General features: G+C 34.3%; 1027 protein-coding genes, 4 tRNA genes, 31 pseudogenes and 1 CRISPR repeat array (2 of these 1063 only partly in view). Of the genes and pseudogenes, 557 read left to right on the top strand and 505 right to left on the bottom strand.

Annotated features, from left to right (window positions below):
• Positions 1–538 carry the 3' portion of a HoxN/HupN/NixA family nickel/cobalt transporter gene (locus tag D1866_RS08075; protein ID WP_152943397.1) on the top strand. Its footprint begins 554 nt before the window's first position, so only the last 538 of its 1092 coding nucleotides appear in the window; the start codon falls outside the window, past its left edge; the stop codon is at positions 536–538.
• Positions 539–552: 14 nt separating this feature from the next.
• Here D1866_RS08075 and D1866_RS08070 read toward each other — a convergent pair whose 3' ends face one another.
• The 5 genes from D1866_RS08070 to D1866_RS08050 all read right to left on the bottom strand — a co-directional run bounded on the left by D1866_RS08070 (position 553) and on the right by D1866_RS08050 (position 3206).
• Positions 553–792 (bottom strand): hypothetical protein, encoded by a 240-nt coding sequence (locus D1866_RS08070; protein ID WP_152943399.1) that lies wholly within the window; start codon positions 790–792, stop codon positions 553–555.
• 159 nt (positions 793–951) lie between these two features.
• Positions 952–2190: a UDP-sulfoquinovose synthase gene (gene agl3, locus D1866_RS08065; RefSeq protein WP_152943401.1), complete on the bottom strand. Its 1239-nt coding sequence runs from the start codon at positions 2188–2190 to the stop codon at positions 952–954.
• A 99-nt stretch (positions 2191–2289) separates the two neighbouring features.
• Positions 2290–2829, bottom strand: a complete 540-nt coding sequence (locus tag D1866_RS08060; RefSeq protein WP_152943403.1) for a TetR/AcrR family transcriptional regulator — start codon at positions 2827–2829, stop codon at positions 2290–2292.
• Between the two features lie 31 nt (positions 2830–2860).
• Positions 2861–2998, bottom strand: coding sequence for a hypothetical protein (locus D1866_RS08055; RefSeq protein WP_196773419.1), 138 nt, complete (start codon positions 2996–2998; stop codon positions 2861–2863).
• Position 2999: 1 nt separating this feature from the next.
• A complete protein-coding gene (locus D1866_RS08050; protein WP_152943405.1) occupies positions 3000–3206 on the bottom strand; it encodes an FmdE family protein in 207 nt (68 codons plus the stop codon).
• Positions 3207–3296: 90 nt separating this feature from the next.
• Here D1866_RS08050 and D1866_RS08045 point away from each other — a divergent pair, with 90 nt between their 5' ends.
• The gene (locus D1866_RS08045; protein ID WP_152943407.1) at positions 3297–4247 is read left to right on the top strand and encodes a glycosyltransferase family A protein; all 951 of its coding nucleotides are present in this window, start codon (positions 3297–3299) and stop codon (positions 4245–4247) included.
• Here D1866_RS08045 and D1866_RS08040 read toward each other — a convergent pair.
• Both D1866_RS08040 and sufB read right to left on the bottom strand, forming a co-directional pair.
• Positions 4248–4321: transfer RNA gene (locus D1866_RS08040), tRNA-Cys, on the bottom strand.
• Positions 4322–4452: 131 nt separating this feature from the next.
• Positions 4453–5832, bottom strand: a complete 1380-nt coding sequence (gene sufB, locus D1866_RS08035) for a Fe-S cluster assembly protein SufB (protein WP_231136276.1) — start codon at positions 5830–5832, stop codon at positions 4453–4455.
• A gap of 232 nt (positions 5833–6064) precedes the next feature.
• On the opposite strand from sufB, the gene D1866_RS08030 reads away from it, so the two are divergent.
• Together D1866_RS08030 and D1866_RS08025 are read left to right on the top strand one after the other, a co-directional pair.
• The gene (locus D1866_RS08030; protein ID WP_152943411.1) at positions 6065–6346 is read left to right on the top strand and encodes a hypothetical protein; all 282 of its coding nucleotides are present in this window, start codon (positions 6065–6067) and stop codon (positions 6344–6346) included.
• A 46-nt stretch (positions 6347–6392) separates the two neighbouring features.
• Positions 6393–7550 carry an MFS transporter gene (locus tag D1866_RS08025; RefSeq protein WP_152943413.1) on the top strand — a complete coding sequence of 386 codons (1158 nt, stop codon included), beginning with the start codon at positions 6393–6395 and terminating at the stop codon, positions 7548–7550.
• Between the two features lie 92 nt (positions 7551–7642).
• On the opposite strand, the gene tsaA (D1866_RS08020) is transcribed toward D1866_RS08025, so the two are convergent.
• Positions 7643–8110, bottom strand: coding sequence for a tRNA (N6-threonylcarbamoyladenosine(37)-N6)-methyltransferase TrmO (gene tsaA, locus D1866_RS08020; RefSeq protein ID WP_152943415.1), 468 nt, complete (start codon positions 8108–8110; stop codon positions 7643–7645).
• A 73-nt stretch (positions 8111–8183) separates the two neighbouring features.
• Between tsaA (D1866_RS08020) and D1866_RS08015 the strand changes: the two genes are divergently transcribed.
• The 4 genes from D1866_RS08015 to D1866_RS08000 all read left to right on the top strand — a co-directional run bounded on the left by D1866_RS08015 (position 8184) and on the right by D1866_RS08000 (position 11571).
• Positions 8184–8960: an alpha/beta fold hydrolase gene (locus D1866_RS08015; protein WP_152943417.1), complete on the top strand. Its 777-nt coding sequence runs from the start codon at positions 8184–8186 to the stop codon at positions 8958–8960.
• Positions 8961–9030: 70 nt separating this feature from the next.
• Positions 9031–9651, top strand: a complete 621-nt coding sequence (locus tag D1866_RS08010; RefSeq protein ID WP_152943419.1) for a hypothetical protein — start codon at positions 9031–9033, stop codon at positions 9649–9651.
• On the top strand, positions 9648–10451 hold the full coding sequence (locus D1866_RS08005; RefSeq protein ID WP_152943421.1) for a Rossmann-like domain-containing protein: 804 nt from the start codon (positions 9648–9650) through the stop codon (positions 10449–10451). Before D1866_RS08010 ends, D1866_RS08005 begins: the two co-directional genes overlap by 4 nt.
• A 415-nt stretch (positions 10452–10866) precedes the next feature.
• Positions 10867–11571, top strand: coding sequence for an SRPBCC family protein (locus D1866_RS08000; RefSeq protein WP_152943423.1), 705 nt, complete (start codon positions 10867–10869; stop codon positions 11569–11571).
• Here D1866_RS08000 and D1866_RS07995 read toward each other — a convergent pair.
• On the bottom strand, positions 11564–12235 hold the full coding sequence (locus D1866_RS07995; protein WP_152943425.1) for a class I SAM-dependent methyltransferase: 672 nt from the start codon (positions 12233–12235) through the stop codon (positions 11564–11566). The genes D1866_RS08000 and D1866_RS07995 overlap by 8 nt on opposite strands.
• 166 nt (positions 12236–12401) lie before the next feature.
• Here D1866_RS07995 and D1866_RS07990 point away from each other — a divergent pair, with 166 nt between their 5' ends.
• On the top strand, positions 12402–13487 hold the full coding sequence (locus D1866_RS07990; RefSeq protein ID WP_152943427.1) for a HoxN/HupN/NixA family nickel/cobalt transporter: 1086 nt from the start codon (positions 12402–12404) through the stop codon (positions 13485–13487).
• Between the two features lie 4 nt (positions 13488–13491).
• Here the strand turns inward: D1866_RS07990 and D1866_RS07985 are convergent, their stop codons facing one another.
• The 7 genes from D1866_RS07985 to pqqD all read right to left on the bottom strand — a co-directional run bounded on the left by D1866_RS07985 (position 13492) and on the right by pqqD (position 19556).
• A complete protein-coding gene (locus D1866_RS07985; RefSeq protein ID WP_152943429.1) occupies positions 13492–14247 on the bottom strand; it encodes an ABC transporter ATP-binding protein in 756 nt (251 codons plus the stop codon).
• Positions 14219–15268: a FecCD family ABC transporter permease gene (locus tag D1866_RS07980; protein ID WP_152943431.1), complete on the bottom strand. Its 1050-nt coding sequence runs from the start codon at positions 15266–15268 to the stop codon at positions 14219–14221. The genes D1866_RS07985 and D1866_RS07980 overlap by 29 nt, the downstream gene beginning before the upstream one ends.
• Positions 15262–16392, bottom strand: a complete 1131-nt coding sequence (locus D1866_RS07975) for an ABC transporter substrate-binding protein (RefSeq protein ID WP_170254155.1) — start codon at positions 16390–16392, stop codon at positions 15262–15264. The genes D1866_RS07980 and D1866_RS07975 overlap by 7 nt, the downstream gene beginning before the upstream one ends.
• 75 nt (positions 16393–16467) lie before the next feature.
• On the bottom strand, positions 16468–17379 hold the full coding sequence (locus D1866_RS07970) for a radical SAM protein (protein ID WP_269199654.1): 912 nt from the start codon (positions 17377–17379) through the stop codon (positions 16468–16470).
• 89 nt (positions 17380–17468) lie between these two features.
• Positions 17469–18320, bottom strand: coding sequence for a prenyltransferase (locus tag D1866_RS07965; RefSeq protein WP_152943437.1), 852 nt, complete (start codon positions 18318–18320; stop codon positions 17469–17471).
• Between the two features lies 1 nt (position 18321).
• On the bottom strand, positions 18322–19293 hold the full coding sequence (locus D1866_RS07960; protein WP_152943440.1) for a radical SAM protein: 972 nt from the start codon (positions 19291–19293) through the stop codon (positions 18322–18324).
• A complete protein-coding gene (pqqD, locus tag D1866_RS07955; RefSeq protein ID WP_152943441.1) occupies positions 19290–19556 on the bottom strand; it encodes a pyrroloquinoline quinone biosynthesis peptide chaperone PqqD in 267 nt (88 codons plus the stop codon). Before pqqD ends, D1866_RS07960 begins: the two co-directional genes overlap by 4 nt.
• 231 nt (positions 19557–19787) lie before the next feature.
• Here pqqD and D1866_RS07950 point away from each other — a divergent pair, with 231 nt between their 5' ends.
• The 3 genes from D1866_RS07950 (at position 19788) to D1866_RS07940 (ending at position 21978) form a co-directional block, all read left to right on the top strand.
• Positions 19788–20513: a hypothetical protein gene (locus D1866_RS07950; protein ID WP_152943443.1), complete on the top strand. Its 726-nt coding sequence runs from the start codon at positions 19788–19790 to the stop codon at positions 20511–20513.
• A 195-nt stretch (positions 20514–20708) separates the two neighbouring features.
• A complete protein-coding gene (locus D1866_RS07945; RefSeq protein WP_152943445.1) occupies positions 20709–20948 on the top strand; it encodes a hypothetical protein in 240 nt (79 codons plus the stop codon).
• 85 nt (positions 20949–21033) lie between these two features.
• A complete protein-coding gene (locus tag D1866_RS07940; protein ID WP_152943448.1) occupies positions 21034–21978 on the top strand; it encodes a radical SAM protein in 945 nt (314 codons plus the stop codon).
• Here the strand turns inward: D1866_RS07940 and D1866_RS07935 are convergent.
• On the bottom strand, positions 21947–22576 hold the full coding sequence (locus D1866_RS07935) for an SAM-dependent methyltransferase (RefSeq protein WP_170254156.1): 630 nt from the start codon (positions 22574–22576) through the stop codon (positions 21947–21949). The genes D1866_RS07940 and D1866_RS07935 overlap by 32 nt on opposite strands.
• A gap of 45 nt (positions 22577–22621) precedes the next feature.
• Positions 22622–22945, bottom strand: a complete 324-nt coding sequence (locus D1866_RS07930) for a DsrE family protein (RefSeq protein WP_152943452.1) — start codon at positions 22943–22945, stop codon at positions 22622–22624.
• Positions 22946–23130: 185 nt separating this feature from the next.
• On the opposite strand from D1866_RS07930, the gene D1866_RS07925 reads away from it, so the two are divergent.
• Together D1866_RS07925 and D1866_RS07920 are read left to right on the top strand one after the other, a co-directional pair.
• Positions 23131–24057: an NAD-dependent epimerase/dehydratase family protein gene (locus D1866_RS07925; RefSeq protein WP_152943454.1), complete on the top strand. Its 927-nt coding sequence runs from the start codon at positions 23131–23133 to the stop codon at positions 24055–24057.
• Positions 24058–24111: 54 nt separating this feature from the next.
• On the top strand, positions 24112–25074 hold the full coding sequence (locus D1866_RS07920; protein ID WP_152943456.1) for a hypothetical protein: 963 nt from the start codon (positions 24112–24114) through the stop codon (positions 25072–25074).
• Here D1866_RS07920 and D1866_RS07915 read toward each other — a convergent pair.
• Positions 25071–25445 carry a CBS domain-containing protein gene (locus D1866_RS07915; RefSeq protein ID WP_152943458.1) on the bottom strand — a complete coding sequence of 125 codons (375 nt, stop codon included), beginning with the start codon at positions 25443–25445 and terminating at the stop codon, positions 25071–25073. The genes D1866_RS07920 and D1866_RS07915 overlap by 4 nt on opposite strands.
• Before the next feature lie 225 nt (positions 25446–25670).
• Here D1866_RS07915 and D1866_RS07910 point away from each other — a divergent pair, with 225 nt between their 5' ends.
• Entirely contained in the window at positions 25671–26189 is a 519-nt protein-coding gene (locus D1866_RS07910; RefSeq protein WP_152943459.1) for a hypothetical protein, read from the top strand.
• Here the strand turns inward: D1866_RS07910 and D1866_RS07905 are convergent.
• Positions 26177–26887: a Rossmann-like domain-containing protein gene (locus D1866_RS07905; RefSeq protein WP_152943461.1), complete on the bottom strand. Its 711-nt coding sequence runs from the start codon at positions 26885–26887 to the stop codon at positions 26177–26179. The two genes, D1866_RS07910 and D1866_RS07905, sit on opposite strands and share 13 nt — an antisense overlap.
• 182 nt (positions 26888–27069) lie before the next feature.
• On the opposite strand from D1866_RS07905, the gene D1866_RS07900 reads away from it, so the two are divergent.
• Positions 27070–28068, top strand: coding sequence for a molybdopterin-binding protein (locus D1866_RS07900; RefSeq protein WP_152943463.1), 999 nt, complete (start codon positions 27070–27072; stop codon positions 28066–28068).
• Between the two features lie 59 nt (positions 28069–28127).
• Here D1866_RS07900 and D1866_RS07895 read toward each other — a convergent pair whose 3' ends face one another.
• The 5 genes from D1866_RS07895 to D1866_RS07875 are packed head-to-tail and all read right to left on the bottom strand — an operon-like array spanning position 28128 to position 35217.
• On the bottom strand, positions 28128–28664 hold the full coding sequence (locus tag D1866_RS07895; protein WP_152943465.1) for a TorD/DmsD family molecular chaperone: 537 nt from the start codon (positions 28662–28664) through the stop codon (positions 28128–28130).
• Entirely contained in the window at positions 28645–30066 is a 1422-nt protein-coding gene (locus D1866_RS07890; RefSeq protein WP_152943467.1) for a 4Fe-4S binding protein, read from the bottom strand. The genes D1866_RS07895 and D1866_RS07890 overlap by 20 nt, the downstream gene beginning before the upstream one ends.
• Before the next feature lie 5 nt (positions 30067–30071).
• Positions 30072–31466 (bottom strand): NrfD/PsrC family molybdoenzyme membrane anchor subunit, encoded by a 1395-nt coding sequence (gene nrfD, locus D1866_RS07885; protein ID WP_152943470.1) that lies wholly within the window; start codon positions 31464–31466, stop codon positions 30072–30074.
• Positions 31463–32146 (bottom strand): 4Fe-4S dicluster domain-containing protein, encoded by a 684-nt coding sequence (locus D1866_RS07880; protein WP_152943472.1) that lies wholly within the window; start codon positions 32144–32146, stop codon positions 31463–31465. The genes nrfD and D1866_RS07880 overlap by 4 nt, the downstream gene beginning before the upstream one ends.
• 14 nt (positions 32147–32160) lie before the next feature.
• Positions 32161–35217 (bottom strand): molybdopterin-dependent oxidoreductase, encoded by a 3057-nt coding sequence (locus D1866_RS07875; protein WP_152943474.1) that lies wholly within the window; start codon positions 35215–35217, stop codon positions 32161–32163.
• Between the two features lie 329 nt (positions 35218–35546).
• On the opposite strand from D1866_RS07875, the gene D1866_RS07870 reads away from it, so the two are divergent.
• Both D1866_RS07870 and D1866_RS07865 read left to right on the top strand, forming a co-directional pair.
• The gene (locus D1866_RS07870; protein ID WP_152943546.1) at positions 35547–36071 is read left to right on the top strand and encodes a TQO small subunit DoxD; all 525 of its coding nucleotides are present in this window, start codon (positions 35547–35549) and stop codon (positions 36069–36071) included.
• A 5-nt stretch (positions 36072–36076) separates the two neighbouring features.
• Positions 36077–36586 carry a TQO small subunit DoxA domain-containing protein gene (locus tag D1866_RS07865; RefSeq protein WP_231136274.1) on the top strand — a complete coding sequence of 170 codons (510 nt, stop codon included), beginning with the start codon at positions 36077–36079 and terminating at the stop codon, positions 36584–36586.
• On the opposite strand, the gene D1866_RS07860 is transcribed toward D1866_RS07865, so the two are convergent.
• Entirely contained in the window at positions 36583–37314 is a 732-nt protein-coding gene (locus D1866_RS07860; RefSeq protein ID WP_152943478.1) for a class I SAM-dependent methyltransferase, read from the bottom strand. The two genes, D1866_RS07865 and D1866_RS07860, sit on opposite strands and share 4 nt — an antisense overlap.
• A 207-nt stretch (positions 37315–37521) precedes the next feature.
• On the opposite strand from D1866_RS07860, the gene D1866_RS07855 reads away from it, so the two are divergent.
• Positions 37522–39366 carry a V-type ATPase 116kDa subunit family protein gene (locus D1866_RS07855; protein WP_152943480.1) on the top strand — a complete coding sequence of 615 codons (1845 nt, stop codon included), beginning with the start codon at positions 37522–37524 and terminating at the stop codon, positions 39364–39366.
• Between the two features lie 2 nt (positions 39367–39368).
• Here the strand turns inward: D1866_RS07855 and D1866_RS07850 are convergent, their stop codons facing one another.
• Complete coding sequence (locus D1866_RS07850) at positions 39369–39647, bottom strand: hypothetical protein (RefSeq protein ID WP_152943482.1); 279 nt, start codon at positions 39645–39647, stop codon at positions 39369–39371.
• 122 nt (positions 39648–39769) lie between these two features.
• Positions 39770–40276: a hypothetical protein gene (locus D1866_RS07845; protein WP_152943484.1), complete on the bottom strand. Its 507-nt coding sequence runs from the start codon at positions 40274–40276 to the stop codon at positions 39770–39772.
• Positions 40277–40360: 84 nt separating this feature from the next.
• Here D1866_RS07845 and D1866_RS07840 point away from each other — a divergent pair, with 84 nt between their 5' ends.
• Positions 40361–40864, top strand: a complete 504-nt coding sequence (locus tag D1866_RS07840) for a hypothetical protein (RefSeq protein ID WP_152943486.1) — start codon at positions 40361–40363, stop codon at positions 40862–40864.
• On the opposite strand, the gene D1866_RS07835 is transcribed toward D1866_RS07840, so the two are convergent.
• From D1866_RS07835 to D1866_RS07805, 7 genes are all read right to left on the bottom strand, one after another.
• Positions 40841–41164 carry a succinate dehydrogenase/fumarate reductase transmembrane subunit gene (locus D1866_RS07835; RefSeq protein ID WP_170254157.1) on the bottom strand — a complete coding sequence of 108 codons (324 nt, stop codon included), beginning with the start codon at positions 41162–41164 and terminating at the stop codon, positions 40841–40843. The two genes, D1866_RS07840 and D1866_RS07835, sit on opposite strands and share 24 nt — an antisense overlap.
• Positions 41161–41517, bottom strand: coding sequence for a succinate dehydrogenase/fumarate reductase transmembrane subunit (locus tag D1866_RS07830; RefSeq protein WP_152943490.1), 357 nt, complete (start codon positions 41515–41517; stop codon positions 41161–41163). Before D1866_RS07830 ends, D1866_RS07835 begins: the two co-directional genes overlap by 4 nt.
• Entirely contained in the window at positions 41514–42215 is a 702-nt protein-coding gene (locus D1866_RS07825; RefSeq protein WP_152943492.1) for a succinate dehydrogenase/fumarate reductase iron-sulfur subunit, read from the bottom strand. The genes D1866_RS07830 and D1866_RS07825 overlap by 4 nt, the downstream gene beginning before the upstream one ends.
• Positions 42216–42276: 61 nt before the next feature.
• Entirely contained in the window at positions 42277–42816 is a 540-nt protein-coding gene (locus D1866_RS07820; protein ID WP_152943494.1) for a tetratricopeptide repeat protein, read from the bottom strand.
• 68 nt (positions 42817–42884) lie between these two features.
• Positions 42885–43724, bottom strand: coding sequence for a twin-arginine translocase subunit TatC (gene tatC / locus D1866_RS07815; RefSeq protein WP_155861125.1), 840 nt, complete (start codon positions 43722–43724; stop codon positions 42885–42887).
• Positions 43708–44046, bottom strand: coding sequence for a twin-arginine translocase TatA/TatE family subunit (locus tag D1866_RS07810; RefSeq protein ID WP_152943496.1), 339 nt, complete (start codon positions 44044–44046; stop codon positions 43708–43710). Before D1866_RS07810 ends, tatC (D1866_RS07815) begins: the two co-directional genes overlap by 17 nt.
• 77 nt (positions 44047–44123) lie before the next feature.
• Positions 44124–44414, bottom strand: a complete 291-nt coding sequence (locus D1866_RS07805) for a twin-arginine translocase TatA/TatE family subunit (RefSeq protein ID WP_152943498.1) — start codon at positions 44412–44414, stop codon at positions 44124–44126.
• Between the two features lie 305 nt (positions 44415–44719).
• Between D1866_RS07805 and D1866_RS07800 the strand changes: the two genes are divergently transcribed.
• From D1866_RS07800 to D1866_RS07735, 14 genes are all read left to right on the top strand, one after another.
• Entirely contained in the window at positions 44720–45982 is a 1263-nt protein-coding gene (locus tag D1866_RS07800; RefSeq protein ID WP_152943500.1) for an NADH-quinone oxidoreductase subunit B family protein, read from the top strand.
• Positions 45982–46791 carry a hypothetical protein gene (locus D1866_RS07795; protein WP_152943502.1) on the top strand — a complete coding sequence of 270 codons (810 nt, stop codon included), beginning with the start codon at positions 45982–45984 and terminating at the stop codon, positions 46789–46791. The genes D1866_RS07800 and D1866_RS07795 overlap by 1 nt, the downstream gene beginning before the upstream one ends.
• Complete coding sequence (locus D1866_RS07790) at positions 46792–48156, top strand: (Fe-S)-binding protein (RefSeq protein WP_152943504.1); 1365 nt, start codon at positions 46792–46794, stop codon at positions 48154–48156.
• A 53-nt stretch (positions 48157–48209) separates the two neighbouring features.
• Entirely contained in the window at positions 48210–50099 is a 1890-nt protein-coding gene (locus D1866_RS07785; RefSeq protein WP_152943506.1) for a nickel-dependent hydrogenase large subunit, read from the top strand.
• A complete protein-coding gene (locus D1866_RS07780; RefSeq protein WP_152943508.1) occupies positions 50099–50440 on the top strand; it encodes a Rieske (2Fe-2S) protein in 342 nt (113 codons plus the stop codon). Before D1866_RS07785 ends, D1866_RS07780 begins: the two co-directional genes overlap by 1 nt.
• Entirely contained in the window at positions 50433–51038 is a 606-nt protein-coding gene (locus tag D1866_RS07775; protein ID WP_152943510.1) for a hypothetical protein, read from the top strand. Before D1866_RS07780 ends, D1866_RS07775 begins: the two co-directional genes overlap by 8 nt.
• 2 nt (positions 51039–51040) lie before the next feature.
• A complete protein-coding gene (gene hypD, locus D1866_RS07770; protein ID WP_152943550.1) occupies positions 51041–52228 on the top strand; it encodes a hydrogenase formation protein HypD in 1188 nt (395 codons plus the stop codon).
• 1 nt (position 52229) lies between these two features.
• Complete coding sequence (locus D1866_RS07765) at positions 52230–52535, top strand: HypC/HybG/HupF family hydrogenase formation chaperone (RefSeq protein ID WP_152943512.1); 306 nt, start codon at positions 52230–52232, stop codon at positions 52533–52535.
• 6 nt (positions 52536–52541) lie between these two features.
• A complete protein-coding gene (gene hypE / locus D1866_RS07760; RefSeq protein ID WP_152943514.1) occupies positions 52542–53561 on the top strand; it encodes a hydrogenase expression/formation protein HypE in 1020 nt (339 codons plus the stop codon).
• Between the two features lie 9 nt (positions 53562–53570).
• Entirely contained in the window at positions 53571–53783 is a 213-nt protein-coding gene (locus D1866_RS07755) for a hypothetical protein (protein ID WP_110269884.1), read from the top strand.
• Complete coding sequence (locus D1866_RS07750; protein WP_152943516.1) at positions 53780–54211, top strand: hypothetical protein; 432 nt, start codon at positions 53780–53782, stop codon at positions 54209–54211. The genes D1866_RS07755 and D1866_RS07750 overlap by 4 nt, the downstream gene beginning before the upstream one ends.
• Complete coding sequence (locus D1866_RS07745; RefSeq protein WP_152943518.1) at positions 54193–54684, top strand: hydrogenase maturation protease; 492 nt, start codon at positions 54193–54195, stop codon at positions 54682–54684. Before D1866_RS07750 ends, D1866_RS07745 begins: the two co-directional genes overlap by 19 nt.
• A 320-nt stretch (positions 54685–55004) precedes the next feature.
• Positions 55005–56189, top strand: a complete 1185-nt coding sequence (locus tag D1866_RS07740; RefSeq protein WP_152943520.1) for an MFS transporter — start codon at positions 55005–55007, stop codon at positions 56187–56189.
• A 578-nt stretch (positions 56190–56767) separates the two neighbouring features.
• Complete coding sequence (locus D1866_RS07735) at positions 56768–57172, top strand: PaREP1 family protein (protein WP_152943522.1); 405 nt, start codon at positions 56768–56770, stop codon at positions 57170–57172.
• Here D1866_RS07735 and D1866_RS13455 read toward each other — a convergent pair.
• The 3 genes and pseudogenes from D1866_RS13455 to D1866_RS07725 all read right to left on the bottom strand — a co-directional run.
• Positions 57135–57257, bottom strand: a pseudogene (locus tag D1866_RS13455) (RNA-guided endonuclease TnpB family protein); the annotation flags it as partial. The gene D1866_RS07735 and the pseudogene D1866_RS13455 overlap by 38 nt on opposite strands.
• A 337-nt stretch (positions 57258–57594) precedes the next feature.
• A complete protein-coding gene (locus D1866_RS07730; RefSeq protein WP_152943524.1) occupies positions 57595–59850 on the bottom strand; it encodes a heavy metal translocating P-type ATPase in 2256 nt (751 codons plus the stop codon).
• On the bottom strand, positions 59843–60010 hold the full coding sequence (locus D1866_RS07725) for a YHS domain-containing protein (RefSeq protein WP_187287296.1): 168 nt from the start codon (positions 60008–60010) through the stop codon (positions 59843–59845). Before D1866_RS07725 ends, D1866_RS07730 begins: the two co-directional genes overlap by 8 nt.
• A gap of 90 nt (positions 60011–60100) precedes the next feature.
• Between D1866_RS07725 and D1866_RS07720 the strand changes: the two genes are divergently transcribed.
• Complete coding sequence (locus D1866_RS07720) at positions 60101–60610, top strand: TRASH domain-containing protein (RefSeq protein ID WP_152943526.1); 510 nt, start codon at positions 60101–60103, stop codon at positions 60608–60610.
• 229 nt (positions 60611–60839) lie between these two features.
• Here the strand turns inward: D1866_RS07720 and D1866_RS07715 are convergent, their stop codons facing one another.
• The 4 genes and pseudogenes from D1866_RS07715 to D1866_RS07700 form a co-directional block, all read right to left on the bottom strand.
• On the bottom strand, positions 60840–61283 hold the full coding sequence (locus D1866_RS07715) for a nucleotidyltransferase domain-containing protein (RefSeq protein ID WP_152943528.1): 444 nt from the start codon (positions 61281–61283) through the stop codon (positions 60840–60842).
• 4 nt (positions 61284–61287) lie between these two features.
• Positions 61288–61605, bottom strand: a pseudogene (locus tag D1866_RS13770) (HEPN domain-containing protein).
• A gap of 189 nt (positions 61606–61794) precedes the next feature.
• Positions 61795–62640, bottom strand: coding sequence for a bifunctional 2-dehydro-3-deoxy-phosphogluconate/2-dehydro-3-deoxy-6-phosphogalactonate aldolase (locus D1866_RS07705; RefSeq protein ID WP_152943530.1), 846 nt, complete (start codon positions 62638–62640; stop codon positions 61795–61797).
• On the bottom strand, positions 62640–63821 hold the full coding sequence (locus D1866_RS07700; RefSeq protein WP_152943532.1) for a mandelate racemase/muconate lactonizing enzyme family protein: 1182 nt from the start codon (positions 63819–63821) through the stop codon (positions 62640–62642). Before D1866_RS07700 ends, D1866_RS07705 begins: the two co-directional genes overlap by 1 nt.
• A 53-nt stretch (positions 63822–63874) precedes the next feature.
• Between D1866_RS07700 and D1866_RS07695 the strand changes: the two genes are divergently transcribed.
• Positions 63875–64366 (top strand): NTPase, encoded by a 492-nt coding sequence (locus D1866_RS07695; protein WP_152943534.1) that lies wholly within the window; start codon positions 63875–63877, stop codon positions 64364–64366.
• Here the strand turns inward: D1866_RS07695 and treH1 (D1866_RS07690) are convergent.
• Entirely contained in the window at positions 64332–66050 is a 1719-nt protein-coding gene (treH1, locus tag D1866_RS07690) for an alpha,alpha-trehalase TreH1 (RefSeq protein WP_152943536.1), read from the bottom strand. The two genes, D1866_RS07695 and treH1 (D1866_RS07690), sit on opposite strands and share 35 nt — an antisense overlap.
• A 77-nt stretch (positions 66051–66127) precedes the next feature.
• Between treH1 (D1866_RS07690) and D1866_RS07685 the strand changes: the two genes are divergently transcribed.
• Complete coding sequence (locus D1866_RS07685; RefSeq protein ID WP_152943538.1) at positions 66128–66826, top strand: protein-L-isoaspartate O-methyltransferase family protein; 699 nt, start codon at positions 66128–66130, stop codon at positions 66824–66826.
• 57 nt (positions 66827–66883) lie between these two features.
• On the opposite strand, the gene D1866_RS07680 is transcribed toward D1866_RS07685, so the two are convergent.
• Positions 66884–67231, bottom strand: a complete 348-nt coding sequence (locus tag D1866_RS07680) for a DUF86 domain-containing protein (RefSeq protein WP_170254159.1) — start codon at positions 67229–67231, stop codon at positions 66884–66886.
• A gap of 53 nt (positions 67232–67284) precedes the next feature.
• Between D1866_RS07680 and D1866_RS07675 the strand changes: the two genes are divergently transcribed.
• Positions 67285–67869, top strand: coding sequence for an IS607 family transposase (locus D1866_RS07675; RefSeq protein WP_155861123.1), 585 nt, complete (start codon positions 67285–67287; stop codon positions 67867–67869).
• Positions 67847–69136: pseudogene (locus tag D1866_RS07670) on the top strand (RNA-guided endonuclease InsQ/TnpB family protein). Before D1866_RS07675 ends, D1866_RS07670 begins: the two are co-directional and overlap by 23 nt.
• A 14-nt stretch (positions 69137–69150) precedes the next feature.
• On the opposite strand, the gene D1866_RS07665 reads toward D1866_RS07670, so the two are convergent.
• A complete protein-coding gene (locus tag D1866_RS07665) occupies positions 69151–69528 on the bottom strand; it encodes a hypothetical protein (protein WP_152941464.1) in 378 nt (125 codons plus the stop codon).
• A 197-nt stretch (positions 69529–69725) separates the two neighbouring features.
• Here D1866_RS07665 and D1866_RS07660 point away from each other — a divergent pair, with 197 nt between their 5' ends.
• The 5 genes from D1866_RS07660 (at position 69726) to D1866_RS07640 (ending at position 75006) form a co-directional block, all read left to right on the top strand.
• On the top strand, positions 69726–70130 hold the full coding sequence (locus D1866_RS07660) for a hypothetical protein (protein WP_152941465.1): 405 nt from the start codon (positions 69726–69728) through the stop codon (positions 70128–70130).
• 37 nt (positions 70131–70167) lie between these two features.
• On the top strand, positions 70168–70878 hold the full coding sequence (locus tag D1866_RS07655) for a hypothetical protein (RefSeq protein WP_152941467.1): 711 nt from the start codon (positions 70168–70170) through the stop codon (positions 70876–70878).
• 94 nt (positions 70879–70972) lie between these two features.
• The gene (locus tag D1866_RS07650; RefSeq protein ID WP_152941469.1) at positions 70973–71899 is read left to right on the top strand and encodes a hypothetical protein; all 927 of its coding nucleotides are present in this window, start codon (positions 70973–70975) and stop codon (positions 71897–71899) included.
• A 31-nt stretch (positions 71900–71930) separates the two neighbouring features.
• Complete coding sequence (locus D1866_RS07645) at positions 71931–73619, top strand: hypothetical protein (protein WP_152941471.1); 1689 nt, start codon at positions 71931–71933, stop codon at positions 73617–73619.
• Between the two features lie 58 nt (positions 73620–73677).
• A complete protein-coding gene (locus D1866_RS07640; protein WP_152941473.1) occupies positions 73678–75006 on the top strand; it encodes an MFS transporter in 1329 nt (442 codons plus the stop codon).
• Positions 75007–75076: 70 nt separating this feature from the next.
• Here the strand turns inward: D1866_RS07640 and D1866_RS07635 are convergent, their stop codons facing one another.
• Positions 75077–78430, bottom strand: a complete 3354-nt coding sequence (locus tag D1866_RS07635) for a thermopsin (protein WP_152941475.1) — start codon at positions 78428–78430, stop codon at positions 75077–75079.
• Positions 78431–78496: 66 nt separating this feature from the next.
• Between D1866_RS07635 and D1866_RS07630 the strand changes: the two genes are divergently transcribed.
• From D1866_RS07630 to D1866_RS07605, 6 genes are all read left to right on the top strand, one after another.
• Entirely contained in the window at positions 78497–79015 is a 519-nt protein-coding gene (locus D1866_RS07630; protein ID WP_155861122.1) for an ADP-ribose-binding protein, read from the top strand.
• A 98-nt stretch (positions 79016–79113) separates the two neighbouring features.
• Positions 79114–79545, top strand: a complete 432-nt coding sequence (locus tag D1866_RS07625; RefSeq protein WP_231136273.1) for a PaREP1 family protein — start codon at positions 79114–79116, stop codon at positions 79543–79545.
• A gap of 76 nt (positions 79546–79621) precedes the next feature.
• Positions 79622–80758, top strand: coding sequence for an NAD(P)/FAD-dependent oxidoreductase (locus tag D1866_RS07620; RefSeq protein WP_152941477.1), 1137 nt, complete (start codon positions 79622–79624; stop codon positions 80756–80758).
• Positions 80759–81321: 563 nt separating this feature from the next.
• Positions 81322–82341 (top strand): hypothetical protein, encoded by a 1020-nt coding sequence (locus D1866_RS07615; protein WP_152941479.1) that lies wholly within the window; start codon positions 81322–81324, stop codon positions 82339–82341.
• Positions 82342–82375: 34 nt separating this feature from the next.
• Entirely contained in the window at positions 82376–82771 is a 396-nt protein-coding gene (locus tag D1866_RS07610) for a hypothetical protein (protein WP_152941481.1), read from the top strand.
• 30 nt (positions 82772–82801) lie between these two features.
• Positions 82802–83557, top strand: coding sequence for an SDR family oxidoreductase (locus D1866_RS07605; RefSeq protein WP_152941484.1), 756 nt, complete (start codon positions 82802–82804; stop codon positions 83555–83557).
• Here the strand turns inward: D1866_RS07605 and D1866_RS07600 are convergent.
• From D1866_RS07600 to D1866_RS07585, 4 genes are all read right to left on the bottom strand, one after another.
• On the bottom strand, positions 83554–83919 hold the full coding sequence (locus D1866_RS07600; RefSeq protein ID WP_152941486.1) for a hypothetical protein: 366 nt from the start codon (positions 83917–83919) through the stop codon (positions 83554–83556). The two genes, D1866_RS07605 and D1866_RS07600, sit on opposite strands and share 4 nt — an antisense overlap.
• 88 nt (positions 83920–84007) lie before the next feature.
• On the bottom strand, positions 84008–84235 hold the full coding sequence (locus tag D1866_RS07595; RefSeq protein WP_152941488.1) for a hypothetical protein: 228 nt from the start codon (positions 84233–84235) through the stop codon (positions 84008–84010).
• Positions 84236–84349: 114 nt separating this feature from the next.
• Positions 84350–85501, bottom strand: a complete 1152-nt coding sequence (locus tag D1866_RS07590) for an RNA-guided endonuclease TnpB family protein (RefSeq protein ID WP_152941490.1) — start codon at positions 85499–85501, stop codon at positions 84350–84352.
• A 52-nt stretch (positions 85502–85553) separates the two neighbouring features.
• Positions 85554–86576 carry an MFS transporter gene (locus D1866_RS07585; RefSeq protein WP_152941492.1) on the bottom strand — a complete coding sequence of 341 codons (1023 nt, stop codon included), beginning with the start codon at positions 86574–86576 and terminating at the stop codon, positions 85554–85556.
• Positions 86577–86629: 53 nt separating this feature from the next.
• On the opposite strand from D1866_RS07585, the gene D1866_RS07580 reads away from it, so the two are divergent.
• Complete coding sequence (locus D1866_RS07580) at positions 86630–87220, top strand: DedA family protein (RefSeq protein WP_152941494.1); 591 nt, start codon at positions 86630–86632, stop codon at positions 87218–87220.
• On the opposite strand, the gene D1866_RS07575 is transcribed toward D1866_RS07580, so the two are convergent.
• The 3 genes from D1866_RS07575 to sor form a co-directional block, all read right to left on the bottom strand.
• Positions 87212–88150: a zinc ribbon domain-containing protein gene (locus D1866_RS07575; protein WP_152941496.1), complete on the bottom strand. Its 939-nt coding sequence runs from the start codon at positions 88148–88150 to the stop codon at positions 87212–87214. The genes D1866_RS07580 and D1866_RS07575 overlap by 9 nt on opposite strands.
• A gap of 50 nt (positions 88151–88200) precedes the next feature.
• Entirely contained in the window at positions 88201–89052 is an 852-nt protein-coding gene (locus D1866_RS07570) for a DMT family transporter (RefSeq protein ID WP_155861121.1), read from the bottom strand.
• Between the two features lie 109 nt (positions 89053–89161).
• Entirely contained in the window at positions 89162–90091 is a 930-nt protein-coding gene (gene sor, locus D1866_RS07565) for a sulfur oxygenase/reductase (protein ID WP_152941501.1), read from the bottom strand.
• A gap of 182 nt (positions 90092–90273) precedes the next feature.
• Between sor and D1866_RS07560 the strand changes: the two genes are divergently transcribed.
• From D1866_RS07560 to D1866_RS07545, 4 genes are all read left to right on the top strand, one after another.
• Positions 90274–90960 carry a hypothetical protein gene (locus D1866_RS07560; protein ID WP_152941503.1) on the top strand — a complete coding sequence of 229 codons (687 nt, stop codon included), beginning with the start codon at positions 90274–90276 and terminating at the stop codon, positions 90958–90960.
• 17 nt (positions 90961–90977) lie between these two features.
• Positions 90978–91676, top strand: a complete 699-nt coding sequence (locus tag D1866_RS07555) for a sugar nucleotide-binding protein (RefSeq protein WP_152941506.1) — start codon at positions 90978–90980, stop codon at positions 91674–91676.
• Positions 91677–91745: 69 nt separating this feature from the next.
• The gene (locus D1866_RS07550; RefSeq protein ID WP_152941508.1) at positions 91746–92330 is read left to right on the top strand and encodes an IS607-like element IS1921 family transposase; all 585 of its coding nucleotides are present in this window, start codon (positions 91746–91748) and stop codon (positions 92328–92330) included.
• The gene (locus tag D1866_RS07545; protein ID WP_155861120.1) at positions 92308–93591 is read left to right on the top strand and encodes an RNA-guided endonuclease InsQ/TnpB family protein; all 1284 of its coding nucleotides are present in this window, start codon (positions 92308–92310) and stop codon (positions 93589–93591) included. The genes D1866_RS07550 and D1866_RS07545 overlap by 23 nt, the downstream gene beginning before the upstream one ends.
• A gap of 21 nt (positions 93592–93612) precedes the next feature.
• Here the strand turns inward: D1866_RS07545 and D1866_RS07540 are convergent, their stop codons facing one another.
• Positions 93613–94257 carry a uracil-DNA glycosylase gene (locus tag D1866_RS07540; RefSeq protein ID WP_231136272.1) on the bottom strand — a complete coding sequence of 215 codons (645 nt, stop codon included), beginning with the start codon at positions 94255–94257 and terminating at the stop codon, positions 93613–93615.
• Between the two features lie 42 nt (positions 94258–94299).
• On the opposite strand from D1866_RS07540, the gene D1866_RS07535 reads away from it, so the two are divergent.
• Positions 94300–94797, top strand: a complete 498-nt coding sequence (locus tag D1866_RS07535; RefSeq protein WP_152941512.1) for a hypothetical protein — start codon at positions 94300–94302, stop codon at positions 94795–94797.
• A gap of 4 nt (positions 94798–94801) precedes the next feature.
• Here D1866_RS07535 and D1866_RS07530 read toward each other — a convergent pair whose 3' ends face one another.
• The 3 genes from D1866_RS07530 to D1866_RS07520 form a co-directional block, all read right to left on the bottom strand.
• Positions 94802–96565 carry an alpha/beta hydrolase family protein gene (locus tag D1866_RS07530; RefSeq protein ID WP_152941514.1) on the bottom strand — a complete coding sequence of 588 codons (1764 nt, stop codon included), beginning with the start codon at positions 96563–96565 and terminating at the stop codon, positions 94802–94804.
• 25 nt (positions 96566–96590) lie between these two features.
• Positions 96591–98399, bottom strand: a complete 1809-nt coding sequence (locus D1866_RS07525; protein WP_152941516.1) for a DEAD/DEAH box helicase — start codon at positions 98397–98399, stop codon at positions 96591–96593.
• Between the two features lie 249 nt (positions 98400–98648).
• Positions 98649–99353: a 5-formyltetrahydrofolate cyclo-ligase gene (locus tag D1866_RS07520; protein ID WP_152941518.1), complete on the bottom strand. Its 705-nt coding sequence runs from the start codon at positions 99351–99353 to the stop codon at positions 98649–98651.
• Positions 99354–99411: 58 nt separating this feature from the next.
• On the opposite strand from D1866_RS07520, the gene D1866_RS07515 reads away from it, so the two are divergent.
• Genes D1866_RS07515 through D1866_RS07495 form a run of 5 tightly spaced genes read left to right on the top strand, consistent with a single transcriptional unit; the run spans position 99412 to position 105521 of the window.
• On the top strand, positions 99412–101340 hold the full coding sequence (locus tag D1866_RS07515; protein ID WP_152941520.1) for a hydantoinase/oxoprolinase family protein: 1929 nt from the start codon (positions 99412–99414) through the stop codon (positions 101338–101340).
• 3 nt (positions 101341–101343) lie between these two features.
• The gene (locus D1866_RS07510) at positions 101344–102867 is read left to right on the top strand and encodes a hydantoinase B/oxoprolinase family protein (RefSeq protein ID WP_152941522.1); all 1524 of its coding nucleotides are present in this window, start codon (positions 101344–101346) and stop codon (positions 102865–102867) included.
• 25 nt (positions 102868–102892) lie between these two features.
• A complete protein-coding gene (locus tag D1866_RS07505) occupies positions 102893–103909 on the top strand; it encodes a potassium channel family protein (protein ID WP_155861119.1) in 1017 nt (338 codons plus the stop codon).
• A 5-nt stretch (positions 103910–103914) separates the two neighbouring features.
• Positions 103915–104874, top strand: a complete 960-nt coding sequence (locus tag D1866_RS07500; protein WP_152941524.1) for an NAD-dependent epimerase/dehydratase family protein — start codon at positions 103915–103917, stop codon at positions 104872–104874.
• A gap of 41 nt (positions 104875–104915) precedes the next feature.
• On the top strand, positions 104916–105521 hold the full coding sequence (locus D1866_RS07495) for a stage II sporulation protein M (protein ID WP_152941526.1): 606 nt from the start codon (positions 104916–104918) through the stop codon (positions 105519–105521).
• On the opposite strand, the gene D1866_RS07490 is transcribed toward D1866_RS07495, so the two are convergent.
• On the bottom strand, positions 105518–106993 hold the full coding sequence (locus D1866_RS07490; protein WP_152941528.1) for a M61 family metallopeptidase: 1476 nt from the start codon (positions 106991–106993) through the stop codon (positions 105518–105520). The two genes, D1866_RS07495 and D1866_RS07490, sit on opposite strands and share 4 nt — an antisense overlap.
• A gap of 30 nt (positions 106994–107023) precedes the next feature.
• Entirely contained in the window at positions 107024–108064 is a 1041-nt protein-coding gene (locus D1866_RS07485; protein WP_152941530.1) for an MFS transporter, read from the bottom strand.
• Positions 108065–108281: 217 nt separating this feature from the next.
• Between D1866_RS07485 and D1866_RS07480 the strand changes: the two genes are divergently transcribed.
• The 4 genes from D1866_RS07480 (at position 108282) to D1866_RS07465 (ending at position 111114) form a co-directional block, all read left to right on the top strand.
• Positions 108282–109487, top strand: coding sequence for an MFS transporter (locus tag D1866_RS07480; RefSeq protein ID WP_152941532.1), 1206 nt, complete (start codon positions 108282–108284; stop codon positions 109485–109487).
• A gap of 143 nt (positions 109488–109630) precedes the next feature.
• Complete coding sequence (gene doxD / locus D1866_RS07475; protein WP_013774923.1) at positions 109631–110185, top strand: thiosulfate:quinone oxidoreductase large subunit; 555 nt, start codon at positions 109631–109633, stop codon at positions 110183–110185.
• A gap of 5 nt (positions 110186–110190) precedes the next feature.
• Entirely contained in the window at positions 110191–110697 is a 507-nt protein-coding gene (doxA, locus tag D1866_RS07470) for a thiosulfate:quinone oxidoreductase small subunit (protein WP_152941534.1), read from the top strand.
• 93 nt (positions 110698–110790) lie between these two features.
• Positions 110791–111114 carry a hypothetical protein gene (locus D1866_RS07465; RefSeq protein WP_152941537.1) on the top strand — a complete coding sequence of 108 codons (324 nt, stop codon included), beginning with the start codon at positions 110791–110793 and terminating at the stop codon, positions 111112–111114.
• Here the strand turns inward: D1866_RS07465 and D1866_RS07460 are convergent.
• A complete protein-coding gene (locus D1866_RS07460) occupies positions 111109–111738 on the bottom strand; it encodes a hypothetical protein (RefSeq protein WP_152941539.1) in 630 nt (209 codons plus the stop codon). The genes D1866_RS07465 and D1866_RS07460 overlap by 6 nt on opposite strands.
• Before the next feature lie 78 nt (positions 111739–111816).
• On the opposite strand from D1866_RS07460, the gene D1866_RS07455 reads away from it, so the two are divergent.
• Positions 111817–112068, top strand: coding sequence for a hypothetical protein (locus D1866_RS07455; RefSeq protein ID WP_152941541.1), 252 nt, complete (start codon positions 111817–111819; stop codon positions 112066–112068).
• Here the strand turns inward: D1866_RS07455 and D1866_RS07450 are convergent.
• Positions 112060–112662, bottom strand: a complete 603-nt coding sequence (locus tag D1866_RS07450; RefSeq protein WP_152941542.1) for a sulfite oxidase-like oxidoreductase — start codon at positions 112660–112662, stop codon at positions 112060–112062. The genes D1866_RS07455 and D1866_RS07450 overlap by 9 nt on opposite strands.
• Positions 112663–112776: 114 nt before the next feature.
• Between D1866_RS07450 and D1866_RS07445 the strand changes: the two genes are divergently transcribed.
• The 8 genes from D1866_RS07445 (at position 112777) to D1866_RS07415 (ending at position 121767) form a co-directional block, all read left to right on the top strand.
• The gene (locus tag D1866_RS07445) at positions 112777–113607 is read left to right on the top strand and encodes an ABC transporter ATP-binding protein (protein ID WP_152941544.1); all 831 of its coding nucleotides are present in this window, start codon (positions 112777–112779) and stop codon (positions 113605–113607) included.
• Positions 113594–114316 carry an ABC transporter permease gene (locus D1866_RS07440; RefSeq protein WP_152941546.1) on the top strand — a complete coding sequence of 241 codons (723 nt, stop codon included), beginning with the start codon at positions 113594–113596 and terminating at the stop codon, positions 114314–114316. Before D1866_RS07445 ends, D1866_RS07440 begins: the two co-directional genes overlap by 14 nt.
• Before the next feature lie 38 nt (positions 114317–114354).
• Positions 114355–115260, top strand: coding sequence for an ABC transporter ATP-binding protein (locus D1866_RS07435; protein WP_152941549.1), 906 nt, complete (start codon positions 114355–114357; stop codon positions 115258–115260).
• On the top strand, positions 115253–115666 hold the full coding sequence (locus D1866_RS13445; protein WP_231136271.1) for an ABC transporter permease: 414 nt from the start codon (positions 115253–115255) through the stop codon (positions 115664–115666). Before D1866_RS07435 ends, D1866_RS13445 begins: the two co-directional genes overlap by 8 nt.
• A gap of 11 nt (positions 115667–115677) precedes the next feature.
• Positions 115678–116091, top strand: coding sequence for a hypothetical protein (locus tag D1866_RS13440; RefSeq protein WP_231136270.1), 414 nt, complete (start codon positions 115678–115680; stop codon positions 116089–116091).
• Between the two features lie 43 nt (positions 116092–116134).
• Positions 116135–119545 (top strand): MMPL family transporter, encoded by a 3411-nt coding sequence (locus D1866_RS07425; protein ID WP_152941551.1) that lies wholly within the window; start codon positions 116135–116137, stop codon positions 119543–119545.
• A gap of 66 nt (positions 119546–119611) precedes the next feature.
• Positions 119612–120376 carry a nucleotide-binding protein gene (locus D1866_RS07420; protein ID WP_152941553.1) on the top strand — a complete coding sequence of 255 codons (765 nt, stop codon included), beginning with the start codon at positions 119612–119614 and terminating at the stop codon, positions 120374–120376.
• Positions 120377–120600: 224 nt separating this feature from the next.
• Complete coding sequence (locus D1866_RS07415) at positions 120601–121767, top strand: glycosyltransferase family 39 protein (RefSeq protein WP_152941555.1); 1167 nt, start codon at positions 120601–120603, stop codon at positions 121765–121767.
• Here D1866_RS07415 and D1866_RS07410 read toward each other — a convergent pair.
• Both D1866_RS07410 and D1866_RS07405 read right to left on the bottom strand, forming a co-directional pair.
• Complete coding sequence (locus D1866_RS07410; protein ID WP_152941557.1) at positions 121746–123335, bottom strand: APC family permease; 1590 nt, start codon at positions 123333–123335, stop codon at positions 121746–121748. The genes D1866_RS07415 and D1866_RS07410 overlap by 22 nt on opposite strands.
• 197 nt (positions 123336–123532) lie before the next feature.
• Complete coding sequence (locus D1866_RS07405) at positions 123533–123922, bottom strand: transferase (RefSeq protein ID WP_152941559.1); 390 nt, start codon at positions 123920–123922, stop codon at positions 123533–123535.
• A gap of 55 nt (positions 123923–123977) precedes the next feature.
• Between D1866_RS07405 and D1866_RS07400 the strand changes: the two genes are divergently transcribed.
• Complete coding sequence (locus D1866_RS07400) at positions 123978–124904, top strand: ABC transporter ATP-binding protein (RefSeq protein WP_152941561.1); 927 nt, start codon at positions 123978–123980, stop codon at positions 124902–124904.
• Positions 124886–125698, top strand: a complete 813-nt coding sequence (locus D1866_RS07395; RefSeq protein ID WP_152941563.1) for an ABC transporter permease — start codon at positions 124886–124888, stop codon at positions 125696–125698. Before D1866_RS07400 ends, D1866_RS07395 begins: the two co-directional genes overlap by 19 nt.
• 63 nt (positions 125699–125761) lie before the next feature.
• Here D1866_RS07395 and D1866_RS07390 read toward each other — a convergent pair whose 3' ends face one another.
• The 4 genes from D1866_RS07390 to D1866_RS07375 all read right to left on the bottom strand — a co-directional run bounded on the left by D1866_RS07390 (position 125762) and on the right by D1866_RS07375 (position 129737).
• A complete protein-coding gene (locus D1866_RS07390; RefSeq protein WP_152941565.1) occupies positions 125762–126535 on the bottom strand; it encodes a ParA family protein in 774 nt (257 codons plus the stop codon).
• A 79-nt stretch (positions 126536–126614) separates the two neighbouring features.
• Positions 126615–126857, bottom strand: a complete 243-nt coding sequence (locus D1866_RS07385) for a hypothetical protein (protein ID WP_152941567.1) — start codon at positions 126855–126857, stop codon at positions 126615–126617.
• Positions 126858–127136: 279 nt separating this feature from the next.
• Positions 127137–128801 (bottom strand): hypothetical protein, encoded by a 1665-nt coding sequence (locus tag D1866_RS07380; RefSeq protein WP_152941569.1) that lies wholly within the window; start codon positions 128799–128801, stop codon positions 127137–127139.
• A gap of 60 nt (positions 128802–128861) precedes the next feature.
• Positions 128862–129737: a transcription initiation factor IIB gene (locus D1866_RS07375; protein WP_013774903.1), complete on the bottom strand. Its 876-nt coding sequence runs from the start codon at positions 129735–129737 to the stop codon at positions 128862–128864.
• 166 nt (positions 129738–129903) lie between these two features.
• Between D1866_RS07375 and D1866_RS07370 the strand changes: the two genes are divergently transcribed.
• A complete protein-coding gene (locus D1866_RS07370; RefSeq protein WP_152941571.1) occupies positions 129904–130308 on the top strand; it encodes a DUF3211 domain-containing protein in 405 nt (134 codons plus the stop codon).
• On the opposite strand, the gene D1866_RS07365 is transcribed toward D1866_RS07370, so the two are convergent.
• The gene (locus D1866_RS07365; protein ID WP_152941574.1) at positions 130309–130587 is read right to left on the bottom strand and encodes a hypothetical protein; all 279 of its coding nucleotides are present in this window, start codon (positions 130585–130587) and stop codon (positions 130309–130311) included. It lies immediately after the preceding gene.
• A 267-nt stretch (positions 130588–130854) separates the two neighbouring features.
• Between D1866_RS07365 and D1866_RS07360 the strand changes: the two genes are divergently transcribed.
• From D1866_RS07360 to D1866_RS13680, 3 genes are all read left to right on the top strand, one after another.
• Entirely contained in the window at positions 130855–132729 is a 1875-nt protein-coding gene (locus D1866_RS07360) for a 2-oxoacid:ferredoxin oxidoreductase subunit alpha (RefSeq protein WP_231136269.1), read from the top strand.
• On the top strand, positions 132716–133630 hold the full coding sequence (locus tag D1866_RS07355) for a 2-oxoacid:ferredoxin oxidoreductase subunit beta (RefSeq protein ID WP_155861117.1): 915 nt from the start codon (positions 132716–132718) through the stop codon (positions 133628–133630). Before D1866_RS07360 ends, D1866_RS07355 begins: the two co-directional genes overlap by 14 nt.
• Positions 133631–133945: 315 nt before the next feature.
• A complete protein-coding gene (locus D1866_RS13680; RefSeq protein ID WP_269199627.1) occupies positions 133946–134068 on the top strand; it encodes a hypothetical protein in 123 nt (40 codons plus the stop codon).
• A gap of 24 nt (positions 134069–134092) precedes the next feature.
• Here D1866_RS13680 and D1866_RS07345 read toward each other — a convergent pair whose 3' ends face one another.
• Complete coding sequence (locus tag D1866_RS07345; protein WP_152941576.1) at positions 134093–135457, bottom strand: dihydrolipoyl dehydrogenase; 1365 nt, start codon at positions 135455–135457, stop codon at positions 134093–134095.
• A 195-nt stretch (positions 135458–135652) separates the two neighbouring features.
• Here D1866_RS07345 and D1866_RS07340 point away from each other — a divergent pair, with 195 nt between their 5' ends.
• On the top strand, positions 135653–137275 hold the full coding sequence (locus D1866_RS07340) for an AAA family ATPase (RefSeq protein WP_231136450.1): 1623 nt from the start codon (positions 135653–135655) through the stop codon (positions 137273–137275).
• Here the strand turns inward: D1866_RS07340 and D1866_RS07335 are convergent.
• Complete coding sequence (locus tag D1866_RS07335; protein ID WP_152941580.1) at positions 137272–138141, bottom strand: hypothetical protein; 870 nt, start codon at positions 138139–138141, stop codon at positions 137272–137274. The two genes, D1866_RS07340 and D1866_RS07335, sit on opposite strands and share 4 nt — an antisense overlap.
• Before the next feature lie 126 nt (positions 138142–138267).
• Entirely contained in the window at positions 138268–138558 is a 291-nt protein-coding gene (locus D1866_RS07330) for a hypothetical protein (protein WP_152941581.1), read from the bottom strand.
• Between the two features lie 145 nt (positions 138559–138703).
• Here D1866_RS07330 and D1866_RS07325 point away from each other — a divergent pair, with 145 nt between their 5' ends.
• From D1866_RS07325 to thiI, 4 genes are read left to right on the top strand one after another with little or no spacing between them, the layout of a single operon-like run.
• On the top strand, positions 138704–139045 hold the full coding sequence (locus tag D1866_RS07325) for a ferritin family protein (RefSeq protein WP_152941583.1): 342 nt from the start codon (positions 138704–138706) through the stop codon (positions 139043–139045).
• A gap of 19 nt (positions 139046–139064) precedes the next feature.
• A complete protein-coding gene (locus tag D1866_RS07320; protein WP_152941585.1) occupies positions 139065–139292 on the top strand; it encodes a hypothetical protein in 228 nt (75 codons plus the stop codon).
• Positions 139293–139338: 46 nt separating this feature from the next.
• On the top strand, positions 139339–139701 hold the full coding sequence (locus D1866_RS07315; protein WP_152941587.1) for a hypothetical protein: 363 nt from the start codon (positions 139339–139341) through the stop codon (positions 139699–139701).
• Between the two features lie 45 nt (positions 139702–139746).
• Positions 139747–141150, top strand: a complete 1404-nt coding sequence (thiI, locus tag D1866_RS07310; RefSeq protein ID WP_155861116.1) for a tRNA uracil 4-sulfurtransferase ThiI — start codon at positions 139747–139749, stop codon at positions 141148–141150.
• Here thiI and D1866_RS07305 read toward each other — a convergent pair.
• From D1866_RS07305 to D1866_RS07295, 3 genes are all read right to left on the bottom strand, one after another.
• Entirely contained in the window at positions 141134–142492 is a 1359-nt protein-coding gene (locus tag D1866_RS07305; RefSeq protein WP_152942926.1) for a tRNA uridine(34) 5-carboxymethylaminomethyl modification radical SAM/GNAT enzyme Elp3, read from the bottom strand. The two genes, thiI and D1866_RS07305, sit on opposite strands and share 17 nt — an antisense overlap.
• Positions 142493–142576: 84 nt before the next feature.
• Positions 142577–142891 (bottom strand): hypothetical protein, encoded by a 315-nt coding sequence (locus D1866_RS07300; protein WP_152941589.1) that lies wholly within the window; start codon positions 142889–142891, stop codon positions 142577–142579.
• A gap of 92 nt (positions 142892–142983) precedes the next feature.
• The gene (locus tag D1866_RS07295) at positions 142984–144342 is read right to left on the bottom strand and encodes an MFS transporter (protein WP_152941591.1); all 1359 of its coding nucleotides are present in this window, start codon (positions 144340–144342) and stop codon (positions 142984–142986) included.
• A 90-nt stretch (positions 144343–144432) separates the two neighbouring features.
• Here D1866_RS07295 and D1866_RS07290 point away from each other — a divergent pair, with 90 nt between their 5' ends.
• Entirely contained in the window at positions 144433–145023 is a 591-nt protein-coding gene (locus D1866_RS07290) for a class I SAM-dependent methyltransferase (RefSeq protein ID WP_420809222.1), read from the top strand.
• Between the two features lie 91 nt (positions 145024–145114).
• Positions 145115–145588: a DUF2299 domain-containing protein gene (locus tag D1866_RS07285; protein WP_013774886.1), complete on the top strand. Its 474-nt coding sequence runs from the start codon at positions 145115–145117 to the stop codon at positions 145586–145588.
• On the opposite strand, the gene D1866_RS07280 is transcribed toward D1866_RS07285, so the two are convergent.
• Positions 145585–146181 carry a hypothetical protein gene (locus tag D1866_RS07280; protein ID WP_048054827.1) on the bottom strand — a complete coding sequence of 199 codons (597 nt, stop codon included), beginning with the start codon at positions 146179–146181 and terminating at the stop codon, positions 145585–145587. The two genes, D1866_RS07285 and D1866_RS07280, sit on opposite strands and share 4 nt — an antisense overlap.
• Before the next feature lie 40 nt (positions 146182–146221).
• Here D1866_RS07280 and D1866_RS07275 point away from each other — a divergent pair, with 40 nt between their 5' ends.
• The 3 genes from D1866_RS07275 (at position 146222) to D1866_RS07265 (ending at position 150263) form a co-directional block, all read left to right on the top strand.
• Positions 146222–147970 carry a molybdopterin-dependent oxidoreductase gene (locus D1866_RS07275; protein WP_152941593.1) on the top strand — a complete coding sequence of 583 codons (1749 nt, stop codon included), beginning with the start codon at positions 146222–146224 and terminating at the stop codon, positions 147968–147970.
• 27 nt (positions 147971–147997) lie between these two features.
• Positions 147998–149248 (top strand): MFS transporter, encoded by a 1251-nt coding sequence (locus D1866_RS07270; protein WP_231136268.1) that lies wholly within the window; start codon positions 147998–148000, stop codon positions 149246–149248.
• Between the two features lie 91 nt (positions 149249–149339).
• A complete protein-coding gene (locus D1866_RS07265; protein ID WP_152941595.1) occupies positions 149340–150263 on the top strand; it encodes a metallophosphoesterase family protein in 924 nt (307 codons plus the stop codon).
• Here the strand turns inward: D1866_RS07265 and D1866_RS07260 are convergent, their stop codons facing one another.
• From D1866_RS07260 to D1866_RS07250, 3 genes are all read right to left on the bottom strand, one after another.
• On the bottom strand, positions 150264–150644 hold the full coding sequence (locus D1866_RS07260) for a DUF1634 domain-containing protein (RefSeq protein ID WP_152941597.1): 381 nt from the start codon (positions 150642–150644) through the stop codon (positions 150264–150266).
• A complete protein-coding gene (locus tag D1866_RS07255; RefSeq protein ID WP_152941599.1) occupies positions 150644–151501 on the bottom strand; it encodes a sulfite exporter TauE/SafE family protein in 858 nt (285 codons plus the stop codon). The genes D1866_RS07260 and D1866_RS07255 overlap by 1 nt, the downstream gene beginning before the upstream one ends.
• 85 nt (positions 151502–151586) lie before the next feature.
• Positions 151587–152576 carry an NAD(P)/FAD-dependent oxidoreductase gene (locus tag D1866_RS07250; protein ID WP_048054826.1) on the bottom strand — a complete coding sequence of 330 codons (990 nt, stop codon included), beginning with the start codon at positions 152574–152576 and terminating at the stop codon, positions 151587–151589.
• Positions 152577–152754: 178 nt separating this feature from the next.
• Here D1866_RS07250 and D1866_RS07245 point away from each other — a divergent pair, with 178 nt between their 5' ends.
• On the top strand, positions 152755–153780 hold the full coding sequence (locus D1866_RS07245) for a glycosyltransferase family 2 protein (RefSeq protein ID WP_231136266.1): 1026 nt from the start codon (positions 152755–152757) through the stop codon (positions 153778–153780).
• A 508-nt stretch (positions 153781–154288) separates the two neighbouring features.
• Here D1866_RS07245 and D1866_RS07240 read toward each other — a convergent pair.
• Positions 154289–155440 (bottom strand): RNA-guided endonuclease TnpB family protein, encoded by a 1152-nt coding sequence (locus D1866_RS07240; RefSeq protein WP_152941601.1) that lies wholly within the window; start codon positions 155438–155440, stop codon positions 154289–154291.
• A 779-nt stretch (positions 155441–156219) separates the two neighbouring features.
• On the opposite strand from D1866_RS07240, the gene D1866_RS07235 reads away from it, so the two are divergent.
• A complete protein-coding gene (locus tag D1866_RS07235) occupies positions 156220–157452 on the top strand; it encodes a glycosyltransferase family 4 protein (protein ID WP_152941603.1) in 1233 nt (410 codons plus the stop codon).
• 90 nt (positions 157453–157542) lie between these two features.
• Here D1866_RS07235 and D1866_RS07230 read toward each other — a convergent pair whose 3' ends face one another.
• Positions 157543–157695 (bottom strand): hypothetical protein, encoded by a 153-nt coding sequence (locus D1866_RS07230; RefSeq protein ID WP_152941605.1) that lies wholly within the window; start codon positions 157693–157695, stop codon positions 157543–157545.
• 556 nt (positions 157696–158251) lie between these two features.
• On the opposite strand from D1866_RS07230, the pseudogene D1866_RS13825 reads away from it, so the two are divergent.
• Positions 158252–158760, top strand: a pseudogene (locus tag D1866_RS13825) (amidohydrolase family protein); the annotation flags it as partial.
• Here D1866_RS13825 and D1866_RS07220 read toward each other — a convergent pair.
• Positions 158728–159612, bottom strand: a complete 885-nt coding sequence (locus D1866_RS07220) for a glycosyltransferase family 2 protein (RefSeq protein ID WP_152941607.1) — start codon at positions 159610–159612, stop codon at positions 158728–158730. The pseudogene D1866_RS13825 and the gene D1866_RS07220 sit on opposite strands and share 33 nt — an antisense overlap.
• 19 nt (positions 159613–159631) lie before the next feature.
• On the opposite strand from D1866_RS07220, the gene D1866_RS07215 reads away from it, so the two are divergent.
• Positions 159632–160699 (top strand): glycosyltransferase family 4 protein, encoded by a 1068-nt coding sequence (locus D1866_RS07215; RefSeq protein ID WP_152941610.1) that lies wholly within the window; start codon positions 159632–159634, stop codon positions 160697–160699.
• On the opposite strand, the pseudogene D1866_RS07210 reads toward D1866_RS07215, so the two are convergent.
• A pseudogene (locus tag D1866_RS07210) lies at positions 160683–161217 on the bottom strand (GltB/FmdC/FwdC-like GXGXG domain-containing protein); the annotation flags it as partial. The gene D1866_RS07215 and the pseudogene D1866_RS07210 overlap by 17 nt on opposite strands.
• On the opposite strand from D1866_RS07210, the pseudogene D1866_RS13435 reads away from it, so the two are divergent.
• Both D1866_RS13435 and D1866_RS07200 read left to right on the top strand, forming a co-directional pair.
• Positions 161209–161488: pseudogene (locus D1866_RS13435) on the top strand (hypothetical protein); the annotation flags it as partial. The pseudogenes D1866_RS07210 and D1866_RS13435 overlap by 9 nt on opposite strands.
• A gap of 342 nt (positions 161489–161830) precedes the next feature.
• A complete protein-coding gene (locus tag D1866_RS07200) occupies positions 161831–162067 on the top strand; it encodes a hypothetical protein (RefSeq protein ID WP_152941612.1) in 237 nt (78 codons plus the stop codon).
• Here the strand turns inward: D1866_RS07200 and D1866_RS07195 are convergent.
• Entirely contained in the window at positions 162060–162302 is a 243-nt protein-coding gene (locus D1866_RS07195) for a hypothetical protein (protein ID WP_152941614.1), read from the bottom strand. The two genes, D1866_RS07200 and D1866_RS07195, sit on opposite strands and share 8 nt — an antisense overlap.
• A 33-nt stretch (positions 162303–162335) precedes the next feature.
• Between D1866_RS07195 and D1866_RS07190 the strand changes: the two genes are divergently transcribed.
• A complete protein-coding gene (locus D1866_RS07190; RefSeq protein WP_152941616.1) occupies positions 162336–164561 on the top strand; it encodes a DEAD/DEAH box helicase in 2226 nt (741 codons plus the stop codon).
• On the opposite strand, the gene D1866_RS07185 is transcribed toward D1866_RS07190, so the two are convergent.
• On the bottom strand, positions 164554–165819 hold the full coding sequence (locus D1866_RS07185) for a glycosyltransferase (RefSeq protein ID WP_152941618.1): 1266 nt from the start codon (positions 165817–165819) through the stop codon (positions 164554–164556). The two genes, D1866_RS07190 and D1866_RS07185, sit on opposite strands and share 8 nt — an antisense overlap.
• 129 nt (positions 165820–165948) lie before the next feature.
• Between D1866_RS07185 and D1866_RS07180 the strand changes: the two genes are divergently transcribed.
• A complete protein-coding gene (locus D1866_RS07180) occupies positions 165949–167808 on the top strand; it encodes a 4Fe-4S dicluster domain-containing protein (protein WP_152941620.1) in 1860 nt (619 codons plus the stop codon).
• Here D1866_RS07180 and D1866_RS07175 read toward each other — a convergent pair.
• Positions 167782–168318: a MogA/MoaB family molybdenum cofactor biosynthesis protein gene (locus D1866_RS07175; RefSeq protein ID WP_152941622.1), complete on the bottom strand. Its 537-nt coding sequence runs from the start codon at positions 168316–168318 to the stop codon at positions 167782–167784. The genes D1866_RS07180 and D1866_RS07175 overlap by 27 nt on opposite strands.
• Before the next feature lie 20 nt (positions 168319–168338).
• Positions 168339–169121 carry a hypothetical protein gene (locus D1866_RS07170; protein ID WP_152941624.1) on the bottom strand — a complete coding sequence of 261 codons (783 nt, stop codon included), beginning with the start codon at positions 169119–169121 and terminating at the stop codon, positions 168339–168341.
• A 40-nt stretch (positions 169122–169161) separates the two neighbouring features.
• On the opposite strand from D1866_RS07170, the gene D1866_RS07165 reads away from it, so the two are divergent.
• The gene (locus D1866_RS07165; RefSeq protein ID WP_231136265.1) at positions 169162–170142 is read left to right on the top strand and encodes an FAD-dependent oxidoreductase; all 981 of its coding nucleotides are present in this window, start codon (positions 169162–169164) and stop codon (positions 170140–170142) included.
• Here the strand turns inward: D1866_RS07165 and D1866_RS07160 are convergent.
• On the bottom strand, positions 170130–170564 hold the full coding sequence (locus D1866_RS07160) for a hypothetical protein (protein ID WP_152941628.1): 435 nt from the start codon (positions 170562–170564) through the stop codon (positions 170130–170132). The two genes, D1866_RS07165 and D1866_RS07160, sit on opposite strands and share 13 nt — an antisense overlap.
• Positions 170565–170668: 104 nt before the next feature.
• Here D1866_RS07160 and D1866_RS07155 point away from each other — a divergent pair, with 104 nt between their 5' ends.
• Positions 170669–171301 (top strand): hypothetical protein, encoded by a 633-nt coding sequence (locus tag D1866_RS07155; RefSeq protein WP_152941630.1) that lies wholly within the window; start codon positions 170669–170671, stop codon positions 171299–171301.
• Here the strand turns inward: D1866_RS07155 and D1866_RS07150 are convergent.
• The gene (locus D1866_RS07150) at positions 171269–171922 is read right to left on the bottom strand and encodes a diacylglycerol/polyprenol kinase family protein (RefSeq protein ID WP_155861114.1); all 654 of its coding nucleotides are present in this window, start codon (positions 171920–171922) and stop codon (positions 171269–171271) included. The genes D1866_RS07155 and D1866_RS07150 overlap by 33 nt on opposite strands.
• Before the next feature lie 38 nt (positions 171923–171960).
• Between D1866_RS07150 and D1866_RS07145 the strand changes: the two genes are divergently transcribed.
• The gene (locus D1866_RS07145) at positions 171961–172548 is read left to right on the top strand and encodes a tudor domain-containing protein (RefSeq protein WP_155861113.1); all 588 of its coding nucleotides are present in this window, start codon (positions 171961–171963) and stop codon (positions 172546–172548) included.
• A gap of 56 nt (positions 172549–172604) precedes the next feature.
• A complete protein-coding gene (purT, locus tag D1866_RS07140; protein WP_152941634.1) occupies positions 172605–173792 on the top strand; it encodes a formate-dependent phosphoribosylglycinamide formyltransferase in 1188 nt (395 codons plus the stop codon).
• On the opposite strand, the gene D1866_RS07135 is transcribed toward purT, so the two are convergent.
• A complete protein-coding gene (locus tag D1866_RS07135) occupies positions 173781–174830 on the bottom strand; it encodes an acetoin utilization protein AcuC (protein WP_152942936.1) in 1050 nt (349 codons plus the stop codon). The genes purT and D1866_RS07135 overlap by 12 nt on opposite strands.
• Before the next feature lie 44 nt (positions 174831–174874).
• On the opposite strand from D1866_RS07135, the gene D1866_RS07130 reads away from it, so the two are divergent.
• From D1866_RS07130 to D1866_RS07120, 3 genes are read left to right on the top strand one after another with little or no spacing between them, the layout of a single operon-like run.
• Complete coding sequence (locus tag D1866_RS07130) at positions 174875–176005, top strand: CBS domain-containing protein (protein ID WP_155861112.1); 1131 nt, start codon at positions 174875–174877, stop codon at positions 176003–176005.
• Positions 176002–176721, top strand: coding sequence for a carbon-nitrogen hydrolase family protein (locus D1866_RS07125; protein ID WP_152941636.1), 720 nt, complete (start codon positions 176002–176004; stop codon positions 176719–176721). The genes D1866_RS07130 and D1866_RS07125 overlap by 4 nt, the downstream gene beginning before the upstream one ends.
• A gap of 31 nt (positions 176722–176752) precedes the next feature.
• On the top strand, positions 176753–177550 hold the full coding sequence (locus D1866_RS07120; protein ID WP_152941638.1) for a hypothetical protein: 798 nt from the start codon (positions 176753–176755) through the stop codon (positions 177548–177550).
• Here the strand turns inward: D1866_RS07120 and D1866_RS07115 are convergent.
• Positions 177544–178509, bottom strand: coding sequence for a VIT1/CCC1 transporter family protein (locus D1866_RS07115; RefSeq protein WP_152941640.1), 966 nt, complete (start codon positions 178507–178509; stop codon positions 177544–177546). The two genes, D1866_RS07120 and D1866_RS07115, sit on opposite strands and share 7 nt — an antisense overlap.
• A gap of 104 nt (positions 178510–178613) precedes the next feature.
• On the opposite strand from D1866_RS07115, the gene D1866_RS07110 reads away from it, so the two are divergent.
• Together D1866_RS07110 and D1866_RS07105 are read left to right on the top strand one after the other, a co-directional pair.
• Positions 178614–179273, top strand: a complete 660-nt coding sequence (locus D1866_RS07110) for a ParA family protein (RefSeq protein ID WP_152941642.1) — start codon at positions 178614–178616, stop codon at positions 179271–179273.
• Positions 179270–179761 carry a hypothetical protein gene (locus D1866_RS07105; protein ID WP_155861111.1) on the top strand — a complete coding sequence of 164 codons (492 nt, stop codon included), beginning with the start codon at positions 179270–179272 and terminating at the stop codon, positions 179759–179761. The genes D1866_RS07110 and D1866_RS07105 overlap by 4 nt, the downstream gene beginning before the upstream one ends.
• A 41-nt stretch (positions 179762–179802) precedes the next feature.
• Here the strand turns inward: D1866_RS07105 and D1866_RS07100 are convergent, their stop codons facing one another.
• Complete coding sequence (locus tag D1866_RS07100; RefSeq protein ID WP_152941644.1) at positions 179803–180879, bottom strand: NAD(P)/FAD-dependent oxidoreductase; 1077 nt, start codon at positions 180877–180879, stop codon at positions 179803–179805.
• Between the two features lie 136 nt (positions 180880–181015).
• On the opposite strand from D1866_RS07100, the gene D1866_RS07095 reads away from it, so the two are divergent.
• Complete coding sequence (locus D1866_RS07095; protein WP_152941646.1) at positions 181016–181465, top strand: PadR family transcriptional regulator; 450 nt, start codon at positions 181016–181018, stop codon at positions 181463–181465.
• Here the strand turns inward: D1866_RS07095 and D1866_RS07090 are convergent.
• Positions 181445–181990, bottom strand: coding sequence for a thiamine-phosphate synthase family protein (locus D1866_RS07090; RefSeq protein WP_152941648.1), 546 nt, complete (start codon positions 181988–181990; stop codon positions 181445–181447). The two genes, D1866_RS07095 and D1866_RS07090, sit on opposite strands and share 21 nt — an antisense overlap.
• 44 nt (positions 181991–182034) lie before the next feature.
• Here D1866_RS07090 and D1866_RS07085 point away from each other — a divergent pair, with 44 nt between their 5' ends.
• Positions 182035–182295 carry a hypothetical protein gene (locus D1866_RS07085; RefSeq protein WP_152941650.1) on the top strand — a complete coding sequence of 87 codons (261 nt, stop codon included), beginning with the start codon at positions 182035–182037 and terminating at the stop codon, positions 182293–182295.
• Here D1866_RS07085 and D1866_RS07080 read toward each other — a convergent pair.
• The 3 genes from D1866_RS07080 to D1866_RS07070 are packed head-to-tail and all read right to left on the bottom strand — an operon-like array spanning position 182279 to position 184435.
• Positions 182279–183010 (bottom strand): DUF1614 domain-containing protein, encoded by a 732-nt coding sequence (locus D1866_RS07080; protein ID WP_152941652.1) that lies wholly within the window; start codon positions 183008–183010, stop codon positions 182279–182281. The genes D1866_RS07085 and D1866_RS07080 overlap by 17 nt on opposite strands.
• Complete coding sequence (locus tag D1866_RS07075) at positions 182995–183543, bottom strand: NTP transferase domain-containing protein (protein WP_152941655.1); 549 nt, start codon at positions 183541–183543, stop codon at positions 182995–182997. The genes D1866_RS07080 and D1866_RS07075 overlap by 16 nt, the downstream gene beginning before the upstream one ends.
• A complete protein-coding gene (locus D1866_RS07070; protein ID WP_155861110.1) occupies positions 183485–184435 on the bottom strand; it encodes an AIR synthase family protein in 951 nt (316 codons plus the stop codon). The genes D1866_RS07075 and D1866_RS07070 overlap by 59 nt, the downstream gene beginning before the upstream one ends.
• A 31-nt stretch (positions 184436–184466) precedes the next feature.
• On the opposite strand from D1866_RS07070, the gene D1866_RS07065 reads away from it, so the two are divergent.
• Positions 184467–185189 carry an ABC transporter ATP-binding protein gene (locus tag D1866_RS07065; protein ID WP_152941657.1) on the top strand — a complete coding sequence of 241 codons (723 nt, stop codon included), beginning with the start codon at positions 184467–184469 and terminating at the stop codon, positions 185187–185189.
• Positions 185189–186181, top strand: coding sequence for an ABC transporter permease (locus D1866_RS07060; protein ID WP_152941659.1), 993 nt, complete (start codon positions 185189–185191; stop codon positions 186179–186181). Before D1866_RS07065 ends, D1866_RS07060 begins: the two co-directional genes overlap by 1 nt.
• Here D1866_RS07060 and D1866_RS07055 read toward each other — a convergent pair.
• Positions 186155–186925 (bottom strand): enoyl-CoA hydratase/isomerase family protein, encoded by a 771-nt coding sequence (locus D1866_RS07055; RefSeq protein ID WP_152941661.1) that lies wholly within the window; start codon positions 186923–186925, stop codon positions 186155–186157. The two genes, D1866_RS07060 and D1866_RS07055, sit on opposite strands and share 27 nt — an antisense overlap.
• Positions 186926–187153: 228 nt before the next feature.
• Here D1866_RS07055 and D1866_RS07050 point away from each other — a divergent pair, with 228 nt between their 5' ends.
• The gene (locus D1866_RS07050) at positions 187154–188767 is read left to right on the top strand and encodes a cbb3-type cytochrome c oxidase subunit I (protein WP_152942944.1); all 1614 of its coding nucleotides are present in this window, start codon (positions 187154–187156) and stop codon (positions 188765–188767) included.
• Between the two features lie 15 nt (positions 188768–188782).
• On the opposite strand, the gene D1866_RS07045 is transcribed toward D1866_RS07050, so the two are convergent.
• Complete coding sequence (locus tag D1866_RS07045) at positions 188783–189028, bottom strand: Rdx family protein (RefSeq protein ID WP_152941663.1); 246 nt, start codon at positions 189026–189028, stop codon at positions 188783–188785.
• An 88-nt stretch (positions 189029–189116) separates the two neighbouring features.
• On the opposite strand from D1866_RS07045, the gene D1866_RS07040 reads away from it, so the two are divergent.
• Genes D1866_RS07040 through D1866_RS07030 form a run of 3 tightly spaced genes read left to right on the top strand, consistent with a single transcriptional unit; the run spans position 189117 to position 191411 of the window.
• Positions 189117–189470 carry a NifB/NifX family molybdenum-iron cluster-binding protein gene (locus D1866_RS07040; protein ID WP_048054821.1) on the top strand — a complete coding sequence of 118 codons (354 nt, stop codon included), beginning with the start codon at positions 189117–189119 and terminating at the stop codon, positions 189468–189470.
• Between the two features lie 58 nt (positions 189471–189528).
• On the top strand, positions 189529–190188 hold the full coding sequence (locus tag D1866_RS07035) for a DUF5752 family protein (protein ID WP_155861109.1): 660 nt from the start codon (positions 189529–189531) through the stop codon (positions 190186–190188).
• Entirely contained in the window at positions 190185–191411 is a 1227-nt protein-coding gene (locus tag D1866_RS07030; RefSeq protein WP_152941667.1) for a glycosyltransferase, read from the top strand. The genes D1866_RS07035 and D1866_RS07030 overlap by 4 nt, the downstream gene beginning before the upstream one ends.
• Here D1866_RS07030 and D1866_RS07025 read toward each other — a convergent pair.
• The 7 genes from D1866_RS07025 to D1866_RS06995 all read right to left on the bottom strand — a co-directional run bounded on the left by D1866_RS07025 (position 191368) and on the right by D1866_RS06995 (position 200272).
• Entirely contained in the window at positions 191368–192462 is a 1095-nt protein-coding gene (locus D1866_RS07025) for an RsmB/NOP family class I SAM-dependent RNA methyltransferase (RefSeq protein ID WP_231136264.1), read from the bottom strand. The two genes, D1866_RS07030 and D1866_RS07025, sit on opposite strands and share 44 nt — an antisense overlap.
• A gap of 68 nt (positions 192463–192530) precedes the next feature.
• Positions 192531–193538, bottom strand: a complete 1008-nt coding sequence (locus D1866_RS07020) for a DNA double-strand break repair nuclease NurA (RefSeq protein WP_152941669.1) — start codon at positions 193536–193538, stop codon at positions 192531–192533.
• Positions 193535–194203, bottom strand: coding sequence for a hypothetical protein (locus tag D1866_RS07015; protein WP_152941671.1), 669 nt, complete (start codon positions 194201–194203; stop codon positions 193535–193537). The genes D1866_RS07020 and D1866_RS07015 overlap by 4 nt, the downstream gene beginning before the upstream one ends.
• Positions 194190–197225 (bottom strand): hypothetical protein, encoded by a 3036-nt coding sequence (locus D1866_RS07010; protein ID WP_152941674.1) that lies wholly within the window; start codon positions 197223–197225, stop codon positions 194190–194192. Before D1866_RS07010 ends, D1866_RS07015 begins: the two co-directional genes overlap by 14 nt.
• A complete protein-coding gene (locus tag D1866_RS07005) occupies positions 197222–198841 on the bottom strand; it encodes an ATP-binding protein (RefSeq protein WP_152941676.1) in 1620 nt (539 codons plus the stop codon). Before D1866_RS07005 ends, D1866_RS07010 begins: the two co-directional genes overlap by 4 nt.
• A 47-nt stretch (positions 198842–198888) precedes the next feature.
• Positions 198889–199413, bottom strand: coding sequence for a DUF5591 domain-containing protein (locus tag D1866_RS07000; RefSeq protein WP_152941678.1), 525 nt, complete (start codon positions 199411–199413; stop codon positions 198889–198891).
• A complete protein-coding gene (locus D1866_RS06995; RefSeq protein WP_152941680.1) occupies positions 199376–200272 on the bottom strand; it encodes a tRNA guanosine transglycosylase family protein in 897 nt (298 codons plus the stop codon). Before D1866_RS06995 ends, D1866_RS07000 begins: the two co-directional genes overlap by 38 nt.
• Positions 200273–200444: 172 nt before the next feature.
• Here D1866_RS06995 and D1866_RS06990 point away from each other — a divergent pair, with 172 nt between their 5' ends.
• From D1866_RS06990 to D1866_RS06960, 7 genes are all read left to right on the top strand, one after another.
• Positions 200445–201098: a hypothetical protein gene (locus D1866_RS06990; protein WP_152941682.1), complete on the top strand. Its 654-nt coding sequence runs from the start codon at positions 200445–200447 to the stop codon at positions 201096–201098.
• A 30-nt stretch (positions 201099–201128) separates the two neighbouring features.
• Entirely contained in the window at positions 201129–203057 is a 1929-nt protein-coding gene (locus D1866_RS06985; RefSeq protein WP_155861106.1) for a thioredoxin domain-containing protein, read from the top strand.
• A 10-nt stretch (positions 203058–203067) separates the two neighbouring features.
• Positions 203068–203787 carry an SDR family NAD(P)-dependent oxidoreductase gene (locus D1866_RS06980; RefSeq protein ID WP_152941684.1) on the top strand — a complete coding sequence of 240 codons (720 nt, stop codon included), beginning with the start codon at positions 203068–203070 and terminating at the stop codon, positions 203785–203787.
• Positions 203784–204422, top strand: coding sequence for a TenA family protein (locus D1866_RS06975; RefSeq protein WP_152941686.1), 639 nt, complete (start codon positions 203784–203786; stop codon positions 204420–204422). The genes D1866_RS06980 and D1866_RS06975 overlap by 4 nt, the downstream gene beginning before the upstream one ends.
• Before the next feature lie 2 nt (positions 204423–204424).
• Positions 204425–205084: a hypothetical protein gene (locus D1866_RS06970; protein WP_152941688.1), complete on the top strand. Its 660-nt coding sequence runs from the start codon at positions 204425–204427 to the stop codon at positions 205082–205084.
• Positions 205085–205104: 20 nt separating this feature from the next.
• Positions 205105–206166, top strand: coding sequence for a glycosyltransferase family 2 protein (locus tag D1866_RS06965; RefSeq protein WP_152941690.1), 1062 nt, complete (start codon positions 205105–205107; stop codon positions 206164–206166).
• 84 nt (positions 206167–206250) lie between these two features.
• On the top strand, positions 206251–206820 hold the full coding sequence (locus tag D1866_RS06960) for a hypothetical protein (RefSeq protein WP_152941692.1): 570 nt from the start codon (positions 206251–206253) through the stop codon (positions 206818–206820).
• Here the strand turns inward: D1866_RS06960 and D1866_RS06955 are convergent.
• Complete coding sequence (locus D1866_RS06955) at positions 206812–207222, bottom strand: hypothetical protein (RefSeq protein ID WP_152941694.1); 411 nt, start codon at positions 207220–207222, stop codon at positions 206812–206814. The genes D1866_RS06960 and D1866_RS06955 overlap by 9 nt on opposite strands.
• Before the next feature lie 110 nt (positions 207223–207332).
• On the opposite strand from D1866_RS06955, the gene D1866_RS06950 reads away from it, so the two are divergent.
• Together D1866_RS06950 and D1866_RS06945 are read left to right on the top strand one after the other, a co-directional pair.
• Positions 207333–208388 carry a radical SAM/SPASM domain-containing protein gene (locus D1866_RS06950; protein ID WP_155861105.1) on the top strand — a complete coding sequence of 352 codons (1056 nt, stop codon included), beginning with the start codon at positions 207333–207335 and terminating at the stop codon, positions 208386–208388.
• Positions 208389–208393: 5 nt separating this feature from the next.
• Entirely contained in the window at positions 208394–209092 is a 699-nt protein-coding gene (locus D1866_RS06945; protein ID WP_152941695.1) for a hypothetical protein, read from the top strand.
• On the opposite strand, the gene D1866_RS06940 is transcribed toward D1866_RS06945, so the two are convergent.
• Together D1866_RS06940 and D1866_RS06935 are read right to left on the bottom strand one after the other, a co-directional pair.
• On the bottom strand, positions 209078–211423 hold the full coding sequence (locus D1866_RS06940; RefSeq protein WP_196773530.1) for a M1 family metallopeptidase: 2346 nt from the start codon (positions 211421–211423) through the stop codon (positions 209078–209080). The genes D1866_RS06945 and D1866_RS06940 overlap by 15 nt on opposite strands.
• 54 nt (positions 211424–211477) lie before the next feature.
• Positions 211478–212311, bottom strand: a complete 834-nt coding sequence (locus tag D1866_RS06935; RefSeq protein WP_152941699.1) for a hypothetical protein — start codon at positions 212309–212311, stop codon at positions 211478–211480.
• A gap of 207 nt (positions 212312–212518) precedes the next feature.
• Here D1866_RS06935 and D1866_RS06930 point away from each other — a divergent pair, with 207 nt between their 5' ends.
• The 3 genes from D1866_RS06930 (at position 212519) to D1866_RS06920 (ending at position 215408) form a co-directional block, all read left to right on the top strand.
• Positions 212519–214492: a 4Fe-4S binding protein gene (locus tag D1866_RS06930; protein ID WP_152941701.1), complete on the top strand. Its 1974-nt coding sequence runs from the start codon at positions 212519–212521 to the stop codon at positions 214490–214492.
• Positions 214493–214547: 55 nt separating this feature from the next.
• Entirely contained in the window at positions 214548–214907 is a 360-nt protein-coding gene (locus tag D1866_RS06925; RefSeq protein WP_152941704.1) for a DUF2203 domain-containing protein, read from the top strand.
• A 99-nt stretch (positions 214908–215006) separates the two neighbouring features.
• Positions 215007–215408, top strand: coding sequence for a rhodanese-like domain-containing protein (locus D1866_RS06920; RefSeq protein WP_152941706.1), 402 nt, complete (start codon positions 215007–215009; stop codon positions 215406–215408).
• Positions 215409–215534: 126 nt separating this feature from the next.
• Here the strand turns inward: D1866_RS06920 and D1866_RS06915 are convergent, their stop codons facing one another.
• Both D1866_RS06915 and D1866_RS06910 read right to left on the bottom strand, forming a co-directional pair.
• Positions 215535–216332: a slipin family protein gene (locus D1866_RS06915; protein ID WP_013774820.1), complete on the bottom strand. Its 798-nt coding sequence runs from the start codon at positions 216330–216332 to the stop codon at positions 215535–215537.
• A 23-nt stretch (positions 216333–216355) separates the two neighbouring features.
• The gene (locus D1866_RS06910) at positions 216356–217675 is read right to left on the bottom strand and encodes a thermopsin family protease (RefSeq protein WP_152941708.1); all 1320 of its coding nucleotides are present in this window, start codon (positions 217673–217675) and stop codon (positions 216356–216358) included.
• A gap of 34 nt (positions 217676–217709) precedes the next feature.
• Here D1866_RS06910 and D1866_RS06905 point away from each other — a divergent pair, with 34 nt between their 5' ends.
• The 4 genes from D1866_RS06905 to D1866_RS06890 all read left to right on the top strand — a co-directional run bounded on the left by D1866_RS06905 (position 217710) and on the right by D1866_RS06890 (position 219524).
• Complete coding sequence (locus tag D1866_RS06905) at positions 217710–218078, top strand: NfeD family protein (protein WP_013774818.1); 369 nt, start codon at positions 217710–217712, stop codon at positions 218076–218078.
• A complete protein-coding gene (locus D1866_RS06900; protein ID WP_152941710.1) occupies positions 218062–218352 on the top strand; it encodes a hypothetical protein in 291 nt (96 codons plus the stop codon). Before D1866_RS06905 ends, D1866_RS06900 begins: the two co-directional genes overlap by 17 nt.
• Positions 218352–219152, top strand: a complete 801-nt coding sequence (locus tag D1866_RS06895) for a gamma-glutamylcyclotransferase family protein (RefSeq protein WP_152941712.1) — start codon at positions 218352–218354, stop codon at positions 219150–219152. The genes D1866_RS06900 and D1866_RS06895 overlap by 1 nt, the downstream gene beginning before the upstream one ends.
• Before the next feature lie 81 nt (positions 219153–219233).
• Positions 219234–219524: a 4a-hydroxytetrahydrobiopterin dehydratase gene (locus tag D1866_RS06890; RefSeq protein WP_152941714.1), complete on the top strand. Its 291-nt coding sequence runs from the start codon at positions 219234–219236 to the stop codon at positions 219522–219524.
• Here the strand turns inward: D1866_RS06890 and D1866_RS06885 are convergent.
• The 4 genes from D1866_RS06885 to D1866_RS06870 all read right to left on the bottom strand — a co-directional run bounded on the left by D1866_RS06885 (position 219517) and on the right by D1866_RS06870 (position 223377).
• Complete coding sequence (locus D1866_RS06885; RefSeq protein ID WP_013774814.1) at positions 219517–219837, bottom strand: DUF6788 family protein; 321 nt, start codon at positions 219835–219837, stop codon at positions 219517–219519. The genes D1866_RS06890 and D1866_RS06885 overlap by 8 nt on opposite strands.
• A 31-nt stretch (positions 219838–219868) precedes the next feature.
• Positions 219869–221026, bottom strand: a complete 1158-nt coding sequence (locus D1866_RS06880; RefSeq protein WP_013774813.1) for a Cdc6/Cdc18 family protein — start codon at positions 221024–221026, stop codon at positions 219869–219871.
• A gap of 430 nt (positions 221027–221456) precedes the next feature.
• Positions 221457–222695, bottom strand: coding sequence for an NADP-dependent isocitrate dehydrogenase (locus tag D1866_RS06875; protein ID WP_152941716.1), 1239 nt, complete (start codon positions 222693–222695; stop codon positions 221457–221459).
• Between the two features lie 25 nt (positions 222696–222720).
• On the bottom strand, positions 222721–223377 hold the full coding sequence (locus D1866_RS06870; protein WP_152941718.1) for a hypothetical protein: 657 nt from the start codon (positions 223375–223377) through the stop codon (positions 222721–222723).
• A gap of 80 nt (positions 223378–223457) precedes the next feature.
• Here D1866_RS06870 and D1866_RS06865 point away from each other — a divergent pair, with 80 nt between their 5' ends.
• The gene (locus D1866_RS06865; protein WP_231136263.1) at positions 223458–226637 is read left to right on the top strand and encodes a S53 family peptidase; all 3180 of its coding nucleotides are present in this window, start codon (positions 223458–223460) and stop codon (positions 226635–226637) included.
• An 8-nt stretch (positions 226638–226645) separates the two neighbouring features.
• On the opposite strand, the gene D1866_RS06860 is transcribed toward D1866_RS06865, so the two are convergent.
• From D1866_RS06860 to D1866_RS06835, 6 genes are all read right to left on the bottom strand, one after another.
• The gene (locus D1866_RS06860) at positions 226646–226990 is read right to left on the bottom strand and encodes a hypothetical protein (RefSeq protein ID WP_196773418.1); all 345 of its coding nucleotides are present in this window, start codon (positions 226988–226990) and stop codon (positions 226646–226648) included.
• A 50-nt stretch (positions 226991–227040) separates the two neighbouring features.
• Positions 227041–227841 carry a hypothetical protein gene (locus tag D1866_RS06855; RefSeq protein WP_152941720.1) on the bottom strand — a complete coding sequence of 267 codons (801 nt, stop codon included), beginning with the start codon at positions 227839–227841 and terminating at the stop codon, positions 227041–227043.
• A 94-nt stretch (positions 227842–227935) separates the two neighbouring features.
• A complete protein-coding gene (gene asd, locus D1866_RS06850; protein WP_152942952.1) occupies positions 227936–229003 on the bottom strand; it encodes an aspartate-semialdehyde dehydrogenase in 1068 nt (355 codons plus the stop codon).
• 95 nt (positions 229004–229098) lie between these two features.
• A complete protein-coding gene (gene ilvD / locus D1866_RS06845; RefSeq protein ID WP_152941722.1) occupies positions 229099–230775 on the bottom strand; it encodes a dihydroxy-acid dehydratase in 1677 nt (558 codons plus the stop codon).
• Between the two features lie 56 nt (positions 230776–230831).
• Entirely contained in the window at positions 230832–231167 is a 336-nt protein-coding gene (locus tag D1866_RS06840; protein ID WP_231136262.1) for a PadR family transcriptional regulator, read from the bottom strand.
• A gap of 112 nt (positions 231168–231279) precedes the next feature.
• Positions 231280–232011, bottom strand: a complete 732-nt coding sequence (locus tag D1866_RS06835) for a class I SAM-dependent methyltransferase (RefSeq protein WP_152941724.1) — start codon at positions 232009–232011, stop codon at positions 231280–231282.
• A gap of 31 nt (positions 232012–232042) precedes the next feature.
• Here D1866_RS06835 and D1866_RS06830 point away from each other — a divergent pair, with 31 nt between their 5' ends.
• A complete protein-coding gene (locus D1866_RS06830) occupies positions 232043–232594 on the top strand; it encodes a hypothetical protein (RefSeq protein WP_152941726.1) in 552 nt (183 codons plus the stop codon).
• A 7-nt stretch (positions 232595–232601) separates the two neighbouring features.
• Here the strand turns inward: D1866_RS06830 and D1866_RS06825 are convergent, their stop codons facing one another.
• The 5 genes from D1866_RS06825 to D1866_RS06805 all read right to left on the bottom strand — a co-directional run bounded on the left by D1866_RS06825 (position 232602) and on the right by D1866_RS06805 (position 236515).
• Positions 232602–232856, bottom strand: a complete 255-nt coding sequence (locus D1866_RS06825) for an ArsR/SmtB family transcription factor (protein WP_152941728.1) — start codon at positions 232854–232856, stop codon at positions 232602–232604.
• A gap of 128 nt (positions 232857–232984) precedes the next feature.
• Entirely contained in the window at positions 232985–233254 is a 270-nt protein-coding gene (locus D1866_RS06820) for a hypothetical protein (protein WP_152941730.1), read from the bottom strand.
• A gap of 24 nt (positions 233255–233278) precedes the next feature.
• Positions 233279–234082 (bottom strand): nitrilase-related carbon-nitrogen hydrolase, encoded by an 804-nt coding sequence (locus D1866_RS06815; protein ID WP_152941732.1) that lies wholly within the window; start codon positions 234080–234082, stop codon positions 233279–233281.
• Positions 234073–234915 (bottom strand): NAD+ synthase, encoded by an 843-nt coding sequence (locus tag D1866_RS06810; protein WP_152941734.1) that lies wholly within the window; start codon positions 234913–234915, stop codon positions 234073–234075. The genes D1866_RS06815 and D1866_RS06810 overlap by 10 nt, the downstream gene beginning before the upstream one ends.
• Positions 234884–236515: a hypothetical protein gene (locus tag D1866_RS06805; RefSeq protein WP_152941736.1), complete on the bottom strand. Its 1632-nt coding sequence runs from the start codon at positions 236513–236515 to the stop codon at positions 234884–234886. Before D1866_RS06805 ends, D1866_RS06810 begins: the two co-directional genes overlap by 32 nt.
• A gap of 145 nt (positions 236516–236660) precedes the next feature.
• Between D1866_RS06805 and D1866_RS06800 the strand changes: the two genes are divergently transcribed.
• Together D1866_RS06800 and D1866_RS06795 are read left to right on the top strand one after the other, a co-directional pair.
• A complete protein-coding gene (locus tag D1866_RS06800) occupies positions 236661–237905 on the top strand; it encodes a hypothetical protein (protein WP_152941738.1) in 1245 nt (414 codons plus the stop codon).
• On the top strand, positions 237898–238560 hold the full coding sequence (locus D1866_RS06795; protein ID WP_152941740.1) for a chlorite dismutase family protein: 663 nt from the start codon (positions 237898–237900) through the stop codon (positions 238558–238560). The genes D1866_RS06800 and D1866_RS06795 overlap by 8 nt, the downstream gene beginning before the upstream one ends.
• Here D1866_RS06795 and D1866_RS06790 read toward each other — a convergent pair.
• Together D1866_RS06790 and D1866_RS06785 are read right to left on the bottom strand one after the other, a co-directional pair.
• Positions 238535–239050, bottom strand: coding sequence for an NUDIX hydrolase (locus D1866_RS06790; RefSeq protein ID WP_152941742.1), 516 nt, complete (start codon positions 239048–239050; stop codon positions 238535–238537). The genes D1866_RS06795 and D1866_RS06790 overlap by 26 nt on opposite strands.
• Positions 239047–239652, bottom strand: a complete 606-nt coding sequence (locus D1866_RS06785; RefSeq protein WP_152941744.1) for a hypothetical protein — start codon at positions 239650–239652, stop codon at positions 239047–239049. The genes D1866_RS06790 and D1866_RS06785 overlap by 4 nt, the downstream gene beginning before the upstream one ends.
• A gap of 44 nt (positions 239653–239696) precedes the next feature.
• Here D1866_RS06785 and D1866_RS06780 point away from each other — a divergent pair, with 44 nt between their 5' ends.
• The 4 genes from D1866_RS06780 to D1866_RS06765 are packed head-to-tail and all read left to right on the top strand — an operon-like array spanning position 239697 to position 244712.
• Complete coding sequence (locus D1866_RS06780; protein ID WP_152941746.1) at positions 239697–240170, top strand: HIT family protein; 474 nt, start codon at positions 239697–239699, stop codon at positions 240168–240170.
• A gap of 11 nt (positions 240171–240181) precedes the next feature.
• The gene (locus tag D1866_RS06775; RefSeq protein WP_152941748.1) at positions 240182–243157 is read left to right on the top strand and encodes an FAD-binding and (Fe-S)-binding domain-containing protein; all 2976 of its coding nucleotides are present in this window, start codon (positions 240182–240184) and stop codon (positions 243155–243157) included.
• A 37-nt stretch (positions 243158–243194) separates the two neighbouring features.
• A complete protein-coding gene (locus D1866_RS06770) occupies positions 243195–244034 on the top strand; it encodes a TIM barrel protein (protein WP_152941750.1) in 840 nt (279 codons plus the stop codon).
• Between the two features lie 3 nt (positions 244035–244037).
• Positions 244038–244712, top strand: a complete 675-nt coding sequence (locus D1866_RS06765; RefSeq protein ID WP_152941752.1) for a phosphoglycolate phosphatase — start codon at positions 244038–244040, stop codon at positions 244710–244712.
• On the opposite strand, the gene D1866_RS06760 is transcribed toward D1866_RS06765, so the two are convergent.
• From D1866_RS06760 to cobT, 4 genes are all read right to left on the bottom strand, one after another.
• A complete protein-coding gene (locus D1866_RS06760) occupies positions 244677–245138 on the bottom strand; it encodes an METTL5 family protein (protein WP_338025378.1) in 462 nt (153 codons plus the stop codon). The genes D1866_RS06765 and D1866_RS06760 overlap by 36 nt on opposite strands.
• Positions 245139–245260: 122 nt before the next feature.
• Positions 245261–245926 carry an HAD family hydrolase gene (locus tag D1866_RS06755; RefSeq protein ID WP_152941754.1) on the bottom strand — a complete coding sequence of 222 codons (666 nt, stop codon included), beginning with the start codon at positions 245924–245926 and terminating at the stop codon, positions 245261–245263.
• Positions 245923–246243: a transcriptional regulator gene (locus D1866_RS06750; RefSeq protein WP_152941757.1), complete on the bottom strand. Its 321-nt coding sequence runs from the start codon at positions 246241–246243 to the stop codon at positions 245923–245925. The genes D1866_RS06755 and D1866_RS06750 overlap by 4 nt, the downstream gene beginning before the upstream one ends.
• Before the next feature lie 12 nt (positions 246244–246255).
• Positions 246256–247296 (bottom strand): nicotinate mononucleotide-dependent phosphoribosyltransferase CobT, encoded by a 1041-nt coding sequence (gene cobT, locus D1866_RS06745; protein ID WP_152941759.1) that lies wholly within the window; start codon positions 247294–247296, stop codon positions 246256–246258.
• A gap of 35 nt (positions 247297–247331) precedes the next feature.
• On the opposite strand from cobT, the gene D1866_RS06740 reads away from it, so the two are divergent.
• Together D1866_RS06740 and nadA are read left to right on the top strand one after the other, a co-directional pair.
• Complete coding sequence (locus D1866_RS06740) at positions 247332–247682, top strand: hypothetical protein (RefSeq protein WP_152941761.1); 351 nt, start codon at positions 247332–247334, stop codon at positions 247680–247682.
• 28 nt (positions 247683–247710) lie between these two features.
• Complete coding sequence (gene nadA, locus D1866_RS06735) at positions 247711–248655, top strand: quinolinate synthase NadA (protein ID WP_152941763.1); 945 nt, start codon at positions 247711–247713, stop codon at positions 248653–248655.
• On the opposite strand, the gene D1866_RS06730 is transcribed toward nadA, so the two are convergent.
• From D1866_RS06730 to D1866_RS06715, 4 genes are all read right to left on the bottom strand, one after another.
• Positions 248627–249733 (bottom strand): aminotransferase class V-fold PLP-dependent enzyme, encoded by a 1107-nt coding sequence (locus tag D1866_RS06730; protein WP_152941765.1) that lies wholly within the window; start codon positions 249731–249733, stop codon positions 248627–248629. The two genes, nadA and D1866_RS06730, sit on opposite strands and share 29 nt — an antisense overlap.
• 46 nt (positions 249734–249779) lie before the next feature.
• Complete coding sequence (locus D1866_RS06725; protein WP_152941767.1) at positions 249780–250661, bottom strand: HD domain-containing protein; 882 nt, start codon at positions 250659–250661, stop codon at positions 249780–249782.
• 74 nt (positions 250662–250735) lie between these two features.
• Positions 250736–251218 carry an NOB1 family endonuclease gene (locus D1866_RS06720; RefSeq protein ID WP_152941769.1) on the bottom strand — a complete coding sequence of 161 codons (483 nt, stop codon included), beginning with the start codon at positions 251216–251218 and terminating at the stop codon, positions 250736–250738.
• Positions 251205–251948, bottom strand: a complete 744-nt coding sequence (locus D1866_RS06715; RefSeq protein WP_152941771.1) for an NAD(+)/NADH kinase — start codon at positions 251946–251948, stop codon at positions 251205–251207. Before D1866_RS06715 ends, D1866_RS06720 begins: the two co-directional genes overlap by 14 nt.
• A 51-nt stretch (positions 251949–251999) precedes the next feature.
• Here D1866_RS06715 and D1866_RS06710 point away from each other — a divergent pair, with 51 nt between their 5' ends.
• Entirely contained in the window at positions 252000–253070 is a 1071-nt protein-coding gene (locus tag D1866_RS06710) for an MFS transporter (RefSeq protein WP_231136261.1), read from the top strand.
• Here D1866_RS06710 and D1866_RS06705 read toward each other — a convergent pair.
• Positions 253054–253398 (bottom strand): hypothetical protein, encoded by a 345-nt coding sequence (locus tag D1866_RS06705; RefSeq protein ID WP_231136260.1) that lies wholly within the window; start codon positions 253396–253398, stop codon positions 253054–253056. The two genes, D1866_RS06710 and D1866_RS06705, sit on opposite strands and share 17 nt — an antisense overlap.
• 120 nt (positions 253399–253518) lie before the next feature.
• Between D1866_RS06705 and D1866_RS06700 the strand changes: the two genes are divergently transcribed.
• Positions 253519–254520: an NAD(P)/FAD-dependent oxidoreductase gene (locus D1866_RS06700; protein WP_152941775.1), complete on the top strand. Its 1002-nt coding sequence runs from the start codon at positions 253519–253521 to the stop codon at positions 254518–254520.
• A 23-nt stretch (positions 254521–254543) separates the two neighbouring features.
• Complete coding sequence (locus D1866_RS06695; RefSeq protein WP_152941777.1) at positions 254544–255320, top strand: class I SAM-dependent methyltransferase; 777 nt, start codon at positions 254544–254546, stop codon at positions 255318–255320.
• Here D1866_RS06695 and D1866_RS06690 read toward each other — a convergent pair.
• The 3 genes from D1866_RS06690 to D1866_RS06680 are packed head-to-tail and all read right to left on the bottom strand — an operon-like array spanning position 255228 to position 256207.
• Positions 255228–255698 carry a DUF371 domain-containing protein gene (locus D1866_RS06690; RefSeq protein WP_152941780.1) on the bottom strand — a complete coding sequence of 157 codons (471 nt, stop codon included), beginning with the start codon at positions 255696–255698 and terminating at the stop codon, positions 255228–255230. The genes D1866_RS06695 and D1866_RS06690 overlap by 93 nt on opposite strands.
• Positions 255691–255936 (bottom strand): YhbY family RNA-binding protein, encoded by a 246-nt coding sequence (locus D1866_RS06685; protein WP_152941782.1) that lies wholly within the window; start codon positions 255934–255936, stop codon positions 255691–255693. The genes D1866_RS06690 and D1866_RS06685 overlap by 8 nt, the downstream gene beginning before the upstream one ends.
• Positions 255887–256207, bottom strand: a complete 321-nt coding sequence (locus D1866_RS06680; RefSeq protein WP_155861102.1) for a ribonuclease P protein component 4 — start codon at positions 256205–256207, stop codon at positions 255887–255889. The genes D1866_RS06685 and D1866_RS06680 overlap by 50 nt, the downstream gene beginning before the upstream one ends.
• 18 nt (positions 256208–256225) lie before the next feature.
• On the opposite strand from D1866_RS06680, the gene D1866_RS06675 reads away from it, so the two are divergent.
• Entirely contained in the window at positions 256226–256876 is a 651-nt protein-coding gene (locus D1866_RS06675; RefSeq protein ID WP_155861101.1) for a 16S rRNA methyltransferase, read from the top strand.
• Here D1866_RS06675 and D1866_RS06670 read toward each other — a convergent pair.
• A complete protein-coding gene (locus tag D1866_RS06670) occupies positions 256855–257442 on the bottom strand; it encodes a hypothetical protein (RefSeq protein WP_155861225.1) in 588 nt (195 codons plus the stop codon). The two genes, D1866_RS06675 and D1866_RS06670, sit on opposite strands and share 22 nt — an antisense overlap.
• Positions 257443–257519: 77 nt before the next feature.
• Complete coding sequence (locus D1866_RS13120; RefSeq protein WP_170254132.1) at positions 257520–257657, bottom strand: hypothetical protein; 138 nt, start codon at positions 257655–257657, stop codon at positions 257520–257522.
• A gap of 271 nt (positions 257658–257928) precedes the next feature.
• Here D1866_RS13120 and D1866_RS06665 point away from each other — a divergent pair, with 271 nt between their 5' ends.
• Both D1866_RS06665 and D1866_RS13115 read left to right on the top strand, forming a co-directional pair.
• On the top strand, positions 257929–258909 hold the full coding sequence (locus D1866_RS06665; protein ID WP_152941784.1) for a cation efflux transmembrane domain-containing protein: 981 nt from the start codon (positions 257929–257931) through the stop codon (positions 258907–258909).
• A 58-nt stretch (positions 258910–258967) separates the two neighbouring features.
• Positions 258968–259510: a hypothetical protein gene (locus tag D1866_RS13115; protein ID WP_152941798.1), complete on the top strand. Its 543-nt coding sequence runs from the start codon at positions 258968–258970 to the stop codon at positions 259508–259510.
• Here D1866_RS13115 and D1866_RS06660 read toward each other — a convergent pair.
• Positions 259507–260373, bottom strand: a complete 867-nt coding sequence (locus D1866_RS06660; RefSeq protein WP_152941801.1) for a menaquinone biosynthesis family protein — start codon at positions 260371–260373, stop codon at positions 259507–259509. The genes D1866_RS13115 and D1866_RS06660 overlap by 4 nt on opposite strands.
• Positions 260374–260401: 28 nt before the next feature.
• Here D1866_RS06660 and D1866_RS06655 point away from each other — a divergent pair, with 28 nt between their 5' ends.
• Complete coding sequence (locus D1866_RS06655) at positions 260402–260911, top strand: DUF84 family protein (RefSeq protein WP_152942959.1); 510 nt, start codon at positions 260402–260404, stop codon at positions 260909–260911.
• Here the strand turns inward: D1866_RS06655 and D1866_RS06650 are convergent.
• Complete coding sequence (locus D1866_RS06650; protein ID WP_152941803.1) at positions 260908–261552, bottom strand: hypothetical protein; 645 nt, start codon at positions 261550–261552, stop codon at positions 260908–260910. The two genes, D1866_RS06655 and D1866_RS06650, sit on opposite strands and share 4 nt — an antisense overlap.
• Positions 261553–261558: 6 nt before the next feature.
• On the bottom strand, positions 261559–261981 hold the full coding sequence (gene trxA, locus D1866_RS06645; protein WP_013777094.1) for a thioredoxin: 423 nt from the start codon (positions 261979–261981) through the stop codon (positions 261559–261561).
• Positions 261982–262041: 60 nt separating this feature from the next.
• On the opposite strand from trxA, the gene D1866_RS06640 reads away from it, so the two are divergent.
• Positions 262042–262935, top strand: coding sequence for an FAD-dependent oxidoreductase (locus D1866_RS06640; protein WP_152941805.1), 894 nt, complete (start codon positions 262042–262044; stop codon positions 262933–262935).
• On the top strand, positions 262932–263645 hold the full coding sequence (locus tag D1866_RS06635) for a D-aminoacyl-tRNA deacylase (RefSeq protein WP_152941807.1): 714 nt from the start codon (positions 262932–262934) through the stop codon (positions 263643–263645). The genes D1866_RS06640 and D1866_RS06635 overlap by 4 nt, the downstream gene beginning before the upstream one ends.
• Here the strand turns inward: D1866_RS06635 and D1866_RS06630 are convergent.
• Positions 263601–264233, bottom strand: coding sequence for a 2,3-diphosphoglycerate-dependent phosphoglycerate mutase (locus D1866_RS06630; RefSeq protein WP_152941809.1), 633 nt, complete (start codon positions 264231–264233; stop codon positions 263601–263603). The two genes, D1866_RS06635 and D1866_RS06630, sit on opposite strands and share 45 nt — an antisense overlap.
• 80 nt (positions 264234–264313) lie before the next feature.
• On the opposite strand from D1866_RS06630, the gene D1866_RS06625 reads away from it, so the two are divergent.
• The 3 genes from D1866_RS06625 to D1866_RS06615 are packed head-to-tail and all read left to right on the top strand — an operon-like array spanning position 264314 to position 266177.
• Positions 264314–265285: a metallophosphoesterase family protein gene (locus D1866_RS06625; RefSeq protein ID WP_155861100.1), complete on the top strand. Its 972-nt coding sequence runs from the start codon at positions 264314–264316 to the stop codon at positions 265283–265285.
• Between the two features lie 36 nt (positions 265286–265321).
• The gene (locus D1866_RS06620) at positions 265322–265816 is read left to right on the top strand and encodes a CBS domain-containing protein (RefSeq protein WP_152941811.1); all 495 of its coding nucleotides are present in this window, start codon (positions 265322–265324) and stop codon (positions 265814–265816) included.
• Positions 265817–265850: 34 nt separating this feature from the next.
• Positions 265851–266177, top strand: a complete 327-nt coding sequence (locus tag D1866_RS06615; protein ID WP_013777088.1) for a hypothetical protein — start codon at positions 265851–265853, stop codon at positions 266175–266177.
• Here the strand turns inward: D1866_RS06615 and D1866_RS06610 are convergent.
• A complete protein-coding gene (locus D1866_RS06610; protein WP_152941813.1) occupies positions 266143–267891 on the bottom strand; it encodes an archaea-specific SMC-related protein in 1749 nt (582 codons plus the stop codon). The two genes, D1866_RS06615 and D1866_RS06610, sit on opposite strands and share 35 nt — an antisense overlap.
• A gap of 126 nt (positions 267892–268017) precedes the next feature.
• Here D1866_RS06610 and D1866_RS06605 point away from each other — a divergent pair, with 126 nt between their 5' ends.
• On the top strand, positions 268018–268938 hold the full coding sequence (locus D1866_RS06605; protein ID WP_152941815.1) for a nucleoside hydrolase: 921 nt from the start codon (positions 268018–268020) through the stop codon (positions 268936–268938).
• On the opposite strand, the gene D1866_RS06600 is transcribed toward D1866_RS06605, so the two are convergent.
• Positions 268905–269309 (bottom strand): Fur family transcriptional regulator, encoded by a 405-nt coding sequence (locus tag D1866_RS06600; protein WP_152941817.1) that lies wholly within the window; start codon positions 269307–269309, stop codon positions 268905–268907. The two genes, D1866_RS06605 and D1866_RS06600, sit on opposite strands and share 34 nt — an antisense overlap.
• An 80-nt stretch (positions 269310–269389) precedes the next feature.
• Here D1866_RS06600 and D1866_RS06595 point away from each other — a divergent pair, with 80 nt between their 5' ends.
• A complete protein-coding gene (locus D1866_RS06595) occupies positions 269390–269686 on the top strand; it encodes an MTH1187 family thiamine-binding protein (RefSeq protein WP_231136434.1) in 297 nt (98 codons plus the stop codon).
• On the opposite strand, the gene D1866_RS06590 is transcribed toward D1866_RS06595, so the two are convergent.
• Entirely contained in the window at positions 269676–270482 is an 807-nt protein-coding gene (locus tag D1866_RS06590; protein ID WP_152941821.1) for a CBS domain-containing protein, read from the bottom strand. The genes D1866_RS06595 and D1866_RS06590 overlap by 11 nt on opposite strands.
• Before the next feature lie 68 nt (positions 270483–270550).
• On the opposite strand from D1866_RS06590, the gene D1866_RS06585 reads away from it, so the two are divergent.
• From D1866_RS06585 to D1866_RS06575, 3 genes are read left to right on the top strand one after another with little or no spacing between them, the layout of a single operon-like run.
• Positions 270551–271009 carry a hypothetical protein gene (locus tag D1866_RS06585; protein WP_152941823.1) on the top strand — a complete coding sequence of 153 codons (459 nt, stop codon included), beginning with the start codon at positions 270551–270553 and terminating at the stop codon, positions 271007–271009.
• Between the two features lie 2 nt (positions 271010–271011).
• Positions 271012–271620, top strand: coding sequence for a class I SAM-dependent methyltransferase (locus D1866_RS06580; RefSeq protein ID WP_152941825.1), 609 nt, complete (start codon positions 271012–271014; stop codon positions 271618–271620).
• A 48-nt stretch (positions 271621–271668) separates the two neighbouring features.
• The gene (locus D1866_RS06575) at positions 271669–272475 is read left to right on the top strand and encodes a cation diffusion facilitator family transporter (RefSeq protein WP_152941827.1); all 807 of its coding nucleotides are present in this window, start codon (positions 271669–271671) and stop codon (positions 272473–272475) included.
• On the opposite strand, the gene nurA is transcribed toward D1866_RS06575, so the two are convergent.
• From nurA to D1866_RS06550, 5 genes are all read right to left on the bottom strand, one after another.
• Positions 272459–273442, bottom strand: coding sequence for a DNA double-strand break repair nuclease NurA (gene nurA / locus D1866_RS06570; RefSeq protein WP_152941829.1), 984 nt, complete (start codon positions 273440–273442; stop codon positions 272459–272461). The two genes, D1866_RS06575 and nurA, sit on opposite strands and share 17 nt — an antisense overlap.
• Positions 273435–276026, bottom strand: coding sequence for a DNA double-strand break repair ATPase Rad50 (gene rad50, locus D1866_RS06565; RefSeq protein WP_152941831.1), 2592 nt, complete (start codon positions 276024–276026; stop codon positions 273435–273437). Before rad50 ends, nurA begins: the two co-directional genes overlap by 8 nt.
• Entirely contained in the window at positions 276026–277156 is a 1131-nt protein-coding gene (mre11, locus tag D1866_RS06560; RefSeq protein ID WP_152941833.1) for a DNA double-strand break repair protein Mre11, read from the bottom strand. Before mre11 ends, rad50 begins: the two co-directional genes overlap by 1 nt.
• 7 nt (positions 277157–277163) lie before the next feature.
• Positions 277164–278642: a DNA double-strand break repair helicase HerA gene (herA, locus tag D1866_RS06555; protein WP_152941835.1), complete on the bottom strand. Its 1479-nt coding sequence runs from the start codon at positions 278640–278642 to the stop codon at positions 277164–277166.
• Positions 278643–278713: 71 nt separating this feature from the next.
• A complete protein-coding gene (locus D1866_RS06550) occupies positions 278714–279262 on the bottom strand; it encodes a rubrerythrin (RefSeq protein WP_152941837.1) in 549 nt (182 codons plus the stop codon).
• 232 nt (positions 279263–279494) lie between these two features.
• On the opposite strand from D1866_RS06550, the gene D1866_RS06545 reads away from it, so the two are divergent.
• Complete coding sequence (locus D1866_RS06545) at positions 279495–280997, top strand: NAD(P)H-hydrate dehydratase (protein ID WP_152941839.1); 1503 nt, start codon at positions 279495–279497, stop codon at positions 280995–280997.
• Here the strand turns inward: D1866_RS06545 and D1866_RS06540 are convergent.
• The gene (locus D1866_RS06540; RefSeq protein WP_152941841.1) at positions 280994–281437 is read right to left on the bottom strand and encodes a peroxiredoxin; all 444 of its coding nucleotides are present in this window, start codon (positions 281435–281437) and stop codon (positions 280994–280996) included. The two genes, D1866_RS06545 and D1866_RS06540, sit on opposite strands and share 4 nt — an antisense overlap.
• A gap of 56 nt (positions 281438–281493) precedes the next feature.
• Here D1866_RS06540 and ppcA point away from each other — a divergent pair, with 56 nt between their 5' ends.
• The gene (gene ppcA / locus D1866_RS06535; RefSeq protein WP_152941843.1) at positions 281494–283023 is read left to right on the top strand and encodes a phosphoenolpyruvate carboxylase; all 1530 of its coding nucleotides are present in this window, start codon (positions 281494–281496) and stop codon (positions 283021–283023) included.
• Here the strand turns inward: ppcA and D1866_RS06530 are convergent.
• Positions 283012–284193 carry an amidase gene (locus D1866_RS06530; RefSeq protein ID WP_152941845.1) on the bottom strand — a complete coding sequence of 394 codons (1182 nt, stop codon included), beginning with the start codon at positions 284191–284193 and terminating at the stop codon, positions 283012–283014. The two genes, ppcA and D1866_RS06530, sit on opposite strands and share 12 nt — an antisense overlap.
• A gap of 23 nt (positions 284194–284216) precedes the next feature.
• Positions 284217–284651, bottom strand: a complete 435-nt coding sequence (locus tag D1866_RS06525) for a hypothetical protein (protein ID WP_231136433.1) — start codon at positions 284649–284651, stop codon at positions 284217–284219.
• Positions 284652–284728: 77 nt separating this feature from the next.
• Here D1866_RS06525 and D1866_RS06520 point away from each other — a divergent pair, with 77 nt between their 5' ends.
• Genes D1866_RS06520 through D1866_RS06510 form a run of 3 tightly spaced genes read left to right on the top strand, consistent with a single transcriptional unit; the run spans position 284729 to position 286852 of the window.
• The gene (locus D1866_RS06520) at positions 284729–285730 is read left to right on the top strand and encodes an acryloyl-coenzyme A reductase (RefSeq protein ID WP_152941847.1); all 1002 of its coding nucleotides are present in this window, start codon (positions 284729–284731) and stop codon (positions 285728–285730) included.
• Positions 285731–285761: 31 nt separating this feature from the next.
• On the top strand, positions 285762–286370 hold the full coding sequence (locus D1866_RS06515; protein WP_152941849.1) for a hypothetical protein: 609 nt from the start codon (positions 285762–285764) through the stop codon (positions 286368–286370).
• On the top strand, positions 286367–286852 hold the full coding sequence (locus D1866_RS06510; protein ID WP_152941852.1) for a hypothetical protein: 486 nt from the start codon (positions 286367–286369) through the stop codon (positions 286850–286852). The genes D1866_RS06515 and D1866_RS06510 overlap by 4 nt, the downstream gene beginning before the upstream one ends.
• 31 nt (positions 286853–286883) lie before the next feature.
• On the opposite strand, the gene D1866_RS06505 is transcribed toward D1866_RS06510, so the two are convergent.
• On the bottom strand, positions 286884–287417 hold the full coding sequence (locus D1866_RS06505) for a PaREP1 family protein (protein WP_152941854.1): 534 nt from the start codon (positions 287415–287417) through the stop codon (positions 286884–286886).
• 133 nt (positions 287418–287550) lie between these two features.
• On the opposite strand from D1866_RS06505, the gene D1866_RS06500 reads away from it, so the two are divergent.
• The 4 genes from D1866_RS06500 to D1866_RS06485 all read left to right on the top strand — a co-directional run bounded on the left by D1866_RS06500 (position 287551) and on the right by D1866_RS06485 (position 290633).
• Positions 287551–288066: an ArsR/SmtB family transcription factor gene (locus tag D1866_RS06500; protein ID WP_152941856.1), complete on the top strand. Its 516-nt coding sequence runs from the start codon at positions 287551–287553 to the stop codon at positions 288064–288066.
• 24 nt (positions 288067–288090) lie between these two features.
• Complete coding sequence (locus D1866_RS06495; RefSeq protein WP_152941858.1) at positions 288091–288723, top strand: hypothetical protein; 633 nt, start codon at positions 288091–288093, stop codon at positions 288721–288723.
• A gap of 391 nt (positions 288724–289114) precedes the next feature.
• Positions 289115–289738 carry a hypothetical protein gene (locus D1866_RS06490; RefSeq protein WP_152941860.1) on the top strand — a complete coding sequence of 208 codons (624 nt, stop codon included), beginning with the start codon at positions 289115–289117 and terminating at the stop codon, positions 289736–289738.
• Positions 289739–290285: 547 nt separating this feature from the next.
• Positions 290286–290633 (top strand): hypothetical protein, encoded by a 348-nt coding sequence (locus tag D1866_RS06485; protein WP_152941862.1) that lies wholly within the window; start codon positions 290286–290288, stop codon positions 290631–290633.
• Here the strand turns inward: D1866_RS06485 and D1866_RS06480 are convergent.
• Entirely contained in the window at positions 290617–290940 is a 324-nt protein-coding gene (locus D1866_RS06480; protein ID WP_152941864.1) for a hypothetical protein, read from the bottom strand. The genes D1866_RS06485 and D1866_RS06480 overlap by 17 nt on opposite strands.
• Positions 290941–291042: 102 nt before the next feature.
• On the opposite strand from D1866_RS06480, the pseudogene D1866_RS06475 reads away from it, so the two are divergent.
• Together D1866_RS06475 and D1866_RS13430 are read left to right on the top strand one after the other, a co-directional pair.
• Positions 291043–291234 (top strand): annotated as a pseudogene (locus D1866_RS06475) (zinc ribbon domain-containing protein); the annotation flags it as partial.
• 22 nt (positions 291235–291256) lie between these two features.
• A pseudogene (locus D1866_RS13430) lies at positions 291257–291364 on the top strand (type II toxin-antitoxin system RelE family toxin); the annotation flags it as partial.
• Here D1866_RS13430 and D1866_RS13110 read toward each other — a convergent pair.
• Positions 291315–291470 carry a hypothetical protein gene (locus tag D1866_RS13110; RefSeq protein ID WP_170254133.1) on the bottom strand — a complete coding sequence of 52 codons (156 nt, stop codon included), beginning with the start codon at positions 291468–291470 and terminating at the stop codon, positions 291315–291317. The pseudogene D1866_RS13430 and the gene D1866_RS13110 sit on opposite strands and share 50 nt — an antisense overlap.
• A 468-nt stretch (positions 291471–291938) precedes the next feature.
• Positions 291939–292229, bottom strand: coding sequence for a hypothetical protein (locus D1866_RS06465; protein ID WP_231136432.1), 291 nt, complete (start codon positions 292227–292229; stop codon positions 291939–291941).
• A 617-nt stretch (positions 292230–292846) separates the two neighbouring features.
• On the opposite strand from D1866_RS06465, the gene D1866_RS13105 reads away from it, so the two are divergent.
• Complete coding sequence (locus D1866_RS13105) at positions 292847–293017, top strand: hypothetical protein (RefSeq protein ID WP_196773500.1); 171 nt, start codon at positions 292847–292849, stop codon at positions 293015–293017.
• A 321-nt stretch (positions 293018–293338) separates the two neighbouring features.
• On the opposite strand, the pseudogene D1866_RS06450 reads toward D1866_RS13105, so the two are convergent.
• Positions 293339–294142 (bottom strand): annotated as a pseudogene (locus tag D1866_RS06450) (RNA-guided endonuclease TnpB family protein); the annotation flags it as partial.
• A 104-nt stretch (positions 294143–294246) separates the two neighbouring features.
• Between D1866_RS06450 and D1866_RS06445 the strand changes: the two are divergent.
• The 5 genes and pseudogenes from D1866_RS06445 to D1866_RS06425 form a co-directional block, all read left to right on the top strand.
• Entirely contained in the window at positions 294247–294579 is a 333-nt protein-coding gene (locus D1866_RS06445) for a hypothetical protein (protein WP_152941868.1), read from the top strand.
• A gap of 5 nt (positions 294580–294584) precedes the next feature.
• Positions 294585–295256: a hypothetical protein gene (locus D1866_RS06440; protein ID WP_152941870.1), complete on the top strand. Its 672-nt coding sequence runs from the start codon at positions 294585–294587 to the stop codon at positions 295254–295256.
• A gap of 15 nt (positions 295257–295271) precedes the next feature.
• Complete coding sequence (locus D1866_RS06435) at positions 295272–296684, top strand: ABC transporter ATP-binding protein (RefSeq protein WP_152941872.1); 1413 nt, start codon at positions 295272–295274, stop codon at positions 296682–296684.
• Positions 296681–297616, top strand: coding sequence for an energy-coupling factor transporter transmembrane component T family protein (locus D1866_RS06430; RefSeq protein WP_152941874.1), 936 nt, complete (start codon positions 296681–296683; stop codon positions 297614–297616). The genes D1866_RS06435 and D1866_RS06430 overlap by 4 nt, the downstream gene beginning before the upstream one ends.
• Before the next feature lie 335 nt (positions 297617–297951).
• A pseudogene (locus D1866_RS06425) lies at positions 297952–298080 on the top strand (S-methyl-5-thioribose-1-phosphate isomerase); the annotation flags it as partial.
• A 196-nt stretch (positions 298081–298276) separates the two neighbouring features.
• Here the strand turns inward: D1866_RS06425 and D1866_RS06420 are convergent.
• Positions 298277–298368 (bottom strand) — tRNA-Glu (locus D1866_RS06420).
• Positions 298369–299247: 879 nt separating this feature from the next.
• Between D1866_RS06420 and D1866_RS06415 the strand changes: the two genes are divergently transcribed.
• Genes D1866_RS06415 through D1866_RS06400 form a run of 4 tightly spaced genes read left to right on the top strand, consistent with a single transcriptional unit; the run spans position 299248 to position 301524 of the window.
• Positions 299248–300225 (top strand): hypothetical protein, encoded by a 978-nt coding sequence (locus D1866_RS06415; RefSeq protein WP_152941876.1) that lies wholly within the window; start codon positions 299248–299250, stop codon positions 300223–300225.
• Positions 300218–300832: an ABC transporter ATP-binding protein gene (locus D1866_RS06410; RefSeq protein WP_152941878.1), complete on the top strand. Its 615-nt coding sequence runs from the start codon at positions 300218–300220 to the stop codon at positions 300830–300832. Before D1866_RS06415 ends, D1866_RS06410 begins: the two co-directional genes overlap by 8 nt.
• A 42-nt stretch (positions 300833–300874) precedes the next feature.
• The gene (locus tag D1866_RS06405; protein ID WP_152941880.1) at positions 300875–301102 is read left to right on the top strand and encodes a hypothetical protein; all 228 of its coding nucleotides are present in this window, start codon (positions 300875–300877) and stop codon (positions 301100–301102) included.
• 32 nt (positions 301103–301134) lie between these two features.
• Entirely contained in the window at positions 301135–301524 is a 390-nt protein-coding gene (locus tag D1866_RS06400; RefSeq protein WP_152941882.1) for a CBS domain-containing protein, read from the top strand.
• On the opposite strand, the gene D1866_RS06395 is transcribed toward D1866_RS06400, so the two are convergent.
• Positions 301525–302613 (bottom strand): zinc-binding dehydrogenase, encoded by a 1089-nt coding sequence (locus D1866_RS06395; RefSeq protein WP_013777063.1) that lies wholly within the window; start codon positions 302611–302613, stop codon positions 301525–301527.
• A gap of 58 nt (positions 302614–302671) precedes the next feature.
• Between D1866_RS06395 and D1866_RS06390 the strand changes: the two genes are divergently transcribed.
• Both D1866_RS06390 and D1866_RS06385 read left to right on the top strand, forming a co-directional pair.
• Complete coding sequence (locus D1866_RS06390; RefSeq protein ID WP_152941884.1) at positions 302672–303838, top strand: 3-hydroxyacyl-CoA dehydrogenase; 1167 nt, start codon at positions 302672–302674, stop codon at positions 303836–303838.
• A gap of 31 nt (positions 303839–303869) precedes the next feature.
• Positions 303870–305285, top strand: coding sequence for an acyl-CoA synthetase family protein (locus D1866_RS06385; RefSeq protein WP_152941886.1), 1416 nt, complete (start codon positions 303870–303872; stop codon positions 305283–305285).
• Between the two features lie 52 nt (positions 305286–305337).
• Here D1866_RS06385 and D1866_RS06380 read toward each other — a convergent pair whose 3' ends face one another.
• The 3 genes from D1866_RS06380 to D1866_RS06370 are packed head-to-tail and all read right to left on the bottom strand — an operon-like array spanning position 305338 to position 310275.
• A complete protein-coding gene (locus D1866_RS06380) occupies positions 305338–307173 on the bottom strand; it encodes an amylo-alpha-1,6-glucosidase (protein ID WP_152941888.1) in 1836 nt (611 codons plus the stop codon).
• The gene (locus D1866_RS06375) at positions 307160–309025 is read right to left on the bottom strand and encodes a glycoside hydrolase family 15 protein (RefSeq protein WP_152941890.1); all 1866 of its coding nucleotides are present in this window, start codon (positions 309023–309025) and stop codon (positions 307160–307162) included. The genes D1866_RS06380 and D1866_RS06375 overlap by 14 nt, the downstream gene beginning before the upstream one ends.
• A 5-nt stretch (positions 309026–309030) precedes the next feature.
• Entirely contained in the window at positions 309031–310275 is a 1245-nt protein-coding gene (locus tag D1866_RS06370) for a nucleotidyltransferase family protein (protein WP_152941892.1), read from the bottom strand.
• Positions 310276–310308: 33 nt separating this feature from the next.
• Here D1866_RS06370 and D1866_RS06365 point away from each other — a divergent pair, with 33 nt between their 5' ends.
• The 10 genes from D1866_RS06365 (at position 310309) to D1866_RS06320 (ending at position 318870) form a co-directional block, all read left to right on the top strand.
• The gene (locus D1866_RS06365; RefSeq protein WP_152941894.1) at positions 310309–311649 is read left to right on the top strand and encodes a glycoside hydrolase family 57 protein; all 1341 of its coding nucleotides are present in this window, start codon (positions 310309–310311) and stop codon (positions 311647–311649) included.
• On the top strand, positions 311636–313336 hold the full coding sequence (locus tag D1866_RS06360) for a glycosyltransferase (RefSeq protein ID WP_152941896.1): 1701 nt from the start codon (positions 311636–311638) through the stop codon (positions 313334–313336). Before D1866_RS06365 ends, D1866_RS06360 begins: the two co-directional genes overlap by 14 nt.
• Positions 313336–314154 (top strand): hypothetical protein, encoded by an 819-nt coding sequence (locus tag D1866_RS06355; RefSeq protein ID WP_152941898.1) that lies wholly within the window; start codon positions 313336–313338, stop codon positions 314152–314154. Before D1866_RS06360 ends, D1866_RS06355 begins: the two co-directional genes overlap by 1 nt.
• On the top strand, positions 314151–314357 hold the full coding sequence (locus tag D1866_RS06350) for a MoaD/ThiS family protein (protein WP_152941900.1): 207 nt from the start codon (positions 314151–314153) through the stop codon (positions 314355–314357). Before D1866_RS06355 ends, D1866_RS06350 begins: the two co-directional genes overlap by 4 nt.
• Positions 314350–314985 carry a hypothetical protein gene (locus D1866_RS06345; protein WP_155861097.1) on the top strand — a complete coding sequence of 212 codons (636 nt, stop codon included), beginning with the start codon at positions 314350–314352 and terminating at the stop codon, positions 314983–314985. The genes D1866_RS06350 and D1866_RS06345 overlap by 8 nt, the downstream gene beginning before the upstream one ends.
• Entirely contained in the window at positions 314982–316064 is a 1083-nt protein-coding gene (locus D1866_RS06340) for an FAD-dependent oxidoreductase (RefSeq protein ID WP_152941904.1), read from the top strand. The genes D1866_RS06345 and D1866_RS06340 overlap by 4 nt, the downstream gene beginning before the upstream one ends.
• A 60-nt stretch (positions 316065–316124) precedes the next feature.
• The gene (locus D1866_RS06335; protein WP_152941906.1) at positions 316125–316631 is read left to right on the top strand and encodes a DUF1955 domain-containing protein; all 507 of its coding nucleotides are present in this window, start codon (positions 316125–316127) and stop codon (positions 316629–316631) included.
• The gene (pyk, locus tag D1866_RS06330) at positions 316632–317969 is read left to right on the top strand and encodes a pyruvate kinase (RefSeq protein ID WP_152941908.1); all 1338 of its coding nucleotides are present in this window, start codon (positions 316632–316634) and stop codon (positions 317967–317969) included.
• A gap of 30 nt (positions 317970–317999) precedes the next feature.
• Positions 318000–318437 carry a GNAT family N-acetyltransferase gene (locus tag D1866_RS06325; protein WP_152941911.1) on the top strand — a complete coding sequence of 146 codons (438 nt, stop codon included), beginning with the start codon at positions 318000–318002 and terminating at the stop codon, positions 318435–318437.
• Between the two features lie 82 nt (positions 318438–318519).
• Complete coding sequence (locus D1866_RS06320; RefSeq protein WP_152941913.1) at positions 318520–318870, top strand: transcriptional regulator; 351 nt, start codon at positions 318520–318522, stop codon at positions 318868–318870.
• Between the two features lie 48 nt (positions 318871–318918).
• Here D1866_RS06320 and D1866_RS06315 read toward each other — a convergent pair whose 3' ends face one another.
• A complete protein-coding gene (locus D1866_RS06315) occupies positions 318919–319200 on the bottom strand; it encodes an ATP cone domain-containing protein (protein ID WP_152941916.1) in 282 nt (93 codons plus the stop codon).
• Positions 319201–319282: 82 nt separating this feature from the next.
• Positions 319283–319471: a Sul7d family chromatin protein gene (sul7d, locus tag D1866_RS06310; protein WP_152941918.1), complete on the bottom strand. Its 189-nt coding sequence runs from the start codon at positions 319469–319471 to the stop codon at positions 319283–319285.
• 229 nt (positions 319472–319700) lie between these two features.
• On the opposite strand from sul7d, the gene D1866_RS06305 reads away from it, so the two are divergent.
• Entirely contained in the window at positions 319701–321278 is a 1578-nt protein-coding gene (locus D1866_RS06305) for a B12-binding domain-containing radical SAM protein (RefSeq protein ID WP_152941920.1), read from the top strand.
• On the opposite strand, the gene D1866_RS06300 is transcribed toward D1866_RS06305, so the two are convergent.
• Genes D1866_RS06300 through D1866_RS06290 form a run of 3 tightly spaced genes read right to left on the bottom strand, consistent with a single transcriptional unit; the run spans position 321272 to position 324667 of the window.
• Positions 321272–321889, bottom strand: a complete 618-nt coding sequence (locus tag D1866_RS06300; RefSeq protein WP_152941922.1) for an HAD family hydrolase — start codon at positions 321887–321889, stop codon at positions 321272–321274. The genes D1866_RS06305 and D1866_RS06300 overlap by 7 nt on opposite strands.
• A complete protein-coding gene (gene bax1 / locus D1866_RS06295) occupies positions 321886–323334 on the bottom strand; it encodes an endonuclease Bax1 (RefSeq protein ID WP_155861096.1) in 1449 nt (482 codons plus the stop codon). The genes D1866_RS06300 and bax1 overlap by 4 nt, the downstream gene beginning before the upstream one ends.
• Entirely contained in the window at positions 323321–324667 is a 1347-nt protein-coding gene (locus D1866_RS06290) for a DEAD/DEAH box helicase (RefSeq protein WP_155861095.1), read from the bottom strand. Before D1866_RS06290 ends, bax1 begins: the two co-directional genes overlap by 14 nt.
• A gap of 76 nt (positions 324668–324743) precedes the next feature.
• On the opposite strand from D1866_RS06290, the gene D1866_RS06285 reads away from it, so the two are divergent.
• Complete coding sequence (locus D1866_RS06285) at positions 324744–325670, top strand: MBL fold metallo-hydrolase (protein ID WP_152941924.1); 927 nt, start codon at positions 324744–324746, stop codon at positions 325668–325670.
• Here D1866_RS06285 and D1866_RS06280 read toward each other — a convergent pair.
• The 3 genes from D1866_RS06280 to D1866_RS06270 form a co-directional block, all read right to left on the bottom strand.
• Positions 325664–326410, bottom strand: coding sequence for a VIT1/CCC1 transporter family protein (locus D1866_RS06280; RefSeq protein ID WP_152941927.1), 747 nt, complete (start codon positions 326408–326410; stop codon positions 325664–325666). The genes D1866_RS06285 and D1866_RS06280 overlap by 7 nt on opposite strands.
• 70 nt (positions 326411–326480) lie before the next feature.
• A complete protein-coding gene (locus D1866_RS06275; RefSeq protein WP_013777039.1) occupies positions 326481–326960 on the bottom strand; it encodes an AAA-associated domain-containing protein in 480 nt (159 codons plus the stop codon).
• Between the two features lie 25 nt (positions 326961–326985).
• Complete coding sequence (locus tag D1866_RS06270; RefSeq protein ID WP_231136431.1) at positions 326986–327357, bottom strand: hypothetical protein; 372 nt, start codon at positions 327355–327357, stop codon at positions 326986–326988.
• Between the two features lie 86 nt (positions 327358–327443).
• Here D1866_RS06270 and D1866_RS06265 point away from each other — a divergent pair, with 86 nt between their 5' ends.
• Genes D1866_RS06265 through D1866_RS06255 form a run of 3 tightly spaced genes read left to right on the top strand, consistent with a single transcriptional unit; the run spans position 327444 to position 329464 of the window.
• The gene (locus D1866_RS06265) at positions 327444–327686 is read left to right on the top strand and encodes a hypothetical protein (RefSeq protein WP_048054807.1); all 243 of its coding nucleotides are present in this window, start codon (positions 327444–327446) and stop codon (positions 327684–327686) included.
• Between the two features lie 37 nt (positions 327687–327723).
• Complete coding sequence (locus D1866_RS06260; RefSeq protein ID WP_155861094.1) at positions 327724–329025, top strand: APC family permease; 1302 nt, start codon at positions 327724–327726, stop codon at positions 329023–329025.
• 13 nt (positions 329026–329038) lie between these two features.
• Entirely contained in the window at positions 329039–329464 is a 426-nt protein-coding gene (locus D1866_RS06255) for a hypothetical protein (RefSeq protein ID WP_211359315.1), read from the top strand.
• On the opposite strand, the gene D1866_RS06250 is transcribed toward D1866_RS06255, so the two are convergent.
• From D1866_RS06250 to D1866_RS06240, 3 genes are all read right to left on the bottom strand, one after another.
• Positions 329461–329883, bottom strand: coding sequence for a hypothetical protein (locus D1866_RS06250; RefSeq protein ID WP_152941931.1), 423 nt, complete (start codon positions 329881–329883; stop codon positions 329461–329463). The genes D1866_RS06255 and D1866_RS06250 overlap by 4 nt on opposite strands.
• On the bottom strand, positions 329867–330622 hold the full coding sequence (locus D1866_RS06245) for a helix-turn-helix transcriptional regulator (RefSeq protein WP_152941933.1): 756 nt from the start codon (positions 330620–330622) through the stop codon (positions 329867–329869). Before D1866_RS06245 ends, D1866_RS06250 begins: the two co-directional genes overlap by 17 nt.
• A 173-nt stretch (positions 330623–330795) precedes the next feature.
• Positions 330796–332682 (bottom strand): COG1361 S-layer family protein, encoded by a 1887-nt coding sequence (locus tag D1866_RS06240; protein WP_152941935.1) that lies wholly within the window; start codon positions 332680–332682, stop codon positions 330796–330798.
• Between the two features lie 167 nt (positions 332683–332849).
• On the opposite strand from D1866_RS06240, the gene D1866_RS06235 reads away from it, so the two are divergent.
• Entirely contained in the window at positions 332850–333233 is a 384-nt protein-coding gene (locus tag D1866_RS06235) for an OsmC family protein (RefSeq protein WP_152941937.1), read from the top strand.
• Here the strand turns inward: D1866_RS06235 and D1866_RS06230 are convergent.
• Positions 333230–334132, bottom strand: a complete 903-nt coding sequence (locus tag D1866_RS06230) for a mechanosensitive ion channel domain-containing protein (protein WP_152941940.1) — start codon at positions 334130–334132, stop codon at positions 333230–333232. The genes D1866_RS06235 and D1866_RS06230 overlap by 4 nt on opposite strands.
• 112 nt (positions 334133–334244) lie before the next feature.
• On the opposite strand from D1866_RS06230, the gene D1866_RS06225 reads away from it, so the two are divergent.
• The gene (locus tag D1866_RS06225) at positions 334245–334835 is read left to right on the top strand and encodes a hypothetical protein (protein WP_152941942.1); all 591 of its coding nucleotides are present in this window, start codon (positions 334245–334247) and stop codon (positions 334833–334835) included.
• On the opposite strand, the gene D1866_RS06220 is transcribed toward D1866_RS06225, so the two are convergent.
• Positions 334782–335987, bottom strand: a complete 1206-nt coding sequence (locus tag D1866_RS06220; RefSeq protein WP_231136430.1) for an MFS transporter — start codon at positions 335985–335987, stop codon at positions 334782–334784. The genes D1866_RS06225 and D1866_RS06220 overlap by 54 nt on opposite strands.
• A 90-nt stretch (positions 335988–336077) precedes the next feature.
• Here D1866_RS06220 and D1866_RS06215 point away from each other — a divergent pair, with 90 nt between their 5' ends.
• On the top strand, positions 336078–336716 hold the full coding sequence (locus D1866_RS06215; protein ID WP_152941944.1) for a DUF3834 domain-containing protein: 639 nt from the start codon (positions 336078–336080) through the stop codon (positions 336714–336716).
• Here the strand turns inward: D1866_RS06215 and D1866_RS06210 are convergent.
• Positions 336713–337447, bottom strand: coding sequence for a molybdate ABC transporter substrate-binding protein (locus tag D1866_RS06210; protein WP_152941946.1), 735 nt, complete (start codon positions 337445–337447; stop codon positions 336713–336715). The genes D1866_RS06215 and D1866_RS06210 overlap by 4 nt on opposite strands.
• An 86-nt stretch (positions 337448–337533) precedes the next feature.
• On the opposite strand from D1866_RS06210, the gene nadB reads away from it, so the two are divergent.
• Together nadB and D1866_RS06200 are read left to right on the top strand one after the other, a co-directional pair.
• Positions 337534–338967, top strand: coding sequence for an L-aspartate oxidase (gene nadB / locus D1866_RS06205; protein WP_152941948.1), 1434 nt, complete (start codon positions 337534–337536; stop codon positions 338965–338967).
• On the top strand, positions 338924–339448 hold the full coding sequence (locus tag D1866_RS06200; RefSeq protein WP_152941950.1) for an NUDIX hydrolase: 525 nt from the start codon (positions 338924–338926) through the stop codon (positions 339446–339448). The genes nadB and D1866_RS06200 overlap by 44 nt, the downstream gene beginning before the upstream one ends.
• Here the strand turns inward: D1866_RS06200 and D1866_RS06195 are convergent.
• Positions 339440–340789 (bottom strand): RuvB-like helicase, encoded by a 1350-nt coding sequence (locus tag D1866_RS06195; RefSeq protein WP_152941952.1) that lies wholly within the window; start codon positions 340787–340789, stop codon positions 339440–339442. The genes D1866_RS06200 and D1866_RS06195 overlap by 9 nt on opposite strands.
• 169 nt (positions 340790–340958) lie before the next feature.
• Here D1866_RS06195 and D1866_RS06190 point away from each other — a divergent pair, with 169 nt between their 5' ends.
• Both D1866_RS06190 and D1866_RS06185 read left to right on the top strand, forming a co-directional pair.
• Positions 340959–341807 (top strand): carbohydrate kinase family protein, encoded by an 849-nt coding sequence (locus tag D1866_RS06190; RefSeq protein WP_152941954.1) that lies wholly within the window; start codon positions 340959–340961, stop codon positions 341805–341807.
• The gene (locus D1866_RS06185) at positions 341804–342868 is read left to right on the top strand and encodes a Y-family DNA polymerase (protein ID WP_152941964.1); all 1065 of its coding nucleotides are present in this window, start codon (positions 341804–341806) and stop codon (positions 342866–342868) included. Before D1866_RS06190 ends, D1866_RS06185 begins: the two co-directional genes overlap by 4 nt.
• On the opposite strand, the gene D1866_RS06180 is transcribed toward D1866_RS06185, so the two are convergent.
• Positions 342842–343282, bottom strand: coding sequence for a hypothetical protein (locus D1866_RS06180; protein ID WP_152941966.1), 441 nt, complete (start codon positions 343280–343282; stop codon positions 342842–342844). The genes D1866_RS06185 and D1866_RS06180 overlap by 27 nt on opposite strands.
• A gap of 13 nt (positions 343283–343295) precedes the next feature.
• Here D1866_RS06180 and rtcA point away from each other — a divergent pair, with 13 nt between their 5' ends.
• Complete coding sequence (gene rtcA, locus D1866_RS06175) at positions 343296–344303, top strand: RNA 3'-terminal phosphate cyclase (protein ID WP_152941968.1); 1008 nt, start codon at positions 343296–343298, stop codon at positions 344301–344303.
• Here rtcA and D1866_RS06170 read toward each other — a convergent pair.
• Genes D1866_RS06170 through D1866_RS06150 form a run of 5 tightly spaced genes read right to left on the bottom strand, consistent with a single transcriptional unit; the run spans position 344290 to position 348720 of the window.
• Positions 344290–345294 carry an alcohol dehydrogenase catalytic domain-containing protein gene (locus D1866_RS06170; protein ID WP_152941970.1) on the bottom strand — a complete coding sequence of 335 codons (1005 nt, stop codon included), beginning with the start codon at positions 345292–345294 and terminating at the stop codon, positions 344290–344292. The two genes, rtcA and D1866_RS06170, sit on opposite strands and share 14 nt — an antisense overlap.
• Entirely contained in the window at positions 345294–346580 is a 1287-nt protein-coding gene (locus D1866_RS06165) for a glutamine synthetase family protein (RefSeq protein ID WP_152941972.1), read from the bottom strand. The genes D1866_RS06170 and D1866_RS06165 overlap by 1 nt, the downstream gene beginning before the upstream one ends.
• 39 nt (positions 346581–346619) lie before the next feature.
• Positions 346620–346844, bottom strand: a complete 225-nt coding sequence (locus tag D1866_RS06160) for a hypothetical protein (RefSeq protein WP_152941974.1) — start codon at positions 346842–346844, stop codon at positions 346620–346622.
• A 27-nt stretch (positions 346845–346871) separates the two neighbouring features.
• Complete coding sequence (gene taw21 / locus D1866_RS06155) at positions 346872–347618, bottom strand: tRNA 4-demethylwyosine(37)-methyltransferase Taw21 (protein WP_152941977.1); 747 nt, start codon at positions 347616–347618, stop codon at positions 346872–346874.
• Positions 347596–348720: an amidohydrolase family protein gene (locus D1866_RS06150; RefSeq protein WP_013777017.1), complete on the bottom strand. Its 1125-nt coding sequence runs from the start codon at positions 348718–348720 to the stop codon at positions 347596–347598. The genes taw21 and D1866_RS06150 overlap by 23 nt, the downstream gene beginning before the upstream one ends.
• Positions 348721–348776: 56 nt before the next feature.
• Between D1866_RS06150 and D1866_RS06145 the strand changes: the two genes are divergently transcribed.
• Genes D1866_RS06145 through cutC form a run of 7 tightly spaced genes read left to right on the top strand, consistent with a single transcriptional unit; the run spans position 348777 to position 352682 of the window.
• Entirely contained in the window at positions 348777–349589 is an 813-nt protein-coding gene (locus tag D1866_RS06145) for an SIS domain-containing protein (RefSeq protein ID WP_152941979.1), read from the top strand.
• Position 349590: 1 nt separating this feature from the next.
• Entirely contained in the window at positions 349591–349830 is a 240-nt protein-coding gene (locus D1866_RS06140; protein WP_013777015.1) for a hypothetical protein, read from the top strand.
• 3 nt (positions 349831–349833) lie between these two features.
• On the top strand, positions 349834–350421 hold the full coding sequence (locus D1866_RS06135) for a DUF1404 family protein (RefSeq protein WP_152941981.1): 588 nt from the start codon (positions 349834–349836) through the stop codon (positions 350419–350421).
• Between the two features lie 22 nt (positions 350422–350443).
• Positions 350444–351169, top strand: coding sequence for a uroporphyrinogen-III C-methyltransferase (cobA, locus tag D1866_RS06130; protein WP_152941983.1), 726 nt, complete (start codon positions 350444–350446; stop codon positions 351167–351169).
• A 7-nt stretch (positions 351170–351176) separates the two neighbouring features.
• Positions 351177–351317, top strand: coding sequence for a YHS domain-containing protein (locus D1866_RS06125; protein ID WP_152941985.1), 141 nt, complete (start codon positions 351177–351179; stop codon positions 351315–351317).
• A 31-nt stretch (positions 351318–351348) separates the two neighbouring features.
• A complete protein-coding gene (gene cutB / locus D1866_RS06120) occupies positions 351349–352185 on the top strand; it encodes a glyceraldehyde dehydrogenase subunit beta (protein WP_152941987.1) in 837 nt (278 codons plus the stop codon).
• 5 nt (positions 352186–352190) lie between these two features.
• A complete protein-coding gene (gene cutC, locus D1866_RS06115) occupies positions 352191–352682 on the top strand; it encodes a glyceraldehyde dehydrogenase subunit gamma (protein WP_152941989.1) in 492 nt (163 codons plus the stop codon).
• Here cutC and D1866_RS06110 read toward each other — a convergent pair.
• A complete protein-coding gene (locus tag D1866_RS06110; RefSeq protein WP_152941991.1) occupies positions 352648–353205 on the bottom strand; it encodes a nucleotidyltransferase family protein in 558 nt (185 codons plus the stop codon). The genes cutC and D1866_RS06110 overlap by 35 nt on opposite strands.
• A 34-nt stretch (positions 353206–353239) precedes the next feature.
• On the opposite strand from D1866_RS06110, the gene D1866_RS06105 reads away from it, so the two are divergent.
• Together D1866_RS06105 and D1866_RS06100 are read left to right on the top strand one after the other, a co-directional pair.
• Positions 353240–353659: an SRPBCC domain-containing protein gene (locus tag D1866_RS06105; RefSeq protein ID WP_013777008.1), complete on the top strand. Its 420-nt coding sequence runs from the start codon at positions 353240–353242 to the stop codon at positions 353657–353659.
• Positions 353656–354075, top strand: coding sequence for an SRPBCC domain-containing protein (locus tag D1866_RS06100; RefSeq protein ID WP_152941993.1), 420 nt, complete (start codon positions 353656–353658; stop codon positions 354073–354075). The genes D1866_RS06105 and D1866_RS06100 overlap by 4 nt, the downstream gene beginning before the upstream one ends.
• On the opposite strand, the gene D1866_RS06095 is transcribed toward D1866_RS06100, so the two are convergent.
• Entirely contained in the window at positions 354046–355617 is a 1572-nt protein-coding gene (locus D1866_RS06095; protein WP_152941994.1) for a GTPBP1 family GTP-binding protein, read from the bottom strand. The genes D1866_RS06100 and D1866_RS06095 overlap by 30 nt on opposite strands.
• 59 nt (positions 355618–355676) lie before the next feature.
• Between D1866_RS06095 and D1866_RS06090 the strand changes: the two genes are divergently transcribed.
• On the top strand, positions 355677–356195 hold the full coding sequence (locus tag D1866_RS06090; protein ID WP_152941996.1) for a ZPR1 zinc finger domain-containing protein: 519 nt from the start codon (positions 355677–355679) through the stop codon (positions 356193–356195).
• Here the strand turns inward: D1866_RS06090 and hsp20 are convergent.
• Both hsp20 and mce read right to left on the bottom strand, forming a co-directional pair.
• Positions 356158–356670 (bottom strand): archaeal heat shock protein Hsp20, encoded by a 513-nt coding sequence (gene hsp20 / locus D1866_RS06085; RefSeq protein WP_152941998.1) that lies wholly within the window; start codon positions 356668–356670, stop codon positions 356158–356160. The genes D1866_RS06090 and hsp20 overlap by 38 nt on opposite strands.
• 118 nt (positions 356671–356788) lie before the next feature.
• The gene (gene mce / locus D1866_RS06080) at positions 356789–357211 is read right to left on the bottom strand and encodes a methylmalonyl-CoA epimerase (protein ID WP_152942000.1); all 423 of its coding nucleotides are present in this window, start codon (positions 357209–357211) and stop codon (positions 356789–356791) included.
• Positions 357212–357297: 86 nt separating this feature from the next.
• Between mce and D1866_RS06075 the strand changes: the two genes are divergently transcribed.
• Positions 357298–358953 (top strand): acyl-CoA mutase large subunit family protein, encoded by a 1656-nt coding sequence (locus D1866_RS06075; RefSeq protein WP_152942002.1) that lies wholly within the window; start codon positions 357298–357300, stop codon positions 358951–358953.
• On the opposite strand, the gene D1866_RS06070 is transcribed toward D1866_RS06075, so the two are convergent.
• Together D1866_RS06070 and D1866_RS06065 are read right to left on the bottom strand one after the other, a co-directional pair.
• Positions 358943–359464 carry a phosphoribosyltransferase gene (locus D1866_RS06070; protein ID WP_013777001.1) on the bottom strand — a complete coding sequence of 174 codons (522 nt, stop codon included), beginning with the start codon at positions 359462–359464 and terminating at the stop codon, positions 358943–358945. The genes D1866_RS06075 and D1866_RS06070 overlap by 11 nt on opposite strands.
• Positions 359457–360557: an alkaline phosphatase family protein gene (locus D1866_RS06065; protein ID WP_152942004.1), complete on the bottom strand. Its 1101-nt coding sequence runs from the start codon at positions 360555–360557 to the stop codon at positions 359457–359459. Before D1866_RS06065 ends, D1866_RS06070 begins: the two co-directional genes overlap by 8 nt.
• Positions 360558–360697: 140 nt before the next feature.
• Between D1866_RS06065 and D1866_RS06060 the strand changes: the two genes are divergently transcribed.
• Together D1866_RS06060 and D1866_RS06055 are read left to right on the top strand one after the other, a co-directional pair.
• Positions 360698–362248 carry a phytoene desaturase family protein gene (locus D1866_RS06060; RefSeq protein WP_152942006.1) on the top strand — a complete coding sequence of 517 codons (1551 nt, stop codon included), beginning with the start codon at positions 360698–360700 and terminating at the stop codon, positions 362246–362248.
• Between the two features lie 56 nt (positions 362249–362304).
• A complete protein-coding gene (locus D1866_RS06055) occupies positions 362305–364122 on the top strand; it encodes an AAA family ATPase (protein WP_152942008.1) in 1818 nt (605 codons plus the stop codon).
• Here D1866_RS06055 and D1866_RS06050 read toward each other — a convergent pair.
• On the bottom strand, positions 364076–364858 hold the full coding sequence (locus D1866_RS06050) for an inositol monophosphatase family protein (protein ID WP_152942010.1): 783 nt from the start codon (positions 364856–364858) through the stop codon (positions 364076–364078). The genes D1866_RS06055 and D1866_RS06050 overlap by 47 nt on opposite strands.
• A 1-nt stretch (position 364859) precedes the next feature.
• On the bottom strand, positions 364860–365831 hold the full coding sequence (gene trxB, locus D1866_RS06045; protein WP_152942012.1) for a thioredoxin-disulfide reductase: 972 nt from the start codon (positions 365829–365831) through the stop codon (positions 364860–364862).
• 51 nt (positions 365832–365882) lie between these two features.
• On the opposite strand from trxB, the gene D1866_RS06040 reads away from it, so the two are divergent.
• A complete protein-coding gene (locus D1866_RS06040; RefSeq protein ID WP_155861223.1) occupies positions 365883–367355 on the top strand; it encodes a dihydropteroate synthase-like protein in 1473 nt (490 codons plus the stop codon).
• Complete coding sequence (locus tag D1866_RS06035) at positions 367355–367756, top strand: hypothetical protein (RefSeq protein WP_152942017.1); 402 nt, start codon at positions 367355–367357, stop codon at positions 367754–367756. The genes D1866_RS06040 and D1866_RS06035 overlap by 1 nt, the downstream gene beginning before the upstream one ends.
• On the opposite strand, the gene D1866_RS06030 is transcribed toward D1866_RS06035, so the two are convergent.
• Both D1866_RS06030 and D1866_RS06025 read right to left on the bottom strand, forming a co-directional pair.
• Positions 367753–368163 (bottom strand): 6-pyruvoyl trahydropterin synthase family protein, encoded by a 411-nt coding sequence (locus D1866_RS06030; RefSeq protein WP_013776993.1) that lies wholly within the window; start codon positions 368161–368163, stop codon positions 367753–367755. The genes D1866_RS06035 and D1866_RS06030 overlap by 4 nt on opposite strands.
• Complete coding sequence (locus D1866_RS06025) at positions 368153–368650, bottom strand: hypothetical protein (RefSeq protein WP_155861092.1); 498 nt, start codon at positions 368648–368650, stop codon at positions 368153–368155. Before D1866_RS06025 ends, D1866_RS06030 begins: the two co-directional genes overlap by 11 nt.
• Before the next feature lie 34 nt (positions 368651–368684).
• Here D1866_RS06025 and D1866_RS06020 point away from each other — a divergent pair, with 34 nt between their 5' ends.
• Genes D1866_RS06020 through D1866_RS05995 form a run of 6 tightly spaced genes read left to right on the top strand, consistent with a single transcriptional unit; the run spans position 368685 to position 372141 of the window.
• Complete coding sequence (locus D1866_RS06020) at positions 368685–369116, top strand: hypothetical protein (protein ID WP_152942019.1); 432 nt, start codon at positions 368685–368687, stop codon at positions 369114–369116.
• Entirely contained in the window at positions 369113–369529 is a 417-nt protein-coding gene (locus D1866_RS06015; RefSeq protein WP_013776990.1) for a hypothetical protein, read from the top strand. The genes D1866_RS06020 and D1866_RS06015 overlap by 4 nt, the downstream gene beginning before the upstream one ends.
• Positions 369513–369710: a hypothetical protein gene (locus tag D1866_RS06010; RefSeq protein WP_152942021.1), complete on the top strand. Its 198-nt coding sequence runs from the start codon at positions 369513–369515 to the stop codon at positions 369708–369710. Before D1866_RS06015 ends, D1866_RS06010 begins: the two co-directional genes overlap by 17 nt.
• A 5-nt stretch (positions 369711–369715) precedes the next feature.
• A complete protein-coding gene (locus D1866_RS06005; protein ID WP_420809236.1) occupies positions 369716–370339 on the top strand; it encodes a 6-hydroxymethylpterin diphosphokinase MptE-like protein in 624 nt (207 codons plus the stop codon).
• A gap of 15 nt (positions 370340–370354) precedes the next feature.
• Positions 370355–371506: an isopropylmalate synthase gene (locus tag D1866_RS06000; protein WP_048054798.1), complete on the top strand. Its 1152-nt coding sequence runs from the start codon at positions 370355–370357 to the stop codon at positions 371504–371506.
• Between the two features lie 14 nt (positions 371507–371520).
• A complete protein-coding gene (locus D1866_RS05995) occupies positions 371521–372141 on the top strand; it encodes an MBL fold metallo-hydrolase (protein WP_152942028.1) in 621 nt (206 codons plus the stop codon).
• Here the strand turns inward: D1866_RS05995 and D1866_RS05990 are convergent.
• Entirely contained in the window at positions 372131–372307 is a 177-nt protein-coding gene (locus tag D1866_RS05990; RefSeq protein ID WP_013776985.1) for an aCcr1 family cell cycle regulator, read from the bottom strand. The genes D1866_RS05995 and D1866_RS05990 overlap by 11 nt on opposite strands.
• A 144-nt stretch (positions 372308–372451) precedes the next feature.
• Between D1866_RS05990 and D1866_RS05985 the strand changes: the two genes are divergently transcribed.
• Positions 372452–372757 carry a hypothetical protein gene (locus D1866_RS05985; protein ID WP_155861221.1) on the top strand — a complete coding sequence of 102 codons (306 nt, stop codon included), beginning with the start codon at positions 372452–372454 and terminating at the stop codon, positions 372755–372757.
• Between the two features lie 151 nt (positions 372758–372908).
• Here the strand turns inward: D1866_RS05985 and D1866_RS05980 are convergent, their stop codons facing one another.
• The 3 genes from D1866_RS05980 to D1866_RS05970 are packed head-to-tail and all read right to left on the bottom strand — an operon-like array spanning position 372909 to position 375075.
• Positions 372909–373139 (bottom strand): Lrp/AsnC ligand binding domain-containing protein, encoded by a 231-nt coding sequence (locus tag D1866_RS05980; RefSeq protein ID WP_013776983.1) that lies wholly within the window; start codon positions 373137–373139, stop codon positions 372909–372911.
• A gap of 32 nt (positions 373140–373171) precedes the next feature.
• Complete coding sequence (locus tag D1866_RS05975; RefSeq protein WP_152942030.1) at positions 373172–374344, bottom strand: ABC transporter permease; 1173 nt, start codon at positions 374342–374344, stop codon at positions 373172–373174.
• Positions 374344–375075, bottom strand: a complete 732-nt coding sequence (locus tag D1866_RS05970) for an ABC transporter ATP-binding protein (RefSeq protein ID WP_152942032.1) — start codon at positions 375073–375075, stop codon at positions 374344–374346. Before D1866_RS05970 ends, D1866_RS05975 begins: the two co-directional genes overlap by 1 nt.
• A gap of 53 nt (positions 375076–375128) precedes the next feature.
• Between D1866_RS05970 and D1866_RS05965 the strand changes: the two genes are divergently transcribed.
• Positions 375129–375767 (top strand): hypothetical protein, encoded by a 639-nt coding sequence (locus D1866_RS05965; RefSeq protein WP_152942034.1) that lies wholly within the window; start codon positions 375129–375131, stop codon positions 375765–375767.
• Here D1866_RS05965 and D1866_RS05960 read toward each other — a convergent pair.
• Both D1866_RS05960 and D1866_RS05955 read right to left on the bottom strand, forming a co-directional pair.
• Positions 375718–376521: a 4-phosphopantoate--beta-alanine ligase gene (locus D1866_RS05960; RefSeq protein WP_152942036.1), complete on the bottom strand. Its 804-nt coding sequence runs from the start codon at positions 376519–376521 to the stop codon at positions 375718–375720. The two genes, D1866_RS05965 and D1866_RS05960, sit on opposite strands and share 50 nt — an antisense overlap.
• Entirely contained in the window at positions 376476–377213 is a 738-nt protein-coding gene (locus tag D1866_RS05955; protein ID WP_152942970.1) for a GHMP family kinase ATP-binding protein, read from the bottom strand. Before D1866_RS05955 ends, D1866_RS05960 begins: the two co-directional genes overlap by 46 nt.
• Before the next feature lie 50 nt (positions 377214–377263).
• On the opposite strand from D1866_RS05955, the gene D1866_RS05950 reads away from it, so the two are divergent.
• A complete protein-coding gene (locus tag D1866_RS05950; protein ID WP_155861091.1) occupies positions 377264–379534 on the top strand; it encodes an FAD-binding protein in 2271 nt (756 codons plus the stop codon).
• On the opposite strand, the gene D1866_RS05945 is transcribed toward D1866_RS05950, so the two are convergent.
• Complete coding sequence (locus D1866_RS05945; RefSeq protein WP_152942040.1) at positions 379521–380000, bottom strand: hypothetical protein; 480 nt, start codon at positions 379998–380000, stop codon at positions 379521–379523. The genes D1866_RS05950 and D1866_RS05945 overlap by 14 nt on opposite strands.
• A 39-nt stretch (positions 380001–380039) precedes the next feature.
• Between D1866_RS05945 and D1866_RS05940 the strand changes: the two genes are divergently transcribed.
• The 5 genes from D1866_RS05940 to D1866_RS05920 are packed head-to-tail and all read left to right on the top strand — an operon-like array spanning position 380040 to position 384444.
• Positions 380040–380735 (top strand): MoaD family protein, encoded by a 696-nt coding sequence (locus tag D1866_RS05940; RefSeq protein WP_155861090.1) that lies wholly within the window; start codon positions 380040–380042, stop codon positions 380733–380735.
• Positions 380728–382071, top strand: a complete 1344-nt coding sequence (gene thiD / locus D1866_RS05935; RefSeq protein ID WP_152942044.1) for a bifunctional hydroxymethylpyrimidine kinase/phosphomethylpyrimidine kinase — start codon at positions 380728–380730, stop codon at positions 382069–382071. Before D1866_RS05940 ends, thiD begins: the two co-directional genes overlap by 8 nt.
• 1 nt (position 382072) lies before the next feature.
• Positions 382073–382615, top strand: a complete 543-nt coding sequence (locus D1866_RS05930; RefSeq protein ID WP_152942046.1) for an HD domain-containing protein — start codon at positions 382073–382075, stop codon at positions 382613–382615.
• 15 nt (positions 382616–382630) lie between these two features.
• Positions 382631–383146 (top strand): inorganic diphosphatase, encoded by a 516-nt coding sequence (ppa, locus tag D1866_RS05925; protein WP_152942048.1) that lies wholly within the window; start codon positions 382631–382633, stop codon positions 383144–383146.
• Positions 383146–384444: a glycosyltransferase family 2 protein gene (locus D1866_RS05920; RefSeq protein WP_152942050.1), complete on the top strand. Its 1299-nt coding sequence runs from the start codon at positions 383146–383148 to the stop codon at positions 384442–384444. Before ppa ends, D1866_RS05920 begins: the two co-directional genes overlap by 1 nt.
• Here D1866_RS05920 and D1866_RS05915 read toward each other — a convergent pair.
• Genes D1866_RS05915 through D1866_RS05885 form a run of 7 tightly spaced genes read right to left on the bottom strand, consistent with a single transcriptional unit; the run spans position 384431 to position 391182 of the window.
• A complete protein-coding gene (locus tag D1866_RS05915; protein ID WP_152942052.1) occupies positions 384431–386152 on the bottom strand; it encodes a type II/IV secretion system ATPase subunit in 1722 nt (573 codons plus the stop codon). The two genes, D1866_RS05920 and D1866_RS05915, sit on opposite strands and share 14 nt — an antisense overlap.
• Before the next feature lie 35 nt (positions 386153–386187).
• Complete coding sequence (locus D1866_RS05910; RefSeq protein WP_152942054.1) at positions 386188–388026, bottom strand: type II secretion system F family protein; 1839 nt, start codon at positions 388024–388026, stop codon at positions 386188–386190.
• A gap of 41 nt (positions 388027–388067) precedes the next feature.
• Complete coding sequence (locus D1866_RS05905; RefSeq protein ID WP_152942056.1) at positions 388068–389132, bottom strand: TGS domain-containing protein; 1065 nt, start codon at positions 389130–389132, stop codon at positions 388068–388070.
• 4 nt (positions 389133–389136) lie between these two features.
• Positions 389137–389751, bottom strand: coding sequence for a ribonuclease HII (rnhB, locus tag D1866_RS05900; protein WP_269199653.1), 615 nt, complete (start codon positions 389749–389751; stop codon positions 389137–389139).
• Positions 389752–389759: 8 nt separating this feature from the next.
• Positions 389760–390464 carry a 60S ribosomal export protein NMD3 gene (locus tag D1866_RS05895; RefSeq protein WP_152942060.1) on the bottom strand — a complete coding sequence of 235 codons (705 nt, stop codon included), beginning with the start codon at positions 390462–390464 and terminating at the stop codon, positions 389760–389762.
• A 6-nt stretch (positions 390465–390470) separates the two neighbouring features.
• Positions 390471–390767: a DUF424 domain-containing protein gene (locus D1866_RS05890; RefSeq protein WP_152942062.1), complete on the bottom strand. Its 297-nt coding sequence runs from the start codon at positions 390765–390767 to the stop codon at positions 390471–390473.
• 4 nt (positions 390768–390771) lie between these two features.
• Positions 390772–391182, bottom strand: a complete 411-nt coding sequence (locus tag D1866_RS05885; protein ID WP_013776964.1) for a translation initiation factor IF-2 subunit beta — start codon at positions 391180–391182, stop codon at positions 390772–390774.
• A 48-nt stretch (positions 391183–391230) separates the two neighbouring features.
• On the opposite strand from D1866_RS05885, the gene D1866_RS05880 reads away from it, so the two are divergent.
• From D1866_RS05880 to D1866_RS05860, 5 genes are read left to right on the top strand one after another with little or no spacing between them, the layout of a single operon-like run.
• Positions 391231–392484 (top strand): tRNA (N(6)-L-threonylcarbamoyladenosine(37)-C(2))-methylthiotransferase, encoded by a 1254-nt coding sequence (locus D1866_RS05880; protein ID WP_152942064.1) that lies wholly within the window; start codon positions 391231–391233, stop codon positions 392482–392484.
• Positions 392485–392518: 34 nt separating this feature from the next.
• Entirely contained in the window at positions 392519–393706 is a 1188-nt protein-coding gene (locus D1866_RS05875; RefSeq protein WP_152942066.1) for a thiolase family protein, read from the top strand.
• Between the two features lie 43 nt (positions 393707–393749).
• Positions 393750–394070 (top strand): translation initiation factor aIF-1A, encoded by a 321-nt coding sequence (locus D1866_RS05870; protein ID WP_152942068.1) that lies wholly within the window; start codon positions 393750–393752, stop codon positions 394068–394070.
• Between the two features lie 2 nt (positions 394071–394072).
• Positions 394073–394822 (top strand): serine protein kinase RIO, encoded by a 750-nt coding sequence (locus tag D1866_RS05865; RefSeq protein WP_152942070.1) that lies wholly within the window; start codon positions 394073–394075, stop codon positions 394820–394822.
• 6 nt (positions 394823–394828) lie between these two features.
• Positions 394829–395362, top strand: coding sequence for a KH domain-containing protein (locus tag D1866_RS05860; protein ID WP_152942072.1), 534 nt, complete (start codon positions 394829–394831; stop codon positions 395360–395362).
• Here D1866_RS05860 and D1866_RS05855 read toward each other — a convergent pair.
• On the bottom strand, positions 395333–395872 hold the full coding sequence (locus tag D1866_RS05855; protein WP_231136428.1) for a hypothetical protein: 540 nt from the start codon (positions 395870–395872) through the stop codon (positions 395333–395335). The two genes, D1866_RS05860 and D1866_RS05855, sit on opposite strands and share 30 nt — an antisense overlap.
• 15 nt (positions 395873–395887) lie before the next feature.
• Positions 395888–396886 carry a DUF1152 domain-containing protein gene (locus tag D1866_RS05850; protein ID WP_152942076.1) on the bottom strand — a complete coding sequence of 333 codons (999 nt, stop codon included), beginning with the start codon at positions 396884–396886 and terminating at the stop codon, positions 395888–395890.
• Positions 396887–397017: 131 nt separating this feature from the next.
• On the opposite strand from D1866_RS05850, the gene D1866_RS05845 reads away from it, so the two are divergent.
• Entirely contained in the window at positions 397018–397548 is a 531-nt protein-coding gene (locus D1866_RS05845; RefSeq protein WP_155861088.1) for a hypothetical protein, read from the top strand.
• Positions 397527–397841, top strand: coding sequence for a hypothetical protein (locus D1866_RS05840; protein ID WP_013776955.1), 315 nt, complete (start codon positions 397527–397529; stop codon positions 397839–397841). The genes D1866_RS05845 and D1866_RS05840 overlap by 22 nt, the downstream gene beginning before the upstream one ends.
• On the opposite strand, the gene D1866_RS05835 is transcribed toward D1866_RS05840, so the two are convergent.
• The 5 genes from D1866_RS05835 to D1866_RS05815 are packed head-to-tail and all read right to left on the bottom strand — an operon-like array spanning position 397838 to position 402277.
• Entirely contained in the window at positions 397838–398965 is a 1128-nt protein-coding gene (locus D1866_RS05835; RefSeq protein ID WP_155861087.1) for an aminotransferase class I/II-fold pyridoxal phosphate-dependent enzyme, read from the bottom strand. The two genes, D1866_RS05840 and D1866_RS05835, sit on opposite strands and share 4 nt — an antisense overlap.
• Entirely contained in the window at positions 398949–399878 is a 930-nt protein-coding gene (locus D1866_RS05830) for a homoserine kinase (protein ID WP_152942080.1), read from the bottom strand. Before D1866_RS05830 ends, D1866_RS05835 begins: the two co-directional genes overlap by 17 nt.
• A 49-nt stretch (positions 399879–399927) precedes the next feature.
• Positions 399928–401544 carry a molybdopterin-binding protein gene (locus D1866_RS05825; RefSeq protein WP_152942083.1) on the bottom strand — a complete coding sequence of 539 codons (1617 nt, stop codon included), beginning with the start codon at positions 401542–401544 and terminating at the stop codon, positions 399928–399930.
• Positions 401545–401567: 23 nt separating this feature from the next.
• Complete coding sequence (locus tag D1866_RS05820; RefSeq protein ID WP_152942085.1) at positions 401568–401849, bottom strand: PqqD family protein; 282 nt, start codon at positions 401847–401849, stop codon at positions 401568–401570.
• On the bottom strand, positions 401846–402277 hold the full coding sequence (locus D1866_RS05815) for an OB-fold nucleic acid binding domain-containing protein (protein WP_152942087.1): 432 nt from the start codon (positions 402275–402277) through the stop codon (positions 401846–401848). Before D1866_RS05815 ends, D1866_RS05820 begins: the two co-directional genes overlap by 4 nt.
• Positions 402278–402539: 262 nt before the next feature.
• Here D1866_RS05815 and D1866_RS05810 point away from each other — a divergent pair, with 262 nt between their 5' ends.
• Both D1866_RS05810 and D1866_RS05805 read left to right on the top strand, forming a co-directional pair.
• Positions 402540–403691: an AAA family ATPase gene (locus D1866_RS05810; RefSeq protein ID WP_373468415.1), complete on the top strand. Its 1152-nt coding sequence runs from the start codon at positions 402540–402542 to the stop codon at positions 403689–403691.
• Positions 403688–405046 (top strand): vWA domain-containing protein, encoded by a 1359-nt coding sequence (locus D1866_RS05805; protein WP_152942090.1) that lies wholly within the window; start codon positions 403688–403690, stop codon positions 405044–405046. Before D1866_RS05810 ends, D1866_RS05805 begins: the two co-directional genes overlap by 4 nt.
• A 1-nt stretch (position 405047) precedes the next feature.
• On the opposite strand, the gene D1866_RS05800 is transcribed toward D1866_RS05805, so the two are convergent.
• The 6 genes from D1866_RS05800 to D1866_RS05775 are packed head-to-tail and all read right to left on the bottom strand — an operon-like array spanning position 405048 to position 410018.
• The gene (locus tag D1866_RS05800; protein ID WP_152942092.1) at positions 405048–405410 is read right to left on the bottom strand and encodes a succinate dehydrogenase; all 363 of its coding nucleotides are present in this window, start codon (positions 405408–405410) and stop codon (positions 405048–405050) included.
• Positions 405407–406282 carry a CoB--CoM heterodisulfide reductase iron-sulfur subunit B family protein gene (locus D1866_RS05795; RefSeq protein WP_152942095.1) on the bottom strand — a complete coding sequence of 292 codons (876 nt, stop codon included), beginning with the start codon at positions 406280–406282 and terminating at the stop codon, positions 405407–405409. The genes D1866_RS05800 and D1866_RS05795 overlap by 4 nt, the downstream gene beginning before the upstream one ends.
• 5 nt (positions 406283–406287) lie before the next feature.
• Positions 406288–407232, bottom strand: a complete 945-nt coding sequence (locus tag D1866_RS05790; RefSeq protein WP_152942102.1) for a succinate dehydrogenase/fumarate reductase iron-sulfur subunit — start codon at positions 407230–407232, stop codon at positions 406288–406290.
• Between the two features lies 1 nt (position 407233).
• On the bottom strand, positions 407234–408934 hold the full coding sequence (locus D1866_RS05785) for a succinate dehydrogenase flavoprotein subunit (protein ID WP_152942104.1): 1701 nt from the start codon (positions 408932–408934) through the stop codon (positions 407234–407236).
• Positions 408935–408973: 39 nt separating this feature from the next.
• Positions 408974–409759, bottom strand: a complete 786-nt coding sequence (locus D1866_RS05780) for an HAD-IIA family hydrolase (RefSeq protein WP_155861086.1) — start codon at positions 409757–409759, stop codon at positions 408974–408976.
• Complete coding sequence (locus D1866_RS05775) at positions 409746–410018, bottom strand: hypothetical protein (protein ID WP_152942106.1); 273 nt, start codon at positions 410016–410018, stop codon at positions 409746–409748. The genes D1866_RS05780 and D1866_RS05775 overlap by 14 nt, the downstream gene beginning before the upstream one ends.
• Positions 410019–410047: 29 nt before the next feature.
• On the opposite strand from D1866_RS05775, the gene D1866_RS05770 reads away from it, so the two are divergent.
• A complete protein-coding gene (locus tag D1866_RS05770; protein WP_152942108.1) occupies positions 410048–411631 on the top strand; it encodes a DUF2070 family protein in 1584 nt (527 codons plus the stop codon).
• Here the strand turns inward: D1866_RS05770 and D1866_RS05765 are convergent.
• Both D1866_RS05765 and D1866_RS05760 read right to left on the bottom strand, forming a co-directional pair.
• Positions 411602–412960 (bottom strand): digeranylgeranylglycerophospholipid reductase, encoded by a 1359-nt coding sequence (locus tag D1866_RS05765; RefSeq protein WP_152942110.1) that lies wholly within the window; start codon positions 412958–412960, stop codon positions 411602–411604. The two genes, D1866_RS05770 and D1866_RS05765, sit on opposite strands and share 30 nt — an antisense overlap.
• Positions 412961–412999: 39 nt before the next feature.
• Entirely contained in the window at positions 413000–413377 is a 378-nt protein-coding gene (locus tag D1866_RS05760; RefSeq protein WP_152942112.1) for a DUF5751 family protein, read from the bottom strand.
• 104 nt (positions 413378–413481) lie between these two features.
• Between D1866_RS05760 and D1866_RS05755 the strand changes: the two genes are divergently transcribed.
• Positions 413482–413724 (top strand): hypothetical protein, encoded by a 243-nt coding sequence (locus tag D1866_RS05755; RefSeq protein ID WP_152942114.1) that lies wholly within the window; start codon positions 413482–413484, stop codon positions 413722–413724.
• Here D1866_RS05755 and D1866_RS05750 read toward each other — a convergent pair.
• Together D1866_RS05750 and D1866_RS05745 are read right to left on the bottom strand one after the other, a co-directional pair.
• Complete coding sequence (locus D1866_RS05750; RefSeq protein WP_048054789.1) at positions 413718–414257, bottom strand: metallophosphoesterase family protein; 540 nt, start codon at positions 414255–414257, stop codon at positions 413718–413720. The genes D1866_RS05755 and D1866_RS05750 overlap by 7 nt on opposite strands.
• A complete protein-coding gene (locus tag D1866_RS05745) occupies positions 414257–415072 on the bottom strand; it encodes an isoaspartyl peptidase/L-asparaginase (protein WP_155861084.1) in 816 nt (271 codons plus the stop codon). The genes D1866_RS05750 and D1866_RS05745 overlap by 1 nt, the downstream gene beginning before the upstream one ends.
• On the opposite strand from D1866_RS05745, the gene D1866_RS05740 reads away from it, so the two are divergent.
• From D1866_RS05740 to D1866_RS05730, 3 genes are read left to right on the top strand one after another with little or no spacing between them, the layout of a single operon-like run.
• Complete coding sequence (locus D1866_RS05740) at positions 415061–415630, top strand: hypothetical protein (protein ID WP_231136427.1); 570 nt, start codon at positions 415061–415063, stop codon at positions 415628–415630. The genes D1866_RS05745 and D1866_RS05740 overlap by 12 nt on opposite strands.
• A gap of 5 nt (positions 415631–415635) precedes the next feature.
• Complete coding sequence (locus D1866_RS05735; RefSeq protein ID WP_152942116.1) at positions 415636–416637, top strand: NAD(P)/FAD-dependent oxidoreductase; 1002 nt, start codon at positions 415636–415638, stop codon at positions 416635–416637.
• Entirely contained in the window at positions 416634–417092 is a 459-nt protein-coding gene (locus D1866_RS05730; protein WP_013776933.1) for an Lrp/AsnC family transcriptional regulator, read from the top strand. Before D1866_RS05735 ends, D1866_RS05730 begins: the two co-directional genes overlap by 4 nt.
• Positions 417093–417139: 47 nt before the next feature.
• Here the strand turns inward: D1866_RS05730 and D1866_RS05725 are convergent, their stop codons facing one another.
• The 4 genes from D1866_RS05725 to D1866_RS05710 are packed head-to-tail and all read right to left on the bottom strand — an operon-like array spanning position 417140 to position 420439.
• Positions 417140–418006: an ATP-grasp domain-containing protein gene (locus tag D1866_RS05725; RefSeq protein WP_155861083.1), complete on the bottom strand. Its 867-nt coding sequence runs from the start codon at positions 418004–418006 to the stop codon at positions 417140–417142.
• Positions 418007–418047: 41 nt separating this feature from the next.
• A complete protein-coding gene (gdS-2, locus tag D1866_RS05720; protein WP_155861082.1) occupies positions 418048–418896 on the bottom strand; it encodes a hexaprenyl pyrophosphate synthase in 849 nt (282 codons plus the stop codon).
• Positions 418897–418901: 5 nt separating this feature from the next.
• Positions 418902–419660 (bottom strand): hypothetical protein, encoded by a 759-nt coding sequence (locus tag D1866_RS05715; protein ID WP_152942120.1) that lies wholly within the window; start codon positions 419658–419660, stop codon positions 418902–418904.
• Positions 419630–420439: an S-methyl-5'-thioadenosine phosphorylase gene (locus D1866_RS05710; protein WP_152942122.1), complete on the bottom strand. Its 810-nt coding sequence runs from the start codon at positions 420437–420439 to the stop codon at positions 419630–419632. Before D1866_RS05710 ends, D1866_RS05715 begins: the two co-directional genes overlap by 31 nt.
• A gap of 82 nt (positions 420440–420521) precedes the next feature.
• Here D1866_RS05710 and D1866_RS05705 point away from each other — a divergent pair, with 82 nt between their 5' ends.
• Positions 420522–421142: a phosphoribosyltransferase gene (locus D1866_RS05705; protein WP_152942125.1), complete on the top strand. Its 621-nt coding sequence runs from the start codon at positions 420522–420524 to the stop codon at positions 421140–421142.
• Positions 421143–421189: 47 nt separating this feature from the next.
• On the opposite strand, the gene prf1 is transcribed toward D1866_RS05705, so the two are convergent.
• Positions 421190–422254: a peptide chain release factor aRF-1 gene (gene prf1 / locus D1866_RS05700; RefSeq protein ID WP_152942128.1), complete on the bottom strand. Its 1065-nt coding sequence runs from the start codon at positions 422252–422254 to the stop codon at positions 421190–421192.
• A 132-nt stretch (positions 422255–422386) separates the two neighbouring features.
• Between prf1 and D1866_RS05695 the strand changes: the two genes are divergently transcribed.
• Positions 422387–422471: transfer RNA gene (locus D1866_RS05695), tRNA-Leu, on the top strand.
• A gap of 7 nt (positions 422472–422478) precedes the next feature.
• Here D1866_RS05695 and D1866_RS05690 read toward each other — a convergent pair.
• On the bottom strand, positions 422479–422649 hold the full coding sequence (locus D1866_RS05690) for a putative integrase (RefSeq protein WP_152942130.1): 171 nt from the start codon (positions 422647–422649) through the stop codon (positions 422479–422481).
• A 183-nt stretch (positions 422650–422832) separates the two neighbouring features.
• On the opposite strand from D1866_RS05690, the gene D1866_RS05685 reads away from it, so the two are divergent.
• A complete protein-coding gene (locus D1866_RS05685) occupies positions 422833–422991 on the top strand; it encodes a hypothetical protein (RefSeq protein ID WP_152942132.1) in 159 nt (52 codons plus the stop codon).
• Between the two features lie 45 nt (positions 422992–423036).
• Positions 423037–423435: a hypothetical protein gene (locus D1866_RS05680; RefSeq protein WP_152942134.1), complete on the top strand. Its 399-nt coding sequence runs from the start codon at positions 423037–423039 to the stop codon at positions 423433–423435.
• Here D1866_RS05680 and D1866_RS05675 read toward each other — a convergent pair.
• The 3 genes from D1866_RS05675 to dcd are packed head-to-tail and all read right to left on the bottom strand — an operon-like array spanning position 423422 to position 425433.
• Positions 423422–424354: an alpha/beta hydrolase-fold protein gene (locus D1866_RS05675; protein ID WP_152942137.1), complete on the bottom strand. Its 933-nt coding sequence runs from the start codon at positions 424352–424354 to the stop codon at positions 423422–423424. The two genes, D1866_RS05680 and D1866_RS05675, sit on opposite strands and share 14 nt — an antisense overlap.
• 36 nt (positions 424355–424390) lie before the next feature.
• Positions 424391–424954 carry a hypothetical protein gene (locus D1866_RS05670; protein WP_152942140.1) on the bottom strand — a complete coding sequence of 188 codons (564 nt, stop codon included), beginning with the start codon at positions 424952–424954 and terminating at the stop codon, positions 424391–424393.
• On the bottom strand, positions 424951–425433 hold the full coding sequence (gene dcd, locus D1866_RS05665) for a dCTP deaminase (RefSeq protein WP_155861081.1): 483 nt from the start codon (positions 425431–425433) through the stop codon (positions 424951–424953). Before dcd ends, D1866_RS05670 begins: the two co-directional genes overlap by 4 nt.
• Positions 425434–425464: 31 nt before the next feature.
• Between dcd and D1866_RS05660 the strand changes: the two genes are divergently transcribed.
• From D1866_RS05660 to D1866_RS05625, 8 genes are all read left to right on the top strand, one after another.
• Complete coding sequence (locus D1866_RS05660; RefSeq protein ID WP_155861080.1) at positions 425465–426364, top strand: tetratricopeptide repeat protein; 900 nt, start codon at positions 425465–425467, stop codon at positions 426362–426364.
• Between the two features lie 61 nt (positions 426365–426425).
• Complete coding sequence (locus D1866_RS05655) at positions 426426–428810, top strand: plasma-membrane proton-efflux P-type ATPase (protein WP_152942144.1); 2385 nt, start codon at positions 426426–426428, stop codon at positions 428808–428810.
• Between the two features lie 63 nt (positions 428811–428873).
• Positions 428874–430109, top strand: a complete 1236-nt coding sequence (locus D1866_RS05650) for an ABC transporter permease subunit (protein WP_152942147.1) — start codon at positions 428874–428876, stop codon at positions 430107–430109.
• Positions 430106–430867: an ABC transporter permease family protein gene (locus D1866_RS05645; protein WP_152942149.1), complete on the top strand. Its 762-nt coding sequence runs from the start codon at positions 430106–430108 to the stop codon at positions 430865–430867. The genes D1866_RS05650 and D1866_RS05645 overlap by 4 nt, the downstream gene beginning before the upstream one ends.
• A 5-nt stretch (positions 430868–430872) precedes the next feature.
• Positions 430873–431712, top strand: coding sequence for an ATP-binding cassette domain-containing protein (locus D1866_RS05640; RefSeq protein WP_152942151.1), 840 nt, complete (start codon positions 430873–430875; stop codon positions 431710–431712).
• Positions 431709–432548: an ABC transporter ATP-binding protein gene (locus D1866_RS05635; RefSeq protein ID WP_152942153.1), complete on the top strand. Its 840-nt coding sequence runs from the start codon at positions 431709–431711 to the stop codon at positions 432546–432548. The genes D1866_RS05640 and D1866_RS05635 overlap by 4 nt, the downstream gene beginning before the upstream one ends.
• Before the next feature lie 23 nt (positions 432549–432571).
• Positions 432572–432904 (top strand): DsrE family protein, encoded by a 333-nt coding sequence (locus D1866_RS05630; RefSeq protein WP_152942155.1) that lies wholly within the window; start codon positions 432572–432574, stop codon positions 432902–432904.
• A gap of 28 nt (positions 432905–432932) precedes the next feature.
• Positions 432933–434909 (top strand): DEAD/DEAH box helicase, encoded by a 1977-nt coding sequence (locus D1866_RS05625; RefSeq protein ID WP_231136426.1) that lies wholly within the window; start codon positions 432933–432935, stop codon positions 434907–434909.
• Here D1866_RS05625 and D1866_RS05620 read toward each other — a convergent pair.
• Entirely contained in the window at positions 434890–435252 is a 363-nt protein-coding gene (locus tag D1866_RS05620) for a thioesterase family protein (RefSeq protein ID WP_152942157.1), read from the bottom strand. The two genes, D1866_RS05625 and D1866_RS05620, sit on opposite strands and share 20 nt — an antisense overlap.
• A 137-nt stretch (positions 435253–435389) precedes the next feature.
• Here D1866_RS05620 and D1866_RS05615 point away from each other — a divergent pair, with 137 nt between their 5' ends.
• The 5 genes from D1866_RS05615 to D1866_RS05595 all read left to right on the top strand — a co-directional run bounded on the left by D1866_RS05615 (position 435390) and on the right by D1866_RS05595 (position 441574).
• Complete coding sequence (locus D1866_RS05615; RefSeq protein WP_155861219.1) at positions 435390–436106, top strand: ABC transporter ATP-binding protein; 717 nt, start codon at positions 435390–435392, stop codon at positions 436104–436106.
• Positions 436099–437733: an ABC transporter permease subunit gene (locus tag D1866_RS05610; protein ID WP_152942162.1), complete on the top strand. Its 1635-nt coding sequence runs from the start codon at positions 436099–436101 to the stop codon at positions 437731–437733. The genes D1866_RS05615 and D1866_RS05610 overlap by 8 nt, the downstream gene beginning before the upstream one ends.
• Positions 437734–437929: 196 nt before the next feature.
• Positions 437930–439462 carry an acetyl-CoA carboxylase biotin carboxylase subunit gene (locus D1866_RS05605; protein WP_152942978.1) on the top strand — a complete coding sequence of 511 codons (1533 nt, stop codon included), beginning with the start codon at positions 437930–437932 and terminating at the stop codon, positions 439460–439462.
• Positions 439462–439965, top strand: coding sequence for a biotin/lipoyl-containing protein (locus tag D1866_RS05600; RefSeq protein ID WP_152942163.1), 504 nt, complete (start codon positions 439462–439464; stop codon positions 439963–439965). The genes D1866_RS05605 and D1866_RS05600 overlap by 1 nt, the downstream gene beginning before the upstream one ends.
• 40 nt (positions 439966–440005) lie before the next feature.
• Entirely contained in the window at positions 440006–441574 is a 1569-nt protein-coding gene (locus tag D1866_RS05595; protein WP_152942164.1) for an acyl-CoA carboxylase subunit beta, read from the top strand.
• On the opposite strand, the gene D1866_RS05590 is transcribed toward D1866_RS05595, so the two are convergent.
• Both D1866_RS05590 and hel308 read right to left on the bottom strand, forming a co-directional pair.
• Positions 441571–441747 (bottom strand): hypothetical protein, encoded by a 177-nt coding sequence (locus D1866_RS05590; protein ID WP_152942165.1) that lies wholly within the window; start codon positions 441745–441747, stop codon positions 441571–441573. The two genes, D1866_RS05595 and D1866_RS05590, sit on opposite strands and share 4 nt — an antisense overlap.
• Entirely contained in the window at positions 441707–443821 is a 2115-nt protein-coding gene (hel308, locus tag D1866_RS05585; RefSeq protein ID WP_152942166.1) for an ATP-dependent DNA helicase Hel308, read from the bottom strand. Before hel308 ends, D1866_RS05590 begins: the two co-directional genes overlap by 41 nt.
• Before the next feature lie 104 nt (positions 443822–443925).
• Between hel308 and D1866_RS05580 the strand changes: the two genes are divergently transcribed.
• Both D1866_RS05580 and D1866_RS05575 read left to right on the top strand, forming a co-directional pair.
• Positions 443926–444135, top strand: coding sequence for a ribbon-helix-helix domain-containing protein (locus tag D1866_RS05580; RefSeq protein WP_013776900.1), 210 nt, complete (start codon positions 443926–443928; stop codon positions 444133–444135).
• Positions 444122–445087 carry an inorganic phosphate transporter gene (locus D1866_RS05575; protein ID WP_152942167.1) on the top strand — a complete coding sequence of 322 codons (966 nt, stop codon included), beginning with the start codon at positions 444122–444124 and terminating at the stop codon, positions 445085–445087. The genes D1866_RS05580 and D1866_RS05575 overlap by 14 nt, the downstream gene beginning before the upstream one ends.
• Here D1866_RS05575 and D1866_RS05570 read toward each other — a convergent pair.
• The 3 genes from D1866_RS05570 to D1866_RS05560 are packed head-to-tail and all read right to left on the bottom strand — an operon-like array spanning position 445076 to position 448003.
• Positions 445076–445735, bottom strand: a complete 660-nt coding sequence (locus D1866_RS05570; RefSeq protein ID WP_152942168.1) for a DUF47 domain-containing protein — start codon at positions 445733–445735, stop codon at positions 445076–445078. The genes D1866_RS05575 and D1866_RS05570 overlap by 12 nt on opposite strands.
• A 32-nt stretch (positions 445736–445767) precedes the next feature.
• Positions 445768–446883 (bottom strand): citrate synthase/methylcitrate synthase, encoded by a 1116-nt coding sequence (locus tag D1866_RS05565; protein ID WP_013776897.1) that lies wholly within the window; start codon positions 446881–446883, stop codon positions 445768–445770.
• On the bottom strand, positions 446861–448003 hold the full coding sequence (locus D1866_RS05560) for a DUF763 domain-containing protein (RefSeq protein ID WP_152942170.1): 1143 nt from the start codon (positions 448001–448003) through the stop codon (positions 446861–446863). The genes D1866_RS05565 and D1866_RS05560 overlap by 23 nt, the downstream gene beginning before the upstream one ends.
• Positions 448004–448038: 35 nt before the next feature.
• Here D1866_RS05560 and D1866_RS05555 point away from each other — a divergent pair, with 35 nt between their 5' ends.
• Positions 448039–448683, top strand: coding sequence for a metallophosphoesterase family protein (locus D1866_RS05555; protein ID WP_152942171.1), 645 nt, complete (start codon positions 448039–448041; stop codon positions 448681–448683).
• Between the two features lie 30 nt (positions 448684–448713).
• Here the strand turns inward: D1866_RS05555 and D1866_RS05550 are convergent, their stop codons facing one another.
• From D1866_RS05550 to D1866_RS05530, 5 genes are all read right to left on the bottom strand, one after another.
• Positions 448714–449361: a peroxiredoxin gene (locus tag D1866_RS05550; RefSeq protein WP_152942173.1), complete on the bottom strand. Its 648-nt coding sequence runs from the start codon at positions 449359–449361 to the stop codon at positions 448714–448716.
• Positions 449362–449441: 80 nt separating this feature from the next.
• On the bottom strand, positions 449442–450419 hold the full coding sequence (locus tag D1866_RS05545; RefSeq protein WP_013776893.1) for a DHH family phosphoesterase: 978 nt from the start codon (positions 450417–450419) through the stop codon (positions 449442–449444).
• Positions 450420–450435: 16 nt separating this feature from the next.
• On the bottom strand, positions 450436–451032 hold the full coding sequence (locus tag D1866_RS05540; RefSeq protein ID WP_152942175.1) for a cysteine hydrolase family protein: 597 nt from the start codon (positions 451030–451032) through the stop codon (positions 450436–450438).
• On the bottom strand, positions 451026–451652 hold the full coding sequence (locus D1866_RS05535) for an endonuclease V (protein WP_152942178.1): 627 nt from the start codon (positions 451650–451652) through the stop codon (positions 451026–451028). Before D1866_RS05535 ends, D1866_RS05540 begins: the two co-directional genes overlap by 7 nt.
• Positions 451624–452097, bottom strand: coding sequence for a protein-tyrosine phosphatase family protein (locus tag D1866_RS05530; RefSeq protein WP_152942180.1), 474 nt, complete (start codon positions 452095–452097; stop codon positions 451624–451626). Before D1866_RS05530 ends, D1866_RS05535 begins: the two co-directional genes overlap by 29 nt.
• Positions 452098–452207: 110 nt before the next feature.
• Here D1866_RS05530 and D1866_RS05525 point away from each other — a divergent pair, with 110 nt between their 5' ends.
• Positions 452208–452987, top strand: a complete 780-nt coding sequence (locus D1866_RS05525) for a KaiC domain-containing protein (protein WP_013776889.1) — start codon at positions 452208–452210, stop codon at positions 452985–452987.
• On the opposite strand, the gene D1866_RS05520 is transcribed toward D1866_RS05525, so the two are convergent.
• The gene (locus tag D1866_RS05520) at positions 452984–453271 is read right to left on the bottom strand and encodes a type II toxin-antitoxin system VapC family toxin (RefSeq protein WP_269199652.1); all 288 of its coding nucleotides are present in this window, start codon (positions 453269–453271) and stop codon (positions 452984–452986) included. The genes D1866_RS05525 and D1866_RS05520 overlap by 4 nt on opposite strands.
• A 70-nt stretch (positions 453272–453341) precedes the next feature.
• The gene (locus tag D1866_RS05515; RefSeq protein ID WP_152942184.1) at positions 453342–453599 is read right to left on the bottom strand and encodes a VapB-type antitoxin; all 258 of its coding nucleotides are present in this window, start codon (positions 453597–453599) and stop codon (positions 453342–453344) included.
• 88 nt (positions 453600–453687) lie between these two features.
• Here D1866_RS05515 and crn1 point away from each other — a divergent pair, with 88 nt between their 5' ends.
• The 5 genes from crn1 to nadC are packed head-to-tail and all read left to right on the top strand — an operon-like array spanning position 453688 to position 456983.
• On the top strand, positions 453688–454224 hold the full coding sequence (gene crn1, locus D1866_RS05510; protein WP_152942186.1) for a CRISPR-associated ring nuclease Crn1: 537 nt from the start codon (positions 453688–453690) through the stop codon (positions 454222–454224).
• A 22-nt stretch (positions 454225–454246) separates the two neighbouring features.
• Entirely contained in the window at positions 454247–454906 is a 660-nt protein-coding gene (tenA, locus tag D1866_RS05505; RefSeq protein ID WP_152942188.1) for a thiaminase II, read from the top strand.
• Between the two features lie 22 nt (positions 454907–454928).
• Positions 454929–455552 (top strand): DUF3834 domain-containing protein, encoded by a 624-nt coding sequence (locus D1866_RS05500; RefSeq protein ID WP_152942190.1) that lies wholly within the window; start codon positions 454929–454931, stop codon positions 455550–455552.
• Between the two features lie 24 nt (positions 455553–455576).
• Positions 455577–456143 (top strand): GMP synthase subunit A, encoded by a 567-nt coding sequence (locus tag D1866_RS05495; RefSeq protein ID WP_155861079.1) that lies wholly within the window; start codon positions 455577–455579, stop codon positions 456141–456143.
• Positions 456144–456983 carry a carboxylating nicotinate-nucleotide diphosphorylase gene (nadC, locus tag D1866_RS05490; protein ID WP_152942192.1) on the top strand — a complete coding sequence of 280 codons (840 nt, stop codon included), beginning with the start codon at positions 456144–456146 and terminating at the stop codon, positions 456981–456983. It abuts the gene before it with no gap.
• 186 nt (positions 456984–457169) lie between these two features.
• Here the strand turns inward: nadC and D1866_RS05485 are convergent, their stop codons facing one another.
• Genes D1866_RS05485 through D1866_RS05475 form a run of 4 tightly spaced genes read right to left on the bottom strand, consistent with a single transcriptional unit; the run spans position 457170 to position 458638 of the window.
• Entirely contained in the window at positions 457170–457484 is a 315-nt protein-coding gene (locus D1866_RS05485; protein ID WP_152942195.1) for a nucleotidyltransferase domain-containing protein, read from the bottom strand.
• Positions 457469–457633, bottom strand: a complete 165-nt coding sequence (locus D1866_RS13675; RefSeq protein ID WP_196773498.1) for a HEPN domain-containing protein — start codon at positions 457631–457633, stop codon at positions 457469–457471. The genes D1866_RS05485 and D1866_RS13675 overlap by 16 nt, the downstream gene beginning before the upstream one ends.
• A complete protein-coding gene (locus tag D1866_RS13670) occupies positions 457630–457863 on the bottom strand; it encodes a HEPN domain-containing protein (protein WP_196773496.1) in 234 nt (77 codons plus the stop codon). The genes D1866_RS13675 and D1866_RS13670 overlap by 4 nt, the downstream gene beginning before the upstream one ends.
• 10 nt (positions 457864–457873) lie before the next feature.
• The gene (locus D1866_RS05475; protein ID WP_152942197.1) at positions 457874–458638 is read right to left on the bottom strand and encodes a DUF973 family protein; all 765 of its coding nucleotides are present in this window, start codon (positions 458636–458638) and stop codon (positions 457874–457876) included.
• A gap of 75 nt (positions 458639–458713) precedes the next feature.
• On the opposite strand from D1866_RS05475, the gene D1866_RS05470 reads away from it, so the two are divergent.
• Complete coding sequence (locus D1866_RS05470; protein WP_152942199.1) at positions 458714–459787, top strand: alkaline phosphatase family protein; 1074 nt, start codon at positions 458714–458716, stop codon at positions 459785–459787.
• Here the strand turns inward: D1866_RS05470 and D1866_RS05465 are convergent.
• The 4 genes from D1866_RS05465 to D1866_RS05450 all read right to left on the bottom strand — a co-directional run bounded on the left by D1866_RS05465 (position 459733) and on the right by D1866_RS05450 (position 462556).
• Positions 459733–460920 (bottom strand): pyridoxal-phosphate-dependent aminotransferase family protein, encoded by a 1188-nt coding sequence (locus tag D1866_RS05465; protein ID WP_152942201.1) that lies wholly within the window; start codon positions 460918–460920, stop codon positions 459733–459735. The two genes, D1866_RS05470 and D1866_RS05465, sit on opposite strands and share 55 nt — an antisense overlap.
• Positions 460921–461028: 108 nt before the next feature.
• Positions 461029–461376 carry a DsrE family protein gene (locus D1866_RS05460; protein ID WP_231136425.1) on the bottom strand — a complete coding sequence of 116 codons (348 nt, stop codon included), beginning with the start codon at positions 461374–461376 and terminating at the stop codon, positions 461029–461031.
• Between the two features lie 47 nt (positions 461377–461423).
• Positions 461424–461780: a NifB/NifX family molybdenum-iron cluster-binding protein gene (locus tag D1866_RS05455; protein ID WP_152942205.1), complete on the bottom strand. Its 357-nt coding sequence runs from the start codon at positions 461778–461780 to the stop codon at positions 461424–461426.
• Between the two features lie 32 nt (positions 461781–461812).
• On the bottom strand, positions 461813–462556 hold the full coding sequence (locus tag D1866_RS05450; protein ID WP_152942207.1) for an exodeoxyribonuclease III: 744 nt from the start codon (positions 462554–462556) through the stop codon (positions 461813–461815).
• 115 nt (positions 462557–462671) lie between these two features.
• Between D1866_RS05450 and D1866_RS05445 the strand changes: the two genes are divergently transcribed.
• Positions 462672–466637, top strand: a complete 3966-nt coding sequence (locus tag D1866_RS05445) for a S53 family peptidase (protein WP_152942208.1) — start codon at positions 462672–462674, stop codon at positions 466635–466637.
• Positions 466634–468508, top strand: coding sequence for a peptide-N4-asparagine amidase (locus D1866_RS05440; protein ID WP_152942210.1), 1875 nt, complete (start codon positions 466634–466636; stop codon positions 468506–468508). Before D1866_RS05445 ends, D1866_RS05440 begins: the two co-directional genes overlap by 4 nt.
• 34 nt (positions 468509–468542) lie before the next feature.
• Here the strand turns inward: D1866_RS05440 and D1866_RS05435 are convergent, their stop codons facing one another.
• On the bottom strand, positions 468543–468878 hold the full coding sequence (locus D1866_RS05435; RefSeq protein WP_152942212.1) for a hypothetical protein: 336 nt from the start codon (positions 468876–468878) through the stop codon (positions 468543–468545).
• Positions 468879–468891: 13 nt separating this feature from the next.
• On the opposite strand from D1866_RS05435, the gene D1866_RS05430 reads away from it, so the two are divergent.
• The 5 genes from D1866_RS05430 (at position 468892) to bluB (ending at position 473256) form a co-directional block, all read left to right on the top strand.
• Complete coding sequence (locus tag D1866_RS05430) at positions 468892–469272, top strand: GIY-YIG nuclease family protein (RefSeq protein ID WP_196773494.1); 381 nt, start codon at positions 468892–468894, stop codon at positions 469270–469272.
• A gap of 18 nt (positions 469273–469290) precedes the next feature.
• On the top strand, positions 469291–470298 hold the full coding sequence (locus D1866_RS05425) for an AIR synthase family protein (protein ID WP_152942214.1): 1008 nt from the start codon (positions 469291–469293) through the stop codon (positions 470296–470298).
• 186 nt (positions 470299–470484) lie between these two features.
• Positions 470485–471984, top strand: coding sequence for a hypothetical protein (locus D1866_RS05420; RefSeq protein ID WP_152942216.1), 1500 nt, complete (start codon positions 470485–470487; stop codon positions 471982–471984).
• 318 nt (positions 471985–472302) lie between these two features.
• Positions 472303–472374, top strand: coding sequence for a hypothetical protein (locus D1866_RS05415; protein ID WP_152942982.1), 72 nt, complete (start codon positions 472303–472305; stop codon positions 472372–472374).
• Positions 472375–472590: 216 nt separating this feature from the next.
• Positions 472591–473256 (top strand): 5,6-dimethylbenzimidazole synthase, encoded by a 666-nt coding sequence (bluB, locus tag D1866_RS05410; RefSeq protein ID WP_152942218.1) that lies wholly within the window; start codon positions 472591–472593, stop codon positions 473254–473256.
• On the opposite strand, the gene D1866_RS05405 is transcribed toward bluB, so the two are convergent.
• From D1866_RS05405 to D1866_RS13090, 3 genes are read right to left on the bottom strand one after another with little or no spacing between them, the layout of a single operon-like run.
• Complete coding sequence (locus tag D1866_RS05405; protein WP_152942220.1) at positions 473253–473738, bottom strand: 3-isopropylmalate dehydratase small subunit; 486 nt, start codon at positions 473736–473738, stop codon at positions 473253–473255. The genes bluB and D1866_RS05405 overlap by 4 nt on opposite strands.
• Positions 473735–474982, bottom strand: a complete 1248-nt coding sequence (locus D1866_RS05400) for a 3-isopropylmalate dehydratase large subunit (protein WP_152942222.1) — start codon at positions 474980–474982, stop codon at positions 473735–473737. The genes D1866_RS05405 and D1866_RS05400 overlap by 4 nt, the downstream gene beginning before the upstream one ends.
• A 39-nt stretch (positions 474983–475021) precedes the next feature.
• Positions 475022–475198 (bottom strand): hypothetical protein, encoded by a 177-nt coding sequence (locus D1866_RS13090; protein WP_170254134.1) that lies wholly within the window; start codon positions 475196–475198, stop codon positions 475022–475024.
• Between the two features lie 122 nt (positions 475199–475320).
• Between D1866_RS13090 and D1866_RS05395 the strand changes: the two genes are divergently transcribed.
• Entirely contained in the window at positions 475321–476088 is a 768-nt protein-coding gene (locus D1866_RS05395; RefSeq protein ID WP_152942224.1) for an Lrp/AsnC family transcriptional regulator, read from the top strand.
• Here the strand turns inward: D1866_RS05395 and hjc are convergent.
• From hjc to D1866_RS05365, 6 genes are read right to left on the bottom strand one after another with little or no spacing between them, the layout of a single operon-like run.
• Positions 476030–476452, bottom strand: coding sequence for a Holliday junction resolvase Hjc (gene hjc, locus D1866_RS05390; RefSeq protein WP_155861078.1), 423 nt, complete (start codon positions 476450–476452; stop codon positions 476030–476032). The genes D1866_RS05395 and hjc overlap by 59 nt on opposite strands.
• A gap of 24 nt (positions 476453–476476) precedes the next feature.
• The gene (locus D1866_RS05385) at positions 476477–477598 is read right to left on the bottom strand and encodes an ATP-binding cassette domain-containing protein (protein ID WP_196773522.1); all 1122 of its coding nucleotides are present in this window, start codon (positions 477596–477598) and stop codon (positions 476477–476479) included.
• A gap of 49 nt (positions 477599–477647) precedes the next feature.
• Positions 477648–478226, bottom strand: coding sequence for a hypothetical protein (locus tag D1866_RS05380; protein ID WP_231136424.1), 579 nt, complete (start codon positions 478224–478226; stop codon positions 477648–477650).
• Positions 478223–478762, bottom strand: coding sequence for a hypothetical protein (locus tag D1866_RS05375; protein WP_152942226.1), 540 nt, complete (start codon positions 478760–478762; stop codon positions 478223–478225). The genes D1866_RS05380 and D1866_RS05375 overlap by 4 nt, the downstream gene beginning before the upstream one ends.
• Before the next feature lie 36 nt (positions 478763–478798).
• Positions 478799–479020: a hypothetical protein gene (locus D1866_RS05370; RefSeq protein WP_231136423.1), complete on the bottom strand. Its 222-nt coding sequence runs from the start codon at positions 479018–479020 to the stop codon at positions 478799–478801.
• Positions 479007–479912, bottom strand: a complete 906-nt coding sequence (locus tag D1866_RS05365) for an NAD-dependent epimerase/dehydratase family protein (RefSeq protein WP_152942228.1) — start codon at positions 479910–479912, stop codon at positions 479007–479009. The genes D1866_RS05370 and D1866_RS05365 overlap by 14 nt, the downstream gene beginning before the upstream one ends.
• A gap of 173 nt (positions 479913–480085) precedes the next feature.
• Between D1866_RS05365 and D1866_RS05360 the strand changes: the two genes are divergently transcribed.
• The 4 genes from D1866_RS05360 to D1866_RS05345 all read left to right on the top strand — a co-directional run bounded on the left by D1866_RS05360 (position 480086) and on the right by D1866_RS05345 (position 486957).
• Positions 480086–481657, top strand: a complete 1572-nt coding sequence (locus D1866_RS05360; protein ID WP_152942230.1) for a hypothetical protein — start codon at positions 480086–480088, stop codon at positions 481655–481657.
• 97 nt (positions 481658–481754) lie between these two features.
• Positions 481755–482834, top strand: coding sequence for a glucose 1-dehydrogenase (locus D1866_RS05355; protein ID WP_152942232.1), 1080 nt, complete (start codon positions 481755–481757; stop codon positions 482832–482834).
• A 40-nt stretch (positions 482835–482874) separates the two neighbouring features.
• Positions 482875–484839 carry an acetate--CoA ligase gene (gene acs / locus D1866_RS05350; RefSeq protein WP_152942234.1) on the top strand — a complete coding sequence of 655 codons (1965 nt, stop codon included), beginning with the start codon at positions 482875–482877 and terminating at the stop codon, positions 484837–484839.
• 222 nt (positions 484840–485061) lie between these two features.
• Positions 485062–486957, top strand: coding sequence for an APC family permease (locus D1866_RS05345; protein WP_152942236.1), 1896 nt, complete (start codon positions 485062–485064; stop codon positions 486955–486957).
• A gap of 52 nt (positions 486958–487009) precedes the next feature.
• On the opposite strand, the gene D1866_RS05340 is transcribed toward D1866_RS05345, so the two are convergent.
• Positions 487010–487801, bottom strand: coding sequence for an MBL fold metallo-hydrolase (locus D1866_RS05340; RefSeq protein WP_152942238.1), 792 nt, complete (start codon positions 487799–487801; stop codon positions 487010–487012).
• A 449-nt stretch (positions 487802–488250) separates the two neighbouring features.
• Here D1866_RS05340 and D1866_RS05335 point away from each other — a divergent pair, with 449 nt between their 5' ends.
• Genes D1866_RS05335 through D1866_RS05325 form a run of 3 tightly spaced genes read left to right on the top strand, consistent with a single transcriptional unit; the run spans position 488251 to position 490837 of the window.
• Positions 488251–490233 (top strand): acetate--CoA ligase family protein, encoded by a 1983-nt coding sequence (locus D1866_RS05335; protein WP_152942240.1) that lies wholly within the window; start codon positions 488251–488253, stop codon positions 490231–490233.
• Positions 490234–490251: 18 nt separating this feature from the next.
• Positions 490252–490506 (top strand): hypothetical protein, encoded by a 255-nt coding sequence (locus D1866_RS05330; protein ID WP_196773492.1) that lies wholly within the window; start codon positions 490252–490254, stop codon positions 490504–490506.
• Complete coding sequence (locus tag D1866_RS05325) at positions 490499–490837, top strand: hypothetical protein (protein ID WP_152942242.1); 339 nt, start codon at positions 490499–490501, stop codon at positions 490835–490837. The genes D1866_RS05330 and D1866_RS05325 overlap by 8 nt, the downstream gene beginning before the upstream one ends.
• On the opposite strand, the gene D1866_RS05320 is transcribed toward D1866_RS05325, so the two are convergent.
• Positions 490825–492561 carry a chloride channel protein gene (locus D1866_RS05320; protein WP_152942244.1) on the bottom strand — a complete coding sequence of 579 codons (1737 nt, stop codon included), beginning with the start codon at positions 492559–492561 and terminating at the stop codon, positions 490825–490827. The two genes, D1866_RS05325 and D1866_RS05320, sit on opposite strands and share 13 nt — an antisense overlap.
• 199 nt (positions 492562–492760) lie before the next feature.
• On the opposite strand from D1866_RS05320, the gene D1866_RS05315 reads away from it, so the two are divergent.
• Complete coding sequence (locus D1866_RS05315; RefSeq protein WP_152942247.1) at positions 492761–493009, top strand: VapB-type antitoxin; 249 nt, start codon at positions 492761–492763, stop codon at positions 493007–493009.
• Positions 493010–493080: 71 nt separating this feature from the next.
• On the opposite strand, the gene D1866_RS05310 is transcribed toward D1866_RS05315, so the two are convergent.
• Together D1866_RS05310 and D1866_RS05305 are read right to left on the bottom strand one after the other, a co-directional pair.
• Entirely contained in the window at positions 493081–494226 is a 1146-nt protein-coding gene (locus tag D1866_RS05310; protein WP_155861077.1) for an LUD domain-containing protein, read from the bottom strand.
• Positions 494220–495104 carry a heterodisulfide reductase-related iron-sulfur binding cluster gene (locus D1866_RS05305; protein WP_420809235.1) on the bottom strand — a complete coding sequence of 295 codons (885 nt, stop codon included), beginning with the start codon at positions 495102–495104 and terminating at the stop codon, positions 494220–494222. Before D1866_RS05305 ends, D1866_RS05310 begins: the two co-directional genes overlap by 7 nt.
• 40 nt (positions 495105–495144) lie before the next feature.
• Here D1866_RS05305 and D1866_RS05300 point away from each other — a divergent pair, with 40 nt between their 5' ends.
• Entirely contained in the window at positions 495145–496104 is a 960-nt protein-coding gene (locus tag D1866_RS05300; protein ID WP_152942251.1) for a BadF/BadG/BcrA/BcrD ATPase family protein, read from the top strand.
• 26 nt (positions 496105–496130) lie between these two features.
• A complete protein-coding gene (locus D1866_RS05295; RefSeq protein WP_152942253.1) occupies positions 496131–498446 on the top strand; it encodes a protein kinase domain-containing protein in 2316 nt (771 codons plus the stop codon).
• Between the two features lie 22 nt (positions 498447–498468).
• Here D1866_RS05295 and D1866_RS05290 read toward each other — a convergent pair whose 3' ends face one another.
• The gene (locus D1866_RS05290; protein ID WP_152942255.1) at positions 498469–499263 is read right to left on the bottom strand and encodes a tetratricopeptide repeat protein; all 795 of its coding nucleotides are present in this window, start codon (positions 499261–499263) and stop codon (positions 498469–498471) included.
• 38 nt (positions 499264–499301) lie between these two features.
• On the bottom strand, positions 499302–499889 hold the full coding sequence (locus D1866_RS05285) for a hypothetical protein (protein WP_152942257.1): 588 nt from the start codon (positions 499887–499889) through the stop codon (positions 499302–499304).
• A gap of 36 nt (positions 499890–499925) precedes the next feature.
• Between D1866_RS05285 and D1866_RS05280 the strand changes: the two genes are divergently transcribed.
• Positions 499926–500729, top strand: coding sequence for a DMT family transporter (locus D1866_RS05280; protein WP_152942259.1), 804 nt, complete (start codon positions 499926–499928; stop codon positions 500727–500729).
• Here the strand turns inward: D1866_RS05280 and D1866_RS05275 are convergent.
• Together D1866_RS05275 and D1866_RS05270 are read right to left on the bottom strand one after the other, a co-directional pair.
• Positions 500716–501321: a trimeric intracellular cation channel family protein gene (locus D1866_RS05275; RefSeq protein ID WP_013776836.1), complete on the bottom strand. Its 606-nt coding sequence runs from the start codon at positions 501319–501321 to the stop codon at positions 500716–500718. The genes D1866_RS05280 and D1866_RS05275 overlap by 14 nt on opposite strands.
• 41 nt (positions 501322–501362) lie before the next feature.
• On the bottom strand, positions 501363–501905 hold the full coding sequence (locus tag D1866_RS05270; protein ID WP_152942261.1) for a PaREP1 family protein: 543 nt from the start codon (positions 501903–501905) through the stop codon (positions 501363–501365).
• A gap of 267 nt (positions 501906–502172) precedes the next feature.
• Between D1866_RS05270 and D1866_RS05265 the strand changes: the two genes are divergently transcribed.
• The 3 genes from D1866_RS05265 (at position 502173) to D1866_RS05255 (ending at position 504330) form a co-directional block, all read left to right on the top strand.
• The gene (locus tag D1866_RS05265; RefSeq protein WP_152942263.1) at positions 502173–503234 is read left to right on the top strand and encodes a hypothetical protein; all 1062 of its coding nucleotides are present in this window, start codon (positions 502173–502175) and stop codon (positions 503232–503234) included.
• Between the two features lie 191 nt (positions 503235–503425).
• A complete protein-coding gene (locus D1866_RS05260) occupies positions 503426–503815 on the top strand; it encodes a cupin domain-containing protein (RefSeq protein WP_152942265.1) in 390 nt (129 codons plus the stop codon).
• Positions 503812–504330, top strand: coding sequence for a hypothetical protein (locus D1866_RS05255; RefSeq protein WP_152942267.1), 519 nt, complete (start codon positions 503812–503814; stop codon positions 504328–504330). Before D1866_RS05260 ends, D1866_RS05255 begins: the two co-directional genes overlap by 4 nt.
• A gap of 13 nt (positions 504331–504343) precedes the next feature.
• On the opposite strand, the gene D1866_RS05250 is transcribed toward D1866_RS05255, so the two are convergent.
• The 7 genes from D1866_RS05250 to D1866_RS05220 all read right to left on the bottom strand — a co-directional run bounded on the left by D1866_RS05250 (position 504344) and on the right by D1866_RS05220 (position 510328).
• Positions 504344–505435: a hypothetical protein gene (locus tag D1866_RS05250; protein WP_152942269.1), complete on the bottom strand. Its 1092-nt coding sequence runs from the start codon at positions 505433–505435 to the stop codon at positions 504344–504346.
• A gap of 26 nt (positions 505436–505461) precedes the next feature.
• A complete protein-coding gene (locus D1866_RS05245; protein WP_152942271.1) occupies positions 505462–505614 on the bottom strand; it encodes an inosine/xanthosine triphosphatase in 153 nt (50 codons plus the stop codon).
• Between the two features lie 33 nt (positions 505615–505647).
• On the bottom strand, positions 505648–505986 hold the full coding sequence (locus tag D1866_RS05240; protein ID WP_152942273.1) for an inosine/xanthosine triphosphatase: 339 nt from the start codon (positions 505984–505986) through the stop codon (positions 505648–505650).
• 36 nt (positions 505987–506022) lie between these two features.
• Positions 506023–507276: a phytoene desaturase family protein gene (locus tag D1866_RS05235; protein WP_152942275.1), complete on the bottom strand. Its 1254-nt coding sequence runs from the start codon at positions 507274–507276 to the stop codon at positions 506023–506025.
• A 93-nt stretch (positions 507277–507369) separates the two neighbouring features.
• Positions 507370–508983 (bottom strand): cbb3-type cytochrome c oxidase subunit I, encoded by a 1614-nt coding sequence (locus D1866_RS05230; protein WP_152942277.1) that lies wholly within the window; start codon positions 508981–508983, stop codon positions 507370–507372.
• A 210-nt stretch (positions 508984–509193) separates the two neighbouring features.
• The gene (locus D1866_RS05225; protein ID WP_152942279.1) at positions 509194–509613 is read right to left on the bottom strand and encodes a hypothetical protein; all 420 of its coding nucleotides are present in this window, start codon (positions 509611–509613) and stop codon (positions 509194–509196) included.
• A 34-nt stretch (positions 509614–509647) separates the two neighbouring features.
• Positions 509648–510328, bottom strand: coding sequence for a maleate cis-trans isomerase family protein (locus D1866_RS05220; protein ID WP_152942281.1), 681 nt, complete (start codon positions 510326–510328; stop codon positions 509648–509650).
• A 37-nt stretch (positions 510329–510365) separates the two neighbouring features.
• Here D1866_RS05220 and D1866_RS05215 point away from each other — a divergent pair, with 37 nt between their 5' ends.
• A complete protein-coding gene (locus D1866_RS05215; protein WP_155861074.1) occupies positions 510366–511064 on the top strand; it encodes a hypothetical protein in 699 nt (232 codons plus the stop codon).
• 38 nt (positions 511065–511102) lie between these two features.
• Positions 511103–511357, top strand: coding sequence for a hypothetical protein (locus D1866_RS05210; RefSeq protein WP_152942283.1), 255 nt, complete (start codon positions 511103–511105; stop codon positions 511355–511357).
• A 132-nt stretch (positions 511358–511489) separates the two neighbouring features.
• On the opposite strand, the gene D1866_RS05205 is transcribed toward D1866_RS05210, so the two are convergent.
• Positions 511490–513007 (bottom strand): 4-hydroxyphenylacetate 3-hydroxylase family protein, encoded by a 1518-nt coding sequence (locus D1866_RS05205; protein ID WP_152942285.1) that lies wholly within the window; start codon positions 513005–513007, stop codon positions 511490–511492.
• Positions 513008–513125: 118 nt separating this feature from the next.
• Between D1866_RS05205 and D1866_RS13665 the strand changes: the two genes are divergently transcribed.
• The gene (locus D1866_RS13665) at positions 513126–513260 is read left to right on the top strand and encodes a hypothetical protein (RefSeq protein ID WP_269199650.1); all 135 of its coding nucleotides are present in this window, start codon (positions 513126–513128) and stop codon (positions 513258–513260) included.
• Between the two features lie 272 nt (positions 513261–513532).
• Here the strand turns inward: D1866_RS13665 and D1866_RS05200 are convergent.
• The 6 genes and pseudogenes from D1866_RS05200 to D1866_RS05175 form a co-directional block, all read right to left on the bottom strand.
• Positions 513533–514057, bottom strand: a pseudogene (locus D1866_RS05200) (PaREP1 family protein).
• Positions 514058–514673: 616 nt separating this feature from the next.
• Positions 514674–514750, bottom strand: a tRNA-Lys gene (locus D1866_RS05195).
• Positions 514751–514805: 55 nt separating this feature from the next.
• On the bottom strand, positions 514806–515705 hold the full coding sequence (locus D1866_RS05190) for an ABC transporter substrate-binding protein (protein ID WP_170254135.1): 900 nt from the start codon (positions 515703–515705) through the stop codon (positions 514806–514808).
• Between the two features lie 30 nt (positions 515706–515735).
• Positions 515736–515972 carry a hypothetical protein gene (locus D1866_RS05185; RefSeq protein ID WP_152942289.1) on the bottom strand — a complete coding sequence of 79 codons (237 nt, stop codon included), beginning with the start codon at positions 515970–515972 and terminating at the stop codon, positions 515736–515738.
• Positions 515973–516053: 81 nt separating this feature from the next.
• Positions 516054–516683: a zinc ribbon domain-containing protein gene (locus D1866_RS05180; protein ID WP_152942291.1), complete on the bottom strand. Its 630-nt coding sequence runs from the start codon at positions 516681–516683 to the stop codon at positions 516054–516056.
• Between the two features lie 82 nt (positions 516684–516765).
• The gene (locus D1866_RS05175) at positions 516766–519402 is read right to left on the bottom strand and encodes a thermopsin family protease (RefSeq protein WP_152942293.1); all 2637 of its coding nucleotides are present in this window, start codon (positions 519400–519402) and stop codon (positions 516766–516768) included.
• Positions 519403–519556: 154 nt separating this feature from the next.
• Between D1866_RS05175 and D1866_RS05170 the strand changes: the two genes are divergently transcribed.
• A complete protein-coding gene (locus tag D1866_RS05170; protein ID WP_155861073.1) occupies positions 519557–520693 on the top strand; it encodes an MFS transporter in 1137 nt (378 codons plus the stop codon).
• Positions 520694–520725: 32 nt separating this feature from the next.
• Here D1866_RS05170 and D1866_RS05165 read toward each other — a convergent pair whose 3' ends face one another.
• Entirely contained in the window at positions 520726–521004 is a 279-nt protein-coding gene (locus D1866_RS05165) for a hypothetical protein (protein WP_152942295.1), read from the bottom strand.
• A gap of 72 nt (positions 521005–521076) precedes the next feature.
• Between D1866_RS05165 and D1866_RS05160 the strand changes: the two genes are divergently transcribed.
• Positions 521077–522537, top strand: coding sequence for an ABC1 kinase family protein (locus D1866_RS05160; RefSeq protein WP_152942297.1), 1461 nt, complete (start codon positions 521077–521079; stop codon positions 522535–522537).
• A 25-nt stretch (positions 522538–522562) separates the two neighbouring features.
• Here D1866_RS05160 and hsp14 read toward each other — a convergent pair whose 3' ends face one another.
• The 4 genes from hsp14 to D1866_RS05140 form a co-directional block, all read right to left on the bottom strand.
• Positions 522563–522943: an archaeal heat shock protein Hsp14 gene (hsp14, locus tag D1866_RS05155; protein ID WP_155861072.1), complete on the bottom strand. Its 381-nt coding sequence runs from the start codon at positions 522941–522943 to the stop codon at positions 522563–522565.
• A 91-nt stretch (positions 522944–523034) separates the two neighbouring features.
• On the bottom strand, positions 523035–523550 hold the full coding sequence (locus tag D1866_RS05150) for a hypothetical protein (RefSeq protein ID WP_152942299.1): 516 nt from the start codon (positions 523548–523550) through the stop codon (positions 523035–523037).
• Positions 523547–524284: a hypothetical protein gene (locus D1866_RS05145; protein WP_152942301.1), complete on the bottom strand. Its 738-nt coding sequence runs from the start codon at positions 524282–524284 to the stop codon at positions 523547–523549. Before D1866_RS05145 ends, D1866_RS05150 begins: the two co-directional genes overlap by 4 nt.
• Complete coding sequence (locus D1866_RS05140; RefSeq protein ID WP_152942997.1) at positions 524253–525077, bottom strand: ABC transporter ATP-binding protein; 825 nt, start codon at positions 525075–525077, stop codon at positions 524253–524255. Before D1866_RS05140 ends, D1866_RS05145 begins: the two co-directional genes overlap by 32 nt.
• 113 nt (positions 525078–525190) lie before the next feature.
• Here D1866_RS05140 and D1866_RS05135 point away from each other — a divergent pair, with 113 nt between their 5' ends.
• Genes D1866_RS05135 through D1866_RS13410 form a run of 3 tightly spaced genes read left to right on the top strand, consistent with a single transcriptional unit; the run spans position 525191 to position 526108 of the window.
• On the top strand, positions 525191–525607 hold the full coding sequence (locus D1866_RS05135) for a hypothetical protein (protein ID WP_152942304.1): 417 nt from the start codon (positions 525191–525193) through the stop codon (positions 525605–525607).
• Between the two features lie 41 nt (positions 525608–525648).
• Positions 525649–525945, top strand: coding sequence for a PaREP1 family protein (locus tag D1866_RS13415; protein WP_231136422.1), 297 nt, complete (start codon positions 525649–525651; stop codon positions 525943–525945).
• Positions 525902–526108 (top strand): hypothetical protein, encoded by a 207-nt coding sequence (locus D1866_RS13410; protein WP_231136421.1) that lies wholly within the window; start codon positions 525902–525904, stop codon positions 526106–526108. The genes D1866_RS13415 and D1866_RS13410 overlap by 44 nt, the downstream gene beginning before the upstream one ends.
• Positions 526109–526111: 3 nt before the next feature.
• On the opposite strand, the gene D1866_RS05125 is transcribed toward D1866_RS13410, so the two are convergent.
• Entirely contained in the window at positions 526112–527323 is a 1212-nt protein-coding gene (locus D1866_RS05125) for an MFS transporter (RefSeq protein WP_152942306.1), read from the bottom strand.
• 92 nt (positions 527324–527415) lie between these two features.
• Between D1866_RS05125 and D1866_RS05120 the strand changes: the two genes are divergently transcribed.
• Positions 527416–527946 carry a zinc ribbon domain-containing protein gene (locus D1866_RS05120; protein WP_152942308.1) on the top strand — a complete coding sequence of 177 codons (531 nt, stop codon included), beginning with the start codon at positions 527416–527418 and terminating at the stop codon, positions 527944–527946.
• Here the strand turns inward: D1866_RS05120 and D1866_RS05115 are convergent.
• Positions 527943–529097, bottom strand: coding sequence for a hypothetical protein (locus tag D1866_RS05115; RefSeq protein ID WP_152942310.1), 1155 nt, complete (start codon positions 529095–529097; stop codon positions 527943–527945). The genes D1866_RS05120 and D1866_RS05115 overlap by 4 nt on opposite strands.
• A 75-nt stretch (positions 529098–529172) precedes the next feature.
• Here D1866_RS05115 and D1866_RS05110 point away from each other — a divergent pair, with 75 nt between their 5' ends.
• The 16 genes and pseudogenes from D1866_RS05110 to cobM form a co-directional block, all read left to right on the top strand.
• On the top strand, positions 529173–531281 hold the full coding sequence (locus D1866_RS05110; RefSeq protein WP_152942312.1) for a hypothetical protein: 2109 nt from the start codon (positions 529173–529175) through the stop codon (positions 531279–531281).
• Positions 531282–531480: 199 nt separating this feature from the next.
• The gene (locus D1866_RS05105; RefSeq protein WP_152942314.1) at positions 531481–532026 is read left to right on the top strand and encodes a hypothetical protein; all 546 of its coding nucleotides are present in this window, start codon (positions 531481–531483) and stop codon (positions 532024–532026) included.
• Between the two features lie 17 nt (positions 532027–532043).
• Entirely contained in the window at positions 532044–532637 is a 594-nt protein-coding gene (locus tag D1866_RS05100; RefSeq protein WP_152942316.1) for a YkgJ family cysteine cluster protein, read from the top strand.
• Positions 532637–533029, top strand: a complete 393-nt coding sequence (locus tag D1866_RS05095; RefSeq protein WP_013776801.1) for a HEPN domain-containing protein — start codon at positions 532637–532639, stop codon at positions 533027–533029. Before D1866_RS05100 ends, D1866_RS05095 begins: the two co-directional genes overlap by 1 nt.
• Positions 533002–533355: a nucleotidyltransferase domain-containing protein gene (locus tag D1866_RS05090; protein ID WP_013776800.1), complete on the top strand. Its 354-nt coding sequence runs from the start codon at positions 533002–533004 to the stop codon at positions 533353–533355. The genes D1866_RS05095 and D1866_RS05090 overlap by 28 nt, the downstream gene beginning before the upstream one ends.
• 90 nt (positions 533356–533445) lie before the next feature.
• Positions 533446–535398, top strand: coding sequence for a formate dehydrogenase subunit alpha (fdhF, locus tag D1866_RS05085; RefSeq protein ID WP_155861071.1), 1953 nt, complete (start codon positions 533446–533448; stop codon positions 535396–535398).
• A 130-nt stretch (positions 535399–535528) separates the two neighbouring features.
• Positions 535529–536458 carry a zinc ribbon domain-containing protein gene (locus D1866_RS05080; protein WP_152942320.1) on the top strand — a complete coding sequence of 310 codons (930 nt, stop codon included), beginning with the start codon at positions 535529–535531 and terminating at the stop codon, positions 536456–536458.
• A gap of 139 nt (positions 536459–536597) precedes the next feature.
• On the top strand, positions 536598–537569 hold the full coding sequence (gene cbiG / locus D1866_RS05075; RefSeq protein WP_152942323.1) for a cobalt-precorrin 5A hydrolase: 972 nt from the start codon (positions 536598–536600) through the stop codon (positions 537567–537569).
• Positions 537570–538223: a cobalt-precorrin-7 (C(5))-methyltransferase gene (locus D1866_RS05070; RefSeq protein WP_152942325.1), complete on the top strand. Its 654-nt coding sequence runs from the start codon at positions 537570–537572 to the stop codon at positions 538221–538223.
• Positions 538224–538555: 332 nt separating this feature from the next.
• Positions 538556–539311, top strand: a complete 756-nt coding sequence (locus D1866_RS05065; RefSeq protein WP_152942999.1) for an AAA family ATPase — start codon at positions 538556–538558, stop codon at positions 539309–539311.
• Positions 539312–539357: 46 nt separating this feature from the next.
• Positions 539358–540359, top strand: a complete 1002-nt coding sequence (locus D1866_RS05060; RefSeq protein WP_152942327.1) for a precorrin-8X methylmutase — start codon at positions 539358–539360, stop codon at positions 540357–540359.
• Positions 540352–541113, top strand: coding sequence for a precorrin-3B C(17)-methyltransferase (locus D1866_RS05055; RefSeq protein WP_152942329.1), 762 nt, complete (start codon positions 540352–540354; stop codon positions 541111–541113). Before D1866_RS05060 ends, D1866_RS05055 begins: the two co-directional genes overlap by 8 nt.
• Positions 541097–542140 (top strand): cobalt-precorrin-5B (C(1))-methyltransferase CbiD, encoded by a 1044-nt coding sequence (gene cbiD, locus D1866_RS05050; RefSeq protein ID WP_152942331.1) that lies wholly within the window; start codon positions 541097–541099, stop codon positions 542138–542140. Before D1866_RS05055 ends, cbiD begins: the two co-directional genes overlap by 17 nt.
• Positions 542140–542712: a precorrin-6Y C5,15-methyltransferase (decarboxylating) subunit CbiT gene (gene cbiT, locus D1866_RS05045; protein WP_152942333.1), complete on the top strand. Its 573-nt coding sequence runs from the start codon at positions 542140–542142 to the stop codon at positions 542710–542712. Before cbiD ends, cbiT begins: the two co-directional genes overlap by 1 nt.
• On the top strand, positions 542709–543371 hold the full coding sequence (locus D1866_RS05040) for a cobalt-factor II C(20)-methyltransferase (RefSeq protein WP_152942335.1): 663 nt from the start codon (positions 542709–542711) through the stop codon (positions 543369–543371). The genes cbiT and D1866_RS05040 overlap by 4 nt, the downstream gene beginning before the upstream one ends.
• A pseudogene (gene cobM, locus D1866_RS05035) lies at positions 543361–544122 on the top strand (precorrin-4 C(11)-methyltransferase); the annotation flags it as partial. The gene D1866_RS05040 and the pseudogene cobM, both read left to right, overlap by 11 nt.
• 589 nt (positions 544123–544711) lie before the next feature.
• On the opposite strand, the gene D1866_RS05030 reads toward cobM, so the two are convergent.
• From D1866_RS05030 to D1866_RS05020, 3 genes are read right to left on the bottom strand one after another with little or no spacing between them, the layout of a single operon-like run.
• The gene (locus D1866_RS05030) at positions 544712–545380 is read right to left on the bottom strand and encodes an ABC transporter ATP-binding protein (protein WP_155861069.1); all 669 of its coding nucleotides are present in this window, start codon (positions 545378–545380) and stop codon (positions 544712–544714) included.
• A complete protein-coding gene (locus D1866_RS05025) occupies positions 545361–546359 on the bottom strand; it encodes a FecCD family ABC transporter permease (protein WP_152942339.1) in 999 nt (332 codons plus the stop codon). Before D1866_RS05025 ends, D1866_RS05030 begins: the two co-directional genes overlap by 20 nt.
• Complete coding sequence (locus tag D1866_RS05020) at positions 546360–547334, bottom strand: ABC transporter substrate-binding protein (RefSeq protein WP_152942341.1); 975 nt, start codon at positions 547332–547334, stop codon at positions 546360–546362.
• Between the two features lie 228 nt (positions 547335–547562).
• On the opposite strand from D1866_RS05020, the gene D1866_RS05015 reads away from it, so the two are divergent.
• From D1866_RS05015 to D1866_RS05000, 4 genes are all read left to right on the top strand, one after another.
• The gene (locus D1866_RS05015; RefSeq protein WP_152942343.1) at positions 547563–547982 is read left to right on the top strand and encodes a HEPN domain-containing protein; all 420 of its coding nucleotides are present in this window, start codon (positions 547563–547565) and stop codon (positions 547980–547982) included.
• Positions 547967–548293, top strand: coding sequence for a nucleotidyltransferase domain-containing protein (locus D1866_RS05010; protein WP_155861068.1), 327 nt, complete (start codon positions 547967–547969; stop codon positions 548291–548293). The genes D1866_RS05015 and D1866_RS05010 overlap by 16 nt, the downstream gene beginning before the upstream one ends.
• Before the next feature lie 88 nt (positions 548294–548381).
• Positions 548382–548594, top strand: coding sequence for a type II toxin-antitoxin system VapB family antitoxin (gene vapB / locus D1866_RS05005; RefSeq protein WP_152942344.1), 213 nt, complete (start codon positions 548382–548384; stop codon positions 548592–548594).
• Positions 548578–548979, top strand: a complete 402-nt coding sequence (locus D1866_RS05000; protein ID WP_155861067.1) for a type II toxin-antitoxin system VapC family toxin — start codon at positions 548578–548580, stop codon at positions 548977–548979. The genes vapB (D1866_RS05005) and D1866_RS05000 overlap by 17 nt, the downstream gene beginning before the upstream one ends.
• On the opposite strand, the gene D1866_RS04995 is transcribed toward D1866_RS05000, so the two are convergent.
• On the bottom strand, positions 548972–549439 hold the full coding sequence (locus D1866_RS04995; protein ID WP_155861066.1) for a PaREP1 family protein: 468 nt from the start codon (positions 549437–549439) through the stop codon (positions 548972–548974). The two genes, D1866_RS05000 and D1866_RS04995, sit on opposite strands and share 8 nt — an antisense overlap.
• Before the next feature lie 87 nt (positions 549440–549526).
• Between D1866_RS04995 and D1866_RS04990 the strand changes: the two genes are divergently transcribed.
• Genes D1866_RS04990 through D1866_RS04980 form a run of 3 tightly spaced genes read left to right on the top strand, consistent with a single transcriptional unit; the run spans position 549527 to position 550679 of the window.
• Positions 549527–550177 (top strand): hypothetical protein, encoded by a 651-nt coding sequence (locus tag D1866_RS04990; protein ID WP_196773490.1) that lies wholly within the window; start codon positions 549527–549529, stop codon positions 550175–550177.
• On the top strand, positions 550174–550350 hold the full coding sequence (locus D1866_RS04985) for a HEPN domain-containing protein (RefSeq protein ID WP_152942348.1): 177 nt from the start codon (positions 550174–550176) through the stop codon (positions 550348–550350). The genes D1866_RS04990 and D1866_RS04985 overlap by 4 nt, the downstream gene beginning before the upstream one ends.
• Positions 550338–550679: a nucleotidyltransferase domain-containing protein gene (locus D1866_RS04980; RefSeq protein WP_152942350.1), complete on the top strand. Its 342-nt coding sequence runs from the start codon at positions 550338–550340 to the stop codon at positions 550677–550679. Before D1866_RS04985 ends, D1866_RS04980 begins: the two co-directional genes overlap by 13 nt.
• A 162-nt stretch (positions 550680–550841) precedes the next feature.
• Here D1866_RS04980 and D1866_RS04975 read toward each other — a convergent pair whose 3' ends face one another.
• Positions 550842–551393: a hypothetical protein gene (locus D1866_RS04975; protein ID WP_152942353.1), complete on the bottom strand. Its 552-nt coding sequence runs from the start codon at positions 551391–551393 to the stop codon at positions 550842–550844.
• A 630-nt stretch (positions 551394–552023) separates the two neighbouring features.
• Here D1866_RS04975 and D1866_RS13085 point away from each other — a divergent pair.
• The gene (locus tag D1866_RS13085) at positions 552024–553223 is read left to right on the top strand and encodes a hypothetical protein (protein ID WP_196773488.1); all 1200 of its coding nucleotides are present in this window, start codon (positions 552024–552026) and stop codon (positions 553221–553223) included.
• 1 nt (position 553224) lies between these two features.
• Positions 553225–554307: a hypothetical protein gene (locus tag D1866_RS04965; RefSeq protein ID WP_152942355.1), complete on the top strand. Its 1083-nt coding sequence runs from the start codon at positions 553225–553227 to the stop codon at positions 554305–554307.
• A gap of 136 nt (positions 554308–554443) precedes the next feature.
• On the opposite strand, the gene D1866_RS04960 is transcribed toward D1866_RS04965, so the two are convergent.
• Positions 554444–555541, bottom strand: coding sequence for an S-methyl-5-thioribose-1-phosphate isomerase (locus D1866_RS04960; protein ID WP_152942357.1), 1098 nt, complete (start codon positions 555539–555541; stop codon positions 554444–554446).
• Positions 555542–555622: 81 nt separating this feature from the next.
• On the opposite strand from D1866_RS04960, the gene D1866_RS04955 reads away from it, so the two are divergent.
• The 6 genes from D1866_RS04955 to D1866_RS04935 all read left to right on the top strand — a co-directional run bounded on the left by D1866_RS04955 (position 555623) and on the right by D1866_RS04935 (position 560170).
• Positions 555623–555841, top strand: a complete 219-nt coding sequence (locus D1866_RS04955) for a YbjQ family protein (protein ID WP_231136420.1) — start codon at positions 555623–555625, stop codon at positions 555839–555841.
• Entirely contained in the window at positions 555823–555936 is a 114-nt protein-coding gene (locus D1866_RS13820) for a heavy metal-binding domain-containing protein (protein WP_420809234.1), read from the top strand. Before D1866_RS04955 ends, D1866_RS13820 begins: the two co-directional genes overlap by 19 nt.
• Before the next feature lie 43 nt (positions 555937–555979).
• Positions 555980–556681 carry a hypothetical protein gene (locus D1866_RS04950; protein WP_152942359.1) on the top strand — a complete coding sequence of 234 codons (702 nt, stop codon included), beginning with the start codon at positions 555980–555982 and terminating at the stop codon, positions 556679–556681.
• Complete coding sequence (locus D1866_RS04945; RefSeq protein WP_152942361.1) at positions 556617–557825, top strand: radical SAM protein; 1209 nt, start codon at positions 556617–556619, stop codon at positions 557823–557825. The genes D1866_RS04950 and D1866_RS04945 overlap by 65 nt, the downstream gene beginning before the upstream one ends.
• A gap of 75 nt (positions 557826–557900) precedes the next feature.
• Positions 557901–558803, top strand: coding sequence for an ABC transporter ATP-binding protein (locus tag D1866_RS04940; RefSeq protein ID WP_152942363.1), 903 nt, complete (start codon positions 557901–557903; stop codon positions 558801–558803).
• On the top strand, positions 558800–560170 hold the full coding sequence (locus D1866_RS04935; RefSeq protein ID WP_152942365.1) for an ABC transporter permease subunit: 1371 nt from the start codon (positions 558800–558802) through the stop codon (positions 560168–560170). The genes D1866_RS04940 and D1866_RS04935 overlap by 4 nt, the downstream gene beginning before the upstream one ends.
• A gap of 34 nt (positions 560171–560204) precedes the next feature.
• Here D1866_RS04935 and D1866_RS04930 read toward each other — a convergent pair whose 3' ends face one another.
• Complete coding sequence (locus D1866_RS04930) at positions 560205–561329, bottom strand: MFS transporter (RefSeq protein WP_152942367.1); 1125 nt, start codon at positions 561327–561329, stop codon at positions 560205–560207.
• 228 nt (positions 561330–561557) lie between these two features.
• On the opposite strand from D1866_RS04930, the gene D1866_RS04925 reads away from it, so the two are divergent.
• Positions 561558–562142, top strand: coding sequence for an IS607 family transposase (locus D1866_RS04925; RefSeq protein WP_152942370.1), 585 nt, complete (start codon positions 561558–561560; stop codon positions 562140–562142).
• The gene (locus tag D1866_RS04920) at positions 562120–563409 is read left to right on the top strand and encodes an RNA-guided endonuclease InsQ/TnpB family protein (RefSeq protein WP_155861064.1); all 1290 of its coding nucleotides are present in this window, start codon (positions 562120–562122) and stop codon (positions 563407–563409) included. Before D1866_RS04925 ends, D1866_RS04920 begins: the two co-directional genes overlap by 23 nt.
• Here the strand turns inward: D1866_RS04920 and D1866_RS04915 are convergent.
• Positions 563404–564510 (bottom strand): MFS transporter, encoded by a 1107-nt coding sequence (locus D1866_RS04915; RefSeq protein WP_152942372.1) that lies wholly within the window; start codon positions 564508–564510, stop codon positions 563404–563406. The two genes, D1866_RS04920 and D1866_RS04915, sit on opposite strands and share 6 nt — an antisense overlap.
• Positions 564511–564803: 293 nt before the next feature.
• On the opposite strand from D1866_RS04915, the gene D1866_RS04910 reads away from it, so the two are divergent.
• Together D1866_RS04910 and D1866_RS04905 are read left to right on the top strand one after the other, a co-directional pair.
• Positions 564804–566705, top strand: a complete 1902-nt coding sequence (locus D1866_RS04910) for a 4Fe-4S binding protein (protein ID WP_152942374.1) — start codon at positions 564804–564806, stop codon at positions 566703–566705.
• A gap of 2 nt (positions 566706–566707) precedes the next feature.
• Complete coding sequence (locus D1866_RS04905; protein WP_152942376.1) at positions 566708–567436, top strand: hypothetical protein; 729 nt, start codon at positions 566708–566710, stop codon at positions 567434–567436.
• Here the strand turns inward: D1866_RS04905 and D1866_RS04900 are convergent.
• A complete protein-coding gene (locus tag D1866_RS04900) occupies positions 567426–567827 on the bottom strand; it encodes a type II toxin-antitoxin system VapC family toxin (protein ID WP_152942378.1) in 402 nt (133 codons plus the stop codon). The genes D1866_RS04905 and D1866_RS04900 overlap by 11 nt on opposite strands.
• The gene (locus D1866_RS04895) at positions 567796–568026 is read right to left on the bottom strand and encodes a hypothetical protein (protein ID WP_152942380.1); all 231 of its coding nucleotides are present in this window, start codon (positions 568024–568026) and stop codon (positions 567796–567798) included. Before D1866_RS04895 ends, D1866_RS04900 begins: the two co-directional genes overlap by 32 nt.
• A 105-nt stretch (positions 568027–568131) precedes the next feature.
• Between D1866_RS04895 and D1866_RS04890 the strand changes: the two genes are divergently transcribed.
• Positions 568132–569217 carry an MFS transporter gene (locus tag D1866_RS04890; RefSeq protein WP_231136419.1) on the top strand — a complete coding sequence of 362 codons (1086 nt, stop codon included), beginning with the start codon at positions 568132–568134 and terminating at the stop codon, positions 569215–569217.
• A gap of 23 nt (positions 569218–569240) precedes the next feature.
• Positions 569241–570392, top strand: coding sequence for a hypothetical protein (locus D1866_RS04885; RefSeq protein ID WP_152942382.1), 1152 nt, complete (start codon positions 569241–569243; stop codon positions 570390–570392).
• Between the two features lie 17 nt (positions 570393–570409).
• Here the strand turns inward: D1866_RS04885 and D1866_RS04880 are convergent, their stop codons facing one another.
• Complete coding sequence (locus D1866_RS04880) at positions 570410–571711, bottom strand: hypothetical protein (RefSeq protein ID WP_152942384.1); 1302 nt, start codon at positions 571709–571711, stop codon at positions 570410–570412.
• 215 nt (positions 571712–571926) lie between these two features.
• Here D1866_RS04880 and D1866_RS04875 point away from each other — a divergent pair, with 215 nt between their 5' ends.
• On the top strand, positions 571927–573153 hold the full coding sequence (locus D1866_RS04875; RefSeq protein ID WP_155861063.1) for an ATP-binding protein: 1227 nt from the start codon (positions 571927–571929) through the stop codon (positions 573151–573153).
• 329 nt (positions 573154–573482) lie between these two features.
• Here the strand turns inward: D1866_RS04875 and D1866_RS13400 are convergent, their stop codons facing one another.
• Positions 573483–573770 carry a PaREP1 family protein gene (locus tag D1866_RS13400; RefSeq protein ID WP_231136418.1) on the bottom strand — a complete coding sequence of 96 codons (288 nt, stop codon included), beginning with the start codon at positions 573768–573770 and terminating at the stop codon, positions 573483–573485.
• 141 nt (positions 573771–573911) lie between these two features.
• On the opposite strand from D1866_RS13400, the gene D1866_RS04865 reads away from it, so the two are divergent.
• The 5 genes and pseudogenes from D1866_RS04865 to D1866_RS04845 form a co-directional block, all read left to right on the top strand.
• Entirely contained in the window at positions 573912–574325 is a 414-nt protein-coding gene (locus D1866_RS04865) for a hypothetical protein (protein ID WP_152942386.1), read from the top strand.
• The gene (locus tag D1866_RS04860; RefSeq protein ID WP_196773486.1) at positions 574322–574510 is read left to right on the top strand and encodes a hypothetical protein; all 189 of its coding nucleotides are present in this window, start codon (positions 574322–574324) and stop codon (positions 574508–574510) included. The genes D1866_RS04865 and D1866_RS04860 overlap by 4 nt, the downstream gene beginning before the upstream one ends.
• A gap of 40 nt (positions 574511–574550) precedes the next feature.
• Positions 574551–575189 carry an IS607 family transposase gene (locus tag D1866_RS04855; RefSeq protein WP_155861062.1) on the top strand — a complete coding sequence of 213 codons (639 nt, stop codon included), beginning with the start codon at positions 574551–574553 and terminating at the stop codon, positions 575187–575189.
• Positions 575161–576399 (top strand): RNA-guided endonuclease InsQ/TnpB family protein, encoded by a 1239-nt coding sequence (locus D1866_RS04850; protein ID WP_152942388.1) that lies wholly within the window; start codon positions 575161–575163, stop codon positions 576397–576399. Before D1866_RS04855 ends, D1866_RS04850 begins: the two co-directional genes overlap by 29 nt.
• A gap of 21 nt (positions 576400–576420) precedes the next feature.
• Positions 576421–576684, top strand: a pseudogene (locus tag D1866_RS04845) (GNAT family N-acetyltransferase); the annotation flags it as partial.
• On the opposite strand, the gene D1866_RS04840 reads toward D1866_RS04845, so the two are convergent.
• Positions 576679–577413: an AIM24 family protein gene (locus tag D1866_RS04840; protein WP_152942391.1), complete on the bottom strand. Its 735-nt coding sequence runs from the start codon at positions 577411–577413 to the stop codon at positions 576679–576681. The pseudogene D1866_RS04845 and the gene D1866_RS04840 overlap by 6 nt on opposite strands.
• A 5-nt stretch (positions 577414–577418) precedes the next feature.
• Positions 577419–577721, bottom strand: a complete 303-nt coding sequence (locus D1866_RS04835; protein WP_152942393.1) for a zinc-ribbon domain-containing protein — start codon at positions 577719–577721, stop codon at positions 577419–577421.
• Positions 577722–578000: 279 nt separating this feature from the next.
• On the opposite strand from D1866_RS04835, the gene lrs14 (D1866_RS04830) reads away from it, so the two are divergent.
• Positions 578001–578372, top strand: a complete 372-nt coding sequence (lrs14, locus tag D1866_RS04830) for an Lrs14 family HTH-type transcriptional regulator (RefSeq protein WP_152942395.1) — start codon at positions 578001–578003, stop codon at positions 578370–578372.
• Positions 578373–578663: 291 nt separating this feature from the next.
• Here the strand turns inward: lrs14 (D1866_RS04830) and D1866_RS04825 are convergent, their stop codons facing one another.
• The 3 genes from D1866_RS04825 to D1866_RS04815 all read right to left on the bottom strand — a co-directional run bounded on the left by D1866_RS04825 (position 578664) and on the right by D1866_RS04815 (position 580337).
• Entirely contained in the window at positions 578664–579197 is a 534-nt protein-coding gene (locus D1866_RS04825) for an adenosylcobinamide amidohydrolase (protein ID WP_152942397.1), read from the bottom strand.
• A 25-nt stretch (positions 579198–579222) separates the two neighbouring features.
• Positions 579223–579537: a 4Fe-4S dicluster domain-containing protein gene (locus D1866_RS04820; protein WP_152942399.1), complete on the bottom strand. Its 315-nt coding sequence runs from the start codon at positions 579535–579537 to the stop codon at positions 579223–579225.
• A 62-nt stretch (positions 579538–579599) separates the two neighbouring features.
• Positions 579600–580337, bottom strand: a complete 738-nt coding sequence (locus D1866_RS04815; RefSeq protein WP_231136417.1) for a GH12 family glycosyl hydrolase domain-containing protein — start codon at positions 580335–580337, stop codon at positions 579600–579602.
• A 713-nt stretch (positions 580338–581050) separates the two neighbouring features.
• On the opposite strand from D1866_RS04815, the gene D1866_RS04810 reads away from it, so the two are divergent.
• From D1866_RS04810 to D1866_RS04800, 3 genes are read left to right on the top strand one after another with little or no spacing between them, the layout of a single operon-like run.
• On the top strand, positions 581051–581359 hold the full coding sequence (locus D1866_RS04810) for a hypothetical protein (protein ID WP_152942404.1): 309 nt from the start codon (positions 581051–581053) through the stop codon (positions 581357–581359).
• A 50-nt stretch (positions 581360–581409) separates the two neighbouring features.
• Complete coding sequence (locus D1866_RS04805; protein WP_152942406.1) at positions 581410–582111, top strand: ABC transporter ATP-binding protein; 702 nt, start codon at positions 581410–581412, stop codon at positions 582109–582111.
• Positions 582104–583468, top strand: coding sequence for a hypothetical protein (locus tag D1866_RS04800; protein WP_231136416.1), 1365 nt, complete (start codon positions 582104–582106; stop codon positions 583466–583468). The genes D1866_RS04805 and D1866_RS04800 overlap by 8 nt, the downstream gene beginning before the upstream one ends.
• On the opposite strand, the gene D1866_RS04795 is transcribed toward D1866_RS04800, so the two are convergent.
• Positions 583461–584426 carry a hypothetical protein gene (locus tag D1866_RS04795; protein ID WP_152942408.1) on the bottom strand — a complete coding sequence of 322 codons (966 nt, stop codon included), beginning with the start codon at positions 584424–584426 and terminating at the stop codon, positions 583461–583463. The genes D1866_RS04800 and D1866_RS04795 overlap by 8 nt on opposite strands.
• A gap of 53 nt (positions 584427–584479) precedes the next feature.
• On the opposite strand from D1866_RS04795, the gene nucS reads away from it, so the two are divergent.
• Together nucS and D1866_RS04785 are read left to right on the top strand one after the other, a co-directional pair.
• Positions 584480–585205, top strand: coding sequence for an endonuclease NucS (nucS, locus tag D1866_RS04790; RefSeq protein WP_231136415.1), 726 nt, complete (start codon positions 584480–584482; stop codon positions 585203–585205).
• A 221-nt stretch (positions 585206–585426) separates the two neighbouring features.
• Complete coding sequence (locus D1866_RS04785) at positions 585427–586899, top strand: thermopsin (protein ID WP_170254137.1); 1473 nt, start codon at positions 585427–585429, stop codon at positions 586897–586899.
• Positions 586900–586904: 5 nt separating this feature from the next.
• On the opposite strand, the gene D1866_RS04780 is transcribed toward D1866_RS04785, so the two are convergent.
• Complete coding sequence (locus tag D1866_RS04780; protein WP_152942413.1) at positions 586905–587642, bottom strand: hypothetical protein; 738 nt, start codon at positions 587640–587642, stop codon at positions 586905–586907.
• A gap of 64 nt (positions 587643–587706) precedes the next feature.
• Here D1866_RS04780 and D1866_RS04775 point away from each other — a divergent pair, with 64 nt between their 5' ends.
• From D1866_RS04775 to D1866_RS04745, 7 genes are all read left to right on the top strand, one after another.
• Positions 587707–589017: an FAD-binding oxidoreductase gene (locus D1866_RS04775; protein ID WP_152942415.1), complete on the top strand. Its 1311-nt coding sequence runs from the start codon at positions 587707–587709 to the stop codon at positions 589015–589017.
• Positions 589018–589060: 43 nt separating this feature from the next.
• Positions 589061–590467 (top strand): MFS transporter, encoded by a 1407-nt coding sequence (locus tag D1866_RS04770; RefSeq protein WP_152942418.1) that lies wholly within the window; start codon positions 589061–589063, stop codon positions 590465–590467.
• A gap of 72 nt (positions 590468–590539) precedes the next feature.
• Positions 590540–591877 (top strand): APC family permease, encoded by a 1338-nt coding sequence (locus tag D1866_RS04765; protein WP_152942420.1) that lies wholly within the window; start codon positions 590540–590542, stop codon positions 591875–591877.
• A 93-nt stretch (positions 591878–591970) separates the two neighbouring features.
• Positions 591971–592519, top strand: coding sequence for a 2-oxoacid:acceptor oxidoreductase family protein (locus D1866_RS04760; protein ID WP_152942421.1), 549 nt, complete (start codon positions 591971–591973; stop codon positions 592517–592519).
• Positions 592512–592772 (top strand): 4Fe-4S binding protein, encoded by a 261-nt coding sequence (locus D1866_RS04755; RefSeq protein WP_152942422.1) that lies wholly within the window; start codon positions 592512–592514, stop codon positions 592770–592772. Before D1866_RS04760 ends, D1866_RS04755 begins: the two co-directional genes overlap by 8 nt.
• A 1-nt stretch (position 592773) precedes the next feature.
• The gene (locus D1866_RS04750; RefSeq protein WP_152942424.1) at positions 592774–593934 is read left to right on the top strand and encodes a transketolase C-terminal domain-containing protein; all 1161 of its coding nucleotides are present in this window, start codon (positions 592774–592776) and stop codon (positions 593932–593934) included.
• On the top strand, positions 593927–594835 hold the full coding sequence (locus D1866_RS04745; protein ID WP_152942426.1) for a 3-methyl-2-oxobutanoate dehydrogenase subunit beta: 909 nt from the start codon (positions 593927–593929) through the stop codon (positions 594833–594835). Before D1866_RS04750 ends, D1866_RS04745 begins: the two co-directional genes overlap by 8 nt.
• 111 nt (positions 594836–594946) lie before the next feature.
• On the opposite strand, the gene D1866_RS04740 is transcribed toward D1866_RS04745, so the two are convergent.
• Positions 594947–596236 carry an RNA-guided endonuclease InsQ/TnpB family protein gene (locus tag D1866_RS04740; RefSeq protein WP_155861060.1) on the bottom strand — a complete coding sequence of 430 codons (1290 nt, stop codon included), beginning with the start codon at positions 596234–596236 and terminating at the stop codon, positions 594947–594949.
• A complete protein-coding gene (locus D1866_RS04735; protein ID WP_152942428.1) occupies positions 596214–596792 on the bottom strand; it encodes an IS607 family transposase in 579 nt (192 codons plus the stop codon). Before D1866_RS04735 ends, D1866_RS04740 begins: the two co-directional genes overlap by 23 nt.
• Positions 596793–596845: 53 nt before the next feature.
• Between D1866_RS04735 and D1866_RS04730 the strand changes: the two genes are divergently transcribed.
• The 4 genes from D1866_RS04730 (at position 596846) to D1866_RS04715 (ending at position 599658) form a co-directional block, all read left to right on the top strand.
• Complete coding sequence (locus D1866_RS04730) at positions 596846–597160, top strand: hypothetical protein (protein WP_155861059.1); 315 nt, start codon at positions 596846–596848, stop codon at positions 597158–597160.
• On the top strand, positions 597135–597542 hold the full coding sequence (locus D1866_RS04725; protein WP_152942445.1) for a hypothetical protein: 408 nt from the start codon (positions 597135–597137) through the stop codon (positions 597540–597542). The genes D1866_RS04730 and D1866_RS04725 overlap by 26 nt, the downstream gene beginning before the upstream one ends.
• Positions 597543–597673: 131 nt before the next feature.
• Positions 597674–598963, top strand: a complete 1290-nt coding sequence (locus tag D1866_RS04720; protein ID WP_152942447.1) for an ATP-binding protein — start codon at positions 597674–597676, stop codon at positions 598961–598963.
• 218 nt (positions 598964–599181) lie between these two features.
• A complete protein-coding gene (locus D1866_RS04715; RefSeq protein ID WP_152942450.1) occupies positions 599182–599658 on the top strand; it encodes a PaREP1 family protein in 477 nt (158 codons plus the stop codon).
• Here D1866_RS04715 and D1866_RS04710 read toward each other — a convergent pair.
• The 3 genes from D1866_RS04710 to D1866_RS04700 are packed head-to-tail and all read right to left on the bottom strand — an operon-like array spanning position 599632 to position 602889.
• Entirely contained in the window at positions 599632–600975 is a 1344-nt protein-coding gene (locus tag D1866_RS04710; protein ID WP_152942452.1) for an ATP-binding protein, read from the bottom strand. The two genes, D1866_RS04715 and D1866_RS04710, sit on opposite strands and share 27 nt — an antisense overlap.
• A gap of 6 nt (positions 600976–600981) precedes the next feature.
• Positions 600982–601497 carry a hypothetical protein gene (locus tag D1866_RS04705; RefSeq protein WP_152942454.1) on the bottom strand — a complete coding sequence of 172 codons (516 nt, stop codon included), beginning with the start codon at positions 601495–601497 and terminating at the stop codon, positions 600982–600984.
• Between the two features lie 45 nt (positions 601498–601542).
• Positions 601543–602889: a coiled-coil domain-containing protein gene (locus D1866_RS04700; RefSeq protein WP_152942457.1), complete on the bottom strand. Its 1347-nt coding sequence runs from the start codon at positions 602887–602889 to the stop codon at positions 601543–601545.
• 317 nt (positions 602890–603206) lie between these two features.
• Between D1866_RS04700 and D1866_RS04695 the strand changes: the two genes are divergently transcribed.
• Positions 603207–605414 (top strand): M1 family metallopeptidase, encoded by a 2208-nt coding sequence (locus tag D1866_RS04695; protein WP_152942459.1) that lies wholly within the window; start codon positions 603207–603209, stop codon positions 605412–605414.
• Between the two features lie 2 nt (positions 605415–605416).
• Here D1866_RS04695 and D1866_RS04690 read toward each other — a convergent pair whose 3' ends face one another.
• The 13 genes from D1866_RS04690 to D1866_RS04635 form a co-directional block, all read right to left on the bottom strand.
• Positions 605417–605848, bottom strand: a complete 432-nt coding sequence (locus D1866_RS04690; RefSeq protein WP_152942461.1) for a HEPN domain-containing protein — start codon at positions 605846–605848, stop codon at positions 605417–605419.
• The gene (locus D1866_RS04685) at positions 605838–606329 is read right to left on the bottom strand and encodes a nucleotidyltransferase domain-containing protein (RefSeq protein WP_155861058.1); all 492 of its coding nucleotides are present in this window, start codon (positions 606327–606329) and stop codon (positions 605838–605840) included. The genes D1866_RS04690 and D1866_RS04685 overlap by 11 nt, the downstream gene beginning before the upstream one ends.
• Before the next feature lie 64 nt (positions 606330–606393).
• Positions 606394–606756, bottom strand: a complete 363-nt coding sequence (locus tag D1866_RS04680) for a hypothetical protein (RefSeq protein ID WP_152942463.1) — start codon at positions 606754–606756, stop codon at positions 606394–606396.
• Positions 606750–607028: a hypothetical protein gene (locus tag D1866_RS13395; protein WP_152942465.1), complete on the bottom strand. Its 279-nt coding sequence runs from the start codon at positions 607026–607028 to the stop codon at positions 606750–606752. Before D1866_RS13395 ends, D1866_RS04680 begins: the two co-directional genes overlap by 7 nt.
• Entirely contained in the window at positions 607013–607150 is a 138-nt protein-coding gene (locus tag D1866_RS13660) for a HEPN domain-containing protein (protein ID WP_249041767.1), read from the bottom strand. Before D1866_RS13660 ends, D1866_RS13395 begins: the two co-directional genes overlap by 16 nt.
• A 5-nt stretch (positions 607151–607155) precedes the next feature.
• Positions 607156–607392: a HEPN domain-containing protein gene (locus tag D1866_RS13655; protein ID WP_249041768.1), complete on the bottom strand. Its 237-nt coding sequence runs from the start codon at positions 607390–607392 to the stop codon at positions 607156–607158.
• A 2-nt stretch (positions 607393–607394) separates the two neighbouring features.
• On the bottom strand, positions 607395–608696 hold the full coding sequence (locus tag D1866_RS04665) for a glycosyltransferase (protein ID WP_152942467.1): 1302 nt from the start codon (positions 608694–608696) through the stop codon (positions 607395–607397).
• An 80-nt stretch (positions 608697–608776) separates the two neighbouring features.
• On the bottom strand, positions 608777–609082 hold the full coding sequence (locus D1866_RS04660; RefSeq protein ID WP_152942469.1) for a hypothetical protein: 306 nt from the start codon (positions 609080–609082) through the stop codon (positions 608777–608779).
• 66 nt (positions 609083–609148) lie between these two features.
• Positions 609149–609763: a hypothetical protein gene (locus D1866_RS04655; RefSeq protein WP_152942471.1), complete on the bottom strand. Its 615-nt coding sequence runs from the start codon at positions 609761–609763 to the stop codon at positions 609149–609151.
• 125 nt (positions 609764–609888) lie between these two features.
• A complete protein-coding gene (locus tag D1866_RS04650; RefSeq protein WP_231136414.1) occupies positions 609889–610269 on the bottom strand; it encodes an antibiotic biosynthesis monooxygenase family protein in 381 nt (126 codons plus the stop codon).
• A complete protein-coding gene (locus tag D1866_RS13390) occupies positions 610263–610526 on the bottom strand; it encodes an antibiotic biosynthesis monooxygenase family protein (protein WP_231136413.1) in 264 nt (87 codons plus the stop codon). Before D1866_RS13390 ends, D1866_RS04650 begins: the two co-directional genes overlap by 7 nt.
• Positions 610523–611545 (bottom strand): hypothetical protein, encoded by a 1023-nt coding sequence (locus tag D1866_RS04640; RefSeq protein WP_152942474.1) that lies wholly within the window; start codon positions 611543–611545, stop codon positions 610523–610525. The genes D1866_RS13390 and D1866_RS04640 overlap by 4 nt, the downstream gene beginning before the upstream one ends.
• 23 nt (positions 611546–611568) lie before the next feature.
• Positions 611569–613017, bottom strand: coding sequence for a cytochrome ubiquinol oxidase subunit I (locus D1866_RS04635; protein ID WP_231136412.1), 1449 nt, complete (start codon positions 613015–613017; stop codon positions 611569–611571).
• Positions 613018–613291: 274 nt separating this feature from the next.
• On the opposite strand from D1866_RS04635, the gene sta1 reads away from it, so the two are divergent.
• The 3 genes from sta1 (at position 613292) to D1866_RS04620 (ending at position 615435) form a co-directional block, all read left to right on the top strand.
• Positions 613292–613657: a Sta1 family transcriptional regulator gene (sta1, locus tag D1866_RS04630; protein WP_170254138.1), complete on the top strand. Its 366-nt coding sequence runs from the start codon at positions 613292–613294 to the stop codon at positions 613655–613657.
• A 103-nt stretch (positions 613658–613760) separates the two neighbouring features.
• A complete protein-coding gene (gene lrs14 / locus D1866_RS04625; RefSeq protein ID WP_152942478.1) occupies positions 613761–614138 on the top strand; it encodes an Lrs14 family HTH-type transcriptional regulator in 378 nt (125 codons plus the stop codon).
• Between the two features lie 31 nt (positions 614139–614169).
• On the top strand, positions 614170–615435 hold the full coding sequence (locus D1866_RS04620; RefSeq protein ID WP_152942481.1) for an MFS transporter: 1266 nt from the start codon (positions 614170–614172) through the stop codon (positions 615433–615435).
• 50 nt (positions 615436–615485) lie between these two features.
• Here the strand turns inward: D1866_RS04620 and D1866_RS04615 are convergent, their stop codons facing one another.
• The 4 genes from D1866_RS04615 to D1866_RS13080 all read right to left on the bottom strand — a co-directional run bounded on the left by D1866_RS04615 (position 615486) and on the right by D1866_RS13080 (position 620783).
• Positions 615486–615776 carry a hypothetical protein gene (locus D1866_RS04615; protein WP_152942483.1) on the bottom strand — a complete coding sequence of 97 codons (291 nt, stop codon included), beginning with the start codon at positions 615774–615776 and terminating at the stop codon, positions 615486–615488.
• 259 nt (positions 615777–616035) lie between these two features.
• Entirely contained in the window at positions 616036–619905 is a 3870-nt protein-coding gene (locus D1866_RS04610; RefSeq protein ID WP_152942485.1) for a protease pro-enzyme activation domain-containing protein, read from the bottom strand.
• A gap of 96 nt (positions 619906–620001) precedes the next feature.
• Complete coding sequence (locus D1866_RS04605) at positions 620002–620283, bottom strand: Rieske (2Fe-2S) protein (protein ID WP_152943018.1); 282 nt, start codon at positions 620281–620283, stop codon at positions 620002–620004.
• Positions 620284–620366: 83 nt separating this feature from the next.
• Complete coding sequence (locus D1866_RS13080; protein ID WP_152942487.1) at positions 620367–620783, bottom strand: double zinc ribbon domain-containing protein; 417 nt, start codon at positions 620781–620783, stop codon at positions 620367–620369.
• Between the two features lie 78 nt (positions 620784–620861).
• Between D1866_RS13080 and D1866_RS04595 the strand changes: the two genes are divergently transcribed.
• Genes D1866_RS04595 through D1866_RS04585 form a run of 3 tightly spaced genes read left to right on the top strand, consistent with a single transcriptional unit; the run spans position 620862 to position 622127 of the window.
• Complete coding sequence (locus D1866_RS04595) at positions 620862–621407, top strand: hypothetical protein (RefSeq protein WP_152942489.1); 546 nt, start codon at positions 620862–620864, stop codon at positions 621405–621407.
• Positions 621370–621711 carry a HEPN domain-containing protein gene (locus D1866_RS04590; RefSeq protein WP_152942492.1) on the top strand — a complete coding sequence of 114 codons (342 nt, stop codon included), beginning with the start codon at positions 621370–621372 and terminating at the stop codon, positions 621709–621711. The genes D1866_RS04595 and D1866_RS04590 overlap by 38 nt, the downstream gene beginning before the upstream one ends.
• Positions 621708–622127 (top strand): hypothetical protein, encoded by a 420-nt coding sequence (locus D1866_RS04585; RefSeq protein ID WP_152942494.1) that lies wholly within the window; start codon positions 621708–621710, stop codon positions 622125–622127. The genes D1866_RS04590 and D1866_RS04585 overlap by 4 nt, the downstream gene beginning before the upstream one ends.
• 38 nt (positions 622128–622165) lie before the next feature.
• On the opposite strand, the gene D1866_RS04580 is transcribed toward D1866_RS04585, so the two are convergent.
• A complete protein-coding gene (locus D1866_RS04580) occupies positions 622166–622522 on the bottom strand; it encodes a PaREP1 family protein (RefSeq protein WP_420809233.1) in 357 nt (118 codons plus the stop codon).
• A complete protein-coding gene (locus D1866_RS04575; RefSeq protein WP_152942498.1) occupies positions 622488–622847 on the bottom strand; it encodes a PaREP1 family protein in 360 nt (119 codons plus the stop codon). The genes D1866_RS04580 and D1866_RS04575 overlap by 35 nt, the downstream gene beginning before the upstream one ends.
• Positions 622848–622891: 44 nt before the next feature.
• On the opposite strand from D1866_RS04575, the gene D1866_RS04570 reads away from it, so the two are divergent.
• A complete protein-coding gene (locus tag D1866_RS04570) occupies positions 622892–623245 on the top strand; it encodes a hypothetical protein (RefSeq protein ID WP_152942500.1) in 354 nt (117 codons plus the stop codon).
• A 35-nt stretch (positions 623246–623280) separates the two neighbouring features.
• On the opposite strand, the gene D1866_RS04565 is transcribed toward D1866_RS04570, so the two are convergent.
• Positions 623281–624153: a hypothetical protein gene (locus tag D1866_RS04565; protein ID WP_152942502.1), complete on the bottom strand. Its 873-nt coding sequence runs from the start codon at positions 624151–624153 to the stop codon at positions 623281–623283.
• A gap of 17 nt (positions 624154–624170) precedes the next feature.
• Positions 624171–624350 (bottom strand): hypothetical protein, encoded by a 180-nt coding sequence (locus D1866_RS04560; RefSeq protein WP_152942504.1) that lies wholly within the window; start codon positions 624348–624350, stop codon positions 624171–624173.
• A gap of 972 nt (positions 624351–625322) precedes the next feature.
• Between D1866_RS04560 and D1866_RS04555 the strand changes: the two genes are divergently transcribed.
• From D1866_RS04555 to D1866_RS04540, 4 genes are all read left to right on the top strand, one after another.
• A complete protein-coding gene (locus D1866_RS04555) occupies positions 625323–625757 on the top strand; it encodes a hypothetical protein (protein ID WP_231136411.1) in 435 nt (144 codons plus the stop codon).
• A gap of 370 nt (positions 625758–626127) precedes the next feature.
• A complete protein-coding gene (locus D1866_RS04550) occupies positions 626128–626403 on the top strand; it encodes a hypothetical protein (protein ID WP_152942506.1) in 276 nt (91 codons plus the stop codon).
• Between the two features lie 938 nt (positions 626404–627341).
• Positions 627342–628151 carry a mechanosensitive ion channel family protein gene (locus D1866_RS04545; protein WP_152942508.1) on the top strand — a complete coding sequence of 270 codons (810 nt, stop codon included), beginning with the start codon at positions 627342–627344 and terminating at the stop codon, positions 628149–628151.
• Positions 628152–630097: 1946 nt separating this feature from the next.
• Positions 630098–630973, top strand: coding sequence for a DUF973 family protein (locus D1866_RS04540; RefSeq protein WP_152942510.1), 876 nt, complete (start codon positions 630098–630100; stop codon positions 630971–630973).
• Positions 630974–631448: 475 nt separating this feature from the next.
• Here the strand turns inward: D1866_RS04540 and D1866_RS13650 are convergent, their stop codons facing one another.
• The 5 genes from D1866_RS13650 to D1866_RS04520 all read right to left on the bottom strand — a co-directional run bounded on the left by D1866_RS13650 (position 631449) and on the right by D1866_RS04520 (position 634305).
• Complete coding sequence (locus D1866_RS13650; RefSeq protein WP_269199648.1) at positions 631449–631574, bottom strand: hypothetical protein; 126 nt, start codon at positions 631572–631574, stop codon at positions 631449–631451.
• Positions 631575–632008: 434 nt separating this feature from the next.
• Positions 632009–632689: a hypothetical protein gene (locus D1866_RS04535; RefSeq protein WP_152942512.1), complete on the bottom strand. Its 681-nt coding sequence runs from the start codon at positions 632687–632689 to the stop codon at positions 632009–632011.
• Positions 632682–632864, bottom strand: a complete 183-nt coding sequence (locus D1866_RS04530) for a hypothetical protein (RefSeq protein WP_152942514.1) — start codon at positions 632862–632864, stop codon at positions 632682–632684. The genes D1866_RS04535 and D1866_RS04530 overlap by 8 nt, the downstream gene beginning before the upstream one ends.
• 40 nt (positions 632865–632904) lie before the next feature.
• Positions 632905–633171, bottom strand: coding sequence for a hypothetical protein (locus D1866_RS04525; RefSeq protein WP_152942516.1), 267 nt, complete (start codon positions 633169–633171; stop codon positions 632905–632907).
• A gap of 876 nt (positions 633172–634047) precedes the next feature.
• Complete coding sequence (locus D1866_RS04520) at positions 634048–634305, bottom strand: DUF4898 domain-containing protein (protein WP_152942518.1); 258 nt, start codon at positions 634303–634305, stop codon at positions 634048–634050.
• A 135-nt stretch (positions 634306–634440) separates the two neighbouring features.
• Between D1866_RS04520 and D1866_RS04515 the strand changes: the two genes are divergently transcribed.
• Positions 634441–634767: a hypothetical protein gene (locus D1866_RS04515; RefSeq protein ID WP_152942520.1), complete on the top strand. Its 327-nt coding sequence runs from the start codon at positions 634441–634443 to the stop codon at positions 634765–634767.
• 54 nt (positions 634768–634821) lie between these two features.
• On the opposite strand, the gene D1866_RS04510 is transcribed toward D1866_RS04515, so the two are convergent.
• Both D1866_RS04510 and D1866_RS04505 read right to left on the bottom strand, forming a co-directional pair.
• Complete coding sequence (locus tag D1866_RS04510; protein ID WP_152942522.1) at positions 634822–635238, bottom strand: hypothetical protein; 417 nt, start codon at positions 635236–635238, stop codon at positions 634822–634824.
• Between the two features lie 719 nt (positions 635239–635957).
• Positions 635958–637283 carry an APC family permease gene (locus tag D1866_RS04505; protein WP_152942524.1) on the bottom strand — a complete coding sequence of 442 codons (1326 nt, stop codon included), beginning with the start codon at positions 637281–637283 and terminating at the stop codon, positions 635958–635960.
• A gap of 164 nt (positions 637284–637447) precedes the next feature.
• Here D1866_RS04505 and D1866_RS04500 point away from each other — a divergent pair, with 164 nt between their 5' ends.
• The 4 genes from D1866_RS04500 to D1866_RS04485 all read left to right on the top strand — a co-directional run bounded on the left by D1866_RS04500 (position 637448) and on the right by D1866_RS04485 (position 639034).
• Positions 637448–637831, top strand: a complete 384-nt coding sequence (locus tag D1866_RS04500; RefSeq protein WP_152942526.1) for a PaREP1 family protein — start codon at positions 637448–637450, stop codon at positions 637829–637831.
• A complete protein-coding gene (locus D1866_RS04495; protein ID WP_152942528.1) occupies positions 637800–638132 on the top strand; it encodes a PaREP1 family protein in 333 nt (110 codons plus the stop codon). The genes D1866_RS04500 and D1866_RS04495 overlap by 32 nt, the downstream gene beginning before the upstream one ends.
• A gap of 156 nt (positions 638133–638288) precedes the next feature.
• On the top strand, positions 638289–638630 hold the full coding sequence (locus D1866_RS04490) for a HEPN domain-containing protein (RefSeq protein ID WP_152942530.1): 342 nt from the start codon (positions 638289–638291) through the stop codon (positions 638628–638630).
• Positions 638612–639034: a nucleotidyltransferase domain-containing protein gene (locus D1866_RS04485; protein ID WP_152942532.1), complete on the top strand. Its 423-nt coding sequence runs from the start codon at positions 638612–638614 to the stop codon at positions 639032–639034. The genes D1866_RS04490 and D1866_RS04485 overlap by 19 nt, the downstream gene beginning before the upstream one ends.
• Positions 639035–639371: 337 nt before the next feature.
• Here the strand turns inward: D1866_RS04485 and D1866_RS04480 are convergent, their stop codons facing one another.
• Both D1866_RS04480 and D1866_RS04475 read right to left on the bottom strand, forming a co-directional pair.
• The gene (locus D1866_RS04480; RefSeq protein WP_152942534.1) at positions 639372–639737 is read right to left on the bottom strand and encodes a PIN domain-containing protein; all 366 of its coding nucleotides are present in this window, start codon (positions 639735–639737) and stop codon (positions 639372–639374) included.
• Between the two features lie 12 nt (positions 639738–639749).
• Positions 639750–640001: an antitoxin VapB family protein gene (locus tag D1866_RS04475; RefSeq protein WP_152942537.1), complete on the bottom strand. Its 252-nt coding sequence runs from the start codon at positions 639999–640001 to the stop codon at positions 639750–639752.
• A gap of 297 nt (positions 640002–640298) precedes the next feature.
• Between D1866_RS04475 and D1866_RS04470 the strand changes: the two genes are divergently transcribed.
• The 4 genes from D1866_RS04470 to D1866_RS13645 all read left to right on the top strand — a co-directional run bounded on the left by D1866_RS04470 (position 640299) and on the right by D1866_RS13645 (position 642379).
• The gene (locus tag D1866_RS04470) at positions 640299–640862 is read left to right on the top strand and encodes a hypothetical protein (RefSeq protein ID WP_152942539.1); all 564 of its coding nucleotides are present in this window, start codon (positions 640299–640301) and stop codon (positions 640860–640862) included.
• 32 nt (positions 640863–640894) lie between these two features.
• Positions 640895–641473: a hypothetical protein gene (locus D1866_RS04465; RefSeq protein ID WP_152942541.1), complete on the top strand. Its 579-nt coding sequence runs from the start codon at positions 640895–640897 to the stop codon at positions 641471–641473.
• Between the two features lie 206 nt (positions 641474–641679).
• Positions 641680–642270, top strand: coding sequence for a hypothetical protein (locus D1866_RS04460; protein WP_152942543.1), 591 nt, complete (start codon positions 641680–641682; stop codon positions 642268–642270).
• Entirely contained in the window at positions 642257–642379 is a 123-nt protein-coding gene (locus D1866_RS13645) for a hypothetical protein (protein WP_269199647.1), read from the top strand. Before D1866_RS04460 ends, D1866_RS13645 begins: the two co-directional genes overlap by 14 nt.
• Here the strand turns inward: D1866_RS13645 and D1866_RS04455 are convergent.
• The 3 genes and pseudogenes from D1866_RS04455 to treH1 (D1866_RS04445) all read right to left on the bottom strand — a co-directional run bounded on the left by D1866_RS04455 (position 642374) and on the right by treH1 (D1866_RS04445) (position 646116).
• A pseudogene (locus D1866_RS04455) lies at positions 642374–643664 on the bottom strand (RNA-guided endonuclease InsQ/TnpB family protein). The gene D1866_RS13645 and the pseudogene D1866_RS04455 sit on opposite strands and share 6 nt — an antisense overlap.
• On the bottom strand, positions 643642–644226 hold the full coding sequence (locus D1866_RS04450) for an IS607 family transposase (protein ID WP_152942545.1): 585 nt from the start codon (positions 644224–644226) through the stop codon (positions 643642–643644). Before D1866_RS04450 ends, D1866_RS04455 begins: the two are co-directional and overlap by 23 nt.
• A gap of 129 nt (positions 644227–644355) precedes the next feature.
• Positions 644356–646116 (bottom strand): alpha,alpha-trehalase TreH1, encoded by a 1761-nt coding sequence (gene treH1, locus D1866_RS04445; protein ID WP_338025403.1) that lies wholly within the window; start codon positions 646114–646116, stop codon positions 644356–644358.
• A gap of 702 nt (positions 646117–646818) precedes the next feature.
• Between treH1 (D1866_RS04445) and D1866_RS04440 the strand changes: the two genes are divergently transcribed.
• A complete protein-coding gene (locus D1866_RS04440) occupies positions 646819–647673 on the top strand; it encodes a DUF973 family protein (RefSeq protein WP_152942549.1) in 855 nt (284 codons plus the stop codon).
• Between the two features lie 32 nt (positions 647674–647705).
• On the opposite strand, the gene D1866_RS04435 is transcribed toward D1866_RS04440, so the two are convergent.
• Together D1866_RS04435 and D1866_RS04430 are read right to left on the bottom strand one after the other, a co-directional pair.
• Positions 647706–648569: a KaiC domain-containing protein gene (locus tag D1866_RS04435; RefSeq protein ID WP_152942551.1), complete on the bottom strand. Its 864-nt coding sequence runs from the start codon at positions 648567–648569 to the stop codon at positions 647706–647708.
• A gap of 30 nt (positions 648570–648599) precedes the next feature.
• The gene (locus D1866_RS04430; RefSeq protein WP_152942553.1) at positions 648600–650150 is read right to left on the bottom strand and encodes an APC family permease; all 1551 of its coding nucleotides are present in this window, start codon (positions 650148–650150) and stop codon (positions 648600–648602) included.
• A gap of 795 nt (positions 650151–650945) precedes the next feature.
• Between D1866_RS04430 and D1866_RS04425 the strand changes: the two genes are divergently transcribed.
• From D1866_RS04425 to D1866_RS04415, 3 genes are all read left to right on the top strand, one after another.
• Positions 650946–652031: an MFS transporter gene (locus tag D1866_RS04425; RefSeq protein ID WP_152942555.1), complete on the top strand. Its 1086-nt coding sequence runs from the start codon at positions 650946–650948 to the stop codon at positions 652029–652031.
• Positions 652032–652329: 298 nt separating this feature from the next.
• Positions 652330–652650, top strand: coding sequence for a hypothetical protein (locus tag D1866_RS04420; protein WP_152942557.1), 321 nt, complete (start codon positions 652330–652332; stop codon positions 652648–652650).
• A 75-nt stretch (positions 652651–652725) separates the two neighbouring features.
• Entirely contained in the window at positions 652726–653724 is a 999-nt protein-coding gene (locus D1866_RS04415) for an SLAC1 family transporter (RefSeq protein ID WP_152942559.1), read from the top strand.
• Here the strand turns inward: D1866_RS04415 and D1866_RS04410 are convergent.
• Positions 653721–654497: an aldose 1-epimerase gene (locus D1866_RS04410; RefSeq protein ID WP_152942561.1), complete on the bottom strand. Its 777-nt coding sequence runs from the start codon at positions 654495–654497 to the stop codon at positions 653721–653723. The two genes, D1866_RS04415 and D1866_RS04410, sit on opposite strands and share 4 nt — an antisense overlap.
• A gap of 309 nt (positions 654498–654806) precedes the next feature.
• Between D1866_RS04410 and D1866_RS04405 the strand changes: the two are divergent.
• A pseudogene (locus D1866_RS04405) lies at positions 654807–655165 on the top strand (DUF2173 family protein).
• Between the two features lie 163 nt (positions 655166–655328).
• Here D1866_RS04405 and D1866_RS13385 read toward each other — a convergent pair.
• Positions 655329–655607 (bottom strand): hypothetical protein, encoded by a 279-nt coding sequence (locus D1866_RS13385; RefSeq protein ID WP_231136410.1) that lies wholly within the window; start codon positions 655605–655607, stop codon positions 655329–655331.
• A 517-nt stretch (positions 655608–656124) separates the two neighbouring features.
• On the opposite strand from D1866_RS13385, the gene D1866_RS04395 reads away from it, so the two are divergent.
• From D1866_RS04395 to cutA, 4 genes are all read left to right on the top strand, one after another.
• Positions 656125–656280 carry a hypothetical protein gene (locus D1866_RS04395; RefSeq protein ID WP_196773482.1) on the top strand — a complete coding sequence of 52 codons (156 nt, stop codon included), beginning with the start codon at positions 656125–656127 and terminating at the stop codon, positions 656278–656280.
• A gap of 175 nt (positions 656281–656455) precedes the next feature.
• Entirely contained in the window at positions 656456–656758 is a 303-nt protein-coding gene (locus tag D1866_RS13380) for a DUF1404 family protein (protein WP_231136409.1), read from the top strand.
• The gene (locus tag D1866_RS13760) at positions 656727–656795 is read left to right on the top strand and encodes a hypothetical protein (protein ID WP_338025416.1); all 69 of its coding nucleotides are present in this window, start codon (positions 656727–656729) and stop codon (positions 656793–656795) included. The genes D1866_RS13380 and D1866_RS13760 overlap by 32 nt, the downstream gene beginning before the upstream one ends.
• A gap of 274 nt (positions 656796–657069) precedes the next feature.
• Positions 657070–659253 carry a glyceraldehyde dehydrogenase subunit alpha gene (gene cutA, locus D1866_RS04385; protein WP_152942563.1) on the top strand — a complete coding sequence of 728 codons (2184 nt, stop codon included), beginning with the start codon at positions 657070–657072 and terminating at the stop codon, positions 659251–659253.
• Between the two features lie 113 nt (positions 659254–659366).
• Here the strand turns inward: cutA and D1866_RS04380 are convergent, their stop codons facing one another.
• Positions 659367–660689 carry an AAA family ATPase gene (locus D1866_RS04380; RefSeq protein WP_152942565.1) on the bottom strand — a complete coding sequence of 441 codons (1323 nt, stop codon included), beginning with the start codon at positions 660687–660689 and terminating at the stop codon, positions 659367–659369.
• A gap of 394 nt (positions 660690–661083) precedes the next feature.
• On the opposite strand from D1866_RS04380, the gene D1866_RS04375 reads away from it, so the two are divergent.
• The gene (locus D1866_RS04375) at positions 661084–662793 is read left to right on the top strand and encodes an APC family permease (RefSeq protein WP_152942567.1); all 1710 of its coding nucleotides are present in this window, start codon (positions 661084–661086) and stop codon (positions 662791–662793) included.
• A gap of 751 nt (positions 662794–663544) precedes the next feature.
• Here the strand turns inward: D1866_RS04375 and D1866_RS04370 are convergent.
• From D1866_RS04370 to D1866_RS04335, 8 genes are all read right to left on the bottom strand, one after another.
• On the bottom strand, positions 663545–664672 hold the full coding sequence (locus D1866_RS04370) for an MFS transporter (protein ID WP_170254140.1): 1128 nt from the start codon (positions 664670–664672) through the stop codon (positions 663545–663547).
• Positions 664673–665266: 594 nt separating this feature from the next.
• A complete protein-coding gene (locus D1866_RS04365) occupies positions 665267–665821 on the bottom strand; it encodes a hypothetical protein (protein ID WP_152942570.1) in 555 nt (184 codons plus the stop codon).
• A gap of 168 nt (positions 665822–665989) precedes the next feature.
• Complete coding sequence (locus tag D1866_RS04360; protein ID WP_152942573.1) at positions 665990–666475, bottom strand: ribbon-helix-helix domain-containing protein; 486 nt, start codon at positions 666473–666475, stop codon at positions 665990–665992.
• A gap of 178 nt (positions 666476–666653) precedes the next feature.
• Entirely contained in the window at positions 666654–666842 is a 189-nt protein-coding gene (locus D1866_RS04355) for a hypothetical protein (protein ID WP_152942575.1), read from the bottom strand.
• Positions 666843–667047: 205 nt separating this feature from the next.
• Positions 667048–667488: a hypothetical protein gene (locus D1866_RS04350; protein WP_152942577.1), complete on the bottom strand. Its 441-nt coding sequence runs from the start codon at positions 667486–667488 to the stop codon at positions 667048–667050.
• Entirely contained in the window at positions 667485–668894 is a 1410-nt protein-coding gene (locus D1866_RS04345; protein WP_152943022.1) for a hypothetical protein, read from the bottom strand. The genes D1866_RS04350 and D1866_RS04345 overlap by 4 nt, the downstream gene beginning before the upstream one ends.
• Positions 668895–668908: 14 nt before the next feature.
• Positions 668909–669889 carry a hypothetical protein gene (locus tag D1866_RS04340; protein ID WP_152942579.1) on the bottom strand — a complete coding sequence of 327 codons (981 nt, stop codon included), beginning with the start codon at positions 669887–669889 and terminating at the stop codon, positions 668909–668911.
• Entirely contained in the window at positions 669861–670136 is a 276-nt protein-coding gene (locus D1866_RS04335; protein WP_152942582.1) for a hypothetical protein, read from the bottom strand. Before D1866_RS04335 ends, D1866_RS04340 begins: the two co-directional genes overlap by 29 nt.
• 53 nt (positions 670137–670189) lie before the next feature.
• Here D1866_RS04335 and D1866_RS04330 point away from each other — a divergent pair, with 53 nt between their 5' ends.
• The 3 genes from D1866_RS04330 (at position 670190) to D1866_RS04320 (ending at position 672419) form a co-directional block, all read left to right on the top strand.
• Complete coding sequence (locus tag D1866_RS04330) at positions 670190–670753, top strand: hypothetical protein (protein WP_152942584.1); 564 nt, start codon at positions 670190–670192, stop codon at positions 670751–670753.
• The gene (locus D1866_RS04325) at positions 670750–671292 is read left to right on the top strand and encodes a hypothetical protein (RefSeq protein ID WP_152942586.1); all 543 of its coding nucleotides are present in this window, start codon (positions 670750–670752) and stop codon (positions 671290–671292) included. The genes D1866_RS04330 and D1866_RS04325 overlap by 4 nt, the downstream gene beginning before the upstream one ends.
• A 467-nt stretch (positions 671293–671759) precedes the next feature.
• The gene (locus D1866_RS04320) at positions 671760–672419 is read left to right on the top strand and encodes a hypothetical protein (RefSeq protein ID WP_152942588.1); all 660 of its coding nucleotides are present in this window, start codon (positions 671760–671762) and stop codon (positions 672417–672419) included.
• Positions 672420–672789: 370 nt separating this feature from the next.
• On the opposite strand, the gene D1866_RS04315 is transcribed toward D1866_RS04320, so the two are convergent.
• Entirely contained in the window at positions 672790–673572 is a 783-nt protein-coding gene (locus D1866_RS04315) for a hypothetical protein (RefSeq protein ID WP_152942590.1), read from the bottom strand.
• 344 nt (positions 673573–673916) lie between these two features.
• Here D1866_RS04315 and D1866_RS04310 point away from each other — a divergent pair, with 344 nt between their 5' ends.
• Positions 673917–676019: a xanthine dehydrogenase family protein molybdopterin-binding subunit gene (locus D1866_RS04310; RefSeq protein WP_152942592.1), complete on the top strand. Its 2103-nt coding sequence runs from the start codon at positions 673917–673919 to the stop codon at positions 676017–676019.
• On the opposite strand, the gene D1866_RS13375 is transcribed toward D1866_RS04310, so the two are convergent.
• The 14 genes and pseudogenes from D1866_RS13375 to D1866_RS04245 form a co-directional block, all read right to left on the bottom strand.
• Positions 676016–676225: a PIN domain-containing protein gene (locus D1866_RS13375; RefSeq protein ID WP_231136407.1), complete on the bottom strand. Its 210-nt coding sequence runs from the start codon at positions 676223–676225 to the stop codon at positions 676016–676018. The genes D1866_RS04310 and D1866_RS13375 overlap by 4 nt on opposite strands.
• Before the next feature lie 146 nt (positions 676226–676371).
• Entirely contained in the window at positions 676372–676614 is a 243-nt protein-coding gene (locus D1866_RS04300; protein ID WP_152942594.1) for an antitoxin VapB family protein, read from the bottom strand.
• 105 nt (positions 676615–676719) lie between these two features.
• Positions 676720–677031 carry a transcriptional regulator gene (locus tag D1866_RS04295; protein ID WP_155861055.1) on the bottom strand — a complete coding sequence of 104 codons (312 nt, stop codon included), beginning with the start codon at positions 677029–677031 and terminating at the stop codon, positions 676720–676722.
• Positions 677024–677623 carry a hypothetical protein gene (locus D1866_RS04290; RefSeq protein ID WP_152942596.1) on the bottom strand — a complete coding sequence of 200 codons (600 nt, stop codon included), beginning with the start codon at positions 677621–677623 and terminating at the stop codon, positions 677024–677026. The genes D1866_RS04295 and D1866_RS04290 overlap by 8 nt, the downstream gene beginning before the upstream one ends.
• Before the next feature lie 2 nt (positions 677624–677625).
• Positions 677626–678390 carry an ATP-binding cassette domain-containing protein gene (locus D1866_RS04285; RefSeq protein WP_152942598.1) on the bottom strand — a complete coding sequence of 255 codons (765 nt, stop codon included), beginning with the start codon at positions 678388–678390 and terminating at the stop codon, positions 677626–677628.
• A complete protein-coding gene (locus D1866_RS04280) occupies positions 678387–679091 on the bottom strand; it encodes a hypothetical protein (RefSeq protein WP_152942601.1) in 705 nt (234 codons plus the stop codon). Before D1866_RS04280 ends, D1866_RS04285 begins: the two co-directional genes overlap by 4 nt.
• A 2-nt stretch (positions 679092–679093) precedes the next feature.
• On the bottom strand, positions 679094–679381 hold the full coding sequence (locus D1866_RS04275) for a hypothetical protein (protein ID WP_152942603.1): 288 nt from the start codon (positions 679379–679381) through the stop codon (positions 679094–679096).
• A 37-nt stretch (positions 679382–679418) separates the two neighbouring features.
• The gene (locus D1866_RS04270; RefSeq protein WP_152942605.1) at positions 679419–680369 is read right to left on the bottom strand and encodes an acyltransferase family protein; all 951 of its coding nucleotides are present in this window, start codon (positions 680367–680369) and stop codon (positions 679419–679421) included.
• A pseudogene (locus D1866_RS04265) lies at positions 680366–680799 on the bottom strand (transposase); the annotation flags it as partial. The gene D1866_RS04270 and the pseudogene D1866_RS04265, both read right to left, overlap by 4 nt.
• A 134-nt stretch (positions 680800–680933) precedes the next feature.
• The gene (locus D1866_RS04260; RefSeq protein ID WP_152942607.1) at positions 680934–681260 is read right to left on the bottom strand and encodes a hypothetical protein; all 327 of its coding nucleotides are present in this window, start codon (positions 681258–681260) and stop codon (positions 680934–680936) included.
• Positions 681261–681297: 37 nt separating this feature from the next.
• Positions 681298–682446 (bottom strand): RNA-guided endonuclease TnpB family protein, encoded by a 1149-nt coding sequence (locus D1866_RS04255; RefSeq protein ID WP_152943027.1) that lies wholly within the window; start codon positions 682444–682446, stop codon positions 681298–681300.
• A gap of 144 nt (positions 682447–682590) precedes the next feature.
• Positions 682591–682803 carry a hypothetical protein gene (locus D1866_RS13075; RefSeq protein WP_152942609.1) on the bottom strand — a complete coding sequence of 71 codons (213 nt, stop codon included), beginning with the start codon at positions 682801–682803 and terminating at the stop codon, positions 682591–682593.
• 116 nt (positions 682804–682919) lie between these two features.
• On the bottom strand, positions 682920–683720 hold the full coding sequence (locus D1866_RS04250) for an aldo/keto reductase (RefSeq protein ID WP_152942611.1): 801 nt from the start codon (positions 683718–683720) through the stop codon (positions 682920–682922).
• A 4-nt stretch (positions 683721–683724) separates the two neighbouring features.
• The gene (locus tag D1866_RS04245; protein ID WP_152942613.1) at positions 683725–684180 is read right to left on the bottom strand and encodes a pyrimidine dimer DNA glycosylase/endonuclease V; all 456 of its coding nucleotides are present in this window, start codon (positions 684178–684180) and stop codon (positions 683725–683727) included.
• 214 nt (positions 684181–684394) lie between these two features.
• On the opposite strand from D1866_RS04245, the gene sfsA reads away from it, so the two are divergent.
• The 4 genes from sfsA to D1866_RS04225 all read left to right on the top strand — a co-directional run bounded on the left by sfsA (position 684395) and on the right by D1866_RS04225 (position 686991).
• On the top strand, positions 684395–685060 hold the full coding sequence (gene sfsA, locus D1866_RS04240; RefSeq protein WP_152942615.1) for a DNA/RNA nuclease SfsA: 666 nt from the start codon (positions 684395–684397) through the stop codon (positions 685058–685060).
• Between the two features lie 25 nt (positions 685061–685085).
• Positions 685086–685799 carry a DUF72 domain-containing protein gene (locus tag D1866_RS04235; RefSeq protein ID WP_152942617.1) on the top strand — a complete coding sequence of 238 codons (714 nt, stop codon included), beginning with the start codon at positions 685086–685088 and terminating at the stop codon, positions 685797–685799.
• A gap of 284 nt (positions 685800–686083) precedes the next feature.
• A complete protein-coding gene (locus tag D1866_RS04230; RefSeq protein WP_152942619.1) occupies positions 686084–686539 on the top strand; it encodes an ATP-binding protein in 456 nt (151 codons plus the stop codon).
• A gap of 29 nt (positions 686540–686568) precedes the next feature.
• On the top strand, positions 686569–686991 hold the full coding sequence (locus D1866_RS04225; RefSeq protein WP_152942621.1) for an ATP-binding protein: 423 nt from the start codon (positions 686569–686571) through the stop codon (positions 686989–686991).
• Here the strand turns inward: D1866_RS04225 and D1866_RS04220 are convergent.
• The 5 genes from D1866_RS04220 to D1866_RS04200 form a co-directional block, all read right to left on the bottom strand.
• A complete protein-coding gene (locus tag D1866_RS04220) occupies positions 686975–688264 on the bottom strand; it encodes an RNA-guided endonuclease InsQ/TnpB family protein (protein WP_155861054.1) in 1290 nt (429 codons plus the stop codon). The two genes, D1866_RS04225 and D1866_RS04220, sit on opposite strands and share 17 nt — an antisense overlap.
• Positions 688242–688826: an IS607 family transposase gene (locus tag D1866_RS04215; protein WP_152942623.1), complete on the bottom strand. Its 585-nt coding sequence runs from the start codon at positions 688824–688826 to the stop codon at positions 688242–688244. The genes D1866_RS04220 and D1866_RS04215 overlap by 23 nt, the downstream gene beginning before the upstream one ends.
• A 119-nt stretch (positions 688827–688945) precedes the next feature.
• Complete coding sequence (locus tag D1866_RS04210) at positions 688946–689479, bottom strand: PaREP1 family protein (protein ID WP_152942625.1); 534 nt, start codon at positions 689477–689479, stop codon at positions 688946–688948.
• A 313-nt stretch (positions 689480–689792) separates the two neighbouring features.
• Positions 689793–690170, bottom strand: a complete 378-nt coding sequence (locus tag D1866_RS04205) for a hypothetical protein (RefSeq protein ID WP_152942627.1) — start codon at positions 690168–690170, stop codon at positions 689793–689795.
• 120 nt (positions 690171–690290) lie between these two features.
• Positions 690291–690512, bottom strand: a complete 222-nt coding sequence (locus tag D1866_RS04200; RefSeq protein WP_152942630.1) for a hypothetical protein — start codon at positions 690510–690512, stop codon at positions 690291–690293.
• 19 nt (positions 690513–690531) lie between these two features.
• Between D1866_RS04200 and D1866_RS04195 the strand changes: the two genes are divergently transcribed.
• A complete protein-coding gene (locus D1866_RS04195) occupies positions 690532–691329 on the top strand; it encodes an undecaprenyl-diphosphate phosphatase (RefSeq protein ID WP_152942632.1) in 798 nt (265 codons plus the stop codon).
• Between the two features lie 45 nt (positions 691330–691374).
• Here D1866_RS04195 and D1866_RS04190 read toward each other — a convergent pair whose 3' ends face one another.
• Positions 691375–692457 carry a thermopsin gene (locus D1866_RS04190; RefSeq protein ID WP_152942634.1) on the bottom strand — a complete coding sequence of 361 codons (1083 nt, stop codon included), beginning with the start codon at positions 692455–692457 and terminating at the stop codon, positions 691375–691377.
• Positions 692458–692717: 260 nt separating this feature from the next.
• Complete coding sequence (locus D1866_RS13370) at positions 692718–693659, bottom strand: hypothetical protein (protein ID WP_231136406.1); 942 nt, start codon at positions 693657–693659, stop codon at positions 692718–692720.
• Positions 693660–693736: 77 nt separating this feature from the next.
• Here D1866_RS13370 and D1866_RS04180 point away from each other — a divergent pair, with 77 nt between their 5' ends.
• From D1866_RS04180 to D1866_RS04155, 6 genes are all read left to right on the top strand, one after another.
• Positions 693737–695107 (top strand): AAA family ATPase, encoded by a 1371-nt coding sequence (locus D1866_RS04180; RefSeq protein WP_170254141.1) that lies wholly within the window; start codon positions 693737–693739, stop codon positions 695105–695107.
• On the top strand, positions 695094–695312 hold the full coding sequence (locus D1866_RS04175) for a hypothetical protein (RefSeq protein ID WP_152942638.1): 219 nt from the start codon (positions 695094–695096) through the stop codon (positions 695310–695312). Before D1866_RS04180 ends, D1866_RS04175 begins: the two co-directional genes overlap by 14 nt.
• 332 nt (positions 695313–695644) lie before the next feature.
• Entirely contained in the window at positions 695645–695812 is a 168-nt protein-coding gene (locus D1866_RS04170; protein ID WP_152942640.1) for a hypothetical protein, read from the top strand.
• Positions 695813–695822: 10 nt separating this feature from the next.
• Positions 695823–696767 (top strand): SDH family Clp fold serine proteinase, encoded by a 945-nt coding sequence (locus tag D1866_RS04165; protein WP_170254142.1) that lies wholly within the window; start codon positions 695823–695825, stop codon positions 696765–696767.
• 190 nt (positions 696768–696957) lie between these two features.
• The gene (locus tag D1866_RS04160; protein WP_152942644.1) at positions 696958–697101 is read left to right on the top strand and encodes a hypothetical protein; all 144 of its coding nucleotides are present in this window, start codon (positions 696958–696960) and stop codon (positions 697099–697101) included.
• A gap of 24 nt (positions 697102–697125) precedes the next feature.
• On the top strand, positions 697126–697461 hold the full coding sequence (locus D1866_RS04155) for a hypothetical protein (RefSeq protein ID WP_231136405.1): 336 nt from the start codon (positions 697126–697128) through the stop codon (positions 697459–697461).
• Positions 697462–697585: 124 nt separating this feature from the next.
• Here the strand turns inward: D1866_RS04155 and D1866_RS04150 are convergent, their stop codons facing one another.
• The 3 genes from D1866_RS04150 to D1866_RS04145 all read right to left on the bottom strand — a co-directional run bounded on the left by D1866_RS04150 (position 697586) and on the right by D1866_RS04145 (position 699657).
• The gene (locus D1866_RS04150) at positions 697586–698641 is read right to left on the bottom strand and encodes an AsnC family protein (protein ID WP_155861053.1); all 1056 of its coding nucleotides are present in this window, start codon (positions 698639–698641) and stop codon (positions 697586–697588) included.
• A gap of 54 nt (positions 698642–698695) precedes the next feature.
• Positions 698696–698821 (bottom strand): hypothetical protein, encoded by a 126-nt coding sequence (locus tag D1866_RS13640; RefSeq protein ID WP_269199646.1) that lies wholly within the window; start codon positions 698819–698821, stop codon positions 698696–698698.
• A 368-nt stretch (positions 698822–699189) separates the two neighbouring features.
• Complete coding sequence (locus tag D1866_RS04145; protein ID WP_152942646.1) at positions 699190–699657, bottom strand: PaREP1 family protein; 468 nt, start codon at positions 699655–699657, stop codon at positions 699190–699192.
• 80 nt (positions 699658–699737) lie between these two features.
• Here D1866_RS04145 and D1866_RS04140 point away from each other — a divergent pair, with 80 nt between their 5' ends.
• Positions 699738–700364, top strand: a complete 627-nt coding sequence (locus tag D1866_RS04140; RefSeq protein ID WP_152942648.1) for an MBL fold metallo-hydrolase — start codon at positions 699738–699740, stop codon at positions 700362–700364.
• A 133-nt stretch (positions 700365–700497) separates the two neighbouring features.
• Here D1866_RS04140 and D1866_RS13755 read toward each other — a convergent pair whose 3' ends face one another.
• The 3 genes and pseudogenes from D1866_RS13755 to D1866_RS04130 form a co-directional block, all read right to left on the bottom strand.
• Entirely contained in the window at positions 700498–700689 is a 192-nt protein-coding gene (locus D1866_RS13755) for a hypothetical protein (RefSeq protein WP_338025401.1), read from the bottom strand.
• Between the two features lie 15 nt (positions 700690–700704).
• A complete protein-coding gene (locus D1866_RS13750; protein ID WP_338025400.1) occupies positions 700705–700848 on the bottom strand; it encodes a nucleotidyltransferase domain-containing protein in 144 nt (47 codons plus the stop codon).
• Positions 700808–701215, bottom strand: a pseudogene (locus tag D1866_RS04130) (HEPN domain-containing protein). Before D1866_RS04130 ends, D1866_RS13750 begins: the two are co-directional and overlap by 41 nt.
• 306 nt (positions 701216–701521) lie before the next feature.
• On the opposite strand from D1866_RS04130, the gene D1866_RS04125 reads away from it, so the two are divergent.
• The 5 genes from D1866_RS04125 to D1866_RS13630 all read left to right on the top strand — a co-directional run bounded on the left by D1866_RS04125 (position 701522) and on the right by D1866_RS13630 (position 705274).
• Positions 701522–703093: a thiamine pyrophosphate-requiring protein gene (locus D1866_RS04125; protein ID WP_152942650.1), complete on the top strand. Its 1572-nt coding sequence runs from the start codon at positions 701522–701524 to the stop codon at positions 703091–703093.
• Positions 703094–703330: 237 nt separating this feature from the next.
• Positions 703331–704530, top strand: coding sequence for an AAA family ATPase (locus D1866_RS04120; protein WP_152942652.1), 1200 nt, complete (start codon positions 703331–703333; stop codon positions 704528–704530).
• A 41-nt stretch (positions 704531–704571) separates the two neighbouring features.
• The gene (locus D1866_RS04115; RefSeq protein ID WP_152942654.1) at positions 704572–704757 is read left to right on the top strand and encodes a PmbA/TldA family metallopeptidase; all 186 of its coding nucleotides are present in this window, start codon (positions 704572–704574) and stop codon (positions 704755–704757) included.
• Between the two features lie 39 nt (positions 704758–704796).
• The gene (locus tag D1866_RS13635) at positions 704797–705033 is read left to right on the top strand and encodes a metallopeptidase TldD-related protein (protein WP_152942656.1); all 237 of its coding nucleotides are present in this window, start codon (positions 704797–704799) and stop codon (positions 705031–705033) included.
• On the top strand, positions 705014–705274 hold the full coding sequence (locus tag D1866_RS13630) for a metallopeptidase TldD-related protein (RefSeq protein ID WP_338025415.1): 261 nt from the start codon (positions 705014–705016) through the stop codon (positions 705272–705274). The genes D1866_RS13635 and D1866_RS13630 overlap by 20 nt, the downstream gene beginning before the upstream one ends.
• Before the next feature lie 49 nt (positions 705275–705323).
• On the opposite strand, the gene D1866_RS13360 is transcribed toward D1866_RS13630, so the two are convergent.
• Both D1866_RS13360 and D1866_RS13355 read right to left on the bottom strand, forming a co-directional pair.
• Positions 705324–706268: a hypothetical protein gene (locus D1866_RS13360; protein ID WP_231136404.1), complete on the bottom strand. Its 945-nt coding sequence runs from the start codon at positions 706266–706268 to the stop codon at positions 705324–705326.
• Positions 706163–706891 carry a hypothetical protein gene (locus tag D1866_RS13355; RefSeq protein ID WP_231136403.1) on the bottom strand — a complete coding sequence of 243 codons (729 nt, stop codon included), beginning with the start codon at positions 706889–706891 and terminating at the stop codon, positions 706163–706165. Before D1866_RS13355 ends, D1866_RS13360 begins: the two co-directional genes overlap by 106 nt.
• 158 nt (positions 706892–707049) lie before the next feature.
• Here D1866_RS13355 and D1866_RS04095 point away from each other — a divergent pair, with 158 nt between their 5' ends.
• From D1866_RS04095 to D1866_RS04085, 3 genes are all read left to right on the top strand, one after another.
• Positions 707050–707667, top strand: coding sequence for a 7-carboxy-7-deazaguanine synthase QueE (locus tag D1866_RS04095; RefSeq protein WP_152942661.1), 618 nt, complete (start codon positions 707050–707052; stop codon positions 707665–707667).
• A 24-nt stretch (positions 707668–707691) separates the two neighbouring features.
• A complete protein-coding gene (locus D1866_RS04090; RefSeq protein WP_152942663.1) occupies positions 707692–708138 on the top strand; it encodes an HPP family protein in 447 nt (148 codons plus the stop codon).
• A 638-nt stretch (positions 708139–708776) separates the two neighbouring features.
• The gene (locus tag D1866_RS04085; protein WP_152942666.1) at positions 708777–709826 is read left to right on the top strand and encodes an AAA family ATPase; all 1050 of its coding nucleotides are present in this window, start codon (positions 708777–708779) and stop codon (positions 709824–709826) included.
• Positions 709827–709868: 42 nt separating this feature from the next.
• Here the strand turns inward: D1866_RS04085 and D1866_RS04080 are convergent, their stop codons facing one another.
• Positions 709869–710606, bottom strand: coding sequence for an exodeoxyribonuclease III (locus D1866_RS04080; RefSeq protein WP_155861052.1), 738 nt, complete (start codon positions 710604–710606; stop codon positions 709869–709871).
• 318 nt (positions 710607–710924) lie between these two features.
• On the opposite strand from D1866_RS04080, the gene D1866_RS04075 reads away from it, so the two are divergent.
• The gene (locus D1866_RS04075; protein ID WP_152942668.1) at positions 710925–711368 is read left to right on the top strand and encodes a PaREP1 family protein; all 444 of its coding nucleotides are present in this window, start codon (positions 710925–710927) and stop codon (positions 711366–711368) included.
• Between the two features lie 198 nt (positions 711369–711566).
• Here D1866_RS04075 and D1866_RS04070 read toward each other — a convergent pair whose 3' ends face one another.
• Positions 711567–712715, bottom strand: a complete 1149-nt coding sequence (locus D1866_RS04070; RefSeq protein ID WP_152942670.1) for an RNA-guided endonuclease TnpB family protein — start codon at positions 712713–712715, stop codon at positions 711567–711569.
• 96 nt (positions 712716–712811) lie between these two features.
• Here D1866_RS04070 and D1866_RS04065 point away from each other — a divergent pair.
• A pseudogene (locus tag D1866_RS04065) lies at positions 712812–713132 on the top strand (type II toxin-antitoxin system death-on-curing family toxin); the annotation flags it as partial.
• On the opposite strand, the gene D1866_RS13070 reads toward D1866_RS04065, so the two are convergent.
• On the bottom strand, positions 713110–713286 hold the full coding sequence (locus D1866_RS13070) for a hypothetical protein (protein ID WP_170254143.1): 177 nt from the start codon (positions 713284–713286) through the stop codon (positions 713110–713112). The pseudogene D1866_RS04065 and the gene D1866_RS13070 overlap by 23 nt on opposite strands.
• A 189-nt stretch (positions 713287–713475) precedes the next feature.
• Positions 713476–713574 (bottom strand): hypothetical protein, encoded by a 99-nt coding sequence (locus D1866_RS13350; protein ID WP_231136443.1) that lies wholly within the window; start codon positions 713572–713574, stop codon positions 713476–713478.
• Between the two features lie 273 nt (positions 713575–713847).
• Between D1866_RS13350 and D1866_RS04055 the strand changes: the two genes are divergently transcribed.
• Both D1866_RS04055 and tsaA (D1866_RS04050) read left to right on the top strand, forming a co-directional pair.
• The gene (locus tag D1866_RS04055; RefSeq protein WP_152942672.1) at positions 713848–714528 is read left to right on the top strand and encodes a hypothetical protein; all 681 of its coding nucleotides are present in this window, start codon (positions 713848–713850) and stop codon (positions 714526–714528) included.
• Between the two features lie 36 nt (positions 714529–714564).
• Positions 714565–714993 (top strand): tRNA (N6-threonylcarbamoyladenosine(37)-N6)-methyltransferase TrmO, encoded by a 429-nt coding sequence (gene tsaA, locus D1866_RS04050; RefSeq protein ID WP_152942674.1) that lies wholly within the window; start codon positions 714565–714567, stop codon positions 714991–714993.
• Here the strand turns inward: tsaA (D1866_RS04050) and D1866_RS13625 are convergent.
• The 8 genes and pseudogenes from D1866_RS13625 to D1866_RS04015 form a co-directional block, all read right to left on the bottom strand.
• On the bottom strand, positions 714976–715245 hold the full coding sequence (locus D1866_RS13625) for a PaREP1 family protein (RefSeq protein ID WP_269199645.1): 270 nt from the start codon (positions 715243–715245) through the stop codon (positions 714976–714978). The genes tsaA (D1866_RS04050) and D1866_RS13625 overlap by 18 nt on opposite strands.
• Complete coding sequence (locus tag D1866_RS13620; protein ID WP_269199644.1) at positions 715242–715454, bottom strand: PaREP1 family protein; 213 nt, start codon at positions 715452–715454, stop codon at positions 715242–715244. Before D1866_RS13620 ends, D1866_RS13625 begins: the two co-directional genes overlap by 4 nt.
• 59 nt (positions 715455–715513) lie before the next feature.
• On the bottom strand, positions 715514–715924 hold the full coding sequence (locus tag D1866_RS04040) for a nucleotidyltransferase domain-containing protein (RefSeq protein ID WP_048054735.1): 411 nt from the start codon (positions 715922–715924) through the stop codon (positions 715514–715516).
• Entirely contained in the window at positions 715887–716237 is a 351-nt protein-coding gene (locus tag D1866_RS04035) for a HEPN domain-containing protein (protein WP_152942676.1), read from the bottom strand. The genes D1866_RS04040 and D1866_RS04035 overlap by 38 nt, the downstream gene beginning before the upstream one ends.
• A gap of 105 nt (positions 716238–716342) precedes the next feature.
• Positions 716343–716879 (bottom strand): PaREP1 family protein, encoded by a 537-nt coding sequence (locus D1866_RS04030; RefSeq protein ID WP_152942678.1) that lies wholly within the window; start codon positions 716877–716879, stop codon positions 716343–716345.
• Between the two features lie 81 nt (positions 716880–716960).
• A complete protein-coding gene (locus D1866_RS04025; RefSeq protein ID WP_152942680.1) occupies positions 716961–717563 on the bottom strand; it encodes a hypothetical protein in 603 nt (200 codons plus the stop codon).
• The gene (locus D1866_RS04020; protein ID WP_152942682.1) at positions 717564–718466 is read right to left on the bottom strand and encodes an AAA family ATPase; all 903 of its coding nucleotides are present in this window, start codon (positions 718464–718466) and stop codon (positions 717564–717566) included.
• A 48-nt stretch (positions 718467–718514) separates the two neighbouring features.
• A pseudogene (locus D1866_RS04015) lies at positions 718515–718673 on the bottom strand (mercury(II) reductase); the annotation flags it as partial.
• A 500-nt stretch (positions 718674–719173) separates the two neighbouring features.
• On the opposite strand from D1866_RS04015, the gene D1866_RS04010 reads away from it, so the two are divergent.
• Positions 719174–719506: a hypothetical protein gene (locus D1866_RS04010; RefSeq protein WP_152942684.1), complete on the top strand. Its 333-nt coding sequence runs from the start codon at positions 719174–719176 to the stop codon at positions 719504–719506.
• Complete coding sequence (locus D1866_RS04005) at positions 719484–719846, top strand: clan AA aspartic protease (protein WP_155861051.1); 363 nt, start codon at positions 719484–719486, stop codon at positions 719844–719846. Before D1866_RS04010 ends, D1866_RS04005 begins: the two co-directional genes overlap by 23 nt.
• A 274-nt stretch (positions 719847–720120) precedes the next feature.
• On the opposite strand, the gene D1866_RS04000 is transcribed toward D1866_RS04005, so the two are convergent.
• The 8 genes from D1866_RS04000 to D1866_RS03965 all read right to left on the bottom strand — a co-directional run bounded on the left by D1866_RS04000 (position 720121) and on the right by D1866_RS03965 (position 727836).
• Positions 720121–721386: a hypothetical protein gene (locus D1866_RS04000; RefSeq protein WP_152942688.1), complete on the bottom strand. Its 1266-nt coding sequence runs from the start codon at positions 721384–721386 to the stop codon at positions 720121–720123.
• 316 nt (positions 721387–721702) lie between these two features.
• Positions 721703–721897, bottom strand: coding sequence for a hypothetical protein (locus D1866_RS03995; RefSeq protein WP_152942690.1), 195 nt, complete (start codon positions 721895–721897; stop codon positions 721703–721705).
• Positions 721897–722181 carry a hypothetical protein gene (locus D1866_RS03990; RefSeq protein WP_152942692.1) on the bottom strand — a complete coding sequence of 95 codons (285 nt, stop codon included), beginning with the start codon at positions 722179–722181 and terminating at the stop codon, positions 721897–721899. Before D1866_RS03990 ends, D1866_RS03995 begins: the two co-directional genes overlap by 1 nt.
• A complete protein-coding gene (locus tag D1866_RS03985; RefSeq protein ID WP_152942694.1) occupies positions 722174–724264 on the bottom strand; it encodes an AAA family ATPase in 2091 nt (696 codons plus the stop codon). Before D1866_RS03985 ends, D1866_RS03990 begins: the two co-directional genes overlap by 8 nt.
• Positions 724265–724423: 159 nt before the next feature.
• Positions 724424–725383: a hypothetical protein gene (locus D1866_RS03980; RefSeq protein WP_152942698.1), complete on the bottom strand. Its 960-nt coding sequence runs from the start codon at positions 725381–725383 to the stop codon at positions 724424–724426.
• A complete protein-coding gene (locus D1866_RS03975) occupies positions 725370–727004 on the bottom strand; it encodes a DOMON domain-containing protein (protein WP_196773480.1) in 1635 nt (544 codons plus the stop codon). Before D1866_RS03975 ends, D1866_RS03980 begins: the two co-directional genes overlap by 14 nt.
• Positions 726997–727242, bottom strand: coding sequence for a hypothetical protein (locus D1866_RS03970; RefSeq protein ID WP_152942700.1), 246 nt, complete (start codon positions 727240–727242; stop codon positions 726997–726999). Before D1866_RS03970 ends, D1866_RS03975 begins: the two co-directional genes overlap by 8 nt.
• A complete protein-coding gene (locus D1866_RS03965) occupies positions 727243–727836 on the bottom strand; it encodes a cupredoxin domain-containing protein (protein ID WP_152942702.1) in 594 nt (197 codons plus the stop codon).
• Between the two features lie 402 nt (positions 727837–728238).
• Here D1866_RS03965 and D1866_RS03960 point away from each other — a divergent pair, with 402 nt between their 5' ends.
• The 16 genes from D1866_RS03960 (at position 728239) to D1866_RS03885 (ending at position 742814) form a co-directional block, all read left to right on the top strand.
• On the top strand, positions 728239–728442 hold the full coding sequence (locus D1866_RS03960; RefSeq protein ID WP_152942704.1) for a hypothetical protein: 204 nt from the start codon (positions 728239–728241) through the stop codon (positions 728440–728442).
• On the top strand, positions 728439–728891 hold the full coding sequence (locus D1866_RS03955) for a hypothetical protein (protein WP_152942706.1): 453 nt from the start codon (positions 728439–728441) through the stop codon (positions 728889–728891). Before D1866_RS03960 ends, D1866_RS03955 begins: the two co-directional genes overlap by 4 nt.
• 30 nt (positions 728892–728921) lie before the next feature.
• Positions 728922–729710, top strand: coding sequence for a hypothetical protein (locus D1866_RS03950; protein WP_152942708.1), 789 nt, complete (start codon positions 728922–728924; stop codon positions 729708–729710).
• Between the two features lie 136 nt (positions 729711–729846).
• Positions 729847–730044 (top strand): SepZ protein, encoded by a 198-nt coding sequence (locus D1866_RS03945; RefSeq protein ID WP_152942710.1) that lies wholly within the window; start codon positions 729847–729849, stop codon positions 730042–730044.
• Positions 730041–730637: a DUF1404 family protein gene (locus tag D1866_RS03940; RefSeq protein ID WP_420809231.1), complete on the top strand. Its 597-nt coding sequence runs from the start codon at positions 730041–730043 to the stop codon at positions 730635–730637. Before D1866_RS03945 ends, D1866_RS03940 begins: the two co-directional genes overlap by 4 nt.
• Positions 730638–730702: 65 nt before the next feature.
• On the top strand, positions 730703–730858 hold the full coding sequence (locus D1866_RS03935; protein WP_152942714.1) for a hypothetical protein: 156 nt from the start codon (positions 730703–730705) through the stop codon (positions 730856–730858).
• A gap of 140 nt (positions 730859–730998) precedes the next feature.
• Positions 730999–732702, top strand: a complete 1704-nt coding sequence (locus tag D1866_RS03930) for a hypothetical protein (protein ID WP_152942716.1) — start codon at positions 730999–731001, stop codon at positions 732700–732702.
• Positions 732703–732771: 69 nt separating this feature from the next.
• On the top strand, positions 732772–734529 hold the full coding sequence (locus D1866_RS03925; protein ID WP_152942718.1) for a cbb3-type cytochrome c oxidase subunit I: 1758 nt from the start codon (positions 732772–732774) through the stop codon (positions 734527–734529).
• A gap of 600 nt (positions 734530–735129) precedes the next feature.
• A complete protein-coding gene (locus D1866_RS03920; RefSeq protein ID WP_231136402.1) occupies positions 735130–736581 on the top strand; it encodes a 4Fe-4S binding protein in 1452 nt (483 codons plus the stop codon).
• A gap of 9 nt (positions 736582–736590) precedes the next feature.
• Positions 736591–737571: a CBS domain-containing protein gene (locus tag D1866_RS03915; protein WP_152942720.1), complete on the top strand. Its 981-nt coding sequence runs from the start codon at positions 736591–736593 to the stop codon at positions 737569–737571.
• A 37-nt stretch (positions 737572–737608) separates the two neighbouring features.
• Positions 737609–737908 carry an antibiotic biosynthesis monooxygenase family protein gene (locus D1866_RS03910; RefSeq protein ID WP_152942722.1) on the top strand — a complete coding sequence of 100 codons (300 nt, stop codon included), beginning with the start codon at positions 737609–737611 and terminating at the stop codon, positions 737906–737908.
• Between the two features lie 327 nt (positions 737909–738235).
• Positions 738236–739588 carry an ABC transporter substrate-binding protein gene (locus D1866_RS03905; protein WP_152942724.1) on the top strand — a complete coding sequence of 451 codons (1353 nt, stop codon included), beginning with the start codon at positions 738236–738238 and terminating at the stop codon, positions 739586–739588.
• A gap of 7 nt (positions 739589–739595) precedes the next feature.
• Complete coding sequence (locus D1866_RS03900) at positions 739596–740417, top strand: carbohydrate ABC transporter permease (RefSeq protein ID WP_152942726.1); 822 nt, start codon at positions 739596–739598, stop codon at positions 740415–740417.
• The gene (locus D1866_RS03895) at positions 740414–741220 is read left to right on the top strand and encodes a carbohydrate ABC transporter permease (RefSeq protein ID WP_152942728.1); all 807 of its coding nucleotides are present in this window, start codon (positions 740414–740416) and stop codon (positions 741218–741220) included. The genes D1866_RS03900 and D1866_RS03895 overlap by 4 nt, the downstream gene beginning before the upstream one ends.
• Positions 741217–742188, top strand: coding sequence for an ABC transporter ATP-binding protein (locus D1866_RS03890; protein ID WP_152942730.1), 972 nt, complete (start codon positions 741217–741219; stop codon positions 742186–742188). The genes D1866_RS03895 and D1866_RS03890 overlap by 4 nt, the downstream gene beginning before the upstream one ends.
• A 35-nt stretch (positions 742189–742223) precedes the next feature.
• A complete protein-coding gene (locus tag D1866_RS03885; RefSeq protein WP_152942732.1) occupies positions 742224–742814 on the top strand; it encodes a 7-cyano-7-deazaguanine synthase in 591 nt (196 codons plus the stop codon).
• Positions 742815–743665: 851 nt separating this feature from the next.
• Here D1866_RS03885 and D1866_RS03880 read toward each other — a convergent pair.
• Together D1866_RS03880 and D1866_RS03875 are read right to left on the bottom strand one after the other, a co-directional pair.
• Positions 743666–744040: a type II toxin-antitoxin system VapC family toxin gene (locus tag D1866_RS03880; protein ID WP_014511999.1), complete on the bottom strand. Its 375-nt coding sequence runs from the start codon at positions 744038–744040 to the stop codon at positions 743666–743668.
• On the bottom strand, positions 744006–744260 hold the full coding sequence (locus D1866_RS03875; RefSeq protein ID WP_015580760.1) for an antitoxin VapB family protein: 255 nt from the start codon (positions 744258–744260) through the stop codon (positions 744006–744008). Before D1866_RS03875 ends, D1866_RS03880 begins: the two co-directional genes overlap by 35 nt.
• Positions 744261–744849: 589 nt before the next feature.
• On the opposite strand from D1866_RS03875, the gene D1866_RS03870 reads away from it, so the two are divergent.
• Positions 744850–746676, top strand: coding sequence for a thermopsin (locus D1866_RS03870; protein ID WP_152942734.1), 1827 nt, complete (start codon positions 744850–744852; stop codon positions 746674–746676).
• Between the two features lie 421 nt (positions 746677–747097).
• Positions 747098–747361: pseudogene (locus D1866_RS13345) on the top strand (NAD(P)-dependent oxidoreductase); the annotation flags it as partial.
• A 16-nt stretch (positions 747362–747377) separates the two neighbouring features.
• On the opposite strand, the pseudogene D1866_RS03860 reads toward D1866_RS13345, so the two are convergent.
• Positions 747378–747632, bottom strand: a pseudogene (locus D1866_RS03860) (helix-turn-helix domain-containing protein); the annotation flags it as partial.
• A gap of 267 nt (positions 747633–747899) precedes the next feature.
• Here D1866_RS03860 and D1866_RS03855 point away from each other — a divergent pair.
• On the top strand, positions 747900–748484 hold the full coding sequence (locus D1866_RS03855; protein ID WP_152942736.1) for a hypothetical protein: 585 nt from the start codon (positions 747900–747902) through the stop codon (positions 748482–748484).
• An 86-nt stretch (positions 748485–748570) separates the two neighbouring features.
• A complete protein-coding gene (locus D1866_RS03850) occupies positions 748571–748936 on the top strand; it encodes a hypothetical protein (protein WP_152942738.1) in 366 nt (121 codons plus the stop codon).
• A gap of 609 nt (positions 748937–749545) precedes the next feature.
• Here the strand turns inward: D1866_RS03850 and D1866_RS03845 are convergent.
• Together D1866_RS03845 and D1866_RS03840 are read right to left on the bottom strand one after the other, a co-directional pair.
• Positions 749546–750019, bottom strand: a complete 474-nt coding sequence (locus D1866_RS03845; protein WP_152942740.1) for a hypothetical protein — start codon at positions 750017–750019, stop codon at positions 749546–749548.
• Between the two features lie 54 nt (positions 750020–750073).
• Positions 750074–750379, bottom strand: a complete 306-nt coding sequence (locus D1866_RS03840) for a hypothetical protein (protein ID WP_152942742.1) — start codon at positions 750377–750379, stop codon at positions 750074–750076.
• A gap of 201 nt (positions 750380–750580) precedes the next feature.
• Here D1866_RS03840 and D1866_RS03835 point away from each other — a divergent pair, with 201 nt between their 5' ends.
• On the top strand, positions 750581–751372 hold the full coding sequence (locus D1866_RS03835; protein ID WP_152942744.1) for a helix-turn-helix transcriptional regulator: 792 nt from the start codon (positions 750581–750583) through the stop codon (positions 751370–751372).
• Positions 751373–751401: 29 nt separating this feature from the next.
• On the opposite strand, the gene D1866_RS03830 is transcribed toward D1866_RS03835, so the two are convergent.
• The 7 genes from D1866_RS03830 to D1866_RS03795 all read right to left on the bottom strand — a co-directional run bounded on the left by D1866_RS03830 (position 751402) and on the right by D1866_RS03795 (position 758875).
• On the bottom strand, positions 751402–753729 hold the full coding sequence (locus D1866_RS03830) for a M1 family metallopeptidase (RefSeq protein ID WP_152942746.1): 2328 nt from the start codon (positions 753727–753729) through the stop codon (positions 751402–751404).
• A gap of 626 nt (positions 753730–754355) precedes the next feature.
• Positions 754356–754823 carry a hypothetical protein gene (locus tag D1866_RS03820; protein ID WP_152942748.1) on the bottom strand — a complete coding sequence of 156 codons (468 nt, stop codon included), beginning with the start codon at positions 754821–754823 and terminating at the stop codon, positions 754356–754358.
• A 397-nt stretch (positions 754824–755220) separates the two neighbouring features.
• Positions 755221–755565 (bottom strand): hypothetical protein, encoded by a 345-nt coding sequence (locus tag D1866_RS03815; protein ID WP_231136401.1) that lies wholly within the window; start codon positions 755563–755565, stop codon positions 755221–755223.
• 34 nt (positions 755566–755599) lie between these two features.
• Positions 755600–756139, bottom strand: coding sequence for a hypothetical protein (locus D1866_RS13335; RefSeq protein ID WP_231136400.1), 540 nt, complete (start codon positions 756137–756139; stop codon positions 755600–755602).
• A 462-nt stretch (positions 756140–756601) separates the two neighbouring features.
• Positions 756602–756922, bottom strand: a complete 321-nt coding sequence (locus tag D1866_RS03805) for a hypothetical protein (RefSeq protein ID WP_155861049.1) — start codon at positions 756920–756922, stop codon at positions 756602–756604.
• Between the two features lie 250 nt (positions 756923–757172).
• Positions 757173–757505 (bottom strand): hypothetical protein, encoded by a 333-nt coding sequence (locus D1866_RS03800; RefSeq protein ID WP_152942752.1) that lies wholly within the window; start codon positions 757503–757505, stop codon positions 757173–757175.
• A gap of 494 nt (positions 757506–757999) precedes the next feature.
• The gene (locus D1866_RS03795; RefSeq protein WP_152942754.1) at positions 758000–758875 is read right to left on the bottom strand and encodes a hypothetical protein; all 876 of its coding nucleotides are present in this window, start codon (positions 758873–758875) and stop codon (positions 758000–758002) included.
• Between the two features lie 385 nt (positions 758876–759260).
• Here D1866_RS03795 and D1866_RS03790 point away from each other — a divergent pair, with 385 nt between their 5' ends.
• Positions 759261–759722 carry a PaREP1 family protein gene (locus tag D1866_RS03790; protein WP_152942756.1) on the top strand — a complete coding sequence of 154 codons (462 nt, stop codon included), beginning with the start codon at positions 759261–759263 and terminating at the stop codon, positions 759720–759722.
• 339 nt (positions 759723–760061) lie between these two features.
• Here the strand turns inward: D1866_RS03790 and D1866_RS03785 are convergent, their stop codons facing one another.
• Positions 760062–760484, bottom strand: coding sequence for an NERD domain-containing protein (locus D1866_RS03785; RefSeq protein ID WP_231136398.1), 423 nt, complete (start codon positions 760482–760484; stop codon positions 760062–760064).
• A 70-nt stretch (positions 760485–760554) separates the two neighbouring features.
• Between D1866_RS03785 and D1866_RS03780 the strand changes: the two genes are divergently transcribed.
• Entirely contained in the window at positions 760555–760797 is a 243-nt protein-coding gene (locus D1866_RS03780; protein ID WP_152942758.1) for a hypothetical protein, read from the top strand.
• Between the two features lie 217 nt (positions 760798–761014).
• Here the strand turns inward: D1866_RS03780 and D1866_RS03775 are convergent, their stop codons facing one another.
• The 4 genes and pseudogenes from D1866_RS03775 to D1866_RS13815 form a co-directional block, all read right to left on the bottom strand.
• Positions 761015–762664 carry an McrB family protein gene (locus D1866_RS03775; RefSeq protein ID WP_152942761.1) on the bottom strand — a complete coding sequence of 550 codons (1650 nt, stop codon included), beginning with the start codon at positions 762662–762664 and terminating at the stop codon, positions 761015–761017.
• 22 nt (positions 762665–762686) lie between these two features.
• Positions 762687–763907 carry a hypothetical protein gene (locus D1866_RS03770; RefSeq protein WP_155861048.1) on the bottom strand — a complete coding sequence of 407 codons (1221 nt, stop codon included), beginning with the start codon at positions 763905–763907 and terminating at the stop codon, positions 762687–762689.
• Between the two features lie 192 nt (positions 763908–764099).
• The gene (locus D1866_RS03765) at positions 764100–764570 is read right to left on the bottom strand and encodes a hypothetical protein (protein WP_152942765.1); all 471 of its coding nucleotides are present in this window, start codon (positions 764568–764570) and stop codon (positions 764100–764102) included.
• Positions 764571–764627: 57 nt separating this feature from the next.
• Positions 764628–765190: pseudogene (locus tag D1866_RS13815) on the bottom strand (conjugative plasmid protein (pARN3)).
• Positions 765191–765823: 633 nt separating this feature from the next.
• Here D1866_RS13815 and D1866_RS03755 point away from each other — a divergent pair.
• Positions 765824–766720, top strand: coding sequence for a hypothetical protein (locus D1866_RS03755; RefSeq protein WP_152942767.1), 897 nt, complete (start codon positions 765824–765826; stop codon positions 766718–766720).
• A gap of 17 nt (positions 766721–766737) precedes the next feature.
• On the opposite strand, the gene D1866_RS03750 is transcribed toward D1866_RS03755, so the two are convergent.
• Entirely contained in the window at positions 766738–767346 is a 609-nt protein-coding gene (locus D1866_RS03750) for a hypothetical protein (RefSeq protein WP_152942769.1), read from the bottom strand.
• A gap of 214 nt (positions 767347–767560) precedes the next feature.
• Positions 767561–767716 carry a hypothetical protein gene (locus D1866_RS03745; RefSeq protein ID WP_152942771.1) on the bottom strand — a complete coding sequence of 52 codons (156 nt, stop codon included), beginning with the start codon at positions 767714–767716 and terminating at the stop codon, positions 767561–767563.
• A 325-nt stretch (positions 767717–768041) separates the two neighbouring features.
• Between D1866_RS03745 and D1866_RS03740 the strand changes: the two are divergent.
• Positions 768042–768539: pseudogene (locus D1866_RS03740) on the top strand (PaREP1 family protein).
• 216 nt (positions 768540–768755) lie between these two features.
• A complete protein-coding gene (locus D1866_RS03735; protein ID WP_152942774.1) occupies positions 768756–768905 on the top strand; it encodes a hypothetical protein in 150 nt (49 codons plus the stop codon).
• A gap of 124 nt (positions 768906–769029) precedes the next feature.
• Here the strand turns inward: D1866_RS03735 and D1866_RS03730 are convergent, their stop codons facing one another.
• Together D1866_RS03730 and D1866_RS13330 are read right to left on the bottom strand one after the other, a co-directional pair.
• Positions 769030–770331: a ligand-binding sensor domain-containing protein gene (locus tag D1866_RS03730; protein WP_152942776.1), complete on the bottom strand. Its 1302-nt coding sequence runs from the start codon at positions 770329–770331 to the stop codon at positions 769030–769032.
• Positions 770332–770853: a helix-turn-helix domain-containing protein gene (locus tag D1866_RS13330; protein WP_231136397.1), complete on the bottom strand. Its 522-nt coding sequence runs from the start codon at positions 770851–770853 to the stop codon at positions 770332–770334.
• A 316-nt stretch (positions 770854–771169) separates the two neighbouring features.
• On the opposite strand from D1866_RS13330, the gene D1866_RS03720 reads away from it, so the two are divergent.
• The 4 genes from D1866_RS03720 to D1866_RS03705 all read left to right on the top strand — a co-directional run bounded on the left by D1866_RS03720 (position 771170) and on the right by D1866_RS03705 (position 774177).
• Positions 771170–772069 (top strand): ABC transporter ATP-binding protein, encoded by a 900-nt coding sequence (locus D1866_RS03720; protein ID WP_152942778.1) that lies wholly within the window; start codon positions 771170–771172, stop codon positions 772067–772069.
• Complete coding sequence (locus D1866_RS03715) at positions 772070–773488, top strand: ABC transporter permease subunit (RefSeq protein WP_152942781.1); 1419 nt, start codon at positions 772070–772072, stop codon at positions 773486–773488.
• 252 nt (positions 773489–773740) lie between these two features.
• Complete coding sequence (locus tag D1866_RS03710) at positions 773741–773914, top strand: hypothetical protein (RefSeq protein ID WP_152942784.1); 174 nt, start codon at positions 773741–773743, stop codon at positions 773912–773914.
• Positions 773915–773955: 41 nt separating this feature from the next.
• Entirely contained in the window at positions 773956–774177 is a 222-nt protein-coding gene (locus tag D1866_RS03705) for a hypothetical protein (protein WP_152942786.1), read from the top strand.
• A 317-nt stretch (positions 774178–774494) separates the two neighbouring features.
• On the opposite strand, the gene D1866_RS13325 is transcribed toward D1866_RS03705, so the two are convergent.
• Entirely contained in the window at positions 774495–774698 is a 204-nt protein-coding gene (locus D1866_RS13325) for a hypothetical protein (RefSeq protein ID WP_231136396.1), read from the bottom strand.
• Between the two features lie 79 nt (positions 774699–774777).
• Positions 774778–778247: a CRISPR direct-repeat array (repeat unit 24 nt; unit sequence CTTTCAGTTCTTCCTTATTTCAAC).
• Positions 778248–779069: 822 nt separating this feature from the next.
• Here D1866_RS13325 and cas6 point away from each other — a divergent pair.
• From cas6 to D1866_RS13315, 5 genes are all read left to right on the top strand, one after another.
• The gene (gene cas6 / locus D1866_RS03695) at positions 779070–779828 is read left to right on the top strand and encodes a CRISPR system precrRNA processing endoribonuclease RAMP protein Cas6 (RefSeq protein WP_152942788.1); all 759 of its coding nucleotides are present in this window, start codon (positions 779070–779072) and stop codon (positions 779826–779828) included.
• A 636-nt stretch (positions 779829–780464) separates the two neighbouring features.
• Positions 780465–781757, top strand: a complete 1293-nt coding sequence (locus D1866_RS03690; RefSeq protein ID WP_152942790.1) for an APC family permease — start codon at positions 780465–780467, stop codon at positions 781755–781757.
• A 399-nt stretch (positions 781758–782156) separates the two neighbouring features.
• Positions 782157–782486 (top strand): aquaporin, encoded by a 330-nt coding sequence (locus tag D1866_RS13320; protein WP_231136395.1) that lies wholly within the window; start codon positions 782157–782159, stop codon positions 782484–782486.
• A gap of 187 nt (positions 782487–782673) precedes the next feature.
• Positions 782674–782808 carry a hypothetical protein gene (locus tag D1866_RS13615; protein ID WP_269199643.1) on the top strand — a complete coding sequence of 45 codons (135 nt, stop codon included), beginning with the start codon at positions 782674–782676 and terminating at the stop codon, positions 782806–782808.
• Between the two features lie 23 nt (positions 782809–782831).
• Complete coding sequence (locus D1866_RS13315; RefSeq protein WP_231136394.1) at positions 782832–782990, top strand: hypothetical protein; 159 nt, start codon at positions 782832–782834, stop codon at positions 782988–782990.
• A gap of 139 nt (positions 782991–783129) precedes the next feature.
• Here the strand turns inward: D1866_RS13315 and D1866_RS03680 are convergent, their stop codons facing one another.
• The 3 genes from D1866_RS03680 to D1866_RS03675 all read right to left on the bottom strand — a co-directional run bounded on the left by D1866_RS03680 (position 783130) and on the right by D1866_RS03675 (position 785143).
• Entirely contained in the window at positions 783130–784167 is a 1038-nt protein-coding gene (locus D1866_RS03680) for an AsnC family protein (protein WP_155861047.1), read from the bottom strand.
• A gap of 67 nt (positions 784168–784234) precedes the next feature.
• A complete protein-coding gene (locus D1866_RS13610; protein ID WP_269199642.1) occupies positions 784235–784366 on the bottom strand; it encodes a hypothetical protein in 132 nt (43 codons plus the stop codon).
• A 396-nt stretch (positions 784367–784762) separates the two neighbouring features.
• Positions 784763–785143 carry a hypothetical protein gene (locus D1866_RS03675; RefSeq protein WP_152942792.1) on the bottom strand — a complete coding sequence of 127 codons (381 nt, stop codon included), beginning with the start codon at positions 785141–785143 and terminating at the stop codon, positions 784763–784765.
• Positions 785144–785257: 114 nt separating this feature from the next.
• Here D1866_RS03675 and D1866_RS03670 point away from each other — a divergent pair, with 114 nt between their 5' ends.
• The 5 genes from D1866_RS03670 to D1866_RS03650 all read left to right on the top strand — a co-directional run bounded on the left by D1866_RS03670 (position 785258) and on the right by D1866_RS03650 (position 788460).
• Complete coding sequence (locus D1866_RS03670) at positions 785258–785473, top strand: sulfocyanin (RefSeq protein WP_152942794.1); 216 nt, start codon at positions 785258–785260, stop codon at positions 785471–785473.
• A complete protein-coding gene (locus D1866_RS03665) occupies positions 785474–786502 on the top strand; it encodes a hypothetical protein (protein ID WP_152942797.1) in 1029 nt (342 codons plus the stop codon).
• Between the two features lie 274 nt (positions 786503–786776).
• A complete protein-coding gene (locus tag D1866_RS03660; protein WP_155861046.1) occupies positions 786777–787142 on the top strand; it encodes a PaREP1 family protein in 366 nt (121 codons plus the stop codon).
• A 26-nt stretch (positions 787143–787168) separates the two neighbouring features.
• On the top strand, positions 787169–787435 hold the full coding sequence (locus D1866_RS03655; protein WP_231136393.1) for a PaREP1 family protein: 267 nt from the start codon (positions 787169–787171) through the stop codon (positions 787433–787435).
• 722 nt (positions 787436–788157) lie between these two features.
• On the top strand, positions 788158–788460 hold the full coding sequence (locus D1866_RS03650) for a hypothetical protein (protein WP_152942799.1): 303 nt from the start codon (positions 788158–788160) through the stop codon (positions 788458–788460).
• On the opposite strand, the gene D1866_RS03645 is transcribed toward D1866_RS03650, so the two are convergent.
• Complete coding sequence (locus tag D1866_RS03645) at positions 788452–789798, bottom strand: MFS transporter (RefSeq protein WP_152942801.1); 1347 nt, start codon at positions 789796–789798, stop codon at positions 788452–788454. The two genes, D1866_RS03650 and D1866_RS03645, sit on opposite strands and share 9 nt — an antisense overlap.
• Before the next feature lie 432 nt (positions 789799–790230).
• On the opposite strand from D1866_RS03645, the pseudogene D1866_RS03640 reads away from it, so the two are divergent.
• The 4 genes and pseudogenes from D1866_RS03640 to D1866_RS03625 form a co-directional block, all read left to right on the top strand.
• Positions 790231–790377: pseudogene (locus D1866_RS03640) on the top strand (transposase); the annotation flags it as partial.
• 80 nt (positions 790378–790457) lie between these two features.
• Positions 790458–791534 carry a coiled-coil domain-containing protein gene (locus D1866_RS03635; protein ID WP_155861045.1) on the top strand — a complete coding sequence of 359 codons (1077 nt, stop codon included), beginning with the start codon at positions 790458–790460 and terminating at the stop codon, positions 791532–791534.
• 573 nt (positions 791535–792107) lie between these two features.
• Positions 792108–792611: an Hsp20/alpha crystallin family protein gene (locus D1866_RS03630; RefSeq protein ID WP_152942805.1), complete on the top strand. Its 504-nt coding sequence runs from the start codon at positions 792108–792110 to the stop codon at positions 792609–792611.
• A gap of 220 nt (positions 792612–792831) precedes the next feature.
• Positions 792832–793980, top strand: coding sequence for an RNA-guided endonuclease TnpB family protein (locus D1866_RS03625; protein WP_152943038.1), 1149 nt, complete (start codon positions 792832–792834; stop codon positions 793978–793980).
• An 86-nt stretch (positions 793981–794066) separates the two neighbouring features.
• On the opposite strand, the gene D1866_RS03620 is transcribed toward D1866_RS03625, so the two are convergent.
• The 6 genes from D1866_RS03620 to D1866_RS03605 form a co-directional block, all read right to left on the bottom strand.
• On the bottom strand, positions 794067–794366 hold the full coding sequence (locus tag D1866_RS03620) for a DUF5658 family protein (RefSeq protein ID WP_196773478.1): 300 nt from the start codon (positions 794364–794366) through the stop codon (positions 794067–794069).
• Between the two features lie 10 nt (positions 794367–794376).
• Positions 794377–794607, bottom strand: coding sequence for a hypothetical protein (locus D1866_RS03615; protein ID WP_152942807.1), 231 nt, complete (start codon positions 794605–794607; stop codon positions 794377–794379).
• A 137-nt stretch (positions 794608–794744) separates the two neighbouring features.
• Complete coding sequence (locus D1866_RS13310; protein WP_231136391.1) at positions 794745–794927, bottom strand: magnesium transporter CorA family protein; 183 nt, start codon at positions 794925–794927, stop codon at positions 794745–794747.
• 90 nt (positions 794928–795017) lie between these two features.
• Entirely contained in the window at positions 795018–795233 is a 216-nt protein-coding gene (locus D1866_RS13305) for a hypothetical protein (protein ID WP_231136390.1), read from the bottom strand.
• Between the two features lie 83 nt (positions 795234–795316).
• Entirely contained in the window at positions 795317–795445 is a 129-nt protein-coding gene (locus D1866_RS13605; protein ID WP_269199641.1) for a hypothetical protein, read from the bottom strand.
• 111 nt (positions 795446–795556) lie between these two features.
• Entirely contained in the window at positions 795557–796708 is a 1152-nt protein-coding gene (locus D1866_RS03605; protein WP_152942809.1) for an RNA-guided endonuclease TnpB family protein, read from the bottom strand.
• A gap of 121 nt (positions 796709–796829) precedes the next feature.
• Between D1866_RS03605 and D1866_RS03600 the strand changes: the two genes are divergently transcribed.
• The 3 genes from D1866_RS03600 to D1866_RS03590 all read left to right on the top strand — a co-directional run bounded on the left by D1866_RS03600 (position 796830) and on the right by D1866_RS03590 (position 798515).
• Positions 796830–797090, top strand: a complete 261-nt coding sequence (locus D1866_RS03600) for a sulfurtransferase TusA family protein (protein WP_152942811.1) — start codon at positions 796830–796832, stop codon at positions 797088–797090.
• Between the two features lies 1 nt (position 797091).
• Positions 797092–798111, top strand: a complete 1020-nt coding sequence (locus D1866_RS03595) for a histone deacetylase family protein (protein ID WP_152942813.1) — start codon at positions 797092–797094, stop codon at positions 798109–798111.
• Between the two features lie 83 nt (positions 798112–798194).
• On the top strand, positions 798195–798515 hold the full coding sequence (locus tag D1866_RS03590; protein ID WP_152942815.1) for a PIN domain-containing protein: 321 nt from the start codon (positions 798195–798197) through the stop codon (positions 798513–798515).
• A 279-nt stretch (positions 798516–798794) separates the two neighbouring features.
• Here the strand turns inward: D1866_RS03590 and D1866_RS03585 are convergent, their stop codons facing one another.
• The 4 genes from D1866_RS03585 to D1866_RS03570 are packed head-to-tail and all read right to left on the bottom strand — an operon-like array spanning position 798795 to position 801376.
• Positions 798795–799331: a thioredoxin family protein gene (locus D1866_RS03585; protein ID WP_152942817.1), complete on the bottom strand. Its 537-nt coding sequence runs from the start codon at positions 799329–799331 to the stop codon at positions 798795–798797.
• Positions 799328–799669: a hypothetical protein gene (locus tag D1866_RS03580; protein WP_152942819.1), complete on the bottom strand. Its 342-nt coding sequence runs from the start codon at positions 799667–799669 to the stop codon at positions 799328–799330. Before D1866_RS03580 ends, D1866_RS03585 begins: the two co-directional genes overlap by 4 nt.
• A complete protein-coding gene (locus tag D1866_RS03575; RefSeq protein WP_152942821.1) occupies positions 799662–800993 on the bottom strand; it encodes a dihydrolipoyl dehydrogenase family protein in 1332 nt (443 codons plus the stop codon). The genes D1866_RS03580 and D1866_RS03575 overlap by 8 nt, the downstream gene beginning before the upstream one ends.
• Positions 800993–801376, bottom strand: a complete 384-nt coding sequence (locus D1866_RS03570; RefSeq protein ID WP_013776491.1) for a DsrE family protein — start codon at positions 801374–801376, stop codon at positions 800993–800995. Before D1866_RS03570 ends, D1866_RS03575 begins: the two co-directional genes overlap by 1 nt.
• A gap of 155 nt (positions 801377–801531) precedes the next feature.
• On the opposite strand from D1866_RS03570, the gene D1866_RS03565 reads away from it, so the two are divergent.
• The 9 genes from D1866_RS03565 to D1866_RS03525 all read left to right on the top strand — a co-directional run bounded on the left by D1866_RS03565 (position 801532) and on the right by D1866_RS03525 (position 808517).
• Entirely contained in the window at positions 801532–801948 is a 417-nt protein-coding gene (locus D1866_RS03565; protein ID WP_152942823.1) for a DsrE/DsrF/DrsH-like family protein, read from the top strand.
• Between the two features lie 10 nt (positions 801949–801958).
• Positions 801959–802201 carry a sulfurtransferase TusA family protein gene (locus D1866_RS03560; RefSeq protein WP_152942825.1) on the top strand — a complete coding sequence of 81 codons (243 nt, stop codon included), beginning with the start codon at positions 801959–801961 and terminating at the stop codon, positions 802199–802201.
• Between the two features lie 71 nt (positions 802202–802272).
• On the top strand, positions 802273–803106 hold the full coding sequence (locus tag D1866_RS03555; RefSeq protein WP_152942827.1) for a 4Fe-4S dicluster domain-containing protein: 834 nt from the start codon (positions 802273–802275) through the stop codon (positions 803104–803106).
• A gap of 122 nt (positions 803107–803228) precedes the next feature.
• Positions 803229–804563 carry a CoB--CoM heterodisulfide reductase iron-sulfur subunit B family protein gene (locus tag D1866_RS03550; RefSeq protein WP_152942828.1) on the top strand — a complete coding sequence of 445 codons (1335 nt, stop codon included), beginning with the start codon at positions 803229–803231 and terminating at the stop codon, positions 804561–804563.
• Between the two features lie 48 nt (positions 804564–804611).
• Positions 804612–805691 (top strand): CoB--CoM heterodisulfide reductase iron-sulfur subunit A family protein, encoded by a 1080-nt coding sequence (locus D1866_RS03545; protein WP_155861044.1) that lies wholly within the window; start codon positions 804612–804614, stop codon positions 805689–805691.
• A gap of 46 nt (positions 805692–805737) precedes the next feature.
• The gene (locus D1866_RS03540) at positions 805738–806427 is read left to right on the top strand and encodes a hypothetical protein (RefSeq protein ID WP_152942830.1); all 690 of its coding nucleotides are present in this window, start codon (positions 805738–805740) and stop codon (positions 806425–806427) included.
• Positions 806414–807106: a 4Fe-4S dicluster domain-containing protein gene (locus tag D1866_RS03535; protein WP_152942832.1), complete on the top strand. Its 693-nt coding sequence runs from the start codon at positions 806414–806416 to the stop codon at positions 807104–807106. The genes D1866_RS03540 and D1866_RS03535 overlap by 14 nt, the downstream gene beginning before the upstream one ends.
• On the top strand, positions 807103–808020 hold the full coding sequence (locus D1866_RS03530; protein WP_152942834.1) for a CoB--CoM heterodisulfide reductase iron-sulfur subunit B family protein: 918 nt from the start codon (positions 807103–807105) through the stop codon (positions 808018–808020). The genes D1866_RS03535 and D1866_RS03530 overlap by 4 nt, the downstream gene beginning before the upstream one ends.
• A gap of 167 nt (positions 808021–808187) precedes the next feature.
• Positions 808188–808517: a hypothetical protein gene (locus D1866_RS03525; protein WP_152942836.1), complete on the top strand. Its 330-nt coding sequence runs from the start codon at positions 808188–808190 to the stop codon at positions 808515–808517.
• Between the two features lie 70 nt (positions 808518–808587).
• Here D1866_RS03525 and D1866_RS03520 read toward each other — a convergent pair whose 3' ends face one another.
• Together D1866_RS03520 and D1866_RS03515 are read right to left on the bottom strand one after the other, a co-directional pair.
• Positions 808588–809007 carry an OsmC family protein gene (locus tag D1866_RS03520; protein WP_155861043.1) on the bottom strand — a complete coding sequence of 140 codons (420 nt, stop codon included), beginning with the start codon at positions 809005–809007 and terminating at the stop codon, positions 808588–808590.
• Positions 809003–809449, bottom strand: a complete 447-nt coding sequence (locus D1866_RS03515; RefSeq protein ID WP_152942840.1) for a hypothetical protein — start codon at positions 809447–809449, stop codon at positions 809003–809005. The genes D1866_RS03520 and D1866_RS03515 overlap by 5 nt, the downstream gene beginning before the upstream one ends.
• A 195-nt stretch (positions 809450–809644) precedes the next feature.
• On the opposite strand from D1866_RS03515, the gene D1866_RS03510 reads away from it, so the two are divergent.
• Genes D1866_RS03510 through D1866_RS03500 form a run of 3 tightly spaced genes read left to right on the top strand, consistent with a single transcriptional unit; the run spans position 809645 to position 811875 of the window.
• Positions 809645–810274: a CBS domain-containing protein gene (locus D1866_RS03510; protein ID WP_152942842.1), complete on the top strand. Its 630-nt coding sequence runs from the start codon at positions 809645–809647 to the stop codon at positions 810272–810274.
• Positions 810275–810332: 58 nt separating this feature from the next.
• Entirely contained in the window at positions 810333–810779 is a 447-nt protein-coding gene (gcvH, locus tag D1866_RS03505) for a glycine cleavage system protein H (protein ID WP_152942844.1), read from the top strand.
• 1 nt (position 810780) lies between these two features.
• Positions 810781–811875 carry a lipoate--protein ligase family protein gene (locus D1866_RS03500; RefSeq protein ID WP_152942846.1) on the top strand — a complete coding sequence of 365 codons (1095 nt, stop codon included), beginning with the start codon at positions 810781–810783 and terminating at the stop codon, positions 811873–811875.
• On the opposite strand, the gene D1866_RS03495 is transcribed toward D1866_RS03500, so the two are convergent.
• Complete coding sequence (locus tag D1866_RS03495; protein WP_152942848.1) at positions 811868–812284, bottom strand: glycine cleavage system protein H; 417 nt, start codon at positions 812282–812284, stop codon at positions 811868–811870. The genes D1866_RS03500 and D1866_RS03495 overlap by 8 nt on opposite strands.
• A gap of 52 nt (positions 812285–812336) precedes the next feature.
• Here D1866_RS03495 and D1866_RS03490 point away from each other — a divergent pair, with 52 nt between their 5' ends.
• The 5 genes from D1866_RS03490 (at position 812337) to D1866_RS03470 (ending at position 816668) form a co-directional block, all read left to right on the top strand.
• Positions 812337–812825 carry an HAD family hydrolase gene (locus D1866_RS03490; RefSeq protein ID WP_152942850.1) on the top strand — a complete coding sequence of 163 codons (489 nt, stop codon included), beginning with the start codon at positions 812337–812339 and terminating at the stop codon, positions 812823–812825.
• A gap of 68 nt (positions 812826–812893) precedes the next feature.
• Entirely contained in the window at positions 812894–813919 is a 1026-nt protein-coding gene (locus D1866_RS03485) for a lipoyl protein ligase domain-containing protein (protein WP_152942852.1), read from the top strand.
• A complete protein-coding gene (locus D1866_RS03480) occupies positions 813916–814806 on the top strand; it encodes a radical SAM protein (RefSeq protein ID WP_155861042.1) in 891 nt (296 codons plus the stop codon). Before D1866_RS03485 ends, D1866_RS03480 begins: the two co-directional genes overlap by 4 nt.
• Positions 814803–815846, top strand: a complete 1044-nt coding sequence (locus tag D1866_RS03475; RefSeq protein WP_152942854.1) for a radical SAM protein — start codon at positions 814803–814805, stop codon at positions 815844–815846. The genes D1866_RS03480 and D1866_RS03475 overlap by 4 nt, the downstream gene beginning before the upstream one ends.
• Positions 815847–816668, top strand: a complete 822-nt coding sequence (locus D1866_RS03470; RefSeq protein WP_152942856.1) for a DUF8155 domain-containing protein — start codon at positions 815847–815849, stop codon at positions 816666–816668.
• Here D1866_RS03470 and D1866_RS03465 read toward each other — a convergent pair.
• Positions 816665–817174 (bottom strand): nitroreductase family protein, encoded by a 510-nt coding sequence (locus D1866_RS03465; RefSeq protein ID WP_152942858.1) that lies wholly within the window; start codon positions 817172–817174, stop codon positions 816665–816667. The two genes, D1866_RS03470 and D1866_RS03465, sit on opposite strands and share 4 nt — an antisense overlap.
• 153 nt (positions 817175–817327) lie before the next feature.
• Entirely contained in the window at positions 817328–817627 is a 300-nt protein-coding gene (locus tag D1866_RS03460) for a hypothetical protein (RefSeq protein WP_152942860.1), read from the bottom strand.
• A 222-nt stretch (positions 817628–817849) separates the two neighbouring features.
• Between D1866_RS03460 and D1866_RS03455 the strand changes: the two genes are divergently transcribed.
• The gene (locus tag D1866_RS03455; RefSeq protein ID WP_152942862.1) at positions 817850–818158 is read left to right on the top strand and encodes a hypothetical protein; all 309 of its coding nucleotides are present in this window, start codon (positions 817850–817852) and stop codon (positions 818156–818158) included.
• Positions 818159–818582: 424 nt separating this feature from the next.
• On the opposite strand, the gene vapB (D1866_RS03450) is transcribed toward D1866_RS03455, so the two are convergent.
• The 3 genes from vapB (D1866_RS03450) to D1866_RS03440 all read right to left on the bottom strand — a co-directional run bounded on the left by vapB (D1866_RS03450) (position 818583) and on the right by D1866_RS03440 (position 820704).
• The gene (gene vapB, locus D1866_RS03450) at positions 818583–818795 is read right to left on the bottom strand and encodes a type II toxin-antitoxin system VapB family antitoxin (protein ID WP_155861041.1); all 213 of its coding nucleotides are present in this window, start codon (positions 818793–818795) and stop codon (positions 818583–818585) included.
• Between the two features lie 135 nt (positions 818796–818930).
• Positions 818931–819824: an aminotransferase-like domain-containing protein gene (locus tag D1866_RS03445; protein WP_152942864.1), complete on the bottom strand. Its 894-nt coding sequence runs from the start codon at positions 819822–819824 to the stop codon at positions 818931–818933.
• Positions 819799–820704 (bottom strand): radical SAM protein, encoded by a 906-nt coding sequence (locus D1866_RS03440; RefSeq protein ID WP_152942866.1) that lies wholly within the window; start codon positions 820702–820704, stop codon positions 819799–819801. The genes D1866_RS03445 and D1866_RS03440 overlap by 26 nt, the downstream gene beginning before the upstream one ends.
• A 150-nt stretch (positions 820705–820854) precedes the next feature.
• On the opposite strand from D1866_RS03440, the gene D1866_RS03435 reads away from it, so the two are divergent.
• The 10 genes from D1866_RS03435 to D1866_RS13295 all read left to right on the top strand — a co-directional run bounded on the left by D1866_RS03435 (position 820855) and on the right by D1866_RS13295 (position 828316).
• Complete coding sequence (locus D1866_RS03435) at positions 820855–821334, top strand: PaREP1 family protein (protein ID WP_152942868.1); 480 nt, start codon at positions 820855–820857, stop codon at positions 821332–821334.
• Positions 821335–821412: 78 nt separating this feature from the next.
• Positions 821413–821796, top strand: a complete 384-nt coding sequence (locus D1866_RS03430; protein ID WP_152942870.1) for a PaREP1 family protein — start codon at positions 821413–821415, stop codon at positions 821794–821796.
• Entirely contained in the window at positions 821768–822124 is a 357-nt protein-coding gene (locus D1866_RS03425) for a PaREP1 family protein (protein ID WP_152942872.1), read from the top strand. The genes D1866_RS03430 and D1866_RS03425 overlap by 29 nt, the downstream gene beginning before the upstream one ends.
• 191 nt (positions 822125–822315) lie before the next feature.
• Entirely contained in the window at positions 822316–823923 is a 1608-nt protein-coding gene (locus D1866_RS03420; protein WP_231136389.1) for a PQQ-like beta-propeller repeat protein, read from the top strand.
• 644 nt (positions 823924–824567) lie between these two features.
• On the top strand, positions 824568–825530 hold the full coding sequence (locus tag D1866_RS03415; protein ID WP_152942874.1) for a CBS domain-containing protein: 963 nt from the start codon (positions 824568–824570) through the stop codon (positions 825528–825530).
• Positions 825531–826393: 863 nt separating this feature from the next.
• A complete protein-coding gene (locus D1866_RS03410) occupies positions 826394–826786 on the top strand; it encodes a HEPN domain-containing protein (protein WP_155861040.1) in 393 nt (130 codons plus the stop codon).
• Positions 826767–827138, top strand: coding sequence for a nucleotidyltransferase domain-containing protein (locus tag D1866_RS03405; RefSeq protein ID WP_152942877.1), 372 nt, complete (start codon positions 826767–826769; stop codon positions 827136–827138). The genes D1866_RS03410 and D1866_RS03405 overlap by 20 nt, the downstream gene beginning before the upstream one ends.
• A 290-nt stretch (positions 827139–827428) precedes the next feature.
• Entirely contained in the window at positions 827429–827845 is a 417-nt protein-coding gene (locus D1866_RS03400) for a VapB-like antitoxin (RefSeq protein WP_152942879.1), read from the top strand.
• A complete protein-coding gene (locus D1866_RS13300) occupies positions 827830–828027 on the top strand; it encodes a hypothetical protein (protein WP_231136388.1) in 198 nt (65 codons plus the stop codon). The genes D1866_RS03400 and D1866_RS13300 overlap by 16 nt, the downstream gene beginning before the upstream one ends.
• Positions 828028–828154: 127 nt before the next feature.
• Positions 828155–828316 carry a hypothetical protein gene (locus D1866_RS13295; protein ID WP_231136387.1) on the top strand — a complete coding sequence of 54 codons (162 nt, stop codon included), beginning with the start codon at positions 828155–828157 and terminating at the stop codon, positions 828314–828316.
• Positions 828317–828517: 201 nt separating this feature from the next.
• Here the strand turns inward: D1866_RS13295 and D1866_RS03390 are convergent, their stop codons facing one another.
• Together D1866_RS03390 and D1866_RS03385 are read right to left on the bottom strand one after the other, a co-directional pair.
• Positions 828518–829807 carry an RNA-guided endonuclease InsQ/TnpB family protein gene (locus tag D1866_RS03390; protein ID WP_155861039.1) on the bottom strand — a complete coding sequence of 430 codons (1290 nt, stop codon included), beginning with the start codon at positions 829805–829807 and terminating at the stop codon, positions 828518–828520.
• Positions 829785–830369 (bottom strand): IS607 family transposase, encoded by a 585-nt coding sequence (locus tag D1866_RS03385; RefSeq protein WP_155861038.1) that lies wholly within the window; start codon positions 830367–830369, stop codon positions 829785–829787. Before D1866_RS03385 ends, D1866_RS03390 begins: the two co-directional genes overlap by 23 nt.
• A 397-nt stretch (positions 830370–830766) precedes the next feature.
• Here D1866_RS03385 and D1866_RS03380 point away from each other — a divergent pair, with 397 nt between their 5' ends.
• Complete coding sequence (locus D1866_RS03380; protein ID WP_338025414.1) at positions 830767–831777, top strand: AAA family ATPase; 1011 nt, start codon at positions 830767–830769, stop codon at positions 831775–831777.
• Here the strand turns inward: D1866_RS03380 and D1866_RS03375 are convergent, their stop codons facing one another.
• The 6 genes and pseudogenes from D1866_RS03375 to D1866_RS03350 all read right to left on the bottom strand — a co-directional run bounded on the left by D1866_RS03375 (position 831778) and on the right by D1866_RS03350 (position 835439).
• Positions 831778–832335, bottom strand: a complete 558-nt coding sequence (locus tag D1866_RS03375; RefSeq protein WP_152942883.1) for a carbonic anhydrase — start codon at positions 832333–832335, stop codon at positions 831778–831780. It lies immediately after the preceding gene.
• 277 nt (positions 832336–832612) lie between these two features.
• Positions 832613–832975 (bottom strand): DUF1634 domain-containing protein, encoded by a 363-nt coding sequence (locus D1866_RS03370; protein WP_152942885.1) that lies wholly within the window; start codon positions 832973–832975, stop codon positions 832613–832615.
• Positions 832966–833823 carry a sulfite exporter TauE/SafE family protein gene (locus D1866_RS03365; protein WP_152942887.1) on the bottom strand — a complete coding sequence of 286 codons (858 nt, stop codon included), beginning with the start codon at positions 833821–833823 and terminating at the stop codon, positions 832966–832968. Before D1866_RS03365 ends, D1866_RS03370 begins: the two co-directional genes overlap by 10 nt.
• A gap of 125 nt (positions 833824–833948) precedes the next feature.
• Positions 833949–834777 (bottom strand): annotated as a pseudogene (tatC, locus tag D1866_RS03360) (twin-arginine translocase subunit TatC).
• Entirely contained in the window at positions 834761–835093 is a 333-nt protein-coding gene (locus tag D1866_RS03355) for a twin-arginine translocase TatA/TatE family subunit (protein WP_152942889.1), read from the bottom strand. The pseudogene tatC (D1866_RS03360) and the gene D1866_RS03355 overlap by 17 nt, the downstream one beginning before the upstream one ends.
• Positions 835094–835154: 61 nt before the next feature.
• Positions 835155–835439, bottom strand: coding sequence for a twin-arginine translocase TatA/TatE family subunit (locus tag D1866_RS03350; RefSeq protein ID WP_152942891.1), 285 nt, complete (start codon positions 835437–835439; stop codon positions 835155–835157).
• Positions 835440–835670: 231 nt separating this feature from the next.
• On the opposite strand from D1866_RS03350, the gene D1866_RS03345 reads away from it, so the two are divergent.
• The 8 genes from D1866_RS03345 (at position 835671) to D1866_RS03310 (ending at position 843769) form a co-directional block, all read left to right on the top strand.
• Entirely contained in the window at positions 835671–836174 is a 504-nt protein-coding gene (locus tag D1866_RS03345; RefSeq protein WP_152942893.1) for a hypothetical protein, read from the top strand.
• A 139-nt stretch (positions 836175–836313) separates the two neighbouring features.
• A complete protein-coding gene (cbsA, locus tag D1866_RS03340) occupies positions 836314–837666 on the top strand; it encodes a cytochrome b558/566 subunit A (protein ID WP_152942897.1) in 1353 nt (450 codons plus the stop codon).
• Positions 837667–837672: 6 nt separating this feature from the next.
• Positions 837673–838608: a cytochrome b558/566 subunit B gene (cbsB, locus tag D1866_RS03335; protein ID WP_152942900.1), complete on the top strand. Its 936-nt coding sequence runs from the start codon at positions 837673–837675 to the stop codon at positions 838606–838608.
• Between the two features lie 24 nt (positions 838609–838632).
• Positions 838633–839610 (top strand): Rieske iron-sulfur protein SoxL2, encoded by a 978-nt coding sequence (gene soxL2, locus D1866_RS03330; RefSeq protein ID WP_152942902.1) that lies wholly within the window; start codon positions 838633–838635, stop codon positions 839608–839610.
• 10 nt (positions 839611–839620) lie between these two features.
• A complete protein-coding gene (soxC, locus tag D1866_RS03325) occupies positions 839621–841282 on the top strand; it encodes a proton pump complex cytochrome B SoxC (protein ID WP_152942905.1) in 1662 nt (553 codons plus the stop codon).
• 32 nt (positions 841283–841314) lie between these two features.
• The gene (locus D1866_RS03320) at positions 841315–841608 is read left to right on the top strand and encodes an antibiotic biosynthesis monooxygenase family protein (protein WP_152942907.1); all 294 of its coding nucleotides are present in this window, start codon (positions 841315–841317) and stop codon (positions 841606–841608) included.
• A gap of 303 nt (positions 841609–841911) precedes the next feature.
• Positions 841912–843102, top strand: coding sequence for a radical SAM/SPASM domain-containing protein (locus D1866_RS03315; protein ID WP_152942909.1), 1191 nt, complete (start codon positions 841912–841914; stop codon positions 843100–843102).
• A 130-nt stretch (positions 843103–843232) separates the two neighbouring features.
• Positions 843233–843769 (top strand): hypothetical protein, encoded by a 537-nt coding sequence (locus D1866_RS03310; RefSeq protein WP_152942911.1) that lies wholly within the window; start codon positions 843233–843235, stop codon positions 843767–843769.
• Here the strand turns inward: D1866_RS03310 and D1866_RS13290 are convergent.
• Both D1866_RS13290 and D1866_RS13285 read right to left on the bottom strand, forming a co-directional pair.
• Positions 843766–843918 carry an SH3 domain-containing protein gene (locus D1866_RS13290; protein ID WP_231136386.1) on the bottom strand — a complete coding sequence of 51 codons (153 nt, stop codon included), beginning with the start codon at positions 843916–843918 and terminating at the stop codon, positions 843766–843768. The genes D1866_RS03310 and D1866_RS13290 overlap by 4 nt on opposite strands.
• Before the next feature lie 24 nt (positions 843919–843942).
• Positions 843943–844317 carry a DUF3211 domain-containing protein gene (locus D1866_RS13285; RefSeq protein ID WP_231136385.1) on the bottom strand — a complete coding sequence of 125 codons (375 nt, stop codon included), beginning with the start codon at positions 844315–844317 and terminating at the stop codon, positions 843943–843945.
• 442 nt (positions 844318–844759) lie between these two features.
• Here D1866_RS13285 and D1866_RS13280 point away from each other — a divergent pair, with 442 nt between their 5' ends.
• The gene (locus tag D1866_RS13280) at positions 844760–844900 is read left to right on the top strand and encodes a hypothetical protein (protein ID WP_231136384.1); all 141 of its coding nucleotides are present in this window, start codon (positions 844760–844762) and stop codon (positions 844898–844900) included.
• A gap of 255 nt (positions 844901–845155) precedes the next feature.
• Entirely contained in the window at positions 845156–846478 is a 1323-nt protein-coding gene (locus D1866_RS03295) for an MFS transporter (RefSeq protein WP_231136383.1), read from the top strand.
• Between the two features lie 43 nt (positions 846479–846521).
• On the opposite strand, the gene D1866_RS13275 is transcribed toward D1866_RS03295, so the two are convergent.
• Both D1866_RS13275 and D1866_RS03285 read right to left on the bottom strand, forming a co-directional pair.
• Positions 846522–846767, bottom strand: coding sequence for a type II toxin-antitoxin system VapC family toxin (locus D1866_RS13275; RefSeq protein ID WP_231136382.1), 246 nt, complete (start codon positions 846765–846767; stop codon positions 846522–846524).
• A 65-nt stretch (positions 846768–846832) separates the two neighbouring features.
• Positions 846833–847093 (bottom strand): hypothetical protein, encoded by a 261-nt coding sequence (locus D1866_RS03285; protein ID WP_152942915.1) that lies wholly within the window; start codon positions 847091–847093, stop codon positions 846833–846835.
• Between the two features lie 349 nt (positions 847094–847442).
• On the opposite strand from D1866_RS03285, the gene D1866_RS03280 reads away from it, so the two are divergent.
• The 3 genes from D1866_RS03280 to D1866_RS03270 are packed head-to-tail and all read left to right on the top strand — an operon-like array spanning position 847443 to position 849606.
• Positions 847443–848594 carry a peptidase U32 family protein gene (locus D1866_RS03280; protein WP_152942917.1) on the top strand — a complete coding sequence of 384 codons (1152 nt, stop codon included), beginning with the start codon at positions 847443–847445 and terminating at the stop codon, positions 848592–848594.
• A complete protein-coding gene (locus tag D1866_RS03275; RefSeq protein ID WP_152942919.1) occupies positions 848563–849258 on the top strand; it encodes an MBL fold metallo-hydrolase in 696 nt (231 codons plus the stop codon). Before D1866_RS03280 ends, D1866_RS03275 begins: the two co-directional genes overlap by 32 nt.
• 18 nt (positions 849259–849276) lie before the next feature.
• Entirely contained in the window at positions 849277–849606 is a 330-nt protein-coding gene (locus tag D1866_RS03270; protein WP_231136381.1) for an ATP-binding protein, read from the top strand.
• On the opposite strand, the pseudogene D1866_RS03265 reads toward D1866_RS03270, so the two are convergent.
• Both D1866_RS03265 and D1866_RS03260 read right to left on the bottom strand, forming a co-directional pair.
• Positions 849517–850806, bottom strand: a pseudogene (locus tag D1866_RS03265) (RNA-guided endonuclease InsQ/TnpB family protein). The gene D1866_RS03270 and the pseudogene D1866_RS03265 overlap by 90 nt on opposite strands.
• Complete coding sequence (locus D1866_RS03260) at positions 850784–851368, bottom strand: IS607 family transposase (protein ID WP_155861036.1); 585 nt, start codon at positions 851366–851368, stop codon at positions 850784–850786. The pseudogene D1866_RS03265 and the gene D1866_RS03260 overlap by 23 nt, the downstream one beginning before the upstream one ends.
• Before the next feature lie 43 nt (positions 851369–851411).
• On the opposite strand from D1866_RS03260, the gene D1866_RS13600 reads away from it, so the two are divergent.
• Entirely contained in the window at positions 851412–851540 is a 129-nt protein-coding gene (locus tag D1866_RS13600; RefSeq protein ID WP_269199640.1) for a hypothetical protein, read from the top strand.
• A gap of 8 nt (positions 851541–851548) precedes the next feature.
• Complete coding sequence (locus D1866_RS13270; protein WP_152943374.1) at positions 851549–852361, top strand: ATP-binding protein; 813 nt, start codon at positions 851549–851551, stop codon at positions 852359–852361.
• On the opposite strand, the gene D1866_RS03250 is transcribed toward D1866_RS13270, so the two are convergent.
• Together D1866_RS03250 and D1866_RS03245 are read right to left on the bottom strand one after the other, a co-directional pair.
• Positions 852292–853365 (bottom strand): Zn-dependent exopeptidase M28, encoded by a 1074-nt coding sequence (locus tag D1866_RS03250; RefSeq protein WP_231136380.1) that lies wholly within the window; start codon positions 853363–853365, stop codon positions 852292–852294. The two genes, D1866_RS13270 and D1866_RS03250, sit on opposite strands and share 70 nt — an antisense overlap.
• A gap of 20 nt (positions 853366–853385) precedes the next feature.
• Positions 853386–854327 carry a hypothetical protein gene (locus D1866_RS03245; protein WP_155861035.1) on the bottom strand — a complete coding sequence of 314 codons (942 nt, stop codon included), beginning with the start codon at positions 854325–854327 and terminating at the stop codon, positions 853386–853388.
• Between the two features lie 75 nt (positions 854328–854402).
• Here D1866_RS03245 and D1866_RS03240 point away from each other — a divergent pair, with 75 nt between their 5' ends.
• Together D1866_RS03240 and D1866_RS03235 are read left to right on the top strand one after the other, a co-directional pair.
• Positions 854403–854591, top strand: a complete 189-nt coding sequence (locus tag D1866_RS03240) for a hypothetical protein (RefSeq protein ID WP_013776424.1) — start codon at positions 854403–854405, stop codon at positions 854589–854591.
• Between the two features lie 48 nt (positions 854592–854639).
• The gene (locus D1866_RS03235; RefSeq protein WP_152943370.1) at positions 854640–856487 is read left to right on the top strand and encodes a hypothetical protein; all 1848 of its coding nucleotides are present in this window, start codon (positions 854640–854642) and stop codon (positions 856485–856487) included.
• 80 nt (positions 856488–856567) lie between these two features.
• Here D1866_RS03235 and D1866_RS03230 read toward each other — a convergent pair whose 3' ends face one another.
• The 11 genes from D1866_RS03230 to D1866_RS03180 form a co-directional block, all read right to left on the bottom strand.
• The gene (locus D1866_RS03230) at positions 856568–856987 is read right to left on the bottom strand and encodes a universal stress protein (protein ID WP_152943368.1); all 420 of its coding nucleotides are present in this window, start codon (positions 856985–856987) and stop codon (positions 856568–856570) included.
• Between the two features lie 88 nt (positions 856988–857075).
• Entirely contained in the window at positions 857076–858497 is a 1422-nt protein-coding gene (locus D1866_RS03225; protein ID WP_152943366.1) for an MFS transporter, read from the bottom strand.
• 87 nt (positions 858498–858584) lie between these two features.
• Complete coding sequence (locus D1866_RS03220) at positions 858585–859718, bottom strand: NRAMP family divalent metal transporter (protein ID WP_231136379.1); 1134 nt, start codon at positions 859716–859718, stop codon at positions 858585–858587.
• Between the two features lie 242 nt (positions 859719–859960).
• Positions 859961–860260: a hypothetical protein gene (locus D1866_RS03215; protein WP_152943362.1), complete on the bottom strand. Its 300-nt coding sequence runs from the start codon at positions 860258–860260 to the stop codon at positions 859961–859963.
• Between the two features lie 71 nt (positions 860261–860331).
• Positions 860332–860739, bottom strand: coding sequence for a hypothetical protein (locus D1866_RS03210; RefSeq protein WP_152943360.1), 408 nt, complete (start codon positions 860737–860739; stop codon positions 860332–860334).
• Positions 860740–860741: 2 nt separating this feature from the next.
• Complete coding sequence (locus D1866_RS03205; RefSeq protein ID WP_152943357.1) at positions 860742–860954, bottom strand: hypothetical protein; 213 nt, start codon at positions 860952–860954, stop codon at positions 860742–860744.
• 35 nt (positions 860955–860989) lie between these two features.
• Positions 860990–861379 carry a hypothetical protein gene (locus D1866_RS03200; RefSeq protein WP_231136378.1) on the bottom strand — a complete coding sequence of 130 codons (390 nt, stop codon included), beginning with the start codon at positions 861377–861379 and terminating at the stop codon, positions 860990–860992.
• Positions 861376–862521, bottom strand: a complete 1146-nt coding sequence (locus tag D1866_RS03195) for an RNA-guided endonuclease TnpB family protein (RefSeq protein WP_152943392.1) — start codon at positions 862519–862521, stop codon at positions 861376–861378. The genes D1866_RS03200 and D1866_RS03195 overlap by 4 nt, the downstream gene beginning before the upstream one ends.
• Before the next feature lie 311 nt (positions 862522–862832).
• A complete protein-coding gene (malA, locus tag D1866_RS03190) occupies positions 862833–864872 on the bottom strand; it encodes an alpha-glucosidase MalA (RefSeq protein WP_152943355.1) in 2040 nt (679 codons plus the stop codon).
• A 93-nt stretch (positions 864873–864965) separates the two neighbouring features.
• Positions 864966–865316, bottom strand: a complete 351-nt coding sequence (locus D1866_RS03185; protein WP_152943353.1) for a hypothetical protein — start codon at positions 865314–865316, stop codon at positions 864966–864968.
• Between the two features lies 1 nt (position 865317).
• Positions 865318–865980, bottom strand: coding sequence for a plastocyanin/azurin family copper-binding protein (locus tag D1866_RS03180; RefSeq protein ID WP_152943351.1), 663 nt, complete (start codon positions 865978–865980; stop codon positions 865318–865320).
• A gap of 422 nt (positions 865981–866402) precedes the next feature.
• Here D1866_RS03180 and D1866_RS13050 point away from each other — a divergent pair, with 422 nt between their 5' ends.
• The 3 genes from D1866_RS13050 to D1866_RS03165 all read left to right on the top strand — a co-directional run bounded on the left by D1866_RS13050 (position 866403) and on the right by D1866_RS03165 (position 867541).
• Positions 866403–866690, top strand: a complete 288-nt coding sequence (locus tag D1866_RS13050; protein WP_425428215.1) for a hypothetical protein — start codon at positions 866403–866405, stop codon at positions 866688–866690.
• Positions 866680–866913, top strand: coding sequence for a clan AA aspartic protease (locus D1866_RS03170; protein WP_231136376.1), 234 nt, complete (start codon positions 866680–866682; stop codon positions 866911–866913). The genes D1866_RS13050 and D1866_RS03170 overlap by 11 nt, the downstream gene beginning before the upstream one ends.
• A gap of 304 nt (positions 866914–867217) precedes the next feature.
• Positions 867218–867541, top strand: a complete 324-nt coding sequence (locus D1866_RS03165) for a hypothetical protein (RefSeq protein ID WP_231136375.1) — start codon at positions 867218–867220, stop codon at positions 867539–867541.
• Here D1866_RS03165 and D1866_RS03160 read toward each other — a convergent pair.
• A complete protein-coding gene (locus D1866_RS03160) occupies positions 867513–867860 on the bottom strand; it encodes a hypothetical protein (protein WP_152943349.1) in 348 nt (115 codons plus the stop codon). The two genes, D1866_RS03165 and D1866_RS03160, sit on opposite strands and share 29 nt — an antisense overlap.
• A gap of 161 nt (positions 867861–868021) precedes the next feature.
• Here D1866_RS03160 and msrA point away from each other — a divergent pair, with 161 nt between their 5' ends.
• Both msrA and D1866_RS03150 read left to right on the top strand, forming a co-directional pair.
• On the top strand, positions 868022–868558 hold the full coding sequence (gene msrA / locus D1866_RS03155) for a peptide-methionine (S)-S-oxide reductase MsrA (RefSeq protein ID WP_152943347.1): 537 nt from the start codon (positions 868022–868024) through the stop codon (positions 868556–868558).
• A 395-nt stretch (positions 868559–868953) separates the two neighbouring features.
• A complete protein-coding gene (locus D1866_RS03150) occupies positions 868954–869739 on the top strand; it encodes a DUF3800 domain-containing protein (RefSeq protein WP_170254153.1) in 786 nt (261 codons plus the stop codon).
• An 802-nt stretch (positions 869740–870541) separates the two neighbouring features.
• On the opposite strand, the gene D1866_RS03145 is transcribed toward D1866_RS03150, so the two are convergent.
• Both D1866_RS03145 and D1866_RS03140 read right to left on the bottom strand, forming a co-directional pair.
• Entirely contained in the window at positions 870542–870931 is a 390-nt protein-coding gene (locus D1866_RS03145; RefSeq protein ID WP_155861033.1) for a hypothetical protein, read from the bottom strand.
• Complete coding sequence (locus D1866_RS03140; protein WP_152943343.1) at positions 870924–871190, bottom strand: hypothetical protein; 267 nt, start codon at positions 871188–871190, stop codon at positions 870924–870926. Before D1866_RS03140 ends, D1866_RS03145 begins: the two co-directional genes overlap by 8 nt.
• Before the next feature lie 226 nt (positions 871191–871416).
• On the opposite strand from D1866_RS03140, the gene D1866_RS03135 reads away from it, so the two are divergent.
• Positions 871417–871878: a PaREP1 family protein gene (locus D1866_RS03135; RefSeq protein ID WP_152943340.1), complete on the top strand. Its 462-nt coding sequence runs from the start codon at positions 871417–871419 to the stop codon at positions 871876–871878.
• 274 nt (positions 871879–872152) lie between these two features.
• Here the strand turns inward: D1866_RS03135 and D1866_RS13265 are convergent, their stop codons facing one another.
• A complete protein-coding gene (locus tag D1866_RS13265) occupies positions 872153–872284 on the bottom strand; it encodes a hypothetical protein (protein ID WP_231136374.1) in 132 nt (43 codons plus the stop codon).
• Positions 872285–873503: 1219 nt separating this feature from the next.
• Between D1866_RS13265 and D1866_RS03120 the strand changes: the two genes are divergently transcribed.
• Positions 873504–874328, top strand: a complete 825-nt coding sequence (locus tag D1866_RS03120) for a DUF2642 domain-containing protein (RefSeq protein WP_196773476.1) — start codon at positions 873504–873506, stop codon at positions 874326–874328.
• A gap of 424 nt (positions 874329–874752) precedes the next feature.
• Positions 874753–874962, top strand: a complete 210-nt coding sequence (locus tag D1866_RS03110) for a hypothetical protein (protein WP_152943338.1) — start codon at positions 874753–874755, stop codon at positions 874960–874962.
• A 305-nt stretch (positions 874963–875267) separates the two neighbouring features.
• On the opposite strand, the gene D1866_RS03105 is transcribed toward D1866_RS03110, so the two are convergent.
• Complete coding sequence (locus tag D1866_RS03105; protein WP_152943336.1) at positions 875268–875657, bottom strand: PIN domain-containing protein; 390 nt, start codon at positions 875655–875657, stop codon at positions 875268–875270.
• On the bottom strand, positions 875644–875871 hold the full coding sequence (locus tag D1866_RS03100; protein ID WP_152943333.1) for an AbrB/MazE/SpoVT family DNA-binding domain-containing protein: 228 nt from the start codon (positions 875869–875871) through the stop codon (positions 875644–875646). The genes D1866_RS03105 and D1866_RS03100 overlap by 14 nt, the downstream gene beginning before the upstream one ends.
• A gap of 1008 nt (positions 875872–876879) precedes the next feature.
• Here D1866_RS03100 and D1866_RS03095 point away from each other — a divergent pair.
• Complete coding sequence (locus tag D1866_RS03095) at positions 876880–877257, top strand: hypothetical protein (protein WP_152943331.1); 378 nt, start codon at positions 876880–876882, stop codon at positions 877255–877257.
• Between the two features lie 89 nt (positions 877258–877346).
• Here the strand turns inward: D1866_RS03095 and D1866_RS03090 are convergent, their stop codons facing one another.
• Positions 877347–878114, bottom strand: coding sequence for a glycosyltransferase family 2 protein (locus tag D1866_RS03090; protein WP_152943329.1), 768 nt, complete (start codon positions 878112–878114; stop codon positions 877347–877349).
• A gap of 84 nt (positions 878115–878198) precedes the next feature.
• Between D1866_RS03090 and D1866_RS13260 the strand changes: the two genes are divergently transcribed.
• The 5 genes from D1866_RS13260 to D1866_RS13245 all read left to right on the top strand — a co-directional run bounded on the left by D1866_RS13260 (position 878199) and on the right by D1866_RS13245 (position 880667).
• The gene (locus tag D1866_RS13260) at positions 878199–878408 is read left to right on the top strand and encodes a class I SAM-dependent methyltransferase (RefSeq protein ID WP_231136373.1); all 210 of its coding nucleotides are present in this window, start codon (positions 878199–878201) and stop codon (positions 878406–878408) included.
• 20 nt (positions 878409–878428) lie between these two features.
• On the top strand, positions 878429–878626 hold the full coding sequence (locus tag D1866_RS13255; RefSeq protein WP_231136372.1) for a class I SAM-dependent methyltransferase: 198 nt from the start codon (positions 878429–878431) through the stop codon (positions 878624–878626).
• A 209-nt stretch (positions 878627–878835) separates the two neighbouring features.
• Complete coding sequence (locus D1866_RS03080) at positions 878836–879495, top strand: hypothetical protein (RefSeq protein ID WP_152943327.1); 660 nt, start codon at positions 878836–878838, stop codon at positions 879493–879495.
• 379 nt (positions 879496–879874) lie between these two features.
• Positions 879875–880348 (top strand): FkbM family methyltransferase, encoded by a 474-nt coding sequence (locus D1866_RS13250; protein WP_231136371.1) that lies wholly within the window; start codon positions 879875–879877, stop codon positions 880346–880348.
• A complete protein-coding gene (locus D1866_RS13245) occupies positions 880329–880667 on the top strand; it encodes a class I SAM-dependent methyltransferase (protein WP_231136370.1) in 339 nt (112 codons plus the stop codon). The genes D1866_RS13250 and D1866_RS13245 overlap by 20 nt, the downstream gene beginning before the upstream one ends.
• Before the next feature lie 106 nt (positions 880668–880773).
• Here the strand turns inward: D1866_RS13245 and D1866_RS03070 are convergent, their stop codons facing one another.
• Positions 880774–883251, bottom strand: a complete 2478-nt coding sequence (locus D1866_RS03070; protein WP_152943325.1) for a hypothetical protein — start codon at positions 883249–883251, stop codon at positions 880774–880776.
• A gap of 96 nt (positions 883252–883347) precedes the next feature.
• Here D1866_RS03070 and D1866_RS03065 point away from each other — a divergent pair, with 96 nt between their 5' ends.
• Entirely contained in the window at positions 883348–884409 is a 1062-nt protein-coding gene (locus D1866_RS03065; protein WP_152943323.1) for a glycosyltransferase family 4 protein, read from the top strand.
• A 37-nt stretch (positions 884410–884446) separates the two neighbouring features.
• Here the strand turns inward: D1866_RS03065 and D1866_RS13045 are convergent, their stop codons facing one another.
• Positions 884447–885085 (bottom strand): glycosyltransferase, encoded by a 639-nt coding sequence (locus D1866_RS13045; RefSeq protein ID WP_196773474.1) that lies wholly within the window; start codon positions 885083–885085, stop codon positions 884447–884449.
• Positions 885086–885601: 516 nt separating this feature from the next.
• Here D1866_RS13045 and D1866_RS13240 point away from each other — a divergent pair.
• From D1866_RS13240 to D1866_RS03035, 6 genes and pseudogenes are all read left to right on the top strand, one after another.
• Complete coding sequence (locus D1866_RS13240) at positions 885602–885934, top strand: hypothetical protein (RefSeq protein ID WP_231136369.1); 333 nt, start codon at positions 885602–885604, stop codon at positions 885932–885934.
• A complete protein-coding gene (locus tag D1866_RS13235) occupies positions 885909–886538 on the top strand; it encodes an FkbM family methyltransferase (RefSeq protein ID WP_338025413.1) in 630 nt (209 codons plus the stop codon). The genes D1866_RS13240 and D1866_RS13235 overlap by 26 nt, the downstream gene beginning before the upstream one ends.
• A gap of 484 nt (positions 886539–887022) precedes the next feature.
• A complete protein-coding gene (locus tag D1866_RS03050) occupies positions 887023–887742 on the top strand; it encodes an FkbM family methyltransferase (RefSeq protein ID WP_231136368.1) in 720 nt (239 codons plus the stop codon).
• 95 nt (positions 887743–887837) lie between these two features.
• Positions 887838–889217 carry an MATE family efflux transporter gene (locus D1866_RS03045; protein ID WP_155861032.1) on the top strand — a complete coding sequence of 460 codons (1380 nt, stop codon included), beginning with the start codon at positions 887838–887840 and terminating at the stop codon, positions 889215–889217.
• 153 nt (positions 889218–889370) lie between these two features.
• Positions 889371–890563, top strand: a pseudogene (locus D1866_RS03040) (MATE family efflux transporter); the annotation flags it as partial.
• A gap of 115 nt (positions 890564–890678) precedes the next feature.
• Entirely contained in the window at positions 890679–891398 is a 720-nt protein-coding gene (locus D1866_RS03035) for an FkbM family methyltransferase (protein ID WP_152943315.1), read from the top strand.
• A 434-nt stretch (positions 891399–891832) separates the two neighbouring features.
• Here the strand turns inward: D1866_RS03035 and D1866_RS03030 are convergent.
• Together D1866_RS03030 and D1866_RS03025 are read right to left on the bottom strand one after the other, a co-directional pair.
• Positions 891833–892085: pseudogene (locus D1866_RS03030) on the bottom strand (IS607 family transposase); the annotation flags it as partial.
• Positions 892086–892130: 45 nt separating this feature from the next.
• Positions 892131–893360, bottom strand: a complete 1230-nt coding sequence (locus D1866_RS03025) for an ATP-binding protein (RefSeq protein WP_155861031.1) — start codon at positions 893358–893360, stop codon at positions 892131–892133.
• Between the two features lie 674 nt (positions 893361–894034).
• Here D1866_RS03025 and D1866_RS03020 point away from each other — a divergent pair.
• The 6 genes from D1866_RS03020 to D1866_RS13040 all read left to right on the top strand — a co-directional run bounded on the left by D1866_RS03020 (position 894035) and on the right by D1866_RS13040 (position 897419).
• Positions 894035–894235, top strand: a complete 201-nt coding sequence (locus tag D1866_RS03020; protein ID WP_231136367.1) for a hypothetical protein — start codon at positions 894035–894037, stop codon at positions 894233–894235.
• The gene (locus tag D1866_RS03015; protein WP_152943313.1) at positions 894228–894581 is read left to right on the top strand and encodes a type II toxin-antitoxin system VapC family toxin; all 354 of its coding nucleotides are present in this window, start codon (positions 894228–894230) and stop codon (positions 894579–894581) included. The genes D1866_RS03020 and D1866_RS03015 overlap by 8 nt, the downstream gene beginning before the upstream one ends.
• Before the next feature lie 72 nt (positions 894582–894653).
• A complete protein-coding gene (locus D1866_RS03010; RefSeq protein WP_152943311.1) occupies positions 894654–894956 on the top strand; it encodes a hypothetical protein in 303 nt (100 codons plus the stop codon).
• Positions 894957–895033: 77 nt separating this feature from the next.
• The gene (locus D1866_RS03005; RefSeq protein WP_170254152.1) at positions 895034–895930 is read left to right on the top strand and encodes a mechanosensitive ion channel family protein; all 897 of its coding nucleotides are present in this window, start codon (positions 895034–895036) and stop codon (positions 895928–895930) included.
• 283 nt (positions 895931–896213) lie between these two features.
• Positions 896214–896735 (top strand): PaREP1 family protein, encoded by a 522-nt coding sequence (locus D1866_RS03000; protein ID WP_155861029.1) that lies wholly within the window; start codon positions 896214–896216, stop codon positions 896733–896735.
• A gap of 543 nt (positions 896736–897278) precedes the next feature.
• Positions 897279–897419: a hypothetical protein gene (locus tag D1866_RS13040; protein ID WP_170254151.1), complete on the top strand. Its 141-nt coding sequence runs from the start codon at positions 897279–897281 to the stop codon at positions 897417–897419.
• Here the strand turns inward: D1866_RS13040 and D1866_RS02995 are convergent.
• Positions 897388–897652 (bottom strand): annotated as a pseudogene (locus D1866_RS02995) (type II toxin-antitoxin system RelE family toxin). The gene D1866_RS13040 and the pseudogene D1866_RS02995 sit on opposite strands and share 32 nt — an antisense overlap.
• A 279-nt stretch (positions 897653–897931) precedes the next feature.
• Between D1866_RS02995 and D1866_RS13230 the strand changes: the two are divergent.
• Positions 897932–898143 (top strand): annotated as a pseudogene (locus D1866_RS13230) (hypothetical protein).
• A 33-nt stretch (positions 898144–898176) separates the two neighbouring features.
• On the opposite strand, the pseudogene D1866_RS02990 reads toward D1866_RS13230, so the two are convergent.
• Positions 898177–898753, bottom strand: a pseudogene (locus tag D1866_RS02990) (transposase); the annotation flags it as partial.
• Between the two features lie 60 nt (positions 898754–898813).
• Here D1866_RS02990 and D1866_RS02985 point away from each other — a divergent pair.
• Together D1866_RS02985 and D1866_RS02980 are read left to right on the top strand one after the other, a co-directional pair.
• Positions 898814–899284, top strand: a complete 471-nt coding sequence (locus D1866_RS02985) for a PaREP1 family protein (RefSeq protein ID WP_152943307.1) — start codon at positions 898814–898816, stop codon at positions 899282–899284.
• Between the two features lie 465 nt (positions 899285–899749).
• Positions 899750–900478, top strand: a complete 729-nt coding sequence (locus D1866_RS02980) for a glycosyltransferase (protein ID WP_152943305.1) — start codon at positions 899750–899752, stop codon at positions 900476–900478.
• A 43-nt stretch (positions 900479–900521) separates the two neighbouring features.
• On the opposite strand, the gene D1866_RS02975 is transcribed toward D1866_RS02980, so the two are convergent.
• Complete coding sequence (locus D1866_RS02975) at positions 900522–902636, bottom strand: molybdopterin-containing oxidoreductase family protein (protein ID WP_152943303.1); 2115 nt, start codon at positions 902634–902636, stop codon at positions 900522–900524.
• A 280-nt stretch (positions 902637–902916) separates the two neighbouring features.
• Here D1866_RS02975 and D1866_RS02970 point away from each other — a divergent pair, with 280 nt between their 5' ends.
• Both D1866_RS02970 and D1866_RS02965 read left to right on the top strand, forming a co-directional pair.
• Complete coding sequence (locus D1866_RS02970) at positions 902917–903606, top strand: hypothetical protein (RefSeq protein ID WP_231136366.1); 690 nt, start codon at positions 902917–902919, stop codon at positions 903604–903606.
• Entirely contained in the window at positions 903603–903872 is a 270-nt protein-coding gene (locus D1866_RS02965) for a ferredoxin family protein (protein ID WP_155861210.1), read from the top strand. Before D1866_RS02970 ends, D1866_RS02965 begins: the two co-directional genes overlap by 4 nt.
• A gap of 259 nt (positions 903873–904131) precedes the next feature.
• On the opposite strand, the gene D1866_RS02960 is transcribed toward D1866_RS02965, so the two are convergent.
• Positions 904132–904914: a BtpA family protein gene (locus D1866_RS02960; protein WP_152943299.1), complete on the bottom strand. Its 783-nt coding sequence runs from the start codon at positions 904912–904914 to the stop codon at positions 904132–904134.
• A 135-nt stretch (positions 904915–905049) separates the two neighbouring features.
• On the opposite strand from D1866_RS02960, the gene D1866_RS02955 reads away from it, so the two are divergent.
• The 6 genes from D1866_RS02955 (at position 905050) to D1866_RS02930 (ending at position 909623) form a co-directional block, all read left to right on the top strand.
• Positions 905050–906171 (top strand): radical SAM/SPASM domain-containing protein, encoded by a 1122-nt coding sequence (locus tag D1866_RS02955; RefSeq protein WP_152943382.1) that lies wholly within the window; start codon positions 905050–905052, stop codon positions 906169–906171.
• The gene (locus D1866_RS02950) at positions 906144–907199 is read left to right on the top strand and encodes a TIGR04053 family radical SAM/SPASM domain-containing protein (RefSeq protein ID WP_152943297.1); all 1056 of its coding nucleotides are present in this window, start codon (positions 906144–906146) and stop codon (positions 907197–907199) included. Before D1866_RS02955 ends, D1866_RS02950 begins: the two co-directional genes overlap by 28 nt.
• Before the next feature lie 65 nt (positions 907200–907264).
• A complete protein-coding gene (locus D1866_RS02945) occupies positions 907265–907516 on the top strand; it encodes a hypothetical protein (protein ID WP_152943295.1) in 252 nt (83 codons plus the stop codon).
• Positions 907517–907638: 122 nt separating this feature from the next.
• The gene (locus D1866_RS02940) at positions 907639–908403 is read left to right on the top strand and encodes a 2OG-Fe(II) oxygenase family protein (RefSeq protein WP_152943293.1); all 765 of its coding nucleotides are present in this window, start codon (positions 907639–907641) and stop codon (positions 908401–908403) included.
• A 310-nt stretch (positions 908404–908713) separates the two neighbouring features.
• On the top strand, positions 908714–909001 hold the full coding sequence (locus tag D1866_RS02935; RefSeq protein ID WP_152943291.1) for a hypothetical protein: 288 nt from the start codon (positions 908714–908716) through the stop codon (positions 908999–909001).
• 412 nt (positions 909002–909413) lie between these two features.
• The gene (locus D1866_RS02930; RefSeq protein WP_152943289.1) at positions 909414–909623 is read left to right on the top strand and encodes a hypothetical protein; all 210 of its coding nucleotides are present in this window, start codon (positions 909414–909416) and stop codon (positions 909621–909623) included.
• Between the two features lie 404 nt (positions 909624–910027).
• Here D1866_RS02930 and D1866_RS02925 read toward each other — a convergent pair whose 3' ends face one another.
• From D1866_RS02925 to D1866_RS02915, 3 genes are all read right to left on the bottom strand, one after another.
• The gene (locus D1866_RS02925; protein WP_152943287.1) at positions 910028–911869 is read right to left on the bottom strand and encodes an APC family permease; all 1842 of its coding nucleotides are present in this window, start codon (positions 911867–911869) and stop codon (positions 910028–910030) included.
• 133 nt (positions 911870–912002) lie between these two features.
• Positions 912003–912758: a sulfite exporter TauE/SafE family protein gene (locus D1866_RS02920; RefSeq protein ID WP_152943285.1), complete on the bottom strand. Its 756-nt coding sequence runs from the start codon at positions 912756–912758 to the stop codon at positions 912003–912005.
• A gap of 10 nt (positions 912759–912768) precedes the next feature.
• Positions 912769–912816 carry the 3' end of a phosphorylase family protein gene (locus D1866_RS02915; RefSeq protein WP_152943283.1) on the bottom strand. Its footprint extends 645 nt past the window's final position, so 48 of the gene's 693 nt are visible here — the last part of the coding sequence; its start codon lies off the right edge, out of view — the gene reads right to left on this strand; the stop codon is at positions 912769–912771.

Below are 912816 nucleotides of genomic sequence, written 5' to 3'. Positions count from 1 at the left end.
ATTATTTAAGATAGTTAATAATCAATACTACTTATATCCCATAGGTTTCCTTTTCGGACTAGGATTTGACACAGCTTCTGAAACAGCCCTTTTGGCAATAAGTGCCGGAACTGCTGGAGTGTTTACTAAGATACCTTTGTGGACTCTACTAGTGTTTCCTTTCCTCTTTACTGCGGGAATGACTCTTGTAGATACAACTGACGGATTTTTCATGAACGGCGCATATAGGTGGGCGTTTATGGGTAATCCTATAAGAAAGGTTTGGTATAACTTGACAATGACTAGCATTTCAATTATTGTGGCTTTCCTTGTAGGTTCCTTAGAGCTCTTGGGCTTAATTCAATCTGAGTTCTGTCTAAGTGGATGGTTCTGGAATATTATAGCACTAATAAACGGTGATGTATGGTGGGGCAACGTTGGTATAATTATTATATCAACTTTTGCCGTAACGTGGATAATATCAATCATTATATATAAGTCTAGAATTAGTAAATACGAGAAGCAGTTTAATGATGAAAAGAAATTTAATAATTTATGAAAAATTCCCAATTTTTAAATTATTCCTCTTGTGGATTCCTCTCCTTTTTGTTTCCCTGGCGCGGTTTCAATAACAAAGCATGGATCTTCTCCTTTCTTTATATGCATTTGTTGATGCTCTAAAGCCATAGATGCAGGCATTACTTGATTATCTAATTTACATCTAAGCATTACATCGACAACCATTACTACTGGCTGTTCTGATGTGGGGAATTGAGACGCGGGCATTATTGTAGGAGGATTTTTGTGCTCCATTAGCTAATTATCAATAATCTCGACTATAAAGATTTCGGTATTAGGCATTCAAATCCTTTATTATAAACTATAAATATGATTTTAAATAAACAATTTGATAAGATAAAAATATTAATTCGTAATTAAAATTCTCGAAAAACAAAGCACTTAGATGATAATTCATAATTCCTTTATTAAATCGAATCTATTTTTATCATTTCTTCCGTTTCTCCAGTCAGTCTTTACGTTAGTCCATTCGCTAAAGTTCTTTAGTCTATCTCTATATTGGTAAAGATCTGTAAGTATCGAATATATCTCATCTTTTAGAAACCTCTTTTGTTCATAGCCAAGGCTTGGAAGAATTTTCCTTTCTGGATTATAATAATGCTCCTCCATTTCTACCCTTGGATTTCTAACGTAATGAATCTTTGGTCTGTAGCCGAATAATTCTTCTGTAGCATTAGCTATTAACATTGCTATTTTCTCTACACTGTATAATTCCATAAATTGGTTAACAACTCTGAACTCTCCTTCTTTAGGTGGGTTATTAATTAAAATTTCTAAGGCATTTACGCTATCTTCAAGAGAAATAAAACCTCTGGTTTGACCTCCTTTTCCATATACTAATAACGGCAATCCTAAAATTGCTCTAACGGCGTTTCTATTTACTACAGTCCCCCAGGCTTCGTCAATGTCTATTCTCGTTCTTAGGCCTTCTATCACGTTTTCACCGTCCATCATATCTGTGGTTCTAGTACCGTACACAGGACCTTGATTTATATCTGTAACAGTTATTCCCCATACTTTATTTGCAAATAACAAGTTGTGTGAATCGTGGACTTTACTCCAGTGATACCATGACCCTGCGAATTTTGGGACTGGAATCATGTCACTTTTACCTTTATATTCAAATTTTACGTAAGGAGACTCCGGTATGTCGTAGTTAGGTGTTCCATATTCTCCCATTGTTCCCATTTTTAATATGTGGATTTCTGGGTGATCTTTAACAGCATAAATTAGCCTCATTGTCCCTTCTATATTATTGTGCATTGTGTATATAGCATGATCCTCGTCTATCATGGAATAGGGCGCTGATCTTTGCTCTGCAAAGTGCACTATTGCGTCGGGTTTTACTTTATTAATGTAATCTCTTAAAACATTAGGTTTAGTGATATCATTAATTACGAAATCTATTGGCCCAATATATCTCTTAAATATATTTCTTCTTTCCTCGACTGACGGCAGTGGAAATGCTGAATCCCCACCTACTTCCATAGCCTGTGTTCGGGTTATTAGATTATCCATACCATATACTTCATGTCCTTTCTTTCCTAGTCTTAACGCTAGGGCCCAACCTAGATAGCCGTCTATTCCTAAAATTAACACTTTCTTAGTTTCCACAAATATAATGAAAATCATCTGTATTTAAAGATATTGGTAATTTTATTTAGATAAAAATTACATATTGATGAAAAATTTTATGTTTATAAAGTAGGAGAATATAATTTAATATACTTACTAAGATTCTTTTACTTTGATTGTCCTAAGAAGTGTGTTAATATAAATTTCCTTTTCTATATTATGCGGATTTATTACGTAACAAAGAAGACCACCCAAGAAAGACCTTATTTTAACTAGATCTTCGCTGTTCTCAGAATTGAAGACTTTTAAGCTTATTTTTCTTACTAGTGAATCACATAATTCTCTGATACAATCTCCTAATTCTTTATAAATATTCATCGCAGATAAAGTATGCAAGAAAAGCTTCCTCATAGTAGGATTCTCATATTTCTCTAGATACTTATTTCCTATGCATTCTAAGATTTTTTCTTCATTTTTGATGCAACCTTCAACAATATCTAACGGAATACTTTTCTTTGCCACTTCTAGAATTAATTGATCTTTAGTTTTGAAATGCCAGAAGATTATACCCTTAGATACTCCAGCTTTTTTGCTTATCTCCTCTACAGAAGCTTTAAAGAAGTCCTCTTCTGCAAAGACCTCAGCTGCTGCTTGTAATATTTTTTCTCTCGTAACTTCTTCGTTTCTTTGTCTCATAATTCATTATGGTACATTAAAGTTTAAATGCTTAAACTAACCCCACTAATATTTTTATTAGCACAAACGTTATTATTGTATATTTTACTAATACAGTTCTCATTTTATTCATTAAGTATGACCCTGTAAACCCTCCTAGGATTCCGCCAAATAGTATTACTATCCACAAATCATAACTTATTCTCCTTAAAAGGAAGAGGTTGATGATGCTCGTCACCAGTCTCTGAAAAAATGTAAGTATTCGTGTCTTTTTCCTTTTCTATTCCTAGTAGTTTCAAAGCATATTCTCCCGCTAAATAACCTAATGGCATCGCAGGACATCTATGCCCATGAAACTCGAATGTCCAATCTGGAATTTCATGTTTTGTGCCTTGCATTCTGTTTCACGTATTAATTGACTAGTCAGTCAATTATATAAGACTATCTATTTATAGGTTTAAATATATTAAACGCAAGAATTATTGGACATGACAAAATTATTCTCGATTATTATAACGGCTCATAATAGAGATAGATATGTAAAATATGCTATAAATTCAGTACTAAGTCAAACTCTTAAGGACTATGAGATAATTTTAGTAACTAATCTAAATATACCTGGATTAAGTAATATAATTAAAATTATTTACGATAATAACGAATATCTAGGTGAAAAGGTATATAAGGGATTTTCCGAGAGTGAAGGGAATATAATCTGCTTCTTGGACGATGATGATATGTTTAGAGTAGATAAGTTAGAAAGAGTTAATTCATTATTTAGATTTTTTAAGGGAACAATATATTATCATAATAATTTTGCTACGATAGATGATAAGGGTCATGAAATAAGAGTAAAAGAAGATTACTTAAAAGTTCCTCCATACGCTAGTTTATATACGCTGAACTACCCTATTATCTTGGAACATACCCATACTACAAACATTAAATATCTAAAGAGGCTTAATGCAAACTTTAACTCAAGTTCAATATGCGTAAGTAAAGAAGTCATAAATGAGAATGTTAAATACCTTAGAAGGATTAAAGCGATTATAGATTCTTTCCTCTTTTATTCTTCATTGAAGATGGAAGGGAAAATACTTCTTGATCCAGAGCGATTAACTTATTATAGGATACACGATTTCCAAACGAGCTCTGGAAGTACTCAAGGAGTTAATGAATATAAAAAGTCACTTTCTAACCTTTTTAGCAAGGCTCTTGAAGACTCTTACGTTATTAAGGAAATGCTTGGGAACAATGATATTGTAGACGAGGATATAACCACGTACTTCTTACTTTATAACATATTCTCTGGAAGGAAAATTAATGGTAACTTGAAGCTTAGTAAGTCGACATTGAAGTATTTTATTCTCTCAATAATGCCTTATTTCATACGAGAGATTTATATAAAGGGACAATTTAATAGGAGATTAAGGTATTAAAGCCCCCGGCAGGACTCGAACCTGCGACTTCCGGCTTTGCGGGCCGGTGGTCTACCGTGCTGACCTACGGGGGCATAATAAAATATAAAGATTATCGAATAAAAAGTTTTCTCGCCTTAACAACGAAGTTTTCTTTTTAAACCATCTACATATATTAATACTGTTTATTAAGTAAAAAATCATTTGTTTCCATTTAACACTTACTTCACGCTAATGCTCCGATCTTATCTAATTCAAGTCTCATTAAATTATTAAGCATTGTAGCGTATTGGAATGGAAATTCCCTTATTATATCATCCATGAAGCCTGTCACCAACATTGATAACGCTTCCTTTTCCTCAAATCCTCTATTCTCTAAATAGAATAACTGATCTATACTCATCTTTGCCGTATATGCCTCATGAGCTACCTCGGCAGTATCCTCGAAGACTTGATTATGGGGGAACGTATAAGCCCTGCTTTTCTCATCTAACACTAGAGAATCACATTTAACATATGCCTTTGAATTTTTAGCTCCTTTCTCAATTTTAACCAGTCCCCTATAGCTAGCGTTTCCACCATTAAAGCTTACGCTTTTGCTGATAATTTTACTCTTGGTATTGGGTGCTCTATGAATCATTTTAGAACCGCCTTCCTTCCATTCTCCTTCCTCTCCGGCTAAAGTGAGTAACATGCTTGTTGATGATGAATTTTCTCCTTCTAATATTGTTGAAGGATAGCTAAAACTATGATACCCGCCTAATGATCCTTCTATCCAATGAAGATTTGCATTTCTATATGTTATTCCTCTTTTATTACTAATATTAATTATATTACTGCTCCAATTTTGAATTGTGATATACTTTACTCTCGCGTTATCCTTAACGTAGACTTCAACTCCACCGTTATGAATTGAAGACGTAGATAACCTAGGTGCAAAACACCCTTCCACATATGTTACAGAAGATCCTTCATCAGCTATTATAATAGTATGCTCAGCCTGAATAGTGTTTTCGCTACCAATTATGAATATTCCCTCTATTGGTATTTCCAAGTGGACCCCCTTGGGAACGTAAACAAATACTCCGCCGCTCCATGTAGCAGCGTGTAGAGCCGCAATTTGATATTGCGAGTCCAAGGCATTCATAAAGTAGTCCTTTAATATATCATATTTCTTAACTGCTTCCTCCATCGGCATCATTATTATTCCTTTTTTCTCCAGAATTTCCTGTGATTTGGAATATATGGCCTCAGAGTCTAAGATAGATACTGCTCCAGCAAGGAACTTCCTTTCGGATTCTGGAATTCCAAGTTTATCGTAGTACTCTTTGAGAGATTGAGGTAATTCCTCGTAACTACTAGCCTTAATTTTAGGCTTAGTATAGATATTATAATTTGACAAGTCAAGATCCACGGGGAGCCAGTTTGACTTAGGAAGCGATAAAGCTTTTTCAAAATATTTTAACCTAAGCTTTAGCATCCATTCTGGTTCCTTTTTTAGTTTAGAAAGTTCAATAATAGAATCCTTTGATAATCCGTAGAGCCTATCTCTCTCGTAGTCTAGCTTTATGTCGTATTCATCTATCACGAAATTTTTACTTTCCATATCTTTAACACTGTTAAAGATATATATAAACATAAGCCTAAACAAACTGTTAATATAACATTTTATTTTTAGAAACGTTTATATTGAAAATTAGATTAAAGATAGGAATAATACATTAGAAATGCGTATAAAGCCCTCCCTAACCGAATAGCGAAAAGACTATTGTGCATAGAAAGATTTATTAATTTCGATATCGAATTAGATATCGGTGAAAAAAATGTTTGGTGGATTAATGAGATTCGGCGGATACCAAGTGCTTGAAGCTCTAAAAAGCGGTCCAGTAAAGATATCTCAGCTAAGGAGCTCAGTTCCGCTATACGGCAGTGCTTTCGACTTCGTATTAAGCCAATTAGTGTTGGCAGGATTGGTCAGAAAGTTCGAAAAAGATGGAGAAGAGTATGTGGAGCTTACCGATCTCGGTAAAAGCTTTCCATATTACTGGGGCTACGGACCGTATCCTGGATATGGGCCATTTTATGGGCCTCACCACCATCACGGACACCATGGTTGGTGATAAAAGGTAATTTCTCTTTTTTAATTTTTAATATATGTGACCAATTATGAAAAATGACATGGGTTTTAAATATTTAGTTTTTTCAAGAATTTTTAGAAGTATAGGAATAATTTATATTACATTAGTATCACCCTTATATCTTAAATTCATAGGCTTTTCCTTAGTGTCAATTGGTATTATATTTCTATTTATAATTCTCTTTAATACAGTCTTAGTCTTCGCACTAGGTCTTTTGGGGGATAGAATAGGCTACAAGAGAACTCTCATAATAGGGGATTTGTTTCCTTTCTTATCAGCAATTTTACTTTTTTCTAGTTCCTCAAAAGCTATTATCATTAGTTCTCTGCTTATGGGAGGCTTAGGTGGAACTGCAGGAGGAATGAGGGGAGTCTTTTCTCCGGGCTTAACTGCGTTAGTAGCAAGTAATTGGAAGAATGATTTTGAAAGGGTAAAAAGGCTTGGAATTCTAACTTCTGCTGCGGCATTTTCTAGCATAGGTGGAAGTTTACTATTATCAATAAAGGCATTTCTGCCTTTCTCTCTAGAGTTAAAATTTAGATTTCTTTTCTTAATATCTGCAATGCTTTTGGGATTATCTATACTAAGCTTGTTTAGAGTATATGAAGTAACCAGACCTAAAAAGAACTCAAAGATAATGCGATTATCTAGCTTAAAATACAGCGGAAAAGTTATGCTATCTAATTCTCTATCTGGAGCAGGAGTAGGGTTGGCGTTACCATTGTTGCCATTGTGGTTTGAATTAATGTATAGAATGTCTTCTTATTATATAGGGATAATTTATAGTATATCATATTTAGCCACAGCTTTAGGCTCGTTCTTTGCATCTAATTTATCTAAATGGATAAACATTTTGGACATAGCCTCTTGGACTAGAATATTAAGTGGCATTTTACTAGTCTTTATCCCGTTTTCTTCACCACTTATAGGTAGTTTTATCTATATACTCAGGAGCCTTATAGCCGGTTTTGGTTCACCGAGTAGATCTACAGTAAACATGAAAGGTGTATCTACAGAAGATTTCGGTGCAGCATCAAGTATTCAAGGTATCGCATCTAGAACTTCTCAAGCTACCGCTGGTGCCAGCGGATATTTAATGGAAATATACCCGCCTATGCCACTCATCGTTGGAGGAATATTACAAGCGATAAGTGGATGGATATATCTGAAAATGTTAAAACAATAAATTGGACTATATAAAATACAATTCAATTAAACATATCTCTAATAGCCTAATCTAGTTATGAATAATAAGTGCAAGCGCGCATTTATAAAGGTTTAAACTTCACTGTGTAATTTCTTGCTCCATTCTGGAACTCTTACGTCCTTAGGCAGATATGGATAGTAACCTTTAAGATCTAGTATCGGTGTGCCGTCGTATAAATCTAGGCCGTCAACGAAGAGCAGATTGTCTTGTCTCTTTATTAATTTAACAATTGTAATTCCTATGGGGTTTGGCCTTACTGGAGAATGCAAAGCAAACACTCCTAAAGTAGGTAGCTCGCTTAACTTAAAACCCAGATCCGCCATTCTTAGAGGTTTTACAACAAGGATTTTCCTTTGATCTTCGGTGATTTTATGAAGCCAAGATACTACTATTATATGAGAGAAATTTTCTATACCTATTAGACCTTCTTTAAATTCTTTATAAACTTTTATTATTCCTTTTACTCCACCTTTCCACATGTTCTTATTGACTTCATCTTCTGACGGACCTATAACTACTCCTATTGGTCTAAGTTCCATATATAAAAATATGCATGGAAATATATAATTCTAGTGGTGTAAAGCATAAAATCATGTTCTTATCATTAATTCTATGCTAGAAGAATTAATAGGCAAATACGCGGAAGTGAAAGGCATAAAAATATATTATGAAAAGATTGGTAATGGAAAGCCGTTAGTTATGATTCATCCTTCTGGTTTTGATGGCAGATTTTACCATAAATTATTGAATTTTATAACAAGAGATATAACTACTATAATAGTCGATTTACCTGGTCACGGGAAATCGGATGTAGACCCGATTCAATTAAGTGGAAAAGAGAATGCAAAAGTGGAATTTTATGGAGACTATGTAATTCAATTTATAAAAAATCTCGGGCTAACTAAATTTTCTGTGCTAGGTACGTCGTTAGGAGGAGATATAGCATTAGATGTTGGAATGAGAGGAAATGCTGAAAACATAATAATGATCAGTAGCTCTATTAATACTCGTAGTACTTTTACAGAAAAAGATATAGAAAATTCAAGTAATTCCGATCCTCAAAGGATAATGCGTTTTGCAGGACCTAATGTTGATAGAAAGCTTGTTGAAGAACTAACATGGATTAGGAGTACAAATAGCCTTGAGATGCTGAGATGGGATCTTTATGCTTGGAATAATTTTGATTATACTAAAAAATTGGAAAAAGAAATAAATACATTAATTATAAGAGGTGAGTACGATCCTTTGGTTTCAAAAAAGATGATTGAAGATACTTGCAAATATATAAATTTGTGCAAAAGCCTTGAATTTAAGGGAGTCGGGCATTACGTTCCGGCAGAAGATCCTAAGAATACTGCGAAGGAAGTAGAAAAATTTGTATTGAGTTGAAATTTAATCTAAGACGCTAGATACTGCTAAGACAGTGCTTTTAAATTATATATAATTAGAAATATTTCTTATGAACTATAAATACTTGTTTAGGGCATTTAATGGGGCAATAGGTTTAATAACAATATATAGTTTTGTTCACACTTTTTTAGTCCCCTTTCCCGCTCCATTGTTCGTTAGAATTGCAGGTCCAGGAGGTTTATTTTTAGGTGGTACAATTGCATTAACAAGCGCTATAGCACCAGATAAATTATATGCCTTATTTACAAAAGAGAAATACGGTAAGATAATTAGAGGGACCATAATCCTTTTTGTCATATATATGATCGGAACAGTGGAAATATTCTTTGCTCCAAAAAATTATGTTGGTGAGTTAAGCGGGGTCGTCTCTTCCGTTTCGTTTACGATTTTACTTCCATTAATTGTTTTTTACTATAATAAGATAAACAAAAATATAGTTTATATAATGATATTTTTGTTAATACTAATGTTAGCTTTTTCACTTCCTAAGCTAAATTCGTTGGCACAATTACTGGGTCCTGCAGGGCCTCCAGGATTATATTTTACTGGAGCGTTACTATTTCACATTTATTTTGAGCACACATATACGTTGGTTTTTGCTAACGTTATTGCGCTCAAACCTAAAGTGTTACAATCCTTATCAAGACTTAAGGAGAGGTTATTAAAGTGATACTCGACTTAATAAAAAGGAATGTAGCTGATTATTTACAAGAACATGAGTTATCATTAAAAATAGTAGATGCGGTAGTGGGATATTTTTATACTATAGTAGTTACAGAAGATGAGGACGGAGAGAAATATATAGGACTCAATATAACGCCTTCTTTCGAAATCTCGGATATTCTTGAAAGAAGGAATAATCCAAAGTTCTATCCTTCTATCCAAGAAGAAATCGAACTGTTGACCTCCGAAAGCTGGATAGAGAGATCACTTGCTTTGGCAACTATAAATTCTTTAAGCCAAAAGCTTTTGCGTTTTCAACGAGTAAATAATACTAACGAGTGGATTATAAGGAAATTATACGATGTTCGTTCAAGTAAAGTTGCAATTATAGGTAATATGCCTCCAGTAATAAGAGAGTTGAAGAAATACTTTGTAGTTTATACGTTTGATAAGAAACTATGCGGGAATGTAATGTCTGAGTCCCTAGAAAAAAGAGTTCTTCCTCAAGTTGATGCAGTAGTAATGAGCGGAGCAGTAATTATAAATGAGAGTATAGACGAAATTCTTGAATATGCAAGGAATTCTAAATTGAACATAATAATAGGTCCTTCAGCTCAAATTCATCCGATGTTTATAAAGGGCGTAAAAATACATTATTTAGGCAGTACAGCAATAATTAATAATAAGGAGGAAGCAGTGCAATTATTAAAATTAGGCTATACCAGAGGAGTGTTTTATGACTCCAAGTACTCAGTGCAATATTTTGTATCTAATGAGGATTCCTTCACTACCAGTACTGAGCAGTAATCTTTGCATAATCTTACGGATAACGGCTTTAAGCACATAGCTTCACAGACATTTATGACAATATCTAGGTATTCTTTAGGGATATCTATAATCAATTTCTCTCCTAAATTTAGTTCCTTAGCGTAAGTGAAGATTAAATTTGATATATTTCTACAATCATCTACCTTACAATCTATCTTCTTCATACAATATTAAATTGTATCTAAGATTATATATTCCTTGCGATAAGATTACTTAATTAATTAAACCTTATTTTATATTTACTCTAAAAATGAAAATCTCATTACATCAACATTGAACTAATGAGATTAGAATTCGTAAAAACAATAATATTGTCCAATATTAAATTAAGGATTATAGATATAAAAATAAGTTTAAATAGAAAAGATAGATATTTATTATATAGTGCACTGTAATGATAGATGTGAGCTATGAATTTGAATATAATGAGAGTCCAGGTGTACTAATGGAATATTTAAGCAATCCTGAAAATTGGGTGAAGTATTTTAGACCTGCAAAAAAGATGGAAAAAATAGGACCAGACGAGTGGATACTTTACCTTCATTGGTTTAAAACTGTAAAATCTAAGCTAACTAGAGTGATAAGTAATAATGAGAGCGAGTTCATAGTAACCTCATTAGGTTGGCCGAAATTTAAAATGGCTTTAAAAACGTATATTTTACCGTCTGGAAACATGACTAAGGTTAAGATTGAATTCATTTATGACGGCCCATTAGAAGGCACATCTAAAAAGGAAATGGAGGAGGCGTATAAAACTATAACTATTAATTTAGATGCGGATTTAAAAAAGTACTGTGAAGAAAATAAGTGTTACACTAAAGAGAAGGATCATAATGAGAAAGTATTTGATAGTGTATCTATTAAAGGGTTAAAAATTTATGAAATGAAAACTGTATTAAAGAAGGAAATCCAAAAATCTGAATTGGATAAAATTTTAGATCAAGCTCTTATGGATAGCATAGATAAGGACGTTGTGGTGATAATAGAGAACGGTAATGAGATTGTAAGGTTTCATTTTTCAAATGGCGATCTAGTTGAAAAAGAAGGTAACTTAGATGCTCTGGGAAATACCTTAAAAGTTCTAGTTAAATCTACTTAGTACCAATGATGATGTATACTGAGCCCAGTCCTACTTCCTTAAATCTCGTTACTTTAAATTCACTTGATATAATTTTTTCTACATCATTATTATACGGTACACTCGTATATATATCAAATATTCTAGAATATCCTTTATAATATTTAGCTCCTGTAGATAAGAATGATAAAAATGGAACAAAATACTTCATATAAATATATAATAAACTTCTTTTAATAATATTCTTAGGTTTACCTATACTTACTATCCCGATGCACCTTGAAATTCTTTTCAATTCCTCTACGGTCGTTCTCATATTTGTAGACGCATGAAAGGAAAAACCCATTATTACTGCATCAAAAGAGTTATCCCTAAAAGGCATATATTCAAATGTTCCTATTACTTTATCTACTGACAATTTAGCCTCTTTTATCATAGTTTCTGATTGATCTAGAAGCACTACTTTTGCATTCTTATATTTTAATAACGTCTTAGTCATGTTACCTGGTCCAGATCCTGCATCTAGAACCTTATGTATATTCTTACAATCTTGCAGTAGCATTTTTATCGTGACTTTTCTCCATTTTTCTATGTTGCCCAATGTAACGAATTTATTTCCTCTCTCATATACCGGGGCTATTATGTCGTAAGCCTCAATTATCTTCTTCCATTTATTTTCTTTCATTCGAAATCTTAGCGTTAATTTCTATCTAAATTATTTTCTTTTCTCTCAGCTCTAATATCTATGTAAAATTACGTTAAATTTAACAATGTTTAACGTATTGGCATTGCGTTTCCTTATCAGAAATGCTTAAAAATTTACACTGGTATGAATTAGTAAGGTAAAAGGTATGAAAAGCAATAATAATCCTTTAAAATCTATAGGTAATAAAAATCTGTTCTTCATAGCTTTATTCTATATAATAAATATAGCTCTTTCAGTTTATTTATTTTATTTTCTATTTAACTTACCTAAGACGAGCATAAAAGTACAAACGGATAACGGAGAAATTGTAGGTACGTTCATAACGTTAGGAGTTTTGGCCTACACATTTGGGCTAAGACATGCAGTAGATGCAGACCATCTTGCGGCAATAGATAATACTACTAGAAAGCTACTGCAAGAAGGCAAAAATCCATTTTTCATAGGCACTTTCTTCTCTCTTGGACACTCGACAGTCGTAATCCTTTTAAGTGTTATGCTAATGGTTGCTACAAGATATGTGGTAAGCAATTTGAGTAATATAGAAAATATAGGCAGCATAATCGGTACGTTGATAAGTGGAGGTTTTCTCTATATAATAGGATTCTTGAATTTATTAGTTGTATTAGAACTTTATAATATATATAAGACTGTAAAAAAGGAAAGAATAATTGACGATCAGAAGCTTAATGAGATATTATTAAAGAGAGGCTTTATGAACAGATTTTTTGGCAAACTTTTTAAAATAGTCACTAAACAGTGGCAAATGTACATAATAGGGTTTCTATTTGGCTTGGGTTTCGATACTGCTACCGAGGTCGCTATCTTGGCGATTTCCGCTACCTTGGCAGGAGCTTTTGCCAGCATACCGCTTACTACTATTTTAGTTTTGCCAATATTGTTCACGCTTGGTATGACGTTAGTAGATACGGCGGATGGGATATTTATGAGGATGGCCTACGGTTGGGCATTTAGGAACACGTTAGGAAAGATATGGTATAACTTAACCATGACCTTAATTTCTATAATCATAGCTTACGGCATAGGCACTATAGAACTGCTGGGTTTAATAGCTTGTGAATTTGGCTTCAGTGGATTCTTCTGGGATCAAATTATTGCTTTAAATAACGTATATTGGGAAACCATAGGATATTATATAATAGGAACTTTCGCCATTACTTGGATTATATCCGGGATTTTATATAAATATAAAATTAAAAGGCAACAGTTCTAGAAAACTAATAGTAGAAGATAACTATTTTCTTATTTTTATCTACTTCTGCATCAATTTCATATACAAGTTTTATTATATCCGTATTGAACACTTCGTCCGTCTTGCCTATTGCTACAATTTTTCCATCCTTAAGAAAAATTGAAATATCAGAGTATCTGTAAGCCAAGGTTAGATCATGTATAGAAATAATAATTATTTTATTTGAGAGTAGACTTATTCTCTTTAGTAGTCTCATCACTTCCGATGAAGCCTTTGGATCTAAGTTTGAGGTAGGTTCGTCAAAAAGCAGAACATTTGCCCCAGAAGCTAAAGCTCTCGCAATGTATATTTTTTGCAACTGTCCCCCGCTAAGCTCGGTCAACAATCTGTCCTTAAATTGCAACATCCCAACCTCTTTTAATGCATCGAGAGCAATTCTCTTATCCTCTTTAGAATAGTCAAAATCCACATAAGGCCTTCTAGCAGTAAGCACAAACTCAAACGCTGTAAGTTCTGAAACTTCTAACTTTTGTGGCACATAACCCAAGAGCTTTGCAACGTCTTTTCTACTAAGCTGATGTACTAACTTACAATTGACATATACGGAGCCGTTATTAGGTCTTAAGAGTCCATCAATAGTCTTTAGCAATGTAGTTTTCCCAGACCCGTTAGGTCCTAATAAAGATATTACAGAGTTCTCTTCAAGAGAAAAAGTTACATTATTGAGAACTTTTACGCTCGAGTAACTTAAGCTAACGTTGGAGACTTTTAGCGTTACCACCCATCCTCACCACTGCTAAGATTATAAGAATAGGTGTTCCAATGAATGATAAAATTATACCTACAGGTATGGTAATTGGCATTATTATGATTCTTCCTAGTAAATCTGCTACGAGAAGTAATTCTGAACCAACTAAAGCGGATGTAGGTATTAAATATTTATGACTTCCACCTACTATTAATCTTCCTAAATGCGGAGCTACTAATCCTAGAAATGGTATTACGCCTATGAAAGACGTTGGCACTGCCTCTGCTAAGGCAACCAGCAAAGTACTAATTAGCCTGAATTTCTTGGCGTCCAATCCAGAGGATTCAGCTATCTCGTCACCTAAAACGATAAGATCTAGATCTATTGAAAAGTAATAGAACAAAGGTAATAGGATTAGTGCGGAGATACCTATTATATAAACTTGTTGCCATCCTGCCCTACTAAGATCCCCGAAAGTCCAGAAAACAATTATATCTACTTGTAGGTCGTTCAAGAATAAATACTCACTCAGAGATAGGATAGCTTGATAAACAAAGCTCAAAGCTATGGCAGATAATATTAATGCTCCAGAAGACATTCCAAGAGCTCTAGATAGTAATATTATTAAGAAAACTTGAAGCAATGCCATTAAAAACGCAAATAAAGGCAAGATAAATGGGGATTGCAATAGGAAGAAAGACATATTTGATGAAATTATAAGTACTAACGCAACACCCAACGCAGAAGCTTGCGGTATGCCTAAAGTAAACGGTGATGCTAAAGGATTTCTCATTGTCCCTTGTAATACCGCTCCACTTACTCCCATGAGTGCACCAGCAAATATTGCTACAAGTGCTCTTCTGAGCCTTAAACTCAGTACGGCAGATAACGGGCTATCATATGGTATCTTGTTAGTTAAGAAATCAAACACTTGAGAAAATCTCGTAGGATAATAACCTAAATTAAGGTAAATAAAAAATGTAATAATAAGCAAGAAAACTAGAACAAAAATTAATTTCTTTCTATGTTTTAATATAATTTCAGTTTTTAACATTGGAAATAACCTGAAATATTAACATAGCCAGGAGCATATTTTAAATAATCAGAGTAAATATTAATTCCTAGGAACTTTGTATAAATTTCATTAGCTAATGAAACAATATCTACATCGCTGAAATTATCTGGGTACAGAATTTTGCCAATGTAATATGCGGATAGAAATTCGTTAGTTACATTAACTTGGTACCATCTATACGGTAAAAGCCCATATACGTTCCCGTTTTTAAAAGCATTTAACGAGCAAAACTGTTGTTTATTTTGAGAAAATTCTGAAATGACTGTCTCAAGATTTCCTTCGTCTATAAATACAAATTCAGGCTGTGTTTCTAATAAGTAACTAAAATCTATATTATAAAAGCCTGGAGGCCATCCTAAGTTATCGACTACGCTCTTCGTATTAATTAAGTTTAGTACTTCAAAATCAACGTCAGTGCCTAGGAATCCTTCGGATCCAGTTTTATAAGGCAACCCCCCTACATAGACCGAAGGCCTATAGGAAATATCACTCGTTCTGCTGTTAAGGTCACTCACTAAGCTATTAACGTATTCATTCAATTCGTTCGTCCTATCTGTTGTTCCTAGTATTTCTCCGAGCAATGACATGGAAGATTTAAACGTGTTAGGGCCCAGTTCTCCAATCCGTTTAGGAGAAAAAGTGTATACGACTATAACTGGAATTTTTGTTTCTTCTTGTAGTTGGTTAGGATCCATAACTTGGGCATAAAGTTGATCTTCTATTATCACCTGTGGTTTAGCTGTCAGTATTGCAGAAGGATCAGGAGTTGCGTTTGGTCCTCCTTGTCCTATTATAGGTAGTCCTTTAAATTTATCATGATATGCTAACCAGCAGTCTTGTCCCCACATGTTCCTAAGCTCTATTTGTTCTATTCCAGAAATTTTATCTAATCCTCCTGCATAAATTACCATCCCTAACGTACCTGGTCCTAATGCTACTACTTTGTTGATTTCTTTAGGAATGTATACAGTCCTTCCCTTAGAGTCAATTATTTTAACCTCTCCACTGTAATTGTTTCCTTCGTTATCAAAATATACAACCCCGCCTACAATAGATGCTAAGGCTAACGCAGTTATAGCTATAATAAAATCTCGTCTTTTCATATGAAATATGAACAGATGGATATATTTAAAAATGTTCATAATAATATCGGCTTATCTAATGTTAAATATTGTTAATTAGACAGACAAGTCTACGAAATTATGTGCTAAGGATAGTTTTTCTGGGTTTTTTGTTACTTCTTCTACCCATTCTTTTACCTTTGGGTGTCTCCATCCTTTCTTGTACCTCTCCCATATTTCCTCCATTGAATGCTTCCTAACGTCAGCAACAACATAAGGAATTGACGTTGTTAGAATTACTTTACCATTAGATATCATAAGAGGGCTTGCTGGAGGATATTGAATATAGTGCTGTAATTCCTCAATTGAATCATATGGATAAAATAGGATCTTCATGTTTTTATATTCCTTTGATTTTTTATTAATGACAGTGGAAATATATGCATAGTCTTCATTATTTAATCCTATGTTTTTCCAATTACTAATTGCTCTGCCTAAGTACATAGTTTTTTGTGTCAAAAACGCTTTAGCTCCTAAAGAGTAGGCTAAATCTATAGTTTTTTCAATTTCGTTTATATTTAATTTTGTTGGAACAAACACTATTTCAACATCAACTCCTTCTTCTACCAGATATTTTACAGCACTAACTGCCTTTTCAAAACTGCCACCTTGCCTAACTAATGAAAACGTTTTTGGGGAAGCACCATCTATGCTTATTTGTACAGATTTAAGATTTAATTTAGATAATCTGACCGCAGTTTCTTTATCTATGAATTGTCCATTGCTTTCTATTTTTAGTTGCATAGCATTATCTGAAATACACCTGCTTACCTCCCAAAAACCAGGATAAAGAAGAGGTTCTCCACCAGATAGCGCTACGTAAGGTATTCCGAAATCAGCTATCTTTTTGCATAAATCTAGGGACTCTGCAGTTGATAGTTCGTTTTGGAACTTCATCCTTGGCCCTGATGGCCAGAGACAGTGTATACATAGCATATTACACTCATTTGTTAGATGCCATGCCCACATTAGCGGAGAATCTAATTCGAATATATTCATGAATATAAGTTATCTTAGGTGTAAAATAAATATGCTTTGTTATATCAATATGAGCATAGCTATAAGACATATGATACAATGAATATTACGTTGACAAGGATGTACGTTACGGCTAACGTTTTTATTAGCGGAATGTATTGCATTGTTTCTTCATAATTTCTCTTCGGGACTGATTTAATAATAATGGGGAGTAATGCTAAGTATAGCAAACTGAATTCCGGCATAGAGAATAATATTACTCCCAGAACTAAAAATATGAAGGAAAGCAAAACAAGATATAAAATGAGTTTTCTGCTATTATTTACTCCTATTCTTACAGTAATTGTATTTTTACCCGATAGTTTATCCTGATAATAGTCCGGAATTTCATTGGCTAGATCTAGAGAAACTATAACAATACCAGTTATAATTGAAGGAATTATTGGAGTGAAGCTTATTGAGTACGTTTGTAATACAAAAGCGCCAAGAGTCATAAAAGGTCCGTAAGCTAAAAATATAGCTAATTCACCTAGTCCTCTAAATGCTAACCTTAAAGGTGGTCCTACATAGAACACGGCTAATACGACACCCAGAAGTGAGATCAAAAGTACAATATAACCTATTATTAATGTAAAGTAAAGAGCAATTGAACTTGCAATAACTAGACTGACTATACCAAAGAGTAGCCATTTTAAAGATGGTTTATTTTTTTCATTATCAAGCATGAAGACTCTATCTGCAGGATCAAAATATTCATTGAATGATTCTACGGTACCCAGTAACATGAAAATACCTAGAATGCCTAGTATAAAATTACTTAAATTAAAACTGCGCATTACATGATATCCTATTGCAGAGCCTAGCAAATACGGAAGAAGTCCAGAAGTGAGAAAAAATCTATATCTTAGTAATTGTAAGACTTTCCTAAACATTTTATTCACTCCACAAATCTATGAATTTACTGTGCTGAGTAGTTATTTTCACTTTTTCTGGGTTTTTTGTTACTTCTTCTACCCATTCTTTTACCTTTGGGTGTCTCCATCCTTTCTTGTACCTCTCCCATATTTCCTCCATTGAATGCTTCCTAACGTCAGCAACAACATAAGGAATTGGTCCAAGTAGTTTCACTTTACCGTTGGATAGAAGCAATGGGCTGGCTGGAGGATTTTCAAGCCTGAATTTTAACTCTTCTATAAGTCCAAAAGGATAAAATATGATATTCATGTCCTTATATTCTCTTGCCTTACTTCTTGCAACGTCTATTACATACTTGTATTCTTCTCTAGTGGGATTTACGATATTCCAGTTCTTAACAGCTCTACCTAAATACATTGTAATTCCGGTATAGAGAGTCTTAACGCCTAATGAGTGCAAAATATCTACAACGTCACCAAATTCTTTGTAATTAAACCTCGTTGGTACAAAAACTGCCTCCATGTATATTCCTCTTTCGCTTAGGTATCTTATTGCGTTTAGTGCTTTTTCTAGTACTCCTCTTGGTCTCATCGTTGAGTAAGTTTTTTGCGTTGCACCGTCAATGCTTATTTGTACAGATCTCGGTTCTAATTTAGCTATCCTATCTGCTACACTCTCAGAAATTAAATTACCATTACTCTCAATCTTAACCTCAACACCGTTATTCCTAAAACAAGAAAAAAGATCCCAAAAACCAGGATAAAGAAGAGGTTCTCCACCAGAAAGCGTAGTATAAGGTATCTGCATCTTAACGATTTTGTTACATACTTCTAAAGATTCCTTAGGAGATAACTCATCTGGATAGGCAGCATTAGGACCGGATTCCCATAAACAGTGTATGCACTCTAAATTACACCTATTAGTCAATTGCCAAATCCAATACGTTGGAGCGTTTAAGTCGTCTATAGAAAAATTGGAAATTGGCTTCATTTTGAATCAACTAATATACCTGCTTCCCTTAGGTTATCTATAAATTTCCTTACATCATCCTCGATTTTATTTTCCGGATCTTGATATTCTTCTTTTAATTCCTTTATTATTTCTTCTAGCGATTTCCCTTCTTTTATCTTATTTATTATCTCTTCTGCTGTGGAATTTAGAACGTAAACCTTCTCATTTTCTATGTCGAACAGCACAGTCCCGTTCTTTTCTTTTCTTAACTTAACTTTATTTTTAATATTAAAAAACGACATATCTTTATCCCTTTACGTGAATCTGATAAAGGGTTGTGCCATGACTTTTTGTGACACATCTACAATTTCTGGTTTTTCCCATATTTTCTTAGATTTATACATCTCTTGCATACAGATTCCCTTACTTTATTTTTCTTTATCCATATAATATAAAGATTTCTGAACTCGTATAGCGCTATTCAAGTTAAACTCCGATAAAGTTAAATATTAGGGTAACCCTAAATATAATATATGAGAAAAGACATACTAATTGCAGTAATAATCTCACTTGCATTAGCTATAGCCATATTATCTTTACCAGATATTTTAGAGCCCGTAGTAAGGAGCGTTCTAACATATCTAGGAGAATATTGGGCGCTTGCAGTGTTTATAATAGGAGTTATTCACGGTCTAAAACCGGACGAACACACTTGGCCCATAACAGTGTCTTATGGACTTATGCAGAGTAGTATAAGGAGAGCATTACTATCAACAGCAGTATTTGCAGGAGCGTTGACTATAGTTTGGGCCTCACTCAGTGCTCTTACATCAGAGGTCTTGCCTTTCTTTTCATCACACGACTTCGATCCATATGTCGATATGGTAGTAGGAGTTACAATGATATCTGTGGCATTATTTATACTCAGCGTTAGCAAAAAGGGCAAGGTAGAATCTGCCGACTATAGAGTAATCTGGGTTCACGGATTAGCAGCAGCGTTTGGCGGCGATTTCATAATTGTTTTAATACTAACAACTCTATTAATTCCAGTAATACCAAGTAATTTGGGATTTATGATAGGATTATTATTCGGTATAGGCTCATTTATTTCGCAATCTGTGGTTGTATTACTTGTGTATAAGGGAGTGTTAAAAGTTTCCAAGGATTTTACAATAATGGAGAAAGCAGGAAAATTGGCGCTTCTTATGCTAGGAGTGTTTATGATATTCTTAGGAGTGTATTGTTTATTAAGTTTATAATTATAAGAACTAAATCTATAAAAAATCTGAATAAGAAATTTAATCTAAGATTTTTAATAATTAGCTATTATAACTTCCTTTAAATAAGGAACAAGAATTTAATCTAAGTTTATATAGAAGCTTTAACACTGTTAATAAATTATATTTAAATTCGTATATATTATTCCTTTTTAATCAGTTCTATCCATTTCATTTATGAGTGTTGATTTTAGAATTTTAAATGTTGTGCTCTCTAAATCTAAGTTTGATGTGACACTTTACGGTATTGAGACCAACGTTACTTTGAGGTCAATAGATTTACCCGCTTTAAGTAAGATACTTTCCAAATTACTAAAGAAATATGATATAATAAATGTTCAGCTCGACTTACAGCACATTAACCTGGCGTTAGCCAGAGGGAATAAGAGAGTATATATTTCAATTAAGTTGTATTAGTTACAAGATGCGTTTAACGAGCTTTGAAACATGTTCTTAAAAAGGAAGAATATACTTTTAATCGTTTAAGAGAATATAGTATAGCATGAGTTTCACTTTAGACTTTTTAACGGCTCCTACGTATTGGTCTTGGCAGTTAACAAATAGATGTAACCTTGAGTGCATACATTGTCTAGAGATGTCAGGCCCTAATGCTGCTTATCCTGATGAATTGTCTCCTAAGGAGTCAATGAATTTATGCAAAAAGATAGCTGATTTCGGAATACCTTATGCAGCATTATCTGGTGGAGAACCTCTTCTTTATCCTGGTTTTTGGGATCTTTTTTCTTGTTTTAGGAATAACGGTGTTGAGGTTAAGATTGAGAGTAATGGTAATTTAATTTCTGAGAGTGTAGCAGATAGGATAGCTAAATTAGAACCGAGATCTGTACAAATAAGCATTGACGGTGCAACGCAAAAAACTTACTCAACGATGAGACCAAGAGGAGTACTAGAAAAAGCACTAAACGCAATAAGATACCTAAGCGAAAGAGGAATATACGTTGAAGTTGAATTCGTACCTACAAAAATTAATTTCAAGGAATTAGGCGACGTTATAGATAAGGTAGTTGAATTAGGCGCGAAGGCAGTATACACTGGAAAAATCATGTACTTGGGAAACGCTGTAAACCATTGGAGTATCTTATCTCTTAATGATGAAGATTATAAATATATTGAAGGAATTGTAAAAAATAAAAGTACAGAATATAAGGACGTTAAAATAGTATTTTATCCAGTAGATTTGGTAGAAGAATTGAGAATAAGATTGGAGGATCCACCTTCGTCAATACTTATGATGGCTAACGGAAAAGTGAGATTATTAAACTCAATTCCTTATGTTGTTGCTGACGTTAGGAAGCATTCAATGGAGGAAATATGGGAGAGGTACAAGAAAGGATGGAGACACCCAAAGGTAAAAGAATGGGTAGAAGAAGTAACAAAAAATCCTAAGATGGTAGCTAAAGCGTTCTTTCTGGAAGATCTTTTTTAGCGATAGCAATTATCCAGTAAGTACTCCCGGTATATTCGTGAGTAATTTTCTCTTTTTCATTGCAACAGTTTTCAATGAAGGTTACATCGTATCCATGCTCCTTTAATCTTTTAAAAATCCCAGCGTGTTCCTTATGTATATTAACTATAACAAATAGATCACATTTATCTATTAAATTATTAAGTAAATCTTCCTCTTCACTTCCTAGCATGCAAAAGTGCCTTACGTGAATACCTAGCCTACTGAATACAGCTGTTACTGAGCTTATGCTCGGAATTACCTCTATTTCGAAATCTTCACTCCCTCCTAAAATATGATAAAATAAAGGATTCCTAATACTCGGATCTCCTATTTCTAGGAAAACTCCCCAATCCGCGTCAATGGATTTTAACGTTCTAATATTCTCTTCTATAACATTAGGATCTTTAAAACCAGGTTTTAGTTTGATAACTCTCTTATTTTTAATGATCTCCTCCAGTTCGAATGGGAAATCTGTATCGTAGATTAGAACTACTGGAGCTTTTTCAATTAACTCTACTGCCTTACAACTTATTAAATCTGGAGAAGGGGATATACCAACAGCATAAATTTTTCTCATGCACAACATGATATGAGAAGAAAGAAATATTTTTTTCTTCTCATATTATAGCCTTAAGTATATATAGCCTTCTTTTTGCCATTTTGCTATCTCGTGAAAGCTTATTGGGGCGACTTTTACTCCTTTGGCTAAATCTTTTTCCGTGAAATTATTCATTTTCATTGCAACGCCGCAAGCATAGACTTGAATCTTAGGATTTGATAGTAAATCCTCTATTTCCTTCTCGTGGTTATTTGTAACTCCGAAAATTCCAGTCTCTGAATACACTGCAATAACGTTCTCTACATCGCTTTGTGATGCCATGTTCTTTATTGCAATGTACGAGAGAGGTATTTTTTCTGCCTCTGAAACTTGGAATAGTACTTTCATAATCACCTTCTAGAAATAAGAAAATAAAAACTTTTCTAAGTTAAAATGATGGTAATCAAAAAATTTGTATTACAAAAAATAATTAATTTATGAATTTATTAACATTTTCCCCTTATTATCTCTTGTTAACATTTTTTATCATAAAATTAATTAATATTTAAATGTATGTCTGAGTATAAAGAACTATGAGATACTTAATTTTAGGCTTAGGATTTCTTTCCACTCATGTTGCAGAGTACTTATCAAAGTACGGAGAAGTCACTGTAACCTATAGGTCGTTGGAAAGAGTAAAAGAAGTATATTACAAGTTATTGAAAGAGAAGGGAGTTAATTTTGTTAAACTAGATCCTTTAAGCGACGTTGATTTATTAAAGAGAATTATAGAGTCAAACGATGTGGTAATAAATACTATAGGTAAATTCGGTAACGTAGACGTAGAAACTGCACACGTAGAAATACCAAAGAAAATAGCAGAGAATCTTCAAAATCAAGTCCTTATTCACGTAAGTTCTGCAGCGGCAACTGGGTTAACTGGTGAAGTTAAAGAAGAGGAAGAGCACTGCAAAAACGTTTCTCCACTAACTCCATATGAAATAAGTAAATGCGAAGGAGAGAAAGCTGTAATGAAAATAGCCAAGGAAAAAGGCTTCCCTTTAGCTATAATTAGACCTACATTTATTTACGGTAAGTACGGCGTACATGTTCATTTCGTGTTAATGTATTGGTTATCTAAATTTGGAATTGTTCCGTCCATGGGAATTTCCGTATCGACAATCAGTGCTAATCGTATTGCAGAATTAATGAGAGTATTAGCTGAAGCTAAACCTAGAGGGGTTTATATGTACGCTAACGAGTGCGAATTAGTAAATTTAGATAGATTTTTTGAAATAATGGCAGAGACCCTGGGTAGGAAAAAAGTTGTAAAACTACCTATAAATAAAAATATTCTTCCCTCAGATTTTAAGTGTACTCTAAAGTATTCAGGAACTAGGTATGACTGCTCAAGGATAACTGAATACATTGGCAAAGTAAGTTTCGACGAAAAAGAAGTCTCGCAGAATGCCCTATTTATGGACGAATTGAGAAAGAATGGTTTATTACTGGCAACTTAGTTATGTTAGAAAAATTTATAAACTTTAGGGTATACCTAATATTTTGTGACTCATATGATTGACTGGTTGGTAATAAATCTTTGGAATCCGCAGAACGTTGACGTAGTCAGTGCTTTAGTTATAGCTTATTTGCTAGGTATACTTCATGGAGTAACGCCAGATGAACATACTTGGCCAATAACTTTCTCCTACTCTGTCGGAACTTTTAGCACTAAAGGAGGAGCTAAGACAGGATTAATATTCTCCTCAGGATTCACTTTACAAAGGTCTATATTGTCAGAATTAGCCTATTTAGCGTTGGCAGGAATATTTATAACTACTACAGCATTCGGCGTAACTTACATCGTTGTAGGAATAGCCATGGCGGCTGCAGGAGTTTATATAGCAAAGAAAGGAGGATATCCTCACTGGCATTATCTCGAGAAAAGACTGGGAGAAATTTCGGGAATACACAAGAAAGGAAGTGAATTACAAGAGCAAGAGTTGCAGCATAAAATTAATCCTGCATACGTTAACGAGAAGGATTTAACAAAGCCTGTTCCAGTTAAGTTGGCTTTTATTCATGGTTTCATTGCAGGCTTTGGATTCGGAGCCTATGCTTTAATAGTTTACACTGTATTAGCTCCAACAATGCCTAACGCTTACTTAGGATGGGTTCCAGGAATGTTATTTGGTCTAGGAACAATGACTGCTCAAGTGCTCTTCGGAACCGCCTTTGCTGCCTGGTTAACTAGAATGAAGAACTTAACTTTCCAAGGTATTGCAGTTGTAGGAAAGACTATAACTAAGACAGTGCTAGAATACGGTGGAATAGCGTTTATAGTTGGCGGAATTGCAATATTACTTTATCCTCCGCTTTTAACTTACAATATAGTAACTCCAATAAAAGTTCATAACTTACATAGCCTGGGCATAGGATTTTTCCTAGTTATACTCAGCGTTGTAATCTTCGGAATTTATGGATATAAACAAGGAGTTAAAACCGCGATAAAGCTTGGATATACTAACAAGACTTAATCTTGGTTTTTTATCATTCTTTTTACGTTTTCTAAAGCGTCATCTATACTTAAAGCTCCTTTAACTCTTCCTTTTTCATCTACAATTATTAAATAATCTATATGACTTCTTACCATTAGATTCAAGATTTCCAAAGGATCTTCCTTTCCGGTTATTGTTAGGACGCTTCTTCCCTTTTTAATTATGTCTTTTAACCTTTCCTCATCATTAGCTTTCCCTATCTCATCACTGGTCAAATATCCTATAATTTTATTTCCCTCCGTCACGACAATCACTTGGTACTTCGAGATAAGGGGTTTAACGTTTTTAACTACTTCTTCACCGTCCAATGTTAAAACATTTTTATGTTTTAATTTTACTTTTAATGCCATAATACCAATAACGTATCTTATATATAAAATTCTTTTGGCTCAATCAATTGTTTGGAAACAATCTATTTCTTTTTAATTGTCTTTTTAAAGAATATAAAAAGAGCCATAAGTGTCTAATTATAGAAACATTTTTATTGAGTTAAAAAGCTTATTAACATTGTTAATAAAGATTTAGAATAAATAGTTCATGAAACATTTAAACGAAAGAGTGAGAATATATTAACTATGGAAAAAGTTTACTCGGTTATAGGCGCAGTTCTAATTTCAATATCGTTCTTTTTAAATATCTTCGGGATTATAACTTCTGCTATAGGAATCTATCTTGTAACGTCGTATATAAGATCGCTTTACAAGGAGTACGGGAGGGAAAAAGAATTGGGAAAATTCCTTTATTTAGCAATGTCAATGCTTTTTCTATCATTCGTAAGCTTTTCCGTGGGAATGTATACTGCTTTTGGATTGAAAGAATTCTTTGTAATTTTGCCTCCGTCATCAGTATTTAGCCTTGCAATAATAGTTTATACTTATGTTCTTTCTGGAATTTTTTACATAGTTAGTGCAGTATATTTAATAAGGAGTGTTACTCCTTTAACAGTTTTCACTAGAATTAAGGGAGTTTCTTATTCTATTTATTTGATGGGAATATCTGCTATACTCTTGTTTTCCATAGTTGCGGCTCCAGGCGGAGTAGTTTTATCGTTTGTAGCGTGGATATGGTTTGCGATAAATCTTTATTTAACTTGAATAGAATAATTTATTCCTAAATCCTCATTTATTTTTAGAGAAATAAAGTTACCTAATCTAAGAAATTCCCTTATTTTTTCAATATCATAAAATTTCATAGACTGTACATAATTTATTCCTAAATCCTTTGCTAACTCTGGAATAAAACCTGCTGAAGGCCCTATAAGTATATTCGTTCCATTTGAAATTTCGAGTATCCTCTCAAGTGTGAAATTTAACAGAGTAACACCAGTAATAAATAACGTTTTGCATTCAGGAACTAGAAGCTCTTCCTCAGAGTCTGACATCGCATTTCCTCTTAATTCCGTGGATTTCTCAAATACGTAAAATTTCCTCCCATAAAATTCCTTGACTAACGGTTGCATATTTCCTATTATACAAATAGGTTCCTTAATTTCCGGATATTCCTTTTTAGGCTCAATATATTTCTGCGAAATAGCATTAATTAGCGCTAGTCCGAAACTCCTATTTATTACGTTAATATCGTTGACTAATTTCTGTAATTTATTAATTTCCGGTTTTATAATAGCTCCTTGATTGTGGAGATTTTCATAAGATATGTGAGAAACGCCGATGAATTTGTTTCCTCTCTTATCTTTTACAACAACATAAGTGGCTCTTAAACAAGAACAGTAATCTATAATTTCAAATCCGTCTGCGTATTGAATAATCCTTTCCGCTAATTTTTGCAAAATCATATAGTAATGTAGTTTGATAATCATTAAAAACTAGCGTAATATGTATGATTCCTCAATTTCCTCTAGTATGACTTAAAATTCTAAATTGACTTTTTATTATATATTACTTAAGCTTTAGAATACTTTGCAAATGACTTTGGAATAGATAAAACGCTTAAATATGTGTAATCATAAATAATTCTATGAGACAAGTCAAAACTGAAGAAGCAGTCGGAAAGGTTTTAGGTTACGATACAACGTACGTAGGAAAAGAAGGTGCGACTACGTTATTGCCTAGAGGTCATGTAATAACCAAAGAGGATGTAGAATTATTAAAAAATTCTGGAGTGTATTACGTATGGATTGATGAGGGAAATGACAACTTCATATATGAATGGGAAATAACACCTCAGATAGCTGAAAGCGTATGCGGAGAAAACGTCAATATAGTGCCCGGAAAGCAAGGCTCAACAATGCTTTTCTCAAAGGTTAAAGGAGTAATAACTATAGATGTAGATAAGCTAGTATCTTTTAACCTTAACCAAAACGTACTTCTTATTACTAAGTATAACTATACTCCAGTAATAGAAGGAGATTTAATTGGCGTAGTTGAGGTAATTCCTTTCAAAATGAAGAGGGAAGAAGTAGATAAGCTAAAAGTAGGAAAAATAATAGACGTAACGCCGTTTAAGAAGAATAAGATAGGACTAGTCATAACTGGAACGGAAATTTATGAAGGTAGAAAGGAAGATCAATATTATCCCGTAATTAAAGCAAAGGCAGATAAGTACGGATGGAGTATAGTGTATAAAGAAATAGTTCCAGACGATGAAAACAAGATAGTGGAGGCAATAAAAAGTGCAGTAAATAATGGTGCAGAGGCTGTAATAGTAACTGGAGGTACTTCAGTCGATGCTACCGACAAGACTCCAATTGCTATAAGTAAGCTAGGAAAAATTATATCATACGGTTTACCAATTAAACCGACAACAATGTCCATAGTTGCAATGTGGGACTCGATACCTATTTTCGGCATTTCTGCAGGAGGGATATACTATAGGGATTACAACGCTATAGACGTTATGTTTACAAGACTTATGGCAGGGATAATACCTAGAAAAGAGGACATTGCAATGATGGGACACGGTGGCCTATTGCCTAACTTCCAGCCGAAAATGAAGTTACAGAGTATTAATTCTTAATATATGGGAAAAATTATTAGGGTATTTCTTGGTCATCAACACAAATATTATCCTAAAAATTATTTACTTTCCTTTAAATCGTTTGAGAGTTCTTCAAGAAACAATTTTAATGAATTTCCTAAAAGCTTCGTATACTCGCCGTAATGATATTTTTCTATATCATTAATAAAGAGTGGAACCCACTTAAATATATGCTCTACTAGGAATTTTTTACCGTCGTCTTCCTTACCTAGATAGAATATGTAAGCTAGGAATTCCATTTCAGTGGATATGTGATCAGGTAATTCTTTCATAGGCTGAATACCGTATTTTGCATAAATATCGTACAGTTCGGCTACGACTTTACCGTATATTGTTCTTTCTCTATACCAAGATTCATATGGAGGGCATTTTAAGTGTTTATAATCGTTGATAAAACATCTAGTGAATTCTGTAGCAAGCTGGTCCTTATTTCCAGAGTCTATCATTTCTATTATTCTCTTTACCACTTCATAATACTTTCTATCCTTTACATTATCAAGTAAATCCTTAGCTTTATTGTTATATCTTACTCCCATAAATAGGTAGGAAAATAGTTTAAACTCCTCCCACTTCATTTGGACCCCTCCTAGGTCTAAATTTAGCTTTCATACCGAAGAACTTTTGAAATGAATACTCTGCCCTATGAGTTGGACATCTCTCAAGCCATTCATCATCGCACTCCAACCCTCTCTCTTTCATGATCTTCTTAACTAAATTAAGGCTTTTTCTAGACCCGACAATTGCACCACACACCTTACATCTCACTATCTCATCTTTCATTAAATCCTTTTTCTCGTGAGACACTTTCTTGGCTGGCACTAACTTTATTGCTTTATTTCCTGAAGAACAACCATTATCTCCTTCTGGACAAACGTTTATGCATATTTTACAGCCTATACATTTATCTGGGTTAAAAGACAGCTTTTCACCAGAGTCCGTGTATTCTATAGTTAATGCACTAGTCGGACACCATTTAGCACAGCTTTCGCACATAGTGCATGAATTTTCATTAACGAACGCATCGTAAGTTATGTCCGGCAAATTATTCTGCTTTATAATTTCTTGCATAGCCTCTGCCTTATTGGCCAAATACGAGAATGAGCTTATAGTCACTACCTTTGCTTCCTTCTTTTCTATTTTATCTTCTGGAGTAATAAGCGAAATTCCTCCCACAGCCTCGTTCAGATCTGTAACAATTCTCTTTAAACTCTCAAGATTTTTGGATAATTCACAACCTGGACAGCGTAACTCTACTTCTCCAGATGATCTCAATAATGCTAAATCTACCGCAGATAGCATTGCTATACAAGGTAATTTTATAGAGTTACCCTTATCTTTATAACAAGAAATTATTTTATTTCCCTTAATTTTACTAAGCTCGAATATTGCCTGTTGGGAAACTGAAGGAAATTGTATTGCACTCATTGGACATGAGCTAACACACAACCCACAAGCAGTGCACTTAGTATAATCAATTGAAACTCCGCTCTTTTTATCAACTTTTATTGCATTATAAGGACAAGAATCCTGGCATAGCGTACATGCCCTATAAAGTTTACACATATCGGAAATCCATACTGGTTTATCTATCCTATCTTTTACTGTCTTTATTTCTCCTCTTATTAGCTCTCTCCTACTTAATGGTAGGCCTTTCTCTTCAACTAAAGCTAGATCAGCTACCCATCCGTTTTCTAAGATCTTCTTATTCTCTTCAAGAGCTTTTTCTCCCCAACTTGAATCTACTACTCTTACCAAGAGCGGATTTATACCGGCTCTTAATGCAGCCTCTTTATAAAGTTTTAAGTGCTCTTCATCGTATTTGCCTACAATAACTACTGCCTTCATTCCTTTCAATTTTGAGGCTATTTCCTCTGGGTCACAAGAGTAAAAGCCCGAGGAAACGTTATGAGGGCAAGAATGATAAAAAACTTCTACCTTTACCTTAATTAAAGGTGTAGATAAAAAATTGGTTGACATTTTTATCACTTAAATATCCAAACGTGCTTGGGTTTTTCTTCCTCTTCCAGCGGTAGTAATAATACCCCTAATGTGTAGACTCCAAGCAAGAATAGTGCAGAGCCTGCAAACCATACTAGATCGTATTGGCTTATTGCGAAAGGTAGCTGTGTAAATTGTGAGACTCCATTAAAGTTACTTCTTAGTTCGTAAGCCCAAGTAGATCCTGGAGGGGTTATAGGAGACACTGAATAATACCAACTTATTGCTTGAGGAATTACGTCAGCAATAGTTATTAACATAAACCAGCCAAGTAAAGCGAATATTGAGGAAGCGAATAACCATCCCTTGCTTTCTTTCTTATACGCTACTGAGTATAGTGCAATAGGTATTATTATTCCTATCAATACTAATCCTATCCAGAAGTATAGGCTCCAGCTTCCGGTTAATAATAATTGAGCCCACGGGAACGTCTCTTGATTTGTTGCAGTTAGCCAAACCCACCATAGGACTAGAAAGCCTATGCTTATTGTGGCTAATAATCCGTCTCTGGCTAGTATTTTAAACATTATATTATCTTCTTGAGGCTCGACATTACCACTTCCTAAGGAATGCGTAGCTATTGGTTGTGCTGAAGGCGGAGAGACTACAGAAGGTTTTCTTAACCATGAATATAGTGGTGTAATGAATGAAATCATGGCAATGCCGGCATAGAATGACGCTACGACAAGTAGTATTGACATGAATGGTCCGAACTCATATACCCAAGTTGATAAGTAGCCAAATACTGAGCCTAGGTTAGCGTCAAGTATTAATTCAGCTAATATTGCGTAACCTACAATCAAGGCGTCAATATCTACAACTATTTTTAGCAATCCCGGAATTTCGAAGGAAGTTTTGCTAGACAACCATGCTAAGAACCTATCTAAATATCCTCTTTTCCCTTCTTCTTTTATTTTCTCTCCTATTAATGCTAATATTTCAGCTATTATGCCTATTCCAACTAACGCGTATAGGACTCCGTTCCAGGCTATTCTCGAAGTATCTCTGAAGCTTAAGTAAATGTAAAGTGCTTCAGCTGGTTTATATGTAGACGCAAATACCATTATCCAGCCTGGTATTAGTACTGCAAAAGCTAGCCATTCGTTCCTAAGCTTTATTTTATCGAACGGATTTTTCTCCTTGTGATTTTTATTAAATAACTCATAAAGGGAATTATATGTGCTGACGCCAGTTCCTATAACTCCGAAGAAGATATAACCTATTACCAGAAGTCCCCAAGGTATAGGCTCATCGTTAGGCTCAGTAAAGCTGACAAAGCCCTGGAACCATCCTAAGGGATTGTAGCTCATTCCATAAAACATTATACCCCCGCCTATTAGGATAAAGACTATTGTCCAAGCCCATAATTTAATATTCAAGAGTTGTCACCTCCTTGAGCATATCTTCCAGATTGCTTATTAAAAACATAAAATACCTTAGGTTGTACATTAAGTTGAGGATTAAGGACTACAGCTTGTCCAGTATTCACTAGTACTGAAACTTCACTGTTAGGATCATCTAAGCAACCGAAAACTCTTGCCCCACCTACACACGTCCTTACACATGCTGGTGTATAAGTGCCATCAGGAGCAGTGCCATAACAGAACGTACACTTATCTACGTGTGGAACTACGTGAATTAAGTTATCTCCGTAGTATTCCTTGGCCTTTTGAATGTCGTCATAAGTGTAGAAATACCTAGCCCCATATGGGCATGCTTCAACGCAGTATAGGCAACCCATGCATTTGTATTCATCAACAACGACTATGCCTCCATCAACAATTTGAGTAGCACCGGTTGGACAGACGTAATAGCACGGTGGGTTTTCGCATTGCATACATAGTCTAGGTATGAACATCCTTTGAGAGTTAGGGAATTCTCCTACTTCTAGGTCTTCGACATGAGTTCTCCATAATTCTTCCCAGAACGGTGTTTGATTTTCTACAGCACATGCAGCCATGCATGCCATACAACCTAAGCACTGGTCTACTCTTACTACGAATCCCCAGTTTTTGCATGACCTATTATTTCCAAAAGCCAAATAAGGATTTTCAGTCATTTTTTCTCACCACCTTAAGTTGAATAATTCCCAGGAATGTTTTCCTGGGAAGGAATGGTATCTTGAGTTTGAACTTGTGCTAATTGAGTATACTCACTTATCTCGTCTGGAGTAGCTTTCCTCACAAGTACAGTGAATTGCTGAGCCATCCTATGACCCGTAAGAGGATCATAACTTTGTGGCCATATATAAGTTACTCCTTTGTTTCCAAAGTTCTTTAAAGATCTGGTAGAATAAGTTAGTGCAGGGTTATTCTGTCCCCAAGGTTCTGGAACACCTATTGTATCCGGTCTTATCCATTCAGTTAAGTGCGCTCTCATTATTAGCTTTGCTCCGTTTAATTTGCTTATTATTGCTATCCAATCTCCTTCATTTATTCCCAGCATTTGAGCGGTCTCTTTGTTAATCCAAGCAAATTGGTAAATATTAGTATGATAACTGTTTGAAGTTATTGCCTCTAAGATGGGCACATTAGTGGTGAAAATATAGGCTATTGGAGGTATCTTAAACTCTATATAGAACATTTCAGGAGGAGTCGGCTTAAATGTTGGATCATTATATGGGGGCTGAGGTTGGACGAATTGACCGGGAGTTACGGCATATCCTGCGTTCCAGTTGGGCGGGATATATGCAAGAATTGGATCCCAGGTCGGATCATAGCCAAAGTTCTGGATGACGTAATAGTATAGTATTGTTGAGTATATTTCTATTCTGCCAGTTGGTAAGCCAGCAGGTATATTCCATGGTATCCTTTCGTTATTTTGAACATAATCTTCAAAGGTCTTTACAGTTATTACTCCTTCTGTTTTTAGTCTATTAAGTACGTCTTCTGGAGTAGTGTTAAGCTTTTGTGCAATAATTTGAGATTGGACGTCAGTAAAAGCTTTTCCTACAAATTCCCCCCATCTAGGATATGTGCCATATTTCTCCAGATATTGAATGAACGGCATCATTTCATTTTGCATTGCCTGTATTAATTGATCTGCCGGTAGTCCAATAGAGTTTGCCATCCAAGTGACGTACTGCTCGAAGAATCCTAGTTTATATGATAGAAGGACGAATAGATCCAATTCTGGAATAGTGTAAGGATAGACTCTTGGAATGGCCTGCCATCTCCTCCTATATCCAGAGTCCGTAGTAGCACCTCTAGCAGTTATAGGTTCTTCTCTTTCAATATACGTTGCATCTGGTAAAATTACATCAGCATATAATGCAGTATCCATTGGGAATATATCAATCATAACTACGAAGGCATTCTGTAATATTTGTTTCCAATTGGATTCTTGCATATTTTTAGCAGGATTTACGCAGCAAGTCATTATAACCTTAATATTATAAGGCTGTCCATTCCACTGAACTTGACCCTGCATTGCTTCATATATTCCAGCATCTGGGAAGAGTGCAAACGCTGCTGCTGGTTTTAAACCTTGAGATGTTAATGTACTATTATAAGCGCACCATACTCCAGGATGACCGTGCTGCCAGAACGATGGATTACAAAAAGCTAGTGCAGTAGCAACGTATTGCATCATTTGCCCAGGTAAATTAAGCACTGGGACAGACATCAGCACTTGAGGTCTCTGTATTAAAATTCCAGGCTTTACTTGGCCTGAATTTACCATGGATGTGTAAGTTTGGAATAATTGAATTGCGTTTTCCCTATGATCACCGCTATATACCCAACCTCCTCTGACGTCAATATTCCCTGTTAAGGCCATAATTATACCTATAGCCTTTCTCCACATAGTTGTATAAGATCCTTCTTGTCCTTTTTGACCAGTAGCGAAATCTATTGGCCTCATCGTGCCGACTCTGAAGTAGAACTCTTCAATTAATGACTTATCAACGTCAGCTATTTGTGCTACATAATCTATTGTAAATTGAGAGACTGCTTGTTCCAAAGCTTGAAATACTGTAATCAATTGCTTACCATCAGGAGTAGTTAAGTTCTGAACTCTGAGTGCAGGTCTTATTGTCTGTCCATTGACTGAATACATGTTAGTATTAGTGTAAGGTGGAACTTGGACAATACTTTGAGATATCTCGTCATACACATAAAAAGCTTGAACTGTTCCGTCCTCATAGTTTGCAGTATATGGAACATACACGCCATTTTCTTGGTATACTAAGAACGGCGCATTTGTATGATATCTTGTGAAATAGTCGTCGTAATAATTATTATCTATTAAATACTTTATTAATCCCATAGCAATTGCAAGGTCACTTCCAGGCTTCACTGGTATCCATAAATCAGCTTTCGAAGCTGCCTCGCTTTGTCTAGGATCTAGGACTATCACAAAAGCTCCATTAGCCAAGCCTTTACCTAATCTTGATCCTTTATTAACAAAAATTCCTGCAGGATTACCGTTATTTCCCCATATTACAATAAGTGACGAGTGATGAAAGTCATCAGCTAATTCGTCACCGTGAATATCAAAAGTACCAATAGTCAAATTCATTCCTAAATGTTCGCCAAATAAACAAGGTTGCATAGGGCTTCCAGCTATTGTTGGAATTTGTGATGCAAATGTAAAAGGTATGAATTCTGGTCTATAGTTAGCACATGGTATTGCACCGCCACTTAATACAATTTCCCAAGGTTGCACGTTTAATTCTTTAAATTTTTGTAATATATACTGGATTGCCTCATCCCATTCGGCCTCTTTAAAAGCCCATGTTCCCTTAGGTCCTGTCCTTATTAATGGCTTCTTCAATCTATCCTTGTTATATGTAATTAGTGTACCACTCCTACCTCTGGCACACAGTTTTCCGTAATTAAGCGTTGATAATGGATTTCCATCTATTTCTATAGCTCTTATATAATTACCTTTCTGTTCTACATTTACAAGTATATCGCAAACTGATGAACAAATTCCGCACATGTTGGGTACATAAGAATATGTGCATCCTGGCTGTAGTTGTTCATCATTAACAGGAGGCGAGAAAATATCGAATACGAAGTTCTTTGAAGCGGCATATCCTGCGGCAGCCGCAGCAGCTGTTATAGCAGAAACTTTAAGAAAATCCCTCCTAGATATTCTTAGCTCATGTTTTGTCTTTTCGCTTTCCATGTGGGATACTCTTTACTTTATTGATAAATCTTTTTATTCATAAAATGTTAGGTCTCCATTTTTAACAGAGTTAATTTCAATATAATTTTGGTAAAACATTTAATACTTAAATTAAGAACTCTAAGTGAACATAGTAAGAAGCTTATGTTAAGAAAAAATCTTAAGTAAAGTATAAGCCATCAGTATAGCAAAAAATGTTATATAACTTAAAAATTGTTTTTTAGTTATTATCCGTGAATTTGCGTTAACATGGATTAACATGATTTTTAAAATTATGCATAATAAAAAGTTAAAACTTGAAATTTCTATATTAAAAACTTGTGGGAGAAATGGCCCAAACTACAGTAGATACTACGCAAAAATTCCTACCAATAATGAGAGTAACACTAGGTTGGATGTTCTTTTCAGCGTTTGTAAGACGAACAATTAATGTTCCCGCAAAACTTAATCCGTCATCCTCAGCCTATGTAGGAGGTAAGCTAATAACTTTTTTACCTCACGCTTGGGGACCAGTAAAAGGAGTACTAATAAGTGTTTTAGAAAATCCGCCTTTACTATACGATTTTCTAATAATGTTCACAGTACTTGAGGCGATATTCGGTCTATTAATGATGTTAGGATTATTAACTAGACTTTCTGGTCTAGTCTTAGCGGGTTTAGCATGGGGTATAGGCTTAGGAGGAGGATGGTTAGGAACTACTTGCGTTGATGAATGGCAGATTGCTGCAGTAGAAGGCGCCGGAGCTTTTATGTTTGTGTTTACGGGCAGTAGATGGCTATCTGTAGATCAGCTCTTATATAATAAGTACAAGAAAGGCATCAAAATCTGGAAATATTATATACCTTTATGGTGATGCAAATGGATACAGAAAAGCTAATTTCTACAATAGCAATTCTGGCATTTATTTTCGCTACAGGAGTGACATTGGGTTTGTATCAAATAGACTTTCAAGGTTTAACGCACTTAACTAACTGGTCTAAGACTGTAGGATATTGCTTAGCTGGAACTAGGTTGTACACAAACGGTACATTATTCCTACAAATATCTAGAGTTGACGGACCAGACACGTATGGAGGGTTTATCGTTTTAGTTCAAGTACTTTATCCTAACGGTACTGTAGTCTATCAATGGAACGCAAACCAACTTGGGCATATTCCAAAGAGCGATATTCATAACGAGTTTTCCTTACATCCCGCCCATAGTACTGGATTTGCATTACTCGTTCCGCTGGGTCAAAACGCTACTGTTATACTTAATATGCCGTTCCATATACCTCCTGGAACTTACATAGTAAAAGTCTACGATGCAAACGGAGCTAGTGCTGCATATGGACAAAAATGGGAAATAGAAGTTCAAGCTGAAAGCTAAGCAATTTTTTCTTCATTTTCTATACTTTTTTCGCCTTCCTTTTCCTCAGTTCTTTTCTTTAAGCCTACAAAAATGTAAACAGAACCCAAAGCTTTAACTTTAAAGACCTTTAGATCGAATATCTTGCTTATAATACTCTTTAATTGTGAATTAGTAGGGATCTTTCTATAAATATAATAAATATATTTGTAATCCAAAGGTTTAGCTCCCACAAGTGCGGCTAAATAAGGTTGGATAAACCTAAGATAGAACGCAACGTAATTTCTGAGCAACCAATTATCAGATTTACCCATGGCAATTACTCCAACTACTTTTCTTGATACTCTGGTCATCTCTTTTACTACTGCTCCTATATCGTCGGCTGCATGAAGAGCGAAACTGCTTACTACTGCGTCAAATACGTTGTCTCTAAAAGGTAAATTATAGAAAGATGCGAGGACTTTATCTCCTTCAATTAAACTTGATTTTAACATGTTTTCGGCATAGTCTACCATTACTATTTCTGTCTTCATTAACTTGGAAATTACATACGATAATTCTCCTTTTCCGCTTGCAACGTCAAGTATTCTTTTAGGATTATTGCAATAACTTTTTACAGTCTTTATTAGTTCAGCCCTCCACTTCACATCTTGAAAGAATGAGATCATTGCGTTTGCCCTATCGTAAAACTCTGGAAGGTCGTTATATATTCTCTGTAGTTCCTCGTTAGATACCTTTATTTCATTCATAACGATTTTCTAGGAAAACAGTTTAAAAAGCTTCACTTATATGGTCTTATATAAAACATCATTAACTTTGTTAATTTGCATATTTAAATACATATTTAAGGTAGGTTTAGGGTATAACTAGTGTTTTATAATTATAATAATTAATTTTTGTGATATAAATCAACGCCAATATGTTCGTTTTTATTCTTTAAAGCTGAATAATAACATGTGATAATTCCTGAACCAATGCTAAAGGTCTACATGCTTTTTCCTAGCGATCTTACAGAGCAAATTTCAGCTTGTATTGTAAAGTTTGGGGATTTCCAACCGGAAGAAGGAAAATATTTTGAAAGGGCATCATACATGGAGCAAGTTTCCTTTGTAAACACTATGCTCGACGAAGTATCTAAGATTATAGATTTCTTTAATATAGGTTATAAAAAAGAGGGAATAGTAGAATTTAATGGAATAGAGAAAAATCTTGAGGAATTTAGAATTGAAAGTAAATTTATAGATTCAATTTATCAGAAAATTTTCTCCTATAACAAATACCTAGATGAGAGGGCAAGACTTTACGACGAGATTGAGGAAACTAGATCCGAAGAGAAATTGATAGAACTCGATAAAGTAATTCACGAAATTACTGAACTGCATAAAGAGCTTAACACCGAAAGAAAGGCTATAGAAAAGAGGATAATGGAAGATTATAATAAGTTACTCACATTAAAAGAAATTCTTAAAATACTTACTTCGGTAAGATTTAGTAAATATTACGCTTATCTTGAAGGTTATATAAGGGAAAAGAGAAAGGACGAATTCCTGAGAGTTATGTCTAAATACGCTTTGATAATTTTTGAGAGACCAAAGAGGTTCGGAAGTAAGGAAATTCCCCCTACATATTCTTCTGTTCCTCACTTTATGAGACCATTTGAGAGCATAGTAGGCATTTACGGCACACCATCTTATTGGGAGGTAGATCCTACATTCCTTTTCGCAATAACCTTCCCTTTGTTCTTTGCTCTCATGTTTCCTGACGCTGGAGACGGTCTAATATTATTACTTTTTTCCATTTTATTCTATAAATACGCTAAAAATAAGAATAATCAACAACTTAAGGACATATCAATTGTTTTAGCCTATTCAAGTGCATTGTCAATGATAATAGGTATGTTATTGAGAGAATTCTTCGGACCGTTATTCGTTGAAGGTACAAAAGAATTAGTTCCTCAATCCAATGAATCAACAATAGGTCCGCTTTACTATTACTGGCCAGTTCCTCCAGACGTTTCTAAGATATTTTCTTCTATAATACCCTTCGGTCAATATTCTCAGCCCTTATACGGTATTCAGAACGCAATAATTATAGCTATACTTATCGGTATAATTTTAACATTGATAGCTAATAGCCTCGGAATTTATAATTCACACCTTAAAAGCGCTAAGGAAGATATCTTGTATAATAAGATACCTAACTTTATAGTTTACTTATCTCCTACGATCATTTTCATTTACGGATTTTATAACCCTTATAAGTATTTTATTAACACATATAACTTGCTAGGAGCATTGCTTTATACAGTAATGCATTTGTATAGTCCAATATTTTATGGCTCTTATTTAGTTTCCTTTATATCTATAATAATATTCTTTATAGGTGAAATATACGGATGGATCTCGCACATTTATATTAACATTAGAGAAGGCTTAAAAAATGCATTACTTAAAGGCTTTATAGAAGGGTTCTTTTCTCCTCTTCTACTTGTCATATCTAACGTTATATCCTTCATAAGACTCCTAGTTTTAGGTTTATCCCATTATTACATCCTTTACGCATTCTCCTTTATTGCTGTTATGCTGGCGGGAACTTTAGATACTTGGAGAATCTTAAGTAATCCCGTATCTATAATTATCTTAATCTTAGGAAATATACTAGTAATAGGTTTAGAAGGTTTCGTCGCAGTAATACAAGCTATTAGGCTTAATTTATACGAACTGGGCGGGAAATTCTGCGAATGCGAAGGAAGACCTTTCGAGAACGTAAAAGAATATGCGATTATAAAAAATATGTGTTAAACTCAGGGGTGATGAATTTCTTCAGCTTTTTCGTTACCTGCAATATAGATTACTTTAACTTCTGAAATTTCTCTAGAGACAATGGGTACGTCAAGGAATTTAACTACCTTCTTTTCTATGGGTATCGTTTGTTTAACCTTCTTTATTCCTTTTTCTCCGGTAGGAGTAATGACCTCAACCTCGTAAGATATGGTAATCTCCTTAATGTATAGAGGCTCTGTATATAAGTTATATACGATAAGCCTATCATCTTCAATTTTAACATCAAATCTTTTTGCCATAATCTAATCTTTACTCCTATAAATAAAGTTCTTTATATCTAGAATATTCTTCTATGCTTATATGAGACACTTTTTATTTAAACTTTTCATAAATAGTATAGCATAAATATTTAAAAATAAATTTATTTAAATTTATATATAAAGTATGCCAAGCCAAACATCTTTATTATATCTCCTATAATAGATATTATCCCTAGATTAATTAAAAATAAAGGCAACCCTGCTGTAAAGACTATTGCACCGTAAAAGAATAGCGAGGAGAAGAGCACGCTTACCTTCTTCAGTGTAAGAAAAATCGAGACTCCAGCTATTGGCTCGAATATATATCCAAAAACTATAAGCTCTATACCTAGGAATTTTCCTACAGATAAGAAAATTAGCCCAACAAAAGTGATAACAATAGCTATAGGAGCTAAATATTCAAGAATTTCTCCCCTTTCTAATAAAGAAGAGCGATAAGAAAGATAAGAAGGAATTGAAAGAAACCATATTATCCACATTATTACTTGAGAAACTTTAGAAAAAGCGTAATTTATACCATTAATATCTAAGAGAACAAGAAGAGTTAGAATAAATACAGACGCTGTCATGCTCACTAAATTTCCCTTAAATAGATTCCTAGATATCATTAATTCATCTTTATCGCCATGGTTAATAATTCTTGTCTATGAAAAAAGAAAAGGTATATATTTTACTATATAATATAAGGAATTATGTATAACAAGAAATATATCCTAAAAGCAATTTTAGGAGTAGAAGGAATTCTTCTTTTTTATTCGGGTATAATGCTCGCTTTGGCAAGTAATAATGAAATAAAGGAAATGATGTTCCTGGCGAAAGTGAAACCTTTAATACCAATACCGTTCGTTTTCATGATAATTGCCTTCATATTTAATGGAACGATGTTCTTACTTTCAATTTCTGATAGATTTATGTTGTTCTTGATAAGGAATACTTTCCAGTCCATTATAATAAGGGCTCTAATGGTCTTTCTTAGTTTTGTAATGATAAATCCTATGTTTGCGGAGCTAACTAAGTTGAGTTCGGTGAATTTTATGTCACCAGCTACTGCTCCTGGCTTGCTTTTCCCGGGAGGACTTTTAGTACATGTACTCTTAGAACATTGGTTAGGAGGAATCATGGGATTCGGAATGGGAATTTACCCTAAGCTATTCACTAGGATAAAAATAGCATTAGGTAGTAAAATAAAAAAATAGCAATATCAGTAGTATTATTATTCCGCCAATTATGACGTCTTTAACTCCTTTTTTAAGCCCGAAGTCATATAAACTTCTCCTAACTCCTAACAAGCCGTGAATGAAAGCCACGACTAAGAGTAAGCCTAGTAAAGAGTAATATGCACTATTACTTAAATATTCGTCAACAACTGGTGTTGAGATTCTATTATCGAAATTAAGATTATTTGCAAATAACATGAAGAAATGGACCGAGAGTAGTATAAGCGTCACTATCCCAGTAATATATACTCCCCAGAACCTTAATTTTGATTCCCTCATCTTATCACCAAGTAAAGTCCTATGAAGAACGATAATATTGTAACTATTACCATAATCCATATATAAATTCTGTGAGGCTTATAATAAATCCAAGGTTCTTCCATATGGTGCTTGGGAATTAAATGCCCGGTTTCTATTAATATTATACGTATACCGTTCATTGCATGAAATACTACTGCACTGCCTATTAACACTAGAAAATATTTGAAGATCTCTGGTTCCGTTAATTCTCCATGGGCCAATCTATTTACGAAAATTACGTGGACTATTAAGTAACCTAGAATAGTCCATCCTGTTATCTTGTGAAGCAATGCCAAAAGTCTTTCGATATTTAACTTTGAAAACCAGATCATTTCATACTCATCTCCTTTAATCTTTGTATTGCTAAAGAAGGATCAACATTTCTAGGGCATACAACTGAGCAAGAGCCTGCAACTCTACAATTCCATATGCCTATTATAGGATCGTCTACTATTTCCAGTCTTTTCTTTCCTAGGGTGTCCCTAGGATCAGCTGAAAACCTATATGCCATAGCAAGTACTGCAGGGCCCAGAAAGTCTTTATTTGTTTCAACTACCGGACAAGCAGAATAACAGAGGCCGCAAATTATGCATTGCGCGAAACTCCAGAGTTCTTTTTGGTCTTCAGGTTTTAGTCTAGTTTCAGCCTTACCTTGAATTACTTCCTCTGGGGGTGTAACTCTTGGTATTATTTTATTCATTTTTCTGTAAACAGAGTCTAGGTCGACTATCAGATCTTTAATTACAGGAAAGTTATCCATGGGTTCTATAGTAATTTCCTTTTTCCCCTCATTCACTATGAGCGTTTTGCAAGCTAACTTAGGTTTTCCGTTTATTTTCATACCGCAACTACCGCAAACTCCCATATGGCATGAAGCTCTAAAGGATAATGTAGGATCTTGTTCGGTTTTTATTCTCCTTAATGCCTCTATAACGGTAGTGAATCTATCAACATTTAGTTTATATTCTTGCCACCAACTTCCCTTTTCTTTGGAATACCTCCTGACCTTCAGCGTTACTTCAAAAGACATGAAGATAGATAATAAAGAGAAATATAAAAAATTTAACAGAAAAATGTGGAAAATTAATAAATTAAACTTTAATGTTATTGTTATTCTTTAGCTTAGCCAAGATCTCTTTTCTCAATTCAAGATTAACGGCTGAACTGTCTATCTTAATCAACTCGTCTACTTCTTTAAGTGCATCTTCAAGTCTATTCATTTTTTCTAAAAGGTATATCTTCGCTTGCCTATACCAAGAGTTATTTGGGGACCATTCTATTGCCCTATTATATTCTTTTAATGCCTCTTCATATTTACCTAATTTTTCGTAGATCTCTCCTTTAAAGTAATGGTAGAGGTGCGCATCCTTAGGATCTTTTCTTATAGCGTTATCGTATACTTGGACTGCCTCCTGGAACTTAGATAATTTTAGTAGAGCTTCTGCCTTCTTAAAATGAAAATCTGGAAAAGTCGGATCTAGTTCTACGGCTCTTGAGTATTCCTCTATTGCATCATTTAGTTCTCCCTTCTCTTCTAATGCCTCTCCTAAATGAAAGTGATGCCATGCATTATTCGGTTCTATTTTAATTAGCCTTTTGTACTCATTAATCTTAATATCTATGTCGCTCATATGACTAAGTATGAGATAAAAATTAAAAAATGTTATTAAAGAAAACCGAAAGAGAGATTTAAAAATATTTACCTTTGTATTGTTTCTTCATTCCTTTTGATCTTCCTTTTTTCTATTATTTTTGCTGAGGCTACTCCTACGAAATATAATACTGAGAGTATAACTCCTATTGTAGTCTCAATTACTCCTCCTGTTGTTCCGGGAGAAATAATCCAGGCTATGATAAAAGCTCCCATCACTCCCCATCTCCAATTCTTCTTCCAGCTATCAGCCTTAACCATTCCGACGTAAGTTAGTATCGACATCGCTAGTGGGTACTCGAAGGCTATTCCGGTAACCATCATAAGGGAAACTACAGTTGAGACGAAGGCTCTTAAACTAAGCGTCGGCTCAACGCCCAAGGCTGTGGTATATAAAACTACGAACTTCATCATCAAAGGAACTATTATAAAATAAGCAAAAAGAGAACCAGCAGCAAAAAGTAACGCGGCAGGGAATATTATATATTTAACCAACTTTTTCTCATGCTCATATAACCCTGGAGAAACGAAACCCCATAACTCTCTAAAAATTATTGGAAGGGAAATAAATAATGCTAAATAGAAAGAAGTATATGCAGAGGCATATAGAGGATCGAATGGATTTAAGTTAAGTAATTCCATCCCTTTTGGTAGCTCATGGTGAATAAAAAATAACATTAGACTGTCGGCTAAACTGTGAAATAAACTAGGATATAAGATGGGAACAGTATATCCGCCAATATTTATAGTAGTATATCCAAAGGCAAAAAATATTACGAATGCCAAAAAAAGACTGATAAGTCCTCTCCTTAGTCTCATCGCTAATTCTGCAATATGCGACAAAAGAGGCTTCTCTTCGTCTCTTTTAAGTTCAGTTCTTTCCGTCACCTTTCTTCATCCTCTCTAATTCTAACCTTAATTTGGCTATTTGTTCTTCTAATTCCCTTATTTTTTCGTTAGAAGCTTGTGTAGGTTTTAAGTATCTATTATAGTAGTCCTCTGACGAAATTTCCCTTGCTATGCTTTTAGGTATTTCGTTAGTTTCGTTTAATTCTCTCAATAACTCAGTCTTAAATTCGTTTTGCCTCTTCTTAAACTCCTCAATGGTTTTTCCGAGATTTCTTACAGTACCAGCTACGTCCTTTTGACCCGACAGGAGCAGTATGGCTATTAATACTAATACTAGTGTATCAGATATATTCCCTATCATAATTAATCACCTAAACAAAAATTATAACAATAATAAAATCAGTATCTTTTTATTTCTAGTCTTTAACTTATGATTTATTATTGTTGCTTTTGGGTTTGGGCTTCTTGCTTTTTTAGTTGCTCCAATTGCTTCTGCAATTCTTCAATTTGTTTCTGAAGCTCTGCAACTTTATCTCCTTGTTGTGCTACTACTGCAGTGCCTGGTTGTTGCATTTGTTGCATCTCCATTTCAGCTTCTAGTCTACCTTTTTTAAACTCCCCTAGTGCTCTACCCATTGATCTAAATAATTCTGGGATTTTATTTGTGCCAAAGAACAATATAAGAGCTACTATTATTATTACAGCCCAATCTGATGGACTACCCCACATATTCTACGCCTTTAAATCTAACATCTCTTGAGTAGTTTATAAACTTTGTTTAGGAAAGATGGAGGTAAGGTCTATTAACTCATTTAATTACTATAATGATAATTCTATTCTTTACTTTTAGTTGTAATGTATTATACATCAATGAAATATTTAGCAAAATATAGGTAAACCCCGTTAACTAGAAAAGTTTAATTAGTATAATGTAATACCCCGTTAATTTAGAATCAAATTAACAAAGTTAATTTTGTGTAATGAAGACTTTCGTGCAAAAAGCATTTAAGTAGAGTCAGTAAATCAAACATAACATGTCATTCAAAATATCCAGAAGGGATTTTCTCAAGCTAGCACTAACTGCAACAATGCTTACTGCTCCGGAATGGGATAAGGCTGTTACTAAAGCAGTCGATATGATAAAAAATGGCGATGTGAACATAGTATGGTTCGAAGCTCAAGCTTGTGAAGGAAATACAACTGCAATCATACAAGCTACTGATCCTTCAGTGGCGGAAGTATTATTTGGAGCGAGTCCGTTAGTAGGTCCTGGTAGCGTTAAAATATCCTTCTGGCCATCTATTATGCCACAACAAGGTGAGCAAGCAGTACAAATTTTAGAAGACGTAATAGCAGGGAAGTACAATCCATACGTTCTTGTAATAGAAGGTAGTTTTCCAGACGAAAATACTGCACAACAATACAACCCCAATAACCCTGGATTTTTCGGAATGCTGGGACCAAAGACGTTAAATCAATGGGTAGCAGAATTATTACCTAACGCTGTTGCAGTATTAACAGTAGGTAATTGTGCATCTTATGGGGGACTAATAGCCGATAAGGTTTACCAACCTCCGCCAAAGTTTATAACTCCTTCTTGGTCTCCGTCTCCCACTGGAGCTATTGGCTTTTTCGACGATCCTTTAAGAGGATATAAAGGATTATTAAGCAGATTCTATGAAGATAACTACTTAAACGCACAAGCCGGAGCTGCACCATTCTATACATTTGTAAAGAATCCTAATGCTTATTTGGACATAACTCCTTCACCCTCAGCTTCGGTTAAGCCAGCAATAGCTGTTCCAGGTTGTCCTGCAAACGGTAACGGAATAATGAGGACTTTAGCAAATCTAGTACTATGGGCTGGCGGATTAGCTCCTCTTCCTGAATTAGACCAGTATTGGAGGCCGCTATACTTCTTTAAATATACTGTACATGAGCAGTGTCCTAGAGCTGCCTGGTATGCTGCAGGAGAATTTAGAACACAGCCAGGCCAACCTACTGCAGCCTGTCTATTTGAAGTAGGATGTAAAGGGCCAGTATCGAATTGCCCATGGAATAAATACGGTTGGGTAGGAGGAATAGGAGGGCCTACAAGGACTGGTGCAGTCTGTATAGGCTGTACAATGCCAGGATTCACTGATTTATATGAACCTTTCTATAAGCCGTTACAAGTCCCAGTACCATCGTCAACGCTTACGACTGCAGGATTAATAGCGGGAGGTATTGCAATAGGAGCAGCTGCAGGCATAGCAGAGAAAAAGATGGTTCAAAAAGGAAAATTAAGGGGATCATAATGCAGATCCCTTACGCTACATATCCGGTAGGTAATTCGTTATATCCATTAGCTTTAGATCTCTTCGTTCCAACAGTGTTCTTTTTCTTCTTAGGGGCTTCATATAGGATATTCAGATATTTAGTGACTTATCAAAAACCTTTCATTCCTTATCCAAGTTCTGAACTGAGGCAAGTGAGTAGCGGGCATAAAATAGTAGCTTTAGTAAATACTTTCGCAAATTCCAGCAGGGTTGGGATAAAGAGAAAGCCTATAACTACTGGTGCAGGTTTATTGTTCCACGTTGCCTTAGTTCTAATAATATTCTTGCTAGCTCAGCACATGATATTTTGGGCTTATTACATTCCTCCATATAGTGCATTATTCCCATTGGCAATTCCAGAAAGCTCTGAGGACGGACTATTAGCATTGACCACTCCTAACCACGCCTCAACTACACTGTTCGTTAATGATATATGGGGTCCATTAACGGTTATACTTAATGGACAATTCTTAACATTCTTCCTTATAATCTTCTTAGGAGTTTATTTAGGTCATAAGCTACTGTTGGCAATAGAAGGATTATCTCTGAGGGCGGGCGACTGGTGGTTCTTCGTTTTATTGTATATTGACATATTGCTAGGATTTTTCGCTACTGCACATATACCAGACAACGTCTATTGGTACGATAACTTACTTGGGGCACATATATTAGTTGCTGAAATAATAATAGCAACATTACCTTTCACAAGAGGGTTCCATATGTTCGAATTTTACCTAGGCAAAGTTAGGGAGTGGTACTTCATGGTATATAGGAGGGGTGAGAAATAAATGTCAGTAACTGAGCAGGAAACAATAAACTTAGAGGCATTAAAGAGAGCTATAGATGACGTATTCTATTCTCAGATAGATTCTACAATATTATATTATTTACAATCATGCGTGAACTGTAAAGCATGTGAAGCAGCATGTCCATTCACGCCAACCTCCCTAGAATACTCTCCAGTAAACAAGGCAGAAATAGCAAGGCAGTTATATAGGCCTAGGTTTACAATCTGGGGTAAAACTATTGGAAGGGTAATTGGAGGAAGTAAGAAGTACCTTAGCTTGGAAGAAGCTGAAACTATGGCAGATTATGCATGGCACTGCACTAATTGCGGAGCTTGTATGTTCGTATGTCCTATGGCTATTGATAGCGGTGCATTAATAGATCTACTAAGGCAAGTTACGTTTAAGGCAGGAATGACTCCAAAGATATATACTGATATAGAACAGCTTGAGGTTTCAGGCAAATATTGGGACATTCAAGTGTTTAGGGACGCGTGGAACAATTTAATATCGAAAATGAAGGAAGCAGTAGGGAAAGATATTCCGCTAGACAAAAAGAATTCAGAGGTATTGTTTTACGCAAGCATTTACGAAGCTATGGTATATCCAGACGTATTAATTAAGGTTGCAAAGATCTTGGATATGTTAGGTAAGGATTGGACTTTCATGTCTAAACCTTTAGGCATAAGACCTCCGGTAGGGTTAGTAATAGGAGATAAGGAAGGAGCATTAGACGTAATGAAGAGGGTTTATGCTTATTTCACTGAGATGTCTCCAAAGTATGTTCTATTGACTGCAGGAGGATTTGAGTATCCAGCACTAAGGTATACGATGCATGAAGTTCTTAAAGTGCAACCAAAGTATGAAGTAGTTCACGTTACGGAACTTCTTGCAAAGTGGTATGAAGAGAAAGAATTCGAGATAGAACCAGTAGATGAAGTAATAACTTGGCATGACCCATGTCAATTGGGAAGAAGAGGAGGTGTATTTGAAGCTCCCAGAGTTCTAATGAAAGCTTTATCTAAGAATTTTAAGGAGTTACCAAGCCATGGTGTTAATAGCTTCTGCTGTAGCAGAGGCGGAGGAGGTTGCGGATTAGCTAGTATGGTTGAGAATATGGCTAAAGCTATAGGTATACCTATTAGCGAGAAGGATAAAAAGTTCTTGGACTCGACTCTAGAGCCGTTAATAAAGGCAGGTAAAATTAAGGTTAATGAAATAAATAAAGTGAAAGCTTCAGAGGTTCTAACCGGTTGTCCCGTTTGCATAGAGAGTATAGGATTTTCCATAGACTATTACCACGCTAACGCCAAAGTTAATCATATTATAGAGCTATTAGCAGATAGAATAAAGGTGACTAAAAAGTGATTTTACGTTTTTTCTTTCTTATTCCCCGTATCCTGTAAATAAGGTGAATATACATGTCTAATCCCTTAACTATGAAAATAGATCCAATTACAAGGGTTGCAGGTCATTTAGGTTTGACTGCAACTGTAGATCCAAATACAGGTCAAGTCATAAATAATCAAGCATACACATACGTAACAATGTTCAGAGGATTCGAGGTATTCCTAAGAGGAAGACAACCGCCAGATGCCGTTCATATAGTTTCGAGATCATGCGGAGTCTGCGGTGCAGCACACGCTAATGCATCAGTTAGAGCAAACGATATGGCCTTAGGTGCAGTACCGTATCCACTAGGTCAAGCTCTAAGGAACTTAGCTTATGCGATGACAGACATGATATACGACCATTCCATTATCTTGAACGTGCTAGAAGGACCAGACTTTTCTGCTGAGGTAATGCAACAATACTATCCATCTTGCTGGCAGGCGGCGCAACAGACACAAGCAGAATACTCAGATATTCACGGATTTTCTACAATAGCAGATATAATGACTGCACTAAATCCATTCACTGGTTGGTTATGGCAAAAGTCTGTAAAATACCAGATAATAGCTAGAGAGGCGGGAGTACTAATATACGGAAGGCATTCCCATCCACCAATGCTAATTCCGGGAGGAATAGGTACAGATTTATCAGTAGGAGAATCGTTATTCACACAGTACATGTATAGGCTAACCAAATTAACAGCGTGGACTAAAGTAGTTATAGCAGCGTGGATGGATCTGGCAAACTTCTTAATAAATAATTGTGACTACGAGACGCAAGGATTAACTTATGCAAAGCCCACATATATAAGCAGTTACGGTTACGAAAGTCCAGTACTCTACAGTAATCTAGGAGATAATTACCAAGACATATACAAGAATTATGATAGTTTAGCGAATACCGCTGATGAAGGACCTCAAACTGTATTCAGAGCTACAATAGTTAGGAATGGAGAATTACTGAGCAAGAGCTTTATAGATCTTAATGTAGCCCAGTTGGAGTTCGTTAACTCTTCATTCTATCACGATTGGGCTAAGATAACTTCGCCGTTCACAGAAACAGACCCTATAGGAAATACGTTAGCTTGGGGGCTTCAAGACTCTGATGGAGTTAATTTATATATGTATCATCCATGGAATAAGACTACAATACCTAACCCCATGGCTCCGAACTTTATGGATAAGTACAGCTGGGACGCAGAACCAAGACTTGTGTGGAAAGATGGCACTATGTGGGCTTACGAAACAGGGCCCTGGGCAAGATTACACGCTGTAGCACATTACCATCCAAATAGTCCGATTGTAAAGAACGGTCAAATAACCATAGAGTTACCTACAATATCTGAATTACCTTCAGATTTACCAAGTGGTGCAGGACCAGCCTGGACTGTAGAATGGCTTCCGCCAGACGAGTCCACTACTTTGTCCAGGATTCTTGGTAGAGCTGTCGATATGGCCGCTGCAATATTTACTGCATGGGACAATCTAGAGTATGCTCTAGAAGTTTATATGAAGAATCAATCCAGCCCTCAAACTTCTAGGCCGTGGAAGCAACCGTCATTCTCTTTAGGCGTTGGGCAATACGAAGTGCCTAGAGGTACCTCAAGACATTGGATGGTAGTTAAAGATTATACTATAGCCAATTATCAGTATCAAGCTCCAACTACGCCTAACGTCAGCCCAAGAGATAATAATTGCAATGGTCCATGGTGCATTAACGGGCAAGCAATAGGAGCTTTCGAAATGTCAGTGATAAACACGAAAATAATGGAAGAAGTTCCGCCAGATCAGTGGGTAGGATATGATTTCCTTAGAGCAATAAGAAGTTTCGACCCATGTCTAGTATGTGCAGCTCACTTCGAGATTAAAGGTAAGAACAAGAAGCTAGAACATATAATAACTCCAGTGTGTAATAGTTGATGACTAAAATGCTTACACAACAAAAAATAGTTATAAAAAAAGACGAAATTCCGCCAATGTCCATGGTAGAATACTACTTTCCCGCTCAAAAACCTTGGGAGAGAAAACCCGTACTAGTCATAAATTATAAGGGATCTTTTTTTGCAATTGAAGCATTTTGTTCTCATGCAGGCTTGTCCTTAGAAGATGGATTCCTTACCGATGACGGTAAGGTAGTGTGTCCGTGGCATGGTAGTGTTTTCGATATAAAAACTGGGAAAGTAGTGGACGGGCCTGCAAAGAGAGATTTGAAAACTTATCATGTAGAAGTAAAAGGGGATGAGGTAATAATATATGAGTGAAATAAGCGCTTCAGGATTTACAGGATATTTTACAGTTAGGCTGAATAATGAACCGGATTTATACGCTATGGCAGGAAGGTTAGCCGGACTGGGATATTCAGTCTGCCAGATAAGATTAAGCGGTGCTACTGGATATGTTATAATACCGCTGGAAGACGGCAGTTTCGCTAAGAAGAACTTTGCTGACATATATTACCAACCAAGGACTTTTACCGTTGTATCCCACGAGTTCGGAAACTTTCAGTTGTCTGCGGGAGAATTAGTGAGAGCTTTAAGAGAGAGCGGAAATATTGGAGTCGATTATGCAGAATTAAACGTAAATTATGAAAAGAATTTAGACTTGAAGTTGCCAAAGATCGAAGATTGGGACGTTAGAGGTTTCAATATATCTAAAGGTAGGGTCGAAGATAGGAACTATACTCTAGTCAGCTTCACAAGAATTAATGACGCAAATCCGAGATTTCTAATATCTATTTACTATAGGGGCAGTTATGAGGAGATCTCAAAAACAGTACAGTCATTAAGGGCTGAAATGGAGAGTATAAATGCATTTATAATAAAGATTTTTAAAGATGGAAAATCATTAATTCAGTGGTAAAAATGGATTTACCTAAACAGATTGATGCATTATTTAGAGAGAATAGCGAACTTGCAAAATCTATTACAGAACAAATTCATAAATTAGCTCCGATAGTATCCAAAGAAATTGGCAGAGAAAAAATTAAGATAATGAATTTTTGTGGGTCACATGAATGGGTGACGACTCATTATGGGTTAAGAGCTCTCATGCCGGAAACAGTAGAGTTAATACCGGGACCTGGGTGCCCAGTTTGTGTTACTCCGTCCAGTGACATTGAGAACGTAATAAAATTGGCCATGGAGGGTTACACAGTTTATACTTTTGGGGATGTTTTCAAGTTACCTACGGTGAAACATTATAAGAAAGATGAGGTAGGGAGTTTAGCGGCTGCCAGAGCTTTAGGGGCTGATGTAAGAATAGTTTACAGTTTTGTTGACGCAATAGAAGACGCTAAAAAGTCTGGAAAACCATCAGTATTTTTTGGTATAGGATTCGAAACTACTACTCCTAGCTATGCAGTATTGTTTGAGAAAGAAAAGGTTCCTAAAAACTTACTCTTTTATTCTTCGTTAAAACTTACAGCACCAGCGGCTGAATTCGCTGTTAGGTTACACAAGAGCAAAGGTCTAGTACCTGTTTCTGGAGTTATTGGTCCCGGTCACGTTTCTAGCATAATTGGGGCTATTAGCTGGGACTTTTTCCCTAGGGAATATAAAATACCAGCAGTAGTTACTGGCTTCGAACCGATAGATGTCTTAGCCGGAGTTCTAAAAATACTCCAAGACTTGCATTCGGGAGATATAACCTACACGAACTTGGAATACAAAAGAGTAGTAAAGTACCAAGGAAACGTGTATGCACAAGTTGAAATAAATAAGGTCTTCAAGCTGGTTGATGCAATATGGAGGGGTATAGGTTCCATACCGAAGAGCGGTTTGGATTTAAGAGAGGAGTATTCCATGTATAATGCAAGGGAACAATTAGGAATAAAAGAAAAGCCTTGGGATTACGATTTGCCTCCTGGATGCAGATGTAATGAGGTAACCTTAGGTATTGCCTACCCTACAGACTGTCCTATGTTTATGAAAGCTTGTACTCCTGCAAGGCCCTGGGGACCGTGCATGGTGTCCATGGAAGGAGCATGTGCCGTTTGGGCCAGATTCGGCTCTACGGAAAGGATTACTAAAATTGTTTCGGAGGTGAAATAAGATGTGTTGGGCAGTTCCCGCAAAGGTAGTAGCTATTGATACAGATGTGATAGCCGAAGTAGATTTAGGCGGAGGAACTATAAAGAGGGTTGCAATAGGTGTGGATAACGTTAAACCCGGAGATTACGTAATGGTGCATGCTGGAGTTATAATAGAAAAATTATCTAAGGAAGGAGTTATAGAGAATTTAAAATTCATAGCGGAAGAAATTCAGAGAACTGAGGAAATCATGGGCAAATCTGAAGAGGAAGCGAAAAAGGCCGCTGATGAGTTCTTCAAAGAAGCTATGAAAATTTTAGAGAGTTGATGAATTATGTCATATAATAAGATACAGATTTCTCATGGTAATGGAGGTAAAGAAACGCAGCAACTATTGCAGAGGCTCTTCTTTTCTAGGCTTCCACTAGAGCTAAAGAGGGTAAAAGGAGGAGTTGGAATAGATTATCCAGACGATGGAGCAGTTCTCCAAAATAACCTAGTAGTTGCCACAGATTCCCATACTGTAAATCCCTATTTCTTTCCAGGTGGAGATATAGGATACCTTGCAGTCTCTGGTACCTTAAATGACGTAATAATGATGGGAGCCAAACCAATAGCCATGTTGGACTCAATTGTAGTTTCTGAAGGATTTCCGATTGATGACCTTGAAAAGATTACTGGATCTATGATAGAATTATTAAAAAAATATAATATTCCTCTGGTGGGTGGAGACTTTAAGGTAATTGAAGAAACGGCTATGAAGAATTCTATCATAATAAATACAGTCGGCTTAGGAGTGGTCGAAACTGGAAGTCCTATAGTAGATGCTATAAAACCTGGGGATAAAATAATCGTTACCGGGCCTGTAGGAGTTCACGGTGCAGTAATTGCCGCAATGCAATACAATATATCTACAAACCTTAAAAGCGACGTAAGACCATTGTTCGAATTACTTGAAGTATTCAGTAAGTTTAAAGGCTATGTTCACGCTGCAAGAGACCCTACAAGAGGTGGATTAGCTGCTACATTAAACGAGTGGGCACAGTTAACAGGTAATGTAATAGTAATTGAAGAAGCAAAAGTCCCAGTATTAGAGGACGTTAAAGCTATAACTGAAGTTACAGGACTGGACCCGTTGAATCTAGCCAGTGAAGGCGTTGGTGTACTGGCAGTAGATAGTAACGTTGAGGACGACGTTCTGGAAACTCTAAAAAGCTTAGGATTTGAGCCTGCAAGTATTGGATATGTAGTTGAACCTAAAAGCGAGAAAGGAATAGTTGTTGCAAAGACTGCAGTAGGGGGAGCAAAAATATTAGAAATGCCCACAGGAGATATCGTTCCTAGAATATGCTAGTGATGTAAAATGAGCGAAATAATAAAACTTGTCCAGGAATTGTTAGCATTTAAGGACGCAATTAAAGAAGAAATAACAAGGCCCATAAAACAAGAATTACTCTCAACAATTTACGACATAAAGACAACTCCTGAGGAGGTTAATTTAGATAAAATGCTTAAGGAATATGAGGCAAAAGACCTCTTAGATTTGATAAGAAAAATACGGGCTGGTAATAAATGAAGTTAGTTGTAGGTTTTATTCCCTTTTCTGCTACACCAGATGGATTAGTTGTAGAGAAAGTTTACGAGATGTGGAAAGACAAGGATTTCGTTCTAGACCTCGGTACGGATCCTATAGCCGCAGCAGAGGAGGTAAGAAAGTTATCTCCAGAAAAAGTATTATTAGTAGGAAGTAGTAGATATGCCCCAGAAGGTATAAGTGAGAAGGAAATAATTCTTGAGACTACAGATAGGTGGGAAATGCTAGAATTATTAAGACCTGGATTAGATGGCAGGTATTATTTAGAAGACGTAGCTTACGGCCTTCTAATCTTCTCAGTAGTGAACAAAGTATACGCCTTATATTTTAGGGGGGATTATAACGACGAAAATATTGCAAAGCTTAATGCTAAGGTGGAGGAGAAGGTAAATTGGCTGTTAAAATCATAGGTCTAGGAAATAGACTTTACGGAGACGATGCGGTTGGTTCATTAACTGCGGCTTGTATGGAAGAACTTGGCTTGCCTGCATTTGATGCTGGTGCTAACGGGTTTCAAGCTCTTTCGGCAATAGAAAACGGAGACATAGTATTTTTTATAGACATTGTGCAAATGGATGAGGAGGAAGGAATATTTAAAGTCGATTTAGACAAAGCTGATTTCGTAGAGATAACAGATCCGCATAGATTAACTCCGTTGCAAGTATTATCTTTATCTGCAAGATCTAATAACAGACCTAAAGAGGCGTATATTGTGGGAATAAAACCGGAATACATAGACTGGCCTGGAATAAGCGATGCCGCTATAAAAAGACTAGAAAAAGTGCTACAGAAGTTTAAGAAATTCATTTCTACTTACGGAATTGATATAGATATAGATAAAGTTATACAATGCGTAAAAAGCAAAAGCAAAGAACCTTGGTGATAAATAAAAACTTCTCATTGCGTGTTGAAAACAATTAGCAAACCTAAGGCTTGGAAAATATTAAGATAATTTCCTTTTAGTAGGGTCTATAGATCCTAATAAAGCTTCATCCTTTGACTATACAAGTTCACGATGATAATCCTTATGTTATTTAGCTATAATTTCTGCACTTTATCAATTTCCCATAGTCACAACTAATGTATATTGAAAATAACTACATTTTATTTAAAATTTATCTAAAACTACTAGCTTTAGCATAACTTTATGACTAACGCATTATTCATAGGAAATTTTATTCCCTACAACCTTTATTTTAGCATATGAAGTCTTACGTTCACGCAGTTATTTCATCAACCTTAGCCTGGACCGGTAACGTGTATGACCTAGTTTTATTAACATTCGCATATCCATTTATGGAAAAACTCTTTGGACTAAATTTCTTTCAATTAACTATATTATTTTCTCTAGGATTAGTAGGAAGAGTAATAGGAGCGATGATATTCGGAAGAATAGCAGACATTAAAGGAAGGAAAATAGTCAACATTATAGCTACTACAGGATACTCAGTTTTTCAGATCATCTTCGCATTTTCGTCAGTATATGCACTTCTCTTGCTAATTAGGAGTGTTCAAGGAATTTTCATGGGAGCTCAGTGGACTTCCGGGACAGTGCTAGCAATAGAGCAGGCACCAAAGCAAAAGGTTCAGCTCGTTAACAGCATAGTGCAAGCAGGCTACGCTTTAGGTTACGCACTTACTGGAGTTACTTTCACGGTGATGAGTAATTACATGGACTCTATTGAAGGCTATAGGATTTTTATGCTAACCGGTTCCTTACCCCTAGTGCTTGTTCCTTACATTTACTTTAAGGTTAACGAAAACTTTACTCCAAAAATAGAGAGTAGAAAAGTTAGCATAAAGGAATACTTCCCATTTTTCATAAGGGCAGTAATCTCAATGTCGGGAATGTTTATTGCTTACTTATCAATTTTTAGCATCTACCCTGATTTTGCAGAGTGTTTTGCTCGTTTTCCGGCTTATTACGTCGGGCTACTAATGGCAGTAGCAAATGGAATACAAGGAACTTCATACATTATTTTCGGCAAATTATCCTACCGCTTGAGTGTTTTTAGATTAATATATGTAGGTATTGCTTTCATGATATTTTCGGCCTTTTTAGCAATGCCGTTAGTATCTGCTATGGTCTCTTTGCCTATAATGAGTGCGGGAGTCTTCATTTATGCATTTGCTAACGGTTTTTGGCCTTTGATTTCCGGCATTGCTGCCAGTAGTGTTCCTCCTGAGGTTAGGGCATTTTTGACTGGTACTGCTTATAATATTGGTGCTGTTGCGGGAGGAATTGTTTCTGCATTAATTGGTGGTATTATTGAAGCCTTCGGTATGGCTTCATTGCCTTACTTTGTGGACGGAATAGAGTTCATGTCAATGCTAGCAGTATTTTACTCAATGTTTACTTGGCCTAGAAAGGTTGCTGTGGAAGCTTAAAGTCATACATAGGAAAAGGAGCTATGAATATATAGAGATATTAATAGAGGGTAAAAATTATTAATATCTATTATATCTGATATCATTTTTAATTTAATAGTTAAAAATTAGATTTTCTTTAATCCGTGCATTAATCCTAGACCTATGATTATAAGGACTATAAGAATGAGGAAAGACGAGATCGATGAAATTATCACTAGCCCTAAGAAGCCTAAGATTAGAGATGTTTCAATTTTTTGTCCTTCTAGGAGCTCTTGGATAGATAATATTCAACAGCGTGTAAACTGCTAACGATATTACTCCAAGGATTCCGAAAATAATTAAGATTGGCATTAGATAATTAATTTCTCGTTTATTGTATATAAGTGTCGAGTTTAAAAGATAGGGAACGGCAAGAAATAAGTCAAATCATAAACGTCTATGAACCTCTTATACCATTCTTCGTAAATTTTAGGCGTAACTATGTGGAGTTCTAAAGGGTCGCTAAACCCTAGCCTTTCGTGTATTTTGTTTATTTTTAAGGCTTCACTTTTCTTTTGGTGAAAGATTAAATACTAATCTTTCTTAACTGAGATAGGATGAGCATAACTATAAGTGCTGAAGTATACTACGAGGAAGCAGAAGAATTACTTTCAAAGGGTGACCTTGTTCAAGCTTGTGAGAAGTATTATAAGGCTGCCGAGGAAGCAATAAAGCTTCTGGTTATAGAAAATAACCTAAAAGAAATAATTAAAGAGACTAAGGAAAACGGATGGGATTCTAAAACATTAAATGACGCTGTTACTGAATTATCCTATAAGATAGGTGATGATATAATTTATATGTGGGTATCTGCAGTAACTCTTTTCACTGCAAGGAAATATCTTGATAAAGATTTAATAGAAGAATATAAGAAAGATGTTAAGACGTTAATTGAGAAAGCCAAGCAAAGATTTAATATTAAAACGGGTTTTTCACGTTCTCCTTTAACCAAAATAGGGTGAAACGCAGGGCTTTAACTAGGAGGGAGTCTGATACGGCGATCTTCATAGAAACAGTAGCTCTGATCGCTTTAGCCCTCCTAGCCATTGACAGAAAATCGGCAAAGAAGTGTTTAAACACGGGGCTATCCATCTGGCGAGGCTTTCCGCCCCCATTTTGTAATTCATGTTTAGGGTTGACAGTACTAAACTGGATTTTCTAGTCCTCTTTAAGCCGAGAACTACTATCATTCTCTCGTTTAAACTCCTTTTAACTTATCTATTTCAGTTTAGCGATCGAATAAGTCTTTAATGGAATCTTTAGGTTCTGTCGAAAATAGCAAGTATCGCCCCCGCTAATAAAAACGTTCATGATTGGACTACCTAACGTGAAATTAGCGTAGTGAAGAAGGAGAGAAAATAAAAACTCTTAGTTTGAGTAGCTTTCAAATCTTAACTAGAGACCATAATGATACTGCGACGCTATCCATGGACATTGCCAATGCTGCATATTCTGGAGGTAGATATAAAGTAGGATAAAGTATGCCTGCAGCTATCGGTACTAGCACTGAGTTATAACCGAATGCCCAGGCTAAGTTTTCCTTTATTTTCCTCACAGTTAAATTGGAGTACTCTAATAAAGTGAGTAAATCTCCTACCTTAGGAATAATAATATCTCCAGCATATTTTGCAATGTCAGTTCCTGAGGAAATAGCGATTCCAACGTTAGCTTCCTTAAGAGCGATTGCGTCGTTCACTCCATCTCCTATGAAGGCAACTATCCTCCCTTTATTAACTTCACCTCTAATAAGTTCGGCCTTTTCGTCTGCAGATAATCCCTTTATAACCTCAACTCCAAGTTCTTTACCAACTTTTTCAGCGTTGTCGCTTGTATCCCCTGTGGCAATAATTATTCTCTTTCCCATTCTCTTCAAGTAATCTATAACTTTTACTGCATCTTCCCTTATTTTATCTTCCAAGTAAAAAGACGCTGAAACTTTACCGTCAACGCAAACTAATACGTCTCCCTTGCCTTCTCCTTCACAGTTCTGTAATACGAATTCCCTTTTACCTACAATCACGTCATGGCCGTTAACTTTGCCATAAACTCCAGAGCCAGGGAATTCTGTAAAATCCTTAACCTCAAATGTTACGTTAGAAATCGAAGATATTGCCTTAGCTACGGGGTGGTTGCTCATTTTTTCTAAAGCAGAGGCGTAAGATATTGCGTCTTTATCTCCTTCAGCTCTTACACTTATCTTACCTTCAGTAATAGTCCCAGTCTTATCGAAAACGAAAGTATCGACTTTTTTCAGCGTCTCTAAGCTTTCGCCGTTCCTTACTATTATCCCTTTTTTGGCTAACCTATTTACGGAAGTTAGTACAGCAAGTGGCGTAGCTAAACCAAATGGGCAAGGACAAGCTGAGGCCAAAGTTGCTACAGAGAATAACAGGGATTCCTCTGTGCTAAATCCTAGTATAAATTTCCAAACTGCAAACACCATTGCCGATATTCCTATTATTAAGGGAGTAAATATTGACGCAACCTTATCTACCAAGTTCTGTATAGGTAATCTAGCTGTCTGTGCTTGGTTTACTGCCTCAACAACTTGCGAAATGTAAGTCCTCTCTCCTGCCCTAGTAACGTAAACCTTTAGGTAACCGGAAATTAAAGTTGAACCTCCTATTACTGCATCTCCTTTCTTTTTCTTTACCGGTAGACTTTCGCCATTTACTATGGACTCATTAACTTCTCCACTACCTTCATCAACTATTCCATCTGCGGGTATTACTTCTCCCGACTTAACTATAATCTCGTCGCCCACTTTTAGCTCGCTTGCCTTAACTACTCTTCCGTCAGCCAACGTTGCTTTCACTTCCTTTAATGAAGTTATTTGTACTGATATCCTCTCCTTCAGGTAGGCCTCCAGAGTTTTTCCTATTAATATGAAAGAGATTAAGAGAGTGGCAACGTCAAAGAACACTTGTTGATGAACTATGAGGGCGTAAACGCTGTAAAACCATGCTATGTTAGTTGAGAGGGAAACTAAAGTATCCATGTTTGCGGTTTTATTCTTTAATGCCATATACGCTCCTAAATGATATCTTAATCCTGCGTAGAATTGAACGGGAATTGAGGAAAGGAATGCTATGAAAAGTAAGCCTGAATACTGAAAATATAGCGTAGGAATTGTGAAAATCCACGCTATAATGAGTCTCTCAAGCATTTCTTTAACTTCGCTTTTGTTAGTTACCTCGCTCTTAACCTTGGTTACCTTGTGTCCGGTCTTTTTGTAAATTTCTTCAGCCAACTCGTCTGAGGTTATGGAATAAGGATTAAACTCCACTATTACGTTACCGTTAGTTGGGTTAACGCTGGCTTTTATTACTCCTTTTATCTCCTCAATTTTTTCCTCAATCTTCCTTGCGTCCTCGGGGTTAATATTCACCTTAAAGCTTATTTTCTGAGTAACTACGTCATAGCCCGCCTTCTTTATTGCCTCAACTATGTCCTTAAGCCTTGCATTCTCAATTTCTACTCTAGCAATTCCTGAAGCTAGATTTACGTTTGCGTCTTTTACTCCTTTTACGCTCTTAATTGATTTAGATACAGTACTTACACAAGTAGCACAATGCATTCCTACTACTTTCAATTCCTCCTCTTTCTTTATCCTTAATTTTTCACCCTCCTTTTTACTCATTAGGCATTCCCTTAGGCCCTTCCTTTAAATACTTCTCAGGATCCTTCTGAAAGGCTTTCATGCAATGGGGTGAACAAAAGTAATACACCTTACCTTTATACATTGTCTTATACTGAGAGTTTTCATCTACTTCCATTCCGCAAACCGGGTCTATCATAATTTTATATACTTTTCTCTCTTTTAATATTTTATTTTTAACAAATGGTAAAAAGAGAAAGAAATATTAGGTTCAAAGTGTAAAATAACTTACATGGATAATGAAATAAATGAAGTAAAACTTGGAGATCTTGAATACAGAGTGTTACAGCTATTAAAGGAGAACTCGAGAATGCCAGTAAGTGAAATTGCAAAGGAGCTCAAAGTAAGTAGGCCTACAGTATCTAGGATTATTACTTCTCTCCAAGAAAAGGGGATAAAATTTACTATAGAATATAACGAAGGAGTAACAGCCTTTGTAGTAACGAGTAAATGCCCTCAAGATGCTGAATGCTTTGAACTAATAGACGGAAATATAATGGCAGTTATTCATGCAAGGGATTTAAACGAGCTCGAGGAGGAGCTCAAAAAGATAAAGGATGAGAAGAAGTACTTATTCCTCTCACATAAAAAGGTCGGTAAAGTCAGCGTTAGCGTTGAGTTGAGGTGTGACTATTGTGGTGGAGCAATTAAGGGGTCTCCTTTAATTCTTAAGAAAGGTAGGAAAACTTATTATGCTTGTTGTAAAGTCTGCCTTGATGGACTGAAAAACAAGCTAAAGTAATTGGTGTTTTTCCAAATACGTCTCAGTATCTAGCAAAAGTTTCCCAGAATTTTATTTCTCTTATCCTCGTAATCTCAGGCATTGAGTTAAGATAAATACCTTTTTAAAATTGAAATATATCTCCAATAATTCTTTCTTTTTCAAATTTTCTTTCCAGTCTAGTTTTCTGGTCTATTAGCAGTTATTTTATTTCACTCACAGTATATAATTTCCCTTGGTATTTATAAACTTATGCAGTATAGTGAGTAAGTTTTATGTTAATCTTCTTCAGTATAGTGAAGAAGATAAATTGAATAAAAAATTGTATGTATAAAATTATACTTTTAACTATAAAAATTCCTTTATTATCCACGAAACCTTTATCCCTACTCCAAAGTAATTTCTTCTCCCTTATTCTATCCTTTTCTTCCTCATCTAAAACAATGTAATCCACGTTCCCTTTAACATATTTGCTTATCGTATACATCCTATCAAATACATTCATTCCTTTTATTCCTTTAAAAACGAAGATAAAGTCTATGTCGCCTGTATCTAAATAATTCCCTCTAGCTCTAGAGCCAAAGATATAAACCTCTTCCAGATTAGTGAAGTCTCTTGTAATCTCCTCAATTATTTCCTTTACAAGGTTTATCATTCTAATTTGACTTTCTATTGCAGATTTTCCTTTATCCATTCTACTACATCCTTTGCCCTATTATATAGATCCTCAGATATTGATTTGCTATACTGCTTAAACTGGACACCGTTTGCTGCGTCTGGATACCTAGGAAATTATAAAATAAGGAGATAAAAACCATGAGGCCTTCTCTAATATTTGTAGGTACTATAAATCCTTCTTTTTCTATCATTTCAATGAGTTCCATGAGGGAATAAGTTTTGCCTGGATCTTTTCCGAGGCAAATAGTGAGGGATTTTAAAGATTTCTCCACGGCCTGCTAATAGAATGCTGAAGCGTAATATTTTCCATTTTCTAGAAGTACTTTAGCAGTATCCAGGTCTTCTAAAGCTTGCTTACTTCATTCCTTTATATGAGTATGAATTAAATATCTTTGAAATTAACATCTTTTTAACTAAAAATTATTAAACTAGATTACGACTAAATAGGAGTAGAATTACGAATAATCCTTTTTAAAATGGAAAGCGAAAAGATAATTAAAATTATATTATATAAGATAGAAAATATTTTATTTATTCCATATTTTTCTAACTTTTTCTACCAATTCTTTTACTTTATTTTCCTCTAATGGATACATTGGAGGTCTAGGTACTCCAACGTCATAGCCCTGAAGTTCTTTTACCAAGTAGTACATTGACGAGATCTTACCGTAGGGAATCGTAGTTCCATCAATTTCGTCTATCTTTAATTGCAAATCCAGTGCTTTTCTCATGTCTCCAGCCTTTATGTATTCTCTCAGCTGAGAGAATAATTCCGGCATGTAATTCCCTGCACCTACTACTGTACCGTCTAGAATGCTAAGTGAAGCAATTGCGAGATTTTCTAAACCGTTATACGTCTTTATTCCTAATTCCTTGTATCTTATTGTATGAGCAAAATCCGGATTTGTATCTTTAACGCCTTTTATACAGCCAATTTCCTTAGCAAGGTTTACATCAATGTCTTTCCCCGTCGCTCCAGGATAGTTGTAAAGGTAAACTGGATGCTTACTTACAGAGCATATTTCCTTGAAGTACTTCACTATGAAATCCTTTGGAATAGAGAAATAGTAAGGAGGATAAGAGGCAACTGCAATTATGTCCCTATCATTAGCATAATTTACTAACTCCAAAACTTCCTTCATGTTAAGGGAACCTACTTGGAATATTACCTTATTAGTTACATCGAGAACGTAGTCCAACATTTTCCTCTTCTCATCTTTAGATAATGCAGGACCTACACCAGTTGTGCCGTTAACGAAGATTATGTCAACTCCTTTCTTTAACAAGTTCTCCACGTGAGTCTTAACTTTCTCTCCGTCAATTTCTCCTTTTTCATTAAAAGGAGTCAGAATAGGAACTATAATCTCCACCATTAGTATCCCCTCCAAGTGTTTTTAACTACCCAAACCGGTTCTTCTCCAACTTCTAAAGGAATTGGTTCTGCCTTAAGCTCTTCCAAGAGCTTCTCGTTAACGTCAACTCCTATACCGGGCTTTTCAGGAACTTTCACGTAACCGTCTTCCACCGGTGTTTGATTATAAACTAAGTCCCTCTTCCATTGAGGGAACCAGTCGTAAAAGTTCTCCAAGATTAACAAGTTGGGGATTACGGCACTTAGCTGAATAGAAACAGCGTTCTGTATAGAACCAAAAGCGTTGTGGAAGGCAATTTCTACGTCGTTTGCCTCAGCTAAAGTAACCACTTTTCTCGCAATTGTAACTCCACCAATGTTTGTAATGTCTGGCTGAAGGACGTCGGCTAACCTATTATCTATGTAAAACATTGCCTCCTTTAGGCTTATTAACCTCTCTCCTAGGGCTACTGTAACCTTAGTTGATGAACGATACTTTTTATAACCTTCAATGTCCTCGTGATGGACCGGCTCTTCCATGAAGAGAGGATTGTATTTTTCCAGAACATGTGCAATTTTTATTGCAGAATTAGCGTTAAACCTACCGTGGTGTTCGATCATAATGTAAACTTCGTCTCCTACGGCTTCCCTTACAGCCTTAACTCTTTCCTCTGCTTCCCTTAGTCCTTTCTCGTCTATCCAATCGTAATATTGGCCAAAGGGATCAAACTTCAGTCCTTTGTAACCTCTTTTTACAACCTCCTTTGCTTTGTTTGCGAAGTCCTCTGGGGTAACGCAATCTGAATACCAGCCATTAGCGTAAACTAAAACTTTGTCTCTAAATTTTCCTCCTAGAAACTTGTAAATAGGAGACCCCAACTCTTTACCTAAAATGTCCCAGGAGGCTATGTCAATTGCGGAAACTGCTGTTGCGGATTCAAAAGACCTAGCCAAGTAAAAATCTTGTTTATACCATTCGTGGTAATTCTTCTCAACTTCCTCGACTTCTTTTCCTATGAAAGACTTCGCCACTTGTTTTATTGCATTATATACTGAAATTACCCTAAGCGTAGGAACAGCTTCCCCGTAGCCTACTGCACCGTTAGAAGTAGTCACTTTAACTATAATCATTGTTGAAGCCCAAGTAGCTCCTCCTTTCTCTTTAGAAGTCAAAACTATCGGTTCTATTTCTTGAATCTTCATATAAAATACTCGAAGGAAATAATCTTAAACTTTATTCCTTTAATTTAAAGGACATGAGAATTTTCATAACCGGAAGACCTGGAGTTGGAAAGACTACACTTTTAATGTACGTTGTGGAAGAGGTGAAGAAGAGAGGTTATAAAGTAGTCGGTTTTTATTGTCCGGAAGTGAGGGAAGGAGGAAAAAGGATCGGATTTAAGATAGTAAGCATATCCTCTGGAAAAGAGAAATGGCTAGCTAAGGTTGGAGAAGGTAAAATAAAAGTTGGGAAATATGCTGTTCAAAGCGAAGCAGGAGAAATAATTGATGAAGTTAAGAGTGCTTTACCTTCAGCTAACTTAATAGCTATTGATGAAATAGGGCCAATGGAAATGTCAATCCCATCTCTTAAAGATTTTATAAACTACGCTTTTAGTTTGAATAAACCGCTCATTGCAGTAGTACATAGAAGTATGAAAATTAACGGTAAAATTTACGTTTTGACTGAAGAAAATAGGGAAGGATTAAGGTCTAAGATTTTGAATGAAGTCCTTCAATCTCTTTAACTAAGTTTACTATTTCTGCGTGTACAAATACTTGCGGGAAATTGCCTGTGAATTCCTTCTTTTCCACGTCTAAGTGTTCTCCTACTAAATGAAGACTTCCAGCAATTTTATCTAGCTCTTTAGTTAAGTCCTCAGCCTCATTTTCTCTTCCTAACCTTACGTAAACTCTAGCTAGCCAAATGCTGGTTAGCAAGAAGGGATGCTTAGCTTCTCCCATAAAGTCAGTCTTGTACCTTTTTACGAAATTACCGACCTTGAGTTCCTTCTCAATGACCTTTAGAGTGTTAAGGAATAGTTCGTCTTTTACATCTATAAATCCGTAGAGAGGTGCTGAGAGTAAAGCTGAGTCCACATCCTCACTGCCGGCAAGCCTTGTAAGGTAACCGTTGGAAACGCAATTTTCTAAAACCCATTTTCTGATTTTCTCTTTACTTTCCTTCCACCTATCTTCTTTGCCTATATACTCTGCGAGCTTTCCAGCCCTATCTAGAGCAACCCACATCATTATCTTTGAGTGAGTGTAATGCTTGGGCTCTCCTCTATCTTCCCAAATCCCTGAGTCCTTCATTAGCCAATTTTCTGAAATCCAATCCGCAATGTGCTCAACTTTATCAAAAACATCTTTAATGAGGACAGTGTCGCCGGTCTTTTCAAAGTACTTGTAAAGTGCATTCATGAAGAAGCCTTCAACGTCAAGCTGTATTTGTTTTGATGCCGCATTGCCTATTCTTACGGGCTTGGAATTCTTATATCCTGAAAGCCACCTTAGCTTAACTTCTGGAGGGGGAATTGTGCCTTCAACGGTGTATAGGGGATAATAGAATGGCTTAGAAGTAAAATTAACTAACGAGAGTAGAAAGTTAAGTATCCTCCTAGCCTCTATTATAAATCCAGCGTTTATTAACGCTTCTGCCGTGATTGAAGAATCTCTGACCCAAGCAAATCTGTAATCCCAGTTCCTTGAACCTCCTACGACTTCCGGCAAAGATGTTGTTGGTGCAGCGATTGATGCCCCAGATGGAGAATAAATGGATCCAAGAAGAACGTAGACTGAAGATCTATAGAGGTCTTCGTATACCTTAGACTTTACGTCAAAGCTTTCCCAATATTTTATAGTTTTTTCAAAAGGTTTCTCAAAGTCCATTTGTAAAGCTTTCCCTCTTTCGCTGAATACGCCGTGCTCTTTGTCAGTTGCGTAATTAGCTACTAAGAATCCTTTTCCTTCAGAAAACCTCCAGGTAAAAGAACCTTCTCTCCTAACTTTTCCGTCCCATTTATACAAGAAACCTACGCAATCTCTTCCCTTAGAGTTCACGAACCTATCCCTTAATATTATTGGTCTATAAAGTGCGTACTTAAAAGCCGGCTTGAAAACTACTGTAAATGGCACATCACTTTCCACTTTCCTTATTATTACTGTCTCGCCGAGAGGTAGTAAATCGGTGACCTTTAGTGAACCTCCTCTTTCTGTTTTTACTCCAGTAGTCAAAACTAGTGGGTGTTCATAATATTGTTTAATGCTCTCGATTTTCTCGGGAAGGAGTATTGAGAATTCTCCTCCATCTTCATCTAGTAATTTAGTAAAGATAGATGGAGAATCAAATTTTGGTACTGGAAACCATACTATTGAAGTACCTTGTATAATAGCTGAAGTTCTTTGGTTCGAAATAAAACCTAATTGCATGTTTAAAAGTAATGCCAAATTTATTTAATACCTTCATGAAAGGCTAACCTTTATTTTCATTAAATCTTATTATACTTATGACCGAAAAGGAGGAAATTCTTAGGAAGATCAAGAACCCAGAGTTAGCCGAAGCGTTCAAGAGAATTGATAGAGCAAAGTTTCTCCCAGAGAACCTGAGGAATTATGCCTATACTCATGTCGACGAAGCTTTACCTATTCTGCCCGGAATAAACACTACTGCGTTAAGTTTAGGAATTTATATGCTTGACGAATTGGACTTGCACAAAGGCCAAAAGGTTCTAGAAATAGGAACAGGAATAGGTTATTATACTGCATTAATTGCGGAAATTGTTGATAAGGTTGTTAGTATAGAAATTAACGAGGAAATGTATAAATACTCTTCTAGATTACTTTCCGAGTACCAAAACGTGAAGCTAGTGCTAGGAGACGGAACATTAGGATATGAAGAAGAGAAGCCCTTTGATAGAGTGATAGCCTGGGCCTCTGCACCTACTCTCTTGTGCAAACCTTACGAACAGCTTAGAGAAGGGGGAATAATGATTTTGCCTATAGGTGTAGGGAAGGTACAAAAACTTTACAAGGTAGTTAAGAAAGGTTACACTCCTGCACTCGAAAATCTTGGAGAAGTTCTATTTTCAAGAATTAGAGGGCTTTTTGGCTTTTATGACGATTACGAGGACGACGTTGAGAGCAGGCTCAGTAGGTTAGAAAGGCAAGTGAAGTCGATACTAAGTAGGTTGGAAAAGAAAGTTTAACAATCCCAGAAATTTTTGGCTCTTTCTCTTAAATTGTAAGCAATCTCGAGTATTCTCCTAGTTTTCCATGATCTTCTTTACGAAAATAGGATTAACAGTAGCGTATTCGTGAACAATAATAATCCTAAATCCAACAACGGAAATTAGAAAATCCCTTTCCTCAACAGTTATCAAGTTTTTCTCAAAGAGCTTTCTTATAGAATCTCTATATCCTTGGCTCGATATTCCCATGTTAGACAAGAGAGTTTGAACTAAGTTAATAAACGACTGAGCTTGGACTTGAAGTAGATGAAGCACTGCATATAAGTAAAACCAGTTATCTAAATCTACGTTGTTAGCCTCATCCAATTTGCTAGTATAATCCTTAAGATTCTCAAGAAGTTTATCTAAGACTGCCGTTGCCAACAGTTTCCAATAAACCGTGAAGTTTATATACTTTGTATGTAAAACTAATTACAATGCTAAAACCTAAAGAAGTCTGCCAACGCTTAGGAATATCATACCGCACTTTACAGAGCTACGTAAAGAAAGGATACATCAAACCAGTAATACTACAGAGTGGAAAGTGGAGGTTTAGGGAAGAGGATGTAGAAAAACTGATGGGTATTGTTAGAAAGAGGAAAGTGATACTTTACGCGAGAGTGTCATCAAACGCACAAAAAGACGACTTAATAAACCAAGTAAAATACCTAGAGGAGAACGTCAAAGATTACGACCAAGTAATAACTGACGTAGGTTCTGGGTTAAACATGAAGAGAAAAGGATTCCTCAAGTTGTTAAGAATGATACTAAACAACGAGGTGTCGAAAGTAGTCATAGCTTACCCAGACAGACTAGTTAGGTTTGGTTTTGAAATCCTTGAAGAGGTCTGTAAAGCACATAATTGTGAACTCGTGGTATTAAACAATGAGGACAAAACACCAGAACAAGAGTTGATAGAGGATTTGGTCTCCATACTTGTATCATTTAGCGGAAAACTCTACGGAATGAGGAGTCAAAAATACGAAAAGGTGGAAAAGTGTGTCGAAGAACTTAAGAATTAAATCACTCCAACCAGAGGAGGAGTACATTTACCTAACTTACTCCTTGGAGAATGATAAGAAGGAGGAGACGAAAATATTATTAGAGAACTACAAGACACTACTGCAAAAAGCTTTAGACTGGTTATGGGAGAAGGTGAAGGTAGAGAGAAAAGAAGCGAAGAAAGGTAAGAAAGTATTTACGAAGGTTAAAATAACCTTGCCTAAGAAAAAGCAAGTATACAATACGCTAAGGGATGAGTTAGAGAATATCAACAACTTAGCTTCACACTATGTTGATAAGGCAATTAATGACGCTTACTCAATACTGGAAAGTTGGAGGAGGAGAGTCGAGAAGGGACAAGCGTCATTGAGTAAACCTAGATTGAAGAAGGTTTACGTTAGGATTAAGTCAACTCTTAGGAAGGTTGATGGCGAGAGAGTAAGGATTACAGTAAGACCTTACGAGTATATTACCTTCTCTTGGTCTCACACTTGGTTCTCTAAACGGGTTAAGGGGCTAGAACTAGGTGAGCCCGTGATAAAGGAGGATAAAGTGTACCTGCCATTTCGTTACAAGTTACCTTGGTTTACTCCCCTTGACTTTCTCTCTATTGATAGTAACCTCTATACTCTAGACGCATACGATGGAGAGAAGTTCGTCACGTTTTCCATCAAGGAGCTTTACAGTCTAAAATAGGGTATGAAATTAAAGAGGAGTAAAATACAGTCTTTTGCTTCAAAGCACGGTAGGAAGGGGAAGGAATTGATGAGAAAATATTCCCACCGTGAGAGGAACCGTGTGCTGGATTATGTTCACAAGTTCGTTAACAGTTTGCTGGAGATGTATCCTCTCACGTTGTTTGTTGTTGAAAAACTGAATAAGCAAGAGATGTTTAGGGATGCTAACGACTCCCTTTCTAAAAAGATTTCACGGACTGTGTGGAGGTCGATTCACCGTGTGCTAAAGTATAAGGCTCCTCTTTACGGTTCCTTCTTGAAGGAGGTTAACCCACACCTCACTTCCAAGTCCTGCCCCAGATGTGGATGGGTTTCCCGAAAGGTTGGCAGGACTTTTCATTGCGAGAGGTGTGGGTTCACTCTAGATAGACAATTAAACGCGTCATTAAATATTTACCTCAAGATGTGCGGGTTTCCCCACATCCGTGAAATACCGCGGGTGTGGGTTGGGGTTATCCCGCTAAAGGGGCGGAGGGGTAACGGGTTTCCCCGTGACTCTGATGAAGCCCAAGGGCTGAGAATTAGATACAATTTCATGAAAATTCGATGAAGCCCAAACCCCTATTAGCAATAATATTTAGCATTAACAATAACGGACTTCCCGTTGCATAAAACCAAAGTAAAGGAATATACTTCGCACTTTAAGGGAGAAAATCCTGAAGGAAGATTTAAAGAAACGTTATTTAATCCAGGCTTTAAGCAAACATTTTCAGCTTCACAGTAACCTTCTACTTGATGTTTAACTATTTTTATTTGCGAATTAGTTTGGAGGGAAACGTAAAGTTGACCGTCTTTGATTATTCCCGGAGAAGCTTGAGTAACTATTATGCTCTGATTCTGTGCTCCTAACATTGAATAAGCATAAAATACTACAACTAGTGAAGCAAATACAGTTGCGACCAAGATAATAAGTGTTGTAAAAGAACTCCACATTCCTTTCATTAAAATGAAGTAGGTAAATTTTCTATATAAGTCTTTCTATAAAGTCTGAGAATAGAACTAAATTTACATTAGTAGCTAACATAATATTTCTTTAATAAAAAAGAAAGAACAAGGATAAAATAGTGTACTACGCCAGGGTTAAATAGTTTCAGTATAGTCTCTCTATTATTCAATAACCAAAGTTTCTTTAGATAATCATGATAGTTCAAAAGACAAAGAAAAGCAAAAAAGGATTATCAGGAGCAATAACAGCTCTAATTCTAGTAATTGCTTCAGTAATAATAGCTCTCGTTGTAGTATTCTTCGCCTTTGGATATCTAGGAGCCTTCACTTCTACACCAACAGTATCAGAAGCTGGATACGGTACAATTAGTGGTAGTACTCTTAAGGTTACGCTTGTTTCATCCGGTAATGTTAATATAATAGGAATTGAATACGGAGCAAATAGCGTGTCTGCATCTAAGACATTAACTGCTGGTACAAATGTTGTCTGTTTAAGTATAAGCGGCTTAGGAATAACTCCAGTACCTGGACAGGAATATTCCTTCACTTTAGTACTAAGTGATGGAGGAACCGTAACAGTAACAGCTACGGCGTCATAACCACCATGACATTAAAAGTATACATATTTTTTTAATATTGTTTTTATTTTCTCTATTTTCTTTATATTCTACTATCTCTCACCAACAGTTTGATTCTAGCATTTCTCTAGAAGCAGGAAAATTTGAAGTATTCAATATCACCGTAATATATTATTCGGCTCATTATTGTATTCAAAAAATTATAGAAATTGAAGAGGTAGAAAAAGTATTCTGTAACGATACCATGATTATTAATCAGACTGAGGTATTACCCAATATAACTGCGTATTTACCGGCAGGAACTTTTCTTCAAAAGATTACTTGTTCTGAAGGTTTTTTCTATATTGCGCCATGTAAATTAGGTCATAATACCTCTTCGTTCATATATAATGGCACAAAAGACGGACTTTATGTATATTATAATATTTCATATGCTCTAGGCTCAAAATACATTTTTATCTTATATTATAACGCTTCTGGAATTCCTATAAAGGGATGTGATATAAAATGTTGCTGCGGAAAAATAGAAATGAAAGCAACATATGTATTATGGAAGACAAATTTGATTAATAACGAGAGCTTACCTAATTTTCCAGGTTATACTCTAGCTACTATACTTACTTACAACTTTTCTAAAGCTGCCCAAGGAGAACAAAGGTTTCATGATATTCTTCTTGGAATAACATCTTTAGGACTTTCCATTATTATACTAATATTGCTTCTTAGGCCTAAAATGAGGATGAATGATAATGAGAAGAAAACATTATAATACTACTTTATTTCCTCTTTTATTGTATACTTTAGCAAAAATTATAGTTTTTATAACATTCTATATTTTTTCAGGGAAACTCTTCTTTTTTAAAATGGCTACTAATTGGGACGCTATAGATTATTTATGGATTGCTCAATATGGATATATTAACAAGTTCCTTTACGCCTTTTCTCCCCTTTTTCCGTTCCTTATAAGAGGATTAACATACTTGACAAGGTCATATCTTCTTTCCAGTTTTATAATCACAAATATTTTTGGTTACATTTTTGTGTTACTAGTATACAAGTACTACGGGTTTAAAGGTTCATTAGTACTATCAACCTTCCCTGTATTCGTTCTGTATTCAACAATTCCTTACTCAGACGATGTTGCATTAACTTTTCTCGTACTTTCACTTAATCTAGAAGGTTGGCTTTCTGCCCTTTCTTTAGGAGGTGCAATAGCTACTTTCTATAATTTGGCTTATACACTACCTTCGTTTCTTTTAAAGTATAGGAGGAAAATTTGGTACTTTATCCCTCCACTAGTTATAGGAGGGATAATTCTTATTGCATTCTGGATCTTTACTGGTAGTCCTTTCACGTTCTTTTCAGTCGAAAATAAGTATTGGCACGCTTACTTTACTACACCGTGGTGCCAAGCAGAATGGATATTAAATTGTTATGATTATTTTATTAATACCTTCTTTGCTCCATGTTTTCATTTATCTCCCTTAATTTATCTACTGAGGAATTACGCATTTCTAGCCTTCTATATTATAGGAACTATACTCTTTTACAAGAAATCTAAGAACATGTTTCTAACTCTCTATTCATTAAGTATAATATTACCTCTCTTTTTTATTCACGGCTGGCCTTCAATATCCTTACCACGTTTATTACTGCCCGCATTTCCTTCCTTGCTTGGATATGCCGACATAATATTTAAGAGAAAAGCATTTACGGTCATTTATATAGCTATTTCCTTCTTTCTTACTTTCTTCTTTACAGAATGGCAAGTCTTGGCATTTTTCGCATAACTTTTTATTTGCTAGACTTATCACACCTTTAATGGATAGGAATAAAGCATTAACGGTGAATTTTTCTCAGTTTTTATTTGCCATTTCCATGTTTCTACTAATAGCTCCTAATTACGATAATTTGTTATTCATTACTCTTGACGTGTTATCAATATTTTTCTCAGGTCTCATGCTATTTACTAGTATGCACATTCAAGATAAATACTTCATTGCTATTATTTATGCAGAGGCCATTGTTGTAGGATTGTTATATTATTTCACACAAGGAGTTAGTATTTACGTTTTCATCATTTACTTGTTACTAGTAGCCGTAGGTATTAAATACAATTTTCTAGCTGAGGCAATGCTTGTAAATTTTCTAATCTTAACTTTCTCTACCCTTGTTGTCTCTCCTAATTTTGGAACCGACGAAATGATGCTTAGTTACTATGCTGCTTACCTATTTTTACACGGAGAAAATCCTTATAACCCTGCACTTACTGCCAATATTTACAGCGTTTTCCATTTGTGCAAATTTATACCAATTTTGGGAACTCCTCTTTCCACTGGAGGAGTAGTTACCAGGTACGATTACCCTGCATTGCAAATGCTTATACTTATTCCATCAGTAATCTTCAACATAAACCCCAATTTCATTACTGTGACTTTCTACTTTTTAGTAGCCTTTCTCCTATATGCAAAGTTAAGGAAAGTTGACAAATTCCTATTTTTATCTTTCTTACTCCCCTACTTATTTAACATCAATTATCGTGACTTCTCTGCAGGTGGAGTTACTACTCTCGATTGGGTTTTCTTTGTTTTACTTTCACTATTTTCCAAAGACGTGAAAGCCAAAGGTATATTTTACGGCTTGGCTTTATCACTGAAGCAGACTCCTTTTGCCCTTCTTCCGTTTTATTTAATTTCAATATACAAGGAAGAGGGAAGGAGTTCATTACTGAAGTTTATAATTTACACTGCTATCTCTTTCCTGGCGATTAACGGGTATTTTATTTTACTTTCTCCAGAATACTATTTTCAAGGGGTTCTTTATCCAATAGTAGCTCCGCTAATAGGTATAAGTATGAGCTTGTCGATGATAGCGATTTCTGGATTCTTTTACATTTATCCTCTATTTTTTACTTTGGCAATAGTAATCGTTACGCTTACTGAGGTTTACTTTTTCTGGAAATATTACGACAATTTTAAGGATTCTTGGGTTTTCTTTCCGTATTTTATCTTCTTCGTTAACTATAGGGGTTTATGGAATTATTTTATGTCCTGGCCTATACTAGGATACGCATTGCCAAATGGAGAGAGAGAAAGAATAAATGCAATCAGCTTTAAACCTCTAGCTATACCAGTACTTTTATTGATTAGTCTAGGAATTTTCTTTCATTTTGCATACACTCCCTACTATACATCAATTAACGTGAAAGTGCTTCACATTTGTGAAAAAGACGGAGAAATTTACGGATTTTTACTCAACGTAAGTTACTACCCTAAATCACCTTCTTTGCCTAATTGCATAAAACCTTATTTTAGGATATTTCCTGATACCCCATCTATTTCGGCAAATGGTTATATTTTCTGCTCTAATGCAACTGCTCTGAAGAAGGATTCTTGGGAAATCGTTAAGTTATATCCTTCTTACGAGGGCTATTATGTACCGGCAGTCCCGCTAGAGGTGGAGGCGTATTACTGGAATTTAATAGGAATAACTTCAGTTGAGAAAGCTTGACAGCTCTTTATTTAATCATTATAACTAAATTTATAAGCTACTTTAATGAAATGATCTTATGGACTTTTCAGAAATTGATTTTTCTAAGTGGACGAAAGCTCACTGGTCCTTATTCTCATCACTAGCTGTAGGATTTTTTATGTGGGGGATTATAGCGTCAATCGCTCCAATCTTTTACCCGCAAGTTAATCAAGTTTGGTTTTTGGTAGTCCCAATAATTGCTCAGCTAGTTGGCGACTTAGCGATTTCTCGCCTTTCCGACATAAGGTTGGGAAGAAAAGGGACCTTTTTCCTTACTATGGGGCTTTACGGTACTGGGGCTTTAATTATATTTGGAGTATCTCAAGCAGTAGTCTCTGGAGTAATCTCTACTTCCTCTCCAGTCTTTTTGCCTTTAGTAGTCCTAGGTATAATCCTCGGTTATCTAGGGATAGAGGGAGAAGTTCCAACTGCTTTATCTTACGCTGGTGAAACTATGCCACTTTCATTAAGGGAGACGATGCTAGTATTCTTACCTAATTTTGACAACATGGGTGCAATGGTTGCTGCAGCAATATCTTACTTGACATACTATCTTTCTTCATCTTACCTTTTAGAGTTGAGAACTTTGGGAATTCTCGCAATTGTAATGGTGGGCTTTGCAATAGTCATGAGATATTTAACGCCTGAAAGCGTTAGATGGTTGGTTAAGGCTGGAAAGAGGGAAGAAGCTGAAAAAGAAATAGAGAAATATTTTTCTGGTGCAGAGGTAAGGCATGTAACACCCAGAGGGGTTAATGAGGTTTCTTTAGGTTTTAGATATGCATTTCTTTCTATTATAGGAGTTTCGCAATACTTAACTTATGGTTTAATGGCTTATACTATTGCTGACTATTATTTTAAAGGAATTGTTGTAGATGAGATAGTCTTCATTGCAAATTTAGGAGCCTCAATTGCAGGAATAATAGCTTCTTTCCTAGTTAAATACATACCCACAAGGAAATTTGCTGTATTCTCCTTTCTAGGAGGTACTTTAACAATGATACCAATACTATTATTAATCAGCGGATTAGTTCCATTCTCTCTAGGCGTGTTTTACGTGCTCTTACTCTTTAACATGGCTTTTAGTGAATTCGGCTGGGCAACTAGGACAGTTCTAGAACCGTTATTAATGCCAATAAAATCTAGAGCGTTCTATATCGGATTAATTAGAGTAGCACCCATGCTAGCTTATGCCGGGTCACTTTACTTAACTTCTGGTTTTTCATCTACTCAATTCGTAATATATAATCTTGGCCTTTGGGCTTTAGGACTTGGTGGGAGCTTAGCCTGGTATTATAAAGGTTACGATACTAATATGATACCTATAGAAGAGACAGCTGGAGATACGACGTATAGAGTAAAATAAGGAGAAAAGAAAGAAAAGTAATAATAATATATTTTCTAATTCTTTTTTTAAAAAAAGAAAGTTCTCTTTCTTATTTCCTAATTTTTATGAATATAATAATACTTATAGCCAACACGGCTACGGTAATGAGAATAATGAAGACGTAATTAAGGTTCTCAACTAATCTTTCCACCACTGGTGAATTGACTACTATCACGCTTCCTGGAGAAACATTATAAGTGCCTATGAATTCTCCTACTTCATAAATTGGTATAGTGGCATTGAGTATTATCTTGCTTCCCGCATTGTACCAGGACTTTATTCCGTTTATGCATACTAAAAACTGCTTAATAGAATATATTGCTAACTTTACTGAAGAATTTACAAAGATTGTTGAGGAAGGATTTATTGAAGTTATTACATACCTTTCGTCTTTACAAGGATAGTAAGTGTAATTGATTACCTCTATTTTAGTTCCTTCATTTATCCACGATGTGCCAATAATCGTTTCTTCGCCGTTTACGTAAGCTTTAATAGGAATTACTGAAATGACGCAAACTAGGAACTGAATAATAGTTTTCAGAGTAACCACGGTATGATTTTCTACCGTGAAACTAGGCAGTGGCGAGGAAATTATACACCTTTCTTTAGGGGAAATGTAAAATGGCACGTTCTCAACTTCGATATGATCACCCTTATTATACCAACCAGAAGAGAAGGAAACATTACTACCGTTTACAAAAGCATAAACAGGAATCTTACTTTTTACACAAATGAAGAATTGAATAAAACATGAGATAGTGACGTTTAGCGGTTTGCATAGTCTTATTGATGAAGGCTTGATTGAGGAAATAATGTACCTCTCATAAGCACAAGGGTAGAAAGTAACGTTCTCTACATGAATGCAAATGCCGTCGTTATACCAACCGGAGGTAAAACTTTCGTTAATTCCGTTAACTTCTGCATATAGAGGTATTTTAGCGTTAACGTGAACGTAAAACTGCTCTAAACAGCTAACATTTACAATAATGTGGCTTCCGACAGTAAAGTTTGACGGACTTACGCTTGTAATTATAAACCTAGTGAATGGACATTTATACCATGTAACGTTCTCAACTTCGATATGATCATCCTTATTATACCAACCAGAAGAGAAGGAAACATTACTACCGTTTACAAAAGCATAAACAGGAATCTTTGCATTAACTTCTAAATAATATTGAATTATATAGCTTACCTTAACGTTAATTGGAGAATTTACAGTAAATGCTATTGAAGGTGTTACTGAGGAAATAATGTACCTCTCATAAGCACAAGGGTAGAAAGTAACGTTCTCAATAATTATCTTAGTAGAATAATTAAACCACCCTGAAGAGAAACTTTGGTTAACGCCGTTAATTTCAGCATATAATGGGGCCATAGAGTTTACATTAACATAGTACTGTTGGTAATAGGTTGTCATTGCTTTAAAACTCGATATTTCACCCGTATAGTTGAAAGATATATATCTTACTTTACCGTAATTTATGCATTGTTGATAATAATATGTTGAATTATAATCTGCCCATATTAAGCCTGCTAGACTTTCATTTAATTTTCCTGCAGAATAGTAATAGACTTCTGGAGTAAAGTTATAGGAAGAACCAATAACCTTGAATGAAAAGTTTACAAGGTATTCTTCATAGTAATAGAATGTGTACTCTCCTTGTAGAGTAAATTTTCCCTCATTTGAAGAGTTTAATATCCACCTAATCTGGTTATTTTCATAGATACATTTAGGCAAGCAGTATGTACTACCTGCAGGCAATAAGTACTTTCCTTGAGTTATTTCCTCTATAGACCCATTAGGAAATTGAACCTTTATTTTAGGCTCTTCAGGTAAGGTATTTCCTATAGACTCTACCTTAATACAGACCTCTATAGCTTTAGTCGTAGATACAATTTTAAAACTTGAGGTACAACTTAGCCCACTACTTAATGTAACCGTTAGTATACCTTCTGCGGAACAATAAAGAACGTGAGGAATTAAAATAAGCTCTACAACTTCCTTTCCGTTTATAAATGGCGTAAAGTTATCTACGTATGAAATACTGTTAGGCAATTTTAAACTTAGATTAGCATACCCCATTCCGTATATTTCTATATATTCAACGTTATTCTCTCCATAGAATATACAAATCGACTGGGGAGAAATTAGCTTAAAATGGTAACAATATGTTTGAATTTCTCTACCTCCTAATAATTTTACGTACGACTCTCCAGAAATTTTTCCTTGATTATTTAAAATAATTACGTTATAGTTTCCAGGATATAGGGTAATTATTGCACAATATCCGCAAAATTTATACATAGGAAGTGTAGAATTCCATTCAGATTTGGAAAAGCTAACGTATCCGTTCTTAATATTAGTATGAACTTTGACTATGGAGACTTGATTGGAAGACCATATCTGTGCCAGAGATCCTTGGCCAGCTTTCAATCCCGACGTTAGCTCACCGCTACTTTGAATATAATAACCGCTTGCAATAACGTTATTGGAAGTTTCACCAGTATCTGAGCCGAAGTTATATGCATTTTTTATTTCTTGAAAATTATGCCCGTTCCAGTAATACAAATAGAGATAAACGCATGCGTTATTAAAATAAGCGCAAGTGCCTCCTCCTGGACCTACTATATCGAATTCTATATCGTAAAAGTCTCCAGAGCCTGTATATTGATATCCGTTAATTGTAATATTTACATTTCTAGAATGAGGAAATAGGAAGGTTACAGAATCATAATTAACCCAACCGTGACCGTCGTTGTACCAAAAATAAGCGACAGGCTCTCCTAGGGAGTTCTCGCTAACGTTTATTAACATACAGAAATTTAGAGGATAAGAGAAAACGCAAGGACTTCCAGGATAGCCATTAGCACAATAATAGTAAAAAGTAACACCATGATAAGTGCATAGTGTACCTTTACCTTTTACCTCAGTAACGTTAGCATTTACTGAGGATAGATTCCAAATATTATCTATAAATTTTATTGTATTATTAAACAGCATTATTAGAGCGACGTCTTGTAGCCAGATAGAATACTGATTACCGTTATAACAATACGAAAGCACTACGTTAAGCTGAGCTGAAACGCAATCAGTATTAATACTGCTATCAACGCTCAGACTACATATATGAGCCTTTGCTAATACTTGGCTAGTATTCCTTATATAAGGGCCGTTAGGACCTATGCCATAATCTGCTATTCCCATTGGAGCGGGTTCACTATTGTAAAGTGAGTAAACATTTACGCCTCCCTGCACATGCGAAAGCTTAGGGTCTATTCTTGGAGGATATACGTGAGTAAAACGATTTGTAGCCAAAAAGTGACCGAAATCGCTAAAATAATTAAAAGGAGATAAAAGTAGTAGAATGGTAAGGAAAGCTTTTACTAATTTTACTTCCATAAATGTAATTATAGAAAGGAACTAAAAGTTTTATATCTTAATTCTTCATGCCAAGGGGAGCAAGAAGTGATCGTTTACCTTACTAAGGGAGATATAACAGAAATTGAGGCAGATGCAATAGTTAATGCTGCAAATTCCTTCCTAGAGCATGGAGGAGGAGTAGCTTATGCAATAGTAAGAAAAGGAGGAAAAGAAATACAAGAGGAAAGCAGGGAATATGTAAGAAAGCATGGCCCATTAAAAACGGGGGAAGTCGCAGTGACTTCTGCAGGAAAGCTGAAGGCTAAATACATAATTCATGCAGTTGGTCCTAGGTACGGAATTGAAGGAGAAGAAAAGCTTGAGGAGGCAATAAGGAATTCCTTAAGGAAAGCTGAAGAGCTTAAAGTTAAGAGCATAGCTTTACCTGCAATTTCAACAGGAATTTACGGTTATCCCTACGAGGTCTGTGCAAGGAAAATGGCTAAAGTTTTGAAGGAAAATTGGAATTTGGATAAGATTATAGTTTGCCTCTATACTAACGACGCATACGAGGTCTTTAAGAGAATATTCAAAGAAGAAGGTGTTAATTTCATTGAAGGTTAATCAAAAACGAAGTAACATTTTAGGTAATAAAACGCTTAAAGCTTTTCGTTAAAAATAGAATTCTATGGTTCAGGAATTACCTAAACCTTGGTTTAATCTTGAAGAAGACTAGACTTGAGGAAGCTAAATATGAGGCTGAAATTGCAAGAAAGTTCTTGGAACAAAACCTCATAAGATACGCTGCAGGCAAAGCATTTCAAGCTTGGAAGGCTTTAGTCGCAGCCTTAGCCGTAGATAAGAGGAACGAACTCGAAAAACTTTATCCAGGTTACGTTAAAATAAGAGGAAATAAGAGAGTTAAGAGAGTTGATTGGGTCATACTTATCATGCCTACTACTCTCTTGAAGGAAGTCGCAATGATAATAAGCGATGAAGTTAATAATTTCACTAACATGGCACTTTTGCTTCACCAATACCAATATAATGGGCCGGATAAGGAGGGAGTTGTAAGCTTTTATAGAAGTGACGAAATGGCAAAACAAGATATATTACGGCTTTTGAGCGAAATAGATAAGCTTACAGCAAGTTAATTTTATCATCAATTTTGATCTATTACTCGAATTTTAAACAAGATTAACTTTTATGCCCATAAAATCATTAACACCCATGAACGTACTTATTCTAGGTTCTGGTTATGCAGGTTTAACTGTTGCACATAGGATAAGGGATTACTCAAAGACAATAGATGTAACAATAATTTCTAGGTCAGCTATAGTAAGGGAGAACACTATCTTTCCGCTACTTTTAACTGATGAAATTAAAGTTGAAGATACAGAATTTAATGCTAAGGAAGTGATGGAAAGAAAAGGAGTAAACTTCGTTGAGGCCGAGGTAGAGGCAGTTGAAGATGGGGAAGTAAAAACTTCAAAGGGGACATTTGATTATGATTATCTATTTATTGCATTAGGAGGAGCTTACGAAGAGAACTTTGAAAAAATAAAAGGTCATGAACACGCCTATATGCATCATACTCTTGAAGGCTTCTTAGGGCTTAAGAAAGAACTAAACGAAGCAGAGGACGGAGTAAAAATCTTCGTTGGAAACGCTAAAAATAGCCCTATTGAAGGACCTTCTTATCAAGTAGCGTTAATCTCTGAATTCTTGTTAAGAAAGAAAGGAATCAAGGGTGAAGTTTACTTAGCTACTCAGAGTCCTAGAGGAGTCTTCGGCCCTATTCCTGATCCTAAAATTTCTGAAATAGCAAATAAATACTTTGAGAAGAGGGGAATTCATTTATTAAAAGGTAAATATGTTACTGAAATAAGGAAAGATAAGGTAGTACTTAACGATGGGGAGGAAATAGAAGCAGATATTAAATCAGTATTACCTACGCTTTCTGCGCCTAAAGCAGTCAAGGAGTTTACAGACGACTCGGGATTTATTCCGGTTTCTTTCCCATCATTCTCATATAATGAAAGAATATTTGCACTAGGAGATTCAGCTAAAGGAATGGTGGGACCAAAGACTGCTAGGTCTGCTATGGTTTCTGCAGAGAATGCAACTTATGCTTTTCTTAAGAAAATAGGAATAGATGTTGATAAGCCTTACTATTCGCAAGGAGTACTTTGCATCATGGAAGGAGGCGATGACGGAGGAATTGTTAGGTTCGATAAGAACTCGAAGGAGAGCGTTTCTTTCATACTCTTTGGTAAACATTACGTTACTATAAAGAAAATTTACAGTAGGCTTTTAGTTAATAACGCATTTAACGTACCTTACCACGCCTCATTGCCATTTATTTAAATGGATAGAAAAGTCTCTGCACAAAGATTAAATAGATGAAAATTGAGACTGGAATTTTTGCTTACACTATCCAAAAGTTGTCTAAAGTTAAAATATAGATTTTTTAGGTTCCAAAATCTCTAAAGTTGACTCTTTTCTTGCGTTACTCAACATTATAATAATTTTTATTATTATTATTAATCCACTAAGGACTCTGAAAACTCATTTGAGAAATTAGGTATATCTTGTCAACAATATGCCAGAAATTTAAATAAAACTTGTCATCTAGTTGACCAATTTTATGTAAAACTTGTCATTAAAGTGACAAGTTTACGTAAGTGCAAGAACAAAGGTATTACGTTATCCTTTTTATTTTTAATCTTTCATAACTACGTCCATTAATTTTAAATTTAAAGTAACACGGGCCGTTAATCTAAACAATATTTAAAGTTATCTTTAAATAAGATTGTTGAGGAAATATTAGTATGCAAGAGGCAGTTGTTGAAAAGAAAATAGAAAAGAAGGAAGAAGAGATAAAAACAATAGATATTACGACAGTGAACAGGGTGAGAGGTTTAGATTAAATGCAGTGCAGTGACCTACTGAAGTTAGTAGTAGAAGGAAAAATAGATAAAGAAATTGGAGCATACTATGATTGTTTTTTAAGTTTACAACATTTTTTAAGATTTAATGTTGCTATAAAACTAAAGAGAAAAGTAATAAAAATAGGGAATTATGTTTATTTTGATTTAGATTACGATAGACCTTCAAGCTTCATATCAGGAATTGACGATACTACAGGAAAAATATTTACTATGCCAGTGAGAATGTGCGGTATATATTACGAAACAGAAGAGGAAATAAGAAAATGCATGGGCTTTGATTATCACTACTACGAGAAGTTTGAGTATGCTACCAATGTTAAAATAAGGATTCAAGGAGATCTAGTTATGGATGTAATAAGAGCTTACGATAAAAAAGAGGAATTACTGAAATACATAAATGAAAATAAGGAAAACTTTAGGCAACTTTGGGAAAGTTTCGTAAGGGCTGAACTTGGTAAAAATAAGGAAATGCAGAACGCTGAAGTTTTGATAGGGACTTATCAAGAGTTAATGGATTTTGCACTTAATACTAGAGTTTACAAAGAAGAAGATAGAAAAGATGTAATCAAAGTAGTAAAATTATTAAGAATTATTGAAAATAATGTTTTGACTCTTGCTAAAAAATACGGCATAGAAGTTCATAACTTATATGAAAAACCTAGATCTTCAGAACCTGAACGATATAAATGCATTAGATTCTTGGATATTCAAGAATTTGCTAGAAAATTAAGGGAAAAGAAGGCTGAAGAGTTAAGTGAAAATTTTAACAACTTCGTTTTAAGTCAAGAAAATACAGTAAAAATCAGAATAGGACATTATACAACTCCTCATGAAATCTCATTAACCGGAGTAATAACCGATGTTGTAGAAGGTAGAAGAGTAAATGCGCTAATTCTTAGTCCTCAAAAGATTACTGTAAAACATCCAGAGCACGGCGTTAACGAATTTTATGTGCCAAAGCCGTCATATGTGCAGTTCAGACTTATGGAACCTTTTTAAGCATAAATTCATAGTTTAAGAGAGATGAAAGATTATGAACTTATTTAGGTTTTTGATTTACATTTCATTATTTTTGCTATCAATACAATTTATAGACGGTATGTGGCTTAACTTATTTGTACAATTTTCACCGTTTACTGGAATGATGAATTTCATGTTTAATTACGGCCCTATTTTTATGTTTCATGTATTTATTGGGTTTATTTTATTTATATTGTCACTGATAGAATTTGTGGTATTTACTAGAAACCAGCCAATTGGTGTGTTTTTACCTTTATTAAATCTTTTATCTATAATAATGGCGGGAATTTCTGGAATGTTATTTATGATGACTGGATTTGGCAATAATTATTACTCATTTATAATGGCAATAGGATTTATTATATCTATTATGTCTAATTCGTTAATGCTAGTAAAAGTTCGGTTTTAAATTTTTTAGCTATCAAACATATCCCCCTTTATGGTCTCCGGAAAAACAGTTGTAATAACTGGAGGAACTAGAGGAATAGGAAGGGCAATAGCCGAGAAGTTCTTTTCAACAGGAAATAAGGTAATTGTTCTCTATAATTCGTCAGACCAAGAAGCCGAAAAAATGAAAGAAAGAGGATTTTACGTTCTTAAATGCGATGTTTCAAAAAGGGATCAAGTAATAGCTACAGCAAAGAAAGTATCAGAAATAACTAAGACCGTTGATATTCTAGTAAATAATGCTGGAATTTGGTATTTAATGCCATTTGAGGAGTTTGATGATGAGAAATATAGGAGGATGCTGGAAATAAACTTAAATGGAGCAATTTACGTTACGCACGCGTTCTTACCTTTAATGAAAGAGAAAGGTGGAGCAATAATAAATATCGCTTCAAATGCAGGCATAGGAACTTCTGCTTTGGGCACCACATTTTATTCAATTACTAAGGCGGGAATAATTATCTTGACTAGAAGGTTAGCATACGAGCTGGGTAAGTATAATATAAGAGTTAACGCAGTTGCTCCAGGCTGGGTAGAAACGGACATGACAATAGGTGGGAAGAGCGAAGAAGAGATAGAAAGACTTAGGCAATGGTTTAGAGAAAGAACAATGTTGCACACTACAGGAAAGCCAGAAGATATTGCAAATATAGTTTACTTCCTAGCTGGCGATGAGGCTAGATACATCACTGGACAAGTTATTGTGGCTGATGGAGGAAGAATCGATTACTTAACTCATGGAATTTAAGACTTTGGCATGTTTTTCATTAATTTTTCTTTTACTGACTCATCTAGGGAATTTAAGACTTCCATTACTATCTTGGAATCTCTATCTTGAACTTCTTTTGGCATCTCTGAAACTACCTTCATTCTTAAAGAGAGAATTGATTTTATTACACTATCATCAAACATTGAAATGACTCTCATTGTACCTTCACACCAATTCTTATAATCTTCGTCGCTTGCTTTGGATAAGGCAGTTAATAAGTCCTTTACAGCACTTTCGGCAGTTTTAGGATCCATTGAAAGTAATGTCTGAATTATCTTTTGTATATTATCTATCCTATTTGTATAAGGAAGTTGAGCTATTTGAACTGGATTTATACTCATGTGATATCTTTTTCACAAAACTTTTTATTCTTATCCATTTCTTTTTAACTTCAAAAAATATAAATGGATAAGGTAGTAGATTTTATTCTTATTCACGCTTTTCATAATTCCTAAAGAATATATAATAAAGCAAAGGGTCAAATAGAGAAATCACACCTCCAAGAAAAATTGATAATGCAAAAAGCCCTGCAGAAAATAATGCCCCGGAAATTAAACTACCTAAGCCATAAGGTATTCTTCTGGCTAAACCGGTTATTGAAGTGCCGCTAGCTCTCTCTTTATCGGAGAAAACGTCCATAGCTAATGATTGCCTCATAGGTATCGTTACAGTATAAGTTACTCCCCTAGCTAGGAATAAGATCGATGCTATAAGAAATGTTGGAGAGAAAGGTATTAAAACTGGCTTCCTCCCCGCCAGCGGGGGTTCCCCTCATCGATTCGCTCTTACATCCCTCATTTGAGGGGCAGTCGAGAGGCTCAGAGAACCCCTCCCATTAAGATTAACTACAGCAATAACGTCACGATCATTCTCATAACCGCACTTTAAACAACGGAAATACCTATAACCCACCTCAACCATCCTTTGACCGCATTTTGGGCATGAGATTGAAGAATAACTGGGATTAACAAACTCGACTACCATTCCACGCTTCCTAGCCTGCCAAACAATCCAATACTGAATACGACGATACTGCATCAAGTAGAGTTTATCCCTAAACTCACCTGGCAGTCTATCTACGTTTTTGATGAGGTTCTTAAGACTCTCCAACTTAACAACATTAGCACCCATCATTCTCGCTACTTCAACAACCCACTTCCCAACTTTCCTAGCAAAATCCTCCATAACCCTCTTAGCCTTTATGTGGAAAGAACGGACTCTATACAAGATCCTCTTATTCTCCCTCCACCTTCTAGGGTATTTTCTTTGTAGGTTTTCAGCTAAAGACTTCCAGTGATGAACCTCTTCGAGACGAGTTGGGATCCTAACGTAGTTTCTGTCGTCCTTGCCAACTACTATCTCAGCCATGTTAATATCAACGGCAATACTTTCCTTTGACTCAACTTTCCCTTCTTCCTCTTCCTCAAAAACGACCTTTAGAAAAGCCTTACCGTCTCTGACTACCAACCTAGACTCCTTCATTTTCCAACTCATGTGGCCCTTGAGGTTTCTAGGATAACCTAGAATTTGAAGTTCTCCAACACCAGCAATTCTAACAGTCATTGTTTCAAAGTCCACGCTATAACTTGCCTTTGGTGTTAGCCATACAGTGGGTTTGTACACTCTAGGAAAACGCCCTCTTCTCGGATTATTATACCAAGCCTTGTATATTGAAAGGGCATCCCTATAACAGTCCTCAGCAACCTTTGAAGGTAGATTATACTCCTCCTTTAACTTCTCATACAACTCCTCGTGGACTTTCGAAAGCACCCCTTTCTCATTCGGGTCTGGAACATTTTCCTTCAGCCAGAATAGGGTGAAACGGAGTGCTTTAACGTAGTTGATCATAAGGGCTAGGAGGGGTTCTGATAGAGCGATCTTCATAGAAACAGTTGCTCTGATCGCTTTAACCCTCCTAGCCATTAATGAAGTTTAAGAAAAAGAAATATTTAAACACGGGCTATCCATCCCCGCCTCAGAGAGGCGAGGCTTTCCGCCCCCTTAACCCCCTTCTCTGTAAGAAAAGTGAAGATAGACCTCTAAGTGTTGAGATACTTTTAACTCTTCCTATTATCTTTTCTATCCTATCTGCAAATAAGAAAGAAATTCCTACTAAGCCATAGGAAATTGAATACAAGTAGCTTATTTCACTTTCCGTAGCATTAAAGTTAAGTTTAAACCAAAGAGGTATTAAAGGCATAACCATTCCTAAGCCTATACTACCTAAGCCACCGGCTATAGAAATTTTAGAAATTGAGGAGAAAGAAGCTTTTGGTATGCTTATTTTTCCTGTTCCGCTATCCTTATCTATTAGGTAAACAAAGAAGATAGAAAATAATGAAATTATAAAACCTAGCGTAAAAAGTAATGAGTAAGAAATTGAAGGAGGATACACAGTGGTTATTAAATCTGATATTAACCCGCCTGCAAAAGCAGAAATTGTCGCTGCTGCGAAATTTATGGAATATAATTTAGTCCTTTCTTCTGGCCTCGAATAATCAGCAATTAAAGCAGTTTGCAGTGGGTTAAAAGGGCCTCCTCCTGCTCCTCCTCCAATACCGCCTCCTGAAGCAGTACCTACTCCTAAAACTGAAGTTAGAAATACTATTAATGGAATTTTTATGAAGGCAAAAATGAATAAATTTAAGGAAAAGAGAATGCTCAAAAGTAGTAAAATATTCCTCTTGCCATAGGCATCTTCAAGGAAGCCAGAAAGGACCAAGAGAAAAGACATTGAGATTGTAGCTATAAGAAAATAAATTCCTATGAGAAAAGTGGGAATACCTATTTTATGCAAATATAAAGGGACAAGAAAGGACATATAACCTAAGGGAAGACTTCTGAATATCCTTGATAAAACGATATATCTTATGTTTGCTTCCATAGTTAACTTATTTACCCTATCTTTTCTTTTATATTTTACGTAAGCTATATAGTTTATATAGTATCTATCTATATCTTCTATCCATTGGAAATAGTAAGGTTCTTTAAACTTCATTAGACCCGATACCTCTGAAAAAATTTTAAAATACGCATAATTAACAATCCTTAATGTACGAATTTATCTCACAACTGAGTTACATCGTAATTTTTATATTAATGGTATTAGAAGGAATGAGTTTACCTATTCCGAGCGAGATTATTATGCCTTTAGTCGGTTATTATTCTTTTAAAGGATATATAAATATCGAGATTGGAATAATTTCTGGTACAATAGGCAGTTTGGTAGGTTCTTTAATTGATTATTTTATTGCAGAGAAGCTTGGAATTCCATTCTTATCTAAATATGGAAAAGTCTTTGGAATAGACGATAAAAAACTTAACATGCTCGGCACGTGGTTCGATAAATATGGAATTTTTGCAGTATTTGGCTTTAGATTTATTCCTTTATTTAGAGCGTTAATTTCCTTCCCTGCAGGTCTAGCAAGAATGAAAATAGTGAAATTCATCTTAGCAACTTTTTCTGGACATATAATATGGAATACAGCTCTAGCACTCATTGGATACGAATTTGCTACACAATGGGAAATGATCATTAATCAGATAGAAAAACTAGGTTATATAATTGCTGGCATAATAATCCTAGTAATAGTAGCATATATAATAGCTATACTTATAAAAAGGAGAAGAAACTTAAGATGATTGTTTTTCAACTTGTAAGGGAGCACCGCAGTTAGAACAGAATTTAGCACCAGGAGAATTTATTGTACCGCATTTAGGACATTTTAGAGGAGTCTGCGGAGCGCCACAGAACGGACAGAATTTTGAACCTTCAGGAATTTCTTCCCCACACTTCCAGCATTTGACCATTTTTGTTGACTGTTGCACTGTACGCTGAGGAGTAGGTTGCACAGCGGTCTGAGGAGCTGCTTGCTGAGGAGGATAATATTGCTGGCCATACTGTTGTGGAGGATATTGTTGTGGATAGCCTTGTTGACCATACGGTGGCTGACCGTAAGGCTGTGGATAGCCAGGCTGACCTACTGGGTATCCAGGGGGTGGAGGTGCGGTAGTTATTAACATCATTATAGTATTCATTAATTGTTCTTCATTAGCATAGTCTTGGTATAAATGATATAAATCGAGAGCAGTTGCTCCTCCTCCTGCTAGTTCTACCAGCTTACTATGAAGTACATCATCTCCTAACAAGTAAGTTCCGCCTGCAGTAGCTGCTACTGTTAATAAATCTTGCATTAGGTTAGTTATCCCTGTCTCTACCATTACGAAACCTTGACCTTCACATATTCTTATAGTATAAGCCTTATTACCTGCAGTTAAATCTCCCAGCAAGCTCGTATGCTGAGCTTGTATTACGGCCATGTTTTGTCCAACCATCGGATAAGCTTGAAATCCTTGACCCATTAAGTACATTACTGCTTGTTGTGCAACATATTGTAGGTCTATCGGATGATTTATTGGTATCATCATCTGTTTTCCTCCTAAGCCTATAGGCTGGGCGCACATAATGAAAGAAAAATTAGAATTCTGTTGATAGTACGGATTTCCTTGCGGATAACCTTGAGTGGGATACCCTCCTTGAGGATAGTATGGATTTCCGTAAGGATAACTCATATGCTATTCTTTCTTGCACTAGTATTTAAAAATAGTTGAGATAAAATTCGCTATACATGAAATCTTCCATTTATTATATTAGATTTGTTAATCTTCTTCTCTAACCTAGATATTAAAATTCCAAGAAACATAACACCTATCCCTTCAATCATACCAATGTTTACATTAACTCCTCTAAGCTCATCAACTGCAGTACTTACCGCAGGGACCGAAAAACTAAGGACAGTAACCTTTGATACTCTCTCAGTTTTTAGCATTGAATTCCATAAGTAAAAAGAAATCCCTCCTCCAAGTACTGAAACGTATAATAGATCTACTAGGAAATTTATCGAATATTTAAAGTAAAATTGAATAGGAGATAGCGTAAAAAAGATTAAAGAACCCAATAGTAATTGTACAGCATTAACTGAAGTAGCATCAAAACCCCTTAGTTTTCTAAAATAGACTGTAAATAATGCCCAAAAGAAAGCATTTATTAGCGTTAATACTATACCTATTAATGAGAAGTAAATACCTAGATTTAGAGAATAAATTACAACACCGCTGAAGCCTATCAAAATACCTATAACTTCAGTCTTAGTAGTCTTTTCTCTAAGTATTAATGTCGATAAAGGAATGGCAATTAATGGCATTGTATAACTTAATACTGCTGATTCAGACGGTTCAACGTAAAGTAATCCGTAAGCCCAAAAAGATGTACTTAAAGTAGTAAAAATTGAGAGAAGAAAAATATCCCTATTCAATGTTAGCTGTTTAGCAAATGGTAATAATATTATTCCACCTATTAGGAACCTTAAAGCCATAAAGAACATGGGAGATGCATAATATAACCCATCCTTAACAAATGTATAAATAAGTGAATTAATTAACACATAAGGTACAATATAATATAACTTTACCACAACCTAAAGCGATACTGTTCAATTATATAATTATCTCATAATGAGCACTCTTCCAAATTCATTTACATAATAGATGAGAAAGAAGTACAAAAGGAGAAAAAATAAAAAATTATTGTTCGTTTAAATATTCTCTCCAGAATGTGCCTTCCATCATTGGATTTAATATTCTAATGTAAGGTCCGTATACTAATGTGTCTAAAACTTCGTCGTGTACTTGTCTTAGCTCAGGATATAATAGTACTCTACCCATTCCAAACATTAAAGCATCAGTATTTGCCCATTCTACATGAACTATGTATTGTTGTGGAGTATTCTTTGCTTCTGGGACTGAATACATTACATTATTTGGATCTGGCTCAAGTGATCCAGGGTTCTCTAAGACTTGATGGAATCCCTTGGCACCGAATTGCATGCTTCCAATTCCGGAAACTCCTATTTCCTTTAATACCATTGCACCTAAGAAGCCAGGAGCTTTCTTTAACATTTCTAAAGTCCTAACTATTGCGTCCTCAAATTGCTTCTCTTTGCCTGGAATTACTGAGTGCTCTGCAAAGGCAACAACTCTCTTTCCATATGGTTGTGAAATAACTGGAATATCTAAAGGCTTTCCTTCTGCGAACTTCTTTCCTACAACTGCAGTGAAGTCGGTCATTTCAGTGTTTATAGGCATGTTTGCGTAGATTATTTCATAAATTGGCTCCCAGGGTCCCCATATCATTTGTGAAGCGCATGAATAGCATAGCCTGAATAAGTAACTCCAGTTTTGCCTGTGCATTTCTTCATGGTCTTTCCAATCTTTCCAGAAGGTGTACTGTAAAACTCTGACAGTACTACTTTCCTTAGTCATGTCCATTTTAGCTCCGCCGTATCTGTTTCCGAATGGCAAAATTCCTATTTGTATATGGTTTTGAAAACCAACAAAGCCCGGATGCCTTGCTGTTACCATGCAGACCTTCGGTCCTACTGAGGCAAACATTTCAAAAGTTTTAGGTTCATTCTTTAATTCTGCCATGTTTATAGCAACGTATGGTTTCGGCATTTTTGGTCAAATATACATTTCTGTCTACTTTTATATTCTTTCTTTCATAAAAACTAGATAAAGTATAACTTAGCTTTAACATTACATTAACCTATATGTAAAATAGAATATAAATATTTTTGGTATTTTTTCTCTACAAAAAAGAAGAATAGATTTATTTCCTGAATAAAGTAGATTAGATTATGGTCGATTATTTAGCACTATTATCTTCCCAAAACCCTTACGATAGATTAGATGGTTGGTTCAAAATAGATTGGCTAATTCAGAACAATATTGTAACTAAAGAAAAACTAATTGAAATGAAGGATAAATTCCTCGATTTACTCAGTTACAATGACGATACAGTAAAGCTACATGCTTGGAGAATGGTACCGCAATTGATTAATAAAGGAATCATAACTGTTAAAGACGTTAAAAAATACGATTTCTTATCTCTCCTTTACGATTCTGAGGCTTGGCTACTTGTAAAAGACCTAGTAAATTCCGGTGTAATAGATATAGAAAGCGTAAAAAAAGAAAAGGAGAAATATATAGCTTTACTTAAAGGTAATGAACTAGATAGAATAGCTAGCTGGTCCCTAATTCTAGACATAGTTAACCTAGGAATAATTGATAAGAATGACGTCGAAAATAATAAGAAATATTTATTAGAACTTTTTAATTTTCCAGCTTACGATATAAGGTTTAATTTACTATTCTTGGTCGCTGAATTAATAAGTAAAGGAGTTCTCTCACCTAAAGAACTTGAACCTTATGAGAAAAAGATCGAAGAAATAGTAAAGGATAAAGATTTTAATCAATTCGTGAAAATTTACGAGAAAGATCCAAGAGAACTAGAAAGTATAGGAATTCATGTTTTTAATTCCTAATCACTTTCATTTATTTTATGATTGGAATAACAGATGAAGGAGAATTAGCCAGAGCGTTAACTAATGCAATTGACGATGAATTCATATTTATAGACTCTCCAAAGAAAGTTTATGAAACTAAGCCTGAAATAGTTATACATACATTGGAGGATAATTCAAATAATCCTTCAATGTGGAATCTGAATACATGGTTTGCAATAAATATAGCCAAAGCCGCGAATAAAATAGGCTCTTTAAACGTTTACTTCTCAACGTTCATGATATATGATGGGAAAAGGGGATATTATTCAGAAACTTCAACGCCAAGTCCTTTAAATTATTATGGAATGACTAAGTTAGTAGGAGAAACGGCCATAGCTTCACTTGGCAACTATCTCATTTTAAGGCTTGGCGCGGTTTACTCTCCATCTTATAGGGGCATTTTATTTCATATAATTAAAGCATTAATAAAGAAAGGAATAGCTAAATGTAATACTAACCTCTATTTGTCACCAATTTCAGTAAAGGACGTAGCTTACGCTGTAAAATATCTTTTAAAGAAGGATGCAAGGGGAGTAATAAACTTAGCGGGGAAAAGGTTTTCTGAATACGATATTTGCAAAAAGTTTTCAGACGATTACGGTGGGCTAATTATACCAGTAGAAGGAAAATATTTCGATTTTTCCCTAGATAATTGGTTATTGAGAAGTTTCGGTTTAAAAATAGATGGAATTTAATTATGGCCGTTGACAATAGTTTCCGATAAACCGTGAAGTTTATATACTTTGTATGTAAAACTAATTACAATGCTAAAACCTAAAGAAGTCTGCCAACGCTTAGGAATATCATACCGCACTTTACAGAGCTACGTAAAGAAAGGATACATCAAACCAGTAATACTACAGAGTGGAAAGTGGAGGTTTAGGGAAGAGGACGTAGAAAAACTGATGGGTATTGTTAGAAAGAGGAAAGTGATACTTTACGCGAGAGTGTCATCAAACGCACAAAAAGACGACTTGGTAAACCAATTAAAATACCTGCAAGAACAAGTAAAGGACTACGACCAAGTAATAACTGACGTAGGTTCTGGGTTAAACATGAAGAGAAAAGGATTCCTCAAGTTGTTAAGAATGATACTAAACAACGAGGTGTCAAAAGTAGTCATAGCTTACCCAGACAGACTAGTTAGGTTCGGCTTCGAAATCCTTGAAGAGGTATGCAAAGCACATAATTGTGAACTCGTGGTATTAAACAATGAGGACAAAACACCAGAACAAGAGCTAGTAGAAGACCTAATCTCAATCCTAGTCTCCTTTAGTGGAAAATTGCAAGGAATGAGGAGTCAAAAATACGAAAAGGTGAAGAAGTGTGTCGAGGAAATTAAGAATTAAATCACTCCAACCAGAAGAGGAGTACATTTACCTAACGTACTCCTTGGAGAATGATAAGAAGGAGGAGAGCAGAGTATTATTAGAGAACTACAAGACGCTACTACAGAAAGCATTGGACTGGTTATGGGAGAAGGTGAAGGTTGAGAGAAAAGAAGTGAAGAAGGGTAAGAAAGTATTTACGAAGGTCAAAGTTAAGTTACCTAAGAAAAAGAAAGTGTACAAAATTTTGAGGGATGAGCTAGAGAAGATCAACAAGTTGGCTTCACACTACGTGGATAAGGCAATTAATGACACTTACTCCATTTTAAGGAGTTGGAGGAGGAGGGCTGAAAAGGGACAAGCGTCATTGAGTAAACCAACACTGAGGAAGGTTTACGTTAGGATTAAGTCAACTCTTAGGAAGGTTGATGGCGAGAGCGTAAGGATTACTGTAAGACCTTACGAGTATATTACCTTCTCTTGGTCTCACACTTGGTTTTCACGAAGGGTTAAAGGGCTTGAACTAGGTGAGCCCATAATTAAGGAGGATAAAGTGTACTTACCGTTCCGCTACAAGTTACCTTGGTTTACTCCCTTAGATTTCCTAGCAATTGATAGTAACCTCTATACTCTAGATGCTTATGATGGAGAGAAGTTCGTCACGTTTTCCTTGAAGGGGCTTTACAGTATGAAGTACGGTATGGAGTTGAAAAGGAGTAAAATACAGTCTTTTGCTTCAAAGCACGGTAGGAAGGGGAAGGAGTTGATGAGAAAATATTCTCATAGAGAGAGGAACCGTGTACTGGATTATGTTCACAAGTTTGTGAATAAGTTGCTGGAGATGTACCCTATGACGACATTTGTTGTTGAAAAACTGAATAAGCAAGAGATGTTTGAAGATGCTAACGACTCCCTTTCTAAAAAGATTTCTAAGACTGTGTGGAGGTCAATTCACCGCATCTTAAAGTATAAGGCTCCTCTTTACGGTTCCTTTGTTAAGGAGGTGAATCCACGCCTCACTTCAAGGTCCTGCCCCAGATGTGGATGGGTTTCCCGAAAGGTTGGCAGGACTTTTCATTGCGAGAGGTGTGGGTTCACCATGGATAGGCAATTGAACGCATCTCTCAACATCTACCTCAAGATGTGCGGGTTTCCTCACATCCGTGATATTCCGCGGGTGTGGGTTGGGGTTATCCCGCTAAAGGGGCGGAGGGGTAACGGAAGTTACTCTGGTGAAGCCCAAGGGCTGAGAATTAGATACAATTTCATGAAAATTCAATGAAGCCCAAACCCCATCAGATCACTAGGATTCCTTAGTTAATTCATAAGCTTTCCTTACAACTTGCATGAAAGACTCCCAGGTAAGTCTTCCGGTCTTGGTATTCTGGGCACTAGGATGATAGCTTCCAACTATTTTCTTTCCCTTAACGTCATAAACTACGCCGTGAGAAAATTTGCATTTCTCATTAAAAGCCATGCAAACTGAATCAAATGCCATTTTACCTAGAGCTAATATTACTTTGAGATTTCTTAAGGACATTATCTCCTTTCTTAGGAAATAATTACAGTTTAGGATCTCTTCCCTTAAAGGCTTATTCTCAGGGGGAGCGCATTTTACAGCGTTAGTTAAATAAACTCCTCTAAGGATCAAGTTTTCTTCTCTACTTAAGGAGAACTCTAGATTTGACAATCCCAATTCGTAGAGGGCTTTAGTTACCCATTTACCGGATTCGTCACCAGTAAATACTCTGCCAGTTCTATTTCCGCCATGTGCTGCAGGGGCTAATCCGACAATAAGTAAGCTTGCATTTTCGTCACCGTATCCTGGTAAAGGCTTTCCCCAATATTCCCAGTTTCTAAATCTTTTCACCTTTATTTTAGCTATCATTTCAGAATATTGCCTAAGTCTAGGACATCTATAGCACGATATAATCTCATCATCGAACATATTCTGAACATATTTATTAGCCATTAATAAGAATATTTTGCCATGCACATTTTAACTAAGATAGGACTGATAGTACTCGTAATAGGGATAATACTAGCTGGTATAGGCTTTTACGAGTTTTCTTCACTGGTTAATGAGATGGAACCAGTGATAGAACTTCACGGGGCACAAAGAATTACTCTTGGGCCATTCCAAAACTATACAATTCCTGTTTCACCTTCTCCAGGGAAAATTATTGCTTTTGCTTATAATTCTACCTCACCTATAGATGTAACTTTACCTTCCAGCTTTACTAATTCATCCTCACTTTCTACAACAGAGCGAGTATATTTATCTCCTACTGGCGATATATCTGGAAATATTGAATTTCATAATCCTTCAAATTCCTCAATAGTAGTATATTACATTCTAAAGTATATAGAAGTCTCTACTATAGACGTCTATTCTTTAGCATTTGTATTAATAGGCGCATTATTATTCATTGTAGGGCTCACTATTGCTATAATAGGGTTAGTAATAGGAAGGAAAAAGAGAACCTAAATAGTTATTTTAAATACTTAGTAAACCACCATATTTTCTTATAAAGCCTATCAATCATATTTTTAGGTTTTCCTCTCCTAGCGTGCTCATGAGAATCACCAGGATACCTCTCTAACACTGTAGGTACTCCGTTCATTTTCAATGCCATAAAGAACTGTTCTGCTTGTTCTATTGGACATCTATAGTCTTCTTCGCCGTGGATTAACATGGTTGGCGTCTTTACGTTCTTAACATAATAAATTGGAGACATTCTCATTAATTTTTCAATATTTTCCTGCTTCCAAGGATCATCAATTCCTGCCTCCATTGCATTAAACCAAAAGCCTATATCACTAGTCCCGCACATGCTAACCAAGTTGGATATACTCCTTTCAGCAATTGCTGCAGAAAACATATCTGTCCGAGTAACTATCCAGTTTGTCATATATCCGCCATAAGAACCTCCAGTAACGCCCAATTTCCCTTTAAGATTGTATTTTTCAATTACTTTTTTAGTAAAATTTATTATATCCTGCATGTCTTTCCCACCCCAGTCTCCTACACATGCCTTCGCAAAATCTTCTCCATAGCCTTGACTTCCCCTAGGATTGCAATATATTATGTTAAATCCATTGGATGCAAAGAATTGAAACTCTATAAAATATCCATAGCCGTATGCAGCGTGAGGTCCACCATGAATAAACAGTATTGTTGGATTATCTGGATTAGTAATTATAGCCCAACCCTGAATTTCGTCGTTAATCTCCTGTGGTTCTATTCCTTCTACTCCAGGATTAGGGTCATAATCCTCCTTATAATGAAGAATCGAAGGTTTAGTGGGAGTTGTATAGAAATACGCTATATCTTCCTTGGTATTAACGTCAAAACCTCTAACTACTATTTTGCCTTCAGTTATTTGCTCTGCCTTATCACTTATTTTATAAATTTGGACTTCTCCTTTAACTTGACCAAGAGAATAAATAACGTCGTTTACAAAATAAATTCTAGTTTTTGCTCCGTCAAATAGGTCTGTTAATACGTCACCTCCGCATGTATTACCGCAGAGAAAACTTTTGTCCTCCTCTGGAAGTATTATTTCATCTACTGCCCAAGGTGCCCTGCCTTTTCTATGGCCTAAGTAGGCTATTTGACCTTTTTCGTTCATAGCCACAGCGTTTACTATTCCTTCTCCTTGAGTTATTCTCCTCATTTCCCCATTAGATAAATCGACTTCGTAAACGTCTGAAAGACCTATATCATCGTTCTCCTTTGTTGCAGAAATTACAACTCTTTTACCGTTAGTAGCGACTCCAGTGACGTCAAAGTCTCCACTAATTATTTTCTCTAACTTTGTCGAAAATAAGTAAAGAGATTGCCTAGTCCTTAAAAGTCCTCTACTGTCAAATCTGTACTTAAGTTTAGTTGCCTCAAATGGTTTGTTCTTATTTACTTTATCTTCACCTAAGATAAGAATCCCCTTGTTGTGAAATGCGTAATCTGAGATTTTACCTAAGCAGAGTAGTTTCTCTTCTTCTCCATAAGGAGATTTCCTGAATAAACAAGCTTCTTTCTTGTTCTTTTGCCCTTTAATTTCTTTAACATAATATAGATATTCACCATTAAACCTAGGTAAGCTTACTTTTCCTTCAATTATTTTTCTCTTATCTAGAAAAATTGCTGATTTATACTCCTTGTTTTCTATCCAAGTTTCTACATGAAGTAAATCTCCTCCATTATTTAATTTTACATCAGATATGAGTTTTATTGAATAGGCTTCCTCTGGTGTCATTATAAAAATAGATAAAAGGAAAGCATTAAGCATTTCTAATCCATTGGGTATCAAAGAATTCATCTTTAGATTTGGAAAGCTCTTGGTAATTTGAAAAACAGAATCTTATAAAATCGATAATTTCTTCTACCTTTTTTCCTTCTCTTAAAATCCTCCTATATGACCTCATAAGTCTCATAATAAAATATGAAGGTTTATTCAAATCTTCGCTGATTAGAGAATAAGTAGAAAGATTATAAATTATTTCAGAAGATTTCCTAATGCTTTCCGCGATATCATCAGTTGAAATAACTTGTGGTACAGTTAAAGAATAATAAAACCAAGTTGAAGGCTCTAAACTTTCTCCAACAGTAAAATATGTATATCTACCGAAACTTCCCCTCAAGGATTTTACTGAATCTAGGAAAATGGAATTACCTTTTCTTAATATTTCTCCTTCATTTACTTTTCTGCTAAAGTATTCGTCTACGAAGAAGGAATATATAAAAGAGTAGTATAATGCTCTTGCTAGAGGATTTCCTTTTTTATCAAATTTTATTATTAGCTTAAGCAAATTCATACCTTTCTTTGGAACCATTTCATAAGCAAATACTTTACCTAGGGGAGTTACTTTACCTTTCTGGATAGCACCTATATTTTCAAGGAATGATAAGGAATCTTTTATCTTTGAAGGAGAATACCTATATCCATATCTTGCCAAGAGTAAAGGATCTAAACCGCTGTAAATCCACCTTAATACTGTTTGTGGATAATCTAAAGGCTCTGGAACCTTTCCAAAGTCCTTTTTTAACGCTTTATTAACTATTTTTACTTCGTCAGATTCTGCAAAGATTAAAGCCAAACCTTTTTCTGAATAACCTGGCCTTCCTGCTCTTCCAATAACTTGGGCAACTGTTGAAGGCTCTACATAAGTTCTTAAGCCTGCGAACCTCTTTAATGCTAAAACTACTACTACATCTACGTTAGTATTTATACTAAGAGCTAAAGTGTCAGTTGAAACTATTACCTTATACTGGTTATTTTCACTCCTCATGTCGTCCTCTATCTTTTTTCTAACTTCTATCGGCAAACCTGCATGATGAAAAGCTGTAGGTACATGAAGTTCCTTCTCTATTAATTTAGATATTTCCTCTGCGGATCTCCTAGTATTAGTGTAAACTAGTATTTGCTTATAATTTTCTAATTTAAGTTCCCCTTTCTTAACGTAATTTATGAACTCTATTGCCTTATTTAAATAGTAGTTTTCACCCCTCTTCTGAGAAACCTTTACTATTTTTACGTCTATGTTTACTGGCCTTTTATCGTTACAAATAACCTTTGCCTCTAGATATTCGGAAAGCGAATCTACATCTGGCATTGTTGCGCTAAGTAATATAACATTAATTTTACCGCTAAATTTATCCCTAAAGAACTTGTAATATGCTAAAAGCTCTTGAAGAGTGCAATTTCTTCCTTCTGAGAGGAGCAAATGTGCCTCATCAATAACTAAAAGCGAATTAGAAAAGAGAGAAGGAGAAGAGATCATTTGTTGCAAAAGCCTTTCATAACTAGTTATAATAATTTTCTTTCTCCAGACTTCTTCCGCATTAAAATTATCTTCGAGTCTGACATCACTATCGTCTCTCCCCACGTCATTAGTAAAAAGTGAAAGTTTAGTGTAAACTTCTCTAATAGCCGCTTTTGTAGGCATCGCAAATACTACCTTATTGTAAGTATCTTGTTTTAATGCATACTTTATTACAGAGAAAGTTTTACCTGAACCAGTAGGGGATATAAGCATTAGTGGCTGGTAAGAGTCTAAAGCCTTAATATCAAGCTTAACAAAGTTACTCATTACCTTTATTACTAGATATTCAACCTTTAATTACTATTTCCTCATTTGGCTGTACAGTCTAAGTAATTTTAGTTATTGAAAGCTTATAAACTTTTATAAAAATATAATCTAAAAAATTTATAAAGAGATTTTATTATTTAGTTACTATCATTTGATGGAAAGAAAATTTATACATGAATAGAATTATATTGGCTAAAATAATGTCAAGGAGAGAAAATTATGTAGAAGTAGCTCTTAACAGGAATTGAATCATTTTAATCTACCTGTCTCCATTAAATAATATTTTAAGTATGGAGTTTCTTCTATTTTCTCCTTGGTTAAATACTCCATGTAAATTCCCTTTGGTTTCTCTCTATTAGGCTTAGTCCTTATAATTTCCTTTTCAGTTACAATTATATCAACTGGCACATCAAACGGCTGTGAAGGTATTTCATCGACTATTTGTATAGAGTGGACTGTTGTAGCTACTGGTGTTTTCTCATTAACCTTACCTAGTTCCCTTAATATTGCGTATTCCAATTCACTATAACCTTCTCCTTTTCCTACCCTATCTCCTGATCTGGTTACAGCAACAGAACCCACTACTATAAAATCTACTGGAGGAATTTCCTTATAACTAATTCTTTTGCCCAATTTAGTAAATCCTGAAATTGTAGATGCAAGCTTAGGATTAACATTATAAATTAAGAAAAATTCTCCTTTAAGCCTAGGCGTCGGAACTAATAACTTTTTACCGGCTGATAGAACTAACTCTCTCACTTTTCTTTGCGGAGAGTCTGGATTCACTTTAACTACTTCAGCTTTTTTAAATTCAGGAAGCGTAGAAAGAATCTCAGCCGCTTTTTCTGAACCTTTAAAGTTAGGAATCCTACCAAAAACTGGTCTAGGAAAAGATGCTATGTTAGTTTCTTCCATTAATTTCCATATCTTTTGTCTAATTTCTTCCTTATCCATAAAAACTGATTAACTGTCGGAATAAAATCCTTTTATTCTTGCAAGTTTTTTCCCTCTTATGATAGTAGCTGTAGATGTAGGAGGTACATTTACTGATATAGTTGGAATAGATGAAAATGGTAAAATTACTATTTATAAAGGATTAACTACTCCTAAATCTCCAGAGATAGGCGTATACGAAGGATTAAAAAAGGGAAATTTTCACGACGTGAAAGAGATAATACATGCTACAACTATAGCAACAAATGCAATTTTAGGACAAGTTAACTTGGAGCTTCCAGAAGTTGCTTTACTTACGACTAAGGGATTTAAGGACGTTATAGAGATTGGGAGGCAAAATAGACCAGAGCTCTATAATCCGTTTTTTGATAAACCTGCTCCCTTAGTACCAAGGGATAAAAGATATGAAATAAATGAGAGAGTCAATGCTGAAGGAAAAATAATTCAAAAAGTTAATGAAGAAGAAGTAGAGAACCTAATAAAATCTATCAAGGCAGACGCAATAGCGATCTCTTTTTTGCATTCTTATATAAATCCGGATAACGAAAAGATAGTTGCACAGATAGTTAGGAAATACTTCAAATACGTTTCAGTATCTCATGAGATAGCTCCTGAACCTAGGGAATACGAAAGAGCGTCAACAACTGTACTGAACGCAAAATTAATGCCAATAGTAAGCAGATACTTGGAGGCTTTAGAATCTTTACTTAGGGATTTTAGTTCGCCGCCTATTTTTATTATGGCTAGTTCTGGAGGCTTAATAGATAAGGAAGAGGCATCAAGAAGACCAGTCCAAATAATAGAATCTGGGCCTGCCGCAGGAGTAGTAGGTGTTGCTTACTTTTCTGAATTACTTAACATTAAAAATGCAATAAGCTTTGACATGGGCGGAACTACTGCAAAAGCAGGAACAGTAGTCGACCATAAAATAGAGATAACTACAGAATACGAGGTAGGAGGAAAAGCCCATCATGGTAGAGTGATTAAAGGTTCTGGATATCCTGTCAGATTTCCATTTGTAGACTTAAGTGAAGTTTCCGCAGGTGGAGGAACTATAATCTGGAAAGATAGTGCAGGTGGGTTAAGAGTAGGGCCTTTAAGTGCTGGTGCAGATCCTGGACCAATAAGTTATGCAAGAGGTGGAAAAGATCCTACATTAACTGACGCTAATGTAGCCCTAGGAAGAGTAGAATCTTTACTCTCAGGCGAAATGAAACTAGATAAAGAGGGAGCGATAAAGGGATTAAATAAATTAGGAGATTATGTTGAAATAGCTAACGAGGCAATAAAGCTAGCAAATATGGAAATGGGAAGGGCTATAAGACTTGTCACAGTAGAGAGAGGTCTTGATCCCGAAGATTTTACTCTATTTGCATATGGAGGAGCAGGACCTCAATATGCCATTGATCTCGCAGAAGAGATGGGAATTTCTACAGTAGTAATTCCCCCATACCCTGGACTTTTTTCTGCTTTAGGAATGTTATTTGCTGATAAAAAATATGAAGCGAGAAAGTCGTATCCTAAGGATCTTGAGAAAGATTTCGAAGAGTTGGAATCTAAGGTAAAGGGGAAATATTACTTAAGATATGCTGATGTGAGGTATGAAGGACAAGGATGGGAAATTACAATCCCAGTAAGTAACGTAAAAAAGATTAAGGAAGATTTTGAAACTATACACAGAAAAATTTATGGCTTCACTTTAGATAGAGATATAGAAATTACGACTATTAGAGTATTTGGAATAGTTCCATCTTATAAAGTAACGTTGCCTAAACCTAAAACAGACGGTAAACCTAACGTAAAATTTAGGAAGGTCTACTTTGATGAATGGATTGAAACTCCTATATATAAGAGAGAAGAGCTTCCTAGCAATTACGAAATAGAAGGTCCAGCAATTCTTGAAGAATATAGTTCAACAATCGTAATAAAACCTAATTGGAAAGGGATAGTAGATGAGAACGGATTTATAAAGATTTCAAAGGTGTAAGCTATGAAGTGGGAGATCGTTCATAAGGCTACGTCCTTCATAGCTGAAGAAATGGGAGTTTCATTAAAGAAATCTGCGCTTTCGCCAAACATTAGGGAGAGAATGGATCACAGCTGTGCCATAGTTAACGAAGAAGGAAAAATAGTTGCACAAGCTGAACATATACCAGTACACCTAGGGTCGTTTAAAATAGGCGTTCTTAATGTATTAAATTACTTGGAAAAAGAAGGGATAGAGCTTGGGGAAGGAGATTCCATTATATTTAATGACCCATATATTTCTGGAACGCACTTAAACGACATTGGAGTATTATCTCCTATATTTTATAATGGAAAGTTAGTAGGTTATGCAGTAAATAAAGCCCATCACGTAGACGTTGGAGGCCCATTACAAGGCTCAATAAATCCTACCGCCAAAACAATTTATGAAGAAGGCGTAGTAATTCCACCAGTAAAGTTAACTAAAAAAGGTAGCTTAAATGACGAAATAATTAAGATAATAAAGGAAAATTTCAAAGTTCCAGATTTCTCACTAGGAGATATAAAGGCTCAGATATCTGCAAATAAGCTAGGAGAAGAAAGAGTAAGACAGTTATTCGAAAAATATGGAGATATAAGACAATCATGGGAGGAATCTATTGATTACTCTAGAAGACTTGCACTAAATGTAATAAATACATGGAAAAAAGGAGAATATGAAGCAGAAGACTATTTAGAATGGGGATCTTCACTACTACCTATAAAAATTAAACTTAGGGTAGAAGAAAAAGGAATAATTGCAGACTTTGAAGGAACTCACAAGCAAATTGAAGGACCACTTAACGCTGTCCTAGGAGTAACTTATTCTGCGGTCTCTTTTGCAGTTAGGTCTATGGTAGGAGAAGTTCCTACAAATGATGGATTCTATTCTTTAATAACCGTCAAAGCTGAGGAAGGAAGCCTAGTTAATCCTTTAAAACCTGCTGCAGTTGGCGGGGGTAACGTAGAGACTTCGCAAAGAATAGCAGACGTAACTTTCCTGGCTATGAGTAAGTTCCTTAAAGTTCCTGCAGCGGCCTCAGGAACTATGATGAATATAATGATGGGTGGTATCTACAAAGGAAAATATTGGTCTTATTATGAAACTGTAGGTGGAGGTAGCGGTGGGAGACCGTGTAAGGACGGTGTATCTGCAGTGCAAAATAATATGACCAACACTTTAAATACGCCAATAGAAATAGCCGAAAGACAATATCCTATTCTCTTTATAGAATATAGAATAAGGGAAGGTAGTGGGGGTAATGGGCTTCACAAAGGAGGAGATGGAATAATTAGGGGATTTAAACTGCTGTCTAAAGCCAAGATATCTATACTGGCTGATAGGTTTAAGATAGGACCTTGGGGATTAGAAGGAGGAGAAAGAGGAAAACCTGGGAGAGTTACAATAAACGGTAAGGAGTATCCTAGCAAATTCACTGAAGAGGTTAATGAAGGAGACGTAATACTAGTGGAAACTCCAGGTGGTGGAGGATATGGTAAAGCTTATTAATCCTTAGTGAGATTAAGGGCTTAACGTGGATAGGACAAGGATTTGGAATAGATATTTAATACCTTTAATTGAGAACTTCGTTGCTCCATACTCCGTCTTAAGGAAAATTCTTCCTCAAATACTATTGTTAGGTTTAGCAGTTTATATAAATGCTTGGGTTTTTATGGTTTACCAGCACTTAGATTTTATATCCGCAATTTATGCTGGTGTTAATGTAGTTACTACTGTAGGTTTATACGCCCCAAACATTTCGCAAATGACGGACACTGAAAAAATAGTTCTTATAATTACAATAATTTTTGCAGTAGGACTTTATACTAGCATAATTCAATCAATAGTTAGTACTGTAATAAATAGGAGTACATGGCAGGACGCTAAAGCTAGATGGAGGGGAAGTCATATGAAAGGACATACTGTAATAGTAGGAGAAGGCGAAATAATAGCGAGTGCTGTTAGAAGACTTGAAAGGCTTGGCGTCGATTACATAGTTTTAACTCCTTCTAAGGATATAGCGAATAAAATAAGAAACGATAGAGTAATAATAGGAGATCCAAAGGATGATAAGAACTTATTATCTGCAGGAATTTTAGAAGCAAAAAATGCAATAGTCTCAATGCAAAATGACATGGATACTTTGCTTATAACATTAAAGATACAGAAGATAAATCCTCCGTTACAAGTTATTAGTGTAGTAAAAGACTCTAATATGGTCGACGTTTTTAAAACTGCAGGTGCAGATTTAGTAATTCCTAATGATGATATAGTAGGTAGAATAACAGCTGCGGCAGCAATATCTAACAATGTTGCCGGGGTTATATTTCACGATAGAAGCGAAAATTTAATAATAGGATTATTTGAAATTAAAAAAGAGATTAAAATAAGAGACCTACCTTCTGGTATTCTTCCTTTGGCAATAATAGAAGAAGATGGAAAGCTTAACCCTTACTTTGAAAAGGATACATTGCTAAAGAAAGGAGAAAAATTAGTTGTCCTTGGTGATCCAAACTTATTTAAGAAAGTTAAAGAAGTCTTAGGAGAGTAACATTTATGAAATATTTACTTTTAGGCTTAGGATTTGTTTCTACACATGTTGCCGAATATTTATCGAAATTTGGAGAAGTTAAGGTAACTTATAAGAGCTTAAATCCGGTAAAGAGAATATACGCCGAGGATATACTAAAAGGTAAAGCAGACGTAGTAAAGTTAGATCCTTTACAAGATAAGGAAAAATTAAAGGAAGAAATCTCATCCTCTGACGTTATAGTAAATTTTATTGGAGAAATTCAAGGTAGTGAAGAAAGCCTAAGAGTAGCCAACGTGGAGATACCAAAGTTAATAGCGCAGACAGTAGGTGAAACATACAATGAAGGGAAAAAGAAAATTCTAATTCACTTTAGCGGACTTCTAGGTAAAACTGGAAACAACGTAAAACCTGAGGAGCCTCATTTACAAGGAATAAATCCCTCAACTCCTTTCGAAAAAACTAAATATGAGGGAGAAAAGGAGGTTTACCAAATTTCTCAAAAGTACGATTTTCCTCTAGTAATTCTTAGGCCTACACTAGTTTATGGTAGATATTCCGCTCACATTCAATTTATAACAATGTATAATTTTGCAAAAAAAGGAATAATACCTAGATTAAGTTTCCAATTTAACACTATAAGCGCATATTACATAGCAGAAATGATAAAGAATTTATCTGATTTTAAAGGAAGAAAATATTTTTACGCTACTGAGTGTAGTCCAGTAAACGTAACTAGATTTTTTGAATTAATGGCAAAAGGACTAGGAATAAATAAGCAAATTCACCTTTATGTTCCAGAATTCCTTGCTAAACTCGTGTTGCCAAGTTACATTAAAAGTTTGCTAAAGTACACTAAATCAACGTATGATTGTACAGAGTCTAAAAATCTTGTTAATAACTTAACTTTTGACGAAAATGAAGTTATAAATAATGCAATATTCTTAAGAAGATTAGAAAAGGAAAAATCACTTATTCCGACATAATTGGAGAAGATTTTTAACTCATAAAACCAAGGTTTTTATTAATGAGAAGACAGACCCTAGTATTCTTTATACTTTTTATAATAGAACTACTAATATTTATAGGAGCATCCGCACTGCCAGTTAATCAACCAGAACTAGCTAGTAAATTCCAGTCTGAGAGGTCATCTATTGTATCTTTGCCTTATCCATTAGAGGCCTTATCAATATTTACTCATAATTATGAGGTGGCATTAGCAGAATTTATTCCAGCTTTAGGAGTAGGAATTATGGGATTTTCGATAGGCTCTACAGGTTACGTTTTATCTGCAGTTTCAAATGCACAAGGAATACCAGGCTGGATTCCAGCGATTTTCCTACTTACTTTACCTCACTCTTGGTTAGAGTTACCTTCATACGCCTTTGCGGCTTCAGCTGGATTATTCCTTTTAATTGATAGAAATTGGAAGAGGTTCTTATACATGATAGGTTTTGTTGGACTAGAATTATTCTTTGCAGCATCAGTAGAGGCTGGAGAAATAGTATTGGAGAACGTAAATGCTATATACTCTTATCTATTTTGGATTCCTGCAGCCTTATTATTCTATGTACTTTACGAGGTCTATGAATATATAATGGACGTAACTGAAAAACCTAAGGTTCAATATTAAATTATCTCTATATCAGAAATTCCTTCTTCTTTTTCGAATTCTAGTTTTCCTATTTTTACCTTTATTTTATGTCCAGGATTTGGAGAAGTATTTACTACAACCTCTTTTATTCTACCCTCTCTTACTATTGTAAGCTTAGTAGAATCTTTAACTTCCAATTTAGATTTGCCGTTAAATCCTATTATCTGATCTCCAGGAATCAATCCAGCTAAATCTGCAGGAGAATTGTCCTCCACATATGTTATAGTCTTGTCCTTTAGCATTATGCCATAATAAGGCTTCCCTCTATCTGTAAACTCTATGTTCACATCGTCTTTTAATTGCTCAAGAATTTTCGCTGCAGGGCCGTATACAAGGTCTTCTATATCGATCTCATATTTTCCCCTTAAAATTCTGTTTAAATCGTCGAAGGAATAAATTCTTTTTTCATAAATTTCCTTAAACAAGTCATCTATCCTTTTCCCTTTTTTTGACATTTCTAAATCAACGTATAAGGCTAAGGCCAAACCTCCATCATAATATGAAATTGAGGAGTTTAAGAAATTCTCATCTTGCCTATAATATTTTATCCATGTAGTAAATGAAGATTCTGCTAAGCTTGTCCTTTTAGCTCCAGGAAAAGTTAACTTAGATAACGAGTTTGCCACATACTTTACTGCATCTTTCTTATCGAGAACTCCTGCCCTCAACGAAATTATTACTGCCATGTAATCAGTGAAACCTTCAGCAAACCACAAAAGCGATGTATAGACCTCTTTCTCATAATTGTGCTTAAGATCTGCCGGAATGAGTCTCTTAACGTTCCAGCGATGAAAATACTCGTGAGCAAATAAAGTTGCTAGCTTCTCCCTATCCCAGCTAACTACTATTGCTGAGGAATTTGAGTGCTCTATCCCTCCTAACTCCTTGTCAGATCTCCTAAAGTGAAAAACATAATTATCTTCGTCTCCTAGAATTTTATCTGCCTCACTAACGATCCTCTTTAACATTTCAACATCCAGGTCGTCTATTGTAGAAACAACGTGCTTATCGTCGATTTTTAGTACCTTTAAATATGGGGAAGCCTCTATTGGAGAATCAGCAAACTCATCATAATTATTAGCACAGTACATTCCATCTTTCTTCTTGAGAGAAGTTGATATTTTCCAGTTAGGAGGCAAATCTAGCTTTACGCAATATTCTTCATTAATTTCCTGAAAAGGGAAAACTGCTGGCGGATTAATAAAAATATAGTCGAGTGTAGAAATAGCTTCTCTTTGATCTTTGCTTAATGCATAAATTAAATACCTAAAATTGCCCTTTACATAAAATCTATTCTTTGATATTCTAATTCCTTCAATTTCTACAATATTTCTTTCTAGCTCTCTTATTACATAAGACCCAGGAACATAAGTAGGAAAAATTACTACTCCTTCTCTTCCCTTAGCTAAAATTTCAAAATAACGATTTCTAGGTTTTACTTCAAATATCATAGAAATGAAGAAGAAGAGAAGAAAATAACTTTATGCAGAGCTAACTAGTAGAGCATTTGGTTTCTTAACGCTCATTACTAGAAGGATAACCATTGATAAGGCAGTAAATAACGAAGCTAAGAACTTAATATCGAAGGAACTTATTACTGGAACTGCAACTCCTCCTAGCGCTGCAGTATTCAAAGCTATTCCCATATTTCTTGCAGATGCTCCATAAGAGGCTGCTAATCTAGGCGCTATTGAATTAATTCCTAAACCAAAGGCAGTGAAAACTACTAGAACGTAAGGGGAACCGGTGAGGAAAAATGTAACTCCGCTTATTGCTGAAGTCATTGTGTAAAGTAATGCTGTTCTAGTTTCACCTAATAGTGAGGATATTACTGGAACGAAAATGTACATTGGTATTGCTGCTATATAACCTATTATTAGCCAAATTATTCCTCCTTGAGTTTCAACAATTGCAGGGGCTAACTGTAATGCGAATGCTGGCTCAAAGGAGAAGAAAAATATCAAAATTGAAGATATTGAAGGTATTCCGAGCTTTCCTACTTCAACTGAAAATATACTTACCCTCTTGTATAACATTGAGAAAGGCAAAGTTATTGCTCCACTTAATGCAATCAATTGCCATTCTCCTAAAGCTAAGTAAGATAATGCACCACCTATCCATCCGAAAGCCCAACCACTCATTGTTAAAGCAATTATTAACCTATTTCCAGATCTTACTGCCTGTTCAACTGCTAAAGAAGTAGCTATACCGAATGCAACGCCAACTAATAACCTTAAAGGTATTAATATAGGAACATTTAAAGTACTACTTCCTATTGATAATATTCCTAAAGCTACCATTGAAGATAAGAAAGTTAACCTAGATCCTAGGATTGCAACAATTCTTTGGTAAAGCAAAGATCCAATAACTCTTCCTCCAAAAGGTATAGACACTATTAAAAATGCTAACCATGCTGGTAATTCAAATTGTTTCACAGTAAATGCTGGTGCTACCATTACGTAAGTGGCTAAAGTATAAGCTATAAATGAAGTAACACCGCTAAACGTCTTGCTTATACTCATACGGATCGATATATAGTATTCTAGGAATTAAATATAAGCATTATCTACGTAATGTATAAACAAAACGATATAACTTTAATTAATAATTATCATTATTATCATCTTATCTCACTATGTCGTATTTTAAGTTATTTTTCTACAATTAGATTAAAATCTGATAATCTATTTTCAATAGATTGAAAGATAATTTTTTAAATAAACGCCAAAGCCTTTTAATATGAGTGAAAGACCAGTCTCCAACTATATTGGTTCCTATATATCGTGGATCATGGATTCTTATGACCTAGGGGCAGTAGTCATAACTTCAACTCTACTAGAAAAGTTATTCTACCCAACTTTAGGAACATTAGGTGCAGTATTACCAATAATTTTCACAGTGTTATTTAGACCTTTAGGCGGTTTTATTTTTGGCTATATAGCTGATAAATATGGAAGGAAAAGAACATTAATATTTACTGTTTTAGGATATTCATTGTCTATAGGAATAACTTCAATTTTACCTACTTATTGTCAAATAGGAATTTTAGCTCCAATTCTTCTATCATTACTTAGAATCTTACAAGGAATATTTATAGGCGGAGACGTATCCTCAAGCTTCACTACTGCAATGGAAAGCGTTAGAAAGATGAGGGGACTATTTGGTGGGATAATGCAGTCTGGAACTTTAATTGGATTTGTTATAGTAGACCTCCTTTTCGCTTATTTTGCTAGTATACCTAGCCTTGTACTTAATAGCTGGAGATATATTTTCGCTATCGGTGTTCTACCTGCAGGGCTTGCAGTATTCATAAGATCAAGAATGACAGAACCTAAAATATACGTAGAGAGTAAGAAAGATAATCCAATTAAAGGTTTGAAACCAATATGGCAGACCATATTAGTAATGATAGGATTCTGGATGATGATTTATGCAGGACCGCAATTCGCTCCAGTATTCTTTGGAGAATACCTTCACTTAAGTCAAGCAGAAATTGGCAAGTATGCATTTTACATGAATTTAGCAGGAATACCCGCAATGATAATAGCAGGAGGAATTTCTGACTTTTTAGGAAGGAAATTTACAGGAATCGGATATGTCATATTAGCAACAATAGGTGCAGGAATTTTCTATTTTAGTGGTTTCTCACTATTTACAGTTATGCTTTTCGGATTCTTAATAAATTTCCCTTCAGCATTAACTCCAGCGTATTTGGCAGAAAGGTTTAAGACTTTTAGTAGAGCTACTGGAGTAGGATTCTCCTATAATGGAGCTTTCATAGCTGCAGGTTTTAGTCCATTACTTATATCTCTAGTTTCTACTAAACTTCCATTAAATACATCGGCTTTCAGTATTTTAACTCTTGGTTCAATTATTGCAATTTTGGGATTAGCCTTAGGGCCAGAAACGTTAAAGAACAACGAATTAACAATGTATCAACATTAATGTATAAATGTATACATTTTTACACAGGATTTTCTTGCTTTTTTTAAATTATGTAAACAAAGTTCCATAGCTTTAAACGTTTTAAAGTTATAAAAAGATAACCTTTTTAATATTAGTAAACAAATATACACTTTGGTGGTAAGATGTCTGGAAAACAATCAGAGGAGTTCAAAAGAACTGAGAAAATGACAAGGATGGAGTACTTATTCCCAGTAAGATTTGCAGTAGGCTGGATGTTCTTAGATGGAGGATTAAGAAAGGCCGTATTAAAGCCTGCAAAGTTGGATCCAAATTCTGCATCTTTTGTAGGAGGGAAATTAGTAAACTTCTTACCACATGCAGGACCTTTTAAAGGACTCTTATTAATGACCTTAGAAAACAGATCGCTTGACGTAACTTTCTTAACGGTCTTTAGTTATATCGAAATAATAGCCGGATTATTTATTATCATAGGTCTTTTAACTAGGCTAGCAGCACTAGGAGCACTAGCAATGTCTGTAGGTTTTGCACCAGCTTACTGGTTAGGTTCAACCTGCGAAGACGAATGGCAGATAGGAGCACTATTAACTGCAGGTTCAGTAACGCTAATGTTAACTGCTGCGGGAAGAGTTTGGGGATTGGATTACTTCCTATATAAGAAACTAGGAGATAGGCCTATTGCTAACGTGCCTATACTCAAGTGGATTAAATTGTGGTGATGGAAATGGAGAGAGTAACAATAATTGGTATAATATTCGCTATACTGGTAGTTGGTTGGATATTAGCTACGGGTCAGTGGGCTTACGGTAATGTTGTAGGACCTTTAGTTAACCACTCAAAGATACCTCTACTGAAAATTACTTATGTTTCGGCTTATGAGAATGCAAAAGGAACATATTTGATATTGAATATCACTGATTGCTGCGGACCAGATGCATATCCTGCATCAGCACCAATAATGGAAATTTACAACTCAACGTGGCACGTATTCTTATACTCATACAACATATCTAACGATACAGTCAAGGTAATACAAGCACCTTGGAATGAGAATAAGAAAGATTACACAAATTGGTACAGTGGCTTCGTAGTAATATTAGGTAGCGAAGCACAGTTCCAGTTACAATTGCCATTCCATTTGTCTCCTGGAACATACCACATAAAGCTATATACTCCTGCAGTTTCATCAAAAGTTTTAGCAAAACAGACTGCTACATTCACAATAAGTTAAGCTATTTTTCTTCTTTTCTTTTTATTCGTTTTTCTATAGATTAGAGTTTTAAATTGTAGAAAATGTTAAATTATTCACGGCAAATTTCTTTCTATGAAAGTTTCAATTTATCCAGAAAAGGACTCATTAGAGATGTGTTTTGAAGGATCTACAATAAAAATATTCCTTGTAGGAAATGAAGTTCACATCGCTGAGGAAGTAACTTACGAAGTTACTACTGGAGAAGTTTTATCTAAAGTCCAAATTGTAATTAAAGACGGAAAAGCGTACTTACAATCACCCTTTGGATTAAACGAGATTTCTGCCCCAGAAAATATTTTTAAGGGAATAAGAGCAGTACTGGAAGAGATAAAGGAGAAACATAAAGCTCTTTATGACAAATTTAATAGTGTAATTCCTACTTCAACAACATCATAGCATATAATTAGTTAGATCTGTTATTGCTAATGACTCGTCTTCGTATCCCTTATAGAATACTATAACGATCTCGTTACCAGAATATCCTATAGAAAATTGATAACAGTTTATAGAAGCTATAAACGCATTGCTGCTTATATTATGAAAGCTTAGCGCTATTACCTTACTATTGTCCTTAAATGTGGTATATATTGTATTATAAATATTTTTAGGTTCCATAGTCGACGTGTAATTTAATATGATAATTGAGAGTGTCTGATTCTCGTTATAAAATGTTGTAAAATTAATATTTCTAAGCTCAACCTCTATTATTCCAAGGTATTTACTTATTGTAGGATTAATGAGCGTGAAGTTTCCAGAACTAACATTATCCGTAGTGCCGTTATAGAAATGAACTATGTAATATGACTTTTCTGGTTCTACATAACCTGAAAGACTATTATTCTCATTCCACTTTCCTCCAAAATATTTATCTACTATTTGAGAATTAACTACTATAGCACTAGTTATAGAGGTGTTATTTGTCATATTGAGGTAAGGTAATAACATGAAAGCTAAAGTAAATGCTATAACAACTAGTATAAGGCTTATTATCATCCTAAGCTTAACAGTTCTATATTTCATAATACTGATCTAGAATCATAAATTATAAAACTCATCAAAACATGAACGAATATTTACTCTCTTTTAATATCATATGTTATGGATGAAGCAATAAGCCTTGCAAAAATGGGCAAACCTTTAACTGCAATGCTTTTAATAAAATCTTACGTTCAGGAAAAAATCGAGGAAGGAAAAGATGTTAATAAAATGGATAAAATTTGCAGAGATCTGATATCAGCAATTTTAGCTACTCCATCAATAAATGACGAAAGCTGGAGAGTTTTTGTGCCTTCTCCTTCGGTGGAAGAAATTGAGGCAGTAGTTCAAAAAGTAAAGGAATGCTTAGGTTAAAATTGGTCTCCTAGGTAAATGATGCCTACCTCCTTGTCCTTTAAACCTCTCTTCTTCCCATACGTTACCTCTCTCATTATAGCCCCTTTCTTCCCAATAACCGTCTACATATTTAGAAGTAAACTCTATTTCAGTTAACCACTTTGCGCTCTTCCAACCGTAAAGGTGAGGCATAAAGGGCCTTGCAGGAAATCCTTGCTCTATACTTAAGGGTTTGCCATTAATTTTCAAAGCTATTATTGAATCCTCGGTTAACACATCTTCCTTTGGAACTACTGAAGTATATCCATCTAGAGAGTAAAATATTACCCATTTTGCTTCCTCTTTAACTTTTGCCTTCTCGACTAAAGTTTTTATTTTAACTCCTTCCCAATAAACGTCCTTTACGCTCCATCCAGTTACGCAATGGAAATCTCTTGTATATCTAGTATCTATCATTGTCAAGAGTTGATCGTAAGTATATTCTATAGGGTTTTCAACTAGACCAGAAATTTTTAGTCTATATTGCTGGATGTTAACTTCTGGAACTCCTAATGCCGCATAATATATAAACTTCTTGATGTATTTTTGTCCAGGCGGTGTTTGAGTTTGCATAAATACTATATCCTTTAACGGCATTTAAGAATATGTTAGAATAATTATTATACATTGCCGTTTGTTTTAGCATAGTCATGTCAATCTTTTTACCTCAAATGGAATTATTTCCTTATGATTTTTACTGACAGACTAACCAAGGTTTATAAGGATGGGACAAGAGCTTTAGACGAGCTTACTGTTACTCTAGATGGGAAAATTTCATGCATACTAGGTAGAAATGGAGCCGGGAAAACTACTTTGATTAGAATTCTTTCTACTCAGCTTTTACCCACTTCTGGCAAGGCATTAATAGAAGGGTTTGACGTGATTAAAGACGTAAAGAGAGTAAGGAAAATAATAGCAAGCATTCCGCAAGAAGCTTCACCCATGGGAATAGCTTCGCCTTTAGAGCATGTAACGATGTATTTGACAGCGAGAGGATTTTCAATTTCCGAAGCATTAAGGACCGCTAAATATGTACTTAAAGAAGTTGGATTAGGAGATGTAATGGATAAACCTACAGACGAATTATCAGGAGGAATGAAAAGAAAAGTTTTCGTGGCTATGGCAATAGCTTCAAATGCAGATGTAGTATTTTTAGATGAGCCTACTACGGGCTTAGATCCTATTTCGCGATTGGAAGTATGGTCTGCAATTAAGCAAATGAAGTCAAAGATAATTTTAACAACCCACTATATGGAAGAAGCGGAAGAGCTTTGCGACAAAATAGCAATAATAAACAAAGGAAAGTTAGTAGAATATGGAACAGTTGAGGACTTATTATCTCCATTAAGGGGTAAGGTAAGGGTAGAAGGAAAAGGAGACATAAGAGTTGGCAATTTAAGTCTTTCCTATGTTGATGAAGAAGAAGCGAAGAAACTTGTAGGAAAAGGGGTAGTAATAAAACCAATAAGCCTAGAAGATGTAATGATAATGAAGGGGTTATATTATGACGAGGAGTAACTTTATTTTAGCATTTGCCTGGTTTTACGGATACTCTAACATAAGAAGGGCACCAATTTACATTTTGGCGTATCTATCTTTACCTTTATCTTTACTTTTCTTCATTTATATAATATCCAAAGGTGAACTCCTTGCTTACGGAATAGTGGGTGGATTAATTTCTGTAATAGTATCTAATTCTATATCATTAATAGGAGATTTTGCTTTCCTAAGATTACAGTTAAGGTTACAAGATCTATTGGTAGCAACTGAAATAGGCCCAATGGATTATATCCTAGGACTGACTTTGGGAAATTTCATCTACACTTTGCCCGGAGTACTAGTTTACATTATTCTAGGCTTAATCTTTCACGTTTTCTCTGCTTTTCAATTACTTGCTATTTTAGGAATATCAGCAATATTGCTCATATCGACAACATCTCTTTCAATAACTCTGGCCAGCTTAATAAAGCATACTAGGCATTCTTGGGGGTTATCGACTTTCCTCTCGTTAATCTTTACAATACTTCCTCCTCTTTATTATCCGTATTCAATACTTCCAAAAGATGTACTATACGCCCTATTGCTATCTCCTTCAACATCAGCATCCATGATAGTTCAAGGGTTACTAAATTTACAAAAAATGAGTTTGCTAGCGATCGTAGTATTTATCTTAGAGAGCGTGGTCTTTATATCATTACCTAGATATGCTATGAAATGGAGGGAATAACACAAGAATAAAAATTCCTAAATGCAATGTTATTTTACATGATAATTGCGAAAGGAATAAGAAAGAAATATGGAAATAAATCGGCATTAAACGGAGTTAGTTTAAAGGCAGAAAAAGGTAAAATAACTGCTATATTGGGCCCTAACGGAGCTGGAAAGACTACTTTAATCAGAATCATTTTGGGCTTGATTTTTCCAGACGATGGTGAAGTTAGAATTTTAGATAAAGATCCATTTAAGGATAAATCAATATTCAAAAAGATAGGTTATATTCAAGAATTACCTAATCTCCCCCCTTTCCTTACTGGGAGGGAAGTACTTGAATTCTCTGCAAAGATAAAGGGTGTTGATAAATCCGAAATTCCTAAACTTCTTGAAATGGTAGGAATGACAGAAAATGCTGATAAGAAAATTGCAAAATATAGTAAAGGAATGATACAAAGAATAGCTATAGCCGAAGCAATGCTTGGTAATCCTGAAGTTCTAATAATGGATGAACCTAATATGGGTACTGACCCAGTATTAATAACAAACTTTAGAAGTATGGTAAAAAATATTGCAAAAGACGGTAGGAAAGTTCTAATGACTTCGCATGAAATGGAAGACGTAAAGAAAATTGCAGACAAAGTTTATTTCATCTTTAAAGGTTCTGTGTATTTTGAAGGAACTGTAGAGGATTTAATAAAGAGATTTTTAGGGATAAGGGTAATAGTAGAAACTGAAGATATTGAAAACCTAAAGGCTGAAGCAAACAAAATAAACTTTATCAAGGGAGTGGAAGAGGAAGGTAAAAATAAGGTTATCTTAACTCTTACTGAGGATAAGAGGGAAGAACTTATTAAAAGGTTGGTTTTGGCTGGAGTAAGAATTAGGTCTTTTTACTTAGATAACGAACTAGAGGAGGCATACTTAAACATAGTTAAAGAGGCAATGTCTAATGATTGAGAAGATTATGATTTATGAAATTAAGAGAGCAATTGCAAGAAAGAAGGTAATAACTTTAATTGCAATCACTTTCCTATTCGAAATAGGAGTATATCTTTCCCTAGCTGAGTTTAGAACGCCCAGAATAGAAAAATTATTATCTCCTATAGAAGATTTGTTATGGTTAGCAGGAGTACTTTTACCGCAAAGCTTGCTAATTCACTTTATTTCCATTTCTATTTCATCTGGGGCAATGTCTGAGGAATACGAACAAGGCACAGTAGATTTCTTCATGACTAAACCTATTACAAGATTATCATTTTTAATAGGTAAATTCTTGGGAGGCTATTTGTTAGTAATGTTAATCTATCTACTTATGGTAGCATTAGCGTTAATTTTTCATTCTCTTTCTTTGGAAATCAAGTAGAACTCCAATACTTGCCAGTAGTAGTGTTATCAATTTTATTTTCAACTCTAACTTTCTTCTCAATAGGCTTTATGTTTGGTGAAATTTTTAGGAGAAGCAGTTTAGCATTTCTAGTCTCTAGTACTATTCTAATAGGCTCAATAATAATTGGTGCAGTATTGCTTTTTGTAGCTAAGTTAACCAGCTTGTATTTCTTAATAAGTATAGCTATTTCCTTACCTGCGTGGGGGTCTACGGAGTTACCTTACATAATAGCTCAGGGAATCCCTCATGCTACAATAATAGTTGAGGCATTGGAAATCTTTCCTGTAGTTCCGGGAACTACTATTGCGGCTATTGCATACATATTGGGTTATTCGAGTTTCGCAATAATTATAGCATTCATTAGCTTTTTACATAGAGATATTCCAAAGAAGGTTAGTTAAACTCCCTAGAAAAGCTTATATTTTAGATATATCTATTTCACGTATGAATTCAAGGTTTTCAGAGTTTATTTCAAAAAAATGGTACGTTGTGCTCATTATATGGATTATTGTGCTCGCAATATCTGCACCTTTTTCAACCCTTTTCTTCAAGAGCGTTAGTTATCAAATAAACATATCGACACCAGGTAGTACTTCTGCCCAAGCTGAGAACATAGTTTCAAAATATTTTCACTTGCAAGGAGCTTCTGGGGCTAACGCGATTCTAATAATAGAAGGAAACGTTACTCCATATTCATTATTTTTGGCAAATTTAACTTCATACGAAAATATAACAGTTATAAGTTATTACTCTCTAGAAAGGAATTTACTAAATACTACATTATCAAAATTACAGAATTCAACAAACTCTCTTTACCTAAAAATCCTGGAGATAAAGAGTGGAGAAATTAAAGCTGAAAATAATCTTAGTTGTAAATACATAGAGTTAAATAATACTATCGTAAAATTAGAGGAACTAAATTATGGAACAAAAAAAGTCGAAGTTGCATTTATTAACGTTAGTAACGAAATTAATGAAACTACAATTAGGCTTTATCAGCTTCACCAAGGAATGCTGAATAATTTATCAACATTCTGTAAAATAAAGGAAGGAGAAATAGAAATAAACTCTACAGCACATAATGTATCACTTTTCCTTTATGGCTACACTTCCTTATTTTTAAAGAATTTCCTGGAAATATACAATGAAACGCATAACTTCACATACTCTAGCGAAAAAGCTTTCGAAGAAGTAAGCAAACTAATAAATAACGTGAACGAGAGTAAATTCTTCTATGCGTTCTATAAATTCTGGCTAGAGAGTGACTGCACAAACTTCGTACAAAGAGCACAGATAAGCATAGAAAACGCATCGTTGCTTATTCCCAATAATTCATTCATTTTATATTTAGAAAACTATATAAATATAAGCAATTTTGAAGAAAATCTTCCTTACTATGAGTTTACAGTAAATTATATTAATGAGACAAAACACGTACCTCTCGAACTTGCTGAGGAGTTGTACTATAATCAACCTAAAGATGTACTATTAAACATCTATTCAGAAAAGACCGGACTTAACGAAACATTTCTCCAGGAGGTTTTAAACCAAACAAACTTCAAGGAACTTGCTTATGATCTTATACTTTCTAAGGCTAATGTAACTGAGAGACCATTCATTTCTGCAGTTTATTATAATTTAAGTAAATCCCCTTATGAATTTGCAGTAGATTACGTAAGTTCTCAGTATAACGTTTCCCCGACTTTAGTTAGCGAAATAAGTAATTTTACTGAATATTCGCAATATGTTAACTTCGTTTCCCTCCAGGCTTCTAACGAAAGTAAATTGCCGCAATGGTTCTTCCAACAGTTACTCTATTATCATAATATAAGTAACTTAACCGCATATCTTATCTCACCTAAGTTAAGCAAACTTCAACCAATACTTAACGCTTCAAACATAACTCCTAAAGAATTCTTAATTTATTTGCAAACTGCCACTAACGACAGCGTGTATAATTTAACTGCAAAATTAATAAGCAATTATGTCAATTTTACTCCAATAATATGTGTAAATAGAAGTCTATTACAAGAAGTTCTTTCTAGGAACGAAAGTGTATCTTCATTAGTTTCAGAACTGATTAGAGACAACGAATTCCCAGTGACGCCAATTCCAAATATTACGGATGCATTGTACTATAAGAATTACTATTTGATTATAATGAAAGGAAATTTCACAATAAATGAGGCAAAGGATTTTCAAAATTGTGTTAAAAATATAATTCCTTTAACCTCTTACTTAACCGGACCTAAACCTATAGATCAACAACTTAGAGGATTAGCTAATAGCGCTTTTGCAATAGCAATCCCGGTTGGAATAGCTCTAGCTATAATAATTACTGGAATATATTTCAGATCATTTGTAGCGGCTTTCGTTCCTTTAGGAATATACTTATCAGCATTCTTAGTATCTTCTGTATTAATATGGCTTATAGTAATAAAACTCCTAGGCATAACTGTTGACTTCCTAACTCCTAGCCAAGTGTTATTATTAGCTTTAGGACTTGGCACAGATTACGTAGTTTTCATCTCAAGTAGATACATAGAAGAAAGGAGAAACGGCTTATCAAAAGATGAGGCAGCAAAAGAAGCAGTAAGATGGGGAGGAAGGGCAGTAACTTTAACTGCACTTGTAGTAATGCTATCTTTCTTGTTCCTTTACATTTACAATGTACCGCTGGTTTCTGATACTTCAATTTCTGAAATGCTAGCAGTATTTGTAGTATGGCTTTCTGCAACTACTCTTTTCACGTCAATATTAAAGGCAGCAGGAGATAAGTTATTCTTCCCAGCAAAGTTTAATAGAAATAATAATAACAAAAGTTATTCAGTCTCCAGACCAGCTACTAAGGTAGGAATATTTGTTACTTTGGTAGTAATTTTCTCGATGATAGCATTATCTATGCCATTAAGTACCAATATACTAGGTCTAATGCCACCTTCTCAAGCAAGTGAAGGAGTTAACCTATTAAGTCAAGAATTTACTACGTCAAACGTATTTCCAATATATGTAGTAGTACCTATTTCAACCTTCAATCAAACTACCTACAACTATGCGGTTCACATATACAAAGAACTTTCATCTATACCTGGGGTTACTGCTGTTGAGTCTCCAGTATCGCCTTACGGTGGACTAATTCCATACTGCAAACTATCAGAATATAATTATACTGAGTACATATCGCATGGATATATGTTATTTGTAGTAAATCAAAAATACCCACCCTTCTCAACTCAAGCTTTCGGAGTTGTAGAAAATATAGAGAGCTTGCATATAGGTTATGTAGGAGGAGGACCAGTAGACCTTTATAATATATTACACTTTATAGAGACAGACTTTCTGGAAATATTCTTGTTAATTACTGTTACTATGTACGTGTTGTTAGTAATTATGACTAGATCATTCTCAGTTTCAGGAGTTGTAATATTTACTATAATGTCTGCAGTAGGAATAACACTGGGCTTAGAGAGGTTAATATTTGTAAATATCTTAGGCTATGGAATTTTTGCAGTTGTACCGCTATTTTTAGTTGCGATAATAATTGGAATTGGGATGGATTATAACATATTCCTAATAGCAAGAATTCATGAAGAAATAGAGAAAGGAGAGAACATGGAAACAGCAGTAGGGAAGAGCGTTAAAGCTATTGGAAAGACTATCATATTCTTAGGCTTAATATTTGCTGGAACCATGGGATCTTTAATGTTAGTAAAAGCAGCAATACTACAGGAAATTGGATTTGCTTTATCAGTTGCAGCAATCCTGGAGACCTCGCTTTTATGGTATTATCTAGCACCGTCATTACTCGTATTACTATATAGAAAGTTCAAAATAAGACCTAAAATGTTAATCTAATTTTTCTTAAAAATGTTAGAGCGAAGTGTACAAAACTTTAAATCTTTTAAATAATTTGATTAGACAATGAGACTTTCAGTACTAAGTACTAAAGGCGGAGTCGGTAAATCGACTATAGCACTACTTTTATCAAAATATTTTTCACAGAATGGAGTAAAGACTTTACTAATTGATAGAGATCCATTAGGTTGGGTATCTAATTTAGCTAAAATAAAAGGAAAAGGATTATTAGCTTCAATAGTGGACAAAGAAGAAGATAAGCAAACCTATTTTAAAGAAGTTAAAACAAAAGATGGAGGAGATTTTTACATTCTTAAGCTATATGGAGATGGGGCTAGGTTCTACGTAGATTTAGATATTATTAGAAGAGACGAAAAATTGTACAAAAAAATTAAGGAAAAATATCAAGAAATAGTTAGAAACGGATTTCAAGCGTTTATAGTAGATAATCCTTCAATGGTACAATGGAATGACGATGAAGTACAATGCGAATTAAGAATATTTAGGGAAACTTTTCCAGATGAAAAAATATTCAGGCTATATATATCAGATTCGAGCGAAATTTCTATAGAGTCGACCCTTAAATACATAAAAGAAATAGAGCAAACCCCTCATAAAATTGGCCAATATTTAGGAATTGTAATAAATCTTGTTCCTCCTTTTCCAGAGGATTTAGATAAGGCAATGAGATTAGCCAATAAGTTTGAAGGAATAAAAGTAGTTATTCCGTTTATTGAAAGTCTTTTCATGCTTAATGACATTAATGTAGAAATCCCTGAACAAGTAAAATATCTTGGAAAGGAAATTTTAAAGTTAAATAATAAAGTTTAATCGAACCATGAAAAGTATTATTGTGTTTAACAACTTTATATGCAATAAAGATTATAAAGCTAATATATAACCTATATATCATGCTTAGTATCATAGAGAATAAAAACGAGGTTACATGCAAGAAAATAGGATATAATTTTGAGATTTGTTACAGTTATTCTTCATTAAAATCATCTAATAGCAGTTTTGAATAGACTTAATTATAACTAAATAAAAATCATTTTATGAGCAGAAAATATGTAGACATTCTCTTCTACTCATTACTTGCCGTAATAGTTGCTACATACACATATTTTACGATAAAAACATTTCTTCCTATTAACGCTTATATAGGTGACGAAGTTTGGTATCCTACTGCAGCATATAATATGCTTAAACTTATTTTTCACATAAGTCCACCAATGTATTTTCCTTATCCGGATAAACCTGGCATTGAGACTTTTATCAATATTTGCCATCCTCCTTTAGCGAAATATATTATGGATATATTTATCATAGTCATGGGCTATTATCCACTATCTTGGAGACTACCCAGCTGGATAATAGGCGATCTTATTTTAATAACTGGATTCTTCTTTACTAGGGATATATTAGGTAAGGATCTAATAGGAAATCTGGGAGGAATTTTTACTTCAATAATATTAGCTTCCTGCCCTAATTTATGGGTACTTCACGGAATAGCAATGCTTGATATATATGTAGCATTCTTCAGTTTTCTTAGTCTTTATTTTCTGTTAAAGAACAAGTTGTTATTGTCAGCTATATTTTTAGGCTTAGCTATAGCTTCAAAAGAACCAGCAGTAATGTTAATTTTCCCTGCGTTATATTACATTGGCGAAATAGAGAGAAAACCGATTAAGAGAGCTTACCTAGGTCTAGGAATTCCAGCATTTGTTTATCTCATTATTTCCTTGCCAATCATAATCTATGAAGGTGGACCTTTAGCTTGGCTTCACGCAAAGATTGCAAATACGGTAGTCTGGGATATAAGCAATGGGCACATATCTTTAGATGCAGTTACTCAAATCTCAGAGCCATGGGATTGGTTTTTAAACATACATCCTTTCAACATGGGCCATGGACTTTATGCTAACGTGAATCCAATTATAATGATTCTATGGGCTGTAACAACTCCTTTGGCTTTTGTAATGAAGAACCTAAAGATGATAATGACTACAATGTTCGCATGGTCAGAATGGCTTGGTTTTGTCTTAGTTTACGTGTTAGGTAATCACACACAATTTAGTTTTTATGTTACAGACTTTGCTCCATTTGTAGACTCGTATATTGTAATAGTGTTATTTATGATAGCAAGAAAGTTTTACATTAAAAAAGGAGAAGAGAAAAATATTGAGGAAAATAAACAAAACTATTCTGGGGGTATTTCCTGAAATAGTAAAGACACTTCTATTCCCTTCCTTTTATTTAACTGTGTCGCTATTATGTATATTATGCTACCAGTAACATATATTATTCCTAAGCTAGCTAAAGTTTCAATATTAATTGGCAAAAGAATCGGATTTCCCCGAGTTATAGCTAAGATAAACATTAAGAAAGCGAATACTGGAAAGCCAATTAAACTAACTAAAGGAATTCCCAAGATTTTTCTCTTTATTGGAACTGATCTTTCATAAACTTGTTTCCTTACATAAGGCATTAATGCTACTGATAAAGCGAATATTGCGTAACCTATTTCAAAAATTACAGTAACGTCTACTAATGCAACAACTGTATTAAATGCATAAAGTAGAACTCCAATTATTCCCATAGCGCCTACAAGTAATGTAGCTTTAACTGGAGCCTTTAGATTTTCATTAACGTCAGCTAACCAAGATGGCATTAATCTATCAAATGACCATGAGAATAAGTATCTTACTAAGGAAGTTACTAAAGGGGGATTACTATAGAAGTTAGGAAGCCATAAAGCTATGAACATTATCATGAAGATGAGTAAATTGTGATCAACTATTAATGCAAAATATGGAGTGAAGTCTCCTATGGATGACAGTGATTTATAAACAGGATCGTTGATCCCACAATTACTAATGTAACTCCAGGAGGTTAAGAATCTACAGCCAAATGCTCTTAAATTTATGTAAGTAAATAGTATATAGTAAGCAGATATTATTAAAATGGCAACTATAATTGAGTATAAAACGTTTTTCCTCACTTGTTTCATTTCTCCAGACCAAGATGCAGGTAAATTATACCAGGTATAGTAGTACCATATTACTGGACCAGCAAGAAAGGTAGCATATAATGAGGGATAGAATTTTAGTCCATTAGACATTGCGTCATTTATTACTTCATTATATGCGTTAGGAATGCCAGTTGAAGAAGATAATGCTGTAGAGAAGGATGTAGGTGTTATTTGAAGGAGGAATACAAACATTATTATTGATGAGATAAGGGTTATTATTCCTCCCCAAAATACGAAACGCCATTGAACTCTAGGAATTATAGATAATATAATTGAAAGGAAAACTACTAATATTCCAATAACTACACTTCCAGTAGTGCTAGAAAACCAACAACCTAAGCTAAGGAAAAATTGATTAGAGTAAGCTAAACCTATAGAGGAAAATAAATAACCAAACCACTGTGCCGCCAAGTAGCTATAGTATCCTAAGGACAGTGCAAAAGCCACAAAAAGTCCAAAATAATTGATAAAACCAATAGCAGGATGAACAGCTCTACTATTAAATACATAATCTCCTCCGGCTCTAGGCATTGATATACCAGCAATATAAAATAAGAAAGCCATTCCTAGTGTTGGCGGTAGCATTAAGAGGAATGATAAAACCCAATTTGCTCCAGGAGCTGTAAAAAGCCAACTTAATATTAAAATAGGAACTCCTCCGGTAACTAATCCAAAGGTTGCCGATAATGAAGCCCAAGGACTTATTTCTCTTACTAACCCGGAGGATTCCCTAATGAATAAATCTTTTCTTTGGGCCATTTCGGGTAAAACTTAGCCCCTGCAATTTAAATTTAACCTACTCAAATGGGTAATAAACAAGGCTAATTCAAGAAAATGAATAAATACTTACCTTCAAAAATATTCGAATTGTAGAAGGTTGGTAATATAAGCTTGAAAACTAATAAGGATTAGACTTTAAACTATGAGAATTTTAAGTGCATAATACTAAAATGTTTTTAAGCTTTAGACTCTCTGCCAATTGGTTCTACACCTTTCTGTTTAGCTATTTCTTCTAGCTGTCTAATTTCATTTCTATGAAAGCCGAGAAAAATTCCCTTACCCTTTCCACCGACGTAAAGATTCCCATTAAAATTTAATGTAATCTCTGGTATTATTATCCTTATTTTGTGTTCATTTATCGGAAATATCGCTTCATTTCCTTTCCATTCAACAAGAGGATACACTGAATGCCTAGGTCTTAATAAACCTTTGATTCTGTCTCCTTCAACGTCTATATGAGTAACTCTAGCTCTCTTATATCCTTTAACGTGGAGGAAAACCTTAGCTTCAACTTTCTCACCATCTAGATAAACTTCGGCTTGTAAAGGTATCTTGCCGTCTGGCATAATCTAATTAAAGCTTAAAAAGTAAAAAACTAAATCGATATCGGTAGATTTTTTTTTGATTGAGACTGTAGACTTAACAAAGATTTTTAAAATAAAGAGAAAAGAAATAAAAGCCCTTGATTCTGTTAGTATAAATGTTGAAAAAGGCAAAATTGGAGCACTTGTAGGTCATAATGGCGCAGGAAAAACTACTTTACTTAAGATTTTATCAACATTAGTATTACCAACTTCTGGAGATGCGTTTATCAATGGTTATAGTGTAACCAGAGAGGAAAAGAAAGTTAGAGAAAACATAGGGTTAGTAACAGTAAGCGAGAGAGCTTTCTATTACAGACTAACGGCATTAGATAATTTAATTTTCTTTTCAAGTTTACAAGGACTATCTTTAGGTGATGCTAGAAAGAGAGCAAACCAATTACTAGATTTTGTAGGCTTATCTGAATGGAAAAATGTACCTTACATGAAATTTAGTACGGGAATGCAGAAAAAATTAGCTTTAGCTAGAGCATTAATAACTGACCCTCCAGTACTTTTAATGGATGAGCCTACGTTAGGGTTAGATCTAGTTTCAGCAAGGGAATTTAGAGCTACTATAAGGAAATTAAAGGAAAAGAACAAGACAATTCTATTATCTTCCCATTATTTAAGAGAGATAGAAGAGTTAGCTGATATCATATTCCTAATAAAAAGAGGTAAAATAGTTGCTAGTGGCACTTTAGACGAGTTAAAAAGAATGACTGGAAAAGTCTTGGAAGTTATAACCCATGAAATAAATAACGAGATTAGGAAATTTGTTATTTATTCCACTGATAAGGAGTACATTTTACGAATACCAGAGACAGAAATTGATAAAGTTACAGTACATTATAAAGAAGTGGAAGAAAAAGATCCAACATTAGATGATATTTATATTCATTTCGTAGGAGAAGTAGAAGAGGATATAGGCAGGGGGAGAAGCGGACCATGGAGATTAAGAGAATAATAAGTAAACTTTACGCCTTCCTCTATATTAGAGGATTTAAAGTATGGTCTTCATATAGAACTCAAGTTATACTTACTGTTCTTTCATGGACTTTACCAGTATTTACTTACTATTTCATTGGGACCTCACTTGGGAATAAGGTAGTACAAGATATTCACGTAACAAATTATACGAGATTCTTTGTAATAGGCTTAGCGTTTCAAGGATACGTATCTTCTGTCATAACTACAATAAGCCAAAGAATAAGGAATGAGCAGCTTTATGGCACAATAGAATATTATGTTCTTTCAAAATCTGGGGTCCTATCATTTTTAATTTATTCCGCAATATGGGGATTTACGATAAATACTATCAATGCGGTAATTATTCTAACAATAGGCGATCTGCTAGGAGTAAGATACGAAATTAATATATTAAGCACATTAGTGTTAACTTTACTTTTAATCTCGTCTACGTTAGGTATAGCTTTTATGTCTGCAGCATTTACAATGATAATAAAGCAAGGAAATCCCATCTCTTTCTTCTTCTCCACTTTTACAACTCTTTTAGGTGGAGTAGTGTTTCCAGTAACAATAATGCCGCCAGAAGTAACATATATAAGCTACGCACTACCACTAACGTGGGCTTTAAACGGATTAAGAAATGCTATGCTTTATGGATATGGTATATTTCAAGTTTTAAAGTGTATAGAGATTCTTTTACTGTTTAACATTATTCTAATTCCCTTAGGACTATTGATGTATTCTTTTTCATTCAAAAAGGCGAGAGAAAAAGGAACTCTAGGTGAGTACTAATAGCCTAATCATAATTTTGTTTTTGTAGAAATAATGGCGAATCTGTAAATTAAAATGAAGAGATTAGGCCATATTAATTCTATTTAGAAACTCGTCAACAAGATTATTGATTATGCTTCTAGTTCTTTCATAGTTAAGTAATCTATATACTGGAGGATATTTCCTTTTATCAGTAAATTTTAGATCATTTAGATCTCTTCTAACTGGAATTATTGTATTAAAATTAACTAAATCTAACGTTCCGTTAAATGGATATATCCTCTTTTTAACTTCATTAATCTTTTCGTCGGGTAAGGGCTTTAAAGCATCAATTATACCCAGATATGCTTGTTGGGCAAGCTCTTCTGGTTTAGTTTCAGCTATTATGATATTTCCTAAGTATTTTAAGTCCAAGTTAAAATATGACATCCATTGGAATATAGACTGAACTCCTTCTCTAAATTCCTTTATTTTAGCAGTGGATATTGTTGAGAGAATAAAATTGGAAAAACTAGCGGCATTCATAGAGACTATTGAAACACCAGGCTTAAAATCAATAAATACAAAGTCATAATTGGAAGTATTTATTTTAGTATCCTGCATCATCTTACTTAGAATGTTATAATTTAATGTAGAGAACGAGTATTCAAAGAATGGCAAAGATACTATATCTATATCTTGAAAAGAATTAATACCAGGATAAATATTTCTTTGCCTGACGAAGAAGCTAGTTATAAAAAGTTTAGGATCAAGGTCTATTATTAATACTTTCTTTCCTCTTTTAGACAGACCCATGGCTAGGAATGAGATAACATGCGACTTACCGTAACTGGGTAATGGTGCAAAAGTTATTATCACAGATTAGCATACTTCAAGAAGGAATTTAAATCTTCATCATAAAAATTTATCTAAATAGTTGTTTTTAATTACAATATTTCTAACTTCTCATAGTTATTGTTCTCAAAATGAATGATAAAGTGAATAAACCTAATGCAATAGCTACATAATTTACAGAATAAGCACCCTTAATAAATGCGGAGGCCCATATATCCAATAAAAATGGGAAAGATATTATCATAAGTACTATTGATATTTTATTAATTATTGATTTAATACTTTTATCTCTTTTTGTTGCTTTTTTATTTCCTCTTGTTTGTCTTCTTTTTTCTTGCTTTTTCATTCGCTTTATTAGATAACTTACTACCTAAAAAATCTTGTATTATTATGCCAATGATTCCAAAAAGAAGATAAAAATATGCAACATTACCTAAAGGTATAAAGAAAAATAAGGCTGAAAATATTAAATTTATTATGCCTAATATTATAAGAAATCTAAAATCAAATCTTAAAATTATAAATAAAATTAGAGTGATTAAAAAGAACATTAGTTGATCATAAGAACTAAGATAAACTGAAAAAGATGGAAATATTGACAAAAGAAATGAATATATATAATTTTTTACATCCTTTTTAGCCATATTACTGACCTCAATTTACTCCAACACAGTTTGGCTAATAGCCCAGATATTATTATTAATACTATGAAATCTACTATAATTAAATATTGGTTGATATAATAAGCTTCATTTATAGCCTCTCCATATCCGTTATTCATAGGTATTCCTAGATATCCGTTACAATCTCTAGCACCTTTCCATAAACCATAATAAGGTACTAATACTTTAGCAAACGTGGAGTTACCTATAACTATCACCTTACAAGGAGTAACTGTAACATTAAGTGGCTCTCCATTGGCTGAAAAAGCTATAGATTTAAAACATTCATTTTCGTACAAGTGAAACTTACCGCATGAGAATACTAGCTTAAAATTAGAGTAATTTGGAGTTTCATTACTAACTACTAGATAATATTTTATACCTTCATAAGCTAATTGCTTTGCATTAACACCAAATATTGAAAAAGATACTGGCAGTAAATTTGGAATAAGATTCTCATATTTATAAATAGAGTATAAATTGCATTCTAATAAAAACGTTTTATTTATTCCTATATAATAAAATCCTGGATGTTCATAAATAAATTTTTGCAATTTAAAAAACTCCTCGCATACAGCATAATTATTAGCATTAAATGTTAGTATAGCATAAGCAGTTACATGCTCTTGCGTATACAAGTTAATGCAAGGCATATTTGCCAAGCTCATTAAAAATAGAATAAAGAAAATATATTTCCATGATTTTAAAAACGCAAAGGAGATCACAACTAATCCTGAAATAAAAAGAATAAACTTCTGTTGAAATGATTGAAATATTAAAAATATTGCATTTATAAGAGGTATGTTAGGAATTTTTACAAAGACTACAAGCCAGGACAACAAAAGTATTAGAGATACTGAAACTATAGCTGAAGGTATCTTATACTTTTTAATGAAAAGATAGATTGAAAATATTCCTAAATAAAAAGAAATATAATACATTTCTTTAACATATAATGGTATATAATGAGCGCTCGTTATATTTAACGAAGGGACAACTATCTCGTAAACTAAAACTTCGTAATTTACCAGAGATAAAAAGGATAACGCCGAAGATGCCAGGGAGGCTAAAAGAAATTTTATCTTATTACTAGCAAAAAATAATATGGGCAATAGAAATATAAAATCTAGAATAAAAGACTCAAAATATATCCAATTTGCAACTATTAATACTAAAGATAAAATCAGAAAATTTTTTAAATTAATATTTTTTGCTAGTCGATAACCCAATAGAAATACTAAAGGACCAAAGGCATAAGACATTAATATACTCGGTGCATCTCCTACATAAAGAATAAGTGCCGTGCCTGGGTTAAGCATAAAAAGAAATGATAAAATCCACTTTTTCCATTCTATCAAATTAAAATATGATGACATTACATAAAATAAAGTAGTGCCTAAAATAAAAGGCAATACTGTAAATATTTTCTCTGGCGAATTCCACCAAATTGAATTAAGAAAATTGTAAAAATATGAGAAAGGTGTAGGAATAGAAAACAAATATTGCCTATAGTATAGGTAACTTGGCTCAGTATCTAGCAAGGAAAAAGCATTAACCTCAAATAAAGTCCTAAACACTATCAAATAGAAAGCTAACGTAACTACGAAGAATAAATAAAACCTTCGCATATGAGAAATTAGATGTTCTCGTTATAAATCTTAAGCAAATACTTGATTACATAAAAATATTCAATTTATACCTTCTATATCTATTCCTAACTCCCTAGCAATTTCCCTATACCTATTCCTTATAGTTACTTGCGTTACTCCAGACACTTCTGAGATCTCTCTTTGAGATCTCCTTTCTCCGTTAATGTTTGCAGCTATATATACTGCCGCCGCTGCAATACTTGCAGGATCTTTACCAGAAGTTATTCCAGCTTTCTTAGCTCTCTCCACAATCTCCGTAGCCGCAGTCATTACTTTACCACTAAGTCCTAATAATGAAGCTATCTTCATTACATAGTACTTAGGATCGCTTGCAGGAACTTCTGTAACGTCTTCCCTTAATAATAATCTATAAGCCTTTCCTATCTCTTTCTTATTAGCAGAAGTAGCTTTGCTTATTTCGTCTAAAGTTGTCGGAATATTCATCTTTCTACAAGCTGCGTAAACTGATGCTGCAACTACTTCTTCTATGCTTCTACCTTTTATTAGCTTTTTCTCTAGTGCTTTTCTATAAATTATTGCAGCTTCTTCTTTCACTGCCTTTGGTAATCCTAAATTGTCTATTATTCTCTCTAGTATTGTCATAGCCTTAACTAAGTTCCTCTGTTCTGAAGTACCTACCCTAGATCTTATCTGTAATTTCCTCAATCTCATGGCTTTTATTCTATCCTTTGCCCTTGTATCCATATAGGTTGAAAGACCCATATCATGAACTGCTAAGTTAATTGTACCAGCTCTGCTTCTTTCTCTGTTCTCTTCTTCTGTATAAGCTCTCCACTCTGGTCCTTGGTCTACAACTTTATCCTCTAGCACTTCTCCCGTCTCTGTACAGATGTACTCTCCCCTGTTAGCATCAAAGACTATTTTGTCCTTTGGACATATTACTTCACTACTCATACTGGTCACGAATTTACATATATTGTCTTTCTAGTTAATAAAGTTTTCTTTATAAAATGTAATCATGAATTTAATGTTGAAAGAAGATAATATTCGATATATTTTATTTAATGATAAAATAGCACACATTTATAACCTTTAGGCTTAAATTTTATAATGATGAAGCATGAGAATTGTTGCTGAAATACAAACTAAGCATGAAAGTAATGCGTTGTTAGTAGTTCTTTCTGATCCTTCATTCGTATTACCTAATTTATTCCCTCCAATTAAGGAAGTTAAAACAAGTGAAGGAAAATACACTTGTAAAGGAAAATTCCTAGGAACTCCTTTTGAGATAGTTGGCAATTATTATTCCTCAACTGAGGGAAGAATAAAATATGTCTTTACAATAAATAAAGGCGGAACTGGAAATTTGGAGTTTTTGATTGAGCAAGGAAAGGTTACATTGATATTCGACTATGATGGATGGTTTGAAAAAATCTCTAGATTATTTATATCTAGGTGGATCAATGACTTTAAGAAAAATTTTGAGGAAAAAGTTAGGTTAAAAAGAATTGAAAGTAAAATTTAATCAAGCAATAGCCTCTATATGAATAAATAGCAACATAGACGTTAAGGCCACTATAATTTTCTCTGTGGATTCTTTACTAATTATAGTGCTTTTCTCCTTCAGTTTTACACGCCTCTTCCCTATACTTAGTTCTCCTTCACCCTTGTGTACTATTAAAGATAACTCCTGGTTTTTCTTAAAGACCATTTTCTCTCCTGGTTTCATATACATTATCATATCTGCTGCATTTTTTGAAATAAACATATCATTTTTTATTGAAATTAATTCTTGGTACTTCATAGGTGCTAACTACTTTCACGGGTATATTTATTTTTCCCAGAGTGAGGCTTGAAAGTGATAAAGTCTCCTAAGATCTATGATAGAAATTTTTCAGAAATTTCCAGATAATACCATCTTAAGTTTTTACAATGTTTATGATACGAATTAAATATTACGCATTCAATATTATTTTAACTTTCTATTAAAGGCACCAATTAACTTTGTTAAAATACTCATTTATAAAATTACGTGAGAGCATTTTATATTCTACCTTCGAGAATTTATAATATGTCACGATATTCTTGGATGATAGGAGGAGCACAAGGTTTAGGAGTAGATACTTCGGCAACCATTTTTGGAAATGCGGTAGCAAGAGCTGGTTACTATCTTTATGGTAATAGAGAGTACTATTCCAATATTAAAGGTAGACATTCGTATTTTCAAGTAGTATTTAGTGAAAAGCCTCTGCATAGCATTTCCTCGACTGTAAACGTGTTAGCAACATTTGACGCAGAAACAATCTTCCAACATTTCACGGAAGTTACTGATTTTATTATTTATGACAAAGGAGTGGAAGGAACAAATTTAGACATGGTCAGATCTATGGAACCAGAAATAGCTGAACATGTAAGGGAATTATTATCTAAAAACGGATTAGGAGATACAGTAAAAGACGTCATATCTTACCTTGAAAAAAAGGGAGTAAAAGCCATACCGATCAATTATCTAGAGTTATTAAAGAGAGTAGCCGACGCATATAAATTACCTTTGTCGGTAGTTGAAAGAGCAAAGAATATCATAGCTGTAGCTGCTTCTATATCTCTCTTTGGTTTTAAATTAGATTACTTAAAACAAGCAATATCTTCTCTATTTAAGAACGATCTTTTTATTAAATTCAATACAATGGCAGCTGAATTGGGATATAGCTTAACGGAGAACCATTATAAATTGCCAGAAATTCCTGTTTCAAAACCCAGAATACAGGTTGATGGAAATACAATATCTGCAATAGGAAAACTAGCTGCGGGTCTTAGATTCCAATCTTATTATCCTATTACTCCAGCAAGCGACGAAAGTACATATATCGAGGCTAATCAAAATCTAGATATGATAGTCGAGGCAGGCGAATTAAGAAAAGGAGGTGCAGTTGTTGTTCAAGCAGAAGATGAATTAGCAGCAATAAATATGGCTGTAGGTGCAACATTAACTGGAGCTAGAGCAGCTACTGCAACTTCTGGTCCCGGCTTTGCTTTAATGGCTGAAGGAATAAGCTGGGCTGGAATGAACGAGGCACCAGTAGTTATAACATATTATATGAGAGGTGCGCCATCAACAGGTTTACCAACAAGATCTGGCCAAGGAGATTTAAAATTTGCACTTAACGTTGGCCATGGAGAATTTCCTAGGATAGTCATAGCTTCAGGCGATCATGAGGAAATTTTCTGGGATGCCGTTTGGGCTTTCAATTTAGCTGAAAAGTATCAAACGCCGGTAATTCATATTATTGAGAAAACATTAGCTAATGCATATTCGGTATTTGATGAAGATCATATATTAGGTAAGAAAATTCCTATAGAAAGAGGAAAAATAGTAAAACCTAGCGGAGACTTTTTCAGAAGGTTTGAAATAACAGAAGATGGAATTTCTCCTAGAGCTTTCTTAGGAGAGGCAAGCATGTTTTATGCAGGAGACGAACATAATGAGGAAGGACATATAACTGAAGGAACAGAAAATAGGATAAAAATGTATGAAAAGAGAATGAAGAAATTAGAAACTGCGGATAAAGAAATACCAGAGGAGCAAAGAGTCAACGTTGTAGGAGATGGAAATATAGTGCTATTAACTTGGGGCTCTCCTAAGGGAGCAATAATAGATGCTATGGACGAATTAAAAGATGTAATGATGATTCAAGTGAAAATGTTTAATCCCTATCCAAAGAACTTGATGAGAAAGTTGCTTCAAGGAAAGAGTAAGATAATAGCTGTTGAGAATAATTATGAGGCACAAGGTGCTCAAATACTTACAGAAAATACTGGCATATTTCCAACTAATTACATATTAAAATGGACGGGAAGAGCTATAACTAGGGAAGAAATAATTGAAGGTGTAAAACAAATTGTTGAAAAAGGAGAAAAGAGGGTGGTGTTAAGTGCAGGAGCATAAACCTGTATTCGTAGATTGGTGCCCAGGTTGTGGAAACTTTGGAATATTAAGAGCAGAAGAAATGGCAATAAAGGAACTAGGGATAGATCCTAAAAAAGTTATAGTAGTATCTGGAATAGGTTGCTCGGGTAAGATACCTCACTTTATACAGTTACCTATAGGAGGAGTACACACATTACACGGAAGGTCTATAGCTTATGCCACCGGAATAAAATTATCTAATCCATCATTGGAAGTAATTGTAAACATAGGAGACGGTGATGGACTAGGTATAGGAATGGGGCATTTTGTTCATGCTGGCAGAAGAAATATTGATATGACAGTAATAGTTCACGACAATGGAGTTTACGGATTAACAAAAGGTCAAGCGTCACCCACTCTTCATAGAGGTTTAAAAACTAAGTCGTTACCTAGACCAAATATAAACGACGCTGTAAATCCAATTTCAGTAGCATTATCTGCGGGATACACTTTTGTTGCAAGAGGATATGCCTACGATGTAATGCACCTTAAAGATCTAATAGTTAAAGCAATTAAGCATAAAGGGTTAGCATTTATAGATGTTTTACAACCTTGTCCGACATATAATGATATAAATACTAAGGAATGGTACGATAAAAGAATTTACAAATTAGATAACGATCCTACTTGGGATCCTAAAGTAAAGAGCGAGGCAGATCAACAAACAAAGTTTGAGAGAGCTATGTTAAAAGCACTCGAATGGGGAGACAAAATACCTATTGGAGTATTTTATGAGAACGAGCTAGTTCCAACATTTGAAGAAAGAATAATGCAAAATATACCTAACTACTTAGATTATTATCCTGCAAAACAAGAAATAGAGAAAAATGGAGAATCTACCACTAAAATCGATGAGCTGATAAAAGCAAAAAGAGTTTAACGGAGTTTTTCGAGTTTAGCGTATTTTTTCCGTTTAAACTTTTATAACTTTTTAAATCAATGTAATATCATGTCTCAACTTTCTATTCTCCAAATAGCTAAAATGCAAGAAAAATAAAGAGAAGAAACAATGGGTAAATTGTTCCAACAATTACTTCAGATGAAAGATGAGGATAAGATAAACGCTCTAAAAGATCTAATACGAGAAATGGCAGAAAAGGCTACCGATTAAGAATATCTAAATTTATGCAAAACTAACCTTAAGTTAGCTTCAACATTACCTGATGACGTCCTAAAAGCTTTTATACAGTTAAGAATGCAAGCCTCTTCTCAATTACCTAAAGACTTGCACGATAGAGACATGAAATTATTAACTAAGGCCTTAGGAGAAGTGGATACGCAAATAAGAGAAAAAATAACCAGAAACATGCCAAAATAAATGAAAAATTTTCTTCTTTTCGTATCAAAATATGCTCCTTGCTGCATAACTTATGCTTTCATTTGACATTGGATGCTGATCTGCATAATTAGCCATTTGCCTAGCTGTTAGTCCATTAGCTACTGCAGTGCCTATTTCGTTTATCATAGTTGGCGCATCTATTCCTATTATCCAACCTCCAATTATTCTTAAAGATCCTCTTTCAAAGAACAGTCTAACTTCTCCTTCGGCTTCATCATACATTTGCGCTCTTGAATCTTTACTCAAGGGATATGATGCTTCTATTATGTCTATTCCTCTCCTTTTTGCCTCCTCTGGTAATATTCCTACATAAGCAATAGAAGGAATTGTAAAAACGGAAATTGGCACGCTTTGGAAATCCATATAATCTATTGGCGTACCCGCAAGTATATTATGAGCAGAGACTAAAGATTGCCTAACTGCTGAATGGAAGAACATTGATCTACCATTCACGTCGCCCGGTGCATAAATGTTTTTAACACTAGTTACTATTGTTTCATCAACCATTATCCCTGTTTTACCTATTGCCAAACCCAATTTTTCAGTCCCTTTAGGATATACTGGTCTTCTACCAGTAGCTAACATAACTAAATCTGCGGAAATTTCCTTTTTCTCTGATTTCTCGGAATATATTACTTTATATTCATCTTTATCTCCAATCTTCTGAACTTCTATAACTGGGGAGTTAAACCTTATATCAATGTTCTTATCCAACATTGAAAGTAATGAGGACACGAGTCTACTATCCAATCCTCTAAGTACTCTATCTGACCTAACTAATACATGAACCTTAGTACCTAAGGCATTCATAATAGAGGCGGTTTCTAAAGCAATATAACCTCCTCCAATTATTACCATTTCTTTAGGTAATTTTCTTATCGAAGTCTTATATTTATAAAGATCGTCACTAGTTATACAATATTCTGAACCTGGAAATTTTGGTTTAAAAGGCTCACTTCCAGTAGCTAAAATTAGGTATTTATACTCTACCTGCACATCTCCTTTCTCATCTTTGATTACTGCATGATGATTATCTATAATCTCTACTTCTCCTTTATAAAATTCTACAGAAGATTCTGCCAATTCTTGTTTATGTTGCTTAAACCTAGTTTCTTGAACAAAGTCTTTGTGATCTTGGGCTTTCTCAAAGGATATTGTCTCATTAAATCCTAGTAATTTCTTAGCTCTTACGTACAGATGGGCTAATTCTCTCAGTGTCTTAGAAGGCACACAACCCTGATATAAGCAATTACCTCCTAGTTCTCCTTTGGGATCAGCCATTACTACCTTTAATCCGGCTTTATCTAATCTAAATGCTGCTGGATAGCCTGCACCACCTGCTCCCGCTATCAAAACATCTACTATCATATGTCAATTACAAAGTTAAGATTAAAAAGAATTTTTATGCATTAAGAATTTAGATGACTCTATATTTAAAAATAATACGCAAGGTTTATCGCCTTTGAAAAGTATATGGAATTTGTGAGTGTCTCTGAAGCCCTTCAATTAGCAATAGAAATCCTTCAGATATTATTCTTCATAGTGCCTTTTCTATTCTTCCTAATGATGATGAGAGCTAATAGAATAGCTAATAGGCATAAGAAAGTTGTTAGCTACATACCAAGTACAAGGTTAGAAGATCTATACGATTTAAAAGACGTAAAGAAGAGGCTTGAAGAAATTGCCGAAGAGGTCAAAAAAGGTAAAACCTACGGTGTAATACTTTTTGGGCCTCCAGGAACGGGTAAAACAAGCCTATCGAAAGCCATCGCAAATAAATTAGGCTGGAATTTCTTTCAGTTAAATGCATCAGATATATTGAGTAAATGGTACGGAGAAAGTGAAATTTTACTAACTTCCTTCCTTGATAAAGTTGAATCAAATCAGCCTGCAGTACTTTTCATCGACGAAATAGATAGTTTTACAATGAGCAGAGAGGACGATGTACATGAGGTAACTCATAGGCTGATAAATATTCTATTAAATAGAATCCAAGAATTCCATGATAAAGGAGATAAAATACTCATAATAGGTACTACTAACTTGCCTCAAGAAATCGACGAGGCCTTCCTTAGGCCGGGAAGATTTGATGAGATAATTTATGTTCCTTTACCCGATGAAGAAGGAAGAGAAGAAATATGGAAAGGATATATCAAAGATCCTAATATAGATTACAAACTCTTAGCTAAGAGATCGGAAAGATTTTCTCCAGCAGATATTAAATTAATAGTAGATGAAGTTAAATCAAAAATTCAAAGTCCTACAACTGAAGATTACCTAAAATTCATTGAGAACTTTAAACCATCGGTAAAAATTTCTACATTAATAAAATTCGAGAATTTAGCCAAGAAATACTCTAGGGAGAAAATGATAGATAAACCATTTGGAGTACCAGATATTACTTGGGACGATTTAGGAGACTTAGAAAAAGTTAAGGAAATAATAAGAGAATCTGTTGAGTTACCAATAAAAAATAGAGAATTTGCTGAAAAATTGGGAATAAAACCAGTAAAAGGAATCTTACTTTATGGACCTCCAGGGACGGGAAAAACAAGCATTGCAAAAGCTATGGCAAATGAATTAAAAGCGTCTTTCATAATTTTATCTGGAGAAGAATTCGCCTCAGCGCAGATAAGAGCACCAGAAGTAATAGCGGAAAAGTTTAACATTGCTAGAGACAATTCTCCTGCAGTGATATTCATTGATGAAATAGATATGATAGCAAAGAATAGAATGTTTAATGAATGGAGAAATGCATTAACTGAGCTTTTAACTCAAATAGATGGAATAAGGGAAACTGACGACATTATACTAGTTGGGGCAACTAATAGACCGTGGGATTTAGACCCAGCAATTTTAAGGCCAGGAAGAATTGATAAATTAATTTACGTACCGCCTCCAGATTACGAAGGAAGAATTAAAGTTCTTAAAGTATTAACTAAAGGCTTAGAAGTTGATGAAAAAACAATAGAGGAAGTTGCTAGAATTACAGAAAACTATACACCAGCAGACTTGAAACTGGTTGTAGATGAGATAAGAAGAAATCTACTTAAGGAAGCTTCAATTACGAATGTGCTTAGAATTAAAGTTAATATTGATGATTTTAAAAAGGTTCTAGACAAGGTTAAACCTAGTGTAACAAAAGAAGAACTAAAAATGTATGAAAGTTTTAAAGCTAGATTTTAAGCGTGTAATAAAATAGATATTGGCACTAAGGAATACATAGATAGTAACACTATACTTTCCTTTATAGATAGATTATTATTATTAAATAATATGAACATCGTCACACTAACTAGTATTAAAGCTAGAAGAGAGTAATTAATACCTATAAATACTCCTTCAAATCCTCCTAGAAGTCCAGCTAAACTTAACGTGAATGCGCTCAGAATTATGGTCTCAACTATAAAACTCAAAGTCATTTGAGGCCCTAATTCTGGACTTGATAAGCTTCCCTTTATTGCCACTATTATATCTTGTATATTAAGTACAATAGGGAATAAGAAGATCGTGAATGTCCACGAAGGCAAGAATTTTGAGGACATGAAAACTAAATTATTTGAAGCGATCCAAAGAATCATAATTCCAGAAAGCATGAAAAGCAAAGATCTTACTGAGAACTTGACCTCATGAAGTCTAAGTATTAAATAATAACTCAGTATAAAAAGTGATATAATACCTATTTCTAGGTTTATTTTTTGTAGAATAAAAATTGATAATAAAATACCCATTATTACTAGAATAATTCTTCTTTCTTCGAAATTAACTATACTAATTCTTCTCTTTCTCCATTTTAGAAAAACTGAGACATTTACTATTGCAACACCTAGAGTATAAATTGTGAGAGCGGTTATAAAAAATGAGGATAAGGCCAAATAAAAATTCTTATGAAATAGTAAATTACTTAAAACTATCAATTCTGGTAGCACTGAAAGAGCACCAAGCATGAAACCTTGGTGTATTATTTCTTTACCTCCTTTTACAATTAGCTCGCTCCCTATGTAAAAGCCTAGAATAGATAATATCGCTTCTATAAGGTAATACACAAACACAATAATATATTTATAAACATTATCCTATAAGCTTTTCATAAATCATGGGCTAAAAATATAAAAATATGAGGTTATACGTTTTTAAATATTTAATAATTTAACTAAAACAAAATTAAAAATGTAAAGCTAAGTTAGGAGTAAATCTTGAATGTGTTCAAGTTGATTTTTAATTCTCTTGTATTTTTGAGAAAGGATCGAGAGAGAAATTAATACTACTCCAAATTCACCCTTTATAGTGATAGTATCATCATAAGAAATATAATCTTTTTGAATCACTTTCTTAAGAATTTTAAGTTCTTTTCTCAATCTTAATAAGTCCTTTCTAGCACTTCTATTTGAAACTGCTAAAGCACTAATATAATAAATAGCGTCATTAATCCTCTTTTGCAAGTCTTTATCAAAAACTGTAATCTCCATTTATATCGTATATATTTTTGCATCGTACATTATAACTCTTTTCCAAATATATTTTAACAAAAGTACATCCCAAGCATCTTAGATATTTACGAGTGAAAAATGATATTTAATAAAAGTATTTTTTATCTAGAAAAAAGATCTACCTATGGATAAGTATCTATTAGCATTACTTGGCGAAGCAGGAGCTTCTGGATTAGCTAGAGCGTATTATGTCAGATATAAGACAACGCATTTTAAAGAAGCGTTTGAGGACGAGCAATCTCATTGGAATTATTTTAGAAAATATAGAAGATCTATCCTAGAAAAGCCAACTTATTATACACTTTTCATATTTGGGATTTTAACTTCATTACTTGGATATAATGCCGTTAAAAAGGTAATACGATTCGTGGAAACTAATGCAATTAGATTTTATGAGAAAAATTTTGTAATTGAAGGAGAGCTAAAGAAAATATTAGAGGAAGAGAAAAAGCATATGAATGTATAGCATTATAACATATAGTGTTATGACTAGAATACTCAGCATAAAAGATACACCAGGGGGTAGGATAATAGAGGGCCTAGTACCGGCTAAGTGTATTGTAGGATTCCATAAAGTGAGGATAAAAGTCGTAAATAGCAAAATGGTTGAGAGCGAATGTAGTTGTGGAAGTACTCTTTGTCCTCATGCAGTAAAGTTATATTTATTTTATATGACTCATGTAAAAAGAAACGAGAATTCTGTAAAAAGATGATTTTAGACAATAATACTTAAATTTCTCTATCCATAAATCGTATCAGATGAAAATTAATGATTTAACTAGAATTATCGAGGACTTAGGCTTTCATATAGAGAGAATAGAAAATATAGAGAGAGGGATAAGAATTTTTATAAAAGAGAATTTTTATATTGATATAATAGAAGAAAATAATGAGTGGATTTTATATTATGTAAGGAAAGTAGATTGTAAAAATCTCCATCTAATAAGAGAAAAAATAAAGAAAAGAAACCAAGAAATATTAAACAGAGGTTATATTACTGGTATATGCTTTTTGTCCAATTCATGTAATGTAGTAGTAGTTAAGAAATTAAAGAACGGAAAAGACGAAAAATTATGGGACGAATACTTTAATATGATTAAGGTAGCGGACTTAGTAACATGAAAATATTTGAGAAAATCGTTTTAAGTTCAACACGAAGTTTAACAAGTGAAACTTCTAATAGTAAGATATGATGAAATAGGGGTAAAGAGCGATATAGTAAGGAAAAAATTAGAGAAGTTACTAATTGATAATTTAAAAGCTTCTGCAAGTTATTTCAATTGTGGCGAGGTAAAAGCTGAAAAAGGACAAGGTAGAATTTACCTTTATGGCAATATAGATTGCCTAAAAATTTCGTCATCTAAAGTATTTGGGGTAAAATCTGTAAGTCCTGCCGAGAAAATAACTTTCCAAAATTTAAATGAGATTATAGATTTTGCTGAAAAATTATGGAAGAATAAAATTGAAGGAAAAAGATTTGCAATAAGGGTTAGAAGAGTAGGAAAACACGATTTTACTTCAATAGAAGCTGCAGCAAGAATTGCCGATAGATTTAACGGCAAAGTAGACTTAGAAAATCCAGAAGTAGAGGTATTCGTAGAGATAAGACAAAATGAGGCTTATTTTTACGACGAGATTATTAAAGGACCAGGAGGATTACCCCTAGGATCTGAAGGAAAAGCCTTAGCTTTAGTGTCCGGAGGAATAGATTCTCCTGTAGCTTCATGGATGATAATGAAAAGAGGTGTAGCGTTAGATATTCTGCATTGTAATATCTCAGGACCTAATAATCTATCCTCGATCATGAAAGTAATAGATAAGATAAAAGAATGGTCACAAGGTTACACTCCTAGAGTTTTCATAGTAGATTGTGGAAAAATAATGGAAGCTATAATGAAGAAAGTGGACATTAGACTCTGGTCAGTGGCATTTAAAAGAGCACTCTACTTGATAGCAATCAATTACGCAGATAAGATAGGAGCTAAAGCAATAGTTACAGGAGAATCTTTAGGTCAAGTTTCTTCTCAAACACTTTCTGTTCTCAGTGGGCTTCAGCACAAAATAGACCTACTCTTTCTTAGACCTCTAATAGGCTTTGATAAGGACGAGATAGTAAAATTAGCTAGAGAAATAGGGACATTCGAGCTTTCAACAAAGGTTCCAGAATATTGTGCTTTATTCTCTCATAAGCCTAGAACTAAAGTAACAATTGAAGAAATAGAAAAAATAGATGAAGCACTAAAAGAAGCTGTTGAGGAGACTCTTAAAGAAAGCGAACAAATGCAGACTGAGAATTATAACGTTCAGATATATCTCGACAAATTACCTACATCATTACAAAATACAGTTATCATTGACCTTAGAAAAGAAGAGGAATACGAGAAAATTCATCTACCCAATGCCATAAGACTTGATCCTTGGGAAGTTATGGATTTTGTTCTAAAAACGGGTAAAGATAAGACATATATCTTATATTGCGAGAAAGGAGTAGTTAGCGGAGACCTTGCATATAGACTCAAAAAGATGGGATATAATGCATTCGCATTAAAGAATCCTACGCTAACTGCTTAGCCATATATGGCCCATACCTTATGTACCCTTTTTGTCTATAATACTCCCTTACTCCAATGCCAGAAAGAACGAGAATCTTTTTAGCGTCAAATTCCTCTAATGAAATTCTTTCAGCTTCTTTGAGTAAAGCAGAACCGTAACCCTTATGTTGATAAGCTTCATCTTTCTTTTCACCTATAGGTACTTCTTCTCCATATACGTGCAATTCTCTAACAATTGTTGTCTTCTCATCAATTTCTTTCCTATGCGAATTCCCTGGTTTCCTTAACCTCAGATAGCCTATTATAAGTCCATTATCGCTCTCGAATGATAAGAAAACTTCTGTACCTCCACTTGCCTCGTAAATTTCTTTATGTAGGGATATTCTATCGGGTTTTATCTTCCTATGTAGCCAGGCAACTCCAACTTCCCTATACCTTATTTCTTTAATTTCTATTCCCTTTTCTTCAGCTCTTTTCTCAACTAGTTCTCTTAAATTTCCCTTCTTATTTCCTGCCAATATAATGTTTGCTGGGATATCTCTCTGTATTCTCATAATCCTTACCCACTTTGGTATGTAACGGTACGCCTCAGAAATTATTTCAACTAAAGTATCAGTATCATAAGGAGTATACAATCCTCTTTTCCATAACTCTGCTAAGGGAGCAGTTTCAACTACGAGAGTAGGGTAAATTTTTAACATATCAGGCATAAAATCTGGATTAGTAAAAATTTCTTTTATCGTCTCTAAATCCTTATCTGGATCAGCTCCAGGTAAGCCTAACATTATATGATACACTATCTTAAATCCTGAGTCTTTTAATATTCTAGTAGATTCGATACTATCCTTAACTGTATGTCCTCTATTGACCTTCTTAAGTATATCGTCATAAATTGTTTGAACTCCCAACTCAACTTTAGTTGCACCGAGCCTAAGCATTTGGTTAGCATGCCATTCCTTGCTCCAATCAGGTTTAGTTTCTATAGTCATTCCAACGCATCTAATTTGAGCAGTCTCATTTCTTAGTTGCGCTTCCTCTAGATACACAAATTTGCCTCTCTCTTTCTTTTTAGGGAAATTATTCATTGCCTCTAATGCGTTAGTAACAAACCAATCTTGGTAATCTAAAGGCAAAGAAAGAAACGTCCCACCCATTATAATTAATTCTACCTTATTAGGAAAGTGGCCATTCTCAAAGTATTGCTCTAGTCTAGATCTGACCTGGCAATAGGGATCAAAATTATTCTCTATAGCTCTCATCAATGTAGGTTCTCTACCATAATAACTTTGAGGAGTATTGTACTCAACTCCTCCAGGGCAAAAAATACACTTACCATGAGGGCACCTATGTGGATGAGTCATTATAGAAACTGGAGCTACGCCAGAAATCGTCCTAACTGGTTTTTTAAGCACAAAGAAAAATGTTTATATTCAAAATAAAATATCTTATTCTCTCTCATACCATTTCTTTCTCTTCTCTTTCTTACTTGTTTTGGGAAGTATTTGCGTTGAATCCTTTAGTAATTCATATTCCTTTATCCTAGCCAAAGCCTCCTTAGGCGCGGTAACTCCTTTCAACATCTCAGCTAATCCTTTCTCACCAATGTAGTTCAGCCAAGAAACTATGTGGCCCTCCCTTAGATGGTATTCTAATGCAGCAGGATCTTCTTTAGATAGCCTTTCCATCTCTTTCTCTAATTCCTTAACGTCGTGTGCAATGCCTATTACTCTATCATACGATTTAAAATAGAATGGTTCCATATGCATTCGCTTATAGACTTAAAATATATAAGCATTGGTAGAATATAATACTTGAATATATCAACTTTTTCCTTAAAAAATTTTTAAATTTCTTAGCTACTAGTTACTTTTTCAATCATTTCTAATTCTTTCCTCTTTGTTTCAGGAATGAAAATCAAAGTAATTATACTTGAAATTAAAGCTATTAAGGAATATATTCCTATCATAGTAGCTAATCCATATTTAGCTAATAATAAAGGAAATGCTGTAGAAACTAATGCTGCTGATAATCTATCTGCACTAACGCTAATAGCTTGGCCGGTACCTCTAATTTTCGTAGGAACTATCTCTGGGGTTACCATAGCAGAGCCTATTATTGAGGCTGGACCTATGGCCGAGAATAAATAGTTTAAAAGATAGAAAGTAAAACCTAGTAAGGCTGCTTCTCCTACTAACGACTTCGCCGCATATAAGGGATTAGGCGGAATTGCTATATGTAAACCAAAAAGAGAAGGATCGTAAAGTAAGAGAAAATACATCATTAACCAGAAAGATACTCCAGCATATCCGATTACTATTAAAGGTTTCCTTCCTACCTTGTCTATAGTGCTCATACATATTAATTGACCAGGAATTCCAGCTGCAAATTGTGCAATGTAAGTAAATTCTATAGCAGAAATACCTAGATTACCTGCGATAACTATAGGTCCATAAACCGAAAAAGTTGAGGAATACATGTCATAGAGCATCCACAAAATGGAAGAAGCGATTATAAGCAAAGTAGAAGATTTTAGCCTTTTTATGAAAGGAGTCGTATCTTTGACTATTGTAAGTTTCTTACCAAGCTCTTTTTCTATTCCTTTAATATCTTTTTCCAACGGCTTTACTCTACTTACGAATAATATAGTCTCGTATATTCTTCTCCTTAGGAAAATTACGGAAAAAGCAGGAACAGCACCGAATCCTAGTACAATTCTCCAAATTATGTAAGAGGGCAAATGTAAAAGAATTAACATTTGTTCTACAAATGCTGCAGCTACTGCGCCTAATCCCCACATGAAAGCAAACGTTATAACCATAAGTTTGCCTCTATTTTCTGCTCTAGCATTTTCTGCAACTATTATCGGTGAAAGAACGTAATCTGCGCCTATTCCCATTCCAAGTATTAATCTTGATACGAATAATTCTGGAATATTTTCTGAGAATGCTTGTAATAAAGCACCTATGGTCATTAACGCTGTATCTATGCCATACATTATTTTCCTGCCTTGTTTATCTGCTATTATTCCAAAGAGCAATGCTGATAATGCTGCACCGTAATACGACGAAGCAATTATGAGACCTAAAGTAAGATTAACAAAATGAAAAGAAGAGGAAATAAAATAGTATGCAAGAGAGATTGAATAAAGATTATAACCATCAGTAAAAACTCCCATCCCTGAGACTAGAACATTCCTCCATTCAAGTCTCATAAAATAAGTATATACTCAATATTTATAAATCTGAGTGTTTAACAATTCATGACATAAATCAAAATATATTTTAATTGCAAAGAAATTCAGATGGAAATGAAAGAGGATGAAATAAAGCTCATGAATATGAATGCTTACGAGTACATAGTACATAGGAGAAAACCATTAGAGATTAAAATGAATGAAAGTCCAGCAGGAGATATTGGTTGTGGATCTGGGCAAAATTGTAAACTATTAAAAGGATTTGTAATATGCCTTGACATAGCAGAGAAACAGCTTAAGGAAGCTAAGAAAAGGGGGTGTGAAAATTTAATTCAAGCTGATATGGAATTCCTTCCTTTTAGAGATTCTTCATTTAAGCTTTTGATGTATATCGCTTCGATACATCAATTGCCATCTCCAAATAACGCACTATCTGAAGCAACGAGAGTGCTTAAAAAAGGTGGAAAGATAATTATTACAGTTTGGCTGAGACAAATTAGATTTTTATTCAGAAAGGAAGTAATTGTAAAATCTAATATAAACGGTGTAGTCGTAATGAGGTACTATAGACTATACTGGCCTTGGGAGCTAAAAAAGATATGCGAGAAAAAGGGGTTCGTAACTTTAGATTATAAAGTTTATAGAGTAAGATCTATATTACCTAATAATGCGATTTATATAGGATATAAAAATACTTGACTCCTAAGGTTAAGGCTTTCAATCTTTTGTACATTTATGAAGTTCTATCCCTTTTCATTAAAAATAATAGACTGATATCCTTTATTCACCTATGGATAATGAAATAAAAAAATGGATCCAAGAGTTAGGCTTAATGATAAATGTCCCACCACAAGCAAAGGAACCATTCCACGTTGTAATGTATCCTCCTCAAGGTGGAGGACCTACATTAGAAGTAGTAAGACCTCCTAATCAAAACCTATACATAGTGATTATGGGAGTAGGAATACATGAAATACATCAGAACGCACTAAAGGAGATGAAAGAGGATGAAAGAAGAAAGTTCCTCAACGAACTAAAATACGATTTACTAAAAATGGGCGTAGATATAATTTTCATGCCAGTTGGACAAGAAATACCAAGTGCAATTCAAGTATCGAGAGTTCTATTGCCAGATAACCTTACTGCAAATGAGTTCGTAAATGCTGTATACATAGTAAGGAATGCGGGCCTCTATATTATATTCAAATTCTCTGATACTTTCGGCACACCTCAGGGTAAAGGAGGAAATATTAGATATATCTAAACCATTTTTACACTTATAGTTTTCTTTCCTTCTACTCTTATTTTGTCTCCTTTAGATATTTTATAAGGACCGAGAAAAGCCCCTAACGCTACGTATCCTTCCATAAAATCCTTAATTAGACTTTGCGGAGAATAGGTAGGAGATCCAGTAGCTATATATTTATCATTTATGAATAACTTGAAAGAACCATAAGGAGGCTCGATTTCTTTACCAACAAAGAGCCTTCCGGCAAAAGCATCATCTGCTATAATATATTGTGTAGGCAAATCCCATGTTTTGAATCTTGTGGCAGGAATTTCTAAACCTAAATAAATCTTTGAAATTTTTCCACTTTTAACTAGTGCTATTAACTCAACCTCCACTTTATGAGTTTTAAACCATAATTCTACATCCTCACTAGATGTAATCATGGCCTTAGTTAAAACTCCTATAATACCACCTTTCGCAATTTTATACCCTCCTAAACCTTCATAATCTATAAGCATCTTAGAGAATTCTTCACCAACTTTTTTGCCTTCTTCTTCCGTAAGTGGAAATGGATCTATTTCTTTCCTTTCCTTATATGCTTGGAAGAGTTGTTCTGCCTTTTCCATAATAAGGAAAAAATTAAAAGCCATTTATAATATTATCTTCATGATTGCTTGTACAAGAGATTGTTACGATACTTGTATATTTGACTCTAAATATAAGCCTTTGAATATCTTCCCAGTTAATGGTTTTACTTGCTCCAGAGGCATTGCAGACGTAAAAAGAAATTCAATTAATAGAATAAAATCTGCTTATTATGAAGGAAAGGAAATTACAGTAGAAGAAGGAATAAGAATTTTAGCTAAAAGAATAAGGGAAATAAAACCTGAAGAAATACTTCATATAGATTACGATGGGAACCAAGGGTTATTAACGTGGTATTATCCAGCAAGGCTTTGGAATTATCTAGGCAGTTCCTCAACAGATTACTCAATATGTAGCGCAGAAGGACATGAAACAATTAAAGCTCATTATGGAAGTAGTTTTGGTGCATTGCCAGAAGATTTTGCTAAATTTTCCTCAGTAGTTTTCTGGGGTAGTGAGGCCTCTATTAGCTTTATTCATGGATGGAAAATTCTTAAAGACAAATATAAAGTAACTATAGACGTAAGAAAAAGCGAAACAGCAAAAAGGAGTGACAAATATTATATTATAAAACCCGGTTCTGACGTTTACCTTGCTATAGGAATATTGAAAAAACTTGTAGAAAAGGGAAAAATACGTGATGCTGAATTGCAAGATAAAGTTGCTCCTTTCAATTACTCGCTGATAGAAGAAGCCACTTCTTTAAAAGAGAAGGACATAGAAGACCTAGCGGATTTTTACTTTAATGAAAAACCTTTAACGATAATTGGGTTTGCCATAGGAAGAAGTTTAAACGGAGGTTATGCTATAGGCGTAATTTCTCTTATACCTGGATTACTAGGTATAGAAAATGGATTTTTCTATTCTAATAGCCAAGGATGGGGAATAGATTTTGATTACCTTAGAGGAACTCACTTGTATAAACCTAGAAAGATTATCAACATGGGCGATGTAGGAGATAGAATAAACGAGTTTAAAATAATCTTTGTTTGGAATTCTAATCCATTGCATTCTCTGCCAGGAGGAGATAAAATTATGGAGGCAGTTAATGATGGAAGAGTTTTTCTAGTAGTACATGATCCTTTCTGGTCCGAGACTGCCAAGCTAGCCAACTTAGTTTTCCCAGGGTTGACTTTCCTAGAAAAAGAAGATGTGGTATATAGTTATTGGCATAATTATCTTGTTTATAATGAGCCCATAATTAACAATTCCTTAGGAATCACTGAAGTTAATTTAATGCATAAAATTGCCAGAGAATTGGAAATTTCGGAGGATTTTATATTTGAAGATCTGTGGAAGGCAGTAGAAGTATCCTTAAGAAACACTGGAATCTCTGTAGAAGAATTAAAAAGGAGAAAAGTAGTTAAAGTATCGCCTAAGGTCACAAGAAAGTTTTCTATAGAACCTTTTCCAAAGCCAGATGACCTAGAATTTCCTCAAGGAGAATTTCTTGTTTATTCCTCTCATCCTAATTATACTAATAGTCAATTTAAAGAGATATACGGCGAGAGAAAGCCTATAGTCTTTAATTCAAAATTTGAAGGAGAAGGAATTTTATACACGGAAAAAGGACAAGTAAGAGTAATCTTTAAAAAAGCTGAGGATCTACCAACTGGTGTCTATTTCTTATTTAAATCATCACTCTTTGACCTAGACGGAAAGCCTATAAATTCTATAATAGATGGGAAGAAGGGCAAATTCGGAGGCACTCCACTACTTAATATTAAAGTTCAAGCCAAGCGTGTTAAGCTGTTTACTTTAAATTTCTAACTAAAGGAGCCCTTTTATTGATCCTAAGTGATAAGGACAGACTCTAGGTGGATGATCTCAGCCTTATTATTTGGAGTTGTTTCGTTACCTATTTCTACTTTATTAAGCCTAGAAATCTTAAACTTAGGAGGAAATACCATAGATGTTGATTATGCTATATCACTTTCCAATGCAGTCCTAATACCGGCATCTTTATTTTGGGGGTACGCATCTGACAGATTTGATATAAGAAGTATAATACTAATAGGCTTTGGAGTTTCAAGTGTTTCATTATATCTAATGGCGTTAGCGTGTTCTATTATTTTATTAATAATTTTATATGCGCTATTCACTTTCTTCTCTGTATCTTACTCTACTCCAATGAATTTACTGGTAATGGAAACTACAGAAAAAAGTAGATGGGCAGAAAGCTTTTCTAAACTTTCAATGCTAACTTCAATAGGAAATCTAGTAGGATTGATATTATCTACAATACTCGTAATTTTCATACATATATATGAGATTTACATTGTGCTTTCAATATTCTCAATAGCGGCTTTCATTTCAGCTTATCTTTTTACACCAAGAGTTTTCATGGGAATAGAAAGAGTTTCAATAGTTCATCATAAGGAATCTTTCTTTACTAGACTAAAAATGCATCCGTTATTTTTCGTCCACATACCTCCAAACTTACATAATTTCAAAATGTTTAGAGTATCTAGGCTTCTAAAGAAGCCAATTAATTATTTACCGCTTCTTTACTTAGCAATATTTATATTTTACATCTCTAGTGGATTATTCAATACATTATATCCTGTTAGTCTTTATACTAAAGGTCTAGATAAGTCTATAGTACTAGGTATAATAACAGAGGGAATGATTGCTGAAATACTCACATTTCATTTAATTGGAAAATATTTAGAAAAGAAGGATGAAAGAGAAACCAGCTTTAGAGCTTTATTATTAAGAGGAAGTAGTTACATAGCTATGGGAATTTCCACAATTTTGTCTGCATCGTTTACAGAAATACTTGGAATGATATTTTATCCTTTAGCAGCAGGAGTAGCTTTTTCTGCTTATTATTCGGCATCAAATACACTAATTTTTAAGGCAATAGGTGGTAGAAACCAAGGTAGGAGCCTTGGAGTATATAGTACTTTAGTGGGAGTAGCACTATTTCTAGGCTCTTTTGCATCAGGTTTTATTTCTACAAGATTTGGATTTATTACTAACTTCGCAATAGCAGGTATATTACTATTTATATCAGCATTTATCTTCAAAATACTAGAAGAAGGATAATTTAAATTGTTTTATCTTATTCCCTATAATGTAACTATTTTTTAATTGTAATGACAAAATTCTTAAATAGTAAATTTACGACCGACCTTCAATGTCCGGAGAAATTAAACTAATGTCTGTCACAGACTTACACGGATCAGAAATAGCCTATAGAAAAGCACTAAATGCTGCAAAGATGCATAACGTTGATTACCTAATTATAGGTGGAGATATAACCTCTAAAAATATAGTATTTATAGAAAGAAGTGGAGATAAATATTATTTTAATGGTAATGAAGTAGATATAAAAACTGTTTATGAGGATGCAAGAAAATATGGGTACTATATCCACGTGGCTAGCAAAGATGAAATACAGAAAATTCTAGAGAATAAAGAATTCTTTGAATCTGTAAAGAGAACTTTAATAGAGAAACAAATAGACAACTGGATTAAGATAGCTGAAGAAAAATTAACTGGAACTAATATAAAGGTATTCTGGAGTTACGGTAACGATGATCCGTTATATCTGGATGAGGTATTTTCTAAATATAACATAAGAGATGAGGGGATATTTGAACTTGAAGAAGGAAAGACAAATACTCTGTATTTAATTTCTTATGGATACGTTAATCCCACGCCTTTTAAAAGTTATAGGGAAGAGCAAGATTCTACAATTTATATAAAAGGAGAAGATTATTTAAGGAAAATAGACGAACCAGAAAGAGCTATATTAAACTTTCATGCCCCACCATATAATACTAAATTAGATATTGCTATAATTGATGGTAAGAAAAGAGAACATGTAGGATCTAGAGGAGTTAGAGATTTAATCGAAAAATATAGACCTTTACTTGGCTTGCATGGTCATATAATAGAGTCTCCTGCAACTGATAAGATTAAAAATACGATAGTTGTCAATCCTGGAAGTTTAGCCTATGAGGGATTGTTAAAGTATTCAATAATAGTAATAGAAAGAAAACTTGAAGGTTTACTTGTTAAATATAAAATAAAAGGAGCTGCTATCTTGTCTGGATGATTATTTTATAATAGAAGGTAAGAATAGTATTGCAAATACCAGGTTGAATAGAACTATTATCGTTAGAATAATATAGAGCTTATTTTTTTCGTAAGCAAAATATACTAAGGCTAACGCAGTTCTTAGTATTGGAACGGAAACAAGTATAATTAAACCTAGGTATATAAACGAAAGACCGCTTATATTTGTAAATCCTTTTATTATATAACTAAGATTAGCTATTGACGAGTTAACATACGAAGTTCTAGAGAAAAGTACAGACTCTGAATAACTGCATGCATGACCTTCTACTAATATTAGAATTACTCCTAGTGCAACTAGAGAAATGCTTAGTATTACTCCTATTCTCATTATCATTCCAGTTACGTAATCTAGATCCATTAATAGATCCCCAATCCCCTTAATATCATTTGTATACCAAGGAAAGCTAATAAGATCGTAAATATTGTTCTTATCCTTTTATTCTTTAATTTAACTAGAGTCTTTGTACCTATAAATGCACCTATTAGCACTCCTATGCTAGTGGCGGCGGCTATTAATGGCTGTATATACCCAAAAACCCAATATATACCGCTACTTGTGGCCGCAGTGACTCCTATCATGAAGTTACTAGTAGTTGTAGTAACTTTTATTGGTAGATTCATAACCCAATCCATTCCTATAACCTTTAAAGCCCCACTACCTATTCCAAGCAATCCTGAAACATAACCAGCAACAAACATTACTAAAGCACCTTGAACCCATCTAACGCCCCAATATTCAACTTTCTTTTGTAATGCCATATCGTAGTATTCTCCATGCATTTGGAAGAATTTAGTTGACCAATCTGGGTCTGAATTCTTAGGTATTTCAAATTTGCCCCTTTTAATCGTAGGATATACAGAACCTAAGAGAACTATTCCAAATACTACATATATTATTGGCTCCAAGTGGTGAGAATAAATATAAGTTACGGTTAATGATCCCGCTATTGCACCAGAAGTTGTTGCTACTTGTAAAGATGTGCCTATTTTTAAATTAATTATCTTATCCTTTAAATAGGCGCTTGCTGCACCGCTAGATGTTGCAATAGTAGAAATTAAACTAGCACCAGTGGCGTATTCTATTGGTATTCCATCATATAAAGTTAGTATAGGTACTAAAATCGTTCCTCCTCCGAGTCCAGTTAAGGATCCTAAATAGCCCGCTAAAAGTGAGGAAAAAAGTACTGATAAAAAAAGTGGTATACCCGTTAACATTATATCACTACGGGAATATTTGCTATATTTTTTATAAAGTCACCTCTATCTTAGTTAAGAAAATTGACTTATTTTTATTTAAAATTCATAATCTAAATGACACAACAGTCTTCTTCTTCTCAGCTTTCCAATCTACATTTACAGGGGGTAAACCTTGCTTACTCCTTAAATAGTTATAAGCAGATAAGGCAGCTTTAACTCCATCGGCTGCTGCTATTACTGCTTGTTTATAAGGCACTTGAGTTATATCACCTGCAGCAAAGACTCCTTCCATTGATGTTCTAGCTAGATCATCAACTATAATTTCTCCTTTATCATTTAATTTAATTAAACCTTTCAGAAAATCGGTATTTAACACATATCCCATTTCAATTATTACTCCTTCTACTTGTAACTCTTTAACTTCCTTAGTTTTTAAATTCTCAATAACTATTCCTTGAACTTTAGAATTACCTTTAATTTCTAAGACTCTATATCCTAAGAAAAGTTGAATGTTCTTGTTAGATAAAACAGAATTTACAAGATCTGGTTCTCCTGCCAATTGAAAACTCCTAGAGATATAGTAAGTGGGTTTAGCGTATTTACCAAGTAGCTCTACAGCATCTAGCCCTGGATCTCCTTCACCCACAACAGCTGCAGGTACGTCTTTAAAAAATGCCGCATCACATATAGCACAATAAGAAACTCCTTTACCTTTTAATTCGTTTTCTCCAGGAACTTTTAATTCTCTTGGAGACTTACCAAATGCTAAAATTACTGTCCTTGCTTTGTATTCTCCTTTTAGTCCTTTTAGTATGAAAATGTCACCTTCTTTCCTTAATCCGTTTATTTCTTCTCCATAGATAAACTTAGCACCAAACTTCTTAGCTTGTGCTTCTACTTTTGATGCTAAGCCTAAACCGGTATCTGCACTTATAGCAGGATAATTTTCTATTAATTGTGTTAAATTTAACTGACCACCAAGATCTTTTGAAACTACTAAAGTTGACATCCTTTGCCTTGAAGTATATAAGGCTGCGCTTAACCCTGCAATTCCTGCCCCTACAATTACTACATCATATATTTCTTCTTGCATAGCATATAATGTAGATCCAGTAGTAAAAAGATTAATGGAATTAAGCAATTTATTTAATAATCTATAGCTATCACTAAGTTTCATATATGAAGATATCAGAGTTTAATTAATAATAAGCCTAAGAGAAAAAGCGTATCTAATAAGATCTTAGTAAAGCGAATGTTTTTAAGATAAGCTCTTGCTAAGTGAGTTAAGGGTAATAATGGTAGAAATTTCTGTAATAATTACTGCCTATAATAGAAAAGATTTCTATATGGATGCGATAAAGAGCGTACTTAATCAAACGTTACCTAATGATAAATATGAAATAATTTTTGTTTCCAATTTTAGAGATGCGGAGGAATTTTGCAAAAAAGAGAGAATAAAATTTGTTTATAGTAACGAATTCTATTCTGGAAGACAAGTATTAGACGGAATTAAGATTGCAGAAGGCAAAATAATATCTTTTCTTGATGATGATGATATGTTTGAAAAAAATAAGTTAGAAGAGGTTTACGAGAACTTTAAGGATAAAAATCTCAGCGTATATAGAGATAGAATAAGATATTTCTTTAATGGAAAAATTATTTACAAAAAAGATTTTGAAGAAAAAATAGACCCTTTGCTTGTAACAAAAAAAGATGGAGAAAATTACGTGAGAATGTTTAAACGTAATAAATTTGGATATCATAGTAGCTCTACATTTTCAATACTGAAGGAATTATTGCTAAATAAGATAGAATATTTATACAAAATGACGAGAGCTGTTGATTTCCTTTACTCTACCATTGGATTTACGCACAAAAATCCAATATACTATGATAATAAGAATCTTACATTATATAGGTTATCTTACTCATCTTCTATGAGAACATTTGATTCACTAGAAAATTTCATAAAAAACTCGTTTTATAGGTCATATTACTATTGTTTAGACCATCTAACTGTATATTCGATGCTAGATGATGAAATAAAATCGGTTTATAAATATGAAGTATCTTTGTCTAAAGTTAGACATAAGTTTATTTCAAAGAAGCCAATGACCGAATGTAAAGCTACGATCTCTGATTATTTAAGAGTATTAAAGAATTCACATATAGGATCTCATAAGGGATTAGTTTTTGCATCTCTATTACCTTTTAACCTTAGACTTAGATTTATTAAAAAAACATATGAAAAACAAAGAAGAACATTGGAAGCATTATTACATAATTATTCAATTTGATCTTAATAATCTAAAACAATCCAATTATTTTTATAGTATATAATCTAAACAATTATAATAAAAGATTTATTTATAATTTTTAAAATATTTGGCCTAATTAATAATTTTTAGTAATAAACCTAGTTAATATTTAGAATTTAAAAATTATTGTATCGCGAGTACGCACAGCGTTATCATTTGCCTTATTGTAATAGGTTAAATAAGATGAAGAACGCTTTTATCTGCATCAGATATTGAAGCCTTATCAGCATTGTGTAAAGTGCTTATTAATATTACAAATCTCAACTTTAATCTGAAAATTTGTTCTACTGCGTTCCTCTTATCGATTCATTATTTACATCAAAGCTGTGAGTATATTATACCAAGGCCTTTGTAGTGAGCGCTTTAATCACTACCTCTAACCGCAACCCTTTAAGAATAAAATCTATACCTTCTAAAAGGCATAACAGATTTACCAAAATTTTACCACTCAACAGACTGACTTCCTCCCCGCCAGCGGGGGTTCCCCTCATCGGTTCGGGATTACATCCCTCATTTGAGGGGCAGTCGAGAGGCTCAGAGAACCCCTCCCATTAAGATTAACTACCGCAATAACGTCGCGATCATTCTCATAACCACAAGAACACTTAAACCAACGATGGGAAACTTCAACCATCTTTTGCCCACACTTAGGGCATGAGATTGAAGAATAACTAGGATTAACAAACTCAACAATCATTCCATGCTTCTTAGCCTGCCAAGAAATCCAATACTGCAAACGACGATACTGCATCAAATAGAGTTTATCGTGAAACTCTCTTGGCAGTCTATCTACGTTTTTGATGAGGTTCTTAAGGTTCTCTAGTTTGACGACGTTAGAACTCATCATTCTCGCTACTTCAACAACCCATTTCCCCACTTTTCTAGCAAAATCCTCCATAATCATCTTAGCCTTTATGTGGAAAGAACGAATCCTATACAAGATCTTCTTATTCTCCCTCCACCTCCTTGAGTACTTCCTTTGAAGGTTTTCGGCTAATGACTTCCAGTGATGAACCTCTTCGAGACGAGTTGGAATCCTAACGTAGTGTATATCATCCTTACCAACTACTATCTCACTCATGTTAATGTCTACGGCAATACTTTCCTTTGGCTCAACCTTCTCTCCTTCTTCCTCTTTCTCAAAAACTACCTTGAGGAAAGCCTTCCCGCCCTTGACCGCTAACCTGGCCTCCCTCATTTTCCAGCTTAAGTAGTCCTTCAAGTTCCTAGGATAACCTAGAATTTGAAGTTCTCCAACACTAGTTATCTTAACAGTCATCCTCTCGAAGTTCACACTATAACTTTTCTTTGGTGTTAGCCAAACTGTGGGTTTGTACACTCTTGGAAAACGTCCCCTCCTCGGGTTGTTGTACCATCCCTTGTATATCGAGAGGGCATCCCTATAGCAGTCCTCAGCAACCTTTGATGGCAGATTGTATTCCCCTCTTAACTTCTCGTATAACTTCTCGTGGACTTTCGAAAGCACTCCCTTCTCATTTGGGTTTTTCACGTTCTCCTTTAACCAAAATAGGGTGAAACGGAGTGCTTTAACGTAGTTATTCACGAGGGCTAGGAGAGGTTCAGAGACGGCGATCTTCATAGAAACACTAGCTCTGATCGCTTTAACCCTCCTAGCCATTAATGGAATTTAAGAAAAAGAATTATTTAAATATAAGGGGCTATCCATCCCCGCTGGTGAGGCTTTCTGCCCCCTTAACCCCCTTCTCTGTAAAGACTGAGAGATAAGGAAGAAGACTGTAACAGATACACGTAACTATTAACTATTTTTAATTCTAAACATCGATAGTATTACTTGAGTTTTTTATTAATGTTCTCCCTAACTGCTCACGAGTATAGTGGTGTTTCCATAGATCAGTCCCAAGAGTTCATGATTCCTTAAGAGAAGTGGCAGAATTGGAGAAGTTATGCCATGAGAAAATACCAACCATCCTTTTTTACCTAAACTTTCATTTCACTCATGATAGAACGTATGAACTAACTCTCAGCCAGTGGAACCTCAACGGTTCGGGGTTCATATCTCCACTATCTCTCCGTCCTTCTGCCTTCATTGACGTGTAGTCAATAATCAAGAAAAGTTGGTTATAAACTACGTAAAAAGATTTATGTGAAAAAGAATTCGGCCTCAATTGGACAAAAACTTTTAAACACATTAAATAATACCTCAACATTCCTCAGACCAAAGTAATAACCTATTAAGGCCCCGACAATTAATATAATAAAAGCTAGGAGAAATACTTAAAAAACGAAAGGATAATGAGCGTTATAACTTACTACTCATCTTAATCACCTAATATTATAACCTCATCATACAAAAATTTTTATATAAAAATACTTGAACACAGCCTATATTGCTATAGCAGAGAATTTTAATTTATTAAGAAATCATAACTCTCAAATATGAAGCTAGGAATAGTTTACAATAATTTCTTATCACCTAAATTTGCTGGTGGAGGGGCAGAACATGCATACGAAGTAGTTAAGAGATTAACTAAATACTTTAAAATAGTTTATTATCCTTCAAGTCCTGTATTTATTTGGGATAAAGAAGTTTTAATTGAGAAAGCTAAAGAAGTTGAAAGAGAAGGAATAAAAATTACACCAGAATTTTACTCAATTCTGGAGGAGCAAAATAAGTTTAGAATTAGAGGAATTAAAAGATTCTTACTTTCAGATAAAATTGCAAAGGAAGTATCTAAAAGATACTCAGTTGATGTAGATTTTCTATATGAGCCTGATCACACTTCATTCGATATATTTTATTTAGGCAAGTCAACTAAATTTGGATTAACTCTACATTTACCTTTATTTTATAATAATTCGATAAAATACCTAAGGAGGTTAGTAAAGTTTTATAAATTCAATCCATATACTGGAAAAGGATTTTATACTAGATTCCTATATAATGAATTATATTCTAAACCCAAATATAAGAGACTACTCAAGAAATATAAGCCAAGTTTTATAGCAGCAGTTAGCAAAGGGCCTTTAGAAGAAAGTGGAATTACAGGAGAAGTACTTTTCCCTGGTAATGCTTTTGATCCTGAGCTTCTTAAATATAGAAATAGAGGAAAGGAAGATTATGTAGTTTTTTGGAGCAGATTGAATCAAGATAAAGGAATTCACGAAATTCCAGACATATTAAAAAGAATTCAAGCAAAACTATCTAAAAGAGTTAAACTAGTTCTTATGGGAAGATTTTTTGATAAATATAATGAGAAACTATTTTGGAAAAAAGTCAAAAAATATGGATTAAATGTTGAATATCTAGGCTTTGTACCAAGGGAAAAGCTGTATGATGTAGTTTCTAGAGCTAAACTTTTTATTTATCCCACGCATATAGATGGATTTTCTTTAGTAGTATTAGAGGCTCTAGCGTTAGGTACCCCAGTAGTTGCGTATGGAATACCTGCAATAAGAAGTGTATACTATGGACTAAAGGCAGTTAAAATAGTTGAAGAGTTTGACCAGGAAGACATGAGTAGAAAAGCGTATGAAATTCTTTCTTTAAACGAAAAAGACATGGACGAAATAATTAACGAACCTAAACTTTTAGATTTTCTTAAATTACATTCTAGTTGGGATAATGTAGCAAATTCTGTTAGAGACGTTATTATGAAATATGCAAGCTAAGATTCTCGGATCATTTTTTGTTGTTATTATAGATATTTATAATATATTACCAAAATTCTTCCTTAAATCTAGCTTTAGAGAATTTAGAGGCTATTCTTTCATTTCATAACTCTTAGAGGAATGTTTTATATAGGCTTCTTTCACTTTACTTTCTGCCTCTCCTAGAGTAGAATAAGTAAACTCTGGTATTATTTCTGCTGCTCCACTTTCTTTAGGAACTACTAGAACTAATCCTGCTGCCATAGATTCTACTAAGGAATTCCGAACTGCTCACCTTGAGTAGTGTGAAAATAACAATATGCATCTTTCATAACTTGTATCAATTCTTCTTTACTAGCGTTTAGAACAAAACTAATATTAGCATTCAATTTAGATTTCAGTGAAATTAACTCTCTTTATAATATTTAGTATCACTTAAATATCCTACTATAACAGCAGATATGCCTACTTTATGAGATAATTGAATACTTCTTTCAAGAAACTTTCCACGCTCTATCCTTGCAAGTGTTAGAATATACTTGGTTATACATTTTTAGATAGTCTATTCGAGCCTTATGAGATAGATATGAGGCAAAGACGATTAAGGGTGGGAATTTTTTGTCAAGTTAAATTCGTGCAGTAACTCTACTAGGAATTTACCATATTTTCTCTTTATCTCTTAAATCTCCCTTCTGGTTTCAGATACATGAATGTGAACCCATGTATTTTGTTCCTCAGACAATTGTCTAGCCAACTTTAAAGTACTTATTGAAGTTGCGTAAATGTTATGAACATTTACTATAGGTTTAAATAGGTTATCCAACTAGTACATTTAGGCTGGATAGCCAGTTGGGAAATAAATTACGTAAATCATGCAACACACTGTCCAACTTCAAACATGAAATTGGCCACAGCTGGCTTCTTTCCCTTTAGAGAGATGTTAGAAAGAGACTAAACGTAACAATAGGTCCAGCTAGCAACAATTCCTTAGACATGTTTAGGAAAATGAAGAACGCGGTACTCCTACAGAGACACTCATATTGGGATACGAGCATTAAAGCTGCTACTGAGAGGGGTATAAGTTAATTGGAGTAAAAGGTAGAAGAGTAGAAAAGGTATACATTGCAGATTTAGTGTTGCTCAGAAAAGACCTTTTATATCCTTTAAGAAAGGACAGGATACTTTCAAACATAGTATATTAACGCAGTTGGAGAATACGTGGAAAAGGTTATAGTTAATGGTAAGATTGTTTATGATGAAGATAAGCTAATCACCTTTAATAAAAGGAGGGAAGAACTACTTAAACTTCTTAACAAGGTTATACCCTAAACCGTAGGGGAAGGATAAAGCCAAAGCCAGTCCCGGAATTAAATTGAAAACGTACTTCTTAATTCCCTTATAATAATATAAACCGTAACTTATAAGAGGTATGTAAACTAACGCTAACGGATGGAAAAACATTGAGAGTATTCCCAAAATATAATAACTACCATAATATGAATATCCGGTTAGAAATGTTAAATCTGTAAGACCGTCCATCATTAACATAATATCGTATTTACTTCTCCAAAGATTTCGCTTAGCCTCAATTAAGGAGGAAGAGAAGTTTAACCTAGCGTGAACCTTATTTAAGTGAAGACATCTACCCTCAGTGGGTTCAACTCTATATCCTAATTTCTTTAGCTTAGCGTAAAGCCAAACGTCCTCATCCCTTTCATATCTTTCATCAAAATTCCCAATACTCCTTATAACCTCAGTGTTTAATCCAGCACAACCCAAATTAGGATTATGCTCATTTAATGATAAAGGCTTATCTATCTCACTTTCAGAATAAGCGTAATGCATCCAAGTAAACGCTATACCACTCTCCAACCTTTCAATTAATCTCCTAGAATAGTCCTTAGGTATTACTACATCGCTATCTAACATTATAATATATTTTTCACTAGATAATGAAAGCAATTTATTCCTTAACCTAGCCATGTTCACTTTTCTCATTCTTTTATCCCTAATGTATTTCAAATTCCCCCTTAAACTGCTAAAGAAATCACTTATGTCAGCCCTTTCACTATTATCATAAATTACAACCCTATCTACGGGCTGAGATAAAGCTGACTCTACGCTCCTTTTAACCCATTCTAGATTGTCATTAGGACCCACTGGTATTATAATCTCTACCATACTAATTATAAACGGCATTATGAAGGAAATAAAGGTTGCAGTAATAGCCCATGGGTTGGGAATGAGTAGAGGATACAGCGGAGAGGGTTACGTTTATAGAACATTCTTTGAAATGTTAAACGAAAGAGGAATAAGTTATATTGCAGTAAGCTTTTCTAAACCGTATGATAAATCTATACCCTCAACGTATTGTCTGCCATTTCACATACCGAAATTCGATAAATATCAGAGAATTTTAACTTATTATCCAGCTAAAAAGGTAAAACCTAAGTTGTACTTAAACGCCTCGGGAGTACCTATACCCCTATCTAACTTAGCCCCTCACGTAATTTACGCCGGTGCTCCTGCAATCTCAACCCTACCGAGTAAATATACTAAATCAGTTTTCTGGAAAATTTACATAACTCCCTTTAAAATTATGATAAACAAAATTAAGGATGAGGCTAAGAGGGCTAAAATAATAGCAAACTCCCGCTATTCGGCAAAAGCCATAGCACAAGTATATAATATTAACGAACCAGAGGTAATATATCCTCCCGTTGATGTGGAGTTCTTCTCTAAAGCCTATAATGAGGACAATAGAGAGAACTTCTTCGTAACCGTGGGTAGAATAGAGAGAGGTAAAATGCTAGAAAACTCAATAATACTATCCGCAAAAAGCGGAATAAAAGGGGTAATAGTAGGGTCGTTAAATGAGGTAAGCTACCTCAAGAAATTGAACAAGTTAAAAAGAGAACTTAAGGCAAATGTGGAATTTTTAACAAACCTACCCAGAGAGGAACTACTAAAAATACTTTCTAAAGCTAAAGTTTACTTTCATCCAACTATCGGAGAACACTTCGGAATTCCGGTAGTTGAAGCAATGTCAGCTGGAGTAATTCCCATTGTACCTAAGGACAGTGGGGCATATGAAGTAGTACCAGAATTCTCGTACTCTAATATTGATGAAGCTGTAGGTATATTGCGCAATCTAATCGAAGAGAATAATTTGGAGTTAAGAAGAGAGATGAGGAGAAGATCTTTACAGTTTAGCAAAGATCGTTTTAAGGAAAAAATAATGTCTAAAATAATTACTTTACTCTCCTAGCAGTTATTACAGTAAATTTCTCCTTTAATAATTCTATAAAGCAATTCTCCTTCATTTCCTTAGCATAATCCTCAACCACCGGTAATAATTCCTTAAACTCCTCCTCATTTAACTCTATATATTCATATTGCAGTATTCCTATCTTTTCCTCAAATAGTCTTTTAGCGTATTCCTTAGCCTCTCCCTTTAACCTATCCATCAAGTCTATATATTCACGATCTTTCAATTCATTATACTCCTCTTTCGATATTAGACCATCAATTAATAGGGCTTTCAAAAATCTCGCTACCTCTAACTTAGGAGGCTATAAGCCTATTTTAGATGGGGAAACTTTACCCCTTATGTATATCCTACCGCCAACCATTCCAGAGCCTACAAAATTACTGACGGGGTTCCCCAAATCCCTTCCCAAATACTACTATAACTCCTCCCGCCATATACTCGCCTAAATAATCGTCAACTATACCGCCTATGATAAGATAAGGTCTCTTATCCTTATATTCCCTCATCTGAATACCAGGACTTGCGATGTTAGGAAGGAGTTGGTTCTCGTTCTTCTTTCTCTTGAATGTTTGGTTTCTGGTTCGTTCTTGGAGGAGGGTTAAGTTGTGGGAGTTTTGTGAATCTCTCTTGGAAGGGCTTAAGGCATCGCGTAGCTCAAGGGATAGGGCAAGGGTGTTATCACGGAAGTGTTTTCCCTTAAGTCCAGCCGATTCTATGCTTCCCTTATTATTCATGTTAAATAAATTGTATATCTCTAGTATATTCAAGAAAAATATTATTTATTAGATACAACGGTCCGAAATATATGATATTTTATTGTAAATTAATTGAGTTAAATTCAATTTATTCTAAATTTTAATTTATCTTGCAATAAACGAGATTCTCATACTGACGTAGGCGGGTTTTAGATAAAAATCTTGAGAGTCTCTATAAAATTAGAAGATTAGTTGATAATTTCTTTCTTTTATCTGCCATATCAGAAAAAGGCAAAATCCGTATAATTTCTGATAAACTAACATACTATAGACTTCATTCCAGTTCCTCAAGACATATAACAAGAAATTTTGAAGACTTCATTACATATAGAGCAAAATATTTTTTGATGATGCTATACATGATAATGCAATTATGATAGAAGCGTTCAAAGGAAAAGCTAAGTATGCAGCAAAACGCAGTAAAAAAATGGCTGAGATTCAAAAATGTCTACTAGAAGGTAAAAGATGCGGAAAACTTGTATTATGCGGCATTTATATACTGAAAACATTAGTTTACATTAATTTAGCTTCTTTTATATCATTATTTTTACCTAATTTACCAAGAAAAATGGAGTTTAACAAATATATAAATGAACTAAAATTTAATTGAAAAATTGTTTATGAGAATTACTCTTCCCTATACCTCTATACTCTAAAGTGAGCTTAAAATATCCGCTAGGTAAATCTTCACCATCAATTATTGAATATCCATATTTATTTGCTATTTCTGGAGATTTTTCCAAGACATCTGCTGAAATGATTATTTCGAGATTTTTAACGCCTAAGCTCTCTTGCTTTTCTAAAAACTCTCTGAGATCCCCTATATTAGTTATTATCTCTGTCATGCTTTTTACTTCAAAAGACAATTATTTAAAGGTATGGAAGTACTTGACAAGCTTACTGAAGGATTAAAGCTTTTCTCGGCCGACGTAGCTCACGTTCATACAGAGACGGCTCTAGAACCAGAACTGGGGAGCAAGGTCGATGATCTACAAATAGACGAGAGATTAAAAAACTCATTAAAAAATATCGGAATAACTAGACTTTATAAATTCCAAGAAAAAGCGTTAGAAGAGATTGAAAGTAGAAAGAACGTATTGATAATTTCCGGAACAGGAACTGGAAAGACTGAAGCGTTTCTTATTCCAATTTTAGACTTAGCACTAAAAGGAGAAAAAAGCGTTATAGTTTATCCAACTAAAGCCCTAGCTAGAGACCAATTAAGTAGAATTCTAAGATTAATAAAGAACCTACCAATAAGTGTTGGAATAATAGATGGAGATACACCTAAAATTGAAAGAGACCGACTTTACGCTAATCCACCAGATATATTAATAACCAATCCAGATATGATCCACGTAGGACTTCCTTTAAGCCCTAATTTTAGAAGAATAATTAGGTCTGCAGAACATTTCGTATTTGATGAAATTCACGTATATGAAGGAGTTCTAGGATCTCACTTAAGAATGATAATCGATAGATTAAAGGAATTTACTAACGATATTCACATCATTGCATCAAGTGCCACAATTGGTACTTCGCCATACATGTTCCAAGAACTCTTTGACGAGCCAGGAGAGATAATTGAAGGAACTAAAAGAAGAAGAGGCATGGCAATTCACATATTAGTTAATTCTAAAGGAATGAGTAGGTGGACTTTAGCAGCGTACTTAGCAGCTCTTCTAATAAAAAATGGCTTAAGAACGTTAGTATTCACAGATTCACAGCAAATGGCGGAAGTCACTGCAAAGATTGCCGATAGATTCGGAGTTAATATTCAAGTTCACAGAGCAGGAATATTACCTTCAGAAAGAATAAAAATAGAGGAAGATCTTAAAAACGGGAAAATAATGGGAGTTGTTGCTACTCCTACTTTAGAACTTGGAATAGATATAGGGGACTTAGACGTTGTTATTATGGCTGAAGATCCGCCAAGTTATTCAAAATACATTCAAAGAGCTGGTAGAGCAGGTAGGCGTAATAGGATAGGTTATATTATAACGATTTTAGGTGACGATCCAATAGATTCTTATTTTTTGAGAAAACCAGAGGAATTCTTCAATAGAAAGTTAACGCCATTACCATTTGACACGACAAACCTTGAAGTTATAAAAGTGCATGCCGCAGCATATCTCCTTGAAAAAGGAATGATAAAACTTGATAGTTTACCTCCTCTTTGGGTTAAAGCTTTGAAAGAATTGGATAAAGAAGGTAAGGTAAAAATAGTTAATGATGTTGCCTATGCTACAAAGCAAACTAAGATTTTCGTAATAAACTCTTCTTTGAGAAGCACTGGTCCTATAATAAAAATATATGATGGAGAAAAGAAAATCGGAGAAAGAGAACTTCCAGTAGCTCTATATGATATTTATCCTAACGCTGTATATTTAGTATCGAAGAAGAACTATATCGTTAAGGATGTGGATCTCAATACTCTAGTGGCTAGAGTCGAGAGAGTAGACAAAGATTTGCCTTACTATACAAAACCGTTATATGACGTAGATATGGTGAATTTTACAGAAATTGAAAGTAGGAAAGTCTATGGTTTACCAGTAAAATATGGGGAAATAGAAGTTAGAATCTCAGTTCATGGTTATATTATACACGATTTTTACTCTAAAAAGGAGGAGAATAGAGGAAAAGAAATAGAGTATGATGTGCCTCTTACGTATACTTATAAGACTAAAGGATTAATTATAAAACATCCTATACTAGATGACTTTTCGCTAATTGATGGCATGGAAGCTTATCATGCAACGGAACACGTACTAATTTCTGCAGGAAGAGTTGTCGCAGGTGCTTCGCTTACAGACCTTTCTGGAATAAGTTATCCTAGCGGCCATGTAATTATATATGACTCTGTAGTAGGAGGTAGTGGAGTTGCTAAGTTATTATATGATAGACTAGAAGACGCTTATGAGGTTGCGCTGGACATTGTAGGAAAATGCGATTGTGAAGACGGTTGTCCAAAATGTGTTTACAGCCCTTATTGTGGTAATAATAATAAAATGTTATCTAGAAAAAAATCTTTCAGATTAATTAGCGAAGTAATTAAAGGTAAAGCTGCATCTTGCGATAACATGTGGGGTGACAGTGTTAGTTAACCACTTTTTTCAGCTCCTCTAATTCATTTAGTGCAACTTTTTCCCAGCTTGAATGCTCATCTAAGAACTCCCATAATTTCTTATCATTTATTAAGTCTTCATATTCTTTGGTTGACATATCATAAATTTTTCTTATTTCTTGTCTAAATTGAGCTAAATCACCTTCTTTAACTAATTTTACGGCGCTAAGCCCTTCGTATACGCTTCTTATCCCTGGTATTTTATATGCTATGACTGGAGTACCTAAAGCTAATGACTCTAAAATTACTAAAGAAAAAGAGTCAGAATGAGAAGGATAAACTAAGACTTTTGCTTTACTTACGATGTCTATTAGCTTATCTTGAGGAACAAAACCTAAGTATTCCACATTTTTTGGTTTATTTTTCATAAAAAGTTTTTCTACTTTTTTATCAGAAAATTTTCCCATTACTATTAATTTTTTATTTTCATCAATTTTTCTCCATATTTTTAAAAGTTCTAACACACCTTTTGATGGACTTAACCTAGCATAAAACACCGAGTAATCTTCCTTTCCTTTGTCTCTAAAGTCTAAAAGTTTCTTGTCGAATGCATTGCCGGGCTTTAGCACCCTAGTGTAGATTTTTCTCATAAAGGGATATATTTCTACTAAAGGTTCTGAAACCGAAAAAGCAAACTTTACTTTTCCACTGTTTATTAACTCTACCCATTTTCTCCTCCTAGGATATGATCTTAAGAATGTTACATAAAATGCATACATAATCCCGCTTAATCCCATTGAGCTATATGCTCTGTAAAAATGAGAGAAATCTTCAGTTAATGATCCAAGGAAATTCTCAATATGAATCAACGCACCTATGTTCCTATTTTTTGCAATTTTTGTTAGAAAGTCTACCATTTGAGGAAATTCTTGTTGTGCATAATATATATCGGCATCAATTTTACCCATTATCTTAGAAATTTCAGAATTAATTTTATAATGAGTAGTATTACTATACAGATCAAATTTTAATTTAGACATATTTATAGGAACTCTTTTTATAACTTCACTATCTATGACTTCACTTACCTTCTCTGGAATTTCAAGACCTAATGATTTAATTTCATTGTACATTTTCTTCCTAAATTCATCGTCTTCAGACGCTCTTCTCATGTCTCCTAAAAGAGGAACATATATTATTTCATCAACATATTTTTTCCAGTATTTAATAACTTCTCTATTCCTTTTTACTCCACCGCTACCAGCTTCCAGTAAATATGAATGTAAAAGAATCCTCATTAAATAGGAGGCTTAAATCTAAAAATAAAAATTACCTTCTTCGCTTATTCATTACAAGTTTAAAACAGCTGTAGTATTACGTAGCACATGAAAGATAAATTATTAGCAGTGTTTTAGAATTACTTTTTTATGGAATCATTAGAAAGCTTATTTTACTCGTCAATTATATCAAAAAATATTGATAAATATATTAAAATTACTAAAGAAGAGGATATTAAAAATTTACCCAATAATGCTGAAGCTAAATATGAACTACTTCGAGGTAACGTTACATCAAATATTGTAGCAGATTTGTCAGAACTTAAGGGAGTAGAGGATCTAGGAGACTCAATTAAAGTTCTCGCAGGAACTAAATGGAAAGATGTAATCGGCTATTCTCCAGAGCTTTGGAGCATAATGGACTTCTCCGTAGGTGGAACAATTAGCCTTGGAGATGAAGGCTTTGGATATAACGAATTCGGCGAGTTAGCTAATAGAGTCACTGTTGAGGCATATTTAAATGGAGAAAAATATACGGGGAAATATAGAGGAGGAATCATTTATGCTGTATATATAAAAAAAGAAAATAAACCATTAATTTTCAAACAATATACTGGATCAGAAGATATAGTATTATCAAAAGCTAAATCTTTACTTTCAGAAAATATATTACCCTTCAGAGATATTTCACTAATTAAAGATAATGAAGGAACTAGACTAATAGTTTCATATACGCAAGTTAGAGAAATTTTAGTAAAGAGGTATATAGACAGCTTTTCAGCTACGTCACCATTTTACCCTGAACTATCTAGTATAGGCAAGTACATTTATATGGGCAAAACAAACTTACAAAATATTTCTTTTGATTTACTAAAAAATTCTAAATATGCATATTTTACTTTTAGAGGAAACTCAGTTTATTATGTCATCTCGTCAGATGTGAAATTAAATATTCCTTCAACAGGTCAGGAATATGCTTTTGATAAATTTAATGGTTGTATATTATGCGGTAAATGCGTGAACGTGTGCCCACATAGTTATCAGAGAGGTTCAATTGTTTTCTCACCTTTAGGTTTCTTCGTATTGTCGGCAATAGGAAAAGAAGCCCAGGTAAGTAATTGCCATTTATGCGGCATTTGTGAAGAAGTATGCCCAGTTGATTTAAATATTGTAGATTTACTAAAACAAAAATCTGCTTTAAACAGTAAAGTACCTAATGTCCAACTTACTTTTCCATCTAAAAAGAGTATAATCCTAACTGCGATTTCTGACAATTTGCTTGAAGATGCGTTAAAGCTAATAAAATACTTCTCACTAAGAGGAGTAAAGCTAGGCATAATAACACTTCCTGACCCCATAGATAAGATAGTTAAAGGCCAGATTAATCTTGAAAATGCTAGAAAACTTTTGGAAAACGTTGATGAAATTATCACATTAACTCCAGAAGAAACCAGTTATTTAATTGTATTAAAATCTGTAAAAATTCTAGACATAACTTTTGCATACTCTATGTTAGAAAATATTGTTAAACCATTAATGGAAGGTAAAAAAGTGCATTTTCCTTGTTTTTACTCGGAGAAGAAATTCTACGGTTGTTCGTATGAAATGTTGAATTTAGCTAATAATGAAGGTTATGGAGAAAATAAGGTTAATGCAGAAATTACATTATGTCCACTAGCTGCTAAAAAACTTGGAATTAAAAGTTATATTGACTTATTAAATATAAACTTGGATATGTCTGATGCTAATAAACTTCACTCGGAAATTTCTGAAACACTTTCAACTCTAGATAGAGTATTTGAAGATGCAGAATGGTACAAAGAAATAGAGCCAAAACTTTACGAAAAAATATTTTCTGAAGCTATAGATAAAGTATTACTGAGTAAAAATTATTTTGAAATATTTTACTATTATCTAAATATGGATAAGCTAGAGTTTAAAAATGAAAGCATAAAGAGCTTAGTTAAAAATGAAATAGAGAAACTACTTAGATCTAGCGATAAAGACTAAATGCGGGGCTTCTGGCAAGATTAATTTCTCCATAGCTAATTTTACAGCATCTGGGGAGCCAGGTAGTGCATAAATAACCTTATCTTTAATTATTCCTGCAGTGGCTTTACTTAGATAGGCTGCAGATCTAACTTGTGGGTCTTCATAACTTAAGAATCTAAACACTTCGCCAAAACCTTCAACTTCTCTATCAAATAGTCCTCTTAAAGTTTCTACAGTGACGTCAGTTTTGGAATAACCTGTACCACCAGTAGATACTATAACATCAACCTCAGGATTGTCTAATGCCTCTGCAAACGCCTTTAAAATTTTTACTTTATCGTCAGGTACTAATGAATATCCTACTAATCTGTGGCCGGAAGTTATTATTTCCTGTTTAATTATATCTCCAGATTCATCTACTATCGGCTCTTTTTTCTGCATTTTCTCATATCTTGAAGTACTTACGGTTATCACGAAAAAGTTTAGAACTTTTGGAGCCATTTCTCTATGTTGTTTGTGTGCAGACATACATAATTATATACCCACTCCTACATAATTTTTACTACTTGAGCAATGTCTAAATCTAAGTCTTCAAAATTCTCTCTAGAGAGTAGAGTTCCCTTAATATAAAGCCTTAGTCCTTCTTCCAATTCAGTATATCTAGTCCTAAAACTAGTGAGAATGTAGCCTTCTTCTGTGAGATATTCAACGGGCAAGGAAAATGGCTTTAATGCTTTATCAATTTTTACTATTCCCTCAAATTTACTTTTCCTAATTACTTTTCCAAAATCTTCACATTCAACTATTTTAAAAGTATAGGGAATTCCTTTATACTTTCCCTCTAGAACTCTCTTAACTTTCAAATGCAAAAAATCCTGTTTTGAAAGCCCTTCAATTTCATTATCTTTCACTTCTACTAAAGGTGACGTTATTCCCCTTTTTCTCATATCCATTAGTATATAGTAATTTTTACTATTAAAAGAAATTAAATCTAGATCATTTCCTTTTCCTTCATATAGATAACTTCCCGTTATTCCAACATCAAGGAAATTATTTATAAAATCACTAAATTGAGATATAGAAACTTTAAAAGGGTCTAATACTTCCACCTCAGATAAGGGCAATAACGGAACTTCAAAACCTATTTCGTCCACGTATTTTAACAATTGAGGAAACTTTTCCTTAACTAACTGAATTGATTCACTCATTTTCTTTATTTTTTTCTCACCTAATTTACGCGGTACTGCAACTACATAACCTTCTGGGTGGTAGCATCCTTTCACTGCCCATATTACGCCCTTGTATTTGACAAAATATCCTTCTGTTATCATTTAGATGATTTTAAATATTAATAACTTAGCGTTTTCTTTGTTGAAAGTAACAATAATAGGCTCTGGAATAGCAGGAAGTTCACTTTATTATATGTTCAAAAAGGCAGGCCATAACGTAAAGGTTATAGATCCAAGAATTAGAAGAATCTTTCCTAGTTTGATTCACTCTTTACTTTTAGTGGATAAAGACGTTTATCTATCAAAGTTAGCTTTAGACTTTTACAAGGAATTTAATATTGAGACTAAGGAATTTCCCTCTTTTACCATAGGAAAAATTGATGAGAAATTAATTAAGCTATGGGAAGAGTATGGAGTGAAGATTGAAGAGAAAATTATCTTTAACTCAAAAGGAATTTACGCTGTAGGAGGAGATAGACTAGTTTATATTAAGAGAATGATAGATGGGGTGCCAATAATTAAAGAGAAAGCATCAGTCATTAAAAAAGGAAATACTGCAATAGCGAAAATTAATGACAAATATATTGAATCGGATATTATAATCCTTGCAGCGGGCCCTTGGAATAGCCAAATTTTTAGTGTCCCTACGAAGAGTTATTATTGCTGGGCATCTCTCACTTTAACTCAAGATAGTAAATTAGATAGGATGTTTGTTTATGATTACGAATTAAATTTTTATTCAAGGCCATTTTTAGGCTTAGGAATTAGAACTGCAATCATAGGTGATGGAGAGACTATAGAGGCTAAGCCTTGCCAAAGGATAAAAGTTGACCCAGAAGAGGTTATGACTAGGGCTAGAAAAAGACTAGGAAAATTAAGGGTTATTTATACTTCTGGAGAGTTCTGCGAAGGAACTCCTGACATGAGACCTGCTTATGGAAGATTATTAGACAATTTATATTTCATAGGAGGATTTGACGGTTACGGTGCAGAAGTTGGACCAGGTGTCGCAAGATTACTTTTTAATTTTATAACTAAAGGAGAAGAAGATAAGGATTACATTGTAGATAGGTTCAATGGAGTAAAGGACTTTAAGATAGGAAAGGAACCTCATGAATTGTAAATTGATAAGTGCTTTAAGTAAAGTTCTTCATCGTTATTAGCAGTAACTTGCAAATGTAACATTTGTTTTTCTTCACAATTCTTACAATCGTATAACACCCAACCACCTATGAATTCATTCCCAGAATAATATTCTATAGCTCTCCAATATTTCATTTCTATCATTTTTCTTAATATTTTAAGGCTAAATATTGGAAATGCTACGAAATTAGGTAATTTTATATAGTAAGGCTTTAATTTTTTCAAATATGCCGGATTAACTAATACTGAAGTTGGTAAAAAACAGTCATCAAGGCTACTGACTTTTATCATTTCTATATTACCCTTATCATCGACGTAAACAGCTACGCTCCTATAGTCTTCAAATATATCTTTTAAATCATACCAAGATGGAGCAGGAGAACCAACTAAGAAACTTAACATGAAAATGATTTTATTTTCAGAGTTGTTAAAGTTAGTTGAATATGATGACGTGACGGTTTGCTGAATGAATGAAGAGCGTTTCCCCTGACTGAGAGGTAATTCGTATGAAACGCGATAATTATACTAAAGACTTACATAATATTAAATGCAGAATAATATCTAATTACGGAAATTTACCACAGATAGATGAAATATATAAAAGACTGATAGATTTTCATAAGTTAGGATTTGTTAATATCACTCACTCGGCATTAGAGCTTATAGTAGCAGCTTATTTAATCAAAGAAGGATTCAAAGTATCAGTAGAGCATGAAAGTAATGGCAAGATAATTGATGTTTATGCAATAAAGGGAATAGATGTGGGAATAGAGGTTGAAACGGGGTTCGTTCCTCCAAGTTTTGCTGGAAAGCAAGAGGACTTCCTAATGAGCAGAATGGCCTTAAAAATAGCTAGATATAGTAATCTAGCTTCACAATTTTACATTGCAGTACCTTCATACTATATTCCTCCAGTACCTGTAGAGCTATTAAAGGATAAAGAGAAAAGAAGCGAAGATGAAATAAGGAATCTCATGCGGTTAATTAGGAAATATCACAATAGCTTAGATGTTAATTTACTTTCATTAAAGTCAGCTAAAATTGATGGAATAATAATAATAAATACTACAGATCTTAAGTTAAAAATCTTTGATTATGAGGACTTCTTAAAGATTAAGAAGTACTACAGTGATATATAAGAAGATAAATGGGACAAAAGGAACTAAAATATTATCGTCAACCTTACCTATTCTTTCTACTATAGTAGCCAAGATTCCAGAAATTAAGCCTGGAATAGATAGAAAATAATATCCTAAAAGAGAAGAAACTATAAACATCCCTAAAGATCCCCACCAGCCTTTCACCCTCCTTTTATATACATAATTTCTTATTATGCCAGTAACTCCGTCGCCAAAAGACATGTAAAATAAGGGTAATAACGCTACGTAAATATCTCTTGATCCAAGATCCCAGAAATTTCTAATCAAGATCCAGCTTAATAACAAAATTGTCCCAAAAGAGAAAGTAAACCATACTTCTCCTCTATTTTCTTTATCTTGAAACCAATTAAGCGGTTGTCTTTCTCTATGGAAAATCAAATATGCAGTTAATAGATAAGACAGAATTATTGGAAGTAATGGTGATGAAAAAACAAAAGGAGAAACTACCGCGACCAAACCTCCACCTAGAATATGTATGGTTTTTCTAGCAACATAAATAGTAGTTTTTCTAGCAACATATTTTGAGATATACAATGTAACTATCATTACCCATATAGTAAGGACTACTGCCCACGCTATATCTGTTAAAGTAACAAACACAACATTTTAGAATTTCCAAGAACTATTAAGTTTGAGCCGTGAGAGCATTTAAATATAATAAGACAGAAGAAGGCTTGCTAATACCAGATGAAAATAACGGTAAAATTGTAGTATACGTTGATAATTGGCTTGTTAAAGCTTTTGAAGGAAATAAGGAAATAACGGATTTGCAGTTTTACGTAGATAATGAAGAAAGAATCTTGATAAATAGAATAAAGGAAATTAATCCTAACGTAGACCTTTTACCTGCTTTGGCATATCCTAATAAGGAGAGAAAAATAAGGCTTAACCAATTATTGGGAAAAGTATTTGAGGATTACGTATATTCTATTCTCTCTAGAAAGTATAGTGTAGAGAGAAATAAGGAAATATATTCTACAATAAAAGGAGTTTCTCTTCATAATAAGCCCGACTTTATAGTCGAAAACAAAATAGCCATAGAAGCTAAAGTTAGAGAAAGTAACTTAGAACAAGTAACACAATATGCTAAAAAATTCAAGTACGGTGCAATAGTCTTCCCTTATTCTGGAAAATGCAGAGTACCTAAAAATTGGATTTGCCTATTCTATCTGATGAAAGATTATAACAGACTTTACAAATGGATAGATTTGCATTTACTTGATTAAAGAAAAAATAGAAGATGTATAGGCAAATTTTTTATCTTATTTAAGTAATTTCATACATGGAGATCGGAACACCTCTTTTAGAAGGCTCAAAGAAACTAATGCTCTTAGGAAGCGGAGAGTTAGGTAAGGAAATAGCGATAGAAGCACAAAGGATGGGCATAGAAGTGGTTGCTGTTGATAGATACGATATGGCTCCTGCAATGCACGTAGCTCATAGAAAGTATGTAATAGATATGATGGATCCATCGGCTCTAAAGTCTATAGTCAAGAGAGAAAATCCCGACGGAATTATTACAGAGATAGAAGCAATTAATACTGATGCCCTAATTGACCTTGAAAATTCTGGGTATAAGATAATACCAAACGCGCAAGCAGTAAAAATTTGTATGAATAGAATAGAATTACGAAGGCTTGCTGCAGAGAAATTGAAAGTTCCAACGACGACCTATGCCTTTGCAGAAAGTGCAGAAGAAGTTAGAAAAGCTTGTAGAGACATAGGATTTCCTTGTCTTATAAAACCAGAAATGAGTTCCAGTGGCCATGGGCACGTTTTAATAAATAAGGAAGATGAAATAGAAGACGCGTATAAAGAATCAATATCCCACGCTAGAGGCAAGAGTAAAAGAGTTATAGTTGAGGAGTACGTGAAGATAGACACTGAGCTTACAATTTTAACTTATAGATATAATACTGGAAAAGGAATAGTTACTAAAACTTTTCCTCCAGTAGAGCATCAAAGACCTAGTTATTATTATGTCGAATCTTGGCAACCAGCTACAGTTCAAGATGAAGTTGTAGAAAAAGCTAAATCTTATGCAATAAAAGTCGTAGAAGAATTAGGTGGAGTAGGAATTTTTGGTGTAGAAATAATAAAATCAGGTAATAGAGTGCTCTTTAGTGAAGTTTCTCCTAGACCTCATGATACTGGAATGGTTACTATGGCTAGCCAAGATATAAGCGAATTTCAAGTTCATGTGAGAAGTGCATTAGGCTTACCAACTCCTGAAGTTAGGTTATTAACTCCTGCAGCGTCTCATGTAATTTTAGCTGAGAGAGAAGAGTGGAATCCCAAATATCTTAATTTAGAAAAAGCTTTAGAGATTCCGGGTGTTCAAGTTAGATTATTTGGCAAGCCTTACAGCTATGAAAAAAGAAGAATGGGAGTAGTGTTAGCTAACGGAAGCACTGTCGAAGAAGCCAAAGAAAAAGCAAGAAAGGCAGCGGCATTGATACTAGTCGAGTAAGCCATGAATTTCCTTAAGTTTTTTTATTACTTCATTAACCTTTTCTTTTACAAAATTAGTAGACGACGTAAAGCAACAATCGTGAAGTAAATCGACTTCGCTCATATCAAGTCCCGCAAGTTGAGCTGTAGTTATAGTCCATATTCTAGCTGTAGCTTCATAATTATATCCTCCACCGCCTAATAATATTATTTTAGATGAGAATCTCTTGGCTATGCTTAAGATTTCATTTATAACCTCAGAGTAGCCTTTAGTAGACAATTTTAATTCTACTAAAGGATCATCAAAATGAGAATCACCTCCTTCAACTATAATTATTAACTCTGGCTTAAACTTTTCCAATTTTCTAACTATAACTTCCTTAAAAGCTGAAATATACGCATCGTCTGCTGTGCCGGGCGGTAAGGGAACGTTGATAGTAAATCCTTTACCTTTACCTTCTCCTATTTCATCATAATTTCCAGTTCCGGGAAAGAAGTTTCTATGGAACATATGCAAAGAAGCTTTCAAAACTCTATTATCATCAAAAAGCAATTGTTGTGTTCCATCCCCATGATGACCGTCAATATCTACTATTGCTATTTTGTATTTCTTCTCAGCAAGCTTAGCTATTAGAGCTACATCGTTAAATACACAAAATCCTGAAGCAGAGGATTTCTTTGCATGATGAAATCCTCCACCCAAATTTATTGCTACGTCGTATCCTTTCTCTATCATTTCTAATGCTTTTACGCTACCTCCTACCCTTAGAATTGCTGCCTCATATATTCCTTTAAAGGCTGGCGTATCTCCGTCGTCTAAATATCCTTTTCCTTCTAGACTCTTCTTTTTTACAAATTCTATATATTCCTTATCATGAATCTTTTCTAGTAAGCTCTCTGTTACAGGCTCGGCATTTTCTAAATCTATTTCATGGAAAAATCCTCTTTCTTCCATTAGCTTCTTTGCCATAGACTCTCTAAGAGATTTAAATGGGTGATCTCCAGGAAACGAATAATCCAAATAATTTTCATTCCATATAAATACGGTCTTCCTCAAATTCTCCATAGAAGTTTTATTTTCTCATTATAAAAAGATTATACGTGGTAGATTTGGAAGAGTTATACGTCGAGCCTCAAGTGGTAGCAAATCCTAACGATAGGTTAAGAGATATTTTACCAAAGATGAAGGAGAAAAACCAATGGGTTGTTCCAGTAGTTTTGCATAAGAAAGTTATTGGATTACTTACATATAAAGATCTTTTAAAGAGAAGAGTAAGCTTAGATGCTAAGGTACTTACATTATCTTCACCGTCTATAACGATCGATGAGAAAGACGACTTTCCAAAAGTCATAGCAAAGTTTTATACCACAAAAGCCAGGGCGATACCAGTAGTTAATAAAAATAAGGAACTTATAGGTATGATTACTAGAGAATCTGTCATTAAATATCTCTTAGACACTAATCAAATTGAAAGTAATAAAAAAGCAAGAGAATATATGTCTTCTCCTGCATTAACAATAGAAGCAGAAGAATCTGTAGCGAGAGCAAGGTGGCTAATGATTAGAGATAATATAAGTAGATTACCAGTAACTAGAGAGAAGAAACTAGAGGGAATAGTAAGCTCTAGAGATATAGTTAATGCATTATATTCTATTAATGAAAAGAAAAGATCGTCAATATTAACAGAAGAAGAAAGGATAATGGCAATGCCGGTAAAAGAGATAATGACTTCGCCAGTAATTTCAGTTAAAGGCTCTGATTCGTTAAAATCCGTTGCAGAACTACTCTTAAAGAAGAACATATCTGGAGCACCGGTACTTGAGGGAGATTTCATTGAAGGAGTAATAAGTACAATAGATATAATAAAGTCATTAGAGTCAAAATACAATTTAACTATGCCAATTGAGGCAAAACTTACTTCAGGACTAAAGAAGGAAGAAATTAAGGCGGAAATTGACGGAGTTATTGAAAGATATTTAAGCAAACTAGAAAAAATGACTGATATTATAAACTTTAAGGTGTCATTTAAGGAGGCTGCAAAAAGTCAAGATAAGACTCTATATAAAACTACTGTAACAGTTAGTACTAAAGAAGGTAACTTCATAGCAAGTGAAACAGACTGGGATCCTATAGTAGCAGTAAAGAAAGCTGTAGAAAAGGTTGAAAATAACTTAATCAAAAAATTAAAAAAGATCGATAAAAGCAAAAAAGTAACTAAGGAAGAAGAATGAAAATTGCAGTAGTACAGCCTTCTAGCGTTGGTTCAGCCTTAGTACTTACAGAGAAGGCGTTACTATCTGGAGCGCAATTAGTACTTTTACCTGAAAAATGGGTTAGAACTGTCGAAGAATTACCTTTAAAGGAATTTCAGAGACTTGCGATAAAATACACTGCATATATCATACCAGGGGCTGTTGAAGATGGAGTATCAATTATAGCGCCAATTATAGATTCTAACGGCAATATTAAAGGATTGGCTAAAAAACTTCATCTTTTTAATAAAGAGAAAGAAAAATTAATGCCGGGAACTTATTCTACAATTTTTTCCATAAGCGGAATAAAGGTAGGCATAGCAATTTGTTATGACTTGGATTTTCCAGAAGTAATAAGAAAGATGGTACTAAAAGGTGCAGAGATTATTCTAGTGCCTTCTAAGATAAGTTACAATGGAATAGAAATTTGGAGAGAATACTTAAGAGTAAGAAGTCTAGAGAATAGAGTTGCGATAGTTAATGCGAATGTTTATAGCCCCCCAGATTATCCGGGCAAAAGTGTAATTTTTGTTCCATATAAGAGAAATGATAGCATAGTGGACTTACTTACATTGGCAGAGCTGGGGGAAGAAGAAAATTTTGCAATAGCAGACATTAATCCGTTATCGTATTTTCATATAAGGTTGGAAAGAATAAAGGAGATCAAAGACTTTGACGTAATGGAACTCCAGTAAGTTTATTAGCTAAGATTTTAGTAAAATTTGAATGAACCCCTCATCACTATATAAGTTGTTAGATTCTCCTATAAAAAAAGATGCAGAAGATGCGATTAATTATTGTAAGAATAATCAGCTTGTACCATTGCTTTCCTTTTACCTCGAGGACGAATTGCTAAATAATCTGGTCAAGAGTCTAGATAAAGATTTTTATAATTTATACATTGAATATAAATATAATAAAACTTTCTTCATAAAGAAGATAAAGGAAAAATTTAACGCGGAAAAGGACTATGAAGACTTTCCATACTATTTAGTACCAATAGGAGAAAATAATAAGGTGATGATAGTAAACAACGATAATGTCCCTCCTAAAGCAGTACCAATTGAAGGAAAGTTTAGATTAACTTTCTTAATTCATTCTTCTTTTGACGAACTAAATCACGATATATTATCTCAATCAGACGACGATATAGTTTTAGAATTTAAAAATGGCGAACTAGTGAACATTGAAAAGAAGAGGAACATATTCATGGATTCTAGATCTGTAGAGAAGATTGAAGAATCTAGAGTATTCAAGAGCAATTTAATAGTACCCGGGTATTTGCTACTTGTTTCAGTAGTTTCAAACAACCTCTTTCCCTATCATAATATACTTACAATAAATGTGGGTGAAAATGGAAAAGTAAGTATAAGTATAGATAGCGGAAAAGCAACCCAGGAAGATGTGATTAATGGAAAAACTCTCACTGCTGAAGAAAAAGCTAAAATATACTTTGAATATAAACAGAAACAGATAATAAAGGAAGAGATATTAAAAAGTATCATTTGGAAATTAAGTCAATAACCTATAAAATGAAAAGCTATACCTATAAGATGAGTAACAAGTGCCGCTACTATTGCAAGTCCAGCCATTACTGCACCTTTCTTAAATGGATTAACGTCACTTAATATCCCTATAATTCCGCCTACGATGAATGTGACGACGCCAGTAAATGCATAAGAAGTAATAAGGCCTAAAAGACCGCCTAAGCCTAAAAGGAAAGGAAGAATGGGGACTAAAGCTCCAAGGATATAAGAAATTGCAGTTATTTTAACGCTTTCTGAGTTTTTGTTAATCTCGTTATCACCTTCATTAGAAGAGTAAGCTTGACCTAATAATGCCCTTAGCTTTTCTTTCTTTAGCTTACTTTTTCTAATATCGTTCTCGGAACTTGAGGATAAATATGCTCCTATACTCATTGAAATTGTACCTGAAACTCCAATAATTATACCTCCTAACGCTACAAGGAATGGAGATGCTAGAATACTAGCAAGTCCAGAAACTCCTGCTAAGACTTCTATTAAGCCATCACTCACAGCATAAATAGCATCCCTTATCTTGTCAGCGTTAATTTGAGTTTGAACTAACAAATCCTCGTGTACAAGTTCCTGCATCATTATTGACGATAATTTCTGCCTTTCTGTATCGTTAAATTCTGCAGCTTTAGATAGTTGGTAATATTTTTCTGCATCGCTTATTTCCCCTCTTTCGACTAATTTTAATGTCAAAGGAAGACCGAAGACTCTTCTAAAAAGTTTAAGTATTTTTATCTTTAGTCTATCAAAGAATCCTAGTTCTTCTAATTCTACTCCTCTAGACTCTGCAACTTCCTTCCAAAATGACGCATGAGACTTCTCTCCATTAGCTAACTCCTCTAAAACTTCTTTAACCTTGACATTTTTCTCGATCTTGGCTAACTCCTCGTAAACAGTTGCACCAAAGATCTCTTCTTTATAGTTCTTTCTTACTATATCACTTATCATGATATTAGATTAGAACAACTACTATTTAAAAGTTATTCTACACTAGAGTCTGGAGAATACCGCCTAACAATGCTTATAAAAAATCTTCATTGAATACTCTAGACATGATAATAACAGTTATTAATCAGAAAGGTGGTGTCGGAAAAACTACTACTGCAGTTAATTTATCTTACGTCCTATCTAAATCAAAAAATGTAGCTTTACTAGATATGGATCCAGAAGGAGGAAGTACTACATCATTTGGAATGAAGAGAGAGAAAAAAGAACTTGAGATAGGTAGTAAGAGCGTTAATATATTTAATGTAGAAGTATTTCCTGCACATCTAGGTCTACTTAAAGCTGAGCTAAATGGAGATGTAGAGGATGTTGTAAATAAAATTAAGGAAACCGCAAAAAACTTTGATATCTTAGTTATAGATACTCCCCCTAATTTAGGCACATTAGCAGTAGCCTCAATGATAGCAGCTGATAAAATATTATCCCCAGTAACTCCTCAACCCTTAGCTTTAGAGGCTGCGAAAAATCTAGACGGAAGATTACAGAGCCTCAACAAGAAAGCTTTAGCTTTTACCAACTTGTCAAACAAAGCTATAAGTCTCGAATTACCTTCAGTACAGTTCTTAAATATACACATTCCACAGTCTAGATTATTTATTGAAGCGTCTAGATTAGGAGTTCCAGCGACTAGATACGAAGAGGTTAGATTGAAGAAACCAAAGTTATCACACTTCTTTGAAGAGTTAGCAAAGGTGACTCTAGAGTGAGCGAACTAGACTTCTTACTGAATAGGAAAAAGAGTATAGAAAAGAAAGAAGAGAAAAGTGCTGCAGAAAACGTAGAGAAGAGCGAAGAAAGAATAGAGAAGACTCAAGAAGAGAAGAAGGAAGAGAATTCTACTGTAGAGTCTAAGAAGGAAGAGAAGACTCTAAAAGACGAAGGGAAGAAAGACGAAAAGAGAGAGAAGACTATAGAGGATACTCTAGAATCTACTAAGAATAGCATAGAAGAAGAGAAGAAAGAAGATTCTGAAGAAGACAGTATAGAAAGTATAATGAAGAAATTTCTGGAAAAAGATCCAAAAATAGGTATATGGAGCTATCCCGCATACTTGGTTTTGCAATATCTCTATAATACCAAACCCGGATTTAAAATGAGTAGAGTAGCTAAGGAGGCTCTAGAGTATGGATTGAAGCATATGTATCCTGACCTTTTTAGCAAAGCTGAAAAAATTTCACAATTGAAACAAAGGTAATATCTTCCTAACATTTCCTAGGCAAGAATTTTTGAAAAAAGCTAGAGTAACTTACCTTCTACTGTGAGCCAATATATATGCGCAAATGTTTTCTTAGCTGTGAAAAATATTGATGAAGGACCTAGTGCATAACTCTTCTCATAATTCATATAAATAAATGCACCTTTTCCGTAACCGGCATAAACTGCACATGCAGCAGAGCCATCAAATTTTCCTTTCCCTTGCCCATATAAATCATTCTGAATTTCCTTAACTACATAATTTGCTTCAAAATGCGCTATTGCCCCAGTTTTTGGTGGCGTAGTTATATTAGTAATATCTCCTATAGCAAATACATTATCGTAGTCCTTAAATCTTAATGTTTCCTTATTCACTGGTATTAAGCCAGAATTATCTACAAGATTTGAGAACTCCTCACCAGCTCTAATAGGAGTATCTATAAATGCTAGATCGTAATTTATTTTCTCTCCATTTTCTGATTCTATAATTTTATTCTGTCTATCTATTTCCTTAATTTTAAAACCTCTTATGACCTGAACTCCTAATTCTTTAGCAATCTTGCCCAGTATCTCAGCCATTGGTTTTTGTATTTGAGGAGGTTGAGCTACTGGATTTACTAGCGTTATGTCTGCTTTAGGGAATCTCTGCTTTAAAATAAAGGACAATTCAAAAGGAGCTGCAGGGCATTTTATTAAACCGAAGTATCCTACGACAATCTTTTTGCCTTCAAAATTGTCTGCCATAGTTTTCATCAACTTAGCTCCTTCAATAGTATGCCAGTCTGGGAATCCTTCCAGTTTTTTATTTCTCGCTCCAGCAGCTATTACGACGTAGTCATAGTCAATCTTATCTCCATTTTTTAAGAATACAGTATGATTCTCAACATCTACTTTTGTTGCATAATCCTTTATCCATTTAGCGTGTAAAATATCTGAAGTGTTTTTTATCATTTCTTCTTCCTTACCTATTCCGCCTACTATATCTACAGTACCAGGTTGATAATAATGATATTCTGATGGTTCTATAACTGTTACTTCTAGATCAGCGTTTTTAGCTAATTTATTAGCTACAATAGATCCAGCGTTTCCGCCACCAACTATAACAACTTTCTTTTTCATAGTCTATGAATGTTAATTTGGATTATTTAAGGGTAACCCTAATTTATAAATAATGTTAATAAAGTTAATTATAAAAATACATGATTCTATGAAGTGAGAATTAAAATTATAAAATTGTGAGAAGACATTTTTACATATGAAAATGAACTTAGAAAGGCTAAGGAAAGGCACATTGAAGCTACTGATCCTAGAGGCACTTAACGATAAACCTATGCATGCATACGAGATAATTAAATCTATAGAGAAAAAATTTCATGGGATATATAAACCCAGCCCTGGTTCTCTTTATCCAGTTCTAAAGCAATTAATTGAGAGTGGAATGATAACTGTAGAGGAAAAAGATGATAAAAAAATTTACATTATAACTGACAAGGGTAAAGAAGCCTTCAACAAAATGAAAACGGAAATGAAGAATGTTTTTACTAAGAATAACCAGTATAGAAAGTTGGTAAATCAATTATTTGAGATAGGATTAATAATTTATAATTTCAGAGATAAATTAAGTGAAGAAGATTATGAGAAAATAAATAATATTATAAATGGATGTAAAAATGAGATAGAAGATTTATTGAATAAATTGAAGTAAATTTATCGCTTCTTTTACAACTTCTATTGGTTCCTTACCTAAAATGAAAATAGTGGGTTCTTTACCGTAATCACCTAGATCTACTATATATCTAGGTATTCTACCCAGTCTAGAGTATGCAAGGTCAACCATGAAATTCATAGTGTGTCTCTCTTTTTCTCTACTTTCTTCCGGTTCTTCCTTTCTATTAAATATAAACACGTCGCTCAGATTTTTCACGATTTCTTCATAGAATTTCAAATTTATTGCACTTCTCATGTTCTCATCATGTGACATTGCAGTTAATATTACTCTTGCTACATGATCTGAAGCACCAAAAGCTGGTGGCATACAATAGATTGCCCTATTAAATGCTACACTAATTCTCCCTGGAATAGCCGCTACGTCATTAACATTTTTTGCACCTTTAATTGCATAGCCTATGTTTGTTCTTATTTCTGGAATAAGCAAATGAGTACCAGGAGTGTTGACGAATAAATCTACGGCTTCTTTCAATTTTAATAACACTTCATCTCTTTCCTCCATAGTAGTGAGTTAACAATATATAATATTTAAGCGTATAGAATAATGTGAAAAAGATTTATGTTTTCTATACTCCAAAGAGAATAGTGAATTCTGAAGACTATGAAGTAGAGATTCTAGAGAAGGTTAGCAAAAAATTCAAACTAGGAAGATTATTAAGATATGATAGCGTAAGTTACGATGAAGGAGGCATTACTTATCTTAAGGGCATTTTTGAAAGGGGAAAAGCTATTGTAAAATTTAAGGAAGGCGGAGAAGCAATAGCTTTAGTTAAGAAATATAAAAGAACATTTAGAATATGGATATAACTAATTCACCTAAAAGTACTGAAAATAGTCCAGATAGAAATATCCCGTCAAAACTTCCCATTCCTCCTATGCTCACTATCTGTGGAGCCGCGTCAATTATTTTTCTTAGATTAAGTAAATCTGCTCCTATTAATGTACCCAAAACACTTGAGATGTAAGCTGAAACCGGTATAAGCTCTGGCATTTTAAAGAATAGTAAATAACTAAATAATACGGAGAATAGGGGGGGAATAAAAGGGTGCATCACTACTCCTACACCCTCAATCACTTTTGAGAAATATTTTGATATTATAATTAAAAGGATTATATTTATAAATATAGGAAGCAAATATTTATAAAGTAAAAAGAGTAACGATATAGATAATATTAATGGAATAAGTGCTCCTCCGAAATTTATAGCAACTTGCGTAGTGAAGTATTCTATATCGAGCCTGGGTACATAAAACGGTATTCCAAAAACATAAACTACATCATATCTAGGAGCAATTGCCCTCTTTTTTACTTCCTTTATCACAAAATTTACTGGACTTAAAAGAAGACTTAGAAAAGATATTTCAAAGGCAAAGAGATAACTCAGATTCCTACTAACACCAACAAACAAGAGTAGATCCTTGAAATAACCTATTGATACAAGCACTAAAATTAATCCCATGAAAAGATAAACGGGAAATAGAATTCCTCTAAAAGGATAAAATATTACTATTCTTTTCCCCAAATAAATCCCTCACTACATTTTTCATTTATTTTCAATAAATCTTTATTCGTATTAACGTTAACAATTTCATAATCCGTATTTACTGAAGAGAAAGAGGATGTGTCCAAAGAATTCCATAAGCTAATGCCAATAAAATCACCCTTAGAAAGTAAGGTGCAAATAGAAGTTTCACATTCGTTAATAAGTTTTTCAACAGCCCCTTTAGGAATAAAAGGAGTATCGGATGGAAATACTAGGCAAGGAAGTCCAACTTTTTTTACAGCTTCTATGACATCGAATTCGTACCCTTTACCTTCGGTAAAAATTATATTATTCGTCGAAATAATTTCCTTTAATTTAGGTAATGCAGGATGATCCTTTACTGTAGCTATAAAGATTCTATCAGAAAATTGCTTTGAAAATTCGTATACCCATAATATCATAGGTTTACCACATACTTCAATGACCGGCTTCATCGGAGATAATCTGCTTCCCTTACCTCCTGCCATTATAACTACTTTCAAATCTGACAAGCTCTTCTTCAAAGTCCTCATTAAAATCTCCAACTCCCTCTAAATGAAGACTTGGCTCGCCTTTTATTAGTCTTCCTATTACATTACTCTCTTCCGCTTTGTTTACTACTTCTTCTGGATTTCTAGTAATAACTAAAAACGCTCCAGAGGAAATTAACCTTAAATAATCTATCGACAATGCTTTAGTTATTTCTAATGTTTCTTTCCTTACAGGTATAAGGTTTGGGTTTATCACTGCCTTTAAGTTAGATAATTTTGCTATTTCTAATACTGCTTGTAATACTCCTCCTTCTGTTGCGTCATGCATTCCTATAGCATATTCTGCTATATTCAAAGCTTTTTCTTGAACTATTATATCGTACTTAAAGCGCTTTGCAGACTCTATAGTCTCCTTTTTAACCCCTAATTTTAGCAAATAGTCTTCAAATTGATTAGCTAAAATCCAAGTACCCTCAATCCCAGCACTACCTACCATTACAATATAATCGCCATCTTTAGCATTTCTAGCTGTTAAAATTTTGTCAGTAGTTGAAAAGGCTGTTGTAACTACTATATCTGAAGGTAAGTTCATTACGACCTCCGTATGCCCGCCTACTACGTTACATCCTAAAATCTTACACGCCTCGTTTATTCCAGAAAGTATTCTGTCTAGACTCTTTCTTGAAGAAAGTAAAAGTGTAGTTAAAGCCCACTTACAAGGTGCGCCTTTCATGTTAACATCGTTACATGCTACGGCTATTGAGAGAAATCCTGGGTCTACTGAGGACTCGGTTATAGGATCAGAGTGAATAACTATGTAAGGTTTATCAATTTTAAGTATCGCGTCATCTTCTCCAACGGAAGGACATATCTCGCAATTGCCGCTGGGTATCTTATGCAAAAATTCTTTTAAAGGTACTTTGCCGAAAGACACATTAACTACTTTTTACCAACATAAATAAATTATGATAACAATAAGCGTTGAAGACTTATGGAAAAGCTACAAAGACAAAGAAGTACTCAAAGGTATATCATTTACAGTTAATGACGGAGAGATATTTTCATTGTTGGGACCAAACGGTGCTGGGAAAACCACAACAATTAAGATTCTTTCATGTGTATCTAAGCCAGATAGAGGTAAAATAGAAATCTTAGGCATGAAAGTTCCCGAGGATTGCGAGAAAATACGCAGAATTATAGGTATAGTACCGCAGGATTTTCAAGGATTTTCTGATTTAACCGTAAAGGATAACATTGAATATTTTGCAAATATTTACGGAGGAGATAAATCACAAGTAAATGAAGTTATAGAAGAATTAGATCTTGAAGATTATAAAAATACAAGATTTAAGAAATTATCTGGTGGACTAAAAAGGAGAGTAGCTATAGCTTGTGCATTAGTAGGAAACCCAAGAATAATCTATCTAGACGAACCTACAGTAGGTTTAGATCCAAAGGCTAGAAGGAACGTTTGGGATATAATGAAGAAATTGAAAGATAAAAAATTAACAATTTTACTTACTACGCATTACTTAGATGAAGCACAAAAATTATCTGATAGAATAGCGATAATTTACTCCGGCAAAATACTTAGATTATCAACTCCAGATGACTTAATGAAAGAATTTGAAAAACCTACTCTTGAAGAAGCTTATTTGGCACTTCTAGAGAGTATTGGTGAGGAATAATGAGAAACGTAATTCCTACTGCTAAGGCAATAGTCAAGGACAACTTAAGCAATAAGGCTACTATATTCTTTATTCTTGTATTTCCATTATTTCTTACTTTAGTTTTTGCATTCGGTTTTGCAGGAATGAATCATGTAACACAGATCGTTGCAACAAATAATGAACAGCTAGCAAAATACCTAAATTCCACTCAGCTTTTTGTAAGTGTTATATGTAATAATGAGAGAGAAGCTATTCTTCACAATTATATCTACGTAAACGTTCAAAATAATTCGTTATTTAATGTAACTTATCCGAAAGATAGTAAATATTTAATACCTTCTTTAGAAGCAATACTAACGGAATATTCAACACACGATTCAGCTAAGGTCATTACTACACAACTTCCAGGATTTACTTATGTAGATTATATATTATCTGGAATGATAGGCGTTATTGCACTATCTAACGGTGTTTTTGGAGTTACGGGCGTAGGAGCAGGATATTATAGGGATAAATTGGTTGAAAGGCTAGCAGCTTCGCCTCTAAAAAGTTATGAATGGGTAATTTCACTAATGCTTTATGAAATAATAATTACTTTCATTTCTATAGTTCCAGTATTATTATTAGGAGTAGCACTAGGTTTTATACCGATTATAGGAATATTATTTGTAGTATTCTTAATATTAGGTACGTTAATGTTCTCTGGTTTAGGTGCAATAATATTTGGTTTAACGCCAAAGGATAAACTCTTCATAGCAAACATTGCTGCTAATGTAGTTGCTTTACCTTTAATCTTCTTAAGTAATGCCTTCTTTTACGTAAGCTCTTTCCCAAGTTTTATAGAGATTCTAATAAATTATCAACCGGTGTCTGTACTTAATGATATAATAAGGCAAGTTACTGTTTATCAACAATTACCCCAACCATGGGAAATAATTTACATAATAATCTTTATGGCCTTAAGCGTATTTCTAGGCGGCAAACTACTGAAGCTCAGGGAGGTTGACTAACCAGCTGGGCTTAGTTTTAGCTAAGAATGCATTAATGCCTTCTCTACTCTCGTCTCCTCCTACTTGAATTGTCAATGACTTAAATGCTTCAGATAAATCTCTATCCAAATATTTCATGATATGCCTTTTCATCAACATAAGCGAAGATGGTGCCATAAATGACATTTTGTATATTAAATTTGCAGTTTCTTTATCTATTTCATCCGTTGCCTTAGTTATAAGACCTATTTTTTCAGCTTCTTCTGCAGTTATTTCCTCTCCAAGCATGGCCAGTCTTCTAACATTATTTAAACCTATAATGTAAGGACCTAAGGTTAGTAAAACCGGAGGAAAAACTCCTATTTTTCCACCGGGAGCAGCAAATTTAGCAGATTTTGAAGCTATTACAAAATCCATAACTAATAATAACTCTAAGGAAGCTCCATAGGCAATACCTTCAACTTGTGCTATCGTAATTTTATCTATATTTATTAGCTTTAAATAAAGATCTTTCATGTAGTTGAAAAAGGATGAAGCAAATTCTCTATCTACTGAAGCTTGGTTTAATTCCCTTATATCTGCTCCTGAGCCAAAGTTCCCGTTCTCTCCTTTAAATACTACAAACCTATATTTCTTTTCCTTCTCTATTTCACTTAAAGTATCTAAAAGTTCTGTCATAAATTTTACATTAAAAACATTATATTTTGTTCCAGTATTAAATGTCAATAAAATGAAATTATCCTTATACTCTTTATTGACAAACATCAATCTTATTTCCCTTATCCCTTATTTATCTCTTTTCTTTACCATTTATTTAGAATTAAAATTAATTTATATTATAAAGTTAAATATGTTATAATTCATTAGTTATTAAATCTATATGACTTGTGCTAAGGTAAAATTTCTCTCAAATTATATAAAAATAAGTTTTTATAACTTTATCTAATCGTTATGAAGATAAAGTTAAATATGTTAATATTAGAGGCAATACCTATGAGTTCTAAGTCAAATCCCCTTGTAACACTAGTTAATGCTGTATTCCAATTGGATAAGGACTGGGTAAGCAGAGTGTCAATGGCTATGATTGTAATGAGCCTAGTCTGGGGAATTCTAGGTATTATTGATGCATTAATGGCAAGAATACAAGAAATGGTATGGGGATTATCGCAAACACTAGTTTTCACTTCTCAAGAATATTACGGAGGAATAACTCTACATGGAGTAAGAGATCTATTTGGATTTGCAGTACAGCTAGAAGTCGCAGTATTCATATTCTTATCTTACAAATTATTGAATTTCCAACCAAGAGCAAAGTGGTTCCTTAACATTGGATTCATACTATTCAACATAGCGTTCATGCTAATGGAAGGACCAATTGTAGCATTTCCAACATTTAATGATAATTACTTCGGAGCTACTGGATGGTACTACTTAAATCCTCTAGGGATACCTAATTATTCAGAATATGTAATATCACCTCTATGGTTCCTAGGATATGAGCTTATGGATATAGGAGTTTATATATACGTTATATGGCTAATTTACCATTACTACCTTGTAAGCAGGAATATGAAGGAAAAATTACCAATATTTGCAGTATTTGCCTTAATGACTTCACTAATGATAGCTATAGGTTGGAGTGGTGAAACTGCAGCAAATACTTGGGATATATTGGCATACTTCGGACTAGTGGGCTTAGATCCAATTGCAAATCAAATAGCGTTCTGGATATTAGGACACTCCATTGTATACATAGTTTGGATGCCGGCAGTAGCCTCAATGTATTACTTAATACCTCTCTTAGCAGGAAAGCCATTATATAGCGATAAAATGGGAAGAGTAGCAGCACTCCTTTACCTTATCTTCTCAAATAACGTGCCAATTCACCACTTGTACTTGGTAGACTTACCAGTTAGTGTAAAGATAATGCAGGAAGTATTAACATATGCAGTAGTTGTACCATCAATGATGACGTTCTTCAACTTATGGGCTACAGTCAAAGGAGCACAGTTTAAGCCCAACTTGATATCTGTCTGGATATCAATTAGCTTCGCAGGAGCAATTGCTGCAGGAGTAACTGGAATTGCTAACGCAAACATATCGTTCGATTCAATAATCCACAATAGTATGTGGGTGCCAGGACACTTCCATGCGATGATATTCTGGTCAATTGTTCCTGCAGGATTTGCAACACTATACTACATGATACCAATGCTAACTGGAAGAATGTGGTACTCAACAAAGCTAGGCTGGATCCATATGATAGGTTACATGATAGGAACAGCAATGGTAGTAGTAGGCTTTGATGCGTTAGGATTGGCTGGATTAATTAGGAGAGCTGAAATCTATCCAATAATTCCTGCTTATGTTACTCCAGAAGTTGTAGCTAGCATAGGAGCAATGATAGCAGACTTTGCAACATTAATATGGCTAGGAAATCTAGTAATTACATTATTAAAAGGAAGATCGGCAAACGTTGAAGGATTATCAGTAAGCGATACCGTAACAACTATAGCAATGCAATTAGGATATGAAGGACCTTCATTAAACGAAATATCAAACAAATTAACTACTGCGATAAGCAAAATAGTAAAAATAAAGGCTTAAATTATTTTTTATTTATTACTGATTACCATTATTTATTCTTTTTCCTACTTCCTTTAGGATTTCCATATTTTCTGGGAATCTTTTTTCTTTATATCTTGAAAAAATAAGTTCATCATTCAAATAAACGTCAAATATCCCATTTTTACCTTGTTCTATTTCCACTTTAATATTTTCAAAATATTGTAGTAAATCTCTAGCTAATTCTAATGCCCTATCTAAATATCCACAAGGCCTACAATAGACTATTTTTACTATTACCATAAACAGCATTTTGTTTGTAATTTTTAAAACACTCTTTATGAAAGTTAATTAGCAAATGTTATATAAGCTTTTGAAACAATAAATGTCTATGAAAATAGCCGTAACGTATGATAAGGAGCAAAATCTAAAGCCTTTAGATGAGGCCGAGATAATAGGAGTAATAGATGAAGAAAAGAAAGTAGTAGAACAATATGAGAATCCTGCATATAACGTAAGTAAAGAGGCAACTATGGGAATAATACTAGACCTTGGCGTTGATGCGATAATTGTAAAGAATAAATTCTTATGCCCTGGGTCATATATGATGTCTTACGGTAGATTAAAATACATTCCAACTGAATATAATACGTTACAAGAGGTTCTAAATAATTTAGAAGAAGTTAAAAAGAAAATAGCTGAGGAATTGCCAGAAGAAATGTATGCAGAAGCGTACGAACCATAATCTGTATTAAATTATAATACTTGAATAAAAGGTTTTAAACTTTTTAAACCACTCTTGTATTATGAACCTCGATTCTCAAGGAAAAAGTATTCCATTTAAATTCTATGCAGCCTATTATCCTCCATTGTATACAAAGGTTAAAGCAAATTCATTATCAGAGCTTATAAAAGGTATTTCAACTGTAGATAAAAATTCAATATTTTATCATGTATTCCACCCAATGCTGTCTTCTCATGTGGTGCCAGAAGATTTGCCCAATGACTTTGCTTTCTGGCTTAGAGAATCCCTTCATGACGAATACCTTGCTGAAGTAGTAGCTGATATAAAAGGTGGAGAGCCTTTGACTATAGAGGATATAAGGAAGGAACTTTTAGAATTGCTAAACACCTCCACTCATTTAGATAAAACTGCAGACTATCCCTTTGTATTTATTTCATTTATTCCTGTAGTTTATCCTTTAGATGTAGAAGTAAGGACGTTAGCAGAATTTATGGATGCTATAGCTAAAGTTCCCGTTAGGTCTTTATTTTATCACTTTGTGTACAAAAGAGTAATGGGCTTAAGTAAGAGAAATGATTTTACAACGTGGTTAGAGGAGAACTTTGGTTTAATAGACTTAGGAGAAAAATTAGCAAAAATAGACCCTCAAACTTATACAGAAGAAGAGGATTTCAGACAAGATTTGTTAAAAATTTTGGAAGGTGAGTTGTTAAAATGATAGAAAAATATGAAAAGATAATAGGAGAAGACGAGCTTTACGGTCTAGTAAAAATAGCAGAAAAACTTAAAGATTTTTCCATACTTCATGTAAATTCTACTAGGGCTGGAGGAGGAGTAGCGGAGATCTTGAATAGAATGGTACCTTTAATGAGGGACTTAGGACTTAATGTAGACTGGAAAGTAATAAGAGGAGATAATGAATTCTTTAGAGTTACAAAATCGTTCCACAACTCCTTACAAAACGGTTATGGAGAGTTGCCTCCTAACGCCTTTGAAACATATGAAAAGTGGCAAGAAATTAACGCAAGTGAAATACCTTTAGATTATGATATAATAATGATACATGATCCTCAGCCTTTAGGTTTAATTAAATTTAGAAAAAAAGGAAAATGGATATTTAGATGTCACATAGATATTTCTAACCCCTATGCTCCAGTATGGGAATTTTTAAAGAAAAAAATTGAAAATTACGATTCAATGATAATTTCTACTCCAGCCTTTGCTAGGGACGACGTTAACATTCCGCAATTCATAATTCCTCCATCAATTGACCCATTATCTATAAAGAATCAGCCAATTCCAGAAATAACTGTAAAGAGAATATTATATAAATATGGAATTGATACTGAAAGACCTTTAGTTGTTCAGATTTCAAGATTTGACTATGCTAAAGATCCTATAGGAGTAATTAAATCTTTCAAATTAGCTAAAGAGCATATAGATGGACTTCAGTTAGCTTACGTAGGTAGTCCGGCTACGGATGATCCAGAAGGAGAAGAGGTTTACGAAAAAACTGTCAAAGAAGCAGGAGACGACAAGGACATTCATCTATTAATGTTACCACCTTATAGTGATCTTGAAATAAACGCATTTCAAACTGGAGCCTCAGTTGTATTACAAAAATCGATTAAAGAAGGCTTTGGTTTAACTGTTAGCGAAGCAATGTGGAAAAAGAAAGTAGTGATAGGTGGAAGAACAGGAGGAATTCCTCTACAAATTATTCATGGAATTACAGGATATCTAGTTGATAATATAGAAGGCGCTGCGCATTACATTATACATACATTGAAGAATCCTGAAATATCGCAAAAAATTGGCGAAAATGCCCATGAGCACGTTAAAAATAATTTCCTAATAACTAGGCATATGAGAGAATATATGAGTGTAATGCTTTATGTTACTGGAAGAAATGAGGAGATGAAAAGTCCAACTTTGCAATAAAGAATCCTTCTGAAAAGTCCTTATGCGGATATGTCCTAAATACTCTTAACCAAACCCTACTTTTCTTATACCCTTCATGACCTTCATTAGGAATACGAACTAAGTTCCTTTCAAATTTTTCCACAACTTTTTCTCCCTCCTCAGGAAATAAAGAACAAGTTATGTAAACTACTTGAGTTTTCAACTTGCTAGCTTCTTTAAGTATTCCTATTTGTATTGATGAAAGCTCGTGCAATTTCCTCTTGTTTAAACGCAACACTACCGATGGATCTACATTTATTGTTCCACTATTGCTACAAGGAGCGTCAATAAATACTTTATCAGCTTTTCTTATTGGTAAATGTAATGCATCTGCAACAATTAGCTCTACGTTACTTACACCCCATTTTTCCATAAGTTTTTTCTGTTGCATAATTCTTTTTTCGGAAATATCTATTGAGATAAGGAAAGATTTGTTCCTAGTTAACTGTTGGATTAAAGAAGATTTGACTCCTGGTGCAGAGCCTATTTCTAAGATTTTCTCGTAAGGATTTGGATCTAAGGTCATTACTGCAAGAACACTTGACTTATCTTGAGGTATTAATAGTCCTTCTTTAAATGCAGTAGAATCTGAGATTCGTTTATCAGCACTTTCTATTTCTAAGAGAAATTCTATTTCAGTCCTCTTTACTTTATATCCTTCAGATTCCAATAATCTGATTACATCATTAACATTCGCTTTTAGCTCGTTAACTCTAGCCCAGGTTTTATGATTATATATTCCTTTAATTCCTTCTTCTCCTAAAAGAGCGTAAAGTCTTTCAAATATCCACTTAGGAAATGATAGCATAGGATCCGGGTTTATTGTCATATCTACTTCCCTAGGACTTATGCCAGGGTACAAATTTCTTTCATACAAATATTTTTTAATATATTCAATAAATTCTCTATAAAGTTCTTTTCTATCGCCTTGCATGTATTTTTTAAATGCTATATCAAATGCTCTTTCAGGAGAGAGGTTTTTCTTCATTATTAGAAATATAGCGTCTGCAAAGAGTTTCCTATTGTCCACGGAGAAAAATGTTTGCAATTATTTAAAAATGATTAACCTCAGCTGGACTAGGACATCTCATCAATTCATTAAGCCTTTCTCATCATTGGCAGAGTTTTCCTAGCTGAGATGAGCAAATTTAAATAAGCTTCTGCTTCTGCCTTACTTACGTTAGATATATCGTCAGCTAACTTATTTAAAATTGTGACTTCGGTTATCCCTGGGTAACTCCATGTTGCAATGTATGCCAGTTTATTATTGTCTGGACTTAGTACGTCAATTCTTGCCACTGGAGAAATGGCATTTTGCTGAAAATACCCCGAATATAATTTTATATTGTATTTCTTGTAAGCCTTTCCTAATCCGGCTAAATCTGTTGTATAATTTGATGAGAAAATAGAATCCCAAGAGATCCAGCCTAGAAATCTCGGATTTTTGTAATCCTCAAATTTTTGCCTGAGTTTAAAAAATAGATTTTGAACAATATAACTTTCCCTCGCCTCAATAAGTTGAGCATAACCATCATTAATTAGCTTATTTATAAGAAATCTTTGGGCAAATCTTTTTACAATACCTATAATCTTATCACTCGTGGAAATTGTAAGTTTTCTAATTTCGTGAAACTTTTTCAAATCTTCGTCATTATCATCGTAAGTAGGAGGATCTATAATAGGACCATCAATAAAAACTACATCACAGTCTGAACATGAACTCAGGATTTCAGTCTCTAACGTTAACATTAGAAGTATTGCATCTTTACCCACTTTATCTTCCCCATAATAATTGTCCTCGAGCTTTACATCCTCTTTAATATCTGGAGGAATTCTTTTGCCTTTCTCACCAGAAATTCCTTTAACTTTTACTGCCCTAGCAATAATTAGTGAAAAATCTCCCACATCTAGCTGATATTTACTACCATCTACTGCACAAGCTATGTGAGGATTTCTCGCATTATTTATTTCCAAAAATTCCAAATCCGAATTTCCGTAGTATATATCCTCAGCAACTAAGGAAAGTATTGCGTCTACCTTTCTAGCTTTTTCATCTTCTTCCTCTGCTAATTTTTTTATCTTATTTAATATATCAGTAGAATTCAAATTTTCACCGTAATTATTATCCCTTTTTCCGATAGAAAGCGCAATAATTCAATAACATCTTTACTATTGCGTTTTGTTATAGTTACTTGCCCTTGATCAAGTAGAGAGAGCAAAATCTCTAACCTTTTACCTTCTATATTTAACTTGGACAGTTTATCCTTAAGTTCCTCGTAAATTTTTCTAGCCTCTTCTTCAGATTCTTTAGCATTTCTTTCTAATTCCTCAAGGTTATCTGTAATTTCAAATAATCGTAAATCCTTGGACTCTCCTAATATGGTTAGGAATATTTTTAGATATGTTTTAAGCTTTCTATTGTTTTCGTCTATTATCTCCTTATACTTCTGAATCTTTTCCTTAATTATGTCCTCAGATAGTTTCAAGCAATGTTTAAGTTCTTCATACGCATTGTTAACATATGAAATAATTTCCCTAGGATTATCACTATTTTTAGCCTTGCTCAAATAATTCTTTATTGCTAAGTATTCTTCGCTAACCTCGTTTAATGAACATCTTCTTAATTCTTGCTTTATTGAATGAATTTTTGAAACTGTAACTTCAAGTGATTTTATTATTTCACCTTGTTCCATATATTCTTTTTTCAGCTTCTCCCAATCCAACGAATTCTTTTCATTTTGAATTTTAAGTAATATATCAACTAAATTCATTTAATTCACCTTTTATAGTTTTAATTAAGTCATAAATTTGTTTTTCTTGATTATTTATTTCTTGCCTCAGTTTATTTACCTCAGGATTTATTTTCTCTATAGACTCAATTTCTGCTTGAAGCCTCATAAGATTTGATCCTATTTCCCTAAGTCTCTCGCTATACCTATAGATCGTAGTGTTTTTTAGTTCATCAAAGAAAGGTAAAGGAGTTCCATCTATACTTGCCTTGTATATTTCCCAAATAATTAAGTGTAAGTTGTCATTGTCTTCATTATTAGATATTTTCTTTATAGTATCAATAAAATTCATTAACTCCTCGTTTCTCTTAGTCTTGGTAGTTCTTTCTATAAGCTCATAGAACTCATTTAATATCTTTCCAGATTCCAAATAATCCAGAATTTCATTAATCTCCTTTTCTTCTTCTAGCTCTTCATTAATTCCTAGCATTCTCTTAGCTTTGCTTATTACATCTAGCTTCGCTAGCATGTATGATTTTATTTTAGTAATTTCGTTTTGCGCATTTATTGTCTGATTTATAAATTCTTTAAATAGAGAATATAACGTTAATATCAAAAAAACAAGCCTTAGCTGATTCCTATAGTCGCCATTTTTAATTGCAAGCTTCAACTGATTATAATATTCCATAATAGAATCTTTCATATCCTTTAAGCTTCTTATTCCAGCATCTCTTTTCTTAACAGTTATAAAGTATCCCTCATTCAAATCCTCAGACTTAATTTCGTCGATGCGTCTATCTACCTGCTCTATAAGATCTTTAATTAGCTTATCTTTATCATCAACGTAATTTATTATCTCCCCAGTTGTAACTGACGAATATAATAAAAATTCCACTGTAGGAGACTTTCCGAATATCTTTCCAGTTATCTGAATTAATTTTGGTTTAACATTTTTTATTTCGCTTAAGTAATAAATATATTCTGCTATCAAATTTTCAATATTAAGCTCTTTCTGCCTTAAATAGCCTACCAGAGTTGAGGAGAAGTCCTTAATTTTTTGCCCTGCTAGATCGTCATAATATATGATTTCTCCTCCATCTTTAGAATTTATTATTCCGTTTTCTGAGAGATAAGTAATAATATCATCCTTTAGAGCAGCTGAAGTTTCTATATCTTCCAAATGGAACTGCTTGCTTCCGAAGATTCTAAATTTTTCGTTAACTATTTGATTTACTTTCACAAACACATTCTGATAATTATCTGGATAAATTGAAGGAGAGAATAATACCCAATTTAAAGATTGTATAGGCCTTTTATTTCCCTTTGTTAAAGGTAATTGTTGAATTGTAACCTTTTGTAAAATTTTACTCATTACGTCGTTTATTTCCCTCTTTAACTCGCCTAATTTTATGTCTAGAACATCTTTTCTTACTCTAGTAAGATCTGGGTTTAAACTTGAGAAGAGCAAGTAGAGTAATTGCCTTTTAATAGGAGTGAATAGCTCTATTTCAGCTCGAATTACTGAGTATTTACTTAAATCCTCATTACTTTTACCTAGAAATATTACTCCATGAATTATTCCATCATACTCATTTAAGATTTCTTTTATTATACTTTCTTCCCTCCCTGTAGGTTTATAAATAACTAGATTTACAGTCACAGAGTTTCCTATATCGCATTCTATTATTCTAATATTTTTAGCGATATATTTTTGATTAAACTTCAAGCCTATTTCATTTAGAAAAATAATAAAAGAATCTACTTCTTTTTCTATATCTAATAGGCTGTCATTAACAAATTTTAGAGCTTTCTCTTTTATTTCCCTACTTTTAAAATCTACTATTAATCCTCCAACGTTAGTGTTTACTAGGGACTCATAATATCCCCATTCTAAAGCGTAAGCTTCTCCTTTTGATTTAACCTTTAGCTTCTTATATACATCAGAAAGATCTACATTTATTCCCTCATAAATAACCTTATTTACGTCACTAGAGACAAAGACGTTTATACTCTTATCAAATTCGGATGAGCCAGAGTAAAATATTAAGAAATCCTCAATATCCTGAGGTATCTTATATTCCTTAGTTACTTCTACCCAACTAGGAAAGTCTACTAGAAAGCCTTTAACAATATGGCCTTCTAATTCTTTTATAATTAAATTTTTATCAGTGAAAATTCTACTCAGTAAAACCTTATGAAATTTCCTTATTTCATCTTTATCCATTTTATTCTCAAGCTCTATGACAAGATTCCTTAAAGTTTCACCTTCATCGTTTAAGTCGGTAGCTATAGAAATTTCTTTGAACAGTTGCTCTATTGGATCTTTAAATTCGAAAGACTTACAAAGTATATCATTAAAGAACCTTGCATATTTTCTCCTTTCTTGACTAATTACCCAATAGGGTAGATCTAAATACTGTAGAATCTCCTTATCTTTTTCATTATAGTCAAGAAGGCAATCAATCATTGCTAGAAATTCCAGCTTTGATGGTGGCATTATTTGAATTGTTTTTATCCTTTGTATAAATGAATAATAAGTTTCTGGAAATAATGAATTTATTTGACCACCTACTCCGAACACTTTTGAATAGGCGCTCGGAGTTGTAGACAAATATACTATATTATTGCCTTTAGAATTAGCCAGCTCCTTTAGTGATATCCAGAAATCCCTTATATAATCTTGGTATTGTCTGTATACAGCAAAGTCTACTCCAGATTCTATCTCGTCAATAAGAACTACCGGATAATCTTTTATAAAAGTTATATCTCCCTTTTCTTTTTTAAGTATATTTACAAAAGAATCTTTATATATATTTATTTTTCTAGATTTTAATGCTTCCTCTATAATGTTAAAGAAACTAGTTTTACCTTGACCCCAATCTGCTAATACTGCAATTATTTCTGGTGATTCTCTAGGGCTTTCAAGTCTCTTTATTTCCCAGCCTATTTGTCTAAAGAACTTTAACCTATCTATATACCTAGTCTTAGATGATATACATAAATATAGGTCATAAAGGGATTTAGAGTCTGCTGCAGTCTCACTTATTCGATAATTGCAAGTCATTTAGATGAATCTTCAATTAAAACCCTATCAATTCTTTCTACACTTCCTGCGTATGACCCTAACCTAGGATCCCAAGGTATTCTTACTAACGCCGGAACTTTAAGTGCTGACATCAAACCAGAAACTATAACATAACCCGTATCCAATGACGTTAATCCTTTAGCTAAAGATTCTGGAAGACCGCCAGATGCTGACATTACGTATTTTAAGTCTTCATGATATATTCTGTGAAAGAAGAAGGTATTTAGCATTGATAACACGTATTTATCAACAAATGCAGGCCTTTGACTTACTAGGAATAATGAGACACCAAACTTTCTGCCTTGTGTTGCAAGTGTAACTAATGCTTCCTTTGTTATATTTGCAGAAATAGGATAATCGTTTGAAGGAATATAATTTTGCGCTTCTTCTATTACGAAGGCAATTAGCCTTTGTGAGCCAGAGTACTTTGCTTTTGTTAAATAGTTTAATAAGAGCCTTGATATATAACTCACTATTAATTGCTTAGTAGGAATATCAACTCCAGGAGAACCATCTGCTGAAAAATCGATTATTGCTAAGCCTTTTTCTTTCCATATAACGTCTAAGATTTGTTCATTTATTGATGAGGAATTACTTACTAATTTATATCTTTTTATTATTCTATCTTTAAAAATTTCCAAAGCGCTTATTACAGCTCTTGCAGTACTACTGCTGAAGCCTAGTTCCTTAAGATTTTGATTTGAAGAAATTTCCTGTTGAATTAAGCTTATTCCTTCCTCCTTGCCTAATAGGTTATTATATTCCTTTTGATCATGTTGTGAAATAACATAATCTAACAGATTTGATTGCAGTGAATTTATTTCATTTCCTCCATACTTAAGGGAAATAATAAAATCTGCCAAATCTTTTGGAGTAAATAGACTTAAGTCAATAGTAAGCCTAGTCTCAGTATCGCTCTTAGGTTCTCTTATTACATATTTCTTGATCCATTTCCTACCCCCAGAAACTAAATCCATGTTTATTGTAGCAAAATCAGCATAATCTCCGTTAGCATCAATTATTATCATTGGCAAAGCAGTGCTCTTACCCATTATTTTCAGGTTAGAAAGTAGATAAATTAAATATCTCATATCATAACTTTTACCACTTCCAGTTTCTCCAAAGATGCCTACATGCATTGTAACTGCGTTAAGATCTAATAATAACGGTATATCTGAACCGGCTAATCTTCCATATTTCACATAATCTGTAGCGTTTTTTACACCATAAAATTCTGATAAAAAATTCTCGTCTTTTTCTTCTGGAAGAGCTTTTATTAAAGAACCAGGCATGGGAGAAGAATTATGCCCGTATCGTTTTATTATACTCATTTCAGTTTTAATTACTGTATTCATATTTAGTAAGTCAAAGGAGGTATTTTCAGAAAGAATATTCTTTACTATAGGAATTTTCTCATCATAAAATTCATTAATGTATTCATAATTCTCCAATCTGGCTAATGATAACTTATTATTATCCTTAATAAGGAATAATTGACCAGGACTGACCTCATATTCTGGAGATATCAATCCTTGAATGGAATTGGCCTCACTTTTCTGTAATACTATACCTATAGTCTTACCTTCTGCTAACATAGTTAATATGATTAATAAAGATCAATTAAAAGGTACTTGGCTTGAAATTATAATGATTTTAATACATCACTTATAGTTTTAAAGGCTAATCTACCATAAGGATGCATTTCTATTTTAATGCCTACTTTTTCTGACGCTCTGCTTACTATATTATAGTGATGCTTTGGTAATACTGCAACTATTCTTTTATGTTGAAAAGATATTTTTTTAAGCATAATGGAGAGAAGGTCAACAAACTCGTTCTTCTCTTCCTCTGTCATCATTGATGGAGGATAATCATAGGAATTAAATGGATAACACTCTTCATATTCCCTAGGAACAAGCAACATTGGTTCCGATACTGAATAAAATTGAATATAATCTTTATCCTTAGCTATAGAATAAGCTAACTTATGAGTAGGAGACCTATTATATGGTTTAACTGAAGTGCAAGGTAATAGGAAAGCTATCTCTTTTTTGGACTGCCAATTCTCTAGAAAGAAATCATACCATTTCCTAACTATGGGATTTTTAAATAGATCTACACCATCCTTTTTAATTATTGGCGGTCCTGAAAGAGGAGGACACTGCATTACACATTTCCTCAATTTCGCCTTTTAAATAGTCTGAACCCATTTTATCAACTTTCCTTGAAAAATCTATTAAATAGTTAGGCTCCTCATATTTGGAATTTAGTAATACCCAAGCGTTTATAAGGGCCCTACTTATCCAGTTTTTTAAATCAACTTTGTAAGGAAACCTAGTTTTCTCAAGAAAGTTTAATAGTAATTCTATATCCTCGTCGGTAGCCCTTTTGGCCTTCCATACGATTTTTCTATCTCCAACATATCTTTCACCTTTTCCTGGAATTATTACTAAACCACGACTGGCTTTTATCCTATAAGTCGCAGTATCTACACTATCCGCATTGAAGAATAATTCTCTCATATATGGCGAACCTGCACCAAGGACGTGAAGGTATTTCACTTTTCTTCTTAAGTAATGATAGATTATGATAACTATCTTTTTACTACCACTTAATGATGGCGGAACGATACCACCATAAGCTATCTTATCTGTATATTGAGAATAGAATTCTACCGCTTTCTCTATACCGTCTGGAGTATAGGCATGAATTATTGGCATTACATTTATTTTTCCATATAAATATTCAAAATTCTTAAAATTTATCTCATTTACGTCTGTACAAAATGACGGCACGTCCAAACTCATGAAATTATCAGCATGGAGAGAAAGATATTTCTTTAATACCGCATCAACTTGAAGAGAAAACCCTTTAACCATTATTTGATAACCACCACTATCTACCCAAGTTTCGTTATCCCAAGGAATACTATCCCAAACAAGTTGATTAATCATTAAAGGAGTACCTAATTCCCATATCGGGATTCTCTCATCTGGAATTCCAAGTAATACTTTCACAATAAACATGACGATTAATTGACATTTATCTATATACAAAAATAATACCAATCAATCAGGAGGAACAACCCGTCATCACTCTTCAGGTTAGGTTGAGGTCTTCATTTGATCTTATTATAAGCAGGAATGTTTAAAAGACTTTCACCTTTCTCTCCTTTTATTTTATTATAAATCAAAGGCTATGATTAGGAAAATAGCAACGTTAATGCTGATATTTTTAATAGGAACCAATACCGTGTTAGGAACAAGTTCTACTTACGTAGTAAATATTCTTTTACAAGGTAAAGGAATTTCCGTTGTTGTAGAATATTGTAATCATATAGAGTTAATAACTGGAAATAAAACCTTATATCTTCCTAATACTTCAGTTACTATAACTGCATATGAGTCTATAATAGGTTACAATATTTCGATAAATGGTAAGAACGTATCCTCAATAACATTTAACCCTGCTAATTTAAGTAAAATAATAATAAGGACATTTCCAATATATGTTTGGATAAACATAAAAATTAATGGAACTGGGAAAGTAATAATTAATTTCCAAAACGGTAGCAAGGAAATTATTAATCAATCTACTAAATTAAAAGTACTATATGGAAGCTTATTAACCTTAAACGCGAGGGGAACAAACGGTGAGTCTTTCATAAGTTGGAATAATAACTACACATACCCAACTATGTGGATAATCGCAAGTAATAACACATGTGTAATAGCTTATTTCGGAAAAGCTAAGTCTTCTACATTCTCTTCAGTAAATTTTCTAGGCATAGGGCTACTAGTAATTTTAGGTGGATTTTATATTTACATTAAAAGAAAACAGAGTCCAACTTAACTTTTAACTTTATTTTAACAACATTATACAGTGAATAGCCTAGCAAATTCTGAAAGTTTATATTTAAGAGAGGCTTCAAATCAGCCAGTAAATTGGTTACCTTGGTCAAAAGAGGCATTTGAAAAGGCTAAGAAGGAAAATAAGTTAATACTCGTAGATGTAGGAGCAGCGTGGTGTCATTGGTGCCATGTAATGGATGAGGAGACGTATTCTAACCAAGAAATTGCTAAGATTATCAATGAGAACTTTATTGCAATAAAGGTTGATAGGGATGAAATGCCAGAAGTTGATAGAAAATTACAATTAATAGTAAGTGAAATCTCTGGAGAATCTGGATGGCCTCTTACGGTATTTATGACTCCAGAAGGTAATGTTTTCTTTGGTGGTACTTTCTTTCCTCCGGAGGATTCTTACGGTAGGATTGGGTTTAAAAAACTATTAAATGAGATTCTTAGAATCTGGAACAACGAAAGAGATAAGATATTAAATTCGTCGATACCTCTATCAATAAAAGTAAAGACTGAAAACGAAGGACAGCTTAATAAGGATTTAATAGAATCTTCTTTCTCACTATTAACTTCTGCCTATGATCTCGAATATGGCGGACTAGGCAAAAGTATGAAATTCCCTCATCCTAAAGTTGATGAATTTATGCTTGCTTACTCAGCTTGGACCGGCGATGATTTAGGAAAGAAATTAAACAATTTCACGCTAATTAAAATGTTTGAAGGAGGAATCTTTGATCAAGTAGGTGGAGGATTTCATAGATACACTACAGATAGAGAATGGATAACCCCACATTTTGAAAAGTTGCTTATAGATAATGCAGAATTACTAGAAGATTATTATTTGAGTTACTTGGCAACCGGAAGAGCTGAATTTCTTGAAGCTTATAATTTAACTTATGAATTTATAAAAAGAGATTTAGAGAATTCCATAGCTTTTTCAAACAGTATAGATGCGGACAGCGATGGTATAGAAGGCGGTTATTACACTTGGACAGAAGAAGAAATAAAAGATGCCTTAGGTCAAGAAGCAGAATTAGCAATAAAGCTTTTTGGATTAAGGAAAGAAGGTGGAGTAATTGAGGGTAGAAAAGTTTTAAGAGTTGATTTAACTGAAGCAAAAAAGCTCATAAATGCCGATATTAATACTACTTTACAAAAACTTAGAGATTTAAGAAGAAGAATGCTTGAATATAGACAGAAAAATAGGAAAATGCCTAGAATAGATACAAACTCATATTCTTATCCCAATTATAGATTAGCTGAGGTTCTATTTCAATCATTAAAAATAGATGATGGTCTAAAAATTATTAAGAACTTAACACCTATAGTAAGTAGAAGACTTACTGGAGGAAAAGAAGGTCTATTAGAAGATTATGCGTCTGCATTATTGGCCTCAATCTCAGCATATGAGGTAACGGCTGAAGAAAGATACTATTTATTATCTCTAGAGCTATACAATAAACTGAAAGATTTCTTAAAGGTTGACGGATTTGAAGAGCCAAATGGAGAATTACCTTATGGAGACATGCCTAACGAGTCACCAAATTCCCTGGCAATAAGAGGAATACTTAAACTATCAATGCTATCTAAAATAGATATTGAAATTGAAAAAATTTTATCTAAGTTAGTAAATTCTGATCCTTCATTTGTCTCTGGATTATTACTTTCTGCAGGTAGTATAATAAATGGGATAGCTCATGTTGTTATAGTCGATGAAAAGGATGGCAAAGCTGGGCTCTTGCATAAGGAAGCAATAACTACATATTATCCTTTAAAAGTAGTTGAAAAAATATCTGATGATATTAAAGATAGGTTAGACTCAACGTTAAGAGCTATGCTTAATGACAATAAAGGAAAAAGTAGAGCTTACGTGTGTATAGGTAATACATGCAGTATGCCCGTTTTCGAGAAAGAGAAAATTAAACTTTTACTTAAAACTAAGTTGAGCTAAAAATACTTTTATGAGGTTAAAAGATAAGGCAATACTAATCGTTGGTGTAAGTAAAGGTTTAGGTTATGCTTTAGCATATTTTTTACTAAAGGAAGGAGCAAAAGTAATTATTAATTCTGGAAACAAAGAGAAGCTTCAAGAAATAGTTAACTCGTTAAAAAATCTAGGCGAAATTGATTACATAGTGGAGAGAGTAGTAGATCTTAGCTCTGCAAAAGACGTATTAAGTAAATCTTACGAATTAATTAAAAGAAAACTTGATGGAATAGTGATTTCCATAGGGGGTTATATAGAAGATAATGTGGAGAATCTTACTGGATTAGACGAAATGATAAATAATCATGTAAAATATCCACTTTATATTATTTCTGCAGCATTAAATTATCTTAATGAAGGTTCTACTATTGTGTTAATATCAGCCATGAGAGGAATAGATAAGGCACTTCCAAATCAGCTTTCCTACGCAATTTCAAAATCTGCTACTGCAAAAGCTGTAGAAGTTTTAGCTTCGGAATTATTAGATAAGCAAATAAGAGTAGTAGGAATTGCGCCTAGTTGGATTTACGGAGATTTTCAACCTAATAGAGACTGGAAAAAACTAAGAAAACTTGGAGATGTGAAAGCTCCGCCAGAAGATTTTGCAAGAGTTATAACATGGTTATTAACTGATGAAGCAGAATGGATTAATGGAGTTGTAATTCCAGTTGATGGAGGTGCAAGATTAAGATGAATAGCGATATTTTGAGAGAAAAAGCAGGAAAGCTATGGGAAAATTATGTTAAACACGAATTTGTAATTAAGATGAAAGAAGGGAGCCTAGATTTAGAATCTTTTAGATATTATTTAATTCAAGATTCTAAATATGTAGAAATGATGCTAAAAAGCTTGTTACGTGCCTCTTCTTTAGCTCCTTTAACTCATTCTACAAAGATTCTGAAATCAATTTTTGATACTAGAGATAAAGGGATGGAAGTTCATAGCTGGCTATTATCAAGACTTGGTATCTCTCATGAAGAGATCCAGAATACTGGATATTCTCTAGTTAATTACGCATATACACGCCACTTGTACTATTATTCTACCAAAAGCTGGGAAGAATTCCTTGCTGCATGGGCACCATGCATGTGGGGATATTATGAAGTAGGTAAATTCGTTAAAGATTCGCCTAATGAATTATATTCAAAATGGGCTGAATTTTATGCCTCTGATGAATATAAAAAAAGAGTAGATGCGATTCTTGAGGCATTAAACTCTATAAAATACTCAGAATCTCTTGTTATACCATTCGTGAATAGCGTAAGATTTGAAATAATGTTCTGGGAATCAGCATTAAAAAAGGAACCAACATTAATCATCGGCGATTAAACTTGTGGATTAAAGAAATAAGTGTAAAATTTACTTGCAAGCCTCAATCTCTAAATTTTTACTGTAATAATAGAGGAAGCGTCATAGAGCTTACTGCAAGTTCTTCATGCAGATACTTGAGATTATTTACAAAGGATTTTAGACTCACATTTTCTAATGGCAAACTATTTGACTTTAACAATTTATCTACTAAAAAAGGTAAAGATGCGATAACTGAAATAAATTCCATACTAAATTCTCTAAAGCCAGGAATAGTTGAAGATTTAAATGAGAACAGTCTAAGATATGAAATTCCAATTAGTTTACTTAAAAATTTTGTAGAGGACCTTAACGTAGAAAGCATATCTCCAGAAAGATATCTGGATTTTAACATTGACTACATAGATTACGATATAGGAAGAGATTTTCTAAAAAATAGTCCAAGATTTGAAAGTGAAAGAAGACTAAAAATGTCCTTGTCAGTTAATAATGAGTGCTTAAGAGTTATATATTGGCTTGATTCTAGTAACGTGGAAACATTTTCCTCTGAGGACTGTGTTAACTGGATACCCAATAATAAGGTATCTACAATCGTAAAAAATATTTCTACTTTTGACGAAAGATATCTAGAAATAAAAAGATTCTTAGAAAAATCACAGCCAATAGCGGTTAATATTTTTTAGTTCTGGTACTCTGACTAGTCATGAACCTTATCACATTGTTGATATTGATATCTAGTATTTTACTAGATCTAGGCATATTTATGCAGATTTATGCAGAGAATAAGAAATTTTTTAAAGAACCTAAAGGAGGTAATTATCGCGGAAATATTAGCGTAATAATACCAGTTAGAGGCATAGATGTAAATTTCGAGGAAAACGTAAAATCTTTACTTAACCAAGATATCAAGCCACTAGAAATAATTTACGTGGTAGATCCAGATGATCCTTATAGAGAAACTATTGAGAATATACTTAAGAAGTACAATGTAAAAATTGTCCACACATTTTATAATTGCAATATGTGTAGCGGGAAAATAAGGGCTCAAATCTCTGGTTTACTTCGAAGCAATGGAGATATAATAGTTTTTGGAGATTCTGATACATGGTATCCAAAATATTGGCTAAGAGAACTGACATTACCATTAAGTAAATATATGGCAACTACAACTTTTTCTTTTGCCAGTCCTGCTAGATTAACGTTAAAAAATCTGGTAAGAGCAGGATTTTGGACATTGGGCATAGAGTCTCAAGCTATAGGTGGGACTTTCTTATGGGGAGGTTCTATGGCGTTTAGAAGAAATTTCTTTAACGATCATGTGCTTAAATCCTTAAGTAAAGAGTGGTGTGATGACTGCACTCTTACTAGAATAGTAAAAGAAAGAAAAGGAAAAATAGGCTTTATAGGCAATGCCATACCACTTAATGTTTACGATGAACATAACTTATTTAAGTGGGCACAGAGACAAGTATTAACAGTAAAAATTTACTCTTATAGAGGAGCTAGAGCATTTATACCGTTTGGTTTGTATATGGTAATCCTATTAATTTCTCTTATTCTGATTAAAAATTTCCTCCTTTTATTACCTTTCTTGCTATGGATAATAAAGAACCTGCTTAGAGGCAGGAGACTAGGTAGGAAGGCCATTTTACCCTCGTTATTATCTATAATAGGCATTTATTTTGCATGGGTGGTACTAATATTAAGCTGGAGGAAAAAGGAAATAATATGGAGAGATAAGATTTACATAGTGGAAAATAAGTGATGACGTTCCACCCCTTTGATTGATGAAATAAGTTTTTAGAATCTGAATAATAATTTTATACAAAGTGATGAGGTCGAGCACTGCATGAGTTATGATGAAAGGACCACAGCTGAAGCAGTTATAGAAATACATTTTAATCTTTACGAGTTTAGGGATTCTATTTCAAAGTATACAATAGTTAGTGACGATGACTGGCAAATAATATCTGGAAAAGAAGGAAAATATATGACAAAAGAATTTGACACATACGGAATCTTAATATATCCAATAGAAACTTCAGAGGACATAAAGTATGCATTCTCAAATAAAATTGAGAAAATTGACAAATTTAGAGAAGCATTATATAAACCTAGATATTGGAGGGAATTTATTACAATTATGATAGAAGGTAACAAACTATATACGTCTCCAGATTTAGGTTTGCAAACATTTAATGGCGTAGATCTTGTAAATGATATTGCGAGAAGCAAAGGAATAGAGTATGAAGATATAGACGATTACTTAAGAATTTCAATAGACCTCTCTAGACCTTTGACTAAGGAATCATTAAATGATGCCATGGAAAGGCTATCTAAGGCATTACTTCTATACTATAAAATTAAAGAATATCAAGAGGATATAGCGTCAAAATTGGCCTCTCAATTGTTATCTTAATCTTAAATACATAGAGATTAAAATTCCTGAAATAAATATAATACCGCCTATTATAATTATAGGAAAAATAATGATATAGAGAACTCCTGGCAATAGTATTGTTTTTTCATTTAAATTGACAGAGTAAGACGAATTATTTATTATACTAACCTTACCTTGAAGATTAATTACCTTACAGTCTACTGTGTATACGTTATTTCCATGAATACTAACTCCGTTTCCTTGAAAAACTACTATACTATTTGGATTAAAGCTTGTTACTAAAGTGTAATGAGGAGGTATAATAAGCTCTTGAGATGAAGAATTTACTTGAAGTAGAATATCGCCCAAAATTATACTGGAAAGTAACATAATAATACCTGCTAAAATCATTAGTCTGCTCAATCTATCTAATCTTACCACATGTTAATTTCACACTTATAAATTATAAATGTTATGAATATTTCTCTTTTGTATCAATTAATATTTGACGCTAAGCGATTATTTTATAAAAGTTCCTACGTATTTTACTTGTGTTATGGCTAGTATTTACGTCTGGTAAATGCAATCTAAAGTGCGATTATTGCGGTGGATCTTTTCCTAAAGATGTAGTTCCTTGGAATGTTAAATACGACATTAACAAACTAAAGAGTTTAATTGAGAGAGATCCGGAAGCTACGGTTATATTCTATGGTGGTGAGCCTTTATCTAATCCCAAATTTATTATGAAATTCTTGGATTACATAAAAGCAAAAAGATATGGAATACAAACAAACGGTACGCTTATTAAGCTTCTTCCAGAAAATTACTGGAAGAAAATTAACGTTGCGCTACTATCGATAGATGGAAGAAAAGAGATAACTGAAAAGCATAGAGGCAAACATATTTACGATATCGTAGTTAAAAATGCCGGTTATCTCAAATCTCTAGGGATAGAAACCATTGCAAGAATGACAGTAACACAGGATTCTGACATATTTAAAGAAGTAACTCACTTATTAAGCTTGGGAATATTTGATAAAATACATTGGCAGCTGAATGTAATATGGAGTGATAAATGGAACGTTGAGAAATGGGCTAAAGAATCCTATTTACCTGGAATAAAAAAATTAGTAGATCTATTTTTAGAGGAGTTAAAAAAGGGAAAAGTGTTAAAAATTATTCCTATTCTTGGCGTATTAAGCGCTTATTTCTTTGGCGGATATAAAGGATCTCCTTGCGGAGCAGGATATAAATCTGTTGCTGTTACTACTGATGGAAGAATATTATCTTGTCCAATTGCTGTTTGGGAAAATTGGGCTGTTTTAGGAAATGTTAGCTCAGGATTTAAACTTCTTGAAGATCCTCTTCCAGAAGTATGCAAAAAATGCGAATTCAAGGAATACTGTGGCGGAAGATGCTTATATTCTATGAAGGAAAACTACTGGGGAGAAGAAGGATTTAAAGAAGTTGATGAAATAACTAAAGAATATTTAAAAACTGTATTATCAATAATTCCGACAATAAAGGAATTGATAGAACAAGGAATAATAAAGCTTAGTGACTTAAAATACGATCCTACACTAGATTCTACTGAAGTAATACCGTGACAAATATGAAAATCGAATATGCAAAAAATATATTTCCAAAGATTATGGAATTATTAAATAGAGCTACGGATGAAATAACTATAGCTACTGGCGGATTTTCTGAGGATTTTATAGAAGCAATAATAAATAGAGCTGCAAGCGGAGTACAAACTACAATAATTACATCTGATAAGAACTGGGCTAGATGGCTCGCAAATCAAAAAATTAGTTATAAGAAGGATGAAGAAAATAAGATAAGGAAGAGTTATTTAAGATTAAGGGATAAAATTATTATTTATTCGAGATTAAGATATATTATACTTATAATTTCAATATCTATTGTCATAGTTCTCCTTATTAGAAACACAATTCATTCGTTAGTTACTTTAATATCATTCATAATTATTATAATAATTAATATAATACAGTTCATATATATAAGAAATATGATAAAAGCTGAGGAAAGTAAACTTAATATGCTTAATATTGAGGTTCAAAAAACTCTAGATGAATTGACATCAACTAGAAATATTCTAGCAAAAAAACTTAATATTATAGAAAGTAATGCATTAAGTTTTAGTATAGTAATAATAGACAATAAATCGTTACTTTTATCATGCAATTTAAATTCAAGGAATTCATCTGATATCATTATATATGACGAAATTCAAAAAAACGATGCTACAAAACTCATATCGTATATAACAAATTTAGGCAAGCCTTGAGAAGATTTTTAATTTCTCTATTCCTTGCTTTATTCCTTTTTCTGCTTCTGGCATTGGATGCTTATTAAAGTACTCTTCTACTTCTTTCTCTCTTCCTATACCTAAGATTGGTAAGACATCAGATAGTACTCTTCCTAATATTCCTGTTCCTTGGTAATATTTTCTAATATTATCCATATATGTTTTTAACCAGCTCCATACAGCCTCCTTAGCTTCTACGTTATACGCTACTATAGGCAATATCCTAACAATGTCTTGTTTCTTTATTTCTCCTGTTAAACTTAAACTTAAGGTATTAGTTACAAGATAAGGTTTCTTGAATGATAAAATTGCCTTTAAATAAGTCATTTTTTCTTCATCAAATTTTTCCTTTCTATATTTATCTAGAATTTCGTCAAATACTGAGTCTTCATTAACTATTGCATAAGCCATTGCCACTGCATCTTTCTTATTAGGATCTATCGAAGAAAAGTTAGCCATTTCTTTAGATAACTCTAATGCAAAATTATAGTCCATTTGAACTAAGTTTTCGATAATGTTAGAGTAAGTAAGCTTACCTAATGCGTCAGTCTTTGTTCTCCATATTTTCTCTTGTGATTCATGAAATTGTAAAGCAAGACTACTATATTTCTTAGGATTTATGGCGTATAACTTAAAGAGCTGTGATGCCAGCTCTAGTACAGGCAAATAAGATTCCTCATTCATCATAGATTGAACTATTTTCTCGTACTCTTCAAATGGAATAATTCCTGCTAAAAGGAAATTAAAGTAATCATTAATCAATCCAAACTTCTCTAAATGATTCATACTCCCTAGAATCTTTAAGTCGTCATAGTAAACTCTATAAAATCCGGCCCTATTCAAGTTAACCTTTATTGAGTTTACCTTCTCACCAACATTATACTCCTTCTCTTTAGAATCAAGAAGAAGTGAAATTTTCTTATTTCCATTTACCTCTAAAGTTAACGGAACCATGTAAATTTTATCATCAGTACTACCATCTAGCATAAATCTTCTTTGCTCGAATTTAATTATATTGTCCTTAACTTTTACAGTTATCAAAGGATAACCTTCCTGCACTATCCACGAAGGCATAATCTTACTTATAGGCTTTCCAGAAGCTTCTTCTAGACTATTCCATAAATCTCTACCTTCTGCATTGGAGAAACTGAATTTATTTAGATAATTAGATATACCTTTCCTAAACTCTTCTTCTCCCATATAGGATTCTATCATTCTTAATATACTTGCGCCTTTGCCATAGCTTATATCATCAAATAACTGTTCAATTTCTTCTGGTTTTTTGACCTCAACTTCTATAGGATGTGTTATATGAAGAGAATCTTTTTCCATCGCTCCTGCAGTTTCGCTGTACAAAAATTCACCCCAATAGTCCCAATCTGGATGAAGCCAATTTACTGCCTTATAACTCATAAAAGTTGCAAAACTTTCGTTAAGCCATAAGTCGTTCCACCATTTCATAGTAACTAAATCTCCGAACCATTGATGAGCTAGTTCATGAGCTATTACTTCAGCTACTCTTCTTAATTGCCTTACACTAGAATTTTCGTCAGCTAGTAATGCAGTCTCTCTAAAAGTTATTGCACCCCAATTCTCCATAGCTCCGAATGCAAATTCTGGAATTGCTATAAAGTGCGCCTTAGGTAATTGATATTTTATTCCATAATAATCTTCGTAAAACTTGATAAACTTCCTCGCAAAATCAGCGGGAATTTTAGCTTTTGAAATCTTACCTGGTACAGTAGCCACTATAACTATAGGTTGGGAAGAATAATCATAATATTCTTCGAATTTTCCTACTCCCATGTAAATTAAATATGTAGACATTTTAGGAGTCTTTAAAAATTCTATTATTTTTTTATCTCCTTCATAATATATTTTTTGAGGTGGCATATTAGATATTACATCTAGATCCTTGTCGACCTTTACAGTAAACTTGAATTCTGCCTTATATGATGGGTTATCAACACACGGAATAAACTTTCTAGCATGAGAAGACTCAAACTGAGTAGTAAAGATATAGGAATTATCATAAGGCGCTATATACATTCCAACCAAATCGTCTCTTACTTTACCCTCAAATTCTACTTCAATAATTCCAGAAAAATTACCAGTAGATATTGTTACAGTCTTCTCATCTGATAGAAAGTCAACACTTTTACCACTAATGCTTACCCTTGTAACTTTAACGCCCTCAGCGTCTAATACAACCTTGTCTTCTGTGCTTAATTTTATCTTTTCTATTCCATGATACTGTAATCCTTTAAAATCAAATTCTATAAATACATCGTACGAATCTATCTGCATAATCTAAATCTTTTAGGGTATAATTAAAAACTTGCTTTAGGGTAATAGAGAGTGATATTACTCTGAAAACTTACTGTAATTACTTACAAAGATAATGTTACATTTAGCAGTCTTTAAATACTCGTTAAGAAGAGCTTTTCCTTCATTGCTTAGATGAGCTTCTACATCTTCAATAATAAGCACATCATTGCTTGTAGTATTTAATAAAAAATACTTTAGTGCAAATAAACTGAGTAATTCAGAGAAGGAATTATATGCTGGCTGATCATCAATAAAAAGACCTTCATCGTTTACAACAATCTGATGCCCTAAAATTTCATCCTTATATCCAGGATTTATAGAGATTGAATTAATGAACTCAGCAGCAATACCCATACTTTTAGGAATACTAGAAATTCCCTCAGATTGAAATACAACAAACTTATAAAATGATGCTAGAAAACCGTCTCTAGCAGAAGGTAAAATAAAAGGTCTTTTTCGTTCCATATGATTAAAATAAAATGAATCAAGTAAAATCACTCCCTTTAAATCGTTTGTTATTCCCTCTGGAATCTTAAGTAAACTAGAAGATAAACTTACTTTATTACCATCAATTTTACCTTTCATATTAAATATTTCGCTCTCAACCTCGAAATTGGCATAAAACTTTATTCTTCCTTCAGTAAGCATTAAAGAGATCATACTAGACAAAGTCTCATCAAATGCCTTTTTCCAAGAATTTAAAGAATCCTTAAAGTCATTCACTTTACCATAAAGTCTTGGCATAGAATATATGGCTTTTTGGATAAAATAAAATACCCTACCTGCCTCATATGCATTACTACCATAAATATTGCCATTAAAATTGTTTATAACATACGTCTCATCGTCCTTAAATATTCTTACGATCATAGTTTAAGGTTATTATTTAAGCTAATTAAAATAGATTGTAAGGAATTCTTACTTATTTATGACGCGCATTATATGTATAATCTTTAATAGTTGCTCAAGTAAGCTTTTTGTATACATATGGGTAAGAAAAGTTAAAAAGTTAAAATTTTATACGTTTTCTAATCATTAAAACTAAGGTTTATATACTATATGAATTGAAATTATCTTATGAATTATCTACAATTAGCAATCCTTGTGTATATAATTGGAATGATGGCTGCAGACTTTATAATTCTTTATTATTTGCTAAGAAGGCCAATAGTAAATAAGAAGGCTATATTCTTCGTAAGCTCAGTATTACTTTACATGTCAGTAGAGGCTGTAGATATTGGTTATATTTTGTTCTCACACGGGAGTATAATAATAGAACCCGCATCCTTAATTATTGCTTCAATACCCATAATACTCTCTACTATGATGAAGAATTCAGTAACCAGATGGAGAGAAGATAAGAGTTCTGCTTTAACTTTAGCTTTAACCATAGTTGCTGACGAAATTGCGATGGGCTATGCATATTCCGAAGCTTTTGGACCTCATATAAATCCTTTAATTGACTCAGTGAGTAACATAGCCTTCGGAGTTATGATGTTGGCAGATTCAATATTCTTCTTAGCTCTATCTCCAAGAAAAATCGAGGAATTGGCATTATTTACATTTGCAGCCTCGATGGCTTTCATGCCTAACATCTTCTTTACGTTATCTGCATACACAGAACTAGTAGGATCCTTAATTGCTTCGATAATTATGATAGTTAATATAATAACATTATATCTAATCGAATCAAGAAAATTAACATTCAACGCACAGTTACTATCAATATCGTTAGGATTTTTTGATTTTGTAATGATGCTTAGTTTATCAATATATGCAACATCTAAAGACCTTTATACAATTTCTTTAACAATGATTGCTTCCATGGTATGGTACTTTACTTTAGTACTTTATAGATTTAAAGATGTGAAAATAAAACTAAGTTTAAAATATACTCTAGTATTTGTAATATTTATTAATTTTGCCGAATTAACTATGGGATTTGGAGAAAGTGTACTAGGATTCAGAATAACCAACAACTTGTGGATGCCTAGTATGATGAGCATGCATGATAGTAAACCAATAGATCATATGCATATGTTAATGTGGAGTCCTACTTCCAATCCATGGTGGTGGATATTTCCTACAGATCCTTGGAGCATGACTTCCATGGCTTATAAGCAAGCAATGATGACCACTCATAATATTCTATTTGCAGGATTCTGGGCATCATATATGCTAATAATGATGACCACTATGATGCCATTCTATGTGGTTATGATGGGTGCAGAAATGAGCTATTTAGTATATGAGAGATTTAAAACAGCTAAGAATTCTAATGTTAAAAGTTGGGCAGTAGCCATACTCGTAGGAATCCCATTATTTGTATGGTTACTTCCTTATTACACTCCAACGTATATCTTTGGAATGAGTGGAATGCTTTCTCATATTAATCCAGAATTTGCTCCTACATTACTATCTTTAACATTATCTTTAGTAGCTATAGCCCTGGCATCAACGCTTTTTGGAAGGAGAGCTTACTGTAACCTAGTATGCATGTCAGCACATATGTGGACTAACATATATTATGATCAATTTAAACCAAAAAAATCTAGTAAAATTTGGGAATACATTAGATGGATAAGTTTGAGCATAATGGTAATAGTATTCACTTATGTTTTTCTAATATATCTAGGAATCGCAAAGAATCCTTCGATAGGAACTTTACAGATACCTTTACTGGACTTTTATGGAATGTTTACACTTAATTATATATGGTGGTTCTTCTTCTTTCTAACACCAGTATTCGGGACGTATGCATGTGCCAGACAGGGTTGGTGCGGATTCGGAAATTTTGCTGGTTTATTCAATAAAATTCTCTTTAAGATAAAGGCAGATTCGGTAGATACTTGCAAAAGTTGTAAAACTGTACAATGTGAAAGTGCTTGCCCGGTTAAAATACCTATAAGAACTGATGTACTATCTAAAGGATACACTAATAGGATTTCATGTGTAGGTTGCGGAGATTGTGTAGAAGCTTGCCCCTACAATAATCTGGAAATTATAGATATAAGGAACGCATTTAGATCAGCGAAAGCCAGGACATCATAAATCAGCCCTTGTAAGGTTCATCATTCTTAATATTCAAGTTTTACTATTTTTTCTTATGATCTACTTTGATTTAAACACTGCTAATTCTTTACTCCCCTGGATAAAGGAAAAGATAAAAGAACTTAGACAGACTAGATTGCAAATTGAAGAGGCATTAGTCAAAGGAGAGAAAGAGGCATTAAGCGAAGGTGCTAAAAAGATAGATAAGATAATTAAGGAAATAACGTCCCAGGGAATAATAATAAGAGATCCGGATTTAGGAATACTTGATTTTCCTGCAGTAATAAATGGAAGGCCTGCTTACCTATGTTGGAAAGATGGAGAAGAAAAGATAAGTTTTTGGCACTACGTAGAAGAGGGATTTGCTGGAAGGAAGAGAATAACTGGAAAAGAAGACATTTTAAGCTATACTTGATTAAAAATAAATAATTTTATAATTTCTTATTATTCTTGAAAAACTTATAACACTAGTATTAAAAGAAAGATATTTAAGTATAATAACCATTTTTACCCTATGCAAGTTGTAGAGCAATATACTACCCCTTATTACAAACATATTCTTAGCTTACCTCCTTCTTCCGTAAGGAAATTATGGAAGCAAAACAAGATAACTCTAATAGACGTAAGAACACCAGAGGAATATGAAGACCATCATATACCTGGCGCAATATTAATGCCCTTAGATTATCTTGAAGTTCTATCAAAATTCCTACCAGATAATGACGTTGCAGTAATATGTGAGCATGGAAATAGAGCATTATATGCTACTTACGGAATGCCTCACATATACAAAAAGAAAGCAATACATATGCAATATGGAGTGGCAGGATGGATGGCAATGGGCTATGAAGTTGAGAGCGGAATGGATGAAAACGGTAAAAAATGGATGAAATTACTAGATTCTATTGAAAGTTAGACTTCTGTCTATAGGTTCTAATGGCAAGTATTTTTAAAATTGCCGGCAGAGTTATACTTGATAATCATGGAATTAGAAGAATACTTAGTACTTGAAGCATTATCGATGTAAAGTTAAAATTTATTTTTATTTCTGTCCTATTTCTTGTTGTTTTACATAGCTTGCCGCAAATGATGCTAGTGAAATCGTTGGATATAATTCTTGACCTGCTGGGACCACTATTATTAATCCTCCTTTTTGTGAGATATCCGAAAGCGTCTCTAAGAATCTAAGTTGAAGAGCTGCTGGATTATTTTTATATGCTTGAGAAGCTTCAGCCAGTATCGTTGAAGCCTGCCTTTCCCCTTCACTTAAAATTACTCTAGCTCTCCTTTGTCTTTCAGCCTCAGCTTGTCTAGCCATCGCAGATAATAGATCAGGAGAAAGCTTTATGTCCCTCACTGTGACAGCGGTGACTTTTATTCCCCACGCTTCAGTATAATTATCTAATATCTCTTGCAATTTTTTGTTTATCTCTTCCCTCTTACTTAAGACCTCGTCTAGTTCCATTTGGCCTACAATGTCTCTTAAGGAAGTTTGAGAAATATTTAAAACTGCAGATCTATAATTGTAAACCATTGAGACTGCCTTGATGGGATCTAATACCTTATAATATACTACAGCATCTATAGATATAGTTACGTTATCTTTAGTTATAATTGTTTGAGGAGGAATATCTACAGTAACTATTCTTAAATCAACTATTACTGGTCTATCGACGAAGGGAATTAGAAAAATTATACCTGGACCCTTTACTCCCAAAATTCTACCTAACCTTAAAACTACAGCCCTTTCCCATTCTTTAACTTGTCTTAATGACATTCCTACAAATATTAAGATTATTATCAAAAGTAAAACTAAACCAATTATTAAACCTGTATCCATACCTTATATATTACTTTCAGAGTTTAAAACTTATATTTAGCTAAAATAGCAGAAACTAAGATTCCTACAGCAAAGGCTCCAATATATTCTAAAAGTAAATAGTCTATATTAATGCTTTGTGATTTATACTTTATTCTTGAGAAAGAGGATGATAAAGCATGTTTAAAGTTATAACTCTTTAGGAAGTTAACTAAAGAATCGTAAGCAGATTTTATTGAAGAAACTAAGTGAGATAATAATGGAGAGGAAATATCATATGCTGAGGACAGTGTATAATTTCCAGGGTAGTAAATTATATATAAGCTTTGATTAGAAACGTTAAATGTTATTTCTCCATCGTTATTTGTATACCCAATTTCTTTTACAGTTGTAAAAGGTATTGGAGAAGACAAATTAGCAGAAGGAAGTAATACCTCAATTTCTTGATTAGATAATGGAAATCCATTAATGCAAAGCTTGACATGTTTTATGCTACCATTAGATTGCACTATAATTGATGGAGGTACTGGCCAAAGAACTGATGGAGAATTAATTCCTTTAGTAACGCATGCAAAAGGACTTGTAATATTTCTAAAATTTGCAAATACTTTAATACCATACGCGCTTTCTGCCGTGTCTAATCCTACAGAAAACGCTGAGGAAGGTATAACTAGTTTTCCTTGTTGCAAATAGTATATTTCTTCGCTCATCTCACCAGACATACATACTTCGCTTCCACAACCCGGACCTCCCCAAACAAACTCTAAATCATTAGGTAGTCCTAATATAGATAACCCTCCTATCTGAAACTTTCCAAAATATGGTAGGATTTGATATACATATTTCTTACCATTAATACAATATCCAAATTCGAGACTATTTGTAGCATTCATGAAAAGTGAGAAATTAAGCGGTAAAGTAACATTAAATGTAGGACCTTGATACAGATAAACCCCTAGACCTTGATATGTAGTAACATTATTTTTCAAAATCTTAAATGGACCAGATAAATTCCATAGGTTTATTATCATTGTAATTTCAAATTCTTCTTTTTTATTATTTACTTCATGAAATAATGCAACGTCTTGTGCCCAATATTTTCCGTCTATCATAGCGTTTAATTGTAGAGACGCATTACCCTTTGTAAAAAGGGCGCCCGAAGACAGATAAGAGTTACCTATATTAAGACTTGTTATATTAACTGTACCCATAACATATGTCGTATAAATTACATTAGTAAGAGGGAAAAATGACATACCAGATGGATAAGCAGGATCTCCAATTGTAAATGAATGATCAAGAGATATTGAAGATAGTGGTAGCAAGAGTAGTAGTATTAAGCTTAATGCTAATAATGAGTTCATAAGATTATTTAATTACTTAAGCTATAATAAAATTGTGGCACACCACATAGTTATTCCAATTATAATCATATTAGTTCTGGTTATCGTCTTAATAGCTACTGGTTATATTTCTGATCCAATAATAGATATTCCGTCTTTTGCTATAGTGGGATTTCTTACGTATAGGATTTTTTACGTTATAATAAAAACTAGAAAGAGAAACTTATATTCATATACTGGCAAAATAGGGAAAGCTGTAGAGGATATTCCAAAAGGAAAAGAAGGCTATATATTAATAGAAGGTGAATATTGGAGAGCAATAGCCGAGGAGCCAATAACTTCTGGAGACGAAGTTATTGTGGTCGGGATGCAAGATTTAAAGCTTATAGTGAGAAAAAATAAAAATAATGAAGTTATCATCTAGAGCTTTGGAAAAATTAAAAAGTTATGGCAATTACAGTATATCAGAAAACGGTAACGATATTATTATAAGCTATGTTACTCCTTCCTTACTTGATGCGTCAAGTATAGAGGGAGAAGATTTTAGAATAGTAGAAATACACTGCAAAAAAGATAATGAAGGAAACTTACAGATTTTATATGCAGAAATTAAAGATGAGTCTAATGAGGTAATTAGGAAAATGAATTTAGACGAATTAGAACCGTGGATAGAATATTTGGAGAGTAGTGATGCATAATGTATCTATTTGCTTACGGAACTTTAAGATACGGTTTTGAGCTTCATCATTTACTTAAAGATAGCAGATTTGTAGGTTTAGGTTTTATAGAAGGTTACAAGATGTATGATATAGGAAATTATCCTGGCGTAGTTAGAGGAGATGGCATAGTATGGGGAGAAGTCTACGAAATAAAAGATGAATTAATAAGCCTTCTAGATGAAGTAGAAGATTATAAAGGCAGACCAGACGACTTATACATAAGAGAAAAAACTAGAGTCTATTTTGATCAGAAAAGAAGATATTATATAGATAATGTGAATTTTTACAGATACAATCATGGAATAGAATTTAGAGATGAAATTGAATCTGGAGATTATTCAAGATGGGTAGGAATGCCGGTGATTGTGAACTATTTTGCATATGCTGAAAACACAAATCCTGAGATTCTAAAGGAAAGAGGAGTTAAAGAAATATTAAAGGAGATTGAAGCATATTTGGAAGACTATAAAATTATCTTTAATATCAAATGCAAGTATGGACTTTGTGCAAATTTGAAAGAATTTAAAGGCGGCAAAGTTTACGGCTATATATATGTGATGCTAGAAAATGAATTGAATTCATTAGATAAAGCAGAAGAGCATTTGATCAAGTACGTTAGAGACGTTATAAAGGTAAAGGATAAAGAAGGGAAGGAATATTTCGCACAAGCTTATATCTCAGATTATAAAGAAGGGGAAGGAGAACCTACAGATTTTTATAAGAATTCAATAATTGAAGGTTTAAAGAGAAAATGGGATAAAATAAGTACAGGTTTATGATGAGTGAGCCCTGAAATGATCGATGAAATTAATGAACCAGGCTGAACGTATATTTTTAAATGATGTTAATGAACTCTTTTTATGAATAAGCTTTCTGAAGATGAAATAAGGAATAAGTTAAAAAACCTAAATAATTGGGAATATAAAGATAACAAGCTAGTTAAGGAATTTAAATTTAATACATTTGATGATTTAATAGATTTTCTTAAATTAATACAACCAGTAGCTGATAGTTTGGACCATCATCCAGACGTCCACATATATTACAATAGAGTTATCATTGAACTAACAACTCATGATGCTGGCGGTATAACTGATTTAGACTTTAAGCTAGCTGAAAAAATAGACGACCTAAGCACACATGTTAGGTAAATTCTAAGCTGTTCTTTATCCTATCTAAAATCTTCTGAAGTCTTTTCTCTTCCTCTCTTAATAGAGACACTTTCTTTCTAATATCCATGGAATACTCTATTTTCTGCTGTAGTTCTTCAGCATCTTTACCTAAATATTTGCTCTTTAGTTTTCCTTCCTCCCAATACCTTAAATAATAGTAAACGTGATTGCCAATTTTTTTCTTATCTATATGTCCAGTTGGAAGTCTCTTCAATTCTTCTTCTAATTTCTCTCTTTCTTTTTGTATCTGCAAAAATTTTTCTTCAAGTTCTTTAACCTTTTCCCATAGCATTTTCAATCACCGTATATCTGCAAAGTTTCCTTTAGTATTCATACCCTATTTCCTCAGCTAAATTTTCGTCTAACGCCTTCATAATCTTTTCCCTGTCTGGAACTTCTATATACTTTCTTATACCTCCTGCTCTTCCTTTATTTAGTATCTTTATCTTTATTATTCCAAACATATCAAGCTCAGATATTATGTCTGAGAAACGCCTATACGATAAAGGCCTTTGTTTCAATTTATTGCACAGATCCACATAAATTTTATGCGCAGTTACTACGTCTTCCGAATCTAATGAGGCTCTTAAGGCTAATTTATAATGAAATGGAAGAGATTTAATAGCTTCAACTAATCTCTCTTGCTCGTACTCAACAATTGCTCTATCTACGTGTTCTTTTCTTATTATACCTTCTCCAGAAGCTAATTGAGCTGCTCTAAATAATAGGTTAACGGCTTTTCTTGCATCTCCATGCTCTTTGGCCGAAATTGCTGCTATATATGCCAAAATTTCGTCATTATAAGTTCCTCTGAACAGACCGTACTCGGCGTACTTACTTAATATTTCTTTCAATTGTTCCGCATCATAAGGCTTAAAAATCACTGATGGTCCAAGGGACGATAATACACGAGGCTCCATATAATCCCTTACATTAATATCATTACTAATCATAATTACTGATATTTCGGCATCTGCCCTAAGGAGCTGATATAGAACTATATCTCCATCCCTTCTTTTAACTAAAGTATCTACTTCGTCCAAATATACTATAGCTTTCTTACCTTCTACTGCATTTTTTATTTTTTCTATATATTCTCCTAAATTTATTCCATGCTTCGGAACAATATCATTTGTTAATTTCTCGGCTAGTACAGACAATACTGCCTGAGGAGTACCTCCAACTTCCCTACAATTTACATACGCTTGTATTACGTTCTTGTAATCCTCATCCTCTTTTTTTACTTCTTCTATCTCGTTTAGTATGTATCTCACAACAAAAGTTTTACCTGTACCAGTAAGCCCCAAGAATAAATTGGAAAATCTTACGTCGTTTTTAACGAAATATCTAATAGATATTGCTGTCTCTTTTATTATATCTTCTCTATAAGGTATTTCGGTAAAGACCGAAATAGGGTCTATGAAAACCTTAGGATTTTTTATGACCTCGCCTTTTCCGCCCTTTAATGTCTCTCGAATCACACTGTTTCATTCGTTTCATTAGTTAAATGTTGTTTCAAATATTACTTATAGTAGTACCAGGTTTTGGCCTGGAATAGTATTACACGATAATTAACTCCCCGGTTTTACTGTATAAAAGAAGAGTTTCATCTATTCATTTCCCCTAAACTTTATTCAATCTATTATTTTCTCTGTTCAGCGTTAATAGTGATCACGTTAATAATACCTAAAGTCGTGTATTACGACTTAAAACATAGAGACAGAGTAAAAATGCAGAGTTTCAAAGAGAAGAAATAGAGCAAATAAAATCACGGTTTGTATAAATAAAAGGTTAACATTGACCTTACTATATGAACGTGAAAATAATTTCGTTGGAAATTTGGTCTCTGTATGGAAAGATTGGAGTAATGTGATACTTGAAACTCTTCTTTTATACAGTAAAACCGGGGAGTTAAACTAACGTTTCCATTATATTTAAGAGTTCTTGAGTATATTCTGTAGTAGACAACGGTTTTACATTCATATACCTTGCAAGATCTTGAGTAACTTTCTTCTGTTTTATTGCTTCTACAATCGCTTTATCTATGAGATCGGCCGCTTCTATCCACCCCATGAATCTTAACATTAGCTCTCCACCTCTTATCATTCCTGTAGGATTAGCAACATTTTTCCCAGCGTATTTAGGAGCTGTTCCATGTACTGCTTCAAACATACCTGCGTTGTCACCTACGTTAGCTCCACCAAGCATACCTATATTACCTATTAACGCACCCGCAGCGTCTGAAATATAGTCTCCATTCACATTAGGAGCAAGGATTATGTCATAATCTTCAGGCCTAGTAATAATTTGTTGGAACATATTATCCGCTATTCTATCGTTAATAAGTATTTTGCCGTCTGGAATTTTTCCTCCATATTTAGTTGTAACCTCCTCTTCTGTAACTATAAAATCTCTAAACTCGTTAATTGCTGTTTCATAAGCCCATTCTCTGAAAGCTCCTTCCGTATATTTCATTACATTGCCTTTGTGCATGATGGTTATTCTCTTTCTGGAATTTTGTAGTGCGTATTTTATTGCCATTCTAGTAATTCTTTGAGTTTTGAACTTACTAATTATTTTAAATCCTATACCAGTATCATCTTCTATATCAACTTTTAGTTCTTCTCTTATAAATTTTCTAATTTTTTCTGCTTCTGGAGAATTATACGGATATTCTATTCCCCTATATAAATCATCTGTATTTTCTCTAAATATTATCATATTCACTCTCTCAGGATTTTTTATAGGACTTTCTAGTCCTTCTATGTATTTTACTGGTCTTATATTGGCATAAAGGTCGAGCATTATCCTTATTGCAACATTAACAGATTTCCAACCTTTACCTATGGGAGTTTCCATAGGGCCTTTTAATACAACTCTGTATTCTTTTAACATGTCTTGTGTATCTTTTGGGAATCTATCTCCAACAAGTTGAGCAGCTTTGTTTCCAGCTAGAACTTCTACCCATTTAATTTCTCTATTATCTTTATATTTTAGTTCTACAGCCTTATTTATTACATCAATTGTTGATTTTACGATTTCTGGACCTATTCCATCACCCTCAATATACAAAATAATAGGCTTATTTGGGGTAATCCATTTGCCATCTTTAAATTGAATTTTCTCTCCATCTTCTGGTATTTTGTACATCTCTCTTAACATTAACTTAATGTTTTTATTCTTTTTTCTTCATTACAAACTTCATTCCAGACTTTATGTTTTCTACACTACCCTTTTCTTTTATAAGATTACCTTTATCAAAAAGGAACTTCATGCTATTTCTATCAGAGCCTATTATAAGCGCTATTTCTGAATTTATACTTTCCATAACAGCTTTATTAATTAGCATATCAAATTCATCATCAGTTTTTATAATACCAGATAATATTGTCTTCATTTGATTTAGTATATTATCAAATTCAATATCAGAAACTTCTTCTTTATTATGCTGGTCAATTTCGTCCTTAACTTTATTGTAGAACCTTCTTGATTCTATTTTGACCAATTTTTCTAAAGGTCCTTTATAGTAGAAAATTATCTTAACTTTGGTTAAGTTAGTATTTCCTTGTAAAGGCTCAAATATGTGGTCTAATTTGCCCGTTATTCTAGGTTGTTCACTCCTAGATATAATATAACTAATTCTGTTTTTTGCTAAAATTCTTTTTACGTTAATTTTTACATTTAAGATCCAACCAATGCTAACAATAAATTCATTATCAGATATTTGTGAAATACTCTTAAATAATGGTATAAATTTTATTATATTTGATGGATTACTGAAAAAGTCATAAGCATTAAAACTTGGTAATAATAATGTGAACTCCTCTTCCATAATTATAAAGTATTACTTAAAAATAAAAGACTTTTAGGTGTCATGAAAAAGTTTTTGAGTCCTAGCCAACAAGTATAATTATGTTAAAGATATTAGTAATAATGGCAATTTTAATAACACAGCTGATTCCATTCTATTCTCCTAGTAATGTAAGTAATTATCATAATTTACAAGAATTAAATCCCAACTGTATTGTTACAGTAGCTATAGTAGAGCAGCCTAAAAATTTAGCAAAATTGCAATTAGACATAGAAAATCATATTATTCTTAACAAGACTTGCATGTATAAACTTTTCATTCCTAATAATGAAATTATAAAAGCTGTAGCATACTTAACACGATTTGGAATACAAACTTCAGTATATATGAATGTAATACTAGCTACTGGCAAAGTATGTAGTTTTGAAAAAGCACTTAACGGTAAATTTTACGTAATTAACTTTCACGATATAAAGTTCTACGAATTCCTAGGAGATCCACCAGTAAGTATAGGTAATGCTTTAGTATTTTCAACTAATATTACTTCTCAGATTTTACAAAAGCCTAATACTTTATATAATTATTCTCAAGCAATAGCCTATAATGTGATTTATCCTTGTATATTAAGAGAAGCCTATAATGTAACTACCTTATATTCTCGAGGAATTATGGGTAATGGAACAAATATTGGAATAATAGACTTTTGTGGAGATCCATATATTTATCAACAATTAATATGTTTTGATAAGAAGTTCAATATACAAAATCCCCCTAGATTTATTTTATGTCCTATAGGACCATATAATCCCAATCAAGGTATTGAAAGCGGTTGGGCTTTGGAAATTTCCTTAGATGTAGAATATTCTCATTCTATAGCCCCAGCCGCAGGGATAATACTTTATGTGGCTAATCCAAACGTCCCATTACCTGCAATAATAGCTTTTGTTGATCAACAAGATAAAGTAAGCGTTGTATCACAAAGCTTTGGGATTCCAGAAATATATTTTGATTTAGGTTTAATACCATTATCTTACTTACAATCATTAACCTACGAATATTGGCTAGGCGAAGTTGAAGGAATAACTTTTGTTGCAGCAAGCGGAGATTATGGAGGAAATGGATATAACTTTTTCTTATCTCCACAAGGTGGATTATTGATTCCAGCGAGTGACCCATATGTTTTAGCAGTAGGTGGTTCTACCTTATATTATTCCTGTAACAAAACTATTCAAGAGGCATGGAGTGGAGAAAGCATATATGGCGCATCTACTGGTGGCTTTAGTAGTGTTTTTCCATCTCCTTGGTATCAAGGAGTTAAGGGATTTAGAGAAGTGCCAGATGTTATAGCTGATGCTAATCCATACACTGGAGTACCAGTAATATATTACTATGGAGAAGAGTATTTAATTGGTGGTACTTCAGTAGCTTCACCAATTGTTGCTGGAATAATAGATTTAGCAACTCAAGTTCATGGTAAATTTGGCTTTATAAATCCTTTAATTTATAGTCTAAAAGGAACTAAAGCACTTGAGCAAGTAACTTTTGGATATAATACGCCATATTATATTAAAAACAGTTCTTATAATCCGGTTTCTGGACTTGGATATATAAATGCTGGATATTTTATTTCATTAATAAGAAATGAGAGTACAATTAGTGTTGCAGTTTCTAATATTACGTATAATGATGGTCAACTAGTTAAGGTTATAGTAAAGGCCTCTCCTTTAGTTCCAGTTACAGGATATGTTTATAATGGAAGTAATATCCTAGAGAAATTCCCTCTAGTTTATAACGGTACTTATTGGATAGGTTACTTTACAGCTAAAGGTAGTGGAATTCAAGAAGTAGTAGTGACTCAAGGTAACGATAAAGCTGGAACTTATATACTTGTTGGATTGCAAGCTATGTTCTTATGCCCTCAAGTAGCACTTTATCCTAGTCCTATTGGAATAAAGGTAATAGCTGAACTATTATATGCTAATGGTTCAGCCGCTAAAGCTAATGGAGTTTTTACTGCGTTTTTATATCAGTATAATATAACTACGTGTACGTTTGAAATAATTAATAAAACTAATCTATCAGCCGAAAATCTTATACAAGGCTATTTATATATGATAGTTAATAACGGATCTTATATTTATGGATGCTTTGCTCCAACAACACCTTTTGGTGGTATTTACATTATAAGAATAAGTTGCGTATTTGGATTTTCTGAGTTTGTTGAAGGAATTTATTTAATTCCTTATATTATACCAGCTGCATTCACTGAGCCAGTTTCTATAGCAGATGGATGCAATTTTACCATAGGCATAGCACTGCTCTCTCTTGTAGCTCCAAACGTTACAGTAAAACTCTATAATGCAGATAATCAATTAGTTTATTCTTTTTCTATAAACGCGATAAGTTATGCAAATTCAATATTCTATGTGGGTGAAATTTCGCTTCCACATAATATATCTAGAGGTTATTATAAAATAGTTTCAGTAGCAAATTACAATTCTACTGATCATATGGTCTATGGTGAGGGATTTACACAAGTTTATATATCGTCCTGCACTTTAAGGGTAATAGTAACTACGGTACCTAATGGTAGTATATATGAGAATGAAACTCTAGGTATAATAGCTTCTATAACTTATGAAAATGGAACAAATGTAAACTTTGGAACATTTAATGCAGTAATTATTCCCTCTTATATGAAAGATAATTTCGATTCTTTAGATTTAGATTTTTCAGTGCCACTAAACTATTCTAAAGGAGAATGGTTTGGTAAAGTTACTACACCATGTGAAAAATCTAATCCTTTAGGCCTTTCTGCAGAAGGACTTAGCGGTGAATGGTGTATATATGTTTATGGTACTTCATATAATGGAATTCCAATATCTTTCCCAACAACTTTAAGTTATTCTACACTTAATATTATACCTAGTATACCAAATGATCAATTTATACTATTGCCGTACACATTTATTAAGGACTTTAATGGAACATTAATGAAAGACGCTTATATATGTAATGTTGTCATAATAAACCATAATGCTACTTTAGTTAATTCAATTATAAAGAATTTAACGATAATAAATGGTTCTGTGTATTTAATTAATAGTCATATATGCTCTTACAAAACAATTAATGGGAAAGTATTAAACGAAAATGCTACAACCAAAACTTGTAATAATGAAGTTAATAATTCTCTTAGTAATTTAAGTGAGTCATTAGCCCTATTAGCTGGACTATTAGCTATAGATATAGTTATAATAAAGAAATTTAGAAGAAAGTAAAACCTTTTTTATTTTATGCCAGTTATTAACCCTACCCACTGGTTATTATCGTACATAATATATTGTATGCTTATCTTAAGTTTTTTAACACTCATCTTAGTTTTTACTTTTATATTATATACAAAATAATAGATATTACCATCAGTCTCTACTCCTGCCTTCTTTGGAAATTCAATCTCATAACCATATTGCTCTGCAAGTTCCTGAATCTTAGTTGTGAATCTCATTATTATATCCTTAACAGATTCGCCGTAAATCGGTTCAAAGCTGAGTGCTCTAAGTTCTTCTTTGAACGCACTAATGCTCTCATTACTTCTTACTTTTCGTTGTTTTATAGTCTCTTTTGTTTTCACAAATATTTTTGAGGCAATAATAACTTAAAAATACTTCTATAATCATAAGATCATATATAACTTCCTTGTTGTCTGATAAGTGCGTATATATAATTAACGTCTTTTGAGAATTCATTATTTATTTCATTCTTAATTGCTTTTCTACCATCCTCTAAGATTTTTTTAATGCTATCCTCAATGCTATTTGAGAGTAATAGTGTATCAAAGTAAAGAGTTCTCTCAGATGATAACAAATATACTATATCTTGAATATTATCCAAGAACTCTTCAAGTTTACCTGCTAACGCTATTCCTCTTATTGTATTTTCTACTTTTATAGCCTTAAGCCAATTTACTTCCTTTTTTAATTCTTCAAAAAATTCACTATTATATGCTATTTCTTCAATAGTACTCATAATGTCTGCCTTTTGATCTCTAAGCCTTTTTTCAAAAAGATCTTGAATAAATGGTTCAAAATCCTGGTTTGTATTTACATCAAAGGTTCTCATAGGACACGGAAATATGTTTTCATTATTGCAGGTTTCTGATATTTTATCGTATACTTTTTTTAACTCATCCTCTAACCTTTTCTTCTCAAGAGTAGTTTTAAGTAATCTAAATGAAGTTCCTAAAATTGAATATATATCCAGAGTTATGAGAAGTTGCATTGCCTCGTTATATTCAGGAGACGCAATTTTTGGAAAATATTTTTTCTTTTTAAGATATAAGGTTGGCCAATTTTTTAATTCATAAATAATGGGAGTCTTTGCATAGTATAATTTCATGAAATATCCGCCATTCAAAATTTTATATACATAAATAGCTTTTTCTTTATCTAAGCCATTTTTTAATGCAAGGCCTATATAGTCCATTACTTAAAGCCTACGTAGTTTCATATAACCTTAAATTTAAAAAATTAATCCTAATAAAAGTGATAATATAAATAAAAATTATTCTGGGTTTTAATCATTCTATATATCCTTTGGCTATAAGTAATTCTGCAGTTAAAATTCCTCCTCCAGCTGCTCCTCTAATTGTGTTATGAATCAGCGATACCATCCTTATTGTTCTATTGCTTATTTGCTTTAATCTCCCAACAACTACGCTCATTCCTGGAGGATCTCCAGCCCATCTATCAAAATATACTTGCGGTCTAGTATCTTCATTTCTTACTATTATTGGTTTTTCTGGTGCTGTAGGTAACTTTAGATCCTGAGGTTCACCTCTAAAATTCTCTAAAGTTTCCCTTATTTTCTCTACGTTAACATCTTCTTTGAAAGTAACGTATGAGACTTCATAATGGCCATGGACTGTTGCTATTCTATGAGTAGTTGCATCTAGAGCAACTTCTTCTAAAGGTGGATCGTTTACATTTCTTTTTACTTCACTAAGTATCCTAGTAATTTCCTTTATCGTCTTTGCATCATATTTATCTCCTAAAGGCAATATATTATCTACTACATCAAGTGACGGAATTCCTGGATATCCAGCTCCCGATAATGACTGTATTGTGGTTATATATGCTCCTGTCATTTTAAAATTCATAAAAATTGGTGCTAAAGGTATTGCAGCGCCTTGAGCTGTGCATAATGGAGTAGTTACTATGAAACCTTTCCAATCTCTTTTCTTTCTCTGTTCATCTATCAAGGAAATAGTATGAGAATTTAACTCTGGAATTAACATTGGTACATCTGGATCAAATCTATGATCTGGGGAATTACTAATTACTGGAAAACCTTCCTTTGCAAATTGCTCTTCTATAGGGCCAGCTGCGCCTTGAGGTAATGGTGAGAAAACAATATCTACATCATCCATTAATTTGGGATCTGTAGGCTTTACTTCCATGTCTGCAACTTCTTTTGGAACCTGTCCTATTGTTTGCCACCTTACAACTTCTCCATAAGGTTTACCTACAGAACCTTTTCCTGCTAAATATGCAGGCTTTATATAAGGATGTTGTGATAGCATTCTTACGTATTCAATTCCTACTAAACCCGTGGACCCTAATATTGCAGCTTTTAGAATCCTTCTCATATTTATCATTAAAACATATGTATATACTGGAATATAAACTTACTTTAATAATATAAGCCTTTCAATTTAGCAAAATTAAATAAAAATAATTTTCCTTATCCTAAAAGAACGGCCCCTTTAGAAGAGGATGAAACTAATCTAGCATATTGTGCAAGTAATCCAGTTTTATATTTAGGTTCTGGTGGTTTCCAATTTTCTAATCTTTCCTTTATTTCCTTGTCGCTTAGCTCAACATTTAATTTTCCATTATCCACATCTATCGTTATAATATCTCCATCTTCTACTACAGCTATAGTACCTCCAACTGCCGCTTCTGGAGCTACATGACCTACCATTATACCTCTGGTAGCTCCGGAGAATCTTCCATCAGTAACTAAAGCTACGCTTTCTCCTAATCCTTGACCAACTATAGCGCTAGTAACAGCTAACATCTCTCTCATTCCTGGTCCTCCTTTAGGACCCTCATATCTTATTATTACAACTTCCTTCTCCTTGATTTGACCATTAAGTACTGCCCTAAATGCTTCCTCTTCGGAGTTAAATACCCTTGCAGGTCCTCTATGATATTTAACTTTACTTGCCGAAGCTTTAATTACTGCTCCTTCTGTAGCTAAATTACCTTTTAATATTCTTATCCCTCCGGTGGGGCTATAAGGATTTTTTACATCTCTTACAATATGAGAATGAGGTACGTCTGGTATTTTGTATTCTTTTAAATTCTGTTCCATTGTCTTTCCAGTTACAGTAATTACATCTCCATGAAGTAGACCTGCATCGAGTAGTTTCTTTAATATTAATGGTACTCCGCCAACTTTATGCAAATCTGCCATTACATACTCTCCTCCAGGCTTCATGTTTACTATTTCAGGCACTTTCTTACTTATCCTATCAAAATCGTCTAAAGTTAAATTAACATCGGCTTCATGCGCTATTGCTAGTAAATGTAATACTGCATTAGTAGAACCGCCTGAAGCCATGAGTACAGTTATTGCGTTTTCAAATGCCTCAAATGTCATTATATCTCTAGGTTTTAATCCTATTTCCATTAAATGAAGTAAAGCTTTACCAGTTTCTTTTGCAAATCTAACTCTCTCTGCATCCACTGCTGGTGGAGATGCACTACCTGGTAAAGCTACTCCTAAAGCTTCTGATATCATTCCCATAGTATTTGCGGTATATAATCCTCCGCAAGTTCCAGGCCCTGGTATGGCGTTTAATTCCATAATTCTCAAATCTTCTGCAGATAATTTTCCAGCAGAATAAGCGCCTACTGCCTCATATACATCTCCTATTGCAATTGGTTTTCCTTTATAATTGCCCGGCAAGGTTGTTCCGCCGTACATGTAGATTGATGGTATATTTAACCTAGCCATTGCCATCATTAGGCCTGGCCCAGTTTTATCGCATCCGCCTAATGCAACAAAGCCATCATATCCGTGAGCGTTTACTGTCAATTCCACAGTGTCTGCAATAACTTCTCTACTAACTAATGAGTATTTCATTCCTTCACTTCCCATCGCTATTCCATCTATTACAACTGGAGTAGTAAAAATTCTAGGAGTTCCACCTGCTTCTCTTACTCCTTCTTTCGCTACATTAGCTAAGGCCAATACGTGAATATTACAAGGACCTGCTTCATTCCATGCGGCAGCTATGCCTATTAGAGGTTTTGAGATATCATCGTCATTTAATCCCATTGCTCTTAGAAATGCTCTGTTCGGAGCTTTTTCATAACCACCATAAACCTTTTCTGATCGAATTTTTTGAATCATATATAGAGAATAAGCAATGATAATTTAAGCTTTGATTATACCATTTTAAAAAGACATTAATGAGTAGAATTCATAAAATTCACTATTTCATCTATTATACTCCTAACTTTTTGCAGTACTTTAACGTGATTATCTAAAAACTCTTTACCGCCCTCTGAGAGCTTATAATATTTTTTACCATCTTTTTCATATATTTCTAGGATATCCGAATTAACCATTCTTTTTAGAGTAATATAAACTAAACCATGAGGTAATTTTTTACCATGAATCTCCTCAAGTTTTCTTTTAATCTCGTAACCGTACATATCCCCATATCGGTAAATAAGATAAGCAATTATAACTTGTAGTAAACCCCTAAATACCATCATCTTCGGTTTTTCCTTATACTTCATTAAGTAGAAAGTATTATACTGTACTATAAAATTTTCATTAATTTAAAATCATCCTGACGTGCAATCATCATTATTCAGCAAAGGCCAATTTAATCATCTTTTTTATAACTCTTTATATTCCAGCTATTATTGTTATCTGAGGGTCAGTAACTTCGAACTTCTTCCATGAGTATGCAGTAACTACATCTAAGATTTTAAAACCGGCTTTCTTAACTAAATTAACTATTTCGTGTAAACTATAGAATCTTTGTGTATATTCTATTGAGCCTATTATTTCCCCTTTTTGGTTCATATAAGTTCTCCTTATTTTTAATCTAGAAGTGTATGGATCAAAATAATTGTGATCTTCTACTAAATAAGGATGAACATAAGTATAGTAAACTTCTGGTTTATTATAAATTATATAATCTCTATTATCTAGGTTTATTACTGCTATTTTATTTGTAGCTTCTTTTATGGATTTAAGTATCTCTAGATCATCTTCCTCTGAGTAATATCCTAGGCTATTAAATATATTTATTACTAAATCAAATTTTTCTCCATTAAGTACATCCTTCAAATATCTCATATCTGTTCTATAAAATCTACCATTGGGAACGTTACTCTTTGCCATTTTTATCATTTTTTCTGAAATATCTACTCCAACAATTTCATATCCTAATTTGTTAAGAAAATATGAAACTCGGCCTATTCCGCATGGAACGTCAAGTACTTTTCTTTCAAGATTGTATTTCTTAGCTAACTCATCAAGCCATTTAGCCCATTTCTCTCCTTCGTCCCATAATTTTATCATTTCATTTATATAAAAATCAGATTCGAATACACCTGGAAATATTTCGCTCATTCTTATAAACCTCAATGATAATTTAGTTGATATGATTCCTATATTATTACCGTTAATAATAGCTTCCTTAACTCCTCATTCTTCTTTAATATACGCAGTTCAAGTTGACGTTAATAATACTATATACTCGTTTACATATAATTTTACAGTTATATGCGTTAAAAACAATACTATAGAATTTAATTTAACAATTATTGGTAATAACTATTACAATGTAATGCAGTATAATGTTGATGAGGATGATCCTTATCCTTTGCCTATAAACTGTGTGGCATTTAACACTACTAACTTGGAATTTATAGGAAACACTACATTAAATGGAAATTTAACTAAGGAATTTTCGGGGATTTTTAACGCTTTAGGAAAATATAGAGTTCCAGTTACAGTATATTTCCATGATGGGATATTACAACAATTAAATGGAACATATAATGGTGTTTCTGTATACGTTAGTAGGGAATATCCAACTATAATTAGTACTACTCCTTCAAGTGAATCTTTATCAAATTATGTAACTTTAATAATATTTATAGTGGTATTAATTATAGCTATATTTGTATTAATTAAAATTGGTAAAATATAAAAATATATTATTTATTTATCAAATTTAGTATTTTTATATTATTATTTGCTTTATAAAGATATCTATTCCTTTTATCTTTTTTTACAGTTACTAGGCCTACTCTTTCTAATAATTCTAGGTGATATTTTACTGTAGAATAATTTAATTCTAATATTTTAGAAATTTCGTATGCAGTCATTTCTTTCGATTGTAAAAGCTCTAGTATTTTTTTCCTAGTATCCCAACCTTTGTTTTCTATTACCTCATCTAATTTGTATAACATGTGTTTACTCTAGTAATGTATTTCTATTAAGGCTAAGCGTTTGAAAACGCGTTAAGTTACATTTAAATGTATTTTAATGTGTATGAAATCCATTAATTTCCTATAAAATGATAAAAATATTCTATATTTTATACGTAATATCTGTATATATCTTTTATTATATTAAAAGCAATAAATGCTAATGCCAATATTATTCCTATCATATATAAATATCCATGTAAACCTATTAGTAATAAAAGTAAAATTGAAAAAGGTATAAATGCTCTGTTTCCAAATATTTTAAATATTCCTATTCCTATTGCTCCAAGTAAAAATATTGGGCTAATTATCGAAAGAATAAGAAATACTATTAGCAATATAAGTAGTATAATATTAAAGTTGAAAGTTTGCCTGAGCATAATATCTTTCTTGACTTAGAATATTTAAAGATTAGAGAGCAATCTATGAAAGTCTCTATTATGGTCTCTGAAACTGCTAAAGAATCTAGCCTTTCTAACTTCTTCTAAATCTATTTTTGTAAATATTCTATCTTCTTCAAATTTTTTGGCTTTTACTTTGATTGTACCTTGAGGAGAAGAAACCATTGAGCCTCCCCAAAAATATTCTTCCTCTTGACTTCCTACTGCGTTAACAAAAGCTGTCCATATTCCGTACATTAAAGAATGCGCTTTAATTAACGATTCCCAATTATTTTCTATTAATAAGTTCTCCTCTAATCTTCTCATAGGCGAGGAAGCAGGAATAAATACTGCATCTGCTCCTTTTAAGGCAAGTGCTTCTATAGGTTCTGGGTGCCAAGCATCTTCACAAATAACTACACCAATATTAATTCCTTTATATTTAAATATCTTAACGTCTGATAATGGATCTCCAGGCTGGAAATATCTTCTTTCTTCGAATAAGCCATATGTAGGGAGGTAAAACTTGTAAATATAATCATAACTGCCTTCAATTGATATAACCGCTGAATTTCTTAAAATACCTGGTCTAACTTCCTTTATTGTCCCAAAAATTGCGCATTTTGAATTATCAACTATCTTAGTAACAGCTTTTTCGGCCTCTTTAAATACTTCATAAACAAGGTCTCTAAGTACATAACCAGTTAGCGACAACTCAGGAAATATGATACAGTCAGCAGAGGATGTTTGTATAATTTCTAAGTGTTTTTCTAAATTATAGTCAACGTCTCCTAACTTAGGTCTTATTTGTGCAAGTTCTATATCCATTCTCTAGGATACCTCCAGTCTGAGTTAATAGCTCTCCCACTCAGTCTAAATATTTCTGGTGGCAATCTTTTATGTTGCGAGGTTTTTATCATTCTATCTATTTTATGTACGATTTCGGTATCAATCTGAAGTTCTTTAGCTATAGATTCTATATCCATCATTTTTTCTACTCTAAGGTATAGTACTGCATCTATTATATCATAAGAAACTCCAAGTTCCCCTTCAGCAGTTTGACCTTCCCAAAGTGCTGGAGAACTCGGTTTAGTCACTATATCTTCTGGTAAACCTAAATATCTACCAAGTTCTCTTACTTGAGTTTTATATAAATCGCCTATAGGTAAAATATCAACTCCGCCATCTCCATATTTAGTAAAATAACCCAATAGCAATTCGCTTTTATCTCCGGTGCCAATCACTAGGTAATTCATGATTTGTGCGTATGCATAAAGAAGTATCATTCTAATTCTAGCTTTAATGTTGCCCAAAACTAATTTATCATTTGTTTTTATTTCATTTTTAAAAGATTCTAATATTGGATCTATATTTATAATTTTATATTTATTATTTGCTCCTATCATATTTATTATTTTCTTTGCATCTTCCATATCCTTTTGAGGTGTAGAAGAGGATGGCATAAGTAAAATGAAGTAATTTTGAGTAGCCTTGCTTAAAAGTACAGTAGTTACAGAAGAATCTATTCCTCCACTTAAGCCTATAATTCCTCCATTTTTACCACTTTCAGTTATATATTCTGAAATTCTTCTAATTATATATTCTGAAATTACACTATAATTAACGTCCTTAAGTTCCTGAAGCACTGATTGAACTCTCATAAATTAATGTATTATTATACTCGGTAAAATTCCTTATAACCTTATAAGAACTTATGTAACAATTCGAATAAACCTGTACTGTAAAAGATGTAGAATTTATGTATAATGCAGGATTTTGAGTATATGCAAATATCACTCCAGTAGAATTTGGTGGTATTTCTACTTTAGTGAAATTCCAAACCATGTTCAAACAGTTTGGAATCGAAACTCTAACTAAGGTAATATTTACAGTTTCATTTTTAATATTCTTTACTACAATATAAAGTTGATTTATATAAGTAGAATTATGTTCACTTTCAGGAATTATAACATTAATTATCTGTATAGGATCTTGATCTACATACTGTATGTGAGAAAATTCTCCTGCAGAAACTAGTGAAATTAATAATACGAATAATACGGATAAAATCTCCTTTCTATTTATACTCAAGCTAATTTTTGGAATTTCCATATTATAAGAATTAATGTTAAAAATCGATAAAAACATTAATTGGGGCCACATTATAAAGTAACTAGTTAACGTTCTCCAACTAAACCACATTATTATTAATGGAAATATCCATAAAGACTCTTTTAATCTATCGAAAAATCGATAGTAAATATATGTTAAGAATGCTCCAGACAATGCCATAGCGTATGTAAAGAACCAAGGTTCTACACTAAATAACGTAGTAAAATTAAGTATTGTAAATCCAGTAAATGCTACTGGAATAGTTTTTTCGTCTAATGTAATAATATGTAAGAATGCGTATGGATTCCATATCATAAACGGTACATTTACAAGTAAAATAGATGTTAAAAATCCTTTAAGGACATTCAAAAGATCATTTTTCTTGTAAATTAGAAGAAAAGGCGTTATGAGCCAGGGTATTTGATTAAACGAGTCAGCTAAAGCTAAAAAAATTCCAGATTTTTTGCCATTATACACGTAACTTAAGGCAATGAACACTGCCCAAACTGAACTATTAACTCCTGCAAACGATGGTGCTAATAGGCCGGAAGTTATGAAAATGAATATAATTGGTAATGTGGCTATTGGATCTCTTTTCTTTCTTCCCTGTGAATATATAATTATAGCAAGAAGATCTTCAAAAATTATGTTTAAAATATTAATATAATATAATTTTATTTTAAACAAATCTAAAATCAAATATAATGGTGCATAAAGTAAGAATGACAAAGGTGGATAAATGTAATTACTAGCAATATTTCCATTAAGGAGATATGTAGGTTCTACATTATGAGGAAAATAAGACTGTAAATAAGGATTAATACCATGAATCAGATAATTTATTGCAGTAGCTATATATTCCATATCATCTGTTCCATAACCATTAATTAGAAATATTGAAATTAATGTATAGGTTAATATACTTATGGCTACTATAGTATCATCGATCATATTTATTTTTCTATTAGGATTTAAAATATAGGGATCTAAAGCTATTACAAAGATTGCTATTGCAGAAAAGAAACTTAAAGCTAGGACTGCAGCTACGACTGGATTATTCAGAATATTAATTCTAAACGATATTATAAAGATTACAGATAATATAGTAGAACCTATTATTATATAAGTCACAAGCCTCCTTGAATCCATAATCTAGTATTTATCATGTAGTTTTTTGATATAAGATTTTCCGTATTTTTCATAAAGCTTTCCATAGAATTGTCTAGTAGCTCTTTAATATAGTGATAAGGTTTTTGTATTATTCTAGTTAACTTACTATTCAAGGTAGAGCAAATTGAGTATATTAGAAGTATATTCATTGCAGAATAAGCCAATTATTTCATGCTCTCTTATAGACGATAACGGTAATGAAAAGGAAATCTTGATAATATCTTTAGAAGATAACGGAATTCATGTGTACAAAAATATAGAGGAGAAAGATAACCACTATATATTACCCCCTATACCTCAAATAGATTTACTTATAAAAGAGGTAATCGATGAAGTTGCAGAAGAATTAAATGTAAAATCTATAGTGTTTAAATTTGGAAATAACGAGGAAGATGAGGAACAGACAGATAAGCTTATTCTAAGTGAAGAATGGTATAATGCGGAAAAGCTAGCTTTAGCGGCATCCAAACATACGGCGCTTTTAAGTGACATAGATAGTAAAATTATTATAGGTATAGTTAAATTTTCAAGCTTTCTTTATGCAGCAACTATACTTAGAAAGGAAGACACTTTCCCCTTAATGCAAGTAGTTCTGAAAACGGATAGTGAAATTCCTTTACTGAAAATATACAACGAGATGGGCCAGCTTGTAGAGGAGAGAAGGGAAAAAATAGATAATTTTGAGAATTATGTAAGATCCTTAATAAATTCTGATGAAGTAGCTATAGTATATAAAGAGTCATTAGAAGAAATTCCTTCTCCTATAGAAGTAACTACTAATAAAGGCGACAAATTATATGTAGGTGTCATCTTTAAATATTTTATAGGATTTTTACCATCATCTACAATTAAAGATAGAGAAATTTCAATTCATAATAGGAAGAAATTGGCAAAGATGTTGAGAGCTTTGCTCTATCTGGATAAGATGAGCAAAAATAGTGGTACTGAAATAATAATTGGAAGAAAAGGTGTTCCTTTAACTAAATTGAAGGAGCAGATTAACTTAATTAAGAATAGAGTAGAAAATATATTGCATAAATTATATAATTTAAATGAAATAAACTATTATGGTATTAATGAAAGCGTTATAGATGAGCTCATAAAATATGATGAAGAGTTAAGTGATGGTGATCTCTCATTAGGAATTAGAGTTTTGCCAGTAGCTTTTATAGTTACAGCGTCAAATAAGCAGGAATTTGATAATCAAATGAATAGAATATTAAACGGCCCTACGTCTGACGGATATGACATTTTGGACGAGTATGTCAGAAGAAACGTTTCCTCTTATTTTATAGGTTATTTAATGAGTTTAGAAGAAGCATTAATAATCTACGGCGATATAATTAATGAGATGAATAACAATGGTTAATGAAGTTTATATGATGGTGTATTCAATTAAATTTGATAAAGACTGGTGGAGACTTAATCATGAAGCTAGAAAATCGATATTAAGTAAGTCAGAGGAAGTTGCTAATGAAATTAAGAGGGATGTAATATCTATTAAGAAATTCTCTTCTCTGTCTCAAGAGTCTAACATAATCTATTGGCTATCTTCTTTTAGTACTTCTCCATTTTTGGAGTTTAGATCGGCTATATTATCAGCATTTGAGGGATATGCTTTAGAGTCCAACTTATTTCTTTCAGTCTTTAAGCCTTCTCCTTATATGAAATCAAATTTCGATCCTAAAGTAGTTTTAGGAGGAGAGCAATTAAAGTATTTTGTTGCGTATCCTATGAAAAAATCTCCTGAATGGTATTTATTGCCTTTTGAAGAGAGAGAAAAAATAATGAAAGAGCACATAGATATGGCAATTAATAATCCAAAAAATAACGGTATTAAATCGTATACTACATACTCATTTGGAATAGGAGATTACGAATTTGTAGTAATTTACGAGATTCCAGACTTATTTAATTGGGTGGATGTTGTAGAAAAATTAAGAGAAGCTAAGGCTAGAAAATGGATCGTAAAAGAAGAACCATTAATTGTAGGAGAGACTAAGGCGTTTGATTTCTTAGCATAAATTGATAGTAAAATATTCCTATTATAGTTTTAGCGTCTTCAATCTCGTGATTTTTTATCATTTCTAGAATTTCGTAAATATTTTTCTTTTCTATTTCTATAACTTCATATTCCTCTGGTTTACTTCCTACAAATTTTAATCCTTTAGCTAAAAAGAGGTGCATTAATTCAGTACTTATCCCTGGTGAAGGATAAAAGTCTATAAGGTGAATTAGAGTCTCGGCCTCATATCCTGTTTCTTCAATCAATTCTCTCTTGGCAGTAGTTTCAGGTGCTTCGCCTTCTTCCATAGTACCAGCAGGCAATTCGTATATCCACTTACCTATAATTGGTCTGAATTGCTTTTCTAAAATTATTGTATTTTCATCAATAAGAGGTATTATTACTGCAGATCCTCTATGTTTTATATATTCAGTTTCTCTAATTTTACCATTAGGTAGATCAAATTTATCTAAGTAAACTTCGAATTTTTTGCCACTAAACAATTTCATGGTAATCTGAAGTACTTGTTATTTGTAAGATATTTTTCTATCTTTCTATAGATGCTCTCCCAATCTATTTTAAATAGTATTATTGCTAAAATAGTCATTATAACTGTAGATATTACTCCAGTTTCAAAAGGGCTTATCCCTATTGCCTCGCTTATTTGTAATATTCCAAAGGCCTCTATAGGTATTTCTATTGAGCTTTTGATAATTTTAGCTAATAATGAAATTTTTAGCATTGATAATAAGGAAGTTTTTGTAGTTCCTCCTATAAGGTAAACTAAATCATCAAGAGGCAAGAATGGAAATATAGAGGTAAGAAATAATATAATATAAAATGATTTTTTACCAGTAAATCTAGAAAAGAAAATTACATTTTTATTACGCTTTAAGCCTTTACGTGCTCCTAATCCTATAAAATACATGAAACTTTTTGCAACTGCAGCACCAACGCCAGTTAGTATGATAGCTTCTGCTAGATTAATTGGTGTTATTCCGCATTTTAAAAGTAAAGTTGTTGCAACTAAAGTATATGGCGTTCCAAAGAATGGGGTAGCATTTGTAACAATAGATATTGCAAGAATTATTATTAAGTAAAATATTCTCATTGATGTCACTCTTTCCTTTATTAAATTAATTTTTAATCCGCATAATGACCGATATAAACTTAAGTAAGAAAGTAGTTGTAAGTAATATGTGCTTATTCTGTAAAATTGCAAAAAAGGAAGAGTCTGCATATATTGTTTATGAGGACGAGTATACTATAGCTTTTTTAGATAAATTCCCATTAGCGCCTGGCCACACATTAGTAGTTACAAAAGAACACTTTGATGATTTTCTAAATACTAAAAAAGAGTATTTAGAAAAACTAGCATTTTCTTCAAATATAGTTAGCAGGGCAGTAAAAGAGTCAGTGAAATCTTCTGGAATAAGACTTCTAACTAATGTAGGAAAAAGTGCAGGTCAAGTTATATTTCATGTTCATATTCATATAATACCTACTTGGGACGGCTCTTATCCTGAGGAATTTTCTTATTTCGAGCCTAGGAAAGAGCAACGTAAAGAATATTATGAATTCTTACAAAGAGTTATTAGTCAGAATGTTAAAAATATTTTAAGTTTATAGGTGAGAAACCGTTGGGCATAAGGGAAGAGTTGGAATCTCGCTTTGGCGATAACTTTTCTGATAGTTTAGTTGAAAGGCTATCACATACAGTAGATATGGGATTTGTTCCTGAACTTGTATGGTCAGGAATTAAAATAAATATTATTCCAGACTATGTAGTTTATCCCAAATCTGCTGAAGATGTAATAGATTTAGTAAAAATAGCGTTAAAGTATGACGTGCCAATAACTCCTTATGGTAGAGGTACAAATAGGTATGGAAATGCAATTCCTGCAGATGGTGGTATCCTAGTAGATTTCTCTAAGATGGATAAAGTTGAAATAGATGAAGCAAATAAAATAGCTATAGTAGAGCCTGGGGCTACTTGGAAGCTTATAGATATAGCAGCGCAACAAAAAGGTCTTCAGTTAAGAACTTTTCCGTCGTCATACGATTCAACAGCTGGAGGAGGCATAGCCGGAGACGCTTTAGGAATAGGCTCTTATGAGTATGGATTCATTTGCGATAATATTAGCTTTATTGATATGGTAAATCCAAAGGGTGAATTAGTTCATTTAGAAGGAAAAGATCTTGCAATAGCTTGTGGAGCTGAAGGAACTACAGGAATAATTGTTAAAGCAGGAATTAAATTAAGGCAATTTAGTAATACTGAAGCAATGGTAATCTCTTTTGACGACTTTGATAAGACTTACAACGCAATAGGAGAATTTTATAGAGAAGTAATTCCAGCTTGGCATATACAAGTTAGAGGTCCTGCAATATCTAGTTATATTGCAGAGAAATTTAAAGCATCTTTAGATCCAGGAAAGTGGAACATGGTAAGATTATATCCTTCACCTAGGTCTTCGATTGTAGAACCTAAATTATATAGAATAGCACAGACATATGGAGGAAGGATCTTTGAAGGAGAATGGACAGGATGGTGGTCATTCAATCACGGTGTTAATGCAGCTCTAAGAACTAAGGGTTTATTAATTCATCAGCACGGTTTAATACATTATACTAAAATAAAGGAACTAATAGAAGGCCTTGAAAAGAATATAGGTAAGTTAGGTACTCTAAATGAAGATAATGGTTTTGATCTGGATATAGACTTAGAGAGAAGAGAAGTTCTTTTAGTAAATGCCTTTACTCAAGCATCATTATCTCCAGTTGATAAGAGAATTATCTATGAGTTGGCTAAAAATACTTTGATGATGGGCGAATACATAAAAGTAGGAGGATCTATGCTATCTATAGGAATATTTGTTCATAAGTACGCTAAGAATAGGCTAAGTACCATGGGAAGAACTTTTCAAGAACTAGGCGTTGATAGGTACGAGGAAATAAAGAAGTATAAAGAAGAAATGGATCCTAATGAAATATTTAATCCTGGAAAAGTATTTGATCCTAAGCGTAGGGCTAAAGCAGTTCTAGAGATAGTAGGAAAGCAGCAAGAAGCCTTAAGGTTTAGGTTTGGAATAGGCTTCGCTAAAGCGTTAATGCCAGGTGGCGAAATAGAAGGTTATAAGGTTGCTAAGCGTTACCTCGATATTTTCGTAGATTACGCATTAACTTGTATAGACTGTGCTATGTGCGTAACAGTATGCCCTCAGTTTAAACTAGTTCCTCAATGGCCTTATGCTCCTAAAGGAATGTTTGACTTTACTAGAGGAGTAATAAGCTATTATGAGTTACATAATTCAGTTGACATTCCGGATAGTGCAATAGCGGAAATATCTGGATGCCATAAGTGCGGATTATGTGATGGCGTTTGCCCTGCTAAAACACCAATCTCTACTCTTTTAATTAAGCTGAATAGTCTTGTTGCAAAGAAGATTCCAGAAGAAAAAGTTCCTGATACTCCTATTCCAGTTAAATATAATGATATTATTGATGAAAATAGTGAAATAGGATTATGGTTAGGTAAATATGTAATTGAAAATCCTACAGTACTATTCTCGTCTTTAGAATTACTCAAAAAGCTCGGAATAAGAATAAAGTTATTTAATACTTCTAATGATAGCGGATTTTTGCAATATATAAGCGGAAATGGAAAAGATCTTACAGAAATAATGAAAAATAATTTAGAGAAAATGAAGAATATATCTGAGCTAATTACTTTAACGCCGGAGGACTATAAAGCGTTCTCCGAGGCTTATAAAGAATATGCAAAATTTGCGGGAGTAAATATTGAAGCAGAGGCTACTCCTTTAGAACTAAGGCTATTAAAATCTATACAATTTGAGGGTAATGAAGAAATAACTCTTCACGTAGCATGTTTTTCATCAACTTACGCAGATGATATAATAAAAAGACTTAGAGATAAGGGATTTAAAGTAAGGAAAGTTGAAGGATGTTCTGGTGCTATATTAGAGAAAAATATAGGTAAAAGAGCAGATATGATGGCTAAAGCTTTAGGAGAGAAGTATCAAAATCTGATAACTTTATGTCCATTAGCTGCTGTGAAATTCAGAAGTGTTGGTATAAACGCAAAGACTTTAATAGAATTTATTGCTGAAAAAGTTGGTGTCAATATAGCAATAGAAGCTACAGAATATAAAATACCTCAATCTGTAAAAGATAAAATAAGTGAAATAATAAATAATGAAATTATTGCTTCTTTAAGTAAAAGAATTCAAATTCTTGTGGATACAGTATCTTTTGTATCTTCTGGAGAAGTCGAATATAAGAAAATAATAGAACCAGTAATTACAGAGGCTGTAGATGAAGCTGGCAATAATATTCTTAAAAAAATTAGAGAAATTATAGATAACGAAACTTCTGGCAAATCCGAAGCAGAGAAAATTGTTATAAAGTCTGCATTCATAAAAGAGCTGTCAGCAATTATAATGTCTCTTACGCTTCAGCCTATAATTGAGTTAATAATTAAGCAAGTAAAATCCAATACTTCAGAGGATTTCGATCAAAGAATTATGGCAAACGCTATTCTAGAATTATTAAGAGAGAAAGAGGACTCACTAAATAAGTCTATAGTAAACTTGTGAGACTTTAGCTTAAAATTTTTGTACGTAAGATTCTTTTATGCCAAAAATTTACTTGGGTACGGCAGGCATTCCTTTATCTGCCAAAGGTAAAAGCACTATTGAAGGCGTAAAGAAAGTAAAAGAGCTGGGTCTCAATGCTATGGAAGTAGAATTTGTACAAGGAGTAAAGATGAGTATTGAAAAGGCGAAAGAATTAGGTGAAGTTGCAAAAACTATAGGAGTAAGATTATCAGTACATGCTCCATATTATATAAATTTGTGCTCAGAGGAAAAAGAAAAAATAGAAGCATCTAAAAATAGAATATTGGAAACTGCAACTAGAGCTGAAGCTATGGGAGCAGACGCTATAGCAATACATATAGCATTTTATGGAAAAAAATCTAAGAGAGAAGAATGCTTAGATGAAGTTAAATCTGGTCTAGGAGAGATTTTAGATAAATCTAAGGAACTAGGTATAATGAATGTGAAGTTTGGAATAGAAACAATGGCTAAAGAAACTGCAATAGGAACTTTAGATGAAGTTATTTTGCTATCAAAGGAACTTGATAGACAGATAATTCCATATATAGATTGGGCTCATACTTTTGCCAGACAAGGAGGACAGATAGATTATGGAGAAATTTTAGATAGACTAACTAAGGAACTAGGTTTAACTCATATAAATTCTCATTTTGAAGGACTAGAAATAAGAAATGGCAAATATGTCGATATACACAGATCCATAGTCTATAATACTCCGCCTTTTGAGCCTTTAGCAAGGGAAATTCTGAAAAGAAATATTTCAATAACATTAATTTGCGAAAGTCCAGAGCTCGAAAACGATGCATTAAGAATGAAAAAGATATTAGAAGATCTTGGATATAAATTTGGTGAATAAAAATTGTTTTTAGTTGCTTCAGATTACGATAGAACGTTAGCTAGCGAGAAGAATGGTTTTGTAATTTCAGACGAAGTTAAAGAGAAAGTTAATGAATTTTCAAAGAAATATCCATTCGTAGTAGTAACTGGCAGAGAAAGAAAATTCATTAATGTTTTAGCAAAAGGATTAAATCCTACAGCATGGGTTTTAGAGAATGGTCCTCTTTTGCTTATAGGAGAAAAAGAGATACACTTAGTAAATAAGGAATGGTTTGAAATAAGACAAAGTATAGTTGAAAAATTGGAAAAATTAGGCTTAAGATATTCCGTCGGCAAGATAATTATTTATCTTGATAATGTAGGAAACTTTAGTAATAAATTAAGATTTGATTGTGCTAGAGTGGAGTGGAATAGAAACGATGCTATGATAATGCCTAAAAATATGGATAAAGGTAAAGGCCTACTAGAACTTGTAAAAATTCTAAATTTTAAAGGCAAAATTATAGCTATTGGAGACAGTCAGAACGATATTCCACTATTTAAAGTAGCAGATTATAAGGTAGCTGTAGCTAATGCTCTAGATGAAGTAAAAAAGATTGCTGATTTAGTTCTAAATGAGGAGAATGGTAAAGGAGTGATCTCATTACTTGAAATGATAGAATCAGGTAATCTTTTTAAAAAGATAGATATCAACTAAAAATTTATGAATATTGTTTCTATGCCATGGATAGTAATATCCTATTTCAAAATTAGTAGTTATTACTTCGCTTGAAAATCCTTTTTTTCTGGCAATATTTTTAATTATTTCCTCAGATTTCTCATTACTTTTATGAATGGAATATACAACGTCATTTGATAAATCTAACGCTGAGTTTAGGAAAATTAGATCATAACCTTTTCTCTTAACTCCAAAGGGTGGATTTTCAATTACAGTATCAAATTTTGACTGAGAGTAAAAATACTCAACGTCTGCGTTGATGAAGTCTGCGTCTATTCCTAGTTCTTTAAAGACTTTTTTAGCTAACGTAATGCTTTCATTATCGATCTCTATACAAGCACAATAAGCTCCTAGAAAACTCGCAGCTGCACAAAATCTTCCTGTGCCACAACCTAGATCTGCCACTCTTTTTCCTTTAATTTCTCCTCTGAGAAACGCTAACCATACGAGGTCAGCAACGACTTCTGGCGGAGTTAAATACTGCTCTAAGAAAATTTTGGGATTAGGATGTGGAGGAATTTTACTTACTAATAGTTCAACTTCTCTTTTATTAATTTTACTGCTTGTAATAGATTATTCACCTTATTTTCCTTAATTTCTGGATAATAATTAAATCTGTCTAATAGTATTGCATCTAGATAGGCTCTTCTAGCACCTACTACATCTATTTCATAAACGTCTCCTATATGAATTCCATCTCCTCCAGCCATTCTTTTTGCATAGTAGAAAATTTTTGGGTGAGGCTTCATTACTCCTAAATCGCAAGATGCTACTATTCCATCAAGGTATTTTATTAAATTGAGCTCTCTAATTATTTTATGTATGCTTGACGTGGCGTTACTTACTAATATCACTTTTAATCCCATTTTTTTAACTTCCTCCAAAAACGGTATTGCATCGTCGAATAATTCATATTTATTTGAAAGATAAGATCTACTTTCTAAATCTTTAATAACTTTATCGTTTGCTACTAATCCTAATCTATAGAATAAATCTCTAAAATCAATGTTTGATAGCCCTCCTACTTCGGGATGCGGAAAATGATGATTACCTAATTGTTGCATTAAGGCTCTAAACACTTCTCTCTCATCTACATCGAAACCTTTCTCTCTGATAGCGTTAGTTACAGCTTCATAATATCTGGGTGTGAATTTTACTAGCGTTTCGCCCATATCAACAAAAATAGCCTTCATTCATTATTTTTTCCTTTCTTTCTTATTAAAAAGCTTGGAGGCTTTATTCTCTCCGATTTACAAATTGGGCATTTACTAGGTTTTTTAGGAATTTCTAATTTAAATACATATCCACAGTCCTCACATTCAGGAGGAAACATAATTATAATGAAATCCTTTCTTTTAGATGATTTAGCTAAATGATATATATGAGAATAAACTTCTTTTTCCTTTTTTATCCCTAGAATCTTCATTATCTGCTTAGCAGTAAGAGGCTCGTCCGCGTACATTAAAAGGTAAAAAATCTTTTCTCTAGTAGTTAAAAAATCGTACTCCATTAAGTTATCTTCTTAATTCTTGCTTATAAGCAATTCTGAATACATATCATCCACTTTTCTAACGATGTCTTCATTTTTAGCTCCATTAACCATTGCAAGTATTGAAGCTCCTCCTGCTCCTACACCTTCTTTTACGTATCCTTCTTCATAGACTCTTATTCCTTTATGTTTAGATTTAGAGAAATCTAAATCTGCATAAATTAGACTTACGCCAACTTGCTTAGCTAGTGAAATTATATCTGAGCATCTATCCTTAACTATCCATTTAGTAGTTCCTATTGCAATGTCTTTTAATTTTTCTTTATTAAATTCCTTTATTATTGCAGCAGCTGCAGTCATCTGAGTACCTCCTGCTAATAAGATCTTTCCTTTGAATCCTAGTGAAATTCCTGCCACTGAAATCAGCATTGGATCTGCTAATTTCGCAATCTTCCCTAGCGTATTACTAGGGAGATTCTTAAGAGCATCTAAAACTACTTTCCTCTTTAATTCTTTAGGATTAGTAGGCGATGCAGAACTTACTTTATCTATTGCATTATATCCTAAACCTTGTAATACAGCCATGGCAGTAGTAGTTCCGGCAGGAATTGATTCACCTATGACTAAGAGATCATAAGTATTGGATAATTCCTCACCTAAAAGAGTAGAATTTTCAATTATTCTCTGTGTTGTTTCTAAATCTAGCGAATATTTTCTGATATCCCCTCCGGGTTTTCCTCCTACATCTATAAAAGGTATTTTTGGTAGAATTTTACTTCCTGCATTTACAACAAGTTTAGTCACTTTAGTGAAAGATAAGGAAGCCCTAGTTACTAAAGCTGGTGTTGGAATTCCATCAGGAGTGATGGGCACTGTATTTATTACCTTACATTTTCCAAGAACTAAAAATTCCGCATCTGCAGCGGGTGTAAAGTGAGTTAGCTCTGGAGAAGCACCTGCAACTGTAATGCCTGGTATTAAACTTACGTCTGTAGTTGCTATTACAAGAATAAATGGATAATTCTTTGCTGTTTTAAGATTCTCAATAAAACTTCCTAATACTTCCTTTATCATGTAACTCTATATATTCTGATGAATAAAATTTTTACGTGTTTTGGGAAGCTTATAGAAAGGTAGAGAAAGGTACAGAGGTATCTTTAGAAGAATTTAGATCTAATAACGAATTAAAATCTGATGTGAAAGAAGGTATTATAGAGTTATATAAAGAAGTATTAAACGAGGCAAGAAGACTTATTAATGAGCCAGATGATGAAAAATTGTTTTTAGAATTATTTAGAAGAAATGTTATAGATTCTTATCTCTTGCAAGAATTAATTGACATTATGAATATAATAAAGAATTTACATAAAACTGACGATGACGTAATATATGGTTTACTTGTGAGGATTATGGAGGACTTAGAAGAATTGTTTTATTCGGTAAAAAAGTTTTTAAATTAGTTTTCGCAATCGAACATGTGTTCGGAATATGACAGATTACGCCGAGTTAATAAAGAGAATTAAAGAACTAAAGAGAGAAAAGAACGCTATTATTTTAGGGCATAATTATATGGACTACGCAGTTCAGCTAGTTTCAGACTTTACTGGAGATTCTTACGATCTAGCAGTAAAGGTGATGAAAACTAATGCCGACATTATAGTGTTTGCTGGAGTATATTTCATGGCAGAACAAGCCGCAGCTTTAAATCAGGATAAGTTAGTATTATCTCCAGATCCTAAAGCCGGATGTACGTTATCTGACGCATTAGATGTTGATACATTAAAGAAATTTAAGGAAGAATACTCGCACGCTCCAGTAGTTTTATATATAAATACTAGTATTTATGCAAAAGCGTTAGCAGACTATATAGTTACTTCTTCTACTGCAGTAAAGATTGTTAAAGCTTTAGATTCCGATGTTGTATTATTTGGGCCAGATGCGAATTTAGCAAATTATGTTGAAAAGAAAACAGGAAAGAAGATAATCAAAGTACCACCAAATGGTAGATGTTTAGTTCATGCTTCATATGTTAAGCAGTTTGTAGAAATGGCAAGGAAGAAATATCCAAACGCAGTATTAATGGCTCATCCAGAATCTCCTTTAGAAATCTTGGAAGCTGCAGATTTTGTAGGATCAACTAATCAAATGATAAAATTCGCAAAGGAAAGTAAATACAAGGAATTTATAGTAGCCACCGAGATAGGTATGTTAAATGCACTAAAACTTCAAGTTCCAGATAAAGTATTTTATCCATTAATAAGTACGGAATCGTGTGCTTGTGCTAGATGCCCATACATGGCAATGATAACATTAGAGAAAATAGAGAACTCATTGGAGAATGAAGTTACAAAGGTAATAGTTCCAAAAGATGTTGCAGAAAAAGCAAAAGAAGCATTTGAAAGAACTATGAAACTTCTTGAGAAATTGAGTTAATAGTTTTTTCGATCTCCTCTTCTGTATTATAAAAATGAGTTGAAATTCTGATTCCTTCTCCTCTAGGCGAAACTATTATATTTCTTTGAGCAAGGCGGGAAGCTATTTCCTTAGGTTTCTTAACTTTTATTACTACTATTCCAGCCCTCTTCTCCTTTGGAGTTATTACCTCAAATTTTTTGTCCTCTGCAAGGTCTATAGCATATGCTGACAATTGTAAAACCCTCTTTTCAATTTCATCTTCATGAGAACTGATAATCTCTGCCGATTTAGATAGACCTAAATTAGCTGCAATATCTATTGTTCCTATCTCAATTCTTCTAGGTCCCTTCTCTAGTTCAAACTTAGTAGGATCGAAATCTAAGTAATTTTTTGCCGACTTCCATCCGTAAAATGGAGGATCTTCCAAAAGTCCTTTTCTTATATACATAAAACCAGATCCTTGAGGAGACATCAACCATTTATATCCTCCTGCTACTGCAAAGTCGATACCTAAATCTTTAACATTTATTTTAATCGCACCAGCACTCTGTATTATATCTAGTAAAACTAATGCACCAACTTTTTTCGCTTTTGTCACAATTTTTTGTACGTCTATTCTTACTCCAGAATTAAAACTCACGTGGCTTATTGACACAATTTTTGTATTTTCATCTATGTTTTCTATTATTTTATCTTCAATATCATAAGGAGAAGCATTTACTATTCTCTTTTCTAATTTTTTTATTTTAAGAAAAGGATAAACTGTAGCAGGAAACTCCAAGCTATCGGTTACTACATTAGATTTATCGTCGTATTCTAGTCCGTGTGCAACTTCATTGATTCCAAAACTAGTGTTAGGTATTAATGAAATCTCTAAAGGATCGGCTTTAATTAAATTTGATATATTTTTCCTTATATGGAATAATTCATCTTTTTGTTCCTCATTATCTGCAATCGTACCAGATTTACTTACTTCATATAGATACCTAAATGTTTCATAAAGTACTGGTAACGGTGTGGGAGAAAGGGCCGCATGGTTAAGGTAAATATAATTTTTAGTAGCTGGTACTAGCTCTCTAAAATCTTCCCAAAACATAACAACAATGTAAATTAACTTTATAAAAAATCTTTTATTGGTAAGTTCATTCTAGGACAATTTTTGGAAATTCCCACTTTTTCTCCTTAAAGATCTCATAAGGTATTGAATATCCTTCTGCATAAGAAGGCGTTTTGGGAACTATGAAAATCTCGTTAGAGTGAGCTTTTATTTTTTGTACTATTTTATCCAATTCCTTATAATTTATATGTATTTCCATTAAATATTTATTACCTATTTTCGCAGACCATAAGGTATTGGGATGAAATATTACCTCCTTATCGGCTATAATATCTAATATCGTATCATTGATACCTAGTGTATATAAAAATCCTTGTAGTACATGCTTAATATGGCTGTAATGTGGTGATAAATAATATGGAATATAAGGATTTGCTTGCAATTTAACTATAAGATTTATATCTTCTTCGTCTGGTTTCACTATTTTTCCGCGCTTATTAAATTGTAAGAGTCTATCACAAGTCCACATATTCTGATCAAAATTAAAGCAAGATATATCTCTGTAGTACCTTTTTGTCTCACTAATTTCAAATATTTCGCATTCTACTATATTTTCATCTCTTAACTTTTTTACTGCGGTCTGAATACTATTTAGTGCGTCTTTATTAGTATAAATTACTAACATGAATTTGTTTTCTTCTAAATCTGCTCTAAATAAATTTACTAAAGGAAAGAATAATTTTTTGGATGTAGATAGTTTTATTTTAGAATTTTTACATAGAAGTAATATTTTTTGTAATTGAAGATTTTCAGCTAATAATCCTGTGAATAATGCCAAGTGATATTTATATTTTAAAATGTTAATGGATTTTATTACATTAATAATAGATATACCCGTAATTTTAGCTATTGCGAGTGGATTTCCGCCAACCTTAGTAATAGCACTTATAATATCAGCAAGTTGCATAAACTTATTTAAAATATCTTAAATTAAACTTTTCTAGAATATGTAAAATGCCTTAAATTGAATTTACGCACAGATTATTTGTTAACTTTTACTATTTTTCCACCACAGTACGGACATTCCTTTAAATATAGGTTAAACTTCCTTTTGCACTCTTGACACATATATATAAATTTCTTTTCGTTAATAGCCATTTTATTTAATTTGACTGATTTAAACGGAATATTAAATCTTAGGAGAACATTCTGTAAGGATAAATCGTCGGTAAAAACCAATGAAGGCGAAAGATCTAAGGAAAGTGCGATTATTGAAATATCGGTTTTCGATAAAGTTTGTTCGTTTATTTCCTTAATTGCTTTTAGCACTTTATTAATGGAGTTTTTAGACGGCTCCATTACTATAACTTTTCCAGAACTAGTAGCTAGACTAAGTGAATTTCGTGAAGCAAGATCTTTTACTTCATTTATTACGTATGGCGTTGTATACACTTTATTAAGTAAATTTTCTAGGCCTGCTAGGAATCCAGCCGTATCAAGAATTATATTTCTATTTATCTCCATTCAGTATCCTCCTTAGTGGATCTATATCAAAAAATCTATATATTATAGCTTTTTTAGGACTTAGTTTAACCTTTATTTCACTTCCCTCATTTATAACTTTTAGTAAATCACCGTCACTAGTAACTCTTATTTTTTGCGGATATCCTTTACTCTCTACTTTCACTTTTATTTCAGTTGGTGGTAATACTATGGATCTTAAAGGAGAAAGAACTGGATTAATAAATGCTACCTCCATTGCGTTTATACCATATAATATGTTTCCAGTAGCAGAAAGGCTCCATCCAGTAGTTCCTTGAGGTGTTGAAATTAGAACTCCGTCTCCTTCAATTTGTATTTCTGAATTTAAAAATGATAACGTTAATAATATGGTTTCAGGCTGATCTGCTAAAATTCCTGTTTCGTTAAATGCTAATGAAGAAATTCCACATATATTTGTCTCTAAAAGTGGATACTCTTGTATTTTATAATCATTTTCCTTAAGTCTTTTAAATACTTCATCTATAGACTCAGGATTAACGTCCATTAAAAAACCTCTTCTTCCTGCCTTAATTGCTATAACCGGCTTATTTAGTTTGATGGCTTTTAAAAGGGTTCCATCCCCGCCTACAGCTATTATTATATCTGGATTTTGTTCGTCTATCTCAAATCCTTGAGACTTGGCAGTACTTATAATTTTTTGCACAATTTCTAGGATTTGACTCGAGGGCTTACTAACTATCTTAATTCTCATTCAATGATATTTCTAAGCATAGATTATAATAGTCTTCTTTTTGATGCTATTATGGCAATGAAAGGCTATTCAATCTTTTTTGCGAGAATAATATACGCAATAAGTTGGTTTTACTTAGCGCCTGCAATACCTTATATAATACTCACTTTTAAAGTTCCGTTAAATTTAGCTGGGTTAATTCCATTTTCTTTCTTTTTAGGTTCAGGTAGTATGCAAATACCTTCTGCATTTATTTCTTCTAAGCTAGGTTCTAGGAATACTTTGGTTTTAGGATTATTTATAATGTCTTTGTCTGCATTTCTTATTGGAGTTTCAAAAGTTTTTTATCAAATTTTAGTATTTTATTTTATGGCAGGTGTTGGGGCTTCTATGTTCTTTTCTACTGGTGCTGCAATTTTAGCGTACTTAAATGAGAAAAAAGTGAGTACTGCACTTGGAGTTTATAATTCTATGTTTGCATTAGGAGGAATAATAGGATTAAATTGGATTATTTTAGATGAAAAATTGGGCTTTTCAATTTCTTCAGCAATATTATCTATTCTTACAATATTAGCTGCTATTGTTAACATTAATAAGCCGAATTTAAAGATGAATTGGAAGATAATTAAAGATAAAAACTCCTTTATAATTGGTGTCGCATCTGCCGGAGTATGGGGAATATATTATGTTGTAGGAGAATTATTTCCATCTTTCGCAAAATTCTACTTAGGTATACAAATTCTGCAGAGTAGTGAATTTACTTCAATTCTTCTCCTTTCATCAATGTTCGGGGGCTTACTTGGTTTTTTAGGAGATAGAATGGATAAAATAAAATTACTAATTATATCATCATTATTAGGTAGCATTCCAGCTTTACTTCTCTATACTAAATATTATATTCTAGGAATAATAATAATGGGTCTCTTTAATGAGCTTTCTATATCAATAGTATATGCTATAGCTTCTATAGGTAAGGGAATTAATTCCGGAATTTCGTTAGCAGAAGTAAATTCACTAAATATATTAATTGGAAGCTTGTTTGAACCTATTGGAAGTTTAGCTGGAAATATGATATGGGTAGTTACGACAATACTGTCTCTTATTCCTTTAATTTTGCTAAAGAAGCTTAAGGTGAACGTCTAATTGAAACAATAATTGGGAAAAATCTGCTCTCATTTATTATTTCTAGCGTTCCTACCGCATTTAATAATCTAATTTTGAAAACTTTTTCTCTAGGTCCTCCATTTATCCTGATTGTTGCCCATCCTGTTCCTCCATTTATTATTATTGCGCATTTTCCGTTAATGTTAATCTTTACCGAAGAAAGAGGAGGAATTTTATAATTTTCATCAATATAATAGTCACCTACATATTTTAAGCCCTCAGTTACTATCTTTCTAAAATATTTACCCCACAATCCCCATAATATAAAATAAGGGATAACCAATAGCATGAATAAGCATAACTGCATTAAAACTTCAATTATTGTTCTTAATTTTATAATTATCTATCCTTCAAGGATATAGACTATTTTGAACGAATAATTAGTAAGGTTTAAATAGTATAAGTTTTCTAAATTCTATGACAACATATGTCAGAATATGATATGATAATAATAGGTGGCGGTCCAGTAGGCCTATTTGGTGCATTCTACGCTACTTTAAGAGATATGAAAACGATGATAATAGATTCTCAAGATGAGCTAGGAGGTCAATTAGTATCATTATATCCAGAAAAAATGGTTTACGATGTTGGAGGTTATCCTGGTATATTAGGTTATGAATTAGCACAAAAGTTAGTAGAACAAGCTAAAATGTTTTCACCAGACATTAGACTAAAAGAGTGGGTCGATTGGATACAGAAAACAGACGATAATATGTGGATAGTAAAAACTGATAAAGGTAATCAATTTAAAACAAAAACAGTATTAATAGCAATGGGTATAGGAAAAATAATGCCATCTAGACTCGGAGCTAAGGGAGAGTTAGAATATGAGAATAAAGGAGTATACTATACAGTTAGAAGGAAAAAAGATTTTGAAGGCAAGAGAGTTCTAATAGTTGGAGGAGGAGACGCAGCAGTAGATTGGGCTTTAACTTTAGCTCCAGTAGCAAAATCAGTTACATTAATTCATAGGAGAGATCAATTTAGAGCTCATGAAAGAAGTGTTAAGGAATTATTCCAAGTTGCTACAGTATATACATGGCATGAATTGAAAGAAGTTAAAGGAGATGGCAACAAAGTTACACAAGCTATAATATTTGATAACAGAACCAAAGAAGAAAAAACTCTTGACGTTGATGCAGTGATAATAAGTATAGGCTTTAAGGGTGATCTAGGTAATTTACCTAAATGGGGAGTAGCAATGAAAGGGAGAGATGTAATTGTTAACGCTAGAATGGAAACTAACTTACCTGGAGTTTACGCAGCTGGAGATATTGCTTTACAAGAAGGAGCTCCAAAATTAGCCCTAATTGCTGTTGGATTTGGACAAGTTGCAATAGCTACTAGCGTTGCTAAAAAGTACATTGACCCTAATGCATCATTATTTGCAGGTCATAGCTCAGAAATGGACAAATTTAAGAAGGTTTAAGGCATTTTTTAAATCAAATTTTTATGAAAAAGAGAACTCCCAAATTAAGGGAATTAGTGGAAGGCGTATCAAGCTATTATATAATTGGTAATATAGTTATTTTATCTCCTAAGAAAAAAGATATAGATAAGGAAAAATTAGCCAAAGCAATTATGCAAATTAATCCGAAAGTTAAAGCTGTTTATATTAAGAGAAAAGTAACTGGTGAGCTTAGAATTAGCGAATTAGAATTAATAGGTGGGGAAAATATATCGAGGACAATTTTTAAAGAGAACGGCTTATCGTTTGTTGTTGATGTTAAGAAAGTCTACGTTAATCCTTCACTAGGCGGAGAAAGGAATAAAATAAAAGAAGAAGTCAAAGAAAACGAGAAAATTCTGGACGCTTTTTGCGGATATGGAGGTATTGCAATTCATGCTAGTACAATTTCTAGATACGTGGTTGCGGGTGACCTTAATATAGAAGGATTAGAAATGCTCAGAGAAAGTTTATCTCTAAATAAGAAAAAAATTCACCTAATAGATATTGTTCAATACGATGCCCATAATTTGCCTTTTAGGAATAAAGCGTTCGATAAGGTTTATGCAGATAATCCCACGATGATTTTAGAATTCCTTAATGAGTTATGCAGAGTGACTAAAGGTGAATTAATCATTTATATATTAACTACAAAGGAGGGGATGTCAAGAATACCTGCGTATAAATGGCTAAGAGTGAACGATTACTCTAAGGATCTCTTCATTTTTAAGGGGTATATCAGATGCAATGATAAAAACTTTAGCCTTATCACCTTGTCTTAACCTATTAATAATATCTCTTTTAATGTCAGCCGCCGCTTTATCGGAATAAACTAGTAGAGTAGAGTCAGAAATAAAATTTGATTTTCTTATAATTATCTTCACTTTATTAGAAAATGTCATTCTTTTATCTCCTCTCCCTGATACTATGTCTATAAGGTTATCAATCTTAATTACCACATAGCCATACCCATTTTCTTTAAGTATTTCTTTTACTTCTTCTTTTAAATCTGCTATTGCTTTAGTGGAATTTATTCCTATTATGCAATCTCCTCTGGGAGTCAAGTAATTCTCTTTAGTAAATTCTAAAGTAGATTTATGTTTTCCTAAAACATTTGGATGGCCATATATTTCTAAGGTATCTACAGCAAGCTTACTCATTTTTCATCAAAATAAAAGTATATCCTCTAACTTCCACTAATTTCGCATTGGTCAACTCTGCAACTTTTTTAGCAATTTCTCTCCTATCTTGGTCTTTTATTCCAATTCTTATTTTCACTACTTCATTGTCTTTTAATTGCCTTTTTATTTCATTTATTAAACCTTCTGTTAATCCATTCTTACCTATTCTAATTGTCGGATGTTCCGCTTTTGCTTTCTTTATTTTTTCTGAGATCATATCTCCTTATCCACCCACAAATTAAACAACTTCTAACTAAAATCTTTGACTTTATTCTTATTCTTTCCGTTTTACCTGGTATTAAAGGGGTTAGGCATTTTCTACAAAATTTTCTTTTATATTCTAATGGTATTTTAAATCTGCCTTTATTTGAGTATTCTCTAGCTAACATTATATATTTCCTAGCTAATTCTAAGTTTCCTTCCTCTGCAAGCTTTATTGCATCATTAATTAGCTTTAAGGCTCTCTTCTTTAGAGTTTTTTTATTCACATATATTTCTTATAATCCGTGAAACTTAATTTCATTCTTTTAGATTCGGCCTTAGAGCTTGTACCTAAAGAAATCTTAAACGATCCTAGCGTTATTAAAAATGCAGAAAGAAGGGGAAAGAAACCCCAAGATACTATCCTTGACATATCTTTACATTATCATGCAATGAGAAAATTGAAAGATTGGCAAAAAAGAGGTAGACCGGATATAGTACATATGGCAATGATAATGATTTTATCTGAAAAAGAAATTTTAGGAGATTTCTATATACATACTTACGACTCTAGAATTATAAAAGTTGAGAAAGATTTGAATCCGCCCAAAAATTATAATAGATTTATAGGTCTAATGGAACAGTTACTGAAGTTTGGTCAAATACCTCCAAATTCTTCTAGGCCTTTAATGAAAATACTAAATGTAAAGCTATCAGACATTGCCAAAAAATATAAGCCAGTACTTCTTTCAGAGGATGGAAACAAGATTGATCCGACATATCTTTGCAACGAAAATTTTCTTTTAGGGATAGGAGCTTTTCAGCATGGCGATTTTTCTGAAGAGGTAAAAGGAATTTTCACTGAACGCTATTCAATAAGTAAAAGAGCGTTAGAAACTCAACAAGTAGTATGTAGAATAATATCTTCTTGTAATTACTTATTAGGCTGGCCTTGATATTTAACTCTAGTAAATATTATTCCTCCAGGCGAATATGTCATTTCTAAAATTTCAAAGTAATAAGCCTCTAGAATCTTCCTAAATACTTTAGAAGTGCATAATGTAGATTCACTACTGAATCCACTACCAGTAATCCTTATTTCAATAATTTCATCATTAACTCTTTTTATTCTTATGTCCTTTATGGGTAACACAGATTTTATTGTATCATAAATTTGAAGCAATTCTTCAAATGTAGAAGCTCTAGACCTTAAATAGGAGGATATTTGCTGTCCTGTTCCATCGCATATTTCTTCTAACGCTTTCTGATCTTTCTCATAGGCTAGTTTAACTAAGTTTTCTATATACCAAGATGTAACAGGGATAATGTCAAGATCCTTAGTTATTTTATAAAATTCTACTAAATGAGATAAAGTTGTAGAATCTTCTCCACTTCTTATTAATTCTAACATAGATTTGAGTGCTATGTTAGTAAGAGAAAATATAGTGTATCCTCTACTTTTAGCTTCCTTTTCTAATTCTTTAACTATTTCAGCATCAGCCGCAATATTTACTCTTGCCACTTTACTCACATAAATGTAAACATTTTACCACTTTATAAAACTTGTTCATATTGAGAAATCATTAAAAATTAAAAAAATTATTTATATACTATTAAATCGAATATAATGAATAATATTAACGCTACTATAAACCCACCTAGATACCAGTTATCGTCTTTGAACAATGCTTTTATTAAATCAGAAAAGCTATTTATTTCAGTCTTCTTCTCTGCCATACATAATTTAAGGTTATTTTACTTTAAAAAATTTATCTCAGGAAAAGTAACAAAGATTTATCTATATAATTTTTCATAAAATTTTGACGATCATAATCTTGAAGTAATTTTAGTAGATAACGTCATATATATTAAAAATAATCTTAAATTAAGGCTTGCAAGTGTAAGCTTTTAAGTTCAATAATATTTCTACGTTCTAAAATATCCTTCCAGTGCAAACTTTTTAACAATACGAGTAAATAATATATTGGGTATGAAAAGGTGATTATGCTTGATACCCTTAGAAAAATTAAGGGAAGTTTCAAGAATATTTTTATTTACTGGAGCATTACTCTTGCCAATTTCAATCATAGAAATATATTTTGGTGAAATTTATCACTCAGCTGTACTTATAGCAGATTCATTTCACGGTTTTATAGATGCAACTTCAGCAATATTATTCTCTCTATTACTTAATATAATATATCGAAGATCAAATAAATTTCCATGGGGATTATATAACCTTGAAAGTATAGCTGTATTATTTGTTACAATATTTATAGTAATTCTCTCAATTAATTATATTAATTTAATAATTAACGATGTTAACTACGAAGTTCCAGCATGGCTGTCGTTAATAATATACTCAAATAGCGTATTAACTTTAGTAGTATTTATACTCGAGAAACGATATTCTTGGATATCTCTAGTAAAAACTGATCTTACTCATAGCAAATTGGATTTACTCATGGAAATAGTAAGTGGATTTGCAATAATTATAAATGAATATTATCTCACTTTAACTGTAGTTTTTACTATAATAGGCTTTATTCTAGCTGACGCCATAAGGCAATTTAAAGAGGCAATTTATTCGTTAATAGGCATTAACTGTGATGCTCCATTTAAGGATAGGATAAAGATAATTTTAGAGAGTCTTGGTATTAATCTCAAAAACATATATGTAAGAAAGCTGGGTTCCTTTTATATGGTATACATTGTTATTTCATTACCACCCGATTGCAAACTTTCAAATGTATATAAGATAAGAAAAACTGTAAAGAGAATTGTAAATTCATTTGAAAATGTTGCCATTGTGGAAGTAAGAGTAGTTCCAGAGAAAATTAAAAAGCACAAATTACTAATTACTAATGATGCAACAAAAGTTAGTAACAGCAATAAAGTTAATGAGGCAAATTGGGCCAAATATTCCGCTAATTTCAAAGATATTGAAAACGGAAGAGAGCTCATTAAAAGAGCAGTTACTAAAGATTAGGAACTTAAGTTTTACACCTGTTTATAGTTCTTCAATTATAAAGATAAATTTTGACAGATTGCCTATAAGAAAAAGCATTAAGTCTAATTTATCTTTTTCATTATCTCTAAAGGATGGTTTAAGAATAAAGGAATTTATAAATTACTCTGGAATTCCAGAATATTATGATGAAAAGTATGATAAGTGGAAAATGAGTTTAGATAAAAGAGCTGACGGATTAAAGGTCGAAGTTAAATATTCTGGTTACGCGCAACCTTTGATTTTCTCTTCACTTAGGTCTTTTTCTTCATTTAATGAGATCTTAAAAGGCATGTATAATCATACGGTAATAGAGAGTTTTATAATAGATTACGGTAATAGAGATGCTATACTAGATATTTTTCATAATTCCAAAAAAGTGCTTGAATGCTTAGAGTTAATACCTTTCATTAGGTTCTCGATTTTAATCGAAATAGACAATAACGAAGAGTTGTATATAACAGAATTGAGTTTACCTTTTACTTATCTAAATTATGTTTCTGAGTTATTAAGCGAATTAAAGTCAGAAATAGATATAATTTTTACATTAAATAAATTTCCATATATATCAAAAATTCTTTAAATTAAGTCTAGCTTCTTAACTTTAGGTAAAATTCCCTTTTCTTCTGTAAGCCTATAGAATGTTTCTAAACCTTTAATAACTTCGTTTTCGGGGACGTTATATTCTTGAATGTCTGCCCATATGGTTTTTTCTACTATTTCCTTATCTAAATTAGCTCCTTGTGCTTCTCTCATTATCTCAACATCTTTAGGAATTATTTCCTGTAAATTCTTTTCTGCATATTTTTTGCTTTTCTCGTAAACTTCCTTGAATTTTAAAGCTAAATCTTTTCCTAATTCTTTAGACACTACAACCATGCCCATTGGCATTGGGGCATTATTTGAAACATTCTTCCACATATCCCACATACTACCTATTTTGTAATATTTAACACCTAATTTCTGCATTGCATACATCATTTTAATTTCATGAACAGCAACTAGCACGTCGCCTTCAGTACCTAAGCCCTTGATTTCGTCTAAAACTCTCTTAATTATTACCAATTTTCCATATTTTCCTATAAGTAACTTATAAAGAGTAAAGGCCGAAGTATTTGGGCCGTGAACTATTAATCTAGATTTCTTGACTTCATCTAAACTCATTTCTTTAGAAGCTAAAATTGGCATACCTGTTATTCCATCTACAGCAGAAGCTACTGCGTTACTCATAATATAATAATCGTCTTGAATGTAAGGATACATAGCAGCTGATGGCACCGATACATCAACTTCCTTCTTTAGTACTTTCTCGTTTACATCTTGAACAGTTGGTATAACCTCAATTTCTAAGTTAAAACCTTCTGGTTTTATTTTTCCTTCAATTAATGGTATAAAAGGATATAGATCACCCGAATCTGCTAGGGCGCCAACTTTTATTGTTACCATGAATCTTAGTATATCCTGCAAGTTAAAAATGTTAGTTTCAGTAGGTAGTAAAAATAGGACTAAAGTTGAGGCGGTAAAAGAAGCATTAAATATTATTGGGCTAAAGGCTGAAATAATTCCAGTGGAAGTAGATTCTGGAGTTTCTTCTCAACCTTACTGTAAAGAAACTCTATTTGGTGCAAGAAACAGGGCAATTAGAGCATTGAGAACTGCAAACGCTGATATAGGAATAGGAATAGAAGGCGGAATATGCTTTGAGTATAACAAAGTATTAGCGTTTGCCGTAGTATACGCAGTAGATAAGGAAGGTAATGAAAACTTTTCAAAGTCTGCATCTTTCACTTTACCTCCAAAAGTAGTGAAGTATATAAATCAAGGTATTGAACTAGGCTATGCTGTAGATAAGGTTTACTCTAGGTCTGGTACAAAATATTCTGAAGGCGCTGTTGGAATTCTTACTAAATATATTGATAGAACAAGGTTATATGTAGATCCAGTAATTCTAGCATTATATCCATTTTATAACAAAAATATTTAGCTTTGAGAGGCTAATCTCTTAAACAAAAGTCCAATCTCTGGTAATTTTACAGTATCGTGTTCATTAGGTCTTGGAACTGTTGATAAGTAAACTCCATAGTCTTCATGATCACACATTTTATCTGATTTTGGCTCTCCATAGGGTGAAAATAATATGAAATCATCAACCTTCCTTAAAAGCTTTCTTAACCCATCATCAACCTCTTTATATATTTCACATTTTGCTTGTGGATTTACTCTCACTAGCCTATCTATAGCAGTAATATCAGCAATTACTGGCTGCTCTTCTAGTGAATCAAGAATTGCCTCTATTACTTTGTCTATCTCATCCTTGGCTGTTAAATTAGAATCATAAGGAAAGCCTAATTCACCATAAGTTGGATTTGTTATAGGTAAATTTATTGCAACTGCATTAGTCTCTTTAATTAATGTTGGTTTTTCTTCAACTTTAATATAGAATGAATTGCCGCCTATATCTCTCATTTCAAGAACTGACATCCACGAAGACGCAGGATGCTGGGGTTTTCTATTTACAACAACTCCTCTAAATGCACTACTAAATAAAGTAAGTAAGAATCTAGGATTGCACTTCATGAAACTACTATAGCTTAAACCATCAACACCTATGAGCAAAGGTTTCATTAATTATCACTTTAATAATTCCTTAATTCTTATTTCAATTTCTTCCCTTGGAACAGCTCCTATGACTTCATCTACTGGCTCTCCATTCTTAAAGAATATAACAGTAGGTAGGCTCATAACTCCATATCTTGCTGCAATATCTTGATTTTCGTCAGAATTCACTTTTCCAAATCCTACTTGTGGATAATCTTTTGCTAATTCCTCAATAATTGGTGCTAACATTATGCAAGGAGCACACCATTCTGCCCAAAAGTCTATTACTGCTACCTTATGAGATTTTATAAAATTATCAAAAGTGTTGCTATCTAAATGCGCTACTAGTTCTTCTTGGGTTTTTTGATTTTCTTGCATACCTTTACTTGTGTTCATTATCTGTTTAATTTTTTTCTTTAATAACTCCTCTAGTTCTGGATCGTAATCGCTACTCATAAGTAAGTAGTCTATTTCATTATTTAAAAAGTTTATATTGGAAGAACTAAATCTAAAGTTATGGTCAATATCATTATTGGAGGAGGAATAACTGGACTATTTACTGCTGTCAAGATTTCAGATGCAATGATAATTGACGAAAAGGAAAACTTAAGAAATTCCAACGCTAGTTTATGGTCAGTAATTCCTCCATTATGCGGAAAATATTTCAACGAATGCCTAAAAGGAGAAGATGATTATGTGAAAATAGGTAACGAGTATGGAATATATTTCAGGAAAACATTTTTGCTAAGAAAATCCGAGAAGCCTTTAGGAGGAGGTAAAATGATTGATAAAAAGGAAATAAAAGAGATAGAACCTTCAATAGATTTAGAATACGCTGAATATTTTGATAATTCACTTTTTATAGACGGAGACGAATTATTACAGAAGGTTGGAATGGAGTTTCCTTTCCTTCATGCTAAAGTTACTAAAATTAATGCAAAAGATAATTATGTAGAAAGCATAGAAACTTCTGCGGGAGTATTAAAAGGAGAAAATTACATTATTACTGCAAGCTATCTTCTTTCAGATCTTATAGGTAATTATGTTAAACTAATTCCTTTTAAAGGGCATTTAATAATAGCCGAACCATATAAGAAGTTAAATGGAATAGTAGTTATAGGCGATAGAATAGCAGTCCAAGGTAAAAAGATGTATTTAAATGGAGATTCTAAGCAGGATAGCTCTATGGATATAGATTTTGAAGAAGTTAAGAAAACGATTTCAACTTTTAGTGAATTGATAAACAAAAATAACCTTGAAATTAGAGTAGGATTTAGAAGTGTAAGTGAAAATAGTGACCCAGTCGCAATTAAACCTTTTGAAAATCTTATAATTGTTGGAGGATATAGGTTTGGATACGCAATAGCTCCATACTTAGCAGAAAAAGTAAAGGAGATGTTAAAAGAATGAACATTAAAGTACTAATTTCTAACGTTGACGCAGTAGGAAAAACTGTTAAAAAATTAGGATATAAATTTGAGGAAATAAGCGAAGATGTAATAGATTTTAAATATAATTCTGGTGATGCAATAGTAGTAATATGCAGGCACGAGAGCTCCGCAAAAATTCCTTCATTGACTGTTCATCATCCAGGTAATATAGGTAATAAGACAATGGGTGGAGAAGCAAATAAATTAGGGATAGCATTTCCAAGACTTATAACTTCAATATATCGCGAAATATCAAAGATTGATATCAATATAGATAAAGTATTTGAAGCCACTCATCATGGCCCTACTTATCAAACTATTCCAGTGATTTTCGCTGAAGTGGGTAGCAGTGAGGAATATTGGAATAACGAAAAATTAGTCAAAAATTTAGTTGATGCGGTTTTAAGGGGGATTGAGAGACTAGAAGAAACTACTTGTGATAATGTTATTTTAGCTTTTGGTGGCCCTCATTATGCGCATAATGTTTCAAAGCTTGCAATGAAATCATGTATATCACATATTATATCTAAACATTATATATCAGAATTAAATTCGAACATTATTCAACAAGCATTAGAAAAAACAATTAACAAAATTGATACTATATTATTCGATAGCTTAAACCAGAAAACTAGAGAAAAAATACTATCTTTGATTAATAGTAATAATATATCTGTTAAGTCTCTTTAACAACTCCTGTGCAAGTATAGGAGATCCTATAGAATGTATTCTAAACTTTCCGTCAATTATTTCTATAGCAGTTATACTAGCGTTTGGTAAGGAAATTCCGAAGGCGGAAATATCATCTAAGCCTAAAATATGGCCTATAAGTGCTCTTATAGGGTCATAATGAGAAACAGCAACTATTGCACCTTCCTCATTCTTGATAGAATTAACAAATTCTATCATTCTCCTTTGCATTGATTCCCAAGGTTCTAGTCCTTTAACTTCTATTTGTCCTTTTATTAATTTTATTTTCCAATGATCAGAGGGATCAAATTTTTTATTATTTAGATCGCCGAGATATCTTTCTCGTAATCTATCGTCTATAATCGGTATCAGACCTAATTCATTTGCTATTATTGTAGCAGTTTGATATGCTCTAAGTATAGGACTAGTGAAAATCTTAGTTATTTTAAGTTTTGACAATTCTTTGGCAGTATTTTTAGCTTGAGTTTGCCCTTCTTCTGTCAAAGGATAATTGTTAATATCATGTGATAAAATTTTGTTCTGATTAGAGACACTGTGCCCATGTCTAACGAATAATACTAATACCATTTCTATGAACTATTTGCTGTCTGACTTTTTTGTTTATCGGTTTAACAACTTTTAAATATTATATTACTTTAAGTTAAAGCGTGGGGCTATTTAATAGGAAGAAAAATAACAACGATAGCAAGCAAGTGAGAATCTTATTTACTTCTGATCTTCATGGCTCTGACGTAGTTTTCAAGAAGTTTCTTAATGCAGGTAAAATGTATAAAGTTGACGCTTTAATAATAGGGGGAGATCTAGCCGGTAAAGCCTTAATACCTATAATTGAACTCAATGATGGAAATTATGAGATAGACGGAAATAAATTTTCAAAAGATATATTAGCCCAGAAAATATCAGAGATTAGAAATCAAGGAAATTATTATGTCATTGTCAGTAAAGAGGAATTCGAAGATATGAAACATGATAAAAGAAAGGTAGACGAGGCTTTTAAAAATGCTATGACTGAGGTTGTAAGAAATTGGATAAAAATTGCTGAAGAGAGATATAAAGGTCTTAATATTCCAATTTACGTTAATTTAGGTAATGATGATCCAGAATACTTGTTTAACGTGTTAGATGAAAGCGACATAATGATAAAAACTGAGGGGAAAGTAGTTAATATAGATAAATATGAAATGATTTCTTATGGTTATGTTAATCCTACTCCTTGGCATACGCCTAGGGAAATGCCAGAAGAGAAACTATACGAAGCTTTAAAACATGAGGTAGAAAAGCTATCTAACCCCTCTGAGGCTATATTTAATTTCCATGCCCCTCCATATGGTAGTAATTTAGATAACGCTCCATTACTTGATGAAAATCTTAAACCTGTAGTTAAGGGAGGAGAAATAGTATTTACTCATGTTGGGTCTCAAGCTGTAAGAAAAATAATTGAAGAAACTCAACCTTTATTAGGTCTTCATGGCCACATTCATGAGTCTAGAGGTTTTGATAAAATAGGTAGAACTATAGTTATAAATCCAGGAAGTGAATATGGTGAAGGTTTATTGCATGCAGCCTTAGTTGTTTTAGAAGGAGGAAAAGTAAAGGCTTACCAATTTATAATAGGATAAGAAAGTTTTTAGTCTTAAATCTTTTCTAATTTATTTATGGCAACAAAAGTTTCTCAAATAGCTACTACAAAAGTTTATGTAGTTAAGCCTAACGTCACAATAGCAGAAGCCGCAAAGGAAATGAAAGAGCATAATTTAGGTTCATTAGTAGTTATAGATTCTCAAAATAGAGTAGTTGGAATTATAACAGAGAGAGATATAGTTAAGGCAGCTTCTAATAGAGATATTGATAGTCCAGTAGAAAAGTACATGACTAAAGATGTAAAAGGGGTAACTGAAGATACCGAAGTTACTGATGCATTAGATATAATGCTGAATAACGGATTTAGGCATTTACCAATAATTAAAAGCAATGGAAAACTATATGGAATAGTTTCTATACGTGACTTAGCTAGAGCTTTATTAGACGTGCACACAATGCAGTTTGGTAAACCTGCTGAAGAAGTCAAAGGAACTGGAGTTATTTGTCCAGTATGTGGTATGGAAATTGATGAGTATGGATATTGTGGTTGTGGGACTGGATCCGGCTAAAAATTTTTAAGTAGGTTTTAGCTGTTTTCTATGTATGATAATATTTTATGCAGTAGGTGAAAAAGACAGGGCAAAAGAATTAGTAAGAATAATTACAAAAACTAGATGGAAAACAATTTCTAAGCATGCAATAAAAATTTCTAGTTCATCAATAGGACCTTCGATAGTAATATTTAAGCCAACATTAGCTGGCCTAGCAGTAGCCTTATGGTTAAAATCTAAGGCAGAAGAATTAGGCATGACAACTTCAGTAGGATGGTTTACACCAATTACTAATGTTCCACCTCAAGTAGAAGACGCAATAAAGACGGACTTAAATAAAATTCTTATGAAGAGGCTAGAGGTTCCATGGTCTCCTTAAGTAATTCTATATTTTCATCGCTCTTTGTTATTATTACGTAGTCTGTTATACTGTTAAGGTATTTTACTATTTTATCGAATCTTCTTTGATCGAACGTCATGAATGATTCGTCTACTATGAAGAATGGCGTCTTAAAGTAGGATTTCAGCGCAGTTAATACTAAAATTAAAGCTAATGTAGTCCTTTCTGAGGATGATAACTTTCTTAGCTCTAATGTAGCGTCATTTCTTTTAACTACTAGCCTATCATTCTCGTCAATCTCTGCTCTCAAGTCAAATTCTAACTCTTTAAGCAGGTAATTTGCTATTTTAACGAACTCTTCTCTTGCTATAGTCAATCTTCTCATATATTCTTTTTCTAGGTCATCTACCATTTTTTGTACTTCCTGCAATTCTTTCTGTTTCTCACTGATTTTATTTAGTATTGTTGACGGAATTCCATTTATTGCTAATTCGTATTCGTATTCGTCTTTCTTTTTCTTCAACTCCTCTATTCTCTTATTTATAGAATCATTAATGTCATAAACTCTATATATTTCTGCATTTCTGTTGAATCTTTCCTCCATTTCTCTTCTTTGTCTTTCTAAGTCATCTATAGTTGACTTTACGCTTTCTATTCTATTCTCAAGTTCTGATCTCGACATCTTTAGCTTTGAAATTTCTGAGCTTATTTGATCTAATTCTTTCAGTTTTTTCTCAATCTCAGATTTCTTACTTAATAGTTCATCAGCTTCCTTCTTTATTCCAGCGTATAGAGAATTCTTTTCTTGTAATTCTTTAGAAATCACATCAATTCTAACTTTCCATATTGAAGGATCTACATGACTTCCACATACATAACATGTAGTTAGATGCTGTTTTTCTGATTCTCTTATCTGATCTAAAACTTTTTCAAGTAATCTTATTTCTATTTCTGCCTCGTTTCTTTGGGCTGTAATTTTCTGTAACTGTGCATTTATTTCTTGAAGCTGTCTCTCATAAGATTGTCTGATTTCAGGAGATGCTAAGCTCTCTTTGTTCTTTATTTCTTGATCCAATCTTGCTATTCTGTTTTGTAAATCTTCGAGCTCTCTCTTTTTAACTTCGATCTTTTCCTTTATATCACGAAGTTTATTCTCATTAGTGATACTAATTGTCTGAGTAGTTTTGTTTAATACCTTATCACTTTCCTTCTCTTTTTCTAGTCTAGCTATTTCATCTTCAATTTGTTTTATCTTTGTTTGTAATTCTATTGCTTCCTTATGCTTTCTATTTAGATCGTCAATCTCAGCTTGTAAGTTATGTAATTTAGTTTCCATTTCTTCCTTTTTTGATTTTAGTTCATTAATTTTAGAAGTGGCAGAGATAAACCATTCTACGTTTTCCTCTCCGCTCATTATTTGATTTAATAGCTTATTCTCTGGAGAGAAGTACGATAGTAGAAGAGCTCTATCGTCGTCTAGTAATAATTTAGAACTCTCCATTATTTTATTCTTAACTCTTTTAATTCTTCTATAGTAAGTTCTTCCATCCAGATCGAGTTCTACATATCCAGAATTTGCAAATACATTAAGCAAATCGTCTGGTTTAATTGCTGAAGTTAATAGTGAAACTAAAGCTTTTGCTAGCGATGTCTTACCGTAGGCGTTTGGAGCTTTATATATATTAACTCCTTTTGTTAATTCTACTTCTAAAGGACTTACAATACCACCGATATTATATACTCTTACCTTCATCTAGGTATAATTTAATTTAGCATTAAAAAATCTTTTCACTAATATAGAAATGATTTTTTTCATGAAATTAATAAATATCATATTTAGCTTCCTAAGCTTTTTATATTATGCTTATACAATTCTATTATGCCTAGATATGCAATAATAGATTCAGATACAGCAAGCGATGATACAATAGCTATATTACTTGCCTCTAAATTTTTCAAATTACTTGGAATAACAATAGTCGCAGGTAATGTTAAATTTGAAAACGAGATTAAAAACGCGCTATTTACTGTGGAATATTTTAATTTAGATGTTCCAGTTTTTATCGGTTCGTCAAGGCCTATTATGGGAAAATGGAGAACAGTAGAGGAAGTTCATGGAAATAATGGTATAGGAGATTGGAAGATTGAAGAACCTAAAATATCTCCAGAGAAAGAACACGCAATAGATGCTATAATTAGATTGTCTAAAGAATATGAAGGTGAACTAGAAATACTTGCAGTATCACCCTTAACTAACTTAGCCTTAGCTTACTTAAAAGATCCAACCATTGTAAAAAGAATAAAAAAGGTTTGGATAATGGGTGGGGCATTTAGTCGTGGTAATACCACTCCAATAGCAGAGTTTAATTTTTGGGTAGATCCAGAGGCTGCAGAAATTGTACTTAATGCGGGATTTGATATAACTATAGTTCCTTGGGAAACCACAGAGGATGCTGCAGAAATTACTGACGATGAATGGAAGAAAATAGAATCAATTAACTCAAAAGCTTCTACATTTTTTATTAATGTTAATAGAACATTAAGAGAATATTCCAAAAAATACGAAGGTAGAGGGAGCATTCATACAGATTCCCTTACAGCAACTATAGCATATGATAATTCTTTAATATTACAACAAGGAGAATTTAAGGTAGACGTGGAAACGTGTTCTATTTCTAGAGGCGCAATGCTAGTGGATTGGTATAATTTCTCTAAAAGCAAAAATGCTAAAATAGTTTTGAAAGCAGATAAACAGAAGTTTATCAATTACTTATTTTCAATTTTAGAACAGTCAGCATAAGCTACTACACTTAAGTTAATTACATTAATGCCTTTATTTTTAAGCTGCTGAATTATATCGTCTATGTTTATATCAACGTCTATTATCTCATTTTTATCTTCGCATATTACATTTACATGAGGATTTCTTCTCATTTCGTACCAAGTTATTCCGTTTGCCTCAAAGGAATTTATAATTCCTGCACTTTCTAATGCCTCTAGAGCGTTATAGACTGTAGATAAGCTTATGCTTGGTTCGTTTTTCTTTAATTCTTCAAATATTTGTTCACCGCTATAATGACCACCTCTACTTAGTAATTTAAGTACTGCAAGTCTCTGGGGAGTTACTTTCAATCCCTTCTTTCTTAGTATCTCAACTGGATCTATTTCCATGATGAAACTACTATCATTTTGGAGTAATTAAAATTTATCCATCTTCAACATTTTTAAGATATAAAATCTAAATGAATAGTATGAAATATCTTGTAGATATAAGTGTAGAACCCATAGGTACAAATAGTACAAGTATATCAAGGTACGTAAAACTAGTTTATGAAGTACTTAAGGCTAAGGGAATAAAATTCTATCCAGCTCCTTCAATGACTACTTTGGAAATAGATGACATAACGCAATTAGGCTATATAATTAAGGATATTGATGATACTCTAGCTAAAGAAGGGGTAAAAAGAATCGTCACAATTATGAAAATAGATGATAGAAGAGATAAAGAAAACTCCATTGAACATAAGCTAGAAGCAATCAAAATGTAGAAGTATACATTTTTATTTCATATAAATATTTCCTAACTCTATCATCTAATAACGCCTTTGTAACGTCGGTTGTAGTTATTACTCCCGCTAATTTATCTCCTTTTACTACAGGTATTCCTTTAATTTTTCTAGAAGCCATTAATTTTGCGGCACTTGCTAAATCTTCTCCCGCATCAACGACAATGATGTTTGGGCTCATAACTTCACTAACGTTAATTTTGCATTCCTTGTATTTTATGGCAGGTGCCATGTAAAGTAGATCTGTAGTAGTTAATTGGCCTTCTATTTTGTCTTCATCTACTACAATTAATCTGCTAACGTCTTTTTCGACTAAAGTTTTAACGGCATTTATTAATGAATCTGATTTTGAAATAGTTATTGCAGGAGAAGTCATGTATTCTTCAGTTTTTTGCAATCCCCTTATCTGTGAAGCGTAGTATTGAGTAAGATCCGATTTAATTATCATACCTAAAGCTTTTCCGTCGTCGCTACATACTACCAAAAGCGGCTGTTTTTTATCTATCATTATTTCTGCAGCTTCAAGTGGGTCTATACTCTCATTAACACATACTATATCTTTTCTCATCACTTCCGAAACATAAACCTTATCAAAACTTATTTCTTCTCCTTTTTCGTACACAAATTTTATAATATCTTTCTGAGTTAATGCACCTAAGGGAAAACCTTTCTCGTCTGTAACTATTGCCTTGGGAACATATTCCATTATCATTATTTTAGTTGCGTAGAGTAATGTATCATAAGGCCTAAGAATTATTGAGGATCTAATAATTCCCATATACTAAGATTCTATTTTCGTCTTAAAAAATCATTGAGATTAATAAGTTTAGCATACTATATTAACTTATGGAAAATTTTAGAGAGCTAATTATTGATGCAGCCCTTTCAAAAAGAATTAAAAATTTTAAAGACATAGAAAGTGAAGGTATAAGAAAGAGGAATATATGCTCATATTTTAACGGGAAAATTTGCAGAATAAAATTTGAGGAAAGTGTTGTAAGTTCATGGCTATCTCAAGAGGGTATAACTCCTCATCCAGTTTTATGCTATATTTGTCCATATTTCTCTCTTAAGGAAGAAGAAGAAAGTATCAAGTCAAGTCTCTTTGATATCTATGCATATTACGCAAAGCTCAAAGAGAGCGTTGAAAAGGAATTACAGTTTATAGAGTCTAGAGTAAATAACTTTGTATATTCTTCCGTATCTCTTAAAAGAAGAAGAGAGGAGTTGATATATCTTTTGGACGATATAAATGAAAAAATAAAGATAACAACGGAACTTATTAAGCTTTCAGAGTATTCTTAATTATGGAAATCTTTAACGATCCACAAGGATATTTACAGTGGTATAAAAGAAACAAAATGATTTATGAAAGCGAATTAAGAGCTGTAAAGAGGCTTAATCTTTCAAATTGCTTAGATATTGGTGCAGGTCCTTCAGTGTTTCATGAAGCAATAAGTGGTAGAATAATCTCATTAGATATTTCCGATGCAATGCTAAGGTTAACAAATCCTACCGAAGATAAAATACAAGCTGACGCGCTATATTTACCTTTAAGAAATAAGTCGGTTGAATGCACTTTTATTTCAGTTACTATCTGTTTCATAAGCGATGTTGAGAAATTGTTACAGGAAGTACAAAGAGTTACCAAAAAAGAGTTCGCTGTATGCATTGTTCCTGAAGATTCTAGTTGGGGTCAATATTATACTGAATTAGGCAAGAAAGGTCACAAATATTACTCCAAAGCTCATTTTATTTCTAAAAAAGAGCTTATTTCCTTAATACAGCAGTATTTTGAAATAAAGGATACAATATCTACGTTAAGGTATTCTCCTTTTGATGAACCTAAAGTAGAGGATCCAGAAGAAGGCCTAGAAGGTTCTTATATATGCGTAAAAGCTAAACCAAAAAGTTAGGGAATCCCTTAGAAAGGTATAAATAAATGCAGAAATAGTTTTATCTTAATGAGATCGATAATAGGCTTCTGGGGAGTCTTCGTATTTCTGGTTATAACCTCGATATTAGCTAAAAGTGTGGTACTTATCTCAGAAGCAATTCACGTTTTCCTTGACGCTTTAATAGTTTCTCTTTCATTTTATTTCTTAAAATTGGTAAATAAGGTAAATTCTTATTATACTTATGGTTTACATAGACTAGAAGTTATTTCATCTTTACTTAATGTTAGTATAATAATTCTTGGTTCTATCATAGGTGTGATATTTTCAGTAATATATCTCATGATGGGGATTAAAGATAATCCATTTTACGTAATTTTTGCTTCATTAATTTCTGCTTTAATACTTTCCTTTTCTCATGAGCATGAAGAGAAAGAAAATAGGGTAAAAGAAAGTATTAATGTTCATATAATATCTGATGTTCTTTCTTATGTTTTAGGCGCATTAGCGGGATTTCTTATTATATTAACTGGATATTATGAGCTTGATCCAATATTCTCATTTATAATTTTAGGGACTATGGTTATTTACAACTTTAGGTATTTTAGTACGTATTTAGATATTATTATGGAAAAATCTCCAATTGATACAAAGCGTATTGAAGACGATTTAAAGCCTATATTTCCTAAAGTACATCATATTCATGTTTGGATAATTTGTGATCATTATAAAGTGGCAACTCTCCATATAGAAGAAGATCCTAATGTCACATTAAAAGAGCTTGATGATAAAAGGGAAGTAGCAGAAAAAATACTTTCAGAAAAATATGGAATTAATCACGTTACAGTTCAATTTGAGTCTAAAAGAACTGATTAGGCCACCAACTATTTCCTCTCATATGATTAAGCCCAAGAATACTAAGAATTCTCTGCCTATCTTCCTTGTTAACTTTAACATCGTAGTGAACTTTTAATAAAGGATACGGGTATCCCTTTATTGAAACAGAGTATAAACTATCCATTATCTTTTTAATTCCTTCATCGTCTATTCTTCCTGTCAAATCAACTTTAAGAACTCTCTGGCCTTTTTCTAACCTAATATAGAACGAACTAATTTCAACGCCTTCAAGATTTTTTACTTCCTTATTTTTAGCTAAAATTTTCTCATCGATTGTATGAACAAAGGGTAAAGTAAAGCCTGGGTTTTCAGTTAAACTTTCAATCACTGTTATATCTGATATATTTTCTCCAAATAATTCTCTCCCCTTACTATTTTTGGAAATCCACAGAATTTTGCCATCATAATTTTGTATCAATCTAGAAATAAGTATTTGAGATTTTAATATTAAATTCTTTAAAGACTCTTCCTCATTTTCGTCGTTTATTATTTCATCTAATTCCTTCTCTTCTCCTTCGACGTCTTTCCCATTATTAAGTTTTTTCTTTAAACTTCCGTCCATTAGTATGTATTCAGCTTTATTACCGTTCCTTAATGCTAAAGAAAGTTCTAAAATACTCATTATTTCAGAGATTCTTTCTTTAGCAAGGTTTCCAGGCCTAAAAACTCCCATCTTTATTTCATTATCTATTGCACTAACATTTACTCCTTCACCATATACCGCCTCAGCATTGGTAAGGAATACAGTGCCAACTCTTAATTCTTTTACAAATTCTCCACCATCTATAGCAATAAAACTCTTATTAACTGCAGTAGGCTCATAATCTATCCATATTTTCTTTAGTTTATCTTTAACAGAATCGTTTATCGAATTACTGTAAAACCTTATCTTTTCCAAGATTTTAGGATAATTGTTAGCAAACTCTTCATAAGCTCTCTCAATCAATATACTCACCTTGTTTTACTATACTTTTATCTCCTTTTTTAGTCACTGATATAATATAATCTGAGATCTCCTTAATTTCATCATCGTGAGTAACTATAATTATTTGAGGAATTATATTCATTGAGTACTTTATAACATTTAATAATTCCTTCTTCCTTTCCTCATCTAAGTGAATTGTAGGTTCATCCATTATCATGAAACCTATCTCATCCATTAAGGATTTAGCTATTGCTATCCTTAAAGCTAATGCAATAGAGATTCTCTCTCCTCCGCTTAAAGATTCTATATCCAAATCATTTCCAGCAGTGTTATACGCTTTAATTACAACTTTACCTTTCTGCGTTTTTCCTCCGATTTCAAAATTAATAGTAACTCTAGAGAATGATAAGTTGAACATACTTAATATATCATTAAGATTATTTTCTATCCTGGATTTGAATATTGAGATTATATAGTTTTGCAATCCACTACCGCTAAGTATCTTCCTTAGTTTTTCCACCCTATTTATTGCATTTTGTAATTTTGGAATTTTATTCAAGTCTTCCATAATCTTATCAAGCTCAGAATTTAGATTTATTAACAGATCGCTGCTTGCATTTATTTTGCCTTCGATAGTAGATATTTCCTTTTCTACTGCTATCCTCTCATTATTCAAGTCTTCCAATTTCTTATTTAGATTTTCGAATTCTTCTTCATTGAAGTTCAATTGGCGAATTTCTTCTTCAAGCTCAGTAATTTCCTTACTAATTTTTTCCAATTCATTCTTCTCGCTCTCAATTTTTATAAATTCTTCCTTTAGTTTCTCCAATTTATTTTTGTTTTCCTTATACAGCTTCAGTTTGCCTTCAAATTCTCTTTCATCTCCAATTTTTTCTAATAATCCTTTAATCCTTTTTTGTAAGTCATCAAGTTCGGCTTTTATTGAGCTTAGTCTATTCTTTTTCTCCTCTAGTGTTTTCTCATCATAATTACTTACCTTTAGGTACTCCTTATACTTAGGCTCTAGTAATGTTAGCTTTTCTCTAATTTCGCTATATTCTTTGTAAGATTTCTCTAGTTCTTTAAGTTTAGTTTGAATATCTTGTACTTCTTGTGAAATTCTAGTGAGGTCTTCGTTAAGTTTCCTTAATTTTGTAAGCTTAGATATTATCTCTAATCTTAAATTACTAAGTTCATCCTTTCTAGTTCTTAATTCTTCAACTTTTTTCTCTATATCTGAAAGTTTTTTCTCTATATCCTTTACTTCTGTCTCGGCTTCAATCTTAATTTTTTTCCTATGCTCTTCTGTAAGCTCTCTGCCACAAACCGGACATCTATTCTCTTTAATATTTTCCAAATTCTTTATAATTTGAATTAATTGTTCCTTCCTTCCTTTAATAGCACCTTTTGAGTTTTGCAGATTATCTATTTCTCTTTCAATGTTATCTATTTCTTTATTTACATTATCCAAAGAAGGAATACTTCCAAGCGACTTTATTTCGTTTTCTATTTTTTCATTTCTCTTTAATTTATCATTTAGTAGGGATTTCAAGGAATTATACTCGTTATAAGCCTCTTCTATTTTTTCCTTTCTCTCTTTTAATTCCTCATATCTTTTTGCGTCATCTTCTAAGCTATTCTTTTTAGCTAAGTTCTGCTCGTACTCTTCAATTTCTTTTTCCAAGGTATTTAATTGATCCTTTAAGCTCTTTTCAGATTTTCTTAACTCATGTAATTCGCTAAGTAAGCTTTCTCCTCCTTCAAGATAGCTATTTTCTTCAATTTCTTTTTCTAATTTTTCTTTTTCACTTTTTATTTTATCATAGTTATCAACATCTTTTTCTACAGATTTTTTTCTTTCAATTAAAGAATAAAGTCTACCAGTTAATTCCAAATATCTATCTCTTTTTCTTTTTAGTTCATCAAATTTTGCTGAATTATCTTTTATCTCTTTTTCTTTCTCAATTTTTTTGATCTTAAGGTCTTCTAATTTTTTCTTGCTCTCTTCAATTTCTTTTTCTAATTTTTCTTTTTCTAATTTCTTATTTTCGTATTCAATTTTTCTATTTTCTAAGTATTTTAGTTCGCTCTCAATTTCTTTCAGAACAGAGTATAGTGGTCCTGTGGAAGAAGTTAATTTCTCTAAGTTCTCTATTTTTAATATCTTTTTAAGAACATCAGGCAGTTCCTTAAATATATTTTCTATTTCTCCTTGCCTTATAATTACTGTAGAAAGTAAAATATCCTTATCTAATTTTAATATCTCTTGGATTTTTCTATCTACTTCCTTTCTACCTCTTGCAATGCCTATATTATTTTTTGCAATAAAATCGTTAGAACTATTTACTATATCTCTTTTTATTAAGTATAAATTATTACCGTCTCTAATTTCGGTTTGAACTATCCCTGTTGATTTACCTTTTTTAACTAAATTTTTTATATTTCCTCTAGAGCTTTCTGAAAACAATGAAAATACAATGCCATCTATTATTGATGTTTTGCCAGCTCCATTTTGCCCAACTATGGCATTTATACTTCCTTTAAAGTTAATTTCAGAACTTTCATGGCTTAAAAAATTTTGTAAAAATATTTTTTCAATTTTCATTATTCTACACCTGCAAATTTTTTAATGATAGTATAAATATCGTCTGAATCATAATTATTAATTATTTCTAAAATAAGTTTAGATTCTTCTTCAGTATAGCCAAAATTTTTAAGATAAGTCATTATAATTTGAGAAATGGTACTATCTTTGGGCAATTCTACATTTTTTTCTTCTCCGTAAGTTGTATTATCTTTAGCTATTCTATAAAATTCCGTTACATTTTCTAATATTGAAAGCTTTTTGAATAACAAGCTTTTACTCACGGCTTCTCCTTCTAGTATAATATGTAGTATAGGCTTCTTTTTACATTTTGAAAAAATCTTTATTAAATTGTTAATTTCATTATCCAAATTTTTTGTATTTATAGTAACAATTTTTTGCGGTCTAATATCAGTATTTATTTTCTGAATTTCAACCTCTTTCTTTGACAAATCTATCAAATAACCTCCTTTTCCATCTTTCTCCCATGCTTCTATTTCGTCATCTCTAATTATCTCTGGAGAACCTGCTATGCCTAACTTTCCATCTCCAAGATTTTCTATAAATCTAGAATGAAAGTGCCCAAACGCATAATAATTAAATCCTTTAGGTAATTCTCCTTCTTCTAATTGCCAAGCTCCTTCATAAGGCAATTTACTTCTTAGACCTTGATGGAGCATTAAGATATTTCTATCTCCTTCAGGTTTTATTGATGATAGCTTTTTAAGTAAAGTTTCTCTGGCTACTGTAGGTATGTGTTTTATCCCGTAAATTTTCAATCTTATATTATCTTTATTTATTTCATAGCCTTTCTCATCACCAGTTAGGAAAACTAGTAAGTTTAGTGATTCTGCTAAAATTCTTTGGGGATAAATTGCTCCTCTCCTCTTAGGAGTGTCATGATCGCCAGCAATGCTAATAAATGGTATTTTTCCTTGTATTCTCTTCAAATTATCTATTGCAACCTTCATAGCCGACATTGGGGGATGATAAGTATCAAAGAGATCTCCGGTGTGAATTATTGCATCTACATGCTCTTTAATTGCATAATCAATAAGTTGCGTAAATGTTTCATATATGTCCTCTTCTCTGGAGTCAAGATTATACTTTCTTGCACCTAGATGAGTATCAGAAATATGAAGAATTTGCATTATATATTCACCCGAAGTCTGCCAAACTTTCATGCAATTTATCTTCTTCCTCGGCTTTTTCCCATTCCCTCCTCATATCTGGATCTGTTCCGCCTAACGTTCCATTGAATAAATCAATTTTAACGAATGCTGGAATCTTGACAAGATTTCCTATTATCAATGCTTCTCCTACTCCTAATGAAGAAAGTTGCTCCACAAGATCTTCACTCAAGTTATCGCTAGCTTCTAGTACGTATTTCTTATCTGAAGGCTCTACTATTTTTAAAATAATCTTATTTGTCATTTGACTTAAGATATTCTCATCCAAACCTTTAGGTCTCTGGCTAACTATTATTAATCCAACGCCGAATTTCCTACCCTCTCTTGCAATTCTAGATGCCCAGAATTTAGTCAATGTATCATCATTTTTAGATAAAAATACGTGTGCTTCCTCTATTACTATAATTACTGGGAATCTTAAACCAGTTCCTTTTCTTCTATATTCTTTCCTTGCGTCGAGTATTCTTCTCAAATAATGAGATACTATTGCATCCATTGCATCTTCGTCCAAAGGACTTATATCAACAACGTTAACACTATGCGTTTTTAGATTGGAAATTATATCTTTAGAAGTTAGGTCAATAATTCCAGAATATTTATCAGCAAATTCTTCTAGCTTATTCTTAACTTCGTCTACTGAGTCCTTTTTTGCCCCTTTACCTTCTTGTGAATCTATCAAATCTTCCAAGTCTTTTATAAACGTTTGATTTAATTTCTCAAAGTCAATATCTCCAGATTTAATTTTCTCTTGGACAGATTTTTGGTATTCCGTGAACGCTCTCCTTATAATCCTATACTGTATAGGAGCATTGCCTCTAATTTCTAACAATGTTGCAAATTCTCTAGGATTTAAGTATAAAGGATTTAATTTTGGCTCTATATTATGTAAAGGATGTATATCGCTTCTGTAATACTCTCCGTGATAATCAAATATTAACACAGATCCTTTAATATCTGCTATTCTTTGAGAAAGAACGGCCACGGTGTTGGACTTACCACTCCCTGTAGCAGCAAGTATTGCTAGGTGTCTAGCTAACGCCCCGACCCTTATATTTACCGGAACATTTGTTCCAATTAATCTGCCTAAGGTAATATCTCCTTCTGAAAAGATCTTCCTTAAATCCTCTTCTTCTGCTAAACTTACCGGTGTACCTGCGATAGGAGGCAAATCTGGCTGAGAATTTGAATTCAAGTTGTAAAGGAGTTTAACAGTAGCTTTAATATAATGAGGGATCTTGCCATCAAATCTATTTAACCTCTCTACAATTCCTACATCTATGGTATTTCCATCTATCATTGGGCTTCCTCTTGTAACGTTTGTAATCAAACCCAGAACTTTTTCGTTATCATATTCCATTGTTACGTAAAGACCTAACCTAACGGGCTTAACTGCAAGAATAGTAGCTTGTTGAGGTGTCGCATCACCAATAACGTAACCTATAATCATTACATAAAAATACGATAGTTACATATATAAACTATACGAAGGAGAAAAAGGTAATACAAAAAATAAAAAGCTTATAAGGCTTTTGCAACTTTCTTAGCCGTTTCTGCTATTTGCTTCTCTTGTTCTGCATATGCGCAGAGCATTGCTTCTATGTCTGCATGTCCTTCTTCTTTTGCTTTCATTGCAACATCATTGTACTCTGAAACATGCTCCATATCTTCTTCTCTTGCGAAGTCGCTTAGCATTGCTAATACCTTTGCTGTACTCTCAGCTATATCTTTCTCTTGTTCAGCATACGAGCATAACATCTTTTCTACATCTAGATGTCCTTCTTCTTTTGCTTTCATTGCAACGTTATCGTATTCTGCTACATGTTCCTGATCTTCTTCCTTTACAAATTCTCCAAGAAGTTTTGTTACGTCTGCATTCTGTAATAGTTTTTCAAATATGCCCATAGCATGTCCATACTCCACTCTTGCTTTTTCTCTTAGTAATTTAGCTTCTTCTTTTCTTCCTAATGCCTCTAATTTATCTGCCAAGAATGTTAGAGTTAAGTAGTCTTCTGCGTTTGCCTTAAATAGTTCCTTTAATCCCATTTCGGTCTCCTTTCCAAGAGCCATTTAGGATCACTGAAATATTATAAAAGAAGAAGGTTATAAACTTTAATTAAAATGCCTAAATAATACAGCTAACATAATATTACATACTTGCAACTAGCTTGAAAGAAAGAGGTAATATTAATTAGTATGAAATAAAGTATTTAAATGATAATGATGATTGACTTCAATGCTGAGTAGTGAAGAAGTAACCCGAAACTGAAAGTTAATTTTCTCGGAAGTGAATTTTACATTCATGATAACAACTAAAAGGATGAGGGCATTAGAGATAAACTCAGAAGCATTAGGCGTTCCTACTTTATTATTAATGGAAAACGCTGGCAGAAGCGTAAAGGATGAAATTATAAGAAAACTAGGTAATGTTAAAGGCAAAACTGTTTACGTTTTTGTTGGTCATGGGGGTAAAGGCGGTGACGGTCTAGTTGCAGCAAGACATTTAGCTGCTGAAGGAGCTAAAGTAACTGTAATTCTACTGGGAGAAAATAAGCATAAAGATGCATTACTTAATTTAGCTGCAGTTCAAGAAATGGATTATTCAATTAATATAATTACAATAAAAGATCCAGAAGAACTTAAACCGGTAGAAGGAGATATCCTAATAGACGCGCTATTGGGTACCGGATTTTCAGGAAAGCCTAGAGAGCCGTTTAGAACTGCAATTAAAGTCTTTAACCAGAGTAAAGGCTTTAAGGTTTCGATAGATGTGCCTTCAGGAGTCGATAGCGATACCGGCGAAACGCCTGGTGATTACGTAGTTCCTGATTTAGTAGTTACATTTCACGATATGAAGACAGGCTTATCAAAGTTTAATTTTGAGACAAAAGTTGAAAATATAGGAATTCCTCCAGAGGCTGAAATATATGTAGGGCCTGGAGATCTTATGGTTAATATAAAGAAGAGAGAAATGAAAAGTAGGAAAGGTGCAGGTGGTAGGGTATTAATAATAGGTGGTAGCAAAACTTTTAGCGGTGCACCGGCCCTAGCAGGATTAGCAGCATTAAGGACAGGAGCTGACTTAGTTTACATAGCCTCTCCTGGGCAAACTGCATATACAATAGCCTCATATTCTCCAGATTTAATAGCGATAAAGTTGAATGGAGAAAATATTAACCCTGGTAATTTAGATGAGTTAAAACCATGGATAGAAAAGTCTAATGCTATAGTTATAGGCCCGGGGATGGGCTTAGCAGAGGAAACCATTGAAGCTTCAAAGGAAATCGTTACTTACTTAAAGGAAATAAATAAACCTGCAGTTATTGATGCTGACGCATTAAAATCCATAAAAGGGTTTACTCTTTATCCATTTGCAGTAATAACTCCTCATGCAGGAGAATTCAAAATATTCTTCGGTTACGACGTAAAGGATAATCCTAGAGAGAGAATTTCTCAAGTAATTGATAGTGCAAAGAGGGCTAATTGTGTAGTATTATTAAAAGGTTACTTTGATATAATCTCCGACGGCGAAAGATTTAGATTAAATAAGACCGGCAATCCAGGGATGACCGTAGGAGGTACTGGTGATACTCTTACTGGAATTGTTGCCACATTAATGGCTCAAGGCTTATCTCCCTTTGACGCCGCTTCCATAGGGGCATTTATAAATGGACTAGCAGGTTCATTAGCTTATGCTAAGTACGGAAATCACATAACTCCTAGTGATTTAGTAAATGAAATTCCTGAAGTAATAAATAATCCGTTAGAGGCTTTTAAGAAAAAACCATATATTAGAGTCCTTTAACTTTTTATTGCTTCTAAAGCTTTATCAGCGTGTTCTTCAGCTTTTTTAAGATTCTTAAAAACGTGAGTTATTTTACCATTCTCGTCAATAACAAAAGTAACTCTTTGAGCACTAGTTCCTTTTTCATTTAAGACTCCATAAGAATTTATGATTTTCTTTTCTTTATCTCCTATAAGAGGGAATTTTGCTCCATATTTTTCAGCAAATTTTTTAGCAGAAGAAAGACTATCAGCGCTAACTCCTATAACTTCCGCATTTAATTTTACTATTTCATCATAAAGCTGTACAAATCTTTGTAGCTCTCTTGTGCATCCTGCCGTGAAAGCTTTAGGATAGAAGTAAAGGATAACCTTCTTCTTTCCTTTATAATCAGACAATTTAATCTTACCTAAAGTAGACTCCGCTTCAAAATCTGGTGCCTCTTGGCCTACGTCTAGCATGGTATAGTAATTTCTAAGCAATATTTAAAAGCCTTAACTTAGATAATACCCTCCAAATGAGAAAGATTCCTAAAACTATGTCTACTCAACATCCAGATAATGCTAGAGTTCCAGAATGGGCAAAAAGTGAGGTCATAGAAGGAGACGATGAAGTGATAGAAGCTTATTATTCTTATATGAATTTGGGAATTCACGAAGTAATGTGGGACGCTGAAGGGAAGGACGTTGATACTCATGTTGTGAGAAAATTGCTTTCGTCGTACGCTGAATATTTTAAAGAGAATATAATAGGTCAAGACGTATTCTTAACTTATAGACTACCAAATCCAAGAATCGAAGGTGCAGAAAGAAAAGTTTTCGCTGAAACTATGGAAAGTATTCCAGTAGCTTACGATCTAGCTGAGAAATTTTATGGCAAAAAAGTAATTCCAGTATTTGAGGTAATTTTACCTTTTACTACCGATTATCAAGAGCTAGTTTCTGTTGCAAAATATTATGAAAAAGCCGTTGCTGGAGAAGAAGATATTGAATTATTTGAAGGAATTCACGTAAGGGATCTTGTAGGCGAAATATACCCAAAAAGAGTAGAAGTTATACCTTTAATTGAGGACAAGGACTCTTTATTAAGAATAAGGGAAATAGTAGGTGGATATTATAAAGTAATAAAGCCAAGTTACATGAGAGTTTTCATAGCCAGATCGGATCCAGCAATGAATTACGGGATGCTAACTGCTGTACTTTTGGCAAAATTTGCGCTAAGTACCCTATATAAAATGAAAAATGAGTTAGGAATAGAAATATTTCCGATAATAGGCGTAGGATCTCTACCTTTCAGAGGTCATCTTAATCCTAAAAATTATGAGAACGCATTAAAAGAATATAAAGGAGTTTATACTTTTACAATCCAGTCAGCTTTTAAATATGACTATGACGAGAAGGAAGTCAAAGAGGCCGTTCAGAAAATTAATGAGAACAAAGTAGAAGAGCCTAGAGTATTTGGCGAACACGAAGAGGGTTTATTGAAGAAAATTGTTGAGAATTACGTATCTTCTTATCAGCCTATAATAGAAGCTCTTGCACCAGCAATAAATTTCATCGCACTTAATTTGCCAAGGAGGAGAGCTAGAAAGTTGCACATAAGCTTATTCGGCTATGCCAGAAGTACTGGAAAAGTAACATTACCTAGAGCAATTAGCTTTGTTGGTGCAATGTACACTCTAGGTATTCCTCCAGAAATAATTGGATTATCATCGCTTTCAAATTTATCAGAGGAAGAATGGGATTTCTTAAAAGAGAATTATATAATGTTTAATCATGACCTTAATGAGAGTGGGAAGTACGTTAATCTTGACGCTCTAGAATATTTAAAGGAAATATGGAACATAGATGACGAAGTTATTAATAAAATAAAAGAGGACATAAAGTTTGCTGAGAGTATTGGAATAAAAATTGGAGGGAATGATTACGAGTCTAAAAAACACGTATTATTATCTTCTTTAGCCTTGCTTGCTTGTAAGGAAAAGAAGTACGATGAAATGAAGGAGTATATAAAAGAAATGGCATTAATAAGAAAGTCACTGGGTTAATTCAAGAATTTTTTCCGCAATATCTAATACTACCCCGTCTTCATAAGGTAAACCGCTTACCATTAATCCTATAGGCAAGTCGTTTACTTTACTGACTGGTAATGAAATAGAAGGTGCATTTACAAGATTGAATAGTTCTGTATTAGATACCAAAAGTTTTCTATATTCTTTTTCTCTTCCTACTACCTCTGAAATCTTTGGTGCGGGAATTTTTGTAGTAGGAGAAATTATCGCATCTACGCTGTCAAAAGCTCTAACATATTCCTCGAAAATTACTCTTCTTGCTCTTAATGCGTCAATATAGTCTATTGCTCTGATTTGCAAACCTTGCATTAGTAATTCCTTAACATCTGGGAAATACATCCCTGGAGTTGATTCTATCCAATCCCTATGATATGAGGAACCTTCTGCAAGGGCTATTGTTCCCCTTACATTGCTTCCGAATCCTTCCAGAAAATTTAACCTAATATCAATTAAATCGAAGTACGAAGAAAGCTTATTCAATATACTTTTTAGCGAATTTGAAGCAGGATCATCCTTAAATAAGAATACTCCTAACCTAGGTCTTGTTCTTACCTTGGATACCAATACATGTTTATTTACAGGAGGTATTACAGCATCTAAAACCCTTCTTAAAGTAGGAATATCTCTCGTTATAAATCCTATTGTATCTAAAGTCCAACTGAACGGAATAACTCCGTCTATAGGTATAATTCCAGTAGTTGGTTTAAATCCTATTACTCCGCAAAGTGAAGCAGGAATTCTTATAGATCCTCCAGTATCCGTACCCACTCCAACATCAACCATTTTTAATGCTACAGCAACTGCAGATCCTCCGCTAGATCCTCCGCTTATTCTTTCAGGATCATAGGGATTTCTAGCAGGTCCAGCAATCGATGAAGTATTTGTTGCACCTATCGCAAATTCGTGAGTATTTGTTTTACCTACTATTGTTCCTCCTTCTTCCAAGATTTTATCTACAATCCATGCGTTCCTATTAGGTATGTATTCTTTTAGGATTTTTGATCCTGCAGTAGTTTTAATTCCCTTAGTTAATATAATATCTTTTATTCCAAAAGTCAATCCTTTAAGCTTTCCCTTATCTCTTCCTTTTATTTCAGCTATTGTTATAAATGCGTTGTATTTTGAATTTAATTCTTCTAACTTCATCTTCACTCACGTAAATAAGTGGTTCAGGTAGCTTTGTAGAAAGAATGTCTTCTGAGCTCATTTAAAACACTCTCTATTATGCCATCAATTTCACTCTCATTTATACCTTTTTCTTTACTCACTTTTTCCTTTATTATACGCTCGACTATCGAATAATTCTTATAGGTCTCATTAAGCTTTTTCCAATCTATTCCTTTTAGTGCTTCAGAAATCCTTTTATCAAAAGGTAACTTACCTTCAAGCATCAAAACTGCAATGATAGGATAACCTATATAATTCCTAAACTTAGTTCCATTATCATCACTAAATACCTTCTCTCCTTCAACCTTTACGATATATTTTCTATCTCCCTCTGAGGAAGTAACAATGTAATGATCATCAACCTTAGCAATTCTTCCATCAGCTATTGCACCTAAAGCTTCCAAAACCTTTATCCTAGGAGGTAATTTTAGTTTCACGAATTAAATTACGTTACTAAGTATAAAAAATGCTTCTTTCATCATAATTTTTAAGCAATATAAACATGTTTAAACTAATGAAGGCAGTCGTTGTTATAGGTCACAAACAAGGATATAAGGTACAAGAGGTTCCGGATCCAAAACCTGCTGATGACGAGGTTATAATAAAAGTAGATAGAGCAGCGTTATGTTATAGAGATCTATTGCAACTCCAAGGATATTATCCAAGAATGAAATATCCAGTAATATTAGGTCATGAAGTCGTAGGCACAATAATACAAAAAGGTAAGAAAGTTGAAGGGTTTGAGGAAGGAGATAAGGTGGTCTCTTTACTTTACGCCCCTGACGGAACTTGCGAGTATTGTAGACAAGGAGAAGAAGCATATTGTCATTCTAGGTTAGGATACTCTGAAGAGTTGGACGGATTTTTTGCAGAATATGCAAAAATAAAAGTTACAAGCCTAGTAAAGGTTCCTAAAGGTACTCCAGACGAAGGAGCAGTTTTAGTCCCTTGCGTTACGGGAATGATTTATAGAGGTCTAATGAGGGCGCATTTAAAGCCTGGAGAAACTGTGCTAGTTACTGGAGCAAGCGGAGGAGTGGGAATTCACGCAGTACAAGTTGCAAAAGCTTTAGGAGCTAAAGTAATAGGCGTTACTACTTCAGAAGAAAAAGCACCTTTTATTAAAAAATTTGCAGATCACGTAATAGTAGGTAAAAAATTTGCTGAAGAGGCAAAGAAAATTTCAGATGTTCATGTTGTAATAGACACTGTGGGAACTCCAACCTTTGATGAAAGCTTAAAATCATTATGGATGGGTGGAAGAATCGTACAAATAGGCAATGTAGATCCTTCTCAAGCTTATCAGCTTAGATTAGGTTACGTAATACTTAAAGATATTCAAATAATAGGTCATGCTAGTGCAACTAAAAAAGATGTAGAAGGAGCGTTAAAACTTACTGCAGAAGGTAAAATTCAACCAATAATTGCTGGAACTGTAGGAATAGATGACATAGATAAAGGGTATGAACTATTGAAGGATAAGAATAAGATAGGTAAGGTGTTATTAAAACCCTAAATTTTTATTTTAATGAGTAAGAAATATCAATGTGAAAGTAAAACTTACTTGGATTTACGTACCTTCAGACTTACTTCCTCATGACGAAAAAGATGACGACAATGATATGGAAGTTATAGCTGATGGAATATTGGAAGAGTTTGAAAAAGGAGAAAAGGAAGATTTGGAAATTGATGAGAGGATCTTAATTCCTGCGTCTATTTTATCTTCAAGGATAATTGAAGATCTACCTTCCAATTTGTCATACTTTTTAGGCAGGTGGGGAGGTAAGTATTATTCTGGGGATATTTCTGGAGCGTTAGGAGAAATAATAGTTTACACAATCCTGGAAGAAAAGTTTGGGGTAAAATTACTTGATATTTTACCATTAAGAGAAGTAAAATTCATGGGGATGATAACTGACACTTTTATTCATGTAGGGAAGTATGAAAAATTAAAGGAGTTTTTAGGCGATAAGGATGGAAAATCGTTACTTTTTGTGAACGTTAGATCCTCAGTAAAGTTTGATAAAGCCATAGTGAGGAAAAATATTGCTAGAGATTTAATAACCTCAGAGAGTTTAAGATATCCAGATAACTACTCATTACTTTCTTACGTTTTTGGAGACGGAAATATAATGATGGTGGTGGTTAGGCCTTGAATTGCGAGGATGAATTAAAGGAAGCTATTATTTTAGCTTGGATAGGCGATAGGGAAGGAGTTAATGAAATTACGAAAGAATGCATAAAGGAATTATCGTCATATAGATCAGCAATAAAGGATATTACGAAGATAAAAGAGGAAGTTAACAGAGAATTTGAAATCCCCAAAAAATTGAGGGAAAAAGGAATTACTGACGAAGATCTCCTAGGATTAGCCTTACTCAGATTAGCAAGAAAGATTTCACTTACATCAGATTTGAATCCTAAAAATGATGGGAAACTAAAGTATATCATAATAGACCTAGGGAATAAAAAAATATTAAGAGGGTATTGTAAGGAATGCAAAGGATTCCATTATACCATACTAAAAGACAACATAGGGTTTGCAGTAGAATATGACCAAATTATTTATGCAGAATTTTTGCAAGGAGATGAAAAAAGCGTTATGGACGTAATAAAGAGGGAAATAATAAACAAATAACGACTCTCTGAATTTATTTTTCCCTTGAATATTAAAGTTTGTCAATTTCCTTCTTTATTTTCTCTAGTAATTCCTTCTCCTCCTCGTCTAAAGAATTAACATTAACTATATCTATTTCAGACTTTATCAATTCTTTTAACGCAATTATTGCATCTTTTCTACTATGAGAAAGACTTATATCTTCATCTAATCCAGTATAAGCATATTTATGAATTCCCAGCATAGCGGTAGTTAAATTAACTAGGCCTCTAAATCCTAGATCTTCTAAATCTCTAGCTATTCCCATTAACTCAGTAGTTGGAGCCGAATAACCTATTCTTAGGTACCATTTTATATCATCTTCCTTACCTTCCTTCTTTTTCTTTTCTATGATTTTATTAAAATTGGATACGACTAAAGAACTCATTAGAGCTTTCCATGAAAGGAAAAGCTTGCTTGCAGAATTTCTAGTATAACCTTCCTTAAGCATTTCAATACTTAAATAAAGTTCCTGCAGCGCCTCAAGTAATCTAAGCCTCGAGTACTTTTCCGGCTCTCTCGTAAACTTAGGTAACTGTGATTCCATGATTTATTTATCCATTATTGACTTAAAGAACTTAAATCTTAATTTTTTATCAATCATGAGCAGAACTTTAATAAGGTATTATTATAACTGAACCTTAGCTAAATAATTTTAGTCCATTAATTTCACTTTATTTATGCAAAGATTTCTAATCTTAAATGAAGATCAAGCAAAGCTAATCTTAGATAATATTAACTTTAAAATTCTAGAATTACTAGTTTCAGAAGAATTAAACGCAACTTCTCTATCGGAAAAATTAAAGGTTCCTTTGCCTACTTTATGGAGAAGGCTAAGTAAACTTGAAAAATACGGACTCATAGAAGTTACAAGAATAGAGCGTAAGAGAAACTTTAAGACTAAATATTACAGAGCAAAGGCAGTCTATTTCGTTTTACCTTTAAATATTCCCCTTCACCCAAAGGATCCTATAGCACGAAAGGCTTTAGAATTTCTTTCTGCATTAAAAAAGATAATGGACGATAAATATAAAAAATATAATGAGATTCCTAAAGGAATTGATCCTATAGACTATGCTGTAATTCTTGACGCTTTCGTAACTTTTTCAACATTTTTAGAAAAAGAAGAGGAGATGAGAAAAATCTTAGATGAAGTTGAACAACGACTGCTTTCATTAATGAAAGTGACTCATTAATATTCTTTCTCGTCACTAAAAAGTATGAACATATATATTTTAATAGGAGCGTTAATTTCGATTTTTATAGGTATTATTCCTCTTTTCCTAGTAAAGAGAGATTGGAAAGTAATACTAATAGCTGGAGGTGCTTACATATTAGCCATAGTAGGAAAGGCTATCATACAACTGGCGTTCTTATCCTTTTTCTTAACTCCTCAAATTCCTACTTATATTGCTTACGGAATATTAACTACTATCCTCGAACCAGGTTTTGCGTATCTGTTTTCACGTTTTATAAAAGAAAATCCCGAAACTTATGGAATAGGCTTAGCCTTCTGGGAGAATGCGATATTCTTAGGCTTACTGGAACTACCTAATGCTTTTATTGAAACTACTACAACTGTTTTACCATTACTTTATGTTCTCGTTATAAAGATAATGGATAGAACTTCTTCTCTTTTCATTCATTATAGTTGGGGAGTTTCAGCGTATTACAGTTTCTGGAGAAAAGAGTTGAAGTACATATTCGCTGTAGCACCTTTAGGCATGGTTGATAGCTTGGTAGCATATGTTGATTTAACTCATTCATCAAATTATTTTATTATAGCAATTCCTTCAATAATAGTGGGTATTGCAGGTTTTCTTTTAATAAAATACTATTTCAAACTATCATAGCTAAGTATTTTCGCATATAGAAATTTTGATTAGTAAGACTACATGCTTAAGTGTTAAAGAAGGGATCTTGATTCTCCTTTATATTTTTAAGGATTTTTATAAACCTTGAATATTCGTACTCAGCTATAGTGGGAGTATATGCTAATAGATAAATTAGTATTGAAATGCGGGTCTTATTCTTATCTTATTATTTACAAATAATTGGTATGCAATTAATACTCTATCCTTAAGTTTTAATGCAACATAAGTGTCTGCGTCAATTTCATATGCTAAGCCAGAAATTGTGTATCCAATATAAAATAATAATATAGTTTCTTATATTGCGTTCATTTCTGTCATTCAACTTAGAAAGTGAATATATTTTTCTGCTATAAACTATTATTTAGTATTCATGTTAAATCTTTCAGATTTTGTGAAAGAGATAAGTGGGCTTGAAATATATAATAAAACTTGTGTTTTCTGTGGAGATTCCTATGTTAGCTTATTACGAAAGCTCGAAAGTATTAAGGATATTATAGAAAAAGTAGAAATTTGTTCTTATGAAGATTACGTTTATCTAAAAAATAATATTAAAGTTAATATTACTAAAATTTCAGAATATTTTCAATCAATGAAGGATACGCTAAAATATCTCATAAAACTCTCAAAGATTGATGTAAGAGAAAGAATTACTATAGATAGTTATATTCCAATAAAAAGGCTGAAAAACTTGATATTTTATTTCGGGAATTATGAGCTCTATATGGGCGAAAACTCACTCATTATTAAAAGAGGAAAAATTATCGTGGAAGTCCCATATAAACTCAAAAAACTAGGGAAAATGCTACTTGAGGATAATAATATTCCTGGCGGATATTATATAGTTAAAACTGATAAATTTGATATAAACAAATTAAAAGAAATTAAATATGATTGTGCATATGTAAAGATTACAAGGAAGGTAATAAAAGTGGATTATTTTGTGGGTAAAGATTATCTGGAATTAAGAGAAATTGTTATACCTAATACGCAATAAAAGAGTGCAGTTTAATTAATTTCTTAAAATTTGTGCTCGTTAATTTCAACCAGTACAAGCTTTAAAAGCTGTCAGAAATCTTCTAACCTTAAGTAAAGGGGCCTTAATAATTTTTAGAATCTTTTAGGAATTTATGGCAGATAATTATATCGTAATCTACTATGATATAACCTTTTTAGTTAGTTCTTCCCCAACTCATTCTTTGAATCTGAATACCTAAGATATTGAACTCTCTATCAGCTGCAACTAATTTGCCTAAGTATTCTAGGATTCTTTGCTATCTAACTTTCGGGCATGTATTTGCTTATGACAATATCAACTTTATCTACATTTTAGGAATTATATCTATAATTTTATTTATATTTATTATCTTGATTGCAAATACGCTATGCCTTATACTTGAAGAAATTTATTCCTTAGGTTTTAGCGTTCCTAATTATATAGGAAAGAAGAATCAGCAAGGATTTCCACGTAGGAAGATAACGGATAAGAGTTGGGAAATCTCTGAATATTTTAAGAAAATCTCTGAAACTCTTAATAGATAAGAATGGTTAGAGTTACAGATATTGGCAAAGCTGTTAGTTACGTTATTGGAGGAGGCGTAGTTTCAGTAATAATTGAGGCTTTAACGCATCTTTCTCCTCTCTATATTTTCCTTACAGTTATCGCATATCTCCTTACTATTATTGTGGTCACTTACATGTTAATTCGATTTGTAAGAGAGACGGAGATTAATCAAATTGAAGCTAGTATACTAGCAGAAGAAGACACCAGAATACTTAAGATTTTAAATAAAAAATGCTCGAACGCCACAGGAGCACAAAAGGATCTCTGTGAAGAATTAAGGGGATATTTAGAGACAAGAAGAAATGCTTTTTCTAACTTAAAGAGGTAAAAGTTTCATAATACGTTTCTAACATATCTTTTAGTACTTTGCCAACTTTTTCTCCGAATTGAGTCAAAACTAATTTGCCCTCTTTCCTTTCAATTACACCTAGAGCTTCGAGCATCTTAACATTATCCTTAACAATTTCTGAGATATTATCTGCCTTAAGTTTCTCTCCAACTTTTCTCTCTAATTCCTCTTCAGATATATTGCTGTATGCCATAATTGTAGACATAACTAATGTCATAATTCCATCACTAAATATCTTTGAGGCAATTTTATTAGCGTCTCTACCTCTATTAAATATACTTAGCATTTTATAACACCTAAACTCCTTAAGTATATTATTATCAATTATCGAATATCAAATTAACTTATATAATCTTTATTACACGCTCTGCGTTTATCTTACGTTTTAAATCGTAGTTATTCATCAGTCTCATGCCCTAAGTGTGGGCAAAGGATGGTTGAGGTTTCCCATCGTTGGTTTAGGTGTTCATGTGGTTATGAGAATGATCGCGACGTTATTGCTGTAGTTAATCTTAATGGGAGGGGTTCTCTGAGCCTCTCGACTGCCCCTCAAATGAGAGATGTAAGAGCGAATCGATGAGGGAATCCCCGCTGGCGGGGAGGAAGTCAGAGGAAATATAAGGATACTTTATAGCGTTGATTCAAAAGATTGTATAGTTTTCATTTGGGAGGTTGGGTCTCATAAGAAGGTTTATGGACACGACCCTTAGCTTTTTCTCTAGCTATTTTTAACAAATCTTCTTTAAACTTCTCAAAGTCCTCATCAGTTTCGATGACTAGAAATCTTTCTCCGTCTTTATCTTCGACAATTCTCATATGTATAAACTTATCACAGATACTATTAAAATAATGTGCTAACCGAGTTTCTCTTATCGAATTTTGAAAAATTGTTAAGTAAACGGATAAGCGCATATGTAGAGATCCCAGCTTCCCAGTCCCGTTAGAAAAATTGTAAAAACTCTCAAGCCAACTGAGAAAAATTCAACCAATAATAATAACTACTACTGGAAATCTGTGAAGTAAAATAGTGAATAAAAGTTTAGCCCCAGCGTGCTAATGAAGTGTGTAAGGCGAATCATGGGGCAGGCGAAGCAATGAAGACGGAGCTCCCTAACTAGGACCATAATATTTTTCTTATATGAATACAAGAACTGAGACTTGAAAAGAGATGAGTAAAAGCATAGCTATCGTAACAAATAGCCCAAGATATTTTTCTACTTTTATCGTGTAAATTCCTCTATTTTCTACTCATAGTAGAGCAGTATAACTTATGCCAGAACGAAATTATCTAAGGAGCTTCTTACAGCTCTGATCACCTATGAGCCTATATTTATCATCAAACTGACAGAGGACGAATTTCGGTATTAACTCTAAGCCTTTATCACTAGTAATGTTAAATCCTACTTCTCTAGCTATTTCCACAGCCGATTTGAAACGACGTTGATAACTACTTAGTTTAGCTCCTGGGCCGCATTTAACCTCAATAAAATAGTAATACATTCCAGAAGGGTAATACGCTTCTATGTCGTAACCGTGTTGATCTCTAGCTATTATTTTAAAACCTTTGCTTCTCATAACGCACTCAACATAACTCTCACAGTCATGCATCTTCATCAAGTAACTCTCACATGGGTCATGCATCTTCAGAATTACCTCATGTTATTATACTTATTAGTTTTAAATTATTATGTTTATTACTCTTCTAATTATTTCACTTCTTAAACTCCCCGGTTTACTGCACAGAATTCAACTATTGATAATAACTACTACAAAAGCAGGAGTGAGAGTTTAGGCCCAAGGTGCTTTGCTGCTTTTATTGTTTAAAAGCCCTTCCTTTCTCTTCATAAAAAGTTATACATAGTCAAACATTTACCCGAGGTACTCTGGACTCTCGAAGCTAAATAATAAATTTTAGAGGATGACATATTTTTCTCTATGGTTAAAACTAATAAGAGTTATAGCAACCAGGTGATAGGTAATATAGCTCTTTATTATACGGCATACGTTCTTTCTCTTCGTGGATGGAATGTGTTGCCTACTTCTAGAAATACAAGAGGCGTTGATATTGTAATATATAGTCAAGATGGAACGAAAATGCATACTATTCAAGTTAAGGGACTATTTAAACGAAACCCTGTTCCCTTCGGTCAAATTTGAATAATCTGATTGCAGAATTTTATGTTATAGTTTTGTTGAATGAACTTAAGAGTGAACCGTGGGCTTTTGTACTTAAGAAAGAGAATATAATTGAGAAATTAGTAAAGAGGGATAATAAGAATGGGAAAGTAAGCTATTGGCTTAACGATAAAAAGTTTTTATCAGAATTTAAGGATAAATGGGATATTATAGGTTACGGAAATTAAATAAATTTTCATAGTAATCTTTATCATTTTAGAATATTTCTTGATCAGATTCGGCATTGTACTAGGGAAGAAAAGCCCTACTAAAGGAACTAGTCTGGGAGTGGGAGATAAATCCGAATCAGTTATACCCTGCGCTCTCGTTCAGTTAATTAGTAGAAATTTCCATAGTGGTATAAATTCTATTTCTTCTATTCTGTCCTCAAAATCCCAAGTTATCATGATCTTTTCCTTAGTTCTCACCTTATGTAGTCCCTCAATTTCTCTCCTAGGTCAACCAATCCGAACTTCTCTATCATCTCCCCAAGAGGTACATCTATATCATTATAGTTCACCTGACTTCCTCCCCACCAGCGGGGATTCCCCCCATCGATTCGCTCTTACATCTCTCATTTGAGGGGCAGTCGAGAGGGTCAGAGAACCCCTCCCATTAAGATTAACTACAGCAATAACGTCGCGATCATTCTCATAACCACATGAACACCTAAACCAACGATGGGAAACCTCAACCATCCTTTGCCCACACTTAGGGCATGAGACTGATGAATAACTAGGATTAACAAACTCAACAATCATTCCACGCTTCCTAGCTTGCCACTCAATCCAATACTGCAAACGACGATATTGCATCAAGTAGAGTTTATCACAAAACTCCTTAGGTAGTTTATCTACATTCTTGAGGAGGTTCTTAAGACTCTTCAACTTAATAACATTAGCACCAAAATCTCTAGCTACTTCAACAACCCACTTCCCCACTTTTCTAGCAAAATCCTCCATAATACGCTTAGCCTTTTGATGGAAGGAATGAATCCTGTTTAGGATCCTCTTATTCTCCCTCCACCTTCTTGGGTAATTCCTTTGTAGGCTTTCAGCTAATGATTTCCAGTGGTGAACCTCTTCGAGACGTGTTGGAATCCTAACGTAGTTTGCATTGTCTTTGCCAACTACTATGTAAGCCATGTTTATATCAACGGCAACACTTTCCTTTGGCTCAACCTTCTCTCCTTCTTTCTCAAAAACGACCTTGAGGAAAGCCTTTCCATCCTTAACCACTAACCTAGCCTCCTTCATCCTCCAACCCATGTACTCCTTCAAGTTCCTAGGTTTCATCCAAAAAAGAATTGAAAGATGCCTTTTAGTTCATCAACTGTCAGTGGCTTAGAGCAGTTGTCTCATCCAAAAAGGAATTGAAAGTTCGATAATTTTATATGTATAATCTTATATATTTCTTTATGTCTATATTTAAACTCTTACATATTTCAATTTTAGGTATAATATTGCTGAGTATACTTGGCATATCTTTTTCAGTTGGTTCAATATCTGTAGGGAATGGTCCCAGTTACGGAGTTTATTCTAATGGAAGGATTTTTATTATATCCCAACAAGCTAATGAGTTGCAAGAAATTAGCGATGCTTCATCTTCTGTAAGTTATTTTGCGTCCCCTATTCCTTCAATAGTATCCCATAAATATCATTCGAGTAACTTTTACAAGATTTATGAGATTCTTTCTTTAGCTGCAGTAATTGTAGTAGTTTTAGGAATTGTAATAATATATTTGAGGTGATAATAATGTTTTCTCTTCAACCAGGGATAACTCCTCTACCTTTAGTCTTGGGATACTTTGTTTTTGCTGCAATAGTAGCAGTTTTCATTTTGAGAAAGTCTAAATTTACTTCTACAGATTTTGCGTTGGCAGGAATTGGAGGAGCTTTAGTATCTGTAGCAGACCATATAATAGGAGACGCTATATTTTTGCCTTCTCCAATATATCCTATAATTAACCCTCCAGTATGGTTTAGGATTCTTGTATTCTTTATAGTAATTGGAGTAATAAGGAAAGTTGGAGCTGGAATGCTGTCTATGGCAGTTTTTGATATTGTAGGAGATTTAATAAAATTCGGTTTTACTGGAGAGCCTTTGTGGTTAATAGAAGACATACTTACTTATGGATTAATGGCAGATATCTTTATTTTCATAACTAAAGGGAGAATTTTCGGTATTGGGGATAAAAAGGATCAATTGCTGATAGCTGGTATTGAAGGTGGAGCCTTAGGTCTTTTGTTTTCCTTTGTTCATCCGTTCTTTACTTACGGGTTTATAGCTCCGATAGTCTTTGGTTTTGTACCAAATCAAGCTAGGGTTATGTTTCTCTTTATAAGTTCCATTCCTGGAGACGTGTTTATAGGAGCAATTTCTGCATTAATTGCAAACAGAGTTGGGAGGGTGGTAAGGTCTATGTAATGGAGTGATCTTGTAATGTTTGTTAAGATAGAAGGTTTAAAGGTTTTTTATCCGGGAATGGATTCTCCTTCTTTAACCATAGATAATCTTGAAATAAAGGAAGGCGAGTTTGTCTTAATAACAGGCAAATCTGGATCTGGTAAATCTACCCTTTTGAATTTACTTAACGGAGTTATTCCGCATTTTGTTGAAGCTACAGTAGAGGGGAAAGTATATGTTTTTGATAGGGAAGTCCAAAAATATTCTATTCCTGAAATATCTTCGTTAATAGGAACTCTTCTTCAGGATCCGGATAGTCAGATTTTAAACTATAAGGTAATTGATGAAATAGCCTTTGGTATAGAAAACCTTAAACTTGAGAGAGAAGAGATAAGGAAAAGGATATTTGAAGTTTGTAAAGAAGTGGATATTTGTAATCTCTTGGAGAGGGATACTTCTAAACTTTCTGGAGGTGAAAAGCAGAGAGTAGTTTTAGCTAGTATTTTGGCTATGAGACCTAAGGCTCTTATTTTGGACGAACCTACTTCAAGCATTGATATTAAGGGTACTAGGGAAATTTTGACGAAATTGAGAGAATTTAAGGGCAAACTTTCAATGATAATTGCTGAACATAAAATAAGCAAGGTAATAAATTTTGTAGATAGAATAATAATATTAGATAAGGGGCGTATTCTATATAACTTACAAAGAGATCAGGTAAATTCTATAATAGATAAATTTGACGATTTGGGATTGGAACCGTTAAGTATAAGGAAAACTGTGGTTAGGAGAAAGGGAGAAAGGACTTTAGAAGGAAAAATAATAGTTAGGGATGATAACAGGGAGATACTAAATACTGACATAGTAATATATAAAGGTATAACTGCACTAATGGGAGATAACGGTAGTGGTAAATCTACTCTTCTAAAAGCTATAGCTGGAATACTTCCTAGAGGTCTAAAATTTTCTGGTTATATTCGTGTTGAGGGGAAGGAAATAAGTAAATTACCTCCAGAAGATAGGGGAGAGTTTTTAGCTTATCTTCCTCAGGATATAGATTTGTTCTTTACTAAGAGAACAGTTAGGGAGGAAATTTCCTATATGATGAGGTTGAGAAGAAGGTATGACGATAAGTTAATAGATAAGTTATTGAGAGAGTTTGAATTACCTCCTGATAGTGATCCTTTTCTTCTATCGGTGGGACAAAAAAGGAGATTAGCTATTGCTTCTTTGCTTGCTTCTGGGGTGAAGATTTTTTTGCTAGATGAACCTACTACTGGTCAAGATTGGTATAATAGGAAAATGTTAGGAGAGGAATTAAGAAATCTTGATGGAAGTTTTGTTGTAGCTACACATGATCCTAAATTTGTATATCTTTACGCCGACAGAGTATTGGAAATTAGAGATGGAAGAATTAGGGAAGTTAATCCGGAGGCGCTGGAGTTATGATTGACGAAATAATTAGTTGGTTATTGGTAATTTTTGGAACGACCTTTCCTCTCTATTTAATTTTTAGAATATTGGGATTTAAGGGATTTGAAGAGTTAACTTCATATGTGGATTTATCAACTCCTTATCATAAAATAAATCCTGTAACTAAATTATTGATACTATTTTCGGTCACCCTTATAGCTGCTCAATCCATTTGGTGGGTAGGATTAATTTTGGGAATGATCGCTATTCCTTTCTATTATTTTTTGAGGAGGTTAAAAGTAATATTAATATTTAGTTTAACACAAATTATAGGCTTAAGTTGGGGATTCGCTACTTTTACGTCTCCTACTGTTCTGCGGGAAATTTTTGGAAATAATTTGACAGTAATATGGAAGTGGCCTTCATACTTCATATACATGGGTTACACTCCTGACTTGACTTTACAAGCTATTATTTATTCTATACAAGTTTCAATGAGAATTTGGCCTATGTTCCTCTTCTCTGGTTTAATATTTCTAACAGTAAACCCTTCTGATCTAATAAGGTCTATGCACAAGTTTAAAATTCCTTTACCTTTAATTTTTGCTGTAGCAGTAGGAGTAATTTCTGTCCCAAGAATATTTGAGGTAGCTGATACTGCGATTAAATTACAATTATTGAAAGGTGTAGGATATAAGAGAAATAGAATTTTAAAAATATTCTACAAACTTAAGGCAATGTTTGAAGCGATAATCCCTTTAACTATTTACGAATTTAAAAAGGCTAGGCTCATTAGTCTTTCTGCAGAAACTAGAGCCTTTATGGTGTACAAGGACAGAACATTTTTAAATGATATTAATTTTAGTAAAGTTGATAAAATAATATTAATTATTCTTATCATTGCAGTAATTGTAGATTCTTATCTAGTATATTCTGGATACATTCCAGCAATTCCAGTTCATGGATAAATTATCATTTGTCAAATTACACGAAAATATGTGGAAAATTCTTATATAAAATATTTATTAGAGATTATTTCATGTTTTATTAGAAAATTCCTATAATTCTAGGTCTTCTTGAAAACTTTAAAAATCTTAATAAAATTACGTATGAGCAAAAACTTAGGAAACGATAAATATTACAACGCTCTAAGTAACATTTACTAATACTTTCAGGAAGGTTAATAGCTTTTATCTAAGGATTTACCGTTAAATCCTACTCTAAGAACTTTTCGAAAATACTACGGTTATGGCGTAGTAGTTCACAGATAAAAGATTTATACTTATCATGAGTTACTACTTTGATGAAGGTCTCTGTAAAAGAATTAAAAGAGATTTTTAAACCTAAGGTTACTCCGATAATTTGGGACGATAAAAACAACGTTCTAACTCTCTTGGATCAGTCAGCCTTACCCTTTGAAACTACTTACGTATTCTGATTTTACCAGTATATTTTTAGCCAACATATCTATAAGGATGTATTCACCTTTATCTATTAGATCTACTATTCCAGCTATTTTGTTACCCTACTTATAAGAAAGTGATGCTGTTCCAAAAATAAGGATTACTGTTCCATTTACGCCTTTATTAAGAGAACGTAGTTATCTTTCAATTTTATGGAAAAATAAGTGCTCCGGCCGGGATTTGAACCCGGGTCACAGGCTCGAAAGGCCTGCATACTCTCGGCGCGCTTAGGCTTGACCGGGCTATACTACCGGAGCGAGATATAATTAGTAAGCTGAAATATTTAAAACTTTCTTACTTGTGTCTGGGTTAAATTTTTGGTTATAGGATATAAACTTTATGTCCACTCGAAGCTAATTATTAATCTAAGATTAGGATATTGCATTGATAGTAATGGATTTTAAACTATAAACTTTCTCTAAAATTCTTGCTTTGCTTTTTGATGGTTCTTAAAATTATTTAGCGATATTAGAAAACACGGAAAAGAATTGAGAAATTTTGTATCATCTTTGAAAAGAAAACTATTCATAAGATCTCGTAGTTAGATCAATAATTAAAACAGATTCTTTTTGGTGATTTTTTACAATTTATATATGTATACCTTTTTATTCTGATAATAGGATAGGAAATATTCTATATTATTCTTAATATTAAGAATAAATTTGGTATTCTATATTAATTTTAGATGATTAAGCATATTTTAAAAATAGAATTTTGGGACTATAGAGAACTAAGGAGTTATATTTATTAAATTTTTGAAATATCTTTGTCGTTAGTAATATTAAGCTTTAGTTAAACCATGCGAGTGTTTATTAACTAATTCTTTATTATCTTACATTGAAGTCTTTTTAATTATCCATGAAATTTAGTTTAAAAATGATAAGATGTTCATTTATGCGAGTTATATTTATGTAAATCTATATTAAGATGAGAATTATGCTAGAAATAAATTCATTTAAATACGGTACTCTATTACGATTCATTTATTATTTGCGGATAACTATAGTAATTCCAATAACTTCTTAAGGCGATAAGATGATAAAGGCGTATTTGAGCATTATTATATCTAGGTCTAATATAAGGAATTTTTTATATTTATTATAATACTTTTTCTTATATTAAATTTATTGCAGTCTATGTTTGTTTATACATATGCAATGGACGTAGAAAGTATGTTAAATGCTCATGATAAGAATATGTATTCGATTTATAGTAGCTCATATAATAACACTTTAAAGGTTATCTCATTGGTTAAGAAGTGTTTTGGCCAGTATGCATTAGCAGGCCAAGTTTCCATAACATCAGAAATAGGTATTTCATATATTGCTCTATGTAATCTATCATGTGCAAATAGATTAATCTACATAAAACCTATGATAGCGGAGGGAAAATTTCCTCAATACGGAATTTATTTAGTTTATCATGCATTAAAAATTCTTCACTTAAAATTGGGAAGTAATATTACAATATATTTTAAGAATTATACGATACCATTAAAGGTAGTTGGTGTTCTATATAATTCCTATTTTTCTGGTAGTGGAATTGCTATATTACCATTGAATAAGTCAGATTTTAATGACATATTATTATGCTCTAGTTGTATTATAATATTAAATTCCACCCCTATTATAGATAAGCTTTCAAGCTTTGAAAATAGCTTAAGGCTACTGTTTAATAACACTGCTATAAATTTCTATCCACATAAAGGATCTTTTATCTTTTCTGGTGCTATATCATTATCTAATTTTAATAAGGTTCTTGAGTTTACGGAATCGTTAGAAATTGTGTATTTGCTATTGTCAGTACTTATGGTTTTAAGTATAAGGAGTAAGCTTTCAAATATTATAGGCCTTTTTATTATAAATGGTTTATCTATATCTAGCTCATTTAAAAAATTATTGAGGATATTCACCATGGTCGGAATTATACCATTATTCCTATCAATATTGTATTATATTTTTGTAGGTAGATTCTGGTATCCTTTAACTCATATAATGCACTTTGAATTTGATCTCTTAGGAATTATATTATTTTCGATATTTTTAGATTATTATACTATTTACATTGCTTATTCTAATCAGCATAGATTTGTAAAGGTGAGAGAAATTGAATAAAGTAATAGAAATTAATGCAATAAAAACACTGGGTAATTTTCAGTTAAAAGTATCTTTAGATGTGAACGAAAATGAAAAAGTATTTATTAAAGGTCCTAATGGCTCTGGAAAGACTACTCTATTATATTTATTATATGGAATATTGAGACCAAATATGGGTTATATTAAAATTTTTGGAGAGGAGCCTTCAGTTAAGATGAGACAAGATATATTATACATGTCTGAAGAACATTTAATTTTCCTTGAAAACTTGTCATTAAACGATAACTTAAAGTTTATTTTTAGTCTAAGACGCTTCGATTATGATAACGTATATAAGCTCCTTAATTTATTTAATATTCCATTAGATAAAAAACCATATCAGTTAAGTTCTGGACAAAGGAAGTTAGCTAAATTATCTTTGGCTTTCTCGTCAATGGCCAAGATATTATTGCTAGACGAGCCTACTGCTAATCTTGATGTAGAGAATTCTAAGATAATATCAGAAATGATCAAGAAGTATAATGGAACGGTAGTTTTTGCCTCTCATGATGAGTTATTAAATTCCACTTGCAATAAGATGGTATACCTAAGAGTAGGCAATGTGGAGAGAGTGATTGAATGTTAATTTTCGCCTATGTCTCTTTTTTATTATTTTTGCATTTAATACATGCAGAAGTTAAACATTAGTTTGTTAGATGCAATAGAAAGGGTTAGGAAATTAAAAGAAAACCACGAAGTTTTTCCTTTTATTGCGGGCAAAGTTGTGTCTTTCATGATTAAGTCTCCCTCTGGCCTAGAGGAAATAACGTTTGTTGAAAGAGGTGAAGAAGGAGTTGACGTTTTTTATACATCAGAGAAAGTATTTAAGGAGGTTATTGGCGAAAACAACCAGTAACTCTTTTTTACTTCTGTTCGAGAATTTAATAGATGTCAATCAAAGAATTAATTACTAGACCTCCTGTTACTATTTCTTCTTCTGCTTCTCTTAAAGACTGTGCAAAGCTGATGAGGAAAGAAAACGTAGGTTCTTTACTAGTTGTTGATGGAGATACTCCTAAGGGAATAATAACAGAGAGGGATATAATACAAGCAATAGCTGACGATTACCCTTTAGAAACTCCAGCAAGTAAGGTTATGTCGACTAATCTAATTACTGCAGATGCAAGTACTGAAGTTGGGGATGCAGCTCTTTTAATGACTAATAATAAAATAAGGCATTTAGTAGTTACTGAAGGCGGAAAAATAATTGGCGTAATATCTTTAAGGGACGTTGCTCGTTCTCTAGGTTTAATAACCACTGACGCTAGCTTTTGGTGACTAATCTGGAATTATTAAACTTCTAATTGCCTCTCCTTGGTTAAGTAATTTTACCGCTTCATTTATTTCTTCTAATTTGAACCTTCCTGTTATTAGTTTAGATGGGTCATATTTACCAAGTCTCACTAGATCCAGAAGTCTGGGCATGTCTATTCTAGGTCTTCCTCCGTAGTTTCCTATTATTGTTATTCCGTTTCTAACAATTGACGCAACTCTGAAAGGTATCATTGCATTCACTGGAGGCAAACCAACTAATACTACTCTACCTCCTATTCTTACGGAATCCATTGCCATCTTTATGGTTTCTTCATTTCCGCCTGCCTCTATTACTACATCTGCTCCTCCGTTAGTTAATTCTTTTATTGCTTTTATTGGGTCAGTCTCCTTTGAGTTAACTACGTCTGTCGCTCCTAATTCTATTGCTCTATCTAATTTCCATTTTTTAGTACCTACTGCTATTATTCTTCCTGCTCCGCTTGCCTTAAGCAATTGAATTACTGATAATCCTACTCCTCCAACTCCTATTACTGCAACTGACTCTCCTGGCTCTATTTTTGCTGAGTTTACTGCTCCATAACCAGTAAGACCCGCACAACCTAGTACTGCAATTTTCTCTAAATCGACTTCTGGTGGAACTACAGTTAATGCGTTTTCTCCTACAACCGCATATTCGGCAAATCCTCCACCTAAGAAAGTCCTAACTTCCTTTCCGTCAAGCCTTACCCTAGTAGTGCCGTCCATCATTGTGCCCTTTAACCTTACTGCGGAGAACGTTTCGCATAAGTTTTCATGTCCAGAAATGCAATTTCTACATTTTCCGCATGGGTGTATAAATGCTGAGACTACTCTATCCCCGGGTTTAACCCTAGTAACACCTGGGCCTACTTCTTCAACTATTCCCGCAATCTCGTGGCCTGCAATTACCGGAGGAGGTACTGGAGTTTTTCCTTCAAATACGTTAATATCTGAATGGCACATTCCTGTAGCTACAATTTTGACTTTGACTTCTCCTTCTTTGGGAGATTGAATTTGTAGATTATCTTCAATTTTTAAAGGTTCATTATATTTATACAGAACAGCTCCTTTCATGGTATAAATTATTTAATGGAATTTAAACCTTATAAACTTCTCTGTTATTAGTAAAGTCATGAAATTTGCTGTAGTTGGATCTGGAACTATGGGTCATGGAATAGCTGAAGTTTTGGCAATATATGGGCACCAAGTTAAATTAATTGACATTTCTTGGGATATATTAAATAGAGCTAAGCAAAGAATGGAGGAGTCTTTAAGAAAATTTTATGAGAAAGGTACCGTTAAGGAGGATCCATCAGTAATCCTTTCCAGAATTGAAATGTCGACTTCTTATGACGTAGCAAAGGATATAGATTTTGCTATTGAAGCTGTTCCAGAAATCCTAGACTTAAAGAGGAAAGTTTTTCAAAGTTTGGACGAAATAGCTCCTAAGGAAGCAATACTTGCTACTAATACTAGCTCAATACCGATTTCTGAAATTGCAGAATTCACTTCAAGAAAAGATAAGGTTATAGGAATGCACTTTTTTAATCCTCCTCAAATAATGAAATTAGTTGAAGTAATTCCGTCTAAATATACTTCAGAGGATACGGCAAACAAAACTGTAGAGTTGGCAAGAAGCTTAGGAAAAGTTCCCGTAAAGCTTAGGATAGAAGTTCCTGGCTTTATAGGTAATAGAATATTCCTTAGACTTATGCAGGAAGCTTGTAGAGAAGTCGAAAGCGGAGAGGCTAGTATAGAAGAAGTAGATAGTTGTGCTAGGAATAAAATAGGCCTTCCCATGGGTATCTTTGAGCTTTCAGATTACGTTGGGTTGGATATAGATGTAGATCTTTGGGAAAACATAGTAAAAAGAGGTACTTCTGATGTGCCGTGTAAATTATTTAAGGAAAAAGTTGCGAGAAAAGAGCTAGGAGTCAAGTCTGGTAAGGGATTTTACGAGTATCCTGGTAATAAATATTCAAAGGTAAAGTTACCTGCTACGTCAAAAGTAGATCCTGCTAGATTACTCTCTCTAGCAGTTAATGAAGCGGCTTGGCTTGTTGAAAATAATATAGTTAAGCCTAGCGAAGTTGATGACGTAATGAAATATGGATATAATTTTCCTAAAGGTTTATTAGAAATTGCAGACGAATTAGGTATTGATAACGTCCTAAGAAATTTGGAGGATATATATAACAAGGGTTATTCTGCGTATAAACCTCAAGATTTGCTAGTTAAGATGGTTAAAGAAGGTAAGGTAGGTAAAAAATCTGGAGAAGGATTCTACAAATATGCTTAAATTTTTTAAATAGTATAAGTAGGTGAGAGAAATGAGTTCAGTTCTCCAGGAATATGAAGCTATACACAAGGAGTTAAGAGATGAGGGATTTATTAGAACTGACTATATCCATTCAGATAAGTTATGGAACCCGAAAATAATGACAATGAAAAGAGAAGATTTAGAGAAATTAAAAACTTTTAGATTAAAAAGGATAGTTAAATGGGCCTGGGATCATTCAGAATTTTATAGGAGATTCTGGAAGTCAAAGGGCTTTGAGCCGGACATGATAAAAGATTGGAGGGATGTGGTTAAAATTCCGATTCTGAGAAAAGACGAGTTAAGGAAGGATTTGCAGTCTAATCCTCCTTTCGGTACAATCATGGTTCCGGAACTTGCTAGAAGAATAAGGTTTGTAGGTGCAACATCTGGTTCAACTGGAATGCCTACTTTTCAAGGTTGGGGTGCATTAGAGTTAGATTATTTTGAAGAAGGCCAAGCAAGGTATTTATGGACCTTCGCAGATGTGAAACCTACAACTGTTTATGCTAATTATCTAAATATGAGCGGTTTCTATAGTTGGGGTCCTCCGTTAGTAGAAACGGCAATGTGGAGATGCGGTGCTACAGCCATTGCTGGAGGCGGTGAGACATATTTTAGCTGGAAGAATAGACATAATCTAATATTTAAATTATGGAAAGTTGACGTTTTAGCTACTACTCCGTGGCTTCATAGGTTAATAGGAGAAGAAGCCGTGAAAGAAGGTTGGGAAACACCTTTCAAGGTTTTATTGCTTCACGGCGGAGCTGCCGCAGAAAATACTAAGAAGAAACTTTTCGCCGTTCATCCTAACGCTAAACTTGCCATAAGCGTTTGGGGAACAACAGATGGCCATATGGCGATAGAAGTTCCTAATTTGCCAGGGCAGTTAGTAGTTTGGGAAGACATGGAAATATTTGATATAGTAGATCCTAAGACTGACGAACCTGCTGCAGAAGGAGAAAGGGGAGAATTAATAGCAACATTACTTAATCATTTCACAATGCCTTTAATAAGGTATAGCCTAGGAGATTACGTTAAGAACGAGTTCTTAACTGATCCTGATCCTACTTATGGTATAACTCACATGAGGTTTGTGGAGCCAATACCTGGCAGAGTAGAGTGGATGTTTAAGGTTAAGGGCAAGCTACTCTTGCCAATTTATGTTGAGGACGCGGTAAACGAAATTCCAGATACTACCGGTATGTTCAATATATTTGTTTATGATAATGAGATGGATAAGCTTAAGATAAGGATAGAGACTACTAGAAATCCTGATAGAAAATACGACGAAGAAGCTAGGCAAAAATTAGCTGAAAGAATTGGCTTAGATAAGGATGATGTAGAAATTGAATGGGTAAAGCCTGGAGAAACTATATGGACTGGTTACAAATTACAGGTATTCGTAGATCAACGTAAGAAAAAATAGATTTTTCTTGTAAATCTATTTATAAGGAGTATAAAGGATCTGCATTTTTCACTTAGGATGAGATTATATTATTTAATGACCTAAATACTTCTGCCACACTCCATGCCTGGGCTATGCATCCACCCCATTTATACGGCGGTATATCTTCAAAGAGTTCCGGAATATATCCATTATTTTCCATAGCAACGTTGATTAATGGCTGTAAATAATTTATCAACTTCTTGATTCCTATTATATTTCCTCTTTCTAATTTTATCTTTGCATCTATATATGAGCCTATTAGCCATGGCCATATTGGTCCATTATGATAAGCAAGATCTCTGCTTCTTCTATCTCCTCTATAGAATGGAATGTATTTTTTGTCACTCTTAGATAACGTACTTAAGCCGTAAGGCCTTAAGAGTTCTTTCTCTACTGTATTTACTATTCTTTTTCCTATGTTTTCATCTACTACATTAAATGGTAGTGAAAATGCGAATAACTGATTTGGTCTTATAGAGGTATCTGGAGTTAAATCTGGATTTAAATAATCATATAATCCCCAAGGAGATACAAATTTTTCTATAAATTGAGCCTTAACTTTTTCTGCTTTTATCTCAAATTCATCCGAATTTATTTTTAATTCTTTAGAAAGGAAATCCATAATTTTTAGTGCATTATACCATAAAGCGTTAATTTCTACAGCAGCGCCTTCTCTAGGCGTAACTACTGTTGTGTCGAATTCTGCATCCATCCAGGTTCTAGGCGAGCCCGTATGAAAGAGTAAGCCGTTAATTGTTTCCACTATTCCGTTACCTTTCCAGTACCAATCTATAATTTCTATTAGCTTTGGAAATATCTTTTTTATGAAATCTAAATCTCGAGAATATACATAGTATTTATAAATAGCATTTATTGCCCATAGTGAAACATCTACTCCTTTATAAATTGGCTCTCCATTATGCAGGAAACCGTTAGGTAAAAATCCTCTTTCTTCATATTCTAAATATCTAGATATTATATCCTTAGCTATGCTATATTCGCCGTTAAGTAAAACTAAGCCTTCCATTGAGATGAAGGAATCTCTTCCCCATTCGTCAAACCAATGGTAACCAGCTATAATTGCCCAGCCATCTTTTCCTTTAACTACAAAATCTCTTCCTGCTGAGGATAACATCTGAAGCACATCTTTTCTTAAATGAATTTTTGTGGATTTTACGAAGCTATCTACATAAGCCGTTATTGTGATTTCGTTATTTTTAGTGATTATACAGAATGGATTATACAGATCCTCAAGGTAATTGGATCCTCTTTCATAATCTAGTTTATAAAAGAAGTTATAATACCAGTAACCTGTATTTTCTATGTTAAATTCTCCCTCTATTTTAAAATTGAGAATTTTATTATCATTTAAAGTGACAACAATTGTGTCTCCTTTAGTTTGAAAGTCAAAGAAACCTGGCCTTTCCTTTAACGCTACGTGGTGGCTTCTGTACGTTATTAAAGGACAGATTTTAAATAATCCTTTATCGCTCTCATATGTTATTGTAACGGAATTAGTCCCTTTATTTACGACTAGAGTTTTCCTAACTAAAGAATTTTCAAAGTTATACTCCCAAACTACAAAGTTTGAGCCCAATATGAATCTATTAAGAAATTTATACCCTTCTGGATAGTATACTTGAAAATTGTATCTATTTGTGGAAATAGGGTACTCAATTCCGTTTTGAATAAAGAAATCCTCAAATTTTGAAAGAACTAAGTGTCTAAAGTGAGGAGGATTTTTAGGCACTATTAAATATCCGTGATAAGTTCTAGAGTTAATTCCGCAAATAGTTGATGAAGAATAACCTCCAGTACCAGTAGGTATTATCCATTCTCTATCTTCGCATTCCTCAGGGTTTATCATACTCTTTTTTCTTTATGCTTTCATATTTATTTAAAGCAATTATATACTCAGCATGAGACCATACTAGAGGAATTACTGATACTGATTCGAAAGTTTCTGGATCTACCTGCTCTGGTAAAAGCCCGGATTTTGTTGCTCTATTTATTACCCAGTTTATTAACTTTTCCGCTTCAGATATTTTACCAGTATCTATGTAATATTCTGCTAACCATAAAGTGGTTATTATCCAAGGATTTGGTAGTTGCTTTCTACGTTGATAATAATCGTTTTCATATCTTATTATTCCATTGCTTACATTTAATTTCTGAGCTATTAACTCCATGGTATTTTGCACAACTTCATCGGCCGGATCGAACATGCCGAAGAAGTATGGAGCATACATACTTGCGTCTATAGTTAGATCTTTATTCCCGTTCTCATCTATTCTTCTAACAAATCTGCCATTATAAACCATGCGTTTTTTAACTTCGTCCTTTAATGTTTTTGCCACTTCCATAGAGTCTTCTGCTAATGTCTCGTCGCCCATTCCTTCAGCTAATATAGATCCCTTAGTTAGTGCTCCATATACTGTAGCTACAGTATAGATGTGTATTCCGTACCTCTCTTCCCATAAGTCAAAGGAGTACTTAGGTAAACCGTCTTCCATGAAGTCCATAATAAAGTGAAGTCCAGGCTTTACAAATTTTTTATAAATTTCGCTTAATTCGTCTAAATCTTTATATCTTTCATAATGACTTCCTATTGCCCAAATTTCTAATGCAGTCTCATCTTCCTGAATTGGATAAATTCCTTTTCCTCTATATATCCAAGGATGCCAAGAACTGGCTAATGTTTTATTCGGATTGTATTTGTGGTAAAGAAAACCTTCTGGGCTAACTAAATCTTTTATGAAATTAAAATGCCTAACAGCTAATTCCCCATAGCCTGAGATATCTAAAGCGTAAGCAGCATATGCACAGTCTCTTGGCCAACAATATTGATAAGAATCTCCATAAAGATTTACGAACGAAAAATCTGAAGATGCAATGAAAGAACCATTAATATCCATGTGATTCTTAATTACAAAGAGGCTTACATTGTATAATTTATTCAAGGAATTTCTTTCTTTACTGCCTTTATTAACCCAGCTCTTCCAAAACATATAAGTTGAAACGAAATCGGATTCTATCTCTGCAGTGTTCAATTTTGTTAACTTTTTCCTTAAATCATCGAGGTTTCTCTCCGCAGTTATTACATAATATATTTTAGAAGAGGATGAAGAGTTAACTTTTATTTCCATGCCTATAGACGATTGTACATTTCCGTGGGCTATGGGATTTTGATCTAATTTTCCGTCATAAATGTCGTCCAAGGGATTTCCTTTTGTTGTATTATATTCAACGTCAAATGTTCCTGCAGAAAGTAATTTTATTCCAATATATCTCTTGGATTTGTAGTGTATTATTGAAGAAGTATATGGATCAAAGAATGCGGTATCTCCAAAAGGATTTGAATAGATATTAAAATCATGAGTGAAAAATATTTTTATCCTCTTATTTTCTCCGCTATTATTTAGGATTTTCATTATTAAATAATACGTTGGAGAATCTGGGTCAATAAATGCAAAGGACGAAATACTTAGCCAATCCTTTTTAGATTCAATTTGTATTATATTACTATCATCTAAATAACTTAACGACGTAATTAAGTCAGTATCAAGAATAGCTTTATTGTCAACCCAAAAGGAATACCTAATTGGGGTACCGGCGGTCTGATTTTCCATTCCAATATAGGGAAAATAGAAATCTACTATTCTACCAAACTCATCCAGATTCACTAATAACCTTCCATTGCCTATGCTTGCATATCTCATTTATCTCACGTTAGTATCGTATCATGAAGTTTGCTCCCAGAGTTTATAACTCTGTGGGGGTAAATTCTAGAGTTAACTATTTCAGAGTTTTCTCCTATAGTAACGTCATCAGCTATTACGCTATTTATTATTTTAACTCCGTCCTTAATTTCTACATGCCTACCTATTATTGAATTCTGTATCTCAACGTTGTCTCCTAAATAAACTCTATCCATTATTGAGCTTTTTACGATTTTTACATTATTCTTAACTATAGTAAAGTTATCTATTACTGAGTTCTCTATATAGATACCATTACCTATCTGGCAATGCCTACCTATTAAAGCATTACCCTCAACTTTTATTTTACCTTTCTTGTATTTTGAAATTATTATATTCCTTCTCCTTATTGAATCTGGAGAAGTCCCTTGGACAAAGATTCTTTTATCTTCATCTATTCTTTTACCTCCTATTTCATTTTCTGGTAATGTTGCCAACAAAGTTTGCATTGCATCTAAATATCTATCCGGAGTGCCAACGTCAAACCAGATGTCCTCTGTTATGTATCCGTAAACTGGATAATCGTGATTTATCAAGTAAGGTATAATATCTTTTCCGAAATCCATCTTACCCTCTTCTCTCATTTTTATTACGTCTTCGCTTTCAAAGACTTTTTTAATATCTGGAGAAAGTACATAAATTCCAGTGTTAATTAGATTTGACGGCGCTTCCTCTTTTTTAGGTTTCTCTACGAATCTTTTTATTCTAAGGTCATTATCAACATCTGCTACTCCAAATTCCTCTACATTATCCCATTTCTTTAATACAATCGTCATCATAGCTTTTTTCTCTAAATGATAATTAATTAATTTTTTAACATCTAATCTAAAAATATTGTCTCCCTGAATTATTAACGTAATATCATTTATCCTATAATACTCCATATTAATCCTTACACTGTCAGCGTTTCCTACGCTATCAACTCTTGGCTGATATTTGAAGTGTACTCTTGGCTTTATTTTATACCTAGCAGAAAAACCTATTCCCTCCTTAAATGTGTCAAATAAAGATCTATAATTTACGTAACCTCTAACTCCAAATATGAATTCTTTTATTCCTTGTTTTGCTAATTCGTAAATGGAAAATTCTATTAAAGGTCTGTTAAGTAATCTTACTGTAGCCTTTGATGTTTCTATGGTTAAAGGCCTTAATCTTGTTGCCTCTCCACCTATTGGAATAATGACTTTAACATCTTCAATCTTCCATTCCATATAATTTTTATTATGTACACCGTATAAGAATTTATGGTAGACAAAATAATACTTGGCTTTGAGGTTCACCAACCTTTTAGGATCAGAAAGGACGCGTTCTGGAATCCTAGGTTTAGAGGTAATGTACTAGAGCGATTCTTCGACATGGAATTAAACAAGGAAATCTTTGATCGAGTTAAGAGGAAGTGTTACATTCCTGCTACTAAAATAATCTTAGAAGAAATAGAGAATGCGGAAGACGAAGGTAGAGAAGTAAAGTTCTTCTTTTCACTTTCTGGTACATTTATAGAACAAGCTGAAAAATGGGGCAAAGACGTATTGGAACTTTTCCAAATTCTTTCATCTACAAAAAAGGTAGAATTTTTAGGACAAACTTATTATCACTCGGTTACTTCCTTATGGGAAGATAAGACTGAGTGGAAAGAGCAAGTTAGAGAGCAGAAAGAGATAATAAAGGAGTATTTTAAACAAGAGCCTCAAGTTTTCGAGAATACTGAACTCTTAACTAATCCTCAAATATTAGATATGGTACAAGAGATAGGATATAAAGGAATAATAATGGAAGGCAAGGAGAGTACATTAAATGGTAAAAGCACTAATTTTGTGTATAGAAGAAAAGGACTTACTATCCTTTTTAGAAATTATAGGCTAAGCGACGATGTAGCGTTTAGATTTTCCTCAAGGAATTGGGATCAATATCCTTTAACTGCAGATAAATTTGCAAATTGGGTTAAGGATTCTCCTGGTCAAGTTGTCACAATATTTGTTGACTATGAAACTTTTGGAGAACATCATTGGCCAGAATCAGGAATTTTAGATTTTCTCAGATGGTTGCCAAGAGAGCTCAATAAGAGGGGAGTAAAGTTTGCTTTGCCCAGAGAATTAATAAATGAATCCTATTATGATATAGACATACAAGGAACTTCCTCTTGGGCTGATATAAATAAGGATGAGAGTAGTTGGTTAGGTAATATAATGCAATGGGCTTATGACGAGGCAGTAAGGAGAGCTGAAATGCCATCAAAGGAACTAGGAGGAGATTATTTGAAAGCTTGGAAGTATTTTACTACTAGTGATAATTATTATTACTTATTTACAGGTGGAGGAGGCCCTGCAGAAGTTCATAATTACTTTAACGCTTATTCTACCCCTGTTGACGCATTTATAAATGAATTTTATGCAATAAACGCTTTTCTCAATGAAGAGCTTCATAAACTTGGCATAAATAATGAACCTTTCTTCTTTATTAAAAACGGTAAAAGAAGTTCTGTAGCATGGAATAAAAAGGAATTCGAGGAGATAATTAAAAGAGATGAGAGTTTGAAAGATCATTTGAAATATCTAAAGGAGTGGTTAGGAAATGAAAAGGATTGAGTCTTTATGGATTCCAGATAAAATTGAAAAGATATGGTTACTTACTTTTGAATTATCTAAAATAGCTAGCATGGGTGGTTTAGGCACTGCAGTATATAACTTAGGAAAGGAGCTCGCATCACTTGGTAAACAAGTTGCTGTCATAATGCCAAGCCATGGAAGGCATATGAATGACTACTATAGGAGCTTACTAAAACTTAGGGATTCCGGAATGACGATTTATGGCATTAGAAAAGGAATGAATGGTGCACATTATCCTTACAAGTTGGGATTTGAAATAGGTGAATTGGACGGAATGAAAATAATGCTGGCTAAAGGCCTTGATTATGATACTGGAAGAATAATGGATTCTTGGGGAATTTACGATTACGCGATGGAAAAATCTGCACTATTAGCTAGAGCTATAGAAGGTTTAATTCAGAACATGAGCTTAGAAGATGTTCCTTCAATAATACATGTTAATGATTGGCATTCAGTATTAGCTGGGGTAAAGGCAAAATTAATGTTTGAACAAAGGAGAGTTATCGTACCACTAATGTATACAATACACTTACTAAATAAAGTAGGTGCTCCTTGGCATTACGCATCCCCAGATTGGGGAGGTCTTGAAGATTATTATCATTATATTTGGATGGTAGCAAAGCATATAGCATACAAAACTAGCGTTTTATGGGATTATTGTGAAGGTAAGATAGAAAGGTTTGGCGCTTATGAGGCGGATATAATAGCTACAGTTAGTAAAAGTTACTTAAATTACGATGTTTTTCCTTATATAGGGAATTTTATGGAAAATAAGAGCTGTGTAACTTATAATGGAACCGATTGGAAGCTTGAGGAAGCTTCCGCACTCTCTATAAAGTACTTTGGTACTGCAGATAGGAAAGTTGCAAGGAAATCTGCATATAAATTAATTTCCTTGCAAAAGGCAATTCCAGAAGATTATACTACTGGTAACATGTTATGGAATAATAGACATAGGATAGGAATAAAAGATGACTGGACTACTGAAGAGCTTCAAGATGGTCCGTTAGTTCTCTTTACTGGTAGAATAATTTATCAAAAAGGAATAGACTTACTCCTTAGAGCGTTCAAAGATGTAGTCAATGAGATTTGGAACGCTAGATTAATAGTCTTTGGTGTTCCTACTGGAGATTACGGCTTATTACAAGATATAATAGATAGGTCTGCAGAAATTAGGGACAACGTTCGCTTATTAATTTCTCATGGAATTAATCCAGAAATTTATAAGGTAATGCATTACGTAGCATCAGTATTTGTAGTTCCTTCTAGATGGGAACCTTTTGGTATTAACGCTATTGAGGCAATGGCTGTAGGAACTCCAGTAATAGCTTATTCTGTGGGCGGTCTGACTGAATCGATCCTAGACTTAAGGTGGAATAAGGACGGAACAGGATTTTTAGTCGAACCAGAGAGTATATCATCCTTAGCTACGGCAATTAAAACTGCTATTTATTTATCCTTAGCAGATGAAAACGAGGATAGGAGTTATCTTAACAAGAGCTATATTTACAAGACCGATAATGTCCATCTTTGGTCTGTAGTCAGAGAAAATGCCGTAAAAAGAGTTGAGGAAAACTTTAGGTGGAATAAAGTAGCAAATTCCGTACTTAACTGCTATGAAAAGGGATTAATTATGGCAAAATATAGGGCTTTGGCGTATATGTAATGCTAGTCTGTAGACAAGGATTGAGAGATAATAACGTTACTCTTTATGATTATGGAAGTTATCAAGATATCGAGAATGGGAAAGAACGCTACTTTTACTCTGGGGAAATAATTTTAAAGATAAGCGATATCCCTTCTAATGTTTTAGATAAGCTAATTTATACAATTAATAGAGGAATAAGGTATTTCTTTCTTGAAGGATATTTATTACAATATATTCCTAGTTTTGGATATGGAAATTTTGCTGTATTTAAAACGGAAATTAAAGACGAAGAGCTAAATAATAAATCTTTACAACTTCTAGAAGGCAAAATAAGTGAAGACGAATATATTGGGTATTTAATGAAATACCAAGGGGTTAAAGGGGAAACTATTGGCGTTATAGATGAATTTTATACACTCATTAATGAGTTAAGATTACCTAAATACGAACCCATGGAATTGATTCAATGTAAAGAATTAGAAGTTAAATTTGAAGATAAATATGTAGAGATATTTAATGTTAGATTTAGAATTTTAGATATTCCATATTTTAATTTTTTATCTAAATATATTTCTGTTTTGCAAATTATTAAAGGAAGTTATAAAGGTGAAATAAAGACTAGCTCAGGAGAAGGAATAATTTATCATAAAATAAATAAAATTAAAAATCTTACTTTTTCTTTTACTAAAATTTGCGGTAAGTATAGGTTGGACATTCCAGAGAATTGTATAATAGGTGATGGAATATCTTTTCATACAAAAAATAAGGATGAAATAAGCCAATTAATGTATTGTTTGGAAAATTTAAAAACGCTAAAAGATAGCTTAAACTTATGAAAGTTGAGGTAAATTTGGCAAGAGAAAATGTTACTAAATCCCTCGAGGTTCCAGACTATTATAGAGTAAGAGATTTACTAAAACATTTAGGCTATACAATACAAGGTACAGTAGTTCTTAGAAACGGTGTACCTATTATAGAAGATGAGAAAATTAAAGATGGAGATAAATTAACTATAGTACTTACTGCATCTGGTGGATAAATTGAAACTTAAAGATCTTAAAAGCCCAAAGCAAGAAATTAGACAAAAGGCTTGGGAGGAAGTAATAAATATCATTAAATCTGGATATTATTCAAATTTGCTAGAAAATAGAGGATTTTTTAGATCTCTCTTATGGTTTCCTTTACAAGGAGTTAGAGACGATGCCTGGAATCACCTCGAGGTTTATAAAATGCTTACAATAGAAGGAATTGAAAGAACTTTGGTTGCGAACTCTGATAAAATAAAAATATCTGCATGGGAACACGTTGAAGAATTATTAAAATATGAGTTAGTGCCTAAGGATATAATAGTTTCTTCTAGGTACTCTTTTTGGAGACTATTAAGGAGTTACTACCCAACAATTAGGAAGAAAGCTTGGAAACTTTTTCCTAAATTGGTAGAACTAGGTATTATTCAACCTTCTGATAAAGAGAGATATTATGAGTTTTTAAGTCATAAGAAACCTTCAGTCAGGATTTATGCTTGGAAATATTCATTGGAGTTAGTAAAACAAGGTTTTATAACTAAAGAAAATATATTAAACCAAATAAAATATTTAGAGGAACTTTCAACTAAAGAAAGTAATATTAAGAAAATAGCAGTAAAAATATTGAGTGAATTGAAATGAAAGTTGCAATAGTTGGTGGTGGAATAGTTGGATTATTTACCGCATATTTTTTAAAGAAAGAAGATGTAGACGTTACAATTTTTGAAAAAGCTGACTTAGGTAGTTATTCTGTTCATGCTGCAGGATTAATAGAGCCTTATAGATTTGATAAAATAAATTCCACGCACATGATAATAAAAATGTTAAAATATAGTCTTAGGGGTACTACATATATAAGGAACGTTAATAAGTTCTGGTTGAAAGAGCTCCTTAAAAATCTAAATAAGAATCCTCCAGAGGATGCTTGGAAAACTATGAGGGAGATGGCAGAGTTTTCATTGAAGACTTACAAAGAAATGGCAGAAGAAAGTAACGATTTTGATTATAAGGATGATGGATTATACGAAGTTTATCTTAGGGAAGAAGATCTGGAAAAAGGATTAGAAGAAGAGAAAAAAAGCCCTTTTAATCCTAAGTTTGAAAAAGTTGACTTTGAAGGATTCGCAGGTGCAATATTTTTCCCAGAGCTATCAAGAATTTCTACTGAGAAATTTATAGATAGAATGAGAAATGAACTTAAAGGAGTAAAAATTGTAAATAAAGACGTTCGAAACTTAGAGGAGTTGAAAGATTTTGACGAAATAGTTCTAGCATCAGGTGTTTGGACTACTAAATTTATTAGTAATTTGCCAGTTACAGCGTTCAAAGGCTATGGTTATAGAGTTAAGGGAACACCTAAGTATAATAAGCCATTAGTTTTGGTAGACGATGGAATAGCTATCTCGCCTTTTGAGGATTTTATAAAAATAACCGGCGGATTTGACGCAGATAGTTCTTACGATTCCAGTAGGGCACAACTAGTTCTTGACAAGTCTTCTAAGATTGTCGATATTTCATATATTTATGAAATGAACATGGGATTCAGGCCATGCTCTCCTGACGGTTTTCCTATAATCGGGAAAAGAGATAACATTACAGTAGCCACTGGTGCTTGCAGACTAGGCTGGAGTTATGCTCCCGCAATGGGTAAATATACTACAGATTTAGTCCTAGGTAGATTGAAAGATTTAGGTTACATCTCACGCTATGTTAAATTTTAAATAGACTCACTGTAAATCGAAACTAAAACATATTTAAGCTTCGGTTACAATACATACTTAATGGTAACCGATACTCATGAACTAATAAAATCCTTGACTGAAGCCAAGGAACGAATAATAGATGGTTATGTAAAACAAGGGATAGAACTAATTGAGAAAACAGTCTCATCAAATAATATTTCCCAAGCTAATTGGGTTATTTGTAATATAATAGACGCTGCAAAATGCGAATACCTTGTTGAAGTACTTGATTCAATAGGTAAAATCTTTGATATTTCAGTTTGCGGTAACGTAAAAAGGGTTATTTCTTGTTATGCCAAGGTTGGGAAATATAGTGAATTCGTTGATATAGCAATTAATTCTATAGTGAACAGAGGTAAGAAAGATCAATTAGATAAAGTGCTAAATGATGTAGGAAATAATGGAGAATTCCTATACAAGTTATCTTTAGCTTATGAAAAACTTCATGACCTTAAGAAGGCTCAAGAATTAAGGAAGAAAGCTTGCGATAACGGCATTCCTGAAGCATGCGAAAATATTAACCAAGTATCAACAAGTTATTCATAAATGCGAAAAACAAAGATTATTGCCACATTAGGTCCTTCAAGTATAGATAAAGTAAAAGAACTTTCGCAATATGTTGATATTTTTAGGATAAACTTTGCACATGGGGCTACTGAAAGTCATAAAGAGTATTTTGAGAAAATAAAGGAATACTCTGATGCTTCAATTTTAGTAGATCTTCCTGGGCCTAAAATTAGGGTAGGAGATATAAAAGGGAAAATCGTTTTAAAACCTGGAGATAAAGTTGTTTTTTCTCCTTATGAAGGAATTCCAGTTGAAGACCCATTATTTTATTCTGGGGTTAAAGAAAATTCCTATGTATTAATTGCAGATGGTAGTATAAAAATTAACGTAACAAAAGTAGAAAAAGATAGAGTAGAAGGAGTAGTTATTGAAGGCGGAACTGTAACTTCTAGGAAGGGAATAAATATTCCAGATATCAAAATTCCGTCTGGAGTTACAGATAACGATTTGCAACTCCTTAAAGAAGCTTTAGATTTAGAAGCAGATTTCATAGGTTTATCATTCGTCCTTAGTAAAGACGATGTATTGAAAGTGAAGAGCATTTCAAAAGATAGAGCGTGGATAATCGCCAAAATTGAAAAGAAAAATGCTGTTGAAAACCTCAAGGATATTATTAAAGTAGCGGACGGTGTAATGGTGGCCAGAGGAGATTTAGGAGTAGAAATAGGTTTAGAAAATCTCCCTTTTACCCAGAAAAAGATAATAAGACTTTCGAAGCTTTACGGAAAACCAGTAATTCTTGCCACTCAGGTTTTGGAATCGATGGTAAATAATCCTATACCAACTAGAGCAGAAGTTATTGATATTTCTAATTCGGTATCGGAAGGAGTAGACGCCATAATGCTAAGTGATGAGACTGCTGCTGGTAATTACCCAGTAGAGGCCGTAAAGACTCTTCACGATATAATTTTAGCTGTAGAGAAAAGAGTGAAGACAGTAAGACCCCCTCCCCTTACTGGAGATGATGCAATAGCAGTAGCATCAGTAAATGTAGCTGAAATTTCTAAGGCAAGGCTTTTAGTAGTGCATAGTAGAAGTGGAACTTCTATTATAAGAATATCAAGGCTCAGACCAAAAGTGCCAATAATTGGACTATCTCCGAATAAAGAATTAATTAGAAAATTAAAGATATGTTGGGGCGTCTATCCTTTTCTTACTGAAAAATCGCTAATTACACTAAATGATATAATAGTATATGCTGAAGAAATTTCCAAAAAATTTGTTAAGTGCAACGATAACATAGTTATAACTGGTGGAGATCCTACATTAGAGGAAGGTAGAACGGATTTTATAAAGCTTCATCAAATAGTATGCTAGTTTTTTAAATATAAGTTGTAAAATATAAATATGATAAATGCTTTACAAATAAGGAAAGCTAACTTCTCCGACGTGGAGGGAATTTATAATCTCTACAATTCTCTGTCACCAGACGACCTTTATATGAGGTTCTTCTCTTTTACAAGACTCAGCGAGCAAGATGTAGTAAATTTGACAAAATCGTCAAAAGTTACTTTAATAGCAGTAATTGATAGCGAAATTGTTGGAGAAATTTCACTATATGAAGATGGCGAGTTTTCTTTAGTAGTAAAGCCTGAACACAGAAGAAAAGGTATTGGGACTATGCTTGTAAAGAGTATTATAGAAGAAGCTAAAAAACTAGGTATGACCAAAGTGAAATTTTACACATTACCCGATAACATCCCAATGATAAAAATTGGTAAGAAATTAGGTTTCACTTTAAGGTTTTCCTCTGACGAGGTATTTGGTATACTTAGTTTACAATAATTGTAAAGAGATACGAAATAATGTATGGCAAAAAATGTAGAAATCGTTAAATACTGTTAAAGATAAAATATAGCAGATTAACTTGAATAGAAAAGTAGTAGCACCATGCGAGGTTGCAGTAAGAGATATAATTCCAGTAATAAAAGCAATTTTAGTTGAGCGACTTTACGCTCAAGGATTATCTCAATTGCAAATATCTACATTAATGGGCATAAGTTCTGCAGAGGTAAACTATTATTTAAAAGGCAAAAGGGGTAATGAAGATGCTAAAAAGAAACTTGAAGCTGATGAAGAAATGATGGATCTAGTAAATTCTGTAGTTAGAAGACTAGTAAATTCTACAGACGGAGAAGTTATAAACATTTGTCCATTGTGTAGCTTGGCTAGAAAAAAATTGAATAAAAATGATTATTCTTGTCCATACGACATTTAATCAGCTCTTGCAACCATTTGCTCATTGTTCGCTAAGCCTGGAAGCTCATCATTTTAATTCCTTCTCTGTTTCCCTCTTTTTTGCTACTCTATCATATGCTATCCAGTTTCTATACCAAGTTTCATTTTCTGCCTTCAAGTAATTAAGTATTAATGATGTTAACTCCTTTGCAGTTACACTCTCTTTATTATCCATATATATCTTACCTATTGTCATGAAAGCTATTTTTCTTGCTATGTCAATAGGAGCTCCAGTTTTTAATACACTAACTACTATCTTCTCATAAATTAGTTCTTCTTCGCTTCCATCTCTTTTTATAACTTTTACCATGAGTATTTATTCTCTTTAAAGAATATAAATATTAACAATGAACCAAGAAAAAGAAATTAGATTAAAAGAGGAAAAGGACTTCTTATTTCTTCTCTAATTTCTCTAGTAGTTCTTTTGGTGCGTCTTTTTCGCTAACTGCTCCTCTGCCAGTTTTACCGTTGTCGTCGTAGGTGAATGATATCATTTTGCCAACTCTCCAAACCTTCTTTATCTTCGAAATATCTACTTCCTTCTCCTCTCCCTTATACTTGAACTTTACTTTAGTAGCCATCAAGATAAAGAGTGAATATAATATTTAAAAACGTTACGATACTATCATAAGTATGACTTACGTAGTTTTCGCAACGGTAATATCAAAAGCGAAAAATATTTTGGAACTCTTAGTCTTTAATCAATGATAAAATCGAGTATTACTCTCATTTTCAATTTAACTGTAGTATTTTTCCCAATTAGTAGTTTTTTGAAGAAATGCTTATTTTAGATAGCTCGAAATACACCTTATGCCCTATCAGATAATACTATCTTCTGATAGGGGATCCTTCACAGATTATGGTGGCTCAAGCGTTTTAGGATATGTTGCATGCATGCCTTCTAGATTAGTTCCAAGGCTCTTCATGGACAGATTCTTCACTCCTAAGGTACCGTTAAAAGGAGATAATGCGGCTTACGCCCCATATGCATTAAGAAAAGTAGAGGCTATCTTGTCTAATTCTGGTTTTGATGTGACAGTCGTTCCCCCAGAGAAAATTGAGAAGTATATTAAAGATGCTAAAATTCTTGGAATCACAGTTCATGATCCTTTTGGTTTGAATCCAGTTAGTGCAAAGCTCAGCTTTATCTTCGGCGGTGGACCAACTTGGACTGCTCAGTTCTTCTCTGAATTTGGTGAAAAGGTTTCAAAGCTCAAGAAAAAATACAATTTTAAAGTAATAGCTGGAGGTCCTGGGTCTTGGGAGTTGAGTTTAAGAAAACCAGACTGGGTTGATGTAGTATTTCTAGGTGAGGCAGAGGTTGATTTACCTATTATAGCTAAGAAAATTATTGACGGTGAAGATGTTCCGCCTATAGTTAAAGGTAGGAATGCAAAGATCGAGGAAATTCCTACTATAAAGAATCCTGCAAGGCTTGGAGAAGTTCAGATAACTAGGGGATGTCCTAGAGGATGTAAATTCTGCTCTGTGACGCCAGAAACTTTCCGTTCTATTCCTTTAGATCAGATTAAGAAAGAAGTAGAAGTTAATTTAAAAGGAGGTTGGAGGAGAGTAGAGTTTATAACAGACGACGTAATGCTTTATGGTTCCTCTAAATTAAGGACTAACCATGACGCAATAGTTAAGCTATTCACTGAGGTGATGAACATGGGCGTTGATGGAATATGGTTTCCACATATTTCTGCTCCTGCAGTTAGGGAAAGTCCTAAGACCGTGAAGGCAATAGCTGAGATTGCTAGATATGATGTAGATAGAGCTGCAGCTCCAGTAGTAGGACTTGAAACTGGAAGTTTAAAAATTCTTGAAAAGTATATGACTGCAAAGGCTTTTCCATGGACTCCTAGAGAGTGGAAGGATGTAATTTTGGATGCTACAGCCATAATGAATGATAATTATATTTACCCTTGCTATACCATGACAATAGGATATCCAGAGGAAGGCGAGAAGGACGTAGAAGAAAGCATAAACCCTGTCCAGAGTATTATAGATCATAAGTTCACTGCATGGATATTTCCATTGCCAGTAATACCAATATCAACAACGTATATAAGTAAAAATCCTTATCCAAAGCCAGAAACATTACCTCAAAATTATTGGGACTTACTTTATATTTCCTGGCATTATGATCTTAAAGTTACAAGGGACTTAATACCAATACTGACAGGCGGTATAAAGAACAAATTAGTAAGGAAGTTTGTGCAAATAATGATAGATAAGATATTCTCAAATATAGATTATATATTCCTTCAACTAAAGAACACTAAAGGAGAGTTCTCTAAGACTTTTTCTCAAATAAACCTTAATAATACGCTAGGCGTGATAAAATCAATATATTGGTTAATAAGAATTACAGCAAAGCCTCAATGATTTATTATGCAACATAAAGTTTCAATCACTTTTGCATTATATTTTCTCATTGCCTCATCGTAATCTATTTTTAAATCTCCTTTAACTAAGTAAATTTCTCTTATTCCAGAATTATAGTAAGCTATAACGTCTTGTAAAGTATCTCCTACACCAAATACGTTTCTAGGGTCTTCTCCTAGAAGTGATAGAGCCTTTAATACTGGTTCAGGGTCTGGCTTACCTTTTTTGACGTCGTCCCCTGCAACCAATATATCTGGTTCAAAATTTAATATTTTCAAAGACTCTATTGCAGATCTTCTTAAAGATGAAGTAACTACTGCTGTCTTAATTTTTTCTTTCTTCAGTTTATTAACAAGGTCTGTTGCACAAGGAGTTGGTTTTGCGTAAATTTTAACTAGATTATCAAAATATGCGTTCTTTCTCTCATATAATTCTTTCCATCTATCTTTAGCCAATAATTTAGCAATTTCCTCTGTTTTTCTTCCCATTAATTTGTCAAGGTCTACGGATATTTTTATTCCTAGATCTTTTAATGCCAATTCCCAAGCCATTCTATGAACTTTTACTGTAGTTACTAAAGTACCGTCAAGGTCAAGTATTACAGCATTCATTTTTTAACGACAGCATCAGTTATGCCTAGCCATTTAAATTTATATCCTAAATATTCTAAAACCTCTGTAATATAATCACCATATATCTTTATTAATTCGCTAAGCTTTTTGTTCTCAAAATTCTCTTCTTTAAGCTTTTCCAAAAAGTCTTTTCTAACAAAATAATTTCCAGTGAACACGTATTTGTCATCATGTATATTTTTCTTGATTATTTCCTCGCTCACGTTAAGTTTCCTTGATAAATCCTTTAAAGAGATCACGTCTCCTTCAAGGCTATAACTTATATTAACACTCTCAGCGTTCTTTCTCTCATAGTCCTTTAGCCATTTATAAACTAGGCCGATGTCTACTCTATTCTTATATTTTATGACGTTAAAATCTGAGAAGTCTTCTTTACTTAGCTCTTGATTTAAAAGAACTAAAATTTCTCCTCCTTTGAAATTTCTTAATTTTTCTAGTTTTTCTCTAATATATTCTTTTGTCCAGAAGCCTACTATTTCCACATAGATTTTAAATGGATTCTTTTCGACTAAGAAATCTGGAATGAACAATCTCCCATTAATTACCAAGGCTTCTGGCTCTCTGTAAATTTTCCAATCTTTTATAACTTTTTGGAAATCATTAAAAAACCTTTCTTCGACGCTACTATCAAACCTTTTCTCATCTTCTTCTCTTACTTTAGAATCAATTAAATCGAATTTTTCCACGGTTAAAAGAAAAGTTCTTTTTATTTTCTTACCAAGTACTAGTTCAGCGTTAATCTTCCAATACTTTGATGAAACAATGTAAGGTAAGATTACTGCCATATTCCTTCCGTATTTTTCAGTCATTTTGACTAACGTTGCAGGGCTTATGATATCTATTCTTATAGGATTAGGATAAGCATGATACATCAAACCTAGCCATTTTATCCTTTTGATAATTTCCTTCCAATTTCCTTCTATTTGTACAGTCATCTTATAACTCTTGAAAAGCAAAGTTTGAAGTAAAGATAAATTATACATTTTTATAAGGGAAATTGGAGAAACTCTGTTTACACTACTTATCGTCTTTTCTTCTTCCATATCAGAAAACATGTACTTTTCTACGTCTACCTTAAGTTTCTCTCCAACTTCCTTTAGTATTTTCTCCCTTTCCTCTCTAGATGTTATAGGTCCATATGAAAATACTTCTCTTCTAATAATTCTTGGATCTATAGGAGAATCTTCACTGAGAGTACATAGTCTTAACATTTCTTTATAAAAACCTCTAATTAACTTGACTTTACAAGGAGTATCGTAAGCTTTTTCCAAGATTTTTATTTCGTCCAGTATATCACCTAGTTTTTTACCTTCCTTGAACATCCCGATTATATTTCTAGCCAACGGTTCGTCTTCTTCAGTAGCAAATAAAGGTATGACCTTATTTCCTTGGATTTTATATCTAGCTAATTCAGACGGTAGCACGATGCCTCCTCTTGCTCAAGTTATAATCAGAAGTACCCTTAGTTATTATTTCAATAAGCAAAGCCTTATTCTTTTCTCCTTCTTTTTTCCTCAATATCCTACCTAACCTCTGTAGCATTTGTCTAGAAGTTCCGTAACCTCCTAAGACAATTCCAATGTTAGCGTCAGGTATGTCGACTCCTTCGTCAAATACGCTAGAAGCTACTATAACCTTATATTTGCCTTCTTTAAACTTCCTTAATATTTCACTTCTTTCATCTTTTGACGTCTTGTAAGTTACTACTGGTATTAGAAATTCTCTAGAAACGTTATAAGCCATTTCGACGTCTCTAGTGAAAATAATAATCTTATTTTCCTTATTGTTATATTCATTTAGGAGTTCCCTTAATTTCTCAATTTTAGCTTTAGAATTGACGGAAATCCTTAAAGCAGTATGCCACGCTAAAAGAGCTTCTCTAGCTTCCGGATCTCTTCCAGCTAATTTCACTAATTTATGAAAAGACTCTAAGCTATCTAATTTCATGTTTCTAGATGATAAGAATTGCTTTAATTTTTTCCTTAACTCTTCGTATTTCTTTTTCTCTTCATCAGTTAGTGAAACGTAAATTTTCTTTATCTCAAATTCTGCGAGATATTTTCCGGCAAGGTCTGAAGTTCTTAGTCTAAAAACCACTGGACCTACTAAGTCTGGTAATAATCTATGTCTACTGTCTTCTCTTTCTGGGGTTGCAGTCAATCCTAGCCTATAAGGTGAAGCGAGCATTTGGGCTACTTGTGAATACCCTTCTGAAGGTAAATGATGCACTTCATCAAATATTACGAAAGCAAATTTGTTTCCTATCTCTTCAACTCTTGTGTAGGCCGAATCGTATGTAATTACTGTTATAGCTTTTAATTCGTCATATCCTCCTCCTATTCTTCCAGGGGAGTAATTCAACGAATCTTTTATTTTTTCATACCATTGGTCTAGCAAATCAATAGTTGGAACTAGTATTAGTGTTGAAGCCTTTACTTTTGCTATTGCTTTTATTCCGACTGCAGTCTTTCCTGCTCCAGTAGGTAAGACAATTATCCCTCTTTTTCCTGCTCTATTCCAGAAAAATAATGCCTTAGCTTGGTAATCCCTAAGCGTTATTTTATCTTCTATCATAGGAAAAGGTAAAGTGTCCAGAACATTATCTTCAATTTCAATTTCTTCTCTTTTGAAATACTCTAGAATATCTCTATATTTATATGCAAATCCTATATATTTTTTGAATTCGTCACTCCACTTTAAACCTGGTGCGTAATAATCTGAAAGTAGTAATCCTTTATAGTACGATAATCTTACCACAATATTATGTTAAAAATTGAAATATTTAACTCTTATTAGGTTAAGTATATATTAGTTAGAAAAACAATATAAATTCATGGAAATCAAGCCTTTAGCATTTGAGAGCTTAGGAGTAAGGTCACAGGCTACTTTTATAGAAACTAAGGACGTTAGAATATTAGTAGACCCGGCAGTATCTTTAGCTCCAAGACGTTACGGCTTACCTCCACATCAAAGAGAAGTTGATAGACTTACAGAACTGGCTAAGGTAATAACTGAAAAAGCTAGAGAGGCAGATATAATTATAGTAACTCATTACCATTATGATCATCATGATCCCGGTTTCATAATTCCTAAGGATATTTATAAAAATAAGAAGGTCTTCATTAAAGATCCAAAAGAGAATATAAATATGAGTCAGAAAAGAGTTAGGGCTCCAAGGTTTCTTAATTCTATTCACGGTTTACCAGAGAGCATAGAGACTGCTGAAGGAAAGGAAATACAAATAGGTTCTACAAAGATAATATTTTCTCAAGCAGTTCCTCATGGTGCAGATGAAAGATTAGGTTACGTGGTTCAAGTTGCAATAAAAGACGGCGATCAGACCATATTAATAACCTCAGATATAGAAGGTGCACCTAAAGATCAGCACTTGGAGTTTACATTAAAAGTAAAGCCTAATGTCATAATAATAGATGGGCCTTTAAGCTATCTTTTAGGTTATGCGTTAAAGCAGGAGGATTTAGATAATTCAATAAAAAACCTTGAAAGAGTAGTAAAAGAAGGAGCTGAAACGATGATAGTTGACCATCATGTTTTAAGGGATTTAAATTATAAGACAGTATTATCAAATGTTTATGAAATAGCTAGGAGTGTAAATGCCAAAGTTATGACAGCAGCGGAGTTCTTAAATACTGAACCACTTATTTTAGAGGCTAGAAGAAGAGAATTATTTAAAGAAGAAAATAAACCTGCTAGAATTCCGAGAAATTTGGCTCAATTATTAACAGCTGGTGGTCAATAGCTTAATGCTGGAGGTATTGTAATAAAGTGAGCTAGTAATAATCCTGCAACGTAGCTTCCTATTAATGCTATTAATCCTGTTCCTATTTGTTCTAGTGCACCTCTAGGTTTGCTTAATCCGGTATATTTTGTCGCCATACTGCCGAAAATTCCTAAAGAAGCCAACATTATAGCCATTGATGACAAAAGTGATGTATAAAATGGAATTCTTACAAATAGTGAAATTATAAATGGTATCAATGGTAAAAGTCCTCCTATAATTAAGTAAAGGCTCATAAGGAATCCCAATTTCACTGGGTTCTCAAATTCTTCTGGTGTAATTTTTAGTTCATTAAGCATCATTTCTCTTAATACAGTTTCTTTATTCTTCATGAAAATGTCAGCTATTTTTTCTGATTCTTCTCTACTTAGGCCTTTTTTAATGTAGAAACCTATTAATTCGTCTCTTTCTTTCTCTGGAAAATTATCTATTTCGTATTTCTCTTTCTTTATCTCGTTCTGTATTACCTGCATCCTTACTCTAGTTGATATGTACTCTCCTATTCCCATGGAGAACGCTTGACCTATCGTAGCTATTAATCCTGTTATTACTACTAAGAGAGGCTCTTGCGAAAAGCCTGCGGCACCTATTGCAATGCTTCCTATTCCTATTAATCCGTCTTGTATTCCAAAGACTTTAGTTCTAAATGTGTCAGCCTCATTAGTGTAATGTTTGACTGGTTCCTTTATTTCCTTTTCCATAAATTCATATTTTATCTTTATCTTATAAACTTATGTTCTATTACGATTTATCGTAATAAGTATTCTACAATTACGCCTTTTCGTAATTTACCTTGTACATATTATCGTCGTATCTTGATATTAATCCAGAGTAAACTCCCCATTCTGTTAAAGTCATCTGAAGATCGTAATCCCCTTCTGGTGTATTGTAAACAAAAATTCCCTTTTTCTCTAAGGCTTCTTTCAATGACTCTAGGGAAAACGTTTTTAACTCGATTGCTGTAATAAAAGGCTCAACTTTAACTAGACTCTCTCTTAAAATTTCTTTACGTTTTCTAATATTAGCATTAAGGAATTCCATTCCTTTATCAGTTATTATTATATCTCCTTCTCCTACTGTTACAAAGCCTAAGTAACTTGCAGTGTAAACTATTGGCATTAAATCGTCTAGGTCAACTTCCATTTCCTTTTCTAACATATATAAGTCAGTTTTTCCACCGAAGGTTCCTTGTAATGTTGATAATAAACCTATTAAATCTGCTACTCTAGCCGCGGGATCTATGACATACATAAGCTAAAATATTATATTAGGTATATTAAGTTATTGTTTTTCTTCTTATAATGGTAAAAACCCAAAAATAAATATATATAATAGGAAAAACATAAAAACCTAGAATCATTAAAAGATCTAGTGTAGTAATGTAAAGTGATTTTCCAAAATTTAACAATGCCTCATTATGTGCTGGCGCAGTAGCAGAAGAAATTATTGCTAAGATTCCAAGTATCCCTCCGACATGTACTAGATTCTTATATCTAGTAATTAGGAACGCTAATGAGACTAAAATAACTACAACAATCATAGTACCTAAGGTTAAAATACTGGGAACTTTTCCTATAAGTAAAAGACCTCCTATAAATAACGAGATCGCAGAACCTATTAATGGAATTCTAAATTCTAAGTTTTTCATTATGATATCTTTATTCATTTCCTTTATTAAAACTTGTACTCTCAAAAAGTAAAAACTTTTTTAATTAAATTATCTAATCATAACTTATGGAAATTTTAATACCAGCCTTAATAGGAGGATTTATAATAACTACTGCATTCATAACATATTATTTATTAAGAAAGCCAAGCTTCGCTGATACATTAATATTTTATGCTATTTATGCAGCGTATTACATGGGTTTAATACTGATTTATTTTAACATGATACCATTGGCAATAGTTACAGCATCATTAATAATAATAGCAGTTTTAGCTTGGAAATTTCTGAAGAAGATAAACATATTTTGAAATTAAGTTTAAAATAACATGCTAGCTCTTAAGCATTGTGAACATAGATAAAAGACTTGAACCAAAAAAGGAATCAATACCTAAATATTTAGTAATTGCACAATCCTTAAGTTCTATAGCTCCGCTAGGTTCAGTTTCAGCTTATTTGACATTTGCATTTCAATCTTCCTTAGCATCAACATTTTATGCTGCAATTTTAGGAGCATTAATTTACTTACTCTGGGTAATGTTAGGATATAACTATTCAAAAATAGTAGCAACTACTGGAGGAATTTACGATTTTGCAAGAATAGCTTCTACTGAGACAGTAGGGAAAATAGCAGGATGGCTTTATTGGATAAGTTATGCAATTTACTTGCCTTCAGTAACTACATATTTGACAGGAATAGTTTTACCATCGGTATTTAATATTCCTCCTTCCTTACTAGCGATCATAGAGGTTATAATTCCTATAATTCTTACAATACTTTTAATTTCTGGAGTTAAGCCTCCATTATTTTATGCATTAATAACGTCTACTATAGAGATAATTTTGATAACTGTCTTAGGAATAAAAGTAATTTCTGTCACGGGAATTAAACTCCCTCAATATAATATCCCTCAATATAACTTTTGGTCAGGAGCGCTAGCAGTAGCCTTTACCTTGGCCGGCGGAGGAGCATCTTTCTTCTTAGGGTATGAAGCTAAAGGTAGAGGGAAAACTGTAGGTTCTTCCTATTTAACTGCCTTTTCTATAGCCTCAATTGTAGTAATATTTGCATCGTATTTCGAAACTGCCGCTGTAGGATTTAGTAATTCTGGGATATCTAATTTATTATCTGTAACACAATATCCAGGATTTTATATTTCTCAAGAGTTTCTTGGAAGTACATTTTCCATAATTTTCTTTGTATTTACTGTAAATAGCTTGCTAGGCTCAGCAATAGCCGCATATGTCGCATTATCTAGGTTAACATATTCGTTAACTTCAAGGAAAATGTTAACCTCAATTATCATTGTTGCTATATTCTTTATATCATTTAATTTGATAGCTTCAATTACTGGCCAATATTGCTTAGTTTATCAATACACAACAGAAGCTTCTCTAGTTACTTTGTTCTCTTCCCATGCCATAGTTTCAGCAGTTTATCCATTATTCGTGAAGAAGTTTTACAAGCTAAATTTACCTAGCATTTTATTAGCACTCTCGTCTACGATATTGATGGCTTATGGTCTCTACTCTAATTTAATTCCCTATGAATATCCTAATACTCTAATAGGAATAATTTCATTGATTTCCGGAGTAATTCTTGGAATACTTAGTAATATCCTAAAGCCCATCTTATATAGGAAAAACTAAGAATATTATAAACGTGAAAGTCGTAGAAGCAATTTCTGAAATAGGTAGAAATCTTTTTCCTAGTGAGACAGTAGATGCACTACAAGGAAAGGTTGATAAAAACGAACTAATAAAACTTAGGTTGGATAATGCAAAATTTTACTTGTTACAGGCTAAGGAAATTGACTCCCCAGTTATTGTTAGTGAGCTTTTACATAAGAGCTTAACAGAAGGATTTAAGGCTTTAAAGGACTATTTTGGCATTCAAAAAGAGCTTAAGGATTCGATTCCGATACTTTCTGATATTTTAGGAAATTGGATAGATGAATTTTGGGATTTGTCATTAAAATTACATTATGATGGGTATATAATGGAGGTAATTGATATTGAAGATTTAAAAGTATATGAAAATAAAGTTGTTGAATTCATACAGAACTGTGAAATAGTTGTCAGCTATTAGGAGATTTTTATACTTATATACTTAGAAATACAGTTTTGCTGAATAGGTTTTGATGAATAACCGCTTATGAAATATACTACCTTATACAACCCTGGATGAAGCCTTATATATGCGGTAGAATTTTGACTGGTTAAAGTTATAACGTTTTTACTTAATACTATATTTATACCAGATGGATAAAATATTACAATAGCATACGCATAACTAATAGTTGAATTATTGAACTCTAGTTTAACACAGTGCTCGCCAGGGAAGGCCACGTATACGTAATCTGTTCCATTAATTATGAACGAATAATATGTAGGCCTTTGACTATAATTCTGAATAGTTATTGAATTAATAACCTTATCTATTGAATATATCGATAGAGAAATAAATATAAGTAGAATAACCACAAGTAAGCTACTTACCTTTTTCATTTTTGTCACCTTTTATTTCATACCTAATTTTTCCATTTTCTCTTATTTCATTTACTATTCCAAGACTAACTAACTTTTTTACTCTTCTATATACTGTAGTCCTAGGCAAGGAACTTAATTCTGCTATTTTAGTTAAATTATCTGCTCCCGATTTAATCGCCTCAATTATTTTCTTATCTCTCTCATCAATTTCTTGAGTCTGCACTTCTATCTTACTTCTTCCTTTCATAATTTTATATATTATCATAATACTCCCAGTAATACTTATTACACCTAGATAAAGAAACGGATTATAAAGAATATTATTCCTATTCTGAACATTTATATAATACAAAATAGTAACATTATCGGAATAAAATGTTATAAAGATTTTTCCATTAGATATATTAAAGGAAATAGGAGGTGTATTAATGTATTCTATTCTAGTATAGCGTGGTAATTCTATTATTATCTTAGAATTAAAAGGCTCTGAAAATTCTATAACACCTTGAGAATGATAAATAAAGGATATATTTGCAGGTAATCTAGTTAAAATTATTCTACAACTTCCATTACTTATATAACTTACATTAACTATGATATGTGTAGCACATTTAGGTATAAAAACTACCTTTGAAGAACAGTCAAGAATTACAACGTTTCCAGGATATTTAAAGAATATAACGTTAGTTGACGCCGAAGACGTTGGAGATAGTATGAGTATAAATGCTAGCAGTGAAAATAGCAGTAAAGTCTTCATTCCTTTATCACTTTATTAGTGACAATAATATTAACAATAAAGATAGAAATATACTGAACATGATAAATAGAAATACTAATGAAATTGAAAGCTCTGAGTAAACCCCCCTAATGTAACCTAAAAAAGCTACAATTATATTTGGAATCATAACAAAAAAATGGGATAATGAATATTTATTTCTTACCTCTCCTTGCAACAGCTATAACTATGAGAATTATGATTATTACAACAATTATTACAATATATATTAGTGGAATTGATACTATATCATAACTGGTAATTTGGCTTAGTAATGAAGGAGAGATATAAATTGTAGATTCATCTGTTTGTGCTAGAGGATATATAGATCCAGTTTGATTCCATATTAAGATTATAGAAATTGGATAATAGCCTGGTGACGCACCGCTACTTATATCTACTATATAGGTAACATTTATCTCCTCTCCTGGTTTTAGATTTCCTATCTCTTGTTCAGATGCAGTTAATGCTTCAAGAGGATTTGAAGTACTTACGTGTGGAGTTATTACGTTTGATGAGCCTAGAATTACTTTAACATTACAAGCAGTAGCGTTACCAACGTTCTTTAAAACAATTGTTATTGGCACTGCTGAGCTTCCAGGATTTATAGTAGGATAAATTACCTTTTCTATTATGATGTTGGCTTTATTATATACTGTAATATTGAATGTCTTTTCTATCTCTCCTCCATCATATTTTATTATGAAGGTTAAATTATATTCTCCAGGTTTTGTAGAGTTTGGCACATTTATTAAAAAGGTAGCATTTATTGGAATTCCCAGAGGAATTGCTCCTAAGCTAATGTTATTTTGCGATATTACCTCAAATGGTGATTTTAAATATACATAAGCATTTTGTGCAATTCCGCTACCGTGGTTAAGTATTATTGCTTCCACTCTCACGTTGAAATATCCTGGAAATATTTGAGGTGGAATAGTAATTGCATTTAATGATATCTGAGGAGCAGATATTAAGACTGGAATATATTCAATACTCGAAGTCCCAAAATAGTGAATTATAGCCTTTATATAATAAATTCCTGGAGTAGCGTTAGGGTAAACGCTTGCCGTTATTGTGTTTAGGTTATATTCTCCAGCAGGGACTATTCCTATATAAATTGTATTTTGAGATAAAATTAATGGATATGATTTAACTATTTGTATGCTAACGTTAGTTGCAGTTATATCTCCAAGGTTTCTGACTATGAAAGTTAATGGTAATTGAACACTTCCAGGGGAGGCAGTTATTGGCGAAGATGTTGTACCCCAAATGGTTGATATAGAAAAGTTTTCATAGCCACTTATTATTACTGGTAAGTTGACTATGCAGTACGATGATATGAAATACTTAACCTTTATGGGGACATAAAAGACTCCAGTAGTAGCATTATTAAATATTGACGCATAAACTGTTATAGGAACCTCTTCTCCAACTGGTAAATAGCCTATTTTAATGTTCTTCTCTAAGAAATCTACAGGATATGTCGATGGAAGGCATAAGCTAACATTAGTTGCTATTACGTTTCCTTGGTTAATTAAAATAATTGTTAGTGGAACGTTGCTTTCTCCTGCAGTCACTATCATGGGAGATGAAGGAGTACCCCATGTACTCTGTGCAGAAATTTGAACGTATCCTAAAATTGGTACTGTGAAGCAAACAGTTTTATTCAATTCCGCAGAACTGATCTTTAACTGAATTTTATATATTCCGTCTCTAGCAGATTGTGCAATATTATAAAGAAATGTAACATTCATTTCTTGGTCTGTTTGTAATTCTGGAATATTAACTATGTTTGTAGAATTATAATATCCAGAATATACCTCAAATGGATATACTGAGACAGGAGTTATATTTACGTTATAGAGAGTTCCTCCAGTATTAACAAGCGTAAATGTGATAGGTACTTCGCTTTCTCCCGGGGCTATTAATCCTTCTACTTTGGCGTAGCCAGAGATATTGTAAAAAGCTTCTGAATGTCCCATTAACGGAATAAATGAGATTAGTAGTATCATTATAATCATTATAGTAGTGACGTACTTCATATGATAAAAAGATATATCTAAATATTTAAAATTAGCCGAAGTAACTAGTATTTATTAACCTTTTATCCATATAAATTGAATAAACATATTATTAGATGAATTTAAGTTCTAACTCTAGCAAGTTAACGCAAGATAAATTTTTATTTTTAGTTGAAACTTCTGATTATATGGAATTTATTATTAATTTATATGGTAACTCTGAAAATCCCGTTGTCGAAATTCATGGCAAAAAGTCCTCGATAAATGAATTATATAAAGAAGGTCCACTTTACGCATTTCTATTATCTATTCCTCATTGCATAATTACAATGTTTGAACACTTAGCCAAAAAGGAGGGTATACAAGTGAAAGTATGTAAAGTAAGGAGTACTTATTACTTAGATGACTCTCTGCTATTATTAGGAAAGTATGCAATAAAAAATATAAAAATAGAGATTTATGGCGATTGTGATAAAGAGGAACTTAAAGAGCTAGTAGAGAAATTTAAACAGAATTGCCCCATATATCTAAGCCTTAGCGATAAGATTCAACTTTTGCCATATGTAGATTAGGTTTTGCTTACTTCATTTTTAGTATCCCAATATGCTTTATCAAACGCATTATTAACTACACTTAGTAGGGAATTTAACATATTTAAATTATCAAAGTGTAATATTACAGTAAACACATTAGTTCCGCCAGTCTTGTTTGTAAAATAAATTTCCGGATAAGGAATTTTTTGTTTACTTAGTTCGTCTTTAATATAATTTTTAGCCTTCTCCATCACTTTATCTGCAGGTACGTCTGCATTAACTGTAATTTGTAAAGGATAAACGAGAGAATTTTCTCCTTCTAATTTTGTAAATACAGTATTACCTAGAAATGCTGAATTCGGGACTTTTACAATGTTTCCATTGATAGTTTTTACTTCAGTAAATACGACGCCAACCTTAGTTGTTTCTCCGATAATGGGAGAGCCCCAAATCCACGAAATTAGTAATACTGGATCGCCTGCCTTTAAAGTTTTACTGCCTGTCACCAATGCTCCAGATAAGACGTTAGAAAGCACAGTTTGAGCTGCTAAACCTATTGCTATACCTCCAATAGCACCGCCTATAGCGGCTCCAGTTAGGTTTATTCCTAATGCTGCTAATATTACTAAGATTAAAATTGAATAAAGCGCTATATCTATAAAAAATGAGAGCGTTCTAGCAGTACTAGCTTCCATTTTACCTAAGAAGTATACGTTAATAATTTTCTTTAATACATCTATTATAAAATATCCTCCTATACCTACTATTGCAGCATCTGTTGCTAAATATATATAATTCAAATAAGGTACTATTACAGGAAAATGTACTGACGCGAAATCTATTAAGAAATGAAGTAAAATTGCAATAATTGCTAAAACTACTATTATTGAAAGCAACTTCACTACTTGTCTTTTCCAGTTTATTTGTAAATTGACCATGTTAAACACTCATAAATAGGGAATTTAAAGTTCGCCTTTAATCATTGTATTAATAACTATCTATTAGATATGTATTAGCTTAATTTAAATATATTTACTGCTGCATAGCTTGATGAAGTTCTTTAAGCCGGTAAAGTCTTTCAAAGATGTTAACGTGGCTATAGAGGTTTTTGCTGAATTATCTGCATCAAGATTATCTAAAATTATGGGTTTTCCTCTCTTAGACTTAAAAATTACGGAAAAAGAAGGTAAAATTGGATTATTAATGGATCATTTACCAGAGAAAGCTGATGAAAATGTTACAAATATCGATAAAATTAGATCCGCTTTGGCCTTTGAGGAGGTTATATTAAATATAGACCTTAAGGAAGAGCACGTACTATCTAAAGAGAAGATTGCATATATAATTGATCATGGGCACTCATTTAATGCTTGGAAGCCATTGTATTATATCCAGGAAATTATAGATAAAAAAGTATCAAGATTTAACCTTTGGTCTAATAGAGAAAAATTCATGGAAGGTGTGGAGATAATAAACTCAGTAGATGATAAAAATATCCTTGAGATACTTAGGGATACCGCAGAGGAAGTTTATCAATATAATTTTTGTAAGTTATTTGACAGAAAGGCTATGGAAGAAACTATTGACTTAAGCTTTAGAATCTTTAGATATAGAAAGAGAATTCTTCCTAGTCTCTTCTAGAACCACTTTATCTACATATCCTACATATCTATTTAGTAAAATCAATAAAATTAATATAACTGGAATTAATGTTCCAAATAAATATTTTATCCCTATTAGTTCTGCTACAAATCCGGATATCGTAGGAGTTATAATCCCTATAATCATCATTATGGCAAAGAAAATACTATTGGCGGCATTTCTTTCATAAGGTTTAAATGTTCTACTTATAGAAATCACTGAAAGTGGGTAAGTTAATCCGTGAGGAAAACCTAAGATAAGTAAAGCTATGCTAAATATTATTAAATTATTTGAGAATAAAATAGCTAATAATCCTATTGTTGTCATTGAAATTGCTGCTATTGCATGGAGTCTTACACTTTGTGGAGGTCTTATGGATAAGTATATTCTAGCTAAGAATGACGTGGTAAAGAATAATGAGAATAAAGCAGTAACTTCTGCAAAACTTACATGTAAATAATCTACAGCATATATTCCTCCAAACGTCAAAATTACTGAGAATGGTATATTATAAGTTAAAATATTTATTACTGCAGTCTTGAACCCTGGGTTATTAAATACGCTAACTCTTGCCGATTTACCATTTTCTTCTGGGAACTTTATAAAGAAAGATAATATAGCCGAAAGTATTGCAAATGGCTCGAAAAATAGGAAAACATACGGTATTGTGAAATGAGTTAAAACTGCTGTCTCAATTGCAGGTCCAGCTACAAGACTTGCACTTAACGCTAGTGTATAAATTGATAATAATCTTTCTCTAGCTTTTCTATCATCTAGTAACCCTGCGTAAGTAATTATATTTGGCATAATTGATCCTAACGATAACCCTGCAAGCAGGGACACTATCCATATTGTTAAGGAATTTGTAAAATAAAATAGCGGTAGGATTATTGCATATGCAACAGAAGAGATTATAAAGAACCTTCTCCTAGTATTAGACTGCAGTCTGGAGTTTATTACACCACTAGTTATGAATGTACCAAGAGATAATAGTGCAGATAAAATTCCTACTTCACTCTGCGTAAAATGAAAATAGTATTTTGAAAATAAAGGTAAAGTCGTTGCTATCATGTTATTTGAAGCTCTTATTGCAAAAGTCATTGAAACTATAACTGTTAACATTTGGATGAACATTAGCTTGCTTCTATCCATGAGATATAGGTAACTTTGTTACCTATTTAAATGTTTCATTATAAAGTTTATCTAAGAAAGAAATAAATTTGTTGGGTATCAAATTAACCTATGCAAGTAATAGCTGCACCCGGACCCGTATCATATCCCATAATAGCAGCTTCTACCAAAAATAAAGATATAAAAATAGTTTTTTCGAAAGAAGGTAAAGCAGATGTAATACTGGATTCTACAGTATCATTAGTCAAGAGAGGCTTGAGAATAAATTATGTAACTATAAAAGAATTGCTAAGCGTGTATCCTAATGTAGGGAAAAAGATAGGAGTATGGAGAAAAGGTAGTGCTGCTGACGTTTTGATAAGAGCTTTACTAGCTACAAAAGGGATAAATGCAGAGCTAGTGTATGTAGATGATATGAGAAAAATTTTGGAGATGTTTAAAAATAAGGAAATAGATGGTGCAGTAGTAGCTTCGGCTTTTGGAAAAGGGATAACATTTGAGGAATCTTTAGGGATTCCAGGAAATTGCGGCGCACATGTAATTTCTAATGAAGATGAATTTGTATCTGCGTATAATGAGGGAATCGACATGTTTAAGAGCGATCCAGAGGGATTTGCTAATGCAGTATCTAGCACGTTAAAGGTTGATAAGGAATTTGTTATAAATACCATGAAAAACTCAGTATTAAAAGTAGAAAAATTAAATGATGATAAGGATTTTGCAGAGTTGGTAAAGAAATTTATTAATTAACTATTGTCGGCAATCCATTTAAATCCGTATTTTTCATAAATTTGTTTAACTTCTGTTGAGGTAAGTAAATTAAATACTTCTTCTGCTTTTTCTGAAGCATTATCTAATAATGCAAATGCTAATTTTCCCTTCTTATTATGCTGTGGCACAGTATATTTGAATGTCCAATATATTGCTTCCGTTCTCCACATTATTCCTGCATCTATGTCTCCTAGCTTTAACATATGCGGTATTTCTCTATGATGAACTTTAGTTATGTAAACTCCACCGTAATTGATTAAGTCTTCATAATCCCCGCACTCTTCCTCGTACAATTCCTTAAATAATTGGCCTATTCCCTCAATGCTCGGATTAGGTATTGCCACTCTTCTTCCTTTTAAGTCACACAAATTATTTATTTCAGCTCCTCTGAAAACTATTACAATATCGTTTTCTGCATATTCTACTTTTTTCTTAATTTTTAACCCTTCAAGTAGTGAAGGAGGCAATGAAACTATTTCTGGAGTGAACGATATATATAAGTTTCCAACTTTCAGAGATTCTCCTTCAGCTCTTTTTCTAACCATTCCTGGAGGAATAGTTTCTAAATAAACTTTGTACCCTTTACTTTTAAGGAAGTCGAGTACATCTTTTGCAGCAAACCATTGGTTTCCTGCAAATGACATCTTTATCCCTGAAGTATCTCCCCAAATATCTTCTAGAACGTCAAATAACTGGAGTGTAAGATCCATAAATCATCTTTACGTGTGGTTACTTTAAATTCTTTAGTGAAATTTTTAGCAATAAAGTTTTTTTATTTCTCCGAACATGTGTTCGTATGATATATATTTTTGGTAATGGAATAGCAGGACTTTCCGCCGCGGTTTCTTTAACTAAATCGGGATATAAAGTAACAGTAATAACTAAGAAAATAACTGGAGGATCAACATATATAGCTAAAGGAGGGATTGCCGCAGCAGTAGGTAGTGACGACTCTCCAGAAATCCATGCTAAGGACACTTTAAGAGTAGGAGACGGATTATCTGATGAAAGGGCGGTAAATTATGTCACTTCTGAGGCTCCAAAAGCCGTTAAAACGTTAGAAGAATGGGGCTTTGAATTTGCAACGGATTTAAGATTAGAAGGAGGTCACTCTAGAAGGAGAGTTTTACACAAAACAGACGAAACTGGAAGAGATATATACGACTTCTTAATGAGGAAAGCTCATGAGTTAAATATTCCGATTATAGAAGATGAGTTATTAGCAATAAAAACAGAAAATAATGAAGTTAAAGGGTTTATAACAAGGAATAGGGGTGAAATTGGGGCTGATAAAATAGTTTTAGCAACAGGAGGTTACGCTTACCTTTGGAAATACACCTCAAACCAATCTACAAATACTGGAGATGGAATTGCAATAGCTTTTAGGTCTGGCGCGTTGGTTGCTGATATGGAATTCGTTCAATTTCATCCTACTGTAACTAATTTAGATGGTGAAACATTTCTCTTAACTGAGACTTTAAGAGGAGAAGGAGCAATTTTACTAAATGATAAAGGAGAGAGATTTGCATTTAAATATCATGAAAAGGGAGAACTGGCACCTAGAGACGTGTTATCCAGAGCAATATATACTGAGTATTTACAAGGAAGGAAAGTATTCATGGATCTAACTAAGATAGAAGACTTTGAGAATAAATTCCCGGTATTAAACGCCTATCTAAAAAGGCACGGAAAAGATAAGAATTTTAAAATTCCAGTATTTCCAGGAGCACATTTTGTTGATGGAGGAATAAGGGTTAATATTAGAGGAGAGAGCAACATTAAAGGCTTATATGCTATAGGGGAAGTTAGTGATACAGGTCTTCATGGAGCTAATAGATTAGCAAGTAATTCGTTAGCTGAAGGTTTAGTTTATGGAGTTAACCTTCCACTCTATATAGATAAGTGGGAGGGATTATATGTGGATGATGGAGAAATAGAAAATGTAAAACTACATGTAGGAAGCAATTTATCTATAGATGAAATTAGGGAAATAAATTGGGAAGATGTAGGAATAATAAGAAATGCTGAAAAATTAAACAAGGCGATTTCAATATACTCCTCAATAGATATAGAAAGTGCAAATGAGAAATCAAATTCCGCTTTAGTGTCGTATTTAACTGCACTTGCAGCTTACAAGAGAACTGAGAGTAGAGGCAACCATTATAGGGAAGATTATCCTTATAAAGATGATAAATGGAAGAAGAGAATATATTTTCAGCTCTCAAAATAAAATAATATTGACATGTGATGCTGCTGTAGTTTTATTACTTAATTGCGAAAACAAATTTTTATTGATAAAAAGATCTACCAACCCTAATGATCCTTGGAGCGGTAATATGGCATTACCTGGTGGGCATAGAGAAGGAAATGAAGACTGTGAGACAACAGCAAAAAGAGAATGCAAAGAAGAAACTGGAATTGAGCCAGAAATAATAGCTTTTCTCGGTTATTATTCGCCTCATAATGCTAACATTACTGTTGCAGCCTTTTTAGGTAGAACATGTTTTTCAAAGATTAAGAGGGACAAAAAGGAAGTTGCAAAGTATTTTTGGGTAAGTTTCTCAGAGCTAAAGAAAGGCGAGGAATGTTTTTATTACAAAAAGTATAGAATATGGGGGATGACTTATAGGATTATTAGAGATTATATGGAAAAATTCAGTCCGGCAACTGATACTTCATCCTTCCGTTCCGTCGGCCATTCATCACTTTAATAATAAATTCTCGTACTCCTTTACATAATTTACGCTCCTCTTAACGTCAGCGAAATAGTTATAGACTTCCTTAATATCCTCTGGTTTTATCACGTTTCTTCCGTTTCTATTTGCTATTAAATTAGCTGGCTCAAGTAGCTGTACGGCATATCTTAAACTTTCTTGGCTTCCTATTTTAGCTAATTCGTCCAGCGCTTGTGGGTCTAGTTCTATATTCAGTTCTTCTGCTCTAATAGATATTATTTCTCTTATTTCTTTTTCATTATAAGGCTTAGTTGGTATAATTAAGAGCCTATCGAGCAAGTCTAATGGAATTCCGTGAGGAGATTCTATATCTGTCCCTCTTATTTTTGTCATTCCTCTATTAGTAGCAAGTATGAGTATGGGTGATAATTCTGATTCGAGCGCTTTTGTTAAGAAGGAGAAAGCTTCTATGTCCAACATATGTGCATCATCTATGAAAAGCACTCCAGGAATTAGCTCTGCGTTTCCCTTATTTATCATGTCTTTTACTAGTCTATCTACTTCTTTCCTTATATCATCGCTTATTTCTCTTTCTGAGAATAATGAAAATATTGCAGTAAACGAAATTTGACGTGCTGCTAAATTTAGATCTAAGTCATGAAGCGTGAAAGTGCTGGTTAGCTCTTTTTCTTTTTTAACTGGCCCTGATGGGACTTCAACTCCTCCGCCTCCTATGTCATATTTTGCAACTTCCTTAGATCTTCCAGTCTTTACTACCTGTCCAGTTTCCGCATCTATCCATATTACGTCACCTTTTCTAACTCCAAGTCTTACTAGCTGTTCAGCTATAGATTCGCCAGCAGTTAATTTCATTTCGTCGTCTTTGGTTTTTAAGGTAATTTCAGCTTCTCTTGGCACTTGAACGTATGGATTTAACCTACTTTTGGCTACTTTTATCCTAAGTTCTTTTACTTCCCCTTCATAGACAAGTCTCTTTTCTCTTACTCTTACACCTATGGATTTCCTTATAGCTTGCATTAGTACTTCAGTCTTTTTTAATTCTGTAGAATAAAGCTCTGAAGCATTTATTGCAGTAAAGGGAGTATCTTCTCCTAACTCTTTCGCTATTGCCACTGCTAGTGCGGTTTTTCCAGTTCCAGAAGGTCCTACTAAAAGAATTCCTTTTCCAGCCATCTTACCTTGTTTTACTAATTGCACAACTAAACCTGCGGCTTCTCTAGCTTCCTCTTGACCAACCATTCCATCAGCTTTAAATATGGCTTTTCCGTGTTCATCCAATCCTAAGCCGGTTATGTGACTATGAATGCTAGCTTTCTCTATTTCTGGAACCTTTTTAATCTCTTTAATCTCTACCATAAGTCAAAATTTATCTAATAACCTTTTGAAATTAACTAACATAGTACTAAGTAAAAATAATAGTTACTACGTGTTAGAAAAATGTATAGATGATGAAGACTTTTGGGTCGGATTTATGAAGACGTGGCGGCTAACTGATTTTAACTTGTGTAAAGTATTCTAATACACCATGAGACCAATTCACCTAGCAGTTGGCAAGTTTAACATTGATATTATAGTAAAGCTTAATGCTTTTCCACTAGTCGATAGTAAGGTAAATACTGACGTCATGGAAATCATGCCTGGCGGCTCGGCAACAAATTACTCAGTAGCAGTAAATAGATTAGGGCATAGCGCAAAATTATTAGCAAAAATAGGTAAAAGCCCTTTAGTTTCAGCTTTACTTACTCCTTTAGCCGAAGAAGGAGTAGGATTGGATTTTCTCATTGAATGCGAGAAGAAACCTAATATGGCGTTAATACTTTTAAGAGATGATGGATCCATCTCAATAGTAAGAAGAACTGACCCCTCACTATTACCTAGTTTAGATGACGTAAGAAAATATTCTGGAATGTTTGACGTAATACACTACGCCTCCATCTCTCATGATGTTATATATAAAGATCCGTCAGCTAAGATCGTAAGTTATGACCCGGGCCCTTATGCCTCGGAATACGAAGGCGAGGAAGTTGATATTCTCTATGTTAATGAAAAAGAATATGAAAGTTTAAGGACTAAAGCTAACGCAAAAATCGTTGTAATTAAGAAAGGCAAAGAAGGAGCAGAATTAATAGGTAGTGAAGAATGCAAAGTAGAGGCTTTGAAAGTAAATGTAGTCGACACTACTGGTGCCGGTGACGTGTTTGATGCCGCTTTTAATGTCTCTTATATTAATACTGGATCGATAGAAGATTCTTTACGATTTGCTTCTGTCGCGGCAGGGCTAAAAGTTACTAAGCTTGGAGGAGTAAGCTCTCCAAAGCTAGAGGAAGTGATAAAAATGTTAAAAGATGTTAATATTAATGTTAAGTGTAGATGATTGTACTTTTCGTTGATTTTGATTACTTCTTTGCTCAAGTTGAAGAAGTACTTAATCCAGAGCTTAAAGGTAAGCCGGTTGCTGTTTGTGTATTTTCTGGTAGGTTTAAAGATAGTGGTGCGATAGCTACATCTAATTATGAGGCAAGGAAACTGGGAATAAAATCTGGTATGCCAATTCCTAAGGCGAAAGAAATCGCTCCTAACGCAATATATTTACCTATCAGGAAGGATTTATATAAGCAAGTATCTGATAGAATAATGTACGGAATACTCTCTAAATATTCAAGTAAAATTGAAATTGCAAGCATAGATGAGGCTTACCTTGATATTACTGATAAAGTGAAAGATTATTATGAGGCTTACCAACTAGGTAAAAAAATAAAGGATGAAATTTATCAGAAAGAAAAAATTACAGTTACTATAGGAATTGCTCCAAATAAGGTTTTTGCCAAGATAATAGCTGAAATGAACAAGCCTAACGGTTTAGGAATTTTAAAACCAGAAGAAGTTGAAGGATTTATAAGATCATTACCTATAGATGAAGTGCCAGGAGTAGGGGATTCTATTTATTCTAAGCTAAGGGAAATGGGAATCAAATATTTATATGACGTTCTAAAAGTAGATTTTGAAAAATTAAAAAATGAAATAGGGAAATCTAAAGCAAGTTATCTATATTCTTTAGCAAATAATACCTATGCTGAGCCTGTAAAAGAAAAGGTAAGGAAACATATTGGGAGATATGTTACAATGAAAAAGAATTCTAGAGATATCAAAGAGATACTTCCCTACTTAAAGAAGGCAATAGATGAAGCCTATTCTAAGGCTAACGGAGGTATACCTAAGACCTTAGCAGTTGTTGCAATAATGGAAGACCTTGATATTGTAAGTAGGGAAAAGACTTTCAACTTTGGTATAAGTAAGGACAAGGCGTATTTAGAGGCAGAAAAACTCTTGGAAGAAATCATAAAATCTGATAAAAGAAGATTAAGAAGAGTGGGCGTAAGATTGGGTAAGATATACAAATCGACTACACTAGACAACTTCTTCAATAACGTCTAGCTTTATTACCCCTTTTAGCTTTGAAGGATCTATCTCACCGTACCTTTTAATATAATTTTCATATCCCCTTATTCCTCTATCTTGGGTTTCAGGGGAGCTCTTAACTTTAATATTTATAAAAAGCGGAATTCTATTCGTAACCATCTTTCTGTCAATCTTAATTACTTTAGATACTGCGTCCATGTCGTCTCTGACGCCTTCTGCAATCACTATTCCCTTATCTCCTTCGACGACTTTAATTGAATTAATTTCACCGTATTTATCCATTATTAACACAAACCTTGCAACTCTTCCACCTTCTATATCTTCAAAAAAATTTAGACCAAGGACGTATTTTCCATTGCATGCTATTGGTATGACGTAAAGTTCTTCGTGTCCTATAACGTTAAGTATCGATTTTATTTTAACCTTCATATAATTAGAAATTATGATTGAGATAGATGGGTCTTTCGGTGAAGGCGGAGGAGAAATATTGAGAACTTCACTAACGTTATCTGCACTTACTGGTAAACCTTTTAGAATATACAATATAAGAGCTAAGAGGAAAAATCCTGGCTTGCAAAGACAACATTTATCTGCAGTAAAACTTGTAAAAGAGCTATGTAACGCAGAAAGTAAAGGAGACTATTTAGGCTCTCAAGAACTAGTTTTTATTCCTCACGAGATAAAGAATGAAGGAGACTTTACATTAGATGTAACAACTGCTGGAAGTGTTACTCTAATAGCTGTGTCAGTAATTCCGCTTATTATTAATAGAAATATAAAAATACGTTTAATAGGAGGAACAGACGTTCCGAAAAGTCCTACAATAGATTATATGAGATTAGTTTACTTAGAAATTCTAAAGAAAATAGGCATACAAGGCGAGATTAAATTAATAAAAAGGGGTCATTATCCTAGAGGAGGAGGAATAATAGAGCTTAGTAATTTCAAGGGAAAAGGAGAAGAATTTGAAATAGTCGAAATGGGGAAAATTGAAGAAATTAAGGGTATATCTCACGTGTCATCTCTGCCTTCTCATATAGCCGAGAGGCAAGCAAAGTCAGCAGAAGAGTTTATAAAAAAGTTTCTTAGTGTAAACGTTAATATCTCTTTGGATATTAGACAAGGAGAAAGTGAAGGCACTGGAATTACTTTAGCAGCATACGGTAAAAGCGTGATGGGTTCCGATTCTTTAGGAGAGAAAGGAAAAAGAGCTGAAAAAGTAGGAGAAGAAGCTGCAAGTAAGTTAATAGAGGATTTAAAGACAAATGCCGGAGTTGATAGGCATATGTCAGATATGCTTATGCTTTATGCTTCGCTCTATAAAGGTAAATTCGCTGGAGCAATGCTAACTATGCATGCTAGAACTAATGCTGAAATTATAAGAAAGTTCATACAGGATAGGAAAATAGAGGTTATAGAGGGTAAGCCTTTCACTTTCAAGGTATTATGACTGCTCTTCCTATTATTCTTCCGCTCATTAAATCGTCTATTGCTTGATTTATTTCTTCTAATTTATAAGGGACAGCCAACGTTTTTATTTTTCCTTCATTATATAATTTTACTACATTTATCATGTCTTCCTTACTTCCATATAAAATTCCTCTTATTCTTAATCCCCTAAGAACAAGGAGTTGCTCCCATATTTCCATTCTTCCTCCAAATTCCCCTACTATTCTCAATTCCCCCATTCTATCTAGAGCCCAGACAATGTCCCTTAAAGTCTCATCACTTCCTATATAATCAATTATGTAATCAAATTTTTCTCTCCCTATTCTAGCTGAAAAATCTTCAGAATAAGATTGTTTTACTTGAATTATTCTATCTGCACCTAGTTCTAATGCCTTATTTAATTTTATTGGATTTCTTCCAACTATTGTTACTTTAATTCCTCTTGATTTCAAAATTTGTAGAGCTATTAAGCTTACTGCTCCAGTTCCTATTAATGCTACGTTGCTGTCTTCCTCAATTCCTTTTACAGAATTATATGCAGTAACTCCAGCATCCGCAAGAGGTGCAACTTTAATTGGATTTTCGTTATTATCGATTTTAATTAAATTATCTTCTGAAGGTACTTTGACATATTCTGCAAATCCTCCATCTTCCTGAACTCCTAAAATTTTCACTTTTTCACAAAATTGAGGGTATCCCCTTTTACAGTATTTGCAAGTACCACAACCAAATGCATTGTAGACAAGTACTTTATCACCTTTCTTAAAATGCTCAGTATCTTCAGTTATTTCGCCTACAATCTCATGACCTAAAATTCTGGGAGGATTAACCGGTATATCGTCTTTCCATTCGCCGAAAATTATGTGTAAATCTCCATGACATAAGCCTGTTGCTAATACTTTTAAAAGAACCTCTTTACCTTTAACTTCAGGTTTTTTGATCTCTTCTATACTTAAAGGTCTACCTATTTGTGTAAATATTGCTGCTCTCATTACCAACCTGCCTTTAGATATGCCTTAACTTCCCAATCTGTTATGTAATTATTATAACTCTCTATTTCCCTATTTTTAAGTTCGATATAGGATGAAATAAGCTCTGCTCCAATTGAATATTTAATATAATTATCATTGTTAAGCTTGCGTAATGCGTCTTCTAAATTACTAGGTAAAGATCCTAATTCTACGTTAGGTTCAACGTCTAATTTTCTTTCTATTCCATCTAATCCTGCATATATGATAGCAGATAATAAGAGGTAAGAGTTTGCTAGAGGATCTGCTAATCTAAATTCTACTGACTTTGAATCTCTAAAATTGCTTGGCATCCTAATTATGAAATGCCTTTCCGTTCCTAAGCCTAGTAAACTTGGGGTCACCGTTTCTCTAAATCTTTTATAAGAATTTATCGTTGGCGAAGCAAAGGCCATTATGCTTCCTATATGCTCTATTATTCCTGCTAAGAAATTATACGCTATTTCACTTAGCCCTAAACCCTTGGGGTCATTTATGTTACTCATTATATCTTTTCCATCGTTTGATGTAAGTTTAATATATACATCCATACTACTGCTTGGATAATTTGAGAAAGGCTTAGGCATAAATGTAGAGAACAATTTGTATATTCTCGCAGAATCTCTTATTACTTCTCTTGCAGTAACTAGTGAGTCTGCTGCAGATAAAGCGTCTTTTTCAGCAAATCTTATTTCATATTGTGCAGGACCATAGTGTTTATTTATTGTTTCAACTTGAACTCCTACACTTTCTAAGTATTTGATAACGTCTCTCAGAAAAGATTGTTCTTCCATTAATCCTTCTGGGGAAAAAGCTTTAGCTTCATCTGCAGGCGAAATACCGTTTCCATTTTCCTTTACTAAATAAAAAGTCGGTTCGAATGAAACTTGAATTGAAAGTCCTTTTTCTTCCAATTTATCTATTGCTCTCTTTAATAATCCTCTGCTGCAAAACGGTGAGGGAGTCAAATCTGGTAAAGTAATATATGAAAGAACTCTCGCTGTTCTCTCTAAATAAGGCAAAATAATAAAGGTTGACGGATCTGGTATTGCTAGAACGTCTCCGTAACGAGATTTTATCGGTGAATCTGCATAATCTAACATAAGTAAGCTTTCTGGATACGGTAAGCCGGAGTCTTTTAATATTAAATTTTCAAACTCAGCTCTTCTTAAAGATCTTCCTCTAACATTACCTAAAAGGTCAATGAATTCTACTCTTACATAATCAACTCTTCCCGATTTTAAAATTTCAAGCAGCTCGTCCTTAATCAAATCCTATCGACTGAAAAAAGGATTTGTAAAATATAAATATTAAAGTAAAGCGTACATTATTTTCCCTGCATACATTACGGCATTTTGATATTCTGTAAAAAAGCCTCTATGTTTTAATTCTCCTCTAAAATAAACTTCAATGGAATACATGTAATCCATTTCTTTAACTTTCCTTCTATGAAATTTTATTATATAATTTCCTATCTCTATTTTTTTCTTTTGAGATGCTATATAACCTAATCTCATTATTTCTAAATCAATCATTAAAAAATAAGTTATATTTAGACTATTTTAAGCTTTGATGTCCAATATAACGTGATATCTAAAAGGCTTTACACTTCTTACTATTCTACCGAAAAAGGCTTTAGGGTAAAGTTTCATGGCTTCTTTAACTGGATCTTCTTTAGATTCTATTTCTACAAATAGGTGAATTATTCCTCCAGGTTTAATTTTTTGTAATGCAATTTCGTAAGCTTCTTTTGCCTTCTCTGGTAATGGAGATATAATTCTATCGGCGTTCTCTAGGTAATATATTTTCTTAAAAGAATCGCCGTATATCGGTATTACATTATAAGTTTTGTTTAAATCAATATTTGCCATCATGTAATAATATGCATAAGGATTTATATCTATAGAATAAACTAATTTAGGCTTACCTAGTTTGGCAGATAGAATAGAAAAAGGTCCGTACCCTGCAAACATGTTTATTATTATTTCTCCCTTTTTTACTTCTTTCGCAATTCTTAGGTGCTCAAATGAGAGTTTAGAAGAGAAAAATACTTTAGTAAAATCTAGATAATACTTGCACCCATGTTCTTTATAAATAGTCTCGCTTCTCTTTTCTCCTAGTATGTGATAGTACGTAGGTAATCTAAAGTCTCCTTTAGTATCTCTATATCTTCCCCACACAGATTTTATGTACGGATGTTTGCTCATAATTTCCTTTGCATAATCCTTCAAGTCTTCAGGTTTTTTGCCAAATGGAATTCCGATTATTGCTATATCTCCTACAATCTCAATTCTTTTCCATTTTTCCAATTTCTTCTACCTTTCTATTTGCCTCCTCAATATCTTTAGTTCCAACGTTTAATGGAACTCCTCCATCTAATACTGCTTCTCCATTAATTATAACGGTCTCTAATGAGTATGAAGAATAAATCAAACTTTCATATGGTGCTTCTTTGTCTATAGGATATGAAGGAGGTTCATTAACTTCAAAGATAAGAATATCAGTAGTATTTCCTACTGATATTCCTCCGCCAATTTTTAATTGGGAATACCCCCAGTCTGTTACTGCTTTAAAAGCTTCTTCTGCTGTTAAGAGCAAGCGTGATGTAGCAATACCCATCTCATTCCTAATATCAAATTTAGGCGTTAAATCAATTGATATAGAAGGCTTATAAGCACCTAGAGTAAATTTGCAAACTTCTAAACTCGGAGTAAATGCCAAATTTAGATTATTCTTCCTTATTTTTTCTAGATCCTTTCTACTTCCGCCCCCTAGCGCTATTGTGTAAGGTGAGATGTTATTAATTCTTTCTAGATTAACATTTCTATCAACTAATATAGGTAATTTGTATTCATTGGAAATCGCCATTGCTTCTTCGGCCTCGTCTTCATCGCAGAGTTTCAATACTATTCCGCTCTCATCTTTAGATATCCATTTACTGTATAAGCTCTCAAAGTTCTTTTTCCAGTCCCCTTTTATCCAGTTGCAACCTATTTCTGCAGAAACTATTGGCCTTAATCCCACAGTCTTTACAGCTCTAGCTGCTTGTTCTACAAATGGCTCAGTTACTACAACTGTTGTTATTCCGGACCTTAGTAAGTGATATGCTCCTAAGAGTGAAAAATAGTAAGCGTCTTTGCTAGTCATCGTAGAGATTAAATCGTTTGGGTTAGTCTTTCCAGAGAATATTCTATATCTAAACGGGTATAGTTGTATAAAACTTTGTGTTGTCACAAACCCTGGAGAAACGAGTCTATCAAAGCCTCCTACTATCAGTTCTGCATCGTCATATTCCTCTAGTTCTCTCTTTGATATAGCCTCTATTTTACCGTCATTTACGCCTATGTATGCGTTAGGAACTGGTGAAGAATCTTTTAGAAAAGCTATTCCAGCTTTTATTAGGATCTTCAACTCATGTAAATTATCAGTTAAATATAATTTATAACTGTCTATTATTCGGAGATAAAATGGCGATCATAGAAGACATTGAGGAAGAGATAAGTCAAAATTACAAGATAAACTCTGGCGTGAAATTAGATGAGGCATATGTTACTGGAGCAGGAGACTCGTTTGCTGCTTCCTTAGTTGTAGAAGGTAAGACTAAAGGAAGATTTAGGGCCATCGATCCTTACGATGCTTTATCCATGAATATAGATAAACCATTGGTCATAGTTTCAATTTCTGGTAAACCTAAGTCTAATATAAATCTTGCAAGGAAATTTAAAGGTAAAACTAAAATTTATGCAATAACAGCAAATCCAGAATCGGAATTGGCCAAACTAGCTGATGAAGTAATTTACTTACCTTATAGGCCTAAACGTATTTTGCCTGGAACTCTTTCTTTTATGATGTCTTTAAGTGCATTATACGATATTGCTAACGTGGAAGAAGATAAAGGGTGTGGAAAAGAAATTACAATTGAAGATAGGGCATTCTTTGTCGGTAAAGGAGAGAATTATGGTATTGCGTATTTTGCATACTTAAAACTTGCCGAAATATTCGGTTGGAGTTCAAATTTTGAAAGATTAGAGCAATTCTTTCATTCCCCTATATTTTCGTCAAGGTCAAGGCAAGTAATTATCTTTTCTTCTGGCGATGAAAGAGAAAAGGAGGCTAGGAAGTTAATGAATGTTAATCTAACGGAATGCGGAGGTGCGTTTTGTAATTTACGAACATTCTTAAAGTCGTTAATATTTACAATGAGAATCAAAAATTGGAATAAAATATACTTCCTTGAAGACAAGGAAATATTAAATATCAGTTCTGCAATGATATATTAGAATGAAAGAGTTAGATTTAACTAAACAATCTGGGGGTTGCGGAGCAAATACTCCTTCTGTGTCATTAATGAAGTTTTGGCTAGAAACTGGAGGCAATCAAGAAGTCAAAATAATTGCACTGCAAGGAGTTCAAGCAGATCAAGTTGAAATGTGGGCTATGGCGATGCAAGAGAAAGGAGTTAAAATACTAAATAAAGAATTCAGTGAAGATAAGGTTATATATACTGTTTACTTACCATAACTTATGGATAAATTAGATTTAGCAAAATATCTTGCTATCATTTTTGCAGGCATCTCTGGAATTATTTATGTTATTGGAGATCCTTTAGATAAATTACTCTCGTATCAAGGTCCAGTATTTTCCGGTGCATTATTAGGATGGTACGTAATAAATAAATATACTCCTAAAGATAAATTTGTAGAATTTGAAGACTCTCTAGTTCCAGTAACTTCAATTTTAATAAGGAATAAATCATGGATAGGTTTCACAATATCTGCATTTTTAATAGCTTTTTGGCTAACTCCTTTTATATTCAAGATCGCACAAGAATTTCCAGAATTATATTTTGCTGCATTTATTTCAGATTTTGTTGGAGGTTTCATAGCAGGTTATCTAATTCCTTCGTTGAAATTTATGGAGAAAGTAATAATTTATAGTTTAGGTTTTGCAGCAGACATATTTTATGTGATGCTTCTATATATTTATTCAGTCATATATAATATCTCGCAGAATAATCTCTTAGATCATGTATTGGGTTTCGTTTATATTGTAAAATTTTCTGAAGGAATTTTATTCGCTGTATACATTATTAAAAAGGTAAACGCTATTTAGTTCCTTATCTCAATTTTTTAAAATGATAGGTAAAGTTTATTTAGTTGGTGCCGGTCCTGGAGATCCTGACTTAATAACTGTTAAAGGTTTGAAGATACTTAAACAAGCAGATGTTGTAATATATGATAGGCTAGTCTCTAAAGAGCTCTTAAAAGAATGTAAACCTAATTCAGAATTAATTTACCTAGGTAAAGGTTTAGGGGAGGCTGAACTACAAGATAAAATAAATTCTACCTTAGTTGAGAAGGCAAAAGAAGGTAAGATAGTAGTAAGGTTGAAAGGAGGAGATCCATATGTATTTGGTCGAGGAGAGGAGGAATGCATGTTTGTGATGGAGCAAGGTATTCCATGTGAGGTTATACCAGGGATTAGTAGTGCTATAGGCGTTCCTGCCTATGCTGGAATTCCAGTAACTAGCAGATGGTATTCTTCAGGATTTACAGTGATTACTGGGACTAGAGCGGGCGATAAAATTATTGACTTAGATTATATTCCAAAAAAAGGAACTATAGTAATATTAATGGGAATAAATAAAATCGACGAGTTACAAGAAAGCCTAGAAAAAGTGAGAAGTTTAGAGTGTCCAGTGGCTATAATACAAAATGGAACTCTTCCTTCACAGAGGGTAGTTATAACTTCCTTAAGTAAGTTGAAAGAAACAGTAAGGAAAGAGAATATTTCTTCCCCAGCAATCATAATAGTAGGAGAAGTGGTAAAATTAAGAAATAAATTGTGGAAGCTCTCATGATTTAATTATGAAAGACCCTGTATGCGGAGAGGAGGTTAAAAATACTAGTTATAAATATGTTTACAAAGGTATAACATATTACTTCTGTAGCCCAATGTGTATGGCAGAGTTTAAAAAGAATCCTGAAAAGTTCGTAAAGAATAAGTAAAAGATAAATAATAACTCGGAGAAAAAAAGATATGTATCCTCAAAAAATAGGCTACGTGATTCCTGATAATCTAAATGAGGCAATAGACTTTCTAAAGACTCATGACGATGCAAAAGTCCTTGCTGGCGGACATAGCCTAATTCCAATGTTAAAACTTAGGATAATTAGACCTTCCTATCTAGTTGATATAACTAAACTTAAAGAGCTTCATTATCTAAATAAAGAAGAAAAGGAATACAAATTAGGAGCAACAATTACCCATTATGAGATATCAAAGGCGCAAATTCCTTTGTTAAGCGAAGTAGCATCTAAAATTGGAGATCCTCAAGTTAGAAATATGGGAACAATTGGTGGCAGTATTTCCCATTTGGATCCATCAGCGGATTATCCAGCAGCTCTTTTAGTTTTAGATGCTAAAGTAAAGATAAAAGGACCTTCTGGAGAAAGATTAGATGAATTCTCTTCATTTGATAAAGACATGTTTACTCCAGATTTATCTCAAGGAGAAATAGTTACTGAAATATCCATCCCCGTCTTTCCAGGGTATAAATACTCTTATCAGAAATTAGAAAGAAAAGCTGGAGATTTTGCCATAGTAGGTGTTGCGGTTCTAATAAAGACAAATGGTGATGAAGTAGAAGATTTTAGGGTAGGTGTAACCGGAGTCAATAATAAAGCTTACAGATCCCAAATAGCTGAGGACATGATTAAGGGTAAGAAAATTAATGATGAAATAATTGATAAAGTTGCTCAAGAAGTAGCTAATGAGTCCAACCCTACATCAGATATTAGAGGAAGTGCAGAATATAAAAGGAAAGCCACCAAAGTTATGACAAAAAGGGCAATTTTAGATGCTTTAAAAAGGTGATTAGAATGAAAGTAATAGAAAAAGATGAGAAAGTAAAAATTCACCTTAAAATTAATGGAAAAGATTATGAGACTGAAGTCGAGCCAAGGAAATTGTTAGTTCATGTTCTCAGAGATTTAGGATTTACCAGCGTTCATGTTGGTTGTGATACAAGCAATTGCGGGGCGTGCACTGTTGTAATGAATGGAAAGTCAGTAAAATCGTGTACAGTTTTGGCTGTACAAGCTGATGGTAGTGAAATTCTTACTGTTGAAGGATTATCAAAAGACGGTAAATTGCATCCAATTCAAGAAGCCTTCTGGGATAAACATGCTCTTCAGTGCGGTTACTGTACTCCAGGAATGATAATGCAGAGTTACTGGCTACTTTCCGAGAATCCCTCTCCTTCGGAAGACGAAATTAGAGAGGGCTTGGCTGGGAATTTATGTAGATGTACTGGATATCAAAATATCATAGAGGCAGTTAAGGAGGCCTCTCAAAAGTTAAAAGGTCATTAACTGTATCTATATCTATAATAACCCCGTAGTCACATTCGACAAAGCATAAGTTTTCCGTACTTTTTAAGATTTTTTTAGCACCTTCATCTCCAGTTATTGTCATTACTTTATCGAAAATTTTTCTACTTAACAATACTGGATTTCCCCAATTTCCCTTGTAAGTAGGAATTACAGCGTTACAGTCTGGATTGAATGCGTTTATTATTTTATGTATATCTTCTCTCTTTACAAAAGGCATATCTCCTAAAACTATGAGCACTCCATCATAATTTTGAAAGAATCTGAGTCCTAGTTTTATACTGCTTGATATTCCTTCCTTCCATTTAGGATTATATATTACTATCTCATTTTTTAAATATGGGAGTAGCTCTTCTGCATATTTTCCTACAACAATAACTCTTTCTATGTCAACATTTTCCAAGACATTCTCTATGATACTTTTTCCGTTGATTTTCTCAAGTAATTTATTTTTACCGAATCTCTTGCTTTCTCCAGCAGCTAGAATCACTGCACCAATTTTCATTAAAGATATTAACTTATTAGCAGTAAAGTAGTTTATGCGTTATCAAGGAAGTATTGAAGTTAATGCTAAAAAGGAAGTTATTTTAAATTTTCTAGGAAATATAGAATTAGTGGCTTCTTGTTTCCCTGGAATTAAAGATATAAAGAAAGATGGAGACGTGTATATTGTAAAAGGTACTGCTGGAATAGGATTTATAAAAGGAGATTATACGGCAAAGGTAAAAATGCAGAGAACCAACGACGGATTTAAGCTGGAAGCTCAAGGGAATGGAATGAATAGCAATGTTAATATAAATGCCAATATCGTGGTTGAAGAAGGAAGAATTAATTATACAGCAGATGTGAACGTAAGCGGAATATTGGCTTCTGCAGGGGCTAGGCTAATGGAACCAGCATTAAATAAGATATTGAATCAACTTTTTGATTGCATAAGGAAAAAGGTAGAGGTATCATGAGTAACGTAGCTGGTGAAGAAAAAATAATTAACAAAGAGAGAGCTATACGATTTCTTAGTAATTACGAGAATCTTTTAAAGTGCACTCCTGGAATAAGTAAGATAAACAATAAAGAATTTTCTGCATCGGTGAAAGTAGGCCCACTTAATGTTGAAGTTCAAGGGACTATAGTTGAACATAAAGTTGAGAATAACAAGGTCTTTGATAAAATAGAAGTCAAAGGCCCTGGAATAATAGTCACTATAAGTACTGTGGTTACAATAGAAGATCATAAATTATCTTGGGAAGCCGAATATGAACTATCTGGAAGTCTTGCAAAAGCTTTAGAGAATACAATAACAAAACAAGCTAAAGAATTAACAAAGCAAATAATTTCTTGTTCAGTCTCAGCTATTAATTCCAGTAACAATTCCTAATCCTCTTGTTCTACCTTCTCTAAATATGAAAATTTGACCTTTTTCAATATATTCTGGTCTGTAAAGGAATTTCAGCTCAACTTCGGATGATTCGCCAGTTCTCAATAACCCTCTAGCTATTTTTTCGAATTTTACCGCTTGTCTTATTGTGTATAAGTGTAAAGTTGCTACATAACCTTCTTTTATTGTAGTAGGATGATGTAGCACTATGACTTTTGCTGTAAAACTTTGTGTAGCTTTTGGCTTATTATTTTCAGCTAATATCATACCCTTCCTTAAGACTTCCCTATTTACGCCTTGTATGGCAAAAGTTGCTATGCTACCTTGATTAGCTTCATCTACGAATACCCTATTGATTTGAATGCTCTTTACTTTAGCTTGTAAGAATTCTCCGCCGTCTACTGGTCCAATATATACTGTATCGTTGGGATGAACTTTTCCCCTTACTACTGAGCCTAGAACTACTGGTCCTACCCCAGATACGTTATATATCTCATCAATATAAACTAATGTATCGTTAGATTGTGTTATTATTTTTCTTGGCGGTAACAAGTAAAGGAACCTTGTGAGCAATCCTATTCCTTCTCCGCTTACATTTGAAACTTTAAATATAGGAACAACTCTTCCAGTTTTTACACCTATTATTGCATTTAGTAAGTCATCATCGTCATTAACTTCCATTACGAACCTATTTATACCCGGAATCCTAAGCACATTCCTTATATCGTTTATTATTTGGTTTACTCTCTCTTTAGGGAATTTATCTATTTTAGTTATTACAATAAATACAGGGTATTTAAGCACAGAAGCAACTGCTAGGTGTTCTTTGCCCATTATGCTTAATCCATCATCACTGCCAACAACCAGCATTACGTAATCTGTTTCGTAACCCATTAGTCCTTTTAATGTAGTTCTTAAGTACCTTTCGTGACCGCCAAGATCTATCAGTCTTACTATTTTAGAACTTTTAATAGTAACTTCTGCCTCATCTAAAGGATCTCTACAGCTGTGATTTATGATGTTTCCTTCATCATCAAAACCTAAGATCCTTAAAGTTATTGATGAAGTTCTTCCGCTTATAACTTCATGAAGGTATCTGGCTATCATTGCACGTAATGCTCCATTACCGTCATCAAGCTTCCCTAGAATTAGAGTTCCTGTTATAGTACTTTTTCCAGCATTTACGTGACCCATTACTGCAACATTAACTTGAATAGGCAAATCGCTTTTATGTAATCTTATTAGTAATTCTGCAACATATTTATCTTTTCTTATTTCTACAATTCTCTTATGTACTATCTTAGAGTTTATCATTTTAGCTATTTTTTCTAGCACATCTATTGTATGCTCTAAGTCTTCTTTATTTAATCCTATTACATCTCCATCATCACTTACTCCTATAACATAAATAGCTTCTCCGCCACCTTCTTCAATTCTATATTTCATTTGCGTGGCTAATTCTTGCAGTCGCTCTTCTGATACATCTGATAGAATAAGTTTATATTCTATTTTTCCTATATCATTTTCTCGTGGAAGCTTCATTTCGCACTTTACTCAGTATAATATATGTAAATACTACCAAATAAGCTTTGGTTGAGAATATGGAACCTAAGTTAATATTCGAAGCAAAACTTAAGTGTCCGGTTTGCGGGAACGAAACACTGATTGCTAGAGATTATCTTTATGACGCAGGAGAAGTTGGCAAGTTAGTTTTATCAAATTGGGAATGCACTAGTTGCAATTATAAATTTAGGGACGTTAAGCCTTATGAAACTAGGGAACCTAAGACTTTGGAATTTGTGGTAGAAAAAGAAGAAGATTTAAACGTAATGGTTTATAGATCGCCTTTTGCCATAGTTAAAATTCCAGAGTTAGGAATAGAAATTTATCCTTCAGATGCGTCACAAGGAATTTTATCTACTGTTGAGGGAATATTAGAAGACTTCTTAGAGAACCTAGGATCTTTATGCCAAGAAAACGACTGTCATGACGTCTATGAGGCAAAAGAAGGTAAAAGAAAGTTTACCTTAATTATAGAAGATTCTTCTGGACTAAGCTTTATAAAGAGTGAAAAAGTGAAAGTTACTCGATCTTTATCTCTTTCCCAGACTCAACCTTAGCTTTCTTAAATACGATTTCTAAGACTCCGTTCTTATAGGTGGCCTTTGCAGAATTTTCGTCTACCTCCGTGGGTAATTCTATTTCTTTATAGTACTTCTTATCTCCTTCTTGTGCTGACAATATCAAAGTTTTGCCATTAAGTCTTACCTTGATATTGTTCTTATCCACTCCTGGAACTTCTGCTACTACTCTAATTTCATCGCCTTTTTCTATAACATCAACTAAAGGTTCTCTTTCTTCACTTAATATTGGTTTAGTTCCTAGTCTCTTTACATTACCGAATTCTTCTATTATCGGCTTTCCATCTGGTCCTATTGTCATACTAAATCCATAAACGTAAGGACCGAAAGTCTTTACTTCTCCCTTACCAGCTGCTTTAAAGAACTCCTTCTCTAATTCTTCAAATTCCTCTTCCATCTGCCTTATCATTTCGTCAAAATAATCAAATATATCGCCTTTTTTCTTTGAGGGCATTTTTGATCCACATATATATTCTCCACATGAAGATTTAAAATTTACTAGGTAAATCTGAGATTTTAATTGAGTAAAAGATATTTGGAAATATTTATACTTAACAGATAAAGTCCTTAGCTTAGTGTTTCTCCTGGACTAGTTCAAGCAATACCCCCATTACACTTTTAGGGTGAATGAATGCAACTAAATGACCTCTTGCACCAGGTCTAGGTTGCTTATCTACTAGTTGTAAACCTTTTGCTGATAAATCTTCTAATGCTTTATTTATGTCTTCAACTCTTATCGCTAAATGATGTAATCCGGGGCCTTTTGTTTTTAGAAATTTTGCTACAGTATTATTCATATCGTCGTGGTTTATTGGTTCTAAAAGTTCTACTGCAGATTCTCCATTTTTACCAACCATAAAAGCTACCTTTATTCCTCTATCTTTCAATTCTTCCTTATCTATCAATTTCATTCCTAAGTTTTTCTCATAAAAATCTATTGCTTTATCTATGTTTTCAACCACTATGCCTATATGATCTATAGTTTGAGTTTCCATGGTCTATTATACTCATTTTAATTTATAAATTTGATTAAAAAGCAAAGGTTTTATAGTGTTTAAACAATTAGATATTGGGTATTATCATGGATATAGACGAGAAAATTAAGGAATGGAACAATCTTTATACCAGCTGGATAGCAAAAAGAAAGGAAAGAAAGCAAAAATTTGTAACACCTTCTGGAATAGAGGTGAAGCCTCTTTATACGCCCCTAGATTTAAAAGGTAATTACGTGGACAAGATAGGCTTCCCTGGAATGTATCCTTTCACTAGGGGAATTTATCCTAATATGTACAGAGGAAGAATATGGACGATAAGGCAATATGCTGGTTTTGGTTCTGCAGAAGACACTAATTTAAGGTTTAGGAAACTTTTGGAAGCTGGGCAAACAGGACTAAGCATGGCTTTTGACTTACCTACTCAATTGGGTTTAGATCCAGATCAAGAATTAGCCTTCACGGAAGTAGGTGTAGTCGGTGTTTCAATGTTTCATTGGAAGGAAATGGATTTAGTAATGAATCAAATTCCTATGGATAAAGTAACTACTTCAATGACAATAAACGCTACTGCAATGGAATTAATGTCCATGTATATAGCAACAGCAGAAAGTAGGGGAATCGATAAAAAAGTCCTAGATGGAACAGTACAGAATGATATACTAAAGGAGTATATAGCTAGGAAGAATTTCATTTATCCGCCAGAGCCTTCCTTAAGGTATGCTATAGACTTAATTGAATACTCTTATAAAAATATTCCAAAATGGCATCCAATTAGTATTAGCGGGTATCATATTAGAGAAGCTGGAGCGGACGCGATACTAGAAGTAGCATTTACTTTAGCTGACGGAATTGAGTATGTTAGAAAAACTTTAGAGAGAGGAATAAACGTAGATGACTTTGCTCCTACGTTGTCTTTCTTCTTTGCAGGTTATACTAATATTTTCGAAGAAGTTGCAAAATTTAGGGCCGCTAGAAGAATGTGGGCTAAAATTATGAAAGAATGGTTCAATGCTAAAAAACCAGATTCGATGACATTGAAGTTTCATACACAAACTGGCGGTGCAGAGCTAACAGCACAACAGCCAGAAATTAATATAATCAGAACTACTCTTCAGGCTTTAGCAGCAGTATTAGGTGGTACTCAAAGTCTACATGTAAATTCATACGATGAAGCTTTAGCTTTACCGAGTGAGAAGGCAGCGAAGATAGCAATTAGGGTTCAACAAATAATAGCTTACGAGAGTGGGGCTACCGAGACTGTGGATCCATTAGCTGGATCCTATTATATTGAATGGCTAACAGATGAGATAGAAGAAAGAGCTTGGAAAGTTATTGATAATATTGAAAAAATGGGCGGAATGCTTAAGGCTATTGAAAAAGGATATCCTCAAGCTGAAATAGCTGAAAGTTCTTACAGACTTCAGAAGATGATAGAAGAAGGAGATATAATAAAAGTTGGAGTTAACTTTGCCTATGAGCCCGATTGGATAGGAACTACCGAAATATTTAGAGTAAATCCTGCAGTAAGGGAGAGAGTAATTACTAGATTAAAGCAATACAGGGAAAATAGAGACAATATTAAATGGAAGGATAGCCTAGAGAAGCTAAGAAAAGCTGCTGAAGGAAATGATAACTTATTCCCATACGTTTTAGATGCTATAAAAGCTGGGGCAACTTTAGGTGAAATAAGTTCTGTGCTTAGAGAAGTATGGGGAGAGTATAAAGAGCCAATTATTTTCTAATAAAGCTCTTGAGGAATCTATCCTTATTTTTTACTGGAATTTCATTATGTTCTCTTACAGCTTCCCATTTATCCCAAGGAAATACGATCCATTTGTCTACTACCTTATCGTAATAATCTGGGTATTTTTTAGACCAAGGTTTAACGTAAATAGTTGCAGATCTTATATTTTGTGGGTTAAATAGCTCTATAACTCTAGATACAGCAGACAGAGTTTCTCCAGTATCCGAAACGTCGTCTACTATTAGGACATTTTTATTCTCTAGATCGTCAACGTAAATTGCTTTTAAAGTAGGTTTAGGTTGCGTTTTTCCTACTTCTTTGTAAAATTTTATTTCTATATATTTTATATTTTTTATTCCAATTATATCTGAAATTAGCTTTGCTGGAATTACTCCTCCAGTTAATATAGCTACAATAACATCAGGATTATAATCTTTGATAATTTTTTCGCTCACGTTAAATATGCTATCTTCTATATCATCCCACGATGGAATAAAATACTCAACCATTAATCATCACCAGAGGAATCTCAAATTCTTCTTGTAGAAGACCTCCATGATGTCCCTTTAATTTACCATATTCTCCGTTCTCCTTATAATCAAAAATATAAGCAGTATTATCAAGAGGAACTGCAATGTAATCTGGTAGCTCTACATTACCTATTCTTCCCAAGAGAGTTGGGAACTCATCTTTAGTAAATACTCTAAGATTAAACCTATGGTATAAGTATGTTTTCATATCGTATCTACTTTTTAAGAATAGTGCTCTAGAATCTCCATAAGGAGGAATTTCTAGCATACTAAGAAATTCTTTATCATCTTTCACATTAACGTTATTTGCAACTTCAACATGTCCATGATCTGCGGTTATTACTATAGTATAATTTCCTACGTTGGCTAATTTTGTTGAAACACTATAAACGCTCTCAAATATTTCTTTTGCGGCATTTAAGGTTGGTTCTGCATAAGGCCCATATTTATGCGCTAATGTATCTACGTCTGGAATATAAAGATAAATGAAATCATAAGAGTTCTGTTGTAGAACTTGAGAGAAAGTGTATATAGCATCCCATATGTCTGCATATTCCTTTGTTTCAGAAGTTTTGCCGTGAGTAGCATTACTAAATTGAGTATTACTTATTCCCTTGGGGACTATCTCTATGGTCTTCCTTTCTTTAACTTCAGCTAAATAGCTTTTTACTTCAGGAAAAGCTTTCTCAAAGGGCACAGCTTCTTGAATGGAATCTCTTTCGTCTATTGATGGATGCGTATATTTTAGCGTATTTATTATTCCTCCAAGCCTTTTAACAAAAGTATTATACCCTAAAATTCCGTGCTCTCCAGGAGTTAATGCAGTGAACAGTGTAGTTAAAACAGTTGAAGTTGTTGAAGGAAAAACTGTTTGGAATTTTTCGGCCTCTTTCTTTACAACTCCTGCTCTGTTCATTATATTCCATCCAAATCCATCAAGAAGAACTAAAGCCAACTTTTTTCCAGAGATATTAAGTTTGCTTAAGCAGTTCCTTTTTACTCCTAGAAAATCAGCTATTCCGCATGCTAATGAATAAATGTTCTTCTCGTAGTTTGGCAGTTCTAAACTCATATGCATAATCTTAATAATATCCTTATAAAATAACTGGTAAATGGAAGAGATTCTATTATATGGCGCTATAATTGCAATAATATTAGCAGGCATTGGAGCGGGATTATCAATATTAACTTGGTTTATAAGAAGAAAGTATCATGTATGATGCTATAATAGTTGGTGGGGGACATAACGGTTTAGTGACAGCGAATTATCTAGCTAGAGAAGGATTAAAAGTAGCCGTGTTTGAAAGAAGAGAAATAGTAGGCGGTGCATCGGTAACTGAAGAATTATGGCCAGGGATAAAGGTATCTACTGGAGCTTATGTTCTTAGTTTACTTAGGCCCAAAATTATTGAAGATTTACAATTAAAAAAGTTTGGACTAAAAGTTTATACTAAAGATCCGGGATTATTCGTGCCTTTTGAGAATGGTAAAAAACTGTATATATGGTCTGATATAAAAAAGACACAGAAGGAAATAGAAAAATTCTCTAAAAATGATGCAAAAAACTATGAAAAATGGGTAAAATTTTGGGACCCACTTTACGATTTAGCTGATTTACTTATGCTCTCTCCACCGGTGAATTTATCAAATATTGATGAGCTTTTAAGCCTTTTAAAGAGCGTTAAGATAGATGAAGATGCGGCATTATCTATTGCTAGAACATTTGTAACTGATGGCAAAAGCTTGCTTTCAGAATTTTTCGAGTCAGATGAAGTAATTTCTGCCTTAATAGAAGATGCGGTAGTTGGAACTTATGCGTCACCTTCTATGCCTGGAACTGCGTATGTACTAGCTCATCACGTTATAGGCGAAGTTAATGGAATAAAAGGTGCATGGGGATACGTTGAGGGAGGAATGGGCGGAGTTACTCAAGCTTTGAAAAAATCTGCAGAAAGTGTTGGAGTAGATATCTTTGAATCTTCTCCGGTGGATGAAATACTAGTCGAGAAGGGAGAAGTTAAAGGCGTAAAATTAAGCTCAGGAAAAGTAATTGAATCTAAAATTGTTGTTTCAAACGCGGATCCTAAGACTACGTTCCTTAAATTGCTTAAGAATGCTGAAGTTGACGATGAATTAATTAGAAGAATAAGGTCTTTGAAAACTACTGGTGTTTCTTTTAAAATAGTTGGTTATTCCGAGGAATTGCCTGACTTTGGAAATGGAAAATCCTTATCGCCAGAGCATATAGCCTCCGAGTTAATAATGCCCAGCACTGAATATATAGAGAAAGCTTACTTAGATGCTAAAGTATTAGGGTACTCCAGAGAACCATGGCTTTCAATAAATATACAATCTTCTGTAGATCCTACTGCCGCCCCTCCAGGAAAGTTTTCTATTTCAATTTTCGGTCAATATTTTCCATATAATGAAAAATTAGACGAGATTAAGGAGAAAATAGCTAAGATAACTTTTGATAAAATTAGGGAATTCGCTCCTAACTTTAAACTAGTCAAGTATGAGGTGTTAACTCCTTTAGATATAGAAAGGAGATTTGGAATATGGGGAGGTAATATATTCCATTTGGATATGACTCCAGACCAGCTTTATGTATTTAGACCAACAATAGGCTTAAGTAATTATTCTACTCCTATCAAGGGATTGTATTTGTGCGGTTCCGGAACCCATCCTGGTGGAGGTGTTACTGGTGCTCCAGGATATAATGCCGCCATGAAAATTTTGTCAGACCTAAAGAAAAGAAAGTAAAATTAATCTAATGTAGTCTTAAATAGATGCGAAGAGAAGTATTTTATTGATAACTCATGAACTTAAGCTACACTTATGAGATCATCATACTTTTTATATTACTTTCTATAATTGGTATCATACTTATGGGGATATTTAAAAGATTTACTACTAACTTCATGACAAGCGAGAAAGCCACGCAGTTACAACTTAAAGGCAAGAAGAAAGGAGAAGATGAAGAAAGGAAAATTAGTTGGGATGATATTGGAGGATATGAAGACGTTAAGAAAGAAATAATAGAATATGTAGAATTTCCATTGAAAAATAAGGAATTAGCTTTAAAATATGGATTAAGACCTCCAAAAGGTATATTATTATTTGGACCTCCAGGTTGCGGAAAAACTTTAATGATGAGAGCTTTGGCCAGTGATGCAAAGTTAAATTTCATATATGTTAACGTTAGCGATATAATGAGCAAGTGGTACGGCGAAAGCGAAGCTAGATTAAGGGAGTTGTTTGCAAACGCAAGAAAGAATGCCCCCTGTTTACTCTTCTTTGATGAGATAGATACAATAGGAACTAAAAGGGAAAGCCATACTGGAGATTCCGTTACGCCTAGATTACTTTCATTGATGCTCTCAGAAATTGATGGACTGAATAGCGAAGACGGAGTAATAATTGTTGGATCAACTAATGTTCCTCAACTTCTAGATAAGGCGTTATTAAGAGCTGGAAGATTTGACAAATTAATCTACGTAGGTCCTCCAAATAAAGAAGCTAGAAAAGAAATTTTGAAGATACATTGTAAGAATAAGCCGCTAGCAGAGGACGTGGATTTAGATAAGATAGCGGATATGACAGAAAGATACAGCGGTGCCGACTTAGCAAACATATGTCAAGAAGCAGCTAGGAAGGCAGCTATAGAGGCAATGCAAACTGGTAAAGATGTTAAAATAACCATGAAAGATTTCATGGAAATAATCCAGAGGTACAAGCCAAGTATAACATTACAAATGATTGAAGATTTTGAAAAGTTTAGATTAGATTTTGAAAGAAGATCTAGAAAAGGAGAAGATTTAGAGTCTGAAATAGAAGATAAGATAACCTTAGATGATATTGGAGGATATACAAAAGTTAAAACTGAGCTGAAGGAATTACTAGAATTACAATTAAAATATTCAAAATTAATGGAGCAAATGAAAGTACCTCCAATAAGAGGAATCTTACTTTACGGCCCACCGGGTGTAGGAAAAACAATGATGGCAAAGGCATTAGCAAAAACGCTAGACGTTAAATTAATTTCTGTTAGTGTTGCAGAAATCATGTATAAGGGATATGAAGGTGCTGTATCAATATTAAAGGAGGTATTTAATAGAGCTAGAGAAAACAAGCCTTCTATTATATTATTGGATGAATTGGACGCAATAGCTTCAAAAAGGTCTCAAAAAGACAGTACTGATTCCTCAAAGATCGTTAATCAATTGCTGACTGAAATGGACGGAATAAGGAATTTGAAAGAAGTAGTAGTTATAGGCACAACAAATAGAGTAAAAACTATAGATCCGGCTTTACTTAGGCCAGGAAGATTTGATATAATAGTTCACATGGATTTGCCAAATGAGGAAGAAAGGTTAGACATCTTACAAAAATATCTTGGAAAAGACGTTTGCGAGAGAGTCGATTGCAGAGAAATTGCAAAACGTACTGAGGGATATACTGGAGCAGATTTAGCAGCAGTAGCTAGGGAAGCCAAGATAAGAGTTTTGAAGGACATTATAAGAGGTAATAAAGATAGAGTAATAACTAAAGAGGATATAGAAATTGCATTAAATAAAATAAAGCCTTCAATTAAGAATAGGAAGAAAAAGAATTCTGGAGCTCAGAATCAGAAGTAACTATTATTTCTGGAATGACGTCAACGTATTTTAAGCTAAACGTCACTTCTCTTCCTTTTAAATCTAGAGATCTTATTCCAAGTTTTTCACAAAATCCTTTTGATGAAGCAATATCAACGTTTCTTAGTTTGCCCCTTATATCAAAATAGAGATACGCTCTTCCAGTACAGACGAGTATCATATCAAGTGAAGCAGAACCTAATGTTCTTATTTTTATTCCGTTACCTAGTTTTGAAATTATCGAATATGCCTCATTTATTTTGTCTTTATTATAATAGGGTAGTACTATCTTGTCAGTAGGTTTTCTCTTATCTACCTTTATATTGTTTATATATGCTCCGTTTTCATCATATGAGTAAATATTGTTACCAAAAACTTCAGCAACTATTCCAGCATAAGGTAAAAATTTTTCTTCTTCAATTTTTTTATATACGGCTATTGAAACTGACGACCAAGGTATTCCGGTTATGTAGTTAGTGCTTCCATCTAATGGGTCAATTACCGCTATATATTCATAGTTTTCCCTAAATATACTTCCAGACTCTTCAGAAACAAAGGAGAATTTATAGCCAGAATGATCTAGAAGATCAAAAATATATTGCTCTGAAAATTTATCAACTCTTCTAGTAGTATCTCCTTGATGATATCCTATTATTTCGTCAATGCCCTTCTTTTCGTGTAATTCTCTCAAGTATTTTGTAGCTTCTTCTCCAATTTTCCTTAATGTGTTAATCAACTCACTTTTTCCCCTTCTTCTCGTTTAGGTAAGTGAACACACTATGAGCAGCTACTGCTCCTTGTGCGGTAGCAGTAATTATTTGTCTAAAACCTAACCACATTCCAGTGCAGTCTCCTGCTGCAAATACTCCAGGCAAGTTGGTTCTCATCCATTCGTCAACCTTTATGTAACCATGACTGTCCACTTCTAGATTATTAGCTCTTGCAAAATCGGATGGAGGCTCAAACCCTATTTCAACGAAAACGCCATTAACTGGAATCTCTTTTACCTCCTTTGTGACAAGGTTTTCAACAACAATGCTCTTTACTATTTTTTCTCCCTTTATTTCTTTCACTACAGAGTTTAAGATAAATTCTACATTTTGCTTTTGCTTTACTAATTCTACATAGTATGGTTGAGCTCTGAATTGATCCCTCCTGTGTATTAAGTATACCTTAGTGGCATATCTTGATAATAATTCTGCTCCTTCTAAAGCAGAGTCTCCTCCACCTACTACTGCAACAACCTTTTTCCTAAATAATGGTGCGTCACAAATTGAACAATAAGATACTCCTCTACCAGTGAATTCTGCCTCTCCAGGGACATTTAATTTCCTTCTTTTTACTCCTACAGCGACAATTAATGTTGTTGCTCTAAATTCTCCTTTTCTTTTAGTTTTTACAACGTATTCATCCCCTTCTCTTCTAAAACTTTCTACAGTATCTAAAATTACTGGAATATTATATTTTTCGATATGTGCATTAAAAATTTTTATCATGTCCTGAGCTTGTATTCCTATTAACCCTAGATAATCATCAACTTCGCCTGCTTCAGTTAATTGACCTCCTGGAGTTTCTCCTATAACTAGAGTTTTTAACATGTACCTTCCTGCATATAAGGCTGCACCGTAAGCTGCTGGTCCTATTCCAATTATTATCACGTCAAATTTTTCGCCAGGTTTTATATCCGCAGTTTTGGGAAGTAGACTCATTAATTGTATTTAGAATATATAGATTTAAAGGTTAATTACTCTTGGAATAATGTGAAGGCATTACTTATTACTGGCAAGTTAGCTTATCCTATAGTAGAGGAAGTAGCAAAGAAGATTAAGAACGTTAAAGCTGAGGTTAAAGCTTTAAACTATCCAGTGGCATCTTTGATGAGCGTACAATATATTCTTGAAAATATAAAAAATGATAATCTAAAAGATTTTGATATAATTATCCTGCCAGGTCTAGTTTTCGGTGATGCGAAGATAATAGAAGAAGAAACTGGAATTAAAACGGTAAAAGGGACTGAAAATGCATGGGATCTTCCGCTAGTTTTTGAGGCATTAAATCAAGGAATTGAACTATCTACAGTTTATCCTGCAGACAAAATTTTAGGTAAAATAAGGACAGAAAAAGTATTGAAAACATTAGAAGAGATTGAAGAAAAACAAGAAGTAGCGTTTGAGCAAGGCATAAAAATTCCATTAAGACCACCCCCTTTTAGAGTATTTTTAGAACTAGACCCTACATGGTCTATTGAGAGAATTTTGGAAGAAATTGAGAGAACTAGGGAATTTGTTGATGTGTATGTTATAGGATTTCCGGTAGGTCACAATGACTTGAACGATGTAAGAAATAAGATTAGAAAAGCTAAGGATACGGGAGTTATAGTAGGAATAGACAGCGATTCACCAAGGGAAATGATAGAAGGAATAAAAGAAGGCGCAGATTTTGTTTTTAATATAAATGAAGTGAACTATGAGAAACTTGAGGAGGTTAAGAATAAGGCCGCTTTTGTTGTAGCTCCTTTTAATGTTGAGAATAAATCTGAGATAGTAATTAAACTTACTAAAATACTTTCAAGTAAAGGTTTTACTAAGCTAATTTTGGACGCAGTTTTATCGCCACCTCTTCAAGGTATGGTTGATAGCTTCATAGAATATAAAAGAATAAGGGAAGCTTTACCTCAATACCCAATATTAATGGGTACCCTAAATGTTACTGAGCTAGTTGACGCTGATAGCCATGGCATGAATGCGTTACTTACAGCTATTGCTGGAGAATTGGGTATTTCTTGTCTTTTAACTATGGAAAAAGGTAAAACTAGGTGGAGTTCTTGGGAAATAAAAGAGGCATCTAAGATGGTTAGTATTTCCCTTATTCAGAAAAGAGTGCCTAAGGATTTAGGGATAGATTTGCTTATTTTAAAGGATAAAGTTAGATATAAGGAAGAAGAACTAAAGGATTTTATTACTGTAGAGCATAACGAACCAGAAATGGATAGTGCGGGTTTTGCAAAAATTTCCTTAGTTAACGGTAAGATAGCTTTAACCTTTTATGGTAAGGACAAAATTACTCTAGTGGGAGACGAAGCCTTATCCATAGGGAGAGAATTAGTAAAGAGAGTAAATATAAGTAAACAGCACGCTGTTTATATAGGATATGAATTGGCTAAAGCTGAAATAGCTAGAAATCTAGATAAAAATTATATTCAAGATCTTCCCTTATTTAAGAAGATTCATTAATGATCATCTCGGTTCCAGACGTAATTTATTTGCATAGCGGTGAATATACTATCTCAATATCAGTTTTACCTACAAAGACTGAAGGAGAAGTTATAGAAATTTTAAAATCTACCATGAAAATTAGCGAGTGTAGAGATAAGCTTTTATGTTACCCACGTATTTTTGGCGGAATTTTCATATTCTTGAGAAAGTCAGTCTTATCTAGAATTGAATTTGACGGATACTTATGTCAAGGGAAAGAGGGAGAGTTATTCGATGTGAACAAATTTCATGAAAGTCTAAAAAATGACTTCTCTTGTTTTAAGTTTGACAATGGTAAGATTTACTGTTTTTCTAGAGTGAGAAAATATGGAGAATGTAAAGCAATAGATAATATAGGCTTAAGATTCATTGTGGACTAAGGATATTCTATTATTGCATAAGAATCTTTTCCTTCATATATTTTTATTTTTATTGGCATATTTATTCTATTATATATTTCTTTAGCTAATTCAAAGCCTATATATTCTGCTGTTGGATAGTCTTCTTCAATAATTTTGATCTCATTCCTGAAAGGACCAGAGATTGAGATTTTTTCCAAATCTTTCTTTGGTACTATCAATTTGTGATCCCATTCCTTAATGATTTTTCCTATTTCGTCTTTTAATTTATTAAAATCTATTACAAATCCATTAGCTGGATTTATGTTTCCTTCAACTTCGACGTTTATTATGTACGTATGTCCGTGTAATTGGGAATCCCCTGGAGAAGATAAAGTGTAATGAGCCGAATCTATTGTAAACCCTTCAATTCCGATCTTAACTTTCATTTAAGACCCTCCTGAGGTTTTTATTGAAATGCTCCCATAATGAATCTGCAAGATATTTAATTTCATCACACAGAGATCTTATATTCTCATCATTTTTAATCTCATCTATTAATTTAGCTACTTCATAAAATGAGTTGAATTCACCACCTTTAGCTATCACTTTATCTTCAAAGATTATACTATTATTGCCTACTATAACGTTACCTCCTTCTTCTACAATTTTATATATAGTATAGGCAAGATTTTCCAAATTAACATGATAGTTAGAGAACTTAAATTCTAGTTCTTGAAGTAATGTATTTATATTATCATCTATCAAATTTTCTAGGCTATCCAGAATTTCTAACTGTTCCTTGAAATTTTCATTATTTAATAGTTCCTTGAAATTTGAATTCCTTAAACACTCGGTATCGCATGGTATTTCAATATCTAAAATCTTGATCTTTTTACTAGGTTTAAGATTGAGGTATTCTTTTACAACATCCACAACTTTATTTATATTTGCTTAATATTAAACTGGTATGCTAAAGTTAGTTGAGAATATTTCCTTAGATATTCTTAGCTGGTATGGAGATAAGTTAAAGGGCATAATTTATGAACCTAATTATAACGTTATTCTAGTAGTATTGGAAGATGTGGATAAAATTTCTCTATTTGCTAGGGGAGAGATATATAATTTCTTTTATAATAGACTTAGAAAATTAGATGAATTCAAAAAATTTGTACTAGAAAATCATAAATCGCCTAGATTATATGGTATAATTCTTTCACCTAAGGAATTATCTTACAACATACCGAAGTTGATTTATATTATTCATAAAGGTTACATTCTTTATGATCCTAAGGGACTAATTTCCAATATTCGTAAAGCTAATGTAAAAATTGTAGAAGATTATGATAAGAAAATTTTAGATTTGGGTAAAGTAAAGAAAGGTGAAGTGATAGAAATATGAACTCTAGTGCGTTAGCTTCGGAGTTTTTATTACGCGGTACTAGGACGTTAAAAGAAGCTACTGAAGCTTATAATGAAGGTGATCTGTACTATACCTTAGTTAGATTAGATGAAACCCTTAATAATTTGGCCAGTGTGATTTTATCCTTATATGGAGTATATTCAGTAGATGGAGACTCCGTTAATGCTCTGTCATATTTAGAAGAGACTAGAGATTTAGACTCGTCATTAAAATCTTTAATTAAAGAGATTCAAGATTTAGATAGGCAACTTAGTATTACTAACTTTATTGATGAATCCTCGTTAAAATCTCCAAGTGTAGTAGTAAGAAATGCGGAAGTGAAGACAACTTTAGATAGGATAACTAAAATATTTGATAAAGTACAAGAAGTTTTTGATGAATTCCATAGTTGATTTAGACTCAGATCAATGTTCATACGATCCTTTAGAAGCGATAGAGTATCTTAAAGATAAGAAAGAATATGTTATTTTCAAGATTTCTATGAATAATCCTTTTCTACAAGATATAAAGAGAAAATATTTTCTACAAATAATAAAGGTTGATGGTGAGATAGTATACTTCAAGATTCAATGAAGTGGATATCCTTTTATTCTAAAATTAGGGAATGGTTAAGGTTTTCATATGCTAAGGATTATTATTCGGCCTCTTTACTTAATCAATTAATAGTAGAAGACTATACTTATTTACTAGAGGAAATAAAAGGTAAGAAAGTAGCAGTAGTAGGTGCAGGTCCTAGCTTAACTTCTATTAAGGAAATAGACGCAGATATAATAATCTCAGCCGATGGGGCAACGAACTATTTGGTTAAAAAGGGCATAATTCCAGATATTGTAGTTACAGACCTGGATGGAATTGAGATATTTCCTGAGAAAAGTGGTTATGTAGTTTTAGCGCATGGTGACAATATTGATAAAATACAAAAAGTTAAGAAAATGAAGTATATAATAGGTACATGTCAAGTTATGCCTTTTGGTAGGTTAAAAATGTTCGGTGGATTTACTGACGGAGATAGAGCTGTTATTTTGGCAAAAATATATGGTGCTGAAAAAATTTTACTTTATGCTATGGATTTTGACTCTAACTATATCGGAAAATTTTCTAAACCTTGGTACGATACAGATGTACCCATTTCATGGATAAAGAGAGAGAAATTAAAAATTGCAAAAAATATTGTAAAAGAGGCTTTACAGCAAAGTTTATAAAATTTAAGTAGATTTATAGAATGGTGCAAGGGATGCGTATTCTCGAATAAGGTAAGGATACTGGATACCACGTTAAGAGATGGTGAACAGGCTCCAGGAATAGATTTTACTGTTGAACAAAAGGTAAGAATAGCAAATCAATTAGTCAAACTGGGTGTAGATGTAATAGAAGCTGGATTTCCTGCTTCTTCTGAAGGAGATTTTATTGCAACTAAGAAAATCTTGGAAGAAGTAGGAGATAAAACTGAAGTTATTGGTCTAGCTAGAGCAAATAAAAATGATATAGATAAGGTAATAGAAGCAGGACTCTCTAGTATTCATGTATTCATAGCTACTTCAGAGATACATATGAAGTATAAATTAAAGATGACAAGAGAAGAAGTTTTAGATAGAATTTATGAAAGTGTAAGCTATGCAAAATCTCATGGCCTAATTGTAGAATTTAGTCCAGAAGACGCTACCAGGTCTGAAGAGGATTTCTTGCTAACTGCAATAAAAACTGCCATACAAGCAGGAGCCGACAGAATAAATATTCCAGACACAGTAGGCGTAATGACGCCTTTCACTTTCTATGATTTAATTAAAAAAGTTGTTAACGTAGCTGGAGATAAGATTGTTAGTGTTCATTGCCATAACGATTTTGGCCTTGCTACAGCAAACTCTATAGCCGGTGTGGCAGCCGGGGCAAGGCAAGTGCATGTTACTGTGAATGGTATAGGCGAAAGGGCAGGAAATGCGTCATTAGAAGAAGTAGTTATGGCATTAAAGAAGTTAATGCATTATGATTTGAATATAAAAACTTGGCTATTATACGAAACTAGCAAACTAGTCTCAGAATTAAGTGGAATTCCTATACCCTACTTTAAAGCTATAGTGGGTGAAAACGCATTTGGTCATGAAGCAGGAATTCATGTGCATGGAGTTATAGAAAATCCCGCAACTTATGAACCTATATCTCCAGAAGAAGTTGGTAATTTTAGAAGATTAGCATTAGGAAAACATAGCGGAATTCACGGATTAAAGAAAATATTAGAGGATCAAGGAATTCACCTAGATGATAATAAATTAAGAATAGTTTTGATGGAGATTAAAAAGAAGGCCGAATCTGGAGAGAAGATAAGTGCAGAAGATGCAAGGAATATAGCAATTAAGCTTTTGAACTCGTAAAATAATTTCTTTTTATGATTGAATATTTTGGTCATTCAATGTTTCTCATTGATAGAAAAATTGTCATAGATCCTCATGATGGAGGCAGTATAGGCTTACCTAAACCCAATATTGATAAAGTTGATCTAGTTTTAATTACACACGATCATTATGATCATAATGCTTACGAGATATTATCCTATAATGACATGAAAATGAAATATTATGGTTATATAAATTATCAGAATTATAAGATAACCGGGTATAAGGCTTATCATGATAAAGAAAAAGGAAGGAGAAGAGGAGAGACTGCAATTTATAGAATAGAAGATTCTGAGGGCAATGTAATTGTACACCTAGGTGATTTAGGTGAATATCCTCTTAAAGAAGATCTTATTAAGGAGATTTCATCTCCTACAGTTTTAATGATACCAGTAGGCGGTTTAATAACTATTGATTATAAAGAAGCAGTATCTTTAGTAAAGGATCTTAAGCCACAAGTAGTGATTCCAATGCATTATTGGGTTAGGGGTCATTTAATGCCCTTGGATCCTGTAGATAATTTCATAAAGGAATTAGGATGGAAAGTGATAGAAGGTAAAAAAGGTATTGAGAAAATAGAAGATAAAGAAGCAATTTATCTTCTTACAGCCTAATCTTCTCTACTCTGGCCACAGGAACTGTCTCTTTATTTACCTCGTCTTTAACTAGATTTTCTATTGCTTTTCTTATTGCTTCACTTCTATTTAACCCATATTTTATAGCATATCTGTCTAGTAGTTCTAACAAATCTTCTTCTGCCTTAAATGTTACAACTCTCATCGTATATCCAATATATATCTTCTTAGTACTATGGTTTAAGTATTTTCTGGAGCGATAAGACTCTCTTAATATTTCAAGAGGACTATTTCATGAGGAAGATTAATATATAAGTTTGCCATATATTTTTATTGAGTGAAAAGTACAGTGCCAACTATACACTTATCGATTCCGGAAGGAATGTACGAAGAGCTTAGAAAGAAAGCTGAAGATATGGGAATACAGATAACTGACTTAGTAAAGTTCTACATTAGACAGGGTATGGAAAAAGAGGAGGAAGGAGAAAATGTGGAGAAAAACACTGAGTGTGAGGAAAATATAGCATTTCTTGAGGCTAAAGTGGCTCAGCTTGATGCAATAGTTGGAGAACTTGTGAGAAAATTAAAGAACATAGAAGACGAAGATATTGGAGAAGAGGAAGTTGAACTTAAGGAGAGAGAGGAAAATAATTAAAGCTTATCTTACATTTAATATATTGAGAAGGGTCCATGGGATAATGTCCTCGTGTACCGGGGACTTATGAACATGGATGGGTCCCCTTATGCTTATTTTGTGATGTAGCAGGGACGAACTGAAGAATGAGGAAAAACTAAAAAACTGAAAATTACATTGAAATTAACGTTACTGTTCTAATTATGGAAGAATTTCTTCGTATTTGATTAATTGTCTTATTTAATTCATTCAAATCCGGTGCTTCTACTTCTACTACAACATCATATTCTCCATATACTGGCGTAGCATCTTTTACTCCATTTAATTTTTTAACGTCATTTACTACATCCAATTCTTTTCCTATACTTGTTATTAATAAAATATATGCTTTTACATTTCCCATAATATATATTTAGTAAGCGATAATAAAAAATCTTATTTTAATAATAGCCTTTCAGAGTCAAGAAATCTGGATGCTAGTAATAATAAGAATATTGAGGCTAGTAGTGTTATTGATATAGAGAATATGGATTCTTCTATCAAACCAAATACATAGAACATTATCGATGCAACTAATTGAACGTAAGGAATTCCAAGAATTAATGATAAAGGATAAGATAAGTCTCCAAAGTTTAAGAATAATGAAGAGAACGAAGCTATCATTCCAAAGCTAGTTATTATAAAGTTTACAATTTGGACGTTCCTACTCGACCCGCCTAGTAATAAAAGCACTATGATACTCATTGAGGCTGTAAGCAATATCATAGCAAGATAGACTATTATCACTAGGATAGCAAAAGTTGCACTAAAAGTTATACTTTCCTCTATTATATAGGGAGCAAACAGAGAGAATACAACTAAACCTATTAAATCTCCTATAGACGATATTAAGCCTAATATTATTGAGATTATTAGTTTTGAGAAAATAAAGGCTCTAGAAGAAATGGGTGCTGCAAGAAGAGACTCTAGAGTTTTTCTCTCTTTTTCACCCATAATACTATCGCTAACAAAGAATATTACCGGTGTAGCAGCAGGGAATAAAATAATTGCAACTATTCTTGCTAGTTGAGAGAATTGACTTTGTTGGTAAGATGCCTGCTCGCCAGTAGGTAATTTATAAAGTAGTGCAACTTCTAAAGGATCTCTAATTATTGAAGGAGATACTTCGATATGAGACATATTCTCTAGGTACTTTATTCTCTGAATTGAAGTATTATATAGAATATTATATAATCCATTCTCAACAAGTTGTAAGGCAGATGACCTCGAAGATATTACGTACGATATATAAACTATGGCTGTTCTATTTATGTCTGATATATTTTCATAAAAGCAGGATGGAAATATAACTTCGACATCTGCAGGTTGCGTAGAATTTATGTAGACTATTCCACCATTACCTTGGATATAACTACATAGTTCCTTTACATATTTTATATTATCGTAATTCTCGTTTATAATATCCACAATAGGCGGTTGAGAAACTATTGCTGCAAATAGGATTACTCCAATTAAGGGTAATAATATTAAGGGTAATAATATAGAGCCAAGTAGAAGTTTTCTATCTCTCTTTACATCAGTCCATTCCTTTTTTATTAAATCTTTCATCAAATTTTACCACCCGTTGCCACAAGGAAAGCTTCCTCTAGATTTTTTACTCCAAGTTTATTTACAATCTCCTTTGGAGTTCCACTGGCTATTATTTCTCCATGGTTAAGTAATACTATCTCGTCACAAAGGTATTCTACTTCTAGCATATTATGTGATGAAAGTATTATAGTTGTTTCCCCTTTCATTTCTCTTATTAATTTTCTAATCTTTACTGATGATTCTACGTCTAAGGCCGAAGTTGGTTCATCTAAAATAGCCACTTTTGGCATGACCATTAATGTTCTGGCAATCATTAATCTCCTTTTCATTCCTCGACTATACTCTTGAGTTTTATCGTAAATTCTATCTCCTAAATCAGCAATTTTTATTCCTTTTTCTAGAAATTCTTCAAATTCATCTTTATTTTTGGCATAAATCTTAGCATAAAATTCTAGATTCTCTAAGCCTGTTAATCTATCATAAGGAAATGCATCTTCTGGCATATATGAAATGTAACCTTTTTCTCTAGCTTTTGATGGAGGCAATCCTAGTATATTAACCTCTCCTTGGTAATGCCTTATTATACCTGCTAGTACTCTTAATGTTGTAGTTTTTCCCGCGCCGTTTGGTCCAATTATTCCAAATATAATATTTTTAGGCACTTTGAACGTTAATCCTTTAAGAATTTCTTTATTGCCAAAAGTCTTCCTAAGGTTAGTAACACTCACTGCTATTTCTTCCATTGTCATACTGTTTACATTCTTCTAAACTGATAATATATTTCTTTACCGAATATCAATGAATGATTGGAGGAGTAAGAGACAGAACTACTGAAGCTTTATTGAGGTTCGGAGATAGATGTAAGCTCATTCTTAAGGCTGCTATATCTATTGCTGAAAGTAATGATAAAAAAGAGCTTGGTGATTTTGATTATAAAACTCTTGTAGAGAAGTTGCAAGAGACAGGATTAGATAAAGATCCTAAAATGATATTACGAGCTTTAGAAAGAGATTATGGCATAATCGAAACAACCTATAAATCGGCAAACCAGCATTGGTGGAGGTTTATTAACATTGAGGAAGTGAAAGAAGCAATAGGTGACGAAATAGAAGACCCAGAGATTCAGTTAATTAAAATTCAAGCAAATAGCTTAAATTTGACGGAGTTAGAAAGAAAATTAAGATTTATGCTTAATAAACCAGTTTTATCTGAAGTTGATAGGGCATTATTTAAAAAAATTGCTTTTGAGGAACTAAATTATGTTATGGAGGTGTATAGGAAAGCTTCAATGTACGAGGAAACTTATGATATTGCAGAAAAGGTTAAGAGTATATTAACTTTAGCTACTAAAGTGTCAATGAAAATTGGTAAAAACTATGCACAAAATAAAGCTAATGACCTATTAGATCCTCAGAAAGAGCCTCAAGCCTTCTTGAAATGAATTTAATTGCTTCCGCTAAGTTCCTTTTATTATCGAAATTCTTAACAATCTCTTCTAATTCTATCCTATCTTTAGACCTAAGTTCCTTTACTTTCTTTACTAAGAGTGGAAGAGCTCTAGTAATATTATCAACAATAGTAATGGAAGCAGTCATTGAAGTTCTTGATAAAGGATTGAGATCTATTGCTATAACCTTCTTATTCAATCTTACTAGTGCTTCAGTTCTATCTCCATCTTCTAAACCCAAGAGGACTACGTCCGCTATATAAATCCCTTTCTTGCTTACTTTTCTTCTTTCACTAAAAAGCTCTGGAATGGTTGTTAAATCGTCATCGCCTAATACTTCTTTAGCCCCTGCATCCTCTAGAGCTTTCTTTATCGCCTTTACTCTTTTTTCATCTCTGTAAAACAAATTTATTTCAATTTTACAATTTACCTCATTTGACAGTTCTACAATATCCTTAGCTACAAGAGCCGCCATATTTCCATTAACTGAAATAACTGGATATTTAGCTAGTAAAAGAGTAGCAGCTGCAGCATTTATTGCGTTTTCAGCAAAATCCTGTGTTTTCTCTCCTATTAGGTAATCGAAGCATTCTCCTCTTCCATGAGCGATCAATCCTTGAGGTACAAGTATGTTATTTTCAAGTGCTTCTACCAACTTTTCTCTAATTAGAAGAGAGTCTCTTCTCGGATGATTAAGGGGTATTAAATTACGTATGCTCCTTTCATTGCCGGCTTGTGTATTGTCCATCCTTCTTCACATTCGTCAAGCCTAACTATTATACCTTTCTTTCTAAATGATTTTTTATATGGAGAGTAAAACCCTAATTCTTCAGTAAATTTCCTTGCTACTTCAAAGAACTTGTCTATTGTTCTCTCCTTAAGGAAATCTTGAATATAAAATAGTGCACTTTCTGAATTTTTAAGTAATGAGATAGTAGGTAATTTTTCTAGAGGTTTGCTACACACCGGTCTCCAATCTATTTTTATTGTTTCAACTTCACCATAAATACCAGGAGTTTTTCTGTAAACTAAACCTCCTCCAATATATTGTGAAATTACATCTCCTAGACCGTTTTTGCTTATTACTTCGCTTTCATGAGCTATTTTTATCGCTTCTCTTTCTATAATGCCAAAAATTTCTGAAGCTCCTAAAGCATAGGCTAGACTTATGCTTCCGCTTAATCCATATCCAAAGCCTAAAGGAACATCAGATTTGATTTCTAAATGTAAATTTCCTAGATTATTCTTAAGAAAATCTAAGTTTGGGAAGTCAATCTTTTTTCCATTAAGTATAATTTCTGCATCCCCTCTCTTTATTTCTACCCTGGAATATGGTTCGAGTACCATGGTTAAGCCTATAGATCCAGATTTCTCTAGGTTATTTGAAAAAACTGGATACCATACTCCAGAAATACTTAATGGAACCATAACTTCTAGCATGTTGAACTTTTTTGGAATAAGTAATATATATCTTTGATTATTAAGTATAGGTGGTAAAATTGCTATTAGATTCATCAATATTTAGCCGAGCAATTATTACATTTGATATCTCATCATTGAAAAAATTTATGACCGTGGATGAAAAGGAAGTTGTAGTTGGTAATTTGACTTCAATGTCTGGGGAGATTTTGAGCTACTTGAATCCCAAACCAATAAAGGCTGCAACTAAATTGCCCGACGGATCTTATTATAAAATAATAGGAAAAAAATATGGGATGACGTATGCAGAAGTTCCTGCTGGGCTCACCTTTGAAGAACTAATAGAAAAATTGAAGTCAGAAAATTTATTTCCAGCGATATTTCCCCTTTATTTGAAAGGGACTATTGGCGGATTTATATCTACTAATGGGTCTGGATTTGGAAGTTATAAATATGGTTTTGTAAAGTATAAAATTCCAGTTTATGAACTAAAAGATAAGGATACAGCAATAGTTGGGTTAGTTAATTATTCTGAGTTAATAGAATTAGATCAAGAAAGTCCTTTTGCCTGGTCAGCTGTAATTTTTCCCACAGAAAATATTGTTAAGTATTATGTTCCATCTTTTTATTCTTCTCTTGTGGGGAAAGGTAAAGTAGTATCTTTAGAAAAGCTAATTAACGATATATATAACAGTATTAGATCTATCTTAAAAAGAGACTATATTCCTGTCTGCTTAAGGGCCTCCGAATATTCTGTATTGATCCAATCTCCTATTGAAAGCAAGCTAGGGTATATAATTAATTATAATTCCCCTTCTAAATTTTATGTAATATGTGGCAATATAAAGAGAGATAATTTAGATAAATTATTTGATTTTTTGAAGAAGAACCCTTCTGTATATCCTTTTCCTTCATTACAAGAATATAAGGAGATTCATAAGTTTATCTTATCAAGATATAAAAAAGAGATAAAAGTTCCAAAAAACTTGGAAAAAATCAAGTCGCAATATTTGGATGCTGTACAATGCATTAATTGTGGGTTATGTCTTGATAAATGCCTAGCATACAATGTAACTAAAAATATTATTTACTCACCGGTAGGGAAAATAAATAGACTATTAACAGGAGTTATGAATTTTGAATATTGCTTTGGATGCAAAAATGACGATGATTATTGTCCTGTAGGAATTAAGATTTCCGAACTAACTGAGGTTTTACCTCAGTTAAACAAATATAAAGATAAGATTTCTATACCTATAGATACAGTACCGAGTAGATTAAAGGAGCTAGAAGCACTACTAGATTCTAAATATAAGAGTTATCCAGTATACTTATTGTTTGTAGGCTGTGCAGCAAAATACGATCCTTTAGGTGTAGAAGGCTTTATGAATTTTCTTTTAGAGAAAGGAGAGGAATTGAAAGGTTTCTCTCCTAGAGTAAAGCTTCTTGATAATGAATGCTGTGGTTTTGACAAATATATAATAGGTGATATAGATGGAGCTAAGAGTGACGTTTCTAAAATTGTTGACATAAAAAATAAGCTAGGTGCACAAAAGGTGTATTTTCTTTGTCCGGAAGGTTTGTATGTTTATAATTCTTTATCTGGTGACAAAGGAATTTTGGCATATGAGGTTATTAAGCCTTACGTTAAAGATAAGGTGTACTTAGGTTGTTGGGCAAAGAAACTAGGTTTTGAAGGTGAAGAACATGAATGTGCTGGCTTATTATTCACGTCATATAAGGGTGCTCAGCTACCTTTATTTAAAAAGAATATAATAACAATTTGTCCATTCTCAACTTGGAAATTTTCCACTCAGTCTGTATATTCTCTATTTAACAAAGGGAAGAATTTAAAGGCAGAGGATAAGGTTATCTTAGAATTTTCTGATAAATTATTTACTGATTATGTAATTTCGTCTTTGAAGAATAGTGTTTTAGCGTCAGTTGACGATATTGCTGATAAGACGATAAACTGGATTATGGGAGGTAAGAATTACTTTATACTTCTAATAATACCTATAATTAGAAAGAGGTTTTACTCTCTTTTAGCCTCATCACTGTCAGAAAATAAAGAACTTGTAAATTCTTTGAAAACTTTATCTGAAAATAAATTACTAGTGGAGGATAAAATAAGGAAAGTTGTAGATATAATTAATTCCCATAATTTTACTGAACTTGTTAATGATTTAGTAGTAAGGATTTCTAATTCTCCTAGACTGGAGTATGAAGCAAGAAAAATTATAGAATCAGACGACTACAAGAAGGCATTAGAAGAAGCAATAAAGAAAGTAATTATAGACAGAGTATTAGAAGATATCATACAAGAAGTCATCTATAGTTAGTAGTTAGCTTATATTTTTTGTCTTTCCAGTCAAAATATATTAACCCTGATCTTTTAAGAAGTATAAATAGAGGTAATAGTCTTTTTGGAATTTTATCTTCTATATTTTCTTCCTTATATATAGAAAATAATGATAATAGTAGCTCAATTGTATCCTTAAATGTTACTATAGACCTCTCGTCATCAAAAGGTATCTTTACTAAATTAGGGTGTGCATTGATTGAAATATTTTGATTATTCATTATTACGTATCCTTTATCTAGGATTTCATCAGTTAATGATTTCTTAAATTGCTCATTTACATTATAAGTTAACGTATGTAAGTTTTCATTATTGTTCTTATGATCCTCATAATACGAATCGCCATTTATTATTTTAAGCATAAAATCCTCAACTTCTTTAATATCGTCGTCTGTTATTTCGAACTTTCCTGGCCATTTATCCTCTTGAAGTTCTCTTAATGACATTTATAATTTTTAGGAGAAATATGAATGTTAGAGAGGTAAATAAAAATGATAAAAGTAAAGTACTTTGCGTTTATTAAAGATATAACAGGTAAAGATGAGGAAACTTTAGATCTTAATTGTAATACGGTAGATTGTATTATAAAATTTTTATCTGAGAAATATGGTAGAAAAATGGAAGAAATACTAAAGAATGGAATAAATGGTGTTAAAGTCACAATTTTAGTTAATGGAAAAATCTCACATACAGTTGCGGATGGAGACGAAGTAGCAATATTTCCCCCGCCTGCAGGCGGAGAGTTAGTTAAAAGCAAATTTGATCTATTAGAAGAAATTAGGAAGTTTAGGGAAAACGCTCCTCCTGAAGCAGGTTCGCTAGTAGTATATCTGGGTTTTGTTAAAGGTATAGTTGATGGTCATAGAGTTTATGAATTAAGATACGAAGCGTACGAAGATTACACAATTAGACGATTAAAGGAGATCGAAGATGAACTTATGAAAAAATATCATGACTTGGTAAAAATTAAGATTATTCATGTTATATCAAATATGAAGCCTGGAGACGATGTTCTATTAATTATGTGCATGGGACGTGGTAGAAAAGACTCCATAAAAGCGGTAGAAGAAGCAGTAGAACTCGTAAAAAATACTACTGGAATTTGGAAATTAGAGATAAGGGACGATGGAGAATTTTGGGTAGTTGCTGGAACTACTAGGGTGAAGAGAATAAATGATTAAAAATGTAGCATTAACGGTAGCAGGAATAGATACTGGAAACGGTGCTGGAGCAGAAACTGATATAAAAGTATTTGAAATGCTCGGAGTTCATGGAGTTATGGCAGTAACTGCGATCACTGCACAGAATACAAAAGGAATTTCGGACATAGAAGTTGTGAAACCTGATTTCTTAAGAAAGCAAATAAAAGTTGTTAAGAGCGATTTTGATATCAAGTCGGTAAAAATAGGAATGATTTATAATAAGGATCAATTTAAGGTGGTAAATGAAGAATTATCTGGGTATAAAATTATTACCGATCCAGTAATTTATGCAAAGGACGGAACTCAACTAATTAACGACGTTGATGAGTATAAGAAATTGATTTTGAAAATATCAACAATTATAACTCCTAATGCAGTAGAGGCATCTATACTTTCTGGAATTAAAATAGATACAATAAAGGACGCCGAAGAAGCTATAAAAAAACTTTACGAAGAATACGGAGTTCCTTTTGTAATAGTAAAAGGAGGTCATATGAGAGGCGAATATAGTTTTGATATATTATTTGATGGTAAAGAATTTTATGAGATAGGCTATCCTAGGTTAGATAAGAAGGACACTCATGGAACAGGGAGCGTTTTCGCATCTGTAATAGCTGGTAAAATTGCTAAAGGAGAAGAAGTAATTAATGCTTTTAGAGAAGCCAGAAAGATTTTGCAAAATGCAATTGATTATGGTCTAGAAATAGGACATGGTATAGGTCCTATTGATCCGCTAGTATATAACGAGAAAAAATCGCAGAAATATCAAGTTATTGAAGATATGACGAAAATTGGTGATTTTATAGAAAACGAAGAAAAATTCTGGAAACTAATACCAGAAGTTCAATCTAATGTTGCACATAGTATTTCTCCTCAATATGTAGAAGATTTAAACGATATAGCCACATTTAGAGGGAGAATAATTAGACGATGGGATAGAAAAGTCATAGTAGGATATCCTGCAGTTTTCGGTAATCCAACTCATACTGCAAGACTTTTATTAGCTATAATACTCAATTACAGAATTGGAAATACTTTGATAAATATTAGATATGATGAGAAAATTTTGTCTGCATTTAAATCCTTGGGGTACGAGATTATTGAGATAAACAGAGAATTAGAACCTCAGCATGGAGAAGGCAAAACCATGCAATGGATAATAGAATATATAAAAACGCAATACGGAATAAAGAATAATCTGCCTAATGTTATTTTCGATAAGGGTATGAAAGGAAAAGAGGCTATGATAAGATTTTGGACAAATAGCACTGACGAAATGATAGAATCTTTAAGGTTAGTATGCAAAAGTCTTTAGCATGGATTTAGAAAGAATGATTGTTGCATCGAAAAATCTTGTAAGAACGGGATGGATGCAAAAGGGAATTCCTCCAGCTATAGGTGAAACTGTTGCTGACCATAGTTTTGAGGCAGCAGTAATAGCATATTATTTAGCGAGAAAATTGGGTGAAAAAGGTATAAATGTAAATCCTGATCATGCAGCAGTATTGGCTTTATTTCATGACGCTGGAGAGAGTGTATTAGGAGATTTGCCTAAATGGACAACTGAAAGAATAAATAAGAAAGATGCAGAAAAGGAAGCTTTTGATGAATTTGGATTTGGTAAAGAACTATTTGTAGAATTTAAAGAGCAGAAAACCATAGAGTCAAAAATTGCCAAAATTTCCGATAGACTGTCAACTTACTTACAGAGCGAAAGATATATGAAGCAAGGCTATGAAGTTAAAGAAATAGCGGAAAGCTATCTACCAGAAATAGAGAAAATGATTTCTGACTATCCTATCTCGCTAATAAAGGATTTTATAGAGAATGTTATAAGAAGTAAAGCATTTAAAGAATGAGTATTTAACATACTTATGAAAGTAACTCCAGGTTCTAAAGCTCCAGAATTAGTGAATGCTTTTATAGAAATACCTATGGGTTCTAATATAAAATATGAATATGATGAGGAAGAGGAAGTATTAAAAGTTGATAGAATATTATACACTTCAATGTTCTATCCATTTAATTACGGATTTATACCTGGAACAATGAGTGAAGACGGAGATCCACTTGATATATTGGTTATAAGCAATTATCCATTCAACCCAGGAACAGTAGTGGAAGCTAGGCCAGTTGGTTTAATTTATATGACTGATGAAGAAGGTGTTGATAAAAAGATAATCGCTGTTCCGAAGGACAAAGTAGATCCCACTTTTTCTAACATAAAAGATGTTACTGATATTCCGGATGCAATAAAAAACAAACTAGTCCACTTCTTTGAGCATTATAAAGAGTTAGAACCAGGTAAATGGGTTAAGATTTCGGGTTGGGGTACTGCACAAGAAGCTAAGGAGGAAATTAAGAAGGCAATAGAGAGGAATCATAAATAATGCAAGTATCGATTTTTTTAGGATTTCTTCTTGTTTTTTCAAGTTTACTTTCGTCGTCGTGGTTAGTTCTACAAGTGTATTATATTAAATCCATTAAGGGAGAAGAAATTGAAAATAGGATTGATCTTCAATCTCAAAATAATCATAAAATCTCAATTATTATAGCAATAAGGAACGAAGATACTGGCACAATTAACGAATTAATACAAAATTTGCGAAATATAAATTATGATAACTATGAAGTTATAATAATATCAGATGATCCACCAGAGAAGTTTAGAGAAATATTATCTAATATAAGCAAAATACCGGAAAATGTAAAAATTGTTAGAAGAAGTGAGAATAAAGGAAGAAAAGCCGGTGCGTTGAATTATGGAGTGAAAATTAGTTCAGGTGAATATTTAGTATTTTTAGACGCTGAAGCGAGAGTCGAAAATGATTTTCTTATTAAGATTTCAAAATATTTAACTCAATTTGACGCAATAGCAATGAGATTAAGAGTAAGGAATAAGGAAAATTGCGTAGAAAATGTTTATTATCAAATGACAGAGCATTCCATGAATGCACTATTTCTTGCACGAGATAGAAAGAACTTTATAATATTTCCTAATGGTTCAGCCTTTGCTATAAAAAGACGAATATTTGAAAGAATAGGAGAGTGGAAAGAGGGAGCCATCACTGAAGACTTAGAAATGGGGATTAGACTTGCGCTATCTAATGTAAAAGTGAAATTTATAAACAACATAGTGATATATACACTTTCCCCATTTACTTTATCTGATCTTTATTTTCAAATAAAGAGGTGGGCCTATGGCTCTGGAGAATTATTTTTTGAAGGTTTATTACTATTGAGAAAAGGGTTAAGAGGATTAGAGGGATTTTTATATGTTATTCAGTGGGGTATTTATTCTGCCTTCATATTTTTCCTAGTATTGACCTCAGTCTTAGGATTTATAGTTAATATTTCACCTTACTTTTATATCATTTCTATATTAATTTATATCATTTCTATACTAGTTTATTCAATAAATTTTAAGGTAAATTCTTATAACCTGCATAAGATCTCGTCAGTAGTTCTATGGTCTTCACTAATCGGATTTATACAAGGTTTTTTGCATATAGGAACTAAATGGAGAGTGACCCCAAAAACAAATAAAAGCAAAGATGAATTACCTATATCTATTAAGATCTTTGGAATTTTACTATTTATAATATCATTCTTAGAGTTATTAAAAGGATTAATATTTGAGTCTCTGATTCTATTTTCTCTATTCTTAAGTATAGCTATTGTACAGTAGGCTTAACAGACGAAATTCTACTAACTTCTGCTAATGCCTCTTCTGGTCTTATGCTATATTTAATTATATATTTCTTTACTAATTTGTAGCTCTCTGGATCTTGAACTACGTCCCTAGCAGAAGCTAGCATTTTTAAGTAGAGAGCTCTTCTCTCTAGTTCTTCTTTTAATTCTTGTAGCGTTCTTCCGGACTCCTCTAATCTACTTCTCATAACCTTTGCATTTTCTATATCTAAAATATGAGTATCTGATTTAGCATCCCAATTTACTACTCTCCTAAAGTCATTCCAGCTTACTATTTCGTCAACTCCAACAACTCTTCTCTTAAGTATTATTTTATCTCCTACATAAACGGGTAACCTCCTAACGTTAATAACTATATTCATCATTGGTATCCATTCTTGCGGAATATTTAATGGAGCATTCATTAACCTCTTTATTGCTGAGTCTGTGTCGTATGCGTGAAATGTTGTTGCACCTCCGTGTCCAGTAGATAAAGCCTGAAATAACACGTAAGCTTCCGCGCCTCTAATTTCTCCTACAACAATAATATCCGGCCTATATCTTAAAGAGAGTTTTAACAAGTCCATTAACGAGATTTCTTTTCCGCTCTCTCCGTATGCGGCTCTTGCATATAATTGTACCCAGTTATCTTGAGCTAGTCTAATTTCTGGTATATCTTCTATAGATACAATTTTCATCGAGTCTTTAGCTAGATTTAATATAGATGACATTACTGTAGTTTTTCCTGCACCGGTAACCCCTATTACCATGAATGACATTCTCATGTCTATTGCATACCATAAATATGCTGCGACATCTGGAGAAATAACTCCAGAATTTATTAAATCAAGAATTGTAATAGGTCTCTCACTAAATCTTCTTATTACGAATGAGGAACCTCTAGCGCTAACTTCTGATCTAAAAGTTGCGGCAATTCTATCTCCTTTAGGTAAAATGCCGTCTGAAATAGGATCAGCAATCGAAATGGTTTTTCCCGATAGAGAAATGAGTCTTAATACCATTTCATCTAATAGTTCTTTTCCATCAACTTCCATATCCAGAACTTTCATTTTTTCCTGGAAAGTTATATTAGTTGGAATATATTCAAATTCTCTATGATAAACGAAAACAGGTAAATCTAATCCGCTACAAGATATGTCTTCTATTCTAAAATCTCCAAGGAGTGGAGTTAAAACATTATAACCGAACATATTTCTAAGCAAGTAATATAATGCAACCTTAGCTCTAGTACTAAGTAATTTTAAACCGGCTCTCTCACCTTGAATTATTTTTAGATCTGGTCTTTTTGCCGCAGAAGCTAATAATATTCCACCTAAATCGATAGTAGAAGATTCTTCTACTAGCCTTCTTTCTATTTCTGAAATTAAAAATGTATAAATATCAAATGCTGGGTAATCCATTGGAGGCTCTAAAAGCACATACTTATATATTCCTTTTTCTTGGTCATATGTTATAAAAACATGTGGATTAGCAATACTAAGTTCAATATTTGCATCATTTATTGTCTTTTTTATGTCATTAGGAATAATATTGAGTAGATTAATTTCATAATCTGATATAATTTCCGTTAACTCCTCTGGTTGAGCAGAAATAGGCATCAAAGGAGCAGGCAAGTCTATTTTCTTTGTAACCGTAATTTTATTCTGATTATTCTTAAAAACTAATTTGGGAAAACTAAACTTCATTAAAAAAACATATTGTATTTTCCATATTTAAATTTTTATATAGTGGGGGTTGAAGGTTTATAGAAAGCAAAGTGTACATGTAATAAAACTAATAGCATTACTGCAGTAATCATGACTAGTATTGCAGAATGAATTAGACCAGTGGCTATTTTTCCAGATCCAAGTTTTCCTACCAATAAGCCCGCCATAAAAGAATTAAATATGCTAGAAATTGCTGTTATGTATATTGCTCTTGGTAGTAAGACTGACGCTTCAATAAGAGGTCCTACTGCATAACTGATTTTTTGTCCTAATAAGAGACTAAGAATTGCTGATCCTAAAAGTACTGAAGCTATAAGAGAAAGTATGACTCCCATATATGGAGTTACTAGTAAAATTTTCACTTTACTTTCATAATCTCTTTTAATTTTTATTTGCGACTCTATTTGCCTTGCTATACTTTCTACAGTTTCTGGAGTCATGCTACCAATCTCCATCATATCTGCCAGTGAAACTAAAGATATCTTAGAAGTAAAATCCATTATTCTTTCTGCCCCTTTTCTAAATGCATCTTTTAATGGATAGCCTAAAGTAATATAAGCGTAAATTTCGTTTAAAATTTTTCCAAATTTTCCCATTTCTTTTGAATCTTTGATATTCTTAATAATAGTCTCTGGAGGTAAACCTGCTCTTAATCCTTCTGCTATGGCTCTCATGAAACCTACAACATAAGGATCATAGCCAGTACCTTCTTTTAGTTCCTTAGTTAGAATTATTGCAGGAGGAACGGAAGCTATTAATAAACCTATGGTCATTGCAATTACTGTTGGAGCAATATTATCTGTTCCGCCAGATAGTGTAAGGAAGTAAAATATTTGCTTTTCTAAAACTAACAATACAAACATTACTATCATTCCTATTGCTAGAAATATAAAGAATAGATTATAATTCAGCTTCTTTTCTGGAAATCTTAACTGAGTTTGTTCTACACCGTAGATAAATATAATATTAACTAAAGGTAGTACAGTAACTGCTAGTACACCTAGTATTGGTATCATCGAAGTTCCTCCTACTGGAAAAATAGCTTCTAGAACCATCATTAGGAAGAACATTATATATCCTGAAGATAACCAAATTACATATGATTCCGCAATACCGGATAATCTATCCGCTGCTAGCGAGGCTCTTAATTGTAGTTGATCTAAAATGTCTTTTGCTTTTGCCTCAATTGTATTGATAACTGGAGCTCCAGTTCTTACGGCAGTTACATATGCCAAGAAGAAATCCTTTAAAAGCTTAGAAGGAGAGATTTGTGATGCGTGCAACATTGCATCTTCTACGCTTTCTCCTAAATATCTAATTCTCTTGCTTACATATAGAGTTATACCATTTATATAATGAAACGCTGATGAAGAAGAAAGCCTATCGAACATTAGCCTAGGAGTTAAACCAGATCTTAAAAATATTGTGAAAACGGATGTAAAAGCAGAAAGCTCTGCATCAACTCCTATTCTTCTTGATTCTATCTTTTGAGATAATGTTGCTATATTAGCCAGATAAGTAACTGGAGGGATTATAAGACCAAAAATTATCATCATAAAAGATAATGCTAAGTATTTAGCTAATCTGAATACTAAATAAAATTTTATAATTACAAATAATCCAAATCCAATTAAAACTACAGAAAGCACTGAAGATAAAAGTAAATAAAAGAAAATTTTTGCTGCAAATAGTTGCGGATCTTCACTACTTCCAGCCATTAGTAATTTTTGTTCATAAGATTTTGCCATAGATTTTACTATCCCCAGTTTTACTAATGATGCATAAATAGGTAGTTGATATTGTTTAGGCAATGTAATTGCGTCCTTATTCTTCTTTTTAAGCTTAACTGCCATATTAATAAATTGAAATGTCAGAATTTAAATCTTTACATTTCCTATTTTGTGTGAATTTCTACTATATCTTTATCTTCTAAAACGTGATCTTCCCCTACCTTTTGTCCTGGAAACTTAGCAGATTTACCCCAAATTCTTGCGTACTTAAAATTCTCATATAGGGATGAGTGAAGCTTTTTAGCAACATCTAATACTGTTGAACCCCGCTTAAGAATAAGAGGATCTTTACTAGGTTCCTCCCCTGGTTCCTTAGTGTAAACTCTAATTATATCGAGACTATCAAATAAATACTTAGGAAGATTATCAATTTTAGTTATTACTGGTATTCCAGGATAATCGAATGGGTTTAACGAGACTACTACTGCAGGTTTATAGCTTACGGTCTCAAATATTGATTTTTCCACATCATCTAGACTAACCTCCCCTATTATTTTAACTATTGCGGACTTTAAACCAAAGTCTTGCAAATATTTCCTTATTTCGTTCTCATCGGTGTTTACAAGTTTTCCTAGAAGTATTATTCTTATTCCTTCTTTTCCGCTTCTTAATTTCTCAATTATTACTTTTCCTTTAGGTTTTCCTAGAAGTATATTATTACTTTCTAGGAATTCTTTAAATTTTAAGAATTCGTTTTTGTCTTCTACTACAAACAAGAGACCGTCAGTATTTCTTATTAATCCAATTATTTTACTCACAATAAGCTTTGAATCTAAGATTACGGGAGGGGGATTAACTAGCTGAATGCCTACATCCTCATAATACGTCATGGCTGGTATAGGAAAATCCTTTGGATCTTGTTTTACATTTGTTATTTTCCTAACTAATGGATTCTTTAATTCTTCTCTTCCTAGAACGATAATTTGTCCAGCTCCTTCTTTTTCTACAAAAAAGGAAAAACTACCAGACTTTTTCTTTCTCTGTCTTTCAGATTCTTCTCTAAGTTCCGCTAATCTTCTTCGAGCCCAATATACTAAGTTTTCTGTACCTTTGTGCTTAGGAACAGAGCTTAGAAAGTCTTGTATAGCCTTAATCTTCTCTTCTGGCGTCTTAGCATCCATAACTTTTAGCCATTTAGCCTTAGCTTCAGCAGGAAGATTAGTAACCATAAAGTCACCCCTTACTAATATAATAATTTGGAGCTATCTTAAGTAAAGTTTTCCACGTTCTTCTTATTATGGGAGGAGGATTATTTTTATCTTTTTCGTAAATCTCAATAATCCATTTCCTAGTTTTAGGATCAGAAGGATATCCACTACCGAAATCGCCATAAATCTTTTTTAATGAGTCTATTATCCTATCCCTAGTTACTTTAGCGATTATGCTTGCTGCGCTAGCTTCAATATATTTTACATCAGCATTGAATACTACGTTATCCTTTAGACCAAGTTCTCTAATCTTCATTATTACGATATCTTCATTACCTACTTTATCTATGGTTACTATTTTAGGATGTAATGGTAATGAAGCATAGATTATTTGAATTACTTTAGTGTAAGTAAGCTCATTAAGGTTACTAGAGTCTATTTCATTAGGGTACGCTTTATTTACGATGTAAGCTTCTGCAAACTCTGATATTATCTCAAATAGTTTCTCTCTCTTTTCCCTGCTTAACATTTTACTATCCTTAACTCCAACTTCTTTCAGCATTCCTTCAATTTTCTCGTCTATTATAACTCCTGCTATAACCATGGGACCTATTATGCAACCTCTTCCTGCTTCGTCTATACCTAGCTTTAAATTCTTACCGAAATGACAAGTTTTGCCTCCCTTTTACCATTTTTAATTGTTTCATTTTCATAGCTTTCTGTAATTTCTGCGTTAACTATGGATGTTATGGTAGAAATTAGTCTCTTTGCCGCAGTCTTATTTATGAAATAATAATCTATTCCATCCTTACTTATTTTAACGTCTGATATAGAATGCACAGTTTCGTTTGTAAAAAATGATTCAAATAACGCTCTTTTCTCCTCGGAGAATTCTTTTCTTCCTCTGAGCTGGATAATTGCTTCATAATATCCAGATTTTCTTTTTAAACAATCATTACAAATGGAATACGTTAACCTTAACTCTACTTTTTTCTTCAATCTAAATGCTTGATTGCCAACTTTTCCTTCAACTACAATCTCGGCAAAGCTCCTTCCACCTCTCTCTTTCCATTTTTTAATCATATCTATTCTATAATCTTTTACATTTCTATCGATTATCATTTCCTTAGCTAAGTATCTTAATACTACGTCTCTTACTGCGTCGTATTCAGTTTCTGCCAATCTTACCCATTTACCGTCTATCCATTCAGCATTACATATTTTACATATTTTACCTAAGATTACTGGTGGAAATTCTACTAATCTCTTAGTTTTAATATAACAGGAAGGGCACATTCTATCTATAAGCTCAACGTCTTCCCTACCGCAAACTATGCAGAATTTTTTAGGCATTTTGGGTCACAAATTATAAACTTGCGCGAACTTTACTCCTGCAACTTCAAGTATAGCATTCTTATGCACATATCCCCTTCTTATTGCCTCTTCCACTAAATAATTTCCTACTATGCTAACAACAGTTGCTTCATTAAATAATGAAAAAGCGTATTCCATATCTACTTCATCTCCTCCATAGAATTCCTTGTTTACATTAAGTATGACTTTATCATTCTTAAATTCTTTTCCAAGTAATTCTTTTTCGCATACATTAACAAATACATGCTCGTTTTGCCTAATTACGTTTAGGATTACTTTCATGGTCTCACAGCGGTTTCACTGGATTCTTTGCACCACAAGCTAAACATTGTATATACCATATTTTACCCTCTTTAACTAGAACAGTATCTAAGCTCTTACAAGTGCTACATTGAACATACGTCTTTAAGAACCTTTCCATTAACGTATTTATTACTGAGGAGGAGAATTTTCCTTGAATATACAATTGACCAGATTCGTTTATTGAACCTGCTGCGGCCAACTCTTTGAGTAAATACCTCATGCAAAGTTTATCTTCTCTACGTATTCTATCGCAATATTCGCTAAAATTCTTTATAATTGTAGCATTTCCAACGTTAAAAATTATAAGAGAAGGTAATGTCTGTGTTTCACTTACTTGAGATTTCTTAGGTAACTTAGAGTAAACTCTATCTAAGAGATATTCATAATCTTCCATTTTCCCACAAAGACTATAAAAGCAATAGAGGTTTATATATGTGTTGAGATGAAGGTATACTTCGAAACTTACGGTTGTGCGTTAAATAAAGGGGATACTTACATAATGATGACTTTGCTAAAACAGAGGAACCACGAAATAGTTAATAATCCTAACGAGGCCGACGTAATAGTTCTAAATACGTGTGACGTTAGGCTTGAAACAGGGGAAAGAATGAAATCTAGAATAAAAGAACTAAGGAAATTCGGTAAAAAACTCGTAGTAGCAGGTTGTTTTTCTGGCGCAGAGCCTGGAGTAGTAAAAACGTTAGCTCCAGAAGCTTCAATAATAGGTCCTCAAGCTCTCACAAAAATAATTGATGCGGTTGAAGGAGAGAAAGTATTTTCAATAAACGCCGAGAGAAGTGAGATAACTCCAAGAGTTTTTGAAGGTAAAATAGCAATAATACCAATAGCAGACGGTTGTGCAGGAGATTGTAGTTTTTGCATTACTAAACTAGCTAGGAGAACGTTAAGAAGTTATTCTATGAGAAGTATAGTTGAAGCAGTTAAAGAAGCTGTAAAAAATGGTGCAGTTGAAGTAGAATTGACTGGACAAGATGCTGCAGCCTACGGATTAGATTTTGGAGGCAAAATTAAGCTTTCAGACTTACTTAATGAGGTTCTGAGCATTGAAGGTGATTTCATGATAAGAATAGGCATGATGACTCCAGAGCAATTTGCAAGGGATATCGATGGAATTCTTGAAGCTATGAGAAATCCTAAGCTGTTTAAATTCTTACATTTACCAGTTCAAAGTGGAGATGATAATGTGCTTAAGTTAATGAATAGAAAATATACAGTGGATGAATATAAGGAACTTGTCAAGGAAGCTAGAAGTAAAATACCCAATATTAACATTACTACAGATATAATTATAGGCCATCCAGGAGAAGATGAGAATGCATTTGAGAACACTTTAGAACTTATGAAAGAAATAAAATTTGAAAGGGTTCATCTAGCAATGTATTCCATAAGGCCTAATACTAGAAGTGCATTAATGAAGCAAGTTCCAGACTCTATTAAGAAAGAGAGAATGAAAATTGCATACAAGTTATATGAGGATATCTCTCTCTCAATTCATAAAGAGTATTTAAATAAGAGAACAAAAGTAATTACTACTGAAGAAGGTAAGAAAGGGTCAATAATTGGCAGAACTCTCAATTATATACCAGTAATTTTAAATGGAGTAGAAGTAGGCAAATGGTATGATGTAGAGATAATTGATTACTCGTTCTTTGACCTAAGAGGTACCGTTGTTTAAAAAATTTAAATTGTTTTAATACTGATATAATGTTATGACAGAAGTTTATATTGCCTCAGCTGTTAGGACTCCAATAGGAAAATTTGGAGGAGTATTTAAGGATATTAGTCCAGTAGATTTAGGTGCTATAGCGATAAAAGAAGCATTAAAGAGGGCAAATGTTGATCCTAAAAGAGTTGATATAGTAATTATGGGTAATATATTAAGAGCTGCCTTTGGTCAAGACTTGGCAAGACAAGCTGCAGTTAAGGCTGGAATTCCATATGAGATTGACGGATATTCTGTTGATATGGTTTGTTCTTCTGGAATGATGAGCATAACTAATGCAGTCGAATTGATAAAGACTGGAGATGCTGATATTGTAGTAGCAGGAGGAATGGAAAGCATGAGCCAAGCCGCGTTAGCAGTAAGATCTCACGTTAGATGGGGTGTAAAAATGTTGATGGGCAAGCAGTTGGAATTCGTAGATACAATGTTAATGGATGGCTTAACTGATCCATTTAATATGAAGCTAATGGGAGAAGAAGCTGATATGGTAGCTAAAGCTCATAATTTTACTAGGCAAGAGTTAGATGAAGTAGCTTATCAAAGTCATAAGAGAGCAGCTGAAGCTACAGAGAAAGGCTTGTTTGCCAGTGAAATAGTCCCAGTAGAAGTTAATGGGACGTTGATAACAAAAGATGAAGGCATAAGAGCCGATACTTCAATAGAAAAATTGTCGAAACTAAAGCCAGCCTTTAGTAAAGACGGTTTTCATACAGCAGGCAACTCTTCTCAATTATCTGACGGCGCTTCTGCACTTGTTTTAATGAGCGAAAAGGCAGTAAAAGAATTAGGCGTCGATCCATTAGCAAGAGTTTTAGGCTTTTCTTGGGCTGGAATTGAGAGTTGGAGATTTACAGAGGCTCCTATATTTGCAGTTAAGAAGCTCTTGCAGAAATTAAACATGGATATATCTAAATTTGATTATTTTGAGAATAATGAAGCTTTTGCAGTTAACAGCGTTTTAGCAAATAGATATCTAGGAATTCCCTACGATAGACTTAATGTTTTTGGTGGAGCGATAGCTTTGGGTCATCCAATTGGCGCTAGCGGAGCGAGAATTGTAACTACTTTAATTAACGTTTTGTCTAAAATGAAAGGAGAAAGAGGAATTGCAAGTATTTGTCATGGTACTGGAGGTTCTACTGCAATGGCTATTGAACTTTTAAGACCTCTATAATTTTTTAAGATCAATAGAAAATAGTATAGAGGTGGTCAAATAGTTGCCAAAAAAAGATCCAGAAGCACCAGTTAGAGAAGTAATGAAACCGGCAGAAGGAGAAGTCATTTGTGTAGTTAAGAAAATGCTCGGAGCTGAACATATAGTTGTCCTTTGTGTAGATGGAAAGCAAAGAACTGCAAGAATACCGGGTAGAATGAGAAAGAAAACTTGGATAAAGGAAGGAGATGTTGTATTAGTTGCACCTTGGGATTTTCAACCGGATAAAGCAGATATTATTCACAAGTATATGCACGATGAGATAAAGAAGTTAATTGATGAAGGGGTAGTTGATAAAGAAGTACTAGATCAGCTAAGAGGATAAAATTGTTTGAAAAGAAAAAAGTTGAAAAAAGAAGAAAAGATGAGGATCTTTTTAAAGTAGTTGATTCTACTTTAAGTCCTAGAACTTACGTGCTATTAGAGGAAATAGCGAGTAAGTTAAATATTGATTATTATTTGGGAGCGATTTCCTCTGGAAAAGAGGCTAAAGTATACCCGGCAAAAACGTTCGATGGAAAATATTATGCAGTAAAGATTTATTATGTTTCTACTTCGGCTTCAAAAAGAGCAATTCAGAAATATACGTTTGGTGATAAAAGGTTCGAAGATATAAAAGCTACAAATACAAGAAAGCTTATAATTACTTGGGCTAGGAAGGAATTCAAGAATTTAAGTATAATGTACGAATCAGGAGTAAATGTACCTAAACCAATTCTAGTTAAAGAAAATATTCTAGTTATGGATTTTATTGGAGAGAACGGTAAGAGGGCTCCTCTTTTAAAAGAGCTTTCAGAAGACGAGATAACTAAAGACCTATATGATGAGGTAATTTCTCAGTTAGAAATCATGGTTAATAAAGCAAAGCTAGTGCACGGAGATTTAAGCGAATATAACATAATGGTATGGGACAAAGTTTACATAATTGATGTAAGCCAAGCAATTTTCATAGAGAGTGAAAACGCCATTGATCTGCTAATTAGGGATATTGAGAACGTGAACAAGTTTTTCTCCTCTAAGGGTATTGAAGTTTACTCAACTGAAGATATTTTAAAGAGATTAAATATAACTAAATGAATAGCAATGTTCATTAGCGTACCGGATGAGAAAATAAATATAGTAAAGTCTCTTATACCAAAATTGAAAGAGTTAAGTGGAGTAGAAATTACGTATGACGAGAATACTAAAACCTTTAACGTTGACTCCTCACAAAACCCTTATGAGGCAATGAAAGTAATATCTGTAATTAGGGCGATAGGCTTAGGATTTTCTGTAGATGAATCGTTAAAATTACTTTCTGACGATTACATGCTTGAAGTCATAGATTTAAAGCAATCCGTTGGAAGTAATCCAGAAACTTTGAGGAGAATAAAAGGGAGAATCATAGGTGAGAACGGTAAGGCAAAGAAAATAATCCAAGAGTATACTGGAGTTTCAATATCGATAACAGATCATTTTGTAGCTATCATTGGAATTTATGATCAAGTGCAAATCGCAAGAAAAGCTATAGAATTGCTAATTGAAGGTAAAGAACATTCTACAGTTTACAAATACTTAGATAAAGCTGAGGCTGAACTAGTTCACCTTTCAAAGAATAGGTCTTATAATCTCAAGTGATGTTAAATCTTTTATTTCAGGGAAGTAGTGAATTATCACTTTATTGTATGACTCTACAATTTTCCTATTCTTATCATTTGCTAAGAATTCCTTTAATTTATCATTTTCGTTATTAAATAACATTCTAAAGAATTCAAAGAGCACTCTCTTAGGCTCACTTAAAATTTCTTCTGTAAGGTAAAGTCTGGGAGAAGGTAACATGACTAAGGTTAAATGAATTCCATGTAATTGGGCAATCATTGCAATTTTATATGCGCTATATTCCTTAGTTGGAGACTTCTTGCTAGCTTTTACTTCAATATAATATTTTTCTCCATCTTTTTCTGCTTCAATATCATGTGTAGGAAGATTTACAGATTTAATATTTGTAAAATTATAATTTTCCAAAACTTTCCTTGCCCTATACTCCATTGCAAAACCAAATATTATGCCCTTAGCTCTTTCAAGGGCAAAATTGATTTCTTCATCCGTAAATCCGTACTCGTTTATTAACTCTTCTAAACTATTCACATGCATTTTATAACGTTAAGAATTAAAAACATTTCCAGATTTTACTCTTGAAATACCCTCTTCCCTTATTTTTTGCAATTCATCATACGTAGCGTTTCTAGAGTTGAATCCAAATTTCTCAAATAAATCTTTTTCAAAATCATACTCTGTATATATTCCATGCCTATGAAACTTTTCGTTAGCCTCATCTAAACTTCTTGATCCTGCAACAATTTTATAAATTCCAGATATTTGGGCTAATTTCTTAGGATCTAAGAAAAACATTACGGATGACACTGGAGTAACGTAAACTTTTCTAGTTCCATTCCTTATTTTAACTTCACCGTATAAGCCATGAAATGCTTCAAAAGGTATTCTAGAAGCTTCAGTGTTTACTATCTTTAACGCCTCGCCCATTAAATTTGCAACATCATTGTCTATTCCTTTAGAATCCAGTAATCCACCAATTTTTGCAACTTCAGAAATTCTTCTTAATACGTATTCGTAGTCAAGCTCGCCATCGCTCCCAGCGCCAATAATTCCCAGAATGGATTTTACTTTCAATGAAACTAATGATGCTAAAGAAATTGAGTCTATTAATGGGCTTCCCAATCCTTTTTCACCTCCATTAGCTAAAACGTCTCCTCCGGCATCGACTCCTATAACTAAGTCAAATTTCTCTTTATCTATAAGGTCGTTTAAGGCCTCTGACATTCCTATGTCTCCACCTTTATTACATATTGCAAAACCATAATCATTGACTACTTTTAAGACTCTCATCAATTGGGGTACTACCTTTAGACCTCCCCTTATTGCATAAGAGTTAGAGCATACTTTGTAAACATAATCATTTATTTCTTCAAAATTAACCAGATCTTCCTTACAGATTGGTCCAGGTAATGGATCTTCTACGTATCTCTCCCAAACTACTGCCCCTAATTTGACTTCATAACCTAACCTTTTGTAATACACGTAAGGCAAAAGAGCTGATAAAATATCTCCGCCACCGCCTATTCCAAAAACGAAAGCCTTCATATTACTTAAAATACTTTTTGGCACTTTATACTTTTTACAACTATATGCTAAGCTAAAATAATAAGCTCTAGACTTTGCATGTATTATTTGAGTCCTTACTTTAAACTTAAAGGTCATAATTTTACGATTGAGTGGTTGAATTGAGCATTGAATCGAATTATAGTAATAATGTTAGCCCAGCAGAGGAAATTAAAGTAGGTCACGCTTTGGCTCATATAGTTGCTGCTGCATCAATAGTTGAAGAAATAGAAGGAGAATTACCAGAAGTAAATGATACTGTAAGAAAATACGCAGATGCTTGGATAATGGAAATGGCACCCATAGATTATTATCCTGGCTTAGCTGAAATGTTAGGTTGTAGGATAAAAAAGAAACTAACGCAAATATTTGACGAAATAACAGAAGAAGAATTAGCCACAACTCTTGATGATGTGATAGAGTTAAAAAGAGCATTAGATAATGGAGAAATAGTTTATAATTATGCTGACATAGAGGTCAGAATAGAAAGGCTTTTGAGAGCACTTGGCGTAGAAATTAACGATTTTGCTTCAGTTTTAGATACGCCAGACTTTTATTTAAAGCTAAGAAGATTATTAGCAATACTCGTAGTTGCAATAGGAATATCCTCAGTGAGGACAAAATGGATAGCGGAATCTCAATAACTGCTGAAAAGCTAATAGAGTTAACAGTCAAAAAAGCATCTTTGATAAGTGTAAAAGAAGATGAAATTGTAAGAGCAGTAGGTTATTCTTCAAAAGACATGGCAGAGAGAGTAATTGATAAAGTATCATTTTGGCTATCCTATGAGCAAAATCATTTACTTTATTGTAAATTATGTAATAAAGGTCCTTTTACTAAAAGAGGTTTATTTCTTCATCTAACAAGAGTTCATAGAATGGAAATAAAGGCGATGCTAGAAGACGAATTAAAAAGAGAGATAAAAGCCCTCATTTAAATTTTACTTAAAGCTTGATCTAAATCTTCTATCAGATCTTCAACATCTTCTATTCCCACAGACAATCTTAGTAAAGAATCGTTAATTCCTATTATCTTCCTCTCCTCTAAAGTCAGGGTTCTATGACTCATTGTAGGTGGATGAGAAATTAAGGAGTTAACGCCACCTAAGCTCTGTGCAGGAATTATTACCTTAGTTGATCTCATTACCTTAAGAGCCTCATCCTTACCTCCTCTAACTTCAAAGCTTACTACTCCGCCAAAGCCTTTAAGAACTTTTCTAGCTATTTCGTAATCTGGATGAGACTTTAATCCTGGATAATATACCTTAGTAACTTTTGGATGATCTTCTAGAAATTCAGCTATCTGTTCAGCATTCCTATTTATAACGTCCATTCTAACCTTTAGAGTTTTCATTCCCCTTATTACTAGATAAGCAGGGAAAGGTTCTAAAGAAGTTCCCAGGGTTCTCCTCATTAAGTCGATGTTCTTCATGAGTTCTTCTTTACCTGCAGCAAGTCCTGCTATAACGTCATTATGCCCTGCAATAAATTTGGATGCACTATGTATAACTATATCTGCTCCAAGCTCTATTGGCTTTTGATTTATTGGAGTAGCAAAAGTCGAATCTACAACTAGAATACTATTATTTTCTTTAGCAATTTTTGACAATTCTGGTAAGTTGATAACTCGAAGTAAAGGATTAGTTATACTTTCTACAAATATCACGTCAAAATGAGATCTTTTTGCGGCCTCTAGTAAGTTTTCATTTCCAGGTTTACTAATAGTTACTTTAACTCCCCAGTTTGCCAAGAAATCTTTACAAAAACGTAAACTTCTACCAAACATGTCCATGGTTACTAATAACGACTTTCCTGGAGTAAGCAAAGTAAGAAGAGTTGTAGTAATAGCTCCCATTCCAGAAGAGAACGCAATACCCATTTCTGCTCCTTCAAGTTCAGCTATCTTCTTGCCTAGCTCTAGGGTTGTAGGATTTGCTTCTCTTGAATACCTAAATTTCTCTCCTTCTGGGAACATAAAAGCTACTGTTTGATAAATTGGTGTAGTAATTGCTTTAGTTGAATCTTCAATATCTTCTTTTACAGCCTTAGTTGAGTCTTTCACTTTTTACACCTCCAGCTATTTGAGCCGAAATGAAATTGCATGTAAGTCCAAATGCTTTGCAAACTTCAAGGCTCTCAACCTTTATTTTATCAAGGTTAGTGTTATCGTCATAGAGCACCAAGACTGTTGGTCCTGCACCGCTAACACAACTACCTATAGCGCCATTCTTCAATGCAATTTCTTTAATTTTCTTATAGTGAGGATAGAGAGGCTCCCTCGCAACTTCAACTATTTCATCGTTTAACCCTTGTTTTATCAATTCTTTATCTCCTTTAATAAAGCCTAAAATTAGCGACGATAGATATCTGGAATTTTTAACATAAAGTGAAAGGTCTATCTTACTAGGTAACATTTCTCTAGCTTTTTTTGTTTTGCCTTCCCTCTCACCTTGGGGGGAAATTAATAGGATCTTAAAATCTAGATTAACAGGGATTTTTTCTACTTTTACAGGAGAAACCGAGGTTACAGCAATTATTCCACCGTATACACTAGCTGCTACATTATCAGGGTGAGGAGAGCCAGAAGAAGCCTGCTCTCCGAACATCGAATATTTTACCATCTCTTCTTGGGTCAACTTAAGCTCAAAAAGCTCGTTAACTGCTGCTATTGCAGCAACAGAAGAGGCACCACTACTGCCTAAACCCAAGCCAAAAGGAATTCCCTTATTTATCTCGATTTCTACCCCTTCATCTATTCCCTTTTCTTGAAGAAGAATTTTTGTAGCCAATCCTGCAGAATTTTTTTCAGGATCTAAAGGAATCTTGGGATTATTACTCTTGATTATTATTTTTCCCTTCTCCTCAATAGTTCTCGCAATTACTATGTCCTTGAAAGCGTTATGAGCCATGGATAAAATATCAAATCCAGGGCCCAAATTAGCGGAACTTGAGTAAGCCTCTGCTTTTGCTGACATAGCTAAAAATATGTACATTACATTTAAGGTTTTTCAGATTTGTGTATTCTTAAAAAATTCCATTTAGGAATTTGAAAGCCTCCTTATTTCTTACGATTACGAATAACTTTTCCTTGCCTAATTCCTTTCCTTCTTTAAGATATCCTTCTGGTGCAAACACTTTTGCCTTACCTAGAAAGTTCAACACAGTCGAAGGAGACTTCAATTTTACTGATGGATTTCTATTAAATTTGCTTAATCCTAGCCAATCAAAATATCCAACTTCATCTCCCTCTCCTTGTTCTAGAATTCTTCTTTCTATTAAATAGTCATAATTATTCGGAGTACAGAATAATGAACTAATAACTACTATATCTCCTATGCCCTTCTCTAAAGCCTTGCAAGAAACTTGCGAGCCTAAATAAATTTTTCTTACGTTCAAGTTATCAAATCTTTTATCTTCTTCTCCTATTAATGTAATCCTCCTGTCCTTTCTCTTTATTATGACTTCAACTTTATCCCCTTCTTTTAACTCTGTGCCTGGATCAAGCCCAATAAAACCGTCGGCCAAAGAAAAGCTACCTACCATATAGCTATCAAAAGGAATAGGTATTGCAAATCCTTGTACTAAGTATACTGGAATATATGTGAATCTCTTTTTATCTGCCTTAACTGGAAGTAATAATTGCGCATATTCAGTTTCTTCAGTGTTATTTTCTTCTCCCTTCATTAGCGATAAGTAGTTTCTAATTACTCTATCGTAAATCATGATCGTAGATACAATATTACCAGGAAGTCCAAAGACCGGCTTTCCGTTAAATTTCCCTAATAATGTAGGTTTCCCTGGCTTAAACTTTAGTCCATGAACTATTATTTCTCCTTTCTCTCTAATTATTTGGTGAACAAGGTCTTTTTCTCCCGCGCTTGTACCACCAGTTATGATTATCACATCTGCAATCTCACTAGCCTCTTCAAGGGCTTCTTCAATTTTATCTTTATCATCTACTACGACTTTATGACCTACTACATTGTATCCATCATTTTTAAGTCTTGAAATAAGGAAATGAAGATTGCTTTCGTATATTTTTCCCGGCTGTAACTCTTTACCAGGCTCTATTAACTCATCACCAGTTGAGATTACGTAAATCGAAGGTGTCTCATAAACTTTTATCTTGTTTATTCCAGCAGAAGCTAGGAACGCAATTTTTTCAGGAGTAATTTTTTCTCCTTTATAAAGTATCTGCGTGCCTCTTGGCACATCGCTACCTATCCATGCTATATCTGTTCCAAAGTTTAGCTTTTTAGGGATCTCAACGTATTCTCCTTCAATTTTAGTTTCCTCAATTTTTATAACAGCGTCTGCACCTTTTGGGATCATAGCTCCAGTATCAACTTCAACTGCTTCATTATCGGAAATTTCAATTTCTTTATATTTTCCAATATTTATTTTCCCTATTATCTTGAATTTTCCTGGAGTGAAAGAAGATTTTACGGCGAACCCATCAACTGTTGATCTAGAAAACGGAGGTAAGTCTATAGGAGAATAAACGTCCTCAGCAGATATTTTATTAAGAGCATCTGTTATTTCAATCTCCTTTATCCTCCTTTCTGGAGGAACTTTAGATACAAATAAGGAAATTGCTTCTTGTGCTGATAAAAGAGAATCTTCAGGTAAAATAGCTCTCATAAAAAATATAATGCAAAAATAACTTATAACGTTATGAGAGAAGCTTGCTGTAACTGTTCTAATACGGCAGTTACGGGATCTTTTAATTGATCAAACTCTATGTTTGCTTCTTTACTAATCTCATCGACTATTTGAGTTACGGTCTTACTTCCGTCGCACATAGCCCATATATAGTAAGCTATTGGAGCCACTTCGAATATTTTGTCGTCAGAAACTTTTATTATGTAATTATCTCCGTCTTCTGCCTTATCTATAAATTCTCCTACTTTTTGAGGTTTTTTATCCTTAATTTCGTCGAAATTCATTCTTCTTCCTCTCCGCCTCTTTGTGGTGGTCTTCTTCCTCCTCTAAAATTCCTTCTTCCTCCTCTAAAGTTTCTCCTTGGTGGAGAATTATCAGTTGGCGTATTCTCTGGGATTTGATCTGCCTCCGGTACTTCTTCTTGACTCTCAGAAATCTTTGATCTACTTCCCGCATTTAACTGAACTTGACCTTTAAAAACAGTTGTCCAACCATTTTCGACTTTTATTACTTGTCCTTCTTTTATGTTATCTCCTTGATTTCCCCAAAGAGTTAGTTTTATTCTCCCTGTTTCGTCTCCAATCATTACTTCTCTAATTGTACGTTGACCATTTCTTGTTTGCACGACTTTTTGTTCTCCAACTTGGAGAACTCTTCCGGTTACGTTTACGTTTTCCATTCCACCTTTTAGATTACCTATTTTTTCTTCCATGTGTCCCGACTCACGAGATTTGTTAATATATCCTTATTATAGGAATATTTAAATCTTGTGTAGACCTTATTTTAGTTGAATACTAATGTTCTTTTCAAAAAATTTGATCTAAATGAGAAAATTTTACTTTTAAATTCTTTTGCCCCTTTATTGATAGTTTATTTTAAATATAACAGTTAAAGGAGTCTCTTAATGTAATAATTTGAGGGCATTTTCTTAACCTTTCTTTATAAGCTATGAAATACAATTCATGTATATGGGAATGCAAGTGGATAATAAAGTGCTTGAACTTCCCAAGAAATTTTTGGAAGCCTTATGGAGCCCTTTTGTGGGCAGAGAAGAGGAAGCTAAAGTTATCACCCTAGCGTTACTCTCCAAAGAACACGTCGTGTTAATTGGAGAACCTGGAACAGCAAAATCTGCATTAGCTAGAAGAGCTGCAGAATTATTAAATGCAAAGTTCTTCATGTATCTGCTAACAAAATATACAGAACCAGCAGAATTATTTGGAGCTTTAGATATAAATGCATTAAAACAAGGAGTGTACAAAAGAATAACTAAAGATAGATTACCAGAAAGCGAAATTGCTTTTCTAGATGAGATATTTAATGCAAATAGTGCAATACTAAACGCGTTATTATCGTTACTAAACGAAAGAGTAATTTATGACGGTTATAACGTAATTAAAGTTCCTTTAAGGACTTTAATAAGTGCAAGCAATAGAGTTCCCGATGAGCCAGAATTAGAGGCTCTTTATGATAGGTTGCTATTAAGGCATTACGCTAAACCAGTAGGAGAAGAAATGTGGAAAAATCTAATAGAGTCAGCTTGGGAATTGGAGTTTACAACAAAATGGAAGGTCGAATCACCATTAATGACCATAGAAGATCTTGATAAGATATATTCCTATCTAACAGAAGTCGACTTAAGTCCGGTAAAGAGTAAATTACTTAAACTTTACGCAATGCTGGAGGAAAAAGGAATTCATTTAAGCGACAGAAGAAAAGGAAAAGTCCTAAAAATTATTTCAGCTCATGCCTTGCTAAACGGTAGACTAAAAGCTACAGAAGAGGACTTAATAGTCTTAAAGTATATAGCACCAAAAGAAATAGATGACTTTGAGAAAGTCTCTGCTTTACTCTCTGAAGAACTAAAGACTCCAATAAAGTACATGAGGGAATTGAACGAAATTTACAATAATATAAAAGAAGCAGGAAAATATGTTGATGCTGCAAGCGAGTCTGATCCAAGATTAATAGACTTAATAAGGTCATTAAAGGCAACCAGAGATAGAGTAATAGCTCTAGGTAAAGAAAGCGGCGACGAGAAAGTAGAAGAGTTTTCTAAAGAAGTAAGTGCAGAAATTGATAAATTATTGGAAAAAGTTGGTAGAAAGTTGGGGATTTACACATGACTGGATTTCTAATAGGAATAGATTATGATGATCCCATAGTTAAATATAGGGGAGACAGAATTCTTTATACATTAAAGAAAATATCGGGAAAAGACTCTAATATAGATCCAGACTTTCTAGTCGATACGTATTACGTACATTATTTGCCTTTGCCAATTTTAAAGTCAAAATCAGAGATTTCTCAAGGAGACGCAATAAAATATGCCTTACTTGATATGACGTTATCTTCAGATCTTGTATTAAAGAACAGGAATTACTCTATAGCAAATTCAGCAGTAAGCATGGCATTGTCAGTAAGTTATATCCAGAATTTAATAGAGGAATTGGAAAGGATAAGAAGAACTTCTCAGTCAGCAGAAGAAAGAGAAGCAGCAGAACAAATACTTAACGGTTTAATGAAAGGCTCACAAGGAAAAGAAGGCGGAGAACAAAAAGAACAACAAGGTCAAACAACCGATGCTACTAAGAAGCTTTTAAAGCAAGTTCATGAGAAAGCTCTTTCTAAGGCAGCAGAGGATGCTAATGCAGTTAGGAGCATGCAAAGGATAGTAGGAGGTAACGGAGCAGGAACCGGAAGTGTGCTTAACTTTGAAGGTGATGTGCATGAAGTATTAAGATTAGCTAGGAACACCGAAATAAAGAAAATCCTTGAATTCTTAAGCGGAATACCCAAATTAGGAAGCTTGACTAAAAAGAGGACTACCAGATATTCAAAAGGAGAATTATATGGTTATGAGGAAGGTTCCGATTTAGAAAGAATAGTGCCGTCAGAGTTAGCCATGCCAGAAGACCTATTTTACGTTAGGCTAGCTGAAAGTCAATTATTGCTTTACCAAAAACAAATTAAGGAAAGCTTAGGTCCAATTTACTTATTGCTTGACAAATCGGGTAGCATGGATGGGGAAAAGATATTGTGGGCAAAGGCTGTAGCGTTAGCCTTGTATAGTAGGGCAAGGAGAGAAAATAGGGACTTCTATTTAAGATTCTTCGATAATATTCCTTATCCTCTAATAAAGGTTATAAAGAATGCTAAAAGTAAGGACGTAATAAAGATGATTGAATATATAGGAAAAATAAGGGGTGGAGGAGGTACTGATATAAGTAGATCAGTAATTTCTGCCTGTGAAGATATTAAGGAAGGTCATGTTAAAGGTGTCAGTGAAGTAATAATCTTAACTGATGGAGAAGATAAGATCGCCGAGACTACGGTAAGGAGATCTTTAAAGGATGCTAATGCTACATTAATAAGTGTGATGATTAGAGGAGACAATGCCGATTTAAGAAGAATATCTGACACTTACCTAGTAGTATACAAATTAGATCAAAATGATTTACTTAAAGTAGTTGAAGCCTAAATCACTTTTTGAGATTCTCGTTCTTAATTTTTTCCAGGTAGTTTCTTATATATTCTAAATCCGAGTACATATCTTCTGGAGTTGTCTTTATCCACATTAGGCCTCCAGCAGCGTCTTCAATGGATCCTTTTATTTTGAGATCTTTTACTCTATCCTTCCAGTTAAATGGAATCTTTGATATAATATGAACGTAAAGATCGCCATCCAACCTTAAGTGAACCTTTCCCCACATTATATCTCCGATCTTATACTCAACTTCTTTCCCGAATGGTGGTCTTCCGGGTCTCTCAGAAACGTCGTACCAATTACCTACTGTGGCTCCAAGTTTCTTTAGTGCTTCAACTATTTTATTCTCTTCACTCATTGTATTATCCCCTTCTTTCTTAATACTTCCTGTGCTAATTTGCTTATTCCTAATTCCTCAGCAGAAAATCCAAACGCAAGCCCTAATAGTTGTGTTATATAGATTGCCGGTAAAGTCCAAGATAAGTTGAATTCGTTTTTAACCTTTAGTTGTGTAACATCTAGTTGTAAGTGACATAAGCTACAAGGATGAACTAATATATCTGCATTCTGAGATTTTGCTGAGTTTAACACATTATATGCCAGCTTTAATCCAACTTTAGGATTACTGCCCATTAATGGGAATCCGCAACACGCCGTAGCCATTGGGAACTTTACCGGAGTAGCTCCAGTAGCTTCTATTAAATCTTCCATACTGTGAGGATTAAAAGATGGTTCGAAGCCCATTATTTGCTCTGGTCTTAGCATTTGACAGCCATAATACGCTCCAACTCTTAATCCAGTTAATGGTTTCTTTACTGCCTTCTTTATTTTTTCTAATCCTACGTCCCTTACTAAAACCCAAACTATATGCTCCGCAGTTGCTTTTCCTGAGTAATTTATATTTGCTTCCTTCAATTTTTTATCTACTTCTTTTCTTAAATCCTTATTTTCATTGTACTTATATGCAGCAAGTCTATGGCTTTGTAAGCAAACACTGCAAGGAGTAACCATTTTATCCATGCCCATTCTTTCTACAGTGGAAAGATTCCTTAAATTGAGTGCAACGTGAGCTTTTTCGTTATACTCGTCTAAGAATCCGCCACCGCAGCAGTTCCAATCCTCTACTTCTACAAGTTCTAGACCTAAAACATCGGCAACTTTTTTTGTTGCTATATCAACGTCTTTAGATAATCCGTGAGTTGCACATCCAGGGTAATATGCTACCTTCATCTTACTCACCCAATTATTTTCCTAATTTGTTCCATGTTTTTCACCTTCTTTTGCGTAACTAATGCGTATTTTAACTTCCCATTCTGCATCGCATAAATCATATCTGTTATCGCTGTTAATAATCCGTAAGTTGAAATATACACTTTTGCTTCTTCAATTTTTCCAGTTTCTTCTATACTTTTGGCTATCGAATCAGCGTGCTTTTCGCCAGTTAAAGCTACTGGCGTTTTTTCGCTTAAGAACTTAGTGTACGCTCTTGTTTTCTTTATAGTAGTAACAGGCTCGATATCTCTTGGACAAACGTTGAAACATTGATAACAATAAGTACATCTCCAAGCACTATCAATTAAGATCTTTAATCTCTCATCAAATATTGTATCTCTAGGATCTGCTAGGAATCTATAACCTTTGGCGTGAGCGGCTGGGCCTAAAAATTCTGGATCGTTCTTTACAGATGGACAGGCTGACACACATAATCCGCACCATATACATTGTTCAAATTTCCATAGTTCTCTCTGATCTTCTGGTTTTAATCTATGTTCGGCTTTGCCTTCTAATACTTCCTTTGAAGGATAGAGCCTTGGCTTAACTTTAAACATTCTATTGTAAAAGTCGGTCCAATCTACTATCAAGTCCTTTATTACTGGGAAGAAATCCATTGGTTCTATTGCAATCTCGTTTTTACCATATTTCTTTACCATATCTAAGGCTAAGGTTTTGCAAGCTAACCTAGGTTCGCCGTTGATTTTCATTCCACAACTTCCGCAAACAGCCATGTGGCATGATGCTCTATATGCTAAAGTAGGGTCTTGTTCCGTCTTTATTCTCCTTAATACTTCAGTCATTTGCGTAAATCTATCTACCTTTAGTTTGTATTCCTGCCACCAACTTCCCTTTTCCTTTGAAAATCTTTTTATTTTTACGACAATTTCCTTCTCTTCTTCGCTCATTTTAATACACCCTGGGCTCAGGTTTCCATCTAGTAATCCTAACGGGCTTGTAAGTAATTTCTACAGTTTCTCCTTTTAGATAAGCTATGGTGTGCTTTAACCAGTTTGTATCATCTCTTTCAGGATAGTCAGTCCTATAATGAGCACCTCTAGACTCTTTCCTCTCAAGTGCAGTTCTTGCTATTACTATTGCTAAATCTAGCATATTCCTAAGTTCTAAAGCATTGAAGAATTCAGTATTATAGGTGGTGCTTTTATCCAGAACATACATAGATGAAGTCATCTTCCTCAATTCAATAATTTGAGATAAAGCATCCTTCATTCCATCTTCGTCTCTAAATATACCTACCTTTTCCCACATAACGTTCCTGAGCTTATTGAGAATTTCACCAAAGTGAACCCCACTCTCGCTCTTTACAAATTTGTAAGCATCATCTACAACTTTCTCAGCTTCTTTATCTAGGCTGTTACTATCTTCCTCTTTATGTTCAGATAAGAATTTAGCTACTGCTCTGCCTGTTTCTCTCCCAAAAACTAGTGTTTCAAGTAAAGAGTTAGAACCTAATCTATTTGCACCGTGAACTGAAACGCAGGCAGCTTCGCCTGCAGCAAATAATCCTACTAAATCCGGATTTTGGCCGGTAATATCAACGTCTATTCCGCCCATATAATAGTGTTGTGCAGGCCTTACCGGAATAGGTTCTTGCGTTGCATCAACTCCTGCAAAGTTCTTTGCAGCCTCATAAGCTAAGGCTAATCTTTCTTTAATGTAATCTTCTCCTAAATGCCTTAAATCTAAGCCTACGTAACCGCCAGGAAAACCTCTACCTTCTCTGATCTCAGTTATTATTGCCCTAGAAGTTATATCTCTAGGGGCTAAGTCCAATTTTCTTGGTGCATATCTTGCCATGAACCTTTCTCCTTTGTTATTAATTAGTATTGCTCCTTCTCCTCTAGCCGCTTCGCTAATTAGTATATCCGATGGATAAAGAGCAGTGGGATGGAATTGAACGAATTCTGGATCTTTTAATGCCGCTCCTGCCCTTAAAGCCATTGCATATCCGTCGCCGGTGTTTATATATGCATTAGTAGAGTGAGCGTAAAGCATTCCCATACCTCCAGTGGCCATGACTATTGCTCTAGCTTTAAAGAATACTGGCGTCATAGATTTCATTTCCATTGCTACTACTCCTACAACTCTCTTGTCGTCTCTAATGAGGTCTAAAGCAAACCACTCGTTGTAAAAGTCTATATCTAAACCAGAAACCCTCTGGAATAAGGTATGAAGTAACGCCATTCCAGTTTTATCTCCTACGAATCTGGTCCTTGGATAAGTTTGACCTCCAAAATATCTTACGGCGACTCTGCCATCAGGTTGTCTATTAAATAAAGTGCCCCAGCTTTCCATTATTCTTACTATTTCTCCAGATTTTTGAGATAGTAATTCTGCTGCATCTTGGTCAACTAAAAAATCTCCTCCTTTTATAGTGTCATAAGTCATATAATCTGGATTATCGTTAGGGTCAGAATTTCCCTCAATATATGCAGCTATTCCTCCTTCTGCTGATGATGAGTGAGACCTTGTAGGAAAGACTTTCGATATTACTGCAACTTTATATCCAGAAACGGCAATCTCATGAGCGGCCATTAAACCAGCCAGTCCGCCGCCTATGACTATTGCGTCATAAGAAAGTTTTTCCATGTCTCTAAATTTTTTAAAAGGATTAAAAAGCGTTTAATCTTAAATTAACAATGACAGGTTTTCTACAACAATTTTTGGTTTTATATTACTTTTCTCTACGTCTTCCTTTCTTGATATTCCGGTTAAAACTAATACAGTATCTGCCCCTATATCGTTACCCATCTTTATGTCAGTCTCCAGCTGATCTCCAATAACTAAAACTTTTGACAGATCCTTTATTCCAGTTAATTCCATTGCAACTTGTATTATCCACTTATTTGGCTTTCCTGCGATAAAATCAGGTTCTCTTTTGAGGGCATAAATTATGGAAGAAGCAAGAGCTCCTGCTCCAAGTTTCAATCCGTCCTTTGAGGGCCATAATCTATCCATATTAGTTACTATGAACATTGATCCTCTAGCTACGCATCTCATTCCCGTTGATAACTTATCGTAAGTAGCTAGCCTATCTAAACCCAAAACCACTGCGTCAGGATTATTTTCCTCAACTTCTTCAGTCGATAGAACTCTAAAGTTAAAGTTCTTCATTTCTTCAACAAGGCCTTCTTCTCCTATTACGTAAACGCTTTTAACTTTTGTATTTCTCTTCATATAAATTGCAGCAGAAAGGCCACTAGTTATTATATCGTTAGGAGTTATCTCTAATCCTAAGTAGTTTAATTGCCTAGATAAAAGTACTCTGCTGAAGCCCGAATTGTTCGTAACAAGAATTATCTTTTTACCTTCTTCTTTTAATTTTCTAATAGCAAAAATATTTTCCCAAATTGGTTCTCCTTCTCTAACTATAACGCCATCAACGTCGGAGATTATTAAATCATAGTCCAGCACTTTTTAACTCCTCCAATTTTTTCTTTATTTTTTCATTAATATCTTCACCCTCGAATACAAAACCGAAAAGGCCGAAAGGTCTATAAAGAGATTCCTCGCAGTCCCATTTTCCCGGATAAGCGGGCATTATTTTAAAATAATTATTAAAAACGAATAATAAGTACGTTTTACCTTCTTTATCTTCAATTACATAAAGATCGCAATCAGACAACGTATTGTGCACTAGTTTATTTACTCCTAACTTTTCTTTGTCAATCAATTTATTATCCCCTCGCCAATCTATTAATCGTGGATTCTGAAAAACTTACTAGGAAATATTATTCTAAGCTAATATCTTTGCCTAGTGCCAGAATCCTATTATTTATAGATGTTATTGAAGGTGCAATAATAGCCTTTAGAGGTTTAGAAATAGGAATTTTATTCTTTTACTCTTTCCTAATATATTCGGTTTCTCTTTTAGCTATTCTAGGCAAAAGGATTAGGACAGCGCTTACGTTAATTTCAATATTTTCTGCAGCATATTTGATTTTATCACTATTTCCTATCCCTTATGTCTTCATTTTTGGTACTTTTATTCCTCTAGTAAATTATTCTCTTTTAGTTGATTATAATGAAAAAATCTCAGTTACGTTAGCTTCGATAGCCTCTTTAATACCATCAATAATATTGGCAGACCTGACCATACTTGGGATAGTTTACGTTATTGCAGTGGGAATTTCGTCCTATGTCTATGTTGCCTTGATAAATAGAAAAGGGAATAAAATAGTTGGTATATCTTCTCTAAAGATAGTTAGGCCTTTTTTAAGAGCATTAAACTATAATAAGAACGCTGAACTCGAAGAGTTTTTAGATAAAATATCTATACCAAGTGTGCTTAATATTCTTACTGTAAAAATAAATGAGACCTATTTAGTACTTCCTCAAATCCACTTTGGCATGTATGGAGAAATAGGTAGTTCAAAGTTTCCCTATCATGTTGAGGAAGTTATTCCTAATTCTTTTGTCTTCCATGGTCCAGGTAGTCACGAGATAGATCTTACTTCAAGTAAGGAATCAAAAAGAATAGCACAAGAGATACTTAATACCCGTTTTGAAAAGGCAAACTTTACCGGAATTACTCAGGAAATGCTAGGAGATTTCAAGATAACTACTTTGAATTTTGACAAATTCACGCTATCATTTGTTGAAAGGCCATTGAAAGGTATAGACGATTTGCCAGGAGCATTATGGAGGGATATGATTTCTACTAATAATTTTCTAGTCGATTGTCATAACGAAACCTTAATAGACGAAATAGGGAGGAAAGAATATGTTACCCTTAAGAATTTTATTTACAGTAAGGAAAGATATTTGGGTAATAGGAAACTTAAAATAGGTTATGCAGAAGGCGAAGTAAACTGCGAAGGTCTTTGCAAGAATAAGGTAAGAGTCTTATCTTTTTATTCTCCTGAGGAGGATAAGAAAGTCTCAATAATTTACTTATACGCAAATAACGCTTGCCATGGGCTAAGAGAAAAAATAGAGCAAAATTTATCTGATTTGACTAACGCAATCTTGGTTACTCCAGATGATCATTCTTGTACTGCGATGAGCTTTGGTAACCTTTATCAACCAGCTACATTATGTGAACAACTAATTATTAGATCCAGAGAGCTTGTGAAAGAAAGTTTAGAAAAAATGGAAGATGTAAATAACATAGAATATGGAATAATAAAAGTTAAGACAAGGGTAATAGGTAAAGTAGTTTCATCTATGGTAGATGGATTGGAAAAAGTCGGAGGCTTTGCAATGAAAACTTTCTGGATACCTATAATCATTCCTTATGTAATATTAGTTGTTTTCCTATTTATTCATGAGATTTTCAAAATCTAGTAACAGTTTATTAACTTCGCTCTTCCATTGTTCCAAATTATTAGGATCACTTGGGTATTCTCTATATAAATCTTTAGCTTTCTTCATGTATTCTGCTACAACCTTTAATTTCATTAAAAGTGATGGTCTACCTAGTCCAGCTATTATCCTCATTGCTTTTTCTGCCACTGATAATTGCAAATCTCCTTTTGCACTAGCTTCAAGCAAGTCCTCTTCCTTGATTACCTTTTTCCTCATACCGTAATTTATATCGTCATCTGAAAGCTTTTGCAGGAATCTTCTAAATAATTCCAAACTTGCTTGTTTTGCACCATATCTTTCAATATAGCATAAATTGGCAGACCATAATGTTTTTGCAGAGAAATCTCCTACTTCGAAGGCATTAAGTATAGCTTTTGCTGCACAGTATCCAGAAATCATTGCAGAACCTTTTCCTCCTCCGTGTACAGGATTTGCTGTAAATGCTGAATCTCCTACAACTAAAATTCCGTTCCAAGCTAAAGTACTTATAGGCCTCCTAGTAGGAACTAAAGCTCCACCTTTGACTATTAATCTATTTCTATCAACATCACTACCAAATTCGTTTAAGTATTTGTCATAAAATGTGTAAATACTGGGATAGCCCATTCCTCCTTGAATTCCTAGACCTATGTTAACTTTGTTCTTTCCTTTAGGGAAATACCACCAGTACCCTCCTGGAGAAGCTTTTTGATTAACGAAAATCTTGAGATATTGTGGCTCATCTATATCGTCCTTTGTGTAGGCTACTTCTCTATAAGCTATGTCTGCATCCTTATCGTCTAAATTTTCAGTAACCGGTAAACCTTGCGGTAGCTTGCTCCTAAAACTCATTGAATATCCAGTAGCTTCTACCACAACTTTAGCCTTAACCTCAATTTGCTGATTATGTCTCCTATCAAAAAGGATGGCTCCCTTTACGAATCCGTCTTCGAATATTGGCTTCATTGCTGTGGTCATGTCTAAAACTTCTACTCCTCTATTTGACGCCTCCTTTAATAGTCTCTGAGTATATGCTGGAGCATTTATTTCAAATCCTTCTCCTTTTACTGTCCATTCAGTTTTCATGTCTGGGCTGTAAAGTTTTATTCCCTCTATTTTTTGTTCTAATTGTTCTCCTTCTGGATATGGCATTCCTAGGTTATCAAAGTGCTCCTTACTTACTGCATCTCCGCAAGGTTTATCTCCAATTCTATTCCAAGGCTTGCTGTCTATTAAAAGAACTTTCAATCCATGATTTGCTAAGTGCCATGCGGTTGTAGCTCCTGCGAATCCACCGCCTATAATTAATACGTCATAATTATTTTTCAAAAAGATCCCAAGGTTTACTATCTTTAAAGGGATAAAAAATTACTTACAATAATCTCTTAGCATGTTAGCCTTCATTGACGTTGGGAGAATATCCAAAATTTTTCTCATATTATATTTATTTTCATCACTGCAGTAAGTTATGAACCCCTTATAATTATATTGTTGAATCTTCTTTATCATTTTATCGACCTCGTTAGGTTTCCAAGTAAAGATTTCTAAACCTAAGTCAAGGTTATCTAATATTGTCTCTCTAGCGTTAGCAAAAAAGTTCCAATACTCTGAATTAGAAATTACGTTAGCTACAATCTTTTTTCCACCAAGAAGTCTCACATCTTTAAACATTTTTCTAAAAGTTTCAGTTAATTCCTCATCTTTTACATAGATTAGGGCAATTATTGGTCTATAGTCTGGTTGCATGAAATTAAGCTCTCCTTGAAGTTAATATTAATGACTGAAAAGCAGGCAGTTATACTGAATATTATCTTATTTACCTTATATCTTCTCCTAGGAAGATATATAATATGATAGTAGAGGTTATTTACAATAATATTACCGCAGAAATGTTGGAAATAATAAGAAAGATAAGGAGAAAAGCTCTAGCCTCTGAAATAATATTTTATAAAGGAAAAAAGAACGTTATCATAGCTGACAATATGAAAATTTGGGAAGAGAGTGACAAAAGTAAAGATCCATTGGAAGAAATCTACGACGCAAAAATTATAGAACTTGTTAAACAAATGGGTAAGTTACCTTCAGTTTATTGAGATAATGATCTTAGGTAATGATTGGAATCAGTTATTACAAGGTATCCTCTAGCTTCAGGAGGGAATTCCCTAGTTATTCCACCAACGTAAATAACTCTAGCAAGCTTATCCATCTCTAACCTTTTATATTGTCCAACTATTATCCAATCCCAAGGTCCTGCCCCAACGCTTCTCCTAAGTTGGTCTATATCACCTTGATGTCCATGTAAAATGTAATATTTAACTGAAGAAACGTCTGCAATATACATAGTTGTTCCAATTATTTCTTCCCTATATCTAGGCTCTGCCATTATGCATTTAATTGCGTGAGGATCCATATCACCTTGAACATATATAATTTGAGCCCAAGGTGCAATACTTCTTATTACATAAAGTACATCTATAACTCTAGGGCATTCGTAATCCCAATAACATTGTGTGGTATCTCCATCTAAGACTATCGTTTCTGGCTCTTCTTTCTTTATGATAGAAGACAAAGTGCTCTCTATATGTGGTTCTGGGAACCTTATATTACTCATGACTAGGATTTTCATCATATTTCACCTTCGAATACGAATGATTTTCTTTCACCGTTACCGTATTTGATCCCCCTTGCCATACCAACTGTATTGTAGTAAGCTGTTGCATTTCCATTATTATCTATACCAATCATTCCTATATTACCCTTTCCAAAAATGTTAGTAACCTTATTTATCACGCTTCTTACGGCGTCACAAATTGATAATCCCATTGAAACTAGAATATCAACCTCTTTAGCAGGCAAGATCTTTAGGATTATTTCGCCTATTCCAGTTGATGAAACTGCCACTCTAGATGTAGCATAATATCCTGCTCCAGGTATAGGCGAATCTCCGACTCTTCCCGGTAATTTATTTGCGATGCCTCCAGTACTTGTACCAGCTACTAAGTTTCCATCAATATCTAGTGCAACAGCGCCTACGGTGTCTTCAACGCTTAAAGGAGTCGAAGGAAAGATTTCTTCAGCCTCTTTCCCTACTAGTAATACATGTCTTCCATCTTTCATTACTTGTAACGCAAGTCTTATCGGATTTTTAACTTTCACTGCAGCTACTGCGCCAACGCTCAATTTATTTCCATACATCAATCCAGCGTCCATTTCAATTTCTCCTTTAGAATTTTTTACGCTACCTCTCCCAGCATCAAAAACTCCTGAGTCTTCCATGTAGGAAATTGCCTCTACTACTGCCTCTAAGGAACTGCCTCTTTTAAATTCCTCAAATCCCCTGTCTAAGGCGTTATTAATCTCCTTTACTGCCTTTTCTGAGTCTCTTTCCTTCCAGTTTCCAGCACCACCATGGATTAGAAGTATGGGCTTTTGATATTTCACAAGGAAATATTGGCATTAGATATTTTTATCTTTACAACTCTATACTTCTGGAGTAAAATGAGAGAACCAAGTACGTTACTAGTTTCGATAATATTAATCCTATTGCCAGTAATACCCGGTTTCCTCTTTAATTTTTATGCTTTCGTTGGTGCATCTATTGTAGGTTTAGCAATTGTAATGTATTATTTTACATCTAACTTGCCCTGGAAGGGAGTAAAACAAGCAATAGTTGCAGTTTATTTCACTGGCGTATTTTCATTAGGTTTAGCATTAGGAGTATTTTTTGCCTTGCCTATAAAGCCTAGAGAATTTGCATTAGTAGCGTTAGTGGAGTCAATTCCATTCTTTATCAGCTTCGCATATTTATTGAAATTTATTCTAGCTAAGGCAATTAGTAAAGACTTATTAAAAGTAGGTAACGGCTACTTCGCTATGCTGTTAGTTATAATAATAGGTGGTCTTATAGGAAGATTTTTGCATAACTTTTACGAGCTTATAATACTTTATTCAGGTTTTATTGCATTAGGCATTATAGCTTACTTGTATTTTAAAGAATAGGTGATATGATGGAATTGGCAATAGTCGGAGGAGGGCCTGCAGGACTTTCGTTGGCTTACTTTCTAAGAGGAAGTAAGATAAATACCACAGTTTATGAAGGTCTTTCAGACGTTGGTCTAAAACCTTGTGCATGGGGGGTTATGAAGGGAATTGAGGATTATCTTCCGATTCCTAAAGAAGCTATTATAAATGAAATAAAAGGATTTAGAATTTACCTTGACGGTAAACTTTTGTATGATATAAAAGGTAGGGAAATTTTAGGTTATATTGTTAATAAACCCAAATTTTTGAGGATTCTTGGAGAAAAAGTGGATCTAAGATTAAATTCTAAAGTAGTCGAAAAGGATGGAAAAATCCTAGTAAATGATAAGGAAATTGAAGCTGATAAAGTAATTTACGCTAATGGTCATTACTCTTTTAAAGGAGATTATGCGATTCCTGCAATACAATATATTACGGATTATAAAATAGATCCAGAAATAGTAGAAATGTACTTCTTTTCAGACCTTTTAGGCTATGGCTGGGTTTTTCCTGAAGAAGATGGCTCAAAAATAGGCATTGGCGGTTACGCTGATGTAAATTTTCTTAAAGAAAGGTTAAAGAGTCTAGTTAAGGGCAAAATAAAAGCTTTCCAAGGGGCAAAGGTAGCAGATTATGGAGTAATAGAAGATAGGTTATCAAACGGTAATTATATAGGCGAAGCTCTAGGCACCGTCTATGCTGTAACCGGTGAAGGAATTAGGCCTTCAATAATATCAGCAAAGATAATGGCAGATTCTTTGCTAAATAATAAAGACTTTTCAAAGGAATTTAAGAAGAGCAAGCTTTATTGGAGTTTACAAATCCACGCTAAGGTTATAAGAGATTCTAAAAAGAAAGGAACTCAAAGTATTAAAGGATTAGAGAGAGTATTACTCAAGACTCCGCCAGAGCTTGTTCTTAAGTTTGCTTTAGGAGACTTTACAAAGATTGATTTATTAAAAATATTTGGAAGAATGATAATATGAGCGAACATTATTATTTAGACGACGTGGATAGGAAAATAATTTCAATACTTCAACAAGATTCTAGAATATCTTTCTCAAGATTAGCAAAAATGCTAAATCTAAGCGAGTCCACAATACATATGAGAATAAAAAGACTTAGAGAAGCTGGAGTAATAAGGGGATTTTGCGTAGACGTAGATTTAGATAAAGTAGGGATGAACGTACTTGCTTTTGTCTTACTAAAGGCTGATCCAAAAAAGTACGAAGATATTCTTAGAAAACTTGCAGAAATTAAGGAAGTCTTCGAGATATACGATGTGACTGGGGAATATTACGCTTTACTTAAGGTAAGAGTCTCAGACAAGGAGGAATTAGCAAAAGTTCTGGATAAGATAGGCAATATGGAAGGAGTTACTTCAACTTATACAATGTTTGTGCTCAGAGTAATAAAAGAGAAGAAAAATGCATTTGAATGATCAAGGCGAGAGCTCCTCCTCACTATTCAGCCGGTTTGCTTATTTCCTCATTTCTTAATTTTCTGTATTAAGTACTCAACAATATATTTTGCTGGATTTATGTGAGTTGCTGAACTAAATCCTTTCCACAACGGGGCAGCATTAACTTCGAGAATCTTTAATCCGCCTTCTAAATCTTCTACAATATCAATTCCGGCATAATCTAAACCGAGAACTTTTGTAGCCTTTAGGCTAAGTTCCTCTATTTCGCTGGAAGGTTTAAATACCTGAACTACAGCACCTTGTGCAACATTAGTTTTCCAACTACCTTGAGAAATCCTGTATATACTTCCTAGGAGTCTATCTCCAACTACAAAAGCTCTTATATCTCTATCAGGCTTTTTAACGTACTTTTGAACGTAAACTGGTTGATTAACTGAAAGTATGGCCTTAGCTATCCTAAAGGCTATATCTGGGTCACTGGCTCTAACAGAACCCAATCCAAGACTTCCTATTACTGGTTTAATAACAACTTCTCCCCATTTTTCTACTAACCTCATTACTTCAAAAGGATCTTCTACCATTGCAGTAGGCGGTACTGGAACTCCTGCCCTATTCAATTTCATTAAACTCTCGAACTTATCCCTAGCTAAAAGTACTGACTGAGGATTATTAATGAAAACTACTCCGCTCTTTTCCATCTCGATTAGAATATCTATCCTCTTTGCCAACTGTTCTGTAGTGAGCAGAAATCCTAAATTCCTTATTATTCCTCCATCAAGGGAAATCTTTTTTCCAGCATATGTGAATTCTATTTCCTCGTCTATTATTCCATTAAGTTTTGACGGTCTAATATAATAAGCAGTATGACCTCTATCTCTTATTTCTACTAAAAGCTCTTTAGAAGGCTCAGTTACCTTCTGTGATTCGTGAATTACACCGAACTTTATAAGCTTTCACCAAGTGAAAACCCAATTTAAAACAATTTATTTTTTATTCCTGATTCCGCCAATAAACCCATTGTTAGAAAATCTGGTAATGCTATTATTAACTCGTTATATTCATTAAAGAATGGTATTGAGGATATGATTCTTAAATACTCACTTTTTAATTCTGCATATTTATTTGAAACAAAAGGATCAACCTTACCGTTAGTTAATTCAAATAGTTGTTTAGCACTTCCAACGAGTTTTTCGGGTTCCAATTTTACACAGTCAACGTAATCATCTATAAGTTGATAAATAATACCCAGAACTCTTCCTGCCTCCAAAAGTTTATCCACTAATTCTTTTTTCCCAGAAGAGAAGGAAGCCAGCATAGCTGGAAGTTTAAATAGACTAGCAGTTTTTAATTCTATTGTCTTAAAATATTCTCTTTTATCTCCATACATGTCTTTCAATGCTCCTATTGCAGTATCCTTCCAAAGTTCTATGCTTATATTCAATGCTTCCTTTCCATATGAAGAAATAATTTTTAAAGCTGTAGGAATAAGAAAATTAGATACAAATATTACTCTCCTATTTGTATAAACTGCCCAAGCAGAGGCCATTCCTCGCCTAGTCAAGTCATAATCAACAATGTCGTCCAAAGCTAAAGACGCAGAATGAAGTATTTCTGTAGCCAAAGCTCCCTGGTATGCGTTTTTCTCCTCCCCACCTAAAGCGTCGTTAAAGAGGAACACAAGAGTTCCTCTAAACCTTTTTCCATCTTTCATGATGTATTTGCTCATTTCCATAATTTCCCAATCCTTAACGTCATCAACAAACTTTGTAACTAAGGAGTCAATGATAACTTTGCTCCTCTCCCAGAACTCTATTAAATCCACAGTTCTCAGCCTTCCATCATATAATATGTCATTAGACTTAAATAAATAGGTGCTAAGAGAGGTTCAACATCAAGCAATATTTCCTTAACTTTCTTTCCTTTTTTCCTTAACTCAAAGGAAATTCTTCTCATAGGAATAGAATCAACACCAGTATAAATAATATTAGCATCATTCGAGAAATTCATACTATAATAATCTTTAACATCTTTATTTAGATTTTTCTCTACAAAATATCGTGAAGGTAGAAGAATAGGAGACAGAACAATTTGAGGTAATGAAAGGTCAATCTCCTTACTTTTTTCAGCTAAAAAATCATCAATGTCAGAAAAGTCCAATTCCTTAAGAATCCTATTTGATCTTACTCCCTTAATCGAGGATACTTCACTATAAAGCATAGAAAGGGACAAATTAACCTCACACATTTCTCCTTTAAATCTTATTACCTCAATTTTCCCCTTAGGTTTAATCTCATTACATGAAAACAAATAACCTTCAAGGTTTAACGCCCACGCATTATCAAGAATTTCTCTACTCTCGTTCTGGTCATTAATAAAGAAAACCACTTTCCCAGGTTCCGCGTAAGCGTCTTCTACTAGTGCAAGTTCATGAATAGGTACAGTTTTTACTATTCTTCCTTCAAGATTTATTATACTCCTTTCTAACGTATATGCAGGAAGTTCCATTCCCTTACCGTAAGCTATTACTGAAAAATCCTTAGGAATATTTACACTATTTATACTAATGCGGTTTTTAACGAGTTGCAACAGGAACACTCTCTTTCATCTGGTTTATCTGGAATTCTCTTAATTACTTCGTATAAAAGCTTCCTAGATTTCTCAGTATTTTCATTCAATACTCTAGTTACTTCCTCGGCAGTCACAGGAACCTCAGCGAAAACGTCATAATCGGTTATTGTTGCGATAGTTGCATAGCACATTTGCATTTCACAAGCTAAGTTTACTTCAGGAACTAAAGTCATCCCTATTATATCGGCCTTAAACACTTCCTTCCATACCCTACTTTCTGCCCTTGTAGAAAACCTAGGTCCTTCAATGCATATGTAAGTCCCGCTCTCGTGTGTCGTAATTCCTAGGTCCTTAGCTGCTGAGATTATTATCCTCCTTAAATGATTACAGAACGGATCGGCCATTGATACGTGTGCAACTACTGGGCCGTCGAAGAAAGTGTATTCCCTCTTTTTAGTCATATCTATAAATTGATCTGGTACAACAAAATCTCCAGGTTTATAATCCATCCTTAAGCTTCCTACTGCAGAAACTGAAATTACCCATTTAACTCCTAACTCGTGTAAAGCCCATATATTTGCCCTATAATTAATTTTATGAGGAGGAATTCTATGCCTCCTTCCGTGCCTAGGTAAGAATGCAACTTTTTTACCCTCTACAGTACCAATAGTTATTAAATCGCTGGTATCTCCATAAGGAGTATAGACTTTTATTTCTTTAGATTCAGAAAAAATTTTTGGATCATATAATCCAGACCCGCCTATTATCGCGATCGGTACCTTTTCGTATTCGAGCATAAAGAATTTTCACATAACCACCTTATAAATCAAAACCAAAAATTTGATTAAGTATTAAGCAAAGAAGGTATGGGAATGAATATTGCCAAAAATTCCCGTGAAAGTAGTTAAATGGGAAGAAGTAGTTGACCTATCTTTTAGGCTCGCAGATATTTTAAAAAAGGAAAATTTTAATCCTGATGTAATAATTGCAATAGCAAGGGGAGGATTAGTCCCCGCAAGGCTAGTTGCAGACGCAATGGGAGTTTACGACGTTCTCTCTCTTAAAGTAGAACATTGGATAGTAACTGCCTCTCATACTCCTGAGGCAAAAATAAAATATCCTTATAAAGTGGATCTTCAAGGGAAGAAAGTCTTAATCATTGATGACATAACCGACACTGGAGATAGTCTTATTTTAGCTGAAAAGCACGTTAAAGAAAACTTTAACGCAGGAGAAATAAAGACTGCCACACTTCAATACATTAAAGGCTCGAAATATGTACCAAACTTTTACGCTGATATAATAACGGATTGGACGTGGTTCATGTATCCTTGGAACTATTGGGAGGATGAAATTAACCTATTAAAGAAAGTAATGGATGAAATGAAAACAACTGATATTGAAAAATTAAAAGAAGGTTTCAAGGAGAGTTATAATATAGACCCTCCAATACCGCTAGAAAAAATTATGGAAGAAATGAAAAGAAGAAAAATAATTTAAAATGAAAATATGTGGCTCGTCTTTCTTTTTAAATAAGTTCTGGAAAATCACTCAATCCTAAATCTAAGCTTACCTATACTTCCTCCAAAAGTCTTCTTAATCCATTCTGCCTCTGGCACTTCGTCGTTTATTACGTAAACCTTTGTGCCGAATTTTTCAGCTTCTTTAGTCAAAGAATCCTCCTCGTTATCCTCGTGAACTATAAGTGCTTCTAACGCTCCCATGTCCATAGCCTTCTTTATTTCCTCCTTACCGTAAACAACCAGACCGTCGTCCTTTGCTAAATGATACTTTATCTCGTCCAGTAAATTCTCAACTTCAACGTACTTCTGGTTTTTCAGTAAATCCTTAGCTTTCATAACCATTTCCCTTAGTCCAGCTTCTCCTTGATCGCCTACGTCAATAAGCGGTTCAAGTACTAGTTTCTTTAGCCTATATTCCATGTAATCCCCTTCGTAAAAGTCGTTTTTAGCGTAACCTGGACCTCCTAATAGTATACCTTTCAATTTCTTCTCCTCCAGGTAAGGTAAGAAGTAACTGTTAACCTTTTCTCCAACCTCCTTGAGAAAGTCATGGTAAAGCTCTTCTATTATTCTATCAATTCTCCTCTGAGACTGTCCTCCCATCATGTGCTTACCCGGCACATAACCTTCAATTTCCTCCAGTTCTTCTATCCTTGTTCCTCTTAGTATTCCTATAGTTGCAGTATCTCTCTCGACTATGATCAATCCGTAAACTTCGTTCTCCTCTACCATGTCCTCAAGGAATTCTAAGTGGAAGAACTTGTCAGTCCTATAGAAATAGACCGTGACCTTTTCTGGTGGAGAGAACATGTAGCATTTAAACTCCTCAGTTTCGAAATTTTCTCCGCAAAATAGGACAAGGCCATTATCTGGTACTTTAGGAATAGAGGTAAGTCTATCTATTGCTGCACTTATTGCAGATTCTACAGCGTCTCTAGTTCTCTTTAACTTAATGTTTTGTGAAATTGATGCCTCTTGTCGCAGATTATTTAGCACGTCGGCTATAGGTCTACCTGGCGGAATATATAATGAAAGTAGGACTGTAGCTGGAGCAGACCATTTCTTTAACTCTTTTAATAAAACTTTCAATTCCTGTTTACTTAGAACGTACTTGTCAAAGACTCATCCCTGATCGAATATCTAATTGTGTTCTTTCCTTAAAAAGTTATATAGCATGGCCAATCGAAAACGTTTTTAGTTTTTTACAAGATATTTTAGATTGCGGGGATGCCCGAGCTAGGACCAAGGGGGCGGACTGAGGCTCCGCTGGCGTAGGCCCTCGCGGGTTCAAATCCCGCTCCCCGCATTGGGGGTTAGGGGGATACCCCTAAAACCCCGCTTTCAATGTAAGATTTAATTATTTTATCTAAGGGGTCGACGTAAAGGTACCTTAACTTAGGTTTCGAATGATCAATATAGTAGACGTAATACCTTCCCTTACTCTCACGTATAGAGAATTTGTCCGTACGTATAATTTCAGTCATAATTCGATTTTCTGCATGAAAGCTTAAAAATTTCGCACATTATACGGAAATTTCGAATTAAAGAGAACAGTTTGCAACGACATTATAATATACTATGGAGTCCTAGTTAACTACGAAATTTATTAAAGATATATTTTTCTCAATTGCTAAAGAGTTTTTATTTTAGAAAGTGGAAACACATTTATGGCAATCTTAAAGGTATCAGAGGACGTGAAAGAAGAGCTACTTAAGTTAGCTAATGAGTTGCAAGACAAGCGAGGAGGAAAAAGAGATGTTACAATAAATTCCGTAATAGAATTTCTAATTGAGTTTTATAGAGAGAAAAGTAAGGAAAATTCTTAAGGGACAGAAAGCGTTAAAAACCAAGAAAATAAGTTCTAATTTTAAATGATGATAGAAGATGTAATATACAATAAGTGTAAAAAAGACTGGAACTGTGCGTCCAGTATAATCTCTTCCCTACCTTTTGAAGAAGATACTAAGAAGAGGATTATGGAGAGTTATGTGGAAAAATTCGTAGGTAAGAGAATCTTCCTTGCGCAACTTGTAACAAGTATGATTTATCAGTGTGGAGAGTTAAACTCCATAAAAGACGAGATAAATTGTTATTTGACAACTTACTACTCTGGAAAAGTTAAAATTCCTTTAAAGGAGAACTCGTTAATCCTTCTTCATTCTATATTTAGAAATATTATAAAGGATAATCATGAGGAAGATTTGCTAGATATGTGCAAACAAGGCAATGAACTCGTCTGTAATTTCGTAGAAGAAATTAGTTTAATTTAAGCCTTTCGTAAAGGTAAGGTAAAGATGTGCAATATCTACTTGAGTTTCCGAAGTGTCCTCCTTTAAACTCCTCATAATAATGTTGTATTCCTAATTTCTGCAATTTCTTGTGGAGAGACCTCATGCCTATGAATAAGCTATATTCATCGCACTTTCCTACGTCTAGGTATATTGCTTTTAATTTCCTCAGAGAACCAACGTAATTCTCTACGTTCTTCACTGGATCAAATGAAAGCCATTTTTTCCAGACTTCATCAATTATTTCTCCGGTTTCATCAAATGGTAAATCGAAACCAGTTTCGCTGTTTAAATTCGGCGAATAGAAGGCAGAGCTCCCGAAAACGTTTAAGATCTTCATATCGTCTTCGCTCGGAGTCTTTGCCATTAATTCTTTAAGTAGATCCTTAGGTTTCTTTCCTTCTAATGCTTTAATTGTATAAACAAAATCATTAGCATAAAGATAATAGAAGCAACTGTCTCCGAAGTGGTCTGCAAATCCTTTGATTACGTCCGGATGCCTTACTGCTAGAGTATAAGCTCCAAATCCTCCAGAAGATTTTCCGAATAAGGCGACGTTTCCTACCTTATACCTTTCCTTTAATTCTGGTATTAGCTCCTTTATGATGAAATTTTCGTAATTACCTACTGCGGGTGAGTTAATATATTGGTTTAGATAATATTTTGTCCTAAAGTTTGGATTAACAACTACAGCCTTCATTTTCTTCAGTAGGTGAGTCATTATTTGGTGGAACCTATTGTTAACATTAGGAGACCAGTTTATTCCAGCAAGTTCAATGAATAATGGAAGCCCTTCTTCAATCTCGTCTGGAGTGTAAACTAAGACTTCTCTCACGTAGGGATCTTTCAGATAATTATCCTTAAGTTCCTGGCTTTCTATCTTTATTATCTCGTATTTCATAACGACAACTCTTTTAAGCAATTAATAAAGTAAACTTCAAATAAAAGGATAAAACTCTTTTAATAAAAGATATGAAAGAATAGCATTCAAAGGTATTGCGATTATATCTATTAATGGAAGTAACGAAAGCAAAGCTAGAACGTAAAGTATTAAGAAAGAAGTAAAATCACTTTTTATTCCTACTTTTATTTCCTTCAAGAGTTTTGGGAATGAAATTCCTCTAAAAATTAAGGGAGTTAATAATGCATCAAAGGCTAAAGCTAAACCGTCTAGGAAGAATGAGAGGAAGCCTATATATGTTGAAAGATATGAAAAAAGGAGGAAGAAGAAGCCTAAAATTATTCCTAGCGCTGTGGATTGCGGAAAGTACTCCCTTATTTTATCTATTTGGTCAATAAACCTTGGCGAATATAGATACCCTGCAAGTGAAGCTACAAGGCTGTATGATAGCGTTAACCCGACTATGAAATTTGAGAGAAGCGAAAAAGGGATCGTATCAACAAATAGGGATATTACATAACCCACAATTGTTATTACTATTACTGCCAAGATTAACTGGAGCCTAGTTATGAATTCCTTGTAAGCATCTTCTATTTTCATATTACTACTCCACCTTGATATTTTCCATTATAAGATTTTTCAGTTGGTTTATCAAGTTTAAGGAAAATTATATGCGCAGTCCTAGTTCCTTTTGCTATTCTGTTATGGTAAAAAGAGGACAAGGCTAAAGTTATCTTTCCTTTATAACCAGCGTCTATCACTGTAGGAGGTAAAATATATCCGTTTCTGGCTAAAGTACTCCTTAAAGTAATCAATGCAGCTAAATCGTTTGGCATGTTTAATTCTTCGCAAGTTTCAAAAAGGTAAGTCTTCCCTGGATAAAAAATCGCGAAGTCTTTGAATTCAATTTCCTTTATTTCGCTCTTCTTATTTGGCAATTCGGCATTACCTTCTACTTCGTAGTATTTTTCTCCACAAATCCTTAAATCATAGCCATTTTCTCTTACGCTTTCCTCCGAATAGTTTCGTATAACCCCTTTAGCAATTATTTCCTTAATTGACTGATGACTTAGGATCACAAATAAAACCTCTGTAAGAAAGATTAATAACGTGTTAGACATAGAAAAGGCCTATAAGCTTTACAGTGATTATAAGAAGACAGGAAATAAGGAACTTCTAAGTAAAATTGAAGAGCTAATTAGAGGGGATTCGTCTATTCAAGGGTTAAATTTGCTAGCTTTGGTTTACATCGAGAAAGGTAAATATGACGATGCTATTAACGCGCTGGATATTGCATTAAAAAAAGTTAAAGACGACGAAGATAAGGCAACTTTACTTTTTAATAAGGCGTTAGCGCTTTTCAGGAAAGGTGATTTAGATTCTTCATACGAAATTCTCAAATTTATTCCTCCTAGGACTTCAGTTTACGCTCATTCTAGGAGGTTTTTGGCTCAAGTGTGCATAAAGAAGGGCGATTTAAGACATTTAGAAGAAGCTAGACAAATTTTAGAAAGCTTCGATATGCCAAACGAGGATTTGGCAGTAACTTATATATTACTTTCAAGGCTTAAGGATAAATCTCTTTATAAGAAGGCTGTAGAAATAGCAAAAAGCATTAAGAACGAGAAGTTGTTAGCAGAGGCTTTACTTTCTTCGGATGACGAAAAGGAGCTAGAAGAAGCTTTGGAAATATTTAGGAAGTTAAATGACGTAAACGGTGAAGCTAAAGTTCTCTATAAGCTTTCTCTTAAAAAGCCAGAATTACTTTATGAAGCAATTCAAAGGTTAGAGGAGAGCGGAGAAAGTAGAGAAAGGCAAACTTTACTTTATGAATTATATAAAAGGACAGGAATTCTTAATTTTCTAAAAGAAGCAATAAAAATTGCGGAAAAGTATAATGACTACCTATTTTTAGCAAGGTCTTATGTTGAACTTTCTAAGAAGGAGAATGAGTTAGAAAATCTCAGAAAAGCGGTATTATTTTATGAAAAATACATAGAAAGTTTATAAATTTCGTTAATTTTAGACTTATGTAGGATACGATTAAATAGAGTTAGTAGTAATTTATCGTATGGCAAGTAACTTTGAAAAAATGAGTATAGAAGAAACATTAACACAGTTAAACACATCTTTGAAAGGCTTAACAGAAAAAGAAGCCGAGGAGAGAATTAAAAAATATGGCTACAATGAAGTTAAGGAAAAGAAAGAAAGTCCTATCATAAAGTTCCTCAAAAAATTCTGGGCACCAGTTCCTTGGATGCTTGAAATTACCATTGTTATTACTTATATCTTAGGAAAATATCTAGATATGTATATAATTCTCTTTCTACTTGTATTTAATTCTATAGTGAGTTTTATCCAGGAAAGAAGGGCTGAAAACGCAGTTGAATTACTTAAGCAAAAGCTTAACGTAAAAGCCAGAGTTTTAAGAGACGATCAATGGAAAGTTATTCCTGCAAGGCTTTTAGTTCCAGGAGATGTGGTTCATATAAGGTTAGGGGATATAGTTCCTGCAGATATTAAATTATTTGAAGGAGAAGTATTAGTTGACCAATCCGCTCTAACTGGAGAGTCAGTTCCGGTAGAGAAAGGAAAAGGTAATGTAGTTTATTCTGGATCAATTATTAGGCGAGGAGAAGCATCTGGAATTGTAATTGCAACAGGAGCAAAAACCTATTTTGGTAAGACTACAGAGCTTGTTCAGACCGCGAAGGCGGAATCTCACCTAGAGAAATTAATAATGAATATAGTAAAATACTTGATAATTGTAGATGTTGCTCTAGTTATTGCTTTATTCGTATTTTCATTGGCTGTTGGAGTAAAATTGTCTGATGTACTCCCATTTTCTTTGATAGTATTAATTGCTTCAGTTCCTGTAGCTTTACCTGCAACTTTTACCATAGCCATGGCTTTAGGTAGTCAAGAACTAGCGAGAAAAGGAATCCTAGTAACAAGGCTTACAGCCTCTGAAGATGCTGCCTCAATGGACGTACTAAACCTAGACAAAACTGGGACTATAACTGAAAATAGAATGAGGGTAGGAGATCCAATACCCGCAGAAGGATTTACCAAGGAAGAAGTTGTTAAATACGCCTATATGGCCTCTGACGAGGCGAGTCAAGATCCTATAGATACTGCAGTCATTGCTTGCTTAAGGGAAAATAATATTGCACCGGGTAATTATGAGAGGCTTGAGTTCAAACCTTTTGATCCTTCTACTAAAAGAACTGAGGCAATAGTTAAGACTGAAAATAATGTATTCAGAGTTGTTAAGGGAGCTCCTCAAGTAATTGCGGAATTGGCAGAGGTTCCGGACTTGAAGAGCTATTATTCTACTCTTGAGGAACTTTCAAAGAGAGGATATAGGACAATATCTGTAGCTATAGGAGATAAAGAAGGCAAACTTAAGCTTGTCGGAATTTTACCGCTTTACGATAGGCCTAGGAAAGATAGCAGGGAATTCATAGAAGAGATTAAGAGGCTAAACGTTAAGCCTAAGATGGTTACCGGAGATAATGAATTAATTGCAAGAGAAATTGCGAGGCAAGTAGGTATAGGCGACGTTATTTGTAATATTAATGAAATAAAGAAACTCGAAGGAAAGGAAAGAATTAAAAAAGTTGAGGAATGCGACGTATTTGCGGAGGTCTTTCCCGAGGATAAGTATTTTATTGTAAAAACGTTACAGGAAGGAGGACATTACGTTGGGATGACTGGAGATGGAGTAAATGATGCGCCTGCTTTAAAACAAGCTGAAGTAGGAATAGCAGTTGCAAACGCTACCGATGTGGCAAAAGCTTCCGCAAGTATGGTTCTAACTCATGAAGGATTAATTGATATAGTTGAGGCAATAAAGACTGGTAGAAGAATTTACCAAAGGATGCTTACTTACACTATAAATAAAATAATTAAAACTTTACAAGTTGTATTATTTCTAACGCTTTCCTTCTTTATTGTTAGATTCTTCGTTACCACTCCTTTTGATGTAATATTGCTGTTGTTTGCCAACGACTTCGTTACTATGTCTATAGCCACTGATAATGTAAGATATTCACAAAAACCTGAAAGGCTTGATGCAGGGAAAATAGTTAAGGCTTCGTTAATTCTAGCTTTCCTAGTTGTAGCAGAGTCGTTCTTCTCCTTATGGTTGGCGTTATATCTACGCATGTCAATAAACGAGATACACACTTTCATATTTGATATGTTAGTGTTTACCGGTCAATTTACAGTATATATGGTTAGAGAAAGAAGAAGTATGTGGTCTTCTAGACCAAGTAATTTCTTACTGATAAGTAGTATTTTTGACATAATCTTTATTTCAACGATTTCAGTATTAGGAATTCTAGTTTATCCTATTCCTCTTCAGTATGTTTTGCTGATATTAGGAGTTTCCTTCGGATTTACTGTAATTTTTGACCACATAAAGAACATATCCTTCAAGACGGTAGGAATTTAAGGTAGAGCCTATAGACGATTTTTATCAAAAATTTTAAAAAAAGAAGATGGTAAGTTCAGCTCAATGAAAATAGGTATATTACTATTTTCAACCATCCTTCTTTCTTCCGGTATAATAATTTCTGCAGTTTCAACTATTACAAAGCAATGTGAATTAGTAAACTACGGTTATGGTAGCGTTGCTAATCCTCCACAATATTGGCGTGAAGAATTGTGGAGTGTATTAAATAAAGGAATGCCTTCTGCGTATGTTATATTAAACGGAACGAGAATTGTTAACTTAAGTAACGTATCTTCCGTGCAACTTAATTCTTCTTATTTTTACGTTTATGTGATCAAGGGATATGTTCAACCTTATGCATACTTATCTCCAATAGGTCTTCTCCTAATCTTTTTAGGGACGGCAACAGGTTTTAGGGGAATGATACTTTTAATACAAGAAAGAGCTCTAGGGGAATTATCTAAGGGCTACGCCGTAGGTGGATCAATTTATAAATATGTAATTAAGAGGCTAGCAAGCTTCGTAATTTCTATGATGATAGTCTCTTCTGTTGTAATAATTCTAGAAGCTATACATGGTGTTTGTATAACAAAGTCTATATCCGAGTTGATAACGTTTAGTATGGGCTATAGTAGGCACTATGGAATTTCTGTAACTTCTCTGCTTTTAACTTCCTTAGCTTTCACAAGTTTGTTGACTGGAATAGCCTTTGCTTTAACTGTGTATTTAAGTCCTTTTTTAGTTATGAAAGCTATTCTAGGTTCTTCAGTAATTAATTCTCTACTTAGGAGATGGAAATATATCGGTAACGCTTTAGCTTCTTGGGTTATAGCAATAGGATTAATTTACTTATTTCATGTATATTTGAACGTTTTACCAATAGGTTCACCTAAGGGTCATCTAATATATTACCTTATTTTACCTTTAGTTTCACTGTTCTTTCCATTCATAGGAATTTTTGCGAATAGGATACTGCTAAGTGTAAGCAAGGTTCCGCAAGAGTTTATTGCCAAAGGCTTGAGCAGGGACGTTTTAGTATTTAGGCATATCCTAGGTAATTTAACAGTAGTAACTCTTTCAAGTATTTCAGCAGCATTCGTAGAAATGTTAATAGCAGAATTTTTAGTTGAAGCAATCTTTGCATGGCCAGGTTTAGGTTATTTAATAAGAATAGGAGTTGATTATGATGATTTTAAAATAGTAGAAGGAGTTTTAATGATTTATTCTAGCATTGTTATTTTCTCCAATTTTATTGCTGATGTAATTTACGGAATAATTGATCCTAGGGTGACTAGATGATAAAGGCTTACGTCATTTTACTATCTTTCATAGTAGGTTTATCATTATTCTTTACCTTTTACGAGTTACCTCAAGGAAAACCTTTACATTGTCCTTGCCTCTCATATCCTTTAGGAACGTACATTAATGGAGATAACATGGTAAATATGAATGCTGAGGCAATAATTAATACATTAATTTTCGGCGTTGTAGCAGGAATAGTTGAAACTTTTATTGCGGTAGTCTATGGATCCGTCTCTGGTCTAATGGGTGGTAAAATCAGAATTATCATGGTAAGAATTTCTGATTCAATAAATACGGTACCCAGAATTTTATTGCTCTTGTCTATAGCCTTAATTTATGGTATTCCTACTGGGACTTCGTTAAAGGCTAATTTCTTTATTACTGCAGTAATAGTTGGTCTAACCGGCTGGGCTAATTACTCTAGGCAAGTTAGTGAATACTTATTTACTTCTTCATCTTCTACCTTAAGTAGAATTGTACCTAAAACTCCTTTCTCTTTACTTTTCTTTTCAAATAAGGAAGAGATATATAATCTCTCAAAGAAATTTATTATTCCTGCAATGATAGACGGCATTTCAACATATACTGCAATGGGCGTAATAGCAGGAGTTGGAGATCCTAGATTCCCAACTTTAACTACACTATTAACAGTAGCATCGAGGTATTTGCCTTATTGGTGGCTTTATTTGCCGCCTGCATTGTTTAGGGCAATAGTTATTGTTCTACTTTATTTAATTTCAGATAATTTGAAGTGATTTTCATGCTAGAATACGTTAACATTTATGGAGATATATTGAACGATTTTTCCATGAAGGTAGAAAGTAACCTAGGAATATTGGGTCAGAGGGATAGCGGTAAAGAGGAAATAATATTTTATACTTTATTATTAAAAAAGCCTAAAAAAGGTAAAATATTACTTAATGGAAATGAAATAAAAGAGAACAACGTTAATGACATAAGATGGAAGGAAATTTCCGCGGTTTTCTATAATCCTTACTCAATGTTTAATCCGATTTATAATATTGCATCTCATTTTGCTGAAATAGTAGTATCTCATGATATAGGAGATTATAATTTTGCGGTAGATATTGCTAAAGAATTTATAAAAATTCTGGGTCTAGATTCTTCTATTTTAGAAAAATTTTCTTATCAGCTAACCCCTTTAGAGGCTAAGAAAGTGTCGTTAGCACTTGCAACATTTCTAGAACCTAAGTACGTTTTAATAGACGATATAGAATTTGGCATAAACGATAATGGGAGAGCCGTAGTAATTAACTCTATAATAGACTTAGAAAGCATTGTGTCATCAAAATTTATAGTTTTAGACAACGATCCTGCGGTAATTTCAAGAGTTTCGGATGAGTTTGTAGTGCTTTATAAAGGTAAAATAATTGAAAGAGGAAGCAATGTAACCGAAGTATATCATCCTTATACCTTAGATTTGCTAAGAGGGGAAATTTCAACTAACTATCTAGGCAGAGGTTGCCCATATAGTGATAATTGTAGATATTCTTCATTAAAATGTAAGGAGAAAGAACCAGAAGAAATAAAGGTAGGCAACAATTACGTAAAATGCTTACTTTATTCGTGGTTAAAATGATAGTTATAAACAATTTATATACCGATCAGTTGAAGGGCATTAGTTTGGTAGTTGATGGAGTAACTTGCGTCTTAGGTGATTGGGGTGAAGATAAGAAATCCTTAATTTCTTCATTACTTGGAAAGTCAAAATACGTCGGGGAAATAAAATTTTATAGAGATAAGGAAATTGATAAAAAGCAAGCTAAAAATTTTATCAGAGTTATACCCAGAGAATTGGAAAAACCTAAAATAGATTCTATAACTTTCATTAAGGTTTTGTTAAAAAATTATGGAGAAAATATAAACCCAGAAAGTATATTAAACATTCTAGATATAAAGAATGATAAAATTTCAAATTTATCAGAATATGAAGTATTTAACCTCTACTTATCTTCACTACTTATAGGTAAAGCTTACTTTATCATTGCAGAGGATTTTCTTGAATTAATGGAAGAACAATTAAAGTATAAAGCTTTAAAAAATTTGATAAAAGTTGCTAATATGATAAATGCAGACTTGATATTGTTTTCTAGCTCGACTAAAAATCTTGATCCTTGTAAAAGAATTTACGTCATTTATGGAGGTAAACTTATAGAAGAAAGCTATGGTAAAGAACTTCTTCACCCCTATTCTTTAGCCTTACTGAATTCTAAAATAACCATAGGAAATAAAGGAGAAAAGATTCCAGTAAGAGAAATAAGCAGCCCTTCAGATCACGGATGTCCATTCCACGATTACTGCGATTTAATGCAAAAAGAGAAATGGCTTTCAATAAAGTGTAGATTACAAGATCCACCAATGTTCATTGTTAAAGGTAATAGGGTATCCTGCTGGTACTATGAAAAAGGCGTTTAAACTATTTTTAACAACCTTAAACTATGTATAAAGTTATAGTTCAGGTAAAGGACGAGGAAAGAGTTCCTCAAGCGATAAGATCCGTAATAAATTTATATAATGATCTGAAAGGAGATGCGGAAATAGAGGTAGTTTTTCATCAGTCCGCAATTAAGGCTTTAGTTAAAGGAAATCCCAATGAAGATTATGTAAAGAAGCTATTATCCTCTGGGATTAACGTTGTGGGTTGCATGAACAGTATTAATGCTCTAAATCTTAATGTCGACTCTCTGATTAAAGGCATTTCAATAGTTCAAGCAGGAGTTGGTGAGATTGTAAGAAAACAAGCTGAAGGCTGGATATACCTAAGCCTTTAATTTTTTCTCTCTCAATATACGTAGTGAAGTGAACGAGCTACAGAGAATATTCGAGGAGAAATACGAAGAAGGAAAGAATTTCCTTATCTCTGCACCTACTGGATCCGGAAAAACTTACTTAGCAAAGGAAATTCTATTGAAGGCAAAAGGAATTTCAGTTTACGTTTCACCTTTAAAGGCTTTATCGAGGGAAGTTTACGAGGATATAAGGGATAAGAGAGATACGAAATACGTAGATTCGGACGTTTATGAAGACGACCTTAGGAGCTTTAAGAGCAAAACGCTACTTTCAACTTATGAAAAGTTTGATAGTTCAATAAGGCATAAATACGGTTGGTTAAGGAAAGTCGAAGTAGTAATCATAGACGAAATACACAACGTAGAAAGCGACAGAGGATTAGCAATAGAAAACATAGTATTATGGGCTAAGAAAAACGGCGTTCAGATTATAGGCTTAAGTGCTACTTTACCCAGTGTTAAGAATTACGCCAATTGGCTAAAGGCGGAGGTAATAGAATATAATAAAAGGGCCGTTCCTCTTCACGAGTGTATAGCATATCCTTACGTAATTAGGTGTTATGATAACGATTTTACAATACCTTTAGAGCCTTTAAACGGAATAAGGAGCGAGAAGTTAGAAATCCTTATCCCAACATTGAGGTACATTATAAAACAAGGTAAAAACGCATTAGTTTTCGTAAGAAGTAGGAAATCGGCAGAAAGCCTTGCTGAGACTTTAAGAAAATTCGGCTTTAACGCTTCTCATTATCATAGTGGAGTTCCTTTAGAGGAAAGAAGACAAATTGTCGAAATGTTAAAGAAAGGAGAAATTAACGTAGTAGTTTCAACCACTGCATTAGGCCAAGGTGTTAATTTACCAGTTTACGCTACAATTTTCTACGATACTGTATTGCCAGAATCGGACGAAAAAGGTAACCTAAAGGGTTGGAGAGACCTTAACTTAATGGAATTCAAGCAGATGGCAGGAAGGGCTGGAAGGCCAGGCTTTGACAAGGAAGGAATGAGTATAATTATTTCAACATCTATGAGAAAAGCTGAGGAGTTTAGAAGGAAGTATTTTTCCTCTTCATATGAAGAGGAAAAGAGTACTTACTCGCTCGACGATTTATCCTTAGGTGTAATATCGTGGAGAGAAGGTTATAGTAAAGAAGATCTCCACTCAATTTTAAAGTGCAGTTTAAAGTTTAATAAAATAACTGAGGAAGAATTCTTGAAGTCTTTAAACACATTAAAAGAAGTTAATTTAATTGAAGAGGATGGAGGAGGAATATTTTTAACCCCCTTGGGTAAAGCAGTTTCCTTAAGTTATATTGATATCTCACTTTTAAAGGGGTTTCAAATAATTTCATCTGATCTTTTAACTACAGTGGTTTCCTCAAATGCCGTTGCACAAGAACTAAGAGGCTGTAAATGCGGGAGAGAATTATTAAAGAGGTGGAGTAATGGTGAGGACTTCTCTTCTCTATGTAAGAATTTATCGGCTAAAGATATAAATGAAGTAATAAGCAATGCTAGATGGATTTCCTTTGCTCTATATAGAGTGCTAAAAGCTTTGGGCAAAAACGATGAGGCTAAAGAAGCATTGAAGTTATATTATCAAATAAAGTACGGGGTTCCTTTTGAAGGAGTAAGGTTAGCAAAATTAGGCTTAGATAGAGGTACTGTTATGAAGCTGTTAGTGGATAAGAAAATAAAAGACGAGAAGGAGCTTTGTATAAAAATATTCACTCCACCCTTGAAGATACTAATAAAGGAAAGAGGTTATGATCCTGCAGGAGTATGTAGGGAAGTGTACAGTAAAGATCTAGACGTGTATGAAATGGCTAGAGTAGTTACTAAATATTATGGAAAAGAGTTTGAAGGAAAGAAGATAGATAAAGAAATCCTAGAAAAACTAATTTCTCTAGGTATAGTGGAGAAAAGGGTTAGGAAAGAAAAAGATGGAAATGAAAAGATAGTATATTTTATTCAACCCTTTTCATAAATTCATCCTCGTTCACTATTACTCTCTCGTGAATTCCTTCGGCTATCTTTTTATCCTTATAAAATGCCTCGACTTTGAAAGTTACTCTTTTACCTTCTTCTTTTACTATTGTAGATCTAACTAATATTTCCGCACCTATAGGTGCCGGGGCAAGATGCTTTACATCAACGTGATACCCAACGCTCGTTAATCCTTTGCTTAGTTTTTCTTGAAGTAAAGTGAAGGAAACGTCTTCCATAAAGGCTATTAAGCAAGGCGTAGATAACACATCAACTGCACCGCTTGATACCTTTACTGCAGAATGCTCTGTTTTTACTGTGAACTTTTTCTCTAAAAATTCCATAAGGAAAATATTAAGGAAAAGCTTATAAGAATTTGCGTTTATCTCATCTTGGAGGGAATACAGTTGGAAGAATCTTAGAGGGAATAGACTTAGGTTATACTTATCCAAACGGTTATAAAGTCTTTGATCATGTTAACATTGAAACTTATGATAATGAATTAATAGCAATTATAGGACCTTCCGGTATAGGAAAATCAACCTTATTGAGGATCCTTGGAGGGTTTGTTAAGCCTGATCATGGCGAAGTTAGATTATTAGGAAAGAAAATAACTCAACCTACTCCAAAGATAGCTTTAATCCACCAATCAATTGTAACATTTCCTTGGTTTACCGCGTTAGAGAACGTTAAACTAGGGTTAAAGTATAAGAAATTGCCTAAGGAAAAAGAAGATGAAATAGCGAGAAAGATGTTAGAGCTTGTAGGTTTATCAGGCTTTGAGGATTTCTACCCTAAGCAAATGAGTGGAGGAATGAGACAAAGGGTCGCAATAGCAAGGGCTTTGGCTGCAGATCCTGTTGTTTTATTAATGGATGAGCCCTTTGCTCACTTGGACGAATTAACTGCAGAAGGTCTTAGGAGAGAGATATACTCTATATTATTCAATGAGGATACTTCTTTGAGGTCAGCAGTTCTAGTTTCACACAACTTAAATGAGGTAGTAGAATTAGCCGACAGAGTTTACGTATTGAATGGGAGGCCAGCTAGTGTTGTTGGAGAAGTTAAGATAGAATTAGATAGACCAAGAAAGCCTAAAGATGACAGATTTCAAGCATATCTAGATCAACTTTATTCTCTCCTAACCCCAGTTGAGAAGAACGTAGAACAAAAGGATAGGGGTAAAGAAAATGTTTGATATTTGGCTAGCTATATATGATACTCTCCTAACCTTAGGTAGAGTATTTATAGATATAGCTTTTGCAATAGTAACAGGCTGGCTTTTAGGTTATATTTCTTTAAAAAGTAAAACATTTGAAAACATATATATCTCTTTATCAGAAATTTTCGAGTCTGTACCAGTAATTTCCTTCTTCCCCGTAGTCTTAATTTTCTTCGTTTTTAGTATAGGTGGTAGTTTAGGAATAGAACTAGCGGTGCTGTTTTTAGTTTTTACAGCAGTTGTTTGGAATATTTGGATGGGGATATATCAAGCCTTTAAGACGGTCCCGTCAGAAATGGAGGAGGTAATAAGAAATTATAGATTCGGTTTCGTAGGGAAAATGCTTCGACTTTATATTCCTTTCTCTATGCCTAGAATTGCCGCAAATTTAATTCCTAGCTTTGCTGATGCGTTATTTTACATTACGGTAAGTGAAGTTTTCAGCATAGGTGTCAAGAGTTATGAGGTTCCCGGTATTGGTACTTTAATAGCTCAATATACTGCAGAAGGTGACTATACTGATGCTATCTATGCATTAATAGTTCTAGGAATTTTTACTACTACAATAACACTTTTATTAAGAGAATTTGCAGAATATTCTGTTAAAAAATACGGACTTGATACTGAAGCGACATTAAAATCCTTTAAGAGAGGAAGATTTAGGATAAGGTACTCTGCTAGATTAAGTAATTCTAAAGGAGTTTTTGCTAAGCTAGGAAAATATTTGACTAAACCACCTTACTTTACAAGGCAAAATAGACTTATGGAAGAGGAAGAGGAAGCTAAAAATAGGAAAATTCCAATTAACATGATTTCAGCTGGAATAGGAATATTACTTCTAATAATAATTCTCTATGGTGCATATTCGGTAATAATTTCTGTTAAACCATCAACATGGAGTTATTTAATTTCAACTCTACCTCAAGATTTAATAGACTTAGGAGCCGATTACCTAAGAATTGCGGTGATTGCTTTAATGTCTTTTATCTTTGCAGTATTTGTAGGGTATTACATTGCTAGGCATACTAATGCAGATAGAGTAATTGTGCCTATAATACAAACTTTCTCTGCTTTCCCTGCTCCAGCTTACTTTCCTCTACTTTACGGATTTACATATACCTACGTAAGTTCAATATTCGGCCCATTTACTAACGAGTTTTACGTTCTACTTTTAGGTTTCATCTCCACTTTTTACTATGTATTTTACAGTTTCTGGATAGGAGTTAAGAATTTACCATCAGAATATTGGGAATTAATGGATAACCTTAAGTTAGGATTCTGGACTAAAATGAGGAAAATAATATTGCCTGCAACATTTCCTTATATAATAGCCGGAATGAGTAGTACAATAAATAGTGCTTGGGGAGGATTGGCAATAGGTGAATATTGGCCAGATATCTACCAATCTCAAACTCTTGAAGTAAGAACTGGATTAATGAAGGCGTTAGCTGTAGCCGATAATCAAGGAAATCTTGCACTAGTTGGATGGCTTTCGTTAATATTTGCTATTGTAGTAGTAATATACTCAGTACTGTTCACGAGAAAAATGATGGATTTGGCTAGAAAGAAATATGTAGCAGAAGAAGGAATATATGCTGCATAGATGATGTGGAATCCGGGAACAGATTGGTGAAGATACGCGCGAACTCTGAATTTTTTATCTTTTTATTTTTTCTTATATTTCTTAATAAAATCAACTTTATACTCCTTATTTATTATTATATTTTATATTAAACATCCGTTTATTTTTCTAAAATAAAAACCTTTTAAACCCGTATAAACATTATTATATGGTTAAAATGCCTCCTTTTGGAAAAGTCCTCGTTGCGAATAGAGGAGAGATTGCAGTCAGAGTAATGAAGGCAATAAAAGAAATGGGGATGAAAGCGGTTGCAGTTTACTCCGAAGCCGACAAGTACGCTTTACATGTTAAATACGCAGATGAAGCTTATTACATAGGTAAAGCCCCAGCTCTTGATAGTTATTTAAATATCGATCATATTATCGATGCCGCAGAGAAAGCTCACGCAGATGCAGTACATCCTGGTTACGGTTTTCTTTCAGAGAACGCAGACTTTGCTGCGGCAGTGGAAAAAGCAGGAATGACTTTCATAGGTCCCTCCTCAGATGTTATGAATAAGATAAAGGACAAACTTGACGGAAAAAGAGTTGCAAAAATGGCTGGAGTACCTATAGCTCCTGGCTCCGATGGTCCGGTTAGTTCGTTAGATGAGGCACTAAAGATTGCAGAAAAAATTGGTTATCCAATAATGGTAAAGGCTGCAAGCGGCGGTGCAGGAGTTGGAATAACTAGAGTAGATAGTCCCGACCAACTAGTTGAAGTGTGGGAAAGAAACAAAAGATTGGCTTATCAAGCTTTTGGAAAAGCGGATCTTTATATAGAAAAATATGCTGTAAACCCAAGACATATAGAATTTCAGTTAATAGGCGATAAATATGGTGATTATGTAGTAGCTTGGGAAAGAGAATGCACAATCCAAAGAAGAAACCAGAAATTAATAGAAGAGGCACCTTCTCCTGCATTAAAAATGGAAGAAAGGGAAAAAATGTTTGAACCAATAATAAAGTTCGGTCAAATAATTCACTACTTTACAATGGGCACGTTTGAAACAGCGTTTTCTGACGTTACTAGGGAGTTCTATTTCTTAGAGTTAAACAAGAGATTACAAGTAGAGCATCCTACCACTGAGTTAATTTTTAGAATAGATTTAGTTAAGCTTCAAATACTCCTTGCTGCAGGAGAACATTTACCTTTTACACAAGAAGAACTTAATAAGAGAGTAAGAGGCGCAGCAATAGAATATAGAATAAATGCAGAAGATCCTTTGAATAATTTCACGGGCAGTTCTGGTTATATTACTTATTATAAGGAACCTACTGGTCCAGGAGTCAGAGTAGATAGCGGAGTTGAAGCAGGAAGCTGGGTTCCGCCCTTTTACGATTCCCTTATATCTAAATTAATAGTATACGGCGAAAATAGGGCTTACGCTATTCAGGCTGGAATAAGAGCTTTGAATGATTATAAGATAGGTGGCGTAAAGACGACTATTGAGCTTTACAAATGGATCATGAGGGATCCTGACTTTCAAGAAGGAAGATTCTCTACATCATATATTGCACAAAAAACTGAACAATTTACAAAGTATTTGAGACAACAAGAGGAGTTGAGGGCTGCGTTAGCATTAGAAATCCAGAGCAGGGGACTAAATAGACAAGGAGCAACTCCAGTTACAACTTCGCAAAGGCAACCTAAATCTGCATGGAAGACTTACGGTTTGGTTTCTCAAGCCTCTTCGAGGGTGATGTGGTAATGAAATTATACAGAGTCTATTCCGAGACTGGAGATACTTACTTGATGGCAGTTGATAGCAAAGGCAACGTTGATAAGATAAAAACTGAAGCTAACGAGTTTGAGATAGAGTATTTAGGAAAAGGTACTAGAGATAACGAGTACTTGTTTAAGGTCAATGGCGAAATTCATCACGTATTTGTAGATAATGGATATGTCTTTGTTGACAACGCTAGTGTATTTAAGTTAGAGAGAGCTACAGAATTGCCAACTAAGGAAGGTGAATCAGTTGAGGAAATGATTAAAGGAAGAGAAGGAGAGGTTATTTCACCATTACAAGGAAGGGTTGTTAGTATAAGAGTTAAAGAAGGTGATGCAGTGAACAAAGGTCAGCCCTTGTTGTCTATTGAGGCAATGAAATCTGAAACTATAATTTCTGCTCCTGTTGCAGGAGTTGTAGAGAAAATCCTAGTTAAGCAAGGTCAAGGAGTAAAGAAGGGAGATACACTTGTTATCATTAAGTGAAGGTTTTTTTCTTCAATTATACATGTAAGGTGATATATGTATGTCTCAAGAAGAAAAAACTATGGGTAAATTAATACAAGAATTAAAAAATATGAAAGAAAAGGCATATCAAGGTGGAGGAGAAGATAAGATAAAAGCCCAACATAGCAAAGGTAAGTTAACTGCTAGAGAAAGGTTAGCTCTACTTTTCGATGAAGGAACTTTTAACGAAATAATGACTTTTGCTACTACTAGAGCTACAGAATTTGGATTAGATAAAATGAAAATGTACGGTGACGGTGTAGTAGCAGGCTGGGGCAAGGTAGATGGCAGGACTGTTTTTGCATACTCCCAAGACTTTACTGAGTTAGGCGGAACTTTAGGAGAAATGCATGCAAATAAAATAGCCAAAGTTTACGAGTTAGCACTAAAGGTTGGAGCACCAGTTATAGGAATAAATGACTCTGGAGGAGCGAGAATTCAAGAAGGTGCAGTAGCGCTGGAAGGCTATGGCCAAGTCTTCAAGATGAACGTGATGGCTTCTGGAGTAATTCCGCAAATTACTATAATGGCAGGACCCGCAGCAGGAGGAGCAGTATATTCTCCAGCTTTGACTGATTTCATTATTATGATTAAAGGCGACGCTTATTACATGTTCGTCACCGGTCCAGAGATAACTAAAGTAGTATTAGGAGAAGAGGTTAGCTTCCAAGACCTAGGAGGAGCAGTTATTCATGCTACCAAGTCTGGAGTAGTTCATTTCCTGGCGGAGAATGAACAGGATGCAATTAACATTGCCAAGAGGTTACTTTCCTATTTACCTTCAAATAACATGGAAGAACCACCGTTTATGGACACTGGAGATCCTGCCGATAGAGATGTTAAAGACGTTGAGCAAATAGTTCCTACTGATTCTGCAAAGCCGTTTGATATGAAGGAAATCATATATAGGATAGTAGATAACGGAGAATTCCTAGAAGTTCATAAACATTGGGCACAGAATATTGTAGTAGGATTTGCAAGAATTGCAGGAAACGTTGTAGGAATAGTTGCAAATAACTCTCAGTACTTAGGAGCAGCTATAGATATTGACGCTGCAGACAAAGCTGCAAGATTCATAAGGTTCTGTGATGCATTTAACATTCCTTTAATAAGCCTTGTGGATACTCCAGGATATATTCCGGGCACTGATCAGGAATATAAGGGAATAATTAGGCACGGCGCAAAAATGCTTTATGCGTTTGCAGAGGCGACAGTACCTAAGATAACAGTTATAATAAGGAAATCCTACGGAGGGGCACATATTGCAATGAGTATAAAGAGTTTAGGAGCAGATCTAGTTTATGCTTGGCCTACAGCTGAAATTGCTGTAACTGGTCCAGAAGGTGCTGTAAGGATATTATACAAGAAGGAAATACAAGCATCAAGCAATCCAGATGAATTCATAAAGCAGAAGATTGCAGAATATAGGAAATTATTTGCTAATCCTTACTGGGCGGCAGAGAAGGGATTGATAGACGACGTTATAGAACCTAAGGATACTAGGAGAGTAATAGTTTCGGCATTAGAGATGTTAAGAAATAAGAGGGAATATAGATATCCAAAGAAGCATGGTAATATACCGCTCTAAGCTCTTTTTCTATATACTATTCTATTTTTCTCCTCTACAATAATTTCTTGATTTAGAGATAAAAGTAAGAGTTTAAATTTCTTTAAAAGATCTTCATCTCCAGTAACTTCAATTTCTTTTCCGTCTTCTGCGTTAAGCATTTCCAGCAATAAGTCTTGCAGCTTCTTTTGCAATTTTCTCACCAATTTTCTGACCCAATAACGATTTGACTTTATCTACGTTCATTACCACGTCCTCTGGTTTCTTTATTCCATGGTTATAAAGAATCCTTGCCCTCTTCCTTCCAACGCCTTGAATCTTAACTAGGTCAAGCAATTCTTCCTTGACTCCATCCTTTACCCTCAGATTAAGCGTATAAAGGACATCATAATGCTCCTTAAGGTCAAGAACTTTTGCTACATTATAACCGCTGTAAGTTAGCCAATCCATTGTGTCAATTATACTTCTAAGGTCACCCGAACCTATCCCGTATCTACTCAAAATTACGTCTTCATCTACTTCTTCTATCCAATCGTTAATTATCATTGCTACTTTAAGAGCAGAGACGTAATTGTAAAATTCGTCTTCATCTTCTGGTTCTTCTATAAATAAAGGGCAGGGAGCTTCGTCAACAAGTTCTTCAAGCTCACTTCTTGTTACCGAAACTGTAGGTCCGTCTGGAGTGTAAGCAACTAAATGCAAATAAGCAATGTTACAACTTTTATCGCTCTTTGTCAAATAGTCTTTAAAAACCTTGGCCGTGAAAGGATTGATATAAAGATCCGCAACTCTTTTGCCGAATTTTGTTAATACTAGTTCATCATCGCCTGCGATAAATTCATTATCTCTTAACCAAGTTATACCTCTCTTTACATATTTTTCTGCAACGTCTTTATCAAGCAAGGTATCCATTGCGTAATCTTCTAAATCGTCCTCAGAAATTTTCTTCTCTGAAGAAATTATTCCTAATAAGAAGGAATAAAATGCAGATTCGTTGCCAAGTCTTGACTCTATAGGTTCTGGAGGGGATAAAATATATTTTTTAAATACTTTTTCTGCCTCTTTTTTATTCCTTACTACAATTACTGCTTCTCCTTCCTTGTCAAAGCCTGGCCTTCCGGCTCTTCCTGCCATTTGTTTATATTCCATTATTGAAATTTCCTCTTGATATCCTAGTATTTTCCTATTGTATCTATGAAAGTCCCCAATTATTACTGCCCTTGCAGGTAAATTAACTCCTGCAGCTAAAGTTGGCGTTGCAACTATAACCTTAATTTTCCTTTCTCTAAAAGCTCTTTCTATTATTTCTCTAAGCCCTTTAGAAAGTCCAGCGTGATGAAAAGCAACTCCTCTAACTACTAGTTCATAAAGTTCTTCTTTTTCGTCACTTCCGGCATCTTCTACGTTCTTTATTTCTTCACCGACCTTAAGTAATTCCTTATCTGGTAAGGATAATAACCCCATTGATGAGGAAATCTTTTTTGCAGTACTTTCTGCCATTTTTCTAGAATTTCTAAATACTAAAACTTGCCCTCCGTGCTCTAATACGTAAAGCGTATAAGCAATTATTGGGTCGTTTCCTTTAATTTCTATTGTCTCGTTAGGAAAAATTACTTGATAACTCTTTTTACCTTCAACAATAACTCCTTCTCTCAAAGGTACTGGTCTCCAGTTTGTTGTTACCGGTATTGCATTTAGCCAGTTAGCTATCTTTTCGTAGTTACTTATTGTAGCACTTAACGCTAACAAATTTTTCCTTTTTGCCCTTATTGCAACGCTTTCAACTACTGGTCCTCTTTCTTCATCATTTAAATAGTGAAATTCATCTAGGACAAAGTAATCTACTTCGCTTAACCAAGATGGGTTATGTCTCCATAATGAATCGATTTTCTCGTATGTTGATACTATTATATCGTAATTTTTTAACCAAGCATCGTCACTGTCGTAGTCCCCCGACGTCATCCCTACTTTAAATCCTAACTCTTCCCAATCTTTTAGCTCGTTATATTTTTCTGCAGTTAATGCTTTAAGTGGCGTAATGTAAACCGCCTTTCCTCCGTCGGAAAGCAAGTGAGATATTATTCCTAGCTCCGCTATCAAAGTTTTTCCTGATCCAGTAGGCGAAGTAACCAATAGCCTTTTTCCTTCTAGTAACCCGCTATTAACCGCATCTGTCTGCACTGGATTTAGCTTTTCTATTCCTTTCTTCTTTAGAATCTTTATTATCCTCTCATCTAAGTTAAGCTTGTCTATAGGTGTGAATTCCATGAATCTTATGTAATTTGCATTTTAAGGTTTAAAAGAATTAGGACTAGAGAAGATGAATAAGAAAGCTTTATCAATTACCCTACTAATTAATTTTGGTAATGCCGATGGAACAAGTTAAAAAAGTTGGCGATGGTGTGTACGAAGTAGAAATGAATGAAACGTTAACAATATCGTTTAAATTGGAGGAAGAACTTTTAAAACAAGTAGATGAGGCAGTAAAAAGTTTAGGTTACGCAAATAGGAGTGAACTAATAAGGGACGCAATACTAGAATATATTTCTTATTTGGAAGGTAAAAAGAATGGAAATTCTTGAATATAGCATATTTCTTTTAGGATTAATTTCTTCTTTTATTGTGGGCGGTAATAATTCTGCAACCTCATTAGGAATATTAATTTCCACTAACGCGTTAAAGAGAAAGTACTCCTACTTATTAAGTGCACTGACAATATTTGTTGGAGTCTCCTTAGGAAGTTATTCCATGCAAAGTAGCATCTATGGTACAATATATTCTAGGAATTTAGACATGTTAGAATCAGCAGTATTCTCTGTGCTTTTTGCCTCAGTTATTGCCTTTTACTATTTAAATAAACTTGGTATTCCTTCATCTTTAAGCCAAATGCTTTATCCTTCAATGGCTGTTCTAGTTTTAATTTCTAGGGGAAACCTTGGATTTAATTGGGTAAAGTTTTGGTTTACTGTAACTTCTTGGGGTTTTTCACCACTTTTGGCTATTGTATCTTCCATAACTCTTTATTTGGCAATTAGAAGGTTAGCATCAAAAAGAAATGATCTATTTTCTCAAATGAAGATTTACAAATTTCTTATAGTCTTTTCCTCCATCTTTACTACATTTGTAACTGGAGCAAATGCTATAGGAATAATTGTCTCTGCAGGATTATTATCTGCGCCTTTCTATTTAGTTGCTCCTGCATATGGGATAGCTTCAGCCCTAGGAATATACTTAAGTTCTAAAAAAGCCTCAATAGTTGTAGGCTTTAGAGTTACTAGGCTTGGATATATAAGCGCAACCTCTGCTCTTGTAGGGAGCGACATTATATCTGAAATATTCACATTGCTTGGTGTCCCTATTTCTATAACCCAAACCACAATGGGTGGTATCATAGGCTTAAGCTTTAGGAGCTTTGGCTATGACGTAAAGAAGCAACTTTCCCAAGTAGCTAAAGGCTGGGGAATTTCTCCATTGGTAGCAATAATTTCTTCACTTGCAGCATTTGGAGTAATAAAAAGTGTCCTAGGATTTTAGAGTTGCGTATAAAGTTTCGACGCTCAACGTTGAGTCTTCCATTCCGTCCAAAATATCGTCAAGGAATGTTATTACATCTTTTAACTGTAGTATACTAATAATATCCGATTCTTTCTCATTCTCATATAGCCTTTGTATCATTAAATCTTTTATTTCATCTCCATTTCTTTCAATGAGCTGAATTTCCTTACCTATTCTTATTGCCTCTTTTATATCTTTTTTAAGTAATGAAATCATTAAAACAAGTTTTTCTGCCCCATCTTGTATTAATGATAAATACGAGACGAAATTAGATTGCAAAATACTGCAAAGTTTTTCATCTGGTTTTCTCGAAGTTATAGCTCTTCCTGCATCCTTTATTGATTTCATTATTTCATACAGTGATTGAGTTAATGTAAGCATTGATTCCTTAAAATCAGGTAAGAATGCCTCTCCGTAAAGCATTGAAATTATATCTTCTCTTATCATGGCTATTCTTTCATATATTCCTTTAATTTTTACCATTTTTGCTGTTGCATCTGGATAATTTGTATTAAAGATATCTAGGTAGAGAGAGTTAAGGAGAGAAGTAGAGTCTTTTATATTTTCTGCTATTTCTAGAAGTTTTGAGAAGAGTAATTCCTCTTTATTTATACTGAATTTAAGCATCTCATAAAATCTGTTAAAATAAGTTAAAAAGGCTATTCTCTGTTCTCAATATTAATGTATTTTCTGCCTATTTCTCCTTTATAGATTGCCTTTGGTCTAATTAATTTATTATCCTTCAAGTACTCCATTACATGAGCTGTCCAGCCAACTATTCTAGATGAAGCAAAAACTGTAGGGAAAAGATCAGGATCGAAACCCAGGAAGTAAAACACTAATCCTGCATAGAAATCGACATTAGGATAAATATTCTTCTTTCCAAGTATTTTACAACCTATTTCGTCTACTTTTTCTGCAATCTCAAATAGTTCCATTTTTCCCTTTTCTTTTGCTAAGTTTCTTGCATATTCCTTTAATATCTTAGCCCTAGGGTCATAGGCCTTATATATTCTGTGCCCGAAACCCATAATTCTTTGCCCGGACTCTAATTTTTTGAGAATATATTCCTCGACTTTGTCCTTACTCCCTATTTCCATGAATTGCTTTAAGGCTTCTGCATTAGCACCTCCATGTAAAGGCCCTTTTAATGCAGATATTCCAGCAGTTATTGCTGAATAAAGGTCAGACAAAGTAGATGCAACTACTAAACAAGCAAAAGTCGATGCATTCATTTCGTGATCCATATGTAAGATCATTGCCACATCCATAGTCCTAGAATCAATAGGGTTTGGCTTTTCTCCCCGCATCATATAAAGAAAGTTTTCTGCATGAGATAGTGAAGGATCGGGATGTACTATGTCTAATCCTTTTCTAACTCTATCAAAATATGAAATAATTGTAGGAATTTTTGCAGTTAATTTTACAGCTTTCTTCCAAAGTTCTTCGTTACTTCTATCCTCGATTCCTAACATACTTACTGCAGTTCTTAACACGTCCATCGGATTTGCATCTTTTCTCACATTTTTTATAAATTCAGTAATATACTCAGGGATTTCTCTTTCTTCAGCTAAAGCTTCCTTTATCTCTTGAAGTTCCTTTTTATTTGGCAATTTCCCGAACCATATTAAGTAAGCAGTTTCTTCGAAGTTTGAGAATTCTGCTAAATCATAAATTGAATATCCTCTGTAATATAGTCTGCCTAGAACTCCATCAATATAAGTTATTTCAGTTTCTTTTATAGCAATATCTTCAAGACCCTTCCTTAATTCCAATGCTCAAACCCCTTAGTTTATTCAATGAGAATTTCTTTTCATTACTCTCTAATTTAGCTTTCTGTATTATATCCTCAAGCGTGATAATTACCTCTTCAGCTACCCTTCTATTTACTGGATAAGGAATACCATCTTTTCCGCCAATTGCATAAGCATACTTGAAAGGGTCATAAGGCATATTCACTGGATCATTGTAAGAAGGGGGCTCTCTATAAATTAAGTCAGAGATTAAATATAATGCCTTAGCCGTAGAAGGTCCTAAACCTTCAAGTAATGCCTCTTCTAGGTTTTCAGGATTTGATTCGTATAATTTTTCTAAAATAGGTTTTATTTTCCTTTCATCCAAAGGCCTCATGTAGATAATCTTAGCTTCTTTTGATATTCCAACAAATGAGGCTCCACTAATCCAGCTCTCTATTGTGGCTTGACCTTTTAAAATTGCTTTAGCTTGTTGCAATTCATTTATAATTTTTCTAGGATCTTGCCTAAGTAAATCTAAAACTAGCTTTCTAGTGTTTTCTTTCTGTTTTTCTATTATATTTACTGCAATTCCTTTCTTTCCTGCTATTGCCTCGTGAGGATCTACAGTAAAATTTTCAGTGTTTTTCCAGTGATATCTTCTTGCAAACTTAGTTTCTTCATTCATTCCCTGTTGTATTATCCCCCAATATCCTTTCTCTGTTACTAGCATAGAGTGATGATAAAGCTGGTGTCCGTCTTGAACTAATGTTGTATCAACTTTTGCAACTAGTCTGCTTATGTTAGCTAATTTATCAGCATCAATATCAAAATTCAATGAATGAAGTTCTTCCGGCACTTTTAAAGCGTTTTTACCTTTTCCACCTAGAACTGCAAGTCCGTCATCCTTGGGATTAACAACTTCCTTTAATATTCCTAAAGTAACTGTTGTCGATCCCGAAGAGTCCCAATCCATGCCTATTACATTATTAAAAGCTTGAAACCAAAGTGGGTTTGAAAGTCTCTCTACTACCTTTTCTGGCCCCCACTCTATTAGCATGATATCTAAGATTGCCCTAGAAAGCTTTCTCATTATGGGAATTAACCATGAAGGTACGTGTCCAGTATGTAAAGGTAAGTCTGCTATGCCTTCTATTTCCATATATTATTAAAATTGTTAAAGCCAATTATTTAAACATGCTCATAGCTGCCACTTCAGACATTCATTCTCCTAGATATCTTAATGACTTCTTTATAGCCTTAAGATATCTTCCACAGCATGTCGACCTAGTGTTATTGGCAGGAGATCTTGCAGATAAAGGAAAATTCATGCATTTTGATCCTGTTTATAATGCATTGAGAAAGTTTCAAATAGTTGCGGTTTTTGGTAATGAGGATTTCAGAGAGGAAAGGGAAAAATATAAGGAAAAATTTCCTGATGTAATATGGTTAGACGACGAGAAGAAGCAACTTGGTGACGTAACGATTATAGGTAGTGAAGGAGTAATAAAGAAGCCTACAGTTTGGCAAAAAATGAAAGGAATAGACGAGAAGTTCTATACAGAGAGAAAGAAGAAAATTGAAGAAATGCTTTGCTCCTCTTCTGGCTTCAAGATTTTGCTTACTCATTACGCACCAACTTATAAGACTGTTTACGGAGAAAGACCTTCAGCGTATCCAGGACTAGGAGATGAATTAATAGAAGAACTTCAGTGCAAGCCTAATTTAGCAATTCATGGTCATGCCCACTACGCTAAGGTAACTTTTGCTAAGTTAGATGATACTAAAGTATATAATGTAGCATTACCAGCGAATAAAAAATTTGTAATTATAGAAATATAAGATGAAAAGTAAAGAATTAATCAAAAAAGTTTATACTTTTTGATTTGCAGGTAATTCATCATACTTCTTGAACACTAAGTACCATGCTTTTGCGTTTGGCATTTTCATTCTTAATTCTGCTTCGTCTAAGGTTGTAGGTGCTCCTAATACTACGTCTTGACCTGGCTCCCAGTTTGCTGGTGTTGCAACCTTTGCCTTATATGCTACTATTATTGCTTTAGTTATCCTTAACATTTCATCAATCTTTCTACCTGCTTCTATTGGATACTGTGCCATGAACCTTATTGTGCCTTGTGGATCTACAATGAAAACTCCTCTGACTGTTACTCCAGAATTCTCATCAACTAGGTCTAACATTCTTGATAATTTCTTATCTGGGTCAGCTATAACTGGGAAGTTTATTTTAACTCCATATCTTTGCTCAATATCATTTAACCAAGCTATGTGAGAATATATACTATCAACGCTTAGTCCCATCAATTGTACTCCTAGTTTCTCAAATTCTGGTTGTGCTTGTGCAAATGCTACAAACTCAGTGGTGCATACTGGTGTAAAGTCTGCTGGATGTGCATATAAGAATAACCACTTTCCTTTGCCAAATATGTCCTTATAGAAGTCTATCGGTCCTTTTGTAGTTAATACTTGAGTATCTGGGAACTTTTGATAAACCTTTACCATTTTAGATTCACTATAAAATAGTAGTTATAACTATTTTAAAACACTTCTTTTTCAGTTTTGAGTATAAAGATTTTTTAACTTCAGTGTTGAGTAATATCCTTTTGCTGGTATTCTTTAAATCCAACATCGTTTATTACCTTAGTAACAACATTACAAACCCACTTATTTGCTGGAGAAATTATTCCAATTCTCCTTAAGATTCTATAGATTAATGGAATCTTTAAAGAAGCTCCTGCAGCTAATGGATGCCCTCCTCCGCCTAATTTTGCTGCAAATAACCTTACATTTATTGTAGAACTTCTGAAAGAGATAGCCTTACCATTTGCAGATACAAATACTTTTGCCCCAGTCCTTGTCATTAAATATTGAGCAGCGTAACTTATGTCTGGAGGGCCTTTCCATCTTATTGCAACTACAACTTTTACACCGTTAATTTCTATTACGCGGTAGTACTTAGGAAGTTTTTGATACCCTTTCAATTCTTGGTCTACTTGGTCTTCTAAAATTTTCTGAAATTCTTCGTTCCAAAGAATTCCATTGTAAAATGTTTCTATTAATTTCTTCTTCCAACCATAATCTTTGTTGCTTTCAACGATTCTCCTTAATTTTTCGCCCATTGGATCGTTATGTAACCAAATATCTACTGAACAATCAGCCGAGGCAAGTTTTGACGAGAATTCGTCGTCTGGATTCATTACTTTATGTACAACTCCTGCACCGCAAGTCGAAGTGTCGTGATGAACTTCAACTCCTATTTCAGAAAGCTTCGATTTCCATTCTTCTTTCCAAACATGGTGATCAAACCATTGAATCTTTACACCTTGATCTATTAATTTTTTACAACTCTCAACTATTTTATCAAAAGTACTTTCATTTAAACCGAGGTCGGCTATCATTACATTATATACTCCTCTTGGCTCTAGTTTGCTCAATAAGTTATGAACTTTTGTGGGCTCAGTAAACCAAACGTTTTTTGGTAGAGATTTTACTGCCCTTGCATAAACTGCCACTGATGCTGTACCATCGAAGTCGTTATGAACTATTGCATAGTAATCCATTTGCTTAAAATTACTTTTATTTAGTATTAAACTTTATTCCGGCAGAAGTTGTTATTTTTCCTTTATAGAGAAAATCTACTTGCCTAAGAGTTGCGTAATAGTCAAAATCTGTTATAGCAGAAATTCCGTCCTTTGGCATTATAACATTATACCACCTTAGTGCGGCGCTACCTGCAGTGTGTAAAACACAAATATTTGCCACAGTCCCAGTTATTATTAAGTTCTTTATGCCTTTTACCCTTAGAATATAATCTAAGGGAGTCTCAAAGAACGCGTCATACCTGTATTTTTTAATGATGAAATCGTCTTTTTCTGGCTTTAATTCATCTATTATTTCTGCGCCCCAAGTTCCGGCTAATGCATGTTCTCCCCATATTTTAAATTCCGGATCATCCTTCATGTGCCAATCTTGAGTATAGACAACTAGAGCAGAGGAATCCCTAGCTTTCTTGATTAGATCCTTTATAGGTTTTATTGTACTCTCAGCTGTAGGAACTGGAAGCTTTCCATCTTTTCTAACAAAATCGTTTTGCATATCAACTATAATTAATGCAGTATCGTGAGGGTTAAGTTCAATTTCTTTTTCTTCTGGAATTTTAGGTACTTCTACCATATTTTATAATCCGAACTCATGTTTTTATCCTTTTTTGCCTGCTTTGAAAGTTTATCGGCAATTTTAAGTATCTCGGGATAGCCTCTTTTAGACATTTCTATGACATCTTGTAGGTCAGTTCTATTCCCTGGGCTGTAAAAATACTTCCCAGCTTTTACTCCTACCTTCTCTCCGTTAATAACCACGTAGAAGATTCCGTTTTCCTCTACTATATCACCGGCAAGCTTTGACTTTGCAATGCCCATAGTAGGAATATCCAGTAAAACTCCAATGACTGTAGCTATACCGCTCTTTCTAGGATGAGCTAATCCGTGACCATCAACTAATAGTAAGTCACACTGATATCCTTCTATAGCCTTAATCATTATTGGAGCTTCTCTCATGAATAAAAAACCTGGGATGTAAGGGAAAGTTACTTTTCCTTTTGTTATCTTGTATTCGATTTTATCACCTTCTTGCTTAACTGCAACAGCATAACCTTCCTCCTTGTCGTAAGCAACATCAACTGCACATAACGTCTTTACATTTTCTAAACCCAAATGTGTTAATTTCACGTTTTTAGCTATTAGCCTCTGGAAGAGTATAAGGAAGTTAAGTAGATAATCTTCTTTTTCCCACATTATTCTTACCTTCTAAGGAAAGTAAAAACTCAAATTGTCGCATGGTTTGCACAGCTCCCTCCCTATATTTCCTTACTTCCTCTACAGCCTCATTAGCATTTAAACCTTCAGTTACCATTAAATATCCTGCAAGAACAGTGCCGGTTCTTCCAATTCCCCCTACGCAATGAACTAAGTTTCCTCTCCCTTCCAACCATTCCATAATTTCCTCAAATTGACTTAAAGTTGGAGGATAACCGTCGGGTATAGGCATGTGAATAAACTTCAGTCCGTTCTCTTCAAGTACTGAAAAGTAGTAATCTACACTTCCCCAAGCTTCCTCTATTTCCCATTCTTCCGGTAAGACTACGACTTTCTTTACTCCGCTAGCTTTCCATTTCTTTATTTCGTCTACGGTATAAGGTAAGCAAGATCCGCCTATGATGCCTTTCCTCACCCAATACATTTATACCACTCAGAAGATCCGCTGTTCTTCATCTAAAAATACAATTGATTTTCTAATATAAAACGCTCGCGGTCTTCTAGAGTTTTATTTTCAAAAATCAAATTTAACTTATGGCAAGATTATCAACAGGAATACCAGATTTTGATAAATTAATAGAAGGAGGAATACCTCAAGGCTTCTTTGTAGCAGCAACAGGAGAGCCCGGCACTGGCAAAACTATCTTTTCATTGAGTTTTATCCATGAGGGATTGAAAGAAGGAGATATAGGCATATATGTAACTACCGAGGAAAGTAGGGATTCCATTCTAAGACAAGCAAAGCAGTTTAATTGGGATTTAGAAAGTTACCTAGATAAGAAATTAATAATTATTGACGCTTTAATGAAAGAAAAAGAAGACGAGTGGTCTTTGGAAGAAGTTACACCAGAAGAAATGGTGAAAAAAGTTATTGCAGCTAAGCAAAAGTTAGGTTATGGTAGGGCAAGGCTAGTAATAGACTCAGTTTCTGCATTCTTCTTAGATAAACCTGCCATGGCTAGGAAGATAAGTTACTATTTAAAGAGAGTGCTCTACAAGTGGAAATTTACAATAATAGCAACTTCACAGTATGCAATAACTACTTCACAAGCCTTTGGTTTCGGAGTTGAACATGTAGCTGACGGAATAATAAGGTTTAGGAGAGTAGTTAAAGACGGTATGCTTCACCGTTATGTTTTAATTGAGAAAATGAGGCAAACTAATCACGATAAGTACGTTTGGGAAATAGATATAGTCCCTGGAAAAGGAATAGTTTTGCTAGGAAAAGTTCAAGAAAGAAAAGAAGACTATGCATTACCGAAGAAGGTTATGGATAAGATAAAGGAAGCAAATAAGGACGAGTTTCAAAGCTAAGGTCTTATTACCTCTACTAAATCTTTTACCCTATCATAATCCTTGTCATTGCTCACTATTGTAACATTCATTTTTCTAGCAGTTGCGACATTTATTGCATCTCCTACATTAATTTCTCTCTCGAATATTATGTCAATAGCTTTCAAAATATCATCCTTATTAACATCAATGATAGAATTTTTCATTTCATTCTTTATTAGTTTTATAAAATTTAGATAGCCTTCGACTCTATCTTTGTATCCTTTCTTCATCATTTCCATGTATTTATTTCTTATAACTACTATAAATTCATATAAAGTTTAGAAAATTGAATACCAGAATGTCAATAAGATATATTTCTTTTTCTTCTCCTCTCTACTGCCCAATCTTGTTTACAGTCTCCTTTTCGATTATATCCTCAATTTCTTCAGGAGAAAGTTCTTCTATTAGCTTTAAAAATTCATCACTAAATGCTTTAGAGGCATTTTTAGAGACCTCTTCTGCAACTTCTTTATTGCCAGTTACAAAATATCCAGAACCTAAATTTACAAGATAAATATCTTTTCCTTTAAAACTAGATATAAGAATCCTACCTTTATTGTCAGCTCTCTTTACGAGAATTTCGCCTATCATAAATATTCCTAAGCGCATTTTCCAAATAAGCCTTCCCACCTAGACTACTACACTAGAATTTTTATTGTTCTTTCTAACATTTTATTCCATGGTAAAGTTAGTAGCAACATTAGGAACTTCTCCAGGTGGAGTTTTTGAAACCTACATGAATTTAAAGTCAGGAAATTACGGCGGTGAGCCAGTAGACATTAAGGAAGTTTACATAATAAGAACTTCTGATAAGGCTGTTGAATTAGCTTGGAAATTAGTTAAGGCAATATTCGTTTGTTGCGGCGGTAAAGAAGTTGAAATTTCTGATATTCCTCTTCCTATAAATGATATTGCGACAAAAGAGGATTATGAGATTTTCAGAAAAGGATTGCAAGGTAAAATATCGAAAGGTGACTATGTTGATTTTACTGGAGGAAGGAAAGCCATGAGCGTTGCTGCTGCAATAAATGCAATAAGAAATTCCGCTTACGTCGTTACAACTATAATTCCTCAGAACGAGTATAATAGAATACAGAATTTAATAAAGCAATTGAAAGAAGAGGAAATAGAGGAAGCAGGAAAAGGCAATTGTGTAAATAGGGAAAAATTCTGTGAATTAATATCTAAAGATGCTAGAACTATACTATTAACATAAAACGATAGAGGGATTAACTAAAATGTTAACCGAAAAAATGTGGAACGCTATACGGGACATCTATAACGCTATCCTTTCTCATCCTTTTATTAAAGGACTAGTTAACGGCACATTGGAGGAAGAGAAATTCAAGTATTATATTCTTCAAGATTACCTTTATTTAAGGGAATTTTCTAAGGCTTTAGCGATTATTTCAGCAAAGGCTGAAAAGCAAGACGAAGCAATGCTTTTCTCTTCTCACCTACAGAGCATAATGAGAGTTGAGAACGAGTTACATAACTTCTTCATGAGCACTTGGAACATAAGCGAAGAGGAAAAAGCTAAACTAATTCCTTCTCCGACTAATCTGCTTTATACTTCATTTCTTTTATCAACAGTACTTTATAAACCGTACTTTGAAGCAGTAAGCGCTGTTTTGCCTTGTTATTGGATTTACATGGAAGTAGGAAAGGAATTATTAAAGAAGGGTTCTCCAAATTATCTTTACGATAGGTGGATCAAAACTTACGGAGGAGAGGAATACGAAAAAGGAGTTAGGGCAGTATTGGAAATTGTGAATTCTTTCAAATTAACTCCAGAAGAAGAGGCAACTGCAATAAGAACTTTCAGGATAGCATCTATCATGGAATACATGTTTTGGGACTCTGCATATAAGCTAGAAAAGTTTCCATTTAATTTTTAAACTTTCTTTTTTAAATTAAATAATGGTAACCGTTTTAACTCCTCCTGGACCAGTTGCTTATCCGATAATTGCCTCAACTATGAAGAGGAGAGATGTTAAAGTAGTTTTTGAAGGAAATGCCGAAGTAAAACTTAACGCAATACCTCTCCTTAACGAGGTAAATTATGTTCTAGTTTCTAGGATGCTAGTAATAACTCCAGGATTAGGCAAGAAAATTGCTGTCTGGAAAAAGGGAAGTGCAAATCACATTCTGTTAGATCTAGTTCTTAAGCTTTATAATCACGAGGCTGAAGTCGTTTTTACAGACGATCCTGCAGAAGTGTACAAGCTTTACAAAGAAGGGAAAGCAGACTCTGCTGTAGTGACAACTGCAGTAACTAGGGATGGACTTTACTTTGAAGATTTACTTTCAGCTAAAGGCTTTTATTTACCGGGGATTTGCGGTGCAGAAGGTTTAAATGAAGACTTTGAAACCGCTTACCTAGAGGGAATAGATCTGTTTAAGGAAGATCCTGAAGGAACATCAGAGTATGTAGCAGATAACTTACCTATATATAGGCCTTCAACATTCATTGAAAGTATATTCAAAAACTCCGAATATAGCCTCAGAAAATTGGATAAACCCTATGTATTTAGAAAAGCTTAATTATGGGAAATTTTAAAATAACGCGTGAAAGTAGGACTAGTTTATTACGGTGGCCAATATAATCATCTCATACTGAAGAACTTAAAATATTTAGGAGTAGAAGTAGAAGTAGTTAATATTAACGCTGATGTGGAATATGCTAAGAAATTTGATTGTATGATATTTAGTGGCGGTCCTTATTCTGTAGATCAGGAAATAAATAAGATGGGTAATTCTCCTTTATTTGTTAAAGAACTTAGTGTACCGAAATTAGGCATTTGCTTAGGACATCAACTTTTAGCCTATGTTTTGGGGGGTAAAGTTGGTAAAGCTAATAATCCTGAATTTGGACTTGCTAGGATAACTATTGACGATCACGACACTATTCTACAAGGTTTAAAGAAGGAATTTAATGCGTGGGAGAGTCATAACGATGAAGTTAAAGAAGTTCCTCCTGGCTTTTTTGCTATTGCACATAGTGAGAATACTAAAGTTGAGGCAATGGTTAACAAGGATTCTTCGATCTTTGGAGTTCAATTCCACCCTGAGGTAAAGCATACAGAAGATGGAATAGAGATATTTAAGAACTTCTTAACCGTATGTAAAAAGTAAATGATAGAGCAAATCTTCATTTCAAAGCTAATGCAGTTCTTGGAGGAAGACTATTATCCGGAAGATCTAACTAGCAGGATAGTTGAAGGATATAAAATAAGATCTTATGTAAGATCTAAGGATGAAGGAGTTCTTGCAGGTAATAAGTTCATAATTCCTTTCCTTAATTATTTAGGTTTCAACATCAAATCGTCAATGACTGACGGTGTTGAAGTTAAAAAAGGAGATAATTTATTAGTGTTTGAAGGAGAGGCAGACAAGTCTTTATCTGTAGAAAGACTTGTACTTAACCTTTTAGGCAAGTTATCAGGAATAGCAACTGCAACTTATACAATGGTAAAACTTGCTAGGGAAGTTAACCCTACTGTAAGGATTGCAGGCACTAGGAAAACTACTCCTGGGTTAAGGGTTTTTGAGAAGTATGCTATAGAGGTTGGAGGAGGAGATCCTCATAGATTTAATTTATCAGATGCTGTATTAATTAAAGACAATCACCTTGCAATTATAGGTAATATTGAGAAGGCAGTAAAAATGGCAAGACAAATAGCTAGTTTTACTAAAAAGATAGAAATTGAAGTATCAAGCTATGAAGATGCAATAAAGGCATATAGAGCAGGGGTTGATGCAATATTGTTGGATAATATGAGCGTGAATGAAATTGAGGAAGTGGTTTCTGAGCTTAAAGGAAAAGTACTCCTAGAGGCCTCTGGCAGGATAACTCCAGAAAATGTTAAAAGTTATGCTAAAACTGGAGTTGATATAATTTCGAGCGGTTATATTACTCATTCATCTAGATCTTTGGACTTTTCAATGGATGTTGAGGTAACTTCTCCACAATAACTTTTTATAAAAATGACAATATGTACTAATAGGATTTCAATTTTAATTATTCTATATCATTTATAAGGACTTTAAGAATTAGTATTATCTAGATAATGGATATAAAATATCCTTAATAGGAGGAATAAATGTTTTTACTATTTTATTGCTATTAACAACTATCAGAAATTACTAAATAAGATATATTTATTTTATTTTTATAGATTTTTTAAGAAACCAACTATATGGAGGGACGGACTTTTCCTCGGGATAGATTACTTTAACGTCGAAAAGGTAGGAAATTTTCTCTCCTAGTTTTTTCTCAACTTCATCATAAAATTTCAATAAATATTGAAGCTTATCTTTTTTACTAGGAATTATTACAAGGACATCTATATCGCTATATCCAGTGATTTTTCCTTCAACTACCGATCCGAAAACGTAAACCTCAGAATATTCGTCCAGTGAGAGGTTAGAAATTAGTTTTCTCCAATTTCTAAGCAATTCTATAGGTTGTTCCATAATTTTTCTATTAATGATAAGATTTTCTCAGCAATTAATAAAGCTATTTCTGCCTCGTCTTTAGAAACTGAAGGAATTCCGTACTGTGATTTTCCTCTTATGTTTTCCAGAATTATCAAATCTTTCCCATTCTCCCTCATAAAAATCATATGTTGTCTATTTTCAATTTATCATGAATTATGCTTAATAGTTTCCTTATTTCGTGAGTTCTAGGAACTTCTATTCCTAGTTTAATGAGTAATGCCTTTATTGCAAGTTTTGCTGAAACTTCACTAGTTAATGACGAAGCATTATATGACGAATTTGAAAATAATAATCTTGAAGCATTAAGATATTCCTTTGCTTTATTTAAGTACTCTAATGCAACATCGAATGACATTGTAGTACCCTTAAGGTATATATTCAACTACTGCAGTAAATGTCTCTCCGTTACTGAATGTTATTGTTATATTATAGAGATTTCCAGCAACCATTTTTAAGGGATCAATTTGAACTCTACTTTTTACCACGTTTTTCCCCACTTTTACTGGAATTTCCATATTAATCGTCTTATCTTCAAATTTTATGCTAAGTATTTTATCTTCTCTAGGAGAATAAAAGGAAAACTCAAAATCTCCATTACTTGTCATCTTACCTATTCCTATTTGATAAGGAACGGGAGATGGCTTAATTTCTTCCATTTCTTTCTTTTTTTCCTCCTCTTTCTCAGCTTCTTCTGGAGATTTATAGTATGCATAACACAGAGAAAATCCTATAAATGAAACAAAGGGAACCGACGCTATCCAACCTGCATTTTCTAATTTCTTATTTTTTTCTAATCTGCCAATATCTCTATAAGCTATTCCTAAGAAAAAATTTCCCAGAAAGATTAAGAACGGAATTGGTATAAATTCAAAAAGAATTATACCAGCTACATACATTAGGTAACCTATATTAAAATTTGTATTTCTTAGTCCTCTAGTCAAAAAACCTATTGGAAGCAAAGTTACTAACGATGCTCCTATTGTTCCTGGAAAAATCATTTCAACGAAAAAATTGTCCTTAAGAACATAAATAAAATAAAAAACTAAAGCATAAGAAATATAAAATACTCCAGTAGATATTGCAAGTAAAATTGCAACTATCTTTAGTCGACTTTCTGGTGATTTCTCCATTTATGAAACTATTTACTCTTAAGTAAAAAACGTTTAGTGTGATTTAATAATGCCGGTCTAACCAATACTACTAAAATGATATATCCAGATTATTCAAAGAATAACCTATATAATGTAGCATGCAGTATAGAGGATGCATTAGTTGGCGACAAGGCTTGTTGTTCTAATATTACCTTATCAGATAAGATATTCCTTGTGTTAGTTGATGGAATGGGATATAATATTTTGAAATCAGCTGTAGAAGGAATAAAATTTGATAAAATTTACACTGTATTTCCATCAACTACGGCAACAGCTTTAACTACACTCATGACTGTTACAAAGCCTGGAGAGCACAAAATTTTAGGTTACACCACTTATGTAGATAAGGTAGGAGTAATAAACGCTTTAAAGTACACTATGCCAGAAACTTCAGAAGTTGATTTACTTAAAAAGGCTTTAGGAAAATCAATGGAAGAAGTTTTTAACGTGAAAAGCATAGGCAAAAAAGCCAGGGAAAAAGGTAAGAAGAGTGTCTCAATCTTACCTAAATGCATTGCCGGTAGTGAATTTACCAAAATGCTCTATACTAATGTCGAGGAATATAGAACTCTGTGGGACGGAATATATAAGGCTAAAATTTTCGGAGAAAAAGGAGTAAATTTCATTACACTTTATATTCCTGACGTAGATTTAACAGCTCACAGATATGGACCTTATGCTGAACCAACTTTGCGTGCAGTAAAAGATATTATTTCAATGATACTAAGGGATATCCCTAAAGGATATGACACAATAATAACTGCAGATCACGGATTTATACAAACAGAAGACGCAATAATGCTCGATGAAGATAAGGACTTCGTTTCATCTTTAGATTCACCGCCTTTTGGAGATGCTAGAGCAATATTTATGAGGAGTAGAAAGGATTTAAAATGCTTAGAAGAGAAATTCTCTAACTTTAAAGTATTTACAATAGATGAAGTTATAGAGCAAGGATTGTTAGCAGAAAAAGGAGAAAAAATCGATATTCATGCAGATTATTTAGGTATTCCTACTGATAGGAAAGTTTACGTCTATAGATTTAAAAACGGCTATGCTGGACATAAAGGCCATCACGGTGCAATGTTAGAAGAAGAGATGGAAATACCATTAATTAGATATTCTTGAACGGCCTTAACGCCTTCTCCAAAGTTTATTGGCTCTCCTAATTTGCTAAGTACTCTTTCAATTACTGCTATTGCTGATATTACGTCGTTAATGTTAACCCATCCCATATGCCCTATTCTAAAATATTTTCCTGCCAAATCTGGGTGAACACCGGGGGCGAATTCAATTCCTTCTGTTAAGGACATTGAAAGTACGTCATTAGGATTAACTTTTTTCAGCATAACTCCGGTCACAGTATTGCTGTAAGCTTCTGGAGTTTTTGCCACTATTTCTAAACCTAAAGCTTCTATCCCTTTTCTTATTGCAGAAGAAACAATTTCATGCCTTCTTATTCTATTTTCAATACCTTCTGTTTCTATTAATTCGAATGCCCTCTTTATCATCAAGACTAGATGAACGGGTAGTGTTGAGAAATTGGAAGCCTTACCTTTTTCCATTGATTGCATTACTCCTAGCCAGTTCTTTAAGTTAAGATAATAACCCGCAATATTATCCTCACCTAACCTTTTTGTAGCGTTCTCTGAAAGTACAAGTAAGCCTGCTCCAGGAGGAGTGCCTATTGCTTTCTGACTAGCTGTTAGAAATACGTCAACTTTCCAGTCTTCTGCTCTAACTTCTTCTCCTCCTACGCTTGCAACTCCATCAACTACTATAAGATCTACGTAATCCCTTATCCTTTTAGCAACTTCGGCAATAGGCTCTCTAACTCCAGTACTAGTCTCTACGTGAGTCATTGTGACCATGGTGTAATGATCTTTCTTAACTTCTTCTTCAATCTCCTCCGGTTTAACGTAATACCCAGCTTTAGCTTTCAATGCCTTTACGTTAACCGGATATCTAGAAAAAATGTCTATCCAACGATTACCGAAAACTCCGTTAGATACTACTAAGACTTTATCCCCTTTTCTGAGTAAGGAGGTTACGCTTTCCATGGCAGAAGTTCCGCCACCTGGAATTATGAATGGCTGGTAACTTTCGCTTACTCCCATTAATTTCCTTAAGAACTTTAAGGAAAACGACATTGCATCAACGAATTCCTTAGATGTAAATCCTACATCTCCTTTAATTCCTCCTAAAAGTACGTCATAGTCTATCGTTTCAGGACCTACATGCATTAAAATTTTTCTTGTCATAAGAGAATGATATCTAAAGAAGATTATAAATTAATAAGAGAAGATAAGGAGAAAAATCAATCAGCTATTTAGCTTTCTTCATCTTTTCCGAGTGAGCTGAGCTCTTCATCAGAAGCTTACTACAGCATAGCCTTCGTCAATTCTTTTTGCAGTCTCTACTCCGCCCATTACTTCCCTTATTCCGTCGAATATTAAATCCTTGTTTAAACCTAAGTTTTTCAACGAAATACCGCAATAACTTACGTCAATTCCTGCATTAATCATGTCTTCTATTATCTTCTTCATTTGTGGTGCGTTTGCAGCTTCTCTTAATAGTGTTTCTACTCCTCTTCCAAGGAACATAAAGGCAACTGTAGCTCCTGCATTCTTTCTTGCTCCTAGTGCAAAATTCATTGCCATCATTGCTCTATTAATATCGTCTTTTCCTGCAGTTGAAATAACGAAGATCTTTGCCATAAGATAACACATTTTTAGAGTAAAAAAAGTTTAACTTATAAAAATTTTTAAAACTCGTGATGGTGTTCATCATGTGTTGGTTTATCAGTTTCTTGTAGTTCTCCTCTCTTTAGCTTCTCTAATGCTTCTTCTACAGTTAATCCTTCTGCTAGGAAGATCTTTGCTTTACCTTTAAGTAGTCTAACTCCCGGAGAACCTATTTCTGCAACTATTACTGCGTTAACTCCTTTATCCAGTGCTGACTTTAACATGTGGGCTCCCCTTGCAGCAGTAGCCTTTAATGCAGGATTCTCATATTTTTCAACAAGTTTTACTTCGTCTCCATCAATCTCGTATATCAGCACTTCTTCTCCTTCACCGGGACCGTCAACTTTCCCTTTAGTTACCGGAATTGCTATTCTCATTAATTATCGATTCCGATATCGGATATAAAAAGTTATTGTATTTCCAATAATATTGGAGCATGATCAGAACCCATTACCTTCTCAAGTATGTCTGCTTTAATTACTCTATCCTTGAGAGATTCAGAAACTACGCAGTAATCTATCCTCCAACCTATGTTCTTTTCTCTAGCATGGAATCTATAGGACCACCAGCTATAATGGCCACCTTCCTTTACGAACATTCTATATGTATCAACAAAACCTAAAGATAAGAAATGAGAAAACCATTCCCTCTCTTGAGGAGTAAATCCAGCGTGATTTACGTTATCTTTAGGTCTTGCAATATCTATTTCTTGGTGAGCTACGTTAAAATCTCCGCATATAATACAAGGTTTTTTGAGAGATGTCACGAATTTTTCAAAGTCTCTGTTGAAAGACAGTTTAAAATCCAATCTCTTTAATCCTTCTCCAGCATTAGGGAAATAGGTGTTAATTACATAATACTCAGGATATTCTAGGATTATAACTCTTCCCTCACTATCATATTCCTCTTTCCCTAGTCCGTAAGAGACTGAAATTGGGTGAATTCTGGTCATAGTCATTGTTCCACTATATCCCTTTCTTTTAGCTGGAAAAACGTAAATTTCGTATCCTAGTGATTGGAGGTCTAAAGGTATTACATCAGTTTTTATTTCCTGGAACATTAAAATGTCTGCATTAAAACTTTTTATTATATCTATGAATCCTTTGCTCATAATAGCCTTTAGTCCGTTAACGTTCCAAGATATTAGCCTCATGCTGAAAGTCTTCTATTCTTAATATTAAATACCTTTTACCTTCTTTCTTTTAATTTAATGATTTATATAGAATACAAACGCAATGTTTAAAAAGTTATGGTAATTCATTATTCCTATGAAAAGTGCATTAGTCTTTCTGTTAGTCTTTATAATATTTTTAAGTAGTGTAACAGGAAGTATTGAAATAGTTTATTCACAAACTGCTAAGGACTGTTATATTGCTCCAAACATTACTGGTACGCCATTAGGTAAGCTTCCTTCAAATACTCCTATCTATATAAATATATTTATACCACCAAAGAATATGAATGAATTATTACTTTTAATACAGGAAGAGTATCACGACCAGATACATTTAAGTAGACAACAGATAATAAATGAATTTGGAGACCAACAGAGAATTAATGAAATTTCATCCTATTTGAAATCTAACGGATTTAACGTGGTATTTACTACTCCGTTCTCCTTAATGGCAGAAGCACCGGCATGTAAGGTTAACGCGTTATTTGGAACTCAGCTTTACTTATATAAAAATGGACAAGAAATATTTTATAAGCCATATAATAATCCTAATATTCCTTCTGTCCTTCAAAATGTCATAATAGGTGGTTTAACTAATTATACTACAGTAAAAACTCAGTATTTAATCCTAGGAAAATTAGTCGACGGAGTCTTAAAGCCTACTAACTCATCTAGACAAGTTCCATTAGGCTTGAATTTTGCCTATACTATGTATTCTCCACAAGATCTTGAAGGAGCTTATAACGTTACTGGTCCAGAAGGTAGGAATGTTACTGTGGCAATTATTGATGCTTGGGGAGACCCACTAATCTGTCAAGATATTCAAGAATTTGATCAAGAATTTCACTTACCTCCTGCCAATTTAACCATAGTTCCTATAGGTCCATATGAGCCACTATTTGGATTATTTACTGGTTGGTACGGTGAAGTGGCATTAGATGTAGAAGCAGTTCACGCAATGGCTCCATACGCTCATATAGAGCTTGTTTTATCTCATGGATGTCTCTTCTGCGATATTCTTCAAGCTATAATATACGTAGTTTCTGCAGATAATGCACAAGTAGTAGACATGAGCTTTGGAGCTCCAGAGAACGAATTTACAGCTAGCGGAATGTATGCGTACTATAGAGGAGTTCCTCTAGTCAATTATCCCTTAGTAAATTATTACTTTGAACTAGGTAGTGCAGAAGGGATAACCTTTATAGGAGCCTCTGGCGATCAAGGTGCCTATGAAGGAACTTACACAACTTTTGGAGGAGTAGTATTTCCGTCTTCATCACCTTTTGTATTATCAGTTGGGGGTACTTCATTATATCCGCAAATAACTTCTGGTTACATTGCCACAATGAATTCCACAGCAGTTTATGGTTACGAAAATGCTTGGAGTGTGTTACCGCAGTATTTAGGTTTAGGTACTTCAACTGTAGCTTCAGGCGGAGGTTATAGTACCTTCTTCCCAGCTCCTTACTGGCAGGCTTCTATTACTAAATCAGATACCAGGGCAACTCCAGATGTATCTGCTGACGCTAATCCTTATACTGGGTTTATAACCGTAGTACTGGGTACTAAAGAGGTAATTGGAGGTACTAGTTTATCTACCCAGCTATGGGGTGGTGTAATAGCAGATATTGATTCCTACATAGGCCATCCATTAGGGCTAGTTGCTCCAATTCTTTATTCTATATATGAGAATTCTACGCTTTACCAAGAGGCCTTCCACGAGGTTACTCAAGGATTTAATGGTAAGTATTTAGCTCATGCAGGCTATAACTTAGTTACTGGATTAGGTACGCCTAATGTAGGTGTTCTAGAAAAAGTAATAAAGGAATACCTAAGTTTTCATCCAGAATTGGAAATTTCATTAAGTACCTGCGAATCTGGTTTTACTATGCCTTGGTATTGTTATTGTACTACTTTCCGTATAGTGGCTGAGATAAGTTATCCGAACGGCACAATAGTAACTAATGGCTCCTTTAATGCTTATATTTACACTCTTAAAGGATTCTTGGCTAGTGTACCTTTAAAGTATAATGGAACTTATTGGGTAGGTAATTTTACAATAAGCAAAGGAGACCCTACGAACTGTTGGACTATAGTAGTTAACGGAACTGCAGGAGGATTATCCGGAATATCTCAAGTTGACGTCGACGTAGGTTACTCTTTTAATATAATATCTCCTCCAGAGACCGTAATACCCGTTAACGCCCCCGTTAGCTTTTGTGTATGTATTTATAATCCACAAGGTCAACCGGTTACTAATACTACTGTTACTATGACAATGATGTACCACGGCAAGGTAGTTTCGGTTACTCCTTTAGTCTATACTGGTCATTACGGTGATTATAGTGGAACTCTTATATTGTTATATCCTCAGCCCCAAGGCACATATATTATTGAAGCCAATAGCACTTACGGTTATGCGTATGAATGGGAGTATTTTGGCCTAGTTGTTTACGGTGCTGTAATTCCTCCAATAAACGATGGAATGACTTCTGCCTATCCTGGTGAAAATATTACAGTATTAGGTTATATTTTCAATCCTTGTTTACAAGGTGTATTTACTGCAAAAGCTTATGCAGAATTAGTTTCGCTTAATGGGCAAGTAATAGAGAAAGTTCCTATGACTTTAGCGCCAGATACAACAATTTTAGGAGTTTATAATCTATTCGGTTTCCACATAGCGAATATTACGATTCCTAGCAATGTTACTCCCGGTTATTATAAAGTAATAGTAACTTCTTGCTTGCCTGCAGTATTTGGTCCAAGCTATGGTAACTTCACAACTTTCATTTACATTAGTAATTCCGGACTATCTTATCAAGTAAGGAGTGTTTCAGAAGTTTATGAGGGTCAATACATTAAGGTATTTGCTAATATAACTTATTCTAACGGTACCGAAGTTAAGTACGGGGAATTTACTGCCGGATTTATTCCAACAGAATTAAACTTCGAACAGTTACTAGTGGAATTTTATGCAGGAGTTCCGATGCAATATAATTCTACTCTTGGAGAATGGGAGACAATCTATCAAATTCCTTCTATACTAAGTGAGCAATGTACAATTTATGAAGGTGCACCTACTCAAAGTTTATCTGGATTCTGGGATGTGGTAATTGAAGGTACGTCGAGTACTGGAGATAATGTGATTACTAATTACTCATATTTTAATGTACTACCTTATACTTACATAGGCAGTAAGATAATTACTCCGCAAAACGCTACTAAAGTTCCTCTAATAGTATTTAACGGCACTAACTATATTTTACAAGGAATATACAGCCCGAGTATAACGATAGAATGCTTACATGGTTTAATTATTGAATGCTCTGAAGTTGGTTCCGTGTATGCTGTGAATTCTACGTTAGTAGTTGAGAAATCGCAACTAACACTAATTCACGCTATATCCTCATCTTTATGCTTAATTCAAGACATAATAGGTCATGTAACTAACGCATCACCGTTGAATTTAGTAAAGTCAAATGCAACGTTAATTTCCACTATTATTGAAGATTCTAAATACGCATTTAATATTACATGCAGTAAAGTAAACCTTGAGGGAGTATATTATAAGAACGTGATAGAAGTGACAAACTTACCTACTCCAACTATAGTTAGTTACTCACCAGTAAATGTAACTACTCCGTCAACAACTATACAATTCAATATATCTGGTAAGAACTTGAAAGTTATAGGAGCTTACATTGATGATAAATCTGTAAGCTTCAGTTCATCTTCCACATATAACAGTATACTGGTTACTATTCCGTTTAATGCCAGCGTAGAACCCTCTGGAGCTTATTATGTCACAATAGAAGTGTGTGACGGTCTAAAGTATAATTTATCCGCAATAATATTTAACTCATATCACGAAGTAGAAGAGGCTAAAGTATCAACGTCATTGTTCAGTAATATTTCCTCAATTTCAACATCTTTATCTCATGAAATCTCCTCAGTGTCCGCTTCCTCTACAGATGGAGAAATATTAGGATCGATAGGTATAGTCCTTGGTTTAATTGCTATACTTTTATTCGTATTTAGAGGAAGGGGTGAGAAAAAATGAATAAGAAGAAAATAATTCCAATAATGTCTTCCCTCTTATTTTTTGTCCTTCTATTTTCATTAGTAGTTCCAAGCACGGCAGAGACTAGTAGTACTACTATTATTTATAAGCCATTATTTCCGTTAAATATGACAATATCTAAGTCCGCAATACCATTTACACAAGATCCAGAATTTTACTCATTTGAGGCATATCATATAATTCCTCCAAATGTAACTCCTATAGTAGTGACTATAGCTAAAAACCTAATATTTAACGACACTGGACTTAAACCTTATTATGAAAGGGTTTACATACCCCCAGGAAATTACAGCCTGGAAATACTTAATGTTACAATAAGGGAGTTTAATGGGACACAATATGATAGGTGTGCTTATGTTTACGCTAATGGTATACCAATATTCTGGGGTTCAACTCAGGAAATTAATAACTCCACAGCGGAGGCTGATGTAACTTTATTCGAGAATCTGTTACAAGGTAACGTAACTTTTGAACTAGTAATCCAGAATTATTACGATGCTAAGATAGGAATTACTGGATTATATGAAATGAACGTTACACTCTACTTATATCCTGGTCAGAAACCTCAAGGCTTACCTAACGGATTCATACCAATATTTGTTAATTCCACATGCGAACATATTTGCTATAATTATTCTTACGTTATACTCTATCCAGGAATGCCTGCAAGAACCCAAGAAATTCAAATACCTAACGGAACTTACAGAATGATGGCACTAATTTATGAAAAAGGAGGAGGGAATGACGAATTCTGGTATGCTTGTGAACCCGCAACTAGGCCAATTCTAGTATACTATGATAACTTGCTTGCTGGAGTAGTTAATCCGTATGAGACAATATATACTGGTGGAATAGATTTATTCTATTGGAAGCCGTTAACCTCTATAAATACTTTGTCCTTCCATTCGCCGTACATAATAGATTTGACACCATTCTTAGCTCTTGGTAACAAGGCAAATATTACGGTATGTGTTTATAATTTAATTACAGCTTATGAAATAACCCAGTCTATGGCTCACGATTGGGACATTGCAGGCGTAATCTTATTATGGGTAAATGAAAGCAATCCAATGATTTGCGGAAAATTGAACGTTGCAAAGCACGAGTTTATTGACTCAGGCCCAATGTTCTTCCCAGTATTCTTTGGAGAATGTTACCTAGAAGATGGGCATTACTATTTAGACTATTCTGCTGAATTGAAATTTGAACATGGAATGGAGAATTCTCAAGTAATTCAAAAAGGATTTTACTGTGCAAGACAAAAACTTACAGAAGTCTATGAATATGCTTTCTTAGATGAGAATTTCATGGAGAAAGCTGTAGAAAGCGGTATGTATAATGCTACGCTCTGCTATGACGTAAATTATCCTATTACTCTTAACTTTGACACCGTAGCCGTTCCTATAACTAATCCTCACGTAATTCCATTCAATCTAACTTACGAGCAAAACGGTACGATATCATTAGGGTTAGATTATTATATGAAATGGACATTTGGAGATTACTGCCACGAGGTTAATACTACAGAAAGCCTATACAGTGTAGGAGGGTTTGGAGGAATTATAGAAATAATAAATAGTTATGGAGGGGCAGTTCTAGTTAAGCTATCTTCAAACTATGCTATGACAGTAAAGAACTTGACTTCAACTTGGCTTGTTAACGGTAAAGGATTCAAAGAGACTTTCTCAGCAGAAGGGTTGCAAAATAGTACCGTAAACTTTAACGGTTATTATGCATACGTGAAGGAGTCCTTCAGCAGTATAGGTTCTTCAGATCCACCGGCTCAATATGACATAGCTAACGAAATAATTCAAATAATTAATAATAAGATACTTGAGTTAGAAATTTAAAGCCAATTTCTCTTTTTTTAATTTATTATTCTCTTTATTCTTCTTCATCCATTAAATCTGAGAAATCTTCTTCCTCTTCAGACTTTTTGCTTCCTTTCTTTTCCTCATAATTCTTTTTGCTTTTCTCTTCCATTTCTATGTACTCCTTTGAAGCCTCGTTTAATGCATAACCAAGCCTATGATAAAGTAAAGAAGCCTCAGCAGTAGTTAACTGAAAGCCTACTCTATTATTTCCATCGTCAATTACTAGTAAAAATTTTGCTTCTTGTGCAAATCCCTTATCGTTAATTGATGCCGAATCAACCAGTAACTCCAGGGTTTTTGGTTTACCGTCTTTTGTGAACCTAGGAATCCTTAAAATTCTTTTCATGAATTGAGATTGTGTGATAAAGTATAAAGGTTATGTGGTCTTCTTTTACTGCGATAGGGACGTAAATATAATTGTAAATAGAAAGAAGGAATTTGAATTAAAGAAAGGTTACTATGCATACGTTGGGTCGTGTGGTCTTCACTGCGATAAGAGGATATCAAGGCATTTATCCGGAGAAGAGAAAATGAAGAAACATTGGCACGTAGATTATATTTCGTCAATTTGTATTCCTCTAGGAGTCATTGTATTGCCACTTTCGGAAAAAGAGATAGTCAAAAGATTATCCTCATTACCTGGCATAAAAGGATTTGGAAATACTGATGACAAAACTTCACCAACTCACCTTTTCTCTTCGTCGGTAGAGGAGGTTATGAAAAGAATATTTTTATCTTAATTGTTCACTTTTCTTCTTATGTTAGGAAAAATAGATAGGAAAACGTTTGAGGAAGTGATTTATCCTCACCTTGGAGAAATTCACGACGAAGTAATTATCCCGCCTATGAACGGAGTTGACACTGGTGCTATAGAAATAGATGAGAAGAGGGTAATGGTTGTTAAAACTGATCCCGTGTTTATTGTGCCTCAATTTGGATTTAAAAAAGCAGCGTGGTTTGCAGTTCACATATTAGCAAGTGACGTAATGACTTCAGGAATTCCGCCAAGATATGCAATGATAGATCTTAACTTGCCTCCATCAATGACAGATGAACAATTCAAGGAAATGTGGATAGGCATGCACGAGGCTATGAAAGAAATAGGAGTAATGGTTACGGCTGGTCACACGGGAAGATATGAAGGAGTTAATTATCCAATGTTAGGTGGTTTCTCAATGATAGGTATAGGGGAGAAAGAAAAACTGGGCTCTCCTAAAAAAGTGAAGGAAGGTGATGTTGTAATAGTAACTAAAGGGCCTGCAATAGAAGCTACTGCCCTTCTAGTTAATTTGTATCCTCAGTATTTTAAGGATAGGTTGCCATCAGACATCTTCAAGGAAGCCTATGATATGTATTGGAAAATGAGCTGTTGGAAAGACGGTTTAATTGCTAGCAAAATAGGAATTCATTTAATGCACGATGCAACTGAGGGAGGATTATGGAACGCACTAGTTGAAGTTTCAGAAGTAACGAAGAAGAGAATAAAGATTTTTGAGGACAAGTTATTTATAAATAGGGCTGTAAAGGAAGTAACGTCTTTAGTTAATATAGATCCTTGGATATCCATAAGCGAAGGTACGATGATAATAGTAACTGACAAAGCCGAAGTTAAGGATGCCCTTCTAAAGGAAGGAATTGAGGCAGAAATAATTGGGAAAATGGAGGAAGGAGAAGAAGGAGTTTACTTAGGTAATAAAAGGATAGAAAAACCTACTGAAGACCCGTTCTGGAGGGCATTCTTCGATTTGCAGAAAAAGGCCTCTTAAGATTGTTGGCAAGCATTTATTTAGAAAGTGAATTTATTCGATATATTTAGAAATAGTGGAATAAGAAATATTAAGTATTGCTGGCAAATATAAGTAAGAAATATGAGATTTTCTTAGAGTATTGTAATTTTACCAATAGAGAGATTAGCACAAAGTTTATATGTTATTGTGAGAATATATCAAGATATGAAGAAGTATGTTATTTTATCATTAGCAGTGATAGTTGTTGGTATTATATTTGCATCGGAATTATTTCCAATAGCTAATATAATATATACTTCACTATTTCCTGGACATGATATTACATTAATTATTGCAGGTAAGCGCGGGCTAATACGTGGTTTCAAAATTTGCGCATACATGTTTTACCCTACTCCGCAAGGTACTAAGTTTATCAAAGTATTCAATTCCAGTAGTTGCACAATATCAATTCCTCTAAAGAATTTATTAACCCCAGCTAAGGCATGGTACTCATTATACTCCTACCACATAATGCCATCACTATTAGGCGCAGTAATACACGTTAAACAATGTGGGAATAAAGTGAAGATTATAACTCAACCGTTCGCAATAACAATTAACGTATCAAACGTAATAAATTGTAAAGGCTTTACTTACACGATAATGTTCAACAACCCAATTGTAAAAACTATAGAAGTAAAGCCGGAATGCACAACTACAGTAACTTATACTCAAAAATGCTTAATAACTCCAGAAGGTTGCGGAGCTATTGTAGTAACTCCCCACATTCTAGGTTGGTATCCCAACAGTTCATCGTGCAAACCAATAGCAATAGCAACGTTTGTAGGGCCATCGGAAATAAGATGCTACGTTGCTCATATGTGTGCTATAATTGCTAGTGAATCCTCTAGTAATGATTATGTTGGATTTTATATTTCCCAACCTAACTTGAAGTATAACCCTATTAGAGTTACAGTCCCAGGGCCGTCAATAACATTAGATGATGTAAACTTTCAAGTAAAAAGCTCTGCTAATTATTGTATACATAAGGCTGACTATTGTAATGCTTTTCAAATTTATATAAAGGGTCAAGTTGCTTGGGTTAATTGGACTGTTTGCTACGAAAATCCTCGTGATTACTTTCATCCATTCCAAATTATATGCTATTATTATCAAGTAATGTTGACTAGGATAGTTGCTTGTAAGAACGGCTGTGCTGTTGCTCCTAAACTTTACGTTTATGCTACGCACATTAATATTTGTTGCTCTAGAAGCGGCGGTGGTGGAGGAGGGCCTTGTCGCCCTAAACTTGAGTCTAACCTTGCTTCTAATTTGAGTACATACTTCCCAGCACCAGTAAACTTTACTAATCTAGTTAAACTAGCATGCCTAAGTTACTGTAAAGGTTATAGTAATAATAGTCTCGATCTTGGTCATATTTATTATTCATTCGGCATAGGAATTAATGTTGGTGCTTTAATTGCAATTGCTTCAGCTTATGATCCTGATTTAGCTCCTTTGGTTGCTCCATTAAGTACCGTAAATATTGCAGTTGGGTGGGAATCTAGCACTTCCGAAGTATCTCTTATCACATGGAATATACTTAACCAATATCCTGGTGCTAATCTGGCATTCTATTATTCCAACCTTACTGCAGAATACTGTATCAACGGAGGTCTTTATCAATTGCCTACCGGTGTATTTATTGCAAACTATACATACTAATCATTTTAAGTGACTGATTTTTTACTATAAATAATGTATGCACAATTTTTGTTAGATAATTATATTCTCTGGTTTTGTGGTGAAATTTAATGCTAAAACTTATGTAAATGCTCATCTAGAAAGTTATGAGACGATGTTGTTGCTAATAATACTAAAGCTCTCGGATGCAATATTCAATAATCAACGAAGGGACGAGAAACTTTCTAGAGCGAATTCTCTGATTTGTAGAAAAAAGGTTTCTTAAACACGATAGATAATATACATAATGCTAAAGCCAAAAACGTGGCAGAAGTCTATTTAGAAGAAGCCTAAGATTATTTGTCGAGGGAAGATTTTGTTCAAGCTTGTGAGAAGTATTATAAGGCAGCAGAGGATTTTATATTTATCTAAGGCGAATATACGAAGATGGGATTCTAGGGCGCTATTTAGGGAATCAAAGAAATTTCCGTGCGTTAGGGATTTACGGAGATCCGCTTGGAAATTACACGTTGACTGCTTTCACAATTATCTAATGGATAAAATGAAATAATGATCTTAATCTCAGACGTTAGAAAAATCCGTGACCTTATCAGATAACTTTTTTACCTTTTTGGATAAGCTATCCAAATGGATCTTTACGATGCAATTAAAGGTAGGAGAGATATAAGGAGTTATTTTAAGTCTGATCCAATCCTTGATGAAGTTCTAGCAAAGATCTTATTAGCTGCGCATTTAGCTCCATCAGTAGGTTATTCTCAGCCATGGAATTTCATCATAATTAGAGATGAGAATATAAAAAGGAAAGTTAAGGAAGAAGTTGAAAGGCAGAGGCTAAGATATAGAGAGTTACTTGACGAAGACAGGAGAAAATTATTCGATACTATTAAAATAGAAGGAATTATGGAGGCTCCAATAAATATCGCAGTGACGTGCGACCCTTCTAGATTTGGTCCTCATGTACTGGGAAGAATTACAATGCCAGAAACCTGCAATTATAGTACAGTCTTAGCAATAGAAAATCTTTGGTTAGCAGCAAGGGCAGAAAATTTAGGAATGGGATGGGTTAGCTTTCTGGATAAAAATAAAATAAAGGAAATCCTTGGCATTCCTTCAAATGTAGAATTTATAGCGTATCTAACGTTAGGCTATGTTACAAAATTTCCTGAAAGGCCGGAATTAGAAGAAAAAGGTTGGAATTATAGATTGCCTTTGTCAGAGGTAGTATTTGAGGATAGATGGGGCAATAAACCTAACGAAAAACTCTTGGAGAAATTGAATTCCGCTAAGATTTAGAATTTTCCAGACTTTAAATATTCCATTATTCCTCCAGACTTCAGTATCTCTAGCGCCATTCCGCTTATTCCTTTTCCTTGATATTTTCTTCCATTAACTTCAATTTCTCCAGTTTCAACGTTAATTCTTACTATTTCTCCTTCGTCTATTAACTTTGTTGCATCCTTTAGTGTGATTACTGGCAATCCATTATTTATTGCGTTCCTATAGAATATTCTTGCAAAGCTCTCTGCAATTATTGCCCTAACTCCTGCAGCTTTTAATGCTATTGCTGCTTGTTCCCTAGATGAGCCCATTCCGAAAACTTTTCCTGCTACAATTACTACTCCTGAGGAGGCTTTCTTGTAAAATTCTGGGTCTAGAGGCTCCATTGCATGTTGTGCTAAGTATTGCGGGTCAGTATACTTTAAGTATCTCGCAGGTATTATAACGTCAGTGTCTATTTTATCCCCAAACTTCATAACTTTTCCTTCTATTATCATGCTATCACCCTCGGATCAGTTATTTTCCCTTCTAATGCAGAAGCTGCTGCAACTGCAGGATTAGCTAAGTAGACTTTAGAGTCGTTACTTCCCATTCTACCTCTAAAATTCCTATTACTGGTTGAAACTATAGTTTCTCCTGGCCCTGCTACTCCGAAGTGGCCACCTAAGCAAGGGCCGCAAGTTCCGTAAGTTACAATACAGCCTGCATTGACTAATGTTTCTATGTAACCTAAGTCCATTGCTCTCTTGAACATTTCGTAAGATGCAGGAATTGCTATGCACCTAGTCTTTACTTTTTTATCCTTAAGTATTTTAGCTGCAATCTCTATGTCACTTAATCTACCGTTTGTGCAAGAGCCTATGAAAACTTGATCCACTTCTTTACCTTCAACTTCGTTAACACTTTTTACGTTGTCTACGCTATAAGGTGCGGCAACTAATGGTTCTAATTTGCCTAATTCTATCGTGTATTCGTCAGTATATTTTGCTCCGGGATCAGGTGTAACTAACGCGGGTTCGTACCCCCTCATTGTCTTTATATAATTTTTAGTCTCTTCATCTGGAATAAACATTAATGCGTCTGCGTTCATTTCTATTCCCATGTTAGATACTGTTGCTCTATAATCCATTGGGAATGCAGAGGGGTTTTCTACGTAAACTTCTATCGACATTCCGTTAAAGTAATCAGCCTTGAATTCTTGTAGTAACTTCAGTGCTACGTCCTTCCCGGTAATCCATTTTCCAGGTGAACCTTTTAATTCTACTTTAAAGGGAGTAGGAACGACTAGCCACGTTTTCCCAGTAATTACTGCTGCCGCAATGTCTGAGGCTCCCATTCCTTGAGCAAAGGCTCCTACGGCACCAGAAGTTGTAGTGTGGCTATCTGCAGCTACTATTACTTGACCGGGCAAGGCATATTTTTCCAGCAAAACTTCGTGCATTATTCCGAAATTAATATCGTGAAAGTTAGGCAATCCCATCTTTTTCACGAATTTCCTTATCATTACTTGTATTTCTGCACTCCTTATGTCAGGAGGCGGAGCTAAATGGTCAAATGCTATTACTATTTTGCTTTTATCAAATACTTTCTCAATTCCCGCCTTTTCCATTACTTCTATTACGTGATAGCCTGTTAAGTCGTGGAATGCTACTATGTCAGTTTTTGCTTCTATTACGTCTCCCGGAGAAACTTCTTTTCCAGAAGCTCTACTGAGAATTTTCTCTGTAAGAGTCTGAGGCATGGTTTCCAATTAAGTGAAGGGGAAAATAAATCTTAATTATTAAACAGTTCGACTTTCGGACAATTTTACGTTATTAAGTACTAAAACTCCCTTTCCCTTCTGATAGGATATAAAAACATATCCGCACTCTGGACAGACTTTTGATATTACATCTCCGTCTTTTATAACCTTCTCTTCTACAACCTTTTTACATACTGGGCACATTTTTCTAGCCATGATTTAAGGCTTCACCTTTTTTGTTAAAAGAGTTTTTACTAAATATTACCGAGAAAAATTGAGGAATTTTTATAAAAAATCTTCTAACGAAAGCGTATATTTAATGAGTACTATATTAAAGTATGGATCAAATAGATAAGAAAATCTTGTTCTACCTATTAAAGGACTATAGAACGTCACAAAGGTCAATAGCAAAAATGATAGGAATATCTTCTCCAGCAGTAAATTATAGGGTAGATAAGTTAATCCAAGATAAGGTAATTAAGAAGGTGTCACTATACGTTAATCCGAACTTTTATGGAAAATATCACGCATACGTTGCTTTTAAGAATATTAAGGACTGGGAAGGAGAGTGCGTATTTAAGGTAAATTGCCTAGAAGAAACGAATGTTTACGAAATTGAAGGTAGCAGTTTAGACGATTTAAAGAAGAAAATCGATATCATGAGCGAGAGTCTGGGTTACCCAAGGATGGTATACATTCCTAAACAACAGCCTTATAATCCTTCCAATTTCGACCTTAAGCTTGTTTCAATAATGAAGGAAGAACCCACTTTAGACACAATGTATTTGGCAGATAAAATGAAGGTATCGACTAAGACAATTAGGAGGCATATAAGGTACCTTTATTCTAGAAACTTCATTAGGCTAATTCCAGAAATTGACCTAACTAAGGCAGGTTTAATTATGTATGCAGTATTTACCCATAACGTGGAGATAGGTAGAAAATTCTTTGCTAGGCAAATGTTCAGAGAAATAAGTGATGATACTGCTGGAATATTCGTTAACGTCGGAGATTCTTTAGAGGAAGTAAAAGAGGAGTTCTTTAAGTTTAGAGAATTTGATAAGGACGCCGATTTAATGATTGCAATAGATTACTCTGTAAGTTAAGCAAATAATCCTCTAATGATATAGAGTTTTCTTCATTAACCTCCTCTTCCTTCGCTAGTTCAACTTCCTTTACTCTCCATCCAATTCCTCCTTTAAATTTTACAGCGATCAATGCTCTACCTTCCATTGGGAACATTTTCAGAAAGTCTAAAATTTTTCTAATTTGATTTTCTTCAACTTTCACTTTCTTTTGCCAAGTACTTTTAACTTCTATAGAAAGTAAAATATTACCCTTGGTAGCAAATACATCTGGCAAAGGATTAGGAGAAGAGTTGGACGTCGGAATTCTTACCGCATTAAAACCGTAATGCATAAGAAGCTTAACTAATTCCCTTTCCGCGTTTCTACCTATTGTTTTATTCACGTGAAGAGAATTGTTCAGAATGTATTAAAAGCTCTTGTCCAGGTCAATTATGCTGTCACACATGCCTATTATATCCTCGTCGTGAGTAGCTATAATTATTCCTCTCTTTTCCTCTTTTAATAGCTTAATCATTTCGTAAAATGAAAGCAAAGAATTTCCGTCCATTCCTACACTTGGCTCATCTAACGCAATCACCTTCCTACCAGAGGCATAAGCTGAGGCAATTAAGACTCTCATTTTTTCTCCGTAACTTAAAGTGTAGGGGCTCCTCTCTTCTTTATCTTTTAGATTAAAGAGCGATAATACATCCTCTCTTCCTTTAACTTCTTCCCTTACTGTAGTGCAAAAGAATTGTAAGTCAGGATTTTGAAAAATTACGTAAACTTTTCCCACTAATTGCTTTAATGTAGTTGTCTTACCTACTCCGTTCCTTCCAATTAAACAAAGTACTTCACTTTCCCTAACTTTTATCCTGGCCTTAGTAGTCTGTACGTCGAGGATTTCTTTTCCTAGCTTACTTTCAATTTTAGAAAGTTTAAATCCCCTTAATCCATGAGATTTTAAAAAATTTTCATCGTAAAGTTTTTCCTTATCGATTTCCTCTATTTTATCTTCCAGCAAGTAAACTCTATCTAGCATATCTCTTATTTCCTTAACTCTATGTTCTGCTATTAAAGTACCCTTAGGAATTATTTCCTTTACTTCGACAGTTGAGTGTTTATCTAAATTTGCAAAAGGCTCGTCGAGTAAAACGTATTCCGGCATTGAAGCTAAGGTCGTTGAAATTACAAATCTCCTTTTATAACCGTCAGAGAGCTCTAGGAATTTCTTATCGTAATACTCTCCCATGATATTCTTAACGATTTCCTCGTTTACTCTGTGATATCTAGACAAAAGTTCCACTTCTTCCTTTGCTGTTTCTGCTAAAATCTGAGAATAAGGCTCTTGCAGTACAAGAGAAACTTTACTGTAATCTTTTTCTTTACAAAAGTCTTTACCATCAAGTATAACTTGATTTTGAGAATCGCAAAGAACGGACTTTAGCAATGTTGTCTTCCCGCTTCCGTTTTTTCCCAGTAGGCCAACAATTTCTTGTTTATCTACTTCTACACTACCTTTGCTGGTAATAATAGTGAGCACGAGTATTCTTTGGCTACAAAATATTTATTAATAATGGTAATAACTCATGTAATTCCTATAAAGGGAACACGAGTGATAATGTGAATATAACCACTCCTATAGTAAGAAGTATTACGTCAGAAGTTCTAGGTTTAAAATTCCTTTTTCCAGAATAATTTCCAAAAAGCTTTACAGTATAAGCGACGTAAAGGTTTTCGGCAACTTTAATCATTTCCACTAGCAGAGGCCTTGAGATTTTTATAGGGTTGAAGCCTATCCCTCTTGCCTTTGCGTAAAATGAAACCTCTGAGGAGAGTTGAAAGAAATATGGATAATAAGCTAAAGCAATGATTATTGGCACCCCTTTCTCTCCTAATGCATCAAGAGCGGTTGACTTATCAACTAATTCTGAAATTACAAAATAAAGGTTTATGTAAGTTATGGCCCTTACGGTAAATACGTAAAGGTAAGCTTTATCAAAGTATGATAGGGCGAAATAGGAAAATACTGCTATCAGAATTTCTGCTGTGAAAATTCCCTTCCTTCTGAATAGCATTGCAATAGTAATAGCCATTGCATAAATGCCTAGAGATACATAGGTGGATAGAAATATTAGCACAGAAAAAATTACTGAATATAAAAAAGAGGTTTTCAATGTAATACCCCGGATTTTATTAGGAAATTACCCAAGTAGTAAGATACTACACCCATTATTGCTGACTCTACAAAATATATTCCGGTAAATGCCAGCATTAGATCTAAAGCGAATTGTGAGGCAGTTGAAGGTACAAATAGTACCCCAAATACTACACTGAAGACTCCTACTAAGCCACCGGCTAATGTGGTATTTATCATGACAGCCTTGAATGATCTATATCCCACAATTCTTGACACACCTTCTACTACGAGCCCTGCTACTACGAAGGTTGGAACTAGGAATATTAAACCAGATAAAGCATAAAGTAGTGCACTTATTACTAAGATGAGGAGAGGTCCGTTCTTTGCGTTTATTGCCTGGATTCCTATTGCTACTATTATTAACGGAATGGTAAGCGTTACCACTGGGTCAGTGAATATGCTAAGAGCATAAGCAGCTGTTCCTAAAGCTAATCCTGCAGCTACTGCGTAAGAAGCTACAGAAAATACTATTGCATAAATTAACTTTCTCTTATCATCTTTAGATAGTGGCATATGTAAAAATTTATTGATAAGTTTAAGAAATTTTCCCTATTTTTCTTGAGCATGGAAAATCATAATATATCCTACATATGCTAAGTAAATGAAAACTAAAAAGATTATTGCAAAATTTATTATTTTTATTATTAGCGGAGAAATATCGTATCCTCCTAGTTTTATTTTTAACCCTAAGAAGAAAATTGAAAAAGACACATATATTACTAAGGCAGAAAGTAAAATTAATCCTATTCCCATTAGTTTATACTTTATCAAGGATATCCCTCACTGCAAGTCTTATAGCTTGAGCTGAAGAATATTTTGGCAACCATCCAAAAGATTTTATTTTCGATATGTCAAGTAGCACAAACCTAACATCACCTTTCCAACCCCTACCTTCTCCTGCATCAATATAAACGTGCTTTGGGGATAATCCCATTTCCTCCTCAACTATTCTAGCTATTTCGTCCACCGTTACCCAATCGTCATTTCCTATATTAAATGAGTCGTATAAACCTTTAAAGTACTTAACTATTACATCAACTGCTGAAAGTAAATCAGTTATGTAAAGGTAGCTTTTCCTCTGTTTCCCATTGCCTAGGATTTCCAGAACTTCCTTATTTTTCCTTAACTTTTTTATGAAATCTATGACTACTCCATGAGAAACTCTACCTCCAGTAATATTTGCTAGCCTTAAAGATACACCTCTTATTCCATAATTTCTAGCATAAAAATTCAATATTTCTTCTCCTAGAACTTTAAATAAGCCGTAGTTTGAAATAGGTTTAATTTCATCAAGTTCAGTAGTAGGTATTTTTCCCTCACCGTAAACAGTTGAAGATGAAAAGAATATCACCATTTTAGCATCATATTTTCTAGCCATTTCCATTGCATTTAACGTTACTTTAACGTCGCGTTCAAAATGATCATAAATGTTTTCCATTGATGTCTTAACGTCTGGATTTGCAGCTAAATGATAAATTATTGCTTCTTTAGGGATTTCGGGATAAGCTATCCTTAAGTCCAATTTTATATTCTGAGCCTTCTCGTTGACGTAACTTCCAAAAGAATAATCGTCTATGCTTATTACGTCTTCTCCGTTCTCTATTAGATGGTCAACTAGGTGCCCTCCTATATACCCTGCTCCTCCTGTAACTACGGATGTCATAACAGAAATATGTGTATAAATTAAAGAGATTGACTATTTTATGATATAAATAACCATCTACATAAATATAATCTTGTTAATGAAAAAATTTTATAGTGAAACTATTTCGTTTCAACCATTTTATCCTACTGTGGAAAGCTTGTTTTTAATAGTGGAATGTAGAAGTTTAGCTCATGAGATTAATTCCAATAGGAATAATAGTGCTATTAATTGTTCCAATACTTTTTATGTCAATTGTTAATTCATCTGTATCAAATAATAATACCTATTACACTTTAGAGTATAGCAAGTACTCCAGTTATTTACATATTGGGAAAATGGGTATTTTATCTGCAGAAATATATAAAGTTAGCAACTCTACATATTATGGGAATTTAAGCTGTAATGACAAAAATACCTACGTTAATCGTTATACTACAATTTATACTTTAGTGACTGGAAGTACTGAAACAATAAATGGGAAGATATGTATTAATTCCTCTGCAAGTGGGAACCTGTATGTTAGAACTACCATACCTCAATTAGCTAGAATAATAGTCATTTCTGCTGATATGGAGGAAATAGTGTGGGCAGGATTTAATGAGAGTTATGTTCACACTTATTCCTATATAAATGGATCTGGCGAAGTAGTCTTACAATTCATTAATGGTACTTCAATGTCTAACATCTCAGTAGGAATTAAACAAAACTCCTCAATAATTCAATATATAAATCTCACATTAACTAAGGTTAGCGTTTCAAGTGAATCTGAATATAGCTCGTCTTTTATGTTACACGTTCAAATGCCAAGAAAATACTCGCCATTAAGTGAATGCTTCCTCGTTAATGGCTCTAGTTTTTCATCTAGTGCTGAAGGCTATACTGTTACTACCGCATACTTCTATGGTAAATTAATGCCAGCTATAGAATGGAAAGGATTAGGAATAGGAAACTTAAATTTAGGATTACGTGCTCCAATGAGCGGTAGGGTTAACTTCACTACTTTAGAATTTTACGGAATTAACGGAACTACAGTTGGATATGTTCATTCAGCTTATATAAATGCAGAATATCATGGAATTTTTGAAGATTCCTCCTTTATAGCAGGAGAACTACTCATAGTTCATATAATTAATGCACCTGCATTAGCAAAGCCTTCACTAATTTCGGTAATTTATCATCAAGGAGTACCAGTAATTCTAGGTATATGTACAAATAACACTGTAGAAACCACAGCTAATGTTGTTATACAACACCAAGTTTATGTAAACCACGCTAAAGGTTTACTTTTAATGCTATCCTTAAACTCCTCAGCGTTTTATGTAAGCGTTATACATTCTACTATAGTCAATGTAACTATTGTAAAGCCTACTGCGGTAGTGGTAAGTAATGTTACTATACAAGGAAAAAGTTACTTAGCACAGATTGTAAATATTTCCGCTAGCGGTTACGTTACTTTTAACGTTAGTAAAGTAAGTAATGAGAACTTCGTAGTATTTGAACAGGAGAGCAATGGTTCTTTAGTAGAGTTGAATTCTTGTGACTATTTCGTAGTAAATGGTACTATCGTAGTGTTCACTGATCCTGCAAGTACTTACTTAATAGTTTATGGATATACCCCAACATCGTCAACAAGTAGCTCTCCCTCTCCATCAGCAATAACCTCACCATCACCCTCGTTTAGCAATACTGAAATTTTAGGAATAGCTATAGTAATCATTATACTAATTATAGCCGTAATTATGGTAATTGCAAGAAAGAAATAAGGAATTTCTTTCCTTTTTTATTATTCAAAAGAGATTTTTTGTTCTATATGGTATTTTAGAATTTTCCTTTATTACCTTCCTTTATGAGTATATATTTATGAAAGCAATAGTAGTTAAACCTCACCAGCCTGGAATGGAAGTAAAAGATGTAAATATTGAAGAAAAAGTAGGCAAAGGTCAAGTGCTAGTTAAAACTCTTTATACTGGAGTCTGCGGAACTGATAGAGGTATTGTAGGAAATAAATTATCATTCACAAGACCTCAAGAAGGTTGGAGCGAATTAATTCTAGGTCATGAGGCGTTTGGACAGGTTAAGGAAGTAGGAGAAGGAGTGAAAGAGCTGAGGAAAGGAGATTATGTAGTTCCAGTTGTTAGAAGAGGTTGCGGAGTTTGCCTAAATTGTAAAATAGGTAAACAAGACTTTTGCGAAACTGGAAATTTTGTTGAGGCAGGAATAAGAGGTAAAAACGGGTTTATGAGAGAAGAATTCGTCGATGACGAAATTTATCTAGTAAAAGTTCCTGAAGCAATAAAAGATATAGCAGTCTTAACGGAGCCATTATCAAACGTAGTTAAAGCGATAGAGGAAGTAATGCATATACAACAAAGGATGGTATGGAATTGTGAAGACGGTGCCTACGATTGCAGGAATGCTTATGTAGTTGGTACAGGTCCGATAGGGACTTTCTTCTCTTTACTTTTAAGAACATACGGCTTTAATGTTTACATGTTAAATAGAAGAGATCCTTCGCCCGCAGAAGAATACGTTTCTACCAGAATTGAGGCAGAATTCGTTAATACTACTAAGGGAGTTGATCATCTTCCTAAGGCAGACATTATTGTCGATACGAGCGGTTTTCCTTCAGCTTTCGTTCCTTTAATGCATAAAATGAACAAGAATTCTATCTTAGTTTTATTTGGTACTCAAACTGGGGATAAAGTGCAAATTGATGCCGATCTTGTAACTTTCATGGTTGAGAATAATATAGCTGTTGTAGGTAGCGTTAATGCAAATAAGTGGCACTTCAAATCTGCGGTGAATTATCTTACCATGTGGAAGGAAAAATACGGAGATTTACTTAATAGGATGATAACTACTGTGGTTACTCCAGAAAATGCAAAGGAAATTTTGGAAAATAAACCTAAAGGTGAGATAAAGTCAGTCATAAAATGGTAATGTTTTTTAAGAAAGTATAAGTATATTTATACGATATAATATGGTTGAAACACAAGAGATTAGCGAACAAAAACTTGAGGAAAAAGCAGATTATAACATGAGGTATTATTCTTATTTGTTTAAGCTTAGTAAAGAGAATCCCGCAAAATTCTGGGGCGATTTAGCTCAAGGATTAATAACTTGGTTTGAGCCCTGGAAGGAGACAATGAAGCAGGAAGATCCTTTAACTAGGTGGTTTATAGGAGGTAAGCTTAATGCCTCTTATAATGCCGTAGATAGGCACTTAAATTCACCTAGGAAATTTAAGGCCGCAATAATATGGGAAAGTGAAAGAGGAGAGAGGAGAATAGTAACTTACCAAGACCTCTTTTATGAAGTAAATAGATGGGCTAACGCACTTAGAGAACTAGGAGTAAAGAAAGGAGACAGAGTAACAATTTACATGCCATTAACTCCTGAAGGAATATTTGCGAAGCTAGCTTGTGCAAGGCTTGGTGCAATACATAGCGTAGTTTTTGCAGGCTTCGGTTCTCAAGCTCTTGCTGATAGAATTGATGATGCAAAGGCAAAGGTAGTAATAACTGCAGATGCATATTATAGAACTGGAAAACTAGTAGAATTAAAGAAGATAGTTGACGAGGCATTAGATAGGTTAGGAGATAAATCTCCAGTATCTAAGGTTTTAGTCTATAGAAGAACTGGAGTAGAAATTCCATTTAAGGAAGGAAGAGACGTGTACTTTGATGAGGTGGGCAAATATAAGTATATAGAGCCAGAGCCCATGGACTCTAACGATCCCCTCTTTATCTTATATACCTCAGGAACTACTGGAAAGCCTAAAGGAATAGTTCATTCCACTGGAGGGTATTTAGTAGGAACTGCAACAATGCTTTTATGGAGTTACGGTCTAAGTCAGGAGAACGATGTATTATTTAATACCTCAGATATAGGTTGGATTGTAGGCCATTCTTACATAACTTATGCTCCGTTAGTTATGGGAAGGACAGTAGTAATATACGAAAGTGCACCTTACTATCCATATCCTGATAAGTGGGCAGAGATTATAGAAAGATATAAAGCAACAACATTTGGGACTTCCGCCTCAGCATTGAGAGCTTTCATGAAGTATGGAGACGACTACGTTAAAGCTCACGACCTCTCTTCTTTAAGAGTGATAGTAACTAATGGTGAAGTGTTGAATTACTCTCCATGGAAGTGGGGATTAGAAGTTGTTGGAGGAGGCAAAGTCTTTATGTCTCATCAGTGGTGGCAGACGGAAACTGGAGCACCAAACTTAGGTTATTTGCCGGGTTTAGTTTACATGCCGATGAAATCTGGTCCAGCCTCTGGTTATCCATTGCCCGGTAACTTTATAGAAGTTTTAGACGACCAAGGAAATCCTACTAAGCCTAGGGAAAGAGGTTATCTAGTAATGAAACCTCCGTTCCCACCATATATGATGATGGGTATGTGGAATGATCCAGGAAACGAGAGGCTTAAGAAAACTTACTTCTCCAAATTCCCTGGAATTTATTACCCAGGAGATTATGCAATGATTGACGAAGACGGCTATGTTTGGGTATTAGGAAGAGCTGATGAGACAATAAAGGTTGCAGCGCATAGAATAGGTTCAGGAGAAGTAGAATCTGCAATAACTTCTCATCCAGCAGTAGCAGAGGCAGCAGTTGTAGGTCTTCCAGACCCAGTAAAAGGAGAAGAAGTTCATGCGTTCATAGTCTTAAAGGAAGGATATACTCCTTCGGACGAGTTGGCTAAAAATATTCAAAATCACGTTAGGGAAGTAATGGGACCTATAGTTACTCCTAAGATTCACTTCGTTGATAAACTACCTAAGACTAGGTCAGGTAAAGTAATGAGAAGAGTAATCAAGGCCGTAATGATGGGATCTTCAATAGGAGATATTTCAACTATGGAAGATGAGGCATCAATGGAAGAAATAAAGAAGGCTGCAGAGGAATTTAAGAAAGAAGTTTCAAAGCAATGACGAGATTTTTCTTCTTTCTTTCTATTTCTTCTTTCATTTTATAAAAGGTTGATAATGTTAAATTAGCTTAAAAATTGCTTATTTTAAGTCCGTCAATTTCGCAGTTAATCTATAATTTTGGTAAAACATGAATAAAAGTAACTCTCCGTTGTATTAACACTGAATATATCTATGTGCAAAATACAGATAAGTTTTTAAGAAAGTTCATTTTGAAAGTTTAATATGTCTAGCAGTAAAGGAGAAGTTGGCGGAGCGAAAGATTATGGAAAAACTTCAGACAAGCTCTTAAGAAGGAGTTTAAATAAATGGGAATTACTATTTTTATCAGTAGGAGGAGTAATAGGTTCAGGTTGGTTATTTGGAGCGTTATATACTGCAGCTTATGCAGGTGGTGCAGGAATACTCTCATGGATAATTGCGGGAATTCTAGTAATGTTTGTTGGATTAGCATACGGTGAATTAGGTGCCGCAATACCAAAATCTGGAGGAATTGTAAGATATCCTCACTATACTCACGGCGGAGTTGCAGGATATATAATAACATGGGCATACTTCTTATCTGCTGCATCTGTCCCTGCAATAGAAGCGACAGCAACAATTACTTATTTATCAGCACTTGTTCCGGGCTTAATATATCCGAATGGAGTATTAACTCCTCTAGGAATTTTGTCTGCATATATAATCCTAATATTGTTCTTCCTCCTTCAGTACGCAGGAGTCGGAATACTAGGTAAAGTTACTCATGGAGTGGGCTGGTGGAAAGTAATTGTTCCGGCACTTACGGTTATATTTTTAATAGCATTTTATTTCCATCCTGCTAACTTTACAATGGGCGGAGGCTTTTTCCCTAGTGCGCCAATGAACGCCTCAGGATTTTCTGGCTTTGCACCAGTACTTTATGCAATACCTACTACTGGGGTTATATTTTCATACCTAGGATTTAGGCAAGCAGTAGAATATGGAGGTGAAGGAAAGAATCCTCAGAAAGACATTCCGTTTGCTGTAATTGGAGCTCTAGTAATAGGACTAATACTTTATACCTTACTTCAAGTAGCATTTACGGGAGCAATAGATTGGTCTTCTGTAACTGTTCAAGTAGGTAATGCAACAGAACCAGTGACTCCAGGGAATTGGACTGCATTAGCGCATTCTAACTTAGTTAGTGGTCCCTACTATACAATAATGACTACTGCAAAGGTTTTTGGTCCTATAGCATCACTATTTGCAATTTGGAGTTATATTCTATTAATTGATGCAGTACTCTCTCCAAGCGGGACTGGTTGGATTTATCTAGGAACTTCTGGAAGGACAGTTTACGGCTTCGCTACTAATGGGTATTTACCTGGACTCTTCTTAAAGATTGGCAGAACGAAGGTTCCAGTTATAGCTTTAATTACTGCAACAATAATTGCAGCTATATTCATGTTACCATTCCCATCTTGGGAATCCTTAGTAGGCTTCATCTCTTCTGCAACAGTCTTTACTTATATAATGGGTGGAATTGGACTAGAGACGTTAAGAAAAACCGCTCCAGACTTAAAGAGGAACTTTAAATTACCTGCGGCGAAAGTAATTGCTCCAATAGCTACATTAGCTTCTGGGCTAATAGTATATTGGTCAGGGTTTTCAACACTATTCTACGTAGTGACCGCAATATTCTTAGGTTTTCCTATATTCTTCGGATATTATGCTGTAAGGTTAGGAGTTCCTAAGAAGATAGCTTATCCATTAGGAGTTGTAGACTTGGTAGTAATTTTACTTACTGCTTATGACTTCTATACTGCGACTTCTGGACTTTCTGCAGGTAATACCACTGCTTTAATACTTTATACTATCATAATGGTAGGAGTTTCACTAGCAAACATTGCGGTCCTATGGAGCTTTAGTAACGAAGATGTCAAGGAAGAGATAAAAGCTAGCTATTGGATATTCGCATTTATATTTGCAATATTCTTATTATCTTATTTCGGAGCACTAGGATTAAATCCAATAATACCCTTCCCGACTGATGTTATAATAGCTGCTATAGTAGTTTTAATATTCCATTATATAGCAGTAAAATCTGGATTTAGAACGGATGCTATAGAGGAAATAATTGAAGAAACTAGGGAACCATAAGACTTTTTTCCTCTAAAATTAAAGATTTTTTAGCCGCGGGCTAGAGTGCCTATTAAGGCTTCTGTGAAAGCCCTTTGTTCCCTACGGCTTTTGACCTCGCTTCTTCTAATCCCTTATAATTAATCTCTAAATGTCTTCTTAGAATTTCTCCTTGAGTCCCTCCAAGGTCTATATCTACACGTTGGTTACTCTTTATTTGCTCTAAATGCTCTAAGAGGTGAGATGAGGAAGTGAAACCTCCATGAGATAAGCCAACTACTCTAGGTTTTAGGGAAATTTGGAACTCTAAGCTAGAAATATACTTCTCTAAATCTAAGGGCGGAGGAGTAGTGGGGAAAGGAATTCCGTTATATCTACCTCCTGCAGAATCTCCAGTATAAAGCACATCTCCAATCATTACTGAAATATGGTGCTTAGCGTGGCCGGGAGTGTAAAATATCCTCATCGTATTTTTCCCTATCTTTATCTCTTCTCCTCCTTTCACTTCTAGGATATCTCCATTAATTGGTTTAACTTCCCCGTAAATGTCCACTAGCTCTCCTAGGATTTGCCTTGCTGTCTTATTTATCTTATCTGGATTCTCAAGGTATTTCTTGTAACCTTCATAAACTAGTATTTTAGGCTTATAGGTCGAAACTATATCTGGAATTAAACCTATATGATCAATGTGAAGATGCGTGATTACTAGGTAATCAAGTTTATCGAGAAAACTAACGTCCATTATGCTATTTGCTACTCCTCCGTCTATCATTACTACCTTCTCATCACATATAACGAAGGAATATACCAATTCTGGAAATTCTATAGGCCCAGAGGGTACTGCGTGAATTCCTTTGCACGGCAAAGAATTTCTCCTCATTAGTTATCCTATTTTCTTGATTTTAACGTTACCTTTCTCGTCTTGATGAACGTAAAACTTTACGTTCTTCTTTTTCTATAAGAAGGTATAATTTTACAAAAGATTGAAAGCCTCCAGAAGGGGCGGGGATGTTGATAATTTAAATATCTCTTTTTCTTAGCATCTCTTAGTGACACTAACGACGCTCCTTGCTGAATGGGACTGTGGGAGGAGCAACCGGTATCTCCCTTTAAGGGACTAGAGCTTAGCGATGAAAGTTCCCTCTCTGGCTATCCCGACTGCTAAATGAGACCCGAATCGATGGTGGGAACCCTCGCCCTTTAGGGCGGGGAGGAAGTCAGATGGTTAAGTATTATTAGCTTTTAACAAGGTTAATTAGAAATCTATAAATGAATATACGTAGGAAATTTTAATCTCGATTTCAAAAGTAATGTATGTCATTAGATCCTCTATTTAGACCAAAATCAATAGCGGTAGTAGGAGCTTCAAGGAATAGAGAAAAGATAGGCAATATAATTTTGAGAAACCTAATCGCTACCTACAGAGGGAAAATTTATCCCGTAAATAATAAGGCAGAAGAAATAGAGGGAATGAAATCTTATAAAACATTGAAGGAAATTCCTGGAGACGTAGATTTAGCTATTATTTCAGTACCAAGGCAGTTTGCTGTAGAGGTAATGGAGGACGCCGTTGAGAAAGGAGTAAAAGCTTCAATTGTTATAACTTCTGGCTTCAGGGAAGTAGGAGATGAAGGAGCTAAGCTTGAGGAGGAATTAATATCTACAGCCAAAAAGGGAGGAATAAGAGTTTTAGGACCAAATACAATGGGTCTAATTTCTCCGGACTTTAATGGTACCTTTGCTTATGCCAATGTTCCAAGGGGAGAAATAGCTTTAGTAGTTCAAAGCGGTGGAATAGGAGCTTACATGTTAGATTGGGCTCAAAGAACAAGAACCGGGATAAGCTTTTTAGTTAGCATGGGCAATCAGGCAGACGTAAAAGAATACGAAGTAATTGACTACTTATCCAGAGATCCAGAAACTAGAGCGATATTTGTTTACCTTGAGGGCGTTGCAGACGGTGAGAAATTTCTCGACGTTATTCCTGACGCGGCCTCAAGAAAGCCTGTAGTTTTTATAAAAGGAGGGGCTACAGCAAAAGGTGCTGAGGCAGTTAAGACTCACACTGGTAGTTTAGCGGGCTCATATGAAGTCTTTAAGGCTGCAATAAGGACTGTCGGAGGAATATTTGTAGAGGACTTAAGCGACTTCCTTAATCTAACAAGGTTTGTAACTTCTTCTGAACCAATAAAAGGAGATATTCTAGTAGTGACGAACAGTGGAGGTCACGGAGTATTGACTTCTGATGCGATTTCAAGGAACGGGTTAAATATGGTTGATATACCGGATAGAATAAAGGACGAACTTAGGAAAATACTACCTGTAACCAGTTTGCCGAAGAATCCTTTGGATTTATCTGGTGATGCAGGAAGAGATAGATATGCAGAGGCAATGAAAATTGTGCAAGACCTCGATTGTACAAAGCTTGTAATTGTTCAATCTTTACCGGTAGTGAGCTGTAGTGAAGTTGCTAAGGTTTTGTTGAATTATAAGGGTAAAGGGGTAGTCGGAGTAATGATGGGTGTTGATGAGGATTCTGCATTAAGAATACTAGAGTCTGCATCAATTCCGGCTTTTAATTTCCCAGAGGCAGCAGTTAGGGCAATAAGGTACTTAACGTCAAAGCCGAATCCTAGAAAGAAAATAAGGGTTGCACAGCCAATTTCCTCTGCAGTAGAACTTACTAAAGGCAAAGAGTATCTAGCGGACTATGAGGCACTGAAGTTAATGGAAATATATGGAATAAAAACTCCTAAATGGGGTATTGCACAGTCGGAAGAAGAGGCGCAAAGAGTTGCCGACAGTATTGGTTATCCTGTTGTAATGAAGATTTCCGCAGATAAGCCCTTGCATAAGACTGAAATGAAAGGCGTTGCAATGAACGTTGAGAAGGACATGGTAAAGAGCGTATATAAACAACTTTCACAAATAACTAAGAGAGTAATGATTCAAGAGCAATTAACCGGACTAGAGGTGTTTGTAGGAGGTTTAAAGGATCCAGTGTTTGGCCACACGGTTCTCGTAGGCAGTGGAGGAATCTACGTCGAAGTTTTAAAGAACGTTAGTTACGGAATTTCTCCGGTCTATGAGGACGAGGCTTTAGAAATGCTTAAAGAAAGTAAGGTTCATGATATGTTAACTGCAAGGAAAAGAGGATATGATGAAGGTTCGTTAATAAGGACAATAGTTACTGTATCTAGAATGATAGTAGACCTCAATATCAAGGAAATGGATATTAATCCGTTAATTGTTAACGAGAATGGAGCGTTCGCAGTTGATGTAAGAATTTTATTTTAATAGTCTCTTTTTATATTGATGTACTCATTAAATTTTACGAGAGAGTGGGATTCTGCCCTTTTCGAGTTTACGAAGCTCTTGAGGGAAAGGTTAGGGAATAACCTTGTTATGATCATTGGTTTAGATGAGAACGAGAAAGTTTACGATAGTAATGTTCTTGTTGTTGTTAGGAGTAAGACTGATGACGTTATTATGAGCATTGCTGACGTGGCTTTAGATGTTAATTCTAAGTATAACTGTTCAATAAACTTCCACGTAATCCAGAATGGATAAAGTTGACATACTATTAAAGGAAGCAGAAATAGATGTAAAAAACGGTTGTTATAATAAAGCAGTTTCAGCTTCATATTTTGCAGTGAGGATGGAAATTGAGAAATTAGCTAAAAAGCTTAGAACAACTATTCCTAAGAGAGATGATAAATTAATCAACATTCTAAAGCATTTAGGCAAGGACGAATTAGCAAAGGAATCCTTATATTTATATGAGAGAAGAAAGGACGCAGATTATGGTTATGAAAGCTTAAAAGAAGATCTCGCAATAAAATGCTTAGAACTTTCGAAATATTTAGTTCAAGAAATTAGGAAATTAACTCAATCTTTATGAACTTTCTTAAGCTCTCTTTCATACACATTAAACAGATCGTCCAAAGTTACTACTCCTATTAGTTTACCTTTTTCTACAACTGCAACCCATCTGGATTTCGTTCTTGTTATTATTTCCCACGCATTTTCAATATTGGAATTAGGAGTAACATAAGGAATTCCTCTCACTGTATATTCAATGACTTTCCCTTGTTTATTAACTATGTCCCTATAAAACACTGCTCCTACAAAATTTCCTTCATTATCTACAACTGGGAGGGATAAATAGCCTTCTTCTTCCATTAACTTTTTCGCATTAGTTACGTTTTCGTTCTCATTTATCCTTAGCTCAGTAAATGGCACTTCACTAACTTTTATGTTCTCCATTATTGGAACCTCGTACTCGCTCCTATGAGCTGGAGAATCTCTCCTGGTAGGGTATTGGGCAGGATATAAAGTATACTTCCCGGAAATTACGTAAGCTAACGCAACAGCTATCATTTCTCCGGGCAATAATTGGAGAGATGAAGTCATTTCAGTTATTATTACCATTACAGACAGTGGAGCCTTTGCGGGAGCGCCGAACATTGTAAGCATTCCTATTACTACAAATGGAGCTATTACTGGGACAACGTTGGGAAACAGATCGTGTACTATTAAACCGTAAGATGCACCTATGAATGCACCTATTTCAAAAGCTGGAGCTTCTATTCCTCCTGAACCGCCGCTACCAATAGTAAGTGATGAGGCAAGCATTTTAACTAAACCTACCAAAAGGAGGAAAATACAAGGTAAAGAAGAGAAGGGTATAACTCCAAATTCAAGCAAGTTATCCCATCCATATCCCGTACCCATTACTTCTGGGAAGATCAAGATTAGTAAGCCTACTAGAACTCCACCTATTGCGGGCTTTATTTCATTCCTTATTTTCATTTTCTTAAATACCAACGTAATCGTAGAATAAATTTTTACAAATAATATTGAAAATAACCCTATTATGACTCCTAATAAAGCGTAAAATGGCAAACGAAGGGGTGAAAATTGGAAAGGATAAAGTCCAAATATAGGTTGAAAGCCCACATATGAACCGTAAATTGAATAAGCAATTGCTGAGGAAATCATTGAAGGCAAGATAACGTCCGGCTCTAAATCTCGTCTGTAGAGTATCTCAGCAGATAATAATGCTCCTCCTATAGGCGCTTTGAATATTGCTCCAACTCCAGAGCCTATCCCTACAGCTACTGCTCTTCTCATATCCTCGGGAGTTAAGTCAAAAAGTTGGGCAATAGTTGAGGCCAAAGATCCACCTATTAGTCCCATGGGGCCTAAATCTCCTGCGCTACCTCCAGAGCCTAAAATAATTGTGGACGTAAAAAGCTCTACAAAGGCCACTCTTTTTCTCATTTTACCTTGTAATTCATGATAAACAGTTATTGCGAAATCAACTCCGCCACCTGCAGTCTCTGGAGAGATTCTGTATATGATAATGCCAGCTATCAGGCCTCCGAGTCCAACTATTGCGGGAATTAGAAAGTTAGGATGAAAAGGAGGTATTCTTAAATTTCCCCCTTCTCCTAGAGGCTTAGGGTAACTTATGTGTAAAATAATGTGAATAAAGAGTAATTGAAAAAAATCTAGGAGAATTGTAAAGGCTATAGAGAATAACCCTACGACAATACCTATTAAAGTTCCTAAGATTATCCATTTCTCAAAATAAGGTAATTTGCCGACGCTAAATTTAACCATACGTTAAATCATTAATTTAAGTCTAAAAAGTTCGCGCAAGGTATGTTTTAATTCCCTCATTCATGTAATTGTAGTACTATTGCTATTAATCATATATTTAACATATAATCCTAATACATCTTAAAATCGAAACATCTTAGTGTACTAGAATGACTTCTAATTTTTATATTCGGTATGCCTATCTATTATTATTAGGAATATGTCGATTACAATAACTATTAAAGTTGATAGAAGCATTGCAGAACTCATAGAAAAAATGATCAAACTAGGCATAGCAAAGTCCAAAAATGAGGCGGTGAATTTACTTATTGAATATGGAAAAGCTGAGATAGGAAAAAAGATTAGAGAAGAGGAAAAGATAGAGGAACTAGTTAACAAATGGCTTAAAGAAGGTTTTCCGTATAAGCACTTAGACACCTCAGATCTAAGGGAAGAAAGATATGGATAATTTATTTTATGTAGATATTAACATTATTATCCTATTATAAATATCAAAAATTTATAGTATAAAACGTTCTCTTACATTTTAGTCTGTGAGTGTAGGCCTAAATTCTTAATATGTTCTAATACTCTTGGAATGTTTATCCGCATAGGACAAACTTCCTTACAGTTGCCTGAATGAACACAATACATTGCAGGCTTTGCATCGCCCTTGACTATATAAGACCACATTGCACCCATTGGTCCACTATAAGGCGGATCTCCCCAAATATTTCCAATTGCTCTATATATTGGACAGTGAAAATGACATCTTCCACATCTAATGCAAAGTAAAGCTTCTCTCAACACACTATCTTTATTGGCTTTCACTCTCCCGTTATCTACCAATATTAGGTGAAATTCTTTAGGACCGTGAGCCGGTCTTACTCTATTATGTTCTATATCTGCTGTAGAACTGGGCCCAGAAGTTAAATTAACGTATGTTGGCGGATAAAGTCCGGCATAAGCTGACTGAACTAAAGGTTCTATCATTGCATCAGCCAAAGTTGGTAGAATTTTCTCGACTCCTGCTATAGCTATATGAATCTGAGGAGCAACAGTTGTGAACCTTATGTTCCCCTCATTTTCAACTAACAGCACTGACCCAGTATCTGCAGCTATTGCATTAGCTCCAGTTATTCCTACGTCTGCCTTAACAAATTTGTCTCTCAAGAATTTCCTCACTACTGCAACCATGTCCTCAACTTTAGAATTTTCATCAACTCCTCCAAGTTTCTCCTTTAAGAGCTTACCTACACTTTCCTTGGTCATGTGAATTGCCGGGGCTATTATATGGGAAGGCGGTTCATTAGCTTGTTGTATTAAGAATTCTCCTAAGTCAGTTTCCCAAACCTCGTTTCCTAAACTTTCCAGGTATTTCCTTATTCCTAATTCATAAGCAACCATTGATTTGCCCATTACAACAATCTTACCTTTTCCTACAATTTTCCCGACAATTTCTTGAGCCTCTTTCTCATCGTGAACGTAATAGGCATTTCCGCCATTATTCTTAACTGACTGTAAAGTCTCTTCCACGTATTTCTCCAGATTATTTAAAACCTCAAGCTTAGCTTCTCTAAGTCTCTTAGCCAATTCCTCAACGTAAGGATGCTCGCTTAAAACCTTGTACACCTTGGGGACAGCGTTATTTATAGCCCTATTTACTGCAATATCCCAGCTCAAAATATCACCTCAGCAATGTCCATTATTTCTCCCTTAAAATGAGGCAATAAAGTAACGTAACATATTGGGCAGACTACTAGAAGTCTTTTACTTAGTTTCTCCAAATCCTTAGCCCTATTTTCAGCTATTTTCTCACTGACTTTCAGATCAACGGGTCCTAAAGGACCCCCGCAACAGGAGGAAGTATCCTTACCTGTTATCATTTCGTCTTCCACTAGTTTAATCCCAGATTTTTCTATTAACCCTCTGTATTTTTCCCTTAAGCCTAGGAACCTAGAATAAAGACAGGAATCGTGAATTGTGAATTCTCCCTCAACTTTTTTAGTATAATTTACTAGCTCTAGATAATTTACGATTTCTAAGTCGTGTTTAACGAATTCTTGATACCTAGTTAGAGCGTTGTGAGTGTGAGGGTCAACGGTTATTATCTTTTTGGCTCCTTTCTCTTTAAAGAGAGAAACAACCTTCTTTGCGTATTCTCTAAACTCCTCTAGAAAGCCCATTTCAAGTAAGATTGCCCCGCTGTAAGGTTCTTCCTCATAAAGGTATCCCGGTTTTATTCCCGATTTTTCCAAAGCTTTCACGATATTATTTAGTATTTTATAAGCCCTATCCAGCTGAGACTTTGAAGGCTTAACTAACCTTGCTAGTGGCATTAGTCCTTTAAATGAGGAAATTGAGGGAAGAAGTTTAAGGAACATTCCTACTGCAGGTTCTATTTGGTACATGCATGAGGTGTAAATAATTGTATCTCCTCCTCTAGGTAAATCTTTAGCCCACCCACTGCAAACTTTTTTGTCCACTGGGAAAGGCATGTAATATCTATTTAGGTTATCCACCAGAATTTTCCCTATCTCAGAAAGGTTATTCACATGATAAATTGTGGAAACTCATTAATAACTTAGTATCAAAACAAAGAATGTGATATTGGCAGTAGATGGTGGTGCAACTAAGACAGTAGCTTTACTTTTTGATAAGAAAAACTTTAAAATTAAAGGAATAGGATTAGCAGGATCTTCAAATTTTGCAATAATAGGAGTGAATAAAGCAGAGGAAAATTTAAGGAGAGCAATAAACGAAGCAGAAGGAGATAAGGCGGATAAAGCGGTTTTTTGTTTAGCAGGAATAGGAGATTCTGCAGAAGATACTAAAAGAGGAGAAGAAATGGTAAGAAGGATCTTCCCTAATGCTCAGGTTTATAATGATGGCGTAGGAGCTTATAGGGCTACTAACTTGTTCGAGGATGGAGGAGTTTTTGCTCCAGGTACAGGGAGTGTAGCCTTCTATCAAAAGAACGGTGAGCTTCACAGAGTAGGAGGTTGGAGTTGGATTTTTGGTGATGAAGGTTCTGCCTCTTGGATAGCTAAGACTGCTATAACATATGCAACAAGGGTAGTTGACGGAATTGAGGAAAAGAGTGAACTTCCTAAGGCCGTGGAAGAGTATTTTAAATTACCCTTTAGAGAGGCAGTAATAAAACTTTCAAAGGAGCAGGATAAGAGGCTTATTGCCAGTTTTGCGGTAATAGTTGATGAACTTGCTCAGAAAGGAGATCCTTTAGCTTTAAGAGTAATGAATGAGGCAAGCGAATATATTGCAAAGATGATTAATAGGCTAAAGAAAGAAGGCGGAAGAGTTTCAGTAATAGGTGGTGTAATGAACTCCAAAATTATTAGAGAGAAAATTTCTTCTTTAGGCGTAAGTATTTTTTATAGTTATCAAGCAGTTATTGGGGGACTGATATTGGCTGGAGTAAAGATGAGATTTGAGGAGAGAGATATCTTAGCTAAAGAGCTTACGCAGATGGTTTATAATTTACCAGAAGAAGAATTAAAAAACTATTTATTTATAAATATCAGATCAAAATATAGTGAAACTTAAATTATGCTACGTCTATTTATCCCCAAATGAGAGTTAACGAAAAAATTGTCAATACTATTAGACTTTCATTTATAGCGTCTTCACTACTCGTGAGCTTCATAATTTTTTATTCAATGATTAATGATATTTCTCTATTTTTGTCTAATTCAATTATATTTATTGTTACTGAAAGCTTAATAACATATGCTTTAGCGATGTCGATAAAACCCTGCCTTAAGTCGATAGGAATAGCAATGGTTATATCGAGTTTATTAATACCGTTATTTTTGCCTCAGACATTTAGTTCTATGCTATCTACTATTTCAATTTCTACACTTCTATATATAACTTTCATAGTTTTAACTTCCTTGCTGTTATTGTTTGCATTATTCTTTGGAGGAACTAAATTACAAATAATATATTTAGTTATTACAGCATTCATACTATTGCCTATTTTACAATATTCTTTCCTTAATATAAGATGCTTCTCATGTATTTTCAAATATTTGCCTTACTCAGTATTATTTTATAATCATATGTTTCTGTTCTATACAGTTACAGGAATACTAGGATTTGTATTATCAGCTAGCAAAAAATCAGAACGATTAGTATTTAACGCAGTAAATAATGTTGCGTTACCTTATTTTCTTTCAGCGTTATTACCATTGGTATTTTTACCTTTAATATTAAATAATGTTTCGATACTGAAGGAAATATTATATTATATTATAAATCATTTTGTAACATATTTGATTCTAGTAATGATAATACTTGCTGTATTTGGAAGTATTATTTTCAGAGGACAAAGAGATATGGAGCTTGCAATAGTAGTATCCTTGGTATCATTAGGCCTAGCCTGGTTCTCCTTTATTTATTCGCCTTATTACACGTTAGTTTTCTTAATTCTTGGTGCTTCAGTAATTCCGATTAGTTTATCTAATCCGCAGCTCATAGAGAATAAATTATTTAGCGCAATAAATTCAAATTTATACAATAAAGCGGAAAAGTATTTGGACGCATTACTAAAGTTAAATTATACGTATACTAAGATCTTCTGTGATGCTGCAAGTAAATTTGAATGCAATTCGATATCCTGGATTTACTCAAAATTTGCGGGAAAAATAATCTACAATAACTGTAATCATCTTTCAAATGTAGTGAATTGTATAATATCCAAGAATGTTATTCCATCAGATGCTAGTGTTTTACTTGATGTATTAGTGTTGAAAGATAAGGATTCTGCAGAGAAATTTGCAAGTTATTTGCTCACAAAAGACTTGCCACAACCTATTAAGGAAAAAGCAAAATCAACTCTAGCCTCAATTATAGGTATTACATCAAATACTGTGAATCCTAAACAACTCCCTCCCTTAGAATCTTGGGATCCTAATATTTGGATAGGCAGCAATTTATATGGTTATAAAATTACTAAAGTTTTAGGGAGTGGAGGAAGTTCGTATGTATTAGTTGGAGAAAGAAATAATCAAAAATACGCATTAAAAGTAGCTAAAATTTCCAAATCAAATGTTAATGATATACTTAATGTATTTGGAAATATATCAAAAGAATCATCTAACTTACAAAGTATTTCTGAGAAGTCACCTAATATTGTTAGGATATTTGGATTTTTTGCAGATTTAAATAGTATAATGGATGTAGTAGGAGGGAAGTCGGAAGTGTATTATTCCATGCCTCCTGCAATAGTTATGGAACTAATGGAAGGAGGTACAGTAGAAGACTTACTAAAAAATCAAGCAGTAGTACTCTCAAGCTACTGGAAGAAAGTTGTAGGTTTAATTTCGCTTAGTATTGCTAATGCATTAAAAGTGATTCACCAAGAAGGATACGTTCACCTTGATGTAAAGCCTTCTAATATATTCTTTAATAAATATCCAGGGAAAACTGCTGAGGAAATTTACGAGAACATAAGAAATGGAGTAATTTCAGTTAAATTAGGAGATTTAGGTTCTGCAAGAAAGATAGGAGAGAGAGTGTTAGAGTATACTCCACAATACTGTTCAATAGATCAAGTAGAGGCTATGTTCACTAATAAAGGCGCTGACGTAAGAATGGACGTATACGCTTTAGGAGCAACAATTTATAAAATGCTTACTCAAACACAATTTAATCCACCCAAAGTGTCGGAACTCATGGACAAGGCTGTTCAATCCTATGTGAATAATCAACCTTATGCTATTTATTTAGAAGAAGCCAGGAAAGAATTAGAGGCATTTCACCAAAGGTTTTCTTTACCTGCAGAGTACGCGGAATTTAATCCATTAATAAAAACAATGACATCCCCAAATATCTTAAAAAGACCTAATATAAATTATGTTATTATGGAATTAAATAAGTTAATATAACAAGTCAATAATCATTTTCCTATCATTGTTTATTTTTGTCAATATTCTCTTTTTCTTTTAATTCTTTAACAACTTTAATGTCCTCAAATGCTTCTTTCTCCATTCCGCTCTTCATGTAAGCTTTAGCTCTTCTTACGTACGCCTCAACATATTCTGGATTAATATCTATTGACTTAGAATAATAGGCAATTGCTTCTTCATATTTTCCTTTCTTTTCCTTAAGCAAACCTTTACTGAAGTACGCCTCGGCATAATATGGGTTCAAATTTATTGCAGTATTTATATCATTTTCAGCTTCTTTATCTTCATTTAATGAAATTTTCACTAGCGCTCTATAATAATATAGTTCAGAATCTAATGGATAAAGCTCAATTCCTCTAGTTAAATCCCTAAGTGCGTCATAATAATTTCCTAAATAATATTCAGCTATTCCTTTTATTTTATAATAGAGAGGATTAGAAGAAAGTTCATCATTTATATCGTTTAACTCTTCAATAACTTTCCTATAATCTTCTTTCCTCAAATATATGGTAGCCCTGATTATCCTAGCTTGAGTAGAATTAACGTCTTTTAACTCATCTAATGCCTCAGAGTACATTCCCCTTGATAATAGTATTCTTGCTTTCTCTTCCTTATTTCCTGCCTTCTCAAAGTATTCCAGCGCTTCATCGTCTTTGCCCATTTCAAGGAGGATTTTTGCCATCAACTCGTAAGCTTCTTTTGTAGGATTTTTATTGACTAATTCTTCCAATTTTCTTAAAGCTAAATTCAAGTTGCCGCTATTATATTGTTTGATAATATCGTCTATCTGTGACATTAATTATTATTGGATAGGAAGAAATTAAAAATCTTCGACTATGAAATTATGCCATATTTCTTTAAGAGATCATTATATGATAAGGAAGATCCTGATGCAAATGCTAATAATTTAGCATAAAGTCCTAAATGAGTTAAGTAAGAATTTTTAATGTTTTCTAGGAACATTGTATCTATAATCTTGAATGAGTTCAAAACTTTCCTAAAGTCTTCCCTTATTTTCTCATTCTTTAGCTGATTATAAATGGCCGAATAGTATTGAGTAAGTGAAGATAGAAATTTTATTATTCCTTTTTCTTTCATTTTAACTGAAAAATAAAGGGGAACAAACGATATTGAAGATATTGCTTGAATATCGTTTTCAATAATAGGCTTCTCTTCTCTAAATAAGGAAAGATAAGCCAAAGCCCTAAGTTTATCTGCCCCTTTAGAGTAAATTTTAGGAAAATTGCTTACAACTACAAATCCTGGTTTTCCTTCTATCTGTACTCCGTTACAATGGACGTGAATTATACAGGCTTTCTCGTAAAAGTTTGATAGATAGATGAATATTGAAAAGAAATTCAGAATTTCTCCTCTAGTTTTTTCATCCTCTATATCAATTTTTACGTCTTCAAAGTCCAACATTAATTAAATAATGCAAATCACTTTTATTAGTATCAAATGAGAACAAGCGGTCACGTTGATTTAACTCTAGCAGCTTTCTTCTGGGGCACAATCGGGATTGCTGTTAACTACTTTTACTTACTCGGTGGGAGTCCATTTACAATGGTCATAATGAGGAGTATATTCTCCACGATCGTTTCTCTGTTTATTGTAAAGAAAATAGTTGTGAATAAATATGCCATCGGCATGGGTTTTGTTTCCTCACTCTTCTATTTAACGTATATTTATACAATTCCTATAGACGGGCCTTCACTCTCTGCAGTATTACTTTACACCGCTCCTCTCTGGGTTTCGATATTTTCCTATTTTTTAGTGAAAGAAAAGGCTACTTTAGGAAAAATTGTCTCGTCGTTAATGATTTTGGTAGGTTTATATATCATGTACTTAGGAGTTCCTACTTTCCAGCAGTTCCTTCTAGGCTTAGCTTCGGGCTTAACTTACGCAGGTTTAATATCTTTTTCTCGACTCCTACAAAGAAAAGGCATGAGTGATTGGGAAATAATATTTTCACAGTCTCTCTGGTCTATACCTTTCTCTTTACCTTTTGTTAGAGTACTAAATTTACCTTCAGTTTATGCTGGAATATACTTGGCAATTTTTGCCTCTGTAATCCCTTACTTCTTCTTTTACAGAGGAATGAAGAAGACTGACTCAATAACCGCATCAATAATAACCGCATTAGAGCCTATATTTACAATAATACTTTCAATGATTATTTTTAGAGAATTCCTTAACATTTATGAGACAATAGGAACAATAATCATTTTATTGGCAATTTTCCTTAGCGTCAAGATGCATTAGGCAACTTCCACTTCATTCTAATAGCGAGAAGTCTTAGAGCGAACGTCAAAAGTAAAACTAAAGTGGTAAGAAACCCTGTCTGCACGCCTAACTCTGCTAAACCGTAATATATTGTAGAGCCTATAATTGATGCTGAGGCATAAAACTCCTTAGTTAGAACTAAAGGAATTTCGTTAGCTAATATATCCCTAAGCACTCCTCCACCTACAGCGGTTATAGTTCCTACCATTATAACCAGCAGAGGGTCTGGTCTTAAGCTAAACGCTAATGAGGCTCCAGAGGCGGTGAAGGCTCCTAGACCTAGAGCATCTGCGTATATTAAAGGCTTACTTACGTGAGTAAATTTCTTGTAGAACGCAAAAGTAACTATGCTAGCAATAAAAGACGCTGTGGGATAAGGTATATAAATTAAGTTTGTGGGCGGAGTAATTCCCAATAACAGGTCAGCAAGAATTCCTCCGGCTAATGACGTTGAAAAACCCAGGGTTATAACGCCAAGTAAATCCATTTTCTTTTCAATAGCCTTCATAGAACCGGATATTGAAAAGGCAATAATTCCAATATAGTTAGTTATTAAAAGTATTAAACTCATCAACCTAAGCTAGAAAACGTGGTAAAAATACTTTTCTATAATCAAGAACTCTTATTTCTCTCTATCTCTTCTAACAATTTCTTAACGTTCTCTAACTCCTTCTCATGCTCTTCGTTCCAAATCTCCTTAAAGTAATTCTTAGAATTATCTAAGATGAAGTGAGTAAGGCTTAGGATATCCATTACAGCGTCTTTCTTAGAGGAATATGGAGTTAATCCTTCATAAATACCGTTATAGGCATAACTGTGCAAGAGAAGAGCCGTATTTGTAATGAATGAGATTTTATCATAACCTATTTTCTCCAGATCGTTGGAGATTAATTTAAGCTTGGTAGTAGGTGCTGAGAATCCAGATTTTTTATACCATTCTTTCTCCTTTTCATTTTTACCTAATTTATCTAGATTTAATGAGACTAATGCACTAATAATGGCTTTCCAAGCCATGAAGACCTTTTGCGCGGAATTTCTAGTATATCCTTCCTTAAGCATTTCAAGGGCAATTCTTAATTCCACCATACTTTCCAGTAACCTTACTTTAGAGTAGGCTTTCCTATCTTTCACGTTAGGAACGTTCACTATTTCCATGTGTTAAATATAGGTAGTCAGCATTAAAATATAAGGATCTCCAACCCTTGAATTATTCTCTATTGCTATCTACAAAATTAATAGCTTTTAGCCTGATTTATATGAACTTCATTAAGCATTTCTCACTATTGTTTATATATCTGAATATTAGCTGTGAAAATTTTTCATAAGTACTTGTTCAATTAAGTTTATCTAGTAATCTTGCAATTGCGATCAACTTATATGTTTCTTTTTACTCTCTTCTTTTAAAATATGTGAGATATTGACATGAATACAGAAAAAGAGAAGAGGATTTGGGAGATAATTGAAAAATACCCGTTAATCCTTTATCTCATTGACTTCAATTATTTGAGAGAAATTACCTTTAAAAGTACTAAAATTTATAACTTGTTAAAAGAAATGGAGAATTATATTTATCCTACAAGAGAAGATGATTATGTTAGGTGTTATTTTTACCTCTTTTTACCAGTTAAAGTTAAGGACAAATTAAAGTTCGTCCCTACGGGATTTTGCTACCTTAAGGAGTTTGATGAATATGAATTCTTCGTTCATACTAAAGGTGGAATAAAAATTGGAAAAGGAGACGAAGAACTGCCAGCATGTTATAATTCATTAATAATGAGAGTTTATGAATTCATGAAACTTCAGCATCAAGATCCCATCTTTATATCCGCCGATGACATATACAAGCATTACTTAGTAGGAGAAGTTAAACTGAAATATGTTACAAAACCTAAAATGAGTAATGAAGAAGCTAAACAAATCATTAAACAATACAAGGACAATTTGAAAAACAAACTTCCGTCAGATGATATAACCTTAAGAGATTATCTTGAGGTTGTTAAAATAGTTTATGAGGCTAACGGGCTCAATGTCGATAAGGATCTCAAGGAATTATATAAGTCTTATGCAGACGGCAGAGATTGTGGAATGATTGATTTGCCATTAGACGATAAGGAGGCATTTAAAATTTGGAGGAATAGCAAAGCACACTGTGGAGGCCATCCTTTTGAGATTATTAGAGGAGGACTTATAACTTATGGTGTTTACCTATATCCCCCTAGAGAAGGTAGATATACTATTATAGCTAATGATTTTATTGAAGAGTATATAAATGCTGTAAAGGAATTCTTAAGGAGGAAAATTCCCTTTAGAGCGCCAGATTTAATAGACGTTCTGAAATACTTAACTGGAGAATTGATAGTTAAGGTTAACGATTATTCTGATTTCCCTAAACATTTGTTCATTTTATATTCCGAAGTTGAAAATAAAAGGAAGATAAAATGGGAGGAAATAAAAGAGGTAAACTATAGAAGAAGAGTAAAATGAAAAGAGTAATCTAAAAATTATCTTTAAGTAATACCATAATAAATAGCTATTATTTAAGTTGAAGGCAATTATTGGCATAGAATATGTAGATATAATAAACATAACGATAAAATTTGTTAACTGTTAGCATATTCTCGAATCAGCAGTTCTAACTGCAAAAAGTTTTTTACTAGAAAGGCTAAGAAGATGATGTGAAAACTGTAGGACTTATAGCATTTATTGCAGTTCTAGCAATTGAACTAATTTTTATGAACGCCTTGAACTCATTAAATCAAGGGATCTCACAACTTTCCAACATCAATATTTTCAGTCAACCAAAGATGTCTTTCTTTGCAGAAGGTAATAAATTAGAAGTATGCATAAATAATCCTGAAAATTTCCCTGTCGTAGTTTGCAGTATAAATGGAAAAGAAATAAGTTTACCTAGTTCAGCAGTTATTCCGGCACAGACAGCTGAGAATATTACGTTACAAGTCAATAATTATCATGAATTCTACAGTAATATCAAAAATGATGATTGTACGGTCTTTATTAAATTACATTTCCTTAATGTTACTGTTTGCACAAGTGAGACAATATGATAAAATATCCCTTATCTACATTGGCTTTAATACTAAACGTAGTTGTGGCACTCTTACCTTACTGTTGGTGGACATATTCTGTAGGAGGAATTGTTAAGATTGATGATTCCTTATTTCTTTTAAATATTTACTTTGAAGGCCAGTATTTGTATATTTCCAATTTTATTAATATGATACTTTTTGCGTTCAGATTTTATGTTATAGCTGTTTCCCTGTATTTCCTATATCTTATTCTTAGAAGAGGAGAGAAAAGAAATTACTTACTAATAGCATGGGCTTCACTATTCTACATTCTAGATCCGGTGATAATTTACATAATATTTAATTACATACTTTCACACTTTATTCAAGGCGTTACTTATCCATTTTTCATTATAGGACAGGAAAGCGTAGAATTTACAGACTCAGGATATCAAATAACAATGCTTATACAAAGTTATCCGACATTTACGTACTGGTTTTCATTAGCTGTAGGAATAATCAACTTGATTTCTAGATTTCTCAAGAAATACTAAATTGATTTCATGATCAATTTGTATAATTATTCTTACTCATAAGTAACAAGGAAGAACCTATAGATAGCAATACGAAAGCTAATATGCCATAAAATATGCTTATATTTATAAATAAACCTATTATTAAAGGAGTTATTATAAACACAGCATAATGAAAAAGCAGGTTTATCGAATTAGCTAAGTTCTTATCTTTCTCGTCTTTAAATTCTCTCGCTATAACTAAACTGGACAAAGTCAATAATAATCCATGCGGAAATCCTAGAAATATTATGCCAAAAAGTAGAAAGAAAGGATTATTGACAATTAACAAAATAGAACCTAAAATTGTCGTCACAGCGCTGAAAATCCTCATTTTACTTTCTTCTAACTCAAGCCTATAAATAAGATACCTAGATAATGACGCTACTGAAAGGAATACGAAGAAATACAAGAAACCAAGCGAAATACTCACGTGATAATAATAATGAGCTAACAAAGCTAGATAAACGTTAATGAATGCTATTGGTATATCGTAAGGTAAACTGATCATATTTGCGATCCAAAGCCTTTTATTAAATATTATGCGAAAAGAAATCATGGACTTTTTTGCTTTATTCCTAAAATTTAAGTAGTAAAAATATGCATTGTAAAGATTTAAGGCAGAAATAACCATCAAGAGAAGAGCAATGTCTCCAAGCGAGATCGCCTCTAAAAGTGCACTAATTACTGCACCTATACTTAAACCGAACGTGTACATTTTAAGCAATCTCGCGTTTGAATGGTAATCGTCAGCAATGCTTGAGGCAATAGTAGTCATTGAAGGAATAATTACTCCAAACGATATGCCTGCAAGGATTAAAGAAAAGAAGAAAATGCTCACATTATGCATGTTAAGTAAAATTAACGAAATTGACAAGAGAATAAAAGATAGGAGTAGAATTTCTCTTGAGTAAATAAGATTTATCGACAACATTGATATTATAATAGAAACTAATACAATTGCCTCTATTATTCCTAGACTTCCCAACGGAAAATGATAATCAATCTTAGCAATTACTGGCGATAATGTGAGTATAATATTATTGGCGATCCTAGATATTAAAGCAGTTAAGGCTATTCGCTTCATAACCCTTTGCTTTACCACTTTAGATATTAAATAATTGAGGCATGTTCACAAGTTAGCATCATTACGAGTGCATTCCTAAAAGCTTCTTTTATTTCGCATTTCCTTGTTAACTTAAACTTAGTATATAATCCCCAAGTGTCTTTTGGTGAGGAATTAAATTTTCTCAAAATCTCGTCCATAATATCACTATGAGGAATTCCTTGTCTAATTTTCTAAACAATTTCTGAAGGTAATCTCAAACCGCTGGAATATGCTGAAAATTCTTTTTCCCTAAAAATTATTACACACCAGGTTTCTTCGTATACACTGCCAAACCTCTCTACTAGTCCACTTTCTAAACCTACATATATCCCGTCATTGTCAAGAAATTTCTTCCTCAAATTTTCCGCTCTATTTCTTGCGCCTTTTATAATATCCTCATTCCATGGAGTTATAGGGACTCCTGAAGGAGAATTAAATGCTAAAATTTCGTAATCAGTTACGTAGTTCTTAAGCACTTCCTCAACTGCGGAAATCTTTAGTTTGCTAGTAGTTCCTAAGTAAAATTTCATAAAATTGTATTAAAGGAGAAATTAAAAAGCTTCCATTTAAGCAAAATCCTTTCCCAACTTCTCCTTAATTATTAGCCTTGCTGAATTATAACCCGGTATGCCAGAGACCTGGCCTCCAGGGTAAGTTCCAGCTCCTCCTAAGTATAAGTCCTTTATAGGAGTTTTATACCCCCAACCTTTCTCCGGCCTACCGTCAAATAAATACGGTTCCCTCATTGGTAAATGGTTTAAATTACCTGAAGGTAAATTATAAATCTCTTCCGCAATTCTTGCGTTTAATTTATCTACGTAAACTATTTCGCCTTTGAACTTTTCAATCACTTCTTCATAGTTACCCATGAATTCCATTACTATTCCTCCTCTGTCGTCAACTGTTGAAGGAATTACGACTTCGCCTCCTTCAAAGTCTATTATTGAATTAACGAAAGTCTTTATCCTCTCATCTACCTTAGGAAATTCCTTAAAGATCACATTATATTTTACCCATTTATTTTTACCTAGAGTAAATTTATGATTATATTCAGCTAATTTCATCGTTTCAGCAGGACTTGCTGTAGATAAAATAACGTCTGCCTTGTAAACCTTATCTCCAACCTTAACTCCTACTGCTTTATCATGTTCAACAAGAATTTTATTCACCTTTTCGCTCACGAAATTAACTCCTAGCTTGTTAGCCTTCTCAAAGATCTTCTCAGCAACTGTTCCCATACCGCCTTTTACGAAAGACCAATCATCGTAAAAGTAAGCTACTAAATATGCGGGAGAATCTTCCATTCCAGGATAAATGAAGAAATTATGTAGATCTCTCGAAAGGTACTTTGATAGGAACTCTTTTGAAGGTCTCATAACGTCTTCTATTCCGGCATTTTTCGCTTCTTCTATAACCTCTTTTTCTGAAGGAGGAGTAGTTACAAAGGTAAACTTTTCCTCCAGAAGTTTCTTAAATTTGAATATCTTCTCTTCAAATTCCGGAAACTTATCTTCCCCCGCGTTTATCAATTCCTTTATTCTCTTTTCCCTATCCCTCCAGAACGGAATTATCCTATCTTCTAACCATATTGTTTGTATTGGGTCTTGTTCAATTACTGGAATTTCAAATTCATCTATGAATTTTTTGGGCATTAAACCCAGGACGTAAGACGCTCTACTTACTTTGACTCCTTTTATTGACGTAGTATCTGTCATTCCTCCGAATTTATTATCAAAAATTAATACATCAAAGCCTGCCTTTCTTAAATAGTAAGATGCAATAAGTCCGTTATGTCCTGCACCTATTATTATTGCTCTCATGCAGTATATGATTGATTTTAGGAAAAAGAAGCTTTCATAATAAGAAGGAGGGAAGAAAAAGAAGAAAATATAATAAACTAAATTGTGTTGACTTTATTTCTTTTCAAATGCCCTTATTAATGCTGACTTTAAGCTCTGTAAAGACACTTCTATCTTATCTAATCTTGGTGCTTCTAACGTTGAAGCTATGAATGATACTGCATTATCTAAGCTTACTCCTTCAAAGTTCTGAGTCTTTCCTTTTAATAGTGTTAATACTAGGTTTCCTAACCATAATAGGGTTGAGATATCAGCAATCATTGCTCCTAAGCTTGCTATTATTTCTGGAGTAACGTAGGCGGGAACTAAGGGGTAAATTTCAGCCTTTCTTACTAGTCCTGCTAGTCCTAATGCGTCAAATCCTACTATCACCATAGTTGTTCCTATCATGTAACCTACTAGATGAATCCAGCCCAGCTTAGTTGAATACCACATTCTACCGGTGAGTAGAGGTATCATATAATAGAGAGTGGCAAATCCTGCTGGAACAATTGACCAGAATATCATTGCGTGGAAGTGCCCAACTACCCACATGCTATCGTGGATTATTGCGTCAAAGCTTATATCACCGTTTGCAATCCCTGTTACTCCAGCAGCTATTGCTCCAGCAAAGCTAATTGATATCCATGCCGTAATCAAGTTCATCTTTACTTGTGCTCCTTTAACTGTTGCCCATAAGTTGAAGAACGTCATCATTGACGGTACAACTACTCCGAATGTTAAAATCTCCTCTAGGAACTTTAGATATACTGGTAAGTCTACCATGTATAAGTGGTGTATTGGCACGTTGTTAGAGAATACTAAGTATAGGAGTGCTGCAATTCTTCCCATTCTGTCACTATATACAGGTCTTCCTGCTAAGAGTGGTATTAAGTAATACATTGCGCCAACTGCCGGCATCCAGCTTATGTAAACGATTGAGTGCCATAATATTCCGAAGGCGATCTGGTTAGATATTACGTTTAGCCCTACAAGCCCATAGTAGTTTAATATGTCCCATGTATTAGCTGCAACTTCTCCGCTCCATCCTATTGCTATCATTAATGATGTCATTAACACGAAGACTCCAAATATTGGTAGTTTTTCTTTGTACGTCTTAGTTGCAAGGTAGTAATGGTAAATTATCCATATAACGTATATGTAAACACCTATATCCATTAATTCCCAGCCGAAGAACCATAGCGGAGATACTATGTCTTGTGAATATGCAGGTAATCCATAGGGTGATAAATAATACCAGCTTTCTGCTGGGAAGTAATTATCGTTGAATGTCGGATACGCGACTATTGGTCCTTCAAGTAACATGAATGCTATGTTAAATAATATGAATCCAATGTTAAGGAACCACTTTGCTCTTGGTTGGAAGTGTAATATCTTATAAGATAGAAATACGAAGATCGCAATTTCTAACTGTACTGCAAAGCCGAATAAGTCTCTCATTGCGTGTAATCCTATTCCTGCATAATACTCTTGTGAAGTTAGAACAAGAGTCTGAGAGACTCCCCAACTTAGTTCTTGAATTCTCACCATTAACGCATCAATAATTCCTAGAATTCCCCAGATTAAGCTCAGTACTATCATAGCCATCGTTATTCTGCTTACCCAGTCTTTATCTAGCTGGAGTACTGCATTAACTAAGTTAATTAAACCTTTTGAAACCGAACTCATACGTGTTAATGAACATTTAGGGAATATATTTTTTATATCGTCCGAAATATATACGTTTTCTAACTTTTTTATAAATCTTTTTAGAGAGCTATCTAAACTAAGTTTACATTGTTACCATTGTCTGTAATGAATAAATAAAAACTAGAATAAATGTATTTTTAATGAGAAAAGATATAATAAACTAGAATACAGAGTGACTAAAGCAAGTAATTATTTCCTATTTCTTATTTCAACTAGAACTACTCCTGCTCCTATTATGAACAATAGGACAGAGAAAAGGAATTCATAGAATTTACTATTGCATAAGGCTTCTACAGTGTACTTAACTATGCTTATACTTTGATTATCGTTATTTAAAAATACTAGCAAGCTGTTTTGACCATTACTTTTAACCAAAGCAATGTATTTCCCGTTTGCCCCATAAGTATTTATAACAGATCCATTAATAATTCTTAGGCTAACGTTTCCTCCACATATTTTGTAATAAATGAAGGTTATTGGCGAGTTAATTCTCATCGTGTATCCATCATTTGGGTTCAATTTTACTTCCTTATAATGGTCTTGTGAACAAAATACTAATGCCGAAATAGATATCAGCATCAGCAAGATTCCTATTATTATTCTATTCACAGACATCATTACATTCTATCATTATAAAAGTTTTCTATCTTAATTCAAACCCTGGCGTAATACCTTTCACTTTAATCTTTTGCAAAGCCTTCCACATTGCTGCAACGTTTTCTGTTATAATAGGCATTCCCAAATCTTCGTGCAAGTATTGTGATGCCTCAAAAGTTGATAATGCTGTGCAAGCAATGTAAGCAGCATCTGCCTTAAGTACGTCTTCCAAATTCCTTTTAACTAATCTGTAGATTGTAAATACCGGAGTATTTGAAATATCAACACCCTTAATCTTACCTAGACCGTCAAAGCCAGTTACATCAAATCCTTGCGATTTTATCCATGATACTTCCTCCAAAGTCCTCTCCTTTATATAAGGAGTACCCACCCAAACCTTCTTAACTCCTAACTTTCTTAGTACTTCGACCACAGCCTCTTCGGGTATTACCACATCCTTAATTATTTCCTTAATAATGTTTCCGTGCTTATGAGTCCCGTAAGTTCTACCGTAAATTATTACGTCGGAAACTTCGTGGAGTAAGTAGTAAGTTTCCTTAATTTCCTGTCTAAAAGCCTCAACGTCAGTAGGCTCACAACCCTTTGTAGGCTTCATTCTGGTAACGTGTATTGTAACTCCTTCTGGAGCCATTTTCCACAAGTCGTATTCCATTGCAGCGTTATTTGCTGGAATAATTACTCCTATTCTACCTCTTCCTCCAGGCATGGATAAGATTATAATGCCAATTTAGATAAAACTATTTGTGTTAAAGAAAAAAATTATCAGAGCAATTGACGATTTCTTCCAGTATAAGAAATCTGGAGATGATGAAATACTTGACGAAGTTTTAGATAAAATTGAATATAAGGATAAGTATGTGATAATAGATGGAGAAGAGAAGATAAAAGTTGATAAAAAGAAGGATGTGGTAGGAGTATTTTTAGCAAATATTCCTTATATAATCCTGGGCCCGGGAGAAATACATGACGATTTACCGGAAAAGGTTAGAAAAATACAATCCGGGGCAATCAAACTCTTAGAAATAGGGGGATTTAACGAAATAGCTACTTTAGAAATTTACTTAGTTATGGAAATGTCTTTGAGGGCCTTATATAGTGAATGGTTAAAGAAGGCCGAATATATAAAATATGGTAAAACTAAGGTTAAGGTAAAGAACCTGGATTATCGTAAGCTTAAATTACTCCTAAAAAGGAAGGGCTGGAGTAAATATAAGGTAAAAGTTAACGGCGAGGTGTTTCCCTATTCTCAAGGTTCCCTTTTAGCCTGGGCTGAAAGGTTTATGGATGATAAGACTAGCTTAGTTTTTAGGTTAGCGATTAACGTAAGGAATTTATTAGCTCACGGAGAATTTGAATGGAACCTTTATCCCACAATGAGGTCTTTGGAGTCTGCCTCACAAGCCTCCTGGTTATTGTTCGAAAAATTAAGGAGATCAGGCTAATAGAAAAGCGTTAAACTTACTCTGGTATTTTTCTTCTCATGGATTTAGAAAAGGAAATAGCTTACTGGAGATGCCATAATAAGCCGGTAATTTTCATAGCGAAGACGTTGAATATAAGCTGTGACGAAGTAAGGAGAATAATTAACTCGTGGAAAGAAGAAACTAGGGATTTTATATTCTCCCTTAAGGAACAAGACCTAGGATTCTTTAATCCCGATATTACTGGGTTATTAAAGTCCTCTGATCTAAGCGTTGAGTATGCAAGAAAAATACTCTCAAACAAGTTCGTATAGTGTTAAACAGAGAAAGAAAACACGACAGATACATGGATTGTATAAGATATCACGTAAAGATATTACTGCAAGGAAAATAGGTAGGCCATTTCTGATGTTTTTATAACCACTTTTATTTTCCACCGCTAGCAGTTACTTCTCAGCCTCTTTAGCTAATTTTTCCGTTTCAGATTCCTTCCAAGGTTCAACCTTCTTTGTAAACTTAACGTTTGATTTCATCCCTGCCAATCTTTTAGCAACTTCCTCTGCATAGCTTAAATTGTATAGCCTGCTGAACATTATACGTTGAGCTGCTGGACTCCCAGCACCGTGAACTGATTCTATCAGGAAAGCGACTCCTAAAGCTACGTTTTCCAGTAGTCTAACCATCCTTATCCTATCTTCTGCAGTGTATCCCTCAACTCCTTGTAAGTACTTTGCCAATAATTCCTTAATCTTAGGATTCTTCAAATCCCATTCACTTGGAGCAGTTCCTAATATTCCTCCGGCAATATCAATTGCTAATTGAGCTATCTGTGAAGGGAATCTAGTAACTAAATGCTTTGTGACGTTAGCCTGCATTGGGTTAACCCACCAACAGCCTGGACAAACCTCAATCCCGTTTAAGCTTGCTGCAATTCCAGCAGCATACATCGTTTCTGTGAGGAATATTTCCTCATTAATCTTGTCTTGAACGTGGGGAGCTTTTTCGATCCCTATTTGCTTAGCTAAATTGTAAGTAGCACCAATTATTACGTCTCCTAATCCCGCTTTACATCCTCCGTATCCTTGTCTGTGATAAGCTGAGAATATTTCAACTAATTGGCTTGTGTATTGCCAATCCCTCATTAGGAAGACTCTTTCCATGGGTACGAACACGTTATCGAATATAATTAATCCTTCGTGGTTGTAAAAGTAAGGTAATGCATCTATTTCTCCGCCTTCAAGCCTTCTTGCGTCGTTTAATTGCCTTCCAACAATTATTTTTATTCCTTCAGTATCGGTAGGAATTGAGAAAGCAACTGCATAATCTTGGTCTTCTGGACCCATTGCCCTTGTAGGTAAAACTACAATTTCTTCACTAGCAGCAACTCCGGTAATGTTCGCTTTTGCTCCTGAAACGTAAATACCGTCTTTAGTAACTTCAGTAATCCTTACGTAAGCGTTCTTATTGGGCTGTTCGTGAGGTTTTAGAGTCCTTACTCCTTTTGCGTCAGTCATTGCTCCTGCTAAAGCTAAATCCTTCTTTTGCACGGTCTTTAAGTATTCTATAAATCTCTCCTTCGGTTCAGTTTTTCCGTGTTGTGCCATTAATTCCGTTATTATATAAAGAGTGTTTAGCGCGTCGTATCCTACGCATCTTTGGAAGCATGCTCCAACCTTGTGGCTTATTTTTCTCAGAAGTTTTACTTTTGCCGCTAGATCTTCTGGTGATCTATGAATGTGATTAAACCTATTAACTTCCTCGTTAATGAAAGGGCTCCAAACTCTAGCTAAATCCTTTGTGTCCTCGTCCCATGCTGAATCAAATGTTGCCTTAAAAGCTAAAACTGCGGGCTTTAGGAAGGGATTAGTAGTTACGTCTTTAACTTCCTTGCCCATTACGTAGATTTCTACCTTATTTCTTACCTTAATTGAATCTAAATATTCCTGTCCAGTTCTAATTCCCATGAGCTATATTGGGATTTAAAGTTTTTAAATTTTAGTATAAGCTTTTCTTAAATGAAAAAAACTTATGTTTATCATCTTTAGAAAACCTTTTTTACCAGTATAGAGAAGCATATCTTTAATGGCAAAGAAAATAACTAAAAAAATAGAAGATGCAACTAAGGACGTAGCGAAAGAAGCAGAAAAAGCTGGAGAGAAAGTAAAGGAAGAAGCTGAAAGAGTAATTCCAAAGAAAGGTAAGAAAAAGCAAGAATAAATAGCTAATATCAGAGAGTTTTTATTATTTTGTTATTTTTATTATTTATTTTTATTTAATAATACTACTACTCGTGACGGTGGAGAGTAAATTTTTCTTCATTATTGCCAGCTTTCACAGAATAGTTAAAAGGGCGAGAATGATTTTAATTACTCATAAGATGTGTAACAAGGGAAAAACTCGGTAGTAATAAATTTGAACTAACTCCTTCAACTTTCCTATCTTACTCTTAAGGAACTTTTCTAGATCTTCTGCGTGTGATTGCTTCTTTCTCATTTACCTTCTTCTAGCCCCTTTAGTAGTTCATCAATCTTTTCTGAAACTTCTTTAACCTCATACTTTGCGAAATATGACTCTATTACCTTCTTAGTCTCCTTCACTACGGTAATTAAATCCTCGAGTACCTCCTCCTTCTTACTATATTTACTAAAGCCGGGCTCAAAACCATTATATTGATATTCATGAAGGTCTAAAGCAATCCTCACAAGGTTTACAATGTCAATTCCTATCTACCTTAACATTTGCGCTAAACCATACATGCCGTGCGTTGGAACTACGTGCCCCTTCTTTTTAATCCACTTCCTCTCTTGGTCGTCCTTAGCTAAGTTAATCAATTTATCTTCATTAATTACTATTAGTGCACTCAAAAGTGCTTTTACTGCACCAAAAGCTTTTCCTGCAGAGTTTCTAGTATACCCTTCCTTCCATAAAGTAAGGGATAGAAGTAAGTCAGATAAGCTTTCAATTATTCTGGCTTCAACGTAGTCTTCTCCAACCCTATAAAGATCCTTCTCCATAGTTATACCTTTTTATCAAAGTTAAAAAACGATTAGTTATTAATAATAAACTATGGCCTAAATATTGCTTATCAATTTTTTACTAACTAAAAAGTCGATAAAATCGTCTATTTAAGGATGCAAATTAGTTTATTCTCCTAGGCTGTTTCTTTGTAGTCTGAAATCTACTTATATCAAATAACACTATCCTTATCTGCTACGAGTATGGACATAATGTAATCATTACCTCTTATTCTTAATATTTACTTACATAAATTCCTGCATAAAATGTAACCTCTATATATTCTACATAGTTACAAATTTAACATAGACTGTTGCACGAAGCTGACTCCTTTCCGCCTCACAGAGGCGAGGGTTCCTCTGTGAGTGGTTCATCGTTCCCACCATCGATCCAGGATTACATCTCTCATTTAGCAGTCGGGGTAGTCAGAAAGCCCCAGAGAGATCATTGCTGAGCTCTAGTCCCTTAAGAGATACTGGTTGCTCCTCCCACAGTCCTATTCAGTAAGGAGCGTCTTAGCGTCACTAAAAGATTTAAACACGGGGCTATCCATCTGGCGAGGCTTCCTCTTAACCCCACTTTTTGTAAAAATTCTCTAAAAGTAGAGCGTAGGTGTGGCGGGCCCGCCGGGATTCGAACCCGGGACCTACGGGTTAAAAGCCCGCCGCTCTACCTAGCTGAGCTACGGGCCCAGCTAAAAAATTCTGTTCATACATTGCTTAAAAAGTTTCCGTAATTACTTAAAGACTAAAGCCTTATCCCATATTTTCTTTCAACTTCTCCTGTAGTATATATTTCCTTTAAGGCATTCAAGAATTCTAGCGTTCTTTGAGACGCCCTAGCATAAAGAGGTTCTAAAACGTAAACATGATCTTGCTTTACTGCATTTAAGTCGCTATAACCAGGTAAAGTAGTAATCTTCTCAATTTCCATTAAGGATCTATTGACGGAGAAACTGCAGGGTGATATTATAAGGTAATCTGGGTTGAACTCTCTTATTACTTCCCAATCGAATATTCCTCCATGTCCTCCTGGTCTAGCTAAGGGCTTTGAACCCATTAAATTAACCATGTCAGAAACCCATTTACCTATGAGGTGTATTGGTTTTATCCATTCTATTACCACAGTTTTAGTGCCCTTTGCAATTCCCTTGGTCTCTTCTATGCTTTTCTCAAATTGTTCTTTAAGTTCCTCAGCTTTTCTTTCTCTTCCTAGAATTTTAGCTATCTTCATTGTTTCCTTAGGTATATCCATGAATGTAGAAGGATTGAAAACTTCCATTCTCGAAATTCTGTATTTTTTAGGCATCGTTACTATTTTTTCTCTATCTAAAGAGGATATAGATGGTAAAGCGCAAACTTCGCAAATTCCTTGGCCTACTATTAAGTCTGGTTCTAGCTCGTAAATCTTGTTCCAAAGTGCTTCGTGCAAAGGTTTTCTTTCCTTAATGTGCTGTCTAACTATTTCGTCGATTACTTCTGATGGTAATGAGTTATCTACGTTAACAAGTTTTCTAGTCACCTTTACTTTCTGTTTAACTTCTACTGGATAATCAGCGTCTTCTGGTACTCCTACAATTCTTGATGTTCCGTCTAGAAATGCCACTATTTCCGTAGTTGCAGGATCAAGCGTTACAATTCTTTTCATATGAATAGAGTATCCATACATATTAAAAAATCACATTGGTGGAAGCGATTTCATTATTAACGCATAAACTAGTATAAATATTGCGTCTAGAATTCCAATTATTCCAGTTAATATTGCTATACTTCCAGCAGTAATCAAAGTAACATAAACGGCAAATAGTATTGAGTTTGGAGTAGGTAATGGAATTGATATTTGTGAGCTTCCAGTAATTATTAATCCTATTGTGAATATTAGTATAGCAGAACTGTAGCCTAAAGCTAGTGTCATTGACGTATAGTTTCCTCTATAGAAAAAGGGAATTAAGTTAAATGCTAGTATTATAGTTGCAGCTATTCCCCAAAAGGATGATTAGAAGTCGTAATTAGAATTAAATGTAAATGCATAAATTAAAATTATTCCTAGAATTTGAATTACCGAATTTAATAATTGTCCAGAGTCCATGAGCATTGTGAGTATTATTAATATAATGCCTATAAGCATCATCACGCCTGGAGTTGTACTTGAATAAAATCTAACTCCGTAAAATGACGCATTAAAGCCTATTTCTCTTGCTGTAATTATATATGTTATTGCCAATAATAAAAAGGCAAATAACTCTAATAATATAGTTATTTTACTAATGTTTATTCCTTTAGAGTAAAGTGAAAAAATAGGAGCAATCAAATAAAATATAGCAGAGATTATTAGTAGAGGTATAGTTGTTATTCCAAGTATATTATATTTATATGTGTAGATTCCGAATAAAATTGTTGCCAATCCTTCTAACATAATAGATGATATTAATAAAAATCTGCCATATTTGGTTAATGTTGGTATATATCTAGATACCTTAGTTGCAGTATCGATTAACGGTTGAATTTGTGGCTGAATTGTCTGTTTTAAGTTTTGCTGTATTGTGGAAAAATCAAATCCGCACTTAGGACAGAACCTTGCATCATCTGGGACCTGGGTTCCGCACCTAGGACAGTATTTAACCATAACATAGACTTTATATTATTTATATTTATAAATTTTATGAGATAATAAACAATTAAATACTGTTATAATATTAAAATGGGAATCACTTGGATTTATGTCTAATTACATTAGTGATAGCAAGTACTATTATAGCTATTATACCGGCTATACCAAGATATTCAAATAATGGATTTATCAGTATTTCTGCTTTAAGCTTAAGGGGTCCATTAATGGTTATTATTTCTCCGTTAGTTACTTTTATGGATCCTACCCATTTTACTATGAAGAACGGTGTAGTAGCTATTTTAATGAGAACTTTAGCACCTTGATTATACCAATAATATATACCATTAATATTAATCAAATATTGTTTAATGTATTCAGGGTGAATAACTAACGGTGAGTGAACTATAACGAATTGTGTTGAATTTAACACATATCTCTCATAACTTGAAATATAAATATACTGAGGCAAAATTATTACACAACCATCCTTTATCCATGTTTCTTCTGTTCCGTTTGGTAGTATAAGCTTAACAAGGTAATATACATCGTATTTGGGGCATAAAACACGACAGTTCAAGATTTCTATTATATTATTTTGTTCGCTTAATATATATCTAGTATCATTAATTTGGATTATTTTTGGCAATATTAAATCGGAATGGGAATCTATCCATTCTTCTTCTGTTCCGTTTGGTAGTATAAGCTTAACAAGGTACTGCAATTTATAATTAGGTTCTATTATTATGGGTTTATTTATTATAACCGAGTTATACGTAGAATTTAAATAGTATCTACTTGTAGAGTTTACATATATTGTTTTTGGTATTTGTATTATTGTACCATTATTTATCCATTCTTCTTCTGTTCCGTTTGGTAGTATAAGCTTAACAAGGTATTGTAATTCATAGTATGGAGTAATATTTAATGGCCCTACAACCTTGATTTCATTTGGTGATAATATGTAATACCTAGTTTCATCATTTACATATATTGTTTTTGGTATTTGTATTATTGTACCATTATTTATCCATTCCTGTTGTGTTTTATTATTTGGCAGATTAATTATGACAAGGTATTGTAATTCATAGTATGGAGTAATATTTAATGGCCCTCTTACTACGATTGTTGGGCTTTGATTCAAGTTATATCTAATAAATTTACATACCTGAATTATTTTCGGTAAACATATTTTTGAACAGCTTAGGAACCATGAACAGAATGTTCCATTTGGATATAATATCCTTATAAAATAATATGTATTGTAAAACGCTGTAACGTTGATTGAAATAAAGTAACATCTAGGATAAATTATATATCCATCATTTATTTGTTGTCTAATTCCATTTATGCATAAACATATTTTATAAAGGCATTGCTTTTCGTTCTTACATATATAGATTGTTTGCGGTAAACTAATGTTAAATGGTTTTTCAATATAAATTGGCTTACCGTTATAATCTATAAAAGTGAAGGGAACGCTAACTCGTGGCATATCAATTACACTGTTAGGGCATTGGACATTAGTTGAAACAAGAATCTTAGAGCTAGCTGCTTTAAAATTCAAATTGCAGGCGCTTTCTAGACTGTTTACGCAATAGGAGAAAAATGATGGTACTGGTTTCCATCCTTGATTACAATAAAGTAACGCTAGTGTAGAATTTAAATTATTAAACTTGACTGTAGAAAGTTGCTCATATGATCCGAAAACTAAACCTGCAGAAAACGCGTTTAAGCTCTTAGTAAAGTCAGGCTTTATTACAATACATGCGGAATTAACGTTAGGGCAACTTATGAATACTTTATCGTAGTAAGTAAATATGGGTGGAAGTATTTCTTGTCCATTTTGAATGCTAGAAAAACCGAACGTGACATATACTCCTTTTCCTTGAACTGTAGTTACGTTGATTATTAAGTATCCAGCAAGAGGTAAGCTATATTTAATATCATAAAGGCATGGTGGAGAATAACAATAATATGTTCTATTACAATAACTGTTTATAATACCTTTTCCTTCTACGTGATAGATGTTTGCTCTATACGAACTGAAATTCCATATATTATCTTCTAAGTAAAACCAGTGGAAGCAGTTCTCAAATTTAATAATATTTTGCAGGAAGTATTCATAATCATTGCCACCATTAATTAAAAGAACGGCATTTAATTGTAAACTTGCCAAGCATCCTTTAGGCTCAAAACAAGAAATATTAAAATAACCCAATATTGAGCTAGTTCTTATGCAATAATTCTGTAATTCTCCTGAATAATCATAAATCCCATAAGAAACAATACCTTTAGGAGAAGCTAATCTATTAGACATTATAAAGGAACAAAAAGACCTAGGTGCAACGTTTACATTGATGTTGCTATCCTTACCTAAGAAATGGTTTATTACTACAACGTAATTGCCTTTATTTAATGGAATAACGTATGTGCCTTTAGTTATTTCAGTTGAAAAAATGGCATTTTCAGAATGACCTAAACTCCATAAACAATATGTTTGAGGAGTGAAAACATATAAACAATAAATGCCAGGACAATTATCTTGAACAATAATTTCTTGAGAACAATTATTTAAGGATACATACTTTTCAAAAATAGGATAAGCTACAGCGTAAGTTTTTATTACAGGTGGAGGTTCCCCTGGTATTCGCTGAACCACATGAAAATTGCAGATGCCCAAGGGTGTAATAACTGTAAGAATAATAAGTGCCAAAAAGAGGATCTCTCTTGACATATAGAGATTTATATAAAAATGATATTTAAGTCTTGTATCTAAAAATGTAATAAACTATGTTAAATATAAAGTAGAAAGTAAAATTGAGAAATTTATATTGTATATTCATGAATAAAGAGTAAAAACATTTATATTATTGACTTAAATTATTCCTGTGAGAAAGGAGAAATTTATTATAATAGGTTTCATAATAATGTCTTTTAATTCATTATACCAATACTCGTGGAATGCTTTAGAGCCTTTATTGAGGGAAGGATTTAACGTCAGTATAGTTGAAATTTCTCTTGGATTCTCCTTATTTACAATATTCTCTTCCGGCTTTCAACCATTAGGAGGAAATTTTGCAGATAAAATTGGGCCTAGAAAAGTTGCGTTACTTTCATCAATACTCTCTGCTTTAGGATTCTTAGGAACTTCTTTCTCTCCAAGCGTTTACATTTTTTTCATATTCTGGTCTTTAGGTAGCATAGGTGAAGGAATACTTTATGGGATAGCTTCAAATCTTGCAGTTAAATGGTTCAAAAAGAGAATGGCCTTTGCTACTGGTTTAGTCTCTTTAGGTATTGGATTAGGTTCGGCTTTAGCTGACCCCTTTATACTAATGTCAGGAAATTTTAGATTAGTAACTCTTATTATAGGATTAACAGAATTGATAATTCTCCCAATACTTTCCTTGCTTATTGAATATCCTACATTAGAGAGCGGAAAATCACCTAAAGAGGCAGTATTAAGTAGAACTTTCTGGCTTATTTATTTATCCTTTGTTACTGCAACTGTTCCTTTACTCGTTATTTCGTCTTCCTTATCAATAATTGGTAAAGCCTTGCCTTTTCAAGAGCTGTCGATATTGATTTCAATTTTTCCGATATTAAGCGGTTCTGGAAGGCCAATATTTGGCCATATTGCTGATAAATTAGGAGTAATAAAAACTACTGTAATAGTAGATACAATCATAATACTGGGAGGAGCTTCTCTCTTGTTCAGTCAAATTATTCCTGCAGTTGTAATAATAGGCTTAGCTGGAGGTGCTGTAACAACTTTGTATTTTAATGTATCTGGAATAGTTTTTGGGACTAGATATTCTACTGTAAATAATGGAATATTGTATACTGGGAAAGCTGTAGCAGGCTTTCTAGGTAGCGTAATATTTAACTATCTATTTCTAATAAGTCCATTCTTAGCTTATTTATTTGTAATCATTTCTTCAACAATAGGCGCAGTGACTTTATATGGAATATTTCATCATGCTCAGCCCGCTGAAGGTTCGTCACAAATCAGACGGGGCCTCTAAAAACAAGAAGTGCATTAAAAATAATTAAAATTTTATTGGAGGAAGAGAGAAGAGGAAGCTTGCCTCTTAACTTCTTCAACTATTTCTCTAGGCATTGAAAATTTTTCTATTATTTCCTCCTCAGTATTTTTCTTCTCCTTGAAAACTTTTATTAGAAGTTGTGAGATAAATTCATGAATAGTGTTTTCTGATATATTGTATTTTTTACTTAATTCTTTTATTTTATCCGAATTTGCTATATCATCTACAAGACAAGAGTAATCTTTTTTATCATCTACTGCAAGCTTTTTACTCGTTATTTTCCATTCCATGATACAATTTTACTTTAGAGGTTAATAAAAGAGAGAGCGTATATTTAATATCTTTTAAGAATAATAAAATTCATGTTTAGAACGCTCTACGTTGGTTTTAAGTTGCTTCCACGAGTCCTTATGCTTAGACATTATAGGAGATTAACTTTAGAAAATAAAAAAGTGGACGAAAAGGAAGTTGAAAAAGAAGCAGAAAAAATGTTAAATACTTTAGTTTCTCTTGGTCCTGCATTCATTAAACTTGGACAGATATTGTCAGTTCATTCTGACTTACTTCCAGAGGCCTACTTGAAGGTCTTATCTAGACTACAAGATAACGTACCTCCTTCACCTTGGGAGGAAGTTTATGAAGAGATTAAGGAAGATCTAGGAGACGAACTTCTAAAGAGGCTAAATATTAATCCAAATCCAATAGCTTCAGCAAGTATTGCTCAAGTTTACTTGGCAGAACTTGATGGTAAAAAAGTCGTACTGAAGGTTAATAGACCTAATATAAGGAAGGAAGTTGAGCAAGACATAAAGGTGATGAAAACTTTAGTCCCTTTCCTTAAGTACATCTTTGATGAATCTTTCTATGAGAGTGCTAAGGCAATAATTGATGACTTTTCGTCCAGAATTTTTGATGAAATGGACTTTACCAAGGAGGAATTCTACATGAGGAAAATAAAAGAGGAATTAAACTTTCCTGACGTTAAAATTCCACAACCTATTTACGCAACAAAGAGAGTTTTAATAATGGAGTACGTTAAATCGTATAAGGTAACTTCTGAAGAGGCAAAGAAAATCATACCGCCAGAGACTTTATCATATAAGGTATTTAGGACGTTTATGGTAATGTTACTTGAAAAGGAATATTTTCATGCCGACCCTCATCCAGGAAATATAGGAGTTGATGATGAAGGCAATTTAGTACTTTATGATTTCGGAATGGTAGGTAAAATGGATAAAGATACTAGAAATAAATTAGTTAGAGCTTACGTGGCTTTAACTAGGCTGGACGGAATAGAACTAGTCAAAGTTTTAGACGAACTTGGTGCAATTCAGCCAGAGGCAGATAGAGAGCTATTAGCTAAGGGTATAGAACTTTTCCTTAAAACGTTTCAAGGAGTTACGCCAGAAACGTTAGAAGTTGAAGATTTTATAAGTGCTGCAAACGAGGTGTTTTACAGATTTCCACTCAGATTACCCCAAAAGCTTGTACTTTATATTAGGACTACTTCAACACTAGGTGGTACGTGCATTACTATTTACCCTGAGTTTAATTTCTTTTCAAATCTAGTTAAGTTAATAGAAGAAGAAGATCTAGTAATACCAGCCTTAATTGACCAAGTTAAAGATACGTTATCTTCCTTTGTTAGGAAGTTTAGGACATCGTTGCTTGAGAGACCGGTGATAGAGAGGAAGAACAATACTGGAGGTGAATATTATTTAAGTTTAGGAATTGCGATACTGTCTATATTATCCTACATTTTTACAAAGGATGTCACTTTAGCCTTACTATTGATAATATTATCACTAATAATAAAAAGATAGAAAAATAATAATAAAATAAAAAGATTTATTCTATCTTTATAGTAGTAGTTCCTTCTACCGGAATTGATATATGAAGAACTCCGTTCTCATATTTTGCGGTAACTTGCGAGTCTTTTTTTACCGCAACTGGTAATCTAATAACCCTAGATAGCCTTTTTGGTCTTTGAGTTAAGTATTTTACGCCACCTTCTGGAAGTTCTCTTTCTGCTTCAATTACTATTTCATTAGATGAGGTTAACCTTAAGTGAATTTTATCCTTTTGAAAGCCAGGTAAATCAACGTCAATATTTAGATATCCTCCTTCTTCGTAGATGTCAACAGGAGGTAGAACGTTCTCATAAAAGCTTCTACTTAACTCCTCTATCTTTTTAGATATTTCTTTTTTAACGTAACTTGTTAGACTCACTTCTTTCCACCTCTTCTAAGGAAGAATGCCAAGATTTTATAAATTAAATACCATCTAAGTAGTCTCATATAATTAAAAATTCCATTCATAGTTAAAAACGTTTTCTTAAATACAAAAAGACGCTCGAAACAATCATAATTATACCTAGTATTTCAGAGAGCTCCTGAAATTTTAGTATTTTCATACATTTAATATATAGTCTAACATAAATAGGATATGTTGCATTATTTGTTGTCACTATATTTGTATAATTTACTGTTTTCTGTATAATAATGGTTACATTCTTCTCTATTATTGTTTCGTTTATACTTCGGTAGGAAATTTTTGGGTAAGTTTCGTTGTAAACTTCAAATACCCATTTCCCCTGAGTTAACATGATAGTACAAGGCGGTCTAATTATTTTAGTAAAATTGCCATGAATTATCTTAACGTAAACAGTTACGTTAGTTGAATTCTCGTATATTGATGCAATAACTTTTGCTGTTGAAGGAATTGATATGCAATACGGTTTAGTTACTACTAACGTATTAGATATCGGTGATGTTATAGAAAGCAGTGACAAAGAAATTAAAGTAATTCCAATAGATAATAATATTCCCCTTATCATATTTCTAGCCTCTTAAATTTATTTAATGAGAAGAAAAAGGTAAGTATAGCAATTATGAGCTCTATTGTGATTCCTTCATATATGCAAGGCAAAGTTTTTCTGTTTACAGCCTCGTATAGGAGGAGGACATAAGGATTTAGTGATGAAGTTATTCCTAACACGTGGTAGCCTTGAATTAGCTCATAATAATTTAACATTCCTCCAAATATGAAGAATAAGCCTATTATAAAGCTGGAAAGCAATGTAGCAATGCCTGCACTTTTGAACGTTAAAGCTATACTCAGTATTATGTTTTCGGTAAAGAAATATCCTATAGTATAAATTAATATTAGAAATTGAGGGACAGGGATTCCAGACATTAATATATATGCTTCAGTTGTAGTTAACCATATTATATAAGGAGTTATTACATCTGAAAAATACATCATGAGGAAAAGATTAGTTCTCTTTATAGGTAAGGTTAAAAATGAAATTATTGAACCCCTATAAATATGATCTCCAGTTACGAATATTATGTTGCGTAAAGCTAAGGCAAAGGCTATGGTTTCTGAGACGCTGATTAAAGGAATAAAAGCCAAGATTATGCCATAAATTGTAAAATTTCCTCTTTCATAGAATGCATTAATAAATACATTAGAGGAGAACATTAATGGAATTATGAACTCTAAAGTAGGCTCCCTAAATCTTTCTTTAAAAATTACGCTAAATATTTGATAATTTCTTGAACGCATCATCTAATGACGACCTTCTTAAGCTTATTATTTCAACTCCTGCGTCATCTAATCTATCAACTATATCTCTAACTTTTCCTTTAACCTTTATATAAGAGCCTTCAATTTTTCCTCCTATTATCTTTATTGCCTTTTCAGGATCGTTGACTACCAGCAGTATCTCTTCTTCCTCAGCTTCCTTTAGAGCTTTCTCTATTTTACCTTGGAAAGTGACCTTACCTTCGTTTATGAACACTACGTCAGTAATTATTTTCTCCAATTCTGACAAGATGTGGGATGAAATAAAGAACGTAACTCCTTGATTATTTAGCTTCTTGACTTCTTCATAGAATTCTATCCTAGCAGGTGGATCTAGATTTGCAGTAGGTTCATCAGCAATGATTAACTCAGGGTTTTTTATAAGCGAAGCAACTAGTTGGACTCTTTGTGCTAGCCCGGAAGATAGTTGCGAAAGCTTTTTCTTAAGATGATCCTTAAGTTTGAATTCGTCAACAAAGTCAGTAATATTAGCACCGTAAATCCTACCTATGTCTTTTAAATATTCTTCCACGGTATTTTCTTGAGGGTAAACTAAATTAGTAAAGATTACTGACATCTTCTCATGAACTTTAGGATTATCCCAAGGATCTTCTCCTAAGACCTCAACTCTTCCTCCAGATTTTCTTATTAATCCTGCAATGATCTTTATTGTAGTAGTTTTTCCGGCACCGTTTGGGCCTATAAATCCTGTTATAGAACCCTTCTTTACTTCAAAGGAAACCCCTTTAAGAACTTCTCTTCCATCAAAAGTTTTCATCAAATTTTCTATAAATATCACACTATTTAATAGCGTGAGAAGGATTATTAATTTATTCAAAGCAAGTAAAAGGGATCTCAACATTTTTAAGCTTATTTAACAAAAGTATTTTAATGACTGTTAACAGTAGAAGTATTCTTAAAGATGAAAGAGAAAGGGTTACCAATATAGCCTTCTTTCTTAAGAGATTTATGACTGGAAAGGAAAAATTCTCGTCATTAGATGACTTAGTCAGGTTCATAGATTCTTTAGCTAAAAAATTTGAATTCTTGTCAACCGTTAAAAATTGGGAAAAGTGGAAATTAGAATTACTTCTTAAAAAAGTCAACTTTGTAGCAAGGTCTATAAGAAAAGAGAAGAAACTAAAGGTAAGCTTAGAGAGGAAATTCAAGGGAATAAAAATTCAGAAAGTTGAGGAATATGATGCAGACAGATTTACTGTATTTTATATGCATGAGGGAAAAAGCAAAGCAGTTTCAGGTAGTGCGAGGGAGATAAAACAGAAACTTTTGAAAGAGATAAAGAAATAACAGTTTTCCCTTTATTAGCCTCATTTTATTACTTTAAACATGTGGATGAATTACCGAAATCTTGGATAAATAAAGAGGCATATAAGAAGGTAAGGCTTGAAGAAGCTAAATACGAGGCAGAGCTAGCAAAGAAATTCCTCGAGCAAGGGTTAACTAGAAATGCTGCAGGTAAGATATTTCAAGCCGTAAAAGCTTTAGTAGCTGCTAAAGCTGTTGATAATAAGGAATACAAGGGTAAAGTGAAATTAAGAAACGGGAAAAAAGTAGAAAAGGCAGAATGGAATAGTAACAGTTATGCCTACTACCTATTTGAAGAGAGTTGCACAGTTACTAGATGAGGAACTGGATGCGATGGTAGATAAAGCTTTGCATATTCAGGCTTTTCAATATAACGGCCCAGATAAGGAAATGTTAGTAAGCATCTATCCAGATGTAATAACAGCTTCTAGAGATATTTTATATTTAATAAAGAAAATTAATGAAATTATAGATAAAAGTTGAGAATTATTGAACAGTTTTTGTTTCAGCGTTGATTGACCTTTCTTCCACATCTTTTCTGAATAATTTTAAGTATATTATCCCGCTTATTGCTTGAAGTAATCCTCCTATTTCTAAAGGTAATGGAAGATCTATTTCCATTAAATATCCTCCAATACTTGAACTCATTTGTGAAAACCTTGTAGCTAGTCCTTGAAGACTTGACGCTGTTCCGTAATCTTCTGGAGAAATTCCTTTTATATTTACTGCAGTCCTATTAGGTGCACCAAAGCCTGCATTTAATCCTCTAAGGATGTACATTAGTCCTGCAAGAAATAGGTAAGGAGATAACGCCATAGCAATTAAGAATACTCCGTTCATTATTCTAGTAAGTGACGCAAGCCTAAGGATGTTTCCTTTTATCCTGGTAGCTAAAAATGAACCTAGTGACGTAAATACATAATTCAATGTAAAAATCTCTCCTATTTCAGAATCTGTAGCATGATAGAATAATGAAAACCATAGAGAAAGTAAAGGAATGCTCATTCCTATACCTACTGCTCCAATAGAATTCGATAATATGACTTTAGAAACGTATTTTAGACTACTCTTTTTCATTATTTTTTCTTTCTTTATTCTTCTCTTTTCCCTATTTTCCTTAACAAATAAAAGAGAAGTGAAGGATAAAATTAGAAATAAAGAAGATATAAAGAATAGAAATTTGTAATTTCCTATTTTACCAAAAGGTAAATAATCCATGAAAGTTAACATTAAACTTCCTCCTATTGACGATAAAGATGCTACAGAAGAGAGAAGGCCTATCTTTTTAACTCTCTCAAAATCCTCCTTCCAGTTAGTAGCAATTAACGCAGTTAAACCTGGAGAGAAAAGTCCCCTCATTCCCGTAGCGCTTCCAGTTATTCCAGATAATATAAGCGAGGTAGAAAGTAGTGCGAAAGACGATGTAGGAGTTATTACTAGTAAAAGAACTCCTAGAGCGGATATTCCTTCAGCTATCATTAGAGATTTCTTATAACCTTTCCTATCTCCTAAAAACCCTAGCGAAAGCGAAAGAATTGCAGTAAATCCTACAACTGCTGAAAACACTAAACCTATGAGTAAAGGAGAATATCCTAAAGCCTTTAAGTACAGAGGAGAAGAGATAGTAACGAAAATTAACCCTATACTTCTAAATATTCTAGAAATAAGTAAATATTTGAAACCAAAGTCTTCTGACATAATAAAACATGATTTGTTCGGAATCTAACTTTTTAAGCTTATTCTAGATACTTTATAAAAAAGTTTTTAAGCTAGCCTAATGGTCTCGATTTATGAATAAGACCTTTCAAGGAGTATATGTAGATCCGTACCAGTTAGGAATGCAATTAGAAACTTGGTTGGCAGGAAAAGGATATAAAACTCAAATTTTACAAACAGGCAGCTATGTAGTCGTTCAAGCTAAAAAGGAAGGAATATTGAGGACTATTTTTGGTGCAGATAGGGCTTTTACGGTAAGGCTTTATGGAGGCCAAGGATTTTTACAAGTTGACGTTGGAATGTCAAATTGGTTAAAGGCAGGAGAAGTTGCAGAGGATATTGTAGCAGCAATGGTTTTTATGCCATTGGCTGCAGTAGAAGGCGTTGAGGAGATTTATAACGTAAAAATAGAGCATGACATAATGAAGGAGATAGAAAGGTTAGTTAATCAATCCTCGTTACAGCCTACATTTAATCAACCAATGTTTCAACCAATGATGCAGCAACCCGCTATGCTTCCAATGCAAGAGAAAATTTGTAATGCGTGCGGATATAGAAATCCTCCTAATGCTAGGTTCTGTATGAATTGTGGAAATCCACTCTAACGCGAAATCTTCTTCATCCTAATTCCATCCTTTGATGTGAATTTTATAGGATTAAGGTTATTCTCTTTTTTGAATCCAAGAGTTGTGTAAATTAGTACTTTACCTCTTCCCGAGGGTGGAATTTCAGAAGCTACAATATCAAAATTTTGTGCATCTATACTTTTCACACTTTCATTTAGTTTGAAAAAAGTAGGTTTTCCATCTTTTAATTTTATAGTAAATCCGTAGTCGTAACTATAAATGTTAAGGTTGCCGTATACGAAATATCCTTTGCCCAGATTAGAAATATCTTTTAGAAGATTTAGGTCGTCTACTGAATAATCAAACTGAGTATGAGGAATTTGGACTTGCGAAGTAGTTATTTCATGGCCTTTAAACCAGCTAAAGGAATGCTTTGAAATTTCTGCAGAAAATTCTCCCGCTATTTTCCTTAGCTCTTCTATGCCACTTTCTTTTCCATCTATATAGAATTTCTTTAATGCGATTCCATCTATTAGCGTTGTACCGTAATCTTTAGTAAAATGGAAAATTTTTCCTTTGTATTTCTTTACAGTTTCTATATCCTCTTTTTTTAGCATTCTTTCTATGATTACGGAAAACCTGTCAAAGAAATATTCCTTATATCCTTTTTTACTTTTAACCATTAACAAATTTCCAAGACTCGATATCTTAAATCCTCTATCATAGCTGTTAAACGTGATTTCAACTTTTAACGCATTAATTTTCTTAGCAATTTCATAATATTTTTCCTTAGCTATTATGCTTTTATTTCCCATTATTTCATAAATTTTGTCCTTTATCTTAAACTTTCTCTTTCTTCCATTAATTCTTCCTTCTTCATCAAATTCAGATAATACTATATCATCCGCGGAAAAGAAGTCTATTGAATTAAATAAGTTTGGGTATCTTCTTAAGATGAGAAGGACCTTGTCCAGTTCTTCATTACTTATTCTACTTAATTTAGTGAAGGGACTTTTATTCACAGTTTCTATAATTTCGTCTATTCTTTCTTTCATTGTATAAGGAATATAAAGCCTAGAAATTCTAGACGAGTCAAAGGTATAACTAAGTCTATCGTCCGTTCTCCTTATTATCCTTACTTTAGGTTCTTCCTTACCTCCTATTTCCTTTTCTACTAAGTAAGTGACCATCTAGATAATATTGGACGTAAAATAAATAAACAATCTTCAACAAGGTTATTTATTCCCATCTACTAGATTTATTTAATGTATAAGATTTCTAATGTTACTGGAGATGGTAACATAATAAATTTAACGTTGCCTACTTCACTTAGAGGGCATAACGAACCTCTATCGGTAGAAGTTAATCTGGAACTATTTAATCCTCTGAAAGATGAAAGAAAATACATACTACTGGTTAGAGATATAACTTCGAACGTAATTCATCTTGCAATAGTTTTTAGCCAAAAGGATAAGAAGGTAATTTCTATATCTTCCTCAGATTTCATCTTAGGTAAACTATATAGAAGGAGAGAAGTTGAATTTATAATACCTTGGGTGGAAGAGCTAATTGCCCAAGAAGGTAGAAGCTTTGATTTCTCTATAGATATATATTCAGCACCTAAGGAAATGGAATTATCTAAACTCTCTGAGATAGTTAGGAAAGCTATTGTAAACTCGGAAGATTTACAGAATTTGAGATTTACTTTATGTAGAAAGATCAATTTTACCCTTTCTTGGGGTAAGATAGGTAAAAGAAAACTTCTTTCCTACCCCTTACCATCAATTTTTAACGATTTCAGTAAGGTGGAAATAACTTCCTTTGCTAACGTCGCAGGAGAAGTTGAGATGTATGAGTGCGAAAGGAATAAAGCGATTTTCACATGTAGAAAGATCAAAAATAGGATTAATTCCCTTAATGTGCCCAAAGAAATTTCCTCATTAAAGTTAGAAGAAGGAAAACTTTACGCTTTCTTCTCCTTAAATACCCCTAAGATAGTTGAGACTAAGGGCTACGATTACTTTACGTCCATTTCTTTTCCAATATACTTTTACAATGTACCCATCTTAATTATAGGCTTAAATGGGCTTAATAAAAGCGAGAAAGAAGGCGCATTCGCCAACGTAATCTATCCAATGCCAAAAAAGCAACGCTTGATGTTACCTAAATTTTTAAGAAATAATTCTTGGGTTTCTCCATTGCCTAAGTACATTGGAGAAGAAAGAGGAGATGAAGAAATAAGTGATTTAACGCCGACATTCAATAGGAAAAGGATCCTGGAAAGAATAGTGAATAAATTCTATTCTTCTACAATTACTCCGGTTAACGGAATTAAGGAAATGGAATTAAACGAAGGAAGGGCATTTTCAGGAGATTTTAATTTCAAGATTATTCCTGCTAACGATAAAATCTTAAGAAGAGAGTTTAGAAAATTTATCAAGGGATTAGGCAAAATACTTTACTTGTCGGCCTCTTCTGGCAGATTTTCAGAGAATCCTAGAAAACCTTCTTTTACGTTAAAGTACTCTGTAATCGAAAAACTTTCAAAGAAGTATAATTTTGAGTTAAATAACGGTATAATGAGCGGAAATATTCCTCACATGCTAGTTCCGCTTTTAATAAAGCTTTACGCTGGAGCAGAAGTTAAGGATGAGTTTCATGACACCTTTAAAGGTTATGCCGGGAAAATAAAGGAGAGAGTGGATTTAATTTTACAGGAGATTTCTTCATTATCCTCTCTACATTCTACAAATTTAGAAACTATAATAAAGTATTATTCTGAAAGCGACGAATTATATGAGGAAATTAAGAGAGTTTTAGAATCCTCAAATAGTATGACGCAAGCATATTATAATCTTCTAGCTTCCTTGCTCTTCTTGACATCAAGAATAAAAGACGATAGAAAAAGAAAGAACGTAGAAAGTGACGAAATAACTAATTTAATGGGCTCAAATCATGTACTGAGGTTATCTAACGTTGAGGCTTATCTAATTAATTCATTTTCGCCTTATAGCAGAGTTTATATTCCAGTATTGAATTCAAGTTTCGTCAGAGTTAGAATAAATACTATGAATAGTAAATTTGCTTTTTTAAACGACTCGGCAGTTGAAAAACTATTTTCGGTCGTGACATATAATTTAAAATTACTATTAACTCCAAAAGGTGAAAACTCTGAGGTAATAATAGATCATCCAGAGCATACAACCTTCAGGATAAAGGTTAAAAAGCCCATTATCTTATCAATAGAGCCTAAACCTATAGTTCAAGTAATTAATACTGATGCAATATTCTTTGATTTTGACGTTTCAAAAGTGTTCTTCGTAAGCCAATATTTATGGGAAAGACGCATAAGCAGGGATTTTGAAGTACTTTAACAAAATCTTTTTTAACGTTGATTCTACAATATAATTATGCAAACGCAATTAGAAAAGGAAGAGGTAGAAGTAAAGTTAGCTTCAAAATTATTTAATAGATTCACTGCCGAAAGGCAACCAACTCTATATAAGGAAATTTTAATGGATTAAGGAAATCTTTTTACTGAAAAAATATTAAGTTTTATCCATACTAATTTTTATGATACTAATACTTGCAGAGAACGAAATTCCTGAGGCTGACTATGTAACATACTTTTCTAAAGATGATATATCATTCATCTTTCTCCATTATAAGGGGGGATTCTATAGATACATAGGATTGTATAAGAAAAATAAAGGAGTTGTAAGTAGAGTAAGGAATATTCCATTCTATTTACCATTTAAGTACGTGAAGAAACTTCACGATAATTACTTACTTCTCTATTTAAAAGACGATAAAGAAAAACAAGTTATTATTCCTGCAGTAAAGGTAGAGGCTTATGAATATTTGTATTCACAGCTGGCATATACGATAGAATATATGATGGATAAACTAAAAATGGAGGTTTCTCCAGAACAAGGTAAGGAAATAATTGATATTCTCAAGAGGGGTAATTCCATAGGCGAAGAAGGAACAATTTACTCTCTCAAAGTCTACAGACTACCAGAGACCGTACAAACCAGTAAAGAGGTTTTTACAGATTATCCTTTATATCCTCCTCTTGAAGTTTTCAAAGAAGGTTTTGAAGATAATAATTTATTTTAATATAAAAATGAGTAAGTATGAACGCTGATGAAGTAAATATTCTTACAAAGAGAGCCTTAAGGGCTGACGTTGAAAGTTTGAGAAAAATTGTGAATTTTCTTAGTCAATACAACGTACCTATAGCTAAGTTTGCTATTTATTCAATAATTTACCAATTTGCTATGAACAACGTAATAGATCTGGGAAAGGAATGTGAGACTTGTGGCGGAAAATGTTGTAAAGCAGGTTATCCAGTTCCAGTTTATGATTACGATTTTAAGGAAATGAAGAAGAATATAAAGGACTTGCGTTTGGAAAAGAAAAACGGTTTCTATTTGTTACCAAGACCCTGTCAGTTTCAGAAGGACTGGGTTTGTACTATAAATTCTTTTAAACCTTACGCATGTTTATCTTATCCCTTTGCTACAGAAGACGAGCAGGAAGACTTGTTAAAAAGCTATGACGGTAACGGTGTTCCTGACTTTAGAGTTCCAGAATTTTGTATTGCTGGAAAAAAAGTAAAAGAATTTATGAATAAGATTGTAGATGAACTGAGAAAGGAAAAAGGTAGAGAACCGACACCAACAGAACTCCTAGAAAAGATTATAAGCCTTTATGAGAGAAAGGGATAATGAGCTTTCTGAGAGATAACGCTAGACAATTTCTTGAGCAAGCCAAGTTCTCGATGGAGAGAGGTTTTTATAATCTAGTCTTGTTTAATGTTGAACAGAGTATTCAACTGAATCTAAAATTTCTCCTCTATTCTCTTACTGGAGATTTTCCTAAAACTCACAAGATTTCAGAACTTTTTAAATATGTAATAAATATTCTGGATAACTCTTGTAATTTAAGTAATTTTTATGAGGAGAATAAGGATTTCATTTCTATTATAGAATTCTCATATATTTCTAGCAGATATTTACCACAAACCTTTTCTAAGGATGACGCTGAAAAATCTTTAAGAATAGGAGAGGAATTTAGTAAAATGATAGAAAATTGTCTAAAGACTATGCAGAAATCCTAAAAATGATGTATGAAGAAAGGAAAGAAATCCTACATAATATTGAGAAATATTTGAAGGAGATTAAAGAAGCTGTTATAGAAAAGGATCCTGACGCTAAGGTTATCTTATTTGGTAGTTTTATTAGGGGAAATTTTAGGCCCGATAGTGATATTGATATTCTTATAATTTCTGAAAAATATGGTGATAATCCTCATAAATACGCTGAACTTGTAAATTATATTAGAGATAAAATACAACATTATTCTCTATTTGAGTTTCACGTAGTTACTAGGAGAACTTACGAGAATTGGTATAAGAAATTCATAGATGTATATAAGGAAATTTAGTACACGAACGATCTAATATAAAATAAAGTTTAAAAAGAAATATGTTTAATTAGAAATATTACTCTTAAAATTTCTAAAAACAAATAATCTATTATGATGGTTAAGAGCATTTGTCCTTTTTGCGGAGTAGGTTGTGGTATAGATCTAGAAGTTGAAGAAGGTAAGATAGTAAGGGTTTTGCCTGATAAAACTCATGTAGTTAGTAAAGGTCATTTATGCGGTAAAGGCAGTATTGCTTTTAAATCTCTTTATGCAGAAGATAGAGTTTTATATCCTTTAAAGAAAGAAGGTGAGAAATTCGTAAGAATTTCATGGAAAGAAGCAATCGATGAGATTTATTTCAAATTAAACAAGATAATTAAAGAATACGGTCCTTTCTCTGTAGGCTTTTACGGAGGTTGCCAGAACACTTTGGAAGAAGTTTACTCTTTCATGAAACTTGCAAGGGCGTTGGGAACTAATAACGTAGATTCTTGTGCTAGAGTATGTCATGATCCTTCAGCAATAGCATTAAAGGAAATGTTAGGAGTAGGAGCCTCCTCGACTTCCGTTGTTCAAATTCCTAAAGCTAAAGCTTTGGTAATAGCAGGAGAATCAACAACGGAAAGCCATCCGGTAATATCTCAATATATTGTGGAGCTTAAAAGAAAAGGAGGTAAACTAATAGTTATAGATCCTAGATTAACAGGAATTGCTAAAATTGCAGATCTTTATTTACAAATTTCTCCTTCTACTGATATATACTTATTTAACGCTGTTGCAAATTATTTAATTTCTAATGGATTAATTGATGAGAATTTTATTGAGCAAAGGACGGAAGGCTTTGAAGACTATAAGAGAGTTGTAAGCAAGTATTCCATTGATGATGCAGAGAAAATAACTGGAATTCCTAAAGAAAAAATAATTGAATTCGCCAAGTTAATTTCACAAAAGCCTGTTATTTTCTCTTGGGGCTTAGGATTAACTCAGTCTTCAGGAGTTAACGGAGTGAGAGCTTTAGTTAATTTAGCGTTGCTAACTGGAAACATTGGAATAGAAGGAGGAGGTGTAATAGTATATCGTGGCCAGGCTAACGTTCAAGGTTCTGGAGATTTAATAAAGCCTAACGTCTTCCCTAATGGTAAAATGGATGAGTTGCATGCTTTACAATTAAAGGAAGTTTGGGGATTTAAACCGCCTATTCAGCCGGGTAAAACGGTTACTGAAGCTCTGTATGGCTCTAATTTAAAGGCGGTATTTTTAATGAACTTTAATCCTGCTAAGAGTTTTCCTAATAGAAAAGTAGTTGAAAAGTTCTTATCATCTCTAGACTTGTTGGTCGTTATCGACTCCTTTATGACTGAAACTGCCAAGTTTGCTCATTATATATTGCCTGCAGCAATGTGGGCTGAAAAGGAAGGCTCTGTGACAAGTTTGGACAGGTTAGTAAAGTGGAGATTCAAGGCTATTGATCCTCCAGGGGAAGCTAAACCTGAGCTAGAAATAATAGCAGATATAGCAAGGAAATTCGGTTTCAATTTCTCGTCAGATCCTAAGGAAGTATTTAATGAGCTAAAAGAGGTATCATCATACTCTAATCTCAACTTTGGAGAAATAACTGATTATTCATTGCCATCAAGATATCCGCAAAACGATGAAGTACTTTATAAAGAAAAATTCCTAACCGAAGATGGCAAAGCTCACTTCCACCCAGTTGAGCAACCAAAGCTTTCTAAAGGTATGATTCTAATCACTGGAAGGGAGGTTACTCACTATAATACTGACGAACTAATAGTTAGGTCTGGATTTCCAGAAATTCCGTTAGAGATTTTTATTAATCCAGAAGATGCTACTAGACTGGGAATAAAGGAGGGAGATGAAGTGGAAATATCTTCAGAATGCGGTTCTGCAAAGGCTAGAGTTAAGCTATCAAATGAAATAATGAAAGGAACAGTATTTGCTTATATGCATAATGCTGAAATAAATTATGTTGTATGTAGCGAGATGGACGAAGAAGCTAAGACCCCCAAATTTAAGTACACTGTAGTTAGTATTAGAAAATAAGATGAACCTTTTCCTTCATTAACAGATTTATTGTAATAAAGTTAGTTTTTGTTTAAGTACGTTGCTTGTAGGAGTCCATAAAGCATCTGTAGCCAAAATATTTATTAATAATAGATAATAACATATACAAATGGTAAAATACTGTCCAAAGTGCGGATATCCGAATTCTGACGATGCAAACTTTTGTGTCAGATGCGGGTATCAGTTTTCGGCTGTAGGAGACCAGCAGTCTCAGCAACCTAATTCCCAACCACCTTATATTCCTGCAAATAGCAACTCTTCAGAGTCGCCTAAGAAAAAGATACCATTAAAGGCTATTATTGGTGGTATATTAGCTATAATAATTATTTTAGTAGTATTCTTAGTCGTATTGCCATTAATATCTCCTCATGGGGTTTCTGCATTAGCATCTACTGCACAGAGCGAGTTCGGCGGTAAATGGGTTACTGCTAAATGTAAATCTGGTACCGCAAGCTACATGGGCAATGGAGAATATAAAGTGGAATACCTAAATGGAACAGTAGTTTATGAGAGCTATAATAGTCTTCAATTTACTAATCTTTTATCTCCACCATTTAGCGGTTCATCGGCTTATCAAATAATCTATAATGCCTATCCGTCCAAGGTAGTTTTTAGTATAATTAATGGTACAGCCAATGGCGAGAAAACTTATATCATTCTTATTGGAGCTTACTGGAATTATACTCCTAGTCCTGCCTCCGAGACTTATAGCGTAATAAACTCGATCTTATCTAATTCTAGTTATTCTGCTTCGATTTCAGCAGCTGAAGCTCAAGCTAAATCTCAAGGAATATGCTTTGTACTATCATCATTTAATGGATTAGATTATTATTACACGTCAACGGCTAATACTACGTTATTAAGCCAACTCCCAATATCATCTTCGCCCTTACAATCTTTAGGCGTAACTTCTATATCTGCTTTAGGCGCATTTGAAGGAGTATCAAATAATGAAGAAATTGCAGTATTAGCTGTAAACTTAGCTCCTACAAATTCTCAGATGCAATCAATTGTGAGCCAGTTTCAGAGTTGTTTATAAAGTTAATAATTTTTATTTAAAAATTATAATTCATAATAATAGTATATTTCAACTATAGTACATTTATCGTGCGTGCATTATTCTTGTTAATGAAAATCCTTAGTGAGCTCTTATTTATGTTCGTGTGACAATTCCTTATATGGAGAGAGCCTGGAGAGGATTCGCTATTATCTATGCAAGTAAAAATAATATAGCGGAGAGATTATGTGAAGAAATGAAGAAAAGGGAAATTCCATGCTCTCTTTTCTCTTATAAGGAGGCGAACTTTGAAAATATTTGGAAGTGTTATGACGGAATAATCTTTACTATGGCGTTAAGCGGCGCAGTTAGAACAGTATGCAAGTACGCTCAAAGTAAAGATAAAGATCCTGCAGTTATTGCAATAGACGATGAAGGAAAGTTTGTGATCCCAATATTGGGGGCACATTGGGGAGCTAACGAATATGCAGAGGAAATTGCAAGATTATTGGGTTCTACACCAGTAATTACTACTGCAAGCGAATTATCTAACATAACAAGTGTTGAGGAATTTGCTAGGTTAATAAATTGTAAAATACTTAATGTTGAAAACGTAGTGAAAGTAACTTCCGCACTTTTAAGAGGTGAAGAAGTTTGCGTAAAAGGTTTGAAAGCATTACCTAAAGTTAAAGGTAAATATAAAATTGGAGATGATTGCAATTACTTTGTCATAATAGGAGAAAACCAGGGAAATAATGATAATGCAGTATATTTAAAACCTCTCAAACTTTCTATAGGAATAGGCAGTAAGATTGAAACAGATGAGAGAACAATAGAAGAGGCCATTCTTTTTGCCTTAAATAAAATAAACGCAGATATATCGCAAGTAGAAGTGATTTCTTCCGTTAGAGAAAAAGTTAGGAAAGTTGCTGAAAAGTTAGGAGTAAAATTTAGATTACTCTCATTAGACGAAGTTAATTCATTCGAGGACGAATGCCTTTCTCCCCAAAGCGAAAAATTAAAAGAGCTAGGAATAAGAAACGTTGCCGAGGCCTGCGCTCTAATTTCCGCAGGTAAGAACGCAAAACTGATTTTGAGGAAAATTCCTTATAAAGGAGAAGTAACAGTTTCTATTGCATCAATAGGTGATTAAATGGCACTCTATGTTATAGGCGTAGGTCCAGGAGATCCAGAGTTAATAACGCTAAAGGGCATTGAGAAAATAAAGAGTGCTGAAGTAATAACTGGTTGGGGAAGCGTAATAGAAAGGTTCTCTGCGTACGTCAAAGGCAAAAAAGTAATTCCATTAAATTATAAGGAAGAGGCAAAATTACTTAACGAAGTTATGAATTTAGCTAAGGATAAGGAAGTCGCATTTTTAAATCATGGAGATCCAGCAGTTTCTGACTATCAACTTTTGGATAAATTGAAAAAGTTAGCTAAAGAATATGGAGTTAGTCTTGAAATAATTCCTGGGATCTCATCAATAATTAGGGCTTTACAAATAGTTGAAAGAGACTTAACGCAGGTTATAGTAGTAACATTACACGTAAGGGGAGAAATCGATTATTCAAAGCTTAGGGACTTGATAAAAACAGGAAGGGACTTACTAATTATTCCAGAACCTTATCCCGATGGCGTCAAGAGAATAGCTCTTCAATTTGAGAAAGAAGACCCAACTTTAACAATTATGGAAAAATTAACATATCCTGACGAGAAGATCTGGAAATTTAAGTGTAGTGAAATAATAAAAGGAGATATTAAATTTGGGGACTTAACTATAGTTTATGTTCCTTCAGTTTATTAACTTCTAGGGGTAGAAGTGTTATTTGATCCAGCGCCTAAAATTAGAAGAGAAGACTTCTTTGATAGGAAAAGGAAATTGAAAGAGTAAAATCCTTATTATCTCCAATAACCTTAGTACTGGGTTTAAGGAGAACTGGAAAATCTTCTTTAATAAAGATTTCATTAGAGGAATTAGGCTATCCCTACATTTACGTTGATTTAAGAAAGTTTGAAGAGAAAATTTACGTCAACTATAAAGATTTTATTCTAGAGTTATAAAATGAGATTAATAGACTAACTAGAAAATTTCCAGAACTTATCAATTTTCTAAAGAGAATCCAGGGAGTAAAAATAATGGGTAACGAGATTTATTTTGGTTGGGGGAAGGAAAATAGGGTGAGCTTTTCTTCCCTCTTAGATTCCTTAAACGATTGGGCTGAAGATAAGGTAATTCTAGTTCTTGACGAGGCTCAAGAGCTTCATAAAATGAGAGGGTTTAATATATTACCTTCTTTAGCTTATGCCTTTGATAATTTGAGGAAAGTTAAAATAATACTCAGCGGTTCAGAAATAGGCTTATTACTAAAATTTCTAAAATTGGAAGATGCGGGATCTCCATTATTTGGCAGGGCATTTTCAAGGGTTGAACTAAAACCTTTTACTAAAGAAGAGGCAGTAGAATTCCTCAGAAGAGGATTTGAAGAATTGAAAGTAGATTTCAGCGATTATGAGAAAGTCTATAACGAACTTGGAGGAATTCCTGGCTGGTTAACTTATTTTGGTTTTAGATATTATGAAATAAGAGAATTCGATAAAGCAATGAACGAAACTTTAAATTATGCTAAGAGGTTTATTATAAGCGAATTTGAGCATTTTCTATTAGATAAAATGATAGCTAAAGAAAGATATTATACCATAATGAAGTCTACAGCTAATTGCAATAATTGGAGTGGAATAAAGAATGAATTAGAAGCAAAAGAAGGAATAAAAATTTCAGACTCGGAGCTTAGTAATTATTTAAATCACCTGCTCGATTCTTCATGGTTAACTAAAGTTGACGATCGATACTGTCCTTCAGAGCCGTTAATAGGTAGAGCGTTCAAAGAATAATCTTTATAAAAGACATATTTATATTCTGGATAAGCTATCCATTAATATGGATACAGCAATTATAATCATAACTCACGGCTCAAGGAGGAATACGTTTGTTGAAGATATGGAAGGAGTAGCAAAATACGTTGAAGATAAGCTACAAATTCCAGTTTATTTATCTCATAATGAATTTACTGAGCCAAATTGGAGGAATTTAGTTTCATCTTTGTTGGAAAAAGGAATTAATAAGTTCATATTCGCTCTAGCTTTTTTAGGTAGAGGGAATCACGTCGCTAAAGACATAATGGGTTCCTTTGGAGTTAACGAATTTTACAAATGGGAAGAAGCCCAGTATGAAGGTAGGAAAGTTAAAGTTTATTTCACAAGACCTTTGGCAGATTCTCCGTTAGTTAAGTTATCATTGTTTTACAGAATTTCCTCAGCAGTAAGAAAAGACAACTCCTTCAATTTTTTGGAAGATCCTGAGGAAATAGAAGAGAATTCAATGGAATTATCAAGGCAGAAAGTAAGGGAAATAACTGGAAAAGACGGAGAAGAGTTGGAAATAATAAGTAGAGCAGTTTATGCGAGCGGAAATTTGGAGATTGCAAGACATATTTACATAAGCAAAGACGCAATAGAAATGGGAGTTTCAGCGTTAAAGTCCGGTGTAGGAATATTAACTGACGTTAAGATGGTTAAGGCAGGATTGAGGTGGAACGCTGAAAATTATTTAGACGATGCAGTAGAGCTTGCTAAAAAATTAAAGATAACTAGAACTGCTGCAGGAATAAGGATAGGACTTTCAAAAGAACCTAAGATAGTAGTTATAGGTAATTCTCCAACCGCATTAGTTGAGGCAATAAAGATGCACGAGGAAGAAGGAGTTGAAATTCCTTTAATAGTAGCAACTCCCCCAGGATTTACTAACGCCGTTGAGGCAAAGGAGAAGTTAATCTCTACTGATATTCCTTGTATAGTACTTAGGGGCAATTACGGAGGAAGTAATATTGCAGTCTCAATAATGAATGAAATAATTCGTTATGCACGTGGTAAAAATGGGTAAAATTTACGTTGTAGGTATAGGTCCGGGAGGAAAGGAAGCAAGGACGTTAGAAATGCTTGAGGCTATAAAGGAAAGCGACGTTATTGTTGCTTATACTACTTACGCTAAGTTAATTCAAGACTTGACTGACGGCAAGGAAGTAATAACTGCAAAAATGAAGGAAGAAGTATTTAGGGCAAAAGTTGCAATAGAAAAGGCTTTACAAGGTCACACTGTTGCTGTAATATCTAGCGGAGATCCGCAAGTTTACGGTATGGCAGGCTTAATTTACGACATGGCTTGTAAAAATAATGTTAATGTAGAGATTCAAATAATTCCAGGAATAACCGCAGCAAATGCTGTTGCTGCTAAATTAGGCTCACCACTATCAATGGACTTTGCAGTAATTAGTCTAAGCGACTTACTAATTCCTTCTGAGGAAATCCTTAATAGAGTGAGGAAAGCCGCAGAAGGAGACTTCGTTATAGTCTTGTACAATCCTATAAATAAGCCTTTATTACTTGAGGCGATGAGAATTATAAAGGAAGTTAAAGGAATTGACGTTCCAGTAGGTATAGTAAAATCAGCTTATAGGGAAGACGAGGAAATTATGATAGCAACCTTATCTACTTGGGAGAAGTTTTTGAATAAAATAAACATGATTACAACAATTATTGTAGGAAATTCAAAGTCTTATATTTGTAACAATAAAATAATTACACCAAGAGGATACGAGAGGAGGTACGATCTACACGTCATTGATTCAAACTCTTAAACGGTTTGGAATAACCACTGGTGCTGTTGCAGCGGCAGCATCAAAGGCTTCGGTAATTTACCTTGTAAGAGGAGAAAAACCGGATAAGGTAGTAGTTCCTACTCCTATAGGAATAAGGATCGAGATTCCGGTTGAAAAGTATTTTGATGAAGAAGGTAAAAGGTGCGCTGAAGTGAAGAAATTTTCCGGAGATAATCCAGATATTCTAGACAGTTTAGAAATAATTTCTTGTAGTGAATTTTCTTCCTCTGGAATACAAATTATAGGAGGAAAAGGAATAGGAGTAGTAACTAGACCGGGATTAAAGTTGGAAATCGGTGAAAAGTCAATAAGTCATATAGCTAAACAAATGATAATTGACGCTGTAAGCGAAGTTACGACGGAAGGAATAAAAATTACGATTATAGTACCTAAGGGCGAGGAGTTAGCTAAAAACACAATGAATCCCGACGTTGGAATTGAGGGCGGAATATCTATATTAGGCACCACCGGAATTGAATACCCAGTAAGTGACGAGGATTATTTGGAGCATATAAAAGCTGAAATGTGCGTAATAAAAGCTTCTGGAAATAATAAGATAGTTCTAGCTCCGGGAAATACAAGCTTTGAATATGCGAGGAAGATCTACGGCGACATTGTTGTAAAAATAGGCGATAGAGTTGGAGATAGTATAAAATTAGCGAAAGACGAGGGTTTTTCTCACGTGGTAATAGTTAGCCTTCCCGGAAAAATTACTAAAGTTTCGGCGGGTCTTTTAAATACCCATAGCAAATTCGGTGATGCTAGAATAGAAAGCATAGTCTATTCGGCGTTAATAGCAGGAGTACCTTTAGAAAAACTAAAGAGGATAGCAGAATCCTTGACCATATCAGAAGCCTTAGAATTTTTGACTCCAGAGGAGAGAAGAAGAGTAATGCAGATTGTTGCTAAAAGAGTCCTTTCACGCTTATCCAAATTTGGAGTTAAGCTCGGTGTTATAATACTCTCAGATAATGGTGAAGTCTTAGCTAAAGAAGGTGATTTATAATGTTAGGAATTCCGGATGAAATGTTTATAAGAGATGAAAAAATTCCTATGACTAAGGAGGAAATTAGAGTATTAGCTTTATCTAAGGCTAAGCTTTTCCACGGTGCAAAATTTGTAGATATCGGTAGCGGAACCGGGAGTGTTACAGTTGAGGCAGGGTTATTCGTTGGAAGCAAAGGTAAGGTTTACGCCATAGAGAAGGATCCTAATGCTGTAGAATTAATTAGGAAAAATGTAGAAAAATTTGATTTACGTAATGTGACTATTATACAAGGAGAATCTCCTGATGCATTAAAAGAAATAAGGGAAGAAGTAGATGCAATATTTGTAGGTGGGTCTGAAAGACTTGAGGAAAGCTTAATGGCTTCTAATGAAATTCTGAAGAAGAAAGGGAGAATAGTCCTTGATGCAATACTTTTAGAGACCGCAGTGAAAGCTATGGAGGTACTTAATTCAATGAATTATAATCCTCAAATAATCGAGGTAATTGTTGCCAAAGGAATGAAAACGTCGAAGGGATATGCAATGTTGTCTAGAAATCCTATTTTCATTATTTACGGTGAGAAGCCTTGATTTATGTTATAGGTTTAGGTCCAGGAGATCCTGAATTGATTACCGTGAAAGCTCAAAGAATATTATCAGAGGCTGAAGTAATATTTGTTCCTTATTCTACTGGTACTAATAGGAGCCTAGCATTAGGAATAGTTGAGAAATTTACTAAAGGCGAAATAGTTATTTTAGGTTTTCCAATGAAGAAAGATGTTAAAGACGAAGAGTTGAAAGAAATAGCAAAAATCATTTGCGAAAAATCAAATGGAAGGAAAGTCTCGGCTTTCGTAACTTTAGGTGATCCAACCCTTTACAGTACGTTTTTCAGAGTATTTAACTTCCTTAACTGCCAAGACGTCGAGATAATTCCAGGAGTGAGCTCTATTACTGCTTGTCCATCAAAAGTTAAAATTCCTCTTGCATTAAAAAACGAGGCTATAGCAATAATTCCTGCAGATAGACTGGACTTAATTAAGCTAGTGAATGGAAAATTCGAGACAATATTGGTAATGAAAGCAAATGAAAACCTTGCGGAAATTAAGGAATTACTATTTCCTTATTATAATATACTTTACGCTAGGAGGTGTTACATGGAAGGAGAGAATATTCATGAATTAAAAGGTGACGAAGACAAAGATTATTTCTCAACCTTAATATGTAAGGTGAAGGAAAATGAAAGGTAAGGTAGCTTTTATAGGTTCTGGTCCAGGTGACCCTGAGTTAATTACTGTAAAGGCAAAGAAGTATATAGAGGAAGCAGACGTAATACTTTACGCAGGATCTTTAGTAAATCCTGAAATATTAAATTGGGCTAAGAGGGACGCTGAGATAATAAATACTGCAGAACTAACGCATGAGGAAATTGTTAATATAATGGTAAAGAAAGCTAAAGAAGGCAAATTAGTTGCAAGGTTAAAATCTGGAGACTTTTCAATTTACGGAGCTTTAAATGAGGAGTTACAAGCAATAAAGAAAGAGGGAATCGACTATGAATTAATTCCAGGAATAACTGCTGCAATTGCTGCAGCAAGTTCTTTAGGTATAGAACTTACTCTCCCGAGAGTTTCTCAGACTTTAATTATTACCAGAGCCTCAGCCTCAGTTCCCATGGAAGGTTCGATAAAGGATTATGCTCCATTCTTAAATAAAGGAGCCTCAATGGTTATTTATACGGGAGTTCATATAATTGATAAGGTTGTTGAAGAACTTAAAGAAGGAGGGCTTTCTGAGGATTCTCCTATAGCAGTAGTTTATAAGGCTACTTGGAAAGGAGAGGAAAAGATAATAAAAGGCACATTAAAGGATATTGCGGAGAAGGTTAAAAAGGAGAAAATTACTAGGGACGCAGTAATAGTAGTAGGAAAGATATTAACTCCGGAGAAGTATGAATTCAAATCAAGTGCATATGATGAAAATCATTATACCGGCTTTAGGGTAGCTAATCAGGATAAACTAAAGTATTTTGAGGCTAGGTATTCCGTAGATAAAATATTTGCAGAGGAGTACTTGAAGGAATTAATTAACGCCCTAAAAGAAGGTAGAGGAAATGAAAAAGAACTAATAAGTAAAATGGAGAAAGTTCTATCTGAAGGTAAGATCAATCCTAAACTAAGGTTAGAAGCTGAGGAAATAATAGCGGAAAAGAAAAGAGGATTAACTTAATCGTAAGAAAGAATTACCTTAGGTCATTATTGTTTGCTTTCTCCGCCTTGTGACTGTCCCTTTGATTTCTTTCCTTTCTTTGCCATCTATGGTCTGAATAAATGTTATGAAGAAAGAAGTTTATAAATATTATTAACATTGATTTTATTAAATACTAATGAGAAGAGTCAAGGAGAAGTGGAATATTCTTTTCATTATAACCTTGTTAATCTCTTTACATTAATGTAATCTATCATTCGCTTTTTATAAATACTATTCAACCTTCTCTTAATTAGAAACGATAAAAATTTAGATTTATTTTACGTCTATCCGTAACGTCTATTTATAGAGATTGAAATGAATTCTACCTAGAAAGAACTCTTTAGTTTACTACGAAAATTGCCTTTCCGTCTATCTCGTACTTCCTTATCCTCACTCCATAAACTTTGCTTAATACTTCTTCAGTTACATCAGAGGGTTTACCTTGATATACAACTTCTCCGTTCTTTACTATGATAACCTTATTGGAAATATTAATGACGTCTAGCTCGTGAGAAGTTATTAAGAATTCCTTCATTTTGCTAACTTCCTTCATTATGTTCATTATCCTAGTTTTGTTTGCAAGATCAAGATTAGATAAAGGTTCGTCCATTATTACTAGGTCTCCTTCAGTTAAAGCCTTGCAGATTAAAACTAGTCTCTTTTCTCCGCTACTTAAAGAATAAAATTCTCTATCTAGAAAATCCTCAACTCCTAATATCTTAGCATTTTCAATGTAATCATCAATTTTTCTTCTCTTTTCTCCAGAAAGTAACACGTCTCTGACTCTCATCTGTGCAGGGAAGAACTCAGACGGTACATAAGATATTCTCTTATTAATTTGAATTTCCCCTTCGGTAGGCTTTATCATTCCAATTAAAGTTCTCAATAAAGTAGTCTTTCCAGAGCCGTTAGGGCCAAGTATAACGTTTATTCCTCCCTCAGTTGAAAAGGATATTCCGTGTAGGATCTCCTTGTCTCCTAACCTTACTTTAATATCCTTCACTAACACGACTCTTCACCAAGACGTAAATGATGATGGGAGATGCCAAAACTGATGTTATCGCAGTTACTGGGATTACGAATCCTAGGGCACCACTAGCTATTATATTACTTAACATCATAATTGAGGAACCTAAAATTGCAGAAAAAGGAATCAGAGTTGATGAATTTCCACCAATAGTTCTCCTAACTATGTGAGGTACAATGATTCCTATGAAACCTATTATTCCAACTTGAGACACTATTAAACCTACTATTACACTTAGGAATATTATCCACAACATTCTATATCTGTTAGGATTTACCTTCTTTGCAAAGGAAAGCTCATCACTTATGTGTACTAAATCCAGTTTCCTGCTTTCAATTATAGAAAAGATAATCAATAAGAAAACCAGAGTGCCTAAAGCCTCATCAAATTCATAGCCGACAATTTGTATTTCTCCTAATAGCCAGAATAGTGGAGGAGGAACTTGCGGATATTTGTATTCTATTGCCTCCAATAACATTGTAAGCATTGATGAGAACAAATAAGAAACTACTACTCCTCCAATTATTATTCCATACACTCCGGTTTTCTTTCCTATAGCCAAAGTAATCACGGTGGCCAAAAGAGAGAAAAAGAAAGCAATCAAAGGAGAAATATAAATCAACCAACCAAAGGGAAGATTAAAAGCTAAGAGAAAGTAAGCTAAAACTGCACCAAATGCCCCGCCGGAAGCTGTTCCGCTTACGTATGGATCCATTAATGGATTTCTAAGCAGGAGTTGCATTATTGCTCCTGCAATAGACAAGGAAGCTCCTATTAGTGCTGAGGCAATTACAGTAGGTAACCTTATTCTAAAGAGAATAGTGTAATAAAATCCGTGAGGAGAAATAATCTCGTTTAATGGAATATAAATTTGCCCGTAAATTAATGATAGAATGAACGATATGGGAAATGAAAAAATTATTAGTATTATAAAAAAGAGAGTGAAGTAGCTCTTTCTCATTTAAAACACCGGCAATTCTGGTTTAATGCAGTTATATATCCAAGACCACATAATTTGGTGAGGAGCGGTGCCGTTAATTATATCGTGGAACAGAAGTACTGCGTAAACAGCTAGAGGCCCGGGTTCGTCTATCAAGTAGGAAGATTGACAACAAAGGAAGTATATGTTTCCATCTTTATATGCTGTTACGTTCTGAATTCCTGGAATGTGAGATAATAAATACTTAGTATATGAAATATTGTATACAACGTTAACCACTAGAATATCTGGATTTGCTTCAATAAGCTTTCCAGGACATAGTTCTTCGTAATTTACGCATTCTCCAAAGGCGTTAATTCCTCCTCCTAATTGTATTAATGAATTTATGAAAACGTTTCCTCCAGCAGTCCAGAAATAATAATTAGGACAAATCCAGTCAATGTAGGCTACAGTTTTATTTCCAGAGGATGAGAATTCTTGTAACTTAGAGTTCATCCAGTTTACGAGCTCTTTTGAAGCGTTAGTCTCATTAAAGTATTTACCTAAGGAACATATGCAACTTTCAATTTGATAGAAGTTAGACGCGTAATCTGCGTTTGTCAAGTATGTTTTTAAGCCCGCCTTTTGCATAGAGTTTATGCACTCATAAAGTAATCCTTTTTCTCCTACAACTACTGTAGGATTAAGCTCAACGAGCCCGGAAATGTTTACTGGATAAATTTGTGGAAATACAGTAACATTACTAGGTAAACAGGACGTTTTATTCACTAGTTTTAACAATGTATAAGAATAATAATCAACTCCTACTATATCTTTCCCTAAACCTAGTGCTATCAAATCTTGAGTATCACTGGGCGTTAAAGACACAATCCTAACTTGTTTTTCGGTTAATGAAGGTTGTTCAACTGTTGATGGTTTTTTTATCAATTCATAGACTGCAACTCCACCAATTATTACAAGGATTACGATTGCTAGGCCTACAATTTTTAGATTCATGAGTTACTTGTATAGCCTATCCATATTATAAAGTTAACTAAAATAAAACTTTGTTTAGCACAATCAACTTTCACTAGATATCTTTATTTCACGAATGAGATATCATTTTAATTATATATTTACAGACTAGAAAATAATATTATTTAAGCTAGAGTGATAAGAGTTCTTATACTATGGTAGTAGGTTGTCATTATACTTTAATTTGGTTTATTAAGAAATATTCCTCAGATGGGATCATTCGATAATGCAACTTTATTATGCAAAAGGGCTTTAAATTACTTGAGAACTGCAAAGGATTCATTCGATAAAGGTATTTATGATGTTTCAGCAACTAACTGTCAAATTTCTGCAGAACTTCTTATAAAATCAACTTATTTGCTTTTAGGAGTTAATTTTCCTCAAACTCATAGTATTAGAAAATTGCTTTCTGGATTAGCAATGGCTGCAGGTAATTATTCTGAGGAAATACAGAGATTCATAAAAGAGAAAAGGAAAGAGCTAAATCTAGTAGAATTAAGTAGATTTGAAGGACAGTATTCTCTAGTAGACGTTGACGCTGAATATGCGTCGGATTGCTTGAACTTTGTTGAAGATTATATTTTGCCTCTCATAAGAAATATATGGGGCAATAAGTGGTGTGGGGATTAGATTACATTCATTATTTGGAGGAAAACTGGAAGAAGATAGCAGAAAGAGTGAAGAAAGCTGCTGAAAGCTTAGGTAAGGTTGATAAGGTTATAGTGTTCGGTTCCGTAATTAAAGGTAAAGTTACTGGCAGTAGTGATTTAGATATAGCTGTATTTTATGATGAAAAACTAACAGATAAGGAAAAAATTAGGAGAGCTTTGGAGATTCTCAATATTGTTAATGAGGAAATCGCTGACATTAATATTCAAGTTCTTAACAAGGATGAGGAAGAATTTTTCCTAAATTTTGTAGGTAAATATGTCGAAGTCTAACCTAATGTATTATTTACTTAAATTCATAGAAGATAATACTTTTATTAAAGCATAAAATCCTTAAAAATTGTACTTCACTATTTCTTGTATGAGTCAACTGATAAAACTTCCCAAAGATCTTAAGGAAAAAATGACCAGGTACAATGTTAATTGGAATTCAATTATTAGGGAATTCGTTTACGAAAAAATAGAAGAGTTAGAAAGGCAGGAACATGCAAGGAAAGCAATTGAAATCCTCAAGTCACTAAATTTCTCTTATGAAGGAGCCAAAGAGGTGGTGAAAAATAGGAATAGTAGTTGATGGAACTCTCCTCTCTGCTGTTATATTAAAAGAAAGTAACTGGGAGAAACTGGCAGAATTAATTCCTAATTCATCAACCCTGGACGTAGCAGTTATGGAAACGTTAAACGCAATAAGTAACGCCAAGAAAAAGAAAGTAATAGATGAGGAAGTAGCAAATAAGCTCTTTGAAGCATTAAATGAGTTTGCAAACGCAATGAAAGTTTATGAGAGTAAATATTACCTTGAGAAAGCCTTTAAACTTGCTATAAAATACGGAATAAATACATACTCCGCTCTTTACTTAGCTTTAGCTGAGGATTTAAACCTAAGTCTTGCAACTTTAGATGCAAAGCAAGCTAAAGTAGCTAGTAAAATGGGAATAGAAGTAATTAACATCAAGTAGTTAGCAACCTCATCATATCCTTTATAAACTTCTCAACTTCCTCTAACGATATTTTAACGCCTTCTTCTGTCATAAAGCCTTCATAGAAGTTAGAATTGAGCCTTATGCAAACTGACCATCCTGAGAGTAATTCTTTACTACGTTCTGCAGATATTATCTTACTCATTATTTCCTCTAATTGTCTATGCCTATAATGTTCCAGTCCTCTTTTTTCAGCGTAAGCCTTGACGATAGAGGCACAAGCTCCCCATGCTTTTTCTGAAGCTTGAATAAAATCTTTCTTTTCAAGGTATTTTTTAGCATCTTCTAGTAGTTCAGTTGATTTCTCTTTATACAGATTTACTTTAACTTCAGGATCAAGATCTCTGGTTAGTTTATCTGAAAGTAATACTTCCTCGTCAATTCCTTTCTGTAGTGCCTCTTTTTTAAGGATATCTTCTATTTGTTTTGGTAATTGCACAATATTATCTCCTGATTGAAAAATATATTGCTTATTGTCAATCTCATATAGTTGAGAATTTTACCGGGCTTAGTTTATTTTCTTCTGATGAGGAAACTAACGGTAGAGGAATATTTTAACTCATACTTACCAAAGCCAAACGAGGAGGAGACTTATCTCTTTTATTTAATTTCTAGGTGTAGGGAAGCTAAAGAACAAGGGTTAAAGATAGATAAAGTGCTTTATAGGATATGGAATGTCGAACCTTTAAAAGCCGTCAAAATATTGTCAGCAATAAGGGACAACGTCGAGTTTGAGGTTAGGGGAATAAAAGTGAAGAAGGAATGGATAAAAATAATGCATGTCCTTAATCCGGTTAATATTTCTAAAGCGTCAAAGGAGGCAGTAATAAGGTATATGCAGGAATGTGAAAGAAAGCCTGACATTTCCATGATATTATTTTCTGAGCTTCCTAGGCATATCGATTTTAAGATTTTCATGATAGACGTTGATTCTAAAGACCCCAAAGTGCTAGAGCAGATGAAGGGATTAAAGCCTAGGCTTGTTATAACTACTCGTAGGGGTTTTCATATCCACTTTTGGAAGGAGGATTTAGAAGATCCTCAGTTGCTTTTTAAACTTAAGGATGTAGAGGTAAAGACCAGGGATTCGATAGAATACGTTCCGATAAGTCAAGGAAGTTTTACTCCTGAGGCCTTTGAAATAAATGATGTGGAAGAAATAATCAATTTGATATGACTAAAAATAGAGAAGGAAAGGGGAAAAATGATGTCGATACTATAATGTTGGATTTATTAACTCAATCTTATATAACGTCAAGATATTTACCTTATTCCTTTTCTAAAGAAACTGCTGAAAAAGCTTTAAGCTTTACAGAGAAAATAATGGAAGAATTGAATTGTCTTTCATAGAATTATTAATAAATAACGCTCAGAATAGAGAAAAATTTCTTAGAAATATGGACTTCTATCTAAGTAAGATAAAGGAAGTGGTAAGAAAGGAAGATCCCAATGGTAGGGTAATACTATTTGGGAGCTATGTTAGGGGTAATTTTAGGCCTGACAGCGATATTGATATCTTAGTGATTATTAATGTAAAAGGAGAAGAAGACAGATTGAGGATTTATCATGAGATAAATGAAGTAGTTGGTAGACCTAATCCTTTTGAGATACATGTAATTAATGGTGAAGAATATGAGGACTGGTATTCTCATTTTATCGATGTATATAAAGAGGTGTGAGAAAAATTACTTGAATGAAATAAAATTATGACTCTCTATTATTAATATACGCATGTGTTGAAAATACTCAAGTATTGTGTATATGCATTCAGTTGGTCCAAATAATGATGATATGAAAAGCTCAAATAGACGAAACGAATACTCAACAACTAATTAAAATACTTAACGTATTCTTACTAAAAATGTTAGCTTATTTTCTAATAGTTCACAAAAATTATCTTTTTGAAATTTACAGTATGTATAAGCTGAAGCTATATAATCTGCAATTTCTAGTCCTGCCTTATCATTAAATTTTATTGTATAAAATATCCTCTTTCTTATCCAGCGTATAACTTCTTCGTTTATTTTACATTTCTTTTTATTTATCCAATCATTTATTCCCTTTATTGTAATTACGACTCTAGAATTCTCCTCTACGGGTAAGTTATTTATTACTTCCGCTATATAGTATCTGGCATATTCGCTACATGAAGAAGGATATTCGGTTAATATTATACCGAAATTTATTGAAGATTTTAGGATAGTATTCATGAAGTTTTTCCTTATTTCATCGTCGTCGTTTTTGAAGTGAAAATGATATTTTTCTTTCCTAATCTTCTTAAGGGCCTCATTTTTTATTTTGCAAGGCTCGGTTTTATTTTTAGTCCAGACAACCGATAAAGCGAAAATATTGGGTCTATAAGATTCATCTACAAATACGAAGTATGAGTTCATGAAAATGAATAGTTATTGTAATTAAAATGCTCTTTCATTCTCCTCGGTTTACCCCGAGGGGTCGAGAGCATACCTATTTTCATTCTCCTCGGTTTACCCCGAGGGGTCAAATAGGATTTTCATCGAGATAGATCTCTCGTATTTTATATATTTCTCTACCTATTTAATGTTTTCCTTAACTCTTCAATTACGAGAACGATTGAGCAACTTAATGGACTATTAACTCTCTTCTACTCATCTTATGGAAGAGTGAATCGATTAAGTGATGTCCCATGAGAGACTTGGAAAATTGAATCAATAGTTTTTTAAATACTTATTAATATTCTTTTTAAGTGGACAAGCTAAGGTTAGAAATTATTCTAGGTTCTTTACTATTTATATCATCTTTCTTTCCTCATTATTGTTTATATTTGCTTACAATAATTTCTCTAGGAATTCTTATAAGATTAAAATATTTCCCACCTTTTGTTTCCTCAATTTTGCTACTTTTTTTCTCCATTTCATGCTCTAATAACTTTGCTCGCATTTCCTCTTCTCTATATAGATAGAAAATTCTCGCTCTCCTTTTCCTTGGCTACTTTATTTTCCCTTTTAACCCAAAATTATCTTATATTATTTCTAGCAGGGGCATTGGAAAAAAGAGGGTTAATAATTTCTGGCATAATGTTCTTGATATTAAGCGCATTAACAATGCATGAAGAATATGGGAACATTGCATATTTCCTCTTGATAGCTGGAGTAATTTCGGCAATAATTGAAGGTAAGATTTCCTTGAGGACTTCTGCAGTAATTTACTTATCTGCATTAGCTTTTTACTTTAAATTACCGTTCCTTATACCTGCAATAGTTTCTTTCTCCCCTTTAGTATCATTACTATTTTCTCCTTTTTATCCGTATTTTGCAATCATATCAATAAAATATGCAGAAAACTTCAAAAAACTGAAATTCTTAAATTTTGTACCTCCAGATTTATCCTTTATTAATCCTTTTCTTTCATTTTCTTCATTATACGACGTTATCAGAAAGAGAGAAATTTTTCTTTACATTCTTTTACCTTTATTTTCCTCTATATATTTTGTTATAGAAGGTGAATATACTCAAGAAGAAATAATCTCTATTTCAATAATTTTTCTTTACATTCTGAATATATTACGTGACTACTATAAGATGATAATTTCATTTATTGACAAATATTCCCAGTTCATTATCTCCCTTGCATTGGATTTCATTGCATACAAATTCTTTTTATTCAATTCAGAAATATTTCTAGCTATCGTTTTCTCATCAATTATAATATCCTTACCTAAATTGAAGATAAGCGCATATCCGTTTTTCGCTTCAGCGATGTCGTTAGTTAATCCTTTCGTTGGTCTTTCTGCAGTACAAAGGCTTTCTTCATTATTTGTATTTATACCTCTCTTCTTTTATATTGAGATGCATTATTCTGTGTACTCTGTAATCTTTTATATTATCGGAGCTTCCCTAGGAATTGTTTTTAGTATAAGAGATTATAACATGGAGAGAAACAAGGTATTCGTTATATTTGCGTTATTATTAACTCTAGACGACGTTGTGCTGAGGAATTATATTTATATTGCCTTCAGTCTAGTATCTGCAGTTTTAATATTCTTATTTAGACGTAACTTAAATATTTCAGAAATTTTAGCTTTATATTTTGCATCATTTCCTCTGTCCTTTATTTCTGGGTTTTTCGTTCTTCTTAAAGGTAAGCTTAATCTCTGCATAATTTTAGTAACTGAAGCTGTAATCTCTTTACTAGTTCTTAAGATAGTTTCGATTACGTCCCCAATTTTAAGCCAGATTTTATGACATGCTTAATGAAGATGTAAAGGAAATTCTAGGAATAATAAATTCTTATCCGCTTGTAATGTATAAAATAGACGCGAACTATATTAATCCCCCTACTTATGAGAGCGACGAGCTTTATAATTTAGCGAAGGAATTAGAAGATTTAGCTTATCCTACTAGGGAAAGCGATTATGCTAAGATTTATTATAACTTCTTCTGTCCTGTAAAATTGAAAAATTCTATAATAAGATTTATACCTGTAGGTTTAGCATATCTTAAAAAATACGATATTTATGAAATATTCATAAACACTAGAGGTAAAATAGAGATAAAGAAAGGTAATGAAGAAGCTGACACGTTTGTTAGGAATTTACTATTAAGACTTATATCTTTCTCTAAGTTCCAAATTAATAGGGGATTAATAATAACAGTTGATTATATAGATAAGCATTATTTAGAAGGTAAAGTTAAGCTGAAGTATGTAAAAGACCCTATAATAACTATTGAAGAAGCTAAGGAAATATTAAGAAAATATAAGGATAATTTAAGTAGGAAAATTGAAGGAGATATAAGTCTAGGAGATTACCTCAGGACAGTTAAAGTAATTTATGAGGCCCTAGGTCTTGACGTTAATGGCGAATTGAAAGAATTATATAGGCGTTATGCTGATGGAAGGGATTGTGGAATGATGGAATTACCTTTAGATGACGCCATAGCGTTTAAGAAATGGCTAAGCGATGAATCCTATTGCGGTGGCCATCCTTTTGAAGTTGTTAGAGGTGGTTTAATTACTTACGGCATTCATTTATATCCTCCAGAAGACGGTAGGTATGTTTTATCTCCAGGAGACTATTATGAAGAGTTTTACAAAGTGGTTAAGGAATTTTTAAGGAGGAAAATTCCTTTTAAGTCTCCTGAGTTACTAAACGTATTAAAAGTATTAACTGGCTTAGCGGAAGTTAAGGTTAATGAAATAAATGATTTTCCAAAGACGATTGTTCTTTATGAAGATGTAAGAAATAAGAGAAAGATAAAATGGGAAGAAATAGAGGAAGTTAAGTATAGAAGGGAGAAATTTAAGAAACTTAATTCCAATCTGTATTAATATTACCTATATATTGTTGTTATAGAACAAGTTACTATATTAGTATGATTGGTTACATTTCTTCAATCATGGTTGCCTAAAAACTACAATAAGTATATCTTTTTTAAATTTTAAAAATAGGATGAAAATACAAATTTTATTTTTCAACAATTTTCCTTATATTTTTATCAAATGGAGGGTATATTATGCCTTTTTCAGTTATTATTGCAGTGACGTACTTTGGCGGAGTTACATCAAATACTGGATTATAAACCTTAACTCCTTCAGGAGCAATAGGAATCCCTCTAATTGTCCTAACCTCGTCAGGATCCCTTTCCTCTATTTTAACGTCCTCGACTCTACTCTTTAAGTCGAAAGTAGAAATTGGAGCTAAAGCGTAGAACGGGATTCCAAGCTCATGAGCAATTACTGCCTCTTTAAATGTGCCTATTTTATTAAAAACGTGACCATCAGATAATATCCTATCTGCCCCTACCATAACGCTATTTACCATTCCTTTATACATAACGAGTCCTACAGCAGTGTCGGCAATTAATGTTACTGGAATACCGTCAGTCATTAATTCATAGACTGTAAGCCTGCTTCCTTGTAGCCAGGGTCTTGTTTCTGGTGCAATTACTGAAACCTTAATTCCAAGCATATGTGCAACCTTAACTGGCGCTAAAGCAGTTCCTAATCCAGTTCCAGTAGCTAAGCCTCCGGCATTACATTGCGTAAGTATCGTATCTCCATCGTTTATTTTTTCTAAGCCATATATTCCCATCTGTAATTCTGCCTCTAGTTCATCGTCGAAGATCTTTTTAGCGTCTCTTTTTAGAAGTAGTATTAACTCATTAACGCTTTTCGCTTCACCTTGCTCTACGTATTTCTTTGCGTTGTTTAGCATGTTTGAAGTAGCCCACGTTAAATTGACTGCTGTAGGCCTTGCTTGATCCAGAACTTTTTTAGCTTTGGTTAATTTTTCTATCGCCTCTTCTAGTGTTTCAGGAGTATCTGAAGTTAATGCGGTCACCATTCCATACGCTGCAGTAATTCCTATTGCAGGAGCTCCTCTAACTTTCATAAGTTTTATTGCAGAAGAAATTCCTTCTGGATCTTTTAATTCTACATAAGTAGTTTCAAAAGGTAAGGCAGATTGGTCTAGGAGGGTTAAAGTGTTCTTATCATCATTCCATATAATTGGCTTTAGTTTAGGGTTAAAGTTCTCTTTTAGTTCCTTTAATGAGACTTTCATGAATATACTATTTAACGTGAGATTAAATTTTTAGCGTAGATAAACGTAATTTTTATAATCTTTCAATGTAAAATAAATTATATGTCTCAGCAACAAGAAATTTTTGTTACGACAGCTGATGAAATTCCTGGATATATGGTTATACAAATATTAGGGATAGTTGTAGGAGTTTCTCTCCTTTATAAAAAAATTAATTTAAATAGAGAAGAAGAAGCTAAGAAGTTCTTAGAATTATCTGAGAAGGCTAGAATGACCGCTATGAACGAAATGATACAAAGGAGATTAATTCTAATGCTATAATTTCAATTAGATTCGATTCCCATAGAATTAACGATGAGTATGATGAAATAATAGCTTATGGTACTGCAGTTAAGGTTATTAAAAATATACATTAAACTTTCGGGTTCCACTTTCCTTTATAAATAGATAGAAATAGCAATGATAGGTAGAATTCTTGTACCATCAGTATCCATAATACTAATAGGCTTAGGAGTAATTTACTTTACTCTTTCCAGTTTATATTCCTCGATATGTTATGCTAAAATAATTCAATTTAATGAGTTTACATATAGATATGTTAAGTATAATGCCACAGAATTCTTATTTAACGGCTCGGTATTTCTCTGCTACTCTATAAATGCTAATAAATTAGTATATGTTGAAGGAATTTTAAATTGTAGTTTTAAAGAAATTGTTAAAATATGTAAGTTAGTTTATGGCTGTTTAAGATGTTTCAAGAGAATTCCAGAAATAGCTAGTGTAACATATTTAAAAATATTGATAGGCAATTATTCTGAATTCAAGTATGCAAAACCTAGAATAGAAAATGCAACAATAAAACTTAAGGGAGAGATACTAAACTGTAATTCAATTTTGAAATATATTGTAACAAATTGTGGAAATGTCCCAATATATCTACTAAAACTATATGTTCATATAGTTTGTAAAAAATGTGTAAAAGAAGGAAATAAAACCGTGACAAAGTACGTATGCAAAAACTATAGTATAAATGTATATAATTGGTTAAATCCAGGTAAAATTTATAAATATTGTACGTTAATATGTAAGCTAGCCTGTGCATCAATTACCTTATGTTATAAGGCTCTATGTAATACCATGTACTGTACTGTTAACACATAATAATGCGTTTAAGAAAAAGAAAGTGATGATACTTACAGCAGACGAAGCAACTTTTTATTCTCTTCCTCCCTTACCAGAAAGAATTCTGCCAATTGTAAGGAAGAATAGGTATCCTCCTTACGGTTTGAGGAAAATAGAGGCTATGACAAATTCTATAATATTACCGCCGTCAAAAATTAGAAAACCCGACATTCTAGGGATTTATGTTAACGATCCGTTAGCATTAACTCAGCCTTCCTTAGCAATAAAAGAGGCTTTCGGCGAAAATCCAAGGTTCTATTATTCTTTCCAAAAATTTTCTGCAAAAATAAGAGAACTTAAATCAAGGTTTAAATTTAAAGTAATTGTTGGAGGTCCAGGAGCATGGGAATTAGTAGAAAAGAAGGAGGAAGATTGGATTGATACCATAGTAATTGGTGAGGCAGAAAACGTCATTCATAAGGCTATAACTGAAGAGGGCATAATTAAAGGAACTCCTGCTGAAAAATTTTACCCAATTAAAGCTCCATCAGCTATGGCTGAAGTTGAAGTTATGAGAGGAAATAGGAAAATTCCTAGGGAAGTAATACTGAGCGAGATGAAAATTCAGTCCATCCAAGGTAAAGTAAATTTGATTTCTCCTGACCTTTTCTCCTACGGTGATGAGGAGGAAATAATTTCCTTATTGAAAATGTCGTCTGAATTCGGTAAGGTATTCTTTAATCAAATAAGCTTGAAAGGAATTAGTAAGATAGACTTAAGGCGAGTAAGTAGAATATTAAATCTTAATGAGAAGAATTATAGAACTCCAGTACTTAGCAAAGAGCCTGGAGTCTGTAACGTTGAAGTAGAAGGAGACGAGATTAAGGAACTAAATAATAATTTTATTTATCCAATGATTTTTGTTCCCTCAGATTCTATTTCCACGCTTGAAGGCTACAAAGCTTTAGTTATACCTTTACCCAATGAGGGAGATAACTATTATGAGGCGTTATATAAATCCTGGAATATAAGTAGGAAAATTATTAAAAATAGAATAATGATTTCGTTAATAGATAAGATTATTTTAAAGAATAAAGAAACAAAAGGTGAATTTTTGAAAAAATTAAACGTAAAAAGTCCTATTTTCCTCGTACAGTTATTCAGCTTATTGCTCAAGAGTTAATGAAGTTTTGTAATATTCTTAAAAATCATATCATAATATGATAAGCTTTAAATTATGGTTTATGAAAAGGATTTTATGATAAGAGTAGAAAACCTAGTTAAGTTTTATGGACATTTTCAAGCTTTAAAGGGGGAAAGTTTTACAGTTAACGACGGCGAAATAGTAGGCTTTGTTGGTTTAAACGGCGCAGGCAAAACTACAACCATTAAGATTGCGACTGGCGTTCTTTACCCTACTTCGGGCGACGTAATTATAGACGGATATAGCATAACTAAGGATAAGAAAAAGGCCTCGGAAAATGTAGGTTGGGTTCCAGAACTTCCAAATTTTGAGCAAGACGTAAAAGCTTTAGATTATTTTGTTTATATTGCAGGATATTATAAAATTCCTACAAACGAAGCCAGAAGTATGGGAAAAAGATTGTTTGAGGAAGTAGGCCTTTCAGGAAGAGAAAATGACAAGTTAAAGAACTATTCTCAAGGAATGAAGAAGAGGTTTGCTCTAGCAGTTTCTTTAATTTCTAACCCAAAGAATTTCCTATTTGATGAGGTACTTAACGGATTAGACCCCGAAGGCATACAGTTTTTTAGAAATTTAGCGTTAAGGCTAAAGAAAGAAGGAAAGGCCGTACTATTTTCTTCCCACATACTTTCAGAAGTAGAATCTTTGGCAGATAGAGTAGTGTTTTTACATAAAGGTAAAATAGTTAAGGAGGAGAAGATGGAAGATTTAAGAAAATTAGTTTCCACGAACGCCTTGAGAATAATTCTCAATTCTCCGTCAGAGGAAGCACTAAAGGCTTGTAAGGATTTTGGAGAGCCTACATTAAATAACGGAGTAATAATAATACAGAACTTTAAGGGAGATCTAGAGGACGTTGTAAGAGCGTTAAAACCTTACGGTATACTTGATATTGGTTATGTAAGGCAGGATCTTGAAAGCTTGTTCTTCCAAATAATTAGTAGTGGTGATCAATGAACCCTATCATTTATGATTTTAAAAGGTCTTTCCTTAGATTATCCGTCGTTATTTTCTTAGTGGTGTTTGCAGTAGTAGGAATAGGAATAGGTTACTTAGTCTATCACACGTCTGTTGGAAATTTACCTCCGTCTTCATATTATAATATGAACTTTGTTGGTATAGTTTTCAAATATCCTAATGGTACAGTAGTAGTTCACGGTTATGTATTCGACAATCAAGGTAACCCGTTAGTAACTACGATAGAAATGTTAAGCTATTCTGGTAAAGTTATATCTACAGTACAAAGTAATTCTTCAGGATTTTTCACTATCCAAGGTAATAATGCAAGTTGCATAATAGTCAAATATTCAACATATCAAGAGAAGGCAATAACAAGTGTTGCAGGCAGTGAATCCTTATTGCAACAACCCGTAATGATGTCTGTTCAGATCATATGTAATGTTTCGGAATTCTATAATTATAAGGAATATAATGGAGAAGCGCTAGCTATAGTTACTGGAGTTAAGAACTGTGTAGGAAAATTGATTCTTGTCACTATCTCTAATAAAGGCGAACTTAACTTAACCTTTTATAACGAGGGTCTAAAGATTATAGGATCATGTATCATTAATTATTCCGATTATATAACTATTACTTCAATAAAAATTAAGCCTGGCACTCAGTTTATTTCAATGGGAGATAAGAACATAAGGGGATTAGCGTTGACGTCTGAATACTCTCCTATACCGCATATAGAATACTCAATTAACCAAGGTGTTATTTCATCCTCTTCCTTATTCCAATCATTCTTCCCAATAATAATGATATACCTAGCTTACGTACTTTATTCCAAGCTTATAGATAGCGGAGCAGTAGAGTTTATAATATCGAGGCCGTTAACTAGGGCTAGCTTTTACCTAACCAGACTTACCAGCGGGTTATTAACTGGAGTAGTTACTAGTATTATATTTAGCCTTATAGTAGGCGGTGTTTTTTCAGTTTTAGTACATTATTTCCCAAGCTTTGTAGTTACTATGCTGATAATAGAATTAGTTTCAATCTTAAGTTTCTATTACATACTTTCCTTCATGCTAAGCAATTTCATTAAATCTGCCACAGCGACCCTTGGTATCTCAATAGCACTATTCTTCATCATTAGAATAGTTGAAGGACTATTGCCAATATTTTTGCCAACTAACGTAGTAAACATTATAGGTTATTACGTAAATCCCACGTCCATCTGCTCAGTTGCAATGTACTTATCAACTCACTTAACATTAGCAGGAGCGCCGTTTAATTTAGGAATATCTATAGCTGCACAGTTAGCCTGGCTAATAGGTCTATCATTGTTAGGATACTTAAAGTTCAGAAGGATGGATCTCTAACCTTTAAGGAAGTTGACTTTTCATTTAGCCCTTATTATTCATTTTTGTCTCTTTTTATTAAAGGATAATAAAGCAAAGCTGAAAAGAATCCTAATAAGGATATTAAAAACCACAGGATGAGAGGAGACGAGTAAAGGTAATAATTCATTAGAAAACCTGCATAAGAAGAACCCAGTACTCTGCCCAAGGCCGTTACCATTCCGTAAATTCCTATCTCTCTTCCTCTCACTTCATCTCTTGATAATGAAGAAGCAATGGCTTGCGAAAGAGGAGAAACTATCATTTCTGCTAAAGTAATAAAGACTATATCAATTACTGCAAGAATAAAATTAGTCACGAAAGCAACAGATAAGTAGGAGAAAGCATATATTATCATGCCTAGAATTATCATCTTTGTAGTGAGTCTTCTTCCTATAAATTCCTGGAAGATGACTATTAATAATCCATTAACCATGAAAAGTAAGCTAACTTGAAACGTTGACAATCCTACGATTAGGTTATAGTAGGTAAGTAAGGAAAATCCTAGTTGCCCCATTATCATGAAGGTTAAGAAAGTAGGTATTAGGAAAAGGATAAACTCTTTTGATAGGTTTAGAGAAATGCCTATTTTTCCTTTAAAATCAGGTAAAGAAAAGAGCAACGGTATAGGTAAAAGAGAAATTATTGAAGAAACCAAGAGTAACTCCCTAAATCCTGAAATTGTAAACAGAATCCCTCCAATAACCGGTCCTATTGCCCAACCCGCGTTTATTCCAACTCTTATTCTACTGAAAGAGATTACTAAACCTTTAAACTCCTTATTTAAATCCCCAACCATAGAAGTATTAGAAACGTTATATATCGAATTAAAGAACGTTTGGAGTAGGATAAAGAAGACAATAGCTAAAGGAAGATTAAGTAAAAACGCTAAGAGTAGAGAGATTGAAGCCGAGAGAGAGGAGATAACCATTGATTTAACTCTTCCTAGAAAGTCAGTCATGTATCCTCCTATAATATAAGCGAGGACACTTATTACTCCTTGTATAATATAAAAAAGGGAGACGAAATCGAGAGAGAAGTGGTAAACTTCGTAAAGTGCAAAACCTATAAAAGGCCATATTATTGAACCGCTTAAAGCTCTAGACCCACCTATTAACGCAAGCTTATTGATTTCCTTCAACAACATATTCGCTTCTCTTCTCGTTAAAAAGATTTACTAAGAATAGCCGGAGTCTCCATAGGATGAAACGTTTATATTTCTAGGTTGTAAAATTCTTTGAACTTGACTTCAAGTAATGTGAATAATATACTTACTATACCCACTACCACGTAAGAAATTCCTACGCCGTTGCCAACAGTTTTCGATGAACCGTAAAGTTTATATTATTTCATCATAAATTCTTATACAATGCTAAGACCTAAGGAAGTATGCCAACGCTTAGGAATATCCTATGCAACGCTTAGAGAATACGTAAAGAAGGGTTACATCAAACCAGTAATACTACAGAGCGGGAAGTGGAGGTTTAGGGAAGAAGACGTAGAAAAACTGATGGGAATCGTTAGAAAGAGGAAAGTGATACTTTATGCTAGGGTATCATCAAACGCACAAAAAGACGACTTGGTGAACCAAGTAAAATACCTAGAGGAGAACGTCAAAGAATACGACCAAGTAATAACAGACGTAGGTTCTGGGTTAAACATGAAGAGAAAAGGATTCCTCAAGTTGTTAAGAATGATACTAAACAACGAGGTGTCAAAGGTCGTTGTGGCTTACCCAGACAGACTAGTTAGGTTTGGTTTCGAGATAATAGAGGAAGTGTGCAAAGCACATAATTGCGAACTCGTGGTATTAAACAATGAGGACAAAACACCGGAACAAGAGCTAATAGAGGATCTGGTCTCAATCCTAGTCTCCTTTAGCGGGAAACTCTACGGAATGAGGAGTCAAAAATACGAAAAGGTGAAAAAGTGTGTCGAAGAACTTAAGAATTAAATCACTCCAACCAGAAGAGGAGTACATTTACCTAACTTACTCCTTGGAGAATGATAAGAAGGAAGAAAGCAAGATATTATTAGAGAACTACAGAGTCCTATTGCAGAGAGCTTTAGACTGGCTGTGGGATAGAACTAAGATGGAGAGAAAAGAAGCGAAGAAGAGTAAGAAAGTACTCACGAAGGTCAAAGTCAAGTTACCTAAAAAGAAGGAAGTGTACAAGGTGTTAAGAGACGAGTTAGAGAAGATCAACAAGTTAGCTTCCCACTACGTTGATAAGGCAATTAATGACGCTTACTCAATACTGGAAAGTTGGAGGAGGAGAGTCGAGAAGGGACAAGCGTCACTGAGTAAACCAACACTGAGGAAGGTTTACGTTAGGGTAAAATCAACTCTTAGAAAGGTTGATGGCGAGAGCGTAAGGATTACAGTAAGACCTTATGAATACGTCACATTCTCTTGGTCTCACACTTGGTTTTCACGAAGGGTTAAGGGGCTAGAACTAGGTGAGCCCGTGATAAAGGAGGATAAGGTGTACCTGCCATTTCGTTACAGATTACCTTGGTTTACTCCCCTTGACTTTCTCTCTATTGATAGTAACCTCTATACTCTAGACGCATACGACGGTGATAAGTTTATCACGTTTTCCTTGAAGGAGTTGTACAGTATGAAGTACGGTATGGAGTTGAAGAGGAGTAAAATACAGTCTTTTGCTTCAAAGCACGGTAGGAAGGGGAAGGAGTTGATGAGAAAATATTCCCACCGTGAGAGGAACCGTGTACTGGATTATGTTCACAAGTTCGTGAATAAGTTGTTGGAAATGTACCCTATGACGACATTTGCTGTTGAAAAACTGAATAAGCAAGAGATGTTTGAAGATGCTAACGACTCCCTTTCTAAAAAGATTTCTAAGACTGTGTGGAGGTCAATTCACCGCATCTTAAAGTATAAGGCTCCTCTTTACGGTTCCTTTGTTAATGAGGTTAACCCGCACCTCACTTCAAAGTCCTGCCCCAGATGTGGATGGGTTTCCCGAAATGTTGGCAGGACTTTTCATTGTGAGAGGTGTGGGTTCACTCTAGATAGGCAATTGAACGCGTCACTAAATATTTACCTCAAAATGTGCGGGTTTCCCCACATCCGTGATATTCCGCGGGTGTGGGTTGGGGTTATCCCGCTAAAGGGGCGGAGGGGTAACGGGTTTACCCGTGACTCTGGTGAAGCCCAAGGGCTAAGGGTTGATATTAAATATTATGAAATCCTATGAAGCCCAAACCCCTAAGGTTAGTATCATTATTCCACCTAAAGGTCCCGAAAAAGTAACTAAACCGTTTGATATAACTCCTATGAATCCATAAGTTCTTCCCATGTATTCCTTATCTATATTCCTTAGCAGTGCCGAAGAAGTTAGGACTGAATTAATTCCAGAAGATAGAAATATAACAAATGTAGGTACGACTGCCAAGAATATATTGTGAATTAAAATATAAGATACTAAGGAGGCAGAAATGAGTGAGCGAAAGATTACATTATAATACCCTAATTTGCCTTTTTTAATTCTTACAGCAAGCATAGAACCTAATATTATACCTATTTCCGCAGACGCACTTAGTAAGCTAAAGTAAAGTGGCCCCTTATGCAGGAAGCTCTCAACGTAGTAAAGTATTAATATTCCTTGCATATTAAAGAATAGATTTTCAATTGTAAGAACTGTGAACTGAGTTAGTACTTTATTTTTCCTTATATAATTAAACCCTTCAATGAACCCTTGCTTTAACGAAGTTTTCGATTGATTACTGCTGGGCATTTTTATAGGTAATAATAAAAGTATTATAGCTCCTAGAATTATTAACGGTGGAAAAAGCGAGTATTTCAAATCTATTGTAAGAAGCACTCCCCCAAGTGTGACAGCTATTAGCCTTAAAGACCTAGTAATAACTCTGTTTATAGAAGAGGCTTTTTTATATTCACTTTCGTGAACGTTTTCCTTAATCCAGATAGATAAAATGGTTTCTGAACCGTCTATAATTATACCGCCTATTATCATTGAAAGGTAGAATGCCAAAATAATTGCCAAGAAATTGTTGCTCAGTAACTCTAATTGAGATATAAGTAATATAATAAAAAATATGAATACTAATGAGAATAAAATTCCCTTTTTATTTCTTGTCATGTCAATGAATGTTCCAGTAAAGTAACTAAAGAAATAAGGTACTGACATGAGTGTAAATAGAATTCCAGTAATTAAGCTAGATTCAGAAATTTTTGATATTATCCATATTTCCAAGTAAGCAAACAAAGTTATTGTAAAGTCAAGCAGTTTAATAGTAGATATGGTAAATATTGCACTTCTCCAGTTAGTTGTCATTTATTTGTACCTCACATTCCCTGTATTATATTCATCAATCTCCTTCTAAATTAAATATCTTCATTAGCCTCTTTACAAACTCACCTTTTAACGCAAAGAGAAAGTTAACATTATAATCCAATTCATTCAATAAAATCTCTTACATTATGTATTATTGAATTAAATTTACGTCATTATATACTCGTGTACAATAACCAAATAAGGATTAAATCTAAATATAAAGGAAATAATCATAAAAAAGTTATATAGATTTAGTAAGAAAAAGTTATAAACATAAGTACGCATCTTCTATCATGAATAATTTCCTTCTCCTTTTTGGAATAGCATTCTCAATGCTTGCTTTAATGATTTACGTAATTTATGAGGTAGAGAAATGGAGGAGTGAAAGGAGAGTACTTACAGCTTTATACATTGAAGGAATGATGCTAACAATGAACATTGGTGCTTACCTTTATGTTGCTTATCATTGTCTATTCTATTTCCTAGTGACAAATGGAGCTTATGCTTTCCTTGGTTTATACTCAATCCTTTCAATTAAAAATATAGAAAGAAAAAGAGGAGTTATTTACGCAATCTTTTCCCTATTTATGGTTACTTCAGAGTTCTTCATGGGTTCACTATTTGTAGTCCTGCAAACAAGAAAGCCTGCTACAATAGATTCTTCTGTGGAAAACGTTTGGTTTGTAAGCGTAATGCTTGCAGAAATGTCCTTTACTTTCTATTTATCCTACAGAAAATTAGATAAAATTACTAGAAACTACCTTCTTTCGTCACTTTTACTAATGCCGTGGTTTCCTGCACTCTTCCCCAACTTTGTTATACCTTTCTGGGCTTCAGCAATAATAATGATAGGAGCAACGATAATGATATATGAAACGCTTTATAATCAAAGGCTAAGGGCGAACCAAGAGACCTTTACAACGATGGAGCTAATGGCAATGTATATGTTAATGATGCTAGGAGAGTTCTTGTACTTCATTTATTCAACTCTTGTAGTATTCGAAGTTTCAATGATGATTGCCATGACTTGGTTTATCTTTAGGTCTCTAGCAGGACCAAATTCGATAAAAGGAAACTATTTAAGGAACTCTAAGTTAGCTTTTGGAATAATATTCCTAACCTTCGTAATGGAATTCTTTATGGGAGGAACTCTGGATTTCGTTGAAGGAGTATTTTCTCCCGGAATAAGCAGTTTCATTTCAAGTTTATCGTTACCTTGGTTGCCGTTAAATTCCGTACAAGGTGCAATTTGGGATTTCATAGATATAGTTGGAAGCGTGTTGGGCAGTGTATGGTTCCTTATAATGATGGGAATAGAAATGGGATTCTTAGCTTTTAAGAAAATGATGGAAATGCACGTCAGGGAGGTTAGGGTAAGAATGATGTTAATGATAATAGCTTATGCTATTTACACAATTTACATACCTACTTTCTCTCCTATATCCTCTATTTCGCAATACATTCCTTATCTATGGTCAATGGGAATAGGAACTCTTGCCCCTATAAGTAATTCCGTCCTCGTAGGACTAATAGGTACTTACGTGGTGTATGCAATACTCTCTTTCTTGTTTGGTAGTAGGAATTTATGTGCAGTCACTTGTACTGCACCTTTAATGTATCAAGGTAACTTTTATGACTCATTAAAAGTATATAATAGAACTTCAAGGCTTGGAAAGAAGACCTTAACTTCTAAGCTTTCACCCTGGTATAAGGCAATAGCCTTGGGAGTTTCGATTTTCGTACTAGCTTCTGCAATTGTATCTTACCTAAACAGCGAAGGAATCCTGCATTTTACGGTATATGGTGTTGATATTACCTTACTTATATACTTCATTTGGTTCGACATAATGTGGTATATTCTCTTCATATCTATTCCTTTCCTAGGAACTTTCGCTTGTGTAACTACCGGCTATTGTTACTGGGGAGTATTTAATCAAGCAGTAAGCAGAATAGGATTATTTAGGCTAAAAGTGAAAGACTCCCAACAATGCTTAAATTGCAAAACCGTGGACTGTGCAACTGCTTGCCCAGTAGGGCTTACTGACATGAGAGCTTCCTTCATAAAGAATGGAGAGTTCAGATCAATGAAATGCATAGGCATAGGAGAGTGTGTGAACGCTTGCCCTTATGACAATATAATGTTCTACGACGTTAGGCATTGGCTAAAGGAAAAATTTAGGAAAGTGAGTAGTTGAACATGGAAGATCTTTTCTTACTTTCAATAATTGCGGGAGTAATGATAACAGCTATTGTATTTTTACTTCACGAGGCTGAAAGAGTAAAGAGCAAGTTAGGCTTTTCTTTAGTTGTTTTCGGCTTCGTAATGATGATTACAATGTTCTTAGGCGCAAGCTTTTACTTATTATCTCCTAGTAACCTATCTCTTGCTGAGGCAATATTAATAAATAATTTTACAATGATTGCCTACATTCTTTTGGTATTTCCTTTCATTAAGAAGTTTAAGGTAAAATTTGAGACGAGCTCTATAAGTTCATTAAGCGTATCTCTCCTTGCAGTTGCAAACGAGATTTTGATGAGCTTAACTTTTAATATTGCTTGTGGGGTGAGCAATTTATTTTACTTTACTTTCAATAGTGGTTGGTTCTTTTACCCTATGATGGCCGAAATGCTTTCAATTTATCTAATCCACTACATCAAGGGTGAGTTTAGGAAAGACTTATTTCCTTTAATCGGCATAACCTCTTTCCCGCCTACGCTTATAGATAATGCCAAGTGGTTTTATTCATCCTTAGCTATTTCCTTGGCTTTAAGCGGATTAGGAGTAATAAATAGTAAAGGCTTTATAAGAGGGATATATGTGGCATTAATTTTATCTTTATTACTATTATTCAAGGTTTACATAATCTACGACGTTGTAATTACTGTATCAATGATAACTTATTACTTCTCACTACTCAGTCAATAAATTCTACCTCTTCTATGCTTTTCTTTGCAAGCTCTTCTTCTCTCCTAAATAATGCTTTGGTTTTAAGGAATTTAGCAGTAGCTATACTAAAACAGTCAGCTAATGAAATTGAATATGCGCATTTGCATTCTGCAGCATATTTTAAAATTCTAGGTTTAACACCTATTATTTCATAATATCCGGATTTTATTATACTCTTGATAATCTCTTCTGCTTTTTCTTTTCCTATTTTTCTACAAAGTACATAATATACTTCTGTAAGATTAACAGTGTTGATATAAGGTATAATCTCTTCATTCAATATCTTTTCATAATAATCTCGAAATTCTCCTTCAAGAAACGATAAGATAACTCCGGAATCAAGAACTATTTTCGTCTTCTTTACGTCCATTTAAGAGTTCCTCGTATAAATTCACTCCTTTAGCTATTCCAAATAATTTTTCAGCAGTTTTCCTATCCTTAGACCTCTTCTCAATTAAATAGTTTATAACGTCGTCATAGGATACTCTCTTGCCGGTCTTTTTCTCAAGCATTCCGGCAATTTCCGTGAGCTTCTTCTTAGTTTCTGGCTTTATTTTTATGCTTTCCATATTTTCTACTTTTTCCACCGGATATTTAAGCATTAGGTAGAGGTTTTTAGAAACTGCTTCTATACGAGAGATTAACAATAAAAGGGTCTAGCTAAATAGATACGCGTGAGAAAAGAAGAATTCTTGCTTATACTTTCATCCTCATTGTCAGGATTGATAATGGGTAGCAATTCTATAATTATTTCACTTTATCTACTCTCTTTAGGTTTATCTGCATTAGAAATTGGAGAATTACTTTCCTTGGGAGTTTTGGTAGGTTCTTTCGTTTCCCTCATTTTATCATTTCTTGGCGATCTCTATGGGAGGAAGAAATTTGCTATAATTTCTAGGTTAATAAGTACGGTATCCTTCTTCTTTCTCTTCCTAGGTATTCCAATTGCTTACATATTCTCATTAACCTGGGGTGCAGGCGGACTTCTATTTTCTTTATTAGCAGAAAAATCCAGTAATTTGGACAAGGCACTGGGTTTAAGGCAAAGCCTTACTATCTTATTTTCAGTTGTGGGAAGTTTGTTACCAATATTTCTGGAATATAGGGGAATTCTCTTCTTAGATGTTCTAATTAACTTAGTAGCGCTATCACTTCTTCTTCCTATAACAGAAAAGTTCAAAGGCAGTAAAAAGTTAAAGATAGGTAGCATTAAAGTCGTATCAAAGTTCTCAACAGAGGCAATAATAGGTTTAGGAGCAGGATTGGTAATTCCGTTAATGTCTCTTTGGTTTTATTTAAAGTTCGGAGTAACGGGGCCAGAAATGAGCCCGGTTTTCGCATTATCAGAGTTAACTTTAGCTTTTAGTAGTTACGGCTCTGTTTTATTAGCTGAAAGGCTTGGTAGAGTTAAAACCATAGTTTATACTCATTCCATGGCAATTGTTCTCCTCTTTCTACTGCCCTTGTCTCCAGATTTTTTAATAGCTTCATTAATATTCGTGGTTAGAAATGTATTAATGAATATGACCTCTCCAGTATTTGAAAGTTTCCTCTTAAGGTTAATTCCTGAGGAAGAAAGGGGAAGAGCTAATGGAATAGTGAACTTTATGGAATCCATACCAAGGGCTATAGGACCAAGCATAGGAGGTTACTTCTTTAATGAGGGAAATTTAATTTTACCGTTCTTCATTACTGGTTTCCTTTACTCCTTCGCCACAATCCTTTTCTTCATTTGGTTCAAGAGAGAGGAACATCTTTAAACCTTGTTTCACATATTTACATAATGCTAGAATCAATACTGCCAAACTCAATACTAATTGACGCAGGCAATAGGAAGGAGTTTACAGACCCTAACTTTGTAGTTTCCCTATTCTTACTGCCTTTTATGTATGAGAAAAAGCCGGAAGAGAAGGAATATCTAGAAGTTATTGAAAGCATAAAGTTTGAGTCTTGCGACGAAATTAACGAGATAAGGAATAAGGATTTTCCAATTTATGCTACTTATTTCCAACAGAAGGTTTTAAACGATTATATCTCTGGAAAGGAATACGCTCGAAACGCTATAAGCTTTCTACTCAACAAGTTTAAAGACGAGAAAGAAGCAGAAAAAATAAAGGAAGAATATGAGGACTTCATTCTAGATAAGTTGTCCTTAAAGGAGTTCTTTAAACCTTCGAGCGATGAAGAGCCAAAATATATATTCCCTTATGTTTGGAGGTTTTATACTCCAAATTTTGATGAGACTGTAAAGAAAGTGACCTCTGGGAAGGAAATAGTAAGCGATTACATGGGGTTAACTACATACGTGATTTTAGTTTCTAAAGAGCTTTTCCCTTTCTTTAGGCCATACGTCTTCCTATCTAATTCTCCACCTAGAATAGGCTTAAAGATGGGTGAGGTACTTATAGACCCCGAAGAGATTACAGTAACTCAGCTGAATGAAGATAGGCTTTATTTTTCAAGGAAATTCCTAGAGAAAGAATTAGGAAAATTGGAGTCGAAGGAATTATCTTCATTTATAGAATCAAAAAGTGAAACTAGCAGAAGAATATTACTCTCCTCCCTCAGATACGCTAATTGGGCTTTAAAGAAGAGCGGAATTTCCTTAGAAGACGCGGTTCACTTATTTGTTAAATTAAAGGAATTAATAATTGACGTTGAGAGGGATTTTCAGAAGGCAATAGATAATGGTGTGGACTTTAAAGAAATTAAGGAGGAAGTTAAGAAGTACGGTTGGTTAAACTTAGAAGTTTCTCCTGCTGTAAATCCTTTAGCTTTAAAAAAATCAATAAGAATTATATCAATTATGAAGGAGATTGGTGACATGTATTTTATTCCTTATTCTATAGTAATGAGTGCTATAGTATCTACTTACGTTAGTGGGAAGGACTATAAATTACTCCTTTATGGATTAAAGACAAACAAATTCATTTAAAAATGGAGTACTATGAATCATTTAAAGAAAGCGTCTAGGCCGCTCTTCCTATTTACAACTTTTTCTATGAACGCGTCACGAATTGGTAAGTACACTTTCTGATAAAATTCTCTCTGATTTTGCAAAACCTCTTTAGGAAACGAAGAAACGTATTTTACAGTTGCTTCCCAAGCCTTATCGTAAGGGATTACGGCGTTAATCTTCTCCTTAATTTCTCTATTATAATCTTCTGGAGTTTGCTCCTTATCACCTATTACGAAAAGCCCGTTTTCTGGATTCTGGTAAACTTGTTCTCCTGCAACTGTTACTAATATTCTATCCTTCCTAAATTCTGCTGGCAACTTTTGTCCAGTAACTTTAGGAGTGTAACCCTTACCGTAATACTTAGCCCACGCGTAAAATATTGCCCTATTTAATCCAAAAGACTGTGCCTTAGCCAAATCTCCGTAAAGTACGTAATACCTTGCAGCCTGGACTATTCCCATTACTTGAAACCTACCTATCTTACCTTGCGGAGTAGTTCTTCTTTCTGGCCTTATTCCCTCGTGAGTTGGCTTATATTCAAGGATAGCTTTAGAAAGAAGCTCTTCTGTCTCGTCTTCTACGTACCTTGAGAAGACTCCTTCTTCATGCTTAAAGCTGTCAGGCTTAGCCCAGTCTAAATTGAATTCGTGCAATTTATCTGGAGAAAAACAAACTGCTACATAATCCAATTCCTTATGGAATGAGAGAGGAGCAGTGAATATTCTCTTTGCGTCAATTAGCTCGTCTATTTTAAGTACTCCTCCTGATTCATCTGAAAGCTTCTTTATTTCATCCTTAACTTTCCTTAATATGTATTGAACTATTGCATGGGCTGCAGTTAAAGGATCGTAATCTTTCGGTATAGCGTTTTCGTTTATCCTTACGTGAATTCCCTCACCACTCCATAGTAAATAAACAGACATTGAAACTCCTTCCTTATCTAGGGCAGAAATAATTACATCCGCAGCCTTTATTGCGTATTCCCATTTATCTATCTTAGTGTCAATGTCAAAGAAAGGAGTATAAGCAACTATTTTGTCTCCACTCACGTTTTCTTTATTCACTTTCTCATATTTTCCTGTAGTAGCGTAAATAGTCCTTGCGTCAAACCTCTTCACTAGAGAAGGAACCTCTTCCGGAGATGATAGGGATAGAGGCTCTTCACCGTTATACCTTATCATCGTTTTACCGTAAAGTGCAATCCACCTATTCTTTGAAAATTCAAAGATCTCCTTTTTTACTATCTCCTTGTTATAATGAACAAGAAGCGGCGACGGCATCATTTCTTTATCCATAGTTAATACTAGCGTAATAAAATTAAAAAGGGCTCTTAGCTTCTTTTATGCAGGTAATTTATCAATATAATTAACACTAAGGTAAAAATTACTATACCCAAATCCCAGATAAACCCCTAATCTCTTGTTGGCATTGTTTTAGTATACTAAAACAGATCTCCCTAAGAGTGTTTTAGTATAGTAAAACATTTTTACATAGCGACTAGTTATTACTAGTGAACATTGAAGAATTAAAGAGGATTTTAGGAGACCAGATGGAGTACTTAAAATTATTAGAAAGAGAGAAAATTGTAGAGAGGGAATTACCCTTTGACGTTACTCCTTATATTTCAAAACCTAACGTATTCTCCATATTAGGAGTAAGGAGGTCTGGTAAATCGACATTAGGTTACCTCTTAGTGAAAGGTAAAAAATTTGCATACGTTGACTTCAGTGACGATAGATTAGTCAATTTTAATGACTTTGATATGCTTACCAGAGCCTTTTATGAAATGTATGGAGATTTTAATTACGTTTTAATAGACGAACCTCAGTACGTAAAAGGTTGGGAGCTTTTCGTTAACAGACTTAGAAAGGATAAAGTAGTAATAATAACTGGGAGCAGTTCTGGATTACTTTCAGGAGAGCTTTCTACTGCTCTTACTGGCAGGCACGTGGATCTGATTCTCTTCCCCTTTTCATTTAAGGAATACTTAACGTATAAAGGAGTATCACTAGACCTTTACTCAACCAGGTCAGTTTCGTTAATAAAATCAAACCTGGAGGAATACTTAAGGGAAGGTGGATTTCCGGAAGCCATATCGTTAGGAAAGAGGATTATCCCATCGATTTATAACGACGTTTTAATAAAGGACGTGGTTGGCAGATACAAGCTAAGGGATGTGATTAAATTTAAGGAGTTCGCAAATTCTATAGTTAAATATTATTCCTCAGAAATTTCAATAAGGAAAATATCTTACAGTTTAGGAGTTAGTACTGCTACCGTGGAAGAATGGCTTAGCTATCTTCAAGAATCATACTTAGTTTATCCAATAAGGAGGTACAGTAGGAGTCCTAAGCAGATTAATGGCCAGAGGAAGATTTACGTCGTTGACCCTGGAATAGTGAATTACTTAGCGCCATTCTCATACGGCGGTTTAATGGAAAATGTAGTGGCAATTCACTTATTGAGGAAAAATCAACTAGAAGGAGTTTATTATTTAAGGGGAGAAGATTACGAAGTCGACTTCTTCGACGAGAAGGAGGGAGAGTTAATTCAAGTATCTTTCGTTTCGTCTAAGGATGAAATAAACAGGAACGAGATTAAATCGTTAGTTAAGGGAAGTGAATCGCTAGGATTAAATAAACTAAAGCTAATAAGTTGGGACTTAGAGGACGAAATTAACGTAGATGGAAGGAAGATTAAAGTAATACCACTGTGGAGATTTCTTATATCGCATTGAACAATGCAAAGGATTTTTGAAAAATGCCGACAGTATGTACAGAATCTGGTTTTATTATTGCCATTTATTCAAAAATAAAGGATTGTTAACTAAAAGTTAACATAAGAGAATTTGTTTATTTGCATGTATACATCTCGCATCTAAATTATTTCTTCAATTCTTCAACTTCATTTAAGATTTCCTTACCTTTTTCTTCAACTTTTATAATTAATTTGGCCAAATTTGTTATGAAGTCAATAATCCATTTCTTTGCATCGTCTTTAGATGTAATTGGAGAATATTCTCCTGCTTTATCGTAACCAATGTGAAGTGAAAGCGCTTCTTTATCCTTATTCTAAAAGTGATGAGTACAAAATAAACATATTTGAAGGCGCAGTAAACCCAATCTTGTAGAAGAACTTCCTTTCTTTTTCGTCTAAAAGTGAGGAGAAAGTGGAATTATTAATACTTACTAAACCACTCAAGAAAACCTTAAACGCCATTGAAGCTTTACTTGCTGAATTCCTTAACTTACCCTGTTTTAATAACTCTAAGGAAATTAAAGCCTCATCTATGCTCTCATCCATCCTTAATTTTCCGTACTTTCTTACATCTTCCCAAACTACTTTTTCACTCATCCTATTTTATACAATTATGTCGTTTTTAAATAAAAGCTCACGTCTTTACGTCGATTAGGTTATTATGATGCCCTAGAAAGAAACTCGTGAACTTTGCCTTTTTCATTTATATTTAAAAATCATTACGACTATGTATATTTTATGATGTCACCATTGTGCGGTTCGCCCATAGGTTTAGGAGGAAGATATGCTACTTTTCCGTTCCAAAGTTTCGGTTTAGGAGGAATAATTCAGCGACTGCTGGACTTCTTCGGAGGTATGGGATTCCAAACCTATCCATTTATGGGGCAAAACCTAGGTGTTCTGCAAGTAATACATCCCTCGATACTCTCGTCGTATCCTAACATTGCTTACACAGTGAGGCTTTGTCAATCCCCTGGCTTTCTAGGAGTAGAAACCGGGCATGCAGGTTTACTTTCCTTGCCCGGAATGGTTGACGATTATACTCTCCACAATTCCTTACTTTCAGCGTTAGGAACTACAGGAGGATTAATGCCATATGCAGGAATGATACCGGAAGATTCATTATTTTCCCTCATAGGCTCGATGCTATGAAGCTAAAGGAAGTTATAAAGAAGAGCCTTTCTCCCTTTGATTCGTACTATGCATTACTTAACTTGAGTAGTTCAAAAATTCTAGTAGAGAAAGAAGGCGAAGAGATTATAGGATTTGTAGAATTGAAAATTTATGAAGATGTAGGAATAATATTTTACCTAGGGCTGAATCCTTTTTCGCATTAACATAAATCTTTTTATATTCATTTATTATCGACTAAATTTTGTGGAAAGACTACTGAGACCTAAGGAGGCTTGCCAACTTCTCGGTATTTCATACTCAACACTCCTACGGTGGATTAGAGAAGGGAAAATAAGGGCAGTAACAACTGAAGGTGGAAAGTACAGAATACCTTATAGTGAAATTAAGAAGTACTTAGAGAGGAGGGAAGAAACAAGAGCAGTAATTTACGCAAGAGTTTCCTCAGCAGACCAAAAAATGGACTTAGAGAGGCAAATAAACTACCTAACAAATTACGCAACAGCAAAGGGATATAAAGTGATTGAGGTTTTGAAAGACGTTGCCAGCGGGTTAAACACGCAAAGGAAAGGACTACTGAAGCTATTCAAACTTGTTGAAGGGAGGAGCATTGATGTTGTATTAATAACCTACAAGGATAGGTTAACGCGTTTTGGCTTCGAGTACATTGAAGAGTTCTTTTCAACCATGGGAGTTAAGATTGAAGTAGTTTTCGGTGAAGAACCCAAAGATACGCAAGAGTTAGTTGAGGACTTAATCTCCATCATTACCTCATTCGCTGGGAAAATTTACGGAATGAGGAGTCACAAGAAGACAGTCCTAGTTCAAGGTGTAAAAAAAGTGATAGGTGAGCTAAATGGAGAGGACAGTGAAGTTAAGAGTTAGGGTCGACTACGCCACATACTCAGCACTTAAGGAAGTTGAGAAAGAGTATAGAGAAGTTCTAGATGATGCAATAAATTATGGACTCGTAAATAAGGCTACCTCCTTCACCCGGATTAAGGCTGGAATTTACAGAGAAGAGAGGGAGAAGCACAAGGACTTACCATCACATTACATTTATACAGCTTGTGAGGACGCTAGCGAAAGGTTAGATAGCTTTGAGAAGTTAAAGAAAAAAGGTAGGAGTTATACTGATAAACCGTCAGTGAGGAAGGTTACTGTGCACTTAGATGACCATTTATGGAAGTTCAGCCTTGATAAAATCTCGATAGCCGTAAAGAGGGGTAGGGTTTTCATTTCACCAACCTTCCCTAAGATCTTCTGGAGATATTATAACAAGGGCTGGTTGATTGCTAGCGAGGCTAGGTTTAAATTGTTGAAGCGAAATGTTGTGGAGTTCTACGTCATTTTTAAGAAGGATGAACCTAAACCTTATGAACCTAAAGCGTTTATTCCCGTTGACCTTAACGAGAATTCAGTCTCCCTACTTATAAACAGTAAACCCGTGTTGCTTGAAACAAACACTAAGAGGATTACTCTGGGGTATGAGTATAGGAGGAAGTCAATAACCACTGGTAAGTCAACTAAGGATAGAGAAGTGAGGAGAAAGTTAAAGAGGTTGAGGGAGGGGGATAAGAAAGTAGACATTAGGAGGAAATTAGCTAAGCTTATCGTTGAAGAGGCTTTTGAAAGCAGAAGTGCCATAGTTTTGGAGGACTTGCCAAGAAGAACTCCAGAACACATGGTTAAGGATGTGAAAGATTCTCAGCTTAGGTTGAGAATTTACCGTTCAGCGTTTTCATCTATGAAGAACTTCATCATTGAGAAGGCTAGGGAGTTTGGTGTCCCGGTGGTCTTAGTTAATCCCTCATATACTTCCACTGTTTGTCCAGTTCATGGTTGTAAGATTGCTTACCAACCCGATGGGGGCAATGCCCCAAGGGTTGGTGTTTGTGAGAAGGGGGAGGAGAAATGGCATAGGGATGTGGTTGCACTGTACAACTTAACGAAGAGGGCTGGAGATGTGAGCCCCGTGCCGTTGGGCTCGAAGGAGTCCCATGATCCATACGTGATTAAAATGAGCGTATGGTTGAGGGCTAAGTCCCTACACTCGATCATGAATAAACATAAAATGATTGAAATGAAAGTGTAGGGACAAACGGTACTCCCTTGTCATAGAGGTAAAGGTCACGGTAAGGCACTTGTAAGGAAAGCTGAGGATTACTTTATAAAGAAGGGCTTAAGTCTCTCGTTAGCCTCAACAAGAGATTGGAATAAAGTTGCAGTTTCCTTATTCACTTCATTAAATTATAAGGTTTTCAAAGAAGACGAAGTCAGTTTTTCAGTTATAGAATTGCTTAACGCATACGACGATAATCTGATTTTGTGTAAAGAATTGAAAAAAGAAAAATCTTGTGAGAGTTTTCTATCTTCATAATCCTATTCTAAAATTCTGAATATCGATAGAAGGACCTTGAGGCTGTGCAGGTCCTCCATTACCTCCTGTCATTAAGTTAAGTTTTGCGATTAACTGCTCCAACGATACGTTGTGCAACCATACTCTTCCCGGGCCGGTTAGTTTAATGAAGAAAGCTCCTTCCTTCTCTATGTGGCCGAATAGCATTGTCTTTATTCCCCCTGCTCTAGTAAGGGAATACTGCATGGAGTCGTCAAATGCCAATAAATGTCCTTCTTCAACTTCAATTTCCTCCCCTTGTTGTAGAACGAAACTGCTCACTCCGCCTAGTGCGTGAACGAAAACTGAACCTTGCCCAGAAAAGTGAGCCATTAGTAGACCTTCACCGCCTAACCAGCCTACAGATATTTTATCTAAAGTTGCCGAATATTGAACCCCTTGTTCGGCAAATAGGAAAGAATTGTGTTCAACCCTTATTCCGTTGCCATTTAGATCAATTTTTACTATTCTTCCAGGTAAAAATGAGGAGAATTCGACTACTCCAGGGCCGTAAACTTGCATTATGAAAAATCTACTGCCAGTTAGTTCTCTTTCAAAGGATTTTATTATCCCTCCTTGTGCAGCATAGTTTATCTTTACTGAAGGAGATTTAGCAACTAGGTGACCTCCGTCTCCGTAAATCATTTCCCCTTCATTTAAGTACACTCTTACGTGCTGCATGTCGTAACCTAGGATTCTATACAAGGGCATTTATATCACCAGAAGTGGTGATGATGCTTATGGAGTTCTGCTCCGCAATACATGCACCTTTTTGCGTCTGGTGGATTTAGCTGACCGCAGTTCGGGCAAACTATACCTTGTTGAATTGGCTGTTGTATTGATTGTTGCATCATAGGTTGTTGAGGAACCGGTTGATTAAGTATAGGACCTTGGAAAGGCTGTGAGTTCATTATTAGTTGCAATACTTGATCATATATTGAAACATCTGCACCACATACTTCACAATAATTTAAATCTGGCCTTAAAGTTGCTCCACACATTGGACATGTTTGTGGCATAATAAATTTTATGCAAACTACTTTATATTCTTTCACAATTTAATTTGTATTCATCATTCAATTGATGTCTACATAATATTTAATAATTTTTAATTCTTTGGTTGAATTCGAACTTAGCATTCTCACAAACTCTGTGGGTTAGGTTGATCTTAAACATCGTAAGACCTTAGTCTATTATCATTTTATTGAGTATATTCTAAATAATCAAATAAATTAATATTTTACTAAATTATACAAAGATTTATATATACGTTTTTATCATATATATCATGATTAGATATGGAAGTGCAAAAGTTTAAAGTTAGATTACCTTCAGGGAAGGAAGTAGGTCTATTAGATGCCCTACTCTTCTGCTATGATATTTCGGACACTGACTTTAAGGTATTGAAAGAGTTAATAAAGAACGGGCCAAAAAATGAGGATGAGCTAGCGGCGGAGCTAAAGCTAAGTAAGGCTTCGGTTAATAGGTCATTGAATAAATTGCTTTCCATAGGTTTTGTTCAGAGAATGAAAGATCAAAGCTCTAAAGGAGGAAGACCGAGATTTATTTACTCTGCAATAAGTTCCGATGAGATAATAAATAAGCTCTCAAGGGATTTCGAATACTGTGCAAAAATATTTATAAGCATTACACCCGCGGAATTAAAATGAGCTGAGCAAATCTTTAATATAGCCTTCCTTATTTAATTTCTCTTTAAAGAAATCCAAGTTTCTTATGTAATTCTAATTCTTTTTCTTACAAAGTTGAAATATCGTAAGGATTTAACTTGAATATTGCTCATAAGGTTTCATCATGAAATAAGACTTAAGATTGCGTATGAGCCCTTAAGAAGGTGCTCGTTGCGGAATTGAAAGTAATAATAAGTTACGTGTGAACATTAGATCGTTCTGTCTTCTATCAGTAAGCTCTACTAGAATTTCTTCTAGTTTTCTCATCCATAGTTATTCAGAACTCAAATCCTTGATCAATAATTTTCTTAGAACTTCTCTAACGTCCTTAGTCACTTTCTTACCTATTTCGCTTGAAGGCCCTGCAAAATACTCATTTCCTCCAATAGTACCTACTGCTATTGCATCACTTGCAGTTCCAGTAAATGGAAAATTAAGGTCCCTTAAAGCACCACTTTTTGCCTCAGTTAACGATCTAACTAAATCAACTAAGCCGTTCAAATTAAGCGGGTAATTTACGAAGGCAGAAATATTTATTGTGCAACCTGCATTTTCTCCACTCTCTCCTACTCCGGCCGAAATAAATAACTCTCCCCACGATGTTTGTTTAAATTCGTAATTTTTAGCTGCAGTTATGAATATTATAGTATTGCCTTCTCGTAACTTCTCAACATCTTCAAAGGCATTTTTACAATAGTTCTTGTCCACGAATAATACCTTTATTTTATTAATGAAGTTAATTCCCTCTGGATAAAGGGCAGAGGTAAGTGTTAAGTAAGTCCTTCTTAAATGAAAAACCTTTATCATTAATTTCTTGTATCCACCTAAGTATTTAAGGTGGTTTAACGTCTATTGCGGCAACTGGACAAACGTTTACGCAGGCCATACAGAATATGCAAGCTTGTTCATTAATTGGCATTGCTTTCTTTTCTGATGTAGGATGCCCGGGAGTCTCATACCATTGGAATACGTTTACTGGACAAGCTGTTATACAAGAGCCGTCTGCAATGCATAAGTCGAAGTCTACTCCAACTATTGTGCCCCATATTCCGAGTTTTTTGGGCGGTTCGTATGGATCGTAAACTTTTATTCCTTGAATTTCTGTAACTACTTTTCTTGTAGTTCTATAATTAGGATCTATTCCCATTAGGGTTCCCCTAAATACTTCTCAATTGGACTTAAAAGATTTATGTAGATACTACTGTGTACTTATGCTTCATCTAATATCTTTACTCCTTGTGCTGTACTCATTATCCAGCAATAAAGAGTATATCCAAGTTCTGCTATTCCGTTATAGTCGTTGAATTCCATTCCTACTTGAATTCCATCTAGGTAATAGGAACTTTCGTTTACTGTTGGGAATATCTTATCTATCCATTGAAATTCATCCTCTATAAAGAATGTTAAGGGAATACTAACCTTTCCTTCTAAGCTTTTGTTTGATAAATAGTATACTCCTATCCAACCGTCAGAAGAACCTGTATGAGGTAAAATGTACACAGTAAATGTACACGTAATTTCGCTCCCGTTTACGTAAATAGGTACTTGTACTTCTCCCTCTTTTATAAAATAGGAAGAGAGAGTCTCATTGTGGTATAACCAAATCATTAGTTCAATGTCTGGATAAGCTAAATATGTAATATTGGGATTTTGACTTAACCAAATATCGTAAGAGAAATCGTCAATGTTGCCTTCTTTTACCCATAATGAGAAGTTGAGGGTAGAAGTAATATTAGGTAAACAATATACCTTTCTAGGTAATACTAAAGAAGGATTTTCTATAGTAGTTCCTGCAAAGGGAAACCATCCTTCATAACCATACATTAATCCAGGATAACCATCAACCGGAATGCATGGAGATATTTTCTCGAAATTCGAAAAATTCACGTTAACATATAAAACTCCGTTCCTAAAGGTGAGATTGGCATTACCGTCCGCATATTTCAAATTCCACAGGAAAGGTGAAACGAAAAGCGAGCAATTATAAGAATATATTTCTGCTATTACATATTCGCTATCGCTCTTATAACTTCCAATTATTGAAAAATATTCTTCTTAATGAGGAGTAGTCGTAATTACTTCATTATTACTGCTCTTTTCTGAACTCTTAACAGGCATTATATTATTATTATTTAAAAAGTGTAATGAAATAAAAGTCATACTTACTACAATTATTGTAATTAAGGCAACACTTGTTATTACATAATTTTTCTTCATCTTTTTCCTCCTGGTAATACTATTATTATTATGAAAAGTACAATTAAAGCTATTACTACAATGGGAATTCCGTATATGCTGTATGTTAGATACTTAATAAAAATGTCTTGACTATTATTATTAGATAGAGTTATAAATATAGTATGGTTGTACGTAGATATTTTATTTGAGATATTACTATATATTATTTCTACTGTAATATTTATTGATTGATAAGAAGGTTGTACTTCGAATACCTCCGCATAGCAATGACTAAGTCTCAGTAAGCTAAAGACATGCTTGATGGAGAGATACCGGTGATACATTTTGAGTAGAGAAAACGTAATTTACTGTAGCCTGGGTTCAAACGCTTTTGGCTAACGTAGAAGTAAATAATATTGTTGGGGCTTATATAAATTCTATAGTATCTCTTAATATTCCTGCAATCTGTTAGGGATTATGAGATGTATGGAATTAAAATAGATCATTATCTTGAATTTGAAGACCATACGGAGCTGATTAGTGTAATATCTAGGACAGACAATCTCTTGAAGTATAGGCCTATATTTAGTACTGATAGTAAAAAGAATAAAATACTAAATGTTTTACTGATAGCTATAAATATTGAGCTAGAAAAACCAGTTAATATATTAAGATTAGCAATACTCTTAAGGCCTGCAACGTCGCTAAAAACTGATAACTTTAAAGGTAACCGAAAATTTGGATATACAAGAAATAGAAATGAAATAAAATCAATAAAATGCTATAAATAAGTCCAGCGTTAGTAAAAACTTTTTATAATTCATATGGAAATTGTAATTTAATGGAATGCATTTCTCTAAGAAATGTTGTTAAGAGATTTGGCTCTATTACTGCTCTAAATAATTTGTCATTCTCGATTCAGTGCGGTGGAAGAGTTGCTTTACTAGGACCTAATGGTGCAGGGAAATCTACTACAATGAAGATTCTTGCAGGACTTTTGAAACCCGATTACGGAGAGGTTGAAATAATGGGTATGAAGCCTGGGACTAAGGAGGTTAAGAAAATTCTAGGTTACCTACCGGAAGATCCCATGCCTTATAGGATTTTAACTGTTAGGGAAAACCTTGAGTACATTGCGTCATTAAGAGGAGTACCAAAGGAAAGAGTAGATGAAATGTTAGACTTTCTGGACTTAAGGCAGTACGAGAAAATTCAGGCTGGAAAGCTTTCAAGAGGAAATCAACAAAAACTATCCTTAGCTTTAGTACTTATTCATAATCCAGAAATAGTATTATTAGATGAACCGTTGAACTATCTAGATATTCCTACTCAGGAGAAAGTTATAGGAATATTAAAGGAAATGAAATCTACTTTTCTAATTTCTACTCATATTATGTCAATAGCAACAAGGCTCACAGACTACGTAATTATGATATCTAAAGGTACTGTAATATGGCAGGGGAGTATTAGTGAACTTAGAGCCTTGGGAAGGGAAGACGAGCCGATAGAGAGCGTAGTAGCTAGGATGATGGGAAATGTTTAACCTAATTAAATTTGTAATATTCTCTCGTATTCCAAAAAGGAGTATATTATTTTACTTAGGTTTTGCTATAATATTTGGTTACATAGGTTATATTAGTTATTATGAAGCTCCTCATTACGTGAATGTGGAGTTCAAGTATTTATCCGTTTTTTACTTAACCATGATGATTGCCGTCTCACCGTTCAATACGAGGTTTGGGTTAGCTACTAAATCTGATAGCGACTTCCTTGCTTTATTACCTTTCGATGACGATAAAATAATTGCATCGTTGATAATAGGCAGTTTTGTGGTTAATGTTATCTTTCTATCTATTTTCATGTACTGGTTTATTGAAGCATTAGGCATCGCAGGGGTAATTATTATTCCGGCTTTTGCACTAATCTCTTCTTCATTGCCTGCAGTGCTTTATAATTTAGATAACAAAAGGAAAATTTTGATAGACATCGTGGTAATAATTTGGTTTATTTCAGCAATATTTAATTTCCCATTAAGTCCTCTCTCAATGTTTTATGGTTATTTGGAAGGCTATATTATCTCTTATACTCTAGCTTTTGCATTATTTTTCACCGCACTAAAGAAATTTAACTTTTCCTCTTATTCTAATTTTACTATATCTTCAGAAAAAGGGGAAGTTAAGGAGGAAATATCTTTTAAATCTTCTAATCCTTTCATCTTAACCTTAATTAGAAATTTGAGAATCCTGGAAATAGGAGGAAGAGTTAACTGGATGGGAGTAAGTACGTTTGTTTCTAGGAGAGTAGAATTATGGAAAGTTATGCTTGGCTCCTCAATTTTTGCGGTAGTTCTATACTTTGTTTTATCTAGCACTGAAAACTTAGGTTTCACCTTTTTTTATGTTTTATTTGGAGGTTGGTTTGTTATGATAATGATTTCGAGTGCGGCGTTTATAACGGAACCTATATGGCTAGACTTAAACGTTATGACTCCAGAAGAGTTCGCTAGGTATTACTTAACTAGTAAAGCTTTGTCTATTGCAATTATTTTATCGCCTTTTGCAGTACTGTCACTGGTTCTTGGTTATATAGGAGAAGCATTAGGATTTGTTGTCTTCATTCCTTTAAGTTCAATCTTCATTATGTCTTTATATGCTAGATACTATCAACAAAGATATAATATGCCAATGAACGTTTCTCCAATAAGGCTTTTGGTTTCCTTACTAACTTCAATTCCTCTAATTCCTCTAATAATTTTATCCTTCTTGCCTGCATATTTGATTTTATGTTTGCCAATAATGCTCTCCTTTATTATATTTTACCTTACGATATCTTTACCGTTTATATTTTCTAAGTCCTACTGGGAATCTACAATAGAAAAAATTGTTACTTCAGTTACCTAGCTATTTCGAAATGAGCAGAGTCCTTCTTTATAAATAAAATAGACGGTTTAGGAACTAAGATCTTCCTTTTAATTCCTCCAATGTTAATCTCTAATTCTTGCGGGTAAGTTAATAGAACTGTAACATTTTTATCCTTCATTTCATCTAGTATAATTCCTTTCCCTTTTATTTCACCCCATATGTTAAATTCCCCCTCTTTGCTCAGTAGAAAATTTAGGAAGTCATCTTTTCTCTCAATTACCTTTTTTGCCCTAATTTTAGCTAACAGAGAATTAACATTAATTGGTTCTCTTATTTCCTCCTCTACATGTTCTTCATCTTCAGAAATTCTCTCGTCAGAATAAAGTTTTATTGATTTGCCATAATCTAACTCCACATTATATTTTCTTGCTATCTTAATTAATTCACTCTCTATTTCCTTATATATATCTTCAACAGGTGTTGGATTTTCAACTTGTATGTCAAGAAAATTCTTTACCTCTTGGTAAGCTTTACTTAGCTTTTTTATGTTCTCAAGATCATCGTCTTTTAATTTGTCAAGAAATTCTTCGTACGGGTTAGAAAAATAAAGGTCACCTTCGAGCATTGCGTAGTCTTTTCCTTCATATTGAATAATTTCTTGGTTGATTATATAATTCTTAATTTCATCGTAGTCATTAAATACTTTTAAAATTCTAATAATCCTGTCAAGCACTCCTATTTTAACTTCTTCCTTCCATGGAAATTGCTCTTTGTAATAATAATCAAATCCGAGGCAATGTTTTATATCCTGGCTAAACTTTATGCAATCCTTATTTATAGGCAATACGAAAACCTTTCCTTCTTCTTCTCCTATTACAAAATCCTTGTTTGGGTCAGAAGTTTCAATGTAAGTAAAATCGCCGACCTTAAAAGATGAAACCTTAAGTGCCATGGCTAACCTATATCTTACATTATGAATCTCGTCTAGGAAATCCATGATATCACCTTTGCATTTCGTAAGATTAAAATATTTCCTAGGTATTACCACTCATGATGGAAAAGTACAAATTCTTTGACCTTCCAGAGTTTTCTACTGTAAAGGATATTCTAGAGAATGAAAGGACTAACTATGTTATTACTCTCTTCGGATTATGCAAAATTCTATACGCTGGTAGAGCTTCCTCTATAGCTACTTACAGTTCTAGACTAATAACCTTTAAGCCTGACGGAAGTGTTTTAGTTCATAGTAACAGAAAACTCAAACCCGTTAATTGGCAACCTTCAAGTTCAGAAGTTAAGGTGGAAATAGGTGACGAACTTAAGATTTATGTGGAAAGGAAGAGACCTAAGGAAGTCTTGGAAATTTTAATGCCTATCGTGTATTATCTATCTTTATCGAAAGTGGACGAAGGTGAATTTCACTTATTTGGTAGTGAGAGCGAAATGGTGGAAGAAGTGGTTAAAAATCCTGAATTAATTTCTAGAGATTTCATACCTTTGGAAAGGGAGTATCAAACTCCCTTCGGTAAAATAGACTTGCTTGGAGTGACTTCTACAGGATATTTAGTCTTGGAGTTTAAGAGAGCTCAAGCAGGACTAGAAGCGGTTTCTCAGCTAAAGAGATACGTTGATTACTTAAGCTGGAAAGGAGAGAAGGTTAGAGGAGGAATAGTTGCTCCGTCAATATCGAAGAGTGCATTAAAATTGCTTAAAAAGTACGAGTTAGAGTACTTTCAACTAAGTCCAAAACTACTTTCTACGATAAGATTAAAATAGGTAATCATTAATAGTTCAATAAAATGCACATTATAAAACTGGTAATTGTTATCCTCATTCTTTTAAGTATTGTTAATTATGTGAGTGCATATTTACAATGTAGTAATACTTATATCCTTAATATCACTTCTCCTTCTGCATTTATTTTCAATATAAATGGAGAGAATGTTAATATTTCCATTTTAAGAATAAGCAATAATTCCTGCCAAAAATTAATTTATATGAATTATACAAAAAATAATTTAACTTCTGGGCTCTTACTAATTCAAGGTAAATATGAAGTAGTAGTAAAAAGCACTAATCAATTCAATTTTCATTATTACATTATAAAATTAAAATGCATTCAAAAAGCTTTATGCCCTTCATTTTTATTTAGTACAAATGAATCCGTTCTAATTCCTATACCTGACTTAGAAACTCCAGAAGCTCTTAAGGCTTTTATTATATCTAATGTATCATTGACTTTTGAAATCATTCAGTGCAATAAAATTATTAAAGAATATGAAAATACAACAATAGTTTTCTCAAATTATTCTTACGTATATTTTAAAAATCCTAAGAATATTTTTATAAAAATATGCATATATAAAGACTCGTTATTTTATCTATCATATAAAGTAATTCCTTGCTTTATTAACCCTTATCTTAAACTTTCATCATTATCTTCAGAAGGCATAGCTAGTTATGGCATCCTTAATGAGACAAAAGCGACTAAACCTTATTTAATAAAAACTACTTCTATTTTAGGTAAATTTAACATTAGTTGTATTTTAGCTTATAATTATTCACAAAATTTAGTACCTCCATGTTCTGCTTCTTTACAACTTAATGTAGTACTGAAAACTTGTAGCCAAGTCTATTGGCTTCAGAATGTTTTAGAATTTCTTACATTAAAACATGAATTTAAATTAGCAGATGAAATTTTAAATATTACATGTATTGATTCTACTCTTTCAAATTACAGTATTACCTCTCTCAATGGTTACGTTACAATGGTTAACCAAAGTGGTAAAATTGAATACTATTACGGAAATTATTACTGTCAACCAGAGCTCAAATACTGCCTACCATTATGCGGATATCTGGTAACAAACGTTAGTTTAGAAAAATGCGGAATATTAGTCAGTTTTGCTGCTATTCTTATCAAGAATGGTAGTTTTACGTGCTATAAGGAAATTGTATATGATAACGTTTTAATTCATGGTAAATTTAAATTCGCTTACATATTGGTTTGCGGAAAGCATTATACTCCAATTGGAAGTTACTACGATGCAGAACTAGTTTTCGGAGGAGGAGGAAACGGCGAAATTACCAAATTCTGCAAGTTAAATGCAACATTATGGCTATTTTATCTTAAGAAAAATACTTATGTAACTTTCCCTAACTACTTTACTTTCGGAGAAGATACTGCGGAAAAAGCTGTAAATATTACAGTTAATTTCTGTAAATATTATGCAAAGTTAACTACTGGAAAAGAGAATTTCAGATGCTATAAGGCATCTTCTTATTCCATAGATCCTTTTCATTATCATAATATCTCATCATTACATAATTCATCAACAAAATCTATAACTGTAATTACAATTAGTAGTACTCATGCCAGTAACCCTAATTATTATACTTATGAAATTTTAATCCCTATATCTCTGATTTTATCATTTATATTATATTATTTACTTTTTAGAAAAAGATAGAAGGGCTAGATAGCTATCATTCCTTTTTCTATAACGCATTTCCCGTAACCTTTTAGGATATTATTAGCTAACTTTTCTATATCTTTATCCGAAAGCCTTGTTTCTTTAACCTTTTCCTCCTCTTCGAAGCATAAGTAACCAGATAATTGGGAATAACATAATACCTTATTAAATCCACCATAATACAGTCTAACCAATCTTAAGCCATTCTTCTCAATGTATCCAGAATCTGTAACTATTTTTGTTATTTGTTGAAAATGCTTCTTCAGAACGTCTTGAGGTTTTTCAGTCAATAATATAACTGCGGATGACAATTTGAACGGAGTAGCCCAAGGAGGTAACTGAACGCTAACAGAAGAAGGTAATAGAGGTTTTTGTAAAGCTGCAGAGAGGAAATGTATTCCGTTTAAAGTCTTCTCAATTATTTTAACCTCGTGACAATTAACTGAGAAGTCGTAAACTAAGCCTTCACCGCTTAAAGCAATTATTGGCTCTTTATCTTCTCTAATGATATTTCTTATTGCTAAGTAAGCAAAGGATTTAACATCTGCTAAGTCTATTTCCTTTGACGGTAAATATAGGTTTTTACCGGTAATTCTATAGTGTGGTGTCTCTAAGGATAGCTTACTAATTCCGTCAGCAAAAATTTCAACATTAGTTTCACTATTAGGTATATTCTCTTTTATTAATATTACTTCTCCATCATAAGTTATTTGAGAATTAAGGAGCTTTAAGGTTATCATAATAGGTTTAATAAAAAGGAAGTTAAATCGTTAGCTTAAAATTATAGTGGTAAAATTTAGTAATATGGAAGAACTACTCGATATAGAGCATTCAAAAGAGGAAAGAGAAGATTTTGCAGGCTATAAAATTTCTCCTACAATGATTTTCTTTCCAAAAAACGAAAGTGAGGTAGTTAGGATAGTTAAATATGCTTATACTCATAATATTCCTATAGTGCCCTGGGGTTCGGGTAGTAGTTTAACTGGAGCTACAGCATGTAAAGATTGTATTCTTGTAGATTTATCAAAAATGGATAAAATTCTTGAAATAAATGATGTGGATTGGTACGTAAGAGTTCAACCTGGAGTTAAACTCATTGATCTTTATGAAGCAGTAGAAAGCAAAGGATTCTTTTTCCCTCCAGATCCCGCAAGTTTCTTCTTATGTACAGTTGGAGGAGCGATTTCTGAAGGTTCTGGTGGAATGAGAGGAGTAAAATATGGTCCTTTTAGGGAGTGGGTTCTTTCGCTGAGAGTAGTATTGCCTACCGGAGAAGTTGTGAAAGCAGGAGAACCGTTAAGGAAGAATAGGGCAGGATATGATTTAACTCACTTGTTTGTAGGTAGCGAAGGTACACTTGGGATAATAACTGAAGCTTGGCTCAGAATAATCCCAAAACCTAGGAAGAAGATTTACACTGTGAAAGTCTTATTGCCAGATTTTAGTACCGTTGCGGAGAATATTATAGGCATAAGGAAAGCTAGAATTTTACCGGAGTTTTCAGAATATATAGACGCAGACGTAATAAGGGCATTAAACAGGAACTTAAATGCCGGCCTTGAAGAGCCTGAAGGAGGAATGCTTCTAATCTCAATAGAAGAAGACCAATTGCAAGACTTATTAAAGGTGCTTAAAGGTAAAGTAGAAGTTTTAGAAGGAGATGAGGCTGAAAGACTTTATTCCTTAAGATCTCAAGCGGCAATTGCAGTTAAGGCAGAAACTAGGACTTTTTACGCTGAGGACATAGTAGTCCCCATCTCTAAATTGCCAGAAGCTATAGCAAAGTTAAATGAAATTGCGAGGAAGCATAACACTAAGTTCTACATTATCTCGCACATAGGTGACGGTAACTTACACCCTAACATTGTTGTAGACGATGAAAAAGAGAAGGAAGAAATATTTAATGAAATAGCTAAAGTTGCAATAGACTTAGGAGGCTCAGTAACTGGAGAGCATGGAGTAGGAATACAAAAAGCTAAAATGATGTCAGAACAGATAAAAAGCCATAACGGTGAGAGAGTTCTAGACTTAATGATGGAAATTAAGAAAATGCTAGATCCAAAGGATATAATGAATCCTGACAAGTATGTAGAATTGGCGTATAAATTTAAGTAATTTGGTAACAAACTTTTTATTTTTTGATTATATACTTAACTTTATGGATAGAGTTTCGATCATTACATTTGTGGTAGTTCTTGGAACAATGATGGCCGCAATTGATTCTACTATTGTGATTCTTGCATTACCAGTAATGTTGCAATGCCTTCATACTGATTTACTAACTCTCATTTGGGTAATTTTAGTCTACTTATTAACCGCCGCAGTTCTAACTACTCAGTTAGGTAGGCTAGGAGACAGAATGGGAAGAGGAAAGATATACAATTTAGGATTTCTTATATTCACTATAGGTTCAGCCTTTTGCGGTGTTTCGCCTAATGCAAACTTTCTCATTTCCTCTAGAGTTGTTCAAGCTATAGGTGCGTCAATGTTACAAGCTAATAGCGGTGCAATAATTGCCGATAATTATCCTCCAAATAGGAGAGGAAAAGCTTATGGTTATACTTCAATAGGTTGGAACGTTGGCGCAATTTTAGGAATAATTCTAGGAGGAATTTTAACTACCTTTGTAGGTTGGAGATATATATTTTATATAAACGTTCCTATAGGAATTATAGCTATCATCTTAGGCTTAAGGGTAATTAAAGATTCAAGAATAGTAAATGCAAAGTTCGATATTTTAGGAGTTCTTATCTTAGCCTTCTCTCTTATTTTAATAACTTATGGTGCGTCAGAAATTGCTGGGGTTGGTATTACTACTTTTAATTTATTCTTGATAATTGCTGGAATTTTATCATTATTTCCATTTTACTTAGTAGAGAAAAGACAACCTTTTCCGGTAATTGACTTTAAAGTGTTTAGAAATAGAGTACTTACTGCTTCGCTTTTAGCGTCTTTTTTGCAAAGTGCAGGTTACTTAGCCACAGCGTTTATTCTAATTATGTACTTACAAGGAATTAGAGGATTAACTCCTTTCAATGCATCATTATTGCTTGTTCCTGGATACGTTTTAGCTAGCATGGTAGGCCCTATTACCGGTAGGCTTTCAGACAAAATAGGTGCAAGAATTCCTGCAACGATAGGAATTGGATTAATGATTATCGCATCTTTTATCTACTCTAACCTTACTTTAACTACTCCTTACTATGTAATAGTAGTTACGTCAATAATTGGAGGTCTCGGTTCATCATTTTTCTACCCGGCTAATAATAGCGCTATAATGTCAAATGCTCCTAGAAGCATTTACGGAGGAATTTCTGGAATAATGAGAACGTTAGCAAACATAGGGATACTAATAAGTTACGTCATTGCCATTTCCATTGCATCAATTTCAATACCTAGGTATGTCGCATTTGAAGTGTTTTTAGGAACTTATTCTCTAGGAGGACTGAGCAGTAAATTCTTAATCGGAATACATTCAGCTTTTTATGCTTCAATAGCAATTCTTTCAATTGCTCTAGTGCTTTCTGCAATTAGAGGAAAGGAAGAGAGGAGTTATTTAAGTTAAAAATATTCATTTTGTTAAAAATATTCAATAAATCGGGTTAGATTTAATAACAACATATGAATACTGTACTTGATGAGTAAGGAAAAGGAAGAGTCTCATTATCAAGAGCCTAAGCGTGTAATAGGATTAAAGGACCTGGTTTTCCTAAGCGTTGGCGGGCAATCTCCTTTCTTAAGCATATTAACGTACGGTGTTGCAGCTTTCCTTTACGGAAGTTATTTCGCTCCTATTGCAATAGTTATAGGAACTATCCTAGTTCTACTCAACGGAATGGTAATTTACAAGCTGTCAACTAGGTACACAAAATCTGGAGGATATTATACATATGCTTATTACTCCTTAACGAAAAGATTAGGGTTTGAAACAGGTTGGATATACTTAGTTTATTCAGTATTATACGGTTCAGCTTACGTATTAGGCGCCACATTTGTTTTACATCACGTACTTCATATAAACCCTTGGATAATAGCGTTAACAATTTTTGGAGTTTCATCAATTTTTGCCTTGACCGGAATAAAACCTTCAGCAAAATACGCTATTGTAGCTAGCGTAATAGAAATAGGAATAATGGCCACATTAGCCGTCTTATTCCTAAAATCTACTTCCTTTACTTTCTATAATCCCTTTAATTATCACATATCGTTTGGAATGTTAGCTTTGGCTATACTATTCGGTGCGGGTATTCCGACTGGTTATGGTTCAATTACTCCTTTATCCGGAGAAGTTAAGGACCCTAAAAGGACTGTTCCTTTAGCAATAGTTATTGTAATTCTCTTAGGCGGATTATTGGCAGCATTTGACGTTTATGCAATAGGAGATCATTTACTTTACTATCATATTAGCCCAACTTCTACCGATCTTCTCTCTTTAATTGAAAGTAGGTTCGGCATAATTACTTTTGCTTTCGTAATCTTTGCAGCAGCAAATGATGGAATATTAGCAACATTGTCATTTATGCTTGCTACTTCTAGAACAGCTTATGCAATGTCAACTCATGGTTTCCTTCCAAGCATATTCTCTAAGTTTGAAAGCGAAAGAGGACCAATATTTGCATCATTATTAACAATAGTACTTTACTTAATTACGATAGTTAGTTCACTATATCTAGCCGGGCTAAGACCTTATTTAGCATTTGAAGAAGTAGCAGAAATAGCTGTTCTTTCCAATTTATTAGTACATATTGCAGCTGACTCTTCACTTTTCAAGATCTCATTAAAGAGATTTAATAAGAGGTTAGTCGAAATTTCCTTAGCTTTAGCCGCAATAGGTATAACTGCTTGGAACATGATTGAGACTATAAGCTCCACTACTCCCGTCTTAGTGTACATATTTATGACGTTCATAATAATGGGCTTCTTGGCCGCAGAAGTTATAGAGATGGAAAGGGAAGAACAACAGCAAGAAGATTAACAGCGTTTACGAGAAATTATTAATAACAAGGTTAATGTAAGTTTAGAATTCCTCTTCTAACATATTAATAAATTTTTGAAATAGAACATTCTCTTGATGAGATGGGAGATTATTTTAAGAGGAAGAGGAGGAATGGGTGTTGTAACTGCTGGAGAAACCTTAGTTAAAGCTGCAGTAAAAGAAGGAAAATACGGTCAATCAATTCCATTTTTCGGAGGAGAAAGAAGAGGAGCACCGGTAGTTTCTTACGTAAGACTTTCAGATGAACCAATTTATATTCACAGAGAAATTTATAATTCAGACCTTGTAGCAGTTTTCGATACTTCATTATTTAACATAATGAATCCTCTAGAAGGGCTTAAAGAAGACGGAATTCTTTTGCTTAACACTAAGACACCTAAGAAGCTATGGAAAAATACGTTTTACGTGGATGCGGTGGAGATAGCAGATAAATTAAACTTATCCATTGCCGGGTGGAAATTAGTAAACATGCCAATGGTAGGGGCAATAGCTAAAGTTACTGGAATGATAAAAATTGACTCTGTTGTTGAAGCAATAGAAGAGGAGTTTTCAGGAAAGCTGGGAAAATTAAACGCTGAAGCCGCAAAATTAGGTTATGAGATGGTGAGTAAATATGATTAACTATCCAGTACCTTTAGGAAGGCCTAAAATTGGTTCATCAGGATTAACCGGCCATTGGAGGTTAATGAGGCCGGAAATTGATTACTCAAAGTGCACTAAGTGCAGACTTTGCGTTATTTATTGTCCAGAGAATACTATAGACCTTCTAGAAGGATTTGACGTAAGGATAGATTACGATTATTGTAAAGGTTGTGGAGTTTGTGCTCAAATTTGTCCTCAGAAAGCAATACAAATGATTCCGGAGGTGAAATGAAATGATAACCGTTCAAAAGAACGTAACCGCAATGGTAGGCAATCACGCAGTAGCTTACGCTGTTAAACAAGCTAAACCTCAAGTATTGGCTGTATTCCCAATAACTCCTCAAACTACTATGTTAGAGAAATTGGCAGAATATATAGATAACGGAGAGCTGAAGGCTGAATTAATAAAAGTTGAAGGGGAACATTCAGCTTTAGCAGCAGTTTATGGAGCAGCAGTTGCGGGAGCTAGAGTATTTACAGCAACCTCATCCCAAGGCTTACTTTACATGACAGAAATGATTTACTGGGTAGGAGGAGAAAGAGTACCTATTGTAAATGCAGTAGCAACTAGAGCATTAGCAGAACCTTGGTCCATTTGGGATGATCACGAGGACTTCTTTAGTAAAAGAGACGCCTCTTGGATAATGATGATGGCGGAAAACGTTCAAGATGCTTACGATATGACTTTACAGGCCTTTAGGATAAGTGAAGATAAGAGAGTAATTTTACCCGTCATGATGGGTTTTGATGGTTTCATTTTAACTCATACAATGGAGAGACTGGAAATCCTGGACGACGAGACTGTAGAAAAATTCCTTCCACCTAGGGAGTTCAACCTTATTGACTTTAACGATCCTGTAAATGTGGGTCCTATTGCTGCTCCAGACGATTACATGAAAATAAAGTATGAGGCAATGAAGGCTATGGAAGGAAGTAAGGAGGTTATTGAGGAAATAAGCAAGGAATACGAGAGAATCTCTGGAAGAAAACAGTATGGGCTAATAGAGTGTTATGAGTGTGAAGACGCAGATTACGTATTTGTTACAGCAGGAGCGTGGACCGGAGATGCTAGAGAGGCAGTAAGAAGGCTAAGGAACGAAGGGAAGAAAGTTGGTTTGCTTAAGTTAAGAGTAATAAGGCCTTTCCCGAAGGAGAGAATAAAGGAGGCATTAAAAGGAGTTCAAGGAGTTGTAGTGTTTGACAGGGAATACTCATATGGTTATGGAGGAATTTTGGCTAACGAAATTAAGTCAGCAATTTATAACACTGGAATAGAAGTTATGAGCGTAATTGCAGGCATAGGAGGTAAGGACGTTAGACCTCTTCACTTCCAAAAGGTTATGGAAGATGCTCTTAATGGTAAAAAATTTGAGGAGAGGTGGTTAAATGACTGAAGTGCCCTCTTATATTAAAGAAAAGAAAGTAATTAGACAACAGTACTTCCTAAGAGGAAACGCTGCCTGTCCGGGCTGTCCTATACCTAAAGAGTTAGATTTACTTCTAGAAGTTATGGGCAAGAAGACAGTTCTAGTAGTTCCTGCATCTTGCAGTACTGTAATAATGGGAGATATTCATGGATCTCCTTCAACTGTTCCGGTAGTACATAGTGCTTTTGCCTCGGCCGCAGCAATTGCTTCAGGATTAAGCAGGCAATTAAAAATGAGGGGAGAAGATGCTAAGGTAGTAGTTTGGGCAGGAGACGGAGCTACTGGTGATATAGGATTTGCTACTGTTAGTGGTGCAGCTGAGAGAAATGAGGACATACTTTACGTATGTTACGATAACGAAGCTTTCATGAATACTGGAATTCAAAGGTCCTCTTTAACTCCTTACGGAGCATGGACTACAACTACTCCTGCAGGTAAGAGGGAATTTAAGAAACCTCTGCCTTTCATTATGATGGAACATAAAATACCTTACGTGGCTACTGCGTCTATCGCTTATCCGTTCGATTATCAGGCTAAAGTTAGGAAAGCAAAGGATATTCAAGGATTTAGATATATTCACTTATTATCCCCCTGCCCTCCAGGTTGGAGATTTGATAGTAGTCTAACTATTGAAGTAGCAAAGCTTGCTGTTGAGACCGGAATTTGGCCTTTATTTGAGGTAATTAACGGAGAGTTCCAGCTAACGGGGATAAGTAAAGTTCTGCTAGACAAGAGTAAGAGAAAACCTATAACGGAATACCTTAAACTTCAAGGCAGGTTCAGTAAGATGAGCGAGAAAGATATAAAGATAATGCAGGATGCTGTTGATGCAATGTGGGATTATATTGCTGAATTAGTGAAAAGATAGATTTGCTCAAACTCTTTTTCTTAATCCTTACGCTTAGTGCTTATTAACTTATGACAATAATTTTTAATATGTTGTGGAAAGTAAAGCTAAGTAATATAGGGGGTTTGGGCTTCATAGGATTTCATAATATTTAATATCAACCCTTAGCCCTTGGGCTTCACCAGAGTCACGGGTAAACCCGTTACCCCTCCGCCCCTTTAGCGGGATAACCCCAACCCACACCCGCGGAATATAACGGATGTGGGGAAACCCGCACATTTTGAGGTAAATATTTAGTGACGCGTTCAGTTGTCTATCTAGAGTGAACCCACACCTCTCACAATGAAAAGTCCTGCCAACATTTCGGGAAACCCATCCACATCTGGGGCAGGACTTTGAAGTGAGGTATGGGTTTACCTCCTTAACAAAGGAACCGTAAAGCGGTGCCTTATACTTTAGCACACGGTGTATAGTCCTCCACACAGTCCGTGAAATCTTTTTAGAAAGGGAGTCGTTAGCATCTTCAAACATCTCTTGCTTATTCAACTTCTCAACAGCAAATGTCGTCATAGGGTACATCTCCAGCAAACTGTTAACGAACTTGTGAATATAATCCAACACGCGGTTCCTCTCACGGTGGGAATATTTTCTCAACAATTCTTTCCCCTTCCTACCGTGCTTTGAAGCGAAAGACTGTATTCTACCCCTCTTCAACTCCATACCGTATTTTAAACTGTACAACTCCTTCAAGGAAAACGCGATAAACTTCTCTCCATCGTATGCGTCTAGAGTGTAGAGGTTACTATCAATTGCTAGGAAATCTAAGGGAGTAAACCAAGGTAATCTGTAACGGAACGGTAAATACACCTTATCCTCCTTTATCACGGGCTCACCTAGTTCTAGCCCCTTAACCCTTCGTGAAAACCAAGTGTGAGACCAAGAGAAGGTAATATACTCGTAAGGTCTTACTGTAATCCTAACCTCTTCGCCATCAACCTTCCTAAGAGTTGATTTTACCCTAACGTAAACCTTCTTCAATCTAGGTTTCATCAGTGATGCTTGTCCCTTTTCAGCCCTCCTCTTCCAACTTTCCAGTATTGAGTAGGCGTCATTAATTGCCTTATCAACGTAGTGTGAAGCTAACTTGTTGATCTTCTCTAATTCATCCCTTAGCGTATTGTATACTTGCTTTTTCTTAGGCAAGGTTATTTTAACCTTAGTGAGTACTTTCTTACCCTTCTTCGCTTCTTTTCTCTCTACCTTCACCCTCTCCCATAACCAGTCTAATGCTTTCTGCAGTAGATTTTTGTAGTTCTCCAGTAGTATTTTCGTCTCCTCCTTCTTATCATTCTCCAAGGAGTAAGTTAGGTAAATGTACTCCTCCTCTGGTTGGAGTGATTTAATTCTTAAGTTCTTCGACACACTTTTCCACCTTCTTTTGACTCCCCATTCCTTGCAATTTTCCGCTAAAGGAGACTAGGATTGAGGTTAGGTCTTCGATTAACTCTTGTTCTGGTGTTTTGTCCTCATTGTTTAATACCACGAGTTCGCAATTATGTGCTTTGCACACTTCCTCTATTATCTCGAAACCAAACCTTGTCAGTGTTTCTGGGTAAGCTATGACTACTTTCGACACTTCGTTGTTTAGTATCATTCTTAATAATTTGAGGAATCCTTTCCTCTTCATGTTTAATCCAGAACCCACGTCAGTTATTACTTGGTCGTAATCTTTAACGTTCTCCTCTAGGTATTTTACTTGGTTTATTAAGTCATCTTTCTGTGCGTTTGATGACACTCTCGCGTAAAGGATCACTTTCCTCTTTCTAACGATTCCCATCAGTTTTTCTACGTCCTCTTCTCTGAACCTCCACTTTCCACTCTGTAATATTACTGGTTTGATGTAACCCTTCTTTACGTATTCTCTAAGCGTTGCATAGGATATTCCTAAGCGTTGGCATACTTCCTTAGGTCTTAGCATTGTATAAGAATTTATGATGAAATAATATAAACTTTACGGTTTATTGGAAACTGTTGGCAACGGCTAAAATGATTGCAAGAGCAGTAAACTCTAAAAAATACATATTTATTACAACTCATAGCGATTATCTTCTATCATCCATTAGTAACCTTATAGCTCTTTCATCTCACTTAGACAAGGCTAAAGACTTAGGATTTAAAGACAACGAAATACTTAGTAAGGACAAAGTTGTGGCATATTTAATTAAAAGTGAAGGAAATCATTCAAAAGTAGATCCAATCGAAATAACGGATGAAGGAATAATGGAATCTGAATTTACTAAAGTTGCTGAAGAACTTTTGGATGAAAGAGGAAATATTCTTGGCTAGGGATAAATGCGATTTGAAAACAAAAATGAGAGAATGCGAACTCATAGATCTAGACAAGATTTACGGTTTGCAAGAAACGAAACACGCTGACCTTTTATTAAATTGTGGAGAGTTAGTAATTATTATTGAGGAGACAAGCACTATGAGGTCTGCCGATGTTACTCAAATAATTTCTACAATAGACAATTTAATGAAGGATAAGGAAAAATACGGCATTAGAACAGATCCTAAGAAGTACATAGGAATAGTACACTCTAATAGTAGAGTTGATTCTATAGGAATAAAATTTCTACATAGTAAAACTAAAGGAAAAATGATTTTAAACATAGCTAATTGCTGTGATGACTTGCCAAAGAAGATTAGGAAATATTTTAGTAAGTGAAAATTTTGTAGTGAATCTGAAAGTTAAGTTTTCTAGTAATTGCTATTTTGGCCTGCAGTGTGAGTCATTTTACGTAAAAATGACCCATATTATGAGTCAAATTTATGAATTTTTGACCCATATCTCTTATAATGGATAGGGAGAAAATTCTCAAAGCATTAATTGACTGGAATTTCTGGTATAAGGAGCAATTTACAGGCTATCCTAGAAATTACTCAAAACAAGTGTTAGACATAATGAAATCGGGGTTTGTAGCAGATGTTGTAGGAGTTAAGAGGAGCGGGAAGTCTACAATATTTAATCAAGTAATCTCTCATCTAATAAAAGAGGAGAAAATTAGCCCTTTTCTTACACTTTTAATTAACTTTGAAGATTCTAGGTTTGCTGAAATTGATAATGCTGATAAACTATTTTCTCTTTTACAAATATATAGAGAAGAGACTGGAATAAATGGAAAGCCCTATATTTTTCTTGATGAGGTTCAGAAAGTTAAAGGTTGGGAGGGATTCGTCAGATCTTTAATAGACAGAAAAGAGGCTTACGTAGCAGTTTCTGGATCTACCTCAATTATTAATAAAGGAAAAGTTAGGGAAGTATTAGCTGGAAGGCACATTTCAGTTGAAGTATTACCTTTATCTTTTTCTGAATATTTAAAGTTTAAAGGTGTACAAATTGGGAGAGAAATCGATCTTTTAGCCAGAGAGGAGGAAATTAAAAGGTTATTTTTAGAATTTCTAAAATTTGGAGGCTTTCCAGCAGTAGTTAACAGCGAGATTAAGGATAAAATTTTACTCAATTTATACGACGATATAATAACTAAGGACGTGATAACTCAGTGCAAAATAAGGCAAGAGGTAAAATTAAGGGAATTATCCCTCTTTTATATTTCGAATGTGGGAAACAGAATTTCCTTTAGGAAGATTTCTAGGTCTTTAAATATTCCATTAAATACTGTGGAAAGGTTCACTTCTTGCCTTTTAGATTCTATGTTAATTTATTTTGTACCTCCTCTATCTCCATCCTTGAAGGAGATGGTGAAAGGAGAAAAGAAGGTCTATTCTGTAGACCAAGGTTTATCAAATGTTGTAGGCTATAAATTGAACGAGAGCCTCGGTTCTCTCCTTGAAAATGCTGTATATCTAGAGCTAAGGAGGAGATATGGAGGAGATTCAATTTTTTACTATCACGGTAAGAATGAAGTTGATTTCATAATAAAGATAAATAATGAGGTTCGTTACGCTTATCAAGTAACTTTTACGCTTAACGATGAAAGGGAAATTAAAGGATTAAAGGAGTTAGAAAAGAAAGCAGGGAAGAAAAGAATAGAAAAGTTCATTATAACCTTTGACGACGAGGAAAAAGTGATTGATGAAATAAGAGTAATAAAAGCATGGAAATGGATGTGGTTTGGTCCTCATTGAATTTACTCAATCCTTAGCCCTTGGGCTTCAACTGAGTACTTCCGATCTCTCCCTTTACAGATGTGAGGAAACCCGCACATCTTTAATCATTATAACTCGTCGTGATATATTCATCTGATGTGACTAATTGTTTCAACAAAGTGTATCTTCACGATTTACTGAAACTGTCGACAATGGCTTCGTTATCTTCTTATTAACTTTGACTCAAAAGTAATATTATGCAAATAGAAATTCCTGATACAATTTATAACTTTATAGTAGAAAGTTTAGGAAAAGACGTCTCTGATACATTGGTCGAGGCGTTCTTATCATCTTTAGCTAGAGAAGATCGAATAAAAATTTATATAAAACTAAGTAGGGAATACGAAATAAAGGCTAGCGACGGAGAAACTTGTTGGAAAGCCTTATCTTACATATTTAGGGCAATAGCTGAACTTGAAGAAATGGATATTTCCTCTTATCAAGATTACTATAATTTAGCAGAATATTTGTCCTTTAAGGAAAATAATACGGAAATTGTAAAGTATTTTCTAAATGCAGAAAAACTTCACGCAGAATTTCATCCAAGACCTCAAGATAAAGATTCCTTTAGAGTAAGAATGGAGTACTGCAAAAAATTGATAGAAGTTGCAAAGGAATACTTACGAAAAAAGTCTTCCCGAGGAAATTTAAGTACTTACAACTGCGCTTGCTGACGAAGTTTTAGTGCTAAATGAATTCAGTATTTCTTTTAGTTTTTCCTCTAGAATTTCGGAATCTCCTTGTAATATTCTAATCGCTTCCATTGTAGTTAACTCTACCTTTGTTACAGTGCTGTCTACATTGAGCTTTTGAGAATTAGTTATTATAAACCTCTTTTCAACCGGATATTCCTTCTTCTCATGTTCAACTTTTTCTAACATCGAAAGTAATTTCACTTCGTCGTCATCAGTCCTATCATCATTCAATAATTTCACTAAACCTACGTAAGCGTTGCCGTCTTTAATAAAGAATATTCCTAAGGTTATATACTTACCTTTTACTTCAACTCTTTTTCCTCTGGGATGAACGTAAGTTACCTGGAATTCCTTGGTTAACGATGATAATAAATCCCTTATCATTTTCTCTAATTGCTTTGACTCTTCTTCAGGATTTTTAAGGCTGTGAGATTCCTTCAACTTCTCTTTTACACAGTTTACGACGTCTTGGGAGTCAGAGCATTCTTTTTCAAATTTTTCTACTTCAGATTTCATAAACTGAAGTATAGAGCTTACGGTGTTAAGTTCTCTTCCGTTCCATAAAGATAAAACTATTGGAAAGAGATCGTCAGATATTTCGTGACAATACGCATCAACTATTTCCTTAATGTCCTCTGAAGTTAAGGCATTATCGAGGGATATTCTACTTTCGTCCAGTCTTCTCCTTATAGCTAAATCCGTAATTTTACTATAAACTTCAGTAGGCACTGCCATTAATATTGGGACTCCCAAACCTGAGTTTATTAGTCTATGAATTTTCGGAATATGATTTTCCCTTACTTCGTCTATAAGTAAAGATAGATGTTCAATCTCTTTTAAGTCGCTTATTGCCTTTATCATTCCGTCAAAGTCCTTTTGGTAATCAAAACAGTATAACCTAAGGAGAGGGTCATTATATTTACCGCATACCTTATTTAGCCAATCCTCAAATTTTATTCCAAGTAATCTCTTCCAAAAGGAATAGCCGTATTTTTTCTTATCAAGCCTAGGTAAGACCTTCTGCCTAATTTCGTTCTTGTCTATTTTACTCCAGAATTCATCCTCTATTTCATTTTTACTTGCCAGATCCATATATAGCGCGTCTTTTACGATTTCCTGGACTTTTTTCAATATTGTAGTTTTACCCATCCCTGGTTGGCCTATAATTGAGGCAATATCGTTGTTTCTTATTGAGTTTAGAGCTTTATCCAAGTATTGTTTATACGTAGGCCCTACCAGGATTACATTATTTGAATTCCAAGTTGTTACAGTTACTTTTGGAATATTACATATCATTTTTCATCACCTCTTCCTCTTTATTATAATACCATAAACTGAGCCTTTTTTGACGAATCCTTCTTCCCCTCCTGCAATTAACTCATAATTTTCCTCAATGTGCCTCTTTAACTTAGAATAAAACTCCTCTTTAGTTAATCCCATTTCTATTCTAATGTCCTTCAAGTGTGCATAGCCCAGGTTATCCTTGACTTCGTTGTAAATTTCGTCAAAGTAATTTTCGCTTAATTTCTTCTTTTCTAATACTGCCTCCTGCAGTTTCTTAATTTCGTCTTTAATCTCTGTAATTTCCTTTAACAATAAATCAAATTTATTATCATCATTGTTTGATGAAGTTAATTCAAAGGATTTACCGCTCCCACTTTCAATTTTCCTGATTTTTCCTTCTTTTTCCAATTTTTCAAGTACTAAAGACAATTCTTCTCCATCGGCTTTTAATTTCCTCTTAATTTTAGAAAATGCAACTGGTCTACCATCATAAAGTTCCTTAAGGGCAGAAATAACTAGTTCTTCACTTAACATGAATTAACTCTTATTATGATTATTTTAAACCACTAGTTCTAAGTATTACTTCATATAATATTCGTCCAAACTTCTCCTTACGTTCCAACCTTCTTCGGATAACTCTTGAAGTCCTTTTTCTATTAAATCCTTATAATTCCTCAAGTTGTCTTGTACAGCGAAGTCGAAATTATTTACAAATATTTCTCCACCTTCAACGTTCTCTGAAATTTCTGATGGATCTTTCTTGAATATTCCTCCAAAGAACCCTTTTTTACCTCCTTTATATATCTGAGGAGGTAATACAACTTTTCTTGAGTCAATTTGAGCTACCAAAAGAGGAACTATTATCTCAGCTTTATCTTCTACTAAAATCGATATAAATCTAGGTAATTTCTGCAGTTTATCCAGGATTGCTTTTTCAGAACTTTCTACATTATTTAACTTGGATATTATTGTTTGTTGCAATTCATCCAGTTTTTTAATTTCTTCGTTTATTTTGTTTATATCCTTTTGTTTCATCGAATTTAATTCATTTAACTCACCTCTAAGTCTTCTAATTTCAACCTTGTGTTTTTCCTTTATTTCGTTAAGTTTCTCAGAAATCTCATTAAGATATTTTTCCTTTATACTATTTACAGAAGAGGTACTATCTATGAAACCAGCTTCCTTATCTAGTTCAGCCTTCGCTATTAAGACTTCAATATCTGGAAGCTTAGAGTAAAGCTGAGAAGAGTACTGCTTAATTTCTTCTTCAACCTTAGTCTTCTCGTCATTCACTATCTTCTTTAATTCCTCATTCTTTGCCATAATTTTTGCATCATATTCGCTCTCTATTTGCCTCCGTTTTTCAACTCTCTTTCCTTTTATTATTGCTATTATTTCCGAAATTTTTTCTTTAGTCTTTTCTATTAGATCTATTTCCGAGATCATTTTATTTGCCGCTCCTTGTATATCCGAAATTAAGAACTGAACGTCTATATCTTTCAATTTCCTGTCTAAAATTTGTAGAGGTAATTGTGAGCTTCCTAACTTTAATAGATTTTTAAAGTCCTGATTCATCACAAAGTCAAAATGAATAGTTGAAGAGCCTCTAACTTCATCCCATCTAATTGAATTCATTAGTTCTAGTACTTGCGATTCATCAGAAGTTTTTTCTATCATTGAAATTATTTTATTATAATCTTGTAATATAAAGGAGTTAATCGAAGTAGAAAATTTACCGGTCTCATCAAAAATATAATATCCACCACCCTCAGATTTTACCGCAAGCAAAGGCCACCCTATTAGTGAAGCAAATGAAATTTTATTATTTTTACCAGCAACTTTTGCAATTGATATTACTAATTGCTTATAAGTTGGTAACGGATTAAGATTCTCGTCCACTACCAGGCTTAAGTTAATACTTTTCATATGAGAATTTATGCTCAAATAAATTAATACTTTGCCGTTTCTTGAATGAATTATATACATTTATTTAAATAAATTTCATATATAGATTTTAAAATATAAAACCTATCTTAAATTAAGTATCTTACAAAAGATTTAAAGCCTCGCCCTTCCAGGGCAAAGAGGAAGTCAGTTATAACAATGTTCTCTTCTATATATATCTAATTTATTCTGAAATAAGCCATTCAATATAAAGTAATAAAAACTACTACATTATAAAATAAACAGTGTTAAATCTACCACAGCTTAACTTTTTTTAATTATTGCTTATTATACCTATTATGGTCGATAGAGTAGGTAAAAATTACGTCCTAAAAGAACATGAAATTCATTATCCAGAGAATTATGATTTCAGGATTTTACATTATATCTACTACCTAGAAATTTATCCTGAGGAAAGCAGAATAAAGGGAAAAGCCGTAGTAAAATTTCTAGGAAAAGATTTAATTTTACATGCTAGGCATTTTCAAATTAATAAGATCAAACTAGACGGAAAGGAAGCAAATTATTCTTACGATGGCGAGAAAATAAGCATACAAGGGGAAGGAAAAGAGGCCGAAATAGAATATGAAGCAAAACCCGTCTTAGGGCTTATTTTCAAGAAATTAAAGGACTATATAGAAGTAGCAACTACTGGGGAAGTAGATCAAGCTAGAAATTGGATTCCTATCCTAGACGATCCCAGAGTGAAAACTACTACCGAATTTTATATCAAAGTAAGAAAACCATACATTGCATTATCCAATGGTAGATTAATAGATAAAAAAGAGGACGGAGACTTCATTACTTTTCACTGGCTAATGAACAAACCCCACTCTCCTTACCTTAATAGTATAGCTGTAGGAATGTTCTCTAAAGAGGAGGACGAGTGGGAAGGAGTAAAATTAGAAAATTACTTACCCAAGGGATATGAAGAATTCTTTTGGAATTTATCCTCAGTAAAGAAGGCTATAGAATTCTTCTCATCTTATACTGGAGTAAAATATCCTTACTGCAGATACGCACAAGTAGTACTTTTTTCTATGAACGGTGGAATGGAGTATATTACCTCAACTCACCTAACTTGGAGAGTAATCCACGATAAGATTGCGGAGAAGAATTATTCCTCAGAAAATCTAATTGCTCATGAACTAGCTCACCAATGGTTCGGAGACTTAATAACAACAAAGGATTGGCCAAACATTTGGCTCAACGAAGGTTTTGCAAGTTATTTTGAGGCACTTTACGTGGAGCATGAGAAAGGAAGGGAAGAATTCCTTTATAACCTCTATAATAAGTGGAAAGGTTATGAGGAAGAGAAGGAAAAATATACCAGACCAATTGTCTGTCGTTATTATAAGTGGGGAGACGAACTTTTCGACAGACACACTTACAACAAGGGGGCATTATTCCTTCATAAATTAAGGAATTTTCTAGGAGATGAGACATTTAGGAAGGGGATTAAAGAATACCTAGAGAGATTTAAATACCGTTCAGTTGATACCGAGGATTTTAAGAAAGTAATGGAAGAAGTTTCCGGGAAAGATTTGACTTTCCTATTTGACCAATTTATATACTCCGCTTTTAATCCTTCAGTGGAAGTAACTTCAATTGACGGAGGAGTTAGGATAAAGAATGAGGTTGAAGTAGACGTAAAGATAGGTAAGGAGATAAGAAAAGTCAAGCCTGGAGAAAGTCTATTATCAGGAGAATACGTTTGTGTAGACCCTAATTTTTCCTCTTTAGCAGAGGTTGAGGATAAGCAAGGAGAAGAAGCTTTAATAAAAGAAAGTAAGGACGAAGAATTAATTTGTAGAATTAGGGCAGTTACTTCGCTCTCAAGGTTTTCTGATTTTAAATCAATTCAAGCATTAAAGGAAAGGTTAGAAAACGACTTTTGGGGAGTATCTTACGAGTCTGCAATCTCCTTAGGTAAAATAAAGAACGACGACGCATTAAACGCATTAATGTTGAATCACGAAAATCCTAAGGTAATGGTAGGTATTGCAAAGGCATTAGGAGAATTCAAATTTAATCAAAAGGCCAAGGACTTTCTCTTAGAGATAATGGAGAAAGCTGAAAGTTATCACGTAAGGGCAGAGGCAATTGTTAGCCTAGGTAAGATAGGATTTACAGACGTTAAGGAGAAAATTATAAGTCATTTTGAAGACGAAAGTTATGCTGATATAGTACCTTCTGCAGTGATAGAGGCTTTAAGCTATTTTGGGGACGACGAATCCTTTAGGTTTGTGATAGACCACGGGCTTAAGAACGAAAAAGAAACTATTAGGGCAGCAGTCGCAAGGAATTTATGGAGATTTGGAGACAAAAGTAGGGAATACTTATACTACTTGGTTAAGGATCCTTCACCTATTGTAAGAGGTGCAACAATTAAATCTCTTGAGGAATTAAAAATGAAGGATTTACTCAGGACGATCGTGGATAACGAAGACGAGGAGTTAAGGAATAGGTCAAACGCTTTAAGAGTGTTGTATAAGTTAGGACAGTAACGTTATCTCATTTTCTTCTTCTCTTCATATAATTTTTTAACATATTCTAGTACTTCTTGTGCCATTCTTAATGCCTCGTTTGCGTCATATTCAGAATACAAAAGTTCTGGCGGAGTTCCGGTTTCCTCATCTCCATACACTGATAACTCTCTTTCTTTTCTTAATGACCTCGAGTAAGAAGCAAAAAGGTCAATCTTATGACCGAACCAATCTGGAAACTTACTAGAGTTAGTTTTTAATGTTGGACCTACATCGTGAAATTTAGGCACTTCTACTCCCACTAGTTTAAGGCTAGCTTTTAACAATAGTTCAACTGCTTCCTGACAGAACCTAACTACAATATGATAGTTCTTTTTATTTAGCTCTGTTTTTGCTAATTCGATTCTCTCTTCTGCCTGTCTTATGTAAGATAATGCAATATCGTCAAAGTTCAATTACATCACCAAATTTATAATCCTTTTTCAAAATCCAGTACCACATTTTACCTTGCCTTACCCTTTCTGCGCCAAGTTCCTTTAATTTCTCCTTTAATTTTTCTAGGGTATTTAGGAAAAAGTTGTCCTTATCATATAATATAATTCCGTCATATACTAAATCTAGGTAGAGGGGAGAAAATCTTACTGCCTCCTCAGGAGTTTTGAGTACAGGGGATAGTGTAATGTAATATCCTTCCTTCCAATATTCCTCCAGATTAAGTTTATCCTCTACTTTAGTTTCAAATAACCTTATCCTTTTTAGCATACTATCCTTAGGTAAATCCTTTATTACGACGATTAAATCCACGTCGCTATCTTTCCTATTATCTCCCCTTGCTACGCTACCGTATAAGACTACTGAAATCAAAGAGTCCTTAAATTCCTCCTTCATGATCGAGACCATCTTGTTCAAGAGAGAAGCGTAAGGTTCTGAAACCACATGTATATAATGGAAAGAGAAAATATAAAAACGTCACTTAATGATTACGTACTCTCCCGCAAACTTAAGGAAGTCTTCTTCGCTTTCCTCGTTTTAAATCTATTATTTCCGAGATCTCTTCCGGCACCATTGAATGTATGTCAAGCAGGATCTTACTTACCTCGTCTTTTTTAAGGTTTTTAACAACTAAAGCTAAGTCAAGATCACTTGCTCCAGTGACTTTACAAAGTTGGGGGTTAAGGGGGCGGAAAGCCTCGCCTTTTAAGGCGGGGATGGATAGCCCCCTTATAAAAAGTTTAAATACTTCTTTGTCAAAAGTCTCATTAGTGACGCTAACGACGCTCCTCCCCAGCTCGATTGAGGGCTTAATGGGACTGAGGGAGGAGCAACCAGTATCTCTCTCATCAAAGGGACTAGAGCTCAGCAATGAAAGTTCCCTCTCTTCAAGTGGGGGGCTCTCTGGCTACCCCTACTGCCCACCAAATGAGAGATGTAATCCCGAATCGATGGTGGGAACGATGAACCGCTCACAGAGGAACCCTCGCCTCTGTGAGGCGGGGAGGAGTCAGCTTTTATTACTGAGCCAAAAACTATGACCTCTTTTGCATCAACTACCTTTTTAGCGCTATTAAGAACTTCTTCTGCAATTTTCCTCCAGTTTCTCTCCAGATATTCTATCCTTTCTAGTCCGAACACCACTTATTGCCCCAAATTTTTCTCATTAATTCTAGTATTTCCTTTGCAGTATTTAAACAAACTTCTGCGTCCTCCTTAGTTAATCCCACAGATAAGTACTGTCCTCTAGTTCTAGCGTTTTCCAAAAGAATTAATTCTCCTCTCCTTCTTTTTGTGAAATCTTGGATTTCATAGCTAGAGAAGATAGGAGAGAAAGTAATTTCCTTAATTCGTGAGTTTCAGGAAAGCCTAGGAAAGAAATTGTTGCTTTTATTGAAAGTTCTGCAGATATTTGAGATAAAACGCCGTCATAAAGACCTTCGCTCAGCGAATCTTCTGCGGCCTTTAAATACTCCAACGACCTCCTACAGAAAGGCAATTCGTGCATTCTTATTGCCTACCTTCCCACTTTTTCTTCCATATAGTAAACATCGCTATTATTTCAGCAAAGAACATTAGTGGAAAAGCTGCTAAACCCATGATAAATCCCTTGATGTTTTTCCTAAAGTGAGCAAAAACTATTAGGAGCATTATACTACTGACAAGGGAGGACAGTTCAGCAAATACGTTATGTAACATAAATATTTCAAAATAGAATGGGTCAACGTGCCTATATATAAATGAAGGATCAACATAAAACGAGTGCATAAAATTTTCTATTCTCCTTACCACGATAAAGTAGAATGCGTGTATTGGATCTTCTATGATTCTGTCTAGCAATTTCGGATGAGATAGTATATGTCTAAGCGTAATTTCAATGAAAGTTAAGTTGGAAATAATAATAAGGATAGGCAAAGTATTCCAGTATACTAGACTAAAACTGTAAAAAGTACCTTTTTTGAAGATGGAGCCGTCAAAAAATTCCTTAATCATAAAGAAATTGTTAGCCCTATACCACCTTATTAATTGCTTAAAGAAAGCTGAGATACTGTCAGGAGCCTTAGTTTTTACTATTACGTCATCAACTATTTCAGCTTTAAAACCCAGTTTATACACGTAGTTAGTTAGTTGCCTATCGTCTCCAAGAATTGTGGAAAAGCGAAATAATCTCACTTCGTCATATTCCTTAGATAAGATAAAAGGTTTAATTATCTCGGTTTTTGCTAATATGCATTGCCCATTAAGTGTCAAAACGCTTCCAAAAATTGATAAGGCTTTATAACTTAACCTCCTCAAAAAGTGGACAACTTCGGAGGAATAGTAAGCTAACCTACTCTTTCCTCTAACTAATCTAATTTCTGGAGAGACTGCAACAACTTTACCTTGAAGTCTGGAAATTAGTCTTTTAATTCCTCCTTGAGGTAAAATCGTATCGCTGTCCAAGAGTAGCACGTACGGAGTATTCACAAGTTTAATTCCTTCTTTTATTGCCTTCCTTTTACCTCCCTTCTTTATACTTATAAATATTCCGCCTTCACTCTCAACTATAGATTTGTAAGGTTCAGTGACTCCATCTCCTACAACTATGAATGAGATTTTCTCCCTTTTCACGGATTGTATAACCTTTCTAAATAGTTTAACATCCTCCTTGTAGACTGGAATAACTGCTGTAACATTCTCGGAAACTTCCAGAGGGAGAGAACTTTTACTTTTTTTTATCAAAGAAAACAAGAGTGTAGAAGTAATGTAAATAAAGGTAAATGCTGAAACGAGTGTAGAAGTAATTAAATAAATTTCGATATCGAATCTCATCTAGTAAATCTTACACATTCAATATATAAAGGTTACTTTAATTTCCGCATTTGATATTACACGATTTTATTTAAAAAGCATTAATCTCCAATCCATCCATGTATATATCCGAAATATTGGTAGAACGGATCTATATTTAGAGGCAGTGCAATAATAACCCATATTGCAAAGCCCAATAACAAAAGTAGAGACATTCTAGCCAATTCCTTGTTTTCCTTTCTCGTCATATAATACATCAAAACGGAACCTACTGGACCTATTAAGTAAAGTAAACCTAACCACCTATATTCATCTCTCCTAAAGAATATCATATAGAAAGTACCTATTATGTAACCGACTCCTCCAGCTATACCACCTATTAACCATCCTAAATCTTTTTTATTCATATACTGTCATCTAATTTTAAGAATTTAAGTTCTGTGAAGATTGGATGGTAAAAAATGTTATTTTTATTAACTAATGCCATAAAGGAATAGAGACATGCCAAAAATCTGGGATAAATAGAGAGCTAGAACAAATCCGCTGGCAGAAAGCATTCCTCCAAAGCCAAGTATAACTATTGCTAAAATAGTAGAGATCATCTTTGCTTTATTACCCTTAAACAGTAAAGCTCTAGCGGCCAAGAATAATATTAGTCCAGATGCAGGAATTGTCACCATCGATGAAGCACCTGCAGGTAATGCAGGGAAATTTGTTGGTGCATAATTTACTACGATGGTAAACGGTTTATACACTATGGTAATTATTAGTACTGCTGTGGCAAAGGCAGAGTAGTAATAATATATTTTCTTCCACTTTTCCGGAACTTGTTGCACAGATCCCAGCGATAAAACTAACACAAGCTCTGCAACAATAAACATGTAAATCGCGGCCAAGGGGTAGTTACAGTATCCTATGGCAAATATTTCCTGCTCTAGGGCTGCAATAAAATAAAAAACAAATCCTAAAAACCAGAAAAACCACATTAGGCTTTTGCTTCTCTCATATCTTCTCCAAGATAAGTAACTTAAAATGATGCTAAGCACTAAACTAATTGAAGAGAAAATTAAAGCTTCTTCTTGATTCATAATTTAACATTATACATAGAATTTATAAAATCTTCTAAAAAATCGTTATTTTAATTATAATCTATATTAATCAATATATTAAGGGTAAAATTATTATATAATAAAAGAAAAAAGATAAATGACTTTTACGCGTTTATTTCTTGGAATATTCTGTGGTAAGGTCTTCCTTCTATTATCTGCTTTCCGTAATCGGTAGTGTTCTTAAATTCCCTGCTTAGCATGAACTTTCTAAATGAATCTAAGTCCTTCCACTCACTGTATATTAAGTATTCCCTCGGATTATCTACGTTCTTGTAAAGTTTACAAAGTTGGGGGTTAAGGGGGCGGAAAGCCTCGCCTTTTAAGGCGGGGATGGATAGCCCCCTTATAAAAAGTTTAAATACTTCTTTGTCAAAAGTCTCATTAGTGACGCTAACGACGCTCCTCCCCAGCTCGATTGAGGGCTTAATGGGACTGAGGGAGGAGCAACCAGTATCTCTCTCATCAAAGGGACTAGAGCTCAGCAATGAAAGTTCCCTCTCTTCAAGTGGTGGGCTCTCTGGCTACCCCTACTGCCCACCAAATGAGAGATGTAATCCCGAATCGATGGTGGGAACGATGAACCGCTCACAGAGGAACCCTCGCCTCTGTGAGGCGGGGAGGAGTCAGCGTCTATAAAACCTACGTTAGCTGACTTTAACGTTTCGACTACTTTCTTAAATATTTCCTCGAATTCCTTCTCGTGACCTTCCTTCACCCTGTAATAAAGACCGACGTTAATCATTTAACAGTCGCCTTTTTAGCCTCAACTCTCTCAGTAGCAACTTTATACAACACCTTGTAAGATACAGCAGTAATTCCTCCTAAGACTAGTAATCCTGCCATTCCTAGTACTATCGCTCCAGCAGTTAACGTCGCAGCATTTGTTAGTAAAAGTGACGCAGGAACTCCTGGTAGAGGTCCTACAGTTCCTGCAGGTACTATGTCCTCAAGTATTCTACCTTGGGTAAAAACTCCGAACATCATAGCCCCTATGAAAGTTAATAGGAATATCCAAGCCTGCCTGAATGGAACATTCCTAGTTGTTGCTATGTAAAGATAAGCGTAAAGGATAATAATGTATATCCAGAAGCCAGCGTTATTTACTGCGCTATTGAATACCACTGGTAACCACTCGTAAGTGCTCACAAGGAACAATATGTTTGCTAGCGTTAATCCTAAAGCTCCCACTAGCAGTCTTTCCTTAATTCCGTAAAATACTACAGTGAAATACACGACGTACATTACTACTCCTATGAAGAATACCCAGTTGAAGGCATTGAATATCATCTGAGTGTAGTTAGGAGTTATGTCCAGTGTCAGCAAGTTATGTACACAGAAACCGTATCCACTGAAAACTGAAGTAAATAGTGTATTTCCAAGGAACGCTACTATTAGTGCGAAAGGTAGTGCAAGAACTAGGAAGGTTCTCTCCATAGAATGCTTACCTAAAGTTGATGAGCCTTCTGCAACTCCTATACTAAAGTGGTGGAAAGCTAGCATTATTATTAATACCATTAATGGTGCGTAAAGCACTGCACCAGTTACGAACATTACTGGAGCGAATATTGTATCTAAAGATACTACTAGGTAAACTAAGGAAGTCGCTATTATTGCCCATAGTGAGCCTAGAACTATTAGCATTTTCTCCCTATAGTTCTCATACCTGCACACTGGAATCATTACTACTGATCCTGCTTCAATCATAAAAGCTGTTACAAACCATGCTAAAGGTATAAAGAAGAACAGGACGAACTCATTCATTTCGACTCACCTCCACGAAAAAATCACTTCCTTTTGATATTTAAGGAGCTACTCCCTCCTACATTGGTTGCCATTATAAGCCTTGCAGAGCTAACATCTGCAGAGACTTCCTTACCAGTAAATAACTTCTTTAACATGTATATAGTTCCTGCAACTGCTAAAGCTAGGACTATCATTATTGATATTCCTATAGGTAAAACTTCTGGACTGTTGTTAAATCCGTCAGCTGTTAACATTACTGCTTGTATCTCGTAAAGTCCTGATGCAGTCTGTACCATTGGTCCCCATATTACGAAAGGCTGTCTTCCTGTCTCTGCTGCAACCCAACCAGCTTCCCAAGCCACTAGCTGTAGCCATCCTAAGAAGAACATTGCGTAGAGTGGAATCTTCTTTTCAGCAGGATTATCTAATCCGAAGGCCTTAAATAATGCGTTCTTTGGCTGCTTCCAGAAGGAGTAAGCCAATATCCACACAGCTAAGGCTCCTATTATTCCTAGAGTAGCGTGCAAGTCGTATGCGGTGTGGGAAATATACCAGATTGGATCCCAATCTGCTTGAACGAAACTTGAATATCCTAGCACTGTTGCGTGGGGATTAGGAGGCCATGTTGATAGTAAACTAAGCATGTTAGGTATAGTTATTGGTCCTACTTGCATTGGAGCACCTGTTGCTGTTTGCATTACTCCTTCTAATGTAGCCAACTTTAATGGTTGATATAGATATAATATCTTACCCGCATTATCTCCAGCCCAAGCCAGGAATATTGCATCTAAAGCTCCTAGATAAGTTGCTAATTTTAATCCTCTATTATAATATTCCTTCTCATCAGTAGTCATGTCCTTCTTGGTTAACTTCCTGAAAGCGAAGTATCCAGCTATAGATCCGAATCCAACGAACCATGCTCCAGCTAATCCCATTGGTACTTCTGCAAGTGCAATAATAGGTAACGATGCACCTAGTGGGTCTACGCCAGTTAATTGTCCGGTCTGTAAGTAAGCTTGTATATTAAATCCTGTTGGAGTGTTCATCCAAGAGTTTACTAAGATAATGAGCACTGCAGAAGCAGAAGAACCTAAGCCTATTAATCCTCCAACTATTATATGAGCAGTTCTGCTCATTCTGTCCCAGCCATACAGATATAATGCTAAGAATATTACTTCAGAGAAGAATGCCAAGACCTCTATATCGAAGGGCAGTATGTCAATCTGATTAACTAAGTACATCCATTTATACCACACTGTAATGAATTCTACTGCTATTGCTGCACCTCCTGCAGAACCTACTGCAAACAGAACTGCCATTACTACAGACCATCTTTTTGCTATTGCCAAATAGTAAGGATCATTTTTCTTGTATGCCAAGTATTCGGCAGATATTATAAAGAATGGGAGAGTTATTGCCCAGTAAGTAAATAATACGTGCACTGCCATTGTATATCCTGCGAGTACTCTATCAAATATTTCCAAACTCACTTCAATCCACCATGATAAATTATAACTGAGAAATATTTAAATATTTCCATTTTTAACACACTTTATCAGAGAAATTCTGGTTTATAATGGTAATTATATTAATTTAAGAATTAAATCCTAGAATATGATCATGAGTCTAATATGAGAAATTCGAGAACTCAATTTCTATCGAAGTCTCGCTTTGAAGGGCTAAAATGTATTTAACATGGTTAATTGTAAATATCGAAACAAAATTATAATGAGCTTTAAATAATTGTTAAAAATAATGAGAAGCGTGGAAAAGAAAGTTAAGTTTCCTGATGGCAGGGAAGTTGACGTATTTACAATTTTTAAATTCGTTTATGGTTTAAGCGACTCAGAGCTAGAGATACTTAAATTGCTAATAAGTACTAAGGGAAAGCTTTCTGCAGAAGACATTGCATCTTCTCTAAATATATCAAGGAATACGGTAACTAAGCCTATAAACCTGTTGTTATCAAAGGGCTTAGTACTAAGGGATAAAGAAAAGGGAAAGGCTAATGGTAGACCTAGGCTAATTTATTTTGCGACTCCAGACATTTACTCTAAAATGCTTACCGATTTACAGAGCATAGTAAACGACTCATTAAAAGAAATATCTAAAATTAGGAAAAATACTTAATTTTCTTGATTTTACTATTAAAGTCCCTTTTAAACTCTGTTAAAGAAAGATATGAAAGTTATTTATAATGACAATTTATAAATTTTAGAATCGAAATGTACTCATGGAGTTTAAAATTCAATTCCCAGACGGAAGACAAGTGGATTTCCATAAGCTTGTAGAATTCCTTTACGGCATAACTGACAGCGAAATGAACATCTTACATCTTCTTCTGTCTACAGATGAAAAACTCTCCGTGGAAGACATCTCAGAAAGATTAAAAATAGCTAAAACATCGATAAGTAAGCCAGTAAACATTTTACTATCTAAGGGCTTGATCATGAGGGATAAAACTGAAGGAGAAGGAAAGAGAAGGCCTAAGTATCTTTATTACACTGACAAGAATGCGGTTTATAATAAGATAGTTAATGATCTAGAGGCTATTGCTAAAATCTTTTGTGAAAAGTATAAATCTCATGTAGAGTCAGTCACGGTTAAATAAACTTTTTAAATTCTTTAAACAAGAGCATTTCATGCAAAAGATAAGATCTTTCTTCGTATCTTCTGCAGGATTTTTTCTAGATGGTTATGATTTATCAGTAATATCTTTTGCACTGTACTTTATAGCTCAAGAAATGAAGCTATCGTCATCACAAGAAGGGTTAGTTTCGTCAGCCTCATTAATGGGGATGACTATTGGCGCGTTATTATTCGGTTTCCTAGCTGATAAAGTAGGCAGGAAAAAGTTAATGGGCATAGACCTAATATTCTTCACGACCTTCGGAATAACTTCAGCTCTTTCACAGAACTTTACACAACTCTTCATATCTAGACTGTTGCTTGGAATGGGCATTGGGGGAGATTATCCGATTTCATCCACAATAATGAGTGAATTTTCTCCAGCAGTAAATAGAGGGAAATATCTTGTTGCATCAATATCTCTTTATTGGGTAGGAACTTTAGTAGCCTCGATAGTCAACTTAACTTTCTTAAGTTTCTACGAATTTTGGAGATATACTTTCCTATTCGGTGCCTTAATTTCATTGCCAATTATTTTACTTAGGATAAAGCTTGACGAATCTCCTAGGTGGTTAGCTTCAAAAGGTCTATTAGTTACCGAGAAATTTAACCCCCAAGTTGAGAACAAAGGAGTAAATGGAATTAAGGAACTCTTCGAAAATCCTTTATTACCTTACGTTCTAGCGGTTTCAATAGTGTGGTTCTTGTTTGATGTAGCATCTTACGGTATAGGGTTATATTATCCTCTAGTGCTAAGAGAGTTTGCTTTCCCTTCAAACGTTGAGGTTCTTTATAGCACAATGGCAATAGCTGGAGGAGCTTTATTAGGTTATTTAATTGCCGTGTCTGCAATTGATTCACTAGGTAGGAGGAAGGTCTTACTTACGGGATTAGGAGGAATGGCTTTCCTACTAATAATAGGTGGAATTACTAAAATTGAAGGATTTTTACTCGTTCCATATTTTATGACTTTTGTAGCATTAGAGCAATGGGCTGGAGCAGTAACTCTATTTTATCCCACGGAGATCTTTCCAACGTCTGTGAGGTCTACTGCTCAAGGATTTGCAACTTCAGTTAGCAGAATAGGAGCAATACTTGGAGTATACTTCTTCCCATCAATGGTTCGCTCTGTTGGCTTTTCATCATCCTTGATAATATTTGGAATTACATCTACTCTTGCGTTAGCAATTTCGTTCTTAACTTATAAGGAGACTAGGAAGAAAGAATTGGAGGAAACCAGTTTAGGGAAAATAATAATCATTAATAACAACAAAAAGTAAAATCTCTTTTCTTTATAAAAAATAAGCTAAAACATTAAGAGAGTATTAGTTCACATTTGAGATAAAGCAGCAACTATTGGTTGAGAGAGGAAGCCTACTGCTTGGCTAATTACAGCGGAAGTTGCATAGAATGCTCCAAATAACATTGCAGCTATTGCAATATTTCCGTTCTTTAATTCAGTGTTTATATAGAATGTTTCCATTTTTCCAGACATCTTGTGTGCAAAGAATCTGTAAATTTCCCTTTGTGCTAAAGTTATTGAGAATATTGCTAGAGGCAATCCTATAAATAACTGTATTAAGCCGCCAACTAGATCAGCAATTGCGCACTTTCCTCCCAAAAAGGCTCTATTAAAAATGAAAAATGAAGAAAGAAGTAAAAGTAAATCAATTAAAAATAAGGGATATTGACAATCTTTTATTTTATCTCGGTCAATTATTTACGATTTTAAAAACGTTAACTTAAGCATTGCTAAAGCAATGAGATAAATTTGTGCACAAATAAAGCTGATAGTAACTGAATTAATACTAAAGAATAAGTGAAAGAAATATAGACAAATTCAAAAAATAAAATAACTTAATTATCAATGGGCGGTAAAATTACTTTCTTCTTCTACTCATTATTATTGCTACTATTCCTATTATTATTGCTATTACTGCTAGACCTAGAGTTATGTAAATTAGCGTAGACAAACTAGTCTTTACAGATGTTAAGCTATTGTCTAAATTATTTATCGAACTCGATAAGCTGGTTTCGTTAGCCTTTACATTGGCATATAGATTTTCTAATTGATTCTCAAAATTGACTGTTACAGAAGATTTAGCATATAATCCGTCAGCCTGAATTGCCTCAACTTCAATAGCGTAGCTACCATCTGGATATTTAGTAGTATTCAGAGCATAACTAAAAGTTCCATTACCGCTAAACTCGGTAATTTCTTGTCCATTTAATAATACTAATACTTTACTTATATCCTGTCCTATTATATTAAACGAGATAGTATATACGCCAGTTAAGTTTTGGTTAGCTGTTGGAGAGATTATCTTTATTTCTGGTAATGCTGGGGATATATTGCTTATCTTAGAGTTCTCTATAGTTATCATTGAGTTTACTAGAGTAATTCCATCAACTGAAGAATCGACTAAGGTTATATTAGAATCATCTAGGTGCAGGTTACTACCAGAAGAGGATATTAGGGTTATGCTTGAATTTAAGAACTTTACATTAGTTAAATTACTACCAACTATGGTCACGTGACCTATTATTGTATCGTTTATTAGTACATCATTAGTTAAAGTTCCATTAGTAATTATTGTATCGTTTATTAGTGCAGAATTGTAAGTCTGGAAGCCGTCAACCGTCTTTCCTTCAATTGCAGTATAAGGTAAGACGTAAGTTATTCCTGCAAGAGTCGGTGAAGGAGAAGTAGAGTAACCGTTATACGTCTCACCGGTAATTAATATTCTGAAAGGTGCACCGTAATAGTTTAATCCTGCTAAGTAAGTTAGATTTCCAGGATATAACGTTGAGGGAAGTGTTACATTTCCTACCCATAGTCCTAGTTTAGCGTTATACCACAACGGTAACTCCACCATTATGCTTATCTGCGAGTATTCGAAGCATAAGGACTGAGGATATACTGTGGCAGAGTACATTCCATACTTTACTTCAGTACCATTTGGATAAGTAATGTTGGCGTAGACTGTTAGAGTCTGTCCCTCGAAGGAATAAGACTGTACTTTAACGTTAACAGTAGAAGGTTCTTGAACGTATATTTGACCATAGAAGCTTCCGTTAATGTATTGTCCCAGACTTAGGGAGAAGTAACTGGAGTGAAGTAATATTGTGTATAACCCTGGAGTAACGTCGCTGGGTACGTGTAATTCTCCAAAATAGATACCTTGGCAGTTCAAGAATATCTTTGCTGTGCTAACTACTTTACCTTCTGGGTTAACTAGTTCTGCAGTAACGTTTGAACCGTGTAACACTGCACAGTACTCCGGAATTCCTAAAGATGAAGAAGTAACTGTAGCTAGTATCGACGGTGGTTGTATTATACCTTGTATTATGATATTTTCCCCTGGGTAAACGCTTCCCGGCTCTTCAATCACCGGAGGTAATATAAATAGACCGAAAGGATATTCTCCTTGTAATGACACACCGTTAGTAAAAGCTACGTAACCGAAGGCGTTACCTACCATCATTAAATAATCTCCGGGAGTAAGTGACGGATATTTTCCTACCCAGGCTACAATGTTAGGCTTTATTTCAGTCTCCATAAGCGTTGTATTACCTACTAGAGTATAGGAGTTATTCAGTATACAGTACTTATATATTGAGATTAACAGAGTCGAGCAATTATACAACTGGCCTAATGCGTCAGTTACGTTTGCGACTATGAAGCATTCACAAGCTAATACTGGTACAAAAGTTTCCGGCAATAAGAACTGCACGAAGTAACCTGAGAAGACTTCGTCAACACCGTATCCTTTTACACCGTTAGATGAACCATACGCAGTTACCTCTAGTATTCCGTTAGCGTTTGAAGGTAAAGTTGTTGTTCCAATCCATAAGTTCGCACTAGGATTATAGGCTAAGGGCACGGTTGAAATGTTTCCTAAGATGTTACTTATTACTGCCGTGAAACTACCGGAGGTTACTTCAGTGCCGTTATAAGTTATGTTTGCCACAATTTCCACAGTTTGTCCGGGGAAGAACTGAGGTGGAACTAATCCAGTAGAGTTAAAAACCGCTACCTCAATTGATAACTCCTTCCCCTTCTTCATTGTCATGTTATAATAGTATGCAAATTCTCCAAGATTTAAAGTACCAAAGCCCGTGACCAAGTTATATCCATAAGTGGCAGTCCAAGGAATATTATAGCCAAAAGTTATAGGATTAAACACCTTTGAGTAAATCGTAGAATTTTCACCAAACATGTATATTACTGGATTCAAGTTACCTAGTTTTGTATGAGCATAATTCATTACTAGTGCTAATAATCCAGCAGTTAACGGAGAAGCTTCGCTAGTACCTCCAGTTATTCCGGTTACGTTACCTGGGAAGATAATGTATACTCCGGGATAGACGTTTGCGTTGGCTGAAATTGCTGGAGTAGTTTTACCTGCAGGATAAGTCGAAGGAGTTGGTATTCCCCATTCATAATAAGGCTTAGGCTCAATTACGCTAACTCCTCCGGTAGATCCTCCGAAGTTCACGTCGTCTGGTACGAAACCGTAATTGGACCAAGCTGTTTGTGTAGAGTTTCCGGGGAACTGTATATATGTAGTTGTTCCTCCTACTGATGTTACAAAAGGTGAAGATGACGGGTAAATTACACTACCTATAGGTCCGTTACTGTATCCTGAACCTCCTCCGTCTCCGCTTGCGGCTAAGAAAGTTATCCCCTCAGCAGATCCTAGAGCGTAATAAACGTCTGTTTCGTAAACGCACGTGTAAAACTCCTGTGCGTTAAACAGCGAGAATATTGACTCTGATATACCGAAGCTTTGAGACAAATCATCAACAATATCTTGATTTACTATGCAAGCAATTACTGCAGATAACGGTAAAGCTCCGTTGGCAATATATAATGTGATATTTGCCTTTGGAGCCATTGAATGAGCTACTTCAACGTCTAGGCTGATTTCTCCAGCCCATCCAGTAATTATTCCTTTGCTCGGGTCATATGGTCCAATGGGTATTACAGTAAAGTTTGTAGGAGGCAACCCTGTAACTTTATCGAAGTAAGCTAACTGCTGGAAAATGTATGGGTCTCCACAAAAGTCCAGAATTCCGATGTTATATCCTTGACCGTAGTCGTTCATTGCATAAAGTGCTGTTGCATTGTAAACCTTCTGCAATGCAGTAGGCCAATATGCTTCAATCGGTACAGTAATATTAGCTTGATCTGCTATCCTTGAGGCTAGAGACTGAATGTCTTTCTGAGTAATTAAGAACTGAGGATGAGCAAACAAGTCTGCGGTAAGGTTCTGTGAAACGATCGCAACTCCGGGAATCGTAGGAGTACCGTAAGATTCATAAAAAGTAAGGGTACCGTTTGTGTAAACTGCAAAATTCAAGCCTAAGTATTGGTGAATTTGTGAGACTGTACCTTCTGCAACAATTACCGAGTCCAGTGTAGTTAAAATTATCTTGAATCCGTCGGCCTTTAATTGATTTAATACTTCCTCATATTTCTCTGTAGGAAGGAATTGCTGAATCTGTGTCTTAGTTAGAAAATGATGATAAAGAGGTGATGAAGGATTAGATGTTTCTTCTGCATAATAGAATATCTTACAAGTGCACTTTAGTGGTATGTAGACTGTGAATAAGACTTCTTTATTCGGTTGTAGATTCCCTGCAAACTTAAATCCTGGAGGGGCAGTTGGTTGTGAATGCGTTATCGGTAGAAATTGAATTGTTGCAAAAATTAGGAGGGATAAAATTATTATAGATTTACTACGCATACAGTGTTTTTGGTACAAGATTATTTAAACGTTATGGTGAATTATTCATGGTGAGAAGAAATATATATAGAATTAATAAGACGATAGAAACAAAAATTATGTACCTTTTCTAGGTAATTCTGGAATAATTGGCTTACCATAAAATTTAACTCCTGAGGAAGTAAACTCTACCTTGATTAATTTACAGTCAGCAGGACAAGGCGTTTTAGAGTTAGGAGGCTTTATTAGTTCTCCAGTTATAAGGCTAAAGACTGCATGATGAAAAGGACATTCTATTTTATCGTCATTAATTTTATAACCTTCAGAGAGGATAGGTCTATTTTTGTGAGGGCAAACTGCAAGGAAAGAATACTCTTTTCCTTCTTTTTCGTATATCATTATAGGGTATTTTCCTTCATAAAGAATTGTCTTAATCACAAAATAATTAAGGATGTAAGTATTTAAATGTGCATTGTCTTCTCTTAGCCCAGTACGTAAACTAGAATTATTATCATTATGTATGCGATAATTACTGATGCAAGCACTGGAATAGTAGGAAACTTTCTCCTCTGTACGATGGTTTGAGGAACAGATTGCTTTAAAGGATATCCGCACCTTAAGCAATGAGTTGCATTTATTGGGTTTTCGAAACCGCACCTAGGGCAAACAATGACTTGAGGTTGTTGAAAAACGTAACCGCACCTTTGACACCTCGTTGCGTCTCCAGGATTAATATAACCGCAAACCGGACAAACTTTAACTAGAGGCTTCTCAGGAGGAGTTATAGGTGTAGAAGGTATAATGTGCGGTACGCTTTCAAAACCTAAATAATAACCGCATTTCTCACAGACGTATGCATTGTCCGGATTTAAATGACCACATCTTGGACAAGCTTTCATAGGTTTTTATTCACTTCTACTTATAAAACATTTATCGTAAGATTTAAAGCTATATACTTGATGGAGAAACTATTCCTTATGTATAAACTGGTAAATGATGAGTGGAGCAAGGCAGTTTCAGAATTATTCCAGATATTGTACACTTCTCTTAAGGACAAATTTGTCATGCTTATAGCCTTAGACGAGAACTCTTTCGTTTACGATAGTAATGTTTTGGTTGTTGTTGATAAGGTCGATGATGAGGTTAGGGATAGGGTTGCCGAGGCAGTAATTGAGGTTAATTCTCACCACAATTGTACAATAAGCTATTACCTAACTTCGAAGGACGATGTAAGCACTATAAGAGTTTTCTCTTCTGTAAAAGAGGAGAAGAAAGAAGATTGCGAAGACGCTTTTAAAGAATTTAAGGAAAAGGTAAAAAGCCTTGCACGTTACGTTATAAAGGCCGAGCTTTACGATAGTAATGTTTTGGTTGTTGTTGATAAGGTTGATGATGAGGTTAGGGATAGGGTTGCCGAGGCAGTAATTGAGGTTAATTCTCACCACGATTGCACAATAAGCTACTACTTGCTATCAAGTGAAGAATATGAGAAAATTCAAGGTACTATTAAAGGAAGCAAATGACGACCTTGAGAGAGGGAACTTGAATAAGGCAGTTTCGGCACTGTATTTCGCAGTTAGGAAAAGGTTGGAAGAAATTCTTCTCATTTTAAGGTACGAAGTACCTAGAAGAGATGATAAGTTAGCTAATGTATTAAAATATTTAGGTTATTCCGAGGAGAGCAGGATATTTATCGAACTTTATGAACTGAGGAAAAAGGCAGATTATTCCGAAGAAGTAATTAGTCCAGAAGAGGCAAAAAAGGCTTTTGAATACGCTACTAGAATACTTAAAACCCTGGAAAAGTTAGAAGAGAGAGTGAAATGAACAGTTACTTATTTGCAATCAACGGCTCTTCTATACATACTCTCTTACTGTCAATAGATGAAGAAAAGAGCGGTGACGCAACTTACTTCGTGTATTCTGGATTTCTAATAGAGAATGAAGAAGTTTCGTTACCTTTAGAAAATTACTATAATCTGCCGGCTTTCTCAACTGCTTATTACATTGCATCAAGGAAAAAGAAAGCTTACACTCTCCTAGAAAGGCATTATTATGAAGGAGCAGTCCCCCTTTATTTAATATTCAGAACTAACGACGAAAAGAAGGCTATGGAAAAAGCATTGAAGACTTTCAAGGATACTTTACTGATGATGGGCTTAGGGTTAATATTTAAGATTCCTTCATCTTACCTTGAGTTACTTTCAGCTAACTATGTGAAGTTGTTGAAGAAGTGGTTCTAAGAAAGGAAACCTAACAATGGAGCACCAGCTCAAAGTTACTAAAGAAATTGTTCTAAGATCTTGCGTAACTTTTTAACGTTCTCTGCATAAAATTTAACTTTATTTTCGTCCAGCCTTGTTTCATGAAAACCCTCCACGTGAAGAATCCAAGCGCTCTTCCATATATCCTTAATTTCAGGGTAAAATGTAGAAAGCTGTAGAGACGCATCAAACAGAAACTCAGATTTCCACCTATCTTCCTTTTTAACCTTAGATAAAACGTTAATATTCTCTCTATAGGATAGGAATTTTATTGCTTCTTCTGCTGCTTTGTAGAGTTTCTCTGATGCTTGTGCTGTGTCACCTTTCTTTAACAGCTCATCAGCCTCTTCCAAGAACTTTAATATATTCTCTATCTGCAATTTTAACCAACTCTTCAACGTCGTTCCTAAGGTCTTTCACTACTTCCTTACTTAGATTTACTGTAATGAGAGAAATTGCTGACGCCCAATAAATTGGTATTTTATCGTCCTTTAGTTTCTCTGAAATTAAAAACACTGCTTCAGTAAGAGATTTAGTATTAACAATTTCCAGGTTTAATTTTAGAATGAAGGACAAGAGTCTTATTGCTTCTTCTGCTGCTTTGTAGAGTTTCTCTGATGCTTGTGCTGTGTCACCTTTCTTTAACAGCTCATCAGCCTCTTCCAAGTAAATATCTGCAGAAGTTTTTAAGCTTAGCATCTCATTATATACTCCTTATTTCTAAATAATAAATGTGGTGAAAAGTGAAAGAAGCTTTTCTAATATTGGGAAAGGATCTGCTAAGGGTCACATGTAGTTATAGCGAATGCGAGTGGTTTATTCTGGATCAAAACTGTTCTTTAGAAATAGTAAACATTAAGCAGAAAGGGAAAATTAGAATTACCGGAAACGCTGAAAATTTACAAGTTATGAAAGTCCTCTTATCCTTTCTTCTCTCCGGTAAGGATCCAAATGATGCTATTTGCATTCAAAAAAGTGGAAGGACTGAATGTATAAAAGGCGACGAAGGAATAGGAATAATGGAAGGTAAATGGAGTGGTAGAATTTTCTTTAATGAAGAAGAATTAGAAAATTTTCTAAAAAATTTGAAAGAATAAGTATTATGGCATTTTTGTCAGCTCATTATTTTTTCTCACGTCTTTATTATTAATTCTCCTGCATTAACGTCCGCATTAATTTTTAATTTCTTTTCACCCTGCCTTATTGGAGGTAATTCTACGTGGCTTATATTACTCCTAACGTCATTTATTATTCCTACGTTCTCCGGCAAATCTAGTGTAAGTCTAATAGTGGAAGCGTTATTGTCTATATCCAGTATCCCTCCTGTTGGGAAATTAATTCTTCCCTTTATTGAACTTGCATCTGCATCAATTTCAGCTTTTTCACAGCTGGTTATGTTTATATTGGCATCAGAACCATCTGCATCTATTTCAACTTCCTTTACGTTAAGACTAACGTTAACGGCAGAGACGTTAATTTTCACGTCAAGTCTTTCTAGGTTAGGTAAACTTAATACTGCGTCACAGCCGTCAATTTCTAAGCTCATTTTTTCACCAAGGTTTATTTCTACGTCGTCTAATGAATGACACTCAACTTTCAAGTGAGGTTCACCCTGTACTATCGTTAAGTCACTTCCATCAACTTCTATTTCACAACTCTTCGGAGTTTGTATTGGGGAATCGAATACTGTAAATTTCTTATTATGTGTGGTATATATGTTGAATGGGAACTTAAGTGACTCTTGAATTGCCCTAGCAAAAGATTGCCCAATTAATCCTACATTAGATAATTTTGAAGAAATAGCTATAGAGCACTTAGGTGAGCAATCTATTACTCCTACGCTGTTAATCTCATCTATGACATCTTTCAGATCCTCAGGGTTTACAGAGTCGTCTATCTTTAATATTCCTACCCTAACTATCCTCAGCCTACTTTTGTTGTCCTTTAATGATTTCACAAGTTCTGGAGTTATTTCGTAAAATCCTAAATCCCTTACCTCTACCACGCTTGAGGAGAGGGCTCTTATAGCGGTGAGTTTTCTATTATGCCCTCTTCTTTTCTCCCCTCTACTTCCGTTATTATTTTATAAGCCTTTTTACCTTCCTCAGTGAGTATGTACTCGTCATTTACTTTGGTAATCAGATTACCCAGTTTTCTTATGTGGAAAGCTAAAGATGGGCTATCTAACCCTAATTCGTTCATTAGGTCTGAAAACCTGCCTTACCTTTTTCTCCTAAGATTTTAATTATCTTTCTCCTCGTTTCGTTTGCTATTGCTTCAAATATGTCCATACATGCTATTATGCGAATTTCACAATAACTAATATAACGGTTAACTCCCCGTTTATAATATTAAATATAAGTGAACATTGTCATCACTATATTTTTTACGGTTATAATATATGTAAATTCATTACAGTACTTATAGAAGTGCCTAAAGGAGTAAGTTACCTTGGCGATCTAAATATAACTATATATGTACATAAGATATGTCCCAGTTGTTCGTCAAATGCGGAAAGTAAGCAGGCTTATGAATATCATAATAGAGCCTTACTACAGCCTAATGAATATCCCTTAGTACTCCTGAAGGACGAGATTAGTAGATTATTAAGAGAATAATTTTTTTATTTATATTTAGTAAAAATTATTATAATTTTTTTAAAGTATTTAATCATATTCTTGAGCATCTTCTCTTAATATCACGGATAGAAAGTCTTTCAAAAGTAATATGATTACTATATACTATATTATTTTAACTTTCTATTACAGCGAATGAAAAAGACATGATTAAGGCCAACGTTGTTAATTCACCTTTGAAACCAACGTTACAAAACTTTTTGGCTATTTCTCGTAGGTTATGCAGGAATAAGAAGAAGGAGATATTATTAGTTGGTTTAATCAAGAAATTCTAGCAGAAGTTCATAGTGAAAATTAAGAAGTGCTTGTTTTACCCGGCTAAAAGTAGTTTATTATGAAACACGTATAGGCTAATAATCTGCGTTAAAAATGTTTAAATTAACGTTGATTCTATTAAACAAGAGATTCTTGTCAATAAAATAAAATCCTTTTAGATATTTGCTGAGTTACACTTTCCAAGTATTTTACATTTTAAATAGTAACAATGTTACCTATTTATTAAGCAATAACCTTCTGTTAAGGCTATGTCAAAGGAATAATGTTAAAAGTAATAATTGGTAAAGATAATACTATGCATATCCCGCATATCGTAGGCGTGATAATAGGTTTTCTAATAGCTTGGATAATAATTTCAATCCCTGTATGGCTGGCATCGAAGCTTTTCAGTAGTGAGTCGTCCTTCCCTAGAGCTATGGCCGCATCACTGCTCTCTATTATAGTATTTGCAATTATTGTTGCAATATTCGCTTTTATAGCCTCGGTTATTAATAATCCTTTTGTATTGCCAATAGGTTTTATAATAGGCTTAATAGGCATTTTAGGAGTTTATAAGGCAATCTTTGACGTGGGATGGTTAGGAGCACTAGGAATTGCGATACTTGCTTTCATAATATCCATTGTAATTGACATTATATTGGCAGCAGTGGGATTAGGAGCGTTCACACTAATACACTTATTGCACATTAAGATTTAATTTATAAGATAAACAGTTTTAATAACTATTAAGATTCTAAGGCAAAAAGAAGTATATATCTATTTTCAATCAATCTAAAATTCAGATATTTTTATAGTACTATTTAGTCTTAACTCCTTTATACAACTGTTAATTATTTTTAATTCTAAATATCTCGTTTTTATAATTTGTATTTTTATATAGTATTAGTGATTTATTGATGATCTCCTCGGCTGATGACTGCAGTATAGAAGTGTTTCCCTCTACAAAGGTTGACTTGGAGAAGATACGCCATGAGTAAACCTAATTGATATTATCTTAGTGCTTTATCGTTCTCTTATTTAAGCATATTTTTAAATAAAAATTTTTAAACTCTTTTACCATATCAAAATTGGTTATAGTAAAGGTTTGCCCAAGGTGTGGGTATCAATTTCCTCAACAATCTATGAATCTCTCATTTAACGGATTTTCTTTAGATGAGAAACGCATGATACCAGTAATATTAACTAATAAGGAATTAATTATTAAGGACACTTCAATACCCCTATCATCAATAATTAACGTTAATTTAGTAGAGATATCAAAAAGGAGCACTTGGAGAATAGTGGCAGGAATCTTCATGTTTATTATAGCATCTATGGACATTATTCTTGCAACTAGCAGTTGATGCAATAGCGGTTGTACAATAGATTTAAATATTGTCTTTCTAACTAACACCTTTTACCGTAATATGTATTCGGTTCTTGGAAATAAACTAAGATGGACTCAGAATTATTTCTCTCACTAAATGTGAAATCTACTCCCTTTAGGGTTATTGGTTTACTTTCTAATTCAGTAGCTATTGGTTGAGGGTTAACTATTTTATAACCTTTTACCTCTAAGTTTATTCCAGTATATTACGTCGTTACACTTACCACAGTATCTATGTACTTCTTACTTAGAAAATCTTTAGTATTTTCCTCATTTGCGAACTATTTAGTGTGAAAATAAACCTCTATTTCATAAAATTTATAAGCCCTCAATTCTTCATTTAGTTTCTTATTTAATATAAAAACCTTCTTTCTCACATTATCTTCCGTTATCCACTATTTTACTAAATCCATAATTATCCTATTATGCTCACATTTTCCTTCCAGTTCTTCCTTCTCATAATACGCAATAAAAACACAGTTTGAGAGTACTAACCCAGCTTTAAAAATTGATTTTGTCTTTGTGGTTTTCTCTGATGTTAGTTCTTATAGCCGAGTTAGTACTCTTTTATTTTATATTTACGCTTTTAATCTAGTATTCAATTTATAAAAATAGACTATATTTTCCATAAGTTCATAGTAGAGTTTAGATATATATTAGTTATAATAACGGAAAATCTCTGCAGTTAATAAAGTCATTTAGCTTTGAATACTATCCTTAGATAGAAAATAGTGTTGATGGCTAAAACATTCTATAGTTGTGTTTAAGATGACGATATGCAATCTAAATGAAGGATGTTTTGAAAACCTTATGTTTACAAGGTTTAATACGTTACTCACATAAGAAATAATATACTACATAAAATATTCCGAAAAATATATAAACCACTAAATGAGCAGAGATGTGTGGATTAAAATGTTACCGTTAGTTATATATTCTATATCTGCGGCCATAAGTAATTTAGAGACAGATTTTATCAACGCAATTCCATCAATAATATTATTTATAATAACGGTTATTATAGGATACGTAATAGCAGTGGTAGTCTCTGACGTAGTAGCTAGAGTGTTATATAATTTATCTGCAAGTTATCCAGAATTAAGAATTGGAACTGGGCTAATTGCAGGAACAGTAAAAGCGCTTATAATTTTAATAGCGTTAGCAATAGCTTTCTCCTTATTGAACTTAGGTCCCGCAAGTGTGTATATAGGCTTTATTGTTAGATATTTACCTTACCTGGCAGGTGCAATATTACTATTAACCCTTGGTATATCGCTGGTTAATTTGTTCACAGACTTTGCGAATAGACAAATTGGTCAGACAGATCCTTTTGCAAATGTTATAATCCAAGTGTTAAGACTCGGCCTATACGCTGTTATTATTACTGTTGCCACAGAGTTAGCAATATTCTTCTGGATTCCTTCAATAAACTCCTACCTATTCTACGGCATTATCATAGGTTCAATTATACTCTTATTTAGCTTCACCATAACCGGTAAAGCAATTGACGAAATATCTAAGGCACATCCTGAAACTGCTAGCGTATTAGGTTATGCAAGGTTAGTATTATATGCGGTCTTTATCTTAATAGCAATAGGAATTATTGTTCAACCGTTTAGTAACGTGACTGCAATAATTCAGACATTTGCATGGGGATTAGCAATAGCCTTTGCTATAATAATAATACCACTTGTCTACGCACTAGCTAAGAAAATAATCCAATAATAAGGTTTAAGTTATTTTCTTTTTATTCAAATAATTAATGTATATTTTCTAGAATATGGAGATTAATCTTGTGTAATCTTTATTGCCTATTTGAGTCTTCTTTTAATTAATTAAAACTATCTTTATATTACAATAAAATTATTTATCTAAAAATAATATTTAAAAAAAATAACTTGGAGTATTCATTATGAAATTCATTACTTGATTATAAATTGTAATAGCTTCATTAGTAACCTGAGGTTTTACAGCTTGAATATTCTTATTCATTTCGTGTCTTTAATGCATATTTATTCCCATGCCTATTAGTCCTCCAGGGTTAAAACCTGACTCGGAAATTGAGACTCAAGCAGTATGTTTTAGAGATAATTTATCTGAACGGAGCTTTAATTCGTATTCAATAAACGTTCCTGTGGTCTTTCCATTAACGTTTTCTTGCCTTGAACCTTAATTCCGCCTCCAAACATTTCCTTCTTATTAACTGAATAACCGCAGCTCTGTAATATTTGGCTCACAAAATTTACTGTTTGATCGTATTTATTTCTACTAAAATTTGGTATTTCTTCTTTTTTCTCTATAAATGCTACTGTTTCTCCTTCTTTTTCGAAAGATATTATATTAAATTTTTAGAGCATATTTATAAACTTTGTGCTCTAGATATTGGAAGGTTTTCTATTTTATACTTTGATTTTGTAACATGTAAATAATTATAGATAATATACTTAAGAAATAAAGTAATAGAATTAATGTTTAATTAAGAATTCTCAATTTTATGTCTTGTTTCTATCTATTAATAAGAATCTATATTATTAGAAATACATAACATAATACGTTATAAAATTCTTCATATATAAAGTTGACTTATATTTTATAATTATAAATAAGACCGTAATATATATTTGTAATAGACTAAACCTTCCTATTAATATTCGCTGGCTCAACGTAAAACTTGTTCTCCCATAGTATTCTGAAAATTGTTCCAAATTACGTAAATTTTTTAATAATTATACAATAATTTACTAGAACAAGGGTGCAGAAAAGTTAGGACTAAATATAGGCTAATGTTTCCAATGTACCTCTCCAAGTACTGGTGGTATATTTTGAGAAACTAAATAATTTGGTGAAACATTACATTGCAAATGAATTAGTGGTTAAGTATAATAGAATTGGTAGGAGCAAGTCGTTTTCTGAGCTGGTTGAAATTTTAGGTCTTAAGCTAATAGAAGTAAAATAAATTATGAATCTTCAGTTGAGTTAAAAGTTAGTTATGCATCACTATTGAGGAAAACTGAAGAATCCCACAAAGCAGCTGTAAGCGATTTAGTTTCTCATTATTCAGCAGGAGCTTAGTTATATTCCTTGAGTAATAACGACTATTTAAAGCAGGAGTCTAAGCTGTAGAGAGTTAACAGTTCAAAGCCACATACAAATTGAATGAAACTGTATTATAATGATTAACAGAAAAACTTACTCTTCATACTGTATATATGCTGTTATAATTTACTTCAAAATACTGTAAGATCCATATTCTACAAATCTAATCGCGTGAAGTATAAGATATACATCACATGTAAATTTTACTTTATACTTCTTCAATATAACCTTCTAAATTGATAGAAAATAGGGTTAGATTCGAAATTGAGACGAATTTCGAGGAGAGATGGCTAATTATTTCTACTTGATCAGCAGTAACAGTAAATTAAGTTTAAATTTATAGTCTACAGAGGCAATTACGTAAGCTTTACATAATGACGCTGTTCGAGAACTTTGACTAATATAATAATTTAAATAAATTGAATTTTATTATATGAAAGCGTTTAGAGTGCGTTTCATTATACATATTATCTTACCTATAGTTTAATTTTTTTGTAAATATATAATAAATTTTAATAAAAAATCTGTCAATTGCTACAAAAAAGCTTATATATTAATTCCTAATACGTTCAATTATGGAACAAAGTTCGTTAATTGAAGGAGTGTCAAAACTAAGAAGCGGTTCCTTGCTAGAAATAGTAACGTCAATATTAATAATCATAACAGTGACGTCTATTCTTTCAGTAATCGCCATAGGTGCAGCAGGAGTATTTGTTATGCTAGTAATATTTCTTATAGCAATATTAACTGATATCTTAGGAATACTTAGGATAAGAAAGGGATTTTCAATATTAAACACTGCAGGTCTAGGAACGGGAATAGGCTCTATCGGTGCATTATTAATATTGCTAGGGCCTTTATTAGAATTCATAGCAGTAATCCTTTTAATACCTGCAGCATTATCTGGAAATATATTATATTCTATGGGGTCTTTTACTGGATTAAATATAGTCGGTGAAGTGATAGGTTTTATAGGCTTAATATTGCTTATAATAGGCTTCTATAAGGTAGGTAATTATTTCAATAATGGTACAGTAAAGATAGGCTCTATTTTACTAATATTAGGAATAATAGGCTTCATAATATTATACTTAGGGTTAGGAAGCGTATTAAATTCATTAAAGTCGGGTACTCTCCCTGGAAGTACTACTGGAGCTACTGTAATCCCTTCACAAGCAAGTGTTTATCAACAAGGTCAGGGAACTATTAGTGGTGGCACTGCGTATATTACATTATACGCTACTGCTCCAGTAGGAATTTCTTATGCCTCAATACAAGGTACCAATTATTATGCAACGCAATCTTCAATATCTCCTCAACAGCTATCTCAGGGAATTAACCGAGTTGTGATAAACTTCGGTAATATTTCATTAACTCCAGGGATGCAGTATACTATAAGAATAGGATTATCTAACGGAACTGCAGTTGATGCAACTGTAGTCGCGCAATAAAAGATTTTATTCTTTTTTCAAAATTTAAAATTATTAGTTTATTTTAGCTAATATTTTATACCGTAATAGGCGTTAGGCTTTTGAAAGATAACTGAAAGAGAGACTTTTTTGTCAAAAGGGATTGTGTTCCATTAAGTTCTATTGGCTTATCTTTTACAGTTATGGCTAAGACTGGGGATTAAGTAATTTATATTCAGTTTATAAACTATTTCATCACTTCTAGTACTTACCAGAGTTTCTATATCTTCTTTGGATAAAAGGTCTCTAGTATTTTCTTTATTGGAAAATCATTTCGAATAAATATGGAAATACATCTCTATATCATAAAATCTGTAAGCCTCTAATTTCTCGTTAAGCTTTCTGTTTAGAACTAAAATCTTCTTAAGATTCCATCTTCAGTTATGTATTTTTCAGTAATCCAGCTAGTAATGATAATTTTCTTATCTCCTTACTTTTATTATATAATAATATTCAACTAAATTAGCATCAGGGAAAATGTAGATAATGATATTGGCGTTAATTCCTTAATCTCTCTTGTAAAGAATTTTTCCTTATAGTGTCTAGCGTAATTTTCCGAAATTCCGTAAATTTCGTTAGTCAAGAGAGTAAGTTATCTTCCTAATATTATTTTTCATTGTGTAATCCCTATAATTCTTCTAATAACCCTTCCTAGCTGAGTTGTTTATTAAGAATTTTCTCAAAATTTGCATAGGAAAATTCAATCTACAAAGCGCAATTGGCAAAAAGTTTATGATTTAAATAGATGGAAAAGAATTTAATGGATAACGATTTATCAAACTGACGTGCTATGTAGTATTTTAATTGAAATCTTGATTATAATTTCTTCATCTATTGTCGAAACTCCAAATCTTTTGTGCGTATTATTCTTAATTACTTCTAAATATCGTCGTGATATATGTATCAATGACCTCCCTACCGTTTATGTGATTATGAGAGGAGCTTGATAGGTAGGGTAGTCACGTTTCCAATTAAGCCATTGGCAGGATTAGACGCACTAGAGTTAGCAACATACCATTATCTTAGCCAGTAATTTATTCCGATGTAAGTGCTAGGGCCTTGGAATGGTATAAACAAAGTGACCTTATTACCTTCTTTTTTAAGTATCCCATCTTTAAGTTCGCTTTTTTCTCCACCTATATACCTAATTATAGGCTTTATATTATACATCTCATAACCTTCTATTTCAACCGAAATTTCAACGTTAAGGTGAACTGTTTTCGAGTCTGTAAAAATGTTAGTTTCAATATCGTTTTTGGAAAAGAAATCTTCAGCTAGCTTCTTGTTAGTTAAGAAATTCGAGTATACGTGATAGTACTGTTCTGTTAAATAAGATTTATATGCTTCTAATTTTTCATATAATTTTTTATTCACTTTAAATACCTTTTTCCTATGTAAGTTATTCTCCATTATCTCTCCTTCAGTAATCCAAGTGTCCAATTTTACTTCTCTCTTCTCTTGTTTATCTATTAATTTATAATAATAATCAATTAAAACAGAATCTGGAAAGAAAGGTGAAAGGTAACTCGCATCTAATATATCAGTATGCGAAGTTCTGAAGTATTCCGCTTTATAATACCTTATATAGTGCCCAGATATACCGTACTTTTCCATTGCTTTAACCTTATAGATTATCAAATCAAAATCATCAATGTTATAGCCTTTAGACTTAAGTATCCTTTTTATATCATCATACATTTTTAATCACTTCTATACCATAAACATTTGGTCTAGCGTTTATCCAAGTAAATGAATTTTTCACAGGATACTTAGTTTCCCTTCTATAAGCCTCATAATGTATTGAATAAGGATCAGAAATTATAGGATAGAACTCTCCTTTATCATAATATATAGTAAGGTTTAATGTATGCAAAAGTAAACTAAAAGCTAAATAGCCCTTAAATTTCCAAAGTTTAAATCCTTATTCTAAAACTAGGATTTTCTTTTTCATAATCATTAATCTCTTCCTTAACTTTTACTGCTTGACCATCTAAGAAAACTTCTCCAATAGCTTCTTTACTCCCGTAACCGTATTTTCCTATAAAGGTACAAGAATTTTCATCAACTATTACTTCGAGCTTACGTAACCACGGTTTAGATATTACGTAATATCTTCCCATTTTCTTAGCAACACCAAGGGTAATTAGGAGTTTGTATAAATCTCGTCTATAATTTTTCACATTTATATATTTAAGATAAAAATTTATAAGTTCTGATGAGAATATATCTAACTAAATAGCGATTTATTTAATTTTTATTGCTCAAATTATATAAAGATTAATGAATATAGAATACAAGAAATTCTTAAACACAAAACGATCACAAATCCTTTATTGCATTGCATATCGATAAAGTAATGAATTGCAGATTACAATTGTTATATTCCTAAAGTTTCTAATTTTAACCAGAAAATCCATTATCAGATGTATATCCTCAAAACTTCTTCCGGATAATTAATTTCCTTACTCTCTCTTCAAGTCTTGTTACCGCACTATCTTCCAGAATTATCATAGTTTATACGCATTATGTTATAGTTCGTTTACGCTAACATGTTACTCCTTAAGAAGACTGAATATAAACAGATCCTTTCTTTAAATCTTCTTTTAAAGTAAAATTTATTGTATACTTAAACTCTCCTAGTCCATTTGAAGATATGTATGAATAATTTTCAATACTATGAACCAAGTATTTGGAATTTAAGTTATAGCCCAACTGTCTTAGTCCTTCAACCTCTTACATATTATTAAGTTTATAATTAAGAATTCACCTCGAATAAAAAAGTTAACCAATAAAAATTAATTAATGTTCGTGCCGTCTATTCTACTTAAATCTATTCAGAAATTTGTATGAATAAATGTAAATCCTTTATATAAATTAAAATATAAAGCAATATTTAACTATTTCTACAATTTACGGGAAAATACTACATAATATCTCATTTAACACTCGAAAGAATTAAAACTTATTATAAGTTTCCCATATATTTCTGATCAATTTTAATGTACAATATATACTAAAAATTTTTATCTAACCCATAGTATAAGATTATAAATATTTTATTTTATGCATACGGATATATTACTAGATTTATCTAGAACTATTATTATAGTTTTAAATTTTATTACTTTTAATATTGAATTTCTTATTATTTCAATTTCGTGAAATATTGCTTCTGGGATGCTTATAATTATTTCCTTATCTTCCACATTTTTAGGTAAAACGAAATTAAAGAATTTCTCATAATTTGATATTATTGACCTAGGTATCTCCTTATAATAAAGGCATTCCTCGTTTATTATCTTCTTTCTTTCCATATGCGTACATACTTTATTATATTATAAATATGTTGTAATGAATAGATTAATCGATATAAATACATTTAAATAGAAGAATTAACTGCAATATTCTGATGTAATACCTTTTTATTCTTGATCGTCAAAGTAATACTCATGAAGGTAATAGAGTCATTATACGACAGATCAATGAGTGAGCACGGATTATTTGCTAAAGACGTTCTAGACGAGATTATCCCTAAACTTAAGGCTAACGCTCACTATTTTAGGAGTAAAGGAAGCATATTCTCTTTGGCACCATCGAATAAATATATTTGGACAATGAGAATAAACCTAAAACCGTTTTATGTTATACTGTGCAAGTATAGATATACTTACTGGACTCTTCCAGATTTAGAGCTTAAAATGATTGATTGCTATAGATTAAAAGGTGAAGTTGAGAACTACTTCAAGGAGAAGTTTTACCTGGTAATTGAAGAGTAAAGAATTGAAGGCTAGGCGAACATTAAGAGAATTAACTCTTACTCCTTTTATATATTATTTGTAAAATCTTTCCTTATAATCTCTTAGTATCTTAAAAGAAAGAGAATCCATCTCCTCTTCTCCCACAAAAGGAAGTATAATTTCGTCCTCTTTTAAATACACGATGTACTTTATTTTTTCATTAAGGAATTTTACGTTTTCTATTAACTCCTTATTATTACAATGATAAAAATTGTTCAGAAGATCTTCAATGCATTTTACATATCTTTTAAGGAAATTAATGCAATCAACTTCTATTTCATCTCCGTTCAATATTGATTTATTTTTTATTTTAATGCAGGTTATCTTATCATTAAGGGAAAACGATGAATATTCCGAAGACAATTGAATGTCTAGAAAACCTGCTGAAGTTGCAAAGCCTTTCTCGAAAATTTTTCCTTCTCTAGTTATTCCTACAAGAATTGGTTCCATATGATATGTTTTCGTTCAAGGTTAAATAGGGTTGCTAGATGAGTATTAAATAGAGGCTTATAATGTTTATAATAAATCACATTAAAAAGGAATTTATCTTTAGATTGTCGTTAAGGATCTTCAAGTTTAATTCTCTTTATTCCCAAACTATCGTAAATATGATCAAGGTAATTATTTTTCCGCATGAAAAAAAGAAGCGTGAAAGGCATCGAATACCTTTTTTAACTAGCAGCCCTCTCATCAAAGATTCTTGTTATTTCCATAATCAATATAGTAATTTGGTCAAGAGAGAATTTCTTTGATATTAGTAATATTTCAATAAAAGTTGCTATATACGTCGATACATCATTTTTGTATTTCTGTAAGAGCAATGAAGCTTTTCTCTTTAGCTAATCTTCATCTTTTATTATAGTAAGGAATCTGTGTAATCCAATTTCCTTTTTAGCCTCCTCTAAGGCCTTCTTTTTCAATTCCTCGATACTTAAGTAACTTTTTCCCTCTAGAACCTCAATAGGATCTTTAACTCTAGGAACTAATATAATTCCTTCTGCAATACAGAAATGTAAAACTCATCTACATTAATTCCTAATTTCTTTGGGTAAATAAAGCCCACCTTTTTATCTAATTTAACTAACACCACCTGGTGGGAAAAAATAAAGATTTTTCCACTTTTGAAGCAAATAATTACTACTGTTTATAATAAAATGACGTCATTTGCATTAGTCTTCTGTTGACGATGACGACAGCATCTCCTTAATTTCCAGATAGAAGAAACCTAGGACTATCCAGCCCAAGAAGATATTTATCATTATTGGAGAGAATCCCGTAAATGAGTATATAAGCACCGCAATGCTAACTAAAGTTGCTAATATTCCTATACTTAATTCCCACCAGTGTTTTTTAGCTCTCTTTGCGGTAATCCTTACTAAGGATAAATCTGCTGAAGAATGTATGAATAAGTTAAATATACCCGCCAAACCTCCTAGTATGACGAAAACTCCATATAATCCCATAAAGTTCGTAAGTGCTACCACTGCAGAAGTGAATATTCCTGCTATCAAGATTTCAGCGTATAAGGGCTTTCCTTTTATGTCCTTAGCCAGAATTGAAGGAAATACCTTATCCTCTGACATAGCCTTTAAAGTTCTCGAATTTGCGAGAATATAGCTCATTCCACCCAGTGTTCCATCATTTAATGCTATAAAACCTAGGATTACTGCACCAACTATCCCGAAGTCGCTTAATAAATACTGAACTAAGTTCCCTGTAAAGTCTAATGCTCCTAAGGAGTAAAAGAAAAACGTTGCTAAAAGGCCTCCGTAAAATACTACTGCAACTGCAACTTTTCCTATACTCTTTGAAGATGCGTCGTAACCTAACGGTGCTATCGAACCGTAGCCTGTAGGAATTCCTAGACCAAAAACTACTGCCTCAAAAAGTGAGGGAGATAAATTGACAGTAAAAGGATTATAAAAGTGCCATCCTGAATCTCTCAAGAAGAATATTGCCAGGCTAACGAGAGCTATCATTTCTGCAGTTGACATAATCATTGCGTACTTTGCTGATGCCCTAACTCCTGCAATCACTAATCCTGAAGCTAGCCCACTAACTATTAATGCCAATAACCATTGATTAAGCAATATACTAGGTGTAAAAGGTAACATTCTAAGTATAGAGTATAATACGTAAGCTCCGCCTGCTAGCAAGGTACCCCCGTAAGATAATGCATAGGCTAAATAAACCCAACCGGTGCTTGTGCCAAGTCGTTCAGTTAATGCGTAATATGCGTAAGTATAGTAACCTCCTCCCCTCTTAAACCTACTACTTAGCCTATTTATTACTATTCCGTTTAATGCAACGACCGCAGTAGCAATCAACATTGCAAAAGCTCCCTGAGTTCCAACTAACGATATCATTACTGTACCGAAGGTTAGTAGAGAAATAAAAGGAGCTTGACCTCCAAAGGATAGGAAAAATAAGTCTGAAGTTGAAAGTTTGCTCTTGGCTCTGCTTTTGTTAATCTCTACTGGCTTTTGGTCGTTCATTATACAATAATCACGGAGGAAAATTATAAGACTTACTTGTATTGTAATTTTGATAAAATAATATCACGGATATAAAAGAAAGGATAATTAAATTGCTCTTACTTTTATAATAATAGATCTAGAAGAGAGTAAGAATTATTAAGGTTCTTTCTAAATTTTATTTAATGCTAATTCAAACTTCCTCTGATGTATTATTATCAATTGCCGACGATCTTCTTTCTAAGGGTGACGTTGTTCAAGCTTCGGAAAAGTATTATAAGGCTGCTGAAGAAGCAATAAAACTCCTAACAGTAAACTTAGGATTAAAGGATATTCTTAATATTGCTAAGGAAAGTGGCTGGGACTTAGCGACTTTACATAAAGCTGTTGTAGAAATATGTAAAAAATTGAATAATGAGGATATATTTGAGTATTGGGAATCTGCAATAGTATTACTTACCGTAGAGAATTTAAGTTTAGATGTAGTTAAAGATGAGGCAGAAAACGTGAGGAAACTTGTTAAAATCAGCGACGAAATTGCAAATAGAGAACTGGATAAAAGAAGCTGATGATCTTCTTTCTAAGGGTGACGTTGTTCAAGCTTCGGAAAAGTATTATAAGGCTGCTGAAGAAGCAATAAAGTTTTTATCAATAAGGAAAAATCTTAGCATATTAAGAACCGTGGAGAATCAAAAAAGATGGACTTCTTCTATACTATTTGAGGCCGCAAAGAACTTAGGAGGAGAAGTATACAAGATCTGGCATTCTGCTTGGTATTTGCACGTTTTTGGATTTCATGAAATGGTACTAGATAAAAGTGATGTGGAAAAGATTTCTATGAAAGTGAAGAAAATATGGTCTCTTATATAGGTAAAACTAGACTATCTAACTATAGTAGAAAAATTCTATAAGATTGTGCGTAAATGTAATAGTAAAATGATGAACCGTGTTTCAGCTGAGGTGTGAAGAAAATCGCTGTGCTGATAATGGTGTTATTAATTTAAAGTTAGTCGTAAATAATCATTCATGAGCGAGCTAATAGAAAAGGGAAAGCAAAGCTTTACTGCAGGAGATGACGCAATAAATAAGGGATATTATTGGTTAGCTTGCTTTCTTTTTCATCAATCCGTTGAGTTAGCAATTAAAGGCCTCCTAGAGATAACTAGGAATGAACATCCTTATACTCACAACCTCGTAGAGCTATTAAAATATTTTAATCCTCCAGACGATATTTTAACTTGTGCAATGAACTTGAACCCTCATTATATTTCCTCTAGGTATTCCTTAATGTCCTTTTACTCCAGAAATGACGCTTTAAATTGTAAGAAGAACGCTGAGGTGATTTTGAAATGGTTGAAGATCTTCTGAAGAGAATAAACGAGGAATACGAAAGGAAGTTCAGCGATTTCCTTAAGAAATTAATAAGTTCTTACCCTGATTCAACCATAGTATTATTTGGTAGTAGAGCTAGGGGAAAGAATAGGCCTAACAGTGATTTTGATATAATAGTATTTGTGAGCTGTGAAAACCCTTTGCATAAGAGTATTGAAATTTACCAAACTACTAGACCCTACTTCCCAGTAGATATTATAGTGATGAAACCAGAGGAAGTTAACGATAACAATTTGAAGTTGACTCACATGTTTTATTATGGTTATAAGATCTTATACGACGGCCTGAATTTAAAGGAGAAAATTGAAAGAATGATGAAGGAGAACGTTAATAAGTTGAAGGATATAATAATTTACGACGATCCTAAGTATAAGAGTTAAAAGAATGTGAGATGTTAGAACTTCAAATTAAAAAGATCTAAATTCCTATTATGGAAATAAACCAATCAGGATTTCATTTTTTCTAATTTCCAGTCTGCTTCTCAAGTATTAGTTCGGCAATCTTACAGAATAAAAGTCTTGGAAAAGTTTTGAATGTGAGGAGTTTATAACTATTGAATGGTAGAATATCTTATATATCGATAGAGCTAGTAGATAAGGTATAGGAGAACTAAGGTTTTGAGTTCAGGGAAAGTATAAAACGAAATTAATGAAAGAAATCTTGGAATAATACCTAGTTAGACATAAAATTTCTAAGAAAGCTTGTTTAATTTAATATTTATCTGATTATCTCATCAACAAAAATTACATTTAGTTCTGCTTTAAAAGGCTCAATTTCTTTTTCCCTTCTAAATAAGGTTGATAAATCTAGCACTTTAGCTGTTGCAATACTGCTCGCATCAGCTAACGATATAGGATATTTACACTTTATCTTATAAACTTCTCCTTTTACCCTGGAAAACGGGAATATTGTAAAATAACCCGAAGATTTAAGCATATTTTCAACCTCTTCTGCATTCTTTTCTCCGTTTTTCCTACAAATTACGTATTTTATTTCCTCAACGTTTAACTCATTTATTACTACTTCGTCCAGCTTATCTTCTATGTACTTTTCCAATTTTTTACCTTTATTGCTTCCGGACAATATGTCCCAGACTCAAACACCATACTTCTCTTTTTCACGCTCAATTTCCTTTCTCCTCTCTTCTTCAAGCTCTTCCGCAGAAAGGTTAGGTAAGATTCCTACTAAACTCCTTAAAATCTCTGGGTTCTTCTTTCTATAAAGAGAAAGTAAGAACTCTATTACGTCGTTAAAGTCTACTTTTTCTCCTCTCTCTATCTGTAATTCACCCATGATTTTGATTAATTCCCTTTTTACTTCTTTTGATACTCTAATTGTTTCTGACATCACTTTGTTACTTTGTTACAAAGTATATAAGACTTAATCTAGAATTATCTGCTGTAAGTTTCAAATTTGGAATAATTGCTTATAAAGAGAATATTAAAATAATTAATCCACAATATTTAATAGAGGCCTTTGGGGAAATAAGGAATACCTTATTAGAAGTATTATACTAATGAAGTGAGGAAATACTAACTTATATTAATACGGACATAGGAAGAAAATTAATGATAAACCACTAAAACTACGGTGAGAGGAAAATTGATAGAACTGAGAAAAGTTTTGGTGTTTAGATCTTTATTTATGATAGCAGACATATCCACGGGTTATTTTCTATTATGGAGATTAATGGGAATAATAGGGCTTACTCTAACTTTCACTTTCTTTATGATATCTGAATTTATATCTCCTCATATAGGTTTACTGGTTTCTCCTTTTGTAGATAAATATAAAAAAGATAAATTTCAATTATTGAGAGTTTCTTATATTATAGATATGATGTTATTTATTATTTTATATCCATTATTTCTTTATCTCTATGTCGTAAAAGATCTCTTCCTTATAGTATTTACTGTTGGTATGATAGCCAGTACTTTCATTAAATCCGTAGAATATAAAATATTAGGTGTAACAGTTAGATATTTAATAAAAGACTATAGGAACGAAGTTTATTCAATAAGAAAATACGGCTTATTAACGAGAGCTATTGGAACAATTTTAGGAACTTCTTTATTGTCGCTAAATATAACGGAAAATCTCACTGTAATTTTAATTTTGTATCTAATAGGCCTAAGATTATTATCTAATATTAACATAGATGGAGAAATAAAAACGAGAGCTCAGAAGGTTCATTTATACTTATTTTAAGAAAATCATTACATAAAGTAATTAAAAACGACGTGCTAAGAAAGATAATAGTTAGTAATATAGCTTATTCTTTGCCCAACGCATTATTTAGTCTATTTTTTGTATATCTAATTTATTATTCCTTTCATTTGCCTCCGATTTTAATAGGTTTATTAACAGTAACCTCCATTTCTGGAAGATTAATAGGAAATAAATTAGCTAGAATAACTAATATTACTAGGAAAAGCAATTGGATATTATACCTAATATACATTATACCAGACTTTCTAATCGGAGTTTTCTTATTCTTAACAAATGTTCAGTATCTTCCTTTGATATATCTAGTGTTTTTTATAAATGGAATTTTAGGCAGTGTTGTAGGATATTATTATTCTCTAGCAAAATACAAATTAATTCCTAAAGATGTGTATGCGACGTCCAGCTCCGTAATTTCAGTCATATCTTCAATATTTGACTATATTTTTACAGTGGTTAGCTCAATAATTATCTCCTTAATCTCTTATCAAGGGGCTATATTAATGTCCTTGATTCTCTTCATAGGTCTAGATACTTACTTTGTACCGTTCTTTGTAAACGTAATAAAATCTATAGAAACTGATAGTGAGAAATAGTTTATGACTAAATTACAAATGTATTTCTTTATTAACGTGAATATCACCTTACTATGTAGTGTGACCTCTATTCTCCATGTTTCTTCCTATACTATTTTATAGCATCTCGTGGAAAGTTTATGTATGTATTATCAAAATTTACTAATTCCTTATTTCTTCTCGTAGAGTTTCATAAGGTTTAAAATAATTAATGAGAATAAGAATATATGCAGAGCGCTACTGTAGTAGAATACCCTATTTCGACATATTTACCTAGAGACGTTATTTATTTTGACGGAACTTCTGCTGTGTTGCCAAAGGAATACGTATTGAAAGAAGGAAATTTGAGGCTCTTTGTGCCTAGAAATAAAATTGAGGAAGTAGTTAATGCTCTAAGGAATTCTGGATTTAAAGACGTTAACTTAAAATCTAACAAAGGAGAGAAATTCTATCTATCAATGAAGATTTACAACGTTTGGGAACTTCACGTTAGAATATATGATGACGGATTTATTGATGGTCATTTTGAACTCAGTAGAGATTATCTAGAATACCAACAGTATCAAACTATTCCTTCAATTTACGAAGTATTCGATTTCTACAGAATTGCTTATGATAAATTGCACATTTATGATGCGATAGCCAAAAAGTGGATAAAAGAAGTTAGAACGCAATATTTGGTCACTTTAAATCCTCCAAAATCCTTAACTCAATGGGAGCCTATAGCAGTAATTGGGGGGGTATTAAGCGCTATTGGAATTATTGCATACGCTCTCTCAAGATTAGATAAAGGAGAATATATAAATGGCGATAATTGAAGGAATAATAACTCAAAATGGAGAAATTCTAATTGATGGTTATATTTGTAAAAACGGAATAAAGTTTAACACGACTTTTAAGTTAGATACCGGGGTTTGGGCTTCATAGGATTTCATAATATTTAATATCAATCCTCAGCCCTTGGGCTTCACCAGAGTCACGGGTAAACCCGTTACCCCTCCGCCCCTTTAGCGGGATAACCCCAACCCACACCCGCGGAATATAACGGATGTGGGGAAACCCGCACATTTTGAGGTAAATATTTAGTGACGCGTTCAGTTGTCTATCTAGAGTGAACCCACACCTCTCACAATGAAAAGTCCTGCCAACATTTCGGGAAACCCATCCACATCTGGGGCAGGACTTTGAAGTGAGGTGTGGGTTTACCTCCTTAACAAAGGAACCGTAAAGCGGTGCCTTATACTTTAGCACACGGTGTATAGTCCTCCACACAGTCCGTGAAATCTTTTTAGAAAGGGAGTCGTTAGCATCTTCAAACATCTCTTGCTTATTCAACTTCTCAACAGCAAACAACGTGAGAGGATACATCTCCAGCAACTTATTCACGAACTTGTGAACATAATCCAGTACACGGTTCTTCTCACGGTGGGAATATTTTCTCATCAACTCCTTCCCCTTCCTACCGTGCTTTGAAGCAAAAAGACTGTATTTTACCCCTCTTCAACTCCATACCGTATTTTAGACTGTAAAGCTCCTTGATAGAAAATGTGACGAACTTCTCTCCATCGTAAGCGTCTAGAGTATAGAGGTTACTATCAATAGAAAGAAAGTCAAGAGGAGTAAACCAAGGTAACTTGTAACGAAATGGCAGATACACTTTATCCTCCTTAATTATTGGTTCACCTAGTTCAAGCCCTTTAACCCGCTTAGAAAACCAAGTGTGATCCCAAGAGAAGGTAATATACTCGTAAGGTCTTACAGTAATCCTTACTTTCTCGCCATCAACCTTCCTAAGAGTTGATTTTACCCTAACGTAAACCTTCCTCAGTGTTGGTTTACTCAATGACGCTTGTCCCTTCTCGACTCTCCTCCTCCAACTTTCCAGTATTGAGTAAGCGTCATTAATTGCCTTATCAACGTAGTGTGAGGCTAAGTTGTTGATCTTCTCTAACTCGTCTCTTAACGCCTTGTACACTTCCTTCTTTTTAGGTAACTTGACTTTGACCTTCGTAAATACTTTCTTACCCTTCTTCACTTCCTTCCTTTCTATCCTAGTCCTCTCCCATAACCAGTCTAATGCTTTCTGTAGTAGATTTTTGTAGTTCTCTAGTAATATTTTCGTCTCCTCCTTCTTATCATTCTCCAAGGAGTATGTTAAGTAAATGTACTCCTCTTCTGGTTGGAGTGATTTAATTCTTAAGTTCTTCGACACACTTCTTCACCTTTTCGTATTTTTGACTCCTTATTCCGTAGAGTTTCCCACTAAATGATACCAGTACAGAGACCAAATCCTCTATCAGCTCTTGTTCTGGTGTTTTGTCCTCATTGTTTAATACCACGAGTTCGCAATTATGTGCTTTGCACACTTCCTCTATTATCTCGAAACCAAACCTAACTAGTCTGTCTGGGTAAGCCACAACGACCTTTGACACCTCGTTGTTTAGTATCATTCTTAATAATTTGAGGAATCCTTTTCTCTTCATGTTTAACCCAGAACCTACGTCTGTTATTACTTGGTCGTAATCTTTAACGTTCTCCTCTAGGTATTTTACTTGGTTTATTAAGTCATCTTTCTGTGCGTTTGATGACACTCTCGCGTAAAGGATCACTTTCCTCTTTCTAACGATTCCCATCAGTTTTTCTACGTCCTCTTCTCTGAACCTCCACTTTCCACTCTGTAATATTACTGGTTTGATGTAACCCTTCTTTACGTATTCTCTAAGCGTTGCATAGGATATTCCTAAGCGTTGGCATACTTCCTTAGGTCTTAGCATTGTATAAGAATTTATGATGAAATAATATAAACTTTACGGTTCATCGAAAACTGTTGGCAACGGCTAGAAAGAATAAAGAGAAAGATATAAAGAGGACAAAAGAAGGGGAGAGAAAATCATTAAAGATAATCAGCTTTTATCTTCCTTCTTCTCGGCTTCTGCCAATTCATCCAATGCTAGGATTAAATTTGCTTGGGCAAAAGCTTGAGGATAGTTTCCAGTAAATTCCTTCCTGTCTGGATCTATATGCTCTCCAACTAAGTATATTCCTTGAGTAGCATCAAGTATTCCTTTAATTATATTCTTAGCCTCTTGAATTCTACCTAGTCTAATGTAAACCCTAGCCAACCATAAGGATGCAAGGACAAAGGGGTATTTAGTCTCACCTAGGAAGTCCCTCTTATACCTCTTCAGTTGTCCCTTGTACAAGAGCTGATTTTCTATTTCCCTCAACGTATTTAAGAAAGTCTTGTCTTGCACGTCAATGAAACCGTAAATTGGTAAAGTAAGCAGCGCGGCGTCAACTTCATTACTCCCTACTTTCTTTACGAATATTCCGTTGTTAACTCCGTTTTGTAAAATCCACTCCTTTATCTCATGCCTAGTTTCCTTCCACGGGTTTTCCTTGCCTATTGCGTTCATTAATTTTCCTGCCCTATCTAAAGCAACCCACATCATTACCTTAGAGTGAATATAATGCCCTTGTACTCCTCTCTCTTCCCATATTCCTACGTCTTCTAATTTCCAATTTTCAGAAACCCAATCTGCAATGTATTCTATTACGTCCACATGGCTTCTTATGTAATTTTCGTCTCCAGTAGCTTCATAATACTTGTAAAAAGCATCTAAGAAGAAACCTTCTAAATCAAGCTGTAATTGTCCAGCAGCCGCATTCCCTATTCTTACTGGCTTGGAGTTTTCGTAACCTGAAAGCCAAGGAATTTCTTCCTCTTTTGGAGGGACTGAGCCATCAATCGAGTAGAGAGGATAGATGAAGGGCTTGGAAGTAAATGAGACCATTCTTGAGAAGAATTCTATTATTCTCCTAGCTTCTGCAGAAAAGCCTGCAGAGATTAAAGCCTCTGCTACTATTGACGAATCCCTAACCCAAGCAAATCTGTAATCCCAATTTCTCGAACCTCCTTCTACCTCTGGAAGAGATGTAGTTGGGGCAGCAACAATTGCGCCCGTAGGGTTGTAAAGTAGTCCTAAAAGTATTCCAACGGAAGTTTGGTAAGCGTCAAGTAATTGGTCTCCAGTGTATCCTTCAATTTCTATTTCTGCAATTTTTCCTTTACTCCTTCCCCTCTTCATTGTATTCCTCCAATAGGCTATTGTTCTTTCAAATCCTCTAGCAACGTCGAATTTAAGTTGTCTTTTGCCGTATATTCCAAACCTATCGTCTTTAAAGTAACCCATGTAAATGTAACCCTCACCGTAAACTGTCCAAGAGTTTTCAGAAATCTGGTCAAGTTTATCGAAAAGGAGATGGACTTCCAGAAACTCGGAACTTTCAGGATTTGAGAACTTGAAGACGTTATCTGAAAGCCTTTCTATTGTTGCTGGACTTTTACCGTAATTAAAGACAGGGAAAATTGAAATTTTTAACGGATTTTTTGCCGCAATTTTTCTTACTAATCCATGTTCTCCGTGGAGTAATAAATCCGTTATTTCGCTTCCGTCTTTTAGTGTAGTGAGTAGAACGTTTGGAACTAAGTATTCCTGATTTGCTACTTCTCCTGAGATAAAGAAATGACCTCCTCTTTGAGGGTCTAATATTGAGGAAAAAACTGAGGGGGAATCATACCTTGGAAATGCAAGCCAAACAATGTCAGTTCCTTTTATTAAAGCTCCTGTAAATTCGTTGTTGATGCAGGGGAGAGGTTTCACAAAATTAGAAAAGTTTAGTAGATAATAAAGCATATGCTAAGCATATACAATGTAGTATTACATTCGTGAGTAATACTCTGTCAAAAATTATTCCGGGAGCTATATATGTTGTTCTAAATGCTGAAGATGAAAATTGTGAAACTTTGAATCAGTTAAATATGAGAATAAATCTGTTATACCCAGAATAGGCAGAATATATGTAATATCATTGAGTATCTGTATATAAATCAATTTATTCTGATTTTTAAGAGTTACATAGAATTTTTAATATAATCACCTGAATTAATGTATTATACTTGTTAAATTCCTGTCTTTTCCATTTTGTATGCAATTCTTGTGATATATGGCCTAATAAAGCTCCTAAAACTTTCATTAATCTTAGATTAGGAGGAAAATATCACTGGTTATAGTTTAAGAGTATAGTGATATGCTAACTCTTTTATAACTGGATATATAAGATTCATAAGAAGATTATACAATAAAATCCACTTAAATGTTGTAAATTTCACAAATCCTTGCAGTATTGGTTATAATAGGATTATCCTTTAACATTCACACGCTTAACTTAGGATCTTTTTTGTATAGAACGATTGATATACTGGTACACTGAAAAAATGAGCCAATAATAAAACTTATTATTTAATTAAAATCTGTTATTCTCTTATGCAAAAACTTTTTTATTTTAATATATAGAATAAGCCTATGAGCTTTCAAACAGACGTAATTGCGTTACAGAAACTAAAAGACGCTTCTCTGTGGTTTATAATCATAGGAGTATTAGCCCTCATAGGGGAAGTTGCTAGCGTTGCGGCTGTAGTCATGGCTATAGTAGACTTAGTTCTTTTATTCATGATGGCCATACCAAAGCTTAGGGACGCATTTCAAACTTTCGCTTCTACTGGGAAAGATGTATCGAGAGGCTTTACAGGGATTAACTTAATTTTACCAGGAATAATTATTGAATTAATAGGAGGAATACTAGCTATAGCGGGAATATTCTCTGCCAGTTTAGGTTTAGCAGCTGCTGGGGGTGTAATAGTATTATTGGCTGCAATAGTTCTCTTTATAGCTTATTTACTCATAGGTTTAGTTATTTACAATCTTGGTAGCTTTTATAATAACGATATGCTAAAAATTGGAGGAATTTTAATTATTATTCCTTTTATTTCATTTGTGGGCTGGATATTATCTTATGTTAGTGTTGACGATATTATAAGGAAACTGAGCGGAGGAACCATGATGCCCCAACCTTATACAGCTCCTTCGATGTATCAACCGCAAGTTTATCAAGTAGGACAAGGAATAATAAGACTGGACGGTACTGTTACGCTTACCCTATATTCCTCAATTGCTGTAAATATAGTAAGTGCCTCTATAGATAATACTCTTTACACCACAACGGACGTAAATCCTAATATGTTAAATCCTGGTAACAATTCTATAACAATGAGATTTCTAGGAGTAACTGGATTGGTTCCAGGGAATAATTATTATCTTACAATTTACTTGTCAAACGGGACGAGCATTAAGGCAGTTGTAACTTGTACTCCTACTTAGCTAGAAAGCGATTAAGAAAGAAAAAGGAATTTTTATTCCTCGCTCTCTTCAACTTCTTCAATTTCTTCTGTAACCTTTTCCTTTTCAGCCTTCTCTTCTTCCTCCATGGCTTTCTTCATCTCATCAACTTCCTCTTTCGGTAATGGTTCAACTGTTGCGGAGAAGTTAGTGATCTTTAAGTACTTATCCCACTCTACAACAATTCCGTTATCCGTTATTTCCATAGGATGCCTAACCATGGAAATCTTTGTATCTCTCATCTTCCATACAATTATTGACCTATACATTTTGCCCTCAACCTCATCAAGGTCCATTCTAATAATTCCGTCTACTGCATGCTCAACTCCTGGCCCTCCAAAGCCTCTTTCTCCTACGGAAACTTGACTAACGAAAAACGCAGTACAGCCGAGTCCTGAAATTATCCTCTTTAAAGTCATTACAATTCCCCTAGCCATTGCTGGTTTTGTTAAATAAAGCGTACTTACAGAGTCTATTGCAACTCTAGTAGCCTTTAGGTCTTTTATAGCCTGCCTCAATACGTCTCCCAATTCCTTAACGTCATCAACGTTCTTTACTACGTATTTCTCCTTTTGTGCAGTTGATCCATAACCTCCAGTAAAAGCATCAACTATTGCGAATTTGCCTTCCTTCTCAAACTTTGTCACATCCCAGCCGAAGTGATGAAAACTCCTTAATACAGAAACTGGGTGCTCTTCTAAAGCTACATATATTCCTGCCTCTCCTCTAATCAATCCGTTATAAATGAACTGTTGTGCTGAAATTGACTTACCTGTCCCTGGACCTCCAGAAACAAGGACAATGTTCCTTTCAGGAATACCCCCATATAGTATTTCATCCAAACCTGGAATGTAAGTCCTAACTCTTCTTACGTTCATGAGGTTAAATATTCTTTAAAATATAAAAAGTCAACTAACTTCTTTATTGCTTGCTTTATCTGAGTTACTTCTAGTAGTAGTAGTAATAGATATATTACTACTTTGTACTCCTAAAAAATAAAAAATCAAGGATACCACTGAAACTATTGCAGATGCTTCATAAAAGTTAATTAAATTTAGAGCACCGTCGCTACCTATATAAGTCATTATAGTTAGGAAGGCAATATCTCCTATATACCACAAGGATTTAACAAAGTCTTCCTTCACTTTGTAGATTGCACCAAAAATTAAACTTCCTGCAGTAAGTAAAATTACCGCGTAAGGAACTAAAGGCCAGCCTGACCAGAATACTATTAAAGATGATGAAATAAAAGCTAAAGGTGAGATCACGGGAGTCAATTTATTCTTTATGACTCCTCTTCTCCATAGAGAACCCAGTACTACGGGATTCACTGAAAAACCTATGTAACCTGCAACAACGCTGTCGGTAATTAAGCCGTAAATTGTTGGCAAAGGTGAGGAAATGTAAGTTACCACTGAACCTACAATTGCGAAAACTATTAAGCTCCAGTAAGGTATTGAGTACCTTTCGTGCAATTCCTTCATAGATGAAGGCACGTATCCAGACCTACCCATTGCAAACAAAACTCTCGTCCCTGCACCCAAGTAAATGTATCCAGTAATAAACGGTCCTATAATACCTATTATTATGGTTAGTAAAAGTAAAGGTGAGGAATGTAGACTTGAGGCAATGTCAATGAAAGGATTGCCGGGAAGTGATGATAATGAGGACCAACAACCTTGTTTTATGCCTAATTTGCTCCAATTCAAGGACGCAACAAAGGCAATTGAGAAAATTACGTAAATTAAGGATTGACCTAAGATAGTTATTAGTATTGCACTACCAAGCTTTTCAGTCTTAGCTTCCTCCGCATAATCTGGTATAACTCTAATTCCTCCGAAGGCAAACATGGCTAAAGGTATTGCTGAAAATACTCCTGCAAAACCGAAGGGAAGAAAACCCCCGTAAGCAGTAAAATTACTAGGAATGAAAGATAATGCGATTACACCTAAGGCTACAGCTAGGTAAAGAATTAGCTTTACTCCTCCGCCTATGAGGGTAGATTTTCCGAAGAATTTAACTCCGAAATAATTGAAAGGAACGAAAAGCAATAAAATTGCGACACCTATTAAAACGCCTTCAGTAGTAGGAACACCTGAAGAACTTATCAACGAGGGATAAAAATAGTCCAATCCCTCAACTACCGCAAGGGCCTCAATAGGTGGTATAAATAAATACCAAATGAGATCTGCCATTGCGTTTATTAAATTAGTAACTTTACCATGTGAGTATATTGCATATCTAGATGGACCTCCTGCTTCTGGATAAACTCTCGATAGTTCTACGTAAGTTAAGCCTACGAAAGTGTAAAATATCGAACCTAGTACCCAGGCTAAAATAACTCCAGGGCCAGCTAAAGCAGACATTCCTGCAGAGCTGAAAAGGACTCCAGTCCCAACTGCACCAGAAATTCCTAAAATTACGAGTTCCATGAAACCGAGTTCTTTACGTAGAGGCATAAAGAGTAAAAATTGTAAGAGATATTTAAGCTTTCATCTTAACAAATTTCCTAGTTCCTATGTTATAAATGTAAGAGAAGTTTTAAACCCTATAACTGTGAGACTATCTGTTATCGATAAAATCTTCTCAAACTGATTAAAATCTTTCAAACCGTGAGATAATACCTCCCACCAAAAATGTGAAAAATAATCAGCCACTTGTAAAAGGAAATACAAGGGGGTCGAAGATTTGGAAGACGTAACTTTTATACTCTTTTTAACAATTTTAGATAATATATGATCAAATATTGGATTATCGTATATTGCATAAGAGCACTTATCTATTAATTTAGATAAGAAGGAATAGTTAATGATTTTACTATCCAGGATTATTATAACTCTTTTTTATTAAAGAATCTAAGAGCACTTCCCTCACTTTTTTATCGTCGTGATAAGCATGGAAAACATAATTGGGTTTATTAAGGATTCTCCTAGCCTCTAATATTGCTTTTCTCTATCGAGGAACTTTCATCAGAATATGCGTAACCTATAACATAAGGTAAACTTATGTCGTGATCTCCTGAGGTATACCTAGAAAACGCATAAAACATTATATCACTTGGAGTATATATTCTATTGATGACGATGAAGCGGAACCTCCTGTGTATGCAGGGGGGATGATGTAGAGGAATTGTATACTAAGTATTTTCCCCAGTTTTACATCAGCTTTATTTATCAATTATTTATAGTCTTTTTATGCTTAATATTGTAAAGAAAGCTCAATTTTTATATATTCCCCTCTCATCTCTCTAATAGATGCAAAGCATTAAGATCTTTGCCTACAGTTGGATCATAACTTTTCTACAGCTACTTTTCCGCTCAGCGTGGGGTGTTATATCAGTGCCTGTGGCAATGCAGTTTCATTTAACCTCTGTGCAAATTGGACTCGTTTTAACGTCGTTTTACGTAGGTTATGTAATTTCCTCAACTCCCTGGGGTTTATTTATTGATCTTCACGGAGTAAAATACGCAATACTTATTTCTTCGTTAGTATCTTCAATACTGATTCTATTAATATTTCTCTTTCCATCTTATGATATAATTTTATTGTCTTATTTATTGTCTGGTTTTATAGTTTCAGCCTTATTTCCTTCTTCAGTTAAAATTGTTTCAGTTAAACTCTCTCCTCTCTATTTTTACTTAGGAATGCTAGAAAGCTCCGCACCTTTTGCCGTGCTTTTACTTGGTTTAATTTCAGGATTACTTTACAATTACTGGAGAATATTCTACCTTTTACTTTCCATAAGTTTACTCTCTGTTTTCTTCATAACCCTATCCATGAAAGATGATTATGTGAGCGGAAAAAGAAGAGAAACTAAAGTATTATTCACGAGGTCGATTCTCCTTTCAATCCTAGTAAGATCTGGAGAAATGTGGGTTTCTTGGGGCACTACTGCTTGGTTATTCCCATTCTTGGTTTTATACTTTCACTTCTGTAACTCATCTTTAATTTTCCTAATCTTTTCTTTAGGCTTAGTTTCCTCTACTGTAGTTTCGAGTAAACTGCCGGGCTTAATAGGTGAAAAGAAAGTAGTCCAAATTTCGCTCTTACTTTACGTATTATTCCTCTTTCTCTTATTCTTATCCAGGATAGGATGGCTATCCTTCTTTTTAGGCATTTTCTCTTTTTCCTTTAGGTCTCCTACTGACACTTTGATAGTGAAATTTGCAGGAAAAGAGAATTCAAGCAGTTCAATAGGTCTTGCTAACACTATTTCTCAAATAGGCTCATTGCTCGCTCCAATAAGCATAGGCTTTGCAGTTAATTTGTCTCCTTTTCTAGGAATTTTAACCCTATCTGCAGGCGCTCTTCTATCCTTGGCTGTCTCTTTCTTAATTTAGCGTCAGAACGCAGGCCTCTCTTCACCGTTCATTGGGGCTGTAGCCTTCTTCATCCAAGTTTTTAAATTACTTGTAGGTTTAAAAAGGTTGAGCTAGCGAAATTATTCAATAGGAATGTATAACTAACTCAATGCAAGATTTGGAATTTATTTAGCTCTTCTATTTCGACTACAAAGTAACTGGGGGCTCTTACGGTTATCTTGCTCTTCCATTCCCTGGAAGGGGGTTAGGCTTTCAATCTTTTAAAGGTAGTCTAAAGAGTATGGAAAGATATTTTAATTAATTATTTTATTAAATTATGATGGAAGAGAAGGAAGTTGTATTAAAGGCTTTAGAAAAAGTAGATAAGTGGTATGTACAACTGGCTGGAATTAAAGGTGACGAGCTACTCATAGTCTCGCAAAAGGAAGTTCCTAAAGAGATAGAAGTAGAAGGTAGAAAGCTTACAGTAAAGCATTATTCTCCTGAAGAATACCTTAATGTTATTACAAAGGATGAGAACGAGTTCCGCTCTTACCACGTTTATTACTTTGTTAAAATGTATATGAGGAAGGTCCTAGACTTGCTCGCTTATCTTGAGGTAAATAGGATTAGAATTGACGAGAAGGATTTGTTATGAGAAAATAGCCTAGGTTAAAGTTGTTAAAATTCAATTCTAGCTAATATTTATATACTATGTAACAAAGTTACCCATATGAAGTTAGGCTCAGAATGGTTCCCCGTGGTTATAGGAACCTTCGCATTATCTTTAGTAAGTTGGATGAATTCTATACTCTTTAAGTTACCTATACTTTTCGATGTAGGAAAAGTAATATACTTTCTAGCTCTAGTAATTTTTATTATAATATTTTCTGGCTGGATATCTAGGATAACTACGAATTGGAGAGAGGACATGGAGAACTTGAATAGGATAAGCTTTACTGCCTTCCTAGGAGTAATATTATTCATTGCAGGCTTCTTTTTCATGACTTATGTTGAAATAAATTATGAAATAGCCTATGCACTCTTAGTCCTTTACTTCTTGGGTTACGCCATTGTGTTTTTAGTTAACGTATACTTAGGATATAAATTATTTACCAAGGACGTTAGACAGAACGAGATATCTTACGCACTATTAGTTCCAGCAATAGCACTTTCTGCTAACGTTATATTAAGTGCTCCACTATTACCTCCTTCTTTCCCGTTCATATCGACTTACTTTGTTAAAATCGTGTATTTTATCATGTTATTCTCAGTTGGGATAACCTTCTTCCAAGTGATATTTATAGGTAGTATAGCCTTCCTATCTCACATAATATACAAGGGAAGTTCGGCTACTGTAATGATTCCCGTGGGGGCAGCAAGCGTATTAGCTATTAACGTGTTAGTATTTCCGTCTTATAATTACCTTCACCTCTTTTATTTCCCTCCGGAGTTTGCCTTAACACTCGCAATAATGCTCTGGGGCTTTGAAATATGGAATTCGCTAGTTGCACTCATAATTGCAGTGAAGCACATAAAAGATAAACCTTCGCTAACTAGCTGGGCCTACGTATTTCCTTTAGCAATATCTTCCTTTTCTGACTTTATGCTTTACCAAGAAACGTCGCTTCCGGTGTTTGAAGCTACAGAAGTCGCCTTCTCATTGGCAATCATCTTGCTTTATGCTTACTCTTTAAGGAATACTATCTTTGTTTTAAAGAATAAGGTCTAAAGCCTTACGGAAATCTTGAAAGTGAAAGTTGCAGTTTCTCCTTCCTTCAGAGTTATTAGCCCTATGCCGTTATGAAATGCATCGGGAGCACCGCTCATAGGCTCTACGGCTACTGCAGAAGGTTGTCCGGTGTATATTTGAACAAAGTCCATATTTTCCTTTTCTATCGTTACTTTTGAATAATCAGAAATTAAAGTTACGTTTCCTTTAAGTAGAAAACAATCGTCGTACTCTCCTTGAGTTATTGTAAAATCTTCCATTTCTCCAGTAGGTATTTTATCCTTCATTATGAGCCTTTTAGCCTTGTCAGGAAAGATCCTCCAATTGCCCTTAACTATGAAGTACGGATGAGCTCCTACGACTAGGGGGGCTTCTTCGCCCTCGTTTTTCACACTGATCGCGGTGGTCAATGAAGAGGAGTCGAGAGAGTACTTCACCTTGATAAAGAGAGGTGACGGATAACCGGGATCCTTCAAGTAAAGGGAAAGAGTTACTTCGTCACTTTTTAAGCTTTCAACGTCCCATATTTTATCCCTAACTAAGCCGTGTATTGCGTTTCCTTCAGAATTCTTAGGGAGTTCGTACTTTTTACCTCTCCAATAATATTCTCCTCCTTTTATTCGGTTAGCAAAAGGGATTAGTAAAGCCATTCCTCCTCTAGTTTGTCTCTCCCTACCTTCTAGCAACACGTCTTTTGATTTAACCTTAAAGGAATATAAATAAGCACCCTTATCTAGGATTTCAGCTTCCGTATCTCCTTTTTGAATGTGCATATGACACCATATATTCATGGATAAAAAATTTTTAACATCACGGGAGTGTTAACGCCATTTATTGAATCCTTAATTCAGTTTGAATTTTAGAAAATAATGAATGGAAAAGAGAATAAGTGATTTAGATTTTAAAATTTTCTCATCGATTTTACGCTCAAGTTTTATCAAATTTAAAAAATGTAATACGAAAATTTTTACCGAACTGCGTAGTCGTTCTGAAGATATTCTATAATGTTTAATATGATAGTTAATGAGTGATACTTTACTTATTATTATTTTTATCAATGTTTAATATAAATTCTTATATATATGAAATATATCATATATATTAGAGAAACATGCCGGAAGAAAAGTTGGAAAAATAAATTAAAGAGAGCAATAGCTGCTGGACAATATAAATTAACCGGAGAACTGGTAGCGTATAAAGGAGAAATACCAAAGGAAGTTGCAGAAATGGTTGCTGAGATGTGCGCAACTAGATGGCAAAGATGCAGGCGGATGGCTTCTCTGCTTTTTCAAAGATGAATTGGAAGCCATTAATAGGTTGGGCAGTCGCTGCAGGAGAATATGCTGTCTGTGTAGTTGGAGAATATGGAGTATTTGTGAAATTAAATGAGGCTGATTTTAATGAAATATTCAAAACTTTAAGAGAAGTTGCAGGAATTTGAGGTAGTGAAGACCTTAAGTCAATTTTTTTTCTTTTAGTTATCATTTCGTCTTTTATTCTAAATTCTTTAGGAACTTTTGGAAAGAGCGCATCGTAGTTAAGTTTTAATCCAATAGCGGTTATAGGAGGAAGTAAAATATAAGCTAGGAAGAGTGCAGTATCTCCTATTGGTAAAAAAGCAAAGAGTTTGCTGCAGGAATTACAGTAGCTAAGAGTATTGGTATAGATATGCAACAGCTCCCTCCACCTATTACTCCTAAGAGAGGAGCTAACAGAATTACTTTAGCCTTAGTTAACCTAGAGGAAATTTCAAGAACTCTCATAATGTTCGCAGTAACTAAAGTAGCAATAATTAAGCCCATTACCATCGCGTAAAGTGAAAGTTCGAAGTAATAGTTGGGAGGGAAGCCTCCCACTATTGAAGGGTTAAATACTAAATTCATTACAGCAGTGTACAATATATAGCGGAGTGAAAGAGAACGTTATGAAGGGGTTTTGTACTGTAAATAAAATTCCATAAAGTCCAGTCAATAACCTTTCTAAAGCTATACTGTAAACAAAGTAATGGACGGACAAGTAAGAGAAAAAGAGTATCAAGACAGTTCTACCTTTATTCAGATAGTGTAGAGGTTTCCTAAGTACGGTCTTTATCAAAAGAATGAGGAGAAAAGACCAGAATATTAAATTTCCAAATGTAGAATATAGGAAATAATCCGGTGAACTCGGAGAAATATAAATGATGAAAAATCCCGCTAACATTAAGATAAGGTATCTAAGAAGAGAGGAAGAAAAAAGGAGGTGTCTTTCATTATTCCCTCATGATGGTAAGTGGAAGCTTACTGGTGCGAAGGTTAGCCTTGCCTTAGTCTCCTCAGATAGTGTACCTATTTTCTGTATATTAACCCAGCTCCACTCCATCATTTGGTTATCTGTCACTGGGTCAACCGTGGGTGTAGTTATTTGGCAGTCGCTATGGCAGCTTCCTTTGTAATGTTTGCAATTCCTATTTTAGGAACGTTATTACCTATAAAGACTTCCGCATTCTGGGTTTCAACAGAGTCCACTTCACTACCTTCCACATCTTTACCGGGTATTATGGCGAAGCACGATAAATAAATTAAAGTTTTATGTTTTAGATATTTATAAGAGAAAACTTTTTTAAGTTTTAATCGAATATTTTTTTATGATTAGATACTCTAAAGGATTCGAAAAAAGGATTTAATCCTTCCCATTGCTCTTTTAGTGATGTTCCTTTACACAAGGATTAGAATTTACGAACCCCGTTTTTTATATGTTGGACCATTACGCCATTTACGGTGCTGGAGTCTTACTAGGTTATAAGTTACTTAGGACTAACTTTTACCTCTTTTTACTAGGGGCAATTCCAGCAGGCTTTTGGCATATCCCATTATTCTTTGCATTGGGTGCGTCATTCGTACAATATAGGACAATAGAGGAGTTAACTCTATTCCTAGGAGGTTTGATAGCTGGAGGATATATTCCTCAAATGAAACTTTCTGGCAAAGGTAGGAGCTTTAGCAGTTTATATGCTAGCGGACAGCATATTAAGTATCTTCTTCATTCTAGAGTATAAGCAATATACCCACGAATGTTACTCTTTCCTTACTTAAGCTCCTTCACAATTGCCTTTTGTAGGAATTTCAATGTTTACACTAATGAACGTAATCCTAGTCTACGCGATAATCAAAATACTCAGGAATGCATCAATAAGTCAGTCGGGCAAGTTATCTTCATTCCTCGTCATTGACCCTCTCATCATCCTAGTCAATTAAAGAAATGAAGTTTTTAATTTTTGCTAACTATGTTAAAAGTACGAAATTAAAACTAACGATTGGGATGTATACTTATTAAAAATTTATAACCAAACTTTCTTTAATAATTATCATGTACGTTGGACAGAGAGTAAGGAGAAAAGAAGACTTAAAATTAATAACAGGAACTGGAAGATACGTAGACGACATAAATCTTAACGGTATGCTTTATTTGGCAATTCTAAGGAGTAACGTTGCTCATGCAAGGTTAAAGAAAATAAACGTTGAAGATGCTCTAAAATTGCCTGGAGTAGAGGATGTAATAACTGGGCTAAAAATAAGCGTTGAGAATAGGCCAAATAATTTCCCAATGGCTATAAACGAAATCTTTTATGAAGGACAACCAATAGCCGCAGTCTTGGCTGAAGATAGATACACTGCTTATGACGCATTAGAATACATAACATACGATTATGAAGAACTGCCTGCAGTTGTTGACCCTGAAGAAGCAGTAAAGGACGAAGTTAAGGCTGTAGAAGGAAGAAGTAATATTGCATATTCAAAAGTTCACAAAGGAGGAAACGCTGAGAAAGCGTATGAGAGCAGTGATGTAAAAATTGAAGAGAAATTCGTCATATCAAGAGTTTATCCTGCACCTATGGAACCTAGAGGATTAGTAGTTGATTTCCAACAAGATAGAATAACTGTTTATGCATCAACTCAATCACCTCATTATATGAGGTCTTACCTACTTTCTGCTTTTCCAGAATACGATTTTAGGGTTATACAAGCAGACGTAGGTGGAGCTTTCGGTTCTAAATTATTCCCCTATCCCGAGGATTACATAACTGTTTATGCATCAATCAAATCTAGGAGGCCTGTAAAATTCGTTAATACTAGGACAGAGGAACTTCATTCAACTTACCATTCTAGAGGTCAAATACATCACGTAAAATTAGGAGCAAACAAGGACGGCAAAATTAACGCAGTGATAGACGATATCATTATAGACTTAGGAGCAGCGTGGCACGGATTTTATTTGGCAGATATTTCCGGAACACTAATTACAGGGCCTTATGACATTAAGAATGCTACTTCAACTATTAAAGGAGTTTTAACAAACAAGGTTCCACTAGACCAGTATAGAGGAGCAGGAAGGCCAGAAGCCGCCTTCGTATACGAGAGACTGATGGATATCCTTGCTGACGAGTTAGGAATTGACCCAATAGAATTAAGGAAAAAGAACGCGATAAGGGAAACACCATATGTAAATCCTTTTGGCTTAAAATATGATAGTGGTAATTATCTAGATCTACTTAATAAGGCTGAAGGATTTTATAGGGAAATGGAAAAGACTGCTGAAGAATTGAGAAAGCAAGGCAGGAGAGTTGGAGTAGGGTTATCTTTCTACATTGAGCAAAACAATTTCGGTCCTTGGGAGAGTGCATCAGTAAGATTATTATCCAACGGCAAAGTTGAAGTAGTTATTGGTGCAGCACCTCACGGTCAAGGTACTGGAACTGGAATTGCTCAAATTGTTGCAGATGAACTTCAAATTAATATAGACGACGTTAACGTGGTTTGGGGAGACACGGACAAGATATCTAACGCCTTTGGAACTTACGGCAGTAGGAGTTTAACGTTAGCAGGAAATGCAGCACTTCTAGCAGCAAGGAGGTTAAAGGAGAATATTATAAAGCTAGCAGCATCATTCCTGCAAAGCGATCCTGAGGAATTGCAATATAAGGACGGGAAAGTAATTAATCCAAAGAGCGGTAAAATGATGAGTTTAGCTGAAATTGCAAGAATGGCTACTTCAAACCTCGGCGGTACTTGGAATTATAAAGCTGAACCGACTTTAGAGGCAACTGCGTCCTTTGGACTTGATAATTACACCTTCCCATATGGCAGTCACATAGCAATGGCAGAAGTTGACGAGACTGGGAAAGTGAGAATATTGAACTACGTAGCAATAGATGATATAGGCGTTGTAGTTAATCCCATGTTAGCTGAGGGTCAAGTTGACGGCGGAATAATTCAAGGCTTTGGAGAAGTTACAATGGAGGAAATTATATATGATGAGAGGGGCAATCTCTTAACGTCGTCTTTTGCTGAGTATGGAATTCCTTCGGCTGTGGAGGCTTTCAATATGAAATGGCTTTACATGGAAGAAGGTAAATCTAATGCTCCGTTGCCTGCAAAAGGAATTGGCGAAGGAGCAACAATTGGTGCATTGCCCGCAATAACTAGGGCTATAGAAAAGGCAGTAGGCAAGAGGATAACTAAAATTCCAGTAAGAATGGAGGAATTAATTTAAGCTCACTTTTTACCTCTTCTTTTTTATCTATTATATGAGCATAATATAACTCGTAAAATCTCTCCTAAAAATGTTAGGCAATAACTTAAGTATTTAACTTATCTTCGTTATTATTAAGGGAAGATTTTACGTACAGCTACTACGTGACCGCAACTGTAAAGTACAGTATTAACGAATGGTTGAATTAAACTTTTTCCTTTGTTACAAATTGGGCATAAGTCCCACTTGAAACTTACTTCATTATAAAGTAATGTTATTAAAGTATTGTCAACTACCTCGTATTCATTGTTTTTCTTATTTATGAAGCCTATTTCAGTTAGTTTATTTAGAATTATTTCTGCAGAATTTACACTAATTTTTAGAAATTCAGCCAACTTTGAAGGAATTATCTTACCACCTTCCCTTACAATAATTTTTGATGCCTCCAAATATCTACCGTCGTCCTTAATTTTCTTTAAGTGAGTTATCTCTTCCTCAACTTCTTTACCTAATTGTATGTAAGCGTCTCTGGAAGCATCTTCTATTGCCTTTTCTGGGTTCTCCTTATTGTAGTAGTTTACCAAAAATTTACCATAATATGTTAACAGCCCCGGAATACCCATACCTATAGTTACTCCGGAAGTTACAGCCAGTTCATCGTTAATATTATGTTCTCTAAAGCCGTCTTCAAGCATTTTCTTTGAAGCTTCCACGCTTATAGGCATTAAGTATATTTTATCTATCCTCCTGCCGTGCATTGGTTTATCATACTCAGTAGAGAATAACTTTTCTGTTGACGAAATAACTGAGCCCGTTATGAACACTTTCAAATTGTGGTAAACGTCGTAAATTTCCTTGAGTATTTCAATGAACGTCTGCTGTTCTTCATATTTCCAGTCCAATATTTTCTGGAATTCGTCAATAACTACTAAGCCTAACTTTACTTTTTCATCATATAAGCAAGAAGACAAGGATTCCAGGATTCTAGATATAGAAGATGCGTAAGGATCTTGATATCCTTTTTGTTCACCAATGCCTATGACAGAAGGTATGCTTAAGTTATATCCTTTAAAAGTCTCGTACTTCTCCTTAAAACAATTTATAACGTTCTTAACTTTTTTCTCAACCTTAGTATTTTGTATTAATCTCCAAGTGTGATTAGATAATATCCTATTATAAAGCTTAGAATTAAAATCCTCCAAGGACTTTACAGCATCCATTTCTATATAAAGAGGAAAATAAGCGTCATTAATGTTATATTCTTCCTTATACTTATTGTGAGTAAATATTTTCAGGAGAGAGAGCAACAAGCTAGTTTTTCCAGTTCTCCTCATTCCTCCTATTAAAGCTATGTGAAAATCCTCAGTATTAACTAAGGAAATTAACCTTTTGATCTCATCTTCCCTTCCGTAAAGGTATTCTGGAAATGGCCTTGCATCTGTTGTAAATATGTCCATAAAATCTTCCCTAAAAATATTAGGTAATAACTTAAGTATTTAACTTATCTCCTTCTTTCCTAAGGGGAGATTTTAGAGCTTGAATATGCAATTTGTTCCATCAATTTTACATAGCAAGTGCAGAAACTTCTCGTAAAAATCTTTTAATCAATACGGACGTAAATACTCTATAAATACTTTTTAATTCTCTATTCTTGAAACTGGTTTCCTTAATTAGTATTTTTAACTTAAAACAATAATAACTTTTTTAATCTTTAATATTCTCTTCCTTCATTTTAATACTTTTAGTTTTACTCCGAACAATTAAAAAAGTGTAAAATAGTCAACGTAAAGTAATGAGTTTTTATCAATTATATAAGCAATTCTTATATACAATTTATAAATAGAGACGTTCATGTCTAGGCAAAATGAAACTTCGCAAGGGGTAAAATTAAAAAGAGAACTACGTTTGATAGACTTATATTTTGCAGGTTTGACTGCAGTAATAGGTTCAGGGTGGATATTTGGAAGCCTTGTAACTGCATCAGTGGCAGGACCTGCAGCAATACTCAGTTGGCTATTCGGAGGAATCTTTATCCTAATAATTGCTTTAGTTTGGGCTGAAGTAGGCACATCAATACCGGTAGCTGGAGGAGCAGTTAGGTATGCAAAATACTCTCACGGAGGCTTAGCAGCATCAATAATTAGTTGGAGTGTAATATTAACTTATATTGCAGTCCCTGCTGCTGAGGCAGTTGCAGTAGTTGAAGTTTTGCAGGGAGTCTTAAGTTTATACGGAATAACTTCGGTAACTTTATGCTCTTCAGGCTTCCCAACAGCTGAAGGGCTTGGAGTAGCGTTAGCATTGTCTGCCCTCTTCTTTTTCATTAATTACATTGGAATATCCGCACTGAGAGCAAGCAACTTTGCAATAACTTCTTGGAAATTGATCATTCCTTCTCTCACTGTTATCGCTATACTTATAGTAGGAGTTCCAAGATTTGCTTCAAACTTCACTACTCCATCATTCGCACCTTACGGATTCTTACCAGTTTTCTCCGCAATTCCTGCAACTGGAGTAGCTTTCGCATATTTAGGTTTTAGGCAACCAATAGAAATGGCCGCAGAAGCTAAAATGCCGGGAAGAGACATTTGGAGGGCTATATTAGCAGTAGTGGGAACTTCGATAGTGCTTTACACAATGTTACAAGTAGTGTTCATAGGAGGTTTTGCATGGAATTCTTCAGCTTTCGGAACTACTGGAGTCTCTCCGGGAGATTGGTCGGCATTAACTACGTCACCAATTTATTCCTTCCCATTCTTCTATGAAGTTTCAGGCCTAGGTTTAGGAGTTTTAGCAATCTTGTTGGCAATTGATGGTGTAGTTAGTCCAAGCGGTACTTTAAGCCAATATATGGCCTCAACTGCAAGAGTTTTATACGGAACTTCTAAAGAAGGTTTTCTCTCTGATAAGTTCTTCGAAGTTCACGGTAAATACAGAGTTCCAGTTTGGGGTTTAATTGCAACTATGATAGTAACAATAGTGCTGTTAGTAATGGCTTTTGCCGGCACTTTGGTTTCTTCCGTTGGAGGTGCTTGGACTGCATTAGTTTCAATAATAACTACTACTGGAGTGTTCTCCTATATTATAGGTTCAGTATTCCTTCCAGTTAGTAGGAAATACGCACCAGACTTACCTAGGCCTTTCAAATTACCAGCGTATCAAGCTTTCTCCCTTGCGGCTTTCGTAATCTCTGCATTATTAGTTTACTGGGGTGCAGGAGCTTTAATAGCACCGCCTTCTGATCCATACGGAGGTTACATTTTAATAGCTGTAATGCTAGCAGGAGCACTAACGTACTTGACATACAAAGATAAAAAGCCATGCGACCTTAAAGCAGGACTTTGGGTAGTTGCTTTCCTAATTTTCACTGGAGTATTAATGGCTCTTGGCTGTTACGGCTTTGGTATAATTCCTAGCTCACCATTGCCCTTAGCCTGGATATTTGATATAGCAGCAGCAGTAGTATTTTACTGCTGGGCAATTAACTCTGCAGTACCAGAATGCCACGTAAAGGTTAATATTGACAAAGGAATAGAAGCAAGTAAAAACGAGAGCGAATAAAGGGGAAAGATTTTTTATTTATTTATTTTTCCTTAAACTTTTTTATGTTTTCATCCATTCAAGCATTTTCTTAAAATGAAGTCACTATTAGTGTTAATTCCCTATAGATCTCTACTTTTTTGATAGCATAACCGACTTTCTTCATTCTTGAGAATCTAATACGGCAAATGTTAATCAATGTTGATATTCATTCTGATTCGTACATGCAGATTACGAATTGTCTCAGAAAATCTTCCCTACCAAAAATTATATCGGTCTAACTTTCTCTGGAAAGGAGTCAAATAATAATATTGAAGCATTTATATTCAGCTTAAGGTTATCTAATTGTGGGAATATAAAGTAGAATGAATACTGGTGAAAGGTAATATAGTCATTTACAAAAAGTGGGGGTTAAGGGGCGGAAAGCCTCGCCAGATGGATAGCTCCCTTATAAAAAAGTTTAATCTTTCTTTTTTCAAAGATCTTTTAGTGACGCTATCGACGCTCCTTGCTGAATGGGACTGAGGGGGAGCAACCAGTATCTCTTAAGGGACTAGAGCTCAGCAATGATCTCTCTGGGGCTCTCTGGCTACCCCGACTGCTAAATGAGACCAGAATCGATGGTGGGAACTATGAACCGCTCACAGAGGAACCCTCGCCTCTGTGAGGCGGGGAGGAGTCAGGATTATATATGATGCTTTGTTTGCATTTAAAATATCAGTACGTCTGATTAGATTTATTCGTGTTAACACATTTAGTTTTACATAAAATGTTAAAACTTCACTGGCTTTACTTCCTGAATTTTTAGGTAAAAGAACGAAGCAATAGCCCTTAAGGACGCTACTATTAACATCATTATTTTTATAGCTAATACTATTCCTAAAAATTCCAATTCTTCAACTCCAATAGCCCCTATGCTTGAGCCTATTAAATCTCCAAGTCCGCTAACAGCGTTATATAAACCAATCCCCTTCCTAACGTCCTTAGAATTATCGTAAATGTAAGATAAGTAAGCCGTTGAATTAACTGAAGAAGTAAAACCGGCAACTACGTTAGCTAAGTAAATCTCATAGACAGAAGTAGACAAAGCATAAGCTAAAGGAAAAACTGATAAGGCCAACCTGCCTAAGAACATCATCAGCTTTCTATTTTTATCAACAAGCTCTCCTATCTTCCTCTGCAACAAAAGGGTAGAAAAATTGGCAATAAGATTAATTATTGCAATATTCTCAAAGTTCATGTTAAACAAGTAAACTTGCGCAAGGGGAAATAGAGGCCAAGCCATTGACCAAACTACGTCAAATAAGAAAGTTATAATCAAGAACTTACTTAATTCCTTATTTAAAGAAAGACCCTTTAAAGGCTCCTTTGAATAGTCAACGTCGAACTTAAGTGAAATTAATGAACTTAGAAGGAAAAGCGAACCACTAAAGAAGAAGAAATACCTCACCTCGCTGAAGTCCTTGTTTACTACAAAACCAGTGAGAAGGGTAGCTATCATTCCGCCAATGACGGAGTAAAAAGAGTACTGAGCTAGGATTTTTCCTCTAGAAGTATTGCTTACCCTTTCCATAATTAAATACCAGCCGTAAGCTGAAATGCCCAGGGAAGCCTCCAAGAGGACGTAAACTACTACGAAAAGTACTCCGAAGGGAATAAAAGATAAGGAAATCCAAAGTAGTCCTGCAAGGAGAGTGCCGTAAAAGGTTATTATTTTCCCTCTGAGATTGAAGAAGCCCATTACGAACTGTATAAACGAAGGTAACGCGGAGCCTGCAGAAGAAACTATTGCTAAGTTCTCTCCAGAAATCCCCGAAGCTGCAGAAACGAAAGAGATGAAAGGTTGAGAAAGGTTTAATGCAAAATTCCTTATCATAATATAAGTCCTTAAAGGTTTCATCACATAATGCGAGACCATAAGAATTTAAGTTTATCTTATACTCGTAAATTATACTGCTATATAATTTTCATTTGCCACGCTCATTTTAGGGGAACTTCCAAAACGGATTTAACTTATCTTACAGTTTTAATTTTTCCACCCAATCCTTGAACTTGTCGGAAAACCTTTTCTGCCGTCATCAACAGTTTCCGATAAATCGTAAAATTTATACTATTTGATATTATTCAACATTCTTATATCTCTTCATTAAAATTTTTGCAGTTAACATGTGAAGAGAGCCCTAAACCAGAGGAGATATGTGAGGGGTTCGATGAGCATAGGGGAATGAGGACAATAGGTTGAATCATTCAATGAAAGTCCGACCCCCTCTTAGGCCATGTAATTAAATACGCATTATTTCTTTACGTTATATTTAAATTCCCTCTCAATAATTTTCTCTTCGGAGAGCTTTTGGTTCAAAAGTTCTTCCTGATCTAAAATAATTCCCTTAATTTCCTCTGTTTCCACAACGGAAGTTTATAAGGTTGTCAAATGAAAATTGACAGCTCAACTATTAGCTGTCAAACGCAAATTTACACTAAAAATTGAATTTTCCTACCTTTTGTAAATAAACTTCAGTTTACTTTCCAGTTTATCACACAAATCTACCTTATCATGAAGGCATTTCCTATAAGATGATGCAATATAATCTGCAACCTCTATTCCTTCTCTTTCACTTGCACGTAAATTTAGTTTTACTGCGTTCCCGTTAGGTATCCCTATCTTTACCGCCTCAGCTAGAGGATTACAATCCTTACTTACCCAGTTTTTCAGCCCCTTAATATAAATAGTAATTATAGAATTATTAATAGGTAACACTCTCACGACTTCCACTATGTAATATTCCGCATATTCCTCGCAAGACTTAGGTTGATTGTTAAATATTATTACTCCTGCATTAACAGAGCTATTTAAGATCTCCTCCATGAACATATCCTTTATCTTTTGCGGATCATCTTTAAAATGAAAATTGTATTTCGATTTTCCAATTTTATTTAAGGCATTCAATTTCAGCCTTCTAACTTCGCTTATCTTTTTGACCCATACTATAGCTAATACGAAAAACCTCATATCGTAAGATTCGTCAACAAAAACGTGATACTCATTCATTAAATAATAACACTTGGAAAAAATTTAAAAGCCTTTCATCCCCCTCGGGCCAACCCCGACGGGTCAAGGCTTTACCTACTTTCATCCCCCTCGGGCCAACCCCGACGGGTCAAGTAGGCTTTTCATCGGGAAACCCTCAATTAATTATTATCCTAAGGATAAAAAAGGTTATTGGATTGTGGATATTTTCTTCACGAATTTGCACTTCTGCAAAAGCATTATCTTATTTATAGTTGGCGGTATTACTAACTCGTCAACTCCTATTATTGAGTCCACGTAGTTTAATGCCTCTTGGTCAATGTTAAGCGTAAGCTTCTTTATATTCCTAAATGAGATTGGCTTACCTACTTGCAATATCTCCTCTTTCGTAACGCTTAACTCCTCTACGTCAGAAATAACTACAACGTCCTTCTTTGCGTCTTCAAATCCCTGCACAAAGGATTTTCCTGTTTCTTTAACTCCTTGTACAACTTGTGTTACAGCATTAGTAGCTTTACTTGTTAATCCTAGAAAAGAGGATAGAGCTTGATTAACAATCTCTCCTACTGTTCTCCCGGTTTCTCTTGCAGTCATTACTGCCCTTTCATAAAGGCTTTTATCCACTCCTCTTATAGTTACAGTTTTCTTGTTTTTCTCATCTTCATTGTTTGACATGTTTAACAATATGTAAAACAAAGTTATAAGTTTTACTCAATAAGACAAGGAGTAGAAGAGTTATAATAAGACTAAATAATAAAAATTATTAAGGAATATTATACATTTACTATCTTATATATTAATTGGACTTAAAATACTTACAAAACTTAAGTTGAACTACAAGGTGCAATAAAAATTATAAGTTACCATAACTTGTCACTATAGCAAGGTCTGAAATGGTATTTAAGCAAAAGGTTATTGAATGCGGAGAATAAGAAATTGGGACAATACTTAGTTTTGCAATACACCACTGTCCATGAGTATAATAAAGTATTTCAGTTATATTAATTTTACAAATGGAAGTCTCTCCTACACCTATTGGCACTTTCCCTGAACCTTTCGAAGGACAGAAAGTTAAAATAATTTTATAACAGTTGTTAGTAGCATCATCACATAGCTCTAGTCCCTTAAGAGATGCTCCTCCTCAGTCCTATTCAGCAAGGAGCGTCAATAAAAGAGACTAAGAAAAAGAGATAATTAAGTATTCGTCATCCCCCTGGAAGAGGCTTTCAAAATTTTGTAAAAGTCGATTAAGAAGTAAAGGCAGTTTGATTAGGATAAACTATAGCAAATACTGTATCATTATAAGCCTCTATTTGCAGACTTAAAGGATATTTCCAAACTTGAGTTGGTAATGTCAAATTATAAATTAAAGGCAAAGGTAATTTTTTACCATTATATGAGATGCAGGAGGTAATATTATACCATATACCGTTATTTTCATAGTAAACACCAGATAAATAATAACTTGAGCAACCTCTGTAGATTACAAGCTCAGGCTTTGATGGAGATGCGTTAAAGTAGATTATTATACCATTTCCATTTATTTTATCCTCTATTACTGTACAATAATTATAAGTTTTGACAGAAGGTACATCATAATTATTTAGAAGAAAGAAGAGAGGGATTATAACAATTACTATTAGTATTATTGCAATAATAAAGCCTATATATTCAGATTGGGCCTTCATAGATGACACCAGTACTCAGTTATACCATAACATACTTTAATGGTAGTTGGACTACAGATGTAAATATACCGAGGTATATAAGGCTCCTCGTTATAATAATATATATGCGGTCCAGTAGAATTAATAATACATATCTCAACTGCCCCAGTTGAACATCCGCCGTAAAATATTCCAGTTGGTATCATACAATATTTACCACCCTTTATCCAATAACAGTTACCATAACAATACGAAGTGCCATTAAGTATAAGATAGACGTTTTGATTGCAGTTGTATTTGTATAAATAAATCTTATAGCAGTTATAATTATTGTAATAACATACATATAATGTGGTACATTTACAATTAGGAGGAGCGAATAATATTACGGAATACTGCTTGTATTCTTTATTATTATATGTTATATGATTATAACAATAATGATATCTAACGCCTTGAGAACAATCTTGAGTATCAGTAAAACATGTAGTGACAACAGTAACGTTAAAATATCCGGCATAAATACAAATTTCGCCATTATTCACTATTTTATACTTTTGACCGTCTATACCAATACAAACCGGACAACTAACTCCAGTAATTACCTTTAGATGAATCTTACACAATATTGTAGTATAATTAGCAATTAATATTAAAGGACAGCCTACTAGAGTAACCTCTATTCCTTGAGTGGAAGTAGAATTTACGCTTCCTTTTCCTAAGATTATCCAATTATGAAATACTCCTGTAATAATTTGTCCTTTAGAATTCTGATAATATACATACTTAGGTACTTTAGCTTCAAAAGTCCCAGTCTGATTCGGAAAAGCAACTGGAGTAGTAAAGTTCTCAAATTTTCCATAAATATTTGTAGTAACATTTGTGGAAACGGAGATAGCTCCAGAAGATTCGTATATTTGAGTTAATATTTCCACCCCTGCTTTCTTACTAACGGAGGAATAAGGTCCTATTATGCATCCTGAGTTGAGGAAGAATATGTTTCCAACGCTAGTAATTATAATAATAGGTCTTCCAGATGCGCATGGAGGAATCTGAATAGCCTCATCCTTACTAAGTATTATAGGATATTTTAATGAAGTAATGTTATACCAAATTCCATTACTACCTAAGTATAATATATCAACTATCGTTACATTGGAAGGTGGTACAAACGTTCCGTTAGAATATTCTACATAAATGTAACTCCCATTATAGTAAAATGATGGATGTCCAGATCTAACTTGATTAACTTGAAGATTTCTTAAGTAAGCATAATTTTGAATTACTGGTTTCTCTTCCGTATTGGCTTGTTGAATGTTACTAAGTAAAATAAAGAACGGAACTGCAAGTGAAATGAGTATAATTAATATGAACATAACAGATATTGCATTTGATAAACCTTTATTTACAACTTTTTTATTATACATCATTTTCCCACCTCCTAACATCTTGCTCCATAACACCACTCCTCAAATATTATTAATTTAATTGGAGAGCACACTATAATACAGCTAGGACAATAGGTACAGGATACACTAGAAGACGTATAACTTGCGTGGTGATTATAGCTCTGTAGTGCTTTATAACATCTACACACACCACAAACTAGAAGCTTAAATTTACCTTGTATACAATAAATGTAAAACGTTTCTCTATGTAACTTTGTTCCCGCTTTAAAATAAAGCTTTTCAGGGACAAAATTCTTTGTAGGACCCAATACTATATTATGTCCGGTAGTTGAAACGTTAACGCAGTATAATTGGGCTGCTATATCTCCACAAACCGGAGTACTATTGCTTATAAGTTTAACATTACTTGGGAAGTAGAAATCATTTTTAGTGCATACTAGATAGTAAGTGTAGGATTTATTAAAGCAGCCGTATACTATTCCACTACCATTAACGAATATTTCGTACTTGCATATAACTTTTATGCTCGGAGTACTACTTTCTAGTCCTTTCAATTTATAACAATTTATTTGTCCACCTTTCATCTCGGTAATGTATCCTCCAGTATAACAGAAAGTAACATTGTAATACGCAGGAAATTCAACTATATGATAACCGTAAGTCAAATTCAACGTTATTCCAGAACAACCAATTATGTACTCTTTATCATCTATTATCACGGGAATAGAGTGGTTGCATGGAGTTATAAGGGCATTATTACAAGATATACCTACGTAACCTAGAGGGATTCCTTTTGGTTTTATTGTCACTTGATATGTTTGAGTATATGCCTTATATATTATAGTTAAAACTGTGGGCCCAGTTATTGTTACTTGTGTAGTAGGTTCATCGGGCGTAGAAATAGAACCTTGGCCTACAATGGTCCAGTTTTGAAATACTGCTGTAAGGCCGTAAGAACTTATGAAAATAATGGATGAGTTATCGTCAGATATTGTATAAGTTCCTGGATTCAAGTAGAATATTTTTGGAGTTAGAGTGCAGCATACTCCTTGTAATGTGACCTTTATAACTAGGTGGAATTCCCTTAAAAGCATCCTCAGATATTGAGGCAGAAATTACTTTAGATAAGGAAATTAAGTACTCTTGATTAGCAACTTGTGGAGAATAAACAGAAGTATAAGCAAAGTAAATTCCAAATACTGACAAAGATGCTACAATAGTAGCAATTAACAAGATAGAGCCGGTAACAGAATTCTGCATAAGAATTTTAGTCAAAATTTATATATAAGTTTTTCCAACCATATTCCATAGATATGGCTGATTCGGTTATTGATAATTTTATATTACTTATAGCAGTTGTTGTTATAGGCTTAGTTATCTTAGGTTTTACTTTCTCTTATTTTGCACCCCGCGAGGCATTCAGCATTGCTGAACAGTCCGCAAGCTCATTATCCTCGTCCTCTACTATTTCCACAGGGCCCCTATTGATTTCTGGCTCTGAGGGAAGTGTAGTTATTGAACTTTATAATCCTTCTTATAATGGTAATTATTCCATATTCGTATTTCCTATAAGCTCAACTTATGAGCAGGATGTAGGAATTATTACTCCTTCATCTACTTCCTCTTTCACAGTATATATGCCGAACGGAGAGTTGGCTAAGCAAATTAATATAGACTCTCAAATTTATTGTGTGAATGGAAAAATTCTCTATGATTCGCCAATTACCGCTTATTCTGTTCCATCTAACACTCCAGTTACTATACAGGTTGGAGGAATAAGTTCTTCATCTTGTATCGTTGTAATTTGGATTCTTTATTGTTCCAGCGGATATTGGTTCAGAATAGACTATACTTTTACGGGGGTGCCTAGCACATGAAAGGCATATCAACTGTAGTATTCCTCATTATGCTCTTAATAATTATAATGAGTGTATTAGTACCAGCTTTTATAATATTTAATTCCCAGCCAGTTTATTTCGATCAAGGTAGTGTGCAAAAAATACTTTATAATCAACTACAATGTTACCAAAAGCAACAAGTATATAGGGGAGAACCTAACATTTATTATAACGCTTCACCTAGCGATCCTAGCTTAGATTTCTTATTTACTACAACATCTAGTCGATTTAATATTACTCAAATTTATTACTTTAATGGTAACACATGGTGCCCATTACTTAATAATTCAATTGTAATCGCAGGTGATACTAATATACCATTACCATTACCTAGTAAAGTATCTTCTTCCCCCATATTAATTTTGACCGGAGAGGCAAACTTCTTCTTCTTAAATCCCAATACTTCAATTAACACTGTAACAATATCTGGTCCAGCAGGAAAAATACCAGTTTACGTTACCGCCTTTGCACTAAATGGAACAAAGACCATACCACTTAGTCTAAATGTTTTAATGTAAGCTATTTAATTTGGATAAAATCCATAACTCCTAAGATTACTTTAGTACCTTTTGTTACATACCCGCAGAAAAACATTTGCCTTTATATACCTAATTCTCAACAAAACGCAGTAATACTTTCGTCTGGCAAAAATTGTTATTCACAAATTAAGAGCTTTATTATAAATTGTGATATATACTTACCACAGCAGTGTAAACTTTTAGGCAAAGCTTCAGTATATGCTTTCAACATTACTTCTAACGAAACTTATGAACTTTTAGCAAAAGTAAAACCTGGTCAGATCGTAGTAATTTGGATACTTTATTATTATCAAGGGAAGTGGTATAGGTTAGACTTCACATATGTAAACCCTTCTGGAGAAGGCTTAGGAGTTTACATATTAACTTCCAGCGGTAGTTATATTGGCTGTAGTAAATCCACTAACGTTAAAGCTCCTCATGTCGTAATAAGTCAAACTGATTTTCAAATGGGATTATGGTTTAAGGAAATTTTTACTTCCACACAAAAGTCAATTCTTCTAAACGATACATTAGTGCCTACTGGTACTACAGGAAAAGAGTTTTCAATAATATTTTATGAGTGTAGTAGTAAACTCTGTGTATGCATAGTCTGTAATAAAGGTACATACACACGCGAATTAATTGGTGAAATAAAAGAGGGATGTTGCTATTTCCTAGATTTTGTAAGTGGTGCACAATCAGCTAATTCTATGCAATTATGTATTACGCTATATAATACTAAAGGAATTATAGCTAGTGATACAATACTAGTACCTAGTGAAGAAAACGGATACACATTAATTGCAAAATTCGGTTGCAAAAATTTAGTAAACGGTATAAGTCAATCATTCTTTGAAGTTTTGAAAAGTAAATCATCAAGTTTAACCGGATTTGACGAAATAGAGAAGACTGTATATAATAACGGTTTTCTCTACAATGATACATCGTGTATATGTAAGGTAATTAAGAATTGCGATAGTTTATATGCAGTAGGTTACTGGTACTTTGTATGCAGTTCATCGTTTACTCCTCCATATATAAACGGAATTTTATGGTACTATAGTAATGGTAGTCTTTGCGAGACGTGCTTCCCTGAAGAAGGTCAAAACACATACATTTTAAGTTAGAAATTATTTTAATATAAATTTATGATATATTATTGAAATAAGAAGGGCAAAATAATTAATAAAAGATAATTGTATGAAATAATAATAACAAGAGTAAGATACTTAAGTATATCCCAAGTTTACAAAGAGGGGGCGGAAAGCCTCGCCAGATGGATAGCCCTGTGTTTAAATCTTTTAGTGATGCTAACGACGCTCCTTACTGAATAGGACTGAGGGGGGAGCAACCAGTATCTCTTAAGGGACTAGAGCTTGGCTATGATCTCTCTGGGACTCTCTGACTACCCTGACTTCTAAATGAGACCCGAATCGATGGTGAGAGCAATGAGGAGTCGGATTTACCCCTATATTCAGAATAAAACGAAAATAAGGGTTATTCTTCAATTTTTTCTATTAAATCCTCAAGCTGTAGTTGATAAGCTTTCATTTTTAGCTCACCGTTATAAAGGAGGAGTAAGGAAAGCGCGTCACTTCCTGTCTTTAAATCGTTTCCTGCAAGGCAAGTAACTCTCCTTATGTCCTTATTGATCACTATTACAAGGCACTCCAAGTTTTTCCCAGAGATTTTTATCATCCCCGCCTCTAACTTTGGCACAATTTCCTTGAATTTCGCAATAACCTCGTTTGCCTCCCCTTCTTCGCTCGCAATCTCTATTTTATTAACCTCAATCTCCTCCGAAGGTTTAAAGTAGAACTTGAAGAAAGGAATAAAGTGACCTTCAACTATGTGAAATGCTAGGTCGAACTCGCTCCTTCCGAATATCCTAGCCAACATCGAGGTCTTATACTTTGCATTAACCGAAATTGATAATCTTGTCTTATTATCGTCAATAGGCGTGAGGAAGAAAGAGACTTCCCACTCAAACTTTCCGTCAAATGTCCCTCCTTTATATTTTACCTCCCCCGGAAAAATTTCCGGCCCTACCATGTAACCTAGAGAAACGTTATAGTTTTCAGGTGTGCCGAAAACGTAAGCCACTTGAAAGTCGTCTTCAGGGGAGTTTAAGAATTCCGGGGTTACGTAATCTCCTTTTTGTTTATCCTTAACTCTCAGAATTCCTACGTGCCCAACTATTCCAGAGATGAAGAAAGGATTTGTTAATACTCCTAGTAATGATGACCTGCCTGCGTTTATGACTATTTCGTTTCTATACATGGACTACATTACAAGCGGTGACATTTAAAGTTATGTTAGAAACTTTTTAATAGAAAAATTTAAGTTTGTAATCAAGGCCACTATACCGTAAGAAATACGGCTTGCTTTTTATCGTATTATGTTATATTTCATTTAAATATAGACCATCAAAGGTTTTTATGGTGATGAAAGTCCGTCCCCTCTGAATTCGTGAAGAACTCGCGAAGGACTGACTTAAATAATGATTTCATGTATCGCCTTAAGGTTTTAAGTGCTAGGCTATAGCATTGCTAGTTTTCTTTACTATAATTTCATTTGATCGCGGGAAAAGCTAAGTTTATTTATGTATGGTATGAAACTAACCTATGAGAAGGCTTGATCTTGAAGATGTAATAAAAGGAAAAGGAAATTACGTAGACGATATTCCGTTCTCAGGTTATTACGGAGTATTCGTAAGGAGTCAATATCCTCACGCTATCTTAAGGAAAGTTGATGTGGAAGGCGCAAGGAGGAAAGGTGCATTAGTATTAACTGCCGAGGATCTATTATCATTACCTAACCTTAAAGGGAAGGAAGAGCAAGAAGGAAGCTCATCGATTTCGTCCCTATTAGCTTTTAAAAAGGTAAGATACGTGGGTGAACCCATAGCTTTGGTAATAGCAAAAGACCCTTATGAGGCAACAGACCTAGCTGAGGAAGTTTCCGTAGATTACGAACCATTACCTCCTGTGAGTAATGTAGATGAAGCGCTTAAAAACGACGTTCTAGTATTTGATGAAGTAGGAACTAATGAGGTTTATAAGAAAACTTTTGAGTACGGAGAAATGCCTAAAGACGACGAAGAACTAGAAGTCTCTCTATATTGGAGTAGGTCTTCTGGAAATCCTATAGAAACCTTCGGAGTAATTTCAATTCCTCAAGGTGATGAAGTTACAATAATATCAAACGTTCAAGCACCTCAATTTCAGAGTAATGAAATCTCCAAGTACTTTAAGGTAAAAGTAGTCCCGACAAGGCACGGAGGAAGTTTTGGCTCCAAGTTCTCCGTAACTAGATATGCTATAGTCCTAGGACTTGCCTCCCTTAAATTCAACATCCCTATTAAGTGGATAGAAACTAGAAGTGAGCACTTAATGGCCTCTAACAGCTCCGGTCCGGAAAGGAAGTTCAGAATAAAGGCTTACTTTAAGAGAGATGGGACAGTCACCGGCCTTGACTTTAAGATCTGGGAAGATATAGGAGCTTCACTCTATAATGGGCAAGCTTTTAAACCTACAGGAATTCTAGCAGGGCCATATAAAGTGAAGAACATAAGGTACGACGTTAGTTTGGTTGCTACTAATAAGAACCCTCCGGGAGCGTTTAGAGGAGCAGGAACTCCTCCTCATACTTGGGCTTTAGAAAGGGTAATGGATTTCATTGCAGATGAGCTTAAAATGGAAAGACACGAGGTGAGGAGGAAGAATTTAATAGATTCCTTCCCTTATGACGCTCCTTATGCTCATTACGATTCCGGTAATCCTAGAAATTTACTTGATCTTGCGCTATCTAGAAAGGACTTGTGGAGTTTGAGGGAAAAAGGTTACGGAGTAGGTTTAGCTTGTTCTACTGATCCGAGCACACCCTCTGGACAGGAGGGAGTAAAACTATCAATAAAGAAGGGTAAAGTAATACTCGGTATAGGCTATGGACCTGAAGGTCAAGGTAATGAACACGTTGGAAAGTTGTTAGTCTCTAGGCTTTTAGGAATTCCTCCAGAGGCTGTTGAGGTAGAGCTACTCAGCAGTAACGAATCTCCTTCGAGCTTCGGTCCTGGAGGAAGCAGGATGGCCGTATTTTTAGCTGGGGCAATCAAAGGTGCAGTCGAAGAGTTGGTTAGTAAGCTGAAGAGAAAATATAATGCAGAATATAAGGACGGCTTTCTGATAAGAGGCGAGGAGAAAATTCCTATAACTTCCTTACAGGAAGAAGTTTCTTACGTCTATTCTCAACAAGGGAAGACAAGGTTTATTGCCTATCCTTTCGCTTGTGACGTTGCTGTAGTTAAGGTTGATGAGGAGACGGGGTTAATTAAGCCAGTGAAGTTGGTAGTTTACCTAGATCCAGGCACACCTCTAGACGAGGAAGTAGTTAAGGAGCAAGTAATTGGAGGTTCCGCAATTGGTGTTTCTGTCGCTCTTTACGAAAGTTACGTTTACGAGAACGGACAGTTGTTGACTTTAAGCCTCTCTGACTATGGATTGCCTACTGCTGACCAAATGCCGGAGTTCGAGGTAAATCTAGTTCCTACTCCGTCTCCTTATACTCCTTTCGGTGAAAAAGGGATAGGAGAGATCCCTGTAGGAGTTGCTGCAGCAGCAGTTACAAGCGCAGTTGAGGACGCAATAAAGAGGAAAATAACTAAAGTTCCGATAAGAGAGGAGTATCGTGAACGATATTTATTCAAAATAAATTATTTTTCTCACTAAATTATTTCTATGTTTACTCCTAAATCCCTAATATCTTGGAAATCTTTATCTTTTGTTAATAATACTTCGTTATTTGCCTTAACAATTGAGGCTATCAATATGTCTGAATCGCTCTTAATTTTACCTAGGCTCCTTAAGGTTTTATATATGTTTGAAGCAATCTTCACTGCATCTAATGTTAAGGGATAAATTATAATTTGATTCAAAAAATTCTTCTAATAGGTTATTGACGTATTTACCTCTCATAATTTCATAAACGTTTATCACAGTAGTTGAAATGTTGTTAAAATTATTTCTTATAAAATTAAGCAAATTCTTATCCCCTTTCATTATTGAAATTATTATATTGGAATCAAGTACTACCATATTCCCTCACTTTGAAACTCTTCCTAAATTCTTCTACATCTTTCTCCAGTTCTTTAGCCTCTTCTTCGCTAAGTATTCCAAATATCAAATCTAAAGCTTCTACTCTCCCCTTTCTACTATTATTATAATATTCAATTAATTCATTTATAACTTGACTGAATGATTTACTACCTTTAAGTTTAGATAACTTCTCATAAACGTCGTCAGAAATAGTTATAACTTTTGGCATATGTATGCATATATGCATATATTATATATAAAAGTATTTCTGAGCTTCCAACAATTTAGAGCCAAGAGAATTCCGCTAAATATTCCTAGATTTTTATGGATTCTCTCATTTTTTCTCTGACATTTTATTCACAAGCATTGAATATTGTTTCATTACTTCTTTACCTTTTTCAGTTATTTCTATGAAAGTTCTAGGACCTACGGCTGTAAACTTTTTGATCATCCTTATGTATCCACCTTCCTCCAGCACTTGTAGGTGAGTGTAAAGAGAGCTTTTTGTAATATTAAGGATTTTTAATAATTGGGAGAAATTTATTGATTCTAAACCATATAAAGCCAGGAGAATTCCTAACCTAACTGAGTTGTTTAATGCCGGATCGCTAAGTATGTCCATTAACTTCTTTAAATCATCACTCACCTTCAATTACCTCCATGAAAGATGCATAAGCAGCATAAATCCAGGATAAAGTGAATGGAATCCACATTATCTCTAGGAGCTGTATTTTTAACGTAACGCAAATACCTATGCTTATAATTTCTGCCATGAAAGTTATCATGGCTAACAAGTCATAATAGTGGAAATCATAGAATGACTTTTTGAAGTCGTAATAAGCAAAAAAGGAATAAACAATTCCAAAAATTGCAGAGCCTGCTAACGTTAAGTAAGGATAGTTAAAATCTGAGCCAACGATTACCATTGCCGCTGGGATCGACCATAATGCGAAGTATGCAATTACGTAATATTTGCCTTTTCCACGTCTTTTAATCCCATTAACTCTTTCGACTGTTTTTGAAAAATCTGAAAAAATTTTAAAATTGTAATATAAATATCCAGAAAGGGCTATCGGGTAATTCAGGAAGGGATATCTAGTGTTAATAAGGAATAATGCAAAGAGAACTAATGGAAAAGTAGACCAAAGTAGGTAATATTTAGCAATTGTTAACCTAAATTCTCCCTTAATTATTTTTTCTGCAATCTCTTTAGATTCCTTTATTAAGTCTTTTTCCATCCTCATTCCTCCACTAAATTATACAGCCTCTCTAAATTGCCTATTGCGTTCATCTTATATCCTTTATCTCCTCTAACCAACAACACTTTCCTCCCGTTAATTTCTAAGGTAAGCAAAGCTGAAGGATCTTCTCCCATAACTACTGAGGAAGATAATAAGTCGCTAACAGTTATTGGCCCAAATACTTTTCCTTCAAGTATAATGAAAGCCTTATAATCGCTGAACTGCTTTGCAATATCAACTTCGTGAGTTACTATTATTCCCTCCTTACCGTATTCTTTTAACCAATTTACTACAATTTTCCTCTTTGCAACATCTACGTTCTCGAATGGTTTATCAATTAGAATTACCTTAGGATCTGTAGCCAAGGCAATGAGAGTCCTAACTATAACTCCCTGCCCTGCCGAAAGTTGGTAAATCTTCTTGTTAGTTTTTATTCCTAACTTCTCAAGCTCTACTTTTACGTTAATCTTTAATCCTTTTAACTCATCGTAAATCTCTATTACGTCGTCTATTGGCAGCCCTATAGAAAAAGCTTGAGGTAAATTAGTTGCAACTGCGTTATAGTTCTTGACGTTCCTAACTTCCATTCCATCAATCCTTATGCTTCCCTTGTACGGAATTATTCCTGCAATGGCACTAAGTAACGTTGATTTGCCGGAACCATTAGGGCCTAGAAGTAGCACTTTTTCGCCATCTACCTTCATGTTTACTCCTTTTATTACTTCCTTATCGTAATATACGTGAACGTCGCTAAGTTCTATCATGCTATCCTCGCCTCCTCAAGACTTCTGTAATATAACCTCCTGAAGATTAACATTGACGCGAGCGAAAGGATTATAGACCAACCTGTCAGTGAGATTATTGCGTATTCCACGTTAAGGGTAGGCCCTTTAAAGTCGTTAAAGTTCAGCGGAATGCTCTTTGTAAAGAAACTCTTCATTCCTAAAACTTGTATTGAAAGGAATGGGCTGTAATAAACTAAGTTACCCAGGTTTATGTTCATATAAGAAAAACCGAAGAGGTAAGCCAAGACTATGGGAATGAATGAGATGGCATTGCTCAGCCTCCTTGAAGTAACTATTGTAAGCTCCTCTAAAAGTAAGGATAAAGGTAAATAAAATACTCCGGAAAGTATTGCATCGAGGAAAAATAAGCCCCAGTTCTTGGGAGCTATCGTTTCTTCAAAATGATAGGAAAAGAGCGAAACTACTCCCAATCCCATTATTATACTTACAACTGTAGTTGTTACTAGCATTGTGAAGTAAAGGGAAAATAGATAATATTTAGGAGTTAATTTTGAAAACCTTGTGAAATATGATAAACCACCGGATTGATAATATATCATCATTGCTATGGAAGTTGCAAATGATGAAGTTGCTAACAACGCTATTATGCCGTACCAACTTGCGGTGTAGTAAACTGCTAATGAGTTAGAAATACTCGCTGACTCGATGAAAGCCCCCATTACTATCCAGAAATTGCAGCCATTTCGTAGAAAACGATTGGTATGCCCGCGACAAAATTGATTAATGCGTTGAAAATCAGTAAACCTACTGCATAAAGGATGAAGGCAAACGGCATGTTAGTTACTGAAGTAGAGTGAATGATTGCAGTAAAAGCTTGCGGGTTAACGATTGTCGTAAAGTAGGGTATTTGAGGATATCCGACGGACGACAGATCGACTTGAATCATTGTATTGATTATGGTAAACGTTATTATGAAGGCTAGAGAAAATTTACCCAGTGACGATAGCATAATTATAATATACGACGTAAAGCTAAAAAATATAAATTCAAAGATAGTGGATGCTCTCTAGCCTTCTAATTGTCTCTCTCCTCCTTAATGGGAACTCTGTTGCTATTGCAGCTAAAATACCGTAAATTATACCTATGGCACCGAAAAGCTCTTGAAAAAGCAACGTCCACAAGTAAATCCCATAGCTCACCTCACCGAGGAACACAGTTGCTTTGTTAATGATGACCGGTGGTTTGATTATCATGAGAGCAAAAAAGGGCAGAATTAAGTTATAGAGGGCAAACTTTGTGTAGAACTCATACACGAACTCAGTTTTTACGTATAACGCTACAAAAACGTACTGTAGGAGTATTAATCCTATTATAATATAATGTATATTGCTATTGGGTCTGTAGTTCTTCTTTTGCAAGAGATAAGCTATTATTCCCCATCCATACGCACCTAACCAGTAAGGTGGCATGAAATAAAGTAGATGAAATTCGTCATAGGGAAGAAAGACAATGAAGAGACTGTAGAAAAGTGAAACCAGGGTAAACGTTACACCAATCCTAAATTTTGTCTTATCGTCAACCATGTGAATAAAAGGGATAACTAGGTACATCCACTCTTCTAGCTGAAGTGACCAGAAAAGGTACTGAAAAGAGAATGGAGTAAAAGCAAATGAAACGAACGCGAAATGAAGTATCAAATCATAATACGTAACGTCGAGATGCAGCACGTATTTATCTGCAAAGAAAACTGACACAACTGCCATGAAGTAAAGTGGCCATATTCGTTTAATTCTCCTTTTGAAATATCGTTTGATTGAGGGGTTATCATCAAGCCTGTTCAGTAACAAGTAAATCGACAACTCGAAGAAGAGGGGAACTCCTAACCAGCCAGGGCGGAAGAAGACGAGAGGAATTATTTGTAACGTCCATAAGTGGTAGAGAGCGACAGAAAACGCTGCGAAGAAACGTAATTGTGAAAGTCTAGGATCATACTTCATTTTTTCTGACCCCCTCCCCGCCCTAAAAGGGCGAGGGTTCCCTTAGGGCGGATCATGGGTTGTGGTTTACCACCTTCATTCTCATCATCTCATAGCTGGTGGCTTTTAGCCACCCCGCTCCATTCGTCCAGCGGTAGACCACGGGCTGGGTCTTCAGCCCATTACCCCTATCCCTCACTGGGAGTTGCCCTCCACTCCCAGATCCTAGAGACTCGGGGATATGTAGGATATTTATCGCACCATTCAAATCCGCATTCATAACCTTCCCCACGCGGGGACACTTAAACAAACCACGTTTAATACGCTTATGGGCTTCCCCACATAGGGAACAAGTTTTAGAGGTGTAAGACTCATCTACTTTCGTTACCTTAATCCCTAATTCCTCTCCTATCTCCTCAAAACGTTTAATAACATAACTATAGTTCCAGAAGAACATGAAAGCTATTCCCCAACCTAAGGTATAAGGGTCTGTTAATAACCTTTTTGTGAAGATTAAAGGCAACTTCATGTGTTTCTATATTTGTTGTCTGTCTTTTATACTGGGAAAAAGTTCGTGGTTTTGAACTACTGAATATCATATACTATTCTTTTAATTTTATTTTTTATCAAGAGAAAGAGGGAATCCTCAGATTTTTCTATATATCTCCAATAAACTGAAGCGAAATAATCCGCAACTTGCAGACAAGCTTCGCTCATTACTCTACAAGGTTTGTTAAAAAACTTTGATACCTCACATTTCAATTTATTTTCCAATTCCCTTCTTTTTCTCTCGTTATTTAGAAAATCGTCAATTATTATTTCTAGGATTTTTTCGTCGTCAGGGAAAATGTTCCTTAAAAGGTTGGAAAGCAAAATTCCCTCATCTGTTTTAATTCCTGCCTTTTCCAACACCTGACTTTCTCCCCGCCCTAAAGGGCGAGGGTTCCCCTCATCGATTCGTTCTTACATCCCTCATTTGAGGGGCAGTCGAGAGGCTCAGAGAACCCCTCCCATTAAGATTAACTACAGCAATAACATCACGATCATTCTCATAACCACATGAGCACTTAAACCAACGATGGGAAACCTCAACCATCCTTTGACCGCATTTTGGGCATGAGATTGAAGAATAACTGGGATTAACAAACTCAACAATCATTCCGTGTTTCTTAGCCTGCCAAACAATCCAATATTGAATACGACGATACTGCATAAGATACAACTTATCGTGAAACTCCTTAGGTAGCTTTTCCACATTCTTGATGAGGTTCTTAAGGTTCTCTAACTTAATGACGTTAGAACCCATCATTCTTGTTACTTCAACAACCCACCTCCCCACTTTTCTAGCAAAATCCTCCATAACCCTCTTAGCCTTTATGTGGAAAGAACGGACTCTATACAAGATCCTCTTATTCTCCATCCACCTCCTTGGGTATTTCCTTTGTAGGTTTTCAGCTAAAGACTTCCAGTGATGAGCCTCTTCGAGACGAGTTGGAATCCTAACGTAGTTTTTGTCGTCCTTCCCTACGACTACTTCAGCCATATTAACGTCTACGGCAATACTTTCCCTTGCCTCAACCTTCTCTCCTTCTTTCTCAAAAACGACCTTGAGGAAAGCCTTACCGTCTCTGATCACTAACCTAGCCTCCCTCATCCTCCAGCTTAAGTACTCCTTCAAGTTCCTAGGATATCCCAAGATTGGTAGTTCTCCAACACTTGTTATCCTAACAATCATTCTCTCGAAATCCACGTCATAGCTAGCCTTTGGTGTTAACCAAACAGTGAGTTTATACACTCTTGGGAAACGTCCCCTTCTCGGATTATTATACCATCCCTTGTATATTGAAAGGGCATCACGATAACAGTCCTCAGCAACCTTTGACGGTAGATTGTATTCCCCTCTTAACTTCTCATACAACTCCTCGTGGACTTTCGAAAGCACTCCCTTCTCTTCCGGGTTTTTCACATTTTCCTTCAGCCAGAATAGGGTGAAACGGAGTGCTTTAACGTAGTTATTAACAAGGGCTAGGAGGGAATCAGAGACTGCGATCTTCATCGAAACAGTTGATCTGATCGCTTTATTTCCCCTCCTAGCCATCAAAAGAAAATTTTGACAAAGAAGTATTTAAATATAAGGGGGTTATCCATCCCCGCCTGCGAGGCTTTACGCCTCCTTAACCCCCTTCTCTGTAAATTGTTGCTTTCAATTCCATTTTTGATATATAACTGATAAAGGTTCTTCTTACTTCTTGACTTTCGCAGCCTTTAAAGCTTCCTCAAGGTATTTTTTGCAATCTGAGTAAACTGTAACTCCTGCTAAAACAAAGTATTTACTGCCCTTACCTAAATCTCCAGCGTCGTCTATGTCTATCATAAATAGAACAACTGATGATAATAAAAATAATAAAACTTGGGGATCATTGTCGCCTGGTATCCACCAGACAACTCCCCCCACATCTTCAATAAAATATTACCACGAGAGGTATTAAAGTTATAACGTCACTTCGTTTACAAAAAGGAAAATTAATTCACAAAAGATTTGCCCCTTCCAGGGAGGACTACCCCAGTTTCCTAAGCTTTAGCTATTGCTTCCCAATCTTCCTTACTTAATTTCCACCCCATTGCTCCGGCGTTCTCTTCTAAATGCTTTATATTACTTGCCTTGACTATGGGAATCATAACATCAATGGATATGTACCAATTTAAAGCAACTTGAATTGGCGTTTTATTGTACTTTTTAGCAATTTCGTCTAGTACCTTAATTTGTGATATCCTTCCTTTTTCTAAGGGAGTATAGGAAAAATACGCAATCCCGTTCTTTTTTGCATACTCCAGAGTATCTTCATCACTCCTATCCAGCAAGCTGTAATGGTTTTCAATTGCAGTTACCTCGTTCTTCTTAAGGCATTCGTTGACCTTTTGTATACCTTCTGGTTTAAAATTGCTCAAACCAATGAACTTTACGATTCCGTCTTCCACAAGTTTTTCAAATGCGCTCATAGTTTCGCATATTGGTACTGAGGAAGAAGGCCAGTGAAGTAAGTAAAGGTCTATGAAAGTGCCGAGCCTTGAACTACTTGCCTTTGCTGACTTTATTACGTCCTCATACTTTGCGTGGTTTGGCCAAACTTTAGTTATAATAAAAATGTCGTCCCTTTTGAAGTCCTTTATTGCTTTGCCCACTAATTCTTCTGCATGACCTCCGCCGTACATTTCTGCAGTGTCAATAGTTGTAATTCCTAGCTCTATAGCTTTCTTTATTGCGTTCACATCCCTTTCGTCGTTTTCGTAACTTGGAGTCCAGAAACCTCCACCCATTTTCCAAGTTCCTAAGGCTAGATCAGAGATTGTAAAGTACTTAAACTTCTTCATGGTATTATATTGCATTCTGCGTATTAAAAAATGCAACCTTTTCCCATTCTTCCATTCCACCTTTAATGACGAAGAATATAGGGTTTACCTCTATTATTTTAACTTGGAGTAACTCTGCATATATTTTAGGGTTTCTGATTTTCAACTTCTCAAGCAAGTGGTGGAATTCATAATTTATTTGACCCTCTGTTACCGGCATCCTCAAGGTTAGGTCGTATTTAACTATTTTCTCCTTATTAAAGGAGTACCCTCTCCTCACTCCTTCTAGGTAAACGTAATAAAGATAAGTTCCAAGATAAAGAATAGGATCGCTCGTTCTCTTAAACCTTATTAGCTGAGGATGGTTTTTATATCCCCTTGTTTCTCCTAAGAGAACTTTCTGAGCAAGTAAGCCTTCTCTCCATAAGCCTAAAAGTCCTCGAGTATCAAGGTATTTTGGATGAATTGACCAAAGTCTCATGAGCTTTTCTTATGCCAGATAATTAAAAATTAATGTTAAAATTTATTGAAAATTATGGACTCTAGAGGAAGAACCTTAAGCTGTAAAGAAACTTTTCTGCGTTTATCATAGTAGCAACTATAGAAGTTCTATCGAATTTAAGTTATTAATTTACTATGCAAATATAGGCTGAAAATTTTTAATCAGTCCCTACACCGTTCTTCACAGTTCAGAAATGAATTTATCATCACTCGTTTACGAATTTAAGGAAACTCTTCACGAGGAAATTGTGGAAAGTAGATTAAATAGATTTCTGGTACAAACAAAGAGTGGAAAGCTTTGCCACTTGCATGATCCGGGAAGACTAGAAGAACTGATTTACCCTGGAAATAGAATTCTTATAAGACAAACTGAAAAAGGTAGAGGAAGGAAAACTTCCTGCCAAGTGACTGCGGCCTGGGACGGAAGATGGGTTATAACTGACTCCAGTATTCACAACGTTATTGCTAAAAAGTTTCTTCCAGAGAATTCGAGGTCGGAAGTAAAGCTTGGAGACAGTAGAATAGATTTCTTTTTTGAGAATACTTACGTTGAAGTGAAAGGTTGTACGCTCGTTAAGAACGGAGTAGCACTTTTCCCTGATGCGCCAACCGAGAGAGGTAGGAGACATTTGGAAGAGCTGATGAAGGCAATTGAAAGTGGAATGAAGGCAAAGCTTCTAGTCTTGGTAATGAGAGATGATGCGGAGTGTTTTTCTCCGAATGCTGAAACTGATAAAAAGTTTGCTGAAACTTTCTATCTAGCGCTAGCCAAGGGCTTAGAAGTTGAAATTAAGGAGTTTAAACTTGAAGGAAATAAGGTATATTACGTTAGGGATATTCCGCTATGTGGTAAAGGTTAAAAGAAGAGATAAAAGAAAATGAAATATGATAAAAGTAGGTACTTGCGGTTTTACTAATAAGCACTTCAAATATTTTGACGTATTAGAAGTTCAACAAACTTTCTACGACGTGGTCAGTGAAATAACGCTAAGCAGATGGAGGAAGATGGCGGAGGAAAATCGTGTAGAGCTAACGTTAAAGGCACTGCAAGTAATAACTCACGAATATAACGCGACTACTTATAAGAGGATGAAGAAATTCCAAGGAAATAAGGAGAACTTTGGGTCCTTTAAGGAAACAAAGGAAGTTGAGGAGGCAACTGAAGTAACGCTAAAGGAAGCTAGGGAATTGAACGCTAGGATCATAGTTTTTCAATCTCCTGCATCTTTTAAGCCTTCGGAGGAAAACGTGAAAAGGCTAATAGACTATTTCTCAACTTTAGAGAAGGGCTTTATTTATGCTTGGGAACCTAGAGGCTCTTGGTACGATAATGAGAGCCTTTTGAAGGAAGTTTTAGAAAGAACTGGGGTAGTTCACGTAGTTGATCCATTTAGGCATAACTCCTTAACTCAAATGAAGTATTATAGGCTACACGGAATAGGAAAAGGAGAAGTTAATTACTCATATAAATTTACTGATGAAGATTTACAGAAATTGAAAGACATGGTTAAAGGCGGTTCTTCTACAACGATTTACGTTCTATTTAATAATATATATTCCTTTGACGACGCATTAAGGTTTAAGAAAATGCTAGGATGAGAATTGAAGTCTTGATTTTATATCTCTTCATTGTTAAAACTTAAAAATTCCGGTTCCGGAATAATTCCGGTGGCGGAAATTCTCTTTGACACCAGACCTAAATCAAGGAGGGAAGATTTCTTTGATAGAGAGATTGAAGAACTAAAGGATATAATTTTGCAGCAGTTTTAGGGATAAGGAGGATAGGAAAAACTAGTCTTGTCAGGGTGACTCTTAATGAGCTCTCGGATTATATCTCTTTATCTATTAACTTAGGAAAGATAGGGAGTAAAAAATCGTATCCTATGGATATTTTTTCGAGGATTTTCATTGAAGGGGCAGTTGATACTATTAAAAAATACACATTTGCAGGTAAGGTTTCGAGAATTATTGCAAATAGGTTAGGAGTAGATCCAAGCGATGTCCTAGAATTAAATTGGGTAAAAATAGGAATAAAACTAAGAGAATTTAATACCCAAGATATCAACGAGGTCATTAGGGCTTTAGATTCAATTTCTAAAGATAATAAAAAATTCCTGGTGGTTTTTATTGATGAAATACAAAATATTAAGAAAGTGAAGGGCTTCGATCTAGGTTCGTTCTTACATGACATTTATGAATGGTGTGACAATACTGTTATTGTAGTTTCTGGAGTAGGCGTTACTGAGGAAATTTTAAATCAAGTTGAGGAAGAGAAACCTTTCTTCGGTAGGAAATTCTTTAGGAGAGATTCAACGAAGATACCGCAAAGGAATTTTTAACTCTAGGATTTAAAGAGGAAGGAATTGCTGTGGATGAGGCAGTGAAGCTTTTCGACGGAATTCCAGGCTGGTTGGCTTTCTTCGGTAGGAGTTACTCTTATGCAGTTAAACATTCCCACCAAGTTGATATTAAGGTAATATTGAAAGAAGCTGCAAAGGAGGTTTCAAAGGATTTTACAAGATTCCTAAAAACTTCAAACTCGCCCACTAGACACGCTGAAATAATTCTAGCCTTATCAAGATTAGGAAATAAGGGGAGTTTAAGCGAGATAAGGAATGTAATTAACTCATTATTTAAGGAGCAAATTGGGAATTCTAGGCTTAACGAATTACTGGGCACTCTTATCAACTACGGATTTGTGGTAAAGCTAGGTAGAGGAAAATACGCCTTACCTTCGGATTTACCTACTAGAGTTGGATTAAGGGGTTTGGGCTTCATTGAATTTTCATGAAATCGTATCTAATTCTCAGCCCTTGGGCTTCAACAGAGTCACGGGGAAACCCGTTACCCCTCCGCCCCTTTAGCGGGATAACCCCAACCCACACCCGCGGAATATCACGGATGTGGGGAAACCCGCACATTTTGAGGTAGATGTTGAGAGATGCGTTCAGTTGTCTATCCATGGTTAACCCACATCTCTCACAATGAAAAGTCCTGCCAACCTTTCGGGAAACCCATCCACATCTGGGGCAGGACTTTGAAGTGAGGCGTGGGTTCACCTCCTTCAAGAAGGAACCGTAAAGGAGAGCCTTATACTTTAGCACACGATGAATTGACCTCCATACAGTCTTAGAAATCTTTTTAGAAAGGGAGTCGTTAGCGTCTTTGAACATCTCTTGCTTATTCAACTTCTCAACAACAAATGTCGTCATAGGGTACATCTCCAGCAACTTATTCACAAACTTGTGAATATAATCCAGTACACGGTTTTTCTCTCTATGAGAATACTTCCTCATCAACTCCTTCCCCTTCCTACCGTGCTTTGAAGCAAAAGACTGTATTCTACCCCTCTTCAACTCCATACCGTACTTCATACTGTATAACTCCTTCATTGAGAAAGTAACGAACTTCTCACCATCGTATGCGTCTAGAGTATAGAGGTTACTATCAATAGAGAGAAAGTCAAGGGGAGTAAACCAAGGTAATCTGTAACGAAATGGCAGGTACACCTTATCCTCCTTTATCACGGGCTCACCTAGTTCTAGCCCCTTAACCCTTCGTGAAAACCAAGTGTGAGACCAAGAGAATGTGACGTATTCGTAAGGTCTTACAGTAATCCTAACCTCTTCGCCCTCAACCTTTCTGAGCGTTGATTTTACCCTAACGTAAACCTTCCTCAGTGTTGGTTTACTCAGTGACGCTTGTCCCTTCTCAGCCCTCCTCTTCCAACTTTCCAGTATTGAGTAAGCGTCATTAATTGCCTTATCAACGTAGTGGGAAGCTAACTTGTTGACCTTCTCTAACTCGTCTCTTAACGCCTTGTACACTTCCTTCTTTTTAGGTAACTTGACTTTGACCTTCATGAGTACTTTCTTACCCTTCTTCACTTCTTTTCTCTCTATCTTAGTTCTATCCCACAGCCAGTCTAATGCTTTTTGCAGTAGCGTCTTATAGTTCTCCAGTAGTATTTTCGTCTCCTCCTTCTTATCATTCTCCAAGGAGTATGTTAAGTAAATGTACTCCTCCTCTGGTTGGAGTGATTTAATTCTTAATTTCCTCGACACACTTCTTCACCTTTTCGTATTTGTGACTCCTTATTCCTTGCAATTTTCCGCTAAAGGAGACTAGGATTGAGATTAGGTCTTCGATTAACTCTTGTTCCGGTGTTTTGTCTTCCATATTAAGAACTACTATTTCACAATTATGTGCTTTGCACACTTCCTCTATTATCTCGAAGCCGAACCTTGTCAGTGTTTCTGGGTAAGCCACAACGACCTTTGACACTTCGTTGTTCAGTATCATTCTTAACAACTTGAGGAATCCTTTCCTCTTCATGTTTAACCCAGAACCCACGTCTGTTATTACTTGGTCGTAGTCCTTTACTTGTTCTTGTAAGTATTTTACTTGGTTTACCAAGTCGTCTTTTTGTGTGTTTGATGATACTCTCGCGTAAAGGATCACTTTCCTCTTTCTTACAATACCCATTAACTTCTCTACGTCGTCTTCTCTGAACCTCCACTTTCCGCTCTGTAGTATTACTGGTTTTATATAACCCTTCTTTACGTAGCTCTGTAAAGTGCGGTATGATATTCCTAAGCGTTGGCAGACTTCTTTAGGTTTTAGCATTGTAATTAGTTTTACATACAAAGTATATAAACTTCACGGTTTATTGGAAACAGTTGGCAACGGCATTCTGCTAGAATGTGGATAAAGAAAATGCAAAATTTCGCTTGAACGTAGTTGCACTAAAGATTCTTAGTACTAGTCGTGAACTCCTTCTCAGCAAGATTATAATGCTTTTCAATTTCCTCATCCCAATATTCCTTAAAGAATTCTTTTATAACCTTCATAATTTCCTTAGATAAGTAAATGATGTCGTTAATAGCCTCTTCTCTTTCATAATAATCGCTGGCTCCTTTATAAAGGCCATTATATGCATATCTATGTAATTCTAACGCAACTGAAGTTAGGGAATTTACATTATATCCAAGTTCTTCAAGCCTTTGCGAAATTCCTTTTAATCCAGTGGTAGGAGCAAGAAAGCCTGATTTATAATACCATTCCTTCTCTTTTTCATTTCTAGGCATTTTTTCAAGATTCATAACTGTCAACGCACTAATTATAGCCTTCCAAGAAAGGAACACTTTATTAGCAGAATTTCTACTAAATCCCTCTTTTAGTAATTTTAATCCTAAAGCTAACTCATCTAAACTTTCTATTATCCTTATCTTTACGTAAGCATTTCTGTGTTTCTCAATAGTAGGTATTTTAGATTCCATCAAATCATTTTTAGCAACGGAGTTAAAAAGTCCAAGGACTGAACTACGTTAAATCAGAGCGATTAAAGTAAAAAAGTGGGGGTTAAGGGCGGAAAGTCTCGCCAAATGAATAGCCCCGTGTTTAAATCTCTCTTTTCTCAAAAATCTTTTATTGGCGCTAGTGACGCTCCTTGCTTAATGGTACTGCGTGAGGAGCAACCAGTATCTCCTAAGGGACTAGAGCTTGGCGATGATCTCTCTGGGGCTCTCTGGCTACCCCTACTGCTAAACGATGGTGGGAACCCCTCACCTCTGTGAGGCGTGGAGGAGTCAGTTATATAACTGTAGTATTGAAGCTTATTTCCTCACCATTATTAAAGAAAATACTCACCATAACCTTAGATTGAGGAGACAAATTCTCGTCTCCAGTATTAATATAATAGGTATTAGTTCCAGGGTAGATCATAATCTGATTTTCAGGGTAAAATACCTCGCCATTAATTTTAACATAACTTACTGTCAGTTGTTTAGGAGAGAATAAGTTAACCTTAAGAGTTCCATTTTCGAAGACACAACCACTATAAAGGATAATTGAGGACTGTTGAGTAAATAAACTTGAAACTAAGGAGTAAGCAACATAAACTACTGCAAAAGTTGAAGCAACTATCCCTACCACTATGATAAAGGCCGTTAAAGCTGGTGAGTGCTCCACAAATATCCCTAGTTTTTTGTCTATTTATATTTTTTCAGATCATCACTCTAGATCTTAATCACGTTCTACATATTTTATATATCCTTTTATTGTATATATAGATTATATAGGTTATTTTTATTATTCGGCTAAAAAGTCTAAGCATATGAAATTCACTACTTTAAGTACTCTAGGCCTTCTGTCAATGAGTATCTTGGGAAAAGACATTTTCTTAACTCCTTTTTTAATATTCCTACTCATAATTTCTATCTTTGGAAAAAGTTTGCCTAGACAATTCGTCATATCTCCAGTGTTCTCTTTACCTTTCCATAATGAGTACAGCAATAACTCTAGAATTGGCACTCTTAAGTAGGTGGTAAAAATGAACTTCTTAATTTCAATTCTCCTAGGAATAATACAAGGAATTGCAGAATGGTTACCTATAAGTAGTAAAACCCAGGAATTAATTGCTTCCCATTATTTACTCGGCTTAGACGTAAGTATTGCTTACACCTTTGGATTATTTATGGAAATGGGATCAATTGGCTCTGCATTAATTTATTTTAGGCAGGACGTTAGGAGAGTATTTCACGATAAATTTCTTCTAAAATTTCTAGTTGTTGTTACAACCTTTACCGGAATAGTCGGAGTTCCACTTTATATAATATCAGACAAGCTGTTGCAGAACGCATATAACCCTTCAATTCCGATGATACTTTTAGGCATAGCGTTAATAGCCGACGGAATTTACATTAGGTATTCAAGAAATAGAACGAGGGAGTTCAAGAACCTCTCCACAAAGGAAATGATATTAATAGGCATAGCACAAGGCATTGCCGCACTTCCAGGAGTAAGTAGGTCTGGAATGACTGTGTCAACGATGTTAGTTTTAGGAATAAATCCAGAGGATGCATTTCACTACTCTTACTTAGCTTACATACCGGCAGCAATAGGTGCTGTAGGGACAACTCTTCTATTTACAAGGCATCACGTTAGTTACGTTATATCAATGATTGGTATTGATGGAATCGCTCTCGCTGTAATTTCAGCCTTAATTACCGGCTTAGTTGTAATAAGTTTTCTACTAAAAATTGCTAAGACTAAGAAGGTTTACTTAATTGACTTCATGTTAGGAGGAATAGCAGTCCTAGTGAGCGTGTTAGGGTTAATCTTAAGCTAAAAAAGATACGGAGAATAGCTTAAGTTTAGGAAATAATAAAGCGTTTTATGCTTTATAACTCCATTCCGATATGGTTAAAGTCGAATAATAGTGCATGATTTCTATGTTACTAGCTGAAACTTGATTTGAAGACCATAACATACCAAGGGATCCAGAGCCAGGAGTTAATTTTGCAGCATATTGACCATTTTGTGAATAAGCACAATCTATGACGTTACATGAGGTCTCTGCAGTATCTGAACCGAAATTATACGCGTTTTTCACTTCCTGAAAACTTTGTCCATTCCAGTAGTATAAATACAAATATACGCATCCAGAATTAAATGTTGCAGAAGAACCTCCTCCTGGCCCTCCTATGACGAATTCTATATCATAAAAGTTTCCTGAGCCTGTATATTGACAACCGTTAATTGTTATGCTAACGTTATTTGATCCAGGGAATAAGAAAGTCACTTTATCGTACCTAACCCAACCGTAGCCATCGTTATAGCAGAAATAAGCCACGGGTTCATCCAAGGAATTTACTCCGACCTTTATTAGCACGCAAAAGTGTAAAGGATAAGAGAAAGTTGTAGGACTTCCAGGATAACCGTTTGCACAGTAATAGTAAAAAGTCACTCCACCTGAGGAACATATAACGCCGTTACCTTGTATTCCACCAACTCCAGCCTTTGGAGATGTCATGTTCCAAACATTATCTATGAATTTTATGGTATCGTTGAACAGCATTATTAAAGCAACATCTTGTAACCAGATAGAATATTGATGACCTTGATAATTATAAGTAAGTACGACGTTAAGTTGGGCTGAAATGCAGTTAGTATAAGAACTGGTCTGGACGCATAGATTATTTATGCAAGCTTTAGCCAGCACTTGAGTTTTATGTACTATATATGCCCCATTTGGACATACACCATAATCCGCTATACCCATTGGAGCAGGCTCACTACTATACGATGAATAAACATTAACCTCCTGTGCTTTTACATTTGATAATTTGGGATTTTCCTTGGGAGGAAAAATATGAGAGGAAAAAACATGAGTAACTTTCAATGGTGAATATCCATTAATTTGTGTTAAAAATAATAAGGAAAAAATCAGAACAGCTTTTAGTAGTTTAAGGTGCATAATTACTAGTGTAATAAGAGGTTAATAAGCTTTCAAAATTATTACTTATTTCGAAAGGCATAAGATAACCAACTGAAAGAAACATGTAGCAGTTCAGACAATCTAGCCTTCTTCACTCTTCTGGAGGTTGGGTGTTCATCATCTATTAATTTACCATCTAGTAGAGTATTAAGGTTTTCTAACTCGAAATGCAAGTTATTCTCTCAAGCTCTGCCTTCATCCTTACTTTTATATCAATTTCAGAAGGCAATTGAATTGTATTAACCATTGTGTTTACCCGTGGCGTAACTCTTAAATTGATTAGAGATCCAGTTCAAGTAGAGTATTGAATAAAACACCTTTGATTCCTCATCATCCTCTACTACTTCCCTTATTTTTACTAAAAGAGGTTTATATTCGTCACATCCCAATTCCAGTCCGTACTTTTTATAAAATTCCTTCGGATTCTCTATCATTTCTTTCAAGGGATTAATCTTCCCTTCTATCACGTCCCTTAGTGGGAAAACGTCCTTACAAGTTTTATCTCCGCATTTGCCGTCTATTATGAAAGAGAACTTATCCACGACGTCAAATAAATCATCAATGCCTAGCTTGCCTACTTCCTTGCCGAGTTCGATCTCCTTCATCATATTACCTTTTATGTCATTAATTAGTGGTACGTCAGTTAACTTAATAATTTCAGAATATTCGTTCTTCATTCTTTCAATTTCTTCTAAAAGTTCACATTCACCCTTGGACGAGGAGTAAGGAATATTGCAGATTGACGAATAAACGTCCTCTACGAACTCTTCGTAATTCTTAAAACGCGGATCGCCTACCTTCAAGCTATTTAAGTCCCTCAATAGCCTAGAAATCTTTTCCTTAAATTCTCCTATTTTCTCCGGTCTAGAAAAGAGGTTGTGTATATAAGAAATGCAAGAAACTGAAGGAGAAGAACAAACCTTGTTAAGTTCATCTCTGAAGTTTTCTATTTCTCCTATTTCATCAAGCATTAAAGGAGATAAAACTTCGTGAAGCCTTATAGTAGAATCCCTTAATTGGAGGCATTCTTGTACAGACGACTCTTTCTTCATCTCATCTATTTGAGTTTTCAAAAGCTCCGTCTGCTTTCTGTAGTAATAGATTGTCCATACTAGGGCGACAGTTGATACTACAGAGCTCAAGCCAGAAGCTGTGCTTATAACTTGCTGGAGAAATGCCATAGCTTAAGTTTAAGATTCGTGAAGAATAAAGTTACTCGTTCTCAAAGTTTAATATCATGCACATAAAGTGTTATTACATGAAGATTAAGGTTACCTCTTTAGGGCCTATAAATGAGGCTAATATAGATTTGGGTGATCTCACTGTCTTCTTTGGGCCTCCAAATTCTGGTAAGAGTACTGCTCTCCTAGCTTTATATTACGCTCTCAATCCTCCGTTATTCTTACCTTTTACCACGTCACTAAAATATAGATTTATTAAAGCAGGTAACGGAGTAATGAATATTAGAGGAGAGATTAAAAAGGAAGGATATATAGAGTTTGAATATTCTCCTTCCGATGAATATCTTAAACAATATTTGCCAGAAGGAGAATTTAGCGTTGAACCTTTTAGTTTTATAGACTTCATGAAAAACTATCAAATTTATGAAGATTATGAAGATTATCTCAAATTTCAGTCCATAGTTCTTCCTTCAGAATGCGACGAAACAGTAAGTGACGTGCTAAGAAACGGAATAAAATTTACTGCTAGTATTCGCGACAATAAAGTTTCAGTAAATTACCAACTAGGCACTCAAAATCTTTCAGAACCATGCAAGGAGTATGTTCTTAAGGAAATATCAACCAACCTAATCAATAAAATAGGAGAAAGGATATTATCTAAATTTCTGGAATCATTTTATGAAAAACTAAATGAAATTGAAGGAATAAAGAGCACGTTATTTATCCCTTATTGGAGGTCATTAGCAACATATGAGACGTTAGCTGAGGGTGACCAGTTACCTGGCTTTATTAATGTAGCTTTAACTGCTATAGGATTATCTAATCTTCCCCAATTATTCGAGTATTTCACAAAATTAAGTAATAAAAAGATAAACGAGGACGTATATAAATTATTGCAACCACTGATACCAGGCAATATAGAGGTTATAGGTAACAAACTAATTTATAAAGAGAAAGGAAAATTGATCCCTTGGAAGTTCACCTCAGCGTCTATAATGGAATTATTAAGCGTTCTTTTGTCAATAAAGGAAAAAGAGGAATTAGTACTCTATGAAGAGCCAGAAACTCAATTACACGAAAAATATCAATTACTAATTTCAATGATCCTGTACGCCCTTAATAATAAGCTAGTAATAAGCACACACAGTCAAACAATAATTTATACTCTCTCCTTCCTTACTCTGCTTAAACCTAAGGCGGAGGAAGTGGCAGAACTTTTCAAATCTCTGAAATTAAGCAATTACGAAGAGTTAGCGAAGGCTGTGGAAAAGGCTAACTCAAAGAATGTTAAGTTTTATTACTTTCATGACGGTATAGTTGAGGAAAAATCTGCAGAAGAAATAAGTAACGGAATCCCTGGGATATCAGATGTGATGGAAAAAGAATTTGATTGGTTCTCAAAACTATATCACGAACGTATTAGGGAAGAAAAAAATGCCAATCCTTAAGATAAATTCTGGAGGCATAAACGATAAAGGCTGTTACTTTGAAATGGAGAAAGAAGATGTTAATATCTTCCTAGACTTTGAGATCATATTTAATGGATTAAATGGCAAAGTTAAGGAAGAAATGGTAAGGAGAGGAGGCAGTAACGAGCATTGTGACGCAATATCTATTTCTCAAAATATGATTAAAATACATGAACTTAGGTAGGATAGGCCTATTCCAATTCTATCTTGAAAATTAATTCAAAATGTTTATTCTTCTTTTCGTAGAAAATCTAAATCTCTTTCTCTTGCTTCATATTTTTGCTCATACTCTCTTAACAAAAGACATAAAGTTTCTCTATTAACGAGAGTAAATAAATTCCCCCTTAGCAAGTAGAGAGAGTTTTTAAGTTACTCTCTATTAAAGTCCATAAATCTTTACATTTCATAATTAGTTGAGGCCACGCTTAAAATTTTTCCGAATTTAATGTTGTAGCGTGCTTTTAACGAGAAGTTTTAATAGATGATTTTAAAAAGCTTGTAATAAAATTATATAATATGACAATTGATGATGTGGGAAAATTGGATAAAAATTCTACTATTTATATCAAAGATTTGCTAGAACTTCTAGAGGTTTATAATAAGTATGCTGAACAAATAAATAAATTATACGAGCCTTTCCTCAACAAAGGATTAAAAGTATTTCCTTCAACTTCTTCTGTATAAGGTGCATTTTTTGCCCACATGGTCTGAAATTTTAAACGAGATATTAAATTCATTAAAGACAGATCCTTTATCGTTAGATAAGGTTAGAAGAAAATACTTAAAAGAAGTCGCAGATTATTTAAAGAAACCGGTTATACTTTACGCTACTCGATGGATGGATAATCCAATTTTAAGTCCTATTGACGTTCAAATTACGTGGGCTGATAAGCAAGCATTTATGGAAACGGTATATGGTATAAAAGATAAAGAAATTGCTATAATTTTACATAGCCCGGGAGGTCAAATAGAAGCTGCACAATCTATAGTGGAGTACTTAAGGAAAAAATTTGATAGAATAACTGCTATAATCCCAGATGCCGCGATGTCAGCTGCTACGCTATTTGCTTTGGCATCAGATGAGATAATAATGGGTAAGCAATCAAATCTAGGTCCCATAGATCCTCAATTCGTTATCACCATGCCTTACGGACAAATTCCCATCTCAGCACAGTCAATACTAGAGGAGTTTAATAGAGCTAAAGAAGAGGTAAAACAAGATAGGGATAATTTACTAGTATGGGCACCAAAAATACAACAATACCCACCGGGTATACTTGAAGAAGCTAGAAATGCAATAGAATTAACCAAGAAACTAGGAGAGGAATGGTTAATCAAATACATGCTAAAAGGAGATAACAACGCCAAAAACAAAGCAAAAAGAATTGTTGAATATTTAAGTAACCACAAGGAACTGAAATCTCATTCGGCTCCTATAAGTAAGGATAAATTGAAAGAGTTAGGACTAAAGATCATAGAACTTGAAGCAGATCAAAAGCTACAAGATTTGGTACTCTCCGTTTACCATGCAACTAGGATAACCTTTCAACTGACCACTGTTCACAAGATAGTTGAAAATTCTAATGGAAGGGCTTTCATCAGAATACTACAACCACCTCAATCTTCGCAACAGAAATAAGGAGCAATAATCGATTATTGTTTTATGCGCAAATTCTCTCAATTAGAATTGGCTAGTCCTAACGAAAAGTTAGATTTCTAACGATGATCCTTAGGCATATGAATAATATAAAGAAATACGAATATTGCATGAGGTTTATTGATTATTTCGGTAGAGAAATAAGTAAAATAGTTGACAAACTTAACGTATCATGGTAGTAAATCCAAGTATAGTGGAGAAGGTTAACAAGGAGATAAAGAAAATAAAAATTGCGGAACATTTTAGCAGACCTGCATTCATGCGTTTTGGTAACATAAAGCCAATATTTAAAATATGCAAAAATGAAAATACTTAAGATTCGTGAAGAATAAAGTTAATGATGAAATCAAGAATAAAGGAGTACCTACAGAGTGAAGATAAGGAATTAAAGCACGAAGCTTGGAATTATGTTGAGGTTCATTATAAAGAACTTGGCAAAGATTTTATTATAGAAATGTTAAAATTTCCAGACACAGGGACTAGGTATAGGGCTTGGAATTTCGTAAAGAAATTGATAGAAGAGAAGTTTTTGACGGTTGAAGAATGCAAAGCCCTTTCCCCTTATTTTTTAGAAATGTTAAAAGACAATAACGTCGTAGTAAGAGCCTTAAGTTGGTACGTAACTTTAATTCCGTTAATAGACCTCGGAATAATAAACAAAGGAGAAAGTTGTTAAGGAATATTCTAGATATTTATGTGAAATTAAAGATCAAGAATATAAAGACGTACTTGAGGAGGTTAAAGAAGAGTTGGGAATAAAATGCAATTAATATACTTTTAGAAAACGACAACGGCTCTTTTTATTCCTCTTCTTCTCTTCTTCCTTCCTTCTCTTCAATTTTCTTTACTAGTTTCTCTGCCCTCAACATCATAACCTCTGTATTAAAGTTCCATCTTCCATTCTCGAAGTGCTCATAAGGTATAGAAGCTGTAAACATAAATTTCTCATTGAACGGATGAATGTAAACTTCTATCGTATCCTTTCCTTTTAGAGAAGATATAAAATCCAAGTAGTTTAGAAGTCTAGAAGAATTGTCGAACACGTGAGCATAATATGTTTTGTCATCCAGCTTATATGCTAGGTACATGCTAGGTATTCTAGATAGTTCTTCCAAAGTATCTTCCTCACTAAAGCTAATCTCTAACCTAAAGTCAGGTTTATACAAATAGATAGAGTACCCCTTTATTAATCCTTTCCCTATCACGTGAGCTTGAGTATGATATAACGCATCTTTGAAAGATATTCCAAGCATTGTAGATATATCCTTAAGTGATGAGATTGTCCTTTCTTGTTTTTTGCCAATAATTTTCATATCTACTTCATCAGGGAAGAAACCTTCGGTCAAATCTGGTAATTCAAAAGGTTCTCTTGGAGAATTTAGTATTCCTGTGAATTCTCTCTTCTCGAAATCAAAGATGGAGTAATCAATAGGGTAAAATTTCTCTTCCTCAACCTTATGTATGTCATAATGATAAATTATTCCCTCATCTTGTAAATAATCTAGAACTCTATCAAAATCTGTTGAATTATAATAAATTGAAAGATTTAGCACTAAAGGATTAATAACATCTCTTAAGATAAAAGAAGTTATTCCGTCAAATAGTTCATAAGTATTATATAAAGAAATATCAGCATAGTTAGAGTAAATTGTAACATAATATTTCTTTAATCCTAAGGCTTCATATCTAGGAATAGGAGCGAGCCTATAATGGAAGTTTTCTCTAAGCCACTGAATTAATTTATTAGCTTCTTTTATTCTAGAAATCGCACCAATTACCTTAGGATTTAGATCGCCAAATCTTTGCAAATAATATAAAATTTCTGAAAGCATTATCTTCTCTTTTTCGATTAACACGAAAAAACGTCGTTCATTAACTTAAAAAGATTACCGTTATAATATTAAAAAATTTTAATCTATTAAGCCTGAGTCACTTGGTCCTGCGAAGAACACGTGTGTCATTCCTAAAGCTGCTAGTGCTAATCCTAGTAGAGCTATTGCTAACCTAATTCCTAGATTTAATTTATATATTTCCATCATTTTTCTTCGAGAACTCTTTTTAATTACGCCAGGTTAAGCATTGAAAGAAAATTAAAAAATAGTAGGTCTTTTAAACCTTTTTCTGATACATGTCTGATAAAAACTTTTTCAAGTTATCGATAAATTATAGCATAATATTTTATTACTTTTCTCGTCATTTCCATATTGTATTATGAAATAGAGAAACTATATCTTCACTTCTCAGTCCCGCTAGCCTACATCATATCTCAGTTAGGGGAGCCAGATTATTATTTCTGCTAGGCTTTAAAAGATTTATTAATCTTCACAACTATTATAAGGGAAAATTTATTCAATTATTTAAATCATTTAGACTATTTCTCATTAGTCGCTAAATGTATTATAAACTAAGATAATATCTTTTTACTTTCTTCTAGCATTCTTTTAACGTCTTGTAATAAGTTTTTTACGCTATCCAAATCCAACTTAGCTTCATGAAATCCCCATACGTGAAGTGCGTAAGCTGAATTCCACCCAGTTTTAATCCAATCACCTAACCTTGAGGAAAGTTTTGCTGCGGCATTTGCTAAAGTATAAGTATGCCATCTATCTTCCTTTACTGCCTGCTGATATTCGGTTAAATTAAACTTCTCAGCAAAGGCTTTGACTATCTCCTCAGCAACCTTATAAGCTTTTTTTGAAGATTGAACTACGTCACCTTTAGTTAGGTATTCTTCGCTTTCTACCATGTACTTTTCAGCTAAAGTCAATCTAAGTTTTATTCCTTCTTGAGGGTCTTCTTTGGATAAAGCTGAAATTATTAAATCCTCAACGTTTATCCCTTTCTCCTCAGCCTTCTTTATTAACTCCTCCATCACGATATATTTTGTGTACTCACCTAAATATCATTATCCACGTAACGCACTTTTAATAGCGTTAACGAGGTAATTTAATTATGAAGGTTTATGAAATACCTTTAAGGTTCGTTAAATCCTTCCTAATAGATTACGATAAAGGTTACATTTTGGTAGATGCTGGAACTCCAGGGAGCGGTAAGAGAATAGCTGAATTCCTCAACTCTAAAGGAGTAAAGTTGGACTACGTAGTTTTCACTCATACTCACCCTGACCACATAGGTGGCGCTTATGAGCTAAGGAATTATACTAAAGCTAAGTTCGCAATAGATGCTAACGGCGTTGATTATTTAAGAGAAGGTAAAATAAGGGAACCGGTATTGCATTCCGCCTTTCTAAAGGTAGCATTTGCTCTAGGTAGGCCTTTCTTTTTTAAGAAATTTCATGGAGTTAAGGAAGACCTTATACTTAAGGAAGGGGAATTAGTTGAAGGAGTTGAAGTTTTAAGGACTCCGGGACATACTAACGATTCCATCTCTTTGTATTTACCTTCCATTAATTCAGTAATTGTTGGTGACACTCTACAAGGAACTAACAAGGGCCTTAAATATCCCTCGATATATGAGAACCTTGAAGAACTAATTAAGAGCGTTGAGAAAATAAAGTGTTTAAAGCCTTCATTTGTTTACGTTTCTCACGGAAAATCTGGAAGCACTTTCTTAGTCTGACTCCTCCCCGCCTCAGAAAGGCGAGGCTTTCCGCGCCCTTAACCCCCACTTTTTGTAATTGCTCAGATAATGCTTTATAGATTATTGTAGCTGACGTTAGATAAGCAAAGGTTCAACAGCCCAATAGGTCGCGTTAAAGATAGATTAACTTCAAATCTTCCTTATCCATGCCTTTCCTCTCGTAGAGGTGTCTCACCTTGTTATATATCTCAATAACTTCTTTCCAAAATTCTTCATCTTTTTCTATTATTTTATCTTCCTCTATTATCTGAAGGAAAAAAGGTGACCCTTCCCTTAACTTCTTAAGAAAAACTTCGGAGTTCATGGATATTGCATCAACCTATCCTGGGAACATTTTCATAACCTTAAGGTAAAGTTCGTTAGGTACTTTTCTTGGATCCTTGGGAATTTCGTCCCCTACTACTAGGACATCGTAATCACTGCTATTCGTAAAATCTCCTCTTGCTCTTGAACCGAACAACATAATAAGCTTCATTTGGAGGTTTCACCTTTAACCCAATTGCACAATTTATACATTCTTCTGCATCTTTTTGTGTGTAATACTCGTAGGGCGAACCTTCATCATAAACGTCTGGATATCTTGATGGAGTATATTGCTTATCAAGAAAAATTGCACATTGTAAAACGTCTTCTGGAGGATTTTCTAAAAGGTGAGAAATCGAATAGCCTCTCTTCTCTACGCCTCTAAATTGTAAAAGCCCTTTAACTGCCATCTAAGCACATTGCTGTGAAAGGAAGCACGCAAGTTCATAATATCCGCCACTCTCCGCATACTTGGCTTCTTCAAGATCTCTTTCGGCTTGTTTAATCCAGTCCTCAGCTCGTTTCATATTATGTATCTTATGAAAATAAATAATAATAACGATTACAGATAAGGAGAACTTAATTTTAAGATACTAATATGCATAATCTCATCTATAAATTTCCCTTTTTCTCAGATATTTATGATACGGTTATATTTTTTAAACGTAATTGCAGGACAGTATATCGCTTAATATTTTATGAAATTCGTTAGCTCTACGCCTTTAATAATAATCAACTTTATAAGAGACGCATTCTTTTCCTCGACTCTCTTTCTTTTTGACAAGAACTTAACGTTCACTATCTTTATTTAATAATCCAACTACTTAATAACCATGGATGCTGCAGAGTTTATACTTAGGGAAATTTCAAGATACACTGACAAGGTCTTCATAGTTTCTGGAACTGATTATCCTGCATTCATCAAGGCCGAGCTTAAGTTAAAAAACCCAGAATTTGTAGTAGTCCCGCACGAAATAACTGCTGCGAGCACAGCAATGGGTTATTCTTTAGGAGGTAAGTTAGGTGTATTAATGGTTCATACAGTTCCCGGGACATTAAATAGTCTAGGAATAATAGCTGACGCCTACACTTCAAGGATACCTTTGTTAGTTATTGCGGGTAAAAGTCCTTATACTGATAAAGGAAGTACTGCGAGCAGAACTTTAAGGATTCACTGGACTCAGGACGCAGATCAAGAAGAGCTTATAAAATACGTAAAATGGAAGTTTGAAATAAGGGATCCTTCTCAAGTACCTGCAGCAATATCTAGAGCAATACAAATAGCATTAAGTGAGCCTCAAGGCCCGGTCTATTTAGCAATACCTAGGGAGGTTAGCATAGCAAAAGTTGAGGAAAAAGAAGTAAAAATGGAACCTTTCTATCCCGGAGCTCCAGAAAGTTTAGTAGAAAAGGCAAAGGAAATGATATTGAAGGCTTCAAACCCCGTAATCATAACTTGGAGAGCAGGAAGAAAGGAAAGTTGGTTTAATTCTCTCAAAGAGTTTGCCGACTCAGCAAAAATCCCCGTCTTAAATTACGTAGGGGAAAGGGTTAATTACCCATCAAACGGTAAGATGGCTATAGACCATTTTAACTTAAAGGAGGCTGACTTAATAATAGAAGTTGAAACTGAAGTACCCTGGATTCCGCGTTTTACTGATGACGTTGATGCTAAAATAATAAAAGTTGACGTCGAACCCTCATACTCTTACATTCCTTATTATGAATTTCCCTGCGATTTGTGCATTCAATCCTCAGTTGACGAATTCTTTAACAGACTAAAAATAGAAAGAAGGTTAGAAAAAGACGTAGAAGAAATGATAGAAAAACAAAGAGAGGAAAAGAAGGAGAGAATAAACAAACTGAAGGACTCAAAACAAATTCATCCTGACTATTTATCGTATGAAGTAGGAAAATTGAAGTGGGCCGTATTTAACGAGTACGATTTGAATCCTAAGTATGGAGAATTTAACTCTTTTAACTCCTATTTTGGAGACCCTGCAATGGGTCATTTAGGTTGGGCTTTGGGAGCAGGAATAGGCTATAAGATGGCGACAGGGAAAGACGTAGTAATAACTGTGGGCGACGGTTCTTTCATTTTTGGAGTTCCCACAGCTTTTTATTACATGGCTAAAAAATTCCCAGTGCTAGTGGTAATTTTTGATAATAAGAGTTGGAAGGCAGTAGAGAGAGCGGTAAAGGAAGTTTATCCTGAGGAGAAATTTGACAAATACCCTGGGGCTGAGATCGACATAGACGACTTACCTAAAACAATAGAAAGCATAGGAGGATATTACGAATACGTGGAAAGGCCTAACGAAGTTGAGGATGCATTAGCGAGAGGAAAAGAGAAAGTGAAGAGCGGAATTCCTGCAATAATTCATGCAAGGATATTTTATGAATAGTGTAGTGGACTTAATTTTTTATATACGACGTTAAGCGTAGTCCTATTATGCTAGGTTAAAACTAATAAAAAATAAACTATTACACAAGGTGAGTAGTTATGTATTACTTTTTTGCCTTAGGAGATAATAGAAACTCTTGTAATTTTCTTTAGAGGCTTCAATTTAAACAGGTTAGATTTGAAACTGCTTTTATCCAAGGAAATATTCTTATATTCCCGAATATATATTCGTGAATATATGTTTGAAATAGAAAGAAGAGAATGCAAAGAGATAAAAAACTTGAAAGGGTGGAGGTTAATCTATGGTAGGAGAAAAGTAGGTAAAACCTATCTAGCAACGAGATGTTTAGAATACGATGATTATTATTTAATATCAAGGACTTTGAACATTATTCATGAAAATGATGAGATTTCACTAGATGAAGGTATAAATAAGATTATATCATTACTCAAGGGTGGAAAGAAAATAATACTAGACGAGTTTCAGAGGCTTCCAGAGAAATATATAGATTTATTAGCTACTGCGTATCCTAACGGTACATTAATACTTTTAGCGAGTTCTTTAGGAGTACTTAGTAAAGTTGTTGATAGAAATAGCCCTCTTTTAGGCTATGTAATACCTTACAAAATGGGAATAATAAAGTTCAGTGATGTACTTGCTAGCGTTAAAGATCCTTATAAAGCGCTACTGTTTAGAGACCCTTGGATAATTGAACATGCCTCAGACTGGAGTGACGTAGAGAGGAATCCTCAATCCTTCTATTATATTACAAAAGGATTAATAGGGGAAATCTTTCAGGAAGAAGATAGGAAACTGACTCAAACTTATGAGGCTATTTTATTAGAAGTTGCAGGAGGGATGTGGAATTCTTCAATGATATCTGCTAAGTTGCAGGCAGGAATGGATATTAATCCTTCAAAGGCTTCTTCTTATCTTGATACGCTATTTAAAATGGGGTTAATAAAGAAAATAAGGGTATACAAAGGAGGAAAAGGTAGTGAGTGGTATCATGATTTGGACTCACCAATAATGAGTGTGACTTTTTATGCAGAGGCTAAATATAAGGTTTCAGAAAAAGGCAATAAAATTGTAGATTTAAGTTATCCTATTTCTAAGGAATTACAATTTTCTATAGGTGAAATGCTAGCTGAGTATTATAATGCAGAATTAGCGTATGTACCTCAAGGAGATATTGATGTAGTTCTATTAAAGAAAGGAAAGCCTTTCATAGCTTACGAAGTTAAGAACAAATTTACTGAAAAGGAGGCCAGAAAAGCGATAGAAAGGATAAAGGACTTTGGAATATCTAGAGCCGGTTTAGTAGGAGTTTTGGAAGATCCACCTAATTCTGAAGATAGTATAGGACCGGAGAGATTAATCGAAATTGCTAAAGAAATAAAGAATAGAGAACGTAATAAAAATATAAGAGAAGCATAAGTCTCAATAATCAATAAATAAGAGAAAAGCGTAGTAGAAGTATGGACTTAGAAAAAGTTGTAAAGAAGTTTGATTCTTATAAGTACTTAGAGGCAAGGTATCATAAGAATGAATCCTCATCAATATTCTTAATGAACGGACGACTTTTAGGCGTAAGCGAGGAGAAAAATGAGGGTTATTCTGTTAGAGCATACGAGCAAGGAATACTATTTTTCTTCATCGACTAACGTAGAAAGCCTTGATTTAAAGAAAATTCAAGGACAAGATTGGGAGGAATTAGAGAGGCAACTTTTACTAAGAATAAAAAGATCATAGATCACGGGGTTTTTAAGACTCCTTTGTTAAATAACGAGGTTGCGGAGGCAATGAGCCTTGAATCTACTGGAAATGCCGGTTGGATACATCCTATCCCTTGGACGTTAGAAGTTGGTGAAGGTGATGTAGGCAAGGACTCACTACTTTCTGGGAACGTAATATTCTTTAATAATAATCTGGTATACTAGGTTTCAAAATTATGTCGAAGGGAATTTCTCCACCGTAGGCAGGGATGCAGTCGTCGTTTATAAGAATGGTAGCGTAGAGGGAGTTGCAGGAAGGTTGAGAATTGCAGACAGTATCCATAATATAATAAGGAATATAGAAGAAGTATCCAAGGAGAGATACCTAGTAAGGTGGTGGGATTCTAGAATCCCCGTACTTTCTCCATACGTCCTAGTAAGAGATGTAAAAATAACTAGGGCTTAATAAAAGGTAAAATAATTTATTGTAAAAAAAATTAAGAACTTTTCCTCTTTCAATCCACATTATACCATGTCAATTGCTCCATGTTCATTGTCATTCTAATGAACGGCATTGCGTAGTATAAGTAGCATAAGTTATGGTTTTCCATTCCGTAACTCATCATTATATATCCTACAACTGAAGGACCGTCATAGTATGCAGCAGCATTTTCCAGGATCTGATCTTCATGGATCATGTAATTACATATTGAAGTCTCGACTTCTTGCAATGCAGTGGAGTTTAACTGATCTAAGAAGTAGTTGCGGAAGTCTATTGCCAGCATTGCATAATAGTTTGCGAAGAAGCCGTAGTCATAAATTAAATTATGGTTATCAAATACGTCAGTTAGAAGCGTTAAGTTACCTGCCTTTGATCCTGTTACTGCATCGTAGTACTCCGCGGCATAAACATCTATTACATAAGCATTGTAAACTCCTTCATATAATCCTAACGGGATTATTGTTGGTCCTGCAGTAATTGATAAGCTCAGTGCAGCCCAAGCGTCAGCAAGTATTTTATCACTTACATTACCTTGAGCTAAATATGCTGCCTCTGCTGCAGTTTCAATTTTCCATAAATTATTTCCTGAACAATTTACTGCTTTGCAAACCTCTTCGTCCAGGTTAAATGACGGATCTTGAGAGTAAAGTAGTGCTATTGCATTAATTGCAGGATTTGGATAGAAATGGAAAGCATAATAATCACCTTCCTCTGCTAAGCCTACAGCTTTTAGCCAACAGCTTAATGCCTCTTCTTTTACTGTTTGGTTACTTACTGACGAATTTAATTCTTTGTAGAGCGAACACAGATAGTAATATCCTGCAGAAGCATTATATTGTAAATCTAAATAACCTATTGGCTGAGGTAATGGTTCTGTAGTTTCCATTTGATACATTTGAGGTATTGAACAAACTGTAAGTAAAACCTCGTGGTGCTGTAATGCAAATTCCTGAGCCATTTGGAAGTTTTCCCTTCCGCTAATGCCATCATTTTAGGAACTACTAGGTAGTAGATTCCTCCATTGTATAATTGTACTATTCTTTGGTAAACTACTCCTGTTGAATACATGTAACCCTCTAGTCCAACGTCGCCCAAGAAGTACATTGACTTATTTAATGAAGACTCTTGACCTAGCATTGAGGCTAAGAACATTACCGTAGCTGAGTCAGTTTTAACTGCCCCTCCAACGTTAATGCAGGAAGGTGCTGTAATATATAAATAGTAATCATAAGACGTTAAAGGCTGATAGGCCAACATTGATGAAACTACTGCTGCGCCTTTTGCACCTGCTAAATATCCATTGCCAGATAAATAAAATCCGCCTATGAATACTCTTCCATTACCGTAAGTTACGTAAGCGTACTGGCTAGCTATAGTGTGTGCAGGAAATACTGGGTTTATTAAGTAGTCTTCACTATTTCCTAAACTTGCAGGAGGATCTCCAATATATCCAGTGCCGTTATTTATTACTATTACCTTCATTTCCTCGTTATCGTGCCTGCAGGCTATGTATATTTGTGCCACTATGGATGCTAGAATTAGTACTCCTAGGATGTATACAAACTGATTTTTTAAATTCATAACTCAAGATAGAGAAAGACATTAAATATATTTTTACCCAAATCTAACGTAAAAATGAAACTATATTTACTTACTTTTTTAAACTTCAAGACGTGTGTATTATCATCTTGCCGGTTAAAAAGGAAGACTTTTTATTATCAAACACTTTCTTCTACTAAATGTTACCGATTAGTGAGATATTCGTAAGCTTACAAGGAGAAGGCCCTTTTTCCGGTAGGAGAGCGCTCTTTATTAGATTCTTCGGTTGTAATTTGAGGTGCTCTTGGTGCGACACAAAATACTCATATTACGGTAAGCCGAAAGTTCTAACAGATCTAGACGTTTTCGACGATTTTATAATCTTAACCGGTGGAGAGCCTACATTATATCAGGATATTCTAAGAAATTTCCTTACTAAGGCTAAGAGCAGGGGAAGCGAAATTCTTGTTGAAACTAACGGAACAGTGTTATTGAAAGATCATTTTGTGGATTACGTAGATTATTTCAGCATATCTCCTAAGCTGTCTAATGCTGGAGTAAAATACAAAGTAGAAATTGTAAAGAAAAACGTGGAAAAATTAATGGACGAAGAAAAGTTCTATTATCTAAAGTTTCCGGTAATGTGGGAAGACGACCTTGACGAAGTTAGGAAAATGGTGGAATATCTAGGAGTGGAAAAAAGCAAAGTCTGGTTACAACCAATAAATAATGAAAGAATAGATTATTGGTGGGACGTGGTTGTTAAAGAAGGTTATAATTTATCAATACAGCTTCATAAATTCGTGAGTAAGCCATAAATTTCGATATTCACTATTTTCTTCATGGAGTTAAATAGGAAATACAAGCTATTTGCGTTTTTAAACCTTGTAATCTCAATCAGCATAATTACGTTTGCGTCGATAGAAACTCACGTTACGTTTATCTTACCTCCTTTTTTAGCTACTGCAGGAACTAAGTTTCCAGACCCGGCTTGGAAGTTTCAGAGAAGTCTTGTTATATTATCCTCCTATTTGCTTTCCGCCTTTATAGGAGTTATTTTTGTGCTTATAGGTTCTAGCATCTTTATAGCCGTTTTGGCATCAATAGTAGCTTACGGTATTGAATTAATTCTAAATATAGAGCATCCTCCATCAATTTTGGCAACTTTTCTGGGAGTTTTAGAAAGAGTTTCTCCTATTTATATTTTGCATCCAGTCCTTGTAGGAGTACTCACTATTGAAGGGATAAACTACGTAATCTCGAGAATAATGAAGATGAGCAAGAAATAGGGAGGGAGTAAGTAAAACGCTATTTAACCCTAGACCTAAAGATAATTTTTGACAGAGAAAGTGAAATCTAATTACTTAAAAATTCACTAGATTTTCCATTAATTGTTATAATGGGATTAAGGAGAACAGGAAAACTTCTCTCGTAAAGTCGGTTTTAAACCACGTAGGCTCAACTTACGTTTTTCTTGACATGAGGAAGTTAGAGAATTAAGGAATACATAGTATACAGGGATTTTATTAAAATGTTGGAGAAGGAAATAAACAGGGTTATAAAGAGGAATAAAGATCTTTTATTTCACCTTCGAATAAGAGGAGTAAAAATTATGGGGATTTCACTCACTCCTCCCTGCCTCGCAGAGGCAAGGGTTCCCTCCTCATCGTTCCCACCATCATTTAGCAGTCAGGGTAGCCAGAGAGATCATTGCTTTAGTCCCTTAAAGGAAGATACTGGTTGCTCCTCCCACTGTCCCATTCAGCAAGGAGCATCGTTAGCGTCACTAAAAGATTTAAACGCGGGGCTATCCATCTGGCGAGGCTTTTCGTCCCACTTTTTGTAATTTAAGATGTTAAATTATCTAAGGTCTTAGTTCGCATAATGCTTTTTACTGTACTCACTACAGTTACTGGTGTGGGTACAGTTGTTATTCGATCTTCATCCTAAAGAGGACAGGAAAGAATTATTCGGAAGAGATAAAGAGATTGACTTTTCTATATCGCAACTATTATCAAAGAATTGGTTAATAATAGGCGGTCAAAGAGAGATAGGAAAAACTAGTTTAATGAAAGTGATAATAAACGAAATGAAGAAAAATTATGGATTTAAAGGTATTTATGTTAATCTTAGAGGAGTTAGAAATTTGAATTCATTACTTAAGGCAATTCTGTCAGAAATAAATGGTAGTAAACCTAGTTTTAAGATTTCTGTTAAGGTTAATTTCGTCATAGGTTCTGCAGGAATAGAATTAAAAAGAGGTGCTAAAGTAGTTAACAGCTTAATAGAACTTTTCAATTCAATTGAAGAAGACGTAGTAATAGGTCTTGACGAAGTTCAGGAGATTTCCCAAGCAAGTAAGCAATTCCTTGAAGTTTTGGGGAATGTTTTCGCCTCTAATCCTAAAGTAAGGTTCATATTCTCTGGTTCTTACATAGGAGTAACTAAGGCATTATCTAACCCTTCATCTTCATCTCCTCTTCACGGCAGACCGCCCGTCTTATTAAATTTAAGGCCATTTGATGAAGACACTTCTAGGAATTTCCTCAAAAAAGGGATGGAAGAACTAAATGTGCGTTTTGATAAAGAGGATGAAGTAGTCAAAAAGTTGGACGGAGTTGTAGGTTGGCTAACACTCTTTGGAAATTTTTACGCTATAAGGAAAATAGACTTTGATTCCTCAATGGCCTACACTATTGAAGAAGGTAAGAAGATAATGATTGATGAATTTAAACATTTTCTTGAGGGCAAAAATAATAAGGGAATTTACACAACAATAATGAATGTGCTAAAGGTAGTAAATACGTGGAAAGACATCAAGAGAGGAGTAGAAATAAAATTGGGTGATGTAGACGATAAGGAATTGAGTTTGGCATTGGAATCCCTTATTAATAATAATTTCATAGAAAAGAAGAAAGAAGGGGTTTACGAAATAGTGGATCCTATTCTTAGAGAGATAGATTATGATAAAATATAAAATAAAATAAATAAAAAGATGTTAAGAATAATTCAAGGAACATTACGGGCTTTCAATGTTAAGCTCTAAGAGTAATGGATAATGATCAGATCCTTCAATCTTTAACACTTCGCAGTTCTTAATTTCATTCTTTAACTCCGAGGAAACTAGGCAATAATCAATCCTCATTGCCTTCCATTTAAACCTATAACTCCTCCAGGTAAATTCATTCTTACTAGGATTAACTAGTTTGTAAGCGTCTATAAATCCTAGGTCATTAACCACGTGATTTAACCATTCCCTCTCTTGAGGAGTTAAAGCCGGTTCCCTTTCGTCCCAAAAAGATGAGTCCTTCCTATCTCTTACCGCGTTAAAATCTCCACAAATAATTACGGGCTTTCTTTCTCTCAACTTCATCATGAATTCCTCTATGGTCTTATCGAACTTTATCTTGAAATCTAACCTCTTTAGTTCGTCACCAGCTCTAGGGAAATAAGAGTTAATTAAGAATAATTTCTCGAACTCAAGGGTCAAAACTCTGCCTTCTTCGTCAAATTCTTCAACGTTTAAGCCTTTTATTACGTTTATTGGCTTATAACGCGTTAATGTCATAACACCGCTATACCCTTTTTTCTTTGCAGAGAAAGACTCTATCGTAAGTCCGGAAAACAGCAAGTCTAAAGGTAAGTCGGAAGTCCTTATTTCTTGTAACATAATAACGTCGTATTTTAAAACTTCGTCTAGGGAGCCTTTCCTGGTTATTGCCTTTAAACCGTTAACGTTCCAAGTTACTATTTTCACGCTTATAAATAAAGTCGAGAAAATTTAAAGTAATGAGTAGTTCTTAGCTAATGTTACTCAGATTATTCTCACATGAGTAAAAATTTATACAAACGTTGTAAAAGCTTTTCCTCAATCAATTCGACTATCCTTTTAGCTTCTTCCATATTCATTGGTGGACTCCTCTATTTAAAGATTCCGAACGAGAAAAGAATATCTCGGAAAGCGGAAATTAAGTGATAATCAATGAAAATTAAATACAGTCTTTGAGTTTCTTATATGAATTCTAGTGAATATTATAAGATTTAATAGCGAGCGTATTTAATTAATAAACGTGGAATGAAGAAGGGAATTGACGTAAACGAAGTATTACTTGACGCGCTTAGCCGGGAGGATCCTAACTATACTTCAGAGGAGAGGATAAAGTTAGCTGAAAATTATTTAAAAGAAAGTGAGGAATATTTAAATAAAGGCGACGCAGTTCAAGCTTCGGAAAAAGCATACAAAGTAGCAGAGGAAGTAGTAAAAGCACTAGCTGAGAAGTTTAGGACTCCAGAATATCAATCTTTCTTAAGAGAAGGTAGATGGTATACTTATCTTCTTAGCATGGCGAGCAAAACTTTATCTAAGGCTTTAGGAGATTGGGTAATTAATGGTTGGAATTCTGCATACGATCTTCACGTTTGGGGATTCCACGAGGGAAAACTTTCTTTAGATTATGTAAAAATAGGAGTAGAAAAAGTGAAGGAAATGCTTAACGAAGCTAAAAAACTTTTCAATTAAGTAGCTCATGTACTTCTGACGTTTGAGAAAACATTATTATAATCCTCTGTGACAACATTGCGATGGAAAGTAAGCTTCAGACGATATTAAGCTCTTTGGATAAGGATTTCATTATTTGGCTAAATCAGCAAATAATAAATGAGGATCCTTCCTCTACATTTGGTCTACTGACTTCCTCCCCGCCAGCGAGGGTTCCCCTCATCGATTCGCTCTTACATCTCTCATTTGAGGGGCAGTCGAGAGGCTCAGAGAACCCCTCCCATTAAGATTAACTACAGCAATAACATCACGATCATTCTCATAACCACATGAACACCTAAACCAACGATGGGAAACCTCAACCATCTTTTGCTCACACTTAGGGCATGAGACTGATGAATAACTAGGATTAACAAACTCAACAATCATTCCGTGTTTTTTAGCTTGCCAAACAATCCAATACTGCAAACGACGATACTGCATCAGATACAGTTTATCCCTAAACTCCTTCGGCAATTTATCAACATTCTTGATAAGGTTCTTAAGACTCTCCAACTTAATGACGTTAGAACCCATCATTCTAGCTACTTCAACAACCCATTTCCCCACTTTCCTAGCAAAATCCTCCATAACCATCTTAGCCTTTAGGTGGAAGGAATGAATCCTGTTTAGGATCCTCCTATTCTCCCTCCACCTCCTTGGGTACTTCCTTTGTAGGCTTTCAGCTAAAGACTTCCAGTGATGAACCTCTTCGAGACGAGTTGGAATCCTAACGTAGTGTTTGTCGTCCTTCCCTACGACTACTTCAGCCATGTTAATGTCTACGGCAATACTTCCCCTTGGTTCAACTTTCCCTTCTTCCTCATTGTCAAAAACGACCTTTAGAAAAGCCTTACCGCCCTTGATCACTAACCTAGCCTCCTTCATTTTCCAGCTTAAGTACTCCTTCAAGTTCCTAGGATAACCTAGAATTTGAAGTTCTCCAACACTTGCAATCCTAACAGTCATCCTCTCGAAATCCACATTATAACTTGCCTTTGGTGTTAACCATACAGTGGGTTTGTACACTCTTGGGAAACGCCCTCTCCTAGGATTATTATACCAACCCTTGTATATTGAAAGGGCATCACGATAACAGTCTTGAGCAACCTTTGACGGTAGATTGTATTCCCCTCTTAACCTCGTGTATAACTCCTCGTGGACTTTCCCTAACACTCCCTTCTCATTCGGGTTTGGAACATTTTCCTTTAACCAAAACAAGGTGAAACGGAGTGCCTTAACGTAGTTATTAACGAGGGCTAGGAGGGAATCAGAGACTGCGATCTTCATCGAAACAGTAGCTCTGATCGCTTTAACCCTCCTAGCCATTGATAGAAAATCGGCAAAGAAGTATTTAAATATAAGGGGCTATCCATCTGGCGAGGCTTTCCGCCCCTTTAACCCCCATTATTTGTAAACCCTGACAATATAGATGGAGCTATTTATTCCGCAATCTTTGACCTAGAGGAAAACCATGACATAAGCAGAAGTTTAGCAGTTTTAATTCATCATATTGCTTCTGGCCATCCATTTGCAGATGGCAATAAGAGAACATCTTATGCATTATTACTATCAATACTTTCGAAATTATATGAGAAAGATATTCTACTTGATTCAAAATTAGCTAAAAAACTTACTATAACGATAGCTGAAATATCTGGAGAATCAGAAGATGAGGAGAAAGATATAAGAAAATTACAGAAAATTATAGAAGAAATTATGTCTACTTATTCTCCTTATACTTAGCAACGTAAAGAACTTCTCCATCTATTTTCAATATTCCAGTTCTATCAAATTCTGCTAATGCATCAAGATACTTTTTATATGCCTTAATTACAAACTCTGCTCTCTTATATAGGTCTCTGCGTATCTCCTCAATTTCTACTTGATTAACTGTCATATATAATTGATTAGTTATGAGGAATTTATACTTTTAGGAGCTCCTTCTTAACCTTTTCGATCATTTCTTCAACGTCCGTAATATAACGTTTTACGCTATCTATACCTTCATGAAATCCCCAAACGTTAAGCTGAAGACCAACCCTTTCTACTCCATTCCGTTAATGAAGCTACAGACGATAAATAATAATTACCACTTACCTTCCTTAGTTGCTAATTGATTAGTATTGAGCTTCTCACCTAACGCCTTTTCTGCAGACTTATATGCTTTATCAGAGGCTTGAATTATATCTCCGTTTTCAAGATATTTCTTTGCTTCGTTAATGTATCTTTCAGCAATTTTTACTCTTAACTTTATTGAGATGGAAGGATCTTCACTTTTATTCCTAATAGCATTTATTATAATATCCTCAACGTTAATTCCTTCTTCCCCAGCCTTTTTAATTAACTCCTACACGAATTAAAGTATTCTCAAAACCTCTGTACTCTTTGAGAAGATCTTATCCTACCGGGTTGACTAACTCTTGTTAAACTTTTCTAACTTCAAAAATGATATATACTCATGGATCCTTCATTAATTAAATTACTTTCCAAGGAAAGTAAAATGAAACAGGAAAAGATTGAGGAAAAATTATCATCGGCGTTAAAAGTAATACAATATGTTATCTCCTTTAATTACGAGGAAAAATATACAGAAAGTGTAACCTTATCAGGGAATTATAAATTCGTTAGATTAAATCCTTTCAGCAAGCTATCCTTTAAAAAGGTCTTTCTATCAACTTCTTCGAGAGTATTGGAAAGTCAAGTTAGAATGAACGCTGAAGGGAAAGGCGAAGTTAAGATCAAGGATTTGGGAAATTTTCAGAATGAAATAGAAATAACTTTTAACGGTAAGGGAAAGGAGATGGAGGTCTATGAACTGGAATTCAAAGTAGTTTTCACTAACGAGTTACTGAAAGATATTAAGAAATACCTTGAAATTCAGGAAAAGGTTTACGGTACTAGAAGGCTGTTTTCAATTAATTTTAACGCTATACAATCCCCTATCCTTAGATACCGCCAATCTTTATTCTTTCCAAGGTTAAAAGAGGCAACGGCAATTGAGGCAAAATACCTTAACAAGAAAGGTTTCCCTGAAAAATTTAAGGTTCTGGACTTCCTAAAGGTGAACAAGGGGCTTACAGAATTTTCAATAGATTTTCCAGACTTCGGCTACATAGGAATAATTTACGAAATCGAATAATACAAGGATTTTATTCTTTAGCTTCGACCTTATATTATGGATTGTTGCTTTAACTACATAGGTTTCGTGAGGAGAGAAGATAATTCAGCCTCAAGGAAATCCATTGTTAAGATTGAGGTCAAAGAAGAGTTTGCCGAAGGACTAAAAGGGGTTGAAGAATTCTCTCACTTAATAATTATTTATCATCTTCATCTCGCTAACCCAGACAAGGGTTTAAAAAGAGTGAGAGGAGGAGTAGAGGTAGGAGTTTTTGCCACAAGGTCTCAGCATAGGCCTAATCCCATAGGAGTCTCAGTAGTTGAACTAGTTAAGAGGGAAGGCAACACCTTGTACATTAAAGGAATAAACGCCTTTGACGGAACTCCAGTCCTTGATATCAAGCCCTATGATGAATGGGATTCAATTCCTAACCCAAAAGTGCCAGAATGGCACAAGATGGAAATGAGGTCACGGGTTGCTAGCTAAGTACTTCTCTATCTCCTTTAGAAGTTTCTCTAAATCCATTTTAACAAAATCTAATGAAGGGTAACTGCTTACTTCACCGCTCTTATCTAGGCCGTTATATTGAAACTCGTGAAGCTTCATTGCAATATCCGTATAAGCCTCAATGTTATTATCTAATATTTTGTCCAATATTTGCGCCACACTGGCCATTTTACTCGTTGGCATAATGGCTACTATCCACTCAGCATAACTTACCGTCCTACCGTCCCTCATTCTCCTTTAAAATACTTAGAGATCTCCTGAATATAATCTACAGATAAAGAAGCCAATAAGGCTTTCCAGGCTTGAAAAGCTTTACCTGCAGCGTTTCTATATAACCCGTCCTCTAAGAACTTCTTAGCCAGTTCAGCTTCATATTTTGCTTCAAGTAATCTATCCTTCTTATATTTATTATCATCTATCCAAGGTTTTGTTACTTCCACAAATAATTCTTAATAACTGCTAACTTTAAATGTTGTGAAAACTGCAAATCAACTCAATACTACTCCCTTATCCATCCATCTTTAACGCGTTTTAATCCTTTAATTCTCTCTAATACTTTCCTCCTCTTTTCCTCATAGATATTCAGCTTATCGCATAATAATTTACCTTCGTAAAAAGCATCTATTATCACTGTATTAAATTCCGCTATCTCTTTATCAACCTTTTCTTTTTTATAAAAGTGAAGTTCTATTGCATCAGTAGGAGGAAATTTCGGAAAATCTTCCCCTATAACTAAAAGGTCGTAATCGCTGTATATTTTGAAATCTCCTCTTGCCCTGGAGCCGAATAATATTACAGTGTAATTTTTATTGCACAGGAAATTAACATAGTCCTTGAACTGCTCTTCCTCTTCCTTGTAAATCTGTAAAAGGTCAGAGAATAGAGAGTATTTCTTCCATGCATCTGACACATTTTTCACCTTCACTCCTTTCTAATTCAATAATTTCTTCCTCTGGATACCTAGAGCCTAAGTATATATAAGATAAATAATCTGCGCAATCCAATATTTTATCATTCAAATTAATTTTCTTAACCTTCTCCACCTCCTTTAACAATCTCTTTATTGAATGAGTGTAAATAATAGCACCCGTGGCCTCTACTAAAATTCCTTTCAATTTCAGCTCTACAGCCATTTCGGAGTGAAAGCAAGCTTCAGGGTAATAGCCCTTCTCCAGCAGAAGATATGCGACTTCCTTATCGCTCTTCTCGAACCATTTTGCCATATTTAAACATTAGAAGCATGGATAAAAACTTCTATGCTCAAATGATATGACTTGAATGAAAAGATAAACAACAAGTAGCGTTACTCTCTTATGCAACCTACAACATTATTTTACGGAGTTTTTCTCCATTCTCTCTAAATCAGACGTAATTATGCTATATAAAACGTCTAGCTTTTCATCCCACTCCTCTTTAAACCACTCCTTCTTTATATTGTCTAAAATACCTCTCGCTAGCGTAATTATATCGTGCAATACTTCTTCCTTATTTTTATATTTAGAAAAATCTGGATCAAAGCCGTTATATTGATAATCGTGAAGGAGAAAAGCTAAATTAGTTATGTTCTCAACGTCCCTATAGCCTAACTTAGCCAGGTCAATGGAAATGCCTTTTAATGCATTAGTAGGTGCAGTATAACCTCTTTTTGCATACCACTCGTCTTTAGCCGATAGTTTATCTAGGTTTTTAGTAACTAAAGCTGATAACAAAGCTTTAACTGCATTAAATATTTTCCCAGCAGAATTCCTAGTCCTCCCTGCAAGCCACATGTTTATTCCTACGTCAAGATCATCTAACGTTTCTATAATTCTAGCCCTAATGTAAGCTTTTCTATCGATCTTAAGTGAAGATAACTTCTCTTCCATAATTTAATTTACTCCGTATAACTTAAAAATAGCCATGTTTTGTGATTTTCTCTAGCTAGGAATTTCTACATTAAATCGAAGTTATTTTATCTCTATAAAATCCGCAATGATATCTTTTACAATATTCTCTTCAACTATTTTAAATAATTCTTCAACAAATTTTTTAGATAAGTAGAGTAATGTGGGCTCTCCTGAGGTTAGAAATATTGACAAGTAAAATCTCATCTTAACTTTATCACACATTGAAAGCTTTCTTAACTTCTGCTGTTGATACTCTATTACTCTATTTATTATATCGCTAGCTTCCTTATCTACATTAATACGTGCTAATAATAATGTTTCAATACAACCTTTAAAATCATTATTTTTATCACCTATAACTATTAATATGTAACATAGTTTGCCTTTACATACTTTTATATAGGGCGGAGAGCGATCTAACACATTTATATCTTTATTAAGCTCGTTATATATTCCTTCATAACCTTCTTCGTCTCCATCTATTATAAAACAAACATTTCCTTCTTTCAAGATTGGAGTAGAGGATAAATATTTCTTAAATTCTTTAATAACTTCTCCCTTTCCATATTTTACCTCTATATTATCTTCATCAAAACCGAGCTTTCCAAGAATTGCTTTTTCTGTTGAACCTTCCACAATTATTCTGTCACAATTTATTGGCATTTATACATACCCTAACCAACTAAGTGGCTTCTCAAATTCGGAAATTTCAGAAATTTCGTATGTTTTATATCCTCCTCTAGATAAGTAAAGCACTTGAACTTCCTCGTTATCGAATACTTTTCCGGCCATTTTGATAACTTCATTTACGTGAGTGGTAAAAATTACTTGAGTGTTTTTCTCATCCTTTATATCCTTCAGCACTTCCATTACAAGGTCAGGATGAAGGGAATTTTCTATTTCATCGATTAGGAGAATATTTGATGACATTAATGATAGTCTTATTAATTCCCTCTTTAATAACCCTCTACCCATTACGTATGCCGGAAGTTTACCATAATAAAGTTTAAATTGTCCGAACTCATCTTGTAATATTTCGAGATCAGATTTTATTTTTTCCTTATTTTTCCTTTTTGCGATGCTGTAAATTCTTTCAGGATTTCCAGAACTATCAAAGAATGTTGAAATATAAATGGGAGAATACTTAATTTCTACCCTTTTTACGATCTTTATGACAGGTAAAAGTAATGGTCCAGATAATGTTTCAGTCGTTAAATTTCCAGATTTTATTCTAATTTCGGCTACTTTTTCATTATTTATCTCTACATCAAGACTATAAGGGTCAACCTTCTTAAATTGCGTCGTTATATTATCAAGTGTAACTTTAGAATCAGATAATGAGGAGAATGCAGAAAGTATATCTCCCCTACTATTGAGTACATAAAGGAGAGAAGTATGTACGTCATTATCATTTATATCTGATTGGAAAAGGGCCGACATAAAAATTGATTCAAGGAAAGAAGTCTTGCCACTGCCGTTTTCTCCAACAACAATATTTACCCTCTTAAGCTTACTAGCGATCTCAAGTCCTCTAAAACCTTCAATTTTAACCTCACTTATGCTCATGAGTATATATATTTTCTAAGAGTATTTTAAGCTTCTTAGACGCAATTGTTAAACGCAACAACTTAACTTTTCCACATCCTTATAAAACGCTAAAGCAACTATCCTTAAAGACTCCGCTACTGTAGGGAATACGTGAACTGTATCTATAATATCATCTATCGTCATCCTATGGTTTATTGCCAATGCCTCGCCTATAAATTCTGCAGCGTTCTCAGTCATTACAGAGAAGGGGGTTAAGGGGTGGAAAGCCTCGCCAAATGGATAGCTCCGCGTTTAAATCTCTTTTTTTCCAAAAATCTTTTAGTGACGCTAATGACGCTCCTTGCTGAATGGGACTGTGGGGGAGCAACCAGTATCTCCTAAGGGACTAGAGCTTGGTGATGATCTCTCTGGGGGCCCTCTGACCCTCTCGACTGCGATGTAATCCCGAATCGATGGTGGGAACGATGAGGAGGGAACCCTCGCCTCTGTGAGGCGGGGAGGAGTCAGCTACTTCTATAGATGATTATCTTAGCTATCATAGTTGTCTGCAATAGTACGCGTAACTCAGAAGGATAATAGTTAATATACAAAGTCCCTCCTACGAATTGCACATTTTATTTTGTACTTTAATAGATTAATCAAAAATTCTAATTATATGTCATAAAAATATTCATGAACACCATTACGCCATTAGATATTTTAACTAGTTTAACAAGTTAAACTTAATGAAAGTGCTTATAAAAGACGTTGATGAAAAGCTTTATAGGATGTTAAAGGCTAAGGCTTCAATCGAAGGTATTTCGGTAAGCGAGGCCGTAAATGAGGCAATTAAACTTTGGTTATTAAATAAAGACCTAGATAGGATGATGGTGATAAAGAGCAAAGAATTTTGGGATGCGGTAAATGAAGGAAAGTACGCACTATTCTGTGACGGAAATTTCATAGGTGGTTTTGAAAGCGAGGAAGATATGATAAAGGAAGCTAAAAAGTACAAGAAGTGCTATGCTCTAAGTAAAAAGTGGTTAACTGGAGAAGGTGAACTCCCTGGAGTGTTTTAATATAAATGAAAAGCCTATGCTACACGTAAAAGTAACTGACCTTAAAAATTCTGTTGAGATAGATGCGCTAGTTGACACCGGATTTTCCGGTTGGTTACTTCTTAACTACGAAATTTATAAGAAACTTAACTCACTGGAACTTCCTATTACTAGAAAATATAGGGGAATTATAGGTAATGTTGAAGTTTACGTAGCCAGAGCAAATATTATCATAGGCAATTTAAATGTTGACGCGTTTATCGAATCATCTCCATATGTAGAAATGAATTTAATAGGAAGAGAAATATTGAAGCGATTGAACATTTGTTTTTATAGAATGAATAAAATATGTATAATGTAATAGCGAAGGAAATTCCTTTAATGCAGAAATTAACTTAAACCTATTCCTTATTATTATGTTTAACTAACTAAATGGCATTTGATGATAAGAACAGATTTTAACCCGGCGTTAAATCATAAAAACTAGAAAAACTTTAAGATAACCACTTTCTATCCATTCTATTTACCTGCGAACTAGTTATACTCGGTCTTTTAAGAGACAGCCAGAAAAAGACTAATCCTGAGTCAATGGACATTAATTAAGAGAAAATGCATTCTTTGGTCTTTGTATTTTCCTAGTGTTTTAAACCCTTATTTCCCCTGAGAACCAATAGTACTAAAGCCACAATAACCATTAATGCAATAAATGATATTAAGAGGAATTCTCTAGTAGGGCTATGAGGATTTTTATATAAGCGCGTAGAAATAATGGACTGTTCGCTTGACGTAAGATTATTACTTCTTGTTGCAGATGTTTGAAAATTGGTGGTTGTAGATCTTACTGAATTATTACTCGTATAAGACGATGACGAGTTATGAAATAATATTGTTTCACTTCCGTTTACGAATATTTTATGGTAACTACCGTTTTCTACGTAAAATAAGTACTCAGCTTTAGGGATGTAAAACTTCTTTTCTCCATAAATAGGAATGCAGGACTTAACTAGGTAAGTTTTATTCAAAAGGAAGGTGTAATTTCCTACAACATCTACCGGACAGACTCTTGATCCTTCGACAAAGGTTGTGCAATTAACAAAATACCTTATACTACCATTAGGATATTCGATCTCCCACAAGCTGTTATAAGGAAATACTTTCACCGTGTTATTAAAAATGATGACGCTGGGCAGTGCCAAGTAATCTATACAATATTCTCCGTGAGAGTCGTTATACGTAACTAAGACGGTATTGCAAGGTAGTAAACAAACCTTACCGCAATATGCAGCTTCTGCCGTATCCTGGGCATCGCCTAAAATAATTGCAGGGACGTACCATTTTCCTTTGTATAAATAAAGGGAAGAGATTTCCAGCTTTGTTCCTTTTTCTAGCGTTACTGTCTCTCCACAGCCACAACCAGCAATTACAGTACCTTCAAGGCCTCCAACTATTCCTCTGTAAACACCTTTCAACGTTACGCAATGCTTGAAAGTATTAGTGCAATTCGATATCAAAAATACAATCTTAACGTACCTTGTCTCGTTATAGATTAAAGTAGTCAAGTTGTAAGTATTTCCAGTTAAGTCTGGAGTCATCCTAAATATGTGGTAAATCCCGTTATAGTACAGGCTCGTCTCCCAAGAGGGATTAAAGCACTTACCTATATACCACATTACGTTTTGCACGAATATTTGACATTTGTTTAGGCATATGCAAAAGTTTTGTTGTATGCTAGGTACCTTACCGGTATAGTTTAGGTAATAGAACGTAATCTTTGCTGTTATTCCGCATAATTGGTATTGGAAAAATTCATACCCGTAATCCGTTGGGCCTATAAGTACAGCATGAAGAGGAGGATATAATAATAGTAAAAGCGGTAACAATAGTAGGACTGAGTATTTCATAAGTAATATATCCGACATGAAGTATTTATTCTTTAAAAGACAACAATCTCTTAAAAATTTTCATGTAAGACCTTTCATTCTTTTAATAACTGAGTTGGTAACTCCCTTTATTACCACTTTCTCCATAACTTCACATTTAATAATATGGATACCTAGTTATATAAGTTATCAAAATCTTTCATTTTACTTTATTATCTAATATTGAAAACTCCTTCTTTCTAAGTTATTTAATCATAACGCTAACATCTAAATGACGCATAATACAACTGTAGCACACCTACTAAAGCGATTTAATTTTGGTGTACTATTGAGAGTTTTAATAATTGAAGTACTTTTCCACATTCTTTATTAGTAAATAACCTAGAACTGAAGCTATCGCTAAACCCATAATCATGATTCCGTAGAACAAAACTCCGCTTTTTATGAATTTTATATCAAATAAATAAAGGAAAAAGAATATAAAAACTATCTCAACTATATAAACTAAACTTCTAAATCCTTCAGTAGGCATTAAAATCGCCTCAGTTTTTTACTAAATATTACAATTAAATATGGTATCGATTCAAAACTTAAAATTATCCCTTGCGGTGAGAGGACAAAAGACTCTAGGACTCCGTCAAAAATTGAAAAAAGAGATATTATGAAAATAAGTCTAAGTTCTATCCTAGGTATTTCATAAATTCCTAAAGAACTAACAATGTCGTTCTCAGCAATTCCTAAAAGCACTAAGGTCATTACTCCGGAAAGTACTAGGGAAAAAGCCATTAAACCGAAGATTACGTAAACTTCAAGCATAACTAGTCTGCCTTGTCTTCATATTGAAGGAATTATAGTAGTTTAATATTGATGAATTCAAACTGGGCTTAGATGAACTTACTGCCAATTCCAAATCCTCCTCGCTCAATTTTACGTTCTTCTCGCCAGCCATTGCTCTCCTTATTGATAAGAGGACTGCTTTATTTACTATTCCCTTAATGTCTGCAGGTGTATAATATTCTGTTAACTTAGCTAACCTATCGTAATCTATATTATCCTCATGAGGATGCTTAGATATTAAGCTGACGAATAAGGATCTCCTCTCATCCAAAGTTGGAGGTCTTACATAAATTAACTTCTCCAGTCTGCCTGGCCTTAGAAGGGCCGGATCAATTATGTCTGGCCTATTTGTTGCAGCAATTACAACTACTTTCTCCGACCTCTTACTTATTCCGTCCATTTCTGTAAGCAATTGGCTTACTATTCTTTCAGTCACTCTATTAGGATCGCTACCTCTAGCTGTGGCCAAAGAATCGATTTCATCAAAGAAGATAATACAAGGTGATGCTTGACGAGCTTTCTTGAAAATTTCTCTTATCGCCCTTTCGCTTTCGCCAACCCACATGTTAAGTATTTCCGGTCCGTTAACTGCTATGAAGTTTGCACCGCTCTCGTGGGCTACGGCTCTAGCAAGCATTGTTTTTCCCGTCCCTGGAGGACCGTAAAGCAATATACCGCTGGGTATTTCAGCTTTCATATATTCGTAAATGCTGGGTTCTTTTAGAGGCCATTCCACAACTTCTTTTAACTCGAGCTTTATGTCTTCAAGACCTATTACGTCCTCCCACGTAGTTGCAGGTATTTCAATCTTAAATTCTCTTAATGCAGAAGGCTGAACTCTCTTCATTGCCTCTAAAAAGTCCTCCATTGTAACGTTTGCAGAATCATAATTTTTACTCCTTCTAAAAGCGTTCAATGTAGCTTCCCTAACTAATGCCTCCAGATCAGCTCCAACATAACCGTGTGCCAATTCAGCTATCTTCTCTAGATCTACGTTAACTAAGTTTAACCTTCGCGTATGAATCTTTAATATCTCCAATCTACCTTCCTTGTCTGGAACTGGAATTTCTATTTCCCTATCAAATCTTCCAGGCCTTCTAAGTGCCGGATCGAGTGCGTTAGGCCTATTTGTTGCCCCTATTACTAAAATTCCTCTGGATGAAGTTATCCCGTCCATTAGCGTTAAAAGTTGTGCAACTATTCTTCTGTCAGTTTCTGATCCAGTAGTGTCCCTATTAGGAGCTATTGCGTCTATTTCGTCAATGAAAATTATTGAGGGAGAATCCTTTATTGCTTGTTCAAATATTTCCCTTAACTTTTTCTCGCTTTCACCGTAATATTTTGACGCAATTTCTGGACCGCTTATGTAAAAGAAATTCGCCATTACGGAATTGGCTATAGCTTTAGCAAGTAGAGTCTTTCCTGTTCCAGGAGGGCCGTAAAGTAGAACTCCTTTAGGAGCTCTTAAACCTAAAATCCTCATTATTTCTGGCCTTACGAGGGATATCTCAACGATTTCTTTTAATTCCTCTATTTGTTTAGATAAACCCCCTACGTCTTCCAATGTTACGTAAGGTATATCCTTTTGAGTCAACTTAACGCTGGAATATCCTATTTCTATTTTAGTATCTCCCGTCACTATTCCTACTTCTGCTTGAGGAAAGAAGGAGATTACAGTGAAGTCGCCTTCTTTAGTAAACAAAGGCATCCGCCTAGTTACAGCCTTTCCCCTAAGTTCAAGGCTTATTTTCCTCTCATCATAAGGCTTTTGGACTGCAGGTGCTAAACTTAAAGTTTGTATTTCTACATAATTGGCCTTTTTAAACCCAGCTCTTTCTCCGTTTTTAATTCCCAGCAATTTTAAGTCCTCTTCGTTCACAACTATCCCCTTCTCTTTATCCCTATTTTCTTGAACTGTAAAAGGCAAAGCCCTATCTCCGTAAATTAATATTACGTCTCCCGGAAGGAGGTTAAAGTTCTTCATTATTTCCTCGTCTACGAGAGCAACGTACCTCTGCTTCAGCTTTTTGCCGTAAACTTGAGTAATTGCAATCTCATTCATAATTTATTCTTTCCCTTACTAACTTTTAGATTTTTCTTTGAAAAATCTAATTTAGAATAAATCTTTGAGTAGAAGAAAATGAGTGGTCATTCCGTTATCTATTTTGCGTATTACTCCTTCGAGTAGTCGACAAAATAAAAAATTGTACGAAAATAAATGTTATTCCCTTACCTTTTCCTTTACCGAAGTTAAGTATAAGTAAGTCATTGCAACTAGTGGTGCAATTAGGTATAGCGTAATTGGTACAGAATCGAAGACAAGTGTTGATGCTAGTAAAGCCAATACTGAGAATGATAAAGGTTTATCAACTTTCCTTAAGCATAAGGCATAACCAAAAGTTATAAAGGCAATTACAAAGAAGAGTGGAGGCATCCAATCCCTTATTCCTAAGATTCCAAAAATGTAAGGAAAAGCGACTCCTATAGCAAAATCCCAGCCCGGGATTAAATTAAGCCAACTTGCTATACCAACGAATACGCCTATCGCAACAAAAGGAAGTATCCTTACTACCCTCACCTTTCTTACTGACCAAACTATGAATATTATTCCTGCCGATAATACGGAATATGCCATTAAATACCCAGAATAACCGCTTAGTAGTCCTATGCATGATGCTCTAAATACCTCTGTAAGCCAAGTAAAGAGTAGGAAAGAGTACGCTAGAATATCTGGGATAAAAAGTACGTAAAGTATTTTCCTTACTTTCATTAAATTGATGGAGGCTAAGATTATCAGAATTACGTACACGATAGAATAAATCGCGGGCAATTGGAAAGCCGTGTTATTCACTCCGTAAGCTATGTGGGCAAAATCTGCGAATAACGTCAAGTACAGTACGGAAGATAAGAGCACTCTGCTCAGTTTTTCCTTTATCTTCACAATAGCCCAGACTAATAGTACGGGCTGTAAGATAAGCAGGAAAGTGAAAGCTGACCCCCCAACTATATAAAACGCCGTCAAGTAAGGTTCTATCTTGCTTACAGATATTCCTGCTAACCCAAAAGGTAAAACAGAAACGAGAAATTCCCTATTAAAGAATAATTCCAAAAATGCAGAAATAAGGTAAAGATATAAAAAATATATTGGATTAAAATAATTATTTAACTTATTGATGCTCATTTCTTACACCTAGCATTTTTATGAGAGGATACTTAATCTTTGCTAAGGATCTTTCCATTTCCTTAATGACGTTAATTTTACCTCCGAATATTACTGCAAATATCATTGGTGCTAAGAAGCTATTAACTGTTATTATCATAGGAATTACTGAAGATGACTGAGGAGGCTGTATGTATAAGTTGTACCAGAAGGATATAGACTTAAAGTCTACAGATTCTCCTGCTCCACCTTGGAATACTGCAAATGCCACATGATACGTATGGCCTGGATATAACTGTACTTGATAATGAGACATTCCTTGCCCTCCTGAAACTCCGAAAGTTGTAAATGTTCTTACGAATTCTGCTATCCAGTAAGTTCCGGTAGGACATTGAACAAGTTTTAGCCCGGTAGCCACTACGGATGGATCCCATAGCTTTGATGCGTTATATAACCCGTTCATTAGGTCCCAAGCGTTGTATTGAGGATTATTCAAGTACGGGAAGCCGATGAACGGAACTCCTCCTATATAATATATTGAAGATCCATTAACGTAGGCATCTGCAATAATTCCTTGATCCTTTAGATAACCTAAATTTAACGGATCTTTATATTGAGGATAGTGCTCGTAAGGCGGTGGGGCAGTCCTTGAGAACAACGTTGGACCTGGGTAGCCTAGATCTTGTGTATTATTAGCTCTTGGGTTATTGTTCAATACCCATAGTTCATCGCATCCTGCAGATATTGCTCCAGAAGTTCCAGGCATCATGTGTGGGGTGTAAGCTATTTGATACCAATCACTTGGGACTCCTCCTAAAGACCATAGTATTGCAAATCTTTCTGGATACATATAGCTCGAATTATAGAAAAGTGACGTAAATCCCGCAGTATCCTCTGGATAGAATTCGTTATATGCCATCTGTGCCCAAGTTGTATCGTTTAATCCCATAGCCAGGAATTGACTGAAGTTAGTAATTATATGTCCGCTGTAGTTTAGGTAGAGTGACGTAATTACTACTGGCATACCGTTATTTAATGGACAACCGTCTGGTAAGGTAGCTCCTAGCACTTCTCCTACTAGCTTTCCACTTTCATTTAATACTATTATTTGTATCGGATTTGATAGTGTGTATCCAGGTGGATATTGAATTTGTTTGCATACTGGGACGTAATATACTTTTGCTGTGGACTGATTAGCGCTATAGGAAACGTTGACTACCCACCATCCTGCCTTATTTACTGCAAACGGTTGCCACAATTTTCCGCAAGGAGTTCTTTCTGGACATGCTAACCACGAGATGTATCCTACGTTCTTAGTTTTCATTAATATGAAGATATAAGGCGTTCCGTTAATGTATGTCCATGCAGCCTTAACGTATACAAATTGCGTATGACCTGAAGCTCCGCCCGGTACTGGCACCGTTGGAACTAAAGGTACGGTAGTCCAAGGTATTGTACTCCAGAACGAACAACCTCCAGGACTTCCTAAGTCTGGCATGGCATTAGGCACGTAATATGCGGTAATTGTAGTAGTAGCTTGTGAGGCAGAGTTAAGTAAATAATCTGCACCGTAGCTTGCTGCTAATATAACAAGGACTATTACTATACCTAGAGTTAGAAGTTTCACGTAACCGTTAGCCATTTTGCTTCATCCCTCCTCTTTTTAGCTCGTAATTTGCCAATAACCCACCTGCGCCAAACAAAAATATTGCGAAACCGAAGAAATTGATAAAATAGTTTGAAATCTTATTTCCAGTAACTTCGTGCATTCCATTTACACTAAATACTTCGCTAGGATAAGTTACTGTAATAGTCCCTGCTATCATCAAAATTAACCCTATAACAACTAAAATTATTGAAATATACAGAAGAGCCTTCATTCAGATCGCCCCACTAACTGCATGCGGATCCCATTGTCCTTGAGGTAAAACTCCGCCAGTAACGCTCATAGCGAGTGTAACATTGCAAGTTGCTAATATTGTACCTACAAGCCAAGAGTGCCCTAATCCTACTGCAGCTGTACCGCAATATTCTGCACAAGCAACGTGGTATAATCCTGGCTTAGGGAATACTAAGACTATATAAGAATAATAGCCCGGTACTGCCTCAGCTCCGAAGTTAAATCCTAGGCTGAAGTTACTTGGAGCATTCTGTATAAAGAATTCATGGAATACGTCAACGCTATGTATAACGAAAACAACCGGTTCGTCAACTGGAACAACTGTTAGGTTAGTACAGACCTTAGCGTGAGGATAAAAGTCCCAGTGCCATTGTTGTCCAGTAACGTATACTATAACGTAAGGTCCCTTGTAAGAACCTAGGGCGTTTGCAAACTGTGCATGAACTACTCCTTCCCCTGCATTGTTTGTAGGATTATAGCCTATATAATCGTATGAGCTGTATTGGATTTCCAAGGATAGTGCAGCTACTATAACTAGGATAAAGAACAAAGCTATAACAGTGCCTCTTTTCAATTCATTTCCCCAATTTCATCTATAAGTTAGATAGCTTAAAAAATTTGTGTTGTTTTTGATAAAAAGGAATATAAATTAACTAATGAAAAAGGCAAGAATAAAAAGTTTTGCATCTTTAAATCTTTTTAATTAAATTTAGGTATGAACTGCTCCTTTGTAATTAACAGGGTTTACGAAATACTTTTAAGCAAATTTGCCATGTTTAAACATTATATCTAGTTAAAATTCTATTATATTTAACAATTTTGTCTAATTGTGCAGTGACTGTTTGCACTTTATATATTTTAGGTTGTCGAATAAACGTTTTAAGCAATAGAGTTAATTAAATATATTTATAAAAATTCGAAATAAACGAAAATAAGAAAAACTTTTTAAGGTTTAATATGAAACTTTTAACTTGATATGAATGTAAAAATGTGGGGTCCTATATTAGCCGGAGCTGTAATAGAAGCTATAGGCATAATATTATTCGTAGTCTACGGCTACGTCTTTATGTCAAGACCAACGTCTTTTATTTTTAGCTACGGTAACCTGGACTTCGCCGCGTTTGTGTTATCAATAATTGGACTAGCCCTAATCATGTTTGGAGGATATCAGAAGAAATGAAAAAGTTATACTTGATTTTTTTGACTATAATAGTCATCATAGGAATTCTACTGTTAACTTACCCTATGATATCTGCCCTTATTTCGCCATCTCAAGGTTTGCCCAATTATAACGAAAAATACGGAAATTTTTTGATTTCAGTTTATAACTCTACTACATTGTCTATAAAAGATGAAAACATAACAGGACTTATGATAAATTTGAACAATTTACAAGAGGAGAAGTTAACTATATTATGTATAAAAAATACTTCTTACACGCTAGATGTTAGGTATTTTTACATAAAGCAATCTGTAGTACTCAGTGACGGTAAAGTTACTGCAGCCTTCGTCAAATCAGACGAGGTTTACATAGGTGATGACACAATATTTATACCAGCAAAGTTATCTCCAGGGACATATTCCATCGTTTTTAGCGACGGTAACGTAATAACTGTGAAAGTCAGTTAAGTTTTAAAATTATAAAAAATAAATATACTTATGGTTAGCATATATTTATTGAGTATATTAGCAGGAGTAATGGTTGTTGCAATAATTGGAATAATATACTTTGTAGAGAACGTCATGAGGAATTATGTTCACGTATTCTTCACATACTTTGCCCTTATAATGATGGCGTTAATGCTGTTAGGGGCAATAATATATCTTTACTCGCCAAGTGAACTAACTCTAGGAATAGCAGTAGGAATAAATATGGTTTTCATGATAGTTATCCTAGGGTATTTCTTTGCTATAGCAGACGAAATAGAAGAGAAGAAAAATCCTATCAGCAATATTCATAGGTACTTTATAGCCCTAATGCTGGTAATCAATGAGGCATTAATGGGAACAACGTTCACCTTGGCCCAATTTGGAAATAATATTTTTAGCTCTCCTCTACAAGATGTTTCGTCTTCTTTAGATAGCATATGGTTCTTTTATCCAATGATGATCGAAATGTTATCACTCTTTATAATTGCGTACGTAAATAATTATGATAATGATAAATTAATGATGTTAATACCTTTTATCGGAATAACCTCCTTTCCACCGCTATTATTTAACATAAATGCTTGGAAAATGTCCTCCATTATTATTGATATTGCTCTGGGAATCTTAGGATTTATGAAGTCGGAGAAAAATTGGAAATTAATTTACTCAGTTTTAATCCTTTCTGTACTTACATCTACGATTAGTTTGAAACCCGTCTTCTGTATTGCTATAGCATTTACAATGGTGTATTACTATTTCTTTATTTTTGAAAAATATAAGATTTACACTAAGAAGTAGATAAAGTTGAAATCTCTTCTAGACTGATGACCTAAAAATCCCTTGGAATTAAAGGTATTTATTAGTCTAGTTTCCAAAATAAGAAAAATCACGAAAAATTTATAACTAGTCCAAATAAAGATTTAAATGATGAAAAATGGCAGGAGTAAAATTTGCTAGAAGAGTTCTAGGAGCTATAATCGCTGGAATAGGTGTATCGTTATGGATAGCCGATATATTATTGACTTTCACCTTACCATATTCAGAGTACGAGAATGACGCTTTAGTGGCTATGGTCCCAATATCTGGAGCTGTACTAGTTTTAGGAGGATTATTAATGGGGTTATGGGGTTGAGGGACAAAAAGTCCTATCTATTTTTTGGCTTAGCAATGCTAATAGCTTCCTTGAATCCTCTATCCCTCAGTTTAGCCAGAGTCCTAGAAATAATAAGGGTTTCTTTCGACATGACTACAGTATGGGGAGCAGGTCTACTAGGAATATGGCTTGCGGATGAACTTTTCAGAAAGGGATATGTGAAAAGATTACTAGAATTTAATTTCACCACGAGGGGCTTAGTACTAGGGTGGGGAATTGCGGGTTCAATAGTATCTTATTGGTATTTTCCTGGACCTTTCGATTTATCTGTTATTTTAACTACTGCCAGAATATTACAACTTTCGATGTTTATAGTGGCTGGTCTAATGGGAGGTATAGGATGGTATGGAATGACTAACGTTTGGAAGAGTATAACTATCTTTGCAATATTTAGCATGATGGCAAGCATGGCGGAAATATTTTTGGAATTAGGAGCGTATTATCAAACAAACTTATACCCGGTCTATCCCACATCTCAATTCATAGATACAGCATACTTCCTATTTGCAATGGCCTTCATACCATCGACTTTTTACATGGTTAAATGGCTTAAGGATCTTAACTTATTTTAAGTCAAATCTTTTTTAGATAAGTTTTTTAACGTATTTTTTCAAAGTTTAATTAAGGAGGCGATATTATGGCTATATTCGAAAGTGAAGCAGACCTATGGATTGTTAGTTTTTTACTAATGGCTTTAATATATCCAATATGGTATATCCTGCTAATAATTAAGGCTGATAAAGACCCTCAAGTAGATCCTATGCAAATTGCAAGGCAGGAGGCAGGCGAGTAATGGAAATTATTGACGCAATTCGTTCCAAGCCATATAAATATATTTTTTTAGTTACTTCTATATTATATTTCTTTTTCTTCCAATATACAGATAGATTACTAATTTTCACTAGAATAGTTCTCCCATCCGGAGTAAACTTCGTGTTATCAACTTCGCCTCCTATTAATCCCTCATGCTTACCTTTCCCATTATGGGGGCCATTTTTCATAAGCCTTACATCCAGCTTTATGACCTGGGCAATAACTCCTCTATCTCTAGTAATATCAATTTTCTTATCCTTTTTGGTAGGCCTAAACGTGACTCTTTACATAATTTATTACAGATTATTAAAGTTGGGCGCAAGAAAAGGACTAGTGGCATCTTTAGGTTTAATAGCGACCTCTCTATCGTGTTCTTGCGAGTTATTCACTGGGCTCATAAGCTCTGCAGCAGTTTCATTACCTTTCCTTTTTTCTATCTCCTTTATGGATAGACTATCTGAAAGCCTAGTTATCCTTGCAATCTCTCTACTTACACTATCAACGTTCGTGTTGTATAACGAAGTTAACGGTAAGAATCCTTTCCCTAAATCTATAAAGTCTAGAACAAAGTTAAGCATTGCTGCCGTCATAATCTTAGTCTTAACTTTGATTCCCCCTTCTCCGGCCTTCAGTTTAGTAAGGATAATAGGTTACACTTTTGCAGGAGGACTAATTGCAAGTGCCCTACTGAAAAAGGAAAGTAATAAGGTATTCTTCCCTATAAGCGTGTCCATCCTCGTAGGCGAAATAATAGCATTTCCACTCGTTTATAATTCCATAATAGTCCTTCCTATCTCATTACTTGCTGGTATTCTAGGAGAGTTAGGTTTTAGAGCAATGAAGAAGTGGGCAAGACTGGGCATAATGCACGTAACTGCGTGGACTATGATAATGCCCGGGCCTATTTCTCTAATCCTAGGTTATCCAATACCCTTCTTTAATTTTAGCTTTTCGCAACTTTTACAAATATGGATATACACATGGATTATAGGGACTCCAATAGCGTGGTATGCAGGGATATATTACCTTCAATACTTGAGAGATTCAATGTCAGAAATAAACTTGGAAAGGATCAGAATTAACGTAAGAGAAACTCCAGGGTTAACTTGGATAATTCTAGGCACATTAACTCTCCTTACTCAAATAGCTTTCTTCATTACTCACGTTTGCGATTATGTAGATTATAATGGCTTTGATTACGACTTCCTGGTGGAAATGACCCTTATTACAACTTCCCTAATGATAGCAGGATTAGTTTCACTAAGTTATGGAATATATGAGATAATTAAATTCAAATTTAACCCGCCCAAGGTTTCAAGGAAGGATTTCAAAACTTTTACGTTAATTTACGCTATCATTAACCTAATATTAGGTGGAATAGTGCACTTTGACGTTAACGGATTTCCTTATCCACACTTTTACGTATTCATGTTCGGTATGCCGTTGGGTGCACCTTCAGTGCTTATATATTATCCACCTTTTATTGGAATAGAATTTGACCCATTGAAAATACTCCAACTTTTGGCAGTATCAATTATGGGCGGTTACATAATATCCGCAGTAAAGCTATATTACGCTTCCAGAAGACAATTTCCAAAAGGTGGGTTATCTTCCCTAGCATTAGGAGCCATAGGGATTTGTCCTCAATGTGCAATATCTGCCTATGCAACGGCTTTATTGTCGTTTAATTTAGGCTTTTCTGCACTTTACAGTTTTTCTAGCCAGTTAATTTTATCCCTTACGGCAGATTCCTTACTTTTTGCCTCTGTCTTATACATTGCATATAAATTGCCTTCTGTATGTAGAATAAATATTAAAAAATAATTTTTTAACTTATCCTTTCTACTTTTAGCGTAAAAACTTAAATATTATAATTACGTTATTTAACATAGTATGGCTTCAAGAGAGGAAATTAGGCGTAGGGAATTAGAGCAATTATCTGAATGGGCAAGAGAATATGAGGAAGTGAAAGCTAGAGAAGCTAAAAGGTCAGCATTAGTAAAGATTTTCTACACTGAAGAATACAAAATGCTAGCGTTAAAAAACATATTATTTGCAATAGCCTGGCTTTTTGTAGGTGGAGCATTTGCATTATTCTTGCGTACTCAAGCCGGCTTATGCAGTCAGGGATTGCCAGTCATAGTATGCCCACAATATTACTTCCAGGCAATGACAAATCACGTAATGGACATGATATTCGGTGCAGTCTTCTCTACAGTTTTCGCTGTTTCCTTCTACATGATCCCGGCACTTAACGGTTCTAGACTAATAAAATGGCCTAAAATAGCTAATGCCGGATTATGGATTGCTACTATAGGATTATTTATGATGAATCTAGGAGGAGTGGAAAATCAGTACTTATTCACTTTCTTGAACCCGTTGAAGGCTTCGCCAACGTGGTACATAGGCTACGCTTTAATGGTAATAGGCGAATGGATGGAGATGGCTTCAGTTTTGGGAACTTCCTTCCTAGGTAGAATACAAGGTAAACTGGTTCCTACAGCTATAGGCTTCATAGTCATGGATATGATAATGATGGCATTAGCTAACATTTCAGTATTTATAGACACAATATGGAGTCTACTCTCACCGATAGGAGGTATCGGGTTATATTTATTCGGAGTACCTAATGCCGAAATATGGAAAGGTTTGTTCTGGTTTGCAGATCATCCACTAGTGTATTTCGCTCCATATACGCTTACTGGAGCAATAATAGCAATAGTGCCGTTATATGCAAAGAGGCCCATTTATAGTGTTAGATTTGCAAGATGGTTAATTCCTGTCCTCTTCGTTTTAGGTGCAAGCGTTTACGTTCACCACTTAGTAGATGACCCATGGCCATTAATATTGAGAGACATATTTGCTCAAACTTCTACTGCATTAATAGCAATACCTTTTGCGGCTTTGTGGTTATTATTCTTCATTACCCTAGGAGATCCTAGAAAGCTAAAGTGGGATGTAGGATTAGCATTTATATATGCCGCAGCAGTATGGAACATAGTTGGAGGAATACAAGCAGAACCTACGCAACCAACACCTTCAGTAGACCCCACAGTACATAATACTATATGGTTGCCCAGTCACTTCCACATAATGTTAGCATTGTATAGCGTAGGAGGCTTGCTAGGAGTTTTATACGTTGTAGGTCCAGACTTATGGGGAAGAAAGTGGTATAGTGAGAAACTAGGTTGGTTGCACTTCTGGGGTTGGGAAGCAGGAATGGGACTATTAGTGACTTCCTTCGCTATTGGCGGATTCTACGGAGCCATTAGAAGAGAAGTAGCGTGGCCTGCTTTCTATGAAGTTTATTATCAGATGGCAATGATAGGTGGATGGCTAGCAGGATTCGCTACTATCATATTTGCTTACAACTTAATACTAACACTATTGTACGGAGAGAAAGTTAAACAAACAGATATACCGCTCTGGGCAGTGCAGACAATAGCATTAGAAAGATTAGGCATGAGAAGGGAAGGATACAAGGAAGAAGAAATGCCAATAGCCCTTCCAGCTGACGGAATGATAAGGATATTAATACCGGAAGAACGGTCATCTGAAACTTCTGTCGCCACACCTACAGGGGCTAAGGCAGTTAAATCCTCGACGGGAGGAGATAAACTAGAAGGAGGAACTATTAAGGCAAACAAGTAAAATCTTTTTTCTTAAATTTAATCAATAATCAATTTTTTCTTCTCCTCCTCGCAGGCTAGTTCAATTTTCTTCTTCTTAAATGATAAGGTCTTCAATAGATTCAAGTGTTAGAAGTAAGTTAATAAAAATTGGTGCAGTCTACAAAACCGCCCTCTTCCGTCTTACATTAACTCATCTAAATTAGGTTTATTTACTTAATTTAAGTAAAAATCCTTATCTTAGAGAAAAATTTTTAAGCGATAATTACTTAAAAAATGCGAAGTAGAAATATATAAACGATTAAAGCAATATGAGACAAAGTTTAATATATCATTTTTTATTTCTTCAATTCTCTCTGGAATTGCAACTTGGATTACCATAATCTTCATTAAGAATCCTCTATTAATAGAAGGGGAACTTCTGATATTCACAACGTTATTGGCAATATTACTAGTTAACTTAGGGATAGACCTAATTCACAAAGGACATGACAATTCTTGGATATTCGTAACTAATCCAAACCAGATAAAGATAAGTACAAGTACTAAATGCGAGCACAAACCTTCATTGCTGTCTAATAGGTTACTATCTAAATTCTTTAAAAAGAGATGGGCACATTTTATGATAATTCTACCTTCATTCATAGTCTTTTATATTGTAATGGTTTCTGGGCTAATTGGAGTTCAGAGCTTAAATAACGCTGGATTAAACCTAGTCAACTTTGCTCCCGATATAAGTTGGCTATTATGGTTTCCTTTACTTTGGTTATTAACGTGGATTGCTAACGGGAGAACTTGGTGTCAAACTTGTCCATTCAGCGGACAAGCGGAATGGCTACAAAGGTTGCACCCTTGGAAAAAGACAAGTAAGAAGCTAGGCAAAAGATTAAGGTGGCCTTTAAAGTACTCGACGATCTTATATTCTGCAATAGGATTTTCAATTCTAACATGGATAGAAGAGTTCTACAACATAGGCGGACCCGGGTTACCTATGTTAACTTCAGTAGTTTTAATATACATTGCACTACTCGAAGTGACAATAGCTTTACTTTTTCAAGAACGAACCTTCTGCAGAACAATTTGCCCATTAAGTGCCCCATTAGCGGTGACAACAATGATCTCCCCTTTAGGGACTTTCAGAGTTAAAGATCAAGAAAAATGCAAAAATTGTGCCACGAAGGACTGCATGAGGGGAAATGAAAAATTCCACGGATGCCCGTGGTTCGCGTCTCCGGGAAGCAAAGAAAACGCTGGCTTTTGCGGAATGGCTACCGATTGTTATAAAGCTTGTCCTCACGATAATATAGATGTTCCAATTAAGAGATTCCCTTGGTTGGACGATCTATTCGTAAATAGGAAGAGATTTGACGTTGCCCTCTCGGTGCTGATATTACTGGGAGTAGTTTTCTTCCAATTCTTCAACGCATTACCTCTTTACGCCTTCCTAGACCATTGGTTAAGTCAGGTTACAGGTTGGGTAAGTATTGCAAACGTGTTAGGAGAAGGTTTAAACAAATATGGTTGGTTAACAAACGGGTATCCAATGCCTTTAGATTACGCAATGCTAAATCTGGTACCTATAATCATAGTTACTTTATCCTCAAGAGGAAATAAATGGAAGTTCACGTCGATATCTTACTCATTAATTCCGTTATTTGCTGCTACAATATTATCTAGAAATATACCTAAGTTCGTAGGAGGATCTTTACTCATACTTAATGAAATATTTAGCCCTACGGGAGTACATTTGACATTAAGAGAAACGTTGTGGGGTTCAATTTTACATAAATTGGGAAGCAATCCTTGTAGCGCAACCGCTGAATGGTGGGCATTACTAATCATGGAGGCAATAAACATTTTCGGAATATACTTATCCATTAAGGCAGCAAGAAGGCTTTCAGAATACGACGGAGTTCCGCTGAATAACTATTTAATACCAATAATTACGCTGGGAGGATCTTTCGTATTAATAACCTATTGGATGTCAAGTCCAATGAATCCCGCAATGCCGTTCTATAATAAATACTTGGGCAACCTATTGTATAATCCCTTGCAGGCTCAGCCTCCGTTCTAGGTGAGAGCTTTGGAGCCTATAGTATTAATTGACGCAGACAGATGCGTGGGTTGCTTCATGTGCGAAAGAGCCTGTGCATTAGCAAAGTGCCTAGTAGTTGACAGAGAATTAAGGTTGGCAAAGTTAGTTAGACCGTGGGACTGCACTGGTTGTAAAGCCTGCGAAAGAGCATGCCCTTACTCTTGCATTATCGTATTGTCAGACGTAAACGAAGTGCCATTAAGAGCAAAGGTAACCATACAGAGAGTATGGAGATATGCTAGAAAACCTATTATTGTTAATAACCCTAGCTTAGTTGAAATAGCGAAAATTATGCACGAAAGGAAGATAGGTTCGGTACTAGCTCCAAAAAGATTAATTGCTACCGAGACAGACGTGTTAAACTCTTTTATAAATGGAAGTAATAAAGTGGAGTTTAAAGAGGCAATAACTATTAATGAAAGGTTTACATTATCTCAAGCTTTAGACTTAATGTTGGAGAAAGGAATTTCTCACCTTCCCGTAGTCGACGATAGAGAATACGTGACGGGAATAATATCTTTAAGGGATTGCCTAAGAGGATTGGCAGTAAGTAGTATAATTAAACAAAAAGGTCTAGAGATACATACATTAAAGGGAGAAAGGAAGATTTCCGATTTCCTCTTTATGGATCCCGTTGTTCTAGAGAGCAACTCCACATTACGTGAAGCAGTCACAAAGCTTTTGAAAGAAAAGAGGAAGGCCGGACTAGTAATTGGAGAAAAGCCCGGAATCTTCACACTAAAGGACGGAATAAGGATGATTTCTGAAGGTAAAAGCGATAATTCTACAATAGAAGTTAGGTATGATATTCCTATATTAGAGGAAGCAGAAAGCGTATCTAAAGCCTTAAGCATAATGGAAATGAAGGGAATTAGACATATAATTATTAGGACTTATGGAGGGGATTACAATTTGCTATCAATAAGAGAAATAGGTAAAGGAATTGCGTGGATTGTTAATAAGGTATAGAAGTTAAATTTAAAAAATAATGAATTTAACTATATTTATGATAAATGTTGGTCTTTATTATAGGGTAAAGGAGGGTCACGAGAAGGAATTTGAGGAAACATTTTCAAAGGTGGTTTCAATACTAAAAAATTCCGACATTGGTTTTATTGACGCAAAACTATACAAGAGAGTAGACGACCCAAGAGAATACTTAATTTACAGCGAATGGAAAGACCTAGAATCCTTCAAAAAATTCATACTAAGCAAAGACTACAAAGAAACAACAACATACGGAAAAACAATACTAGAAGGAAGACCATACCACAAAATTTACATAGAGTTCAACGAAAATAAATAATAACAAATATTTTTCAATTAAGGTAATTAAAACCTAAAAGTTTGCGATAAGAACTTCATTCTATTTTTCTTTTTCAATAACACAAGTTATTTACGTGTTTATACTTTAGTAACTCGATATTCGAAATTACCGGTTTAGATTATAAAACAACCCGCAGGTGATATAAATTTTTTCTTTATATTCATATAAATAATAATTTATAATGCTAGTTATGTGGAAATTATATATAATTAATTTGTGATTTACTTATGTAAACATGCTTAAACATGTCTACATAAAATTAATTTTTTAAACGATTTATACATAAGATAATACGGGTATTTAATCATGGGTAAAATGAACAAGAAGAAAATGATAAAAGCTATAGGTAAAGGTATAGCCATTGTAATAGTAATTGTAATAATAGCAATAGCAGGAATAGCTGCATACTTCACGCTGTACCACCCAACGACTACTTCGAAAGTCACAATAAATTACTATGACGATTTAGCCCCGTCTGAGGCTAAGGTCTTCGATAGTGTAATTATTCCAGAATTTGAAAAGGAGTACCCAAACATCACAGTCTGCTTACACGTTGAATGCGCTTCAGATATGGTTAAGACGATTGAATCCTTAGTTTCAGCTCATGACGTCGGGGCTACGATAATTGCAGAAGATAATATGGTAATTGGAGAATTACTTTGCATAGGAGATTTAATGAACCTAACACCGTACTTATCCCAAATAGAGCCGAAAAGCATGATACCTTCAATGGTTTACCTAATGAACTATGAGCAAAAGGTATATCATGGAATTTACTTCATACCCTTCAGAGGAAACATTCCTTTAGTATGGTACAATAAAACAGTCTTTGAAGAATACCACTTACCAATTCCGCAGAACTGGTCGCAACTAATGTATGATTCAAAGGTGATTTACCAAAAGACCGGAATACAACCAATCATGTTCCAAGGTCATGGAGGCGCAAGCACAGCAACAGAATTATACCAATGGATGGTCCAAGCTGGAGGAAATCCTTTAGTATTTAACGACAGTGGGGATATACTTGCCTTTGAATACCTAGATAACTTATCACAATACTTTAACCCCAACTACATTCACGGTTATTGGGGTAGCTACAAGGGATTAGGAAGCGATAAATACTACATTCTAGACTATCAATGGCCATACATTTATTCCGTAATGAAGAGCGAAGGATACAACGTGAGCGACATAGGCTTCTATCCCGGGCCTAAAGGGCCCGCAAACTGTTGCCACCTAGTAGGTGGTGACGTCTTAGCAATACCCAAAGGTGCTACACACATTCAAGATTTGCTACTGTTTGCCAAATTCCTACTAGGAGTACAAGTACAGAGGGATATAATAACAATACTCGGAGAGCCAGCAGTGAATGCAAAGGCTTACTGTAACTTACCTTCCAACGTGTCCGCACTATTCAAAGCAGAGGAAGATGCATTCCAGCACGCTTTCTTCAGAGAGCCCGTTCCGTGGATAAGCGAGTGGAACACAATTGCAGACAACGTATTCGTAAAAATAGTAGAAGACCACGCACCAATAAGCGAAATACCTTCAATATTGAGCCAAGCAAATGCCGAAATGTACCACTATCTAGAGACTAACTATAATTCAACGGTAGCACAAGAGTACGAAGAAGGATACTTCCACCCACTGTACGGGTGAAGGATTTTTGAAACAAAATCTAAAATATTTTCTTTTTACTCTTCCTGCATTGATTTACGTTTTAGCCTTTGCATTTTATCCTTCAGCTTATGCAGTTTATTTAAGCTTCCTTAACTCAGCTGGCCATTTTACACTTGCAAATTACGAGGAGTTATTTTACTTCAACTTTGCATGTTCAGTAGAGAACACAATAATAGTTACTTTTGGAGCGTTAATGATCCAACTTTTTCTGGGTTTAGCAATAGCTTCAGTCCTAACTAGAGAATTTAGGGGCAAGAAGTTCTTCTCTACATTGGTAATAGTTCCTATGGGAGTCGCAACTATAGTTGCTGCAATAGTCTTTTCATTTATTTTCCAAACTTATGGCGGTTATGCTAACTCTTTCCTGCATTTGTTCGGTTTAAAAGGAATTAATTGGTACAGTAATAGATGGATGGACTTACTTGTAGTAATGATCTCAGACAGTTGGAAGAATACTCCAATTGTTACTTTAATATTATTGGCGGGAATGCAGTCAATCCCTAAGGACTTATATTATGCTGCAGCATTGGACGGAGCAGGACCTATAAGGAGGTTCATACACATAACTTTGCCTAACCTAAAGAAGTTCATAGCTATTGCATTAATTATAAGAGGAGTTAGCGAATTCAACATATTTGCACTACCTTTAGTATTAATAGGCTATCATCCTTCTTTGTTAACCACCTTAGCTTACGAATTATATTCAACTACCACAGTAAACGAAGCATCTGCAGCTGCAGTAATTTTACTTGCCTTCATTTCGGTCTTCATATTCCTAAACATTAGACTTGGAGGTGGTAGGAAATGAGGATAAAACTAATCTATATAGGAATTATATTACTTTCAATATATTTCCTCTTTCCCCTCTACGTATTATTACTCTTGTCGTTCTCCCCTGCAAAGTACACAATCCAAAGAGTTTACCCATTACTATACTTCAAGTCATTTACTCTAGGAAATTTACAGTTCGCCTTCCACTGTTACGACTTTATTCACCCCTTCTTAAAGAGCTTGTTCGTAGCTTTTCTAGTTGGGATATTAGCCTTACTTCTAGGAATTCCAGCAGGTTATGGGTTAAGCAGGCTTCCAGCAAAGATATCTTACCCTATCCTAGTGTTATTATTAATAACAAACATGGTTCCGGGATTAGTGGTAGCAATTCCAATAAGCGTGGAGTTCATAAAGTTAGGTTTATTCGACTCAATACCGGGTTTAGCGTTTGCACAAGAGTTGATCACTTTACCTTTAGCAACTTTCATATTGCAAGGGACTTTCTCTGCAATACCGAGAGAAATAGAATACCAGGCTAAGATAGACGGCGCATCAACTTTGTCCTACTTTATTAACATACTCCTCCCAATTGCTTCTCCAGGCATTGCGTCGGCTTTCCTAATAAGCTGGATGTTCTCTTGGGACGAATTCACTTACGCTGTAATATTATCTCCTATTCACCCAACTTTACCGGTGGAAATTTACATTAACATAACCAGAGGAAACGTTCTGGCTGCATCAGCATTTTCCTTGGTTTTCACAATTCCAGTAATAGTTTTAACTCTCTTCCTACAAAAATATTTAAAGGGAGAATATTTAACTGGGGGGATTAAAGCATGATCGAGTTACAAAATTTAGTTAAAAAATACGGAAACTTTACAGTACTCAACGGAATTTCTGTAACCATAGAGTCCGGAGAATTCTTTGTTATACTAGGCCCTTCCGGTGCAGGAAAATCAACGCTATTGAAAGTTATTGCAGGGATAGAAAAGCTTGATTCTGGAAGAATAATTGTGGACGGAAAGGATATAACAAACCTACCTCCAGAAAAGAGGAACATAGCAATGGTTTTTCAAAATTACGCATTATATCCAAATATGACAGTTTACGATAACATTGCCTTTCCATTGAAGATGAGGAAAATGAAAAAAGAGGAAATAGATGAAAGAGTAAAGAGGGTAGCGAAAATTCTGGGAATAACTGACATACTGAACAAGAACGTGACTAAAATAAGCGGAGGACAACAGCAGAGAGTAGCGTTGGCTAGAGCAATAGTTAGAGAACCTTCCTTTTACCTCCTTGACGAGCCCCTTTCAAACTTGGATGCAAGAACAAGGTTTATCGCCAGGGGTGAACTCAAGAGGATACAGAAGGAGTTGAACGGAACTTTCATTTACGTAACTCACGACCAAAAAGAAGCAATGAGCTTAGCGGACAGAATGGCAGTTCTTCACATGGGCAAATTCGAGCAAATAGGCAAGCCAATTGAGCTTTACGAATACCCTAAAACTAAGTGGGTCGCCGAGTTCATAGGAGACTTTCCCATGAATTTCCTCCCAGGGAAAATGATGGGAGAAGAAGGAGTAGAAATTGGCTTCAGACCGGAATGGGTAAAGGAAGGGAATGACATTAAAGGAGTCGTAGAATCTATAGAAACTATGGGAGAAAACATTTACTTATTCTGCGACGTAGGAGGTAATAAAGTCACAATACTATGGAAGGAGATGCTGGACATAGGTGATGAGGTAACTTTCACTATAACAAAGTTTAGGAGATTTAAGGACGGAGTACTTATAGACACACAGTAAAGCCTTTCAATCTTAATTACTCCATATTTTTATTTATGAAACTCCTCCTTTACTCCGGCGGAATAAACTCTACAATTGCTTTGTATAAATTCAAGGATGTTGCTGATTGCCTTTTCATAGATTACGGCCAAAGGTCTGCAAGAATGCAAAGAGAAATGGCCAAATATCATTGTGAGAAGCTTGGAATGAAATTGATAGAAATTCACATACCCTCCTTGGGAAGGGCGTTTTACGACGGGTTAGGAATGAGGCTAAACGAACCAATAGTTCATAGGAACGTGATCCTCTTGTCAATTGCCTTAACTTACGCAAAGGAGAGGACGTATGATGAAGTAATCTTTGCTACCGCAAGCGAAGAGTGTCTCTTTGAGAAAAACAAACCTCTCATAATTTCCACAATGAAGAGGCTTGCTGAAATTTACGGAGTTAAGTTATCAATGCCTTTCGTAAACTTGAGTAAATCTTTACTGGTCAAGATGGGTGTTAAACAGGGGATAGAACTTGAGAAGACCTATTCCTGCTTATTAGGTCATAAATACCACTGCGGAGTTTGTTCACAGTGCCAGGCTAGAAAGATAGCGTTCAAAGAGGCAGGAGTAAAAGACGAGACTATTTATCTAAGGTGAACTAACTGTATTAAGCTTAAGGGTAAGAGGAGTAACAAGTTTCCCGTGAGCTTATGAGGCTCGAGGACTGAGGATTGATATTAAATATTATGAAATCCTATGAAGCCGAAACTCCGGTCAGCGTCTTTAGTAGCATTCAATATTAGGAATGATCTTTTTCATAATTTTATTGGATAGACAAGCTCATGTTACGTAAAACGTAATATATCCCATGAATGCCTTTCTGCTGGCTATTACAGTCAGTTATACTCTAGTTTTAAAAGAGCTTTCCCATACATCTTTCAGCTTGTCTTCAAGATGAATATTCTATTAGCTTCTCCTCTGATATCTGTTCAACGCATCCTTTTCAGCTTCTCTTTCAGTTCTTTTATGCTTAGTTCCGTTTTTATGACGCTAGAAGTAGAAGCTAAAGGATCTTTAGGAAATGCGATGAAGAAAAGTTCCCGCGTTAATAATATCCTCTGCTAGATCAGATAATTTTTTCCTTATCATTAGCTTTCACTGCATAGACTTACTATAACATTTCTCTCATAGGAAATAAACTTTCTAGTTGATTTCTCCTAATACAAAAGGATAGAGGTGTAAACACTAATATCCATCATTAACAAAAGGCTATCATATATATCTGACTCCTCCCCGCCTCACAGAGGTGAGGGTAACCTCCGATCACCACTTCGGTCACGCTAACATCATCAAATACACGGCCCGACCGTTTACTAGCGTATCGGAGATGAACGAATTCTTAATAAAAATGTTTACCAGTAGTTTCCGATAAACCGTAAAAGCTTATTAATTCCTCTCTCAAGAAAGTTAATAAACTTTATGCGGAGGCAAAGGATATTAAAACTTCTTCAAATTAGAATTAGATTTAGTTCGTCAAATTCTTCTTTAACTTTTAAGAAATCAAAGTCTTTAGTTACTAAAGTTAATCCCTTGTTTATTGCCTGGGCTGAAATTAATATATCGAAGCTTCCGATTAACTTCCCCCTATCTCTCAACTTCTTATAAATCCGTGAACCTATTATTGCATCCTTCTTAGTAGGGTTTATGACTTTAAACGCTGACAGGAAATCAAGGATTTTACTTTCCTCAACCTTGCCTAGCAAGACTTCATATACTGTTAAAGAACTTACATAAAAGTCCTCTGAATTTAAAATAACTTCCTTTACTTTTTCATTTCCCTTTAAATAATCAATAATTGCTGAGCTTTCTATTAATACTTTCATCACTCCTCTTCCTCATTTCCTTAATTTCTCTCTCCAGTTCTTCAGCCTCCTCTTCACTTAGTATGCCAAAATATTTCTCCAACTTTTTCCTCCTCAAACTTAACGATTCCTCTATTAACTCCTCAATTACATCGCTGAAGCTCTTATCACCCTTTATCTCAACCAACTTTCTGTATACCTCATCCCTTATCATTATTGTTTTCATATATCCTATATACATACTATAGGTAAATAAACTTTTTGACAAAAAGAATGACAAGCCTCGCCTCTCTGCGGTAGACCCAAAAATCACCTTCTTGAAAATAAATCTATAGTGTAAATAAGTGTTTTAATTACATTAAATATAATATCTTCTAAACAGCGAGACATAAAAAATATTATAAAGGCTAAAGACATTATAAAGTATTCCATAGCGCGAAATGATTTCAGTGAAGAATATTTTTAAAGAAATGTAAGGAAAATAATGTGGAATATTTATGCTTATCTATGCTTTCTAATATATAAGAACGACAAATCTTATTCTAGGATTGAAAGAAGACTAGTTTCCATATGCTTTGTGTTTACTTCAAATTTTATCAATTGACGTTAACTTACTTTTAATCTAACGCTTGAATTTAAGAAAAATCAATAAAAGGAAATTGAAGAGTTCCACAAGGCATTTCCATAACTAAGCTTTAATCACTTAATATTATTATCTAGACGATGGAATGTCAGTAAAGGGATTTTAATAAAAAGTGATTATTAACGTTAGTTACATAAAGTATTACTCTGATAACATTTAAATATAACATAATACTTTCTTTTTACCTATGAGATTGCTTAACATACTACTTTTGACAATGTTGATTCTTCCATTATTTTCCTTTTTTACTTTGTCAATGTCTTCATATTACCAAATACCTCCTCTCTGCTATTTGTCTATTAGTTATAACGTTACACAAGGAAACGGTATTGACGTAATTTTTTACGCGTCATCACCAATAACGTTCATGATTATGACTCCTTCACAATTTTGTCAATTTTATCAAACGGGTTTATCTCAGTCAATATATTCAACTACTACTAATTCCCTTAGTAGATTCTTTCCTCTCAAAAGTGGGCAATATTATATTGTTTTCTATAATAACATAAGTAATAATCCTGTTACGTTAAATTACTATATTCTATCAAGACCCTTGCCTACTGGTATAGCCGATTATGGTCTTAAGGTTAACAATGGTGCTATTAGTCCTTATATAGAGAAGATTAAAAGTGTAATAGGTGCTGTTGAAATTAACAAACTGCTAGCTTATAATTCAGCACCACCAGCTGGTATATGTCAATACTGTGCATCCATTCAGTTAAATGTAGTTCTTCAAGTCAATACTATAGGTGGTTCTCAACAACTTTGGTTACAGAATGCTATACAAATTGATACCAATAATGATTCCTACAGATTTTTAGATAATATATGGAATTTCACAGGTATATTTTCATGTCTATCTAATAGTGCTGTGAAGGGTAATGGAATAGTTTCCCTTACTAATGACGGAAAAGACTATTACGCATATAGTACCACTTTCTCCACACTATTAATACCCTCTTTAAAATATTTACTCATAAACACATCATACACTTCTCAAGGTCCCATGATATCTTTTGGCTATATGAACCAGAGTGGTTTACCCATATGGTACGATAATGTGACTATATTAATACCAAACACGTTATCAGCATATATCCTAGTAGATGGTTATAACTTCACTTCAGGAGGATTTGCGTACGATTCAGAACTAATATTAGGTGGTGGAGGATGTGGCGAGTTTACGTTCTTTAATGAATCAAATGTGGAATTAGCTATGATCTATCAATATTTAAACGGAACTTTAGCACCCCCTAAATTCCTCTTCCCCTTTGGTCTTGATACTGAGGAATCCGCAGATAACTTATATACTGTCTCATATAATGGCGTTTATTTAGTGAGTAGTGGTTATCAAGTTATAAATAACTTAAACGAAAACGTATCACAGTTTAGATTTAACGTTGTTAATTACATTAAAGTTACAGACCAGAACTTCCCATACATATTTACTATAAACGTCTCTGGTGGAGTTTTACCGTATAAGTTAAACGTTACAATTAGCAATAGTAGTGGAAACGAGTTATCTAGATATACTTACGTTCTATTTCCCTCTGTATCGGCGTATTATTTACCCTTAAGTCCGCTTTCTCCAGGTAATTATACTATTAAAATAAAACTTACTGATTTTAATGGAAATTCAAAATCTTACGAATTCCCGCTTACAATAAACCCACCTCCTTCGTTAAGTGTTAAAGAACAAACTCAAGGAAACTTCATTCAGTATAATACATCAATTACATTATCGGCTTCAGTTAATGGCGGAACTAATCCGTATTATCTTATCTTCTTAAACGGCAAACTTGTAGGTAACTACTCATCAACAACCCAGTTACAGCTTAAGTTACAAAACGGTGAAAATAATATTACGTTAATAGCCAAAGATTTATTGGGTAAGACCGCTGTGATAACGTTAGTAGTTAACTCTGGATATAATTACGTAAACATAGGAATTATTGTGGGTATAATCTTAATAATAGTTATAATTATTGCATTACTAATTACCAAAAGAAAATAATTTTTAATTTTTTCTAGTGCTCTCTACGATGTAGAGTTCGACCTTCATACCGACTATAGTCACTCGGCCTTATCACTCCTTTTCATGTCGTCTATGCGACTAACTCACTGAATGGAATTTCATTGGTGCTGAATAAAAAGCTAATCCAATGAATCCCTTACTTGAGTGTGGACAACAATTTTGTTAATTCAGTATAAATTATATAAAGTGTGAATTCAATTTCAATTCATGATAAGATTCGTCAGTTAATAAAATATAGTGCTGTAATTTTAACCTTATTCAAAATTTTTATTGTAAATCAGAGAGCTTAAATGATACAACTTTAAGGAAATTTTAACCAAATTTCAAATGAACGAAATTGTTGTCCACACTCCCCTTACTTTTTAAATAGCCTTATAATCTTACTTAAATACTACTACTTATGAAAGTCGGTTTCATAGGCTTAGGAATAATGGGTTTTCCCATGGCTTCAAATTTAATAAAGGCTGGCTACGATCTCACCGTATATAACAGAACTATAGAGAAGGCTGAGAAATTAAAGGGAGCTAAGGTGGCTAGATCTCCTAAGGAAGTAGCTGAGAACTCTGACGTGGTAATATCAATGGTTACTGATGCTCCAGATGTGGAGAAAATACTCTTTGGCGAGAACGGAGTTGTTAAGAGCAATAAGAGGGGACTTATCTTGGTGGATATGAGTACTAATTCTCCAGAATTTGTTTTATTTTTTCTTCCTCAGGCTTTTCTCGGTCTTCCTGATCTAGGTTTGTCTCTTAGTCCGTCAAGACCTTCTTTCTTGTACTTGCCAACCCATAATTTTATTGTGGAATAACCCTTGTTCAGCATTTTCGAAACTTCTTTCTCCGATTTACCGTCAACCACATGCAGCTTCACGCAAGAATCCTCTCCTTAATCCTCGCGTCCTTCTCTTCCTCGTAAGCTTTAACTAGATCCTGCATAATTCAATTTGGTAATACTAGCTATAAACTTTTCGGAAATACTAGCGTCATTAAGAGATATCTAGAAAAAGAAGTATTTAAACACGGGACTATCCATCCCCTTGGCGAGACTTTCCGCCCCCTTAACCCCCTTCTCTATAAGGTTAAAAATAAAAGGAGCACTGACCTCCTCCCCGCCCTAAAGGGCGAGGCTTGTCGTTCTTTTTGCCATCCCATTATATTTATGGTTCTATTATATTTTTAAGCAACTAGCTAAAGAACTTTATTATGGAGATTTATTTAGTAGTTAATAAGTCGAGCCAGAGATGGGGGCATGTAATACACGGCTTGGGTGCTTTGAACATAAAACCATTAGCATTTAATACTTTTGAATTAAATAAGCCGGCTTCAGAGCTTTTTCTTTCTTATTTTATGCCCAATGGCGTGAAAGTCGAAGAACTGCCACGTGACATAGACCCACGTTCATTCGCAATGTTAATTGGTGCGTCGTTGAAAATTAGTGGTGACGAAGTTTATATGATAATGGAAAAAGACTCTGTACTATACGGTGCTCACTTTGTGCCGAACACCATAGAGTGGAAAAGCAAAAAAGCAAAATCAATTAAGGAAATACTCAATGAAAAGAAACAAGTACTTATTCCATACGATTATCAATCGTATTTGGATCTTTTATTCCATATTGGCTTTTTGTTTACTGAAGTATATGATACACCAGAAGGTATAGTACTTACGGATTTTAAAGAAGGCATTTTTGAAAGGTTTAAGGCGTTTTTCAATATCGATAAAGATAAATATATTGTATGGTGTCCCAAGAAGGGGTTGTGTGGATTCAAAGAAATATCAAGTTATTAGTATCGTCCCTCACAGAAGGGGCAAAAGTATCCTAAATCCCCCATTTTTGTAGTAATCTTTTTTATATGCCGTATAATAATGTAATTGTGTTTAGAACATTAAAAAGGCTCATAGGAATATGGGAACCCAGAGAGGGCGTGGTATATAAAAGTAAAGATGCCGGCTATGAGAGGAAGTTTCAGAGTTGCGTTAAAATCATCACTGAGTGTTTTATTGATGGCTCATGGCAGGAATGTAGTTTTATATTGAAAAAAGGCAAATATTACGTTTTCGTACCGAAGTTTAAAAAACAGTTTGTAATTGAAAAGAAATATGTTAAAGTAAAAAAGACAAAAAGAGTAACAGGTTGGAGTGAGGCTATGTTAAGTGACGGCACACTTGGTGATGCTAAAAATCTCGAAATTCGTTACCGACTTATGGTGAAAGATCCCTCGAAAATGACTCTAGATTAAAGCGTTAGAAGATTATTATCGAGTACTACATGCTGACTTCCTCCCCGCCCCGGAAGGGCAAGGGTTCCCCTCCTGAGGGATCATCGTTCCCACACATCGATTCGGGATTACATTTGGTGGGCAGTCGAGTGGCTCAGAGAACCCTACCATTTGGACAGAGTGGGTAGGGGACTTTCACTGCTGAGCTCTAGTCCCTTAAGAGATACTAGATGCCCCCCAGTCCCATTAAGCTGGGGAAGAGCGTCATTAACGCCACTAAGAGATATCTAGACAAAGAAAGATTTAAACACGGGGCTATCCGTCCCCGCTGACGAGACTTTCCGCCCCCTTAACCCCCCTTTATTTGTAAACATTGGTGGGAATGATGAGGAGGGAACCCTCGCCTTGTGAGGCGGGGAGGAAGTCAGGAGGACGACAGTAAATGATAAAACAAACGACAAACCTCGTCCTTCAGGGCAGGGGGAGGTCAGATTTTATGTCGAGAATAACATTAATTAGACTCAAATAGTTTACAAGCTCTTATACTTTTGGACATTCTATTTAATAAAAATTATAATACTTTTACAAGAGAGAAACCTAAAAAGAAAAATAAAAAGAAAAGATATCTTCTTAATCATCGTTTTCAGGATGTATTATTAGTAGGGGTTCTTGATTTACGTTTAAATCTCCTTTAGGATGCTGAGATACTTGATACATTACCTCTATTAAGACGGTGTATGTTCCCTTAGCTAAATAAAGGCTCGCACTATCGTTATCAGGAGTTAGCACAACTGACGTATTTCCTATTGTAACTTTCACGGTAAACTCGCTAAAGACTTTTTGAAGCTTTTCTCCGTGAAGCAAGTGAAGCTCATAAGTTCCGTTAGAGTCTATTACTATGGTTGCATTAGCAGTTACATTACCGCTTGCTCCCGCAGTTAAATTTCCTAAATTAATATATGCAGGAATTACTTCTCCTTGACTGCTAGTTTGGATATGATATGATATATATGCTAGTGGACCGTATCCCATTACTCCAGCTATTAACATTCCTGTTGCCAATGAAGCCGTAGCTACCAAGGCCAAGAGTAGATATGTTTTCATATACTAAGGTAGTCGTTTAGTCCTTTTAAAGATTACGTTCCGGAACAGTTCACCTTAGGATTCTAACAAGCAAATCTCAATGTTATTCAATATTTCTTGTTCAGTCATGTTTGAATAGGCCGTTCCGCTCACGTAAGCTATTACTTCCTCTTCCTTATGTTCAAACTCAACGTTTGCTACGGTATTGTTTAAACTGAGCGTAACGCTCTCTCCATCCTTGAAGTAAAGGATTACGTAAAGTTGGTTAAAAACTCCTTCCCTAACTTTAAGTTCTACCTTATATTCTCCAGTCTCCTTAACGTGAAAGAGAAACTTAGTTTTAAAAGAGAAGGAATAGAGATGAGTTGAAGATGAAGGCATTACACTACTTATAGGAGAAGGATGAAGTGCCTCGTAAAGTTAAAAGCCTAGGATAACGTTGAGTACTAAAGTTAGTGCCAGAAGTGCTGTTAATAATTTTAAATTCACGTATACATTCTTCTTTCAGAGGGAATTTAAACGTTTGTTCTACGAAACTGCGGAACAGTAAACTAATAAGCTGGGGATAAGAGAATAAAATAGATGCCAAGATTATTAGCATTACTGCTACTGTTATTGTCTGCACTTCTTTTACCTTTATTTCATTCTTCTACTGGCGTAATTAATGTGTATTATAACGGTACTGTAACTGTATATTTATACAATGTTTCGAGTATAAATCTAATAGGAACAAATGTAACATGCATAAAGGTAGAAGGAGCAAAGTACGTAGTTCAAGGGAACACCCTCATTATACAAGGGAAGAGCGCAACAATAACTTACAGAAGCGCTTTGCCTAAAGGAGTAATTGAAACTGAACAGCCAGAAAATCTTACAGTGAATGTATTAATTCCTGCGGGATCTTCTATAACCTACCTTTATCCTCAACCTTCCAGCTTTACAGTTGTTGGAGGCCTTTATAACATAACCTTTGAGAACACTAGTAAGGTTACTGTACTTTATACCTATACTCAGACTAACTTGCACACCTCATCATTTTCTCCTGCATTCTTCATTTTGGCCATAGTTTTAAGTGACTCTTCTCTCCTTTTCTTTTTCCTATATTATATAAGGAGAAATAAGAGAACAAAAGAAGAGGGAGAGAAAGAAGAGGAAATTCAGATCGGTTTAGATGAGAGGGATAAAGTAGTCCTTGATGCCATAAAGAAGAGCGGAGGCACTTCTACCTTATCTGAGTTAGTAAAGCAAACTAACTTACCTAAAACTACGGTTTATAGGAGACTTAAGAGATTAGTAGCAATGGGTTACGTTGAAGAAGTCAGGGAAAAAGGCAAAGTAAGGTATGTGCTGAAGAAAGATTATGTAGAAAAATGATTACTCATATTAAGATAATACTTTTTAATCTATGTATCAAGATTTTTCAACCTCGAATATACTTTTATTCTTTCCTCCACTTCGTCTATTGGTTTACTAATTTCCTTAAATCTTATCTTTTCCAAGAAATTAACTACCTCATCAGGATTGTCAACACCGCACATCGTCATAGAGGATATTAATTGTCCTAAAGCCCAAGGTCCTCCATAGGCAGTACTTATAAAATTCTTTAGTTGTTCAAAGTTTTCTTCTATAAACTTACACGCCTCGTCTCTAACGAATGGATTCCTCATAACTTGGAAAATCAAGTAAGGCGAATCTTGAAGTTTTATAGTCCTGTTCAGTATTAATTGTACTACATTGTTTATTATTGATTTGTCCCCTATTGAACCTATTGCATTAAGCATCCTAATTTTCTCTTCATCTAGGATGTAGGACGTATACTTATTCACTAACGTTTGAAAGTCGCCAGTAGACACTGCATAAGCTATTGCAACGGCGTTTTTCATCTTACTGGGTAACTTATCGTATTCTAAAAACAAGTTTGATAAACCCAAAGCAAAGTCCTCGTCTTCGTAGGCTAAATTACTCGCAATGCTAGTGTATGCAATCTCGCCTAGGGGATCTTTAGAATTTCTATATAACTTATATAAATCAACTAGGATCCCCCTTGAAAAATGGAAGAATTTCCTTTTATCGACCAAGAAAAGAGTGTTAAGTTGTTGAGTAATTTCCATTGCTACCAAAGGATTCTTATTAACTTTTGAAAGCACTTCTTGATAGGTCTTAAAGTCTATCATTGATGCAAGCAGGAAGCTCCAATAGTCATTTACTAACCCTAACTCCTCGTAATCATTAAGTTGAGGTAACATAGTTAGTTTGTCGTAAAACACCCTGTAAAATCCTGATCTATTGACGTTCACCTTTATTTCCTTTACTTCCTTGTCTACCTTTACTTCTTCCCTACGCTTATCAAACAAGAATTTTCCGAATTTACCGTTTACCTCATAAGTTAATGGAACCTTGTATAACTCGTTAGAGTCCACGTTCAATAAAGTGAACCTCTTTTGTTCAAACTCTATTGAATTCCCTTCCACTCTTACGAAAATTACTGGATAGCTTGGCTTTGTTATCCAATCCTCAACTTCTACGTTTCCGAGAGATTCCCAGAACTCCTTTCCTTCTGCGTTAGAAAACTTATGTCTATTTAAGTAATTTACAACGCCTCTCCTAAATTCTTCTTCACCAATAAAGCCCTCTATCATCCTTAATACGCTAGCTCCCTTACCGTAACTTATACTATCGAACATCTGCATAATCTCGTGAGCCTCCTTTACATTAGCCTCAATTGGATGAGTAGTAGATAAGGAATCCTTTTCCATCGCGTTCAGAGTATCTGACAATAAGAAGATCCCTTCAGGGTCCCATTGAGGAAATATATCCTTTAATGCCTTGTAAGACATAAAGGTTGCAAAGCTCTCATTAAGCCATAAATCGTTCCACCATTTAAGCGTAACTAAATTGCCAAACCATTGATGAGCTAATTCATGGGCTATTGTACTTGATACTCTTAGCTTGTGAGAAACTGAAGATGAATCATCTGCCAAAAGCTCAGTCTCCCTAAAAGTCACTGCTCCCCAGTTTTCCATAGCTCCTGCCTCAAAATCGGGAACTTGAATTAAATGAAGTTTCTCCAGTTGGTAAGGTATTTCAAAGTATTTTTCATAGAAATCTATTACCCTTCTGGCAACGTGTAACGCAAAATAGCCTTTATTAACCTTGCCGGGAACTGTTGCAACTATAATTGTAGGCCTTTTGCTTTCGTCTTTAATTTCCTCAAATTCATCAATGCCTAAATAAAGTAGGTAGGTTGACATCCTTGGCGTTTCCTCGAATTCGTAAAGCAATTTGCCTCCATCTTCTTTAACGTTAATCACCCTAGTGTTTGAGATAACCTTTAAACCTTTAGGTACTTTAACGAAAAGCTTAAAAACTGCCTTCATGTCAGGTCTGTCGAAACAAGGTATGAAATTTCTGGCATAAATTGGCTCAAATTGAGTTGTTATCATATATTTTCCTTCGTCATAAGGCGCTGAGTAAATTCCTAAAATTGAATCTTTACTAACCCTCCCTTTAAAATGAATTTCTAACTCGTCATTTACTGGAGAGTGCACTATCAACTTGCCCTCCTTTACTTCAAAGGGCACATCTTTCCCATCTGCCTTAACGCTGAGTATATTAAGTCCTACACTGTCCAACTCCACCTTATCTGAGGATAGCTTTACTCTTTCTATTCCATCATAATCAAGTCCGTTAAGATCTAGGAAGATCTCGTATTTCTTTAGATTAATAGGCATAAAATATGTTGAAAGCGATATTATAAAAACTTTTGTTAGTAACGTCAAGTATGAACAATAATTTTGTTAGTTCAGTATAAATCATATAAAGTATAAATTTATTTTCAATTCTTCACAAGATAATAAAATGATTATTATAACTTTAGCCATGTTAAAATTTTTATTATGAAACGATACGAGTTTGAGGGAATTTTAACTAAATTTTAAGCAAATAAAATCGTTTACCAAACTATCAACGTCAATAGTACTTGTTTATTAAGGTTTAGCTAACCTATTTTTAAGCTATTTGATAATATAAGTATCAATGGAAGAGGAAAACATATGGTTGGAGAGGGAAAGACTACATAGAAGATGATGCTGATATTAAAAAGTGGAAGTCGTTAAAATATAAATGGATCCCAAAGGAAATTAACGGTGGAACCGTTTTCGTTAAACTTCATTGTAGGCCCTAGACAAGTAAGTAGGACTACTATGATTAAGCTTTTAATCAGAAAACTTTTGGAGATCAATCATTACAATCCTTTCTCCATATTTTACTGTAGTTGTGATATCCGATTACGAGGAACTTTTGAAGAGAATCAAAGAATACTTAAAGATGAAAAAAGATGAGAACGTAAGATCTTCGTTCATCTTCCTAGATTTATTTCAGCCTCACCACAATACTCACTTGCACTCTCTTGAATTTTATTCTTTATAGTGGTAAGTGCATCGTTAATCTTATCGTATATTTCATTAGGTGAGGGTGAGACTGGCATTCCCTTAAGAGCGAATTGAACTTCTCTCAAAACAACCCAAGAAGTACCTACAAACGCATTTGCATCAATCGCAGAACTAAAGGTGAATTTGCAAACAAACGCCTTTCCTGAGACCTCAAAAATTCCGTTTTCGACTTCTGCCCCGGAATAAACATAACCGTAAGCATAAACCACGTTCTTACACTGGTAGAAATTAACTATAGCACTGATAACGTCAGTATTAAGTAGGATTAAAGTGCAAGTGTAATTGACTACAGCAAACGAGTAGGGTATCCCTGCACAATAGAAGCCGTGATAAATTAGGCAACAATCAAAAGCTTGATAAAGTTGTTTGCACATTCCACAACTATTGTGTTGTTGTACCAACTCAAACAGTTGAAGTTTTCGGTAAATTCTACACTAATGTTATGAAGACAGGGGTACATCGTTGAGTTATAGATCTTAAGTAATAAAGCCATAGTCGTACCGTTGTAAACAATTCCTACTGCATAATACTCTATGTTACCGCAAATGCATATCTTATCAATCGAGAGTTCTGCATAGTCGTAAGGAAGAGGGCCTACATAACCACAACCACCTCCAATTCTTCTTGGGTAGGTATTACATTCGGCGACCCTATGTGGATGGCAAAAGGCACCAGAAACAGCGATACTATCTCTAGTATCCTTATAGCCCAAACTAAGTACTTAGCCCAACTCATTTGCAGAAGGAAAAAGAGAATGAGTTTATAAGGGGCCTATTTGTTCCTTCTGACTATTTGTATTATTACAGAGAAGCCAATTAGCCCTATACCGTTCACAAGGAATACCGGCCATAATGAAGCATACCAAGGTGGCGGTATAACTTTAGTTATAACAACAGGGCCCAAAGCAAGTGTTTTACAGACTGGTATTGTTGTCGTAGTACCGTTAGAATAGATGCGGGTAACGTTATAACCAGTTAGTGCAGGCTCATAAATATAGGTATTATGGTCAATGTGAAAGAGCCATAAACCTATGCCTACAAGGATTATTGATAAAAATATAATAGATAGGTTTCTTTTATTTGGCTTCACCTTTGCAAGAAGCGAAAGGAATTCCATATTTCTAAATAAAAAATGTTTAGCTTAAAATACCTTATGGTTGTATCCAGTGTGTACAGTAGTTTAAACCATTTATTGTGTTTTTGCTTTGACATTCTGACAATTGAACGTAATGTAGATTGCGGGAACTATAAGCCACCGCAAATCCTATACTGAAATACCAAGCGTATGGATTCCACCACACTCCAAGAAACTCATTATGGAATAACGTTAAACCAGATTCAGCATAAAATGTAGGAATTGGAGCTGTACCTCCTACACCAATTGCACTTGAATGTCCTGCAACGGCATTTATAGGCACTTGAGCCACATTAACCCACATTGCATCCCATCCAGTACTGTCATGACAACAAAATAGTATCGTACACACTGACGTGATCGTCCCTTCTAAAGCAAAAGAGGGATTTACTCCACTAGGATCTGTAAACCCGTAAGTATTTATAACGTTAAATGTTTCACAACCGTATCTGTATGATGTTGGGAAATGCACGTTAATTAACGTAACTGGTGATGTGCATTCTTGTAATATTCCTGTAGCTACGTATCCATTATCATATCTGTAGGCTAATGTCATAAGGGTCTCGACATTAGGACGTATATTAGAAGCGGACGAAAGATTACAGTAAATTTTATTCCCACAAGCCGTCCATACTTGTTCAACTATCATGTAAGTGTTTGATGCGGATTCAAAAACTATCCCAAACTGTAGAGCGAGACAAACTGTACCTGAATAGATTATACCAGAATATTCTGAGGCTTTTACCCATGTCGTTAGCACGAATGCTAAATAGCTACCACTGCATGTATGAGTAAAACCAGGCATGGTAAAGTTAACAGTGATAGACGTATAATTTGATGGCGAAGTTCCAGAAGGATACGTACAAGGATAGAATGCTATTACATATGTATTTGGACATGCTGTTGCTCCTACATGTATTGTTGATATTGGTATCTCTAATAGGAATAGTACTAGAAGACCTAAACCTCGAAGACTTCCTCATTTGCTGAAAAAAGAAAGTGTGACCTTATAAATGGCTTAAGAGGAAACCAGAAAAATAACTATTGTAAGAGAACCTACTACAAAAATAGTTACTATTGCAAAAGGTAATAGGCCGATCCACTTATACTTACTGATTTTTAGGTAATCGAATAACTTGCTAAACCAATAAACTCCGCTTAAGAACAATAACTTTTCACCGGTTAAGACTAGCAAAACATGTAAGAAACTCCTATCATATCCTATGAAAACATTTCGATCCATACAAAGTAATCCGAGATAGGAAAACAGAAGTGTGACCGTGTAATCAAACAAATTACCTAAGATGATAATAATCCATAGTACCTTAACCCTATCCACGATAAGCCACTTATCCATGCAAATATTATGTTTTTTGCAAACATACAGAAGAAGGGAAAGGGAATGACTTTGTCGCAGTACCACAACCAAACACTAACTCACACATATAGATAGTGCTGTAGCTTTTAATGTAAAAATGTCTCCGTAGAGAATTACTGCGTTTTTATGAAATTCCACGTCGTGGAGGAAATTATACATTTTCGTCCATTCGTACTGCCCCCTCAGTAAGGCTCTGTATTTTTTCGTTATTTCATTTTTTACCATATACCCAACCCTCTAAGAACCTCTCAGCTTCTTCGTCGCTTTTCGCGGGGGCGATTGCTCCATAACCATCGGGCGATTTCATAACGAAGTAGTACTTTCTATCTGGCACTTTAGTCCAATACTGCTTGAATGTGTCGACAGCGAGCACTTCAATTACGCTTTTGTTGTTGTATGTTATCAGCCTTAAATGTAAGTCTCCGATAGAACATACGAAATACTTCCAGATCGGTAACGACATATCTGCGTATGCTATTATTATTTTAGCCTTTTTTACGTAATCAAGAAACTCTTCCTTTGATTTGCATTTTATCTCTTGCATAATGAAAAAAGAACGTGATATAAAAAAAGTTATGCTTCTTACAAACGTGTCTAAAAGGGCGTCTGTTTTCTGGAAGAATTAAAGATGCAAATTGATTATTCTCTACATCAAGTAAACTCTTAAAGAGTTTAGGAAATTGGGAACTGCTAGGTTGCACAAATTTCATGAGACCTACTCCTCCCCGCCCTAAAGGGCAAGGGTTCCCTCCTCATCGTTCCCAACATCGTTTAGCAGTCGGGGTAGCCAGAGAGATCATCGCCAAGCTCTAGTCCCTTAAGAGATACTCCTTGCTTCTCCCACGGTCCCATTCAGCAAGGGGCGTCGCTAGCGTCATTAAAAGAGATATTTAAATCATCATCGTCCCCGCCTTTCTCAAGGCTTTCAATCTTTTGTAAATTGACTACGTTATTCTCGCAGTTTACGATAAAGGCTAATTTCCGGACTCTGTATCTTGATAATTAGCAATCACGCGAGAAAGTGCAATTCTTCTTTTTTTATATTATTAAAACTCCTAACCCTTTAGCGTAACCCCTCACGGTCTTATTTATTTTAGAACCAGTCAACACGGGATAAACTTCTTTTCCTCCCAATTCTTCTTTTAATACTTTCGTCTTATTAAGCAAATCATCTACGTCACTAACCTCAGCCCTCATTTTAACCTCTACCGCATAGACTTTTCCGGAAGTCTCAACAACTGCGTCAATTTCACCTAATGAAGTTTCATAATGCCTATAAACACTCACAACCTTCTCGCCGTTGCTTTCTAAATAATCGACAAAATTCTTAACGTAAACTTCCTCTGTCAATAAGCCTAGATCACTCCTAGTTGCCTCAACTTTCCTATCGACTTCCTTAATTTTATTCTCAAGATCTGTTTTAACGCTCTGAATCTCGGCCTTAAGCTCCTGTTTGATTCTCTCGTCGTTCGAAAGTAGTTCCTGTTTAATCCGTTCATCATTAGCTAGAAGTTCCTGCTTAATTCTCTCGTCGTTCTCTAATAGCTCTTGCTTGATCTTTTCATCGTTAGCAAGCAATTCCTTTTTAACTTCCTCAATCTTCTGTAAAAGTTCTTGTTTTATCTTCTCATCATTAGCTAATAACTCCTGCTTAATTTTTTCGTCGCTCGCTAATAGTTCCTGCTTTATCTTCTCATCATTAGCTAATAATTCTTCCCTAGTTTTCCTTATTTCGTCCCTCAAGTTTCTCTCAATTTCTCCTAACCTCTTATCAACGTAGTCGTAAAGCACTAGGTTAGAAGCATAATTAGAGATGATCTGGGTTTCTAAGGCATTAAGTTCCTTCCCTGTCTTTATCTTCTCAACAATGCTGTTAACAAAGTCGTTAAACCATTTCCTTACCTCCTCTGACATAAGAGTAACTTAGAGAAGAAAATTATAAACATTTATCTAGGGAAAAAGAGATATGTGAAAGTTAGATATAGAATAAAATTAGATAGGTCTTACTTAGCAATTTTAATTAAGGATTTGTTTGAATACACATGCTACCCATTTTACGCTTAAAGAAAGATTCAGCTAAACGTCAACGCTAAGTCAGTTACGATGGACTTAACTCATTGAATAGATGACTAAAAGATCGACAAGCCTCGCCCTTCAGGGCGGGGAGGAGGTCAGTAAAATCGAAATTAACACCAATTAAATGTTCTTATAATATATGAAAATCTAACTAAGTAAGTGGGCAAAATATCACTTGATCATCACGTTAAAAGCTTTAAAATCACCACGATATTGTAATTTCATGGAGGAATTAATAAAGAAAGCTGAGGAGAAGGGGATTGATGTTGAAGATTTAATAATCTTAGCGTTATCCAAAGAAGACCCCTCTGAGGGAATAAAGATGAGGATAGAGTTAGCTAAGAAGTATATGAATGAAGCAGAGGAGTATTTAAAGAAAGGTGACGCCGTCCAAGCTTCAGAGAAGGCTTACAAGGCGGCCGAAGAAGTCGTGAAAGCATTGGCCGAGAAGTTTAATACTCAAGAGCAAGCGTTGAAGGAAGGCAGATGGTACACATACTTACTTAGTAAAGCTGCTAACGCGCTTTCCTCTACTTTGGGAGATAAGATAATTAAAGGTTGGAGTAGTGCTTACTTATTGCATGTTTGGGGCTTTCATGAAGCAAAACTTGGGACTAAGGACATTACGTCCTATATAAATGCAGTAAAAGAAATGTTAGAGGAAGCGGGAAAGTATTTATCTTGAACTTTAACGCTTTTGTCCTCATTAAAAATTAAAGTATAGGATGAATTAAATTATATAAAACAAAGAAATTTAGTTTAATCGCTTATATCGTTTAATTCATTACTTAGAAATTGATTATGAATTCTAAATATTACATTCCATTATTGAGCACTTACTTATTTCCAATAAACCAAAGATTTTACAGTTTTTCTAAATATCAGTACAATTTACTTATATTCTCCACAAATTCGTCGTTTTTTACAGGATTTTTAATAATTTATACCTTCATTTTCTAGACTGCCAGGAGGAAATTTGTCCAACTCTTCCTTTGACTCGTTCACATTCCTTACTATCTTACAATCATTCGAAGAGTAATCCCCAATATAGGAAAAGTACGCCTTCAAATTTTATATTAGATGAATGGAATAAGTTGAGTTTATTAACGTAATTATTAAGTTGATAACAAGGATCTTCATGAAGATCTCCATCAGCTTCCACAACGTCATCTCCTATCTTCTTTACATGCTTCCAACCTTTAGCTTCAACGACTAAAGCTTTACTCTTGCCAACGAATATCACGTCTGCCCTCTCGGTAAAGATTGGATATTCCAAAATAATAGGGTGAGGAGGACTTATTGTCGATAGGAGTTTAAGCAATTTCCTCCAGGCTTCCTTCTGTTCAACTGTCGGTTCCTCATTAAACGTTTCCTTATAATGTCTAATTATATCACTAACTATATCGTCGACCGAACGAGTAAATCCCTGGAGTATTACCGGTAGCACATGTTTTATATACGAAATAAATTATAAACTTTCGGCTTACTCTCCCTTCTTTTTAAACAATAGCTGCGGCATGGCCCTCGAAATCCTACCTTGTATAGTTGAAACTGTTAATTACCAAGTAGTAACTCATGAATCCTTGAGAGGAAAAGGAGAAGAGATTAGGAAAAGAAAAGATGAGCTAATTAAGGCAGGAATTGAAGAAAAGTACGTCGAAGACCTCGCAGAAGACGTCGAGAGTGCTGAAGGGGCAATATGCGGAAATGAGAAGAGGTTAAATGCTTATTTAGAGATCTTAAATATTATAGGTATATAACGCGTGCTATACTTTCGCTTTACTCTCCCTTTTTATCTTTAAGGAGTTAAATTGTCATGATAGTGAAGAAAGTTAGAGGAGTAATAGTGTCGTTCCCCTCAAAGGAAATTATGGACGAAATATTGAAAGAGGCAAACGTAAAGCAGGAAGAAATTAAGGACGTAAAAGAGAATTAGAAAACTATAATGCAGGAATTTTTAGATTAAAGGCAATTATTTTATTGCTTCTGCTGTTTCTTTTCTTTCTTCCATTCATCTATTAATTCCTCTACTTTTTCTATTTTGTCTTGATTTAACGTTCCTAACGTGCTCTTTAAAATAAGAACAAAGGTATCTATATTCCTACTCTCTAATGATGAATAAATATCTAATGCTGACTTTAAGCTTGCAGGAGAGATGCTAAATTTGACGAGCTTGTCTTTTTCAAGTTTTTCTCTCAAATAACTCACAAGATTTCTTATCTCCTCTTTCTCATCATCTCTTAAATTATATTTCTTGAGAAACATATCCAAATCTTCCGTACCTTCTGGATAATTAAAATAAAAGCTAACAAACCTCCTAGCCAGTGCATCGCCTACGTAAAATAGGTTCCTCGCATCTGTTAGGTTCATTGTAGAGATAATCCTAATTTTCTTTAACGGTTCGTTTTCCTTGCCTTCTTTTCGTAATTCTTCATAAATCTTGAGGAATTCCTTTGCGTATTGGTCAATATTATCTCCGTAACTCTTTATCTCATCAATTAAAGCCTTAGGAATGAACCAGTCCTTCGGATCACTACTGGAGAAAATGGTAAATAACTCTCCGAAGGCCTTATCTACGTCGGCTCTATTTATTTCATCTATAATAACGTAATAATTACCCTCCTTAATCCTTGAGGCTTTAACGTAAGCTTGAATTAATAAACCGCTCTTCCACATTACGGATCCTTCCCTAATGCTCTCTCCACCTATTAAATTCCTCCTAAACCACAATGAATTTGCAGTAACTATATTGAGGCATTCGTCGTTACCGCTTAAAGATCTTGCTAGTTCTATAGCTAATTTAGTCTTACCTACTCCTGGAGGGCCGATAAAAAGAACATTACCCTTTTCTATGGCTTTTATAATAACGTCGTTTATACCTTGAGGTAAGTATAAATCCTCTACATTTACCTCTGTCTTAGGATTTTTACAATTTATTTGAGGTTGAACAAAAGACGTCTCTTCTACATTAGATTTAGGCATTTCAGCAGGTAAACTAGCATAGAATTCCAATGTAGTTTTTATTTCATCCTTTTTAGATAAAATGAATCTTTTAACGCTATTTATAGCCTTCTGATTATCTTTTGTGTAACAGTTATTAGCTTGAGTATTAGTGCCTTCTAATTCGACATTATCTCCTTGCCAAGCGCCATATTCAGAAGGATTTTTCCTTATACTTTCGTGCAACCAAAATACCTTTATCCTAAACCGAGTGACCCAAAACCTGTCTGTCTCACGCCAGCCAATAAAATTCCTAACGGCGTCAGTTTCTATATCAGTCACTAAACCGAAACCTATTATACCTAACCCTGCAATCCTTAAAATTCCAATTAATATTCTATCGTTTGAAGGGAGATTCCTACTTCCGTCAGTTTTAATATAAGCCTCTTGATACCTTGTATTAATTCCTGAAGTCGAGCTCTTATCTCCTGATCCCCATAAAGTGTAACCTATCTCTCCCTTAATTGAATAGTTAATAGCTGAGGCCCAGTGATCTTTAGAGCCTACAAAGACGCAAGGAAGAAATTTATCATTTTGAACGTAACTTAAGAAAGTTTCCGCTGCAATATCAGGATTTCCGAATAGCTTAGCAAATTGAGGCCTAACTACCAACCATTCGCCATACATAATATAAAGTACTAAGTAAATCTTAAATTATTTTTCCCAAAATTTTATCAATAATACGTAAATTTTCTTCATCCTTTCTTAAAGGATCAATAATTGCCATATAAATCAAGTGAGAATTATAATAAAAGTCCAAAAGAGACCCTTTCTCCTTGACCATTTGATCTAATTCTCTAGTTGCGCTATCTTCAGCATCGTAATTTACTTGGCTTTCTTTTAAACCAGGATAAACTAAGACAGAAACTTCTGGATCGTACTCGTAAGTGTAAGCCATTACTTTAAACCTACCCATTGTAATGTAACTTACTGAAGAAGAGTATTTACACTCGAAAATTATGGGCTTAGGAAGTTTATCCTTACTATCTAACGAAATGTCAGGTCTTCCCTTATATTTGTCTACGTTTTCCGTGTTATCAACCTTTCTTAGGGAAGAACGGGGGAGGGAAGTATTGAACACAAGTCTAATGAGTTTGCTACCTTTTTCAGCAAAGAATTCTCCGTCCTTTCTAATAATCTCATATCCCTTACTTTCTAAGTAATTCACTACAAGGTAAAATACATAAAGTTCGTAAAGTTTCCAAAATAGGAATTTTATAATTTTCTTATCTACTACCTCTCCTTTCTCTTTAGTTCCTACCTTAATGCTTTCAAGACCCTTGATTAAAAAGTATGCCTTATAAGCTCTTATTAACCATTCCGGATCAGTATAAGAAGGTTCTCTATAATAGCCTTCTGGGAATTTCTCCTTTAAATCACTCAGTTCTTCGTATTTTTTCTTAAAATCTTCCCGAAAATTAAAATATCTTGGTATATCTTCATTACTTTTGTATTTCAAGCTTTCGTGTTTCTCCTTTACTAGGTGATAAATTCTCCTAAGCAAGTAACCTAGGATTGAACACTCGGGAGCGTTAAGGCCTTCAGCAAAGTTATAATAAGCTAGCATATTCATTGGATAAACTGCTATTGTCCTTGGTACATCAAGCTCTCCGAACAGCTCTTGAGAATACTCTACGGAAAACTCCCTATACGTTAATCTGTCTTTTAATGCCTCTCTTGCTGAGCGTACTGCATCCTTTGTAACTAGATAAATGATGTAAAAATAAATGTAAGAAAGAGTATAATCGTTTATTGGAACTTCTGTATTGCCTTCAAACAGTGAGAGGAGTTTTTCAATATCAACAACTCCTTTATATTGTAAATAATATCTTCCTACCTTGTTCAGAAGTTCTCTATCTCGCCTATTCACAAGATAAGATATTACTATCAGTTATTAATATTTAGACTGAGAGTATATGCTCTCAATTGAGGAACAGTCTCAAAAAATCATATAGAAAACATTTATAAGAAAATAAAGAAGGACATATACTGTAATGGACAAATGACATATCACTTTTATGTAGTTGTTCCTAAAGAGGTTAAAAGTGTATTAATTCACGTTCTACGCTGGAGAAAGAAGTTTGACGACGTTGAAATCCACGGCTGTACAGATAAATGAAAAGTCGTCCCCTTTATCCTTACCTAAAATCTCCTTAACTTCGTGCCTATTTCTTGGGAAAATCCCTCTAGAGATTAAATAATAATAAGCTAACGATATCCCGTTCTTTCCTTCTCTGCATTCTTTATCTACAAGTTGTTTAGCTTTACTTATTGCCTCTTCAATTATCTCGTTCATATTATCAATTTTCATTGCGTTAATAACGTGTTCTCCGTTAATTAAGACGTTGACATAAAATGGGTCTTCTTTTAAAAGCCTTAGGAAAGTATTGTAATCTATGACGTGTAAATCCAGGCTTTCATTAATTATAACTATTTCCCTTAAAGCTTTAAATACCTCCTTAATATCGTCTACAACAACTAGAATGTCCTCATCGCGTTCTTTACTGCCGAACTTCGTTATTAGCCTTATCACATGAAAGACTAGAAAATTAAGTATATACGTATTTCTACTTTCTCCTCCTCACTTATTCTAGAATTTTAAATTAAATTTTACCTTGACATAATTCAATTTATTTATAGGGTCGTCTACGTCTAGTATTGTTATATCTCTTCCGTCAACCGTTATGACGTGCCAATCTCCAATTTCTTTGTAGGTAGGAGAAATAATATTCAATACAAAGCTCGGCCTATTTGCCACGTTCTCTTGCCTAATATTAGTGACGACAATTGCCCTTACTTGACTCCATGGGACTATTAGCTCACCTTCTAATCCTCCCTTCTGTTTCTTAGAATACTTTCTCAAAAAGTATAATGAGAGGGCGCCTATAATTACCATAATTACTCCGTCCAGGCTTCCAGTAGTTTGTGTTAATGGATAATTCCTAGCCCGACGAAAAAGATAAGGGCGGAGAAAGATACAGCCAAGGAAAGTAAAATTGTCCTAGGGCCATACTTTGCTAAAATTTTACGCCTGCTTATTATATAAATTCCGTCGTTAGCTGCTGCGTAAAGAGGAATTAGAATCCTGGGGGAGAACATTTGATATGGAGTTTGTAAAGGGTTTAGTATAACTGCTTCGCTAAGCCTCTGCATAAAATAAGTTGAATTTCCAAAATTATATCTTTTAATTTAGCGAACTACGCCTTGTAAAGCTTTTTTAGAAAGACATTAAGAATTTAAAGGGTAAGATCTTCTTTAAAGCCTGCAGAGTATAAACGCAATTTGATGTTATCCAACCCGCAATTCTCAGTTTAAAGTACTGCTGAGCGTAAACAGAGGTTCACCTATAAAACGAGTATAATGCCAGCTCAAGTTTTTAGCATTCCTAAAGATATTCATGGGCATAGTGCATAGAGAGAATTACTGACTCCTCCCCGCCTCGCAGAGGTAAGGGTTCCCTCCTCATCGTTCCCACCATCGATTAGCAGTCGGGGTAGCCAGAGAGCCCCCAGAGAGATCATCGCATAGCTTTAGTCCCTTGAAGGGAGATGCTGTTGCTTCTCCCACAGTCCCATCGGCAAGGAGCGTCGTTATCACTAAAAGATCTTTGAAAAAAGAGAGATTTAAACACGGGGCTATCCATCTGGCGAGGCTTTCCGCTCTTAACCTCCTTCTCTGTAAAAATGCGTTATAAGCATGAACGTATTATTTATCCTAAATATCTTAGAGTATTATTAACGTTATCAATAAAATTTTTTTAAGCTTTTCTGCTCTTTAATACATACAATGAAAGTAATACTCCAACAAAAATATTACCCTTTTGCTGACTTGATTACTAGATATAAAGAACTTCTGAAACTATCCCATAAGATCCTTGACGGTTTATCAATAAACGTTGAGAAAATTCTTTATGCTAAGATTACTGCTCTTCCCAGGTCTTATTTTTCTCCTTTTGTTCGCGTTATTAATCCAGAAGTTATTATCCTTTCATTAAATAAAGACTTTAAAATAGTAGGTTATGATAAAACTGTCGATATTTCAAAATTAACTTGGAGAGAGTCATATTTGAGAGTAGAATTCATAGGAAGCGTCAACGACATAAAAGCTGTTTTTATTCTAACTATTAGAGGTAGCGGAAAAGATAGGAGAGATTACGGTGACATAGAGGTTTATGCTTATAATAACAACTTTGACGGCTTTGATGAATTATTTAAGAAGACTAAATTAAACCTTGAGCCAATACTACGTCTCGAAGGAGTTAAATACCTTGCAATAGGCCCTCTCGATTCACGCATTTACGACGTGGATAAAATTATAGCGTTTTCAACTAACGATATTAGGTCATTTCTTTCTGTTATGATAAAGTTCTTGAGGAAGGTTTCGCAAAGAAATACTGACGTCGAGAAAAAGGCTGTAGAAAGACTGAACTCTTTCCTTAATTTTGGCACTTTGTTTAATAAAATATATAATAAGGATAAGTTTATTAAGGCTACACATAGGTCTTTTGTAGAGAAAGGTTACAATGTTATCCCAGGGAGTTTAACAATATATGGAGATAAACCTCTATTTGACGGATATCTCAATTTCATTGAGAAGGTTATAATTCCAAGTTTAAGCGAATTTCCTACAGAGAAGGAGTTTGAGGATAAATTAAATAAAGGATTAAGTAACATTAAATTGTGAAAGTCTCTAGTTCTTTCTCATAAGTATTCATGGATACCCTTTTGGTATACGTAAATAAAAACGTTCTTTTGTACCATTACGTTCGACTTCTTATTTTTTCCTAGTATTTTTTGAAGTTTGTAAGTATTGTTATCAATAACATAACCTGGTGGCAAAGTTCCTCCTCCTTTTGGCATATATATAACTGCTGTGCATGGCGACCTTAAGTTAGAAGGTAAATTAGATAAGGACTCCTCTAACTGTTCTATGAGGCTTCGACTTTGCTTTCCAAAAGACTTAAGTTCTACTATGAATGTGAAGGATTTACTTTTAATTAAAATAATATCTGGATGCTTTAATATAATACCTCCGTTAGTATATAATTTGCGTATGTAATCCTCATTGCATATTATTTGTTCAAAGCAGAATTGTGTACTCTTTGTATTAATTGAGGTCATGATGTTAGAATACTCATTGTATACTTTATCGGAATATATACAGTCTTCTCTAGGATCAAATTTCCTTCGTCTTACTGCCCGCATATAGGATAAGATAACACGAAGTTCAGATGTCTTATCATCACTACATTCACAAACTTGAGTTTTCCCAGCACTAAAGCACGGTAAATAAATAGAATTACAGCTCACATAAGTATTTGCAAATTAACAATTAAAATAATTTTCTAGTCCTATAAGTCCAATTATATTGTATTAAGATGTAATGAAATAAATATTACATTAAACTAAGCGGTAACTGTGCTTATGTGAGCAGCGGCTTTTATCATTGGTAAAACCATTAAACTAAGCGGTAACTGTGCCATATCTTTAGAATCCTAAATTCAATTCACGAACTACTTCTAGCTTAACCAATTACTTTCGATATGTCCACATCCCTTCCTTTTCTTAAAAGGACTATTTTATCGCCGTCTTTATAAATTAGATATTCTCTTTTTAGTAAGAAAAAGAAAATGTAAACTAACACTTTAACAAAAGGATTCTTTAGCTCTATTCTAGTCATGACATAATATTAGCCTTATAATTAATGGAGAGTACTGAAATTAATGGGATAGAGTTCGTCAAGATCGTTTACTAAAATTAGTAAATAAAAACACTAATACTTTAAACTCGGAATTTTTGCCTTCCTAGCGGAGCATTATTTATTATTAGGTTTACTATCGTGAACTTGTTGATAACGTTAATCAAATTATTCTAACTGTCTTAAATTATACATTGATCATTCCCCTAATAACGCCATAAAAAAGTACCTTACGAGATTACCTCTTATCTCATGCCAAGAATTTTACAAGCCTTTAGAACTTCAATGAATAACATAATTTATCACGATGGAGAAAGACCTATATAACGACTATTTTGAAGCTAGAGTAATTGAAAGTTTATCCGATTTATTAATTTCGTTAAACTTATGGAGGGAAGGATATACTAGAAATTCTGCAGGAAAAGCAATTAACGCAGTAAAGGCTTTGCTAAGCGCACTAATAGTAATTAATGAGGAGAAATTACTTAGCTAAGGATGAAAAGGAGAAAGATAAGAAGAAAGGACGCACTGTACCTACTCGCAGCATGTATGCTTTAGCTCAGATGTTAAAAGACGCCAGAATAGACGTTATAAATATAGTAAATTTAGCTAGAGATTTGCACGATATAATGGATTTGACCCAGATTTTAGTAAATACAGTAGAAAAGAAGACGTTTTGAGGGATTTAATAACAGTAGTAAATGATACAAGAAAAGTAGTCCACGAATATTTCCAAAAATTTGAGGAAAAAGCAATTACAGAAAAGATTGACGAATTAGTTAAAGAACTGACAAGCAAAGGATGAATATTTAAGTACAATGTGTAAATATCCAAAGGTTAATAATAAATGGCTTAGATTTGTAGTAATAATTATTAACTGACGGAAGTTGCAGAAGGATACATGCTTATAAAGATTTGTAATAATTATTAACTATTTTCTTAAGAGAGTCGGCATTCTAGCAATGAGAGATCAAAAGTTTAAAGGAATAAAACTTAAAATATCCTAATTTTTTAAAACCATATGCAGAGTAAAGTTTTAGTTATTGCGGGAATAACTGTAATTGTAGCTTTAGTACTTGCAGTAGTATTACTATCACCGCATAGTTCCTCCAGTCCTATCACTTCTAGTAGTCCGCAAGTAAGCCAAATAGGCAAAGTTAAAGTTAGGTAAATCTACATGCTTCATGCCTGGAGAAACATATAGCATATCTTTAGTCTTTAATAATGGGGAGGCAATTACAATAACTGCAGTAGTAACGTAGTCTCTTACTTGCTAGCTCTCATATCTTAAGCCTTTATATTTTTATAATCTTCCTCACTAGTTCATTCCTCTTTTCTTTATCTCCTTCTATGATCTTCTTGATCTCCTCATTTGTAACATATATAACCTTAAACTTTTCAAGGTTCACGTTGGGTTGGTTAGTTATTATGAACTTCTTAACCTCATATATTCCTTCCTTGTCATAGTCTTCCAACTTCTTCATATTTCCTATATTATCTAAATTGTCCCTGTTACTTAGCTTAACGTCACCTATATAAACAGCATTATCAGTCTTAAAATATATATCTGCAATAACACCCTTTTCCTCAATTTTCTTACCCTTAGTATGAACATAGTTTATTTTCAGTTCGTTCTTAAGGTCAAGTAACCCTTCCCTAATTTTAGCCTCCAATTGCCTTGAAATCTCCATAGGGTTGCCTATATCAAAGACCTTAATTAACTCCCTCCTTATGCACTCATCTTTTTTATAATCTTCCTTACATTTCTCTAAAGCTAACTCGTACGCAGTCCTAGCCTTATCAAGTAATTCGTTTACCGAAGAAGCCTTGACCACTTCGTCAATCTTCAATATCTCCTCATAATACTCTTCACAATACATCCTAAGGATATCAACCTTGTCTTCTTCACTCAATTTTAGTTCTATCTGCCTTTCCTTAAGCCTTCTGGATAGGGCACTGTCGTTTATCTTACTCATTACGTCAGGAGTCATTGAAACTATGATGGGTAATTTAATTTCATTTATTAACTTATGAAGTTCCTTTAAAACCCCCTCTTCCGCCTTTATTTCATCTAAAAGTAAGCCCACATTACCGAGGTTCTGTAAGTCCCTCAAAAAGTATATAAATCCTTCAACGTCCTTAGTATAACTCATGCAATACAATCTTTCCGCGTAGCTATACACCTCACTCCACTTCCTTTTTAAGCATAAATGTCTTAACCAGTTTGGAAATTCCCTAATTTTTGCAAATGAAGTGTAACCTATTTCATTCCTATGAGCGTAAAGTAAATTAAAAGAGTTTGCCTTTACCTTTTCATAAAACTCTGTTAAGTTTATGAATTCCCAGGCAGAGGAAGAGAGGGAAGAACTGTTAACTAAATCCAAATATATAATATAGGAATTATCTTTTAGATCGTTATAAACTGCGTTTAACAGTGTAGTCTTTCCCATGCCCGGAGATCCTACTATCGTTATTACAATATCCTTTCTCTTTAAAATCGAATCTTCAATTTCCCTTAAAGCATTCCTCCAAAGCTTGCCCTCAACCTTGGATTTCTCGCCGTGCTTACTTACAGTGTACTCTTGAAACTCGCACATTTACCTCTTCCTCCTTATTATTCCGTACATCACTCCTCCTTTTATGAAGCCCTCTTCACCGCCGGGTATAAGCTCGTAGTGTTGCAAAATGTAATCTCCGAACTTAGCCATAAACTGTTCAATGCTCATTCCCAACTGTTTTCTTAGATTATCTATTCTCACGTAGCCAAGTGAGTCCTTCATGAAATCGTATGTCCTATCTAGGTCGGCAAAGCTTTTAGGTTTGCCGAAGTATTCCTCTAAAACTTCCCTTAACGCATCCTTTAGGTTTTTCATATCATGCTCTTCTGCCTTCTTTTCTTCTACTTGCTTTTTAGCTAAAACGTAATAAATTCCTTGACCTCTTTTTTCCTTAAATTTTATGAAGCCTTCGCTCTCTAACTCTTTAATAATTTTATCTATCGTTGTCGTACTTTTCGTCATTCCTAATTCGTGGGCAATAGCAGTCTTTGTGAACTCCTTGTTTTCATCTCCTCCAGTAACTCTAAGTATTGCTTTAACTATTTCATCTTTACTTGGCATATATAATTTTATTTTCTCTTACATTTAAACTTTATTTACTCAACTTTTTCCATCTCTTGTAATCTTAGAAAAGGTATTATATAACCGATTGAGAAAGTAGTCAAGCTTAGTACGTTTTCGCTAAAGTTCATTCTATAGTAGGTAAAGTTATGTATAAGTATGTGGACTTGTAAGAGATAGAAATGGCTTTTAACAATTTTTTACTGTTCTCATGTATTATCAATTTTTCTTCTTTTATTTGATATGATTAACTATTTACTAAATAGAAAGCAAACTTTGGAAAAAGTATTTTAATTCCTTGTTCCTCATAGCTCTTATGATTACCGTAGAGAGAATAAGCAAGAGATTCGGCAGTAGAAAAGTTTTAGATAACGTATCTTTCGACGTTAAAGATGGAGAAATTGCGGGCTTTGTAGGGCTTAACGGCGCAGGTAAGACCACAACTATCAGAATCTTAGCCGGCGTACTGACGCCAAACTCAGGAGACGTACTTATTGACGGCATAAGCATAGTAAAGGAGAAAGAAAAAGCTTCAACACACGTTGGTTGGGTTCCAGAATTGCCTCTTTTTGACCCTAATGCCAAAGCTTTAGATTACTTCGTTTTTATTGCAGGTTATTATGGAATATCAAAAAGTGATGCATTAAGCCTAGGAAAGAGGCTATTTGAGGAAGTAGGCCTTGCAGGGAGGGAAAAGGATAAACTGCGCAATTATTCTCAAGGGATGAAGAGGAGGTTTTTATTAGCAGTTTCATTAATTTCTGACCCAAAGAATTTTCTCTTTGACGAAGTACTCAACGGTCTTGACCCTGAAGGAATACAGTTCTTTAGGGATATGGCGTTAAAGCTTAAGAAAGAAGGAAAGTCTGTGCTCTTTTCTTCGCACATTTTAAGCGAAGTTGAGTCAATAGCTGATAAGGTGATCTTCATTCACCAAGGTAAAATCTTGAGGATAATGGAAATGAATGAAATAAGGAAGATTGTTAAATCAAACGATTTGAAGATAATTTTAGGCAAAGCTGACGACAATGTACTAAGTATTGCTAAATCTTTCGGAAAGCCAGAGCTTAACGGCAACACGTTGATTATACACGATTTTAACGGAGAGCTGAGCGAATTATCTTCAAAGTTATCCCATTACGAGGTACTGGAGGTAAGTAGGTTGAAGAACAGTTTGGAGGACGTATTCTTTAAGATAATAAACGGTGAGTTATAGATGAGGCCTTCCTTTTACGATTTTAAAAAGACCTTACTTAGAGTTTTTTCAATTTCAATTCTAATTATCTTTATAGTAAGCGGGGTTGCAATGGCTTACCAAATAATTCAAGTATCTCAATTGGTTCCTTCAAATTATGAGAACCTTAATGTTATGGGCTACGTTTATGTTTCTCCTAATTATAAAGTTAGTATTTGCGGTATTGTATTTAACAATCAAGGTAAACCTATTCCTTCAGCCACCATTTGCATCTTGTCTTCGGGCAAGGTTATAGCTTCAACAGAGACTTTAACTAACGGATTTTTTAACGTTACAGTTAAATATGCACCTAATCTTTATTTGTTGGTAAAATATAACGGTTTAGAGAGGAGCGAGGATATTTCCTCTATAATATCTCCAATTGGAATAATATTTTCATATAATCAACAACAACAAGAAGATATTGGACCATTAGTTAACCAGACATTGGAATTTTTTGATATATCGCTTTTCAGTAATTTTGGTCCCTGCTATTTATATAATGCTGAAATAGTAATAATGTGTAATAATAATCTAGTAATATTTCCGCATGATAATTCTAACATAACATTGGAATTTGTTCATTCTTGCCATATACAAAACCATAGAATAGTAACCCCTCTAAAAAGCCTAAACCTCTCACTAAGAGCATTGACCCCAATTTATATTACAGTAAATATACCTCCAATGACTAACAGTATAATAGTTTCCAGTTATACGCATTATAACGCTTTGCAAAGAGAGCTTAACTTCAGCCTTCCATACTCAAAATATACGATAATTTATTCCGAAATTACGCCTAACATTTTACCATTATTCTGTTTCTTTATGCTATTTTTCCCATTTGTAATAATTTATTTAGCTTACACAAGTTTTGCCAGATTAAGAAGTACTGGAGAGCTAGAATTTATCTTAGTCAGACCAATAACAAAGTGCAAAATCTTTATCTCTAGATTCTTTGCGAATGTATTAATTACTACAGTCTCATCTTTTCTATTAATTCCAACTACCGCAATTATATTCTCCATTAAAATAGGATTATACTTACCTATGCACTTAATTCTACTCATTTCACTAATTCCTTTATCTTCACTCTTATCTTATCTAGCAATAACTTACATGTACTCTACCATCATAAAATCTGGCGGAACAGTTTTAGGCCTAGGGTTTTTCACTTACATAATCATACGAATTGTAATACCTATTATAGGAATAATAACCAATACTTATAACGAAATAACAAATTATCTAGTTCCAGGGTCAATACTATGTTATATTAGCGAATTGGTAACAGAACGTAAAGTAAGAGTTAACGTGGAATTGGAAATAATATCTACAATACTTTGGATAATTATACCATCAATAATAAGCTACGTTATAATAAAAAAGAGGGATATGTAGAAAAGGAATATTTTATAATTATTATAAATTTTTATTAATTCTACTAATAAATTTTCCTATTAGTCTCCATCATTTATAAATAGCGTTTTCCGTAATGACTGAAAATCATTAACTGTTACATTTTCTTAGTAATAGCATAAAGATCCTCCTTCTTTCCATATCTTAAGAAAACAAAGTGCAGGTGGTATAGAAAAAGACCTTTTACAATAAATGAAAATAAAGAGTAAATATTTTCCTTCATTATTTTAAATCATGGAGAAACTACAACAAGGAGAATACGTAATTTGGAAGGACTACTCCCTTTCCTCCTATAGAAGGAATGCGTTAATAGGAACAAGCATAATAGGTGCATTACTTCTCCTCACAGTGATTTTTGCAATGGTTGGTATACTAATAATAGCAGTAGCGCAACAACTTACATCCTAACTAGGAAGGCTAACGAATACGTAGTAACTAACAAAAGGGCAATGCACATAAAATTCGGCAAAGTATGGAAACAAGTTGACTTATCAACTCCAGGGTTAGTTGTAAGTACAGTGAACCTGCAATATTATTCAAATAGAGTTGCAGGACAACACGTAGTACAAGACGTAGTATTCCTAGTTAACGGCGTGGAAGTACTTAGGTTTAACAAAACAAGCAAAGGAGACGAATTAATAGCAAAGTTGCACAGCATGGGATTCCAATAATTAGTGTCTAACCTTTTCCCAGCTAGTAGTCTTAGATTATTTTTTCTGCCTACTCTAACATTCTTTTTAAATGTAACGCGAAAGTATCCATTCGTAAAATCCCCATACATGGATTATCCCGACCTTCTAAAATCCATTCACTTAGTTTTTCTGAAAGAATTGAGGCTGATTCTCCTAAAGTTTACATCTGCCTTCCTTTACGGCTTGTTGATATTCTTGAGTATTAAACTTCAAAGGACTTTAACAACTTCCTTGATTGAACTCCTTCATTTCAGTCACTTTTCCAACCCTTTCTCTTAAATACTAAGGAAGATGAGTCAATTACTCTCACGATCTTCTCTTACGGATTTTATTGAGAAACCTTCTTCACTAGGTTTAACGTCCTTAAATTCCTCAAAAAGAGAAAATAACTGCAACTTTCTTGTAGTAACATTTTTTTTCCTGATGAAGAGGTTGATATTATTAGACCAATAATGATAGAGTGCATAGGCCATGAAAATCATTGCCATATCCATTGTCATATAAGCAATATATTAGAAAATTATTTTGATGTAGATCTAACAGTGTAATAACTATGTTACTAATCTGAGTATAAATCGTCTTTCAGTTCTTCCTTATTTCAACTTTAGGAGTGAGCGTAACCCCACGAGAGGAAAAACTTTCAGTTCTTCCTTATTTCAACTTAAACAGTGGAGTGGATGAGGCGTGTATAGCAACTTTCAGTTCTTCCTTATTTCAACTAGAACCTTGCAGAATTCCCCCTTTCGCATGATGCCTTTCAGTTCTTCCTTATTTCAACAAAAAACCATCCAAGCCTTTGACCAAATGATTAACTTTCAGTTCTTCCTTATTTCAACGTGGAGAACCGCCTGGTAGTGGAGATGTTGGGTCTTTCAGTTCTTCCTTATTTCAACAGTTTTGAATCTAGAGAGAAAGAACAAGATTAAGACTTTCAGTTCTTCCTTATTTCAACGCTCATAGCCTGCACCTGCACTAGCTTTCAGTAAATCTTTCAGTTCTTCCTTATTTCAACAAAATAGTAGGAATGCTAACCCCAATTCCAGCTTACTTTCAGTTCTTCCTTATTTCAACTACTCGTAACCGAACTATAAAGGGAAGAAGACGGCTTTCAGTTCTTCCTTATTTCAACGTATGACAAAATCCCTTCTAATGCACTATAAAAACGACTTTCAGTTCTTCCTTATTTCAACCCATTTTTTATCCCCAATAAATACTATGATTTCACTTTCAGTTCTTCCTTATTTCAACATATCTTAAACATCTCCACAAATCTTTTATCTAGTCTTTCAGTTCTTCCTTATTTCAACCCCCCATCAAGAGAAATAGAAAAAGTAATATTTGACTTTCAGTTCTTCCTTATTTCAACTTTTTCCCTGAAGTTGTAGTTTTCTCTACCACCCTTTCAGTTCTTCCTTATTTCAACACGGATTTGTTACACCAAGTGCTACCATTTCTGCTTTCAGTTCTTCCTTATTTCAACTTCAAAGAAAAAAGGCTTTTTCACCAAAAAGTGACTTTCAGTTCTTCCTTATTTCAACAATTGGGGGTATGTGCACATGTGGTGGAATGATTTCTTTCAGTTCTTCCTTATTTCAACGGATAATATACTCCAGGGAATTTTGAGAAGTAAGTCTTTCAGTTCTTCCTTATTTCAACAAGGTCTAGCTACTGCTTATAAACTATCAACTTTCAGTTCTTCCTTATTTCAACTGATGAGAAAGTAATTGTAGCGTTGTAGACAGAAAAACTTTCAGTTCTTCCTTATTTCAACATATGATTATTGGAGATTACTTAATTGTGGTAGATGCTTTCAGTTCTTCCTTATTTCAACTTTTTGACGCGACGAATTTGCGGAAGTATTTTGGCTTTCAGTTCTTCCTTATTTCAACAGCTTTAGCATCTTCTCGGCATAATTCTTGTCTCCTTTCAGTTCTTCCTTATTTCAACAAATGAAAGTCGAAAATAAGTCTCAAAAAACACAAATCTTTCAGTTCTTCCTTATTTCAACGGATATACCTCATGGATTGGTATTTTCAAAAAGTACTTTCAGTTCTTCCTTATTTCAACAGAATTCCACGCTCTTTTGCTGTATAAGCTCCTTTCTTTCAGTTCTTCCTTATTTCAACTGGGGAAAAAGATGGAGGTAGAGGTAAAAGAAATCTTTCAGTTCTTCCTTATTTCAACTGCAAACGTTACAATTATAACGCCCATTTACAAACCTTTCAGTTCTTCCTTATTTCAACGAAATATGTTTATATCTTCTCGTTATGTACATATCTCTTTCAGTTCTTCCTTATTTCAACTACCAGGCTATTATGCCGTAGGAGTCTGGTTTGACTTTCAGTTCTTCCTTATTTCAACCGAAAGTGCTTGGTGACAAATTTGCATAAGAGAACTTTCAGTTCTTCCTTATTTCAACACCCACGTGTTATCGATTTGGTAAAGAGAATCGCTGCTTTCAGTTCTTCCTTATTTCAACTACTGTTGAAGCCCCTATTCATTCTCCTTATTATTCTTTCAGTTCTTCCTTATTTCAACACAAATTAATCAGTCAACAGTGAGGTGATATAAACTTTCAGTTCTTCCTTATTTCAACGTGAGAAGGAAGAAGATAAGCATGGTATCGAATTCCTTTCAGTTCTTCCTTATTTCAACGGATATTCGTAAGTCACAGTAGGGCGTTTACCCAACTTTCAGTTCTTCCTTATTTCAACAAGCTTACGCGAGGAAGAGCGATGTAATGAGTTTGAACTTTCAGTTCTTCCTTATTTCAACAACTACGACTCTAACGGTGGTGCAGAGAATAACTTTCAGTTCTTCCTTATTTCAACTAAAAACACGACATATATTGAGGCGGGAGTTAAGCTTTCAGTTCTTCCTTATTTCAACAATAGACATGTAGGAATTATCTTAGTATTTGTCACTTTCAGTTCTTCCTTATTTCAACAAAAATCTTAAGAAAAATACTAATAGACGACATAACTTTCAGTTCTTCCTTATTTCAACTTTTAGGTACAACCCCCTCGTTTGGATGATCACTGCTTTCAGTTCTTCCTTATTTCAACCCACTGTTATAGCCCGCCTTCAGAGGGGCTAAATCTTTCAGTTCTTCCTTATTTCAACCTGTAGAAGACACTGTTTCCGTTTCCGAAACTTTCAGTTCTTCCTTATTTCAACGACAGAATCCACGCAAACAAGAGCGGTAACATATCTTTCAGTTCTTCCTTATTTCAACCACTATCAAGTCGTTTAACACACTGGCGTAAACAGCTTTCAGTTCTTCCTTATTTCAACTCATAATTTTTTATTCATCATCCTTCTCAATTTTGCTTTCAGTTCTTCCTTATTTCAACTACTATCGACACCGTTTGAAGTACAGTACAAGGACTTTCAGTTCTTCCTTATTTCAACTCCTAATGAAGTAAAGGTGATATTTTTTGGAAGGCTTTCAGTTCTTCCTTATTTCAACTTTCTGAAGTTAAGCAAAGAGAAGCTTTAAAGAGCTTTCAGTTCTTCCTTATTTCAACCAATTTGATCAAATAAGAGAATATGCAAAGAGGCACTTTCAGTTCTTCCTTATTTCAACAGCCTGGATAACAGTTCATCTCCAATTGAGTTGACTTTCAGTTCTTCCTTATTTCAACCATACTCTCCTTTGATGTGGACAAGAAGCGTATTCTTTCAGTTCTTCCTTATTTCAACAATATGAGAAGTGCTGCAGAGAAGAGGAAAATGTCTTTCAGTTCTTCCTTATTTCAACAGTAATTTCTATCAGTTAACTGGGGAGTTTTTACCTTTCAGTTCTTCCTTATTTCAACTATTAAAGGGCAAACTTAGAAGAACTTTGAATAGCTTTCAGTTCTTCCTTATTTCAACTTGATATTCGTTTGTGGTAGGATAATTGTATTCACTTTCAGTTCTTCCTTATTTCAACGTGGTTGAGCATTGATTTCTCGGACTTGGGCTTCTTTCAGTTCTTCCTTATTTCAACATAGAACTTCTAAACTCTTTTTCTTCGCTTCCTGCTTTCAGTTCTTCCTTATTTCAACCGTTCGTCACTTTTCACGATTTTTTCACGTGCTTTTAGGGGGTTGTGTAGATTATCTTATTTACTCCTTTATAATAAACCTTACTTTTCATCAAAAACTAGGGAAGGCAATGTAGAAAAAGTTTATTTCACGTTATTTTGAAAGTAACTTTTCAACACAAAAGTTTATAAAGAGTATTTATACCCCGAAAAAAGACGTCAAAAACTCTACCTAAAAATCTACACGAAAAAATCTCCCACAATAGAAATAATTCCTAACTCCCCTGTTTTTAGAGAAAATTGAAAGGGGATAAATTGACAAAGTAGATAGAGAAATACTAGAGAAGAAAAAGAAGAGAAAATTGAAAGAAAGAAAAGTCAAAAGAAGGTGAATTGGAATAATCTACATTTATTGTTAAATAAGACATAATTCCTAATTCCCCTGCTCTTCACGAACAATCGAATGAAAGAAATCTAGGAAAATGACTAGAAGTAGATAGAGAAATTCATCCCCTCACTAATCTACATGAAAAAATTTCTAGTTATGTGTACTTTTTCATAATATTACCTTTTTCCAAATATCATTTACTTAATTCTAAATTTATCATAGTGATGTAGCTACAAAGAAAGAGAATTAAACTGAAGAAAATAAGAAACTATCATTCGACATAGTGAAGATTAACGGGAAGGTAAATAAAAACTACTAGGAGTCGGTGAGGAACTCTGTGAGTATTAAACAAACCTAATCTGGGGAGCCTCATCGAACCCCTCACATTGCTCATGGGTGAGTACTAAACAAACCTAATCTTTAACATTTATTATTCCCCCTTTCTATCAATATTTAATGTTCTCTAGTTATACCCTCACCGTAAAGATGAAATACGAAAGAGGAAAATACAATAATTTTACTGGAAAAATAAGTAAGATAGTCCTTTTAACCGAGTTCCCTGAGCTGGAGATTTTATTTAAACCAGCAAAGGGATTTTTTAAGCCAATACACGTCTCTCCTCCAATAAACAAGGATGTAATTTACCCTTTTTATGAGAGGGGAGTTTTGAGGGAGGTTTCTCTTGACGGCGAATATAAAATAAAGATAGGAATTCCCGACGAGCTGTCAAAAGGGTTTGAGGAGAAGATTAAAAACGATATTGGAGTTAGGACTAGAATAAAAGTTGAGGGAGCAATTCTAGAGTTTACTCTGGAGAACTTTGAGAAGAATGAATTTAAGATAGGCGACAGGATAAAACTATGCTTTTCTCCAACTTTACTTTCAAATCCTTTCATTATTAATAGGGATTATAGGAAATTCCTCCCCTCTCCTTCTGCAGTCTTTTGGATTCCTTACGCCCTTTTGAAGAATAAAAATAGTGTGACTCCTCAGGAGATTGCGGACATTGAAGGTAGGATTACTGAAACTTGGAAGAGTAGGATAAAGACTATTTGGATTCCCTACGACACTAGGAAGGAGCCGGTAATGATAGGTAAAGTTGAATATAAGCTGTTGAGGAATGACGAGGAGACTAGGAAATTAGTTGAGACTGCACTTACTCTAGGAGTTGGTTCTTCTAGGGCAAGCGGTTTCGGCCACGTTGAGCTTTGTTAAAGGGTTTGAATGATTAGTTGAAAAGGGAGAAGATGAGAAGATGTATTAGCTTATAAAAAGAAATGATTTCAAGACTATTTTAATAAAAGGAAATACCAGAGTGAGAGTGGAGCTTAATATTTGTCAAATCCATCATAGAAATGATAACTCGAGGCACTTAACGTCAAACCTGACAGTACTGAATCATTTTTAGGATAACCAACGTTTGGTTCGTATACATTCATAGAATGACTTAACCATAGAGCTACTGAATTATTATTCAACAATAATTAAAAGAACACATAATCCGATGATAACAGTAGTATTTATAAGGATTTCAGCTTTATAGTTAAGCATATTTTTGCCTTGGCTAAATAATTCATTATGGAGGAGTCGATAAAGAAAGCTGAGGAGAATGATAGTTAAATTTTTCTTAGAGTGATGCTAGCGACGCCCCAAGGAGACTGAGGGAAGGGCAATCAACGTCATCATTTAAGGGAATAGAGCTTAGTTATGAAAGATCCCTTCTGGGCTCTACCCAGGCTGTCCACCAAATGAGAATCGATTGTGGAAAGATTCAGCCCCTACCCTCTTAAAAAGAGGATTTAAACTTTTACCCCAATAATTATATTTTTCCTTCTTCGTTAAGTGATTCCTATGAAAAGGGGAGAAAAAGAGGTAAGCCTTGCTGAAGCTACTGCAATAGGCTTAGGCGCAATTATAGGCGCAGGAATATTTGTCCTTTCTGGAACATCGATAGCACTAGCAGGTTCTTATTCCCTCCTGGCGTTTATCTTCATAGGAGTTCTAAGTGTTCTAACTGCACTAATTTTAGGAGAATTAGCGACAATCTTGCCTCACGTTAAAGGTTCGACTTACTCTTACGCATTTGAGGCTTTTGGCCATGAACTCGGAATGTTAGCTGGCGTAATGGTTTACTTCAGTTACTCAACCTCAATTTCCGCAATAGCAGAAGGATTCGGCTCGTATTTATCTTCCCTTGTAGGTATGCACTTAGTAATACCCTTTGCTATCCTTCTAATAGGAGTCCTAACTGCCGTAAATTTGTTAGGAATACAAAAGGCAGCAGAGGCTGACTTGATTCTAGTATTGCTAAAGCTTTCTGTGCTGTCATTTTTTATTGCTTTTGCCATAATAATTGCTTTACCTCATTTTACCCCTTATCATTTTTACTCTACTCCTCAGCAATCTACAGTGACAAACTTCTTCTCAGCAAGTGTTGCAATATTTTTTGCCTACACCGGCTTTCAAGTAATTACGACCTTTGCTGACAAGGTTAGGGGTGGCCCAAGGGCCGCCGCAAGGGCGGTAATGATAAGCGTGGTAGTGAGTATGGTATTTTACGTGTTAGTAGTTTTATCAATGATAATCCTAGTGCCCGCCTCAGAGTTTAAGATAGTTGCAGATCCACTTGAGTTCGCTTTAAGTTACGCAAAAGCTCCGAGCTGGGTAATTTACGTAATTGACGCAGGAGGATTAATCGCAACTACTTCAGCTACATTAGCAATGATATTGGCCTCAGGTAGGACGCTTTACCAAATGAGCTTAGACTTAGGCTTACCTTCTTTCCTTAAGAAATACGACGAGGAAAGGGATGTGCCAATAAATACCGTAATAATTTCCTCAGCAATTGCAGTAGTAACTCTCTTCAGCGGTAACATATTTGTAATAGCATCAATAAGCAATTTTGGTTTACTATTCTCTTTCGTGGTCTCCGCCTTAGCTTTAGTACATTATAGGAGGAAAGGCGTTGTCGGAAGTTATAAGACTCCGTTTTATCCTTATTCAGTAGCGTTAACAGTAGTTTTACTCCTCTCTTTGCTTTTAGGCTTTCCAAGGGAAGCCCTAGAGATAAATATGGGAATAATGATAATCATAATCTTTGCGTCTTACGTAGCAAAGGATATTAGGGAAGAGAGGAAAAGATAGAATAGGTTAGTATGAACGTTAATGTATATCCTCCTCTCTATTAAACGTAAAGCGTGCAAGCTTTAAGCTTATCTTTATTTAGTAATTATATCGGTACTACAATATCTAATAAATGAAAAATATGCAAGCTATATTTTTCTTTATAAACCTAACTTTACAATCTAGCATTAAAATTTAAATTTATATATATATATAATATATAATACGATCCACAAATCCTTTTCGCCCGCAGATAGGTTATGGAGGTATGATATTCTTTCTTTTTTATATTTGTAAGTTATTGCTTCAATATAATAGTTTGTTTTTAAGAAAAGTATGTAAAGCTAAGTTATTAATAAATAAGATAATTTTTACAATTAAAAATATAATAAGTAAATAATATAACTTGAGGTGAGATGTGTGTACACGCTCTTAAAATCGTCATTATGGAGATACTTCGCAGAATTTGTTGGCACTTTCATATTATTTGGCGACAGTGCGATAGTCGCTTTTACGCTTACGGGTCAACCAAATTTCGGATTTATTATGATAAGTTGGGGGTTCAGAATAGTATTAGCAATTTACGCTGTAGGTCCTATTAGTGGAGCCCATATAAATCCTAATGTAACATTGGCTTTCGCAGTTACAAAACGTATTAAGTGGGTTGATGTAATTCCTTATATTATATTCCAGACCTTGGGAGCAGCTACTGCAGCTGGAGTTCTCCTGCTGTGGTGGCGTTATAACTAAGATAGATCCGCCACCTTTCTTATGTGCTAACATAGCGTCGGCTTTCTTTACTCAGTATCCGGAGCCAGGCTTTTGGCCACAATATTGGCCAAAAAGTTGTATACCCAATATTAACAATGCTGGTACATTATATTCGCAGATAAATCAAGTTTTCCCATTATGGGAGGGTGCTCTTGCCGAGGCATTGATGACCTTCATATTCCTTATTATATTAGCAGTTACTGATCCAGATTCTCCCTTTTATAATAGGTCGTTTGCCCCTTGGGCAATAGGTGTAGGATATGTAATGCCTTTCTTACTTATTGAAGATCCACTAACTTGAGGAATGATAAATGAGGCAAGAAGTTGGGAACCGATGCTTGCTTTTTTGGATATAAAACTGGAGCGTTTAACTTTAGAGGAGAGTATTTTTACGTTTACGGAATTCCGGACTTCATAGGTGGTGCATTATTCTGGGATCACGCATTAAAGCCATATATCAAGTTTGTAAAAAATATAAAGTAATCTTTAAATTACTAGCTAATTAATAATATATTCCTTTTTTAAATTTCTAAGTAAGAAATACAAATAATAAAGGATATTGATAGAATTATTCAATGTTAACTTACATTTCAGCAATTTAGGCTATTATGGGTTTTTGGTTTCATGTAGAATTTTCCTCAAGCTTCTTCACCAGTTTTTCCGCTCTTAGCATCATGACCTCCGTGTTGAAGTTCCATCTTCCTTTCTCGAAGTGCTCGTAAGGTATTGAGGCAGTAAGTAAATGACTTTCATCTGTTGGATGAATATAAACCTCTATTGTATCCTTTTTCTTCAAATTAGAAATAAACTTCAAGTAAGGAATTAATCGTGATGAAACGTCACTTATGTGTGCTACATAACTTTTATTATCTAACTTATAGACAAAATACATCCTAGGTATTTTAGTTAATTCGTCTAGAACTTCCTTCTCACTAAAGAGAACCTCTAGCCTAAAATCTGGCCTATAAAGATATACATCATAACCTTTTATTAATCCTTTACCTACTACATGAGCTTGAGTATGATAAAGTACATCTTTAAAAGAAATGCCTAGAGCCTTAGAAAGATCCTTAAGTGAAAGATCTGTTCTCTCTTGTTTTTTGCCAATAATCTTTACATCAAGGTCATCTGGTGAGAACCCTTCAGTCAAATCGGGTAATTCAAAAGGCTCTCTACTAAAAGGTAAGAAATCTTGGAATTCGCCTCTCTCAAAATCAAAGACGGAATAATCAATAGGATAAAATTTTTCCTCCTCAACCTTATGTACGTCGTAGTGATAGATTATTCCCTCGTCTTGTAAATAATCTAGAATATTCTCAAAATCCCTAGAAGTGTAAAGGATAGACACATTAATTATAAGAGGATTCATAAGATCCCTCATAATAAATACTGTAGTCCAATCAAATAGATCATAAAGATCATCAATTGAAACGTCGTAGTAATTAAAATATATGGTTACATAATACTTTTTCAATCCTAAAATCTCATATCTAGCAAAGGGAAATAGCCTGTAATGATATCTATCTCTTAACCATTGAACAAGCTTCTCTGCATCTTTAATCCTGGAAATTGCACCAATAATCTTAGGATTTAAATCTCCAAATCGCTGTAAGTAATATAATACTTCAGAAAGCTTAAGAGTCTCTTTCTGAATTAGCACGAAAGGAGCTCGTGTTATGAACTTAAAAACTTTACCTTAAGAAAAGCGAAAAATTTTAAACAAAAATTTAAGCACCATCAACTGAGTTACTTCTGCCTGCGAATACTACTAAATGTGCTAATGCTAGTGCAGTTAATGTTAAGCTAGCTGCGAGTATAGCTAACCTTATTCCGAGATTTAGTTTATATATGTCCATCATTTTTGGTCAGTATTTGTTTCAATTACTATGAATTAAACTTTAATATGACGAACACTAATTAAGAACCTGCGTAATAATGCAAGAATTAAGAACCTAATTAAAACTTTAAATATTAAAAGTGAGAGCCTTAAAAGTTTTTCAATAAAAATAATACTATTGCTTATGTATTATTAGATTCTTTATTTAAATATACTACTCTTAATTAGTTATCTAAAACGTCTTCTTATTTACCTTAACTTTTAAGTAAGTAATAACACATTGTATCAACGTAGAAAATAACGCTAAGCGATACATGAAGAAAATGCAAATAAAAAATAATACTAAAGTTTACATGTAGATTTTACACTTATGTCTTATACACTGGTTTATATCCAATTCTCTAATCTAAATAATCTATTAGCTGTTCATGTATACAATGACCGTTGAAACTATTATAAGTAACATGTCAAGAATAAACGCTATTAAAGCAGGTCCTCCGGTATAAGGTAATGGTTTCCCTATTAATGGAGCGGGTAATACTCTAGTGAGAGTTAAGAGTAGGTAATTTATCCACCAAAATACTAAGTTAAGTAAGTAAAGTATCTTGAGGTAAGCAAGCTTGAAAATCATGATCATAATTATCCCTGCAACTATTGCAATTACCGAATCTATTACGAAGAATAACCTTATTCCGTAAGGTAGTAAACTAATGTTATATAATGGAAAATGATCGTAGGCCCAGATGAAAGATAATATACCTCCTACAACTCCCAATATAATTGAATTTTGTTTTAGCATGAGCTACTCTTCTTACCATATTTTAAAAATCTTTTCCCAAATCTAAAGTTAAATTAAATTACATAAATTGGGAAAAGATTTATATTAATTGATGAAAAGATTATCTCGATAGAAATGGATAAGAAAAAAATGGTCCTCTTAGGCCTCTCTGCAATAATCCTAATAATAGGAGGAGTTTTCTTCGGTATGGCAATGAGCCACGTAGCCACTACAACAAGTCATTCACCGTCAATGAGCAGTACATCTACTAGTACTACAAGCTCATCGTCTACTACCAATAGTTCGACCTCTACAAGCTCTTCATCGTCTTCTGGCTATACGTGGGGTTAAATGAAAAAGTCAGACCTTTTTCTCTTTTCTTATTCTTTTTCATCTATAGGAGGTCCTTTAGCCTTAGTTGCTCAGTTTTCTAGAGGGCTTTCCCCTCTAGACGTGATATTATCTTCTATTCTTTTCCTCCCTACGGTCTACGTTATTTACCACGTTACTAAGAAAATAAAAGGAGATAAAGGTCTTTATGAATACTTATTAAATCGTCGTGAAATTTCTACAGCTTTCCTCTATTTCTGGTTCTTTTCCTATTTCCTTTATTTAAGTTATACTGTGGATTACGTTGTTTATTATATTTTACAACTTGACGGCTTTCTGGCCACAGTTGCTCTTGTCTTACTTACGCTTGGCGTAAGCTTGTTAACGTTAACGAGCTCAGAACAATGGTTTCTCGTTTTCTCCTCCTTTATTCAGCTGTTCCTTTCAATTCCTATAGGCTGGCAGATAAGCTTAACTGATAGCGTTAGTTTTTCGCAAATTTTACCGACTTCTGAAGCTTTTGTTTGCATAACTTTAGCTCCTTTCGCTAAAACTGAAAATAGTAATGCTAAGGTTATTTTTTACGCATATGCAATTGCTGTAAGCTTAATGGCGATTTCTACGCTTTTTGTTGTTCCCAAGGTCATTTATTATGCTTCATCGATTAGTGCTTTTTCCCTTATTATAGTTGAATTTTATGCAATAAAGAAGATTTTACCTAGGAAGCTCCTAATAATAATAGTATTGCTTTTTTCAACAATGACCATTGTAAGTTTAATAAATCCTTACCAGTACTATTTATACACAATAGTACCGTCTTTATCCGCTCTATATGTATCATTAGGGATATTCTTTTCCTCAATAGCTTTCTCAAAGAGTGGAAATATAGTTCTGAGAGCGTCTTCAATTGTTAGCCTTGCAATCGTGGTTTACGGTTTTTATACTTCTTTGGATTTTGGGTCTTTAAGCGTTTTCATAATAGAGATTGCTAGCCTACTTTCAATTTCTGGATTAGTTTTGTATAAAATCAGAGTAAGAAGATCTTTATAAAGTAAAGAATTATGAACAACTAATATGCACATTTATACTTTGATAAAAATATTAATATCTAGATAGAAATATTTTCACTTATTTTCTCAGTTTAACTTCACCTTTTTGTCGTAATTCTTAAGTCTCATTCTTTTAGTGGTCAAGATGCTTTAGAGCTTATCGCGTTATATGAAGTATTAAACTCACAACTAAAGCCCATTACTAAGGTCAATATAAACTCGCCATTAGGAGAATAGAATAAAAAATAAATATATACAAGGAAGAGATTTATAATGTGTTAAGACCTTTAACCTCAGCAGAAGCTTACTTAAAAGAGGCCGAAGAGTTTCTAGCCAAGGAAGATACCGCAAATGCTAGTGAGAAGTATTATAAAGCAGCAGAAGAAGCAATAAAAATCCTTGCTTTAAAAAATAATATTAAAGCTCTTAAGGAAGCTAAAGAAAAAGGAGGATGGGATTTAAAACTGCTTAATGACGCTGTAGATGAACTGGCTAAGATTTACGGTGATAGAATTATTACAGATTGGTCTGCAGCAGTAAGTTTAATTACGCTTAATTTATCCATTGAAGTGATAAAGGAATTATCCACTTATGTGATAGATATTGTCGAGCTCGCCTCAACAAATAAAGAAATGGCTTGACGAAGCAGATGAGCTACTAGCTCGAAATGATATTGTTCAAGCCAGTGAGAAGTAAAGCAGTAGAAGAAGCAATAAAAATCATAGCAGTTAGAGGAAATCTAGTTAAAGCAAAAGATAGATGGAAATCTGAATTGCTTTTCGAAGCGGCTAGGAAAACCGGTAATAAAGAAATTGTAGAAATTTTGCTAATAGCGTGGGAATTACATGTAGACGGCTTCCACGAAATGAAATTAACTTCCAATAGATTATTTGAAGTAAAGGATAAAATAAGGAGAATTTTAAATTATGTCTGAGAAATTATTGTCACACTGTAATTTTTAGGCCCCTTAAACTTCCTTAGTCAATAAACTTGAAATACCATCTTCCTCATTTATAACATGAATCTCAAATGAATTCGGTCTACCTAAGGCGTTATTAGTCTCGCAATAAATAGTTAATCTATCTTCCTAGCCTTTCACGTTAGGTAAACACCAGGATTAAAATTGCCTCTAACGAAGCTATCGATAACTCTTACTTTAGGATCTCTTTCTCTTGCAACTTCCTTTATTCAGGAATTGATGTTCTTTATATATTCTTCTTTTCCCTTCATGTTTTAGGCCAAATCTAGAAATACAACTTATCCTCCTTCATTACTTTTTCTACAAAGCTTTTTCAGCTGATTTATTAGCAAAGAGGAAGTATCTAATATACACCTGGGCTAACAAGTTCATCATCATTTTATTTATTCTCTCACTTAATTAGCCAACCAGTTCACTTAAGTTGTGAGTTTCAAGACAATTACCGACATACATTTATATTTTAAACATAGATGTAATGCTTGCTCTAAGATAGCACGAGATTCTCTTTACCAAGATGAAATCCCTTAATAAGAAGATCATAGTATAAGGACGATTTTCTTTCTCAACATAGTTTCAATAATCTCGGGTATATAGAAGGTGAGATTGAGATGTTTCCGACGTAAAAAACTGTAAAGCTTAAAATATAAAGGGAAAAAAGAAATAAGGGGGAATTCCCGATGAGTAAAGGCCGTGTGTCAATCCTCGGAAAGCACGAGGGAATTCCCATTATCTTTGACCTTTCTCTGAAAGGATTTTACTATTGGTGCAGGAATAGGCTAAAGTACTTGGGATTTAATCCTTTCATTACTCCATATAAGTACGACCACCAAATAATGATATACGCTAGGTTAATACAAGGTTATATTATAACAACTGATAAGGATTTCCTCAAGTGTGAGAGGGCAATAATTCTAAAAGTTGATAAATACGAAAAAATGTACGTAAAAATGTTGAAGGAATTGCACGGGAAGTTATCTTGATATTTCCTCCAATTTCTTTCCTGTAGTTCTTGGTCCTAGTAAACCTATGTCCAGAGATACTATTGCTATGAACACCCATATTATTCCGAAAGTCGCTAGTAATCCTCTAGGTAGGAAGAAGTCAGTTATCATTAACACAAGGATTGACGTGGAAAACCTACTTACGCTATAAACTAACCCTGCACCAGTAGACCTAACTCTCGTTGGGAATATTTCTGCCTGATAAGTGTGGAAGAAGTTTGAGAAATTCCATAGAGTAAAGGCAACTAGAAATCCTAGTAATACTGTCAGGAAAACGTTTGATACTAGTGCAAAAAGTGTTCCCAAAATCCCGGCAAATATTGCAGAGCCTATTATTCCGTATTTCCTGTCAACCCTATCAATGATGAAATAATTAAACACGCTTCCTGCAATGAATCCAGTGTCAATTATTATTGAGAACAGCAAGGTCTTAACTAAGCTTATTCCCTTAGCTAACAGAAAAGATGGAGCCAATACTACGAAACCATAGAATATTCCAGACTGGAAGAATTGGAATATTAACATCATTATAGTCCTTGTCCTTAAATCCTTGGAGAAAAGCTCAGAGATCTTAGAATGCTCTTCAACAACTTCAACTTTTTCAGGTTCAGGCAACACCTTCCCTTCCTTCAATACAGCATTCTCCCATTTTTCAACAATCTTATTTGCCTCATCATGCCTTCCTTTACTCTCTAACCACCTAGGAGATTCGTCCAGCCTAGTTCTTAAAGCCCAGACTACTAGTGCTGCAGCACCCATGAACCATAATGGAATCCTCCAAGAGTAGTAGTTAAGTGGGTGAGAAGAGAAGTAAGTAACTATTGCAATTACCGGTGCGGAAGTTACTGCTAAAGTATAAACTAGTGCTACGCCTCTACCTCTGTATTTCGCTGGCATCATTTCTGAAGTATAAGTATCAACTAGGGGAAACTCTCCTCCCACTCCTATTCCGGCAATGAACATTAATGCAGAGATTGCATAAAAATTGCTCATAAATCCTGCAATTATAGTTCCTCCGCCAAATAATAATAAATTAACTAGAAATACCGTCCTCCTGCCTTTCAAGTCGGAAAGTCTCCCGAACAGCACACTACCTAGTGTTTCTCCTAAAAAGAACGCTGTAGTTATTGCAGTGACTGCAGTGCTTAGACTGGAGAACAGAACTGCTGAAAGGACAGTAGCTATAACTCCGTTTCCTAAGAGCATGAGCGTTTCTACCCATTCTCCACCCATGACTAAGAGTAGGAATTTATAATGTATTTTACTTAAGGGAAGCCTTTCCATTCTACTTACGACGCTTATTTTTGATTTCTCCATGGCGGAGAATCAAGAGTGTTTCTTAAATATAAGCAATTTTAATAATGAAAAGAGGAGAGATTAATTACAATAGTTTAGATGTTTAAAAAAGAGATTTAAGGTAAAAAAGGGAGTACTAAAATTTATCGCCTTTGGCTTACTTTTCTGGAGAATATGAAAACCAAAACTCCCAGCGGTAGCAATTGCTGAGTAATTTATTGGATAAGTGGGCGGATAAAAGCTGTAGTATATTCCAAAATGAAAGAGACGACAGGAGCTATTAAATGATAAACCACGTTGAATTCCCTTATTTTCTTATAGAAGAAAGGTAAAGCTACATCTCCCAGCATGTGGCCTATAAACAACGATATTGCGTACATATTAGGAAGTCATAAAATGGATCCATTATTAATCCCGTGATTAATGAAACTATCCCTGAAAGAAGGCCCAAATGCGGTTGAGGTTTCCCATCGTTGGTTTAAGTGTGCTTGTGGTTATGAAAACGACCGTGATGTTATTGCAATCATGAACCTCAATGGGAGGTGGTCTCTGACCCTCTCGACTGCCCCTCAAATGAGGGATGTAATCCCGAACCGATGAGGGAACCCTCGCTGGCGGGGAGGAAGTCAGCTTCATTTATCTCCTCATTATTTATAAATCTTGAAGCAAAGTAATTAAATATGAGTGGAAAAATAGCCGACGAGATCCTTAACAATCCACAACTACTTTCAGCGTTAGCCGATAAAATCTACGACAAACTTAAGGACGAAATAGTTATAAAGAAGTTAGAAGAAACAATTGCTAGCGTTAAAGCTTTACAAGAAGAAATTAAAAAGCAAGGAGAAGCAATTGTGTCTCTACAACAAGAAATAAAATCGCTAAGAGAAGCGTCAAATAAACACAGTGAGGCGATAGCATCACTTCAGGAGGCTGTCAAAAAGCAAGGAGAAGCAATTGCGTCTCTACAAGAGACTGTTAAGTCGCTTCAAGAAACAGTAAATAAGCACACAGAAGCAATAACTGCACTTCAAGAAGCCGTAAAATCTTTACAGGAAACCGTTAATAAGCATACAGAGGCGATCGCATCACTCCAAGAGGCAGTTAAAAAGCAAGGAGAAGCAATAGCATCACTTCAGGAGACTGTCAAGAAACAGGGAGAAGCAATTGCGTCTTTACAAGAGACTGTTAAGTCGCTTCAAGAGACTGTGAATAAGCATACAGAAGCAATAACTGCACTTCAAGAGGCTGTCAAAAAGCAAGGAGAAGCAATTGCGTCTCTACAAGAGACTGTGAATAAACATACAGAAGCTATTGAAGGCCTCCAGAAGGCAGTGAGAAAATTACAAAGGGCAGTTATGAAACTTTCAATAGAAGTAGGAAGCTTTACTAATAGGGCAGGAAAGGGAATGGAGAAAACAATGCTAAAGCTTTACAGGAAGGCATTAGAACTGCACGGGGTTGATCCTAAGAAAGTAGTCCATGGCATGATAAAGGATGAGGAAGGATTAATAGAAAAAGGTAAGGTATTTGAAGTAGACTTTTATGAGACAAACGATTACGTTTACGTATTTGAGATAAAGAATCTTGCCGATAAGGGAGCTTACGATCAAATAATTATAAGGAAAAAACTATTCTCCGCTAAGTACAAGGATAAGAAAATTAAGATATTTCTCGTAGCAAACTTTGTAGACAAGAAGATAAAGAAGAAACTTGAAGAGGAAGGAGTAGAAATTATAGCTTCTCATGTAATAAAATGAGCTTCGAGAGTAGTCATTTCACTTATGCTTCTTATTGAATTTCCTATGTTCTACTTTTCATTAAATTTATCATTCATTTTGTACTATTTCAATATGACATTAGAGGTTTTGTTTCATATAATGATATAAAAATTCTCTACTACAAGCTTCATGACTACAAGAAGGAAAAAATAACTTTCTATAATATCAGAAAATATAAATAAAGATCCGAGAGATTTGTGAAGGTCAATATGTATATATTCTCTTATTTTTCGGCGTGGTTAGTTTCTCAATCCTCGGACAATGAGAAAGGTGATTGTTAATATGCACAGAATAACGGCTAAAACTAATGCTTTACCTTAGCTAGGTCTTTAACTCTCTCGAAGGTTTTCCGCATACTCATTACCTAAGTAAACCATACCTTTACCATCAACTTCCTTTATTTCCACAGTATAATCATATCTAGCCAGGATAAATATTAAATTTTCCCCACTTTTATTTCCCAACTTCTTTAATCAGATTACGTTCTCTGCTAAATTAGGATGGACTAAAGTTTATGCAAAGGTTTATTTTATACTAATCAAATTATACATTATGGACGAACTGGAAAGGAAAATAATAGACGCATTAGAGAAACAGGACATGAATTCCTTGTCAGGATTAGTTAAAAGCTTATCAATGATGGCAAACTTTGACGGCATAGTAATTTACTACGTTACTTTTGATAACAAGGACGGCAAAATAGTAGTCCCCAAGGAGAGCGAAGATTATCAAAGGCTTATGAACGCTGTGGCTCCAACTTCAATGACCTCAAGTATAGAGAAAATGTTGAGGGCGATGATGGGAATTGAAGAAGAACCTAAGGAAGAAGAACCGCAGTATGAGGTTCCAGAGGAAAAAGAAGAGGACTTTGAAATCATACCAAAAGGAAATGAATTATTCGTTGTAGGCAGAGTTGAAGAAGAGCCTGAGGTTAGGATTGAGAGCGGAGTCCTGGATATAGGAAAGAAAGCAATAACTTTACCTCCTGGGAACTGGAAAATTATAGAGAAAAAGTTTAAGAACGGGATTCTAACGATTCACCTACAGAAAGGTTAGCGAGTTTATTAAAATAAACATATAACTTACTTAATTCAATTTATATTTGGAATTGCTCATAACATACATAATTTTCTTGTAATAAACTACTTTTTATATAGTTAATTCTATAACATATCTTAAAAGCTTACAAAAATTGGGAGTTAAGGGGGCGGAAAGCCCGCAGGCGGGGATGGATAGCCCCCTTATATTTAAATACTTCTTTGCCGATTTTCTATCAATGGCTAGGAGGGCTAAAGCGATCAGAGCAACTGTTTCTATGAAGATCGCTCTATCTGATTCCCTCCTAGCCCTTGTTAATAACTACGTTAAAGCACTCCGTTTCACCCTATTCTGGCTGAAGGGGAACGTGAAAAACCCGAATGAGAAGGGAGTGCTTTCTAAAGTCCACGAGGAGTTATACACGAGGTTAAGAGGGGAATATAATCTACCGTCTAAAGTTGCTGAGGACTGCTATAGGGATGCCCTTTCAATATACAAGGGTTGGTATAATAATCCTAGGAGGGGGCGTTTTCCTAGAGTGTACAAACCCACTGTATGGTTAACACCTAAAGCTAGCTATAATGTGGATTTCGAGAGAATGACTGTTAATATAACTAGTGTTGGTGAACTTCAAATTCTAGGTTATCCTAGAAACTTGAAGGATTACCTGAGTTGGAGGATGAAGGAGGCCAGGTTGGTAGTCAGAGACAGGAGTGCTTTCCTCAAGGTAGTTTTTGAGAAAGAGGAAGAAGGGAAAGTTGAGCCAAAGGAAAGTATTGCCGTAGACATTAACATGGCTGACATAGTAGTTGGGAAGGACGATAAGAACTACGTTAGGATTCCAACTCGTCTCGAAGAGGTTCACCACTGGAAGTCATTAGCTGAGAATTTGCAAAAGAAGTATTCAAGGAGGTGGAGGGAGAATAAGAGGATCCTTCACAGGATTCACTCCTTCCATCAAAAGGCTAGGAGAATCATGGAGGATTTTGCTAGAAAAGTGGGGAAATGGGTTGTTGAAGTAGCGAGAATGATGGGTTCTAACGTCATTAAGTTAGAGAACCTCAGGAACCTCATTAAGAACGTGGAAAAGCTACCTAAGGAGTTCCACGATAAACTGTATCTTATGCAGTATCGTCGTTTGCAGTATTGGATTTCTTGGCAGGCTAAGAAGCATGGAATGATTGTTGAGTTTGTTAATCCCAGTTATTCATCAGTCTCATGCCCTAAGTGTGGGCAAAAGATGGTTGAGGTTTCCCATCGTTGGTTTAAGTGCTCATGTGGTTATGAGAACGACCGTGATGTAATTGCTGTAGTTAATCTTAATGGGAGGGGTTCTCTGAGCCTCTCGACTGCCCCTCAAATGAGGGATGTAAGAGCGAATCGATGAGGGGAACCCTCGCTGGCGGGGAGGAAGTCAGATTTTATATCATGTTTCAACTTAACTAATTTAACAGAAAGCGTAATTATTACTTTTTAACCTCTTTCTTTTCTCTTTATCTTATTCAATTCGAAGATGTTATTGAAAGTAATTATTGCCTCGAAGATTGTATCAATAAATAGTAAAATATTAAGAGCTGGAAATTGGACAATTAGAATGGCCGCAAACGTACCTAGGCCGAACTTGTACAGTGCAAGTAATAGAGGACTTGATGCGAAAGGAGAAGCGATAGGATTCTTCTCCTCCGCTCCTCTCTTTATTCCGAGTATAGTAGTCCAATAATCATCAAACTGAAAGCCGTAGAACATGATAATTTCGTATATTATGGACAACATCCACACCACCTCAATGTCTACAAGAGTATATAAAAGAGTGAACAGCTATACCCAACAGCAGTAAACTTGACTCAAGAAATATAGGCCATAGTGCCGCATACCACGGCGGAGTGCATTGCAGGCTATATACCTTGTATTGAGTAGGAGACATGTGATCAATTGAGTATAAATACATAGCTAAGCCTAAAAACACACCAAAAGCTATTAGGCTAATTATCCCAACTATTACCCGCCTGCTCACGAAATTCACTACTCATAACTATAAATAAGTATTACGACTACAGCGGTATACAAAAAGTGATGAGAAAAATTTGACAAAACAGATGGACTATCACTTTAATTTCTTCTCTAAAAAATCTCGTGGTAGCTAAAAAGAGATTATAGCCAGCCTATCTTCCTTGTGAGGAGTATACCCAAAATTATTAAAGGAGAAAGGAAAATTAAGGCATAAGGAGTAAGAAAATTCGAAGGCAAAGAGGAATAAGTCACAGCGTAAATGCTTGCAATTGCGGTAACGGGCAAAAATATGAATGAAATCGAGGTTAACTTCTTTATTATCACGTTCAATCCGTTCTGAACTTCAGTTAAATATTGTAAAGATCTGCTGACCTAGTTATTAATATTTCCGCCCTTTCGTAGGCAAACTCTATTTCATCTAAGGAATTTGGACAACTTCTTTGACATGTAGTAAAGTGACGAAGAATCAGCATATAGATTCTCAACTTCCCTCCTCAAATCCCTTATTACCTTTAGGTCTTTAATCTCTCCTTCCGTAATACTGTCAAAGAGAGAATCGTACTTTGTAAATAATTCGCTCCTCTTATTTCCTAGGTAATAGAATACTTCGTCTAATATTCCTTCTACCAAGCTGCTAGGCTCACAGCTATCAAAATCCGCTTCTTTGATTAACTCTTTTAGTTTAGGAGAATAAATGGTGAGCTTTCCACCTATTAATATTGAGGAACTCCGTCTATGTCTAATCTCGCATAAAATCCGTTGTCCAAAAATATTACCCTATAAATATTTAAGTCGTCTAAAGAAGGAGGAAGAACATCTGAAAAGTTGATTTCACACTTCATAACCTTACCATGTATTGAGAGCTAAAAGGCTTTCCTAACTTAGCCTTGTCAATGTTATACATGGAGATAATGATATATAGCTGACTTCCTCCCCGCCAGCGAGGGTTCCCCTCATCGATTCGCTCTTACATCCCTCATTTGAGGGGCAGTCGAGAGGCTCAGAGAACCCCTCCCATTTAAATTAACTACAGCAATTACATCCCTATCATTCTCATAACCACATGAACACTTAAACCAACGATGGGAAACCTCAACCATCTTTTGCCCACACTTAGGGCATGAGACTGATGAATAACTGGGATTAACAAACTCAACAATCATTCCATGCTTCTTAGCCTGCCAAGAAATCCAATACTGCAAACGACGATACTGCATAAGATACAGTTTATCGTGGAACTCCTTAGGTAGCTTTTCCACGTTCTTAATGAGGTTCCTGAGGTTCTCTAACTTAATGACGTTAGAACCCATCATTCTCGCTACTTCAACAACCCATTTCCCCACTTTTCTAGCAAAATCCTCCATGATTCTCCTAGCCTTTTGATGGAAGGAGTGAATCCTGTTTAGGATCCTCTTATTCTCCCTCCACCTCCTTGGGTACTTCCTTTGTAGACTTTCAGCTAAAGACTTCCAGTGGTGAACCTCTTCGAGACGAGTTGGAATCCTAACGTAGTTCTTATCGTCCTTCCCAACTACTATGTCAGCCATGTTAATGTCTACGGCAATACTTTCCTTTGGCTCAACTTTCCCTTCTTCCTCTTTCTCAAAAACTACTTTTAGGAAAGCCTTTCCATCCTTAACCACTAACCTAGCCTCCTTCATCCTCCAACTCAGGTACTCCTTAAGGTTTCTAGGATATCCCAAGATTGGTAGTTCACCTACACCAGCAATCCTAACAGTCATTCTCTCGAAGTTCACGCTATAACTCGCTTTAGGAGTTAGCCAAACAGTTGGCTTATACACTCTCGGGAAACGTCCCCTCCTAGGATTATTATACCAACCCTTGTATATTGAGAGGGCATCCCTATAGCAGTCCTCAGCAACCTTTGATGGCAGATTGTATTCTCCTCTTAACTTCTCATACAACTCCTCGTGGACTTTCGAAAGCACTCCCTTCTCTTCCGGATTTTTCACATTTTCCTTCAGCCAGAATAGGGTGAAACGGAGTGCTTTAACGTAGTTATTAACAAGGGCTAGGAGGGAATCAGATAGAGCGATCTTCATCGAAACAGTTGCTCTGATCGCTTTATTTCCCCTCCTAGCCATTAATGGAATTTAAGAAAAAGAATTATTTAAATATAAGGGGCTATCCATCTGGCGAGGCTTTCCGCCCCCTTAACCCCCAACTTTGTAAAAACTTATTTACTTTTTTGATTTTCATAATTTTATGGAAGAACTAAACTTGGTAAGCCTCGAATGCCCAGAACCTTTCCTCAAAGTTTCGGCAAAGATAATGGAAATAAAAGGAGGGGAACAGCTAAAGGTCCTATATAAAGATCCTAAATGCGACGAAATGTTGCTCCAGCTCATGGATTTAGCTAACTGTCAAGTTCTTCAACACGAGGAAAAAGACGGAGTTTTTACTCTAATTATAGAGAAGAAGGGAGAAAAGAAGAAAGTTGACTTAAGCGACTTTACCGGTTGCTAAAATGATAGGAGTAATTTGGGACGATAGGTTTCTTAATATTTCCTTTTCTCACCCCATGATAAGGGATATAGCCAAAGCTAGGATAAGGAAGTTTAGGGAACTCCTTGATGGAATAAAAGATGAAATTCTCTTCATTAAACCTGAGCCTGCGAAGGAAGAGGATTTACTCATAGTCCATTCCAAGGAATACTTGAGAAAACTGAAGGAAGCGAGTAATTCTCCTTACATAGGTTTTTTAGACGAAGGAGACACTGTTCATTATCCAGGGATGTTTGACGACATACTTTTAATCCTAGGTGGGAGTCTTACAACAATTAAATTCTCTTCCTTCCTGGATTTCATTTACATTCCTCTAGGTGGTTTTCACCACGCATTACCTTGTAGAGCAATGGGGTTCTGTCCTATAAACGATATCGCAATTGCAGCAAAAATTCTGAGTAAAACTAGGAGAGTTGCAATACTCGACGTTGACGCCCACCACGGTAACGGAATACAGAGGATACTTTACAACGACGAGATCCTGAAGATAAACATCTTTGGTTACGACGGCCATTTCTTCCCCGGAGACGGTAAAATGGACGAAATAGGAGAAGGCAAAGGAAAGGGGTTGAATTTGAACGTCCAATTACCTAGGGGTTCTGGAGATGATGCCTTTGCTGAGGCTTTGAGAGTTACTCAGGTTTTGGAGGACTTCCGCCCTGATTACCTTTTGGTAAACGCTGGAGTTGACGGTCATAAGGATGACAGCTTACATTTCCTTAATTTGTCTGCTAATTCCTTCAATTATCTAGGTCAGAAGGTTAGGAGGCTTCAGAAAGAGCTGAATTTTAAGGTAATATCATACGGTGGCGGAGGTTACGGTGAGAGCTCTGCTTTATGTATGTTTGAATACATTTTAGGCTATCTAGGAAAGAAAGATAATCCAGAGGAGGAAACTAAGGGAAATGCTGAAAGAGTTAAGGAAGAAGTCGATGAAATTTTGAAAACTTTTTATTCCATTTTTGTTAAGAATCATTCTTAATTAAAGCTCTTTTTCTTTAGATGAGTTGAAATATGAAAAACTGGTAAGAAGAGCTTTTAATCGTCTCTATTCTACTTTAAATCATGGAGTACGCTGTAATATCTCCAAATCTTTTTAAAAGATTAGACGAGATTGTTGAAAAGTTTAAAGGAAAATATTCCTTAATAATTACGACCTCAGGCTTATCTTTTGCACTAAAGGAAGGGATAGATGTTGATAAGGCTTTGGATGAAGGAGTTAAGGTTTTGGCTTACTCTCATAAATTCCAACCTTTAGAAGGGTTAAGCATTGAGGAAACTGAGGCATTACTTTTGGCTAAAGACCTTAATTATTATTTAATAACTGCAGATGATAAGGTTAAGGAATTTGCTGAGAAAGAGGGAGTAAAAGTTATTGTTTTCTGAAAGTAAGTAGAAGAAGGCGTAATGTATTTTATTATTGCTCTTCTAATCATAAGCAGAAATTTCTTATCTCTTTTCATCTAGCCTTCACCATGACCACATTTCTCCCAGGTCATTCAAGTTTATCTCAACGTCTTTCCATACTCCTGCAAATCTAAGTAGCTTTACGTTGTGCATATTAAAACTTACCCTAGAAGAATTTTTCCTTCTCTTACTTCTCAACTTTAGATCAAAATAGGTTCCGCGTTAGATTAAAAATGATTTTACGTCTTTGAGAAAAAATTACTGTGTACTCTTTGCAAGCATTTTTAAGAGTATTAAAGGTGGAAATGATGGAAATTCTTTTTCATTATATACTATTTTAGGAGTACTTAGCACGTGGTATTTATCTATGTACTCCTCATAAACGTCCACGTCATATATCTCAAGGTTTACGCTCTCATTAATTATTGAAATTTGGTAAAATAGCTCTGCGACTGCGGGGCAATGAGTACAGGTTGCAGTAACGAAGAGCTTTAAGTTTCCTTTCAACTTCTTTGCTAATTCCATTTCATCCGCCTGCAAGTGTACAGTATTAGAAGAAATCCTAACCAAAGCGTTGAGGAAAGGCCAGAGTTCGTTAATTTCTGGTACTCCGTAGTAAGTGAAGAACTTTCTTCCTTCTTTTTCTACTTTAATTACAGGCCTATTACAGCCTTCTATCTTCACTATTTCATTATTTACCTTCATTTCATCAAAGAGGTCGTCTGCTAGGCATTCCTCAATTTTTAGCCCTTTTATCACGTTAGAGTACTGTTTAATTATTGGGTCGTAGCTCATATGAAATACCTCAAACTTTCTATTTTATCCATTGCGTCTATCAGCTTACTTTCTAACTCGTTCTCGTCCTTAAATTCCTTAATTACCAAAACCGATGAACCTTCCACAGAGTAAGATACTGGAGAACCTAAGCTTTGTACTAGCCTTGAAGCCCTTGCGTATTGAATGCCCATAGTAACTAAATCGTCTAAGCTTTCCTTTCCTGTAGGTAAGGGGATTGGAAAGACGCACTTATTTCCTCCTATAATATAAAAGGAGTAATCATTCATATCAACGACTTTCTTATCTCCTTCATTCTTCAACTTGTAACCTTTTTCTTCCAAGTATTTTTCAAGCATTTTTATCCTTAAATCTATCTACGTCTAAGTTAAAGAATCCTCTGCATGCGTTTATCATGCTTTCAGATAATGACGGGTGGACTAAAGCTGTCAAAGCTAGGTCTTTGCAAGTCATTCCTGCCTTTATTGCAATTGCCAACTCGTTGACAAGTTCTTCTGCAACGTCTGCAACTACTTCTCCGTAGACTATTTTACCTTTCTCGTCTACGCCTATTTTTGCGTAACCTTCTCTTAAGCCTTTTATTATAGCCCTAGTCGTTGCAGATAAAGGGAACTTGCACTCCTTTACTGCTAGCTTTCTATTTCCCACTATGCCTATTTGCGGATCAGTGTAGACTACTTGGGGAACTGAAAAATAGTCGATCCTCTCCATTTTTCCAGAGGAGTTTAATGCAGAAATTATTCCTTCAAGCATTGCAACGTGGGCTACTTTCTTTTCCTTATCTATTACGTCCCCTGCGGAATAAACTCTCGAGTTAGTCGTTTGCAGTAAGTCATTAACAACTATTCCATTGTCGTTGTATTTTATTCCCAGCTTATCAATTCCCTTGGGGAAGTTGGGCTTCCTACCGGTTGCGTAAACTACTATTTCACCTTTCTTTCTCATTCCTTTTTTTGTTACCACTTCTTGTTCCCTTATTTCCTCAACTTCGCAGTTTTCTATTAATTCCACTCCGTCCCATTCAAGGCTGTCTTTTATTATCTTCTGTCCGTCTTCATCTAAGTATTTCATTATCTTTCCCCTAGTAATGAGAGTCACTTCGCTACCCAACCTTGCATATATTTGTGCAATTTCTACTCCTGCATAGCCTCCGCCTATTACTACTAGCGATGAGGGAACGTAATTTAAGTTTACCGCTTCGTCTTCGCTTATTGCCCTTTCAATTCCTTTAATGCTGGGTTTTAAAGGGATTGATCCAGTGGCAATTATTAACTTGTCGAAAGATATTCTTTTTCCTTCAACTTCAACTTCGTTAGGAGACACAATCTTTGCCTCTCCTTCAATCACTTCCGCTCCGGAGTTTTTAACCAACTCTTTTCCTGCATTAGATAAGTATTCAATTATTTCATTTCTTTTTGAGAAAAAATTTCCTTTAGAGTCGGTCACACTAATTTCTAATCCTTTATAATTGCCAATTTCATTTAATCTAGAAAAAAGAAATGAAATATCTGAAAGAAAAATACTTGGTACACAACCGGAGTTTACGCAAACTCCTCCGAACTTTCCTTTTTCTATTACTACTACTTCCTTCCCTTCTCTTCCTAATACGCTACCAGCTACGTAACCTGCAGACCCACCGCCTATTACCACATACATGTCCATCAGAAGAATAATGTTCTATCCGCATCCATCGTTAAATCTATTAGTGTTGACCCTCCTACTAATTCAACTCCGTCAACTACGTCGCTTTCGTTCATGTGGCACATGTCTTTAAGGCTTTGTATGCAAACGTACATTTTTACTCCGTTATCTCTTGCCATGTCGAAGAAGTGTATGAATGGATTATTTCCTTTTTTCCTCTCCTCTTCTTGCCAGGCTTTTGATAATAGCAGTGGTCCCTTAATCATGAAGAATACTGAGGTTTCATATTCCATTGACGCTGCTATTGAAGCCATGAATAGTGGTGCGTAAGTTCTGTCTAAATCTTCTGGACCGTGAGTTACTACTATCAGTATCTTCTTTTTCTGCTCTTGTTCTTGAGACATGTTTATCTTGATTTATTTAATTTTAGTTCCTTATATTTTTTATCAAACAAAATCACGTTACATTCTCGTAGAGCATTTTATAAGTTTATTTAGAAAATAAAGCAATACCAAAAAGCTTAAATATTTTTAAGATAAACGATATTTAGGTGTAAAAGTTGGGAAGTAAAAAGTTATCATTAATAGTATTCTCTGGAACAATAGACAAATTAATGCCAGTAGGAATTTTGGCGTCTGGTGCTGCGGCAGCAGGTTACGAAGTAAACCTATTCTTCACTTTTTGGGGACTTCAGGCAATAACTAAGAAGTCAATCGGACAACCTCAGCCAATTGATAAGAACTACGAGCAATTCGGCCCAGTTATGATGCAAAGAATGCAGGAAATGAAGTACCCAACTTGGGATCAATTAATCATGCAAGCTAAGGAGGTTGGAGAGGTGAAAGTTTACGCTTGCTCGACCACAATGGAATTCTTCGGATTAAAGAGGGAAGACTTAGCTGACTTCGTGGATGATGTAGTCGGAGTTGCGACGTTCTTAGATAGAGCAGAAGGTGGAACTACCTTATTTATTTAAGGTGACCCACATGTCACAGGAAGTAAAAATAGCTAAAACCCTAGATTTAAAGGGAATGTTCTGTCCCGGACCAGTTTTAGAGACTGCAAAGGCAATAAAGACGATAAACGTTGGAGAAGTGCTAGAGGTTTATGCAACAGACCCTGCAGCAAAGTCTGATTTAGAGGCGTGGGCAAGGAGAACTGGAAATCAAATAATTGACATGAAGCAAGAGAACGGCGTACTTAGAGTGTTAATTAAGAGGACAAAGTAAGTTATTTAATTTTACATTTTTTTAAAACAAAACTTATAAGTCTCTTTTGATAATTAAAAGATGTGAGTTAAATGGCAACTAGGGTTCTACAATTACCAGACGATCCGAGATTTCTCGACATGTCTTACGAAGAGCAGGGAGCTCTGCCAGAAGAACAAAGGAACCTAGATAGGCTTCCCCCAGATCAGAGACAATTAGCTGAAGAGTTCTGGAAGGCAGTTAAATCCGATTTTAGGTTTAATGAGTATTTAAGGGGTTGTTTAAACTGCGGAGTCTGTACTTCCGGTTGTCCAGCAGCTAAGTTCTACGATTTCGGGCCTAGAGAAATGATACAATACATGATGAGAGATGAGGCAGATAAAATATGGGAATTCGTTAACAAGAAAGTTTGGGCATGCGTGCAATGTTATACTTGTTCAATGAGGTGCCCCTTCAATAACGAGATTGCCGGATTAATAATGTTACTAAGAGAATACGCTGTCCAATTTGCACTACCTTCTGCTAAGGAAATTTTAGCTCCTTATAGAAGAGTATTGTACACTGTCCTAACTTTAGGTAACCAAGTAACTCCAGATATGATTCAACCTGAGGCATTCCCAGACTGGGGTCCTCAGGCTGTAGAGGAATCAAAGAACATGGACGTTTATAGGAAAGCGATCCCCGTTGATTTATTACAAAGGACTGACGTTGGATGGCATCCTTCGCTTCAAACAGCAGTTGAAATGATGACTATAATGTTCGAGTCGGGAGTAATGGATTCAATAAAGAAAGTTGATCCAGACCTATATGATATGATCGCCGACATTTACGACGAGAGGAAGCAGCAATTGGAGGAAATTAAGGAGAAGTGGGAGAAAGGAGAGCTTAAGGAAGAAGACCTTCCTGACAGCTGGTTGGATCTTTAAGTTAGTTTCCTTTTTTGTACAATTTACGATATTTTAGAAAACTTATTCTATGTTACATAAAATGTTTAATAAGTAAAGTTTTTATTCCATTCTAACAAATGTATAGCTAAAGGGGAATTTGTATGTCGGAACAAGAAAATGTAGATAAAAAATTGCAGGAAGAGATTAAGAACGCTTTCCCTTATGCAGATGTAGTAGACTGGAACGAAGTATATCAAAGGATAATTTATAGATACAGTACTCCACACGGTTTACAGCATGTAAAAGAAGAAATGGAGAAATTGGAAGACGAAGGAGAAATAATAGTACACCACATTAAGCCTTATAATAACCCCGTGAAAATGCAATCTTTGAACGGTTTTCCAAAGACCATACCTACAACTAGGTTATGGAACCACAAGAGCTGCGGACAATGTGGTCACATTCCAGGGTATCCAACTTCAGTATTCTGGATAATGAATAAGTTAGAAATCGATTACATGGACGAACCTCACCAAACTTCTTGTACCGGCTGGAATTATCATGCATCTGGAGCATCGAACCCAGTAGCTTTAGCTGGAGTTTACGTAAGGAACATGTGGAGAGCTTATGAAATAGACTACTTCCCATTAATCCACTGCGGAACATCTTTTGGTCATTATAAGGAAGTAAGGAATATGATAATATTACACAAGGAAGTAAGAGAGAAATTAAGGCCTATAATGAGGAAACTAGGAATGGATATAGTAATTCCGGAGGAAGTAGTTCACTACTCTGAATGGTTATATACAATGAGCAAAAAGGCTGCACAGCACAAGAAGTACGATTTGAGCAACATTAAAGTCGCAGTACATACTCCCTGTCACGTTTACAAGTTAGTCCCAGAAGACACAATATACGACCCAGAAGTTTGGCAAGGAAGGAGACCTGCAGCACCAACTGGAACTGTACAGAACTTCGGAGCTAAAATAGTTGATTACTCAACTTGGTGGGACTGCTGCGGTTTCGGATTTAGGCACATCTTGACGGAAAGGGAATTCTCAAGGAGCTTTGCGCTATTTAAGAAGGTTATCCCAGCAGTAGAGGAAGCTCACGCCGACGTATTCGTTACTTCAGACACTGGTTGTGTAACAACTTTAGATAAGAGCCAATGGGCAGGAAAAGCTCACGGATTTAATTATAACTTACCGGTATTAGCTGATGCACAATTTGCTGCAATAGCAATGGGCGCAGACCCATATAAGATAGCCCAAATACACTGGCACGCGACTGACGTAGAAGGCTTCCTAAGGAAGATAGGAGTTCCAGTTGATGACTATAAGGAGAAGTTCTTACAATACTTGGCAGACTTAAGAGAAGGAAAGGCACAACCAGAGTACTTATATAAACCTCACAGGAAGATTGACTTCTACTTAGCATTGCCAGAAAGAGTAAAGTGGTACAAAGGAGAAAGTGCACAAACTGCGAAATCAAGTTAAGCAAATCTTTTTAATTAATTTTATTAAATAAATTAAGGGGTTAGAAAAGTGGCAGGAGAAAAAGTTCTTGTAATAGGATCAGGACCGGCAGGACTTTCGGCAACTAAGGAACTGCTAAATATGGGTGTTGACGTAGTTCTAGTTGAAAAGGAATCTTACTTGGGAGGAACTCCTAAGAAGTTAAAGTACAGCTTATTATTCCCAGAATTAAGGCCTGCGTCAGAAGTAATTGATCCTTTAATAAAGTCTGCTGACGGAGCAAAGAAGTACATGGAAAGCATAGTTGAAAGTGCTAAACCGGAAGGCAAAGGGTTTGTAGTTACAATAAAGGACAAGACGGGGAAAACAACTACTGAGAAGGTTAGTGCGATAATTGCGGCATCAGGTTTCGAGCACTTCGATTCCAGGAGGAAATATGAATATGGTTACGGAATAATTCCTAACATTTATCAAATATCAGACGTAGAAAGGATGCTTTCAGAGAATAAATTAGTTACAACAAAGGGCACTCCTCCAAAGAGGGTAGCAATTCTACTGTGTGTAGGTTCAAGAGATGCAACTGTAGGCAATACTTACTGTTCTAGGGTATGCTGTGCGGTATCAATTAAGCAAGCAATGGAAATTAAGCAAAGGATTCCAGATGCGGTAGTTCACATATATTACATGGATATAAGAACTTACGGATTAATGGAGGATAAATTGTACTGGAGGTCTCAGTTAGAATACAGAGTAGGATTCATAAGAGGAAGGATTTCAGAGTTCATGAGAGGACCAAACGATACTGTAATAATTAAAGGAGAAGACACAATGAACTTGAACAGAGCATTAGTAGTTCCCTACGATATGGTAATCCTTGCAAACGGAATGGAGTTAGGTTTAGGTTCTAAGCAAGTAGCTAAAGCCTTAGGATTGGAGTTTGAAGAGCACGGATTCGTAAAGCCTTTAGACCCAGACAGATTACCAGTGCAGTCAACTAGGAAAGGAATATTCCTAGCAGGAGCAATAACTGGTCCAAAGACTATTGCAGATTCAATAACTGAAGGACAAGCTGCAGCAATGAAGGCTTATGAGTACATAACTAAAGGAGTGTGGGAAGAGCCAGTAAAAGTTGAGGTGGTAGAACATTAATCCTATTTTTTTAAACGTTGATTACGTAAGGGAAATTTTTAATGCAATGTTAGATGTTGATATAAATAATACTGTATCCGGTAATGCGAAGAAGTCGTTACAAACAATTTTGGATGCAATGGAATTAAAGAGTAAGACCTTACGTTCACTTGAGATTTCCACAGAAGAAGACGCAAGGAAATTGTTTGAGTCCGTGTTCTATGCAAGGAAGCACTTTTCAGACGTTATTTCAAAGACTTCTATCCCTGAGTTATCCTCTGCATTCTCTCAACTTAAGGATCCTTCCCTCTCCTATAGCGAGAGAGTGGAGAAGTTTAAATCCATAGTCAAGGGAGGAGAAAGGGAAGACATTGAGGACATGGCCAAGGAGATCATTCATTTTCTAGAGCCGGAAAAATATCCTCTATGGACTAGATGGATATGGAATAAGGAGAGGGGGACTGGTTCAATAAATTACGTAATTAAGGACGACGTTAAGATAAATGACGAAAAAGAATTATTCTCTACAATAGATGAATTAAGGAACGTCTTGGAGATATTCGGTTTAGAATCCAAGGGTAAATATTACGTTACTTCCGTTTTTTTAGTTTACGCATATGTTAGATACCTAGACTATACAACCCACCTGGCGGTAGATAAGAAAGCCGCCGGGTTAATTCCTACGCATCTGTCTACCACAGCCCTGGTCTTGGGGCTAAAACCCTATCTCAAGGTGATCAAACTTGCCAATACCTGAGTTGGAAAAACCTATAATTAAAGGTGTAATTGAAAAGGAAAAGGTAGTAGTAGACGGAATTGAACTAGACGGAACTTGGAACGCATTCCTAGTGGAAAGAACACAAACCGGTTACGACCCATCAGTATGGGATGAAATAGCTAACACGCTGGAAGGTGTTACAATTAGTGCCTGCTGGCAATGCGGTACTTGTACTTCAGGCTGTACAATGAGGGAATACGATCCAAACTTCGGCCCTAGAAAGTTCATTGATTTGGCAAGAAAGGGAGATAAGCAAGCATTAGCTGAATTGCAAGATTCATTATGGAGATGCGTATCATGCCAGAAGTGTACTCACAGATGCCCTAAAGGAGTAATGGTTGAGGAAGTTGTTCATGCCATACACAATTACGCATTAAAGCACGGATTAGTTAAGAAGGATCCTGGCACAGTTTTCGATGAGTTATTTCTAGATACCGTAATGAAGAACGGTGGAAGAATAAGTGAGCTTTTATTAGGTTCCGCCGCCGCAAAGGCGGGTTTCGTAACCATGAGTTTGAGGGACTTGATAACCATGTCCGTACCCTTAATTAAATCCGGTCTAATAAAAGATCTATTAAAGCCAAATAAGGTAAAGAATTGGGATAGAATAAAGTCAGTATTAGAGGAAGCAATGAAGGAGGAGGTGAGACCAGAATGAGCACTAATAATCCATACGGTAAAGTAGCATTCTATCCTGGCTGTGCACTAGACGGTTTAGGAAAGTCGTATGACGTTTCGTTAAGGCTAGTAGCAGAAGACCTTGGACTTAAATTCGAGAGACTTGATGACTATAACTGTTGCGGTGCATTAGAAGTTAAGAACGTAAATACAATGGCCGGATTACTTCTCCCTGCTAGGAACTTATCATTAGCTAGGAAAATAGGGGCTAATGCAATAATGTCTGCCTGCCCAGGTTGTCATTACTCTCTATCTAGAACCCAATACTACATGAGTAAATACACTAAAGTTAGGGAGAAAGTTAACGCGTACTTAGAGAAGATGGGAGAGAAACCTTACGACCTTCAGTTAATGACAATTCATGCCGTAGAGTACTTCTATAACACAGTAGGCGTAGAAGGAATAAAAGCTAAAGTCAAGAGGCCATTGACGGGATTAAAAGTTGCTCCCTACTACGGTTGTTTATACACCAGACCGAAACCTTATACTTTAACTGGATACATGAAGTTAAAGGATGACCCGGAGAGACCAATATTCATGGACGAACTGTTGAAGGCTCTAGGAGCAGAAGTAGTGCCATTTGAGGCTAAAACAATGTGTTGCGGAGGACCGCATGTTTATTCTGACATTGAGGTAGCTTTACACCTCGAGGCAAGAATATTAAAGGAAGCTAGGAGGAACGGTGCGGATATGTTAGTTGTAGACTGTCCATTAGGTGGCGTTGCCTTAGAGACTAATATGAATAAGATTGCGGAAAAGTACGGAGAAGACTTGAGGATGCCTATAGTTTACTTTACACAGCTAATGGCATTTGCGTTTGGGCATAGTCCGGAAGAGGCATTATTAACAGCTAACTTAACTAACCCAATGAGTATTCTAAAGAAGTATTTGTAAAGACAGACTTCTTCTTTTTTCTCCTTCTTCCTTTTCTCTTCTTTTTTACTTTTGTTATATTTATTTTCTCGTTTCTTATTCATTTTAATAATGTTTTAGCTTTTATAAGTCTCTAGTCTAAGGTAAACCTTAAAAATTTGTTCATTATTTAATTAATTTGATTAAAAATGTCAGAAGAAGAACTCCTTAAGCCTGGAGAAAGGGAAATGATACAAAGTAGGAGCTATCTTTACGATTTAATTGATAAATTGAATGATATTCTAGAAAATAAAAAGGAAATACTTGAGCAGAAAGGCATAGCACCAAAACTTTCCATAACTCTAGAGCTTATTACGTTAAATAGACTTTATCTGGACGTAATATATAAGACCTACTGGAACCAATTACTTGAAGTTATAAACGAACTTAACGCTATACCAGAGCTTAAAGATGACATGGTTGATGTTAACGCTGATGTAGAAGAAATAAAGAAACTTAAGCAACAAGGAGGATTTTAATACAATATATAGAGTATAATAACTTAATAATCATTTTTTAAGCGCAATTATTGCTATTTTTCTTATACTTTCATTCTTTTTCAACTTTCCATTTCACGTTAACTTTTATTTGCCTAATTAGTGTGTCTTTCAGTGGACATCTCCTCATTGATTGTTCTAATACTTCATTTATTCTCTCATCTTTGCTTTTCACAGTAATGAAGTAATTTACCTCAAGTAATCCAGGAGGAACGTTAGGATCTCCTTGAAAGCCTTTTGGATCCATAGTACCTTCAATATAGCCTTCAACGTCGTCAAGTTTAACGTTCATTTCCTTTGCAACATAGTAAATTGTTAGCATCATACACGAAAGTGCAGAAGCTAAGAGCATTTCCTCTGGCGTAGGGTAATCTGAACCCATTAAACCTATGTCGACTTCTTTCCCTGCAACGCAAGTTTTTGCTACATCGCCTTCTAATCTTCCCTCCACTGTAAAGGTTATCATGTTAATTAATTAAGCCAATGTCCCTTAATATTGCTAACTCCACGGCATACCTTATATAATAAGCAGTCTTTTCTTCACTATTTAAAGCCCTTCCTATCTTCCTTTCGACTTCATTTATCTGATCTGTTACTACCACGCTTATGTTAGTCTCAAGGAGTGGTTTATTGAGTTTGAAAGCTTGATAAACCCTCAAGGTAAGTTCGTACATCTCTTCGTCCATGTTGAGTAAATAATTTCCAACTGCAGGAATTAGTTGCCCATTTATTTCGACCATCTTACCTTTAAAATACGGTTTCCAACTTAGCATACTATTCTTTACAAATTCCCATGACGGCGGAAAGCCTTTGTATTCGTCTGCGGAAGGAACTTCAGCTATTTTGTAAGTTTCTCCGTTAATTTCAATTTCTCCTTTAACTTCGACTTCTATTTTACCTAATTTTTCCTTCAACGGGGATTACACCACTGTTTCTACTTAATATAAGTAAAGATTTTTTTCTTTTCTATTTATTATAACTTGATCTGAAATGACTGCAAAAATGGATCCCTGTATTGAGGAATGTTACAGTCCAAGATCATCTTGGAAATACGTTACAATAGAGGAGTGCCTAAGGCAGTGCAAAACTATACAAATAAGTAAGGTACCATGAGCCTAGAATACATGGTAAAAAATAAGGTAGATAAAATAATCATCAACGAGGGTAACAAAAGGAAGTTAGTAACACTAAAAGGCTTGATCTTCGGCAGGGAAGAGACATTTCATGAGATAAACGAAGGAGGAACGTGGAAAAAAGAAGAAATTTACAACCTTATCTCAAAATATCATTTTTTATTTTTTACTTCTTCAAACCTTTTGATTGACGCTAAGGATTTCATAAAAAGTGAAAAAGCTAAGGAAATTGAGGTCGGCGAAGTAATGAACGTTGAGCCAATAATTTCTCCTCCAGAAGAGAGTGTATATAACGTTTTACAAAAAATGAGAGAGAGGGACGAAGAATACGCTATAATTGTCTGCAATAGCTTACCTTGCGGGATTCTTGATCTATTTGGCGTTGGCAAGGCAATATTAGAAGGTAGATTGAAGGAAAGCGTAATGAACTTTGCGGAGAAGGATTTCTTTAAGGTAACACCGGAGTCCTCGTTAGAGACTGCTAGGAAGTTAATGATCTCGTCCTCACAATTTTTCCTCCCTGTTGTTGACTTTAGGACTTTGCTTGGTAGTGTCTCTTGGAAGGAAGTTTTTGATAATTTAAATAAAGAAGCTTATGTTTCATGAATTTCATAGGAAAAATTTTTAGTATAGTTAATTGGTAAAGTTAATTTAAGTGGTAGATTTGGTAGTCGAATCCAATTGTGAAATTCCCGAAAATCTTCTTTACTATATTGAAGGCAAGAATACAGTATGGGCAAAGCAAGAGTCAGCCGATGTAATTTTAGTAGGAATAACTGATATTGCACAAACAATGGCAGGAAAGATCGTAAAAGTTAGGATAAAGAAGAAGGGCATTAAAGTAGAGAGAGGCAGACCTTTAGCTACAATGGAGAGCGGTAAGTGGGCAGGCCCAGTTCCTGCTCCGGTCTCAGGAGAGATAATTGATGTTAATGCTGAGGCGGAAAAAGATCCAGTAATAATTAACAGAGATCCGTATGGTAAAGGTTGGCTAGTTAGGATGAAAATAACTAATCCAGAAGAGTTAAAGCAACTCTATACTGGAGAACAAGCAATACAAAAGCTCAAGGAGTTAATAGCCTCAGAGAAAATATCATGCAAGAGGCTCTGAAATGAGTTGGAGATTTGCGGCTTTACCTCCCCAAGACGGCTATCACATGGTTACTTCATTCGTTTCTGTTGCCGATTACGTCAGTAGGGGAGGTAAAGATACTTTAATGGTTTTTTACGCTAAAGAACCTTTTGTTAACGTTGGTGTAAATCAAGAGGTTTGGCTTGAGGTTAACCTTGATTTTACTAAACAACACAATATTCCAGTAGTTAGGAGGGATTTAGGAGGAGGAACCGTCGTAATTACTCCCGGGGAGCACGATTTCTTCATTGTAATAAAGCAGGAAGAAGCCCCTTCAGACCCTCAATCTCTGTATAAGAAATACTTAACTCCAATTGTTAACGTAATTAGGAGTTATGGTTTAGACGCTCAGCTTAGAGATCAAGATATAGTAGTAAACGGTAAGAAAATTAGCGGTAACGGCGCAATGACTTACGAGAAGGCTGTAGTAATTGCGGGGAATATCTTACTTTCCTTTGACGCGGATTTTGTAAGTAAATGCATTAAAGTTCCTTCCGAGAAGTTTAGGGATAAGATTGCCAAGGACATGAGCGAGTGGCTAACCTCAATGGAGAAAGAACTAGGTTATGTTCCGGATAGGAACGAGCTTAACAAGAAGATCAAGGAAGAATTTGAGAAAGAACTTGGGATAAAATTTGAGGATTCTTCTTTAACACCGGAGGAAATAGAGCTTTGGGATAAGTTAGCTGAGGAAAAGAAGAGGGAGGAATGGATATACTACAAGGACAATAGGCATCCGGACTTAAGGACTGATAGGTGTGTTAAAATTTCTTCAGCAGTTGCTGTATGTCACGTTGATTATAAGGCTAGAAAATTGATTAGGATAACTGTAAAGATTGTGAATAAGAAGATTGACGAAGTTTCAATTTCCGGCGACTTCTTCCTAATGTCACCTAAAGGATTCCTAGATAGATTGGAAGATTCTTTACAAGGAGTTGAAGTTAGCAAAATTAACGAAAAAATAGATGAGGTCTTTAGTTCAGAAAAACCGGTTATCTTCGGTTTTACTGCAGACGATTTGAAGAAAGCCTTTGAGGAGATTTTGAATAAACCTGAAATAAGAGAAATTATTTAACTACTTTTTCTGCTTCTTCTTTAAACTTTTCATATGCCTCATTTATCGTCTTGAATCTTCTTTCGTCTATACTCTCAACTTTTACCTTTATTATCCATGCATCATAAGGTTTTTCGTTGATAATTGATGGGTCTTTAATTACATTTTCGTTAACTGCAATTATTTCTCCAGTTATTGGCAACCTAAATTTTCCTACCCATTTTGCGCTTTCTATGCTAAATAATGTACTCCTTGGCGTAACTTTTTCTCCTACTTCCTTTGTAGATACTTGGAAGATTTTTCCGGCCATGTATTGGCCTAATGACGTTATTCCTATAGAAATTACATTGTTTTCTTCTTTCTTTATCCATACGTGTTTTTCCTCGTCGTATAAGAGTTCTTCGGGAAATTCAAACCCTGAAATATTCATAATTTAATAGCTTATCTTAAAACTTAAAAATCTTAATTTTAGAAATCAATCTATGAAATATGCCATATGGCTTGACGGCGTAGTTCTTGACGTAGATCTTACTGAACTGCTTTACAAGAAATTTAAGGGAGACAAGGATGTAAATTTGCCTTACACGTTTAATGTTCACAAAGATTGGGAGGATTTCTATAGCAAAATAAAGGGGAAAGATATTGTTTTCCTTTCGCCATATGATGAGAGGACAACTAGAGAAATAATAGAAAAGGTATTTAAAAACGACGCGATAAAATTCATTCCTTCTATGAGTAAACCTGAGAAGAAATGTTTAGGTAAGCTTTTTTCTGAATTTCCAGAATTCCAACCTTTAGAGACTGCAATTATAGGATCTTCTCCTTTAGATCTGCTCTCTGCTAGGTTTTATGATTCGAGGATTAAGGTATTATGCGTAAATAGGTATACTAGCTGCGCTAAATATTCTCCGTATTTAATGGCCAACTCCCTAGAGGAACTTTACGATTTAATGGTAAAATTGAAGTTGTAAGTTTCGCAATCTTCTCAATCTTATTATAAAGAAATTTTTATATATTTAATTAACTTCTTTTTCTTTTGATGGATTCTTTTAGATTTTTGATAGAAAGGAATTCACAAGCTAAAATACTTGCAGGAGAAGAGGCTTTATTAGAATCAGTTGCTTCTGGTGGAGAGCCTACTTTAAGGTTTGTAATCTTTGATCCTACTGCAGTATTAGTAGGCTATCATCAAGCCGTTGAACAGGAAGTCAATGTGGAGGAAGTTAAGAGGAGAGGTTGGGAGATAGGTAGGAGACCTACTGGTGGTGGGACAATTATAATGGGGCCTTTTCAACTTGGTTGGGAAATTTACGCTGAATCTTCCATTATAGGTAATCCGGAAGAGGCAATAAGAAAAGGTGCTGAAGGAGTAATCATTACCTTGAAGAAGTTAGGGCTTAACGCAAATTTTAGACCTAAAAACGACGTAGAGATTAACGGTAGGAAAATTTCCGGCATAGGGGCTTTCTCAATAGGCAAATACGTTTCCGTAACCGGAACAATATTATTGGATTTTAATGTTGATGACATGATTTCAACACTAAAGTTAAGTTCTGAAAAATTAAAGGATAAAATAGCTAAGGATTATAAGGAGAGAGTAACGTGGATTAATAGGGAGAGGAGCCCTATCGATATGGAGGAATTAATCTCAACAGCTAAAGAAGGTTTTGAAGAAGCATTAAAAGTTAAGCTTATTGATGGAAAGTATACAGATAAGGAGATTGAGGATATTAATACATTATCTTTAAAGTATTCCTCTCCAGAATGGATTTTTAACACTAGAATTCCACTAAAAGGCGATATAAAATATGCTGAGGAAAAGTTCCCTGGAGGATTAGTTAAAGTTCAAGCTAAAGTGCAAGGAAAGGTTATTGAGGCAATTTTGATTACTGGAGACTTTTTCGTTGAACCTAAAAGGGCAATTTACGATTTAGAGGCTAGGTTAAAATGGTCTTTAGTGGACGATATAGAGAAAGAGGTAAGAGATTGGTACTCTCAAGTTAAAATTATTGGAATAAAACCTGAAGACTTAATTAAAGTGATAAAGGAGGCTGTAAGCAAGTGAGACCCATCTATTTTTATGCTCCATCTTTAAAAAGATATGAAAACGAATATTTTACGTCTAGATCAGGCTGGAAGGCAATTTCAGTAACTGGAACTTATTGTGCGTTTAATTGCAAGCATTGTAATAGGAGAGTCTTAGAAACTATGGCTGACGGCTCTACCAGAGAAAAATTCGAGAAGGAAATCTCTACTGCAAAGGGAGGAGTAATAATCTCTGGAGGCTCAACTCCTAGAGGAGACGTTCCTGTTTGGAAATATTCTGATATTCTAAGAAGTAGAAAGGATTTAACAATAATTGCACATACTGGAGTAGTTAAGAATGAAGAGATTGCAAGAAAGTTCAAGGAATCTGGCGTAAAGATTGCATTATTGGATATGGTTGGAGATAACGAGACAATTAGGGAAGTATTAGGTCAGCCTTTTACAGTAGATGATTACTTGAATTCTTTTAAATACTTAAAGAAAGAAGGAATAAAGATTGTTCCTCATGTAATCATGGGTTTAAGTAAAAAAGGAGAGGAAGGAGACTTAAATGCAATAAGGTTATTGAAGGAAGTTAATCCAGACGCAGTGATAATAGTAGGTTTAATGCCTTTAGTTGGGACAGCATATAACGAAATTTCTCCACCTCCCCCTTCACATTTAATTAATGGACTTAAGTTGGCTAGAGATTTATTTAACGTACCAGTAATGTTAGGTTGCGCTAGGCCCTTAGGAAGTAAATATAGTGAAGTTGAGAAGTTTGCAGTTGATTACGAAGTGGATGGAATAGCTTTTCCAGAGGAAAATACTATAGAATACGCTAAAGAAAAAGGAAGAAAAGTAATCTTAAGTAATGCTTGTTGTAGTAACGTGGTTTATGACTTTATTTTACGGGTGTCCCTATGATAAGTAGTCCAGATTGGGTTAGGTTAAGTTTCGGGGCAGACATGGTTTTAGGTTTCAGCCCCGGAAAATTTCTAAAAGGAGCATTAAATACTACAATAAATCTCCTAGAGTACTATCCTGACGGATGTAAAGCAAACTGTATCTACTGCGGTCAGGCTAGAGAAGTAGCTAAAGGACCAGAATGCAAAACGTTAATAAGAGTTGAGTGGCCTCTAAGAAAACTTGACGACGTGTTAAATAGAATTAAAGAAAGGGAAGGAAATCCAGAATACGGACTCCAAAGAATATGCGTAGGGCAATTAGCTCATCCAAGAGCTTCTCCAGACGCAATAGAAATCACTAGAAGAATTAGGGAGAAGGGAATAGAATTGCAAATATCTGAACTGGTAACTGCAACGTACACTTTTAAGCAACATATGATTGAAATGAGAAAGGCAGGGGCCGACATGATAGACGTTGCAATCGATGCTGCTAGTAAAAGAGTTTTTGATCAAGTTAGAGGAAAACCTGTGAGAAGTATGCATAGATGGGAAAGGTATATTCAAGCAATTGATGAAGCTGTAGAGGTGTTTGGCAAGAAGAATGCTGGAATTCATTTAATTGTTGGCTTAGGAGAGACTGAAAAAGAAGCTGTTGAGTTAATTTGGTATGCTCATAGTAGGGGAGCTAAGATAAGTTTATTTGCGTTCTATCCAGAACTAGGAACTCCCATGCAAAACAAAAAGCCAGTTCCATTAAATGTTTATAGGAGAATTCAGTTAGCCAGATGGTTAATAGAGAATGACCTAGTTAAGTTGGAGGACTTTACTTTTGACGAAGAAGGCAAGATAGTTGATATAAATATTCCCCAAGACTTGAGCTTAAAGGAACTTACGCCGGCCTTTATGACGAGCGGATGCCCAGGCTGTAATAGACCTTATTCTAACGAAAGGCCAGGAAGTGTATTGAAGAATTATCCGTGGTACCCAGACGAGAAGCAAACCTTATCTGCAATAAAGGCAAGTAAAATACCATCTTTAATAAAGAGGTTTGTAAACTGAATGCTCTTAAGTTATTTTTCTAGTGGTTTTCCTTCTCACGTTAAAGGTAAAGCTTTAGATCTTTCTTCAGATGACATGGAGTATTTTTATTCTCCATTTGACGGTAGAATTGAAAGAATTGAAAAATTCGTAGTAGGTAGACCAAATAGATTTGCTGAAGTTAATTACGATTACCTTATTCTATTAAGGAGAGAAAACGGCAAACTAATAAAGATACTCCATGTAGAACCTTTCATAACTGTTGGAGAAGAGATAAAGAAAGGAGATAAGCTAGGCAAGTTTCTGATTAATCCTTATACTGGTGGAGATTTCCTTCATGCACACATTGAAGGTCTAAGAATAAAATTTCCTAAACTCACTAAATATGATGAAAGGGGAATAGGTAAAGTAGTAAATAAGTGTAAGAACTATTTTGACGTTGAAATAATAACCTATTCTGCTGCAGGAAATTTAAGGGGATTAGGCTGTTGTGGCGGGTTATTAAATGCAAGCTTACCTTACGCAGGATATGGCGGAATAATAGGTATAGACAGTGTAAACGAAGTAAAAATAGAAAACATGAAATTTTTTATTCGCAGGATTAAGAAAAAGAATGTAGTAATGTTTGAAGCAAGGAAAGGATTAATAAAAAACTGGGAATATTCCTCATCATTTAAAGTGCTTGAAGGCAAGCCAATATATGGTTTACCTCTCTTCGAAGCGGTTCTCTCAATTAATTCTCTTCCTAGAGTTAGATTTTTTATAAAAAATTCTAAATTTAATGAAGGAGATGAAGTAGACGTTTGGGAATTAATTAACTCTTCAAGTAGCTTATTCCCTTAGCTCCACTTTTCATAAAGTATTACATCTTCTGGACTTTTAACAGTCTTAGGCTTTGGTTTATATTCTGGATCTGGATATCCTAAAGAAAGCAGAGTAACCAAAACTTTTTCCTTAGGTATGCCTAAGATTTTCTTTGCAGTCTCGTTCTCATAAGCGGCAACCCAACCTACTCCTAGACCTACCGCATATGCCGAAAGAACGAAATACATGGTCGCATTAACAACGTCTACCATCCAAGTGTCGGGGCTTACATCCGGTTCTCCTACAACTGCTATATTAACTGGAGCGAGTAATAAGTGAGATGCCCCTTTATGCAGTTTTGAAAGTTCTTCCTTAGTTTTCTCATCCCTTATTATTATGAACTTCCAAGGTTCTCTATTCATGGAGTTAGGGGCGTGATTTGCCACATAAATTAACTTTTTCAAAAGCTCGTTATCTACGTCCTTTTTCTGGAAACTCCTAATACTTCTTCTATTCATAAGGAATTCCAGTATATCTTCGCGCATAATATTATGACAAAGGGATATTTTTTAAATTTATTTAAAGGACGATGACTCTTTCAAAATGTTTATAATTTACGACGATAACTATTCCTTGGGTCTATGTTTTCTTCGGATCCTTCAATGATAACAAGAAAAGAGAAATAGGTAGTGTGCCCTTTAATTCTTCAAAAACTTTTTATTTAATTCCCTTTCTCTTTCCACTTCCGAATCTTCAGCACTCACCTTATTTAACCATAAATCTATTGCTTGATTTATTGCTTCAGAAAGCGTCAATCTTCTCCTTATAGCTTCAGCCTTAAATTCCCTAAGTTTCTTTTCATCGATCTTTTTATAACTAGGGTCACACATTTTACCTATTTCACCTAGGTAAATAAGTTTTCTCAGAATTTTTATCAATATTTTGTTATTCTTTGTGAAAAACGACGTTATTTTCTCTCCTATCAAAGTAATGTTCATCTCCTATTCTCTATATAGGAAGAGAAGCATAAAAATACTTATATAAATTTCTTTCTCTAATAAACTTTCCATAATACGATAACTTTTTACCTAAAATGTTACAGTGTGTTAAAGGTTAATATATAATATTATTCTCCTATAACTTAAAAAGTTTTTATGTATTATGGAAATTAAGGAAGGATTTATATACCCTTAAAGAGAACCTTATCTTAGTGAGAAAAAATGGTGGTTGAGAAAGTATTGGCAACAATTGGTGGAATATTAACATTAATAGCTGGAATAGTAGACATTGCAACCAGAAATCCATTAGCTCACTACATATACGGACTTAACATAATAAGCGGAAGCGTAATGATCTACCTAGGAATACTTGGCATCGTTGCAGGATTAATGACACTATATGGAGAATACAAGAACGATAGAGACTTCGTAATTGCCGGCGGAGCACTAGGATTAGCAACCCCTACTGAATTCTCCTTACTAAGCTTAATTGGAGGACTATTGATGCAGAAAGAAAAAGTTAAGGCTTAAAGAGGCTAACGATACAGTAAGAATAAATTAAAGTTAATTTTTGTTAACTTATGTCCTTGAATTATGTATTATTTTGCTTATATGGTAGACTATTGGACGATTTAGCTTATTAGATGAATTTTGCTTAAAATTATAACACAGTCCTTCGATTTATGGTAATTTATTAAATTTAACTCTGTAATTAATAGCCCATCTCCCTTTATAGAAGGTAATTTCTCTTAAATGACCAGTAGAGCTCATAGCAATAACATAAATTGTCTTACATAAAAGGAATTTATTAACTACTCTAATACAACGTTCTTCTCACCATTAAATATCGCTATCCTTCAAGATTATTAGGAAAATTCCAAATGCTAAGAAATCATTATTATCTTCTGTTGCCATTTTAATTACTCTACCTTAAAACTATTGCTAAAGAGAAAAATCAAGCTTCTCTATTCTCTCTAATTAAATCCGAATTATCTATATTTTTCATTTTGGCTAAATTTTTCTTTCCTTCTTCTATATATTTTCTTATTAGCTCCTTCCTTACTCTATCTTCTATGTACTTACTTATCTCCTTTTGCCAATCAACATTTACCGAATTCATCAATTCCCTTAACTTTTTTGGTATCCGTATACTGTAAACTGTAGACACATAAAAATATTCTCATTAAAGTTAAAATAAGTTGCTGTTCTTACAGGCAGCTAATAATGTTAAGGAGTTTCAAGTATCTCAACAAGTACGTATGAGGAAAATAACTAAAATTAATACTATCATATAATGATTTTATCAATATTTAAACAGCTTATCTCTTATCTCACTAATAGAATATCTACTTATAGTTAGCCTAGATAAATTCTCTCTACCTTCTTTTCTCTTAAAATACCTAGAACCGTCTGCTACCTTGACTAAAAATTTCTCCTTTGGAATGGTAAGTAAAAGCGACACTCCACCTTGTGGCACTTTATAGAGAGACGAGGAAAAGAAATCCTTGGCTTCGTTTAACCTTTTCTCATAAACTTCCTTCTCCTCTTTAATAATCCTTTGCAATTCGCCCATCTCGTAAAGCCTGGATATAATGTACTGCGAAATTGATGAAGGTTTGCCGTAATATTTACGATTTGTAAAAGCTACCCTTAGTCCCGGGCCTAATATTCTTGTAAAACTTGAAGTATACACTACATTCTTATCAAGTAAAGCCTTAGAATTTGAGAAATAACCGTAAACGTCGTCTTCCACGATCTTAACTCCTTTCTCAATGCTGTCCTCAAGGAACTCTTCTGAAATCTTAGAGTCTGCAACTACTCCAGTAGGATTATTTACTGGAGCAAAGTAAAAACAATCTCCCTTAAATTCCCATTTTCCTTCTGCAACTAAACCTTCGTAAGTTACAACCTTATCTTCTCTTATTACACTATCGTGAGTAGGTTCTTCTGCAGAAACTGCTCTGCATTCATCAAAAGTTTGTCTAGTTACCTCCATAACAGAGGTTGCAAAATGAGGCTTGAAATCAATTCCCCTCAAGTTAATGACGTATTTGACTGCGTCGTAAAAACCTTTCATTATGCCTTCAAACATTACTGTTTCTATTTTCAATTCCTTCATAATTTCTTCCAAGGATTTAACTATTCTAGGATCAGGAAGTCCTCTACTTAAATCAATATACGAAGTATTTGATTCCATTAAATTCCACCTCTTTTGCAACTTTCATAACCTCTTTCAAATCAATATTATGTTCTTTGCAAACTTCCCTTATTTCGTCCTCAGTCATTGGCTGTATTTTTAAGGTTAAAAGTAAGCTTTCTAAAGGATTCTTAGGATCTACGTAAAACTTTCCTCTCTCAACGTAATCTATTATATAAACTTCGCGTACGTACTTAGAGATTATCTTTCCTGCTTTGATTAGCGACTCTGCTGAAGGTGGCAAAGCCCATTTTTCTGCCGGTGGCCTTGTAGGAACCATTATGTGAACTTTATCTGGATTAAACGAGGCGAGGGCCTCACCTATCTTTTCAAGCTCATCTTCTTTATCGTTTATTCCCTTAACTAGCATTACCTCTGCCCATATTTCTCCACTGAACTCTTCCCTAAACTTTTGTAGGCCTTCTAAGAATTTTGGAAAAGTGATTTCTCTATGAGGCCTATCCACTATCCTAAAAGTTCTCTCATCCCCTGCGTCAGTGCTAACTTTAACAACGTCTGCCGGACTCAAGTCCTTTCTAACCTTATCCACATAAAGCCTGCCTCCATTAGTAAATACTGCAACTTTCTTATCTTGAATTTTCTTACTCCACCTAACTAATTCTCCTAGCTTAGAGTAAAGAGTTGGCTCGCCGTCACCTATAAAAGTTAAGTAATCGTAATCAAAGATCTTTACAGCTTCTTCTATTTCTTTCTTAATTTCTTCCTCGTCAAAAAAGTTCCTTTCTTCGTTTATGAAAGTCGTAGTTCTACCTAATTGACAATATATGCAATTCCAATTGCACACCTTGAGCGGAACTACATTAACGCCTAGTGATCTGCCGAACCTTCTTGAAGGTACAGGTCCGAACACGTATTTCATAAGATGATATAATGTCTTGACAATAAAAATATTAGTATAAGTATTCTATTAGTCGATTAATAAAACGAAATTAACTTACATTATAAAATTTCAATATATTCAAGATTTAAATGAAAAAGCATATATTCACGACAAAAGAGAAACATATATATGCAATTACCAAAGGAGATCGAAGATGCAATAAAGAAAGAAGCCAAAGAGAAAGGAATTGATGAAGAAGTGTTGTTAATAGATAAGCTTTCTAAAGACCTAGATCCTCAAACTAGGTATAGTTTATACAAGGAAAAAGCTGAGGAACTTTTAGCAGAGGCAAGGAAGTATCTAGAAAGCAAGGACTTTATTCAAGCTTCAGAAAAAGCGTGGGGAGCATGCGCCTCTATCGTCAAGGCTTACGCTGAAAAAAGAGGACTGGAACATTATAGGCATAGACAATTGGAGGAAATAATGAGTAACATAATTTCACAGATGAACGGAGATAAGGAATTAATATCTGAGTGGTCAACTTGTTTACGTTTGCATTCTAATTTTTATGATAATTTCATGACGGAGAAGGATTTACATTCGTCGATTGAACTAGTTGAGAATTTCGTAAAAAATATGGAAAGGATACTGACTAGCAATGAAGGATAGAGCTTGCTAGAATTTATTTTTACTATATTCTTACTCATGGGTTCAAATTTATATTATTCAGATGCAGAATAATATATAATGTCTAACGTTAATCTTTTATCAGCCTCAGATGTGTTAATTAAAGAGGCTGATGAACTGTTAGAAAAAGGCGACACAGTACAAGCATCAGAAAAATACTACAAAGCTGCAGAAGAAGCAATAAAACTCATAACAAAAACATTAAACATACAAGACGTACTACAAAAAGTAAGGGAAGAGGGATATTGGAGCCTTGGAATTCTTCACGACGCTGTAGTTGAAATCTCACAGAGACTAAATAACGATAGAATTATTGAATTATGGAAGTCTGCTGTAATAATATTTACTGTAAGTCTTCCTAAGAACATCTTAATAATTGAAGCAGAAAAAGTGAAAGAACTTGTCAAGCTCGCAGATGAAATTGCAAATCTTAAATTGGATTAAAGAGGCTGATGAACTGTTAGAAAAAGGCGACACAGTACAAGCATCAGAAAAATACTACAAAGCTGCAGAAGAAGCAATAAAACTCATAACAAAAACATTAAACATACAAGACGTACTACAAAAAGTAAAAAACCTAGGAAGATGGTCCTCAACTTTACTTTTTGAAGGAGCTATGTCAATCTCCCCGGAAATGTACTCTATCTGGAGCGATGCATGGTATTTACACATTTACGGATTTCATGAAATGAAACTAACATACAACGAGGTCAAAAAGGCCTCATATAATATTCATAAAATAATAAAGATCCTAAACGATTTATTTAAATAAATAATTCAATTAATATCTTTTTACTAGTTATCTTATATCAGTATCTTCTACTCTACATTTAGTTCCTAAGGCCATTCTTTTTAAACTAAAAACTATAAAAAATGATAAAAAAGAATCATATAAATTTTACTTTCTTAGAAATTGATAGTTAAATATTTATAAAAAATAGACAAAGATCTTTATGAGGAAGAATGAACCTAAAAATCCTTGTTGGACTCTTCATATTAGGTATAATAATTCTGTCAGCAATGACTTTCCTCAATTTTACTACCATTGTAGCTCAAGATAAAGGAGACCAACAACCTAAGGGACCTATAGTTTATACTTATACCGAGTATAACGGGACTTATTTCCCTCACATATTGACCGTTGTCTATTATCCTTGCAACGCAACATGCAGCAACTTAGGTTTTCCATCAGTCTGGCCAGTAAGTAATGAAAACCAATGCCATAATGCTGTAGTAAATACTACTTGCCAAGCCTTGATAGAGGGAGTTGATTGGCAATTGCCATTACTTAATTACGTAGGTGGAGTCGCAATTCCGCTATCAACACCTCCATGCAAATTACCTTGGGCACAACAACTTGGAGTAAAAGGAGCATTAGTTTACTATACTCAAATGGTAGGTGAACCTCTAGGAGTTACTTTAGCTTGTGGATTACTTTACGCAACAGAGGATAGCATGCCTGGGAGTATAACGGCAATTAACCCAGTAACAGGGAAAATAGTTTGGATGGCTAACGGCTTGGCAGGACCCGCGATGAATAACCCAGTAGTATGGCACGGTATAGTTTACGTCTCAGTTGGAGGAGTATGCTTTACCTTCTCACAGTTTGTACACTTCGAAGACCACCAATACTGTAAGATACACAGAGGTAGATGCGGAGCAGTTTACGCTTTTAACGCAACTAATGGTCAACTGTTGTGGATGAGATTTACTTACGGTGAAGCAATGCCGGCCCCAGCAATTTATGACGGAATTTTAGCTTACGTAACCGGTGGAGGCTGTTTTGTAGGAGTTAACGCAACTACTGGACAAACATTGTGGGTAGACCACTTCCCAGGCTTTATTGCAAACATGGCAAGTGTTAATTATTACGTCTTGCCTAACGGCACTCCATTATTCATTGCTGGCTTTACTTATACTGCACCACCTTATGGTTATATAATAGCAGTTAACGGATTAAATGGCCATGAAGCTTGGAACGCAACAATGCCTGCACCGTATGTAGGCGCTAACACGGGATTAGGAGACGTAGCTCCAGCAGTTGACCAACAATTAGGAATAGTAGTTGATAATGACATTGCTAACTTCTCTAATGGTTACGTTGATATGGTAACTTTCGCATTAAACGCTACAAATGGTAAACCACTATGGGCTGTGAACACAGGTAGAGGGCCAATACCACCTGCATATAAAGGTGGAATGCCATTAATAGTGGGGAATGTAGTTTACGACGGTAACCCATCCTTAGGAACAGTTAATGCAATATGCATAAAGACTGGTAAGATATTATGGTCTACAAAATTGCCATGCTTGCAAACTCCTCCAAAGTTCCCTGGAGGACCGAGAGGTTCTCCAACGTATTATCACGGCTTACTGTGGGTATCTGCTGGACAGTACGTTTACGTAATTAATCCAAAGAATGGAGATATACTAACATTCTACTGGATAGGTGGTAGGTTGGGAATAATGAACCCAGTAATAGCTGGAAATACAATGTTCTTGTCAAACTCCTACGGTTGGATAGTGGCAATTCCGTTATCCCAAATATATCCTGCATACATCTATTATTAAAAGGAATACATGAGATATTAACTTAATTAATTTTTTATTCATATATTTTTCCTTCTTCTCCTCTTTTCTTTCTTCTGCTACTAACTATTTAGCATATTCTTTTCATCCTTCTCGTCCTTGGTTAATTAAGCATGGGTACCAATGAAATTTATCTTCGGTAACCTACAGATGAACCGTTCGATAGAGAGGAAGAAATTAAGGTTCTCTTTATGTTGATTAACGGAAAACAACCGGTAAGCATAATAGGAGAGTTGGGAAAATTTCAATATTATTAAAAGTTATGTCTTCAAGCTCTTATCATTGCTTAAAGAGTTGAAGGAATTAGCAGAAAGGAAGCCTCCTTTAAGAATCTCACTGCTCTGCCCTTGAATATGTCAACTATCTCTTCTCTTCTCATATCTGTATGAGTCTCTTCAAGTTTAAAACATTAGGCATCACACGGGAAGCACACGCATTCCATTTCAAAAAATTGTAGGTATATTTATCATTATAATCATTATAAATTCAGATAAGCTTATATCTTACATAATTTTCACTATCTACACTATTTATTCCTTCAAAGCTCATTTTAACATATTTCAGGATGTTTATATAATATCTTGAATAAAAGGATTAAATTCTAAGAAAGAGAAAGTAATAATGCAATGTTAAAGGCAATAATGTCCTCAAACCTTAAAACACTAGACGTAAATGCAACGTTAAAGGATGCGGCAGAATTAATGGTTTCCTCTGGAATAAGGAGAGTCCCAGTAACTGTAGCAGGGAGTATTATAGGAGTAGTTTCTGCTAGGACAATAGTAAAGGAGGCAATTAATAACCAGAACTGGGCTACGGAAAAACTATCCGACGTCGCAAAGCCTGCAATAACTGTAGATCCCGATACTCCTTTCAGGACTGCGGCAAAAATAATGTTAAAATACGGTGTAGGTTCTTTAATTGTTAAGGGACAAGGTATAGTAACTGAAAGAGATTTAGCAAAAGTTATTCCAAGAGTTACAATACCAGCAATTTCCGTAGGTACTACAAACGTGTTAACATTACCTTCAGATTCCACGGTAATGGATGCGGCAAAGAGCATGATATCCTTGGGAATTTCTCACATACCTATAACTTCTGGATCTGACGTAATAGGTATGGTTTCTCTAAGAGACGTACTTAAGGCAATTCATGATGGAAACACTACTGGAAAGCTTTCGGACATCGCTTCTAAGAGCTTAGTTTACGAAGATATTGACGCTTCGGTAGAAGACATAGCTGACTTAATTGTATCAAAATACGTTGGAGCAGTACCACTCTTCGAAGGAGAACCTAAAGCTGCAAACTTACGCGGGATAATAACTGAATGGGACTTAGTAAGGCTTTACGCAACAATGGTTAGAGCTCACGTGCTAATTAAAGCTGAACCATCTAAGATAAGGGGATTAGTTGCAGCACTAATGGCTACTCCTAGAGTTTACGACGTTGCAATAGTTTACGGTCCATACGATTTGTTAGTTACAATAGACGTTGAAGACCCGGACTTAATAGGAACTACGGTAATTAATTCAATAGCGTCTATGTCAGGGGTAAAGGAAACTACAACGCTAATAGAGGCTGAGCAAATCTAAATTATTTTTTAATGTTATTTGTATCGTGTGTTCTCTATTCTTAACTTTATTATTAAATCTCCTTGGCCTTTTGAGTAAACTACAATGAGAAAGAAGAAATTCACTAAGAGTAAAGCTAAAAGATAGCTAATATAAATTAACTTTGATTAGAATAAAAATTCTGTTGGACATTTCCTGCTTTGGCATCTTTTAGGAATAATATTAACTTTTAGTATTTTCCCATTATTTAACAATTTTTTACAAAAGATTGAAAGCCTCGTCCCTCACAAGTGCTGGGATAACTAAAGTTTAAATATCTCTTTTTCTAAAAATCTTTCAGTAACGCTAACGACGCTCCTTGCTGAATGGGACTGTGAGAGGAGCAACCAGTATCTCTTAAGGGACTAGAGCTCGGCGATGAAAGTTCCCTTTCTGGGGCTCTCTGGCTACCCCGACTGCTAAATGAGATCCGAATTGATGGTGAGAACGATGAGGAGGGAACCCTCACCCTTCCAGGGCGGGGAGGAGTCAGTTGCTACCTACAAGTAAATACCTCAAGATATATTTGCAACTACCAGCTCAACTATATCAGTAACTTCTTCAATAGCAAGCTACGTTTTTACTGTCATTGGTTCAATAATAGTCTCCTTAATTTCTTACCAGTGGACTGTAATACTTTCATTACTACTCTTTATAGCATTAGATGTTTACTTCGTGCCGTTCTTCGTTAATGTAATAAGATCGGTAAAAAGCAATGAGAGCAAATAAATTAAGGTTTTCATTACCAAACCTTGTTCGTTAACCTAACTGCTTTAGTACTAGCTAATAACGAAAGGTCAGCTTTCAAACTATTTTCTTAAATAAGTTAAGCCAACTATATTCTTGTGGTAAGCAGAGTCAACGATTGGATTAGACAAGCTGAGAGAAATCTTAGATCTGCTGAAATTAATTATCAAAATGAGCTTTATGAAGAAACTTGCTATGAATCACAGCAAACTGCAGAAAAAGCTGTTAAAGCTTTGTTAAGTTATTTTCATAAAGAACAAAGAGGTCATTCTATTACCTTCCTTTTACAGTCATCATCTTTTCAAATTCCAGAGGAAATATTAAGATGTGCACAAGAACTTGATAAACATTACATACCCTCACGTTACCCTGACGCTTACGATCAAGGTGCTCCTGCAGATTATTACAATAAAGACGACGCAAATAGATGCTTAGATTGCGGAAGAAAAATTTTATCATGGGTGAAGGAAATTGTGGGAGGAACTTTGTAAGGAATATTCTAAGTTTAATCCAAAGCTAGTTGTACTATTTGGATCCTATGCCAGAGGTGATTATACTAACGAGAGCGATATTGACGTTTTGATCGTTTCTGACGTTTTTCCTCGCGATCCTAGGGAGGGTTTTGCAATGACTTATACCATGAAATTTCCTAAGGTAATGCCTGTAGCAATGAATACTCAAGTTTTTCTAAAGAAGTTGATTGAAGGTTCTACGTTTATTCTTGAAATTATAGAAGACGGTAAAATATTATGCGGAGATAAAGAATTCGAAAAAGATGTTTTAGAAAAATACAAGGAAATTAGAAAAAGGTTTAGAAGAAAAGGGAAGTTATGGGAATGGTGACACAGTTAAATGTTGAAAAATGGTAGAACTATAATTGAAATTTACCATCCTATAATCACGGAATTAACGTATTTTAATATCTCATCTTTGAAATTCTTCTATTCGCTTTCATAATATAAGAGGTTTTAAAAGCTGGCAATACTGCGGAACTTTTTTAGTTTAGCCTTAATGCTCTCATGCACATTAACACTTCACTGCCTAGTAAAATTTTCTTCAAAAATTGTTGAACATATTCATCAATAGTAACGCTTAGCTATACACTTTAAATACTATTCTTACGATTTTATCTTATGAGGCTCGCAATTAATTATATAGTGAAAGGAACTAGTTATAGAGTTGTTATTAATGCAGAAAAGCTCAAAGTTTACGAGGAATTAGATAATGTACTAAAAGAAATCTGTGAAAAATTCAATGGTGAGGTGGAGGAGTATAGCGTAAGTAAAATTGTGGAAGAACTTCCCTTGGGCAAGATTGTAATGCCAATAGCTACAAATTTAACTTTACATTCATCTGACATAAAGTTTTCTGACGACGATAATTTAAATTTTATAATAAAGACGCTACTAGGTACTACAATAGGATTAGTTGCAGGCCACTTAATAGATTCCTTTATCTCAAGAGAGGAAAAAGTAATAGATATAAAAAATCCTTGTGAAAGGAAGGAGCCTAGCATATTTCAAGCAATAACTGAATGGAAAGAGCAATAATGATAATCCTAGATACATCATTTCTTAATAAGAACGACACAAACCATAACAAAGCTGTAGAGCTAATGTATAAAATTATTTCTAGGAAATTTGGAAAGCCAATAATCTTCGAATATGTAATTGACGAATTATTTACTTTAATGATTAATAAGCAACCCTTTAACTATATAGAAAGTTATTGATTTAATCTTACAAGACGTTGAAAAGAATATCTTTCGGATAATTACTTTAACTGATCGAGAAAATTCCCTTTATGATATTATTAGATTATTTAAAAAAATAAATGAAGATCCAAATAGGAAAAAGAAATTGAGTTTTACTGACTGCGCTATATTATTTGTGATGATTCAAAATGATATTTTTTATCTAGCTAGTTTTGACTCCGGTTTTGATGGTATATTGGAGAAAATTGAAGACGGAATTTACGCACTATCTAGCGATAAAATACTAAATCTAAAGAAAATATTATAGAGAGATAGTCGTTATCCGGATTTAACCGTTGTGTATAAAATTATTAAATTTCCGAGACTCTCCTTTAGGCTAAACATAGTCCTATGAAGTCCACGGTTGTCCTTACGACTCTTTTCAACTCGTGTAAGCTTTATTGAGAAATAAAATGATTATTCATTCTCATAAAGGAGGTTGTAAGGACTAGTTGAAGGGGTTTGGGCTTCATTGAATTTTCATGAAATCGTATCTAATTCTCAGCCCTTGGGCTTCAACAGAGTCACGGGGAAACCCGTTACCCCTCCGCCCCTTTAGCGGGATAACCCCAACCCACACCCGCGGAATATCACGGATGTGGGGAAACCCGCACATCTTGAGGTAGATGTTGAGAGATGCGTTCAATTGTCTATCTAAGGTGAACCCACACCTCTCGCAATGAAAAGTCCTGCCAACCTTTCGGGAAACCCATCCACATCTGGGGCAGGACTTAGAAGTGAGGCGTGGGTTAACCTCCTTCAAGAAGGAACCATAAAGAGGAGCCTTGTACTTTAGCACACGGTGAATTGACCTCCACACAGTCTTAGAAATCTTCTTGGACAGTTTGTCGCTAGTATCCCTAAACATCTCTTGCTTATTCAACTTCTCAACAGCAATCAGAGTGAGAGGATACATTTCAAGCAACTTATTCACAAACTTGTGAATATAATCCAGTACACGGTTTTTCTCTCTATGAGAATATTTTCTCAACAACTCCTTCCCCTTCCTACCGTGCTTTGAAGCAAAAGACTGTATTCTACCCCTCTTCAACTCCATACCGTACTTCATACTGTATAACTCCTTCATTGAGAAAGTAACGAACTTCTCACCATCGTATGCGTCTAGAGTATAGAGGTTACTATCAATAGAGAGAAAGTCAAGGGGAGTAAACCAAGGTAATCTGTAACGAAATGGCAGGTACACCTTATCCTCCTTTATCACGGGCTCACCTAGTTCTAGCCCCTTAACCCTTCGTGAAAACCAAGTGTGAGACCAAGAGAATGTGACGTATTCGTAAGGTCTTACAGTAATCCTAACCTCTTCGCCCTCAACCTTTCTGAGCGTTGATTTTACCCTAACGTAAACCTTCCTCAGTGTTGGTTTACTCAGTGACGCTTGTCCCTTCTCAGCCCTCCTCTTCCAACTTTCCAGTATTGAGTAAGCGTCATTAATTGCCTTATCAACGTAGTGGGAAGCTAACTTGTTGACCTTCTCTAACTCGTCTCTTAACACCTTGTATACTTGCTTTTTCTTAGGCAATGTTATTTTAACCTTCGTGAGTACTTTCTTACTCTTCTTCACTTCTTTTCTCTCCATCTTAGTTCTATCCCACAGCCAGTCTAAAGCTCTCTGCAATAGGACTCTGTAGTTCTCTAATAATATCTTGCTTTCTTCCTTCTTATCATTCTCCAAGGAGTAAGTTAGGTAAATGTACTCCTCTTCTGGTTGGAGTGATTTAATTCTTAAGTTCTTCGACACACTTTTTCACCTTTTCGTATTTTTGACTCCTCATTCCGTAGAGTTTCCCGCTAAAGGAGACTAGGATTGAGATTAGGTCTTCTACTAGCTCTTGTTCTGGTGTTTTGTCTTCCATATTAAGAACTACTATTTCGCAATTATGTGCTTTGCACACTTCCTCTATTATCTCGAAACCAAACCTTGTCAGTGTTTCTGGGTAAGCCACAACGACCTTTGACACCTCGTTGTTTAGTATCATTCTTAACAACTTGAGGAATCCTTTTCTCTTCATGTTTAACCCAGAACCTACGTCTGTTATTACTTGGTCGTATTCTTTGACGTTCTCCACTAGGTATTTTACTTGGTTCACCAGGTCGTCTTTTTGTGCGTTTGATGACACTCTCGCGTAAAGGATCACTTTCCTCTTTCTAACAATCCCCATCAGTTTTTCTACATCCTCTTCCCTAAACCTCCACTTTCCGCTCTGTAGTATTACTGGTTTGATGTAACCCTTCTTTACGTAGCTCTGTAAAGTGCGGTATGATATTCCTAAGCGTTGGCAGACTTCCTTAGGTTTTAGCATTGTAATTAGTTTTACATACAAAGTATATAAACTTCACGGTTTATTGGAAACTGTTGGCAACGGCATACCAAAAATAAACAAGAATTACCTAAAGATGGCTCCGAACTTGTAAAAAAGCTCATGAAAGATATGAAGAGTACTTAAAAGAATAGCTACTCAACTCAAGTTCCTGAAGCTTATAACTTACCAATTTTTGAAAGATAATCATTCAACGTCTCGTAAAAATGAATAACAACGTCTTAACCCAAATATAAAAGAATAAATTTGCTGGTACCAGCAAAATGTGGTTTACCTATGGCCCACCAACTGAAAATCCCTATGGACGAGATGAGGAAATTTCAACTTTAATTAAACTCATGAAGGGGGACAGCCAGTAAGCCTAGTTGGGCCTAGAAGGATAGGTAAAACTTCAATACTTCTAGCCTCACTTAAAAAGTCAAATTTACCTTACGTCCTTATTTCGGCAGAGGATTTCCTAAAGGGAGAGAAGGGATTTAACTTTACCGAGTTCTTATCAGCATATATTAGTAAGGTAATTCTATCCTTGTACCCTTTCTCCGGTCATGCCTTCAAGCTCGAAGAGAAGGTTAAAAGATACTTAAGACTGCTTAGGGACTTATTGGGAGCTGTTAAAATATCTCTCAACATACCAGAAGTTTCAGGATTAATAGAAGTAGTCTTAGATAAAGGGGAGAAGGGAAAAGATCTTTCGGAAGAGTTTTCCAAGGCCCTAGAACTTCCTGAGCTCTTGGCTGAAAAGTTTAACACAAGAATTGTAATTACGATAGATGAATTTCAGTATCTAAACTTTGCAAAGCAAGCAGTTCCGGAAATCTTTCACTTAATGAGGAGTAAGCGGCAGTTTCAGAAAAGGGTATCTTACGTAATATCCTGTTCAGCAGTAGGAATGTTAAAAGAGATAATGAGTTCTAAAAATCAGCCATTTTACCAATATTTTTACAGCATCAGAGTTAATCCTTTCAACAGGGAAACCTCGAAGGAGTTCTTAAGAAAGGGATTTGAGATGGACGGAGTAAAGATAAATGAAGAAGATATAGAAAAAATTGTTGAATACGTGGACGGATTTCCTGCTTGGCTGAATTTAGTCGGAATAAAGGTTGAGCTTGAAGGCAATGTGAAGAAAGTCCTCTCTTCTTTACCTTTTGACGATAACGTTATTTCGGCAATAGAAGGAGATCTTAATAAGCTATCTCCAACAGCAAGAAGTGTGTTACGAAAGTTAGCAAAACTAGGAGGAACTGGTTCTCCTAAAGACCTTGGCGAGAACGAATGGAGCGTGCAAAGAGGATTAAAACAGCTAATTAGATATGGCTATGTTGAAAGAGAAGAAAGAGGTGTCTATAAAATAATTGACCCCATGGTGACTCATTATCTTAGCGTGAGATGATTAGCCTAGCTCGCTCTTCTCTAGCTTTAATCCTAAACTTTCTGCAATCTTTATGTCTGCAGTGACGTCTTCTTTACTAAATGCTTGGATAACGTAAGAGCCTATAATTTCTTCGTTATATCTTGCCTGGGGCTTTAGTAAATAGTACTTAGTCTTTTTCTGAGGAATCTTTATTTTATTTACGTCTATTAATTCCGTGGTTATTTTAGCGTTTGGAAAGATTTCCTTTAGCATTTTCTCTCCAATTTCTGCATTTAATTTTTCAAGCTCTTGAATCGAGGAGAACTCCTTACCTCTGAACTGTGATACGAGTTTCTCTTCGATTTCTTTGTCTACGTCCTTTCCATCCTTTATTGCGGAGTTAACTAACTTCATTGCTGCGCAGTCTGTATGAGGTAAAAAGATTACTTCGTCTACATTTATTCCCTTGAGTCTGTCTTTTAACTCGTAAATGTTTGCTCCTGCGTTCCTTATTACAATATCGTTTTCGCTTTTTACTCTATTCATAACTTCTTGACTTAGCCTATAATCCATACAAGATATGATTAAACGAACCATATAAAAAAGAAGGAAAAGAGGTTTATATTTTTTAAATTAAATAAACTTTCTTTCCATTATCTCGGCTAACTGTTGCAAAGGTATGTAAAAACTAGGTAGGCTTGTTCTTCACTCTAAGTATTGTCTCAAGAAGTTCATTTTTAGTATTCTAGAAGTTCGTAATGTGAGTTCGCCAAATCAAATAATAATCATGTACCGGCTCCTTATTTGCTATACCATAAACTTCAGTTATTACAAGTATAACATTAAGTAGAAGAAGTAAAAATAGAACTATATCCTATATTATAAGTGGGAGAATAAATATTGCTAACAATAAGTTAAATAATACTATTAACGTTATAATTACATATATTACATTCCTCTGCATAGCGAACTGTATTATTCCTAGAACTACCCTGACCACTGGTGTTGCTATTAACACCATTAAACCTAGAAGTATGAAATCAACCCCGTTACCTTTCCTAATTCCCCTAAATACTTCCTCAGGCTTAACTACTGACGTATTAAACCTTGAATTTGGTGACGTAAGTTCAGAAAACTGTGGAGTTGTAGATAGTAAAATAAAGCCTATTATTATCAGCGAAATGCTAATTAATACACCTATCCTAAGAGCGTATCCAATTACGTCGTTCATGTCCATAATGATACACCCCTAATAATCATCTCTATCCCTAAAAATATCAATATTATGATAAAAATTAGCCTAAGCCTAGTATTTCTGGTCTTTACTAAAACTTTTGTGCCAAGATATGAACCAATAATAACGCCGACTGCTGTTATGCCTGCTAAAGCTGGCTCAATATATCCAAACAACCAATATAATGAACTGCTGGTGGCCGCAGTTACTCCTATCATGAAATTACTCGTGGTAGTGCTCACCTTCAACGGTAGGTTCATTGCCCAATCCATTCCTATTACCTTCAACGCTCCACTACCTATTCCCAGTAAACCGGAAATTAATCCTGCAAAGAACATTACTATTTCCCCTAACCACCATCTAACTCCATAATATTTTACCTCCTGTCTTAATGCGGCGTCGTAATATTCACCGTAAAGTTGAAAGATCTTAGTAGTCCAGTCTGGTTTCATTGGCTTTGGTAATTCAAGAGAACTTTTCTCTATCTGAGGATAAACAGAAGATAAAATCACTACGCCAAAGACGATGAAGAGAATAAAGACTAAGTGGTGTTCATAAATCCAGTGAGCAAGCAAAGAACCTATTATTGCACCTCCAGTAGTTGCTATTTCTAAAGACATTCCTATCCTCACGTTTGTAATTCTATCCTTTATGTAAGCACTAGCCGTACCGCTAGACGTTGCAATAGTGGATATTAAACTGGCACCAGTAGCATAAGCCATAGGTATTCCTAGGAAAAGTGTATAAATCGGCACTAGAACTGTAGCCCCGCCCAATCCGGTCAAAGACCCTAAAAATCCTGCAATAATACTAGAGATAAGTAATAAAATTAAAAATTCTACTTCCATCATATGTAGAAGATTTTCCTCATATTTTATAAAATTAAAGATTTAGAAAGTATATTTTTATCATTCTCCTTGTTAAAATTGGAATCAAAACATAAAAAGACGTAAATTCCAACGGAATACAAGAAGGGTTAAATTTTCGTATTTCTTAATGATCTTTTTTCTATTATTTTTGCTGAGGCTACTCCTACGAAATATAATACTGAGAGTATAACTCCTATTGTAGTCTCAATTACTCCTCCTGTTGTTCCGGGAGAAATAATCCAGGCTATGATAAAAGCTCCCATCACTCCCCATCTCCAATTCTTCTTCCAGCTATCAGCCTTAACCATTCCGACGTAAGTTAGTATCGACATCGCTAGTGGGTACTCGAAGGCTATTCCGGTAACCATCATAAGGGAAACTACAGTTGAGACGAAGGCTCTTAAACTAAGCGTCGGCTCAACGCCCAAGGCTGTGGTATATAAAACTACGAACTTCATCATCAAAGGAACTATTATAAAATAAGCAAAAAGAGAACCAGCAGCAAAAAGTAAAATTTCTGGAGTAATAGTATATTTTATCAACCTCTTTTCATGCTCATATAAGCCTGGTGAAACAAAACCCCAGAATTCTTTAAGGAAAATCGGTAAGGATATGAATATTGACATATAAAAAGAAACATAAGCCGAAGCATAAAGCGGATCGAAAGGGTTTAAGTTTAGCAACATAAGCTGAGACGGAAGTTCATGATGAATTAAAAAATAACATCAGCGCGTCTGAAAAACTATGAAACAAATTTGGATAAATTATGGGAACAACATGACCGGAAACTGAGATTGTAGTGTATCCAAAAGCGAAGAATATTACAAATGCTACAAAGAGAGTAATAAAAGCTCTCCTTAACCTAACAGCTAACTCTGCCAAATGAGAGAGCAGAGGTCTTTCTTCATCTCTTTGTAGTTCAGTTCTTTCTGTCACCATTCTTCAACCTCTCTAACTCACTTTGCAGTCTCTTTATTTCCTCCTCAAGTTGTTTAATCTTATAATCCTGAGTAGGTTGATGATAAGGTCTAATAATTGGCTTATCTGACAAATCTTTCTTAATAGAATTGGTAACTTCACCGGTTTCTCTTAATTCTCTCCTTAGTTCTTCTTTAAATTCATTTTGACGCCTTCTCATTTCTTCTAGAGTTTTACCTAAATTTCTCACTGTACCAGCAACGTCCTTCTGTCCTGCCAATAAGAGTATAGCTATAAGTATTATAATTGCCGTATCTGATATGTTACCTAACATTTAACTCACCATATTAACAAAATAAAAATTAATTTAAACTAAAATTAAAACAATTTCTTTATTATTGTTGTTGCTGTTTTTGACTCTTCAACTGCTCCAATTGTTTTTGCAACTCTTGAATCTGCCTCTCTAACTCTGCAGCCTTATCAGCTTGATTCTGAACTTGTGGTTGATTTTGCTGCTGCATCTGCTGCATCTCCAATTCAGCCTCAAGCCTACCCTTCTTAAACTCACCAACAGCCTTACCCATAGACCTAAACAACTCAGGGATCTTACTAGTACCAAAAAATAGCACAAGGGCAACAATTATTATTATTGCTATATCACTAGGTTGTAACGCAAACATCTTCTCGCCTTAAAATATAACTTTTCATCGTAGTTTATAAATTTTGCCTAAATTAAGTATCATAACTCTCTTATTTTAAGTATATAGTGCTAAAAGGTTTGATTGCCTAAATAAGGTAAAAAATTTATAAAAATAATAGCCTATTTGAAAATTAACAGAGTTAATTTGCTATATATATCTGTAATGAAGGATGGTTTTTTAGGTTAAAATTCTATAAATAATTGATTAATTATGTGCGATTTAAAAACTGGAAAGGTTGAGAGACCAATCCTCGATGACAAGGTAGTGCTCTTAAGGAAAGAGCTCTTCGAAAAGCTTGCAGATGAAAAGTTCTTGTACGTTTTATCTACACATGATAAAGGGAATTTAAGTAAAAGCTATTTTTACTTTATTGTTGATAAATTAAGAGAAGCTGGCCTATTGATGGAGAACGCTATATCCTTTAGTGCAGTATTACCCTTCAAGGCCAGCAATGAAGGAATTTGGTTTACTGATGGCCTTCTTTACAGAAAAGATAAGGAATTATTTTATATTAATATGGAATCAGATAAACTAACGTGTAGTTCTTGTCCAATCTTTTCTCGATGTATTTACGCTATAAAGACAATAGCCAAAGAACGCGACATACCTTTAATTAAGGAAAACCCTAGGGAAGAGTGGAAGTTAATAATAGATTCTTTGAAAAAGGAATTTGGAGAGAAAGTTGCATCTTTAAAGATATTATCTTTTAAATAATTTTAATCATTATTTTGAATATTTTTATATTGTGTTTTTTATAAAAATTATAATAACTTTAAACTATCTCATCAAAATAATCAGTCCAACGTTTTATCCTTATTACGTAGAAGAACGCTTTTCATCATGTGAATTTAAAATGAGGAAAAAGATCCCCTTGTTAATAGCTCTTGTTGCAATGTTATTTTCGATAATGTTAGCTTTTGAAAATGTACCTCTGGCTCAAAGCTTTCCAACAATAGTAGCATATAAAGTAGTAGGCTCTGCTAATCTTGCAAATCCAGGAAGCTGCAGTTTTTGGAACGATATACCCTGGGTTAATTTGTCATTAACTGCAAATATTCCAAATGCTCCTACCTCAGGTTTAACACACTATATACTTGTTAAAGCAGCTTGGAACGGAAGCGATATTTTCGTCCTAGTCAAATGGCCGGCTCCAAATCCTGCGTTCGGAGCTTGGTCCGCAGCAGCCGGTGCATTATATCCATCTGCTACTGGACCGGGTTTATTTAGAATAATTGAATTGATGCCCGGAGCTACTTATAAGTTGTTAACAAACTGTACCGGCTATGTTTCAATAGTTAATGGTAAAAGTGAGAGCGGAAGGTTAGCTTTCTCTTACAAAGGAGTAACAGTTTTAGCTCCGAACGACACTCAAATTCAAGTATTATCTAATGGAATAATACTATTCTATCATTCACTTAGACCTATGGAGTATATCCTTTATTGCAATGGTTTATTCTACGGTTATTATACTAACTCCACTTGGTACTATCCCGACAGAGTAGCAATGATGTGGTATATGGGAACTGGAACGCCTACTATGGATGGCATGAATATAGGAGGTAAATATCCAGGCCAAGTTTATGATGGATATAACTTATCAGTTGCTGGCGGATCTTTCAAGATGCCTGGCGGAGCAGCAAATATATGGATGTGGGTATCCGGAGCAACTTGGAACAACGCAACTTACGATCCGGCATTCAAAGTTCACTTATGGGCTAACGAATCATTAACTGGATTGCCTTATACAGACCCAGATTGTGGAGGATTTGCTGTCCCACTTTATACTAATAATACTAACATGTATGAGGTGGATTGTACAGGAATTTGGTATACTCCGGTACAAAGCAGCGGACTTAACGGCTCTTTATTCATGATAAGAACCGGCGCAAAGTGGTGTAACGGGTACTGGACAGTAGAATACGTTAGATCACTAACTGTGCCATCTAATATAGCAAAATATGAACCTCAGATAACTCTTAATACCACTTACTATGTAGCTTTTGCAGTATGGCAGGGAAGAGAAGGAGAGACGTTACTTGATAAGTCAATAGTAACCCCATTCGTAACCTTGTCACTATCCACAGCATCTCATCCAACACCACCTCCACCACTCGTAATAAGTCCCACACTAATGACAGTGACAGTAGTTGGAGTAGTGGTAGCAGTTGTTGCTTTAGCAATAATATGGATTGTGTATAGAAAGTGATGTATCTTGAGCTACATTAAAATATTTTCAATTTTTTTGGCAATATCCTCTTCTTTAGCCTTCCTTTTTGAGTTTATTTTCCCCATTTCTTACCTCCCTATTACTTTCCCTTATGAAGGGCTATTGAGTTATCTAGGTACTGCAGGGCTTTACATGGAAGTAGTATTCTTAGGTCTTGTAGCAATAGTTATGTCTAATAAGGTAAGGTCTTTATTACCTTTAGGAATAGCGCTCTTGGTATCTCCTTCTTTAAACTTAATTCATAATTATTCTCTCTCCCCTTATTGGTCCTTCGTAGAAATAGTGCTAGCATTGCTCGGTATTGCGTCACTTATAGAGGTTACAATAAAATCTAATAGAAGGTCACTCCTATTTCTGCCAACGCTTATAATGGTAATGATTACAACTTATGCAGGGACTGACACAGTCTTTTTGCACGGAGATTTAGCAATATGTTACTCGTTTGTCTTTATATCTTCATTACTAGGAGTAATTATTTACGCCATAATCTACAATAAGATAATATCAAAAAGGGCAATGATGTCTTATATAGCTGCAATTCCAGGCTTATTCGTGTTCCTTCCATTATACTTTCTAGTAGTTAATAATAGGTTCTTGGAAATAATAATGAACATGGTTATCCCTTCGGCTTTTGGGATAGTGCTTTATAATCCTTACAATTTACCAATACTCCTTCTTGCACTAAGTGTATCAATCTATACAATTCTCCTACTAGCAATTAAGGGCAATGGATATGCAGGGTTAGGATACTTTATAATAATAACTACCGCATTTCAAGCAATAACTGGATTTCACTTATTACTTTATTTGCTAGCACCTTTCATAGGATTTTCTATCCTAAATTATAGAGAAATTGGTAACGAAAGAACTATTATGGACGATTTAAAGAAATTAGTCCAACGTTTAAGCCTTAATACTTAAGATACGAATTTTTTGTTGACCATAATGATAAAGTTTAAACTAAACAAAGACGAGAAACCCATCCTTTCTCCCAGTGACTTTTACTTCATAAACAAACTCTTAGCTAAAATGAGGAATCCAAAAACAAAGTTCGACTCCAGAGAATTCGTCAAGAAGGGAGACGACTATTTATTTAACTACGTAGATAAAAACTTAGGAGGAATCGATGAAGGAAGAAGGAGATTCCTTAAAGGCTTGGTAATAGGAATAGGAGCAGCTGCAGTTGTAGGTTTGATTCCGGGACTTAGAGTTTTGCAACCGCCGGAAGTTGCAGCAATAAGCGGTTTTCCAAAGTCCCTATTAGTTGATTCTTCAGGATCTCCAATTTTAGCTTCTAAGATACCAGTTAATAGCCCAATAATCACAATTTACGAATATCCGTTAACCGGAGAACCTAACTTCTTGCTTAACCTAGGAGATTCTTCTGGGAAACCTGTTAAATTGTCTCCAGCTACGGTGGTAGTACCTCAAACTGGAGATAAATATACTTGGCCAGGAGGAGTAGGACCTTACGGTTCAATAGTCTCTTATAGTGCAATATGCCAGCACCTAGGTTGCCAACCACCATATATACACTTCTATCCTCCTAATCACGTTAATTCTGCACAAGAATCTGCACCAGAGCCAGATACATTAACTCCGCAAGCAGTGGCAGCGGCACAAAGCAATCATGTGCCTGCCATATTCCATTGCGACTGTCACGGTTCTACTTATGATCCTTATCACGGTGCTGCAGTACTAACTGGGCCGACCGTGAGGCCTCTTCCTGCAACGATCTTAGAATGGGACAGTTCTACTGATTACTTATATGCAGTAGGCAGTATTGGAGTGGGAGTATATCCTACGGGATCTAATGGAGTACCTTCCAAAGATCCTAAGAGCGACTTAGGATCGAGCTTTGGATCTTCTGTAGGAACCAAGACTGTAGTAAAAGAAACCGAGAACCCATTTAGTAGCAGTTAGGTGAGAATTAATGAGCGTGTCAAAAAGGATCTCAAACTGGTTTAATGAAAGACTAAAATTAGATGAGTTACCGTTTTTTAGAACTCCAGATTATATGTATCATGTTAGTGATTGGTTAGGTGCATTAGTAGCGGCTGCTTTCATGTACACTGTAATATCGGGACTTATTTTACTTTTATATTACGATCCAGATAACGGTTATGCCTCTACGCAATTTATTATAAATCAAGTTCCTTATGGTTCTGTAGTTCTCTATAGTCACTTATATGGAGCGTATGCAATGATTATTTTGGCATATATTCACATGTTTAGGAATTATTTTGTTGGAGCTTATAAAAAACCAAGAGAGCTATTATGGATACTAGGAGTATTTCTCTTAGTACTAACTATGGGTGCTTCGTTCTTCGGTTACAGTTTAATAGGCGACGTCTTAGCTACAAGTGCAGTAGACGTAGGAGCAGGTATAATAGAATCCATCCCTGGAATGCAATGGCTAGTTCCATTCCTGTTTGGAAATTACGATAACGGACAATACGGTAGAGTTCTAGCCTGGCACATAATCTTTGTTGCATTAATCGGTTTATTGTTTGCATTCCACTTCTTCCTTGCAGAATCTTACGGAATGATGCCTTCTAGGAAAGTAAAAAGTAAGGCTCCTGCAGTTTACACCAGAGAAGAATGGATGAAGTTTAATCCATGGTGGCCTAGGAATTTTGTTTACATGTTATCATTAATATTAATGACATGGGGATTCATACTTATTATACCAAATGCACTAGCGTACTTAAACGGCTTACCTCAATATTATAATCCATTCTTGAATCCAAAACCTGCACCTCCACCAACAAGTCCATTAGCTGCTACAGTTACAACTTATCCGCCATGGTTCTTCCTATTCTTCTATAAGATTGCAGACTTTAGCAGTAATGTACTATTAGACTTATCGATAGGTGCGATTATTCCTTTAGTGTATTTAATTCTATTGCCATTCCTAGACAGATCTGAAGAACTACACCCACTCAGCAGGAAGATATTTACTGGAATTGGTATATTAATGATAATATATCTAATACAAACTACATTATGGGGAGATATTGCACCTGGTGTTCCGGTAGCTTTCAAGTGCCAAGTAGTTGCTCTACTACCTCCTGCAGTTATAGTAGCTATTGGATTATGGATATTGCCAAGCAAAAAGAGCAGTGAAGGACCAAAAGTTAAGCATTCATTCCTACATCTAGGAAAAGCCTTAGCACCATTAGCGATATTAGGCTTCGCAGTAGTATCATTATTGTTCGTTGGAGGCTTAGCTGAATTCGTTAACTATCCTTCACCAACCACATTAGCAATACTATTACCAATAGCCTCGCTCTTCGTAATAGGAGCAAAAAGAATCGCGCCAATAATATTACGCATGGAACAACAACAAACTTCGTCTACTCCATCTCCTGAAGTCAGCAAGCTTGAGATGAAGAAGAAGTTTGCCCAATACATCATTGTAGTGTTGTTCGTATTGAGCTTAGTGTTAATGGTCACATTGTGGACAATACCGCCAACTGGATATGAGTCCAATATGTTCGGAGTTGACTTAGGTTTAATATTTGTAATGTGGGGTGAAGCAATCTCACTATATCATTACATAGTATATAAGAAGCCAAATGAGTCCTACGAATAAGATATTTTACTTTTTTCTCATATTTACTATTTATGATAAATGTTGGTCTTTATTATAGGGTAAAGGAGGGTCACGAGAAGGAATTTGAGGAAACATTTTCAAAGGTGGTTTCAATACTAAAAAATTCCGACATTGGTTTTATTGACGCAAAACTATACAAGAGAGTAGACGACCCAAGAGAATACTTAATTTACAGCGAATGGAAAGACCTAGAATCCTTCAAAAAATTCATACTAAGCAAAGACTACAAAGAAACAACAACATACGGAAAAACAATACTAGAAGGAAGACCATACCACAAAATATTCCAAGAAATAAATACTTAACCTTCTTTATCCCTTTTTTCTTCATAACTCTCTATGTTTATATTTAGTTTATTTTAATAAAATAAAGAAATTATGAAAAGAATTTTATATATCCAAGAAAACGATGAAACGTGAGAAGGTAATAATTGACGGAATTTGTTTAACAAGGTTTCACATATATCTCCTTAGACTATAATTCTCTAAAGATAAGATTAGCTCTTGCTACCTCTTCATATGCAGAGGAAAGTAGCTAAACTGGAAAGGAAAATAGGAAGGTGCGGATACTCTCCCTCTTGGGGAGAATAAGTAGGAGGGAGAAATAAAATGTTATCTAAATACAATATTTTTCTTGACGATTATAAAATCATGTTTAATACGTTAACGGGCTATGCAATAAGATTGACCGACGAGGAAATGGAGAAGTTGAAAAAAGGTGAAGTGCCGGAAGAACTAAAGGATATAATAGAAGAAGGATTTTCAGCAACCTTTGATGAGTTCTTACAAAAATTTAAGAAAGAAGTGTTAGAACCAACACTAGTACTGACTTATAGATGTAATTTTGATTGCGTTTACTGTTTTCAAAAGGCTTTTAGGAATAATTCCTCCGTAAGCGATAAAGTAGTGAGAGGATTTATAAAATACGTCAGAACTCACGCAAACGGTAGGAAAGTTAGGGTAACTTATTTCGGCGGAGAGCCTTTATTAGAGCTAAGAAGAATCAAGGAAATTTCCACTCAACTTTCGGATTTAAAGTATTCTTTCAGTATAGTGACAAACGGTTCACTCTTAACTAGACACGTTTTTGACGAATTGAAGAGCCTAGGTTTAACTCACGTGCAAATAACTTTAGACGGCCCTAGGGAAGTTCACGATAAGAGAAGGTATTTCGTTGGAGGAAAAGGATCTTACGATATAATTTTAAAGAACTTAAAGGAAATCCAAGATGAAGTAAATGTTGTCCTTAGGGTTAATATAGACGTAAATAACCTGGATTCCTTTAGAGACCTTTTGAGGGATTTAAAGCAAAACGGCATAACTAAAGTTAGGCTTGACCCGCATTTAGTTCACGATAACGTATTTAGGAACGAATACTGGGATTACACGTTCCCTAAGGACGAAGAAGGAGAAATCCTTGTAAAATTGTGGGAAACTGCTAAGGATGAAGGTTTTGAAATACCTCAAGACGTATTTAGGTTAGGTTTATGCGTTGCTCACTTTGATGAGGATATTGTAGTAGATCCTTTCGGAAATATTTACCCTTGTTGGGCTTTTACAGGGAATTCCCTTTACGTAAAGGGTTACCTTACTGAGGACGGAGATGTAGTAATTTACGAGAAGCTTTCCGGCGAGAGGGCCTTAAATTTGTGGAAGAAATGTAAAGATTGTCCCTATATGCCTCTATGCCTTGGTGGTTGTAGGTTCTTTTCAGTACTAAACAAGAAGGGTTACGATGGAATAGATTGTAGAAAGAAAAGTTATGAGGCCATCATGAAATTATTAAAATATTTCGTCTAGGAGTTTAAGTTAGAATAATTTTTTACTTTTATTCATAATCTTGAATAAAAGTGTTAAAGGTCGTTAATAGTATATACCTTGGACTTTTCTTAGAAATCCTTTTAGATTTATACGAGAATTTCATCTTAAGATGTGCGATTATAGAATTATAACGACGGATAGACCAGTAAAAGACAGCGGTAAAGCAATAATAGTTAGTAGGGAGACTTTCAATAAATTAACCTCTGATACTTATTTGAAGGTAATGGCCAGCGACGATAGGGAAAAACTGGGCTTAAGCAAAAGTTATTATTACTATATCCTAGATTCGATGAAGAAACTTGGCTTAATAGAAGACAATGCTCTAGCTTTTAAGCTAATTCTGCCTTTCGTTAAAGGTGAAAAAGAATTGAAATTCGATGATGGTATAATTTACCTCAATGGAAAGCAAATTATCTCAATAGATATGTCATCCAGTAAATACGCTTGCCCAACTTGTCCTGTTTTCGCTGAATGTGTTTATGGAATTAAAAGAATTGCAATGTCAATGAAGATAAAAACACAAAGTATTGACAGTGAAATAGATGCTAGAAATGAAAGATTACCTTCAAAACTTTGGTACTCACTTATAAGAGGTATTGTAGCAAAAGTTTTGCCTAAATTGGATTCTATTAACGTATATTATTAAGGAGATTTCATTATAACAGTTACCTCACCTTGTAGAGAATTCAAATCCCCTTTTTTAGAAATTACGTCTCCTTTATTAAAGGTTAGTTGAACGTTATTTTTACCATCAGATAGAATGAGAACGATCATTCTATCTACACTCTTTACCATAGCATCTTCTAATATACCTTCTAGCTAATCTTTTTGAATTTTCTTAGCTAGGATTGTCCTCATGTTATAAACTGGAATTTCTTGACCTTGAGCCGTTTGAACAACTGCCCTTTTCTTTAAGTCTTCCTCAAATAATTTCACACCCCTCTTGTAAAACTCATCTGCTTGTCTCTTTGCAAAACGCTCAAAAGGCCCTTGGTAAAAGAAGACCAGATTTACTTTAGTTATACCTTTAGTGGGTAAAATTATAAACCTCAAGTTAGCGTTCAATTTTATCATTCCATCACTCTTCTTTATTAAATAACTTATCTCATCCTTTGTAACTATTCTTATAATTCTCAATTTAATAGTAAATAACCAATGAACGTAAAGCTCCCATCCATCTTCCGTTTCTTTCAAATCCTTAAAATTAGGAACGTATTTCATTTAAGTTATAAGGATTAGCTAAGTACTCCTTCACGGTCTCAGGGCTTTCCGTAGTTTCAAACTCGTATGTAGCTTCCACAATCTTATCTTTTTTATTATATTTAAAAATTTTGCATATTTTAAGCCTTATATAAAACGTTAAACATTGTTAAAATATAATGATAATCTTTTTGTAATAACTTTAATTCTCAATTTCAAAAACAGTTATTACTACCAGATAAGGTCATGCCATGAGTACAATTAACAATGTTTATAATTAACATAAACCTTCACTTAAGTTACAAGTCGACTCTTTCATGTTTACATTATTCCTCCGGAAGAGGTAGTATTAATTTACTTAGAAGCGTGAAAGTTCCGTAATAGTACAGAAGATAGAAATAAAGCAGTTCTCGTTTATTGTGCACAACGTGATGTAATGGACATCAATTACATAAATTCTGAGAGTGAGAAAAGAGGAGTAAAAGATTTCTTTGAAAAATCAAGGAATACTCTTAATGCACTACTAAAAATCTATTATATCGTGAAATCAATAATAAATTTAACTTCAAATGCATAAATATTTGTTGATGAATATAATGTATTAAATTACGCTGTTTCTTTATAAATTATTTATCTTATCGTCGATAAGAATAAACAATATAAAAGAGAACGCCGTAGATATAAAAAATCTTTTCATAATTTTCCTCTACTTTATTAAATTTATATATTTCTATGAATATATAAATCTCTTGAATGCTTAGAAAACTTAATTTCTAATTTTTTAACTATTTAAATAGAAATGCTTAAAAACTCGCGCCCTTACACTTTACTTATGTCTTCCATCTCCAGAGTTGCACTCCTAGGTTTAATAGGAACAATAGTTGAGTGGTACGACTACTACCTATTCATATACGCAGCATTACTAGCCTTCCCTACATTATTCTTCCCGTCAAAAAGCTACTTAATTTCAATGTTAGCTTCAGTATCTTCATATGCAATAGCGTTTTTTGCAAGGCCTTTAGGTGCTACAGTTTTCGGGCATATAGGTGACAGATTAGGAAGAAGGCACGCATTAAGTTTTGACCTAGTGCTAGTAGGAATAGCGATGATATCCGTAGGATTAATGCCCACATACGCGACAATAGGAATAATAGCGCCAGTGGCAATATTTGCCTTCAGATTTTTACAAGGTTTGGGCGTTGGCGGAGAATGGGGAGGAGTAGCGACGTGGGTATCTGAACATGCTACCTCTAAGAGGGCTTTAATAACTTCTTTAATAGAAATTGCCTCACCTATAGGTTTCATAGGAGCGGCTACAGTATTGTTGGCATTTAGCAAGGATTTCGTAACAATAGGTTGGAGGATAGGATTCCTAGTTGGAGGTAGCGTAGCATTTCTAGGAGCTTTCCTAAGGTATTTGGCAACAGAGAGTTTACCCTTTGAGAAAATCAAGAGTGAAGGAAAAATAAGTAAAGTTCCTTCCATAGAGGTCTTCAAGTACGCTTGGAAGCCTATAATATTATTAATGCTCGCAATAGGCGGAGTATTCATGGCTGTTTACATTCCAGCAACGGTAATGCCTAGCTTGTATTTGAAGGTAGTAGGAAAAAGCTTGGGATATCCAGCTTACATTAACTTTCTAGGAGTACAAATGCCAATAACTTCTGCGCTAATTTACGTGTTCGCAATAGCAGGATTAGTTTCAACTCCAATATTCGGCTATTTAGGTGATAAGCTTGGTAGAAAAGCCTCACTAATATTAGGAGATATCCTAATAGCAGCATTTGCGTATCCCTATGTTTACGGATTCCTAAGCGGTAATCTAGGCCTATTATTTATAATGCAGTTCCTAATAGGTTTCGCTGCTTACGGTCCTTATGCATCAATGGCTGCATTTTACCCAGAAAGCTTTCCTACAAAGTATAGATACAGTGGAGCAAGTTATGGAATGCAATTAGCTGCAGCAGTTGAAGGAGGTTTAATGCCAATATTACTAGTCGGACTACTAGGACTGCCTTCACAATATTTAGCAAATTCTTGGATAGTTACTACGTTCTTAGCATTATGGGGAATAATATCAGCGTTAGCTACGTTAGGTTTAAAGGAAACTAAGGGAACGCAGTTAGTTGAAGAGAAAGCCACGATAACAAAGTAATATCATAATTTAATTTATTATTAACAACTTTTTCCCTTTTATCTCATAATTTTTCTATCTTTAATCTCTCTTCAACTTTTTTAATTGATTCAAAATCATTATCGTTAGTCACTATTATCATGTCCCTGTTTATCGCAATAGAAGATAAAATTATATTCACCGCGTTAACTGGCTCCCCTATTTTTCTTAGTTTAACCATTATCTTTATGGCAAGTTCGTAATCACTTCTTGTGGGATAAATTATTGTCAATTTCTCCTTTAGATCTAGTATTGGAGGGTACTGTATCACATTTAGTATGGACGTTGTTACATAATTAATCTTAGATAGGAGAGATTTATTCTTATGAATTTTAATCAAGGTGTTCGTATCGTAGATTTTTTCTTTAATTCTTTCTGAAATTCGTCCTCACCTTGAGGAGGTTCCACATTTATATCTTTTTCATCTACACCGAGTCGTTTAAGTCTCTCTATAAGTTCATTCCCTGTAGTTATACCTTCTAGTTCATTTAACTCAGATATTATAGCATTTCTGATTACTTCGCTCCAATTTATTTCCTTATGCTCCTTCATTTTCTCATAGATCTCTTCAGGAACCTTTACACTTATGACCTTCATAGGATATACTTGTATATACTAGAATATATACTTATTAGACTATAACACTTTCACGTAACTATTCATTATATTTAATTACTTCCAAATATCGTTTCGGTTTGAGTAAACCCAAAACTCATAAAACCGAGAAATACACTATAGATTGATCTAAACAGAATTACTTTATTCTTATATGTTGGCATCTTTCTATACAATGGTAACTTTTCTTTTATTCCTTACTTATTATGAAGAATTGAAGCTCTATATGCCTATATATTTTATATATTTCTCTTATAATGTTCTATCGAGATTAATGATAAATTCCGTTAATAGTAAAAAATTTTAAATATGATAATTATGAACTTGATTTATGAGACTCGTAGTAGGGACAAACTTTGACGATAAATTAATAGACGAGCTTAAAAAGTACCCAGTTAGGTACATTTTTGGTAGTAAAACCAAGACCTTGACAGGCCACGGTAGGGCTTCCTTCGTTTTACCTCAAGTTGACGAAGAAAGACTGAAGGAACACATTCAAATAGCACATGATGCAGGAATTAAATTCCTCTACACGATGAATACTGCTACATTAAACGGTAAGGAATACTCACAAAAATTCTTAGAAAGCCTAAAGAAGGAAATAGATAGCCTAGTAAACCTTGGTGTTGACGGTTTTATAGTAGCAATGCCTTTCTTAGTTCATTTTATAAAAAATGAGTATCCAGACTTAGAAATTTCAATTTCTTCCTTCTCCAGAGTTTATAACATAAGGGAATTCGAGGAATACGTTAACATGGGTGCCGATACAATAATCCTCCATGAGGACGATAACAGGAATTTTTCTCTCCTAAATTCTCTATCAAAGTTTAGGAATAAGGTTGACATAGAGCTCATATTGAATAACTCATGCCTTTGGGGATGTCCATATAGGAGAACTCACGATATTGTTTCTTCCGTAACTTCTCAGTCTGACTCTGAAGTTAATGTATGGTTTGAGTATCCAATTTTATTCTGTGCAACAGACGTAAGGAACGATTTGGCTAATATTATAAGAATGAGGTGGATTAGACCAGAGGATTTAAGGCATTATGAAGAATTAGGCATTGACAGGTTTAAAATAGCCAGCAGGAACAAGAAAACAGATTGGATAGTAAGGGCTGTAAAAGCGTACTCACAAGGAAGATACGAAGGAAACTTACTGGATATTGTTAGTTATCCACAAGGAAGAGCAGTCCCTGCAGTTATGAAGAAAATTAACGGACCCAACGATTACGACGTCTTAACACAAGTCTATGTTGATAATACAAAGTTCCCTCCAAACTGGTTATCTTACTTTAAGTACAATTCATGTGAGACTAGGAGTTGCGAGGAATGCAGGTACTGTGACATTATTGCCGAAAAAGTGATAACAGTTCAAGGTAAGCCTCTGTCAGAAATTAACTTACCCAAAATTAAACCACCAATAGAATTAATACCGAGGTTTAGTAAAGATGCTTCTAACGAAGGGAGTAAGGATCATTGAATTATTTGAACCGGAATTTTTTGGAACAGTACTCAATCATAACGTTACAATAGTGGAAAAAGGGCCTTCCGGCGGACTAATGATGATAGACACAGGATTGCCTGGCTACCTAGATATCATAGAGAAAGGCTTAAAGTCATTTGGTTACTCATTAGAGGACATTTCAGACGTTGTCATAACTCATTATCACATAGACCACTCTGGTAATGCTGAAGAGATTAAGAAAATTTCCAAGGCAAAGATTTATGCTCACGAAAATGAAGTACCCTATTTATCTAAGAACGAACAAAAATTCAACTTAAAGTACGACGACGTAAAGGACGAACTAAAAGTAAGTGAAGAAGACTTTGAAAGAACAATGAAGAGAATAAATTCTATGAGATTCTCTCCAGTCACTGTTGACGTGAAATTGAAAGGAGGAGAAGAAATAGGTAATTTTAAGGTAATTAATGTTCCAGGCCATACGCCGGGACATATAGCATTATACGACGGAAACCTATTAATAGTAGGTGACGCAGTGAGAAATATTAAAGGAAAAATTTCGCCACCCTTCAAATTTTTCTGTTGGGATTACGAAAAGGCTGTTAACTCGTTTAACAATCTCCTTTCAATGAAGTTTAAATATTTAGTTCCTTTCCATGGAGATATAATCTTTTTTTACTAGTCCTATAAGACTAGTCTTATGAGACTATATATTAGGAGACTAGAAGAAGAGAAAATAAGAAAAATAAAGAATTGGACTTTGATTTACGGTAGGAGAAAAACTGGAAAAAGCACGCTAGTAAAGAAGAATCTTCAAATGGATTATTACGTTTTAATTACTGACTCAAATAGTGCAATAACTGCAGACGATAAAGTGATTAAAATTGACGATGCAATAAAAGAAGTTAAAGAAACTCTCCATAAAGGAGGGGTTTGGGCTTCATCGAATTTTCATGAAATTGTATCTAATTCTCAGCCCTTGGGCTTCACCAGAGTCACGGGTAAACCCGTTACCCCTCCGCCCCTTTAGCGGGATAACCCCAACCCACACCCGCGGTATTTCACGGATGTGGGGAAACCCGCACATCTTGAGGTAAATATTTAATGACGCGTTTAATTGTCTATCTAGAGTGAACCCACACCTCTCGCAATGAAAAGTCCTGCCAACATTTCGGGAAACCCATCCACATCTGGGGCAGGACTTGGAAGTGAGGTGCGGGTTAACCTCATTAACAAAGGAACCGTAAAGAGGAGCCTTATACTTTAGCACACGGTGAATCGACCTCCACACAGTCCGTGAAATCTTTTTAGAAAGGGAGTCGTTAGCATCCCTAAACATCTCTTGCTTATTCAACTTCTCAACAACAAACAACGTGAGAGGATACATCTCCAGCAACTTATTCACGAACTTGTGAACATAATCCAGTACACGGTTCCTCTCACGGTGGGAATATTTTCTCATCAATTCCTTCCCCTTCCTACCGTGCTTTGAAGCAAAAGACTGTATTTTACTCCTCTTTAATTTCATACCCTATTTTAGACTGTAAAGCTCCTTGATGGAAAACGTGACGAACTTCTCTCCATCGTATGCGTCTAGAGTATAGAGGTTACTATCAATAGAGAGAAAGTCAAGGGGAGTAAACCAAGGTAACTTGTAACGAAATGGCAGGTACACTTTATCCTCCTTTATCACGGGCTCACCTAGTTCTAGCCCCTTAACCCGTTTAGAGAACCAAGTGTGAGACCAAGAGAAGGTAATATACTCGTAAGGTCTTACTGTAATCCTTACTCTCTCGCCATCAACCTTCCTAAGAGTTGACTTAATCCTAACGTAAACCTTCTTCAATCTAGGTTTACTCAATGACGCTTGTCCCTTCTCGACTCTCCTCCTCCAACTTTCCAGTATTGAGTAAGCGTCATTAATTGCCTTATCAACATAGTGTGAAGCTAAGTTGTTGATATTCTCTAACTCATCCCTTAGCGTATTGTATACTTGCTTTTTCTTAGGCAAGGTTATTTTAACCTTCGTAAATACTTTCTTACCTTTCTTCGCTTCTTTTCTCTCTACCTTCACCTTCTCCCATAACCAGTCTAAAGCTTTTTGCAGTAGTGTCTTGTAGTTCTCTAATAATATTTTCGTCTCCTCCTTCTTATCATTCTCCAAGGAGTAAGTTAGGTAAATGTACTCCTCCTCTGGTTGGAGTGATTTAATTCTTAAGTTCTTCGACACACTTTTCCACCTTTTCGTATTTTTGACTCCTCATTCCGTAGAGTTTTCCGCTAAATGATACAAGTATGGAGACCAAATCCTCTATCAACTCTTGTTCTGGTGTTTTGTCTTCCATATTAAGAACTACTATTTCGCAATTATGTGCTTTGCACACTTCCTCTATTATCTCGAAACCAAACCTTGTCAGTGTTTCTGGGTAAGCTATGACTACTTTCGACACTTCGTTGTTTAGTATCATTCTTAATAATTTGAGGAATCCTTTTCTCTTCATGTTTAACCCAGAACCCACGTCTGTTATTACTTGGTCGTAGTCCTTTACTTGTTCTTGTAAATATTTTACTTGGTTCACCAAGTCGTCTTTTTGTGCGTTTGATGATACCCTAGCGTAAAGTATCACTTTCCTCCTTCTTACAATACCCATTAACTTTTCTACGTCCTCTTCTCTGAACCTCCACTTTCCACTCTGTAGTATTACTGGTTTGATGTATCCTTTCTTTACGTAGCTCTGTAAAGTGCGGTATGATATTCCTAAGCGTTGGCAGACTTCTTTAGGTTTTAGCATTGTAATTAGTTTTACATACAAAGTATATAAACTTCACGGTTTATTGGAAACTGTTGGCAACGGCATAGCGGTAATAGACGAGTTTCAAAGATTACCGGATATTTATTGGAGCATGATCAGTAATTGGGATAAAAATGGAATCTTGGTACTAGTAGGATCAGTTACGGAATAGTTAACAAGGTGTTTGATAGGAACAGCCCATTATTAGGCCTCTTTACTCCCCTGGAAATAGATATAATATCTTATGAAGATGTTCTAACTCAGGTTAAAGATCCGGTACTTTCCACTATCTATAGGGATCCTTGGATAATCCCTTTCATAGACAGCTACGAAGAGTTCGTTGATAGACTAAAGGAGTTCTCTCTAATTTCTAAGGGATTAATAGGAGAAGTGTTTAAAGAAGAAGAAAGGCAATTAACTGACACTTACTATAAAATCCTTTTGCTACTTGGGGAAGGAATTTGGAAAACGTCTGAAATATCTTGCATAATTCAGCCAAAGGGCGGAGAAGGAACAATATCTTCAATGGTCAATAAGTTAGTAAAAATGGGATTAGTTCAAAAGATTCCTACTCTATCTAGAGAAAATTATTATAAAGTAAAATCTCCTCCTCTCTCCCTATCGTTATACGCAGAGTCAAAATACGCTATAAGTAAAACTGATGCTAAAATCGACTATCTACCAATAGGTAAAGAAGTCCAATTCAGTGTAGGTGAAATGTTATCTAAATATCTTGGAGGAATTCAATATTATTCTCCTAAGGAGGACATCGATGTAGTTATTGTGAAAAAGAAGAAACCTATATGGGCTTTTGAAATTAAAATGGGCGAATTTTCAACTTCTGAAGCTAGGGAAGCGATAAAGAAGATGAGCAAAGTAGCAGAAAAAGTAAGTTTAATAAGTTTAAAAGAAAAACTGCCTGACTATGGCGATTTAAGCCTAGGACCTAAGGAATTACTTGAAATTGCAAAGGAAGTGGTTAAATTAACGTAGTCCACAACGAATTTCCTCTCGCCAAATTTACTCATTCTCTCGTTCAAATCTTTCATAGATAATTTATCTAGTTCATGCAATAACAACTTCACAGACTCACTAATCTTAGTTAAGAATTTCTCATCTCCAGGATTAGGCAAATCCTTATCGGAGTGATAATAAGGTATTAAATCATCGTTGTATAAAACTAGAGAAGGAATGTCTTTTTGTATAAAAGAGAAATGATCTGAAAACGGAGTAGGCATTTCTATTCTCTTTAACGGAAATAGACCTGCAAAATCCCACAAATCTGGAGTTGATGAATAAACTACCCTACTAGGATAGAGGGCGTCAAAAATTATTGCAGTGAAAACATCGCCTTTAGGATACTGTAATGAACCGGTACAGCACTTAGGTCCTTCCTCTGAAGAAAAGAAAACCACTTTTAGACCATGATTCTTAACTTCTGCCAAAGAATTAAGTACAACGTCTATAGAAAATAAGTTATCGTGAAAGCCAGAAAGCCAGTGATCTACGTGAGCTCCAAGTAAGATATAATCATCTCCTTCTTTTATGGTAAATTCTAGATTGTAAGAAGTCGAGTCCCTAAGAAATGATTCCGCCTCAATCTCTACATAGCCTTCTGGTTTAAAAGGAAGAAAAATAACTGGAATTTTAACGTCAGGCATTATTATCCTTCTTGTCTTTCCCTCCTCATAAAATATTATTCCCTCAGCACCTTGAGAAAGAGCGTAAGAGTAGAAATCCTTTACTTTAAACGGGTGATCTGGAAAAGGAAATTCAAGAATTTCTCTTCCTACCTTTCCCTTTACGTATCCCTTAGTGTATGGAGCTAAGGTTGACGTAACTTCTTTTCCATTAAGCTTAACGCTAAAATTATTAATTACCCACTCCTTTGTTTTCGCTTCAATTCTCTTACTATAGCTTTTCAATCTTTTTTCTAAAATAGATAGAATTTCCTTCTCCTTCTCTGAACCATGAATTGCTTCGCCTAGCTTTAGCAAGTCTAAAGAAATCATAATATTTAATTTAACTTTTTAATTAAGTATTTTTTGGACATACCGTACTTTAATGTAGTTAGCGTTAAGTTATCCTTAATTAAATAGAGGAAAAGGAGAGAAGAAGCAACGAAAAATATTCCCGATATATGAAAATACACGAACCTAAGGAAATAGGACAACGAAAGTAGAATTGAAATTATGTATATTTTATCGTAATTATATCTGGACGTAGAGTACGTTATACAACTGTAAAAGAAAGGAGCCATTGTACCTAAGGCAAATGCGTGGATGGTTTCTCCCAAAAAATAGCTTCCTATAGAAGTGGATGCAGAAGACAAAACTACCGATAAGGCCGATAAATTCTTTCTTACCTTCTTTACTCCATAAAATAGCCAAGCAAAATAAGCTATGATTATGAGAGGAAAGAGACTATAACTCAAGTAAAAGAGAAAGACAAGCAGAAGGATGGGAATTTGCTTTATTCCAAACTTAGGCTTTAAACCTAAGGTTGCGGAAAATATGCCCTCATTAATTCCTAGCAGGTAAAGTAATAAGGAAATTATAAGAAGGTTATATCCTAAAATTGGGAAAAGTAACCAAGAAATAAAGGAAAGAGGAGGAGAAGAAAGAACTAGAATATTTATAGGAAACTTACTACCATAAGATTTTACGTCCTTTAGACCCCAAATTTCCACTATTGTCAGGAAGAAGAAGGACAATGAGATAAGAGGGTAAAGAGGAATAGAAAGCAGAATAAGAGTTACAATGTGTAAAATCAAGTATTTTTTAGCAGGAAAAAATAACCTAAGTATCATTCCGGCGTAAAGTGAATATGCGCCTAAAAGCATAAAATATCCGTGAACTGAGGGATCCAAACTTAATGAGAATCCGCCTATTGCAAAATAGATAAACGCCAAAATGAGAAAAGGTACGTTAACTCCCCAAGGTTCTATTACGTTTTTCACAAGACTTACTATCGTTCGGTAATTTAAAATGTTGCGCCTAAAATTTTAATTAGATTAAAATCAAAGAAAGCAAATATGGACGACTTGAGAGCAAAGAACGTTATAACTTTTACAGATGTAGGTGAATGTACTAATTGTGGTGTTTACGGTCCTTACGAATTCGTTTTCTGGTCTTCACATACTAGGAGAGTTTACGGCTTTTGTTCACTAAAATGCTTTAGAGAATGGTTAAGAACTACTAGAGCAATCTATCCCAAAAGATGAAATTTAATATGGAAAAGATTTATTATAGCGTTTTAGACATAAAATGATATGTCAATTCCAAAATTAATCATGCTAGGAGGTTTTTTGCTATTATTGGTCTTGAGCGTTATACCTTCTCATTCTTTTGGGCTAACTCCATTGCCTATAACAATAAAAAAGGCGTCGTTCAAAGGAAATATTGCAGATCCCTACGGATTTATTGAATATAAAGGAAATCTCCTCGAATTATTCTTCAACTTTTCTCTGACGGCATATAACTTAACTTCGCTAACCAATATAACTAACTATTTATCTAATGCTACGTTCAGAATATATACTACCTACGACGGAAAAGTGTTTTACCTCACAAACGAGACAAACGTAACTTCTATTTCAACTGCATTGTACGAAAACGAAGTGCTAGCCGTTTGGTCTTATAAATCCTCTGTAGAGTATTCGCTATTTAACGGTACTGCATGGTCTTCTCCTAGGACTTTAATTAATGGAAATATATTATCCGTAAAGACTAACGGTAGTGAGATCTTGGTTCTATGTAAGATCTTTAATGAATATCACCTCTTAGTTTTTCGCAACTTTAGCCTAATCGATAATATTTCTTTACCAGTTACAGTAAACTACATAGTTACTTTTAATTCAAAGATAATAATTGTATCAAACGTAAGCATATCTTTCTCTCTCTCATTACATTATTCCATAGGATATTCTATAGGCGACGTTTATGGCCTTTATATTAACGGAAGCAAGATATTTAAATTAAAAGGATTAGGTTTACCGATTTATGGCAATTATTCAGAATTTGTACTAGTTAATTTCACTAAATATAACGAAACTGTAGTTTCGATATATAATATCTGCGGTAAACAATTATATAACTTAATTTTAAATGAGCCATTATTAGGAGTCTTCGTACAGAATAATATAGTGTCAATAAGTTATGTATCTACACAAGGGACTACAATATGCATGTACTATCTAATGGGGGGAAAGGCTATAGAGTTTAACAAAATAGAAATTCCGTCTTTATTCAAAGTTTACTCATTTTCGGAATCTAATCTGGTAGGATATGTTAACTCTATGCTAATACTAGAGAATATAACAATAACGAGTAGTATATCAAAGTCCGGGATATGCGTAAATATTACTTTTACTCCATTATTTATGAAGGTAAATAATCCGTCATTACCTTGCAAACCAGAAGTGCAAATTGAAGAAAACGAATACTCTGGAATGACTGTATTGTTAATTAATTATACAGAGCCTAATTATTACTCTCACTATGTATCATGCGTCGAAATTCTAATAAACGGTAAAATAGTTTGTAAGATTTCGTCTCCTTCAGCTTCAATACCCTTCTATATTTACCAAAACGGAACTTATAATATAACCGTATTAGCAGTAAACTTCCTGGGTAGTGAAAAATCTTGTATAATAACTACTATTCAAGTCAAGCCAAATGTAACTGCCATCCCTAAGCCGGAAATAATAACTACAACAGAGAGTTATCCTGGCTATACTTTACTAAACATAAGCTATAATGCTAGAAATATTCAAGATTTAATTTGCGTTCAATTATTTATCAATGGAAGTTTGGTTAAAAAGTTTACAAGTCCTTCTGGATATTATATTTATAATGTAACGTCTAACGGGACTTACTTAATAACTATAAAAGCAATTAGTAAACTAGGTTCATCTATTAATTCAACATTAGAAAGCGTTAAGGTCATGCCAATAACTACTACATCGACAACAATTGTAACGAGTAGTACAACCCCAAAAATCTCAACTTCAACTACGTCAACGGCTCCTCCAACAAGTAACCTTACCATTTACTTAGGAATAATAGGCTTAGTAATAGTAATTGCGTTAGTCTCACTTATTATATTAAGGAAAAGGTAAAGAGATTTTTTCTTTCCATAACTTCCTAGATTCTAAAGATTATAGCCAAATTCATTAAGATTGACCGTAAAAGTTTATAACTATTCTTTTACCACCAAAACTGGCTTCTTAGAAATATCCAAAACCTTAGAAGACACACTCTCCATGAACACTTTCTTTAATCCCTTCAATTTTCTCTTACCTAGAATAATCAAATCAAAATCTTCGCTCTCAGCATATTTAGATAAAACGAGTGCAGGATCTCCTCTAACAACTTCGTAGTCCATGTTAATTCCGTTCTCTATTGAAATTCTCTTTATTATCTCAGTGTGTTTAATTATCCTTTCTCTATCTCTTAACGTGTCTTCCTTTATATAACCCTCCAAAATTACTGGCATGTGCTCTATAACTTCCAGTGCCTTAATTGAAGCACCGTGAAGCTTTGCAAGATTAATTGCTAGATTTAACGCCCTTAAGGATTCCTTAGAACCATCAAATCCTACTAATATTCTCTTGAACATTTGACTCTATAACCACTTCTCATCCTAAGAATTTAAATTTTTCTAAAAAATCTCTTAATCTCCTTATTAAAAAAATATTTTGAATAAATTATACTCCTGCAGTAGCCTCATTAATTTCCTCTAAGCTCTTTCCTATAGTATTAGGCAGTACGAAGATTAATATTATGCCCATTATAACCATTGGAATTTGGAATCCTATCCAAGTAGTTACTGCGCCTAGAACAGGAATTATTGAAAGTATAATTGCTGTAGATATTGCAGCACCTAAGTGAGCAACTCCGTCGGAGAAGGCGAAGGATGTTGCTCTGGCATAGGTTGGAACGTTTTCAGTACCGTTCAAGTAATTTAACTGATTACCCCACCCTACACCTATCAAATTAGCTAAAATGAAGCCTGTTAACATCATTGTTAAATTAGCCGAAGTAGCACCTATTACTGCTATAGCTACACCTAAAACCATACCGACGAAATATGAAATTGTAGTGAGTATTGGCCTCCTTACCTTATCTATAACTGTCCTAAGTAATATAGCTCCTATAAAGGTTGCAATTCCTGCGTCTCCATAGTATAACGTTATTTGGTTGGAAAGCGAGCTAAGTGAAGGTACAGTGGAAGTCCATAACAAGAATTCTGTTAAGTAAGGATATTCGCCGAAATAGAAGAAGAATATTGAAAGCATTACAGCAATTACTCTAACTCTATATTTAGGATTCTTAAATACGTAGAATGGATCAACTTTCTTATGCTCAAAAGTGTAAACAATAGGTTCTGGTAATGTAGTAAGGCCTGTCTTCTTCATTGCCTTCTCTTCCATATCCTTTACAACTTTCTCCGCCTCCTCTATCTTACCTTTTAACGCTAGCATTCTAACAGTCTCGCTTGCGTGACCTCTAATTGCGAAAACTATGAAGGCTAAAGTTGCTCCTACTAAGAATATTACTCTCCAACCTATTGCTGGATTTGCGACATCAATATAAGATGCCATGAAGGGACCTAATCCTAAGCCTGCCCAACCTGCAATATATACTAGGTTAAAGTATTTTGCCCTATTCTTTGCAGGAACCATCTCAACAAGGTATGTAGGGACTAGTATTAGGTCTCCTCCAATCCCCATTCCGGTTATAAATCTAAATATAGAGAATTCTACAAAGTTACTAGAGAATGCGTTACCTAAGCTACCAATAGCAGTTAGCATTGCAGTAGTCATTAGCATTGGTTTTCTTCCTATCCTATCACCTAGGTAGCCTAGCAATAAGGCTCCGGGAATGTAACCAAATAATCCTAAGGATACTACTATTGAAGCCTCAGTGCTAGTTAATCCAGTGTACTTTAAAGACGTTGCAGAAAAGGCTATTCCTACATCTATTACGTCATATAATGCTATGAAATAACCAAAGGCTAAAGATAAAACTACTGATAGAGGTAAAACCATTACGGGAAGTCTATCTATTCTTGCAGTTAATTGAGCTGCAATGTTTTTATTTTGCTGAGGGGAATTTTTATCAGCCATATGTAATGAGAAAAATGTAGTGCTTAAAAAGTTTATGTTTTATACTAATGCTTATACATTTTATACTCACCAGTAACTGAGAAAAATTCAGATCGAAGATAAAGAAGCAATTATAGCAATTATTAGGAGAATTATTGAAGAAATCCAATAAGCAAAGTAAGAAAGACCTCTAGATGCGTATTCGCCCATTATCTTCTTATTCCTACTTATTATTCCTAATATAATAATTGGACCAATTAACGCATAAACAAAGAAGACTAAGAGATCTAAAACAATACAAACTAAATTTGCTGAAGGAACTAATAACGTTAATACAACTGCCGGAATGCTTTCAGCTATATAAATAATATTTACGTTCTTTACGTTCAAGGCTTCTGCAACGCCCCAAGCACTTCCCAGAGAAATAACTACTAAGGCCAAAAATCCTGCGGAAATTAAACCCAGTCCAAAAATTACTGGAGATAAACTACCGGCTAATGGAGTTAATACTGACGAAAGTTCTTGGGGCGAAGCAAAAGTAGAAGGATCTACGTTTATTCCTGCGAATGCCATCTCAACAACTACCATTAATATTTCAGTAAAAACTGCACCTAGTAAAGTCTCTTTTCTCATGTGTTTTATTGCAGTATCCTTACATTTACAATACCCTAATTCCTTCAACTTTATCGCAGTTGCAGATGCTTGGAAAAACAACATGAATGGCATAACGACTGCTCCTACTGTAGCTGCCATTAAGAATAGGAATTGAGGTGATGGCGAGAAGTAGAAAGGAGAATAAGGCTTGATACCTCTGAGGAAGAGCGTTGCGAACAAACTTATGATGAGAAAAGCAGAAATCAGTAGTAGAAACCTTTCGGCTTGTATATATTTTCTCTTTGTCACAATCATGATGTGAACTACGTAAATTAAGGGAATTGAAAGAATTAAGGGAATTCCGATTACCTCTAAGCCTATACCTATTCCAAGGTATTCTATTGCATAAGTTACTGCATCAGTCAAAGCCATTGGCAATGCCATGAGAATAGCAAGTTTTTTACTATAATTTTCCCTAATTACTTCTCCAAGCCCTTTTCCTGTGGCTATGCCTATTCTTCCAGAGACTTCTTGGACAATATATAGAGGAATTGCTAAAAGTAACATTATCCAAATAAATCCGTACTTAAACAATGCCCCAGTCTGAGCTGCACCTATTATGCTGCTTGCGTCCATATCGGCCATCATAACTAACCAGGCGGGGCCAAAGAATTTTATAAATTTAAGTTCATTACGCCCCGTCGTAAGAGAATTACGCCTCATCGTAATCATATATATTAAAATTAAGTATTAAAGAGTTTCCTAGGCAAATGCTTTGTGAAAGAGTTGAATTCATTAAGACTCATGTTTCTAATATAAATTCTCTAAATAGAATAAAGTTACAAGCAATTAACATTATATTTGATAAAAATTGAATAAAGAAAAAGAAGCTATATATGAAGAAATCTATTACCGCATTTCCTTTCAAAATCTTTATTTCTAGTAACTGGGAAGAACGTAGCCATTATAACTTTCCCACCATACTCTTCAGCTATAACTATTATCTTTATTACAGAATTTAAATCAAAACAAAAACTTTTTCTAAATTTTACTATGCATGAAGTAGCGCAATTTCCTGTGTCATAATCACCGCTAATATAGCATTGTAAACAAGAATATTTATCAATATTATTACGCACAAAATTTAATGCATCACATATTTTTTCTTCATCTACAAGATTATTACGCAAAAGTTCTTTAATAATTAATATTCATTGTTCCAATAATTTCCTCTTATTCTCACTACTAATAAACTCGCAATCTATTCTGCAGTCGTCAATAAAATCCATGAGATATTCACACAAGGGTTTCCCAATTCATCTCTCAGATCAGTATAAACGTTTATGTTTGTAATTTTTAGTTTAAGCAAAAACTTTTTCTCATTCACTTTTATTACAGTGCCGCCTTCATTAACTTCATTAATACTTGGAATAAATGCCCTATGAGAAACCATTTTAGCGGGATTACATAACTCTCCCAGTCTGGGTTTATCAGTATCTACAGCCATAACTACTCTAACTATTGGCGTTATATTGTTAATATCCTGAGAATATACGGCTATTGGAATTAAAAATATTCTAACAGTTATATTTTCATCTTCTATCCTAAAATTAATAACCATAGGCTCTATTTTTTCTATAATATAGCTAACTCTAGGAATTTGACTCATGCTTATTCATCCTTATATTCAATGTCTATGGCAGAAATTCTTCCATCTTTATCTCTATATATACTTACAATAGCCTCATGAGTTTCTACGGAAAAGGATAACTGAGAGAATTTTATAAAGATCCCACTATCATTATCTACGATAATATCATATGACTGTGAATTTATTGTATTGCCTACGCACATCTGATCGTTCATTACGGAATAAACTTGCATATTATTACTCTATTCTAACAGCCATAATAATTTATCTAAGCCTTTACCTTTCTACTCAAGGACAGTAAACCTATTATGCCCAGCATTTTTATCACGTCTCCAATTATCGATAAATAACCGAAATTAACTAGATATAAAGGAAGTCCTGCAGTAAAGATTACGGCGCCCCAGAAGAATAATGATGAGAATACCTTGTTTATCTTATTTGCCGTTAAGTATATGGAAATTCCGGCTATAGGTTCAAAGGTATATCCTACAACAATTATTTCAATTCCAAGAAACTCTCTAAGAAAAGTTGCTATAATAAGTCCTGCAAGAGTTATTATAATAGCTAGAATAGCAAAATAGTCCATTATCTTAGGTTTCTCTAACCTTGCTAGATGATAATATCTGACTTCCTCCCCGCCAGCGAGGGTTCCCCTCATCGATTCGCTCTTACATCTCTCATTTGAGGGGCAGTCGAGAGGCTCAGAGACCCCCTCCCATTTAGATTAACTACAGCAATTACATCACGATCATTCTCATAACCGCAAGAACACTTAAACCAACGATATCCCCTTTCTTCCATCCTTCTACCACACCTAGGACACAAAACAGAAGAATAACTAGGATTAACAAACTCAACTAGAATACCGTGTTTCTTAGCTTGCCAAACAATCCAATACTGAATACGACGATACTGCATAAGATACAGTTTATCACGAAACTCCTTAGGTAGATTGTTAACATTCTTGAGGAGGTTCCTGAGGTTCTCCAAATTAATGATGTTAGAACCAAAACCCTTAGCAATTTCAACAACCCATTTCCCCACTTTTCTAGCAAAATCCTCCATAATACGCTTAGCCTTTTGATGGAAGGAATGAATCCTGTGAAGGATCCTCTTATTCTCTTTCCATCTCCTTGGGTATTTTCTCTGCAAATTCTCAGCTAAAGACTTCCAGTGGTGAACCTCTTCGAGACGAGTGGGAATCCTAACGTAGTGTTTGTCGTCCTTCCCTACGACTACTTCAGCCATATTAATATCAACTGCAACACTTTCCTTTGGCTTAACCTTCTCTCCTTTTTTCTCAAAAACGACCTTGAGGAAAGCATTCCCATCCTTAACCACTAACCTAGCCTCCCTCATTTTCCAGCTTAAGTACTCCTTGAGGTTTCTAGGATAACCCAGAATTGATAGCTCGCCGACACTTGCTATCCTAACAATCATTCTCTCGAAGTTCATGCTATAACTCGCTTTAGGCGTTAACCATACCGCAGGTTTATACACTCTTGGGAAACGCCCCTTTTTAGGATTATTATACCACCCCTTGTATATTGAAAGGGCATCCCTATAACAATCCTCAGCAACCTTTGACGGTAGATTATACTCCTCCCTTAACTTCTCATACAACTCCTCGTGGACTTTCGAAAGCACTCCCTTCTCTTCCGGGTTTTTCACATTTTCCTTCAGCCAGAATAGGGTGAAACGGAGTGCTCTAACGTAGTTATTAACAAGGGCTAGGAGGGAATCAGATAGAGCGATCTTCATCGAAACACTAGCTCTGATCGCTTTAACCCTCCTAGCCATCAAAAGAAAATTTTGACAAAGAAGTATTTAAATATAAGGGGGCTATCCATCCCCGCCTCAGAGAGGCGAGGCTTTCCGCCCCCTTAACCCCCTTCTCTGTAAAAGACGACAATGCCAAAAGCCAAACGATCCACATGAGAATCAGAAAAGTCGACGAAAGAGCGTAACTTATCCCTTCAATTTCAAGGTAAATTAGTCCAAATAATATAATAAGCGATGCAATCAGGCTAACGTAATTACCTTGCTTCAAGAAACGTGGATTCATATATTCCACTACTCTTCAAATATAATAAAATTGTGAAAAAAGCATTTTAATAAACTAACTCTACTTTTCTCACCTCTTTATTTATCTTAACCTTACTTAAAGCCCCAAAGTCCTCAGTTTTAACCTCATTATCATCAATTATAACTTTTTCTGCCTTATCTGTAACTAGTATATTGACGAAGTATGGTTTTGAAAACGTAATAATATTTCCTTTTTTCTCTATTTCAATTTCGCATTTTAACTTACTATTTCCTAAAACTATTAAGTCATTTCCATCTAGGTTTACAATAGAATTTTCCCTTATATAGATAGGTAGGTCTGCGTCAGTTTTAACCCAACCACTCCTCTCTTCTCCTGTTGAGTATTCGAACCATTTTCCAGGTAAATAAACTACTCTATTTTCTCCAAGTTGTGGAGCATATAGTACGTATTTGCCTAGCATGTACTCATCCTCAATTTTGTAAGTATCCTCATCTTCTGGGAATTCGTAAAATAAAGGTCTAATAATTGGATGACCAGTCTCGTGCGCCTCCTTAGCCAAACAATAGATGTAAGGAAGGAATTTATACCTAGTATTTATGACATCCCTTACTTTTTCCTTATAATAATGAGGTAAATATATTGGCTCAACATCTATACCGTCTTTAGCTTTATGAGTCCTGAAAAACGGAAAGAACATGGCTAGCCTGAACATGTAAAGTAATATTTCGGGAGAGTTTTCAACCTTACTTAACCTTCCTTGAAATCCTCCAATATCTATCCCAACATATGGAATGCCAGAAATTGACAAGCCGAGCACAGTCTGAAGTTGTAAGATTAGTTGATCTCTGGCTGAAGTATTATCTCCCGTCCATACGAAAGCATATTTTTGTATTCCGGCGTAACCTGATCTAGATAATATGAAGATTTCGTCTCTCCCTGCCTTCTTAAATCCTTCAAATGTTGACATTGCCTCATAATAAGGATAAGCATTCCTCACTTGAGTATGAGACACTTTCTTACCTCTTAAGTAGTGAATAACGTTATCCGGAAAAGTATAATACATCCTATCGTCCCTAAATTCTATAGGAGTAGATCCTAAAACTTCCCTAATCTGAAAAACTTTGGTAAAGTCTGTTGGTTCGTTCATGTCAAGCCAAATGCCGTCAACCCCTTGGGAAAGCCATTTTGAAATAAGCTCACTCCACCAATCCCTTGTTTCTTCCCTAAAGAAGTCTGGGTAAACAGAATTACCTGGCCACATCTTACCAACAAACAAATCACCCTTATCAGTCTCACAATACTTACCCAAACCGGAAATAAAAACTTCGTAGTTCTGATCAACCCTAACGCTATGATCAACAATAGTTATAACCTTAACACCGCGAGAATGAACCTCCTCAATAAACTTCCTAGGATCGGGAAACCTCTCCCTATTCCAAGTAAACAATTTAAAAGAATCCATATAATCAATATCCAAAAACACTCCCGTTACATTAAAACCTTCTTCTTTTAATTCATCTAATAATTTGACTATCTTATCCTGAGGAAAATAAGAATATCTAGAAATCATGTAACCAAAAGCCCAAATAGGAGGAAGAAAAGGCTTGCCAGTAATCTCGCTGTATTGCTCTAAGACTCTTTCGATCGTAGGACCTTCAAAGAAGTAAATCTCTACCGAAGGCTCTGGAATTTTTATCTTTATCTTACCGTAATCTTCTACACCTATATCGAATATAACCTTTGAGGCGGTATTTATGAAGTATCCCCTAGCTACACCGTTTTTTACCGTTATCATAAAAGGAACATTCAGATAAAGGGGGTCACTAAACTTGTCATATGCTCCTGCATCAACGTTATACATTATAAACCTTCCTCTTCTCCTATCCAGTTCGTAAGCTTTTTCTCCTAAACCAAGTACGTGTTCTTTAATATCCAAATCTTTCTCTATTAATATATTGCCGTCGCTCTCTGTAATATTTAATGAAAAGAACGAAAGGTCCTTTTCGGAGTCCTTTCCTTCAAAAGGAAACTCTACTGGAGGAAACGGATCATTAACTATTATCTTATATATTCCTCTCCCACTTTCTTTTATTACAACTTTCATATGATGAGCTCTTGCTATTTTTTATAAAATTTTCTAACAAAGATCAAAAGGATAAAAAGAGGAAAAAGAAGAAGAAAAATAATACTACTACAATTATTTCTTTTGAGTCAGTGCTAAGATACCCGCGATAAGTAATAATATAAAAGAAATTCCAAAGAATCCGAAAAATACTGGAATAGAAAGGACTGCAGCTATAATTAATAGCACACCGCCTATTTGTCTATCTGAAATTAATGAACCTATTAAACCAAGTACTAATGCAGGAAGGGCCATAATGACAGGAAAAGCGAAAAAGATGGCTCTATGCGGATAACCTCCCATCATACCACCCATCATACCGCCGTAGTATCCTCCCATAAAATAATAGCCCATATAAAATGGAATAACAAAAGCTACTAATAATAGAACGGAACCTACTATTCCTAAAACTTGATAATTCTCCATTTTAGCTCACCACAACTATTTTACCGTACATTCCCATCTCAGCGTGGCCCGGATATGTGCATATATACCAATAAGTGCCAGGAGAAGATATGGAGACGGTATACGAATATTCATAAGCTTCACCGGTTGAATAGTTAGCGTGAGGTAATAAAGGCATCATAGAAATAAAGTACCTATTTTTATTCATCATCACGTTGTTCATCATATTTCCTCCCATCATCACGTTATACGAATAAGGCGGTGAAATAGTGGTAATGACAAAGTTATGGCAGTCTCCTGCATCCAAGTTTATAACCGTAACGTGAATGATTGCACCTTCAGGGATTATCAATGTAGGATTAATTAGTCCGTAAATTACAAACACGTTATGTTGGGCATAGGCTGGCGGAGTTCTTCCGGTTAGATTTTCTGCCCTTATATGGCCCATGGTTAGCACTATAAGATTTATATTGCTTGATGTAAATATTATGCTGTTGTTCTTAGGACATACGTAGGCATTAGGGGGAGGATTAAGCTCTGTTTCAGCTTTTGCTATCTTAACAGTGGTAATTCCATTATAGCCTTCAGGATTTTGAGATAATATGTAGTTTTGAAATCCGACGTAAAAAACTAGGGAAGAAGCTATTGCTACTGCAAGAACTATCATGAGTATTTTATTCTTCATAGCTAATACTTTACTTTGGCAATTAAAAAACCTATTAAAACCATTAAGTAATTTACTTATAGGTCCATTCTCCACTCAAGCCGATTTAGCAACAAACTGAAAAAGAATTAAACAATGTATTAGTTTAATAAGAAGAGAAGTAATGACTATCTTAAAAATTGCTTATAATATACTAAAGTTGACATTGACTAAAATAAATAGAAAAATACGAAATTTTCTCGTTTGATTCAATAGATTAGTTAATACTCATAATCACTACTTATGATTTAAATAATAAACAGCTTATTACTTCTGATATGAGTAGAATGCCAGAGCATCTAATAAACTTAAATAATCATTTTACTATTTAAATAAGGGAAAGCTTGCACTTATTTTTAAGTGTCGCACGAAATAGAAGGTAGGCTTTAACGATAATCTAACATATAAATCTGAAAACAGGAAAGTTTACTTCAATACAAAGAGTTAAATATTCTAGAGAGATGTCTAATATTGAGAAATTGCAACATAAAAAGGAAGAGCTTTACGTGTTTCTTTACACTACTAACACGTGGAACTCTAAACTAGCGGGAGAGGTAATTAAAAATTATTTAGAAGAAGAGAAAGTGTTCGATAACGAGACCGAAGCCTATAATTATATGGAGAAAAAGAGAAAGGAAGGAAAGAGAGTAAGAGTTGAAGTTCCAAATAAGGTGTATTTCCTTGGACCTTGAGTTAGAGATTGAAGGTGTGAAAATTAAGGCTAAAATAGACACTGGGTTCGATGGAGAAATAATAGTAAATAAAGAAGTTTTCGACAAGATTCCATACGATCAAGGGCCTAGAATATACACAGCCTCTATGGAATGCTATTCCACGTACGTTAAATTGGCTAAGATAAAGTATTTAGGGAAAGAAGTTATATCGACTGTCCTTAACTCGCCGGTTATAGAATAGTGGGAGAAGAACTTTTAAGAAAAGTAGGAGCGATAATAAACTATAAAGACAATACAATATAAGATATGTAGATATATGTTATAATGCAATTGTGAAATAATCTAATGATTGTTAGAGTAATTCAAAACTTACAACTATAAGCCAATATATATTACTTTTTCTCTTTAATTATTACTAACTAAAGAATCTAAATAAGTACTCATCCTATAAATCCATTCATTTAAAAGAAGGCAAAAGCTTACACGTAATTACTTACAGTATATTTAATAAGGTATTATACACACTCATAGATTAAGGGATTGACGTGTTCGGTAAGGATGTGCACGAAACAGCGTCAGAGATTTTCAATGACGGAATTATGACGTTAATCACGTCAATTATAATGGCTAACAGTAATATATCCGAAGAGGAATTAGAAAGGAAAGTTGGAGAGAAATTTCAACACTTAGATAATATTTCAGGACTTGTTAAAGAGAAAGTCAAGAGCTTAGAAGATTTAGGGATAATTGAAAGGAAAGGCGACGTGATAGTTTTGACTAAATTCGGAGTAAAAGTTGGTAAAGTGCTAAAAGATATGTTAAAAACTTATTATGAAGCTTTTACTTCTCTAAGATCGAAAAAGCACTAATTCTTGCCTCTAAATATTCGTTTAATTTCTCACAGAGATCCTTTTCTGTCCCTTTAGCGTTTAGGCAGTTACTATTTAGAATCTCAAGCATCCTCTCATCCTCTTCTGCCAGAACTTTAGCCTTAATTTTATCGGTTTCAGACTCTCTCTCAAATCGAATGAGCATGAATGTGACCACTATAATAGTAAGGAGATATGCAACAACCGTAAGGAAAATATAGAGAGGAGAAAGGTGAATGAGAGCCTCAGTTATTACAAAAACTATGCTTCCACCGGTAATATAACCTACTGCCTTGCCTATATTGGTAATTTTAATCATTCTTACCTATATAATTTGATGAGATCATCTTTTTAAAGATTGTATTTCTACAAATTCGTATTCATGAGATATAAAATAGAGGGTTATCCCTAAAAAGTTCGTGAGAGAGTATAAAATCTATTCTAACATAAGTTAAAATTCGTCTATGCAATATTCCTTTTATGGAAAAAGCTACACTAGGTGGAGGATGCTTTTGGTGCACCGAGGCAGTATTCTCAAGAGTTAAAGGAGTAATAGACGTTAAGCCTGGATATTCCGGTGGTCACGTTCCTAATCCTACTTACGAGGAAGTGTGCACAGACGAAACTGGTCACGCAGAAGTTGTACAAATTACGTATGATCCTAACGTTATATCGTATAGGGAAATTCTAGAGATCTTTTTTGCAATTCACGATCCTACCACTCCCAATAGGCAAGGTAATGACGTCGGTAGCCAGTATAGGTCAATCATCCTATATCATAATGAGGAGCAGAAGAAAATAGCTGAAGAAATGATAAAGGAAGTAGAAGCAAGGCTGGGTAAAAAAGTAGTTACTGAGGTTGTACCATTCGAGGTATTTTATGAGGCTGAGGACTATCACCACAATTTCTACGATAAACATAGGAATTATCCTTACTGTAAGTTAGTAATTGATCCTAAAATAAAGAAATTCATGAAATATTTTCCAGAAAAAAACAAAGAACGCATAAAGAATTAGCTAAATCTAGAAATAAAAAGAAAGCAGAGCTGTAAGAAATATTTAATCTACGAATCAAAGTGGCTAAGGAGATAGAACGAAAGTACTTAATAGTTCTAGTATTATTTACTAATAGAAATTTGTATCTGGAAAAATCTGACCCATGCTTTCTTAAGTTAATATCCAATTTTCTATGATTAAGTATAGCTGTGCATATACTATGAAGCTCATATATACTTTAAAAATCTCGCACTTCTTGAACGTAAACTTTTATATTAGAAGCTTAAGTTTTTGTATTTAGCTAGTATGAAAATGAATGTGAGCAGACTTATTATTTAATTTTCAAAAATTAAAATCTATAAATGGAAACACATCTAACCAAAATATTTAAAAAGTCTCATGTTCACATAATTTTTGTGCTGATTGTTTTTATAGATGAAAACGGTAAAGGCACTTTCAAAGAATTTAACAGAAGAACTAACAGGCCTTATCCATATATTGTGACTTCTACTATAACTACTGATATAGAGCTTGACAATATAAGGAAAAGTATTAGCAAGCTAAAAGCTAATTACGGATTACCTACTAATATGGAGATTCATGCAAGTGATCTTTTCCATCCAAGAAAGAATTTTCCTCTTTCTGAAGCTCAAATACGCGATTTTGCAAGCGAATTTGCTGAAGTCATCAGAAGCTTGAATTTAAGAATCATATCCAGTGTTGTATTTAAAGATTATATATTAAAAAAGAAAAGAATCGGAGAAAGACTAACTGTTCCTCATAGACTAGTGAAAGATGATAAAGATTTGAGCATAGATGTGATGAGAATAGCTTATAGGCATTTATTTGAGAGAGTACTTAAACTAGCAGATAGAGAATATTCAAATGAATGGATACTTATTGTGCATGATCAGATAAATGTAGATAAGGATTATCAAATGGCAAAGGATCAAATGAACGTAGTTAAAATTATGGAGGATGAGTTACTCAATAATGCGTTCATAACAAGGACATCGGCTATAGGGAGAATCTTTAAACCTATTTTATTTGCAAATTCTGCTAATTATGACGCTTTACAAATATCAGATTTTGCCGGTTACATTATAAGGAAACATGTACTTAACGAAAACAGTGAAAAATTATTTGAGATAATTAGTAACAAGCTGGATAAAAATCCGAAGACGGGAAAGATAGAAGGATAGGGAATTAAGACTTGGACATATTTTGCGGAAGTGGAATAATCGGGAACACGTGGCCGCTACGCCAGGTGTTCCCTCATCTATAGCGCTACGCTACTCAATTAATTTTTAATTAAAAGTACCTATTTAAAATTTTCTAGAATTAATACGCCATGGGTCAGCTAATTTTCTTAAATTAATATGAGAAGGATGAGCTCTAAGTTCAACGTTTAATTAGAAAGTTTAAGCTTATTCTAGCCAACTAAATCCTTACTAAAAAGCGCTAGAGAAAATGATTTATTACAGTCAAATATTGTGTTTACCGTGGCGTAATTTCTCCTTAATTTTTAATACTTTCAATTACTCCATGGATTTACATGCATACATGAAAGTTTGGGGTTATCCCGCTAAGGGGTGGAAGGGTAACGGAAGTTACTCTGGTAAAGCCCAAGGGCTAGAATTGATATGAAATCCTATGAAGTCCAAACCCCTAAGTTACAATGTTAGATAATAAATATATATTACGGTCTTTCGGTAAAGTTAACAAAATTTCTTAATTGTTGACGGTTTATTAGTAGGAAATAATGTAATAATTCTTCTTTTATTATCAGACTGGACAAAAACCACGATAAGATATAAACAATTAAAACTTAATTTTTTACAATAACTTTCCTCATCATTAAGTTTTTTGGCAAATACTTTCTCATCTTTACAAAACTCATCAATTACTCTCCGAATTTCACCTACTATTTCTATCCCGTAATTTTTGCTTAGTTCTTCTAGCCTGAGTTTTAACCTTTCTTGAGCATGTCTCGTAAATTCGCACTTAATATAAAACCACCGTTGAAACCATCACGCATGGTGAGCCAAATGAGTCCCTATAATCTGGATAAATTGAAATATTAGTTACTTTTATTATAATGTTGAAAATTTTCTCATCTATTTTCAACACAATCTTAGGCTCGTTTAAAACCTCAATCTTCCTAATCTTAGCCGGTCTGGAATTTAAAGTGTTACTAGAGCAAAGAGGGCCAAATCTTGGCTTATCAGTATTCACAGATATAATGTTCTGAACCACGAAAGAGTATTTGTCGTCCTTCTTGAACACTTTGAGCAAAACAGGGTGAAGAATTAACTCTAAGTTTTCTTCATCGGTTTCTATCTTGTACTTCCCTTCTTGAATTTCTTGTAAGGTATAGTTTAGGACTTCACTCACTTTTAATTCCCTTTATACCTTCTTTTAGATCTTTATCTAACGGTTCTATTGAGATGTAAGATATCCTACCGTTCTTGTCGACTCCAATAGTGACAAAAGCCTCACCTTCAAAGCTTTTCTCAACACTTCTCTTGAATTCAACTATAAGATTACCAAAATCATTATCTACTAGCACTTGAAAAGGAGCGCTAGAGAAGGATAAGGACTGAAAATTCGTGGAAATCTGAGAACCGGACTGACTAAATCCCCACTCTTCCATAATTCCTATTATGTACTCTAGGTATTAATTTGTTATGAGCCTAATGTTGCCGTTAACAAATTAAATACAAGCTCTATTAACTACTTAACTAGCAGTTTGCATAAATTTCTAAGAGTAAACTCATTTATTTTACACAAAATATTTAATTAATAGTTAAATAATTGAATCATCACGCGAGAGTTTCAAACTAAAATAATTTATTAATTATCCATCACAATTCTCACATATGGAGGAGCTAATAAAGAAGGCCGAAGATATAGGAATTAACGTTGAAGACGTACTGATAAGCAAGAATGATCCTAAAGAGGAGATAAAGCTTAGGCTTGATCTAGCTAAAAAGTATATGAAAGAATGCGAGGAGTACTTAAAGAAGAACGACCCAGTTCAAGCTTCTGAAAAGGCTTATAAAGTTGCGGAAGAGCTAATTAAGGCTTTGTCTGAGAAGTTTAACCTTGAAGAATATCAAAAAACCTTGAAGGAAGGCAGATGGTATACTTACCTCCTCGTGTCGGCTTCTAGTAAGCTCTCTCAGAAATTGGGAGACTGGGTATTGTCAGGCTGGGACGCTGGATACTCGCTTCACGTATGGGGTTTTCATGAGGCAAAGCTTACAATAAATGACATCATACCTAGAGTAGAAAAGGTAAGAAAAATGCTTGAAGAAAGCGAAAAAATGCTTGCCAACTAGTCATCGCTTATTTAGAGTCATGGATATCTAAATGATATTTGATTAAGTAATCTAATTAATACCAAATGATAGAGACGCTATACCTTGAATTTTCACACTGCAAATTTCACAGCAATTACGAGAATTAAAAGGCAAGAATTATTAATATTATATAAACCATACTAGTACAGATAACTTTATTAATTTCATACAAATTTTTGTAACTAAAGAGATAAAAGAGTTATTATTTTCAAATAAAATAGTTATTGACGGTTATCTTGCCCTACATATGTTATTATATGTTTACACGCTTTGCGTAATCCTTTAGCCTATCCCAATCCTTATCGTTAGATAGAACATTAACTCCTTGCCTTTTAGCAATTACAGCAAGAACTTCATCAACAGCGTCTACGTCTTTATCTTTCATCACTTCAAATGCCTCAACAAAATCCTTTATGTTCGGATATTCTAATTGAACATTTTGCCGATATCACATCTTCAAAAATTCTCGACCAAACGCGAAATATTTATTGGCTACTTCCCGTTTATTTTTCTTCATAGCTTCAAGTGCATTTTTCCTTATTACCTTCATCACTTCTGCAACAACAAGGTCTGAATATACTGGATCATAGCCCCCAAGTAAGTTAAATAGTTTATTTCTTTTTCTATAATTATATTGGTATCAACTAGTACTTTCATCACTACTTAGAAAGCCAGTACAGTTATTGCGAGAGGTGCTCCTTGTATTTATCCATTGTGAACTCCCCGCATACTGGAATAATTTCCTCACCTAAGCCGTTAATCAGAGTCAATGAAAGGATAATGTAATCCACACGTCTCACTAAGCTGCAATCGCTCAAATAAACAATCTTTGCCTCCTTATCCACAGGAGTTAGGTTATGCGTTATTTCTATTTTATATTCCTAACCCATGTAAAAAGAGTTTCGATATTGATGAGACTTTCATAAAAATAATTCGTCCAAACAATCCATTTAAGTGCAAGCTCTCTATTCATAATAACATGAAAAATCCATCTTTATTAGATTATTATGAAAATTATCATACTAAGCTTAAACAAATTCTACATATGCAGAAACAATGAGATTGAGTGAAAACGCAATTCAGAAGTTTGTAAAGAAAGACCAGATTTTAAAGCATACTGCGGAAGAAAACTTCTCGTAATATATTTTGAAGTTTAGTATTGTCTCTTCTGCAGGGAATAAAATTAAGGGATACACCACACATTTGGCGTGAATAATTCCTTTATATAATTAGTCAATAGACGTTGTGATTTTCAAAGAAGTTAGAGCATCCTTTAAAAAGCAACGAAAGCCTCGCGAGCATGGAATATGATCTCCTTTCTCAAAACATCTTTTAATAGCTTAGGAGAGTTTAAGTGATCAGAGCTACTGCCTCAATGAATTTGCACTCTCCGATTCCCTCATAGCCTTCGTATAATAAAGGCATTGTATTTCGTCTTATTTTTGTTAAAAACAGAGAAGTAATGATTACAAGAAAAAGTCCACGGAGAGTTGTTTGAGGAATTAAGAAGAGTGAGATCTTTTTATAGCTCACTACGAATTGTTACCCGCTTTTGCACTCTATTTTTCCATATTTTTTTAGCATTACGATAAGATTGTAGTAATATGAGCTCGGAATCTTCGGTGTATGTAGATTTCTTGCCATACATAATTTCCGCAATAATTTCAGGTACTATATCCCTCATAACAGCAGTATACATAAGGCGATATGTGACTGGTATAAGTAGAGTAAGAATCTTAAGGGCGTTATTTCGTCATATTGAAATTCCTCTAGAAGAGAATAAAAAGATGAATCTATTATCCCTATATGAGGCAATGTATGCCGTAAGAGAAGCAGAATTACTTCTATATTTCTTCATATTTTCTGATTTTATATTACCATATTTCTCTTACCTTGCCCTCATCTTCCCGTTAATTTATGCTCCCTTTTACATTTTGTTTGACGACTTTGCATTTAGAGAAGTGGTAACTAGAATATTATTTAGTATATTTAACAAAAATACTTATATAATTGTAAATAAATCATGGCTTTACTTCGATCCTTATTTTGTACAATTAATAATATATTCTATATTTTTCACTATTTTTGAAATTATTAAATATAAACTCTATTCAAATGAAGTGTTGCTTGAGATAATAATAATTTTAGAAATTTTTATAATAATAATACTGCAGATAAGTAGAATTTTTCTACCAAAATTACGCTATAGAGAAGATTTCGAATCAGCAATTTTTCTAAAATCTGGTATCAGACCAAGAATTAGAGTACATACAAATAAGGACGACATAGAGGGTAAAGTTAAGGATGTTAAGGACGATCTAGTTATAGATACGGAAAAAAGCGAAGTTTATATACCATGGGAGAACATAGTGTATTTCGAAATAATTAAGGAAGAAAATAACAAAAGTGTATTAATTAAATACTCTTAAATGATATAATTATGATATATTTACAGTAAAAAATTCCATATACTTTATTAGTTAAGTAATTTAATGTAAAGCCCAATAGAGTTTGTTACAAAGAGATATTAACGAAGTTCCTAATCTTCTTATATTATAAACACTCTTGTATTAAAGCCAGTACATTATTATTGTCTTATTAGATTAAGTGTGTAATAAGTTACACATAGCAGAAGAACAAGTACTCGCAAAGTTCTTTCAGTCTCTTTAAGTGATTCTGAAATACTTAACCTCCTAGGAGAACTTAAGGAGAGCGATAGTGAATTAGAAAGAGAATGCGGAATAAGTAGGAAAACGATATATAATTGGAAGAAAGGAAAAGTAGGAGAAATTAGCAGAGAAACCAAAGAAAAACTCATCTCTTTCGTTCTAAATAAAAAAAGAAGGGCTAATGATGATAGCTGAAGTAAAAAGGTACTCTTACGTTCAGATACTTCTAGAGTTAATAAGAAAAGAATTAAGCGAAGAAGAAAAGAAAAGATTGGAAGTAATAATAAGCTATAATAAAGTACTCAATGGCAAAGCAATTATTCTAAACTCTACTTTAATACCTTTATATCCGCTCGCTTTTGCTGCCTCAGAACTATACAAAGATTTTAGGTAATTATATAAAATATTATTAGTTCAATCTTCTTTGAAATCATATCCCTTATTGCTGCTTTGTGATCTGTTCAATTTTTCCTAAGAAACTACATTAAACTTCTAATTTAACGTCTAATTCAGAACTTATGCTGAAGAAAGTCTAGAACCTAAGGAAATTTAATAGCTCATAAATTAAATTACTATTATTCTTGATATCGTTACATGTCCTATAACTTTATCCACTTTAGCATTAGATGTTAGCTAGTAAACAATTAAATCTTAATATTATCTAAGAGTTATTTGAGGATTGCCATCTCCGCTTTATCCTTAAGGAATTGTTCTTACACCATGTTTTTCAGCAATTTTCCTTAATTTTTCATCATAGGTTGCTAAATCTCCTTTTAATTCCTTAGCTAAGGCTAGAATAACGTAATCATTTAACATCTTTAAAGGTTTACCGTCTTCCTTTAACATTTTTACGCCATTAAGTATGGTTTCCGGGTTTTCGTATATAATTTCAAACTCTCTTAACTCTTCAATCTTAGTTTTTATTAAGGAAACATCTGATGCAAGTTTAGCTAAAACCCATAAAAACTCATAAACGACTATCTGCGGAATTTTAACGTCCTCTTTTTCTATAATTTCTAGAGCTTCAGAATGGTTCTCGGAATCTTCAAAAGTTGAATAAACCAATATGTTCGTATCAACTACTATCATTTAGTGCCTCCTCAACTGCCTTATCTATATCCTCTTGATCCACTTTTCTATTCAATCTTATTGTAGTCCACTTTCTTTTATACGGCTTAATTATTATAGCTCCATTACTTTCATCCAAAGTTACTTCAACGTAGTTCCCTTCTTTTATACCTAATTTTTCCCTTATCTCTGAGGGGATAGTAACTTGAAAGTTTCTAGTAACCTTTACTTTCATAGTAAAGAGTGAGAATTACTAATATATAAATTTTACTAGTAACTACTACGACTCAGTAGAAATCCAATAAGTTTCTAAGCATTATTCATTAGCGTGAGAAATTACAATATCACTTCTCTTGCTAGTAGATTTCGTATTTAGTTGAACATAAGTTTCCAATATCTTCTTAAACAATTTGATTTATGTCATGAAGGGAATTTTCTCTATCGGCTAAAATAATTATCTGAAAGATATTCTTTTCAACGTCTTGTAAGATTGAATCAATGACTTTCTGTATAGCTAAAAGGTTATTAATCATTAAAGTAATTAGTTCATCGATTACATATTCGAAAATTATGGACTTTCCAAATCTTCTAAAAAATCTTATTAATTAGCTCTACACGTTGTTATGGTACATGTTTTTCTTGCTGAAAAATGAATAAAGAAATTACGTATCTAGAATTATCATTGTTACTCATTCCATTCACTTATTGCTTGAAATATGCTAGGCTTCTTTCACAAGGATTATTCACTTCTATTACCTTCTCCTCTTTTGAGGTTACAGAATTTATTAAATGACTTGTAATTAATCCTATAGAAGTGCCTAGTAAAATATTTAAAAACTCTCTTGTTCATATAATTTTTATGCTGATTGTTTTTATTGATGAAAACGGTAAGGGAACTTTCAAAGAACTTAACAAAAAACGAACAAGCCTTATCCATTTATTGTTACTTCTACTATAACTACTGACAGAGAGCTTGATAATATAAGGAATAATATCAGTGAGCTAAAGGCTAATTATTAACATTATTAGAAAATATTTTCCCAATTTTAACGATAATTTTCAAACTATTTTAAATAATATTTTAAATAATATAGACACAATCAAAATAAATATCAGGAAATCTGTAGCCTATGATAAACTGATAATTACAATATCCACACCTATCTTTGCAGTAATTCAAGCAATATTGGCCTTAATTCCATTAGTTGCTAATATAAATATCGAAGAGCTTTTATATTATTATGTGGAATTAAGTGCTATAATCTCCATTGATTTATTTGCATATTTGATTGTTTTACTTATTAAAAGATATAACGTATTTATTATAATGGAAAGAGAAAATATAATACCGCCCATTACTGTTTTTATGATTATTTTTATAGCTGTTATTATTATAGTCTCTCTAGGATTACCCATAATTATCATAACTTATAGTGTAATTTTATCTGTAATCAAAATATTAACAAACGCCCCAGTCAAAGAATTATCTGTAGGATTAGTTATAGCTTTGGCAATTATTTTTGGTTCATTCTTTGTTTCAATGCTAAAATTAACGGATATATACGAAATTAGGGGAAGCTTATCAACAATTAGAGAAATTCTTACAACACGAAGACGTTAAGTAATAAAACGCTTTTATTTGAAATATGGTTATAAAGATTTGCATTAAAGGTATTTTTACCTTATTGCTTCAATGAATATGTTCCCTATTTATAGATAATAACCTAAAGCAAAGGGAACTCCCTTAATTACCATCAAGGGAAGTAACTTCACCTTCTCTCCTAAACTTAACCCTGGCCTAGTCCTCCTCTCATAAATAAATCTCTCGTACTCAGTTCCCCTCAACAACTTAGCGTTCTTCCCGTATTTATACCACTTCCTCATAAAATTCCACAGAGAGTCGTCCTCCACGTGGTAAACTGCATTAGGAATAAACTGAACTTTCCCATCTTTGTACAGCTTTATAACGTTATAATAAATTACGCTGTCCTCAAAGGCGTTAAGTTTACTCCTAAGGTTTTCAGGAATTTGCTCGTAAGCCTTCAAAAGCAACTGTCTATCATACATTCTGGGAATTATACCGCCATTATCTACTGACAGATTGTCAGCCCATTTCCTGTGAGTTATTTCCCTATCAATTCTCATAAGTTTATGGACTATTCCTTTTCCTACAGTTATTTCTCCTAATGCAATAACTTTCTCCTCAAAGCCCTTAAAGTTCTCAGAAAAATACATGTCGGAATCCAGGTTAACTACGTAGTCGCCCTTTGCGATTTTTGCTCCTTCAATTCTTGCAATTAACCTACTACCTTTCACCTGGAAAACTTTTGCTCCCTCTTTCTCAGCAATCTCCACAGTTCTGTCCGTGGAAAAGGAGTCAACAACTATAACCTCACTAGCAAACTGTAGTGCTGACTTAACAGTAGCTCCAATAGTTTTCTCACTGTTAAGCGTCGGAATTACAACACTAATTTTCATTAAGAAAATATGAGAAAGGAAAGTTAAAAGCCTAAAGTCACCTTTTCCTAACGTACAGTACATAATAAATAGAGCCTTCTGCATATGTTAATTCTTCCTTTTCCTTACTCTTTTGAGCCAAATCCTTATTCATTTAAGGTCTTGTCACTTAACGTTCTTGACTATAGATTCGATAATGTAAAATTATACAATGTAGCCTTAGGTAACAAAGAATGTGAAGTCTTTATTAGCACTAACTTTGACGAAACTCATGTTTCACCAAATGGATATAAGATAATAAAAATGATAATTTAGATTCTTTAAATTTAAACAACTTGGATTTATTAAAAATAGACGTCGAGAATTATGAAAAGGAAGTTCATTTAGGTGGCGAGAGCACATTGGATAGGACGGATAAGGTAATAAGAGAAGTTCATGAACATGATAAAAGCTTTGTTGACGCTATAATGTATACTCACGGGTTAGTTAAACTGTACTTCCATGTTTTGCTGCCTTTAACGTATAAGTCCTAACATAAACCTTAACGAAAAGATCCGCAGAAGCTAAGAGAGGAGAGATTAATAGGAGATTTTTATTGAGATATTATGCATATTAATTCATACAGCAATTTCCCAGAAAACTAATCTTTAGTGAAATAAATTTATTGTTTCTTAATTTGCATAGAAATTTTTATACAAATTATTCCATTAAAACTTATATATTAATGGAAGAAATCAATATTATGAAAATACTTCTTAATGAAGAAGATTTGGTTTGCAAATATTTTAATCCTATAGAAGAAATGTATGATCTAGAATACCTTAGGTTAGCAAAGATTTTTCTCAATGCATATCATAGACAAAAAATTCCAGAAGAACCTTATTATCCTAGCATAGAAAATACATTTGCAGAAATGTTATCATTCATATACGATAAATGTGTCAGTAGATGGAAATATGAATACGAGAGGAGAATGGAAGAACTCGAAAAGAGAAATGAAGAACTTAAGAAGATTAAATACTTAGAAAGTAATTCACTAATACCGTCATTGATCAATTTTAATTCCAGTATAGTGGAGTTTTTAAATTCATATAAACTTGGATTTATATATGATGCTATAGTGAAAGTTACCGCGACCTCTGCTTATTTTATAATATCAGAACTTATGCTAAGACGAATAAATGGAGTTTTTAGACAACCGGATAAATCAATATTGTTGAATGAACTAGATAAGCTCCTAAAAAATCGTGAAGATCCTAGCAAATTCTTGTTGGAAATTCAGAAATATGTAAGTCATCCTAAAGTAAAAGGCTTCATAGATCATGAAATCAGTATAGATGAGCTTTATGTAAAAAGATTAGCTAAGAAATTAAAGAGAGTTAGAAAAAATACTTCAATATAAAAACATAGACCTTTGTATCCTCATTTTATAAAATTCTCTGTTGTATGCTTAACACGTAATAAGCTATTTAGCCAGAAAGCATAGAGATTGCGTAATTGTCCGGATCAAAAGGAAAATATGACCATCGCATATAATTAGATTAGATATATATAAATGTTAATTTTTCTAAGATTTTCTAAAAAAATCCATTTCGTATGAATAATCTACATACAAATAAATCGTGCCACCCCATATTATAACACTAGTATTTTTGAAAGTTCTTAGACTAGGATTTGAATGCAAATCCTTAAGACTAAGACTATAAACTTTCTGAAAGCACTAACGTAAAGTATACTTTATTAAACATTTATATCGTATAATTACAATTGTAATTGTATATATGACAGTCGATCTGCAATCTTTCGCAGAAGTTCCTGCTAAGGCAATCCTCTTGAGGAGGAGTGACTTCGCAGCATTTTACCAAGTAATAATAGAAAATATTTACTCTCCTTTACTTTCTAATATTAGAGAAGGAGATATAGTTATCGACGCGGGGGCAAACATAGGCTTATTTTCCATCTTAGCCTCTTTTAAGGTAAAGGATAAAGGGAGGGTTATAGCCATAGAGCCAGAGCCTAATAACCTAAAAATCTTAATGCAAAATGTGGAACTAAATAATCTGGACAATGTAATTGTAATTCCTAAAGCACTTTACGACAAACCGGGTAGAAAGGTTAGCATGAAGAGTGAAGGTGTCGGTGCTTATGTATTTGAAGACGGTGAAGGTATGGTTGAGACAACCACTCTTGATGAAATAATGGAAGAAACTGGCCTAAAACCTAGAATACTAAAAAATGGATATAGAAGGTGCTGAAGGTAATGCACTTATCGGTGGCATAAACACAGTAAAGTACCTAGAACTCATTGAAATGGAAGTTCATGATGAGGAAAACATGAAAAAGGTTGAGGAAATATTATCTGGATTTAGGAAGAGAGAGCTAGCAATAGAGGATTTAGGGAATGTATACAAGCAGTTCTTAAAACACCCCTTCAAGATACTTAGGATTGAGATGGCTAACCGTTTTTCTACCACTAAACGTGTGTTGTTATCGAAAATTAAAAAAGAAAGTAGTCACACGGCTCAGTACCCGAAACAGATAGTCTATTACAAGCTAAGGAGCGATTCTTCTTAATCTCACGGTGAATATTAACACTGAATTATTTTAATAGATGAAAATAAATTAAGTTGTATCTAAAAGGTATATGTACAGTAATTAAAAATGGCTTAACGGACTTTGATTATAACTTTCTCTTCTTTCTTAATACTACGATATATAATATAATACCTAGATCAAGTATGAAATTAATAACCAGTTCTGGTAGTAGGCTGGGATAACTGAGGTTTATACTAGGATATGTAGTGGAAATATAGACATTAGCCGTTCCAAAATAGTAACTGCTCTCGTAAATATAATTTTTAACTTCAACAACGTGTGCATATGGTAAGAATTCAAACCATGGGTTAGCAAAGACAGAAATCCCGTACGCTGTAGGCGAATAATTGCCAGATTCAACGTTTATAGAGTTATTAACAATAGAAATTTCTTCCCTACTCTTAAGGATTGATAAAGCTTTATTGAATAAATTGTTATAACTCGAAGATGGAACTAGGACTATCTTAACTATTCCGAGATTATTGCTGACTACGTGGATTTCGTGGTTTACTAAGTTTAATTTTCCTGCAAAAACCCAGTTAACATTATATACTGAATTACTTAACGATATGCTTAAAGTGTTTCCAGAATATATTTTAACGTTTCCACTAACTTCCTCATTAAACGTTGTCCCTACTGGTAAGATAAATACGTAATATTTACCATCCGGTATTTTTAAGGTTAAGTTTAAGGGTACTTCATTACCTTCACTTATCGCATCCATAATGTCTGGCGTCCAGAAAGGTGAGTCGTGAACCCAACCTTTGGTATAATATTGATTTAAATAAACATTCGATGCTGAGATTACATAAGAGGAATTAGTTATAAGCATAGGTATGAGGTCAATAGGAGAGAGATTATACCCTATGAATCCCTTAACATAAGGTAATATAGTCTGTAAATTATTAACATAATAAAACGGAATAATTATAAAAGATGTGTTAAGTTCCGAAACTTGTTCTAAAATTTCTGGAAAATTAAAAGCTACATAAACGCCGTGTTTGATTTGAAGACTTTCGTATAAGTCGTTCTTGAACACGAGTATTCCGCTGTTGTTGTATAAGAGAGTAAAATCTGGGTTATTTATAAATAAATTAAAGCATTTAACAAGACTAGGTTGTAATATAACCACATACTGTATACCAAAGTATGATAGAAACCTTGCAGTATTTCCTGCCTCCGGTAAGCCATTCCAAATAAAATTCATATAACCTAAATAAGCAGGATAAAGCATTGAAGGTAAACCAGAGTAAAAACTTGCCAAAGTATAATTTCCTAAAACTAAGACTATTCCAGAATCATTACGCGATATTAAGTTAATGCTATCTATCACAGCATTAGGTGGAGGAGTTGCATGATGAGATTCAATGGAAGAAGCAATAGGAGAATAAAAAGAGATAAAAAGAGAAAGTAAAAGAAGTAAAATAGGCAACGCTTTTATAGCCCTTGTCACAAGATGTTTTCCTCTATACAAACACTTACCTACAATAAAGAAAGTAAAAGAGACTAAAAGGTAAAAGGGAGCGACAAAGAAGTAGGAAGGTAAATAAGTAGGGTATAAGTAAACTAAGTACCCGACGTAAGGAGTTTGTGCTAAATAATACCCCAAAGTTGTAACTCCGACGTAATTGTAAGCAACTACTGCAAGAATAATAATCCCGAGGAAAATGGTTATCGGTTTTCGAAATAATAATGCCGTAAGTCCTATTGCTATACTTATTACTCCTAGAATTAAATTCGCATGATATTGAGAAATATAATAATTAGCCCCTAACCAATACATTATTCCGGATAATGTATAAAACGGCTGTACGTGTTGTAAGGCTATTCTTAGCTGGTTATAGACAGTTGATACTCCAACCAACGGTATGTAAGGTTTTATGAACTCCGTATAGGCAATCGTGTTAAAGTTTAATAATATAAAGAAAACCACTCCTAGAAAGAAGACTTTAGTCCACTCTTTCAAATAGAGTAATCGCTTCCCCCTTTTTAAGGCTAAGAAATAGAGGGAAAAGATAAAGAAAGTCAGTATGCCGAATACTATTCCTCTAGGATCAGTGAAGTCCAAAGTAACTGCAATAGCGACAATCATTGAGCGTAATAGGGCTTGTTTGAGTGTTAGTCTCTCACCGATATCTAAAGAGTAATCTAACAAAGCTAAGGTTAATGCGTAAACCCCAGGGAAGAAGTATATTACTCCAGAAACAGTATACCACGTTATTGGCACCGGAATAGAGGCTAGGGTAGGGGTAAAGTAAAGGAGAAAACCAGAGGCGTTAAAGTATTTTTTAAGGAAGTATTTTGAGGAAAAGAAAACTCCTAAAAAGAGTACCTCAAAAGTAAAGAAGTTCCACAGAGTAGAAGTCAGGGTAAGTGGGACACCTAAATATAAGGAAAGAACATCTAACGGAAAACCTATAAGCAAATACAGTATACCAGTAAACGACGCACCGTTCATTACGCTAAACATTAATTGTCTTTCCACCGAGTCTGGAATTGTAGGATAAGCTGGAGGGATGTCGTTATGATTCAGAACGTACCATTCCACAACTGAAGTTATCAAAGGGATTAAGTACAGAAGGTGCTCCTTATTAAACCGTCTAATGGACACATTCACTTTTACGTGAATTTATTAATAAACTTTATCACAACTACATTAATGAAAGTACTCTTAGTAACGTTCGGCGATATTAACAATCCGACAAACGGATATTTAATAAGGGTTTCGACAATATATAAGTGTTTATCTAAAGAACATGAAGTGACTGTAATACAATTCGTTAACTCTAAAGTTGATAATAGCAAGAATTTTATAAATGTTGAAATTGGCAAAAACCATTTCTCTTATGCGATAAAAATAGTATTTAAATCGCTTTCCTCAATTAAACTGATTAAATCCAACGACAAAATAATTGTTGAGGGTTCTATTTTCCTTCCTTTTATTATAATGGCCAAACTGTTAAGGAAGAGAGTAATTTACGACACACATGGTTCCATAGTAGAAGTTTCTAAGGGCTTAAAAGGAGTAAAGAACTTCATCTTCCGCAGAATGATAGGAGGTTTTTTAGACTCAATTTCCACTAAGCTTTCCGACGTAGTAATAACTGTCTCAGAAGATGACGCCCAAATTTTTAGGAGATACACTAGAAATAAGGGGAAAGTAGTAGTAGTGAGGCACGCAATTGATGTAGAGAATATTCCCTTTTATGAAGTACCTAACGAGAGGGTTAAGAGAGCGATTTTCGTAGGGAATTTATATTCTGTTCAAAATTATGAGGCTGTTAAGATTATTTTGAAAGTCGCTGAGAGAGTGAAAGATGTTGAGTTCGTAATAGTGGGAGATGGGAAGGAATTGTTTAAAGATTATCCCCCTAACGTAAGGTTTGTAGGTAAAGTGCCCTCGTTACGTGAGTATTATAAAGAGGCCGACGTGTGTTTTATCCCTTTAACTACGGGGACTGGGGTAAAAACAAAAGTATTAGAATGCATGGCTTACGGTAGGCCAGTGATAACTACTAAGAAAGGGATAGAAGGTCTTCATGATGTAGAGAAACTTGACGGCATATATTTGATAGGACCTGCTGAAGACATAAGTGAGTATGCATATTTGATGGGTAAGTTAGTATTAAATAAACAATATCATAATTTAAGGGAATATGTAATGGAAAAATATTCAGTTAACTCTATTTGCAGGAGCCTTTTACTCTTAGTTAAAAATTAACGTATATAAAATGGAAAATATCAGATGTATTTTAAATTCAGAGATTTGTTATTTTAAGAAATTTTTCCTCGAAATTGATAGTATTAAATAATTTAGCTCTTTCTTTCACTTCTTTCCTTAAGCTCTCGTTATTTAGAGCTTGATACAAAGATTCTACCGCTTCTTCCTCTGTAAGGTATCCATACCCATATTTTCCTTCTTCTATTATATCAATCCAGCTACCTCCACTCTTATGAACCACTGGAACTGCACCGGTACTCATTCCTTCAACTACAGATATTTCAAAGGGCTCTTTAACCTTAGCATGCAAAATAACCTTTGCTTTGCATAGTATTTTCCTTTTATCGTCTTCACTAGCATTAGTTAGAAAAATAACATTAGATGGAGATTTAGATAAAAGTTCATTATAGTATTGTGAATCTTGAACTCTTCCTATTATAATGAATTTTAATCTTGGAAACTTTTTGGCTATATTAATCACTAAATCATAATTCTTATCTCTAACAATTCTTCCTAAACTTACCACTATATCATCTTTCTCATCAATACTGTCACATTCTATGAGTTTTACAGGTGGATATAGTACATCGGCGGATCTATTAATTTTTTCCTTAAGAAGTCTCAATGTAAAACTTGAATTTACCGCAATCATTCGAGTATTTTCTCCTAGCTTCACCGATGTAATAAAATTTACCAAATCTTTAACATTTCTTACGTTTTTAATATCATTTAACTTAAAATATTTACGTGAGGGAAAATGCACATAACCGAAATCAAAACTTCCAATTAAATTATCATATGTGCTACAAATTGTATAATCATACGAATAATCAAAAAAATTATGAAGAAAATAAAGTAATACAGAGTATAATCTGGTTATTCCAAAGATTGCTAAATCACTATTTAATTTCTTAAAATGTAACGATATAATTTTATCTGTTAAATTGGATAACAAACTTGAAGTAACTTTGTCAATAAACGGGGAAAACAAATGGACTGAATACCCTCTCTTTTTTAATATAGCTAGAATATTTTGTAATACTACACCCCCTCCACCTGTCATCGAGAAATTTAATGGAAAGGGCTCAAATATCCCTATCTTCATTTTAGATCTTCCCTTTCTTAATATGATTTCTTCAAAAATCATATACTATTCACAAGATTTTAAAGTAGAGATTCGAATAAATATTTGATGAAAGACTTTGTTTCTATGGTGAGTAAAATCAATAATTTTAGAAAAATATTTGCCAATTGGATCTCCATATTAATAAAATTATATAATGGAGAGAAACTGATTAGGGTAACGTTAAGAGATAAATCTGATGGAATCTGCACTAAAGATTGTATTATAGCTATAGTTAACCTAGTTAGCAAATTTAATTTTAGTCCACTAAAATTTCATTTTAAAGAAGGGAGATTATATTACGATAATAGTCCAATCGTTATAGACACATTTTCATCAGTTATGATTTCTGCTGGCGGTTTTATAAAGGAGGGCAATCTGTGGAAAAATAATAAATTATAAGGTAAAATTTATTGATACAATAACCACAGGTTTATTCGAAAATTTTTACATAGAACAATATAATACTGAGATTCAAGGTGACGTAATAGATATTGGAGCTAGTATAGGCGATTCTGCAATATACTTTGCCCTAAAAGGGGCTTCACATGTTTATGCTTTCGAACCATTACCGGCAGTCTATAAAATAGCATTACAAAATATTAAACTAAATAATTTAGAGGGTAAGATTACTTTGATTAACGCAGCAGTAGGATCTAAAGAAGGAACAGTTAAGGTTCCATCAAGTATCAATATTCAAGAATCCGAAGGATACTCTATAACGAATTACGGAGATGTTGAAGTACCTTTGCTTTCATTTAATAACATCAAAAAGATTGCCAAAGATCCTGATTTATTAAAGATTGATTGTGAGGGATGTGAAGCAGATATAATCTTTTCTACAGAGTTAGACTTTAATAAAATTTTTGTTGAATTGCATCAAGGAATAACCCGAATACCTCATAAAAAATTGCTAAAAAGACTTGAAGAACAAAAATACAGATGCAAGGAAAGAATGAAAATAGATAATCATACTAAACTATTTTACTGCATAAAAATTAATTAATCCTAAACTATTCGAGATTGTTCTCATATCGATGCACTATTTGATATATCATTTGATATATCATCAGATTAATATTCGCTTTTCTATGATGTTATTTACTAATTTCAAATAAGCCTTATTCAAAAAACTATTTTCTTGAATAAACTATATAACATCATATAACATTCGACAAAGCTAAATCATAATAAATCACCATCTAAATCTTATTATCAGCCCTAGATTACTAGACGCTTTTATTATTGACATCATAAAATATTTAAATCTTCAGAGAAGTTATACTTGCCAAGTACTAACTATGACTTCCAAAAATGAAATTTTCATATCTTATCTGAATTCTTTAGCACAAACAGTTAATATTAAAAATTATTTTTACTCTTTTTATAATTATTATAGAACATATAAAAATTATTACAAAGTAATTAAGAGTAGAATATCTAATAAATTTCCTATTAAAGCTGAATTAAAGAACGGCAAAATAGTTATTTTGGATAATGCAACCACTGCATATTATTACACTGTATATTACCTTAAATTGAAAGACCTTGAGGTCAATGACGATTATATGAAATTTACTTACATGAACACAATAGTTAAATTTTATGGTTGGAAATACGGTGACCCTGCTGCTCCATTTGCATTACATGAATACAAATTTTTAGATGTTAACGGGAAAACGGTAGTTGACATAGGAGCTAGTATTGGTGACACACCCATATATTTCGCGTTGAATGGAGCTAAGAAAGTTATAGGATTTGAACCATTTCCTAAGATTTTTCTTATTGCTAAGAAGAACATAGAAGAAAACGGGTTACAAGACAAGATAATTATGGTTAATGCGGGCTGCGGTTATGACGGTAAAGTAAAGATAAAGCCAGAATTAGAAACTAATGCAGGTACATTGTTAAAAGATCAAAAAGATGGAATAGAAGTTCCAGTTTATAGCTTAAATACAATAGTAAAGAAATTTGACGTAGAAGAAGATTCGATACTTAAAGTCGATTGCGAAGGTTGTGAATATGATTTATTTAGAACAGCAGCTACCAATGCGTTGAGAAGATTTAGTAAAATTATGATCGAGTATCATTACGGATATAAAGAGTTAATAAAGAGGTTAAAAGATTCGGGATTTAGGACAAGACATACAATACCTAAACGCATGAAGAATGGAATGATATTAGGTTATATTTATGCGTGGAGAGAATAGTGTTCATTATTGTTCCGCTTATAAAATATGGAGCTAAAATATACATATCTAAAACATACCTAAATCTTTAAAAATATCCACTGTATCTACACTTTGTGAATCCATTAAGTGGGGCACTGAAATTCTTTTCCACAACGTTATTTAACTCAGTTCTCGCATTAGCATTTTTCCTTATAGCGGGTCATTTCGCTACTCCATCCTTCGTAGGAAAAGTGGCAATAATCCAGCTTATGGAGACTATTACTGGAGCGTTCTTCTCCATTCTTCCATTTTCATTAGTTACAAGAGAAGTTTCTCACTCTTACGCTTCCTCTCAAGGTTACGATAAGATCGCCTACACTTCACTTTCCTACTCTCTATTGGTTTCCCCCCTCTTGCTTTTCCTCTTCTTCTTTCCGTCATATTTATGGATGTCGATTCCCTACTTCGTGCTTTATCTTTTCACAAACTACCAAGGTCAATTATTAACGGGTTTAGGTAAGTTTACAGAAGTTAATATAGGCAATGCGATTTTCACTATTGCTAGGTGGGGCTTTTCAATCCTAGCTGTTTTCTACCATAGTGTAGAGCTCCTAATACTGATTTGGACTCTGGGAGCAATTACTAAAGCTGTATACTATCAATTTTACCTACCGTTTAAGTTCTTCCTTGACAAGACCACGTTTAAGGAAATTGCAAAAGTGGGGTTTCCAATATACTTAACCGGCATTGTTTACTTTATTTCTGGTCAAGGAGACAGAGTGGTTACAGCGTTCCTTTTAGGCTCATATTATCTGGGTATTTATCAGTTAGTAGCATTGGCAGCAGTTGTCCCGTCAATGCTAATCTTTTCTTTCTCTTCCTCTCTTCTCCCTTCCTCAACTTACTATTATGCAAGAGGGAAGGACATGAAAGAGATTTCCTCCATAAGTTTTAGGATTGTAACTCTAATTTCCCTGCCCATGGCTATTTTAGGCTATGCTATTTCTCCCCTTTTTATTTCGAAGCTTTTCCCTCATTACGTTTTAGGAATTCCCTCAATGCAGTTGTTAATTCTGTCTTTAACCTCTACAATGCCGTTACAGCTCTTATCCACTTTTATGATTGCTGCAAAAAAGAATTATAGGCCTTTCATAATTATAGGTATAATCAGTGCATCCGAGGTTGTAGGAGTGTCTTATTATCTAATTCCAAAGATAGGTATTTATGGTGCGGCTATTGCTCAAGTTTTTAACGTTATCATTACTTCACTCCTCTATTTATTTTTCTCTTATTCTCAAGGGATATTCAGACTGGAAAGGAGGGAAATTGCAAGTCTCGCGTTAATAGGTTTTTCTTTTTTAGCTTTAATAAATTGGGAAGTAGTATTAATAGCGGTTATTTTGGGTTTCAAATTATTCGGAATAATAGGTAGTGATGAAGTTAAGATAATTGAAGGATTTATCCCCTCTAGTTTGAAGAGGATAACTAAGATTCTTTATTTAATAGCGAAATAATGAAAGAGTTTGATAATTAAGTTTCTACTAGCTAACAGCTACTAACTGTGGGCTTTGTTAAATATCATAGTCAAAAGAGAAACATTATATGACAAATAAGAGTAGACAAAACTTCTTTGCATTTTACCGTTTATACGCTCTACTATAGAGGTTAATAAGGAAGTCATAGGAAAGTTCATCTCATTCCCTTTCCTTGCCTTACCGTTTTTATTAGTTCTCCTTTTCCCAAATTACGTTAAGTTAACAATACTTTACCTTTTCCTTTACATTCTGAATGGCGACATTGGGTCAGTAATGATAGGAATTAACATGTTTACAGAGGGAGCAATAACAGGAAACCTCTTCCTAACAATAAGGTGGGGATCTCAATAATAGCTGTACTATCTCACAGCATTTACCTCTTCATTGAAATATGGACTTTAGGAGGAATCCTCTCTGTCTCTATGAACTACGCCTTTCTCAGTAGGAAAGTTGGGTTAATTTTGCCATCTTTTGACTTCGCTTTTCTCTTTAAACACTTCAAGGAAGGCTTACCTCTTTACTTGTCTTCTTCAGCAACTTTCCTCTCTTCATAAGGTGATAGAGTTACAACTGCTTACCTACTAGGTTCTTACTACCTGGGTTTGTATCAATTTTCCGCCTTAGTAGCTGGAGTACCTTCAATGTTTTTAGGCTCATTAGGAGGTGTTCTATTACCTACGGCCTCATTTTATAAGGCTTTGGGAAAGGACGAGAGGAGGATGTAGTCAATTTCCTTCCGCGTGTTGTCCCTAATTACATTTCTCGTCGTCATTATCTTTATACCGATTGCTGTCTTAGTCGTGGAAAAGTTTTTTCCAGATTATACTAAAGGTCTTGAAGCCCTGATCCTCCTCCTTTTAGCTAATACTTTGCCTTTTCCCATAGGCGCTTTAACGAATTTTATAATAGCAGCTAAGAAGTCGTTAAGGCCATTCCTCTTCCTTTCCTTGCTTAACGGTAGTCTAGTCTTAATCACCTCTTTCCTCTTAATTCCTAGATTAGGTATTATTGGAGGCGCGATTTCTCAAGTAATAGTCTCTGCAATTTCCTCTTCTTTCGTCTTATCCTACGCTTTGAGGGAGGGCGTCTTTGTCCCAGCTAAGAGGGAGAAGGCGCTGTTAGTATTAATGCCTTTAATAGGATTATATGAGGTTTTTGTTGACCCTCCCTATCTAGACTTCTTGTTACTGTTGTTCATCTTTATCCTCTTTAATAAAGTGATTACTTTAGATAACGTGAAATTGATTGAATCGTTTTTGCCTTCTAAATTGAAGTTCATAACGTCGTTATTAAAGGTGTTTAGTGGAGGGAGAGAAAGTCAATAAGTAATTATTGATAGTTGACTTAAGCTAATAACTTGCGAGATTAGTTTTTCCGTCTATAGCTTGATACTATTTATTAAATGATGAAGAACAAGTATTTAAAAGGAGAGAGGTCTTCATGATTTTCACTTACGGCAAAACTAAGCTGAAAATTCCAGAGGGTTACGAATACGTCTATTACGCTACTTTCATAGCTGGTGAATGGGACTTTTTAAAGGTTAAGGACACTGACACAGTACTTGATGCGGGCGCATTTATAGGGGACTTCACTGTAAAGATTGCTAGGAAAGCTAAGGAAGTAGTGGCTGTGGAACCTTTACCTTGGGCTTTCAAACTGTTAAAGGAGAATGTGGAGATAAACAACTTAAAGAACGTAGTGTTAGTGAACAAGGCTTTATACGACGTTGACGGCGTTAGACTAAAAATTGTCGATGAGGGGACTGGCTCTAAGATCGGGGAAAACGGGGTTGAGGTTGAGGGCGTTACTGTGGACTCTTTAGGTAAGTTCTCGGTTGTGAAGATGGACATTGAAGGCGCTGAGGGAAAGGTAATGAAAAACGGCGAGTGGTTAGACCACGTTAAGCAAATAGCTATTGAACTCCACGGTAGGGAGAACATAGAGGCTATACCGCAGTTGTTAAGGAACAAAGGTTTTGTGATCAGATTCATGACTGGGAATGACCTACTCAAAAACGCGCTCAAGAACTCCTTCCTCCACCCCATCTCGTTTATAAAAGCTGAGACGAGGACTAAAGTGATCTTGAACTACTTCAAGAGGAAGTACGACGTGCCGGCTTTGAGTAGGGAGGAGTATAAGATACTTTACGGTAGGAAATGAGTACGGGAAATGTCTTAACATATCATCCCGTTCGAGCAACGAATGCCCTCAATATAATTGAATTAATTATGACCTACATACCTTCAAGTTCAGTGGTTAATATAAGTTCTGTAAATATAAAGAGAGATTTTAACTAAAGGATTAAGGAGCTTATGTGCGATGTATCCACAGACTATAAACCTAGCTGTAAAACTATAAGCCGTTAAATTTTCAACAACAGTTAATTCTGCTTAATGTCTCATCGCTAACTAAAAATTGATGAGTCAGCAATCACTAAGGTTTATAATCCTTCACGAAGCTTGTACTACTATGAAGTTACACTTATCTAATCTAGGTCCATAAAACACGGTGAAATCGAGTTAAGTGACATCACGCTTTTCGTTGGAAAACCTAACACCAGTAAAAGCACTGCGATGAAAGCATTATTCTATTCCCTTTACTGTCCAAGTTATCTTATTGAGCTGAAGCAAAACTCTTTCCAAGTGGTCTTTTATGTGTTTGATGAAACTCTAGCGTAAATTGCTACTTTATTTACCCCTCCACTACCAGGCAGCAATCTTTCAACTTCACTGTAAGGTATTCTCTACCTACCGTTAATCTCAACAGTCTTTATCTTTCCCTCCCTAATCCACTCCTACTCATGCTAAATATCTCAGCAACTTCACCAGATGTTAGATACCTCTCCACAGTAACTAGAAGTATTTAAAAGTTACGTATAAGTGCTAGACTTCGTTATCTCAATAAAAACTTCCACAAAGGCTCTAACTCGATTTTCTTACCGTTATAATCCATTATTTCCTCCATGTCCCACGTTACGATTTTAGGTTTGAAACCCAATGATGATGAGGCTTTAGTTAAAGCGCTCAACTCCCTTTCCTTTATTCCCTCCTCATCATAAGTTACTTGTATTAACTCCCCATTTTTCTCATCTAAAAAGTCTACCTCGTAGTCCTCTCCTTTAACGAAATAGACTCCCTTGTTCTGGTTTTTCCTAAGCAAATGTATTGCGACTAAATTCTCCATTAATCTTCCCATATCTTTTTTTATAGAGACTTCTTGAATAATACCCATGTCAACTACGTAAACCTTCTTGTTCTCTGCAATTCTGCTCAACTTTCCGGTATACCTTTCCACGGAGTAAATTAAGTAACTTGAGGTCAGGCCGTAAAACCACTCGTCAACAGTTTTATAATCAATTCTGAGCATTCTAGCGATTCTATTTAGAGAAACTTCAGAAGAGTAAAGGGAAATTATTGCTGAGGAAAAGTCCTTAAACTTAGATATCCTCTTTATCTTAAGCCTCTGTACTACGTCTTTGAACAGTATATCATTATAAATGCTGTTGACTATTTGCCTACTGTTTAGCAGTAACGCTTCAGGAAAACCTCCTATGCTCATGTACTCCCTCAAGTAGTTCTTGATCTCAGCTCTCTCCCTTGTCGTAAGCGGTTCGGAGTAATTAACTCCCTTAAACCTTAGAAACTCCTTGAAGGAAAAGGGGAAGAGCGTGAAGTCCACATGCCTTCCGGTTAGACTTGTGGCCAGCTCACCGGAAAGTAACTTAGAATTACTCCCGGTTAATATTATCCTTTTAGTCTTCCTCAACCTGCTCACGAAGGGCTCCCAACCTTGAATGTTCTGTATTTCGTCAAACAGGATGTAATCCACGTTACCGTAAAGTTCGTAAATTGCTTGTTCAACCATATGCAGTTCATCAGATTTTAAATTTCTCAATCTCTCATCATCAAAATCGACATAAGCGAAGTTTTTATCCCTTAACAGTAGGAGTGATAGAGTAGATTTACCGCTCCTCCTAACCCCTAATATTGCTAGGACGTTTGGGATTGATAGGTTTGTTAGCAACTCCTCTTTAGGCACGTCTCTGGGTATTGCCCTACTAATTAAGTTTTCTGCATCTTCTCTTTGTTCCTTTATAATGCTTTTTATTTCCTCAACGTTCACGCATAATAGGAGTTTTTTGCATTTTTAAACTTTTGGAGTATACTCCATAAGTTAATCGGAAGAGTTTTGGAGTATACTCCAGAACTAAATCTGGGGAATAGTTCTATACTCTTTAAGTTATAATGACGTCGCATTCGGTAAGCCGTGTAATATTTACAAGTTTTAGAATTGAGAGTAGAATTTTTCATTCCGACCAGAGAAGTAATATTCCTTATAAGAGGTGTATAAGTTATTCGTTTTAAGGGGTATGCTTAACCTGCAAGACTATTAGGCAAGAAGTGTAGGCAAGGTAATGGTACTCTTCACTCTAAAACAATATATAATTACTATATGTAATTTATTATATAATAAGATTTAACCACTAAGGACGTGCAAATAACTTTACTCTAATTATTTTTTGGGTCTACTATTTATTGTGGAGAACTTTTATATAGTGAATTGGATAAGATTCCATTAAAGAATTTTACTCTTAAACATCTAAAGGACTTAATACTCTTCAGCCATTACACCACATTCTTCGAATAAAGGAGATGCATAAACGCTCTTACCTCCGATGTAAGGAAAAAATAATTATATGCACATAATATGCTTAATAATTCAAGAACGCAATTATGGGAGATTGAGTTACTGCCTCAACGAAGGTTAGGAGAGAAATTTTAGAAAAAGAGTATAATGTGAGTGAAGTTTTAAGAAAGGCTTTGGAAGAAGAGGTTAAAAAGAAGGAGGAAGAAAACGCGAGAAAATTATTGGACTTAGCATCTAAAGAAGTGGCAAAAATCGACACTGACGAAGTAGTTGAGGAGTTGAAGAAATGGAGGAAAGGAAAGATAAAATACCTTTTTGACTCTAGTGCCATCTTCGATAAAATTGGGTGAGAAAGCCCTAGATTTACTAAAGAATAATTATACAATAACCCTAGCGTATTATGAACTGGGAAACATCCTATGGAAATATAAATTAGATATAGGAACTGTTTTTAATGCGCTTTCTTCTGCATTATCTTTCGTTGTTAAGGAAATTTTGGAGGAGGCCATAAAAAATTCAGCCTATCTCGTTACAGCTAAAAGAATAGGAGCTAAGCTTGTAAGTTTAGATAAAGATTTAATAAATAACGGTGCTATAACTCTAAATGATTTACCAAAATTAAATGAAGAGAAAAATATTATCCTTATCTCTTTAATTAGCTTACTATCTCAACATATAATGCACATCTATAGGTAATAAGATTTACTAATCTGACGTTTTGAGTCATCATGAAACTTAAATTCTCTTATTTTGGTATTCTGAGTAAGTATGAAAGCAAAAACAATTGCAGTTGCATTAGCAGGTATTCTAACAGGGTTATTATGGGTAATCCCTTCCTTTTTTATCTCAATGATAACACTATCATATATTTTAGGAAGTGCTAAGTTGTTTTTCCTGTTTCCTATTATATCTTATATTATATCAGAGTCCGTGACTTTACTTCTCTTCATTATATTATATAAGTTCGTATCCAGAACTTACGCAATAGCTTTCCTAGTTACTGCCTCAATAATTTCATTCATTGCTCCTTTTTTAGTGTTCTTAATGATCGCATTAATAGGAGAGTGCTAGGAGAACTATACGTTCCTATTTGCCTTTCTTCAAGTTCTTTAGAAAAGAAATAAATGGTATATAATAAAGTATTTTTTATGTTGAAGTTTTACCAAAAGTTTTTACTCGGTATTTTATTAGCATTCTTACTTTTTGCTCTAAACGCCTTTGTACAAACATTAAAGCCTTCCAGCCTTACCTTACTAGCTTTAAGGGCTTTTAGCATAGTGGCAGGAGGAATTTATTTTACCATAATATTCTCTGATGGAGTAAGGGAAGTCCTAGAAAGGAGGAAAATTGGTACTGGTGCGATAATAATTCCTAGCATTATAAAATACATAGGCTACATTATGGTTTTCATAGGAGTGTTAGCAACTTTCGGAGTTACATCTGCAGAAGCGTTAGCAGGAGGTACTTTTGCTGGCTTAGTTTTCGGCTTAGCTTTACAACCCGTTTTGGAAAACTTCTTCGCAGGCATTCTTATAATTTCTACTGGATTTATTTCAATAGGAGACCATATAAGGATTTTAAACTCTCAAATTCCTTACATGGCCGCAAATTTGCCTCCTTATAAGTACTTCTCCAGGGAATATTTTGAACAAGGTTTGGAAGGTACAGTTATTGAAATAGATTTATTTTATTCAAGGCTTATACTAGAGAACGGAAGGGAATATAGAATTCCTAATTCTCTCCTGCTAAAGTCTTCTGTAATAGATTATACTTCGAAGTTCTCTAAGAAATTATATGTTAGTATAAGGGTTGAGTTTCCTTTAGATAAAATAAATCTGAATACAATTGAGGAAGAAGTTAAGGAGGCATTAAAAGGTTTTGAAATAGAGGAAGGTCCTTACTTAAGTGAGCAAAGCGATAAAGAACACGTTATAATATCGTTAAGAATATCCGCTGACGTAGATAATTGGAAAAAGGTTAAGTCTGAAGCATTAAAGAGAATTTTAGCTTTAAGGTATAAAATAGTTAAAGAGCAAACAACGTAGAAATCATGTAACCAAGAATCTTCGTTTTAATAATCCGTGAAGTTTTATTTTATCTTTTACTTGTTTTAAGCTTTGTGAGCCTGTTCAATTTTTCCAAATGGCTACATTAAACTTACTTCTAATTCTACTACCGATTTATACTGAAGAAGTGAGACTAGAGCCTAAGAAAATTCAACTACCCCACAAAGCACTTGTTTTAAACATCTAGGTAAAAATAACTAAAAGTTGCTGATCATAAATTGTCAATAAAACGTATTATTAGGAGAATTAGAATAATAATATTGTGTACGAAGTATTAGATTACAAGGGAAATCCCAAATCTTATATCCACATGAAAGTTATGGAAAGTTTAGTCGAAAGTAGGTTAGCATTAGAAATGTTGAAAAGAGGACTTTTAACTAACGCGTCGTCTAAAGCTTTTATTTCCATAAAGGCATTTATAAGTGCATTAATTGTAAAGGATTTTGATAAAATAATTCAGAATAAGCCTGAAAAGGAAAAAGAGTGGTATGAGAGAATAGGTTATTCTGCACCAACAACAGGTCTTATAGGGATTTCGTACGATCTTGAAAAATTAGGCTATAACGTAAGTTTAGTAGTAAGAATAGCTCTATCTTTACATTCTTTTTCATATAATGGTTTTGATCCCAATTTAGTTAACTATAAAGATAAGGAAGAGGTTGAAAAAGATATAAAAAACGTAGTACAGTTCGTCATCGACAATGCCAAGAAATATTTTAATGATTTTTGGAATGAAGAATTGGAAAAAGAATTGGAAAATCTGGTAAATGCATCTAAAGAGTAATATCGCCATAGCCATAGGGTTTGGCTTTAGAGTTAACATTTACACGTAACTATTGATTATTTTTAATCGCTTCTAAATATCGTTTTGACAAGTTATGTTTATATAGGTGCCCGTGGCGGAATTAGAAGTAATTAAAAGTAAGGATAAGTTACGCCACGGGTAAACACTATACTTTTCCTTCAACTGTGGCAATTATTCCGCAAGCGTTTTTGCACATGTAGCATCTTAAGAAAGCCATACATTATTTTTATCTAATAGTTTATTTAATCTAATTAGGAACTCAGGAAATATTTCTCTGTTAGCATAATAGATGAACTGCCCTTTTTCTAACGTGAAATTTTCCATTATTTAATCAAGTGTGGACAGAAATTAGAAGAAAGAATTTTTGTAAACTAAACTATATTTTCACAATTATTCTAACGCATAAAGAAAGCTGGGATCTCTACATATGCGCTTATACTACTTTCAATACAATTTTTCAAAATTATAAGAGAAACTCGATTAGCATATCGTTTTAATAACCTCTGTGAGAAGTTTATATGTATGAAGACTGTGAAGAAAGGGGAAGACACTTTTGTTGAATTCAGTGACTTTAATGAAGTAAGGGAAGTATTTGAGGAGGCTATTAAAGAAATTGAAGAGGAAGAAAAAGCTAACGTCCGTAAACCTTCTTATGAGAGCTAATCTCCCAAATAAAAACTACACAATTTTTTGAATCCACACTGTAAAGTATTCTTATATCTCCAGTAACCTCAATGGAGAACATTGGGTTTTAGTATTTTCCTTTTCCAAGCTTCTCCCTAGCGTACTTAAACGGATCTTCATTCATTAGCTTCAATTTTTTCAAGAATAAGCCTTAGAAGTTTTGATTGAGGGAAATTCCTTTTTAACCATTCTATGAATTCTTTTCTATCCATCTCACCCTTAACTAAAAATCTGAAAATCTACTTCTCGCAAACCACAATAAAAGATATAGAAAACATATTTAAAAATTTTTCCTCTTTTTGAATATTATCTCTTCACAAATAATAGTTGCAATAATGATAGTTGTGTAAATAAAGTGCTGCTAGTAACATTATAACTCCTAGTAAGATTGCTAATCCATTTACAAAAAGTGGGGGTCAAGGGGGCGAAAGCCTCGCCAGATGAATAGCCCCGTATTTAAATCTTTTAGTGATAATGACGCTCCTTGCTGAATGGGACTGAGGGAGGAGCATCTAGTATCTCTTAAGGGACTAGAGCTCAGCAATGAAAGTTCCCTACTCACTCTGTCCAAATAGGAGTGGTTCTCTGAGCCACTCGACTGCCCACCAAATGTAATCCCGAATCGATGGTGGGAACGATGAGGGGAACCCTCGCCGGCGGAGAGCTCCGGTATAAAAACCTTTCCATGAAAAATCGAGCATAGTCCGCACTACTTACGCAAGTGATGAAACCTGCTTTACTCGCTAGCGTCAAAGGGCTTATTATAATACAGCCCAAGTAATAAAAGCCTAGCACAAGCAGTAATCAACTTCTTACCCTTATGATTCTCATAAAAACGCTTGATAACAGGATTAACCTTGATGTCAGTCAAAGCTGCCAAATAAAAGGCCCTCCTCAAAACAGCATCACCCCTCTTAGAAATACCTCTTGATACAACACTAGACTCAACAACAAGACCACAATAAGCAACAAACCTTCACTAAAGCGCCTAACATCACCAGCCAACCCAAGGTTTTACCAATACCCGGAATAGTGAAAATCAAACTATCCTTGGGAACAACATTCTCAATCTCATACCCTCAAGCCTCTCCAACTCCTCCAAAAGAAACCTAACCTCAGACAACACTATACTATCTCCACTCCTCCAAATTCTTCCTAGACAGACTATCTCTATAGCCTAAAAGTACCAAATCCCTCCTCAGCCTATTCTTAACCCTAGCAATACTCCTAGTAACAAAATCCCACTGGCTAGTCAACTCCCTAGCATCACTTGTTGTAAACTCACTACCCATACTTACAACTATTTCTGCTAGCATCATTATATAAGACGTCAGGTAAATGACAATATTAGGAAGGATTCGAAATATATCGTGATGGAGGAGCCAATAAAGAAGGCTGAGGAGAAAGGGATAAACGTTGAGGATTTAATAATTTCAGCTTTATCTAGAGAAGACCCTCAAGAAGGAATAAAACTTAGATTGAGTTTAGCTGAAAAGTATATGAAAGAGGCTGAAGAATATCTAAAGAAAGGCGACGTAGTTCAATCTTCAGAGAAAGCTTATAAGGTTGCTGAGGAGATAGTCAAAGCTTTTGCTGAGAAGTTTAATTTAGCTGAATATCAGCAAGCAGTAAAGGGAGATAGGTGGCATACTTACACTTTAGCAAATGCTGCAGCAAAACTTTCCTCAAGGTTAGGTGATTGGATTAAAACTGGGTGGAATTCGGCTTATACACTTCACGTATGGGGATTTCATGAAGCTAAGTTAGATATGGATAGTGTAAAAAACTTATTACAAGACATTAAAAGAATGCTAGAAGAAAGTAAAAAGATATTATCTTTCTGACTTGCGAAACCCTTGTATAAATTGCTACTTGCTTAACTTTTTCACCACTTCTCAATCTCACTACCGTTAATAGCCTTAATTTTCCCTTCCCTAATTCACTCCTACTTAATGCTAAATATCTCATCAACATCACTAGGAGTCAAGTATCTTTCCACGATAATTAAAAGTTACGCAGAAATGTTACATACTTGCCTCACAGCAAGAAAATCGGATTGTACAATTTGAAAATAGAAAAGTTTCAATTTACTAGCTTATTAACTTTTCTACTATTTTTAGGAGTCTTTACACTAAGTTTGAGCCGTCCTAATTCTGTTAAAAACAAATGTATTACGTCTTTCTCTTCTTATTAAGCAACAACTATTATAAATTAAGAAATGTATAAACTATTTAAATTATTCCCTTAACTAGAGAATCGCATTTAACAAATATCTTTATAAACTTTTCTAACCTTCTTTTTATATAAAAATGCTATCTATAGTGATTCCTGCATTCAATGAAGAGAAGAGGATAGGAAATACTTTAAACAAGTTAACCTCATGGTACTCGTCGTCAGAAATTATAGTTATATTTGATGGAAATGATAATACGCCGGAAGTTGTAAAGGAATATAACGCAAAACTTTACGTAAGCAAGGAAAGGTTGGGAAAGGGAGCATCGTTAAAGAAAGGTATAGAATTCTCGTCATACAAAAAAATTCTATTAATTGATGCCGATTTACCGGTAACACGTGACGATTTAAATAAAATAACTACTACTAACGCTGATTTAGTCATTACAACTCGAAGAATCATAGGCATGCCCTGGAAAAGGAGGTTTTTGCACCGAGGCTTTATTATTTTAACTAAGATTTTCTTCCCCAGTCTTAGAAAGTTTAAGGATTTTCAGTCCGGAGTTAAGCTAATAAATAGGGAAAAGGCTCTTTCAGTTCTTGACAATTTAATAATAAATGACTTTTTGTTTGATGTAAATTTAATTTATGAATTTAAGAGGAGAGGTTATAGTATAAAGGAAGTGGAAATAAGTTACATACATGATGAGACTGATAGTAAAATTTCAAGAAAGTTGTTCAAGATAATAATCCTCATGTTCTTATCTTTAATTAAGTTGAGAGTATATTATTCCCCATTTAAAGGAATATTAAAAACAAAGGCTTTCCTTAAGGCTCAGGATTTTATTTTGAGAATTTTGAGGTAATCTGAATAAGCTGAATGAGCACTTTGTTGCAATCATTGTTTTCCTATACCTTCCTTATCTTTACAATATTTAAGGACTGAGCTATACTTCCGGAAATTGGGTCGGTAATTTGATCGCTTATTAAGCTATTGACGTCGAAGCCGTGGCCGTAGGCGAATTTTTCTCCTTTAGAATGCCTGCCAAAGCCGAAGTACGTAAAGGCCGTGTCTTCCCTTATGTCGTCAGTTACTCTAACCTTGCATCTCACTCTTTGGCCAGTGGTTAAGGAAATTAATTCTACTTCGTCATTGTCCTTTATTCCCAGTTTTTCTGCCTTCTTCCTGTTGATGGTAACTGGGTTCTCTGGAGCCAACTTTATCAGCGTTGGTATATCAAAGGTTATGCTGTCTTGAGTGTGATACAATGTGTGACCGCTTGTTAAGTAAAATTCGTCGTCTTCTCTAGGCATAACGTTTTTCTCTATATAAGTAGGCAATGGGTAGTATCCGTGCTCGTGTAAGATTGTGGAGTATATCTCAACTTTTCCTGAGGGAGTATTTAGCCCCTTCTTATAAGGATAAACTTCGTAAATTTCCGTAGGTATCTTTACACAACCTTTTGAGTAAAGTTCTTCCTTGTTTATTCCTAGTTTACTTAGAATCATATCCTGCAAGGAATCAAAAGTATCGTTTGCTAATCCTAGCCTTCTTTCAAGTTCTAACAATATCCACCACAACGGCTTTGTGTCGTAATAAGGTTCAACAGCCTTTTGATGAATATCAACCCATGCCTCCAAAGTCCAACCTACAGGCAAAGGTAACTCGTCCCTTTCTAAATAAGTAGATTCTGCCAATACTACGTCAGCGTACTCTGTCACGTCTGAAGGCATAACGTCGACAACTACTAGGAAGTCCAACTTACTTAGCGCTCTCCTAACTAGGTCGCTATTTGGATCCCTACCGTCTAGGTTTGTCCCCACGACCATTAAAGCTTTTATTGGATAAGGACTTCCGGTAAGTATTGCCCTATATACCTCCTGAAAGGCAGCATAAGTTAATGGATACCTAATTTTATCTATCCTCTTAACTTTTGCTTTATTCTCTTCATAGAGCTTTATCCTGGGCTTTTTAGAGAAAATCAGTCCTCCTTTCTTGTCCAGGTTGCCTATCATTGCATTAATTATGAAAGCTGACATCCAAGTGTAAGTTGAGTCCGTGGAAAAGGAAGTATGCCAACCGTCGTCTATTACTGCAGAGGGTCTGTTTTCCCACAAGTTTTCTGCAATGTACTTAACGTCGTCGTAAGTGGCCCCAGTAATGTAAGTAAGTCTGGGGTATACTTTCTCTCCTTCCTTCATTAGCAAGTAAAAGGCTGTAGCTACTCTTCTACCGTTTCTTTCTCCTTCATAGATTAACTTATCTGAATACTCATTAGCAGGAGACAAATCGTCTTCGTAGACTAACAGCGAAGCATTGCTATACTTCTTTAGGAAATCTTCGTCATACATACCGTTCTTTATCATATAATAAATTACAGAAAGCAGGAAAGCAGTATCGGTGCCGGGCCTTATAGGAATCCACCTATCTGCATATCTTTGAGCTATTGCCGACTTCCTAGGATCTATAACCGCTATCTTCATTCCATTTTTCCTTCCTTCTTCTATTCTCCTAACTATGTCAGGGACAATGCCTTCTAAAGGATTCCTGCCTATAAATACAACGAACTTAGAGTTGGGATAGTCTGGGTCAATACTTCTGGGACCTTCTGCTCCTAAAACTAACTCTGCAGCTACAGTCCTCGGACCGTGACAAACTGACTCGTGGCCTATTAAATTGGGTGTTCCGTAAAGTGCTGCAAACCTTTCTAAAAGCTCCTTACCGTAATCGTGGTAAGTTATAGCTAGGTATTCTGGATGGCCTTCGTCTAAAAGTTCTTTAAGCCTTTTGGTGACTTCGTCTAAAGCTTTCTCCCAACTTGTTGGAACCAATTTATCTCCTTCCCTAATCAAAGGAGATTTAAGCCTATCTGGGTGAGTAAGTAAATAAGGACCAGCTGCTCCTCTGCCGCAAATACCTGGCTGAGGATGATTCCTATTTGCAGCAACTCTTACTACCTTTCCTTCAACTGTGGCAATTATTCCGCAAGTGTTTTTGCACATGTAGCATCTTAAGAAAGTCATACATTATTTTTATCTAATAGTTTATTTAATCTAATTAGGGATTCAGGAAATATTTCTTCGTTAGCATAATAGATGAACTGCTATTTTCTTACGTAAAATTTTCCCTTTCTCTTACTCCACTCTTGTTTTAAATGCCTATAGAGAAGGCGAAGGAATAACTCTGGAAACGAATAGGGGGACACTTAAAGCTCCGCTAATAATTGACGCTTCAGGAGTTACTTCTGTAGTATTTAGACTGCTGGGGTTGAGAAAATTTACTCCAGATAAGTGGATGCTCGGAGTGAAAGAGATAATAAAGACAGACGTTAATTTGCCGGATAATGAAGGAGAAGTTAGGACAATAGTAGGGACAATAAAAGGTGTTAAAGGCGGAGGCTTTGTTTACACTAATAAGGATACATTATCTGTAGGCATGGCAGTAACTTTTGATTCCCTTCCTAAATCGGAGTTTCCTGCAAAGGATTTAGTTGAGGCGTTTAGGGAAAGGATAGGAATTGAAGGGGAGATTTTAGAATACTCAGCCCACGCTATTCCTTACTACGGTTTTAAGAACTTGCCACCGTTATACGATAAAAATCTAATTGCGGTAGGAGACTCTGCTGGATTTCTAATTAATGACGGCTTTACAATAAGGGGAATGGATTTAGCAATAGGCTCTGGAATGATTGCAGGACTTGCTGCAAAAAAGATTGTAGAGAGCAGGAATTTCTCAAACACTGAGGTTTATTATGAAATGCTTAAGGATAGTTTCGTACTTAAACACTTGGAGTTAGCTTATAATCGTTTTGAGCTGATTAATTCTCCTTCAACACTTTCAACTTACCCAGAGATTCTATGTAATGTACTGTCTGATATGTTTACAGTTGAGGAGAATAGGGATACGTTAATTAACGACGTCTTATATAGATTAAAGGAGAAAGGAATTCCACTAAGTCAGGCGGTGAAGGATTTATGGAAAGCAGTAAAATAGTTCCTCTTTTGAAGAGGCTAGGATTAAATACTTATAATGTAGATAAAAAGCCCCATATAGAAGTTAATACTGATATCTGCATTAACTGTAAGGATAAGCCGTGTACTCTATCGTGTCCAGCAGGGACTTATGAGGCTTTGCCAGACGGAAGAATTGCTGTACATTACGAAAGATGCTTAGAATGCGGTGGAGCTTTAGTCATCTGTCCATTTGGAGCTATTAAATTTAGGTTTCCCGAAGGCGGAATATCTTATAGATATGGCTAATTAATAAGTTTTTTATCAATTAACACGACATCTCAATAATTTAGATAAAGGAAATATAAACCAAACATTAGAAAACTAAAAACATAAGGAATTTATTACTATTAACTCTTAGTTTGATCACTTCTTTTCTTATCTGTGAAAAAATCAATTGTAATTGTCATATTACGTTATCCCTAAAATTTTACGGTCTTAAGTTGACTAGTCAACTTTAGCTTATAAAGCTTTACGTTGTGATGTATTTTTATTATGCAAATTAAAATTACTTTTGTCTACATTCTTTTACTAAATATTCGTAAGCCTCCTTCTTACTAGGACCACCTATAACTCCTCCTTCTTTAAAGTCCTTTTCACCTATTATCAAACCATCAGCAATTTTACAGAATTCCTTAAAGTTCTCGAGAGAAATTCCGCTACCTATAATTACGGGCAAACTAACTGAAGATTTTACTTTCTTAACAGTGTCCACAGAGGGTGGAATAGAACTCCTAGGGCCAGAAACTATTACTGCGTCAGCTCCTCCTCTTTCAGCTAAATCCTGAGCTGCCAACTCTATAGGAAGATTATATAAAGGATATGCGTGCTTAACGTGAATGTCTGCAAATATCATTACGTTGGAGTTTAAGAACCTCTTTAACCTCAGGAGTTCTGCTGCTTTACCTTCTATTATTCCTTGATCTGTTACGTAAGCTCCTATTAGCACATTACATCTTATGAACTGAGAACCGGTAACATGAGCAATGGAAAAAGCGTCTATACAACCATTTCGTAACACGTTAACTCCCACAGCGTCGAAATAGAAGTTCTTCCTAACTTCCCTAACTATGATACTCATTGAAGCTATCGTAATAGGGGGAATGTTGTCCTTAAAGAAAGGATAATCGCCCAAATTTTCAACTATAACTCCGTCTACTCCAGCCTCTTGCAACTTTTGTCCTTCAGTTATTGCATAATTAACTATTTCATCAAGACTCATCTTATTGTTAGGCGAACCTGGAAGGGGAGGTAAATGAATCATACCTATGATGAAAGGTTTCTTTTCCATGAAGAAAATTAAGCAAAGTAGTTCATATCTTTTTAGTATTCAAGACACTAGCACATAGTATCTTTAACGGTAATAACGAAAAAATTAATAATCTTACTTTGTTAGATTTAAATGCTAAAAATCCAAGAAGTCTTCATGATTCCAGTAAGCGTAATGGTTACAGATACTGGGACAGTTTCCTTTAAGATTAAAGGACATTACGGTAAGGATTCTCCCAGTAAATTCAGTGAGGTTTTTAGGCCAATAGTAACCTGGAATTTGACTTATAAATGTAATTTACGTTGCCTCCACTGTTATATTAATGCTTCTCCCAACGCTCCAGACGGCTTAAGCACTGAAGAAGCGTTAAACCTAGTAGATCAAATGGCAGAGATAGGGATACCGATGATTATAATGAGCGGAGGAGAACCATTAATGAGAAGGGATTTCTTTACAATAGCCTCTTACACCGCTAACAAGGGAATAAAACTCTCATTATCTACAAATGGAACATTAATAAGCGAAAACGTAGCTAGAAAATTGAAAGACTTAGGCTTTGTATACGTAGGAATAAGCCTCGATAGTTACTCTCCAGAATTTCATGATAAATTTAGGGGAGTCCAAGGAGCGTTCAACATGGCAATAAAAGGAATAAAGAACGCAATAAATGCTGGGTTAAATGTGGGTTTAAGGTTCACGTTAACTAAGGAAAACATTCTGGACGTAGATAATTACATCGAGCTTGCGGTGAATCTTGGAGTTTCAAGGATAACGTTCTATCATCTTTCCGCAAGCGGTAGAGGGAAAGAACTGAAAGATTGGATGTACACTCCAGAGGAATACAAGATTTTCATTGATAAAATAATTCATTACGCCAAGCAATTGAAAGGGAAAATTGAAATAGAAACAACATTGGGCACTTTTGATGGGATTTACATTGCTAAGTATTTAAATGATAGAAAATTGCTGGACTTCGTTAAATCTACTGGAGGTTGTGGGAGAAAAATGATCTCAATTTATCCTAATGGTGACGTATTCCCTTGCCAATTTATAGACTTCGTTAAGCTAGGGAACATTAGAGAAAAACCGTTAAAGGAAATTCTTAAAAACATTCCTGATATTTTCGTCAATACTGAGAATTATTTAAAAGGGCAAAAGTGTGGTACTTGTGAATATAAGGAATATTGTAAAGGAGGAGATAGAAGTAGAGCCTACTACTGGGATGGAAATATTTACGGGGATGATCCCTTATGTCCTTTGAGAGAGCTCCACATTTAGTATTCTGGGAGGTAACTAAAGCTTGTCCTTTAGCTTGTAAGCACTGCAGAGCAAATGCTATACAGAATCCTTTGCCCGGAGAACTAACTACTGCAGAAGGCAAAAAGTTATTGGAGGAAATATCAACTTTCGGCAAAGTAGTTGTTGTATTTACTGGAGGAGACCCTCTAAGCAGGGATGACATATTTGAGCTAATGGATTATGCGAAGCAATTAGGATTAGTAACTTCCATAGCCCCTGCACCTTCTTACAAACTTAATGAGGATAGTATAAGGAAAATTAAAGAAGCAGGAGTTACCTATATGTCAATAAGTCTTGACGGTGCTAAGCCAGAAACTCACGATTGGTTAAGAGGCTTAACTAGTTATAAATATGCAATTAACGGAATAAAGGAAGGACTAAAACAAGGGCTAATTGTACAAGTAAATACTCTAATCTGGAAAGGAAGCTACCCTGAATTACCACAAATAGCAAAAATCCTTCATGACCTTGGCGTTAAAGTTTGGGAGATATTCTTCCTAATTCCAGTAGGCAGAGGAACTGTAGAACTGGATATTCCTAAAGAGAACTATAAGAAAGTCGTTAATTTCCTGCTTGAGGTAAGTAAATATAACATCGTAGTAAGGACTGTAGAGGGACCTTTCTTTAGGAGGGCAAAGTTAGAATACCCTGAGGGCTTTGAGGATAATGAACTAATTGAAGAGTTGAGGAAATTACTAGGAAAACCGCCTAAAGAAGATGTTGATAAATCAATAGTACCCACAAGAGACGGCTCAGGAGTGATTTTTATCTCCTATGATGGTGAGATTTACCCAAGTGGGTTCCTTCCCTTATCCTTAGGTAATGTGAGAAAGGACGATATAGTTAAAATATATAGAGAATCTCATTTACTGAAACTTATAAAAGAAGGAAAATTAAAAGGCAAATGCGGAAGCTGTAAATACGTGAACGTGTGCGGAGGCAGTAGAGCAAGAGCTTATGCAGTTTATGGAGATCCATTAGAGGAAGATCCTGCATGTCCTTATTAGCTTCCAGAACTTTGTAGGTATTACGTCTATAAAAATTTATATAAAATTTTCAAGTAAATTATCATATGGAAGAAGTAGATTTCCAAAAGATCATTGAAAACCCCTCCAGTATAGGTATACAAATGAAAGTAAGGAAAGCAATAACTTGGTCAGAGAAAGAAAGGATAAAGTCGCAGATACATTTACTTACTGTAAAGGGGAGTGGAAATAAAATAAAGTTCATGCCTGGCAGTGAAGGAGAATTCCTAATTTATGACGGAAATTTCCTCTATGTTTATTATCCTCAAGAAAATAGTGTAATCAAGTTCATTGTCTAATTGACTGAAAGTAATCTAGAGCAAATTTTACGTCAAGTTAACGCTCGTAAATCGAGAAAAACTGAAGAATGCATTTAAGTTGTTTGGCAAATTTTATTTTTTCTTTAGTAAAGTACTCTCATGTGAGAACAGAAGTTATTGTTTATACTGCCGTCGTCTCAGGTTTCATACTATCACTCCTCTTCTACCCCGTCTTTGAGGTTAATAGTTCTATTTATTCTCAGGAGTTAGAAATTTTCGGATTTAACATAAGATTTTACGATTTCTCCTCAACAGTATTCTTACCCTTACCGATTGCAGGAGTTATTTACGCCTTATTATCTGCAATAGTACCACTTGTATGGAGGAAAACTAGGTACTCTCTTTACTTATCGACAATCCTCATCTTACTTTCAATTTCAATGTTCATTTCGTCATATATTTACGACGAGAGATATCTATTTTATTACGACTATTCTGTACTCCCTACATATAATGGAGCATTCCTAATATACTTGCCTAAGGTATTTTCTTTCAATTTGCCATTTTTTATTTTAATAACTTCCGCAGTAATAAGCTCGTTGAACTCTGTTACAAGGGCTAGATGGATTCCAATAAGTAAATTGTCCTTACTAGAAAAGGTTCTTCACGATTTAAGATATAATGAAATAGAGAGAGGAATAGTTAGACTCTTCACGGAATTAAATGTTCCGTATAGTATTGAAGAGGGAGTTATATCAGCCCCGCACTTAAAGATATTAAAGGAGAATAGGAAAATAAAAGAGGCTTTCTTCCCTAGAAGGTTTAACACTTCTGTCATCTTCATTCAGGGAAATAAAGCTTACAAGATAGATAACGGTGAACTGAAAGAAATTTCCTTACTAGAAGCTATAAAAATTATTTTATAAAATATTGAAATAAATGAAACTAAGATAAAAAAGGAAGAATATCTATAAAGATTAAGTTAACTAATAAAAATTGATAAAACAAAGAAGGTAAGAATAAAATATCGATAGTAGAACTACGAGAAAGCATCAACAAATGTTTATGTTTTTATGGTTTCAACGATAAACTTAAAAATCGAGAGTACTTAAAAAGCTATTGTCTCTATTACTAGAAAATTTTATATAGACAAAAAGCAAGCAAAGAACGAATTAGAAAGACGAGAATAAACAAGAAAGTATTATTATCTCTTGTATTTTTAAGTGCACTAATTCAGTGGTTGCTGCAGACGTTATTTACTACTATCAGGGGTCGATAACAGTTTATACGACTACAATGCCAATACAATTAAAATGCGGACCTAACGGAAATGTACCAAGTTATATAACAACTACCGTAGGTAACGCTCCTCATGGGTACTATTTTACTGCAACAATCTATATAACAAACTCAACTTATGATTACTTCTATCACTTCCTCACTATAAAGGCATGTAAACCGGTAACTTATTTGTTACTAACGTTAGTACAACTACTGGAACATATATTAAATGTGCATGGCTAATAATACAATGTGCTAGTACTGGGAAAACAATAGGAGAATTTAAGATAATTAACAACGGAAAACCATATCAATGCACTACAACTATTTCATTAACTAACGGAGATTCATATTGCGTTTCACTATTAGTTGAGCCAACTAATCCATTACCCAGTAGTGGAACAGACCTAGGAACAATAACGGTTTACTTAGGATATAACGTAATTAGCAGTAGCGCAATATGCCTTCCCCCCACTTAATAGCGTAGGTCCTATACCTCTACCTCCGGGGTTATAATGGATCAAGAAAAAATTTTTTATACTTACTTTTTTTACTTATTCTCTCGTCTTTAGTACTAATAATATATTCTGCACACGTAATAAGAATTTCTCACGAAATTCTAACTCCGCCCTCCGCAAGAGTTGTTTCAGTTTACTTGTGCAATGGAAAGATAATACTTTCATTGCTTCTGAATAATACGACTCCTTATCCTATAACAATAAACGGAGGCAAAATAAGTATAGTACAAACAAATCAAACTATCTTAGTTAGGCCGTCAACCTTGGCCAAAGAAGAAGAAATCAACGTCTCTGCCCCTCTTTTGCCTTCCTATGCATACTACTCTACCATTGGAATAAAAGTTTAATTTGCGGAAATATTTCACAAAATAAGGTCTACATCACATTTTACTGCATAGCCGAAATTCACGTAGTAAGTTACGTTAAAGTAGTTCATCTTACTTATTTTAATGGTACTGCTAACGTCACTTTTTTAGTCTCGACTCCAGTAAACTCCACGGTAAACTTCATAAGGTATATTCAACTTGCAAACGACAACTTATCCAGGTTTGTTGCAGAGAATTTAGGAGAAATTTACATAGACCGCTCTTTTCCTGCAGGGGTATATAATTTTACTGTTAGTATAGAGTTTCCTATAGTTTTCTGCAACAGCTTGGAAAAAGGTTATACTTATACTTTCTTTACTTACCTCAACTTAACTTGCCATTACTTATATGAAAACGTAACTAAATGCCTTCAGATCTACTACATTTTAAGAAACTGAAACTCCTCTTTCTAACTCTTCTAAAGCCTTCGTTTTTATTCCGCTTTTTACTGCCAGATAATGGAAAATTAATGTAACTATCCCTACGACTATTGTATCCTCTGGAAAGGGAATTAAATTAGCTGGACCGAAACCGCCTAGATAGGATAACAGTAACATAGAGAAGATGAAAGATATTAGCCAGATTCCTGCTCTAATTTCCTCCTTACCTTCTGCTGGAGAGGACATATATACTACAGCAATATTGCTGGAAACTATAATAGCCATTGAAATTATGTAAATGACGAAGGCTATTACGTTATTTTCCGCAAGATAGTCACTTTGAACTAGGCAAAAGTAAGAGGTAAGAGGTATTAAGATAACGTCAGCAATACCTAGACTTATTGCAACTTTTTTCTCAACCTCCAAGATTTTGTGAGCGTAATAACTGAAAAACAGAGGTAAGCCCACAAAGATTGCTGTAACTACATAAAATAGAATGTCGAACCCTGACCAGTAAACTAAAAGACCTGCCGAAAGCGTAGCTAAAGGTGCTAATAATTTACCTGCAGGAGCAACGTAAGGCCTGCATAAATCTGGAGCTAGTTTCCTTAACGTCTCCATTCCAATTCCGCCCATCATGTAGGTAAATACTGAGGCAGAGGATAATATGGAAGTTAATGTAACCCATGCGGGGAAAGGTAGGAGGAATATTGAACCTATCATTAAGGTTAAGATTAAAGAGAGCGTTGGCACTTTAGTTTTGCCTATCTTTAAAAATACCTCTGGTAAATATCCGTTAGCTGAAAATGCGTAAATAGTCCTTGAAGCAGTTCCCATGTATATCCAACCAGTTCCGCTGGGAGACACCACTGCGTCAAGCAATAGAATTATAGACCATACATAGAATATCAGGAATACTAAGCCGAACACTTTTGATTCTCTAAATAGGAAGAAGAAAGGACCGTTTGAAAGAGAAGTTGAAGCTAAAGCCTTCCAATCTCCTGGAGTTACTCCTAAAGATGCCCAGTTTAGTCCTCCTATGAAAACTACCTGCAAAAGTACGTAGATTATTATCCCTACTAGAAGAGAACCTATAACAGCAAAAGGCAAGCTCTTCTTTGGGTTTTTAGCTTCTCCGGAGTAATCAATTGGTTGCCTAAAGCCCAAGTAGGAAAAGAGTATCCCGGCATTCGGTATTGCAAAGAGAACTGCAGAGAATCCTCCATAACCGTGGCATGTGTAGGAGGGAGAAGGCATAAAATCTACTGTAAAGTTTGTTGGATGAAAATAGAAGACTAGGAGGATAACGATAGTTGCGGAAGGAATTAGTAACTTCCACCACCCAACTCCGTGAGATACTCTACCAAGGAACTTTACTCCAAAATAATTTATGAAGAAGAAAGCTACTAGGAACACGTAATCTATTCCTATTCCTAGAGGAGTTAAAACTCCCTTACAAGCAAGAGATGGGACTAATGAAGATAAATAAGTTACAGACGCAGTTGCTTCCGCAGCTGCAGATATTGAGGTAGATATTAAATACGCCCAGGTCATAATAAATCCTACTAAACCTCCGTGAGTATAATGAGGATATCTAGCTATTCCTCCGCTCTTAGGTATTGCTGAACTTATTTCAGCATAAGCTAAAGCAATAAATGAAATTAGAACACCTCCTATTATCCAAGACAGTATTGAAGCTCCTCCTGCATCCTCTGCAGCATATAATGTGGCAAATAACCAACCTGAACCTATTATTCCTCCTAGGCCAATGTAAAATAATTCCATTCTACTTAATGACTTGCTTAATTTTTGATCCGATTCCGTTCCTAGGTCTCTAGCCTTGGCCATAATCTATAAAAAGTTTAAATGATTTAAAAATTCGTCTATATCTTAATGCATTACTAGAATACCATATATTATTCCAGAAATTTAGAATATCTTATGAATAGTAGAATATAGAGTATAAAATGGGATAAAAAATCTAAATTACCTTAAATAGTTCGCTTACTGAAGTTACTACGAATACGCTACCAAGGAATATGTAAATATAAGAGGGCCTCATTTTGTTCGCTAATCTAGCAAAATAATATCCGGAAACTAGTGCAGTTAAGCCTATTATTACTGAGGCTATTATATCAGATCTACCAGAAATTGCGTAAGCTGTTGCGCCACTTATTGCTGAAAATAACATAGCCAAAGTAGCTGTACCTATCATCCTCTTAACGTCTATGGAAAAAAGCAACATCATTACAGCAATGAACATTATTCCGCCACTAGCTCCTAAAGTGCCGGTAACTATGCCAATTAAGAAAGCTAACATTGGGGCTATAACGTAAGAAGCAGTCCTTAAATTTAACCTTTTTATATTTAACTTAGGATTTCTAGACCTTTTAAAGGAAATATAGGCCATGTAAGCTGTAAATACTACAAATACCGATTCTAAAGCTCTATCCGGCACAACAAAGGCTATTGCTGAACCTACTTGTGCACCTATTACTGCTCCTAAGCCTAAAATGAGCGAAATTTTAAGATCTACATTTCCATGCCTAAAATATACGAAAATGACAGACAGTGTAGTTATAACGTCGACTAATAAACTGCTTCCTATAGCGTCTTGAAAGGATAAGCCCAAGTAGGACAATGCAGGAACTACTATTAAAACTCCGCTTGAACCTGTAATTCCAGTTAGAGCTCCAACAGCTATTCCTATAATTATAAGAAGCCAGATGGGAATCATGGTTAAAAAATTATAGACTTTCTAATAACGCTTCCGCTATAACTTTTTCTGTCTTATT

The organism is Acidianus ambivalens (assembly GCF_009729015.1).
GTDB lineage: Archaea > Thermoproteota > Thermoprotei_A > Sulfolobales > Sulfolobaceae > Acidianus > Acidianus ambivalens.
Note: the sequence above shows the minus strand (reverse complement) of the source record. Positions and strands in the feature narration are given on the sequence as shown.

Excerpts from the sequence above, each read along its gene's own strand:
- D1866_RS05755 (WP_152942114.1), top strand. The coding sequence starts at position 413,482 with ATGATAGTAGAGGTTATTTACAATAATATTACCGCAGAAATGTTGGAA.
- D1866_RS07580 (WP_152941494.1), top strand. The coding sequence starts at position 86,630 with ATGTACGAATTTATCTCACAACTGAGTTACATCGTAATTTTTATATTA.
- D1866_RS05525 (WP_013776889.1), top strand. The coding sequence starts at position 452,208 with ATGGCAAGATTATCAACAGGAATACCAGATTTTGATAAATTAATAGAA.
- D1866_RS03110 (WP_152943338.1), top strand. The coding sequence starts at position 874,753 with ATGATAGCTGAAGTAAAAAGGTACTCTTACGTTCAGATACTTCTAGAG.
- D1866_RS07380 (WP_152941569.1), bottom strand. The coding sequence starts at position 128,801 with ATGCGAAGGTTTTATTTATTCTTCGTAGTTACGTTAGCTTTCTATTTG.
- D1866_RS06900 (WP_152941710.1), top strand. The coding sequence starts at position 218,062 with ATGAAGTTATCATCTAGAGCTTTGGAAAAATTAAAAAGTTATGGCAAT.
- D1866_RS13040 (WP_170254151.1), top strand. The coding sequence starts at position 897,279 with ATGAAGACTGTGAAGAAAGGGGAAGACACTTTTGTTGAATTCAGTGAC.
- D1866_RS07555 (WP_152941506.1), top strand. The coding sequence starts at position 90,978 with ATGATTGGAATAACAGATGAAGGAGAATTAGCCAGAGCGTTAACTAAT.
- cutB (WP_152941987.1), top strand. The coding sequence starts at position 351,349 with ATGTATCCTCAAAAAATAGGCTACGTGATTCCTGATAATCTAAATGAG.
- D1866_RS08025 (WP_152943413.1), top strand. The coding sequence starts at position 6,393 with ATGAAAAATGACATGGGTTTTAAATATTTAGTTTTTTCAAGAATTTTT.
- D1866_RS06630 (WP_152941809.1), bottom strand. The coding sequence starts at position 264,233 with ATGGTATTAGTATTATTCGTTAGACATGGGCACAGTGTCTCTAATCAG.
- D1866_RS07865 (WP_231136274.1), top strand. The coding sequence starts at position 36,077 with ATGGATACAGAAAAGCTAATTTCTACAATAGCAATTCTGGCATTTATT.
- D1866_RS07540 (WP_231136272.1), bottom strand. The coding sequence starts at position 94,257 with ATGTTCGATGATGAGATTATATCGTGCTATAGATGTCCTAGACTTAGG.
- D1866_RS03830 (WP_152942746.1), bottom strand. The coding sequence starts at position 753,729 with ATGCCTATTAATCTAAAGAAATACGAGATCTTCCTAGATCTTAACGGA.
- D1866_RS04335 (WP_152942582.1), bottom strand. The coding sequence starts at position 670,136 with ATGCAGAATTCTGTTACCGGCTCTATCTTGTTAATTGCTACTATTGTA.
- D1866_RS06545 (WP_152941839.1), top strand. The coding sequence starts at position 279,495 with ATGATAACAACTAAAAGGATGAGGGCATTAGAGATAAACTCAGAAGCA.
- D1866_RS03970 (WP_152942700.1), bottom strand. The coding sequence starts at position 727,242 with ATGAAGGCTCTTCTGTATATTTCAATAATTTTAGTTGTTATAGGGTTA.
- D1866_RS03905 (WP_152942724.1), top strand. The coding sequence starts at position 738,236 with ATGGGTAAAATGAACAAGAAGAAAATGATAAAAGCTATAGGTAAAGGT.
- D1866_RS04250 (WP_152942611.1), bottom strand. The coding sequence starts at position 683,720 with ATGAAGAAGTTTAAGTACTTTACAATCTCTGATCTAGCCTTAGGAACT.
- D1866_RS05330 (WP_196773492.1), top strand. The coding sequence starts at position 490,252 with ATGTACTCATTAAATTTTACGAGAGAGTGGGATTCTGCCCTTTTCGAG.
- D1866_RS07465 (WP_152941537.1), top strand. The coding sequence starts at position 110,791 with ATGAAAGTTTCAATTTATCCAGAAAAGGACTCATTAGAGATGTGTTTT.
- D1866_RS05120 (WP_152942308.1), top strand. The coding sequence starts at position 527,416 with ATGAATAAGACCTTTCAAGGAGTATATGTAGATCCGTACCAGTTAGGA.
- herA (WP_152941835.1), bottom strand. The coding sequence starts at position 278,642 with ATGATTATAGGTTACGTTATTGGTGATGCGACACCTCAACAAGCTACT.
- D1866_RS07005 (WP_152941676.1), bottom strand. The coding sequence starts at position 198,841 with ATGTTAGCAGAAGGTAAGACTATAGGTATAGTATTACAGAAAAGTGAG.
- D1866_RS03655 (WP_231136393.1), top strand. The coding sequence starts at position 787,169 with ATGATATTGTTCAAGCCAGTGAGAAGTAAAGCAGTAGAAGAAGCAATA.
- D1866_RS07700 (WP_152943532.1), bottom strand. The coding sequence starts at position 63,821 with ATGAAGATTCAAGAAATAGAACCGATAGTTTTGACTTCTAAAGAGAAA.
- D1866_RS04520 (WP_152942518.1), bottom strand. The coding sequence starts at position 634,305 with ATGGAAAGAAAGAAGATAATAAACGAGGAATGCCTTTATTATAAGGAG.
- D1866_RS07410 (WP_152941557.1), bottom strand. The coding sequence starts at position 123,335 with ATGGCCCAAAGAAAAGATTTATTCATTAGGGAATCCTCCGGGTTAGTA.
- D1866_RS07285 (WP_013774886.1), top strand. The coding sequence starts at position 145,115 with ATGGATAATGAAATAAAAAAATGGATCCAAGAGTTAGGCTTAATGATA.
- D1866_RS06885 (WP_013774814.1), bottom strand. The coding sequence starts at position 219,837 with ATGCTATGGGAAAAGGTTAAAGAACTTGAAGAAAAATTTTTGCAGATA.
- D1866_RS07620 (WP_152941477.1), top strand. The coding sequence starts at position 79,622 with ATGAACGTACTTATTCTAGGTTCTGGTTATGCAGGTTTAACTGTTGCA.
- trxA (WP_013777094.1), bottom strand. The coding sequence starts at position 261,981 with ATGAGTAGCGATTACGATCCAGAACTAGAGGAGTTATTAAAGAAAAAA.
- D1866_RS07870 (WP_152943546.1), top strand. The coding sequence starts at position 35,547 with ATGGCCCAAACTACAGTAGATACTACGCAAAAATTCCTACCAATAATG.
- D1866_RS04850 (WP_152942388.1), top strand. The coding sequence starts at position 575,161 with ATGGAGAGGACAGTGAAGTTAAGAGTTAGGGTCGACTACGCCACATAC.
- D1866_RS13300 (WP_231136388.1), top strand. The coding sequence starts at position 827,830 with ATGGAAAGAGCAATAATGATAATCCTAGATACATCATTTCTTAATAAG.
- D1866_RS06995 (WP_152941680.1), bottom strand. The coding sequence starts at position 200,272 with ATGTTTATTGTGAAAGTATTACTTGGAATTCCAGATGAGAGAATCCCG.
- D1866_RS06685 (WP_152941782.1), bottom strand. The coding sequence starts at position 255,936 with ATGATCTCAGAAAAAATAAAGAAAGCAAAAGCGGAACATCCGACAATT.
- D1866_RS07170 (WP_152941624.1), bottom strand. The coding sequence starts at position 169,121 with ATGATAACAGAAGGATATTTTGTCAAATACAAGGGCGTAATATGGGCA.
- D1866_RS06415 (WP_152941876.1), top strand. The coding sequence starts at position 299,248 with ATGTTTGTTTATACATATGCAATGGACGTAGAAAGTATGTTAAATGCT.
- D1866_RS04860 (WP_196773486.1), top strand. The coding sequence starts at position 574,322 with ATGAAGCTAAAGGAAGTTATAAAGAAGAGCCTTTCTCCCTTTGATTCG.
- D1866_RS03225 (WP_152943366.1), bottom strand. The coding sequence starts at position 858,497 with ATGGCTGATAAAAATTCCCCTCAGCAAAATAAAAACATTGCAGCTCAA.
- D1866_RS03890 (WP_152942730.1), top strand. The coding sequence starts at position 741,217 with ATGATCGAGTTACAAAATTTAGTTAAAAAATACGGAAACTTTACAGTA.
- D1866_RS07560 (WP_152941503.1), top strand. The coding sequence starts at position 90,274 with ATGGTCGATTATTTAGCACTATTATCTTCCCAAAACCCTTACGATAGA.
- D1866_RS03775 (WP_152942761.1), bottom strand. The coding sequence starts at position 762,664 with ATGTATGGCGAATGGTTGGTAGTTAGGCCTCAATTTGCTAAGCTATTC.
- D1866_RS06790 (WP_152941742.1), bottom strand. The coding sequence starts at position 239,050 with ATGAAATTGTTTAGTGGCAAAAAATTCGAAGTTTACTTAGATAAATTT.
- D1866_RS04325 (WP_152942586.1), top strand. The coding sequence starts at position 670,750 with ATGAAAGGCATATCAACTGTAGTATTCCTCATTATGCTCTTAATAATT.
- D1866_RS03705 (WP_152942786.1), top strand. The coding sequence starts at position 773,956 with ATGCACATAAAATTCGGCAAAGTATGGAAACAAGTTGACTTATCAACT.
- D1866_RS04375 (WP_152942567.1), top strand. The coding sequence starts at position 661,084 with ATGTCTAGGCAAAATGAAACTTCGCAAGGGGTAAAATTAAAAAGAGAA.
- D1866_RS13445 (WP_231136271.1), top strand. The coding sequence starts at position 115,253 with ATGATTGAGAAGATTATGATTTATGAAATTAAGAGAGCAATTGCAAGA.
- D1866_RS06730 (WP_152941765.1), bottom strand. The coding sequence starts at position 249,733 with ATGTTTTGGGAAGATTTTAGAGAGCTAGTACCAGCTACTAAAAATTAT.
- D1866_RS04055 (WP_152942672.1), top strand. The coding sequence starts at position 713,848 with ATGGATCCTTCATTAATTAAATTACTTTCCAAGGAAAGTAAAATGAAA.
- sufB (WP_231136276.1), bottom strand. The coding sequence starts at position 5,832 with ATGGAAAGTAAAAATTTCGTGATAGATGAATACGACATAAAGCTAGAC.
- D1866_RS04070 (WP_152942670.1), bottom strand. The coding sequence starts at position 712,715 with ATGGCTAGGAGGGTTAAAGCGATCAGAGCTACTGTTTCGATGAAGATC.
- D1866_RS04350 (WP_152942577.1), bottom strand. The coding sequence starts at position 667,488 with ATGAAGGCCCAATCTGAATATATAGGCTTTATTATTGCAATAATACTA.
- D1866_RS07240 (WP_152941601.1), bottom strand. The coding sequence starts at position 155,440 with ATGGCTAGGAGGGTTAAAGCGATCAGAGCTAGTGTTTCTATGAAGATC.
- D1866_RS03935 (WP_152942714.1), top strand. The coding sequence starts at position 730,703 with ATGGCTATATTCGAAAGTGAAGCAGACCTATGGATTGTTAGTTTTTTA.
- D1866_RS03910 (WP_152942722.1), top strand. The coding sequence starts at position 737,609 with ATGATAAATGTTGGTCTTTATTATAGGGTAAAGGAGGGTCACGAGAAG.
- D1866_RS07645 (WP_152941471.1), top strand. The coding sequence starts at position 71,931 with ATGGATAGGAATAAAGCATTAACGGTGAATTTTTCTCAGTTTTTATTT.
- D1866_RS07735 (WP_152943522.1), top strand. The coding sequence starts at position 56,768 with ATGAGCATAACTATAAGTGCTGAAGTATACTACGAGGAAGCAGAAGAA.
- D1866_RS05995 (WP_152942028.1), top strand. The coding sequence starts at position 371,521 with ATGATTGAATATTTTGGTCATTCAATGTTTCTCATTGATAGAAAAATT.
- D1866_RS04965 (WP_152942355.1), top strand. The coding sequence starts at position 553,225 with ATGCTTAATGAAGATGTAAAGGAAATTCTAGGAATAATAAATTCTTAT.
- D1866_RS03600 (WP_152942811.1), top strand. The coding sequence starts at position 796,830 with ATGGAAGAACTAAACTTGGTAAGCCTCGAATGCCCAGAACCTTTCCTC.
- D1866_RS03435 (WP_152942868.1), top strand. The coding sequence starts at position 820,855 with ATGCAATTACCAAAGGAGATCGAAGATGCAATAAAGAAAGAAGCCAAA.
- D1866_RS05960 (WP_152942036.1), bottom strand. The coding sequence starts at position 376,521 with ATGGACAATACACAAGCCGGCAATGAAAGGAGCATACGTAATTTAATA.
- D1866_RS08050 (WP_152943405.1), bottom strand. The coding sequence starts at position 3,206 with ATGCAAGGCACAAAACATGAAATTCCAGATTGGACATTCGAGTTTCAT.
- D1866_RS06335 (WP_152941906.1), top strand. The coding sequence starts at position 316,125 with ATGGTAACCGATACTCATGAACTAATAAAATCCTTGACTGAAGCCAAG.
- D1866_RS03560 (WP_152942825.1), top strand. The coding sequence starts at position 801,959 with ATGTCACAGGAAGTAAAAATAGCTAAAACCCTAGATTTAAAGGGAATG.
- D1866_RS04450 (WP_152942545.1), bottom strand. The coding sequence starts at position 644,226 with ATGCTAAGACCTAAGGAAGTATGCCAACGCTTAGGAATATCCTATGCA.
- D1866_RS04515 (WP_152942520.1), top strand. The coding sequence starts at position 634,441 with ATGAAGGTAATAGAGTCATTATACGACAGATCAATGAGTGAGCACGGA.
- D1866_RS04380 (WP_152942565.1), bottom strand. The coding sequence starts at position 660,689 with ATGGACATATTTACAACAGATGCAAGGCCATTTCCAGAATACCTTTAC.
- ppa (WP_152942048.1), top strand. The coding sequence starts at position 382,631 with ATGAAAGTAACTCCAGGTTCTAAAGCTCCAGAATTAGTGAATGCTTTT.
- D1866_RS03425 (WP_152942872.1), top strand. The coding sequence starts at position 821,768 with ATGAAATTGCAAATCTTAAATTGGATTAAAGAGGCTGATGAACTGTTA.
- D1866_RS05640 (WP_152942151.1), top strand. The coding sequence starts at position 430,873 with ATGCTAGAATACGTTAACATTTATGGAGATATATTGAACGATTTTTCC.
- D1866_RS07415 (WP_152941555.1), top strand. The coding sequence starts at position 120,601 with ATGAGCAGAAAATATGTAGACATTCTCTTCTACTCATTACTTGCCGTA.
- sfsA (WP_152942615.1), top strand. The coding sequence starts at position 684,395 with ATGAATTTATCATCACTCGTTTACGAATTTAAGGAAACTCTTCACGAG.
- D1866_RS13390 (WP_231136413.1), bottom strand. The coding sequence starts at position 610,526 with ATGATTAACGTCGGTCTTTATTACAGGGTGAAGGAAGGTCACGAGAAG.
- D1866_RS13675 (WP_196773498.1), bottom strand. The coding sequence starts at position 457,633 with ATGATTTTTATGAGGGAGAATGGGAAAGATTTGATAATTCTGGAAAAC.
- D1866_RS04420 (WP_152942557.1), top strand. The coding sequence starts at position 652,330 with ATGATGGAAGAGAAGGAAGTTGTATTAAAGGCTTTAGAAAAAGTAGAT.
- D1866_RS07360 (WP_231136269.1), top strand. The coding sequence starts at position 130,855 with ATGTCACGATATTCTTGGATGATAGGAGGAGCACAAGGTTTAGGAGTA.
- cbsA (WP_152942897.1), top strand. The coding sequence starts at position 836,314 with ATGAGGAAAAAGATCCCCTTGTTAATAGCTCTTGTTGCAATGTTATTT.
- D1866_RS03715 (WP_152942781.1), top strand. The coding sequence starts at position 772,070 with ATGAGGCCTTCCTTTTACGATTTTAAAAAGACCTTACTTAGAGTTTTT.
- D1866_RS06720 (WP_152941769.1), bottom strand. The coding sequence starts at position 251,218 with ATGGAGATAAATAGAAATATAATTCTTGATACGGCTGGATTCCTAGCA.
- D1866_RS04750 (WP_152942424.1), top strand. The coding sequence starts at position 592,774 with ATGATAACCGTTCAAAAGAACGTAACCGCAATGGTAGGCAATCACGCA.
- D1866_RS07605 (WP_152941484.1), top strand. The coding sequence starts at position 82,802 with ATGGTCTCCGGAAAAACAGTTGTAATAACTGGAGGAACTAGAGGAATA.
- D1866_RS07455 (WP_152941541.1), top strand. The coding sequence starts at position 111,817 with ATGGATGAAGCAATAAGCCTTGCAAAAATGGGCAAACCTTTAACTGCA.
- D1866_RS07550 (WP_152941508.1), top strand. The coding sequence starts at position 91,746 with ATGCTAAAACCTAAAGAAGTCTGCCAACGCTTAGGAATATCATACCGC.
- D1866_RS05535 (WP_152942178.1), bottom strand. The coding sequence starts at position 451,652 with ATGTGGGAAAAAGAAGATTATCTACTTAACTTCCTTATACTCTTCCAG.
- D1866_RS05320 (WP_152942244.1), bottom strand. The coding sequence starts at position 492,561 with ATGGTTAAATTTAGCGTCGGCAAATTACCTTATTTTGAGAAATGGATA.
- D1866_RS07795 (WP_152943502.1), top strand. The coding sequence starts at position 45,982 with ATGCAGATCCCTTACGCTACATATCCGGTAGGTAATTCGTTATATCCA.
- D1866_RS06065 (WP_152942004.1), bottom strand. The coding sequence starts at position 360,557 with ATGAGTTTAGAACTGCCAAACTACGAGAAGAACATTTATTCATTAGCA.
- D1866_RS04075 (WP_152942668.1), top strand. The coding sequence starts at position 710,925 with ATGAAGAAGGGAATTGACGTAAACGAAGTATTACTTGACGCGCTTAGC.
- hypD (WP_152943550.1), top strand. The coding sequence starts at position 51,041 with ATGGATTTACCTAAACAGATTGATGCATTATTTAGAGAGAATAGCGAA.
- D1866_RS03080 (WP_152943327.1), top strand. The coding sequence starts at position 878,836 with ATGAAAATACTTCTTAATGAAGAAGATTTGGTTTGCAAATATTTTAAT.
- D1866_RS07715 (WP_152943528.1), bottom strand. The coding sequence starts at position 61,283 with ATGGATAAAGGAAAATCTGCAATAGAAAGTCAAATTAGAATGATAAAC.
- D1866_RS03570 (WP_013776491.1), bottom strand. The coding sequence starts at position 801,376 with ATGTCTCAAGAACAAGAGCAGAAAAAGAAGATACTGATAGTAGTAACT.
- D1866_RS07320 (WP_152941585.1), top strand. The coding sequence starts at position 139,065 with ATGACTAGAATACTCAGCATAAAAGATACACCAGGGGGTAGGATAATA.
- acs (WP_152942234.1), top strand. The coding sequence starts at position 482,875 with ATGGTTGAAACACAAGAGATTAGCGAACAAAAACTTGAGGAAAAAGCA.
- D1866_RS05515 (WP_152942184.1), bottom strand. The coding sequence starts at position 453,599 with ATGATAGGCGAAATTCTCGTAAAGAGAGCTGACAATAAAGGTAGGATT.
- D1866_RS06965 (WP_152941690.1), top strand. The coding sequence starts at position 205,105 with ATGAACCTTATCACATTGTTGATATTGATATCTAGTATTTTACTAGAT.
- D1866_RS07290 (WP_420809222.1), top strand. The coding sequence starts at position 144,433 with ATGGAAATGAAAGAGGATGAAATAAAGCTCATGAATATGAATGCTTAC.
- D1866_RS05850 (WP_152942076.1), bottom strand. The coding sequence starts at position 396,886 with ATGAAGGCTTTCGTTTTTGGAATAGGCGGTGGCGGAGATATTTTATCA.
- D1866_RS03745 (WP_152942771.1), bottom strand. The coding sequence starts at position 767,716 with ATGACTAGAATAGAGCTAAAGAATCCTTTTGTTAAAGTGTTAGTTTAC.
- D1866_RS07510 (WP_152941522.1), top strand. The coding sequence starts at position 101,344 with ATGAAGTGGGAGATCGTTCATAAGGCTACGTCCTTCATAGCTGAAGAA.
- D1866_RS07660 (WP_152941465.1), top strand. The coding sequence starts at position 69,726 with ATGATAGTTCAAAAGACAAAGAAAAGCAAAAAAGGATTATCAGGAGCA.
- D1866_RS05815 (WP_152942087.1), bottom strand. The coding sequence starts at position 402,277 with ATGGAAGAAAAAATAGGTAATCTAAAAGGTGGAATGGAAAACGTAAAC.
- D1866_RS04410 (WP_152942561.1), bottom strand. The coding sequence starts at position 654,497 with ATGCACATTCAAAAAGGAGATACGGAAGCTGAAATCCTAGATAAGGGT.
- D1866_RS03525 (WP_152942836.1), top strand. The coding sequence starts at position 808,188 with ATGTCAGAAGAAGAACTCCTTAAGCCTGGAGAAAGGGAAATGATACAA.
- D1866_RS06945 (WP_152941695.1), top strand. The coding sequence starts at position 208,394 with ATGAAAATCGAATATGCAAAAAATATATTTCCAAAGATTATGGAATTA.
- D1866_RS04655 (WP_152942471.1), bottom strand. The coding sequence starts at position 609,763 with ATGAATCAAGAAGAAGCTTTAATTTTCTCTTCAATTAGTTTAGTGCTT.
- D1866_RS03470 (WP_152942856.1), top strand. The coding sequence starts at position 815,847 with ATGCTCTTAAGTTATTTTTCTAGTGGTTTTCCTTCTCACGTTAAAGGT.
- D1866_RS04775 (WP_152942415.1), top strand. The coding sequence starts at position 587,707 with ATGGAAGAACTACTCGATATAGAGCATTCAAAAGAGGAAAGAGAAGAT.
- D1866_RS02975 (WP_152943303.1), bottom strand. The coding sequence starts at position 902,636 with ATGACTTTCTTAAGATGCTACATGTGCAAAAACACTTGCGGAATAATT.
- D1866_RS07420 (WP_152941553.1), top strand. The coding sequence starts at position 119,612 with ATGAGACTTTCAGTACTAAGTACTAAAGGCGGAGTCGGTAAATCGACT.
- D1866_RS02920 (WP_152943285.1), bottom strand. The coding sequence starts at position 912,758 with ATGATTCCCATCTGGCTTCTTATAATTATAGGAATAGCTGTTGGAGCT.
- D1866_RS05355 (WP_152942232.1), top strand. The coding sequence starts at position 481,755 with ATGAAAGCAATAGTAGTTAAACCTCACCAGCCTGGAATGGAAGTAAAA.
- D1866_RS06805 (WP_152941736.1), bottom strand. The coding sequence starts at position 236,515 with ATGGATTCAAGGAGGCTTGTGACTTATATAATAATAGGTTCTACTATA.
- D1866_RS05150 (WP_152942299.1), bottom strand. The coding sequence starts at position 523,550 with ATGATAAGGGGAATATTATTATCTATTGGAATTACTTTAATTTCTTTG.
- D1866_RS07300 (WP_152941589.1), bottom strand. The coding sequence starts at position 142,891 with ATGGAACCATTCTATTTTAAATCGTATGATAGAGTAATAGGCATTGCA.
- D1866_RS04575 (WP_152942498.1), bottom strand. The coding sequence starts at position 622,847 with ATGCTAAGCTTAAAAACTTCTGCAGATATTTACTTGGAAGAGGCTGAT.
- D1866_RS07635 (WP_152941475.1), bottom strand. The coding sequence starts at position 78,430 with ATGGAAGTAAAATTAGTAAAAGCTTTCCTTACCATTCTACTACTTTTA.
- D1866_RS04805 (WP_152942406.1), top strand. The coding sequence starts at position 581,410 with ATGGAATGCATTTCTCTAAGAAATGTTGTTAAGAGATTTGGCTCTATT.
- D1866_RS03920 (WP_231136402.1), top strand. The coding sequence starts at position 735,130 with ATGATAATTCTACCTTCATTCATAGTCTTTTATATTGTAATGGTTTCT.
- D1866_RS06825 (WP_152941728.1), bottom strand. The coding sequence starts at position 232,856 with ATGTTATACAAATTAGATGAGGTAATAGAAAACAAAGGTTGGGATACT.
- D1866_RS06390 (WP_152941884.1), top strand. The coding sequence starts at position 302,672 with ATGAAATTTGCTGTAGTTGGATCTGGAACTATGGGTCATGGAATAGCT.
- D1866_RS07950 (WP_152943443.1), top strand. The coding sequence starts at position 19,788 with ATGAGAAAAGACATACTAATTGCAGTAATAATCTCACTTGCATTAGCT.
- D1866_RS05930 (WP_152942046.1), top strand. The coding sequence starts at position 382,073 with ATGGATTTAGAAAGAATGATTGTTGCATCGAAAAATCTTGTAAGAACG.
- D1866_RS07835 (WP_170254157.1), bottom strand. The coding sequence starts at position 41,164 with ATGAGGGAATCAAAATTAAGGTTCTGGGGAGTATATATTACTGGGATA.
- D1866_RS07255 (WP_152941599.1), bottom strand. The coding sequence starts at position 151,501 with ATGTTAACGGGTATACCACTTTTTTTATCAGTACTTTTTTCCTCACTT.
- D1866_RS06620 (WP_152941811.1), top strand. The coding sequence starts at position 265,322 with ATGGCAACAAAAGTTTCTCAAATAGCTACTACAAAAGTTTATGTAGTT.
- D1866_RS04545 (WP_152942508.1), top strand. The coding sequence starts at position 627,342 with ATGTTACCGTTAGTTATATATTCTATATCTGCGGCCATAAGTAATTTA.
- D1866_RS06200 (WP_152941950.1), top strand. The coding sequence starts at position 338,924 with ATGATAAATGGAAGAAGAGAATATATTTTCAGCTCTCAAAATAAAATA.
- D1866_RS04485 (WP_152942532.1), top strand. The coding sequence starts at position 638,612 with ATGGTTGAAGATCTTCTGAAGAGAATAAACGAGGAATACGAAAGGAAG.
- D1866_RS05860 (WP_152942072.1), top strand. The coding sequence starts at position 394,829 with ATGTTCATTAGCGTACCGGATGAGAAAATAAATATAGTAAAGTCTCTT.
- D1866_RS07120 (WP_152941638.1), top strand. The coding sequence starts at position 176,753 with ATGAACCCCTCATCACTATATAAGTTGTTAGATTCTCCTATAAAAAAA.
- D1866_RS05540 (WP_152942175.1), bottom strand. The coding sequence starts at position 451,032 with ATGGTAGAAGTACCTAAAATTCCAGAAGAAAAAGAAATTGAACTTAAC.
- D1866_RS03795 (WP_152942754.1), bottom strand. The coding sequence starts at position 758,875 with ATGTCAGAGGAGGTAAGGAAATGGTTTAACGACTTTGTTAACAGCATT.
- D1866_RS03010 (WP_152943311.1), top strand. The coding sequence starts at position 894,654 with ATGAAAGCAAAAACAATTGCAGTTGCATTAGCAGGTATTCTAACAGGG.
- D1866_RS02955 (WP_152943382.1), top strand. The coding sequence starts at position 905,050 with ATGATTCCAGTAAGCGTAATGGTTACAGATACTGGGACAGTTTCCTTT.
- D1866_RS07090 (WP_152941648.1), bottom strand. The coding sequence starts at position 181,990 with ATGGAGGAAAGAGATGAAGTGTTATTAAAATTGAAAGAAGCCGTAGAT.
- D1866_RS07435 (WP_152941549.1), top strand. The coding sequence starts at position 114,355 with ATGATAATTGCGAAAGGAATAAGAAAGAAATATGGAAATAAATCGGCA.
- D1866_RS06385 (WP_152941886.1), top strand. The coding sequence starts at position 303,870 with ATGAGTTCAGTTCTCCAGGAATATGAAGCTATACACAAGGAGTTAAGA.
- D1866_RS03730 (WP_152942776.1), bottom strand. The coding sequence starts at position 770,331 with ATGTGCGAGTTTCAAGAGTACACTGTAAGTAAGCACGGCGAGAAATCC.
- D1866_RS13665 (WP_269199650.1), top strand. The coding sequence starts at position 513,126 with ATGGCAAAGAAAATAACTAAAAAAATAGAAGATGCAACTAAGGACGTA.
- D1866_RS13400 (WP_231136418.1), bottom strand. The coding sequence starts at position 573,770 with ATGAGTGAAAAAGTAGTTTGGGAAGATGTAAGAAAGTACGGAAAATTA.
- D1866_RS03845 (WP_152942740.1), bottom strand. The coding sequence starts at position 750,019 with ATGAAAACATATCTACTCTTGGCCTTGGTAGCTACGGCTTCATTGGCA.
- D1866_RS05375 (WP_152942226.1), bottom strand. The coding sequence starts at position 478,762 with ATGCCACTATCTAAAGATGATAAGAGAAAGTTAATTTATGCAATAGTA.
- D1866_RS04510 (WP_152942522.1), bottom strand. The coding sequence starts at position 635,238 with ATGGAACCAATTCTTGTAGGAATAACTAGAGAAGGAAAAATTTTCGAG.
- D1866_RS07600 (WP_152941486.1), bottom strand. The coding sequence starts at position 83,919 with ATGAGTATAAATCCAGTTCAAATAGCTCAACTTCCTTATACAAATAGG.
- D1866_RS07515 (WP_152941520.1), top strand. The coding sequence starts at position 99,412 with ATGATAGTAGCTGTAGATGTAGGAGGTACATTTACTGATATAGTTGGA.
- D1866_RS06980 (WP_152941684.1), top strand. The coding sequence starts at position 203,068 with ATGAGGTTAAAAGATAAGGCAATACTAATCGTTGGTGTAAGTAAAGGT.
- D1866_RS13090 (WP_170254134.1), bottom strand. The coding sequence starts at position 475,198 with ATGGCTAGAAAAATGTGCCCAGTATGTAAAAAGGTTGTAGAAGAGAAG.
- D1866_RS03475 (WP_152942854.1), top strand. The coding sequence starts at position 814,803 with ATGATAAGTAGTCCAGATTGGGTTAGGTTAAGTTTCGGGGCAGACATG.
- D1866_RS03675 (WP_152942792.1), bottom strand. The coding sequence starts at position 785,143 with ATGCTAAAACAAAATTCAATTATATTGGGAGTTGTAGGAGGTATATTA.
- D1866_RS07980 (WP_152943431.1), bottom strand. The coding sequence starts at position 15,268 with ATGTTAAAAACTGAAATTATATTAAAACATAGAAAGAAATTAATTTTT.
- D1866_RS03160 (WP_152943349.1), bottom strand. The coding sequence starts at position 867,860 with ATGATTAAAATTACCAATATAGGCAAGGCAGTAGGTTATATTACCGGT.
- D1866_RS07030 (WP_152941667.1), top strand. The coding sequence starts at position 190,185 with ATGATAGAAAAATATGAAAAGATAATAGGAGAAGACGAGCTTTACGGT.
- D1866_RS05100 (WP_152942316.1), top strand. The coding sequence starts at position 532,044 with ATGAACGCTGATGAAGTAAATATTCTTACAAAGAGAGCCTTAAGGGCT.
- D1866_RS07650 (WP_152941469.1), top strand. The coding sequence starts at position 70,973 with ATGGCTACTAATTGGGACGCTATAGATTATTTATGGATTGCTCAATAT.
- D1866_RS07260 (WP_152941597.1), bottom strand. The coding sequence starts at position 150,644 with ATGGATCTAGATTACGTAACTGGAATGATAATGAGAATAGGAGTAATA.
- D1866_RS05290 (WP_152942255.1), bottom strand. The coding sequence starts at position 499,263 with ATGTCACAGATAGACGATATTATCAAACAATATAATAGCGGCAACTTG.
- D1866_RS06575 (WP_152941827.1), top strand. The coding sequence starts at position 271,669 with ATGAGATCGATAATAGGCTTCTGGGGAGTCTTCGTATTTCTGGTTATA.
- D1866_RS13370 (WP_231136406.1), bottom strand. The coding sequence starts at position 693,659 with ATGGCATTTCTCCAGCAAGTTATAAGCACAGCTTCTGGCTTGAGCTCT.
- D1866_RS07155 (WP_152941630.1), top strand. The coding sequence starts at position 170,669 with ATGAAACGCGATAATTATACTAAAGACTTACATAATATTAAATGCAGA.
- D1866_RS03925 (WP_152942718.1), top strand. The coding sequence starts at position 732,772 with ATGGCTTCAAGAGAGGAAATTAGGCGTAGGGAATTAGAGCAATTATCT.
- D1866_RS04095 (WP_152942661.1), top strand. The coding sequence starts at position 707,050 with ATGTTACCGATTAGTGAGATATTCGTAAGCTTACAAGGAGAAGGCCCT.
- D1866_RS07900 (WP_152943463.1), top strand. The coding sequence starts at position 27,070 with ATGAGACAAGTCAAAACTGAAGAAGCAGTCGGAAAGGTTTTAGGTTAC.
- D1866_RS06490 (WP_152941860.1), top strand. The coding sequence starts at position 289,115 with ATGTTAAATCTTTCAGATTTTGTGAAAGAGATAAGTGGGCTTGAAATA.
- D1866_RS13110 (WP_170254133.1), bottom strand. The coding sequence starts at position 291,470 with ATGAGAATTGTCGAAGATAAAGACGGAGAAAGATTTCTAGTCATCGAA.
- D1866_RS05595 (WP_152942164.1), top strand. The coding sequence starts at position 440,006 with ATGTCTCAAGAAGAAAAAACTATGGGTAAATTAATACAAGAATTAAAA.
- D1866_RS05575 (WP_152942167.1), top strand. The coding sequence starts at position 444,122 with ATGGAAATTCTTGAATATAGCATATTTCTTTTAGGATTAATTTCTTCT.
- D1866_RS03460 (WP_152942860.1), bottom strand. The coding sequence starts at position 817,627 with ATGAACATTACTTTGATAGGAGAGAAAATAACGTCGTTTTTCACAAAG.
- D1866_RS07685 (WP_152943538.1), top strand. The coding sequence starts at position 66,128 with ATGACCGAAAAGGAGGAAATTCTTAGGAAGATCAAGAACCCAGAGTTA.
- crn1 (WP_152942186.1), top strand. The coding sequence starts at position 453,688 with ATGGTAAAGTTAGTAGCAACATTAGGAACTTCTCCAGGTGGAGTTTTT.
- D1866_RS05830 (WP_152942080.1), bottom strand. The coding sequence starts at position 399,878 with ATGTCAGCAAAAGCAGAGGCTTACTCAAGTTCCGCTAATTTGGGCCCT.
- D1866_RS07280 (WP_048054827.1), bottom strand. The coding sequence starts at position 146,181 with ATGGAAAAGGCAGAACAACTCTTCCAAGCATATAAGGAAAGGAAAGAA.
- D1866_RS07530 (WP_152941514.1), bottom strand. The coding sequence starts at position 96,565 with ATGACACCAGAGGAAGCCTATTCAATAAAACTCATATCTGATGTAAAA.
- D1866_RS04475 (WP_152942537.1), bottom strand. The coding sequence starts at position 640,001 with ATGTCAGAAACAATTAGAGTATCAAAAGAAGTAAAAAGGGAATTAATC.
- nucS (WP_231136415.1), top strand. The coding sequence starts at position 584,480 with ATGATGGAAAAGTACAAATTCTTTGACCTTCCAGAGTTTTCTACTGTA.
- D1866_RS07450 (WP_152941542.1), bottom strand. The coding sequence starts at position 112,662 with ATGCAAACTCAAACACCGCCTGGACAAAAATACATCAAGAAGTTTATA.
- D1866_RS04610 (WP_152942485.1), bottom strand. The coding sequence starts at position 619,905 with ATGCGTAGTAAATCTATAATAATTTTATCCCTCCTAATTTTTGCAACA.
- D1866_RS06605 (WP_152941815.1), top strand. The coding sequence starts at position 268,018 with ATGCCTAGATATGCAATAATAGATTCAGATACAGCAAGCGATGATACA.
- D1866_RS07675 (WP_155861123.1), top strand. The coding sequence starts at position 67,285 with ATGCTAAAACCTAAAGAAGTCTGCCAACGCTTAGGAATATCATACCGC.
- D1866_RS04320 (WP_152942588.1), top strand. The coding sequence starts at position 671,760 with ATGGGATTATGGTTTAAGGAAATTTTTACTTCCACACAAAAGTCAATT.
- D1866_RS07615 (WP_152941479.1), top strand. The coding sequence starts at position 81,322 with ATGCAGTGCAGTGACCTACTGAAGTTAGTAGTAGAAGGAAAAATAGAT.
- D1866_RS06715 (WP_152941771.1), bottom strand. The coding sequence starts at position 251,948 with ATGAGAATTAAGATAGTTAGTAAGCCCTCGAGTCAAATCCTAGAAATT.
- D1866_RS05135 (WP_152942304.1), top strand. The coding sequence starts at position 525,191 with ATGACTGTTAACAGTAGAAGTATTCTTAAAGATGAAAGAGAAAGGGTT.
- D1866_RS07965 (WP_152943437.1), bottom strand. The coding sequence starts at position 18,320 with ATGTTTAGGAAAGTCTTACAATTACTAAGATATAGATTTTTTCTCACT.
- D1866_RS06375 (WP_152941890.1), bottom strand. The coding sequence starts at position 309,025 with ATGAGATATGCAAGCATAGGCAATGGAAGGTTATTAGTGAATCTGGAT.
- D1866_RS06600 (WP_152941817.1), bottom strand. The coding sequence starts at position 269,309 with ATGGAAATAGATCCAGTTGAGATACTAAGAAAGAAGGGATTGAAAGTA.
- D1866_RS13655 (WP_249041768.1), bottom strand. The coding sequence starts at position 607,392 with ATGCACGAATTGCCTTTCTGTAGGAGGTCGTTGGAGTATTTAAAGGCC.
- D1866_RS07825 (WP_152943492.1), bottom strand. The coding sequence starts at position 42,215 with ATGTCTTTTGAAGTAACGCTGAAGGTCAGGAGGTATTCCAAAGAAAAG.
- D1866_RS07340 (WP_231136450.1), top strand. The coding sequence starts at position 135,653 with ATGATGATGAGAGCTAATAGAATAGCTAATAGGCATAAGAAAGTTGTT.
- D1866_RS03665 (WP_152942797.1), top strand. The coding sequence starts at position 785,474 with ATGAAAAAGTCAGACCTTTTTCTCTTTTCTTATTCTTTTTCATCTATA.
- D1866_RS05975 (WP_152942030.1), bottom strand. The coding sequence starts at position 374,344 with ATGAAAGATTTAATAAAAAAGGAATGGACTGATGTAAAGAGAGATAGA.
- D1866_RS04010 (WP_152942684.1), top strand. The coding sequence starts at position 719,174 with ATGAAAGTGCTTATAAAAGACGTTGATGAAAAGCTTTATAGGATGTTA.
- D1866_RS06585 (WP_152941823.1), top strand. The coding sequence starts at position 270,551 with ATGGAAAATTTTAGAGAGCTAATTATTGATGCAGCCCTTTCAAAAAGA.
- D1866_RS03650 (WP_152942799.1), top strand. The coding sequence starts at position 788,158 with ATGAGTAAAGGCCGTGTGTCAATCCTCGGAAAGCACGAGGGAATTCCC.
- D1866_RS13670 (WP_196773496.1), bottom strand. The coding sequence starts at position 457,863 with ATGTCATTCGATGTTGCATTAGAGTACTTAAATAAAGCAAAGGAATAT.
- D1866_RS04370 (WP_170254140.1), bottom strand. The coding sequence starts at position 664,672 with ATGAAACCTTTAAGGACTTATATTATGATAAGGAATTTTGCATTAAAC.
- D1866_RS05680 (WP_152942134.1), top strand. The coding sequence starts at position 423,037 with ATGATGATAGAAGATGTAATATACAATAAGTGTAAAAAAGACTGGAAC.
- D1866_RS03445 (WP_152942864.1), bottom strand. The coding sequence starts at position 819,824 with ATGGAATCAAATACTTCGTATATTGATTTAAGTAGAGGACTTCCTGAT.
- D1866_RS05110 (WP_152942312.1), top strand. The coding sequence starts at position 529,173 with ATGTATAAGATTTCTAATGTTACTGGAGATGGTAACATAATAAATTTA.
- D1866_RS07045 (WP_152941663.1), bottom strand. The coding sequence starts at position 189,028 with ATGGTAATAGTAAAAATAGTCTATTGTAGGCCTTGTGGATATTTAGAT.
- D1866_RS02980 (WP_152943305.1), top strand. The coding sequence starts at position 899,750 with ATGCTATCTATAGTGATTCCTGCATTCAATGAAGAGAAGAGGATAGGA.
- D1866_RS13380 (WP_231136409.1), top strand. The coding sequence starts at position 656,456 with ATGTTGGACCATTACGCCATTTACGGTGCTGGAGTCTTACTAGGTTAT.
- D1866_RS05180 (WP_152942291.1), bottom strand. The coding sequence starts at position 516,683 with ATGGTTAAATACTGTCCTAGGTGCGGAACCCAGGTCCCAGATGATGCA.
- D1866_RS04720 (WP_152942447.1), top strand. The coding sequence starts at position 597,674 with ATGGATAGGGAGAAAATTCTCAAAGCATTAATTGACTGGAATTTCTGG.
- D1866_RS07695 (WP_152943534.1), top strand. The coding sequence starts at position 63,875 with ATGAGAATTTTCATAACCGGAAGACCTGGAGTTGGAAAGACTACACTT.
- D1866_RS03385 (WP_155861038.1), bottom strand. The coding sequence starts at position 830,369 with ATGCTAAAACCTAAGGAAGTCTGCCAACGCTTAGGAATATCATACCGC.
- tsaA (WP_152942674.1), top strand. The coding sequence starts at position 714,565 with ATGGATTGTTGCTTTAACTACATAGGTTTCGTGAGGAGAGAAGATAAT.
- D1866_RS06705 (WP_231136260.1), bottom strand. The coding sequence starts at position 253,398 with ATGCAGTTATGCTTATTCATGCTATTGGTTATCCCTTATTTTATATTA.
- D1866_RS03575 (WP_152942821.1), bottom strand. The coding sequence starts at position 800,993 with ATGGACATGTATGTGGTAATAGGCGGTGGGTCTGCAGGTTACGTAGCT.
- D1866_RS03180 (WP_152943351.1), bottom strand. The coding sequence starts at position 865,980 with ATGAAGAATAAAATACTCATGATAGTTCTTGCAGTAGCAATAGCTTCT.
- D1866_RS06305 (WP_152941920.1), top strand. The coding sequence starts at position 319,701 with ATGCCCTATCAGATAATACTATCTTCTGATAGGGGATCCTTCACAGAT.
- D1866_RS05395 (WP_152942224.1), top strand. The coding sequence starts at position 475,321 with ATGGATCAAATAGATAAGAAAATCTTGTTCTACCTATTAAAGGACTAT.
- D1866_RS04300 (WP_152942594.1), bottom strand. The coding sequence starts at position 676,614 with ATGCCAAAAGTTATAACTATTTCTGACGACGTTTATGAGAAGTTATCT.
- D1866_RS03235 (WP_152943370.1), top strand. The coding sequence starts at position 854,640 with ATGTCAATTCCAAAATTAATCATGCTAGGAGGTTTTTTGCTATTATTG.
- D1866_RS06235 (WP_152941937.1), top strand. The coding sequence starts at position 332,850 with ATGGAATTTATTATTAATTTATATGGTAACTCTGAAAATCCCGTTGTC.
- D1866_RS05730 (WP_013776933.1), top strand. The coding sequence starts at position 416,634 with ATGAGCGAACATTATTATTTAGACGACGTGGATAGGAAAATAATTTCA.
- D1866_RS05140 (WP_152942997.1), bottom strand. The coding sequence starts at position 525,077 with ATGAAAACTTTTGATGGAAGAGAAGTTCTTAAAGGGGTTTCCTTTGAA.
- D1866_RS06640 (WP_152941805.1), top strand. The coding sequence starts at position 262,042 with ATGGTCAATATCATTATTGGAGGAGGAATAACTGGACTATTTACTGCT.
- D1866_RS05220 (WP_152942281.1), bottom strand. The coding sequence starts at position 510,328 with ATGCCTGGAGGAAGAGGTAGAATAGGAGTAATTATTCCAGCAAATAAC.
- D1866_RS05605 (WP_152942978.1), top strand. The coding sequence starts at position 437,930 with ATGCCTCCTTTTGGAAAAGTCCTCGTTGCGAATAGAGGAGAGATTGCA.
- D1866_RS04360 (WP_152942573.1), bottom strand. The coding sequence starts at position 666,475 with ATGTCAAACAATGAAGATGAGAAAAACAAGAAAACTGTAACTATAAGA.
- D1866_RS07060 (WP_152941659.1), top strand. The coding sequence starts at position 185,189 with ATGAGAAACGTAATTCCTACTGCTAAGGCAATAGTCAAGGACAACTTA.
- D1866_RS06210 (WP_152941946.1), bottom strand. The coding sequence starts at position 337,447 with ATGGATCTTACACTCCAGTTATTTGACGTTCTAGAAGATATTTGGGGA.
- D1866_RS06635 (WP_152941807.1), top strand. The coding sequence starts at position 262,932 with ATGAACATTAAAGTACTAATTTCTAACGTTGACGCAGTAGGAAAAACT.
- D1866_RS04435 (WP_152942551.1), bottom strand. The coding sequence starts at position 648,569 with ATGAACGTAAGAAGAGTTAGGACTTACATTCCAGGTTTGGATGAAATA.
- D1866_RS05295 (WP_152942253.1), top strand. The coding sequence starts at position 496,131 with ATGAGAGTTAACGAAAAAATTGTCAATACTATTAGACTTTCATTTATA.
- D1866_RS03280 (WP_152942917.1), top strand. The coding sequence starts at position 847,443 with ATGAGACTCGTAGTAGGGACAAACTTTGACGATAAATTAATAGACGAG.
- D1866_RS05545 (WP_013776893.1), bottom strand. The coding sequence starts at position 450,419 with ATGGATTACTATGCAATAGTTCATAACGACTTCGATGGTACAGCATCA.
- D1866_RS04125 (WP_152942650.1), top strand. The coding sequence starts at position 701,522 with ATGGATGCTGCAGAGTTTATACTTAGGGAAATTTCAAGATACACTGAC.
- D1866_RS04505 (WP_152942524.1), bottom strand. The coding sequence starts at position 637,283 with ATGAACGACCAAAAGCCAGTAGAGATTAACAAAAGCAGAGCCAAGAGC.
- D1866_RS07730 (WP_152943524.1), bottom strand. The coding sequence starts at position 59,850 with ATGAGTAAAAAGGAGGGTGAAAAATTAAGGATAAAGAAAGAGGAGGAA.
- D1866_RS03780 (WP_152942758.1), top strand. The coding sequence starts at position 760,555 with ATGGCCCTCGAAATCCTACCTTGTATAGTTGAAACTGTTAATTACCAA.
- D1866_RS05165 (WP_152942295.1), bottom strand. The coding sequence starts at position 521,004 with ATGGAATGGAAAATAACGAGTAAAAAGCTTGCAGTAGATGATAAAAAA.
- D1866_RS04785 (WP_170254137.1), top strand. The coding sequence starts at position 585,427 with ATGAATTATACAAAAAATAATTTAACTTCTGGGCTCTTACTAATTCAA.
- rtcA (WP_152941968.1), top strand. The coding sequence starts at position 343,296 with ATGATTGAGATAGATGGGTCTTTCGGTGAAGGCGGAGGAGAAATATTG.
- D1866_RS05905 (WP_152942056.1), bottom strand. The coding sequence starts at position 389,132 with ATGGTTACTAATCTTCCTGCTGAAGCTAAGGCTAAATGGCTAAAAGTT.
- D1866_RS06170 (WP_152941970.1), bottom strand. The coding sequence starts at position 345,294 with ATGAGAGCAGCAATATTTACACAAATAGGTAGACCTTTAAGTATAGAA.
- D1866_RS04490 (WP_152942530.1), top strand. The coding sequence starts at position 638,289 with ATGAGCGAGCTAATAGAAAAGGGAAAGCAAAGCTTTACTGCAGGAGAT.
- D1866_RS07960 (WP_152943440.1), bottom strand. The coding sequence starts at position 19,293 with ATGAAGCCAATTTCCAATTTTTCTATAGACGACTTAAACGCTCCAACG.
- D1866_RS05500 (WP_152942190.1), top strand. The coding sequence starts at position 454,929 with ATGGTAACCGTTTTAACTCCTCCTGGACCAGTTGCTTATCCGATAATT.
- D1866_RS04700 (WP_152942457.1), bottom strand. The coding sequence starts at position 602,889 with ATGAAAAGTATTAACTTAAGCCTGGTAGTGGACGAGAATCTTAATCCG.
- D1866_RS06195 (WP_152941952.1), bottom strand. The coding sequence starts at position 340,789 with ATGGTAGAGATTAAAGAGATTAAAAAGGTTCCAGAAATAGAGAAAGCT.
- D1866_RS06480 (WP_152941864.1), bottom strand. The coding sequence starts at position 290,940 with ATGCTAAGTATATTTAATAGAGGTAGAGACGCTAATAAAATTGCCTCA.
- D1866_RS07860 (WP_152943478.1), bottom strand. The coding sequence starts at position 37,314 with ATGAATGAAATAAAGGTATCTAACGAGGAACTACAGAGAATATATAAC.
- D1866_RS04780 (WP_152942413.1), bottom strand. The coding sequence starts at position 587,642 with ATGATAACCTTAAAGCTCCTTAATTCTCAAATAACTTATGATGGAGAA.
- D1866_RS06615 (WP_013777088.1), top strand. The coding sequence starts at position 265,851 with ATGATAATATTTTATGCAGTAGGTGAAAAAGACAGGGCAAAAGAATTA.
- D1866_RS06095 (WP_152941994.1), bottom strand. The coding sequence starts at position 355,617 with ATGAAGCTTCCACGAGAAAATGATATAGGAAAAATAGAATATAAACTT.
- D1866_RS07970 (WP_269199654.1), bottom strand. The coding sequence starts at position 17,379 with ATGTGGGCATGGCATCTAACAAATGAGTGTAATATGCTATGTATACAC.
- D1866_RS05060 (WP_152942327.1), top strand. The coding sequence starts at position 539,358 with ATGGATACAGCAATTATAATCATAACTCACGGCTCAAGGAGGAATACG.
- D1866_RS07095 (WP_152941646.1), top strand. The coding sequence starts at position 181,016 with ATGAAAATGAACTTAGAAAGGCTAAGGAAAGGCACATTGAAGCTACTG.
- D1866_RS06230 (WP_152941940.1), bottom strand. The coding sequence starts at position 334,132 with ATGGTCAATTTACAAATAAACTGGAAAAGACAAGTAGTGAAGTTGCTT.
- D1866_RS04755 (WP_152942422.1), top strand. The coding sequence starts at position 592,512 with ATGATTAACTATCCAGTACCTTTAGGAAGGCCTAAAATTGGTTCATCA.
- D1866_RS03670 (WP_152942794.1), top strand. The coding sequence starts at position 785,258 with ATGGATAAGAAAAAAATGGTCCTCTTAGGCCTCTCTGCAATAATCCTA.
- D1866_RS04985 (WP_152942348.1), top strand. The coding sequence starts at position 550,174 with ATGACTAAAAATAGAGAAGGAAAGGGGAAAAATGATGTCGATACTATA.
- D1866_RS05360 (WP_152942230.1), top strand. The coding sequence starts at position 480,086 with ATGAGATTAATTCCAATAGGAATAATAGTGCTATTAATTGTTCCAATA.
- D1866_RS13280 (WP_231136384.1), top strand. The coding sequence starts at position 844,760 with ATGGACATCAATTACATAAATTCTGAGAGTGAGAAAAGAGGAGTAAAA.
- agl3 (WP_152943401.1), bottom strand. The coding sequence starts at position 2,190 with ATGATTTTCATTATATTTGTGGAAACTAAGAAAGTGTTAATTTTAGGA.
- D1866_RS13410 (WP_231136421.1), top strand. The coding sequence starts at position 525,902 with ATGCCTACTACCTATTTGAAGAGAGTTGCACAGTTACTAGATGAGGAA.
- D1866_RS04935 (WP_152942365.1), top strand. The coding sequence starts at position 558,800 with ATGAACCCTATCATTTATGATTTTAAAAGGTCTTTCCTTAGATTATCC.
- D1866_RS05240 (WP_152942273.1), bottom strand. The coding sequence starts at position 505,986 with ATGAAATTTTACTTAGGAACTACTAGCAAACTAAAGATTTCCGCAGTT.
- D1866_RS13615 (WP_269199643.1), top strand. The coding sequence starts at position 782,674 with ATGACCTTCATATTCCTTATTATATTAGCAGTTACTGATCCAGATTCT.
- D1866_RS06300 (WP_152941922.1), bottom strand. The coding sequence starts at position 321,889 with ATGAATGCTGTAATACTTGACCTTGACGGTACTTTAGTAACTACAGTA.
- D1866_RS06610 (WP_152941813.1), bottom strand. The coding sequence starts at position 267,891 with ATGAAGGTAAGAGTATATAATATCGGTGGTATTGTAAGTCCTTTAGAA.
- D1866_RS06105 (WP_013777008.1), top strand. The coding sequence starts at position 353,240 with ATGCGTTATCAAGGAAGTATTGAAGTTAATGCTAAAAAGGAAGTTATT.
- D1866_RS03260 (WP_155861036.1), bottom strand. The coding sequence starts at position 851,368 with ATGCTAAAACCTAAAGAAGTCTGCCAACGCTTAGGAATATCATACCGC.
- D1866_RS04820 (WP_152942399.1), bottom strand. The coding sequence starts at position 579,537 with ATGGGAATAGATCCTAATTATAGAACTACAAGAAAAGTAGTTACAGAA.
- D1866_RS05790 (WP_152942102.1), bottom strand. The coding sequence starts at position 407,232 with ATGAGCGAAGAAGAGAAGGAAATTGTCGTAAAAATAAAAAGATTTTCA.
- D1866_RS05205 (WP_152942285.1), bottom strand. The coding sequence starts at position 513,007 with ATGGGAATTAGAACTGGACAGGAATATTTAGATTCAATTAAGGTAAGA.
- D1866_RS04020 (WP_152942682.1), bottom strand. The coding sequence starts at position 718,466 with ATGAGCATAAGTGAGGTTAAAATTGAAGGTTTTAGAGGACTTGAGATC.
- D1866_RS06100 (WP_152941993.1), top strand. The coding sequence starts at position 353,656 with ATGAGTAACGTAGCTGGTGAAGAAAAAATAATTAACAAAGAGAGAGCT.
- D1866_RS07480 (WP_152941532.1), top strand. The coding sequence starts at position 108,282 with ATGAGTGAAAGACCAGTCTCCAACTATATTGGTTCCTATATATCGTGG.
- D1866_RS06185 (WP_152941964.1), top strand. The coding sequence starts at position 341,804 with ATGATTGTACTTTTCGTTGATTTTGATTACTTCTTTGCTCAAGTTGAA.
- D1866_RS04155 (WP_231136405.1), top strand. The coding sequence starts at position 697,126 with ATGAAATCAAGAATAAAGGAGTACCTACAGAGTGAAGATAAGGAATTA.
- D1866_RS06360 (WP_152941896.1), top strand. The coding sequence starts at position 311,636 with ATGAAAAGGATTGAGTCTTTATGGATTCCAGATAAAATTGAAAAGATA.
- D1866_RS04230 (WP_152942619.1), top strand. The coding sequence starts at position 686,084 with ATGGATATTTTTTCGAGGATTTTCATTGAAGGGGCAGTTGATACTATT.
- D1866_RS06500 (WP_152941856.1), top strand. The coding sequence starts at position 287,551 with ATGCAAAGATTTCTAATCTTAAATGAAGATCAAGCAAAGCTAATCTTA.
- D1866_RS06010 (WP_152942021.1), top strand. The coding sequence starts at position 369,513 with ATGAATTCCATAGTTGATTTAGACTCAGATCAATGTTCATACGATCCT.
- D1866_RS05555 (WP_152942171.1), top strand. The coding sequence starts at position 448,039 with ATGCTCATAGCTGCCACTTCAGACATTCATTCTCCTAGATATCTTAAT.
- D1866_RS07665 (WP_152941464.1), bottom strand. The coding sequence starts at position 69,528 with ATGAAAGGAATGTGGAGTTCTTTTACAACACTTATTATCTTGGTCGCA.
- D1866_RS07610 (WP_152941481.1), top strand. The coding sequence starts at position 82,376 with ATGAACTTATTTAGGTTTTTGATTTACATTTCATTATTTTTGCTATCA.
- D1866_RS07395 (WP_152941563.1), top strand. The coding sequence starts at position 124,886 with ATGGAGATTAAGAGAATAATAAGTAAACTTTACGCCTTCCTCTATATT.
- D1866_RS07775 (WP_152943510.1), top strand. The coding sequence starts at position 50,433 with ATGAGTGAAATAAGCGCTTCAGGATTTACAGGATATTTTACAGTTAGG.
- D1866_RS07345 (WP_152941576.1), bottom strand. The coding sequence starts at position 135,457 with ATGATAGTAGATGTTTTGATAGCGGGAGCAGGTGGTGCAGGCTATCCA.
- thiD (WP_152942044.1), top strand. The coding sequence starts at position 380,728 with ATGATTAAAAATGTAGCATTAACGGTAGCAGGAATAGATACTGGAAAC.
- D1866_RS06870 (WP_152941718.1), bottom strand. The coding sequence starts at position 223,377 with ATGGAAGAGGAGTTCACATTATTATTACCAAGTTTTAATGCTTATGAC.
- D1866_RS07990 (WP_152943427.1), top strand. The coding sequence starts at position 12,402 with ATGAAAAGCAATAATAATCCTTTAAAATCTATAGGTAATAAAAATCTG.
- D1866_RS03220 (WP_231136379.1), bottom strand. The coding sequence starts at position 859,718 with ATGATGGCCGATATGGACGCAAGCAGCATAATAGGTGCAGCTCAGACT.
- D1866_RS13335 (WP_231136400.1), bottom strand. The coding sequence starts at position 756,139 with ATGACATTAGCCTACAGATATGATAATGGATACGTAGCTACAGGAATA.
- D1866_RS04500 (WP_152942526.1), top strand. The coding sequence starts at position 637,448 with ATGCTAATTCAAACTTCCTCTGATGTATTATTATCAATTGCCGACGAT.
- D1866_RS04290 (WP_152942596.1), bottom strand. The coding sequence starts at position 677,623 with ATGGAAAAAGACTTAATAAAGGAATCTAAAGAGATTGCAGAAAAAATA.
- D1866_RS04810 (WP_152942404.1), top strand. The coding sequence starts at position 581,051 with ATGTATGGAATTAAAATAGATCATTATCTTGAATTTGAAGACCATACG.
- D1866_RS04695 (WP_152942459.1), top strand. The coding sequence starts at position 603,207 with ATGGTCGATAGAGTAGGTAAAAATTACGTCCTAAAAGAACATGAAATT.
- D1866_RS03375 (WP_152942883.1), bottom strand. The coding sequence starts at position 832,335 with ATGGTTCGTTTAATCATATCTTGTATGGATTATAGGCTAAGTCAAGAA.
- D1866_RS05690 (WP_152942130.1), bottom strand. The coding sequence starts at position 422,649 with ATGACTGAAATTATACGTACGGACAAATTCTCTATACGTGAGAGTAAG.
- D1866_RS03690 (WP_152942790.1), top strand. The coding sequence starts at position 780,465 with ATGAAAAGGGGAGAAAAAGAGGTAAGCCTTGCTGAAGCTACTGCAATA.
- D1866_RS13625 (WP_269199645.1), bottom strand. The coding sequence starts at position 715,245 with ATGAGGGACGGTAGGACGGTAAGTTATGCTGAGTGGATAGTAGCCATT.
- D1866_RS04715 (WP_152942450.1), top strand. The coding sequence starts at position 599,182 with ATGCAAATAGAAATTCCTGATACAATTTATAACTTTATAGTAGAAAGT.
- D1866_RS04235 (WP_152942617.1), top strand. The coding sequence starts at position 685,086 with ATGATAAAAGTAGGTACTTGCGGTTTTACTAATAAGCACTTCAAATAT.
- D1866_RS03490 (WP_152942850.1), top strand. The coding sequence starts at position 812,337 with ATGAAATATGCCATATGGCTTGACGGCGTAGTTCTTGACGTAGATCTT.
- D1866_RS13245 (WP_231136370.1), top strand. The coding sequence starts at position 880,329 with ATGGATATAGAAGGTGCTGAAGGTAATGCACTTATCGGTGGCATAAAC.
- D1866_RS05185 (WP_152942289.1), bottom strand. The coding sequence starts at position 515,972 with ATGACACTAGCTTTAGGCTACAGTTCTGCTATACTAATATTCACAATA.
- D1866_RS07910 (WP_152943459.1), top strand. The coding sequence starts at position 25,671 with ATGGAAAAAGTTTACTCGGTTATAGGCGCAGTTCTAATTTCAATATCG.
- D1866_RS05580 (WP_013776900.1), top strand. The coding sequence starts at position 443,926 with ATGGAACAAGTTAAAAAAGTTGGCGATGGTGTGTACGAAGTAGAAATG.
- D1866_RS03185 (WP_152943353.1), bottom strand. The coding sequence starts at position 865,316 with ATGGAGAATTATCAAGTTTTAGGAATAGTAGGTTCCGTTCTATTATTA.
- D1866_RS07640 (WP_152941473.1), top strand. The coding sequence starts at position 73,678 with ATGGACTTTTCAGAAATTGATTTTTCTAAGTGGACGAAAGCTCACTGG.
- D1866_RS05425 (WP_152942214.1), top strand. The coding sequence starts at position 469,291 with ATGTTAGGAAAAATAGATAGGAAAACGTTTGAGGAAGTGATTTATCCT.
- lrs14 (WP_152942395.1), top strand. The coding sequence starts at position 578,001 with ATGGAAGTGCAAAAGTTTAAAGTTAGATTACCTTCAGGGAAGGAAGTA.
- D1866_RS05530 (WP_152942180.1), bottom strand. The coding sequence starts at position 452,097 with ATGTATTGGGTGAGGAAAGGCATCATAGGCGGATCTTGCTTACCTTAT.
- D1866_RS03270 (WP_231136381.1), top strand. The coding sequence starts at position 849,277 with ATGAGACTATATATTAGGAGACTAGAAGAAGAGAAAATAAGAAAAATA.
- D1866_RS07235 (WP_152941603.1), top strand. The coding sequence starts at position 156,220 with ATGAAGCTAGGAATAGTTTACAATAATTTCTTATCACCTAAATTTGCT.
- D1866_RS07325 (WP_152941583.1), top strand. The coding sequence starts at position 138,704 with ATGGATAAGTATCTATTAGCATTACTTGGCGAAGCAGGAGCTTCTGGA.
- D1866_RS06550 (WP_152941837.1), bottom strand. The coding sequence starts at position 279,262 with ATGGCTCTTGGAAAGGAGACCGAAATGGGATTAAAGGAACTATTTAAG.
- D1866_RS07220 (WP_152941607.1), bottom strand. The coding sequence starts at position 159,612 with ATGGTAGAGATTATAATACCAGTGGGTCCTAATGACAATCTAGAATGG.
- D1866_RS07875 (WP_152943474.1), bottom strand. The coding sequence starts at position 35,217 with ATGGAAAGCGAAAAGACAAAACATGAGCTAAGAATATCTAGGAGGGAT.
- D1866_RS05875 (WP_152942066.1), top strand. The coding sequence starts at position 392,519 with ATGACAGAAGTTTATATTGCCTCAGCTGTTAGGACTCCAATAGGAAAA.
- D1866_RS04555 (WP_231136411.1), top strand. The coding sequence starts at position 625,323 with ATGTTAAAAGTAATAATTGGTAAAGATAATACTATGCATATCCCGCAT.
- D1866_RS03090 (WP_152943329.1), bottom strand. The coding sequence starts at position 878,114 with ATGAAAATTAGTGTTGTAATTCCGACGCTTAACAGTGAGAAAACTATT.
- D1866_RS05255 (WP_152942267.1), top strand. The coding sequence starts at position 503,812 with ATGATAAAATATCCCTTATCTACATTGGCTTTAATACTAAACGTAGTT.
- D1866_RS07880 (WP_152943472.1), bottom strand. The coding sequence starts at position 32,146 with ATGACTGAAAATCCTTATTTGGCTTTTGGAAATAATAGGTCATGCAAA.
- D1866_RS05160 (WP_152942297.1), top strand. The coding sequence starts at position 521,077 with ATGTTTAGAACGCTCTACGTTGGTTTTAAGTTGCTTCCACGAGTCCTT.
- D1866_RS06935 (WP_152941699.1), bottom strand. The coding sequence starts at position 212,311 with ATGATCGTAAGAATATTTAAGGACGATGAGACGTATGTTATAAACAAT.
- D1866_RS13680 (WP_269199627.1), top strand. The coding sequence starts at position 133,946 with ATGCAAGCCTCTTCTCAATTACCTAAAGACTTGCACGATAGAGACATG.
- cutA (WP_152942563.1), top strand. The coding sequence starts at position 657,070 with ATGTACGTTGGACAGAGAGTAAGGAGAAAAGAAGACTTAAAATTAATA.
- D1866_RS05965 (WP_152942034.1), top strand. The coding sequence starts at position 375,129 with ATGATTGGAGGAGTAAGAGACAGAACTACTGAAGCTTTATTGAGGTTC.
- D1866_RS03710 (WP_152942784.1), top strand. The coding sequence starts at position 773,741 with ATGGAGAAACTACAACAAGGAGAATACGTAATTTGGAAGGACTACTCC.
- D1866_RS07305 (WP_152942926.1), bottom strand. The coding sequence starts at position 142,492 with ATGACTCATCCACATAGGTGCCCTCATGGTAAGTGTATTTTTTGCCCT.
- D1866_RS04470 (WP_152942539.1), top strand. The coding sequence starts at position 640,299 with ATGATAGCAGACATATCCACGGGTTATTTTCTATTATGGAGATTAATG.
- D1866_RS05175 (WP_152942293.1), bottom strand. The coding sequence starts at position 519,402 with ATGTCAAGAGAGATCCTCTTTTTGGCACTTATTATTCTTACAGTTATT.
- hsp20 (WP_152941998.1), bottom strand. The coding sequence starts at position 356,670 with ATGCCCTCAAAGAAAAAAGGCGATATATTTGATTATTTTGACGAAATG.
- D1866_RS06820 (WP_152941730.1), bottom strand. The coding sequence starts at position 233,254 with ATGCTCAGGCAAACTTTCAACTTTAATATTATACTACTTATATTGCTA.
- D1866_RS06875 (WP_152941716.1), bottom strand. The coding sequence starts at position 222,695 with ATGTACAAAATACCAGAAGATGGAGAGAAAATTCAATTTAAAGATGGC.
- D1866_RS06265 (WP_048054807.1), top strand. The coding sequence starts at position 327,444 with ATGGAAATTTTAATACCAGCCTTAATAGGAGGATTTATAATAACTACT.
- D1866_RS04975 (WP_152942353.1), bottom strand. The coding sequence starts at position 551,393 with ATGAACTCATACTTCGTATTTGTAGATGAATCTTATAGACCCAATATT.
- rad50 (WP_152941831.1), bottom strand. The coding sequence starts at position 276,026 with ATGAAAATTGAAAAAATATTTTTACAAAATTTTTTAAGCCATGAAAGT.
- D1866_RS07755 (WP_110269884.1), top strand. The coding sequence starts at position 53,571 with ATGAGCGAAATAATAAAACTTGTCCAGGAATTGTTAGCATTTAAGGAC.
- D1866_RS03275 (WP_152942919.1), top strand. The coding sequence starts at position 848,563 with ATGCTTCTAACGAAGGGAGTAAGGATCATTGAATTATTTGAACCGGAA.
- D1866_RS02960 (WP_152943299.1), bottom strand. The coding sequence starts at position 904,914 with ATGGAAAAGAAACCTTTCATCATAGGTATGATTCATTTACCTCCCCTT.
- D1866_RS04160 (WP_152942644.1), top strand. The coding sequence starts at position 696,958 with ATGGTAGTAAATCCAAGTATAGTGGAGAAGGTTAACAAGGAGATAAAG.
- D1866_RS04925 (WP_152942370.1), top strand. The coding sequence starts at position 561,558 with ATGCTAAGACCTAAGGAAGTATGCCAACGCTTAGGAATATCCTATGCA.
- D1866_RS07230 (WP_152941605.1), bottom strand. The coding sequence starts at position 157,695 with ATGGCAGCAGGATTAGTTCTAGTAGTTCCTAAAGAAAGTGGAGCAGCA.
- D1866_RS03495 (WP_152942848.1), bottom strand. The coding sequence starts at position 812,284 with ATGAATATTTCAGGGTTTGAATTTCCCGAAGAACTCTTATACGACGAG.
- D1866_RS06370 (WP_152941892.1), bottom strand. The coding sequence starts at position 310,275 with ATGGAATGGAAGATTGAAGATGTTAAAGTCATTATTCCAATAGGTGGA.
- nadA (WP_152941763.1), top strand. The coding sequence starts at position 247,711 with ATGACAGATTACGCCGAGTTAATAAAGAGAATTAAAGAACTAAAGAGA.
- D1866_RS07065 (WP_152941657.1), top strand. The coding sequence starts at position 184,467 with ATGATAACAATAAGCGTTGAAGACTTATGGAAAAGCTACAAAGACAAA.
- D1866_RS05445 (WP_152942208.1), top strand. The coding sequence starts at position 462,672 with ATGAAAAGTGCATTAGTCTTTCTGTTAGTCTTTATAATATTTTTAAGT.
- D1866_RS06240 (WP_152941935.1), bottom strand. The coding sequence starts at position 332,682 with ATGAAGTACGTCACTACTATAATGATTATAATGATACTACTAATCTCA.
- D1866_RS02985 (WP_152943307.1), top strand. The coding sequence starts at position 898,814 with ATGGAGGAGCCAATAAAGAAGGCTGAGGAGAAAGGGATAAACGTTGAG.
- D1866_RS04955 (WP_231136420.1), top strand. The coding sequence starts at position 555,623 with ATGTCTCAGCAACAAGAAATTTTTGTTACGACAGCTGATGAAATTCCT.
- D1866_RS07595 (WP_152941488.1), bottom strand. The coding sequence starts at position 84,235 with ATGAGGCAATCATTAGCTATGGACGTTTTCTCCGATAAAGAGAGAGCT.
- D1866_RS05910 (WP_152942054.1), bottom strand. The coding sequence starts at position 388,026 with ATGGCAGTTAAGCTTAAAAAGAAGAATAAGGACGCAATTACATTGCCT.
- D1866_RS04640 (WP_152942474.1), bottom strand. The coding sequence starts at position 611,545 with ATGAATGAGTTCGTCCTGTTCTTCTTTATACCTTTAGCATGGTTTGTA.
- D1866_RS03735 (WP_152942774.1), top strand. The coding sequence starts at position 768,756 with ATGCAGAGTAAAGTTTTAGTTATTGCGGGAATAACTGTAATTGTAGCT.
- D1866_RS07500 (WP_152941524.1), top strand. The coding sequence starts at position 103,915 with ATGAAATATTTACTTTTAGGCTTAGGATTTGTTTCTACACATGTTGCC.
- D1866_RS07440 (WP_152941546.1), top strand. The coding sequence starts at position 113,594 with ATGACGAGGAGTAACTTTATTTTAGCATTTGCCTGGTTTTACGGATAC.
- D1866_RS04170 (WP_152942640.1), top strand. The coding sequence starts at position 695,645 with ATGACAATTGATGATGTGGGAAAATTGGATAAAAATTCTACTATTTAT.
- D1866_RS05570 (WP_152942168.1), bottom strand. The coding sequence starts at position 445,735 with ATGCTTAAATTCAGTATAAATAAAGAGGAATTACTCTTCTCAAAACTT.
- D1866_RS06975 (WP_152941686.1), top strand. The coding sequence starts at position 203,784 with ATGAATAGCGATATTTTGAGAGAAAAAGCAGGAAAGCTATGGGAAAAT.
- D1866_RS05095 (WP_013776801.1), top strand. The coding sequence starts at position 532,637 with ATGAGCTTTCTGAGAGATAACGCTAGACAATTTCTTGAGCAAGCCAAG.
- D1866_RS05820 (WP_152942085.1), bottom strand. The coding sequence starts at position 401,849 with ATGAATTTCGACGAAATTAAGGATAAAAAACCTCAAAAAGTAGGAGAA.
- D1866_RS13265 (WP_231136374.1), bottom strand. The coding sequence starts at position 872,284 with ATGAAAGATAAAGACGTAGACGCTGTTGATGAAGTTCTTGCTGTAATT.
- D1866_RS05405 (WP_152942220.1), bottom strand. The coding sequence starts at position 473,738 with ATGATAATAGAAGGAAAAGTTATGAAGTTTGGGGATAAAATAGACACT.
- D1866_RS05420 (WP_152942216.1), top strand. The coding sequence starts at position 470,485 with ATGAAGAAGTATGTTATTTTATCATTAGCAGTGATAGTTGTTGGTATT.
- D1866_RS04765 (WP_152942420.1), top strand. The coding sequence starts at position 590,540 with ATGAGTAAGGAAAAGGAAGAGTCTCATTATCAAGAGCCTAAGCGTGTA.
- D1866_RS03835 (WP_152942744.1), top strand. The coding sequence starts at position 750,581 with ATGCCAAGATTATTAGCATTACTGCTACTGTTATTGTCTGCACTTCTT.
- D1866_RS06145 (WP_152941979.1), top strand. The coding sequence starts at position 348,777 with ATGGCGATCATAGAAGACATTGAGGAAGAGATAAGTCAAAATTACAAG.
- D1866_RS06075 (WP_152942002.1), top strand. The coding sequence starts at position 357,298 with ATGGATATAGACGAGAAAATTAAGGAATGGAACAATCTTTATACCAGC.
- D1866_RS03315 (WP_152942909.1), top strand. The coding sequence starts at position 841,912 with ATGTTATCTAAATACAATATTTTTCTTGACGATTATAAAATCATGTTT.
- treH1 (WP_152943536.1), bottom strand. The coding sequence starts at position 66,050 with ATGCAATTAGGTTTTATTTCGAACCAAAGAACTTCAGCTATTATACAA.
- D1866_RS05630 (WP_152942155.1), top strand. The coding sequence starts at position 432,572 with ATGTATAAAGTTATAGTTCAGGTAAAGGACGAGGAAAGAGTTCCTCAA.
- D1866_RS07040 (WP_048054821.1), top strand. The coding sequence starts at position 189,117 with ATGAAAATAGCCGTAACGTATGATAAGGAGCAAAATCTAAAGCCTTTA.
- D1866_RS04175 (WP_152942638.1), top strand. The coding sequence starts at position 695,094 with ATGCCAATCCTTAAGATAAATTCTGGAGGCATAAACGATAAAGGCTGT.
- D1866_RS07175 (WP_152941622.1), bottom strand. The coding sequence starts at position 168,318 with ATGTCTGCACACAAACAACATAGAGAAATGGCTCCAAAAGTTCTAAAC.
- D1866_RS04840 (WP_152942391.1), bottom strand. The coding sequence starts at position 577,413 with ATGCCCTTGTATAGAATCCTAGGTTACGACATGCAGCACGTAAGAGTG.
- D1866_RS13385 (WP_231136410.1), bottom strand. The coding sequence starts at position 655,607 with ATGAATTTAGTATTTAACCCTTCAATAGTGGGAGGCTTCCCTCCCAAC.
- D1866_RS03995 (WP_152942690.1), bottom strand. The coding sequence starts at position 721,897 with ATGCCTACTGAAGGATTTAGAAGTTTAGTTTATATAGTTGAGATAGTT.
- hel308 (WP_152942166.1), bottom strand. The coding sequence starts at position 443,821 with ATGGAATTCACACCTATAGACAAGCTTAACTTAGATGAGAGGATAATA.
- D1866_RS05015 (WP_152942343.1), top strand. The coding sequence starts at position 547,563 with ATGGGATCATTCGATAATGCAACTTTATTATGCAAAAGGGCTTTAAAT.
- D1866_RS04835 (WP_152942393.1), bottom strand. The coding sequence starts at position 577,721 with ATGCCACAAACATGTCCAATGTGTGGAGCAACTTTAAGGCCAGATTTA.
- D1866_RS04180 (WP_170254141.1), top strand. The coding sequence starts at position 693,737 with ATGAAGATTAAGGTTACCTCTTTAGGGCCTATAAATGAGGCTAATATA.
- D1866_RS03240 (WP_013776424.1), top strand. The coding sequence starts at position 854,403 with ATGGACGACTTGAGAGCAAAGAACGTTATAACTTTTACAGATGTAGGT.
- D1866_RS06140 (WP_013777015.1), top strand. The coding sequence starts at position 349,591 with ATGAAAGAGTTAGATTTAACTAAACAATCTGGGGGTTGCGGAGCAAAT.
- D1866_RS04030 (WP_152942678.1), bottom strand. The coding sequence starts at position 716,879 with ATGGAAGAGAAGTTATCTTCACTTAAGATCGATAGAAAAGCTTACATT.
- D1866_RS07780 (WP_152943508.1), top strand. The coding sequence starts at position 50,099 with ATGACTAAAATGCTTACACAACAAAAAATAGTTATAAAAAAAGACGAA.
- D1866_RS07805 (WP_152943498.1), bottom strand. The coding sequence starts at position 44,414 with ATGTGGGGTAGTCCATCAGATTGGGCTGTAATAATAATAGTAGCTCTT.
- D1866_RS04245 (WP_152942613.1), bottom strand. The coding sequence starts at position 684,180 with ATGAGACTTTGGTCAATTCATCCAAAATACCTTGATACTCGAGGACTT.
- D1866_RS05400 (WP_152942222.1), bottom strand. The coding sequence starts at position 474,982 with ATGCCTCAGACTCTTACAGAGAAAATTCTCAGTAGAGCTTCTGGAAAA.
- D1866_RS05810 (WP_373468415.1), top strand. The coding sequence starts at position 402,540 with ATGCAAGTGGATAATAAAGTGCTTGAACTTCCCAAGAAATTTTTGGAA.
- D1866_RS05470 (WP_152942199.1), top strand. The coding sequence starts at position 458,714 with ATGATATATCCAGATTATTCAAAGAATAACCTATATAATGTAGCATGC.
- D1866_RS05760 (WP_152942112.1), bottom strand. The coding sequence starts at position 413,377 with ATGCAACCAGACTATAGACCAATAATTGCCCTAATCTATGTAAAAGAT.
- D1866_RS03985 (WP_152942694.1), bottom strand. The coding sequence starts at position 724,264 with ATGAATGAGATTGCAATTACTCAAGTTTACGGCAAAAAGCTGAAGCAG.
- D1866_RS04895 (WP_152942380.1), bottom strand. The coding sequence starts at position 568,026 with ATGGAAAGCATAAAAATAAAGCCAGAAACTAAGAAGAAGCTCACGGAA.
- soxL2 (WP_152942902.1), top strand. The coding sequence starts at position 838,633 with ATGATAAAGTTTAAACTAAACAAAGACGAGAAACCCATCCTTTCTCCC.
- D1866_RS05105 (WP_152942314.1), top strand. The coding sequence starts at position 531,481 with ATGATACTAATACTTGCAGAGAACGAAATTCCTGAGGCTGACTATGTA.
- D1866_RS06700 (WP_152941775.1), top strand. The coding sequence starts at position 253,519 with ATGTCAGAATATGATATGATAATAATAGGTGGCGGTCCAGTAGGCCTA.
- D1866_RS03950 (WP_152942708.1), top strand. The coding sequence starts at position 728,922 with ATGGTTAGCATATATTTATTGAGTATATTAGCAGGAGTAATGGTTGTT.
- D1866_RS02925 (WP_152943287.1), bottom strand. The coding sequence starts at position 911,869 with ATGGCCAAGGCTAGAGACCTAGGAACGGAATCGGATCAAAAATTAAGC.
- D1866_RS07180 (WP_152941620.1), top strand. The coding sequence starts at position 165,949 with ATGGAATCATTAGAAAGCTTATTTTACTCGTCAATTATATCAAAAAAT.
- D1866_RS04590 (WP_152942492.1), top strand. The coding sequence starts at position 621,370 with ATGAGAAAATTCAAGGTACTATTAAAGGAAGCAAATGACGACCTTGAG.
- D1866_RS06855 (WP_152941720.1), bottom strand. The coding sequence starts at position 227,841 with ATGGACTATATAGGCCTTGCATTAAAAAATGGCTTAGATAAAGAAAAA.
- D1866_RS05055 (WP_152942329.1), top strand. The coding sequence starts at position 540,352 with ATGGGTAAAATTTACGTTGTAGGTATAGGTCCGGGAGGAAAGGAAGCA.
- D1866_RS04415 (WP_152942559.1), top strand. The coding sequence starts at position 652,726 with ATGAAGTTAGGCTCAGAATGGTTCCCCGTGGTTATAGGAACCTTCGCA.
- D1866_RS06355 (WP_152941898.1), top strand. The coding sequence starts at position 313,336 with ATGCTAGTCTGTAGACAAGGATTGAGAGATAATAACGTTACTCTTTAT.
- D1866_RS03345 (WP_152942893.1), top strand. The coding sequence starts at position 835,671 with ATGTGCGATTTAAAAACTGGAAAGGTTGAGAGACCAATCCTCGATGAC.
- D1866_RS03790 (WP_152942756.1), top strand. The coding sequence starts at position 759,261 with ATGGAGGAATTAATAAAGAAAGCTGAGGAGAAGGGGATTGATGTTGAA.
- cutC (WP_152941989.1), top strand. The coding sequence starts at position 352,191 with ATGAAAGTAATAGAAAAAGATGAGAAAGTAAAAATTCACCTTAAAATT.
- D1866_RS03540 (WP_152942830.1), top strand. The coding sequence starts at position 805,738 with ATGTTAGATGTTGATATAAATAATACTGTATCCGGTAATGCGAAGAAG.
- D1866_RS13290 (WP_231136386.1), bottom strand. The coding sequence starts at position 843,918 with ATGGTAAAGAGTGTAGATAGAATGATCGTTCTCATTCTATCTGATGGT.
- D1866_RS04735 (WP_152942428.1), bottom strand. The coding sequence starts at position 596,792 with ATGCTAAGACCTAAGGAAGTATGCCAACGCTTAGGAATATCCTATGCA.
- D1866_RS07365 (WP_152941574.1), bottom strand. The coding sequence starts at position 130,587 with ATGAAGTACCAAGAATTAATTTCAATAAAAAATGATATGTTTATTTCA.
- D1866_RS03140 (WP_152943343.1), bottom strand. The coding sequence starts at position 871,190 with ATGGAAGAGTGGGGATTTAGTCAGTCCGGTTCTCAGATTTCCACGAAT.
- D1866_RS05655 (WP_152942144.1), top strand. The coding sequence starts at position 426,426 with ATGGCAAGTAACTTTGAAAAAATGAGTATAGAAGAAACATTAACACAG.
- D1866_RS07445 (WP_152941544.1), top strand. The coding sequence starts at position 112,777 with ATGATTTTTACTGACAGACTAACCAAGGTTTATAAGGATGGGACAAGA.
- cas6 (WP_152942788.1), top strand. The coding sequence starts at position 779,070 with ATGTTCTCTAGTTATACCCTCACCGTAAAGATGAAATACGAAAGAGGA.
- D1866_RS05635 (WP_152942153.1), top strand. The coding sequence starts at position 431,709 with ATGATAGTTATAAACAATTTATATACCGATCAGTTGAAGGGCATTAGT.
- D1866_RS03485 (WP_152942852.1), top strand. The coding sequence starts at position 812,894 with ATGGATTCTTTTAGATTTTTGATAGAAAGGAATTCACAAGCTAAAATA.
- D1866_RS06275 (WP_013777039.1), bottom strand. The coding sequence starts at position 326,960 with ATGTATGTCATAGATCCCGCGGCTAGAGTAGCAGATTTAATAGGTTTA.
- D1866_RS04540 (WP_152942510.1), top strand. The coding sequence starts at position 630,098 with ATGGAACAAAGTTCGTTAATTGAAGGAGTGTCAAAACTAAGAAGCGGT.
- D1866_RS04725 (WP_152942445.1), top strand. The coding sequence starts at position 597,135 with ATGAAAGAGGAAATATTCTTGGCTAGGGATAAATGCGATTTGAAAACA.
- D1866_RS05620 (WP_152942157.1), bottom strand. The coding sequence starts at position 435,252 with ATGGAATTTTTAGAGAAAAAGTTCACAGTAAAAACAGAGCATTCTGCA.
- D1866_RS08030 (WP_152943411.1), top strand. The coding sequence starts at position 6,065 with ATGAGATTCGGCGGATACCAAGTGCTTGAAGCTCTAAAAAGCGGTCCA.
- D1866_RS06405 (WP_152941880.1), top strand. The coding sequence starts at position 300,875 with ATGCAGAAGTTAAACATTAGTTTGTTAGATGCAATAGAAAGGGTTAGG.
- D1866_RS05465 (WP_152942201.1), bottom strand. The coding sequence starts at position 460,920 with ATGACAAGAAAAATTTTAATGCATGTAGGTCCTGAAACGATAGACTAT.
- D1866_RS06960 (WP_152941692.1), top strand. The coding sequence starts at position 206,251 with ATGAGTTATGATGAAAGGACCACAGCTGAAGCAGTTATAGAAATACAT.
- D1866_RS04215 (WP_152942623.1), bottom strand. The coding sequence starts at position 688,826 with ATGCTAAAACCTAAAGAAGTCTGCCAACGCTTAGGAATATCATACCGC.
- D1866_RS07050 (WP_152942944.1), top strand. The coding sequence starts at position 187,154 with ATGAGTTCTAAGTCAAATCCCCTTGTAACACTAGTTAATGCTGTATTC.
- D1866_RS06160 (WP_152941974.1), bottom strand. The coding sequence starts at position 346,844 with ATGATTGATTTAGAAATAATGAGATTAGGTTATATAGCATCTCAAAAG.
- D1866_RS13750 (WP_338025400.1), bottom strand. The coding sequence starts at position 700,848 with ATGTTGTTCGGTTCAAGAGCAAGAGGAGATTTTACGAATAGCAGTGAT.
- D1866_RS05315 (WP_152942247.1), top strand. The coding sequence starts at position 492,761 with ATGTCGATTACAATAACTATTAAAGTTGATAGAAGCATTGCAGAACTC.
- D1866_RS06125 (WP_152941985.1), top strand. The coding sequence starts at position 351,177 with ATGAAAGACCCTGTATGCGGAGAGGAGGTTAAAAATACTAGTTATAAA.
- nadB (WP_152941948.1), top strand. The coding sequence starts at position 337,534 with ATGATATATATTTTTGGTAATGGAATAGCAGGACTTTCCGCCGCGGTT.
- D1866_RS05025 (WP_152942339.1), bottom strand. The coding sequence starts at position 546,359 with ATGAGAAAGAGCTACTTCACTCTCTTTTTTATAATACTAATAATTTTT.
- D1866_RS05805 (WP_152942090.1), top strand. The coding sequence starts at position 403,688 with ATGACTGGATTTCTAATAGGAATAGATTATGATGATCCCATAGTTAAA.
- lrs14 (WP_152942478.1), top strand. The coding sequence starts at position 613,761 with ATGGAGTTTAAAATTCAATTCCCAGACGGAAGACAAGTGGATTTCCAT.
- D1866_RS06650 (WP_152941803.1), bottom strand. The coding sequence starts at position 261,552 with ATGAAACCTTTGCTCATAGGTGTTGATGGTTTAAGCTATAGTAGTTTC.
- D1866_RS06285 (WP_152941924.1), top strand. The coding sequence starts at position 324,744 with ATGGAAATCAAGCCTTTAGCATTTGAGAGCTTAGGAGTAAGGTCACAG.
- asd (WP_152942952.1), bottom strand. The coding sequence starts at position 229,003 with ATGAGAAGGATTCTAAAAGCTGCAATATTAGGGTCCACGGGTTTAGTA.
- D1866_RS07490 (WP_152941528.1), bottom strand. The coding sequence starts at position 106,993 with ATGATATTTGAAGTAAAACCTAGAAATCGTTATTTTGAAATTTTAGCT.
- D1866_RS03590 (WP_152942815.1), top strand. The coding sequence starts at position 798,195 with ATGGAGTACGCTGTAATATCTCCAAATCTTTTTAAAAGATTAGACGAG.
- D1866_RS03815 (WP_231136401.1), bottom strand. The coding sequence starts at position 755,565 with ATGGAATTCCTTTCGCTTCTTGCAAAGGTGAAGCCAAATAAAAGAAAC.
- D1866_RS06030 (WP_013776993.1), bottom strand. The coding sequence starts at position 368,163 with ATGAAAGTTAAGATCGGAATTGAAGGGTTTACAATAGATTCGGCTCAT.
- D1866_RS07125 (WP_152941636.1), top strand. The coding sequence starts at position 176,002 with ATGAAAATTGCAGTAGTACAGCCTTCTAGCGTTGGTTCAGCCTTAGTA.
- D1866_RS05800 (WP_152942092.1), bottom strand. The coding sequence starts at position 405,410 with ATGAGTGAAGAGAATAAAATAGTTGAAGCACTAAAGAAACTTGGAGCC.
- D1866_RS07895 (WP_152943465.1), bottom strand. The coding sequence starts at position 28,664 with ATGAAGTGGGAGGAGTTTAAACTATTTTCCTACCTATTTATGGGAGTA.
- D1866_RS13610 (WP_269199642.1), bottom strand. The coding sequence starts at position 784,366 with ATGATGGACATATATAAACTAAATCTCGGAATAAGGTTAGCTATACTC.
- D1866_RS13120 (WP_170254132.1), bottom strand. The coding sequence starts at position 257,657 with ATGGCAGAGAAGAAGACTGAAATAAATAGCTTTTCTGATTTAATAAAA.
- D1866_RS05235 (WP_152942275.1), bottom strand. The coding sequence starts at position 507,276 with ATGAGAGCAATAATAATAGGTGCAGGACATAACGGACTTATTGCATCT.
- D1866_RS05895 (WP_152942060.1), bottom strand. The coding sequence starts at position 390,464 with ATGCCTAAAAAATTCTGCATAGTTTGCGGTAGGGAAGACGTTGAGCTT.
- D1866_RS07820 (WP_152943494.1), bottom strand. The coding sequence starts at position 42,816 with ATGAGCGACATAGATATTAAGATTAATGAGTACAAAAGGCTAATTAAA.
- D1866_RS03230 (WP_152943368.1), bottom strand. The coding sequence starts at position 856,987 with ATGTTCAAGAGAATATTAGTAGGATTTGATGGTTCTAAGGAATCCTTA.
- D1866_RS07740 (WP_152943520.1), top strand. The coding sequence starts at position 55,005 with ATGAAGTCTTACGTTCACGCAGTTATTTCATCAACCTTAGCCTGGACC.
- D1866_RS05675 (WP_152942137.1), bottom strand. The coding sequence starts at position 424,354 with ATGAAATACGAGATAATAAAGATAGAAAGCCAGGAACTTAAGGATAAT.
- D1866_RS06250 (WP_152941931.1), bottom strand. The coding sequence starts at position 329,883 with ATGAAAAAGGTAAGTAGCTTACTTGTGGTTATTCTACTTATATTTATT.
- D1866_RS04330 (WP_152942584.1), top strand. The coding sequence starts at position 670,190 with ATGGCTGATTCGGTTATTGATAATTTTATATTACTTATAGCAGTTGTT.
- D1866_RS05840 (WP_013776955.1), top strand. The coding sequence starts at position 397,527 with ATGGATAGCGGAATCTCAATAACTGCTGAAAAGCTAATAGAGTTAACA.
- vapB (WP_152942344.1), top strand. The coding sequence starts at position 548,382 with ATGAGTCAACTGATAAAACTTCCCAAAGATCTTAAGGAAAAAATGACC.
- D1866_RS04880 (WP_152942384.1), bottom strand. The coding sequence starts at position 571,711 with ATGGATAAAGAAATGATGCCGTCGCCGCTTCTTGTTCATTATAACAAG.
- D1866_RS05650 (WP_152942147.1), top strand. The coding sequence starts at position 428,874 with ATGAAAATAGGTATATTACTATTTTCAACCATCCTTCTTTCTTCCGGT.
- D1866_RS06325 (WP_152941911.1), top strand. The coding sequence starts at position 318,000 with ATGATAAATGCTTTACAAATAAGGAAAGCTAACTTCTCCGACGTGGAG.
- D1866_RS04535 (WP_152942512.1), bottom strand. The coding sequence starts at position 632,689 with ATGTATGATGATATAAAAAGGATACTTAAGTCTAAAGGCTATAACATT.
- D1866_RS07425 (WP_152941551.1), top strand. The coding sequence starts at position 116,135 with ATGAATTCAAGGTTTTCAGAGTTTATTTCAAAAAAATGGTACGTTGTG.
- D1866_RS03840 (WP_152942742.1), bottom strand. The coding sequence starts at position 750,379 with ATGCCTTCATCTTCAACTCATCTCTATTCCTTCTCTTTTAAAACTAAG.
- D1866_RS07370 (WP_152941571.1), top strand. The coding sequence starts at position 129,904 with ATGAGAATTGTTGCTGAAATACAAACTAAGCATGAAAGTAATGCGTTG.
- D1866_RS05455 (WP_152942205.1), bottom strand. The coding sequence starts at position 461,780 with ATGAGAATAGCAATTCCGGTAACTAAAGGGAAAGTTGACGGTCCCGGT.
- D1866_RS07830 (WP_152943490.1), bottom strand. The coding sequence starts at position 41,517 with ATGATCTGGTTTTCAAAGTTAAATATCGAAAGACTTTTGGCATTGCTT.
- D1866_RS05735 (WP_152942116.1), top strand. The coding sequence starts at position 415,636 with ATGATGGAATTGGCAATAGTCGGAGGAGGGCCTGCAGGACTTTCGTTG.
- mce (WP_152942000.1), bottom strand. The coding sequence starts at position 357,211 with ATGGAAACTCAAACTATAGATCATATAGGCATAGTGGTTGAAAACATA.
- D1866_RS04270 (WP_152942605.1), bottom strand. The coding sequence starts at position 680,369 with ATGAAGTATGATCCTAGACTTTCACAATTACGTTTCTTCGCAGCGTTT.
- D1866_RS04365 (WP_152942570.1), bottom strand. The coding sequence starts at position 665,821 with ATGAATGAGTATCACGTTTTTGTTGACGAATCTTACGATATGAGGTTT.
- D1866_RS07200 (WP_152941612.1), top strand. The coding sequence starts at position 161,831 with ATGATAGAAGCGTTCAAAGGAAAAGCTAAGTATGCAGCAAAACGCAGT.
- D1866_RS06530 (WP_152941845.1), bottom strand. The coding sequence starts at position 284,193 with ATGAAGTTAGAAGAATTAAATTCAAAATACAACGCATTTATAACAATA.
- D1866_RS06225 (WP_152941942.1), top strand. The coding sequence starts at position 334,245 with ATGAAGTTCTTTAAGCCGGTAAAGTCTTTCAAAGATGTTAACGTGGCT.
- D1866_RS06280 (WP_152941927.1), bottom strand. The coding sequence starts at position 326,410 with ATGGAAAAGGAAATAAAGGAACCAGTCAAACATTACACTAATGAGGCT.
- D1866_RS13080 (WP_152942487.1), bottom strand. The coding sequence starts at position 620,783 with ATGAAAGCTTGTCCAAGATGTGGTCATTTAAATCCGGACAATGCATAC.
- D1866_RS05890 (WP_152942062.1), bottom strand. The coding sequence starts at position 390,767 with ATGAAAGTAATCCTAAACGTAATTAGGCAAAACGAGCATGTATTTGTT.
- D1866_RS05980 (WP_013776983.1), bottom strand. The coding sequence starts at position 373,139 with ATGGGAAATGTAAAAGCATATATTTTATTAATAACAAGTATAGGAAAA.
- D1866_RS07460 (WP_152941539.1), bottom strand. The coding sequence starts at position 111,738 with ATGAAATATAGAACTGTTAAGCTTAGGATGATAATAAGCCTTATACTA.
- D1866_RS04620 (WP_152942481.1), top strand. The coding sequence starts at position 614,170 with ATGCAAAAGATAAGATCTTTCTTCGTATCTTCTGCAGGATTTTTTCTA.
- D1866_RS03635 (WP_155861045.1), top strand. The coding sequence starts at position 790,458 with ATGAGTGGAAAAATAGCCGACGAGATCCTTAACAATCCACAACTACTT.
- D1866_RS03135 (WP_152943340.1), top strand. The coding sequence starts at position 871,417 with ATGGAGGAGCTAATAAAGAAGGCCGAAGATATAGGAATTAACGTTGAA.
- D1866_RS07525 (WP_152941516.1), bottom strand. The coding sequence starts at position 98,399 with ATGAGTAACTTTGTTAAGCTTGATATTAAGGCTTTAGACTCTTACCAG.
- nadC (WP_152942192.1), top strand. The coding sequence starts at position 456,144 with ATGATAGAGCAAATCTTCATTTCAAAGCTAATGCAGTTCTTGGAGGAA.
- D1866_RS05440 (WP_152942210.1), top strand. The coding sequence starts at position 466,634 with ATGAATAAGAAGAAAATAATTCCAATAATGTCTTCCCTCTTATTTTTT.
- D1866_RS03370 (WP_152942885.1), bottom strand. The coding sequence starts at position 832,975 with ATGGACATGAACGACGTAATTGGATACGCTCTTAGGATAGGTGTATTA.
- D1866_RS03530 (WP_152942834.1), top strand. The coding sequence starts at position 807,103 with ATGAGCACTAATAATCCATACGGTAAAGTAGCATTCTATCCTGGCTGT.
- D1866_RS04115 (WP_152942654.1), top strand. The coding sequence starts at position 704,572 with ATGGACTTAGAAAAAGTTGTAAAGAAGTTTGATTCTTATAAGTACTTA.
- D1866_RS05710 (WP_152942122.1), bottom strand. The coding sequence starts at position 420,439 with ATGCTCGAATACGAAAAGGTACCGATCGCGATAATAGGCGGGTCTGGA.
- D1866_RS03065 (WP_152943323.1), top strand. The coding sequence starts at position 883,348 with ATGAAAGTACTCTTAGTAACGTTCGGCGATATTAACAATCCGACAAAC.
- D1866_RS03310 (WP_152942911.1), top strand. The coding sequence starts at position 843,233 with ATGTGCGATTATAGAATTATAACGACGGATAGACCAGTAAAAGACAGC.
- D1866_RS07330 (WP_152941581.1), bottom strand. The coding sequence starts at position 138,558 with ATGGAGATTACAGTTTTTGATAAAGACTTGCAAAAGAGGATTAATGAC.
- D1866_RS05250 (WP_152942269.1), bottom strand. The coding sequence starts at position 505,435 with ATGAAGCGAATAGCCTTAACTGCTTTAATATCTAGGATCGCCAATAAT.
- D1866_RS07375 (WP_013774903.1), bottom strand. The coding sequence starts at position 129,737 with ATGAGTAGTGAAGTAATATGTCCAAAGGACAAAATAGTCTTTGATGCT.
- D1866_RS04425 (WP_152942555.1), top strand. The coding sequence starts at position 650,946 with ATGCAAAGCATTAAGATCTTTGCCTACAGTTGGATCATAACTTTTCTA.
- sor (WP_152941501.1), bottom strand. The coding sequence starts at position 90,091 with ATGCCGAAACCATACGTTGCTATAAACATGGCAGAATTAAAGAATGAA.
- D1866_RS07995 (WP_152943425.1), bottom strand. The coding sequence starts at position 12,235 with ATGAAAGAAAATAAATGGAAGAAGATAATTGAGGCTTACGACATAATA.
- doxA (WP_152941534.1), top strand. The coding sequence starts at position 110,191 with ATGGAGAGAGTAACAATAATTGGTATAATATTCGCTATACTGGTAGTT.
- malA (WP_152943355.1), bottom strand. The coding sequence starts at position 864,872 with ATGAAAGTTGTAATAAAAGAAAGTGGGAGAGGAATATATAAGATAATA.
- D1866_RS06435 (WP_152941872.1), top strand. The coding sequence starts at position 295,272 with ATGTTTGTTAAGATAGAAGGTTTAAAGGTTTTTTATCCGGGAATGGAT.
- D1866_RS07015 (WP_152941671.1), bottom strand. The coding sequence starts at position 194,203 with ATGAATTTAGTTGATATATTACTTAAAATTCAAAATGAAAAGAATTCG.
- D1866_RS05265 (WP_152942263.1), top strand. The coding sequence starts at position 502,173 with ATGAATACAGAAAAAGAGAAGAGGATTTGGGAGATAATTGAAAAATAC.
- D1866_RS06060 (WP_152942006.1), top strand. The coding sequence starts at position 360,698 with ATGTATGATGCTATAATAGTTGGTGGGGGACATAACGGTTTAGTGACA.
- D1866_RS06495 (WP_152941858.1), top strand. The coding sequence starts at position 288,091 with ATGAACATATATATTTTAATAGGAGCGTTAATTTCGATTTTTATAGGT.
- D1866_RS13755 (WP_338025401.1), bottom strand. The coding sequence starts at position 700,689 with ATGAACTCCGAAGTTTTTCTTAAGAAGTTAAGGGAAGGGTCACCTTTT.
- D1866_RS05115 (WP_152942310.1), bottom strand. The coding sequence starts at position 529,097 with ATGGTCACTTACTTAGTAGAAAAGGAAATAGGAGGTAAGGAAGAACCT.
- pyk (WP_152941908.1), top strand. The coding sequence starts at position 316,632 with ATGCGAAAAACAAAGATTATTGCCACATTAGGTCCTTCAAGTATAGAT.
- D1866_RS06190 (WP_152941954.1), top strand. The coding sequence starts at position 340,959 with ATGAGACCAATTCACCTAGCAGTTGGCAAGTTTAACATTGATATTATA.
- D1866_RS06590 (WP_152941821.1), bottom strand. The coding sequence starts at position 270,482 with ATGGGAATTATTAGATCCTCAATAATTCTTAGGCCTTATGATACATTA.
- D1866_RS06035 (WP_152942017.1), top strand. The coding sequence starts at position 367,355 with ATGATCATCTCGGTTCCAGACGTAATTTATTTGCATAGCGGTGAATAT.
- D1866_RS05230 (WP_152942277.1), bottom strand. The coding sequence starts at position 508,983 with ATGAGTTCGGTTTCAAAAGGTTTAATTAACTTAGTTAATGCAGTACTC.
- D1866_RS06810 (WP_152941734.1), bottom strand. The coding sequence starts at position 234,915 with ATGAGAGTTCAATCAGTGCTTCAGGAACTTAAGGACGTTAATTATAGT.
- D1866_RS04430 (WP_152942553.1), bottom strand. The coding sequence starts at position 650,150 with ATGCCTCTACGTAAAGAACTCGGTTTCATGGAACTCGTAATTTTAGGA.
- D1866_RS06180 (WP_152941966.1), bottom strand. The coding sequence starts at position 343,282 with ATGAAGGTTAAAATAAAATCGATACTTAACGTTATAGGACACGAAGAA.
- D1866_RS05450 (WP_152942207.1), bottom strand. The coding sequence starts at position 462,556 with ATGAGGCTAATATCTTGGAACGTTAACGGACTAAAGGCTATTATGAGC.
- D1866_RS03875 (WP_015580760.1), bottom strand. The coding sequence starts at position 744,260 with ATGTATATAGGATATATGAAAACAATAATGATAAGGGATGAGGTATAC.
- D1866_RS04770 (WP_152942418.1), top strand. The coding sequence starts at position 589,061 with ATGGATAGAGTTTCGATCATTACATTTGTGGTAGTTCTTGGAACAATG.
- D1866_RS03550 (WP_152942828.1), top strand. The coding sequence starts at position 803,229 with ATGTCGGAACAAGAAAATGTAGATAAAAAATTGCAGGAAGAGATTAAG.
- D1866_RS03800 (WP_152942752.1), bottom strand. The coding sequence starts at position 757,505 with ATGCAAGAGATAAAATGCAAATCAAAGGAAGAGTTTCTTGATTACGTA.
- tsaA (WP_152943415.1), bottom strand. The coding sequence starts at position 8,110 with ATGGAACTTAGACCAATAGGAGTAGTTATAGGTCCGTCAGAAGATGAA.
- D1866_RS06840 (WP_231136262.1), bottom strand. The coding sequence starts at position 231,167 with ATGAAGTATAAGGAAAAACCGAAGATGATGGTATTTAGGGGTTTACTA.
- D1866_RS07495 (WP_152941526.1), top strand. The coding sequence starts at position 104,916 with ATGAGAAGACAGACCCTAGTATTCTTTATACTTTTTATAATAGAACTA.
- sul7d (WP_152941918.1), bottom strand. The coding sequence starts at position 319,471 with ATGGCTACTAAAGTAAAGTTCAAGTATAAGGGAGAGGAGAAGGAAGTA.
- D1866_RS06655 (WP_152942959.1), top strand. The coding sequence starts at position 260,402 with ATGTTAGTTTCAGTAGGTAGTAAAAATAGGACTAAAGTTGAGGCGGTA.
- D1866_RS07765 (WP_152943512.1), top strand. The coding sequence starts at position 52,230 with ATGTGTTGGGCAGTTCCCGCAAAGGTAGTAGCTATTGATACAGATGTG.
- D1866_RS07940 (WP_152943448.1), top strand. The coding sequence starts at position 21,034 with ATGAGTTTCACTTTAGACTTTTTAACGGCTCCTACGTATTGGTCTTGG.
- D1866_RS04885 (WP_152942382.1), top strand. The coding sequence starts at position 569,241 with ATGCTAGAATCAATACTGCCAAACTCAATACTAATTGACGCAGGCAAT.
- D1866_RS05750 (WP_048054789.1), bottom strand. The coding sequence starts at position 414,257 with ATGAAAATCCTAGTCATGAGTAATATAAGGTTCCCAGAACCACATATA.
- D1866_RS07850 (WP_152943482.1), bottom strand. The coding sequence starts at position 39,647 with ATGGCAAAAAGATTTGATGTTAAAATTGAAGATGATAGGCTTATCGTA.
- doxD (WP_013774923.1), top strand. The coding sequence starts at position 109,631 with ATGTCTGGAAAACAATCAGAGGAGTTCAAAAGAACTGAGAAAATGACA.
- D1866_RS03720 (WP_152942778.1), top strand. The coding sequence starts at position 771,170 with ATGATTACCGTAGAGAGAATAAGCAAGAGATTCGGCAGTAGAAAAGTT.
- D1866_RS05270 (WP_152942261.1), bottom strand. The coding sequence starts at position 501,905 with ATGGAAATAGTGAACGTTCCTAACGTGAAAGATAGGAAAGCCTACTCT.
- D1866_RS07785 (WP_152943506.1), top strand. The coding sequence starts at position 48,210 with ATGTCTAATCCCTTAACTATGAAAATAGATCCAATTACAAGGGTTGCA.
- D1866_RS07265 (WP_152941595.1), top strand. The coding sequence starts at position 149,340 with ATGTCCGGAGAAATTAAACTAATGTCTGTCACAGACTTACACGGATCA.
- D1866_RS02950 (WP_152943297.1), top strand. The coding sequence starts at position 906,144 with ATGTCCTTTGAGAGAGCTCCACATTTAGTATTCTGGGAGGTAACTAAA.
- D1866_RS06020 (WP_152942019.1), top strand. The coding sequence starts at position 368,685 with ATGCTAAAGTTAGTTGAGAATATTTCCTTAGATATTCTTAGCTGGTAT.
- D1866_RS08070 (WP_152943399.1), bottom strand. The coding sequence starts at position 792 with ATGGAGCACAAAAATCCTCCTACAATAATGCCCGCGTCTCAATTCCCC.
- D1866_RS06890 (WP_152941714.1), top strand. The coding sequence starts at position 219,234 with ATGAATAAGCTTTCTGAAGATGAAATAAGGAATAAGTTAAAAAACCTA.
- D1866_RS06785 (WP_152941744.1), bottom strand. The coding sequence starts at position 239,652 with ATGAGAATATTTTACTTAATAATAATTCTTGCAATATCTATTGTTACA.
- D1866_RS07930 (WP_152943452.1), bottom strand. The coding sequence starts at position 22,945 with ATGAAAGTACTATTCCAAGTTTCAGAGGCAGAAAAAATACCTCTCTCG.
- D1866_RS07385 (WP_152941567.1), bottom strand. The coding sequence starts at position 126,857 with ATGAAAAAGCAAGAAAAAAGAAGACAAACAAGAGGAAATAAAAAAGCA.
- D1866_RS05145 (WP_152942301.1), bottom strand. The coding sequence starts at position 524,284 with ATGATGCGTTCAAGAAATTATCAAATATTTAGCGTAATTTTTAAAGAA.
- D1866_RS04120 (WP_152942652.1), top strand. The coding sequence starts at position 703,331 with ATGTTTGAAATAGAAAGAAGAGAATGCAAAGAGATAAAAAACTTGAAA.
- D1866_RS03625 (WP_152943038.1), top strand. The coding sequence starts at position 792,832 with ATGGCTAGGAGGGCTAAAGCGATCAGAGCAACTGTTTCTATGAAGATC.
- D1866_RS06070 (WP_013777001.1), bottom strand. The coding sequence starts at position 359,464 with ATGGTTGAGTATTTTATTCCATCGTGGGATGATATAGAAGATAGCATA.
- D1866_RS05600 (WP_152942163.1), top strand. The coding sequence starts at position 439,462 with ATGAAATTATACAGAGTCTATTCCGAGACTGGAGATACTTACTTGATG.
- D1866_RS06835 (WP_152941724.1), bottom strand. The coding sequence starts at position 232,011 with ATGAGCGAAATATTTCCAGGTGTATTCGAATCTGATTTTTATATAAAT.
- D1866_RS03005 (WP_170254152.1), top strand. The coding sequence starts at position 895,034 with ATGTTGAAGTTTTACCAAAAGTTTTTACTCGGTATTTTATTAGCATTC.
- tenA (WP_152942188.1), top strand. The coding sequence starts at position 454,247 with ATGTTAACCGAAAAAATGTGGAACGCTATACGGGACATCTATAACGCT.
- D1866_RS08015 (WP_152943417.1), top strand. The coding sequence starts at position 8,184 with ATGCTAGAAGAATTAATAGGCAAATACGCGGAAGTGAAAGGCATAAAA.
- D1866_RS07405 (WP_152941559.1), bottom strand. The coding sequence starts at position 123,922 with ATGCCAGACGGCAAGATACCTTTACAAGCCGAAGTTTATCTAGATGGT.
- D1866_RS03895 (WP_152942728.1), top strand. The coding sequence starts at position 740,414 with ATGAGGATAAAACTAATCTATATAGGAATTATATTACTTTCAATATAT.
- D1866_RS07000 (WP_152941678.1), bottom strand. The coding sequence starts at position 199,413 with ATGCAGTGTCCTCCTCTTTCAGGACCGCCAATAATTAAAAAGGATGGT.
- D1866_RS05955 (WP_152942970.1), bottom strand. The coding sequence starts at position 377,213 with ATGCTAGAAGTTATGGTTCCATTAAGTATTTCTGGAGTATGGTATCCA.
- D1866_RS05560 (WP_152942170.1), bottom strand. The coding sequence starts at position 448,003 with ATGGAAATAGAAGGCATAGCAGACTTACCTTTACATACTGGACACGTA.
- D1866_RS04745 (WP_152942426.1), top strand. The coding sequence starts at position 593,927 with ATGACTGAAGTGCCCTCTTATATTAAAGAAAAGAAAGTAATTAGACAA.
- D1866_RS13605 (WP_269199641.1), bottom strand. The coding sequence starts at position 795,445 with ATGAAGTGTGAAATCAACTTTTCAGATGTTCTTCCTCCTTCTTTAGAC.
- D1866_RS07890 (WP_152943467.1), bottom strand. The coding sequence starts at position 30,066 with ATGTCAACCAATTTTTTATCTACACCTTTAATTAAGGTAAAGGTAGAA.
- D1866_RS02945 (WP_152943295.1), top strand. The coding sequence starts at position 907,265 with ATGGAAGAAGTAGATTTCCAAAAGATCATTGAAAACCCCTCCAGTATA.
- D1866_RS03955 (WP_152942706.1), top strand. The coding sequence starts at position 728,439 with ATGAAAAAGTTATACTTGATTTTTTTGACTATAATAGTCATCATAGGA.
- D1866_RS06055 (WP_152942008.1), top strand. The coding sequence starts at position 362,305 with ATGAACTTAAGCTACACTTATGAGATCATCATACTTTTTATATTACTT.
- D1866_RS04145 (WP_152942646.1), bottom strand. The coding sequence starts at position 699,657 with ATGGAGGAGTTAATAAAGAAGGCTGAGGAGAAAGGGATAAACGTTGAG.
- D1866_RS03105 (WP_152943336.1), bottom strand. The coding sequence starts at position 875,657 with ATGATAGTAGTTGATACGAACATATTGGTTTATTCAACTTTTGAAGAT.
- D1866_RS06395 (WP_013777063.1), bottom strand. The coding sequence starts at position 302,613 with ATGAAAGGAGCTGTTCTGTATAAATATAATGAACCTTTAAAAATTGAA.
- D1866_RS05645 (WP_152942149.1), top strand. The coding sequence starts at position 430,106 with ATGATAAAGGCTTACGTCATTTTACTATCTTTCATAGTAGGTTTATCA.
- D1866_RS06595 (WP_231136434.1), top strand. The coding sequence starts at position 269,390 with ATGAAATATCTTGTAGATATAAGTGTAGAACCCATAGGTACAAATAGT.
- D1866_RS07705 (WP_152943530.1), bottom strand. The coding sequence starts at position 62,640 with ATGGTGGAGATTATAGTTCCTATTCTGACTCCTTTTAATGAAAAAGGA.
- D1866_RS03870 (WP_152942734.1), top strand. The coding sequence starts at position 744,850 with ATGAGATTGCTTAACATACTACTTTTGACAATGTTGATTCTTCCATTA.
- D1866_RS03200 (WP_231136378.1), bottom strand. The coding sequence starts at position 861,379 with ATGAGGGGAACCCTCGCTGGCGGGGAGGAAGTCAGATATTATCATCTA.
- D1866_RS07905 (WP_152943461.1), bottom strand. The coding sequence starts at position 26,887 with ATGATTTTGCAAAAATTAGCGGAAAGGATTATTCAATACGCAGACGGA.
- D1866_RS08060 (WP_152943403.1), bottom strand. The coding sequence starts at position 2,829 with ATGAGACAAAGAAACGAAGAAGTTACGAGAGAAAAAATATTACAAGCA.
- D1866_RS06110 (WP_152941991.1), bottom strand. The coding sequence starts at position 353,205 with ATGAAAATTGGTGCAGTGATTCTAGCTGCTGGAGAAAGCAAGAGATTC.
- D1866_RS05610 (WP_152942162.1), top strand. The coding sequence starts at position 436,099 with ATGTTTGATATTTGGCTAGCTATATATGATACTCTCCTAACCTTAGGT.
- D1866_RS04595 (WP_152942489.1), top strand. The coding sequence starts at position 620,862 with ATGTATAAACTGGTAAATGATGAGTGGAGCAAGGCAGTTTCAGAATTA.
- D1866_RS13645 (WP_269199647.1), top strand. The coding sequence starts at position 642,257 with ATGGCGATAATTGAAGGAATAATAACTCAAAATGGAGAAATTCTAATT.
- D1866_RS05920 (WP_152942050.1), top strand. The coding sequence starts at position 383,146 with ATGCAAGTATCGATTTTTTTAGGATTTCTTCTTGTTTTTTCAAGTTTA.
- D1866_RS13250 (WP_231136371.1), top strand. The coding sequence starts at position 879,875 with ATGACAGTCGATCTGCAATCTTTCGCAGAAGTTCCTGCTAAGGCAATC.
- D1866_RS04440 (WP_152942549.1), top strand. The coding sequence starts at position 646,819 with ATGAGCTTTCAAACAGACGTAATTGCGTTACAGAAACTAAAAGACGCT.
- D1866_RS07075 (WP_152941655.1), bottom strand. The coding sequence starts at position 183,543 with ATGAGGACTTTGAAGAAGAGCTTGTCAGATTTGAAAGTAGTTATAATG.
- D1866_RS05785 (WP_152942104.1), bottom strand. The coding sequence starts at position 408,934 with ATGGAAAAACTTTCTTATGACGCAATAGTCATAGGCGGCGGACTGGCT.
- D1866_RS03415 (WP_152942874.1), top strand. The coding sequence starts at position 824,568 with ATGTTAAAGGCAATAATGTCCTCAAACCTTAAAACACTAGACGTAAAT.
- D1866_RS04710 (WP_152942452.1), bottom strand. The coding sequence starts at position 600,975 with ATGATATGTAATATTCCAAAAGTAACTGTAACAACTTGGAATTCAAAT.
- D1866_RS03980 (WP_152942698.1), bottom strand. The coding sequence starts at position 725,383 with ATGAGCATCAATAAGTTAAATAATTATTTTAATCCAATATATTTTTTA.
- cobT (WP_152941759.1), bottom strand. The coding sequence starts at position 247,296 with ATGATAAAGGAAGTATTAGGAAGTTTTATTGAGAATCTTAAAACAGCA.
- D1866_RS07115 (WP_152941640.1), bottom strand. The coding sequence starts at position 178,509 with ATGATAAGTGATATAGTAAGAAAGAACTATAAAGAAGAGATCTTTGGT.
- D1866_RS08000 (WP_152943423.1), top strand. The coding sequence starts at position 10,867 with ATGATAGATGTGAGCTATGAATTTGAATATAATGAGAGTCCAGGTGTA.
- D1866_RS07935 (WP_170254156.1), bottom strand. The coding sequence starts at position 22,576 with ATGAGAAAAATTTATGCTGTTGGTATATCCCCTTCTCCAGATTTAATA.
- D1866_RS03365 (WP_152942887.1), bottom strand. The coding sequence starts at position 833,823 with ATGATGGAAGTAGAATTTTTAATTTTATTACTTATCTCTAGTATTATT.
- D1866_RS05065 (WP_152942999.1), top strand. The coding sequence starts at position 538,556 with ATGGGTAACGAGATTTATTTTGGTTGGGGGAAGGAAAATAGGGTGAGC.
- D1866_RS07750 (WP_152943516.1), top strand. The coding sequence starts at position 53,780 with ATGAAGTTAGTTGTAGGTTTTATTCCCTTTTCTGCTACACCAGATGGA.
- D1866_RS07160 (WP_152941628.1), bottom strand. The coding sequence starts at position 170,564 with ATGTTAAGTTTCTTAGTTGGTTCTCCTGCTCCATCTTGGTATGATTTA.
- D1866_RS04960 (WP_152942357.1), bottom strand. The coding sequence starts at position 555,541 with ATGAAAGTCTCATTAAAGGAACTAAAAGAGAACTTTAACCCTAAACTA.
- D1866_RS05345 (WP_152942236.1), top strand. The coding sequence starts at position 485,062 with ATGTCTAGCAGTAAAGGAGAAGTTGGCGGAGCGAAAGATTATGGAAAA.
- D1866_RS13355 (WP_231136403.1), bottom strand. The coding sequence starts at position 706,891 with ATGAATTTAAAAAATCAGTTTGTATACATCCTAGGAGTACTAATTCTA.
- D1866_RS03945 (WP_152942710.1), top strand. The coding sequence starts at position 729,847 with ATGGCAGGAGTAAAATTTGCTAGAAGAGTTCTAGGAGCTATAATCGCT.
- D1866_RS06340 (WP_152941904.1), top strand. The coding sequence starts at position 314,982 with ATGAAAGTTGCAATAGTTGGTGGTGGAATAGTTGGATTATTTACCGCA.
- D1866_RS06520 (WP_152941847.1), top strand. The coding sequence starts at position 284,729 with ATGAAGGCAGTCGTTGTTATAGGTCACAAACAAGGATATAAGGTACAA.
- ilvD (WP_152941722.1), bottom strand. The coding sequence starts at position 230,775 with ATGATTCAAAAAATTCGATCAGAAAAGGTTTATGGTGGTTATGAAAAA.
- D1866_RS04910 (WP_152942374.1), top strand. The coding sequence starts at position 564,804 with ATGAATAATTTCCTTCTCCTTTTTGGAATAGCATTCTCAATGCTTGCT.
- D1866_RS04460 (WP_152942543.1), top strand. The coding sequence starts at position 641,680 with ATGCAGAGCGCTACTGTAGTAGAATACCCTATTTCGACATATTTACCT.
- pqqD (WP_152943441.1), bottom strand. The coding sequence starts at position 19,556 with ATGTCGTTTTTTAATATTAAAAATAAAGTTAAGTTAAGAAAAGAAAAG.
- D1866_RS05795 (WP_152942095.1), bottom strand. The coding sequence starts at position 406,282 with ATGAAGGTAGCATATTACCCTGGATGTGCAACTCACGGATTATCTAAA.
- D1866_RS07585 (WP_152941492.1), bottom strand. The coding sequence starts at position 86,576 with ATGAAGTTTAAAGAACCTTACTATTTCCAATGGATAGAAGATATAGAT.
- D1866_RS03620 (WP_196773478.1), bottom strand. The coding sequence starts at position 794,366 with ATGTTGTCCATAATATACGAAATTATCATGTTCTACGGCTTTCAGTTT.
- D1866_RS07190 (WP_152941616.1), top strand. The coding sequence starts at position 162,336 with ATGGAAGTACTTGACAAGCTTACTGAAGGATTAAAGCTTTTCTCGGCC.
- D1866_RS06380 (WP_152941888.1), bottom strand. The coding sequence starts at position 307,173 with ATGATAAACCCTGAGGAATGCGAAGATAGAGAATGGATAATACCTACT.
- D1866_RS06090 (WP_152941996.1), top strand. The coding sequence starts at position 355,677 with ATGGAACCTAAGTTAATATTCGAAGCAAAACTTAAGTGTCCGGTTTGC.
- D1866_RS05550 (WP_152942173.1), bottom strand. The coding sequence starts at position 449,361 with ATGGTAAAGGTTTATCAAAAGTTCCCAGATACTCAAGTATTAACTACA.
- D1866_RS06990 (WP_152941682.1), top strand. The coding sequence starts at position 200,445 with ATGATTAGGAAAATAGCAACGTTAATGCTGATATTTTTAATAGGAACC.
- D1866_RS07925 (WP_152943454.1), top strand. The coding sequence starts at position 23,131 with ATGAGATACTTAATTTTAGGCTTAGGATTTCTTTCCACTCATGTTGCA.
- D1866_RS08010 (WP_152943419.1), top strand. The coding sequence starts at position 9,031 with ATGAACTATAAATACTTGTTTAGGGCATTTAATGGGGCAATAGGTTTA.
- D1866_RS07840 (WP_152943486.1), top strand. The coding sequence starts at position 40,361 with ATGTATAACAAGAAATATATCCTAAAAGCAATTTTAGGAGTAGAAGGA.
- D1866_RS05460 (WP_231136425.1), bottom strand. The coding sequence starts at position 461,376 with ATGGCAAAGATCTTCGTTATTTCAACTGCAGGAAAAGACGATATTAAT.
- D1866_RS05475 (WP_152942197.1), bottom strand. The coding sequence starts at position 458,638 with ATGGAGAAATCACCAGAAAGTCGACTAAAGATAGTTGCAATTTTACTT.
- D1866_RS06580 (WP_152941825.1), top strand. The coding sequence starts at position 271,012 with ATGGAAATCTTTAACGATCCACAAGGATATTTACAGTGGTATAAAAGA.
- D1866_RS03195 (WP_152943392.1), bottom strand. The coding sequence starts at position 862,521 with ATGGCTAGGAGGGTTAAAGCGATCAGAGCTAGTGTTTCGATGAAGATC.
- D1866_RS06465 (WP_231136432.1), bottom strand. The coding sequence starts at position 292,229 with ATGAGAAGCAAAGGTTTTAAAATAATAGCTAGAGATCAACACGGTTAC.
- D1866_RS03035 (WP_152943315.1), top strand. The coding sequence starts at position 890,679 with ATGATTTTCACTTACGGCAAAACTAAGCTGAAAATTCCAGAGGGTTAC.
- D1866_RS07185 (WP_152941618.1), bottom strand. The coding sequence starts at position 165,819 with ATGAGGATTCTTTTACATTCATATTTACTGGAAGCTGGTAGCGGTGGA.
- D1866_RS05190 (WP_170254135.1), bottom strand. The coding sequence starts at position 515,705 with ATGAAAAGAATTGTAACGCTTGATCCTGCAACTACGGAAATAGTGGCA.
- D1866_RS05435 (WP_152942212.1), bottom strand. The coding sequence starts at position 468,878 with ATGAAAAGAATTTTAAGGATTCCTAGGTTCACAAAAGACGGTAAACCA.
- D1866_RS07485 (WP_152941530.1), bottom strand. The coding sequence starts at position 108,064 with ATGAGTATAAGCAAGACGTTTAGCGGTGTTACTTCATTTATAGCTTAT.
- D1866_RS07100 (WP_152941644.1), bottom strand. The coding sequence starts at position 180,879 with ATGAAAAAGAAAGTTGTTATAGTTGGTGGCGGAAACGCTGGATCTATT.
- D1866_RS06930 (WP_152941701.1), top strand. The coding sequence starts at position 212,519 with ATGAATTATCTACAATTAGCAATCCTTGTGTATATAATTGGAATGATG.
- D1866_RS06690 (WP_152941780.1), bottom strand. The coding sequence starts at position 255,698 with ATGAGTAAGCTTGCTGTAGATACCTTAGAAATATATGGCCATCCAAAT.
- D1866_RS06220 (WP_231136430.1), bottom strand. The coding sequence starts at position 335,987 with ATGGATAGAAGCAAGCTAATGTTCATCCAAATGTTAACAGTTATAGTT.
- D1866_RS07915 (WP_152943458.1), bottom strand. The coding sequence starts at position 25,445 with ATGGCATTAAAAGTAAAATTAAAACATAAAAATGTTTTAACATTGGAC.
- D1866_RS05020 (WP_152942341.1), bottom strand. The coding sequence starts at position 547,334 with ATGAATCTAAAAATTGTAGGCCTAGCAATCGTAATCCTTGTAATAATT.
- D1866_RS06015 (WP_013776990.1), top strand. The coding sequence starts at position 369,113 with ATGAACTCTAGTGCGTTAGCTTCGGAGTTTTTATTACGCGGTACTAGG.
- D1866_RS13360 (WP_231136404.1), bottom strand. The coding sequence starts at position 706,268 with ATGGCTCAGGAATTTGCATTACAGCACCACGAGGTTTTACTTACAGTT.
- D1866_RS04275 (WP_152942603.1), bottom strand. The coding sequence starts at position 679,381 with ATGCTATCGTCACTGGGTAAATTTTCTCTAGCCTTCATAATAACGTTT.
- D1866_RS04705 (WP_152942454.1), bottom strand. The coding sequence starts at position 601,497 with ATGTTAAGTGAAGAACTAGTTATTTCTGCCCTTAAGGAACTTTATGAT.
- D1866_RS03510 (WP_152942842.1), top strand. The coding sequence starts at position 809,645 with ATGAGCCTAGAATACATGGTAAAAAATAAGGTAGATAAAATAATCATC.
- D1866_RS03210 (WP_152943360.1), bottom strand. The coding sequence starts at position 860,739 with ATGAGTCAAATTCCTAGAGTTAGCTATATTATAGAAAAAATAGAGCCT.
- D1866_RS05080 (WP_152942320.1), top strand. The coding sequence starts at position 535,529 with ATGGTAAAATACTGTCCAAAGTGCGGATATCCGAATTCTGACGATGCA.
- D1866_RS05685 (WP_152942132.1), top strand. The coding sequence starts at position 422,833 with ATGGCAATCTTAAAGGTATCAGAGGACGTGAAAGAAGAGCTACTTAAG.
- D1866_RS04915 (WP_152942372.1), bottom strand. The coding sequence starts at position 564,510 with ATGACAACTAACTGGAGAAGTGCAATATTTACCATATCTACTATTAAA.
- D1866_RS04660 (WP_152942469.1), bottom strand. The coding sequence starts at position 609,082 with ATGAATAAAAAAGATTTAGGATGGTTAATAGGTGGTATAGCTGGAGGA.
- D1866_RS07295 (WP_152941591.1), bottom strand. The coding sequence starts at position 144,342 with ATGAGACTTGAATGGAGGAATGTTCTAGTCTCAGGGATGGGAGTTTTT.
- D1866_RS03100 (WP_152943333.1), bottom strand. The coding sequence starts at position 875,871 with ATGAAAGTAAAGGTTACTAGAAACTTTCAAGTTACTATCCCCTCAGAG.
- D1866_RS13330 (WP_231136397.1), bottom strand. The coding sequence starts at position 770,853 with ATGCCAAGTAAAGATGAAATAGTTAAAGCAATACTTAGAGTTACTGGA.
- D1866_RS06815 (WP_152941732.1), bottom strand. The coding sequence starts at position 234,082 with ATGGATATAGAACTTGCACAAATAAGACCTAAGTTAGGAGACGTTGAC.
- D1866_RS06135 (WP_152941981.1), top strand. The coding sequence starts at position 349,834 with ATGGATAAATTAGATTTAGCAAAATATCTTGCTATCATTTTTGCAGGC.
- D1866_RS13260 (WP_231136373.1), top strand. The coding sequence starts at position 878,199 with ATGTTAATTCTTCCTTTTCCTTACTCTTTTGAGCCAAATCCTTATTCA.
- soxC (WP_152942905.1), top strand. The coding sequence starts at position 839,621 with ATGAGCGTGTCAAAAAGGATCTCAAACTGGTTTAATGAAAGACTAAAA.
- D1866_RS05915 (WP_152942052.1), bottom strand. The coding sequence starts at position 386,152 with ATGAAGTTTAGTTTTCCCAAATTAGTTTTTAAGAATAATCAGAATAAA.
- D1866_RS05245 (WP_152942271.1), bottom strand. The coding sequence starts at position 505,614 with ATGGACGAGATTTTGAGAAAATTTAATTCCTCACCAAAAGACACTTGG.
- D1866_RS07810 (WP_152943496.1), bottom strand. The coding sequence starts at position 44,046 with ATGATAGGGAATATATCTGATACACTAGTATTAGTATTAATAGCCATA.
- D1866_RS06795 (WP_152941740.1), top strand. The coding sequence starts at position 237,898 with ATGGTTAATGAAGTTTATATGATGGTGTATTCAATTAAATTTGATAAA.
- D1866_RS13325 (WP_231136396.1), bottom strand. The coding sequence starts at position 774,698 with ATGACAATGGATATGGCAATGATTTTCATGGCCTATGCACTCTATCAT.
- D1866_RS04585 (WP_152942494.1), top strand. The coding sequence starts at position 621,708 with ATGAACAGTTACTTATTTGCAATCAACGGCTCTTCTATACATACTCTC.
- D1866_RS07720 (WP_152943526.1), top strand. The coding sequence starts at position 60,101 with ATGGATAATGAAATAAATGAAGTAAAACTTGGAGATCTTGAATACAGA.
- D1866_RS03555 (WP_152942827.1), top strand. The coding sequence starts at position 802,273 with ATGGCAACTAGGGTTCTACAATTACCAGACGATCCGAGATTTCTCGAC.
- D1866_RS06725 (WP_152941767.1), bottom strand. The coding sequence starts at position 250,661 with ATGCAACTTGCTGATATTATAAGTGCTATTACTAAGGTTGGCGGAAAT.
- D1866_RS04195 (WP_152942632.1), top strand. The coding sequence starts at position 690,532 with ATGAACTTCTTAATTTCAATTCTCCTAGGAATAATACAAGGAATTGCA.
- msrA (WP_152943347.1), top strand. The coding sequence starts at position 868,022 with ATGGAAAAAGCTACACTAGGTGGAGGATGCTTTTGGTGCACCGAGGCA.
- D1866_RS05325 (WP_152942242.1), top strand. The coding sequence starts at position 490,499 with ATGGATAAAGTTGACATACTATTAAAGGAAGCAGAAATAGATGTAAAA.
- D1866_RS03585 (WP_152942817.1), bottom strand. The coding sequence starts at position 799,331 with ATGAGCTACGACCCAATAATTAAACAGTACTCTAACGTGATAAAAGGG.
- D1866_RS04665 (WP_152942467.1), bottom strand. The coding sequence starts at position 608,696 with ATGAGATTCGATATCGAAATTTATTTAATTACTTCTACACTCGTTTCA.
- D1866_RS06215 (WP_152941944.1), top strand. The coding sequence starts at position 336,078 with ATGCAAGTAATAGCTGCACCCGGACCCGTATCATATCCCATAATAGCA.
- D1866_RS03885 (WP_152942732.1), top strand. The coding sequence starts at position 742,224 with ATGAAACTCCTCCTTTACTCCGGCGGAATAAACTCTACAATTGCTTTG.
- D1866_RS03645 (WP_152942801.1), bottom strand. The coding sequence starts at position 789,798 with ATGGAGAAATCAAAAATAAGCGTCGTAAGTAGAATGGAAAGGCTTCCC.
- D1866_RS04800 (WP_231136416.1), top strand. The coding sequence starts at position 582,104 with ATGTTTAACCTAATTAAATTTGTAATATTCTCTCGTATTCCAAAAAGG.
- D1866_RS07275 (WP_152941593.1), top strand. The coding sequence starts at position 146,222 with ATGATTGCTTGTACAAGAGATTGTTACGATACTTGTATATTTGACTCT.
- D1866_RS03595 (WP_152942813.1), top strand. The coding sequence starts at position 797,092 with ATGATAGGAGTAATTTGGGACGATAGGTTTCTTAATATTTCCTTTTCT.
- D1866_RS04310 (WP_152942592.1), top strand. The coding sequence starts at position 673,917 with ATGAGAAGGCTTGATCTTGAAGATGTAATAAAAGGAAAAGGAAATTAC.
- D1866_RS05880 (WP_152942064.1), top strand. The coding sequence starts at position 391,231 with ATGAAGGTATACTTCGAAACTTACGGTTGTGCGTTAAATAAAGGGGAT.
- D1866_RS06315 (WP_152941916.1), bottom strand. The coding sequence starts at position 319,200 with ATGGTAAAAGTTATAAAAAGAGATGGAAGCGAAGAAGAACTAATTTAT.
- D1866_RS03400 (WP_152942879.1), top strand. The coding sequence starts at position 827,429 with ATGAGGCTCGCAATTAATTATATAGTGAAAGGAACTAGTTATAGAGTT.
- cobA (WP_152941983.1), top strand. The coding sequence starts at position 350,444 with ATGATAGGTAAAGTTTATTTAGTTGGTGCCGGTCCTGGAGATCCTGAC.
- D1866_RS03605 (WP_152942809.1), bottom strand. The coding sequence starts at position 796,708 with ATGGCTAGGAGGGGAAATAAAGCGATCAGAGCAACTGTTTCGATGAAG.
- D1866_RS05125 (WP_152942306.1), bottom strand. The coding sequence starts at position 527,323 with ATGTCAGAAGACTTTGGTTTCAAATATTTACTTATTTCTAGAATATTT.
- D1866_RS06925 (WP_152941704.1), top strand. The coding sequence starts at position 214,548 with ATGATCTACTTTGATTTAAACACTGCTAATTCTTTACTCCCCTGGATA.
- D1866_RS04900 (WP_152942378.1), bottom strand. The coding sequence starts at position 567,827 with ATGGACGTAAAGAAGACGAAAATAGTTCTTGATTCCGGAGTTATCTTA.
- D1866_RS03500 (WP_152942846.1), top strand. The coding sequence starts at position 810,781 with ATGAGTTGGAGATTTGCGGCTTTACCTCCCCAAGACGGCTATCACATG.
- D1866_RS03855 (WP_152942736.1), top strand. The coding sequence starts at position 747,900 with ATGGAGATTTATTTAGTAGTTAATAAGTCGAGCCAGAGATGGGGGCAT.
- D1866_RS07195 (WP_152941614.1), bottom strand. The coding sequence starts at position 162,302 with ATGACAGAGATAATAACTAATATAGGGGATCTCAGAGAGTTTTTAGAA.
- D1866_RS06440 (WP_152941870.1), top strand. The coding sequence starts at position 294,585 with ATGTTTTCTCTTCAACCAGGGATAACTCCTCTACCTTTAGTCTTGGGA.
- D1866_RS07845 (WP_152943484.1), bottom strand. The coding sequence starts at position 40,276 with ATGATATCTAGGAATCTATTTAAGGGAAATTTAGTGAGCATGACAGCG.
- D1866_RS04025 (WP_152942680.1), bottom strand. The coding sequence starts at position 717,563 with ATGCCAATAAATTGTGACAGAATAATTGTGGAAGGTTCAACAGAAAAA.
- D1866_RS06270 (WP_231136431.1), bottom strand. The coding sequence starts at position 327,357 with ATGAAAAACTTAGAATTTAGAATTCCATTAATAGGTTCTGCGATCTCG.
- D1866_RS04285 (WP_152942598.1), bottom strand. The coding sequence starts at position 678,390 with ATGATAGAACTTAGCGACGTTCACGTATATTACGATAAGGAAGTAATA.
- D1866_RS06920 (WP_152941706.1), top strand. The coding sequence starts at position 215,007 with ATGCAAGTTGTAGAGCAATATACTACCCCTTATTACAAACATATTCTT.
- D1866_RS07055 (WP_152941661.1), bottom strand. The coding sequence starts at position 186,925 with ATGTTTGTCAATAAAGAGTATAAGGATAATTTCATTTTATTGACATTT.
- D1866_RS13640 (WP_269199646.1), bottom strand. The coding sequence starts at position 698,821 with ATGGAAATATATAAATTAAATCTAGGAATTAGGTTAGCAATAGCTCTA.
- D1866_RS05970 (WP_152942032.1), bottom strand. The coding sequence starts at position 375,075 with ATGACAATGGAAGAAATAGCAGTGAGTGTTACTAACCTTAGGAAGACT.
- D1866_RS05335 (WP_152942240.1), top strand. The coding sequence starts at position 488,251 with ATGTCATTAGATCCTCTATTTAGACCAAAATCAATAGCGGTAGTAGGA.
- D1866_RS05280 (WP_152942259.1), top strand. The coding sequence starts at position 499,926 with ATGAGAACAAGCGGTCACGTTGATTTAACTCTAGCAGCTTTCTTCTGG.
- D1866_RS13070 (WP_170254143.1), bottom strand. The coding sequence starts at position 713,286 with ATGACAGTTAATCAAGTAGAAATTGAGGAGATACGCAGAGACCTATAT.
- D1866_RS06910 (WP_152941708.1), bottom strand. The coding sequence starts at position 217,675 with ATGAACTCATTATTAGCATTAAGCTTAATACTACTACTCTTGCTACCA.
- D1866_RS06915 (WP_013774820.1), bottom strand. The coding sequence starts at position 216,332 with ATGGATACAGGTTTAATAATTGGTTTAGTTTTACTTTTGATAATAATC.
- D1866_RS06350 (WP_152941900.1), top strand. The coding sequence starts at position 314,151 with ATGAAAGTTGAGGTAAATTTGGCAAGAGAAAATGTTACTAAATCCCTC.
- D1866_RS03820 (WP_152942748.1), bottom strand. The coding sequence starts at position 754,823 with ATGTGCAAACAACTTTATCAAGCTTTTGATTGTTGCCTAATTTATCAC.
- D1866_RS03580 (WP_152942819.1), bottom strand. The coding sequence starts at position 799,669 with ATGCTTGAAAAATACTTGGAAGAAAAAGGTTACAAGTTGAAGAATGAA.
- D1866_RS07010 (WP_152941674.1), bottom strand. The coding sequence starts at position 197,225 with ATGACTTGCAATTATCGAATAAGTGAGACTGCAGCAGACTCTAAATCC.
- D1866_RS03975 (WP_196773480.1), bottom strand. The coding sequence starts at position 727,004 with ATGGCTAACGGTTACGTGAAACTTCTAACTCTAGGTATAGTAATAGTC.
- D1866_RS03960 (WP_152942704.1), top strand. The coding sequence starts at position 728,239 with ATGAATGTAAAAATGTGGGGTCCTATATTAGCCGGAGCTGTAATAGAA.
- D1866_RS05825 (WP_152942083.1), bottom strand. The coding sequence starts at position 401,544 with ATGAGAGCTATTTTACCTGAAGATTCTCTTTTATCAGCACAAGAAGCA.
- D1866_RS06755 (WP_152941754.1), bottom strand. The coding sequence starts at position 245,926 with ATGAAGGCTATTTTTGTTGATATGGGCGAAACGCTAGTAAAATTCACA.
- D1866_RS05990 (WP_013776985.1), bottom strand. The coding sequence starts at position 372,307 with ATGAGAGTTGTAACATTTAAGGCAGAAGAAGATTTGTTAGAACTACTA.
- D1866_RS04315 (WP_152942590.1), bottom strand. The coding sequence starts at position 673,572 with ATGTATAGAAACGAAATAGTCATAAACGCAGGCAGGTCATCATTACTA.
- purT (WP_152941634.1), top strand. The coding sequence starts at position 172,605 with ATGGAGATCGGAACACCTCTTTTAGAAGGCTCAAAGAAACTAATGCTC.
- D1866_RS04605 (WP_152943018.1), bottom strand. The coding sequence starts at position 620,283 with ATGATATACGAAAAAGAAGGAAAAGAGTATTCTTTCCTTGCAGTTTGC.
- D1866_RS03420 (WP_231136389.1), top strand. The coding sequence starts at position 822,316 with ATGAACCTAAAAATCCTTGTTGGACTCTTCATATTAGGTATAATAATT.
- D1866_RS06400 (WP_152941882.1), top strand. The coding sequence starts at position 301,135 with ATGTCAATCAAAGAATTAATTACTAGACCTCCTGTTACTATTTCTTCT.
- D1866_RS08045 (WP_152943407.1), top strand. The coding sequence starts at position 3,297 with ATGACAAAATTATTCTCGATTATTATAACGGCTCATAATAGAGATAGA.
- ppcA (WP_152941843.1), top strand. The coding sequence starts at position 281,494 with ATGAGAAAGATTCCTAAAACTATGTCTACTCAACATCCAGATAATGCT.
- D1866_RS04255 (WP_152943027.1), bottom strand. The coding sequence starts at position 682,446 with ATGGCTAGGAGGGGAAATAAAGCGATCAGATCAACTGTTTCGATGAAG.
- D1866_RS04000 (WP_152942688.1), bottom strand. The coding sequence starts at position 721,386 with ATGAAATACTCAGTCCTACTATTGTTACCGCTTTTACTATTATTATAT.
- D1866_RS06245 (WP_152941933.1), bottom strand. The coding sequence starts at position 330,622 with ATGAAGACTTTACTGCTATTTTCACTGCTAGCATTTATACTCATACTA.
- D1866_RS05670 (WP_152942140.1), bottom strand. The coding sequence starts at position 424,954 with ATGAAAATAGAAGATGCTTACAAGGAATTCATAACTAGGCTCCAGTTA.
- D1866_RS04035 (WP_152942676.1), bottom strand. The coding sequence starts at position 716,237 with ATGGCAAAATGGTTCGAGAAGAGCGATAAGGAAGTCGCATATCTTCTG.
- D1866_RS06505 (WP_152941854.1), bottom strand. The coding sequence starts at position 287,417 with ATGGAATCACAGTTACCTAAGTTTACGAGAGAGCCGGAAAAGTACTCG.
- D1866_RS06780 (WP_152941746.1), top strand. The coding sequence starts at position 239,697 with ATGACCGATATAAACTTAAGTAAGAAAGTAGTTGTAAGTAATATGTGC.
- D1866_RS06750 (WP_152941757.1), bottom strand. The coding sequence starts at position 246,243 with ATGGAGTACGATTTTTTAACTACTAGAGAAAAGATTTTTTACCTTTTA.
- D1866_RS03430 (WP_152942870.1), top strand. The coding sequence starts at position 821,413 with ATGTCTAACGTTAATCTTTTATCAGCCTCAGATGTGTTAATTAAAGAG.
- D1866_RS13240 (WP_231136369.1), top strand. The coding sequence starts at position 885,602 with ATGAAAGACTTTGTTTCTATGGTGAGTAAAATCAATAATTTTAGAAAA.
- bluB (WP_152942218.1), top strand. The coding sequence starts at position 472,591 with ATGGATCTTTACGATGCAATTAAAGGTAGGAGAGATATAAGGAGTTAT.
- D1866_RS06365 (WP_152941894.1), top strand. The coding sequence starts at position 310,309 with ATGGTAGACAAAATAATACTTGGCTTTGAGGTTCACCAACCTTTTAGG.
- D1866_RS07800 (WP_152943500.1), top strand. The coding sequence starts at position 44,720 with ATGTCATTCAAAATATCCAGAAGGGATTTTCTCAAGCTAGCACTAACT.
- D1866_RS07110 (WP_152941642.1), top strand. The coding sequence starts at position 178,614 with ATGATAATAACAGTTATTAATCAGAAAGGTGGTGTCGGAAAAACTACT.
- D1866_RS04140 (WP_152942648.1), top strand. The coding sequence starts at position 699,738 with ATGAAGGTTTATGAAATACCTTTAAGGTTCGTTAAATCCTTCCTAATA.
- D1866_RS04865 (WP_152942386.1), top strand. The coding sequence starts at position 573,912 with ATGATGTCACCATTGTGCGGTTCGCCCATAGGTTTAGGAGGAAGATAT.
- D1866_RS04905 (WP_152942376.1), top strand. The coding sequence starts at position 566,708 with ATGGAAGATCTTTTCTTACTTTCAATAATTGCGGGAGTAATGATAACA.
- D1866_RS04210 (WP_152942625.1), bottom strand. The coding sequence starts at position 689,479 with ATGGAATCTAAAATACCTACTATTGAGAAACACAGAAATGCTTACGTA.
- D1866_RS04940 (WP_152942363.1), top strand. The coding sequence starts at position 557,901 with ATGATAAGAGTAGAAAACCTAGTTAAGTTTTATGGACATTTTCAAGCT.
- D1866_RS07920 (WP_152943456.1), top strand. The coding sequence starts at position 24,112 with ATGATTGACTGGTTGGTAATAAATCTTTGGAATCCGCAGAACGTTGAC.
- D1866_RS04190 (WP_152942634.1), bottom strand. The coding sequence starts at position 692,457 with ATGCACCTTAAACTACTAAAAGCTGTTCTGATTTTTTCCTTATTATTT.
- D1866_RS03755 (WP_152942767.1), top strand. The coding sequence starts at position 765,824 with ATGAAAGTAATACTCCAACAAAAATATTACCCTTTTGCTGACTTGATT.
- D1866_RS07520 (WP_152941518.1), bottom strand. The coding sequence starts at position 99,353 with ATGGATAAGGAAGAAATTAGACAAAAGATATGGAAATTAATGGAAGAA.
- D1866_RS03455 (WP_152942862.1), top strand. The coding sequence starts at position 817,850 with ATGGTGGTTGAGAAAGTATTGGCAACAATTGGTGGAATATTAACATTA.
- D1866_RS06895 (WP_152941712.1), top strand. The coding sequence starts at position 218,352 with ATGTATCTATTTGCTTACGGAACTTTAAGATACGGTTTTGAGCTTCAT.
- cbiG (WP_152942323.1), top strand. The coding sequence starts at position 536,598 with ATGGAGAGAGCCTGGAGAGGATTCGCTATTATCTATGCAAGTAAAAAT.
- D1866_RS05275 (WP_013776836.1), bottom strand. The coding sequence starts at position 501,321 with ATGAGTTTAATACTTTTAATAACTAACTATATTGGAATTATTGCCTTT.
- D1866_RS07590 (WP_152941490.1), bottom strand. The coding sequence starts at position 85,501 with ATGGCTAGGAGGGTTAAAGCGATCAGAGCAACTGTTTCTATGAAGATC.
- D1866_RS04795 (WP_152942408.1), bottom strand. The coding sequence starts at position 584,426 with ATGGATTTCCTAGACGAGATTCATAATGTAAGATATAGGTTAGCCATG.
- D1866_RS06540 (WP_152941841.1), bottom strand. The coding sequence starts at position 281,437 with ATGCTAGACGTAGGCCAAGAGGCACCAGATTTTGAAGCGGAGTCTACT.
- D1866_RS06660 (WP_152941801.1), bottom strand. The coding sequence starts at position 260,373 with ATGGTAACAATAAAAGTTGGCGCCCTAGCAGATTCGGGTGATCTATAT.
- hypE (WP_152943514.1), top strand. The coding sequence starts at position 52,542 with ATGTCATATAATAAGATACAGATTTCTCATGGTAATGGAGGTAAAGAA.
- D1866_RS03120 (WP_196773476.1), top strand. The coding sequence starts at position 873,504 with ATGAGCTCGGAATCTTCGGTGTATGTAGATTTCTTGCCATACATAATT.
- D1866_RS03285 (WP_152942915.1), bottom strand. The coding sequence starts at position 847,093 with ATGAAGGTCATAAGTGTAAAGGTTCCTGAAGAGATCTATGAGAAAATG.
- D1866_RS06445 (WP_152941868.1), top strand. The coding sequence starts at position 294,247 with ATGTCTATATTTAAACTCTTACATATTTCAATTTTAGGTATAATATTG.
- D1866_RS06430 (WP_152941874.1), top strand. The coding sequence starts at position 296,681 with ATGATTGACGAAATAATTAGTTGGTTATTGGTAATTTTTGGAACGACC.
- D1866_RS05285 (WP_152942257.1), bottom strand. The coding sequence starts at position 499,889 with ATGTTGGACTTTGAAGACGTAAAAATTGATATAGAGGATGAAAAAACT.
- trxB (WP_152942012.1), bottom strand. The coding sequence starts at position 365,831 with ATGAGTCTACTTCCCAAAACTGCGGATATAAAACCTGGCGAAAAATTT.
- D1866_RS03465 (WP_152942858.1), bottom strand. The coding sequence starts at position 817,174 with ATGCGCGAAGATATACTGGAATTCCTTATGAATAGAAGAAGTATTAGG.
- mre11 (WP_152941833.1), bottom strand. The coding sequence starts at position 277,156 with ATGCAAATTCTTCATATTTCTGATACTCATCTAGGTGCAAGAAAGTAT.
- cbiT (WP_152942333.1), top strand. The coding sequence starts at position 542,140 with ATGTTAGGAATTCCGGATGAAATGTTTATAAGAGATGAAAAAATTCCT.
- D1866_RS06710 (WP_231136261.1), top strand. The coding sequence starts at position 252,000 with ATGGCAATGAAAGGCTATTCAATCTTTTTTGCGAGAATAATATACGCA.
- D1866_RS03205 (WP_152943357.1), bottom strand. The coding sequence starts at position 860,954 with ATGCAAGTTTATTCCGTAATGAACGATCAGATGTGCGTAGGCAATACA.
- D1866_RS07975 (WP_170254155.1), bottom strand. The coding sequence starts at position 16,392 with ATGAAAAGACGAGATTTTATTATAGCTATAACTGCGTTAGCCTTAGCA.
- D1866_RS03350 (WP_152942891.1), bottom strand. The coding sequence starts at position 835,439 with ATGTTTGCGTTACAACCTAGTGATATAGCAATAATAATAATTGTTGCC.
- D1866_RS06830 (WP_152941726.1), top strand. The coding sequence starts at position 232,043 with ATGATTCCTATATTATTACCGTTAATAATAGCTTCCTTAACTCCTCAT.
- D1866_RS04950 (WP_152942359.1), top strand. The coding sequence starts at position 555,980 with ATGATAGGTAGAATTCTTGTACCATCAGTATCCATAATACTAATAGGC.
- D1866_RS03990 (WP_152942692.1), bottom strand. The coding sequence starts at position 722,181 with ATGCTTGAAGTTTACGTAATCTTCGGTTTAATGGCTTTTTCCCTAGTA.
- D1866_RS05070 (WP_152942325.1), top strand. The coding sequence starts at position 537,570 with ATGGCACTCTATGTTATAGGCGTAGGTCCAGGAGATCCAGAGTTAATA.
- D1866_RS07315 (WP_152941587.1), top strand. The coding sequence starts at position 139,339 with ATGAAAATTAATGATTTAACTAGAATTATCGAGGACTTAGGCTTTCAT.
- D1866_RS03630 (WP_152942805.1), top strand. The coding sequence starts at position 792,108 with ATGGACGAACTGGAAAGGAAAATAATAGACGCATTAGAGAAACAGGAC.
- D1866_RS06695 (WP_152941777.1), top strand. The coding sequence starts at position 254,544 with ATGAAAAAGAGAACTCCCAAATTAAGGGAATTAGTGGAAGGCGTATCA.
- D1866_RS04345 (WP_152943022.1), bottom strand. The coding sequence starts at position 668,894 with ATGTATAATAAAAAAGTTGTAAATAAAGGTTTATCAAATGCAATATCT.
- D1866_RS05945 (WP_152942040.1), bottom strand. The coding sequence starts at position 380,000 with ATGTCATTAAGAGAACTTCAAGAGGATAAATGGCCAGGAAAGTTCGAA.
- D1866_RS04090 (WP_152942663.1), top strand. The coding sequence starts at position 707,692 with ATGGAGTTAAATAGGAAATACAAGCTATTTGCGTTTTTAAACCTTGTA.
- D1866_RS03355 (WP_152942889.1), bottom strand. The coding sequence starts at position 835,093 with ATGTTAGGTAACATATCAGATACGGCAATTATAATACTTATAGCTATA.
- D1866_RS04560 (WP_152942504.1), bottom strand. The coding sequence starts at position 624,350 with ATGAACGAATTAGGGTTAGATAGCCCATCTTTAGCTTTCCACATAAGA.
- D1866_RS05365 (WP_152942228.1), bottom strand. The coding sequence starts at position 479,912 with ATGACATCCGTAGTTACAGGAGGAGCAGGGTATATAGGAGGGCACCTA.
- D1866_RS07250 (WP_048054826.1), bottom strand. The coding sequence starts at position 152,576 with ATGCAAGAAGAAATATATGATGTAGTAATTGTAGGGGCAGGAATTGCA.
- D1866_RS05885 (WP_013776964.1), bottom strand. The coding sequence starts at position 391,182 with ATGGAAGATTATGAATATCTCTTAGATAGAGTTTACTCTAAGTTACCT.
- D1866_RS03295 (WP_231136383.1), top strand. The coding sequence starts at position 845,156 with ATGTCTTCCATCTCCAGAGTTGCACTCCTAGGTTTAATAGGAACAATA.
- D1866_RS05210 (WP_152942283.1), top strand. The coding sequence starts at position 511,103 with ATGGATTTAGAAAAGGAAATAGCTTACTGGAGATGCCATAATAAGCCG.
- D1866_RS07575 (WP_152941496.1), bottom strand. The coding sequence starts at position 88,150 with ATGAGTTATCCTTACGGAAATCCATACTATCCTCAAGGAGGGTATCCC.
- D1866_RS03320 (WP_152942907.1), top strand. The coding sequence starts at position 841,315 with ATGATAAATGTTGGTCTTTATTATAGGGTAAAGGAGGGTCACGAGAAG.
- D1866_RS03440 (WP_152942866.1), bottom strand. The coding sequence starts at position 820,704 with ATGAAATACGTGTTCGGACCTGTACCTTCAAGAAGGTTCGGCAGATCA.
- D1866_RS04825 (WP_152942397.1), bottom strand. The coding sequence starts at position 579,197 with ATGATAAAGGTTTTTCATTTAAGAAGGACTTACTTAACACTTACCTCT.
- D1866_RS04990 (WP_196773490.1), top strand. The coding sequence starts at position 549,527 with ATGAGGAAACTAACGGTAGAGGAATATTTTAACTCATACTTACCAAAG.
- D1866_RS06865 (WP_231136263.1), top strand. The coding sequence starts at position 223,458 with ATGTTAAAGATATTAGTAATAATGGCAATTTTAATAACACAGCTGATT.
- D1866_RS07945 (WP_152943445.1), top strand. The coding sequence starts at position 20,709 with ATGAGTGTTGATTTTAGAATTTTAAATGTTGTGCTCTCTAAATCTAAG.
- D1866_RS06770 (WP_152941750.1), top strand. The coding sequence starts at position 243,195 with ATGCCAAAAATTTACTTGGGTACGGCAGGCATTCCTTTATCTGCCAAA.
- D1866_RS07790 (WP_152943504.1), top strand. The coding sequence starts at position 46,792 with ATGTCAGTAACTGAGCAGGAAACAATAAACTTAGAGGCATTAAAGAGA.
- D1866_RS04280 (WP_152942601.1), bottom strand. The coding sequence starts at position 679,091 with ATGGGGGCTTTCATCGAGTCAGCGAGTATTTCTAACTCATTAGCAGTT.
- D1866_RS07535 (WP_152941512.1), top strand. The coding sequence starts at position 94,300 with ATGCACATTTTAACTAAGATAGGACTGATAGTACTCGTAATAGGGATA.
- D1866_RS06485 (WP_152941862.1), top strand. The coding sequence starts at position 290,286 with ATGGTTAGAGTTACAGATATTGGCAAAGCTGTTAGTTACGTTATTGGA.
- D1866_RS05485 (WP_152942195.1), bottom strand. The coding sequence starts at position 457,484 with ATGGAACAACCTATAGAATTGCTTAGAAATTGGAGAAAACTAATTTCT.
- D1866_RS03880 (WP_014511999.1), bottom strand. The coding sequence starts at position 744,040 with ATGAAAGTATTAATAGAAAGCTCAGCAATTATTGATTATTTAAAGGGA.
- D1866_RS07215 (WP_152941610.1), top strand. The coding sequence starts at position 159,632 with ATGAAGGAAATAAAGGTTGCAGTAATAGCCCATGGGTTGGGAATGAGT.